Source organism: Streptomyces sp. NBC_00572, from assembly GCF_026341815.1.
In the GTDB taxonomy this organism is placed as follows: domain Bacteria; phylum Actinomycetota; class Actinomycetes; order Streptomycetales; family Streptomycetaceae; genus Streptomyces.
In genome coordinates, this window is sequence record NZ_JAPENX010000001.1 from 3,627,273 (window position 1) to 4,540,366 (window position 913,094).

Below are 913,094 nucleotides of genomic sequence, written 5' to 3' on the forward strand. Positions count from 1 at the left end.
GGCGTACCCGGTCCGAGGAGATCCTCGTCGCGACCGGCGTGAACCCGTCCACCCGTGTCCGCGACCTTGCCGAGGAAGACCTCGTCAAGATCCGCGAGTACGTGGACGCCAACCTCCAGACCGAGGGTGACCTCCGCCGCGAGATCGCCGCCGACATCCGCCGCAAGGTCGAGATCGGCTGCTACCAGGGTCTGCGCCACCGTCGTGGCCTGCCCGTCCGCGGCCAGCGCACCAGCACGAACGCTCGTACCCGCAAGGGCCCGCGTCGCGCCATCGCCGGCAAGAAGAAGCCGGGCAAGAAGTAGTCCTCAGCGGACGCTTGACCAAGCGGTCTTCGCTGTAGGACCGACCACCTCCCGTAGGAGTTATAGATGCCCCCCAAGGGTCGTCAGGGCGCTGCCAAGAAGGTGCGCCGCAAGGAAAAGAAGAACGTCGCTCACGGGCACGCTCACATCAAGAGCACGTTCAACAACACCATCGTCTCGATCACGGACCCCGCGGGCAACGTGATCTCCTGGGCCTCCGCCGGCCACGTCGGCTTCAAGGGCTCACGCAAGTCGACCCCGTTCGCCGCGCAGATGGCCGCCGAGTCGGCCGCTCGCCGCGCGCAGGAGCACGGCATGCGCAAGGTTGACGTCTTCGTCAAGGGTCCGGGCTCCGGCCGCGAGACCGCGATCCGCTCCCTCCAGGCCACGGGCCTCGAGGTCGGTTCGATCCAGGACGTCACCCCCACGCCGCACAACGGCTGCCGTCCCCCCAAGCGCCGCCGCGTCTGACGCACGGCTGCTTGACTGAGGACTTCGGGCGGTACGGCTCTTCGGACCGTGCCGCCCGTACCCTTGCAGTACGCAGTACGCAGCACTCCGTCGGGCGTCAAATAGTGGGCGTCCACGACTGAAGGATTGAACACATGCTTATCGCTCAGCGTCCGTCGCTGACCGAAGAGGTCGTCGACGAGTTCCGCTCCCGGTTCGTCATCGAGCCGCTGGAGCCGGGCTTCGGCTACACCCTCGGCAACTCGCTCCGCCGTACCCTCCTCTCCTCGATCCCGGGTGCCGCTGTCACCAGCATCCGCATCGACGGTGTCCTGCACGAGTTCACCACCGTGCCGGGCGTCAAGGAGGACGTGACCGACCTCATCCTCAACATCAAGCAGCTGGTCGTCTCCTCGGAGCACGACGAGCCGGTCGTGATGTACCTGCGCAAGCAGGGCCCGGGTCTGGTCACCGCCGCCGACATCGCGCCCCCGGCCGGTGTCGAGGTGCACAACCCCGACCTCGTCCTCGCCACGCTCAACGGCAAGGGCAAGCTGGAGATGGAGCTGACCGTCGAGCGCGGTCGCGGCTACGTCTCCGCCGTGCAGAACAAGCAGGTGGGCCAGGAGATCGGTCGCATTCCGGTCGACTCCATCTACTCCCCGGTGCTCAAGGTCACGTACAAGGTCGAGGCGACCCGTGTCGAGCAGCGCACCGACTTCGACAAGCTGATCGTCGACGTCGAGACCAAGCAGGCCATGCGCCCGCGTGACGCCATGGCGTCCGCCGGTAAGACCCTGGTCGAGCTGTTCGGTCTGGCGCGCGAGCTCAACATCGACGCCGAGGGCATCGACATGGGCCCGTCCCCCACGGACGCCGCCCTTGCCGCCGACCTGGCGCTGCCGATCGAGGAGCTCGAGCTCACCGTTCGTTCGTACAACTGCCTCAAGCGCGAGGGCATCCACTCCGTGGGTGAGCTCGTCGCCCGCTCCGAGGCGGACCTGCTCGACATCCGCAACTTCGGTGCGAAGTCGATCGACGAGGTCAAGGCGAAGCTGGCCGGTATGGGCCTCGCGCTGAAGGACTCGCCCCCCGGCTTCGACCCGACCGCCGCCGCCGACGCCTTCGGCGCCGACGACGACGCGGACGCGGGCTTCGTCGAGACCGAGCAGTACTAGTAGCTCGGGCCTGACGGTCCAGATTTTGCTGCGGGCCGGCTTCGGTCGGCCCCGCAGTTCCCCGCGCCCCTTCGGGAGCGCGGGGTCTTCGACGGGCACTCGCCCGCTCGGACACTGACATCGGTACCTCATACGGCCGGTGCAGATCACAAGGAGAAACACCATGCCGCGTCCCGCGAAGGGTGCCCGCCTCGGCGGTTCCGCCGCGCACGAGAAGCTGCTCCTCGCCAACCTGGCGAAGTCGCTCTTCGAGCACGGCCGCATCACCACCACCGAGGCCAAGGCCCGTCGCCTGCGTCCGGTCGCCGAGCGCCTGATCACCAAGGCGAAGAAGGGCGACATCCACAACCGTCGCCTGGTGCTGCAGACGATCACCGACAAGGGCATCGTCCACACCCTCTTCACCGAGATCGCCCCGCGTTACACGGAGCGCCCCGGTGGCTACACCCGCATCACCAAGATCGGCAACCGTCGTGGCGACAACGCCCCGATGGCCGTGATCGAGCTGGTCGAGGGCGAGATCGCCAAGAAGGCGACCGTCGCCGAGGCCGAGGCCGCCACCGTGCGCGCCGTCAAGGAGGCCGACGCGGCCGCCGAGGCTCCGGCCGAGGAGTCGAAGGACGCGTAAGCGTTTTTCCGACGTTTCTCGTGTGCGGGCCCGTACCCCCTTGGGGTGCGGGCCCGTTCCCGTGTGTTTGAGAGGATCTCCGCGTGAGCGATGACGTGCAGGACGGTTTCGTACGGGTTCGGCTTGACCTGTCGTACGACGGCAAGGACTTCTCCGGCTGGGCCAAGCAGTCCCAGGGGCAGCGGACGGTGCAGGGGGACATCGAGGCCGCCCTGCGGACCGTGACCCGGTCCCAGGAGACGTACGAGCTGACCGTGGCCGGCCGGACGGACTCCGGGGTGCACGCGCGCGGCCAGGTCGCCCATGTCGACCTGCCCGTCGAGCTGTGGGCCGAGCACCGCGACAAGCTGCTCAGGCGGCTCGCGGGGCGCCTCTCGCACGATGTGCGGGTCTGGTCCCTGACCGAGGCCCCGAGCGGCTTCAACGCCCGTTTCTCCGCGATCTGGCGCCGTTACGCCTACCGCGTCACCGACAACCCCGGCGGGGTCGACCCGCTGCAGCGCGGACACGTCCTGTGGCACGACTGGGCCCTCGACATGGACGCCATGAACGAGGCCGCCGCCGCGCTCGTCGGCGAGCACGACTTCGCCGCGTACTGCAAGAAGCGCGAGGGCGCCACCACCATCCGCACGCTCCAGGAACTGCGCTGGGTGCGCCGCCCCGACGGCGTGATGGAAGCCACCGTGAAGGCGGACGCCTTCTGCCACAACATGGTCCGCTCGCTGGTCGGCGCCATGCTCTTCGTCGGCGACGGGCACCGGCCGGTGGACTGGCCGGGCAAGGTCCTCGCGGCCGGTGTCCGGGACTCCGCCGTGCACGTCGTACGGCCGCACGGGCTCACGCTCGAAGAGGTCGGCTACCCGGCCGACGAGCTCCTGGCCGCCCGCAATCTGGCGGCCAGGAACAAGCGGTCACTCCCCGGGAGCGCCGGCTGCTGCTGAGGCCTGGGCGCGGCCGCGGGCGTAGATCTGGTTGAAGGCGAAGGTGCCGAGGTCGTCGCTGGCCTGGAAGATCGGCTTGTCGGCCTTGGTGACCTTCTTGCCGTTGGCGAAGCCGGCCTGGGTGAAGTAGGCGTACCGGCCGATGGAGTTCGAGCGGCGGAGGCAGACCGTGGCGTGGCAGAAGTCACGCACGCCCGCGCCGGTCAGCGGGGCGATGCCGCCGGTGGCCTGGCTCTTCGCCTTGAGGGCGGCGGCCTCCGAGGGGAAGACGGCGACGCCGACGGTGATCGCCATGCCGTCCTTCACGTAGGTGGCGCGGAGCACCTTCTGGCAGCCGTTCTTCTTCAGGACGGCGCCGAGGCCGCCCTGGGTGACGGCGGCGCAGTTGGTGGTCGCCGACGTCGCGCCCTTCTTGTACGGGCGCTTGTTCATCGTCAGCTTCTTGCCCGGGAAGAGGCCCTCCGCGGAGAGCGGGGCCTTGTCCTTCTTCGGGTCCGAGATGTAGTCCTTCGGGTTCGGCGGGGGCGGCGGCGCCACCGAGGAGAAGGTCGGCTCGGGGGTCGGCGCCGCGGTGGGGGAGACCGTGCCGGTCGGCACCCCGCCGTTCTTGGCCTCGTCGTCCTTCTTGCCGCTCGCGACCACGGCGGTGGCGACGATCGCGCCGACGACCAGGGCGGCCACGGCTCCGCCGCCGATCATCAGCCAGCGCTTGCGCCGGTTACGGGAGGCCGAGGCGTCGGCCAGGGCGCCCCAGTCGGGGGTGCCGCCGCCCTGGGCCCCCGGGAAGGGGTCCTGGGGTCCCTGCGCGCCCGGGAAGGGGCTCGGCTGCTCGCCGTAGCCCTGCTGCCCGTAGCCCTGCTGTCCGTGGCCGGGCTGCCCGCCGTATCCCTGCTGCCCCGGCTGCTGTCCGTACCCCTGCTGCCCGCCCTGCTGCGGCTCTTGCGGCCACTGCGGTCCCCCAAAGCTCATGCCGCGCATCCTAAACCGGTTGGGCCGGACGGACGCGGGCGGCGACAATGCACCTCATGGGACATGTCGAGGCCGCGCATCTTGAGTACTACCTGCCCGACGGGAGGATCCTGCTCGGGGACGCCTCCTTCCGGGTCGGTGAGGGCGCCGTCGTCGCCCTCGTCGGGGCCAACGGCGCCGGAAAGACCACACTGCTCCGGCTGATCTCCGGAGAGCTCCAGCCGCACGGCGGCTCCGTCACCGTCAGCGGCGGGCTCGGCGTGATGCCGCAGTTCGTCGGCTCCGTACGGGACGAGTCCACCGTCCGTGACCTGCTGGTCTCGGTGGCGCAGCCCCGGATCAGGGAGGCCGCGAAGGCCGTCGACGAGGCCGAGCACCTGATCATGACCGTCGACGACGAGGCCGCGCAGATGAAGTACGCGCAGGCCCTCAGCGACTGGGCCGACGTGCAGGGGTACGAGGCCGAGACCCTCTGGGACGTCTGCACGATGGCCGCGCTCGGCGTCCCGTACGAGAAGGCGCAGTTCCGGGAGGTCAGGACGCTCTCCGGCGGTGAGCAGAAGCGGCTCGTCCTGGAGTCGCTGCTGCGCGGCGCCGACGAGGTGCTGCTCCTCGACGAGCCGGACAACTATCTCGACGTCCCCGGCAAGCGGTGGCTGGAGGAACGGCTGCGGGAGACCCGTAAGACCGTGTTGTTCATCTCTCACGACCGGGAGCTGCTGTCCCGGGGCGCGCAGAAGATCGTCGCGGTCGAGCCCGGCCCGGCCGGCTCGGACGTGTGGGTGCACGGTGGCGGTTTCGACACCTTCCACGAGGCGCGTCGGGAGCGGTTCGCGCGCTTCGAGGAGCTGAAGCGGCGCTGGGAGGAGAAGCACGCCCAGCTGAAGAAGCTCGTCCTCAACCTGCGGCAGGCGGCCGCGGTCAGCCACGACATGGCCTCGCGGTACGCGGCGGCGCAGACCCGGCTGCGGAAGTTCGAGGAGGCGGGGCCGCCGCCGGAGCCGCCGCGCGAGCAGGACATCAAGATGCGGCTGCGTGGCGGCCGCACCGGTGTGCGTGCTGTGACCTGCGAGAACCTTGAGCTGACCGGGCTGATGAAGCCGTTCTCGCTGGAGATCTTCTACGGCGAGCGGGTCGGCGTCCTCGGCTCGAACGGGTCGGGCAAGTCGCACTTCCTGCGGCTGCTCGCGGGGGACCCGTCCGTCGCCCACACGGGTGCGTGGAAGCTGGGCGCCCGGGTGGTGCCGGGGCACTTCGCCCAGACCCACGCGCACCCGGAGCTGACCGGCCGGCCGCTCGTCGACATCCTGTGGACCGAGCACGCCAAGGACCGCGGCGGGGCCATGTCGATGCTGCGGCGCTACGAGCTGGAGCGGCAGGGCGACCAGCCCTTCGACAAGCTCTCGGGCGGGCAGCAGGCGCGGTTCCAGATCCTGCTCATGGAGCTGCAGGGCACGACGGCGCTGCTCCTCGACGAGCCGACGGACAACCTGGACCTGGAGTCGGCGGAGGCCCTGCAGGACGGTCTGGAGTCGTACGACGGGACGGTGCTGGCCGTGACCCACGACCGGTGGTTCGCGAAGAGCTTCGACCGCTTCCTGGTCTTCGGGTCGGACGGGGTCGTACGGGAAACCACGGAACCGGTGTGGGACGAGCGGCGGGTCGAGCGGGCGCGCTGACCTGGGGCGGTCGGCGGGTCGGCCGGGCGCGGTGACCTGGTGTCTCTCGGCGTTTTGACCCGTCGGGGGGAGCGCGGGTAGTGTTGCGGTTTGTTATGCGTATTGGCTTCGTCGTTTTCACGCGAAGGGCCTTTACGCAGGTTCCCTGGAGCAGTTACCAGTGGCTCGCATACGGGCGTCGTTCCCGGCAGTGCAGGCCCCAGCTGCATGATCGCTTCAGGTGTGTCTGGACTCCATCCACTGAAGAAGCGAAGGCTACGAAGTGCGTACGTACAGCCCCAAGCCCGGCGATGTCACTCGCCAGTGGCACATCATCGACGCGCAGGACATCGTCCTGGGCCGTCTGGCGACCACGGCTGCGAACCTCCTGCGAGGCAAGCACAAGCCGGTTTACGCGCCCCACATGGACATGGGCGACTTCGTCATCATCATCAACGCTGACAAGGTCCACCTGTCCGGCAACAAGAAGACCCAGAAGCTGGCGTACCGCCACTCCGGCTTCCCGGGTGGTCTGCGCTCGGTCCGTTACGACGAGCTGCTCTCCAAGAACCCGGAGAAGGCCGTCGAGAAGGCCATCAAGGGCATGATCCCCAAGAACACCCTGGGCCGTCAGATGATCTCGAAGCTGAAGGTCTACGCGGGCGAGAACCACCCGCACGCTGCGCAGCAGCCGGTTCCGTTCGAGATCACCCAGGTCGCGCAGTAGTTCCGGCCACACCCCCTAAGAACGAAAGAAATCTGAGGAGCATCGTGGCCGAGACCACCCCCGAGACCCCCGTCGACGAGTTCGAGGGCGTTGAGGAGTACACCACCGAGACCGAGCTCGTCGAGGGTGAGTACACCTCCGAGTCGCTCGCGTCCCGCTTCGGCGACCCGCAGCCGGCCGCCGGCCTGGGCCGTCGCAAGAACGCCATTGCCCGCGTCCGGATCGTTCCGGGCACCGGCAAGTGGAAGATCAACGGTCGCACCCTTGAGGACTACTTCCCCAACAAGGTGCACCAGCAGGAAGTCAACGAGCCCTTCAAGGTGCTCGAGCTCGACAACCGCTACGACGTCATCGCCCGCATCGCGGGTGGCGGTGTCTCCGGCCAGGCCGGCGCCCTGCGCCTCGGTGTGGCCCGTGCGCTGAACGAGGCGGACGTCGAGAACAACCGCCCGGCGCTGAAGAAGGCCGGCTTCCTCTCCCGCGACGACCGTGCGGTCGAGCGCAAGAAGGCCGGTCTCAAGAAGGCCCGTAAGGCTCCGCAGTACAGCAAGCGTTAATCGCCTGCTCGGTCTGCTTTCGTACGCCCCGGCGGCACTGCCCGTGCCGTCGGGGCGTACGTTTTTTCATAACCTCTTTCTTCTTCACCACTTTCTTCTTTCATCAGCTTGGGCACGTATTTCTCGGAGGACAGCTGTGGGACGACTCTTCGGCACGGACGGCGTACGCGGTGTGGCCAACGCGGACCTGACGGCGGAGCTCGCGCTCGGCCTGTCGGTCGCGGCGGCGCACGTGCTTGCCGAGGCGGGCACCTTCGAGGGCCATCGGCCGACCGCCGTGGTCGGGCGTGACCCCCGCGCGTCCGGAGAGTTCCTCGAAGCGGCAGTCGTGGCCGGGCTCGCCAGCGCCGGTGTCGACGTCCTGCGCGTCGGCGTGCTTCCCACCCCGGCCGTGGCCCACCTCACCGGTGTCCTCGGTGCCGACCTCGGCGTGATGCTCTCCGCCAGCCACAACGCCATGCCCGACAACGGCATCAAGTTCTTCGCGCGCGGTGGCCACAAGCTCGCCGACGACCTTGAGGACAAGATCGAGTCCGTCTACGAGGAGCACCGCACCGGCGCCCCCTGGGAGCGTCCAACCGGTTCCGGCGTCGGCCGCGTCCGTGACTACGACGAGGGCTTCGAGACCTACGTCTCCCACCTCATGGCCGTCCTCCCCAACCGTCTCGAAGGTCTGAAGGTCGTCCTCGACGAGGCCCACGGCGCCGCCGCCCGCGTCTCGCCCGAGGCCTTCACCCGGGCCGGTGCCGAGATCGTCACCATCGGCGCCGAGCCGGACGGCCTCAACATCAACGACGGCTGCGGCTCCACCCACCTCGGGCTGCTCAAGGCCGCCGTCGTCGAGCACGGCGCCGACCTGGGCATCGCCCACGACGGCGACGCCGACCGCTGCCTCGCGGTGGACGCCGAGGGCAACGAGGTCGACGGCGACCAGATCCTCGCCGTGCTCGCCCTCGCCATGCGCGAGTCCGGCGCCCTGCGCGGGGACACCGTCGTCGCGACCGTCATGTCCAACCTGGGCTTCAAGCTCGCCATGGAGCGCGAGGGCCTGAACCTCGTCCAGACGGCGGTCGGTGACCGCTACGTCCTGGAGTCCATGAAGGAGAGCGGCTTCGCGCTCGGCGGCGAGCAGTCCGGGCACGTCATCGTGCTCGACCACGCCACCACCGGCGACGGCACCCTCACCGGCCTCATGCTGGCCGCCCGGGTCGCCGCCACCGGCAAGTCGCTCGCGGACCTGGCCGGGGTGATGGAGCGGCTGCCGCAGATCCTCATCAACGTCCCCGACGTCGACAAGTCCCGGGTGAAGACCTCCGGCGACCTCGCCGCCGCGGTCACCGCCGCCGAGCAGGAGCTCGGCTCCACCGGCCGCGTCCTGCTGCGCCCCTCCGGCACCGAGCCGCTGGTCCGCGTCATGGTCGAGGCCGCCGACATCGAGCAGGCGCGCGGGGTGGCGCAGCGCCTCGCGGACGTCGTGAAGTCGGCGCTGGGCTAGTCTTTCTGAGGCACCGTCATGCTTGCGCGGGAGGCCCCGCCGTACCGGATTCCGGTGCGGCGGGGCCTCTTCCGTGTACGGGTCCCTCGTGCGTAGTGCGTCGTGCCGGGATACGAGTCCCTCGTGCGTGGTGCCGGAGTCAGCCGCGCCGCAGGCGGCGCTTCAGACGGCCGCGCTGGGTCCGCCACAGGCGCTGCTGGAGGGCCAGGGTCGCCGTGCCCGCCAGGATGATGCCCAGCAGGTTGAGCAGCAGCTGCCAGATCGACCCCCACATCTGGCCGACCTCGCCGTAGCTGAGCGCCACCGCCGCGTTCGCCGCCGCCGGGACCGTGGTCACCGAGATCGCCACCCCCACCAGGGCGCCCGACTTGGACGAGGTGAGGGAGAGGGTGCCGGCCGCGCCCGCCAGGAGCGCCACCACGAAGGAGAACAGGTCCGGCTGCCAGATGAAACTGGTCTGCGGGCGCTCCGCGTCCAGCATGTCCTTGCTGAACTGGTTCAGCCCGTCCATGACCAGGCTGAACAGCGTCGTTGCCAGGATCGCCGTCACGAAGCCGATGAGCAGCGCGGTCAGGGACCGGGCCGCCAGTCGAGGGGCCCGCTGCACGATCGCCGTGCACACGCCGGCGAGCGGGCCGAACTCCGGGCCGACCGCCATGGCGCCCACGATCAGGATCGCGTTGTCCAGGACGACACCGCAGGCCGCGATCATCGTCGCCAGGCCCATGAAGGAGAGATAGGTGAAGGAGAGCGTCGACTCCTCGTGGGTCGCCTCAGCCAGCTGCTCCCAGATCACGGCGTCCGCGCCCTCGCCCGGCGCGTCCTCCTCGGCCGCGTCCGCCCGTGTGGACATCGACAGGTCGATGGACTCCACCGCGATCGACCCGTCCTGATCGATCTTCAGGCCGCGCAGCCCGTGCAGCAGTTCGTCGGCCGACTCGCGTGCCATGTCGCACATGACCACGTCGCCGGCGGGGTCCCTGGCCACGCCGGGGAGCACCACGAGATGCGTGGTCCCGACCGTCGACTCGATCAGCTCCACCGCAGCCGTGGTGCGGTCCGACGGGACGATCATGCGCAGATGCAACATCCTCCGAGCTTACGGAGCTCAGAGCTTGCGGAGGCTCAGCCGCTGCACCTTGTGGTCCGGACCCTTGCGGACGACGAGCGTCGCCCGGCCGCGGGTCGGGGCCACGTTCTCCAGGAGATTCACCTTGTTGATGGTCCGCCACATGGTGCGGGCGTAGTCGAGGGCCTCGTCCTCGGAGACCTGGGTGTAGCGCTGGAAGTACGAGTCGGGGTTCTGGAAGGCGGTGTCGCGGAGCTTGCGGAAGCGGTTGAGGTACCAGCGCTCGATGTCCTCCGCGCGCGCGTCCACGTACACCGAGAAGTCGAAGTAGTCGGCGAGGCCGACGCGGGTGCGGCCGTCCTTGCCGGGGAGGGCCGGCTGGAGGACGTTCAGCCCCTCCACGATGAGGATGTCCGGGCGGCGGACGACGAGTCGCTCGCCGGGCACGCGGTCGTAGATGAGGTGCGAGTAGACGGGGGCCGTGACCTCCTCCTTGCCCGCCTTGATGTCCGCGACGAACCGGGTCAGGGCCCGGCGGTCGTACGACTCGGGGAAGCCCTTGCGGGACATGAGGCCGCGGGCCTTCAGCTCCTCCATCGGGTAGAGGAAGGCGTCGGTGGTGACCAGCTCCACGCGCGGGTGCTCCGGCCAGCGGGCGAGGAGGGCCTGGAGGAGGCGGGAGACCGTCGACTTGCCGACGGCGACCGAACCGGCGACCCCTATGACGAAGGGCGTGCCCCGCTGCTCCGCGCTCTCGCCGAGGAAGGTGTTGAGGGCGCCCCGCAGACCGCTGGTGGCGTTCACGTACAGGTTGAGCAGCCTGGACAGGGGGAGGTAGACGTCCCGCACCTCGTCGAGGTCGATGACGTCCCCGAGCCCGCGGAGCCGCTCGACCTCCTCGGCGGTGAGGGGCAGCGGCGTCTTGTCGCGCAGGGCGCTCCACTCGGCCCGGGTGAGGTCGACGTAGGGAGTCGCCCCGTTGGCGCTTCGTGGCGGCGAAGTGATCACCCCGCCATTGTCGGGGGTCGAAGGGGTTCGTGGGCCGTGGGGTCGGTCACGCGCCCCATGCGTTGTCGGACCGCTGCCCTAGGGTGATCCTTCTGATGCCGCGTGGGCTTCTGTCCTTCACGCGGGGGGAGCCGTCTCCGGGCGGCGCGAAGTGATCACGAAGAGAACAGAGGGCCACCACCCATGCGTACGTCCCTGAGAAGCGCCGCGGTCGCCGCCACCGCCGTCTCCTTCGCCCTGCTCGTCACCGCCTGCGGTGGCGGGGAGAAGAGCGACGACAAGGGCGGGGCCACCGGTGCGCCCAGTGCCTCCGCCACGAGCGCGCCCGCCGCCGAGACGCTGTCCGCCGCCGAGCTGGAGAAGGCGATCGTCGAGCAGGCCGATCTCAAGGGCTACCAGGTGCAGAAGGCCAAGCCCGCGGACATCCTCGCGGCCGACGCCGTCTCCACCGACGAGCCCGCCTGCAAGCCGATCGCCGACGGCATGTCGTCCATCGCCACCGGAAAGCCGGCGGCGAGCGCGCAGCGCAAGGCCATCGAGATGCCGAAGACCGAAGGGACGGCCTCGCCGGAGGAGGCCCTCGGGGCGCTGGCCGCCCCGGTGACGGGCGTGACGCTCGGCGCGTACGAGGGTCAGGGCGCCCAGGAGGCCTTCGCCTCGCTGAAGACGGCGGGCACCGACTGCGCGGGCGGCTTCACACTGATCGGCGGCGGCGAGAAGACGAAGATCGTCAAGGTCGCGCCCGAGACCGCGTCCGCCGGCGACGAGGCGCTCGCCTGGACGATCACCACCGACGTGGACGGGAAGCCGTTCCTCACCAAGCTGGTCGTCTTCCGCAAGGGCAACACCCTCGCCTCGTTCCACACCCTCAGCTTCGGCGGCGCCGTCAAGTCACTGCCGCAGGCCATCATCGACGCGCAGGCCGCCAAGCTGTCCTGACTCCGGCCCTCCGGGCACCTTCCGCCGTAGGCTGCCGCCATGTGCGGAATCGTGGGATACGTCGGCGGGCAGTCGGCGCTTGATGTGGTGGTCGCGGGCCTCAAGAGGCTCGAATACCGGGGCTACGACTCGGCCGGTGTCGCGGTGCTCTCCGACGGAGGACTGGCCGCGGCCAAGAAGGCGGGCAAGCTCGTCAACCTGGAGAAGGAGCTCGTGGACCGGCCGCTGGCCGGCGGATCCGTGGGCATCGGACACACCCGCTGGGCCACCCACGGCGGGCCGACCGACGCCAACGCGCACCCGCATCTGGACAACGCCGGGCGCGTCGCCGTCGTCCACAACGGCATCATCGAGAACTTCGCCGCCCTGCGCGAGGAGCTCGCCGAGCGCGGCCACGACCTGGTCTCCGAGACGGACACCGAGGTCGTGGCCCACCTCCTCGCCGAGGAGTTCTCCTCCGCCGGGGACCTCGCGGAGGCCATGCGGCTCGTGTGCCGGCGGCTCGACGGGGCGTTCACCCTGGTCGCCGTGCACGCCGACCAACCGGACGTGGTCGTCGGCGCCCGCCGGAACTCGCCGCTCGTCGTCGGTGTCGGCGAGGGCGAGAACTTCCTCGCCTCCGACGTGTCCGCCTTCATCGCCCACACCCGTTCGGCGATCGAACTCGGCCAGGACCAGGTCGTCGAGCTGACCAGGGACGGCGTCACCGTCACCGACTTCGACGGGGTGCCCGCCGACGTACGGGCCTTCCACGTGGACTGGGACGCCTCGGCCGCCGAGAAGGGCGGCTACGACTACTTCATGCTCAAGGAGATCGCCGAGCAGCCCAAGGCCGTCGCCGACACCCTCCTCGGCCGGATCGACGGCTCCGGCCGGCTCAGCCTCGACGAGGTGCGCATCCCCGACGCCGTGCTCCGCGAGGCCGACAAGGTCGTCATCATCGCCTGCGGCACCGCCTTCCACGCCGGGCTCATCGCCAAGTACGCCATCGAGCACTGGACCCGGATCCCCTGCGAGGTCGAGCTCGCCAGTGAGTTCCGCTACCGCGACCCGATCCTCAACCAGCGCACCCTGGTCGTCGCGATCTCCCAGTCCGGCGAGACCATGGACACCCTGATGGCACTCCGGCACGCCCGTGAGCAGGGCGCGAAGGTCCTCGCCGTCTGCAACACGAACGGGTCGACGATTCCGCGCGAGTCCGACGCGGTGCTGTACACCCACGCCGGGCCCGAGGTCGCCGTCGCCTCCACCAAGGCCTTCCTGACGCAGCTGGTGGCCTGCTACCTCCTCGCGCTGTACCTCGGGCAGGTGCGCGGCACCAAGTGGGGCGACGAGATCCACGCCGTCGTCCACGAGCTGGCCAGGATCGGCGACGAGGTCGAGCGCGTCCTGGAGACCATGGAGCCCGTCCGGGCCCTCGCCCGCTCCCTCGCCCACAAGAACACCGTCCTCTTCCTCGGCCGGCACGTCGGCTACCCGGTCGCCCTCGAAGGCGCCCTGAAGCTCAAGGAACTCGCGTACATGCACGCCGAGGGCTTCGCGGCCGGTGAGCTGAAGCACGGGCCGATCGCGCTCATCGAGGAGGACCTGCCGGTCGTCGTCGTGGTCCCCTCGCCCAAGGGCCGCTCCGTCCTCCACGACAAGATCGTCTCCAACATCCAGGAGATCCGGGCCCGCGGAGCCCGGACCATCGTGATCGCGGAGGAGGGCGACGAGGCGGTCGTCCCGTACGCCGACCACCTCGTCCGCATCCCGGCCACGCCTACGCTGCTCCAGCCGCTGGTCTCCACGGTGCCGCTCCAGGTCTTCGCCTGCGAGCTGGCCACCGCGCGGGGCAACGAGGTGGACCAGCCGCGCAACCTGGCAAAGTCCGTGACCGTGGAGTGAGTGTGTCCGTATGAGCGTGAATCGGTGAGTGTGAACAGATGATCATTGGGGTGGGGATCGACGTGGCGGAGATCGACCGGTTCGCCGCGTCGATCGAAAGGACGCCGGGGCTGCTCCAGCGCCTCTTCGTCGAACGGGAGCTGCTGCTCCCCAGCGGCGAGCGGCGCGGGCCCGCCTCCCTCGCGGTGCGGTTCGCCGCGAAGGAGGCCCTCGCCAAGGCGCTCGGTGCGCCGGGCGGGCTGCACTGGACGGACGCCGAGGTGTACGTCGAGGGGACCGGTCAGCCGCGGCTGCGGGTGAGCGGGACCGTGGCGGCACGGGCGGCGGAGCTGGGCGTGAAGCACTGGCACGTGTCGCTGAGCCATGACGCGGGGGTCGCGTCCGCGGTGGTGATCGCGGAGGCGTGAGCCGTCGCGGTCGTACGGACCATGGGCCCGGCCGTTCGGAAACGGTCGGGCCCATGGTCGTGTGCGCGCGACTGCCAGGGCCGGCGTCGGGTGTGAGTGCCGCGCGCGTCTAGGGGGTGGTGGCCGTCTCCTCCTGTGCCGCGCGGCGGCGGGTCAGGACCAGGGCCGTGCCGCCCAGGGCGGCGAGGCTCGCCGCGGTGAGGGCGATGGGGAGGGTGCGGCTGCCGGTGGCGGCGAGGGCGCCGGTGGGGCTGGTGTCGTCCGTGGCGATCGGGCCGGTGCCGGTGTCTCCTGGGCTGTCGCCGGCGCCGGTGGTGCCGCCCGAGGTGGGGGCCGGCGACGTCGAGTCCGTCGGCGTCGGGGCGGTCGTCGCCGGTGAGGCGGACGTCGAGGTGGGCGCGGGTATGGGTGTCGGTGACGTGCCCGTCGGGCTCGGAGCCGGGTCCGTCGGTTCCTGGGTCGGGGGCGCCGGCGTGGTCGTGGTCGCGGTGGGTGTCGGGTCCGTCGGTCCCGTGGTCGGGCTCGTCGGTTCCTGGGTCGGTGTCGGCTCCGGCGGCGTCGGGGTCTTCCGTAGGGTCTGGGTCACCGCGCCGCCCGCCACCGTGAAGAGTGTGTGGTCCGTCGGGTCCAGGGCCAGTGCCGCCGGGCGTTCGCCCGTCGCGACGGTCTCCGTCACCGTGCCCGATCCCGGGTCGACGACCGCTACGGACGAGGCTCCGGTCCGGGCCGCGTACAGGGTCGTGGTCCCCGGGTCGTACGCGAGGGCCTTCGGGTTGCCGTCGACGGCGAGGCTGCCGGTGACCTTCAGTTCGGCCAGGTCGACGACCGAGACCGTACCGGCGGCGAGGTTGGCCACGTATCCCGTGCGGCCGGCCGGGTCGACGGTGACGCCCATGCTGCCGAGGGCGGTCGTGCCCAGGCTGACGGTGCCGGTGAGGCGGCCGGTGGCGCCGTCGACGGCGTTGAGGATGTTCCGGTAGACGACGGAGCCGTTCTCGACGGCGCCGCCGACGTAGGTCGCGTACCCCGTGTGGCCGGTGGTGTCCACGGCGAGTCCGGCCGGGTGGAAGGGGAGGGCGACGGGCGCGCCGACGGCCGTACCGGTTCCGGTGTCGTAGACGGTGACGGATTTGGCGGCCTGGTTGCCGACGTACAGCCGTCCCTGCCCCGGGTCGGCGGCCAGGAGGCTCACGCTGCCCTCGACCGGCAGCCGGTGGTCGGCGACGGTGCGGTTCGCGGTGTCGTACACGGCGATGCGGGTGGACAGGCCGAGGTAGAGGGTGCCGGGGGCGCCGAGGGCCATCACCGTGGCCGGGGACGGGAGTTCGACCGGGTCTCCGACCGGGGCGCCGGTGACCGTGTCGTACACCGTGAGGTGGTGGGCCGTGCCGTCGCTGCTGCTGATGTACAGCCGGTCCGTGGCCGGGTCGACCTCGGCGTCCAGGGTGCTGCCGGTGGCCGGGGTGATCGTGCGCAGGTTCTCGTGGAACGGAGCGGGGGGCGGGGTGGTGGCCCGCACGGCCGCCGTGCCCGTGAGGGCGAGCACGGCGGCCGTCGTCAGAAGGGCGGTTCTCACTGGAAGGTCACCGGCACGTACACGTCGTACTTCCGGTCGGAGCTGTCGAAGTGGTCCGCGCGGGTGACGATCGCGCAGGTCACACCCGACTGGCCGCAGGTGACGGTGTCGGAGATCTTCGCCTTGACATGGATCTGGACGGAGAAGGAGCCGAGGCCGCCGGACTCCGTGAACGGGGAGGAGTTCGACGGGGACATCCAGTACCAGTCGCTGTTCACCCAGTGGGAGGCGCCGGTCGTACCGGTCTCGTCCTGGCCGCCGAGGCAGGGGGTGGGCTTGCTGTTCCAGGTGCTGGGGTCGGCGGTGCTCACCCCCGCGGGTATCGCGCAGAGGCCCACGTAGACGCCCTGGTCGGGGTTGTAGCCGGAGCCGGTCACGGTGACGTTGGTGCCGGCGGCGGAGGCGGTGTTCGGGGCGGTGAGGGAGAGGCTGTAGGTGCGGGTGCCGTCGGTGACGGTGCGGTGCGTGGTGGCGGCTGAGGCGGTGGAGGCGAGGCCGAGGGTGAGGGCGGCGGCGGAGGCGAGGGTGAGGGCGGAGCGGGCGACGGTGCGCATGGCGAGGTGGGCCTTTCCGAGGGCGGTTACTTAGGTAAGGCAAACCTAAGTTGATCGATGAAGGGGCGTCAACCCACGCCTCCGAGCGGGGGCTTGAGGACTGCGGCAGACTGCGACCATGCGTACCGCTTACCGCGTGGAGACCGTACGGGCCGCCGAGGCCGCCCTCATGGCCCGTCTGCCCGAAGGCGCACTCATGCAGCGCGCCGCCGCCGGACTCGCCACCGCCTGCTTCTCCCTCCTCGGGAAGGGACGGGTGTACGGCGCCAGGGTCGTGCTCCTCGTCGGCAGCGGCGACAACGGCGGCGACGCCCTCTACGCCGGAGCCCGGCTCGCCCGGCGCGGCGCCGGAGTCACCGCCGTCCTGCTCGGCGACCGCGCCCACGAGGGCGGGCTCGCGGCGCTGCGGGCGGCGGGAGGCCGCGTCGAGGCCGACGACCCGTTCGAACCGCTCGCCACCGCCGACCTCGTCCTCGACGGCATCACCGGCATCGGCGGGCGCGGCGGGCTCCGGCCCGCCGCCGTGCCCGTCGCGCGGGCCGCACGCGGCTCCGACGCCGTCGTCGTCGCCGTCGACCTGCCCAGCGGCGTCGACGCGGACACGGGGGAGGTGGCGGGCGAGGCGCTGCGGGCGGACGCGACGGTGACCTTCGGGACGTACAAGCCCGGACTGCTCGTCGACCCGGCCCGGTCGTACGCGGGCGCGCTGCGGCTCGTCGACATCGGGCTCGGCGACGAACTGCCCGGCGTGCCCGACCTGGAGGCGCTCCAGCACCAGGACGTGGCGCGGCTGCTGCCCGTACCGGGTGCCGAGAGCGACAAGTACCGGCGCGGGGTGCTGGGTGTGGTGGCCGGATCCGCGCGGTATCCGGGGGCGGCGGTTCTCGCCGTCGAGGGTGCGCTGCGGGGCGGGGCCGGGGCGGTGCGGTACGTCGGGCCGGCGGCCGACGCGGTGATCGCGCGGCACCCGGAGACGCTCGTCCACGCGGGGCCGCCGGACCGCGCCGGGCGGGTGCAGGCCTGGGTGGTCGGGCCCGGCCTCGGCGACGAGCCGGGCGTCGCGGAGGTCCTCGCCTCGGACGTGCCGGTGCTGGTGGACGCGGACGGGCTGCGGGGCCTCGACCCTTCGCTCGTACGGGCCCGCAGCGCGCCGACCCTGCTCACCCCGCACGCGGGGGAGGCGGCGGCGCTGCTGGGCGCCTCCCGGGAGGAAGTGGAGGCGGGACGGCTCGCCGCCGTACGGGAACTGGCGGGGCGGTTCGGGGCGACGGTGCTGCTCAAGGGCTCGACGACGCTGGTGTGCGGGGCGGGTCCGGAGGGTGGCGCGGTGCGGGTGAACCCGACGGGGACGGGGTGGCTGGCGACCGCGGGAAGCGGCGACGTCCTGTCGGGGCTCGCGGGGTCACTCCTTGCGGCAGGGCTGCGCCCGGTGGACGCGGCGTCGTGCGCGGCGTACCTGCACGGGCTGGCGGCGCGGCGGGTGTCGGAGGGGCGGGGGCCGGTTACGGCGGGGGAGGTGGCGGGGGCGTTGGGCGGTGCGTGGCGGGATGTGACGGCGGGGGTGTAGGGGGGGCCGGCACGACAGGTGGACGATGCTCCCTGAGGAACGCCGGAACCCGGCCGCTGCGGACGCGGCCATCCGGCAGGGGCGTAAGGACCTTCCCCGGCTCGGCATCCTGCCCGCGCAGGCGGCTCAGGCTGTGCCGAAGACGTACGTCCAGGCGTGGAAGAACTGCTGGGACGGCCGCGCCGAAGCCCCCGAAGAAGCGTCGACCACCCGTTCAGCCGCACGCGGCCTGAGGTGGGAATCCGCCCCGTTCGGGGGGCGGAGGATGTCACATCCGGGGAAAGCGGACCCGGCAGCTGACACCTGAGAGACTGGGCGCGATGACTGAGACACCGCCGCCCCGCAGAGCCCGCGCCGAGATCGACCTCGGTGCGCTGCGTGCGAACGTCCGCACGCTGCGCGCCCGCGTCGCCCCCCACGTCCGGATCATGGCCGTGGTCAAGGCCGACGCGTACGGACACGGCGCGGTGCGCTGTGCCCGCGCCGCGCTGGGCGCGGGCGCGGACTGGCTCGGCACGGCCACCCCGCACGAGGCGCTCGCGCTGCGGGCCGCCGGGATCACGGACGTTCCCGTCATGTGCTGGCTCTGGACTCCCGGCGACCCCTGGGACCAGGGCATCGAGGCCGGCCTCGACATGGCCGTGAGCGGGATGTGGGCCCTGGAGGAGGTCGTCGAGGCGGCCAGGAGGACCGGCGGCACCGCACGCGTACAGCTCAAGGCCGACACCGGCCTCGGGCGGAACGGCTGCCAGCCCGCCGACTGGCCGGAGCTCGTCGGGGCGGCGCTCAAGGCCGAGGCCGACGGGCTCGTCAAGGTCACCGGGCTCTGGTCGCACTTCGCGTGCGCCGACGAGCCCCACCACCCCTCCATCGCCGCCCAGCTCGACGTCTTCCGCTCGATGCTCGACCACGCCGAGAGGGCCGGCGTCCGGCCCGAGGTCCGGCACATCGCCAACTCGCCGGCCACCCTCACGCTCCCCGAGGCCCACTTCGACCTAGTCCGTCCCGGTATCGCCATGTACGGCATCTCGCCGAGCCCCGAGCTCGGCACCTCCGCCGAGCTGGGGCTCCGGCCGGTGATGTCGCTCAAGGCGAGCGTCGCCCTCGTGAAGCAGGTCCCGGCCGGGCACGGCGTCAGCTACGGCCACCACTACGTCACCGGCGCGGAGACGACCCTCGGTCTCGTCCCGCTCGGCTACGCCGACGGCGTTCCCCGGCACGCCTCGGGCCGCGGCCCCGTCCTCGTCGACGGCGCCGTCCGTACCGTCGCCGGGCGGGTCGCCATGGACCAGTTCGTCGTCGACCTGGGCGGGGACGTCCCCGCCCCGGGCACCGAGGCCGTGCTCTTCGGGCCCGGCGACCGGGGCGAACCGACCGCCGAGGACTGGGCGGTGGCCGCCGACACCATCGCGTACGAGATCGTCACCCGGATCGGCGCGCGCGTCCCGCGCGTGTACCTGGGCGAATAGAGGGGGGCCCATGGGCGAGTCCAGCAGCACCGGTACCTGGCGGCGCGCCGGATTCGCCGGAGCCGCGATAGGTGTCCTCGCGGCGGGAGCCGCCGCCGGGGTCGCCGTCGAGCGGCTCACCGTGGGCCGTTCCGTACGGCAGAAGGCGCGGCTCGCCCTCGACGCCACCGGCCCGTACGGCGGGCTGCGCGGGACCCCCGGCCGGGCCCTCGCCGACGACTCGACCGTCCTGTACTACGAGGTCGACGAGGTCGAGGACGACGCTCCGCCCGCCCGTCGGCGCCGGCTCTTCGGGCGCAAGGAACCCGCCCCCGTCACCGTCGTCTTCAGTCACGGCTACTGCCTCAACCAGGACTCCTGGCACTTCCAGCGGGCCGCGCTGCGCGGTCTCGTCCGTACGGTCCACTGGGACCAGCGCAGCCACGGCCGGTCGGGGCAGGGCGTCGCCCAGACCGGCTCCGACGGGGTGCCCGTCAGCATCGACCAGCTGGGCCGCGACCTCAAGGCCGTCCTCGACGTCGCCGCCCCCGAGGGGCCGCTCGTCCTGGTCGGGCATTCGATGGGCGGCATGACGGTCATGGCGCTCGCGGACCGGTACCCGGAGTTCGTCCGTGACCGGGTCGTCGGCGTCGCCTTCGTCGGCACCTCCGCCGGAAACCTCGCCGAGGTGTCGTACGGGCTGCCGATCGCCGGCGTCAACGCCGTCCGCCGGGTCCTGCCGGGGGTCCTCCGGGCGCTCGGCTCCCAGGCGGAGCTGGTCGAGCGCGGCCGACGGGCGACCGCGGACCTGTTCGCCGGGCTGATCAAGAAGTACTCGTTCGCGTCGAAGGACGTGGACCCGGCCGTCGCCCGCTTCGCCGAGCGGATGATCGAGTCGACCCCGATCGACGTGGTCGCCGCCTTCTACCCGGCCTTCGCCGAGCACGACATGGCCGCCGCCCTGCCCGCCTTCCGCAGCATGCCGGTGCTCGCGCTCGCCGGGGACAACGACCTGGTGACGCCCAGCTCCCACACCGAGGCCATCGCCGATCTGCTCCCGGACGCGGAGCTGGTCATCGTCCCGGACGGCGGCCATCTGGTGATGCTGGAGCACCCGGAGGCGGTCACCGACCGCCTCGCCGATCTGCTCGTACGGGCGGGGGCCGTCCCGGAGGCGGCGGCGGCGACGGTCACGGCGAAGCCGGAGACCCGCAACGGCTAAGTTGGCGGTATGGAAGCAGCGCACCCGCCCGTCTCCGGCGCGACCCTCTCCGTCGACTCCCCCCAGCAGATGCAGGAGCTCGGCCGCCGCCTCGCGAAGATCCTCCGTCCCGGCGACCTCGTCATGCTCACCGGTGAGCTCGGCGCCGGGAAGACCACCCTCACCCGGGGCCTCGGTGAGGGCCTCGGCGTGCGCGGTGCCGTCACCTCCCCGACCTTCGTCATCGCCCGCGTCCACCCGTCCCTGGTCGGCGGCCCGGCCCTGGTGCACGTCGACGCGTACCGCCTGGGCGGCGGTCTCGACGAGATGGAGGACCTCGACCTGGACGTCTCACTGCCCGAGTCGGTGGTGGTCGTCGAGTGGGGTGACGGCAAGGTCGAGGAGCTGACCGACGACCGGCTGCACCTGCTGATCCACCGGGTGACCGGCGACACGGACGACGACCGGCGCTCGGTCGTGCTGCGCGGGATCGGCTCGCGCTGGGCGGACGAGGACCTGGGCGCGCTCTGAGGCCGTGCTCCGGGCGTTCTCCGAGGGCGTGCTCCGACCGGCCGTACGCGGCGCCGCCCGGACGTACGTAGTTTCCGACAACGTGTCGGGAAGGTGTTGCGTCGTTCGTACGTGCCGTGGTGACATGGATGCACAAGCTGGTTAGGTGAACCTAACCTACGGGAGGCATGCATGGCGACGCCGAAGCGCGCGGAACCCGTCCGGGACCACGTCTCGATGAGTGAGCTGCTGGCATCCTGCGCGGCTGCCCGCGCCGTGTCGACCCCGCCGGGCGGGCGCCCCGATCGGACGGACGAGGAGCACGGGGCGAGGGCCGGGCAGGTCGAGCGGATCGTGCGGGTCGTTCGCGGCAGAGCCGCCTAGCCCGGGGGCCGGTCCGGAGAGTCCCGCCGCAGGGCAGCCCCTAGGCGACGACGACGACCTTCGCGCCGATCACCGCGAACGTCCACAGCGCGTCCCCGTCGGCCCGCTTCATGCGGATGCCGCCGGTCTTCTTCGACGGGTCCGGCTTCGGCGTCGAGCCGTCGACCGCCGCGCTGAAGCCGATCGCCACGTCCTGGGCCGTCGCGAACCGCACCACGTGCTCGATCTGCACGCCGTCCGAGCCGCGGACCGAGCCCGATCGGGACGTCACGCTGTACGCCCCCGGTGCCGGGTCCACCGTGCTCGGCATCACCGTGAACGTCCTTGTGGCCTTGCCCTTCGCGTCGACCAGCCACACCCGGCGGTCGGAGAGCCCGTACACGACCCGCTCACCGCTGCCGGAGCTCGCCGGCACGGCGAGGGGGTTCTTCGGCGGCTGCTTCGGGCCGCCGCTCGGCGAGATCGAGGGGGTGGTGGCGCCGGGCGTCCGGGGCTTCACGGAGACATCTGAGGGAGCGTTCGCCGAGGCCTGGTACGCCAGGAAGCAGACCGCGGCGACGGCCGCCGCCGTGAGCCCGGCCACGAATCCCGAGCTGCTCCGTGCCACCGTGCCCACCTCTCGTACGAACGTATCGAAGGGTGACGGTAGCAGCCGGGGGAGCGAGGGGCGGGGCACCGTGCCCGGGAGCCGTAGGCTGTTCGCGTGCTGTTGCTCGCCATGGATACCGCCACCCCCGCCGTCACCGTCGCCCTCCACGACGGCGAGGCCGTCGTCGCCTCGTCGAGCCAGGTCGACGCCCGCCGCCACGGGGAGCTGTTGCTGCCCGCCGTCGACCGGGTCCTCAAGGAAGCCGGGCTGAAGCTCGACGCGGTCACCGGGATCGTCGTCGGCGTCGGCCCCGGGCCGTACACCGGCCTCCGGGTCGGTCTCGTCACGGCCGCGGCCTTCTCCTCCGCGCTCGGCGTGCCCGTGCACGGCCTGTGCACCCTCGACGGCCTCGCGTACGCCTCCGGGATCGACGAGCCCTTCGCCGTCGCCACGGACGCGCGCCGCAAGGAGGTCTACTGGGCGCGGTACGAGGACTCCCGCACGCGCGTGACCGACGCGGCCGTCGACCGGCCCGCCGAGATCGCCGAGCGGCTCGCCGGTCTCCCCGTCGTCGGCGCGGGCGCCCGCCTCTACCCCGAGGCCTTCCCCGACGCCCGCGACCCCGAGCACCAGTCGGCGGCCGCGCTCGGCGCACTCGCGGCGGAGAAGCTCGCGGCCGGCGGGGACGGGTTCCTCGACCCGCTGCCGATGTATCTGCGCCGCCCCGACGCGCAGGTGCCGAAGAACTACAAGGTGGTCACCCCCAAGTGACCGGCGCCGTGGAACTGCGCGAGATGCGCTGGTGGGACCTCGCACCGGTGCTCGCCCTGGAGGACGAGCTGTTCCCCGAGGACGCCTGGTCGGCAGGCATGTTCTGGTCGGAGCTGGCGCACGCGCGCGGGCCCCGGGCCACCCGCCGCTACGTCGTGGCGGAGACCGGTGAGGGAAAGATCGTCGGGTACGCCGGGCTCGCCGCCGCCGGCGGACTCGGTGACGTGCAGACCATCGCCGTCGCCCGCGACCAGTGGGGCACCGGCCTCGGCGCCCGGCTCCTCACCGACCTGCTCCACCACGCCACCGCCTTCGAGTGCGAAGAGGTTCTCCTCGAAGTGCGCGTGGACAACACCCGGGCCCAGAAGCTCTACGAGCGCTTCGGCTTCGAGCCCATCGGTTTCCGGCGCGGCTACTACCAGCCCGGAAACGTGGACGCGCTCGTGATGCGACTGACCGTTCAAGGAACTGAGACTGATTCTGATGGCTGCTGACGAACCGCTCGTACTCGGCATCGAGACCTCCTGCGACGAGACCGGCGTCGGCATCGTCCACGGGACCACGCTCCTCGCGGACGCCGTCGCGTCCAGCGTCGACACCCACGCGCGCTTCGGCGGCGTCGTGCCCGAGATCGCCTCCCGCGCCCACCTGGAGGCGATGGTCCCGACGATCGAGCGCGCCCTGAAGACGGCCGGGATCTCCGCGAAGGACCTCGACGGCATCGCGGTCACCGCCGGGCCCGGCCTCGCGGGCGCGCTGCTCGTCGGCGTCTCGGCCGCCAAGGCGTACGCGTACGCCCTCGGCAAGCCGCTCTACGGCGTCAACCACCTCGCCTCGCACATCTGCGTCGACCAGCTGGAGCACGGCAAGCTGCCCGAGCCGACGATGGCCCTGCTGGTCTCCGGCGGCCACTCCTCGCTGCTGCTCTCCGCCGACATCACCTCCGACGTGCGTCCGCTGGGCGCCACCATCGACGACGCCGCCGGCGAGGCCTTCGACAAGATCGCCCGCGTCCTCGACCTCGGCTTTCCCGGCGGACCGGTCATCGACCGGCTCGCCAGGGAGGGCGACCCGGCCGCCATCGCGTTCCCGCGCGGTCTGAGCGGCTCCCGGGACCCCGCGTACGACTTCTCCTTCTCCGGCCTCAAGACCGCCGTGGCCCGCTGGATCGAGGCCAAGCGGGCGGCCGGCGAGGACGTGCCGGTACGGGACGTCGCCGCCTCCTTCCAGGAGGCGGTCGTCGACGTCCTCACCCGCAAGGCCGTCCGGGCCTGCAAGGACGAGGGCGTCGACCACCTGATGATCGGCGGCGGCGTCGCCGCCAACTCGCGGCTCCGGGCCCTCGCCGAGGAGCGCTGCGAGCGGGCCGGCATCCGGCTGCGGGTGCCCCGGCCGGGCCTGTGCACGGACAACGGCGCGATGGTCGCGGCCCTCGGCTCCGAGATGGTCGCCCGCAACCGGCCGACCTCCGACCTGGAACTGTCGGCGGACTCCTCGCTGCCGGTGACCGACCCGCACGTGCCGGGCGCGCACGCGCACGGCCACTCCCACGGCCACGATCACGTGCACGAGGTCAGCAAGGAGAACCTGTACTCATGAGGCTCACCCTCATGTGGGAGGCACGGGCCGCGCAGGGCCGGGGTGCCGAGCTCCTGGAGTGGGCCCGGTCCCAGGTCCTCGCGCACGAGCCGCTGCGGCGGGAGATCCTGCGCGCCCCGCAGGACCGGGTCCTCGTCCTCACCTGGTGGGAGGCGGAGACCTTCGACGCCGAGCTGCCCGAGCTGCCGGAACCGGACGCGGAGCTGATCACCCGTCCGGTCCACCGCTGGCGCTTCGAATCGGTCGAATAAGCACATCAGATCGAAAGTAGAGCAACCTTTCGATCGAATCGGGCATCCCACAGCGCGTGAAGAAGACGATCGCGCTGTGGGCGGCGCTGACCGCCGTTGCCCTCCTGGTGACCGGCTGCGCGGCGGAGGAGCCCGAGGCCGCTGTCGCCCCGGCGAAGACGACCGCACCCGCGGTCGAGCCGTCCGCCGGGCACAAGGCGCCCGAGGCCCCCGGAGGCGCCACTGCCGCCGCGTACCGCCGCTGGGGCCTCAAGCCCTTCGCCGCCCCGCCCGCCCCGCCGGCGACCAAGCCGGTGACCCGCGAGCCGGGCGGCCCGGTCCCCGTCATCAGCGAGATCCCCACCAGCGAGAAGATCGTCTTCATCACGATCGACGACGGGGCGGAGAAGGACCCCGAGTTCGTCGCGATGATGAAGGACCTCAAGGTCCCGGTCACGATGTTCCTCACCGACTCCGCGATCCGCGCCGACTACGGGTACTTCGCCCCGCTCGTCGCCCAGGGCCACGGCCTCGCCAACCACACCCTCACCCACCCCAACCTGCGCACCCTCCCCAAGGACGCCCAGCGCCGGGAGATATGCGGGCAGCAGACGAAGCTGGCGAAGCGGTACGGCACCGCCCCGCGCCTCTTCCGCCCGCCCTATGGCAACTGGAACGAGGCCACGCGCGCGGCGGCGGGGGAGTGCGACGTCGACGCGATCGTGCTGTGGCGCGAATCCATGCAGATCAAGAACATGCAGTACCAGCGCGGCGACAAGAAGCTGCACCCCGGCGACATCATCCTGGCCCACTTCCGCGGCCCCTCCGAGCTCAAGGGCCGCACGATGACCGAGATGACGGCGACGATGCTGCGCCGCATCCAGGAACAGGGCTTCACGGTGGCGCGCCTGGAGGACTACGTCTAGACGACCGCGTCTGGACGACCGCGTCTGGACGGCCGCCTCCGGAGACCGCGTCCGAAAAAACCTTCCGCGGGTCGTCGATGCGGGGCCCGCCCGTTCGACGTATGTGTGGAAGGCGGGGAACGGCCCCGCCACCGCACCATCGAGGAGTCGTCATGCCCCGCTTCCTGTCCCTCGTCCGCATCGAGGAGAACACCATCGACATGGAGAGCGCCGACCCCGGCTTCGAGGAGCGGATGGGCGCGCTCTTCGAGGAGATCACCAAGGCCGGTGCCATGGTCGACACCGCCGGGCTCAGGCCGACCGCCGAGGCCACCCGGATCACCTGGTCGGACGGGAAGCTGTCGTACACCGATGGACCGTTCACCGAGACCAAGGAGGTCGTCGGCGGCTACGCGATGCTCCAGTGCAAGGACATGGCCGAGGCCGTCGAGTGGGGGAAGCGGTTCCTGGCCGTCCACCCGCCGCACTGGAAGGTGGGCCTGGAGGTCCGCGAGGTCGAGGAGATGCCGGAAGGCTGACCGGTCCCCGAGCCCGTCGTGTGCTGTCATGTGAGACGTGACGGCACAGACGGTCGAGGAGACGCTGGAGACGGTCTTCAGGATGGAGTCGGCGCGGATCGTCGCCACCGCGGCGCGGATCGTCCGCGATGTCGGCATCGCCGAGGAGATCGCGCAGGACGCGCTCGTCGCCGCCCTTGAGCAGTGGCCGCGGACAGGGGTCCCGGAGCGGCCGGGAGCCTGGCTGACGGCCACCGCCAAGCACCGCGCCGTGGACCTCGTGCGGCGCCGCGAGACGTACGCCCGGAAGCTCGCCGAGGTGGGCAGGACGCTCGACGAGGAGTCGTACGACCCGGAGCCCTCGGGACCCGGGGACATCGACGACGACGTGCTGCGGCTGATCTTCACCGCCTGCCACCCGGTGCTCTCCGCCGAGGCCCGCGCGGCTCTCACGCTGCGGCTCGTCGGCGGGCTCCGGACGGACGAGATCGCCCGCGCCTTCCTCGTACCGGAGGCGACCGTCGCGGCGCGGATCACCCGCGCCAAGCGGACGCTCGCGAAGGCGGGCGTGGAGTTCGAGGTGCCGTACGGGGAGGCGCGGGCGGCCCGGCTCGGCTCCGTCCTCGAAGTGATCTACCTGATCTTCAACGAGGGGTACGCGGCGACCGCCGGCGACGACCTGCTGCGGCCGGGCCTGTGCGAGGACGCGCTGCGGCTCGCCCGGGTCCTCGCCGCGCTCGTGCCCCAGGAGGGCGAAGCACAGGGTCTGGCCGCCCTGTTGGAGCTCCAGGCCTCGCGGACGGCGGCCAGGACCGGGCCCGACGGGCGGCCGGTGCTGCTCGCCGCGCAGGACCGGCGGCGCTGGAACCGGCTCCTCATCCGGCGCGGATACGCCGCGCTCGAACGCGCCGGGGACGGGCGCTCCTACGGCCCGTACGCCCTCCAGGCCGCGATCGCCGCCCTCCACGCGCGGGCCGCCTCGTACGAGGAGACGGACTGGGCGACGATCGCGGCCCTGTACAAGAAGTTGGGCGCCCTGACCCCGTCACCGGTCGTCGAGCTGAACCGCGCGGTCGCCGTGTCGATGGCCGCGGGCCCCGCGGCGGCGCTCCCGATCGTCGACGCCCTGGCGGCCGAACCGGGCCTGGCGCGCTACCACTTGCTGCCGAGCGTGCGGGGCGACCTGCTGGCCCGGCTCGGCCGGACGGAGGAGGCGCGGGCGGAGTTCGAGGCGGCGGCGGAACTCACCCGCAACGAGAGCGAGCGGGAGCTGCTGCGGGGGAAGGCGCGGGAGTTGGAGGCTTCGTGACGCACCCGTAGGGTGCTTGGCATGTCCCCGCGCAATCCGCTGCCTCCACCGCCCCCGCCCGCCGAGCTCCAGAGCTGGCCCGACCGGGACGCACGCCTCGCCGACCGGGCGCGGGCGCTGGACGAGCTGGCCAGACGGCTGCTCGGCGGCGGGCGGCTCGCGCTGTTCCTGCTCTGGTTCCTCATGCTCCAGCTGGGCTGGTCCCTGATCGGCGTCCTGCTCACCTCGCTGGGCGGACCCATCCTCGACCCGATCACGATGATGATCGACCTCTTCGCGGCGGCCCTCGGCATCGGCGTCCTCGTCCCCGCCGTGTGGCTGACGATCCGCAGTCTGCGCCGCGACCGGATCATCCGCGAGCGCCTCGTCCAGTGGGCGGCCCTGGACCGGCACGGCCCGACGGACGCGCGGCTGCGTGCGCCCGGCCACAGCGTCAACTGGCTGCTGATGTCCTTCGCGATGTGCGGACTCGGCCTCTGGATGGGCTTCGCGGTCCCGGCCGGCGTCAGCCGAGACGACGGCTACGGCCTGGTCGCCTACGGCATGGGCGTCGCCCTGATCCTCTGGGTCACCGGCCTGACGGGCCTGGTCAAGGCCATCGGGCACTACCGCCTGGCGGTACGGCTGACGGGCCGGCGGCCGTCCGAGGCGAGCACGGCCGCCTGAGCGGCGGCGCTCACCGGCTCACCGCCCCCTTCGCCGGTTCACCGACCCCCCGCCGGCCTTCCGATCAGCATCGTCGGCGCTCCCGCCACCCGGGTGAGCAGGACCGTCGCCGAGTGCGGGCCCTTCGGTTTCACCTTGCGGCGGATCTCCTCGGGCTCGACCGCGGAGCCGCGCTTCTTCACCGTCAGGGTGCCGACCTCGCGTTCCCGCAGCAGGGCCTTCAGCTTCTTCAGGTTGAAGGGGAGCTCGTCGGTGATCTCGTACGCGGCGGCGTACGGGGTCGGGACGAGCGCGTCCGCCGTGATGTACGCGATCGTCTCGTCGATCAGGCCGCCGGCCAGGTCCTCCGCCACCTCGGCGACCAGGTGGGCGCGGATGACGGCGCCGTCCGGCTCGTAGAGGTAGCGGCCGACCGGGCGGACCGCCGGGTCGGGGAGGCCGCGGCCGGTGAGGCCCGCGCCCGAGGGCAGCAGGGTGGCCCGGCGGGCGCCCGGTTCCGTACCGAACCAGAGGACGGCCTCCTTGACGTCCCCGCCGTCCGAGATCCACTCGGCCTCGGCCTCGTCGGGAACCGCCTCGTGCGGGATGCCCGGGGCCACCTTGAGCGCCGCGTGCGGGGCCCCGCGGGCCGCCTCGACCGCCCAGGAGAGCGGCGGGGAGTACGCCTCCGGGTCGAAGATCCGGCCCCGGCCGCCGCGCCGCGCCGGGTCGACGAAGACCGCGTCGTACGGGGCGGTGTCGATGTCGGTGACGTCCGCGCAGCGCACCTCGATCAGCTCCGCGAGGCCGAGGGCCTCGGCGTTGGCGCGGGCCACCTCGGCGGTGAGCGGGTCGCGGTCGACGGCGAGCACGGAGATCCCGGCGCGGGCGAGCGCGATCGCGTCGCCGCCGATCCCGGAGCAGAGGTCCGCGACGCTCCGTACCCCGAGCGCCTTCATGCGGGCCGCCCGGTAGGTGCCGACCGAGGCACGCGTCGACTGCTCGACGCCGTTCGGGGTGAAGTACATCCGGTACGCGTCCTCCGCGCCGAACTTCGCGACCGCCCGCTGCCGCAGCCGCGCCTGCCCGATGGCCGCCGTGACCAGCTCGGCGGGGTGGTCGCGGCGCAGCCGGGAGGCGACCGCCAGCTCCTGGGCGGGGTCGTAGTCGCGCAGGGCGGTGAGGAGCGTCTGGCCCTCGGGGCCGAGCAGGGAGGCGAAGGAGGCGAGGTCGGTCACCCGTCCCATTGTGGGCCCTGTGATGCTGTGGGCCGGCCGGGGGACCGAGGGCACGTCCGGCGGTGTCGTACCCCGCGAGAGGCTCCCGCGCTGACAGGATGCGGCGCCATACGACTCGTACGACAAAAGGAATAAATGATGGCAAAAGGTGTGCACGGCTCCACTCGGGTGCTCGGGGCGGTGCTCGTCGTCGCCACCCTCGCCTCCGCGGCCACGGCCTGCTCCGACGGCGCCGAGCCGGACCGCGGCGCGCCCGCCCCCGCCGCCGGGCAGCAGGCCCCGGGGCTCGGGCAGGGCCAGAGCGCGGCCCGGGCGCTCGACGCGTACGTCGCGAGGGTCCACAAGCAGCGCACCGCCCGCGTGCTCGCCGCCAAGAAGTGGGGCCTCGCCAAGCCCCCGCTCGAAGCGCCCGCCCCGCCCGCCGCCAAGCCGAAGATCACCACCCGCAAGGGCTTCGAGACGGACGGCGAAGGACTCCCGCCCGTCTTCACCACCGTGCCGACCAAGCAGAAGGTCGTGTTCCTGACGATCGACGACGGCGCGGAGAAGGACCCGGAGCTGCTGCGGATGATGAACGAACTGCGGATCCCCTACAGCGCCTTCCTCAGCGACTACGTCGTCAAGGACGACTACGGCTACTTCGCCCGGATGCAGAAGTCGCAGGAGTCGGGGGTCTCCCTCCACAACCACACCCTCAACCACCGCTACCTGCCCGGACTCTCGTACAAGCAGCAGAAGCGCGAGATCTGCGGCATGCAGGACGTCATCGAGAAACGATTCGGCAAGCGGCCCCCGCTCTTCCGCCCGCCGTACGGCAACTACAACGAGGACACCCTGCGCGCCGCCAAGTCCTGCGGCGTCAAGGCCGTCCCGCTGTGGGCCTCCGAGGCGTTCCCCGACCACATGGAGTGGCGCGAGTGGGACCGGGACCTGCACCCCGGCGACATCGTCCTCACCCACTTCCGGGGCAAGCGGGACTGGAAGGGCTCGATGCCCGACATGATCCGCCGGGTGATGAACGTGATCACGGCCAAGGGGTACGCGGTCGCGAAGCTCGAGGACTACGTGTGAACGGACGACGGGGGACACGTGTGAACGGGCGACGGGGGTCATCCGTGACCGGGCGGCGGGTGTCGGTCCTGCTGGCCGCGGTCCTCGTGCTGGGTCTCACCGGCTGCGCCTCGACCGTGGACTCGATCGAGCGGCTCGGCCGGAAGGCGGTGGAACGCGTCGGCCCCCGCGACGCGAAGCCGGCGGCCGACCGCGCCTCGACGGAGCTGCCGCCGGTGCCGGGCGTCCGGGGCCACTGAGGCTCCTCCGCGCCGGGAGGACACCGCCACGAGTGAGGAATTGGCACTCCGCTTGACCGAGTGCTAATCGCGGTCATAGTCTCGGCTCTGGCACTCACCACTGGAGAGTGCCAACAGAGCGACGGGCAGGTCCGGCACCCGCGACGACGGATCCACCTGGTCGCCACCTCAGACAGTTAACCCCGAGATCTCCGAAGGGGGAGGTCGGATCGTGACGACCACCAGCTCCAAGGTTGCCATCAAGCCGCTCGAGGACCGCATTGTGGTCCAGCCGCTCGACGCCGAGCAGACCACCGCCTCTGGCCTGGTCATTCCGGACACCGCCAAGGAGAAGCCCCAGGAGGGCGTCGTCCTGGCCGTGGGCCCGGGCCGCTTCGAGAACGGCGAGCGTCTGCCGCTCGACGTCAAGACCGGCGACATCGTGCTGTACAGCAAGTACGGCGGCACCGAGGTGAAGTACAACGGCGAGGAGTACCTCGTCCTCTCGGCTCGCGACGTGCTCGCGATCATCGAGAAGTAATTCACCGAAGTATCGAAGTACCGAAGTACCGAGCACCAAGCAGATGCTCAGAGCTGCGCCCCGAGGCCCCTTCCAGGCGCCCCGGGGCGCGGTTCGTTCCACCCCGATTCCGAGAGGGCTGAACCGCTCCCATGGCGAAGATCCTGAAGTTCGACGAGGACGCCCGTCGCGCCCTTGAGCGCGGCGTCAACAAGCTTGCCGACACGGTGAAGGTGACGATCGGCCCCAAGGGCCGCAACGTCGTCATCGACAAGAAGTTCGGCGCCCCCACCATCACCAACGACGGTGTCACGATCGCCCGCGAGGTCGACCTCGAGGACCCGTACGAGAACCTCGGCGCCCAGCTGGTGAAGGAGGTGGCGACCAAGACCAACGACATCGCGGGTGACGGCACCACCACCGCCACCGTGCTCGCCCAGGCCCTGGTCCGCGAGGGTCTGCGCAACGTCGCCGCCGGTGCTTCCCCGGCCGCCCTGAAGAAGGGCATCGACGCCGCGGTCAAGGCCGTGTCCGAGGAGCTCCTCGCGACCGCCCGCCCGATCGAGGACAAGTCCGACATCGCCGCCGTGGCCGCGCTCTCCGCGCAGGACCAGCAGGTCGGCGAGCTCATCGCCGAGGCGATGGACAAGGTCGGCAAGGACGGTGTCATCACCGTCGAGGAGTCCAACACCTTCGGCCTGGAGCTGGAGTTCACCGAGGGCATGGCCTTCGACAAGGGCTACCTCTCGCCGTACATGGTCTCCGACCAGGAGCGTATGGAGGCCGTCCTCGACGACCCGTACATCCTGATCAACCAGGGCAAGATCTCCTCGATCCAGGACCTGCTGCCCATCCTGGAGAAGGTCATCCAGGCCGGCGCCGGCAAGTCGCTCCTGATCATCGCCGAGGACATCGAGGGCGAGGCCCTGTCGACCCTGGTCGTGAACAAGATCCGTGGCACCTTCAACGCCGTGGCCGTCAAGGCCCCCGGCTTCGGTGACCGCCGCAAGGCCATGCTCGGCGACATCGCCACCCTCACCGGTGCGACCGTCATCGCCGAGGAGGTCGGCCTCAAGCTCGACCAGGCCGGCCTGGACGTGCTCGGCACCGCCCGCCGCGTCACCATCACCAAGGACGACACCACCATCGTCGACGGTGGCGGCGACTCCTCCGAGGTGCAGGGCCGCGTCAACCAGATCAAGGCCGAGATCGAGTCCACGGACTCCGACTGGGACCGCGAGAAGCTCCAGGAGCGCCTCGCGAAGCTGGCCGGCGGCGTGTGCGTGATCAAGGTCGGCGCCGCCACCGAGGTGGAGCTGAAGGAGAAGAAGCACCGTCTGGAGGACGCCATCTCCGCGACCCGCGCCGCGGTCGAGGAGGGCATCGTCTCCGGTGGTGGCTCCGCTCTGGTCCACGCCGTCAAGGTCCTCGAGGGCAACCTCGACAAGACCGGCGACGAGGCCACGGGTGTCGCGGTCGTCCGCCGCGCCGCCGTCGAGCCGCTGCGCTGGATCGCCGAGAACGCCGGCCTCGAGGGCTACGTCATCACCTCGAAGGTGGCGGAGCTCGACAAGGGCCAGGGCTTCAACGCCGCGACCGGCGAGTACGGCGACCTGGTCAAGGCCGGCGTCATCGACCCGGTGAAGGTGACGCGCTCCGCCCTGGAGAACGCCGCCTCGATCGCCTCCCTCCTCCTCACCACCGAGACCCTCGTGGTGGAGAAGAAGGAAGAGGAGCCGGCGGACCACGGCCACGGCCACGGCCACTCGCACTGACGCGTGCCGTAACTGATCACTGAGGCGGCAGGCCGTCTCTGATCACCGAGGCCCGGTGCCCCCGTCGCGGGGGCACCGGGCCTCGGTCTCGTCTCACCCCTCGACGGCGCCGAGCTGCGCCATGAGCCCGAGCAGGTCGTACTGCCACCAGCCCTCGGCGATCTTCCCGTCGTCCCGGCAGCGGTGGATGACCGTCCCGGTCATGGTCACCTCCATGCCGGTGGGCTGGAGCCCCATGAAGTCCCCGGTGTGGCTGCCCTTCCAGGTCCAGCGGGTGCAGACCCGGTCACCCTCGGCGATCTGGTCGTCGACGGTGAAGGCGAAGTCGAAGCCGCCCCGCCACATCTCCACCTCGCGCCGGACCGCGTCCATGCCGATGACGTCCTGCTCGTTGGTCGGATCGTGGTCGTGGTACCCCTCGGCGAGCACCGTGTCGAGCAGCGCGAGCTCCTGCTCGGACGCGAACATCTCCAGGAGCCGCCGGGCGTTTCCCTTGTACAGTCCCTCGTCCCGGACCACGTCCAGGTCGGTGAAGGTCGGCATCTCGTCACAGAGAGCGACCATCTCCCGGAAGATCCGGTCCGTCTCGGGGAGCTGCGAGTTCCGCATGGCCACGTCGTACGACGGGAACTCGACGATCTCCACGAGGTGCGAGGAATCGGCCCGGTCCTTGCCGAGGATGCTGTGCGTGGCGGTCCGCTTGCCCTTGGTCTGCTCGATCCACCGGTCCATGAGACGACTCATGTCGTCGATACGGCTGGTCCTGAAGTCGATGATCTGCGTGAACGTCATGACGCCTCCCGACCCAGAGGGGATCTCTCCAGTCTAGGTTGGGCGCATGGAGCGGGCAGGGGGAGAGCGGCCGGTCACGGTCGACAACCGCGAGGGAATCGTCGTGGTCGGCGACCACAATCGGATCGCGGTCGGCACCGGGGAGGCGGTCCGCTCGGCCTACCGGGAGCAGGTCCGCCGGATCGTTCCACCCGAACTCATCGGCAGAGAGCGTGAGTTGGTCGAGCTGGCGGAGTTCTGTCGGGCCGACTCCGGGCCGGCGTACACGTATTGGCGGGCGGACGCGTGGGCCGGGAAGACGGCGCTGATGGCGTGGTTCACCCTCGCCCCGCCCCCGGGGGTACGCATCGTGCCCTTCTTCGTCACCGCCCGCCTCGGCTCGCAGAACGACCGCGTCGCGTATGTCGACGTCGTCCTGGAACAGCTTGCGGAACTCGCCGGCGAGGGTCTGCCGGCGCTGCTGACGGCCGCGACCAGGGAGGCCCATCTGCTCCGGCTGTACGCCGAGGCGGCCTCGGCCTGCGCGGCGCGCGGCGAGCGGCTCGTCCTCCTCGTCGACGGCATGGACGAGGACCGGGGCGTGACGACGGGACCGGATGCCCACTCGATCGCGGCCCTTCTCCCGTACGACCTCCGGGTGATCGTCGCCGGCCGCCTGAACCCGCCGCTCCCGGCCGACGTCCCCGAGGATCATCCGCTGCGCGACCCCGCGATCGTCCGGATCCTGGCACCGTCGCCGCGGGCCCGCGCGATCCGGACCGAGGCCGAGCGCGAGCTGAAGTACCTCCTGGCGGCCGGCGGGCTCCCGTACGACCTCCTCGCCCTCCTCACGGCGGCGGGCGGCGGCCTGACGGCCGATGACCTCGTGGAGCTGACGGGCGATGTGCCCTACCGGGTCAGGGATGTCCTCCGTACGGGGCCGGGACGGACTTTCGCGGTACGGGGCGAGGCGTACCTGCTCGCGCACGAGGAACTGGCGGCGGGAGCGCGGGAGATGCTGGGCGTTCGGGAACTCGCCCGGCGGCGGTCCGTACTGCACGGATGGGCGGAGCAATGGCGGGAGCGGGGCTGGCCGGACGGCACGCCGGACTACTTGCTGCACGGGTACGTCCCCATGCTGCGGGCGGAGGGGGACGGGAAGCGGCTGGTGGCCTGCGCGGTGGACGAACGGCGCCATCTGCGGCTGCTGGCCGTGACGGGCGGTGACGCGGCGGCGCTTGCGGAGATAGGGATGGCGGAGGACGCGCTGCTCGGGGAGGCGGAGAGCGAGGACGCGGTGGCGGCGGCGCTGCGGCTCGCGACGGCCCGGGCGACGCTGCAGCGGGGCAGCGAAGGCGTGCCCGTCGCGCTGGTTGCGGGCTGGGTGGCCGTCGGACAGCCGGACCGCGCCGTGGCGCTCGCCCGGAGCATGGAGGGGGCGCGTGTGGTCGAAGCTCTGTGCGCGGTGGCGGAGAAGCTGCTGGACGCCGGGGCGCGCGAGCGGGCGGAGGAGCTCGCCGACGAGGCGGAGCCGCTGACGGCGAGCTTTTCGGACATCGTTCCTCCCGCCGCGGGGGACGCCCTCCCCCTGTTGCTCGTCCGGCTCGGCGCTCACGAGCGGGCGGAACGGCTGGTGAGGACGGCGCACGCCCGCGTGGCCCCCCGCTCCCGCGCGGTGCTGGTGGACTTCCTGCTCGCGGCGGGGCAGTACCGACGGGCCGTCGCTCTCGTGGAGGCGGAGACCGACCCGACCGTACGGCCCGCCCTGCGGACCGCCGTCGTGGCGGCCCTGGTCCGGGACGGTGACATCGACGAGGCGGTGCGGCAGGCGCATCAGGGGGAGGAGGAACCGGGCGGGCGGGTGGTGGTGCTGCTCGGGGCCTCGGTAGCGCTGCGTGCGGCCGGTCACCGGGACGCGGCGGAGCGACTGCTGCACGGCGCGGCGGTGCACCGGGGGCGCATGGACGGCAGACAGATCGCGAGGTTCGGCGGGGCGGTGATCGACGCCCTCTTCGCTGCCGGGGAGACCGAAGCGGCGCGGGCGGCCGGTGCCGAGAGGGCGGCCTTCGGGTACGCTGCCGCGCTGGTGAAGCACGGCCGGTGGGACGAAGCCCTGGAGGTTGCCGGAACCCTCGACGCCCACGGCAGGGAGTCCATGCACGGGCGCGTCGCCCGTGAACTGGCCCGAGCCGGTGCCGTCGAGCGAGCCATGGCCCTGGCTCCGACCTCGGACCCACGCTGGTACACGGACGATCCCTGGCCCGCCCTCGCCGCGGCCCTGCTGGCACGTGGAGACCTGGACGCCGTCGCCCCGCTGTGCGGACGGCTCGTGGAGAGCCCCGGCGTGCCGTGGCGAAGTTCTGGGCGGAGCGCCGGTGGGCTCCGGGTCCTCGGAGCCTTTCTTCGCAGGCTGATCGCGGAGGGAGCGGTGGACCGGGCCCGCGTGGTGATCAGGGAGGTGAAGGAGAACACAGAAGCCCTCGCGGTGTTCGCGGAGGCGCTGTACGAGGCGGGCCACGTCGCCGAGGCCCGGGGGCTGCTTGCGGCGGAGGAGGCGAGGGCGCGCGTACCCGCGCGCGCGGCCCTGGTCGGGGACCTGATGGCGCTCGCCCGGGCCCTGGCGGAGGCCGGGCGGCGCGACGAGGCGGTGGACCTGCTTCGGTCCGTGGAGAACGAGCCGGGTCTGGTGCCGCGCGACGCCGCCCTCGCGGCGCTCGCGGCGGGGCGGCTGGAGTGGGTGGAGGCGTTCGTCCGGGCAGAGCCCTGGACCGAGCACGATCTGGGCTCCCGGCTCGTCAGGGTCTACGCGGCCGAGGGGGAGTTCGACCGCGCCCGGCGGCTGGTCGAGCATCCGGGAGTGAGGTCGAGCCTCGCCCAGGAGGCGGCCGTGGCCTTCGTGGGTGTCGGCGCCTTGGAGCAGGCGCGGGATCTGGTGCCGCGCTTGTCCGAGTCGTCCAACGCCGCGGAGGTGTACGCGCGGATGGCACTGGCCTGCGTACGGCAGGGGCGTCGCGAGGACGCCGGGAACTTCCTGGCCGCCGCCCGAGCGAAGAATCCTGACGGGCCTATGGTGCTGGACCTCCTGCGGGCCGCATGCGCCCTGGAACCGGAGAACGCGGCCGCCTTCGGCGCCGAGTACGACGTGCGAGCCCCGTGGCAGAGGGCCTCGCCCTCGCCCACCGTGCTCGCCGTCATCGGTTCCTACGACGAGGCACTCGGTCGCTTCCGGAAGCATCCGCACAGTTTTCCGGGAGGGTGGTCCGTCACCGTGGTCACCGAGCTGCTGAGGGCCGGCCGGCATGACCACGCCGCCGCCCTCCTCGACGGCATGCACCATGTGGGTCCGCCCTGCGGTGAGGCCTACGCCCTCCTGGCCCGCGCCGAGCCCGATCCCGTACGGGCCAGGCGCTGGGCCGTCCTCGCGCTGCGGCTCGGGGAGCGGGCGGCCGTGCTGCCGGACGTGCTCGCCGTCGCGCCCGAGGCGGTTCCGCTCGTCCTCGCCGAGGCCGCCCGCCTACGCCGAACGCTGGAGGTCTGACGCCCTGACCTCCTCCGCGAACGGTTCGCCCCGGACGTACCGCCCCACCTCCTCCAGCGCCTGGTCCGTCATCCGGTGGAGTTCGTTGCCCAGGGAGCCCGCCACGTGCGGGGTGAGCAGGACGTTCGGGAGGGTGAAGAGGGGAGAGTCCGGCGGTGGGAGTTCCGGGTCCGTGACGTCCAGGGTGGCGTGGAGGCGGCCTGCCAGGAGGTGGGGGAGGAGGGACTGTTCGTCGATCAGGGAGCCTCGGGAGGTGTTGATCAGGGTCGCCCCGTCCGGCATCGCCGCCAGCTGGGGCGCGCCGATCATGCGGTACGTGGACGGGAGCTGGGGGGCGTGGACCGAGACGACCGTGCTGCGGGCGCACAGGTCTTCGAGGTCCGTCACCAGTTCCACGCCGGGGGGCGGGACGTCGACGTACGGGTCGTACAGGAGGATCTCGATGTCGAAGGGGCGCAGGAGGTCGATCACCCTGCGGCCGATGCGGGACGCGCCCACGATGCCGACCGTGCGGCGGTAGTTGCCCCAGGTGGCGGACTCGGTGAGCCAGGCGTGGTCGGCGCGGAGTTCCGCGTACCGCTGGGCCGAGCCGAGGACCCGCTTCCCCGCGAAGAGGATCGCGGCGAGCGTGTACTCCGCGACCGGCAGCGCGTTGGCCGCGGCGGCGGAGGTGACGCGCAGGCCCCGGTGCCAGCAGGCCTCGGTGATGTGGTGCTTGACCGAGCCGGCCGCGTGGACGACGGCCCGCAGGCGCGGCGCGCGGTCGAGGACCTCGGCGGTGAGCGGGGTCGCTCCCCAGCCGGTGAGGAGGATCTCGGCCTCGGCGAGCGTGGTGGTGATCCGCGGGTCCCGGGACGTCAGGTCGTGGGCGACCAGGTGCGGGTCGGTGCGGGTGAGGGACGCGAGGCGGGTGCGGTGGGCGGGGGTGAAGAGGCGTTCGGCCACGCCTTCGCCCATGGCCAGGAGCAGTGCGGGGCGGTTGTCAGTGGTCGGGTGCATCGTGGTACCTGAGCTCCTCACTTGACGCTGCCGGCCGTCAGACCGGCCTTCCAGTGGCGCTGGAGGGAGACGAAGGCGACGACGAGGGGGACGACGGCGAGCAGGGATCCGGTGACGACGAGGGGGTAGAAGTCGGGTTCGGCGTGGGCGTTGCTGTTCCACGCGTACAGGCCGAGGCTCAGCGGGTAGAGCTTCTGGTCCGACAGCATCACCAGGGGGAGGAAGAAGTTGTTCCAGACGGCGGTGAACTGGAAGAGGAAGACGGTCACGAAGCCGGGCATCACCATGCGCAGACCGATGGACCAGAAGACCCGCAGTTCGCCCGCTCCGTCGATACGGGCTGCCTCCAGGGCCTCGTCGGGGATGTAGCCGCCGCAGAAGACCCGGGACAGGTAGACGCCGAAGGGGTTGACGAGCACGGGGATCAGGACGGCCCAGTAGGTGTTGACGACGCCGACCTCGCTGGCCAGGAGGTACATCGGCAGGGCGAGCGCGGTAGTGGGGACGAGCACGCCCAGGAGGACGAGGCCGAAGAGCTTCTCCTTGCCCCGGAAGTCGTAGACGTGGAAGGCGTATCCGGCGGCGACGCTGACGAACGAGCAGGCGAGGGCGCCGAGTCCGGCGTAGAGCAGGCTGTTGGCGTACCAGTGGAAGTAGATGCCGTCGTTGTACTCGGCGAGCCGGGAGAGGTTGCCGCCGAGGTCGAAGCCCTCGAAGGAGAAGGCGTTTCCGGCGAGGAGACCGCCGGCGTCCTTGGTGGCGGCGGTCAGCAGCCAGACCAGTGGGAAGAGCATGTAGACGACGGCGAGGACGAGAGCGCCGTTGACGGCCGTCTTGGAGAGCCATCGGTTGGGGGTGCGGATGCCGCTCATGCCGTGCGCTCCTTCCGCGCGGTCGCGGGCTTCCGGGCCGGCGCGGGCTTCCGGGCCGCGCCCGCCTTGCGGCGGCCCGTCACCCGGGTCACCGCGAAGGAGAGCAGCGCCGCCGTCAGGGCGAGGAGTACGGACGCCGCCGCGGCGAGCCCGTAGTCGTTGCGGTCGAAGGCCGCGGTGTAGGCGTACATGTTCGGCGTCCAGGTGGAGGTGACGGCGGATCCGGTGCCCTTGTTGAGGATCAGCGGCTCGGTGAAGAGCTGGAGGGAGCCGATGATCGTGAAGAGGCCGACCATCGCGAGTGAGGCCTTGACCAGCGGGATCTTGACGGAGAACGCGATGCGCCAGGCGCCGGCCCCGTCGACGGTGGCCGCTTCGAGGACGGAGCGGTCGATGGCCTGGAGGGCCGCGTAGAAGATGACCATGTTGTAGCCGAGCCACTCCCACAGCGCGATGTTGACGACGGAGGGCAGGGCTCCTTCGGGGGAGAAGAAGTCGAAGCCGATGCCTCCGGCCTCCATGGCCTGGACGACCGGGCTGAGCTGGGGCGTGTAGAGGTAGACCCAGATCAGCGCGGCGATGATGCCGGGGACGGCGTGCGGCAGGAAGAGCGCGAGCTGGAAGAAGCGGCGGGCGCGGGCGAGTGCCGAGTCGAGCAGGAGGGCGAGGCCGAGGGCTCCGGCGAGCAGCAGCGGGATGTAGAGCAGGCAGTATCCGAGCAGGACGCCGAAGCCCTCGCGGAAGGCCCGGTCACCCAGCGCCGCGGTGTAGTTGTCGAGGCCGGTGAAGACGGTCTCGGTGCCGCCGAAGCCCAGTCCGGACTGCTTCTCGGTGAAGAGGCTGAGCCAGACCGCGTATCCGATCGGCACCACCATCACCGCGGTGAAGAGCAGGAAGAAGGGGGTCAGCAGGATCGTGGCGGCGCGGGTGCGGGCCTTCATCCGGTCAGCCCTCGACCTTCAGGCCGCGCTTGGTGAGTTCGGCGACGGTGGCGTCGTGGCCGGCCTTGACGGCGTCGGTGATGCCGGGGCCGCCCTGGGTGATCTTGCCGAAGTGGTCCTTGATGGTGGTGTTGGTGGTGCCGGTGGTCGGGCCCCAGGCCCAGTTCGGGCTGATGGAGGCACCCGCCGTCTCGAAGAGGGCGTAGATGTCCTGGCCGCCGTAGTAGCTCGCGTCGAAGGCCTTCTTGGCGACGGGGCGCAGCGCGGTGGCGGCGGGGAACGCGGAGGAGGTGCCGGAGGCGATGCGGGCCTTCACGCCGGCCTCGGTGGTGGACATCCACTCGGCGAAGGTGACGGCGGCGGCCTGCTGCTTGCTGTCCTTGGTCACGGCGAAGGAGGTGCCGCCGAGCATGCCGCTGGCGGGCTTGCCGTCCCAGCTGGGCATCGGGGCGACGCCCCACTTGCCGTCCTGCTCGGGCAGGGTGCCCTTGAGGACGCCCGCGCCCCAGGAGGCGCCGAGGTAGCCGATGGTGGTGCCGTTCTTGAGGGAGCCGGTCCACTCGGGGCTGAAGGAGGCGTTCTTGTGGACGAGTCCGGCGTCGAGGAGGCCCTGCCAGTAGGCGGCGACCTTGGTGGTGGCCGCGTCGGTGGTGTCGATCTTCCAGGTGTCGTTCTCGGCCTTGAACCACTGGGCGCCGGCCTGCCAGGCCATCGCCTCGAAGGTGGTGGGGTCGTCGGGGAAGAAGGTGCCGATACGGGCCTTGGCGTCGGCCTTCTTGACCTGCTCGGCGGCCTTCTTGAACTCGTCCCAGGTGGTGGGGACCTGGACCTTGTACTTCGCGAAGAGGTCCTTGCGGTAGAAGAAGGCCTGCGGGGCGGCGTCGAAGGGGACGGCCCAGGTCTTGCCGCCGAGGGTGGTGAGTTCGACGGTCTGCGGGAGGAGCTTGGCTCGGTCGGCCTCGGTGAACTCGCCGCCGATGTCCTGGAGGGCGCCGGAGCTGACGAACTCGGGGAGCGAGGAGTACTCGATGGAGACGAGGTCGGGGGCGTTGCCGGCCTTCACGGCGTTGGAGATCTTGGCGTAGCCGCCGGCGGTGCCGGAGGGGATCTCCTCGAACTTCACCTGGATGTCGGTGTGGGAGGCGTTGAAGGCGTCGACGACGTCCTTGGAGCCCTTGGCCCAGCCCCAGAAGGTGATGGTCACGGGCCCGTTCGGCTTGTTCGCGGTGTCGTCACCGCTGCCGCCGCAGGCCGTGAGTACGGCGAGGGCGGTGGCGGTGCCGGCTATGACACGGGACGTTCTGCTCCAACTACGGGTCACGGCACGACTCCTGAGGGCGGCGGCGGGGAGGTTGTGGCCGTGATCCTGTGACCGTTCATGACCGAAGTCAAGAGCGAAAGATTGATTGATCGAAAAAAGATCAGAAGGTTACGAGGTGTGCGCCCCGCACGACTCCCGCACCCGCAGCCTCGGCAGTAGCCCCAGATGACGTCGTGCCGCGTCCTCGTCCGGGCCCGCGTCCCGCTCGGCGAGTCGCTCCACGAGCAGTTCGGTGGCATGCCGCCCCACCTGCCGCTTGGGCGGCGCGACCGCCGTCAGCGGGGTGTCGGCGAGCGCCGCGACCTCGTCGTCGTACGCGATCAGGGCCAGGTCCTGCGGTACCCGGACGCCCAGCTCGGCCAGGCGCTGCACGATCTCGATCGCGTCCACGTCGTTGTGCACCAGGGCAGCGCTCGCCAGGCCGGAGGCGACCGCCTCGTGCAGCGCCCGTACCGCCCGCTCGAAGCCCTCCGGATCCGCCTCCGCCGGTACGGAGTCGATGACCGGGCGCGGCTCCGCCAGGCCCAGGGTGCCCAGCGCCTCGGCGTACCCGGCGCGCACCGCGAGCGCGGTGGGCGAGTCCCGGCGCGCCACGAGCAGTGGCGTCGCATGGCCGAGGGAGAGCAGATGGCGCAGGGCGAGCAGGACGCCGTGGCCGTGGTCGGAGGCGACCCGGTCGAGGCCGTCGAGGGGGCTGCCGGGTTCGGCCCGGCGCTCCAGGAGCACCGCCGGCACGGGGAGTTCGGCCAGCCAGTCCCCGTACGCCCGCTGGTCCTCGGGCCCGCGCCAGCCGGGTGCGACGAGCACGCCCTCGGCGCCGGCCGCGAGCAGCCCCTCGGTGCGGGCCCGGTCCTCCTCCGGCCGGTAGTCCGAGACGCGCAGGACGAGTCGGGCGCCGGCGCGGGCGGCGGCCTCGTGCGCGCCCCGGATGACCTCGGCGAAGTAGTACGTGGCGGAGGGCGCGAGCAGGCCGATGACCAGGCCCTCACCGGGACGTCCGGCGCCCTGGGCGCCCTGTCGCCGAGGCCAGGACACCTGGCCGTGCACCCGGTCGAGCAGGCCCCGGCCGGCCAGGAGTTCGACGTCCCGGCGGGCGGTGACGGGGGAGACCCCGAGCCGCTCGGCCAGCTCGGCGACGCGGGCGGTGCCGCGCTCGCGCACCAGGGCCAGCAGTCGGTCGTGTCGTTCGGCAGCACTCTCGCGCACGGCGCAGTTCCCCCTCGCGGTGGTGGTGGTTCCCCGACCTTAGTTCACACACGGCCCCGAATGATCGAACGGAAGAAAATTCGATCATTCGCTCCGAATCTCTTGACGTTCGATCGGAGCCTGTCCAGGATTCCCGGCGACGCAGTCGTCACCGCAGGGAGCCCCAGGAAGCCGCAGGGAGCATCATGCCCACGCCGCCCGAGAACCGTGAGCTCAGCCCGTACACCGGCTGGACCCGTGCCCACTGGGAGGCCACGGCCGACCGACTCCTTCTGGCCGTACGCCCGTTCGCCGGCCCCTGCCACGGACTGATCCACCTGCCGGGCCCCCGCCCCAGCTGGTCCGGAGCCCGCTCCGACGGCCTGGAGGGTTGGGCCCGCACCTTCCTCCTCGCGGCACTCAGGGTCGCGGGCGGGCGGGGAGCCGACCCGCACGACCACCTCTCCCGGTACGCCGAAGGCCTCGCCGCCGGGACCGCGAAGCCGGGACGTGCGGACGCGGACTCCTGGCCCCTCACCACCGACACCCGCCAGGCGATCGTCGAAGCCGCCTCCGTCGCCCTCGGCCTCCGCCTCACCCGCCCCTGGCTCTGGGACCGGCTCGACGACCGCACCCGCGAGCAGGTCGCCGACTGGCTCCGCCCCGCCCTCGGCCCGTCCCCCGTCGACAACAACTGGTGGCTCTTCGGCCTCACCGTCGCCGGCTTCCTCCAGGACGTGGGCGCCGACACCGACCGGGCCGCCGCCACCGTCGACCGCTCACTCGCCCGGATCGAGGACTGGTACCTCGGCGACGGCTGGTACAGCGACGGCGACAACCGCGCCTTCGACCACTACAACGCCTGGGCGCTGCACTTCTACCCCGTCCTCCACGCCCACCTCGCCGGCGACCGGGAGCTCCTCGACCGGTACGGGCCCCGCCTGCGCGCCCATCTCGACGACTACGTCCACCTCTTCGACGCCAACGGCGCCCCGCTCCCGTACGGGCGCTCCCTGATCTACCGCTTCGCCGCGGCGGCCGCACCCTGGCTCGGCACCCTCACCGGGCACACCCCTCTCACTCCCGGTGGCACCCGCCGCCTCGCCTCCGGAACCCTGAGGTACTTCCTCGACCGCGGCGCCACCGACCCGAACGGCCTCCTCACCCTCGGCTGGCACGGCCCGTACGCGCCCCTGGTCCAGGAGTACTCGGGACCCGGGTCCCCCTACTGGGCGTCCAAGGGCTTCCTCGGCCTCCTCCTGCCCGCGGACCACCCCGCCTGGACCGACCCCGAGGAACCGCTGCCGGCCGAACGCGCCGACACCGTCCGCCCCTTCGCCCCGGCCGGACTCCTCGCCCAGACCACCGCCGCCGACGGACTCGTACGCCTCCACAACCACGGCAGCAACCACGTACAGAGCGCCGAGGCGGCCGAGGACGACCCCGGCTACGCCCGCCACGCCTACTCGACCCGTACGGGACCCACCACCGGTCCGGCCCCCGCCGACAACCACTTCGCCCTGCTGACGGAAGACGGGAAGACCACCACCCGGGGCCCCGCCGTCCCGGCCGGTACCGGCCCCGGCTGGGCCGCCTCCTGGCACACCCCGTACCCCGGTGTACGGATCCTCTCCGCGACCCTCGCCCACGGTCGCGCCGAGGTCCGCGCCCATCTCGTCCTCGGTGCTCCGGAAGGGACCCCCGTACGGCAGACCGGCTGGGCCACCACTCCCGAGGGGCCGCACGCACAGCTCCACCCGGTCCACGGCTATCCGACGGACCGCGGAGCCACCGCACTCCCCACCGCACTCCCCACCGGGGAAACCCTGCAGGGCACCGACAGCCGCACCCTCGCCCTGCACGGCACGACGAGCGGCCCGGCCGCCCTCTTCGTCGCCCTCGCCTCGCTCACCGCCGAGCCCGCCCCGGCCCCCGTCACCGACCTCGCGGCCGTCCGGGTCGCCGGCCACACGCTCCACGTGACCTGGCGGAACGGAACCACCGCCGAACTGGACCTCGACGCGCGGGACCGGTGACCGCGCTACTTCGGCCCGTACTTGCGGCCCGCCTTGGAGGAGACCCCGCCGAGCAGGCCGCGCGGCGCCAGCTTCACCACACCCATGAGGGCCTTGTAGCGGGGGTCGGGGATCGACAGCGTCTTCCCCCGGTCCAGGTCCGCGATCGCCGCCGTCACCAACTTGTCCGCGTCGAGCCACATCCAGCCCGGGATGTTGTCCGTCCCCATCCCGGCCCGCTCGTGGAACTCGGTCCGTACGAAGCCGGGGCAGAGCGCCATCAGCCGGACCCCGCTGCCCGCCAGGTCCCGGGCCGCGCCCTGGGTGAACTGCACGACCCAGGCCTTCGACGCCCCGTACGTGCCGCGGGGCACGAAGGCCGCCACCGACGCGACGTTCACCACGGAGCCCCGGTGGCGCTCCTTCATCGAGGCGGCGGCGGCCGAGGTCAGCCGCAGCACCGCCTCGCAGTGCACCGTGAGCATCTTCAGCTCGTCGGCCATGGACACTTCGAGGAAGCGGCCCTTGTTGCCGAAGCCGGCGTTGTTCACGAGCATGTCCACCGGCTGCTTCGGGTCCGAGAGCCGGGCCTCGACGGCGGCGATGCCCTTCTCCTCGGCGAGGTCCGCCGCGAGCACCTCGGCCTCGATGCCGTGCCGGTCGTGCAGCTCGGTCGCCTGCTCCCGAAGCCGCTTCACGTCCCGTGCCACGAGCACGACGTCGTGGCCGTCGGCCGCGAGCCTCCGTGCGAAGGCGGCCCCGATGCCCGCGGTGGCGCCCGTAATCAGTGCAGTCGTCATACGGGCACGGTAGTGCCCCGCCGCGGACGCTCTTGTCCGCGTACCGGCGACTACGCGCGCGCGTACTTCTCCGTGTACTGGCGTGCGAGCGCGAGGAGTCCGGACTCCATCCACTCGGCGGCGGCCAAGGTGCGGGGCAGCAGGGTGCGTTCGGCGGTCGCGGCGCGGTGCAGCAGCGCGACGGTGATGTCGTGCTCGGGCCGGTGGACGACGGTGATCGGGTCTCCGGCGCGGATCTCGCCCGGCTCGATCACCCGCAGCAGCGCGCCGGGTCCGGCCTCCGACTGCGTGAACCGCCGGACCCAGCCCTTCTCCTCCACGAAGCCCGCGAAGGTACGGCAGGGGATGCGGCCGCCGGTGACTTCGAGGACGACCTCCTCGCCGATCCGCCACCGCTCGCCGATCAGGGCCCCGTTCACGTCCAGGCCGAGGGTGGTGAGGTTCTCGCCGAACGAGCCGTTGGCGAGCGGGCGGCCGAGCTCCCGCTCCCACCGGTCCAGGTCCTCACGGGCGAAGGCGTACGCGGCCCGGTCGTTGCCGCCGTGGAAGCGCAGGTCGCAGACCGTGTCCCCGGCGAGCCCGCTCGTCCCGACACCGGGCGCCCCCGGCGCCTCGATCCGCACGGGCCCGTCGACGGGTCGCTTGTCGATGGCGGTGAGGCCGGAGGCGGCGTCGGTGTAGTCCACAGCCTTGGCGCGGCCCACGTTCACACTGAGCAAGGTCATGTGGGTACTTTACGGGCACCGTCTCAAAGTCGTGAGCGAATATTCAGCGCACCACCCAAGACTCGCTTATGATGGAGTCCATGATCGAGGCACGTCATCTCCGCGTCCTGCGCGCTGTCGCCGCCACCGGCTCCTTCTCGGCCGCCGCGCGCGAACTCGGCTGCACCCAGCCCGCCGTCAGCCAGCAGATGAAGGCGCTCGAAGCCTCCGCCGGCACGCCGCTGCTGATCCGTACGGCCCGCGAGATGCGCCTCACCCAGGCCGGTGAGGTCCTGGTCCGCCACGCCTCCGGCATCCTCGCCGGGCTCACCGCCGCGGAGGAGGAGGTCGCCGCGATCGCCGGGCTCCGTGCGGGCCGGGTCCGCCTGGTCTCCTTCCCCAGCGGCAGCTCCACCCTGGTCCCCACCGCGCTCGCCGCGCTGCGGGCCGCGCACCCCGGCACCCGCGTCTCGCTCGTCGAGGCCGAACCGCCGCGCTCGATCGAGATGCTCCGCGGGGGCGACTGCGACGTGGCCCTCGCCTTCCGCTACGGAGCGGGGCAGACCGGCCGACAGGCTGACGGGCAGGCCGAGTGGGACGACCTGGTCGTCCGGCCGATCCTCGCCGACCGTCTGGTGGGCCTCGTCCCCGAGGGCCACCGGCTCGCCGGGGCCGCGTCCGTCGGCATCGCCGAACTCGCCGACGAGTCCTGGATCGCGGGCTGCCCGCGCTGCCGCCGTCAGCTCGTGGACGTGTGCGAGGAGGCGGGATTCACCCCCCGCATCGACTTCGCCACCGACGACTACCCGGCCGTGGTGGGCCTGGTCGGCGCCGGTCTCGGCGTGGCCGTCCTGCCGGAGCTGGCCATCGAGTCCGTACGGCCCAAGGGTGCGCGGACCGTGGCCGTGGAGCCGGCCGTGGAGCGGGAGATCGTGGCCCTGACGCTGCCCGACCTGGCGCAGGTCCCGGCCGTCGCCGCCACGCTCGACGAACTGACCCGGGCCGCCACGCGCGCGTAGGTGTCGCGACACGCGCGTGGGCGCGGCTCCGGTCCTCCGTGCTCCTGGCCCTCCGTGTTCCTGGTCGTCCGTGCTGCTCCGTTGGGGCTGCTTAGTTGAGGAAACGTTCCTTCACATGCGCTCCACAATCGGTCGGCCGGCTGCCGACGCCGCTGTCGTCATGGATGTCACGGAAGCCGCGGACGCGACCGATGCAACCGGCGTCGCCGTCGGTGCTGCTGCGATCAGGCGATTGCGCGCGCGTCCCATGAGCTCTTCGCGTTCGTCCTCGGTGAGGCCGCCCCATACGCCGTAGGGCTCCCGCACGGCGAGTGCGTGTGCCGCGCACTCCGCGCGTACCGGGCACCGCATGCAGACCTCTTTCGCCGAGTTCTCACGCGCACTCCGTGCCGCGCCGCGCTCTCCCTCGGGGTGGAAGAACAGGGAGCTGTCGACTCCGCGGCAGGCCGCGAGCAGTTGCCAGTCCCACAGATCGGCGTTGGGTCCGGGAAGGCGGGAGAAATCTGCCATTGCGCTTGTCCCCTTGAAACCGTGTCGAACGGATAGGTGGGCGGGTGGATGGCTGATGGCCGGGGCTCCTCGGGCCCCGATGGGTCCGGGTCGTACACCTACTGTCTAAGTAGATGTAAATATGACTCATTGCGAATCTAGCCACAGACACTGCGAAAAGGGAAGAAAACCCGCTAAATGGGGCATAGCTTTCGATGATGGGCAGAAGGGCCGCGTCGCTCTCCTCCGCGTACGTCCCCTCACGTAGAGTGCCGAACGCCGCCGTCCGACCCGTAACTCTTTCGAGTGACCGTCGTTGAGAGTGCGGAGGCGGTTGAAGGAACAAGCGATCGGGCAGGTGTCCGAGAGCGTCAATCGCACAGGTGACGATTACGTACAGCCCTGGAGGCTCAAGGTGACGCGCTACAGCTGCGAGAGTCGCGGAGGTCAGGCATGACATCCGTTCTCGTCTGCGACGACTCCCCGCTTGCCCGAGAGGCGCTCCGCCGCGCGGTCGCGACCGTGCCCGGCGTCGAGCGCGTGACCACCGCGGCCAACGGCGAGGAAGTCCTCCGCCGCTGGGGCGCGGACCGCTCGGACCTGATTCTGATGGACGTACGCATGCCCGGTCTGGGCGGCGTGGAGACCGTCCGCCGGCTGCTCTCCGCGGACCCCGGCGCCCGCATCATCATGCTCACGGTCGCCGAGGACCTCGACGGCGTCGCCCTCGCGGTCGCCGCGGGTGCCCGTGGCTATCTGCACAAGGACGCCTCGCGCGCCGAACTGCGGGCCACCGTCACCCAGGCGCTGGCCGACCCGACCTGGCGGCTCGCTCCGCGTCGGCTCCGTTCGGCCGAGATGGGCGCCGCGCCCACCCTCACCGCGCGCGAGATCCAGGTCCTCGAAGGCATGAGCCACGGCCGGTCCAACGCGGAGATCGGGCGCGAGCTCTTCCTCTCCGAGGACACCGTCAAGACCCACGCCCGGCGTCTCTTCAAGAAGCTGGGCGCCTCGGACCGGGCGCATGCCGTCGCCCTCGGATTCCGCTGGGGCCTGGTCCGCTGAATCGCAGGTCACCGGCCGCATCCCCGTCCTCGCCCGCGTCCGTCGTGGGGTGGACGGGGTGGGCTTGTGTCACTTCCCCGCGGAATGCCGCATCCTTGAGGTGTGGAGTTCCTCGGGGACGAGTCGATCGAGCGGGAGGGGAGGGCGCGGGAGATGAGTACCGGCGCACCTGCTCATAACGCTTCGGTGCACAACTACGGACGCGGTGCCACGAACGCGGAAGCGTCGGGGCACCATGGAGCGATGCGCGACGACGAGACCGTGGGTTCCCCCATGCCTGCCGGGCAGGGGGAGATCGGCGCGCTCGTCCATCGTGCGGTCGACGGCGACGCCCAGGCGACGCACGACCTGCTCGCACGGGTGCACCCGCTCGCGCTGCGGTACTGCCGCACCCGCCTCAACCGGCTGCCGGGCGACGCCCGGCACTTCGTCGAGGACCTGGCCCAGGAGGTCTGTGTCGCCGTCCTGATGGCGCTGCCACGCTACAAGGACACGGGCAGGCCCTTCGAGGCCTTCGTCTTCGCCATCGCCGGGCACAAGGTCGCCGACCTCCAGCGGGCCGCCATGCGGCACCCGGGGTCGACGGCCGTTCCCTCCGACGAGATGCCCGAGCGGCCCGACGACTCCCTCGGCCCCGAGGAGCGCGCGCTCCTCAGCGACGACGCCGAGTGGGCCAAGAAGCTGCTCGCCAATCTCCCGGAGAACCAGCGTGAACTGCTCGTGCTCCGCGTGGCGGTCGGACTGACCGCCGAGGAGACCGGGCAGATGCTCGGCATGTCCCCGGGGGCCGTCCGGGTCGCGCAGCATCGCGCGCTCAGTCGGCTCAGGGCGCTCGCGGAGCAGTGATCCGAGGCGAGTCCGGCCGGGAAGTGGCCGGGCCGTAAGTGTTGCCGGGGCCTTTCGGCCCTTTCGTACACGTGCGAACGTCCAAAGCTTGCGGCTGATCTTGATCGTGGAATGAGACACCGCTTCGGCCCGTTAGCATGGACATCCGCACCGATCAAGACCATTTGGGGAAGGTGTCATGACTGCAAACGTCGACGGAGTGCCCGAGAAATTCGCGACACTCGGGCTGACCTACGACGACGTGCTGCTGCTGCCGGGCGCGTCGGACATGGCGCCCGACCAGATCGACACCGCCTCGTACATCTCGAAGAACGTGCGGGTGAACATCCCGCTGCTCTCCGCCGCGATGGACAAGGTCACCGAGTCCCGCATGGCGATCGCCATGGCGCGACAGGGTGGTGTCGGTGTCCTGCACCGCAACCTCTCGATCGCCGACCAGGCCAACCAGGTCGACCTGGTGAAGCGCTCCGAGTCCGGCATGGTCACCGACCCGATCACGGTCCACCCGGACGCGACGCTCGGCGAGGCCGACGCGATCTGCGCGAAGTTCCGCATCAGCGGCGTCCCGGTCACCGACCAGGGCGGCAAGCTCCTCGGCATCGTCACCAACCGCGACATGGCCTTCGAGTCGGACCGCAGCCGCCAGGTGCGCGAGGTCATGACCCCGATGCCGCTGGTCACCGGCAAGGTCGGCATCTCCGGTGTGGACGCGATGGAGCTGCTCCGCCGCCACAAGATCGAGAAGCTGCCGCTGGTCGACGACGCGGGCATCCTCAAGGGCCTCATCACGGTCAAGGACTTCGTCAAGGCCGAGAAGTACCCGAACGCCGCCAAGGACAAGGAAGGCCGCCTGCTCGTCGGCGCGGCCGTCGGTGTCGCCGGTGACGCGTACGAGCGTGCCCAGGCCCTGATCGAGGCGGGCGTCGACTTCATCGTCGTCGACACCGCCCACGGCCACTCCCGGCTGGTCGGCGACATGGTCGCCAAGATCAAGTCGAACTCCTCCGTCGACGTCATCGGCGGCAACATCGCCACCCGCGACGGCGCCCAGGCGCTCATCGACGCCGGTGTCGACGGCATCAAGGTCGGCGTCGGTCCCGGCTCCATCTGCACCACCCGCGTCGTCGCCGGCATCGGCGTCCCGCAGGTCACCGCGATCTACGAGGCCTCCCTCGCCGCCAAGGCGGCCGGAGTCCCGGTCATCGGCGACGGTGGCCTGCAGTACTCCGGCGACATCGCCAAGGCCCTCGTGGCCGGTGCCGACACCGTGATGCTCGGTTCGCTGCTCGCGGGCTGCGAGGAGTCCCCGGGCGAGCTGCTCTTCATCAACGGCAAGCAGTTCAAGTCGTACCGCGGCATGGGCTCGCTCGGTGCCATGCAGACCCGCGGCGATCAGCGCTCCTTCTCCAAGGACCGCTACTTCCAGGAGGGCGTGGCCTCCGACGAGAAGCTCGTGCCCGAAGGCATCGAGGGTCAGGTGCCCTACCGCGGCCCGCTCTCGGCCGTCGTCCACCAGCTGGTGGGCGGCCTGCGCCAGTCGATGTTCTACGTCGGCGGCCGCACGGTTCCGGAGCTTCAGGCACACGGCCGGTTCGTCCGGATCACCTCGGCGGGCCTCAAGGAGAGCCACCCGCACGACATCCAGATGACGGTCGAGGCGCCGAACTACAGCAGGAAGTAACACAGCGCGACGCGTGGGGGCGGTTCCGGCATGTGGCCGGAGCCGCCCCTCACGCTTGTGTCGGGGATACTGGTAGGCGCAGACGTAGAGGGAAAGGCCACACATCGTGACTGAGATCGAGATCGGGCGCGGCAAGCGCGGCCGCAGGGCGTACGCGTTCGACGACATCGCCGTCGTTCCGAGCCGGCGCACCCGGGACCCGAAGGAGGTCTCGATCGCCTGGCAGATCGACGCCTACCGGTTCGAGCTTCCGTTCCTGGCCGCCCCGATGGACTCGGTCGTCTCGCCGCAGACCGCCATCCGCATCGGCGAGCTGGGCGGCCTGGGAGTTCTGAACCTGGAGGGTCTCTGGACCCGGTACGAGGACCCGCAGCCGCTGCTCGACGAGATCGCCGAGCTGGACGAGGCGACCGCGACCCGCCGTCTGCAGGAGATCTACGCGGCCCCGATCAAGGAAGAACTGATCGGGCAGCGCATCAAGGAGGTGCGCGACTCCGGTGTCGTCACCGCCGCCGCGCTCTCCCCGCAGCGCACCGCGCAGTTCTCCAAGGCGGTCGTCGACGCCGGCGTGGACATCTTCGTCATCCGCGGTACGACGGTCTCCGCCGAGCACGTCTCGGGCGCGTCCGAGCCGCTGAACCTGAAGCAGTTCATCTACGAGCTCGACGTCCCGGTCATCGTCGGCGGCTGCGCCACGTACACCGCGGCCCTGCACCTGATGCGCACCGGCGCCGCGGGTGTCCTCGTCGGCTTCGGCGGCGGCGCGGCGCACACCACGCGCAACGTCCTCGGCATCCAGGTCCCGATGGCGACCGCGGTCGCCGACGTGGCCGCGGCCCGCCGCGACTACATGGACGAGTCCGGCGGCCGGTACGTGCACGTCATCGCCGACGGCGGTGTCGGCTGGTCCGGCGACCTGCCGAAGGCGATCGCCTGCGGCGCCGACTCGGTGATGATCGGCTCCCCCCTGGCCCGTGCCACGGACGCGCCCGGCAAGGGCCACCACTGGGGCATGGAGGCCGTCCACGAGGACGTGCCGCGCGGCAAGCTGGTCGACCTGGGCATCGTCGGCACCACCGAGGAGATCCTCGCGGGCCCGTCGCACACCCCGGACGGCTCGATGAACTTCTTCGGCGCCCTGCGCCGCGCGATGGCCACGACCGGCTACAGCGAGCTCAAGGAGTTCCAGCGCGTCGAGGTCACGGTCGCGGACTCCCAGCACAAGCGCTGACGTCCGACCGTTCCGTACGCGAAGGGGCCCCGCACCGGGTGGTGCGGGGCCCCATCGCGTACGGACGACGGTTACGCGGCCTTCTTGGCGCCGGAGAACGCGGCGAAGGCGGCGATGCCGAAGAACAGGAACGTCAGCCCGTCCTTGGTGGCGTTCCACCCCTCGGTGAGCAGGCCGAACTCCTGGAAGATGAGCTCCGTCGCGGAGACGTCCAGCTCCTTGGAGAGCAGGATCGCGATGCCCAGGAGCTGGCCGAGGTAGACCGCGCCCAGGGCGAGCACCGCGCTCGCGATCGGCAGGACGGGGTTGCGGCCGCCGACCTTGCCGGCGGCGAAACCGGTGAGGAAGCCGACGCCGACGGCGGCCCAGCCGATCTCGCGCTCGACGCCGCCGATGACGGCGCCGTACACACCGGCCGAGACCAGTGCGGCGACGAGCGCCGCGACCAGGCCGAGGGCGACGTTGTCGCGGGCGGGCGCCGGCGGCGGCGCGACCGGGTACTGCTCGGGCGCGGCGCCCCCGGCGAACGGGTTGCCGGGCGGCGGAACGGGCTGGCTCATGGTGCGGATCCCCCCAGGGACGGAAGTAGCACGCGCGTGCGTGCATACGAGAGGCCCGGAGATTAGCACCCCTCTATGACAGGGGCACAACAGTTATGCCCGGTGGCCGTGCAGGTCAAAGGCGGTGGGCCGTGCCCGTGGGGGTGGCGCCCCGGGTGTCGAGGAGGAGCTGGGCCTTGACCGCGAGGCCCTGGAGGTCGTAGGTGCGGTGGTGCTGGAGCAGGACCGTCAGGTCGGCGTGGGCGGCGGCCTCGTAGAGGGAGTCCGCGCGGGGGACGGGGAGTTCGCGGACGCGCCAGTCGGGGACGTGCGGGTCGTGGTAGCTGACGGCCGCGCCGAGGTCCATCAGACGGCATGCGATCTCGTCGGCGGGGGAGCCCTGACGGTCGGGCAGGTCGGGCTTGTACGTGATGCCCAGGAGCAGGATCCGGGCGCCGCGGGCCGACTTGCCGTGTTCGTTGAGGAGGGTGGCGGCGCGCTGGACGACGTACTGCGGCATGCGTTCGTTGACCTGGCCGGCGAGTTCGACGAGACGGAGCGGGCGGTGGGCGCCGACGGTGTCGACGGGGACGCCGTGGCCGCCGACCCCCGGTCCCGGGCGGAAGGCCTGGAAGCCGAAAGGCTTGGTCTCGGCGCAGCGGATGACGTCCCACAGGTCGACGCCGAGTTCGTGGCAGAGCACCGCCATCTCGTTGACCAGGGCGATGTTGACGTGCCGGAAGTTGGTCTCCAGGAGCTTGACCGTCTCCGCCTCGCGGGGGCCACGCGCGCGTACCACCTTGTCGGTGAGCCGGCCGTAGAAGGCGGCCGCCGCCTCGGTGCAGGCCGGGGTGAGACCGCCGATGACCTTGGGGGTGCCGGCGAAGCCGTGGGTGCGGCTGCCGGGGTCGAGGCGGCCGGGGGAGTACGCGAGGTGGAAGTCGCGTCCGGCGCGCAGGCCCGAGCCCGCTTCGAGGAGGTCGCGGAGCAGGCCCTCGGTGGTGCCCGGGGGGACCGGGGACTCCAGGAGGACGGTGGTGTGCGGGCGCAGCCGGGCGGAGAGCGCGCATGCGGCGTCGGTCACGGCGGTGAGGTCGAGGGAGCCCTCCGGACCGAGGGGGGTCGGGGCGCACAGGACGGCGGTGCGGACCCGGCCGAGCTCGGCCGGGTTGGCGGTCGGCCGGAAGCCCCCCGAGAGCATCCGGCGGATCTCCGGGACGGTGAGGGAGCCGTCGACCGGGGAGCGGCCGGCGGCGAGTTCGGCGACGGGGCGGGGGTCGGTGTCGTAGCCGATGGTGTCGATGCCTGCGGCGGTGGCGGCCTGGGCCAGGGGGAGTCCGTGGTGGCCGAGGCCGATGACGGCGAGATCAGCGGGCATGGAGGGTGGGCCGTCCTTCCCAGTAGCCGGAGGGAACGCGACGCGCAAGCCCGGTGGACAGAACGGGTCGGGCGCAATGTCAGACTAGGCGTAAATATGACCGATATGCCGCATTGTGGGGCTGCAGGTCGCCGAGTGTTATCCACAGGTCGGTGGCGAGGCGGTGGCTGAAGTCGCCGGGGAGGGCCAGAATCGAGCTGTGAGCCGGACCGCATGGCCCGGTTCGCGTGCCGGAACGACGGGGGACGACGGGAGGCACCGTGAGGACAGCGACACTGGGACCCGCCGAGCGCGCCGAAGCGCTCGCGGCCATGGCCGAGCGCGAGCTGGACGTGCTGGTGGTCGGCGCCGGAGTGGTCGGCGCCGGGACGGCACTCGACGCCGTCACGAGAGGACTCTCCACCGGCATCGTAGAGGCCCGCGACTGGGCCTCCGGCACCTCCAGCCGGTCCAGCAAGCTCATCCACGGCGGCCTGCGCTACCTGGAGATGCTGGACTTCGCCCTGGTCCGCGAAGCCCTCAAGGAGCGCGGACTGCTCCTGGAGCGGCTCGCACCCCACCTGGTGAAGCCGGTCCCCTTCCTCTACCCGCTCCAGCACAAGGGGTGGGAGCGGTTCTACGCGGGCTCCGGCGTCGCGCTCTACGACGCGATGTCCTTCTCCTCGGGCCACGGCCGGGGCCTCCCCGTCCACCGGCACCTCTCCCGGCGGGGCGCCCTGCGGGTCGCCCCCTGCCTCAGGAAGGACGCCCTCGTCGGCGCCATGCAGTACTACGACGCCCAGATGGACGACGCCCGCTTCGTCACCACCCTCGTGCGCACCGCCGCCTCCTACGGCGCCCTGGCCGCGAGCCGGGCCCGCGTCATCGGCTTCCTGCGCGAGGGCGCGCGGGTCGTCGGCGCCCGCGTCCAGGACGTCGAGGCCGGCGCGGAGTACGTGATCCGGGCCAAGCAGATCGTCAACGCCACCGGGGTGTGGACCGACGACACCCAGGCCCTCATCGGCGAGCGCGGCCAGTTCCACGTCCGCGCCTCGAAGGGCATCCACCTCGTCGTCCCCAAGGACCGCATCCACTCCTCCACCGGGCTCATCCTGCGCACCGAGAAGTCGGTGCTCTTCGTGATCCCCTGGGGCCGGCACTGGATCGTCGGCACCACCGACACCGAATGGGACCTCGACAAGGCCCATCCCGCCGCGTCCAGCGCCGACATCGACTACCTCCTCGAGCATGTGAACACCGTGCTCGCCACCCCGCTCACCCGGGACGACGTCGAGGGCGTCTACGCGGGCCTGCGCCCCCTGCTCGCCGGCGAGTCGGAAGCCACGAGCAAGCTCTCGCGCGAACACATCGTCGCTCACCCGGTCCCCGGCCTGGTCGTGGTGGCCGGCGGCAAGTACACGACGTACCGGGTCATGGCCAAGGACGCCGTCGACGAGGCCGTGCACGCCCTCGACCAGCGGGTCGCCCCCTGCGTCACCGAAGACGTCCCGCTCCTCGGCGCCGAGGGCTACCGGGCCCTGTGGAACGCGCGGGCCAGAATCGCCGCGCGTACCGGCCTCCACGTCGTCCGGGTCGAGCATCTCCTCAACCGGTACGGCTCCCTGACGGAGCAGATCCTCGACCTCATCGCCGAGGACCCCACGCTCGCCCGGCCGCTCCCGGCGGCCGACGACTACCTGCGCGCCGAAATCGTCTACGCCGCCTCGCACGAGGGCGCCCGTCACCTCGACGACGTCCTCACCCGGCGGACCAGAATCTCCATCGAGACCTTCGACCGGGGCACCCTCAGCGCCCGCGAGTGCGCGGAGCTGATGGCGCCGGTCCTCGGCTGGGACGACCTCCAGATCGAGAAGGAGATCGAGCACTACGAGAAGCGGGTCGAGGCCGAGCGTGAGTCGCAGCGGCAGCCCGACGACCTGACGGCGGACGCCGCTCGACTCGGGGCTCCGGACATCGTGCCGATCTGACAGAACGACCGGGCCGCTTGCCACGGGTGGGAACCTGGGGGGTGTATGGGGGCGTCGTCATCCCGGAGTACGGACCCGGGGGCGCCACCCGTCCCGAGGTGAGGGACAATGGCCTCTCTTCCAGGGCGGGTTACCGCATCGCGCGGGAAGCGGCAGACGCGGCGAAGATCAGGGATCGCAGAGGGGACGCATGTCGGAGGCGGAGCAGTCGCGGGACACGGCGAAGGACCCCAGGCGGGACGCCGCCGCGGGGGCCGCGACCGACGGCGACCGAGGGGCGGTCCCGGCCGCGCGTGAGCCGGAGCGGGACGCGAAGGACGCGCAGGTCAAACAGGGTGCCGAGGGTGCCGGGGAACCGGCTGCCCCCGTGGCGCCCGCGGACCCGGTGGACGCGGCGGACGCGGGCGTTCGGGACGCGGGTGCCGAGGGCTCGGGCGCTCGGGACGCGGGTGGTCGAAGCGTGAAGGACGTTCAGGACGCCGAGGGCGTTCGGGACGTGAAGGACGTTCAGGACGCGCGGGGACCCGCGGGTGCCCGAGGCTCCGCCGACGTCCAGGACGCGAAGGTCCCGGCGAGCGCGCCGGCCGACGCGGCGGGATCCGGTGCGCGCGGTGGCGAGGACGTCTCCGCCGCCGGGCGGTTGCGCGGGACCGAGCCGTCCACCGGGCGGGCCGGGTTCGGCGCGGGCGACGGCGACGGCGAGAGCGACCGCCGGCCGGCGCCGGGCTCCACGCGCGGCGACCGGGCGCGCAAGGTTCCGGCCAACGAGGGTCGGCTGCTCGCCGGCCGCTACCGGCTCGGCGCGATCCTCGGCCGCGGCGGCATGGGCACCGTGTGGCGCGCGGTCGACGAGACCCTCGGCCGAACCGTCGCCGTCAAGGAACTCCGCTTCCCCACCAGCATCGACGACGACGAGAAGCGTCGCCTCATCACCCGGACGCTGCGCGAGGCGAAGGCCATCGCCCGGATCCGCAACAACGGCGCCGTGACCGTGTACGACGTCGTCGACGAGGACGACCGTCCGTGGATCGTCATGGAGCTCATCGAGGGCAAGTCCCTCGCGGACGCCGTCCGCGAGGACGGCACGCTCACGCCCCGGCGCGCCGCCGAGGTCGGCCTCGCCATCCTCGACGTGCTGCGTTCGGCGCACCGCGAGGGCATCCTGCACCGCGACGTGAAGCCGTCCAACGTGCTGATCGCCGACGACGGCCGGGTCGTCCTCACCGACTTCGGCATCGCCCAGGTGGAGGGCGACCCCTCGATCACCTCCACCGGCATGCTCGTCGGCGCCCCCTCGTACATCTCCCCGGAGCGCGCCCGCGGTCACAAGCCCGGCCCCGCCGCCGACATGTGGTCGCTCGGCGGCCTGATCTACGCGGCGGTCGAGGGCAGCCCGCCGTACGACAAGGGCTCCGCCATCGCCACCCTCACGGCGGTGATGACCGAGCCGGTCGACCCGCCGAAGAACGCGGGACCCGAGCTGGAGAAGGTCATCTACGGCCTCCTCGCCAAGGACCCGGCCCAGCGCCTCGACGACGCCCGCGCGCGCGTCCTGCTGCGGGCCGTGCTCGACGCGCCCGAGGCCGCACCCCGGATCTCGCCCGAGGTCACCAGGGTCGTACCGCTGCCGCCGCGCCCCGAGCAGGCACCGGTGGCCCCCGTGGCCGACCGGGCCAAGGCGCCCGACGCGTCCGCCGACCGGATGCGGGGTGCCCTGAAGTCCGTGCGCAACGCGGCGGCCTCCGTGAAGGCCGAGCCGAAGGCGTCGCAGACGCCCAACGCGAAGGCGGGGGCGGGCTCCGCGGTGCCGCAGGGCGGCGGCAGACCGGCTCCGGCCCGGGCGGCGCTGACCGACGTCGTCCCGCGTCGCACGTTGGTGATCATCGCCGCGGTCGCCGTCCTCGCCCTGCTCGGGACGATCCTCGCGGTCTCCCTCAGCGGTGGCGACGAGGGCAACCAGGGCAAGGGCAGCGGGGGCACCACCGCCTCGGCCGGCGCCTCGGCGGGCGGTGACGGCTCCGGCGATTCCAGCGGCTCCGGCGGCTCCGACGGCGGCAAGGGGCAGACGCCCGGCGGCCCCGGCCAGCAGGGCGGCGCACAGCCCGGCGACACCGGCTCCGACGGGTCGACGGGGGCCGACGGCACGACGGGCTCCACGGGCGGGACCGGCGGGTCGAACGGCAACGGCGACGGCAACGGCAACGGCGTCACGCCGTCCGGCAAGCCCGGCGGCGACGCGGGCAAGCAGCTGCCCGCGGGCTACACCCTCGTCACCAACGACCGCTTCCACTTCTCCATGGCAATGCCCTCCACCTTCAAGGTCCGGTCGATACCGGGCTACAGCGGTGGCGGGATATTCAGCGAGAGCGGCGGCTTCCCGCGCATCCAGGTCGACTTCAACGCCAGCCCGAAGGACGACGCGGCGGCCGCCTGGGAGCTGGGCAAGATCGGCGTGGCCGCCACCAGCAAGGGGTACAAGCACTTCGGCATCAGGACGGTCTCGTACAAGGGCTACCCGACCGTCGCCGACTGGGAGTTCGAGCGCGTCCAGCAGGGCATGCGCGTCCATGTGCTCAACCGCGGCTTCAAGGTGGACGCCAAGCACGGCTACTCCATCATGATCAGCTGCAAGGCGGACGAGTGGAACGGCGCGGAGTGCAAGACGCTGAGGGAGACAGCGTTCGCCACGTTCAGCCCCAAGGACTGACCGACGCCACGTATCGTGAAGGTTCGACGACCGTACACAGCCGAACAGAGCCGTTAACTGCACGGTGTCGGACCGGAATTGACGGACTCGCGTGATCCCGCCCGATTTCGGGGGATCCGCGGGTCCACGGGGGACAGCGTGCGCGCGTGGGGAGGCGTCGTGGACGACTACGCGGGAAGGGTGCTCGCGGACCGGTACCGCCTGCCGCTGCCGCCGGCTGACGCCGACGCGTACGCCCTGGCCGAGACGCGCGCCTTCGACACGTACAGCGGGCAGGAGGTCCTGGTCCGCCAGGTGCCGTTGCCGGAGTTCGTCGATGCCGAGGTGCTCGACGGCGAGGGCGGTCCCGGCGGTCCCTACGGCGCCGCGGGGCGGGCGACCCGCCGCCCGGCCGAGCCCGTCGTACGCCGGGCGATCGAGGCGGCCCAGGCCGCCGCGCAGATCCCCGACCATCCCCTGCTCGACCAGGTCTTCGACGTCTTCGCGGAGGCCGGTTCGCTCTGGATAGTGAGCGAACGCATCGCGGCCAGACCGCTGGCCGCGCTCCTCGCCGAGCGGCCGCTCAACCCGTACCGGGCGGCCGAGATCGGCGCCGACGTCCTCACCGCCCTGCGCGCTCTCCACGCCCACGGCTGGGTGCACCGGAACATCACCTCCCGGACCGTGCTCGTCTGCGACGACGGCCGGGTGGTCCTCACGGGCCTCGCGGTGGGCGCTGCGGAGGAGGCCCTCTGCGGGTACGCGCCGGTACCGGAGCCGGATCCGGACGCCACCGCGTGGCCGGCGCCGGTGGAGGAGTACGGGGGCGGGGAGTACGGCTCCGACGAGTACGGCTCCGACCTGTACGAGGCGGAGGTCGCGGAGGTCTACGAGGAGGGCGACGAGCAGGCCCCCTACGCGACGGACGCGTTCGAGGAATCCGCCGAGGAATCCACCGACGGACCGGTCGACGAACTGGTCTACGAGGCCGTCGAGGAGACGGCGGAGGAGACGGCCGAGGAGACGGGGTCGGAGTACGGCTACGGCTATGGCTACGGTCACGACGACGGCCATGGCCACGACGACGACGGGTACGGCAACGGCGGCGGAGACGAGCTGTACGCCGCCGAACCCGCCCCGGACGACACTGCCTCTCCCTACGGCCCCGACCCCTACGGCCGGTCTGTGCCCGCCTTGCCCGCCGCCGGGACGCAGCCCGCGCCCGTGCCGCCCACCGCCGATGTGCGGGCCGCACGTGCCGGGGCCATCGCCGCCTACCGGGCCGGTGCGCGCGCCGCCGCCAAGCTCGGCGAGAGCGGATCCCTCCCCGTGCAGCGCCCCGCGCCGACGGACCCGCCCGAGCCGCCCCCGCCGCCGACCGCGCAGGCGGCAGGCGCGCCCGAGCCGCAGTGGTGGGCGCGGGTGGCGGACGACGATGACGACGATGACGACGGTGACGGCGACGAGCCGTACGGTGCCGGTCCGCAGGCAGGCCCGCCGCCGCGCGTGATGCTGGCGGGCAACTGGAGCGACGGCCCGCACGCCTCGCGGGACGACTCCCGGCCGATCCCGGCCGGTGGCGGCGGTGCGGGTCCCGGCCGCGGCCCCGTGCTGCCCGGTTCGGGCCGCCCGGCGTTGCCCGCCGGGTACACGGCCGCGACCCCCGACCCCGCGCGCCTCCCGGTCCCCACCGGCGTCCGGGAGGAGGCCCTGGAACCGGTCAGGATTCCCGCCCAGGCGGCGGACCGCGGCCCCACCACCAGGCTCGCCGCCGAACGGGCCCGGCAGACCCGGATCGCGGTCGTCGGCGCCGTCACCGAGCGCTGGGCACCCGAACAGGCGGGCCCCGTCCACGAGAACTGGCGCCTCGCCCCGCCGATCGGCCCCGCCACCGATCTCTGGGCGCTCGGCGCGCTCCTCTACCGGGCCGTCCAGGGCCACGCTCCCTACCCCGAGGACAGTGCCGCCGAGCTCGTTCAGCTGGTCTGCGCCGAGCCGCCCGCCTTCGCCGAGGAGTGCGGGCCCCTGCGCCCGGTCGTGGAGTCCCTGCTGCGCCAGGACCCCACCGAGCGGCCCGACTTCGAGGAGCTGCGCGGCTGGCTGCGCTCCCTCGTGCGCTCGGCTCCTGAGCCGGAGGCCGGTGTCGGAGTCGTACCGCTGCCGTCCTTCGACGAGAAGCGGCTGCCGATCGTGCGCCGGCGCGGCGAGCTGGTGCGTCGTCGGCGCGGGGGAGCGGGCGCGGGCCGGCACCGCCACAAGCGAGGCAAGGACCCGCGCCCCGCGGCCCGGCACGAGCACGAGGACGTCCACACGCGCGAGCGTGAGCCCGCCCCCGTACAGGCCGATTTCCGAGAGGACTTCCGCGAGGAGTTCCACGACGAGATCCCGCAGCGCGCGACCCGGCCTCCGCGTGGCGGGCGTTCGTCGTCCTCCCGGACCCGAGGCTCCTCCGATTCCCCGAGCGCTCTCGGCCGCACCCTCCTGGTGCTCGTCTTCCTGCTGCTCGGCGGGGCCGTCGCGTACGCCGTCCTCTTCATGCCCGGAGAGGGGGAGACGCCCACCGCGCCGACCACTCCCGGCGCCGGTCAGTCCTCGCGTACGACCGCCTCCGCGAGCCCTCCGTCCGCGACGACGGCGCCGAGCACCGCACCGACGACCGCACCGACCACCGCCCCGCCCGGTACCCCGCGCACCAGCCCGCCCGCAGTGGACCCCTCGGCTCCGGTCCTCGCCGCCGGGTACGCGCTGCGCCAGGACCCCGAGGGGTTCCGGATCGGGGTGCCGAACGGCTGGCGGCGCAGCCCGATCAACGACGCCCAACAAGTGCGCTACACGAACGGCGACTTCACGATGATCGTCGTCCCCGGCCGGGACAGCGTCCGCGACAACGGCCCCGACCCGCTGGAGTACCAGAACTCCAAGGAACGCGAACTCGATCCGTGGCGGACGTCGAGCTGGGCGGACGTGGACGAGGTGCGCCGGGTCGACATCGGTACGACGGCGACGGCCACGGGCAGTTACTGGTGGCTGGACAGCACGGGCCGCCAGGTGTTCGTCCGCAACCTTGCCCTGATCGACGGCGGGAAGTACCACATCATCCAGGTCATCGGCCCGAATCGCGAGCGCGCCAAGGTCACCGAGATCTTCGACGAGGCCACGAAGGGCTTCCGTCCGGGGCGCTGAGCGGGACGGGGTACGGAGGGGGTGTCCGGAATGCCCACCGGCCCCCGGTCACAGTGCTGTTCCTATGACGGCCCCGAGGTTCCGCAGCCCGTGCCCCCCTCCGTAACCTGGCATCAGAAGGAACGGGCGGGGGCAAGTGGAACATTCTCAGAACACAGGGGCAGGGCTGTTGCTCGCCGGTCGCTACCGGCTGGGCGAGTCCATCGGGCGCGGCGGCATGGGCAAGGTCTGGCGCGCGCACGACGAGGTGCTGCACCGTGTGGTGGCGGTGAAGGAGTTGACGGCGGGCCGGTTCGTGGCGGAGGCCGACCGGCTCGTGCTGCACGCCCGTACGCAGAAGGAGGCGCGGGCCGCCGCGCGGATCACGCACCCGGGTGTGGTGACCGTCCACGACGTCCTGGAGCACGACGACCGGCCGTGGATCGTGATGCAGTACGTCGACGGTCCCTCGCTCGCCGACGCCGCCAAGGAGAAGGGCCCGATCGACCCTCACGAAGCGGCCAGGATCGGGCTGCACGTCCTCGGCGCGCTGCGCGCCGCGCACGCGGCCGGCGTGCTGCACCGGGACGTCAAGCCGGGCAACGTCCTCCTCGCACGTGACGGGCGCGTCCTGATCACCGACTTCGGGATCGCCGCGATCGAAGGAGACGCGACGATCACCCGGACCGGTGAACTCGTCGGCTCCATCGACTATCTGGCGCCCGAGCGGGTACGGGGCGGCGACCCCGGCCCGGCTTCCGACCTCTGGTCGCTCGGCGCCACCCTGTACACGGCGGTGGAAGGCACTTCGCCGTTCCGCCGCACCTCCCCGATCAGCACCATGCAGGCCGTGGTGGCCGAGGAGCCGCCGTACCCGGAGAAGGCCGGACCGCTGGCGCCCGTCATCGTGGCCCTGCTGCGAAAGGACCCGGAGCAGCGCCCACAGGCGGACGAGGCCGGGCGGATGCTGCTCGACGCGATGGAGGGGCGTACACCGGCCGCGGCGCAGGCGTACGTACCGACCCAGCGGGTGGCGAGGGAGGATCTGGACCCGGCGGGGGACGGGTCCGGCTCCGTGCTCGACATCGTGACCCTGGGCGACGAGCCGGACGGCACGGGTCCGACGGGCACCTCGCGCGCGTCCACCCCGGCCCCCACCGCCCAGTGGCCCCACCCGCCCCGGGGGTCCGAGGCCTCTCAGACGCCCCACCTGTCCCCGTCGGCTCAGAGAGAGCTCTCCGGGAGCCAGTCCTCCCGGAGCCGGTCCCCCCTTCCGCACGGCCCCGCCCCCTCGCAGCCCACCCTGGTGCCGCCTCCCGCGGCCTCCGGTCGTGGCCGCTGGCGTACCGCCGTCCTGGCCGCCCTGCTCGCCGGACTCGTCGCGGGCGGCGCCGTCTTCGCCGCCATGAACTACGCGGGCGGCGGAAAGGGCGGACGGCCCACGGCCACCGGATCCGCGCCCTCCAAAGCCACCCAGGGCACCGGGAACGACACCCCGGACGGCTGGCACCGCGTCGTCGACCCGAAGGGCTTCAGCCTCCTCGTACCGAAGGGCTGGAAGCGGCAGACGGAGGGCGACAACATCGACTACACCCCGGACAACGGCCGCCACCGCATCCGGATCAACATCGACGCCAGCCCCGACTTCGAGAACCCGTACATGCACGCGCTCGACCTGGAGCGCATCGTCGCGAAGCGGATGGAGTACACCCGGGTCAAGCTCGGCCAGACCACCTACCGCGACCAGGTCCGCTCCTCCCTGTGGGAGTTCACCTGGACGGAGAAGCGGGACTTCCCCGGGCCGCGGCACGCGATCGACCTCATGTACTACACCGACGACGGCACGGAGTACGCGATCTACATGTCCTCGCCGGAGTCGAGCTGGGAGACCACCCGCGAGCAGTTCGACATCGTCCTCCAGCACTGGCGGGCCCCGGGCGACTGAACCCTCCGGAAAATCTCCCAGGAGGACCTCGTCGCAGCCATAAGGCCCTGATCAGGCCTTATGTGCCAGTGATCGCTGGCGCGATGTGCATACCCGGTGAAAACGCGTTACCGACGGGTACCCAAAGGGCGGAACGGCGCCTACCCTCGGGCTCATGACGGACTCGCAGGCCCCCGCCGCCCCCTCGGTTCCCGACGCCCCCGCCGCGCAGGCCGGAGCCGCCGCGCCCGCCGCGGCGACCAATCCGGTCGCGCCCGCGCCCGCCGGCGTGCGCACCGCCGCCGACGTCGTGACGCCCGAGGTGGTCGCCCGGCTCACCCGGGGCGTCGTCGGCTCCGGCCGGACCGCCAACCACACCCCCTTCACCGGGGCGAAGCTGGCGGACCTGCCCGAGTCCACCCCCGAGGACGTCGCCGAGGCCTTCACGCGCGCGCGTGCCGCCCAGGCCGCCTGGGCCGCCACCCCGGTCAAGGCCCGCGCCGCCGTCCTCCTGCGCTTCCACGACCTCGTCCTGCAGCGCCAGTCCGAGGTCCTCGACCTCATCCAGCTGGAGACGGGCAAGGCGCGCCTGCACGCCCACGAGGAGGTGCAGGCGGTGGCCGTCGCCGCCCGCCACTATGGCCGCAAGGCCGCCTCCTACCTGCGCGCCAAGCGCCACACCGGCGTCGTGCCGACCCTCACCAAGGTCACCGAGCTGCGCCAGCCCCGCGGGGTCGTCGGCCAGATCGCGCCGTGGAACTACCCGCTCGAACTCTCCGTGGGCGACGCGCTCCCCGCCTTCGTCTCGGGCAACGCCGTCGTCATGAAGCCCGACACCGAGACCGCGCTCACCGCGCTGTGGGCCCGTGACCTGCTCGTCGAGGCCGGTCTTCCCGCCGAGGTCTTCCAGGTCGTCCTCGGCGACGGCCCGGTCGTCGGCCCCGAGGTCGTCAAGCACGCCGACTACGTCTCCTTCACCGGCTCCACCCGGACCGGCCGCGAGGTCGCCCAGGGCGCCGCCGCCCGGCTCGTCGGCGTCTCCCTCGAACTCGGCGGCAAGAACGCGATGCTCGTCCTGAAGGACGCCGACATCGAGAAGGCCGCCGCCGGAGCGGTCCGCGCCTGCTTCTCCTCCGCCGGCCAGCTCTGCATCTCCATCGAGCGCCTGTACGTGCACGAGTCGATCGCCGACGCCTTCCTCGACCGCTTCGCCGCCCGCACCAAGGCCATGCGGCTCGGCAGCTCCCTCGCGTACGGGGCGGACATGGGCTCGCTCGTCGGCGAGCGCCAGCTGGAGACCGTCACGAAGCACGTCGACGAGGCCGTCGCCAAGGGCGCCACGCTGGTCGCCGGCGGCGTCGCCCGCCCCGACATCGGCCCCCTCTTCTACGAGCCGACCATCCTCGACGGCGTCGAGGCCCCGATGGCGGTCTGCGGCGAGGAGACCTTCGGCCCGGTCGTCTCGATCTACCGCTTCCGCGACGAGGACGAGGTCGTCGACCTCGCCAACGCCACCCCGTACGGCCTGAACTCCTCCGTCTGGACGAAGGACTCGCGCCGCGGCCACGCCGTCGCCGCCCGCCTGCGCACCGGCACCGTCAACATCAACGAGGGGTACGCGCCCGCCTACGGCAGCGTGCAGTCCCCGATGGGCGGCATGAAGGACTCCGGTCTCGGCCGGCGCCACGGTTCCGAGGGCATCCTCAAGTACACCGAGGCCCAGACCGTCGCCCAGCAGCGGCTGATGCCGCTCGCGCCCTCCTTCGGGATGGACGACGAGAAGTACGCCGCGTTCATGAGCGTCTCCCTGAAGGCGATGAAGGCCCTGCGCCTGCGCTGACCCCGGACCCGCCCCGCCCCCTTTAGCCCTTTTCCGTACGAGGAGAGCCATGACCGCGGTACCCCCTACCCAAAATCAGGAGCAGGCGGACGACGACGCGTACGACTACGACGTCCTCGTCGTCGGTTCCGGCTTCGGCGGTTCGGTGACCGCCCTCCGGCTCACCGAGAAGGGCTACCGGGTCGGCGTCCTGGAGGCCGGGCGCCGTTTCACCCGCGCGACCCTGCCGAAGAACTCCTGGGACGTGAAGAACTTCCTGTGGGCCCCGACCCTCGGTCTCTACGGCATCCAGCGCATCCACCTGCTGGGCAACGTCATGGTGCTGGCCGGCGCGGGCGTCGGCGGCGGCTCGCTGAACTACGCCAACACCCTCTACGAGCCGCTCGCGCCGTTCTTCGACGACCCGCAGTGGAAGGACATCACGGACTGGCGCGAGGAGCTGAGCCCCTACTACGACCAGGCCAAGCGGATGCTCGGCGTCCGGATCAACCCGACCATGACCCCGTCGGACGTCCACCTCAAGGCGACCGCACAGAGCATGGGCATCGGCGACACCTTCCACATGGCGCCCGTCGGGGTGTTCTTCGGTGACGGGCAGGACGGCGACGGGACGGCGAAGACGAAGCCGGGCGGCGAGGTGCCCGACCCGTTCTTCGGCGGGGCCGGACCCGCCCGCAAGGCCTGTACCGAGTGCGGCGAGTGCATGACCGGCTGCCGGCACGGCGCCAAGAACACCCTCAACGAGAACTACCTCTACCTCGCCGAGAAGGCCGGCGCGGTCGTCCACCCCATGACCTCGGTCGTCGCGGTCACCGAGGACTCGCGGGGCGGCTACGCCGTCAAGACCCTCCCCTCCGACAACCGGAGGAAGGGCAAGGGCCGTACCTTCACGGCCCGCAAGGTCGTCATCGCCGCCGGCACGTACGGCACCCAGACCCTGCTGCACCGGATGAAGGACACCGGCCTGCTGCCCCGGATCTCGGTCCGGCTCGGCGAGCTGACCCGTACCAACTCCGAGGGCCTCGTCGGCTCGCAGACCACCGACCGGCGCTACCGGAAGAAGCACGGCAAGGAGAAGGCCGACTTCACCCGCGGCGTCGCCATCACCTCCTCGATCCACCCCGACGAGAACACCCACATCGAGCCCGTCCGGTACGGCAAGGGCTCCAACTCGATGGGTGCGCTGACGATCCTCCAGGTGCCGTACGGCGCGCACCGCGTCCGCAGGTGGCTGCTCGAAATCGTCAAGCACCCCGCGCTCGCGGCCCGCTCGCTGTCCAACCGGCGCTGGTCGGAGCGGACCATCATCGGCCTCGTCATGCAGTCCCTGGACAACTCCCTGACGACCTACCGCAAGCCCGGCGGCGTCGGCAAGGGCCTGCTCACCGCCCGCCAGGGCCACGGGGCCCCCAATCCGACGCAGATCGAGGCGGCGACCCAGGCCGCCACCCTCCTCGCCGAGGAGATCAACGGCTTCGCGGGCTCCAACGTCGGCGAGCTGATGGGCACCCCGCTGACCGCCCACTTCCTGGGCGGCTGCCCGATCGGCGCCGACGCCGACTCCGGCGTCATCGACCCGTACCACCGGCTCTTCGGCCACCCGGGGATCTCCGTCGTGGACGGGGCCGCCGTCTCCGCGAACCTCGGCGTGAACCCGTCCCTGACGATCACCGCGCAGGCGGAGCGGGCGATGTCCTTCTGGCCGAACAAGGGCGAGGAGGACGCGCGACCGCGGCAGGGCGAGTCGTACGTACGGCTCGCGGCGGTCGAGCCGAAGTCCCCCGCGGTCCCGGCCGAGGCCTTCGGCGCGCTGCGGCTGCCGTTCCTGGGGATGCCGGCGGTCCCGCCGAAGAAGAACTGACCCGCGGAAGGGGTCGTGAACCGACACAGGTAAGGGGCGCTGCACCCCCCTCCGAGTGCAGCGCCCCCACCAGCTTTGGTGTTGCTGCATAGATGACCCGCGACCGGCGGGGATGGTTGTAGCGGTTGCACGGGATCTTCGTGTGACGCGCGTCACGTCGGAGGCTGGTGCGGGGCGAGGTGCGCACAGGCAAGGGCCCCGTGCCGCGATTCCGGTCGCGGCACGGGGCCCTTGGGGGTCGGCACCGGTGTCAGGGCAGCGGCGGTGCCGAGCGGGGCGGCGCCGGGGGGTTGCGCCGCGTGGGGAGGGAAGCAGGAGGGGACGAGACGGTTTCGGGGGTTCGCACGGTGTGGGCGGTCGCGGGGGCCGCGACCGGGAGAGCCGGTTGCGGTCGGCCCCGAGCGTCCCCGGGGCCGACCGCTCCTTCTGGGTGACCGGGCTGCTGTCCCCTGCTGTCCGGTCACAAGCGCTGGTGCGAGGTCCCACGACGTACCTGAGGTACGCCACACGCCCCAGCGAAGCCACGCGTGGTTTCTTACGGGCCCGCCCCTGGCTGGCACGGACACCCGGACCAACGAAGCCGGGCCGGAGCCGGTCACGCGCCGTACGGGTGAGAGCGAGCCCGAACTCAGATCCGGGGACGCACCCGGATACGCGAGGGCACGCACCCGGATACGCGAGCGCACCCTCAGATGCGTCCCCGGCACAGCTCCAGCATCGTCATCGCGAGCGCCGTGCCCGGCTTGCCCAGCGCGTCCCTGTAGTGACCCAGGACCTCCATCTCGCGGTTCAGGTTCACCCGGCGGCCGCCGGAGGAGATCCGCGCCTCCTGGATGACGGCCGAGACGGCCATCCGTTCCTGGATGAGACCGATGATCCGGTCGTCGAGCGCGTCGATGCGCTCACGGGCGTCACCGATCAGCGTCGCCGCCTCGTCGGTGCGGGCGCCGGTCTTCTCGGGGGTGGCGGTGTTCGTCGTCATGGTGGGGCTCCTGGGGTGTCGGATGCCCTGGGGTGAACCGGCCCGGGAACGACAGAACGCCCCGGGCTGTCAGCCCGGGGCGCCTGGGAAGTCGCTTGTCAGTTGCTCAAGCAGCACGACCATGGCAGCCGGTGGGCCGGTTGCCATAGGTAAAGAGGAAGGTCGTGAGCTTGCGCATGGCACCAGTATGGACCCCGCCGCCGAACCGGAGCCAACCCGGGTTCGGATGGTGAGACGAAAAGCGCCACCGGCGCGCCGGTAGAATCGACAAATAGCACCCCCCTTCGGGGGACCCTCCTCCTACCGCCGGAAGGCCGCCGTAGTGTCATCAGCGACCCCCGCTGCCGCGCCCGACGTCACCAACCCGGACGTAGTCCTCGTTGTCGACTTCGGCGCCCAGTACGCCCAGCTCATCGCCCGCCGCGTCCGTGAGGCCCGGGTCTACAGCGAGATCGTCCCGTCCACCATGCCGGTGGCCGAGATGCTGGCCAAGAACCCGAAGGCGATCATCCTCTCCGGCGGACCGTCCTCCGTGTACGCCGAGCACGCCCCCCGTCTCGACCGCGAGATCTTCGAGGCGGGCGTCCCCGTCTTCGGTATGTGCTACGGCTTCCAGCTGATGGCGACGACCCTCGGTGGCACCGTCGACAACACCGGCGCCCGCGAGTACGGCCGGACCCCGCTGCACGTCTCCAAGGCCGGCTCCACCCTCTTCGAGGGCACCCCGGTCGAGCAGTCCGTGTGGATGTCGCACGGCGACGCCTGCTCCGCCGCCCCCGAGGGCTTCTCCGTCACCGCGTCCACGGACGTCGTGCCGGTCGCCGCCTTCGAGAACGACGAGAAGAAGCTGTACGGCGTCCAGTACCACCCCGAGGTGCTGCACTCCACGCACGGCCAGCAGATCCTGGAGCACTTCCTCTACCGCGGCGCCGGCATCGAGCCCAGCTGGACCACGGGCAACGTGATCGAGGAGCAGGTCGCGGCCATCCGCGCCCAGGTCGGCGACAAGCGCGCCGTCTGCGGTCTCTCCGGCGGCGTCGACTCCGCCGTGGCCGCCGCGCTCGTGCAGAAGGCCATCGGCTCGCAGCTCACCTGTGTGTACGTCGACCACGGCCTCATGCGCAAGGGCGAGACCGAGCAGGTGGAGAAGGACTTCGTGGCCGCCACCGGCGCCAACCTGAAGGTCGTCGACGCCCAGGAGCGCTTCCTCACCGCCCTCGCCGGCGTCTCCGACCCGGAGACCAAGCGGAAGATCATCGGCCGCGAGTTCATCCGCGTCTTCGAGCAGGCCCAGCTGGAGATCCTCCAGGAGGACGGCCCCGAGGTCGCCTTCCTCGTCCAGGGCACGCTGTACCCGGACATCGTCGAGTCCGGCGGCGGCACCGGCACCGCCAACATCAAGTCCCACCACAACGTGGGCGGCCTCCCCGACGACATCGAGTTCGAGCTCGTCGAGCCGCTGCGCCAGCTGTTCAAGGACGAGGTCCGGATGGTCGGCCAGGAGCTCGGCCTGCCGGAGGAGATCGTCCAGCGCCAGCCGTTCCCCGGCCCCGGCCTCGGCATCCGCATCGTCGGCGAGGTCACCAAGGAGCGCCTGGACCTGCTGCGCGAGGCCGACGCCATCGCCCGCGAGGAGCTCACCGCGGCCGGCCTCGACCGCGAGATCTGGCAGTGCCCGGTCGTCCTGCTCGCCGACGTCCGCTCCGTGGGCGTCCAGGGCGACGGCCGCACCTACGGTCACCCGATCGTGCTGCGTCCCGTCTCCTCCGAGGACGCCATGACGGCCGACTGGTCGCGACTGCCGTACGACGTGCTCGCCAAGATCTCGACCCGCATCACCAACGAGGTCGAGGACGTCAACCGCGTCGTCCTCGACGTCACCAGCAAGCCGCCGGGCACCATCGAGTGGGAGTAGTCGCTCCCGCTCGCTGAGCCCACCGAAGCCGTCGCCCCCGCGTCCGTCGCGCGGGGCGGCGGCTTCGTCGTGTCCGGCCCCTCTCGAACGCCCCTCTCGAACGCCCCTCTCGAAGGCGTCTTTCCACGGCGTCTTTCCATGGCGTCCGGACTCTGGTGACTTGACCGGACGGGCGTTACCTTCCGGCGCATGAGCGTGATACCCGACCCCGTTCCCGTCGACCGGCTCCACTTCGCCATGCCGCCCGTCCACGCGACGGCCGAGGAGGAACGCACCCACCGCAAACAACGGCTCGCCGGCGCGCTCCGGGTCTTCGGGCGGTTCGGTTACGAGGAGGGCGTCTCGGGTCACATCAGCGCCCGCGACCCCGAACTCCCCGACTGCTACTGGGTGAACCCCTTCGGGGCGCCGTTCGAGGAGATCTCGGCGAGCGACCTCATCCTGGTCAACGGCGACGGGCAGGTCGTCCGGGGCGGGCAGTACGTCAACCAGGCCGCGTTCACCGTCCACGCCCAGGTCCACCGGGCCCGGCCCGACGCCGTGGCCGTCGCCCACACCCACTCCCTCCACGGCCGGGCCCTCGCCGCGCTCGGTGAACTCCTCGACCCGATCACCCAGGAGGCCTGCGCCTTCTACCAGGACCACGCCCTCTACGACGCCTACACCGGCGTCACCGTGGACGCCGAGGAGGGCCGCCGGATCGCCGTCGCCCTCGGCGCGTTCAAAGCGATCGTGCTCCGCAACCACGGCCTGCTCACCGTCGGCACCTCCGTCGACGCGGCCGCCTGGTGGTTCATCGCCCTGGAGCGCTGTGCCCAGGTGCAGCTGGCCGCGCGGGCGGCCGGCAAACCGGTCCTGATCGACCACCGCGAGGCCGTCGCCACCCGTGAACAGCTCGGCAGCGACCTCGTCGCCTGGATCAACTACCAGCCCCTCTGGCGCAGGATCAGCCGAGCGGAGCCCGAACTCCTGTCGTAACACCATCGCTTCAGCGTTCTGTACGTCAATGAGATGGCGCGGCAATCACCCTCCGGCGGGGCGCACGCGGCAGGTGCGGGAGCCGCCGGTGCGACACAATTCCGGGGAAACAGCGGCTGGTTGACCCTTCGGGAGGCACCGGTACGTGTCGTGAAGTGAGCTCTGGAAGTGAGCACCGTGGCCGTTCAAGAGGCGAGACAGTACGGCGAGCACGCGACGGCCTGTACGGGCTGCGCCCACTGCGGGCAGGCCGGTCACCGTCGCGCCGTCGCCGCCTTCCTCGCACGGCGCGACGAACTCGCCGCCGGGCACGGCGTCCCCGCCGCCGTCGCCCACTCCCCGGTCGCGGCCCGCCAGTGGGTCTCCGACGAGCTCGCCCAGTCCGCCCGCGCGGTGGCCGTGCACGGCCGGGAGGCCGGGGTGGCCTGGTTCGACCGGGTACGGCGCGGGGGTCTCGCCGCGGTCTGGGGCGCCGCCCTAGCCCTCCTCCTCGGCCAGGCCCTCACCGCCGTCCACAGCGGCTGGACCGGCGCCCGTACGGCCGGGCTCTGCACCGCCCTGGTCCTCGCCGTCCTGCTCAGCGCCGCCGCCCACGCCCACCGCTCCCGCGGTGGTCTGCTCGCCCCGCTGATCGGCGAGGACAACCGGCTCTCCACCACCCGTGCCGCCGCCGCCGGCTGGCTCCTGTTCCTCGGCTACACCCTCCTCTTCCTGGCCTTCCTCGCGCCGGGCGCCCGCGCCTTCGGTCTGGCCCGGGGTGCCGGTCTGCTGACCGTCCTCGCCCTGGTGTCGGCCGTCACCGTGACCGCCCGTCTCGTCGTCGCGGTGGGCATCGTGTCCCGCCGCCTCCAGAAGGTGCGCGCGGACCGCCCGCGCGCCGCCGATCTGCTCTGCGACGACAGCGGCCGGGCCGCCCTCGCCGACGTCCAGTACCTCCTCGTCTCCGGTTCCGTCCTGGCCCTGGCGGCCGTCGGCCTCGCCCGCGACCCCGCCAGGCTCCCCGAGGTGCCCTGGTCCCTCGTGCTGCTCGTCGGCGTCTCGGCGGCCTGGCACCTCGCCGCGAAGTGCACCGAGGGCGTCCGCCCCACGATCCACTCGGTGGTCCGGTCTCGTGAGGCCGGCGACCTCGACGCCCCGATCCGCACGGGCGACGACATCGAGATCCGCGGCTGCGGCTTCGTCCCGCCCGGCGCCGGCGCCCCCGACCCCTTGACCCGTCTGGTCGTCCGCATCGGCCCGGTCCACGCCCACGTCCCGCTGGTCCCGGTCCCGGGCGGCTTCGCCAACCCCACCGACGCGGCCCTGACCGTCCCCCTCCCGGCGGACGTGGAACCGGGCCGGGTGGAGGTCTCGGTCGTCACGGCCGCGGGCGTCGAGACCAACCGGGTCACGATCGACGTCGTGGACTGATCGTCCGGCCCCCTTCCCGTATCCCTTCAGGGACTGAGCGAGGAGAATCGTCCCGCGAACAGTCGTACGGGGCGAGGAGAGGTGGCCGACGATGACGGGACACGCGGACCGGACGGACAGGACGGCCGACGGAACCGGTGGCGAAGGCAGCGCCGGTCGCTTCGGCGGTCTCGACCGGTGGAAGGCGCTCGGCTCCCGTTACGCCCTCCTTCCGCTGCGGCTCTTCCTCGGGATCACGTTCATCTACGCCGCGTTCGACAAGCTCACCGACTCCGCCTTCTTCGCCGACACCGGCACGGGCTCCATCGGCGAGATGATGACCGGCGTCCGCGACAGCTCGGCCATCCCCGCCCTGGTCGACCTCGCCCTCAAGAACCCCGCCGGATTCGGGTACGCCATCGCCTTCGGAGAGCTCGCCGTCGGCATCGGCACCCTGGTCGGTCTCTTCGGCCGGGTGGCGGCCCTCGGTGGGGCGCTGATCTCGCTGAGCCTCTGGCTGACCGTGAGCTGGCAGGTGAACCCGTACTACCTCGGCAACGACCTCGCCTATCTCATGGCCTGGCTGCCGCTGCTGCTGGCCGGGGCGTCGGTGCTGTCGCTGGACCGGCTTCTCGCCGAGCGGCGCCGCACGCGATAGACGACCCAGGTCACGAGCCCTGCCAGTCCCAGACCGCCGCAGAGCACCGGGATCACGGCGTACCACGGGGTCGTCCAGGCCCCGGCGGCGTCGCCCGCGTAGACCGCGGCGAGCGTGAGGGCGGTGAGGCCGACGATGAGCCTGCCGGGGCGGAACTCATGAAGCAGCACGGGTGACCTCCAGCTGTCCGATGCTGACCTCCAGAGTGAGGTCCAGGGTGCCTGCAGGGGTGGTCCCGGCCGGCGGGTTCAGCGTCCGGGTCGCGTCGCGGTCCGGAGAGATGTCGATGTCGTTCGGCGGCTCGCCCGGCAGCTGCAGATCGCCGAGCCCCACCTGGGCACTGAGCTTCACCACCGCGTCCTTGGGGACGATCACCTTGAGCTGTCCGGCGGCCACCTCCGCCGATGTCGACACGGTCGTGCCCGCCGGGACGGGCAGCGCCGACAGATCGAGCGTGCCGACCCCGGTGGCCAGCTCGTAGTGCGGCTGCACGGCGGTGACCGAGGCCGGTCTCCAGGTCTCGCGGATCCACTCCGTGGTGATCTGTTGGGGCACTGCCGTGGCCAGGGCCAGCAGGCCCGCCGTGACCACGGTGTGGAAGATCGTGCCGAACCCGGTCCTGCCGAGGAAGCTGCTGACGACCAGGCCGAGGCCGAACACCGCGAGGGCCCCGACCAGACCGGTCTGCAGGCTCGTGCTCAGCGGCTGGCTCTCCCAGGTCAGAGCGGTGCCGAGGACGGCCGCGGCCATCGCGAGCAGGAAGACGAGACCGGCGATGGAGAACGGACTCCGCCGGATCGAGGGCTTCGGACGCCCGGGGGCCTGGGGGCGGGCGCTCCACTGGCTGCCCGGCTTCGGGACTTCGCCGTCCACCCGGCCGTCGCTGTCCAGGATGCCGTGCGGCCCCCACAGGTAGCCGATGGCCAGCTTGCCCGTCGAGCCGTCCTTGACGATCGGGTCCTTCCACCAGGAAGGGGACTCGACGAGCGGCGGGGCCTTCGTCTCGGGCGGAGCGACGGCGACCGCGGCGGCGCCCGTCGTGTCCTCCCGGCCCTCCATCTCCGCGGCACCTGCCTGCCGGTGCCGCGACCAGAGCGCCGCCGACGACAGCGCGAACGCCACCAGGAGCGCGGATCCCATCATCGACCCGCTGTGCAGCATCGACAGGAAGATCCCGCAGCCCACCAGGGCCGTCAATATGGCGGCCAGGGTGGAGCCGGAGACGCGGCCGGTCAGCAGCCTGCGCCCCTCGTTCTCCTCCTCGCCCACGAGCGGGATCAGCAGCCAGGCGAAGCCGTAGACGATCAGTCCGAGGCCGCCCGGCAGCGCGAGCACACCGACCACCACCCGGAAGATCACCGGGTCCAGGTCGAAGTACCGGCCGAGGCCGCCGCAGACACCGCCCACGACCTTGCTGCTGCGCGAGCGCCGCAGGGGCAGGGCGGAGACGGCCTCCGCCGGCGGCGGGGCCTCGTGCTGCGAAGGCATCGAACTCGTCATGCGTCCATGGTGACCGCCCGTGACGCCGAGCGGCACCGGGGCCGACCCTGGCCCGACCCTGATATTCGGAGCCCCGTTCTCCCCGAGGCGGTACCAGGGACGATCTCAGGGCCGACCCTGATGTCCCGGGCGGGCCGAACGTGTGACGATCGGTGCATGTCCGCAGCCGCTCGTGTCACCGACACCGACGAACCGCCCGTGCGCAAGCTCTACCGGAGCGCCGACGGGCGATGGCTCGGCGGTGTCGCACGCGGCCTCGCCGGGCACCTCGGGCTGCCGGTCGTCTGGGTCCGGGTGGCCTTCCTGGTCATGTTCTTCCTGGACGGCCTCGGACTTCTGATCTACGCGGCCTTCTGGATCGTGGTGCCGCTCGGTGTCGGCGGACGGACCGCCCCGCGCTCCGTCTTCGAGACCACCCCCGACGGGCGCCGCAGACTGCGCAAGCCCGACCGGGGACAGCTCTTCGCCTTCATCGTGCTCGGGCTCGGCGCCGCGGCCCTCGTCGTGAAGATAAGCGCCGACAACCAGTCCGGACGCTACCTCTGGCCCCTGCTCCTCGTCTCCGGCGGTGTCGCCCTGGTCTGGCGCCAGGCGGACAACGCCCGGCGGGCCAGCTGGACCGACCCCGGGCGCCACACACGCGCCTTCCATCTCGTACGCGCCCTCGTCGGCGTCGCCCTGGTCGGCACCGGCCTCGCCGTCTTCCTGGTGGTCCGCGGCTCCGTCGCCCAGCTCGGCACGGCCCTCACCGCAGCGGTCGCGGTCCTCACCGGCATAGCCCTGCTCACCGGCCCCTGGCTGGTCCGGATGTCCCAGGACCTCACGGAGGAGCGGACCATGCGCATCCGCGCCCAGGAGCGTGCCGAGGTAGCGGCCCACGTCCATGACTCGGTGCTGCACACCCTCACCCTGATCCAGCGCAACGCCGAGGACGCCGGCGAGGTCCGCCGCCTCGCCCGCGCCCAGGAGCGGGAGCTGCGGAACTGGCTCTACAAGCCGGAGGGCACCGGCAAGGACAAGGACGAGGAGCCCGAGACCCTCGCGGAGGTGGTGAAGAAGTCCGCCGCCGAGGTCGAGGACAAGCACGGGGTCCCGATCGAGGTGGTCGTCGTCGGCGACTGCCCACTCGACGAGGGACTGGTCGCACAGATGCAGGCCGCGCGCGAGGCGATGGTCAACGCCGCGAAGTACGGTGGCGAGGGTGGGGCGGTTCAGGTGTACGCGGAGGTGGAGGGCCGCACGGTCTTCGTCTCGGTCCGGGACCGGGGACCGGGCTTCGACCTGGACGCGGTCCCCGAGGACCGGATGGGCGTACGAGAATCGATCATCGGCCGGATGCAGCGCAACGGCGGTACGGCCCGGCTTCGGTCCGTGCCGGGCGGGGGCACCGAAGTGGAGCTTGAGATGGAGAGGGCGGACGGATGAGCGACGAGACCGGGGCAGCGACCGGAACCGAGGCGGGGGCGGCGGGCCCGGAGCGCCGGGTGCGAGTGGTGCTCGTCGACGACCACCGGATGTTCCGTACGGGAGTGCAGGCCGAGATCGGCCGGACCGAGGTCACCGGCGTCGAGGTGGTCGGTGAGGCCGCCGACGTCGACCAGGCGGTCACCGTCATCACGGCGACCCGCCCCGAGGTCGTCCTCCTCGACGTGCACCTTCCGGGCGGCGGCGGGGTCGAGGTACTGCGCCGCTGCGCGAGCTTGATGAGCGCGGCGGAGGACTCGGTCCGCTTCCTCGCCCTGTCCGTCTCGGACGCGGCCGAGGACGTCATCGGGGTGATCCGGGGCGGTGCCCGGGGCTATGTCACCAAGACGATCACCGGTACCGACCTGGTCGACTCGATCTTCCGGGTCCAGGAGGGCGACGCCGTCTTCTCGCCCCGGCTCGCCGGATTCGTCCTGGACGCCTTCGCGTCGACGGACGCGCCGCCGGTGGACGAGGACATGGACCGGCTGACCCAGCGGGAGCGGGAGGTGCTGCGACTGATCGCCCGGGGGTACGCGTACAAGGAGATCGCCAAGCAGCTCTACATCTCGGTGAAGACGGTCGAGTCGCACGTCTCGGCGGTGCTGCGGAAGCTCCAGCTCTCCAACCGCCACGAGCTGACCCGCTGGGCCACGGCCCGCCGCCTGGTCTGAGCGGCCTGCGAGACGGCCCCGACCAGGCGGCCCGGCGACGGGGCTGGTCCGGGGCGGGCCCCGTCATCCCACCCGGGTCGCGCCCGCGAACGGCATCTCGTCGATGGGGGCTACCCGCACCGGGGCGCCGGGGCGGGGGGCGTGGATCATCTGGCCGCCGCCGATGTAGAGCCCGACGTGGCTGATGCCGGAGTAGAAGAAGATCAGGTCGCCGGGGGCGAGCTGGGACCGGGAGACGCGCCGGCCGGCGTTGATCTGGGTGTACGTGGTGCGCGGCAGGGAGACACCGGCCGCGCGCCAGGCGGCCTGGGTCAGGCCCGAGCAGTCGTACGCGGAGGGACCCGTCGCCCCCCACACGTACGGCTTGCCGAGCTGGGCGTGGGCGAAGGAGACGGCCTGGGCGGCCCGTGCGTTCGGGGCGGTGACCGGCCCGCGGTCGCCGCCCGAGGAGCGGTCGGCCCGCGTTGTGGCGGTGGCGGCGGTGGCCGTACCGCCGGTGCCGCTGGTCCCGGCCGTGGTGCCTGAGCCGTCACGGTCCGAGCCGTCGCGGCCCGCCTCGGCCGCTTCGTACCGGGCCCGTTCCTCCGCGGTGAGCCGGGCGAGCAGGGTCCGTGCCGCCTGGAGCTTGCCCAGCACGGCCGCCTTCTGTCGCCGCAGCTCCGTCTCGTGCCCGCGCAGCGCGTCCAGGCGTCCCGTCGACTCGGCGCGCAGCTGCCGGACCGCGGCGAGCTCGCGCCGTACCGCGCTGACGGCGGCCGCCTGCCGGTCCGCGGCCTTCTCGGCGAGCGCGGCCCGCTCCAGGTACCGGTCGGGGTCCGAGGTGAGGGCGAGCTGTACGGCGGGGTCGAGTCCGCCGGAGCGGTACTGGGCGGCGGCCATGGCCCCGAGCCCGTCCCTCGCGGTGTTGAGCCGCTGGGTCCTGCGGGCGGCCTCGTCGCGCAGCCGCTCGAACGCGGCGCGGGCCTCGTCCGCCTTCTCCTTCGCCCCGTTGTACCGCTCGGTCGCGACCTCGGCCTCCTCGTAGAGCCGGTCGACCTTCTCCTTGACCTGGGCGGTGGTGGGGCGGGGTTCCGCGTGCCCGGACCCCTCGAAAAGCGTCGCGGTCGCGGCGGAGGCGAGGGCGAGGGTGGCGGCGGTGCGGCCCGCCTGACCACCGAGGGGGGACTGCTTGGGTTTTCGGTGTGCTGCCACGAGGGCGGGTCACATCCTCTGTCCGAGGGGCGGGCCCGCCGGGCCGACGACGGGCCGTCACAGGGGAGACGGCCCGTCGCCGGATTTTCTCGGCGGGGGTGACCGACAACCGCCGGATCGCCGGCGGTGGTGGGGAGCCGGTCACCTGCTCCAGGACGCTAAACCTGGGGTCACCGCCGGGCGGTGGGATGACCGCTATTGGTGACAGTTGACGGTCGCCGACCGATGTCTTTCGCCCGGAGTGACGGGCCCGGGGGCTTTCCGGTGATCGTCCGACCGAAGTGACGGAGCGGGTGGACCCGGCCGGAGGGCGGTGCTAGGGCCCCGGTTAGGCTCCGGCCCATGGACGTACTCATCAATGTCTTCGTCGCCCTGCACATCATCGGTATCGCCTCCCTGCTGGGCGGATTCCTCACCCAGATGAAGGCGATGGGGGCCGGTACGGCCCGCTTCAGTCCCGCCATGCTGCACGGCGCGCTGACCATGCTGGTCACCGGCATCGCTCTGGTCGGCCTGAACCAGGCGGACGACCAGAGCGTCAACAACCTCAAGATCGGCATCAAGCTCGGGATCCTCGTCGTGATCCTCGGCCTGGTCTACGTGAAGCGCGACGAGGAGAAGGTCGACAAGGGTCTCTTCGCCGCCGTCGGTGGTCTGACCATGGCGAACATCTTCATCGCGACCCTCTGGACGTGACCCTCTGGAGCTGACCCGCGACCCTTCCGGGAACGGGTCCGGACCCGTGGGTGTGACCGGTTCCGCAGGCCGCCGAGGAAGGCGGGTCCCGAAGGCGGGCCCGGATGTCGGTGGGGCGTCCTAGACTCGTGAGGCGATGAGCAGCCTCTTTGACGACAGCTTCCTGGCCGGCCTCCAGAACCACTCCTCGGAGGAGCCCCCGCCCCACCCCGAGGACGACGAGCACGGCTCCCCGGCCGTGGAGGACGTCCCGCACGACCTCTTCGGGGAGCACTTCGACGTGCCTCCGCCCGCCCGGGACACGCACTACCGCGACGGCGCCCCCCGCCCCGTCGTGGACACCGCCGCGCTCCTGGACGGGCTGAACGAGCAGCAGCGTGCCGCCGTCGTCCACACCGACACCCCGCTGCTCATCGTCGCCGGCGCGGGATCCGGCAAGACCCGGGTGCTCACCCACCGCATCGCCCACCTCCTGGGCTCACGGCACGTGCACCCCGGCCAGATACTGGCGATCACCTTCACCAACAAGGCCGCCGGCGAGATGAAGGAGCGCGTCGAGCAGCTCGTCGGGCCGCGCGCCAACGCGATGTGGGTGATGACCTTCCACAGCGCGTGCGTCCGCATCCTGCGCCGCGAGTCGAAGAGGCTCGGCTTCACCTCCTCCTTCTCGATCTACGACGCCGCCGACTCCAAGCGGCTGATGTCCCTGGTCTGCCGAGACCTGGACCTCGACCCGAAGAAGTTCCCGCCGAAGTCGTTCAGCGCCAAGATCTCGAACCTCAAGAACGAGCTGATCGACGAGGAGAGCTTCGCCGACCAGGCCGTCGACGGCTTCGAGAAGACGCTCGCCGAGGCGTACCGGATGTACCAGGCGCGGCTGCGCGAGGCCAACGCCCTGGACTTCGACGACATCATCATGACGACGGTCCATCTGCTGCAGGCGTTCCCCGACGTCGCCGAGCACTACCGCCGCCGCTTCCGCCACGTGCTCGTCGACGAGTACCAGGACACCAACCACGCCCAGTACACCCTCGTGCGGGAGCTCGTCGGCACCGGCTACGAGGACCTCGGCCCGGCCGAGCTGTGCGTCGTCGGTGACGCCGACCAGTCGATCTACGCCTTCCGCGGCGCGACCATCCGCAACATCCTCCAGTTCGAGGAGGACTACCCGGACGCGACGACGATCCTCCTGGAGCAGAACTACCGCTCCACGCAGACGATCCTCTCCGCGGCGAACGCCGTCATCGAGCGCAACGAGTCCCGCCGCCCCAAGAACCTCTGGACGAACGCGGGCGCCGGTTCGCAGATCACCGGCTACGTCGCCGACACCGAGCACGACGAGGCCCAGTTCGTCGCCGACGAGATCGACCGGCTCACGGACGCGGGCGAGGCCAAGGCCGGGGACGTCGCCGTCTTCTACCGGACCAACGCCCAGTCCCGTGTCTTCGAAGAGATCTTCATCCGCGTCGGACTGCCCTACAAGGTCGTCGGCGGCGTGCGCTTCTACGAGCGCAAGGAGGTCCGGGACGTCCTCGCGTACCTGCGCGTCCTCGCCAACCCCGAGGACAACGTCCCGCTGCGCCGCATCCTCAACGTCCCCAAGCGGGGCATCGGCGAGCGCGCCGAGGCGATGATCGACGCCCTCTCGCTGCGCGAGAAGATCACCTTCCCGCAGGCCCTCAAGCGGGTCGACGAGGCGTACGGCATGGCCGCGCGCTCGGCGAACGCCGTCAAGCGCTTCAACGCGCTGATGGACGAGCTGCGTACCGTCGTCGAGTCCGGCGCGGGCCCCGCCGTCGTCCTGGAGGCCGTGCTGGAGCGCACCGGCTATCTGGCCGAGCTCCAGGCCTCGACCGACCCACAGGACGAGACCCGGATCGAGAACCTCCAGGAACTCGCCGCCGTGGCCCTGGAGTTCGAGCAGGAGCGCGGAGAGGAGCCCGCGACCCTCGCCGAGTTCCTGGAGAAGGTCGCGCTCGTCGCCGACTCCGACCAGATCCCGGACGAGGCCGAGGAGGGCCGGGGCGTCATCACCCTGATGACCCTGCACACCGCCAAGGGCCTCGAATTCCCGGTCGTGTTCCTGACGGGCATGGAGGACGGCGTCTTCCCGCACATGCGCGCCCTCGGCCAGGCGAAGGAGCTGGAGGAGGAGCGGCGCCTCGCGTACGTGGGCATCACGCGCGCGCGTGAGCGGCTCTACCTCACGCGCTCGTCGATGCGCAGCGCCTGGGGCCAGCCCTCGTACAACCCGGCCTCGCGCTTCCTGGAGGAGATCCCGCCCGCGTACCTGGAGTGGAAGCGGACCGGTCCGATGGCGAAGCCCGCCGGGCCGACCTCGGGGATCACCTCCTCGCTCTCCTCGTCCCGCTCGCGCTCCGGCCCCTCGGGCTTCGCCACCCGGCGTGCCGGGGAGAAGCCGGTGATCTCCCTGCAGATCGGCGACCGGGTCACGCACGACCAGTTCGGCCTCGGCACGGTCATGACCGTGACCGGTGCGGGCGCGGACGCCCAGGCGACGATCGACTTCGGCGACGCGAAGCCGAAGCGGCTGCTGCTGCGGTACGCGCCGGTCGAGAAGCTGTAGCCGCGGAGACGGCGTACGAGAGCGGGCCCCGGCCGAAGAAGCCGGGGCCCGCTCTCGTCAGTGAGAGATGAGGGGTGAGGTCAGCTGGTCGGGTCGAGACCGTGGCTGCGCAGCCAGGCCAGCGGGTCGATCGCGTAACCGCCGCCCGGCCGGACCTCGAAGTGCAGGTGCGGGCCGGTGGAGTTGCCGGTGTCGCCGGAGTACGCGATGACGTCGCCGGCCTTCACCTGGCCGTAGCGGATCTTGGCGCTGCTGAGGTGGCAGTACCAGGTCTCGGTGCCGTCCGGGGCCGTCAGGATCACCATGTTGCCGTAGGCGCTGTTGATCTGGGTGCGGATGGTGCCGTCCGTCGCGGCCATCACGGGGGTGCCGGGCTGCACGGGGAAGTCGATGCCGGTGTGCACGGACATCCAGTTGACGCCGGACTGGCCGAAGCGCGCGCTGAGCCGGTGGAGTTCCACCGGCAGCATGAACTTGGGACGCAGCGCCTCCTTGCGGGCCGCCTCCTCCTCGCGCTTCTTCTTGTCGGCCGCCTGACGGGCCTTGAGGTCGATGCGTTCCTGGGTGCGGCTGGCGCGGTCGCCGAAGTCGCGGGCGTCGGCGCTGAGCGCGGCGAGCTGCGTGTCGAGCGCGTTGTTGGCGGCGACCTGCTTGACGGAGGACGGGTCGGCGGCGGCGAGCGCGGTCGTGTCGTCCTTCTTCCCGCTGTCCCCGCCGGGTCCGGCGAGCCCGCCGACGGAGGCGGCGGCGATGCCGGCGACTCCCATGACGCAGGCGGAGGGGACGGCGACGGTCAGCAGTGCGGACCGCTTGGCGGGGGTACGGCGACGGCCGCGGCTGCCGGCGGAGGAGCGGCGCACGGGGCGGCCGGCGACGGGGGAGTCGGTACGGACCTCGACGGCGGGCTGGTCGTCGAGGTCGTCGGCGCGGACGTCGTGACGGTCGTCGATGTCACCGTCGCGGTCGTGTTCGTCGAGGCCGGCGTCGACGTCGTGGGCGGGCTCGGTGTCGTCCGGGTCCGCGGGGGCCTCGGCGGTGGCCGCCTCGGTCTCGGGGACGTACTCGAACGCGAACTCCGCGGTGTGCTCGGGGCCCGGGGTGTACTGCTGGGGGACGACCGGCTCGGCGTCGGGGGCCGCCTGGTTCCACGCGGTCGCGTCGTAGGCGCCGGTGTCGGTCGCGAAGGCGGGGGCGGCCCACTGGCCGGTGGCGTCGTAGGCCTCGTAGCCGTACGCCCCCTGGGCGGCGTAGGCGCCGGAGTGGAGGGTCTCGTACTGGCCGGTGTGCTGGGCCTCGGTCCAGGCGGAGGCGTCCCACTGGCCGGTGGTGTCGTACGAGGGGGCGGCCTGGTACTGCGCGGCGGCGTCGTACGGGGGGGTCGTGTCGTACTGACCGGTGGTGCCGTACTGCGCGGCCGTCGTGTCGTACTGACCGGTCGTCGTCTCGTACTGACCGGCCGAGGTCGCGTACGTGCCGGTGGTGTCGTAGGCGCCGGAGGTGTTCCACTGCCCGGTGGTGTCCCACTGGCCGGTCGTGTCGTACTGACCGGTGGTGCCGTACTGCCCCGTCGCGTCGTACTGCGTGCCCGAGGTGTCGTACTGCGTGGTGTCGTACAACCCCGTCGTCGCGTACGCGCCCGTGGCGTCGTACCCGCCGAGATTCCACTGTCCGCTGTGGTCGGCCTGACCGTCGGCGTAGGCGCCGAAGAGGGGGTCGGTGGCGAAGCTGCCGGTGGAGTGGGCGCCGTCTCCGGCGTACCCGGCGTGGGGGTGCTGGTCGTTCACCAACGTCTCTCTCGCCTCGGCAGCAGGACCATTCCGGGGCGGGCCCGACGAGGGGTGTCCCGGGGGTAAGCAGTGGCGCGACTGTACCCGGCGGTATGCGCAGCCGACAATCTTCGGAGGGGTTGGAGCCCGTAGGAAACGGGCAATCGGCCGTGTTTCGCCAGCTCACGGAGGGAGCCTTGGCCTTGTGTTCGAGGAACGTTCGAAGAACGGCCTCGGAGTGTCATGCCACGGAGGTCGCGCCCGGCTCTTCCTCGTGCGCTCCCGGGGCCTCCGACCCGCCCGCGTCGAGCGCCTCCCGGACCCCGACGGCCACCGTGGGGTGCACGGGAAGCGCGAGATGACCGATTCCGCTGACCCGGACGTTGTGCACGGACAGGTCGGGGTGGTCCAGACGGGCCGTCTCCACCGGCACCATGATCTGGTCGAGATCGCTCCAGAAACTCACGAACCTGGTCCGGCAGCCGGGCGAGGGCCCGGCGAGCTCCTGCAGCACCTCCGAACCGGGCCGCATCTGCCGGACCAGCGGATGCGCGTCGGCCAGCGGGGCGATGCTCGTGCCGGAGTGCGGGGTGCCGAGCGTGACCAGGGTGCGCACCTTGGTGTCACCGCCCAGACGCTGTACGTAATAACGGGCGATGAGCCCGCCCAGGCTGTGTCCGACGATGTCGACCTCGGCGTGTCCCGTACGGGCGCGGATCTCGTCCACCCGGCGGCCGAGCAGCTCGGCGGCGGCCCGCAGGTCGCAGGTGAGCGGTGAGTAGTTGAGCGACTCCACGCAGCCACGACCGCTGCGGACGAGGGAGCGGCGCAGCAGGACGAAGACCGAGCGGTTGTCCACGAAGCCGTGCAGGAGGACGACCGGGCGCCGGCCCGGGGTGACCTCCGACGGGGGAGCGGCGGGCGCAAGGCGCTCGGCCACGATCCCCGACGGGTACAGGACGAGATGTCCGGTGAGGATCGCGAGCTCCAGGGCGGTGGCCTTCATCAGGGTGGTGACCTTGGTGAGCTCCATGGCCGGCCTCCCGAACGGTGCGCGGGGCCGGACGGTACGCCGGTACGCCGCGTCCCCGCGCCGCACGGACGGCGGCACGGGGACGCGGCGACCTCGTCGCGGCTCCCTTTGCTCCGTGCCCCGCTTGCGGCTGGTGGGCCCAGGAAGAGGGCCCGAAAGCGGGGTACGGCGCAGAGCGAACATGTCCCACGTGTGATTTCCCCCTCGCTGGCCACCGCGAAACGGGCGGGTGCGGGATGCTGGCGATAACGTTCGTTCACCTCCCCGGCAAACAGGTGCGGGGGTCGCATGTGGAGGCAGTGATGGGTGTGACCGGTCCGATCCGCGTGGTGGTAGCCAAGCCGGGTCTCGACGGCCACGATCGCGGGGCCAAGGTGATCGCGCGGGCACTCCGCGACGCCGGTATGGAGGTCATCTACACCGGACTCCACCAGACGCCCGAGCAGATCGTCGACACCGCGATCCAGGAGGACGCCGACGCGATCGGTCTCTCGATCCTCTCGGGCGCGCACAACACGCTGTTCGTGAAGGTCCTGGAGCTCCTCAAGGACCGCGACGCGGAGGACATCAAGGTCTTCGGCGGCGGCATCATCCCGGACGGGGACATCGCGCCTCTGAAGGAGAAGGGCGTGGCGGAGATCTTCACGCCGGGCGCGACGACGACGTCCATCGTCGACTGGGTGAACGCGAACGTGCGCGTGGCCGCGTAATCCGGTTCGTCCACCTCATGCCGTCAGAGCCCTCCTTTCGGGGAGGGTCCTTCGGTGTGCCGTGGGGCGGCCGGTCCACCTTGTCCACCCGGCCCGCCCGGTCCACGGTTGTCCACCCGGTCTACAGAGCCGGTTCTGTGAGTTCGGCTCTCATCGCCTCGCGGAGCCGGAGCGTGGAGACCAGGCGCTGGAACGCCTCGGACCAGTAGCCGCCCGCACCGGGCGAGACGTCCTCCGCCTCGTCCGGCCGGGCCGTCAGGGACTCCAGCTGCCGGGCCGCCTCCGGGGCGAGGCAGCGCTCCGCGAGACCCATCACCCCGCTGAAGCTCCAGGGGTAACTGCCCGCCTCCCGCGCGATGTCGAGGGCGTCGATCACCGCCCCGCCGAGCGGCTCCGCCCACGGCACCTCGCAGACGCCGAGCAGCTGGAAGGCCTCCGACATGCCGTGGGCCGCGATGAACGAGGCGACCCAGAGCGCCCGTTCCTCCTGGGGCAGCGTCGCCAGGAGCTGGGCCCGCTCGGCCAGCGACGAGGTGCCGGGGCCGGTCGCGGGCGGGGTCGCCGGGGAGCCGAGCAGCGCACGCGACCAGGCCGCGTCCCGCTGCCGTACGGCCGCCCGGCACCAGGCCGCGTGCAGTTCGCCCTGCCAGCCGTCGGCTACCGGCAGCGCCACGATCTCCTCCGGGCCGCGCCCCCGGAACCTGCGCGGCCAGCAGGACAGCGGCGCCGCCTCGACGAGCTGGCCCAGCCACCAGGACCGCTCGCCCCGGCCCGCCGGGGGCGTCGCCGCGAGGCCGTCCCGCTGCATGCCGGTGTCGCACTCGTGCGGGGCCTCCACGATGATCGTGGGCGACTCCGCCGTCCGGTCGAGGCCGACGCAGGTGACCGCCCGGCCCGCCATCCGGCCCGCCAGCGCCGAGGAAGGCAGCGCGGAGAGCAGCTCGGCCGCGGTGGCCCGGACGTTGCGGCTGCGGTCGCCGAGGGCCGCCTCCAGGAACTCCTCGTCCGCGCCGGAGAGCCCCGCCCGCAGCGAGTCCAGGAACATCAGCCGGTCCTCTGCCCGCTCGGTGGTCCAGGTGGACGCGAGGAGGGCGAGACCGGCCGCCGGATCCCGGGTCCGTACGGCGGCGAGCAGGGCGACCCGCTCGGCGAACAGACCCTCGTCCCACAGGGCACGCACAGCCTCCCGGTCCCCGGGGTCCGGGAGGGAGCCGCCCGCGCCCGCACCCCGGAGGGCGAACCTCCACTCGGGGTTGAGCCGGGCCAGCCACAGGCCGCGCGGCCCGGCCAGCTGAAGTGCCTGGGGCCGCAGATCGGTGCGGGCCCGGGCCGCGTCGAGGAGGGAGGGCAGGGTGGCCGCCGGAGCCTTGTACCCGCGCTCGTTGGCGAGCGCCAGCCACTGCGGGAGCAGTTCGGCGAGGTCCGGAGCGGCCCCGCGCCGCCCGGCGGGCGAGGGCGCGGTCCGGCCGGCGAGCAACTGGTCGAGCCGCCGCCGCGCCGCCCCGGGGAGCGGTTCACGGGGGTCCTCGGGCGCGGGCTCGGGCGGTGGCACGGCGGGCCCGGGGCGCAGCCCTGCCCTGCGTCGTACGGTGTGGAGCGCGGCGGCATCGAGCAGGGCGCCCGGCAGGTCACCGCCCGCCGCGACGGCGAGTCCGGCGGGCGCACGCCGGTCCGTACCGAGCAGCGCCGAGGTGACGAGCTCCTCCCAGAAGCCGTCCTCCGCGAGAACAGTGCCGGCCGTCGGGATCGTCGTGTCCGTCGCCGGGACCGTCGTGTCCGTCTCCATGGAGATCCTCCGGGCGGGCCGTATGTGGTCGGCGGGGGTCATATGAGAGGGACCGTCTCTCCCGGGGTCTCCGGTGACCAGGCGGCGAGTGGGGTGAATCCCCGGTGCCCGCACTCTCCGAAGACCGTGACCGGGGCGCCGCCGGACAGGGCGACCAGGCGCCAGAGTCCGGGCCGGGACTGGGCGGCGGGCGTCAGCGGCAGGGCCTCGCGCCCGTCCGCGTCGGCGAGCTGCCAGCCGTACTCCGCGCGCGCGGGGACGACCGCGCTCAGCGTCACGGGCCAGGAGTCCAGCCAGGGGTCCTCGCGCAGCGCCCGCCCGTACGCGTCGAGGGCCGCGCCGACCGGTCCGCCCGGCGGCGGGGCGGCGGGGCCCTCGACCGGGACGAACTGCTCGCCCGGCTCCGCCCGCAGCCGGCCGGAGCCCGCGTGCGGAGTCAGCTCGCCGTCGAGCACCGCGCCCACGGGGAGCGCCAGTCGAGGAGCCCTCCCCGCCGCGCCGAAGGACAACAGGAGCGCCGTACGCCCGCTCGTCGTGCCGTGCAGCCAGATGCGCCGGGTGGTCAGCCGGGCGTCGGCCGCGTCGTACTGCGCGAGCACCAGCCAGTGGTCGCGCACCGGGACGCCGTCGACCGGGGCGGTCAGGCCGACCCGGGTCCGAACGGTCGTCGCGAAGGGCGCGGGCAACCGGTCGGCGCCGAGCCAGGCCCGGTCGAGGAGATGAGTCAGCGCGCACTCCTCCAGGAGCCGAACCGGCCAGCCGGGCCCCGAGCCCGGTATCGCGCCCAACTCCCGGACCCGGCCCGCGAGTCCCGGCGCCTGGGCGTCGACCATCCGGGCCGCCGTCTCCTCCCACAGTCCGTACCCCGGCTGCTCGGCCGCCGCGAGGCCGCCCCGCAGCAGGTCGGCGAGCCGCTGCTCCAACTCCTCGGCGCCCGAGGTGATCCGGGCGGCTCTGCGCTCGGCCCGGCGGCGCGCCGCCTCGGGATCCGCCGGGCCTCCGGCGGCCCCGCCCTCGGGCTTCCGCACCGCGCTCACGGCGCGCCCGCGCCGTGTCGTGAGCCACTGCCCGGCCCAGTCGGGCGCGGTGGCCTCCTCGATCGCCGCCCCGTCCGAGGCCTGGAGGAGCAGCAGGCCGAGCGCGTGCTTGCACGGGAGCTTACGGCTGGGGCATTCGCACAGGTAGGCGGGCCCCGTGGTGTCCACGACCGTCCGGTACGGCACGCGGCCGCTGCCCTTGCACTGGCCCCAGACGGCGCCCTCGCCGCGACCCGTGCCCGACCACGGCCCGGCCGTGCCGAGCTTGCTTCCCGCTCTGCGCGAGGCGTCGTCAGGAGCCAGTGCCAGCACCTGATCAGCCGTCCAGCGCACCCCCATGGCATTCATGTCACCGACGGTAGAGGCCGCCACTGACAACGCCCCTGGCCTGGGTGTTCGCGGGACGTCCGGCGGATGCCCGGGGGCCGTTCGGGGCCTGTTCGGGCTCGCGAGGGGAAGCCGAGAGAAGATTTGACTTTACTCTCCCTTTACGATTCTCTGCGCGGGACCCACTGATCCACCACGACCGTCCAGGGGACCCGCATGAAGCGCACCGCCCGCACCGCCGTCTCGGCCCTCGCCGTCGCCGGTCTCGCTCTCGGCCTCGGCGCCTGCTCCGAGGCCGCCGAGAAGGCCGTCGACCAGGTCGACAAGTCCGTGAACGAGTCCTACGAGGTGACGTACGAAGTCACCGGCAAGGGCATCGAGTCCATCGACTACCACGCGGGTGACGGCACCGCGATGGCGCCGAAGGTCGCGTCGGAGAAGAAGCCGACCGCGCCGTGGAAGAAGACGGTGACACTGAAGGGCGTCATGCCGCCGGCCGTCATGCCGATCTCGCTCGACCCGGCCGACCTCACGTGCAAGATCATCTATCAGGGCAAGGTCATCAAGGAGGCCAAGGCCGAGCAGGCGATGGCCGGCGGCTGCGTCGCCGTCTCCCCGGTCGTGGGCTGACCGTCGCCCCGTCGCCCCGTCGCCCCGTTGCCCCGTCGCCCCGTCGTGATGGAGGGCTGACCCTGCATTACCCCTCCAACAGCCCCTGACCAGCGGTGACATCCGATTGTCAGTGGCATGGTGCACGGTGGATCCACAGCAGGTCGAACGATCTGGAGGGGGATCCATGCCCGTGCCCGAAACCATCGCGCAGCCCGGTTCCGGTGTCGAGACGGACACCGGACCGGGGCAGCCGCAGGCCGTGACCGAGGTCCTGCGACCGCACGCGGAGCACGCCTTCGCCGACGAACTCGCCGCGCTCGCCGCGGCCGACGACCGGCCCCGCCCCGCCCGCTGGCGCCTCTCGCCGTGGGCCGTCGCCACCTACCTCCTCGGCGGCACCCTCCCCGACGGGACGGTGATCACCCCCAAGTACGTGGGACCGCGCCGCATCGTGGAGGTCGCCGTCACCACGCTCGCCACCGACCGGGCGCTGCTCCTGCTCGGGGTGCCCGGCACCGCCAAGACGTGGGTCTCCGAGCACCTCGCCGCCGCCGTCAGCGGAGACTCCACCCTCCTCGTCCAGGGCACCGCGGGCACCCCTGAGGAGGCCGTCCGGTACGGCTGGAACTACGCCCGGCTCCTCGCCCACGGCCCCAGCAGGGACGCCCTCGTGCCGAGCCCCGTGATGCGGGCGATGGCGCAGGGCATGACCGCGCGCGTGGAGGAGCTCACCCGCATCCCCGCCGACGTGCAGGACACGCTCATCACGATCCTGTCCGAGAAGACCCTGCCCCTTCCCGAACTGGGGCAGGAGGTGCAGGCGGTGCCCGGCTTCAACCTGATCGCCACGGCCAACGACCGTGACCGGGGCGTCAACGAACTCTCCAGCGCACTGCGCCGCCGCTTCAACACGGTGGTCCTGCCGCTGCCCGCCACCCCCGAGGCCGAGGTCGACATCGTCGCCCGCCGCGTCGAGCAGCTCGGGCGCTCCCTCGAACTGCCGGTCCTGCCGGACGGCGTCGCCGAGATCCGCCGGGTCGTCACCGTCTTCCGCGAACTGCGGGACGGGGTCACCACCGACGGAAGGACCCGGGTCAAGTCGCCCTCGGGCACGCTCTCCACGGCCGAGGCCATCTCCGTCGTCACGGGCGGCCTCGCCCTCGCCGCCCACTTCGGTGACGGCGTCCTGCGCCCGGCCGACATCGCGGCAGGCATCCTCGGCGCGGTCGTCCGCGACCCGGCGGCCGACCGGGTGGTCTGGCAGGAGTACCTGGAGACGGTGGTCAGGGAGAGAGACGACTGGAAGGACTTCTACCGCGCCTGCCGCGAGGTGAGCGTATGACGCCCACACCCACCTCCAGGCCTACCTCCACGCCCCCACCCGAATCCTCACCCGCACCCGAATCCGCACCCGCACCCACGGCCGCGGGCCGTCTCCTCGACGGGCCGCTCGTGCTCGGGGTCCGGCACCACGGGCCCGGGTCCGCGCGCGGGGTGCGGGCCGCGCTGGAGGCGGCGAAGCCCGCCGTCGTGCTCGTCGAAGGTCCCGCCGAGGCCGACGCACTCGTGGCGCTCGCCGCGGACCCCGGCATGCGGCCGCCGGTCGCGCTGCTCGCCCACGCCGTGGACGACCCCGGGCGGGCCTCGTTCTGGCCGATGGCGGCATTCTCGCCCGAGTGGGTCGCGATCCGCTGGGCCCTCGACCGGGGTGCCGCGGTCCGCTTCATCGACCTGCCCGCCGCCCACACCCTCGCCGCCCTCGACCCCACCTGGGACGACGGGGAGGACGAGGTGTCCGGCGGCGGCCTGCGGATCGACCCGGTCGCCGAACTCGCCGGGGCCGCCGGATACGAGGACGCCGAGCGCTGGTGGGAGGACGTCGTCGAACTACGCGGTGACGACGACCCCACCGCCCCCTTCGAGGCCCTCGCCGAGGCCATGGGCGCGCTCCGCGAGGCGTACGGGCACGGCGGCCACCCCCGCGACCTCGTCCGCGAGGCCCACATGCGGCTCCAGCTCCGCGCCGCCCGCAAGGAGTTCGGCGACGCCGTCGCCGTCGTCTGCGGCGCCTGGCACGTCCCCGCCCTCACCCGGAGGACCACCGTCGCCGCCGACCGGGCCCTGCTCAAGGGCCTGCCCAAGGTGAAGGCCGAGATGACCTGGGTCCCCTGGACCCACCGCAGGCTCGCCCGCCGCTCGGGATACGGCGCCGGGATCGACTCGCCCGGCTGGTACGCGCACCTCTTCGCCGCCCCCGACCGGCCCGTCGAGCGCTGGATGACCAAGGTCGCCGGACTCCTCAGGGCCGAGGACCACCTCGTCTCCCCCGCTCATGTCATCGAGGCCGTCCGGCTCGCCGAGACTCTCGCCGCCCTGCGCGGCCGGCCGCTCCCCGGCCTCGACGAGACGACCGACGCCGTCCGCGCCGTCCTCTGCGAGGGCTCCGACGTGCCGCTCGACCTCGTCCGGGACCGCCTCGTCGTCGGCGACGTCCTCGGCGAGGTCCCGGCCGGCGCCCCCGCCGTACCCCTCCAGCGCGATCTGACCCGCCGCCAGCGCACCCTGCGCCTCAAGCCCGAGGCCGGCGAGCGCGACCTCGAACTCGACCTCCGCAAGGACATGGACGGGGAGCGGAGCCGGCTGCTGCACCGGCTGCGGCTCCTCGGCGTCGGCTGGGGCGAACCGGCCACCGGCCGCTCCGGCACCGGCACCTTCCGGGAGACCTGGCGGCTGCGCTGGGAACCCGAGCTGCACGTCCAGGTCGCCGAGGCCGGCGTCTGGGGCACCACCGTCGAGGCCGCCGCCACCGCCCGGGCCCGCTCCCGGGCCCTGGGGGCGACCGCCCTCGCCGACATCACCGCCCTCGCCGAGCAGTGCCTCCTCGCCGGGCTCACCGACGCGCTCCCCGTCGTCATGCGGGCGCTCGCCGACCGGGCCGCGCTCGACACCGACGTGGCCCACCTCGCCCAGGCGCTCCCGGCCCTCGCCCGCTCCCTGCGCTACGGCGACGTCCGGGGCACCGGGACGGCGGCCCTCGCCGAGGTCGCCGCCGGCCTCGCCGAACGGATCTGCGTCGGCCTGCCACCCGCCTGCGCCGGACTCGGCACCGACGCGGCCGCCGCCATGCGCGAGCGGATCGACGAGGTCCACCAGGCCCTCGGACTGCTCCCCGGAGCGGCCGGGCTGACCGACCGCTGGGCGGGCGTCCTGCGCCGTCTCGCCGACCGCGACCGGATCCCGGGCGTCCTCAGGGGCCGGGCCGCCCGGCTCCTCCTCGACGAGGGCCGGATCGCCGACGACGAAGCCGCCCTCCTCATGAGCCGCGCCCTCTCGCCCGGCACCCCGCCCGCCGACGCCGCCGCCTGGATAGACGGCTTCGCCGGCGGGGCCTCCGGCGGCGGACTGCTCCTGGTCCACGACGAGCGGCTCCTCGGGCTGGTCGACGACTGGCTCACGGGCGTCCGGGCCGAGGCGTTCACCGATGTGCTGCCGCTGCTCCGTCGCACCTTCTCCGGGTACGAGTCGGGCGTACGCCGCACGCTCGGCGAGCTGGTCGCCCGGGGTCCGAAGGCCGGCGGCCCCGGGCACGCCGCCCCCGGTGTCCCCGGCTTCGGAGCCACGACCGACCGGGAGCGGGCGGACGCCGTGCTGCCCCTCCTCCACCTCGTCCTCGGCACGGAGGCCCTCGTATGAGCACAGGCACGAGCAGCGGCGCGACCACCGGCACGACCACCCTTCACGCATCAGGGAGCGATGACGAGCGGCTGCGCCGGTGGCGGCTCGTCCTCGGTGGCGGGGAGGCCGACGGCACCGGCCGCGCCCTCACCGGCACCGATGCCGCCATGGACGGAGCGCTCACCGCGCTCTACGGCGGCAGGACCCCGGGCGGCGACCGGGCCGGCCGGGACCGCTCGGCCGGACTGGGCGCCTCGGCGCCCTCCGTCGCCCGCTGGCTCGGCGACATCCGTACGTACTTCCCCAGCTCCGTCGTCCAGGTCATGCAGCGCGACGCGATCGACCGCCTCGGCCTCGCCACCCTCCTCCTGGAGCCGGAGATGCTGGAGGCCGTCGAGGCGGACGTCCACCTCGTCGGCACCCTGCTCTCCCTCCACAGGGCCATGCCCGAGACGACCAGGGAGACCGCGCGGGCCGTCGTCCGCAAGGTCGTCGACGACCTGGAGAAGCGCCTCGCCACCCGCACCCGCGCGACCCTCACCGGCGCCCTCGACCGCACCGCCCGGATCAGCCGGCCCCGCCACCGGGACATCGACTGGGACCGCACGATCCGCGCCAACCTCAAGAACTACCTGCCCGAGCACCGCACCGTCGTCCCCGAGCGGCTCGTCGGCCACGGGCGCGCGTCGCGGGCGATACGGAAGGAGGTCGTGCTCTGCGTCGACCAGTCCGGCTCCATGGCCGCCTCCGTCGTCTACGCCTCCGTCTTCGGCGCCGTACTCGCCTCCATGCGGTCGATCGCCACCCGGCTCGTCGTCTTCGACACCGCCGTCGTCGACCTGACCGACCGGCTCGACGACCCCGTCGACGTCCTCTTCGGCACCCAGCTCGGCGGTGGCACCGACATCAACCGCGCCCTCGCCCACTGCCAGTCGAAGATCACCCGACCCGCCGACACCGTCGTCGTCCTCATCAGCGACCTGTACGAGGGAGGCATCCGCGACGAGATGCTGAAGCGGGTCGCGGCCATGAAGGCCTCCGGCGTCCAGTTCGTCGCGCTGCTCGCCCTCTCCGACGAGGGCGCCCCGGCGTACGACCGCGACCACGCGGCGGCGCTCGCGGCGCTCGGCGTACCGGCCTTCGCCTGCACCCCCGACCTGTTCCCGGAGATCATGGCCGCCGCCCTGGAGAAGCGCCCGCTGCCGGCACCCACGGCCTGACCCGGCATCCACCCGGCCGGGAGTCCACACGTGCGGAACCAGTCGTGCCCCGCCCACCCGACAGGTGCGGAATCCGTCGTCGCGGGACCACCCACACGGGTGTCCGGGCCCGACTGAGTCCCATATCACACAGGCTCCGGAACGCCCCTCACCTGCTCTTCCGGCGCGTCGTGAGGAGGCGGAATGTCAAGCCCCGCCTGACGTGAACGCCGCACGTCGCCACCCCGTGCCCCCTACGGACGGCCCCCCGGCCCCTACGATCTGTGACCCGTATCACCGCTCTGTTGTGATCTGCGATTTAGGGACCCACGTGCCTCGGCGATAACCTGCGAGACGGACATGCCGCGTCCACGGACACCGTGAACGCCTCCCTTGTGACAGTGCAGTCACGTTGCCCTTCGCGGCACGCCCACGCAGACAACGAACCGCGATCATCAGAAAAGGGACGGACGCGCGTGGACCTGTTCGAGTACCAGGCGAGGGACCTCTTCGCCAAGCACGGTGTACCGGTGCTGGCCGGTGAAGTCATCGACACGCCTGAGGCGGCGCGCGAGGCCACCGAGCGTCTTGGCGGCAAGTCGGTCGTCAAGGCGCAGGTGAAGGTCGGTGGCCGCGGCAAGGCCGGCGGCGTGAAGCTGGCCGCCAACGCGGACGAGGCCGTCGCCCGCGCGACGGACATCCTCGGGATGGACATCAAGGGCCACACGGTCCACAAGGTGATGATCGCCGAGCTGTCCCCGGAGATCGAGGCGGAGTACTACGTCTCGTACCTCCTCGACCGCACCAACCGCACCTTCCTGGCCATGGCCTCGGTGCAGGGCGGCATGGACATCGAGGAGGTCGCGGAGAAGACCCCCGAGGCCCTCGCGAAGGTCCCGGTCAACGCCGTCGACGGCGTGAACATCGAGAAGGCCCGCGAGATCGTGGCCCTGGCGAAGTTCCCGGCCGATGTGGCCGAGGGCGTCGCCGAGGCCATGGTGACCCTGTGGGACACCTTCGTCGCCGAGGACGCGCTCCTCGTCGAGGTCAACCCGCTGGTGAAGACCAAGGACGGCCGCATCCTGGCCCTGGACGGCAAGGTGTCTCTCGACGAGAACGCCGACTTCCGTCAGCCCGAGCACGAGGCGCTCGAGGACAAGGCCGCAGCCAACCCGCTCGAGGCTGCCGCCAAGGCCAAGAACCTCAACTACGTCAAGCTCGAGGGCGAGGTCGGCATCATCGGTAACGGTGCCGGTCTGGTCATGTCGACCCTGGACGTCGTCGCGTACGCCGGTGAGAACCACGGCGGCGTGAAGCCGGCCAACTTCCTCGACATCGGTGGCGGCGCCTCCGCCGAGGTCATGGCGAACGGCCTGGAGATCATCCTGGGCGACCCGGACGTCAAGTCCGTGTTCGTCAACGTCTTCGGTGGCATCACCGCCTGTGACGAGGTCGCCAACGGCATCGTCCAGGCCCTGGAGCTCCTCGCCTCCAAGGGCGAAGAGGTCACCAAGCCGCTGGTCGTGCGCCTCGACGGCAACAACGCGGAGCTGGGTCGCAAGATCCTGTCGGACGCGAACCACCCGCTCGTGCAGCGCGTGGACACCATGGACGGCGCGGCCGACAAGGCCGCCGAGCTCGCGGCTGCGAAGTAAGGGACGAGGTCAAGCACACCATGGCTATCTTCCTCACCAAGGACAGCAAGGTCATCGTCCAGGGCATGACCGGTGCCACGGGCATGAAGCACACCAAGCTCATGCTGGCTGACGGCACCAACATCGTCGGTGGCGTGAACCCGCGCAAGGCCGGCACGTCCGTCGACTTCGACGGCACCGAGGTCCCGGTCTTCGGCTCCGTCGCCGAGGCGATGAAGGAGACCGGCGCCAACGTCTCGGTCCTCTTCGTCCCGCCGGCCTTCGCGAAGGCCGCCGTGGTCGAGGCGATCGACGCCGAGATCCCGCTGGCCGTCGTCATCACCGAGGGCATCGCCGTCCACGACTCCGCCGCCTTCTGGGCGTACGCGCAGGCGAAGGGCAACAAGACCCGCATCATCGGCCCGAACTGCCCCGGTCTCATCACCCCGGGCCAGTCCAACGCCGGCATCATCCCGGGCGACATCACGAAGCCGGGCCGCATCGGCCTGGTCTCGAAGTCCGGCACGCTGACGTACCAGATGATGTACGAGCTCCGTGACATCGGCTTCTCGTCCGCCGTCGGCATCGGTGGCGACCCGGTCATCGGCACCACGCACATCGACGCCCTCGCGGCGTTCGAGGCGGACCCCGACACCGACCTGATCGTCATGATCGGTGAGATCGGCGGCGACGCCGAGGAGCGTGCGGCCGACTTCATCAAGGCCAACGTCACCAAGCCGGTCGTCGGCTACGTCGCGGGCTTCACCGCGCCCGAGGGCAAGACCATGGGCCACGCCGGCGCCATCGTCTCCGGCTCCTCCGGCACCGCCCAGGCGAAGAAGGAGGCCCTTGAGGCCGCGGGCGTCAAGGTCGGCAAGACGCCGACCGAGACGGCCAAGCTGGCGCGCGCGATCCTCGCCGGCTGACTTCGTCAGTAGTTGTACGAGAGGGCCCCGCCCCCGCCCGGTCACCCGGGCGAGGGCGGGGCCCTCTCGTGTACGGCGGCGTTACTCGGCGGCCGGGACCAGCCGCTCCGGGCCCGGGTTCGGCTCCGAGCGCAGTATGTCGCGGAGCTCCAGGTCCTCCGGGCGGAGCTTCTGCGGGCCGCCGCGCACGGGGACGCCGTTGACGGTCTCGCCGGGCGCGTTGACCGGGATGTAGTGCGTCGGCGCCGTCGCCGCCGCGAAGCCCGTGACGCCGATGAGGACCGCCGTCACCCCCAGCACCGCGCGCGTCCAGGTCCGGGTCCGGCGTTCGCCGCTCGTCCGGACCACGCGGGCCGCCGGGAGGGTCGCCGTCGGCGCCTCCGTGACCAGCGCGCTGAGCCGCCGGTGCAAGGCCTCCGGCTCGGCGAGCTCCGGGACCCGCTTCCCGAGGACCGTACGGGCGTGCAGCAGCCGGTTGGCGGCGGCGGGGGTGCTCGCCTCGGTCTCGGCGGCCGTCTCCGGCAGATCGAGGCCCAGCCCGTCGTAGAGCAGGACGGTACGGCGGTACGCCGGCGGCAGTTCGAGGAGCGCGGTGAGCAGCGCCCGTCGGTTCGCCTCGGTGGGTGGGGAGTCGGGGTGCTTGTGGGCACGGCGCATCCGGTGCCACGGGGAGAGCGCGTACTCGTACGCCGTCGCCCGCACCCAGCCCACCGGGTCCGCGTCGACGGCGACCTCGGGCCAGCGCTCCCAGGCGTGGTGGAAGGCGTACTCGACGGACTCGCGGGAGAGCCGCCGCCGGCCGGTCAGCAGATACGTCTGGTGGACGAGACCGGGCGCCGCGTGCGCGTACAGCGCGTCGAAGGCCTCCTCGGGGGTGAGCCCCGGTACGGCGGGCGGCCGCGCGGGCTCGGGCGGGGCCGCGTCCGCCGTCCCTGCCGGTTTCAGGCGCTCCTGCGGACTCGGGGGGCCTTTGCGGGCGGGTCCGGGGGAGATGGCCGGGGAGGGGGCGGGGGCCTTCGGCGGCTTGGGGGCCCGCTTGGCGGCGGCCCTGGGCCGCACGTCGACAGCCTGCGCCTGAGCCTGTGGCCGGCGTGGCTGGTGCTGTGGCTGCTGCGCCTGCGCCTGCGTCCGTTCGGGTGACTGCGCCTGGGTCTCCGTCTGTACGGGCGGCTGCCGGCCGGCGTCGGGCTCGTACGTGCCGAGCAGTTTCGCGTACGCCTCGCGTTTGCGGCCCCGGGGTGCCGAGCGCCCGGTCTCCCATGACTTGACCGTGGCCTTCGTGACGCCCATGGCCTCGGCGACCTGCTCCTCGCTCAGGGCGAGGGCCTCGCGCAACCTGCGCCGCTCCTTCGGGGTCGGCAGGGTGACGGAGGATGCGGAATCCGCGGTGCTCCGGCTCATCGGTGTCGACCTCCCGCAGCGCTTCTCTGGGCGGAAAAGTACATAAACGTATATTGAGCGACACAACGGAGGTTTGCCTGTTACGCGGCAAAAGCGCGTGTCGTTGGCAGCATGACCCCGTGACCCATGTGACCGAGCACCCCCTGGTCCAGGGCGGCCGTTCCGCCGCGCTCGCCACCGCCTGCGTCCGGGGCGGGGTCGCCGCCGGACTCGGACTCGGCGCCCTCGCGGTCCTGGTGGTCGCGGCCTGGATCAGCTCCCCGTACCCCGACAGCGGCCCCGGCGGCGCCCTCCACCTGGCGGCCGGACTCTGGCTGCTCGCCCACGGCGTGGACCTCGTCCGTACGGACACCTTGTCCGGCCTGCCCGCGCCCCTCGGCATCGTGCCGATGCTCCTGGTCGTCCTGCCCGTCTGGCTCGTCCACCGGGCCGCCCGCGACACCCTCGACGCGGACGGCCGCGGCGACCGGTCGCGCCCCTCCACGGGCGGTGCGGTCGCGGCCGTGGCCGGGGGATACCTCCTGGTCGGGGCCGCCGTCGTGGTCTACAGCGAGAGCGGCCCCATGCCCGCCGACCTGATCACCGCCGGGCTCTGGCTGCCCGCCGTCGTGGTCGGCGCGGCGGGGGCCGGCGCCTGGACGGCGCTCGGCCGCCCGCTCCCCGAACAGCGACAGGCCGCCGCCGCCCTGCGCGCGACGGGGCTCGGGCTCGTGACGCTGCTCGGCGGCGGCGCGGTGGCCGCGGCGGTCTCCCTCGCCTGGCACGCGGGCGAGGCCCAGGCGGCGTACGCGGGCCTCGCGGGGGAGTGGTCGGGGCGGGTGGCGGTGCTGCTCCTTGTGCTCGCGCTGCTGCCGAACATGGCCGTCTGGGGAGCCGCGTACGGGCTCGGGCCGGGCTTCACCCTCGGCACGGGCGCGCTGGCGACCCCGCTGGGCCTCGCCGGCGACCCGGCTCTGCCGCCCTTCCCGCTGCTCGCCGCGCTGCCCGACGGAGGGCGCGGCACCTGGATCCACTGGACGGCCGCGGCGGTCCCGCTGGCGGCCGCCGTGCTCCAGGGCCGCCGGGTGGGCCGCTCGGCGCGGACCTGGACGGCCCGGGACACGGCACTCACGGCGCTGGGCGCGGCCTGGGGCTGCGGGGCCGTGGTCGCCGTCCTGTCGGGCGCGGCGGGCGGCCCGCTCGGCAGCGGTCGGCTGTCCGCGTTCGGCCCCGTGTGGTGGCAGACGGGCGCGGCGACGGTTCTGTGGGGCGCCTGCGTCGGGGTGCCGGTGGCCCTGGGCGTACGGGCCTGGGGCCGGCGCGTCCCCCGGCCGAAGCCCCTGCCGGTTCCGGCAGAGGCCTCGGTGGTCGGGCCGGCGGCCGGGGCCGCGAAGTGGGCCGCCTCGGGCCTCGTACCCGTGCCCGGCCCCGTACCTCCGTCCGCCCCGGACCCGGAGACGCCGGAAGAGGCGCAGTCGGACGCGACTCCGGCGCCCCCGGCCGCTCCGGAGGCCGGTCCGGACGTCGGCCGGGCCGACGATCCGTACAGCGCTCCGTACGACGACCCGTACGACGACGCCGCCGCCTTCGAGCCCTACGACTACCTCCCGGCGGCCTGGGAACCCGCCTCGCCGCCGCCTCCGGACAGGGCCTAGGGGGTGTCTTGCCGATCAGGCCGGACACCCCCTAGCTCTCGCTACTCCCGGACCCCGAAGCCCGCGCGCAGCGGCTTCGGCAGGAGGTCGTTGCAGGCCAGCTGGCCTGCGTGGGTGAGGGCGTCGTCACGGCACTCGTAGAAGTCGCTGTAGACGAGCTGCATGGTGAAGCCCACCGCGACGATCATCAGGGCCACGCTCGCGGCGACCAGACCGCTGATCGCGGCCGTCCGCATCGAGCGGAGCGGGGCCGCGGTGGCGCCCTGGCCCGACGGCCGGGCCGGGGTCTGTCCCGAGGGCTGAGACGCCGGCGCGGCCGCCGACTGTGACGTCGGCGACAGCTCGTCCGCCGGCTTCGGCTTGGCGCGCAGCGAGCTGATCGCCCAGTAGACACCCAGGGCGCCGAGCAGCAGCGCCAGTTCCGGGATCTCGAAGATGGCGAAGAAGAAGGCCCACATGCCGGAGAGGATCGCGTACCGCGCGCGCCGCTGCGCCGGGTCCGTCGGGTCCCAGCGGAGCCCCCGCCCACCGGATCCGCCCTGGCCGGGGCCACCTTGCCCGGGGCCGCCCTCCGGGCCGCCTCCCTGGCGCTCGGGCCCACGGCCGAAGCCGTCGTTCGAGGGGCCCGGCTGGCGCGGGCTCCAGCGGCCGTCGGACGGCCCCGACGACCCGGAGTCCCCGGACGTCTCATCGTCCGAGCCCTCCGGTCGCCGCGGCTGCCACGGCTGATCCGGCCGGCCCTCGGGCGGCGGCGCGAACGGGTTGTTGTCGTCCGTGGACTGGCGTTCCGGCATCTGCTGAACGTCTTCCCTCTGTCGTCGCGACCACGGCCGCACCCGTGGTCTCCGCTGCTGTCTCGTCTGCTGCTGTCTGCTGATCGTCGGGCGTCGGACCCTGACGCTACCGCCCTGCTCCGCCCCCGTCCCGTGGGGGCCGTCCGGTGTGCCGGTATCGTTGCTGACGGTCGAGCCATTCGTAGGGTTCCCCGTATCGAGCGGCACGATTCGTTCGTACGACCGTACAAACACCACGGAAAGAGTGACCCAGTGGCTGCCGCCCGCCTCGTCGTCCTGGTCTCCGGTTCCGGTACCAATCTGCAGGCCCTCCTCGACGGCATCGCCGCGGACCCCGAGGGCTACGGCGCGGAGATCGTCGCCGTCGGCGCGGACCGCGACGGCATCGCCGGTCTGGAGCGCGCCGAGCGCGCCGGGCTGCCGACCTTCGTCTGCCGGGTCAAGGACCACGCGTCCCGCGAGGAGTGGGACCGCGCGCTGTCCGAGGCCACCGCCGCGTACGAGCCGGATCTCGTCGTCTCGGCCGGCTTCATGAAGATCGTCGGCAAGGAGTTCCTCGCCCGCTTCGGCGGGCGGGTCGTCAACACCCACCCGGCTCTGCTGCCCAGTTTTCCCGGTGCCCACGGGGTGCGTGACGCCCTCGCCTACGGCGCGAAGGTCACCGGGTGCACCGTCCACTTCGTCGACGACGGTGTCGACACCGGCCCGATCATCGCCCAGGGCGTGGTCGAGGTGCGGGACGAGGACGATGAAGCCGCTCTGCACGAGCGCATCAAGGAAGTCGAGCGCTCGCTGCTCGTCGACGTCGTGGGGCGCCTCGCCCGGCACGGCTATCGCATTGAGGGACGAAAGGTTCATGTCGGTGAACACGGACACCGTTAAGCCCATCCGCCGCGCGCTGGTCAGCGTCTACGACAAGACGGGGCTCGAAGAGCTGGCCCGCGGTCTGCACGAGGCCGGCGTCGAGCTCGTCTCCACCGGCTCCACGGCCGGGAAGATCGCCGCCGCCGGTGTGCCGGTCACCAAGGTCGAGGAGCTGACCGGCTTCCCCGAGTGCCTGGACGGCCGCGTCAAGACCCTCCACCCGCGCGTGCACGCCGGTATCCTCGCCGACCTGCGCCTGGAGTCGCACCGCGAGCAGCTCGCCGAGCTGGGCGTGGAGCCCTTCGACCTGGTCGTCGTGAACCTCTACCCGTTCAAGGAGACCGTCGCCTCCGGCGCCACTCCCGACGAGTGCGTCGAGCAGATCGACATCGGCGGCCCGTCCATGGTCCGTGCCGCGGCCAAGAACCACCCGTCCGTGGCGATCGTCACCAGCCCCGAGCGGTACGCCGACGTGCTCGCGGCCGTCCAGGCCGGCGGCTTCGACCTGACCGCCCGCAAGCGGCTCGCCGGTGAGGCTTTCCAGCACACCGCCGCGTACGACGTGGCCGTGGCCTCCTGGTTCGCCGACGACTACGCCGCCGCCGACGACTCGGGCTTCCCCGACTTCCTGGGCGCCACGTACGAGCGGAACAACGTCCTGCGGTACGGCGAGAACCCGCACCAGGGCGCCGCGCTCTACGTCGACGGCACGGGCGGCCTCGCCGAGGCCGAGCAGCTGCACGGCAAGGAGATGTCGTACAACAACTACACGGACACCGACGCCGCGCGTCGGGCCGCGTACGACCACACCGAGCCCTGCGTCGCGATCATCAAGCACGCCAACCCGTGCGGCATCGCGATCGGCGCCGACGTCGCCGAGGCCCACCGCAAGGCGCACGCGTGCGACACGGCTTCCGCGTTCGGCGGCGTCATCGCCGTCAACCGCCCGGTCTCCGTCGCGATGGCCGAGCAGGTCGCGGAGGTCTTCACCGAGGTCGTCGTCGCCCCGGGGTACGAGGACGGCGCGGTCGAGATCCTCACCAAGAAGAAGAACATCCGCCTTCTGCGCGTCGAGGGCGCCCCGAGCAACCCCGTCGAGGTCAAGCCGATCGACGGCGGCGCGCTGCTCCAGGTCACCGACCGCCTCCAGGCCGAGGGCGACGACCCGGCGAACTGGACCCTGGCGACCGGTGAGGCCCTGTCGGCCGACGAGCTCGCCGAGCTCGCCTTCGCCTGGAAGGCCTGCCGCGCGGTCAAGTCCAACGCGATCCTGCTCTCGAAGGACGGCGCCTCGGTCGGCGTCGGCATGGGCCAGGTCAACCGCGTCGACTCCGCGAAGCTCGCGGTCGAGCGGGCGGGCGAGGAGCGGGCGCGCGGCTCGTACGCCGCCTCGGACGCCTTCTTCCCCTTCCCCGACGGCCTGGAGATCCTCACCGCGGCCGGTGTGAAGGCGGTCGTGCAGCCGGGCGGCTCGATGCGGGACGAGCTGGTGATCGAGGCCGCGAAGAAGGCCGGCGTGACGATGTACCTCACGGGGACGCGCCACTTCTTCCACTGAGTCATCCGAGTCATCCCGACGACGGGGGCGGCCCCGGCACCTTCAGGTGCCGGGGCCGCCCCCGTCGTCGGCGTCAGCAGCTCCCCACCCACCTGACGGCCGTCACGGTCAGTCCACCGCCGGGCAACGCCCCTCGTGCGGCGCGCTCCAGACACGGTCCGGTGCCGTTCACCCGGACCCGGTCGTACCCGGGGTCGACCGTCCCGTTGTTGAAGTACGACTTCCGGAGACCGCAGGCGAGGGCGGTGGCGTCCCGGTCGGTCCTGCAGACGCTGCCGGTGCCGTCGGCGTTCGGGTAGAAGCACACGTACCCGGACGGGCAGTCCTGCCACGGCGCGGCCGGCGAGCAGTTGGCACTGGTGACGCTCTTCCACTCCTTGCCGACACCGGTGTAGAGCGTCCCGTCGAAGTGCACCGGCCGGCGGTGGCTCTCGTCGGTGAAGTCACCGGACGCCAGGTACCGCTGCTCGTAGTGGAGATGGGCCCAGCCGCCCGAGTTGGCGCCCGTCTTGCCGATCGACCCGATCCGGGTCGTCGCCGCGACCTCCTGTCCGACCTTCGCCGTCACCGGGCTTTCCAGGTGGTAGTAGACGGAGAACCAGCCGCCGCTGTGCTTGATCTGCACCACGTTGCCCGCGCCCGCGTCCACGTACACGGCGGTGACCGTGCCGGGAGCCGAGGCGAGTACCGGCCTGCCGTCGGATCCCGGGTTCCCCTTGGCGACGATGTCGAGCGCCGGATCGTGCCCCGAGTCGTAGCTGTTCAGCTGCCACTGCGTGCCGCACGGGAACGGCATCTGGAAGGCGGGCTTCGCGGCCGTGGCCGCCGCGTCGGCGGACGCGGTGGCCGAGGCCGCTCCCGGCCCGAGGGCGAGCAGCGCCAGGCCGAGTACGGCGAGGACCAGTCGGCGCATCACTGGAAGAACTTGCTGCAGGCGTCCTCGGCCACCCACTGGTGTGAGCTGATCTCGTTGTTGGCCGGCGTCTCGGTGGTGAACGTGTCGTTGTTGAGGTTGTCGACGTACTTCTCCCCCCAGCTGACACAGCCGTGTCCGCCCACGTATCGGGCGTCCCGGTAGAACGCGACCGCGTCACGGCCGCCCTCGGTCCCGGTGTTCACCAACGAGGTGGCCCGGTCGTTGTCGTTGCCCGTGAACTCGCCCGAGGAGTTGCTCCAGTCGGCGTCCTCGCCGGGGGTGTGACCGAGCTCGTCACCGGTGCAGTCGCTGCCGCTGAACGCCCACATGTTGCCGTCGCCCTGGTGGGCACGCCAGATGCTGTCGCATCCCGCCCCCATGGTGCCTGTCGAGCCTTCGGACGTCGCCTGGGCGGCCGTGCCGGGCAGGGTGAGGCCGAGGGCGGCGAGTCCGAGGACCGCCGTGGCCACACCGATCCTGCGCTTGATCATGGTGTTCCTCCTTGCTGCGGCCTCCGTGGCGGAGGCGTGCTCGTCCACAGCCGAGTGCTGCGGAAGTCAGGTCCGCGCGCCGGCGATGTCGCGGGCGCGGGCGAGCGCCCGGCGCTCGATGCGGTCGTGCTCGGCGAGTGCGTCGAGGTACTCGCCGTCCAGTCCGTCGCGGTACTCGGTCTCCAGGGCGCGGCCGGCCCTCCCCAGGCCGGTCTCCGCGGCGCAGGTCGCCTCGGTCACCGCCAGCTCCACCTCGATGGCGAACCTCCGTCGCTCGGCGGCGGCGTCGACGGCCGTGTCCCCGTCCTGGGCAGTGGCCTTCGCCGCGGCATCGTGGGCCGCGGGCGGGTCCGGGTACGGGTGGCCCGCGCGCCGCATGCACCGGGACCACGCGGTGACGGCACTGGTCAGCCGGGGGTCGCGCCGCAGTTCGGCGCCGTACAAGGGAGTCAGGTTCGCGGCGATCTTGCCGACCCGGAACCAGGCCGCCCGGTCCCCGTACAGCTCTTCGAGGGCCGTTCCGTGACACCCGCCCAACTGACTGGTGATCGTTCCGCCGCCGGGGACGCGCGCCGACAGGGTCGGTGTGTCCGGCCCGCCGTACAGCGCGTCGGTGTACACGACGAGCCGCTGCCCGGTGAGCTGGTCGCGGTGGACCAGATTGGGATCGGAGCGCTTGGCGGCGAGCTCCTTGTGCCGGAGCCTGCTGCCGTAGCCGTGCTCTCCGGCCCACGCCACGTCATCCAGGACGTAGCCGACACTGCGGCTCTCCTCCTCGGACAGCCGTGGGACGATCCAGTACGGAAGCCCCCGTCCGCCCATGCACCGCTTGACGAGCAGTTGCTCCGCGCGATCGAGCAGCGCCCGCTCGGACGCGTTCAACCCGGCGGGGGCCGAGCGCCTTTCCCCGGTTCGTGCAGCCGCGTGCCCGTCCGCGAGGCCGTTCGGCGGTGCGCACGAAAGAAGCAGACCGCCGACGAGAGCCGTGGCCGTTCCCAGTGCCAGTGTCGCGAGCGCGTGTCGCACGGTGTCCCCTCCGGTCGGTGGGTCGGTGGGACCAACCTTCGTGGGGGCGGGGCGCCCTGGGTACCTCGCAAGTCCGAGGGTGCGGGCCGAGGGACGGGCCGCGGATCAGCAGTCCGGCAGCCACTTCAGGGAGCGCACGGTGACGTCACCGCGCAGGTTCCGGGCCTCCTTGCTCTGCAGACAGTCCAGCGGTTCCTGGTACTCGGCGTCCCGGTAGAACCGGACGTCGTCCAGCGGATCGCCGACGTAGCCGTTGTTGACGGCGGACCGGGGAGCGGAATCGCGGCCCCAGGCGCAGACGATGATCCCGGCCTGCCAGTCCTTCTCGTCGTCGTACCAGGCGCACATCTCCCCTTGGCCGTCGCGTTCGGTGAAGAAGCAGGCATGGCCGATCGGGCAGCGGTCGTAGCCCTGCGCCGCCTCCGCCGAGGGGGCGTCCCGCAGCATGACGAGGCTGAGGGCCGCGGCCAGCACGGCCGCCCCGGTGGCCGTGGCGAGCCGCGTGGCCCCGCGGGGTCCGGACGGACGGCGCGAGCGGCGCATGCGGCGCAGCCGGGGGAACCGGGGTGTGCGGCCCGCGGCCGCGCGGGTGGCGCGGCGGAGCAGGGACGCCGCGTCGTGGGCCGAGCGTTCCTCGTGGGTGGGGCGCAGGCAGTCGCTGATGATGTCCCGCCACGCGGGCGGGAGTTCGGGGGAGAGCCGGAGTTCCTCCTCGCCCCGGGCGTAGCGGACGGCGGCGTCCCGGCGGGCGTTCGGCGTTCCGCCCGGCAGGGGGTGGGCGCCGGTGAGGACGGTGTGGGCGAGGACGCCGAAGGCCCAGACGTCCGAGGTGGGACGGATCCGTGTGCCCCGGGCGCCGACGTCGGACCAGAGCAGCTCGGGCGGGGTGTAGTCCGGGGTGGCGAAGGCGGGGGAGTAGGCGTGGGTGCCGTCGAGTTCGCTCGCGGTGCTGAAGTCGCCGAGCCGGGCGGTGCCGTCCTTCATCAGCAGGACGTTCCCGGGCTTCAGGTCGCCGTGCACCCAGCCTGCCGTGTGCAGCTGGCGCAGCCCTTCGCAGACCTGGGTCAGCAGTGCGGGGCCGGTGGCCGGCGGGGTGGGGCCGGTCAGCAGGGACTGCAGGGAGCGTTCGGCCTCTTCGAGTACGAGGACGGTGGCCCCGTCGAGGCCGGGGAGGTCCGGATCGTCGACGGTGAGGGTTTCGTGCAGGCGGATCAGATGGGGCGAGCGCAGCCGCCGTAGCAGTGCGATCTCCCGGTCGGCGAGGTCCTTCAGGTACCACAGCTGGCGGGGGGTGTGCGTGCCGGTCGGCAGGAACTTGAGGGCAGCGCGGGCCGGGAGTTCCGGCGCCGACGGGGTCTCGTCCGGGGTGGCGACGTCCGTGCGCCGGGCCGCGTACACCGTGGCGAAGGCCCCCGATCCGAGGGGGTGCTCGACGGTCCAGGCCCCGATCCGGTAGCCCGCCGGTACCGGGACGGGGAAGGGCGCGCGCGTTCCGTCGCCGGCGGCCGCGCTCATCGGGCCGCCCCGGCGGTCGAGGTCCCGGCGGCCGGGGTCCGGGTGAACGGCCCCAGGTCGTCCTCCCCTACGAGGTCGAAGCGGAGCGCCAGCGAGACCAGCGACTCCTTCTTGCCGTTGAGGCGCGGGCCCGCGTCCGCCGTGTCGGGGCCCGGCTTCAGGCGGAGTTTCACGGCCAGGTAGTCGATGTTCCACTGCACGGCGGCCCGGTTCGCGGCGGGCCAGAGCGGGCGGAGCCGGTCCACGATCGCGTCGGCGGTCGGCAGCGGTGCGTGCGGTTCGCCGCGCAGCCGGGGTTCGCAGAGGGCGGCGAGCACGAGGAAGTAGCGCTTGGAGCGGTCGAGGGGGAAGGCGAGGGCGGTCGGCTCGCCGTCCTCGGCCGTGTGCGCGCGTTCCACGTAGTCGTGGCGGGGGGCCCAGACGCAGAAGTCGACCAGGTCGCTGCCGGCGGGCAGTACGACCCGGGAGAACTCGAAGGGCACCGGTGCGTCGACCCGGCCCGGCGCGATCTTGATGTGCTCCCCGGCTCCCTCCGGGTTCTCGACGACGTACGTCGAGGCGGTGCTGAAGTTGCTGAGCGTCCAGTGGTTCCCGGCGGCTCCGATCTCTCCGGCGGTACGGGACACCCCGGGGTGCGGGACGTCCAGGTGCCGCCGACCGCCGGCCGTGCGCGGGGCGGTGCGGCCGAAGTGGAGCCGTTCGCCGGGCGCCAGTCTGACCTGGTCTCCGGAGGTCGCGGCCGGTGCGGGCACCACGATGATGCTGTACATGACGCTTCCTTTCCCCGAGGTCTGCGCCGTCAGGCTAGGAAGCGGCGATAAACGAATGCAGAACGTCACCGAGGGTGCTCGTGGCGCTACCGGAGCCCCGGCGACGACAGATCCGCCGATCGGGTGGACTCTGGTCTAATGGGTTGCTCTTTTGTCGACCACTGGTAGTGGGGGCGTGGTGTTGGACGTACAGAACAGGTCCGCCGAGGAGGCCGTCACCGGCACTCCGGGCGCAGCCGGCACCGAGTCGCCGGACGGCCTCTCTCCGGCCCCGCTCCGCCCGTACCTGATCCTCGCGGCTGTCCTCTGCGGCCTGTACTTCCTCTACTCCTGGGTGCAGTACTCGCACTTCCGCACCCCGTCCTGGGACCTCGGGATCTTCGGGCAGTCGGTCAGGGCGTACGCCGAGTTCAGGGCCCCGGTCGTCGACATCAAGGGCCCCGGCTTCCATATACTCGGCGACCACTTCAGCCCCGTCACCGCGCTGCTCGCACCGCTCTACTGGGTCTGGTCCTCACCGGCCTCCCTGCTCTTCGCCCAGGCCGCGCTGTTCGCCTCCGGCGCCGTCGTCGTCGGCCGCACCACCCAGCAGATCCTCGGCAGCCGGGCCGCCGGCATCGGCCTCGCCCTCGCGTACGGGCTCTCCTGGGGGCTGCAGGAGGCGGTCAAGTCCGACTTCCACGAGATCGCCTTCGCCGTCCCGATGCTCGCCCTGACCTGCCGGGCGCTGCTCCTCGGCCGCTGGACCGCGGCCGCGGCCTGGGCCGCGCCGCTCGTCCTCGTCAAGGAGGACATGGGTCTCACCGTCTCCATGGTCGGCGTGGTCCTCTTCCTGAAGGGGCAGAAGCGGCTCGGCGCGGCCCTGGCAGGCTTCGGCGCGGCGGCCTTCGCCCTGACGGTCCTCGTCCTGATCCCGGCGGCGAGCCGGGTCGGCGAGTACGACTACTGGTCGAAGATCGAGAAGACCGGGCAGGGCACCGAGACCTCCTTCGGGCAGGTCATCGGCGACGCCCTCGCCTCGGGCGAGCGCTGGGAGATGGTGATCTTCCTGCTCGCCATCACCGGGTTCCTCGCCCTGCGCTCCCCGCTGATCCTGCTGGTCCTGCCCACGCTCGGCTGGCGCTTCCTCTCCCAGGACCCCAACCACTGGGGCATGCACTGGCACTACAGCGCCATCCTCATGCCGGTGGTCTTCCTGGCCCTGGTGGACGGCGTCCGCTCGGTGCGCACCTCACCGCGCGCGTGGCTCGCCTCGTACGGGAAGGTCGTCGTCCCGGTCGCGACGGCGGTCGCGCTGGTCCTCGCCGCGAACCTGCCGCTGCGGGAGCTGACGAAGTCGGAGACGTACCGGACGGACACCCGGACCGAGCAGGCGCGCGCGGCGGTCGACGCGGTGCCGGAGGGTGTGAGCGTGGAGGCGGACGTCTCGCTCCTCGCGCACCTCACGGCGGACCACCGCGTCTACTGGGTGGGCACGTCGAAGGGCGCCACCCCGGACTATCTCGCCTTCGACCTGCGCGGCTGGTCGCAGCAGGTCTCGGACCCGGAGCAGCTGGCTTCGCAACTGCATCCGGAGGCGCGGTACGAGATCACCCACCGCTCGGACGGCTTCGCGGTCCTCAAGCGGGTCTGACGGCTGAGGCGTAGGGCGTCGACCGAGCCGGCGGGACGTCGCCCGGCCCGGGCGGGACGTCGCCCGGCCCCCCGTGCCACGTCCTGAGGGGCAGGCCCCGTACGACGAGGAGGGCCCCGTTCCAGGTGAATCACCTGGAACGGGGCCCTCCTCGTCGTGGGTGTGTCGTGCGCCTTGTGCTCAGTAGCGCGGGCGGTTGAACCAGGCCGACGCCTGCGAGCCGACCATCGAGGCGAGGATGACGCCGCTGATGGCGAGGCTGATGACGCCGCCGAAGACGCCGCTCGGCTCGCCCGAGGCGAAGTTGCTGAGCGAACCGACGATCATCAGCGAGGCGTAGATGATCGTGATGACGCGGATCGCGGTGCCGCCCTTGGAGAACCGGACGCCGAGGAAGATCGCCAGGCCGGCGAAGGCCAGCAGGACGGCGACGATGGCGAAGCCGAGGCCGGCGAGGCCGGTGGCCGCGTCCGAGTCGTCGACCGTGCTGGAGGCAGCGCCGATCGCGATGGCCGCGATGACGCCGACGACGATCTGCAGGCCGCCGATGATGAAGAGCAGCACGCGAGCGGCGGTCATCATTCCGGGCATCTTGGTCGGGCCCTGCGGGTAGCCACCGGGGCCGTACGGAGAGATCGGCGGAGCCGCGGGGTAGCCGTAGCCCTGCTGCGGCGGCACGCCCTGGGGGGCCTGCTGCGGGTAGCCGTAGCCGGGCTGCTGGCCCTGGCCCTGGCCCTGCGGCGGGCCGTAGGGGTTGTTCGGGTCACCGAAGCTCATCGCGGGATTCCTCCGTGAAATTTTTCTCTTTGCGGGGACGACGCGGCCCGCGCGGAGGACTCTTCACGGTTGTGAGCGGATTCCCCCCGGCACTTTCCGCGGTACTTCGCCGATCATCGTGGTCGCAACGTCGACTTTTTGTCCAGTCGATACGCATCGGAGTTGTGCAAGTGCAACCCGTCGCTCCGCTGGAGCGGCCGCCCGGTGCGAGCGAATTGGAACAAGGCGGGGGTCATCCGGGAGGATGTCACCATGAGCGCCCAGATTCTCGATGGCAAGGCCACCGCAGCCGCGATCAAGTCCGATCTGACCGTCCGTGTGGCGGCCCTCAAGGAGCAGGGCGTCACGCCCGGCCTGGGCACCGTCCTCGTCGGCGACGACCCGGCCAGCCAGAAGTACGTGGCGGGCAAGCACCGCGACTGCGCCCAGGTCGGCATCGCCTCCATCCAGCGCCACCTTCCGGCCACGGCGACGCAGGAGGAGATCGAGGCGGTCGTACGGGAGCTCAACGAGGACCCGACCTGCACCGGATACATCGTCCAGCTCCCGCTGCCGAAGGGCATCGACGAGAACCGGATCCTGGAGCTGATGGACCCGGCCAAGGACGCGGACGGCCTGCACCCGACCAACCTCGGCCGACTGGTGCTGAACGAGCCCGCCCCGCTGCCCTGCACGCCGAACGGCGTCATCACGCTGCTCCGCGCCCACGGCGTGGAGATCAACGGCGCGGAGGTCGTGGTCGTCGGCCGCGGTGTCACCATCGGCCGTCCGATGCCGCTCATCCTCACCCGCCGCTCCGAGAACGCGACCGTGACCCAGTGCCACACCGGCACCCGGGACCTCTCCGCGCACCTGCGCAACGCCGACATCATCGTGGCGGCGGCCGGTGTGCCGCACCTGATCAAGCCGGAGGACGTGAAGCCGGGCGCGGCCGTCCTCGACGTCGGCGTCTCGCGCAACGGCGAGGGCAAGATCCTCGGCGATGTGGACCCCGGCGTCGCCGAGGTGGCCGGCTGGATCTCCCCGAACCCCGGCGGTGTCGGCCCGATGACCCGCGCCCAGCTCCTCGTCAACGTCGTCGAGGCCGCCGAGCGCGCGGCCGCGGCGCTCTGACGTGACCTCCGGGACCCCGGGGACGGCCGGGAACCCGGACGGGCCGTCCGACGGCGCAGCGAAGGACGGCCGACGGGACCCGGACGCCGTGGACGGCTCCGACGCGCTGGACGGCTCCGACGCGGTGGACGCCGCTTCGGCCCCGGCCGACGCCGGCTGGAAGCGGCCGGCGCCCACTCTCACCACCGACACCGCGCGGCCCGAGGGCGGCGGCCGGGCGGCCCCCGGCGACGCGTCGGCACCCGCCCGTCAGTGGCCGCTGCTCACCGTGCTCGGTCTCGCCGGGATCGGGCTGCTCGTGGTGGGTACGGACGCCTTCACGCAGGCCTTCCGGATCGGCACGATGCTGGTCGGGGCGGCGCTCCTCGTGGGTGCCGTGATGCGCCGGGTGCTGCCCTCGGTGGGCATGCTCGCCGTCCGGTCCCGCTTCACGGACATGATCACGTACGGGGTGATGGGTGGCCTGATCGTGCTGCTCGCGCTCATGGTGCAGCCGAAGCCCTGGCTGAAGATCCCGTTCCTGGAGGACGTCCTCCATCTGACGGTCACCTGACCCGGACGTACGTGGCACGGCGCCCGCCCTCTCCCCCGTGGGAGGGCGGGCGCCGCTGCGATCAAGGGTCATGTACGTGCCAAGGCGGGTTCAAGGTCCGTCGGTGCGCTGTGGCACGGAAGTGACCATTCCGGTACCTCGGCTGCGCATCCGGGGCGCGCATCGCCCCTGGACCTGCCATCCTTCGGGGAATCACGGGAGGCACGGGAGCCACGGGACGAGGGGGGCCGCCATGGCCGGCTGGAAGGCGCTGCCGGAGGAACTCGACCCGGACGTCCGCGCGTTCACGGAACGGCTCCGTCGGCTGATCGACCGCAGTGGCCTCGGCGTCACGGCCGTCGCCGAGCGCACCGGACACGAACGGTCCGCGTGGGACGCCTATCTGAACGGCCGTCAGTCCGTGCCCCGGAGCGCCGTCGTGGCACTCGCCGAGGTGACCGGAAGCGATCCTGCGGGCCTCGCGACCGACTGGGAGCGCGCGGAGCGCGCCTGGGCCCGCTCCGCCGCCCTCGTCGAGGGCCGGGGAGGCGGGCGCGGTGAGCCCGGTCCCGGCCCCGAGCCCGATCCCGAGTCCGGTCCGGAGTTCCGTCCTGGGCCCGGTCCTGAGCCCGGTCCTGAGCCCGAGGACGGCGACGGCCGCGGTGGCGGTATCGGGGGCGGCTTCGGAGCTTCAGGTGACGTGGGTGTGGCCGGTGTCGCGGGTGACGCCGTTGACGCCCGTGGTGACCGCACCCTGCAGATCCGCCGCGTCGACCCGCCCCGCCCCACAGTGCCTTCGGCCCCTGCCGCAGCAGTGCCCCCGCCCCGTGACCCGGGTCCCGACTCGGATTCCGCCGCACCTTCCGCGCGTACCCCCGACTCCCCTCGTCGCAAGGTCCTGCTCTACGCCGCCGGCATCCTCGGCGCCCTGCTCGTCGTCACCGCCGCCCTGCTCCTCGTCGACCTCGGCGGTTCCGACGGCGGGGACGACCGGGTGGCCGCCCCGCCCACCACCACCACCGCTCCGCCCGCCACGCAGCGCCCCAGCCTCCCCCCAGGGGTGAACTGCGCGGGAGCGGACTGCACGGGCCAGGACCCGGAGGCCATGGGATGCGGCGGCGCCCTCGCCACCACCGTCGCCCTCGCCCGCGTGGGCACGGCGCAGGTCGAGGTCCGCTACAGCGAGACCTGCGGCGCCTCTTGGGCCCGGCTCACCCAGGGCTCCCCCGGGGACACCGTGACCATCCGCGTGGGGGACAACACCCGGCGCGCGACCGTCGCCCCGGGCACCGACACGGCGGCGGTGGAGACCGACGCGTACACGCCGATGGTCGCCGTCGGCTCCGGCACGGCCGCGCGGGCCTGCGGCCTGCTCGCGGACGGGAGCGAAGGCTGCACCGCGAACCCGTAGGCACGCGCGCGGACCAGCGGCCGGATCCGTGCGGGCGGGTGGCCGAGGCCCTGACCGCCCCGCGTCCGAAGCCGAGAACCGACCCGCGTCCGAAGCCGTACGGACGGGTGGTCCGAGCCGTGCGGACGGGCGGCAGTGAGCCGGACCACAAGGGGGTGGGGATTCACCGGCGCCCGGGTCGGATAGCCTGACCGCTGGATATCTCTTCATGTCGAGACACCGATCGATCAAGAGAGCTATCCCGCACCAGGGGCAGGGACCCCCACCGCCAGCTGTCTTACGGAGATCGCCATGACCCGCACTCCCGTGAATGTCACCGTCACCGGCGCGGCCGGCCAGATCGGCTACGCGCTGCTCTTCCGCATCGCCTCGGGCCACCTGCTCGGCGCGGACGTGCCGGTCAAGCTGCGCCTCCTCGAGATCCCGCAGGGCGTGAAGGCCGCCGAGGGCACCGCCATGGAGCTCGACGACTGCGCGTTCCCGCTGCTCAAGGGCATCGACATCTTCGACGACCCGAGCAAGGGCTTCGAGGGCGCCAACGTCGCGCTGCTCGTCGGCGCCCGCCCGCGCACCAAGGGCATGGAGCGCGGCGACCTGCTCGCCGCCAACGGCGGCATCTTCAAGCCGCAGGGCAAGGCCATCAACGACCACGCCGCGGACGACATCAAGGTCCTCGTCGTCGGCAACCCGGCCAACACCAACGCCCTGATCGCCCAGGCCGCCGCCCCGGACGTGCCGGCCGAGCGCTTCACCGCGATGACCCGCCTGGACCACAACCGCGCGCTCTCGCAGCTCGCCGCCAAGACCGGTGCCTCGGTCGAGGACATCAAGCGCCTCACCATCTGGGGCAACCACTCGGCGACCCAGTACCCGGACATCTTCCACGCGGAGATCGCCGGCAAGAACGCCGCCGAGGTCGTCAACGACGAGGTGTGGCTGGCCGACACCTTCATCCCGACCGTCGCCAAGCGCGGCGCCGCGATCATCGAGGCCCGTGGCGCGTCCTCCGCCGCCTCGGCCGCGAACGCCGCCATCGACCACGTCCACACGTGGGTCACCGGCACCGCCGCGGGCGACTGGACCTCCATGGGCATCCCGTCGGACGGCTCGTACGGCGTCCCGGAGGGTCTCATCTCCTCCTTCCCCGTCACCTGCGTCGACGGCAAGTACGAGATCGTCCAGGGCCTGGAGATCAACGACTTCTCCCGCAGCCGCATCGACGCCTCGGTGGCGGAGCTCGCCGAGGAGCGCGACGCGGTCCGCGAGCTCGGCCTCATCTGAGCCCAGGCTCCGCGCGCTCGGCGCCCCCGGACCGTACGACCGACCGTACGGCCCGGGGGCGCCGTTTTTCATGCCGTGACGGCGCCGCCCTGGATGCCCCGCGGCGCTGTATTTCCTGCCGACACGGAGCCCCCACCTCCCCTATGCTGGCCCACCGGTTCACGGCCAAGTGAGCTGTAATCATGGGCGGTTACACACTTTCGGGGGAGTTTTGGCAGAGTCGGTCTTACCCCAGCAGCCGGGTCGGGCACCGCACACGGCACCCTCGGCCGTCGACCCGCGCCGCCTGCCGGCCTCCAGTGAGGCGACCCGGCTGCTCTGCGCCGGCACGTACCTCGACGACGGATTCCGCGACGCGGTCATCGACCAGCTGTACGTCCACGAGGAGCGCTTCGCCGCCCCCTCCCTCGGCTACGACGCGAGCCGCGTCCTCGCCCACGCGCTCCGCGCCCGCCGCGTCGAACTCGCCTGGGCCGCCGGCGTCCTCGCGCTCTGGATCATCTCGGTCCCGCTCACCAAGGGCCTGATCGTCCTCCTGATCGTGCCCTTCCTCGTCCTGGCCGTCGCCCGCTGGGTCCGGGGCCGATCCGCCACCCCGCCCGTCTTCCGTCTCGTCCCCGCCTTCGTGTTGCGCTGGTACGGGCGCCTCATGCTGCTCCAGTCCGTCCTGCTGCTCCTCTTCCTCGCCGTCGGCGACGAGGAGTCCGGCTGGCAGTTCCTCGGTGACACCGCCGAGGTGGGCGAGTACATCGGCCTCGCGGTCGAACTCGCCGCCCAGGAGGTGTGGGGCATCGGCAGGCTGGAGGTGTGGATCACTGTCGCCGTGCCGCTCCTCGTGGCCTGGGCGGTGGCCACCCAGCGCGGCCAGTTCGCCCGCGCGCTCACCGAGGAGCTGTCCCGCGAGCGCTTCCCCGACCAGGGCTCCGACCCCGCCGAGCGGGCCGAGGGCGCCCGGTTCCGCCGGCTGCGCGACCGGATCCGTACCGAACAGCACGCACGGCTCGTGATGTACGGCGCCGACGACCCGTTCTGCGGCGCGGGCGAGCCGTACGAGCCCTGGTCGCTCTCCATCGAGCTGCGCCCCCGCAAGAACCTCGACGGCGGGGCGCCCGAACCGCTCGACAACAGCGCGATCATGCGGCACGTCGTCCCTCTCGTGGAGGCGCTCCGCGTGCCCTCCCCGCACGGCTCGCCGCGGATCCAGGCCGCCGTACGGGACCGGCTGCGCGAACTGGAGCTCGACGAGGTCGTCTTCCTGCCGGTCGACGGGCTGCCCGCCCGCGGCGCGGCCCCGTACAGCCCGGAGGGCTTCGAGGCGCACCGCTCGGGCGCCATCGAGGAGGGCGGCGAGACCCGCCGGCACTTCCTGCGCGTCCGTGTCGGCGGCTGGGGCGAGGAGATCGTCACCACCGTCTTCGTCCGCGTCCACACCCAGGGCGGCATGCTGATGCTGGAGGTCGCCCCGCACGTCCTGAGGCCGGTGAAGCCGCTCTACCGGTACGCCGACCGGATCGCCCACCGCTACCGCCACAACCACCGCTTCGGCAGGGCCGTCTGGGCCCTCGGCCGAACCCCGCGTTCCGCGGGACAGGCCCTGGCCACCCTCGGTCGCTCGATCGGCCACGCCTGGCGGCTGCTCACCGAGGGACACGCCAACGCGCTCCCCGAGGGCCCCGAGGTCTCCGTCCGCGAGCTCGGCTCCGACGACGACGCCTCGCTCTTCCAGGAGATGGACGTCAGCCGCTATCTGAAGAGCGTGCAGGACCGGGTCGCGAACGGCGTGACGGTCGCGCTCCGCGAAGCGGGGTACGAGACCGCCGAGTTCGAGCAGAAGATCGTCCATGTCGCCGAAGGCGCCACGTTCATCGAGAACACCAAGGGCAACGTCACCCTCGGCAGCCACAACACCGTCACCAGCAAGACCTTCACCAACGCGAGCACCGGAGGCAATCGTGGCTGAGACCGGGAACACCACCGCGAACGGCACCGGCGACGACCGGGCCGCCCACGGCGGCATCCACGTCACCAACACCGGGGGCAACGTCACCATCGGCGACCACAACACCGTCACCAGCACGGTGAACGGGACCCCGCCCGACCGCGACCCGCAGCAGGAGGAACTGCTCCGGGCCATCCGCCGGCTCCGCGCCGACCTCGGCGGGGTCGTCCCCACCGAGCAGACCGGCGCCCTCGACACCGAACTCTCCGACGCCGAGGACGAGATCGAGGGCACGGGCCGGGCGGACGCGGGACGGCTCACCCGGCTGCGCCGCGCCCTCACGGACGCGGGAGCGGTGACCGGGATCCTCGCGTCGGGTGTGGCCGTCGGACAGGCCGTCGGCGCGCTGCTCGGTGGGTGAGATGAGCGGCTACGGGGGTGGCGGCGGGGGCAGGGCCCGCTGGAACGACGAGACACAGAGCTGGGAGTCCGGGGGGACGGCGCCCGGTCCGGCGGGGGAAGCCGGGGGCGGCCCCGACGTACCCCCGCCGCCGCCCCGGTCCGAGCCTCCGCAGGACACCATGTCTCCTCCTCCGCCTCCGCAGGGGTACGCGCCGCCTCCCCCTCCCGCGTACGCCCCCGGGTACGCACCGGAGCACGGCCTCACCTACGTGCCGGAGACCGGCGGCTGGCAGTACCCCACCGGCACGGCCGCCCCGGCGGCCCGGCCGCGCTCGCGGGCGGCCGTCGCGGCGGGGGTCGCCGTGGCCGTCCTCGTGGCGGGCTCCGTCGGCGGCTGGCTGTTTTGGGGCAGGGACGACGGCGGGCGGTCCCCGGCGGCCGGCGGGCCCGCGGTCTCCGTCTCGGCGCCGCAGGACACGACCGGGACCAGCGACCCGACGGCCGACCCACCTTCCGGCACGCCGTCGGATGCCCCGTCGGACTCGGCGTCGCCCTCCGGCACGGCCACCCCCGCGGACGGCGCGCCCCCGGCCGGCTACCGCGTCGTGGAGGACCTCAAGGGCTTCACGATCGCGGTCCCCGACGGCTGGGACCGTACGGAGTCCGACCAGGGCGTCTTCTACAACGCGCCCGACCGCCGGAGCCTGCTCCAGGTCTTCGTCGTCACCGAGGCCGGTCCCACGCCGTACGAGGCCCTGCGCGGGACCTCCGAGGCCAACCGCAGCACCAAGACCGGCTACCGGGAGATCAGCCTCGAACGGCTCACCGGCGAACCCGGCGCCCCGGCCGACGCCGCCGAGCTGGTGTACGCGTACACGCGGGACGACGGCAGCCGCCGCAAGGTCGTCGACCGGGCGTTCACGGCCGCGGACGGCAACCGCTTCGCGATCCTGGCCGCCGGCCCGGAGGGCGATTGGCCGAAGCAGCGTGAATCCCTGCGGGTGGCAGTGGAGTTCTTCCGGCCCGGCGCGTACTGAGCGAGGCGGGTCCGATCCCGGATTCCCGATCCCGGATTCCCGATCCCCGAGGCGGGGCCTCGGGGATCGGGAATCCGGGACGCTCAGAGAGCCCCGCCGTCCCTGAGCTTCGTCGCCCGCGCCGACAGGTCGTCCCTCGCCTGCCGGAGCAGCCCGTCGGCGAAGGTGATCCGGGTCGCGCCGAGCCGTCCGAGGTCGGCGAAGGGCGGGCCGCCCGGCCTGGCCAGGGTGTTGAGCGGGAGGTCGCCCAGGGCGGCGCGGAGGACCGGAAGGTCGGCGGGCGGGGCCGCGATCGGGTAGACGCAGTCCGCGCCCGCCTCCGCGTAGCGCCGGGCGCGCTCGATCGCCGCGTGGACCGGTTCGGGCGCCCGGCGGATGTACACGTCCACGCGCGCGTTGACGAACAGTCCGGGTCCCGCCGCCGCCCGTACCTCCGCCAGCCACTCGGCGTGCGCCGCCGGGTCCTTGAGCCCGCCGTCCGGGCCGGTGTCCTCCAGGTTCACCCCGACGGCCCCCGACTCCCGTACGCGCTCCGCCAGTTCGGCGGCGGGCAGGCCGTAGCCGCCCTCCAGGTCCGCTGTGACGGGCACGGAGACGGCGCGGACGATCCGGGCCACGGCGGCGAACATCTCCGCCGTCGGCGTCGACCCGTCCTCGTAACCGAGGGCGGCGGCGATCCCGGCGCTCGGCGTCGCGAGCGCCGGGAAACCGGCCGCCTCGAAGGCGCGGGCGCTCACCGCGTCCCACGGGCCGGGCAGCACCAGCGGATCGCCGGCGGCCCGGTCCCGGTGGAGGGCGCGCAGGGCCTCGGCCGTCGCGCCCCCGGTCACTCCCGCGCCCGCACCGACGCTCACGCGCTGCGCGGGGTGTAGTGGCCGGGCGTCATCCGGGTGGTGACGGCGATCCGGTTCCAGGCGTTGATGACGACGATCGCGCTGATGACCCGGGCGAGCTCGGTCTCGTCGAAGTGCGCGGCGGCGCGGGCGTACACCTCGTCGGGGACGAAGCCGTCGGTGAGGACGGTGACGGACTCGGTCAGCGCGAGGGCGGCCAGCTCCCGCTCGGTGTAGAAGTGCCGGGACTCCTCCCAGGCGGAGAGCTGCACGATCCGCTCGACGGTCTCGCCCTCGGCCAGCGCGTCCTTGGTGTGCATGTCGATGCAGAAGGCGCAGTGGTTGACCTGCGAGGCCCGGATCTTGATCAGGTGGTACAGGGTCGGGTCGATGTCCTTCGCGGCCGCCGTCTCCAGGCGCAGCATCGCCCGGTAGAACTCGGGGACGCGCTCGGCGAGGGGGAGGCGGGGGGCGTGCTCGTGGGCGTACTCGGTCTTCGCGGCCGTAGCGGTCCCGGTGGTCTCGACGATCTCCGTGTGCGTGGTCATGCCTTCACCGTACGAGCCGGGTGGCTCAGGAGTATGGTCCATTGCCATGGCGAACGAGTGGGCCACTTTCGGGGCCGACCTCCATCTGGAACTCCGCGGTCCGCGCCTGCGGGCCGGCCTCATGGACGCCCTGCGGGAGGCGGTGCGCAGCGGGCGCCTGGAGGCGGGGACCCGGCTGCCGTCCTCCCGGTCGCTGGCCGCCGACCTCGGCATGGCCCGTAACACCGTCGCCGACGCCTACGCCGAACTCGTCGCCGAGGGCTGGCTGACGGCCCGGCAGGGCTCCGGCACCCGGGTCGCCCGGCGCGCCGAGCCGCGCCGCGACGGGCCCCGCCGCACCGACCCCCGCCGGGACGGCGCACGCCCGGCGGGGCGGCCCGCGGGCTCTCCCTCGCTTGCCCTGCCCCGGCCCTCCACGCCCGCGCACAACCTCAAGGCCGGCACCCCCGACCTGGCGTCCTTCCCGCGCACCGAGTGGCTCAAGGCGTACCGGAAGGCGCTCACCGCCGCCCCGAACGAGGCCTTCGGGTACGGCGATCCCCGCGGCCGGATCGAACTGCGCACCGTCCTCGCCGAGTACCTCGCCCGCGCGCGGGGCGTGCACGCCCGGCCGGAGCGGATCGTCGTCTGCGCGGGCTTCATGCACGGCCTGATGCTGCTGGGACAGGTGCTGCGGAGCCGGGGCGTACGGGACGTGGCGATCGAGTCGTACGGGCTCGGCCTCCACGCCGGCCTCCTCACCGGCGCCGGTCTCGGCACCCCGGTCCTGCCCTTCGACGAACGCGGCACCCGGGTCGAGGAGTTGTCGGCACCAGGGAAGTCCGGGAGGTCCGGGGAGTCCCGTGAGCCCCGTGAGTCCGGCGGTCTCGGTTCGGTCGGGGCCGTCCTCATGACGGCCGCCCACCAGTTCCCGCTCGGCGGCGCCCTGCCCCCGGACCGGCGCGCGGCGGTCGTCGACTGGGCGCGCACCTCGGGCGGTTTCGTCCTGGAGGACGACTACGACGGGGAGTTCCGGTACGACCGGCAGCCGGTGGGCGCGCTCCAGGGTCTCGATCCCGAGCGGGTCGTCTACTTCGGCACCGCGAGCAAGTCGCTCGCCCCCGGGCTCCGGCTCGCGTGGATGGTGCTGCCGGAGAGCCTGGTCGGCGAGGTGGTGGCGGCCAAGGGGGCCGTGGACTGGGTGTGCGGCGGGCCGGACCAGCTGGCCTTCGCGGAGTTCCTGGGCTCGGGGGCGTACGACCGGCACGTACGGGCTATGAGGCTGCGCTACCGGCGCCGCCGCGACCAACTGGTGGCGGCGGTGGCCGCGCACTCGCCAGACACCCGGGTCAGCGGGATCGCGGCCGGCCTCCACGCCGTCCTCGCCCTGCCGCCCGGCACCGAACAGGACGTCCTGCGGGCGGCCGCCTGGAACGGCCTCGCCGTCCAGGGCGTCAACCAGTTCCGCCGCCCGGCGGTGCCGGCGACCCTGGACGGCCTGGTCGTCGGCTACGCGACACCACCGGACAGCGCGTGGCAGGGCGCTCTCCAGGCGCTGTGCCGGGTGCTCCCTTAAGGGGCGCCCAGGAGGCGCCCAGGAGGCGTCTAAGAGGCGTCCGCGCCCGAGCCCTTCGCCGGACCCGCCCCGGTCCCCGCCCCCGCGGTCACGACGCGCCCGGTCTCGTCCACCTCCGGTGGTTCGCCGAAGCGGGCCAGGGTCAGGGAGCCCGCCACCGCGATCGCGAAGCCGGTGACCGCGAGCCAGCCGAGCCCCTCCCTCGTACGGTCACCGAGCCAGACCACCCCGATGATCGCGGGTCCGATCGTCTCGCCGAGGACCGCGCCCGCCGTCGCTGTGGTCACCGAGCCGCGCTGGAGCGCCGAGGTCAGCAGCAGGAACGCCGCCCCGCCGCCCACCAGGAGCGCGTACCAGACCGGGTCGGCGAAATCGATGCCGTCGATCAGCCGGACCGCCACCTCCACCACCCCGAAGCCGAAGCCCGCCCCGAGGCCGAGGACGAGGGCGCGGGGTCGCTGCGGCAGCCTGCCGCCCACCACGCCGAGCAGCAGCACCCCGACGGCGGCCGCGAGCAGCGCCCAGCGCAGTGCGTCCGAGCCCTCCCGGTGGCCCTCCTTCCCGGCGGCGAGGGCGAGCAGCGCGAGCCCCGCGCAGACCACGGCCACCGCCGTCCACTCGACCCGGCTCAGCCGCACCCGCAGCAAGCGGGAGGCGATGACCGCCGTGACCGCGAGACTCGCGGCGAGGGCGGCGCCCACCACGTAGATGGGCAGGGTCCGCAGGGCGACGATCTGGAGGACGAACCCGGTTCCGTCCAGACCGAGTCCGACGAGATAGCGCCACTGCCGCAGCGCCCGCCCCATCAGGGCGACGTCGACGCCACCACCGGTCCCCGGTGTCGCGGCGCGGGCGCCCATCGCCTGGAGAACCGAGGCCGCGCCGAAGCAGACGGACGAAGCGAGCGCACAAATCATCCCGAGTAGCACGAAATGACTCTAGGGGGTGCGGCTGGAAATCATCGGCCTACACTGTGCGGTCGCGACAGACGTGAACGCGACAAGCGTGAACGGCGGCCGGTGTGACCGCAGGGGTCGCGACCGTGATCGGGAGGGCGACGGACATGCGCAGGCTGAGGTCGAGCACGGTGGTGCTCGGCGGGATGGGTGTGCTCGCGGCGACGATCACCGCGTGCGGCTCCGAGCCGGACAAGCGGTGTGTGGACCCGCTGACCCGGGAGGAGCTGCCCCGCTACGAGTGCGAGAGCAGCGGCGGCGGCAGTGACGACGACAACGGCGGCACGACCCGTGGCTCGTACTACTACGGCGGTTCCATACGCGACAAGCAGGTGAGCGGCGGCAGCTTCGACAAGAAGGCCGTCGACACCGGCGGCTTCGGCTGCTCCGGTTCCGGCGGCGGCTGAGAGAGGCCCGGCACATGCGACGGCACACGATCGAGCCCCGGCCCGGCTGGCAGGAGACAGTGGAGGAGCAGGGGCTCGTCTACCCGCTGACCCGCTACCCGGACGGTTCGCTGCGCCCGTACTGGGACGAGAGCGCCTACTACTCCTTCACCCTGCCCGAGGTCGAGGCCCTGGAGGAGGTCGTCGAGGAGCTGCACGCGATGTGCCTGGCGGCGGCCGCCCACATCGTCGAGCGGGACCGGTTCGCCGAGCTCGGGTTCACGGATCCGAAGCTCGTGTCCCTGGTCGCCGAGTCCTGGCGCCGACGCGCGGAACTTCCCTCCCTCTACGGGCGGTTCGACCTGCGCTACGACGGCACCGGCCCGGCCAAGATGCTGGAGTACAACGCCGACACCCCGACCTCGCTCGTGGAGGCCGCGAGCCCGCAGTGGTTCTGGATGGAGGAGCGGTTCCCCGGCGCCGACCAGTGGAACTCCCTCCACGAACGGCTCGTCGATGCGTGGAAGAAGCAGGCCCACCTGCTGCCCCCCGGCCCGCTCCACTTCGTGCACTCCGACGGCGACGAACTCGGCGAGGACCTGATGACGGTCGCGTATCTGCGCGAGACCGCCCAGCAGGCCGGGCTCGACACCGAGGCGCTCTCCGTCGAACGGATCGGCTGGGACCGGCTCTCGCGCCGCTTCGTCGACGACCGGCTCCGGTTCATCCGCAGCTGCTTCAAGCTCTACCCGTGGGAGTGGCTGACCACCGACCGCTTCGGCCGGCACGTCCTGGACACCCTCGACAACGGCGGCGGCACCGGGACGACCTGCTGGATCGAGCCCGCCTGGAAGATGCTGCTCTCCAACAAGGCGCTCCTGGCGATCCTGTGGGAGCTGTACCCGGGGCACCCCAATCTGCTGCCCGCCTACCTCGACGGGCCGCGCGAACTCGCCACGACCAACGGGTGGGTCGCCAAACCGCTGCTCGGCCGCGAGGGCGCGGGCGTCACCCTGCACGAGGCCGGAACGGAGCCGTTCGTACGGGACGGGGAGCCCTGCTGCTACCAGGAGCTGGCCCCGCTGCCGGACTTCGACGGCAACCGGGTGGTGCTCGGCGCGTGGGTCGTCGAGGACGAGGCGGCGGGGCTCGGAATCCGGGAGTCGGCGGGCCTCGTCACCGACGAGTACGCCCGCTTCCTCCCGCACGTGATCCTTTAGGGGCCTACTCGGGGACGTACTCCCTGAGCGGTGCGGGCTTCAGACCGGCGGCCTCGGCCGCGTCGAGGGCCCGCTTCAGGTCCTGCTCCAGGGTCTCGTTGAAGTGCAGCAGGATGATGTCGCCGGCCTTGAGCGTCGGCGTCGGCGGGGTCCACTGGCCCCAGGTGGTGAGGTCGTACGTCCATGTCACCAGGGCCTTCGCCCCGCAGGCGCGGGCCGTGGTCCGGGTGTTCTCGTCGAACGCGCCGTACGGCGGGCGCAGCAGCCGCGGCCCGTCGCCGAACTGCGCGAGGTGCTGGTCGCGCGCCCCGCAGACCTCCGCCTTCCGGCCGGCGGCGTCGAGGGTGGTCAGGTCCGGATGGTTGACGGTGTGGTTCTCCACGCGGGAACGGCCCTGGTTCAGCAGGGTGTGGAAGTAGCCGGAGTCGTACGAGTAGGCGCCGGGCAGCAGGAAGAGCGAGGCGGGCACCCGGCGGTCGAGCAGCAGCTTCGCCGCGGCCGGGTCGTGGAACCAGCCGTCGTCGATGGTGATGAAGACGACCGGGTCGGTGGTCTCGACGTGCGAGACCACCGGGACGGGCTCGGGCCAGGCCGCCCCCGGGGCGGCGTGCGCGGGTCCCGTGACCGCGCCGAGGAGTGCGAAGGGGACGAGGGCGGCGAGCGCGGCACGCACGGCGTGACGCAGACGGAGTCTCGGCATGGCGGCATCATTGGCCTAGACCAACTGTCATGTCAATGGCCCGAGTTGCCCCACGACGGCCCGTGGCCGCCGCCCCCTCAAACGGACTTCGTCACTCCTCCGACAGCACGCCCCTCAGCTGCTCCAGACCCCAGTCCAGATCCTCCTTCGAGATCACGAGCGGCGGTGCGATCCGGATCGTCGAACCGTGCGTGTCCTTCACCAGGACACCCCGCTCCATCAGCTTCTCCGAGATCTCCCGGCCCGTGCCGTGCGACGGCGCGATGTCCACCCCGGCCCACAGCCCGCGCCCGCGCACCGCCTCCACCGCCCCGCCGCCCACGAGCAGCCCCAGCTCCGCGTGCAGGTGCTCGCCCAGCTCCGCCGCCCGCTCCTGGTACTCGCCCGTCCGCAGCATCGCGATCACCTCCAGGGCCACCGCGCAGGCCAGCGGGTTCCCGCCGAACGTCGACCCGTGCTCACCCGGCTTGAACACCCCGAGCACGTCCCGGTCGGCGACCACCGCCGACACCGGCACCACACCGCCGCCCAGCGCCTTCCCCAGGATGTACACGTCCGGCACCACACCCTCGTGCTCACACGCGAACGTCCGGCCCGTGCGGCCCAGACCCGACTGGATCTCGTCCGCCATGAACAGCACGTTCCGCCGACGGGTCAGCTCCCGCACCCCCGCCAGATAGCCGGCCGGCGGGACCAGGACCCCCGCCTCGCCCTGGATCGGTTCGAGCAGCACCGCCACCGTGTTCTCGGTGACCGCCGCCTCCATCGCCGTCAGGTCCCCGTACGGCACGATCTCGAACCCCGGCGTGTACGGACCGAAGTGGTCCCGTGCCTCGTGGTCCGTGGAGAAGCCGACGATCGTCGTCGTCCTGCCGTGGAAGTTGTTCGCCGCCACGACGATCTTCGCGTGCCCGTCCGGCACGCCCTTCACCTCGTACCCCCACTTCCGGGCGGTCTTCACGGCCGTCTCGACCGCCTCCGCCCCGGTGTTCATCGGCAGCACCGCCTCCTTCCCGCACAGCTCGGCGAGCCGGGTGCAGAACTCGGCGAACCGGTCGTGGTGGAAGGCGCGTGAGGTCAGCGTCACCCGCTCCAGCTGGGCCTTCGCCGCGTCGATCAGACGCCGGTTGCCGTGCCCGAAGTTGAGCGCCGAGTATCCGGCGAGCATGTCGAGATAGCGGCGCCCCTCGACATCGGTCATCCAGGCGCCGTCCGCCGAAGCGACGACGACCGGCAGGGGGTGGTAGTTGTGTGCGCTGTGCGCCTCCGCCGAAGCGATCGCGTCTTGTGTGCTCGACACGGGATCTCCGTTCGTCCTGCGGGCTCGGGGGATGACCCCGACGAGGGGGTTGTGGCCCCTGTTTCTATCGTCGCTCGGATGCCGGACCGGGAAACCTCGCGCGCGGCGCGCCCGCTACTCTGAAAACACGCACGGTGACTGGCGAACGGGGAAGCGCCCCCGGGGGAGCCGTGCGCGGCAGACCACACGCGACGCCGCCCGCCTGGGCGTCACGGGACCGAAGTCCCGCGTGGCGCCGCGCCTCTCACGCAGTGTCCCGGGACCCGCCGACGCCGGAGGACACCACCATGACCGTCCCGCAGCACCAGTACACGCACCCCGCCCTCGCCGCCGCCGACCCCGAGCTCGCCGCCCTCGTCGGCGCCGAGGAACGCCTCCAGGCCGAGACCCTGCGCCTCATCCCCAGCGAGAACTACGTCTCCGCCGCCGTCCTCGAAGCCTCCGGCACCGTCCTCCAGAACAAGTACAGCGAGGGCTACCCCGGCCGCCGCTACTACGAGGGCCAGCAGAACATCGACCAGGTCGAGACCCTCGCCGTCGAGCGCGCCAAGGCCGTTTTCGGCGTCGACCACGCCAACGTCCAGCCCTACTCCGGCTCCCCGGCCAACCTCGCCGTCTACCTCGCCTTCGCCGAGCCCGGCGACACCGTCATGGGCATGGCCCTGCCCATGGGCGGCCACCTCACCCACGGCTGGGGCGTCTCCGCCACCGGCAAGTGGTTCCGCGGCGTCCAGTACGGCGTCCGCCAGGACACCGGCCTCATCGACTTCGACGAGGTCCGCGAGCTCGCCCTCAAGGAACGCCCCAAGGTGATCTTCTGCGGCGGCACCGCGCTGCCCCGCACGATCGACTTCGCCGCCTTCGGCGAGATCGCCCGCGAGGCCGGTGCCGTGCTCGTCGCCGACGTCGCCCACATCGCCGGCCTCATCGCGGGCGGCGCCCACCCGTCCCCGGTCCCGCACGTCGACGTCATCTCCACGACCACCCACAAGACCCTGCGCGGCCCGCGCGGCGCCATGCTCATGTCCCGCGAGGAGCACGCCAAGGCCCTCGACAAGGCCGTCTTCCCCGGCCTCCAGGGCGGCCCGCACAACCAGACCACCGCCGCCATCGCCGTCGCCCTCCGCGAGGCGTCCCAGCCCTCCTTCCGCGACTACGCCCACGCCGTCGTCGCCAACGCCAAGGCCCTCGCCGAGGCACTCCTCGCCCGCGGCTTCGACCTGGTCTCCGGCGGCACCGACAACCACCTGATCCTGATGGACCTCACCCCCAAGCAGGTCCCCGGCAAGATCGCCGCGAAGGCCCTCGACCGGGCGGGCATCGTCGTCAACTACAACACCGTCCCCTACGACCCCCGGAAGCCGTTCGACCCCTCCGGCATCCGCATCGGCACCCCCTCCCTCACCTCCCGAGGCCTCACCACGGAGCACATGACCCAGGTCGCCGACTGGATCGACCGGGGCGTCGCGGCGGCCGGCACGGGCGACGAGCAGGCCCTCGCCACGATCCGCGCCGAGGTCGGCGACGTGATGGCCGCCTTCCCGGCCCCCGGCCTCCCGGTCTGACCGGGGGCGGATCCCAGGGCCTGTCCGGCGGATCATGGCCGGACGGGCCCGAGCCGTCAGCCGAGCGACTCCGCCGCCCGCCGGGCCTCCTCGCGGTCCGGTATGCCCTCCAGCCGGAAGGTGAGCGCGCCCCCGTTCCTCGTCCAGAGGAGCGTGGGGCCTGCCGTACGGACCTCATGGGTCCAGGCCGAGCCCGTCCCGTCCGTCATCGGGAACGTCAGCAGATGCGGGGCCGCGAACCAGTAGCCCTGCGCGCCGTCCGGGAGGTCGACCCACTGCGGCTGCGTCCGCACCTGCTTGGCGAAGCCGATGTCCAGTCGGGCCGGGAACTCGTCGAGCCGGACCGTCCGCTCCCCGTCGCGCCAGCACAGACTGATCACCGCCCGGCCGCGCTCGGCCGACCCCGTCACCGTCACCGCGTCGGGCGCGCCGAGCGCCCTCGGTATCAGCGGCTCGAACCCCGCGAGCCGCCCGGCCTCCGCCGGCGGCACCGCCTCCGGGCACCCCGGCACCGGGCCGCCGGCCGGGACGTGACGTCCGTCCGGGGTGTACCGCACGGTGACCCCGCCGAAGCCGAACCACTCGGCCACCGCCGCCCGCACCGGCGGGGTGAGCGTCAGCACGATCAGCACCCCGGTGAGACCCGCCACCAGCGCCCGCCGGCGCGCCCGCGCCCATCGCCGTACCGACGTCCACCACCCCCGTCGACGGGGGACCGGCGTCGGCGTCGGTACCTGCTCGGCGAGGAGCTGGGCGAGCACCCGCTCCGCCATCGACTCCCCGTCCACGTCCGGCACCCGCAGCCGCCGTCCCAGCTCCCTCAGCTCGTCCGGCAGACCCTCGTCAGCCACGCTCCTCACCTCCCTCCGATCCGTCCCTCAGGCCTTCCTCCAGCACCAGGCCCAGCTTCTTCAGCGCCCGGCTCAGCCGGGACTTCACCGTCCCCTTCGGCCACCCGAGGGCCTGGGCCGTCTCCGTCTCGTCCAGCTCCAGCAGATACCGGTGGATCACCACCTGCCGGTGGTCCTCGGTGAGCCGATCGAGCGCGTCGAGGAGCCGTCTGCTCCGCTCCCGCTCCTCGGCCGCGACCGCCGGATCCGCCGAATCCGGTATCCGCGGCTCACCCCCGAGCAGGTCCGCCTCCCGGTCGGCGACGGCCCGCTGCCGACCCGCCGACCGCACTGTGTTCCTGGTCTCATTGACGACGATCCGCAGCAGCCACGGCCGGAACGCCGAGCCCTCCCTGAAGCGCCCCAGCGAGCGGTACGCCTTGAAGAACGCCTGCTGCACCACGTCCTCGGCCTCCGCGCCCGCGCCGCACGCCACCGCCGCCCTCAGCGCGACCGCCGTGTACGCGCGGACCAGCTCCGCGTACGCCTCCGGCTCCCCGGCGCGCACCCGTGCGATCACCACGGCCTCGTCGTCGACCAGGCCCCCCTCCCGCGTCCTCACACTCTTGATACACCGGCAGTCCGGGATCGGTTCCCACACCTGAGAGAATGATGTGCATGGCCTCTGACAGTCCCCGCGTGCTCTCCGGAATCCAGCCCACCGCAGGCTCGTTCCACCTCGGCAACTACCTCGGCGCCGTCCGCCAGTGGGTCGCCCTGCAGGAGACCCACGACGCCTTCTACATGGTCGTCGACCTGCATGCGATCACGGTTCCGCAGGACCCCGCCGAGCTGCGCGCCAACACCCGGATCGCCGCCGCCCAGCTGCTCGCCGCCGGTCTCGACCCGGAGCGCTGCACCCTGTTCGTCCAGAGCCACGTCCCCGAGCACGCCCAGCTCGGCTGGGTCATGAACTGCCTCACCGGCTTCGGCGAGGCCTCCCGCATGACCCAGTTCAAGGACAAGTCCGCGAAGCAGGGCTCCGACCGCGCCACGGTCGGCCTCTTCACGTACCCGATCCTCCAGGTCGCGGACATCCTGCTCTACCAGGCCAACCAGGTCCCGGTCGGCGAGGACCAGCGCCAGCACATCGAGCTGACCCGCGACCTCGCGGAGCGCTTCAACGGCCGCTTCGGCGAGACGTTCACGATCCCGGCGCCGTACATCCTCAAGGAGACGGCGAAGATCTACGACCTCCAGGACCCGTCGATCAAGATGAGCAAGTCGGCGTCCACGCCGAAGGGTCTGATCAACCTCCTGGACGACCCGAAGGTCACCGCGAAGAAGGTCAAGAGCGCGGTCACCGACACCGAGACGGTGATCCGTTTCGACCCGGAGAACAAGGCCGGCGTCTCCAACCTCCTCAGCATCCTGTCCACCCTCACCGGGACGAGCGTCGCCGATCTGGAGACGAGCTACGAGGGCAAGATGTACGGCGCGCTGAAGACGGATCTCGCCGAGGTCATGGTGGACTTCGTCACGCCGTTCCGGACCCGCACCCAGGAATACCTGGACGACCCGGAGACGCTGGACTCCGTTCTGGCCAAGGGAGCGGAGAAGGCTCGGGCCGTCGCCGCCGAGACGCTGGCGCAGACGTACGAGCGCATGGGCTTCCTGCCCGCCAAGCACTGAGTCCAAGGACCCTGGCCCAAAGGGTGGTGCAGGCCGCACACTGGCGGCTGCACCACCCGACACAAGTCGACCGACGACGGAGGAGAACGACGTGGGGACCGTAACGCTCGGCGTTTCGATCGCGGTCCCGGAGCCCTACGGCAGCCTGCTCCAGGAGCGGCGCGCCGGCTTCGGGGATCCGGCCGCGCACGGCATCCCCACGCACGTGACGCTCGTCCCGCCGACCGAGGTCGCCGAGGAGCGGCTGCCCGAGATCGAGGCGCACCTCGCCGGTGTCGCCGCGGGCTGCCAGCCGTTCCCGGTGCGGCTGAAGGGCACCGGGACCTTCCGGCCGCTCTCTCCGGTCGTCTTCGTGAAGCTGAAGGAGGGCGTGCCCCTCTGCAACCGGCTCCAGCACCAGATCCGGGACGAGGCGGGCCCGCTCGCGCGCGAGCTGCAGTTCCCGTACCACCCGCACGTCACCGTGGCCCACGCCATCTCCGAGGAGGGGATGGACCGGGCGTACGAAGAGCTCGCCGGGTACGAGGCGGCCTGGACCTGCCGTTCCTTCGCGCTGTACGAGCAGGGCGCGGACGGCGTGTGGCGGAAGCTGTACGACTACGAGTTCGGCAGCGGACGCCCGATCTCGGCGGTCCCGGCGCAGGCCGGCAGCCCGGTCGACACCCCGACGGCCACTCCGGCCGGCTGACGGAACCCCGGTACCGGCCGGCGGATCCCCGCCCCGGTCGGCTGACGGATCCCCGGAACCCTCGCCCCGCCGGCTGCGGACTCACACCGGCAGCCGCCGGAACAGCGGCCTCGGGATGTGCCGTACCGCCGCCATCACCATCCGCAGCGCCCCCGGCACCCACACCGTCTCCGAGCGCCGCCGCAGCCCCAGCTCGATCGCGCCCGCGACCGCCTCCGGCGTGGTCGCGAGCGGTGCCTCCGCGAGCCCGGCCGTCATCTTCGAGCGCACGAACCCGGGCCGGACGACCATGACGTGCACCCCCGTGCCCTGCAGCGCGTCCCCGAGGCCCTGGGCGAAGGCGTCGAGCCCCGCCTTCGACGAGCCGTAGATGAAGTCGGCGCGGCGGGCCCGCTCGCCCGCCACCGAGGACAGCACGACCAGCGAGCCGTGCCCCTGCGCCTGGAGCGCGCCCGCGCACACCAGTCCCGCCGAGACGGCGCCCGTGTAGTTCGTCTGCGCGACGCGCACGGCCGCGACCGGGTCGGACTCGTCGCGCGCCTGGTCGCCGAGGACCCCGAAGGCGAGGAGCACCATGTCGATGTCGCCCTCGGTGAAGATCTTGCCGAGCCGCTCCTCGTGCGACTCGGGGTCGAGCGCGTCGAAGGGGACCGTGTGGACGTCCGCGCCGAGCGCCCGCAGTGAGTCGGCCGCGGCGGTGAGCGCGGGGGAGGGGCGCCCGGCCAGCCAGACGGTACGGGTCCGGCGGGCGATCAGCCGGCGGGCGGTGGCGAGCCCGATCTCGGAGGTGCCGCCGAGGACGAGCAGGGACTGCGGGGCACCGAAGGCGTCCTTCATGTGAGGCTCCTGGAGATCGGGTCGGACTGGAGGCCGAGGCGGCGGGAGAGGTCCGAGGTGAGGACGGACCGGGGGTCGAGGGCGGCGCGCAGCGCCCGGAACTCGTCGAGCCGCGGGACGGAGCCCGCGCGCCCGTGGATCCGGTTCCGGTGCGGGACGCCGTCGAGCGGGTGGAAGAAGGCGTTGAGCGACTGGAGACGGCCGGTGCCCGCGCGGGGCGCGCTGCGGTACCAGAGCTCGTTGAAGAGCCCGGCGGTGGTCCGGCCGAGCAGCCCGCCGGGGACGTACGGCGGCGGGGCGGGCAGCCGCAGCGGGCGGAACGCGAGCGGCGCCCGGCGGGCCCGGTGACGGCGGGGCAGCGCCTCGTACGGGGCGTGGTCGCCGCGCGTGAGGACGCCGCGGCCGGTGGCGGCGCCCCGGGCGAGCAGGGCGATCCTGGCGACGGAGTACCGGTACCGGTGGTCGGCGGCGGTCAGCCGCGCCATCAGGTCGTCGAGGTCACGGGCGCGCTCGGTGTCGAGCGCGGTCACGTGCCGGCCGAAGGAGCCGTCGGTGGGGTGGTTCGTGCCGTGGACGTCGGCGGCGATGGCGCCGCCGACCGTCACGTACGGGGCGATCGAACCGCGTGCCCCGGCCGTGCGGACGGCCTCGGCCGCCTCGGCGTGCGTGCGGGGCCGGTTCACGCGCGCGAGGGTCGGCGCGGTGCGCCCCCAGCCGGTGATCGTTTCGCAGTCGTCGTCCAGGACGTGGGTCTCGACAGCCATGAGGGGACCGTATAGCCGCCTCTGTCGCTTATGCCGGTATTGCATGGCGGTTCGTCGAAATGGGTGATTAAAGGAGTGTCGGGAAAGCGCCCTCGAAGGCGCGCCTCCCGGCTTCCACGGGTCCCGCGCGTGGCGGATTGCGGGTGGCGATGTACGGGATGTCGCTCGCGGGCGCGAGAGCCTCGGCGGGGGATTCTCGTATCGCGGTCGCATCAGGGGCGCACACGGATCGAGGGGTAGGCGTACGACATGGACTGGCTGACCAAGCTCCCCGTCATCGGCCCATGGGTCGCGCGGCTCATGCGGACCCATGCGTGGCGCTCGTACGAGACCCTCGACGAGGCTCACTGGACCCGGCTCGCCGCCGCGATCACCTTCGTCTCGTTCCTGGCGCTCTTCCCGCTGATCACCGTCGCCGCCGCGGTCGGGGCGGCGCTCCTCAGCAAGGAGCAGCTCGACAAGATCGAGGACAAGATCAGCGACCAGGTACCCGGGATCTCCGACCAGCTCAACATCAGCGGGCTGGTCGACAACGCCGGCACCGTCGGGCTCGTCGCGGGTGCGATCCTGCTGCTCACCGGCATCAGCTGGGTCGGCTCCATGCGGGACTGTCTGCGCGCGGTGTGGGGGCTCGACGACATCGAGGGCAACCCGGTCCTGCTCAAGGGCAAGGACGCGCTCATCCTCGTCGGCCTCGGCGGCGTCGCCCTCGCCTCGCTCGCCGCGTCGTGGCTCGGCTCCACCGCCGTCGGCTGGAGCGCCGACCGGATCGGGATCTCCAGCGAGGGAGCGGGCGGCTACTTCCTCCAGGCGGCCGCCGTCCTGGTCGCGGTCGTCGCCGACTTCCTGATCCTGCTGTACGTCCTGACGCTGTTGCCCGGCGTGCACCCGCCGCGCCGCCGGCTCGTCGTGGCGGCGCTGATGGGCGCGGTCGGCTTCGAGCTGCTCAAGCTGCTGCTCGGCGGCTACATGCGCGGTGTCGCGGCGAAGTCGATGTACGGGGCCTTCGGTGTCCCGGTCGCCCTGCTGCTCTGGATCAACTTCACCGCGAAGCTGCTGCTGTACTGCGCCGCGTGGACGGCTACGGATTCACGTCGGGATCCGTCCCGGGAGTCCGCTGCGAGCGACGGCGACGGCCCGCCGACCCAGCGAGCGGCCAGCGACGGTTGACGAGGAAGACGGCGCCGGCGAGGAGCACGAGGGCCCCGCCCGCCACGGCGAGCGCGATCCCGACGCCACCGGACTGCTCCTTCGCGGCCGCCTGGACGGTGTCCCCCGGGGCGTTCTTGCCGGGCGCCGGGGCCGATCCGTCGTCGGGGGCGGTCGTGGCCGTGCGGGCGGACCTCGGCGGCACCAGTTCGCCGACCGGGGTCACCTTCCCGTACGCGGCGAAGCCCCAGTCGAGCAGCCTGGCGCTCTCGCGGTAGACGGCGTGCTGCTCCTTCGAGGAGGGGTTCATCACGGTGACGAGCAGGACCCTGCCGTTCCGCTCGGCGACTCCCGTGAAGGTGGCACCCGCGTGCGTGGTGTTGCCGTTCTTGACGCCCGCGATGCCCTGGTACTGGGCGACGCCGAGGTCGCCCGTGAGCAGCCGGTTGGTGTTCTGGATCTCGAAGGTCTCGCGCTTCTTGCCCGGCTTCTGCTCGCCGGGGAAGGCGGCGCGGGCCGTGGCGGCGTACGCGCGGAAATCCGGCTTCTGCATGCCGCTGCGGGCGATGAGCGTCAGGTCGTACGCGGAGGAGACCTGGCCCGGGGCGTCGTAACCGTCCGGGGAGACCACGTGGGTGTCGAGCGCCTGGAGCTCGGCCGCGCGGTCGTTCATGTCCTTCACGGTCTGACGGAGACCGTTGTTCATGTTGGTCAGGACGTGCACGGCGTCGTTGCCGGAGCGGAGGAAGACCCCGAGCCACAGGTCGTGGACGGTGTAGGTCTGCTTCTCCTTGATGCCGACCAGGCTGGAGCCGGCTCCTATCCCGGCCAGGTCGGTGTTGGTGACGAGGTGCTTCTGCTTCGCGTCGGGGAACTTCGGCAGCAGGGTGTCCGCGAAGAGCATCTTGAGCGTGGAGGCCGGGGCGAGCGGCCAGTGCGCGTTGTGCGAGGCGAGGATCTTGCCGTCCTCGGCGTCCGCGACGATCCAGGAGCGGCCGGACAGCTCCTTCGGCAGCACCGGGGCGCCGGGTCCCAGCCGCACCTGCGTGCCGGGGTTGCCCAGCAGGGGGCCGCCGAGCGAGGACATCGCGTTGGGGGGCTTGGGCTGCTTGTCCTTCTCGTCCTTCGTGTCCGCGTGTGCGGAGGGCACGGCGACGACGAGCGGCAGGAACACAGCAGCAATGACCGCCCAAGCGGTCTTCTTCGAAGCAGACACGGTCGTGAACGTACAGGTACGGAAGAAGGATCCGAACTCCGGCTGGCGGTTCGCCCGGGCTCGTCCACCCGTCCGCGGGGCCAGTGGGGTGGACGGTGATACTGGGGTCATGAAGTTCAGCCGCCGCGTCTCCTGGTTCCTGCTCGCGTTCGGGGTGTGGAGCTGGTTCATCTGGATCACTTTCGTCAAGAACCTGTGGAACGACGGGAGTGGCCTCGCGTTCGACGACGCCGGCGACCCGACGGCCTACTTCTGGGTTCATCTGCTGCTTGCCGTCACGTCCTTTGTCCTGGGGACGGTGATCGGAGTGCTCGGGTTGCGTGGGGTGCGTGTCGCGCGCCGCGAAAACGGTTAGAACCGCGCGAGCGGTCTGAAGAGGGGTTCCGGGGCGTGGTCGTCTTCCTGCTGGTCCTGATCGTGGTCCTCGCGCTGCTCGGCGCGGTCCACTGGTACGTGTGGCGGCGCCTCGTGCGCGACGTCACGACGCGCGGGAGCCTGCCGCGCCGCCTCGGCACGGCAGCCGTCGTGCTGCTGCCGCTGCTCTCGTTCGCGGCCCTCGCCTCGTCCCGCGCCGGAGCCCCGTTCGTGCTCCAGCAGGTGGTCGCCTGGCCCGGCTTCCTGTGGCTCGCGCTGCTCCTGTACGTGACGCTCGCCCTGGCCGTCGGCGAGGCCGTCCGACCCCTCCTGCTCCGTTGGCCCACCCGCCGGGCGCGGACGGCGGCTCCGGCTCCCGTCACGGCACCGGCTCCCGTCGTGGCGCCGACGCCGGTCCCGGTCCCGGTTCCGGAGCACGCGCCGGCCGCTCCCGAGGAGCCGGCCGAACCGGCACCGCGGACGGACCCCGCGCCCACCCCCGCCGACGTCTCCCGCCGGCTGTTCGTCTCCCGGGTCGTCGGCGGCGCCGCGGCCGTAGCCGCCGTCGGAACCGTCGGCTACGGCACGTACGGCGTGCTGCGCGGCCCCCGGATCAAGCGGGTCACCGTCCCGCTCGCCAAGATCCCGCGCGCCGCGCACGGCTACCGGATCGCCGTCGTCTCCGACATCCACCTCGGCCCGATCCTCGGCCGCGCCCACACCCGGCGCATCGTGGACACGATCAACTCCGCCCAGCCCGATCTGATCGCGGTCGTCGGCGACCTCGTCGACGGCACCGTCGAGAACCTCGGCCCCGCCGCCGAGCCGCTCGCCGAGCTGCGCGCCCGGCACGGCTCCTTCTTCGTGACCGGCAACCACGAGTACTTCTCGGGCGCCGACGCCTGGGTCGACCACGTCCGGGAGCTCGGCCTGCGCCCGCTGCGCAACGAGCGGGTGGAGATCGCGGCCGGCTTCGACCTCGCCGGCGTCGACGACGTCGCGGGCGAGAGCGAGGGGCAGGGCCCCGACTTCGCACGGGCCCTCGGCGACCGCGACCGGGCCCGCGCCTCGGTCCTCCTCGCGCACCAGCCGATCGTCGTCCACGACGCCGTACGCCACGGCGTGGACCTCCAGCTCTCCGGTCACACCCACGGCGGCCAGCTGTGGCCCGGAAACTACCTCGCCGAACTGGCCAATCCGACCGTCGCCGGTCTCGAACGGTACGGAGACACCCAGCTGTACGTCTCGCGGGGCGCCGGCGCCTGGGGGCCTCCGGTCCGGGTCGGGGCCCCCTCGGACATCACCATCGTCGAACTCGCCTCGAAACAGGCGTAATCGGGGCGGGATCACTCGCTGCTCCGAGACCGATACGTGCTGCTCATCGACTTAAATTCGCATTTCCCGGACATATACCTGTGGTGTGAAAGTTTTCTCTTCCACTTGTGAAAACCGTGTGATGGGATGACGTCCATCGCGACGTTTCCGGGGGCCGTCGCACCTGGGGTGGACGAATAAAGGAAGCACGGCAATGCGGTCGACGGTCCGTCTGCGGATCCTCATCACTTGTGGAGTACTGGTGGCCGCCGGAGTGGGGGGCTGGCAACTCCTGCCCTCCGACGGCGGCCGGACCGATCCGATCAGTGTCGGCACAACCGACGCGATTACTTCACTGGACCCGGCCGGCGCGTACGACGCCGGTTCCTGGGCCATGTACAGCAACGTCTTCCAGTCGTTGCTGACGTTCAAGCCGGGGTTCACGACCCCCGTTCCGGACGCTGCGGAGAGCTGCAAGTTCGTGGGCATCAAGCTCACGACGTACCAGTGCACGCTCCGCGACGACCTCTCGTTCTCCAACGGGCGGAAGGTCACCGCCGAGGACGTCAAGTACTCCTTCGAGCGCATGCTGCGCATCAAGACGGACGTCGGCCCGAAGGCCCTGTTCCCGACCCTGGAGAGCGTCTCGGCCGAGGGCCGGACCGTCACCTTCCAGCTGAGCGGCCGCGACGCCACCTTCCCGCTGAAGGTGGCCACGGGCGCCGGTTCGATCGTCGACAAGGACCAGTACCCGGCCGATTCGCTGCGCGCGGGTTCCGCCGTCGACGGCTCGGGGCCGTACGTCCTCAAGGAGTACAAGGAGGGCGAGTCCGCGCTCCTGGAGCCCAACCCGAACTACCGGGGCGCCGTCACCAAGGTCGGCGGACCCGTCCTGGTGAAGTACTTCGCCCAGTCCGCGGACCTCGCCAACGCCTGGAAGGCGAAGGACGTCGAGGTGACGCACCGGCAGCTCCCGCCGGAGTTCGTCTCGAACCTGGAGACCAACGACGGGACGCGGGTCACCGAGGCGGAGAGCGCCGAGATCCGCAACCTCAACTTCAACGTCCGGCCCGGCTCGCCCATGGCCGACAAGGCCGTACGGCAGGCCGTCGCCGCGGTCCTCGACCGGCCGGCGATCACCACCGGCGCCTACAAGGGCACGGTCGAGCCGCTGTACTCCCTCATCCCGCAGGGCTTCGTCGGGCACAGCACCGCGTTCTACGACGCCGACCCCGAGCCGAACGCCAAGAAGGCGAAGAAGGTCCTGAGGGAAGCCGGCATCAAGACCCCGGTGAAGTTCACCTTCGGCTACCGCGCGGACGCCACCTACGGCGCCGAGACCGCCGAGATCAAGCGGCAGCTGGAGGAGACCGGCCTCTTCGAGGTCGAGGCCGTCGAGGTCAAGTGGACGGAGTTCCAGAAGGCGTACGCGAAGGGCACCTACGACGCGTACACCGTCGGCTGGCTCCCCGACTTCCCCGACTCCGACAGCTTCACCGCGCCGCTCGTCGGCTCCGAGAACACCCTGCACAACGGGTTCTCCAGCAAGCGGATCGACTCCCTGATCGCCTCGACGCAGCAGTTCAGCGACCGCTCCCGGGCGACCTCCGACTTCAAGGAGATCCAGAGCGAGGTCGCGCACGACGTGCCGCTCGTCCCGCTGTGGCAGAAGAAGGACTACGTCCTCGCGACGGAGGCGGTCGCCGGCTCCCAGTACCTGACGGACGGTACGGGCATCTGGCGCCTGTGGGAGCTGAGCTGGATCTAGACCTCGCCCCTACGAGGTCCCCTGCTCCCGGCTTCTAGTCCGACTCCGACTCCGGCGGCTTCGGGTTGGCCCGCTTCTTGGGCTTGCCCGAGGCCGCCATTCCCGCTGCCGTCGGCATGAAGTCGGAGAGCAGCTCGTGCGTCTCCTTGACCAGCGGGCGCAGGATCCGGAAGCGGGACAGCGAGATCGCGCGGGCCGTGACCGGCGCGAGCCGCTCCACCAGGCGGCGGCTGTTGGCCGCGCCCTCCGAGCGGTCGTACACCCAGAAGAGGACCAGGCCCATCTGCTGGAGCCACAGCAACTGCGGGAGGGCCTCGGCCAGTTCGGGGTCGACCTTCACCGAGGCGCCGGAGATGACCCGCCGGTGGACCTCGATCGCCGCCTCGCGCGGGCCCTCCGACTCGGGAGAGAAGGGGCTGAGCGGGCTGTCCGGGTCGGCGGCGTTCTTGAAGAACTGGGACGCGAACTCGTGGTACGGCCCGGCGATGTCGAGCCAGCCGAGGTAGACCCCCTTGATGCGGGCCGTGAGGTCCTTCTCGCCGCCGGTCAGGATGGGCTCGACGGCCGCCTGGTGCTCCTCGGCGATCCGGTCGTAGAAGCCCTGGACGAGGTGCTCCTTGGACGAGAAGTAGTAGTACGCGTTCCCGACGGAGACCCCGGCCTCCTGGGCGATGGCTCGCATCGTCGTCTTGTCGTAACCGCGCTCCTTGAACAGCCGGAGCGCGGTTTCGAGGATGAGCGTGCGGGTCTGCTCGCTCTTGGGGGCCTTCTTCTCGTCGGCCTTCGTCTCTTCCTTCACGTCCTTCACGGAGCCGAGCCTAACCGGGCGGACCGGGCACCTCGCAGTGCCCGTCCGCGCAGGACCCGTCCTCCTGCCCCGGTCCCTTGAGGGCCGCGCGCCACTTCGCCGCCGTGAGCACGGTCATCCGGGCGAAGGGCTGCCCGGCAGGCGTGGCCAGCCAGTGGGCCTTGGCCCGGTGGTCGGCCAGCGCCCAGAGGCAGACGATCCAGGCGGAGGTCTCCCGGTAGACCTGGCCCCGGTCCCCGACCACGGTGATCTCCCGCAGGGTCGCGGCGTGGTCGAGGGCCGGGAAGCGGCGCCTGGCCTCCTGCGACCCGGCCGGTACGAGGTCGAGCGGGACGAGCTGCCGCTGGCGCAGCAGCCAGTGCCTGAGGTGCACGCAGAGCGGGCAGTCGGCGTCGTACAGCACGGTCAGTCGTCCCACGGGGGTCGGCACGGCGGGCTCAGCCCTGGGGTGCGGGCGGGGCCCAGGGCCCGGCCTTGGGGGTGTGCGTCCAGCCCTGCGGGCCGACCGGCGGCACCTGCTCGCGCTCCATGACGCCGCGGCGCCGGATCTTGTTGAGGACGTAGACGTTGCCCAGGTGCATGACGCCGAGGACGAGCAGCACGACGCCGAGCTTCACGGAGAGCGCCTCGAAGAGTGCGCGGGCGTCGAGGACGGTGTCGTCCTGGCCCAGGTAGAGGGCGACGAAGCCGAAGTTGACGAGGTAGAAGCCGACCACCAGGAGGTGGTTGACCGCGTCGGCGAGCTTCTCGTTCCCGTGCAGGACGTCCGCGAGGAAGATCCTTCCGTTGCGGCTGAGGGTGCGCGCGACCCAGATGGTCAGGGCCACGCTGATCAGCAGATAGACGATGTACGCGACGACAGTGAGGTCCATGCCCCACCCTCCCTTGAACGCGTTCAAAAGCTGGCAGTGATGACTGTAGACCTCTCTTTGAACGTGTTCAAGTCACTTGGGGAGGTCCGACGGAAACCGGCTGGCCGCCACCCGCCCCGCCACCTAGGGTCGGGCGGATGACGCTCTCCCATGACGTGGCCGGCAACGGCCTCTCGACCGTCCTCCTGCTGCACTCCGGGGTCTGCGACCGCCGAATGTGGGACGGGCAGTTCCACGCCCTCGCCGAGGCCGGGCACCGGGTCGTCCGCTGCGACCTCCGAGGCTTCGGGGACACCCCCGTCGACGCCCCGCACACCCACGCCGACGACGTCCGCGACCTCCTCGACCACCTCGGCGTCGAGCGGGCCGCCGTCGTCGGCTCCTCCTTCGGCGGCGAGGTCGCCCTCGAAGTCGCCGTCCGCCACCCCGGTCACGTCTCCGCCCTCGCCCTGCTCGCCCCCGGGATCCCCGACTTCGAGCCCGGCGAGGAACTGCGGGCCTGGGGCGCGCGCGAGGACGACATGCTCGACGGGGGCGACCTCGACGGCGCCGTCGAACTCAACGTCGACACCTGGCTCGGCCCCGAGGCCGGACCCGAGGCCCGCGCCCTCGTCCGGGAGATGCAGCGGCGCGCCTTCGACGTCCAGCTCGCCGCCCCCGAGGAGTTCGCCCCCGTCGACGCCGGGGTCACCACGGACGACCTCGCCGGGATCGAGGTCCCGGCCCTCGTCGCCATCGGGGCCCACGACCTCCCCGACTTCCGGGCGATCGCCGACACCCTCACCCGTGTCCTGCCCGCCGCCCACCGCGTCGACCTCGACTGGGCCGGACACCTCCCGGCCCTGGAACGCCCGGAGGAGACCGCCCGCCTGCTCGTCACCTTCCTGACGGAGACGGCGAGCCGCTAGGGGGTGTCCGAGGAGTGTCGGGGGGCCGGGGCCGCGGGGATGTCCGGCCGATCAGCCAGGGGAGGCGGCGAGGCTCTCCAGGGCCTTGGCGATCTCCTTGGCCACCGGGCGGTTGCGTACCGTCCCCGACAGCCGGCCGAGCCATCGAGCGGCCTCCTCGCCCCGGTTACCCCCGCACGCGTCACCGAGGGCCGCGACGGCCGCGGTGGCCAGGGGCCTGCTGCGGCAGGCCCCTCCGGAGCCGTCCGGGCCGGTGCCCGCGTGCAGTGCGACGGCCCCCACGAGCGGGACGACCCAGTCGGCGTCGATGTCGGGCGCCGTCCGGAGCAGGCCGCGCACGAGGGACGTGTTGGTGCTCCCCGCGATGCCCCGGGTGGCCATGACCAAGGGGTCGAGGTCGCTCATACGGTGCTCGGGCTGCGCGGAGATGCCCTCAAGAAGGCGCCGCACGACCTCGTCCCCACGCGCGGCCTCCGCGAGCAGGACCGCCGCCCGCCGGCGCCACGTCCGCGTGGGACGCGTTCTGTCGAGGAGGGCGCAGTGCCCGAGGAAGGGCGGCACGCCCGCACCCGTGAGCAGCTCCGCGTGCGCGGCGCGCATCGCCGGGCCGTACGCGTCGAGCCCGTCGAGGAGATGGTGGGGGAGTCTGCCGGGCACGAACGGCGGCTCCCGCCGCAGCAGGGCGTCCATCCGGTCCCGAAGCGCCGCGCCCGCGTCACCCCGCAGGGCGGGCGACGACTCGGCCGTCCGTCGCAGCGAGCCCAGCCGGGCCCGGTCGAACTCCTCGGCCTGCTCGGCCGCCGCGAGCGCGATCGGCACCAAGGTCGGGAATGCGCCCTGGAGTTCGTGCGGTGCGACCTTCGCGTCCTTCCCCACGAGCCGTGCGAGGAGCACGTCCGATTCCTCGGTGCTCCAGTCCAACTCCTGTGCCGAGAGCTCGACGAGGGCCGCGTCCACCCCGCCCCCCGTGCCGCGGCACGCCCGCAGGTGGAGTGCGAGCGCCCGTTCCCGGCGACCCCGCGCGTCCGGGGCGCCGAGCGGCTCCATGGCCGCTCCAGGGCCTTCCGTCGTGTTCTCCGCCATGCCCACGACGGTAGAGGACCCCACCGACAGCGACGCTCACGTCTGGCGCCTGACCCCCGGCACGAGCGCCGTCGCGGCGCAGCAGCCGCCCACGAGCACGGCCGCCACGAGGAGTGGCACCTCGGGGCCCCAGGTCGAGGCCGCGAGCGGGGCCAGTGTGTAGCCCAGGGGCATGGCGGCGAGGGAGAGCAGCCAGTCGTACGAGGTGACCCGGGCCAGCGCGTGGGCGGGGACCGCTCGTTGGACGGCGGTGTCCCACACGGGGGAGAGGAAGCCGAGCCCGGCCTGTGCGAGTCCGTAGGCCGCGATCGTCAGGGGCGCGGGCGCGGCGACCGCGAGCAGGATCAGCGGCAGGGCGTACGTGGCGAGCCCGAGGTTCGCCGTGAGGACCGGGCGTCGGGGGGTGACGCGGTCGGCGAGCAGGGCCCCGAGGAGGTAGCCGACGGCGCCGACCTGGAGCAGGACGACCCAGGTGGTGCCGCCGCCGAGCCGTTGCACGGCGACGGCGGGGCCGAGGGTCATCAGGACGGCCGCGGCGCCGTTCCAGGCGCTGTGGCCGATCAGGCTGGTCCAGTACCAGTCCCGGGAGCGGACCTCCTGCCAGCCTTCGGCGAGGTCGGCGCGGAGCGAGCGGCGCGGGATCGGCACCCGCTTCACCCGTACCGCCGTCAGGATCAGCGCGCTGACGGCGAAGGTCGCCGCGTCGAGGACGAACGCCCAGCCCGGCCCCACGGTCAGGACCAGGGTGCCGGCGAGTGCGGGACCGCCGAGCCGGGTGGCGCTGCGGGCGACGCTCATCGCCGCGTTGGCCCGGTGCAGCGACTCGGCCGCCACCGTCCCCTTCACCAGGGGGGAGTCGGTCGGCATGGCGAAGGCCCCGGCGGCGCCGCCGAGCGCCTCGGCGACGGCGAGGACGGCCAGGCTCGGCGCACCGCCGAGGAGTTGGATCCCGACGAGCAGCTGGGTACCGCAGCGTACGAGATCGGTGGTGAGGGCGACCGTGCGGGCGTCGAAGCGGTCGCCGACCACGCCGCCGAGGGGCAGCAGGAGCAGCTTGGGCACCATCGCGCAGCCGAGGACCAGGGCCAGCGCCGTGGTGGAGCCGGTGGCCTCCAGGACGGCGAGGGCGAGGGCGGCGGGGATCGCCGCGTCGCCGAGGAGGGAGAGGGTGCGGCCGGTGAAGAGCAGCCGGAAGGAGCGGGTGCGCAGGGGGTGCGGGGCAGGTGGGGGCGCCGGGGCGGTGGTAGTGGTCATGACACGCAAGGTATTTCGGTACCGAATAATTCGTCAACGAAATATTCGGAAACGAAAGAACTCGGGGTGGGGGAACGGGGGCGGCGACGTACGATCACCCCATGGCGCAACCCGAGGAGCCGCGTACGCCGAGCGAGCCACGCGACTGGACCGACGACCACGTCGCCCGCTGGCAGCCCGTCCTGCCCGGCCTCGACCCCGTCGTCGAAGGCGCCGTCACCCGGATGAAGAAGCTCTCCGTCCACCTCCGCCGGGTCCGGGAGCAGTCCCTCGTCGACTTCGACCTGGAACGCCACGAGTTCGACACCCTGCACAAGATCGCCGGCCGTGGCGGCAGCGCCGCCCCCTCCGAGCTGGCCCAGGACCTCGACCTGGCCCCGGCTTCCGTCTCCGGCCGCCTGGAGGCCCTGGAGAAGCGCGGATTCGTCCGCCGCACCCAGTCCACCACCGACCGGCGCCGGGTCGTCGTCGAGCTCACCGCCGCCGGCCGCGAGACCTGGCTCGGCGCGATGGACGTCCTCGGCCACGAGGAGTACCGGCTGCTCGGCGTCCTCACCCCCGAGGAGCGCGACCTCCTCAACGACATGCTGCGCCGCGTCATGGTCGAGGCGGAGTCGGCGGAGCCGACCCGCCACTGGTAGCACCGACGCCCCCGAGGGTGCCCGGAAACGCCGAAGGGGCGCCCTCGGGCGCCCCCTCGTCGATGACGACCGCTCACATGCTCAGCGACCGCGCGTAGTTGAGCTGACCCATCACCCAGTTGAAGGTGTCCGGGCCGCGTGCCGGGATCATCGTCGAGTGGTGCCGGCCGCCGCTGGTCACCGTGACCTGGATGAAGCCGGTGGTCGTCTTCTCCTTCATGAGCAGGAACAGCAGACCCAGCAGGCAGAAGATGAAGAAGACGATCGCCAGCACGATCGCGACCGTGGGCATCTTCTCCTCGGTCCGCGACATGTCCGTCGCGTTCCACACGGCACCCTTGAGGGGCATCGCACCGGCGGGCGTGATGATCTGGTCGCCGACCACGGTGATGTCACCCAGGCTCAGCACCGGGGCGCCCCCGTGCTGCTGCGGCACGGGCGGCTGCTGCGGCGGCACCGGCACGCCGCCCGGCAGGGTCGGCTGGTACGCCGGAGTCTGCGGGTACTCCGGAGTGTGCGGGTACCCGTAGGCGGGCGTGCCCGGCTGCTGCTGCCCGGGACCCCACTCGTACTCCTCCGACCGGTAAGGGTTCGGTTCGCTCATCAGTCCCCGTCCTTCACAAAGAAAAAGCCCGCTCCTGCACGCCGCAGCGTACAGAAGCGGGCCGAAACACCGAACCAGGAACGGTCAGAAACGACGCGTGATCAGCGCGCGCTTCACTTCCTGGATCGCCTTGGTGACCTCGATGCCACGCGGGCAGGCGTCCGTGCAGTTGAACGTCGTGCGGCAACGCCACACGCCGTCCTTGTCGTTCAGGATCTCCAGGCGCTGCTCACCGGCCTCGTCACGCGAGTCGAAGATGAAGCGGTGCGCGTTGACGATCGCGGCCGGACCGAAGTACTGGCCGTCGTTCCAGAAGACCGGGCAGGACGACGTGCACGCGGCGCACAGGATGCACTTGGTGGTGTCGTCGAAGCGCTCGCGGTCCTCGGCGGTCTGCAGACGCTCGCGCGTCGGCTCGTTGCCCTTGGTGACCAGGAACGGCATGACGTCCCGGTACGCCTGGAAGAACGGCTCCATGTCGACCACGAGGTCCTTGAGGACCGTGAGGCCCTTGATGGCCTCGACCGTGATCGGCTTCTCGGGGTTGAGGTCCTTGATCAGCGTCTTGCAGGCGAGCCTGTTCTTGCCGTTGATCCGCATCGCGTCCGAGCCGCAGATGCCGTGCGCGCACGAGCGACGGAAGGTCAGCGTGCCGTCGACGTCCCACTTGATCTTGTGGAGGGCGTCGAGCACACGCTCCTTGGGGTCGATCTCGATCTGGAAGTCTTCCCAGACCGACGCGTCCGACACCTCGGGGTTGAAGCGGCGGATCCGCATCGTGACCGTGATGTACGGGGAGGCGGCGGACTCCGCCTCGACCTTGTCCAGTACGGGGGTAGCCATCAGTACTTACGCTCCATCGGCTGGTAGCGGGTCTGGACGACCGGCTTGTAGTCGAGACGGACGGTCTCGGAGCCGTCCTCGCCGACCTCGCGGTACGCCATGGTGTGGCGCATGAAGTTGACGTCGTCGCGGTTCGGGTAGTCCTCGCGGTAGTGACCGCCGCGGGACTCCTTGCGCGCCAGGGCCGAGATGGCCATGACCTCGGCCAGTTCGAGCAGGTTGCCCAGCTCGACGGCCTCCAGGAGGTCCGTGTTGAAGCGCTTGCCCTTGTCCTGGATGGACACGTTCTCGTAGCGCTCGCGCAGTTCGGCGATCTTCTCGACGGCCGTCTTGATGGTCTGCTCCGTACGGAACACCATCACGTTGGCGTCCATCGTCTCCTGGAGCTCACGACGGATGTCGGCCACCCGCTCGTTGCCCGTGGAGTTGCGCAGCTTCTCGATCTGCGAGACGACCAGCGACTCCGGGTTCTCCGGCAGCTCGACGAAGTCGTGCTTGGCGGAGTACTCGGCCGCGGCGATGCCCGAGCGCTTGCCGAAGACGTTGATGTCGAGCAGCGAGTTGGTGCCGAGGCGGTTGGCGCCGTGCACGGAGACACAGGCGACCTCGCCGGCCGCGTACAGGCCCGGGACGACGGTGGTGTTGTCCGAGAGGACCTCACCCTCGACGTTGGTCGGGATGCCGCCCATGGCGTAGTGCGCGGTGGGCTGGATCGGGATCGGGTCCGTGTACGGCTCGATGCCGAGGTACGTACGGGCGAACTCGGTGATGTCCGGGAGCTTGGCGTCGAGCTGCTCCGGCGGAAGGTGCGTCAGGTCCAGGTAGACGTGGTCGCCCTCGGGACCGCAGCCGCGGCCCTCGCGGATCTCCGTGTAGATGGAGCGGGAGACGACGTCACGGGACGCGAGGTCCTTCATGACCGGCGCGTACTTCTCCATGAAGCGCTCGCCGTCCTTGTTGCGGAGGATGCCGCCCTCACCGCGGGCGCCCTCCGTCAGCAGGATGCCCATGCGCCAGATGCCCGTCGGGTGGAACTGGAAGAACTCCATGTCCTCCAGCGGCAGACCGCGGCGGAAGCAGGCCGCCTGGCCGTCACCCGTCAGCGTGTGCGCGTTGGAGGTCACCTTGAAGAACTTGCCCGTGCCGCCGGAGGCGTAGATCACGGCCTTGGCCTGGAAGATGTGGATCTCACCGGTGGCCAGCTCGTACGCGACCACACCGGCGGACTTCTTGACGCCGTCGACCTCGACGATGAGCTGGTCCAGGACGTAGAACTCGTTGAAGAACTCCACGCCCTCCTTGACGCAGTTCTGGTACAGCGTCTGGAGGATCATGTGGCCGGTGCGGTCCGCGGCGTAGCAGGACCGGCGGACCGGGGCCTCGCCGTGGTTGCGGGAGTGACCGCCGAAGCGGCGCTGGTCGATGGTGCCGTTCGGGGTGCGGTTGAACGGCAGGCCCATCTTCTCCAGGTCGAGGACGGCGTCGATGGCCTCCTTCGCCAGGATCTCGGCGGCGTCCTGGTCGACCAGGTAGTCACCGCCCTTGACCGTGTCGAAGGTGTGCCACTCCCAGTTGTCCTCCTCCACGTTCGCCAGCGCGGCGGCCATGCCGCCCTGCGCGGCGCCCGTGTGGGACCGGGTGGGGTAGAGCTTCGTCAGCACGGCGGTGCGGCTGCGCTTCGTCGACTCGATGGCGGCGCGCATGCCGGCGCCACCGGCGCCGACGATGACGGTGTCGTACTTGTGGATCTGGATCTTCATGACGTGGATTACCTCAGCCCCGTGCCTAGCGGATGTTCGGGTCGAAGGTGAAGATCACCAGCGTGCCCAGAAGGATGGTGAACACCGTGGCGGTGTACAGCAGGCCCTTGAGCCACAGGCGCGTGTTGGCCCGCTCCGCGTAGTCGTTGATGACGGTACGGAGGCCGTTGGCGCCGTGCAGCATGGCGAGCCAGAGCATCAGCAGGTCCCAGACCTGCCAGAACGGGGACGCCCAGCGGCCGGCCACGAAGGCGAAGCCGATCTTGGAGACGCCGCCGTCGAGGAAGAGCTGGATCAGCAGGTGGCCGAGGACCAGGACGACGAGGACCACGCCCGAGAGGCGCATGAAGAGCCACGCGGCCATCTCGAAGTTGCCACGGGTCGCGCGCGGGGTCTTGCCGGTGCGCTTGCGCGGGGCCTCGATGAACGGCGCGGGGTTGTCCACGTCGTAGTGGGCGCCGCCCTCGACGGGACCGATCGCGGTGGAGGTGGTGTCAGCAGACATATCTGGCGTCAGCTCCCGAACAGTTCACGTGCGGCGTGGCCGAGGACGGGGTACAGCGAGCCCGCCATCAGCACGACCCAGATGCCCACGACGGTCCAGAGCATCTGCTTCTGGTAGCGCGGGCCCTTGGACCAGAAGTCCACGGCGATGACACGGAGACCGTTCAGCGCGTGGAAGAGGATGGCAGCGACGAGGCCGTACTCAAGGAGAGCGACGATCGGCGTCTTGTAGGTCGCGACGACCTCGTCGTACGCCTCGGGGGAGACGCGGACGAGAGCGGTGTCCAGCACGTGTACGAACAGGAAGAAGAAGATGAGGACGCCGGTGACTCGATGAGCCACCCAGCTCCACATTCCTTCCCGGCCGCGGTACAGCGTTCCAGCCGGCACGGAAAAACCCTCCGGGAGCGGGGATCAGGGTCGGCCGGCTTCTCTGTCGGTCTGACCCGGCCGGGTACGGTCCACCGGCCCCGGTCATCGTAGCGACGACTTGTCGGTTCGCTCGCGCGGGGTCCATCGGTGTGATCAAACAGGCACGGACGGGCTATCGCACAGGCCGGAATCGCCGCATTCCGGACGGAATCACGGGCCGGAGTGTCGCGGTGTGAGGCCCTCCGCGAGGCGGAACGCCAGCCGTGCGCGGGAGAGCCGCCTGAGTTCATCGGTGGCGATCACGCGTTCTTCCTCCGGTTCGTTGCCGAGACGTGACCGAATGCCTGCCAATACCTGGTCGAGACGCTCTCCGGGCCGCACTCCGTCGAGGCTGATCACGAACGCGTGTCCGAAGCTGCTCTCGTACGCGGCATGGGCGGCCCGCAGCGCGGTCCGCGCGGCAGGCGGGGCGTCGGGGTGCGGCAGGGCCGAGGACTCGGCGGCCAGGGCCTCGTCGAGGTCCGCGCGGGACAGGTCGTACCCGGCCTCCTCGGCGGCGGCGAGCAGGGCGTCCACGGTGGGGTACGGACGGTGCGCCGCCACCCGTTCGGCCCAGCGCCGGCTGTGGCAGCAGGAGAGGAGTACGGTCTCGGCCTCGGCGGGCGAGGCCGCGTTGAAGCCCGCGAGCCCATGGAGCTGGGAGCCCCTGTGCTGGGCGGGTATGGCAGACGTGTCCTTGGAGCCCGGTTTGCGGCAGGGGACATGGGTGTCGCTGGTCAGCGTGGGCTCCGGTACTCCGGGACGGGTGGGGCGATCGCGCGGGGGACGGGCGCGATGGGGTGGGTGTGACGCAACGTTACCGACGGGACGAGGGAAGTGTCCGACGGATGCGCGAATTTCACCCGGAAGGGAGAGTTTCGGAACAGGTGATGGACGAAAGGGTTCCGGTCCGCCCGCCGTGATGTCCCGCGATGTCCCCCGATTGGCCGGACCGCCCGCCGTACGGGAGGATTCCGAATGATGCGGTACTCCATACGAGGGCCCCACAAGGGCCCCGCACTTCTGGCGACCGCGGTGGCACTGGCCACCGTGGCGGCCTGCTCCAGCGGTTCACCCTCCGTCTCGGGCACGTCCGCCGCCGCCCCCGCCGACACGTCCTCCGGTACGTCCGCGAGCGCGGCGCCCACCAGCGCGCCGCCCAGCCCGACACCCACACCGACCCGGACCTACCCCCTCTCCACCGCGCCCCGCACCATCCCCGCCGTCCGCGACCACGAGGCCGCCCGCGGCCCCGGCTGGAAGCCCGCGGCCCCCGCCGGCGTCGTCATCGCCGCGAACAGCACGGGCCTCGCCGACGAGGGGAAACTGCTCGCCGGGGAACTCGGCATCCCGTACCGCGGCGCCGTCGCCGCCGGGCCCGGGGACGTCGAGCTGGCCCTCGGCGGGGCCGGCGCCCCCGAGTCGTACACCCTGACCGTCCGCGACAACCGGGTCCGGATCAGCGGCCCCGACGAGGCGGGCGTCTTCTACGGCACCCGCACCCTCAAGCAATCGGTGAAGGGCTCCGGCGCGATGCCCGAGGGCGTCGTCACCGACGCGCCCGCCAAGCCCCAGCGCGGACTGAACGTCGACATCGCCCGCAAGTACTTCACCGCCGGCTGGATCGAGGACCGGCTCCGCGAGATGGCCGACCTCAAGCTCAACCAGTTCGGCCTGCACTTCTCCGACGACCAGGGCTTCCGGATCGCCTCCGACAGCCACCCCGAGATCGTCTCCGCCCAGCACCTCAGCAAGGCCGAGGTGCGCCGGATCCTCGCCCTCGCGCAGAGCCTGCACATCACCGTCGTGCCCGAGATCGACTCGCCCGGACACCTCGGCGCCGTCCTGCGCGCCCACCCGGACCTGCAGCTGCGCAACGTCCAGGGCGTCCCGCGCCAGGGCGCCATCGACATCTCGAAGCCGGCCTCGGCGCGGATCGTCGACGATCTGCTGCGCGAGTACTCCGCGCTCTTCCCCGGCGGCTGGTTCCACGTCGGCGCCGACGAGTACCAGGCGCTGACCGTCCGCAGCCCCTCCACCTCCTACCCGCAGCTCGCCACGGCCGCCCGGCAGAAGTACGGGCCCCAGGCCGGCGTCCAGGACCTGGCGGAGGGCTGGCTGAACGACCGCGCCGCCGTGGTGCGCGCGGCCGGGAAGACGGCCAAGGCCTGGAACGACGGGTTCTTCCGCGGCGGCGTCGTCACCGCCGACCGGCGCATCGAGGTCGAGTACTGGACGGGCAAGGAGATCGGCGCCCGCCCGCCCGCCGAGTACCTGGCCGAGGGCCGCAAGGTCGTGAACCTCAACGACGAGTACCTGTACTACGTCCTTGGCGAGCCGAACCAGTTCACGTACCCCACGGGCCGCCGCATCTACGAGCAGTGGACCCCCCTGGTCCTGCGCGGAACGACATCGGTCGCCGCCCGGTACGCCCCCCAGATCCTGGGCGCCCGGCTCGCGGTCTGGTGCGACCTGTCGGCGGCCCAGACACAGACCCAGGTGGCGGCCGGCATTCGCATGCCGCTGACGGCCCTCGCCCAGAAGGTCTGGGACGCGCGGACCCCGACGCTGACCTGGGAACAGTTCAGGGCGCTGGCGACGCAGGTGCGCTGATCCTCATCGTGGACGCGATCGGTCCGGATCGCGTACGTTCCCCCGGCGGCGGCCACCAGGCCGCCGCATGTTCCTTGGGGGGAACCACATGCTCACGCTCCAAAATCCGAACGGCCTTTCGCGCGCCGTCGTGGCCCTGCTGGCGGGCAACATCGTCTTCGACGTCCTGCTCGGCCTCGCCGACGTCCGTGACCTGGCGGCCGACGAGACGGAGTACTACGACCCGGCCAGGTTCGGGGCGCTCGACCTGAACCTGGCGTACAGCATGTCGTTCACGCTGTACGTGGCGACGGGGATCGTCTTCATCATCTGGTTCTACAGACTGCGGAAGAACGCCGAAGTCTGGGCCGGTGACCTGCAGACCCGGAAGCCGGGCTATGCCATCGGCGGCTGGTTCATTCCGATCGGCAACTTCTGGATCCCGCGAGCGGTCGCCGTGGAGATCTGGCGGGCCAGCCGCTGGGAGCCGTACGCCGCCGACGGCAAGCGGGAGCTGACGCTGCTCAACGGCTGGTGGACGTGCTGGATCGTCGCCACCTTGGTGAACTGGATCTCCGGTCAGATGTACAAGACGGCGGAGACCACCGGCGACTACAACGCCGCGAGCCAGTGGTCCCTCGCGGGCTTTGTCCTCGACATCGCCGCCGCCGTCCTCGCGATCCTTTTCGTACGCCGTCTGACCTCTATGCAGCACGCCAAGGCCACTGGCATGATTCCGGCCGCACAGTGACGAAATAGCGCCCCTCGGCGCAGTAGTGGACGTACTGAGTCCGCATCGGGTGGCAAGGAGGCGTCCATGGCGTCGGCGACTGGCCGGAACCTGCTGGAACTGATCGACGGGGCCGACGAGCGAGGGCTGGCCGCGGCCGGGCTCGCCTGCCTCGACCGCTGCCTCCCGCTGCTCGCCGGCGACCGGGGCGACGCCCTGCGGCCCGCGTGGGCGGCCGTCGCACGCGGCGACGGCGACGCCTGGGGCGAGGCCGTCGCCAAGGCCCGCGTCGAGCTGGACGCCGACGGTACGGAGGACGCCCAGGACGTACGCCGGATGCTGGCGGAGGCCCCGGCCGCCTGGACGGCCGAGGCCCTGCGCGTCTGGGCCGGTGCGTGCTCCGTCACCGCCCTCGCCCTGCACGGGCGGTACGACGCGGCCGAGGCGCCCGACGGTCTCGTCGAGCGCTGCCGCGCCGGGGACGGCGACGGTGCGGGCCCGCTGCTCGCCGGAGAACTCCGCCGCCAGCAGGCCGTCCTCGAATCGGTCGCCCACGGCCCGACCGGTCTGCGCCGGGCCCGTGAACTCTCCGTCGAGGGTGGCCGGGTGCTGCGCGCGGTCGTCTCGCGCCGGGCCCGCACCGCCTGAGGTTCCTAGGAACCCTCCTCCGGGGCCACGATCGTCGCCGAGGCGATCGTCTCGGCGATCTGCTGCTCCGCCGTGACCTTGTCGAGTCCGAGGCCGGTCAGCACGCCCGTACCGTCCTCGTGCTCCAGGAGGGCGAGCAGGATGTGCTCGGTGCCGACGTAGTTGTGGCCGAGGCGCAGTGCCTCGCGGAACGTCAGCTCCAGGACCTTCTTCGCTGCCGTGTCGAACGGGACGAGCGCGGGCATCTCGGCGGCGGCCGGCGGCAGGGTCGCCGTGACGGTCTCACGGACCTGGTCGACGGTCACGCCCTGCGAGGCGATCCAGAGCGCCGCGAGCCCCTCGGGCTCGGCGAGCAGGCCGAGAGTCAGGTGGGCGGGGAGGATCTCGTCGTTCCCGGCGTTCCTGGCCTCGTTCTGGGAGGAGACGACGACGTTCCGCGCCCGGGGGGTGAAGCGGCCGAAACCCGCGCTCGCGTCCATCTTCTCCGCGTCCGGGTCCTTGGGGACGAAACGCTTCTGGGCTGCCTGGCGGGTGACTCCCATGCTGCGGCCGATGTCGGTCCAGGAGGCGCCCGAGCGCCGGGCCTGGTCCACGAAGTGGCCGATGAGGTGGTCGGCGACATCGCCGAGGTGGTCCGCCGCGATGACCGCGTCGGAGAGTTGGTCCAGGGCGTCGGGGTGGACCTTCTTGATCGCGTCGATGAGCTCGTCGAGACGGACAGGGACATTCATGCCGACTGGATTCGTCATGAGGCAACCTTAGGTTGACAGTCGTGGACTGTCAACCGTCGGTTGACACCCTGAAAACGGGGGGAAGCAGGGGAAAAAGGGAGACGGCCGGGGTCGCCACCCCCCACAGGAGAGACCCCGGCCGTCGTCCACGGAGCCGCAGCACGGCTCCGTACTCCTTTCAGCGCCAGGGGTGCGGTTTCTGTCACACCGCGCGCAGCGTGACTTTGCCGGAGGCATCGCGCACACCACCGCTCGAAGGTTGCAAGTTGTACAAAGACCCCGGACCGCGTGGACGCGGCGCCGCGACACGACGTAGCGTGCAGATGCGCGAGGCAGCGTGGCGGTGGTGACCAGCCGCGATGAAGCGACGACGCGACCGACGAACAGGGTTTGGGGAGTGCTGGGGGACGACGCGGAGCTGACGACCGCGGTGCTCGCTGCTCAGGACGGGGACGAGAACGCCTTCCGTACTGTGTATCGCGCCGTGCATCCACGGTTGCTCGGCTACATACGCACACTGGTCGGCGACACCGAGGCCGAGGACGTCGCCTCGGAGGCCTGGCTTCAGATCGCCCGCGACCTCGACCGCTTCGACGGCGACGCGGACCGCTTCCGTGGCTGGGCGGCCCGGATCGCCCGCAACCGCGCCCTCGACCACGTCAGGATGCGCGGCAGGCGCCCCGCCGTCGGCGCCGACGAGACCGAACTCACCGACAAGCCCGCCGCGTCCGACACCGCGGGCGAAGCCCTGGAGGCACTGGCCACCGGCCACACCATGCAATTGATCGCCCAGCTCCCGCAGGACCAGGCCGAGGCCGTCGTCCTGCGCGTCGTCGTCGGCCTCGACGCCAAGACCGCCGCCGACACCCTGGGGAAACGCCCCGGAGCCGTCCGCACCGCCGCCCACCGCGGCCTCAAGAAGCTCGCCGAACTCCTCGGCGTCGACGGCGAGGCGACCGGTCCCGACGGCACCGACGAGGACGTCGTCCCGCTGGACGGTGTGCCTCCGCAACGCGGGCGCGTGCCGGGGTCCGTGACCCCGGGTGGTGTGACGCAATCACGTCCGCGTACGCAGAAGGACATGTGATGGCCGACGAGCGGTACCAGTGGCTCGACCAGGAGGCCGCGGAGCGGCTGCTCCGCGGCGAGCCGGTCGATGCCGTCGACGACCACGCGCGTTCCCAGGCCGAGCGGCTCGCGGGAGCCCTCGACGCGGCTCGCACCCCGGCGGTCCTCCCGGCCGCGCACGCCGAACTTCCGGGCGAGGCCGCCGCGCTCGCCGCCTTCCGCAAGGCCGCCGCCGAGCGCGCCGCCGCCCCCGTCGCCGCGGGGCCGGCCGGCCGCACCGAGCGCGCCGAACTCGGCCGGGTGCGGCTCGCCGCCGTCCCGTCCTCCGCCCCGAGCCGCCGCTGGGGACGTTCCTTCCGGTACGGACTCGCCGCCGCGGTCGCCGCCGTCACCGTCGGAGGGGTCGCCGTCGCCGCGGGAACAGGTGTGCTGCCGATGGTGGGTCCCGCGCCCGCCAGCTCCGTCACGGCGGGGGAGACCACCGACCCGCTCGTCTCGGAGGACCCCGGCATACGCCAGGACCCCGAGACACCCCCGACGCGGCCGGGCGGCGACGACCCCACGCCCGGCGCGTCCCCCACGGCCGGCGATGCCACCGGCACCACGGCACCGCCCACCGGAGGCCCCGACGGCCACGGCACGGAGACCCGGGGACCGGGCACCCCGAAGCCGGGCACGAGCACGCCGGGTGCGAGCACCGACACGACGGGCACGGGGCCGGGCGGTACGAGCAAGGAGAGCGGCGGCACGGGCGGCGACCCGGGCGGTACGAAGTCCTGGGAGAGGGTCGCCAAGGCCTGCCGTGAGTACCGGTCCGGGAAGCTCGACGCGACCGGTCGGCAGGGGCTCATGAACACCCTGCGTGCGGGCGAAACCCTGCGCCGCTACTGCGACCGCATCCTCGGCGGCGCCACGAGCGCGCCCGAAGACGGCGGCAAAGACAGCGGCAAGGACGACTCGAAGGACTCCGACGGCGACGCCAAGGACGACGGCAAGCCCGGCGACGGGCGCGACGGCGACAGGGGCGACTCGGGCGGCGACACCGGTGGCGGCGGCACGGACCGCCGCGACACGGCACTGCCCTCGGCCCCGGATTCCGCCCGGCTCACCGCCGTACTCCCCCTCGGGATCGGCGTCACCGCACGCGTTCCGCTCCCGGTGTAACACTTCTCGGCCCGTCGGCGCAGTACAGAGTGAGCCGACTGGTCATCGGCCGCGCAGTGAGCCGGGGTTCCCCCCGTACCTACGGCTCCGCGCACTCGGCGCGGGTGGGGCACGTTCCCCCGGTCCCACCCGCGCCCTCTCTCTTCCCCTCCCGGGTCACCGGTCGAGCCCCTCCCGGATCACCAGTGGACGACGACCTTGTCGCCGACCTTCACCTGGTCGAAGAGGGCCGTGAGCTTGGCCCGGTCCCGGACGTTGACGCAGCCGTGCGAGGCCCCGTTGTAGCCGCGGGCCGCGAAGTCCGCCGAGTAGTGCACCGCCTGGCCACGGCTGAAGTACATCGAGAGCGGCATCGGCGTGTGGTAGAGCCGCGACCAGTCCTGACGGACCTTGCGCTCGACGGTGAACGTGCCCTCACGGGTCGGGGTGTTCTCCGAACCGAAGCGGACGTCCATGGCCGACACGACCTTGCCGTCGATCATCCAGGCGAGGGTCCGGCTCTCCTTGCTGATGCAGAGCACCCGGCCCGTCATGCACCGCGCGTCCGGGGTGTCCAGCTGGTTGGTGGTCGACGGCTTCAGCTCATCGGCGGTCGGCTTCCGGCTCGCGCCGAGCAGCCGCTGCCAGGTCGCCTCCTCGACCGAACCCGTCCGGGGCAGACCCTGCTTCTTCTGGAAGGCCTTGACCGAGCCGGCCGTCATCGTCCCGTAGAAACCGGTGGGCGCCCGGTCGAAGTACCCGAGCTGGCGCAGCCGCGCCTGCAGCTCGCGGACCTGCTCGTTCTCGTCCCCGTCACCCATCAGGACGTCGGGCTCGGGCGTCCCGCTGGGGGCATCGGTGGGCGTCGCCGTCGTGCCCGAGGGGGACGGGGGCTTGCCGTCCCCGGTCGGGGCATCGGTGGGTGCATCGGTCGCGGTGCCGGACGCGGCCGGTGCGGGCGCTGAGGTCGTCGGCCCCTTCGTCGGGCTCGCGGAGCCGCCTCCGGAGCCGGCCGCCTGGGCCGTACAGCCCGCCGCGAGGGCCACCGAGGCCGCTGCCAGAACCACTCTGCGTATGACGGAAGAAGACCGCTTCATCGTTGCCCCCCGGGACGAGTCGTGTGTACGTAGGGATGCTTCCCGCGCGTGTGCGGTTGCGCAGGTAGGTCACGATCCGCGCATGCTGTGAGGAAGGTCCCAGCGAGCTGCTCTCCATGGCTCGGACGCCCGCCGCTACAGTCCGCCGCGAGGGCCAGTACTGCTGAGTAACAAGCTATCGGGAGGCACTGTCAATGACGCGCGAGTCGGAGTCGGGACTGCCCATCGAGCCGGTCTACGGGCCGGGGGCTCTGGAGGGCTGGGACCCGGCGGAGAAGCTGGGTGAGCCGGGCGGGTATCCGTTCACGCGCGGTGTGTATCGGTCGATGTACACGGGCCGGCCGTGGACGATGCGGCAGTACGCGGGTTTCGGTACGGCGGTGGAGTCCAATGCCCGGTACAAGCAGCTGATCGCGAACGGCACGATGGGTCTGTCGGTGGCGTTCGACCTGCCGACGCAGATGGGCCACGACTCCGACGCGCCGATCTCCTCGGGTGAGGTCGGCAAGGTGGGGGTGGCGATCGACTCGGTCGACGACATGCGGATCCTGTTCGACGGCATTCCGCTGGACAAGGTCTCGACGTCGATGACGATCAACGCCCCCGCCGCCCTGCTCCTCCTCATGTACCAGCTGGTGGGTGAGGAACAGGGCGTCCCGGCAGGTCAGTTGACGGGCACGATCCAGAATGACGTGCTGAAGGAGTACATCGCGCGGGGCACGTACATCTTCCCGCCGAAGCCGTCGCTGAGGCTGATCGCGGACATCTTCAAGTACTGCCGGGCCGAGATCCCGAAGTGGAACACGATCTCGATCTCGGGCTATCACATGGCGGAGGCGGGGGCCTCGCCCGCGCAGGAGATCGCGTTCACCCTGGCCGACGGCATCGAGTACGTCCGCACGGCGGTCGCGGCGGGCATGGACGTGGACGACTTCGCACCCCGTCTGTCGTTCTTCTTCGTGGCGCGCACGACGATCCTGGAGGAGGTCGCGAAGTTCCGGGCGGCCCGCCGGATCTGGGCGCGGGTCATGAAGGAGGAGTTCGGCGCATCGAGCCCCAAGTCGCTGATGCTCCGTTTCCACACCCAGACCGCGGGCGTGCAGCTGACCGCGCAGCAGCCCGAGGTCAACCTCGTCCGCGTCGCCGTCCAGGGCCTGGCGGCCGTCCTCGGCGGGACGCAGTCCCTGCACACCAACTCCTTCGACGAGGCGATCGCCCTGCCGACGGACAAGTCCGCCCGCCTCGCCCTGCGCACCCAGCAGGTCCTCGCCTACGAGACGGACGTCACCGCGACCGTCGACCCGTTCGCCGGCAGTTACGTCGTCGAGAAGATGACCGACGACGTGGAGGCGGCGGCCCTGGACCTGATGGGCCGGGTCGAGGAGATGGGCGGCGCGGTCAACGCGATCGAGCACGGCTTCCAGAAGAGCGAGATCGAGCGCTCCGCCTACCGGATCGCCCAGGAGACCGACAACGGAGAGCGGGTCGTCGTCGGCGTCAACCGCTACACCATCGACGTCGAGGAACCCTACGAACCGCTGCGCGTCGACCCCGCCATCGAAGCCCAGCAGGCCGCACGCCTCGCCACGCTGCGCGCCGAACGCGACCAGGCGACGGTGGACGCGGCGCTCGCGGAACTGAGGAAGGCGGCGGAGGGCACCGACAACGTGCTCTACCCGATGAAGGACGCCCTCAAGGCCCGCGCCACCGTCGGCGAGGTCTGCAACGCACTCCGCGACGTCTGGGGCACCTACAGCCCGACCGACGCGTTCTGATCTTCCGCGATGCGAAACACACGGGCGGAGTGTCGTACTGACATGCGACACTCCGCTTCATGCTGGGTGTCACCGATCTTCCGACCTACCTCGTAGGCCTCGTCCTCATCATTCTTCTCCCGGGGCCGAACTCGCTGTACGTGCTGTCCGTCGCCGCACGCAAGGGCACCCGGACCGGGTACAAGGCCGCTGCCGGCGTCTTCACCGGCGACGCGGTCCTGATGACGCTGGCCGCGCTCGGCGCGGCCTCGCTGCTCCAGACCACGCCGCTGCTCTTCATGATCGTGAAGTACGCGGGCGCGGGCTACCTGGCCTGGATGGCGTACGGGATGCTGCGGTCGGCCTGGGCGATGTGGCGCTCGCGCGGGGAGACGCCGGCCGAGGAGCCCGAACAGGTACAGGTGGCGGGGGAGAACCCCTACCGCAGGGCGCTCATCATCAGCCTGTTCAACCCGAAGGCGATCCTCTTCCTCATCTCGTTCTTCGTGCAGTTCGTGGACCCCGCGTACGCCTACCCGGCCCTCTCCTTCCTGGTACTCGGCACCCTGCTGGAGATCGGCAGCTTCCTCTACCTCACGATGCTGATATTCGGCGGCACCCGGCTCGCCACCGCGTTCCGGCGCCGCAGGCGGCTCTCGGCGGGGGCGACCTCCGCAGCGGGCGCGCTCTTCCTCGGCTTCGCCGCGAAGCTGTCGCTCAGCAGCGCCGCTTGACTCTCACATCGTGTGAGGGCGTGTCGTAGGGGTCGTCATGTTCACCATCGGAGACTTCGCCCGGCACGGGCGGGTGTCGGTCCGGATGCTGCGTCACTACGACGCCATCGGACTGCTGCACCCGGCCCGGGTCGACCCGCACACGGGCTACCGCTTCTACACGGCGGACCAGCTCGCCCTGCTCAACCGTGTCATCGCGCTCAAGGACCTCGGCTTCACCCTCGAACAGGTGGGGGCGATCCTCGACGAGACGGTCGACGCGGACGAGCTGCGGGGCATGCTGCGTCTGCGCCAGGCCGAGCTGGAAGAGGCCCTGGCGGCGTCGCGGGCCCGGCTCGCCCAGGTCGGCGCGCGGCTCCGAGCCATCGAGAGCGAGGGACGCATGTCCACCCAGGACGTCGTCGTCAAGAAGATCCCCGCCGTCCGGATCGCCGAGCTGAGCGCGGTCGCCGCGAGCTTCGGCCCGCACGACATCAGCCCGGTCATCGGGCCCCTGTACGACGAGCTGTGCGGCCGCCTGGAGGCCGCGGGGCTCACCGGGTTCGGCCCGGGGATCGCGTACTACGAGGACGCGGGCAAGGGGGACGGCTCGATCCTCGTGCACGCCGGCATGACCGTCCCGGAGGGGACGGTCGTGGAGGGTGTCGAGGTCCACGTGCTGCCCGGCATCGAGGAGGCGGCGACCGTCGTCCACCGGGGCTCGATGGACACGATCCTGCCGACCGCGCAGACGCTGGCCCGCTGGATCGAGGCCAACGGGTACGAGACGCGGCACTACGCGCGTGAGCTGTACCTGGAGTGCCCCGAGGACCGTTCGCAGTGGGTGACGGAGATCCAGGAGGCGATCGTCCGCGCCTGACGCCGGACACGCCTCCCGTACGGCCTGCGGGCCCGGGTCCCCCGCACGGGGCCCGGGCCCGCCGCTTTCCGCCGCGGCGTCGCTACCTCTTCAGCGCCTTCCGCAGCCGCAGTGCGCGCCGCGCCAGGCGGCGGACCCTCGGGTGCCGGGGGAGCGGGATGCCGCCGGGCAGGTTCAGGACGGTGAGGCGGCGGCGGGTGAAGTGGTGCCGGGTGCGCTCGGCGAACGGGCCGGACAGGTGCCGTACCGCCGGCTCCCGCAGCTCCGGCCGGATCTTCGGCTGCATCGCGAAGCCGACCGCCGCGACCAGGTCGTTCAGCTGGGCCGTGGCGATCGCGCCCCCGACCTCCGCACTGCCCTCCGCACCGTCCTCCAGGGGCGGCACGACCGCGTCCACGACGGTGAGCGGGATGCGGTTGCTGTTCTGGAACGGGGTGAGGCGTTCCAGCAGGCCACGCGTCCCGACCCGGGCGACCGGCAGTCCGTAGAAGGTCTGCGCGGTGAGCAGCGCCGTGGAGAAGCAGCCGACGACGAGGGCGGGCCGCAGCTCGCGGTAGAGCACCTCGGCGAGCACGGGCCGGTCCTCGACGGTCAGTTCGGCGCCGAGCGCCGCCGCCTCCTGCGCCAGGGCCTTCGACCAGGTGTCGGGGGCCGTCGGGTGCGGCTTGAAGACGAGCCGGCGGTGGCCCCGGGCGACCGCGCCCCGGACCATCCGCAGGTGCAGCTCCTCCTCCTCGGCGACGGTCAGCAGATTGAGCGCCGCCAGGTACTGGCCGAGGAGCAGCGCGGGCCCGTCCCCTGAGCCGGCGGTGGCGGCGGGCCCGGCCAGCTCGTCGACGCACTTGGTGAACGCCTCCGTCGGTACGGCCTCCGGCACCGCCCCGAACTCGGCGAGCAGCAGCGGCGCGAGCCCGGGGACGAGGTCCAGGTGGAGCAGCCGGCCGACGCGCCCGCCGATCAGCGGGTCGATCTTGTTGCGGGTCGGCCCGTAGCTCATCAGACCGTCCGCGTACACGGTGATCGGCGCGTCGGGCAGCAACTGGGCGATGGCGAGCGCGGGCGTCACCTGGAGCGATTCCAAGGCGAGTTCGACGAGGTCGTCGCCGAGCTTCCAGAGCTTGCGCAGATGGCGCTGGAGGAGCGGCAGATCACTGGCCCGGGGGGTCCAGCCGGCCGGGTGGAGCGGGGAGATCGTCTCGTTCCACGACAGGACGGAGTCGAAGCGGCCGCGCAGGTGCGCGAAGCCCTCGGCCTCGTCGAGGGCCGGGGTGGTCTCCGGCACGGCCGCGTTGTTGGTGACGAGGAGGATCCTGCGGTCGGCGGGGCCGAAGCTGCCGCTGTCCATGGCGGCGGCGAGCGTCACCGCGCCGTAGAGGGTGGAGGCGCAGAAGATCTGGGTGGTGCGGCGGGTGCTCACGCGGCCACCTCCGCGGAGGCCGGGCCGGTACCGGCGCCCGGGCCCGCGCCCGGTGTCGGCGGCGGTGCCGGACGGCGTCGTCGCAGTCTGCGCAGCACCGTCGCGCGGTCCCCGCCCATGGCCGTCAGGGCCTCGTCGAGGACGTCCTGCGGCATGCGTTGCAGCGCGCCCGCGCTCATCGCCTTCAACCGGCGGGCCACATCGGGTTCGAAGCGTTCTATCGAGCCGACGTGGTGGGCAATCACCGCGCAATAGGTGCGGACGGCCTTCGGGAGAAGAAGTTCCGCGTCCGGGTCCTGCGCGGTTTCCTCGATCACCTGGTCGAAAGCGCGAATGAAATCCAATTGCCGTATGTCGCCGATCTGGGTGAGGGAGGTCGACACTCCGCGCCGGTAGAACACGCCGAGTTCACCGATCGCGGCGAACGATTCCGCCTCGCGGTGCAGTTTCCAGATCCACGGCCGGTCCTCGGCGGTCCGCAGCCCGTGCGTGAAGTGCAGCAGGCCGCGGTCCAGGAGTCGCCGGTGGTAGACCCCCGCCCAGGCGTACGGGTAGTCGACGGAGGTCGTCCGGTGGGAGGGCAGGATCGCGTCCCGCGGGTTCAGCACCTCGCCGCGCCGGGGGACCGGCGCGCGGCGGATGCCGCGGTTCCTGCCGGTGACGGAGACGTGGTCGGTGCGCAGGAAGTCGCAGCCGAGTTCCTCGGCGGCGGCGACCAGGCGGGAGTAGTAGCCGGGGGCGAGCCAGTCGTCCCCGTCGAGGAAGGTGAGGTACTCGCCGCGAGCGGCGTCGAGGCCGGTGTTCCGGGCCGTGGCGAGGCCCTCGTTGTGCGCGTGCCTGATCAGGACGGCACCCGGGATCTCGCGCGCGGCCCGTTCGAGGAGCTCGGGAGTCCCGTCGGACGAGCAGTCGTCGACAAGGAGGAACTCGAAGTCCTCTCGGGCGTTGGCCCGCAGGCTCGTGAGGGTGTCGGGGGCGTATGTCTGCACGTTGAAGAACGGCACGACGACGGAGAGCTTGACCACGCGGTTGACGCTAGGTGCCGACCCGGCATTCCCACCGACCGGTGGGCAGCCTTTCGGTGAACACCAAGCGGCGGGCCGATTAACCGCCTTTACCGGCGGAGGAAATCGGCCCCCTTACGTCCGGTTCCCGACCCACTTCAACAGGAGGAGAGGCTCTGTTCACCGTTTGTTGTGGCTCAGTTGGGCCGAAAAGCGGAATGCCCTTCTAGCGTCCTCGGCGTGCCAGCAAGTACCAGAGAAGCGGTACGGGTCGCCGTACTCGCCGACTCCGACACCCGGTGGAAATGGGGCGCCCTCACGGCGCGCCGCATCACCACGGCGACCGCCGAACCCACCGGATTCGTCCTGCGCGGACGGGCCACCCCCACCGAACGCCAGCTCGCCGAGACCGGGGTGTCCACGACGACCCCGCGCGAGGTGACGGGCGCGGAGTTCCTGCGCGCGGTACGGGACGCGGAGACGCGCGGCGAGGGTTACGACGTCGTCGTGCTCGCCCTCGTCGGCGGCGCCGTCCGGGCCGTCCTGCAGGGCCTGGCCGATCTGGGCCTGGAACGGCGCCCCGTGATCGTCACCGGCTACGTCGGTGTCGTCTACGAGAAGCTGACCGACGGTCTGCTGCTGCGCCACGGCGCCGATGTCGTCCTCGCCAACTCCCGTCACGACGCGGAGCGTTTCCGCGCCGTGTACGAAGGAGTGGGCGCCGGAGCCGACTCGGTCGTCGAGGCGGCGCTGCCCTTCCTCGGCGGCGCCCCGCACACCCCCGAGGCAGGCCGCGACACCCTGGTCTTCGCCGCCCAGCCGTCCGTGCCGGTCACCCGGACCGAACGCGCCTACGTCCTGCGGCGACTGATCGGGCACGCCCGGCTCCACCCGGACCGCGAGGTACTCCTCAAGCTCCGGTCCAAGCCGGGCGAACACACCACGCACCTGGAGGAGTTCCCGTTCCAGAAGCTGGTCCGCGAGCTCGACCCGCCGGCCAACTTCAAGCTCGTGTACGGGCACATGGGCGAGGTCCTCGACCGCACCGACCTGCTCGTCACCGTCTCCTCCACGGCCGCCCTCGAAGCCCTCCACCGGCGCATCCCCACCGCGATCCTCACCGACCTCGGGGTCCGCGAGGCGCTCGGCAACCACCACTTCGTCGGCTCCGGCCTGCTCGCCTCCTTCGACCGGCTCGACAAGGGGCTCGCACCGACGCCCGACGAGACCTGGCTCGCCCGGCAGGGCGTCGCGTCCGACGGCTCGTACGACGCGGCCTTCGACGCGGCCCGCGACCGGGTCACCGAACTCCTCGCGCTCCCCGCGCTCCCCCTGATCACCCCCTACTACACAACGGAGACGGCCCCCGGCTACCTGCCCGGGATCCTCGCCCGCCACCGCCTGGACGTCACCGCGCCGGAGCCCCGCGAGAGCGGCCTGCGCAGGGTCGTCCGGGAGGCCGCGCGGGGCGCGTACCGCCACGGCGTGCAACGCGTCGCCCCCGTCATCCGCCGCCTGGGAGAACTCTGATGTCCGCCACCGCCACGCCGGCCACGCCGCCGACCGTCCTCGCCGTGATCCCCGCGAGGGGCGGCTCGAAGGGCGTGCCCGCCAAGAACCTCGCCCCGGTGGCCGGAGTCCCCCTGGTCGCCCGTGCCGTCCGGGCCTGCCTCGGCGCCCGCCCCGTCACCCACGTCGTGGTCTCCACCGACGACGCCGGCATCGCCGCCGCCGCCCGCACCGCGGGGGCCGAGGCGGTGCAGCGCCCCGCCGAGATCGCCGGCGACACCGCCACCAGCGAGGCCGCCGTCCTGCACGCCATGGACGTCTTCGAGTCCACCCACGGCCGCCCGGCCGACGTGGTCCTCCTCGTCCAGTGCACCAGCCCCTTCCTCGGCTCCGCCGAGGTCGCCGAGACCGTCGAGCGCATCACCTCCGGCGCCGCAGACACGGCCTTCACCGCCGCGCCCTCCCACGGTTTCCTGTGGCGCGAGACGGTCGAGGGCGGCGCCACCGGCGTCAACCACGACAAGGCGCACCGCCCTCGCCGCCAGGACCGGGAGCCCGAGTACCTGGAGACCGGCGCCGTCTACGCCATGGACGCGGCCGGCTTCCGTACCCACAAGCACCGCTTCTTCGGCCGTACGGCCCTCGTCGTCACCGACCCCGCCCGGGTCCTGGAGATCGACGACCCGCACGACCTGGCCCGCGCCCGCGTCCTCGCGCCGCTCCTCGACACCCCGGCCACCCCCGGCTTCGCGGACGTCGACGCCGTCGTCCTCGACTTCGACGGCACGCAGACCGACGACCGGGTCCACCTGGACGCCGAGGGTCGCGAGTTCGTCTCCGCGCACCGCGGCGACGGCCTCGGCATCGCCGCCCTGCGCCGCGCCGGACTGCCCGTCCTCATCCTCTCCACCGAGCAGAACGCCGTCGTCGCCGCCCGCGCCCGCAAGCTCAAGATCCCCGTCCTGCACGGCATCGACCGCAAGGACCGGGCCCTCAAGGAGTGGTGCGAGGCCGAGGGCATCGACCCGCAGCGCGTGCTCTACGCCGGAAACGACGTCAACGACCTTCCGTGCTTCCACCTCGTCGGCTGGCCCGTCGCGGTGAGCAGCGCCCACGACTCCGTACGGGCCGCGGCCCGCGCGGTCACCGTCACCCCGGGCGGCTCGGGGGCGATCCGCGAGATCGCCGCCTGGCTCCTCGGACCCGAGCTCAACACCCCCAACTCCTAAGGATCAGCACCATGAACACCCGTATCCGCACCCTCGGCGACAAGACCGCAGGCCCGGGCCACTCCGTCTACATCACCGGCGAGATCGGCATCAACCACAACGGTGACCTCGACAACGCCTTCGCGCTGATCGACGTGGCCGCCGAGGCCGGCTGCGACGCCGTCAAGTTCCAGAAGCGCACCCCTGAGATCTGCACCCCGCGCGACCAGTGGGACATCGAGCGGGACACCCCCTGGGGTCGGATGACCTACATCGACTACCGTCACCGCGTCGAGTTCGACGAGACCCAGTACCGCGCCATCGACGAGCACTGCAAGAAGCGCGGCATCGACTGGTTCGCCTCCCCGTGGGACACCGAGGCCGTCGCCTTCCTGGAGAAGTTCGACGTCCCCGCCCACAAGGTCGCCTCGGCCTCCCTCACCGACGACGAGCTGCTGCGCTCGCTGCGCGGCACCGGCCGCACGGTCATCCTCTCCACCGGCATGTCGACCCCGGCGCAGATCCGCCACGCCGTCGAGGTCCTCGGCAGCGCGAACATCCTGCTCTGCCACGCCACCTCGACCTACCCGGCCAAGGCCGAGGAGCTCAACCTGCGCGTCATCCAGACCCTGCAGGAGGAGTACCCGAACGTCCCGATCGGCTACTCCGGCCACGAGACCGGCCTCCAGACCACGCTGGCCGCCGTCGCCCTCGGCGCCACGTTCGTCGAGCGCCACATCACCCTCGACCGCGCCATGTGGGGCTCCGACCAGGCCGCCTCCGTCGAGCCCCAGGGCCTGCAGCGCCTGGTCCGCGACATCCGCACCATCGAGGCCGCCCTCGGCGACGGCGTCAAGAAGGTCTACGAGTCGGAGCTCGGCCCGATGAAGAAGCTCCGCCGGGTCCAGGGGCTCGTCGCCGCATGACCGGGCAGCTGGCGTTCGTCGAGAGCCCGGTCCAGCTCCTCAACGTCCTGGAATGGGCGCACACCCAGGCACCCGCCACCGGTGCGCCCTCCGCGGCACCCGCCGGCGCGCACGGCTCGGCGGACGCCGTGCCCGCCGCCGCGGCCACCGCGGCGCCCGACTCCACGGCCGCCGACGCGTCCGTGCGGGCGCCTCACTCGACGGACGCCACCCAGGGTGCGGCACAGGCCGCACCCGCCCTGACGGTCGTCGTCCTCTCGCCGACCGACCCGATGTCGCGGGGCCAGCTGCGCCGCATGGCCCAGCTGGCCCGCGACGAGGGCCTCACCGTCCACTGGCAGGAGGCCCGCGGCGGCCGGGGCTCGCTCGTCCGCACCCTGCGGGAGCTCGCCCGGCCGCTGCGCTCGGCGGAGCGGGTGATCATCGGGGACCCGTTCTCCCGGTACGTCCAGCTCCTCCTCACCCTCTTCGCCCCCCGGCACCTGACCGTGGTCGACGACGGCACCGCCACCATGGAGTACGCCGCCCAGATCGGCCGGGGCGAACGCCTGGTGCGCTGGCACCGCAAGGGCAACGGCCTCGACCCGCGTGAGCTGGTGCTCGCCCCGGTGACCCTGCTCGCCAAGCGGCGCCTCGCCCCGACCCGGGGCCGTACGGTCGAGGTCTTCACCTCGCTGCCCGTCGAGGCTCCCGAGGGCATCACGGTCACCGAGAACTCCTACGCCTGGACCCGGACCCGCTTCGGCCCGCCGCTGCTCACCGGCGGCGCGGACCTGGTGGGCACCTCGCTGGTCGAGACGGGGGTGGTCGACGCCGACCACTACGACCGGGTGGTGGCGGAGCTCGCCCGCACCCACGGTGCCACCCGTTACTTCGCGCACCGCAGGGAGAGCGCCGAGAAACTGCACCGGATCGCGGTCGAGACGGGCCTGCAGGTGGTCCGGCCCGAGCTGCCCCTGGAGCTGATCGCACGGCGCGGCCCGATCGGCCGTACGGTCGTCAGCTTCCCGTCCACGGTCGTGCACACCCTGCCGCTGGCCCTCGCCGGGACCGGGGTGAAGGTCGCGGTCTGCGAGATCGCGCCCGAGTGGCTGCGGGAGACCGCCTCGCCGCGCGCCCAGGGTTTCCTGTCCGGAGTGGCGGGCACGGCGGCCCACGAGGTCGACCGGCTCACGTCACGGGCGGCGAGCCAGACCGATCGGCTCGAATTCGGCTGAGCGTACCCATATGGAACGGCCTTCATGCCTGGGAAACCGAGATTCTTTCCCCTAACGGGCTGAACTTTTCGTGATCAACGGGCAGTTGACCTCTCCGGAGGCCTACCCTTCAAAGGGTGAACCAGTTGAAGTCCCGTGAGCCAGGCTCCGCCACCCTGCCCGGAACGCTGTCCGAACCCCTGCGCGTCGAACTGATCGCGTTCCGCAGGGACTTGCACATGCACCCCGAGCTCGGGAACCAGGAGTTCCGTACGACCGCGGCGCTCAAGGCCCGCCTGGAGGCGGCCGGCCTCGCGCCGAAGGTCCTGCCGGGCAACACCGGACTCATCTGTGACATCGGCACCCGGGACCCAGGCCGGCCCATGCTCGCGATCCGCGCCGACCTCGACGCGCTGCCCATCCCCGACGCCAAGACCGTCGCCTACCGCTCCACCGTGGCCAACCGCGCCCACGCCTGCGGACACGACGTCCACACCACCACCGTCCTCGGCGCCGGACTCGTCCTCGCCGAGCTCGACCGGCAGGGTCTCCTCCCCGCCGCCGTACGGCTCGTCTTCCAGCCCGCCGAAGAAGTCCTCCCCGGCGGCGCCGCCGACGCCGTCGAGGCCGGCGTCCTGGACGGGGTCGGCCGGATCATCGCCGTCCACTGCGACCCCAGGGTGGACGCCGGGAAGATCGGGCTCCGCCCCGGCCCCATCACCTCCGCCTGCGACCGGCTCGAAGTCACCCTTGACGGGCCCGGCGGCCACACCGCCCGCCCGCACCTCACCACCGACCTCGTCACCGCCGCCGCCCGGGTCGCCACCGACGTCCCCGCCGTCCTGTCCCGCCGCGTCGACGCCCGCTCGGGACTCTCGGTCACCTGGGGCCGCATCGAGTCCGGCCACGCCTGCAACGTCATCCCGCAGCACGCCGAGCTCTCCGGCACCGTCCGCTGCCTCGACCTGCCCACCTGGCGGGAGGCGCCCGACCTGGTGCACGCGGCCATCGACGAGATCGCGACCCTGCACCGGGCCAAGTCGACCGTCACCTACGTCCGGGGCGTCCCCCCGGTCGTCAACGACCCGGCCGTCACCGACCTCCTCCAGGCCGCGATGACCGCCCGCCGCGGACCGTACGCGATCGAGGACACCGAGCAGAGCCTCGGCGGCGAGGACTTCTCCTGGTACCTGGAGCACGTCCCCGGCGCGATGGCCCGCCTCGGCGTCCGCACCCCCGGCGACACCCGCGTCCGCGACCTGCACGCGGGCGACTTCGACGTGGACGAACGCTGCATCGAGGCCGCGGTGGAACTCTTCACCGCCGCCGCCCTGCTCGACGCGGGCTCCGGCCGGGCCTGACGGCCCCGTACGTACGAAGGGGGGCGCCGGGTTCCGGCGCCCCCCTTCGTACGGTTCGATCCCGTTGCTCCCACGGTGGAACGGGCCCCCGAACCTTGCGGGTCACGCGGGGTTGCGACTTGTGCGCGACGCGTGGACGCGTAACGTGACTATGGTTCGCGTCGATCCGGTAACGACTCATGAACGGGTCTTTAACTGACATCTACGCGCGTTACGATCGCCCGAAACCAGCGCCGCAAGAGGCGCTTTCGGTCAGTCTTGAAGGGACCTCCTCGTGCGCCGGGTATCCAAGATCACCGCCGCGTGTGCTGTCACTGCGGCTCTCGCTCTCACTGCCACCGCCTGCGGGGAGTCCTCCACCGAGGACACGGGCTCCGACTCGGGCTCCATCAAGGTCGGTATGGCCTACGACGTCGGTGGTCGTGGCGACAACTCCTTCAACGACTCGGCCGCTCGCGGCCTCGACAAGGCCAAGGCCGACCTCGGTGTCGAGACCAAGGAGCTCACCGCCAAGACCGGTGAGACCCCGGCCGACCGCGAGCAGCGCCTCGCGTCCCTCGCCGAGGGTGGCTTCAACCCGGTCATCGGCGTCGGCTTCGCCTACAAGGACGCGATCGACAAGGTCGCCGCGAAGTTCCCGAAGACCACCTTCGGCCTGGTCGACTCGGTCTCCGAGGCGAAGAACGTCGACTCGATCGTCTTCACCGAGGAGCAGGGCTCGTACCTCGCCGGTGTCGCGGCCGCCCTCAAGTCCAAGGACGGCAAGATCGGCTTCATCGGCGGCGTCGACACCCCGCTGATCAAGAAGTTCGCCGCCGGCTTCCAGCAGGGTGTCAAGGACACCAAGCCGGACGCCTCGGTCACGGTCCAGTACCTCTCCACCGGTACGGACTTCTCCGGCTTCGGCTCCCCGGACAAGGGCAAGGCCGCCGCCAAGGGCATGCTCGACAAGGGCATCGACGTCATCTACGCCGCCGCGGGCGGCTCCGGTGCCGGTGCCATCGAGGCCGTCGCCGCCAAGCCGGGCACCTGGGCGATCGGTGTCGACTCGGACCAGGCCAAGGACCCGGCCCTGTCCAAGTACGCCGGCTCGATCATGACCTCGATGGTCAAGAACGTCGACACCGGTGTCTTCGAGCTCATCAAGTCCGTCGAGGGCGGTAAGCCGACGACCGGCACGCACGTCTACTCGCTGGCCGAGAACGGTGTCTCCCTGACCACCACCGGTGGCCACCTCACCGACATCCAGGCCAAGCTCGACGAGGCCAAGCAGAAGATCATCGACGGTCAGATCAAGGTCAACACGACCCTCTGACACACGTCGGAGGGGGCCCGGAGAGCGGCTTCGGCCGACACTCCGGGCCCCTTTCACACGTCTGCCCGCGGGCAGTTGAACGATTTTCCAAATGCTACGCGCGTAGCGTGCGCCGTACAGGGTATTTTTCGCCACCGACAGCGCCTGCGCACCGGCCTCATCCCCTCCTCACGCTCCCTGCCTAGGAGAGTGCGTCATCAAAGCCTCCAGCCCCAGCAGTCCCAACGCCGTAGAACTCCGCGGCATCACCAAGCGTTTCCCAGGAGTCGTGGCCAACCACGACATCGACATCACCGTGCGCCGCGGCACCGTGCACGCCCTCGTGGGCGAGAACGGCGCGGGCAAGTCGACCCTGATGAAGATCCTCTACGGCATGCAGAAGCCGGACGAGGGCACCATCACGGTCGACGGCGAGCTGGTGACGTTCAACAACCCCGGAGACGCCATCGCCCGCGGTGTCGGCATGGTGCACCAGCACTTCATGCTCGCGGACAACCTCACCGTCCTCGAAAACGTCGTTCTCGGCTCCGAGAAGCTGTACGGCATCGGCGACAAGGCCCGCGCCAAGATCAAGGAGATCTCCGACGCGTACGGCCTCGGCGTCCGCCCGAACGCCCTCATGGAGGACCTCGGTGTGGCCGACCGCCAGCGCGTGGAGATCCTCAAGGTCCTCTACCGCGGCGCCCGCACCCTGATCCTCGACGAGCCGACCGCCGTGCTCGTCCCGCAGGAGGTCGACGCACTCTTCGACAACCTGCGCGAGCTCAAGGCCGAGGGACTCACGGTCATCTTCATCTCGCACAAGCTGGGCGAGGTGCTGTCGGTCGCCGACGAGATCACCGTCATCCGGCGCGGCACCACGGTCGGCACCGCCGACCCGAAGCACACCACCACCAAGCAGCTCGCCGAGCTGATGGTCGGGGCCGAGCTGCCCTCCCCGGAGACCCGCGAGTCGACGGTGACGGACGTGCCGATGCTGACGGTCCAGGACCTGTCGCTGAGCGCCGTCGACCCCGACGGCGTGGTCCGCGCGGTCCTCGGCGGCATCACCTTCACCATCCACAAGGGTGAGGTGCTCGGCATCGCCGGCGTCGAGGGCAACGGCCAGTCCGAACTCGTCGACACGATCATGGGCATGCGCAACGCCGACCGCGGTGTGGTGACCCTGGACGGCGCCGACATCTCCGCCGCGCCGACGCGCAAGCGGCGCGAGGACGGCATCGGCTGCATCCCCGAGGACCGCCACCGGCACGGTCTGCTCCTGGAGGCCCCCCTCTGGGAGAACCGCATCCTCGGCCACGTCACCGAGAGGCCCAACTCCAAGGGCGCCATCCTCGACCTCAAGGCCGCACGCAAGGACACCGAGCGGATCGTCCGCGACTACGACGTCCGCACCCCCGGTATCGACGTCACCGCGGCCTCCCTCTCCGGCGGAAACCAGCAGAAGCTGATCGTCGGCCGCGAGATGAGCCACGACCCCAAGCTGCTGATCGCCGCACACCCCACCCGGGGCGTGGACGTCGGCGCGCAGGCGCAGATCTGGGACCAGATCCGCGAGGCGCGCCGTGAGGGCCTTGCGGTCCTGCTGATCTCCGCCGACCTGGACGAGCTGATCGGTCTCTCCGACACCCTGCGCGTGATGTACCGCGGGCGGCTTGTCGCGGACGCCGACCCGGCGACGGTCACCCCGGAGGAGCTTGGCTCGGCCATGACCGGCGCCGCCGCCGGTCACCTTGAGCACGATGAGAGCCCTGAGGGCACCGACGGCCCGGAGGACGAGGCCCGATGAAGAAGTTCGACAAGGAGCGGTTGCTCCTGGGCATCGCGGCGCCGGTGCTCGCGATCGTCGCCGCATTCCTGATCACCGCACTGGTGCTCGCGGTCACCGGCAAGGAGCCGTTCAGCGCCTTCGGGATCATGTTCGACTACGGCGTCAAGTCGGACAGCCAGGTCTACATCATCAACAAGGCGACGACGTACTACCTGGCGGGCATCGCGGTGGCCATCGGCTTCCGCATGAACCTGTTCAACATCGGTGTCGACGGCCAGTACCGTCTTGCCGCCTTCTTCGCCGCCGCCGTCGGTGGCGCGCTGACCCTGCCGGGCATCGTCCAGATCCCGCTGATCATCATCACCGCGATGATCGTCGGCGCCATGTGGGCGGGCATCGCGGGTCTCCTCAAGACCACCCGGGGTGTCAGCGAGGTCGTCTCCACGATCATGCTGAACTTCATCGCGACCGCGATCATCGGCTACCTGCTCCAGCCCGGCCGCCTCGGCCACCTGGACGCAGCCGGCACCAAGGTGGCGACGACCCCGCTCCCGGAGTCCTCGCACTTCTTCGAGTTCCCGACCACGCCGACCCCGATCTACGGCTTCGTCGTCGTCGCGGCCATCGCGGGCATCGGGTACTGGTTCACGCTCTCCCGCACCCGGTTCGGCTTCGACCTGCGTACCGTCGGTCAGTCCGAGACGGCCGCATCGGCCAGCGGTGTCAACGTCAAGAAGATGATCGTCACGTCCATGCTGATCTCCGGCGGCATGGCCGGTCTGATCGGTATGCCGACGCTGCTCAACGACTCGTACGAGTTCGGCGGCGACTTCCCCGTCGGCATCGGCTTCACCGGCATCGCCATCGCCCTGCTCGGCCGGAACCACCCGATCGGCATCGCGCTCTCCGCGATCCTCTGGGCGTTCCTGGAGCGCGGTGGCCAGCAGCTGGAGTTCGAGGACTACGACCGGGAGATCGTCGGCGTCATGCAGGGCGTGATCGTCCTCTGCGTCGTCATCGCCTACGAGCTCGTCCGCCGCTACGGCCTCAAGCGCCAGCAGCGACAGGTCGGCGAGAAGCTCGCGGCCCAGGCACGTTCCAACGACACGACGGAGGTGTCGGCGTGAGCGCCACGGCGACTTCCACCCCGCCGCCCGCGGCCCCCAAGACGGCCGGCGGCAAGGGCGGCCGCACCCGCCTCTCCCTCCCCTGGATCCTGTTGATCGTCGCGGGCGGGCTCCTGGCCCTGTCCGCCGTGCGGGTCATCACCGGGGCGCAGGACCTCACCTCGGCCGGCCAGGTCGGCGCCGCGCTCTCGCTCGCGGTGCCGATCGGCCTCGCCGGTCTCGGCGGTCTGTGGTCCGAGCGCGCGGGTGTGGTCAACATCGGCCTCGAAGGCATGATGATCCTCGGCACCTTCTTCGGTGCCTGGGCCGGCTGGCAGACGAGCCCCTGGATCGGCATCCTCGCCGGCATCCTGGGCGGCATGTTCGGCGGTCTGCTGCACGCGGTCGCGACCGTCACCTTCGGTGTCGACCACATCATCTCCGGCATCGCGATCAACATCCTGGCCGTCGGTGTCACGACCTACTTCGCCAAGCTGTGGTTCAACTCCGGTGAGGCGGCGGCCAAGGGCGGCAGCCCCAAGCAGTCCCCGCCGGCCGAGGAGATCACCTCGTTCTCGATTCCCGGTCTCTCCGACTGGCTGGCCGACATCGAGAAGCACGAGTGGTTCCTGGTCTCGGACATCGCCGGCATCCTCGGCGGCCTGGTCACCAACCTCTCGCTGGTCACGGTCCTCGCCGCGCTGCTGATCATCGGCACGTTCTTCGTGCTGTGGAAGACCGCGTTCGGTCTGCGCCTGCGTTCCTGCGGTGAGAACCCGATCGCGGCCGAGTCGCTCGGCGTCAACGTGTACAAGTACAAGTACATCGCAGTGATCGTCTCCGGCGGTCTCGCCGGTCTCGGCGGCGCGTACCTGTCGCTCGTCACCTCGCACATCTACAACGAGGGCCAGACCGGCGGCCGCGGTTACATCGGCCTCGCGGCGATGATCTTCGGTAACTGGCGTCCCGGCGGTCTCGCCATGGGCGCCGGCCTGTTCGGCTACGCCGACGCGCTCCAGCTGCGCAGCGGCGGCCAGTCCGTCCACGCGCTGCTCCTGCTGCTCTTCGCCATCCTCGTGGCCATCGCGGCCTGGAAGGCGTACAAGAAGCGCTGGATCACCTCCTCGATCGCCGTCGTCATCGGTGTCGGCGTCTTCATCTGGTACCTGGGCACCGACACGGTCCCGGTCGAGTTCGTCAGCGCCACCCCGTACGTGGTCACCCTGCTGGTCCTCTCGCTCTCCGCGCAGCGCCTGCGGATGCCGAAGGCCGACGGCATGCGGTACCGCAAGGGCCAGGGCAAGTGACGAGCGCCCTGACCGAGGCCGACTGGGAGGCCCTGCGGGTCACGGCCCGCGAGGCCATGTCCCACGCGTACGCCCCGTACTCGGGCTACCCGGTCGGCGCGGCGGCCCGCGTCGACGACGGGCGGACGGTCTCCGGCTGCAACGTGGAGAACGCCTCGTACGGTCTCGGCCTGTGCGCCGAGTGCGGGCTCGTCTCGGAGCTCCAGGCGACCGGAGGCGGGCGCCTCACCCACTTCGTCTGCGTGGACGGCCGGGGCGAGCCCCTGGTGCCGTGCGGCCGGTGCCGGCAGCTGCTGTTCGAGTTCGGGGGCCCCGAACTCGTACTGGAGACGCCCACCGGGTTCCTGACGCTGGCCGAGATGCTGCCGCAGGCGTTCGGCCCGGACCACCTCAGGCAGTAAACCTCGGAGCGGCCCTTCCGGCACGATGGGAAGGGCCGCTCCTCCTTTCCCCCTCTATGCGCGTAGAAAGAGGCACCACCATGGACGTCATCTCCGTCATCCGCACGAAGCGGGACAAGGGCGAGCTGAGCCCGGAGCAGATCGACTGGGTCATCGACGCCTACACCCGCGGTGCGGTCGCCGACGAGCAGATGTCCGCCCTGGCCATGGCCATCCTGCTGAACGGCATGAACCGCGCGGAGATCGCCCGCTGGACGGCGGCCATGATCGCGAGCGGCGAGCGCATGGAGTTCTCCTCCCTCTCCCGGCCGACCGCCGACAAGCACTCCACCGGCGGCGTCGGCGACAAGATCACCCTCCCGCTCGCCCCGCTCGTCGCCGCCTGCGGCGCGGCCGTCCCGCAGCTCTCCGGCCGCGGCCTCGGCCACACCGGCGGCACCCTCGACAAGCTGGAGTCCATCCCCGGCTGGCGCGCGCTGCTCTCCAACGAGGAGATGCTGCACGTCCTCGACACCACCGGCGCGGTGATCTGCGCGGCCGGCGACGGCCTGGCCCCCGCCGACAAGAAGCTGTACGCGCTCCGCGACGTCACCGGGACGGTCGAGGCCATCCCGCTCATCGCCTCCTCGATCATGTCGAAGAAGATCGCCGAGGGCACCGGCTCCCTGGTCCTCGACGTCAAGGTCGGCACCGGCGCCTTCATGAAGAACATCGAGGACGCCCGCGAGCTGGCCTCCACCATGGTCGGCCTCGGCACCGACAGCGGCGTGAAGACGGTCGCGCTGCTCACCGACATGTCCACCCCGCTCGGCCTCACCGCCGGCAACGCCCTTGAGGTCCGCGAGTCCGTCGAGGTCCTCGCCGGCGGCGGCCCGGCGGACGTCGTCGAGCTGACGATCGCGCTCGCCCGCGAGATGCTCGCCGCGGCCGGCATCAAGGACGCGGACCCGGCGAAGGCGCTGGCCGACGGCTCGGCGATGGACCACTGGCGCCGGATGATCGCGGCCCAGGGCGGCGACCCGGACGCGACCCTCCCGGTCGCCCGCGAGCAGCACGTCGTCACCGCCCCGTCCTCCGGCGTCCTGACCCGCCTCGACGCCTACGACATCGGCATCGCCGCCTGGCGCCTGGGCGCGGGCCGCGCCCGCAAGGAGGACCCGGTGCAGGCCGGCGCGGGCGTCGAACTCCACGCCAAGCCGGGCGACACGGTCACGGCGGGCCAGCCCCTGGTGACCCTCCACACGGACACCCCGGAGAAGTTCGACTACGCCCTGAAGTCCCTGACCGCGGCCTGGGACATCGCCCCCGAGGGCACGCCCTTCACCCCGAACCCGATCGTCCTGGACCGCATCGCCTAGGGCCTCGACGACCCTTGGCGTGTGCCCCTGACGTGCACGGACGAACGGGACCGGTGGACCTTCACCGGTCCCGTTCGGCGTGCGGGCACCGGTGATGGCTAGACCGCCGCTCCCAGCAGCCCCGGCAGCTCCCGCATGTCGGCGAAGACCACCGTGCGCGGGCCCGTCAGGCGGTCCGGTGCGGTCAGGCCGCCGGTGTAGCCGAAGGCGCGCATGCCTGCGGCGCGGGCGGCCTGGATGCCGTACGGGCTGTCCTCGACGACCGCGCAGCGCTCCGGCGGGACGCCCATCGTGGCGGCCGCGTGGAGGAAGAGGTCCGGGGCCGGCTTGCCGTGGGTGACGTCGCGGGCGCTGAACATGCGGCCTTCGAAGCGGTCGAGCAGTCCGGCGCGGCCGAGGTTCTTGCGGATGCTGGGGTGGCTGCCGTTGGAGGCGAGGCAGTAGGGGAGCGGCAGGGTGTCCAGGACGTCCGTGATGCCCTCCACGGCCGTCAGTTCCGCGTCCAGGGCGTCCTCGTACCGCTGCTTGAAGGGGGACTGCCAGCCGGGTTCGAGGGGGCGGCCCCTGCGCTCCTCCACGATGGAGGTGAGCATCGCGTGCGAGGAGCCGACGAAGTAGTCGATCATCTCCGCCTCGGTGAACTCCGCTCCGAGGCTCGCGAACACCTCCCGGTCCACCCTGCAGTAGATCTTCTCGCTGTCCACCAGAACGCCGTCACAGTCGAAGATCACCAGTTCGACAGGCTCGTGAGTCATGATCGGGAGCCTATGCCGCGGTCCGGCACCGATGAGTTCCGGTCCGTCCTCCGGTCACCAGGCATGTGGACACCAGCCAACCGCTTGTCGTGACCCTGACCGCCCGCCCCACCGGGGACGAGGTGGCGCGTCTCTGCGCCGAGCTCGGGGCAGCCCCGCCCGGTGAGGTGGTCTGCGAGGTCGGTGCGCTCGCGCCCGCCGACCTCGCCGCCGTCGACGCCCTCGCCCGGCTGAAGCTCGCCGCCGGGCGGAGGGGGCACCGGATCCGCTTCCACGGAGCAGGGCCCGAGCTGCGGGCCCTGCTCCTGCTCACCGGTCTCGGTGGGCCGCTAGGCCTCTAGCCGCGCCGGCAGGTCGAAGAGCGGGAACCAGCGCTCGGTGTCCAGGAAGAAGTCCATCCCGGCGACCTTGCCGTCGCGGAGCTCCAGGACGATGAGCGCCCACGGGCTGAAGCCGCCCGTCGACGGGTCCGGGTGGTACTGGGCGAAGGCGGGGGAGCCGTTCGCCACGGTCGGCACCAGCTTCGAGCCGGCGCACACCTCGCCGACGCCCAGCATCCAGCCGACGATGTCGTCGTGACCCTGCAGCCAGAGGTCGTACGGCGGCATGGACATGGTCGCGTCCTCGTGGAGGAGCGCGGTCAGCGCCTTCATGTCGTAGCCCTCGAACGCGGCGACATAGCGCTCCAGGAGCGCCTTCTGCTCCTCGTCGAGCGGGTTCGCCGTGTCGGAGGCGGCCGGCGCCTGCTCGGCCAGGGTCGCGCGGGCCCGCTGCAGGGCGCTGTTGACCGAGGCGACGGAGGTGTCGAGCAGCTCGGCGACCTCGCTCGCCTTCCAGGCGAGCACCTCGCGCAGGATCAGCACGGCCCGCTGCTTGGGCGGCAGGTGCTGGAGCGCGGCCACGAACGCGAGCCGCACGGTCTCCCGGGAGACGGCCGTCTCCGCCGGGTCGGCGACCGAGGGCAGGACCCGCCCGTCGGGAACGGGCTCCAGCCAGGTGATCTCGGGCTGCTTGACGAGCTGCGCCTGCGCGACCGGCGTGGGCGAGGTGAGGTCCATCGGCCGTGCCCTCTTGTTGCCCGCGTTCAGCGCGTCCAGGCAGACGTTGGTGGCGATTCGGTAGAGCCAGGACCGCAGTGAGGAGCGGCCCTCGAAGGAGTCGATGGCCTTCCAGGCCCGCACCATCGTGTCCTGCACCGCGTCCTCGGCCTCGAAGGAGGATCCGAGCATCCGGTAGCAGTAACCGGTCAGCTCCCGCCGGTACTTGTCGAGTTCGTCGGTCGTCGCGGTCGCGGCGTCACTCATCGGGTCCACACCCCACTCACCCCTCACCGGCACCCGTTCGGTGCCGGTGAGAGGGAAGCTACCGCAGCCGACTGACAGTCGGGGTCAGGTTCCCGGCTTGCGCCCGTAGATGAAGACGTCGTCGCCGTTCCTGAGCAGGTTCCAGTACGCCTTCGCGTCGGCGGAGCGCATGTTGACGCAGCCGCCCGAGCCCGGCGGGTTCCACATGGACTTGGTGGTCGAGTGGAAGGCCTGGCCGCCGTCGAAGAACTGCGAGTACGGCATGGAGACGTGGTACAGGGTCGACCAGTGGTTGATGTTCCGCCAGTAGATCTTCTTCGACCCGGTACGGGTCTCGGTGCCGTCCTTGCCCGTACGGACCGGCACGGGGCCGTACTTGAGGCGGGAACCGTCCTGGATCCAGGACAGCTGGCGGGTGAGGTCGACGCAGGCGATCCGGCCTCGGTTGGTCGGACACTTGCGGTCCTTGTTGGGGTTGGACCCCGCCGCCTTCTGCTGGTTCATCGTGTTCATCGTGCGCCAGGTGATCGTCCCGGCGTACCCCGCGGTCGGCGTGATGCCGTGCTTCTTCTGGAAGGCCTGGGTGGCCTTGCAGTCGGCGAGCGACTGGCGTCCGTCGACCGGGCGGCCGAGGAACTTCTCCACCTGCTTCTGGTACGGGCCCGTCGTCACGTTGCAGGACGCCGCCTGGGCCGGAGCCGCACCGAGCGCGATCGTCATCGGCAGCACCAGCGAGGTGAGGCCGGCCGCGATGCCCGCTCTTCTGCCTATTCGGCCCGTGATTCTCTTCATGATCGTCAACTCCCCCTTGAGTCCTATCTGTCAGGACGTCCGGGGGAGCGACTCAGTTGCAGCGCATTCGGCCGGAATCAGCAGGACGCGGCGAGCCGTCCCTGCCGTCCCTGCCGTGCCTCGACGCGCGCGCTGTGGCTGCCGTACAGGGTCACCGAGACGACACCGAGGACCGCGACCAGACCGATCAGGACCGTGCCGGCCCACCCGCCCGCGTGGAACGCGATCGCGCCGAGCGTGCCGCCCGCGCTGCTGCCCAGGTAGTACGCGGACTGGTAGAGCGCAGAGGCCTGCGCGCGGCCCGTCGTGGCCGTACGGCTCACCGAGGAGGAGGCGACCGCGTGGCCCGCGAAGAAGCCGGCGGTGATCAGGACGAGGCCCGCGAGGACCGCCGGCAGCGCGTCGGAGAGCGAGAGCAGCAGACCCGCGGTGGTGGTGGAGACCGCAAGGTAGAGCGCCCCGCGCCGGCCGAGCCGGCCGACGAGCCGACCCGCGGCGGCCGAGGAGACCGTGCCGACCAGGTAGATCAGGAAGATGGAGCCGATCACGCCCTGCGGCAGCGAGAACGGGGCCTCGACCAGGCGGTAGCCGATCACCGTGTACACCGCGCCGAACACCGTCATGAACAGCGCGCCGATCACGTAGAGCCGCATCAGCAGCGGGTCCGCGAGGTGCGTCCGTACGGTCCGGGCGAGCGCCTTCGGGTTGAGCGTGCCGGGCGTGAAGTGCCGTGCCTTCGGCAGCAGCGCCCGGAAGGCCAGCGCGCACAGCAGGGACGTCAGGCCGACGGCGGCCAGACCCGCCCGCCAGCCCCACATCTGGGCCACCCAGCCGGTCACCAGGCGGCCGCTCATGCCACCGATCGAGTTGCCCGCCACGAACAGGCCGATCGCGGCGATCAGGGCCTTGGGGCGGACCTCCTCGGCGAGGAAGGCCATCGCGGAGGCCGGGAGCCCGGCGAGCGCGGCGCCCTGGATCGCGCGGAGGGCGATCAGGGACTCCAGGTTCGGGGCGAGCGGCACGAGGAGGGCGATGCCGACCGCGACCGTGAGGGAGGCGATCATCATCGCGCGCCGGCCGAAGCGCTCCGAGAGGGCGCTGAGCGGGAGCACACACAGGGCGAGGGCGCCGGTCGCGGCCGAGACCGTCCAGGAGGCGGCGGAGGCGGTGGCACCGAACTCGGCCGAGATGGCCGGGAGGAGGGCCTGCGTGGAGTACAGGAGCGCGAAGGTGGCGAGGCCGGCGGCGAAGAGCGCGAGGCTCATCCGGCGGTAGCCGGGGGCGCCGGGGGCGAGGCGGGTGTCGGCAGGGGCGAGGCGGGTGTCGGCGGACGCGTGGGTGGCGGCCGCCTTGGTACTGGCGGAAGGCATGTCACGAACGTAGGACGCCCCGCTTCATGCGTCCAATGCACGGAACTGCTGTAATCGTTCCCATGGTGCATGAGTACAGGTCACAGCCTCGCCTGTCACCGAACAGTAACGAAGAAGACATGGGACTGCTGCTCGCCCCGCGGCTCGCGTACTTCGCCGCCGTCGCCCGGCACGAGCACGTGACCAGGGCCGCGGCCGAGATGGGCGTCCCGCAGTCCACCCTCTCCCGGGCGATGGTCCGGCTCGAACAGGACCTCGGCGTCACCCTCTTCGCCCGCCGCGGCCGCACGGTCTCCCTCACCCCGGCCGGGCGGCGCTTCCTCGGCGCCGCCGAGCGTGCCCTCGCCGAGGTCGAGCGGGCCGCCGACACCGTACGTGCCGACGCCGACCCCACCGCGGGCCGCGTCGCCTTCGGCTTCCTCCACACCATGGGCTCCGAGACCGTCCCCGGCCTCATCCGCGCCTTCCGCGTCGACCATCCCCGGATCCGCTTCACCCTCGTCCAGAACTACGGCGAAGCCATGATCGAACGGCTCCGGGCCGGCGACCTCGACCTCTGCCTGACCTCCCCGGTCCCCGACGCCCCCGACCTGGTCGCCCGCCGCCTCGACGAGCAGCGGCTCCGGCTCGTCGTCCCCGACGACCACCGGCTCGCGGGCCGCAAGCGCGTCCGCCTCGCCGAGGCGGCCGACGAGACCTTCGTGACCCTGGAACCGGGGTACGGGCTCCGCCGCATCACTGACGACCTGTGCACGGAGGCCGGGTTCAAGCCCCGGATCGCCTTCGAGGGCGAGGAGGCCGAGACCCTGCGCGGCCTGGTCGCCGCCGGCCTCGGCGTCGCCCTGCTGCCCCCGCCGGCCGTGCCGCGCCCCGGCGTCGTCGAACTCACCGTCACCGCCCCGCGCGCGGTCCGCGAGATCGGCGTCGCCTGGCTCGACGGCCACCCGGACACGGCCCCGGTGGCCGCCTTCAAGAAGTTCCTGCTGAGCAGACGCGGACACCTCCTCCCGAAGGAGCCGTCGGCACCGCTGCTCGCGGAGGAGCCCTCACCGCCGCAGTGAGCCCCCGAAGCCCGCCGCGAGCGGCATCCGCAGGCCGAGCGGCGGGGGAGCGGCCATCGCGTCGGTCACCGGCCGGGCGACCGGCCGGGCGAAGAGCGCACCGAGGACGAATTCGGCGGCGAGGGCCCGCACCTCGTCCGCGTACTGTCGCAGCGCGTGACCGTCCGAGTGCACCTCGAACCGGCAGGTGTCGCGGTTCGACTTCTTGGCCCGCTCGGCGAACCGGAACGACAGCTCCGGGTCCGTACGCGCGTCGTTCGTGCCGTGGACGAGCAGCACCCGACGCCCCACCAACTGCCGTACGTCCTCCGGCTCCGCCGCCATGTCGTGCTCCGGCAGCCACGGGGCGAGCGCCAGGACCGCGCCGACCGCGGCGTGCCCGGCGGCCCGCAGCGCCGCCCGGCCGCCCAGCCCGTGGCCGACGAGACAGACCGGGACGTCGCCGTAGCGCCGTACGGCCTCGGCGACCGCCCAGGAGGCGTCCTCCGCGAGGTTCGCGTCGGCCCCGTTCCAGCCGCGCCCCCGGTAGCGCACGACATGGGCGACAAGGTTGTCGGCCCGGCCCGCGCGGACCAGGGCGCGCCCGAGCGGCAGCATCGCCGCATGGGCCCGCGTGGAGGCGCGCCGCCCCGACACCGGCTCGCCGTCCGGCAGCAGCAGCACCACGCCGCCCACCGCCGCCGACGTGCGTGAACCTCCAACAGGCCGACCGAGCCGGGGTCTCCGGGCGTCGGGCGGCCCCACGAGTGCGAAGTGCGCCATGACAGAACAGTCTCAGAAGGAGAGGTGTACGCCAGTCGTACGCGCGGTCTCTGTTACGTATCGCCCGGCGTGGCGCCGTCGTTCGGCCGGAGTTCAGTACTTGACGGTGATGCGTCGGGCGGGGCCGTCGACGCGGATCGAACCACCGCAGGGGATCACCTGCTGTGGGTCGGTGTGCCCGAAGTCCACGCCGAAGACCGCCATGGTCTCGGGCGCGTACTCGCCCAACGCCCGCAGTACCGCTTCGCGTTGGGCCTTCCGGTGCGCGGCCCGGGCCGGTGCCTCCAGCGGCTGCCCGAAGCTCCAGCTCTTGGCCCGGGCCACCAGGACGGCCGGAAACTGCCGCAGCAGCCCGCGCTCTCCCATGTTCCGCAGGATCCGGTACACCTCGTCGGCGCCCGGCATCTCCTCGGAGGTCTCCAGGAAGAGCACCTGCCCGGCGTACTCCTCGACCGGCCGGATCTCCCGGTCGGCCATCAGCATCCAGGCCAGGATCTCCAGGCAGCCGCCCCAGCCGATTCCGGTGACGACCCGGTCGGCGTTGTGCCAGAACCAGCCTTCGCCCGGCTCCATCGCCGGTTCGCTCGCGAAGGTCTCCGGCGTCTCCCACGGCCCGTTGACATCACCGGCGTCCTCCGACGGCGTCAGCTCGTACGGCCCGGACCCGAGCAGAGCGGCCCGCAGCGAGTCCGCCGTCCGCGGGTGGAGTGCCCCGGGCCGGCCGAGCTCCACCATCACCGAGCCGCCGTGATAGCTCACGACGCCGAGGTTGCGCAGGAAGAGCAGGAGGTTGGTGTTGTCGCTGTACCCGAAGAACGGCTTCGGGTGGGCCCGGATCAACTCCCGGTCCAGATGCGGGAGCACGGTGATCTGGTCCTCGCCACCGATGCTCGCGATGACGGCCTTGATCTCCGGGTCGGCGAACGCGGCGTTCAGGTCGGCGGCGCGCTCCCGGGGCGTCGAGCCCCAGGTGCGGGTGGTCGGGTACTCGACCGGGATCAGACCGAACTCCTGCCGCAGCCGGTCGAGCCCCAGCTCGTAGGGCTGCGGGAAGATCCCCGGCAGGCCGCCCGAGGGGGAGACGATGGCGACCTTGTCGCCGGGCCGCGGCTTGGGCGGGTACGCAGGTGTCGACATGCGGCTACACCCGCTCGAAGCAGTGGACGGTGTCGACGATGGCGAAGCCCTTTCGTTCGTACCAGCGGTGCGGCCAGTTCGCCTTGTTCGCGCTCAGGAAGCGGAGGTCGCAGCCGGCCTCGGCCGCCAGGTGCAGTGCCGTGTCGATGACCCGTCCGGCGTGGCCCTGCCCGAGGTGCTTCTCGGCGGTGACCAGGTCCTCGATGCGGGCGATCCCGGCCGTCGGGTCGAGGTACAGGTCGGCCCAGGACGCCACCTCGCCGTCCTCGGTGTACACGGCGAGGAACCGTACGTCCTCGGCGGCCCTGAGCCGGGCGGCCCGACGTTCCACCAGGTGGTGGACCTCCTCGTCGGATATCCCCGGCACGAACCGGTGCCAGGCCTCCGAGGCCGGCGCGCGCAGCTCGTCCAGATCCACCGGCCGAGCCCCGCCGTGCGCCGGGACCGGGCCGGTGTGCCGCATGAGGTGAATGGCCGCGTGGGTGTAACCGGCCCGCTCCAGCGGACCCCGGCAGGCGGCCGCGACCTCGTCGTCGACGATGTAGACGAGCCGGTACGCGAGATGGCCGAGCAGTTCCTCGGCCCGCTCGGGCAGCGCCTCGGGGTCGGTCGATCCGTCGACCAGCAGGTGGTTGTTGCCCCGGGAATGGGTGTACCGGTCGTCGAGCGCGGCGAAGCCGCCGGGGAATTCGACGACCCGGGCGGCCTGACGACGGTGGAAGGCGGACAGGGCGGCGTGGATACGCGGCAGTTCGGGGCCGGTCGGTCGGGAAGTCATCCCGACAGCCTAGGAGTCACCCGGTCGACGCGACGGGTGATTATCGCCTGCGAGGGCAGGGGCGGACGCCGCGTCGGAGCCGCGCCGATCGGACTGTGGCCGGGTGGCCCGTGTGGCGGGGGGAACGGCCGCCACACGGGCCACCGGTCGACCTGGGCGGCGGTCGTGTGTGTCACGGGGCGCCGCTTCCGCGATCAGTTCGGCGGGGAGTCGCCGACGCGCTACCGGGTGGGCGCGGGCAGGGTGGTCTTGGCGGCGGTGGTCCCACTGGTGCCGGTGGGGCCGAGGAGACCGGCCGGGCCGAGGAGCCCCGACGGACCGAGGAGACCGGCCGGGCCGAGGAGTCCGTTCGGGCCGGTGAGCGAGAGGTCGCCCAGGATCTCCGGAGCGTAGTTCACCTCCTGGGTGCAGGAGCCGAACGTGCTGTTCTGGCAGCTGTGGTCGAGGCTCTGGTTCGACTGGTCGGTGTCGGCCTGCGAGGTGCCGATCATGCCGAGCGACAGGGCGCCCGCGGAGAGTGCGACGAGCAGGCCACGCATGTATCGCATGCCTCGTCCTTTCTGGGTCCGGCGGGTTTCGGCTCCCGCCGTGATCGCCCCACGTAACCGCGAGCCGACGGGACCCGGCGTATCCCGAGAGGTCGGTGTCGTCTCAACAGCCCAAAAAATCGTATACGCGGAGGACCGAACGCGGGTCTGAACGCGAGTCCGGACGGGGGGTCCGACCATGGGGTCCGAACACGGGCTCCTCTCCCTCGACGTGCTGGTGACGTGGCATCAGAGCGCCTGCGGGTGGGGGAACATCGGTAGCGGACACCGCGCCACGGGGCGCGCTCTACGCGCGTAGGGGCTAGCATGCGGAAATGACGAGCCAGACCCCCAGCGTCCCCACCGCGGACCAGATCCGCCGTGCCCCGAAGGTGCTGCTCCACGACCACCTCGACGGCGGACTGCGCCCCGGCACGATCATCGAACTCGCCCGGGAGCAGGGCTATCAGCAGCTCCCCGAGACGGAGCCCGACAAGCTCGGCATCTGGTTCCGCGAAGCCGCCGACTCCGGATCCCTGGAGCGGTACCTGGAGACCTTCGCGCACACCTGCGCCGTCATGCAGACCCGTGACGCCCTCTTCCGCGTCGCCGCCGAGTGCGCCGTCGACCTAGCCGAGGACGGCGTCGTGTACGCGGAGGTGCGCTACGCCCCCGAGCAGCACCTGGAGGCCGGCCTCACCCTGGAAGAGGTCGTCGAGGCCGTCAATGAGGGCTTCCGGGAGGGCGAGCGGCAGGCCAGGGCCAACGGTCACCGCATCCGGGTCGGTGCCCTGCTCACCGCCATGCGGCACGCCGCCCGCGCCCTGGAGATCGCCGAACTCGCCAACCGCTACCGGGACACCGGCGTCGTCGGCTTCGACATCGCGGGCGCCGAGGCCGGCTACCCGCCCACCCGGCACCTCGACGCCTTCGAGTACCTCAAGCGGGAGAACAACCACTTCACGATCCACGCGGGCGAGGCCTTCGGGCTGCCCTCCATCTGGCAGGCGCTCCAGTGGTGCGGGGCCGACCGGCTCGGGCACGGCGTCCGGATCATCGACGACATCGAGGTCGCCGACGACGGCTCGGTGACCCTCGGCCGGCTCGCCGCCTACGTCCGCGACAAGCGCATCCCGCTGGAGATGTGCCCCTCGTCCAACCTCCAGACCGGCGCCGCGGCCTCGTTCGCCGAGCACCCCATCGGTCTGCTCCGCAAGCTGCACTTCCGGGCCACGGTCAACACCGACAACCGGCTCATGAGCGGGACCAGCATGAGCCGGGAATTCGAGCTGCTGACCGAAGCATTCGATTACACGCTCGATGACATGCAGTGGTTCACTGTCAATGCGATGAAATCAGCGTTCATTCCTTTCGATGAACGCCTCGCCATGATCAACGAGGTCATCAAGCCCGGATATGCCGAGCTGAAGTCCGAATGGCTGTTCCAGCAGACCGCCACGACCAGCGAGTCTTCCCGTATCGCGGGCTGAACACCACCCCGTCAAGGGGAGCCGAGCGGCCGGGGAAAGCGCGACACCCGGCCGCTTTCCGGTGTTTGCGGACGGGTCGATCACTGGTTAGGTTGCAGAGCCGCTCTGCATTCCCAGGATTTCCCCGCCCGGCTTTCCCGGAAGCCCCCGGATTCCCCAAGGAAGATTTTCAGATGAAGCAGTCTGCCGCCAAGAAGCTCGGTGTCGCCGCTCTCGGTGCCGCTTTCGCCGCTGCCGCCGCCGGCACGGCCTCCGCCGCCCCGGTCGCGCCCGCCACCCCCGACGCGCTCGGCCTGGTGACCCAGACCGTGCCGCTGGGTGACGGCCTCACCGAGCTCCCCGACGGCGCCGCCGAGTCCCTCGGTGCCGGTCAGGGCGCCCTCGGCCAGGGCCTCGACCAGGGTGTGAAGACCCTCCCGGCCGCCGCCGGACAGGCCACCCAGAGCCTCCCGCTCGACGCCGCCGCCGGCGGTCTCGGCGCCACCCCGCTGGGCGGCCTGCTCGGCGGTCTGCCGCTGCAGGGCCTGCCGCTGCAGGGCCTGCCGCTCGGCTGACCCCGGCGCCGTACACGGCTCTCCGTACGCCGAAGGGGCGCGCACCCGGTTTCCCGGGCACGCGCCCCTTCGGCGTGGGTCCATCACCAGGCGGTGGTGGCCTTCCGCTCGTCCGGCATGAAGATCCACAGGGCGATGTAGATCAGGAACTGCGGGCCGGGAAGCAGGCACGAGACCAGGAAGATCAGACGCATCGTGTTCGCGGAGATGCCGAAGCGCCGGGCCAGACCCGCGCACACTCCGCCGATCACGCGTCCGTCACGGGGGCGGGTCAGTGCGGCCATGGTGGGCTCCTTCGGAGTTGTCCGGGAGCCGCTCCGTCGGGCTCCCGATGACTCCATGGTGCCTCCGGGCGGGGGGCCGGGGCGTCGGTCTACCGGGCGATCGGGACCCTGGTAATCGTCGGGGTCGCACCCTGAGACCCCTCGTTCCGCAGCAGGGGGGAACCCCGACCCGGTCCCGTACCAGGGGAGGACTCCGTCCGTCCCACGTCCGACCTGCGGCGCAGCCAGGTGCGGCCGGCCGGGACGAAGAGGAGATGGGCGAGCGCCACCCCGGCGGTGTTCAGGAGGACCGAGTCCACGTCCACGACCTGACCCGGTACCGCGGTCTGCAGGAGTTCCACGGCGAGTGACACCAGGGCCCCGGCCGCGGTCGTACGGGCCAGCGAGGCCCACCCGGAGACATGGAGCCGGCCGTCGGCCATCGGGAGCAGGATCCCGAGCGGGGCCAGGAGCAGCAGGCCCTCACCGATCAGCCGGACGGCCTCGACGGTACCGAGGGCGAGATCGGCCCGGAGGCCGTTCAGCGGGACCGTGTTCGGCGCGGTCACCCAGGCCACGTCCCGTGGGCGCAGGCTGACCCAGGCGACGAGCAGCAGATGCGCGAGGACGAGGACGAACCCCGCCACGCGGACGACCACGGCGGCACTGCCGCCCGAACCTTGACGCTGCACGCCCCCCAAGACGCCCCCAGCGGCGGAATCGGTTCCGCCGAACCGCACCAGACCCCCCCCACAACGTGGGGGGCGGGGCGTCAGCCCTGCGGCGGGGCCGTCGGCGGGGTTGATTCCGGGCGTTCGCGGAGTTCCGGTGTGCAGCGGTAGCGCTTCGGGGCGTACGCGCCCGGGCCGCCGAGCAGGACCGTCTGCTCGCCCGCGCCCGCCGAGCTCGCCGCGAACGTGCAGACCAGCTGCGACAGGGCCGTCGGCGCCAGGTCCTCCGGCTGGCGGCTCAGCCGCAGGGTGTCCGCCGGGTCGCCCCGGCGGCCGCCGGTCACCACCAGCGGGCCGCGCACCGCCGTCGTGAAACCGGCCCGCTGCTCGCTCTCCGAAGGCTCGGCGAGCAGCTGCGCGAGCAGCCCCCGCGCCGTGCGCACCGGGTCGCCGCCCGCCTTCTCCTCCGGCAGCGGCGACCGCCGGTCCACCGCCTCCAGCTGCGAGCCGCAGACCAGGAACGCCCGGACCGGCACGCCCTGCACCGCCGCCCCCGTCGTCCCCTCCTCGGTCACCCTGCACGGGACCCGGGACGGGGCCGCGCCCGCGTCCACCGGGACCGACGTGGTCCTGATCCCGCAGCCGGTGGCCAGCGCGGTGAGCGCGACGAGCCCGGCCACCACGGCCGTACGCCCCACAGTGCGGCGCTTCACTCTTCCTCCACCTCGCCCTGGCTGCTGCGGGTCTGCACCTCGCGCGTGATGCCCGACGCGTCCAGGGGCAGTCGCAGCACGAACACCGCGCCGTCCACCACCCCGTCCTCGCCGGTCGAGTTCGCGGCGGTGATCGAACCGCCGTGGATCAGCGCGTTCTCCATGGCGATCGACAGACCGAGTCCGCTGCCGTCGGACCGGGGCCGGGACGCGCTCGCCTTGTAGAAGCGGTCGAAGACGTGCGGCAGGACCTCTTCGGGGATGCCGGGTCCGTGGTCGCGCACCGCGATGACCAGCTCGTCGCCCTCCGTACGCACCGAGACCCGGACCGGCGAACCGCCGTGCTTCAGTGCGTTCCCGATCAGGTTCGCCAGGATCACGTCGAGCCGGCGCGGGTCGAGCGGCGCCACGATCCCGCGCTCGGCGTCCAGGTCGACCGCGTCGAGCCACGCGCGCGCGTCGATGCACGCGGTGATCTGGTCGGCGATGTCCACCTCGTCGAGGACGAGCCGGGCGGTGCCCGCGTCGAAGCGGGTCACCTCCATCAGGTTCTCCACCAGGTTGTTGAGGCGGTGGGTCTCGCTGACCACGAGCGCCACTGCCGGGGCGATCATCGGGTCGAGGGAGTCCTGCTCGTCCTCCAGGACCTCCGTGACGGCCGTGAGGGCGGTCAGCGGGGTCCGCAGCTCGTGCGACATGTCGGCGACGAACCGCCGGGAGGACTCCTCCCGGGCGCTCATGTCCGCGACCTTCTTCTGCAGGGACTCGGCCGCACTGTTGAACGTACGGGTGAGATCGGCCAGTTCGTCGGCGCCGGTGACCCGCAGCCGGGTGTCGAGCTTGCCCTCGCCGAGCTGCTTGGCCGCCTCGCCGAGCCGGTGCACCGGACGCAGCACGGTCGTCGCCGCGACCTGCGCGAGCAGCACGGAGCCCGCCACCGCGAGCGCGGTGGCGATGCCGAGCGACCAGGCGAGCGAGTTCAGATCGGCCTTCTCCGCGGCGAGCGACTTGAACATGTAACCGGCGGGCCCGCCGCCGTCGATCCGCGTCCCGCCGACCAGGTACGGCGTCCCGTTCCGCTCCGTACGCTGCCAGAACAGGTGGTACGGATACGGGTTGGCCTCCGTCACCGGGCGCTCGGTGTCCACCGCGACCATCAGCGAGCGCGGCACGTCGGCCAGAGTGAAGTCGTCCGGGTCCGAGGCCCCGACGATCGGCTTGCCCGCCGCCCGCTCGCCCAGCAGGAGCACCTGGTAGTTGGCGCTGCCGGTCGCCATCAGCTCGGCGGTCCGGCTCAGATCCTCCTGGGTGGGCCGCAGCGGCAGCGTCGCCGCCCGGTTCTGCATCTCCTGCCGGAAGTCGTTGAGCGCCCCGTCCTGGGTACGGGTCAGCACCGCCTCACGGTTCAGCCAGTACGCGATGCCGGACGCGGAGACTGCCGCGGTGAGCGCGACGAGGGCGAAGACGACGACAAGACGCAGTCGCAGGCTGGAGAGGCGCAGCCGCGTGACGATCCCTTTGCTCACGCAGGGACGTCCAGCCGGTACCCGACCCCGCGCACGGTACGGATGAGCGTCGGCGAGGACGGCACGTCCTCCACCTTGGCGCGCAGCCGCTGCACACAGGCGTCGACGAGCCGCGAGTCGCCCAGGTAGTCGTGCTCCCACACGAGCCGCAGCAACTGCTGCCGGGAGAGCGCCTGTCCGGGCCGGCGGCTCAGCTCCAGGAGAAGCCGCAGCTCGGTCGGGGTGAGCTGGAGGTCCTCGCCGTTCTTCGTGACCGTCATGGCGGAGCGGTCGATCACGAGCGAGCCGTAGGTCGCCGAGTCCGTCGACTCCCGCTCACCGCGCCGTAGTACGGCCCGGATCCTGGCGTCGAGGACGCGGCCCTGCACCGGCTTGACGACATAGTCGTCGGCCCCGGACTCCAGGCCCACGACCACGTCGATGTCGTCGCTGCGCGCGGTCAGCAGGATGATCGGCAACTGGTCCGTGCGGCGGATGCGCCGACAGACCTCGAAGCCGTCGATACCGGGCAGCATGACGTCGAGCACGACCAGGTCCGGCCGCTGCTCGCGCAGCAGCTGGAGGCCGTCCTCACCCGTCGCGGCGGTGGCCACCCGGTGGCCCTGCCGTGACAGGGAGAGTTCGAGGGCCGTGCGGATGGCGTCGTCGTCCTCGATCAGCAACAGAAAAGGCACAGGCCACATTCTGTCGCATTGGGCCGTCCGAGTTCGACCGCTGGGAGGCGCGCTTCTGCCCGGGGCCCTGTGACACGCCTGTGACAGTCGGCGGACAACGCCATGAAGTCCGGTGGGCAAGCTTCATTGCACACGGACCGAAACACACTCCAACCGACGGGGGGCGCCAAATGAACGCACTGCACAGCACCACCTCAAGCGCAGTAGTCACGCGTCTCCACGACGTCGTTCGGAGCACGGAGAAGTCCGGCGCGGTGAACGGGCGGGGGTGCGTTCGCAGCGTCGGGCGTCAGCGCAAGGCGCCGTACATGGTCGCCATTGCTGACGGGGGAGCGGCGTACGGGGAGGTCACGGGGGAGCGCAACTGTTCGGAAGCCGAGTTCACGGCTTACGTCCAGGAGCGTCGTGCCTCCCTGTACGCCACCGCCTACCACCTCACCGGTGACCGGTTCGAGGCCGAGGACCTGCTCCAGAGCGCGCTGTTCTCCACGTACCGCGCCTGGGAGCGGATCAGCGACAAGGCCGCGGTCGGCGGATACCTCCGCCGCACCATGACCAACCTGCACATCAGCGCCTGGCGCCGGCGCAAGCTCAACGAGTACCCGACCGAGGAGCTCCCGGAGACGGTGGGCGAGACGGACGCGATGCGCGGCACGGAGCTGCGCGCGGTGCTGTGGCAGGCCCTCGCCCGGCTGCCCGAGCTCCAGCGGACGATGCTGGTGCTGCGCTACTACGAGGGTCGGACCGATCCGGAGATCGCGGAGATCCTGGACATCAGTGTCGGCACGGTGAAGTCGAGCATCTGGCGGTCGCTGCGGCGACTGCGCGAGGACGAGGTGCTCAGCTTCGGCCGTGACGAGGAGGAGTCCTTCGGCGAGCTGGTGGCCTGAAGGCCGGGGGGATAGACCCACGGGGCCCACGGGGGAAAACGGGGCCTGCGGGGGGAGCACGGGGGAACCGTACGGGGGTACGGGAAGGCGGCGAGGGTCGTACAAGCTGGGGGGCTTGTACGACCCTCGCCGTGTTGTGCGTGCTGGGCGCCCGGGGTGAACGGCCTGCGGGGCGCGGTGGGGGCGCCTAGACCGGGGTGCGGTGGCGGCCCGCCGCCGCGGCGGCCAGGCGGCCCAGGGCTTCCGGTTTGGCGCAGGGGTGGGCGCCCAGTTCCGCCTGGCGGGCGACGATCGCCCGTTCCGCGCGCATCAGGCGCCAGCCGCGGCGGAGCAGGAACGGCACCGACTTGCGTCCCTCGCGCAGGTCACGGGCGAGCCGGCGGCGGAACGTCGTCGAGGGACGGCCGCGCAGGCAGAGCGCGTCGGCGAGGACGTCGAGCTCACGGCAGCGGGACACGATCTCGGCCGCGAAGATCCCCTCCGCGACGAACAGCGGCGTCCGCTCGATGTCGAGCCGCTCACGGTCCACCCGGGAGCTGGTGGCGAGGTCGTACACGGGGACGTCGGTCCGTCCCGTACGGCACAGCTCGACGATGGCGGAGACGGCGGCGTCCGCGTCCCAGGACAGTGGGGAGTCCCAGTCGATGTCCGTGCTGCCCTCCACGAGGGGGAGGGTCGGGTCGTCGGCCTCCTTGTAGAAGTCGTCGAGGCGCAGGACCGGGAGGCCGGTGACGGCGGCGAGGGACGACTTGCCGGAGCCGGAGGGGCCCGCGAGCAGGACGACACGGGTCGGAATCGGTAGGGAACTCACGGGACACCAGTGTGAACCATTCCCCCGTGCAGGGGACCCCCGAGGAAGCCCGTTGGTATCGAGCATCACACCTCAACTACTGTCGGTGTCCGCTTGCTCACCCCTCGGAAGGATCGCCATGGCGCGTCACGCAGAACCCCGCAACCCCCGCCGCAGCGCCCTGCTCAAGGCCGGTCTCACGGTCACGGCGGCGGGTGCGGCGATGCTCGGCGCGGGTGCCGCGGCCCAGGCCGCCGCCCCGGTGCCGCTGCCCGTCGACTCGCTGACCAGGACGGACGCCGGAGCGGCCGGCGCGGGCGCGCTGTCCGGCGTCACCCAGGGCCTGGGGCCGCTGACCCGGCTCCAGCTCGACCCGCTGGCCAACACCGGCGTCGACCCGCTCGACAACGGCCTCGGCACCCAGGTCTCCGACTTCAAGCCGGTGGGCACCGACCTGGTGACCGACCACCTCACGAAGGGTGGGGCAGTGGCCGATCTGCCGGTGGCCGGGCCGCTGACGCAGGGGCTGCTTCCGTAGCGGAGCCGGCCCGGGAGGACACGGTCTCGTCCCCGTCACCGGTTTCCCCGCCGCCCGTCTCGGCCGGTCCCGTTTCGGCGGGTCCGGTTCCGGTCCGCAGCGGGACCTCCCGTACGAGCCAGGCCACGGCGAAGGCCACGGCGGCGAGCAGCGCCGTGCCGAGCAGGACCCCGTGCACCCCGTTCGTCACCGCCGCTCCCAGACCCTCGCGGGCCGGCTCCGGCAGCCGCAGGGCCTGCGCCGGGGTCAGGCGGGTGTCCGTCCCGCCGAGGCGGGCGGTGAACACCGCGCCGAGGACGGCCACGCCGAGCGAGCCGCCGAGCGTCCGCACGAGCGTGACGGTGCCGCTCGCCGCGCCCATGTCACGCCGCTCGGCGCCGTACATGGTGACGAGCAGTGTGGCCTGCATGAGGAAGCCCATGCCCGCGCCGACGATCACGGTGAGTCCGGAGGCGACGGCGACGGGGGTGTCCACGTCGAGCAGCAGCAGGGCGAGCGCGCCCGCCGTCATCAATGCGCCGCCGAGGATCGGGTACGTCCGGTAGCGGCCGGTACGGGCGATGATCCGGCCCGAGGTCAGCTGCGCGGCGACCATGGCGAGCATCAGCGGGAGCAGCAGCAGTCCGCTCGCCGTGGAGGACTGCCCGCGGACGAACTGCAGGTACTGCGGAAGATAGTTCAGGGCGGCGATCATGCCCGCGCCGACCAGGAAGCTCAGGATCTGCGCGATCGTGAAGTTGCGGCCCCGGAACAGCCGGGGCGGGATCACGGGCTCCTCGGCCCGCCGCTCGACCCGGACGAACCAGGCGAGGGCCGCGGCCGCGATCGCGCCCAGGGCCAGGATCCGCGGTGAGGTCCAGGAGTGGGCGGTACCGGCCCAGCCGGCGAGCAGGGTGAGCGAGAGGACCCCGGTGGTGAGCAGGAGGGCTCCCGCCCAGTCGACGCGGGCTCGGACGCGTGGAGTCCGTACGCGGAGGGTGAGCGCGACGATCAGCAGGGCGGCGAGGCCGACGGGCAGGTTGACGTAGAAGGCCCAGCGCCAGTTCAGGTGGTCGGTGAGGAGGCCGCCGAGGAGCGGGCCGCCGGCGAAGGCCACCGGCAGCATGGCCCCGGTGATCCCCTGGACCCGGGCGCTGTCCTTCGGGGTCACCAGGGTGCCCATGAGCGCGAAGGCGCCGACCATCAGGCCGCCGGCGCCGATGCCCTGGAGGGCGCGGAAGGCGATGAGCTGGCCCATGGTCTGGGCGAGGCCGGAGAGTACGGAACCGGCGAGGAAGACGCCGACGGCGGAGAGGAAGCTGCCCTTGCGTCCGTACAGGTCGCCGACCTTGCCCCAGAGCGGGGTGGCGACGGCGGCGGTGAGGAGATAGGCGGTGACGACCCAGGACAGCCGGTCGAGGCCGCCGAGTTCGCCCGCGATGGTGGGCAGCGCGGTGCCGACGATCGTGCCGTCGAGCGTTGCGAGGACGATGCCGAGCATGAGGCCGGTGATTCCAAGGTAGGGAATGCGCGTCTCCTGAGGTGTCGTCATGACTCAGGCCGCATAGGGCTTGTTGGCGCGCGCGTCGCGAAGTACCTCGCCCCACCAGGTGAGTTGGTCGATCATCGCCTTGGCCGCGGTGTCTGTGGCGGGGTCGACGGCCTGGCCGTTCTCGTCGAACTGCCCCCATACGCCCTGGAGTCCGACCGTCTCGCGAATGGTGACGGCGTGCAGTTCGGCGAAGACGCCGCGCAGGTGCTCGACGGCGCGCAGGCCGGCGGAGAAGCCGCCGTAGGCGACGAAGCCGACGGGCTTGGCGTGCCATTCCCTGTTGTGCCAGTCGATCGCGTTCTTCAGGGAGGCCGGGTAGCTGTGGTTGTACTCGGGGGTCACCACGACGAACGCGTCGGCGGCGGCCAGGCGCGGTGACACGGCGGCGAGCAGGGCACGGTCCTCGGCGCGCTCGGGCGCCTGGCCGAGGTGGGGGAAGACGGTCGGCAGCGGGGTCTCGGCGAGGTCGATCAGATCGGTGGTCAGATCCGGGCGGTCGGCGGTGTGGGTGAGCAGCCAGTTCGCGACGACGGGGCCGAGGCGGCCGTCGCGGGTCGAGCCCTGGATCACGGCGACGTGGAGCGGAGCGGTCATGGGTTCCCCCTGGAACGGTGATGTGTACGTCGTATACCTTTGGGTGTACAACGTACACGTCGATGTGTACGGCGTCCACAGGGCATACGCTGTACACGAGAGAAGGAGGCCCGAGTGGCGAAGAAGGAAGAGACGGACGGCGTCTCGCTGTGGGAGCGCCTGGAGAGGCCCGCGGCGGCACCGCGGGCGTCCCTCAGTGCGGCACGGATCGCGGCCGTCGCGATCGACATCGCCGACCGGGAGGGCTTCGCCGCCGTCACCATGCGGCGCGTCGCCACCGAGCTGGGTGTGGCGCCCATGGCCGCGTACCGACACGTCAAGGGCAAGGACGAGCTCTGGGAGCTCATGGTCGACCAGGTGTCGGCCGAGCTGGAACCGGCCGGGGAGACCACCGGCTGGCGCGCGACCCTGCGGACCTACGCGGTACGGACCCGCACGATGGTGCTGCGCCACCCGTGGCTCGCCCACATGCCGACGCCGCTCTTCGCCCTCACCCCGCACCGGATGGCGGCCGCCGAACGGCAGCTGGCCTCCCTCGACGGCCTCGGGCTCGACCCGGACACGATGATGGCGGCCTTCCGCGCGGTCATGTCGTACGTCCAGGGGGCCACGCAGTCGGAGGCCGTCCTGCGCCGGCACATGGAGGAGCAGGGCTGGACCAGCGGCGACGACACCCGCCGGGCGCTCGCGCCGAAGATGTCGTACCTGCTCGGCACCGGGCGCTATCCGACGTATCGGCGGTACGCGCTCGGGGCCGCCCGCAAGGACGACGCGGAGTGGCAGTTCGAGACGGGGCTCGACTGCGTGCTCGACGGCGTGGCGGGGCTCGTGGCACGCGGGCAGGAATGACGAAAGGCCCCCGGGATCACCCGGGGGCCTTTCGTCATGGGACTAGTACGAGGAGCCGGAGGCGCCCAGGCTGCCCGTCGGGTGCCAGACCGTCTTCGTCTCCAGGAAGGCGGTCATGCGGTCCGTGCCCGGGGACTCGGCGAAGTCCTCGGTACGCGGGCGCAGGACGCGCTTCAGGTTGTCCGCCGCCGCGATCTCCAGGTCGCGGGCGAGGTCGCCCTCGGTCGCGCCCGTCAGGTCGATCGCGTTGACGTCCTGGTGGGCCGCCAGGTGCGGGCCCATCTCCGAGGCCTTGCCGGAGAGGATGTTGACGACGCCGCCGGGGAGGTCGGAGGTGGCCAGGACCTCGCCGAGGGAGAGCGCCGGGAGCGGGTACTTCTCGCTCGCGATGACGACGGCGGTGTTGCCCGTCGCGATCACCGGGGCGATCACCGAGACCAGGCCGAGGAAGGACGAGTCCTGGGGCGCGATGACGGTGACGACACCGGTCGGCTCGGGCGTGGACAGGTTGAAGTACGGTCCTGCGACCGGGTTCGCACCGCCCACGACCTGGGCGATCTTGTCCGTCCAGCCCGCGTACCAGACCCAGCGGTCGATCGCCGCGTCGACGACGACGGCCGCCTTCGACTTCGACAGGCCTTCCGCCTCGGCGACCTCGCGGACGAACTGGTCCCGGCGGCCCTCCAGTATCTCGGCGACGCGGTAGAGGATCTGGCCGCGGTTGTACGCGGTGGCGCCGGCCCAGCCGCCGAAGGCCTTGCGGGCCGCGACGACCGCGTCACGGGCGTCCTTGCGGGAGGACAGGGGGGCGTTCGCCAGCCACTTGCCCTTGGAGTCCGTCACCTCGTACACCCGGCCGCTCTCGGAGCGGGGGAACTTGCCCCCGACGTACAGCTTGTAGGTCTTGAAGACGTTCAGGCGGGTCTGATCAGACATCGAGGTAGGCCTCCAGACCGTGACGGCCGCCCTCGCGGCCGAAGCCCGACTCCTTGTATCCGCCGAACGGCGAGGTCGGGTCGAACTTGTTGAACGTGTTGGCCCAGACGACACCGGCGCGGAGCTTGCCGGCGACCGCGAGGATGCGGGAGCCCTTCTCCGACCAGATGCCGGCCGACAGGCCGTACTGGCTGTTGTTGGCCTTCGCGACGGCCTCGTCGGGCGTACGGAAGGTCAGCACCGACAGGACTGGGCCGAAGATCTCGTCGCGGGCGACCGTGTGCGCCTGCGTGACGTTCGTGAAGAGCGTCGGGGCGAACCAGTAGCCGGCCTCGGGGATGTCACAGGCGGCGGTCCAGCGCTCGGCGCCCTCCGCCTCGCCCTGCTCCACCAGCGAGGTGATCCGCGCCAGCTGCTCCGAGGAGTTGATGGCGCCGATGTCGGTGTTCTTGTCCAGCGGGTCGCCGAGACGCAGCGACGAGAGGCGGCGCTTCAGGCTGTCGAGCAGCTCGTCCTGGATCGACTCCTGGACGAGGAGGCGTGAGCCCGCGCAGCAGACCTGGCCCTGGTTGAAGAAGATGCCGTTGACGATGCCCTCGACGGCCTGGTCGATGGGGGCGTCGTCGAAGACGATGTTCGCGCCCTTGCCGCCCAGCTCCAGGGTGACCTTCTTGTCCGTACCGGCGATGGAACGCGCGATGGCCTTGCCGACGGCGGTCGAACCGGTGAAGGCGACCTTGTTCACGTCCGGGTGCGCGACGAGCGCGGCGCCCGTCTCCCCGTACCCGGGAAGGATGTTGACGACGCCCTTCGGCAGCCCGGCCTGGCGGCAGATGTCCGCGAAGAACAGGGCGGTCAGGGGGGTCGTCTCGGCCGGCTTCAGGACGACCGTGTTGCCGGTCGCGAGGGCCGGGGCGATCTTCCACGCCAGCATGAGCAGCGGGAAGTTCCACGGGATGACCTGACCGGCCACGCCCAGCGGCTTCGGGTTCGCCCCGTAGCCCGCGTGGTCGAGCTTGTCGGCCCAGCCCGCGTAGTAGAAGAAGTGCGCGGCGACCAGGGGGAGGTCCGCGTCGCGGGTCTCCTTGATCGGCTTGCCGTTGTCCAGGGTCTCCAGGACGGCCAGCTCGCGGCTGCGCTCCTGGATGATCCGGGCGATGCGGAAGAGGTACTTGGCGCGCTCGGAGCCGGGCAGCGCCGACCACTTCTCGAAGGCCTTGCGGGCCGCCTTCACCGCGCGGTCGACGTCCTCGGCGCCCGCCTGGGCGATCTCGGAGAGGACCTCCTCGGAGGACGGCGAGACGGTCTTGAAGACCTTGCCGTCGGCGGCCTCGACGAACTCGCCGTCGATGAACAGGCCGTAGTTGGGGGCGATGTCGACGACGGACCGGGACTCGGGCGCCGGTGCGTACTCGAATGCAGATGCCATGTTGATCAGTCCACCGTCACGTAATCGGGGCCGGAGTAACGGCCGGTCGCCAGCTTCTGGCGCTGCATCAGCAGGTCGTTGAGCAGGCTGGAAGCGCCGAAGCGGAACCAGTGGTTGTCCAGCCAGTCCTCGCCCACGGTCTCGTTGACGAGAACCAGGAACTTGATGGCTTCCTTGGTGTTGCGGATGCCGCCGGCCGGCTTCACACCGATCTGGACGCCGGTCTGCGCGCGGAAGTCGCGCACCGCCTCCAGCATGAGCAGGGTGTTGGCCGGGGTGGCGTTGACCGCGACCTTGCCGGTCGAGGTCTTGATGAAGTCCGCGCCGGCCATCATGCCGAGCCAGGAGGCACGGCGGATGTTGTCGTACGTGGACAGCTCGCCGGTCTCGAAGATCACCTTGAGGCGGGCGCGGTCGCCGCACTCCGCCTTGATCGCGGCGATCTGCTCGAAGACCTGCAGGTAGCGGCCGGAGAGGAAAGCGCCACGGTCGATGACCATGTCGATCTCGTCGGCGCCCGCGGCGATCGCGTCCGCCGTGTCGGCGAGCTTCACGGGGAGCGCGGCGCGGCCGGCCGGGAAGGCGGTCGCGACCGAGGCGACCTTGACGCCGGAGCCCGCGAGGGTGGCCTTGGCGGTGGCCACCATGTCGGGATAGACACAGACGGCGGCGGTCGTCGGGGTCGTACGGTCGGTCGGATCGGGACGGACGGCCTTGGCGGCGAGCGCCCGGACCTTGCCCGGGGTGTCCGCGCCTTCGAGCGTCGTCAGGTCGATCATGGAAATGGCCAGGTCGATGGCGTACGCCTTGGACGTGGTCTTGATCGAGCGGGTGCCGAGGGACGCGGCGCGCGCCTCCAGGCCGACGGCGTCGACGCCGGGCAGCCCGTGGAGGAAGCGGCGCAGCGCACCGTCGGACGCGGTCACGTCGGCGAATGCGGATGCTGCGGATGCAGTGGTGGGCATGGTCACCAGTCGAGCATATCTACGCGCGTAGCGACCTGTACAGGGGAGGCTCTTCGCAGAGCCCGAGGTCACAGGGGTCGGTCGGCGTGGTGGCCGTCGCGCGACGGGGGACGTGACCCCTGTCACACGGCCGTGACATGGAGCGGACGGGTCCCGCATACAAGATCAATAGATTTTCATCAGCAGCCAGCCAGACCTCACCGGAAACAGTCGGACCGAGAAAAAGCGGCATGCGACTCACGCCACCTACCTACCTGAATCACAGGAGTCGTTATGCGCACCGCCCTTCGCACCGCCATCGCCACCGCCGTCGTCGCGGGTGTTGCGATCACCCCGGCCCTCGCCGCCGGAGCCGCTTTCGCCGCCGACGGTCCGGCGACCGTCAAGCCGGCTGCGGCCCGGCCCGTCACGGCGACCCAGACCGGTGCCGAGGCTGCGAAGGCGGATGCCCCGACGACCAAGGCGCCGAAGACCGAGGCCCCGAAGACGGCCCCGGCGACCACGGCCCCGGCGACCGAGGCCCCGGCGACCGAGGCGCCGAAGGCGGAGGCTGCGGCGGGCGAGGGGACCGGCACCTACGTCCGGACCTTGACCCTCCCGAACGGCGTCCGGGCCAAGATCTTCAAGGTCGCCGACGGCCACCACCGCGCCGAGCTCTACCGCGAGGGACGGCGCGTCGGCACGCTCGACGCCGACCACTGGTCGGTCGCGGGCAACGACAACGGCCAGTTCTTCGTCCTCAACTCGGACGGCACCACCCTGAGCTGGGTCGGCAACTACCTCCCGGGTGCCAAGCCCGGGCGGTACCAGCTCGTCGACGGCACCATGCTGGAGCTCGCCAAGAAGGACGGCCGCTACGGCATCCAGGAGCTGCGGTGGCGCACCCAGGGCACCGGCTTCGCCTACCTGAAGGAGGACCGCCAGGTCTTCCACTTCAACGGCGCCGTCGTCGTCCTGGAGAAGGACGGCGGGTTCGCCGCCTACGTCCCGGGCTCGGCCCGGCAGGCCGCCCCGCGGCCGGTCACCCGCGACGACGACTGCACCGTCCACACCTCCGTCGGCATCGGCGCCGGCGCCGAGGCCGAGCTCACCATGAGCCCGAACGGGCCGCAGGCCGTCATCCGTGACATCGGCAGCGGCAAGCAGGCCTTCCGGGCGCTCGACCGGACGTACCCCTCGCTGCCGAAGAGCACCGGCATCGTCGCCCGTATCGACAACCCCTTCGGCGCCAAGCCGACGCTCTACACCAAGGTCGAGGGCGGCACGGTCAAGGGCGCCACGCACGCCTTCCCGGCAATGCCGAAGGGCTGCAAGCTCAACCCGGTCAAGGGCGCGGCCGGCGCGAACGGCAACACCGGCACCGGCACGAACGGCAGCACGGGCATCACGGTCGACACCGGCGGTCAGACCTCCGTCGTCCCGCGCGGCGGCGTCGCGGCCGGCGCCGAGCTCGGCACCGAGAGCCCCGCGAGCTCCACGGCCCTCTACGCGACGGGCGCCGGTGCGGCCTCCCTCGCCGCCGCGGGCCTCGGCTTCATGGTCCTGCGCCGCCGCGCCGCCGGCTCCCGCGCCTGACCCCTCGCCCCACCCGTTCCCCGCCCCTTGACCCGAGCGGGAGCACACCCCAGGCCGGTCGCCGCGTCCCGCGCGGCGGCCGGCCACACCCCCGTCCCCCGCCCGCCCGTCCGCCCGGAGCCCTGCCGTGAACCGTCGCCGCGCCCGTGTCCGTACCGCTGCCGTCCTCCTCGCCCTGGTCGCGCTCAGCGGCTGCTCCGCCGGGGCCGACCCCGCGCCCGCCGCCACCCACCCCGCCCGGGTCGCCGAAGCCACCGCCCCCGCGCCGGCCGCGAGCGCCGCCCCGGTCAGCCCGCTGGGCCGTTCCCTGCCCGTACGGGTCCAGCTGCCCTCCGCCGGGGTCGACGCCGGCCCGATCCTGAGCCTCGGGCTCCACCCGGACGGCACCGTCGAGGTGCCCTCGGTCGAGGACGCCGACCGCATCGGCTGGTACGACAAGGGCGTCACGCCCGGGCAGACCGGCCCCGCCGTCCTCATCGGGCACTTCGACACCGCCCGCGGCCCCGCCGTACTGAAGAACGTCTCCAAGGTCCGGGTCGGCGACGAGATCACCGTGACCCGGGCCGACGGCACCACCGCGGTCTTCCGGGTCAGGGAACTGGAGCAGGTCGACAAGGACACCTTCCCGACGGCCAGGGTGTACGGCGACACGCAGCGCCCCGAGCTGCGCCTCGTCACCTGCGGCGGCGAGCTGGTCGACGGCCACCGCCCCGACAACATCATTCTGTACGCGGATCTCGTGGCCACGCGGGCCGCCTGAGCCCCCACCCGCCCGGCTGAGGCAGAATCGGCCCCATGACGACCCCCGAGCCGACCCCTGAGCCCAGCCACGAGCCGAGCCGCGAGTCGACCCCCGAGCAGCCGTCCGATCAGCGGAAGCCCGCGGGGCAGCAGTCCCCCGACCGCGTCTTCCGGTCGCCGCTCGGGATCGCGAGCGGGGTGTTCCTGCTGATCCTCGCGGCCCTTTTCGCCGGTGACGTGATGTTCCGCGGCGAGGGCCGGTCGCCCTGGCTCGCGCTCGCGGGTCTCGTCCTCGCCGTGCCGCTGATCGTCGCGTTCACGATCCGGCCCGCGGTGTACGCCAACGACGACCGGCTCCGGATCCGCAACCCGTTCCGGTCGATCACGCTGCCCTGGGCGACGGTCGCCGACGTCCGCGCCGGCTACTCCAGCGAGGTCTTCACCCAGGACGGCGCCAAGTACCAGCTGTGGGCCATCCCCGTCTCGCTGCGCCAGCGCAAGAAGGCCTCCCGCAAGGCCGCCCGCGCCTCTCAGGACGACCCGCACGGCCGTACCTCGGTGAGCGCCAACGTCCGGGACAGTGCCTCCCGGACCGCGCCCGCCGACCAGACGATCGCCGACCTGCGCGAGCTGGCCGAGCGCCGCGCCGGGACCCCGGGGGCGCAGGGCGAGGCGCGGGTGCGCTGGGCGTACGAGATCGTCGGCCCCGCGGTCGCCGGGCTGCTGCTCCTGGTGATCCTGCTGGCGACGGGCTGACCCGGCACGATCAGGGGGTGTCTTGTCGATCAGGCAAGACACCCCTTCGGCGTGTCACGAGCCCTCCGCGCCGCAGGCCTGGACACGTCACAAGCCTCTTCGCGTCACGCTGGCGCGTTCCCGGCGGGTCGTCCCCGGTGCCGGTGTCCTAGGGGCAACCTCCTGGTGAAGCGTGCAACCCCGCAAATGGTTTAGCACCCAACTGTCACCCCCGTCTCAATAGATTGCGCTTGCCGAGACTGTGGGGGTGGGGGCGATGACCAAGGACACCGGTGTGTCCGGGACGCGTTGTCTGGTCGACATGGGGGCCGACGGACGCTACGGATGGCGACTCGTCGCACAGAACGGGAGGGTCGTCGCGCGGTCGGGGGGCTGCTACGACGACCACGCCGGGTGCCGGGCGGCCTTCGCGGCCCTGTGCACCGGGTACGCGGACATGGCCGGCGGGGTGCAGCACACCGCCGGGGGCAACGGCTGGGTGTGGCTCCTGCGGGACGCCGAGGGCCGTACCGCCGCGCTCTCCGGACGCTCCTACGAGCGCCATTCCACCTGCCGCACCGCCTATGCGCGGTTCCGGGCGCTGATCGCCACCGAGGGGCCCAGATGGGCCTCAACAGTCTTACGGTGAACGGAAGTTGCCCCGCGCACGCCCCTCGTTCACGTCGCGGGGCGGGCCTGGCCACCGGGCGGGACTTACGTCCTTCCCGTGACGACCGAGACCCAAGACCCGCCGCCCGGCAGACCGGCCGACCCGCCGCCCGACACGCCGCGACGGCTCCACGCCGACCCCGGCCTTCCCGACCGGGTCTTCCGCGCCGTCGCCCGCACCGGCGGCGGCATCGTCCTCGCGGTCATGCTCCTCGTCGGCGGCTTCCTGCTCCTGCGCGCCTGGCAGGCCCTCGACCGCGCCGGACTCTCCTTCCTCACCACCGAGAACTGGGAACCCGACTCCGGACGCTTCGGGATCGCGGCCGTCCTCCTCGGCACCGTCCTCATCGCCCTCGTCGCGATCGTCGTGGCCGTGCCGCTGGCCACCGGGGCCGCGCTCTACATCGCCGAGTACGCCCCGCCCCGGCTGCGCCGCACCCTCATCTCCACCGTCGACCTGATGGCCGCCGTGCCCTCCGTCGTCTACGGACTGTGGGGCGTCTTCTGGCTGGAGGAGTCGATCCTCCCGATCGCCCGCTGGATCGCCACGTACCTCGGCTGGATCCCGTTCCTGCGCGTCGACGGCGCCGACCCCGACGATCCGCTGGCCCCGCCCACCGTCTACACCTCGTCCACCTTCGTCGCCGGTCTCGTCGTCGCCATGATGGTCGCGCCGATCATCTGCTCGATCATGCGCGAGGTCTTCTCCCAGGCCCCCGCCGGCGAACGCGAGGGCGCGTACGCGCTCGGCGCCACCCGCTGGGGCGTGATCCGCAGCGTCGTCCTGCCCTTCGGCAAGGGCGGCATGATCGGCGGCACCATGCTCGGCCTCGGCCGCGCCCTCGGCGAGACCATCGCCGTCTACATGGTCATCTCGCAGGTCTTCACCATCCAGTGGCACGTCCTGCAGACCGGCACCAGCTCGGTGTCCTCCCTCATCGCCCTGCGCTACGGCGAGGCCACGCCCTTCGGCATGTCCGCCCTGATGGCGGCCGGCTTCGCCCTCTTCGTCATGACCCTGATCGTCAACTTCGCCGCCTCGTCCATCGTCGCCCGCAGCCGCTCCGGCGCCACCAGCGACGCCTAGGGCCTGTCCGCGCTCCTCAAGGGGGACCCGAACCCGATGACCATCGCCCCGGAGCGGCCGAAGCTGCGACCGCCCACCGAGAAGGCCCCGCCGGCCCCCGGACCCGAACGCCGACGCACCACCGGCAGCACGCGCGCCTCCGACGTGTACGCGCTGCTCGGCGCCGCCGCGGCCTCGCTCGCCCTCACCTGGCTCCTCTTCGCCCGCCTGCTGCCCTTCAGTGGTGCCGTCGGCTTCGTGATCGTCGCGTACGTCCTCTTCCTCGGGCTCTACGCGCTGCTCGTCTCCTTCGACGAGGACGGGCCCGCCGTACGGGACCGGATCGCCGGCGTCGTCGTCCGCAGCCTCGGGCTGCTGCTCCTCGTCGTCCTCGTCTTCGTCGTCGCCTTCACGCTCTGGGAGGGCCGCGAGGCCCTCGTCCACCTCAACTTCTTCACCGAGGACATGAGCCTGGCGGGCCCCCTCGAACCGCTCGACGTCGGCGGCATCCTGCACGCCGTCGTCGGCACCCTCGAACAGGTCGGCATCGCGCTCGCGCTCACCGTGCCCACCGGCATCGTCTGCGCCGTCTTCCTCAACGAGGTGCCCGGACCCTTCGCCCGCCTGGTCCGCACCGTCGTCGAGGCCATGACCGCGCTGCCCTCGATCGTCGCGGGACTCTTCATCTACGCGACCGTCATCCTGGCCCTGGGCACCGAACGCTCCGGGCTCGCCGCCTCGCTCGCCCTCTCCGTGATGATGCTCCCGATCATCATCCGGGCCTCCGACGTCGTCATCCGGCTCGTCCCCGGCACGCTGCGGGAGGCCTCGTACGCCATGGGGTCCTCCCGCTGGCGCACGGTCTGGCACGTCGTCCTGCCGACCGCCCGCTCGGGGCTGACCACGGCCGTGATCCTCGGCACCGCGCGCGGGGTGGGGGAGACCTCGCCCGTGCTGCTGACCGCCGGGTTCACCGCCGAGCTGAACGCCCTGCCGACCTCCGGCGCTCAGGTCTCCCTGCCGCTCGCCACCTTCGAGCTCGTCAAGTCGCCCGAACCGAACATGATCGCCCGCGGCTTCGGCACCGCCGCCGTCCTCATGCTGCTCGTCCTGCTCCTCTTCGTCCTCGCGCGGATCGCGGGCGGGCGCGGACCGGGGCAGCTGACGAAGCGCCAGGAACGGCGCCGCGCCCTCGCCTCCCGGCAGGACGCGGCCCGGTGGGTCTCCACCGCCCGGAACGCCCCCGGCTCCGGGGCCGGGAACGTCCCGTCCCTGGCCGCCGCCGGGACCGCCGCACCCACCCCCGGCCCGGCAGGGTCCACCGCGCCCGCCGACCGATCCGTACCTCCGAGGAGTACGCCGTGAGATCCGCCGCCCCGCTCGCCCGCACCGCCCTGGGGCTCGCCGCCGCCCTGTGCGCGGTGCTCGCCCTGCTCGTCCATCCGCCCGCCGCGCAGGCCGCCGGATACACCAAGATCACCGGCTCCGGATCCACCTGGAGCTCCAACGCCGTCGAGCAGTGGCGCCGCAACATCGGCGCCAACGTCGGCCTCACGGTCAACTTCAACGCCAACGGCTCCTCGCAGGGCCGCGAGCAGTTCAAGAACGGCACCGTCGATTTCGCCGTCTCCGAGATCCCGTACGGCCTCAACGACGGCGGCGCCACCGACGTACCGCCGCGCCGCGGCTACGCGTACATGCCGATCGTCGCCGGCGGCACCGCCTTCATGTACAACCTGCGGATCGGCGGCCGCCAGGTCACCAACCTGCGGCTCTCCGGCCCCGTCCTCGCGAAGATCTTCACCGGCCGGCTGACCATGTGGAACGCGCCCGAGATCAAGGCCGACAACCCCGGCCTCACCCTCCCCGCCCGCCGCATCGTCCCCGTCGTGCGCTCCGACGGCTCCGGCACGACCGCCCAGTTCACCACCTGGCTCGCCAAGGAGAACGGCTCCGTCTGGGACGACTACTGCCGGCGCGCCGGCCGCTCCACCCCGTGCGGAATGACCTCGTACTTCCCCGTCGTGCCCGGCACCACCACCGTCGCCAAGTCCGGCTCGCTCGGTGTCTCCGCGCACGTCCGCCAGCCGCAGGGCGAGGGCGCCATCACCTACGTCGAGTACTCGTACGCGATCAACGCCCACTTCCCGGTCGTCAAGGTGCTCAACTCCTCCGGCTACTACGTCGAGCCGACCGCCCAGGCCGTCGCCGTCGCCCTGCTCAAGGCCCGGATCGACTCCGACCGGAACTCGACGAACTACCTGACCCAGATCCTCGACGACGTCTACCGCTCCGGGGACCAGCGCAGCTACCCGCTCTCCAGCTACAGCTACATGGTCGTCCCCACCTCGGACACCGCCCCGCACACCACCGAGAAGGGCCGCTCGCTCGGCACCTTCGCCCGCTACTTCCTCTGCGAGGGCCAGCAGCAGGCCGAGGAACTCGGCTACTCGCCGCTCCCGAGGAACCTCGTCCAGGCCGGCTTCGACCAGGTCCGCCGGATACCCGGCGCGCCGACCGGCGCGGTCGACCTGTCCGACTGCCGCAACCCCACGTTCTCGGCCGACGGCACGAACACCCTCGCCAAGAACGCCCCGCGGCCGAAGCCCTGCGACAAGCGCGGCCCGACGCAGTGCGGTGACGGCACGGGCGGCGCCAAGGGCACGAACACGCAGGTGAACAACGGCGGTTCGACCGGCGGCGGCTCCGCCACGGGCGGCTCGACCGGCGGGAACGGAACCGGGAACGGCTCCGGCTCCTCGAACGGCGGCTCCGGCGGCTCCGGCGGCAACGGATCCAACGGCTCGGGCGGCAACGGCGGTTCGGCCAGTGGTGGCGCCGGCGGCGCCACCGGCTCAGGCGCCGACTCCAGCACCGGGGGTTCCGCGACCGGAGGTGCGAGCGGCGGCACGGGCTCCGGCGGCGGATCCGCCACCGGCGGCGCCACAGGCGGCGGAGCCATCGACCCCGACACCGGCGAGATCCTCGCCGGGGACGGCGGCGGTACGGGCGGCGGCACCGGCCAGGACTCCGGCGGCAACCAGATCGTCGGCACCCCGGTCACCCTCGCCGCCGACACGGGCGGCGGCCTGCGCGGGATCCTCATGGCCCTCTCCGCCTTGCTGCTCCTCGCCACCGTCATCGCCCCACCACTCGTCGGCCGCGCCCTCGCGGCCCGCGCCGAACGCCAGGGAGGGGGACGGTGAAGCCGACGTTCACCCGGAGGGCCGGACTTGGGGCGCTGCTCGCCGCCGTTCTGCTCGCCCTCGTTCCGCTGCCGCAGGACAGTCCGGCGATGGCGGCGACCGACCCGTCACAGAGCTCGGCGCTGACGAAGCGGGGGACCAAGGGGCCCCACGACGACTTCTCGAAACTGGAGGTGACCGTCCACCAGACGAAGAACCTCCGCGGACAGGGGGTGCGCGTCACCTGGAAGGGCGGGAAGCAGACGTACAGCAAGAAGACCGACTTCCTCCAGATCATGCAGTGCTGGGGGGAAGACCCGGCGGGACCGAAGCGGGAGCAGTGCCAGTTCGGCGCCGCGCCCGCCGCTCTCGACTTCGGGCAGTTCGTCCTGCAGCGGGTGATCGCCGTCGGCACGGACCCGCAGGAGAAGGAGTACGACGAGCCGATTCCGGCTCCGGGTCTGCCGGGACAGACGACCTCTCCGTTCGTACCCTTCACCCCGGTCTCGGGCCCGCCGACGAAGACGTCCACCGACTGGACCTACTTCAGCAACAACGACACCAACGAGGAGTCCTTCGCCGTCACCCAGCCCGACGGGACGGGCGAGGTGGGCTTCAACCTGCAGTCCACCCGAGAGGCTCCGCACCTCGGTTGCGGCGATCCGGTCGGTACGGGTGCGGACGTCCGCGGCCGAAGGTGCTGGCTCGTCGTGGTGCCCCGCGGCTCCCGTGACCCGGACGGGACCGCCAACAACGGAAGCCTGCAGTCCTCGCCGCTCTCCACCACCAACTGGAACCAGCGCATCACCTTCCCCCTCGACTTCCTGCCCGTCGGCGACCCCTGCCCCACGGACAAGGCCGAGCGCCGGATGACCGGCTCCGAGCTGGTCACGGAAGCCGTCACCTCCTGGCAGGCGGCCCTGTGCGCGGGCGGCTCCACCCGCTTCACCTTCTCCCAGCGGGGAGAGGAGCTGGCCCGGTCGAGCCTGCTCGCCCCGACCTCCACCTCGCCCGGTCTCGGCTTCACCGTCGAGCCCGTGGAAGGCGGGGAGAAGGCGGGCTTCGTCCACGCCCCCGTGGCCGTCAGCGCGCTGACCGTCGGCTTCTTCTGGGAGGCCGACGGGATCGGGCTCGTGAAGGACCTGCGGCTGAACCCACGGCTGCTGGCGAAGCTGCTCACGCTGTCCTACCCCTACGACGTCCGGGTGAACACGTGGGGCATGGAACCCCTGGCGCATCTGAAGGGCAATCCGGTCTCCATCGTCCGGGATCCGGAGTTCCTGAAACTGAATCCGCAATTCGAGGAGTTCCGGCCGGCGGAGCTGAGCTATCCCGGCGGAATTCTCCTTTCCGCAGATCGGGCCGACACCGCGAAAGTCGTCTGGGACTATCTGCGGAGCAACGCCGACGCGCGTTCCTTCCTTGACGGGAAGCCGGACCCCTGGGGAATGAGGATGAACCCCCACTACAAGAGTCTGGGAATCAGCACGTCCAGTCTCTACGAGTTCCCGAAGGCCGACCCCACGGAGACGGAACTCCTGCTGTCGGGGAAGTCCATCACGTACGGGGTGATCGACCGCTCGCCGTACGCCGGCGACTTCCACGACGCCGCCCGGTCGACACGTAGGGGTACGAACAACACCAAGTACGAGGTCGCCGAGGACAACGCCACGGGGGGACTCAAGCTCACCGGCCCCCTGGTCCTGCCGGGCAGCCGCCGCGCCTACGGCATCATCGACTCCTCCTCGGCAACCCGCTATCAGCTCCAGACGGCGGCCCTGGCGAACGCCGACGGCACCTACGTCCGGCCCACCACCCGGACCATGCTCAAGGCGGTCGAACAGTTCAAGGACTCCTCCGTCCCGGGGGTCCTCGTCCCCGACCCGGCTCGCGCCACGAAGGACGCCTACCCGTTGACGGTGGTGACCTACGCCGCCGCCTCCACCGGCCTTCCGGCGGACGCCCGCAAGGACTACGCGCGCGTGCTGCGGTACGCGGCCGGACCCGGGCAGAAGCAGGGCACCGCCCCCGGTGAGCTGCCCCTCGGCTACGCCCCGATGCCCGCGAAGCTGAAGGCCCAGGCCGCCGCGGCGGCCGACCGCCTGGAGCGCGGCACGCCGACCGGACCGGGCGCCACCACCGGCGGCACGGCCGGCGGTGACGGCGGCGCGACCGGAGTCTCGAACTCCGGCGGCGGCCAGGGAGCGAACGGCACGACGGGCTCCACGGGCTCCACAGGAACCGGCTCCGGCGGTACGGGCTCGGGCTCGGGTTCCGGCAGCGGGTCCGCGAGCGGGTCCACCGGCGGCGGTACGGACACGGGCGCGGCCGCCGGGTCGCCGTCCTCCGCCGCGCCGCCGCCGGCCTCCGGCGCGGGCGGGAACGGCTCTACGAACGGCTCCGGGAGCGCACCGGGGGAGCGGCTCGCCGACACCGGCAGCACGCCGTCCCAGGTGCTCGGCGTCATTCGCTGGGTCCTTCTCTCGGTCCTGGTCGTCGGCGGCATCGCCGGTATCGCAGGACCCGCGGTCCTGGCCGCCGCCGGCCGTCGTCGAATTCCCTCGGATTCACCTAGGACAGGAATTCGTAACCTGAAGAGCGGCTGACCGTGGTGGCCGCCCGTGCCACCGGTGAGGAATTGTTGTTCCCGGCCGGTCGACGGACCGGCCGGTTGAAGAATCCGGATTTTGCTTGTGCGTCCATTCCATGACATCCGTTTCCACGGAGGAGATCAGAAGTGAACGTCAAGTCCCGCGCTCGTATCGGTGCCGCCCTCGGTGTGGCCGCCCTCGGTCTCGGTGTCGCCCTCGCCCCCGCCGCGCAGGCCGACCCCAACCCGATCACCCAGTACCGCACCCTGGCCGGCACCGGCTCGGACACGACCCAGGACGTCATGAACGGCCTCGGCAACGTCGTCGTGAACGCCATCGGCCAGAAGATCATCGCGTCCTGGGACGCCACCGGCACGGCCACCATCAAGACCAAGTCGGCCGGCTGTGTGATCAACCGCCCGAACGGCTCCTCCGCCGGTATCGACGCGCTGCGCAACGCCGTGGACACCAACTCCGGCTGCCTCGACTTCGCCCGCTCCTCGCGCGGCCCGGCCGACACCAGCACCACGGACCTCACCTGGATCCCCTTCGCCAAGGACGCGGTGTCCTGGGTGAAGCGCTCCGACAGCACGCTGCCCTCCGACCTGACGGCGACGCAGCTCAAGGACATCTACGAGTGCAACCTCACGGCCCTCAACGGCGTGGCGCTCACCCCGATCCTGCCGCAGGCCAACTCCGGCACGCGTCAGTTCTTCCTCTCCTCCATCGGCGTCACCGCCCCGGGCTCCTGCGTCCAGCAGGGTGTCCAGGAGAACGACGGCACCGTCCTCGACACCGCCGGTGACATCGCCCCGTACTCGGTCGCCCAGTACACGGCGCAGGAGAAGGGCGTCGTCGCGAACCGCCGCGGCGCGGCCGTCCTCGGCTCCGTCGGCACCGTCGCGCCCCGCAACGCCGACAAGACCCTGAACACGGCGTTCCCCTTCCTGCGTGACGTCTACAACGTCGTCCCGACCCCGAAGCTGACCAACGCCACGATCTCCTCCACGTTCGTCGGCTCGACCTCCAAGGTCTGCGCCGCCACCACGACCATCACCAACTACGGCTTCGGCGCCCTCGGCACCGCCTGTGGTGCCACCACCGTCAAGGGCGAGCGCTGATCACCACCGCCTCCTGACCGCACACCGGCCGGGCACCTTCGGGTGCCCGGCCCCCCGGCGTACCCGTGGCGCATCCGCTCCCCGTATCGCTCCCCGCCCGACCGCCCGACCGCCCGACCGCCCGACCGCCCGCCCGACCGGCCGCCGGGCACCCCACGCCGCCCGATCCCGCAACCACCGGCCACCCGCTCCCGCATCCGACTCCTGGGGGACCCGCATGAACCGCCCCGCACCACTCAGATCACCCGTCGCCCTCCTGACGGCACTCGCCCTCCTCTGCGGCGCCCTCGCCGCCGCCCTGGCCCTGGCCGTCCCCGCCAAGGCCGCCACCGTCCACGGGAGTTTCACGCTCCAGGGCGGTTCGGGCTCCGTCACCGCCCGGCCCTTCGCCACCGGGGTCACCACCGCCGCCGCCTGCCCGGCACCGGCCGACCCCGCCAAGCCCTACCTCAAGGCCCGGCTCGGAGTGGTCGAACCCGTCCTCGGCACCTTCCACGCGATAGCCGGCACGGTCCCCGGGGACCCCCTGAGCGCGGGGCCCTTCACCCGGCCCGTCGACGTCGAGGCCACTCACACCTCGCTCCAGGAGGGCCTCCGGAACTTCATCCCCGAAGGTCCCCTGGACGGCCGCTACGAGCTTCGCCTCTACTGCCGGACCGACATCGGGGCCGAGTCGGAGGACTTCTTCTCCACGATGATCCAGGTCACCGGTGACACCTGGGCCCCGATCGCGCAGAAGGCGACCCTGCTGGAAGTCGTGTCCGACCCCGCCGTCGCCGTCGTCGGCGCGCCGGCCAAGATCATCGCGACCTTCCAGCCCAAGGAGGCCGCCGGATCGGTGAGCTTCCAGAAGTTCGTGAACGACGAATTCGTCGACATCGGCGCCGTCGACGTCGTCGGAGGCAAGGCCGAGGTCACCGTCACCGAGTCCGCAGTCAACAGCGACGGTCTGCCGGTGGTCGTCACGTTCACCCCCACCGACCCCGAGGCCTACACCCCCGCCTTCTTCGTCTACTCGCTGTACGTGGCCGAGCCCACCCCCACCCCCACCGGCACGACCCCGACCCCCACCGGCACCACCCCCACCCCGACGGGCACCGGCACCGGCACGCCGACCCCGACGGACGACCCCACCGACACGCCCACGCCGACGGACACCCCCAGCGACACGCCGAGCGACACCCCGGGCCCGACCGGCACCGACACGCCGTCGCCGACCGCGACCGGCGACTCCGGCACCTCGGGCGGCGCCTCCGGGGGCGACTCGGGCACCTCGGGCGGCTCCGGAGGCGGCTCCGGCGGCAGCGGTACGAGTGGCGGTTCCGGAGACTCGGGCGGAAGCGGCACCAGTGGCGGCTCCGGAGGCACCGGCACCGACGACGGCAACGGCAGCCTCGCCTCCACCGGTTCCACCGCCGCCTCCGCCGCGCTCGGCTCCCTCGCACTCTGCCTCCTCGGCGCGGCGGCCGTGATCCAGACCCGCCGCCGCAAGGCGGGCGCCCGCCCGTGACCACCGCACCGCCCCCCACCGCCCCCCGGGCCGGGCTCGCCCTGGCCGGGGCGGCGCTGTCCGTCCTCGCCGCGCTGCTGATCGGCTTCGCCGCCAACCTCACCGTCGTCGGACACCTCCAGCACGCCCGCGAGCAGTCCACCGCCTACGACGAGCTGCGCGAGCAACTCGCCCTCGGCACCGCCCCAGTGGGGCAGCTCACCTACGACGGCAAGCCGCTCGAACCCGGCGCCCCCGTCGCCCTGCTCCGCATCCCCGCGCTCGGACTCCGCGAGGTCGTCGCCGAAGGCACCACCTCCGAGGTCCTCATGTCCGGGCCCGGGCACCGCCGGGACACCGCCCTGCCCGGCCAGGCCGGGGCCAGCGTGATCATGGGCCGCAAATGGGGCTACGGCAGCCCCTTCAACGACGTGCACCGCCTCCCGAACGGCGCCCGCGTCGAGGTGACGACCGGTCAGGGCGAGGCCGTGTACGAGGTGACGGGCGTCCGGCACCCCGGCGACCCCAACCCCGCGGCCCTCGGCTCCGGCGAGGGACGGCTCACCCTGATGACGGCGACCGGTGGCGCGTACACCCCCGAGGACATCGTCCGCATCGACGCCAGACTCCTCGGCGCCGCCCGGCCCAGCCCGCCCCGGCCGCTGCGCCCCGGCTGGATCACGGCCGCCGAGAAGCCCCTCGCGGGCGACCCCGACGCCTGGCCCGGGATCTTCCTCGGCGCCCAGGCGCTGCTCCTGGCCGCCCTGCTCACCGTCCTCGCCCGCCGCCGCTGGGGAAACCGTCAGACCTGGGTCACCGCCGTCCCGGTCCTCCTCGCCCTCGGCGTCCTCGTCTCCGGCGAACTGACCCGGCTCCTCCCCAACCTCCTCTGACCGCTGTGGAGTCCACACCGTGACCGATCTCGCCGACACCGTCACCCTGCCGCCCGTCCCGCCGCTCGTGCCGGGCGGCGGCGCCGCGGCCCCGTCCCGCGCCGCCGCCCTCGAAGCCGAGTCCGTCTCCGCCTGGTTCGGCGACCGCAAGGTCCTCGACCGGGTCTCGCTCGCCATGCCCGCCCGTGAGGTCACCGCCCTCATCGGCCCCTCCGGCTGCGGCAAGTCGACCTTCCTGCGCATCCTCAACCGGATGCACGAACTCACCGGCACCGCCTCGCTCGCCGGCCGGGTCCTCCTCGACGGCGCCGACATCTACGACCGGGGACGCCGCATCACCCACGCCCGCCGCGAGATCGGCATGGTCTTCCAGAAGCCCAACCCGTTCCCGGCGATGTCCCTGTACGAGAACGTCCTCGCCGGCCTGAAGCTCGGCGGCATCCGGGCCGGCAAGCAGGCCAAGGACGACCTCGTCGAGGAGTGCCTGACCCGGGCCGGCCTCTGGAACGAGGTCAGGGACCGGCTGCGGCAGCCCGGCGGGGCGCTCTCCGGCGGCCAGCAGCAGCGCCTCTGCATCGCCCGCTCGCTCGCCGTCCGCCCCCGGGTCCTGCTCATGGACGAACCCTGCTCGGCGCTCGACCCGACCTCCACCCGGCGCGTGGAGGAGACCATCGCCGAGCTGAAGTCGGAGGTCAGCGTCGTCATCGTCACCCACAACATGCAGCAGGCGGCCCGCGTCTCCGACTCCTGCGCCTTCTTCCTCGCCGAACAGGGCACCCCCGGAGTGATCGTCGAGCAGGGGCCCACGGAGACGGTGTTCAACTCCCCGACCGACCCGCGCACCGCCGACTACGTCAACGGCCGCTTCGGCTGAGACCGGTTTCCGGCGTGCGCCCCCGGCGTGCGGGAGTCGAGAGACGTCATGTGCCGTGCGGGTTTCACCCGGACGGCCGAAGGGCCGGTACGGAGTCTCCGTACCGGCCCTTCGTGGCTGTGCGGGGGTCAGAGACCCGCCGCCGCCGACAGGTCCCGCTTGATCGCGACCAGCACCTCGTTGGCCGTCGCCCGTGCCGGGGCGAGGTCGACCGCCGCGGCGACCGGCACCACGACCTCCAGGTAGCACTTGAGCTTCGGCTCGGTGCCGCTCGGGCGGACGATGACCCGGGCCTTGTAGGCGCCCTCCAGGTGGTAGCGCAGCCCGTCCGTCGGGGGCAGCGACTCCGTGCCCTTAGTCAGGTCCTCCGCCGACACGACCGTCAGACCGGCGAGCGAGACGGGCGGACGCTCGCGCAGCGCCGTCATGGCGTTCGCGATGACGCTCAGGTCCTCGACCCGCACCGACAGCTGGTCCGTGGCGTGCAGCCCGTGCGCGATCGCCAGGTCGTCGAGCAGGTCGGTCAGCGTCCGGCCCTGCTCCTTGAGCACCGACGCGAGCTCGGTCACGAGCAGCGCCGCCGTGATGCCGTCCTTGTCGCGGACGCCCTCCGGGTCGACGCAGTAGCCGAGCGCCTCCTCGTAGCCGTACCGCAGGCCCTCGACGCGGGCGATCCACTTGAAGCCGGTCAGCGTCTCCTCGTAGCCGACGCCCGCGGCCTCCGCGATCCGGCCGAGCAGCGAGGACGACACGATCGACTCGGCGAACACGCCCGTCGCGCCCTTGTGCACCAGGTGCGCGGCGAGCAGTGCGCCCACCTCGTCGCCGCGGAGCATCCGCCAGCCGCCGACGACCGTCGCGTCGGGCACGGCCACGGCGCAGCGGTCGGCGTCCGGGTCGTTGGCGATGATCAGGTCGGGGTCCACGGCCCGGGCCGCCTCGAAGGCGAGGTCCATGGCACCCGGCTCCTCCGGGTTCGGGAACGCGACCGTCGGGAACGCCGGGTCCGGCTCGGCCTGCGCGGCGACGAGCGCGGGCGGCGGGAAGCCGGCGCGGGCGAAGGCCGCCGTCAGGACGTCCTTGCCGACGCCGTGCATGGCCGTGTAGACGGTCCGCGCGGTGCGGGGGGACCCAGGGGTCAGGACGGCGTCCGTACGCTCCAGATAGGCGCCCAGGACCTCGTCACCGAGGGTCTCCCAGCCGGCCTCCGGACGCGGCACGTCGTGCAGCGAGCGGATCGCGTCGATCTCGGCGGCGATCTCCGCGTCGGCGGGCGGCACGATCTGCGAGCCGTCGCCCAGGTAGACCTTGTAGCCGTTGTCGCGCGGCGGGTTGTGGCTCGCGGTCACCTCGACACCCGCGACGGCGCCCAGATGCCTTATGGCGTACGCGAGGACGGGCGTCGGCAGCGGGCGGGGGAGGAGCGCGGCGCGCAGGCCCGCGCCGGTCATCACGGCGGCGGTGTCGCGCGCGAAGTCGGCCGACTTGTAGCGGGCGTCGTAGCCGACGACGACGAGCCCGCCCTCCTGGCCCTTCGCCTTCAGGTACGCGGCGAGGCCGGCGGCGGCGCGGATGACGACCGAACGGTTCATCCGCATGGGCCCGGCGCCCAGCTCACCGCGGAGCCCGGCGGTGCCGAACTGCAGCGTGCCGGCGAAGCGGGCGGCGAGCTCGTCGCTCGCGCCGCGGTCGAGGAGCGCGGCGAGCTCCTCCCGGGTCTCACTGTCGGGGTCCTCGGCGAGCCATGCCTGGGCCCGGGCGATGAGGTCGTCCTGCGTCACGGTGTGCCTTTCGGGGTGTCGGCGGGGGTGGGTGCGGGTGGGCGGTCTGCCGCTGCGCGGAGCCTTCCCCCACCCCGCCCCTTCCCGAAACCGGGGCTCCGCCCCCCGGCCCCGCGCGCCTCGAACGCCGGCGGGCTGAATGTTCGGCCCGTCCGGCGTTCGAGGACCGGGGTCCGGGGCGGAGCCCCAGTTCGGGAAGGGGCGGGGAGGGGACGGAGCCCCGCGCAGCGGCAGGCGGCCGACGTCAGATCCGGTCGAGGACCCGGGTGAGCAGCTCACCCATCCGCGCCGCCGAGTCCCGCCCCGCCTGCAGCACCTCTTCGTGGTTCAGCGGCTCGCCCGAGAGCCCCGCCGCCAGGTTGGTGACCAGGGAGATGCCGAGGACCTCGGCACCCGCCTCGCGCGCGGCGATGGCTTCCAGGACGGTGGACATGCCGACGAGGTCGCCGCCGAGCACGCGGACCATGTTGATCTCGGCCGGGGTCTCGTAGTGCGGCCCGGGGAACTGCACGTAGACGCCCTCTTCGAGGGTCTCGTCGACCTCCTTGCACAGCGCGCGCAGCCGCGGCGAGTACAGGTCGGTGAGGTCCACGAAGTTCGCGCCCACGATCGGGGAGGCGGCCGTCAGGTTGAGGTGGTCGCTGATGAGGACCGGCTGGCCGGGGCGCATGCCCTCGCGCAGGCCGCCGCAGCCGTTGGTCAGGATGATCGTCTTGCAGCCTGCGGCGACGGCGGTGCGGACGCCGTGGGCGACGGAGGCGACACCGCGGCCCTCGTAGAAGTGGGTGCGGCCGAGGAAGACGAGGGCGCGCTTCTCACCGATCTTGTACGAGCGGATCTTGCCGCCGTGGCCCTCGACGGCGGGCGGCGGGAAGCCGGGCAGGTCGGTGACCGGGAACTCGGCCTCGGGAGCACCGAGCGCGTCGACGGCGGGCGCCCAGCCCGAGCCCATGACCAGGGCGACGTCGTGGTTCTCGACGCCGGTCAGCTCGCGAAGACGTGCGGCAGCGGCCTCGGCGGCCTCGTACGGGGTGGCAGTTGCGTTCACTGACTCTCTCGCCTCGGGGAGGGGGGTCCGAGGTTGGCCCCGGACGGATTTGATACGCGCAGAAGCGTATCCGGAGTTTGCCTACGCGCGTAGATGACGATGCCGACGGACATGCGATCGTTGTCTTGTCGTTTCCGACGAATGGAGCACGCTCACCCTCGTCGCCGCGCGTCGGCAGTTCGTACACCTTCCGGCGGACACCGGTCGGCGGGCGCTTGTTGGGCGGCACCGCCGTCGGGGCGGCTCAGCAGGGGCGCTTGCGCAACTCCATCACGTAGTCGTGCGGCGCGCCCGCGGATTCGGCCGCGTCGGCCACCTCGCCCAGGTACCGCGCGGACGGCAGCCCGCCCTCGTACGCGTTGAGGACGTACACCCAGGCCGGCTCCTCGCCGTCCAGGGTGTGCACCCGGACCCGCATCCGGCGGTAGATGTCGAGGCCGACGCCCTCCCAGCGGTCCATGGAGTCCTCGTCCATCGGCGCGATGTCGTAGAGCGCCACGAAGACCTGGGAGCGGGGGGCCTCCACGATGGTGGCCAGCGCTCCCTCCCAGCCCATCTGCTCGCCGCCGAAGGTCAGCCGCCAGCCGTTCAGCCAGCCGGTGCCGCGCAGCGGGGAGTGCGGTGCGCGGCGGCTCATCAGCCGCGCGTCGAGGTTGCCGGCGAAAGCGGCGTAGAGCGACATGGGACCGAGGGTACGGGAGGGGGCGGGGTGTCCGCCGAACTCCGAGGTGAGGGCCCCGGGGGAGCCCGGCCCGGGGGCGGCCGTCCCTTCGGAGGCCCCGGCGTGAGGCCGCGCCGGGCGTGCGGGAGAATGGGGTACGCACTTGAAGCGTGCGGGACAATGGCGTACGCACTGCATCCCAGCGGGGGGACCCCCCGGCAGAACGAGAGCGCGAGGCGTAGATCCCAGTGACCCGGATCGTGATCATCGGCGGCGGACCCGGCGGATACGAGGCGGCCCTGGTGGGCGCCCAACTCGGCGCGGAGGTGACCGTCGTCGACTGCGACGGCCTCGGCGGCGCGTCCGTCCTGACCGACTGCGTTCCCTCCAAGACCCTGATCGCCACCGCCGAGGTGATGACCACCTTCGACTCCTCGTACGAGGAGCTGGGCATCATCGTCGCGGACGACACCCCGCACGTGGAGCAGGCGGCCCGTGTGGTGGGCGTGGACCTCGGCAAGGTCAACCGACGGGTGAAGCGCCTGGCGCTCGCCCAGTCGCACGACATCACCGCCTCCGTCACCCGGGCGGGCGCCCGCGTGCTGCGCGGCCGCGGCCGGCTCTCGGGCCGGCAGGCGATGGACGGCTCGCGCCAGGTGATCGTCACGGCCGCCGACGGCACGGAGGAGACGCTGACCGCGGACGCCGTGCTCATCGCGACCGGCGGCCACCCGCGCGAGGTGCCGGACGCCAAGCCGGACGGCGAGCGCATCCTGAACTGGACGCAGGTCTACGACCTCAAGGAGCTCCCCGAGGAGCTCATCGTGGTCGGTTCCGGTGTGACGGGTGCCGAGTTCGCCGGTGCCTACCAGGCGCTCGGCTCCCGGGTCACCCTGGTCTCCTCCCGTGACCGCGTGCTGCCCGGCGAGGACCCGGACGCCGCCGCCGTCCTGGAGGACGTCTTCCGCCGCCGCGGCATGAACGTCATGGCCCGCTCCCGCGCCGAGTCCGCCAAGCGGGTCGGCGACCGGGTCGAGGTCACCCTCGCGGACGGCCGGGTCATCTCCGGCACGCACTGTCTGATGGCGGTCGGCGCGATCCCGAATTCGGCCGGAATGGGTCTGGAGGAGGCGGGGGTCAAACTGAAGGACTCCGGTCACATCTGGACCGACAAGGTCTCCCGTACGACCGCCCCCGGCGTGTACGCGGCGGGTGACGTGACCGGTGTCTTCGCACTCGCCTCGGTGGCCGCGATGCAGGGCCGCATCGCGATGTACCACTTCCTCGGCGACGCGGTGGCCCCGCTCAACCTGAAGACGGTCTCGTCGAACGTCTTCACCGACCCCGAGATCGCCACCGTCGGCTACACGCAGGCGGATGTGGACGCGGGCAAGATCGACGCCAAGGTCGTCAAGCTGCCGCTGCTGCGCAACCCGCGCGCGAAGATGCAGGGCATCCGGGACGGCTTCGTCAAGATCTTCTGCCGTCCGGGCACCGGCATCGTGGTCGGCGGCTGTGTCGTCGCGCCGAAGGCGAGCGAACTGATCCATCCGATCTCGATCGCGGTCGACAACAATCTGACGGTCGAACAGATCGCAAATGCTTTCACCGTGTACCCCTCCCTTTCGGGTTCGATCGCGGAAGTGGCACGGCAGTTGCACACCCGGAAGTCCGCGGGCGAGGCGTAACAGCCCGCCGGATCCCCCTCCGGCGAGCGGCTCCCGCCTGCGGGAACGGTTCGCCAGACTCGGACAACCCCCGGCAAGGCAGGGCATAGCCCTGGCGCATGACGAATCAACGACGGGGCCTCCCATACCACTTGGAGGCCCCGTCTGTGTGCATCTTCTGTAATTCGGCGCATAGTGCTGAAAAGTATCGGCCGGTCACGTTACTGTCAGTTTCGTGTTCGCTGCAGAACGTCGCCAGTTGATCCTCGAAATGGTGCGAGCCAATGGGGCCGTGTCGCTCCGCGAGCTCGCCCGCGTCGTCCAGACCTCTGAAGTGACCGTACGGAGAGACGTACGGGCCCTTGAGGCAGAAGGACTCCTCGACCGCCGGCACGGCGGTGCGGTGTTGCCGGGCGGATTCACGCGAGAATCCGGCTTCCCGCAGAAATCCCATCTCGCGACCGCGGAGAAGACGGCCATCGCCGACGTCGCCGCGAGCCTCGTCGAAGAAGGCGAGGCCATCGTCGTCGGCGCCGGGACGACCACGCAGGAGCTGGCCCGCCGGCTCGCCCGCGTGCCCGGTCTGACCGTGGTCACCAACTCGCTCCTGGTCGCCCAGGCCCTCGCCCACGCCAACCGGGTCGAGGTCGTCATGACCGGGGGCACCCTCCGCGGCTCCAACTACGCCCTGGTGGGCAGCGGGGCCGAGCAGTCGCTCCAGGGCCTCCGGGTGTCCCGTGCCTTCCTCTCCGGAAGCGGACTCACCGCCGAGCGCGGCCTGTCCACGTCCAACATGCTCTCCGCGAGCGTGGACCGGGCACTCGTCCAGGCGGCGGCCGAGGTCGTGGTCCTCGCCGACCACACCAAGCTCGGCTCCGACACCATGTTCCAGACGGTGCCCACGGACGTCATCACCCGCCTGGTGACCGACGAACCGCCCGCCCACGACGACCGGGCCGCCACCGAGCTCCAGGCCCTCGCCGACCAGGGCGTGCACATCGCCGTCGCCGGTACGGGCGCCGCCACCGGCCCCACCGGCGGTGACCAGGTCCCCCCGGGCGCCCGGCCCCGCCGTGACATGCCCCTCCCGGTGCAGCGCGGCCGGATGGCGGCCGGTCAGTTCCGGGGACCGGGCGGAGGGATGGCCGCCGAGACGCTGGAGCGCACGGCGCGGGTCGCCGACATGCGGCGCCGCTGAGCCCGCGGGCCCTCCCCCAGGGGTCCCGCGCTCCGCCGCCGAACCTTCCTCGCCACGGCGGCAGCCGTCACTTCACTCCTTGATGCCCCGAAGCGTCAGCTCAAGCAGACGGTCCGCCAACTCCGCGTCCTCCGGGCACTGTTCCGCCGCCAGCGCGATCGCGTTGGTCAGCTGCATCAGATCGCCGATCGACACGTCGGCGCGCACCTGGCCCGCTTCCCGGGCGCGCCCGAGCAGCCGCTCACCCGCCGCGCGCAGCGGATCGCTGCACTGCGCGAGCGCCGAACTCCGGTCGTACGAGGCGGACATCAGCGCGTGCGCGAGCCCCCGGTACTCGCCCGCGTGGGCGATCAGGGCCCGCAGCCATGCGACGAGCGCCCGGCACGGCTCCTCGGCCTCGGCCAGCTCCCCCGAGCGGTCCAGGAGCTCCGCCAGGGCCTCCTGGAAGACGGCGTTCAGCAGCTCGGCCCGGGTGGGGAAATGACGGTAGAGGGTGCCGATCCCCACGCCCGCGCGGCGCGCGATCTCCTCCAGGGGCGCGTCGGCGCCCTGTTCGGCGAAGGTGGCACGGGCTTCGGTGAGCAGCCGCTCGTGGTTGCGCCGTGCGTCGGCTCGCATGGGTGAAGGCCCTCCCCTCGACGAAGGGCCCGCAGGCGGCTGCCTGCGGGCCCTTCGTACCGTACTTGGTGCGACGGTCAGTCCTTGATGTCGCAGATCGCGGCGCCGGAGGTGACCGACGCGCCGACCTCGGCGGTCAGGCCCTTGATGGTGCCGGAGCGGTGGGCGTTCAGCGGCTGTTCCATCTTCATGGCCTCCAGGACGACGATCAGGTCGCCTTCCTTGACCTCCTGGCCCTCCTCGACCGCGATCTTCACGATCGTGCCCTGCATCGGCGAGGCGAGGGTGTCGCCGGAAGCGGCCGGGCCGGACTTCTTGGCCGCGCGGCGCTTCGGCTTCGCACCCGCCGCGAGCCCGGTCCGGGCCAGGGTCATCCCCAGCGAGGACGGCAGCGAGACCTCAAGACGCTTGCCGCCGACCTCGACGACGATCGTCTCGCGACCGGCCTCGTCCTCGTCGGCATCGGCGCCGGCGGGGGCGAAGGGCTTGATGTCGTTGACGAACTCGGTCTCGATCCACCGGGTGTGGACCCGGAAGGGGTCGGCGGTGAAGTCGGGGTCGATGACGACGGCCTGGTGGAAGGGGATGGCGGTGGCCATGCCCTCGACCTTGAACTCGCCGAGTGCGCGGGCGGCGCGCTGGAGGGCCTGCTCACGGGTGGCACCCGTGATGATCAGCTTGGCCAGGAGGGAGTCCCAGGCCGGGCCGATGACGCTGCCGGATTCGACGCCGGCGTCGAGGCGGACGCCGGGGCCGGTGGGCGGGGTGAAGAGGGTGACGGTGCCGGGGGCGGGCAGGAAGCCGCGGCCGGGGTCTTCGCCGTTGATGCGGAACTCGAAGGAGTGACCGCGGATCTCGGGGTCGCCGTAGCCGAGTTCCTCGCCGTCGGCGATGCGGAACATCTCCCGGACGAGGTCGATGCCGGTGACCTCTTCGGTGACCGGGTGTTCGACCTGGAGGCGGGTGTTGACCTCCAGGAAGGAGATCGTGCCGTCGGTGCCGACGAGGAACTCCACCGTGCCGGCGCCGACGTAGCCGGCCTCCTTCAGGATCGCCTTGGACGCCGCGTACAGCTCGGCGTTCTGCGCCTCGGAGAGGAACGGGGCGGGTGCCTCCTCCACCAGCTTCTGGTGGCGGCGCTGCAGCGAGCAGTCACGGGTGGAGACGACGACCACGTTGCCGTGGGAGTCGGCCAGGCACTGGGTCTCGACGTGGCGGGGCTTGTCGAGGTAACGCTCGACGAAGCACTCGCCCCGGCCGAACGCGGCAACGGCCTCACGCACGGCCGAGTCGTACAGCTCCGGGACCTCTTCCAGCGTCCGGGCGACCTTCAGACCACGGCCGCCGCCGCCGAAGGCGGCCTTGATCGCGATCGGCAGCCCGTGCTCGCGGGCGAACGCCACGACCTCATCCGCACCCGAGACCGGGTCGGGGGTGCCGGCGACGAGCGGGGCACCGGCACGCTGGGCGATGTGACGGGCCGCCACCTTGTCACCCAGATCACGGATCGCCTGCGGCGGCGGACCGATCCACGTCAGACCCGCGTCCAGCACGGCCTGCGCGAACTCGGCGTTCTCCGAAAGAAACCCGTAACCGGGGTGGACCGCGTCCGCACCCGAGTCCTCGGCCGCCTGCAACACCTTCGCCATGTCCAGATAACTGGTCGCCGGAGTGTCACCGCCCAGAGCGAACGCCTCATCAGCCGCCCGGACATGCAGAGCATCCCGGTCCGGCTCGGCGTACACGGCCACGCTGCCGATACCCGCATCCCGGCACGCCCGGGCCACACGGACAGCGATTTCGCCACGGTTGGCGATGAGCACCTTGCGCACGATGGCTCCCTCCTTGAAACAAGCTGAGTTTAGGGACTGCCGACACGGCCTTTCGACCCGTCCCCAGTGGTGAGCTTGCCCACACGGAGCGTGACCCCGGGCCTGCTCGGGTCGTGAATTCCCTTGTCGCACCACGGTACGCAGGGTTCCTTTACGGCACAGTAGCTCCGAGGTGTGGCGCAGGTCTCTGTTCATGCGGCCAGTCGCCATTCGGGTTTCTTTGTCGAGTCCCTACGAATGGCCCAGTGATTCTTTGCCCTGCCGTCCGCCGTCGCCGGTCGTGTGCGCACTCTTGTCCAGAGGTTTACCGGCCAGTAGCCTTCGCGCTGTCGATCGTACTGTCGGTAACAGTCGTATGCAGGGGGTGGCCGAGGTGGCCCGCAGACCGATAGCTCTCGTGACGGCGGCGGTGCTGTTCCTCGAAGCACCCGGGATCGTCGCGATCAACGCCGTGATGGCACGGTTCGTCAAGGTCCAGGCGATGTCCCTCGACGGCATGGACCCCGACGCGATGTACACCGGCACCTGGGCGCTCGGCATCGGCTCCGGCGCCGCCCTCGCCCTGTGCGGCCTCGTCGCCCTCGTCGCGGGCATCCGCGACCGCCGACCCGGGCGGTTCGGCCGGGGTCTGCTCATCGGCTGCGCGGTCGTGCACGGCCTCCTCGGCGCGGTCACCGTCGGCCTGATCGGCTGGGGCGCCTTCGCCTTCATGATGCTCGTACTCGGCCTGATCGTGCTCACCCTCGTGGCGTACGGCAAGGGTGCCGAACTCCGCGGGGAAGAGCGCCGCGAGGAACCCCGCGAGGAAGCGCCGGCGCCCGCGTAACCGCCGCCGGGTGGGACGGGGGGCACCGGCGTCGACGTTCCGCGGCCCTCAGGTCCAGAGGTCGGTGATCCGCACGCCCAGCTTCCCGAGGAGCGTGCGCAGCAGCGGCAGCGACAGGCCGATCACGTTGCCCGGGTCGCCGTCGATGCCGTCGATGAACGGCGCCGAGCGTCCGTCCAGGGTGAACGCGCCCGCCACGTGCAGCGGTTCGCCGCTCGCCACGTATGCCGCGATCTCGTCGTCCGTCGGCTCACCGAAGCGGACCACGGTGGAGGCCGTCGCCGACTCGTAGCGCTTGGCGGCCGTGTCGTACACGCAGTGGCCGGTCTGGAGGATGCCGACCCGGCCGCGCATCGCCTTCCAGCGGGCGGTGGCCTCCTCGGCGTCCGCCGGCTTGCCGAGGGCCTGCTTGTCGAGCTCCAGGACCGAGTCGCAGCCGATGACCAGGGCGCCGAACACCTCGGGCCGGGCGGCCACATGGGCGGCCTTCGCCTCCGCGAGGGCGAGCGCGAGCTCGGCCGGGGTCGGGGCGTGCAGCTTGTCCTCGTCGACCCCGCTCACGATCACCTCGGGGGCGAGCCCGGCCTGCCGGAGCAGGTTGAGGCGGGCGGGGGAGGCGGAGGCGAGCACGACACGGCGCGGATCAGCAGTCATGGGGGCAGCGTAGCCAGTCGCGGGGCCCCGTTCGCGTCGAAGGCCCGCCGAAGCCCGTCGTGGTGGGCGGGGTCTTCAGCGCGCGTTGACCACGAACATCGCCACCACCATCGCCAGGGCCAGCAGCACGCCGGCGCGACGGAGCTTCGCCTGCATGTCGCGCATGAACTTCGGCGGCTGATTCTTCGGGTCCGACCACAGCATGCCTCCGATCCTGCGGGTGCGACGGGCGGGGCGCCTGAGTACGGATACTCAGCCGCCCCGGTGCCGAAGGCCTATTCGCGGACGAACGGAAGGTCGCCTCAGGGCCGCGCCTGGATGAACACTCCGTCCCGCGCCGCCGCGAGGGCCGCCGTGACCGCCCGTTCCGCCACCTCCCCGGTGAGTTCCTCGCGGGTGACCGTGAAGCGGTAGTAGAGCGGCGCGGAGACGGCGCGGAGCAGCTCGGTCGGGTCCGTCTCCGCCGGGATCTCGCCGCGGGTGGCGCCCTTGGCGACGACGGGCGCCCATTCGCCGAGCCGGGTCCGGTAGAAGTCGGCGAGCGCGCGGGCGCACTCCTCGTCGCAGGCTGCCGCGGCGATGACCGCGCGGAAGACGGCGCCCATCCGGGGGTCGGTGAGGGTGTCGCGTACGAGTTCGGCGTTGGCCCGCAGGTCGCCCGCGAGGCTGCCGGTGTCGGATGCGGGCAGGGACTGCTCGGCCATGTCGTGCAGGAGGTCGGTGACCAGGCCGACGGGGGAGCCCCAGCGGCGGTACACGGTGGTCTTGCCGACGCCCGCGGTCGCGGCGATCCGGTCCATGTTCAGGGCGTGGAAGCCGGTGTCGGCGAGGGCGTCCTGGGTGGCGTCGAGGACGGCCCTGCGGACCTTCGCGGTGCGGCCGCCGGGGCGCAGGGTGCCGGGCGAGGCCGGCTGACTCTCGGTCAAATGGGTCTCCTGTTCCATTAACGCCATCGACTCTGCTACGGTACGGGACATCTTAACGGAACCAGTCTCCCATTAAGGGGTCGCGCTCATGGTTGCCCTGGATCTCCCCACAGCCACTCCCACCTCCACGGAACACCCGGACACCCGGATGACCGGCCGGATGCGGCTCGTCCTCGTCGTCCTCCTCGTCGCCCAGTTCATGCTGGCCGTCGACTTCTCGATCCTGAACGTCGCACTGCCCGTCATCGGGCAGGGACTCGGCTTCAGCCTCGGCGGCCTCCAGTGGATCGCCACCGCCTTCGCCCTCGCCGCCGCCGGCTTCACCCTGCTCTTCGGGCGCGTCGCCGACCTCGTCGGACGCCGCCGCCTCTTCCTCGGCGGCATGGCACTCCTCGGCGTCTCCTCCCTCGTCGGCGGCCTCGCCACCGGCCCCGAGATGCTGATGGCGGCCCGCGTCGCCCAGGGCCTCGCCACCGCCGCCGTCACCCCCGCCGGGCTCTCCCTGCTCACCGCCTCCTTCCCCGAGGGCCCGCTGCGCGCACGTGCGCTCGGTCTCAACGGAGCCCTCATGTCCGCGGGCTTCACCACCGGCGCGATCCTCGGCGGCGTCCTCACCGACCTGCTCTCCTGGCGCTGGGCGTTCCTCGTCAACGTGCCGGTGGCCCTCGCCGTCCTCCTCGTCGCCCCCGCCGTCCTCACCGAGAGCCGCCCGGCCGTCCGGCCCCGCCTCGACGTACCCGGCGCGATCACCGTCACCGGCGGACTCCTCGCCCTGGTCTACGGCCTGACGACCGAACCCGTGGCCCTCATCCTCGGCGTCGCCCTGCTCGTCGCCTTCTGGTTCATCGAGCGGCGGGCCGCCTCGCCCCTGGTGCCGGTACGGATCCTCACCCGCCGCACCGTCGTCTGGGGCAACGTCGCCGGGCTCGTCGCCTTCGTCACCGAGACCTCGCTGGTCTTCCTGATGACCCTGTACCTCCAGGACGTCCTCGGCTTCTCCCCGCTCGCCGCCGGCCTCTCCTTCGGCGTCCTCGGCGCGGGCACGGTCCTCGGCGGGGTGTTCGCCTCCCGCTTCATCGGCCGCTTCGGCGCCCGTACCGCCCTCGTCGCAGGAGGCCTCCTCCAGGCCGTCGCGACCCTCGCCCTCTACGGCCTCGGCGACGACCGCGGCAGCCTCTGGCTGCTGCTCGCCGCGACCTTCGCCGGCGGCGTCGGCAACATGCTCGCGATCGTCGGCTTCATGGTCACCGCCACCTCCGGGATCCCCGACCACGAGCAGGGCACGGCGACCGGCCTCGCGACCATGACCCAGCAGATCGGCATCACCATGGGCACCCCGATTATGAGCGCCGTCGTCGTCACCTCCCCCGTGCTCCTCGACGGCATCGGGCTCGCGGTCCTCGTCAACGCCGCCATCGTCGTGGCCGGAGCCGTCCTGGCCGGCGTCTTCCTGCGCCGCACGTGACGGGTGGCAGGGACACGAGAAGGGCCGGACCCCCCACCCCGGGGAGTCCGGCCCTTCCTGCGCGTCGACTCGCGACTACACCGGCCAGTACGACCTGGCCCACGCCCGCGGGCCCGGACGGTGGCGTACCGACCGCGCGATCCGGGACGGGTCCGACCAGCCCTCCGGGACCGCCGGGCCGCCGCTCTCGGCGGACGCCGCCGTCGCCGCGGCCCGGGCCTGAACCACCGCCAGTGCGGCGGCCAACTCCTCCGGGGTCGGGTTTCCTCGTACGACCTTGATCATGTCGACTCCTTGAAAGGTCAGGTCCGGGGAGGCCTAGAGCGGGATGTTGCCGTGCTTCTTCGGAGGCAGGGATTCCCGCTTCGTCCGCAGCTGACGCAGCCCCTTCACGATCTGCGGACGCGTGTCCGAAGGCATGATCACGCCGTCGACGTAGCCGCGCTCGGCCGCCGTGTACGGGTTGAGCAGGGTGTCCTCGTACTCCTGGATCAGCCGCGCCCGCTCCGCCTCCACGTCCTCCGCCTCGGCGATGGTCCTGCGGTGCAGGATGTTGACCGCGCCCTGCGCGCCCATCACCGCGATCTGCGCCGTCGGCCAGGCCAGGTTCAGGTCCGCGCCCAGGTGCTTGGAGCCCATGACGTCGTACGCGCCGCCGAAGGCCTTCCGCGTGATGACCGTGATCAGCGGGACCGTGGCCTCCGCGTACGCGTAGATCAGCTTCGCGCCGCGCCGGATGATGCCGGCGTACTCCTGGTCCACGCCCGGCAGGAAGCCCGGCACGTCCACGAAGGTCAGGACCGGGATGTTGAAGGCGTCGCAGGTGCGGACGAACCGCGCGGCCTTCTCCGACGCGTCGATGTCCAGGCAACCCGCGAACTGCATCGGCTGGTTCGCGACGACACCCACCGGGAAGCCCTCGACACGACCGAAACCGGTCAGGATGTTCGGCGCGAACAGTGCCTGCGTCTCCAGGAACTCACCGTCGTCGAGGACGTGCTCGATGACCTTGTGCATGTCGTACGGCTGGTTCGCCGAGTCCGGGATCAGCGTGTCCAGCTCGCGGTCCTCGTCCGTCGCCTCGGTCTCCGCGACCTCCGGGAAGGCCGGCGGCTCCGAGAGGTTGTTCGACGGAAGGTAGGACAGCAGGGACTTCACGTACTCGATGGCGTCCTTCTCGTCACCCGCCATGTGGTGCGCCACGCCCGAGGTCGAGTTGTGCGTCCGGGCGCCGCCCAGCTCCTCGAAGCCCACGTCCTCGCCGGTCACCGTCTTGATGACGTCGGGACCCGTGATGAACATGTGCGAGGTCTGGTCCACCATCACCGTGAAGTCGGTGATCGCGGGGGAGTAGACCGCGCCGCCCGCGCACGGGCCGACGATCAGCGAGATCTGCGGGATCACACCGGAGGCGTGGGTGTTGCGGCGGAAGATCTCGCCGTACATGCCGAGCGCGCTGACACCCTCCTGGATACGGGCGCCGCCGGAGTCGTTGATGCCGACGACCGGGCAACCGGTCTTCAGCGCGAAGTCCAGCACCTTGATGATCTTCTGGCCGTACGTCTCGCCCAGCGCACCGCCGAAGACCGTGAAGTCCTGCGAGAACACGGCGACCGGGCGCCCGTCGACCGTGCCGTAGCCGGTGACGACACCGTCTCCGTACGGCCGGTTCTTCTCCAGACCGAAGTTGGTCGACCGGTGCCGGGCCAGCTCGTCCAGCTCGACGAAGGAGCCCTCGTCGAGAAGCAGGGCGATCCGCTCGCGCGCGGTCAGCTTGCCCTTCGCGTGCTGCTTCTCCACCGCACGCTCCGAGCCGGCGTGGGTGGCCTCGTCGATACGGCGCTTGAGGTCCGCGATCTTGCCTGCGGTCGTGTGAATGTCAATCTCGTACTGCTCTGCCGGCTCGGACATCGGGATGCGGCTCCCTGCCTGGTCACGGGGGGTTCGTTGACTACGAATGGGCTACTGCTCAGCTACTGAGCCGTAGCGTATCGACGCGGATACGGTTCGGCACTGCGGTCTTTGCCACACCTAGTCTGGCTTGCATGACGTCCTCCCAAGGCTCCGGCGGACCCTGGTCCGACCTCGACCGGCCCCCGCTGAACGCCCCCGCACTGCGCCGCGCCCTCGTCCTTCCCGAGGGCCTGTGGACCTCGCTCGACGTGGTCACCGGCACCGGATCCACCAACAGCGACCTCACCGCCCGCGCCGACGAGCTGCCCGAGGGCGCCGTACTCGTCGCCGAGGAGCAGACCTCCGGCCGCGGCCGCCTCGACCGCAGCTGGACGGCCCCCGCCCGCTCCGGACTGTTCCTCTCCGTCCTCCTCAAGCCGGAGGTGCCGGTCCAGCGCTGGGGCTGGCTCCCGCTGCTCACCGGCGTGGCCGCGTCGACGGGCCTCGCGAAGGCCGCCGGGGTCGACATCTCCCTCAAGTGGCCCAACGACCTCCTGGTTTCCGTCGCGGGCGAGGAACGCAAGACCGGCGGCATCCTCGCGGAGCGGGCCGGAGCGGACGGCGTCGTCGTCGGCCTCGGCATCAACGTCACGCTCCGCGAGGAAGAACTCCCCGTCCCGGCAGCCGGCTCCCTCCTCCTCGCCGGCGCGGTCTCCACCGACCGCGACACCCTCCTGCGGGCCGTCCTGCGCTCCTTCGAGGAGTGGTACGGGACCTGGGTGCGGGCGGACGGCGACCCCGCCGCCTCCGGGCTCCAGGAGGCGTACACGGCCGGCTGCGCGACCCTCGGCCGCCGCGTCAGGGCCGACCTCCCCGGCGAACGCATGCTGGAAGGCGAAGCGGTCGCCCTGGACGCCGACGGCCGCCTGGTCGTCGCCACGGAGGGCGGCGGCACGGAAGCGGTGGGCGCGGGCGACATCGTCCACCTGCGATCGGCCACCGGCTGACGGCCCCCGCCGCCCAGGTGCGGGCAATCGTTCCGCAGGGCGGAACGGGTGGGCACACCCCACCAGCGCGCGGCGCCCTCCAGTCCGTCCACCCCGAGGGCCCGCGCGCCCAAGGGCCCCGCACGACAGGAGGGCCCGCACGACAGGCTCCAGAACACAGGCGGCAGCCGTTAAGGCGTGAGCCAGCCCACAGCTGTCGTATCGTGGAGCGCGATCCCAGGCGACAGATCGGCAGGGCAAGTGGGCAGGGAACGGGCAGGAGGCGGCCGGTGACCGTCGACGACGAGAACGAGGGCGGCGCGCCCGAGCCTCCCACGTACCCCACCCCCCACCACGAGGTCGACCACACGGCCGAGCCGAGCGACGACCCCCTCGCCATCCGCCTCGAACAGCTCATCCTCGGCGCGGACCGCCGCTACACCCCGTTCCAGGCCGCCCGCACCGCCGGCGTCTCCATGGAACTCGCCTCCCGCTTCTGGCGCGCCATGGGCTTCGCCGACATCGGCCAGGCCAAGGCGCTCACCGAGGCCGACGTCCTCGCCCTGCGCCGGCTCGCCGGTCTCGTCGAGGCCGGGCTGCTCAGCGAGCCGATGGCCGTCCAGGTCGCCCGCTCCACGGGGCAGACCACCGCCCGGCTCGCCGAGTGGCAGATCGACTCCTTCCTGGAGGGCCTCACCGAGCCGCCCGAGCCCGGCATGACCCGCACCGAGGTCACGTACCCGCTGGTCGAGCTGCTCCTGCCCGAGCTGGAGGAGTTCCTCATCTACGTCTGGCGGCGCCAGCTCGCCGCCGCCACCGGCCGCGTCGTGCAGGCCGCCGACGACGAGGAGATGGTCGACCGTCGGCTCGCCGTCGGCTTCGCGGACCTCGTCGGCTTCACCCGGCTCACCCGGCGCCTGGAGGAGGAGGAGCTCGGCGAGCTCGTCGAGGCCTTCGAGACCACCTGCGCCGATCTGGTCGCCGCGCACGGCGGCCGGCTCATCAAGACCCTCGGCGACGAGGTCCTGTACGCCGCCGACGACGCCGGCACGGCCGCCGAGATCGCGCTGCGGCTCATCGAGACCCTCAGCCACGACGAGACGATGCCCGCACTGCGCGTCGGCATCGCCTTCGGCACCGTGACGACCCGGATGGGCGACGTCTTCGGCACCACCGTGAACCTGGCCAGCCGCCTCACCTCGATAGCGCCGAAGGACGCCGTCCTCGTCGACGGCGCGCTCGCGGAGGAGCTGTCCAGGACCGCGTTGGCACCCGTCTCGGAGACGGAGGCGGCCGAGGAGGCCGTCCGCGCGGAGAAGGAGGGCCGCCAGGCGGCCACGTACCGCTTCGCGCTCCAGCCGATGTGGCAGCGTCCGGTCCGCGGCCTCGGCGTCGTCGAACCCTGGCTCCTGACCCGCCGTCCCACCTAGGATCTCCCGTGAACGTCTGTTAACAGCCGTTAACAGACCTTGATCGGGAGGGTGTGCGGCATGTCCGAGCAGCGTTTTGGTGAGTTCGTCATGGTCCGGCGGGACGGGCACGTCGCCGAGCTGGTCCTCGACCGGCCCAAGGCGATGAACGCCGTGTCCTCCGAGATGGCCCGCTCCCTCGGCGCCGCCTGCGACGCGCTCGCGGCCGACGCCTCCGTCCGTGTCACCGTGCTCACCTCCTCGAACGACCGGGCCTTCTGCGTCGGCGCCGACCTCAAGGAGCGCAACTCCTTCACCGACGCCGAGCTGGTCCGCCAGCGGCCGACCGCCCGCGCCGCCTACACCGGCGTCCTGGAACTGCCGATGCCGACGGTCGCCGCCGTGCACGGCTTCGCCCTCGGCGGCGGCTTCGAGCTGGCGCTCGCCTGCGACGTGATCGTGGCCGACGCGACCGCCGTGGTCGGCCTCCCCGAGGTCTCCGTGGGCGTCATCCCCGGCGGCGGCGGTACGCAGCTGCTGCCGCGCCGGGTGGGCGCGGCGCGCGCCGCCGAGCTGGTCTTCACGGCCCGCCGGGTGGAGGCGGAGGAGGCCCGCGAGCTGGGCCTCGTCGACCTTCTGGCGGAGGACGCGCGGGCGGGGGCCCTGGAGCTCGCCGGGCGGATCGCGGTCAACTCGCCGGTCGGGCTGCGCGCCGCGAAGAAGGCCATGCGCCTCGGCCAGGGCCTGGACCTGCGGGCGGGCCTGGAGGTCGAGGACGCGGCCTGGCGATCGGTGGCCTTCTCGGGGGACCGCGCGGAGGGTGTGGCGGCCTTCAACGAGAAGCGGAAGCCGAACTGGCCGGGCGAGTAACTTCTACCGTTTTGCACTAGATGTCACTTACGGTGACGTCTCGGAAGGGAAAACGGATCAAACCTCCCTAAGCTGGAGGAATGGGTGAGGACGTGCGGCTGCGGGCCGTAGTGGCGCTGGCGCAGGGGATGGCGGCGGCGCACACGCCACGCGAGTTCTGGCGGGCGGCGGCGCTCGGGGCCCGCGACGGGCTCGACGGGACCTTCGCCGCCCTGTCGGTCTGGCAGCGGGACCACGGCCGCCTCAAGGTCCTGGTGAACGCCGGGGAGCGGGCCGTCGGCGAGGAGGAGTTCCCGGACTCGGAGACGTATCCGGTCCACCAGTTCCCCGAGATCACGGAGTTCCTGCACGAGCAGTGGGCGGGCGGCGGCAAGCCGGACGCCTGGGTGGAGACCGCCGCCGACCCGGTGTCGACGGGCCGGGTGGCCGGTCTGCGTCGGCGCGGGCGCGGCTGCTGCGTGGTGGCCCCGATCGTGCTGCACGGGCGCGCGTGGGGCGAGCTGTACGTGGCCCGCCCACTGGAGGAGAAACCTTTCACCCGCGCGGACGCCGACTTCGCCACGGTCCTGGCGGCGGTCGTCGCGGCGGGCATCGCCCAGGCCGAACGCCTGGAGGAGGTCCGCAAACTCGCCTTCACCGACCCCCTGACGGGACTGGCCAACCGGCGGGCCGTCGACACCCGCCTGGACGAGGCCATCGAGCGCTACCGGGCGGACGGCTCCGTCGTCAGCCTGATGGTCTGCGACCTCAACGGCCTCAAGCGGGTCAACGACACTCACGGCCACGCCGTCGGCGACCGCCTCCTCGAACGCTTCGGCTCGGTCCTCTCCCGCTGCGGCGCCATGCTCCCCGGCGCCCTCGCGGCCCGCCTCGGCGGCGACGAGTTCTGCCTCCTGACGGTCGGCCCGACGGCCGACGAGGTGGTGGCGGTCGCCGAGGAGCTGTGCGTACGGGCGGCGGAGCTGGAACTCGGTGAGGGCGTGGCCTGCGGGGTGGCGTCCACCGGCGACCCCATCGGCCCGCTCAGGTCGGCCCGCCGCCTTTTCCGCCTCGCGGACGCCGCCCAGTACCAGGCCAAGGCGGCCCGCTCGTCGAAGCCGGTGGTGGCGGGCCGCGACGGCACGGTCATCCGCCTCGCCGACGCCCCGCCGGGAGCCCGCGACCGTCGCCGCTTCAGGGACGCACCACCGGTGGACGCCCCTCCCGTGGACGCCCCTCCCGTGGACCCGCCTCCGTTGGACCCGGTCTAGGGCCGGTTTCGCTCGTGCAGGGCTCGCAGGGCCCTGACGAACCCTTCGCGGTCGGTGGCCGGCAGTGCGTCGAGCAGACGTTCCTCGCCCTCCTGGATCGCCGCCTGCACGGTGTCGCGCAGCCTGCGGCCCTCGGCGGTGAGGGAGAGCAGCCGGGCCCGCCGGTCCGCCGGGTCGGCCTGCCGGCGCAGCAGCGCCCGCGCCTCCAGGTCGTCGAGGACGGGGATGATCCGCGTCTTGTCCGCCCCGACGGCCTCGGCCAGCGCCGCCTGGGTGCGAATGGGCTTCTCGTCGAGGTGGAGGAGGACCGTGTACGCCCACATGGTCAGACCGTGGGCGTCGAGGATCGGCTGCTCGGCGGCCATCAGAGCGCGGCCGAGCGGGACGACCATGGCGGCGAGGTCGGGCCGGGAGGGGCGGCCCGGAGTCGCGGCGGTTGCGATGGCCGTGGCCTCCGTGGCCTCCGTGGCCTCCGTGGGCTCTGTGGTCCCTGCGGTCGTCGCTGCGGTGTTCTCGGCCATGGCCACGAAAATACCCGTTGGTGAAATGTCCGTTGACAATTGATAAGCGTACATAGATCGTAAGCGCATGCCTACGAATGTGAAGAGGCGCACGAACCCTGACGACTTCGACCGATTGCGCCGCCTCCACGCGCGCGTGATCCGGGACAGCGTGACCTTGGTGCACCGGATCGACCCGGCGGATCTGACCCGGCAGACCCCGTGCGAGGGGTGGACCCTGCTCGATCTGCTTGCCCACATGACGGCCCAGCACCACGGGTTCGCGGCCGCCGCGCGCGGCGACGGAGGGGATCCGGGGCGCTGGGAGGTCCGCCCGGCGGGCAGGGACGCGCCCGAGCGGTACGGCGAGGCGGCCGAGCTGGTCGTCGCCGCCTTCGCGGCGGTCGGCAGCCCGGACAGGGCCTTCGACCTGCCCGAATTCAGCCGGCACCGGACGTTCCGCGCCGAGCGCGCCGTCGGCTTCCACCTCGTCGACTACGTCGTGCACGGCTGGGACGTCGCCCGCAGCCTCGACCTCGCCTGGGCGCCCGGGTCCGACGTCCTCGCCGTGACCCTGCCGATCGCCGAGGCCGTTCCGGGCGGCGAGGCCAGAAAGGCCCCCGGCAGCCCCTTCGGGCCGGAACTGCAGCCGGCCGCCGGGGCGGACCCGTTGGACCGGATCCTCGCCACCCTCGGCCGCCCGGCGGGCTGGCGCCCGTGCTGAGGTCGTCCTGGGTATCCGGCTCCTACGAGGTGGGACACGGCCGACCGGTCCTGGTCAGCGTCACCGACTTCCGGCTCGACCGGCTCAGGGACCTGCCGGGCGTCCACCGCGCGGCCCGCCGGCTCGCGGCGGACTGGCCGACCCTGGAAGGGGCTTACGGGATGTGGCTGTGGGCGCAGCCGTCGACGCGCCGCTGCGGCGCGGTCGCCGTCTGGCGCGACGAAGCGGCCCTCCGGGCCTTCGTCGCCTGGCCGCCGCACATCGCGATCATGCGCGCGTACCGGGGGAGGGGCGCCTTGACCTCTACGACCTGGGAGGCGCCGAGGTTCGACCCGGGGGCGACGTGGGGTCGGGCGCGGGAGGTGATCGGGGCGGGGGCTGGGGTGGTGTCTGGGGGCGGGGGCGTCTGATGGGGCTCGGGTGCGGCCGCCCTCTTTCCGAGTGTGGCGGACTCCACCACCGCGTCAAGGGCAAGTCGGCTCCGCCGATGGGCTGCGCCCACCCTTGACCCGGCGGCGGAGGCCGCCTTTTCACACTCGGAGGGCGGCCGAGGGCCGGGGCCTACGCGATCGCCTGGTGTGTTGTCGCCCGCCGTGGGCGGGCGTCGGGCTGGTGGGCGGAGTGCACGGCCGGGCATCGGTTGCGGAGGTGACGGCTGTGCCGGTGAGTGGGTGGGGGCGTGGTTCGCGGCAGGGGCCGGGGTCGCAGTTCGGTGGGTTGGGGGTGCGCGGTCGTGCGATGGGGCGGCCCGGCTCCGGCTTGGCGGGTTGCGGTCGTCGGTTGGTGGGGCTTCAGGCCCCGCTGGTCTGTGTTCGTGGGTGGCGGGAGCCGCTCGCGAGAGTTTCTTGCAGTTTCATCGCCCGAAAAGGGTGATTGATCCCCTTTGGGGCTTAATCCCGGGCCTGTTACTCGGAGAAATGCAGGGTTTCCACTCCTCCCACCCTCCGAGAGTGACCAGCGGGGCCTGAAGCCCCACCGAGGTCTGCCGTCCGTCGCTAAGCCGAGCCCGGCCGCCCCATCACACGGCAGCGCACCCCCGACCGGCGGCACTTCACCCACCCGCCCCGACCGCGAACCAAGCCCCCACCCACCAGCCGGCAGACGCACGCCGTCCCTAGCCGCTGCCCGGGGCCCGGCGGTGACCCCGCCCCCCGGACCGCCCTCCGAGAGGTCTTTCGCTCCTGGAGGTGGTGGGTCAAGGGTGGCCGAAGGCCATCGCGCAGCGACGCGACCGCAGGGAGCGCCCTTGACGCACCACCGGAAGGAGCGACTCTCGGAAAGAGGGCGGTCCCACCCGACACTCACGCACCCGGCCCACCCCTCGGACCCTGCCCAGGCCCCCGCCCCCGAGACTCACCCATAGCCGAGCTGTCGCTTCAACCAGGCATGGGTCTGCCGCGCTCTTACGACATCGGCGTCGTCCGGGCCGAGGATCCGGGCGTAGGTGTCGATGAACTCGTCGAAGAGGCGGGCGGCTCTGGCGTGGGCGCCCGTGTTGGAGACGTACCAGGCGTGGCTGTGCCGGGCTCCCAGGACGTGGACGTTCTCGGGCCCGCGGATCCGGGCGTACGTGTCGATGAACTCGTCGAAGAGGCGTACGGCCTTGGCGTGTTTGCCCGTCTCGCCGACGTGCCAGGCATGGCTGTGCCGGGTGTCCAGCGTGTCTGGGGCGTCGGGGCCGAGTACCCGGGTCCGGTCCTTGAGGAGCCCGGCCTGCATCCGCGCCGCCTTGGCGGGGTCGCCGTTCTGGCCGGTGTTCCAGGCGTGGTTGTGCCGTGCCGACAGGACCTCTGCGTCGTCCTGGCCGAGGACCTGGCCGTACACATGGATGAAATCGTCGTAGAGGCGTGCCGCTGCGCCGTGCTCGCCGGCCATTCCGGTGTTCCACGCGTGGTTGTGCCGGGTGGCCAGCGTGTCGGGATGCCGAGGCCCGAGGACGCGGGTGCGGTCCTTGATCAGTTCGGCCTGCATCCGGGCGGCCCTGGCGGGGTCGCCTGCCAGGCCGATGCTCCGGGCCAGCTGGTATCGAGCCGTCAGCACATGCGGGCTGTCGGCGCCCTGGACGCGTTCGTAGGCGTCGATGAACTCCTCGTAGAGGACGACCGCTTTGGCGTGTTTGCCCGTCTCGACGACGTTCCAGGCATGGCTGTGCCGTGCTGCCAGGACATCCGCGTCGGCCGGGCCGAGCACCCTGGCGTAGGCGTGGATGACCTCGCCGTAGAGACGGGCCGCCGTGCCGTGGTCGCCGGACCTTCCGACGTTCCAGGCCTGGTTCTGACGGCTGTGCAGAGTGTCGGGATCTTCGGCGCCGAGAACCCGGGCGAGGTCCTCGCGGAGCACGGCCTGCATCCTGGCCGCTTTGGCGTGGTCTCCGCACTGGCCGACGTTCCAGGCGTGGTCGACGTACGCCCGCAACACGTCGGGGTCTTCGGGTCCGCATACGCGCGCGTACCGGTCGACGAACTCGTCGTAGAGGCGGACGGCCTCCGCGTGGTCCCCTGCCCGGCCGATGTTCCAGGCGTGCTCGCGGTGTTGGGTGAGGGTGTCCGGGTGGTCCGGCCCGAGCGTGTGCGTGCATTCGGTGGCCAGGCCGGCGAAAAGCCGCGCGGCCTCCTGGAAGCGCTTCGCGTCGGACAGGGAATGCGCGTGCTCCGTGCGTGCGTGCAGCGAGTCCTCGACGGTCGGGGTCTGCTCGACCGGTTCCTCGACCGTCGGAGTCCGTTCGGTCGGTCCCGCCCCGCCCCTCAGGTCGCCCAGTGCGGCCCTCAGCCGGTCGCGAGCCCGGTCGGCGGTGGCGGGGCGCTGGTCGGGGTCCTTGGCGAGGAGGGCGAGCAGCAGGTCGTCCAGTGCGGTGGGGATTCCGTCCCGGTGGACGCTGGGAGGCCGGGGCGCGGTGTGCACGTGGGCGTACGCCATCGCGCCCACTTCGAGTAATCCGAACGGAGGCTGCCCCGTGACCAGTTCGTACAGCACGCATCCGAGCGAGTACAGATCCCCGCGCCCGTCGCCGACCTTGCCCTGCAGGCGTTCCGGCGGCATGTAGGCAGGTGTGCCGATGACGCGGCTTGCCGTCGTGGCCGTCGACAGGTAGCGGGCGATGCCGAAGTCGAGGATCTTCACCGCCCCGGAGGACGTCATCATCAGGTTCTCCGGCTTCAGGTCGCGGTGGACCACGCCGGCCGCGTGGGCGGCCACCAGCGCGTCGGCCGTCTGTATCGCGCATTCCAGTGCGATGTCGAGTGCCGGCGGCCCGGCGTCGTTCAGGACCGACCGCAGGTCCTTGCCCGTCACCAGCTCCATCACGAGGAACAGGGTGCCGTCCGTGTCCTGGCCCAGGTCGTACACGGTGACCACGCCCGGATGGTTCAGTCCGCCCGCGGTGCGCGCCTCGCGGAAGAACAGATCCAGCGCACCGTCCACCCGGGACATGTGCTGCTGCAGCAGTTTGACCGCGACCTGTCTGTGCAGCCGGGTGTCGCGCGCGGCCCAGACCTCCCCCATGCCGCCGCGCCCCAGCACTCGTTCCAGCTCGTAGCGTTCGGCCAGCATGCGTGCCACTCACGTGCCCCCTTGTCCCCACGCTCCCTGCCGGATCCGACTGTAGGGCGCGACAGGTGCGGAACACAGGCGATCACAGGCGATCAGAGGGAGCCTGTTCCCGTGCCCCTCTCGGGTGCCCCTCTCCGGCGCCGTTCCTCGCCCGCCGCGCCGCCGTCCTCCGCGCGGCAGACTGGGACCTCATCGGGAATGATCGATGCGGTAAGGGTCCGTCCCCCATTCGGACGGTGACGAAGTCACCTAGTGACATGTCGGTCTTCAGTCCGTAGGGTGCTGAATATGGATATGCAGACAGTCGTCCTCGGCACGTCCGGCACGACCCCGCAGGACGTCATCGACGTCGCCCGCCACGGCGCCCGCGTCGAGCTGTCGCCCGAGGCCGTGGAGGCCCTGGCCGCCGCCCGGAGCATCGTCGACGCGCTCGCCGCCAAGCCCGAGCCCGTCTACGGGGTCTCCACCGGTTTCGGTGCGCTCGCCACCCGGCACATCGGCCATGAGCTCCGTGCCCAGCTCCAGCGCAACATCGTCCGCTCGCACGCCGCCGGCATGGGCCCGCGCGTCGAGCGCGAGGTCGTCCGCGCCCTGATGTTCCTGCGGCTCAAGACCGTCGCCTCGGGCCACACCGGCGTCCGCCCCGAGGTCGCGCAGACCATGGCCGACGTCCTCAACGCCGGGATCACCCCGGTCGTGCACGAGTACGGCTCCCTCGGCTGCTCCGGCGACCTCGCTCCGCTCTCCCACTGCGCCCTCGCGCTCATGGGAGAGGGCGACGCCGAGGGCCCCGACGGTGAGCTGAAGCCCGCCGGCGAGCTGCTCGCCGCGCACGGCATCACGCCCGTCGAGCTCAAGGAGAAGGAGGGCCTGGCCCTCCTCAACGGCACCGACGGCATGCTCGGCATGCTGGTCATGGCCCTCGCCGACCTCGACACCCTCTACAAGTCGGCCGACATCACCGCCGCGCTCTCCCTCGAAGCCCTCCTCGGCACCGAGAAGGTCCTCGAACCCGAGCTGCACGCCATCCGCCCGCACCCCGGCCAGGCCGCCTCCGCCGCCAACATGCTCGCCGTGCTCAAGGGCTCCGGCCTCACCGGCCACGCCCAGGCGGGCGAGGCCCCCCGTGTCCAGGACGCCTACTCGGTGCGCTGCGCCCCGCAGGTCGCCGGCGCCGGCCGCGACACCATGGCCCACGCCCGGCTCGTCGCCGAGCGCGAGCTCGCCGCCGCCGTCGACAACCCCGTCGTCCTGCCCGACGGCCGGGTCGCCTCCAACGGCAACTTCCACGGCGCCCCCGTCGCGTACGTCCTCGACTTCCTCGCGATCGCCGCCGCCGACCTCGGCTCCATCGCCGAGCGCCGCACCGACCGGCTCCTCGACAAGAACCGCTCGCACGGCCTGCCGCCCTTCCTCGCCGACGACGCCGGCGTCGACTCGGGCCTGATGATCGCCCAGTACACGCAGGCCGCCCTGGTCAGCGAGATGAAGCGGCTCGCGGTCCCGGCCTCCGCCGACTCCATCCCGTCCTCCGCGATGCAGGAGGACCACGTCTCCATGGGCTGGTCCGCCGCCCGCAAGCTGCGCACCGCGATCGGCAACCTGAACCGGATCATCGCGGTCGAGCTGTACGCCGCCACCCGCGGCGTCGAGCTCCGCGAGGGCCTGACCCCGGCCCCCGCCTCCCAGGCCGCCATCGACGCCCTGCGCGCGGCCGGCGTCCAGGGCCCCGGCCCGGACCGGTTCCTCGCCCCCGACCTGGCGGCCGCCGACACCTTCGTGCGCGAGGGCAAGCTGCTCGCCGCGGTGGAGCCGGTCACCGGCCCGCTGGCGTAAGCGGGTACAGCCGCTGACGTGAGGGCCCGCCCCGGAAGTCCGGGGCGGGCCCTTCGCGCTCTCCACGGCCGCTGGGGCCCCTCCGGCGGCGGGGGCGTGACCGATTCCGCCGGTCAGCTCCCGGACGGTCCGGTCGCCCCTATACGGTCCGGTCGCGGCGGCGCATCGCCAGCGCCACGAAACCCGCCCCGACGCCCAGAAAACCCGTCCCGCCGATCAGATACGGCGTGGTGTCCCGGCCGCCGGTCTCCGCCAGGCGTCCGTCCGAGACGGGACCGTCCTGGGTCACCCCGATCCGTACCCCGCCCTGCTCGTCGGTGGCGTTGGCGGACGGTACGAACCACAGGGCGCACAGCAGTGTCCCCGCGACGGTCGCGGTCAGCAGTGGGCGTCGGGCGGCGGGCACGGAAATTTCGATCCCCCTTGCGGAAACCGCGAATTGGTCGGTGCGCCGATGCTAATGAACACAGCGGGTCGTGGGAAAGCCGAGGGCCCGCAGGCGCCTACGCTCCGACCCATGAGTACTTCTGAGACAGCACGCTATGTACGCCTTCGTGTCGATGTGGTTCTGGAGATCGACGGGCCGGCCGAGCTGACCGAGGCCGCCGAGGCCCGGATCGACGCCGACGAGTTCATGCCGGAGGAGGAGCGGGTGCCCGCCCGCGCCGCGGCGCGGGAGGACAGCGCCGAGGCCCTCGCGTACCTCGTCGAGCCCTTCGACCTGATCCGCGACGTCCCCGGCATCGAGATGGTCCAGGCCTCCTGGAGCAGTGAGGAGATCGACTACGACCCCGATGCGCTGGAGTGGGAAGTCGACGAGGAAGATGGGGCGGAGGAAGACGACGACGATCGGTCGTAGGACCGGTATCCGCCCTGTTCGCAGGCCCCGGGACGGCGTCCCGGGGCCTGCGGTGCGCCTGGTGACGGGACCCGCCGGAAGCCCCGGGAACCGGACGGACCGTACGTGCGTGTCGATCAGTGGTGGCCCACCCGTGGGCCAGTGGTGTTCCCCACAAACGCTCCGCTTTCGGAACCGGACGGGGTGTCATGGGCGTTCATAACAAGAAGTTGGCAGGGAATCGGCGACGATGGAGAAGCGTGTGATGACGGACGGCAAGCGCCGCCGCAGGAGCCTGGCCGCCGCGGCCGCCGTGCTCGGCGGCGTGCTGGTGCTCTCGGCGTGCAACGACGGGGACAAGGGCGCGGGCGCCTCCGGCTCCGCGACGCCGCAGTCACAGGCCCAGGTCGACGAGGCGGCCGCGCAGAAGACCTCCAAGGCGCAGATCACCATCTCGCCGAAGAACGGCGCGCAGAACGCCTCCATCAACAACGACGCCAAGGTCACCGTCACCGAGGGCAAGCTCACCGAGGTCGTCATGACCTCCGCCGAGGGCGAGGCCGTCAAGGGTGAGATAGCGGCCGACGGCCTCAGCTGGAAGCCGACCGGCCAGCTCGAGCGCGCCACGGTCTACAAGATCGCCGCCACCGCCGCGGACACGGAGGGCCTGGAGGCCCACGAGAACTCCTCGTTCACCACCGTCTCCAAGGCCAACAGCTTCATCGGCAACTTCACGCCCGAGGACGGTTCGACCGTCGGCGTCGGCATGCCGGTCTCGATCAACTTCAACAAGGCGATCACCGACAAGGCGGCCGTCCAGGGTGGCATCACGGTCACCTCCAGCACCGGCCAGGAGGTCGTCGGGCACTGGTTCGACGGCACGCGCCTCGACTTCCGTCCGGACGACTACTGGACCGAGGGCTCGACCGTGACCCTCAAGCTCGACCTCGACGGCGTCGAGGGTGCCGACGGTGTCTTCGGCGTCCAGCAGAAGACCGTCACCTTCAAGATCGGCCGCAACCAGGTCTCCACCGTCGACGTCGCCACCAAGACCATGACGGTCACCCAGGACGGCAAGACGATCAAGACCATCCCGATCTCCGCCGGCTCCCCGGACAACCCGACCTACAACGGTCAGATGGTGATCTCCGAGAAGTTCAAGGAGACCCGGATGAACGGCGCGACCGTCGGCTTCACCGACGACGACGGCAAGGGCGAGTACGACATCAAGGACGTGCCGCACGCCATGCGCCTGTCCACGTCGGGCACGTTCATCCACGGCAACTACTGGGGCCCGGACTCGATCTTCGGCTCGGCCAACACCAGCCACGGCTGCGTCGGCCTGAACGACGTCAAGGGCGCCGGCGACCCGAACCAGCAGGCCGCCTGGCTCTACGACCACTCGATCGTCGGTGACGTCGTGATCGTCAAGAACTCCAAGGACAAGACGATCGCCCCCAGCAACGGCCTCAACGGCTGGAACATGAGCTGGGCGGAGTGGAAGGCCGGCTCGGAGGCCTGACGCCCGGCACGCGCGTACGAGAACGGCGGCCCCCTCCACGACGGAGGGGGCCGCCGTTCCGCGTCACCGTACGACTTCCTCCACGCCCCACTGCGCGAGCAGCCGCAGCGCGTCCGCCGACGCCGTTCCCGGCTCCGCCTGGTACGTCACGATCACCAGATCCGGGTCCCCGCCCGCCACCTTCATGCTCTCGTACGCCAGTGTCATCTCGCCCACCAGCGGATGCCGCAGCCGCTTCGTCCCGTGCCCCTTGTCCGCGACGGTGTGCGCCGCCCACAGCGAGCGGAACTCCTCGCTCTTCACCGACAGCTCGCCGACCAGCGCCAGCAGCGCCGGATCGTCCGGGTAGCAGCCCGCGTACAGCCGCAGCACGCTCACCACCTCGGTCGCCTTGCTCTCCCAGTCCAGGTAGAGATCGCGCGCGTTCGACCCGAGGAAGACCAGCCGGGCCATGTTGCGCTCCTCCGGCTCCATCGCCGCGAAGTCGCCCATCAGGGCCCGCGCCATCCGGTTCCACGCGAGGATGTCGCCCCGACGGCCCATGAGGAAGGCCGGGACGCCGTCCATCGCGTCCAGGAGGTGCTGCAGACCGGGCCGCACCAGCTGGGGACGGGCGATCGCCGCCCGGTGCTGCCTCTTCTTCGCCGTCGGCTTGGCCAGGTGCGTCAGATGCGCCCGCTCGGTGTCGCTCAACCGCAGGGCCCGCGCGATGGAGTCGAGCACCTCCATGGACACATTGCGGCCGTTGCCCTGTTCGAGCCGGGTGTAGTACGCCACCGACACCCCGGCCAGCTGCGCCAGCTCCTCCCGGCGCAGCCCCGGTACCCGGCGATGACGCCCGAACTCCGGCAGACCCACGTCCTCCGGCTTCAACCGGGCCCGGCGCGAGCGCAGGAATTCGCTGAGTTCGGCACTGAGATCCATGCGTCCCGATTATCCCAGGCCGTACGGCCCGGCGGACGGATGTTCCTGTCCCTGCCAGTGGTAGGCACGCTGGACGTAGGCAGAACAGGTGGCTGGGTGATGTCGGCGCCGTCCCGCAGGCTGGGGCCATGACCACGAACGTGACCACCGTCCCCGCCTACGCCGCACCCGCCGCCAACGCCCCGCTGGAGCGCACCACCGTGCCGCGCCGGCCCGTCGGCGCGCACGACGTCCTCATCGAGATCAAGTACGCCGGCATCTGCCACTCCGACATCCACCAGGCGCGCGACGGCTGGGGCGAGGGCATCTTCCCCATGGTCCCGGGCCACGAGATCGCCGGAATCGTCGCGGAGGTCGGCACCGGGGTCACCAGGTTCAAGGTCGGCGACCGGGTCGGCGTCGGCTGCTTCGTCGACTCCTGCCGCGAGTGCGAGTACTGCGAGCAGGGCCTGGAGCAGTACTGCACGGGCGGCATGACCGGCACGTACAACGCCCTCGACAAGAACGGCGAGCCCACCTACGGCGGCTACTCCAGCCACATCGTCGTCGACGAGAACTACACCCTGCGCATCCCCGAGGGCATCGGCCTCGACGAGGCCGCGCCGCTGCTCTGCGCCGGCATCACCCTCTACTCGCCGCTCGCCCACTGGCAGGCAGGGCCCGGCAAGAAGGTCGCGATCGTCGGTCTCGGCGGCCTCGGCCACATGGGCGTCAAGATCGCCCACGCACTGGGTGCCGAGGTGACCGTCCTCAGCCAGTCGCTGCGCAAGCAGGAGGACGGCCTGAAGCTGGGCGCCGACCACTTCTACGCCACCGGTGACCCGAAGACCTTCACCGAGCTGGCCGGCACCTTCGACCTGGTGATCTCCACGGTCTCCGCGCCGCTGGACTTCAACGCCTACCTGGGCCTGGTCAAGACGGACGGCGCCCTGGTGAACGTCGGCGCCCCCGAGGAGCCCGTCTCCATCGGCCTGTTCTCCCTCATCGGCGGCCGCAAGACCCTCGCGGGCTCGATGATCGGCGGCATCGCGGAGACCCAGGAGATGCTGGACTTCTGCGCGGCCCACGGCCTGGGCGCGGAGATCGAGGTGATCGACGCGGACCGGATCAACGAGGCGTACGAGCGGGTGATCGCGAGCGACGTCCGCTACCGCTTCGTCGTCGACGCGTCGACGATCTGACGACGACGGCGGGTCCGGGGCGGCCGGCGCGGAACCGGCGGGCCCGGAACCGGCGGGCGCGGGCTGCCGGGGCATGACCTCCGGGGTAATCGACCCCGTACGGTCCGCCCGGGCACCCTTGCCTCATGACCGCATACGCCATCGGAAACCTGCACCCGAAGCCCGTCCTCGACGAGGAGGTCTTCACCTACATGGAGCGCGTCCAGGCCACCCTCGACCCCTTCGGGGGCCGCTTCCTCGTGCACGGCGCCCCCGAGCGCGAGGTCCGCGAGGGGACGTGGCCCGGCGCCCTCGTGATCATCGGCTTCCCGACGTACGCGGACGCCCGCGGCTGGTACGAGTCCGAGCCCTACCGGGCGCTGATCCCGCTGCGCACCCGTCACATGGCCGGCGACGTCCTCCTCATCGACGGCGTCGCCCCCGGCTACGACCCGGCGGCGACCGCCGCCTCGCGGCGGGCGTCGTCGGCCGACGACACGGCCTGAGCCGGGCTCGGGCCGTCTCGTCAGCCGTCAGCCGTCGGCCTTTGCGACGCCGATCGGGCAGGAGACGCCCGTACCGCCGATGCCGCAGTAGCCCGCCGGGTTCTTGTCCAGGTACTGCTGGTGGTAGCCCTCGGCCGGGTAGAAGGCACGGCCCTCCGCCGGGAGGATCTCCGTGCTGATCGTGCCGTAGCCGGACCCCGTCAGGACCTTCTGGTAGGACTCGCGGGAGGCGTCGGCCGTGGCCGCCTGGGCGGGTGTGTGGGTGTAGACGGCGGAGCGGTACTGGGTGCCCACGTCGTTGCCCTGGCGGAAGCCCTGCGTCGGGTCGTGGGACTCCCAGAAGAGCTTCAGGAGGGACTCGTACGAGACCTTCGCCGGGTCGAAGACGACCCGGACGGCCTCGGTGTGACCGGTCAGGCCCGAGCACACCTCCTCGTACGCGGGGTTCGGCGTGTAGCCGCCCTGATAGCCGACGAGGGTCGTCCAGACGCCGTCGGTCTGCCAGAACTTGCGCTCTGCGCCCCAGAAACAGCCGAGGGCGAAGTCGGCGACCTCCAGGCCCTCCGGGTACGGGCCGAGGAGCGGGTTGCCGAGGACGGTGTGACGCTCGGGGACGGCGAACTCCGGCTCGGGGCGGCCGCGCAGGGCCTGCTCGGGGGTGGGGAGGACGGGGGTGCGGGACAGGAACATGCTGCATCTCTCCTCGACGGTCGGCAGTGCTCACAACGCCTGCGGGCGGGGAGGGATTCCCCGAGGGGCCCTCCCCTCCCGCAGGGGAGCCGTCGGCAGGAGGAGCGGCCCGCCGGGTCCGTCAGCGCGGCAGCGTCGCCGGGTTGCCGCCGTTCGCCTCGTACCCCGCCACCGCCAGGTTCCGGAAGACCGTGAACTGCGCCGCCGGGTCCCCGCTCAGCGTCCACGGCACCGCGCCCACGTGCCCGTCGACCTTCACCAGCTGGTGCATGGCCTCCGCCCAGCGCTCGCCGCGCACCAGGAACCAGACGAGCAGATGGCGGACGTGCGCCAGCATCGGGTCGTCGGGACGGGCCGAGTTCACCGCGTACAGCGCGCCGTCCATCGCCTTGGACACCACCGCCGTACGGAAGAAGTCCTGCACCAGCACCACGTCCGGCACGTGCTCGTACACCGCGAACAGCGGCAGCGCGGCGAGCAGCGAACCCCGCGGGGCGCGCGCCGCGGCCGTCGTCGCGAAGTGGTCGGCCTCCTGGCGCGAGCCGTGCCACTTCTCGCACCAGTAGTGCAGGGCCGCCAGATGGGCCCCCATGTGCTGCGGCGCCCGGTCGATGACCCGCGCCCACACCTGGTCGAACTGCTCGTGGGAGTAGCCGAGACCGCGCGCCACGGCCAGCTGCGTGATGTACGGGACCGGGTCGCCCGGGGCGAGCAGCGCCGCCTCCTCGGTGACCTTCCGGGCCTCCTCCAGGATGATCCGGAAGTCGTCGGTCCCGGCCGCCGAGGAGCGCCAGGCCTGCTGGACCAGGAACTCGGCGTGCACGGCCGCGCCGCCCGCGTCCTTCGGGGCCTCCGCCCGCCAGGTCCGCAGCCACGCGCCGCCCACGCCCGGCCGCTCCTGGAGTTCGAGGGACGCGGCGCCCGCGAAGGCCTGGACGCGCTGCCAGCGCACCTCGCCGTCCTTGTCGGTGGTGGCGAGCAGCCGCGAAGCGGCCCGCCAGTCCTGGGTGGCCTGGACGACGTCGAGGACGTGCAGGAGCTCGTCGTCCGCGCCCGGGAGCCGTACGTCCTGGTCCTCCTGCAGGACGAATCCGTACGCCTCCGGATCGGCGGCGTCCGGTGTGCCCGGCGCGACCTGACGGATCCCGCCGCCGCGGCGGCGCAGCAGGTAGGGGCCGAGGACGCCGAACAGCAGGCCAAGGGCGATCAGGAACCAGAGAATCTCCATCTGTCCATTGTCCAGGACACCCGATGAGACGATCGCGGCGGCGGGCCCCGCTCGGGACTACGCTCCTGACCCATGAGCGACCAGCACTCTCACCAGAGCTTCGAGACCCGCGCGATCCACGCGGGCAACACCGCCGACCCGCTGACCGGCGCGGTCGTCCCGCCCATCTACCAGGTGTCCACCTACAAGCAGGACGGTGTGGGCGGGCTGCGCGGCGGTTACGAGTACAGCCGCAGCGCCAACCCCACCCGTACGGCCCTTGAGGAGAACCTGGCGGCCCTGGAGGGCGGCCGGCGCGGTCTCGCCTTCGCCTCGGGCCTGGCCGCCGAGGACTGCCTGCTGCGCACGCTACTCGCGCCCGGCGACCACGTGGTCATCCCGAACGACGCCTACGGCGGCACCTTCCGGCTCTTCGCCAAGGTCGTGCAGCGCTGGGGCGTGGACTTCTCGGTGGCGAACACCTCCGACGTCGACGAGGTGCGCGCCGCCGTCAACGACCGTACGAAGCTGATCTGGGTCGAGACCCCGTCGAACCCGCTGCTCGGCATCACCGACATCGAGGCGATCGCGGGCGTCGCCCGCCAGGCCGGCGTCAAGCTCGTCGTCGACAACACCTTCGCCTCGCCGTACCTCCAGCAGCCGCTGGCGCTCGGCGCGGACGTCGTCGTGCACTCCCTCACCAAGTACATGGGCGGCCACTCCGACGTCGTCGGCGGCGCCCTGGTGACGGCGGACGAGGCGCTCGGCGAGGAGCTCGCGTACCACCAGAACGCGATGGGAGCGGTCGCCGGTCCCTTCGACTCGTGGATCGTGCTGCGCGGCATCAAGACCCTCGCGGTCCGCATGGACCGGCACAGCGAGAACGCCGAGAAGATCGTCGAGATGCTGACCCAGCACCCGAAGGTCACCCAGGTCCTCTACCCGGGCCTCCCGGAGCACCCGGGGCACGAGATCGCGGCCAAGCAGATGCGCTCGTTCGGCGGCATGATCTCCTTCCGCGTGCAGGGCGGCGAGCAGGCGGCCGTCGAGGTCTGCAACCGTGCGCAGCTCTTCACCCTCGGTGAGTCCCTCGGCGGTGTCGAGTCCCTCATCGAGCACCCGGGCCGGATGACCCACGCGAGCGTCGCGGGCTCCGCCCTGGAGGTCCCGGCGGACCTCGTCCGTCTCTCGGTGGGCATCGAGAACGTCGAGGACCTGCTCGCGGACCTGCGTCAGGCGCTGGGCTAGAGCCCGGTCACGCGATCACCGGGGGAGCGGGCCGGACCGGTCGGCTCCCCCGGTGGCCGTGTGCCGCACCTGCCGGCGACGTTCTCAGGTTCCGGAGCCTGCCCGGGCGACGCGCGCGACGAGGGCGTCCCGCCGGCGCTCCAGGTCGCCGAGCAGCTTCGCCTTCGCGCGTACCAGCCGCTTCTGGTTCTCGACCTCTACGCTGTGCCACTTCTCGACCAGCATGACGTCGCGCTTGCACCTGATGTCGGTGGTCGCCGCGGTGATCTCCGCGGCGGTCGGAGCGGTCCCCTCGCGGCGCCAGGCGGTGTCGGCCACGGCTTCCTCGGGGGTCTTGTACGCGTATCCGGCCTTGCTCATGCAGGTGCTCCAGCGCGCGACAGCGTCGAGCACGATCCTGCTGTTCCGCGCCTGGTCCCAGGACTCGTAGCGCAGGGTGTCGAGGGCCATGGAATCCATTCCCTGCGGGGGAGCTCCCAGGGCCTTGTAGGCCCGGCCGCGGCATCCGCCCTGAGGGACCGGTAGTCCGCCGAATTGCTTCACATTCTCTCCCGTGTACACGTCGCGTGTTTTCTGGGGGAGTTTCCTTGTTCGGTCGATGTTCGCCCGGCCGACTTTCTGTGCCTCTTCATGGGTCATGCCGTCGGGGAGCGGGACACCGTATCCGAACTTTTCGGCTCGGGGCAGATCGATGACGCCGTATCGGCGGGAGTTGCCCGTTACGGGGGATTTCTGCCCGGCGACCTTGGGCCAGCTCAGGCCGTATTCCTTCATGCAGGCGCCGGAGAGTGCGTGGACGGCGTCGGTGAAATCGTCGCGCTGGGCCTCAGTGAATGCGTAGGCGTCGAGCGGGAGGACGATCTCGCGTCCTTCGTAGAAGGCCGGATCGCGAGTGATCTCGAGTTTCGCGCCGGTTTTCCGGGGAGGTTCCTCCTGGTTCGCGCATCCCGTGACCGCGAGGCCGAGGGCGGCGAGCGTGACGAGACGCCGCCGTCCTCTGCTCGCGTGGAACGTCGTCACCAGGGGCAGCTGGGGTTGCTGGCGAAGCAGTGGGAGCTCCACTTGTTGCTCCAGCCGCCTTCCCAGTTGAGCTTGTAGCCCGGCTCCTGGCCCCCGTCCGTGCCCGTGTAGTTCGGGTCGGCGAAGAACCAGACCCTGGTGTCGGGGTCGCGGTTCCAGGTCGAGGTCACGGTGTCGTCGATGGGCGTGTTGGTGCCGTAATAGGTGCCGGTGTACTGCGGCTTGCTGTAGAGCGTGTCGTACACGGCGCCGGTGTAGTTGTTGGTGTCGTAGAGACACACCTCGCCACCGTTGGAGCTTTCGCAGACACCGTTGTAGCTGCCCGCGGTGGCGCTTCCGGCGAAGCCTGTGATGGCGGTGAAAGCGATTGCGGCTATCGCGGAAATGGCGCGCATCTTCTTCATGCGTACTCCCTCTGTCGCCGTACTCGGGGTGTCCGTGGCGGACCGCCAAGGGCACCGAACGGGAGGACGCTACACCGCGCTGATCTTGGACTCAACCTTTATTTTGAGCGACACTATCCGGCCACTGGCCGAATTAATCACGGCCAAACGGAATGCTTCCTTCTTGATTTGATGGATTGTCGGATTCGTCCTGGGCGATCTTCAGGCCGGGACCTTCTCGTCCTCCAGCGAGGCGCGGACCTCGGCCCGCAGTTCCGGGGTGTCCTCGTGCCCGTGGACCGACACCGCGTGTTCGGTGGCGGCCAGTACGACCTCCTCCTCCTCACCGCTGATGGTGAGGGTGCAGTTCATGACGCTCGGCGTGTTGCGGCAGTCGGCGACTTTCCTGGTCATGGCGGCCTCAGCCTTCCCGGCACGAGGGGACGTGCCGTCCCTTCCAGGCTAGGCCGGTCCTCACCAGCCTTCGAGCGGCGGCGTCGTCTCCGCGGGCGGGACCTCCCACGGCCGGGCCACCGACGCCCACACCACGAACGCGGTGACGGCGACCAGGCCCAGGAACCACAGCGCCCGCCGCAGCCGCCGGGCGCGGTCCAGCCGCCGGGATCCGCGCTCGGCCGCCCGTCGCGCGAGGTCGCCGGGGACCGACGGGTGCGGGGTGTCGAGGAGCCGCCGGACCGCCGCCTCCTTGTCCTCGCGCCGGGTCACGCGGCCGACCCCCGACGCGCGCCGTCCCGACCCCTCAGCGTGGCCACCGCGCGGTCGCAGACGGCTCGGACCCGGGCCTCGGGCAGTCCGAGCAGTGCCGCGACCTGTTCCTCGGCGACCCCCTCGTACAGCCGGAGGACGACGACGAGCCGTTCCTGCGGGTGGAGCGGGGCGAGGACCCCGCCCTGGCCGCCGTGGTGCCGCCAGGCGGTGCGCGCGAAGCGGGCGGCGAGCTCGCGCCGGGTGAGTTCGTACGGGTCCTCGTCCCGCAGCCGGTCCCACACCGCGTACGTGTGTGCCAGGGCGGCCGTCAGCAGGGCCTGGGCGTGCGGGTTACGGGTGCGGGTCTCGGCGGTGAGCAGGGTCGCGGCGTGCAGCAGCCGGCCCGCCGCCCCGGCCACGAACGCGTCGAACTCCCGGGCGTGGTGGGCGCGTTCGACGCGGTGTCCGTTCCGCTGCTCTGCCACGTCCTCATCTGAGGACAGCGCGGGGGTGAGGTCAAGAGGTCGGCGCGGACTCGCTCAGCCCTTCGGCCGGCCCCTCGTTCGCGGACAGGCCTGCCGACAGGGCTGCCGAAGGGGTCGCCGACGAAGCCGTCGACGGGGCCGCGGACTCCGCCACCGGGCCGCCCGTGTGCGCCGACTGCCGCGCGGACAGGGCGGTGTTGAAGCGGGTGAGCAGGCTGCAGAAGGACTCCCGCTCGTCCGGCGTCCAGCCCTCCGTGACCTCCACCATCAGCTGGCGGCGTGAGGAGCGGACCTCCTCCAGGCGGGAGAGACCGCGCGGCGACAGCTGCAGCACGACCGCGCGCCCGTCCTCCGGGTGCGAAGTGCGCTTCACCAGACCGGTGTCGACGAGCGGGGCGACCTGGCGGGTGACGGTCGACGAGTCGATGCCCATGCCCGCCGCCAGCGCCTTCACGCCCATCGGACCTTCCTGGTCCAGGCGGTTGAGGAGCAGGTAGGCGGCGCGGTCCATGGAGTTGCGGAGCTGACCGGTGCCGCCGAGGCGGGTCTGCTCGGCCCGGCGGGCGAACACGGCCACCTGGTGCTGGAGGGCATCGAGGAGACCGGGGTCGAGCTCAGTCGTCATGTCCTGAGATGTGGGCATGGCTGTGGGTCTCTCTCGTGCGGGGGTGGTCGGTTGGTGGGGGACAGAGTACGCGGCCCCGGGGGGGTCCGTACCGGGGCTGCGCAAACCCGCTGAGGCACCTGTCGGCCGGGCGGCCATCAGGGCCGTGAGCTGCGAGACTTGCTGTCATGAGCTTCCGTACGCCACGCCCCTTGCACCGCCTGATGCTCGACGACGTGCGGGGGGCGCAGAAGATGCTGTCCGGGGTGGCCCGGATGACGGCGATGGAGGGCAGCCGTCATCTGTCGTCGCTGGTGGGGGCGCCGGTGCACTTCAAGTGCGAGAACCTCCAGCGGACCGGTTCCTTCAAACTGCGCGGGGCGTACGTGCGGATCGCCGGGCTGCGGCCCGAGGAGCGGGCGGCCGGTGTCGTCGCGGCCTCGGCCGGCAACCACGCGCAGGGCGTCGCGCTCGCCTCGAAACTGCTCGGCGTCCGCGCGACCGTCTTCATGCCGGTCGGGGCGCCACTGCCGAAGGTCGCGGCGACCCGGGAGTACGGCGCCGAGGTCCGGCTCCACGGCCATGTCGTGGACGAGACCCTGGCGGCGGCGGAGCAGTACGCGCGGGAGACCGGGGCCGTCTTCATCCACCCCTTCGACCACCCCGACATCATCGTCGGGCAGGGCACGGTGGGCCTGGAGATCCTGGAGCAGTGCCCGGAGGTCCGGACGATCCTCGTGGGCGTCGGCGGCGGCGGTCTCGCCGCCGGCATCGGGCTCGCGGTGAAGTCGGTGCGCCCGGACGTGAAGGTGATCGGCGTCCAGGCGGAGGGCGCGGCCGCCTACCCGCCCTCGCTGGCCGCCGGGCACCCCGTGGTGATCGAGTCACCGGTGACGATGGCGGACGGGATCAAGGTGGGACGGCCGGGCGACGTGCCGTTCGCGCTGATCCAGGAGTACGTCGACGAGGTCGTCACCGTCTCCGAGGGCGCGCTCTCCTCGGCGCTGCTGCTCTGCCTGGAGCGGGCGAAGCTGGTCGTCGAACCGGCCGGCGCCAGCCCGGTCGCCGCCCTGCTCAGCGACCCGAAGGCCTTCCGGGGGCCGGTGGTGGCGGTCCTCTCCGGCGGCAACGTCGACCCGCTGCTGCTCCAGCGCATCCTGCGGCACGGCATGGCCGCCGGGGGGCGCTACCTGAGCCTGCGGCTGCGGGTCGCGGACCGGCCGGGGGCCCTCGCGACCCTGCTCGCGGTCCTCACGGTGGCCGACGTGAACGTCCTGGACGTGAGCCATGTACGGACCGACCCGGGGCTCGGGTTGACCGAGGCGGAGGTCGAACTGCACATGGAGACGAAGGGCCCGGAGCACTGCCGCGAGGTGGAGGACGCGCTGCGGGACGCGGGGTACACGGTGCTGGGCTGAAGGGGAGCCGTAGGCGCCCCCCGGCCCCCCGGCCTCCCCGGGTATCCCCGGCCCCCCGGGCATCCCCCGTATCCGCTCCGCTCAGCCCACCAGGCGCGTCCGTGCCGCCCGGGCCAGGAGGGTCACGAGCCCGCCGGCCAGCGCACCCGCCGCGACGAGGCCGAGGGGCCGGCCGAGGTCGTGCCGGACGGGCCGGACGGACCGGTCCGGCCGGGACGCCCGGACGGCGCCGACGGGGGTACGGGGCGTGGCCGCCGTGTGCGCCGCCGTTGCCGTCCCGTGGGCGAGGGAGCGCTCCAGGCGGATCAGGAGCGGACGCGGGTCCTGCCCGGAGGCCGCCGCGAACTGTTCGACCGCGATCCTGGTCGGCAACTGCTTCTGGTTCAGGAACCGTTCCCACGAGGAGCGGCTGTAGTGGGTGCGCTGTGCGAGCTGGCCGTAGCTGAGCTCCGTGGCGCCCTTGATCCGCCGCATCTCGGCGGCCAGCTCCGCCCAGGGCGTCGCCGCGCAGCCCTCGCACCCGGCACAGTTCCCGCCCGTCCCGCCCGTCCCGCCGTTCGCATCGGCGCTGCCCGTGTCACCCGTACCGACCGCCATCTCCGGTTCCCCCGTTCCGTCGAACTCCGTGCCAGGCCCCCACCTTCCCCCGCCGAACCAACGGTCCTCCAACGGCCCGCCAACGGCGTCCCGTCTCCCCGTCCCGCGCCGTCTCTCCGCTCCGTCCCCCGCCCACGCTTCCGTCCCGGGGACGGCCGGGAGCGGCGCCGCGTCCGCCGTGCGGAGCCGGCGACCGGACCATGATCATGTGTCCCAGGTCACATATTCACTGGGCGGGGCGGGCCCGGCAAACCTAGGATCGGTAGGAAACGCCCGAATTCAACGTTCGAATCTCGCTGGGAGTACCCACATGCCAGGCGCGATCTACGCCGAGGGTCTGGTGAAGACCTTCGGCGACGTACGAGCTCTGGACGGCGTGGACCTCGACGTACCCGAGGGCACCGTCCTGGGGCTGCTCGGTCCGAACGGCGCGGGGAAGACGACCGCCGTGCGCGTGCTGACCACCCTCCTGCAGCCCGACAGCGGCCGGGCCGTCGTCGCCGGGGTCGACGTCCTCAAGCACCCCGACGAGGTGCGGCGCTCGATCGGACTCTCCGGCCAGTTCGCGGCCGTCGACGAGTACCTCACCGGCCGCGAGAACCTCCAGATGGTCGGCCAGCTCTACCAGATGAAGGCGAAGCCCGCGAAGGCTCGGGCCGACGAGCTCCTGGAGCGGTTCAACCTCGCCGATGCCGCCGACCGCACCGCCAAGACGTACTCCGGAGGCATGCGCCGCCGCCTCGACCTGGCGGCCGCGCTCGTCGTGTCTCCGCCGGTCATGTTCATGGACGAGCCGACCACCGGCCTCGACCCGCGCAACCGGCAGGGCCTGTGGGAGGTCATCAAGGAGCTCGTCGCGGGCGGTACGACCCTGCTGCTCACCACGCAGTACCTGGAGGAGGCCGACCACCTGGCCCACGACATCTGCGTCGTCGACCACGGCAAGGTCATCGCCCGAGGCACCTCCGACCAGCTCAAGGCCCAGACGGGCGGCGAGCGCGTCGAGGTCGTCGTCCATGAGAAGGGGATGATCCCCGGCGCCCGGGACGTCCTCGCCCGCTACGGCATCGCGGGCATCGGCCACGGCGAGGTGTCCGTAGAGGATCACACCCGCAAACTCACGGTCCCCGTCGCCGGCGGCGCCAAGCTGCTCGCCGAGGTGATCCGCGACCTGGACGCGGTCGGTGTCGAGATCGACGACATCGGGCTGCGCCGCCCCACCCTCGACGACGTCTTCATCTCCCTCACCGGCCACGTGGCCGAGCGGGAGGCGGAGGAGAACGGCGGGTCCGCCGGACGGGCCGATCCGGGCGGCCGCAGCGGCAAGCTCGTGAAGGAGACGGCCGAGTGAGCACCATGAACGACTCCTTGGTCATCGCGCGCAGGAACTTGATCAGGATGTCCAGAATTCCGGAGATGATCCTTTTCGGGCTCATCCAGCCGGTGATGTTCGTGATCCTCTTCACGTACGTCTTCGGCGGCTCGATGCAGATCGGCAACAGCACCGACCCGGACGTCTACAAGAACTTCCTGATGGCCGGCATCTTCGCCCAGACCGTCACCTTCGCCACGGCGGGCGCGGGCGCGGGCATCGCCGACGACATGCACAAGGGACTCATCGACCGGTTCCGCTCGCTGCCGATGGCCCGCGGCGCGGTCCTCACCGGCCGCACCCTGGCCGATCTCGTACAGACCGCGCTGACCCTCTTCGTGCTCGCGATCGTGGCGCTGATCATCGGCTGGCGTCCCGGCTACGCGGAGCCGACCAACTTCGCGAGGGTGATGGCCGGCTTCGGCCTGCTGCTCCTCCTCGGCTACGCCTTCACCTGGATCGGCGCCCTGATCGGCCTCTCGGTCCGCACCCCGGAGGCGGCCACCTCGGGCGGCCTGATCTGGCTCTTCCCGGTCACGTTCATCTCCAACGCCTTCGTGGACTCCAGCAACCTGCCGGGCTGGCTGCAGCCCGTCGCGGAGTGGAACCCGTTCAGCGCCACCGTCCAGGCCTGCCGCAAGCTCTTCGGCGACCCGGGCCTGTCCCCGTCCGACGCCTGGCCGATGCAGTACCCGGTGTGGGCGTCGCTGATCTACTCCGTCCTGATCGTGGCCATCTTCCGGACCCTGTCCGTCCGCAAGTACCGGCGGGCGAACGGCTGACGGTGCCGCCCGCCCGCGTCGGACGGGCCGGTCAGGGCAGATAACCGGAGACGACGAGGCCGTCGGGGAGGGCGAGGAAGACCGCCCCTCCGGCGGCCAGCGCGTCTCCGGTGGACTGCGGGCGGATGTCGTCCGGCATGTTGGCCTCGAAGGTCTCGTAGTCCTGGTTGTCGGCAGGACCGGCCGCGGCGACGGAGATCACCTCGTTCTTGCCCACCACGACGACCCGGTCGCCGGCGAAGTAGACCCGCTGCGGATCGCCTTCGGTGGCGATCGGCAGCAGCGACCAGCGCCGCTGCCCGCTCCGCAGGTCGTAGGCGCTCACGGTCTGCCCGTTCGTGACCGCCACCAGACCGTCCGCGTTCACGGCGGGCCCCGCCGTCACCCCCGAGCCGAGGGAGCGCTGTCGCTTCAGCGAACCGGCGTCGAGCACGGCCACCGAGCCGTCCGGGGTGCCCGAGCAGAGGACGCTGCCGCTCCGTTCGTGCACGGTGATCTTCTGGCAGCCCTCCGCCCCGCGCGCCGCCTCCTTGCCGGTCCGCGCGTCGAGCGCCACCGGCACGGTCCCGAGGGGTACGTACACCCGCCCGCCCGCCGCCACCGGCTGCTCGGGGATGCCGTCGAGCGGCACCCGCCACACCTCCCGGCCCACGTCCTTCCCGCTCCCGCCCAGCTTCACCGCCGTCGCGAGCCCGGCGCCCCGCTCGTCCGCCAGGCTCATATAGGTGACGTGGAGGACGCCGTCGGCCAGGTCGGAGCCCTTCATCGCCCACTCGGCGCCGGGCCCGGGGAGGGTGCCCTGCTTCTCGCCGTCCTGGAGGCCGTACGCGACGGTCCCCGCCGCCTCCGTGACGTACACCCGGTCGCCGATGACCGCCGGGTACTGCGGCGCGGCCCGCAGCCCGTCGGCGTTGGTGCGCGCCGGGACCGACCACAGCTCGCGGCCGTCCGCCGCGCTCAGCCCCACGAGCGCGCCGCCGGAGCCCGCGCAGACCAGCACCTTCGGGGAGAGGGAACAGGCACCGTCGGCCGCCTCGGTCCTCGCCATCCAGGGCGACCAGCCCGCCGGACGGTTGCCGCGGTCCGTCGCCGTCCTGCCGAAGTCGTTGGTACGGCCCTTCCCGCCGTACGGCAGGACGACCTGGCTCAGCGTCGCCGGGGCGGGATTCCCGGTCCCGGTCGCGCCGGGGGAGGCGCTGTTCGAGGTCGAGGGCCCTGCCGCCCCGCCGTCCTCCGTGCCGTTCCGGTTCAGCAGCACCACGCCCGCCGTCGCGAGGACGGCCACCGCCACGGCACCGGCCACGACCGGGCCCCACCTGCGACGACGCGGTTCCTCGGACGCGGCCGACGGTGACAGCGGCCGGTTCGGGACGGCGGTGGGGGAGTACGGCACCACCGGGCCGAGCGTCGGCAGGTCCGCCACGCCCGCGCCCGAGGCCGCCGCCTCACCGGCCGTCCGCGCCGCCTCCCCGTACTCGGCGAGCAGCGAGAGCACCCCGCCCGGCCAGGGGAAGACCTCGGGGGCCTCGCCGCCGCCGAGGAGCGACACCACCTCCGCCGCCGTGGGCCGCTCCGCCGGGTCGAGCCGCAGACACCGCTCCACCACCGGCCGCAGCTCCTCCGGTACGTCGGTCAGGTCGGCGTCCGCGCGGATGATCCGGTAGACCACCGCGGCCATCTCGTCGTCCTGGAACGGCCCCCGGCCGCTCGCCGCGAACGCCAGGACCGCGCCCAGACAGAACACGTCCGAAGCGGGCACCACCGCACGGCTGCCCGCCAGGTGCTCCGGCGACATGAAGCCGGGGGAGCCCACGACCAGACCGGTCGAGGTCAGCGCCGTCGCCTCGAAGGCCTGCGCGATACCGAAGTCGATGAGCTTGGGCCCGGCCTTGCCGAGCAGCACGTTCGCCGGCTTGAGGTCGCGGTGCAGCACCTTCACCCCGTGGACGGCCCCCAGGGCCGTGGCCAGGGACAGCCCCAGGGCCCGTACGGCCGCGACGGGCAGCGCCCCGGACCGTACGACGGCCTCCGCGAGCGACGGCCCCGGCACGTACTCCGTCGCCAGCCACGGCGAGGGCGCGTCGGCGTCGGCGTCCACGAGCCGCGCCACCCCCGGCCCGTCCACCGTCCGCGCCGCCGCGATCTCCCGCCGGAACCGGGTCCGGAAGTCCCCGTCGACCTCCAGATCGCTCCGTACGGTCTTCACCGCGACCATCCGGTACGGATCGGCCGTCGGCGCGTCCGCCCGGCAGGCGAGATGCACCTCGCCCATGCCGCCCGCGCCGAGCCTGGCGAGCAGCCGGTAGGGGCCGACGAGCATCGGGGGCCGACCGGAGGGCAGAGCTTCCAGCACCGAACAGGTCCTTTCAGAAGGTCACTCGGGCGCGATCACTTCGCCGCGATCACTTGGGGAGTTCGACGGAGGCGACGACGCCCTTGTCGAAGACGACGTACGCGATGCCGCCCACCGGCAGCACCTCCGGCTGCCGGATCTTCTTGAAGACGTACTCGCCGAAGTTCGGGTCGTAGTCCTCCTCCTCGGCGCGCGGACCGGGGGCGCCCGGCACCGGGGTGACCTTGAGACCACTCGGCTTTCCGTCGGCCCCGAGCCGCACGGTGTAGAGCGAGGAGTAGTCGGCGTACACGACCTGGTCTCCCGCGAGCAGCGGTGCGGACCAGCTCTGCGCCAGGCCGGACGGAGCCTGCCCGGCCGGGAACGAGGCGAGCGTTCTGCCGGTGCGCGGGTCGAGGATCCGCAGGCCCTTGTCGAAGGTGACGACGGCACGCGGACCGACAGCCGTGGGGTTCGTCCCGCCGAGTGCGCCGGGGAGCGACGCCTTCGAGGCGAGGGTGCGGGCGTCGAGCAGGTGCAGGTCGGTGTCGCTCCCGGTTTCGGCGCAGTACGCCGACGTACCGAGCACCTTGATCTCCCAGCACTCCTTGGCGTCGGGTTCCGCCTGCCCGAGCTGAGTGCCCTTCCTGCCGTCGTAGGCCACGAGCCCGCCCTGGCTGAGGGCGTAGACGATTCCCTTGGCGTAGGCCACGGGCTCGTACGGCCGGCGCTGGGCGGAGGAGATCTCACCGTTGGTGAGCTCCTCGGACCAGAGCTGCCGTCCGTCGGTCAGGGAGAACGCCGTCAGGGCGGCCCGGATCGTGCCGTTGTCCTCCGCCACCTCCGTCGCCGCGAAGACGATCTTGTCGGCGACGAGGGGGCGGGTGGTCCAGAAGCCCTGCGGCCCCGCGGCCGGCTTCTCCCAGCGCACCGTCCCCGTGCGCGCGTCGCGGACCTGGAGGGAGCCGGCGGCGACGAGGACCACGCTGCCGTCGTGGACCGTGGGACGTGTGGCCTCCCCGCCCGTGAAGGGGTATCCCGTGGCGCTGATGTAGGTCTCGCCGGGCGTGTTCTCGGCGGTCGGGACGTCCCACATCTTCTTGCCGGTCGCCGGGTCCAGCGCCTCGTACCGCCCGTCCGTCGTCCGGCAGACCAGCACCTTCTCGTTGGCCGAGCAGCCGAATGCCGAGGTGCCGAGCTTCGTCCGCCAGGGCTTCCAGCCGGCCGGGCGCTGGGCGGCGTTCTGCGGGACGACACCGGAGGCGTCGGCGAGGCCCCGGTCGTCGACCCCCGCGATCCGGGGCGCGGCGGGCGGTGCGGCCTTCGAAGGCGCCTGCGGCTTCTTCGGCCCGTCCTCCGGCCACAGCAGGTACGCGCCGACTCCACCGGCCACGACGGCCAGGGCGACGACGGCCGCGAGCAGCCGCCTCCGGCGCCCGCGCGGGGGAGCGGCGGGCGAGGCGGGCGACGACACCGGCGCCTGCGTCGGTACGGAGTGCAGCCCGGGCACCGCCGGGTTCACCACCGGCCTCCGGGGGTCGAGCGCCGGGGCGGCGACCTCCAGGAGCGGCCCGCCCGAAGCGACCAGCTGGGCCAGCTCCGTCCCGTACTCGCCGATGTGGTCCCGTATGCCCTCCGGCCATGGGAAGACCTTCGGCGTGCCGCCGCCGAGCAGCTCCGCCAGCGCTTCCGGTGTGGGCCGGTCCGCCGGGTCCAGGGCGAGACAGGCGGCGACGATCCCGTGCAGTTCCTCCGGAACCCGGCCGAGGTCGGCCTCGGCCTGGGAGACCCGGTAGAGGACGGCGGCGAGCGGCCCGTCGCCGAAGGGGTCCTCGCCGGTCGCCGCGTAACAGAGCAGCGAACCGAGGCAGAAGACGTCGGAGGCCGCGGACACCCGCCGGGCGCCGGCCACGTGCTCGGGGGACATGAAGGAGGGGGTGCCGACCATCACACCGGTGGCGGTCATGGTGGTGGCGGCGTTGCTGCGGGCGATGCCGAAGTCGATGAGGCGGGGGCCGTCGACGGAGAGCATGACGTTGCCGGGCTTCAGGTCCCGGTGCAGGACCCCAGCCCGGTGCAGATCGCCCAGGGCCCGGGCGATGACCGTGCCGAGCGCGCGGACGGTGGCGACGGGGAGGGGGCCGCCGCGCCGTACGGCCTGGGAGAGGCTGGGCCCGGGGACGTACGCGGTGGCCAGCCAGGGCACCTCGGCGTCGGCGTCGCCGCCGAGCGGGGCGGCGGCGTACGCGCTGTCGACGAGTGCGGCGACCCTGATCTCCCGGCGGAAACGGTCCCGGAAGGCGGGATCACCGGCGACGTCCCGCTTCACGGTCTTCACGGCGACGAAGGTGCCTTCCCTGGCGCCGTCCCCGGCTGCGGCGGAGGCGTCGTCCCCGTCGGCTGCGCCCCGCCCCAGGAACACCTCGCCCATCCCGCCCGCCCCTAGCCTGGCGAGCACCTCGTACGGTCCGATCCGGCGTGGTGCGCCCTCGCGCAGCGGTCCCAGCACTTCGCCATCCCCCTTGTGACGCGACGTCAGACGCATCGGTCAGGCCGCATCATTGCATGTGCATGCAGCAACGGATGCGGCACCGGGTGCAGTCCTGCACGCAGCACGAAGGGCCGGCCCCGGTGGGGCCGGCCCTTCAGGGAATCCAGGTGCCTCAGCCGGTGTACGGCTTCGCGCTGAGGATCTTCACCGTGGCCTTCTTGCCGTTCGGCAGCTCGTACTGCGCGTCGTCGCCGGCCTTCTTGCCGTTGACACCGACGCCGAGCGGCGACTGCGGCGAGTAGGTCTCGATGTCACCGCTCGCGTACTCGCGGGAGGCGAGCAGGAAGGTCGTCGTGTCGTTCTCGTCGCCGTCGAAGGCGATCGTGACGACCATGCCCGGCTCGACGATGCCGTCGTCCGCCGGGGCCTCGCCGACCTTGGCGTGCTCAAGGAGCTGGGTCAGCTGCCGGATGCGGAGCTCCTGCTTGCCCTGCTCCTCCTTGGCCGCGTGGTACCCGCCGTTCTCGCGCAGGTCGCCCTCTTCACGCGCGGCGGCGATCTTGATGGTGATCTCCGTGCGCGCGGGACCAGACAGGTACTCAAGCTCGTCCTTGAGCTTGTTGTACGCCTCCTGGGTGAGCCAGGTGACGTTGTCGCTGGTCTGGGTCACAGGTGCTCCTCGTAGGTACTGGGAATACAAAGCATCGCCCTACACGGGAAAGCTCTGCTGTCCCGGGTGGGCGAAACCACGAGCCTAACAATGAGTGGCGAAAAGCGGGAGGACATAACCATCAGGATGGCGTCACACCAGGTCACCGCGGTGACTCGCCGGGACTCGACACCCGGTCCCTACCCACCGCTACCGAGCCGTACACCCCACGAGCTCGGCACTGGTCGCGCGAGCGGTCGTACGGAGCGAGAAGACGTGGTCGACCCTGGTCGCGGGGTCGTCGATCCGCACGTCCTTGCGGGCCACCTCGGCGCCGTCCTCGGAGCGGGAGCGCAGGGTGCAGACGCCCTTGACGCCCTCGTCCTTGCGGATCTCCAGGTGGACCTGGACCTCGGTGGCGCTCACCACGTCGAACTTGATCATCTCGGCGCTGATCTTGCTGTCGACGACGTAGTACCAGCCGAACCAGCCCAGCAGGCCGAGGAAGAGGACGCCGAGCACCCCGCCGATGATCTTGAGCTTGCGGTCCGCCGCCTCGTCCGCGGAGCGTCCGTAGCGCCCCTCGGGCAGCTGCTCTCGCACCGCGCTCATGATCGATCCTCTCGAAGCCGGGGGTGGCGGAATTTTCACTCCCCCGATTCCGTCACTATAGAGACCACCCTCCGCGTCGAATCACTGAGGATCGAGTCTTGACTGAGCAGCTGCGACTGATGGCCGTTCACGCCCACCCCGACGACGAGTCGAGCAAGGGTGCGGCCACGATGGCCAAGTACGTGTCCGAGGGGGTGGACGTCATGGTGGTGACGTGCACGGGCGGCGAGCGTGGCTCGGTCCTCAACCCCCAGCTTCAGGGTGACGCCTACATCGAGGCGAACATCCACGAGGTGCGCCGCAAGGAGATGGACGAGGCCCGCGAGATCCTGGGCGTCTCCCAGGAATGGCTGGGATTCGTGGACTCCGGCCTCCCCGAGGGCGACCCGCTGCCACCGCTTCCCGAGGGCTGCTTCGCCCTCGCGGACGTCGACACCGCGGCCGGGGAGCTGGTCCGCAAGATCCGCTCCTTCCGCCCGCAGGTCGTCACGACCTACGACGAGAACGGCGGATACCCGCACCCCGACCACATCATGACCCACAAGATCACGATGGTGGCCTTCGACGGTGCGACCGACACCGAGAAGTTCCCGGAGGCCGAGTTCGGCCCGTCGTGGCAGCCCCTGAAGCTCTACTACAACCAGGGCTTCAACCGCCCCCGCACGGTCGCCCTGCACGAGGCGCTGATCGCCCGCGGGATGGAGTCCCCGTACGGCGAGTGGCTGGAGCGCTGGAAGGAGTTCCAGCGTGCCGAGCGGACGCTGACCACCTTCGTGCCCTGCGCCGAGTTCTTCGAGACCCGCGACAAGGCCCTGATCGCCCACCGCACCCAGATCGACCCCGACGGCGGCTGGTTCCGGGTCCCGATGGACATCCAGAAGGAGGTCTGGCCGACGGAGGAGTACGAGCTCAGCAAGGCGCTGGTGCCGACCTCCCTCCCCGAGGAAGATCTCTTCGCGGGCATCCGCGACAATGCCTGACATGAGCGCACACCTGGCACTGACCCAGCTTGTCCCCTTCGCCGCCGAAGAGCTGGACAAGAACAAGGTGACCCCCGGCGTCCTCGGTTTCGTCGTCTTCGCGGTCCTGGCCCTCGCGGTCTGGCAGCTGATGAAGTCGATGAACCGCCACATGGGCAAGGTCTCCTTCGAGGAGGCCCCGGACCCGGACGCCGCACCGGAGACCCCGGCCGCCAAGGCCGGCGCCGCCGGCAAGTAGCCGACCCGCCCCCGGGTCCGTACCGCACCGGTACGGACCCGGGGGCGCCGCCGTACCCCGGCGGGCTACTCCACCGGCACTCCCAGCACCTCCCGGGCGTGCCGGTTCGGCACCATGCCCAGGTCCCAGGCCTGCCAGGGCGTCGACGGGTGGACGCCCCGGTCCAGGAGCACGGCGTACGCCTCGGCGCAGTCGTCAAGCCGCGGGTCACGGGCCGGATGCCGGTCCCCGATCAGCGCGGCCAGCTCCTCGCGGGCCGTGACCGTCCGCGGCTCCGGGCTGCCCGGGACCGCGTGCGGGAGCAGGGTGCAGCGCAGGAAACGGGCCCAGTCGGCGCCCCGCAGGTCGCCGTACGTGCCGAACAGGGCACGGGCCTCGTCGCACAGCCCGAGCGCCTGCGGCACCCTGGTGTTGCCGGCGTCGATGATCGCCAGCTCCAGACAGGTCCAGGCCTCCCCGTGCGGCACACCGATCCGGTGGAAGTCCGCCCGCGCGTCCACGAGCAGCTGCCGGGCGAAGCCCGAGTTGCGCAGACCGCCGGTACGCGCCGCGAGCTGGTCGCGGGTGACCCGGCCCGAATGGTGCCGGGCGCTGGCGAGCCCGTACACGTCCCTCATCCGCGAGAACATCGTCCGGGCCCTGCCCAGCTCCCGTACCGCGTCGTCCCGGTCGCCGCGCTCCTCCAGGGCGTGCCCCAGGTGGTACAGCGTCCAGGCCTCCCCGCGTGCGTCCTCCTGCTCGCGATGCCGGGCCAGCGCGCCGCGCAGCCCCTCGACAGCCGGCTCCTCGTCCCCGGCGGCGAGCCGTGCCCGAGCGAGCTGGGTCAGCGCCCAGGCCTCGCCGCGCCCGTCGTGGATCCGCCCGTAACCGTCGAGGGCGTCCCGCAGTTCGGCCTCCGCGCCCGGCAGGTCGCCGCGCAGCAGCAGCACCTGGCCCCGCTGGAAGTGCGCCCACGCCTGTCCGTGCGGGGACTCGTGCTCCCGGTGCAGCGCGAGCGACCGGTCGAGCAGGGCAGTGGCCTCCGCCAGGTTCCCCCGGTCCCGCTCCACGGCCGCCAGCGCGTGCAGCGTCCAGCCCCGGTCGGCGGCGAGCGCCTCCGGCCCCTGCAGCGCGAGCGCCTCCCTCAGCCGGGCCGTTGCCTCCGCGAGCCGGCCCTGGTGGTGCAGGGTGATGCCGAGCGAGCAGAGCGCCAGCGCCGCCCCCGCGTCCTGGTGGGCCTCCTGGTAGAGCGAGACGACGGACGTCAGGGTCGTCCGCGCCTTGTCGAGCTCGCCGAGCTGCCGGGCCGCGATCCCGGTCCGCCACTGCACCGAACGGGACAGCTGCCCCTGACCGACGGACTCGGCCAGTACGTTGATCTCGCCGAGCCGGTACAGGTCGCCGCGCAGCAGGCAGTAGTCGCAGAGCGCGCCGAGCAGATCGAGCACGGTCTGCTGGTCGACGCCCTCGGCGTGCCGAAGGGCCGCCGTGATGAAGCTGGACTCCTCGTCGAGCCAGCTCAGGGCCGCCTCCAGGGAGCCGAAGCCATGGCCGTCGAAACGGTCGGCGCGGGTCGACATCTTGCCGTCGACCATCCGGATCACCGCGTCCGCGAGCTCCGCGTAGCTGCGGATCAGCCGCTCCTGCGCGGCGGCGATCTCCGCCGCGTCCTCCTCGTCCAGAAGCCTGGCCGCCGCGAAACCGCGCACCGCGTCGTGCAGCCGGTACCGCTCCCCACGCACATGGTCGAGCAGCCCCGCGCGGGCCAGCTCCCGCAGCAGCCGGGCCCCCTCGGCGCCGCTCCCGCCGAGCAGCGCGGCGGCGGCCGCCGCACCGAGCGAGGCCCGCCCGGCCAGCGAGAGCCGCCGGAGCAGCCGCCGGGCGTCCTCGTCGAGATCGGTGAAGTACCGCACGGACAGGGCTCGTTCGACCGGGGCGTCGCCCCGGCCCGGCCGCGCGAGCAGCTGCGCCAGGTCGTCCATGGAACGCCCGCCCAGCGACGAACCGGCCGCCCGCAGCGCCAGCGGAAGCCCGCCGCACAGCTCCCGGATCCGGTCGGAGGCCTCCGCGTCGTACGGACCGGGAGCGGGCGCCCCGGCCGCCGCCCGCAGCAGCTCCTCGGCCCCGGCCGCGTCGAGCGCCGCCACGGGGAGCACGTGTACGGGTACGTCGGCCCCGAGGTCCAGCGGCTCCCGGCAGGTCACCAGGATCAGACTGTCGGAACGCTCCGGCAGCAGGGCCCGCACCTGGTCCGCGTCCACGGCGTCGTCCAGGACCACCGTCACCGGCACCCCGGTCAGCTGCCGCCGGTACAACTCGGTGAGCCGCCGCACCTGTTGGTCCGCCGTGGCGCCTTCCCGGAACAGCAGCCGCTCGCGCGGGGCGCCGAGCCGGTTGAGGAGATGCAGCAGCGCCTCCCGGGTCGCGAGAGGGCGCTCGCCGCTCGCGTCTCCCCGCAGGTCGACCACGCACGCGCCCCGGAACTGGTCGCGCAGCGCGTGCGCCGCCCGCACCGCGAGCGCCGTCCGGCCGGAGCCGGGCTCGCCGTGCAGCATGACCACCGTCGGCCGGGTCGCCGCCGACGCCCGCCCCGTCTGCACCCAGCGCGTGATCCGCGCCAGCTCCTCCCGCCGCCCCGCGAAGTCTCCACCGGGATCCGGAAGATGACCGAAGGACCGCTCAAGCACGGCCCGCCGCCGGGCGGCCGCGCTCCGATCGGCCCCGCGCAGCCGCTCGACCCGCGGCGGGACGGCCCGCGGATCCCGCCGGATCGCCGGTCCTCCCTCCCCACCACTCGACACGCCTTCGACACTGCCGTCACCCAGCGGGCCCGCCTCGCCCGAACCACCCGCCAGAGAGCCCCGGCCGCCCCGCCGGCCCGCCGAGGAAGGTCGTTCCTCCTCGCCGTCCGGCAGCGGAACCCGCTCGCTCCCTCCGTCGGACCACTCGCCACCGCCAGCGCCAGCGCCAGCGTCCTCCTCCGGCGGCTGCCACGCGTCGAGCCCCGGGCGTACTTCCCCGATCGCCCCGGCGAGCGACACCCGTTCCCGCTCCAGAAAGGGCCGCATCCCCCGTACCTCCAGAGCCGTCAGCCACCGCTCCCGCGCCGCCTCGACGGCACCGTCCTGCCCAGCCCCAGCCCCAGCCGCAGCCGCCCCGACCGGCCCGGCAGGGCCCCGCGCGTCCGGCGCAGCCGGGGCTGCCCGTCCGGCCCGGCCGGCCCGACCCGGCCCCGCCCTCAGTACCGTCGCCGCCGCGCTCGCCACCGCCACCGCCGCACCCGCGCCGAGTGCCGTTCCCGTCGTCGTGCCGAGGGCGAGGTCCGCGCCGACGGCCGCGACGGCCGCGACGCCTGCGATGAGGGCGGGGCCGGCGAGCGCCGGACCGGCGGCACGGTTCGCCGCGGAACCGCGCCCGGCCGCCCCCGTCACCGTCCCCGCCTCCGCCCGCTCCACGGCCGACAGATACGCCGCGTACTCCTTGCCCGCGCGCGCCGCCATCGAGTCCAGTGCGGTCCGGCCCCGGGCGAGCAGGGTCTCCGCGCGCACCCGGCTCCCGGAGCTCCGCAGCTCCTCCTCCACCGCCCGTTCCCACAGCCGCTCAGCCTCGGCCCGATGGCTGTCCCGCATGTGCGTCCCCCTCCGCGCGTGCCCGACCGTCCCGGCCCTGAGGCTTTGTCATGCCCCGGACCGTGCGAGTCCAGTCTGCTGCGCGGGGCGCGTCGGCGCGAGAGAGAGCCTTTCAAGTCCTGTGTCGACCAGGGTGATTGAAGAATCACTTGCGTTTGACGTTCTTTTGAAAGTCCACTTAAGGTCGATCCGCAGTTAATTGCACATGATGTGCAGCAAGTTCACTCGGGACCGGCGACGGGGGAGACGAACGATCCGGTGAAAGGGAAGCGCGAAGTGCCCGCGATTTCGGCCGAGGGCGCCACGGTCGTCCTGGACGGGACCACGCTGCTCGCACCGACGACGTTCGCGGTGATGCCGGGCGAGTTCCGGTGTCTCACCGGAAGCAACGGCTCCGGGAAGACGACCCTCCTCCGGGCCTTCCTGGGGAGCCGGCGGCTGACCGACGGCGCCGTCCTCGTGCGGGGCGAGACCGTCGACCTGGCCAGGCCCCGCCACCGGCGGCTGGTGGCCTCGCTCGTCGAACCGGTTCCCGTGGCCCGTGACATGACGATCCGTGAGCAGGTGACCCTGGTCGCCGCCTCGTGGTACGGCAACACCACGACGACCACCGAACGCGCCGAGGAGATCATCGGGCGACTGGGTCTCACCGCGCTGGGCGCGCGATTCCCCTCCCAGCTCTCCTCCGGCCAGCTCCAGCTCTTCAACCTCGCGCTGACCCTGGTCCGCCCCGCCGACGTCATCCTGCTCGACGAACCCGAGCGGCACCTCGACACCGACCGTGTCGACCTCGTCGCCACCCTGCTCACCGAGCGCGCGGAGCAGGGGGCGTCGATCCTGGTCGCCACCCATGAGGCCGTCATGGTGGAAGCCTGCGACGGCGTCATGGAGCTGGGGTGACCACCGACACCATCACCGAGGTGGAGGCCGACCCCAGGGCCCGCGTCCACGCCGTACGCCACCGGTACGCCCACCGCGGCGACAGCACCACGGTGCAGGACCGGGCGTACACCGTCTATCTCACCGTCATCCTCGGCGCCGTCTACGTCGTGCCGGTCGTCTACCTGGTGCGCACCACTCGGGCGCTCCTCTCCCTGGAGTCCGCCGAGGCGGCGACACCCGTGGCCTGCCTGGTCGCGGCGGCGGCGGTCTGGGGTGCCCAGCTCGCCGGCCGGTTCTGGGGACCGCTGGTGCTCAAGCCGTTCCTGCTGCACGTGTTCATGTCCACCGACCTGTCCCCGACCCACTACCTCGGCACGATCGCCCGCCGCCGACTGGTGTACGCGGGACTCGGCACGCTCCTCGCGGTCTGCACGGCGACGTTCCTCGGCACCGACCTGTTCGACCACCCGGGACGCGGGCTCGCACCGCAGGGCGTGGCCGTCGCGGTCGGCATCGGCGCCGTCGCCTCCGTGACCTGGCTCTGGGGCCAGGTCCGGACGGTGCGCGAGAACGTCCTGCTCGCCTCCGCCGTGGGGGTCACGGCGGTCGTCGTGACGCTGCTCGGCCGGACCGGCCTCCTGGCCGGGGGCGGCCTCGGGCTCGTCACCGGTGTCCTGGCGGTCGCGGCGGCGGTGCTCGGCCGGTCCGCCTTCCGGTCCGTCCGTACGGTCGACCTCGCCCGGCTCGCACGCGAATCGGCGCGTGCCGCCGAGGCCCAGACCTTCGCCTGGACCGGCACGCTCCACCACGCGCTCGATCTGTACCGACCGGAGCCGAGCGGGCTCACCACCGCCCTGACGCGACCGGACGGGCGGCTGCGCGGCCACCTCGTCCAGGGAGCGGTCCGCGCGCTGCGCACGAAGGGGCGCGCGATCGCGGCCGCGGTGTTCCTGCCGGCCGGCGGCGCCCTGGTGACGCTCGGCGTCACGGAGCCTGACGCGGGGCCGGTGATGCTGTCCTGGGCGGCCGGCGCGGTCGCCGTGTACTGGGGGTCCGGGTGGGTCGGCGAGACCTGGCGCGGTCTGCGCGACGAGCTGACCCTGGCCCCGCTCTACGGCGAGTGGTGGGGCGGGATGCTCGCCCGCACCCTGGCCTGGCCGGTCGTCGCGGTGGTGGCCTCGGTAGGGCCGGCGAGCGGTGTCACAGTCCTCACCCGCCTGCCGCTCGACGACGGCGGCCCCGTACTGCTGACCACGGGGACGGTGGTGCTCGTGCTCGGCGCCAGGTTCCTGCGCGAGATGAAGACGAACCTGCCCGTCGAGCTGCTGCTGCCCATCATCACGCCGCTGGGCGACCTCTCCGCCCTCCGGGTCTTCGTGTGGCAGTTCGACGGACTCTTCGTCGTCCTGATCGGCGTCCTCGTGATGAACGGCATGCCGACCGCGCCCGGCGCCGCCCTGACCGCACTCGGCATCACCGCCTGCTGCGTCTGGGCGGGCCTGCGCCGGACGGGATGGTCCCTCCGCCCCCTCGTCACCCGCCTCGGCCGGGTCTAGGGCGTGTCTTTCGGATCATGCCGGGCGCACCAGGGGCCGACGGGGGCAGGGGTCCCGCGGGAGTCCGCGGCGGCAGGGCAGGATGGGCACCATGCCTAACCGACTGGCCCATGAGACCTCCCCGTATCTGCTTCAGCACGCCGACAACCCGGTCGACTGGTGGCCGTGGTCGGCCGAGGCCTTCGAGGAGGCCCGGCGTCGCGACGTCCCCGTGCTGCTCAGCGTCGGATACAGCTCCTGCCACTGGTGCCACGTCATGGCGCACGAGTCCTTCGAGGACGACGCCACCGCGGCCCTGGTCAACGAGCACTTCGTCGCCGTCAAGGTCGACCGTGAGGAGCGCCCCGACGTCGACGCCGTCTACATGGAGGCCGTCCAGGCCGCGACCGGCCAGGGCGGCTGGCCGATGACCGTCTTCCTCACCCCCGACGCCGCCCCCTTCTACTTCGGTACGTACTTCCCGCCCGAGCCCCGTCACGGCATGCCCTCCTTCCCGGAGGTCCTGGAGGGCGTCAAGGGCGCCTGGGCGGACCGGCGCGACGAGGTCGGCGAGGTCGCGGAGCGCATCGTCAAGGACCTCGCGGGCCGCTCCCTCGCCTACGGCGGTGACGGAGTCCCCGGCGAGGAGGAACTCGCACAGGCCCTCCTCGGCCTCACCCGCGAGTACGACGCCACCAGCGGGGGCTTCGGCGGCGCCCCCAAGTTCCCGCCGTCGATGACCCTGGAGTTCCTGCTCCGCCTCCACGCCCGTACGGGCTCCGAGGGCGCCCTCCAGATGGCCTCGGACACCTGCGAGGCGATGGCCCGCGGCGGCATCTACGACCAGCTCGGCGGCGGCTTCGCCCGCTACGCCGTCGACCGCGCCTGGGTCGTGCCCCACTTCGAGAAGATGCTGTACGACAACGCCCTGCTCTGCCGGGTGTACGCGCACCTGTGGAAGGTGACCGGCAGCGATCTGGCCCGCCGGGTCGCCCTGGAGACCGCCGACTTCCTGGTCCGTGAACTCCGCACCCCCGAGGGCGGTTTCGCCTCCGCGCTCGACGCGGACAGCGACGACGGGACCGGCAGGCACGTCGAGGGCGCCTACTACGCGTGGACCCCGGAGCAGCTCACCGAGGTCCTCGGCGCGGAGGACGCCGCCCTCGCCGCCGCCCACTACGGCGTCACCGAGGACGGCACCTTCGAGCACGGCAGCTCCGTCCTCCAGCTCCCGCAGGAGGCCGGTCCGGCCGACGCCGACAGGATCGCCTCCATCGCCGCCCGGCTCCTCGCCGCCCGCGAGGAGCGCGAGCGCCCCGGCCGCGACGACAAGGTCGTCGCCGCCTGGAACGGCCTCGCGATCGCCGCACTCGCCGAGACCGGCGCCCTCTTCGACCGCCCCGACCTCGTCGAGCGCGCGACCGAGGCCGCCGACCTGCTCGTCCGGGTCCACATGGACGAGTCCGCCCGCCTGACCCGTACGTCCAAGGACGGCCGGGCCGGTACGAACGCGGGCGTCCTGGAGGACTACGCCGATGTCGCCGAGGGATTCCTCGCCCTCGCCGCCGTCACCGGCGAAGGCGCCTGGCTGGAGTTCGCCGGCTTCCTCCTGGACCTCGTCATCGACCGCTTCACCGCCGAGGGCGGGGCCCTGTACGACACTGCCCATGACGCCGAGGCCCTGATCCGCCGCCCGCAGGACCCCACGGACAACGCCGCCCCGTCCGGCTGGACCGCCGCCGCCGGCGCGCTGCTCTCGTACGCCGCCCACACCGGCTCGGAGGCCCACCGCGCCGCCGCCGAGGGAGCCCTCGGCGTCGTCAAGGCCCTCGGCCCGCGCGCGCCCCGCTTCATCGGCTGGGGCCTGGCCGTCTCCGAGGCCCTCCTCGACGGGCCCCGGGAGATCGCCGTGGTCGGCGCCCCCGGCGACGAGGCCTTCCGGGAGCTGCGCCGTACCGCGCTCCTGGCGACCGCCCCCGGCGCGGTGCTCGCCTTCGGCGCCCCCGACAGCGAGGAGTTCCCGCTGCTGAAGGACCGTCCGCTGGTGGCCGGTGCTCCTGCCGCGTACGTGTGCCGTCACTTCACCTGTGACGCGCCGGTCACCGACCCGGCCGAGCTCCGCCGGAAGATCTGAGACTCCCGGCGGAACGGGGACGGCCCCGCGACCCCTCCGAGGAGGGGCGGCGGGGCCGCGCCTGGCCGAGCGTCGTCGCTCAGCTGTTGCCGGCGCCGTTGCCGGACAGCACCGGGATGTCGCTGAGGATGTGCGACAGCGGCTCGTCACCCTTGGCCTGGGTGGAGTTCTCGGTGCACTGCTGGTTCTGCGGGGAGGACAGGACGTTGACGTCCTGGACCGCGATCGGGACGGCCCCGCCGATCGAACCGGCGTTGAGCTTGGCCGGCAGGCCGATGCACGGCTTGTTCAGGGAGCCCTGGACGAGCGCGAACTGCGGGCTCATGTCGCCGTGGGTCGAGGAGTTGCCGAACTCCTGGTGCGCACCGTTGCCGGAGAGCGACGTGGTGCCACCGTCGTCGGCGATCGCGAGCGCCTGACCGGCACCCGCCGCCGTCGCGCCGAGGATCGACGCGGCCACAGCGGCCGTAGCCAACAGCTTCTTCATTGTTCAGGCCTTTCGGATCGTGGCTCGCTGAGTGCCGAGCCGTGCTGATCAACTGGTCAGAAGTACGGAGGTTCCGCGAAGTCCACCGGACGGCCTACGGGCAGATGAGCGAAGCCCCGGGAGCGGGCGCGTAGGCGCCCACGGGAATCTCGCTGGGCGCGACCTCGTCGGCCGCCGGCAGCGGCCGGTCCTCACGCAGCCGCCCGAAGACCTTCGCCGACCCTTCCTTGTCCCAGGCGAGCGTGGACCCGACACCCGCGATGTCCGGGTTGAAGCCGCGTACCGGCACGGTCGCGAACTCCGTACGGTCCGGGGGCAGGTCACGCAGCCGCTCGGCGAGCGTGAGCAGCTCGGCCGGTGAGATGCCCCGCTCGGTCGCGCCGGTCCCGCGCAGGGTCGCCGCGAAGTCCATCAGCCGGTCGGGATCGTTCAGGATGCCCTCGCGGAGCCGTTCGAGGGTGTTCACTACGAACTTCTGCTGTTTCTGGATGCGGCCGAAGTCCATCTGCCCGTCGGCCTTCCGCGACCGAACGTACTGGAGCGCCTCGCCGCCGCCGACGGGCTTGGTCCCGGGCGCCAGGTCGATGCCGGTGGCCGGGTCCTTGAGGGCCTTCTCCGTACAGATGGGGACCCCGCCGTCGACACGGTCGACGGTGTCCATGAAGCGCCGGAAGTCGATCTCCAGGTAGCGGTGGACGGGCAGCCCCGTCATCGACTCGACGGTCTCCACCGTGAACGAGGAACCCCCCTCGGCCCAGGCGCCGTTGATCTTCGACTGGTGGGCGGCGTGCAGTTTTCCGGTGCGACGGTCGCGGTGCTGGTCGGGGAAGGAGGTGAGCGAGTCGCGCGGCAGGCTCACGACGTCGACCCGGTCGTTCTCCGCCGAGACGTGCACGAGCATCATCACGTCCGTGCAGTCGCACTCCTGCCCGCCGAGCCGGAAACGTTCCTTCTCCTCCTCGGTGACGCCCTTGCGGCTGTCGATGCCGACCACGAGCAGGTTCAGCCCCTTCTCGGGGGCGGGGAGATCAGTGGGGGCGGCTGCGGCGAGGGCGCCGGGAGCGAGGGCGGCGAGAGCGGCGAGCGCCGTCGGGGCGAGCAGCGGACGGCGCGGCCGCCGCGGACGCGGGAATTTCATGCCCGCACGGTAATTCGAGCGCGCTCGCACACAGTTGCGCGACGCGACATGAACAGGGCGAATCACTCTCCTGCGGCGCCTGTGTAATGATGCGGGAATCGCAGCGGAAGGAGCGAAGATGGCGCCGGATCCCGGGAAATGGGAACGGATGGCCTTCATTCCGAAGAGCCGATATGTGAGCGACCCACCCCCAGCAGCCGACCGCACACCATTCCCCCTCTATTCCGCACTGGTGACCCAGTGGGTGCAGGCGGGCCGGACGGTACCGGGGATGCCCGACCGGGAGTGGGAACGCCTTATGGCGACCCCGATCTGGCCGACCTGGTAGCGCGGTGATGACGAAAGGGGCCGCCCCGGAGGGCGGCCCCTGACGTGTGAACGTCGTCGCGCGAAGGCGGAACGTCAGTTGTTGCCGACGCCGTTGCCCGACAGGACCGGGATGTCGTCCAGGATGTGCGAGAGCGCCTCGTCACCCTTGGCCTGGGTGGAGTTCTCGGTGCACTGCTGGTTCTGCGGGGACGACAGGACGTTGATGTCCTGGACCGCGATCGGGACGGCGCCGAGGACCGAACCGGCGTTGACCTTGGCCGGCAGGCCGATGCACGGCTTGTTCAGGGAGCCCTGGACGAGCGCGAACTGCGGGCTCATGCTGCCGTACGTGGTGGAGTTGCCGTACTCCTGGTGCGCGCCGTTGCCCGACAGCGAGGTGGTGCCGCCGTCGTTGGCGATGGCGAGCGCCGGGGTGGCGATGGCGGCGGAGGCGCCGACGATGGCGGCGGCTGCGGCCGCGGTGGCCATAACCTTCTTGATCACGGGAGTTCCCTTCTAGAACCGGCTCCGTGCAGGGAGCGGCCTGATCAACTGACCGTGGACGCAAGGGTTCCGCTGTGTCACCCCCTTGGCGGAGCGCACACGGCAGCGCGAAACGCGGCCCCAGTCGAACGAGTGAAGCGCCGGAACCAAAGGCATCGCTCGCAGTTGATCCCGTCGCATCAATCAGGTCGATTGGTGGGAACAGGAACGGAATCACCGTGATCAAGAAGATTATGGCGGCTGCGGCTGTTACGGCCTCTGTTGTCGGCGCTTCTGCCGCGATGGCCTCCCCGGCGCTCGCCATCGCCAACGACGGCGGTACGACCTCGCTCAGCGGCAACGGCGCGCACCAGTCGTTCGGCAACTCGAAGACCAAGGGCGACCTGAGCCCGCAGTTCTCGGCCGTCCAGGGCTCGCTGAACAAGCTCTGCCTCGGCGCTCCGGTCAAGGCCAACCTCGGTTCGATCGTCGGTGCCGTCCCGATCGCGGTCCAGGACATCAACGTCCTGTCCTCCCCGCAGAACCAGCAGTGCACCGAGAACTCCACCCAGGCCAAGGGTGACGAGCCGCTGTCGCACATCGTGGAGGACATCCCGATCCTCTCCGGGAACGGCGCCTACAACGGCTGATCCGTATCGCGCATGCCAGGGCCGGAGGGAACGAAAACGTTCCCTCCGGCCCTGTTCTGCGCGTGCAATGGAGTGAAAGAGCGAATGTTGCCGCTTTCGCGGTTTCCTTTGTGAGGCATGTTCGTTGTGTTGCGTGAAAGTGTTCCGCCACCGAAAGGATGCAGACGAAAATGAACTGTAAGAAGGCTGCTGCCGTCGTCGCCGGAATCATCATGGCCATGGGTGCGGCGACCCCCGCCTTCGCCGACGCGGAGGCCGAGGGCCTGGCGTTCGGTTCGCCGGGTGTCCTCTCCGGCAACGTCGTCCAGATCCCGATCCACGCGCCGATCAACGTCTGTGGCAACAGCGTGAACATCATCGGCGTGCTGAACCCGGCCGCGTTCAACACCTGCGTCAACGCCTGAGTCCCCAGCGCCACGCAGACACAGGGGCCGGCCCCCGGAGAGCATCCGCTCCCCGGGGGCCGGCTCTCGGTCATGCCGAGACCGGCGCCTTCGCTCCCGCACGCGGCCGGCCCACCGCCCCGCCCCGGGCGCCCGCCCGCAGCCGCTGCCGCACCCCTCGCACCAGACGCCCCGCCGTGTACTCGGCGCCGAAGACGAACCGCATCGAGGGACCGTACGAAGGGGCGGTGAGCAGCCCCGCGAGGAAGAGGCCCGGCCACGAGGACTCGAAGAGACCGCCGACCTCCGGAGCGCCGCCCGCACCGACCGTGCGCAGCGCGCCGCGCAGCGCCGGGGACAACACTCCCGCCCGGTCCAGGCTCGGGGTGAAGCCGGTGGCCGCCACGACATGGTCGGTCTCCAGGACCGTCGTCCCGTCCGGACCCGCCACGTCGAGCCGGACCCGCTCGTCCCCGGTCACGGCCGCCGCGGTGATCCGCTGCCCGAGACGTACGTCCCCGACCGCCGCGAACCGATCGCGCAGCCACCAGGCACCTGCGGGGCCGAGCGCCGAGTCGAAGATCCGCTCGCGGGTGGCGGCCGGCAGGCGCCGGAAGACCCCCGGGGTGTCGGCGTACAGCTTGTTGCGCCAGCCGCAGCCGAGCCCCGTGTGCGGGGCGCGCAGGGTGGGCCACAGGCCGCGGTCGAGGGCCGGGGGCAGGGTGTTCCAGTTCAGCCGGTCCGCGCGGGCGAGGATCCGTACGGTCGCGGCGCCCTGTTCGACGAGGAGCGCAGCCGTCTCCAAAGCGGCCTGACCGGCCCCGACGACGGTGATGTCCAGGCCGGCGAAGCGGTCGAGCCCGCCGTGGTGGCTGGAGTGGGTGACGTACCGGCGGGGCAGGCCCCGCAGCGGCCCGGGGACCTCCATGAACGGCAGGACGCCGACCGCCAGCGCCACCGTCCTGGCCCGGAGGGCCTCGCCGTCCTCGGTGAGCAGCTCGAAGCCGTCGGCGGCGGGCGCGACCGAGCCGATCAGGCGCTCGTCGAGCGCGGGCACGGCCTGCCGGGCGAACCAGTCGCCGTACGCGGCGAAGAAGTCGACCGGCAGCGGCACCCCGTGCGCGGCGCGCACGCCCCGCGTGGCGGCGTAGGCGTCGAGTCCGTACGCCCCCCGGGGGTCGGAGAGATGGGAGGCCCAGGGCTCCGACTTCAGGAACATGCCGGGGGGCATGGAATGCCAGGACGCCATCGAGCGGCCGAAGGTCCGCAGGCGCAGTCCGCGGGCGGCCGCGTGCGCGGCCACGGACAGACCGTACGGTCCGGCCCCGACGACCACCAGGTCGTACATCGACTTCGACATCGTGCCTTCCGCCTTCATCGTGGGGTGAGCTGGTTGGAGGAGCTGCGGGCCGGCGGCGGCGCCGACGGGGGAGCCGGAGTGGGGCGCGCGCGTCGGGACCGGAGCAGTTCTCGGAGCGCGGTCAGGGCCTTGCGCAGCAGGTGCCCGAGCCAGGCGCGGCCCATGGCGAACGCGGGCACCGGATCGTCGGCGGCGCACCAGGCGTACTCGGTGAGCCGAGGTGCCTCCCCGGTCGCGGTCTCGTCGGCGGACCGACGGCGCGGGGAGGTGAGGAGCGACAGCGCCGCGTAGTTCTCGACGACGAACCGGCGGCCGTACGCGGGGGAGTACGGCGGTACGGGCCGCCCGGTGAGGTCCAGATGGAGCGCCCGGACCACGTCCAGGCCGTCGGGGTCGGTGAAGAGCCGGAACTGGGCGCCGGGCCGGGGGTTGAAGTCGAGCAGGTGGTACGCGCCCGTGGACCGGTCGAGCCGGAAGTCGAGGTCGCACACGCCCCGGTAGCCGAGCGCGTCGAACAGCTCGCGGGCCGTGCGGTCCACCGCCGGGTTCGCCGTCCAGCGGCCCACGGCGGTGAGCCCGGCCCCGTCCGGCCAGGACCGCTCCTTGCGACCGGTCGCCCCCGTCGTGCAGCGGCCGTCGGTGTCCACGTACCCGTGGAAGAACCAGTCCAGGTCCCGGCCGGCCAGAAGCAGCCTCTGGAGCAGCAGCCGGCTGCCGGCCTCCGGAGTGCGGGCGTACAGCTCCCGCACCTCCGGGAGGGAGCGCACGATCGAGGTGCTGCGCAGCCCGCCGCCGGCCGGAAGCAGCCAGGGGCGGCTCCACTTGGCGACCACCGGGAGCCCGAGCGACCAGGCCATGGCGGCGGCCTCGTCGGCGTCGACGGGGAGTTCGGTACGGGGATGGGGCAGGCCCAGGTCCGCACAGGTCTCGGCGAGCGCAGCCTTGTCCGCGACCCGCAGCAACTGCTCCTCGGTCTGGTGGGGGAGCAGGAAGCGGGGGGAGAGCTCGGCGCGGCGGCGGGCCAGGGCGAGGGCGCTGACGTCGTCCAGGGGGAGGACCAGGAGAGGAGTTGACGGACCGTCGGCGGACTCGACCGCGGTCCCCGCCGTCACCTCGTCCGCGATCCCGTGGAGCAGAGTGACCAGCTCGGTGGAGGAGGTCGTCCCCGGACTCGCGCGGGCCGACCGGAGATAGCGGGAGCGGGTCACCGGGCTGGTGCTCGATTCGATGACGGCATGGACCGGAATTCCCGCCCGGCCCAGCGAGCGCACGGCCCCGAGAGTGCCGTGATGGAAGGGATTCCGGTCGAGCCGCACAAGGACGGTGGGAACGCTGGTGTCGAAACTCTGACGACGCAGCACGGCATGCCCTTCATCTCTGGTGCCCCAACTGGGCGATCAAATCCTCTAATGGACTACTGATCAGAGGGAAGCCGAGTTCACGGTCGGCTCATTAGGAATACTTTCGGAGTATCGGATTGACGGATCATCAAGGCGCGTACGACGCGAAGGAGCGGCCATGGCGGCTACATATCGGAGAACCTCCAGAGCGTGGCTGGGGGTGTTCACCGCCGGTCTCCTCGCCTCGGGCTCAGTCGTGCTGTCGTCCCCCGCCCACGCCTCCGAATCCGTAACGACGAAAGACCCCGGACCGACTCTCTCCAGCGCCATGGGAGCCTTCCTCGACTCGGGCGCGCTCGGGGTCGCCCGCATCGGGCAGCTGGAGCAGTGGCTCGGCGGACGCGAACTCCGCGTCGGCCACACCTACCTCCCCGGCGACCTCTGGAAGAACATCGAGGGCCCGCCCGGCTTCCTCGACGCCTGGGCGGACTGGCGCAACGCGAGGACCGACCGCCTGTTCGTCCTCAACGTGCCCATGCTGGAACGCAACGAGGCCGGCGTCTCCGACGCCGAGGTCCGCCGCCAGCTCCAGCTCGGCGCCGCCGGGTACTACGACCACCACTTCACGGCCCTCGCCGAGCGGCTCGTCCGGCTGCGGGCGACCGACACCGTCATCGTCCTCGGCTGGGAGATGAACGGGACCACGTACACCCACCGCTGCGCGCCCGACCCGACCGCGTGGAAGAAGTACTGGAACCGGATCGTCACCGCGATGCGTTCCGTTCCCGGCCAGAAGTTCCGCTTCGACTTCAATCCGAGCCGTGGCCGCGACGCCGTGCCGTGGACCGAGTGCTACCCGGGTGACGACGTCGTCGACATCATCGGGATGGATTCGTACGACCAGCCCCCGGGCTCGCGTTTCGACCAGCACGTCAGCGAACCGTACGGTCTGCAGAAGCAGGTCGATTTCGCGGCCGAGCACGGAAAGCTGATCTCCTATCCCGAATGGGGTCTCTTCCGGAACGGCGACAACCCCGAATACATGCGGCGCATGCTGGACTGGATGAAGCAGCACAAGCCGCTGTACCACACGATCACCGATTACTGCCCGCACGGCGTCTGGCAGTGTGACGACAATCCGCAGTCGTCGCAGATGTTCCGTCAGATGCTGTACGGCACGGAGCCGGAGCTCCCGACGTGGCCGACGGATCCCACGGACCCGACGTGGCCGACGGATCCCACGGACCCGACGTGGCCGACGGATCCCACGGACCCGACGTGGCCGACGGATCCCACGGACCCGACGTGGCCGACGGATCCCACGGACCCGACGTGGCCGACGGACCCGACCGATCCTGTGGATCCGACCGATCCGGTGGATCCGACCGATCCCACGGACCCGGTGGACCCGACGGTTCCTGTGCCGAAGCCTGTGCCGAAGCCTGAGCCGAAGCCGGAACCGAAGCCTGAGCCCAAGCCGGAACCGAAGCCCGAGCCCAAGCCGGAGCCGAAGCCCGAGCCGAAGCCCGAGCCGAAGCCTGAGCCCAAGCCGGAGCCGAAGCCCGAGCCGAAGCCTGAGCCCAAGCCGGAACCGAAGCCGGAGCCCAAGCCCGAGCCGAAGCCGGAACCCAAGCCGGAGCCCAAGCCGGAGCCCAAGCCCGAGCCGAAGCCTGAGCCCCAGCCCGAGCCCAAGCCCAACTGTTGGACCGTGAACCTCGGTTCATGGGTCGAGAGCTGGATCGGTGGACCCGTCTGTGTCCCGAAGGACTCCTGGAAGGACGAGGTCGACCTCGACTGGAAGGACACGCTGAAGGGCGTCTGGCCCTTCTGACCCCCCCCGTGACGACGGCGGTGGAGATCATCCGCCGCCGTCGTTCGGCGTGCGCCCCGTGACCCGGCCGAGGGCACGGCCCACCCAGGGGCGTTCCCGCGCCTGCCGGGCCGCCCAGCGGCGCGCGTCGGCGGCGCTCGCGCGGAGCCGGAGGAGGGGGGCCGTACCCCGACCGGACAGCATGAGCCGCTGGTTGCCGACGGTCTCCGGTCGCCAGTGGTGCTTGTACGCCTCGGTGCCGCGCAGCATGCTCAGCGTGGCGCGGCCGCCGGTGCTGGTCTCCCCGGCCCCGTGCCGGAGCAGCATCGTGGCGACGTCGACCTTGCGGGCGCGCAGGGACGGGTCGGCGCCGTACAGATAGCCGCCGGCCAGCCGCGGGGACATCAGGGTCAGGTCGGCGGCCACCACGTCCCCGGCGAGCCGGAACTCGGTGACCATCGCGTCCCCGCGCTCCACCATCGGTCGTACGGCTCGGGTGAGGTGCTGGGCGAACCGCTCGCTGGTGTGCTCGGCGGTCACGCCCCGCCCCTGCCACTGGAGCTGATGCAGCTTCAGGAGCCGGTCGAGGGCGGCCGGAACGTCGGCGCCGGGGACGACGCGCGCGTCGATGCCGAGGGCGTCCAGCTTGCGGAGCTTGGCGCGGACCCGCTGGGCCTTCCCGGAGGGGATGCGTTCGAGGAGCCCTTCCATGGGCACGGCCGGCAGTTCCAGGCAGAGCGAGTCGGGCAGCCGTCGGCGCGGGCCCGGCCAGTGGGCGAGGACCTGTTCGACGGCCGCTCCCGGCCGTACCTCCCGCAGGTCGATCACCGCGCCGCGGGCGGTCCGGGCGAGCGCCCGCGCCAGGGCGGGCGCCGCCTCGGGGCAGCCGTCGTCGAGCAGCACGTCCGTGAAGTCGGTGATCGAGCCGCCGAGCTGGGTCAGGACGGGCAGCGGCCCCCGGGCCCGCATCAGGGGCGCGGCGGCGACGAGTTCGCCGTCCGCGCGTCGTACGAGCACCACCCGCAGCGCACCGGGCCGGCCGTACGAGAGCCACCAGGAATGCAGCCAGGCGTGGGACTGGAAGGGGGTGGCGGTGGAGCAGCGCCCGTACAGCGCCGTCCACTCGGCCGCCAGCCCCCCGAAGCTTTCCTCGTCACGGCAGATCTCGGTCCGCAGGGCCGACGGAACGCCCGGCGTTCTCGGGGTCACACCGCCTCCGGCTGGTGCGCGGAGGCCGCCGGAGCGGGCACGGCGGCGGAGGCCGACGCGGGCACGGCAGCGGCCCCCGTCACGGGCGCCGCCTGCCGGGAGTGGCGGGCCTCGCCGCGGGCGGCGGCGCGCTTCGGGCGGACCAGGAGGGCGAGACCGCCGAGGAGCCCGCCCGCACAGCCGCCGACCAGCGCGGAGAGCGGCGCGGAGGGCGAGACGGGCGCGACCGGCTTGGTGGCGCGGGAGAACTGGACGACCTTCACGCCCGTGCTGCCCGCGACGTGCGTGCTGTTGAGGACGAGGGCGCGGGCCACCCCGTCGGCCATCGACACGGCCTTCGCGGGCTTCTCGGCCTTGGCGGTGATCGAGATCATCGGCGCGTCCGGGGAGGTCGCGGCCAGCACGTTCTTGCGCAGGGTGTCGGCGGTGACCCCCGCCCACACCTGGGCGTCGCCGGTCACCGCGATGTCGGTGGCGACCCGCCCGTACGCCTGGGCGAAGCCGAGCGCGGCCGCCGGGTCGGACTTCTCGCCCGGTACGACGATCACGTAGCTGGTCGCCGCGTACTGCGGGGTCTTGAGGGCTCCGTAACCGCCGCCGAGCACGGCTCCGGCGAGGACGGCGGCGGGCAGGACCGCCCAGCGGCCGGGCCTGCGCAGGCCGGCGGGGAGGAGGGCACGGCGTGGGGTGCTGTTCATGGGACGGGTCTCTCACTTCGCGGGGGAGGGGGTGCCGTGGACGGCCTGGTCGTAGAGGGACATCAACTGCCGGGCGCTGTGGGCGATGTCGTAGCGGCGGGCGGCCGCCGGCAGCGGGAGCCGGGCGAGCCGGGCGTCCTGGATGCCGCGCAGCGCGGAGATCAGTTCGGGTACGGACTCGCCGATCCGCCGGGCGCCGGGTGCCGCCTCCGGTGCCAGGTCGTCGATCGCCGGGCAGGCCACGTACAGGACGGGCAGGCCGGCGGCGAGGGCCTCGACGACGGCGAGCCCGAAGGTCTCGTCGGGGGAGGTGGACACGAAGACGTCCATGGCGGCGAGCAGTTCGGGCAGCGAGGGTCCGGGCGAGGCGGCGTTCGGCGGGTCCTCGCACGCCCCGGCGAGCAGCACCCGGTCGGCGGCCCCGCACTCGCGGGCCACCCGCAGCAGCTCCTCGCGCTGCTCGCCCTCGCCGACGAGGAGCAGTCGGGCCTGCGGGACCGAGGCGACGGCCCGGATCAGCCGGTCGAACCGCTTCCCCGGTGTCAGCCGCCCCACCCCGCCGACGACGTAGGCGTCCTCGGGCAGGGCGAGGATGCCGCGGGCGAGGCGGCGGGCACGGGCGTCGAAGGCGAAGCGGTCCGTCTCGATGCCGTTGGGGACGACCTGGATGCGGTCCGGGGGCACGCCCCACTCGGCGAGCCGGCGGGCCACGCTCGGCGAGACGGCGACCGTGGAGGTGCCGAGCCGCTCGGACGCCAGATAGAGCGCGCGCGTGCCCGCCGAGAGGGGCCTGCCCTCGATCTGGTTCTCGCCGAGGGAGTGCTCGGTGGCGATCACCCGCCGCACCCCGGCGAGCCGGGCCGCCGTCCTGCCGTACACGCACGCCCGGTAGAGGTGGGTGTGGACGAGGTCGTAGCGGCCCTGCCGGACGATCCGGGCGAGGCGCGGGAGCGCGCCGAGGTCACGGTTCCCCGCCATGCCCAGATGGGTGACGGGGGTGCCGTCGGCCTCGATGCCCGCGGCGACGGCACCGGGGTTGGTGAGCGTGACCACCCCGCTGCGCACCGGCAGATGGCGCAGCAGGAGCCGCAGCTGCTGCTCGGCGCCGCCGATGCCGAGCCCGGTGATGACGTGCAGGACCTTCATGGGGCACCGACCACGGCGGGGCCGTACCGCGCGGGGATCGGATCGGCGGGGTGGCGGCGGCGCAGCGGGTGCAGGACCCGCTTGGCGGTGAGCCGCCACGCGGTGTCGTCCTCGCCGATGTGGACGCGGGGCAGGGCGTATCTGCCGGTGTGCGGGCCCGGGTCGATCGCGCAGCCGTAGCGGTAGCCCGCCTTGCGTACGGCGCGGATCACCCGCGGGTCGACCTGCCCGTACGGGTAGCAGAAGCCCTCGACGGGAGTGCCGGTCATCTCCTCCAGGAGCTCGCGGCTCCGCCGGGTCTGGGCGGCCAGCTCGGTGTCGTCGACCTCGGTGAGCGCGACGTGCGTGAGGCCGTGCGAACCGATCTCCATGCCGGCCTCGGCGATCCGCAGGATGCCGTCCTCGTCGAGCAGCGGCTTGCGCGGGCCTTCCGCGTCCCAGCCGTTGTCGCCGCCGAGCCGCCCCGGCAGGACGTACACCGTCGCCGTGAACCCGTGCCGGCGAAGGAGTGGCAGCGCCGAGTCGAGGAAGTCCGCGTAACCGTCGTCGAAGGTCAGGCCCACGAGCCCCTTGTCGCGCCCCTCGGCGGTGGCGGCCAGCAGCTCCCGCACCGACACCCCGCGCAGTCCCCGGTCGCCCAGCCAGTGCAGCTGCCTGGCGAAGCGCACGGGGGAGACGGTCACGCGGTACGGATCGTCAGCGGTGTCCGTGATCGAGTGGTACATCGCCACCCACGGGGGCGGCTTCATCCACAGGGGCGGCTTCGGCAGCAGTCGGCGCAGCGCGGTGGCGGCGGGCATGGGGGGTCCTCCGGGAGGCGGAGCGGGGCAGGGGCGGAATCTCGGGCGCCTTGGCGGCGCAGGCGATGAAGAGCAGGAAGGTGCCGATGACGACCAGGGCCGCCACGGCGACGGCGAGGGCGGCGGGGCCGATCGCGAGCGAGCACAGCCAGGCGGCGCCGGTGGCCCACGCGCCCGCGGTGGCGAGCCGGAGCAGTCCCTCGCCGAGCCGGCCGACGTGGACCGGGACGGCCTGGCGGTGCGCGCCGCGCAGCAGCAGGACGGCGGTCAGGGTGATGCCGAGTGCGTTGGCGGCGGCGATGCCGACGGCACCCCAGTAGTGGGCGCCGGGGACACCGGCGGCGGCGGTCGTGGCGAGCCCGGCGGCCATCGCGACGGCCGGGTACCAGAGCGGGCGGGCGGCGGAGAAGTAGCAGCGGACCAGGGCGCCCACCATCGTCTGGCCGAGCAGACCGAGGGCGTACACGCGCATGACGGCGGCGGTGGCGGTGGTGTCGGCGCCGCTGAACTCGCCGCGCTCGAAGAGGAGCTCGACGATCCGGGGCGCGGCGGCGATCACGGTCGAGGCGCCGATGAGGACGACGACGGCGGCGAGCAGCAGATCCCGCTCGACCCGGCGACGGGCCGCCTCCGTCTCGCCCGCCGCGAGGGCGCGGGCGACCACCGGGAAGCTGACCGTGCACAGCATCAGGGAGAGGATCATCGGCATCTGCGCGACCTTCTGCGCGTAGTTCAGATGCGAGATGGCCCCGGCGGGCAGCGGAGAGGCGAGGAAGCGTTCGATCAGGGTCTGGGACTGGCGGGCGAGCGAGAACGCGACGACGGGCGCGATCAGACCGAGGAGCAGGATGCGCCCCTCACCCGTGGAGGCGGGCGTGAGCGCCTCGGGCTCCCGCACGGGTACGGGGCGGGCGCGCAGTTCACGGATGAGCGAGGGGGCCTGGACGAGGACCATCAGGATCCCGCCGACGGCGACCCCGGCGGCGGCCGAGCGCACCCCCCACGGTTCGCGGAGCAGCAGGATGGTGCCGATGATCCCGGCGTTGTACGCGACGTAGATCGTGGCCGGTGGCAGGAAGCATCCGTGGGCGCGGAGCGCGGCCGAGCAGTAGCCGACGAGGGCGAAGGACAGCACGCAGGTCCCGGTCAGGCGTGTGCAGTCGATCGCGAGCGTGGGGTCGGGCAGTCCGGGGGCCAGCGCCGAGACGATCAGCGGGGCGGCGGCGACGAGGAGCGCGGCGACGATGCCGACGGCGAGGGTGAGCCGGGGGAGCGTGCCGCGTACGAGGGCGCGCACCGGGTCGCCGAACAGGCTGCCGGAACGGCGCGCCAGGGCACGGGAGAAGGCGGGCACCAGGATCAGCGCCATGGCGTCCTCGATGAGCAGCGTCGAGGCGAACTCCGGCACCGTCCACGCCACCAGGAACGCGTCGGTGTCGGCGCCGGCCCCGAAGTACCCGGCCAGGATCTGGTCCCGTACGAGTCCGAGGAGCGCCCCGGCCGCGGTGAGCCCGGCGGTCACGGCGGCGGCCTTCGCGAGGAATCCGCCGCCCTCGGGCGTGCCGGTACGGGCCGCCCGGCCCCGGGCGTGGGCGCGGCGGCCGGGGGGACGGGGCGCGAGGGGACGGGTGGCGGTGGTCCGTGGTGCGGCGGGCCGGGTGGCGGCGGCGCGGGGTGCGGCGGTACGGACGGTGGGCGGACGGACGGATCCCGTCCCCGGCAGCACGACGGCCTCCGAGGGCCACGGGGTGTCCGTGGGGCCCGGAGGCGTGGTCGGCCAGGGGTCGGTCAGCGGGGTGCCGCAGGGCGGGCCGCCCGTGCGGCGCGGTTCACCGGCCCGCGGGGTGTCCGTGGGCTCCGGCTCGCCGGCCCACGGGTCACGCACGCCGGACCTCCGCGAGGGCCCACCAGGCCGCGAGGCCCAGCACGACTGACATCAGGACCGTCGAGGGGCCGCCGATGTCCGCGTAGAAGAAGTCGATGAGCTGCCAGCCGAGCAGACCGGTCGCGACGAGCGCGCAGTCCGCTCCGAGGCGGCGCCGCCGCAGCGCGCCGACGAGCAGCGCCAGCCAGCTGCCCGCCAGGGCGAGCAGTCCGAACAGGCCCTGCTCGCTGAGGACCAGGAGGTACATGTTGTGCGGGGACAGCAGCGGCTGACGCGCGAAGGCGGCGCCCGCGCCGGCCGTGTCGCTTCCGGAGGACAGGGCGAGGGAGGCGTTCGAGTCGCGGTACTGCGGGAAGCCCTTGAGGCCGACGCCGGTGACCGGCTCCGTGGCCCACATCCGTCCGGCCGCCGCCCACATCGTGTACCGGTCCGTCACCGACTGGTCCGGCGCGGCCGCCACCTGCGTGATGCTGGTGACGCGCTCCTTCACCATGTCCGAACCGATGCCGAGCCCGCCGACCAGGACCACGCCGAGCGCGCCGGCGGCGAGCGCCACGCGTGCGGCCCGCCGGGGCCCCGAGAGCAGCAGCTGGATGCCGCAGGCGAGCACGGTCGCGATCCACGCGCCCCGGCTGAACGACAGGACGAGCGGCGGGAAGAGGAGCCCGGCGCAGACGAGCGCCGCCGTCCGCGTCCGGCCGGGGCCGCTGCCGAGCGCGATCCCGGTGACGATGACGAGCCCGTACGACACGACCGTCGCCATGCCCATCACATCGGTGGCGCCGAAGGTGCCGACGGCCCGGATGTCCTCGCCCTGGTACGAGGCGCCGGTGCCGGTCAGGTACTGGGCGACGCCGACCGCGCCCTGGAGCAGCGCGAGCCCGACCAGGCCCCAGGCGACCACGGCGAAGTCCCGCCGGTCGCGGATCATGAGGAGCACGGCCGCCGGGACGAGGACGAAGATCTGCACGTAGCGGGCGACGCCCGGCAGGCTCGCCGCCGGGTCGTTCGAGGTGATCGCGGCGAGACAGATCCCGAGGACCGGCAGCCCGAGGACGACGGCCGCCGTCCGGGTCAGCGGCCGGGCGCCACCGCGCATCACCCGCACGAGACAGATCAGGACGAGGAGTCCGGAGGCCGCGTCGGCGACCGTCCCCGAACCGCCGGTGCCGCCCTGCGCCCCGCCGCCGCCCGGGACGAGCAGCAACGCGATCACGGCGAGGACCGGGGAGAGCGCCCCGGCCCTGCGCGCCCAGTCCCGTACGTCGTCCCGGGCGAGCGCCGGCACCGTCACGGCCGTGGCCATCCTCAGCTCCCTGTGGGTCGGACGAGCCCGGCCGCCGTACGCAGCAGGATGCAGACGTCCTGCCAGAGCGACCAGTGGTCGATGTAGTGGTTGTCGAAGCGGCAGCGGTCCTCGATCGAGGTGTCGCCGCGCAGCCCGTGCACCTGCGCCAGACCGGTCAGCCCCACCGGCATCCGGTGCCGGGCCGCGTAACCGGCGTGGATCTTGCTGAACTGGGCGACGAAGTACGGGCGTTCGGGCCGCGGCCCGACCAGGCTCATGTCGCCGCGCAGCACGTTCCACAGCTGCGGAAGCTCGTCGAGGGAGGACTTCCGCAGGAAGTTCCCGGCCGCGCTCATCCGCCGGTCGCCCGCCACGTTCCAGCGGGTCGCCGACTCGGTGTCGTCGGAGGGGCGGAGGGTGCGGAACTTGAGCAGCGTGAAGTGGCGCCCGTGCTGACCCACCCGCTCCTGCCGGAACAGCACCCCGGGACCGTCCGCGAGCCGTACCGCGAGTGCGCAGAGCAGCAGCACCGGCAGCGCGAGCGCCAGCGCGGGCGCGGCGAGCGCGATGTCGAGGGCACGCTTGGCGGGCAGCCCGCGGCGCTCGACCGGCGGGGCGACGCGGTGCCAGGCGTATCCCCACACGTGGTCGCCCATCGGCCCGTCCTGATGCCGTCCGCCGACCCGCCAGGTGGTGCAGCCGTAGTGCTGGAAGAGCGTGACGAGACCCGGGTCGTCGTGGAGGAACACCGCGTCGCGCACGGTGTTCTGGATGACGGCCCGGTGGATCTCCTCGGTGGTGGTGAGCACCGGAAGCCCGGACTCGCCGACCGCCCGGGGGGCGCCGCCCTGCTCGGGCACACCGACGATGCCGACCGGCCGCACCCCGTACTCGGGGTGCTGGACGGCCGCCGAGGCGAACCGGCGCGCGGCCCCCGCCCCGCCGACGACCAGCGCCGACCGGGGACGGGCGCGGGCGATCCGGCGCCGCCGGGTGAGCATCAGGGCCCGGACCAGGCACACGACGCCGACATGGGCGGCGTACGCGGTGAGGAGGCGCAGCGGCCCGATGGCCAGGACCGGGGAGTACGCGGCGACCGCCGCTGCCGCCAGACACCAGACGACGCCGGCGCGGGAGGCGAGCGCGGGCAGTTCGTCGAGGGCGCGGGTGTGCGGCGCGGGACGGTAGAGCCCCGCGTGCCCGTCGAGGACGAGGACAAGCGCCACGATCGGCAGCAGAAGCCGGGCGTCGTGGTGCGCCGTGCTCAGATGCGTGGCGGCGGAGAAGACGGCCAGGCAGTCGACCGCGACGAGCGGCAGCACACCGGACCGCGGCCGCGCGGGGCGGTACGGCAGGGCGAGCCGGTCGGTCGTGCGGCGGCGCGGCGCGAGGGAGGCGAGGCCGTAGGCCTGGCCCGCCGTGGGCCAGGGGCCCGGTGAGGGAGGGACGCTGGTGCTTTCGGTGGTCACTGCGCAATCGGCTCTCTGTGCTCGGTGCCCCGCACTCGGGCCAGGTCGCGGTAGACGTCCGCGACGGCCGCGCCGGTGCGCCGGACATCGAATCTGCTGAGTACGTGCTCGTGGGCCTCGCGGCCCAGGCGGTGCCGGAGCTCCTGCCTGCCGAGGAGGCGGCCGAGAGCGGTGGCGAGCGCGGCCGGGTCCTCGGGCGGGACCAGGCACAGGGGTTCATGGGTGGGCGGCAGGCTCTCGCGGGCCCCGTCGACATCGCTGACGACCACCGGCCGGCCGGCCGCCATGGCCTCCAGGGGCGCGAGCGCCATGCCCTCCCAGCGGGACGGCAGGACGACCACGTCGGCGGCCCGGTACCAGGGGACGGTGTCGTCGACGGCGCCGGTGAACCGCACCGAGGGACCGGCGGCGGCGCGCAGCCGGTCGCCGTCGGGGCCGTCGCCGACCAGGACGAGACGCGCCGTGGGCACCTCCGCGAGGACGGCGGGCCAGGCGGCGAGCAGTACGTCCTGCCCCTTCTGGCGGCAGAGCCGGCCCACGCAGACGACGGTGGGCGCGGGGTTGCGGGGTGGGCCCTCGCTCGCGAACCGGGCCACGTCCACCCCGTTGTGGACGACGGACCAGTCCGCCGTGACTCCGGCGGCCTCGCCGGTACGCCGCTCGGCCTCGCTGACGCAGACGATCCGGTCCGCCCAGCGGGCGCCGAACCGCTCCCAGCGCAGGGCGAGCGCGGCGGTCGTTCCCTCGACCGCCTCGAAGGACCAGGCGTGGGGCTGATACACCGTCGGAATCCGTCCCCGCAGGGCGAGTCGGGCGCAGAGCCCGGCCTTCGCGCTGTGCGCGTGGACGAGTCCCGGACGGACGGTACGGATCACCCGGGCCAGCTCCCGCGTCTCGCGGCCGAGCCCGGGCCCCGGGTTCCGGCCGGCCCGCCAGTCATGGGTGTCGGCCCCCTCGGCGCGGACGGCCGCCGAGAGGACGGTGCCCGGTGGGCAGGCGACGGCGACCCGCAGGCCGGCGGCGAGCTGGGCGCGGACGAGGTCGATGACGACACGGGCGACCCCGCCGTCACCGGGCTGGACCGCGTGCAGGACGGTGACGGACCCGGGGTCCGTGTCTCGTGAAGGCAGCACGTCAGCGCCGGACGTCCGCCTGGAGGAAGAGCGCACCGAGCCAGACGGTGTCCTTCCGGCTGCCGGACCGGACGTGGACACGGTCGGCCCCATCGCGCAGCGCCCCCCGCAGATCGAAGACGTCGGAGTCGTACCCCAGAGTGTTCGTACCATCGGGAGAGCGGACCGTACGACCGGTGCCGAATTCGGTGATGCTGGAGTTCATCACGTCGTCCGCGGAATTGGCGGAATCGGAGAGCCGGGTGCTCTTCGAACGGCGCGTTTCCACTGCCAGGTAATCACCGGAAGTACCCCGGTCACCGTCATAGGCGATCACGCCGAGACGGCCGTTCGTGGCCTTGTCGTAACGGTTTCCGTCGAGCGGTACGCGAAGCTCGCCGGAGCGTGGCCCGACCGTTTCGAATCCGTCCCAGACGGCGATCCTGCGCAGCGGTTCCGAGGCCTTCTCGTACGCGGCGACGAGCGTCCAGCCACCCCAGCCGCCGACCGCCGAACGGCCCATGGCGACGTTGACCTGAGCGACCGTCCACTGACCCGAACGGGAGGAGCGGACCAGCTCGGTGACATCGGCGGAGGCCTGGAAGGCGTCGGCGCCGTCGGTCGTGCGGTGGCCGATCAGGGTGTCCGCGAGCAACGCCTTGTACTGGCCGCCGGGCTCGGCGATCAGCACCCGGCCGTTGTCCTTGGGCGGCTTCTGCTCGCCCACCCGCAGGTTGCCGCCCCAGTAGAGACGTGCCCAGCTGACCCGGGCGCCCGCCGGCACGGCGAGCTCGGCACGGCTGGAGTTGTACGTGTTGGGGTCGCTGTCCACGTCGACGTAGGCGATCGCCGCGCCGTCGTTGACCGACTCGGTGCCCTTCGCGCCCTTCGCCGAAGAGTTGGCCGCGCGCACGACCCCGCCGTGCTGCACGGACTGGTAGCGAGCGGCGAACGGGATGCGGCTCGCCTCCCGGGGCTGTGGTGCTGAGGCGGAGGCGCCCGGCAGCGCGGCGGACAGTGCCGCACACGACAGGGCGCACAACACGCTGCGACGCACAGCAAGAACCGCTGAATTCCGCATACAGGTTCTCCGCTTTGATGAGAGAAGGAAGGGAAGACCCGTGAAGGCCGGGAGAGGGGGTGTCGTCCGCACGAAATGGGTGAACGCGCGGCGGGCCCGGAAGCAACGTTCGGGAACGTTATAACCCCGACGCGGGGCGATAGTAAGCATTAGATGCTCGGAAACGCTAACTCCCGTATCCACGGGGCAGGTTCCTCGTTGAGCGTGTTGCGCCATTCCACGCCCACTCCCTCGAATGGCCCTCCTATGGCCCAAAGATCGGTTGAACGTCACCCGTTCGGGAGAGCAACCGATGAAAGGCCGGGGCGTTGTTGAGAGAGCCGGGCCGAACAGTCCGCGCAGTCCACGTTGAATTTCGATCGAGGAGCACTTCCCCATGTCCCGTATCGCCAAGGCCGTTGTCCTGACCGTGGGTGCCGCCGCCGCGGTCGCCGGTGCCGCCGGTGCCGCCGCCGCCGACGCCGGTGCCGAGGCCGCGGCCGTGAAGTCCCCCGGCGTTCTCTCCGGCAATGTCGTCCAGGTCCCGGTCCACATCCCGGTGAACCTCTGCGGCAACACGGTCAGCGTCATCGGCGCGCTGAACCCGACCTTCGGCAACACCTGCATCAACGCCTGATCGGGCACGCCTGATCGGTCCTTCCGAAGCCGGTGCGCCCACCCCCGACGGGGTGGGCGCACCGGCTTTTCCTTGTCGTCATGGGGTCGGTACTCGTTCGGCCGCACCGTCATGCGCCGGTCGGTGCAACGGCGTACGCCCCTTCGGGGGGCATGTTCGAGGAGTGGATTCACTCGAACGGAGGCGTGGCGCTCAGTAGTTCTGCGGTTGCGGAGGGCTATACCCGCAGGCACGGTGAGAGGGAAGTTGTCCGACGCATAAGGAAAAGGAACACATATGCGTCCCCTGGCTACACGCCGCATCACCGCCCTGGCGATATCCGCCGTCATCACCCTCGGCACGGCGGGACCCGCCATCGCCGACGAACACCATCCGTCCACCGCGGCCGACCGGGCCGCCCGCGCACCCCTCCCCGAAGCCGCCGCCCTGCTGACCCAGGCCGAGGCGCTCGGTGAGCTCGGCTCGGTGACCACTCCCGTGACCGAACTCGTCACGGCCGCGCTCAAGGCCGACGCGGGCCAGCTCCCGGCGGCCGACGCCGAGGCCCTCAAGGCCAAGATCGCGGCAGCCGTCGACCAGGCCAAGGCCACCGCGCCGGCCCCGCTGCCGGACGCGCCCGTCACACCACCCTCGACGGACCTCCCGGTCACGCCCCCGTCCACGGACCTCCCGGTCACGCCGCCCTCGACGGACCTCCCGGTCACGCCCCCGGCGGCCGACCTCCCCGTCACGCCGCCGGTCGTCGAGACCCCCGTCGAGCTTCCGGCGACGCCACCCGTGGAAGCCCCGGCCCTGCCCGTGAACCCGCCCGTGACCCTGCCCGTCGCGGCCGACTCGAAGGCCGTGTGGGCCGGAAAGGCCGCCGCGCCGACGGACGTCGTGACCGACGCGCTCGCCGCGGTCGAGAAGGCGGTCGCCGCCCTGCTCGCGGCCGTCACGTCGGGCGACGCCGGCGGAGTCGTACCGCAGGTCACGGCGACCCTGACCTCACTGGTCAACCTCGCCGTCGCCACGGTCCTCGGCAGCGGGCTGCCCGCTCCGGACCTGGCCGGACTGCCGGCGCTGCCGGCGCTCCCGGCCACCGTGCCCGAGCTGCCGGTGGACCCGCCGGAGCTGCCCGTCGACCCGCCCGAGCTGCCGGTCGACCTGCCGGTCAAGCCCCCGCTGCCGGTCCGCTAGTCACCCGCAGGCCCTGTACCGGCCCGGCGTCCCGCCGGGCCGGTACAGGCGTGTGCGGCCGGTGCGCGATCGGCAAATAGCACCGGCCCGCATCGATCGGGTGCAGTGTCGAGAAATCCCTCCTTCCGGAGTTTCCGCGCCGCACGCCGTTCGTTACAGAAGCAGAACAAAGTGCGGGATTCGCTCAAGAACCCTGTGCAGTAAGTGACTTGAACGTACAGAGGAAGGATTCACTCCATGAAGCCCACCAAGGTCGCCGCGGTTGTCGCCGGTTCGCTGATGGCCCTTGGCGCTGCCGCGCCCGCCATGGCCACGGAGGCGCTGACCCCCACCAGCCTGAACGGTGGCCTCGAAGCGATCGCCGCCAATGGGCTGAAGTCGGATGTGCTGAGCAGCACCACGGACGGCTCCCCGGTCAAGACCGTCACGGACACCGCGACCAAGCTGAACGACACCACCAAGGGTGCCCCGCTGCTCGGTGGCCTGCCGGTCCCCGGTGGCCTGCCGGTGGGTGGCTGACCGCAGCCTGACCTCTCATCAGCAACACTGCCCTTCCGGGCACTTGCGGCGGGTTCCGTACCGCCGTTTCCCACGGTCGGCTGATCGAATGATTTTCTGATCAGCTGCCGTGTGGCCCCCGTTGCACGGGGTTCACCGACCCATACCCTCTGGCCAGTCCCACGCGAACGTCGGCGTGGATCAGGCCGGTCGGAGCGAGGGGGGATCCTCGCCGGTCTCTCCCTTTCTCCAGAGGAAGAGCGGTATGCGGTCCATCATCAGCAGGAAAGTACTCACCGCGGCGGCAGCGACCGGCATCCTGTCGCTGAGCGGCGGATTCGCCCTGGCCGCGGGTTCCCATGCCGGTACGGGCGACGGTCCCGGCCCCGGCTCCCCCGGTCATGTCCAGGCTCCCCTGTCGGCGGACGTCTGTGGCGAGAGCATGAATCTCGGCGGTTTCGTCGCCGAGGCCGTCGGCGACCTCTGCGCCCAGGCGGAGGGTCCCGGCGGCTACGGCGACGAGCCGGGTGAACCCACGCACCCCGGCGAGCCGACTCATCCGGGTGAACCCACGCACCCGCCCACGCATCCGCCGACCACGCCGCCGCCGACGCATCCGCCGACGCATCCGCCGACGACGCACCCGCCGACGACGCCGCCGACCACGCATCCCCCGACGCATCCGCCGACGACGCACCCGCCGACGACGCACCCGCCGACGACGCCGCCGACCACGCACCCGCCGACGCAGCCGCCGACGACGCACCCGCCGACGCATCCGCCGACGACGCATCCGCCGACGACGCACCCGACCACGCACCCGCCGACCACGCACCCGCCGACGACGCACCCGACCACGCACCCGCCGACCACGCACCCGACCACGCACCCGCCGACCACCCCGCCCGAGCTCCCCCACACGGGTAGCGAGACCGCGCTCATGGGTGCGGCCGCGATCAGCGCCGCGCTGATCATCGGCGGCACCGTCGTCTACCTCCGCGGTGGCCGGATCGCCCGCCGCCACTGACGCCGTACACCGGCGAAACGTCAACAGGGGCCCTCACCTTCACCGGTGAGGGCCCACCTGTTGCTGCACACGGGGGAGTTCCGCGACGTTCCCCCGAAGGTCTCGTTGTCAGAACATGACTCTGCGCTCTCACGCCGGCATGGGACTTCTCATGACCGCATTCGCCTCCGCCGCCCTGGCCGCCCCGGCCTCGGCCGTCGAGGCACCGGTGATCGTCCCCCTCCAGGGGCTTGAGCCGGTGCTCCCGATGGACGCCCCGGCCGTGGCCACCGGCGTACCCGTCCCGATGCCCGGTGCGCCCACCGGCTTCCAGAAGGGCCTCGGTTCGCTGCCCGACCTCGCCCTGCCCAGCGTGCCGCTCACCGGCACCCTCCCCGCGACCGTGGTGGACGCCCCGCTGCCCGAGGTCCTGAAGGGCAGCGAGCCGGGCCGCGCCCTCTTCGCCACCCCGCACTCGGAGATGGCGGCGGCCACCCCGGGAGCCGTCGTCGGCAACCCGGTGGTCGCGCCCGAGGGCAACGGGCTCGCGGGTCTGCCCGACCTTGCGAAGCCCCGGGTCGGCCTGCTCCCCCCGATGGTGAGCGGCGCGCTGGACTCCCAGCTCGGCCTGGCGCCCGAGGCGCCCGAGGCGCACTGACGTAAGGGCGGGCGAAAGGGCGTTCCCCCTTTCTCGTTCTTTTGCGCGAATGGCGACCCGGTGGGTGAAGACACGATTCTTCCCCGCCACCGGAAGGGCTGTCGTTCGTTGCAGGAGGAGGCTTGTCGCATGGCCGCGGCCCGCGGACCGAGGCCGTCCCGCCGTATCCGGCGGCGGACGGTTCCCGGCCCGCGGGTCATTTTTCGGTTTTCCTTCCTCCCTTTCGGCCCAACGGCCGTGACCCGGTCCGCCGCTCGACGTTGAACGGGGAAGACGGCCGTGATTCCTGCGGTCGCTTTCCACGTCCAAGGAGTTCTTGATGTCTCGCATCGCGAAGGCTGCCGCTGTTCTCGCCGGCACGGGTGCCGTTGCCCTCAGCGGAGCCGGCCTGGCCGTCGCCGACTCGGGCGCCGAGGCCGTCGCCGCCCACTCGCCCGGTGTCGCTTCCGGCAACGTCGTCCAGGTCCCGGTTCACGTCCCGGTCAACCTCTGCGGCAACACCGTCAGCGTCATCGGCCTGCTGAACCCGGCGTTCGGCAACACCTGCGTCAACGCCGACGGCCACGGCCACGGCCACGGCCACGACGACGGCGGCTACGGCGGCTGATCGCCCGAACAACCGTGTCCCCCCGACCCACCGGGCCCGGGGGGACACGTGTGTCCGGAGCGGGGAGCTCAGACGTACTTGTAGATCCGGCTGTGGTCGACCATCGACGCCGGGGTCACTCCCCACGGCGCCATCGGCTCGTGCCGGGCGACGACCTTGCGGTACTGCGCGTCCCCGAGCGGCGGCGGCTCGGCGGGGAGGTACGCGGCCCCCGGGTTTCGCTGCTGCCAGCGGGACCAGAGCAGGTCGACGAAGGAGTGGTGCAGCCAGAACACCGGGTCGTTCACGGAACCGCCGCCCAGCATCAGACCGCCGACCCAGCGGTGCACCCGGTTGTGGATGCGGAACCGCTCGTTGCCCCGGCCCGGCGCCCAGCCCTCCAGACGGTTCCGGAAGCCGGCGCCACTCGTCGAGTTCCAGGGCGTCACGTCGTACGCCCGCTCCCGCATCACCTCGTCGACCTGGGCCTGTGTCGGGAGGGCGATCGGGTCGCGGGGCCGGCCGAAGTCCCTGGTCAGGAAGCGTTCCTCGGTCATCGACTGGGTGATCTTCCAGCGTCCCGCGGAGTGAGCGAAGGGGCCGGTCATGACCTGGAGGTCGGCCCGGCGCCCGTTGCCGCCCAGGAAGTCCTCGCCCCAGATCGACGACGCCGGACTGTTGTCGCGGGTCCAGTCCCAGTACGGCACGGAGACTGTCGGGTCGATCCGCCGCAGCGCCGTCTCGAACTCCAGCAGGAACTTGCGGTGCCAGGGCAGGAAGCTCGGCGTCATGTGCGCGACCCGGAGCCGGCCTTCCCCGTCGGCCGTGTAGTGGTCGATGTGGGTGCGGACGAAGCGGTCGTACGCCCCCGTGCGCTTGAGCTCCAGGACGGCGGCGACGAACTTCCGGCGCTCGGCGCCGGTCAGATCGCGCTGGTTCTTACGCGTGTACACCACGCGGGCTCCCTCCCGTCGGGTCGGTGTGGACGCCATGGGCGGCGGCGAGCGGGGAGAGCCGGGCGGCGCCCAGCTCGTCCACGGCCGCGCGGACGGCCGCCAGTGGCGTCGGGCAGGACTCGTAGTGGTCGATCGGGGTGACGTAACCGCCGTCGGCGCAGCGCATCAGATGCAGCGGCCGGCCGTCGACGAGGGCCACCGGCTCGCCCTCGGGGCCCGAGAAGCCCAGGATGCGGCGGCCCCCGTACATCTCGTCGAAGGCGTGCGGGTCGCGCGCGCCTTCCGAGGGCTTTCCGGACGGCGGGCGGGTCGCGATGCGGCCGAGAGCGCCACCCGTGAACGCGGTGACGGTCAGCGCGAAGAGGGACCGTAGTGCGACGCGGCGCGGGACGATCATGATTGATCTCCTCGGGGTCGGCGTATCGGCGAATGCCCTCAGGGCACAACGATGAAAACCCGGGTTCGTTGCGCCGGAAATGCCAGCGGCGTGAATGTCGGCCGTTCGAGTGAAAACGGCGCGGGGAAAGGGTGGTTGGAGCACTAGCATCCGATTCATGACCACTTCCAACGTCGTTTCCTCGGCGCGCAGCGCCTCCCCGCTGGGAACTCTCACGGTGATTCCGTGGGCCAGCGAGCCCTCCGCCGACTCGGCCGGTACGCCATTCCTCATGGCGTACTCGCTCGGTGACGGCCGGGACGGGCCGGAGGCCGGTCAGCAGGCCATGCGGACGGCCCTGGAGACCATGGGCCTCTCCGTCGGCGACCGGCTCTTCGATCTGGACAAGGACGCCGGGATCACCGCTTCGCTGCTCGTCGAGGGCGGCTCCGCCGTCCTCAACCTGCCCTTCCTGAAGGTGCAGTGCCCGGTGCCCGACGAGTGGCAGGAGGCCGCCCGCGAGCGCGGCCAGGTCTACCTCATCTGCTCCGTGCGGCCCTGGCCCGAGGCCGTCCCCGGACAGCCCGTCGACGAGGCGAAGCTGCGCGCCTTCGTCTCCGACGAGGAGATGCTCAAGGAGAGCGCCCACGTCCTGATGCCCGTCCGGCGCCTGCAGGGCTGAGCGGGAAGGGGTCGCGTCATGGCGACGGTGAACGTACGGGGCGGGGTGCCGGAGCAGCGGCAGGAGCGGGAGGAGTCCTCCCGGGAGACCGCGGGGACGATCGGCGGCAGCAGGGCCTTCGCCTGGCTGCTGATGATCACCGGGGCGGCGGGCGTGCTGTCGGGCTGGGTGATCACGATCGACAAGTTCCTCCTTCTGGAGGACCCCGGCTTCCAGCCCGGGTGCAGCCTCAACCCGGTCGTCTCCTGCGGCAACATCATGAAGAGCGAGCAGGCGGGGGTCTTCGGCTTCCCCAACCCGATGCTCGGGCTCGTCACGTACGCCGTCGTCGTCGCCCTCGGCGCCGGGCTGCTCGCCGGGGCGCGCTACCGGGGCTGGCTCTGGCTCGGCCTCAACGCCGGGATGCTCTTCGGTGTCGGGTTCTGCACCTGGCTGATGTACCAGTCGCTGTACGAGATCAACGCGCTCTGCCTGTGGTGCTGCCTGGCCTGGGTCGCCACCATCGTCATGTTCTGGCACGTCACCGCGCACAACGTCCGCCACGGGGTGATCCCCGCCCCGGCGGGAGTGCGGACCTTCCTCGGCGAGTTCACCTTCGCCCTGCCCGTCCTGCACATCGGGATCATCGGGATGCTGATCCTGACCCGGTGGTGGGAATTCTGGACGAGCTGACGTGAACCCCCTCCTCCGATGGCCGCGAGTGGCACCGACCGTGCTGCTCGCGGCCGTTCTCGCGCTCCTGCTTTCCCACGACGGGATCGCGCCGGGTGACCGGCACACCAGGACCCGTGCCGCGCCCGAAGCGGATCCGGCGCCGCTGCCCGGGGTGCCCTCGGGCTTCTTCACCGGCTCCGACGAGGCCGGGGTGCGCAGGATCGCCCAGGCGCAGGCCTGGCTCGGCGGCGAGTCGCTGACCGTCGGGCACACCTATCTGCCGGGCGACCGCTGGTCCAACGTCGAGGGCCATCCGGCGCTCTTCGGGCCCTGGGCGCGCTGGAAGGAGGCGCGGCCGGGGCGGCTCTTCGTGCTCAACGTGCCGATGATGGACCGCAGTGAGGCCGGGCTGACGGACGCCGAGGTGCGGACGGGGCTGCGCGCCGGCGCGGCGGGCGCCTTCGACGGGCACTTCCGGGTCCTGGGGGAGCGGCTCGTCGAGCACGGCCTCGGGGACGCGGTCCTGGTCCTGGGCTGGGAGATGAACGGCACCACGTACAGCCATCGCTGCGGACCGGACCCGGAGGCATGGAAGGCGTACTGGCGCCGGGTGGTCGAGGTGCTGCGGGGGGTGGCGGGGCAGCGGTTCCGCTTCGACTTCACTCCGAGCCGGGGGCGGGACGCCGTGGAGTGGCCGCGCTGCTACCCGGGGGACGACGTGGTCGACATCATCGGGATGGACGCGTACGACCAGCCGGCGGGGCTCGCCTTCGAGGAGCAGGTGGCCGAGGAGTACGGGCTCGAACACCACGTCCGGTTCGCGGCGGCGCACGGCAAGCCGGTCTCGTACCCGGAGTGGGGGCTCTTCCGCAACGGCGACAACCCGGCGTACGTGCGGGGGATGCTCGACTGGTTCGCGACGCACCGGCCCGTCTACCAGACGGTGACCGACTACTGCCCGCACGGTGTGTGGGGGTGCGCCGACAATCCGGAGTCGGCGCGGGTGGTGCGGAAGGCGCTGGGGGCGCCGCCCGGGCCCTGAGGGACCGGCGGGCGCCCGCCACGGTCAGGCGTGCTGGTAGGCCACCAGGGAGATGCCGACGTAGTGGACGATGAAGGCGGCCAGGGTCAGCGAGTGGAAGACCTCGTGGAAGCCGAACCAGCGCGGCGAGGGGTTCGGGCGCTTGATGCCGTAGATGACCCCGCCCGCGCTGTAGAGCAGTCCGCCGACGATGACGAGGACGAGGACGGCGATGCCGCCCGCGCGCATGAAGTCGGGCAGGAAGAAGACCGCGGCCCAGCCCATCGCGATGTAGCAGGGCGTGTACAGCCAGCGCGGGGCGCCGACCCAGAAGACCCGGAAGACGATGCCGGCGGTGGCCGCCGCCCAGACCGCCCACATGAGCGGCTCGCCGGTGGAATCGGGGAGGAGCAGCAGCGTCAGCGGGGTGTAGGTGCCCGCGATGATCAGGAAGATGTTGGCGTGGTCGAGGCGCCGGAGCACGGCCTCGCCGCGCGGTCCCCAGTTGCCGCGGTGGTACAGCGCGCTGATGCCGAAGAGCAGGCAGGCGGTGAGGACGTAGACGCCGCAGGCGATGCGGGCGCGGGGCGAGTCGGAGAGGGCGACCAGGACGAGGCCGGCGACGATCACGGCCGGGAACATGCCCGCGTGCAGCCACCCTCTGAGCCGGGGCTTCACCGGGAGTGACGGGGGCTGCCCGATCGGATCCGGCTCGATCGGGGTCACTTCCGGGGTGGCTGCAGTCATGGCGGAATCGTACCGACGGCCCCGTAGGTCGGGGATATGAGTGGCGATGCTCACGTGGGCGGACCCCTGGACATATGGGCGGTTCCGTCGGATGATCAAATGAGTGCGGTCGGCACCGGATGAGCAGCTACGAAGCATCCGGGTCGCGGCCCCCACGGGGCACACACCAAAAAACCCCTCTACAAGGAGCAATCGTGGCGCGCGACAACGCGGCTCCCCAGACCCTTCCGACCCAGCACCAGGAGCTCGTCTCCTGGGTGAACGAGATTGCGGAGATCACCCAGCCGGACAACATCGTCTGGTGCGACGGCTCCGAGGCCGAGTACGAGCGCCTCTGCGAGGAGCTCGTCGCCAAGGGAACCTTCACCAAGCTCGACCCGGTGAAGCGCCCGAACTCGTACTACGCGGCCTCCGACCCGACCGACGTCGCGCGCGTCGAGGACCGGACCTTCATCTGCTCCGAGAAGGAGGAGGACGCGGGCCCGACCAACCACTGGAAGGCCCCGGCGGAGATGAAGGATCTCTTCGCCGGCGAGAAGGGCATCTTCCGCGGCTCGATGCGTGGTCGCACCATGTACGTCGTGCCCTTCTGCATGGGCCCGGTCGGCTCCCCGCTCTCCGCCATCGGCGTCGAGATCACCGACTCCGCGTACGTCGCTGTCTCCATGCGCACCATGACCCGCATGGGACAGCCCGTCCTCGACGAGCTCGGCACCGACGGCTTCTTCGTCAAGGCCGTCCACACCCTCGGCGCCCCCCTGGAGGAGGGCCAGGAGGACGTGTCGTGGCCCTGCAACTCCACCAAGTACATCTCGCACTTCCCCGAGACCCGCGAGATCTGGTCGTACGGCTCCGGCTACGGCGGCAACGCCCTGCTCGGCAAGAAGTGCTACGCGCTCCGCATCGCCTCCGTCATGGCCCGTGACGAGGGCTGGCTCGCCGAGCACATGCTGATCCTCAAGCTCACCCCGCCGCAGGGCGAGCCGAAGTACGTCGCCGCCGCCTTCCCGTCCGCCTGTGGCAAGACGAACCTGGCCATGCTGGAGCCCACGATCTCCGGCTGGACCGTCGAGACCATCGGCGACGACATCGCCTGGATGCGCTTCGGCGAGGACGGCCGTCTGTACGCGATCAACCCCGAGGCCGGCTTCTTCGGCGTCGCGCCCGGCACCGGCGAGCACACCAACGCCAACGCCATGAAGACCATGTGGGGCAACTCCGTCTTCACCAACGTCGCCCTCACGGACGACGGCGACGTCTGGTGGGAGGGGATGACCGAGACGGCCCCCGCGCACCTCACGGACTGGAAGGGCAACGACTGGACGCCCGCGTCCGAGACGCCCGCCGCCCACCCCAACGCCCGCTTCACCGTGCCGGCCGGGCAGTGCCCGATCATCGCGCCGGAGTGGGAGGACCCGAAGGGCGTGCCGATCTCGGCGATCCTCTTCGGCGGCCGCCGCGCCTCCGCCGTCCCGCTGGTCACCGAGTCCTTCGACTGGAACCACGGCGTCTTCCTCGGTGCGAACGTCGCCTCCGAGAAGACCGCCGCCGCCGAGGGCAAGGTCGGCGAGCTGCGCCGCGACCCCTTCGCCATGCTGCCGTTCTGCGGCTACAACATGGGCGACTACATGGCCCACTGGGTCAAGGTCGGTGCCACCGCGGACGCCGCGAAGCTGCCGAAGATCTACTACGTGAACTGGTTCCGCAAGAACGAGGCCGGCAAGTTCGTCTGGCCGGGCTTCGGCGAGAACAGCCGCGTCCTCAAGTGGATCGTCGAGCGCCTGGAGGGCAAGGCCGAGGGCGTCGAGACCCCGATCGGCATCCTGCCGACTCCGGAGTCCCTCGACACCGAGGGCCTGGACCTGCCGGCCGAGGACCTGGAGTTCCTCCTCAAGGTCGACCGTGACGTGTGGCGCGAAGAGGCCGCCCTCGTCCCCGACCACCTGAACACCTTCGGCGACCACACGCCGAAGGAGCTGTGGGACCAGTACAACGCGCTCGTGGAGCGCCTCGGCTAGTCCCTTCGAGACTCGTGGTGGGTTGCCCCGAGATACCGCCCTGACCAGTGGGGTCACGACGGCTCACCACGACGCAACCGGCCCCCGGCGCCCCCTCAGGCTCCGGGGGCCGGCGCATGTCCGCCGGCGTTCCGGTCAGAGGATCGGCTGACCGGCCTCCACGGTCGCGATCGCGCGACGGCACGCGTCGCGGAAGGCGAGGAACCGCGGGTTGTTCCAGGTCGCGATCCGGCCGCTCTTCCAGTCGAAGTCCGTGGCCCCGGGGCCGAAGAGGGAACGGCGCATGTCCTCGGTGATCTCCAGCTGGGCGCCCGCGCCGGTCATCGTCCGGTTGCAGATGTTCTTCGTGGCCGCACCCGCGAAGTCCGCGAGGTTCTCCTTGTTCGGGTCCGTGAGCGCGTCGACCGCGGGGAACCCGGCCGCGTTCAGCTCGTATGTGAGCGCGTCACGGAACGTCTTGTTCAGGCCGCCCACGACGACCAGCTTCGGGTCCGCCTGCGAGGGCCAGATCATGGTGTCGGGCATGCCGAGCTGGCTGTACTGGCAGCCGTGCAGGCTCAGCACGTTCAGATGGCTCGCGGCCAGCACCTTCGCGACGTGGTCGTCGCAGTTCACCGAGGTGACGTGCAGATCGCGGTTGTTCTCGGAGCGCATGCCCTCGAACATCCAGTAGTCGTGGACGGTGGGCAGCAGGGCCGTCCTGTTCGCGTCCGACGGGTCGTACCCCGCTATGGCCAGACAGAGTTCGGATGTGCCTCTCTCGATCTGGCCGCCGTGGATGGCCATGATCGCCGTCCGCTGGGTGTAGACGCCCTTCTTGGACAGATAGCCGTCGAACTGCTCGTGGCGCCGCGAGCGGCGGCCGTAGTCCTCGCCCTCGACGGTGGGCTTCGTCGTGCTCGTGTAGAGGTCCGTGTTGGAGTCGTAGACGTCGCTCTCGCCGGTGGCGAACGCCGGTGCGGCGGTGGCGAGCTGGCCCACGACCGGAGCGCCCGCCGTGGCCGCGGCGGCCAGGGCGGTCAGGACGGTACGACGGGACGCGATGCGGTCGGAGAATGTCATGGGCGGAACCTAACCGATCATCTGCCGCGATCTTCGAGATAGCGGGTGTGGATCTCCTGACGGAGCGCCTCCGCCTGCTGGAGCGCGGTGGCGATGGCGGTCATCTCCTCGCGCAGCGCGGACAGTTGCCGCTCCAGGTGGCGCTCCGGCGGCTCCGTGCCCGGGGTGACCCGGGACCACCACCGGGTCCGTACGAAGGTGTCGACGGCCTCCGGGACGTCCTGGCGGACCGCACGGGCCAGCACGTGCAGGTGCTCCGGGTCCGTCACCCAGCCCGGTTCGAGCAGGGCCTCGACCAGGGAGTCCAGCTCGGCGAGCAGGCCCTGCGCGGCGGACGGCAGCTCGACCTCCGCGAGGTACTCGCGCAGGGTCGCGAAGTCGGTGCGGACGCCGTCCAGTCGATCCCCGGAGTCGGCGAACTCCGGGGTCGCGGGCCGCTCGGGCGGGGCGATCAGCGCCCCCGCCGCGTACAGGCCGGCCACCACCAGGGGCCAGAGGGCGCCCGCGGCCCCGGTGAGGGCGATGCCGACCCCGGCGAGGCCGCAGAGGCTGCCGGTCAGGTTCTTGCGGGACTCCGCGTACCGCAGCAGCGGGTTACTGGTAGCCACGGATCTCCTCGAAGGCGCCGTCCAGCGAACCCTGGTTGGCGTCGAAGAGCTTGCCGCCGGTCAGGCTCGCGATGTGGTCGAGCTCGCCGCGGTCGGAGTCGCCGAAGAGGATCGGGAAGACCGGGGTGCGCTGCTGCGCGGCGGGCAGGGAGCGGTAGAAGGAGTCGAACGCGGTGGCCGGGTCGCCGTCGGTGTTCTCGCCGTCCGTCATGAGGACGATCGAGGTGAACGTGTCGCCGGGCGTCCTCCCCAGGAAGCGGTACGCCTCCTGGACGCTGGAGTAGATCGCCGTGCCGCCGAAGGCCGAGAGCTTCTGCGCGTCGCCCTTGATCGCGTCGAGCGCGGCCTGCGGCGAGGCCGGGTCGACCGTGTGCGTACGGACCTCGCTCTCCTTCACCGTGGAACCGAAGGGCATCAGGGTGACCTCCTCCCGGTCCCGGAAGTCACCGGTCAGCTCGGCCAGGGCCGTCTTGAGCCGTTCGAGCCGCTCGCCGCTCATCGAACCCGAGGTGTCGAGCACGTACACCGTGCGGGAGGGCCTGCGCAGGGTGTTGTCGTACGCGTCGAGGAGCCCGTCCGCCACCTTGCGGCTGCCGGGGAACGGCAGCTCGCGCCGCGGGTCCCGGGCGAGCGCCGACGCCGGACGGACCCCGGGGACCACGGGACGGCGCAGGGTCGTCTCCGTGATCTGCCGCTGGGCGTCCGGGGTCCGCAGATACGTGGTGAGCCGGCCGGCTGCGGCCTTCGCCTCGGGGCCGGCCGAGGTGAGCAGGGTGAACGGGTAGTCGGCGGTCACGACACCGTCGGACGGGCGGATCACGGTCAGCTCGCCGGGAGCGGACAGCAGCACGGACTCGTAGTTGACGAGCGCGTCGACGTCGGTGCGGCGGGCGTAGGCGGTGGCGAGCCAGCCGGAGGAGCCCGAGGTCAGCTTCTGGCCCGTGAAGAACTCCTTGAGCCGCGGGGTGGCCTTGGTGACGTCCTGCTCGGTGAGCGCCGACTGGGCGCCGGAGAGTCCGGAGGCGACCGAGACCAGCGCGGAGAAGCCGGAGTTGGAGCGCATCGGGTCGGTCATGCCGTACGTCAGCTTCCCGTCGGCGACCGCCCGGTGCAGCTGCGACCAGGTGACCTTCGCCGGGTCCCAGCCGAGCCGGGAGACGACCTCGGGCCGTACCCCCAGGGCCACGGGCGAGGCCATCACCGGCGTTTCGCCGGTGATCTTCCGGGCGGTGTCCGGGCGGAGCCGCAGATAGTCGTTGGAGGAGAGCCAGACCGCGTCGTACTCCTTCTCCGCCTGGCCGGACGCGATCCGCTCGACGGCGTCGAGGGTGCCGGCGTAGGTGGGCCGCACGGTGACGCCGGTCGCCTTGCGGGCGGCTTCGAGCACCGGGGCCATGTCGGCCAGCTCGGAGGAGGCGAGGACCCGGAGGGTGCCGGGGGCGGCCTCCTGGCCCCGCTCGTCCGGGCGGTCGCCTCCGCCGCCGTCCCCGCCCGTGCAGGCCGTGGCGAGGAGGGCGAGGGTCAGGGCGGCGAGGGTCCGGGTCAGGGAGCGCGTGCGGGTCGTCATGCGAGGCCGCCACCCTCCAGTGCGCCGGTGCGGCGACTGCGGGCCAAGTGGGCGCTCGCCTCCTGGAGTTCGGCGGTCAGCGACTCGACCGTCGCCGCCATCGACTCCGTCGCCTGCACCTTGTACGTGTCGATGGCGTCGAGGGTCCGGTAGATCTGCTGGAACGCCGTGCGGAGCGTCTCCGCGCCGACCGCCGGGTCCGCCGCGATCCGCTGGATCTCGCCGGCCTGGGTGGCGAGCATCTCGGCGTTGCCGCGGATCAGGTCCTCGGTCGTCGAGCGCAGCACGTTCACCTGCTCGGTGACCTTCCGCTGGTTCTCCAGCGCGGAGGCGAGCATCACCGCGATCCGCAGCGCCGACACGGTCGTGGTCGCAGCCCGGTCCACGCCCTTGATCAGCTCGTCGTTGTTCCGGCGGACCACGTCCATCGCCAGATATCCCTGGGCGCAGACCGCGAGTTGGGTCAGCAGGTCCTGGTGCTTCTGCCGGACCGGGAAGAGGACGTCCGCACGCAGCGCGTCCGCCTGCGCCGGGTCGTACGTGGCCGCGATGCGCTCCTCCACGGCCGCGTCGAGGGCGTCGGTGAGCACCGCGTACTCCTGGAGCTTGCCCATGGTCTCCCAGAGCCGGGCCCGCTCGGTCTGCAACGCGGCGTTGTCGCGGCGCAGTTCGTCCTGGCCGCCGCGCAGGGAACCGACGATCCGGTTCAGTGTGGCCTGCGAGGAGGCGTACTTGGCGACGTGGTCGCGCAGCTTGTTGCCGCCGGGGAGCTTCGAGAGCAGCCCCTTGATGCCCCTCCCGGGAGTCTCCCTGGGGTCCAGGTCCTCGATCGTGCGCCGGAGTTCGACGAGGGACGAGCCGACCCGGGACTGGGCGTCGCCGCCGGAGGAACCGGACCCACCGGAGCCGAGCGAGCGGATCGTACGGTCGAGCATGCGGTTGGACTGCTGGGCCGCGGAGCGCATCTCGCCCGCGCCGAGCGCCGCGATCTCGCCGATGCGGCCCGCGAAGTCGGGGGAGCGCGGGTCGAGCCCTTCGAGCGAGCCGATGTATTCGGCGGCCCGCCGTGACATCTCCGTGCGGGTCGACTCGTCCAGCGGGACCAGGCCGGAGGCCTGCTCGGCGCGGACCGCCGGCACGGGCTCGGGCGGGGTCAGGACCAGCGGGGTGTCGTGCTCGGGAGGTGTCAGGGCCATCGTCCTTCTCGGATCCTCGGGCGTGGTCATGCGGCGTCCCCCTGGTCACGGGCCCGCAGGGCCATCTCGTGCAGCACCCTGCTGGTGGGCACGGGCGCCTGGCGGACTCCGGTCAGCGTCTGGTTGAGGTAGGCGGTGTGGCTCTGGGTCGCGGTGGTGAACTCGCTTGCCGCGCCCTGCGGCCGGAAGCCGTGGCGGACCGCGAGCTTGCGCAGCTCGGGGTCGGTGGCGAGGAGTTCGCCGAGCGCCCGGCCGTTCTCGGTGAGCGGTACGAGGGTGTGGTCGCTGTTCACCGTGGTGTCCGGGTAGAGGACGACGAGGTCGCCCATCGGCCGGCCGGCCAGGAGCTGGGCGGCGACCTGGGACTCGTACACGAGGACCAGCGGGTTGCCGACGCCGCTGATGAAGTCCCGGAAGGGGGCGTCCGAGCTCGACTGCTGGGCGCCCTGCACCTGGACGAGCTTGCGCAGGATCGGGGCCGTGCGGGTGACGGCCGCCTTGTCGCCCGCGACCCGCCCGCCGTCGGCGACGTAGCTCGCGGCGGCGAGGTAGAGGGCGCCCGAGTTGGAGGCGACCGGGTCGGTGGAGGTGATGAAGAGGGTGCCGCTCAGCTCGGCGTGCCCGGCTGAGCCCTTGAGCTGCTGCCAGGTCCGGTCGGCGCGGGCCGCCGCGAGATAGGCGTCCATCCTCAGGGTGCCGCTGGTGCCGCGCGGGCCGAGGGTCGCCAGACCGTTCCCGGCGAGGACCCGGGCGGCGGCGCTGTGCGCGACGACGACGAGCGGCGAGTAGAAGGGCCGCAGCGGGGCGGTCGTAGCCTTGGCCTTCTTCGCGGCCTTCGCGCGCAGCTCGTCGGCCGGAGCCTTGGAGGACGGGAAGGCGAAGTCGTAACCGTCGAGGGGTAGTTCCTCCATGTCCCAGGACCCGGAGGTCTCGGTGCCCACGGTGAAGCCCTTCGCGGCGAGGGCCTTCACCACCTGAGGGTCGGTGAAGAACTCCGCCTTCTCCGACCCGATGACTCCTCGCACGGTCTTCGTTGCCGTGCCCGTGTCCTTGTCGCCGCCCGTCACGAGGACGGCGGCCACGCCGCCGAGGAGAAGGACGGCCAGGACGATTCCCAGGATGCGTCTCACGCGGGCAGCGTGCTCGCGGAAACCCACATTCCAGGGGGAGTTGGGTGGACGGGGGGTGAAGGAGCGATCCCGGTACCGAACCGGAGGAGGATGTACCGTGGCGGCCGTCGTGTGGGGGGTGGCGGGATGCCGCGCTGGGCGGTCGTTGTGCTGGTGGTCGTGGGTTCGCTGGTCGTGCTGGTGCCGATCGGCGGCATCGTCGCGTACATGTACGCCGTCGGGGAGAACCACAAGAACCTGCGGTTCCCGTCCCAGGACGTGACGGTGGCGCGGTGCGCCGTCGATCCGGTGTCCGGGCGGCCCGTGGCGGAGTTGTCGGTCACCAGCCGGGCGGCCCGGAAGGGCACCTACACGGTGACGGTGGAGTTCCAGGACGAACGCGAGAAGGCCGTCGAGCGGGTCACCGGGGTCGTCGAGGACCTCGCGACGGGAGCGACCGGGCGGACGGCGGTCGTGGGAGCCGAGGAGTACGGGCAGGGCGCGCCGCGGTGTGTCGTGTACGACGCCGAGTTCGAGTCGACCGAGCCGACGGCGCCCGGATCGGCGGCGACCGCCACCCCTTAGGGGCCTGGAGGCTCAGGGGAGTGGGTGGCGCCCGGTCCGCGCGGTTCGTGCCGCGCGGACCGGGGCCGTCAGGGGGTGCCGGCCGCGGCCAGGGTGGCTTCCCCGGCCAGCGCCGCGGTGTGCGCGTCCATGCGCTCGGCGGCGAGGATCGCGGCGGCCGTGTCGGCCCGGGAGGCGGCGACGAGCAGCGCGCGGCCCGCGAGGGCGTGGGCCCTGTGGTGCAGGTCCTGCGTGGACGAGCCGCGCAGGCCCGCGTGTCGCGCGGGCGGTGCGCCGCGCAGCCGCGCCACCTGCCGGGCGATCAGTTCGCCTGCCTCCGTGTTGCCGAGCTCGTCGGTGACGGCGAGCAGGGCGGAGAGGTGCCCGGCGAGCTGGATGTCCAGCTCCTCCTCGCGGGAGCGGTGCGGGTACGCGTCGTGGGCGTCGTCGGCCGTCCGGTGGACCGACTTGGTGCGGATCGGTTCGTACATGGGACGGCCTCCTGAGTGCTCTGGAGCCATCCTAGCTTAGATTCCGTCTAAAGTTGAGCGGGGTCTGGTCGCGGCTCGTCAGGGCTGGCTGTAGCCGTCCAGGAAGCGGCCGATCCGGGTCACCGCGTCCGCCAGGTCCGCCGCCGCCGGCAGCGTGACGATCCGGAAGTGATCGGGCTCGTGCCAGTTGAAGCCCGTCCCGTGCACCACCATGATCTTCTCGGCCCGCAGCAGGTCCAGGACCATCTGCCGGTCGTCCTTGATCTTGTACACGTTCGGATCGAGCCGCGGGAACAGGTACAGCGCACCCTTCGGCTTCACACACGTCACGCCCGGGATCTGCGTCAGCAGCTCGTACGCCGTGTCCCGCTGCTCCAGGAGTCGCCCGCCCGGCAGGACCAGGTCCTCGATCGACTGCCGGCCCTGGAGGGCGGCGGCCACCGCGTGCTGCGCCGGCATGTTCGCGCAGAGGCGCATGTTCGCGAGGATCGTGAGGCCCTCGATGTACGAGGACGCGTGGTGCTTCGGGCCGCAGACCGCGAGCCAGCCCGAGCGGAAACCGGCCACCCGGTAGTTCTTGCTCATCCCGTTGAAGGTGAGGACGAGGAGATCGGGCGCGATCGCGGCGGTCGGGGTGTGCGTGGTGCCGTCGTAGAGGATCTTGTCGTAGATCTCGTCCGAGCAGATGACCAGGTTGTGGCGGCGGGCGATCTCCGTGAGGGAACGGAGCATCTCGTCGTCGTAGACCGCGCCCGTCGGATTGTTCGGGTTGATGATCACGATCGCCTTGGTGCGATCGGTGATCTTCCGCTCGATGTCCGCCAGGTCCGGCATCCAGTCCGCCTGCTCGTCGCAGCGGTAGTGCACGGCCGTACCGCCCGCGAGCGACACGGAGGCCGTCCACAGCGGGTAGTCCGGGGCCGGGACCAGCACCTCGTCGCCGTCGTCGAGCAACGCCTGCATCGACATCTGGATCAGCTCCGAGACGCCGTTGCCGAGGTAGATGTCCTCGACGGAGAGAGGGATGCCCTTGGTCTCGTAGTGGCTCATCACCGCGCGGCGGGCCGAGAGCAGCCCCTTCGCGTCGCCGTAGCCGTGCGCCTCGGAGAGGTTGCGCAGCACGTCCTCAAGGATGGCGGGCGGGCACTCGAAGCCGAAGGCGGCCGGGTTTCCCGTGTTGAGCTTGAGGATGCGATGACCCGCAGCCTCAAGCCGCATCGCCTCTTCGAGCACCGGACCCCGGATTTCGTAACAGACGTTGGCGAGCTTCGTGGACTGGATCACCTGCATGACGAGAGCTTACGGCCGGGTCGGCCGGGACGCCTCGTGTTTTGGGACACGTCGGACAGGCGCGGGGGTGCGGCGGCAGGGACTTTCCCCAGGTGAGGGCGGCCGAATAGGGGTCCTCCGTTCGGCGGGATAGGTTGGCCCGTCATGTGGGTTCTCAGTGCTTCCGGATGCCGGTGGCTCGGCGCTGCCGGGTCGCTCGCCGTCGCCGTGGGCGGGTGGGCCGCCGGGACGCTGCCCGTACAGGGCGGCTGGGGACTGTGGGAGCCGCGCGGCTCCGCGCTGACCCTCGCCGGCGCGCTCCTCGCGTACCTCGGCCTGACGCTGCTCGTCGCCGCCTGGTGGCGGTACGGCGTCCTCCTCGCCCGGGGCGTACGGGACGGGGTGCTCGCCACCCTGGCCTGCTGGACCGCGCCGCTGCTCCTCGCCCCGCCGCTGTACAGCAAGGACGTCTACAGCTACATCGCGCAGGGCGCCATGGTCCTCGAAGGACACGACGTGTACGGCGGCGGGCCCTCCGTCCTCGGACCCGGCGACCTCGGGGCGGACGCGGCCGCGAGCGTCGGCGGGCACTGGACCGACACGCCCGCGCCGTACGGGCCCGTGTTCCTCGTTCTCGCCCAGCTCGTGGTGAAGGTGACCGGCGGCGAGATCGTCCCCGCCGTGCTCGGCATGCGGCTGCTCGCCCTCGGCGCGCTCGCGTTGATCGTCTGGGCCGTACGGGGGCTCGGGGGCGGTCCCGGGGGATCCGACGGGGCGCTGTGGCTGGCCGCCCTCAACCCGCTGCTGCTCATCCACGTCGTCGGCGGCATGCACAACGACGGGCTGATGATCGGGCTCATGCTGGCGGGCGTGCTGCTCGCCGTACGGGGCCGGTGGGTGCTCGGGTGCGTCCTCGTCGGTCTCGCGATGATGGTCAAGTCTCCGGCGGCGGTCGCCCTGCTCTTCATCGGGGTGATGATCGCGCGGCGCGACGGCGGCGGTGTGCGGGGCCTGGTGAAGGGGCTCGTGCTTCCGGGGCTCGTGGCCGGGGCGGTGGCCACGGGGGCGACGGTGTTGGCCGGGACCGGGTTCGGGTGGGTACGGACGCAGAGTGTCGCCGGGACGATCCACACGGCGCTGTCGGTGAGCAGCGATCTCGGTCTTGGTCTCGGGCTGCTCTTCGGGGACGACCCCGACCCGGTCAAGGCGATCGTGCAGAACCTCGGGCTGCTCGTCGCCGTGGTGCTCATCCTGGTGCTGGCCTGGCGGGCCTGGCGGGGGGTTCTCGACCCGGTGCTGGGGTTGGGGCTTTCGCTGGTCGCGCTGGTCGCGCTGTCGCCGATGGTGCAGCCCTGGTACCTGCTGTGGGGGACGGCCGTGGTGGCGGCGGTCGCCTGGCGGGGGCGCGTGGGGCAGGTGCTGGCGGTGCTTTCGGCGGCGCTCGTGTACGAGACTGCGCTGGACGGGCGGACGCCTTGGTACGGGTTCGTGGTGGCCGGGGTGGTGCTGGTGCTGGGGCTCTGGTGGGTGCGGCGGGATCCGTGGCCGGGGGTTCGGGAGCGGGCCGGCGCCTTCGAGGGCGCCGACCCTGTGGGCAGCGGGCGGTAGGGGCGGGGGCGCCGCCCCGTTCGCGCGCTAGCGCGTGCGGCGGACTGATCTGCCCGCCAGGGCCGACGTCCGTTTGCCGTCCTCCATCACGAACTCGCCGTTGATCAGGACGTGCGGGATTCCCGTCGGGAGGGTGCGGGGGGACTCGTACGTCGAGCCCGCCGCCACCGTCGCCGGGTCGAAGAGGACCAGGTCGGCCACGTTGCCCTCCCTGATCACGCCCCGGTCGGTCAGACCCAGGCGGGCTGCCGGGCGGGAGGTCAGGTGGGCCACGCAGTCCTCCAGGGTGAGGACGCCGAGGTCCCGTACGTAGCGGCCCAGGTACCGCGGAAACGTGCCGTACGCGCGCGGGTGCGGCTTCAGGCCCTGGAGGATGCCGTCCGAGCCGCCCGTGTGCACCCGGTGCCGCATGATCGTGCGGACGTTCTCCTCGTGGCCCACGTGCTGGAGGATCGTCGTCCCGAGCCGGTCCTCCAGGAGGAGTCGGCGGGCCGTCGCCCAGCCGTCCACCCGGCGGCCCACCCAGTCCGCGAGCGTCCCCTCCGACACTCCCGAGATCTCGATCGTGTCCCAGTCCATCGGCACCCCGTGGCAGCCGTCCGAGCCGAGGACCTCCACGTGGTGCCGGATCCGCTCCGCCGTCTCGTCGTCCCGCAGCCGCGCGAGGACCGCCTCGGGCCCGCCCTCGCTCGCCCAGCTCGGCAGTAGGGCGACCAGGGTCGTACAGCCGGGTGTGTACGGGTACGTGTCGAGGCTGATGTCCGCGCCCGCGTCCAGGGCCTCGTCGAGGAGGGCGAGGAGCTCCGGGGCCCTGCCCTCGTTGACGCCGAAGTTCATGGTGGCGTGGGCGAGGTGGAGGGCGCAGCCCGCCTCCCGGGTGAGCCGGACCATCTCCTCGTACGCCTCCAGGGCGCCCGCACCGTAGGAGCGGTGGTGTGGGCAGTAGTAGCCGCCGTACCCGGCGACGACCTTGCAGAGTTCGGTGAGCTCGGCGTCCTTCGCGTACATCCCCGGGGTGTAGGTCAGCCCGGAGGACATGCCGACCGCGCCCTGCTCCATGCCCTCCGCGACGAGCTGCCGCATCCGGTTCAGTTCGGATTCCGTCGCCGGGCGGTCGTCCCAGCCGACCGCGTACATCCGCACCGTGCCCTGCGGGATCAGGTACGCGGCGTTGACGGCGATGCCCCGGTCCAGGCGGTCCAGGTACTCGCCGACCGTGCGCCAGTCGAAGTCGATGTCGTCGCCGTACCCGTTCCAGCCGGTGATCGTCCTCCGTACCTCCGCGAGCGTGCGGTCGTCGACCGGGGCGTACGACAGACCGTCCTGGCCCAGGACCTCCAGCGTCACGCCCTGCGCGGCCTTCGCGCTGTGGTCGGGGTCGCGGAGCAGCGCCAGGTCGCTGTGGGCGTGCATGTCGATGAAGCCGGGGGAGAGGGCGAGGCCCTCGGCGTCCACGACGCGGCGGGCGGTGGGGCGCTGGCAGCCGGCCGCCGCGCCCTCCTTGACGATCGCGGTGATCCGGCCGCCGTCGATCGCCACGTCGGCGCGGTAGGAGGGGCCACCGGTGCCGTCGACGACCTCCGCGTCGCGGAAGACGAGGTCCATGCCGACTCCTTCTAGAAGAACGTGCGGATGTAGTCGACGACCGTGCCGTCCGCCTCCACCAGCGGGATCAGCTGCCACTTGTCGAAGATCGTGCACGGGTGGGACAGGCCCATGCCGAGCCAGTCGCCGACCTCCAGGTCGGCGCCCTCCTCCGTCCGTACCCAGGCGTGCTGGTCGGAGAGGCCGGTGACGGTCAGGCCGTCGGCGGGACGGATCTCGCCGGTGCGGGCGTCGCGGACCACCTGCGCCTCGGGGAGGTGCAGGTCGTGGGCGGCGTCGCGCTTGCCGGCGTTGGTGAAGGCCTGCTCGGGGGTGGGGCGGGAGACGACCTGCGACCAGAGGCGGAACGCGGGCTCCAGGGCGCCCTCCTCGGGGACCCGGTTGAAGGGGGTCCGCTCGCGGTACTGCCCGTCGTCGTGCGAGACGTACGCGCCGGAGCGCAGCAGCTTCAGGACGGGGAGGGAGAGTCCGGGGATCTCCGCGAAGACATCGGCGACCGCGTCGAACCACTCGCTTCCGCCCGCGCTCACCACGATCTCGCCGATGGCGGGGTCGAAGCGGCCGGCCTTGTCGAAGTCGGCCGCGAGCGCGACCAGCCGGTTCAGCCACTCCCTGACCCGGTCGCCGTCGGCCCCGGGCATCGTGCCCTCGTATCCGGCGACGCCGACGAGCCGCAGGGTCGGGGCGTCCGCGACCGCGTCGGCGACGGCCGCGCACTCCGCCTCCGTCCGTACGCCCGTACGCCCGGTCGCGCCGGCGGCCAGCTCGACGACCACGTCCACGGGGCGGGTGGCGCCCGCGGCGCGCAGGGCCCCGTCCATCAGCTCGACGCCCCGCACGGAGTCGACGTAGCAGAGGAAGCGGAAGTCCGGGTCGGCGTCCAGCTCGCCGGCGACCCAGCGGAGGGCGACCGGGTCGACGACCTCGTTCGCGAGGAAGATCCGGGCGATGCCGTGGGCCCGGTAGACGCGGGCCTGGTGGGGCACGGCGGCGGTGATGCCCCAGGCGCCGTGCTCCAGCTGCCGGTCGAAGAGCCGGGGGGCCATGGACGTCTTGCCGTGCGGGGCGAAGGCCAGGCCGTGGCGCTCGGCGTACGTCTCCAGGAGGCGCAGGTTGTGTTCGACGGACTCGGCCGAGAGGGCGAGCACGGGGGTGGTGAAGCCGCCGGTGAAGAGGTTGCGCCGCTGGGCGGCGAGCTCGCCGACGGTCAGGCCCTCGGCGTCCGGGGGCAGGGCCTTGAAGCGGTGGTCGACGCGCTCGTTCGCCAGGTCGGGCGTCCTGTTCGCCAGGTCGGGCATGGGGCCTCCTCGTCGAGGGTTATCAACACGTGTTGCATGATGTGCAACACGCATTGCGCATATTGATCATCGCTGTCTAACATCCGGGCCAAGGCCGGGTCAATGGACCCGTAGGAGTCACAGGGAGCCCGAGAGTGAGCGGACACGCGCCCGCGGACCCGGACCGGGACGCGCCGACCGCCGTGGCCCCTGATGTCGTCTGCCTCGGCGAGTCCATGGTCACCTTCCTTCCCGCCCGGCCGGGCCGCCTCGCCGACGTCCCCTCGTTCGCCCGCGCGATCGGCGGCGCCGAGTCCAACGTCGCCTGCGCCCTCGCCGCCGCGGGGCACCGGGTCCGGTGGGTCGGCCGCGTCGGCCGCGACGGCTTCGGGGACCACCTCGTCGAGACGATCGGCGGGTACGGAGTCGACGTCGGCGCCGTCCGGCGTGACCCGCACCGGCCGACGGGCGTCTACTTCCGCACCGACGAGGACCGGGCGACCGCCGCCCACGAGGTCGTCTACTACCGGGCCGGTTCGGCCGCCTCCGCGATGTCGCCGACGACCGTCCCGTACGACTCCGTCGCCGACGCCCGGATCCTCCACGTCACCGGCATCACCGCGGCGCTCTCCGCCGACTGCCTGGCCCTGATGCGGGACCTCACCGCCCCGTGCCCCGGCCGGCCGCTCGTCTCCTTCGACGTGAACCACCGACCCGGCCTGTGGCGAGACGACACCGCCCACGCCGCCGCCGTCCTGCTCGACCTGGCGCGCCGGGCCGACGTCGTCTTCGTCGGGGAGGACGAGGCGGAGCGGCTGTGGGGGGTGGGCGATCCCGCCACCCTCCGCGCGCTGCTGCCGGAGCCCGCGGTGCTGGTGGTGAAGCGGGGCGCGGAGGGGGCGGTGGCGTTCGAACGCGGCCCGGCTGGATCTTCAGCCCGTCCGGCGTGCGAGGACACGGCCGAAGGCCCTACGGGGTCCGGGTGCCTGACCCCGGACACCGCCACCCACACCCCCGCCCCCCACGTCACCGTCATCTCCCCCGTCGGCGCCGGGGACGCCTTCGCCGCCGGGTTCCTCTCCGCCACCCTGCGCGGGCTCGACGTACGGACCCGGCTCCGCCACGGACACCTCATGGCCGCCGCCGCCCTCACCGTCCCCGGCGACCTCGCCCCGCCGCCCCGCCGCGCCCACGCCGACCGGCTGGCCGCACTCGACGACACGGCCTGGGGCACACTTCACCTCGGCCCCGGCTGGACCGGGGACGACCAGGAGGTACGTACGCCATGAGCCAGACCGTCGACCGGGCGCTCAGCATCCTGCCGCTGCTCGCCCAGGGCCCCGCCGACCTCGGGCAGGTCGCCGAGCGGCTCGGCGTCCACAAGTCCACGGCCCTGCGGCTGCTGCGCACGCTGCACGAGCACGGACTCGTGCACCGGCAGCAGGACCAGCGCTACCGGCTCGGCGCCCGGCTCTTCGCGCTCGCGCAGGAGGCCGTCGAGAACCTCGACATCCGCGAGATCGCCCACCCCTACCTGGCGGCCCTCAACGAGCGGATCGGGCACACGATCCACCTCGCCGTGTACGAGGAGGGCGAGGTCGTCTACATCGACAAGGTCGAGAGCCGCTACCCGGTCCGCATGTACTCGCGCATCGGCAAGCCCGTCGCGATCACCGTCGCCGCCGTCGCCAAGCTGCTCCTCGCCGACCTGCCCGAGCCCGAGCGCCGTGCCGTCGCCGCGAAGCTCGACTACCCCCCGTACACACCCCGTTCGACCCCGAACGCCGCCGCCTTCCTCAAGGAGCTGGCGACCGTACGCGAACAGGGCTGGGCCACCGACCTCGGCGGCCACGAGGAGTCCATCAACTGCGTCGGCGCACCCATCCGCGGCGCCGACGGGCGCGTCGTCGCCGCCATGTCGGTCTCGGCGCCCAACGTGGTCGTCACGGCCGAGGAACTCCTCACCCTCCTCCCGCAGGTGCGCCGCACCGCGGACGCCATCAGCCGGGAGTACTCCGGCAACGCCCCGACCGAGTCCAAGGACAGCGAATGACCGAGAAGACCGCCCTCACGCCCGCCACCCACACCGCCCCGCCGGCGAAGTTCTCGCACGGTGTGAAGAAGGGCAACATCCTCCAGGTCGCGGGCCAGGTCGGCTTCCTGCCGGCCGTCGAGGGCCAGGCCCCGACGGTCGCCGGTCCGACCCTGCGCGAGCAGACCCTCCAGACCTTCGCCAACGTCAAGGCGATCCTGGAGGAGGGCGGCGCGAGCTGGGACGACGTGATGATGATGCGCGTCTACCTGACGGACGTGGACCACTTCGCCGAGATGAACGCCATCTACAACCAGTACTTCCAGGACGAGGGCCTCAAGGCCCCGGCCTCCGCCCGCACGACCGTCTACGTCGGCCTCCCGGCCGGCCTCCTCATCGAGATCGACGCGCTGGCCGTCCTCGGCTGAGACCGGTACGCGACAGGGCGCCCCGACCGACCCGGTCGGGGCGCCCCGTCAGTCACCGGTCGTCAGGCCGCGCAGTACTGCGCCTGCTTGCCGATCGAGCGGTACATGCAGTCCGCGTTCTCCAGGAGCTGCAGGACGGCGTCGCGGTTGCGGCTCGTCTCGCGCTCGATGACCTCGTCGGGCGGGTAGAAGCCGCCGCCGCCGGACGAGGACGGGTACATCTCGAAGGTGTACGCGAAGATCCTCTGCGCGCCCCACAGGTAGTCGTCGATCGAGCCGTCCGTGATGTAGAGGTCGCTGGACTGCTCGGGCGTGTAGCCGTTGCTGGCCGCCATCTTGCCGCCGACCGCGGCGAAGGCGTTCCGGTCGTCGAGCGTCATGCCCGGTGCGGTGTTGGCCGTGGTCCAGCCGAAGGGCCAGAGCACGAGCTCGCTGTACGTGTGGAAGTCGATGGCCGCGGTGATCTGCTGCTTGCCGCCGACCACCCGGGAGCGGACGAAGTCGGCGACGACCTTCACCTCGGGGGCGGACTCGGGGGCCGCGCCACGGTACGTCTCGGAGCTCTTGGAGCTCGAAGAGCCGCCGCAGCAGCCCCACTTGTAGTCCCAGTTCCGGTTCATGTCCGTGCCGATGTACGAGGATCCGGAGTTGGGCTGCCGGTTCTTGCGCCAGCTGCGGTAGGAGCCGCTCGCGATGTCGTACTCGCCGCCGTCCGGGTTGAGGTCCGGGACGATCCAGATCTCGCGCCCGTTGACGGCGTTGGTGACCCGGGAGTCGCTGCCGTAGCCCGCGCCGAGCTCGCGCAGGAGGTACAGCGCCATCTCGACGGTGAGGTGCTCGCGGGCGTGCTGGTGGTGGGTGAAGAGGACTTCCGGCTCGTTCTCGTCGGTGGCGACGTTGTCGCTGATCTTGATGGCGACGATGTCCCTGCCCTGGTACGTCTTCCCGATCACCTGCTTGCGCATGATCGAGGGGTACTGGGCGAGGCGCTGGTCGATCTCCGCGTTCATCTCCGCGTAGTTGTGGTACCTCGCGTCGGCGGAGGGGAAGTCGAGCGGGCCGACGGTCTGGCCGCCCTCGGCCGCGCGGTTCGGCGGGCCGGGCAGGGCGATCGGCTTGTAGCCGAGCGCCTTGAGGTTCCTGAGCTGTTCGGTGTTGGCGCTGACCACGACCGAGCGGGCGTCGACCTCGTCGATGGAGACGCCGGTGGCGGTGAGCGCGGTGCGGGCGGCCGGGGTGGAGGGCCCGGCGACCTCGTACTGCCGGATCACCTCATCGGCCCCTGCGGCGATACGGGCGGCGGTCGACGACGGGTCGGCCCCGGCGGGCGTGGTGAGGGCGGAGAGGGGCGCCGCGAGGGCGAGCGCCACGAGGGCCGCGAGGGTGGCGGACCTTCTGCCGTGGTTGGGACGTCGCATGCTGTCTCCTGGGTGGGGAGGGTGGGGGGTGCGACAAGCTCGTGCGGGTGGTTGCGCGTTCCGGCACATGGTGAAGCCATGTCATGGACGGGTCAAGATGAGGAGTTCGGCCATACTGTCCCGCGTGGGGACCCTCATCGGTAGATACGTCATCGAGCACAAACTAGGCGAAGGCGGCATGGGCACCGTCTATCTGGCCCGATCGCGCGGCGGGCGCGCCGTCGCCGTCAAGGTGGCCCGGCCGGAACTCGCCGCCGACCCCTCCTTCCGCGCGCGCTTCCGCGCCGAGGTCGCCGCCGCCCGGCAGGTCGGCGGCTTCCACACCGCGCAGGTCGTCGACGCCGACCCCGACGCCGAGGCGCCCTGGCTCGCCACCGCCTACATCCCCGGCCCCACCCTCTCGGCCCTCGTCACCGCCCAGGGCCCCATGGGCGAGGGGCGGCTGCGCGCGCTCGGGGCCGCGCTCGCCGAGGCGTTGGAGGCCATCCACGCCTGCGGGCTCGTCCACCGCGACCTCAAGCCCGGCAACATCGTCATGGCTTCCGACGGGCCCCGCGTCCTCGACTTCGGGATCGCCCGCGCGGTGGAGTCGACCCGGCTCACCGCCACCGGCTCGGCCTTCGGCACCCCCGGCTACCTCGCCCCCGAACAGGCCCTCGGCGAGGAGGTCACGGGCGCCGCCGACGTCTTCGCCCTCGGCGCCGTGCTCGTCGCCGCGGCGGGCGGCCGGCCCTTCGGGGACGGCACCCCGATGGGGCTCATGTACCGCGCGGTGCACGAGGACCCGGACCTCGCCTCCGTGCCCGAGGCCCTGCGCGGGCTCGTGGGGCGCTGCCTCGCCAAGAACCCGGCCGAACGGCCCGCGCCGGAGGAGATCCTGGACGCCCTGGGGGAGGGGGTGCGGGACGCGGCGGGGACGGTGCCGCCGCCGACGGCCGTCGACGCGCCCGCGACGCCCCAGCATCCGGCCCCGTCGGGGTTCGGGCCGCCGCATGACTCGATCCCGCCGTCGTACGGGCCGCCCCAGGGCCTGATCCCGTCGCCGCCCGTGCCGCCGCAGACCGCGGTCCCGTCGCCGTACGCGGCCCCGCATCCGCACGGCTCGGTCCCGTCGCCGTACGCGCCCCCGCCTCCCCGTGACTCGATCCCGCCGGGATTCGGGCCGCCCACGCCCACCCTCTTCGTCCCGCCGCCTCCCGTCGCGCCCCCGCAGCCCGTCCCGGAGTTCGTCGCCGCCGACAGCATCTACGGGATCGTCGTGGACGGCGCCGGAATCTGTCTGCAACTCCTCGACGACGAAGCCGAGTTCAGCTGGCCCGAGATCAGGGCCGTACGGTACGAGCGGACCCGGCGCGGCCGGTGGCTGCGCATCGCCGTCGTCCTGTACGACGGCACCGACTACACCTGCGAGATCGACGGCCGCCGGGCGGCCAGGGTCGACGAGTGGGTCCACGGCCTCGAACGGGTCCTGGCCCTGTTCCGTCCCGCCTGACGAAACGGCGCAGCGCCGCCGGGGGACCGGCGGCGCTGCGGTGTGACGTCCGTACGGCTGTGTGTCGTTACGGCAGGTTGTGGACGTGTGGGCCGACCGCGTTCGACCAGGCGTTGCCGGCCGTCGCGTCCCAGTTGGTCGACCAGGTCATCGCGCCGCGCAGCGTCGGCCAGGCCTGGGCCGGCTTGAAGGTGCCGCAGCTCGTGAGCTTGGTCAGGCAGTCGAGCGCGTTCTTCACGATCTGCGGGTCGACGTAGCCGCTGCCCGCGCCCCGCGAGGAGGCCGGGACGCCCAGACCGACCTGCGACGGGGAGAGACCGCCCTGGATCTGGATGCAGGCGAGCGCGGTGAGGAAGTCCACCGAACCCTGGCTGTAGACCTTGCCGTCGCAGCCGAGCATCGAACCGCTGTTGTAGTACTGCATGTTGACGACCGTGAGGATGTCCTTCACGGCGAGCGCCGCCTTGAAGTACTCGGTGCCCGTGCTCTGCATGTCGATGGTCTGCGGGGCCATCGTCAGGACCAGCGACGAACCGGCCTTGGCGGACAGCTGACGCAGCGCCTTGGTCAGGTAGGTCGCGTTGATGCCGTGCTCGAGGTCGATGTCGACGCCGCTGAAGCCGTACTCCTGCATCAGGGCGTACGCGCTGTCGGCGAAGGCGGTCGCGGAGGCGTCACTGTTGATCGTGACGTTCCCCTTCTCGCCGCCGACCGAGATGACGACGGACTTGCCGGCGGCCTTCTTCGCGGCGATGTCGGCCTTGAAGTCGGCGGTCGAGGCGTAGCCGACGGCCGGGTCGAGGTTGAAGACGATCTGGCCGGCCGTGGTCGTCGAGTCGGCGAAGGACACGGCGATGATGTCGTACTGCGACTGCACGTCCCGCAGCTTCTGGACCGTGGCGCCGTTGTTGAAGTTCTGCCAGTAGCCGGTCAGGGCGTGCTTGGGCACGGCCGGGCCGGGGCCCGGGTCGGTGACCTTGGCGGTCCGCGCGGAGACGGCGGTGGACTTCGCGGACTCGCCCGCGGAGTTCGTCGCGGCGACCTGGAACTGGTACGCGGTGTCGGCGGTGAGCCCCGTGACGGTGGCCGAAGTGCCGGTGACCGCCTGCGGGTTGGCACCGTCCCGGTAGACCTTGTAGCCCGTGGCGCCGGAGACCGCGCCCCAGCTCAGGGCGACGGAGGAGGAGGTGACGGTGCCCGCGGCGAGGCCGGCCGGGGTGGCCGGGACGACCGGGTCGGGGTCCTGCCCGCCGCCCCCGTCGGGTCCGAAGACGCTGACGTCGTCGACGAGGTAGGGGGACGTCCCGTACCAGCCGTGGGTGTAGATCTCGACCGAGGTGGTGCTCGCCCCGGTGGTGAAGGTGGTGGTGAGCTGCTTCCAGGCGGCGCTGTCGGGCGTCCACGTGGAGACGCTGCCGGAGCCGGTCCCGGTGTTGTTGGCGCCGAGGTAGGCGTAGCCGCCCTGGACCCAGGCGCTCAGCGTGTACGTCGAGTTGGGCTTCACGGCCACGGTCTGCACGCACTTGGCGTTGTCGAGACCGGCCGGGGTGGCGCGCAGCGCGCCGGCCCCGGTGCGGACCGGGGAGGAGACGGCGGCGCCGCTCCCCGCGGAACAGGACCAGTTGGCGAGGCCGTTCTCGAAACCGGCGTTCTTGGCGACGTTGACGTCGGCCGCCTGCGCGGTGCCGGCTCCGCCGACGAGGACGAGCCCGGAGCCGACGGCGAGCGCGAGGGCTCCGCCGAGCCAGCGGCGTCCGTGCGGGCGGGTGGTGGTGCGGTCCACGTGCATCCTCCGGAGGGGAGTTGGGGATGTGGGGGATGTGGAGGTGCCGTACGTCGTCGCACGGAGGGGCTCGTACGGGGGTACGAGGGCATGCGGAAGTACGGGGCTGTGCGGGGGGAGTACGGGGGACTACGGGGGACTACGGGGAAGTGCGGACGGTGGCCACCGTTGTCGGAACAAGTTGGTCCAGACCAATCGCATTGTCAAGACCTCTGGCAACAAGCCCTGTTCGGAGCGGGTGGGAAGGGTCGAGGGACCCGCGTCCCGGGCCCAAAGAAATGGGGGCAGCTTGGCGGATTGTGTGTTCACCACCCCGGGGTACGTGGATAAGGTGCAGAGGCGGCTGCACCCTGCGGTGACGCCGCGAACGCGGTAAGTGATCCGCGGCCCCCGGGGCACCGGAGGCCGAAGGGGACGGGGGGTCCGACGTGCCGACAGCGATCGCGGTCACCAGTGCCGACCTGGCGCTGCCGCCGACCGACCCCGGAACCCCGCACGCCACCGTCCTCCCGGCCCCCGAAACCCAGTCGCTCGACGCCTCGATCGCCGACATGCAGCAGCTCATCGCGCGATACGGGCACGTGGTCGTCGTCTGTCCCACCTCCGCCCCGCCCGCCGTCGAGCAACGGCTCCGCGCCGTCCGCGCCCTGCTCGAAAGCGACCGGATCGCCCTGGTCAGGACCGACCTGCCACCCCTCGGAGCGGCCGTACTCGTCCGCCAGCTCCGCCAGCTGGCCGCCTGCGACTTCAGCCCCGGCGTCCTCGCCTCCGCCGCCCGGCTGCTCGCCCACTACATCTACGCGGGCGCCGTCCTCGGCTCCGTCTCCCGGCTCGACCGCGTGCCCGTCAGCCTCGGATCCCACCTCAAAGGCTGGCTGCCCGGCGCCCACTTCGCCGTACTCGCCGGACCGACCGCGCAGATCGTGCGCGTCGGAAACGGCGAGGAACCCCTGCCCGGACCGGAGTTCACCACCGAACTGCTGCTCGCCCGAGGCCAGCTCCAGACCGACTGGCCCACCACCACCCTCGTACCCCGGTGGCGGATCCAGGGTCCCGTCCAGGAGACCCCCCTGCCCGAGGCCTCGCCCGGCTGGTGGGGAACGGGCAAGGTCGTCGAGTTCGCCGCGTACCTCCCCGACCTGCCCGTCCTCTACCAGCTCGTCTCCTCCGTACGCCGCGAGACCTGCCACTGGTGCGCGATGGACCTCATCGGCGACCGCTGCGGCTTCTGCGGGGCGCCGCTGCGGGTGGGGGCGGTGCCGGAGCAGGGCGGTCGCGCGCTCAGCGCCTCGGGCGGGGGGCGGCGCGACGGCGACCCCCGCGCACTCGGGGCGGGAGCGGGGGCGGGGACGGCCCGACCGGCGGGCACGTACACGGTCCAACAAGCGGGCTCGCACCCGGACCAGCAGGCGGGCTCGCACCCGGGCCGGCACCAGGCCCCGCACTCGACTTCGTACACCGAGCTGACCCCCGCGAACGTGCAGGTGAATCCCACCCGTGCGCTGCCGTGAACAGCTCCGCGCCCCCTCCCCCTTGGCCCCTCAGTGACCACTCCTCCCGCACCCGACCGCCCGCTCCCGTCCGCCCCGGACCCACGTCTCCGAACGAGGTAGTACGGCCATGAACTCCCGCCAGCGCCGCGGCGTCATCCTGCTGCTGCTGTCCGTCCTGTGCGCCCTCGGCGCCTTCGCCGGTGTGCTCGCCGTCATCAGCGACGTGAACTCCAAGGTCGGCCCGGAGACCACCGCGTACCGGATCAAGGACGACGTGGAACCGTACGCCCCCCTCAGGGCGAGCCAGTTCGAGAAGATCTCCATGCCCAAGCGGTGGCTCTCGGAGACCGCCGTCACCGACCTGCGTCAGATCGAGGGCCGGATCGCCGTCACGCAGCTCAAGGCCGGCTCCCTCCTGCAGTCCGACATGATCGTCGAGAAGCCCGAACTCCAGCCGGGCCAGCAGGAGATCGCCATCATGATCGACGCGGCCACCGGCGTCGCGGGCAAGATCACCGCCGGCGCCACCGTCAACATCTACGCCACCTTCGAGGGCGAGAAGAAGGGCGAGCCCTCCCAGTCCCGCATGATCGTCGCCAGTGCCCGCGTCCTCGACGTCGGCAAGCTCACCGCGATCCGCGACAGCTCCGACCGCACCGGGCGCACCAACGGGGCCGTGCCGATCTCCTTCGCCCTCTCCACCCTCGACGCCCAGCGCGTCGCGTACGCCGAGTCCTTCGCCGAGCACGTACGCCTCGCCCTCGTCGCCCCCACCACCGGCGGCGCCCCGTCCGACCAGCGCGACCGCACCTACACGCTCGAAAACGACAAGTGAGGCCGGTATGACCACCAGGATCCTGCCGGCCGTCGGCGACCCCGACGCGGCCCGGTCGGTCACCACCCTGATCGGCCAGCTCCCCGACGCCGAACCCGCCCCGCCGGTCACCGACTCCACCCAGCTCGTCGACACCCTCGCGCGGCTCGCCGCCGCCTCCCTCGACGAGCTTCCCGAGGTCGTCCTCGTCCACGAGCGGATCGGCCCCGTCCCCGCGCTCGAACTCGTCCGCGAGGTCGCCCTCCGCTTCCCCGCCGTCGGCGTCGTCCTCATCACCGCCGACGCGAGCCCCGTCCTCTTCTCCGCCGCCATGGACTCCGGAGCCCGAGGCCTCGTCACGCTCCCCCTCGGGTACGAGGAACTCGCCAGCCGCGTCCAGGCCGCCGCCCAGTGGTCCGTCGGCGTCCGCCGCCACCTCGGCGCGGGCGCGGAGCAGATCACCGGCCCCGGCGGCACCGTCGTCACCGTCAGCGGCGCCAAGGGCGGGGTCGGCACCACCGTCACCGCCGTCCACCTCGCCCTCGCGGCCCGCGCCTCCGGGCGGACCGTCGCCCTCGTCGACATGGACCTCCAGAGCGGCGACATCGCCTCGTACCTCGACGTCCAGTTCCGGCGCTCCGTCGCCGACCTCGCGTCCATCGCCGACATCTCGCCGCGCGTCCTCCAGGACGCGGTGTACGTCCACGAGACCGGCCTCTCCCTACTCCTCGCCCCCGCGGAGGGCGAGCGCGGCGAGGAGGTCACCGACCGCGCCGCCCGCCAGATCGTCAGCGCCCTGCGCGGCCGGCACGAGGTCGTCGTCGTCGACTGCGGCTCCCAGCTCAACAGCGCCAACGCCGCCGCCATCGAGATGGCCGACACCGCCGTCCTCGTCGCCACTCCGGACGTGGTCGCCGTCCGGGCAGCCAAGCGGACCGTACGCATGTGGGAACGGCTCCAGGTCCGCAAGGCCGAGGAGACGGTCACCCTGGTCAACCGCCACCACCGCTCCACCGAGATCCAGCCGCCCCTCGTCCAGAAGATCACCGGCACCCGGATCGCGGGCGTCGCCGTCCCCGCCCACTTCAAGGAACTCCAGGCCGTCGTCGACGCGGGCCGGCTCCACGAACTCGACGCCAAGTCGACGGTCAAGCAGGCACTGTGGGCCCTCGCGGGCGAGCTGGGCCTGGTCCAGGCCCCGGCCGCCGCGCCGACGTCCGGCCAGCCCGGCAAGCAGCTCGCGCGCGCGGGCGACCGGGGCTCGCTGGGCCTTCGACGCCGCACCGGAGGGCGCTGAACGATGACCACGATCCGGGACGACGACAGGGGGCAGGTGGCGGTCGAGTTCGTCGGCATGGTGCCCGTCATCCTGCTCACCCTCGCCCTGCTCTGGCAGGTCGTCCTGGTCGGCTACACGTACACGCTGGCGGGGAACGCGGCGGACGAGGGGGCGAGGGAGCAAGCGGTGCAGGGCGACTGCGAGGGCGCCGCCCGGCGCCATCTGGACGGAGCCTGGTCCGCGCAGGTGAACTGTTCAAGCCCGGGCGACGGCATGTCCTACGCCGTGGTCACCCTCCAGGTCCCGGTCCTGTTCCCGGGCGTGGGAGGCCTCTTCTCGGTCGAGGGCAAGGCGGGCGCCGTGGACGAGAGGGGCCTCACGCCATGAGAAGCGACCTCCGCAAGGGACGGCGCGACCGAGGCCAGGCCGCCATCGAGTACCTCGGCTTCCTGCCGATCCTGCTCCTCGTCGGACTCGCCGGGCTCCAGCTCGGGGTCGCCGCGTACGCCGCCCAGCAGGCGGGCACGGCCGCGCGCGCGGCCGCGAGGGCCGCGAGCGACGACAACGAGGCGACCAGTCCCGACGCGGCCGCCGCCGCGGCCGTCAGCGGCTGGATCGCGTCGCGCTCCACCGTCTCGCCCGGCGGCGGAGACGGGGAGGCCGTCTACACCGTCACCGTCACCATCCCCTCCGTCGTCCCCTTCTGGACCTTCGACCCCGTGACCAAGACCGCCGTCATGCCCCTGCCCGACGAGGAGGACGAGTGAGAAGGGACGACGAGTCATGAGTCTGCGAGCCCGGATCAACGCCCCCGAGGACCACGGCGGCGGCGCCGCGGCCAGGGAGGACGGCCACCTCGTGGCCGCCTTCCGGGCCAAACTCCTGGAGGAGATCGACCTCACCGAGATGTCCGCGCTGGCGGCCGCCGAGCGGCGCGCCCGCCTGGAGCGCGTCCTCGGGCACATCATCAGCCGTGAGGGGCCCGTCCTCTCCACCGCCGAGCGGGCCCAGCTGATCCGCCGGGTCGTCGACGAGGCCCTCGGTCTCGGCGTACTCGAACCGCTCCTCGAAGACGCCTCGATCACGGAGATCATGGTCAACGGCCCCGACCAGATCTTCATCGAGCGCGCGGGACGCGTCGAACTGCTCCCGCTCCGCTTCGCCTCCCACGACCAGCTGATGCAGACCATCGAGCGGATCGTGTCCACCGTCAACCGGCGCGTCGACGAGTCGAATCCGATGGTCGACGCCCGGCTGCCCTCCGGCGAGCGCGTCAACGTCATCATTCCGCCGCTCTCGCTCACCGGGGCCACCCTCACCATCCGCCGCTTCCCCCGCGCGTACACGCTGCACGAGATGATCGGCCTCGGCTCCCTCGACGAGCAGATGCTGCTCCTGCTGTCGGGACTCGTTCAGGCCAAGTTCAACCTGATCGTCTCCGGCGCCACCGGCACCGGGAAGACCACCCTCCTCAACGCCCTCTCCGGTCTCGTGCCCGACGGCGAGCGGATCATCACCATCGAGGACTCGGCCGAGCTCCAGCTCCAGCAGTCGCACGTGATCCGTCTGGAAGCCCGCCCTCCGAACATCGAGGGCCGCGGGGCCATCTCCATCCGCGACCTCGTCCGCAACTCCCTCCGCATGCGGCCCGACCGGATCATCGTCGGAGAGGTCCGGGGCGGCGAGACCCTCGACATGCTCCAGGCGATGTCCACCGGCCACGACGGTTCGCTCGCGACCGTCCACGCAAACTCGGCCGAGGACGCGCTCATGCGCCTCCAGACCCTGGCCTCGATGTCCGAGGTCAAGGTGCCGTTCGAGGCGCTCCGCGACCAGATCAACAGCGCCGTCGACGTCCTCGTCCAGCTCACCCGGCACCCCGACGGCACCCGCCGGATCACCGAGATATCCGTCCTCGCCTCCCACGGGCGCGAGCGGTTCCTCCTGGCCACGGTCTGCCGCTTCCACGCGCAGCCGGTCGCCGCCGACGGACGGGTGTACGGGCAGTTCACGTACCACCCGCTGCCGCGGCGGGTCGCCGAGCGCCTCTACCTGGCCGGACAGCCCATCCCGCAGGCCTTCGGTGTGGCCGCCACCGACGCCCACCTGGCCACCCGAGAGGCGGAATGATGACCGACCCCTTCTGGCTGACCGCGGGCGTGACCCTGCTCGCCTGCGTCCTGGGCATCACGGGCGTCCAGCTGTACGCGAGCGGGGCCCGCCGTCACGCGGAGCTCGTCGCCCGGCTGGACGAGTCGGGCCTGCCCGAGGCCGCGGGCAGGCGCAGGCGTCGCTTCCGGGGCGTCGACCGGCGCGTCCGCGGCACGGCTCTCGGCCGGAAACTGGAACTGCGGATCGCTGCCACCGGACTCGACGTCACGCCCGGCGAGTTCACCGTGGCCCTCGCGGCGACCGTGGCCGTCCTCTGGGTCGTCGGCCAGGCCGCGCTGTCCCCGTTCTTCGGCCCGATCTGCGGACTCCTCGGCATCTGGGTCGCCATGGGCTACCTCAGCTGGCAGCGCCAGAAGCGCATCGAGAAGTTCATCAACCAACTCCCCGAACTCTCCCGCATCCTGGCCAACGCCACCCAGGCCGGGCTCGCCCTCCGGATGGCCCTCAGCCTGGCCGCCGACGAGCTGGAGGCCCCGGCCGGCGACGAACTGGAGAAGGTGGCCCAGCAGCTGGCCGTGGGCACCCCGCTCGACGACGCACTGGGAGAGCTGGCCGAACGCCTCCCCTCCCGCGAACTCGTCGTCCTCGTCACCACCCTCGTCCTCGCCAACCGGGCCGGCGGCACCGTCGTCTCCTCCCTGCGCAACCTCACCGAGACCCTTGAGGAACGCAAGGAGACCCGTCGCGAGGTCCGCACCCAGCTCTCCCAGGTGAGCATGACCGCGTACTCCGTCCCCGTCATCGGCGTCGGCTCGCTCCTGCTCATCGACAACATGCAGCCCGGCGCCCTGGACCGGATGACCGGTTCGGGCGTCGGACAGTTCGCCGTCGTCGCCGCGTTCGCCCTGTACGCGGTCGGCTTCATCGCCATCCGCCGCTTCTCGAAGATCGACGTGTAGGGACGGGACTGCCACCATGGACCTCCTCCTCGCCCTCCTCGCCGGCCTCGCCGTAGCCGGGGTCGCGTACGGACTCCGCCTCTACCGCGCGGACGCCAAGCTCCCCGACGACCTCCGGCTCGCCCTTGAGGTCGGCGCCACCCGCACGGGGGCCGTCGACTCGGCCGTCGACCGCCTGGGCATGCGCTGGTCGCCGGCGGTGCTCCGCCTGATGGGCCCCAAGCGGGTCAACGCGGTCCGGCGCCGCATCGACCTCGCGGGAAACCCCGGCGGCCTCACCATCGACCGGTACGGGGCGAGGCGGGCGGTCTACGGCTTCCTCGGCCTCCTGGGCGGCCTGCTCATGCTGTCGAAGGGGTCCTTCCTCGTCGCCCTCCTCCTCTTCGCCTTCGGCGCGTTCTGGACGGAGGTCGGCATCTGGTCGGCGGTCCGCATCCGCAAGGACCAGATCGAACGCACCCTGCCGGACTTCCTGGACGTCCTGGCCGTCGTCGTCTCGGCCGGCCTCGGCTTCCGCCAGGCCCTCGAACGCGTCGCCGAGAAGTACGAGGGACCCTGGGCCGACGAACTCCGCATCACCCTCCGCCAGATGGACATGGGCGTCAGCCGCCGCCAGGCCTTCGACGAACTGCGCCGCCGCAACGACTCCGAGCAGGTCGCCCAGTTCGTCACCGCCCTCCAGCAGGGCGAGGAACTGGGCGCGCCGATCGTGGACACGCTGATACAGATCGCCAACGACATGCGGCGAACGGACGCCCAGAACGCCCGCCGCAAGGCGGCGAAGGCGGTCCCCAAGGCGACCATGGTCATCACGACCCTGATGGTCCCGGCGACGATGATCCTGCTGGGCGCGGGCCTGTTCCTGGGCACGGGCACGGACTTCGGGTCGGTGACGGGCGAGTGAGCGGCCGAGGAGGCAGCCGGCCGATGACATATTCGGGAGAAAGGCCTTCGCGCGCGCAACAGGATGTGCCACAGTGCGGACTGAGTGTGAGGGAGGGGGAGTGATGGACGCGATCGCGACGGACCTCGACAACCGTCAAACCGCCACCCCCACCTCCTGGCTGGGCACCAGGCCCACCCGATGACCAGGGCCCACACGGCCCACGGGCCCTGTCCGCCGACCCCCCCGTCGGCGAACCGTGCCCAAGCACAGGCGTCTGAACGCGGAGGGGACCACGATGAACGACGCGATGCTGAAGGCCCTGACGAAGGCCAGGCTCGAACTTGCGGCTTGGACGGCGTCCAGGGGCAGGGACCGCGGGCAGACGGCGGTGGAGTACTTGGGGATCATTGTGGTGGTGGTGGCGATTGTGGTGGCGATCACCGGCACGGATATCGGGCAGTCGATCAAGACCGCGATCAGTCAGAAGATTGCCGATCTGACTGGCGGTGGCGGCGAGTAGCTGCCGCTGTACGCGGGCGGCGTGATTCAGGGCAGGCGTTCCCGGTCTACATCGCTGCGATCGGGGGACTGCTGTTCCTGGCTTTCGCCTACTTCGCGCTGGGGCAGGCCGCATTCACGCGGAACAGCGCTCAGACCGCGGCAGATGCGGCAGCCCTGGCGGCTGCTCAGGATGCCCGAGAACAGCTCCGAGAGGGCTGGCTCGACGTGATTCTCTCCCCGGATCAGTGGGACGGATTTCTACGCGGCGTGACATACGACGGCCCGGCAGCGTGCGAGCAGGCGGAAGTATTCGCAGGGCGCAACGAGGCCAAGCTCTCTGGTCGTGGCTGTGTGCCACCTGCCTCGGTGGGTGATGGCTTCAGCGTCACGGTGGTCACGACGGGCGGGGAGTCGCGAGATGCCACCGCGTCCGCGCAGGCGGTGATCGAGCCGAAGTGTGACTTCACGCCTTCGGAAGATCCGATCCCGGAGGAAACCGAGCCGGATCCCGACCCGACGGAACCAGGTGAGGAGCCCGAGCCCGAGCCGGAACCCGAGCCGATTACTGGGCTCACCTGCGGTGAGGAGTCCTGGACGATCGATCCCGCGGACCCGACACTGCCTAGTGCCGTAGATCTCTTCACTGTCCGACTGGCCGGCAACGACGAATGAAGGAAGCGCGCTTCATGAATGTTCGGTACGCACGAAAGGGGCTGACCTCCCTCGCGATCGCGTCGGTCGCGCTCCTCGCGGTCGGCTGCGGAGCTGAGGAGAAGCCGAAGGCGGACAAGCCGGCCGCGACGACGACGGGTTCGCCTCAGAAGACCCAAGGCGGTCAGGAGCAGCCCAGCGCCGAGGAGCCTGCTGAGGAGCTGGCTGTTATCAAGGGGCAGAAGGGACTTGAGCTGGTTGTGAACTCGGTCGAACGAGACGCTGGCGGGTTCCTTACGGTCAAGGGGCGACTCCGGAACACGGCCGAGGCTGTCGTGGCCATCCCCGCCCGAACGAGTGGGGACGAGACCGAAGTGGTCAAGCACGGGACCTCACTGGGTGGTGCCACCCTTGTGGATGCTGTGGGGAAGAAGCGGTACTACGTGCTGCGGGACACGGACGGGCGGCCGCTGACAACGATCGGGCTCGACAGCCTCGGCCCCGGCAAGTCCACCGCCGTCTTCATGCAATTCCCGGCCCCACCCCCCGCCACCACCGACGTCTCCTTCCAGCTCCCCACCTTCGAACCCGCCACTCTCAAGCTCTCCTGAGGCGACGACATGACGACGACATACCGCCGCCTCGCCGCCCTTCTGGTCGCATCCGTCGCCCTGGGGCCCATCGTCGTGCCCGTCGCGTACGCCGACGATCCCCCCGGTTCCGCCGCCTCGGCGTCCCCGCCCCCGGCCATCGACCCCAACGCCCCCGGGCTGATGCTCCCCGACGGTGCCACCCTCGCGCCCGCCAAGGTTCTCGACATCAAGCAGATCGTCGAGGACGAGGGCGGTGAGCAGCGTCGGCAGGACACCAACGTGGACGTGACGTTCGCGCTGCAGGCCGAGGTCCTGTTCCCTAAGAACAGCGCCAAGCTCGGGTCCGCCGCCACCGCGCGTATCGCCGCCGTCGCCGCGGAGATCAACAAGCTGGGTTCCGGGCGCGTCCGGGTCTTCGGGTTCACCGACAACCTGGGGACGTACGAGCACGGGCTGAAGCTGTCGAAGCAGCGTGCGGTCGCCGTGCAGCAGGTGCTTGCCCGCAGTCTCGACCCGGGTACGACCTTCGACATCCGCGGTTACAGCGAGGACTACCCGATCGCCGACAACGGCACGGAGGAGGGGCGTAAGAAGAACCGGCGTGTCGAGATCTCCTTCCCCCGCACCACGCCACCCGTCACGCCCTGACTCTGAACGCCTGAGAACCTCAGCACCTGGTCCGCTCGTCGAGGTCAGGCGCGGGATCAGGTGCGCAGTTCTTCCATCCGGTCCCGGATGGCGGCGGCCCGGGCCTGGACCGCGCGTGGGGCCGGGAGGGCCGGGGCGCGGGTGAGTGTGGGGTGGTCGCCTCGGCAGGGGCCGCAGTCGCCTTTCTGGAGGGTGTCCGCGTAGCCGGGGGTGCCGCACGTGCCGCATTCGAGGATGCGGAGCGGGGCGGGGGTCCGTCGGACGGGCAGCGGCGGCAGTTTGTCGGTGAGGCGGCGGCGGACGAGGCCGGCGGGGTGGTGGACGGGCTGCGGGAGGCCGGTGGTGAGGGCGCGCAGCACGTCGTTCTCGGTGGCGTCCCGGCCGAACCACTCCTCCACGAGCGGGACGAGCGCGCGGCACTCGGCGTGGGACAGGGACAGGACGGAGTTCGTACGGCCGAGCGCGGCCAGGAGGACATAGGCCCGCGATCGCGTCGTCGTCTTCGCCTCGTGGGGGACGTCACCCTGCTGGAAGGCGGCCCACCAGGTGCTGTCGCGCGGCGTTCGGGTGAACCACGTTCGGGTGATCCACCGTCCGCCCAGGCATTCGCGGCCGCGCCGCAGGTGGCCGGACCGCTGGATGCGGTTGAGCGCGGTGCGGAGGGCGCACTGCCCGTACGGCGTCTGCTTGGCCAGCGTCTTCACCGAGATGTCGCTGCCCTCGGGCAACCGGTCGATGTACGCGGCGATGGCGGCCTCACGGGCCGGAAGGTGAGCGAAGTCCTGACGCCCACGCGCTTCCTGCTGCGGCGCGGAACGCTTTCCGTACCCCGGGCTGGCCAGGGGGTGGGCGGCATCACTAAAATCGGTGTCAGCCATGAGGATCGACTCCTTCAAGTCTTCGATCTTGATGGTGAGGCCCCCGCTAGGTGTTCTCAGCACCTTGACGGGGGCCGTCTGTTTTACAAGCTTGCCCGCACGCTAAGGGCATATGACTCTGCGTGGCAAATCGGCAACGCTGCGTCAACTCGCAGGGTGGGTGGGCGGATTCACCCGGACCCGTACCCCATTCCGTAGAACACCGCCCGAACCTCGCGGCTTAAGCTCCGGCCCCACCTGCCCCGCTACGACGGAACCAGCGACGCCACCACCGTTCCTGGCGCTCCCGCCCCATCTCAAGCAGAGTGGCCTCAAGGTTGCGCTGGGCGAGGTGTGCGCTGCGGTGGTCGTCGAACTCGTGGAAGATGGCAATGGCTTGGGTGTGGGCGTGGACGGCGTCTTCGTAGCGTCGCACTTCGTGAAGGGCGTTGCCGAGGTTGCTGAGCGACTGGCCTTCGCTGTGGCGGTCCCCGTGCTCGCGGAAGATGGCGATGGCTTGATCGTGTGCGTGGATGGCGTCCTCGTGGCGTCCTAGTTTTCGCAGGACGAGGCCGAGGTTGTTCAGTGTCTGGCCTTCGCCGTGGCGGTTGCCGAGCTCACGGCAGATGTCCAGGTCTTGGGTGTGTGCGGCGATGGCGTCGTCATAGCGGCGCAATTCTCGGAGGGCGAGGCCGAGGTTGTTGAGTGCCTGGCCTTCGCCGTGGCGGTCGCCACGCTCGCGGTGGATGGCCGCGGCCTCGGTGAGCGACTGGATCGCGTCGTCGTAACGGCGTACTTCGTGGAAGGCGAGGCCGAGGTTGTTGAGTGCCTGGCCTTCGCCGTGGCGGTCGCCGCGCTCGCGGTAGATGTCGATGGCTTGGGTGTGTGCGGCGATGGCGTCGTCGTAGCGGCGTACCTCTTGGAGGGCGAGGCCGAGTTCGATGAGTGCGCCGCCTTCGCTGGCACGGTCCCCGAGTTCGCGGGCTATGGCGAGGGCGGACTCGTTGTTGGCGAGGGCGTCATGGAAATGACGGCGTTGATGGAGATAGACGTTCAGAGTTCCGGCCAGAAACAGGACCGTCCGGGGATGGTCGGCGACGGCGTGAAGGACCATCGCGATCAGGTTGGCCCGTTCCGCGTCCAGCCAGGTCAGCGCGGCCGTCCGGTCGGTGAAGAATTCGGGTACCGGCTGGCCGGGCAGAGCGCGCAGGTGGTCGTCGGCCGCGTCACAGGTGACGGTGTAGTGCACCAGTAGCCGCTCCAGCGCCCCTTCCTCCCCTTCCTCCCCTTCCTCCCCTTCCTCCTGCGGGAGTTCGGCCGCGTACAGACGGATCAAGTCATGCGCGCGCCAGCGGCCGGAGCCGGTCGGCTGTTCGTTGATCAGGCAGGCGCGGACCAGGGCGGCCAGGCTGCCGCGGGTCTCTCGTTCCTCCCGGTCGTTCAGGGCGGTGGCGGCCTTGAGGGACACGTCGGGGCCCGGGTTGAGGGACAGCAGGCGGAAGAGGCGGGCGTCCTGTTTCCTGAGGCGTCGGTAGGAGAGGTCGAAGGCGGCCTGGACGGCCAGGGAGCGGCCGTCGCTGTCCTCGTGCTGGAGCGTCTTCAGTCGGGTGCGGGCATCCGCGAGGTCGTTCGCCAGCGTGGCGATCGGGAGGCCGGGGTCGTCGGTCAGCAGCGCGGCGGCGATCGTCAGGGCCAGGGGCAGGCGGCCGCAGTGTCCGGCCACCCGCTCCAGCGCGTGAGGTTCGTTCCCGGCGCGCCGGTCGTCCGGGCGGACCTGCGCGAGGGCCGTGGCGATCAGGGCCGTGGCCGACTCGGTGTCGAGCTCGTCCAGGGGGAGGAGGCGGGCCCGGAGGTCGGGGGCGGTCAGGGCGTCGCGGGACGTGGCGAGGAGCCGGTGGCGGGGGTGTGCCGGTACCAGGAGACGGAGCTGGGCCGGGGAGGAGGCGTCGTCGGCCACGATCAGGATCGGCCCGCGCTCCTCCGCTCGACGGGCCAGCTCCGACTGGTACAGGCCGGTCTGTTCCTCGACCGTCGGCGGCAGGTCCCCGTCTCGTACCCCGAGCGCCCGCAGCAGTGACTCCAGGGCCTGTTCGGGGCTGACCGCGCCGGCCGGGTCGTAACCGCGCAGGGGAACGAACAGCGTGCCGCCCGGGAAGCGGCCCATGTCGACGGCCCGGTGCGCTGCGTGCAGCGCGAGCGCCGTCTTGCCCACACCGGGCAGCCCGGTCACCACCGTCACGCCCGCCCCGTCGGGTGCCAACGCCGTCAGGAGCTCGTCGGTCCGCTCCTCACGTCCGGTCAGCCGCGGGGCGGGTGGCAGCGAGGCCAGCGCGCGGGGTGCGGGCCCGCTGCCCGGGCCCCAGACGTGCTGGCTCTCGACATGCGAGACGTACTGGTCCCGGCCGGCCTGGTAGCTACGGCCCTGGTCGGAGACCCGTGCCTCCTGCTGGACGACGTCGGACGGGACCTGCTCGTTCGTCGCCGCGTCGGCCTTCGCCGCGTCTGCCTTTTCGAGGTCGTACTGGTCGCTCAACGCCTCAGGGCCCCTCGACGTGCTGGTCCCCGCCGGCGATCACGATGCGCCCCTGACCGGACGCCTTCGCGCGCTGCTCGACCTCTGTGGGGATGCCGTCGGCAGGGGTGTCCGGTGTCGGGCCCAGGTGGCCGCCGACCAGGAGGACGCTGGAGTCGTCGGACGCCTCGGCGTCCTGATCGACGCGGGCCGGGGCGTCGGCGGTGGGAGTGCCGGGTGGCTGCGGACCGGTGGACGGGGCCAGGTTCCGGCTGCCGCCGACCAGGGTGACCTGGGCCTTGCCGGAAGTCGTCGCCTGCTGCTTCCTCACCCGCTGAGGTGCCGGAGCCGGAGCCGGCACCGGCTGCGGCAGTTCCCGCGACGCCCACCAGCCGCCCGCCGCCAGCACCGCCGCGGCCGTCACCGCGCCGAAGGTGAGGGCCGTGTCGAGCCGGGGGCCCTCGCCTTGGGGCAGCCACCCCCACGACACAGCCCGTACCACCCACACGCACACCCCGAACGTGGCAGCCGTCGCCAACGCGACCACCAGCCACCGCACCGCGCGAGTCATCCCGGTCCTCCTCCGCGATCCCCGGCCCGGGAAGGCCACGGGCCACTCTCATGGTGCCGAACGGAGAGTGTTCCCGTCACGCCGTACACCCGATCGCAACCGTGAAAGGGCCGTCCCAGGGTGCGTGTTGCGTGTGGGGACCCGCATCGTCAGGAGTGGGCCCGCGGGCATACTGGCGTGTCATGAGCACCGCCGGATTCACCCTCCGTCACACCGACCCCGAGGCCGCGTCCCGATGGCTCGCCCCCACGCCCTCCTGGGGCGGAACGATCCCCGGACTCGGGTCCGTGGAGCTGCGGTTCGGGAACGCCGTCGGGCGGGGCGACAGCTTTGCGCAGTTCTCGGTCGTCGGCGAGCGCGTGCCGCAGGGGGTCTTCAGCGGCATCAGGTTCGGGCGGGCGCCGCTGCCCTCGCGCGCCAGGCTCCAGGTCGGTGAGCACACCGGGACCCTGAGCCGCCGCCGCAGCGGGCTGTCCCGCGACGGGCGCGCCCTGCGCATCGGCCTCGCCGGCCGGGCGTACCGCTACCGGCGGGGCCAGGACAAGCGGGTCCACGAGTTGCTCCGGCAGGGGATCGCTGTCCGGGTCACCCGCGACGACTGGAACAGGCCGGTGACGCTGGACGTGAGGACCGAGGGCCAGGTCGACGCCGTGGACCTCTCCCTGGCCCTGCTCCTCCAAGGCGTCTACACCCGCCACCTGGCCCAGGGCGGCCGTTTGTTCTCCCTGCCGGGCCGCTTCCTGAACCGGGCGCCCGACATCTTCTGATTCCGCCGGCGGCTCAGGTGCCGGGCTTCCAGAGGGTGACCTCCAGCGTGATCTGGGTGGGCGGTGCGATCGTGGACTGGGGGTTGCCGCCGATGAATCCGGTGATCACGACGCGGGCGATGTTCCCCTTGTCGGTCAGGACGCAGAGGACCGTCTTGGCGGGGAGGTCCCACTTGGACATCTCGGCCTCGGTGAAGCCGCCGACCCGGGCCGCCCGGGCGCAGTCCTCGGCCTTCTCCGACGCGTCCGCGGGCTGGAGCTGGGCCGCGTTGCGACCATTGCGCAGGGACAGGAAGCCTTCGAGGGTGTTCTGGTAGGTCAGATCGGCCTCGACGGGGACGCCGCTCTGCTCGGCGGTCTCCTTCGCCTTGTTCCACTCGTCCTCGGTGTACCGGCGCGTGGCCGGCACGTCGAAGTCGATGGTGCCGAGGTCGGAACCGGGCGGCAGGCCGAGAGACATGGCCTGCTTGGTGTAGGAGGGCTTGTACGACGTGGTCATCGGCGCCGTGGCCGTCGGGGAGTCGCCGGGGGAGGACGGGTCGGTCTCCTGCTCCGACGGGGTCGACGGTGCCGACGGCTCGTCCGAGGGCGACTCCTCGGAGGACGCCGGAGGCGTCGTGTCCGGCTGCGTGGCCGTGACCGTGGGCGGCTGAGTCGGTGCCTTCGCGTCCGACGGGTTCTCGCCCTTGTCCGTCAGGGCGGAGGTCAGGACGGCGCCGGCCAGGGAGAAGACGCCGGCGATCACCGCACCGATGATCGTGATCCGGACGGCCTCGCTCTGCCTGCTGAACCAGCCCTGCCGTCGGGGCGGCTGCGGGGGAGGGGGCGGGAACGGCCCGCCGGGCGAACCGACGTTCTGGTGCGGGTGGTTGCTCGGAGGCATGGGGGCCGTGGACACCGAAACTCCCTGTTTCTCTCTGGTGTTGGTGGAGATCGCCTCCGTCCGTCCTCCGCCCCCTTCTTCCGACGGCGGACCGAGGGTGGCGGAGGCGTACGCGGAGGCATGCTGCGGTGGTGGTCTCGTCGCAGCCAACGGACTTTATCGTGCGCCCCGTTGATCCTCCTCGTCAGAGAGTCAGCGCCGCTCTGATCGTGGCCGTCATGCGGTCCGGGTGGCGGAAGACCTCGCCCGCCGTGAACCGCAGCACGCGGCGGACCTCCGGGCAGGACTGCAGCGCGTTGAAACGGGCCACGTCCCGTTCGTGGGCCCGGCGGGTGCCGTGGAAGGCGAAGCCCTCGACCTCCACCGCCAGGCCCTTCGCGCGGAACAGGAAGTCCGGGCGCAGGGGCGGCCCCGCCGCCGTCCGCAGCGTCGGCTGTGACTCCGGGAACAGGCCCGTGTCCCCTATCCGCAGCCTCGCCACCGTCTCCGCCGGTGAGCCCGACGCCGGCTCGGCGAGCCGCAGCCAGGACCGGGCGCGGGTCGCGCCCCGCCGGGGCGCCCTGAGTTCGGCGGCGAGTTCCTCGTACCGGACGAGTGCCTCGCGCCGCACGCCCTGGACCGCCCGCCGGGCGAGCGCCGAGTCCACCACCACCACCACCGCTTCCTCCCGGCTGCCCGCCGCCCGTATCAGGTCGCCGACCGTCCGCGCCGGGGTCGTGGTCCGCAGCCCCCGTCGCGTCGACCGGTCCCCGGCCGTCAGGAAGGCCGTGCCGTGTACGCGCATCCCGTCGTCGGCCGTCGAGCGGGTCGGGGCCGGGGCGGTGAACTCCAGGCGGTCCGTCCGCCCCGGCGCCCCCAGCCGCTCGATGCGGTGCAGCCGCGCCGCCGTCCCGTGGCTGCACACCCACTCCGGGCGCAGGAACTGGAGCGCCGTCGCCCGCACCCGCCAGTCCACCTCCTTCCCCGGGACCGCCCACGCGCCCCGGCAGATCCGCTGCCAGCCGTCCCTGCGCAGACGGCCGGCGAGGCGGCCCGGGGGCCAGCCCGCCGCGACCGCCCAGACCGTCAGGAGGACCCCGCCCCTGGCGAGGATCGCCAACTCGTACATACGCCCAACGATCCACGGAAGAGGGACACTTCGCACCCCCTGTGGAAAACCTCCCGAAAGCCGTCGTCAGGAAAGCGCAAAGGTGGGGGGACAGTTCCGCCGGGCAGGAGCATTCTGGACAGATGACGACGACGAGCGAGACGCCGGGCGGGACGCCGGGCGGGACGCCGAACGAGACGCCGAGTGTGCGGTTGGTCAGTGACCTCGTCACCCGGATCCCCGAGTTCCGGGACGTGTACGAGAACCACGTCTTCCATCAGGGCGGTGTGCAGCCGCACGTGTTCTTCTGGGACGTCGTCCAGGACACTGTGCGGTCCTTTCTCGGCGAGGCCCCGTGGGCTGCCGACTGGCGCCGCACCCTCGCCTTCCTGGAGGAGCAGAGCTGCCGTGGCGTGCTCGGCATCGACGAGGTCATCGTGACCTCCTTCCTCGGCGACCTGCCCTCCCCGCAGGAGCCCGGGCACGCCATCGTCCACCAGCTGGGTCCCGTCATGGCCGCGAGGTTCGTCCGTATAAGGTCCCTCGGCTGACCTGTGCGGCGGCGCCCGGCGGCGCGCCGGGATAATCGGGCGCATGTCCGTGCCCCGACCCAGCCTTCTCACCCGTCCCACCAGCGCCACCCATCCCACCGTCCTCGCCGTCGGCGGGTACGCCGCCGCCCGCCTCATCGGCCTCGCGGTCCTCGCGATCGCCTCCGCCGTCACCGGCGAGGACGGGCTGCACCGGCTCAAGGGCCGCTGGGACTCCGTCTGGTACGTGCGGATCGCCGAGAACGGATATGGGTACCAGGCCACCCTGCCGAACGGGGACGTTCACCCCGACCTGGCCTTCTTCCCGCTCTTCCCGGCCCTGGAGCGCGGCCTCTCCACCCTCCTCCCCCTCGACGCGGCCACCGCCGGGCTGCTCGTCTCCTGGACCGCCGGACTCGCCGCCGCCTGGGGCATCCACAAGTGCGGCGAGCACGCCTTCGGAGCGCGCGCCGGAGTGCTGCTCGCCGTTCTCTGGGGCGTGTACCCGACCGCCTTCGTCCAGTCGATGGCGTACACGGAGACCCTGTTCACCGCCCTCGCCGCCTGGTCGCTGTACGCGGTCCTGCGCGGGCGCTGGATCCTGGCCGGCGTCCTGTGCGCGGCCGCCGGGCTCACCCGGCCGACGGCCGTCGCCCTGATCGCCGCCCTCGGGATCACGGCGCTCGTCACACTCGTACGGGACAAGCGGCTGCCCCTGCGCACGGTGCTCGGGGTTCTGATCGCCCCGCTCGGCTGGCTCGCGTACATCGTGTACGTCGGTGTCCGCCAGGGCAGCGCGACCGCCTACTTCGAGGTCCAGGCCGCGTGGGGCAACTCCATCGACGGCGGCGTCGCCCTCGCCAGGTTCATCGCCGGCCTGCCGTGGCCCGCCGCCCTCGGCCTCTGCGCGGCGCTCGCGCTGCTCGGTTGGCTGGTCGTCCTCTGCGTACGGCAGCGGCAGCCGCTGCCCCTGCTCGTCTACACGATCGGCGTCGTGTTCGTCTCGCTCGTCGGCGCCGCGTACTTCGGCTCCCGGCCGCGTCTGATGATGCCGGCGTTCGGGCTGCTGCTCCCGCCCGCCGTGGCCCTCGCCCGGCTCCGTACCCGCACCGTCGTGCCGGTCCTCGCCGGACTCGCCCTCGCCTCCGCCCTGTACGGGGCCTTCACCCTGCTCGGTTCGGGCCCGCCGTGAGCCCGGAATCCGTCTCCACGCGCACGCGTACCCCCGGCCGCAGCCCCCACCCCTCCATCGCGCCCGCCTCCGCCTCCAGGACGTGCCGGCTACGTGGCCGGATCATGCCGAGGCGTCCCGGCCGCATCGTGACGACCGAGCGGACCGTGAGCGAGCCGTCCAGATAGGCCACGTCGATCGGGAACCGCATCCCGAAGGTGTGCACGCTGTTCGTCCGGACGATGAGCAACGCCCCCGCGATCCCGTCCCGCCCGAGCAGCCCCCGCCGTCGCGCCCGGTACGACGCCGCCACCTCCAGCGGCACCTCCCGGCCGGATTCCGTCGCCAGCGTCCCCGTACCGTCCGCCCATTTCCCCATGCGCCAGACCGTAGCGGCCCTCCGACCCTAGGGTCGGCTCCGTGTACGTCACCATGATCGCCCTCGCCGCCCTCTGGGGCGCCGCCGCCGGGCTGCTCGTGCCGCGTGCCGCGTACCGGCTCTCCGTGGCCCCCGAGGAGCCGTGGCGGGACCGCTGCCCCGCCGGGCACGCGCTCGCCGGGCCCGCGCGCGGGTGGCTCGGCGGCCCCGGACGGCGGGAGTGCGCGACGGCCGCGGGGCCGTTCGCCGCGCCCCTGCTCACCGCCCTCGCCTGTGCCGCGCTCGCCGCCGCCACCGGCGGGCCCCGGCCCGAGCTGGTGGTCTGGCTGGTCGGCGCGCCGTTCGCCGTTCTCCTCGCCAGTGTCGACGCGCGCGTGCACCGGCTTCCGGACGGGCTCACCCTGCCGCTCGCCGCCGCGGTGCCGCTGCTCCTCGGCGTCGCCGAGCTCCTCCCGTACGACGCGGGCTCCTGGCCGCACGCGGTGCTCGGCGCGCTCGCGCTCGGCGGCGCCTATCTGGTGCTGTTCCTGGTCAACCCGAGCGGTCTCGGCTTCGGGGACGTCAAGCTGGCGCTGCCGCTGGGCGCGGCCCTCGGGTGGTACGGCTGGGGTGTGCTCTTCGCCGGGGCGTTCGCGGGGTTCCTGCTCGGCGCGGTGTACGGCCTCGGGCTCGTCCTCCTGCGGCGGGCCGACCGCTCCTCGGCGATTCCGTTCGGCCCGTTCATGCTCGCGGGCGGGTTGGCCGGCCTGCTCCTCGGCGCGTTCACGGCCCTGCCCTGACCCTGCCCCGGCCCTGCCGGGAGGTGCTGCCCGGAGGCCCTGCCGGGAGGTGCCGGCGAGCCCCGCCCCGTCAACCGGGCCAGGCCCGGCCGGTCCCTCTTCGGAGGGACGGAACTCCGCCGCCACGCCGGGGCGCAAACCCGCCACCGGCCCCCACACCCCTTGTCCCGACCGGGATCCACCGAATTCAGCGAGGTTCGTTCGGCGAACGTGGCGCGCAAGACGACTATCGAAGGGTTATGGTGGAAACCCCCCCTCGGGCCGGTCCGTATCCCCCCCCCCACGGACCGGCCCGTTTTTTCTTGTCCGGGCTCCTCCGGGCTTCCCCGGGTCCCGTCAAAGGCTCGCCCTGGATTCCCCCCAGGCTCGCCCGTGGTCACTCCGGGAGCGTCAGCCCCGGCCGGCCCAGATGTTCGTGCCCTGGGTGTCGACGGCGAACGAGTCGATCTCCGCCAGCTCCTCCGAGGTCAGCGGCGCACCCGCCAGGGCCGCCACGTTCTCCTCCAGCTGGGCGACGCTGGACGCGCCGATCAGCGCCGAGGTCATCCGCTCGTCCCGCAGCACCCACGACAGCGCCAGCTGCGCCAGGGACTGCCCGCGCCGGCCCGCGATGTCCGCGAGGCCGTGAAGGCGCCGCATCACCTCGTCGGAGAGCAGGTTCGGGTCCAGGGACTTGCCCTGGGTGGCCCGCGAGCCCTCCGGGATGCCCTTCAGGTACTTGTTGGTGAGCAGCCCCTGTGCCAGCGGCACGAAGGAGATGCAGCCCATGCCGGCTTCCTCGAGGGTGTCGAGGAGGCCGTCGTCCTCGGTCCAGCGGTTGATCATCGAGTACGAGGGCTGGTGGATGAGGGCGGGGACGCCCATCTCCCGCAGGAGCCGCGCGGCCTCGGCGGTCTGCTCGCTGTTGTACGAGGAGACACCGACGTACAGGGCCTTGCCCTGCTGGACGGCGGAGGCCAGGGCCCCCATCGTCTCCTCCAGCGGGGTGTGCGGGTCGAAGCGGTGCGAGTAGAAGATGTCGACGTAGTCGAGGCCCATCCGGTTCAGGGAGGCGTCGAGCGAGGACAGCAGGTACTTGCGGGAGCCCCACTCGCCGTACGGGCCGGGGTGCATCTCGTAGCCGGCCTTGGTGGAGATGATCAGTTCGTCGCGGTAGGGCGCGAAGTCCTGGGCGAAGAGCTTGCCGAAGTTCAGCTCGGCGGAGCCGGGCGGCGGTCCGTAGTTGTTCGCCAGGTCGAAGTGGGTGACGCCGAGGTCGAAGGCGCGGCGCAGGATGGCGCGCTGGGTGTCCAGTGCGCGGTCGTCGCCGAAGTTGTGCCAGAGGCCGAGGGAGATCGCGGGGAGCTTGAGGCCGCTGCGGCCCGAGCGGCGGTACTCCATGGCGTCGTAGCGGTCCGCGGAGGCGCGGTACAGGGGGGAATCAGTCACGTATCTCTGCTTATCACGGACTTGTGACAGTCCCGGGCTGGGAGGCTGTCGCCCGTGCGCAGTAGTGTGGCGGCTTGCGGACCGCCGCTGCCGGGTGGACCGCCGCTGCATGGAGAGGTAAAGAACAGTGAACCTGCGCGACCTGGTGTACGGGCTCTACGCACGCCGGGTGGAAGGCCGCCTCGACCATGCCCAGGTGCCCAAGCACATCGGGGTCATCCTCGACGGGAACCGCCGCTGGGCCAAGGCCTCCGGCGGGACGCCCGAGCAGGGGCACAAGGCGGGCGCGGACAAGATCCAGGAGCTGCTCGGCTGGTGCGCCGAGACCGATGTCGAGGTCGTCACGCTCTGGATGCTCTCCACGGACAACCTGAACCGGCCCGAGGAACAGCTCGTCCCGCTGCTCGGCATCATCGAGAACGCCGTGCGGGCGCTCGCCGCCGACGGCCGCTGGCGGGTCAACCACGTCGGCACGATGGACCTGCTCCCCGCGCGCACGCAGTCGGTGCTCAAGGAGGCCGAGCAGGCCACCCACGACAACACGGGGATACTCGTGAACGTGGCCGTGGGCTACGGCGGCCGGCAGGAGATCGCGGACGCGGTCCGCTCGCTGCTCCTGGAGCACGCGGAGCGCGGGACGAGCTTCGAGGAGCTCGCCGAGATCGTCGACGTCGAGCACATCTCGGAGCACCTCTACACGCGCGGTCAGCCCGACCCGGACCTGGTGATCCGCACCAGCGGCGAGCAGCGGCTGTCCGGATTCATGCTGTGGCAGAGCGCCCATTCCGAGTACTACTTCTGTGAAGTGCACTGGCCGGCCTTCCGCAAGGTCGACTTCCTGCGGGCGCTGCGCGACTACGCCGCCCGGCACCGGCGTTACGGAACCTGAGCTCCACGGGCCCCTGAGGGGTCCGGGGACACCGATCGGAACCGATCACCTCGTGTTCATGAACACGTCGTCATATGCCATGGCATGGCAGCGCCTGATCGAGGGCATATCCCTGGTGAAGTGAGCGGCACGGAGACCGCCACCCGGGAGGCCCCTTGCACCAGGACGACCGTGCGGGACACGTACGGGAGAAGCGGAGGGCCGTGGTTCGGCCCGCGCATGGGGGCCTGAGCCCGGTCCCATTCCGCAGCGACACCGGTTCCGTCGCACCCCGACCTCACAGGGGTCTTCCGAGGGGGTCTGTCCTTCCGTGGTGACCAGCACGAAGCGCCGCCTTTCCGACCGGCGCACCTATGTTCTCGACACCAGCGTCCTGCTGGCCGACCCCAACGCCATGTCGCGCTTCGAGGAGCACGAGGTGGTGCTCCCGATCGTCGTCGTGACGGAGCTGGAGGCCAAGCGGCACCATCCCGAACTCGGGTACTTCGCCCGGCAGGCCCTGCGCCTCCTGGACGACTTCCGGGTCCGGTACGGGCGCCTGGACGCCCCGCTCCCCGTCGGGGAGCTGGGCGGCACCCTGCGTGTCGAACTCAACCATTCCGACCCCGGCGTACTGCCCGCCGGCTACAGGTTGGGGGACAACGACTCACGGATCCTCGCGGTCGCGCGGAACCTCCAGGCCGAGGGGTACGACGTCACGGTCGTCTCCAAGGACCTGCCGCTGCGCATCAAGGCCTCCTCCGTCGGACTCCTCGCCGAGGAGTACCGCGCCGAGCTCGCCATCACGGACGCCAACGGCTGGACCGGGATGTCCGAGCTCGCCCTCTCCGGCGAGCAGGTGGACCTGCTCTTCGAGCAGAACACGCTGCACGTGCCGGAGGCCGCCGAGCTTCCGGTCCACACCGGCCTGGTGCTCCAGTCCGAGCGCGGCAAGGCGCTCGGCCGGGTCACCGCCGAGGGGAACGTACGGCTGGTCAGGGGCGACCGGGAGGCGTTCGGCCTGCACGGCCGCAGCGCCGAGCAGCGGATCGCGCTCGATCTGCTCCTCGACCCGGACGTCGGCATCATCTCCATGGGCGGCCGGGCCGGCACCGGCAAGTCCGCGCTCGCGCTCTGCGCGGGCCTGGAGGCCGTCCTGGAGCGTCGTCAGCACCAGAAGGTGATGGTCTTCCGTCCGCTGTACGCGGTCGGCGGCCAGGAGCTCGGCTACCTGCCGGGCAGCGAGTCCGAGAAGATGAGCCCGTGGGCCCAGGCCGTCTTCGACACGCTGTCCTCGGTCGCGAGCCGCGAGGTGATCGAGGAGGTGCTCGGCCGCGGGATGCTGGAGGTCCTGCCGCTCACCCACATCCGGGGCCGTTCGCTCCACGACGCGTTCGTCATCGTGGACGAGGCCCAGTCCCTGGAGCGGAACGTCCTGTTGACCGTTCTGTCCCGTATCGGGGCGAATTCGCGGGTCGTTCTGACCCATGACGTCGCCCAGCGGGACAACCTCAGGGTCGGCCGGTACGACGGAGTCGTCGCCGTCGTCGAGAAACTGAAGGGGCATCCGCTCTTCGCCCACGTCACCCTCACCCGCTCCGAGCGCTCCCAGATCGCGGCGCTCGTGACGGAGATGCTGGAGGACGGTCAGATCTGACCCGTTTCGTACGCGTCCGTGCGTGTACGGAAGTTGGCGCCGCCCGGCAGAGCGCAGGAGCTTAGCCGGGCGGCGCCCCCATGTCCGCCCTATCTTCAAAAACACCTGCCCCCACCCAGGTGTGAGCTTTCACACGCAACGCAGAATTGCCTTGCGGTGTCGGCGTCCGGCAGAGTCTTGCTTCCGTCAGGCCCCGCATACGGCACCCGTGCACCTTCAGGCGCACAAGCACCACATAACTCCACAGCCGTTCGCCGTATGCCGCCCACAGCACCACGGGCCCGTGTCTTCTGTGACCGTGTACGTCGGAGACCAGCGCCAGGGGCACGATTTCGCCCGCGTGGTCACCTGTGCGGGCGTGCTGGAAGGAAACCGTGTGAGCCGGATCTCGGTCCGGGGATTCGCGGTGGCTTCGGCCACTGCGGTCACCACCGTCGGCGCCGTCATGGGCGTTGCGTCGGGTAACGCCGCTCAGTCCTCGGACGACAACTTCGAGGCCACCGCGGCCGACACGACGCTGCTCGCGGACATCCCCGTGGGCGAGCAGGCCCAGGTACAGGTCTCGTCCCTCTCGGAGCAGGCCGATGTCCAGGCCGCCGCTGCCGACTCGGTCGCGAAGAAGTCCGCGGAGGAGACGGCTCGTCTGCGTGCCGCCAAGGACGCCGAGGCCAAGAAGGAGGCCGCCGACGAGGCGGCCGCCAAGGCCGAGAAGGAGCGCAAGGAGGCGGAGGAGGAGCGCGCAAGCCGTTCCGCGATCCGCGACGCCGCGTCCTTCAGCGCGCAGAGCTCGTACTCCGTGTCCGAGGTCAAGGCGATCGCCCGCCAGATGGTCCCGGCCTCGCAGTTCCAGTGCTTCAGCAACATCGTGGACCACGAGTCCACCTGGAACTACCTGGCGGTCAACCAGGGTTCTGGCGCCTACGGTCTTGTCCAGGCCCTCCCGGGCAGCAAGATGGCCAGCGCCGGCGCCGACTGGCAGACCAACCCGGCCACCCAGATCAAGTGGGGCCTCAACTACATGAACAGCCGCTACGGCAGCCCGTGTGGCGCCTGGTCGTTCTGGCTGTCCCACCGCTGGTACTAGTACGGCGTGCTCAACCTCCGGGAGCCCCTCACCGTCCTACGGTGAGGGGCTTCTTGCGTGTAGTTTCGAAGGTCCACGGTCCCCGGGGGAACGGGGAGGGGAACGGTGGGGAAGAGCGAGCGGGGGAAAAGGAAAGCGATGTCGAGAGTGCCAGGGTGGCTGGGCCGGCTGGGCGAGAGCCTGAGCCGCATGGGTGAACGCCTCGACGAGCGCAGAGCCGAGGCGGAGCGCGAGGACCCGATCCACCCGCCGCCGTACGAGGCCCCGCCGGAGCGCCCGGTCGACGGCATCCCGGTCGACGGCACCCCGGTGGGCAAGGCCGTGCCCGCCCGCCCCGAGGTGGACCCGGACACCGCCGCACCCATCCCGGAGCAGGCCGCCGCCGCGGCCGACGAGCCGGGCCGCTCCGTCCCCGCGCCTCCCTCGTACGCACCGGCCGTCGCCGCCCGGCCCGACCCCGCCGCCGCCATCCCCTGGGGCATGCGGGTGGCCGCCGAGGCGAGTTGGCGCCTGCTCGTCTTCGCCGGCACGGTCTGGGTGCTCATGAAGGTGATCAGCTCCGTCCAGCTGGTCGTCCTCGCCTTCGTCGCCGCGCTCCTCGTCACCGCCCTGCTCCAGCCCACCGTGGCCATGCTGCGCAGGAAGGGCCTGCCGCGCGGGCTCGCCACCGCCGTCACCGCCGTCTCCGGCTTCGTCGTGATGGGCCTGGTCGGCTGGTTCGTGGTCTGGCAGGTGATGGACAACATCGACAACCTGACCGACCGCGTCAAGGACGGCATCGAGGAACTCAAGCAGGCCGCCCTCGACAGCCCGTTCCACGTGACCGAGCGCCAGATCAACGACATCGCGAAGAACCTCAGCGACACCATCGGCGCCAACGCCGAGCAGATCACCTCCGTCGGACTGCAGGGCGTCGCCGTGTTCGTCGAGGCGATGACCGGCATCCTGCTCGCCATGTTCTCGACCCTCTTCCTGCTGTACGACGGGAAGAAGGTCTGGGAGTGGACGCTCAAGCTCGTCCCCGCCCAGGCCCGGCCCGGCGTCGCCGGCGCGGGACCGCGCGCCTGGCGCACCCTCACCGCCTATGTGCGGGGCACCGTGCTCGTCGCCCTCATCGACGCGGTCTTCATCGGCCTCGGACTGTGGTTCCTCGAAGTGCCGATGGCCGTACCGCTCGCCGTCTTCATCTTCCTCTTCGCGTTCATCCCGCTGGTCGGCGCGGTCGTCTCCGGCGCCCTCGCGGTCGTCGTCGCCCTCGTCACCAACGGGCCGTTCACCGCCCTGATGGTGCTGGTCGTCGTCCTCGCCGTACAGCAGATCGAAGGCCATGTCCTGCAGCCGTTCATCCTCGGTCGCGCCGTACGGGTCCACCCGCTGGCCGTCGTCCTCGCGGTCGCGGCCGGCGGTCTGACCGCCGGCATCGGCGGCGCCGTGGTCGCGGTCCCGCTGGTCGCCGTCCTCAACACGGTCGTCGGCTACCTCCGGGCGTACAGCACGGAACAGGCGCTGCGCAGCGCGCCGGAGCCGCGCGGGGCGACCGCGTTCGAGGTGGCGCCGACCCCGGCCCCGGGCACGCTCGCGGCCAAGGGGGAGACCGAGTGATATCGGAGCCGGAGTTCGACGGGGGCACGGCCTTCGAGACCGCCGAGGTACTGACCGAGGAGCAGGCCCCGGGCCCGCGCCCGCCCCGGCCCCGCCGCCCGTGGCTCTGGGCCCTGGGCGGCGCGGTGGTGGCGTCGGCGGTGTGGGGCGGGGGGCTCTACGCGTACCAGCGGGGGGAGGAGCCGGGGCCGGACCTGCAGGGGTACCAGTCCGTGGAGGACCTCTGCCAGAGGGTCGAGCTGGGGGCGCTCACCACGATCCTGGGCAAGCGGTCCACGGACATCTCGGGTGAACGGACCGCCGATCCGGCGCTGGAGGTGCAGCACTGCCCGGTGCTCTTCGGTTCGCCAGAGTCCGGCTACAGCGGGGGCGTCGAGTACACGCGGCACCTGGTGACCGACCCGGGGCCCGAGTTCGACGCACGGGCCAAGCGGCTCGACATGAAGCCGTACGAAGGGCTGGGGGAGAAGGCCTACCTGCGGACCGACGAGGACTCCGGGGCGCAGCTCCTGGTGCTCGACGGGCAGGTGGAGATCGAGATCAACTTCAGCTCGATGTCCAGCTGGAACGAGGACACGGGCGAGGTCGTCCGGGAAACCCGACCGATCGACCTCTCAGGGATCGAGATCCCGCTCGCCCAGGACATGCTGGCCCTCATGGCCGCGCTCAAGAAGTGACCGCCCGGACATGACGGAAGGGCCCCGGGGCGTGCAGCCCCGGGGCCCTTGTCGTACGGCTCTGCCTACTCGGCGGAGGCGAGGACCGCTTCCGCGTCGAGGGTGACGCCGACCGCCTGGATCACCGCGGCGATCTTGACGGCCTCCTGGATCGTGGCGCGGTCGACACCGGCCTGGCGCAGGACCTGCTCGTGCGAGTCCAGGCACTGGCCGCAGCCGTTGATCGCGGACACCGCCAGCGACCACAGCTCGAAGTCGACCTTCTCGACGCCCGGGTTGCCGATGACGTTCATCCGCAGACCGGCGCGCATCGTCCCGTACTCGGGGTCCGACAGCAGGTGCCGGGTCCGGTAGAAGACGTTGTTCATCGCCATGATCGCGGCGGCGGACTTGGCCGCCTGGTACGCCTCGGGCTTCAGGTTGGCCTGGGCCTCGGGCTCCAGCTCCTTGAGGACCTTCGGCGAGCGCGAGGCGATCGCGCAGGCGAGGACGGTGCCCCAGAGCTGCTGCTGCGGCAGCTCGCTGTTGCCGATGACCGAACCGAGGTTCAGCTTCAGGTCCTTGGCGAAGTCCGGTATGGCGGACTTCAGTTCGTCGAGGGCCATGTCAGATCACTCGCCCGACAGGAGCGCGGCGGCGTCGAGGGTGCCCTCGCCCTTGTTCCAGTTGCACGGGCACAGCTCGTCGGTCTGCAGGGCGTCGAGCACCCGCAGGACCTCCTTGGGGTTACGGCCGACGGAGCCGGCGGTCACCATGGTGAACTGGATCTCGTTGTTCGGGTCCACGATGAAGACGGCACGCTGGGCGAAGCCGTCCTCGCCGCGCACGCCGCAGTCGCTCATGAGCTCGTGCTTGGAGTCGGCCAGCATCGGGAAGGGCAGGTCACGCAGGTCGGCGTGGTCCTTGCGCCAGGCGTGGTGCACGAACTCGGAGTCGCCGGAGACGCCGAGGATCTGGGCGTCGCGGTCCGCGAACTCGTCGTTCAGCTTGCCGAACGCGGCGATCTCGGTGGGGCAGACGAAGGTGAAGTCCTTCGGCCAGAAGAACACCACGCGCCACTTGCCCTCGTAGGCCTTGTGGTCGATCTGCTCGAACTCCTTGCCGCTCTCCAGCGACACGCAGGCGGTCAGGTCGTAGGTGGGGAACTTGTCACCGACAGTGAGCACGCGCTCTCCTTGCAAACGGGAAGGGTCCCTTTTGGGGTCTTCCGTGGGGGTTGGACGTGTTCACAGCATGGCACGGAGTGCATTGATCAGTGAAATAGCTAGAGTGGGTCGTGTTGATCGAAGGTGGTTATCAGTGGCGTCCCCGTACAGTTCCCCGCACGGCCCGAACCGAGGCAAGCAGCCGAGCCTCTCGCAGCTCAGAGCGTTCGCAGCAGTCGCCGAGCATCTGCACTTCCGCGATGCGGCGGCGGCCATCGGCATGAGCCAGCCCGCACTCTCGGGCGCGGTTTCGGCACTCGAAGAGGCACTCGGTGTCCAGCTCCTTGAGCGTACGACGAGAAAGGTGCTGCTCTCGCCCGCGGGGGAGCGGCTCGCGGTACGCGCGCGTGCCGTCCTCGACGCGGTGTCGGAGCTGATGGAGGAGGTGGAGGCGGTCCAGGCCCCGTTCACCGGGGTGCTGCGGCTCGGTGTGATCCCGACCGTCGCCCCCTACCTGCTGCCGACGGTGCTGCGCCTGGTCCACCGGCGCTACCCGGACCTCGACCTCCAGGTCCACGAGGAGCAGACCTCCTCCCTCCTGGAGGGGCTCACGGGCGGCCGGCTCGACCTGCTGCTGCTCGCCGTGCCGCTCGGTGTGCCCGGCGTCACCGAACTCCCCCTCTTCGACGAGGACTTCGTCCTGGTCACCCCCCAGGGGCATCCGCTGGCCGGCCGGGACGACATTCCGCGCGAGGCCCTCAAGGAGCTGCGGCTGCTGCTCCTCGACGAGGGCCACTGCCTGCGCGACCAAGCCCTCGACATCTGCCGGGAGGCCGGGCGCACGGACGGCGCCGAGGTCACCACCACCGCGGCGGGGCTCGCCACCCTGGTCCAGCTGGTGGCGGGCGGTCTCGGGGTGACCCTGCTGCCGCGTACGGCCGTCACGGTCGAGACCGCCCGGAACAACGCCCTGTGGACCGGGCTCTTCGTCGAGCCGGCGCCCTCCCGGCGGATCGCCCTGGCGATGCGGACGGGCGCGGCCCGGCACGCCGAGTTCCAGGAACTGGCGGAAGCGCTGCGGGACGCGATGAAGGGGCTGCCGGTACGGGTTCTGGGGGCGGGTTCCTGAAACCCCCCGGTGTCAGGAACCCACCCCCACCCGCTCGTACGTGCGCCCGGAGGGTTACTCGGTGCGCAGCCCGTCCGCCCGCATCAGCCGCCACAGCAGCGGCATGCTCAACAGCGTCACCGTCGCGATCAGCGCGAGCCCGATCCCGGTGACCGGAAGGAAGACCCACCAGTCCTGGACCTTCTGCTCGGTCATCCGCAGCAGGACCACGCCGAGGCCGAGTCCGCCCGCCACGGCCAGGCCGAGCCCGAGGAGCATCGGCACCGCCGTCTGCCACAGCACCGACCAGCTCAGGGTGGAGCGCCGGGTGCCGAAGGCGACGAGCGAGGAGAGCAGCCGCTTGCGGTCCCTGAGCTGCTCCAGGGTGGTCACCAGGAGCGAGGCCGCCACCAGCAGCATCGTCAGGGTGGAGCCGACCAGGATGCCGGTGCGGACGCTGCTGAACTGGGCGTCCCACTCGGTGTTCTCGAGCGTGCGGACCCAGGACGTCGGATCGATGTCCGCCGCCGTGTTCCGGGCGTGCTCGGGGCCGTCGGGTACGGCCGGGTCGAACCGGAGCATCGCCTCCGCCTCGGGTGTGTCGAGCCGGTCGGCATCGATCGCCCCGCGGGTGGCGAGGATCCCGTACTCGTACATGCCGGTCGGGTCCGGGCGCGAGTCCACGACCCGGGTGCCGACGGGGATGCGCCACTGGGGCCGCGGCCCCTTCTCGCGGGCCCCGGGGGCGCCTTCCAGAGGGTGCGGGTCGCGCAGGTCGACCGTCACGCCCGGCCGTGCGGTCCTGGTGACCCAGTCGTCGGGCGGTGCGCCCTGCGCGCCGTGCGCGAGGAAGATGAAGACGTCGCCGTCGCGGCAGGACGGCAGCGTGGCGAACTCGCCGAGGGAGGCGCAGTCGCCGACCCGGATCGTGGCCGTCGGCGCGAAGTCCTCGCCCTGCTTCAGGGCTCCCGGCCGCCACACCTGCGACTTGACCGAGCCGATGACATGGCTGACGCCCTCGGTGCGCTCGAAGCGGGCGATCATCGCGCGGGCCTCGTCGCCGTCCTTCGCGTTGGCGCCGACGGCGATCAGGGCGCGGGTCGTGTCCTGGCCCGTGTCCTGCATGAATTCGGTCTCCATCGCCTGGAAGAGCATCTGGAGAGCGATCGCCCCGGTCGCCGCGACCACGATGCCGCTGACCGCGCGGGCCGCCGTGCCGCTGCTCAGCTGGAGTCGGCGGACCGCGAGTTGCCAGGCCACGGGGCCGCCGCGGAGCCGCTTCACGGTGGCCTCGACGAGCCAGGGCAGCAGGGTGGTGAGGGCGATGAGGGCGAGCGCGGTGCCGCCGGCGATCTGCGGGGTGTCGATCCGGGTCTGGGTCACTTCGATCCCGCCGATCGCGGGGGCGAGCAGCGCGACCCCGGCGGCCAGGAGCAGCAGCCGCCACCACAGCCGACGGTGGCGCGGGGTGGAGGTCCTGACGACCCCGAGCGGTTCGATCGCCACCCCGCGCAGTGCGAAGAGGGTGACGACGACGGAGGCGACCGGCACCGTGACGAGGGCGACCGCGGCGAGCACGGGCATCGGTACGACGTCGGAGGGAAAGGCGTTGACGTCCCAGATGGTGAAGGACCCGGCGAGTTCGCGTACGACGGCGAAGAGTCCGAGGCCGACCACGATGCCGAGCAGCGCCCCCGCTAGGGATTCGCCGGCCGCGATCCGCCGGGTCATGGCGGTGTCGGCGCCGACGAGCCGGAGCGCGGCGAGTCGCCGGTCGCGCTGTTCGCCGCCGAAGCGGACGGCGGTCGCGATGAAGACGAGGACCGGGAGGAGCAGGACGACGCACCCGACGACGGCGAGGAAGATCAGGAACGCGTTCATCGGTTCCTCGGGCACCGACCAGCCGTAGCGCAGACCGCGCCCGTCGTAGTTGTCGGAGTCGAGGAAGTCGACGTGGGCGACGTACCGCAGCTCGGCGGGGCCGATGAGTCCGTCCGGACCGATCGTCCCGGCGACCTTGTAGGGGAGCCGCTCCTTGAGGAGGGCGCCGCCGGGGGAGTCGAGCAGTTCGCCGAGCGCGGGGGAGACCAGCATCTCGCCGTTCGCGGGGAACGCCGTCGCGCCCGGCGGGACGGTGGGCCTGTCGCCCTCCGGCTGCAGCAGGGTGCCGCTGATGACTTCGTCCCGGAAGACCGTGTTCCGTCCGAGGTGGAGGAAGGACTCGGGCCGGGGCGAGTTGATCTGCTCGCTGCTGTCGACGCTGCGGAGGGACTCCCGTACCTCCCGCTGGAAGAGCATGTTCGGCAGGGCGGCGGCGAGCAGCAGCAGGGTCACCCCGATGCCGACGCCGGTCGCGGTCAGGAGGGTGCGGAATCGGCCGGACCGGCCGCCGGTGACCGCGAACCGGGCGCCGAGCGCCAGGTCGCGGGCCCAGGTGCGGAGCGTCATGCCACCCACTCCGCGTCCCGTACGGCTCCGTCGCGCACGACGATCTCGCGGTCCGAGTAGGCGGCGACGCGGGCCTCGTGGGTGACGAGGACGACGGCGGCGCCGGTGTCCCGGGAGGCGTCGGTGAGCAGCCGCATGACCCGTTCGCCGTTGAGGGAGTCGAGTGCGCCGGTCGGTTCGTCGGCGAAGATCACCCGCGGGGCGGTGACGAGCGCGCGGGCGACGGCGACCCGCTGGCCCTGGCCGCCGGATATCTCGCCGGGGCGCTTGGCCGCGGTGTCGTCGACCTCCAGACGGGCCATCCACTCGATGGCCTTCGCCTCCGCGGCCTTCCGCTTCTCGCCGTTGAGGCGGAGCGGGAGGGCCACGTTCTCGACGCAGGTCAGCTCGGGGACGAGCTGGCCGAACTGGAAGACGAAGCCGAAGTCGGTACGGCGCAGGGCGCTGCGCGCGGTGTCGGAGAGCGCGGTGAGTTCGCGTCCGTCGTAGGTGATGGTGCCCGCGTCGGGGCGCACGATTCCGGCCAGGCAGTGCAGCAGGGTCGACTTGCCGGAGCCGGAGGGGCCCATGACGGCGACGACCTCGCCGCTCCGGAGCGAGAAGGTGGCGCCGGCGAGCGCCGGGGTCGGTCCGTAGGCCTTGTCGAGTCCGGTGGCCGTGAGGAGCGGGGTGGAGCTCATCGGCTGATCTCCTCGGCGAGTCGGTCGAGGCGGGCGGCGGTCAGTTCCAGCCAGCGCAGGTCCGCCTCCAGGTGGAAGAGGGCGTGGTCGCAGATGAGCTGGTCGGCGAGGTCGCCGTCCTTCTTGCGCCGGGTGAGTTCCCGCATGAGGCGGAGGTGCTCGGCGCGCTGGGTGTCGAGGAGCTCGGCGGCGCCGCGGCCGGTGAGCAGGGCCAGGACGACCTTGGTGTAGAGCGTGGACTGGAGGTACGGCTCCGGCTTCTCGGGCGTGGTGAGCCACTGGGCGACATCGGTGATGCCGGCCTCGGTGATGGCGTACCGCTTCCGCTCCGGGCCGCCGCCCGCCTCGATGCCGTCGACGACGACGAGGCCGTTCTTCAGGAGCCGGGACATGGTCGAGTAGACCTGGCCGTAGTGCAGAGGCCGGTCGTGGCCGAACTTCTCGTCGAAGGCGCGCTTGAGGTCGTAGCCGTGGCGCGGGCCGGACTCCAGGAGTCCCAGCAAGGTGTGACCGATGGACATACGAGCCACTGTACACGGTGTGTATACCTGCGATGTATAGCCACTTCTGTTAACCGGAAGCGTGCCCTCACGCAACCATCGGCCTCTCCCGGACGTCGGTTCCTCTGGGCATGGGTGCTGATTCTCACGTCCGGAAAAGGCGTGATCGGTTGTCCTTTGTCTGCATCGTCGGTGTTAGCTGGCTAGCTGAGCCGATCCGGCGCGGACGGGACACGGGCCGGGGCACGCCGGGACACACGACGAGCGGAGCGACAGGACACATGGGCCGACCGGACAAGAGCAAGGCGAAGAAACGCGGCCTGCGCCGCTTCTTCTCCTGGCGGAAGCTCCTGGGCACTTTCTTCGTGTGCTGCCTGCTCGCCATGGGCGCCCTGTACATCGTGTACGTCATGGTCCCGGTGCCGACGGCCAATGCCGAGGCCACCATGCAGAGCAACATCTACAAGTACTCCAACGGCAAGATCCTCGCCCGCACCGGCAAGATCAACCGCGAGATCGTCGGCCTGGAGAAGATCCCCGTGAAGGTCCAGAAGGCGTTCGTCGCCGCGGAGAACAAGACCTTCTACAAGGACAACGGCGTCGACATCAAGGGCACCACCCGCGCCGCCTGGTCCACCGTCACCGGCAAGGGCAAGCAGGGTGGCTCGACCATCACCCAGCAGTACGTCAAGAACTTCTACCTGAGCCAGGACCAGACGGCGACGCGCAAGCTCAAGGAAATGGTCATCGCCATCAAGGTCGACCAGCAGATGAGCAAGAGCGACATCCTCGCCGGCTACATGAACACCAGCTACTACGGCCGCAGCGCCTACGGCATACAGGCCGCCGCCCGCGCGTACTACGGCGTCGACGCCACCAAGCTCACCACCGCGCAGGGCGCCTACCTCGCCTCGCTGCTCCAGGCGCCCAACCAGTACGACTGGACCTCCGCGAACGCCACCGGCCGCAAGCTCGTCGAGGAGCGCTGGAACTACGTCCTCGACAACATGGTCGGCGAGGGCTGGCTCCCCGCGGACGAGCGCGCCGCCCTGAAGTTCCCCGTCCCGCAGAAGCCCAAGCCCGCCCCCGGCATGGAGGGCCAGACCGGATACATCGTCGAGGCCGCCAACCAGGAGCTGATGCGCGAAGGCGTCAGCGAGGAGGACATCAAGGCCGGCGGCTGGACGATCACCCTCAACATCGACGAGAAGCGGCAGAAGGACCTCGTCAAGGCCGTCGACCGGCAGCTGGAGGACAAGCTCGACCGCAAGGGCGACAAGAAGCAGGCCACGGTCCAGGCCGGCGCCACCTCCGTCGACCCGAAGACCGGCGCGGTCGTCGCCATGTACGGCGGCGTCGGCGCCACCGAGCACTGGATGTCCAACGCCACCCGCCGCGACTACCAGCCCGCCTCCACCTTCAAGCCGATCGTCCTCGCCTCCGCCCTGGACAACCACGCGGTCACCCAGGACGGACGGGACATCGGCCTCGGCACGATCTACGACGGCACCAGCAAGCGCGAGGTCGTCGGCAGCGACATCGAGTTCCATCCCGAGAACGAGGACGACGAAAGCTACGGCCCCGTCACCGTCCAGAAGGCCACCAACAGCTCCATCAACTCCGTCTACGCCCAGATGATCGTGGACGTCGGCACCGACAAGGCCAAGAGGACCGCCCTCGCCCTCGGCATGAAGGACGGCGCCGACTTCGGCGAGACCCCCGCCATGTCCCTCGGCACCATGGGTGCCTCCACCCTGGACATGGCCGGCGTCTACGCCACGCTCGACAACCACGGCAAGAAGGTCAACCCGACGCTCGTGAAGGGCGCCACGCACCGGGACCGTACGGTCTCCACCGCCAAGGCGAACGGCGCGCAGGTCATCAGCCGCGAGGCCGCCGACACCGTCACCCAGGCCATGACCGGCGTCGTGCAGAACGGCTCCGGCTTCCGTGCCGCCGGTGAGTACGAGGCCGCCGGCAAGACCGGCACCTCCGAGAACAACCGTTCCGCCTGGTTCGTGGGCTACACCCCCGAACTCGTCACCGCCGTCGGCCTCTTCGGCGAGGACGCCAAGGGCAACCAGGTCACCCTCACCGACACCATCAACCCGGGCCGCGCCAACGGTGGCCGTACGCCGGCCCTGATCTGGGGCGACTACACCAGCGGCGCACTCGACGGCGGCTCCGACGCCTCCTTCGACCTGGAGACCGACAGCTCGGCCACTCTCCTCCCGGACCCGACGCCCACCCGGACCACCGAGGCGCCCGAGGAACCGACCGACGAGCCGACGACCAGTTCCCCGGACCCGACGGCCCCGCCGACCACGCCGGCCACCACACCGCCGGTGACGCGCGACCCGGTCACCACGCCGCCGTCGCCCACCACCGAGCCGCCCGTGACCGACGAGCCGTCCCCGCCGCCGTCGATCGAGCCGCCGGACCCGGACAACACGGGCACCGGACCCGACCCCGACACCACCGACCGCCCACAGCGGTAGGGATACCAGAAGGGCCGGACCCCACAGGGGTCCGGCCCTTCTCGTCACCTGTGACTAGTTCGGGGTGGCCAGCTCGAACCAGACCACCTTGCCGCCCGAAAGCCGGGTCGCCCCCCACCGCCTCGCCAGCCGGTTCACCAGGAAGAGACCGCGCCCGCCCTCGTCGGTGTCGCGCGCCCGCCGCTGCCGGGGCAGCTGCGGCGAGTCGTCGCCGACCTCGCAGCGCAGCACGTCCGTCCGCAGCAACCGCAGGGTCACCGGCCGCTCCGCGTACCGCACGGCGTTCGTCACGACCTCGCTGATGAGCAGCTCGACCGAGTCCGTCAGCTCCTCCAGGTCCCAGCGGGCGAGCGCCCGCCGGGCGAGCCGCCGGGCCCGGCCCGGGGCCGCGTCCTCCGGCTCCAGGAACCAGTACGCCACGTCGCTCGGCGCGATGCCGTCGAACCGGGCCGCGAGCAGCGCGATGTCGTCGTCCCGGTCGCCGGGCCCCAGCATGTCGAGGATGTCGTCGCAGAGCGCCTCAAGGGGCGGCGGGTGGTCCGGGCCGGTCAGCTGCGCGGTCGCCGCCAGGCGCTCCCGCAGCTGCTCGATGCCGGTCCACACGTCCCGCAGCCGGGACTCGACCAGACCGTCCGTGTAGAGCAGCAGCGTGGCGCCGGCCGGGGCGTCCAGCTCGACCGCCTCGAAGTCCACACCGCCCACGCCGATCGGGGCGCCCGGCGGCACCCGCAGCACCTCGGCGCGGCCGCCCAGGTGGAGGAGTATCGGCGGCGGATGGCCGGCGTTGGCCACCGTGATCCGGTGCGAGACCGGGTCGTACACCGCGTACATGCAGGTCGCCATCCGGTTCTCGCCGAGCCGCTGTGCCTGCTCGTCGAGATGGTGCAGGACCTCCTGCGGCGGCAGGTCGAGCCCGGCCAGGGTCTGCGCGGTCGTCCGCAGCTGGCCCATGATCGCCGCCGAGGTCATCGAGTGGCCCATGACGTCGCCGACGACCAGCGCGACCCGGCTGCCGGGCAGCGGGATCGCGTCGTACCAGTCACCGCCCACCCGGGCCGTCTCGGCCGCCGGCAGATAGCGCGAGGCGAGCTTGACGCCGGTCGGCTGCGGCAGCGAGTCCGGCAGCATCGTCCGCTGCAGCTCGTCCGCGATGTACGCCTCACGGCCGTAGAGCACGGCCTTGTCGATGCCGAGCGCGGTGTGGGTGGCCAACTGCGCCGCGACGAGCAGGTCGTTCGGCTCGAAGCCCGCCCGCTCGGGGCGACGCAGGAACACGGCGGCGCCGATCACCCGGCGCCGGCCGCGCAGCGGCGCGAGGACGGCACGCAGCCCGCCGGGCAGCGGATGGTCGGGGCCGAGGAGTTCGGTCAGCGCGGTCTTGGCGGCCGCGGAGTCGCCGAAGACCGGCCGCACCCCACGCAGCACCTCGGCCAGTGCTCCACCGGACCGCACCTCGCAGAGTTCGGCCGCGGGGGTCGGATCCGGATCGGGTACGAGGACGAGCTCCTCGCCCTCCACATCGCTTAACCGGAGCCGGTCCGTACGGCGCAGCCGCAGCACGAACGGCGCCACCGGCCGCTCGTCGCCCACCGGCAGCGGGTCGCGGAGATAGACCAGGATCTCGTCGGAGAAGGTCGGCACGGTCGCCCGGCACAGACCGAGCACGATCTCGTCCAGGTCGATGCCGCGCGCGATGCGCCGGGTCGCCGCCCCGACGAACCGGAGCCGCTCGCCCTCGCGCCGCGCGGAGGTGTCCCCGCCACGCCCCCCGCCCGGGGGCTGCGCGGACACGGCGACGGCCATCGCACCGGGGCCGCCGGGGGCGGTCGTCGGTGGCGGGGGCGCGGGTGCGTCCTTCGTCGCGGGGGCCGCGGCGGCCGCCGGGCCCGCGGGTCCGCCCGGTTGGGCGGGCACGTCGGAAGGCAGGCCGGCCGCTGCCTCCTGGCGAGGGCGCGCGCGTTCCTGCGACCGGGCAGCCAGGGGCTGCCGGCCTTCGTGGGAGGTGGGATGCTCCGTCACGCGTGGGATTCCGTCCGTCCGGGCCGGTGGTGCGATGCACTCGCTCTTCTCGCCGATGCCGCGCCTTCGGCGGGGATAAACCCCTTGTGGGCGGCGGATGTGAAGGCTCCGCGGGCCGCGGCACCAGCAGGGGTGGGAACACCCGGGCAGACGTCCGGCACTGCTCTCCCCCTCGTGGATGACTTCTGGTCAGGTCCTGCGCTGCGTTCGGTCGTTGACGTGCTGCTCGGTCGGTCTGACGCGCCGTTCGGTCCGCCTCTGCCGTGCGGAGGACGATCCTACGTTTGAACCCCGGGGGCGCATCAAGGGTCTCACGGTGCCGTGTGCGCCGGAGTGCGGTCCCAGTCGGCCGGCAGCTCCGGAACCCGCCATGCCGGATCGGGCCGCCAGTTCTCCCAGCCGTCCGCGAACGGCGCCCCCCACGCCTTGATCCGGTCCACCGCCCGCCGCCCGGCCTCACGCACGCGTGCGGCCTGTTCCGGACCCATCAGACCGGACCGCTGCGCCTGCGCGAACTCGTCCTCGTCCCGCCACAGCCAGCTTTGGTCGGGGTAGACGGAGATGTCGAGGAAATGGTCCTCGGAGTCGAAGCCGCCGGACCACCGGACCCGCGGCTCCTCCAGATTCACGTACCAGCTGCGGAAACGCCAGCCGCGCTCCCAGAACAGCCACACCGACCACGGGTCGCCGGGGCGCGCCAGCTTCAGGACCCCGCTGCCGGACCACCGCGCGCGTTCCGTGGTGCGCGGGGCGGTGTAGCGGGTGGCGAGCGGTTCCTCGTGCACGGGTGTGCCGTCGGCGAGCACGGGTCGCACGCACTCCGTGCCGGGCGCCATCCAGACCGCGAGGAGATCCGGCGTGTCCTGGACGACCGTCACCGGTCGGCAGATGTGCACGTCTCCGGTGCCGTTGCCGCGGTAGCGCCAGAGGATGTGCTCCCCCGGCGCCCAATGCTGAGAGCCGCCCGATCCTGTCATGCGCAGATCTTAGGGGCGCGCTCCCACGACCGCAGCGGTACGGATCACGGATGAGTCATGCGCGGGATCACGGACGAGTCATCCGCGGGATCCCGGATCGGCGCGGCGCGGGATCCCGGACGAGTACGGCGCGGATCACGGATGCGTCATGCTCAGGACGTCCAGCGCCTCGTCCAGCTGTTCGACGGTCAGGTCGCCGCGCTCCACGTAGCCGGACTCGAGTACGACCTCGCGGATGGTCTTCCGCTCGGCCAGGGACTTCTTCGCGACCTTGGCGGCCTCCTCGTAACCGATGTACTTGTTCAGCGGGGTGACCACGGACGGCGAGGACTCGGCGTACTCGCGCGCCCGCTCGACGTTGGCCGTGATCCCGTCCACCGTGCGGTCGGCGAGCAGCCGGGAGGCGTTGGCGAGCAGCCGTACGGACTCCAGGAGGTTCTTCGCCATCACCGGAAGCATCACGTTGAGCTCGAAGTTCCCGGCCGCGCCCGCCACCGCCACCGTGGTGTCGTTTCCGGTCACCTGCGCGGCGACCATCAGGACCGCCTCGGGGATCACCGGGTTCACCTTGCCCGGCATGATCGACGAGCCGGGCTGGAGGTCGGGGAGGTTGATCTCGGCGAGGCCCGTGCGGGGTCCGCTGGCCATCCAGCGCAGATCGTTGGCGATCTTGGTGAGGGAGACCGCGATCGTACGGAGCTGGCCGGACGTCTCCACCAGGGCGTCGCGGGCGCCCTGGGCCTCGAAGTGGTCGCGGGCCTCGGTCAGCGGCAGGCCGGTCGCGCGGGCGACCTCGGCGATGACGGCGGCCGAGAAGCCGGCCGGGGTGTTGATGCCGGTGCCCACCGCCGTACCGCCGAGGGGGAGTTCGGCGAGCCGGGGGAGCGCGGACCTCAGCCGCTCGACGCCGTACCCGACCTGGGCCGCGTAGCCGCCGAACTCCTGGCCGAGGGTGACCGGGGTGGCGTCCATCAGGTGCGTACGGCCGGACTTCACCACCGTCGCGAATTCGGCCGATTTTCGCTCAAGGGAAGCGGCCAGATGGTCGAGGGCGGGGATCAGATCGCGGGTGACGGCGCCGGTGGCAGCGATGTGGATGGAGGACGGGAAGACGTCGTTGGAGGACTGCGAGGCGTTCACGTGATCGTTGGGGTGGACCTCGCGGCCTTCGGGAAGCCGCTCGGTGGCGAGGGTGGCGATCACCTCGTTGGTGTTCATGTTGGACGAGGTGCCCGAGCCGGTCTGGAAGACGTCCACCGGGAAGTGCTCGTCCCAGCGCCCCTCGGCGACCTCCGCCGCCGCCGAGGCGATGGCCTCGGCGCGGTCCCGGTCGATCACGCCGAGCTCGGCGTTCACCTGGGCGGCGGCGGCCTTGATCCGGGCGAGGGCCTCGATGTGGGCGCGCTCCAGGTGCTGCCCGGAGATGGGGAAGTTCTCCACCGCCCGCTGGGTCTGGGCGCGCCATTTGGCGTGCGCGGGGACCCGCACCTCACCCATGGAGTCGTGCTCGATCCGGTATCCGTCTGCGTCGTTCATGTGTGTCAACCTCCTAGAAAAGATGAGCACTTGTCTTGTTCGATGTATTCCCATCGGGCGTACCGGCCAGTAAAAACCGTGGGTAACCCCACTTCCAGGAGGCGCAATGACGCGCACCAGGCACAGACTCCGCTGGCCCATCGCCGCCGTCGCCGCGGCCGCCGCCGTACTCGGCACGATGTCAGCCGCCGCCCCCGCCGGCGCGGCCGACACCGGCACCACGGCGACGACCGCCACCGCGCCGCTCCCGCCCGCCCTCGAAGCGATCCGGGCCGCCGAGGCCACCAAGATCTACGGCAGTCCCGAGGAGCGCCCGCTCGCCCAGCGCAAGACCGGCCTGATCTCGCTCGGCGACAGCGAGATCTCCGGCGAGGGCGTCGGCACGTACGAGCCCCCCACCAACGGTCCCACCAACTGGTGCCACCGCTCGCCCGACGCCGCGATCCACCGCACCGGGATCCCCGCGGACCTCACCTTCAACGTGTCGTGCTCCGGCGCCTACACCGGCAACATCAAGATCGGCGGCTCCAAGCAGTACGCCGACGAGCTCGTCCAGAGCGACAACCTGGCCGTCAAGGCGCGCAACACCCGCATCAAGATGGTCCTGCTCGTCGCCGGAGCCAACGACGACCTGCAGTTCGGGCCCGTCATGACCGACTGCGTCCAGCGCTACCTGCTGCTCCAGGGCGCCTGCGAGCCCAAGTACGCCCCCGGCTGGCAGGCCCGCGTCGACGGACTCGTCCCCAAGGTCGAGCAGACCGTGCGCGACCTCAAGACCGTCATGCGCGACGCCGGTTACGCCGACGGCGACTACAAGCTCGTCGTCATGGGCTACCCCAGCCCCATCGGCCCCGACTTCCACGACAACCCGAACTTCCCCGGCAAGCTGATCTGCGGCGGACTCGGCTACGACTCCGACACCGTCTGGGGCCGCAACACCGCCGTCCCCGGCTTCGAGCGCGGGATGCGCGCGGCCGCCGCCGCCACCGGGGCCGTCTACCTCGACAACTCGCGGCTCTTCCACGGCCACGAGGTCTGCATGGAGGACCCCTGGGCCCGCGGTCTCTACATCGACCTCTCCAAGCCCGGGACCCCGGACGAGAACTCCGTACGGCAGTCCTTCCACCCCAACGCGCGCGGGCACGCCGCCTTCGCGTCCTGCCTCACCCAGATCTACAACTCGGGCACGCGTGAGGCCAGCTGCGCCGACGCGAACTCCACCGGCACGCCGACGCTCTTCCCGGTGGCGTGGGACGACGTGTACAAGCCGCTGAAGAACCAGGCGACGGGCAACTGTCTGGATGTCGACGCGGCCTCCTCGTCCAACAACACCGCCGTCCTCGGCTGGGACTGCCACGGCGGCCGCAACCAGGGCTGGTGGTACGACTCCGCTCGCGGGACCGTCCACACCCAGCTCACCCAGGACCGCTGCCTGGACGTCCCCGCGTCCGGCTACCAGGCGGGCAAGGCGCTCGTCCTCTGGAACTGCCACGGCGGCGCCAACCAGAAGTTCGTCCGCGACGGCGCCACGATCCGCCCGGCGGACGCGACGGGCCTCTGCCTCACCCAGGGCGCGGCGAAGCAGCCGATCCGTCTCCAGACCTGCGACGGCTCGGCGAACCAGAAGTTCGCGTAGCCGGAGCCCTGTTCACGAACGCCGGAGCCCCGTCCGGGAACGACGGGGCGCCCGTTCACGAACGCCGGGGCCCCGTCCGGGAACGCCGTGGCCCCCCGTTCACGAACGCCGTGGCCCCCGTCCGACGTCGGACGGGGGCCACGGCGTTCGCGAACAGGGCGGCGTCAGGGCGCCTTGAGCGTGGACTTGGCCAGCTCGTAGGCCGGGAGCATCGCCCGGTGCTCCGCGGTGTCGAGCCCGCCTAGGTGGACGATCACCGTCCCCTTCGGGGTCGCGACGGCGAAGGCGCGCTCCTCCTTCGACTCCTCCATCACCTTGTTGTAGACGGTGTACGTCACCTCGGTGACGGGCCCCGCGCCGGACCCGCTCTCCTTGTAGGTGACCTTGGAGGTGTTCTCCTCGGCCTTCACGAACCCTTCGAGTGCCGCCCTGGCCGGCCCCTTGTCGGCCGTCCACACCCGCAGATAACCGACGTGCCCGGCCGGCTTGGCGTCCACCTCGCAGCGAACGGTGGCCGGACCCTGACGGGTGAGCACCGCGAACTCCGGGTCGTCGGGGTTCTCGATCGCCTTCGGCGTCCACTTCTCCGCCGTCCCGAAGGAGACGGGCAGCGCGCAGGGCGTCCCGGGACCGCCGACGGACGCGCCGGCCTTGATCGGGGCGGCGTCGGCGTCGCCGGCATCCGCGGCGGGCGACGCGGTGGTGGGGGCCGCCGTGGGCCGTGCGCCCTGCGTGACCTCGGGAACCGGCTTGTCGTCGCCGCAGCCGGCCAGCAGCAGCCCCGCCGCCAGGGTGGCGGCGATCGGGGCCAGGGTCCGTATCGGGTGTCTCATGCGGTCAGCGTAGTAGCGGGCGGGAGGCCCGCCGGACGGGCGTATCCGGGGCTGACGTCGGACAATGTGAAGCGGGTCCGGGGGACTCCCCGTAGGAGGCTGGACATGTTCCGGAGCTTCAGGAGGATCGGCGTGCTCGGGGTCTGCGCGGTCGCGGCCGGTGCCTTCTCCGCCGTCGCCGCCGTCCCGGCCTCCGCCGCCGAGGCGTTCGAGTTCACGGTCTACGCCCAGGAGGTCCCCGGGGACCAGGGGGACGAGAGCGCGCCGCCGCCCGGACTCGGGGACTCCTTCGCCTTCGCCGACGACCTCTTCCGGTCCAAGGGCGGCGAGCAGGTCGGCCGGGACGGCGTGACCTGCACCGTCGTCCGTGTCGGCGACCCCGGCGACTTCCTCTGCGTGGGCACCTTCGTGCTGGTCGGCGAACCCGCCGGGCAGGTCACGGGGCAGGTCATGCTGACCATCGGCCCGTCCGACGAGGAGATCTCCGCCTTCGACATCGCCGTCACCGGCGGAACCGGTGACTTCGAGGGCGCGCGCGGCACCATCCGTTCGACCCAGGACGGGGACTACTCACGGATGGAGTTCCACATCACCGACTAGGCCCTGCCCGGCGGGCTGACGGGCTGACGGGCAGGCCGGCGGGCCGGGGCGTCAGGAGAGCTTGCCGCCGTAGTCGGGAAGCTTGAAGGTGCGCTCGGCGTGGCCGCCGACCAGGTCGGTGGTGTTGTTGCCGATGTTCGCGATGATCGTGTAGCCCTTGGCCTCGATCTTGGCGCGCTGCGCCGTCTTGTACGCGCCGACCTCCGCGAACAGGTCGGGCAGGGAACGCACGTACAGCCCGTCGACCGGGTAGCCGGCCTGCTTCAGGTTCCAGTCGGTGAGGGAGTAGATGATGCCCGGGCGGGCGGTGACGAAGAAGACGTCCACGCCGCGGTCGTGGGCGTTCCGGACGAGGGTGCGCACGTCCGCGATGGCCGGGGTCGGCAGCTCCCAGAAGGGGTGGAAGTCCGTCTCCAGGGAGCTGTTGTCGATGTCGAGGACGATCGCCTGCTTCTCGCGGCCGGCGTTCTCGGAACGCTCCTCGATGTACGGGCGGGCCTCGTCGACGACGGCGGCCACGTCACGGAGCCAGGTCGTGTAGTCGACGTCCTTGATCGCGGCGGTCGACGTGCTGTGGCTGTCCGGGTCGGCGGCGGACGCGGCGGGCGCGGGACCGACGACGAGGAACGCGGTGAGGGCGAGGGCGGCCGTGGTTCCGGCGGTGGCGCGCCTGCGGAGGGGGGTGGCGGGCATGGGGGCTCCCTTGGTCGACCAGCTCAGGACTTTGGCATGCTCGCGCTCAATACTGGACAGTAGGCAACGAGATGGCTACCGGTCGGTAGCGACTTTCTGAGCGGTGATCGACGACTCGGAGATCGACGAAGCCCCCCGGTCCGGGCGGACCGAGGGGCGTGCGTCGAGCGTCGGGCGATCAGCCGAGGCCGGGACCCCGCACCGGGATGTGCGTGAACGTCGGCTCCGGGGCCGGGTTCTGGAAGAAGTCGTTGCCCTTGTCGTCCACGACGATGAACGCCGGGAAGTCCTCGACCTCGATCTTCCAGACCGCCTCCATGCCGAGCTCCTCGTACTCGACGACCTCGACCTTCTTGATGCAGTCCTGCGCCAGACGGGCGGCCGGGCCGCCGATCGAACCGAGGTAGAAGCCGCCGTGGCTGCCGCAGGCGTTCGTGACCTGCTGCGAGCGGTTGCCCTTGGCCAGCATGACCTTCGAGCCGCCCGCCGCCTGGAACTGCTCGACGTACGAGTCCATGCGGCCGGCCGTGGTCGGGCCGAAGGAGCCGGAGGCGTAGCCCTCGGGGGTCTTCGCGGGGCCCGCGTAGTAGACCGGGTGGTCCTTCAGGTACTGCGGCATCTCCTCGCCCGCGTCCAGGCGCTCCTTGATCTTGGCGTGCGCGATGTCGCGCGCCACGACCAGCGGGCCGTTGAGGGAAAGCCGGGTCTTGACCGGGTACTTGGTCAGCTCGGCGAGGATGTCGTCCATCGGCTGGTTCAGGTCGATGGTGACGACGTCGCTCTCCTCGGAGAGGTGCTCGTCGGTCGTCTCCGGCAGGAAGCGCGCCGGGTCGGTCTCCAGCTGCTCCAGGAAGACGCCCTCGGCGGTGATCTTCGCGACGGCCTGGCGGTCGGCCGAGCAGGACACGGCGATCGCGACGGGCAGCGAGGCGCCGTGGCGGGGGAGTCGGACGACGCGGACGTCGTGGCAGAAGTACTTGCCGCCGAACTGCGCGCCGATGCCGATCTTCTGCGTCAGCTCGAAGACCTTCTCCTCCAGCTCCTTGTCGCGGAAGCCGTGGCCGGTCTCGGCCGAGCCCTCGGTGGGCAGCTCGTCCAGGTAGTGCGCGGAGGCGTACTTCGCGGTCTTGAGCGCGAACTCGGCGGAGGTGCCGCCGACGACGATCGCCAGGTGGTACGGCGGGCAGGCGGCCGTGCCGAGCGAGCGGATCTTCTCCTCCAGGAACTTCATCATGCTCGCCTCGTTGAGGACGGCCTTCGTCTCCTGGTAGAGGAAGGACTTGTTGGCGGAGCCGCCGCCCTTGGCCATGAAGAGGAACTTGTACGCGCCGCCGTCGGTCGCGTACAGCTCGATCTGCGCGGGCAGGTTCGAGCCGGTGTTCTTCTCCTCCCACATGGTGACCGGGGCCATCTGCGAGTACCGCAGGTTCAGCTTGGTGTACGCGTCGTAGATGCCCTTGGACAGGGCCTCCTCGTCGCGGCCCGGGGTCAGCACGTTCTGGCCGCGCTTGCCCATGACGATCGCCGTGCCCGTGTCCTGGCACATGGGCAGGACGCCGGCGGCGGCGATGTTCGCGTTCTTGAGGAGGTCGAGCGCGACGAACTTGTCGTTCGAGGAGGCCTCGGGGTCGTCGATGATCCGGCGCAGCTGGCCCAGGTGGGCCGGGCGCAGGAAGTGCTGGATGTCGTGGATCGCCTCGGCGGCCAGCGTGCGCAGCGCCTCCGGCTCGACCTTGAGGAACGTACGGCCGTCGGCCTCGAAGGTGGAGACACCTTCGGAGGTCACCAGGCGGTAGGGCGTGGTGTCCTCTCCCAGGGGGAGCAGATCGGAGTACGCAAACTCTGGCATGGGGGCCATTCCTCACTCGGCAAGACGGCGCACCGCCTCCGTTGGCAGTGCGCCCTCCAGCGTAGAACGCGGGCGCGTGCCCGGTCCTGTGAGGTAAGGCTCACTTGGAACCGGGACCGCGCCGGAGTGGCGTGTTTCCCACGGCCCCGGGCCTACGGCACCGTGGCTGTTGGGCGGTGTGGATTCGCAGGGAACGGCGAGTACGGCGGACTCGACGACCGGCTCCCGGCCCCGGCCGACGGGGCGCGCGCAGCCGGGCGGGTTCCGGAGCGGCTTCAACCCGCCATTTCCGCCCACGGGTTCGAGATGTCGTCCACAGGTCGCGGCCCCGCCCCCTGGTCGCGATCTATCGCGTTTCGCTAGGCTGGCTCCGTGGACCTCGAAAAGAAGCCCGAACCCGAAAAGCAGCCGCAGCCGCAGCGGCAGGCCGCACCCGCCGAGCCCGCCCCCGCGGAGACCGCCTTCGCCGACCCGCAGGGCTCGTTGCGAGCCTCGGACGCGGACCGGGACCGGATCGCGGACATCCTCAGGGACGCCCTGGCGGAGGGGCGGCTCGACGCCGAGGAGCACTCGGACCGGATCGACGCGGTGTACCGGGCGAAGACCGTCGGGGAGCTGGAGCCGATCGTCCGCGACCTTCCGGGCGCCCGGCCCCACCAGGAGACCGCGCCGGACTACGGGTACGGCCCGGAGGACACCGACGGCCCCGCGGACAACCTGGTCGCGATCTTCTCCAGCACCACCCGCAAGGGACGCTGGCGGGTGAGCCGCCGGACGAACGCGTTCGCGCTCTTCGGGAACATCGAGATCGACCTGACCGAGGCGATCTTTACCCAGCGCCTGACCACCATCAACGCCACGTCGATCTTCGGCAACGTGGAGGTGCGCGTCCCGGAGAACATCAGCCTGCGCGGCAGCGGCAGCGGGATCTTCGGCAACTTCGAGGTCGTGACCCTGGAGGGTGTCGACCCGCAGGCCCCGGTCGTCGTCATCAACGGCTACTCGGTCTTCGGGAACGTCGAGGCGAGGCCCAAGCGTGGCAAGTGGATCACCGATCTCCAGGACAAGCTGCGCAAGCACCTCGGCTGACGACCGGACGCCGGAGCGGCCGGTGACCGGAATTCGCCCTCGGGTATCCGCAGAGCGGAACGGCGCGGCACGCAGTGCATAGGCGCGCGCACAGCGGGTAGGGCTGGTGCATCGCCGCTCGCTCGCGAAGCCGTCGTCAGGAGTAGACCGTGCTGCAACTGCCGCATCAGCCCCTCCAGGTCGCCGCCGTGCCCCCTCAGTGCGCCCCTGCTCGGGAGGACGAGGCCGGCCCTTGGCATGCGGAGGCGGTGTGCCGCCGGGACGAAGCCGGGCTGTTCTTCGCCCCGTCCAAGGAGCCGACCGCCGCGCGGCTCGCGCGTGAGGCGGCGGCCAAGCGGGTCTGCGGGCGCTGTCCCGTGATGGTCGAGTGCCGGGAGCACGCGCTGCTCCAGCCCGAGCCGTACGGGGTGTGGGGCGGGCTCACGGCGGCGGAGCGCCGCGTGGCCCTGGCCCGGCGCCGACGGCGCGAGGTGGAGCTGAGGAAGGCTGCCGCGACCGACCGGATCGCCCAGGCGGGCTGACGGGACCGGACGGCCTCGGCGGCCTGACGGGAGCGCGGACACGTCCGTCGTCCCGTACGGGAAGGGGCGCCCCCACCGCACATGGGGGCGCCCCTCTTCGTACTGTCCCGCCGTGTGGACTCAGTTGGCGCGATCGAAGTCGATCTTGCTGTACGCGCGCAGCTTCGAGAGCCGGTGCGTGGAGTCGATCTGGCGGATCGTGCCGGACTTCGAGCGCATGACGAGCGACTGCGTGGTCGCCGTCTCGGCGCGGTAGCGCACCCCGCGCAGCAGCTCGCCGTCGGTGATGCCGGTCGCGACGAAGAAGACGTTGTCCCCGGCGACCAGGTCGTTCGTGGAGAGCACCCGGTCCAGGTCGTGGCCCGCGTCGAGGGCCTTCTGGCGCTCGGCGTCGTCCTTCGGCCACAGCTTGCCCTGGATCACGCCGCCGAGGCACTTGATGGCGCACGCGGAGATGATGCCCTCGGGGGTGCCGCCGATGCCCATGAGCATGTCGACGCCGGTGCCCTCGCGGACGGCCATGATCGAACCGGCGACGTCGCCGTCCGAGATGAACTTGATCCGGGCGCCGGTCTCGCGGATCTCCTTCACGATGCCCTCGTGACGGGGGCGGTCCAGGATGACGACCGTGATGTCCTCGGGCGAGGAGTTCTTCGCCTTGGCGACCCGGCGGATGTTGACCGAGACGGGGGCGTTGATGTCGACGAAGTCGGCGGCCTCGGGGCCGGTGACCAGCTTGTCCATGTAGAAGACCGCGGACGGGTCGAACATGGTGCCGCGGTCCGCGGCGGCCAGGACGGCGATCGCGTTGGGCATGCCCTTGGCGTTGAGCGTGGTGCCGTCGATCGGGTCGACGGCGATGTCGACCTCGGCGCCGGTGCCGTCGCCGACCCGCTCGCCGTTGAAGAGCATCGGGGCTTCGTCCTTCTCGCCCTCGCCGATGACGACCACGCCGTTCATCGAGACGGTGGAGATCAGGGTCCGCATCGCGTTGACCGCCGCGCCGTCCGCGCCGATCTTGTCGCCGCGGCCGACCCAGCGGCCGGCTGCCATGGCAGCGGCCTCGGTGACGCGGACCAGCTCAAGGGCGAGGTTGCGGTCGGGAGCCTCGGGGGAAACCACGAGCTCGGGCGGCAGATTCTGCTGCTCGGTCATCGGAACGCACCTTTCTGTACGGCGACGGCCGGATAAGGGAGGGTGATGCGACTCTATCGGTACGTCGACAAAATGAGCAGAGGGGCCCACGTATGAGCACGGACCCTTGATGCGACCATGGTGCGCGTGGCAGGTATGCGAGGCAGGCAGACGGTACGCGGGATGTTCCAGTCCCTCGGGGTGATCTTGGTCGCCGCGGGAGTGATGTATCTCTTCATCCCGCACGATGAGAGCGCCGATCCGGTCAAGGCGAAGGACTACCGGGTCGAGCTCCTGACGGCTCAGCGGGCGGCACCGTATCCGGTGCTGGCCCCCGAGGGCCTGGGCGAGGGCTGGAAGGCGACGGTCGTCTCGTACAAGCGCGAGGACTCCAACGCCTGGCGGCTCGGGTTCCTCTCGCCGGACACCCAGTACGTGGCGATCCACCAGTCGACGGCGGCGGTGGGCACCTTCGTGCCGGACGTCACCCACCGGGCGAAGAACACCGGGAAGACCGAGACGGTGGCGGGCCGGGTCTGGCAGCGCTGGGAGGGCCCGAAGTACGACGCGCTCGTCCGGACGGACGGCGGGGCGACGACGGTGGTGACCGGCACGGCCTCGTTCGAGCGGCTCGCCGAGATGGTGGGCTCGCTCCAGTCGAAGAAGGTCTGAGCCGAAGAAGGCCCGAGTCGAAGAGGGACTGAGTCGAAGAAGGCCCGAGTCGAAGAAGGTCCGGGCGCAGGCGACGGCGTACGGGAAAGGCCCCGCACTCAGGGAGTGCGGGGCCTTTCCGTGTGTCCTCTGCGGGGTCCCACTCAGACGGTGGTGACGACCTCGTCGTAGGCGAGGCGCGGGGAACGCGGGAACCAGGCGTCCTCGCCCGGCTTGCCGATGTTGATGACCATCAGCGGGGTGTGGTCGGCGTCCAGGAACTCCTTCTGGAGGCCGGCGAAGTCCAGGCCGGTCATCGGGCCCGCGGCCAGGCCGGCGGCGCGGACGCCCACGATGAAGTACGCGGCCTGGAGCGCGGCGTTCAGGACGGCGGACTGCTCGCGGACCGGGCGCTCGGCGAAGAACATGTCCTTGGCCTGCGGGAAGTGCGGAAGCAGGGCCGGGAGCTCCTCGTGGAACTCGTTGTCGGCGGAGAGGATCGCGACGAGCGGGGCAGCGGCGGTCTTGGGCTGGTTGCCCTCGGCCATGTGCTTGACCAGGCGCTCACGGGCCTCGGGGGAGCGGACCAGGGTGATGCGCAGCGGGGTCTGGTTGAAGGCGGTCGGGCCGTACTTCACCAGGTCGTAGATCGCCTGGACCTGCTCGTCGGTCACCGGCTCGTCGGTGAACGTGTTGGCGGTGCGGGCCTCACGGAAAAGGAGATCCTGAGCGGCGGCGTCAAGGGCGAGAGACATGCTGCGTACCTTCCGGACTGCAAAAGGGGGTTCGCTCGTAGGGCTTCAAGCGATGTCCTCGACAGTACGCCGATGATTGGTGAAACTTCAACTAATCCATCCGGATAGTGATCCGCTTCACTTCGAAGTCTACATGCGGGGCGCTATGCGTCCCCGCCCTCCGTCTCCGCCTCCTCGTCGGCGGCGCGCTCCGCCGCGAGCGAGGCGTCGAGCCGGGCCCGCGCGCCCTCCAGACGCCGCCGGCAGACCTTCGCCAGCTCCTCACCACGCTCCCAGAGCGCGAGGGACTCCTCCAGGGACGTCCCGCCCGCTTCGAGCCGCCGGACGACCTCGATCAGCTCGTCCCGCGCCTGCTCGTACCCGAGCGCCGCCTCGTCCGTACCCGTACTCGTTCCCGCTGCCATCTGCTGCTCCACCCTCCGTGTCCGGTTCTCTGGATCTCTCTCGACGCGCTCTGCCGGCGCCGTACTCAGGCCTGGTCCGGGTCGGCCACGCGCCGCACCGCGAACTCGCCCTCCGCGACCCGGGCCCGCAGCTCCTCGCCCTCCGCGACCTCCTCCGGGGAGCGGACCACGGTCCCGTCCGTCCGCTGGAGCACCGCGTACCCCCGCTCCATCGTCGCGGCGGGCGACAGCGCCCGGACCCGCGCCCGCGTGTGCGACAGCTCGGAGTCCGCCCGGTCCAGGAGGTGCCCGAGGACCCGCCGGCTGCGGGCCAGCAGCGCGACGAGCTCGTCCTCGCGGACCTCGACCATGCGCTGCGGATGCTCCATGACGGGCCGGGCGAGCGTGTGCGCGAGGCCGCGCTCCTCCCGGTCGAGGAGGCCCCGTACGGTCCGCAGGGCCCGGTCCCGCAGGCCGCGCACCCGGTCCAGCTCCTCGCCGACGTCCGGGACGACCTTCTTGGCCGCGTCCGTCGGCGTCGAGGCGCGCAGGTCCGCCACCAGGTCGAGCAGGGGCGAGTCCGGTTCGTGCCCGATGGCCGAGACCACCGGCGTACGGCACTCGGCGACGGCCCGGACCAGCTGCTCGTCCGAGAACGGCAGCAGGTCCTCGACGCTGCCGCCGCCCCGGGCCACGATGATCACGTCGACGTCCTCGTGGGCGTCGAGCTCCTTGACCGCCTGGACGACCTGCGGAACGGCCTTCACGCCCTGCACCGCCACGTTCCGCACCTCGAAGGCGACGGCGGGCCAGCGCCGGCGCGCGTTCTCCAGGACGTCCCGCTCCGCCGCCGACGCGCGGCCGCAGACGAGCCCGATCCGGTGCGGCAGGAACGGCAGCGGCCTCTTCCGGTCGAGCGCGAAGAGCCCTTCGGCCGCCAGGCTCCGCTTCAGCTGCTCCAGGCGGGCGAGCAGCTCGCCGATCCCGACCGGCTTGATCTCCACCGCCCGCAGCGACAGCTGCCCGCGCGGCGCGTACCACTCGGGCTTCGCCCGCACGACGACCCGGGCGCCCTCGGACACGATGTCCGCGACGGCGTCGAAGACCTGCCGGTAGCAGGTGACGCCGATGGAGATGTCGTACGAGGGATCCCGCAGCGTCAGGAAGACGACCCCGGCGCCGGGGCGCCGGGACAGCTGCGTGATCTGCCCCTCGACCCAGATCGCCCCGAGCCGGTCGATCCACCCCCCGATCAGTCGGGAGACCTCACCGACGGGAAGCGGTGCTTCGGCGGACGTAGTCAGAGCCATGGACCGAGCGTAACCGCGCGGTACGACAACGTCAGGACCGCGCCCGACGTCGGACCGGGCGCCCTGCCCGCAGCCGGACCCGGCGCGCCCGCCACGGCGACCTCAGCGCCCCGCGGGCGTCCGCGTCGTCCCCTGCACCGCCAGGACGATCAGGCCCACGCCCAGCCACACCACGCCCACCACCTGCGCCGCCACCGAGGCCTCCACGATCACCGCGATCAGGATCACGGCCCCGACCACGGGCAGCACGACATGCCTCAACCAGTGCGGCGGTCCCTCCGCCCGCTGCACCACGAACCAGCCCACCACGCTCGCGTGCAGCAGGACGAAGGCCGTCAGGGCGCCCACGTCGACCACCGACACCAGGTGGTCGAGGCCGTCGTCCCGCCGGGCCGCCCACACCGCCGCGATCATCGTCACCGTCGCCGACACCAGGAGCGCCACCCGCGGTACGCCCGAGTCCGTCCGGGCGAGCACGTGCGGCAGCCGCCGCTCGCGGCCCATCGCGAACAGCAGCCGGCTGCCGGCCGCCTGTCCCGCGAGCGCCGCGAAGGCCGCGCCGATCGCCTTCGAGACGGCCACGAGGTCGTGCAGCCAGCCGCCGACCGCGCTCTCGACGGCGTCGTAGAAGGCCGAACCCTGCTTCCCCGGGTCGGCCGCGAGCTCGGCCGAGGAGACCGGTTCGAGCAGCGAGACCAACCAGGTCTGCGCGATGAACAGGACGCCCGCGAGGGCCAGGCAGAACAGCAGCGCCCGCGCCACCTTCGCCGAACCGCCGGTGACCTCCTCCGCGAAGGAGGCGATCGCGTCGAAGCCCAGGTACGACAGGACGGCCACGGACACCGCGCCCACGACGGCGGCCAAGGAGAACGAGGCATCGCCCGTGAGCGGCGACCACCAGTCGCGCCGCGCCCCGTCCTGGACGAGCACCACGATCGCGGAGACGACGAAGACGAGCAGCACGACGATCTCCATCGCGAGCACCGCGAAGCCGACCCGGGCGGCGGCCCGTACGCCCCAGAGGTTGAGCAGGGTCGTGACGACGACGGCGATCCCGGTCCACACCCACCGGTCCACCTCCGGGACCAGCGCCTCCATCGCGATGCCGGCGAAGAGATAGGCGACGGCCGGGATCAGCAGGTAGTCGAGCATCGCCATCCAGCCGGCGATGAATCCCGGCCCTTCGCCGAGGCCCTTGCGCGCGTACGTGAAGACGGAGCCGGCCTGCGGCGCGACCCGCACCATCTGCGCGTAACTGAACGCCGTGAACGCCATGGCGACCGTGGCCACGACGTACACGAGTGCGACCGCGCCGCCGGACTTCGCGTCGAGCGTGCCGAAGACGCCGACGGGCGCCATGGGGGCGATGAAGAGCAGTCCGTAGACGACCAGGTCTCGGAACCCGAGGTTCCGTCGGAGTCCCGTGTGTTCCGCGTCGTCCCCGTGCGCCGCCACCTGCGAATCCTCGGCCATGGCCACAGTTTCGGCCACGGCACCGATCAAACCGCTCACCGACGCGGCCTTACGATGGGACGCATGACTGCAACGCCCGCGTCGACGCCCGATTCCGCCTCCGCGACGAACCGCCCGAAGCGTGTCCTGCTCGCCGCTCCCCGCGGCTACTGCGCGGGCGTGGACCGTGCCGTGATCGCGGTGGAGAAGGCCCTGGAGCAGTACGGCGCCCCGATCTACGTCCGGCACGAGATCGTCCACAACAAGTACGTCGTCCAGACCCTGGAGCGGAAGGGCGCCATCTTCGTCGACCAGGCGACCGAGGTGCCGCCGGGCAACATCGTGATGTTCTCCGCGCACGGTGTCGCCCCGACCGTCCACGAGGAGGCCCGTCAGGGCCGGCTCGCGACCATCGACGCCACCTGCCCGCTGGTCACCAAGGTCCACAAGGAAGCCGTCCGCTTCGCCAACGACGACTTCGACATCCTCCTCATCGGCCACGAGGGCCACGAGGAGGTCATCGGCACCTCCGGCGAGGCCCCCGACCACATCCAGCTGGTCGACGGTCCCGGCGACGTCGCCAAGATCGAGGTCCGCGACCCGTCCCGCGTCGTCTGGCTCTCCCAGACCACGCTCTCGGTCGACGAGACGATGGAGACGGTCGACGCGCTGAAGGAGAAGTTCCCGCAGCTGATCTCCCCGCCGTCCGACGACATCTGCTACGCCACGCAGAACCGCCAGATCGCGATCAAGGAGCTGGCCGGCCAGGCCGAGCTCGTCATCGTCGTCGGCTCGAAGAACTCCTCGAACTCGATCCGCATGGTCGAGGTCGCCAAGCAGGCCGGCGTCCCCGCCGCCTACCTGGTCGACTTCGCGAGCGAGATCGACGAGGCCTGGCTGGAGGGCGTCACCAGCGTCGGCCTCTCCTCCGGCGCCTCCGTCCCGGACATCCTGGTGCAGGAGGTCCTGGAGTGGCTCTCCGAGCGCGGTTACGCCGACGTGGAGATCGTCAAGACGGCCGACGAGTCCCTCACCTTCTCGCTGCCCAAGGAGCTCCGCAACAAGGACCTGCGGGCCGAGGCGGCGAAGCTGCTGGAGAAGGCAGCGGTCAAGGAGTAACTCCGTACGGAAGCCCTTACCGTGGGTTCCATGAACGTCTTCGGAGTGGACATCGGCGGCTCGGGCATCAAGGGCGCCCCCGTGGACCTGGAGCGCGGAGCGCTCACCGAGGAGCGCCACAAGGTACTGACCCCGCAGCCCGCCACACCCGACGGTGTGGCGGGCTGCGTCGCGGAGGTCGTGGAGCACTTCGGCTGGACCGGACCGGTGGGGGTGACCTTCCCGGGGGTGGTCACCGGCTCCACCATCCGTACGGCGGCGAACGTCGACAGATCATGGATCGGCGTGGACGCGGGCACCCTGCTGAGCGAGCGCCTGGGCGGCCTCCCGGTGACCGTCCTGAACGACGCAGACGCGGCCGGAATCGCGGAGATGACCTTCGGCGCGGGCCGCGGCCGCAAGGGCACCGTGATCCTGCTGACCCTCGGCACGGGCATCGGCTCGGCCCTCTTCGTCGACGGCCGCCTCGTCCCGAACACGGAGCTCGGCCACCTGGAGCTCAAGGGCCACGACGCCGAGACCAGGGCGTCGACGAAGGCCAAGGAGGACGAGGACCTCAGCTGGGAACACTGGGCGACGCGCCGCCTGCGGAAGTACCTCGCGCACGTGGAGATGCTGTTCTCGCCGGAGCTGTTCATCATCGGCGGCGGGGTGAGCCGGAAGGCGGACAAGTTCCTTCCGCTGATCGAGGGCATCCGCGCGGAGATCGTCCCGGCGGAACTCCAGAACAACGCGGGGATCGTGGGGGCGGGGATGGCGGCGGGGTCGGCGTAGGGGGCGGCGTACGGAGGGTACGGAGCCCCGGGGCGTACGGGTAGGGGTTACGGGAGACGGGTTACGCGACGGGGCGACGGCGGGCGGCAGCGGCCCCACCCGGCCCACCAGCCCCACCCGGCGCCTCACCGGCCACGGAGGCGGTCCCGGAGGCACCGGATCCACCGGACCGGGCGAGGTGCTGGCGCCGCCCCATCTCCCGCACCTTCCGTACGCTCGCGATGAGCCCGGCGACGAGGGTGCCGCCGTACAGCCAGCCGGCGTGCACGGCGAGGGCGGTCACGACGGCCATGGCCTGGCCGCCGAAACCGCCCGTGCCGCCCGCGATGGGGACGACGCCGACGGCGAAGGCGATGGGGACGCCGATGGGTGCGGTGACGAGGTCGGCGGTACGGACCCAGAGCGCGGTCAGGGCGCTGACGGGCAGGAACAGCAGCCCGTAGACGACGGGGGAGCCGTCGAAGAGCAGCAGGTCGAGCAGGCCGAGCACCAGCATGACCGCGGAGGCGAAGAGCCCGGCGCCCAGCCCGGTGAGGCGGGGCGAGGGAAGCCGGCGAAGGGCGAGCACGACGGGCGGCACGGGGCGGCCGCCGGGCTTTCCGACCGCGGCTCCCGGGGCTCCGGCGCGCTGGACGCGCGCGGCGCCCGGGCCCCGCCTGGTCCGGCCGGTCACGCGGTAGACGGCCGCACCCTCCACGAGCGCGGCCGGCGGCGTGACCGGCGGCGGTGCGACGGGGGTGGTGACGGGCGTCGTGACGGGGGTTTGCGGCCGTCGGCGGCCTTGCGGCTGACTTGTCCTGTGCTGCTCCACTCCACCAACGTAGGTCGGGAAGGGGCGGGAACGGGGTCCGGGACACGCCCTTTGGGTGACCTTGCCCCCGAGAACGACCGAAGGTCGGCGTCACTGGCCGGTTCGGGCCGCCCGTAAACTGGGGGATCGGCCCCCCGTCCACACCTTCAGGAAGTCGCCACCGTGTCGCTCACGATCGGAATCGTCGGTCTGCCGAATGTCGGCAAGTCGACCCTGTTCAACGCCCTGACCAAGAACGACGTGCTGGCGGCCAACTACCCGTTCGCCACGATCGAGCCCAACGTCGGAGTCGTCGGTGTCCCCGACGCCCGGCTGACGAAGCTCGCGGAGATCTTCGGATCCCAGCGCATCCTCCCGGCGACGGTCGACTTCGTCGACATCGCGGGCATCGTGCGCGGCGCGAGCGAGGGTGAGGGCCTCGGCAACAAGTTCCTGGCGAACATCCGCGAGTCGGACGCGATCTGCCAGGTCATCCGCGCCTTCAAGGACGAGAACGTCGTGCACGTCGACGGCAAGGTCTCGCCGAAGGACGACATCGAGACGATCAACACGGAGCTGATCCTCGCGGACCTCCAGACGATCGAGAAGGTCCTGCCGCGCCTCCAGAAGGAGATGCGGATCAAGAAGGACACGGCGCCGAAGGTCGCCGCGGTCGAGGCGGCCCAGGCGATCCTGGAGCGCGGCGACACCCTCTTCTCGCAGGGCATCGTGCAGGGCACGGAGAAGACCGAGCTCCTCCACGACCTGCACCTCCTCACCACCAAGCCCTTCCTCTACGTCTTCAACGTGGACGAGGACGAGCTGACGGACGACGCGTTCAAGGCGGAGCAGAGCGCCCTGGTCGCCCCGGCAGAGGCGATCTTCCTGAACGCCAAGCTGGAGCAGGACCTGGCCGAGCTGGACGAGGAGGACGCCATGGAGCTCCTCCAGTCCGTCGGCGCCGAGGAGCCGGGCCTGGCGACCCTCGCCCGCGTCGGCTTCGCGACCCTGGGCCTCCAGACCTACCTGACGGCCGGCCCCAAGGAATCCCGCGCCTGGACGATCAAGCAGGGCGCGACGGCCCCCGAGGCGGCCGGTGTCATCCACACCGACTTCCAGAAGGGCTTCATCAAGGCCGAGGTCATCTCCTTCGCCGACCTCGTGGAAACGGGCTCGGTAGCCGACGCCCGCGCGGCCGGCAAGGCCCGCATGGAGGGCAAGGAGTACGTCATGCAGGACGGCGACGTGGTGGAGTTCCGCTTCAACGTCTGAGCGGATGGATTGCGCCACGTCCTTGGCGGGGCAAATGTGCAGGTCAGAACGGGTCGGACTCGGCAGAGTCCGACCCCTTCCGCATTCCCGTGCCGACGTGGTGCCGGCTTTTCAGTTGCTCCGGGGCGGCGTGAGCTCGTCGAGGTCCAGGCTGACCTTGAAGGGCACGGGGCGCTGGAGGGTGCCTCGGAAGATACCGGCGGGAGCGTAGGCGCCGGTGGGTTCGTCGAGCTCGTAGACGTGGACGACGGGTGCCCCGTCCTCGTCCTCGATGCACCAGTAGTGCGGGATGCCGGCCTCCGCGTACTTGCGGAGCCTTACCGTGCGATCGCGATGGGCGGACTCGGGTGAGACGACCTCGACGACGAGCCGGACATCCTCCGGTGCGAACCAGGTGCGGTCACCGTCGAATTCGGCCGTCGTCACCAGCAGATCCGGTTCGGGACGGTTGCGCGGGTCGAGCTTGATGGTCATCTCGCGGACGACTCTGGTGTCGGCGGGTACCTGCTCCATGAGTGCGACCGTGAGCATGGTGACGAGGTGGCCGTGCCACCACCTCTGGGGCGACATCATGAAGACGAGGGCTCCGTCGATCAGCTCGGTGTGGCGGGGTGCCTCGGGGAGGCGGTCGAGGTCCTCCGCGAACCAGCCTTCCGCGCGCGGCGGGCGCATCCAGTCGGGCAGTGCCGTCATGGGACAACCCTAGCGATTGTGGTCGTCACGAGGGGTGGTCGTGCCGCTGATCCGCAATCGGCGCGCGGGCGTCGTCGGGATGCTCGAAGCCGCTTCCTTGCCGGTGCCCGAGGACGTCGCCACGGACCGCGACATCTCCGGGGTTCCGGGACGGAATACGCCGGTCGGCCCGTGGTTGATCAAGAGCAGGGAACCGTAGTCAGGCAGGGCCGTCGATCGAGGGGGATTCGATGTCGTACCCGGAGTATCCGGAGCAGGTGTACCACCGCGAGGAGGGAGAGGTCAGTGCGGTCTTCCGGGCCGTGGACACCCCACCCGAGTTCGGTGTCGCGGGCAAGGACGCGATTCACTATCTGGCCACCAAGGCCTCCACACAGGGCGAGTTCGGGCTCTATCGGGTGGAGATGAGTGCGAAGGCGGGCGGGCCCAGGACGCACTTCCACAAGACGATCTCGGAGTCGTTCTTCGTGCTCGACGGGACGGTCCGGCTGTTCGACGGCGAGGGCTGGGTCGACGCGCGGAAGGGCGACTTCCTGTATGTGCCGCAGGGCGGCCTGCACGCCTTCCGCAACGACTCGGACGCGCCCGCCGAGATGCTGATGATCTTCGCGCCCGGTGCTGCCCGCGAGGAGTACTTCGAGGGTCTTGCCGCCATGGCGGACGCCACCGATGAGGAGCGCGCCGAGTTCTTCGTACGGCACGACTCCTATTTCGTGGAGTAGTGGAGTAGCGGAGTAAGAGGGGTCGATCCGGGGCCCCGCCCGGATCGGCGGGCATACTTTCAGACGGAATCGTTGTGGTGGAGGTGTGGGGTTTGAAGCTTGCCGAGGCGTTGGTGTTGCGGGCGGATGCCGCTCGGCGGGTCGAGCAGTTGCGGGCTCGGGTGGTCAGCAGCGCTCGGTATCAGGAGGGGGAGGAGCCTGCCGAGGACGCGGCCGCCCTGCTGGCCGAGTCCGACGAGGTCCTGGGGGAGCTGGAGGGGTTGATCCGGCGGATCAACCGGACCAACGCCCAGGCCGTCGTCGAGGGCGGGGGCACGCTCACCGACGCGCTGGCCCGGCGCGATGTGCTGCGGCTGCGGCACTCCGTCGTCACGTCGGCCGCCGACGCCGCCGCCGGGCGGGACCAGCACGGCATGGTGCGGCAGCTGCGGTCCGAGCTGAAGATGCTGTCGGCGTTTCCCGTGGCGCCCCTGCGGGCGCAGGCCGACGTGCTGGCACGGGAGATCCGTGAGGTCGACGTGCTGATCCAGCGGTCGAACTGGGAGGTCGATCTGCTGGACTGAGCGAGTCGCTCGACGTGGAGCAGGTAGTCGTCCCGAGGGCGTGCACAAGCCGAGGACCGGCGGTCGATCCGGTCCACTGTGGTGCGTGGGGAGCAGCGCAGGGGTTCGATTCCCCTTTTACACAGCCGCTCAGCACAGCGCACAGGTAACGGTGCACAACGCACAGTTCATCACCATGTGCAGATTCGGACGACGAGGGCGGGATCGGGGATCTCCACGTCGCTTTCGACCCCTCCACCCCACGTATCCTCGACTGCTGGGGAAATGGGGGAGAAGGATCACGGAGGTGTACTGGTGGAGTTCCGGCTGCTCGGCTCCGTTGCGCTGGTGACGGAGGACGGGGACGTAGCCCTGGGGCCCGCCAAACGGTCCAGCCTTCTGGTCATGCTCCTGTTGCGGCCCAACAGCGCCGTGAACGTCAATCAGTTGATCGACGCGCTGTGGGAGGAAGAGCCGCCCACCCATGCCAAGACCGTCCTGCAGGGGCACGTCTCGCGGCTTCGGGCGCTGCTCGCCGAGCACGGGGCCGAGGCGTACGGGGTCGAGCTGGCCACCCAGGGTTCGGCGTACGTGCTCCGGATGCCGGAGTCGCTCGTGGACGCGCACCGGTTCGAGGAGCTCGTGGCGCTCGCCGGGGTGCAGCGGCGACCCGCCGACGCCGTGCGGATGCTGCGGGAGGCCCTGTCGTACTGGCAGGGGCCCGCGCTCACCGGAACCGTGCACAGCCGGCCGCTCGAAGCCGCCGCCGGGGGCCTTGAGGAGCTGCGGCTCGCCTCCGTCGAGTCGCTCGCGGAGGCGTACGGGGAGCTCGGCGAGCACGCCAGGGCCGCCGCCGTACTGCGGACCGAGGCCGTCGCACACCCCCTGCGGGAGTCCCTCGCGGCCGCGCTGATGCTGGCGCTCGGCCGCTCGGGCCGGCAGTCCGACGCGATCGACTGGTACCACCGCACCCGGCGGCTGCTCGCCGAGGAGCTGGGCGTCGACCCCGGCGAGACGCTCAGCGAGGCGTACGCGACACTGCTCCGCGCCGCCGAGCCCGTCGCCGTGGCCCGCCCGGTCGTTCCGGTCTCGGTCGCGGCGCCGGAGGGGCTGCCGCGCGCGCCACGCGGCTTCACCGGGCGCGGGGCCGAGCTGGCCGCCCTCGACCGGGCCGTACGAGGGGGCGAGGGTCCCGTCTGCCTGGTCACCGGACCCGCCGGGGTCGGCAAGACGGCCTTCGCCGTGCACTGGGCGTACGAGCGCCGCGCCGACTTCCCCGACGGACGGCTCTTCGCCGACCTGCGCGGTTTCAGCGACACCCCGGCGCCCGAGACCGCCGCCGTCCTGCGCGAGTTCCTGCTCGCGCTCGGCGTGCAGCCGCAACGGATACCCGAGGCCGTCGAGGCGCGCGGCGCCCTGTTCCGGTCCCTGACCGCCGACCGGCGGCTGCTCGTCGTCCTCGACAACGCCCGTTCCTCCGAGCAGGTCAGACCCCTGCTGCCCGGCGGCGACCACTGCACGAGCCTGGTCACCAGCCGAGACCGGCTCGGCGGCCTCATCGCCTCCGACGCGGCCCGGCCGGTGCCGCTCGGTCACCTTCCCCCGGCCGCTTCGACCGCCCTGCTCACCACCGTCCTCGGCGAGACGCGGGTCGCCGCCGAACCCGCCGCCGCCGCACGGCTCGCCGGGCTCTGCGACGGACTGCCGCTCGCGCTGCGGGTCACGGCGGCCCGGCTCGCCGAGCGCCCGCAGTGGACGCTCGACGCGATGGTCGGCGAGCTCGCCGACGAGCAGGGCCGGCTGATGCTGCTCGACGTCGAGGACCGGGGCGTCTCCGCCGCGCTGCGCCTCACCGTGCAGCAGCTGCCCGAGTCCGCGGCCCGACTGTTCCGCGCGATCGGTCTGCACACCGGCTCCGACCTGGACCGGTTCGCGGCCGGAGCGCTCGTCGGCACGTCCCCCACCCAGGCCTCCGCCGACCTGGACCGGCTCGCCGCCGCCCATCTGCTCACCGAGTCCGTCCCCGGCCGCTGGATGCCGCACGACCTGGTGCGCCTCTACGCCCGCCATATCGCCCCCGGGGCCGATCCCGAGGGCCTGCCCCGCCTCCTCGACCACTACCTCTACACGGGGCTCGCGGCCGACGCCGCCGCCGAGCCGGGCTCCCAGCCCTGCTACTCGCTGCCCGCCGACGCCCGCCGGCCCGCCGCGACCCGCGAGTTCGAGGACCGTACGGCGGCCCTCGACTGGTACGTGGCCGAACGCGCCGCCCTGGAAGGGGCGGTCGCCGCCGCGGCCGCCCTCGGCCTGCACGACCGGGCCTGGCGGCTCGCCCTGGTGCAGTGGCCGCTGATGCTCATGCGGATCGGGGACGGCTGGACGCCGCTCCTGGAGGCAGGGCTCGCCTCGGCCGAGCACATGGGCGATTTCGACGCGCAGTCGCGGACGAGGGCGCTGCTCGGCTGGATCCTGCACGAGGAGGGCCGGGACGCCGAGGCGCTCGTCCATCTGGAGAAGGCGCCCGGCCTGGCCGCCCGGGCCGGCGACACCATCAGCGAGGCGATCGCCTACGTCAACCACGCGGCCGTCCTGGACGCGACCGGGGAGCACGAGCGGGCCGGGCTGCTCATGCTCCACGCCGTCTCACTCGCCGACCGAACGGGGCATCCGTCCACCCAGGTGCTCACCCTCCATCACCTGGCGGGGCACTGCATGAAGGCGGGGGACTACCACGCGGCGCTCGCGCACACCCTTCGCGCCGGGGAACTGGTCGCACCCGACGCGGTGGTCGTCCAGGCCCAGCTGCAGATCGTCCGGGGTGAGGCGCTGGCGGGTATAGGTCGCGTCGAAGAGGCCGCTGACCAGCTGGAACGCGCGATCGTGGCGTCCGACGCGGCCGGTTTCGCCGAGGGTTCGGCGCGGGCCGCGGCGGGGCTTTCGCGCCTGTCAGCGAATCGTTAGCGGTACGCAAGCGGGACGGCAGCGCCAGGCCGGAAGCTGGATACAGCACCGACCGAACACACACGGGGGAGAACCACCATGCGTACCCACCACAAGTCCAGCGTCCTGGCCGCCGCCGCCATCGCCGCCCTCTCGCTCGGCCTGACCGCCTGCGGCGGCACGGACACCGGAGCCAAGGACGCGGGGAGCGCGAGCGCCTCCCAGCAGAGCTCCGGGAACGCCTCCGCCGGCACCACCGACAACGGAACGGCCGCCGCCGGCGAGGCCGACCAGACCGCGGCCAAGAGCGGCTCGGGCTCCACCGGCGGCTCGACGGCGACCGGCGGAACCGGCGGCACGTCCGGCGGCACCGGCACGAAGGGGTCGACGACCGGCGCCTCGACCGGCGGCAAGTCCTCCGCCAAGGCGCCCGCCTGTGCCTACGGCGACATCAAGGTCACGGCGGCCAAGGCCGACGAGGTGCCGACCGAGCACATCGTCCTCACCGCCACCAACACCTCCGGCAGTGCCTGCACCCTGCTCCAGTACCCGCTGATCGCCTTCGGCCCGATCCAGACCGCCAAGGACGTCCCGGCCGTCGCCAAGAGCAAGCCGGCCGCCCCGATCGTCGTGAAGCCGGGCGCGCCCGCGTACGCCAATGTGCGGATCGCGCTCGGCGGCGCCCACGAGGACAACAAGGTCGTGAAGACCTTCAACGTGAACCTCTTCGCCCCCGAGGGTCCGGCCGAGGGCAGCATCGTCGTCCAGGCCCCCGCGGGCGGCCTGGCCGTCGACGAGGCCGCCGCGAAGACGGGCTACTGGACGTACGAGCTCCGCAACGGTGCCGACGAGTTCTGAGCCACCGTCACACCGCCAGGCCCGTCTTCGCCCCCGCCCCGCACAGCGGCACCACCGTGAGGCCGGGGCGCGGCGGGGCCGCCTGGACCGCGGCCCAGCAGGCCACGCCGGTGGATTCGACGAAGAGGCCGCGGCGGGCGAGGTCCCGCTGGGCGGTACGGATCTGGTCCTCCGTCACCGTCAGGAACGTGCCGCCCGTCGCCCGTACCGCGCGCAGGATCTGGTGGGCGCGGGGCGGGGCCGGGATCGCGATGCCCTCGGCGAGGGTGGGCCGGACGGGGACGGCCTCGCCCAGCTCCTCCGCGCCGGCGTGGAAGGCCGCCGCCAGCGGGGAGACGGCCTCCGCCTGGACGGCGACGAGGGCGGGGCGGTTGTCCGTGAGCCCGTGGCGGTACAGCTCGTCGAGGGCGAGGGCGGCGCCGAGGAGCAGGGTGCCGTTGCCCACCGGGACGACGATCGTGTCGGGGAGGCGTCCGCCGAGCTCCTCCCACAGCTCGTAGACGTAGGTCTTGGTGCCGTGCAGGAAGTACGGGTTGTACACGTGCGAGGCGTAGAAGGTGCCGGGCTCGTCGGCGGCCGCCCGCGCGGCGCGGGCCGTGGCCTCGCGGTCGCCGGGGACCTCGACGACCCGGGCCCCGTGCGCCCGGATCTGCTCCAGCTTCTTCGGGGAGGTGCCCTCGGGCACGTACACGAGGCAGTCGAGTCCGGCCCGCGCTCCGTACGCGGCGATCGCCGTGCCCGCGTTCCCGCTGCTGTCGGCGACGACCCGGTCGAGGCCGCCGGCCCGTGCGAGACGCAGGGCGTGGGCGGCGAGCATCACCGCGCCGCGGTCCTTGAAGGACAGGGTCGGCATGAGGAAGTCGAGCTTGGCCGAAACCGACCCCGATTCCCGCTCCATGAGGGGGACCAGGGGCGTGCGGCCCTCCCCGAGCGTCACCTCCGGCGCGTACGGCATCGGCGGCAACGCCTCCTCGTAACGCCACAACGAATTTCGTCGTGACGCGAGTGACGGGAGGGAAACCGGCCCACTCGCGAACTCCAGGTCCCAGGGGCCACGGCACTTCGGACAACACCAGGTGAGGGTGTCCGTGGGCGAGTGAACCTGGCAGCGGGGGCACACGTAGGCAGTCATGAAGATCAGCATGTCATCCGTGTGGCGAGGGTGTTGCGGGCTGCCGAGAGCCCTTGTGAGATTCCTATGGATCAGTCAATCTTTCGCTCGGCAGCCGAATGCGCGAGGCGGCGTGACGTCACATCGTCTTGTCATGTCCCTGCTAATCCCCCACAGCAACGCACCACCAATGAGGAGGACCCCTCACATGTCAGTGATGCGTGAATCACGACGTCGAATCGCCACCGCCGCGGCGATAGCCGTCACCGCCCTCACCCTCGGAACCCTCTCCACCCTCCCGGCCGCCGCCTCACCGGCCGCCCCGGAGGGTGTCATCGAGAACGCGGGAGTCGAAGGCACGATCGCGGGCAGCTACATCGTCACCCTCGACGAGTCGGCGCAGGCGGAGACCGCCAAGGGCCGGGCCGTAGCGGCCAAGTTCGGCGCGAAGATCAAGCGGACGTACACCTCGGCGCTCAACGGCTACTCCGTCGAGCTCTCCGAGGCGCAGGCGAGGAAGCTCGCGGCCGACCCCGCCGTGGCCTCCGTCGTCCAGAACCGCGTCTTCCACGTCGACGGCACGCAGCCCTCCCCGCCGTCCTGGGGCCTGGACCGGATCGACCAGAAGGCCCTTCCGCTGAACCAGAGTTACACCTACCCGGACACCGCCGGCCAGGGCGTGACGGCGTACATCATCGACACCGGTGTGCGGATCTCGCACAGCGACTTCGGCGGCCGGGCCTTCAACGGCTACGACGCCATCGACAACGACAACGTCGCCCAGGACGGCCACGGCCACGGCACCCACGTCGCCGGTACGGTCGCGGGCACGTCGTACGGCGTCGCGAAGAAGGCGAAGATCGTCGGCGTCCGCGTCCTCGACAACTCCGGCTCCGGCACGACCGAGCAGGTCGTCGCGGGCATCGACTGGGTCACGCAGAACGCCGTCAAGCCGGCCGTCGCCAACATGAGCCTCGGCGGTGGCGTCGACTCCGCCCTCGACACGGCCGTGCGCAACTCGATCGCCTCCGGCGTCACCTACGGCGTCGCCGCCGGCAACGACAGCGCCAACGCCTCCAACTACTCGCCGGCGCGGGTCTCCGAGGCCATCACGGTCGGCTCCACGACCAGCACCGACGCCCGCTCCAGCTTCTCCAACTACGGCACCGTCCTGGACATCTTCGCCCCGGGCTCCTCCATCACCTCGGCGTGGAACTCCAGCGACTCCGCCACCAACACCATCTCCGGTACGTCCATGGCGACCCCGCACGTCGTGGGCGCCGCGGCCGTCTACCTCGCCGGCAACCCGACGGCGACCCCGGCGCAGGTCTCCACGGCCCTGACCACCGCCGCCACCCCGAACGTCGTCACCAACCCCGGCAGCGGCTCCCCGAACCGGCTGCTCTACGTCGGCGGCGGCACCACCACCCCGCCCACCGGCCCGAAGTTCGAGAACACCGCCGACTTCGCCATCGCCGACAACGCGACCGTCGAGTCCCCGGTCACCGTCAGCGGCGTCACGGGCAACGCCCCCGCCGCCCTCCAGGTGCCCGTGAACATCGTCCACACCTACATCGGTGACCTCCAGGTCCAGCTGATCGCCCCCGACGGTTCGGCCTACACCCTGAAGGGCTTCGGCACCGGTGGCAGCTCCGACAACATCAACACCACGTACACCGTGAACGCCTCCTCGGAGGTCGCCAACGGCACGTGGAAGCTCCGGGTCACGGACAACGCGTCCATCGACACGGGCAAGATCGACTCCTGGGCCCTGCAGTTCTGAGCCCGACGGATCGTGAGTGATGAGGGTCGGTCGCCCGCGGGCGACCGACCCTTCCGTCATACGCCACGGGTACGATGCGCGACCGATCATTTGTTCGTGCCGTTCGCCCCGGACAGGAGCACCGTACCCGTGGAGCCGACCCCGCCGACCCCGCCGCCGCCCTCCCCTCAGGGAGGCCCGCAGCAGGGCGGATGGCCCGCCCCGGGGCCGTACACCTCGCCGGGGATGCCGTACCTGACGGGCCCCAACGCCGTCCCGTACGGGCAGCCTCGGCGTACCACCAACGGGCTTGCCGTCGGCTCCCTCGTCTCCGGCATCGTCTGCTGCCTGCCGCCGCTCGGTCTGATCCTGGGCCTCGTCGCCCTTCCGCAGATCAAGAAGCGGGACCAGGCGGGCCAGGGGCTCGCGATCGCGGGCATGATCCTCTCCGCCCTCAGCTGCCTGCTGCTCGTGATCGGCCTCGCCACCGGCGGCTTCAGCTCCGCCTGGAGCGGCTTCAAGAAGGGCCTGGACGAGGCGTCCCGCTCGCAGTCGGCGTTCTCCCTGAAGACCGGTCAGTGCTTCAGCGCCGACGGCGATCTGGAGGAGTACACGACGGACGTCACGGTCGTCGACTGCGCCCGTCCCCACGAGGGCGAGGTGACCGGCGGATTCAAGGTCACCGGTTTCGCCAAGTGGCCCGGCGAGGACGCGATCGACAAGATCGCGGAGAAGCGATGCGAGGCCGTCAACGCCATGTACGCGATGGACACATGGGCCGTTCCCGGCGACGTGTGGCTGTTCTACTACCTGCCGAGCAGCCAGAGCTGGCGCGCCGGCGACCGTACGGTGACCTGCACGTTCGCCACCGAGAAGCGGTCCTTCAGCGGGTCCGTGCGCTCCGACGCGAGCACCCTGGACGCCCACCAGCAGCACTTCCTGAAGACGGTCAACCCGATCGAGACCGTCATGTACCGCGAGCCGGACGACGGCCCGGACGAGGACTTCGCCGCCAACAAGGCGTGGGCCATGGAGCTGCTCTCGACGTTCGACGCGGCCTACACGGAGCTCGGGAAGCACTCCTGGCCGGCCGGCTCCACCGCCGCCGTCACCACCCTCCGCAAGGAGCTCGGGGCGTCCTCGAAGCAGTGGCTCGAACTGGCGACGGCCGCCGACGCGGCGGCCTACTGGGAGGCCTACGACGAGGCCTGGGAATCCGTCCCCGACAGCGCGGCCGCACGGACCGCGCTCGGCCTGACCGGCACCGCGCCGGAGGGCCCGAGCACCTCGGCCTGAGACCCCGCCCGAGCGGGGGTACGAGAACGGGGCCGGGTCTCCCTCGGGAGGCCCGGCCCCGTCGTGTGCGGACCGTGCGATGGGCCGGGAAGCGGCGGCCCGTGACCGACCGCCGCTCCCGGCACGCACCGCGAGCGGCGGGGCCGGTCCGCGGTTCAGGGGCTCCGGCCGCCGAGCGGGCGGCCGGAAGCGTCTTGCGTGGGTGTCAGCGCCTGGTCAGACCCCGGTCGATGGCGGTGATCAGCTCACCGTCCGGGGTGTCCCCGTCGAGGGACCAGACCATCGCGCCGCCGAGCCGGTTCTGCCGGACGTAGGACGCCTTGGTGCGCAGCACGGTCGGGTCGTCGTACGTCCACAGCGTGGTGCCGTCGAAGAGCCAGGCGTGGCCGTTGCGGTAGCCCCGGTGCAGCTTGTACGTCCCCGAATCCGCCAGCACCTTCAGGAACTTGTAGTCCTCCGAGCCGGCCGTCCAGGTCGCCGGGGCGGGGCCGGTCGCCGGCTGCCCGAGGCCGTCGCCGCCGCCGGTGACGCCGGTCCAGCCCTGGCCGTAGAACGGCATGCCGACCACGAGCTTGTGGGCGGGGGCTCCGCGCCGCAGCCAGGCGTTGACGGTCTGGTCGACGCTGAAGTCGTTCCTGGCGAAGAGCGCGGACTGCTGGGCGGTGGTCTTCTCGCCGGAGACGTGGAAGTCGTAGCCCTGGAGGTTCACGAAATCGAAGTCCCGCATGATCTTGGAGACTTCGAAGCCCGCGTCGATCTTGGCGGGCGCGGTGGGCACGTACGCGCTGAGCTCGTAGTGCTTGCGCTTCTTCAGCGAACGCCCGTACGTGTCGAGCTGGGTGCGGAACTCCCGTACCAGCTTGGTGAAGTTGGGCTTGTCCTCGGGGCGGATCCCGTTCCCGGGGTTGCCCTCCGAGCCCGGCCACTCCCAGTCCAGGTCGACGCCGTCGAAGATCCCGGCGGCGGCTCCGGCACCGCCGCGGGCGCCGTCGACGGGCAGGTTGCCCTTGATGTACGTGTCGATGCAGGAGGCGACGAGGGTCTTGCGTCCGGCCTCGGTGCGCACCGCGTCGGAGAAGTGCGCCGAGCCGCTCCAGCCGCCCAGCGAGATCATGACCTTGAGGCCGGGGTTCTTCGCCTTCAGCTCGCGCAACTCGTTGAAGTTTCCGGCCAGCCGCTGGTCGGCGGTGTCACCGACGCCGTCCACCGAGGTGGCGGCGTCGACGGGGCGCACGTAGTCCGCCCACGGGTCGGAGCCGGGCGCGTTGCCCATGAGGCACTTGCCATCCGAACCGACCACACCGAAGGCGTAGTTGATGTGGCTGAGCTTGGCGGCGGTGCCGCTCGTCTCCAGGTCCTTGACCTGGAAGTTCCGTCCGTAGATGCCCCATTGGGTGAAGTAGCCGATGCGCTTCAGCTCGGGCTTGTGCCCGGAGGGCTGGTGCGCGTCGGCGGTGGGGGCCAGGGTGGCGAGGAGACCGAGAGTGGCCGCGGCGGCGCCGAAGGTCAGCTTGGTCATGGCTCTGGGGCGCATGGGCTCGTTCCTGTGCGAGGCGGGATGGAGCGTGCGGATGGAGCGTGCGAGGGCTGCGCGCAGAGGGAGCGCGTGGAGGAAGCACGTAGAGGGAGCGCGCGAAGGGAGGCTGCGAAGGGAGGCTGCGAAGGGGGGCTGCGGTAGGCGTGCACGCAGGAACGTATTGGTCTGTACCAATGCGGGTCAAGGGGTTCGACGTGATCTCGCCGCGGCCTACCCGGGGTGACCGTGGGTAGCAAGAGGTGTGATCTCGGCGTCATCACTTCGAGTGAAACTTTGGCCCATGCTTGCGGATCGCGACCGTCGGTTGCCAGTCTGTAGCTGTAAGTCAACCTGAGGGGAGTGTCCAGTGACGTTCGGTGAGCAGCCCGCCTATCTGCGCGTGGCGAGCGATCTGCGGGAGAAGATCGCGAACGGCTCGCTTCCGCCGCATACCCGTCTCCCCTCGCAGGCACGCATCCGCGAGGAGTACGGGGTGTCGGACACCGTCGCGCTGGAGGCCCGCAAGGTACTCATGGCCGAGGGGCTCGTGGAGGGGCGCTCGGGCTCGGGCACCTATGTGCGGGAGCGCCCGGTGCCGCGCAGGATCGCCCGCTCCGGCTACCGCCCGGCGGCCGGGGCCAGCCCCTTCCGGCAGGAGCAGGCGGCCGAAGGGGCGCGGGGCACCTGGGAGTCGGGCAGTGAGCAGGAGGCCGCGAGCGCCGAGGTGGCCGAGCGGCTCGGCATCGAGCTGGGGGAGCGCGTGATGCGCACGCGGTACGTGTACCGGGACGGGGGCGAGCCCATGATGGTCGCCACCTCCTGGGAGCCGCTCGCCGTCACCGGCCGGACCCCGGTGATGCTGCCCGAGGAGGGTCCGCTGGGCGGCTGCGGTGTCGTCGAGCGGATGGCGGCCATCGACGTGGTCGTGGACAACGTGGTGGAGGAGGTCGGCGCCCGGCCGGGCCTCGCCGAGGAACTCCTGGCGCTCGGCGGGGTGCCGGGCCATGTGGTGATGGTCGTGGAGCGCACGTACTACGCGTCGGGACGGGCCGTCGAGACGGCGGACGTCGTGGTCCCGGCCGACCGCTACCGCCTCTCGTACCACTTGCCGGTGCGGTGAGGTCTCGGCCGTGAGGCGTCGAGGGCGGGCCTTCGGAGGCGAACAGTCGACGGTGAGGGCCGACGGTGAGGGCCGACGGCGAGTGCCCGACCGTGAGAGTCGACGGTGAGGGGGCGACGGTGGGGTGGGGTGGTCGACCGTTCGACGGGCCCCGATGTCCCGGCTGCTCGACCGCGAGTTGACGGGGCGTCGACTCGCGGCATCGCCTGGCGACCGCGTGCCGCCGTCGTCCGGGTGTGACCGGCTCCTGCACCTTCCTCGTCCGTCCCCGCGCGCCGGTCGGACGACGGAAACCCTCGTGGCGAACACGGTCGGGTCGCCACCCCCACCCCGGAGCCGGGTGGGGCTCGTCTCAGGCCCTTGAGGCACCGGGGGTATCGCGCCGGCGCCCGGCGGCCCCGCCGCGGCTGCGCCGAGCCGGCCGCCGACGACAGTCGCGAGGGCTACTTGCCGAGCTACGCCCCGCACGGTCGGGCCCGTCCCTGTGCCCGTACCGACCGTTCCCGGGGTGGCCCCGGGGCGTGGCCTTCAGCCTCCCTCCGTCGGTTCCCGGCCGATCCGTATCTCTTTGTGTAATTACGTATCCGCTGTGTGAAGGTCAGGCGTAAGCTCCGGCATATGCGGATTGCGGTTTCCCGGAGATCCTTAGCGGCCCCCGGACCGGCGGAGGGAGAAGCCTGATGGCCGAGAGCGGCCCCGTCCTCACCTGGCTCGTCATTCGGCAGGACGACAACGGCAACCGCTACCGGGTGGGGCGGTATGCGACCGAGGACGAAGCACAGAAGATCGCGGACAGCCTCGACGACCGCGGCCACAAGCAGCTCTACTGGGTCGAGCGCATCGGCACCCCCGCCCTCTGAGCCCGGCGGGCGCCGAAGGTGTCGGGCTACGCTCGCGCCCATGACGGAACGCACCACCGACCCCGCCACACCCCACGAGCCCGTCGTGGTCGTCGTCGCGGGCGCCCTGTACGACCGGGGGCGGCTGCTCGCGGCCCGCCGCAGCGCCCCCGTCGAGCTCGCCGGCCGCTGGGAACTGCCCGGCGGCAAGCTCGAACCGGGGGAGAGCCCCGAAGAGGCGCTGGTCCGAGAGCTGCGCGAGGAGCTCGGCGTCGAGGTCGAGCCGGGCGAGCGCATCCCCGGCGAATGGCCGTTGAAGCCCGGATACGTCCTGCGGGTGTGGACCGCCCGACTGCTCTCGGGTGAACCGCGCCCCCTGGAGGACCATGACGCACTGCGCTGGCTCGCCCGGTCCGAGCTGGACTCGGTCGACTGGCTCGACCAGGACCGCCCCGCCGTCGCCGAGGCCGCCCGGTGGCTCCCCGCGGCGCCCGGAACCGGAGCGCGCGACTGAGTTTCTACGCCGTTCGTGCCACCGTGCGCCCGCTGCTGCGCCCAGCGCGATATCTTGCCCCAAATGTGGGGTATGCCCTGATTGTCACGTTGAAAGAGGACGTGGGCCTTCCTGCTGACGCACGGCTGGGGAAGTGATCGGGTGTGATCGACACCGACGGCGACCGCGCCGAGTGGAACTTCCCGGCGGAGGCGAACGCCGTGCGCACGGCTCGGCACGCCGTGCGCGAAACCCTGAGGGCCTGGGAACTCGACTCGGCCCTCGGTGATGTGACCGTCCTGCTGGTCAGCGAGCTGGTGACCAACTCCCTGCGGTACGCGTCCGGGCCGATCGGAGTGCGGCTCGTCCGGCCCCGGTTCGACGGCGCGGACCCCGCTCACCAGCCCGCGCTGCTCGTGGAGGTTTCGGATCCGCTTCCGGATCCGCCCACCGAGCGCGCCCCCGGACCCGAGGACGAAGGGGGCCGCGGACTCGGTCTCGTGGCCTGTTCCGCACGCCGCTGGGGCACCCGTAAGGGAAGGACAGGCAAAACCGTATGGTTCGAGCTGGCTCTCCCTGGTGAGTAAACAGGGTGGGACAACGATCACCGGTACTCGGCGCGAGGCGAACGAGACCACCCTGTGATCGTGAACGTCGTGCCGTCGGGGCCTGCCGTATTGAATACTGCGGGCATGGCCGGTCCGGTGCGGTGAGCTGGAGGGGACGGTCGCGTGAGCGAGATACCTGAGAAGGCGAGTGGCGGCGTCGTGTGGCAGAGCAGCCCGCCCGGCTCCATCTATGACTACATCCGGGTGGCCTCCTTCTCCATCGGGCCCGACGGACTCGTCGAGCAGTGGAGCCGACGCGCCGTGGACCTCTTCGGGGTCACCGCCGAGGACGCCAGGGGCAAGGACCCCGTCGAGGCCTTCATGCCCGCCGACCTGCGCGAGCGCGGTCACCGGAGGGTCAGGGAGATCCTCGACGGCAAGGAGTGGACAGGCCTCGTCCCCTTCCGGATCCCCGGTGAGGACCGGCCCCACGGCATCGCCGAGATGTACGTGATGCCGAGCGAGACCCAGGCCGGGGAACGGGCCGCGCTGTGCATCGTCGTCGACGTCCGCGCCCTGCGCCGCATCGAGACGGACCTCGCCGCCTCCCAGGCGATATTCGGCCAATCCCCCTTCGGCTTTCTCCTCTTCGGCACGGACCTCACCGTGAAGCGCGCCAACCGACGCTTCGCCACCGTCTTCGGCGGCTCCGCCGACGACCACCGCGGCCGGACCGTCCACGACTACCTCAACCGGCCCGAGGCCGACCGGATGACCGCCGCCCTCCGGAGCGTCCTGGAGACCGGGGAGTCCGTCACCGACTTCGAGATAGTCGGCGCCGCACCCGGCGCCCGGGACCGCCGCCACTGGTCCATCAACCTCTACCGCGTGCACAGCGGCTCCGGCCGTCCGATCGGCGTCGCCGGGCTCGGCATCGACGTCACCCGCCGCCACAACGCCGCGAGGGAAGCCGCCAGCGCCCGCCGCAACCTCGCCCTCCTCAACGAGGCCGGCGCCCGCATCGGCAACTCCCTCGACCTGGAGTCCACCGCCCGCGAGTTGCTCGACGTCGCCGTCCCCGGCTTCTGCGACCTCGCCTCCGTCGACCTCTACCAGGGCCTGCTCACCGGAGACGAGGCACCGCCCGGCCGGTGGGGGAGCTCCCACGACGTCGGCTACGGGGCCGGCAGCGCCGAACTCCGCAGGGTCGCCGTCGCCAGCGCCGTCTCCGACACCCCCCTCAGAACCGACCAGGGCCACCGACCGGACAGCGGCTGCTGCGGAAGCGACCCCATCGAGGTCGGCGCCGTCCACCGCTACCCCTTCAACTCGCCGTGCGCCGGGGCCCTGCGCACCGGCCGCCTCCGGACCGTGCCCGGCGCCGACGGCGACCTGGTCCAGAGCACCCTGGTCGTCCCGATGGTCGCCCACGACACCGTCGTCGGACTCGTCCAGTTCTCCCGCGCCAAGGGCAGCGAGCCCTTCGGCGAGCGCGACCGTGCCCTCGCCGTCGAACTCGCCGCCCGCGCCGCCGTCTGCATCGACAACGCGCGCCTCTACCGCCGCGAGCACGAGCGGGCCCTGATCCTCCAGCGCAGCCTGCTCCCGCCCGGCGACCCCGAGGCGGCCGGGCTCGACATCGCCTGCCGCTACCTCCCCGGCACCGCCGCCACCGAGGTCGGCGGCGACTGGTTCGACGTCATCGAACTCCCCGGCCACCGCACCGCCCTCGTCATCGGCGACGTCATGGGCCGGGGCCTGCGCGCCGCCGTCGCCATGGGCGAACTGCGCACCGCCGTCCGCACCCTCGCCCAGCTCGACCTGGAGCCCGCCGAAGTCCTCTCCCACCTCGACGAGATCGCCCGCGGCCTCGGCGCCCCCATCGGCGCCCAGCAGTCCCGCGGCCACAAGTCCCGGGGCCCCGAACTCTCCGAGGTCTACCTCGCCACCTGCGTCTACGCCGTCTACGACCCGGTCACCCGCCGCTGCACCTTCGCCAACGCCGGACACCTCCCGCCGGTGCTCGTCGAACCCGGCGAAGAGGCCCTGCTCCTCGACGTGCCCCCCGGGATGCCCCTCGGGGTCGGCGGCGAACCCTTCGAGGAGGTCGAGGTCGAACTGCCGGAAGGCTCCCTCCTCGCCCTCTACACCGACGGACTCGTCGAATCCCGCGACCATCCCCTCGACGAGGGCCTGAGCGCCTTCCGGCGCGCCCTCACCGACCCGGCCCGCCCCCTGGAGGACGTCTGCGACCGGGTCCTCAACAGCCTGGAGACCGGGCACGGCGAGGACGACATCGCCCTCCTCATGGCCAGGATCCAGGGACTGCCCGCCGAAGCGGTCGGCGACTGGCAGCTGCCCAGGGAACCCCGATCGGTCGGCCGGGCACGGGAACTCGCCCGCACCCAGCTCAAGGCCTGGGACCTCGAACCGCTCGTCGACACCGTCGAACTCCTCGTCAGCGAACTCGTCACCAACGCGCTGCGCTACGGCGAGGGGGAGATCCGGCTGCGGCTGCTCCGCGACCGCACCCTCGTCTGCGAGGTCTGGGACGCCGGCCTCGTCCAGCCGCGCCGCCGCCGCGCCAAGGACACCGACGAGGGCGGGCGCGGCCTCCAACTGGTCGGCCTGCTCAGCTCCTCCTGGGGCTCGCGCCGCACCCCGCGCGGCAAGACCGTCTGGTTCGAACTGGCCCTGCCCGACGGCGAGGGTGCGGCGGAACCCACCGTGGAACAGCTCCTCAGCATGTTCTGACGCACGCCGCGCCCACCCGACCGCACGGCGGAGCCGACTCCCGGCCCCGCGGGCGACCCCGGCCAGGCGCCGGGTCAGCCCTTGAGCGCCGCCAGCCGGGCCTCGATCTCGGCGCTGTCGCCCAGCCCGTCCAGCTGCTCGAACTGGGCGTCCAGGGAAGAGGCGGCGAGCTCCTGCTTGCCCATCGCCCGCGCCTCCTCCCGGCGCACCTTGTCCTCGAACCGGCTCAGTTCGCTGGTCGGGTCGAGCACGTCGATGTTCTTCACGGCGTCCATCATCGTGTTCTGCGCCTGGGCCGACCTGGCGCGGGCCACCAGCTCGTCGCGCTTCGCCTGGAGTTCGCCGAGCTTGCCCTTCATCTGGTCGAGGCCGGTCTTGAGCTTCGACACCACCTCGGTCTGCGCGGCGATCGTCGGCTCCGCCGTCCGCGCCTCCTTCTCCGACTGGAGCTGGCGGCCGAGCGCCACCTTCGCCAGGTTGTCGAAGCGGTCCGCCTCCGCCGTCTGCCCACCGCCACGCAGCTCGTCGCCCTTCCGGCTGGCGGCCAGCGCCTTTTCGCCCCACTCCTTCGCCGCGTCCACGTCCTCCTGGTGGTCCTGCTCCATCAACCGGAGGTTGCCGATGGTCGCTGCCACCGCCTCCTCCGCCTCCGCGATGTTGTTCGAGTAGTCGCGGATCAGCTGGTCCAGCATCTTCTGCGGATCCTCCGCCTGGTCCAGCAGTGCGTTGATGTTGGCCCTCGCCAGCTGGGTGACCCGGCCGAGGATGGTCTGCTTGCTCATGGCTCTTCTCCTTGAGAGGGACGGAAAAGGGGTGGACGCGCGGCGCGGCGTCCTCAGAAACGGCCTCCGCCGCCCAGCCGGCCGCGCGTGCCGCTGCCGCCGAAGCTGCCGGGCCCGCCGCCGAAACCTCCGCCCCCGAAACCCCCGCCCGAACCTCCACCGAACCCCCCATGTCCGCCTCCCCTTCCCCCGCCGAACAGTCCGCCGAGGATGATGCCGCCGAGCACCGCACCGCCGAGCCCGCCGCCACCGCCCCCTCCTACCCCTGATACACCGCCCATGCCGTTCGGGTTCCCATAGGTCCGGACATCCTGCTCGGCGAGATCCTGGGCGCGCCGGGCGAGGGCGTCCGCCTGCTGGGCCTCCGCGAGGGCGGCCTGAGGGTCGTCGGCCTCCCCGAGCGAACGCGCCTTCCCCCAACGGCGCTGGGCCTCCGCGAGGCGCGTACGGGCCTCGCTGCCCACCGCGCCCCGATGGGTGGTGATGTAGTCCGAGGCCGCCCCGATCGCGGAGCGGGCCGTCAGCATCGCCTGGTCGAGGAGCGCGCGGGCGCGCCGGCTGCCCGATTCGCGCTCCCGCGCGCCCTCAAGGGCCTCGTCGAGCGCCGCGTCGGCCTCCTCGACCCGCCGCAGCGTGTCGAGCGGGTCGTACCGCCCGGCGTCCATCGTCCGCCGCACCTCCGCGAGCACCGATTCGGCGCGGGCGATCCGGCCCCGGAGGTCGGCCGTCGACACCCCTTCGGCGGTCCCCTGCAGCAGGCCGCGGGCGTCCGCCAGGTCGGCGTCCGTCTCCGACAGCGCACCCGGCAGCTTCCCGACCGCCTCGGCCAGTTCCTGCCCCCGCCGGTCCACGGCCTCGACCAGCCGCGCAGCCTGGTCCACGGCGCCCTCGGCCGCCCGGATGTGGACGGCGGCGGCGCCGTTGTCGCCGGCGTCGATCTGCTGGCGGGCCTGGTTGATGTGGGTCGTCGCGAAGACGAGCCGGTCCTTGGCCTGTTCGACGTCGCCGGCGACCGGTGCGGCGGCCGTCTCGGCGTACCGCTCCCGCATCGCGGTCAGCGCGGCCTCGGCCATGCCCATCTTCCCGGTCTGCTCCCGGAACGCGGCCTCGACGGTGTCCAGCGCCTCGGGCGCGGTCCGCTCCAGGGCCCGCAGCCGGTCGAAGTCCTCGCTCTCGGCGTCGAGGCGGGCGTTCGCCTCCGCGCAGCGGCGCAGGATCTCGTCCAGCATGGTCCGCCGGGTCGAGTCGTCCTCGGGGAAGGCGTCGTCGAGTTTCTGCCGCAGCCGGAAGGAGGCCGTCAGCTGTTCCTTGGCGAAGGCGACCGCCTCGGTGAAGGGGCGTACGGCCTCGTCGCCGAACTGGGCGGACGCGAAGCCGAGTTCCTCCTGGCTGGTGCGGACGGCGTCGTCGGTGGCGACCAGGGTCTGCCGGGCCTGCCCGTCCAACTCGTCGAGGGACGGCGGCGCGGGCTCCTTCGGGGCGCCCCAGCCCTGCCCGCCCTGCGGCGTGGTGCGGGTCTCGGTCCGCCGGCGCCGTTTGGCGTACGCGTAGGCCGCCACGGCCCCGGCGCCGCCGACCAGGACCACGGGCAGGACGAGATCGGTCGCCGAGGTGCCGTCGTCGACCGCGCCGCCCGGGTCGGCGGGCCCGGGGGTGATGGCCGGGGTGGGGACGGGCCGTCCGGCGAGGACGGCGGAGTAGCCGTCGGCCGCGCCGATCGCGGCGCCCGCCCAGTCGTTCTGCCGCAGCGCCGGTTCGATCGCGGTCTGGGCGACCTCGTCGAGCTGGGCCTGGGTGAGGCGCGCGTCCGGGTCGGCGGAGTAGCCGTACTGGCGGTCATGAGTGGCGACGGCGAGCAGGACGTCGTCGAGCCCGAGGCCGTTGCGCTCGGCCGTGGCGTCGGCCCAGGCCTGCCCGGTGCGGCCGGAGAAGTCACGTACGTAGACGACGAAGAGCTGGATCCGCCGCTCGTCGTAGAGCCGGTCGAGGGCCTGGGCCACGGAGGTGCGGCGGTCGCCGAGGGCGTCCACCCGGTCGGTGATCTGCCCGTCCCGGGACAGGACGACGGGGTCGTCGGCATGGGCACCGTGAACGGCGGGCACGAGGAGCCACCACGCCGCCACCAGTACCGCGAGAAGGGCTCGGGTGGCTATTCGCGTCACAAAGGGGAGGTTATGTCCGCATATGCCGCTGCGCGACCGGACGACCCGGCTCCGCGACCGGACCCCCGGCGACCGAGCCGCCCCGATGACCCGGGCCGGGCGGAAACCATTCTCCACAGCCCTGCGTCACTGTCAGTAGCCGCCGCTACGGTGTGAAGCGGTGGGAGCAGTGACACGACGGCACGAGGGGGGCTCGGGTGAGTGGACGACTGAGGAGGATGTGGCGACGGGGGCGCTGGTTCGTGCTGGGTCTCGTCCTGGTTCTCGTGGTGCCCCCGCTGTTCGGCGCGCTCGCCCTGCGCGTCAACTACGCGGGCGACCTCAGGGGGGACGCGAAGACCCGGGACAAGGACGCCATCTGGCTCGGCCACGCATGGGTCGACGGCCGGAAGAAGGACGCCGACCTCGCCGCGTTCGCCGCGCGCATCAAGGGCACGGGCATACGCGACCTGTACGTCCACGCCGGACCTCTGGAGCACGACGGCACTCTGCCCGCCGCCAAGTACCCGCGGGCGAAGTGGTTCATCGACGCCGTGCACCGCACGATGCCCGGGATACGGGTGCAGGCGTGGCTCGGTGACGTCCTGGCCAACGACGGACCCGACGGACTGCACCTCGACAAGGCAGAGTCCCGGGCCGCCGTCGTCACCTCGGCCCGCCAGATCCTGGACGTCGGCTTCGACGGGGTCCATTTCGACCTGGAGCCGCTGCTCTCCGACGACGCCGACTACCTCTCCCTCCTCGACGACCTCGGAGAGGTCACCCGGCCGCGGAAGGCGCAGCTCTCGATCGCCGCCCACCAGATCGACCCCCTGCCCGGTCTGCACTCGGCCAACAGCCTGCTCACCGGGAAGGAGAAGTGGTGGTCGCAGGAGTTCTTCGGCCAGGTCGCCCGGCGCGTCGACCAGATCGCCGTCATGTCGTACGACACCTGGATGCCGCTGGAGAGCCTGTACGGCGGGTACGTCGCCCAGCAGACCAGCCTCGCCCTCGAAGTGACCCCCGAGTCGACCGACCTCTTGATGGGGCTCCCGTTCTTCCACGAGGACGACCTCGGCCACCACGAGAACGCGGAGACCGTCGAAGCCGCGGTCCGGGGCGTCCGACTCGGCCTCGGCCGCACCGACGCCGACCGCGCACGGTTCGGCGTCGCGCTGTACGTCGACTTCGCCGCGGAGGAGGGCGACTGGGCGGCCTACCGCGCCGGCTGGCACTGAGGCCGCGAGAACGACCCCGCGCACGGACCCCGCGGGCACGGACCCCGCGCACGGGACACCCGCGCACTGGACGACGTCATGCACGGGACCCCGCGCGCCGGGTGAGGACGGGCCGGAGGAGGATGGAGTCGTCGGCGCGTTCGCGGCGCCGCGCACTGGGGGAGTACGCCATGACAAGCCGTCTCTTGATGCCGTTCCGGACCGCCGACGTGGGCCCGGTACCCGACGCGGAGACCACCGGGTCGACCCGGCCGACGCCGATCCTGGACCTCGCGCACCCCCGGGTCGCCGCGCTCGTCACCCGGGTGCGGCGCGCGGCGGACGAGCGGGGCGCGGTGACGGACCGCGCCCGTCTCCGGACCGCCCACGGGATCATCACCGCCGCCGTACGGCCGGTGTACTCCGTCGAGGACCTGCGCCGGGTGTCGCGGACGCTGCGGCTCGGGCGCGGCTCCTGCAGTCAGCGCATGGCGGTCCTGGAGGCGGTGGCCCGGTCGCTCGACGTGCCCACGCGGGTGCGGGGACTGCTCGTCGACGGCGCCTTCTGGTACCCGCGCTTCCCGAAGCTGCGCCCGTTCGTGCCCGAGGAGGTGCTGCTCGCCTGGCCCGAGTTCCTGCTGGACGACACCTGGGTGCCGCTCGCGGAGCTCTTCGCCGGTCAGGACAGCGGCCCCGCCCCGGCGGGCGGTTTCACCAACACCGGTCCCGAGACCCTCTTCGAGGCCGTGGCCCGGACCACCGTCGACTGGGACGCCCCGGCCGCCTGCGCCGGCTCCGCCCCCTGTGACCTCTCGGCCCACCTGCGGACGGACCTGGGCCGCTTCACCTCGCGCGACGAGCTGTTCGCCCGCCACGGCCAGACCCTGTGCCTCCCCGCCCGCACCCTCGCCGAGCCGGTTCTCGGCCGCTGGAGCGCGGGCGCGGGCAGTGCGGGCGCGGACACCCCCGGTGGCGGCCGGGGCCCGGAACCCCTCAGCTCTTCCGCCGCCTGATCGTCTTCCCGAGCCACACCAGCGGGTCGTACTTCCGGTCCACGACCCGCTCCTTCAGCGGGATCAGGGCGTTGTCGGTGATGTGGATGGACTCCGGGCACACCTCCGTACAGCACTTGGTGATGTTGCAGTAGCCGAGTCCGTGCTCCTCCTGCGCCGTCCGCCGCCGGTCGAGCCCGGCCTCCTCGGCCGCGTCCAGCGGGTGCATGTCGAGCTCCGCGACCCGCATGAGGAAGCGGGGCCCGGCGAAGGCCGCCTTGTTCTCCTCGTGATCGCGCACCACATGGCAGGTGTCCTGACACAGGAAGCACTCGATGCACTTCCTGAACTCCTGCGAGCGCTCCACGTCCTCCTGCCGCATCCGGTACTGGCCGGGGGCCACCCCGGCGGGCGGTACGAAGGCAGGGATCTCCCTGGCCTTCGCGTAGTTGAAGGACACGTCCGTGACCAGGTCGCGCACGACCGGGAAGGCGCGCATCGGGGTCACGGTGACGACCTCGTCCCGGGCGAACACCGACATCCGGGTCATGCAGAGCAGCCGTGGTCTGCCGTTGATCTCGGCCGAGCACGAACCGCACTTGCCCGCTTTGCAGTTCCATCGCACCGCGAGATCGGGCGTCTGGGTGGCCTGCAGGCGGTGCACGACGTCGAGGACGACCTCTCCGTCGTGCACCTCCACGGTGTAGTCGGTCAGCTCGCCGCCGTCGGCGTCTCCCCGCCACACCCGGAACCGCGCGTCGTACGTGCTCATGCTCCGAGACCCCCTTCCAGCTCGTCCTCGGCGAGGTACTTGGCCAGCTCCTCCTGCTCGAACAGCGCGAGCAGGTCGGGCCGGATGGGCTCCGTGCGGGTCCGTTCGAGGGAGATGCCGTCGCCGTCGAGGTGGCACAGCAGGTTCACCGGTCGCCAGGCGCGGTCCATCACCGGGTGGTCCTCGCGGGTGTGCCCGCCCCGGGACTCGGTGCGTTCCAGGGCGGCGAGGGCCACGCACTCGCCGACGAGCAGCATGTTCCGCAGGTCCAGGGCCAGGTGCCAGCCGGGGTTGAACTGCCGGTGGCCCTCGACCGAGAGGTGCCGGGCCCGCTCCCGCAGGGCGGCGATCCGCTCCAGGGCCTCGGCCATCTCGCCTTCCCGCCGGATGATCCCGACGAGGTCGTTCATCGTCTGCTGGAGCTCCTGGTGCAGGGTGTACGGATTCTCCGGGGCATGCCCGTCGGGGGAGCCGAACGGGGCGAGCGCCTCCGCCGCCGCGGCCTCGACGTCCCCCGGCACGATCCCGCCGCCTACCCCCGACAGCGCGTACTGCGCCGCGTACAGACCGGCCCGCCGGCCGAAGACCAGCAGGTCGGAGAGGGAGTTCCCGCCGAGCCGGTTGGAGCCGTGCATGCCACCGGCGACCTCGCCCGCCGCGAAGAGCCCGGGCACCCCGACCGTCGCCGCCGTCTCCGAGTCGACGGCGACCCCGCCCATCACGTAGTGACAGGTCGGCCCGACCTCCATGGCCTCGGCCGTGATGTCGACGTCGGCCAGCTCCTTGAACTGGTGGTACATCGAGGGCAGCCGCCGCTTGATCGTCTCGGCCGGCATCCGGGTCGACACGTCCAGGAACACCCCGCCGTGCGGGGAGCCGCGCCCCTCCTTCACCTCGGAGTTGATGGCCCGCGCCACCTCGTCGCGCGGCAGCAGCTCGGGCGGGCGCCGGTTGTGGTCGGGGTCCTCGTACCAGCGGTCGCCCTCCTCTTCCGTCTCCGCGTACTTCTCCTTGAAGACATCCGGGACGTAGTCGAACATGAAGCGGCGGCCCTCGGAGTTCCGCAGGACCCCGCCGTCGCCGCGGACGGACTCGGTGACGAGGATGCCCTTCACCGACGGCGGCCAGACCATGCCGGTCGGATGGAACTGCACGAACTCCATGTTCACCAGGGGCGCGCCCGCGAGCAGGGCGAGTGCCTGCCCGTCGCCCGTGTACTCCCAGGAGTTCGAGGTGACCTTGAAGGACTTGCCGATGCCACCGGTCGCGAGGACGACCGCGGGTGCCTCCAGGACGAGGAAGCGGCCGCTCTCCCGCTCGTAACAGAAGACCCCGGAGACCCGCCCGTCGCCGTCCTTGAGGATCCGGGTGACGGTGAACTCCTGGAAGACCTTCAGACGTCCCTCGTGGTCGCCGGTCTCGCGGTGGTCCTCCTGCTGGAGGCCGACGGACTTCTGCTGGAGGGTGCGGAGCAGTTCGAGGCCGGTGCGGTCGCCGACGTGGGCGAGCCGCGGGTACTCGTGGCCGCCGAAGTTGCGCTGCGAGATCCGGCCGTCCGGAGTGCGGTCGAAGAGCGCGCCCCAGGTCTCCAGCTCCCAGACCCGCTCGGGGGCCTCCTGGGCGTGCAGTTCGGCCATCCGCCATTGGTTGAGGAACTTCCCGCCGCGCATGGTGTCGCGGAAGTGGGTCTTCCAGTCGTCCTGCGGGTGCACGTTGGCCATGGAGGCGGCGATGCCGCCCTCGGCCATGACGGTGTGGGCCTTGCCGAAGAGGGATTTGCAGATGACGGCCGTACGGGCGCCCGCACGGCGTGCCTCGATCGCGGCCCGCAGCCCGGCGCCGCCCGCGCCGACCACGACCACGTCCCACTGCTCTCGCTCGACGTGCGTCATCTCAGAAGAACCTCGGGTCGTCGAAGGTGCCGGTGGCGAGCAGGTACACGTACAGGTCGCAGAGGGCGACGCTGATCAGGGAGGACCAGGCGAGGAGCATGTGACGGGCGTTCAGCCGGCCCACCCAGGTCCACAGCCGGTAGCGGACGGGGTGCTTCGAGAAGTGCTTCAGCCGTCCGCCGACGATGTGCCGGCAGGAGTGGCAGGAGAGCGTGTACGCCCAGATGAGGGCGATGTTGACGAGGAAGAGGAGCGTTCCGAGCCCCGCGTGGCCCCAGTCGTAGTCGGCGTTCCGGAAGGTGAGCACGGTGTCGTACGTGAGGATTCCGGCCACCGGCAGCGCCGCGTAGAAGAAGTACCGGTGGAGGTTCTGCAGGAGCAGTGGGAAGCGGGTCTCGCCGGTGTACGTCCGGTGGGGCTCGGCGACCGCGCAGGCCGGCGGCGCCGCCCAGAACCCCCGGTAGTACGCCTTCCGGTAGTAGTAGCAGGTCAGCCGGAAGCCCAGCGGGAAGACCAGGATCAGCAGGGCGGGCGAGAGCCCCCACCAGCTGCCGAAGATCTCCCAGTTCGGCCCGCCCCTCATGGGGACGCAGTTCTCCGCCAGGCAGGGCGAGTAGAACGGCGAGACGTAGGGGGCCGCGTAGTAGTGGGCGTTGGCGAAGGCCCGCCAGGTCGAGTAGGCGACGAAGGCGAGCAGTCCGGCGGCGGTGACGGCGGGGGAGAGCCACCAGCGGTCGGTGCGCAGATGACGGGCGGCGATGTCGGCGCGCCCCGGAGAGCGCACCCCTGTCGCGGTTCCGGGCGGTTCCGTACCTGTGGCCAACAGGCCCTCCTGGGGTCGGCTCCTACGGTCGGAGGCCGCCGACGCCGGCGGCCTCCGGGCGTGTGGCGGTCACGGCGCGTGGCGGTCGCGTGCTCCCAGCCCCTCGTCGTCCGTGTCCGTCCACAGCCCGCTGTCGTACGGGGTGTCGGGGATGGTCACCAGGCTCTCGGCGCGTCCGGAGGCCGGTACGGCGGGTGCGCCCCGCTCGGCCGTGATGGAGCGCTCAAGCTGTCCGACGGTGCGGACCAGGTCTTCGAGGCAGCGCTTGACGGCCGCCAGATCGTCCTGAACGGACATGGTTGCCCTCACTTCCGCGAGCGGCTTCGGCAGGAGTGTCGCGCGTCACATTCCCGCTTGGGAAGCCATGTGCACCGGATTCCACTCGTCCGGAGCGCTCCTTCTCCGGCGGTTGGGCCGCACGAGTGGGGTTTTCCGGACGTGCCGCCGTGTTGCCGTGGCCGGATCCGCTCCGTCCTTTTCAGTGTATGAGCAATAGGTGTGATCATCTCCAAATGGAATGAATCTGGACGAAGGGGTACAAGTCATGTCCCAGATCGGCGCCCCTCGCGGGAGGACATGCTCCAGGAGCCCCCGCTCCCGCACGCTCCGCTCCGTCGCCACCCTGACCAGCGCCGTCCTCGCCGTCGCCGTCCTCGCCGGCTGCAGCTCCTCCGACGAGGCCGACGAGGCACGGGCTGCGGCCCAGGACAACGCGCCCGCCGCCCGTGACAAGGTCGCCGACGGGGGCACCCTGCGCTGGGCCGTCGACGCGCTCCCCACCACTCTCAACGCGTTCCAGGCCGACGCCGACGGCACCACCTCCCGGATCGCCGGGGCCGTGCTCCCGTCCCTCTACACGCTCGACGGCCGGGGCCGACCGCAGCGGAACGCCGACTACCTGGAGTCCGCGCAGGTCGTCGAGACGGAGCCCAAGCAGGTCGTCCTCTACAAGCTCAACCAGCAGGCGGTGTGGAGCGACGGACGCGAGATCGGGGCGCCCGACTTCGTGGCCCAGTGGCGGGCGCTGAGCGGCCGCGACACCGCGTACTGGACCGCCCACAACTCCGGCTACGAGCGGATCGAGAAGATCGAACGGGGCAAGAACGACCTGGAGGTACGGGTCACCTTCTCCAAGCCCTACGCCGACTGGCAGTCCCTCTTCACCCCGCTCTACCCCAAGCAGGTGATGGGCTCCCCGAACTCCTTCAACGACGGCGCCCGCGCCAGCCTCAAGGCCACCGCAGGACCGTTCCTGCTGAAGACGATCGACCGCAAGAACGGCGATGTCACCCTCGCCCGCAACCCCCGCTGGTGGGGACAGCCCGCCAAGCTCGACAGCGTCGTCCTCAAGGCCGTCCCCCGCGCCGACCGGGCGGACGCCCTCGCCGCCGGCACCCTCGACCTGGCCGAGATCGACCGGTCCACCGCCGAACGCATCGCCCTCGCGCTCCGGGACGCCCAAGCCGGACGCAACGGCGCCCAGGCCGCCCTCGCCCACGGCCCCGGCTCCTCGGTCACCCCCTCCAAGGCCCTGAAATCCTGGGCGCTCGCCCACGGCACCGACGACGAGAAGGCGGCGGAGGTCCAGGCCGCCCGCACGAAGAACCAGCAGGCCATCGCCGCGTACGCGAACGCCCAGGACACCCTCGCCAAGTACGTCGTCCGCAAGTCCCTGGAGCCCGCCTACACCCAGCTCTCGCTGAACGGCGAGTCCGGGCCGCTCGCCGACGAACGGGTACGGCGCGCGGTGGCCCGCGCCATCAACCGCCGGGAACTGGCCGAATCCGTACTCAAGCCGCTCGGCCTCCCGGCGGATCCTCCCGGCAGCCATCTGGCCCTCGCCGGCCAGGCCGCGTACGCGGACAGCAGCGACGCGCTCGGCAACCAGGACACCGCCGAGGCGCGGGCACTCCTCGCCGACGCCGGCTGGGTCCCGGGCGGCGCCGCCCGGAAGCCCGCGGACGCGGGAACGAAGGCAGGCAGCGAGGCCGAGAAGAAGGCCGCGGAGAAGGCCGCCGAGAAGAAGACCGGGGACAAGGCCGACGAGAAGGAAGGCGCCAAGAAGGAGGCCGCCAAGGCCGACGCCTCCACCGATGCCAAGAAGCAGGCCGCCGACACCGCCTCCGACGAGGGCCTCTACATCGTCGGCGACGACAAGCCCGGCGAGCGCCGCGCCACCCCCGCCGTCGGCGCCGACGGCCCCGAGAACGGCACCGGCATCCTCGCCCCGGCCCCCGCCGCCGCCCGCCAGAGCGCCGCGCTCCTCGCCAGGGCCGAGGCACTCGACACCGGTACGGGCTCCGGCGCCCGCGCCGCCCTGCCGGTCTCCGGGACGGACAAGGGCGTCGCAGGGGCCTACGCCCCGCGCGGCACCGCCGCCCCCGTGACCGCGCCCGAGGCCGGCAAGGGCCTCGGCAAGGACGGCAAGGCGCTCAGCCTCCGCTTCGTCCTGCCGTCCGGTCCCGGCTCCGAGGCGCTGCGGGCGGTCGGCGACCGGATCGTCCGGATGCTCGACGCGGTCGGCATCCGCACCGAGGTCACCAAGGTCTCCGACGACAGCTTCTTCAAGGACCACGTGGCCTCGGGCGACTACGACCTGGCCCTCTACTCCTGGCCCGCCTCCGCCTTCCCGGCGACCGACGCCCGGCCGATCTACGCCAAGCCCGAGCCCGCCTCGGACGGCTCACTCCTGGTCGAGCAGAACTATTCGCGGGTCGGCACCGACCGCATCGACCAGCTCTTCGACCAGGCGGCGGGGACCCTCGACGAGGAGGAGGCCCGTGAGCTGGTGCGCCAGGCCGACGCCCGGATCTGGGCCGCAGCCGGCTCCATTCCCCTCTACCAGCGCCCCCAGCTCGTCGCCGCCAAGGCCGATCTGGTGAACGCCGGAGCCTGGGGTCTCGCCGGACCGCGCTACCAGGACATCGGCTTCAAGAAGCCCGAAACCTCCAAGGGCGCCGAGCGAATCACCCCCTGAAAGCCCTGAAAGCTCCGAAACCGCAGGTCACAACCTCAGAACCAGCTCAATTTCCTTGCCCGCCGGTGATCCCGGCGGGCAGGATCGCGTCGGCCCTTTGACCCGGTCGCACGACCTCCGCACGACCTCCCCCACACCCTGTACCACTCGCAGAAGAACTTCTCGGATCTTGGCCGGGGAAGCCCCTTGCGCGGCAGCCCCGTACCATAGGACATAGCCGTGGCGCGTCCGCCCGGCGGGCGTACGAGGAACTGACGCCGCATCCCACGATCCGAGAGAAGCGCAAGCACCCATGCCCACGCGCCACGACATCCGTAACGTCGCCATCGTCGCCCACGTCGACCATGGCAAGACGACCATCGTCGACGCCATGCTCAAGCAGGCCGGTGCCTTCGCCGCCCACCAGCACCTCGACGACCGAATGATGGACTCGAACGACCTGGAGCGTGAGAAGGGCATCACGATCCTCGCCAAGAACACGGCGGTGAAGTATCACCCCAAGGACGGCGGGGCCCCGATCACGATCAACATCATCGACACCCCCGGTCACGCCGACTTCGGTGGCGAGGTCGAGCGCGGTCTGTCGATGGTGGACGCGGTCGTCCTCCTCGTGGACGCCTCCGAGGGTCCGCTCCCGCAGACCCGCTTCGTGCTGCGCAAGGCCCTCCAGCAGCGCCTGCCCGTCATCCTCTGCATCAACAAGACGGACCGCCCGGACTCCCGGATCGACGAGGTCGTCAACGAGACGTACGACCTCTTCCTCGACCTGGACGCCGACGAGGACCAGATCGAGTTCCCGATCGTCTACGCCTGCGGCCGTGACGGCGTCGCCTCGCTGACCAAGCCGGCGGACGGCACCGTCCCCGCCGACAGCGATAACCTGGAGCCGTTCTTCTCCACCATCCTGGAGCACGTCCCGGCCCCGTCGTACGACGAGGAGGCCCCGCTCCAGGCCCACGTCACCAACCTGGACGCCGACAACTTCCTCGGCCGTATCGCGCTGCTCCGCGTCGAGCAGGGCGAGCTGCGCAAGGGCCAGACGGTCGCGTGGATCAAGCGTGACGGCACGATCTCCAACGTCCGCATCACCGAGCTGATGATGACCGAGGCGCTCACCCGCAAGCCCGCCGAGGTCGCCGGCCCCGGTGACATCTGCGCCGTCGCCGGTATCCCCGACATCATGATCGGCGAGACCCTGGCCGACCCGGAGAACCCGATCGCGCTTCCGCTGATCACGGTGGACCAGCCGGCCATCTCCATGACCATCGGCACCAACACCTCGCCGCTCGTCGGCCGCGGTGGCACGGGCAAGGGCGCGGAGGCCAAGTCCGCGGTCAAGCAGCGCAAGGTCACCGCCCGCCAGGTCAAGGACCGTCTGGACCGCGAGCTGATCGGTAACGTCTCGCTCCGCGTCCTCGACACCGAGCGTCCCGACGCCTGGGAGGTCCAGGGCCGTGGTGAGCTCGCGCTCGCCATCCTGGTCGAGCAGATGCGCCGCGAGGGCTTCGAGCTCACCATCGGCAAGCCGCAGGTCGTCACCAAGGAGGTCGACGGCAAGACGCACGAGCCCGTCGAGCGCCTCACGGTCGACGTCCCCGAGGAGCACATGGGCGCGGTCACGCAGCTCATGGGTATCCGCAAGGGCCGCATGGACAACATGTCGAACCACGGCTCCGGCTGGGTCCGCATGGAGTTCGTCGTTCCGTCCCGTGGCCTCATCGGCTTCCGTACGGAGTTCCTCACCAACACCCGCGGTACGGGCATCGCCCACTCGATCCACGAGGGCCACGAGCCGTGGTTCGGCACGCTGACGACCCGTAACAACGGTTCGCTGGTCGCCGACCGCGCCGGCGCCGTCACCGCCTTCGCGATGACGAACCTCCAGGAGCGCGGTGTCCTGTTCACCGACCCCGGCACCGAGGTGTACGAGGGCATGATCGTCGGCGAGAACTCGCGCTCCGACGACATGGACGTGAACATCACCAAGGAGAAGAAGCTCACCAACATGCGCTCCGCCTCCGCCGACTCCTTCGAGGCGATCGTCCCGCCGCGCAAGCTGTCGCTGGAGCAGTCGCTGGAGTTCTGCCGCGACGACGAGTGCGTCGAGGTCACCCCGGAGGCCGTGCGTATCCGCAAGGTCATCCTGGACCAGAACGCGCGTGGCCGGGCGTCCTCCCGCGCCAAGAACGGCTGAACCGAGCCGGAACGGCGCTGAACCGAGCCGGAACGGCGCTGAACCGAGCCACACGGCGCCGCGCTGGGCCGGAGCGGCTGAGCTCGGCCGCCACGGTCGTCGCTACAGTCGCGACAGACGCGCAAGATCGGCCGATCCCGGCCGCATACCGCCGATGACAGCGGGGTAGATCACGGTTCTGTGATCTACCCCGCTCTCGGCTGACACGACGTCAGCACCGGAGCCCGGACCCCCACAGGCAGTGTGGGGGTCCGGGCTTTTCGTCAACTCCGGTCAACTCCATTTCGGAGGCTCGGTGTCCGTATATCGGCCATCGCTCTCCGGTACGTGCGTTAACGGTCCGTTTCGCGGGTGTCTGTCTGTGCTCAGTTTGTCCGGATTTCGGTATCCGGGGGCGCGGTGATGTTGTCAAAACGAGACCACTTAAGTGTGGTTTACAGCCCGGACGTACTTAATAGTTGGCTCCATTGAGCTCGGGTCAATGGGTCACGCACTGTGGGGAGTGCCGACTCACGAGCACACTCGGGGCACTTGAGTGCAAAGCCGTCAGGGGTGTCGGCGAAACTCGAAGTGCCCCTCTTGTAGTGACAAAAGTGGACTCATGAGGAGGAACCCATGCGCGGTGCCAAGAGCGCCAAGTGGGTAACGGGCGCGATCATCGTCGCCCTTGCTGCGACCGCCTGTGGCGGGGGTAAGAGCGACAGCGGCGACGCCAAGGGCGCTGTTGACCCGAACGGAATTTTCTCCATCGAGCTGGGCGAGCCTGAGAAGCCCCTGCTCACCGGTGACACGATGGAGTCCAACGGCTCCGCCGTGATGGCCGGCCTGTTCTCGACCCTGGTCGACTACAAGGCTGACGGCTCCCTGGAGATGATCAACGCCGAGTCGGTCACCACGACGGACTCGAAGACGTGGACCGTCAAGCTCAAGCCGGGCTGGACCTTCCACGACGGCACCCCGGTGACCTCGAAGTCCTACGTGGACGCGTGGAACTGGAACGCCAACGTCAAGAACGCCCAGGGTCTGTCCTCGTGGTTCGCGGACATCAAGGGCTTCGACAAGGTGCACCCCGAGGCCGAGGGCGCCAAGCCCACCTCGGACAAGCTCGACGGTCTGACGGTCGTCGACGAGACCACCTTCAAGATCGAGCTCACCAAGGCCGTTCCGTACTTCGGCCACAAGCTCGCCTACATCGTCTTCGCGCCGATGGCGGAGTCCTTCTACAAGGACCCCGAGGCCGGCGGCCAGAAGCCGGTCGGCAACGGTCCCTACAAGTTCAAGAGCTGGGACCACAAGAAGAAGATCGAGATCACTCGATACGACGCCTACAAGGGCCCGAACAAGGCGAAGAACGGCGGTGTGGTCTTCAAGAACTACACCACCCTCGAGGCCGCGTACGAGGACCTGAAGTCCGGCAACGTCGACGTCCTGCGTCAGATCGCGCCGAAGGACCTCCCGGTCTACCGCCAGGACCTCGGCGACCGCGCCGTGGACCAGCCGTACTCCGCGATCCAGACCATGGCCGTCGCCTTCTACGCCGACCAGTGGAAGAAGCCGAAGCAGATCGACCCGCGCGTCATCCAGGGTCTGTCGATGGCGATCGACCGTGCCACCATCACCAAGACGGTGCTGCAGGGTACGCGTGAGCCCGCGACCGGCTGGGTCGCCAAGGGTGTCCTGGGCTTCCAGGAGGACGGTGGCGCCGGCGTCACCAAGTTCGACCCCACCAAGGCCAAGGAGCTCATCAAGGCCGGCGGCGGCGTCCCGGGGAACAAGATCTCGATCCAGTTCAACGCCGACGGTGGCCACAAGGAGTGGGTGGACGCTGTCTGCAACTCCATCACCCAGGCCACGACCGTCCAGTGTGTCGGCGACGGCAAGCCGGACTTCCAGGCCGACCTCCAGGCCCGTAAGGGCAAGCAGGTCAAGTCGCTGTACCGCTCCGGCTGGGTGCTCGACTACCCGGTGAACGCCAACTTCATCTCGGACCTGTTCCGTACGGGTGCGGCGGGCAACCAGGGCGACTTCTCCAACAAGGCGCTGGACGCCAAGATCGCCAAGGCTGACTCCGCGGCGACGCTGGACGAGTCGGTGAAGCAGTTCCAGGCCATCGAGAAGGACCTGGTCAACTACATGCCGTCCATCCCGCTCTGGTACTACAAGGTCAACGCGGGCTACTCCGAGAAGGTTTCGGGCGTGGCTTACGGTCAGGACGGCGACCCGATCCTGACCGGCGTCGAGGTCAAGAAGTAATCACCCAAGCGTAGTCCGCCTGCCGATGCGGGGCTGACGGGATGTCAGCCCCGCGTTCGGCGCCTTACGTATGTGGCTGGGGGGCCCTTCCACGACATTCGCGTGCCCGTTTCGGGTCGCGGTTGCCGAGGGAGGGCCCGTCGGTTGCTGCTGTCATATTTCAACGGAGGCATGATGGGGCGCTATGTCGCACGACGACTGCTCCAGATGATCCCGGTTTTCCTCGGGACCACCCTGCTGATCTTCCTCATGGTCTACAGCCTGCCCGGCGACCCCGTGGCGGGTATGTTCGGGGACAAGGGCGCTGACCCCGCGACCCTCGCGAAGATCAGACACGATCTGGGACTGGATCTGCCGCTCTGGCAGCAGTACTGGAACTACATGACCGACATCATCCTGCACTTCGACTTCGGGAACCAGATCCGCAACGGTCGCCCGATCACCGAGGTCCTGGGTGAGGCGTTCCCCGTCACTCTGCAACTCGCCGCTCTGGCGTTCGCGTTCGAGCTGGTCTTCGGCATCGGCCTCGGCATCATCGCCGGCCTGAAGGCGGGCAAGCTCGCCGACAACGCGATCCTGATCTTCACGCTGCTGATCATCTCGATCCCGGTCTTCGTCCTCGGCTTCATCATCAAGATGGTGTTCGCCTTCGAACTGGGCTGGATCGAACCGAACGTCAGCAACGATCAGTTGGTGTCCGAGATGCTCGCTCCGGCCATTGTGCTCGGCGGTCTCTCTCTCGCCTATGTGGCCCGGCTCACCCGGACCTCCATGGCGGAGAACCTGCGCGCCGACTACATGCGTACGGCCGTCGCCAAGGGTCTGCCCCGCCGCCGTGTCATCGGCGTGCACCTCATGCGCAACTCGATGATCCCCGTGGTCACCTTCCTCGGCACCGACATCGGCGCCCTCATGGGCGGTGCCGTCGTCACCGAGCGCATCTTCAACATCAAGGGTGTCGGTGGCCTCATCGCCGAGTCGATCACCCGGCGTGAAGGTTCCACCCTGGTCGGCCTGGTCACCATTCTGGTGATCATCTACCTCGTCACCAGCCTGCTCATCGACCTGCTGTACGCGGTCCTGGACCCGAGGATCCGTTATGCCTGACGTGACCAAGACCGTCCCCGCCGTCGAGGACGCCGCCGCGCTCCCCGCCGACGTCGCCGCGCCGGCGAAGCAGGAGAAGGCCCGCAGCCTCTGGGGCGACGCCTGGGTCGACCTGCGCCGCAACCCGTACTTCCTCGTGGCGTCGGTGCTGATCTTCTTCCTGTTGCTGATCTCGGTCTTCCCGAGCTTCTTCACGAGCGCGTCGCCGACCAAGGGCGACCTCGTGAAGCACTTCCTCGGGAAGCCGGAGCTCGGCAGCATCGGTTCCGAGGGCTGGCTGGGCTACGACGGCCAGGGCCGCTCCGTGTACGCCCGACTGATCTACGGCACCCGTGCCTCGATCATCGTCGGCGTCGCCGTGACCGCGATCGTCACGCTCGTCGGTGGTGTGATGGGCATGCTCGCCGGTTACTTCGGTGGCTGGATCGACGCGCTGCTCTCGCGCCTGACCGACATCTTCTTCGGCATCCCGTTCCTGCTCGGCGCCATGGTCGTCCTGCAGTCCTTCGTCGAGCGCACGGTCTGGGTGGTCGTCTTCGCCCTGGCGTTCCTCGGCTGGACCCAGATGGCCCGCGTCATGCGCGGCGCCGTGATCACGGTCAAGCAGGCCGACTACGTGCACGCGGCCAAGGCGCTCGGCGCCGGCACGACCCGCATCCTGCTCCGGCACATCCTGCCGAACGCCATGGCTCCGGTGATCGTCGTCGCCACCATCGCCCTGGGCGGATACATCTCCGCCGAGGCCACCCTCTCGTACCTGGGTCTGGGCCTCGCCGCCCCGACCGTCTCGTGGGGTGTGGACATCTCCACCGGTGTCGACCAGATCCGAGTGGCGCAGCACATCCTGCTGTGGCCCTCGATCATGCTCAGCATCACCGTTCTGGCGTTCATCATGCTCGGCGAAGCCGTACGCAACGCCCTCGACCCGAAGCTGCGCTAGGAGGGCGTAAAGGTGACCATCATCGACAACACCGCGACGGTCCCGTCGCCCCGCGACGGCGGCGACCACACCGGTCCGCTGCTCGAAGTCCGCGACCTGCACGTCGAGTTCCACACCCGTGACGGTGTGGCCAAGGCGGTCAACGGCGTCAACTACTCGGTGAACGCCGGCGAGACCCTCGCCGTGCTCGGCGAGTCCGGCTCCGGCAAGTCCGTGACCGCGCAGGCCATCATGGGCATCCTCGACATGCCGCCCGGCAAGATCCCGCAGGGCGAGATCCTGTTCCGTGGCCAGGACATGCTGAAGATGTCCGAGGAGGAGCGGCGGAAGATCCGCGGCCGGAAGATCGCGATGATCTTCCAGGACGCGCTGTCCTCCCTCAACCCGGTCCTCAGCGTCGGCTACCAGCTCGGCGAGATGTTCCGGGTGCACCAGGGCCTGTCCAAGAAGGCCGCCACGGTCAAGGCCATCGAGCTGATGGACAAGGTCAAGATCCCCGCCGCCAAGGCGCGGGTCTCCGACTACCCCCACCAGTTCTCCGGCGGTATGCGCCAGCGCATCATGATCGCCATGGCGCTCGCCCTGGAGCCGGACCTGATCATCGCCGACGAGCCCACCACGGCTCTCGACGTGACCGTCCAGGCCCAGGTCATGGACCTCCTCGCGGAGCTCCAGCAGGAATACAACATGGGCCTGATCCTGATCACCCACGACCTCGGCGTCGTCGCCGACGTCGCGGACAAGATCGCCGTGATGTACGCCGGCCGGATCGTCGAGCAGGCGCCGGTGCACGAGCTGTACAAGCGCCCGGCGCACCCCTACACCAAGGGTCTGCTGGAGTCGATCCCGCGCCTGGACCAGAAGGGCCAGGAGCTCTACGCGATCAAGGGCCTGCCGCCCAACCTGCTTCGCGTGCCCACCGGCTGCGCCTTCAACCCGCGCTGCCCCAAGGCCGACGACATCTGCCGCACGGAGATCCCGGCCCTCGTGCCGGTCACCGAGCAGAACGGCGCGGATCTCCCGGGCCGTCAGAGCGCCTGCCACTTCTGGAAGGAGACGATCCATGGCTGACCTCAGCAAGAACGACGAGGCCGTGGCCGCCGTCGAGGCCCCCGTGGGCCGCGGCGAGCCGATCCTCCAGGTGCGCAACCTGAAGAAGCACTTCCCGCTGACGCAGGGCATCCTCTTCAAGAAGCAGGTCGGCGCGGTCAAGGCCGTGGACGGGGTCTCCTTCGACCTCTACCAGGGCGAGACCCTCGGCATCGTGGGCGAGTCCGGCTGTGGCAAGTCCACGGTCGCCAAGCTCCTGATGAACCTGGAGTCGGCCACCGCCGGCGAGGTCTTCTACAAGGGCCAGGACATCACCAAGCTGGGCGGTCGCGCGCTCAAGGCCGTGCGCCGCAACATCCAGATGGTGTTCCAGGACCCGTACACCTCGCTCAACCCGCGTATGACGGTCGGCGACATCATCGGCGAGCCCTTCGACATCCACCCCGAGGTGGCCCCGAAGGGTGACCGGCGCCGCAAGGTGCAGGAGCTGCTCGACGTCGTCGGTCTGAACCCGGAGTACATCAACCGGTACCCGCACCAGTTCTCCGGCGGTCAGCGCCAGCGCATCGGCATCGCCCGAGGCCTCGCGCTCAACCCGGAGATCATCATCTGCGACGAGCCGGTCTCGGCCCTGGACGTCTCCGTCCAGGCGCAGGTCATCAACCTGATGGGGAAGCTCCAGGACGAGTTCAACCTCTCCTACCTCTTCATCGCGCACGACCTGTCGATCGTCCGGCACATCTCGGACCGTGTCGGCGTCATGTACCTCGGCAAGATGGCCGAGATCGGTACGGACGAGCAGATCTACGAGCACCCGACGCACCCGTACACCCAGGCGCTGCTCTCCGCGGTGCCGGTGCCGGACCCGGAGGCCCGCGCGCACCGCGAGCGGATCATCCTGACCGGTGACGTCCCCTCGCCGGCGAACCCGCCGTCGGGCTGCAGCTTCCGCACCCGTTGCTGGAAGGCGCAGGAGAAGTGCTCGCAGGAGACGCCGCTGCTGGCGATCCCGCAGCGCTTCGACGGCCTGAACACCCCGGCCGCCCACCTCTCGGCGTGCCACTTCGCCGAGGAGAAGCAGGTCGTCCCGGTGCACTGACGCACCGAGCTCACCACGCGCGAGGGCGCCCCGGTCCACTACGGACCGGGGCGCCCTCGTCGTGCGGTGTCCGTCACCGGCTGGTCGGGACGTACGGGTAGCACTTCTGGTAGTCGAAGGTGTGCTGGCGCATGATCAGGTCACCGGTCCGGGGGCCGACGATGCCGTCCGCATCGGCGGCGCCCAGCATCCGGTACTGCACGTACCGGATGGCCTCGTCGGTCTCGGGACCGAAGGCGCTGTCGACACTGATCAGGTCGTGCTGCGTGGCGAAGTGGTCCGAGATGATGATGTTCAGGGCCTTCTGGACGCACCAGACGGCGGTCGGCTGGTTGGCCTGGCCGTAGCCGATGTATCCGGCGCCGGGCTGGGCCTGGGCGGATCCGGGCAGGGCGAGGGCGGCCAGGGTCGTCGCGGCGACGCCGACGGCGACGCGGGCGGTGAGTCTGCTGAGCATGGCGGTGGGCGCCTTTCGGGAGTGCCGGTGCGGGCCGATCGGCGTGTTCATGCTCGTCGGCGACCTGAACTCTAGGACCGGAAAAGGCCGTTGAGGCGTCCCATTCGTCCCTGGGACGTCAGGCCGTGGTGGGACATGGGTGGGTGCTCATAGCGTGCTGGCGAGGGGTGGTCCCTCAAGGAAGGGATGTCATGCGCACACCAAAGAGGGGCCGGGGCAGACGGGGCGCCCTCGCCGCCCTCGCCGCCCTGACCCTGTGCACCGGCGCGAGCGAAGGGGTGTCGGTCGCGGCGACATCCCCGCCCGCGCCCCCGAACACCCAGGCCCCGCCGACGGAACAGACCGAGCCCGGCCCCGGCCGCGACCGCTCGTACGTCCCCGGCGCGGACCGCGACCGCGTCCTCGGCGACGGATGGGAGACCTCCAAGGACCGGGCCTGGACGACCTCGGGCGACGCGGAGGGCTTCCACGTCCTGGTCGCCGACGAGGGCGCCGGCTTCGGCTGGCGCACCGCCGCGACCCTCATCGAGCCCGGCTTCGACGCGGACATGTGGATCGGCAACGCCTGCGTCACCGAGTCCGGCAAGCGGGCCGTCGTCGTCTACGCCCCGCGCACCTTCACCAACAAGGGCGAGCTGTTCGACCGGGGCGGCTTCACCGCCGTCGTCGACCTCGACACCGGAGCGGTACGCAAGCTCCCGCTCCAGACCTCCCTCGCGTACTACAACCCCGGCTGCGGCCTCGGCGAGACCGCGGCGCTGACCCAGGGCGGCTCCCAGGACAAGGGCAAGACCCGGCTCGTACGCCTGGACGCGGCCACCGGACGGCTCGGCGGACGCACCGAGGTCGCGGGCCAGCTCACCTCCGCGATCCCGATGAAGGACGGCTCCTACGCGGCCGCAGACAGCGGCCGCGTGGTCGGCATCGGCACCGACGGCAGACGGACCACCCTCGCCCGGACGGGCGGGATCCCACTGCGCCTCGCGCAGGACGCGGACGGCGGCCTCGTCTTCATGGACAAGGCCAAGGACGGCAAGGCGAAGATCTCCCGCGTCGCCCCCGGCTCGAAGAACACGCTCACCCTGGCCTCCGGCCCCTGGGGCGAGCTCGGCCTGGCCCGGGGCGCCCACGGCCGTGCCTTCATCACCGGCGAGACGACGACGGCACCCGCGAAGCTGCCCGCCGCCGTGCAGCGGCTCGCCGGGACGCCCAAGGACGCGCAGGTGTCCACCCTCGGCGGTGCCGTGGTGACCCGCTCCGCCTGGGCCGACGGCAAGGACTCCCGGGCGGCCGCGCCCGCCCCGGACGGCGGCCGTGCCGTCGCCGTCGACCTCCTCGTCCGCGAGACGGGGAAGAAGGCCTCCTTCACCGTCGAACCGGAGGCCGACCCGAGCCGGAACGGGGAGCAGGGCCGCGCCCTCTCACCCTCGCTGGGCAACGCGTCCGCCGCGCCCGCGATGTCCCGGACCTCGGCGAAGTCCGGGGCCTCCACCGTCACAGCGGCAGCAGCGGCGGAAGCGGGCGCCGGTTCCCCGAGCGCCACGGTCGAGGACGAGCGCTTCTGCTCGGTGCCCCGCAACGACCCGCGCAACCAGGCCATGCAGCCCAAGCCGCGCCAGGTGGAGTGGGCCGTGGACCACGCGGTCCTCGGCAGCCTGAACAAGTACGTCTCGCGGCCCGCGAACTGGAAGAACCAGGGGATGCCGGCGTACCAGCCGCAGTCCCTCTTCCCGCCGCTCGCCCTGGAGGGCGGCGGCCGGGTGCCGGCGCAGGTGATGCTGGGCATCACCGCCCAGGAGTCGAACATGTGGCAGGCCTCGCGCGTCGCGGTGCCCGGTGTCACCTCCAACCCGCTGATCGGGAACTACTACGGCCGTCGTCTCTACAACCGTGACGACGGCGACGACTGGGACATCCACTGGGACGAGGCGGACTGCGGCTACGGCGTCACCCAGATGACCGACGGCATGCGGCGGGCCGGACACGCCAAGCCGGGCGAGGTGCTCCTGCCGTACGACACGCAGCGGGCCGTCGCGCTCGACTACACCGCCAACATCTCCGCGGGTCTGCAGAAGCTCCAGGAGAAGTGGAACGAGACCTACCGGGCCGGCCTGAAGGTCAACAACGCCGATCCGTCGAAGCTGGAGAACTGGTACTTCGCGATCTGGAGCTACAACTCCGGCTTCTACGGGAACAAGGGCTGCTGCGAGCCCTGGGGCGTCGGCTGGAGCAACAACCCCGCCAACCCCGAATACCCCAGTGACCGCAGGCCGTTCATGCTCGACACGGCCATGGACGCCGCGCACCCGCAGGACTGGCCGTACCCCGAGAAGGTCCTCGGCTTCGCCGCCAGCCCGCCCTCCCTCCTGGAGTCCCCGGGGAAGATGGTCGCCGCGTACCGGCAGGCCTGGTGGAACACCACGGCCGCCCGCGAGTTGGCCAAGCCGCCGGTGGCCACCTTCTGCGACGAGCGGAACTGGTGCGACCCCACGAAGATTCCGCTCGACCGGGGCACGAACGACGAGTACGGGCCCTGCCGCCACCAGGACGCCAACGGCGTCTGGGACTTCAAGTGCTGGTGGAACCAGCCGGTCACCTGGAAGGAGAACTGCTCCTTCACCTGCGGCAACGAGGGGATGCGCTTCGACGGCGTCCTCGCCGAGGAGCCGGACGGCACGGCCTATCCGCCCGTCTGCACCTACGGCACGCTGCCCCCGGGCACGGTGGTCGTCGACGACGTCCAGGGCCAGCCGTCGGCACGTCCGAACTGTCCGCAACCCGCCCAAGGAGGCGCCTTCAGCCTGGAGTTCGCCCCCGACGCGAAGGGCACCTACCGCTCGAAGGTCGACTTCCACCAGATCGGCGGCGGATACGCGGGCCACTTCTGGTTCGCCCACGGCACCACGAAGGAGGACTTCCGCGTCACCGGCACCTGGAAGCCGACCAACGCGATGCACGGCTGGACCCGTATCAAGGTGCACATCCCCGACCACGGTGCCTGGAACCGCCAGGCCGACTACGTGATCGACCTCGGCAACGGCCAGACCCGGCACCGGGTCGTCAGCCAGGGCTGGAAGGCCCACACCTGGGTCGACCTCGGCGCCTTCCCGCTCGACGGCCAGGCAAGCGTCCGGCTCAGCAACGTCACCGTCGACGGCCAGGGCGAGAACGTCGCCTTCGACGCGGTCCAGTTCATCCCGACCACCAAGCCTCAGATGTCGTACGTCGCGCTCGGCGACTCGTACTCCGCCGGTGAGGGTGTCGAGGGGTACGACGGCAACAGCGACTGGAACAACAACGGAGCCAAGGACGCCTGCCACCGCTCCACGAACGGGGCCTACTCCCGGCTGATCAAGCAGCCCGGACACAGCCAGACCGTCGAGCAGGAGTCCAGGGCCGGGGCGGGAACGACGAACTTCGCGTTCATCGCCTGCTCGGGCTCCATCACCACCAGCGTCGCCAACGAGGCCATCAGCGTTCCGCCGACCGCCGCCGACCTCGCCCGGAACACCGACTGGGGCACCGCCGACCACCACTTCGGCGAGGTGCCGCAGGTCGACCAGGGCTGGATCGACCAGGACACCTCCCTGGTCACGATCAGCATCGGCGGCAACGACTCGCGGTTCACCGACGTCCTCCGCGGCTGCCTGATGACGGTGTACGACTGCGAGGGCCCCGCGTACAAGCTCACCCGCCTGAACGGCTCCGTCGACCCCGAGCCGCTCATCACCTACGAGCCCAAGGTCATCAAGGAGATGCTCCCGCCGCACCTCAAGGCCGTCTACCGGACCATCCACGCCAGGGCGCCCCAGGCCCGGATCGTCGTCATCGGCTATCCGCAGCTCTTCGACGACGAACCGGCGCTGTCGTGCGCGGGCATCGGCGTCGCCAACCAGAAGTTCATGAACCGCCTGGGCACCGACCTCACGGGCTCCATCCGCGGGGCCGTCCAGACGGTGGCGGGAGAGGGGGTCGACATCTCCTTCGTCGACCCGACCCCGGCCTGGCGGAACCACTGGGCCTGCACGACCAGCGGGACCGAATGGACCAACGCGGCCATCGCCTGGTCGCAGTCCGGCAGCTCCGGTGCCGACAAGGAGATACCGGGCGCCGGCAGCTTCCACCCCAAGGCCGCGGGCCACACCGAGTTCGCCCGGCTCATCAACGAGCGCATCGCCGGCGTCAGCTGACCCGGTACGGGGGCAGGGGCCGTCCCGTACGTCCCGTAGTACCTACGGGACGGCCCGCGACGGGACCGGTCTTGTCCACGGGCCGGGCCGGTCCCTAGCGTCGGGCCCCGTTCCGGACGCCGCACAAGGAGAGGTCATCGTGAGCATCAAGGTAAGAATCGGCATGATCGTCGGGATCATGTGCACCGCGCTGCTGTCGCTCATCGCAGCACCCGGCGCGGCCTTCGCCGCAGCCTGCTCCACATACGGCTGCGACGGCACCAACCCCGACTACATGCCCTGGAACGGCTCGGCGGTGACGCGGCTGGGTCCGATCACCAACGGCAGCGGCGTCACGGTCGCGCTGCGCTCGGGCACGGCCAACGGCGGCGTGTACGCCTGGGCCCGGATGACGTACTACTCGGGCAGCGACGCGCACCTCACCTACGTCTACATCGAGCGCTGCACCAAGGACCACATGCAGTGCACCTCCGGTCTGGGGACGAAGGCCGGCGGAACCTCGGGCTGGACCTCCCAGGTGGGGACCAACTCGTACTCCACCTGGTCGGGGGTGTACTACGACTCCGGCCTCGTGGCGCGTGCCTGCGTGTACGACTCGACCAACGGCTCCACCACCTGCACGGGCTGGTGGTAGAACGCCCGCACTGACACAGCGGCCGGCCGGGGCGGAGTACGCCACGGCCGGCCGTCGCCGTTCGCCGTCGCCGTCCCACCGATGGGCGCCGACAACATGCATGCCTTCTGATTTCGGGTCATATTGAGCTCTAAGCCACACTTAGGGACATATGGGAGGCACTCCATGCGCGGAGCCACGCACGCCAAGTGGGCCGCACTGGCCACAGCCGTCGCCCTCGCGGCGACCGCCTGTGGTGGCGGCGACGACAGCGGCGGTGGCGGAGGGGCCGACGGCATCGTGAGTTCCTCGTGGGGCGACCCGCAGAACCCGCTGGAGCCCGCCAACACCAACGAGGTCCAGGGCGGCAAGGTCCTCTCCATGATCTTCCGGGGGCTCAAGCAGTACGACCCGAAGACCGGCGAGGCGAAGGACATGCTCGCCGAGAAGATCGAGACCACCGACTCGATCAACTTCACCATCACGGTCAAGGACGGCTGGACCTTCTCCAACGGCGAGAAGGTGACCGCCAAGTCCTTCGTCGACGCGTGGAACTACGGCGCCGATCTGAAGAATAACCAGAAGAACTCCTACTTCTTCGGTCAGATCGAGGGCTACGACAAGGTCCACCCCGACAAGGGTGAGCCGTCCGCCACCTCCATGTCCGGCCTCAAGGTCACCGGCCCCCAGACCTTCACGGTCAAGCTCACCCAGAAGTTCTCCACTTGGCCCATCACCCTCGGCTACGCGGCCTTCTCGCCGCTGCCCCAGGCCTTCTTCGACGACCGCGCGGCCTGGCTGTCGAAGCCGATCGGCAACGGGCCGTACACCGTCGACTCGTACTCCAAGGGCTCCCAGATGGCCCTCAAGCGCTGGGACGGCTACCCCGGTGCCGACAAGGCCCAGAACGGCGGCATCACCCTCAAGGTCTACACCGACAACAACACCGCCTACACCGACCTGACGGCCGGGAACCTCGACCTCGTCGACGACGTCCCCGCCTCCCAGCTCAAGAACGTCCAGGCCGACCTCGGCGACCGGTACATCAACGTCCCCGCCGGCATCATCCAGACCCTGTCCTTCCCGTTCTACGACCCGGCCTGGAACAAGCCCGGACAGGAGAAGCTCCGCCAGGGCCTCTCCATGGCGATCGACCGCGACCAGATCACCGAGACGATCTTCCAGAAGACCCGTACCCCGGCCGTCGACTGGACCTCCCCGGTCCTCGGCGAGGACGGCGGCTTCAAGGACGTCTGCGGCGACTTCTGCAAGTTCGACGCGGCCGAGGCGAAGAAGCTCGTCGCCGAGGGCGGCGGCATCCCCGGCGGCACGATGACGATCTCGTACAACGCCGACACCGGCTCCCACAAGGAGTGGGTGGACGCCGTCTGCAACTCCATCAACAACGCCCTCGGCAACAACCGGGCCTGCGTCGGCAACCCGGTCGGCACCTTCGCAGACTTCCGCAGCCAGGTCAGCACGCAGAAGATGAAGGGCCCGTTCCGGGCCGGCTGGCAGATGGACTACCCGCTCATCCAGAACTTCCTGCAGCCGCTCTACTACACCAACGCCTCGTCGAACGACGGAAAGTACAGCGACCCGGAGTTCGACAAGCTCGTCAACCAGGCCAACGCCGAGTCCGACATCGCCAAGGCCGTGGGGATCTTCCAGCAGGCCGAGGGCGTCCTCCGCGACGACATGGGCGCCATCCCGCTCTGGTACCAGAACGGCAGCGCCGGCTACTCCGAGCGCGTCTCCAACGTGACCCTGAACCCCTTCAGCGTCCCCGTCTACGACCAGATCAAGGTCAACTGACGCAGCTCGTCGGCGTACGGCCCGGCCTGGCGATCACGCGCGAGCCGGGCCGTACGCCTTCCCCACACCCCCCCGGAGCCCCTCATGGGACGTTATGTGATCCGGCGTCTGTTGCAGATGATCCCGGTCTTCATCGGCGCCACCCTGCTGATCTTCCTGATGGTGAACGTGATGGGCGACCCCATCGCCGGCCTCTGCGGCGACCGGGCCTGCGACCCCGCGACCGCCGCCCAGCTGGAGAAGGAGTTCGGCCTCGACAAGCCCGTTTGGCAGCAGTACCTGATCTACATGGGCAACCTGTTCACCGGCGACTTCGGCACCGCCTTCAACGGCCAGCCGGTGACCGAGCTGATGGCGGACTCCTTCCCCGTGACCATCCGGCTCACCATCGTCGCGATCCTCTTCGAGATCGTCATCGGCATCAGCCTCGGCGTCCTCACGGGACTGAAGCGCGGGCGGCCGATCGACAGCACGGTGCTGGTGCTGACGCTGGTCGTCCTCTCCATCCCGACGTTCGTCACGGGTCTGCTGCTCCAGCTGCTGCTGGGCGTGGAGTGGGGGTGGATCAAGCCCGCCGTCTCGCCGGAGGCCCCCTTCAGCGAGCTGATCGTCCCCGGTTTCGTCCTCGCCTCGGTCTCCCTCGCGTACGTCACCCGGCTCACCCGCACCTCGATCGCGGAGAACAAGCGCGCCGACTACGTCCGTACCGCCATCGCCAAGGGACTGCCCCGCCGTCGGGTCATCATCCGCCACCTGCTGCGCAACTCGCTCATCCCGGTGGTCACCTTCATCGGCGCCGACATCGGCGCGCTGATGGGCGGCGCCATCGCCACCGAGCGGATCTTCAACATCCACGGCGTCGGCTATCAGCTGTACCAGGGCATCGTGCGCCAGAACACCCAGACCGTCGTCGGCTTCGTGACCGTCCTCGTCCTGGTGTTCCTGCTGGCCAACCTCCTCGTCGACCTCTTGTACGCCATCCTTGACCCGAGGATCCGCTATGCCTGAGCCGCTTGAGCCGTTCGACGACGGACGCGCCATCGACCACACCGGGGCGGGCGGTCCCACGGACCTCGCCATGGAAGAGGCCGAGTCGCTGGAGAAGACCCCGGGCGGACCGCTCGGCACCGGCCCCGCCGGCAAACCCCGCTCGCTGTGGTCCGACGCCTGGCACGACCTGCGGCGCAACCCCGTCTTCATCATCTCCAGCCTGATCATCCTCTTCCTGGTGATCATCGCGATCTGGCCCCAGCTGATCGCCAGTGGGGACCCGCTCCAGTGCGACCTCTCCAAGGCCCAGGAGGGATCTCAGCCGGGCCACCCGTTCGGCTTCAACGGGCAGGGCTGTGACGTCTACACGCGCACCGTGTACGGCGCCAGGGCGTCCGTCCAGGTCGGCGTGTTCGCCACCCTCGGCGTGACGATCATCGGATCCCTGTTCGGCGGCCTGGCCGGCTTCTACGGCGGCACCTGGGACGGCGTGCTCTCCCGGGTCACCGACGTCTTCTTCGCGATTCCGGTCATCCTCGGCGGTCTGGTCCTGCTCTCCGTCGTCCCCAGCACCACCGTCTGGCCCGTGATCGGCTTCATGGTGCTGCTCGGCTGGCCCCAGCTCTCCCGCATCGCCCGAGGCTCGGTCATCACCGCCAAGCAGAACGACTACGTCCAGGCGGCACGGGCGCTCGGCGCCTCCAACTCCCGGATGCTGTTCCGCCACATCACCCCGAACGCCCTGGCGCCGGTCATCGTCGTCGCGACCATCGCCCTCGGCACGTACATCTCGCTGGAGGCGACCCTGTCCTTCCTCGGGGTGGGCCTCAAGCCGCCGACCGTCTCCTGGGGCATCGACATCTCCTCGGCCTCGCAGTACATCCGCAACGCCCCGCACATGCTGCTGTGGCCGGCGGGCGCGCTCGCCATCACCGTGCTCTCGTTCATCATGCTCGGCGACGCCGTCCGCGACGCCCTCGACCCCAAGCTGAGGTAGGGACCCATGCTGCTCGAAGTGCGCGACCTGCACGTGGAGTTCCACACCCGGGACGGGGTCGCCAAGGCGGTCAACGGCGTCGACTACTCCGTCGACGCCGGAGAGACGCTGGCCGTGCTCGGCGAGTCCGGCTCCGGCAAGTCCGTGACCGCCCAGGCCGTCATGGGCATTCTCGACATCCCCCCGGGGAAGATCACCCAGGGCGAGATCCTCTTCCAGGGCCAGGACCTCCTGAAGCTCAAGGAGGAGGAACGGCGCAAGATCCGCGGCGCCAGGATGGCGATGGTCTTCCAGGACGCGCTGTCCTCCCTCAACCCCGTCGTCAGCGTCGGCGACCAGCTCGGCGAGATGTTCCAGGTCCACAAGGGCATGTCGCGGAAGGACTCCAGGGCCAAGGCCGTCGAGCTGATGGACCGGGTCCGCATCCCCGCCGCCAAGGAACGCGTCGGCCAGTACCCCCACCAGTTCTCCGGCGGCATGCGCCAGCGCATCATGATCGCGATGGCGCTCGCCCTCGAACCCGAACTGATCATCGCCGACGAGCCCACCACCGCCCTCGACGTCACCGTCCAGGCCCAGGTCATGGACCTGCTCGCCGAGCTCCAGCGCGAGCTGAACATGGGCCTCATCCTCATCACCCACGACCTCGGCGTCGTCGCCGACGTCGCCGACAAGATCGCCGTCATGTACGCCGGCCGGATCGTCGAACGCGCCCCCGTCCACGAGATCTACAAGGCTCCCGCCCACCCCTACACCAAGGGCCTCCTCGAATCGATCCCGCGCCTGGACCAGAAGGGCCAGGAGCTGTACGCGATCAAGGGTCTGCCGCCCAACCTGCTGAACATCCCGCCGGGCTGCGCCTTCAACCCGCGCTGCCCCATGGCCCAGGACGTCTGCCGGACCGACGTGCCCCCGCTGTACGACGTGACCGATTCCCCGGTGCCGCGCGCGAGCGCCTGCCACTTCTGGAAGGAGTGCCTCCATGGCTGAGGCGATTCTCGAAGTCCGGGACCTGCACAAGCACTACCCGCTCACCCGGGGCATCCTCTTCAAGAAGCAGGTCGGCGCCGTCAAGGCGGTCGACGGGGTCGACTTCGACGTCGCCGCCGGCGAGACCCTCGGCATCGTCGGCGAATCCGGCTGCGGCAAGTCGACGGTCGCGAAGATGCTGGTCAACCTGGAGCGGCCGACGTCCGGCACGATCCGCTACAAGGGCGACGACATCACCACCCTCTCGCCGAAGGCCCTGAAGGCCGTCCGCCGCAACATCCAGATGGTGTTCCAGGACCCGTACACCTCGCTCAACCCGCGCATGACCGTCGGCGACATCATCGGCGAGCCGTACGAGATCCACCCCGAGGTGGCCCCCAAGGGCGACCGGCGCCGCAAGGTCCAGGACCTCCTGGACGTCGTCGGCCTCAACCCCGAGTACATCAACCGCTACCCGCACCAGTTCTCAGGCGGCCAGCGCCAGCGCATCGGCATCGCCCGAGGCCTCGCCCTCCAGCCCGAGATCATCGTCGCCGACGAGCCGGTCTCCGCCCTCGACGTCTCCGTCCAGGCGCAGGTGGTCAACCTCCTCGCGAGCCTCCAGTCCGAGTTCTCCCTGTCGTACGTCTTCATCGCCCACGACCTGTCGATCGTCCGGCACATCTCCGACCGGGTCGGCGTCATGTACCTCGGCCGGATCGTCGAGATCGGCAGCGACGCGCAGATCTACGATCACCCGACCCACCCCTACACCCAGGCGCTCCTCTCCGCCGTCCCGGTCCCCGACCCCGAGGCCCGCGCCCACCGCGATCGCATCATCATCGCCGGCGACGTCCCCTCCCCGGCGAACGTCCCCTCCGGCTGCCGCTTCCGCACCCGCTGCTGGAAGGCCCAGGAACGCTGCACCCTGGAAGTCCCCGAACTCGCCGTCCCCGCGGTCTTCCGCCTCACGGACAGCCCGGCGAAACACGACTCGGCCTGCCACTTCGCCGAGGAGAAGCACGTCGTCCCCTCGGAGGACGACACGGACGGACCCGAAGCGCCTCCGCAGCACGGCTTCAGGAAGCCGGAATCGCCTTAACGCGCAGGCAACTTGACGGAAGCCGTTCCGATATACGGACACGCCAAGGTGAACAACGTACGGCCGTGCGGGTGCCGTGAACCGGCCGGGGCGCACCATGTCGCCCCGGCCGGTTGCACGCGCCCCACAGGTTCCGCGGAATCGCTTGTTTCGGTTGATGGCAACCGTGAGTATCGGGATCGTGACTGTGACACGACCGGCACGTCTCACGGGCGCCGCGCTCTGCGCCGCGCTCGCCCTCATCACCGCCGTGTGGATCCTCAAGGACCTCGCCGCGCTCGGCTCACCCGTCGACCTCGCCTGGTACTGGGCGGGAGACCACCACTTCCTCATCCGGGGACGGTCCTCCACCTCCCTGATCGACCCCGTGCTGCTCGTCGTCTCCGCGGCCGCCGTCGTCGCCGCCGTCCGCTCCCGGCACGCGGCCTCCGCGCTCACCGCCGTCGGCACCGTCACCCTCGCCCTGCGCCTGCCCGGCCTCTGGGTACCCGACAGCGGGGCCCTCGTCACCGCACTCCTCGAACTGGCCCTCGCCGCCGGTCTGGTCATCACCGCGGCCGTCGGCCGCCGCCCCGCCGCCGCCTCGTACGAGCCGCTCCCCACCCGCCCGCGCACCGGCCCCGCCGTCGCCGCCGGAGTCCTCCTCGCCGTCGGCGCGCTCGTCGTGACCCTGTGGGAGCTGTACTGGGCCGGCGAACTGCCCCTGGAGATCACCGTCGACCGGTTCATCGGCGGCCGGTCCGTCATCAAGGCGGTCCTCGCACCCCCGCCCGGCTGGCTGTCGCTGACCCTCGTCGCCCTGTACGGCACCGCCGCCGTCTCCGCCTTCGCGCGGGCCCGCCACAGCCGGGCCTTCGGACTGCTCGCCGGGGTGGTCATGACGATCGGCGGCCTCGCCGAGGTCGCGCGGACCACCCGGTACGAACTGGTCGGCCAGTTCCCGGACATCCCGGCCGCCGACCAGCTGGGCGTCCTCAGCGCCTTCTTCGAGGTGCTCGCGGGCATCGCGGTGCTCGTCCTCCTCGCCGGACGCGGCGTTCCCGCCGCCGCGCCCGGTCCCTACCCGCCGGCCGGGATGCTGCCCCCGGCCCCGCCCTACCCGCCGCCGCCCGGCTGGTGACTCCTCAGCCCGACGTCACTCCCAGGGACCGCTTCAGGAAGTCCACCTGGAGCAGGAGCAGGTTCTCCGCGACCTGCTCCTGCGGCGTGATGTGGGTGACCCCCGACAGCGGCAGCACCTCGTGCGGCCGGCCCGCCGCGAGGAGCGCGGAGGAGAGCCGCAGCGCGTGCGCGACCACCACGTTGTCGTCCGCGAGACCGTGGACGATCATCATCGGCCGCGCGGGCACCTCCGGCGCGGAGAGCCCGTCGTCGGTGAGCAGCGACTGCGCCGCGTACACCTCGGGATCGTCCTGCGGGGTGCCGAGGTACCGCTCCGTGTAGTGGGTGTCGTACAGCCGCCAGTCCGTCACCGGCGCCCCCACCACGGCCGCGTGGAAGACGTCCGGCCGCCGCAGCACCGCCCGCGCCGCCAGATAACCGCCGTACGACCAGCCCCGGACCGCCACCCGCTCCAGGTCCAGCGGGAAGCGCCCGGCGAGGCCCTGGAGCGCGTCCACCTGATCGTCGAGGGTCGGCCCGAAGTCCCGCGCGATCGCCTTCTCCCAGGCGGGGGAGCGGCCCGGCGTGCCCCGACCGTCCGCCACGACCACCGCGAAGCCCTGGTCGGCGAACCACTGGGAGGTGAGGTGGGCGTTGTGCGCGGCGAGCACCCGCGGCCCGTGCGGACCGCCGTACGGATCCATCAGGACCGGCAGCGGCCCGTCCCCCTCCTCGTACCCCGAGGGCAGCAGCACCGCGCACGGGATCCGCCGGACACCGGCCTCCGTGAGCCGCACCCGCGCTCCGATCACCGGCTGTTGGGCGCACGAGGCCACCACCGCGACCTGTGCGCCGTCCCGCAGCACCCGCGCCACGCTCCCCGGCGAATCCGGCCGCGCCGACACCAGGACCGTCACCGCCCCGGAGCGCACCGCGCCGTGCACACCGACACCCTCGGACAGCCGCTCCGCGCCCCGGCCCGTCACCCGGTACACATGCACCTCACCCGTCTCGGGGAGAGCCGCGTCCGCGCCCGCCGACGCCGAGACGAGCACGTCCTCGGCCCCGATGTCGAGCACCGCCCTGACGTGCAGCGCGGCATCGGTCAGCACCTGATCGCCCACCGCCAGGACCCGGGCCCCACCCTCGTCCGTGAGCCGTACGAGCCGCCCGTCCGGCGCCCACGCCGGCACCCCTGGCAGCAGCTCCAGCCACACCGGATCCCGCTCCGCCCGCACGGTCGTCGTCTCCCCGGAATCCGGGTCCACCGCCAGGAACAGCTGCTCCCGCTGGTCCCGCGCCTGGACGAGGAGGAGCGGCGCCCCGGCCCCCGACCAGTGCACGCGCGCGAGGTACGGATACCGCCCCCGGTCCCACTCCACCTCCGTGCGGGCCCCGTCGAGATCCATGACGAAGAGCCGGACGTCCGCGTTGGCCGTACCCGCCGACGGGTACGCCACCGGCTGCGGTTCCCGGTCCGGATGCGCCGGGTCCGCGATCCACCAGCGCCGTACCGCCCGGTCGTCGGCGCGGGCCACGAGCAACCGGTCCGAGGCGGGGGACCACCAGAAACCACGGTCCCGGGTCATCTCCTCCGAGGCGATGAATTCGGCCAATCCGTAGGAGACGTGCGCGTCTTCCGGAACGGCCAGCTCCCGGTCGCCCGAACCGTCCGCCCCCACCACGCGCAGCGCGCCCCCCGTCACGTACGCCACCAGGCGTCCGTCCGGCGAGGGACGGGGGTCGAGCACCGGCCCCGGCACCGGCAGCTCCCGCGCCGTCCCGGCCCGCAGCTCCGCCGTGAACAGCCGCCCCGACAGGGCGAAGGCCGCCAACTCCACCGCCCCGTCCACCGCGTACGCCACCACACCGGCCGAGCCCTCGCGGCTCCGCTCCCGGCGCGCCCGCTCCTGCGGTGACAACTCCTCCTCCGCGCCCGCGAGCAGCACCTCCGGGTCGGCCGCCACCCGCTCCACGGGCGCTCCGCCGTCGCGGGGCAGGTCGAGGACCCAGAGCCGGTGCGAACGGTCCACACCGGACGCGGCCCTGACGAACGCCACGCGCTCCCCGTCCGGGGAGACCGAGAAGGCACGCGGAACCCCCAGGCCGAACCGCTGGGTCCGGGCGTGCTGGCGGGGAAAGGAGAGCCCGGCCGAGGGTGTGGCCGGCTGCTGTCGAGACGAGGTCATGCGGCTGAAACTAGCGCTGTGCGCCCCCCTCGTGCCTCCGTCCGCCGATCGATGCGGCCGCACGGATAGTTATGATCCGTAGCGCTAGGTGGGTATGCATCCGACGGGCATGCCCTCTGGCACATGCTGATCGACCGAACCACTCGAATATCCGACCGAAGAAGTGTGGAGGTGAACCGCCGTGGCACTCTCGATCTCCGTGGTGGTGCTGCTGGCGATCGTCGTCTTCCTTCTGATCCGGAAATCCGGGTTGAAGGCTGGACATGCGGCGGTCTGCGCGCTCCTGGGCTTCTACCTGGCGAGCTCGTCCATCGCCCCGTCCATCAGCACCCTCACCACGAACGTGGCGAACATGGTCGGCGGCCTCAAGTTCTGAAGGCCGCAGCCAAGAGGCCGCGGCCCGAGAGATCGCAGCACGAGAGGTCACGGTCCGGTCGCTCCCGTGCCCCGACCTCGTAGGGTGGGGACATGTCCGATCTCCCCGCCCGCCGTCTGCTGCTCGTACACGCGCACCCGGACGACGAGTCGATCAACAACGGCGCCACCATGGCCAGGTACGCGGCCGAGGGCGCCCTCGTCACCCTGGTCACCTGCACGCTCGGCGAGGAGGGCGAGGTCATCCCGCCCGAGCTCGCCCATCTGGCCCCCGACCGGGAGGACCGGCTCGGCCCCCACCGCGTCGGCGAACTCGCCGCCGCGATGACCGAGCTGGGCGTCACCGACCACCGCTTCCTCGGTGGCCCCGGCCGCTTCCGCGACTCCGGAATGATGGGCGCCGAGCAGAACAAGCGCGACAACGCCTTCTGGAACACCGACGTCGACACCGCCGCCCCGTACCTCGTCGAGGTCATCAGGGAGACCCGCCCGCAGGTCCTCGTCACCTACGACCCCGACGGCGGCTACGGACACCCGGACCACATCCAGGCCCACCGGGTCGCCATGCGCGCCGCCGAACTGGCCGCCGACCCCGCCTACCGCCCCGATCTGGGACCGGCCCACACGATCGCGAAGATCTACTGGAACCGGGTCCCGCGCACGGTCGCCGAGGCCGGATTCGCCCGGCTGCGTGCCGAGGGCTCCGCCTTCCCGGCCGTCGCCGCGATCGACGACGTCCCCGGCGTCGTCGACGAGGACCGGATCACCGCCGAGATCGACGCGGGCCCCGAGCACACGGCCCGCAAGAGCGCGGCGATGGCCGCGCACGTCACCCAAGTCGCGGTCGACGGTCCGTTCTTCGCTCTCTCCAACGACCTGGGCCAGCCGATCTTCACCACGGAGTACTACGAGTTGGTACGGGGCGTCCCGGGCGCCCCCGCGGGCACCCGGGAGACGGACCTCTTCGCCGGGGTGACCGCATGAGCCCCAAGCCGCCCGCGAAGCCCACCGCACCGACCGCGCCCGCCGCGTCCACCGTCTCCCGTAACGCCCGAATCGCCTGGTACGCGGGCCTGGCCGTCCTCGGCGTGCTCGTCGGGACGGCCGGCGCCCTCGTCCAAGCCGCCTGGCTCCCCCTCGGCTTGATCCTCGCGCTCCTGGCGACCGCGGGCCTCTTCTACGGAGGAATGCGGGCGACCGGCACCCAGGTCGGCGTGGCCGCCGGCGGAGTCGGCTGGCTGGTCGCCGTCATCCTGCTCAGCCTCGGACGCCCCGAGGGTGACGGGGTGTTCGGCGGAGGCGTCGGCGAGCTGCTGTTCCTTTTCGGCGGAATGGCGATCGCTGTGATGTGCACCACGCTGTCCCGGCTGTCGCGACCGACCCCGTGAACAGGACGACTTGACTCCGGGGACGCCCTGACTTCGGCCGGATTGCCCGTCGTCCGTCACCCGGGGATCAGGTACGAGAGGGCGGCGGCCAGTATGGTGGTGCGCGCCGCCGAACCGCCCGGGTTACACGAGCATCAGCAAGAGCGGGCGGTGGAGCCAACCGGGAGATCCTGCTTTGAGTCGTGAAACTGGTCGAGAGACTGACAGTTCGTCCTCCGGCGCCCAGGGGCGCGGTGGAGCCGCGTACCCCTCGGGTACACCGCCGTACGGATCCCGCCAGTATCCGTCGCTCCACCCCTCGCAGGACGGGCCGGAGGAGAGTTCCGCCGCGCCCGCACTGCCGGAGGAGCCCAAGACCGAGACGACGCTGACGACCCGGATCCGGATCAACATCCCGGGTTCGCGTCCCATCCCGCCGGTCGTGGTCCGCACCACGGTCAACAACGAGACGCCCGCGCCGCCGCCGGAGCCCGCGCCGGAGCCCGCTCCCGCCGCGGAGCCGGAGCCGGTCGCGGCCCCCGAGCCGCCGCAGGCCGAGGAGACGCCGAGGGCGAAGGAGACGAGCGACTGGTTCGCGCCCCGCAAGGCGGCGCCCCAGAGCCCGGCCCCCGCGCCCGCGCTGCCCCCGGTACCCACCCCGACCCCGAAGCCCGCTCCGGCCGCCGCCGGACCGGACGACCGGGGCACGGGCTTCGCGGGCTCCGCGACGTCCGGCGTCCCGACGGTCGGCAACACCCCGTCGAGCCGCCCGGTCGCCCCGGGCAGGCCCACCGCGGGCAACCCGCTGTACGAGAGCGGCACGCCTGCGGGCGGCACGCCGATGTACCCGGGCACGCCTGCGGGTGGCACGCCGATGTACGACGGGACGCCTGCCGGCGGTTCGCCGATGTACGACGGCACTCCCGCGGCCGGAACCCCGATGTACACCGGGACGCCGGCCGGCGGTACGCCCGCGTACCGCGGCCCGGCCGCGCCGACCGGCCCCACGACGGGCCCGGTCACCGGCACGGCCTCCCTGGGCGGCCCGCGCACGGACCCGTTCCAGGGCCAGGGCGGACGAGGCGGCCAGGGCGGCCCCGGCCAGGGCGCGGGCTCCCCGTTCCCCGGCGGAGGCCCCGGCGGCGCCCCCCGCATGTCCGACGACACCGCGATCCTCACCCCGCAGCCACCCGCGCCCACCCCCGGGCGGGGCGGACCCGGCGGACAGGGCAAGCCGGCCGACGGCAGCGGCCACGTCTCCGGGGACACGCTCACCAGCGGCATCCCCGTCGTCCCGCCGAAGGCGGCCCGCCCGAACCTCACCCCGCGCATCGAGGAGCAGACGGCCCCGGCCCCCGCGCCTCGCCCCGCACCGGCTCCCAACCGCGCCGCCCCGGCGAAGAAGGGCCGCTCCAAGCTGGTCCTCCTCGCCGTCGGAGTCCTCGGCATCGCCGGCGTCGCGTACGGCGCCGGGCTGCTCCTCAACCACTCCGACGTCCCGAAGGGGACCACGGTCCTCGGCGTGGACATCGGCGGCGGTACGAAGGAGGAGGCCGTCAACAAGCTGGACGCGGCTCTCGGCAAGCGCGCCGGGACGCCGCTGCAGCTCGGCATCGGCGGCAAGAAGGTCCAGCTGGCACCGGACAAGGCGGGCCTGGCGCTCGACAGCCAGGAGACCGTCCGCGCCGCCGCCGGCAGCGACTACAACCCGGTGTCGGTCATCGGCTCCCTCTTCGGCGGCGAGCGGGTCGCCAAGCCGGTCTTCCCGGTCGACGAGGAGAAGCTCGCCGTCACCCTGACCGACCTGGCCGGCACGTCCGCGTCGGCGACCGAGGCCACGATCCTCTTCGCCCCGAACAAGGTGACGCCCGTCGAGGGCAAGCCCGGCAAGGGCCTCGACGTCCAGCGCTCGATGATCTCCGTCCGGGACGCCTTCCGCGCCCAGGTGGAGACCGGCCAGATCAAGCTGGTCGAGCTGCCGGTGACGAACCGCCAGCCGAGCGTCGGCAAGGCCGAGGTGGACCGGGCGATGAAGGAGTTCGCGACGCCCGCGATGTCCGACCGCATCACCATCAAGGCGGGCGGCAGGGAGATCCAGTTCGGCCCGGCGCGGTCGCTGCCGCAGATCCTCTCCATGAAGGCCGTCGACGGCCGCCTGGTCGAGGTCTACGACACGAAGGCGATCGAGCGGCTCCTCGACGGCGCCTTCACCGGCGTCATGATCACCGAGACCGACGGCGGCAAGCACGAGGTCTCCGCCGACGACGTGGCCTCCGTGATGCGCGAGGCGCTGCTGGGCAAGACCAAGGCCGAACGCACCAAGACGATCGACCTGAACGCCAAGGGCTGACGGCCCCGAGCGGCAACGCGATCCGAGCCCCCGCCCGACACACGTCGGCCGGGGGCTCGGCGCGTGGAACGGGCGGGTGCGGGGGCGGGGCGCTCACCACTCGCCCCCGTATCGTTTCTGCCTGGCGCGCAGCCAGGCCTGGATCTCCCTGGTCTCGGTGGGGGAGGCGGCACGGAGGTCGTCCGCGCGGATCGTCGCCACGAAGCGCGTGAACCGCACCCGTCGGTGGGCGCCGTCCACGGAGATGACCTTGCCGGGACCGTAGACATCGGTGCCCGTATGGGCGACGAAGGCGCCGGGGCCGTGAGGGGTGTGCATCGCGAGCCTTTCGCTCTGTGTGTTGTTCCGGTCACACAGGGGCGTGGCTCACGTTAGCGGTGACAGGGATGCGCGCGTGACGACGCGACCGGCGCACAGAGGACTCGGCGGTGGAACGGGGCGACCCGGCCCGGCGAGCTGTGGTCGTCGGCCGGCCGGAGCTCAGGCCCCGCCGGTCACTCCCGGTGGGCGGGGGAGGCGGACAGACGGAAGCCGCCGATCTGGTACTCCAGTCCCGCCCGGAACTCCAGGCGGGGGACGGCGGCCCGCATCGCGTCGTACCGCTCGGGCGGCACCACGTACACCGCCGTCTCGAGCAGCTCGTCGTCCCGCTCGGGGAAGAGATCCCGGACTCTCAGGATCTCGTCGTACGCGAGGCCGGTGACGTGGGGTGCGAAGTCATCGGTCTCCCAGCCGACGAGTTCCCACCCGAGACCTCCGGAAGCGTTGCCTGTCATGCTGCCCAGCCTAGGCCGAGGGCCGTTCAGTAGTGGGCGACGAGGACGGCGGAGAGTGCGAGGGCGCCGGGCAGGGCCTGGGCGAAGAGGATGCGGCGGTTGGCGGTGGCGGCGCCGTAGAGGCCGGCGATGACGACACAGGACAGGAAGAAGACCCGGACGCCGAAGGAGGTCGGTTCGTCGGCGATCAGCCCCCACACGAGCCCGGCGGCGAGAAAGCCGTTGTAGAGCCCTTGGTTGGCGGCCATGGCGGCGGTCTCGCGCGCCATCCTGGCGTCGAACCCGGAGAAGCGACGACCGGTCTCCTTCTCCCACAGGAACATCTCCATCACCAGGATGTAGGCGTGCAGCAGGGCGACGAGGGCGACGAGGATGTCTGCGGTCAGCGGCATGGCCGCATTCTGCCGCCGGGGAGCCGGGGGCCGGTGCGCGGCGCCGAAATCCCCTCGTGTCTCCGCCCCTTCGCCCTTTAAGATCACCCCAAGGGCGGGGTCGTAGCACAGAGGTAATGCGCCGCGATGACATCTCGGAGGACGCCGGTTCGAATCCGGTCGCCCCGCCCCCTACACCTCGGAGGCGGCGCCCGTGCGGGTACGGATGGCTCAGGGCGTGGCGCTGCTCTCCACCGGGCTGCTCACCGGAGCGTTCGGATACGGCGCGGCCAACCTCGTTCCGACGTTCCGTGCCGTGCCCCTCGACATGCGGCTGGACTTCCACACCCAGCTGATGACGATGAACGGCATCACCATGCAGACGGCGATGGCGCTGTCGCTCCTCAGCTCCCTGACGCTGGCCGCCCTCACCCGGGGCCGCGCGCGGCTGGTGGCCGGCGCCGCGGGGCTGCTGGCTCTGGCGTCCTTCCTGATCACCCGGTTCGGCAACGTGCCGATCAACGGCAGGATCAAGCAGTGGGCCGCCACCTCGGCCCCGGCCGACTACGCGGAGATCCTGCACCGCTGGGAGCTCTTCAACCTCGCGCGCACGTCCACGGCCCTCGTCGCCTTCGTCCTGCTGATCGCCCTCGTCGTGAACGGGCCTCGCGCGGGCGACACCGGACGTCCGTAACCGGCCCCGCCACCGCCCCTGCCCCGTAGCTCTTTCCGCCGCCTGGTCCGCGACCCGCCGCTGTACGCCCTGTCGTCACCCTCCCCCGAGAACGCCAGGGGAGTCCAAGGGCTGGACGCGGGGGGCGACTTGGGCGCCCCCGCCGCCATCGGGTCAGCCGCCGGGGCCTGTCCCGGGCCGTGTCCGGAGAGTCCCGCCCGGCCTGCGGGCAGGCGGCGCCACCCTCCGGACCCGAACTAGTTCAGCCGCGCCCGCGCCGCCTGGGCGCGGCGCCGGATCGTCGTCGCCGAGTCCGGGTCGACCGCGTCCATGATCTGCGCGTACGCCTCCATCTCCGTCGCCCCCGTCAGGAATGCCCCGCGCTGGACGAGCAGCTCGGCGCGTTCGTAGCGGAGTCTCGCCGGGTGCGAGGGGAGCAGCAGGGAGAGTTCCACCGCCCACAGGGCCACGTCGGAGCGTTCCGGGCGGGGGGCCGCCCAGGCGCGGATGTTGTTGAGGACCCGCAGCACGATCGCGCCGGGCTCGGCGGGCCGGAGCATCGAGCGGTCGAGGGCCTCGCCCGTCGCGCTCGTGACCAGGAGCTCCGCGTCGGTGCCGGTCATGGCGCGGCCGCCCGCGAAGGGGTCGGCGAGGTTGAGGTCGGCCGGGTCGCCGAAGCCGACGACGAAGTGGCCGGGCAGCCCGAGCCCGTACACGGGGGCCCCGGCCCGCCGTGCGACCTCCATCCAGACGACGGAGAGGAGGATCGGCAGGCCCCGGCGGCGCCGGAGCACCTCGTGAAGGAGCGAGGACTCCAGACGCTGGTAGTCGGCGGGCACGCCCTCGAAGCCCTGGCGGCGGCCGAGGAGCTCGGCGAGCGCGGTGGCCCAGTCGCCGGTGATCCGGGTGGCGTACGGGACGAGCCCGGCGAGGCGGTCGAGTTCGATCTCGGCCTCGTCCATGGAGTGCCGGGTGACGGTGGGGTCGGCCACCGCTCCGATCAGCAGGCAGAGCCGGGCGAGGTCGGGCCGCTCCGACCGCGCCTCCTCCGCGAACTCGCGGCGCCAGTCGGGCGGGCCGGCCGCCTCGAAGAAGCCCGCCGGCCCGACGTCCTCCGGCTCGTCGCCCTCCGCCCCGACGTCCTCAGGCCCGTCGCCTTCCGGCTCGTCCTCCCGCCGGCCGGCCGGCCGGCCCTCCGGCTCGTCCTCCGGCCAGCCCTTCGAGCCGTCTCCCGGCTCGTGTCCCGGTCCGTCTCCAGGTCCGTCTTCCGACCCGTGCCCCGGTCCGTCTCCCGGTCCGTCCGGTGGTGGTACGTCCTCCGTCACGCCTTCGTCACGCCTCCGCCCATCGGTAGTGGTGGTAGTGGTGATGCGGCGCGAAGCCCATCCCGTCGTACAGCGCCCGCGCGCCGTCGTTGTCCGCCTCCACCTGGAGCCAGGCAGCCGACGCGCCCTCGTCGAGGGCCTGCCGGGCGAGCGCGGTCATGACGGACGTCGCGAGGCCCCGGCGCCGCTGCTCCGGGTCGACCTCGACGGCCATGAAGCCGGCCCAGCGTCCGTCGACGACGCACCGCCCGATCGCCGCCGGTACCTCTCCCGTGCCCGCCACGGACGCGAACCACACACTCGGGCCGGACGTGAGCACCGACCGTACCGCCGGGCCCGGTTCGCCGAAGCGCTGGTAGCGGCGCAGCCACGTCTCGTCGACGGTGCGGGAGAGGCGTACGGCGGAGACGTCCGCGTCCAGGTCGCCGATCGGGGCGAGCGCCGCGATCCGTACTTCGGCGGAGACCTCGCGCCGCCAGCCGTGCCGGTCCAGGGCCGCGCAGAGCAGCTCCTGGGTGCCCTCGGCCCCGGTGGCGGTCTGCACGTACGCGGGGAGCTTCCTGGCCTCGTACCACGCGCGTACGTGCGTCAGCGCGTCGGCGACCGGCAGCCCCGGATCACCGAGCGGGAGCACGGAGTTGGCGCGGCGGGTGAATCCGTCGGAGGCCCGCAGGGTCCACTCGCCGAGCGTCTCGCTCTCGACCGGCTGCCACGCGCGCGCGGTGGCCCGGGCCAGCTCGGGGAAGGTGGCGGAGGGGCCGCGCCGGCGGGCCGGGGCGGGCGGGACGACCTTCCCCGCGACCAGTGTGGATTCCGCGATCCGGACGCTCTCGCCGCTCTTTCGTGTGATCAGCAGCACAGAGTTGTCCCATGATGTGAGAACTCCGACCGCGTCGGTGAACCTGCCCCCCGCTGCGGGCGACTCCGTCACGTACCGAACGGAGACACGTTTTCCCACGTCAGCGCCGGTAATTCGGACCTCAAGGCGCCCTCCGCCGGTGAATTCCACAGCTTCTCCGCCCCTCCTGTTCGGATCGCCCCCAAGAACGGAGATACTAGGTGCGGGCATCGACGACGCCGCGCTCCCGCGCAGACCAGCCCTATCGAGGAGGAACGACAGCGTGACCTACGTCATCGCGCAGCCTTGTGTCGACGTGAAGGACAAGGCGTGCATCGAGGAGTGCCCCGTCGACTGCATCTACGAGGGCAAGCGGTCCTTGTACATCCACCCGGACGAATGCGTCGACTGCGGGGCCTGTGAGCCGGTCTGCCCGGTCGAGGCGATCTTCTACGAGGACGACACCCCGGAGGAGTGGAAGGACTACTACAAGGCGAACGTCGAGTTCTTCGACGAGCTCGGTTCGCCCGGTGGTGCCTCCAAGCTCGGCGAGATCGAGCGTGACCACCCCTTCATCGCCGCCCTGCCGCCGCAGAACGGCTGATCGACCGCATTTGGTCGTATCCGGTCCCGTACGGCGTCGGCCGCCGTGCGGGACCGAGGCGTTTCCCGACGCCTCCCCCGAGTACGTACAGGAAGTGAGAGCCAACCCGTGAGCGCAGTCTCTTCGCGCCTGCCCGTCTTCCCCTGGGACAAGCTGGAGCCGTACAAGAAGACGGCCATGGCGCACCCGGACGGGATCGTGGACCTCTCGGTCGGCACGCCCGTCGACCCGGTCCCCGCGCTGATCCAGGAGGCCCTGGTCGCGGCGGCGGACTCGCCGGGCTATCCCACGGTGTGGGGCACGAAGGAGCTGCGGGACGCGCTCACCGGCTGGTGCGAGCGACGCCTGGGCGCGGTGGGCTTCGCCCACGAGAACGTGCTGCCGGTGGTGGGCTCCAAGGAGCTGGTGGCGTGGCTGCCGACGCAGCTGGGTCTCGGCGCGGGGGACAAGGTCGCGTACCCGCGGCTCGCGTACCCGACCTACGAGGTCGGCGCGCGGCTCTGCGGCGCGACGCCCGTCGTCTACGACGACCCGACGGAGCTCGACCCGGCCGGGCTCAAGCTGCTCTGGCTCAACTCCCCGTCCAACCCGACCGGCAGGGTCCTCTCCCAGGGCGAGCTGACCCGGATCGTGGCCTGGGCGCGCGAGCACGGCGTCCTCGTCTTCTCCGACGAGTGCTACCTGGAGCTGGGCTGGGAGGCCGACCCGGTCTCCGTCCTGCACCCGGACGTCTGCGGCGGTTCGTACGAGGGCATCGTCGCCGTCCACTCGCTGTCCAAGCGCTCCAACCTGGCCGGCTACCGGGCCGCGTTCATCGCGGGCGACGCGGCCGTGCTCGGTGAGCTGCTCCAGATCCGCAAGCACGGCGGCATGATGACCGCGGCACCGGTGCAGGCGGCGACGGTCGCGGCGCTCGGCGACGACGCGCACGTGGCCGAGCAGCGGGAGCGGTACGCGGCCCGCCGGGCGGCGCTGCGGGCGGCCCTGGAGGCGCACGGCTTCCGGATCGAGCACAGCGAGGCGAGCCTGTACCTGTGGGCGACCCGGGACGAGCCGTGCTGGGAGACCGTGGCGTACCTGGCGGAGAAGGGCGTCCTGGTCGCGCCGGGCGACTTCTACGGCGAGGCGGGGGAGCGGTTCGTGCGGGTCGCGTTCACGGCGACGGACGAGCGCGTCGACGCGGCGGTCAAGCGGCTCGGCTGACCGTCCACGACATGCGGAAGGGCCCGGGGAGCGGATGCTCCCCGGGCCCTTCCGCGTGAGGGTTTCCCGGTCGGGTCAGCCGCCGAGCGGCAGACCGCCGAGCGTCTGGCCGGTCGGCAGGCCGCCGAGGCCGCCGCCCAGGGCGCCGCCGGTCGGGCCCTCCGCGCTCTCCGCGGCGGCGCCGGCCGTCTTGCCGACGACCTCGCCCGCGCTGCCGGCGGTGTCACCGGCGACCTTCTGGGCGGCCGGGGTGGCGGTCCTGCCCGCCGCGCCGAGGCTCTTGCCGGCGGCGGGGACGGCCGTGCCGACGGCCTGGCTGCCGGTGGCTCCGACGACGCCGGTGGCCGTCTGCGAGGCGCTGTCGACGGCGGTGCCCGCACCGGCGGCGTCCAGGGCGGTGAGGCCGCCCAGGTTGCCGGTCGGCGCGATGCTGTGGTCCAGGGCGCTCGCGGAGCCGGCCGCACCGACCACGGGGGCTGCTCCGGCCGCGATGATGAGGGCGGCGCGGGCGATCCGACGGGTCAGGGGGAGGGTCATGGTGCTCCTTCGACGAGGTGCGAGGTGGTGTTCGGACGCAGTGACAACCGGCCCTGGGGAGGGAGAGGTTGCGGCGGTCGAAGGTAAAGAATTGGTAATGCGTCGTATTGTCGGGTGGGGAGGAAAATGGACGAACGCGTCATTGCGCGGGCATCTGCCGAACCGTCACTTCCCTTGCCCCGCAAGGGGAGTGGGTGTTCGGGGCGCACTGTGGAAAAGGCGGCGCGGAAGGGTGGCGAATTCCTTGGGGCGCGGACCGGTGCCATGCCACGGGCGAGTGAAGTGCCGTACGGGTGATCGGGCTGTGATCGACCCGTGATCGGCAGTCGACCGGCAGTCGGCCGGTAGTGGATCGGCGTCGACCGGTCCTCGACCGACTGCCGACCGGTTACTGAGCGAGTCGCATACGGACGCTTCCGCCGCCCGCGGCAGCCGCCCCCGAGACCCTCGACCAGCCACCGTCGGCCTCGCCCGCGCGCCACACCCGGTCCCCGTACGCGACCTCCGTGATGCGCAGCGTGTCCGCCCGCGCCACGGCCCACTGCGCCAGCTCCCAGCCGCGCCGCTCGGCCGCCCCTGCGCCCGTCGCCGTCCCGGACCCGCCGGTCGCCCGTACCGGCACCACGAGCACCGGCGGCTCGGCCGCCGACCGGCCCGCGCTCGGGCTGCCCGTCACCGCCGTCGGCGCCGCCTTCTCGCCGAAGACGCGTACCAGCTCCGCGCGGACCTGCTCGGGATCGCCCGGCCGGCCCTCGGCGTCGCTCGACGTACAGGAGAGGGCGGCCGGAGAGCGGCCCGTCAGGGCGGCCGAGAGAAGCGTGGCGTCCGGCTCGTGCTTCGCGTACGCCTGCGGGAAACCGCTCTTCTGCACCTTCTGCGCCGCCACGGTCAGCGGCAGCCGCGAATACCCGCGGACCTTCTCCAGACCGTCGTAGAACTTCCCCGACGAGTACACCGGGTCCATGATCTGGGCCGGCGTGCCCCAGCCCATCGAGGGCCGCTGCTGGAAGAGGCCGAGCGAGTCCCGGTCGCCGTGCTGGATGTTCCGCAGCGCCGACTCCTGGAGTGCCGTCGCGAGCGCGATGGTCACCGCCCGCTCGGGCATGCCCCGGGTCGTGCCCACGGCGGAGATCGTCGCGGCGTTCGACGCCTGCTCCGGGGTGAACTCGTACCGGTTGTCCCCGGTGCCCACAGTGCACCGGGGCGTGCCCGTACTTCCCGTCATCTGGTGGAAGGCCACGTACGAGGCGAGGCCGAGGAGCGCGGCGAAGGCGGCCGCGGAACGGGCGAGGCGGCCGCGACGGGCGGGGCGGGTGGGCTCGGACACGGGGCCCACCGTACTGGAGGCCGCGTTAGGGTCGGCACATGGCTGACATCACCCCGCTCGACACGCCCCTCGACCTGTCCCAGGACGGGGCCGCGCTCACCGCCGCCCTCGTCGACTTCCGGTCCGTCAGCGGGACCGAGAAGCCGCTCGCGGACGCCATCGAGCAGGCCCTGCGCGCCCTGCCGCACCTCACCGTCGACCGGCTCGGCAACAACGTCGTCGCCCGCACCCGGCTCGGCCGCGGCGAGCGAGTCGTCCTCGCCGGCCACATCGACACCGTGCCGATCGCCGACAACGTGCCCTCGCGGCTCGACGAGGACGGCATCCTGTGGGGCTGCGGCACCTCCGACATGAAGTCCGGGGTCGCGGTCCAGCTGCGGATCGCCGCCACCGTCCACGAGCCCAACCGCGACCTCACCTTCGTCTTCTACGACAACGAGGAGGTCGCCGCCCACCTCAACGGCCTCGGGAAGATCGCCGACGCGCACCCCGACTGGCTGGAGGGCGACTTCGCCGTCCTCCTGGAGCCCTCCGACGCCCAGGTCGAGGGCGGCTGCCAGGGCACGCTGCGCGTGATCCTGCACACCGCGGGCGAGCGGGCCCACTCCGCGCGTTCCTGGATGGGCTCCAACGCCATCCACACCGCCTCCCCGATCCTCGCCCGCCTCGCCGCGTACGAGCCGCGCAAGCCGGTCATCGACGGCCTGGAGTACCACGAGGGCCTCAACGCCGTCGCGATCCAGGGCGGCGTCGCCACCAACGTCATCCCCGACGCGTGCACGGTCACGGTCAACTACCGGTACGCCCCCGACCGCTCCCCGGCCGAGGCTTTGGCGTACGTCCGGGAGTTCTTCGCCGACTGCGACATCGCCGAGTTCGTGATCGACGACGAGAGCCCCGGCGCCCTGCCCGGCCTCTCCCACCCGGCGGCGGAGGCCTTCATGAAGGCCGTCGGCGGCAGCGCCCAGCCCAAGTTCGGCTGGACCGACGTGGCCCGCTTCAGCGCCCTCGGGGTGCCCGCGGTCAACTACGGCCCCGGCGACCCCATCTACGCGCACAAGCGGGACGAGCACGTCCCCGTCGACCGGATCCACCACTGCGAGGCCCGGCTCCGCGACTGGCTGACCGCCTGACTGCCTGACTTCCCTCGTCCCGACTCCCGTAATTTCGCATTTCGTCACCTCTGTGGTCCTACGCTGACCGGACCAGAAGATCGTTGGATCGACGGAGGGAGCAGGCCATGGGTATCCCTGAAGGGGAGACGAAGCCGGAGGAGCAGCGGCTCGGGCCGGTGCTCAGGCGCAGGGACCAGGTCCAGCCGGGCACCACGGACCAGCGGCTGCTCGACACCGAGGGCGACTCGGAATGGGTGCACACCGACCCCTGGCGGGTCATGCGCATCCAGTCCGAGTTCGTCGAGGGCTTCGGCGCCCTCGCCGAACTGCCGAGCGCGATCAGCGTCTTCGGCTCGGCCCGCACGAAGCCGGACTCGCCCGAGTACGAGGCGGGCGTACGGCTCGGCCGGGCGCTCGTCGAGGCCGGCTTCGCGGTCATGACGGGCGGCGGCCCCGGCGCCATGGAGGCGGCCAACAAGGGGGCCCGGGAGGCCAAGGGCGTCTCGGTCGGCCTCGGGATCGAGCTCCCCTTCGAGCAGGGGCTCAACCAGCACGTCGACATCGGCGTGAACTTCCGCTACTTCTTCGTCCGCAAGACGATGTTCGTGAAGTACGCGCAGGGCTTCGTCGTCCTGCCCGGCGGTCTCGGCACCCTCGACGAGCTCTTCGAGGCGCTGACCCTGGTCCAGACCCGCAAGGTCACCCGCTTCCCGATCGTCCTCTTCGGCACGGAGTACTGGAAGGGCCTCGTGGACTGGCTCCGCGACTCGGTCGTCGCCGGTGGCAAGGCCTCGGAGCGCGACCTGCTCCTCTTCCACGTCACGGACGACGTGGAGGAAGCGGTGGCACTCGTCACGAAGGAGACGGGCAAGTAGAGGCCCCACGGGGCGGGGCGGCGACGGTCTTCCGTCCCTGCCCCGCCCCTTCGCGCGCCCGCCCGGCTACGCCAGCCCGCGCCGCGCGACGGCCGGCGCCCGGTGCCCGGCGATGGACGCCACCATGTCGAGCACCTGCCGCGTCTCGGCGACCTCGTGCACCCGGTACACCTGGGCGCCCAGCCAGGCGGAGACCGCGGTGGTCGCCAAGGTCCCGAGGACCCGCTCCTTCACCGGCCGGTCCAGGGTCTCCCCGACGAAGTCCTTGTTGGAGAGGGAAACCAGCACCGGCCACCCCGTCTCCGCCATCTCGCCGAGCCGCCGCGTCGCCTCCAGACTGTGCCGGGTGTTCTTCCCGAAGTCGTGGCCCGGGTCGATCATGATCGCGTCCCGGCGCACCCCGAGCGAGGCCGCTCGCTCGGCGAGCCCCACGGTCACCCGCAGGATGTCGGCCATCACGTCCTCGTACTCGACCCGGTGCGGCCGGGTCCGCGGCTCGGCGCCACCCGCGTGCGTGCACACGAGCCCCGCGCCGTACTTCGCGGCGACCTCGGCGAGGCCGGGGTCGACCCCGCCCCACGCGTCGTTCAGGACGTCCGCACCGGCCTCGCAGACCGCCTCGCCGACATCCGCCCGCCAGGTGTCCACGCTGATGACGACATCGGGATGGCGCCTGCGGACCTCGGCGACGAAGCCGACCGTGCGCCGCGCCTCCTCCTCGGCCGTCACCTCCTCGCCGGGGCCCGCCTTCACCCCGCCGATGTCGATGATCGCCGCCCCTTCGGCCACGGCCTGCTCGACCCGGGCGAGCGCGGGCTCGTCCCTGAAGGTCGCGCCCTGGTCGTAGAAGGAGTCCGGGGTCCGGTTCACGATCGCCATGATCACCGGCTCGTGCGGCCCGAATTCACGCCGTCCCAAGCGCAGCATCCCTTTTGTCCTCCCTCGTGTCCGTTCGCCTGCGACCCTAGCTGTCGGTGGCGCATGGCACGATCGGCACGGGACGTTTTCCACTCCGGGGAGAGGCACGCAGGTGTTCTGGTTTCTGCTCATCACGATGGTCGTGGTCGTGGCCGCGGTGACCCTGGCGGTGGTCGGCGGCGGCGACAGCGAGGTGCTGCCCGACGTGGCGCCCGAGCAGCTCGTCGACCCCCTCCCGGAGGCCCGGCCGGTCGACCGCGCCGACGTCGAGGCGCTCCGGCTCCCCGTCGCGGTCCGCGGCTACCGGATGGCGGACGTGGACGACGTCCTGGTCCGCCTCGGCGCCGAACTCGCCGAGCGGGACGCGCGGATCGCCGAGCTGGAGGACGCCCTCGCGGGAGCGGCCGCCGCCGGTGACGAAGAGGACGGCCGGGCATGACGGCCGGCGGGGCGGTCCCGGGCCCGGACGGGCGGCTGCGCTGCCCCTGGGGCCTGTCGGCCGAGGACTACGTGGCGTACCACGACGAGGAGTGGGGCCGCCCGGTCCACGGCGACGACGCGCTGTTCGAGCGGCTCTGCCTGGAGGCGTTCCAGTCGGGCCTGTCGTGGATCACGATCCTGCGCCGCCGTGAGGGCTTCCGGAGCGCGTTCGACGGCTTCCGGATCGCCTCCGTGGCCGGTTTCGGCGAGGCCGACCGCGAGCGGCTCCTCGTGGACGAGGGCATCATCCGCAACCGCGCGAAGATCGACGCCACCCTCGCCAACGCGAAACTGCTCGCCGACTGGTCCCCGGGCGAACTCGACGCCCTGATCTGGTCGTACGCCCCCGATCCGGCGGGCCGCCCGGTCCCGCGTACGGTCGCGGACGTCCCGGCGGTCACGGACGAGTCCACGGCCCTCTCCAAGGCCCTCAAGAAGCGAGGCCTCCGCTTCATCGGCCCGACCACGGCCTACGCCCTGATGCAGGCGTGCGGGCTGGTCGACGACCATGTGAAGGGGTGCCTGGCCCGGGGCGGGAAGTAGCCCCCGGGCCACCGATCCGTCCGGATCAGAAGATGTGGACGGAGGGGGCGGTGGTGTCGTACCCCGTCTCGAACGCCGGGGCGACGAGACCGCCGGCGCCGTCGTTCTTGTACACGTACAGCGACGAACCCTCGATCGTCCGCATGATGTCGCCGAGGCCGTCGCCGGTCACATCGCCGGTGGCGAGGAGCGGGGTGCCCGACGGCCAGGCGTACGGCAGCCTGATGCGGGCGCCGAAGGCGCCCCGGCCGTTGCCCGGGTAGAGCCAGAGGGCGCGGGAGCCGTCGCGGGCGACCAGGTCGGACCTGCCGTCCCGGTTCATGTCGCCGGGGGCCGCGAGCGCGTTCATGACGCCCCAGCCGCCGCCGACCTTCGTACGGGCGCCGAACCAGCCGCGGCCGTTGCCGGGATAGGTCCAGAGGACACCTGCGGTGTCCCGGGCGACGAGGTCCCGGCGGTCGTCACCGGTGATGTCGCCGACCGCCTCGATCTCCTTCATGGCGTTCCAGCCGCCGCCGATGCGGAGGCGGGGCTTGAACCAGCCCTTGCCGTTGCCGGGATAGAGCCACAGCACACCCGCTCGGTCGCGGGCGTAGACGTCCTCGTTGCCGTCGCCGTCGTGGTCGCCGTGGCGGACGAGCGCGTTCATGGCGTTCCAGCCGCCGCCGACCAGGGCGCCCTTGGTCCCGCCATAGGCGTCGCGTACACCGTCGAGGAACCAGAGCCGACCGTCCGCGCCACGTTCGAGCAGGTCGGCGACGCCGTCGTTGTCGAGGTCACCGAAGCGGGACTGGGCCGGCAGGCCGTCGGGGCGCGGTGTGGTGGAGGTGTCCCAGTCGATCCACGCCTGACCGGTCTCGACCTCCCACTGGGTGCCCCCGACCCGGATCGAACTGATCGCGTTGTCGGCACCGTACGAGGAGCCCGGGCCGAGGTCGGCACCGGCGTACTGGTGGGGGCCGACGGTCAGCCGGCGCTCCCCCGAGTAGTCGGCGTCCAGGTAGACGATGGCCCACTGGTCGCTGCGGTTGAAGTAGGACGAGATCGCGTTGTTCCAGGTGCCCAGGGAGGGCTGGCTGGTCGACACGATCTTCATCTGGCCGCCGAAGCCGGGGTCCCGGAAGACGCAGAAGCTGCCTGCGGGGCAGCGGTACTCGTCTGCCGACGCGGTCGGCGCGGCGGTCAGCATCGTGGCCAGGGTGGCCGCGGTGGTCACGGCGGCGGCGAGCGCGCGCCGGATTCCGGAGGAGCGCGTCATGGCGCGTGGTCCGTTCATGAGGAGAGTCGGAGGCGGGTCAGAAGACGAAGGTGCCGGTGCGGAGCTGGCCGAAGGACAGCGGGGCGCGGAGACGCCCGTCGCCGGTGCCGGGGTAGACCAGCAGGTAGGTGTAGCCGTCCCAGCCGAAGGGGGCGCCCGAGACGTGTGCGACCAGGTCGGGCCGCCCGTCACCCGTGATGTCGCCGAGGCCCGCCAGCTCCTTGTGGGCGTTCCAGCCGCCGCTGCCGATGAGCGTGCGGGTACCGAACCAGCCGCGGCCGTTGCCCGGGTAGAGCCAGAGCTTGCCCGCCGTGTCGCGGGCGACCAGGTCGGCCTTCCTGTCGGAGTTCATGTCCCCGGCACCGACGAGCTCGTCGATCGCCTTCCAGCCGCCGCCGACCTTCCTGCGGACGTCGAACCAGCCCTTGCCGTTGCCCGGGTACGTCCAGAGGACTCCGGTGGCGTCGACGGCGAGCAGGTCGCCCTTGGCGTCGCCCGTCAGGTCGCCTGTCGCGGTCAGCTCCCGCAGGGAGTTCCAGCCGCCGCCGATGAGGCGTCGGGGCTTGAAGGCACCCTTGCCGTCGCCGGGGTAGAGCCAGAGGGAGCCGGCCCCGTCGCGGGCGTAGACGTCCTCGTCGCCGTCGCCGTCCTGGTCGCCGTGCCGGGTCAGCTTCGTCATGGCGTTCCAGCCGCCGCCCACGAGCCGGCCGGTACCGGGAGCGTACGGGGACGTGTCGTGTACGGACCACAGCTGTCCGAACGGATCGCGGCTGAGCACGTCGGCGTACCCGTCGCGGTCGATGTCGCCGAAGGCGCCCGTCGCGGGCAGCGGCGTGGGCCGGGACTCCAGGACCTCGGAGAGGGTCGGGTAGCGGCTTTCCCCGCCGCAGAAGTCGTCGGCCTCGGCGCCGATGTCGATGGAGCTCACCGTCTTGTCGAGGCCGGGGTTCTGGCTCTCGTCGAAGGAGGCCGTGTTGTAGAGCCAGACAGAGCCCTCGGGGTCGAGGCCGGGCTTCGGGTAGAAGCACACGGCGTGCGCGTCCCACTGGTTGTTGACGAAGGACCGGATGCGGTTGTCCCAGGCCCCCAGTGACACCATCGGTGCCTTGACGATGAGCATGTCGCCCTGGAACAGCGGCTGGCTGAAGACGCAGACGGAGCCCTGCGGACAGCGGTCGGCGCCGTCGGCCGCCCGCGCCGGCGAGGACAGGACGGCGGCGGACAGGCCCAGGGCCAGACCCGCCGTGAGCGCGCCGCGAAGAAGGCGCGCGGAAGGAGAAGGACGCACGGAACCCCCCAGGTATGTGCGTACGAATGGTGAGCGGATCCTATAGACGCGCCCACCACTCGTACGAAGGGGTTCCGGGGTCCGTCAGCGGCCCAGGTACGTGGGCTTCTCCTTGGCGATGAAGGCGCGGACCGCGATCGTGTGGTCCTCGGAGGAGCCCGCCAGGCTCTGGAGTTCCTCCTCCTTGTCCAGCGCCTCGGCCAGCGAGTGGTCCGCGCCGTACGCGAGGGACTCCTTCAGGGCCGCGTACGCCACCGTCGGGCCCTCCGCGAGCTTGCGGGCCACCTTCTCGGCCTCGGCCGCGAGGTCGGCGGCCGGGACCAGGCGGTTCACGATGCCCAGTTCGTACGCCTCCTGGGCGGTGATCGAGCGGGGGAAGAGCAGCAGGTCGGACGCCCGGCTCGCGCCGATCAGCCGGGGCAGCGTCCAGGACACGCCCGAGTCGGCGGTCAGCGCGACCCCCGCGAATGAGGTGTTGAACGAGGCGGTGTCCGCGACCACCCGGTAGTCCGCCGCGAGCGCGAAGCCGAAGCCGGCGCCCGCCGCGACGCCGTTCACGCCCGCCACGACGGGCTTCCGCATGCCCGCGAGCGCCTTGGTGATCGGGTTGTAGTGGTCCCGGACCGTGTTCATGGTCTCTCGGGTGCCGTTCTCGTGGTCCGCCATGAGCAGACCCACGTGTTCCTTCAGGTCCTGGCCGACGCAGAACGCCCGCTCGCCGGCCGCAGTGAGCAGCACCGCCCGTACGGCGGGGTCCGCCGCAGCGGTCTCGGCCGCGTCGCGGAGAGCGACTTTCGCCGCCACGTTCATGGCGTTCATGGCCTCGGGGCGGTTGAGCGTGATGGTGGCGAGCCCGTCGCTCACCTCGTACAGCACCGTGTCGGCCATCGGGTTCCCTTCGCGTCTTTGCGTGGTTGACCAGCACAGCATGGCGGACATCACCCGCCCCGCCCATGTGAGCTGCGTCAAAGATTTGAAGGCCTCGACCGGACGCCGAGCGGCGAAGTATCGCAGGCCGATCGCCGAAATGTGGGGTTTTGAGAGAGCGCGTTGCGCAAGCGATGCCATTCGATGTTGGTCATCGGGTCCTGCCATGCGGGATAATGACCTGGAAGCAATGTGTTCGAAGCCGGTGACGCGTGCTCCAGGTCATGGAGCTGCCCGGCCGACAAAGAGCTGGTTTCAGGAAGGGGAACAAGCATGGCGGCCATGAAGCCGCGGACGGGTGACGGCCCGCTCGAGGTGACCAAGGAGGGGCGGGGCATCGTCATGCGCGTTCCGCTCGAAGGCGGCGGTCGGCTTGTCGTCGAGCTGACCCCGGACGAGGCCGAGGCACTCGGCGACGCCCTGAAGAAGGTCGTCGGCTGACCCGACTCACCCTCGCATCCTGACCACTGCCCCGGTACGGCACGCCCGTACCGGGGCAGTGGTGTGTCCGGGGGTGGTTCTCGTCCGGGGATGTTCTCGTACGCAGGTGGCGCAGGTGGGGGCGGGCGGAGCGGCGGGTGCGTCAGCCCCGGCGGACCGCGCACAGCAGGCCGTCGCCCACCGGCAGCAGGGACGGGACGAGCTCCTGGCTCTCCCGGACCGTGCGCAGCAGTTCACGGACCCGCTGGACCTCGGCCGGCTGGGCCGCCGAGTCGACCGTACGGCCGTCCGCGAAGACGCCCTCGAAGCAGACGAGACCGCCCGGTCGCAGCAGGCGCAACGATTCAGCGAGGTAGTCCAGGTACTCAAGCCGGTCGCCGTCGCAGAACACGAGGTCGTAGCCGCCGTCCGCGAGTCGCGGCAGTACGTCCAGGGCCCGGCCGGGGATGAAACGGGCCCGGTTGCCCGCGAAGCCCGCCGCGCGGAACGCCGTCTTGGCCAACTGCTGCCGCTCCGGCTGGAGGTCCACCGTGGTCAGGACGCCGTCCGGCCGCATCCCGAGCAGCAGATAGATGCCCGACACGCCCGTGCCGGTGCCGATCTCCGCCACCGCTTTCGCGTCCGCCGTGGCCGCGAGCAGGCGCAGCGCCCCACCGGTGCCCGGCGACACCGAGGGCAGCCCTGCCTCCCGGGCCCGCTCCCGGGCCCAGCGCAGAGCTTCGTCCTCGGCGACAAAGGCGTCGGCGAACGACCAGCTCGTCTGCCGGTTGGCGGTAATGGCCCTCTCCTGTCCCCGTAGTTGACGCAACGGTGACTGTATCCGCTGTCAGCGGGAACCCGCAGATGGGACCGGGCGTTCACCAGGGGAAGGACGCGGCAGGAGGAAGCCGGGGGACCCGGTTCCAAATTCGCGTAAAGATTCTTATCCGGAGCTAACGGGCGAGGTGGCTATGGTAGGGGCTCCACTGGACACCACCAGAGCCGATAGGGGAGGTGCGGCTGCGCCTGTGGATCGGGGAGGAGTGCTTCGGCGTCTTCTCAGGTCGGCGGGTGAGCCGAAATCCGTGACCGACACCGCTGACCGAATCCGCACCACCGACGCCGCTCCCACCACCGCGACCTTCGCATCGGATGCGGAATCGCAGGCGTGGACTCCGCCCACCTGGGAGGAGATCGTCAGCACGCACAGTGGCCGGGTCTACCGTCTCGCCTACCGCCTCACGGGCAACCAGCACGACGCCGAGGACCTGACGCAAGAGGTCTTCGTCCGTGTCTTCCGCTCGCTGTCGACGTACACGCCGGGCACCTTCGAGGGCTGGCTCCACCGCATCACCACCAATCTCTTCCTCGACATGGTCCGCCGCAAGCAGCGCATCCGTTTCGACGCGCTCGCCGACGACGCCGCCGAGCGGCTGCCCAGCCGTGAGCCCTCGCCGCAGCAGGTGTTCAACGACACCCACTTCGACGCGGACGTGCAGCAGGCCCTCGACACCCTCGCGCCCGAGTTCCGCGCCGCGGTCGTCCTCTGCGACATCGAAGGACTGTCGTACGAGGAGATCGCCGCGACCCTCGGTGTGAAGCTCGGCACCGTCCGCAGCCGGATCCACCGCGGACGCTCCCACCTGCGCAAGGCCCTCAAGCACCGCTCGCCCGAGGCACGGGCGGAGCGTGCCCTGGCCTCCGTCGGATGGGAGGCAGGGACAGCGTGAGCGGCACACGTCCCTCGTCACCGACCCCCGCGGAACACCACCTCGGGGACCGGCTGGCCGCGCTCGTCGACGGCGAACTCGGCCACGACGCCCGCGAGCGGGTCCTCGCCCACCTCGCGACCTGCCCCCGCTGCAAGGCGGAGGCCGACGCACAGCGCACCCTCAAGAGCGTCTTCGCCTCGGCGGCTCCCCCGCCGCCCTCGGAAGGATTCCTCGCCCGGCTCCAGGGGCTACCGGGGGGCCCCGGTGAGCCGGGAGGCCCCGGCGGAACCCGAGGCCCCCTCGAAGAGCTCCTCGGCGCGGGCGGACTGAAGTCCGACGGCTTCGCCACGGCGGCCGTCGTCACGCCACACACCCCGCACTCCCCGCACACCGGCTTCCGTATCCACGAGGTCGGCGACCGCGCGTCCGGAACCTCCTGGCGCGGGCGGCGCTTCGCCTTCGCGGCGGCCAGCGCCGTCTCGTTCGCGGCCATCGCCCTCGGCGGCACCCTGCCGCTGGAGGCCTCGGTGAACGCGAGCGCACGCGGCGGCCAGGGCACCGGCACCGCGGTCACCCCGCTGCGCGCCACCTCCACGGGCCCCGGCGGCGGCACGGCCGTCACCCGGGGCACGCGCTCCGGCGAGCGCGGCGCCCAGTCCGTCGACGGCACGCAGGTGACCCCGGGGGCCCCGCTGTCTCCCGGAGCCCCGGCGGCGCTGCCGCACGGGCCGGTGGCCGCCGTCGGCCCGGGCACGGTTCCCGCGGGCGCCGTCCCGCCGGACGCGGTGCGCTCCGCCGCCGCTCCGCTGGTGGCGGTACGCCTCCGCGACCAGGGCACGCAGTCGTTCCTCGCCCTGTCGCCCTTCATACGGCCGACGGGTCCGGCCCTCCAACTGGCCCTCGGTCCCGGACCCAGTCCGGCCCCCAGCCCGACGACCGCACCGCTCGGCTCCCACCGCTGACCCGCGACCTGGTTGAATCCAGGGACAGGGGCGCCCGACCCAAGGGGCGCGGCACGGGTCAGCGGGTTGCGGGGAGAGCATGAACAACGGGAAGCCGAACTGGTGGAGCCGGCCTTCGACCACACCGGAGGCGGCGCGGATACCCTCGCCGCCTCCGGCCGACGACCTCACGGAGGGCGTCACCGCCGTCGGCACGGATGACGCCGACGGCGACTTTCCGCTGCCCGCGCCGCAGCCGTCGGCCGGGGGTGCGGCCGAGGCGCCGGCTGCCTCGGACGCCGCCGGCGTCGTGGCCGACGTGACGGACATGACGGATGTGGCGGACTCGCGGGACACGGCGGTGATGTCCGAGGTCGTCGTCGTCGCCGACGCGCCCGCGCCCGTGGCCGAGGCCGCTCCCGCCGTTCTGCTGACCAAGGGCGAGCCTCCGGCCCCGGCGGACGAGGCCCCGACGGCGGCCCTCCCGGTCACCGACGCTCCCGTCGCCGACGCCCCGCAGGCCCCGGCGCCCGCGCAGACCGCGCCGCAGCCCCTGCACGCCCCCGACGAGTACCGGACGCCGCCCTACGGTGAGCCCGGCCCGTGGGCGCCCGCGCCGCCCGTACAGCGCCCTCCGGCGCACGTACCGCCGCAGCAGGCCCACGTGCCCCCCGTACCGCAGCAGCCCCAGCCTCAGCCGCATCCCCACCCGCAGTCCCAGCCGCACGCGCAAGGGGGCGCCGTGCCGCCGCCGCAGGGCGGGGCGCCCTGGGTGCAGTACGACCCCTGGGGGGCCGGCGGGGTCGGATTCCACCCCGCGCCCGCGAAGAAGTCCCGCACGGGGCTCGCCGTCGTGGGCGCGCTCGTCCTCGCGCTCGTCACCGGAGTCATCGGCGGCGGCATCGGCGCGTACGTCGAGCGCAACGGCGGGATCACCACCGTCGAGCTGCCGCAGGCGGACGGCGGGGACACCGACCGTGCCCCGGACAGCGTGGCCGGGATCGCGGCCGCCGCCCTGCCCGGCGTGGTCACCCTGCACGTCAAGGGCGGCGGTTCGTCCGGCACCGGCACCGGCTTCGTGCTGGACACCAAGGGCCACATCCTCACCAACAACCACGTCGTCGACGGGGCCCGGTCCTCCGAGGACATCTCGGTGACCTTCTCCAGCGGCGAGACCGCCCGTGCCAAGGTCGTCGGCAAGGACACCGGCTACGACCTGGCCGTCGTCCAGGTCATCGGCGTCTCCGGCCTCAAGGCGCTGCCGCTCGGCAACTCCGACAACGTCCGCGTCGGCGACCCCGTCGTCGCCATCGGCGCCCCCTTCGACCTGTCCAACACGGTCACGTCCGGCATCATCAGCGCCAAGGAACGCCCGATCACCGCGGGCGGCGAGAAGGGCGACGGCAGCGACATCAGCTACGTCGACGCCCTCCAGACCGACGCCCCCATCAACCCCGGCAACTCCGGCGGCCCGCTCCTCGACTCCAAGGGCCGGGTCATCGGCATCAACAGCGCGATCCGCGCGGCCGGCGGCGGCTCCGGTGACGGAGAGGGCGGCAGTGCCTCCCAGCCCGGCTCCATCGGCCTCGGCTTCGCCATACCGATCAACCAGGGCAAGCGGGTCGCCGAGGAGCTCATCAACACCGGCAAGGCCACCCACCCGGTCATCGGTGTGAGCCTCGACATGCAGTTCAACGGCGACGGCGCCCGCGTCGGCGAGAAGGGCAAGGACGGCTCCGCGTCCGTCACGCCCGGCGGCCCGGCCGCGAAGGCGGGGCTCCGGCCCGGGGACGTCATCACCAAGGTCGACGGCCAGCGCGTGCACAACGGCGAGGAGCTGATCGTGAAGATCCGCGCCCACCGCCCCGGCGACAAGCTGGCGCTCACCCTGACCCGCAACGGCAAAGAGCTGACAAAGACGTTGACGCTGGGCTCCTCCCAGGGCACCTGAGTGCCATGTGGCGGACACCCGGAGGTACCCGTCCGACAGTTTCGGCGGGTACCGTGGACCGGGCCCTTGACCGGCATGAAGGAGCTACTAGGTGTTCAGCGACATAGGCGCACTCGAGCTGGTGACGCTCGTCGTCCTCGCCGTGCTCGTCTTCGGGCCGGACAAGCTCCCGAAGGTCATCCAGGACGTCTCGCGCTTCATCCGGAAGATCCGTGAGTTCTCGGACAGCGCGAAGGAGGACATCCGCAGCGAGCTGGGACCGGACTTCAAGGACTTCGAGTTCGAGGACCTCAACCCGAAGACGTTCCTCCGCAAGCAGATGGAGCAGAACGAGGACCTCCGGGAGCTCAAGGAGCTGCGCGGCAGCTTCGACCTCAAGAAGGAGATGAACGAGGTCGCCGACGCGGTGCACAGCCGCGAGCCGCAGACCTCGGCCGTCAACGGTTCCCCGGTCAACGGTTCCTCCGGTGCGGTCACCTCCGCCAACGGCACCCCGGACCTGCTGAAGAAGCAGGACAAGCCGGACAACGGAGAGCGTCCTCCGTACGACTCCGACGCGACCTGACGACGGGCTGTCACCGACCCGACGCGTCCTGGTGGCTATCCTCCCTCTGTTGACGCAACGAGGAGGCGGCCGAGATGGAGACCACGAGTCGGGTGGAGGGCGTACCCACGGCCCGGCGGACCGCCGAGGGCTACCTGCGCGCACCCTTCGCCTGGTACGGCCTCGACGAGGCGTTCACCGGGCCCCGCTGGCTGATGCAGGTCGGCACGGCGGCGGACGGCAGCGTGCAGCACGGGTCGACCGGGCACGGTGACACGCCGTCCATAAAGTCGGACGCGACCGGCGCGGAGAAGGAACGGTTCGCGGTGGTCGTGACGGTGGCCGCGAGCCCCGTACGGCGCACCGGAGACGGCACCGGCGTCCTCGACGCCACCACCGTCTCCTCGGCCGCCTGGCTGGCCGGCTCCGGGCTGCTCGTCCACACCTGGCCTGCCTCGCTCGACCACGCGACGCGGGACAACTGGCTGGACCAGCAGACCGAGACGGCCTTCGAGCTGGCCGACGACCTCGGCGGGACGGAGTGGTCGACGCTGTCGCTGCCGGTGGACGGGGTGCCGGTGCCGTTCCACTACCGCGAGTCGGAGTTCGGGTGGGTCCTGGCCGGGTCCGCGGCGGGGGTGCACATCGGCGCGTACGGGCGTGGGATGAGTGCGTACGGTCTGGGGTTCTCGCAGATCAAGGACCTCGACGCCTACGTGTAGGAACCAAGAGCGGGAACGGGAAAGGGCGCCCCCTCGGGGGCGCCCTTTCCCGGCACTCAGAACTTGTTGCGCGGCGTGATGCCCAGGCTCATGCCCGAGAGGCCTCGCTGGCGGCCGCCGAGCTTGCCGGCGATCGCGCGGAGGGCCGCGCCCGCCGGGGAGTCCGGGTCCGTGAGGACGACGGGCTTGCCCTCGTCGCCGCCCTCGCGGAGCCGCACGTCGATCGGGATCGAGCCGAGGACCGGGACCGTCGCACCCGTGGTCTGCGTCAGACCGTCCGCGACCCGCTGGCCGCCGCCCGTGCCGAACACGTCGACCATCTCGTCGCAGTGCGGGCACGGCAGGCCCGCCATGTTCTCGACGACACCGACGATCTTCTGGTGGGTCTGGACGGCGATGGAACCGGCCCGCTCGGCGACCTCGGCCGCCGCCTGCTGCGGGGTGGTGACGACCAGGATCTCCGCGTTCGGGACGAGCTGCGCGACCGAGATCGCGATGTCGCCGGTGCCCGGGGGCAGGTCGAGCAGGAGGACGTCCAGGTCGCCCCAGTACACGTCCGCGAGGAACTGCTGGAGCGCGCGGTGCAGCATCGGGCCGCGCCACACGACCGGCGCGTTGCCCGGGGTGAACATGCCGATGGAGATGACCTTCACACCGTTCGCCGACGGCGGCATGATCATGTTCTCGACCTGGGTCGGACGGCCGTCCGCGCCCAGCATGCGGGGCACCGAGTGACCGTAGATGTCGGCGTCGACGACGCCGACCTTCAGGCCGTCGGCGGCCATCGCCGCGGCCAGGTTCACGGTGACGGAGGACTTGCCGACGCCACCCTTGCCGGAGGCGACCGCGTACACCCTGGTCAGCGAGCCCGGCTTCGCGAACGGCACCTCGCGCTCGGCGCTCGTGCCGCGCAGCGCCGTCGCCAGCTCCTTGCGCTGCTCGTCGCTCATCACGTCCAGCGAGACGTCGACGCCGGTGACGCCCTCGACGCCGGAGACGGCATCGGTCACCCGCTGGGTGATGGTCTCGCGCATCGGGCAGCCGGAGACGGTCAGGTAGACCGTGACGGCGACCTTGCCGTCCGGTTCGATCTCCACCGACTTGACCATGCCGAGCTCAGTGATCGGTTTGTTGATCTCGGGGTCGTTCACCGTCGCCAGTGCTTCGAGCACCGCGTCTTCCATAGCCATACCGACGATGGTACGGCGCCGACCACCGGCCCATGAAAGGCCTGTCAACGGTCGGGTACGTCACTTCGGTGGGGGTCACCTGTCGGGAATAGATCCCGGCGCTCCTCCAGCTCCTTGATCAGGTCCTGGAGTTCGGAGCGGATCCAGTCGCGGGTGGCCACCTCGCCCAGGCCCATCCGGAGTGCCGCGATCTCCCGGGTGAGGTACTCGGTGTCCGCGATCGACCGCTCGTTCTGCTTCCGGTCCTGTTCGAGATTGACCCGGTCCCGGTCGTCCTGCCGGTTCTGGGCGAGCAGGATCAGCGGCGCCGCGTACGAGGCCTGCAGGGACAGTGCGAGCGTCAGGAAGATGAACGGGTACTCGTCGAACTTGAGCGAGCCCGGCGCGAAGATGTTCCACAGGACCCAGACGATGATCGTCAGGGTCATCCAGACGAGGAACCGGCCCGTGCCCAGGAAGCGGGCGATCCGCTCCGACATGCGTCCGAAGGCCTCGGGGTCGTACTCCGGGAGCAGCCTGGCCCGCCGCTCGCGCGGCAGGTCGAGCCGGATGCGGGGGCCCGGCCGGTCGCGCTCCCGCTCCCGCTCGCGGTCCTGCGTGCGCTCAGCCGCCATGCCCGGCCCCCTCCTCGTGGAACTCCGTCTCCCGCCAGTCCTCCGGCAGCAGATGGTCGAGCACGTCGTCGACGGTGACCGCGCCGAGCAGCGAACCGCTCTCGTCCACCACGGGCGCCGCGACCATGTTGTACGCGGCGAGATAGCTGGTGACGGCGGGCAGCGGGGTGTCCGGGCCGAGCGGCGGGAGATCGCTGTCCACGAGCGAGCTGACGAGGGTGAACGGCGGGTCGCGAAGGAGCCGCTGGAAGTGCACCGTGCCCAGGTACTTGCCCGTCGGCGTCTCGTCCGGCGGGCGGCACACGTACACCTGCGCCGCGAGCGCGGGCGACAGGTCCTGCTGCCGGACCCGGGCCAGCGCGTCCGCGACCGTGGCGTCCGGCCGCAGCACGATCGGCTCGGTCGTCATCAGACCGCCCGCCGTGCGCTCCTCGTACGCCAGGAGCCGGCGTACGTCGGCCGCGTCGTCCGGCTGCATCAGGGTCAGCAGCCGCTCCTTGTCCTCCTCCGGCAGCTCGGACAGCAGGTCGGCCGCGTCGTCCGGGTCCATCGCCTCCAGGACGTCGGCCGCGCGCTCCTCCTTCAGCTTCCCGAGGATCTCGATCTGGTCGTCCTCCGGCAGCTCCTCCAGGACGTCGGCGAGCCGGTCGTCGTCGAGCGCGGCCGCCACCTCGACGCGCCGCTTGGGGGAGAGGTGGTGCAGCGCGTTGGCCAGGTCGGCGGGGCGGAGCTTCTCGAAGGTGGCCAGCAGGCTCTCGGCGCCCTGCCCGTGCTCCTCCAGGGAGAAGCCGGTGACCGCCGACCATTCGACGGTCAGCGTCTCGCCCTTGCGGCTCAGCACCCCGCCCTTCCCCTTGCGGACGAAGACCTTGTCGATCTCCCAGTCGCGGCGGGCGGGCAGCTGGGTGATGGCGACGTCGAGGACGGTGACCTCCTCGCCCTCCTGCCCGCCGGGGCCGACGAGCCGGACGCGCCGGTCGAGCAGCTCGCCGAGGACGAGCCGCTCGGTGGGGCGCCGTTCGAAGCGGCGCATGTTGACGACGCCGGTGGTGATGACCTGGCCGGACTCGACGCCCGTGATGCGGGTCATCGGCACGAACACCCGGCGGCGGCTGAGGACCTCCACGACCATGCCGAGCAGCCGCGGCGGCCTGCGGCCGACCCGCAGCATGGCCACCAGGTCGCTGACCCGGCCGACCTGGTCGCCGACGGGGTCGAAGACGGGGACTCCCGCGAGGTGGGAGACGAAGATCCGGGGGGCGCCTGCCGCCATGCCACGCGCCTCCTCGGTGCCGCACGAATCGAGTCATTGCAGAGCTTTGCCGGGTTCAGGCTAGCCCGTGGCGTTCCGACCCGCCCCGGCAGCGCCTCCGTACGGCTGCCGCCGGGCGCGTCACCCGGCCCGGGTACGCTGCGGTCTGCCGTCCCCACCGGAAGGCCGGCCCCCGCCCGGCAGAACCCGCAGTACAGACGGCCGCCACCCCGGTATCCCGTACGGGGCGCGGACCGGCAGCCCCCCCCCACGAACCCGAGAGGCAGCGCAGGTGACCGTTCGCACCCCGTCATCGCGTACTCCGTCAGCAGCACGTGTCGTCCCGGTCGTGCGCCTCCGCAGAGCCGTCGCGCCGCTGGCGCTCTGCGCCGGGCTGATCGTCGGGCTCACGGCCTGCGCGGCCGACCCGGACGAGGGGACGAACGGGGTGGGCAGGCTCTCCGCGCCCGAGATCGAGGGCAAGGCCCGGTCCGCGGCGGACACGGCGAAGGCGGTACGGCTCTCCGGCACCCTGGTCAGCAAGGGTGACACCTTCAAGCTGAACATGCGCCTCAAGCAGGACGGCGCCGCCGGCTCGGTGACGACGAAGAACAGCACCTTCGAGCTGCTGCGGGTCGGCGACGCGCTCTATCTGAAGGCCGACGCGGGCTTCTGGACCCACGACTCCCAGGGCGGCGACAAGCCGACGGAGGCGGACGCAGAGGCCGCCGACAAGCTCGACGACATGTACGTGAAGGTGCCGCAGGGCGACCCGTCGTACAAGCAGCTGCGCGGCTTCACCGACATGGATCTGTTGCTCGCCGGCCTCATCGGCCTGCACGGCGAGAAGGTCAAGGGCGACCGCGACCAGATCGGCGGGGTCCGTACGGTCAAGGTCAAGGGCGGCGCGGAAGGCGAGGGCGGCACCCTCGACGTGGCCCTGGAGGGCTCCCCTTACCCGCTGCAGTTCGCGCGGGGCGGGGGAGCGGGCCTCGTGGTGCTCTCCGAGTGGAACAAGGACTTCCCGCTCACCGCCCCGTCGAAGGAGGAGACCCTCGACTACGGCAAGCAGCTGCCCCGGACGTAGCCCTGGGTCGTGCCCGGAAAGTCCCGCCTGGCCCTGCGGGCAGACGGCGCTGCTTTCCGGACACGACCTAGGAGCGCTTGCGGCGGCGCTTGAGCAGCAGCTTCGGGAGACCGGACGGCACCGGGTCCCGGGTGACGGCCGCCGAGGGCAGCGGTACGGCGGCCAGGGAGCCGTCCGGCAGCTCCGTGGTCGAGGAGCGGGGGTCGAGTCGCAGGACCCGGCACTCGCCCGCCCAGCGGCCCGTCATGGCCTCGCCGTCGGGAGCGTTGAGCCGCTTGCCCTTCAGCTCGGCGACCGCCGCGTCCCACTCCTCGGTGCCGGGGGCGAGTTCGCGTACGTCCGCGGTCCAGGCGACCAGTCGGCCGCCCTTGTCCTTGCTGCGGACCGTGACCTCGGCCGTCCCGCCGTCCGCCAGACCCGGCAGCGGCTGCTCTCCGGGGCCGTCGCCGACGACGAACGCGGCGCCGTCGAACCAGACGTGCCAGAGCGCGCGGGCCGGGCCGGTGCCGCGGACCCACACCAGGCCGGACTTCTTGGTGGCCTCCTCGACGAGGGCGGACCCGAGCAGCTCTTCTGTCATGGCCCGAAGCCTAGCCGCAGCGCCGCTACAGCCAGCCGTTGCGCTTGAGCGTGCGGTGGATGGTGAAACAGACCGCGATGATGCCGGTCAGCACCATCGGGTAGCCGTACTTCCAGTGCAGCTCGGGCATGTGGTCGAAGTTCATGCCGTACACGCCGCAGACCGCCGTGGGGACGGCGACGATCGCCGCCCACGAGGTGATCTTGCGCATGTCCTCGTTCTGCGCGACGGTCGCCTGCGCCAGGTTGGCCTGGAGGATCGAGTTGAGCAGTTCGTCGAAGCCGACGACCTGCTCCTGCACGCGTGCGAGGTGGTCGGCGACGTCCCGGAAGTACTTCTGGATGTCGGGGTCGACCAGTCGCATGGGCCGCTCGGAGAGCAGCTGCATCGGGCGGAGCAGCGGCGTGACGGCCCGCTTGAACTCCAGTACCTCGCGCTTCAGCTGATAGATCCGGCCGGTGTCCGCACCGCGCGTCGAGCCCTTCGCGGCCGGCGAGAAGACGTCGATCTCCAGCTGGTCGATGTCGAGTTCGACGGCGTCGGCGACCGCGATGTAGCCGTCGACGACATGGTCGGAGAGGGCGTGCAGCACGGCCGAGGGGCCTTTGGCGAGCAGCTCCGGCTCGCCCTGGAGGCGGTGGCGGAGGTTGCGCAGGGAGCCCTGGCCGCCGTGCCGGACGGTGATGACGAAGTCGGGGCCGGTGAAGCACATGACCTCGCCGGTCTCGACCACCTCGCTGGTCGCGGTGAGTTCGGCGTGCTCGACGTAGTGGATCGTCTTGAACACGGTGAAGAGGGTGTCGTCGTACCGCTCCAGCTTGGGCCGCTGGTGGGCGTGGACGGCGTCCTCGACGGCGAGCGGGTGCAGCCCGAACTCGGCGGCGATACCGGCGAATTCGGCCTCGGTCGGCTCGTGCAGGCCGATCCAGGCGAAGCCGCCGCTCTCCCGCACCTGGCTCATGGCGCCGCGCGGGGTGAGGCATTCGCGGTCGTCGACGCGGCGTCCGTCGCGGTAGACGGCGCAGTCGACCACGGCGCTGGAGGCCGTGTGGTCGCGGGTGGGGTCGTACGAGGTGTACGTGGTGGGGGTCTTGCGCAGGGGGTGCCGCAGGCTCGGACGGACAGCGGCGCGCAGGTCACGGATCATCGACATGGGCATGCTCCTTCACGGAGAAGCCGCCGGCGAGCGGGTGGCACAGCCCGGAATGGGGACGTGGAGCTACGTCGTCCACAAAGCGGGCGGCACCGAGAGGTCGCGGTGACGGCGTTCGCTACAGACAGGCAAAGGCGAGATGCTCTTCCGTCGTGCGAGATGCCGGGGAGGCGGGTCCGTACGGATACGGGCCGGGAATCACCGGAAGTACGTACGCACCGGGCTCGGGTGCGGGTCGGAAGAGCGGCTGGTACTGCCCGATCGACTTCGGTCCATCGCAGCCCCACCTCCTCCGGCCGGTCCCTCGTGAGGGATGACGTGTGACGAGTAGTCGGGAGTTCGGGACTCCCGACCAGCGGCCAAGACTATCAGCCGACTGAGGGTCAATCCCTTACTTTGCCCGTTCCATACGCGCTTTATGCTCACCCCATGGGAGAAGTTCTTGCTCTGGTCGAGGCCCGGCTGCGGACGGCACTCGGAGAACCGGACGCGCGCGCCGCGGTGACGTTCCTCGGCACGGACCGGATCGAGGTGCTCCGCTTCGTCGACGGCGACCTCGTGCGGTACGCGACCCTCGGCATGTCCGCGCAGCCGATGGCCGACCCGACCGCCGCGCTCGCCGATCCGGTCAAGGGTCCGCGCGCGGAGCTGGTCCTGACCGTACGGGCCGGCCTCGCTGACACCGACAAGGTGCTGCGCCCGCTCGCCGTCCTCGCCGCGACCCCGCAGGTCGAGGGCGTCATCGTGGCCGCCGGCGCCTCGCTCGACGTCGGCGACCCGCTCTGGCCGGGCGCCGCCTTCAGCTCGGTCCTGGTCGCCGGGTCCGGCGGCCTGGTCGAGGACCTGGAGCTGGACGAACCGATGGACCCGGTGCGCTTCCTGCCCCTGCTCCCGATGACCTCGAACGAGGCCGCGTGGAAGCGGGTCCACGGGGCGCAGGCCCTGGAGGAACGCTGGCTGGCGCAGGGCACGGACCTGCGCGATCCGCTGCGCAGGTCCGTGAACCTGGACTGATCCGGAGCGATCGGCGTTCCGGATGTGACCGGTGTTCCGGCCGTTCGGGAACCGAGGGTGAACGGCTCGGGCCGGACGGGTGATCGTCGGTGATCGTCCTTGACGCGGGGGCCCGGGGGTAGGACCGTTGAGCCCTATGAGGGGCGAACCCAGTTGTCCGAAGTGTGGTGGCCGGGTCAGGGCGCCCGGGCTGTTCGCCGACTCCTGGCAGTGCGACGTCCACGGCTCGGTGCACCCGCTCCAGCCCGTGATCCCGCCCAGCGTCGAGGCCCTCGGCGTCGTGGTGCACCGGTCCCACGTGCCGGTGTGGATGCCGTGGCCCCTGCCCGTCGGCTGGCTCTTCACCGGAGTCACGTACGCCGGTGACGACCGCAGCGGCGGACGCGCCACCGCCGTCGCCTGCTCGGGACCCGGACCGCTCGGCGGCATCGGCGAGCTGCTCCTGGTCGCGGAGGAGCTCGGAGTCGGCCTCGGCGCCCGGTACGCGGGCATCGACGGCCCCGACCCCGGCGCCGGCATGGCCATCGACAAACCCCCGCAGACGAAGGTCCTCGCCGCCGGACGCCCCACCCCGCTCTGGCACGTCAACGGCGCCCCGCAGGACCGCGCGGTCTTCGCGGGCGAGGCGCGCGGCCTCTGGCTGTGGGCGATCGTCTGGCCCGAGCAGTCGGGCCTCCTGATGTACGACGAGCTGGTCCTGACGGACCTGCGGGACGCGGGCGCCGAGGTCGAACTCCTGCCGTGCGGCGCGCTGACGCCGAGGCTGCTGAGCTGACGTGCACCCGGCCGGTCCGGCCGGATACTTCCGTACGGGCGTGTTCGATTCGCCCGTTATGCTGGAGCGTCCCTCGTCCGTGCCGAGTTCCTGGAGCAACGCGTCGTGCGCATCGATCTGCACACCCACTCCACGGCCTCCGACGGTACGGACTCCCCGGCCGACCTGGTGCGCAACGCGGCAGCCGCCGGACTCGACGTCGTCGCGCTGACGGACCACGACACCACCCGCGGCCACGCGGAGGCGATCGAGGCGCTGCCCGAGGGACTGACCCTCGTCACCGGCGCCGAGCTGTCCTGCCGCGTCGACGGCATCGGCCTGCACATGCTCGCCTACCTCTTCGACCCCGAGGAGCCCGCGCTCCTCGCCGAGCGCGAGCTGGTCCGGGACGACCGGGTGCCGCGCGCGCGTGCCATGGTCGGCAAGCTCCAGGAGCTCGGCGTCCCCGTCACCTGGGAGCAGGTCGCCCGGATCGCCGGTGACGGTTCCGTGGGCCGGCCGCACGTCGCCGAGGCGCTCGTCGAACTCGGTGTCGTACCGGACGTGTCGGGGGCGTTCACGCCCGAGTGGCTGGCCGACGGCGGCCGGGCGTACGTCGAGAAGCACGAGCTGGACCCGATCGACGCGATCCGCCTCGTCAAGGCGGCCGGGGGCGTCACCGTCTTCGCGCACCCGCTCGCCGTCAAGCGCGGCCAGGTGCTGCCCGAGGCCTCGATAGCCCGGCTCGCCGAGGCCGGACTCGACGGCATCGAGGTCGACCACATGGACCACGACGAGGCGACGCGCGCACGGCTGCGCGGGCTCGCGAAGGAGCTGGGTCTGCTGACCACGGGCTCCAGCGACTACCACGGCAGCCGCAAGACCTGCCGCCTCGGCGAGTACACGACCGACCCCGAGATCTACGGCGAGATCACCCGCCGTGCCGCGGGGGCCTTCCCGGTCCCCGGCGCGGGGGGACCCGCCGCCTAGGCCGCCCTGGTCCGGCCCCCGCGGGGGCCGGCCTTTCCGGGACGCGCTGCCGGCCGGTCGGCCGTTCGGTGCGCCGAGCTCCGTGACGTACGCCCCTGTGCGCCGCGCTCCGTGCCGGTTCACCGTCGTGCCGTCGGTCCGCCATGCTCCGCGCCCGGTTCGCCGGCGCGGTCGTGAGGTCTGTCCCGCGCCCGCCCGGCCCGCCCGGCGGCCCTCTTCTTCCTGGTCCGCCCCCCGACGGCTCCGTGCCGTGTGCGGGGTGGCGCTCTTCCTGCCCTGCCTCCGGAATCCCGCATTCCGACCCGCACGGGCCACACCCCACCGTTCGCATCTCCCGCAAGGCACCCCACCGTGTTCGACGTCGCCGTCTTCGGCTCGCTGTTCCTGACCCTCTTCGTGATCATGGATCCCCCCGGGATCACCCCGATCTTCCTCGCCCTCACCTCCGGCCGCCCGGCCAAGGTGCAGCGCCGGATGGCCTGGCAGGCCGTCGCCGTCGCCTTCGGCGTCATCACCGTCTTCGGCCTGCTGGGCCAGCAGATCCTCGACTACCTGCACGTCTCCGTCCCCGCGCTGATGATCGCGGGCGGTCTCCTGCTGCTGCTCATCGCGCTCGACCTGCTCACCGGCAAGACCGACGAGCCCAAGCAGACCAAGGACGTCAACGTCGCCCTCGTTCCGCTCGGCATGCCGCTGCTCGCCGGTCCCGGCGCGATCGTCTCGGTCATCCTCGCCGTCCAGAACGCCGACGGCGCGGCCGCGCAGGTCTCCGTCTGGGCCGCCATCGTCGCCATGCACGTCGTGCTCTGGCTGACCATGCGGTACTCGCTGCTGATCATCCGGGTCATCAAGGACGGCGGCGTCGTCCTGGTGACCCGGCTCGCCGGCATGATGCTCTCCGCGATCGCGGTGCAGCAGATCATCAACGGCATCACACAGGTGATCCAGAGCGCCTGACGCGCCGGGGGCGGACCCCGGACGCCACTGCGCCCCCGTACGGATTCCGCTCTTGCGAAGTCCGTGCGGGGGCGCGGTGCGTGGTGTGGACCTGACCTGTTACGAGGCCGAGGTCTCGGCGGGGCGGATCCAGATGCGCTGGCCGATCGAGGCGGCCTGCTGCACGATCCGGTTGACGGAGGCGGCGTCCACGACGGTCCGGTCGACGGGCGTGCCGTCGATGTCGTCGAGTCGCAGGATTTCGAAGCGCACAGGCTTCTCCCTTCGTCTGAGTTGATCCTCCTGGTGGAGAACTGCGTTACGTACGGGTCCAACGACATGCATCCTGCAAACATTCCTTACGCTAAGGAAAATTTTCGGATGTCTAACTACTGATGGGTAGGAGGGTGTGGCGGCCGGGCCCGGAGCGGCGGAGAATGAGCCCCGTATGAACGACGCAGACACCATTCAGGTGACCGAGACCGACGCCCGCCTGCGCGCACTCGACGCACGCATGGAGCGCACCAATGAGCTCCTCCAGCGGATGCTGGCCGAGGTCGCCAAAACGCCCTCCACCCACGCCATCTTCGTCGACGCAGGTTACGTCCATGCTGCGGCCGGGTTGCTGGTGACGGGAACCGAGGACCGGCGCTCCTTCGACCTCGACGCCGAGGGCCTCATCGAGGCCTTCATCGACAAGGCCCGCACGATCTTCGCCGACAGCAGACTGCTCCGCGTCTACTGGTACGACGGGGCCAGACGCCGCATCCACACCCCCGAGCAGCAGGCCATCGCCGAACTGCCCGACGTCAAGGTGCGCCTCGGCAACCTCAACGCCAACAACCAGCAGAAGGGCGTCGACTCCCTCATCCGCACGGACCTGGAGTCCCTCGCCCGCCACCGCGCCATCAGCGACGCCGCCCTCGTCGGCGGCGACGAGGACCTCGTCTCGGCCGTCGAGGCCGCCCAGGGCTACGGCGCCCGCGTCCACCTCTGGGGCATCGAGGCCGCCGAAGGACGCAACCAGGCCGAGGCGCTCCTCTGGGAGGTCGACAGCCAGCGCACCTTCGAGCTCGACTTCTGCCGCCCGTACGTCACCCGCCGCCCCGTCACCACCTACGAGAACGAGGGCGAGCCGCCGCCCTCCCGCGAGGAGGTGCGGTTCGTCGGCGCCCAGATCGCGGCGACCTGGCTCGGCGAGCGCGGCCGGGACCGGCTCGCCGAGCTGCTGCCGGGCGCGCCCTACCTGCCAGGGCCGGTCGACCAGGACCTGCTCGTCGAGGCGGAACGTTTGCTCAGCCGCTCCCTGCGCGGCCACGCCGCACTCCGGCGCGCCCTGAGGGACGGCTTCTGGCAGCACCTCAAGGCGCAGTTCTGACCCCGGTCAAGGCGCGTTCCCACCCGGTCAAGGCGCCGTTCCGACCTCGGCCGGGGCGGCCGTCCGTGCCCAGAAGCCGGTGAGCCGGTCCGTCAGCTCCCTCGGGTGCGACACATTGGGGGAGTGGCCGGCGCCCGCCACCACCGTGCGGTACGCGCCCGTGCGGGCGGCCGCCTCCGCGAGGGCGGTCGTGGGCCAGACCATCTCGTCCGCCCCGTACGCGATGTGCAGCGGCATCCGCAGCGCGGCCAGCTCCGCCGTACCGTCCTGACGGCTCAGCAGCAGCCGCCCCGCGCCCGCCAGTTGCGCGATCCGGGTCCGCATCCAGCGCCGTCGCAGAAAGCCCGCGAGCTCCGGTGCGTCGTCCGTGTCCGGCTCCTCGCCCCGGCTGTCCAGCCAGCACATCGCCTGCCACACCCGCTCCTTCGGCAGGAACGCGAGCGAGACGCGCAGCACGCGCACCCGGATCCGTTGCGGCCTGGCGACCCGGCCGGGGCCCGAGGAGAGCAGGGTGAGGGAACGGAACGCCGCCGGGGCGAGCGAGGCCGCCGCGCGGGCCACGAGGCCACCGAACGAGTGGCCGAGCAGATGCACGGGACCGTCCCGGAGGGCCGAGGCCTGCGCCACCGCGTCGAGCGCGAGCGCCCTGCGCCGGTAGCCGGCCCGGCCCCGGGGGCCCGGCGACTGGTACTGACCGCGTCCGTCCACCGCCACGGCCCGGTACCCGGCCTCGCTCAGCGGACCGAGCAGGGCCAGGAAGTCCTCCTTGCTGCCGGTGTACCCGGGCAGCAGCAGCACCGTCCCGCGGCGCTCGCCCCGTGGCTCCGTGTCGAGCACGGCGAAGTCGCCCCGCGCGGTCACGAGGTGGTGGGCGCGGGTGCCGGGCGGCAGGACGAGGGACCGGGGCTTGCTCATGACTGGACTGTAACCGCGTCGGCGGAGGACGGCCCGACGCCCCCGGTCGGCCCCTCCGGCCGGCGGACGACACGACCGCGGCCCGGCCCCTGGGGAGGGGCCGGGCCGCGGTCAGGAGGGTCGGGCGGGATCAGCTCTCGGGCTGAGCGGTCGCCGCCTTCTTGGTGGTGCGACGGCGCGGGGCCTTCGGGGCCTCGGCCTCAGCCTCGGCGACCGGCTCCGCGACGGCCTTCTTCGTCGTACGGCGACGGGTCGGCGTCTTCGGCTCCGAGGCGTCGGGCGCCTCGGCGGCGACGGCCTTCTTGGCCGCGCGACGACGGGGAGCCTTCGGGGCCTCCTCGGCGGCCGGAGCCTCGACGGCGGCGACGGTCTCGGCGACCGGCTCCGCGACGGCGACGGCCTTCTTGGCGGTACGGCGACGGGGAGCCTTCTTCGGCTCCTCGACCGGGGCCTCGGCGACCGGTGCCTCGACGACCGGGGCCGCCGCGACGGGCGCCTCGACGACGGGCGCCGGAGCGGCCTCGGCGACCGGGACCGCGACGATCACGGTCTCGGCCGGGGTGGAAGAGGCCGGCGAACCGGCGGCCTTCCGCACCACACGGCGACGTGCGGGCTTCTTCGGCTCCTCCTCGACGATCGGCGCGGGCGCCGGCTCGACGATCGGCTCGACGACCGGGGTGGAGGTGACCGGCGAACCGGCGGCCTTCCGCACCACACGGCGACGACGCGGCGCGGGAACCTCGGCCGTGACCGGGGCCGTGGCCTCGACGACGGGCGCGACGGTCTCGGCGACCGGCTCGGCCACCACCTGTGCGGCGACGACGGTCTCGGCGACCGGCTCCGCGACGGCCTTCTTGGCGGTACGGCGACGGGGAGCCTTCTTCGGCTCCTCGACCGGGGCCTCGGCGACCGGGGCCGGAGCGTCCTCGACGACCGGAGCGATCGGCGCGGCGCGCAGGGCGGCCGCGGCGGTCTCGACCGTCTGGAACGAGACGGTGTCCTCGACCGGGCGGACACGCGCACGGCGGCGGCGCGGGGCCGGAGCCTGCTCCTGGGCCACGGGGGCCGGGGAGACGGGCGCGGCCTTCACGGCCTCCGGACGGGCGGCGGTACGGCCACGACGACGAGGAGCCTTCGGCTCGGCCACCGGGGCCGCGGCGGCGGGCGCCTCGGCGACGGGCGCCGGAGCGTCCTCGACCACGACCGGGGCGGCCTGGGCGACCGGAGCCGTCTGGACGGCGTGGGCCATCGGCGCGGAGCCCGGGGCGCCGACGCGGGTGCGACGACGACGGCGTGGGGTGCGCGGGCCGGACTCGGCCTTCGTCTCGTCCGTCACCGGCACGGTCACCGGTCCGGTCTCGACGGCCGGGGCCGCCGACGCCGGGGCGTCGCCGAGCTCGCCACCACGGGTGCGACGGCGCTGACGCGGGGTCCGCGTCAGCTCCGGGCGCTCCTCGGTCCGCTCGACCTTGTCGGTCTTGGGGCCGCGCGCACGGCGTCCGCCGGGCTCGCCGAGGTCTTCCAGCTCCTCCGCGCCCAGACCCGCACGGGTCCGCTCGGCGCGGGGCAGGATGCCCTTGGTGCCCGCCGGGATGTCCAGCTCCTCGAAGAGGTGCGGGGACGAGGAGTACGTCTCGACCGGGTCGTGGAAGTCGAGCCCCAGCGCCTTGTTGATGAGCTGCCAGCGCGGGATGTCGTCCCAGTCGACCAGGGTGACGGCCGTGCCCTTGTTGCCCGCGCGGCCGGTGCGGCCCACGCGGTGGAGGAACGTCTTCTCGTCCTCGGGCGACTGGTAGTTGATGACGTGGGTGACGCCCTCGACGTCGATGCCGCGCGCGGCGACGTCGGTGCAGACGAGCACGTCGACCTTGCCGTTGCGGAAGGCGCGCAGCGCCTGCTCGCGGGCGCCCTGGCCGAGGTCGCCGTGGACCGCGCCGGAGGCGAAGCCGCGACGCTCCAGCTGCTCGGCGATGTCGGCCGCCGTGCGCTTGGTGCGGCAGAAGATCATCGCGAGCCCGCGGCCGTTGGCCTGCAGGATGCGGGAGACCATCTCCGGCTTGTCCATGTTGTGCGCACGGTAGACGTGCTGCTTGATGTTGGCGACGGTCACGCCCTCGCCGTCGGGCGAGGTGGCGCGGATGTGCGTCGGCTGCGACATGTAGCGGCGGGCCAGGCCGATGACCGCGCCCGGCATGGTGGCCGAGAACAGCATCGTCTGACGCTTCGCCGGAAGCATGTTCATGATCTTCTCGACGTCGGGCAGGAAGCCCAGGTCGAGCATCTCGTCGGCCTCGTCCAGGACGAGGACCTTGACGTGCGACAGGTCGAGCTTGCGCTGGCCCGCCAGGTCGAGCAGACGGCCGGGGGTGCCGACGACGACGTCGACGCCCTTCTTCAGCGCCTCGACCTGCGGCTCGTAGGCGCGGCCGCCGTAGATGGCGAGCACGCGGACGTTGCGCACCTTGCCGGCGGTCAGGAGGTCGTTGGTGACCTGCTGGCACAGCTCGCGGGTGGGGACGACGACGAGCGCCTGCGGGGCGTCGGTGAGCTGCTCGGGCTTGGCCCGGCCGACCTCGACGTCCATGGGGACGGTGACGCGCTCCAGGATCGGCAGACCGAATCCGAGGGTCTTGCCCGTGCCGGTCTTGGCCTGGCCGATGACGTCGGTGCCGGTGAGGGCGACCGGAAGGGTCATCTCCTGGATGGGGAAGGGGGTGACGATGCCGACGGCCTCAAGGGCTTCGGCCGTCTCGGGAAGGATTCCGAGGTCTCGGAAAGTCGTAGTCAGGGTGCTGCCTCTTCTGTGAGACGCGGTGCGAGGCGAACGAAGGGGGTCGTACCGTGCCGGGAACTGCCGGCGCGATCGAGAGGATCGCTGCCGGGTGGCACGGGACCACTGCCGTCGCTCGAGCGTCGTACCGCTGAGGGTGACCCTTCCGCGGGTCCGCCGGAAGGGCTGTCGGGCCGGAGCCGATCGGGCCACCGACCGGGCATCCTCATTCATGAGTCGGCCCACCGAATACGTCCGAACGTGCGAAAGCATGTCCGCATACTCAGCAGGCGCCTTATCACTGTACCCCGGAATCGCGCATGTGTGTTGGGAGAAATGGCGATGAGGGCACGGTCACACTGACTGACCAGCGCCTTCCCCGGGTGCGCGAGCGGGCTATTGTGCGCTCCATGGAGACGCCTGACAACGCCACACCCACCGGGATCGCCGCCAAGGACTGGGCGACGGCTTCCGCCGAGCCGCAGTACCGCGCCGCCGTGATCGACCTCCTCGGCGCCCTCGCCTACGGAGAGCTCGCGGCCTTCGAGCGGCTCGCCGAGGACGCCAAGCTGGCGCCGACCCTCGCGGACAAGGCGGAGCTGGCGAAGATGGCCTCGGCCGAGTTCCACCACTTCGAGCGGCTGCGCGACCGCCTCGCCGCCGTGGACGCCGAGCCGACCGCGGCCATGGAGCCCTTCGCCAAGGCGCTCGACGACTTCCACCGCCTGACCGCGCCGTCGGACTGGCTGGAGGGCCTGGTCAAGGCGTACGTCGGCGACTCGATCGCCAGTGACTTCTACCGGGAGGTCGCGGCCCGCCTCGACTCCGACACACGCGGGCTCGTCGTCTCCGTGCTCGACGACACCGGCCACGGCAACTTCGCCGTCGAGAAGGTCCGCGCCGCGATCGACGCCGACCCGCGCGTCGGCGGCCGGCTCGCCCTCTGGGCGCGCCGTCTGATGGGCGAGGCGCTCTCGCAGGCCCAGCGCGTGGTCGCCGAGCGGGACGCGCTGTCGACCATGCTGGTCGGCGGCGTCGCGGACGGTTTCGACCTCGCGGAGGTCGGCCGGATGTTCTCCCGGATCACCGAGGCCCACACCAAGCGCATGGCCGCGCTCGGTCTGGCCGCCTGAGGAATTCCCGTACGAGGAAGGGGCGAGCGGCGCTGCTCACGCCGCCGCTGATCGTCGCAGCCGTCGCCGTGAGGCCGGCCGGATCAGCAGCGAGAGCAGTACCGCCGCCACCGCCACCGCACCGACCAGGGTGGCGAGGAAGTGACCGGGGCCGAGGGCCCCGTGGGTGACGAGCGCGCCGAAGACGCCGCCCAGCGCGCCGGTGGCGAGGACGATCACCCGGACGGGGAGGCGGTCGGGGAGCCGGTGCACGGCGGCCCAGGCCAGGGCGAAGCCGAGCAGGGCGGAACCGAGGGCTTCCAGGAACACTGCGGATCACCTCGCGAGGGGTGCGGGGCGGGTGGTGCGGTCCATCCCCTCCTACCCCAGGGCTCCCGAACGCAATCCTTCCGTACGCCCTGACGTGGCCATACGGGCATACGAGAGGCCCGGCGGACGGCACCCGGTTCCGGCACGGCGAAGGGCCTGTGGGACGGCACCCGGTCCGGCACGGCGAAGGGCCCGGCGGACCATGACGGTCCACCGGGCCCTTCCCGTAGATCCTGGGCTCAGAGCGCGCCGAAACCCACGCGGCGAACGGCGGGCTCGCCGAGCTCCACGTACGCGATCTTCTCGGCCGGGATGAGGATCTTGCGGCCCTTCTCGTCCGAGAGGCTGAGCAGCTGCGCCTTGCCGGCCAGCGCGTCGGCCACAGCGCGCTCCACCTCCTCGGCGGACTGCCCGCTCTCCAGAACGATCTCCCGGGGTGCGTGCTGCACGCCGATCTTGACCTCCACGGCTATGTCCCTCCCAACGGTCAGCGTTGCGCGAATACCGCGCCGTACGCTGCACACATTAGCCGTGGGAAGGGACGTACAAGGCCCAGCTTCCGCACGCCAAGAGCGAACACGCGCGAGACCCGTGGGGCGTCCGCGGTCAGTGGCCCTCGGCGCTCAGCTGGCCCTCCACCGCGTGCAGCGGGAAGCCGGCGATGCCGCGCCAGGCCAGTGAGGTCAGGAGTCCGACCGCCTTGTCGCGCGGGATGGCGGACCCGCTTGACAGCCAGTAGCGGGCGACGACCTGCGAGACGCCGCCGAGGCCCACGGCGAGCAGCATCGACTCGTCCTTGGACAGACCGGTGTCCTCGGCGATCACATCGGAGATCGCCTCGGCGCACTGCAGGCTGACCCGGTCCACGCGCTCGCGTACCGCGGGCTCGTTCGTCAGGTCGGACTCGAAGACGAGCCGGAAGGCGCCGCCCTCGTCCTCGACGTACGCGAAGTAGGCGTCCATGGTGGCCGCGACCCGCAGCTTGTTGTCGGTGGTGGAGGCCAGGGCCGTGCGCACCGCCAGGAGGAGGGACTCGCAGTGCTGGTCGAGCAGGGCCAGGTACAGCTCCAGCTTCCCGGGGAAGTGCTGGTAGAGCACCGGCTTGCTGACACCCGCCCGCTCGGCGATGTCGTCCATCGCGGCGGAGTGGTACCCCTGGGCGACGAAGACCTCCTGGGCCGCGCCGAGGAGCTGGTTCCGTCGGGCACGTCGCGGCAGGCGCGTGCCCCGAGGGCGTGCTGCCTCTGTCTGCTCGATGGCGCTCACGCGGCCTCCCAAAAATCGATCCATGCACGCTGTCGCGCGCGCCGCCATCGTACTTTTGGGTAACCCGGCTGTGCGCGGTGCGAACGCAGAATTTCACGGACCGGACGTCCGGGTCGACAGTCGATCCAAGATTAAACCGAACAAATCAGCGGTAGTCGTCCTCGTCCTGGGTCACGACCCGTGCCTGTTCAGAGGAGTCGGCCTCGTTCGCCGAGTCGCGTTCGACATGGGTGACCGGTTCGTCTTCGCGTTGCTGCAGTTCGGTGTGCTGCTCGGCAGCGTCGGCCTCCGGAATTTCCTGGTCCAGCACGACGTCCTCTTCCTCGGCGAATGTGTCCGGATCGGTCGGATCGACAGTCATGCGGTTCCTTCCGGCACGCGGGTCGCGGTCCTCTCCGATGGCCCTCTCTTCGAGCCTAGGAGCACACGCGGCTCGCCGCATACGCACCTGTGACGGCACCCACACGCGTCGGCGCGTGATCGTCTCGTAATATTGCGCGCATGTCGTCGACCGAGCTGCCGGAAACCCGGACCGCTGCCGCGCCACCCACGTCACGCCCCGCGCGCGCCGTACGGGTCGCCGACGGCGAGGAGCTCCGCTCCGTGTCGCTGCCCGGACTCACCCTCACCGTGCGCTCGCGGCCGGGGGACGAGCCCGGTCTGCCGCCCGCGCTGTACGTCCACGGTCTCGGCGGTTCCTCGCAGAACTGGTCCGCCCTGATGCCGCTGCTCGCGGACCTCGTCGACGGCGAGGCCGTCGACCTGCCCGGCTTCGGCGACTCGCCGCCGCCCGACGACGGCAACTACTCGGTCACCGGGCACGCGCGCGCGGTCATCCGGCTCCTCGACTCCGCGGAGCGCGGGCCGGTCCACCTCTTCGGCAACTCGCTGGGCGGCGCCGTCGCCACCCGCGTCGCCGCAGCGCGCCCCGACCTGGTCCGCACGCTCACGCTCGTCTCGCCGGCCCTGCCCGAGCTGCGCGCCCAGCGCACGGCCTGGCCCACGGTGCTGCTCGCGGTGCCCGGCGTCGCCTCGGCCTTCGCCAAGCTCACCAAGGACTGGACGGCCGAACAGCGGGTCCGCGGCGTCCTCTCGCTCTGTTACGGAGACCCCCGGCGGGTCTCCGAGGAGGGGCTCCTGCACGCCGTCGAGGAAATGGAGCGGCGCCTGGAGCTTCCCTACTTCTGGGACGCCATGGCACGCTCCTCGCGCGGCATCGTCGACGCGTACACCCTCGGCGGTCAGCACGGGCTGTGGCGGCAGGCGGAACGGGTCCTCGCCCCCACGCTGCTCGTCTACGGTGGCCGCGACCAGCTCGTCTCGTACCGGATGGCCCGGAAGGCGGCTGCCGCCTTCCGCGGCTCGCGCCTGCTGACCCTTCCCGAGGCGGGGCACGTGGCGATGATGGAGTACCCCGAGACGGTCGCCCAGGCCGCCCGGGACCTGATCGCCGATCACGGCGGGAGCTGATCCGGGGCGTGGGACGACATAGTCGCAAGGGCTCCGCGCCCTCGGTGGCCGACACCGGGCAGCAGGCCGCCTCCAAACAGACGCCGGCCGCGACCGGGACGCAGGGAACGCCGGCCGGCCGCGCGCAGGGCACGGGACGCCGCCGCAGGACCGCGGGCGGCCCCGGCCAGGACACGGCGGGGACCCCGGCGCACGGCACCCCGATGTACGGGACTCCCGCACAGGCCGGCCCGGCGTACGGCCCGATGTACGGGACGCCCGCCCAGGGCACCCCGATGTACGGGACTCCGGCGCACGGCACCCCGGTCCACGGGACTCCGGCGCACGGCACTCCCTCCTATGGCGCTCCCGGGTACGGCGGCGGGGTCCACGACACCGGGGCGCACGCGGCCCTCGGGACCCCCGCGCACGGTGTCCCCGTCTACGGGAGTCCCGTAAGGGGCGGGCATCCGCAGCACGACGAGGGCTCCGCGCCCCGGTCCGAGCGGTACGGCCCCCGGCACGGGGCCCCCCGCGCCGCCGAGACCGAACAGGCCGCCCCCCAGGCGCCGTTCATCCCCGGCCCGCGTCGCGAGACCCTTCCCGAAGCCGACGAGTCTGCGGGCAGGGGCGGTCTCGGCCGCACCCTCACCGGCGTCGCGGCGGCCGCCGTCGCCACCGTGCTCGCCGTCGTCGTGACCGGACAGGTCGCCGACCGGGAGGAGTCCCCGGCCGAGACCCGCGCCGCCGAGCAGCCGGACGGGCGGGCCTCGGACGACACCTCCGCCTCCCGCTCCGACGACCGGGCCACCCCGTCGAGCCCGGCGCCGGCTGCCACCCCCCCGCCGCCGCCGACGTACGAGCAGCTGATCGCCCGCCAGTACCCGATCGACCCGAAGCTCAAGGGCTCCGGCAAGTTCAAGGCCGTGCCCGGCTTCCAGAAGGCGCCCGGCAAGGGGAATCTCGTCCGCTACCGGATCGACGTCGAGGAGGGGCTCGGTCTCGACCAGAACCTCTTCGCCACGACCGTCTTCAAGACCCTCAACGACCGCCGCAGTTGGGCCGGCAAGGGCGAGATGACCTTCGAGCGCATTTCCAGCGGAGAGCCCCAGTTCGTCATCACGCTCGCCAGTCCCGGCACCACCGGCGTCTGGTGCGAGAAGTCCGGACTCGACACCTTGGCCGAGAACGTGTCCTGCGACTCGGCCAGCACGGACCGCGTGATGATCAACGCGTTCCGCTGGGCGCAGGGGTCGGAGACCTTCGGGCCCAAGGCGATGTTCGCGTATCGCCAGATGCTCATCAATCACGAGGTCGGACACCGGCTCGGGCACGGTCATGTGATCTGCGGCACCCCCGGCGCGCTCGCCCCCGTGATGCAGCAGCAGACGAAGTCCCTGGACATCGACGGAATCAAGTGCCGCCCCAACCCCTGGGTGTACCCCAGCAGTTGACGGACGGCCCGATCGCCGGGCGACCACATCCTGAGACGTGCGTCTCGGGAATTCCCGAACCGCGTTGACATCGTTCGCGTGTTCGTCCATATTTCTCGGCATGTCGAACCGTCACGTCATCTCCGATCGCGCCGCCTTTGAGCTGGCGCTCATCGGCGTGGCCGGACATTCCGTCGCCGACATTCTCTGTAGCTGACGCCAGCCCGAGCGCCCGTCGGTACTTTCGCATTTCCCGTACTGCCGACGGCTTTCCGCGCCCGGGTGTTCGCTCCCCGCAGGCGCGGCTTTCTCTTTCTGATTCCCTGTGCTCGGCCATTCCCTTCGGATGCCGCCGCTCGCCGCTGCCTGCGTGGAATTCCCCTTCCCGTACCCGCAGTTCTCCGAGAGGTCTTCTCCGATGCGTCAATCGTCCGTCGTTTCGCGCCGCGTGGCAGCGACCGCCGTCAGTCTCGTCCTGACCCTGGGCGTCGCCGCCTGCGCGGGACCCGAGGACACCGGCGCCACAGGCGGCACCTCCGGCAAGGCCGCGGGCGCCCCGCAGCGGGGCGGCACGCTCACCGTCCTCAACGCCGAGGCCCAGACCGACTTCGACCCCGCCCGCCTCTACACCTCCGGCGGCGGCAACGTCCCCTCCCTCGTCTTCCGTACGCTCACCACCCGCAACCGCGAGGCGGGCGCCGCCGGCACCCAGGTCGTCCCCGATCTCGCCACCGACACCGGCCGCCCCAACAAGGACGCCACGGAGTGGACGTACACGCTGAAGGAGGGCCTGAAGTTCGAGGACGGCACGCCCATCACCAGCGCCGACATCAAGTACGGCATCGAGCGCTCCTTCGCCGCCGAACTCTCCGGCGGAGCCCCGTACCTGCGCGACTGGCTGATCGGCGGCGACACCTACGAGGGTCCCTACAAGGCCGCGTCCGACGGAAAGAAGGGCAAGGGTCTCGCGTCCATCGTCACTCCCGACGCCCGGACCATCGTCTTCAAGCTGAAGAAGCCCGAGGGCGAGTTCCCCTTCGTCGCCACCCAGACGCAGTTCACCCCCGTCCCCAAGGCCAAGGACACCGGCGCGAAGTACGAGGAGCACCCCGTCTCCTCCGGCCCGTACAAGGTCGTCAAGAACGAGAACGACGGCGAGCGCCTGGTCCTGGAGCGCAACGAGCACTGGGACGCCAAGACCGACGAGGAGCGCAAGGCCTACCCGGACAGGATCGACGTCAGGTCCGGGCTCGACGAGGCCGTCATCAACCAGCGCCTCGCCACGTCCACCGGCGTCGACGCCGCCGCCGTCACCACCGACACCAACCTCGGCCCGGCCGAACTCGCCCAGGTCGGCTCCGACAAGGCGCTCGCCGCCCGCGTCGGCACCGGCCACTTCGGCTACACCAACTACCTCGCCTTCAACCCCAAGGTGAAGCCCTTCGACAACCCGAAGGTGCGCCGGGCGATCTCGTACGCGATCAACCGCACCAGCATCGTCAACGCCGCCGGCGGCTCCGCGCTCGCCGAGCCCGCCACCACCTTCCTGCCCGAGCAGAAGTCCTTCGGCTTCACGGCGTACGACCACTTCCCGGCCGGGAAGACCGGCGACCCGGAGAAGGCCAGGGCGCTCCTCAAGGAGGCCGGTCACCCGAACGGGCTCACCATCACCCTGCTGCACTCCACCGCCCAGAACCGCGCCACCAGCCCCGAGATCGCCACCGCCGTCCAGGAGGCCCTCGGCAAGGCCGGCATCAAGGTCGAGCTCGACGGCCAGGAGCCCAACTCCTTCAACGAGAAGCGCTGGAGCGTCAAGGACGCGCCCGGCTTCTTCCTCTCCCGCTGGGGCGCCGACTGGCCGGCCGGCGGCCCGTTCCTCGCGCCGATCTTCGACGGACGCCAGATCGTCACGAACGGCTCCAACTACAACCACGCCCAGCTGAACGACCCGGCGGTCAACAAGGAGATCGACGAGATCAACAAGCTCACCGACCTCAAGGCCGCCGCCGCCCGCTGGGGTGCGCTCGACAAGAAGATCGGCGAGCAGGCGCTCGACGTGCCCCTTTTCCACCCCGTCTACAAGCGGCTCGTCGGCAAGAACATCAAGAACGTCGTCATCAGCGACTGGACCGGCGTCCTCGACGTCTCGCAGGTCGCGGTCAAGTGACGTCCGTGACCTCCCTGACCGACACGCCGGCGCCCGTGGCGGGCATCCCCGCCACGGGCGCCGCCCGGCAGGTGTGGCGACGGCTCCGCACCCGCCCGGCCGCCCTCGTCTCCGCCGCCGTCCTGCTCCTGCTCGTCCTCCTCGCCGTCGCCGCGCCGCTGCTCGCCGCCCTGGAGGGCCAGAACGCGAACACGTACCACGACGACCTCGTGGACTCGGCCCGCGGCGGCGTCCCGTACGGCGCCTTCGGCGGGGCGAGCGCCGACCACTGGCTCGGCGTCGAACCCGGCACCGGCCGCGACCTGTTCGTCCGGCTCCTCTACGGCGCCCGGATCTCGCTGCTCGTCGCCGTCGGCGCCACAGCCGTCCAGATCCTCATCGGCGTGCTCGTCGGACTCGCCGCCGGGCTCGGCAGCCGCTGGGTCGACGGCGTCCTCGGCCGGGTCACCGACGTCCTCGTCGCCCTCCCGATGCTGGTCCTCGCCGTCGCCCTGACCGCCGTCGTCCCGCGCGGCTTCCCCCGGCCCCTGCTGCTGATCCTCGTCATCGGCTTCCTCGGCTGGGCCGGGACCTCCCGGATCGTGCGCGCCCAGACCCTCACCCTGAAGAGCCTCGACTTCGTCGCGGCCTCCCGCCTCGCGGGCTCCGGGCCGTGGCGGACCGCCCGCCGCGAACTCCTGCCCTCCCTCGCCGCCCCCGTCATCACGTACGCGGCGATCCTCGTCCCCACCAACATCGTCGTCGAGGCGTCCCTGTCCTTCCTCGGCGTGGGCGTCACCCCGCCCACCCCGTCCTGGGGACAGATGCTGTCGACCGCGCAGACCTGGTTCCGCGCCGACCCCTCCTACGTCCTGCTGCCCGCCGGACTGCTCTTCGTCACCGTGCTCGCCTTCACCGTCCTCGGTGACGCGGTCCGCACGGCCCTCGACCCGCGCGAGGCGAGCCGGCTGCGCGTGGGCACCCGTAAGGAGTCCCGTCGGGATTCCCCTGAGGAGGCTTCCCGATGACCCGCTTCGTCCTCAAGCGGCTCGCGGGTGCCGTGCTCGTCCTCCTGGCGCTCTCGGTCCTCGTGTACGCGCTGTTCTACCTCGCGCCCGGCGACCCCGCGCGGCTCGCCTGCGGCGAGCGCTGCAACCCGCAGCAGATCGCCCAGGTCCGCGAGCAACTCGGTCTGAACGAGAGCGTGTTCGTCCAGTACCTGCATTTCCTCCAGGGCGTCTTCGCCGGCCGCGACTACTCCACCGGCACCTCCGTCGTGCACTGCGACGCCCCCTGCCTCGGCCTCTCGTACCAGAGCGACCAGCAGGTCACCCAGCTCGTCCTGGAGCGGCTCCCCGCCACCGCCTCCCTCACCCTCGGCGCCATGGTCATCTGGCTGGTGATCGGCGTCGGCACCGGACTGCTCTCCGCGCTGCGCCGCGGCGGCCCCACCGAGCGCCTCCTGACCCTGCTCACCCTCGCCGGGACCGGCACCCCCGTCTTCATCCTCGGGCTGCTGCTCCTCATGGCCGTCTGCGCCTACCTCCAGTGGCTGCCCTTCCCCAGCTACGTACCGCTCGGCGAGAACCCCGAGCAGTGGGCCTGGAACATGCTGCTGCCCTGGCTCACCCTCGGCTTCTTCGAATCCGCCAAGTACGCACGGCTGACGCGTAGTTCCACCCTGGAGACGCTCGCCGAGGACCACATCCGCACCTTCCGCGCCTACGGGGTGGGGGAGCGGTCCGTCGTCACCCGGCACGCGCTGCGCGGCGCCGTCCCGCCGGTGATCGCGGTCAGTGCGGTCGACCTCGGCTCGATGTTCGGCGGGGCCGTGCTCACCGAGTCCCTCTTCGGCATCCCCGGGCTCGGCAAGACCCTCATCGACGGGGTCCGCGCCATCGACCTGCCCGTGGTGGTGGGCGTCGTCATGGTCACGGGCACCTTCGTCGTCCTCGCCAACGTCCTCGCGGACCTGCTGTACGCCGCCGCCGACCGAAGGGTGGTCCTGACGTGACCCCGCTCGTCGAAGTACGCGACCTCACCGTCGAGTTCGCACGGTCCGGCGATCCCGTCCGGGCCGTCGACGGCCTCTCCTTCACCCTGGAAGAGGGCCGCGCCCTCGCCCTCGTCGGCGAGTCCGGCAGCGGCAAGTCCACCGTCGCCGGCGCACTCCTCGGCCTCCACCGGGGAACGGGCGCGAAGGTCGGCGGCACCGTACGCGTCGGCGGCATCGACGTCGCCGCCGCAGGCGCCGGCGAGCTGCGGCGGCTGCGCGGTGGAGTCGCCGCCATGGTCTTCCAGGACCCGCTCTCCGCCCTCGACCCCTACTACGCCGTCGGCGACCAGATCGCCGAGGTGTACCGCGTCCACGCCGGAGGCTCCCGGCGCGCCGCCCGCGCCCGCGCCGTCGAGGTCCTCGACCGGGTCGGCATCCCCGACGCGGCCCGCCGCTCCCGCTCCCGCCCGCACGAGTTCAGCGGCGGCATGCGGCAGCGCGCCCTGCTCGCGATGGCCCTTGCCTGCGAGCCCCGGCTCCTCGTCGCCGACGAGCCGACCACCGCCCTCGACGTCACCGTGCAGGCCCAGATCCTCGACCTGCTGCACGAGCTGCGGCGCGAGACGGGCACCGCGCTGCTCCTGGTCACCCATGACGTGGGCGTCGCCGCCGAGAGCGTCGACGAGGTGCTGGTGATGCGCGCCGGCCGGGAGGTCGAACGCGGGCCCGTGGACGGGGCGTTGGGCGCGCCGGCGGAGCCGTACACGCGGAGGCTGCTCGCCGCCGTGCCCCGGCTCGACGGGCCGGTGCGCGAGCCGCTGGAGAAGGGGTCGCCGCTTCTCGAAGTCAGCGACCTCCGGCGGGTGTTCGGGCGGGGACCGAAGGCGGTGACCGCGGTCGAAGGTGCCTCGCTCACCCTCCACGCGGGCGAAACCCTGGGCGTCGTCGGGGAGTCCGGCAGCGGCAAGACCACCCTCGGCCGCATGCTGGTGCGGCTCCTCGACCCGACCGGCGGCCGGCTCCGTTACGGGGGTACGGAGATCGGCGCCCTGTCGGAGCGGGAGCTGCGCCCGTACCGCCGCGAACTCCAGATGGTCTTCCAGGATCCGGTCGCCTCCCTCAACCCGCGCCGCTCCGTCGGCGAGTCGATCGCCGACCCGCTGCGCGTGGCGGGGGAGCGCGACGAGACCCGGATACGGGGCCGGGTGCGGGAGCTGCTCGACCGCGTGGGGCTCGACCCCGACCGGTACGAGGCCTATCCGCACGAGTTCAGCGGTGGGCAGCGCCAGCGCGTCGGCATCGCCCGTGCGCTCGCCGCCGAACCCCGGATGATCGTCTGCGACGAACCCGTCTCCGCGCTCGACGTCACCACCCAGGCCCAGGTGACCGCGCTGCTCGCCGAACTCCAGGCCGAGCTCGGCCTCGGGCTCGTCTTCATCGCCCACGACCTCGCCGTCGTCCGGCAGGTCAGCGACCGGGTCGCCGTCATGCGCGCGGGCCGGATCGTCGAGCAGGGCACGGTGGCCGAGGTGTACGGCGCACCCCGGGACCCGTACACCCGGCAGCTGCTCGCCGCCGTCCCCTCGCTCGACCCGGCCCGCGCGGCGGAACACCGGGAGCGGCGCCGGGAACAGCGGCAGGAGGAGCGCCAGGAACTGGCCGTCGCCTGACCCTCCGTGACCACCCTGGCGCGTAGCGCGACAGAACGCGACCGGGGTGGGAAAGTTACGTGCATTCACCCCTTCTGGTGGTGCGACGGACAACCGTCCGTCGCACCACCGGTATCTCCGCTTACGTTCTTCCCGCTGCGAGTCGCCAAACCAACGGTGGCCGTCGTCAAGGGAGATCGGGGGTGCACTCATGCGGATCGGACTGCTCACGGAGGGTGGCTACCCGTACGCCACCGGGGAGTCCGGACTCTGGTGCGAGCGGCTCGTACACGGACTCGGACAGCACCAGTTCGACCTGTACGCCCTCGGCGGATCCGGTACCCCGCGGCCCCTCCCCCCGAACGCCCGGGTCGCGCGCACCGCGGCCCCCGGGAGCCCCGACGCGGCCGCCGCCTCCAGGAACCTCCTCGAACGGACCGCCTTCGGCAACCACCGCGCCGCCCGCCGCGCCTACGGCCGACGCGAGCGCCGCCGCTTCACCGAGGCCTTCCACCAGCTGGCGGTGGGAGTGTGCGAGGAGGGCGAGACCTACGGGCAGGGCGAGACCGGCGGGCAGGGCGAGACCGACGGCTCCTTCGCCACCGGCCTCTACGCGCTCGCCGAACTCGCCCGCGAGCGAGGCGGACTACCCGGCGCACTCCGCTCCGACGACGCCGTCCGCACCCTCGAATCCGCCTGCCGCGCGCCCGGCGCACGCCGGGGCGCGTCCGCTGCCGGACTCCCCGACCACCTCGCCTTCGCCGAGCACCTGGAGCGCACCCTGCGCCCCCTCTCCCTCGACTGGTACGCAGAGGACGCGCTCGGCGCCGCCGATCTCTGCCACGCCGCAGGCGGGGGCACCACCGCCGTCCCCGGTCTGCTGGCCAAACGCTTCTTCGGAACCCCGCTGCTCGTCACCGAGTACGGCGTACAGCTCCGCTCCCACTACCTCTCGGCCACCGGCGCCGACCGCTCCGCCCCCCTGCGCACCCTGCTCGCGGCCCTCCACGGCCGGCTCGCCGCCGAGATCTACCGGCAGGCCGCGCTCCTCACCCCCGGCAACGCCCACGCCCGCCGCTGGCAGGAGAAGTGCGGCGCCGACCGGGCCCGGATCCGCACCGTCCACCCCGGCATGGCGGCCGACCGCTTCGCCGAGGTCGGCGAGGACGAGGAGAGCGGCGACCCCGCCACCCTGGTCTGGGTCGGCCGGGTCGAACCCGCCAAGGACCTCATCGCCCTGCTGCACGCCTTCGCCGAGATCCGCGCCCGGCAGCCCGACGCCCGGCTGAGGATCGTCGCCGTGCCCGTACCGGACCCGGGCGCGGGCGCGTACCTCGCCCACATCAAGGGGCTCGCCGCCCAGCTCTTCCCCGACGAGGCCGCCGGGGCGCACGCCGTCGGCGAGAACCCGGTCACCTTCGAGGAGCTCGGTGGCCCCGAGGCGCCCACCCTGGAGGACACCTACGCCTCCGGCGCGGTCGTCGTCCTGTCCAGCGTCGTCGAGGGCTTCCCCGCGAGTCTCGTCGAGGCGATGTTCTGCGCGCGGGCCACCGTCTCGACCGACGTCGGCGCGGTCGTCGAGATCATCGGCGGCACCGGCCTCGTCGTCCCCCCGCGCAACCCCCGGGCGCTCGCCGACGCCTGCCTCGCGCTGCTCCGCGACCCCGAGCGCCGCTACCGCCTGGGCGCCGCCGCCCGCGCCCGCGCGCTCGAACTCTTCACCGTCGAACAGAACCTCGCCGCATTCCGCGGTATCTACCTGGAGCTCCTCTCCCACGCGCCGGTGCGCCACCGCCCCGGGGACGGCGTGCCCTTCGCCCACCCCGCCGAGGCACACGTGCCGGGCAGCTGGGCCCCCAAGGCCGTGGCCGCCGGGACAGGAGCCCCCGATGCCTGAAGGAGACACCCCCATGCGCGGCTCCGCCGCCCCGACGAGCCCCGGAGCCTGGGACGCCCGCTCCGAGGCCCTCCTCGGCGCCCCCGCACTGACCCCCCGCACCGGCGGCGCCCTCGACCCGCGCACCCCCGAGGAGCCCGTCGACGCCCCGCCGTCCGGGATAGCCCCGGCCCCGGGGGAGGCCGCCGCGGGGCCCCAGCGGGAGGGCGACACGACGACGCCGCCGCGGCCGGACGCCGACCGTGAGCCGCCCACCGCCCCGGCGGCGGACGGCACACCGCGTACGACCACCCGGCCCGGCCCGCCGGACGCGACCGGCCCGGCGGATCCCGGCCCGACAGGTGCGTCCGCCCCCCGCCCCCGGCGCGGCACCGCCGACCCCGTCAAAGTGCTCATGCACCGGCACCGGGAGCTCTGCGCGCGCGCCGTCGACCCGCTGGAGATCGCCGCCGGGCTCGAAGCCCAGGGGTTCACCGACCGGACCGCCGCACGGTTCCGGCACCGGGACGTGTTCTCCCTGGCCGAGGAGCTGTACGCGCGCGTGCCCCGCGGCAGCGACACGGCCGCGCCCCCTCCGCCGCCGCCGCGCGACACCGACGCCTGGGCACTCGCCGTCCTCACCCCCGGCGCCGCCGCCGCGCTCACCGGCATCGGGCTCGCCGTCACCCACGGGCCCGTGCGTCTCGCCGTCGGCGCGACCGGGACCCTGCTGCTCGCCGCGGCGCTCTTCCTCGCCGTCCGGCGCGGCCCCTTCCGCGCCCCCGACGGCGGGACCGTGCCCGCCGCCCGGCTCTGGACCGCATGGCTCCTGGCGTACGCGGTCGGCGGCGACGGGCTCCTGACGCAGGTGCTCAGCGGGGGCCCCGACGGCCCCTGGGACCTGGCCCCCGGCCCGGTCCTGGGCCTCGCGCTCGCCGTCGCCCCCGCCGCCTGGTGCGCCCGCCTCTTCGCGAACCGGGCGCGCCGCCGGATCGCCGACAGCCGGGGCCTCGCCGACTTCGCCGCCGGGACCCGCCCGCTGCTCCTCGGCACCGTGACCCTTCAGCTGCTCGCCCTCACCGTCCTGCTCGGACTCACCGGGTTCAGCTCCGGGGCCCTGGCCCTCGGCGCGCTCCTGCTCTTCGCCCGGCTCCTCACCGTCCACGGCTTCCCCGAGACGGCCACGGCCGCCCTCGCCGCCGCCGGCGCCGCCGAGGCGCTCGCCCTCGCGAGCGTCCTCGCCGCCCGAGTCCCCGTCTCCGGCTTCGACGTGCTCGCCGCCCCCGTGCGGGCCGTCGTCGACGCCTGGGGTCCCGGGGCCGTACCCACCCTCGTCTGCGGCGCCGCCGCGCTCGGCCTGCTGGCCCACGCGACCACCGCCCTTGCCCGGGCCTCGGCCCATGCCACCCCGTGAGAACCCGCCACCACCCCCGTCGGAGGCCGGGCGACCACCGCACCTCCCACCCCGCCGAGCCTCCCGGCAGGAAACCTCTTCACACCCGCGGAGCCGACGCCGCGGGCGTGCCCTGTCACCTCTCTCATCACCCCGCAAGGAGACCGAAGACATGACCCCGCAACCCCAAGGAACGGCCGGTCGGCACGAAGGGGCCGCACGATGAGGGTGCTACTGCTCGGAGCCAACGGCTTCATCGGCCGTTTCGTCGCCGACCGGCTCCTCGCCGACCCGGCCGTCCACCTCACCGCGCTCGGCCGGGGCGACGACGCCGACGTGCGCTTCGACCTCGCCTCCGGCAGTCCCGGCGCGCTGACCCGCTTCCTCGACGCCGTCCACCCCGGGGTCGTCGTCAACTGCGCCGGCGCCACCCGGGGCGGCGCCCGCGACCTCACCCGGCACAACACCGTCGCCGTCGCCACCGTCTGCGAGGCCCTGCGGCGCAGCGGCTGCGGCGCCCGGCTCGTCCAGGTCGGCTGCGCCTCGGAGTACGGGCCCAGCCAGCCCGGTTCCTCCACCGCCGAGGACGCCGTGCCCCGCCCCGGCGGCCCGTACGGGGTGTCGAAGCTGGCGGCGACCGAACTCGTCCTGGGTTCTGGCCTCGACGCCGTGGTCCTCCGGGTGTTCTCGCCCGTGGGCCCCGGCACCCCCGCCGGCTCGCCGCTCGGCCGTCTCGCCGAGGCGATGCGCCGGGCCATGCAGGCCGGGGACGGCGAGCTGAAGCTCAGCGGCCTCGGCGTGCAGCGGGACTTCGTCGACGTACGGGACGTGGCGCGGGCCGTGCACGCGGCCTCGCTCTCCGCCGCCCAGGGCGTCGTCAACATCGGCACCGGCCGCGCGGTCCGGCTCCGGGACGCCGCCGCCGTCCTCGCCAGGGTCGCCGGCTACTCCGGCAACCTGCACGAGCTGGACGCCCCGCACGGCATTCCGCAGCGCCCGATGATCGGCGCCCCCCGCAGCGAGGGAACCATCGCCGACCAGCTGGCCTCCGCGCCCTACCCGTACCCCGACGGCTGCGGGCCCTGGCAGCAGGCCGACGTCCGCACCGCCCGCGACCGGCTCGGCTGGCGGCCCCGGATCAACCTGGAGGAGTCGCTCGCCGACATCTGGATGGAGGCGGCGTGTCGCATCTGACGGCGACCACGGGGGCGGTGAAGGAGGCCCTGGGGGTGGGCGTGCCCGGCTACGCCCACCCGCTGCTGGCCCCCGTCGAGTGGGGCGAGCTGACCCGCCCCGGGACCCCGCTGCACTGGGCGGTGCTCAATGTGGCGGAGGGGCCGGGCAGCCGCCCCGACCCGCACTGTCTGGAGGCGGCGGGGAGGCTCCGTAACGCCGGGGTCAGGGTCCTCGGGCACCTGGACGCGGCGTACGGCTCCCGGCCCTTCGGGGAGCTGGTCTCGGACGCCCACCGCTTCGTCGACTGGTACAAGGTCGACGGCTACTACCTGGACCGCTGCCCCTCGGACCGGACGGACCTGGCCGGGGTGCGGCGGGTCACCGCGACCCTGGAGGCGGTCCTCGGCGGCGAGGCCCATCTCGTGCTCGGCCACGGCACCCATCCCCATCCGGGATACGCCGAGACCGCCGATCAGCTGGTGACGTTCTCGGGTGGCTGGACGGACTACCGCTGGTCGCAGGTGGCCGAGTGGACGGCGGAGTACACGGAGGCGAAGTTCGTCCATCTCGTGCACGGGGTTCCGCGCACCCACCTGGACGAGGCCCTGCGGATCGCCCGCTGGCAGGGGGCCGGAACGATCTTCTTCACCGATCGTTCGGGGGCCCCGGGACAAAGTGCGCCATTCCACTCGCTGCCCGGCTACTGGGACGAAATCGTCTCGCGGATCGGACCGGGTGTCTCGGAATGAGAAGGAGCGTGGCAGTGTTACGGGGAGAACAACCGTACTGACATACCGACAACCGGAGTCCCCGTGTCGCTGCCACCCCTGGTCGAGCCGGCTGCCGAGCTCACCGTAGACGAGGTCCGCAGGTACTCCCGCCACCTGATCATCCCGGACGTCGGGATGGACGGGCAGAAGCGGCTGAAGAACGCCAAGGTGCTGTGTGTCGGTGCCGGTGGCCTCGGCTCGCCGGCGCTGATGTACCTGGCCGCCGCCGGCGTGGGCACGCTCGGCATCGTGGAGTTCGACGAGGTCGACGAGTCGAACCTCCAGCGCCAGATCATCCACAGCCAGGCCGACATCGGCCGCTCCAAGGCCGCCTCGGCGCGCGACAGCGTGCTCGGCATCAACCCGTACGTGAACGTGATCCTCCACGAAGAGCGGCTCGAAGCCGAGAACGTGATGGACATCTTCAGCCAGTACGACCTGATCGTCGACGGCACGGACAACTTCGCCACCCGTTACCTGGTGAACGACGCCTGCGTGCTGCTGAACAAGCCGTACGTCTGGGGTTCGATCTACCGCTTCGACGGCCAGGCGTCCGTGTTCTGGTCCGAGTACGGCCCCTGCTACCGCTGCCTCTACCCGGAGCCCCCGCCGCCGGGCATGGTCCCGTCCTGCGCCGAGGGCGGCGTCCTGGGCGTGCTGTGCGCGTCCATCGGCTCCATCCAGGTCACCGAGGCCATCAAGGTCCTCGCCGGCGTGGGCGACCCGCTGGTCGGCCGCCTGATGATCTACGACGCACTGGAGATGCAGTACCGCCAGGTCAAGGTCCGCAAGGACCCGAACTGCGCGGTCTGCGGCGAGAACCCGACCGTCACCGAGCTCATCGACTACGAGGCCTTCTGCGGCGTCGTGTCCGAGGAGGCCCAGGAGGCGGCGCTCGGCTCCACGATCACTCCGAAGCAGCTCAAGGAGTGGATCGACGACGGCGAGAGCATCGACATCATCGACGTCCGCGAGCCGAACGAGTACGAGATCGTCTCGATCCCGGGCGCGCGTCTGATCCCGAAGAACGAGTTCCTGATGGGCACCGCCCTCCAGGACCTCCCGCAGGACAAGCGCATCGTCCTGCACTGCAAGACGGGCGTCCGCAGTGCGGAGGTCCTCGCGGTGCTGAAGTCCGCGGGCTTCGCGGACGCCGTGCACGTCGGCGGCGGCGTGATCGGCTGGGTCCACCAGATCGAGCCCGAGAAGCCGGTCTACTAGTCGGCCGAACGGAAGGGCCCGGAACTCCCCGCGGGGAGATCCGGGCCCTTCCGCGTGTCCGTCCTCAGCAGGTCGTGCCGTACTTCGGGACCGTGCCCTTCAGGAAGTACCCGTCGACCACGTCCGTCACGCAGCGCGAGGTGCCGTAGGCGCCGTGGCCCTCGCCCTTGTTGGTGACCAGGACGCCGACCCCGTCGCCGAGTTCCCGCGCCATCTTCTCCGCGCCCTCGTACGGGGTCGCGGGGTCGCCCGTCGTGCCGACGACGAGGACCGGGGCGGCGCCCGGGGCGCTCGCCTCCGGGGTCGCCCGCTCGCCCTTCACCGGCCACCCGGCGCACCAGCCGGCCGTGTCCCAGGCGAGGAACGCGCCGAACACGGGGGAGAGACGCCGGAATTCGGGGATCAGCGCCTTCGCCTCCGCCGCGGTGGGCCGCGCGCTGGAGTCGGCGCAGGAGATCGATCGCTGGGAGTGCGACTGAGTGGCGTAATGGCCGCTCGCGTCACGGTCGTTGTAGTGGTCGGCGAGTTCGAGCAGGGCGCCGCCGCGACCGCCCTCGGCGTCCGCCAGGGCCGCCGTCAGGAGAGGCCAGTTGGACTGCCCGTACAGCGTCACCGCGATCCCGGTGAGCGCCAGGCCCTCGGTGAGCCGTCGTTCGCCGACGGTCAGCGGAGCGCGGTCGAGCTTCCGCAGCAGGCGGGAGATCCGCTCGGTCCCGGCCTTCGGGTCCTGGCCGGTGCTCTTCAGGTAGTTGTCCAGGGCCCGCTGGAAACCGATCGTCTGGTGACGGGCGTGCCCGGCGGTGTCGGCGGTCGGGTCGACGACGGCGTCGAGGACGAACCTGCCCACGTTCTTCGGGAAGAGATGGGCGTACGTGCCGCCGAGCTGCGTCCCGTACGAGATGCCGAAGTAATGGAGCTTCGCGTCCCCGAGCACCTGCCGGATCAGGTCCAGGTCGCGGGCGGTGGCGGTGGTCGTGGTGTACGGGAGGACCGTGCCCGAGCGGCGGGCGCAGCCGGCGCCGAAGGCGGCGCTGTCCTTGAGGTACGCGGCCTCCTCGGCGTCCGAGTCCGGAGTGAGGTCGATCGTGGCCTCGGCGGTGGCCTGTTCGGCGTCGGTCCGGCAGACCACCCCGGAGCTGCGGCTCACACCGCGCGGGTCGAAGCCCACCAGGTCGTAGCGCTCGCCGAGCGTCCCGTACTCCTCCGCCGCCCGGGGCAGGATGTCGACGCCGGAGGCTCCGGGGCCGCCGAAGTTGAAGAGCAGCGAGCCGATGCGCTCGCCCTCGCGGCCGGCCTCCTTGCGGATCAGCGCGATCGGGATCGTCGCGCCCTCGGGCTTCGTGTGGTCGAGCGGCACCTGGACGGTGGCGCAGCGCCACTCCGCACCGGGCCGCTGCCCGCCGCCGTCGTCGGGGGCCGCGCAGCGCTTCCAGTCGGGGCGCTGACCGGTGAGCGAGGCGGGCAGCGGGGGAACGGCGGCGGCCGAGGACCCGGTGGCGGTGGCCGAGGGCTTGGCGTCGGTGGTCGGCGGCGGGGCCGTGCCGGGGGTGGCGGCCGGCGAGCCGTCGCCCGCGCTCGTGCAGCCCGCGACCAGCAGTCCGGTGACGGCCAGGACCGCCGCCCGTATCCGTATGGACATGTGTTCCCCCCAGGAGCCCGTCAGGGCGGCCCATCCTAGGTCGTCCCTCCGGGCTACTTGCAGACGGTGCCGGAGGCCGGGACCTTTCCGTCCAGGAGGTACGCGTCGACCGCCTTCTTCACGCACGCGCTGCCGCTGTTGTAGGCGCCATGGCCCTCGCCCTCGTACGTCAGCTCCACGCCGACGCCGTCTCCGAGCGCCTTCACCATCGACCGGGCGCCCTCGTACGGCGTGGCCGGGTCGCCGGTGTTGCCGACGACCAGGATCGGCGCCGCATCGGGGGCGGAGACGTCCGGGTGCTCCCAGGTCCCGGCCACCGGCCACTGCGAGCAGCCGGCCAGCGCCCAGCCCATGAAGTCGCCGAAGACGGGGGAGGCCTCGCGGAAGGTGCCGAGCCGCTCCTTGGCCTGGCCGAGGGTGTAGCGCTCCTTGAAGTCCACGCAGTTGATGGCGGCGTTGGCCGCCTGGATGTTGCTGTAGGAACCGTTCTGGCCGCGCCCGTTCATCGAGTCCGAGAGGGTGAGGAGCAGCGCCCCGTCGCCGCCCTCGGCATCGGAGAGGCCCTGCTCCAGATAGGTCCAGTACTCCTTGGAGTAGAGGGCCTGCGCGATGCCGTTGGTGGCCTGCGTCTGGGTGAGCTTGCGTTCGCCGATGCCGGCGATCGGCTCCTCGTCGAGGGAGGCGAGGAGATCGATCACGAAGGTCTCGATCTCGGCGACGGTCGAGCCGGGCAGGGTGCACTCGTCGCCGCGGTCCACACAGTCCTGGGCGAAGTTGTCCAGGGCGAGCTGGAAGCCCTTCGCCTGGCCGAGCGCGCCTTCCTCGACGCCCGCCTCCGGGTCGACGACCGCGTCGAAGACGGCCCGGCCGACGTTCTTGGGGAACAGATGGGCGTAGACGCCGCCGAGTTCGGTGCCGTACGAGATGCCGAAGTAGTGGAGCTTGTCGTCGCCGAGGACCTGGCGCATCAGGTCCATGTCCCGGGCGGCGTTCTCGGTGCCGACGTGCGGCAGGGCCGGGCCCGCGTCCCTCTCGCAGCCGGCCGCGTACTTCTTCTGCGCCTCGGAGAGCGTCAGCTCCTCGGCCTCGTCGTCGGGCGTGAAGTCCAGGGCGTAGTAGGCGTCGAGCTCCTTGTCGGTCGCGCATTCGACCGGTTCGCTGCGGCCCACCCCGCGCGGGTCGAAGGACACCAGGTCGTAGCGGCTGCGCAGGGTCTCGTAGTCCTTCGCGAAGCTGGGCAGTCCGGTGATGCCGGAGCCGCCGGGCCCGCCGAAGTTGAAGACGAGCGAACCGATCCGCCGGTCCTTGTCGCGGGCGGGAGCCCGGATCAGCGCGAGCTCGATGGTCTCGCCCTCCGGCACCGACCAGTCGAGCGGCGTCTGGAGGAAGGAGCACTCCCAGGCGACGTTCCCGGGGAGCGGGGCGGGCGGCTCCCCGCCGCCCTCGGCGGCGGACGGCGCCGGACACGGCGCCCAGGCGAGCTTCTGGGCCGCCAGCGCCGAGACCCCGGCCGAGCCGCTCGGGTCCGCCTGGTCCGCCGCCTTGTCGCCCCCGTCCGAGCACCCGGCGGCGAGCAGCACGGTCGTGGCGGTGAGCAGAGCAGCGCGCTGGGCGGCGGAGATCGGCATACGCCCATGGTGGGCCGCCGCCTCGGCCGCCGCGCGGGACGGAGGTCCATGCGGGTGGCGCCCAGGGGGTGTCCGGCGGATCAGGACCGGGCGCCGCGGCCCCGGCCTGATCCGCCGGACAGGCCCTGAGGGACTCCGCTGCTCACAGCGCTTCGCGTTTCGTCAGCCAGTTGAAGCAGATCCAGCCCGGGAGGACCGGGATCCACAGGGTCAGCAGGCGGTAGAGCAGGACGGCCGGGGTCGCGACCTCGATGGGGAGGCCGACCGCCACCAGACCCAGGGTGAGCGCGTACTCGACCGCTCCCACGCCGCCCGGGGTCGGCGCCGCCGAGCCGAGCGCGTTGCCCGCGAGGAAGACGACGGCCACGCTCGCGTAGCTGATCGACACGTCGTTGTGGTCGAAGGCCCGGATCGAGGCGTCCAGGCAGAGCACGAAGGTGAGGGTGAGCAGCAGCATCCCGCCGATGCCGGTGACCAGCTTCATCGGCCGCTGGAGCACGTCCAGCATGCGCGGCACCACACCGGCGAAGAGCGAGCGCAGCCGCGTCGAGACGAACTTCCGCATGAACGGGATCGCCGTGACGACGAGCACGAGCACCGCGACCGTGAGGAGGCCGGCGATGACCGTCCTCGACGGGGTGAAGGACTGCGACCGCTCCGTTCCCGTCAGATAGCCGAAGGCGAACAGGAGCAGGATGTGCGCCCCGAGCCCGAAGAGCTGGGAGGCGCCGACGCTCGCCACCGCCAGTCCCGGCCGTACGCCGGAGCGCTGGAGGAAGCGGGTGTTCAGGGCGACGCCGCCGACCGCGGCCGGGGCGACGATCTTCACGAACGACCCGGCGACCTGCGCCACCACCGTCCGCCAGAACCCGACCCGCTCCGGCACGAAGCCGAGCAGGCTCATGGCCGCCGCCACATAGCTGACCGCGGAGAACAGCACCGCGGCCGCGACCCACCGCCAGTCCGCCTCGCTGATCGTCGACAGCGGCGTCTGGGAGATCTGCGACAGCAGGAAGTACGCGGCGACCGCGCCCGCGATCAGGCTGACCAGGGTCCGCGGCTTGATCCGCTCCAGGCGGACCGGCTCCGCCGGCGCCTGCGGGCGGATGAGCAGCACCTGCTGCCGGATCTGGGCCAGCAGGTCCTCCTCGCGGGCCTCGTCGAGCGCCGTGTCGAGGGCCCGCTTCTCGGCCTTCTTGTCGGCCTTCTTGTCGGCTTTCTTCTCGGCCTTCGTCTCGCCCCGTACGGAGGTCGGATCGGCGGCGGCCTCGGCCACCCGGGCCTTCGCCAGCTCCCGTTCGTGCTTGGCCGCCTCCGAGGCCGCGAGTACGGCCTCCCGCTCGCGTGCCGACCGTTCGCGGGCCAGTTTCCGGAGCGTCGCGCGCGTGGAGCGGCTCAGCGCGATCGGCTGGAGCAGGGGCAGACAGTCGGCGACGGTGTCCGGCCCGAGGACCTCGACGGCCGAGGCGACCGCCCGCTCGGCCCCGACCCGCAGACCGAGGGTGGTGAGCAGCTGGGCGATGTCCATCCGCAGGATCAGATCGCCGGCCGCGATCTCGCCGCCCCGCAGATCGGTGAGGATCACCCTGCCGGAACGATCCACCAGGATCGCGTCGCCCGTGAGCCGGCGGTGCGCGATCCGGCGCGACTGCAGCGCCCGTACCTGCCGCCAGGCGCTGCGGACCAGCTCGTCGGTGATCTCGTCGTCGTCGAGGGAGTCGAGGCTCCGGCCGCCGACGTGCTCGTAGACGAGCATCACGGCGTCCGGACCGAGCTCGGAGGTGGCGATCAGCTTCGGCGCGTTCGCCCCGGCGGCGATCGCCGCGTACGCGAGGAGCGCCTCCTGCTCCAGCGCCTGCCGCAGCGAGACGATCGACCGGCGGGTGGTGATCGTCCGCAGGGTGATCCGCCGCCAGGCGCGGTAGAAGAAGCCGTGCGCCTGCTGCTCGCGGTCGACGACGGTGACGTCGAGCGGCGGTCCGTCCTCCAGCGTCACGATGTACCGGCGGCCCCGGTCGCCGCTGTCCGAAGAGTCGGGCACGCCCTCGGCGCGCAGCGCCGTGACCGGCCGGAAGCCGACCCGGCGCAGACCGGCGAGGAGGGTCTGCCCGGTGGGCCGGACGTTGGGGGAGCCGACCGCGTACAGCGTGCCGTACGCCACCGTCCAGCCGATCAGGACGGTCAGGATGATCGAGAGCGCGGTGGTGTAGCCGGCCACCAGCATGGTGAACGCGTCGAGCAGCAGCACCGCCCAGAGCGACACCCGCCAGCGGGGTCTGCGGGCCATGCCGACGGCGGTCATGTACGCGATCACCGGGGCGAGGTAGTTGTGCACGGGGTCGGTGAGCCCGCCGCCGGACGCCGGCTGGGTCAGCGCGTCCTGGATGGTGCCGGGCGCGGCCTGGGCGACCCAGAGGTCGGTGGCGAGGGTGACGCCGTGCGCGAGGACGGCGGCGAGGACACCGTCCGCGATGCGCAGCCCGTCACGTTTGATCAGGCGTTCGATGGCGAAGGCGACGGGTACGAGCAGGACGGCGATGGAGGAGACGAGACCGGCGATCTTGACGAAGACATCGGGTGCGCCGCCGGCGCCCTTGTTGATGTCCTCCTCAAGGCCCGAGGTCGTCGCGTGGGCGAACGCGGCGACGGCGATGACGAGCCCGATGGCGAGCAGACCGGCGAGCAGCCGCATCAGGTCGGAGGGCCGGTGGACGCGGGCGGCGAGCAGCGGCTCGTCGCCGGAGACCCGTTCGGGCAGGTCGGGCCGGGCCTCCTCCGGAGGCTGAGTGTCCTGCCCCATCACCATGTCCGTCTCTGCATGTGCGTCTTGTCGTTCTCGTTCTTGCTCGCGATTTCGTTCTTGCTCTGGCTCCAGGCCTTGCTCTCGGCCGTGGTCTTGTTCGTGTATTTGTCGCTCTTGATCTCGTATCACCAGTCACCGCCCGCACGATGGTGGCACGAAGAGCCGCCGCGCGGAGGCATCAGGGCCATGTCGGTGGGGTGAGGCAGGATGGGGCGGATGAGCATGGAGGTGCCCGTGGGGGAGACCGGAGAACTGCCCGAGTACGCGGAGCGGGTGCTCGACGTCGCCGACGGAATCCCGCCCGGCCGGGTGATGACCTATGGCGACGTCGCCGAATGGCTGGGCGAGGGCGGCCCGCGTCAGGTCGGCCGGGTGATGGCCCTGTACGGCGGGACGGCCCCCTGGTGGCGGGTGGTCCGCGCGGACGGCACCCTGCTCCCCGGGCACGAGCTGAGAGCCCTCGACCACTACCGCGAGGAGGGCACCCCGCTCCGCGAGGCGGGCCGCGCGGCCGAGGGACACGCGCCGAAGATCGACATGCGGCGGGCCCGCTGGGACGGAACTCACACCTGAGGGCGTCGGCCGAGGACACACGGGCCGGTCGGGGCACGGGCGGCGGCGGGCGGGGCGCACACGGGACGGAACGGGGTACGGAGTACGGCTCGGCGACGGGCCGTTTCGCGTAACGTCGACGTTCGCGTCTCCCGAGGCGACGGCGGGCCGGAGAGCCCGCCGGCCGGCCACGGCGGACGGCCGCCTCACCCGCACCACCACTCCCACCAGGACCGGCGACCCACGTGAGTACCTCCTCGACCACCCGGCGTACGCCGCCGCACCAGGGACAGCCGTACCCGGGTTCGGGACGGCAGCGGACCCCGGGCGCGTACCGACTGGTGCGTACCACGCCGGCCCCGCTGGATCCCCCTCAGCTGGACGCAACCCAACGGGAAGTGGTTGACCACGCCGGCGGACCTCTTCTCGTCCTCGCCGGACCCGGCACCGGCAAGACGACGACCCTGGTCGAGGCCGTCGCCGCCCGGATGGAGAACGGCGCCGACCCCGAACGGCTCCTCGTCCTCACCTTCAGCCGCAAGGCCGCCGTCGAACTCCGCGACCGCATGGCCGCCCGGCTCGGCGGCCGCCGCCCGCCTCAGGCCACCACCTTCCACTCGTACTGCTACGCCCTGATCCGCGCCCACCAGGACGCCGAACTCTTCGCCGAACCGTTGCGGCTGCTCTCCGGACCCGAGCAGGACCTCGCCGTACGCGAGCTCCTCGCCGGCCACATCGACCTGGAGAAGGCCGGCCTCGGGAGCATCCGCTGGCCCGACGAACTGCGCGCCTGCCTCACCACCCGCGGCTTCGCCGACGAGGTACGGGCCGTCCTCGCGCGCTCCCGCGAACTGGGCCTCGGACCCGAAGCCCTCGCCGACTTCGCGCAGCGGGTCGGCCGGCCCGACTGGAAGGCGGCGGCCGGCTTCCTCGCCGAGTACCTCGACGTCCTCGACCTCCAGGGCGTCCTCGACTACACGGAGCTCGTCCACCGGGCCGTGCTCCTCGCCGAGGACATCAGCCTGCCCGCGTACGACGCGATCTACGTCGACGAGTACCAGGACACCGACCCGGCGCAGGTCCGGCTGCTCCACGCGCTCGCGGGCGATGCGACAGGGGCCGCCCGAAGAGCGTCCGTGAGGGGCGGTGGTCGGGCGACGGGCGGGAGCACGGTCGTCGCCTTCGGCGACCCCGACCAGTCCATCTACGCCTTCCGGGGTGCCGACGTGAACGGCATCCTCGACTTCCCCGCGACCTTCGGCGGCGCCGACGTACGCGTCCTGCGCACCGCGCGCCGCTCGGGCGCCGAACTGCTCGGCGCGACCCGAACGCTCGCCCAGCGGATGCCGATGCCCCGCCTCCCCGCCGACAAGGTCCGCGCCCACCGGGACCTCGCACCGGTGCGGGACGGGGGCCGGGCGGAGGCGTACACGTACCCCACGGCCTCCGCGGAGGCCGAGAACATCGCCGACCTGCTGCGCCGCGCCCACCTGGAGGACGGCGTCCCCTGGCAGGACATGGCCGTCCTCACCCGAGCCGCCGCCTCCCTCCCGTCCCTCCGCCGCGCCCTCACCTCCGCGGGAGTCCCGGTGGAAACGGACGCGGCGGACACCCCGCTGAGGCACGAGCCGGCGGTGGCCCCCCTGCTGCTGGCGCTGCGTGCCGTGGCCTCGGTCGTGGGCATGCGTTCCGCCGGAGCGGAAGGGGTGGTCACGACCGACGACGGCGTCGCACCCGACCCCGAGCACGTGGAGCCCGACGCCACCGCGGAATGGCTCCCCACAGAGACCGCCCTGGAGCTGCTCGCATCGCCACTCGCGGGAGTGGACCCGGCCGACCTCCGCCGGCTCGGCCGGGCACTGAGGGACGAGGAGCGCGCCGCGGGCAACAAGGTCCCGCCCCCCTCCGACGTCCTGCTCGCCCGCGCCCTCGCCCAGCCCGAGCGCCTGGTCGCGCACGATCCCGCGTACTCCCGCGGGGCCCACCGCCTGGGCGACCTCCTCCGCAAGACCCGGGTGCTCCTCGCCGACGGCGGGACCGCCGAGGAGGCCCTCTGGGTGCTCTGGAGCGGCACCCCCTGGCCGGGCCGACTGGAGCGCGCCGCTCTCCGCGGCGGGCCCGCCGGGCGCAACGCCGACCGCGACCTCGACGCCGTCTGCGCCCTCTTCGAGACCGCCGCCCGCGCCGAGGAGCGCGTCGGCGGCCGCGGCGTCCTCAACTTCCTCGAAGAGCTCGACGCCCAGGACATCGCCGCCGACACCCTCACCCGCCGCCACACCCGCCCCGACGCCGTCCGCCTCATGACCGCCCACCGTTCCAAGGGTCTGGAATGGAGCTTCGTCGTCGTCGCCGGTGTCCAGGAGGGTCTCTGGCCCGACCTGCGGCGCCGCGGCTCCCTCCTGGAGGCCGACCGCATCGGCCGTGACGGCCTCGCCGAGCCCCTCACCCCCGGCGCCCTCCTCGCCGAAGAGCGCCGGCTCTTCTACGTGGCCGCCACGCGCGCGCGTGACCGGCTCGTCGTCACCGCCGTGAAGGCCCCCGCCGAGGACGGCGACCAGCCCTCCCGTTTCCTCACCGAGCTGGGCGCCGAACCGAAGGACGTGCCCGGCCGCCCCCGCCGCCCGCTCGCCGTCTCCGCGATGGTGGCCGAGCTGCGGGCCACCACCGTCGACCCGGACGCCTCGCCCGCGCTCCGCGACGCCGCCGCCCACCGCCTGGCCGAGCTCGCCGCGCTCACCGACGAGGACGGCCAGCCGCTGGTCCCGGCGGCGCACCCGGACCGCTGGTGGGGCCTGTTCGAGCCGACCCGCGGCACGGAGCCGCTGCGCGAGCGCGACCGGCCCGTCGCCCTCTCGCCGAGCTCCCTGGAGAACCTGGTCGGCACCTGCTCCCTGCAGTGGTTCCTGGGCCGCGAGGTCAAGGCCGCGGCCCCCGCCACGGCAGCCCAGGGCTTCGGCAACGTCGTCCACGTCCTCGCCGACGAGGTCGCCTCCGGCCGTACCCCCGCCGACCTCGACGTCCTCATGGCCCGCCTCGACTCCGTCTGGGACGCCCTCGCCTTCGACGCCCCCTGGAAGTCGGCCCAGGAGAAGCAGAACGCGCGCGTGGCCCTCGAACGCTTCCTGAGCTGGCACGTCATGGACCGGGGCGGCCGCACTCCGGCCGCCTCGGAGCACGGCTTCGACGTGACCCTGGAGGCGGGCGCCTACGAGGTCCGCATCCGGGGCTCCATGGACCGCGTCGAGACCGACGAGCACGGCCGCGCGTACGTCGTCGACTTCAAGACCGGCAAGGCCGCCCCCACCCGTGACGAGGTCGCGAACCACCCGCAGCTCGCCGTCTACCAGCTCGCGGTCCGCGAGGGCGCCCTCGACGAGGTCTTCGACGGGCGGCGGCCGGAGCCGGGCGGCGCCGAACTCGTACAGCTGCGGCAGGGCGCCCCGCAGAAGGAGGGCGGCGACGCCCTCCCCAAGGTCCAGGCGCAGGAACCGCTCGCCGGGGAGTGGGTCGGCGAGCTGCTCGCCAACGCCGCGGGCCGGGTCCTCGACGAGCGCTTCACGCCCAGCACCGGCCAGCACTGCACGACCTGCTCCTTCCGCGCCTCGTGCAGCGCACAGCCGGAGGGCCGCCAGGTCGTCGACTGACGAGACGGCCCGGGGCGCGGAGTAGCGGGCACGCGTGCGCGGGGTGACCCTGGTGGACAGGGGCCGGGGAAACCGCGAGGAGGCTCGCATGGCGTCCCACCGAAAGCTCCGCGCCGCGGCCGTCGTCTGCGCCGTCGCCGTCGCCGCGGGTCCCGCGCCCGTGGCGGCCTGGGCGGCGGCGACCGGCGTCCCGGCCGCCGCCCCCTCGGTCGAGGCGCCCTCGCCGTCGCCCGATCCGTTCGCCGACCTCACCGCCGACGAGATCGGCGATCGGGCCGTCGCCGCGACGCAGTCGGCGACCTCGCTCCGGATGACCGGCCGGGTCGTCACGGAGGGACAGCCCCTCGACATCGACTTCGCGGTGAACGACCACGACGAGTGCACCGGCGTGATGAAGATCAAGGGCGGCACCGCCGAACTCCGCAAGATCGACCGGATCACGTACATGAAGGGCGACGAGGCCTTCTGGCGCGTCTCCATGGCCTCCCAGGGGATGCCCGAGGCACAGATCGACGCCACCGTCGAACTGGTCAAGGGCCGCTGGCTGAAGATCGCCCCGGGGCAGGCCGGCAGCGCCGACCTCAGCGGAGTCTGCGACCTGAAGGCGCTCCTCGCCGACCTCGACAAGGACAAGGAAGAGCGCCGTGGACTGACCCGGGGCCCCGACGCCGAGGTCGCCGGCACCCCCGTCGCGACCCTGGTGAAGAAGAAGGCCGAAGGCGAGACCACCACCGTCTCCGTCTCCCAGAAGGGCAAGCCGTACATCCTGAAGATGGTCAAGGCAGGTGGCGAGGAACCCGGCGCGATGGTCCTCTCCGACTACGACAAGCCCGTTCGCGTGGTCGTCCCGCCCGCCGACGACACGGTGGACCTGTCCAAGCTGGACGGGGGCACGCCCGCGTGACGAGGATCCCTCGCGGGATCCGGGCCGGGCCGGACCGGACTGTCGGTCGTCCGCGTTAGCCTCTTTGAGGTGACCGCACGCATCACCGACCCCGAGCAGCTCAAGGAGCTCCTCGGCATCCCGTTCACCCCGGAGCAGACGGCCTGCATCACCGCGCCGCTCGCCCCGCAGGTCGTCGTGGCCGGAGCCGGCTCCGGCAAGACCACGGTGATGGCCGCCCGGGTGGTCTGGCTGGTCGGCACGGGCCAGGTCGCCCCCGAGCAGGTCCTCGGTCTCACCTTCACCAACAAGGCCGCCGGTGAGCTCGCCGAGCGCGTCCGCACCGCCCTCGTCCGCGCCGGAGTCACCGACCCCGACGTCATCGACCCGGACGACCCGCCCGGCGAGCCCCGCATCTCCACGTACCACGCGTTCGCCGGTCAGCTCCTCACCGACCACGGCCTCCGCATCGGTCTGGAGCCCACCTCCCGGCTCCTCGCCGACGCCACCCGCTACCAGCTCGCCGCGCGCGTACTGCGCGAGGCGCCGGGCCCGTACCCCGCGCTCACCCGGTCCTTCCCGACCCTCGTCACGGATCTGCTCGCCCTCGACGCCGAGCTCGCCGAGCATCTCGTGCGACCCGAGACGCTCCACGCGTACGACTCCGAGCTGCTCACCGCCCTCGCCGAGGCCAAGCTGAGCAACGCCGAGCTGCGCAAGATCCCCGAGGCCGCCACCGCCCGCCGTGAACTGCTCGACCTCGTCGTTCGCTACCGCGCCGCCAAGCGCTCCCGCGACCTGCTCGACTTCGGCGACCAGATCGCCCGCTCCGCCGAGCTGGCGACCACCCGGCCCGAGGTCGGCGAGATCCTCCGCGAGGAGTTCCGGGTCGTCCTCCTCGACGAGTACCAGGACACGTCCGTCGCCCAGCGGCTGCTGCTCTCCGGCCTCTTCGGCCAGGGCGACGGAGGGCAGGCCACCGGGCACGCGGTGACCGCCGTCGGCGACCCCTGCCAGGCCATCTACGGCTGGCGCGGCGCCTCCGTCGCCAACCTGGACGACTTCCCCGAGCACTTCCCGCACCGCGACGGCAGCCCCGCCGACCGCTACTCCCTCTCCGAGAACCGGCGCAGCGGCGGCCGCCTCCTCGACCTCGCCAACGGACTCGCCGCCCCCCTGCGCGCCATGCACGCGGGCGTGGAGGCGCTGCGGCCCGCGCCGGGCGCCGAGCAGGACGGCAGCGTCCGCATCGCCCTCCTCCCCACCCACGCCGAGGAGATCGACTGGCTCGCCGACTCCCTCGCCCACCTCGTCCGCACCGGCCGCGAGCCCGGCGAGATCGCCGTGCTGTGCCGCACGGCCACCGACTTCCCCGCCATCCACGCGGCCCTCGTCGCCCGTGACGTGCCCGTCGAGGTCGTCGGCCTCTCCGGTCTCCTCCACCTCCCCGAGATCGCCGACCTCGTCGCCGTCTGCGAGGTCCTCCAGGACCCCGGGGCCAACGCCGCCCTGGTCCGCCTCCTCACCGGCCCCCGCTGGCGCATCGGCCCCCGCGACCTCGCCCTCCTCGGCCGCCGCGCCCGCCACCTCGTCCACCGGGGCGGCGACGAACCGGACCCCGAGCAGCGGCTCGCCGCCGCCGTCGAGGGCGTCGACCCGGCCGAGGTCGTCTCCCTCGCCGACGCGCTCGACACCTTCCTCGACTCCGGCGGCGCAGCCGACGACGGCCTCGCCTTCTCCGCCGACGCCAGGGTCCGCTTCGCGCGCCTCGCCGCCGAACTGCGCGCCCTGCGCGGCTCGCTCGCCGACCCCCTCATGGACGTCCTGCACCGCGTGCTCTCGGCGACCGGCCTCGAAGTCGAACTGTCCGCCTCACCGCACGCGCTCGCCGCCCGCCGCCGCGAGACCCTCGGCCACTTCCTCGACGTCGCCGCCGGTTTCGCCTCCCTGGACGGCGAGGCGAGCCTGCTCGCGTTCCTCGGCTTCCTGCGCACGGCCGTCCAGTTCGAGAAGGGCCTCGACAACGCCCTGCCGGGCGGCGAGAACACCGTGAAGGTCCTCACCGCCCACAAGTCCAAGGGCCTCGAATGGGATGTCGTCGCCGTCCCCGGTCTGGTCACCGGCCAGTTCCCCAGCGCGCGCGCCCGCGAGTCGTGGACCTCCCAGCCCCAGGTGCTCCCGCACGCCCTGCGCGGCGACGCGGCCACGCTGCCGGACGTCGACACCTGGAACGCCAAGGCCCTCACGGCCTTCAAGAACGAGATGCGGGACCACCAGCACACCGAGGAACTCCGCCTCGGCTACGTCACCTTCACCCGCCCCCGCTCCCTGCTGCTCGGCTCGGCCCACTGGTGGGGCCCGTCCCAGAAGAAGCCCCGCGGCCCCTCGGACTTCCTCCAGGCCCTGTACGACCACTGCGAGGCCGGCCACGGCGACATCGAGACCTGGGCGGAGGAACCGGAGAAGGACGCGAAGAACCCGACGCTGACGGAGGCGGACGGGGAGGAGGTCTGGCCGCTCCCGCTGGACGCGGAGTCGTTCAAGCGCAGGCAGGAAGCGGCGGCACTCGTCCGCACCCGGTTGTGGGCCATCGTCCCGCAGGGCGGAGGGGGCACCCCCGGACGAGGTCCGGGGGAGGGCGGGCACACCACCCACAGCGCGGCGCCCGTTCCCCGGGACCCGCACCCGGACGACCTCTGGCCGGACGAGGAAGAACCCCTCTGGGACGAGGAGGACCTCCCCGAGGACACCCACGCGGACGCGGTGCCCGCACCTCGCGTGCCCGAGAACCCGCTCACCCCCGAGGACGCGCGAGCCATCGCCTCCTGGGACCGCGACCTCACCGCCCTCACCACCGAACTCCGCCGCACCCGAGCGACCACCCGTGACGTCGTCCTCCCCGCGTACCTCTCCGCCTCCCAGGTCCTCCGCCTCGCCGCCGATCCCGACGGCTTCGCGCAGGAGCTGGCCCGGCCCATGCCGAAGGCGCCGCAGCCGGCCGCCCGCCGCGGCACCCGGTTCCACGCGTGGGTGGAGTCCCGGTTCGAGGAGCTGCCGCTGCCGTTCCTCGGCCCGGAGGAGCTGCCCGGCGGGGAGGACTTCGCGGGGGAGCCGGAGATCCTGGACGAGCGGGACCTCGACGAGCTGAAGGAGGCCTTCGCCCGTACCGAGTACGCCCACCGCACCCCGTACCGCGTCGAGGTCCCCGTGCACCTCTCCCTCGGCGGCCGGGTCGTCCGGGGCCGGATCGACGCCGTCTACCGGGACCCGGAGACCGGCGCGTACGAGATCGTCGACTGGAAGACCAGCCGGGTGCGCAGTGCCGATCCGCTCCAGCTCGCGATCTACCGGCTGGCCTGGGCCGAGCAGCACGGCCTCGCGCCGGAGGACGTGGCCGCAGCCTTCGTCTACGTGCGGACGGGCGAGGTGGCCCGGCCCGCCCGGCTGCCCGGCCGCGCCGAGCTGGAGGCCCTCCTCCTCGGGGAGCCCCGGCCGGACACCGGGGAGGCCCTCCTGCCGGACGGGGCACCCCCGGGCGCCGGATAGGCTCGGGGGCATGAGCGAGACCCCGGACAGCGCCGTCCACGCCGTACGTACGTACATCGAGCAGCACCGCGACGCCTTCCTCGGCGACCTCGCCGAGTGGCTGCGCATCCCTTCCGTGTCGGCGCAGCCGGACCGGGCCGGGGACGTACGGCGCAGTGCCGAGTGGCTCGCCGCCAAGCTCACCGGGACCGGCTTCACGACCGTCGAGGTCTGGGAGACCGACGGCGCCCCCGCCGTCTTCGCGGAGTGGCCCTCCGATGACCCGGACGCCCCGACGGTCCTCGTCTACGGCCACCACGACGTCCAGCCCGCCGCCCGCGAGGACGGTTGGCACACCGACCCCTTCGAGCCGACCGTGATCGACGGGCGGATGTACGCGCGCGGGGCGGCCGACGACAAGGGGCAGGTGTTCTTCCACACCCTCGGTGTCCGCGCGCACCTCGCCGCCACCGGCCGCACCGCGCCCGCCGTCAACCTGAAGCTGATCGTCGAGGGGGAGGAGGAGTCCGGTTCCCCGCACTTCCGCGCCCTTGTCGAGGCCCATGCCGAGCGCCTCGCCGCCGATGCCGTGATCGTCTCCGACACCGGCATGTGGTCCGAGACCACCCCCACCGTCTGCACCGGCATGCGCGGGGTCGCCGACTGCGAGATCGAGCTGTACGGCCCCGACCAGGACATCCACTCCGGTTCCTTCGGCGGCGCCGTGCCGAACCCGGCCACCGTCGCGGGCCGGATCGTCGCCGCCCTCCACGACGCCGACGAGCGCGTGGCGATCCCCGGCTTCTACGAGGGAGTGACCGAGCTCACCGACGCCGAGCGCGCCCTCGTCGCCGAGCTGCCCTTCGACGAGGCCGCCTGGCTGCGCACGGCGAAGTCGCACGGCACCCTCGGCGAGGCCGGCTTCTCCACCCTGGAGCGGGTCTGGGCCCGCCCCACCGCCGAGGTCAACGGCATCGGCGGCGGCTACCAGGGCCCCGGCGGCAAGACGATCGTCCCCGCCTCCGCCCAGCTCAAGCTGTCGTTCCGGCTGGTCGCCGGCCAGGACCCGGACAAGATCGAGCTGGCGGTACGGGACTGGCTCGCCCCTCTCGTCCCGGCCGGCATCCGGTACGAGATCGTCTTCGGCGCCCCGACCCGCCCCTGCCTCACCCCCCTCGACCACCCCGCCCTCAAGGCGGTCGCCGGGGCCATGAGCCGGGCCTTCGACGGCGCCAAGGTCCGCTACACGCGCGAGGGCGGCTCGGGACCGGCCGCCGACCTCCAGGACGTCCTGGAGGCTCCCGTCCTGTTCCTCGGCATCTCCGTCCCGTCCGACGGCTGGCACGCCCCCGACGAGAAGATCGAACTCGATCTCCTCATGAAGGGCGTAGAGACGACCGCGCACCTGTGGGGCGACCTGCCCGCCGCCCTCCACACCGCCGCGCGCTGAACCCACACACCGATCCGGGGGAGTTGGAAGCACCTGTGAGCACCTTGAAGAACGCGTCAGCGGACCGCCCGATCTCGCTCACCGCTCCGAGCGGCATCGACCGTGCCGCGCACCACCGCCTCGACGAGGCGTGGCTGGCCGCTGCCTGGAGCCACCCCACGACCCGGGTCTTCGTGGTCTCCGGGGGTCAGGTGCTGATCGACGACACGGCGGACGGCACCACCGAACTCGTCATGACCCCGGCGTTCGAGGCCCCGGTCACCGAGACCCACCGCTACTTCCTGGGCACGGACGCCGACGGGGTCTCCTACTTCGCGCTCCAGAAGGACTCCCTGCCCGGACGCATGGACCAGTCCGCCCGCCCCGCGGGGCTCCGCGAGGCCGGGCTGCTGCTGTCCGACCGGGACGCGGGCCTCATGGTGCACGCCGTGGCCCTGGAGAACTGGCAGCGCCTCCACCGCTTCTGCTCGCGCTGCGGTGAGCGCACGGTCATCGCCGCCGCCGGGCACATCCGCCGCTGCCAGGCCTGCGGCGCCGAGCACTACCCGCGCACCGACCCCGCGGTGATCATGCTGGTCACGGACGAGGAGGACCGGGCGCTGCTCGGCCGCCAGGTCCACTGGCCCGAGGGCCGCTTCTCGACCCTCGCCGGTTTCGTCGAGCCCGGCGAGTCCATCGAGCAGTCGGTGGTCCGCGAGGTCTTCGAGGAGGCCGGTGTCACGGTCGGCGAGGTCGAGTACATCGCCAGCCAGCCCTGGCCCTTCCCGTCCAGCCTGATGCTGGGCTTCTTCGCCCGCGCCACCTCCTCGGAGATCACCGTGGACGGCGAGGAGATCCACGAGGCCCGCTGGTTCTCCCGCGAGGACCTGGCCGCCGCCTTCGAGTCGGGCGAGGTGCTGCCCCCGTACGGCATCTCGATCGCCTCCCGCCTGATCGAGCGCTGGTACGGCAAGCCGCTCCCGAAGCCGGGCGACGTGATCTGAGACGTACGACACGTCCCGCACGCAGACGAAGAACCCCCGACCGGTCCGTACCGGTCGGGGGTTCTTCACATGCCGGGTGGCTCAGACGCCGAGGGCCTGCTTCACCTGGGCGAGGCTCGGGTTCGTCAGGGTCGAGCCGTTCGGGAAGAGGACGGTCGGCACGGTCTGGTTGCCGCCGTTGGCCTTCTCGACGAACGCCGCCGAATCGGGGTCCTGTTCGATGTTGATCTCGGTGTACGCGATGCCCTCGCGGTCCATCTGGCTCTTCAGCCGACGGCAGTAGCCGCACCACGTGGTGCTGTACATCGTCACAGTGCCCTGCATGGCGAGGCGCTCCTCTTCGTTCGCTGACGGGTGCCGAGAAGAAGAACGTACGCCCTGGTCCGCCCATTCCCGGAATTCGTATGACCGCGGACGCCCCCTGTGGACAAGCCTCCGCGGCAAGCTCGGCGGACCTGGCAGCATTGGGGGGTGACAGCAGCAACGCACTCCACTCTCTTCCCGCAGGTCCCGGAGACGGCCGACGCGGTGCTCGACGGGCTCGACCCCGAGCAGCGCGAGGTCGCCCTGGCCCTGACCGGCCCGGTGTGCGTGCTGGCGGGCGCCGGCACGGGCAAGACGCGGGCGATCACCCACCGCATCGCGTACGGCGTGCGGTCGGGCAGACTCCAGCCCGCCAGTGTGCTCGCCGTCACCTTCACCAACCGCGCCGCGGGCGAGATGCGCGGCCGGCTCCGGCAGCTCGGCGCGGGCGGCGTCCAGGCCCGCACGTTCCACTCCGCGGCCCTCCGCCAGCTCCAGTTCTTCTGGCCGAAAGCCGTCGGTGGCGATCTGCCCCGGCTCCTGGAGCGGAAGATCCAGCTCGTCGCCGACGCCGCGGCCCGCTGCCGGGTCCGCCTCGACCGCAACGAGCTCAGGGACGTCACCGGCGAGATCGAGTGGGCCAAGGTCACCCAGACCGTCCCCGCCGACTACCCGGCCATCGTCGCCAAGTCCCACCGGGACGCCCCCCGCGACCCGGCGGAAATCAGCCAGATCTACGCCATGTACGAGCAGCTGAAGCGCGACCGCTCGGTGATCGACTTCGAGGACGTGCTGCTGCTCACCGTCGGCATCCTCCAGGACCGCCACGACATCGCCGACCAGATCCGCAGCCAGTACCAGCACTTCGTCGTGGACGAGTACCAGGACGTCTCCCCGCTCCAGCAGCGGCTGCTCGACCTGTGGCTCGGCGACCGCGACAACCTGTGCGTGGTCGGCGACGCCAGCCAGACCATCTACTCCTTCACCGGTGCCACCCCGGACCACCTGCTGAACTTCCGCACCCGTCACCCCGCCGCCACGGTCGTCAAGCTCGTCCGCGACTACCGCTCCACCCCCCAGGTCGTCCACCTCGCCAACGGGCTGCTCAGCCAGGCCCGCGGCCGGGCCGCCGAGCACCGCCTGGAGCTGATCTCCCAGCGCGACCCCGGCCCCGATCCCGTCTACACGGAGTACGCGGACGAGCCGACCGAGGCCGAGGGCACCGCCCGCCGCATCCGGGACCTCATCGCCGCCGGCGTCCCGGCCGGCGAGATCGCCGTCCTCTACCGGATCAACGCCCAGTCCGAGGTCTACGAGCAGGCCCTCGCCGACGCCGGAGTGTCCTACCAGCTCCGCGGCGCCGAGCGCTTCTTCGAGCGCCAGGAGGTACGGGAGGCGGGCATCGCCCTGCGCGGCGCGGCCCGCGCCGGGGGCAACGACTCCCTCCTCGACGACGTGGACGACCTGCCCGCCCAGGTCAGGGCCGTCCTCTCCACCAAGGGCTGGACCTCGCAGCCGCCCTCGGGCTCGGGCGCCGTCCGCGACCGCTGGGAGTCCCTCGCCGCCCTCGTCCGGCTCGCCGAGGACTTCGCCCGCGCCAAGTCCGGAGCCACCCTCTCCGACCTGGTCGCCGAACTCGACGAGCGGGCCGCCGCCCAGCACGCGCCCACCGTGCAGGGCGTCACCCTCGCCTCGCTGCACTCGGCCAAGGGCCTCGAATGGGACGCCGTCTTCCTGGTCGGCCTCACCGAGGGCATGATGCCGATCACCTACGCCAAGACCGACGAGCAGGTCGAGGAGGAGCGGCGGCTGCTGTACGTCGGCGTCACCCGCGCCCGGCTCCACCTCGCGCTCTCCTGGGCGCTCTCCCGCTCCCCGGGCGGCCGGGCCTCCCGGCGCCCCAGCCGCTTCCTCAAGGGCCTGCGGCCCGGCTCCGGGTCCCTCGGCACCGTCGCCTCGGGCGCGTCCGGCTCCTTCGAGCGGGGAGCCGCGGCCGCTCGGCGCGGGCCGCGCGGCCCGGTTCTCTGCCGGGTCTGCGGGGCGACCCTCACCGAGGCCGGCGCCATGAAGCTCCTGCGCTGCGAGGACTGCCCGTCGGACATGGACGAGGGCCTGTACGAGCGGCTCCGCGACTGGCGCTCGGAACAGGCCAGGGAGCTCGGCCAGCCGGCGTATTGCGTGTTCACCGACAAGACGCTGATGGCCATCGCCGAGCGGGTCCCCGCCACCGGCGGGGAGCTCTCCGCGATCTCCGGCGTCGGCGCCCGCAAGCTGGTCCGCTTCGGGGACGACGTCCTGGCCATCTGCGCAGGTGGGGAGGGCGGGGCGGGAGTCGACGAGACCTGAGGAAAACTCGTGGGAAAAATAGTTTGCGCCTGCCCCGTCAGGCCCCATAGGTTCTTAACCACGGAAACAGCGGCTTCTTAGAAGCCCTGTCTCTGTGCTGTACTTGTCCAAATACATACGAGGGTCCGGCTCGCACCCGAGCCCTCCGAGACGCCGAGAGGAGGCGATTCCACGTGATCAGCAACATCATTCAGACCAGCACCGCCGGCTCCGTCAGCGCTGCCAGCTTCGTCAGCACCGTCAAAATGACCGATCGCTCCGTCGCCTCCACCTGCTCGCTCGGCTTCTCCGCCTCGGCGTTCATTGGCACCGGTCTGTCCGTCGCCGGCCTTGCCGGTCTCGGTATGCGGCCTGCCGTGGAGCTGCGCAATGAGCGACCGACCAAGGCACTGGAAGCAGGAGCAGCAGGCAAGGCCAAGGCCTATGACTTTGCGGCGACCGGTGCCGGCACCCAGCAGCAGACGACGACGCATGACCACAAGATGTGGGCCTTCCGTGGGCTCGAACCCTGGAGTGATCCAGTCTGATCCATGATCAGACCGGCGCCTTCAGGGCCGCGGAACCCCACCCGGGATCCGCGGCCCTTTTGTTTGTCTCCGAACGAGGACGACGACACGAAGGCGCCTCGGGACAGACACACCCGGTACCAGCCGAAACCCCGGTCAACAGGCCGGAACGACCAGACGAGGAAAGACCACCGTGCAACTCGAAGCGCACGCCCCGTCCGTACCGCCTTCCGAATCGATCCCCCTGCCCGGCCTCACGGAGGACCCCGCTTTGACCCCCCTCACCACGCTCACCGCGCTCGACGACGCCATCGAGAACCTGGGCGTCCCCGTCCCCTGTCGCGCCTACGACCCCGAGGTCTTCTTCGCGGAGTCCCCGGCCGACGTCGAGTACGCGAAGTCCCTCTGCCGGACCTGCCCGCTGGTGGCCGCCTGCCTGGCCGGCGCCAAGGAGCGGCGCGAGCCGTGGGGCGTCTGGGGCGGAGAGCTCTTCGTCCAGGGCGTGGTCGTTGCCCGCAAGCGGCCCCGTGGCCGTCCGCGCAAGAACCCGGTCGCGGCATGAGCGCCACCGGAACCATCGACCGCCCCCTCACGCACGATCCCCAGAAGCAGGCCCCGATGACCTCTTCCACCAGCGAGCCCGCCGGCTCCGCGACCCCAGTCTTCTTCCCCTCCGCCGCGCCCACCGCGCGTCAGAACAGGACCCGTGAAATGCAACTCGCCCCAGAAGCCCTGGCCCGTGCTCATATGCACGAGCGTCTGCGTGAGGTCGACGCGGAACGCCAGGCCGTGCGCCTGGTCGCCGCCCGACGCATGCAGCGCCGCGCCGAGCGCGTCTCGCTGCGCGCCCGCCGCGCGCTGGCCATGGCCGTCATGCACTGATCGAAACCGCGCCCCCAGGGGCGCCCCCGCGGGGGCCGGTCCGAACGGACCGGCCCCCGCGGTGCGTTGTCGGGACCCCGGCCCTTCGTCGGGTTATCGTCACAAGGGTGAACGAAGCCCGTACCCCCGAGGGGCCCCTCGTCTGCGCGCGCTGCGGCAAGACGGCCGACACCCTGCCGCTGACCTGGACCTGTTCGGTGGAGAACGGTCGGCGCACCTACTTCTGCGAGGACTGCGCCCGCGCCAACATCCGCGCGATCGAGGGCCGCCTCGACTCCTCCTGGTGGTGAGCCCGCCCTCCTAGGGGGTCTCGTCCGCCGGTTCCAGGAAGCCCGGCAGCCATTCCTCCAGCTCGGCCCGCAGGCTCACCGTCGCGTTCAGCTGGCACAGGACCCCGATCGTGCTCAGCGTCACCCGGTGTATCAGCAGGTACGCGGGCGGCAGGTTGAGCTGCTTGCCCAGCTGGTGGGCGGGGGAGCGGGGGTCGGCGATGCGGGCCGCCTGGGTACGCATCCAGCCGCGGGTGAAGAGGAAGGACTCCGCCTCCGCCGGCTCGATGATCGGCAGCAGGTACTCCAGGACCGCGTCCGGGTCGAGCGCCATGGACTCCTTGACGAAGCCGTCCGCCCGCAGCAACTCGTAGACGGTCTCGGCCTCACCGGCGAGCGTCATCCGCAGACAGGTGCCGATCGTCTCCGGCAGCCCGCCGGGCAGCCGGTCCACGGTGCCGAAGTCGAGCACCCCGAGCCGCCAGCCCTCCGGCCCCCCGTCCTCGTCGGGGCCGGGCAGCAGCCGGAAGTTCCCCGGGTGCGGATCGGCGTGCAGCAGACCCGTGCGCGCGGGGCCCGAGAAGAGGAAGCGGGCCAGAAGCTGGCCCGCCCGGTCCCGCTGCTCCTCCGTGCCGTCCGCGATCACCTCCGCGAGCGGGATGCCGTCCACCCACTCGGTCACCAGGACCTGCTCCGCGCGGTGCACCACCGCCGGGACCAGCACATCCGGGTCGTCGGCGAACTCCTCCGCGTGCTTCTGCTGGGCCGCCGCCTCCAGCGCGTAGTCCAGCTCCTCCGAGACCCGGTCCCGCATCTCGGCGATCAGCGGCTTGATGTCCATCCCCGGAATCAGCGGACCGAGCAGCCGGGCGAAGCGGCTCAGCTGTGTCAGGTCGGAGAGCAGGGCCTCCCCGGCGCCCGGGTACTGCACCTTCACCGCGACCTCGCGCCCGTCGTGCCACACGGCCCGGTGCACCTGCCCGATCGAGGCGGCCGCCGCCGGCTTGTCCTCGAACTCCAGGAACAGCTCCCGCCACTCCGCGCCCAGCCGCTCCTCCAGGACCGCGTGCACCGTCCGCGTCGGCATCGGCGGTGCGGCGTCCTGAAGCTTCGTCAGCGCCGCCCGGTAGGGCCCGGCCACCTCCTCGGGAAGGGCCGACTCGAAGACGGACATTGCCTGCCCGAACTTCATCGCCCCGCCCTTGAGCTCGCCGAGCACCTTGAACAACTGCTCGGCCGTGCGCTGCTGCAGCTCGCGGGCGACGAGTTCCGCCGATCTCCCGCCGATCCGCTTGCCGAGGCCCCAGGTGGCCCGGCCCGCGAAGCCGAGCGGCAACGCGGCCAACTTGGCGGTCCGGGTGACCGCCTTCCGGGGAAGATCAGACATACGCGCCCCTCCAAAACCCAGACTGCCGTGCCGCGCAGGGCGGTTGGCCCTGCCGTGCCGCGCAGGGCCGTTACCCCGCCATTGTGTCCTGCGCGCCTCCGGCTGCCGAGGCACACTCCCCCTCTCCGCCGCGCGCCGCCCCGCAAGGGCAGTCCGGATGCGGTCTCAGCCGCTCCGCCCGCCACTCCGACAGCGGCAGAGACGCCTCCCAGCGGGTGCCCGTGCTCGCCGGGAGATCACCGTCCAGAAAGGCCAGCGCGTGGGCTGCGGCAAGGCCCGCCACCGCCGTCGCGAGGCCCAGATCGCAAGCGGGCAGCGGGTGCGGGGCGCCGGAACGCCACTGGGCGAGCAGCCGGGGCCAGACCGGCTCCCGGTCCGTCCGCTCCTCCTGGAGACACCGCGCGCACGCCGTACCGCCCGGCAGGACGAGCGGCCCGACGATCCCCGTCGCCTCAAGGACCCCGGCGTACAGGTGAGGGGTCCCGGTGGAGACCCATCGCCGGGCCGGGAGCGGATCGGGGACGTACGCGCCGAGACCGTCCCGCGGCGTCACCACGACGAGTGACAGTCCGACACCGCCGGCGCTCTCACCCGATCCGCTCGGACCGCGTGACCTCCGCCACCGGCCGACCAGACGGCGGGCCGCCGTCGCCCGGCGCTCGCCGACGGCCTCGGCCGGCAGCCCGCCCGGGGACGTCTCCCAGGGCTCCACCCGGCCCGAGTCGACGACCTCGACCCCGCCCACCCCCGCCGCCGTGAGCAGCGCCGCCACCATCGACCCCACCCGCCCCGCGCCCCGGACCTGGACGCGCAGGGTGCGCCGGGCCGCCAGGGTCCGAACCGCCCGCTCCGGCTCGGGGTGGACGACGGAGAGGGAGGCGAGGTCGGCGCGGAGCGGATCGAGGGCCGAGTCCACGGCGCCGGCCGCCGGCCCCACCTTCCCCGGACGCCCCGTCAAGGCGTCGGCGAGCAGCCCGGCCGATCCGAGCCGCCCGAGGAGCGCGTCGAGGCGTCCGTGCGGCAGGCCCAGGTTCCTCGCCTCCGCCCGCAGCAGCTCCGTCCCGCGGGTGCCGTCGAGCAGCCCGAGCAGCGTCCCCGTCTCCTGGTCGACCGGGTCGAGCACCACCGCGTGCGCGGGAGTGACTCCGAACTGGACGCGGTGGAGACTCCGCCAGGCCCGCCGCAGCGCCGGTTTCACCATCGGATGCATTTCCCCCGCCCCCGCATTCATGATCGACAGCTTCATGATCGGCAACGGCCATTCGCCGTCCCGATCCGAGAATGCCCCGCCGCCGTGACGGTCGCCGAAAGTTGTCCACAGGCAAGGGGATTAGTCATTCAAATGGTGTGGGGTGTGAGCGGATCGTTGCCGAAACCGCCCCGGAGGCGGGACTTCCCCCGCTGACAGCGGGTAACGTCGGGGCCGTGCCCGCCGACCCACAGCGCAGCGTGACCGACAAGCCGCACCGCGGTGCGGGGACGAGTGCGGTCGAGGTCCGCAGAAGCCCACGACGGAGCAGAACCGTCTCGGCCTACCGCGAGGGCGACCGGACCGTGGTGCTCATCCCGGCCCGGATGTCCGAGGCGGAGGAGCGCCGCTGGGTCGGCGTGATGCTGGACAAGCTCGCCGCCCAGGAGAGCCGCAGCGTCCTCGGGGACCGCGAGCTGACCGAGCGGGCGCTGCGCCTGTCCGAGCAGTACTTCGACGGCCGCGCCCGCCCCAGCTCAGTGCGCTGGGTCACCAACCAGAACACCCGCTGGGGCTCCTGCACCCCCTCCGAGGGCAGCATCCGCCTCTCCCACCGGCTCCAGGGCATGCCCGAGTACGTCGTGGACTACGTCCTGCTGCACGAGCTGGCCCATCTGCTGGTCCCCGGGCACGGCCCCAGGTTCTGGCGGCTCCTGGAGGCCTACCCCCGCACCGAGCGGGCACGCGGCTATCTGGAGGGCGTGGTCGCGGCCGAGCGCCTGCCGCACCTCCCGGGCGCTCGCGAGGAATGACACCTCCCGGCCGCTCGCGAGGAGTGACACCGTCCGTACGCGGGTGAGCGGTGTTTCCCGATTCCGTACCGAAAACGACCTGCCCTGTCTCAATGTCGCACTCACCCGTTAGCCTGGCGCGAGCATTCGCCATTCGGGATGGGGGACGGTCGTTACGCATGGCCAGGGAATTCCAACGCGGCCACAAGGCCAAGATCAGTGATCTCACCGCCGGGACCGACCTGTACATCGGTGTGCAGATCGCAGCGCCCGGGCTGAGCTTCGACATCAGCTGTTTCGGACTCGACGCGGACGAGCGGCTCTCCGACGACCGCTACTTCGTCTTCTTCAACCAGCCGAAGACGCCCGAGGAGTCCGTCCAGCTGCTCGGGGCGCAGTCCGGTGACACCGAGTCCTTCCGCGTGACTCTCGACCGCATCCCCGCCAACATCCACAAGCTGTCGTTCACCGCGACGATCGACGGCGCCGGCCAGATGTCGCAGGTCGGCCCCGGTCACCTGCGGATCGTGGCGGGCGGCGAGGAGGTCGCCCGGTACGCCTTCACGGGTGCGGAGTTCACCACCGAGCGCGCGGTGATGCTCGGCGACTTCTATCTGAAGGACGTGTGGCGCTTCGCCGCCGTCGGCCAGGGCTTCGACGGCGGCCTGGACGCGCTCCTGCGGAACTTCGGCGGCGAGGTCGCCGAGGAAGAGCCCGTCGCGCCGCAGCAGCAGGGCGCGGCTCCCGGCTTCGCCCCGCCGCCGCAGGCGACGGCGCCCCCGGCCTTCGGCGCTCCGGCGGCCCCGGCCCCCGCGCCCGCCTTCGGCGCGCCCGTGGCACCCGCGCCCGCGTTCGGCGGGCCGCCGGCCCCGCCCGCCCCGGCACAGCCGGTGCACACGCAGCCGACGATGGTGGCGCCGTTGGCGCCCGCGCCGGTCCCGCCGCCCGCACCGGCCCCCGCCCCCTACGGGCAGCCGCCGCAGCAGCCCCAGTACGGGCAGGTCCCGGGACAGCCCCCGGGCCAGTACCCCGGGCAGGTGCCGCCCCAGGCACCAGGGCAGTACCCCGTTCCGGGCCAGCCTCCGTACGGGCAGGCCGCCCCCGCCCCGTACGGGCAGCAGCCGGCGTACGGTCAGCAGCCCGGCGTCCCGCAGGGTGTTCCGGCGACCGGAGCGGGGCTCGCCGCCGCGCTCGCGCCGTACAAGGAGACCCCCACCGGCGCCCGCTGGACCCCGCAGAACCAGCAGCTCATGCGGGTCGACCTGGCGATGGGCGCGACGCCCGTCCTCGCCCGGCAGGGCTCCATGGTCATGTACCAGGGCAAGGTCGACTTCTCCCACAAGGGCGCCGGCTTCACCGGCCGGATCGTCGGCAACGCCACCGGCCAGGAGATGCAGCTCATGCGCTGCACCGGCCGTGGCCAGCTCTTCCTCGCCGAGGAGGGTGCCCATCTGCACCCGATCGAGCTCCAGGGCGACGGCATCTGCGTCTCCGCGGAGAACGTCCTCGCGTTCGACGAGTCCCTGCAGTACGAGGTGCGGCGCATCGAGGGCCACGGCATCCCCGGCGGCGCCCTGTTCACCATGCAGTTCCAGGGCACCGGCACCGTCGTCGTGAAGACCCACGGCGTGCCCGTGGTGCTGCCCGTCACGCCGACGACCTTCGCCGACTGCAACGCCGTCGTCGCCTGGTCGTCCGCGTCCCAGGTCATCCTCTCCAGCCAGGTGCGGCTCCGCCGCAACGCCTACCCGGGCCACAGCGGAGAGACCGTGAACCTCCAGTTCCGGGGAGCCCCCGGCAACTTCATCGTCGTCCAGCCCTACGAGGTCTGAGGGAGCCCGAAGTCATGAACCAGCAACTCGCGGGCTACGCCCCGACCCCCGTCGCGGCCCGGATGGAGAACCACGGCCGCACCATGCTCAGGGTGGCCATGGCCTCCGGCCAGGACCTCTACGCCCGGACCGGCTCGATGGTCTCCTACGAGGGGTACATCACCTACGAGCCCAACCCGCCGGCCGCCCGTCAGGTCGCCAAGGAGTGGGCCACCGGCGAGGGCACGCCCATCATGAAGTGTTCCGGCGACGGGCTGCTCTACCTCGCCGACTACGGCGCCGACGTCGTCGTGATCAACCTCCAGAACGACTCCATCTCGGTCAACGGCACCAACCTGCTCGCCTTCGACGCGCACCTCCAGTGGGGCGTCGAGAGGGTCAAGGGACTCGCCAAGTTCGCCGGCCAGGGCCTGTTCAACGTGGAGATCGCCGGCACCGGCTGGGTCGCGCTGACCTCGCGCGGCACGCCGATCGTCGTCGACTGCGGCCGCGGCGACGACGAGACCTACGTCGACCCCGACGCGCTCGTCGCCTGGTCGCCGTCGCTCAAGGTCAAGGGCAAGCGCAGCTTCAAGGCCTCCTCCCTCATCGGGCGGGGCAGCGGCGAGGCATTCCAGATGGCCTTCTCCGGCCAGGGCATCGTCGTCGTACAGCCGAGCGAAGACAGTACCGACCGCCTGCGGGTCCGGGGCTGAGGGGAGCGAGAACACACCATGCAGAGCCCGCTTTTCAACCACGCCGAACAGCAGAGCCAGGAGCGGTACGTCATCCAGAACCCGCAGCTCCTGCGGGTCAGCCTCACCGGGCAGGACGACGTCCTCGCCCGTAAGGGCGCCATGGTCGCGTACCAGGGACTCGTCGACTTCGACGGCGAGTACAAGACCCCGAGCCAGCGGCGGGCCCAGGCCCGCACCGGCGAGGGCCTGGACCTGATGCGCTGCTCCGGCCAGGGCACGGTCTACCTCGCCAACCTCGCCCAGTACGTCCACGTCGTGGAGATCGAGCAGGAGGGCCTGACCGTCGACAGCTCCTACGTCCTGGCGCTCGACTCGACCCTCCACACCGAGGTCATCGCCGTCGACAGCCAGTACGGGGTCTCCGGCACCGGCAAGTACCAGCTCAACATCTCCGGCCGCGGCAAGGTCGCCCTGATGACCTCGGGGCAGCCGCTGATGATGCAGGTCACGCCCGACAAGTACGTGAGCGTCGACGCGGACGCGATCGTCGCCTGGTCCACCGGGCTGCGCGTCCAGATGCAGGCGCAGACGCACAACTCCAACATCCGCAGCCGCCGCGGCAACACGGGCGAGGGCTGGGAGCTCAGCTTCCTCGGCCAGGGCTTCGCGCTCGTCCAGCCCAGCGAGGTCATGCCCCCGCAGAACGCGGCCATCGGCCAGGGCATCGCCGCCCAGTTCGGCGCCGGACAGCACGGATCCCACGCCCAGAACCAGAACAACGCCTGGAACTGAGCACCGGACAGACGTGAGGGGTGGTCGGCATGCCGACCGCCCCTCACGCGCGTGCGCTACGAAAGCCGCGCCAGCGTGCTCTCCATCAGCCGCACCACCGACGTGTCCGCCACGCCCGCCACGTCCTCGTACGCGAACCAGCGCAGGTCCAGCGACTCCTCGCTGATCTGCTCCACCGCACCGGCCGGGGCCAGCGCCGCGTACTGCACGTCCAGGTGCCAGTGACAGGGTGCCGGGATCGGATGCCGGTCGAGCCGCACCGGGCCGCCGGGCAGCAGGGTCAGCCCCGTGATCCCCGACTCCTCGGTCGCCTCCCGCAGCGCGGCCGACTCCACGGTCGCGTCCCCCGGCTCGCAGTGGCCGCCCATCTGCAGCCACATGCCCAGCTTCTTGTGCAGGGTCAGCAGCACGCGCCCGCGTGCGGGGTCCACCACCAGCGCGCTGGAGGTCAGATGCCCGGCCCCGCAGGGCTTGTACATGCCGTCCGGATGCGCGTCCAGGTGATCCAGGTACAGGTCACGCAGCTCCGGCTGGTCCTCGTACTCCTTGAGCACGAGGACCGCGTCGTCGTGCAGAGTCACTCCTTGCCGTCCCCGTCCTCGGGGGCGTCGCCCTTGGCCGCCTCACCGAGCATCTTGTCGAGCTCGGAGAAGTCCAGGTGCTCGCGGTGCACGAAGCCGTCCGGGTCGTCCAGGTCGGTCGCCGTCGGCAGCATGTCCGGGTGCTCCCACAGACCGTCACGGCCGTCCACGCCGCGCGCGTCGGTCAGCGAGGCCCACAGTCGCGCCGCGTCCCGCAGCCGCCGCGGACGGAGCTCCAGACCGATCAGCGTGGCGAAGGTCTGCTCGGCGGGACCGCCCGAGGCCCGGCGCCGGCGCAGCGTCTCGCGCAGCGCGTCCGCCGAGGTCAGCCGCGACTTGGCGGCCTCGTGGACCACCGCGTCCACCCAGCCCTCGACCAGCGCGAGCGCCGTCTCCAGCCGGGCCAGGGCCGCCTTCTGCGCGGGGGTGTCCTCCGGCTGGAACATGCCCTGCTGGAGCGCCTCCTGAAGCTGCTCCGGGTGCGTCGGGTCGAGCTGGCCCACCGCCTCCTCCAGCTTCGAGGTGTCGACCTTGATCCCCCGCGCGTACCCCTCGACCGCACCGAACAGATGCGCGCGCAGCCACGGCACGTGCGCGAAGAGACGCTGGTGGGCGGCCTCGCGCAGGGCCAGGTAGAGCCGCACCTCGTCGGAGGGCACGCCCAGGTCCTTGCCGAAGGCCTCGATGTTCAGCGGCAGCAGCGCCGCCCGCCCGGCCGGGCCGAGCGGCAGACCGATGTCCGTCGAACCGACGACCTCACCGGCGAGCGCGCCCACGGCCTGCCCGATCTGCTGGCCGAACATGGCGCCGCCCATGGAGCGCATCATGCCGATCAGCGGGCCCGCCATGGCCTGCATCTCCTCCGGCAGGACATCGCCCATCGCCGCGCCGACCCGCTCGGCGACCGGGTCCACGAGCTGCTGCCACGCCGGCAGCGTCGCCTCGACCCACTCCGCGCGGCTCCAGGCCACGGCCGTGCTCGCCCCGGAGGGCAGCGAGGTCACGCCGTCCAGCCACAGATCGGCCAGGCGCACGGCCTCCTCGACCGCGGACCGCTCCGCCGGACCCACGCTGGCGTCCTTGGTGCCGTCGGCGGTGCCCTGGGCCACCACCTGGCGCGCGATCTGCTTGGCCATGTCCCAGTTCACGGGACCGCCCTCGTAGCTCAGCATCTGCCCGAGCTGCTGGAAGGCGGCACCCAGATCGTTGGGGTTCAGCGAGCCGAACATCGCCGCGAACGGATTGTCCGCTCCGCCCTGACCGCTCGGACCGCCCATGCCGGGCAGTCCGCCGAAGCCGAACGGGTTCGCCCCGAAGGGGTTGCCGCCGCCCTGGCCACCGGACCCCTGGCCACCTCCGGCGGGGTCCTTCTTCTTGCCCTCGTCGCCGTTCTCCGGCTCCTCCGGCGGAAGGCCGAATCCGAATGGGGTGTCACTCACAGGTTTCCTCGGCTCGTAGGGCCGCCGGCCTCCTGCCGACGGCGACTGCCCGACCAGGGCCTGTCCAGACAGGCCCCGCACACCACCAGCGTAGACATCCGGGCCGGAAATGGGCTCGGTGCTCCGCCGGGCCGTGCCCTGCGGCAGGATGGACGCCACCTGGTCCGTACGCGTCATCCGTGTACGTACTGAAGACAACCGCTGGAGACGCCCGGTGAGTTCCCCAGATCCACAGGTTCGCGGAGCGCGAAACCACTCAACCCGGTCCGCCGTGCGCGGCCCCGTCGTCGCGGTCACCGGCGCCGCTTCCGGCGTCGGTGACCTGCTGACCCGGCGCCTCGCCGCCTCCGAGGAGATCAAGAAGGTCGTCGCCATCGACGAGCGCCGGGGCGAGGTCGCCGAGGCGCAGTGGCACATCCTCGACGTGCGCGACCCGGCCATCGCCGAGAAGCTGCGCGGCGCGGACGTCGTCGTGCACCTGGCCGTCGACCTCGACCTGGAGACCGACCCCGCCGCCCGGACGGCCTACAACGTGCGCGGCACGCAGACCGTGCTGACCGCCGCCGCGGCGGCCGGTGTCCACCGGGTGGTGCTGTGCACCTCCGCGATGGTCTACGGCGCCCTGCCCGACAACGACATCCCGCTCTCCGAGGACGCCGAGCTCAGGGCCACGGCGGAGGCCACCGGCGTGGGCGACATGCTGGAGATCGAGCGCCTCGGCCGCCGGGCCCCGCGCGCGCATCCCGGCCTGAACGTCACCGTCGTCCGCCCGGCCGTCCTCGTCGGCGGTACGGACACGGCGCTGACCCGCTACTTCGAGTCGCCCCGGCTGCTCGTCGTCGCCGGATCCCGGCCCACCTGGCAGTTCTGCCACGTGGAGGACCTGGTCAGCGCCCTGGAGTACGCGGCTCTCGAGAAGGTCGACGGGGAGTTCGCGGTCGGCTGCGAGGGCTGGCTGGAGCAGGAGGAGGTCGAGGAGCTCTCCGGGATCCGGCGCATGGAGCTGCCCTCCGCCGTCGCCCTCGGCGCGGCGGCCCGGCTCCACCGGATCGGGCTCACCCCGTCCCCGGCGGGCGACCTGGCGTACACGATGCACCCGTGGGTGGTGAGCGTCGGTCGGCTGCACGATGCCGGCTGGCGGCCGAAGTGGACGAACGAGGAGGTCCTCGCCGCGCTCCTGGAGGAGGTCGAGGGCCGCCACACGGTCGCCGGACGCCGTCTGGGCCGCAAGGACGCCACGGCGGCGGGCGCGGCCGGTGCGACGGTGGCGCTGCTCGGTACGGCGGCGCTCGTCCGGCAGATGCGGAAGCGGCGGGGGATCTGACCGGGGAGGCGTGCGGCGGCCTGTAGGACCCTCCTACGGAGGCCGCCGACGACCGGTCGAAACCGCTATTCCGGGATCCCGCGCGCGTGCGGCACCATGGGGCCATGGCACCGACCTTTGACCACCCCGGCGAGCAGGCCGCCGACGACCCGATCAAGCTCCTCGCGATCCGGGAGACCCCGCTCTCCCTCGACGAGGTCTTCCGGGCGGTCGGGGACGACGCCTCGGGCGGCACGACGCTCTTCGTGGGCACCGTGCGCAACCACGACGGCGGCGCCGACGTCGACGGTCTGGGCTACTCCTGCCACCCCACCGCCGCGGCGGAGCTGCGCCGGGTCGCGGAGAAGGTCGTCGCGAACTACCCGGTCCGCGCGCTGGCCGCCGTGCACCGCGTGGGTGACCTGGTCGTCGGTGACATCGCGGTGATCGTGGCCGTCTCCTGCCCGCACCGCGGCGAGGCCTTCGATGCCAGCCGCAAGCTCATCGACGACCTCAAGCACGAGGTCCCCATCTGGAAGCACCAGACCTTCTCGGACGGCACCGAGGAGTGGGTCGGGGCTTGCTGAGCCCGTCACCCCCTGGTGTGGGAGTCCCCCCGGCCGGAGGCTGGGGGAGGGTCGGAGCTTGCTGAGCCCGTCACCTGTGGCTGCCGGGCCCGCAAGGCGACGCGCCGACAGGGCGTAGCCGAACGCCCGATTTGCGTAACCGGCTTCCAGGCGCCAGCGTTGACCTCACAGATGACACAGTCTGCTGATCAACTCACTGGGGATGGGAGGTCGGGATGGCAGCGCTGGCCTGGTTGCTGATTCCGCTTTTCGCAGTCGTCGGCGCGGCGATATGGGGAAGCTGGGCTTCGAGGAACAAGACCATAGGTGACGTGGCCGAACTCGCCGGCTACGCACGCTTCCGGGACGCGATGGAACGCTCCCACACCACGCCCCACGATTCCGCTCGCGTAGAGCTCGAACCGGCCACCGCCGCCGGTGGTGTCACCACCTCGCCGTCGAGCTGACGCCCGCCGCCTCGTACGGACCGCCCCAGGGGTGCACCCACAGACGAGTCCCGTACTGTCGTTCCATGCCACGCCGCACCGCGACGATGCTCGCCTCCACCCTGGTCCTGATCTGTCTGCTCATCGCGGGCGTCCTGATCCCGGTGCCGTACGCGGAGATGAGCCCGGGCCCCACGGTCAACACCCTCGGCGAGGCCCGGGGAGAGCCCGTTCTGCACATCTCGGGGCGCAAGACCTACCCGACCGACGGGCACCTCAACATGACGACGGTCCGTGTCACCAGCGCGGACTACAAGATGAACGCCGTCGAGGCCGTCTACGGCTGGCTGGCCCACGACAACGTGGTGGTCCCGCACGACACGCTCTACCCGGACGGCAAGACCGAGGAGGAGTCGAGCCAGGAGAACGCCGAGGAGTTCAGCCAGTCCCAGGAGAGCGCCAAGGTGGCCGCCCTCAAGGAGCTGAACATCCCGGTCGTCTCCCGGGTCGTCGTCGGCTCGGTGATCAAGGGCTCGCCCTCCGAGGGCAAGCTGCACGCCGGCGACGTGATCAAGGCCGTCGACGGGGTGGCGATCACCGCGCAGGCCGATGTCGCCAAGCAGGTCGTGAAGCGCAAGCCCGGCCAGGACGTCGAGTTCACGATCGTGCCCGCCAAGGAGGCGGCCGCGGCCGAGAAGGCCCGCAAGGAGCCGACCGTCACCCGGAAGGTGGTCATCACGACCACCACGTCCAAGGAGGGCGACCGGGCCGTCGTCGGCATCCAGGCCGGCACCGACCACGTCTTCCCGTTCACGATCGACATCAACCTGGCCGATGTCGGCGGCCCCAGCGCCGGGCTGATGTTCGCCCTCGGCATCGTCGACAAGCTCACCCCGGAGAGCCTCACCGGCGGCCGGTTCATCGCGGGCACCGGCACCATCGACGACGCGGGCAAGGTCGGCCCGATCGGCGGTATCGAGATGAAGCTGGTCGGCGCGCGCAACGCGGGCGCCCGGTACTTCCTCACCCCGGCCGACAACTGCGAGAACGCCGCGAGGGACACGCCGGACGGGCTGACCCTGGTCAAGGTGGACACCATCGACGACGCCACGAAGTCCCTGGAGAAGCTCCGCGCGGGCGACACGAAGTCCCTGCCGAGCTGCTCGAAGAGCTGACCACGCGCGCGTACGACGAGAGAGGGGCTCCCGGTCGCATCGACCGGGAGCCCCTTCGTCCGTGAGGGCCGGGTCTCAGGACTCGAAGGTCGCCGCCAGGGCCTCGGCGAGGCCCGGCACCAGGTCGGGGCCGGTGAGGACCTCGGTGGCCGTGTCCTTCTCGCGCAGCCGGATCGCCGCCTCGCGCGCGCCGCCGCGCAGCACCGCCACGGTCATCCGCACCTCCTGGCGGTCCGGGTGGGCGGCCACCCACTTGGCGAGCTGCTTCTCGTTGAGGCCCTGCGGGACCTGGGCCTCCGCCGACGGGGGCAGCATGAGCCGCTCCACCGTCATGGCGCAGCCGGCCACGCCCGCGGGCCAGGCGATCGTGCCGAGGAATTCGTCGAGGGGCTTCCCGCGCGGCAGCTTCTCCTGCTCGATCGGGGTGTAGGCGGTGGCATCGTCACCCAGGCCCAGCTGGGAGGCGAGCGCGGGTTCCTTGGCGCGCAGCCGTGCGGTGTCGACCAGGGCGAACAGGCGGGCCGGCTGGTCCCAGCCGAGGCCCGCCGCGTACTCGTCGATCTCGAGTACCGCGCGGGTGAGGGGGCTCGCGGCCATTGCCGGGCCGGAGGGGGAAACGTTGGACATGACCAACATCCTGCCTCCTCTTCCCCGGAACACGGGAACTAGGTAAAGCCTCAGTAAGTTGCATGAGTGGGCTCTACGATCGCGGGGCCTGCTTTCAGACGCATCAACATCGAGGGGCGCACGTTGGCTTTCCAGATGCCGGACCGCGGCGGTAGCCCGTCCGGGCCAAGGATGAGAGTCGGCCGGCCGTCCCGGCGGGCCCGAACCCTGCTCATGACACTCGGGGTACTGGCCGTGCTGGCCATGGCGTTCGTGATGTTCGCCGGGTTCTGGACGGACTGGCTCTGGTACCGCTCGGTCAATTACTCGTCCGTGTTCACCACCACGCTCTGGACCAAGATCGGCCTCTTCGCCGTCTTCGGTCTGCTGATGGGGCTCGCCGTCGGCCTGAACATCTGGCTGGCGTACCGACTGCGGCCGCCGCTCAGCGCGATGTCGCTGGAGCAGCAGAGCCTCGACCGGTACCGGATGGGCCTCGCGCCGTTCAAGAAGTGGGTGCTGCTCGCGGTCACCGCCCTGGTGGCGCTGATCGCCGGCGCCTCGGCCTCCGGGCAGTGGCGCACCTGGTTGATGTGGATCAACGGCGTGAAGTTCGGCCAGAAGGACCCGCAGTTCGGGCTCGACGTGTCGTTCTACGCCTTCGACCTGCCCTGGTACCGGTTCCTGCTCGCGTTCGGCTTCGCCGCCGCCGTCCTGTCGCTGATCGCCGCCGCGCTCACGCACTACCTGTACGGCGGGCTGCGGATCACCAGCCCGGGCGCGCGTGCCACCGCCGCGGCCACCGGCCACCTCTCGGTGCTGCTCGGCGTCTTCGTGTCGCTGAAGGCCGTGGCGTACTGGCTCGACCGGTACGGCCTGGCCGTGAAGTCCAGCGACTTCAAGGCCACCGGCAACTGGACGGGTCTGCGGTACGTCGACGCCAACGCCTACCTGCCGGCGAAGACCATCCTGTTCTGCATCGCCGCGATCTGCGCCGTGCTGTTCTTCGCCACGCTCTGGCGCCGCACCTGGCAGCTGCCGGTGATCGGCTTCGGTCTGATGGTGCTGTCCGCGATCCTGATCGGCGGCCTGTACCCGGCCATCGTGCAGAAGTTCCAGGTCCAGCCGAACGAGCAGGCCAAGGAAGCGCCGTACATCCAGAAGAACATCGACGCGACCCGCAAGGCGTACGCGATCGACGGGACGAAGCCCGAGAACTACTCGGGCAAGTCGACGGTGAAGGCCAAGGACCAGCTGCGCACGGACGCCGACTCGGCGGCCAGCTACCGCGTCCTCGACCCGAACATCGTCTCGCCGACGTTCCAGCAGCTGGAGCAGAAGCGGAAGTACTACCAGTTCCCGACGACCCTGGACGTGGACCGGTACGCGGGCAAGGACACCGTCGTCGGTCTCCGTGAGCTCAACATCAAGGGCATCCCGAAGCGGAACTGGATCAACGACCACTTCACCTACACCCACGGCTACGGCGCGATCATGGCCGCGGGCACGCAGACCGATGCCAACGGCTCCCCGGTCTTCACCGAGGCCGGACTGCCGACCACGGGCATGCTCGGCCCGTACCAGCAGAAGATCTACTACGGCGAGAAGACCGATCAGTACTCGATCGTCGGCGGTCCGCAGAAGGAGCTGGACTACGAGGAGAACGGCGAGAAGACCACCAGCTACGAGGGCAAGAGCGGGGTCAACCTCTCCAACACCTTCAACCGCGCCGCGTACGCGGTGGCCTTCAGCGAGCCGCAGATCCTCTACTCGGGGGCCATCGGCGAGGGCTCGCGGATCCTCTACAACCGCACGCCCAAGGAGCGCGTCGAGGCCGTCGCGCCGTGGCTGACCATCGACGGCGACGCCTACCCGGTGGTCGTCGACGGCCGGATCCAGTGGGTCATCGACGCCTACACGACGACCAACGGCTACCCGTACGCCTCGCGCACCACGCTCGGCGACACCACCGCCGACTCCCTGACCGTCGGCAACCAGCAGCGCGCGGTCGTCGCCCAGCAGAACCAGGTCAACTACATCCGCAACTCGGTGAAGGCCACCGTCGACGCCTACGACGGCACGGTGAACCTCTACCAGTGGGACACCCAGGACCCGGTCCTGAAGACCTGGATGAAGGCCTTCCCGGGCACGGTCAAGGGCAAGTCCGAGATCAGCGGCGACCTGATGAAGCACCTGCGGTACCCGCAGGACATGTTCAAGGTCCAGCGTGAGCTGCTGACCCGCTACCACGTCACCGACCCCGCGCAGTTCTACAGCGGCTCGGACGCCTGGCAGGTGCCGGACGACCCGACCAACAAGGACGGCAACGCGGTCCCGCCGTACTACCTGAGCATGAAGATGCCCGGGGACACGGCGCAGCGCTTCTCGCTGACGACGACGTTCACGCCGAACGGGCGGCCCAACCTGGGCGGCTTCATGGCGGTCGACGCCGATGCCACCAGCAAGGAGTACGGTCGGATGAGACTGCTGCGGGTCACCGAGGACGTGCCGGGCCCGGCGCAGGTGCAGAGCAAGCTCAACGGTCTGCCGTCCGTGGCCACCTTCGTCCGGGACATGAAGGGCGCCGACTCCGACATCCAGTACGGCAACCTGCTGACCGTCCCGCTCGACGGCGGATTCCTGTACGTGGAGCCGGTCTACGCCCAGGGACGCAACGCGCTCTACCCGCTCCTGAAGAAGGTCGCGGTGTCGTACGTGGACGCGGACCAGCCGGAAGGTGACACGACCAAGGACACCACGGTGTTCGAGGACAACCTCACCAAGGCGCTCAACGCGGTCTTCGGGGTGGAGGCGCCGACCACGCCGCCCACCACACCGACGACCCCGCCGGGCACCACGAACCCGCCGCCGGCTTCGAACGACGCCGCGCTCAAGCAGGCGATCTCCGACGCGCAGAAGGCGTACGACGCGGGCGAGGCGGCGCTGGCGAAGGGCGACTGGGCGGCGTACGGCAAGGCCCAGGAGGACCTCCAGGCGGCTCTCCAGAAGGCGGCCGAGGCCGGGGCGAAGCTCAAGCCGACGGGATCAAGCGGCTGACCTGAGGTTTTCCACCCCGCGACCGTGGTACGGTTGGTTTACCGACGCGGGGTGGAGCAGCTCGGTAGCTCGCTGGGCTCATAACCCAGAGGTCGCAGGTTCAAATCCTGTCCCCGCTACTCAGAGGACGAGGGCCCGGATCCATAAGGATCCGGGCCCTCGTCGTGTGTCGGCGTGCACGGGGGGCCCGAAGAGCGGTAGGGAAGGGGCGAGTTGGCGTGAGTCGTGTTTGACTTGTCTCTCTGTGGGCATGTCGACAAAACGCTGAGTGACCTCACTGGCTGCGGTATACCAGGTGTGCTCGGGTTGCGGGTGGTGCGACGATGGTATTTATGGGGGACAGGGCAACTCTGTTGGAGACAGGGCGGTTTGTGCAGCGGCACGCCAGAAACGCCGCGGACGAGATCATCGAGGCAGTAGGGGCCGTCGATGCGGCCGTCGACACCACCGCCGAGACCGATGCCGACACCGAGAACGAGACCGAGACCGAGGCCCGCCACCGGCGCGCCGCCGAGCGCGGCGACCTCGCCTCGATGAGCGCCCTCGGCGCGCTGCTGCTGCGCCGTGGTGACCTCGACGGCGCCGAGCCCTATCTGCGTGGCGCCACCGCCGAAGGCGACCGGGCCGCCGCGAACAACCTCGGGGTCCTGCTGCACCAGCGTGGATACGCCGAGGAGGCCGCCGGCTGGTGGCGGGTCGCCGCCGTCGCCGGTTCCGCGCCCGCCGCCCACGCCCTCGGCCGCTACCACCGCGAGCGCGGCGACGAGCCCGCCGCCGAGTACTGGCTGCGCCAGGCCGCCGAGCAGGGCCACGCCCTCGGCGCGTACGCCCTCGCCGACCTCCTGGAGCACCGCAGCGACGTCGGCGCCGAGCGCTGGCTGCGCGCCGCCGCCGAACAGGGCCACCGCGAGGCCGCGTACCGGCTCGCCCTCGCCCTGGAGCGCCGCGCCACCGAGACGACCCGCGGCCCGCACGACACCGGCACCCGGCTCAGGGTGCCCGGCACGGGCGCGATCGTGCCCACCGGCGCCCGTGCGACGGGCGCCGACACCGCCGTGCCCGGGCGTCCCGCGGGAGAGCCCGGCGGCGAGCCGACCGAGGCCGAGCAGTGGTTCCGGCAGGCCGCCGCGCGCGGCCACCGGCGGGCCGCGCTCCACCTCGGCGCGATCCTGGAGCACCGGGGCGAGCTCAAGGAGGCCGGCCGCTGGTACCTCAGCTCCGCCAAGGAGGGCGAGGCCAAGGCCGCCTGCGCGCTCGGCTTCCTGCTCCGCGACGCCGGTGACGAGGAGAGCGCAGCCGTGTGGTGGCTGCGCGCCGCCCAGGACGGCGACGGCAACGCGGCCAACGCGCTCGGCGCCCTGCACGCCGCCCGGGGCGAGCAGCAGACCGCCGAGCGCTGGTACCGGGCCGCCATGGACGCGGGCGACGTGAACGGCGCCTACAACCTCGGGCTGCTCTGCGCCGCCCAGGACCGCATCCCGCAGGCCGAGCAGTGGTACCGCCGGGCCGCCTACGCGGGCCACCGCGAGGCCGCCAACGCCCTCGCCGTACTGCTCCTGCAGGCCGGCGACGCCAACGGCGCCGAGCCCTGGTTCTCCAAGGCCGCCGAGGCCGGCAGCGTGGACGCCGCCTTCAACCTGGGCATCCTCCACGCGGGCCGTGACGAGGACCGTACGGCCCTCGTCTGGTACGAGCGGGCCGCGGCCGCCGGACACACCGAGGCGGCCCTCCAGGTCGGCATCGCCGCCCTCCGGGACGGCGACGAGCGGACCGCCGAGCGCCACCTGCGCTGCGCCGCCGGCGGCGGCAGCGCCGAGGCCGCCTTCCGGCTCGCCTCGGTGCTCGACGCGCGTCGCCCCGACCCGGGCCCCGCCGTCCTCGGCGCGCCCCGGGAGGAGAAGACCGAGTGCGAGGAGTGGTACGAGCGGGCGGCCCAGCAGGGGCACCGGCGTGCCCAGGTGCGGGTCGGCATGCTCGCCGCCGGGCGCGGCGACCTGGCCGAGGCCGACCGTTGGTACCGCGAGGCGGCGGAGGCCGGCAGCCGCAACGGCGCCTTCAACCTCGGGCTGCTCCTCGCCCGCGAGGGCAGCGAGCGCGAGGCCGCCCTGTGGTGGACCCGGGCCGCCCGGGCCGGCCACGGCCGTGCCGCGCTCCGGCTCGCGCTGCTCGCGGCACGCCGCGGGGAGCTGACCGAGGGGCGCCGCTGGTGTGCCCGCGCGGTGGAGCTGGGTCCGGCGGAGGTCGCCGAGCGGGCGGCCCGGCTGAGCGAGGCACTGCACCAGGAGCTCACCGCCTAGGGCTCCGCCCCATGGATTTGCGCTGGTCGAGGGGCGTCCCGTAGAGTCGGGTTTACCGACGCGGGGTGGAGCAGCTCGGTAGCTCGCTGGGCTCATAACCCAGAGGTCGCAGGTTCAAATCCTGTCCCCGCTACTCAGTAGCAACGAAGGCCCGGATCCAGTCACTGGATCCGGGCCTTCGTCGTGCTCGCGGCATCACGAAGAAGGCCCCCGCCTGTGGCGGGGGCCTTCTTCGATGCGTCAGGCGGTCGTCGCGCAGCTCGGGCAGATGCCCCGGTACGTGACCTCGACGTTCGAGATGGTGAAGCCGAAGCGCTCGGTGTCCGGCAGGTCCGCCAGCGGGTCGCCGCCCGGGTGGACGTCACGGATCGCACCGCAGCGGCCGCAGACCAGGTGCTGGTGCGGCCGGTGGGCGTTGGGGTCGTAGCGCTTGGCGCGCCCGTCGGTCGCGACCTCGATGACCTCGCCGAGGGTGACCATCTCGCCCAGCGTGTTGTAGACGGTCGCGCGCGAGATTTCGGGGAGTCGCGTCACGGCGCGCGCATGGACCTCGTCGGCGGTCAGGTGCACATGATCACCGTCGAGGACCTCGGCCACGACACGCCGCTGCGCGGTCATCCGCCAGCCGCGTCCGCGCAGTCGTTCCAACAGGTCACTCATGAGGGCCAGCGTAACAGTCGCACTGCCGGGTTCCCGAACAGGTGTGACTTTAGAAGTTCATTTGACTTAGACATTGTCTATTGTAGGATCGATTACGGCAGCGTAGGACAGGACGCAGGAGGCGCACGTGACGCAGGGACCGCTCACCACGGAGGCCGGCGCGCCGGTCGCCGACAACCAGAACAGCGAGACGGCGGGCGTCGGTGGTCCGGTCCTCGTCCAGGACCAGCTCCTCCTGGAGAAGCTCGCCCACTTCAACCGCGAGCGCATCCCGGAGCGCGTGGTCCACGCGCGCGGTGCCGGCGCCTACGGCACCTTCACGCTCACCCGCGACGTCTCGCGGTGGACGCGGGCCGCGTTCCTCTCCGAGGTCGGCAAGGAGACCGAGACCTTCCTGCGCTTCTCCACCGTCGCGGGCAACCTCGGCGCGGCCGACGCGGTGCGCGACCCGCGCGGCTGGGCGCTGAAGTTCTACACCGAGGAGGGCAACTACGACCTCGTCGGCAACAACACCCCGGTGTTCTTCATCAAGGACGCCATCAAGTTCCCCGACTTCATCCACACCCAGAAGCGCGACCCGTACTCGGGCTCGCAGGAGGCGGACAACGTCTGGGACTTCTGGGGCCTCTCCCCGGAGTCGACCCACCAGGTCACCTGGCTCTTCGGTGACCGCGGCATCCCCGCCTCGTACCGCCACATGAACGGCTACGGCTCGCACACGTTCCAGTGGAACAACGAGGCCGGCGAGGTCTTCTGGGTCAAGTACCACTTCAAGACCGACCAGGGCATCAAGAACCTCACCCAGGACGAGGCCAACCGCCTCGCCGGCGAGGACCCGGACTCGCACCAGCGCGATCTGCGCGAGGCCATCGAGCGCGGCGACTTCCCGACCTGGACCGTGCAGGTCCAGATCATGCCCGCGGCCGACGCGGCGGACTACCGCTTCAACCCCTTCGACCTCACCAAGGTGTGGCCGCACGAGGACTACCCGCCGATCGAGATCGGAAAGCTGGAGCTCAACCGCAACCCGGAGAACATCTTCGCCGAGGTCGAGCAGTCGATCTTCTCCCCGGCGCACTTCGTGCCCGGCATCGGCCCGTCCCCGGACAAGATGCTCCAGGGTCGCCTCTTCGCCTACGGCGACGCCCATCGCTACCGCGTCGGCATCAACGCCGACCACCTGCCGGTGAACCGCCCGCACGCCACCGAGGCGCGCACCCACTCCCGTGACGGCTTCCTCTACGACGGCCGCCACAAGGGCGCGAAGAACTACGAACCGAACTCCTTCGGCGGCCCGTTCCAGACGGACCGTCCGCTGTGGCAGTCCGCCCCGGTCACCGGGGGCACCGGTAACCACGCCGCCGCGGTCCACTCCGAGGACGACGACTTCACGCAGGCGGGCAACCTCTACCGCCTGATGTCGGACGGTGAGAAGGGCCGTCTCGTGGACAACCTGGCGGGCTTCATCGCCAAGGTGTCGCGCGAGGACATCGCCGAGCGCGCGATCGACAACTTCCGCCGGGCGGACGACGACTTCGGCAAGCGGCTGGAGGCCGCGATCCAGGCCCTGCGCGGCTGAGGGCGCTTGCCGTAGAGAGAGCGGGCCGGATTTCCGTACGGATTCCGGCCCGCTTTCGCGTCATCCCGCGACGCTGTGCAGAGGGGTCCAGCAGCGGATGATGTCGCGCACCGAGACGATGCCGACGGGACCCCGGTCGTCGAGGACGACCAGATGGCGGAAACCGCCGTGCGTCATGGCCTCGGCCGCCTCCTCCAGGGTCCAGGTGGGGGCGGCGAAGACGACGTCGTGGGTGGTGTGGGCGTCGGCAGTCTCGGCGTCGGGGTCCTGGTCGCGGGCCAGTGAGTTGAGGATGTCGCGCTCGGTGAGGATGCCGAGTCCGGCGTCCCCGTCCAGGACGACGGCCGCGCCGACGCGACGCGCCGCCATCAGCCGGGCGGCCTGTCGGAGGGTGTGGGCGGGGCCGATGGTGAGGACCACGGTGCTCATGGCGTCACGGACGAGCATGGGCGGAGCCACCTCCTTGGTGAAACGTTCCCGCCTTCAACGAGAAGCGCTTCACAAGTTCACAAGCGGGGGGACTCTCAGAGTGACACCGGGGGAGGGGGCCGACAAGGGGGCGCGCGAGGCGCTTCCGGGGAGTGCGCGTGAGCCGCGTTCATCGTTTGTCTACCGCCGCCGCCGAGGATCGGTACGCACGCCGAACCGAAGGAAGGCAACGGGGATGAAGACGATCGTGAAGAAGACGCTGCGCGGGGCCGCGGGGGCCGCGGCGGCGGGACTGCTGGCGGTGGCGGGGACGGTGGCCGGATCCGGCACGGCCCAGGCCGCCTACGACCCCGGCACCCAGACCCTGTGGGGTGACGAGCCGCTCTACCCCGGCTGGCACGTCAGCACCGGCTACGCCCGGCTCATCATGCAGACCGACGGCAATCTCGTCTTCTACCGGACGAGCACACCGGGCGACTGGTCGAACGCCACTCCCCTCTGGCACACCGACACCGTCGGCTGCGGCTACAAGGCCGTCATGCAGAGCGACGGCCGGCTCGTGGTGCGCGGCGCGGACGGCCGCGAGTGCGCCTCACGGGGCCACGACAAGGGTGGCTCCGCCTACGCCTGCCTCCAGGTCGGGGACGGCCCGGGCGGCCTCCACATCTGGTACACCAACACCCGGTGCGGCACCTTCAACGCCCTCACGGCGCGGACACTGAGCTCGACGACCGAGGACAGGATCCTCTCCGACCTGTACTGACCGGCCCTGCTCCCCATCCCCCTCCACACGTGGCCCCGGCCCGGACCCCCTTCCGGCCGGGGCCACCGCACGTCCGCGCCCGGTGGCTCAGCCCGAGAGACGACCCACCAGATCGGCCACCGACCACTGCGGCCGGGCCGCGAGCCGCGCCGCCGCCGATCGCAGCCGGGCCGGCAGCCGGCCGCACAGCTCGGCCAGTTCCCGGGCCGCGTCGGCCTCTCGACGGATCCGGTCCGGGCCCGCGATCCGGGCGAGCAGTTCGTACGCGTCGTCCGGATCGAGCGGTCCGACCGGCAGCCGTACGGCCCCTGGTCCCGCTGCCACCTCCGGCTCTGCCCCCGCTGCCGCCGCCACCCCCTCCTCCGCCTCCGCCTCCGTGAGCAGGGTGGCGCACCCCGCCCCGCCGGGCAGCAGCGGCCCCGGCTCCCGTACCCCGTCGAGCAGCACCAGGACCCGGCGGCCCGCGAGCGCCGCCCGGTATCGGGCCGCCAGCTCGCCCTCGCCCGTGCCCTCCGGAGGCCGCTCGCCCAGCGCCCGCAGGAACCCGGCCAGGACCTCCCGTACGGCTCCGGGGGCATCACCCCGCGCGTACAACTGACCGTCCGGGAACGCGTCGCGCACCCGGTGCGCCAGATGCACCGCGAGCGTCGAAGCGCCCGCCCCGTACGGCCCCGAGAGCAGGACCACCCGGCCGCCGGCCTGCCCGCCACCGGACCGCAGCAGCCCCTCCGCCTCCCGCACCTGCGCCCCGCGCCCCACCAGATCCGGGATGTCCGGCGGCAGCTGGCACGGACGCGGCACGGCGAGCCCCGGACCGTCACGCCGGATCCGCTCGAACAGGCCGGTCAGCGCCCCGCCCGGATCCAGCCCGAGCCGCCGGTCCAGCCGCTCGCGCAAGGCCTCGAACAGCGCCAGCGCCTCCGCGCGCCGGCCGCACCGGTACAGCGCGAGCAGACACAGCCGGTGCGCCTCCTCGTCCTCCGGGCGCGCCGCCGTCAGCTCGCGCAGCGCCGCGAGGACATCGGCGTGCCGGCCGAGCGACAGCTCCGCCTCGTACGACGCCATGACCGCCGCGTGACGCGAGGCCGCGAGGCGCTCCCGGGTGCGTGCCGCGAGCGGCCCGGGCACCCCGTCGAGCGCGGTCCCGGACCACCGGCCCAGGGCGCGCGCGAGGAGTTCCCGCGCCTCCTCGGGGGCGTCGCGCAACCGGGCGACGGCGCGGCCCGCCTCGTTCTCGTACCGGAAGACGTCCACCGCCTCGCGGGCGACGGCGAGCCGGTAGCCGCCCGGCCCGGCGACCAGGACGCCCGGACGGTCCAGCGCCCGCCGCAGCCGGTGGGCGTGCGTGCCGATCTGACCGACCGGGTCCTTGGGCCAGTCGTCCTCGTCCTCGCCCCACAGCGCCGTGATCAGCCGCTGCGTGGGCACCAGCTCTCCGGGCGCGAGCAGCAGGGCGCACAGCACCGCTCGCTGCTGCGGGCGGCCGAGCGCACGTTCCCGTCCGTCGAGCCATGCGCGCGGTGGGCCGAGAACGGCGAACTCGAGTCCCATGACACCCCCCCTGAGCCATGAGTACTTCGCGGTTGACGTGGCGCATCATAGGCCGCCGGGACGCGCCGCCCGGAGGGGTTGCGGACCGTCGGCGCGCCGCGCCGACCAGCGGAAACAAGAGGGAAAGACGGGGGTCACGGTGGACACGGTGGACACGGTGGGCAGGGGGGTCACGGTGGACAGGGGGGACACGGGAAAGCTGCGGTTCGCGCTGCTCGGGCCGCTGCGCGCCTGGCACGGGGACGAGGAGATCGCCCTCGGCCGCCCGCAGCAGCGGGCCCTGCTCGCGGTGCTGCTCGACGCGTCCGGGCGGACGGTCGCACACGGCGTGCTCGCGGAGGGCATCTGGGGCGAGGGCGCCGCTCCCGCCGACCCGCGCAAGGCGCTCCAGCTGCTCGTCCACCGGCTGCGGTCCGCGTTCCGGCCGCACCTGGCCGAGTCGCCGATCGTCCGGGTCGGGGACGGGTACGCCCTGCGGGCGCCGGACGCGTGGGTCGACACGGCCGAATGGCGGCGGCTGGTCGCGGAGGCGCACGCCGAACCGTCGCCGGCCGGGGTACGGGAAGTGCTGCGCGCCGCGCACCGGCTGTGGGCCGGCGAACCGCTCGCCGGCCTGCCAGGACCCCACGCGGAGGCGGTCCGCGCCCGCCTCGCCGAGGAACGGCTCAGCGCCCTGGAGCAGCGGCTCGAACTCGACGCCGAGCTCGGCGACCGCCCCGACCTCACCGCCGAGGTCGCCGCCCTCTGCCTGGAACACCCGTGCCGCCCCCGCCTCGTCGCCGTCCACATGCGCGCCCTCCACCGCGCCGGCCGCACGGCGGAAGCCCTGGCCGTCTACGAGGACGCCCGCGCGTCCATCCCGCCGGAGGCGCTGTCCGGCCCGGCCGACACGAACGTCCCGGGCAACCGCTCCGGCCCGGCCGGCCGACCCGCTCCCGGCGCCCGCTCCGGTCCGAACAGCCGTCCCGGCCCGGCCGGCCCCGTGCCCGATTCGCCCGCCGGACTTCAGCTGCGGATCCTGCGCGGCGACCCGACCCTGCTCGGCGCAGTGGCGGACGGGCCCGCGGAGGAGGACGCGCCCGTATGGCGCGCACCCGGGCAACTGCCCTCCGGACTCGCCGACTTCACCGGCCGGGGAGACGCCGTCGAGGCGCTCGCGGAGCAGCTGGGGGCGGGTGGCAGGGCCGTCGTGGTGTCCGCGCTCGACGGCATGGGCGGGGTCGGAAAGACCACGCTCGCCGTGCACGCGGCGCGGCGGGCGGCCGACCGCTTCCCCGACGGGCAGCTCTTCGCCGACCTGCGCGGCGCCGACCGCACCCCGCGTGAACCGGCCGCCGTCCTCGCCGAGTTCCTGCGCGCCCTCGGGGTGGCCGCCGAGGACGTACCGCCCGGCACGGCCGAACGCTCCGCCTGCTACCGCTCCGTGCTCACCGGCCGCCGGGTCCTCGTCGTCCTCGACAACGCCGCCGAACCCGAGCAGGTCGAGCCGCTCCTGCCCGGCTCCGCCGACTGCGCGGTCCTCGTCACCAGCCGCACCCGTCTGCCGGGCCTGGCGGGCGCCCACCACCTGCGGGTCGACCCCCTCCCGGCCGACGAGGCCGCCGAACTGTTCACCCGGATCGCGGGCCCCGACCGGGTCGCGGCCGAGCCCGGCCTCGTCGAGGAGATCGTCGCCGCCTGCGGGCGCCTGCCGCTCGCCGTACGGATCGCCGCCTCCCGCGTCGCCGCCAACCCCGGGACCGGCCTCGCCGCGCTGGCCGAGGGACTGCGGGACGAACGGCGGCTCGCCGCCCTCGACGACGGGGAGCGGGCCGTCGAGGCCACCTTCGCGCTCTCGTACCACCGCCTCACGCCGGAGGCGGCCCGCGCCTTCCGGCTCCTCTCGCTGCCCGAGGCGCCCGACGTCGCCCTGCCCTGCGCCGCAGCCCTCCTCGACCGCTCCGAGGAGGAGGTCGACGAACTCCTCGAAGGGCTCGTGGACCTCAACCTGCTGCACTCGCCGGGCTTCGGCCGGTACGGCTACCACGACCTGGTCCGCGCCTACGCGCGCGACCGGCTCGCCGAGGAGGAGAGCGGCACGGACCGGGGCGCCGCGGCCGCGCGGCTGCTCGACTTCTGTCTTGCCACCGCCCGCCACGCCGACACCGCCGCCCGATCCGTCGACCCGGTCGAACGGAGCCTGCTCGACACGCCGGTGACCCTGCCCGGCCGCCCGCTCGCCACCGGCGCCGACGCCGTCCGCTGGATGCGCGACCAGGCCCCGGTGCACGCCGCCGCCGTCGCCCTCGCCTGCGCGGACCCGGCCCTGCCCCTCGCCCAGGCCGCCGAACTCGTCGACAAGATGGGCTCGGTCCTCTTCGAACGGACCCAGACGACCGTCATCGCCGGCCTCGCCGAGCGAATCGCCGGGGCGGCCGCGACCCGCGGCGACCGCGCACCCCAGGCCCTCGCCCGCTATGTGCGCGGCACCATGCTCTGGCACGTCAACCGCTACGAGGAGTCCCGGACCGAGATCACCCGCGCGGTGGCGCTGTGCGAGGCCCTCGCTCAGGACCCGGACCCCACGGCCGGGCCGGCCGCCCGCGTCCGGGCCAAGGCGCTGCTCACGCTCGCAGGGAACGCGCGCGTGCACGGGCGGCACGCGGAGGCGGCCGGGCATGCCGGGCGGGCCGCCGAGGTGTTCCGGGGGCTCGGGGCCGAGCGGGCCGAGGGCAGCGCCCTGGGGGAGTTCGCCTTCAACGCCGCGCACACCGGGCGCCTGACCGAGGCCCGGCAGGCCGCCGAGCGCGGGGCGCGGCTGATGAGCGGGACCGGGCCGGTGTCCGCGGCCACCGGGCGCTACTACCTGGCGCGGGTGCTGCGGCTGTGCGGGGACCCGGAGGGGGCGCTCGCCCAGGCGACCGGGGCCCGGGAGGAGTTCGCCCGGCTCCAGGTCGCGGTGTTCGAGGCGGCGGCGGGCGACCTCGCCGCCCGGATCCAGGCGGAGTGCGGCCGGGCCACGCTCGCCGCGGAGGCCGCCGAGGCGGCGCTGCCGCTCGCCCGGAAGACCAGTGTGGCCCTGGAGGCGGCCCTGCTGCACACCCTCGGCTCGGCGCTCGTCTCCCTCGGCAGGCCCCGCCGGGCCCGCGCCTGCCTCCAGGACGCGGCGGAGCTGTACGCACGGCTCGGCATCGCCGACGAGGAGCAGGCCGTACGAGCGCTGCTCGACACCCTGCCCGCGCCGTGAGGTGCACGCGCCTCCTGCCTGCTCCGTGAGGTGCTCCCAGGCACCCGCCCGCGCCGGGAGGAGCCCAGGCACCCTGCCGTGCCGCTCACGGCGCACCCGGGTGAGCGCCCGCGCTACGCGCGTTGACCGGATGTCTACCGGTGTCGGTGAACGTACTCCCCGTCAGGTCACCGACACGACTGGAGAGATCACGACATGACGACGCAGCCGCAGAACGGGCAGGTGTGGACGCTCCTCGCGGGCAACGGCCTCGCCGCCGACGTCAACGCGAGCCAGACCGGCAACGGCAACCGGATCCAGGGCTGGGCGCCCAACGGCAGCGCCGCCCAGGGCTGGGTCTTCTGGGCCAAGCCGAACAACACCTTCCTCCTGGAGACCAGGCTCACCCACAACGCCCACGCCGCCGGCCAGGCGATGGTGATGGACTACGACTACTCGCACTTCACCACCCACCTGTTCCAGGAGCACGGCCAGGCCAACCAGCTCTGGCACCTGGAGGACGGGGGCGACGGGCGGGTCCTGCTGCGCAGCGCCCGCCCCGACGAGGGCCCCGCCTACCTCACCGCCGACGCGCAGGGCGCCGCGCTCGGCGTATGGCGGCGCGACCCCGCCAACCAGGGCCAGGTCTGGCGGCTCGCCCCGGCGGGCAGCACCGGCGGCGGCCAGGGCGGCGGCACCCAGCCGCAGCCCCAGCCGCAGCCCGCGCCGGCCGGTGTGCACGGCGAGATGCTGGCCATGGTCAACGAGGAGCGCCGCCGCGCCGGAGTCCCGGCCATGCGCCTCGACGACCGGCTCTCGTCCGCCGCCCAGCGCCACGCGAACGACCTGGCGTCGCACGACCTCACACAGCACAACGGCACCGACGGCTCCGACTTCAGCAGGCGCATCAGCGACGCCGGATACGCCGGCAACACCGCCCGCGCGGAGAACGTCACCCCGGCCAACAGCGTCCCCGAGGCCATGCGGATGTGGATGGACAGCCCCGGCCACCGCAGCAACATCCTCAACGGCGCCTACCGCAACCTCGGCGTCGGGTACGCGCCGAGGCAGCGCGGCAACTGGGGCCGCTTCGTTCAGACCTTCGGGAGCTGAACCCGATGGGAACGACATGGATCCCCGGCGCCGTACGCCTCGGCGACAGCGCCATCGGCGGCCCCATGGACAGCCCCGAACTGCCGCCCCGGGTCGTCTGGCACACCACGGAGAGCGGCGCGGGGAACGCGGCCTTCGACTCCGTCGGCGCGTACCTGATCCGGCAGGGCAGCGAACCCCACCTCCTGTACGACCCCACCACCGACCGGCTCGGCCAGTTCGGGCCGCTCGACCGCAGCGCCCGCGCGCTGCGCAACGACGGGGACACCCGGACCAACCGGACCGGCCGGGTCTGCGTGCAGATCGAGGTCCTGGCCCGCGCCGCGACCCCGTTCACCGGCTACTGGAAACCGGGCCCGAACTTCCGCGCGCTCATGGCGGCCGCCCGCTCCTGGGGCGTGCCCGACGTCTGGGCGGGCCGGGAGCGGTCCCGTACCGACTGGCGGGGGAAGGGCGGCCACTTCGGCCACGTCCACGTCCCCGGCAACGACCACTGGGATCCGGGGAACATCGACCCGGCCCGGCTCTTCGCCGCCGCCGGCGGGTCCACCGCACCGGCACCGGCGTCCCGGCAGCACCTGCGGTCCGTGGTCAGCCTGGCCCGGGTGCTCGCGGCGGCCCGCACCGACCCGGCGGCCGCCCAGGGCGTGGCGGCGCACCGCGCCGACGCGCTGCCCGTCGAGAAGGCGCTCGCCGCCGAGGGGCTGCTGCGCGCCGAATGGGCGGACGGCTCCTTCGGCACCAGGACCCTCACCGCGTACGCCGCCTGGCAGCGCCGCTGCGGCTACACCGGCGGCGACGCGGACGGCATGCCCGGCCGCACCACCCTGGAACGGCTCGGCAAGGCGCACGGCTTCCAGGTCACCGCATGACCCCCACCCTGCATCAAGAGAGGACGAGCATGACCACCACGAGCATGACCACCATTCGATCCTTCGTCGCCGGTCTCGGCGTCGCCGTGACCGTCGCGGGGGCGGCCCTGGCGACCGCCCCGACCGCGGGCGCCGCCACCACCGACGACTGCGGGATGTTCCCGCCGGGGCTGCACGCCACTACGGAGGTCGCCACCTACCGGGGCGGCGCCCTCGACCTGCCGTCGAACAACGAGGTCAACGGGCAGCGCGTCGGCACCTGGACGCCCAACGCCTCCGAGGCGCAGACCTGGGCGGTGTGGAGCTACTGCGACGGCACCAGTGCCATCAGCCACGGCGGCGACGGCAAGGTGCTCGACGTCGACCGTGCCACCGGCATCCCGCAGATCTGGGACACGCCCGGAGGCTGGGCGGGCCTCAACGACCCGTACGGCAGCGGGATCCCGGCCAACCAGAAGTGGCGGCTGACCGACGGCGGCAACGGCTGGCGGATGGCCAAGAACGTGGCCACCGGCCAGTGCCTGAAGTCCAACGGCGTCGGCTACCTCGACACCATGGCGTCGTGCGACCCGAACGACGCCGGCCAGTGGTGGAAGCTCGGCTGACACCCGGGCCCGGCTGACGCCCGGCCCGTGAAGGGGCCGCTCAGCCCTCCGCGTTCTCCTGGTTCAGGTAGCTGAGCAGCTCCCCGTGGAGCAGCCCGTTCGAGGCCGCCGCGTTCCCGCTGTGCGGGCCGTGGCGGCCGTCGAGCCCGGTGTACGTACCGCCCGCCTCCTGGACGACGACCGCCACCGCCGCCATGTCCCACAGCGACAGCTCCGGCTCCGCGCAGATGTCCACGGAACCCTCCGCGACCATCATGTACGGCCAGAAGTCGCCGTACGCCCGGGTCCGCCAGCACGCGCGCGTGAGGTCGAGGAAGCCGTCGAGGCGGCCCTGCTCCTCCCAGCCGCTCAGCGAGGAGTACGCGAAGGAGGCGTCCTCGAGGGAGGCGACCTTCGAGACGCCGATCCGGGTCGCCGAGGCGAGGCTGCGCCCGGTGTACGCGCCGAGGCCCTTCGCCGCCCACCAGCGCCGGCCGAGCGCCGGGGCCGACACCACGCCCACCACCGGCTGGAACCCGGTCTCCCCGGCCTCCATCAGCGAGATCAGGGTCGCCCAGACGGGAACCCCTCGCACGTAGTTCTTGGTGCCGTCGATCGGGTCGATCACCCAGCGGCGCGGGCCCGAGCCCTCCACGCCGTACTCCTCGCCGAGGATCGCGTCGCGCGGCCTGGCCCGCTTGAGCTGACCGCGGATCAGCTCTTCGGCGGCCTTGTCGGCCTCGCTCACCGGGGTCATGTCCGGCTTCGTCTCGACCTTGAGGTCGAGCGCCTGGAATCGGTCCATGGTGGCCGCGTCGGCGGCATCCGCGAGGACATGGGCGAGACGCAGATCATCGTGGTAATCGGCCATGAACGGCACTCTATCCCCGTGTGATCCCCGGACGGGGAACCGTCCACCGGGGGCCCTTGACAGTGCCTCGACGCCTGCCGACGCTGAGCACGGAAACGATTCGCTCGGTCCAGGAGGCCGCCGATGCCGACCGCCCGCGAGGCCCTGCTCGACGCCGCGCTCGCCGCGCTCGCGCACCGGCCCTGGCCCGCCGTGCGCATGGCCGACCTCGCCACGGCCGCCCGGGTCTCCCGGCAGACCCTCTACAACGAGTTCGGCAGCAAGGAGGGCCTCGCCCGCGCCCTGGCGCGCAGGGAGGCCGACACCTATCTCCAAGGGGTGCGGCGGCTGCTCGCCGCCCCGGCCCCGCCCGAACGGAACCTTGTCGTCGTCGCCGAGTGGATCGTGACCCGGGCCGCCGCCCGGCCCGTGCTGCGGGCCCTGCTCACCGGCGCCTGGGACGAGCGGCTGCCCGCGCCCCGGCCCGCCAGACCCGGCGCGCGCCCCGCGGCCGTGCCCGCCCAGCGGCGCGCCGACGAGGGTCCGCCCGCGCCGGGCGAGCTGGTGGCGGCGACCGCGGCCTGCGCGGGCGAGCGCTGGGCGGCCGGCTGTGAACTTGCCGTACGCCTCGCCCTCAGCCATGTCGTGGCGCCCGTGATTCCCTCCGCGGAGGGCCGGCGGGCGGACGGTCAGTGCGCGGAGCCGGACAGCTGGAGCCCGATCACCCCGATGATGACCAGGCTGATCGAGATGAGCTTGAGCGTGGAGACCACGTCACCGAGGAAGATCATTCCGTAGATCGCCGTCCCGGCCGCCCCGATCCCGGTCCACACCGCGTACGCGGGGCCCACGTCGAGCTTCCGCAGGGCGATCGTGAGGAGGCCGAAGCTGCCCAGGGCGAAGGCCGCGAACGCGACCGTCGGCCACAGCCGGGTGAACCCGTGCGAGAGCTTGAGGCAGACCGCGAACCCCGTCTCCAGGAAGCCCGCCACCACCACCAGCAGCCACGCCATCGTCAGTGCCTCCCACGCCGTCGGTGACTGCTTCGTCGCACTTGGTGCGATTATGCACTTACCGGTCGTGGTCGTCCCTAAACGCGGACGCGACGCGGAAGGATCAGTCGCCCTCGCGGCGCTCCCGCGTCGCCAGCAGCCGCCGCAGCGAGACCAGCCGCGCCGGATCGGCGTGCCCGTCCGCCACCCACGCGTCGAGCGCGCAGTCCGGCTCGTCGTGGCTGCACGCGCGCGGGCAGTTCTCCGTGCCCGGTACGAGATCGGGGAAGGCGAGGATCACCCGGGACGGGTCGACGTGGTGCAGACCGAAGGAGCGCACGCCCGGGGTGTCGATGACCCAGCCGCCCTCCTTGTCGTTCAGCGGCAGGGCGAGCGCGGAGGTGGTGGTGTGCCGGCCGCGGCCCGTGACCGCGTTGACGACACCCGTGGTCCGCCGTCGCTCCGGCGGGACCAGGGCGTTGACCAGCGTCGTCTTTCCGACACCGGAGTGCCCGACGAACGCGGTCGTCCGGCCCTTGAGGTGCTCGTGGACCCGCTCGGCGGCGACCCCGTCCACGAACTCGTCGCGGGTGGTCACCACGTACGGCACGCCCAGCGCGCCGTACATGTCCAGCAGGGTGTCCGGCGACGCCAGGTCCGACTTGGTGAGGACGAGCAGCGGGGTGAGGCCGCCGTCGTACGCGGCGACCAGACAGCGGTCGATCAGCCGGGGGCGCGGCTCGGGGTCGGCGAGCGCGGTGACGATCGCCAGCTGGTCGGCGTTGGCGACGACCACCCGCTCGTACGGGTCGTCGTCGTCGGCCGTGCGGCGCAGCACCGAGCTGCGCTCACTGATCCGCACGATCCGGGCGAGGGTGTCCTTCTCTCCGGACAGGTCGCCGACGAGCGAGACCCGGTCGCCGACCACGGCGGCCTTGCGGCCCAGTTCGCGCGCCTTCATCGCGGTCACCGCCCGGTCGTCGACCAGGACGGTCAGCCGCCCGCGGTCGACGGTGAGGACCATGCCCTCGACGGCGTCCTCGTGCTTGGGGCGGATGGTGGTCCGGGGACGGGTGCCCTTGCGGTTGGGCCGCTGGCGGATGTCGTCCTCGTCGGTGTGCTTGCCGTAACGCCGCATGACTCAGGCCCCGAGCATTTCGGTCCACATCCTAGGGAAGTCGGGCAAGGTCTTCGCCGTCGTGGCCACGTCCTCGATCTCCACGCCCTCGACCGCGAGGCCGATGATCGCGCCCGCCGTCGCCATGCGGTGGTCGTGGTACGTGTGGAAGACGCCGCCGTGCAGCGGGCGCGGGCGGATGTGGAGACCGTCCTCGGTCTCGGTCACGTCGCCGCCCAGCTCGTTGATCTCCTTGGTGAGCGCCGCGAGCCGGTCGGTCTCGTGGAGCCGCAGATGGGCGACCCCGCGCAGGGTGGACGGGGAGTCCGCGAGGGCCGCGACCGCCGCGATGCCGGGGGTCAGCTCGCCGACCTCGCCGAGGTCCACGTCGATGCCGTGGATCCGGCCCGTACCGGTGAAGGTCAGACCCTCCTCGGTCAGCTCGCAGGTGCCACCCATTTCGGTGAAGATCTCCCGCAGCGCGTCACCGGGCTGGGTGGTTCGCGCGGGCCAGGCCGGGACCGTCACCCGGCCGCCGGTGATCAGGGCGGCCGCCAGGAACGGCTGCGCGTTCGACAGGTCGGGCTCGACGACCAGGTCACGGCCGCGCAGCGCGGACGGGGCCACCCGCCACACGTCGGGGGCGCCGCCGTGCTCCGGCTCGTCGACCTGGGCGCCGACCGCGCGCAGCATGTCGACCGTCATCCGGATGTGCGGCAGCGACGGCAGTCGCGAGCCCACGTGCCGTACCTCCACGCCCTGGTTGAAGCGGGGCGCGGAGAGGAGCAGGGCGCTGACGAACTGGGAGGACGAGGAGGCGTCGATCTCGACCGTGCCGCCGTCCAGACCACCGGCGCCGTGCACGGTCATCGGCAGCGCGCCGCGGCTCTCGTCGTCGATGCGGGCGCCGAGGGCGCGCAGCGCGTCGATCACGCCGTGCAGCGGGCGCTCGTGGGAGCGGGGGTCGCCGTCGAAGCGCACCGGGCCGTCGGCGAGCGCCGCGACCGGGGGCAGGAAGCGCATGACCGTGCCGGCGTTGCCGACGTCGACGGTCGCGGGGCCGCGCAGCGGGGAGGGGATGATCCGCCAGGCCTCGCCGGAGCCGTCCGGGCCCACGCCCTCCTCGATCTTCACGCCGAGGGTACGGAGCGCCTCGGCCATCAGGAGGGTGTCGCGGGAGCGCAGCGGGCGGCGCAGCCAGCCCGGCTCGGACGCCAGCGCGGCGAGGACCAGGGCGCGGTTGGTGACCGACTTCGATCCGGGCACGGTGACGGTCGCGTCGACGGCGCCGCGGGCATACGGGGCGGGCCAGAGGTCGGTGGGCGGGTCGGTGTGCGCGGAGGTGGCTGCGGTCATGGACTCACTGTACGGGGGAGTCAGAATCCCAGGAGCCAGCGCCCGCCGCCGATCAGGGACGAGATCGCGACCGCGTGGAAGAAGAACAGCCACACCCCGGCGGGCACGTGGGTGAGCCGCGAGAGCTGGTCCGCGTCCGAGTCGGGGGCGCCGCCGTGACGCCGTTTCGCCTGCAGCTCGAAGGCCGGGCGGACGCCGCCGAGCAGCAGGAACCAGACCACGGCGTACGCGAAGGTCGACTGGACCTCGGGGCCGGTCAGCAAGGAGACGAGGAGGAAGGCCGCACCCGTCAGGAGGACGGTGAGGATCCCGTACGCGTTGCGGACCATCACCAGCATCGCGAGCAGCAGGGCGGTCGCGGCCCAGAGGAGCAGGGTGGTCCGGTGGGTGCCGAGCAGAGCGGCGCCGCCGAGGCCGAGCAGGGGGGCGGCGGGGTATCCGGCGGCCAGGGTGAGGACCACGCCGACGCCGGTCGGCCGGCCCCGGCTCACGGTCAGTCCGCTGGTGTCCGAGTGCAGCCGGATCGCTTCGAGGCGGCGGCCGGTGGCGAGGGCCACCAGTCCGTGGCCGCCCTCGTGGGCGATGGTGATCGCGTTGCGGGCCGGCAGCCAGAGGGTGCGGAACACGGTCAGGCTCAGGGCGCACGCGGCGGTGAGGTAGACGATCCACTCTTCCGGAGCCGGCTGGGTGCCGAGGATCTCGGTCATTTCGCGGACGGCTCCTCGGTCGTGTTCGGGATCGTGGCAGTGTGGCACGTATGTGCGGACGGTATGCAGCGAGTCGGCGGCCCGAGGACCTCGTCGGCCTTTTCGGAGTGGAGAAGTGGGAGCCGGAGGAGACTCTGGCCCCCGACTGGAACGTGGCCCCCACCAAAGAGGTCTGGGCCGTTCTGGAGCGTCCTCTGAAAGACGCGGAATCCCGGCGCCCGGTTCGTCAGCTGCGCGCACTGAAATGGGGCCTCGTGCCGTCCTGGTCGAAGACCCCGGAGGGCGCCGCGCGGATGATCAACGCGCGGGCCGAGACCCTGGACGAGAAGCCCTCCTTCAAGCGGGCGTTCTCCGCCCGCCGGTGCATCCTCCCCGCCGACGGCTACTACGAGTGGGTGACCGGGGCGGGCGAGCGGGACCTGGAGGTCGAGGGGAGGAAGAAGCGGCCCCGCAAGCAGCCGTACTTCGTGACCCCCGCGGACGGCTCCGTCTTCGCGATGGCCGGGCTCTACGAGTTCTGGCGCGACCGGACCCTGCCCGACGGCGACCCCCTGGCGTGGTGGGTGACCTGCTCGGTGATCACCACCGAGGCGGAGACCGGGCCGCTGGGCGTGGCCCCCGAGGAGGGCCCGCACTCGCTCGCCGACATCCACCCCCGGATGCCGCTGATGCTCACCGAGGACCGCTGGGACGCCTGGCTCGACCCGGCGCGCACGCACCCGGAGGAGCTGCGCGGGCTGCTCGCCGCTCCGCCGGAGGGCCTCATGCGGGCCTACCCGGTGGCGACCGCGGTCAGCAACGTCCGGAACAACGGCCCCGAACTTCTGACGGAACTGGAGGGCCCGGAGGTCGGCACGCTGTTCTGAGACCCCGTCCCGCGCGCCGCCGGGCGGCAGGATGGAGGTGTGAGCGACGTGACAGAGTACGAGACCGTTTCGACCGACGCCGGAGAGGCCCGCGTCGCCTGGCACGAGGGGCCCGCGGGGACGAAGCCGTGGGCCGTCCTCGCCCTGGGCCACGGGGCCGGGGGCGGCATCGAGGCCCGCGACCTCCGGGCCCTGGCCGGTGCGCTGCCCGCCCGGGGCGTGACCGTCGCCCTCGTCGAGCAGCCCTGGCGGGTCGCGGGCAAGAAGGTCGCACCCGCCCCGAAGACCCTGGACACCGGCTGGCGCGGCCTCTGGCCCGTCCTCGCGAAACCGGGGCTTCCGGTGATCGCGGGCGGCCGCAGCGCCGGCGCCCGGGTCGCCTGCCGCACCGGGCAGGAGCTGGGCGCCCTCGCCGTCCTCGCGCTGAGCTTCCCCCTGCACCCGCCGGGCCGGCCGGAGAAGTCCCGCGCCGACGAACTCCTCGGCGCCGGCCTGCCGACGCTCGTCGTCCAGGGCGGCAACGACCCCTTCGGCCGCCCCGGGGAGTTCCCGGAAGGCTCGTACGGACTGGTCGAGATCCCGTACGGGGACCACGGCTTCGCCCTGCCGAAGCGCGCGCCGCTCGGCCAGGAAGCGGCCATGGAGCTGCTCGTGGAGGGCGTCGCCGAGTGGATCTCCGCTCTGCGCTGACGCCCGGGAATGTTGCGCCGGGGGCCATGGTTGTTCCGTGCGTCGGTGTGAGAGCAAGGAAGAGGGAGTCCGTCGCATGGGTTCGACCATCTGCCCGGAGCGCGCGCAGGCCGCTGACCTCGACTGGACAGTGCTGCCCGCGCCCAAGGCCGCCCCTATTCGGGCGGCGGGTGGAGCGGTTCCTCGTCTATCCTCCGAAACGAGTGGGTCCGCCCTCGGGCTCGCCGCGGCGCTGGAGGAGGTGGGTCCGGTCACTGGGACCGACACAGGGACCGACGACGGCCCCGAGGAGACGACCGAGGAGCGCAACGCGCGCTTCGAGCGGGACGCACTCGGCTACCTCGACCAGATGTACTCGGCCGCGCTGCGCATGACGCGCAACCCCGCGGACGCGGAGGACCTGGTGCAGGAGACCTACGCCAAGGCGTACGGATCCTTCCACCAGTTCCGCGAGGGTACGAACCTCAAGGCGTGGCTGTACCGCATCCTCACGAACACCTTCATCAACTCGTACCGCAAGAAGCAGCGTGAGCCCCAGCGCAGCGCCGCCGAGGAGATCGAGGACTGGCAGCTCGCCCGCGCCGAGTCGCACATGTCGACCGGTCTGCGCTCCGCCGAGTCGCAGGCGCTCGACCACCTCCCGGACTCCGACGTGAAGGAAGCGCTCCAGGCGATTCCCGAGGAGTTCCGCATCGCCGTCTATCTCGCGGATGTCGAGGGCTTTGCGTACAAGGAGATCGCGGACATCATGGGGACACCCATCGGTACGGTGATGTCCCGGCTGCACCGGGGTCGCCGCCAGCTGCGCGGCATGCTCGAGGACTACGCTCGCGACCGCGGGCTGGTACCCGCGGGCGCCGGAGAGTCGTCGAACGATCTGAAAGGCTCGGGCTCATGAGCTGCGGAGAGCCGCACGAGACGGATTGCTCGGAAGTCCTGGATCATCTGTACGAGTTCCTCGACCACGAGATGCCCGACAGTGACTGCACCAAGTTCGAGGTGCACTTCGAGGAGTGCTCCCCGTGCCTGGAGAAGTACGGCCTGGAGCAGGCGGTGAAGAAGCTCGTCAAGCGCTGCTGCGGCAGTGACGACGTCCCCACCGACCTGCGGTCCAAGGTCATGGGCCGGATCGACCTGATCCGCTCCGGGCACCTGGTGCCCGACCAGGAGATCACGCCGATCGTCCCGACGACACCGGCGCCCCAGGAGTAACTCCCCCTTCCACAGAGGGAGGATGAGGCCGTCGCGGCACGAACGCGACGGCCTCTTTCGTATATCAGCTTGTATCACCCGATGGTGCTAATCGGCGCCACCCCGCCGTCCCGGGCCGCCCAACTCGCTAGCGTGACCGGCGTGATGGGCGTGAAGGTCATTCCGCGTGCGGCCCGCGTGTACATCGGCTGCGCCCTGCTCGGCGCCGGGGCGTCCGCCCTGCCCGCGCTGCGCCCCGGCGCGGCCACCCCCTGGGGCACGGTCGCGCTCCTCGCCACCCTGTACGCGCTCTGCGAGCTGCCCGCCCGCTGCCGCGTCATCGGCCGGGCGGTCGGCGGCTCCGTCCCCATGGGCACCGGCTCCTTCTTCCCCGTCCTCCTCGCCGCCGCCCTCCTCCTGCCGCCGGCCGCCGCCGCGCTCACCGCCCTGCCCGGCAGCCTCCTCGCCCGCGTGGACGAACCCCCGGCCGCCCCCCGCCGCGCCTGGCGGGCCGCCGCCACCGCCCTCGCCGTCTGGGCGGCCGCCCGGACAGCCGGGGCCCTCGGCTGCGCCGAGGCCCTCGGACACGGGCCCGAAGCCCCCGACTTCCCCTACGCGCTGCTGCCCGCGGGCGCCGCCGCGCTCACCTTCTGCCTGGTCCTGACCGCCCTCGACGGCGGCATCAGGGCGACCGCCGACGGACTGCCGCTCCGGGCCGCCTGGCGCGGGCTCCTCGGCCGGGCGCTCGCCCCGCACGCCGTGCACGGGCTCGCCGGACTGATGATGGCCGTCCTCTGGCGCAGCACGTACGGGCCGGTCTCGGCGCTCTTCGTGCTCCTCCCCATGTACATCTCCTGCTGGGTCTTCGCCCAGTACCACCGCGAGCGGGCCGCCCACCAGGCCACCATCCGCGCCCTCGTCCAGGCCGTCGACATCAAGGACCGCTACACCCGCGGCCACAGCGAGCGCGTCGGCCACGCCTCCGTCCTGATCGCCCGCGAGCTGGGCATGGCCGAGGAACGCCTCGACGTCGTACGGTTCGCCGGCATCCTGCACGACGTCGGCAAGCTGGGCGTGCCCACCCGGGTGCTCCGCAAGGACGGCCCGCTCACCCCCGAGGAGCGCCGGACCATCGAACTGCACCCGGAGTACGGACACGAGATGGTCCGGGGCATCGGCTTCCTCGGCGAGGCCCGGGCCGCGATCCTCCACCACCACGAACGGATGGACGGCAGCGGCTACCCGTACGGGCTGCACGGCGACGAGATCCCCGAGTTCGCCCGGGTGGTGGCCGTCGCCGACGCCTTCGACGCCATGACCTCCACCCGCTGCTACAGCCGCGCCCGCCCGGTGCCGACCGCCGTCGCCGAACTGGAGCGGTGCGCGGGCAGCCACTTCGACCCCCGGATGGTCGCCGCCCTCGTCCGGGCGCTGGACCGGCACGGCTGGCAGCCCGCCGTCACCGCCGACGAGACCGTGTCGGCGGGCCCGGCCGGCGGGGACGTGCCCCCGCCGCGCGAGGCCGGCGCGGCACGGCGACCGGAGGCACCCGGGACCAGGCCCAGGGAGCGCGCATGAGGCCCGGCCCGCGCATGGGGCCCGGAGCCGTCACCCTCGGCGCCGTGTACGGGGCCGCGCTGCTGCTGAGCCTCGCCGGCTTCGGCTCCACCCTCTGGTACGGCGTCGACGAACCCGGCAACGCCCTCGCCTTCGGCACCCTCGTCGTCCTCGGCGAGTTCGCCCGCTGGGGCGCCGCCCCCGGCGAGAGGGAGCCCGCGCCGCTCGCCGCCGCCGGGGCCCTCGCGTACGCCCTGCTCGGGGCGAGCGCCGGGACCGCCACCACGCACGGCGCCCTCCAGATCGTCGCCGTCGTCGTCGCGGCGGGCCTCGCCGGGATCGTCCCCCACCTCGCCCGGGGCCGGGGGCCCGGCCCCGACCATCTGGCCCGCCGCGTCCTCACCGTCGGCTTCGCCGCGCTCTGCTTCCAGCCCCTCTACAACTCCGGGGCCGTCGTCGAGCACCTCGGCCAGGGCCCCCCGTACGCCCTCTTCCTCCTGCTGCTGCTCGTCCTGACCGCCCTCTGCGACGCGGTCCTCGCCGCCCTCGTGCTCCGCGCCCGTACGGGATTCCCGTACGGCCCCCTCCTCCGCGACGAACTGCGCGCCCTCCTCGGCATCGGCTCCGCCGTCTGCGCCACCGGCACCGTCATGGCGCTCGGCGTCGCCGCCGCCGGGCTCTGGGCGCTGCCCGTGCTCGCCGTGCCGCTCCTCCTCACCCAGGTCTCCTTCCGGCGGTACGCCGCCGTGCGCACGGTCAACCGGCAGACCATCGCCTCCCTCGCCCGCGCCACCGAGATCGCCGGCTGCACCCCACCAGGGCACTCCCGCCGGGTCGCCGCCCTCAGCGCGGCCGTCGGACGGGAGCTGGGCCTCTCCGGGGCCGAGCTGGCCGTCCTGGAGCACGCGGCGCTCATGCACGACATCGGACAGCTTTCCCTCGTCGACCCCGTCGCGGGCGGCGCCACCGCCCTCCTTCCCGCAGAGGAGCAGCGCCGGATCGCCCTCCTCGGCGGCGAGGTGGTCCGCAGGACCGGTGTCCCCGAGGCCGTCGCCGTCGTCGTGGAGCGCCAGGCCGACCCGTACCGGGAGCAGCCGCCGGCCGCCCGGATCGTCCGGGTCGTGAACGCCTACGACGACCTCGCGGGCGGCGAGAGCGCGAGCGCCGCCCTCGACGCCCTGGAACGGCTCCGGCTCGGCACCGCCCGCGACTATCACCCGGATGTCGTCGAATGCCTGGCCAGGGTCCTGGCGCGGGGCGGAGCGGCTGGGGTGACCTCCGTCGTCACTGGGTAACCCATGGGTAATGAGCGCGCGTCCGACCGGGCATGGTTGGATGCGAACAAGAGGGTGAAGCGACCGGCAGGCGGGAATCGTGAAGATCTTCGGGAAGGTACGGCATCGGCCCTCCGCCTCATGGCGGCAGGCCACCGACCGCGCGTTCACGCTGATCGGCGACGGCCGGTACGAGGACGCGGGCGCGCTCCTGACGCGCGCGGCGGATCTTGAGCCATGGCTCTCGGAGTCCTGGTTCAACCTGGCGTTGCTGCACAAGTTCCGGCACGACTGGGAGCAGGCGCGGGCCGCCGGGCTCCGCGCGGTCGCGCTGCTGGACAAGGAGAGCGGCGCCCCCGACTGGTGGAACGTGGGGATCGCCGCCACCGCGCTCCAGGACTGGCCGCTGGCCCGCCGGGCCTGGCAGGCCTACGGACTGAAGGTCCCCGGCGCCGCCGCCGGCACCGGTGAGCCCGCCGGCATGGACCTGGGCAGCGCCGCCGTCCGGCTGTCGCCCGAGGGCGAGGCCGAGGTCGTGTGGGGCCGCCGGCTCGACCCCGCCCGCATCGAGGTCCTCTCCATCCCGCTGCCGTCCTCCGGACGCCGCTGGGGCGAGGTCGTCCTCCACGACGGCGTGCCGAACGGCGAGCGCACCACCACCGCCGGCCCCTCCTACCCGGTCTTCGACGAGATCGAGCTGTGGGCCCCCTCACCCGTCCCCACCTGGGTGGTCCTCCTGGAGGCGGCCACCGAGGCCGACCGGGACGCCCTGGAGCAGCTCGCCGCGGAGGCGGGTTTCGCCGCCGAGGACTGGTCGTCCTCCGTGCGGCTGCTCTGCCGTGCCTGCTCCGAGTCGACGATGCCGAGCGCCGAGGGCGAGGGCGAGCACTCCGACCCGCACGACCACAGCGAGCCGGGCCACCCCGGGCCGCTCGGGCACCGCTCGCAGGGCGAGCTGTGGGTCCCGGAGCGGGAGTGCGGCATCGCGGCCCCGGCGGGCCTGGTGCGCGGGCTCCTCGACGGCTGGGTGGCCGACAGTCCCGACAGTCGTGAGTGGCGGGATCTCGAAGAGGTCTGCTGAGCGGGGCCGACCAGATCCGGCCTTGTGCGGCCCGCTCCGGAAGCGACGCCCACGCGGGGGCCCGTAGGCTGTCCTTCGACGGAATCGGGTTTTCAGGAAGGCGCGGCCGGACATGGCGCAGCAGGAGACGGACGAGCAGACGATCAACGACGGGTTCGTCGTGGACACGGAGGACTGCGAGGAGCGCGAGCTCGCCCACCGTGAGCGCGGCACGGCCCGCCCGATCACGGTGGTCGGCAATCCGGTGCTCCACAAGGAGTGCAAGGACGTCACCGAGTTCGACGACTCGCTGGCGGCGCTCATCGACGACATGTTCGCCAGCCAGAAGGCCGCCGAGGGCGTGGGCCTGGCCGCGAACCAGATCGGTGTGGACCTCAAGGTCTTCGTCTACGACTGCCCCGACGACGAGGGTGCCCGGCACACCGGTGTCGTGATCAACCCGGTCCTCCAGGAGCTCCCGGCCGAGCTGCGCGTCCTGGACGAGTCCAACGAGGGCTGCCTGTCCGTGCCGACCGCCTACGCCGAGCTGGCCCGCCCCGACTACGCGGAGGTCCACGGCCAGGACGCCCAGGGCAACCCGATCAAGGTGCGCGGCACCGGCTACTTCGCCCGCTGCCTCCAGCACGAGACGGACCACCTGTACGGCTACCTGTACATCGACCGCCTCTCCAAGCGGGACCGCAAGGACGCCCTGCGCCAGATGGAAGAGGGCACCCCGCGCTACGAGACGGTGCCGAACGCCTGATCCCGGCAGTCGTACGAGAAGGGCCCCGCACTCACCCGAGTGCGGGGCCCTTCTCGCGTACGGACGGACTAGAAGTCCTCGTCCAGGTCCACCGAGCCCTCGACGGCCACCTGGTAGGCGGACGGGCGGCGCTCGAAGAAGTTCGTGAGCTCCTGGACGCCCTGGAGCTCCATGAACGAGAACGGGTTCTCGGAGCCGTACACCGGGGCGAAGCCGAGGCGCTGGAGGCGCTGGTCGGCGACGCACTGGAGGTACTCGCGCATCGACTCGGTGTTCATGCCCGGCAGGCCGTCGCCGCACAGGTCGCGGCCGAACTGCAGCTCCGCCTCGACGGCCTCCTTCAGCATGTCCGTGACCTGCTGCTGGAGCGCGTCGTCGAAGAGCTCCGGCTCCTCCTTGCGGACGGTGTCCACGACCTCGAAGGCGAAGTTCATGTGCATCGTCTCGTCGCGGAACACCCAGTTGGTGCCGGTCGCGAGACCGTGCAGCAGACCGCGGGACCGGAACCAGTACACGTACGCGAAGGCGCCGTAGAAGAACAGGCCCTCGATGCACGCGGCGAAGCAGATCAGGTTCAGCAGGAAGCGGCGACGGTCGGCCTGGGTCTCCAGGCGGTCGATCTTCTCCACCGAGTCCATCCAGCGGAAGCAGAACTGCGCCTTCTCGCGGATGGAGGGGATCTCCTCGACCGCGTCGAACGCGGCGGAGCGGTCGTCCGGGTCGGGCAGGTAGGTGTCGAGCAGCGTCAGATAGAACTGGACGTGCACGGCCTCCTCGAACAGCTGGCGCGACAGGTACAGCCGCGCCTCCGGGGAGTTGATGTGCTTGTAGAGCGTCAGCACCAGGTTGTTCGACACGATCGAGTCGCCGGTCGCGAAGAACGCGACGAGCCGGCCGATCATGTGCTGCTCACCGGGGGTGAGCTTGGCGAGGTCGGCGACGTCCGAGTGGAGGTCGACCTCCTCCACGGTCCAGGTGTTCTTGATCGCGTCGCGGTAGCGCTCGTAGAAGTCCGGGTAGCGCATCGGACGGAGGGTCAGCTCGAAGCCCGGGTCGAGGAGGTTCTTCTTCTCGTTGGTGCTCATTACTGGCAGGCCTCGCAGGACTCGGGGTTTTCCAGGGAGCAGGCGAGCGCGTCGGCGTCGGGGGCCGCCTGCTGGACGGGGATGGTGGCGGCGGCGGGCGCCGCGGCCTGGGCGGCGCGGGCGATCCGGGTCGCCGGACGGGAGCGCAGGTAGTACGTCGTCTTCAGGCCCTGCTTCCAGGCGTACGCGTACATCGACGACAGCTTGCCGATCGTCGGCGTCTCCAGGAACAGGTTCAGCGACTGCGACTGGTCCAGGAACGGCGTACGGGCGGCGGCCATGTCGATCAGACCGCGCTGCGGGATCTCCCACGCCGTGCGGTAGAGCTCGCGCACCTCGGCCGGGACCCAGGTGAAGCCGGCCACCGAGCCGTTGGCGTCGCGCAGCGCCTCACGGGTCTGCGCGTCCCACACGCCGAGCCTCTTCAGCTCGTCGACCAGGTACGAGTTGACCTGGAGGAACTCGCCGGACAGCGTCTCGCGCTTGAAGAGGTTCGAGACCTGCGGCTCGATGCACTCGTACACACCGGCGATCGAGGCGATCGTCGCGGTCGGCGCGATGGCGAGGAGCAGCGAGTTGCGCATGCCGACGGCGGCGATCCGCTCGCGCAGCGCGGCCCAGCGCTCCGGCCAGTTGAGCTCCACGTCGTAGTGGTCCGGGTGCAGCACACCGCGGGCCGCGCGGGTCTTGTCCCAGGCGGGGACCGGACCGCTGCGCTCGGCGAGGTCGGCGGAGGCCTCGTACGCGGCGAGCATGATGCGCTCGGCGATACGGGTGGACAGCGCGCGCGCCTCGGCGGAGTCGAACGGCATCTTCAGCTGGAAGAAGACGTCCTGGAGGCCCATCGCGCCCAGGCCGACCGGCCGCCAGCGGGCGTTGGAGCGGCCCGCCTGCTCGGTCGGGTAGAAGTTGATGTCGACGACCCGGTCGAGGAAGGTGACGGCCGTGCGGACGGTGGCGTCGAGGCGCTCCCAGTCGATGTCGCCGTCGACGACGAAGGCGCCGAGGTTGACCGAGCCCAGGTTGCAGACCGCGGTCTCGCCGTCGTCGGTGACCTCCAGGATCTCCGTGCAGAGGTTGGAGGAGTGGACGGTGTGGCCGGGCTCGGCGGTCTGGTTGGCCGTCCGGTTAGAGGCGTCCTTGAAGGTCATCCAGCCGTTGCCGGTCTGGGCCAGGGTCCGCATCATCCGGCCGTACAGGTCGCGGGCCGGCATCGTCTTGCGGGCCAGGCCCGCCGCCTCGGCCTTGTGGTAGGCGGCGTCGAACTCCTCGCCCCACAGGTCGACCAGCTCGGGCACGTCCGCCGGGGAGAACAGCGACCAGTCGGCGTCGGCGTTGACCCGGCGCATGAACTCGTCCGGGATCCAGTGCGCCAGGTTCAGGTTGTGCGTACGGCGCTGGTCCTCGCCCGTGTTGTCGCGGAGCTCCAGGAACTCCTCGATGTCCGCGTGCCAGGTCTCCAGGTAGACGGCGGCGGCACCCTTGCGGCGGCCGCCCTGGTTCACGGCGGCGACGGAGGCGTCGAGGGTCTTCAGGAACGGCACGATGCCGTTGGAGTGCCCGTTGGTGCCGCGGATCAGCGAACCGCGGGCGCGGATGCGGGAGTACGAGAGGCCGATGCCGCCGGCGTGCTTCGAGAGGCGCGCCACCTGGTGGTAGCGGTCGTAGATGGAGTCCAGCTCGTCCTGGGGGGAGTCCAGGAGGTAGCAGGAGGACATCTGCGGGTGGCGGGTGCCGGAGTTGAACAGCGTGGGGGAGGACGGCAGGTAGTCCAGCCGGCTCATCAGGCGGTAGAGCGCCGCGACCTCGTCGAGCGCGCGGACGCTGTCGTCCTCCGCGAGACCGCAGGCCACCCGGAGCATGAAGTGCTGCGGGGTCTCGATCACCTTGCGGGTGATCGGGTGGCGCAGCAGGTAGCGCGAGTAGAGGGTGCGCAGACCGAAGTAGCCGAAGCGGTCGTCCGCGGCCGCGTCGATCGTCGCGTCGAGCCGGTCCGCGTGCAGCGCGACGAACTCGGCGGTGCGGTCGGCGATCAGGCCCTCGCGGTGACCGACGGCGACGGAGGCGGAGAAGGAGAACGAGCCCTGCCCGGCCGCCTCGTCGGCGATCGTGATCGTCAGGAGCCGGGCGGCGAGCCGGGAGTACGCCGGGTCGTCGGCGATGAGACCCGCGGCCGCCTCGGTGGCCAGCTCGCGCAGCTCCGCCTCGTCCGCGACGGCGCTGCGGCCGCGGAGCGCGGCGGCGGCGACCTTGCCGGGGTCGGTGTCGGGGAGATCGGCGGTGAGGTCGGTCAGGGTCCGCAGCAGCACGGTCCCGGGGCCGTCGCTCTCGACCGCGGAAGCCTCGGCGGAAGCCGGATCGGCGGGCGCGATGGTCACGTGGGGGCTCTCCCTCGCTCGGCGCGGGGCCGCGGCGGGGGAAGGCGGGCAGACGGGCATCCGTAACGCCGGACGCGACGCTTCCACCGGCCCACTCCGCGAGGCCCGGACGTCATTGGCACCCGGAACGGACGGACCGGGCGCGCTGGCGGCAGGTCCTCGGACTCACCTCGTACGAATTCGTCGTATCCGTACGAAGCACACCGTTGCGGGACAGTTCCGGATTCGCGCCGGATTCCCCTGCGTCGACAGCGAGGATGAGCATACATGTGGGGGGCGTCGCTCGCCGAACCCCCCACATGTTGTGTCGCCCCCCGGTTCAGAACTCCAAGGCGTAGGTGCGCAGGCGGTGGTCGGGGATCGGCTCCCAGTCCCTGTCCGGGGTCCGGACGAAGCCCAGACGCTCGTAGATCCGGTGCGCGGAGACCATCGAGGCGTCCGTGGACAGCACGATGCGGCGGCACCCGGGGAGCGCCCGTGCCCGCTCGATACAGGCCCGTACGAGGGCCTCTCCGACGCCCCGGCCGCGGGCCGCCCGGGAGACCACGAGCATCCGGAACTCGGCCTCGCCCTCCACCGCGATGTCCGCCCAGGGAGTGGCGCCGGTGGCGAAGGTCACCCCGCCGAGGAGCCGCCCGTCGCCGTCCTCGGCGACGAGCACCTCGCTCTCGCGCGCCCGCCGTGCCGTGTCCCGCAGCACGTGCAGATACGAGTCCTCCGCGCCGTACTTCAGCAGTCCGTCGGTCAGAAAGGTCCCCGCGGTGAGCTCACCGAGCGCTTCGTACTCCTCGGGCCGTACCGCCCTGATCGTGAAGTCCATGGGGGAAGTGTGCCTCCGGCCGGCCACCCGCCCCTAGGGGGTGTCTTGTCGATCAGGCCGGGCCCGCGGTGTCCGGCACGCACCCAGTGCGTCTCAGCCGCCGACCCCCACCGAGTTGTCGGGGGCGCCGTCGCCGACCGGCGGCAGGTCGCCCCGCTCGACGGGCTGCCCGGTGGCGGTCTGCTGCGGCAGGACGGCGTCGAGCTCGGCCGCGTCGGCGTGGTGGGCGCGCTCGGCGGCGCCCTTGAGCGCCTTCCGGTCCATCGTGAGCGGGGCGGCCACCTCCACGCGCAGCCCGTTCTCGTTGCGCACGTACGCGTGTCGTTCGGCGGACCGCAGGTACCACCGGGCGCCGTCCCGGACACAGCTGTCCTGCTCGGCGGTGCCCGCGGCGCAGTCCTTCGCCGAGAACGGGCGACGCTCGGCGGAGACGGTGAGCCGGACGCCTTCCTTCGTCACGTACGCGACCTGGAAGCCGTCGGCGCCGACGACCCCCGCCGCCATCGGGGCGAGTTCGAAGCCCTCGGCCTCGGTGACGTACACGTGGTCGGTGTCGGTCTGCGCCCAGCGGGCGCGGGCGTCCAGCTCGGCCGGGCCGGGCGTCGGGCGTTCGCCCGCCGTCTCGGTGCCGCAGCCGGTGACGGCGAGCGCGAGGGGGAGCAGGGCGAGCAGGGTGAGGCGTGGTCCGATCCGCATGCCCCGCATCCTCGCGCAGGGACGGCGAAGGCCGCCATGCCTCCGGGGGAAGCAGGGCGGCCTTCGTCAGGTCGGGCGGTGGATCAGTGGGTCTCGGCGCCGACCTTCGGGAGCTTCGTGTCGACCCCGCGGTCGCCCGCGTCGGCCGTGTAGTCCTCCGGGGAGGTCTGGTCGACGCCCTCGGGAGCCTTGACGGCCTTGAGGACGAAGGTCAGGACGACGGTGACGACGACGTTGAGGACGAAGGCGGTGAGACCGATGTAGCCGATCTCGCCGATGCCCGGGATCTCCGCGGAGGAGCCGCCGAAGTGCTTCTGGGTCGGGCTCGCCACCCCGTAGGCGGCGACCGTGCCGTAGATCATGCCGACGGCCCAGCCGGCGAGCAGCGCCCAGCGGTGGAACCAGCGGGTGAACAGACCGCCGACGAGGGCCGGGAAGGTCTGCAGGATCCAGATGCCGCCGAGCAGCTGGAAGTTGATCGCGACCGTCTTGTCCATGGTGAGGACGAAGGCGAGCGCGCCGACCTTCACCAGGAGCGAGACCAGCTTGGAGACCTTGGTCTCCTGGGCCGGGGTGGCGTTCGGCTTGATGAAGTCCTTGTAGATGTTGCGGGTGAAGAGGTTGGCCGCGGCGATCGACATGATCGCGGCCGGGACGAGCGCGCCGATGCCGATCGCGGCGAACGCGACGCCCGCGAACCAGTCCGGGAACATCGTCTCGAAGAGCTGCGGGATGGCGAGCTGGCCGTTCTTCACCTGGATCCCGGCGGCGATCGCCATGAAGCCGAGCAGCGCGAGCAGACCCAGCATCAGCGAGTACAGCGGCAGGATCGTGGTGTTGCGGCGGATGACCTCACGGCTCCGGGACGACAGGGTCGCCGTGATGGAGTGCGGGTACATGAAGAGCGCGAGCGCCGAGCCGAGCGCGAGCGTGGCGTAGCCCCACTGGCCCATCTCGCCCGGCACCAGCGCGCCGCGCGGCTTGCCGGTCGCCGGGTTGGTCTGCGCGTACGCCTCGCCCGCCTTGGCGAAGATCTCGTCGAAGCCGCCCAGCTTGATCGGGATGTAGATGATCGCCACCGCGATGACGATGTAGATCAGGGTGTCCTTGACGAAGGCGATGAGCGCGGGGGCGCGCAGACCCGAGGAGTACGTGTACGCCGCGAGGACACCGAAGGCGATGAGCAGCGGCAGGTCCTTGATGAACCAGTGGGTGTTCTCGCCGCCGCCGACGCCCATCACGTCCAGGACGGCCTGGATGCCGACGAGCTGGAGCGCGATGTACGGCATGGTGGCGAGGATGCCGGTGACCGCCACCGCGAGGGAGAGGCCCTTGGAGTCCCAGCGGCCGCGCACGAAGTCCGAGGTGGTGACGTACCCGTGCTTGTGCGAGACCGACCAGAGGCGCGGCAGGAAGGTGAAGATCAGCGGGTAGACCAGGATCGTGTACGGGACGGCGAAGAAGCCCGCCGCGCCCGCCGCGTAGATGGCCGCCGGGACGGCGACGAAGGTGTACGCGGTGTAGAGGTCGCCGCCGAGCAGGAACCAGGTCACCCACGTGCCGAACGAGCGGCCGCCCAGGCCCCATTCGTCGAGGCTGTTCTCGTTCTCCGCCCTGCGCCAGCGCGAGGCGAGGAATCCCATGACCGTGACGGCCAGGAAGAAGAAGATGAAGACGGCGAGTGCCACGCCGTTGACGCCGTCCTTCATCGCGCGTCACCTCCCTTGCGGGCACGCTGGTCCAGCTGCCACAGCTTGTACGCGATCATGGTGAGTGCGGTGGAGATCAGCACCCAGAGCATCTGGTACCAGTAGAAGAACGGGATGCCCGCGAAGAGCGGTTCGGCCTTCGCGTACGAGCTCACCCAGAGCATCGCCACGAACGGCGCGAACAGACAGAGCGCGATCACGACCCTCAGGGGTGTGATGGTGGGTTGTTTCCCTTGTGTCGCTTCTGACATGGCGATTCCGGTCCCCTCACTGATCACCTCGGTAATGGTGGGGAAATCTAGGGGACGGTTCCGCTCCATGGAACCCCCGTCCGCATAACGGATGGGACTACGTCAGTTACCTTCGTGGGAGCGGTCCCCCGGCTCCGCCCCCGACGCGTCCCCGGCACGGACCTCAGAGCCAGCCCTCCTTGGCGGCTCGCACCCCCGCCTCGAACCGGCTGCGCGCACCCAGCCGGTTCATCAGCTCCGAGCTCATCCGGCGCACGGTCCGCAGCGAGATCCCGAGCCGACGGGCCGCGATGTCGTCCGTGCAGCCGATGCCGAGCAGCATGAGCAACTCCCGCTCCTGCGGCGACAGGTCGTGCGCGTCGCGGCGCGGGGACTCGCCGAACGGGGTGCCCGCGTCCCAGAGGCGGTCGAAGAGCACCACGAGCGCGTGCACCAGGCCGGGGCTGCGCACTTCGAGGGCGCCCGCGCGGCCGTCCTCCGGGTCGACCGGGACGAGCGCCGCCTCACGGTCGACGATCACCATGAGCATCGGCACCACGGGCACGGTCCGTGCCTCGCCGCCGAGTTCGCAGTACCAGCGCACGTACTCCACCGTCGGCGGGTCGTTGCGGAAGCTCTCCTGGTAGATCGACCGGATCCTCACCCCGCGTTCCAGGGCGACTTGGTCGAGCGGCTGGCTCGCGTCCATCGTGTCGGGGAGCTGTGCCCCGCCCGGGAGCAGCGAGAGGCACTCGGTGCGGGCGTTCGCGGCCAGGTCCTCCAGGCGCTCGCGGACGTTGTCGAGGCCGGTGATGCGGTCCACGAGGTCGTGCCGGACGCCCGGTTCGGGGTGGTCCGCGTACGAGGCGAGGATGCCCGCCACGGCCCGGCCGGCCTGCTCGACCTGGCGCTTGCGCTTGCTCAGCTCCGCCTCGGCGCGGGAGAGCAGGAAGGAGAAGCCGACGTCCGGGTTGAAGGGCTCGGCCTCGCCCGAGGAGTCGTCCATCAGGACGAGCTTGAGGTCCGCGAGACAGGCGAGCGCCTCGCGGACCTCGGCCTCGGGGCGGCCCAGGTGGGCCGCCATCTCCGTCACGTCGTACTCGGGTCGCTCCAGGAGCAAACGGTAGACGGCCTCCGTCGACTCCTTTATGCCGAGCGCCTCCAACATCCGGTATCTCCCCCTCGTCACGTTCCGTCGCGCGATCGCTCGCATTCGTGATCGCGGTCGTCGATGGTATGGGGGAGACGCCCTCTAGGTCTAGACCAATCGGGGTGAACTCCGGGGTACGGGAAGAGCGCTGAGCGCCGGTCGGGCGCGGTACCGGCCGGCCGGCGCGTCGAGGACCGCCGCCATCGCGAACCCCGAGACCAGCAGCGCCAGTTCGACCTGCGGGCCGATCCCGACCGCGAGCACCGCGAGCGCGCCGACGCGGGCCGCCACGGGTCCAGCCCCTGAGGGGCCGCCCGCCGCCGAGGCCACTGAGCGGTCGAGTGACACGCAGAAGGCGAAGGCGCACACGACGAGGGGGACCCAGCCGGTGACGGCTCCGGTGTCGGGCGGGCCCCACTGCCACAGGACGGTGAGCGCGCCCGCCGACGCGGCGGCGGCGAGAAGCGCGCCGATTACGGCACGAAAGGCGGCGCCCGCCGCGGTGAGGGCGGCGAGAACTCCGAAAGCGGCCAGGGCGGCTGCCGGGACCGCGTAGAGGAGGAGCCCGTAGACGCCTTCCACGAGGTCGCGGTCCACCACGCCGGAGCCGCCGACGAGGGTGGGGGCACGCGTACCCCCCGGGGCGTTCGCCTCTCCCGGGGCGTTGGTTTCTCCCGCCAGGGCCGACCGCAGCGCCGTCACCGTCGCCGCGCCCGCCGCCGTCATCGGTTCCTCCGCCGGTACGACCACGACCACGGCCGAACCCGCACGGCGCCAATCGGCCGCCGGCGGGGCCGCCGCGAGCAGCACCCCCGGGACCCGGGCCGCCCGCGCGGCCACCGCTTCCGCGTCCGCGCCCTCGGGGACCAGGACCTCCAGCGGGTTCAGGACCCCCGACGGCACCCCGGCAGCCGTGAGCCGGTCGAGACCGTCGCGGGCGGGGCCGCTCGACACCAGGGCGTGCGCCTCCGGATTGCCCACCCGCAGCTGCGTGGCCGCGCCGGCGAGGAGGACGAGGAGGGCCAGGCCGACCGCCGCGAAGGGCCTCCGGGCCGGTCGGGCGACGGGGGCGCGTCCGATGCGCGGCCGGGGGGCCATCGAGCGGAGCACCGGCGCCAGGGTCAGCGCCGCCGCCGTGCCCACCACCCACACCGCGAGCCCCGCGATGCCCACCGAGCGCAGGAACGCCGCCGGGAAGAACGCCAGGGCCACACAGGCCGCCGCCCCCGCCGCACCGGCCGCCACCGCCGGCCGGGCGCCGGTCTCCGGCGGCTGCGCCCAACGGTGCACCGCGAGGACGAGCGCCGTGACCGGCACCAGGTACACCACGATGAAGCTGATCTCGGTGAACCCGGCCACCGCCTCCACCAGGACCAGCGCCCCCACCGCCGTCACCCCGGCGAGCAACAGCGGCGCCAGGGCCCCGAGCGGCGAGCGGAACGCCAGGACGAGGAGCACCAGCAGCCCGATCGCGCAGGCCGCCTTCACCGCGAGGGCCACCGTGCCCGGTCCCGCCACCGCGCTGTCGTGCTGGAGCGGCAGCACGCCCGTCACCTCGACCCGGGCCTCCGGCAGCGCCGACCGGAGCCCCGTGCGCAGGGTGCCCGCCGCCTCCTCGACGGCCGTGAGCCCCGCCAGATCCGGCTCTCCGGCGCCCGGGTAGACCAGCGCGTACACGGTCCGGCCGTCCGCCCCGAGGAAGCCCTCGTCGCCCGTGCCCGTGTACGAGACCGTCCGGGCGCCCGGGCCCGCCGCCCGCTCCACGACGGACGCGAACCGCCCGGCCGTCTCCGGGGCCCGTACGTCCGTGGCCGCCGGCCAGGTCGCGACCGCGACCAGCGGGGCGACGGCCGCCCCGTTCCCGTACCGCTCCTGGATCGCCTGGTTCGCCCGGTGACCGGGCCCGCCGGACGCGGTGAACGACTGGTCGAGCCGACCGAGGCCCAGCACCGCCACCACGCCACCGAGCAGCAGCACGAGCAGCCAGGCCACCCCGACGGCCACCCGATGACGCAGCGCGAACTCCCGGCTCCGAACCGTCTGTTCAGTCGACATCGTCGAGCCGCTTCCTCAGCTCCGCGTCCAGACGCAGATCCACCGCGCCGAGCGTCTCGTCCAGCTGCTCCGGCGAACTCGCCCCGATCACCGGCAGTACGGGCAGCTCGCCGCCCAACGCCCAGGCCAGGACCACCTGGTTGGCGGTCACCCCGAGCTCGGCCGCGACCTCCGCGAGCACCTTGAGTCGTCGCTCCGAACCCTCGTGCCGGTACTGCTCCGGCACCTCCTTGCCCGGATCGGTGTACGCCCCCGTCAGCTGGGTCGTGTACGCCGTGAACGTCAGCTCCGGACGTGTCCCCAGATAGTCGAGCAACTCCTCCGAGGCATGCGGGTTCACCCCGAACTCCGCGCCGGGGCGCGGCCGCAGATAGGTGTACCGCTGCTGCACGGCCGCGTAGTCCGGCACCCCGGCGGCGACCGCCGCGCCGCGGGACTCCTCGATCCGCCAGGCCGCGAAGTTGGAGCAGCCGGCCCGGCCGATCTTCCCCGTGTCCTCCAGCTCGCCGAAGGCGCCCATGGTCTCCGCGACCGGCGTCCTCCGGTCGTCGATGTGCGCGTAGTAGAGATCGATCCGGTCCGTGCCCAGGTTCCGCAGGCTCTCCTCGACCTGGCGCCGCAGCACGGGGGCCGAGAGCCCCTCCGCGCACTCCGGCCAGGCCGAACCGGGCGGGTCCGGCAGCGCGCCGACCTTGGTGGCGAGCACCATCTCGTCCCGGACGCCCCGACTGCGCAGCCAGCGGCCGATGAGCAGCTCGCTCTCGGCGCCCGTCGCCCCCGGCTCCCAGAAGGCGTACGTGTTGGCGGTGTCGATGAAGGTGCCGCCGGCCTCGTGGAAACGGTCGAGGACGGCGAAGGCGGCGGCCTCGTCGATCCGGGTGCCGAACGGCAGGGTGCCGAGGCACAGCGTGCTCACGCGGGGGCCCTCGGGGCCGCCCAGGTTGGTGTACTCCATCGGTTCTTCCCTCTCTCTCATGGGTGGGGGGTGGTGACGGTCAGTTCCTGGACCAGGTGGTCCGAGAGTCCCTCCGCGGCGCGGAAGCGGTACGCGCCGACCCGGGCGCCGCCGCCGGTGAACGCCCAGTCGATCCGCCACAGCCGCAGCCGCGCGCGGGCGTTCCAGCTGGCCGGGAGGACCGACCGGCAGGCACCGATCGCGTCGCGCAGCGAGCGCGGCATCCGGCGGATGTCGCCGATGGCGGCACTCGTGTTGAAGTCGCCGGTCACCAGGACCGGGTGCGGATTGTCCCGCAGGTCGGCGACGAGCGCCGTGTACTCCCGGTCGCGGGCGGCGGCCCGCCGCCGCATGTCCCGCAGGAAGGCCGGGCGCAGCGGGTTCATCACGGTCAGCTGCACCGGGATGTGGACGTTGTACGTGGACAGGATCCCGTCGCCGATCCGCAGGTCCACCCGGAGCGAGCAGGAACCGACCGGCACGGGCGGGCCGGCGGGCGGAAACCGGGACAGCGTCACCGAGTTGTTGTCCACGGCCAGGTGGTGGCCGGGGAACGCGGCCCGGATCCGCTCCTCGTCGTCGATGTCCCAGACCTCGCCGCCCTCGAAGCCGTTCAGGTACTCCTGGAGGACGTAGACGTCCGCCGAGAGGGAGCGCAGAAAGGCGTAGAAGCGCTCGGGGTCGCCGCCCTGGTTCCAGTGCTGGGTGTTCCAGGAGACGAGCCGCAGCCCCTCCGTGACGTCCGAACGACGGCCCAGCGCCCGTGGGTTGATTCCGTTCTGCGTCCAGCCCGCGAGCAGACAGCCCGCGGCGAGTGCCCCCGCCACCCACCCGCCGGTCACCGCCGCGGCGGCGAGCAGGACCAGCGGGACGGCGGCGAAGACGAGCGGCGGCAGCAGGGAGACCGCGAGCCAGGGCCACCAGCGCCCGTTCAGCGCGAGGTGCAGGGCGAGGAACACCGCCCAGACCAGGGCGCAGGACAGCAGCACGTCGGTCACCCGTTCCCCGGCAGGGACACCCACAGGTCCTGCACCGCGTGGTCGGAGAGCTTCTCCGGCTCGTTGAACTCGTAGCGCTCGGCCTTCGCCCCGTTGCCCGTGAACGCCCAGTCGGTCCGCCAGAAGGGCTTCCAGCCGCCCTCCTCCCAGCTCGTGGGGTACGGGTCGGTGCTCACGTCCGCCGCGTCGTCGAGGCGCTCCCGCAGCGGGTCGAGGTCGGACATCGCGGCCGTCGCGTTGAAGTCACCGGCCACCACGACCGGGTTGCGGTTGGCCGCGAGGTCCGCCTCCAGGCCGGCGTACTGCGCCTTGCGCGGGGCGAACCGTTCCCGCATGTGACGGTAGAAGGCGGCGGAGAGCAGCCCGTCCGGCATGCTGTTCCAGACCGGCATGTGCACGTTGTAGAACGACACCGTCCTGCCCCTGACCCGCACGTCCGTCCGCAGCACCTTGTTCTCCCGGTACTCCGTCTGCCAGTCCGCGCCGGGCGGCAGGTCCCCGGCCGGGCCGACGGCGGGCTGCCGCAGGATCGGGAAGCGGGAGAGCGTCACCAGCTCGCCCCGGACCGCGACCTGATAGCCGGGGAACTCCCGGCGCAGCCGCGCCAGGTCGTCGACGGGCAGCCTGCCCTTCCGGTCGGCGGTCACGTGCTGGTACTCGTGCAGCAGATAGACGTCCGCGTCCTTCGCCTTCAGGAAGGCGTAGAAGTGGTCCTGCGTACCGAGGAGCTGGTTCCACGAGTTGGTGTTCCAGGCGAAGACCCGTACGGAGTCCGCGCCGGGCCTCGGCTCCGACCGCCACAGCGCCGCCGGGTCGAAGCCCGACTGCCCGAAGCCCACGACCAGCGCGAGTGCGGCGGCGGCGAGACTCCGCCACCGGGCGGCGCCCCGGGCGAGCGGGGCGAGGGCCGCGAGCAGCAGCGGGACCAGGGTGAAGACGGCGGGCGGGACGATGCCCACCAGATGCCCGAGCCAGATCCGGCCGTCCGCCGCCCACTCGACGAGCAGGAGCCCGAGCCAGGCGAGGGCGGTGCCGAGGACGAGCCGGTTCGGGCGCCGCCGGGCCGGGGCTTCGGGGGGCCGTACCGGAACCTCAAGGGCTGCCTCCGGCGCGAGGGTGTCAGCCACGGGAGGCACCCACGGTCACCGGTGCGGCATCGGGCCGGGGTTGCGGGTCGTACAGGTGCCGGAACCGCTTCGAGCACAGCCACTGCGTCCCCGCGACCCCGATCGCCGCGAACACCGTCAGGTTCACCAGGAAGTTGACGGCCACGAAGTACCCGAGGAACAGCCGCCCCCGGTGCCGCCGCACCTCCCGGTACATGTCCAGGTCGCCCCAGACGCCGAGGACGAACAGGGCGAGCGGGAGCAACGCCCACGCGGCCCCCCACAGCACCGGAGCGGCCAGCGCGGCGACCGTCAGGGGCGCGGCCAGGCTGGCGCCCGCGCGGGGTCCCGTGACGAATCCACCCTGGAGGTGGCGTCTGCCGAGGATGAGGGGGACGGCGAGCCGGGCACGCGCGAAGACCTTGTCCAGGACGATCCGTACGGTGTCGTCGTGGTCGTGCCGGCCGCGCACCTCCAGGGAGCTGAGCACCGTGTACCGCTCGGAGATGCGGCGCCCGTAGTCCTGGTCCTCGGTGTGCCGCAGGACCGGGTTGAACGGCCCCACCTCGTCGAAGACCCGCCGGGGGATCGCCAGGATCGCGGTGTGGACGGTATCGATGACCCCCTCGGACTTCAGCAGCAGGTAGTACTGCTGGAGGGAGCGGTACTCCTCGATGAGGCTGTCGCGGATGAGCGGCTCCGGCTCGTAGGTGCCGCAGATCGCCCCGTACCCCTGTCCGGAGTCGAGCAGTTCGACGGACTTGGCGACGGCGTCGGGGTGCATGGCGACGTCGGAGTCGAGGAAGACCAGGATCTCGCCCGAGGAGAGCTCGGCGCCGAGGTTGCGGGCGACCGCGACCCCGCTGTTGACGCCGGTGGAGACCACCCGGGCGCCGGCCGCGGCGGCGATCGCGGCGGAGTCGTCGGTGGAGCAGTCGTCGACGACGACGACCTCGATGTTCGGGTACGTCTGGGTGAGGGCGGCCTCGACGCACAGGCCGATCGAGCGGCCGTAGTTGTAGTTGGGGACGATGACGGAGACCAGCGGAACGGACATGATCGGGCTCTCCTAGAAAAGGACCTTGGCGAGGGAGAGGGCCCCCTGCCGCCACGGTTCGACACTGGTGACGCCCTCGCTCTTCTTCGCGGGACGGGAGCCGGCCGGGAGCGCGGCGGCGGTGCGCCGCTGCTCGCGCCACCAGGCGTAGGTGCGCAGGATCGCGTCCTGGTTGGAGTGCTTCGGCCGGAAGCCGAGGACGTCCCTGGCCTTGTCGGTGGAGACGAAGCTGTCGTCGAGGAGCTTGTGCAGCAGACGGCCGTAGACCGGGGAGAGCCCGGAGCGCTGGAGCAGGCTGAGCGCGGCGAGCGCCGGCTTCGCGGGCATCGACCGGACCCGCTTGCCGTGCCCGGCGGCGTCCAGGACGGCCTGGAAGTCCTCCCGGATCGTGCCGAACGAGGTGGCCCCCAGGTTGAACGTGTCGTCGGCGGTCTCGGCCGGCGCGTCCATCGCGGTGACGACCGCGTCGACGAGGTCGTCCACGTCGAACATCTGGATACGGACGTCGCCGCGGCCCAGGACCGGGAAGTTCCGGCCCTCCTCCGCCCACTCGAAGAGCATCGCGAACAGGCCCATCCGGCCCGGCCCGAGGAAGGTCTTCGGCCGCAGGATCGGGACGCACATCTCGCGGCCCCGGAAACGCTCGGCGACCTCCTCGGCCTCCGCCTTGGCGGCGCTGTACGTGTCGACGGGCTCGCGCGGATACTCCTCCGGGGTGGGCACCACCTTCGGCAGTCCGTACACGGCGGTCGAGGAGATGTGCACGACCCGGGGCACGGCGTTCGCCTCGGCGGCCGTCAGGACCGCCTCCGTACCGCCGACGATCACCGAGCGGATCATGTCGGCCGGGTAGCTGGGCAGGGCGGCGGCGCAGTGCACCACCACGTCCGCGTCCGCCGTGACCCGCTTCATCGTGACCGCGTCCCGGACGTCCGAGACGGTGTGCGTCAGGTTCTCGTGCTCCGTGCGCGGCGCCCTCAGGTCCACACAGTGCACCTGCCGGCCGTCGCCGAGCAGTCGGTCGATCAGGGTCGAACCGAGCATGCCGGCACCGCCGGTCACCACAATGCGCTCTACCACAGCGACGACACCTTCTCCTTGACGAAACGGGTGAGCAGACGGGGCAGACCCTGGGCGAGGGTCTTGTCGAGGCAGTCCAGGAAGAACTCGACCTCGTGCGGCTCGGCGACCAGCGAGGGGGCGACCATCAGCGGGTTGTCGCCGTTGAGCGTGTAGTACGTGTAGATGCCGTGGTCCCGGTACAGGGCGTTGACCACCGACGAGGTGATGAGCTTGGTGCGGAAGCGCGGGTCCTTCGTCATCGCGCCCGGCACCAGCTTCGTGACCAGCTCCAGGATCTTCGGGCCCTTGTGCAGGAAGACCCCGTGCAGCGCGCCGTGGCCGCGGACCTCGGCCACCACGTCCGGGTACTCCTTGGCGATCCGCTCCAGACCGGGGGCGAGGATCCGCTCGATGTCCCGGGCGCGGGCCGGATAGTCGTCCTCGACGGCCACGTTGACGGCCTCGATGGCGGTGACCGCCTCCTCGCCGAAGCCGTAGTAGGTGGTGGACGTCGACTGGAGCAGGGCGTCCGTGAGGTTGTCGTACGCCTTGCGGAAGACCGGCTCGCGGGCGACGAAGGCGGAGATGGAGGACTTGCCGCCGCCGAAGGACTTCGAGGTGGTGAGGATGTCGGGGACCAGACCCTCGTACCGCATGAAGTGGAAGAGGGTGCCCGTCTTGCCCCAGCCGGTGTAGATCTCGTCGAAGAGCAGCACGATGTTCTCGGCCGTGCACAACTCCCGCAGCCCGCGCAGGAACTCCTCCGAGCACTCGTTCATCGTCGACGCCGACAGCGGCTCGATGAGGATCGCGTACACGTCCGACTCGCCCTTGTCGGTACGGAGTTCGGTGACCAGCTTCCGGACCGAGTCCAGGTCCCCGTACCGGAAGATCCCCACGCCGGGGATGCCGGGGAACTGGAAACCGGACTGGTTCTGGCCGGTCAGGCTGCCCGAGCCGAGCAGCTTGCCGTGGAAGGAGATGTCGGCCCGCAGCACCCGGGAGCGCCGGCCGCCGTGGAACTTGTACGCCAGCTTGACCGCGCCCTCGACCGCCTCCGCACCGGAGTTGGGGAAGAACGACATGTTCAGGTCGCCGGGCAGCAGCTCCGCGAGGTTGTGGCCGAGGGCCGCGACGTACGGCGAGAAGTAGGTCTTGTGGACCTCCATGCTCTTCCGCTCCTGGAAGCGCTGCCGGGCGGCGAGGATCCGGGGGTGGTTGTGGCCGTGGTTGAGGACCCCGACACCACCGGTGAAGTCGAGCACGCGGCGGCCGTCGCGCTGGGTGATCCAGACGCCTTCGGCGCTCTCGACGAGCTCCTGGCCGAAGCCGAAGGAGGTCATCAGGGAGACCTGGCTCTTGTTGACGTGGTCCTTGTACAGGCCGTGGACCTGCTTCGTCGTCAGCGACTCGCAGTCGTCGACGGAGTACAGCGCGGGCATGGTCAGTCCTTCACGGGGGTCGGTCGGGTGGGGGGACCCGAACGGTGGGGGAGGGTCAGGAGGAGGGCGGCGCCTCCGACGAGGACCTCGCTGAGCGTGCAGATCACCCGGCTGGCGACGGCGACCGCGGTCGCCTCCTGCCAGGGCAGTACGGCGGTCAGCGCCAGGAGCAGCAGGGCCTCGCGGGCACCCCAGCCGTCCGGCAGCACCACCACGAGGCTGGCGGCGGCCGTGGCCAGGGCGAAGCCGCCCACGCAGACCGGCAGCGCGGTCAATGGCGGCGCGCCGAGCATCACGGCGAGCGCCCACAGGTGCAGCCCGCCGACCGCCCAGGAGGCGGTGGCCGAGGCGAGGGCCCGCCGCATGCCCCGGTCGCTCGCCCGGGTGGTGGGCGCCTGCCGCCGGGCGAGCCGGGCGGCGAACGCCGCCAGATGGTGCAGCAGTCCGGGCCGTGCGGCCCAGGCGACGGTGACCGCGCCCGGCAGGACCAGCCACCAGGCCTCGGCGCCGATCGTCCAGGGCGCGGCGATCGGGCCCACGGCGAGGCCGGTGAGGACGGCCACGATCAGATTGAGCAGGAAGACGGCGAGCACGACCGGCGCGGACACTCCCGCCGCACCGCCCATCCGCAGCTGGGCGAGGACGCCCCAGACCGCCCCCGGCACGTACTTGCCGAGGTAGGAGGTGAAGTAGATCCGGGTCGCGGTCCTGCCGGGCACGCCGGGCCCGAGGTCGGCGAGGAGGGTCCGCCAGGTGGCCATGGAGAACAGGACGGCGAGGGCGTTGGCGACCAGCGCCGCGAGGAGGTAGGGGACGGAGTCGGGCCGCAGGACGAGGGCGGCGAGCTCGCCGGCCCGGCCGTACAGGGCGTAGCCGATGCCGGTGACGACGGCGACGGGGAAGAGGACGGGGAGGGCGCGACGGAGGCGGCCGCGCGGGGCCTTGGCCGTAGGGGGCGTGAGGGGTGTGGTGGCAGGGGCGGCGGTGGTGGTCATGTCCGGCCTCAGGACCCGAGGTGGCTCAGCGGCCACGCGCCGGCCAGCAGCGCCGACCAGAGCAGGGCGTTGGAGACGGTCATCCGGTCGCTGAACAGGGCCCGCGAGGGGTTGCCGCCACCCGCGTCGACCACGAGCAGCTGCAGGTAGCGGGCGAGTCCGAAGAGGGCGAAGGGGGCGGTGAGCACCGCGACCAGCGGCCCGTGCGCGCCGAAGACCGGGCTGTCCTGCACCTGCAGGACGTAGCTGACCGCCGTGAGCACCGCGGTGAAGGCGAGCAGCTGGTCGAGGAAGCCGAGGGTGTAGCCGCGCAGCGCGGGCCGGTGCAGCACCCCGCCGACCGCCATCTCGTGGCGCCGCTTGCCCAGGATCAGCAGCAGGCACAGGGAGAAGACACAGAGGGTGAGCCAGCTCGGCACCGGGTTCCCCGAGGCCAGGCAGCCCTGGGCGAGGCGCAGGACGAAACCGAGGGCGACGATGAAGACGTCGAGCAGCGGGACGTGCTTGAGCCCCTTGCTGTACGCGGCGTTGAGCGCGATGTACGCGGCGACCGGCCACCAGTCGACGAGCGCGGCCGTTCCGGTGAGCACCGTGAGGCCGACCGTCGCCACGAGGAGGACGGCGAGGGCGGCGGCGAAGGAGACGGCGGTCGCGACGCCGATCCGTCCGGCGGCGATCGGACGGTGCCGCTTCTCCGGGTGGCGGCGGTCGCGGTCCCGGTCGCCGATGTCGTTGACCAGGTAGATCAGCGCGGAGGCGAGGGTGAAGACACCGATCGCGGCGAGGGCTCCGGCGAGCGCGGCGCCGTCGAGGTGGGGTGCGCCGAGCAGGCCGAGGGGGACGACGACCAGGTTCTTCGTCCACTGTCCCGGGCGGACGAGGGAGGTGAGATCGGCGAGGCGACTGGGAGGACGGGAGGCCGGCGGGCGGGCCGTCGGCGCCTGTCGGCCGGTGAGCGTGGGCGTGGCCATGAACGGGCTCCTGTGGGGAGGGGCGTACGGAGGTCGGCGGTGGTCATCCGGTGAGGGAGGTGGGAGAAGCGGCGGCGGACGCGGTGGCTTGTGGACGGCGGCGCACGCTGGGACCGAAGTCCGGTTCGGTGAGCCAGCGGACGGTGCCGCGCGCCGCGCCGAGCGCGATCGCCTGGTGCAGCACGAAGTGGACGGCGGTGAAGTAGAGGAGGAAGCCGGGGCCGCGGGTCCGGAGCGCGAACCGGCTCAGACCGGGATCGGCGCAGGCGAAGACCAGCGCGCACAGGGCCGGGACCAGCAGCAGCCACGGTGTGAGCAGGCCGAGGAGGAGGGTGGGGAGGGTGAGCGCGGCGGCGAGGACGCCGAGCGGCCGGTTGGCGGTGAGGCCGCCCTCCCGCAGCTGCCCGAGCGCCGCGATGAGCAGTTGCGAGCGCCGGTACTGCTCCCGGAGCATCGCCCCGAGCCGGTCGACGTCGTCGTGCCGGCCGCGGATCGCCTCGGTCATCAGGATCCGGTGGGTCCGGACGAGCCGGCCGCTGTACTCGACGTCCTCCGAGTCCCGGAGGTTCTCGTCGAAGGGGCCGGTCGCCTCGAAGACCTCCTTGCGGATCGCGCCGAGGGCGAAGAACGCGGTGCGGACCTCGCCGGCGGCGCGGCGGCGCCAGAAGTGGGCGTGCAGGGCGTGGTAGCGCTCCACGGGCCCGTCGTCGAAGAGCGGTTCGGGGTCGAGCACCCCGTGGACACAGCCGAGACCGGGGTCGTCCCGGAGCAGGTCGGCGGCGTTCGCGAGGGCCTCGGGGTGGAGGGCCGTGTCGGAGTCGAGGAAGAAGAGGATCTCGCCGCGGGCGGCGGCCGCCCCGAGGTTCCGGGCGGCGGACACTCCGCTGTTGTGGGGGTTGGCGATCAGCACGACGTCGAACTCCCGGGCGATGTCCCGGGACCTGTCGGTGCTCGCGTCGTCGACGACGATGACGTCGAGGGGGGCGTGGGTCTGGGCGAAGACCGAGGTCAGACAGGCGTGGAGGGTCTTCTCGTAGTTGTAGTTGGGGATGACGACGGACACGCTGGGACGAGCCCTGGACATGGGGGTTCCTCGGGAGGGCGTTCGGGGGACGGCGGCGTGTGGGGGCGCTTCGGAGCAGGCGCTTCAGAGCAGCCGGAAGTCCGCGATGTGGTGGCGGGAGAGCTCGGGGGAGTGGCCGAGGAGGCGCCGGCAGAGCAGCAGCGCGTGGCCGACGGCTTCGATCTCGTCGGGGCCCCGGATGTAGAGGGCCAGGCGGACCGTTCGGTCGAGAACCAGCGCCCGCGCGGACTCGAAACGGTCCTGCGGACGGGCGACGCGGTGCAGCGTCTCGACGAGGAGTGCGGCGGACGGGGCCGGTGGGGGGTCGGTGTCCGGGGCGGGGTCGTCGTCCGATGCCCTCATCGAGATGCCGACGAGGTAGATGACGATCAGCCCCAGGAGAAGCCGTCGTCGTCGGCGGTGGTCCCCGCGGCCGCGACCGTCGTTCCGCCGTCGGTGACACCCGCTCCGTCGGACGCCGGGTCCGCCGCAAGGACGAGGGTCAGCGCGGCCGCGGCGGGGACGAGCAGGGCGAGGGCGGGGCGAACCTGAATGTGGGCGAAAGCGGCGAAACGGGTGGCGCTGAGCATGGCGGAACTGCCTTCCTGGCGATACGGACGGGGCTTGCCGGGGGTGGGTCTCCCTGCGCCGCTCCCGGGCTCTTCCGGGCGGCTCCGACAGGTCCAAGACTGGCGCGCCGGGGGTGCCCCGTCACCGGAAAACGGCTGGCGCCAACCGCGTGGCCGTTAGGAGCCAGTCCGTACGCACGGCCGCCGCGCGCCGCTGATCAGGGGGTTTCCGGGAGGCGTCACGTTCCGGCCAGGCGGAAGGTGCCGGGCGGCCGTCATCTCGCCGTACGGCACCGGAGTCTCTGTACGGCCGCTGTGGTCTCCCCGTACGGCACCGGGGTCTGCGTACGACCTCCGTGGTCTCCCCTACGGCCTCCGGAAACGCCGAACGGCCGCACCCGGAGGGGTGCGGCCGTTCGGGTCCCTTGCGAAAGGCTCAGCCGTTGGGCCGCTTCAGGCGCGCCACGAACTTGTACCGGTCGCCGCGGTAGACCGACCGCACCCACTCGACCGGCTCGCCCTGGGCGTCCAGCGAGTGGCGGGAGAGCATCAGCATCGGCAGGCCCACGTCCGTGCCGAGCAGTCCGGCCTCGCGCGGGGTGGCGAGGGAGGTCTCGATGGTCTCCTCGGCCTCGGCGAGGTGCACGTCGTACACCTCGGCGAGTGCGGTGTACAACGAGGTGTACTTCACAAGCGAACGCCGCAGCGCGGGGAAGCGCTTTGCGGAGAGATGGGTGGTTTCGATCGCCATCGGCTCGCCGCTCGCGAGGCGCAGCCGCTCGATGCGGAGCACCCGTCCGCCGGCCGAGATGTCGAGCAGCCCGGCGAGCGTGTCGTCGGCGGTGACATAGCCGATGTCGAGGAGCTGCGAGGTGGGCTCCAGGCCCTGGGCGCGCATGTCCTCCGTGTAGGAGGTGAGTTGCAGGGCCTGGGAGACCTTGGGCTTGGCCACGAAGGTGCCCTTGCCCTGGATGCGCTCCAGCCGGCCCTCGACGACCAGCTCCTGGAGGGCCTGGCGCACGGTGGTGCGCGAGGTGTCGAACTCGGCGGCGAGTGTGCGCTCCGGAGGGACCGGCGTGCCGGGCGGCAGGGTCTCCGTCATGTCGAGCAAATGCCGCTTCAGTCGGTAGTACTTGGGCACGCGCGCGGTACGGGTGGGTGCCCCACCTTCCGTCTCCGTGCTGCCCGCGTCCGTGGCCATGGCCTGCCTTCCCGACTCCTGTGCTGCTGCCGTCACCGGCTCCTCCGTCTGTCGCGGCTCACATGGTGGCACGGACCGGTCACGGGTCGTCGCCCTCCCTCAGGTGTCGGTCCGATAACGGACGCGACTGCCCTTCTTATACACCCTTGACACCCCTAAAGGTCTAGGCCAAGCTCCGGGTACTGGTCTAAACCATTAAAGACCAGGTCCCAGCCCCACGAGCACTACCCGACGTATGTCTTCGCGCGGTGGGCAGGGGTTGCAGGCATCCCTGAGGAGGGTGGCGTGAAGCGCAAGCTCATCGCGGCGATCGGCGTCGCAGGCATGATGGTCTCTATCGCTGCGTGCGGTTCCGACAGTGACAAGGGTAAGGACGGCGCCAAGGCGCCGGCCGGGGGCGACAAGACTCTGACCGTCTGGGTCATGGACGGCTCCGCGCCGGATGCCTGGATGACCGAGGTGAACAAGGCCTTCGAGGCCAAGCACCCGGGCGTCAAGGTCAAGGTCGAGAAGCAGATCTGGAACGGCATCCAGGAGAAGGTCACCACCGCGCTCTCCGAGGACACCCCGCCGGACGTTCTGGAGCTCGGCAACACGCAGACCGCGGGCTACGCCGCCACGGGCGGCCTCGCCGACCTGACCGGCGACAAGGCCACGCTGGGCTACGACGCCTGGAACAAGGGCATGGTCGCCTCCAACGAGCTGGACGGCAAGCTCTACTCGGCCCCCTGGTACGCCGCCAACCGCGTCGTCGTCTACGACAAGGCCGCCTACAAGAAGGCCGGCGTCACCCCGCCCAAGACCCGCGCCGAGTGGATCGAGGGTCTGAAGAAGCTGAAGGCGTCCGACCCGAAGTCGCAGGCGATCTACCTGCCGGGTCAGTCCTGGTACGTCCTCGCCGGTCTCATCTGGGACGAGGGCAGCGACCTCGCGGTCAAGGACGGCGACAAGTGGAAGGGCAACCTGTCCTCCCCCGAGGCCGTCAACGCCATGAACTTCTACAAGGAGCTGGCGTCCTACTCCACCGCTCCGAAGGACAAGGACGAGGCGACCCCGCAGCAGTCGACCGACGTCATTCCCAAGGGCGGCGTGTCGTCCTGGATCGGTCTCGGCTGGGAGGCCGGCGGCGCGATCGACGCCATGAAGAAGGCCGGCAAGACCGCCGACTTCGGTTACTTCCCGATCCCGGGCAAGACGGCCGACAAGCCGGGCTCCGTCTTCCTCGGCGGCTCGAACCTCGCCATCGCCGAGCGCTCCCAGAACAAGGAGCTCGCGAAGGAGTGGCTGGCCCTCGCCGCCGGCAAGGAGTACATGACGAAGTACGCCACCGCCACCGCGGGCGCGCTGCTTCCCAACACCGACGCCGCGCAGTTCAAGCCGGCCGCCGGCTCCTTCGCCGAGTCCATGGCCGCGTCCTCCGCCTCCGGCAAGGTCACCCCGGTCACCCCGGGCTGGGCGAACGTCGAGACCGCCCCGAACCCGATCAAGGACTTCATGACCAAGGTCCTGAAGGGTCAGGACGCCAAGGCGGCCGGCGAGGCGGCCGACAAGGTCATCAACGAGCGCATCAACCAGCAGTAATCAGCAGCACCAGCAGTAATCCGTAGCCCGGTGGTGCGGCCGGTCACGCACCGGCCGCACCATCGGCGCTTCACGAGTGATCAGCGGCCCGCTCCCCCGGGCCGCGCCCCGGTGGGCGCGGGAGCCCCAGAACCGCGAGGAATAAGACCATGACCGTGGACTCCCAGGGGACGGCGACCGCCGATCCTCAGGACGCGCCCGGGAGGGCGGCAGGGAAGTCTCAGACTCCGCCACCCCCTTCGGGCCCGAAGGAAGTCCTTAAGCCTTCGCGCGGCAGACGTTCCCTGCCCAGCGGGTGGCTGCCGTACCTGCTCGTCGCGCCTGCCCTGCTGTCCATGGCGGTGCTGCTGCTCTACCCGCTCATCCGCAATGTGATCCTCTCCTTCCAGCAGCTCAACCGGAAAGAGTTCATCACCCGCGAGACCGTCTGGACCGGCTTCGACAACTACACCGAACTCCTGGGTGACCCGGACTTCTGGACCGTCGTCGTCCGAAGCATCGTCTTCACGGCCGTCAACGTCTTCCTCATCATGGCGATCGGCACCGGCATCGGCCTGCTGCTCAACCGCCTCGGCAAGAAGATGCGACTGGTCCTCTCGCTGGCCCTGATGTTCGCCTGGGCCATGCCGATCGTCGCCTCCGTCACGGTCTTCCGCTGGCTCTTCGACGAGCAGTTCGGCGTCGTGAACTGGCTGATGCGCACGCTGGGCTTCGACGGCTACGAGCAGCACAACTGGTTCGAGACCGGGTTCTCGACCCTCGTCATCATCATGATCCTGCTCGTCTGGGGCTCCATCCCCTTCGTCGCCCTCAACATGTACGCCGCCCTGACCACCGTCGGGTCCGAGCTGTACGAGGCCGCGAAGATGGACGGCGCCAGCGGCTGGCGCACCTTCTGGGCCGTGGTCTTCCCGAACCTGAAGTCGTTCTTCATGATCACGACGTTCCTGGAGATCATCTGGATCTTCAAGGCGTTCGCCCAGGTCTACGCCATGAACCTGGGTGGCCCCGACCGCGGCTCCGAGACGCTCCCGGTCTTCGCCTACATCGAGGGCGTCGGCCAGTTCCACTACGGTGTCGCCGCCGCCATCTCCATCCTGACGATCGTGATGCTCATCGCGGTCATGTCCTTCTACTTCCGCCTGATCCTGAAGCAGGAGGAGGAGCTGTGAGCGCCACCACCCAGACTCCGCAGAAGCTGCGCACCAGGAAGCCGCTCACGGTCGGCGTGGTCGCCAAGAACCTCACCGCCCTCGTGCTCGCGGTCGTGTTCGTCTTCCCCGTGTACTGGATGTTCTCGTCCTCGCTGAAGCCGCAGCACGAGATCATGACGAAGGACCCCGTCTTCGTCTTCACCCCGACGTTCGAGAACTACTCGACCGCCACCGGCGTCGACCTGTTCTGGACGTACGTCACCAACAGCCTCATGGTCACCATCGGTGCCGTGGTGCTCGCCCTGCTCGTCGCCCTGGCCGCGAGCTTCGCGATCGCCCGGATGAAGTTCAAGGGGCGCAAGGGCATCGTCCTCATCGTCATGATGGCGCAGATGGCCCCCTGGGAGGTCATGGTCATCGCGATGTACATGATCTCCCGTGAGAACGACATGCTGAACAGCATTCCGATGCTCACGCTCATCTACTTCGTGATGGTCCTCCCCTTCACCATCTGGACCCTGCGCGGCTTCATCGCCGCCGTCCCGGTCGAGCTGGAGGAGGCCGCGCAGATCGACGGCTGCACCCGCGGTCAGGCGTTCCGTAAGGTGATCTTCCCGCTGCTCGCCCCCGGCCTGATGTCGACCTCGCTCTTCGGCTTCATCACCGCCTGGAACGAGTTCGCCATGATCCTCATGCTGAACAAGGAGAAGGAGTCGCAGACCCTGACGCTCTGGCTGACCCAGTTCCAGACCGCGTTCGGCAGCGACTGGGGGGCCACCATGGCCGCCTCCACGCTCTTCTCGCTCCCCGTGCTCATCGTCTTCCTCTTCCTCCAGCGCAAGGCCGTCGGCGGCATGACCGCCGGCGCGGTGAAGGGATAAGGGCTCCTCATGACCACACTCGTACACGCCACGGACACCCTGACCCGTGACGCGCTCACGGTGCTCCAGCCCGGGTTCGTCGGCACCACGGCGCCCGACTGGCTGCTCCGCCGCATCGGCGAGGGCCTGTCGTCCGTCGGCCTGTTCGGCCGGAACATCGTCAGCCCCGAGCAGCTCACCGCGCTCACCGCGCAGCTCAGGGCCGAGCGGGACGACGTCCTCGTCGCCATCGACGAGGAGGGCGGGGACGTCACCCGCCTGGAGGTCAAGCAGGGCTCGTCGTTCCCCGGCAACTACGCCCTCGGCAGCGTCGACGACGTCGAGCTCACCCGGGCCGTGGCCCGTGAACTCGGCCGCCGGCTCGCGGCCTGCGGCGTCGACCTCAACTGGGCGCCCTCCGCCGACGTCAACTCCAACGCCGAGAACCCCGTCATCGGCGTCCGGTCCTTCGGGCCGGACCCGGACCTGGTCGCCCGGCACACCGTGGCGTACGTCGACGGCCTCCAGGGCGTCGGGGTCGCGGCCTGCACCAAGCACTTCCCCGGACACGGCGACACCAACGTGGACTCCCACGACGCGCTGCCCCGGATCGATGTGGACCTCGCCACACTGCACTCCCGTGAGCTGGTACCTTTCCGCGCTGCCGTCGCCGCGGGTACCAAAGCAGTCATGAGCGCGCATATTCTTCTCTCCGCGCTCGACCCCCACCGCCCGGCCACCCTGAGCCCGCAGATCCTCACCGGTCTGCTCCGCCAGGAACTGGGCTTCGAGGGGCTGATCGTCACCGACGGCATGGAGATGCAGGCCGTCGCGGCGACGTACGGCATCGAGCGCGGATCCGTCCTCGCCATCGCCGCGGGCGCCGACGCCATCTGCGTCGGCGGCGGGCTGTGCGACGAGGACACCGTGCTGCAGCTGCGCGACGCGCTCGTCAATGCGGTACGGACCGGTGAACTGCCCGAGGAGCGGCTGGCCGACGCCGCGGCGCGCGTGCGCGCCCTGGCGGCCTGGACCCAGGCGCACCGGGCCAGGGGGGCTGGATCGGTGTCGGGCGCGGCAGTGCAGGAGGGGACCGCGCCCGGCGCCGACATCGGACTCGTCGCCGCCCGCCGGGCCCTGAAGGTGACCCGGGGGGAGCGGCCGTACACCCCGATGACCAGCGCTCCCTACGTGGCCTCCTTCACCCCCGTCGCGAACTTCGCGGTCGGCGACGAGACGCCCTGGGGCATCGCCGTCGAGCTGGAGCGACTGCTGCCCGGCACGGAGACCGGCTCCTACGCCGACTCCTCGGTGGACGCCGTCCTCGCCGCCGCGGGGGAGCGGCGGATCGTGGCCGTCGTACGCGACGTCCACCGGCACACGTGGATGATCGAGGCCCTGGACGCCCTGATCGCGGCCCGCCCGGACACCGTCGTGGTCGAGATGGGCCTCAACGAGGCGGAGCCCCGCGGGGCCCTGCACATCGCCACGCACGGCGCGGCCCGGGTCTGCGGCCGCGCGGCCGCCGAGGCCGTCGTCGGAACCGGCGCCTGACCACCGCCTTCCGGCACACGTCGTACGCGAAGGGGCCCGGCACCTGAACAGGTGCCGGGCCCCTTCGTCGTACACGGGGTTCCGGGCGGTTCAGATGCCCTGCCAGGCGGGCTTGTTCGCGAAGGTGTGACGGAAGTAGTCCGCGAGCTTCAGCTTGGAGGCGGCGGCCTCGTCCACCACGACCGTGGCGTGCGGGTGCAGCTGCAGCGCGGAGGCCGGCACGAGTGCCGCCACGGGGCCCTCGACGGTCTGTGCCACCGCCTCGGCCTTGCCCTCGCCGGTGGCGAGCAGCACCAGGTGACGGGCCTCCAGGATGGTGCCGATGCCCTGAGTGATGACGTGGTGCGGCACCTGCTCGATGTCGTTGTCGAAGAAGCGGGCGTTGTCCACGCGGGTCTGCTCGGTCAGCGTCTTGATCCGGGTGCGGGAGGCGAGCGAGGAGCACGGCTCGTTGAAGCCGATGTGCCCGTCGGTGCCGATGCCGAGGATCTGCAGGTCCACGCCACCGGCCTCGGCGAGCGCCGTGTCGTACGCCTCGCAGGCCGCCAGGACGTCCGCGGCGGAGCCGTCGGGGCCCATGAAGGCCTCCTGGGAGAGCCCGAGCGGCTCGACGACCTGGCGGAGCACGGTGGAGCGGTACGACTCGGGGTGGCCCGAGGGCAGTCCGACGTACTCGTCCAGCTGGGCGATCCGGGCCCGCGAGGCGTCCACGGAGCCGGCCTTGACCTGGGCGATCAGGGCGTCGTAGATGGGCAGCGGAGTCGAGCCGGTGGCCACGCCGAGCAGCGCGTCGGGCTTGCGGCGCAGGAGGTCGGCGATGCCGTCCGCGATGAGTTCGCCGCCCGCCTTGGCGTCCTTGACGATGACAACTTCCACGCTGTGCCTGCCGATCTGGTGAGGGGCTGGTGAGGGAGCCATGTGGTATAGACCAATCAAAGCCAAATCTAGCAGAGGAGGGGCCTTCTCCTCATGCCGTTCCGCCTCCCGGACGCCCCCGCCGCCTCCATCGTCGGCCGCCCGTGTCCCCCCAGCCACTCGAACCCCTCGGACCCTCAAGGTCAGGCGATGGAGCCCCCCGTCGCGTCGATCCACTGCCCGGTCACCCAGCGCCCGTCGTGCGAGGCCAGGAAGGCCACCACGTCGGCTATGTCCTCCGGGGTGCCGACCTTGCCCAGGGCCGACATCGCCGCCGCTCCCGCCCAGGCCTCGTCGTTCCCCCGCAGCCAGCCCGCGTTGATGTCGGTGTCCACGATGCCCGGCGCCACCGCGTTGACCGTGATCCCGCGCGAGCCCAGCACCTTCGACAGATAGCGGGTGAACACGTCGAGCGCGCTCTTCGACATCGCGTACGCCATCAGCTCCGGCATCACCGCCGCGTGCGAGAGGCCCGTCGAGACGTTCACGATCCGGCCCCCGTCGCGCAGTCGCTCCGCGCCGAGTTGCGCGAGGAAGAACGGCGCCTTGGTGTTGACGGCGAAGACCCGCTCGTACTCCTCCTCGGTGATCGTCGGGAACGGCGAGGAGACCCCGATCCCCGCGTTGTTCACCAGGATGTCCAGGCCCTCGCTGTGGGCGTCGAACGCGGCCCACAGCGCCTCCGCGTCCCCCGGCACCCCGAGCTCCTGCCCGATCGCGAAGGCCTCGCCGCCGGCGGCCTCGATGGCCGCGACCGTCTCCTTCGCCGCCGCCTCGTTGCTCCCGTAGTGCACCGCGACCCGCGCCCCGTCGCGGCCGAGCCGCTCGGCGATCCCCCGTCCGATGCCCCGGCTGCCACCCGTCACCAGAGCCGTCTTTCCTTCGAGCACGCCCATGACGACGCCCCCCTCATTTCTGTAGCGGTCGTTACGAAAAGACCGTACCCCACTTCCGTAGTGCCCGCTATAGAATTCACTCCATGGTGACGACACAGCGCGGCCGCCCCCGCTCCTTCGACCGGCTCACGGCCCTGGAGAAGGCCACGATGGCCTTCTGGGAGCACGGCTACGAGACGACTTCCGTCTCCGACCTCACCCGCGCCATGGGCATCAGCGCCCCCAGCCTCTACGCCGCCTTCGGCGACAAGAAGACGCTGTTCGAGGAGGTCGTCGAGGCGTACACCACCTCGTACGGGGCGTACGGCGGCCGGGCCTTCGCGGAGGAGGCGACCGCCCGCGGCGCCATCGGGCGGGTCCTGAGCGAGGCCGCCGAGCTCTTCACCGAGCCGGGTCACCCCCGCGGCTGCCTGATGATCTCCGCCGCGACCAACTGCTCGACCCCCGAGGTCGAGGAGTCCCTGAGAGGCCACAGGAACGCCAACCTGGCGAGCTTCGAGGCCCGGATCCGCCGGGACGTCGAGTCGGGCGAGCTGCCGGCCGACACCGACCCCCGGGCCCTCGCCCGCTTCAGCGGCGCCGTCCTCCAGGGCATGTCCCAGCAGGCCCGCGACGGGGCGACGGCGGAGGATCTGGCGGCCGTGGCCGCGACGGCGATGCGGGCCTGGCCCCCGGAGTGCCCGTAGGGCCGGCCCCGGAAACACCCGCGGGCCGCGGCGCCCGGCGGGACCCTCAGCCCGCCCGGCACCGCAGCCCGGAGTTGCATCGGCCGGGGGTGTGCGGTCCCTCGGCCGTGTGGGAGGTCTCGACGCAGTCAGGGCAGAGAGCGTCGGGTACCTCGTTCCATCCTCCTGTGCGGGGAGGATGGAGGTCTATTGCATTCATTGTGGACTAGACCATTCTTGTCTGTCTATCCACAGGAACACGGTCCTTCCTGGCCCATCCTCCAGCACGGAGCCCCGGAGATCCAGGTTCACCGCCCCTTTATTCCGCGGGTACGCTCGCACCGTGCCCTCCATGAACGACCTCGTGCGCCAGCACACCGCCCTGAGCGACTCCGACCTCGAGTGGCTCCACCTGCTGGTGTCGGAGTGGCAGCTGCTCTCCGACCTCTCCTTCGCCGACCTCGTCCTCTGGGTCCCGACCCTCGACGGCACGCGGTACGTGTCCGTCGCCCAGATGCGGCCGAACACCGGCCCCACCTCCTACCAGGACGACATGATCGGCCACCTCGTGCCGCGCGGCCGCCGCCCGCTGCTCGACGCCGCGCTCGACGAGGGCAGGATCGTCCGCGAGGGCGACCCGGAGTGGCGCGAGGAGGTCCCGGTACGGGTCGAGTCCATCCCCGTGCGCCGCGAGGGCCGGGTCCTCGGCGTCATCGCCCGCAACACCAATCTGCTGACCGTCCGCACCCCCTCCCGCCTGGAGCTCACCTACCTCCAGTCGGCCTCCGACCTCGCCCAGATGATCGCGGCCGGGACCTTCCCCTTCCCCGGCGAGCAGGTCGACATGGACTCCTCGCCCCGCGCCGGCGACGGACTCGTCCGCCTGGACGCCGAGGGCATCGTCCAGTACGCCTCGCCGAACGCCCTCTCCGCGTACCACCGGCTCGGTCTCGCCGCCGACCTCGTCGGCCAGCACCTGGGCCAGATCACCGCCGAACTCGCCCCCTCGCGCGGTCCGGTGGACGAAGCCCTGGTCACCCTTGCCTCCGGCTACGCGCCCCGCGAGTTCGAGGTCGAGGGCAACGGCGGGGTGATCCAGCTCCGCGCGATCCCGCTCAAGCCCAAGGGCACCCGCATCGGTTCGCTCGTCCTGCTCCGGGACGTCACCGAACTGCGCCGCCGGGAGCGCGAGTTGATCACCAAGGACGCCACCATCCGGGAGATCCACCACCGGGTGAAGAACAACCTCCAGACGGTGGCCGCCCTGTTGCGCCTCCAGGCCCGCCGGATGGACTCCGACCAGGGCCGCGAGGCACTCAACGAGGCCGTGCGGCGCGTCGGTTCGATCGCGATCGTTCATGAGACGCTGTCCCAGAACCTGGACGAGCGCGTGGAGTTCGACGAGATCGCCGACCGCGTGATCGCGATGGTCGCCGAGATCTCCCCGGGCAGGGTGACCTGCCGGCGCAACGGCCGCTTCGGCATTCTGGACGCCGAGGTCGCGACCCCGCTCTCGATGGTCCTCACCGAGATCCTCCAGAACGCCCTGGAGCACGCGTTCACCCAGGGCGACGAGGGCACCGTCGAGGTCACCGCCGTGCGCGGCGAGCCCAGGGCCGACGCCCGGCTCCTGATCACGGTTCAGGACGACGGCCGCGGTCTGCCCGAGGGCTTCGATCCGCAGCGGGCCGGCAACCTCGGCCTCCAGATCGTACGGACCCTGGTGGAAGGGGAGTTGGGCGGATCCTTCGACATGTTGCCGGGCGCCGAGCGCGGTACGAAGGTGGTCCTCGACATTCCCGTGCATCCGCAGAAGTAGTAGTCGCACGGCAGAACGCGCACCGGAAATCGTCCGGCGCACACAGCAGCGAGCCCCGGACCGAAGGAAATCGGTCCGGGGCTCGAATGCTGTGGGTTACTGCTGCGCGCTGCGGCTCGAGGGCGGTGAGTGCATACGCGATGTATGCGCCGCTGGCCTCAGGCTGTCGGTGGGGCGTCAGGCGCTGGCGTTACGCGCCCGGTTGCGAGCGGCACGGCGCTTCATCGCGCGGCGCTCGTCCTCGCTGAGGCCACCCCAGACGCCGGAGTCCTGGCCGGACTCGAGCGCCCACTGCAGGCACTGCTCCATGACGGGGCAGCGGCGGCAGACGGCCTTGGCTTCCTCGATCTGCAGCAGCGCAGGACCGGTGTTGCCGATGGGGAAGAACAGCTCGGGGTCTTCCTCACGACAAACGGCGTTGTGACGCCAGTCCATGGCTGCTACCTCTCTAGGGTGTTACAAGCTGGTTGCTTGTGAATGTGAACGCTTTCACGAATCCCCCCGTAAGTGAAGGGCCGACTGCCAGATGAACTGGTGTGGTCCAGATACTGAGGAGGGGTTCTGGCTCTCAGTGGAGGCCGGTGTTGCGGGCCGTCCCGATCGCCAAGAAGAGACTCGCAAACCTCGACACCGGATACAACCCCTTCCGGAAAGTTTTTTTTGATTCCTCGGTGTCGACTAGGTCACAGCCGTACTTCTAAGGGGTGGATGCGCGCCTAAACGTTCGAGTGAAAGGACTTTGGGCCCTTCCACTCACACAATCACACGCAGTGCACGGCGTACGCCTGTGAACGTCACGCTCGTACGCAGTCCCAGGTGGTCGCCGTCCATCTGCAGGGGGAGTGGGACCTTCGAATGCAAGGTGAAGTCGGTCAGGTCGTGCAGGGTTACGGCGTGCTTGCCGCGCGGCCCTCGTTCCGGGGTCGAGGTGAGCAGCTGGGTGGCGTAACGAGCCACCGCCGGGGTGGAGAGTCGGCGCAGTCCGAGCACGTCCAGCGCGGTTTCGAAGGAGGCCTCCGGGGACGCGTACACCGGACGATTGCCCAGGTAGGTCCAGGGGGAGGTGTTGCAGATTATGGAGAGGACGAGGTCCTCGACCGGCTCGGCGCCGGGGCGCTCCAGGGTGATCGTGCCGTGCCGGCGGTGGGGTTCCTCAAGGAACTGGCGGAACACCTGGCGCAGATAAAGGGCGTGCGTGGATCTCTTCCCGCGCTCCCGCTGCTGTTCGACCCGGCCGATGACGCTCGCGTCGAAACCGAGCCCGGCGCAGAAGGTGAACCAGCGGGACGGGACGGACTCGTCCTCCGTGCCCGGCGTTCCCGAGGCGAGACCGAGGCTCACTGTGCGTGCCCGCCGCTCACGCAGGGCGTCGAGCAGCGCGCCGGTCGCCTCGACGGCGTCGTTCGGCAGTCCGAGGGCCCGGGCGAACACGTTCGTCGAGCCACCGGGGACGACCGCGAGGCCCGGAAGGCGGTCGGGGTCGGGCCCGTCGTGCAGCAGTCCGTTGACGACCTCGTTCACCGTGCCGTCGCCGCCGAGGGCCACGACGAGGTCGATGTTGCCGGAGTCGGCGGCCCGCCGTCCCAGGTCCCGCGCGTGCCCGCGGTACTCGGTGGTGACCGCCTCCAGCTTCATCTCGCTCGCGAGCGCGTGGATGAGCACGTCACGGGTGCGGGCACTGGTGGTGGTGGCTGCCGGGTTGACCACGAGAAGTGCGCGCATGAGCGCCAGGGTACCTACCCGGCGGTACCGGGCCCAGTCCAGCCCGATCCCTGGACAATCCGGACCGGGGCACTCCACCCGGCACGGACCACCCGATCCCGTCTGCCTCGCCCGGTCTCGGCCGCCCCGTCGGGCCCCCGCTACCCTGCCCTCTATGAGCAGTACGGAGCAGACCCCCCGTCCCGCCCGTCTGGCCGCCGCGGCGGCCGTGGCCGGTATCGAGGCCCTCGGCCTCGTCGCCGGGGGTGTCTACATGCTGGTGAACGCGCTGACCGGGACGTCCGGGGACCTCACCGGCGCCGCGACGGGCGCCGTGACGCTCGTCGCACTCGGGCTGATCCCCCTCGCCGCCGCCCGCGGCCTGTGGATGCGCCGCTCCTGGAGCCGCGGCCCGGCCGTGATCACCCAGATCCTGGCGCTGCCGGTCGCCTGGCAGATGCTTCAGGCGAACAGCGCGATGATCCCGGCGGGCGTCGTCCTCGGCGTCCTGGCGGTCACCGGGCTCGTCCTCCTGGTGAACCCGGCCACGACCGAGGCGCTCGGCATCCGGCGCCCCGGTCAGGACACGACGTAGTCCCGTTACCGGTCCTACTCCTCGACCAGGAGCTTCTCCCGCAGCTGCGCGAGGGTCCGGGCAAGCAGCCGGGAGACGTGCATCTGAGAGATGCCCACCTCCTGCGCGATCTGCGACTGGGTCATGTTCCCGAAGAAGCGCAGCAGCAGGATCCGCTTCTCCCGGGGCGGCAGGTCCTCCAGGAGCGGCTTGAGGGACTCGCGGTACTCGACCCCCTCAAGGGCCTCGTCCTCGGCGCCGAGCGTGTCCGCCACCGCCGGGGACTCGTCGTCCGTGTCGGGGACGTCCAGGGAGAGCGTCGAGTAGGCGTTCGCCGACTCCAGGCCCTCCAGGACCTCCTCCTCGGAGATCCCCAGCCGCTCGGCCAGCTCGTGCACGGTCGGCGAGCGGCCGTGCTGCTGGGAGAGCTCCGCCGTCGCCGTGGTCAGCGAGAGCCGCAGCTCCTGGAGCCGGCGCGGTACGCGGACCGCCCACCCCTTGTCACGGAAGTGGCGCTTGATCTCACCGACGACCGTGGGGGTCGCGTACGTCGAGAACTCGACGCCGCGCTCCGGGTCGAACCGGTCCACCGACTTGATCAGGCCGATGGTCGCCACCTGCGTCAGGTCGTCCAGCGGCTCGCCGCGGTTGCGGAAGCGCCGGGCCAGGTGCTCGACCAGCGGCAGGTGCATCCGCACCAGCTGGTTGCGCAGCTCGGCCTTCTCCGCGGAACCTTCGGGGAGATCACGCAGCGTGACGAAGAGCGCGCGGGCGCCGCTCCGGTCGGTGGGGCTCGGGACGACGGGGGTGTCTTCGGGCTCGTCGCCGTCCCCCGGCTTCTCCACCTCCGCCCCTGCGTCCGCTTCCGCGCCGGCCTCGGCTGCTTCCGGCTGAGGCTCTCCAGGAGTCCCGGGAGCCACGGAGGTCCCAGGGGCCTCGGGAGTCCCGTGGGCCCGGGAGGAGCCCTCCGCGCTCACAGGGCCCCGGGGGGCCTCGGAGACGCCTGGTGTCTCGGGAACCTCGTGGTGCTGCTCGTGCTCGCTCATCTGGTCCGCCTGCTCCGTAGCGACCTCATACGGCCGTGCCTGCTGCTCAGGGATGCCGGCCGTCGCGTCCCCGCGCCTCACGCCGGGCCTGGCCCCGCGCCGCGCTGTTTGTACAGGCTGATCGAGACCGTACGGTCGTCGGCCACCGACGATTCCACCTTCCCGGCCAGTGCCGACAGCACCGTCCAGGCGAAGGTGTCCCGCTCGGGCGCCCGGCCGTCGGTGGTCGGGGCGGAGACGGTCACGTCGAGGGAGTCGTCGACCAGCCGGAAGACACAGCTGAGGACGGATCCCGGCACGGCCTGCTGGAGCAGGATGGCGCAGGCCTCGTCGACCGCGATCCGCAAGTCCTCGATCTCGTCGAGGGTGAAGTCCAAGCGCGCCGCGAGGCCGGCCGTGGCCGTACGCAGCACGGACAGATAGGCACCCGCAGCGGGCAGCCGGACTTCCACGAAGTCCTGGGTCCCGGGCTCGCCTGCGATCTGGGACACCCTCACCTCCAAGGTGGCACAAGCTCATTCGGGGCTCGGGGGGAGAGGCCTCCGAGCCGGGCGGTACGCAGGGGGCTGCGCGGTCCGCCGTGACGCTATCGCGATCCGTCCCGCCGTGTCGCTGTGAGCCCCTGCCCCCACCGGCCCCCAGGTCACCGACCGTCACCCATGGTAGGCCCATGGGTGCGGACGGTGGGTAGGGGTCTGCGGGGGCCGAAAACGAGCGACCGGCGGAGGGGTGACGTACCCAACCGTGGGGCGGGCGAATCGTCGAACGGCCGAATCCCCGGACGGTCGGAAGATCCCACCGGGTCGGCGACCCGTCGTCGACTCAGACGATCGACCCGTCCACGAAGCACCAGCGCCAGGCCTCGCCCGGCTCGAACGTCCGCATCACGGGGTGGCCCGTCGTGGAGAAGTGCCCCGTCGCGTGCTGTCCCGCCGAGGAGTCGCAGCAGCCCACGTGCCCGCAGCTCAGACACATCCGCAGCTGGACCGGATGCGTACCGTCCGCCAGGCACTCGGGGCAGGTGTCGGCCAGCGGCGCCGGTTCGGGGCGCGGCATTTCGGCAACGTGCGGGCACTCGCTCATGATGGCCAGGTTACGTTGCGGCACCGGACAGGGACGGGCACACGGGCATGGACGCACTGCAGCTGGTGGCACTGGTGGCGGCGAGCGCCGCGATCGCGGGGCTCGCCCGGAGGACGCCGGTGCCCGCGCCCCTGCTGCTGGTCGCCGTCGGTCTCGTCGCCTCGTACGTCCCCGGGGTGCCGGACTACACCCTCGACCCGCACATCGTGCTGCCGCTGATCCTGCCCCCGCTCCTCTACACGGCCGCCGTCGACTCCTCGTACCTCGACCTGCGGGCCAACATCCGGCCCGTCGCGCTGCTCTCCGTCGGGTACGTCCTCTTCGCCACCGTGGCCGTGGGCTGGCTCGCGTACGTCCTCGTCCCCGATCTGCCGCTCACCGCCGCCCTCGTGCTCGGCGCGGTGATCGCCCCGCCGGACGCGGTCGCCGCCACCGCCATCGCGCGCAAGCTCGGGCTGCCGAACCGGATCACCACGATCCTCCAGGGTGAGTCCCTGGTGAACGACGCCACCGCCATCACCGCGTACAAGGTGGCCCTCGCGGCGGCCGTCGGCGAGGGGATCAGCTGGGCGGGCGGCCTGGGGGAGTTCGCGCTCGCGGCCCTCGGCGGCATCGGCGTCGGCCTGGTCCTCATGGTCCCGATCCACTGGCTGCGCCGGGGCCTCGGCGACTCGCTCCTCCAGAACACGCTCTCCCTCCTCATCCCCTTCGTCGCCTACGCGGCGGCCGAGGAGGTCGGCGCCTCCGGCGTCCTCGCCGTCGTCGTGGTCGGCCTCTTCCTGGGCCACCGCGCCTGGCAGGTCGACTTCGCGACCCGGCTCCAGGAGGAGGCCGTCTGGAAGATGGTCGCCTTCGTCCTGGAGTCCGCCGTCTTCGCCCTGATCGGCCTTCAGCTGCCGTACGTCGTCCAGGGCCTCGGGCAGTACGGCATAGGCGAGGCGATCTGGTACGCGGTCGGGGTCTTCGTCGCCGTGGTCGTGGTCCGGTTCGTCTGGGTCTATCCGGCGACCTTCCTGCCCCGGCTCTCCGCACGCGTCAGGGAACGGGAACCGGGGGTGGACTGGAAGGCGCCGCTCGTCGTCGGCTGGGCCGGAATGCGCGGGGTGGTCTCGCTCGCCATCGCCTTCTCCATCCCCGTCGTCACCGACGGTGTGGAGTTCCCGGCCCGCAACCTCGTCCTCTTCCTCACCTTCACCACCGTCATCGGCACCCTGGTGGTGCAGGGCCTCACCCTGCCGCCCCTCATCCGGTTCCTGAAGCTCCCCGGGCGCGACCGGTACGCCGAGACGCTGGCCGAGGCGCAGGCCCAGAGCGAGGCCTCGCGGGCCGCCGAGGAGCGTCTCGACGAGCTCCTCGCCGACGAGCGCAACGCCCTCCCGCAGCCCCTCGCCGACCGGCTCCGCACGGTCCTCGAACGGCGCCGCAACGCGGTCTGGGAGCGGCTCGGCGCCGTCAACGCGGTCACCGGGGAGACCGCGGACGACACCTACCGGCGCCTCTCGCGCGAGATGATCGACGCCGAGCGCGAGGTCTTCGTGCAGCTGCGCGACGCACGGCGGATCGACGACGAGATGATGCGGACCCTGCTCCGCCGGCTCGACCTGGAGGAGGCCGCCGCCTACCGCGAGGAGTCCGCCGACTGAGGGTCGTCGGGGGCGCCCGTGATCACCGCCACGAGCCGGGTACCCGCCGGGAACGCGCCCTCCTCCGCCAGGGTCGTCAGGCCGTGGAGCATTTTGGCCACATACAGCCGCTCGATGGCGAGTCCGTGCCGCGCCTCGAAGTCGCGTGCGAACGCCTCCAGAGCGGGGGACGTGCGCGCGTAGCCCCCGCAGTGGAAACGCTCGTCCAGCGTCCAGTCGCCGCGCGGCCCGCCGAACGCCGCCTCCTGGAGCGCGTGTACCTCTCCGCCCAGGAAACCGCCCTTGAGGACCGGGACGCCCAACGCCCGCTGCCCGGGGGAGAGACCGGCCGCGAGACCCGCGAGGGTGCCGCCCGTGCCGCAGGCGACGGCGACCGTGTCCGCCGCCCCGGCGAGCTCACGGCCCAGCTCCACGCACCCCTGGACGGCGAGCGCGTTGCTGCCGCCCTCCGGGACCACGTACGCGCCCGCGGGGGCCCGCTTCAGCAGCTCCGCGCGCGTGGCCGGGTCGTTCTTCGCGCGGTACGTGGACCGGTCCACGAACTCCAGACGCATCCCGTCCGCCGAGCACCGCGCGAGCGAGGGGTTGAGCGGTCGGTCGGCCAGCTCGTCGCCGCGCACGATCCCGACCGTGGGGAAGCCGAGCAGCCGGCCCGCCGCCGCCACCGCCCGCAGGTGGTTGGAGTACGCGCCGCCGAAGGTGAGCACGGGACGCCCGCCCGCCGCGCCCAGGTTGAGCGCGAGCTTGCGCCACTTGTTGCCCGGCAGGTCGGGATGGATGAGGTCCTCGCGCTTGAGGAGCAGCGTGAGCCCGCGCCGGGTGAAGCGTTCGTCCTCCACCGGCTCCAGGGGCGAGGGGAGCCGGGGCCGCAGGCGGGAGAGGTCGAACGTGTTCACCGGGCCATTGTCCGGGTGCCGGGCCGTCGCCCGCGCGTCGGCCCGTCGCCCCCGCGCGCTCCGGGGGTCGAGCGTGCTTCGGGGGCTCAGCGCAGGAGGTCGGCGATCCGCTCGCGCATCGAGGCCATCGTGAAGCCGCGCGGGTCCACCTTCCCCGGCTGCCACTCCAGGTGCCCGATGACGGAGCGGTGCGTCCAGCCGTGCACCCGGCACAGTGCGGCCGCCGCCTTCGCGATGGCCTCCAGCTGGACCTTGGGCCACGGGTCCTCGCCGTTGCCGAGGTTCTCGCACTCGAAGCCGTAGAAGTGCCGGTTGCCGTCGGTGGTGGCCTCGTCGTCGCGCGGCAGGCCGCGCTCGGCGATGACCGCCCTGAGGACCTCGTCGTCGCCGAGCCCCGCGTGGTTGGCGCGGCCGTAGCCGACCAGGTGGACCGTGCCGTCCTTGGCGATCACGCCGTGGCAGAGCGGTCCCGGCAGGCCCTCGTAGCCGTCCCGGCAGATCCGGACGGTGTTCGCGGTGCCGCGGGTCACGGTGTGGTGGATCATCACGCCGTGCACCGGGCCCCAGGGGCCCTTGTGGTTGCGGTTGTGGGTGGACCATTCGCCGACCTGGACGACCGCGAGGCCCTCGCCGCGCAGCGCGCCGAGGAACCTGCTCGCGGACATGGGGGTGGACATGACCGACTCCCTTCGAAGGGCGGGGGCCTCCGGGGTGCGGAGTGCCGAGGTTCCGGAGTACCGGATTCCGTCACTCCGCTGCCATCCGTTCGGGTCGTGTGCGAGCCGATCCGGACAGCGTCCCGTGGGGCGTGTGGGACTCCGCTGTTCGGATGGAAAAAGCGGGACATGCCCCGAAGATCGTCGAACAGTCCCACTCGAATGTGTAATGGCGCCGACACGCTCCGTGCTGAAAGGCTTCGTCTCGCAAATCAGTCATACGAGAGGGAGTTCCATGTCCGTTGGTTCGGTTGGCGACGAGGTCCGCGTCGCGGAGCAGCAGGCGCCGCAGCAGAGTCTCGGCACCGCCGCCGCGCGGAACCTCGCCACGACCACCAAGTCGGCGCCGCAGATGCAGGAGATCACCTCACGGTGGCTGCTGCGGGCGCTGCCGTGGGTCCAGGTGCAGGGCGGTACGTACCGGGTGAACCGGAGGCTCAGCTACTCCGTGGGCGACGGCCGGGTCACCTTCGTCCAGACCGGAGAGCGCGTCGCGGTCATCCCCGCCGAACTCGGCGAACTCCCCGTCCTGCGCGGCTACGAGGACGAGGAGGCCCTGACCGAGCTCGCGTCCCGCTGCCGTCAGCGGGAGTACGCCGCCGGCGAGGTCATCGCCGTCGCGGGCGAGCCGACCGACCGGGTCCACCTCCTCGCGCACGGCAGGATCGAGCAGATCGGCGAGGGGCCGTACGGCGACGAGGCCGTCCTCGGAGTCCTCGCCGACGGCGCCTACTTCGGCGACGACGCCCTCGTCGACCCGGAGGCCACCTGGGAGTGGTCCGCCCGCGCTGCCACCGCCTGTACGGTCCTGGAGCTCACCCGGGACGACGTACGGAACCTCGCGGAGCGGGCCGGCTCGCTCGCCGCCCACCTCGCGGGCGTGGCCGCCCTGCCCCACCAGCGGACCAACAAGTACGGCGAGGCCGAGATCGACCTCTCCGCGGGCCATGTCGGCGAGGCCGTCGTCCCGCACACCTACGTCGACTACGACGCCTCGCCCCGTGAGTACGAGCTGAGCGTCGCCCAGACCGTGCTGAAGGTGCACAGCCGCGTCGCCGACCTCTACAACCAGCCGATGAACCAGACCGAGCAGCAGTTGCGGCTGACGGTCGAGGCGCTCCGCGAGCGCCAGGAGTACGAGCTGGTCAACAACAAGGAGTTCGGCCTCCTCGCCAACTGCGACTACGGGCAGCGGCTCCAGCCCCACGACGGCGCCCCCAGCCCCGACGACATGGACGAGCTGCTCTCCCGCCGGCGGGGCTCCAAGCTCTTCCTCGCCCACCCGCGGGCCATCGCCGCCTTCGGCCGCGAGCTCAACAAGCGCGGTCTGGTGCCCGAGACGATCGACATCAACGGCAACCGCATCCCGACCTGGCGCGGTGTGCCGATCTACCCGTGCAACAAGATCCCGGTCTCGGACGCCCGGACCACCTCGATCATCTGCATGCGTACCGGCGAGGCCGACCAGGGCGTCATCGGTCTGCACCAGACCGGCATCCCCGACGAGATCGAGCCCAGCCTCTCCGTCCGCTTCATGGGCATCGACGAGCAGGCGATCATCTCCTACCTGGTCACGGCCTACTACTCGGCGGCGATCCTCGTCCCGGACGCCCTCGGTGTCCTGGAGAACGTCGAGGTCAGCCGCTGGCGCTGAGCCGACGACGTCCCGGGGGCGGGGACCGAACCCTCCCGCCCCCGGGTGTTCCCGGCCCGCCCGCGCCGCACCGCCACGGAGGATACGAAGGAAGTGACCGTGACCATTGCCGGCGGGGATGCCGTCACCGACGGTCAGGGGGCCGTGCGGCTCCTCGACCGGACGCGGACCGCTGTCAATCCCCAACTGCGCTCGACCGTCGAGACCCTGCCCGGTTCCATGCGGCGGGTCGCGATGTACCACTTCGGCTGGGAGCACGCCGACGGCTCCCCGGCCGAGGAGCAGCCGGGCAAGGCCATCCGGCCCGCGCTGGTCCTCGCGGCGGCGCGCGCCCTCGGCGCCCAGGAGGCGCGGGCGGTGAAGGCCGCTGCGGCGGTGGAGCTCGCGCACAACTTCACGCTGCTCCACGACGACATCGTCGACGAGGACGTGACCCGACGGCACCGGCCCACCGCCTGGACCGTCTTCGGCATCCCGGACGCGCTGATCGCCGGTGACGCGATGAGCGCGCTCGCCCTGCGGATGCTCGCCGAGGACCCGCACCCCGCCTCTGCCGCCGCCTCCGCGCGGCTGGCCGCGTGCATCATCGAGCTCTGCGCGGGGCAGCAGGCGGACTGCGCCTTCGAACGGCGCGCACCGCGTGAGGTCTCCCTCGACGAGTGCCTGGCCATGGCCACCGCCAAGACCGGCGCGCTGCTCGGCGCCTCCTGCGCCATCGGCGCGCTCTACGCGGGCGCGGGGGAGGAGGAGGTCGCGGCGATGGACGCCTTCGGCCGGGAGGCGGGTCTCGCCTTCCAGCTGATCGACGACCTCATCGGGATCTGGGGCGACCCGGACCGCACGGGGAAGCCGGCCGGGGCCGATCTGGTCGCCCACAAGAAGTCGCTTCCGGTGGTGGCGGCCCTCGCCTCGGGGACGTCGGCGGGGGACGAGCTGGCCGAGCTGTACGCCCGTCCGGTCCTCGACACGGCGGCGGTACGGGCGGCGGCGGACGCGGTCGAGCGGGCCGGCGGACGCGACTGGGCCCAGGACCAGGCCGCCGAGCGGATGGGCCGCGCCGTCGAGCATCTGGCCCAGGCGGTCCCGGACCTGGCGGCGGCGGGGGACATGCTGGCGCTCGCGGAGTTCGTCACCCGGCGCACGCGCTGACGCTGCGGGGCCGGGGCCGGGGTCGGGGCTGGGTCCGCGCGGCGCGGCGCGGGGCCGGGTCGGGAGCCGGGGCCCGCGGGCCTCAGGCCTCGGGGACGATGCGGGTGACCACGGTCTCGATCAGCTCGTCCAGGTCCCGGGCGCCGTGCAGGCCCGGGACCGTGAAGTGGTCGAACAGCAGCCCCGTGAGGGCGAAGTAGAGCAGCCGGACCGTGTCCGCGTCCCCGGGCATCGCGGCGTCGAGGTGCCCCTGGATGTTCGCGTCCAGATCGCCCCGGAGCACCTTGGTGAGCTGGGTCCGCAGCTCGGGGCGGCGCACCGCTTCGAGGCGGAGCTCGAAGAGGCCGAGGTAGCAGGTGCGCTCGGCGGCGAGCCGCTGGGCGACCTGGCGCATGAGCTCAAGGACCAGGGCGCGGCTCGGCGCCGGCAGCATGGCGGTCTCCATGACGCCGGGCTCGGGGGTCAGCCGTTCGAAGATCCGGTCGGCGACCTCGGCGAGCACCTGGTCCCGGTCGCGGAAGTAGTTCGACGAGGTGCCGGTGGGGACCCCGGCGCAGGCGTCGACCGCGCGGAAGGTCAGCCCGCGGGCACCTTCGTCCGCCAGGACCTGGATGGCGGCGTCGAGCAGTGCCGTACGTCGTTCGGGGTTTCTTGCCATGTCGTGTTCCTCCTTCATCGAAAATAGGGCTTGCGTAACCACTACAGGTGAAGCACTATAGCCGTCGTGGTTGCGATCGCAGTCACGACCCGAATGTGAAGAGGACCGGTTTGCGCAAGCTCACGTACTTCATCGCCTGCACCATCGATGGCTTCATCGGTGACCCCCAGGGCGATGCCACGTCCATGTACCAGTTCGTGGACGCTCCGTTCCTGGAGTTCCTGACCGCCGAGTACCCCGAGACCGTCTCGGCGCAAGGCCGGGAGATGCTCGGGATCGACGCGGAGAACAAGCGTTTCGACACCGTCGTCCAGGGGAGGGGCTCGTACCAGATCGCCCTCGACGTCGGCGTCACCAGCCCGTACGGCCATCTGCGGGAGATCGTCGCCACCCGCTCCCTGGCCGAGCCGCCCCACCCCGACGTGGAGCTGATCGCCGACGACCTCGTCGGCCGCATCCGCGAGCTCAAGGCCGAGGACAGTCCCCTGGGCATCTGGCTCTGCGGTGGCTCCGTCATCGCCGGTCAGCTCATCGAGGAGATCGACGAGCTGGTCATCAAGACCTATCCGCAGGTGTACGGATCCGGCATGCCGATGTTCGGCGCCGGCTTCGAGCCCCGCGACTTCGAGCTGAACGACCTGCGCGTCTTCGACAACGGCGTGTTCGTCCGCACGTACTCCAGGAAGCGGTGACGGCGGGAAGCGCTCCCGCGCGAGCCGTCCTACCCTGGACACATGGGTGACGAGGCTTCTCGCACGACGCGGGACCCCCGGTCCGAGCAAAGATGCCCGGCCTGCGGGCAGCCGCGAGCGACGGTGGCCACCCGGCACAAGGTCCTCGGGGCCTGGGTGCCGGAGTGGGAAGTGCAGCCCTGCCGCACCCCGGACTGCCCGCTCCACGAGGGCGCGGAAGCGGGTGTCGACGTGGGTGCGGAAGCGACGAGCACGCATGTGACCGGCAAGAACGACGAGATCGGGAGAAGTCCGGCCCCAGGGTGACCGGACGCGCGCCGGAGCCGGTCATACCGCTACAGTCCGGCGCATGTCATCGGAGTCGACGGAAGTCTGGACCGGCTGGTACCGGGACCGCAGCGGCGCGGAAGCGATCGTCATCACGGCCGACGGGCGGCGCGTCGCCACCCGGATCAGGGGGATCGAGTACACGGGCGAGAGCTTCGCCGCGCTCAGCGCGGCCGAGGAGGGCGGGCAGGTCCTCACCGGCTGCGTCCTGGAGTGGGACCTTCCGCTCCCCGTCGTCCTGGACGGCGCCACCCAGCAGGCCACGCTGAGCTGCCTGCTGACCCTCGGTGAGCGCGAGGACCTCAGCCTGACCCTGCACTACGGTGGCGCCGCCATCGAATCGTGCGTCGCCGGAGGTGACTTCGACGGGGCCCTGGAGCGGGTCCGGCGCCAGCTCCCGCCCGGCGCGGACTTCTCCCGCCGGCTGCTCCAGGCGGCCTGAGAGCGGCCGTACAGGAACCGAGAACGAGGACGGCGGCGCCCCGGGGAGGGGACGCCGCCGCCTTTCGGTTCCGGCCCGATCAGTTCTTGAACGCGGAGGCGAGGCCGAAGCGCCACAACTGGTCGACGCGGGAACGCTCCTGGGAGTTCGGCTGGGCGTTCTGGCAGGACGTGCCGGGGCCGCCGCCCGACATCAGCTCGCTGCACGGACCGCTGTAGTGGTCCGGCAGTCCGAGGACGTGCCCGGTCTCGTGGGCGGTCACCCGGGTGGAGTTGTACTGCTGGTTCTGCCGGTAGTCGAGGAAGATGTAGCCGCTCCCGTGGCCGTCGGTGCTCGCGTACGAGCCACGGGAGTCGTTGCCCTCGTAGTAGGCGAAGTCCGGGTTGCTGCCCTCGACGAGGCGGACGTTCACCACCGAGCTGTTCCAGATCTGCGTGGAGCGGGCTATCTGGGTGCGGAAGCTCGGCGCGTTGGATGCGCTGTAGACGACGGTGACGGCAGCGGCGCCGGGGTTGGCGGCCCGCTTCTTCGCCACGGACTTCACGACGGCGTCGAAGAACGCCTGGTTGGCCTTCGCCTCTTCGGCCGAACCGGCGTACGCGACGGCGGCGTTGCCCGCCGGGGCGGTGTTCACGGCCGCCGCCGGGGCCGTACCGAGGGAGGCGGCGAGGCCGAGGCCGAGGGCGGTGGTCAGTACAGAGGTGAGGACCTTGGGGTGACGCATGGGGGGCTCCTCCTGTAGGGGACTGGAGAGAGTCTCGGGGGAGCCGGGGCGTACGGGGATGATGTCAACCGCCGATAGCCTCACCGCATCACCATCCCGACGGCCCCCAACTACCTTGAAATCAAAGGTGATTGGAGGGTTCCGGGTATCTGGTGCGACTCAGGGCGCCGCCCTACCCTCGGGGCATGGAGCTGGAGGTGAGACACCTGCGCGCGCTCTGCGCCATCGCGGACACGGGCAGCCTGCACAAGGCGGCCCGTCAACTGGGCATGAGCCAGCCCTCGTTGACCACCCAGCTGCGCCGCATCGAGAACTCCCTGGGCGCCGAGCTCTTCTCCCGCGGCCGCACCGGCTGCCGCCCGACCCCACTCGGCCGCTCCCTGCTCAGCCGGGCCCGTCCGCTCGTCGCCGACATGGCGGCGCTCGTCAGCGAGACCCGTGCCGCGGCCGCCCGCACCGACGGACCCGGGCTGCGCGTCGGTTCCACGGCGAGCCGGGCGCTCCCGGGCTGGCTGCGCCGGCTCCGCCAGCGGCTGCCCGGCACCGACATCGCCCTCCGGATGGACGTCTCCGCCAACGCGCTGCTGCGGAGCGTCGCCACCGGACAGCTCGACGTGGCGTTCGTGCACGAGGTGGAGGGCTGCCCCTTACGGGTCCCCGAGGGCCTCGACGGGCGGGTCCTGGTCGCCCGCGAACCGCAGTTCATCTCCCTGGCCCGCGACCACCCGGCCGCCGCCCGGTCGGTCGTGGACCTCGCCGACCTGGCCGACGACCACTGGATGGTCGACCCGACCGTGGACGGCGAATGGGACGGCCTCCGCCGGGTCCTGGACGCCGCCGGCATCGACCCGCCGCTGCTGCACGGCGACTACCACACGGCCGCCTCCCTCATCGTCCTCGGCGAGGCCGTCGCCCCCTGCCAGCCGACCTCCGGCCCCCGCGAGGACATGGCGGTCCGCCCCCTGCGCGGCGACCCGCTGGCCGTCCGGCTCCTGCTGTACGCGCGCCCCGGGGCACCCCTGGACGCGCTGTACGCGGAACTCGCGGCGGCCTATCGCGAGGTGGCCCTCCGAGCGGCCCCGTACCGCGAGTGGCTCCGCCGCGAGGGGACGGCGGCGGGGCTGTCGGTGGGACCGTGCATGATGACGGCATGAGCGAACACCCGGAACGGGCAGTGGTCCGACACGCACGCCCGGAGGACCTGCCGCGGGTCGTGGAACTCGTCGCCGAGCACGCGGCGTACGAGAAGGCGGCGCCCCCGGCCCCCGGCCTGACGGACCGCCTCACCGGCCTCCTCTTCGGCCCCGAACCGCCCCGCCTCCGCTGCCTGGTCGCCACCCTCCCCGACGGCACCCTCGTGGGCTACGCGACCTGCGCACCGGAACTCTCCACCTGGGACGGTACGGAGTACCTCCACTTGGACTGCCTCTACCTCACGGAGACCTCCCGGGGCCACGGCCTGGGGCCGCTCCTGATGGCGGCGGTCCGCACGGAGGCGAGCAGCCTCGGCCTGGCGGAGATCCAGTGGCAGACCCCGGCGTGGAACGAGAACGCGATCCGCTTCTACGACCGCCTGGGCGCCACGTCGAAGGAGAAGCGCCGCTACAGCCTGCCGACGGAGGCGTAGCTCCCGGAAGACCGGGACTCCCCGGAGTCCGGAGACTTGGAGTCCCCGGAGTCCCCGGAGTCCCCGGAGACCCGGAGACCCGGGCCAGGGACCCCGGAGACCCGGGTTCAGTCGCGCGGTGGCCAGGGCCCGGCGAGCAGTCGCTCGGCCTCGGCGACGATCGCCCCCGCGAGCTGCTCGCGGGTGCCGGCCCGGAGGGCGGCCCAGCTGTTGTGGGCGTCCACCTTGTCGAACAGCGGCCTGAGCCCCGGCGGCCGGTCCAGCCTGACCCAGCCCTCGTACGTGATCAGGTCACCGCCGGCCCCGGGGGCCAGGCTCCCGTTCACGATCAGCCGGAGCCACCAGCGCACCAACTCCCAACGCGCGGCCTCCTGGGAGAGGCCGGACGCGTCCGGGGGCGGGGCGTCGGCCGGGCCGAGCTCGTCGAGCACCCGCTCGAAGAGACCGTCGGCGAGGTCGTGCTCCGAGCGCGTCAGGCCGGCGAGCAGCGGCAGGGACTCCGTCTCGACGTCGAGCACCAGCGCCGTGAGCCCCGCCTCGATCAGCTGCTCCGGAGAGGGCCGCCGCCCGATCAGGCGCTCAAGGGCCAGCATCCGGACGCACTCGACGGCCTCCCCCGCCGTGACGGCGTAGGGGGTGTACGGAGTGGGCGCGGTGACGTCGATGCCCGGGCCGCTCTCGACGAAGTACGACCAGAAATCGACGGTCGCGCGGGCGTCGAGACCGCTCGCCCAGCCGCCGAACTCGTACCGGATGTAGTCGGCGAGGTGGTTCCCGTAGAAGATGATGTCGGTCTGGTGGACGGACAGCACGGGGTGCCCCCACTCGCCCGCCGTACCCGGCAGGAAGCGGTGGCCGAAGACGGGGACGAGCTGGGGAACGTCCGCCGACTCGGCCCGCGCGACCCGCAGCGCCTCGGTCGTGCCCGAGGGCCTCGGGCTCCAGGCAGGATGCCAGAAGCCGTTGTGCTCCACGTCGAAGAGCACCCCTTCGACGGGACCGGCGAGCCATGCGGCCAGCTCCTCGGGATCGCCGTTCCGCCAGTCGGGCCAGCGCGCGCCGAGCGGGAGCCCGGCGCCGAGGAAGACCCGGTGATCGGCCGAGAACGAGAATCCGAACCGCGCCTCGACGGCGTCGAGTTCATGCTCACCGAGCCCCGGCCCGATCTCGTACGGCACCATGCCCTGGAGGGCTCGGGCGTCCGCGGGGGTCAACCGCGGCGGCGGCGGAGTGGTCATGCCTACCCCTCGGCGTCCTGCGGGTACCAGCGCAGCTCGACCGTGTTCCCGTCCGGGTCCTTGACGTAGACCGACTGGGCCGAACCACGGGCGCCCCAGCGCGGAACGGGGCCCTCAAGGACGTCGAACGCCCCGGAATCCAGGACCTCCTGCCAGTCGAGCGGGTCCACGACCAGGCATATGTGGTCGACGTTGGACTCGCCGCGCGGGCGGGAGAACAGGTCGATGACGGTGCTCTCGTCGATGCGCACGGACGGGAACGGCACCTTCCCGGCCCGCCACTCCTCGACCCGCTCGGGCGCGAGGCCCAGGGACCCGGTGTAGAACGCGAGCGCCTTGTCGACATCGGTCACGTTGAGCACCAGGTGGTCGAAAGCCTTGACGCGCATGGGCATCATCCTTCAGTCGTTATGTCTCCTGGAAACAGGCCAGTTGGTGACCTGCGGCGATGGTAGCCGTAGGTCGCTGACCGGCCCTTTGGGTTTGAACCGCCCCAGCCACTCGGACAGGTGGTCACGGTCGGCTACCCCGGCCGTTTACGCGGACGCCAACCGCGCCCCGTCCGCGATCGAGCTCAGCTCGTCGCAGGACGCCCCGTCGTACATCGCCATCCCGCTCCACCCCCTGTCGTAACACCCGCACCCCGCAAAAAAAGACCGCACCCGGTCCGCTGTGGACGCCTGGGGAGGCGGCCTGCGGGCCGGGTGCGGTCGGGGTTACGGGAAGGTCAGGCCTTCTTCGTCTCCCAGAAAATGCGGTCGATCTCGGCGATGAGCTCCAGCGCCTTCTCGCCCGTCTTCGGGTCCGTCGACGCCTTGGCGGCCGAGAGGGCCTTCAGGGTGTCGTTGACCAGCTGGTTGAGCTCGGGGTACTTCTCGAAGTGCGGGGCCTTGAAGTAGTCGCTCCAGAGCACCGAGACGTGGTGCTTGGCGAGCTCCGCGCGCTGCTCCTTGATGACCGTGGCGCGGGCGCGGAAGTGCGCGTCCTCGTTCGCCTGGTACTTCTCCTGGACAGCCTTGACCGACTCGGCCTCGATGCGGGCCTGGGCCGGGTCGTACACGCCGCACGGGAGGTCGCAGTGGGCGCTGACCTTCACCTTGGGGGCAAACAGGCGGGAGAGCATTGAGCCGTCCTTCCTCGTGATCGTCTTCTCAGGTGGGACATTACTCGGTGAGAAGGGCGTTTTCGCGGGCGCCCCCTGGGGCTTAGGTCAAAAGTCCAGGGTCACCATGGGACTCGTGTACGAGTGGACGAGTGGACGCGCGAGCCGACGCGCGGGCGGAACCGGGAGGTGCCGATGAGGGAGACGGGGCGGGAACGGGTGGCGGAGGCCGGGGCTCCGTTCGGGATCGCCGAGGTGACAGGGGTGTCCATGGTGCCCACGCTGCTGCACGGCGATCAGCTGCTCGTGCACTACGGCGGGCGCTTGCGGCCGGGGTGCGTGGCCGTGGTGCGGCATCCGCTCCAGCAGGATCTGCTCATCGTGAAGCGGCTGATCGAGCGACGTGACGGCGGCTGGTGGGTGCTGGGCGACAACCCGGACGCCGAGGGTGACAGCCGGGTCTTCGGGGCCGTACCGCCCGAGCTGGTCCTCGGGCGGGTGCGGGCGCGCTACCGGCCGCTGACGCCGGGGCGTCAGCGGTCGCTGGGAGTGACGCTCGCCTGGCTGTTCTCGGCGCTGAGGCCCGTGTCGTCCGACCGGTCGGCCTCCAGGCGCTTGCGGGCCCGGTAGGCGGCCACGTTGGCGCGGGTCGCGCAGCGGTCCGAGCAGTAGCGGCGGGAGCGGTTGGTGGACGTGTCGAGGTAGGCGTTGCGGCAGGGGGGTGCCTGGCAGAGGCCGAGGCGGTCCGCGCCGAACTCGGTGAGGTGGAAGGCGAGGCCCATCGCCGCGATCGCCGCGTATCCCGCGGTCGCGTTCGAGGGGTGGTCGGCGAGATGCATGTGCCACCGCGGCCGGCCGTCCTCGTCGAGGATGTCGTGGCCCGAGATCTGCGGGCTGACGGGGAATTCCAGCAGGAGCGAGTTCAGCAGGTCCACGGCGCCCGTGTGGTCGCCCTCGTCGGCCGCGGTGAAGACCGCCCGCAGCCGGGCACGTACCGCGCGGAACCGGGTCACGTCGGAGTCGGTGGCCCGGCGGGCCATCTGGGTGGCGGGACCGAACAGCTCGCGGATGACCTCGACGGAGGTGAGGGCGTCCTTGCTGCGGGCCGGCTCCTCGGTGTTGACCAGACGCACGGCGTAATCCGAGTAATAGGCCAGTTCCACTTGTAGTCCTTACTCCGGCGGTCTAGTGTCTCGGTCGGAAGGGGTAACGGCTGTTTCCCCTATGAGGGTATTACGAAGAGGGGGAGGAACGGCGATGACCGGAACCGACTGGGCGGCCTGGCAGCAGAGCTGGGACCGTCAGCAGGAGTGGTACATGCCGGACCGTGAGGAGCGCTTCCGGGTGATGCTCGACATGGTCGAGGCCTTGGTGGGACCGAAGCCCCGCGTCCTCGACCTCGCGTGCGGTACGGGAAGTATCACGGATCGGCTCCTCAAGAGGTTCCCGGAGGCGACCAGTACCGGTGTCGACCTCGACCCGGCCCTCCTCGCCATCGCCGAGGGGTACTTCGCCGGCGACGAGCGCGTCTCCTTCGTGACCGCCGACCTCAAGGACCCCGCGTGGGCGGCCCGGCTGCCCCACGAGTCGTACGACGCCGTCCTCACCGCCACCGCGCTCCACTGGCTCCACAGCGAGCCGCTGACGGCCCTCTACGGGCAGCTGGCCGGTCTCGTCCGCGACGACGGGGTCTTCATGAACGCCGACCACATGATCGACCGGACCACCCCCCGTATCAACGCCGCCGAGCGCGCCCAGCGCCACGCCGTGATGGACCGCGCCAAGACCGGTGGCGCCCTGGACTGGGCCGAGTGGTGGGCCGTCGCCGCCAAGGACCCCGTCCTCGCCGAGCCCACCGCCCGCCGTTTCGAGATCTACGGCGAGCACGCCGACGGCGACGCGCCCGCGCCGGGCTGGCACGCCGACTCTCTGCGCGCCGCCGGATTCGGCGAGGCCAGGGCCGTCTGGGCCTCGCCCTCCGACACACTGATCCTGGCCGTGAAGTAGCCGGTACGCGGAAAGGGGCGGTACGGGAGACCCGTACCGCCCCTTCCGTCGTCGCGAGGCCTGTTACAGCACCTTCGACAGGAACGCCTTCGTCCGGTCGTGCTGCGGGTTGCCCAGGACGTCCCGCGGGTTGCCCGACTCGACCACCACGCCGCCGTCCATGAAGACCAGCGAGTCGCCGACCTCACGGGCGAAGCCCATCTCGTGCGTGACGACGACCATTGTCATGCCCGACTCGGCGAGGTCCCGCATGACGTCGAGGACGTCACCGACCAGCTCCGGGTCGAGCGCCGAGGTCGGCTCGTCGAAGAGCATCAGCTTCGGCTCCATCGCCAGCGCGCGGGCGATGGCGACGCGCTGCTGCTGGCCGCCGGAGAGCTGCGAGGGGTAGTTCCCGGCCTTGTCGGCCAGGCCGACCCGGTCGAGCAGCCGCTCGGCACGCTCGCGTGCCACCGCCTTCGACTCGCCCTTCACCTGGATCGGCGCCTCCATGACATTGGCCAGGGCCGTCATGTGCGGGAACAGGTTGAAGCGCTGGAAGACCATGCCGATGTCGCGGCGCTGGGCGGCGACCTCGCTGTCCTTCAGCTCGTAGAGCTTGTCGCCCTTCTGGCGGTAGCCGACCAGATCGCCGTCGACGTACAGCCGGCCGGAGTTGATCTTCTCCAGGTGGTTGATGCACCGCAGGAAGGTCGACTTGCCGGAGCCGGACGGGCCGATCAGGCAGAACACCTCGCCGTTCTTCACCTCGAGGTCGATGCCCTTGAGGATGTGCGCGGGGCCGTAGGACTTGTGGACGCCCTCGGCCTTCACCATGAGGGTCATCGGGTCACCGCCTCACGGGTCGTGAACCGGGCGAGGTTCGTCTTGATCTTCTGCCAGGGCGTGGGCGGCAGGGTGCGCAGCGAACCCTTCGCGTAGTGCCGCTCCAGGTAGAACTGGCCGACGCTGAACACCGAGGTCAGGATCAGGTACCAGATCGAGGCGACGAAGAACATCTCCATGACCGCGAACGACGTCGAGGCGATGTCCTGCGCGGCGCGCAGCAGATCCGGGTACTGGACGGCCACGACGAGCGAGGACGTCTTCAGCATGTTGATGAACTCGTTGCCGGTCGGCGGGATGATCACCCGCATCGACTGCGGGAGCACCACGCGCCGCATGGTCTTCGCCTGGCTCATGCCCAGGGCGTGGGAGGCCTCGGTCTGACCCTCGTCGACCGACTGGATGCCGGCCCGGACGATCTCCGCCATGTAGGCGCCCTCGTTCAGGCCCAGACCCAGCAGGGCCGCCAGGAACGGCGTCATGACGTCGGTCATCTCGTCCTTGTAGAACCCGATGTTGAACACCGGGAAGATCAGGGCGAGGCTGAACCAGATCAGCAGCTGTACGTAGACCGGGGTGCCGCGGAAGATCCAGATGTAGAGCCAGGCGACCGCGCTGGTCACCGGGTTCTTCGACAGGCGCATCACGGCGAACAGCACACCGAGCACCAGGCCCAGGGCCATCGAGGCGACGCTGATCAGGATGGTGTGCCACAGACCGCTCAGGATCGTGGGGTCGAACAGCTTCTCCGGCACGGTGGACCAGCGGACGTCGCCCTGGGAGAAGGCGAAGCCGAGGAGGGCCAGCAGGGCGACCACGAGGACGCCGGCGACCCAGCGCCCGTAGTGGCGGACCGGAATGGCCTTGATGGCCTCCGGGGGGAGGTCCCCCGGGGCGGGTGCCGCCCCGGCGGGAACCTTGTCGATCTTGTCAGTCACAGCGACTGCCCTTCAGTGGTACGCGAGAGGTCAGGAGCCGCCGTTGATCTTGGCCGCGGGGATCGCGCCGTCGCCGGCGGCCCACTTGTCGAGCGCGGCCTTGTAGCTGCCGTCCTTGATGGCAGCGTCCAGGGCTTCCTTGATCGCGTCACGCAGCTGCGTGTTCTTCTTGTCGACCGCCATGCCGAAGAGGCCGGCGTCCGTCTTGTTGGCGATGGCCTCGAAGTCGTTGCCGCCGCCGGCGGTCTTCGCGATGTACGCGGCGACCGGCGAGTCGTTCAGGTCGGCGACGGCGCCGCCCGCCTTGACGCGGGTCTGGGCCTCGGCGTCGGTCGGGAAGGCCTCGAAGGTGAGGGCCGGCTTGCCGTCCTTCTTGCACTTCTCGGCCTGGTCCTTCGCGGCCTGCTCGTACGTCGTACCCCGCTGGACGGCGAGCTTCTTGCCGCACAGGTCGTCGAGGGACTTGATGTTCTCCGGGTTGCCCTTCTTCACCAGGATGCCGGTGGAGGCGGTGAAGTAGTCGACGAAGTCGACACCGGTGCCGACCTTCTGGCCCTTGTCGTCCAGACCCTCCTGGCGGGCCTTGGTGTCGGTCATCGAGGACATCACGACGTTCGTGCGACCGGACTGCAGCGCGGTGAGCAGCGTGTCGAACGTGCCGCTCTCGAACTGGAAATCCACGCCGAGCTGCTTGGAGAGGGCGGCGGCGATGTCGGGGTCGACACCGACGACCTTGCTGCCTTCCTTGAACTCCATCGGCGCGTACGTGGCGTCCGTGCCGACCTTGATGACACCGGCCTTCTGGATGTCGGCGGGGAGCTTCGAGAAGAGCGGGGCGCTGTTGGCCGGGGTGCCGCTCTCCTTCGTGGAACCACTGTTGGTCTGGTCGCCACAGGCGGTCAGCAGCACGGAGCCGACGACCGCGATGGCGGCGACCGCGGCAAGACGGGTGGTGCGGGTCTTGGCGGTCGTGCGGCGCGTGGAGCGTGCGGTCATGATCGGGTTCCTCCGGCGTGTGAGGGAGTTGCCAGGCGGGTCACGTACGTCTCTTCGAGTGTCGTGACCCCGTGTGATTACGGCATCTTGCCATTCGGACCGCCTCAAACCGACGGCCATGGATGTCAAAATCGGATAACGGGTGACCCCCGAATGCCAACAGGCCGGTACATCAGGGCCGGATCTTCTGCTGGATCCCTTCCACGCCACCGAAGAATTTCCTGCAGATCTCGCCATTCGGACGACACGAAGGCCGCCAATCGGGTGCTTGAAGCACCTATATGGACATGGGGTGACGTGTCGTCCTCCGTCCGTGTCCGGATGCACTCGGTATGAGTCGCATCACCGAGCGGATATGGACTCGTCTGCGGTGCCGTCCGTCCGGTAAGAAGGATCCTTACACCCCTCATCCGGGGCTCAGGGCGCGTTGTGCGGCGCGCCCGCGCGGCTACCAGACACGGCGGCCGCGGGACCCGCCCACCGCTCCACACCAGGAGCGGCCAACCCTCAAATGAAGCAGACTTAAGGGGTCAACCCAATGGCAGCGGAGATCGTCAATCCTCGCAGTGACAGTGGTACGGAAGGAGCTCCGGAGGAGCTCTTCGATCCTGTCTTCGCCCTCCACCGGGGCGGCAAGATGGCCATCCAGGCCACCGTCCCCGTCCGGAACAAGGACGACCTGTCCCTCGCGTACACGCCCGGCGTCGCCAAGGTGTGCACCGCGATCGCCGAGCAGCCCGACCTGGTCAACGACTACACCTGGAAGTCCCAGGTCGTCGCGGTCGTGACCGACGGTACGGCGGTGCTCGGCCTCGGTGACATCGGCCCGGAGGCCTCCCTCCCGGTCATGGAGGGGAAGGCCATCCTCTTCAAGCAGTTCGGCGGCGTGGACGCGGTCCCGATCGCCCTCGCCACCACTGACACCGACGAGATCGTCGAGACCGTCGTCCGGCTGGCCCCGTCCTTCGGCGGCGTCAACCTGGAGGACATCTCGGCCCCGCGGTGCTTCGAGATCGAGCGCAAGCTCCAGGAGCGCCTCGACATCCCCGTCTTCCACGACGACCAGCACGGCACCGCCATCGTCACCCTCGCCGCCCTCCGCAACGCGGCGAAGCTGACCGGCCGGACCCTCGGCGACCTGCGCGCGGTCATCTCCGGCGCCGGCGCGGCCGGGGTGGCCATCGCCAAGTTCCTCCTGGAGGCCGGCCTCGGTGACGTGGCCGTCGCCGACCGCAAGGGCATCGTCAGCCGCGACCGGGACGACCTCAACCCGGTGAAGCGCGAGATCGCCGACCTCACCAACAAGGCGGGCCTCAGCGGCTCCCTGGAGACCGCCCTCGCCGGCGCCGACGTCTTCATCGGCGTCTCCGGCGGTACGGTCCCCGAGGCGGCCGTCGCGTCCATGGCTCCGAACGCCTTCGTGTTCGCCATGGCCAACCCCAACCCCGAGGTCCACCCCGACGTCGCGCACAAGTACGCGGCCGTCGTGGCGACCGGCCGTTCGGACTACCCGAACCAGATCAACAACGTCCTCGCGTTCCCGGGCATCTTCGCCGGCGCGCTCCAGGTCCGGGCCTCCCGGATCACCGAGGGCATGAAGATCGCCGCGGCCAACGCCATCGCGGACGTCGTCGGCGACCAGCTCGCCGCCGACTGCGTGATCCCGTCGCCGTTCGACGAGCGGGTCGCCCCGGCCGTCGCGGCCGCGGTCGCCGCCGCCGCCCGCGCGGAGGGCGTCGCACGCCGCTGACGCGCATGCCCGCCGGTGCACCTGCCGACACGCGAAAGGGCCCTGTTCCGTAGCCCGGGACGGGGCCCTTTCGCGTACGGGGCGATCCGGGGGAGGGACGCGCGTCACACGGGTGCGTGGTTCCGCCCCCTACCCGCGCCCGCCTAGGGTCGGGGCCATGTTCGCTGCCTACGCTGCCCGAATCGACCGCGACCAGCCCCTGAACGGCCTCGAATTGGGTGAACGTCCCGAACCCGAGGTACGGCCGGGATGGACCACCGTCACCGTCAAGGCCGCCTCGCTCAACCACCACGACCTGTGGTCGCTGCGCGGGGTCGGGCTTCCCGAGGAGAAGCTGCCGATGATCCTCGGCTGCGACGCCGCCGGGATCGACGAGGACGGCAACGAGGTCGTCCTGCATTCCGTGATCGGCCAGACGGGCCACGGGGTCGGACCCGACGAGCCCCGGTCCATCCTCACCGAGCGCTACCAGGGCACCTTCGCCGAGCGGGTGACCGTGCCCCGCTGGAACGTGCTTCCCAAGCCGAAGGAGCTCTCCTTCGAGGAGGCCGCCTGTCTGCCCACGGCCTGGCTGACCGCGTACCGGATGCTCTTCACCAACGCCGGTGTACGGCCCGGGGACTCCGTGCTCGTGCAGGGTGCGGGCGGCGGTGTCGCCACGGCGGCGATCGCCCTCGGCAAGGCGGCCGGTCTGCGGGTCTTCGCCACCAGCCGTGACGAGGCCAAGCGCAAGCGGGCCGTGGAGCTCGGCGCCGTAGAGGCGTTCGAGCCGGGCGCACGGCTCCCGCAGCGGGTGGACGCGGTCATCGAGACCGTCGGCGCCGCCACCTGGTCCCACTCGGTCAAGTCCCTGCGGCCCGGCGGCACGCTGGTCATCTCGGGCGCCACGAGCGGCGACCGGCCGGCGCACGCGGAGCTGACCCGGATCTTCTTCCTGGAGCTGAAGGTCGTCGGCTCGACCATGGGCTCCAAGGACGAGCTGGAGGACCTGCTGTCCTTCTGCGCGGCGACGGGCGTCCGGCCGGTCGTCGACGAGGTCCTGCCGCTGGACCGGGCGCGGGAGGGCTTCGAGCGGATGGCCACCGGCGAACTCTTCGGAAAGATCGTCCTGAAGACCTCGTGACGACCTCTTGATGACTCGTCAGTAGTACTGATGGGATCTCCGGCACGCGAAACGTGAACAACGCTCACCTCGTCGTGCCGGAGGTCCATCTTGTTGCGAACCACCCATGTGTGGCGAACCACCCTGGTCGCGGGCGCCCTCGCCGCCTCGCTGCTCGCCCCCACCGCCCCGACCGCTGCCGCCGCCCGCGCGGAGACCGGCGGGGACGCGATACCCGCCCTCACCGACTCCCGGGGCCGCACCCTCACCCTGCGCGGCTGGAACGTCGGGGACAAGGCGCACAGCGGTGACGCCGCCCTCTCCGGCGTCACCGAGAAGCACTTCCGCGACATGCGGGCCAAGGGCTTCAACTTCGCCCGACTGCTGGTCTTCTGGGACGACCTGGAACCCAGCCCCGGCCGCTACAGCCAGGCGTACCTCCGGAAGATCGAACGGGTCCTGGACTGGGCCGCGCGCCACGACGTCAAGGTCGTCCTCGACGCCCACCAGGACGTCTTCGGGCCCGCGTTCGGCCACCGCGGCGTGCCCGCCTGGGCGACAAGGACCGACGGGCTGCCCTTCACACCGCACCCCGACGACTGGTTCTCCGAGTACTTCGAGCCCGCCGTGCAGCGCGCCTTCACCCACCTGTACGAGGACGAGGACCTGCGGCAGGCCCAGGCCCGCATGTGGCGGGTGCTCGCCGACCGCTTCGAGGACCACCCGGCCGTGCTCGGCTACGACCTGATCAACGAGCCGATGGGTGAGCTGCGCGAAGGGGAGGACCTGGCGACCGCCGCCCGGCGCATCGAACGGGACCAGATCACCCCGATGTACAACCGCGTCGCGGACGCGGTCCGGTCGGTCGACCGGGACTCCTGGATCTTCGTCGAGCCGACCCCGATCGTCGGCGAGGGTGTGCCCACGGGACTCGGCCGGATCGACGACCCGAAGGTCGTCTACGCCCCGCACTTCTACAACGGCGCCATGGAGGCAGGCGGGGACTACGACCCGGCGGCCCGCTGGATCGAGAACTACGAACAGGCCGTCACCCTGTACCCGAAGGAGTACAAGGTCCCCGTGGTGGTGGGCGAGTGGGGGCCGCTCAACAACTCCCAGCCGAACATGAACCGCTTCTACCGGGAGGCCATGGCCTCACTCGGCCGCTACAGCTCCGGCTGGGCCGGCTGGGAGTGGTGCTACGGGGGCGGCTACTGCGCCGTGGACGGTGCCGGAGCCTTCCGTACGAACAAGGAGCTGACCGCCGAGCCGTACGCGGAGGCGGTCGCGGGCGCGGTGCGCTCCGCGGCGTACGACCCGGGGACCGGGGTCTACCGACTCTCGTACGACTCCGCCGGGCGCCGGGGCTCCAGGGTCACCGAACTCTCCCTGCCTCCCGGCGACTGGCGGGTGACGGCCCGGGGTGGGGCGCTGGTGCTCCGCAAGGCCCAGGGGAGGGCCTGGATCCTCGCGGCCCCGGGCGCCCGGGTGACGGTGACCGTCACCCGGGGCTGAGCCCCTGCCGGGCGGCCGGGGTCACGCTCTGGGTCGTGACCTCAGCAGGCCGGTGATCCGGATCGCCGCGGCCGACAGCTGGTCGCGGGTCTCGGCCAGGTGCTCCTGGCTCACTCCGTGGTCGCGGGCGGCGTCCCGGATCTCGTCGCGGAAGCGGTCGAGGAGCCGGTCGAGGTCGCGGGCCGGGTCGCCCGAACCACCCGTGTCCCGCGCCCACTCCGGCACCTCGCCGGCCGGGGCCGCCGCGAACGGCGGCTCCTGGCCGGCCGCCTTCGGATGGGTCGTGCCCGCCACGAGGCCGCCGAGCTGGGCCGTGATGTCCGACAGCCCTTCCCAGACGCCCTTCGGCCAGTCGCCCCGCGAGAAGCGGTCCTGGACCTCCTCCTGCACCTGCTGGGCGATCCGCTGGAACTCCTTCGCCTGGTGGCGGGCGGACTTCGCCTCGGCGCGGGCCTGGCGGGCCTGCTCCTTCCACTCCTGACCGACCCGGCGCAGCTCCTCCTTGGCGTCGGCGAACGAGGAGGGCTCCGCCGTGCGGGTTTGGCCCGCCGCCGCGCGCATCTCGCTGCGCACCCGGCCCGCCGCGCCGCGCACGTCGTCGCGGATCTCCGCCGCCAGCTCCGACACCGACTCGCGGATCTCCCGCTCCAGGTCGTCCAGTTCGGTGCCGCGGCCGGCCAGCTCGGCGCGGCCGGCGTCGGTGATCGAGTACACCTTGCGACCACCCTCGCTGGCGTGGGTGACGAGGCCCTCGGCCTCCAGCTTGGCCAGGCGCGGGTAGACCGTGCCCGCCGAGGGCGCGTACAGCCCCTGGAAGCGCTCCTCCAGGAGACGGATCACCTCGTAGCCGTGGCGTGGGGCCTCGTCGAGCAGCTTGAGCAGATAGAGGCGGAGGCGGCCGTGCGCGAAGACGGGCGGCATGTCAGAGCACCTTTCCGGTCGCTGAGGGGGCGGGGGAGGGAGTGGAGTCGCCGTCCTCGTCCGGCTCGGGACGGCGGAGCAGCGCGATGGAGCCGGAGACGGTGGTGGCCTTGAGGGTGCCCCGGCCCGAACCGAGGGTGCCGGTGACGGACTTGGAGCCCCACTGCCCGTCCACCCTCAGGTCGTCGAAGGCGTTCGACAGGGAGCCGCTCGCGGTGCTCGCCTTCACTCGGGCGTCAGCCGGGTGCGGGAGCCGGATGGCGACCTCGCCGGAGAGGCTGGAGAGCCGGATGTCGGCGGGCGGCCCGTCGAGCTCCGCCGGGTCGAGGTCGATGACCATGTCGCCGCTGACCGTCTCGGCCTGCACGGAGGCGCCCGCGCCCTCGATCACGGTCACGTCCCCGGTCACGGAGTTGATTCGCAGGGCGCCGGTGACCGACTGGGCTTCCAGGTTGCCCGAGACGCTCTCGGCGCGGACCGGGCCGGAGAGCCGGAGGAGGGTGGTGTCGCCGCTGACGCCGCGGACCTCCGTCCGTCCCCTGATGCCGGTGACGACGGCCTCGGCGCCGACCACTCCCACCTCGACGTCGACGCCCGCGGGGACCGCGACGGAGACGACGGCCCGGCGCCGGTACTCCTTGCGGTCGAGCCACTTGAGGGCGCTCTTCCACTGGAGGTCCTCGTAGCTCACGGTCAGGGTGGAGCCGTCCTGGGACACGATCAGCGGCGGGCCCTCGATCTCGGCGATCTCCACACGGGCGGAACTCTCGTCCGTCCCCACCACGTTCACCGTGCCGTTGACGATGCGGACCCGCAGCCGGGTCACGGGCTCGGCCGGCGTCAGCTTCGTCGGCTCGGTGACGGACCACTCTGTCATGGTGCTGACCTCCCGTTTCGGCAACGCAACATATCGCGTTTCTCGATAGACACGATATATCGCGGAAAGGGGAAGTCAACCCTGACTCGACCCTGACAGGGTGAGGGTAATTGCCCCCAAAAGCTGACAAATTGGCCTAGCGTGGGGCCATGAACGCGACATCCGGACCGAATCCCGTCGGGGCGCTGCTCCTCTGCCGTGCCGACCCCCCGGCGGTCCGGCCGCCCGCCCAGCTGCTCCGCGAGCACCTGCTGCTCGCCCCCGCGGGTGACGACTGGAGCGTGCTCGTACCGGAGGGGAAGCCCTGGCTCCACGGCGGGGAGTCCGTCGAACAGGTCGTCACCGGCTGGGCCACCGCCCTCGCCGTCTCGGCCGCCGGGTGGCCCGTCGTCGCGCTCTGGTGGGACCGTGACCGGGCAGGGCTGACCCTCGCCGCCGGCTTCCGCCGCACGGTCGGCTACACCTGGCTCGCGGACGGCACCCCCGTCGGCGAGGACGAGGCGATGCGCACCTTCGCCGCCCGGCTCGCGCTCGACCCCGTCCTGGACGTACAGGCCCTCGAACCGCTCACCGAGCCCGATCCGGACGCCGACGCCCACAGCCGGCTCCTCGGCGTCGTCGCCGTCCTGGGCCGCGCCGGGCTCGCCCTGCCGACCGGGCTCCTCCCCGGCGAGAGCGCCGACCGGCTCCGCTCCGTTGCCCTGGCCCAGGGCGCCGAGCAGCTCGAATGGTCAGGGTGGAGGGAGGCGGTACGCGCCGAACTCGACGTCGTGGACGGCAGCCCCGTGGGCGCGTACCTGCGCGGGCCCAAGGCGCGCGTACTGGGCGGTGCGCAGGTCGCGGCGGGCGTCCCGCTGCTGCTCTGGGGCATCGGCCGGCGCAGCGGCGGCTGGGCGGCGGCCGGGGCGCTGCTCGTCGCGCACGGCGCGCTCGGCCTCGCCTACGACCGACTGCGGGAGGGGTGACCCCGCGCGCGGAGTCACCCCTCGGTACGGCTCCTGCCGCGAGCGGTCCTACTCGTCCTCGTCGTCCTCGTCGTCGAGACGGGCCAGCCAGGTCGCGAGGCGCTCGACCGGCACCTCGAAGTCGGGGTTGAGGTCGACGAACGTCCGCAGCTGCTCGGCGAGCCACTCGAAGGTGACCTCCTCCTCGCCGCGCCGCTTCTCCAGTTCCTCGATGCCACGGTCGGTGAAATACATGCGATCAGGATAGGCCGAACCCCTGACGTCCCCTGTCGCCCGTCAGTCCCACCGACTAGCCTTCCTCATCATCGTTTCGGGGAGCGGGGGCGCTGTGACTCACGGGATCGCGCGTATTCGGCTGGACGACGGCACGCCCGTATGGGCCCGGGTCAGTGACGTGCAGGAACTCGGCAGGGGCGGTGGGTTCCAGGACACCGGCGTCAAGGACCGGGTGGTCTCGATGGCCGGAGGGCTCACGGACGTGGTGCGCGGGGTGGTCGGCTCGCTGCGGGCCGGGCTCGACCCGCAGGGGCCGGTGGAGGTCGCCGTCAGCTTCGGCATCGAACTGTCGGCCCAGTCCGGAAAGGTGATCGGCGTCCTCGCGGACGGCTCGGGCAAGGCCTCCGTGAGCGTCTCCCTGACCTGGACCGAACCGGGTCGGGCCACGGATCCCGCACCCGGCTCCGCGCCCGTTCCCGCCGCCGAGCCGCCCGCACCCGACCCCTCCGCAGCGGAGCCGGCGGACCATGAGACCGCATGAGCGCCTTCGACGCTCTCGTGCGCCCCGCACTGGTACGCATCGCCGCTCCCGGCTGCGGGTATGACCCGCACGGCGACCGGTACTGGGGCACCGGCTTCTTCATCGCCCCCGGCTGGGTGCTGACCTGCGCCCATGTCGTGGCCGAGGGGGGAAGCGCGGTGTGGAGGAGCGAGCCGGCCGTCGGCATCACCTGGGAGGACGGCAAGACCACCCGGGAGACCACCGGCACCGTCGTGCTCGCGCTGCCGCGCCCCGACCGCCCCGACGACCCACCGGACCGGTGGGCCTTCCCCGACCTCGCGCTCGTCCGGGTGCCCGGCGCGCAGAAGGCTTCCTGCGTGCGCCTCAGTGAGCGCCCGCCCGTCCCGCCGACCGCCGTCGGGCTCCACGGCTGGTCCCGGGAGACCGGCGAGCTCGGCATCCGACACGTCCACGGCACCCTCATCGGCAGCGACGGCAAAGCGCTCGTCACCGACTGGGTCATGCCCGTCGAGGGCTGCTCCGGCGGCCCCGTCGTCGACCACCAGCAGGGCGCCGTCGTCGGCCTCAACAAGGGCCGCGGCCGCGACGGCGGAGCCGTCGTCCCCGTCACCGCGCTGCGCGCGCTGCACGACCTCCCCGGCGGCGAGGCGATGGGCGAGGCCATGCGCGCCCACGACCGCTACCACCTCGCCCGCTACCGCTCGCTGGACGACCGGCCCGACTGGACCCGCGCCCAGCGGCTGCTGCCCGGCGCCCCGGGCGTGAGCCCGGGGCTGCGCACCCATCTCCACGGGCACTTCGCCGAACTGCCCGCGCCCACCGCGCCCGGCGAGATCATGGACCTGATCGACCAGGTCAAGGCCTGGATCAGGGACGACGAACTACCGGACGCCCTGGAGGACGACCCGCGCACCTGGAGCGAGGGCGCCGGACTGCTGCGCGGCCTGCGGGCGCCCCGCCGGGACGGCGTCCGCGACCTCGACCTGGACGCGGTCCTGCTGTACGCGGCCCATGTCGCCCGGCACGTGCGCGGACGGTACGGCGAGCGGGCAGACACCGCCGGACTCACCCGCTGGATCGTCGACGAGTCGGGCGATGCCGACCGGCACCTCCGGCGCGAGATCGACCGGCTCGTCGGCCCCGGCCGGCCCGCGCCCCTCTCCGTCCGCGAACCCCGCGCGCGTGCCGACGTCCTCCTGGAGATCGACACCCCGCGCTGGGACCGGCGTTACCCGTGGCGGGTCAAGCTCCTCCTCGACGGGCACACCGTCAGCCCGCTCCACTTCGACGACCGGGGAGTCGAGCGGACGCGCCTCAAGGAGACCCTGCGCGAACCGCTCGCGGACGCCCTGCGGCGCGGCGACAGCGGACCGCACCTGGCCGCCGTGGAGGCGGTGCTCCCGCGCGAGCTCTTCGACGAACCCCTCGACACCTGGCGGCTCGAACCGCCCCAGGGCCCCGACGACGCCTGGGCGACCACCCTCGGCCAGCGCAGGTTCGTCGTCATCCGCGACGCCCGCCGCCACGACCGGGAGCCGGCCCCCGAGTGGCGGGAGCGCTGGGAGGCGGCGGAGCAGGGGCCGCTCCGCGTGGCCCCGCTGCGCGCCGAGGTGCCCGGCGCGGGCCCGGACGCCCACACCGCGCGCGTACGCCGGGAGACCTGGGCGGAGGCGTACGACCGGCTCCGCGAGGCCGAGGGCGGCACCGTCCCCGTCTACTGCGGCCACGTGGGCAGCGGCGACGGGCTCATGGCGATGAACGCGGCCCTGGCCGCCGGCCATCCGCTCGCCCTCTGGCGGACCGGGGCCCATGACCACACCGACTGCGCGGAGTTCCACGAGCGGGCCGACCGGCTCCTCTCCGCCGCCCTCACCGCCTGGGACGTACGCGGCCCCCTGAGGTCCCTGCGCACACGCGCGACGGACCGGGCCGCGGGCCCCGAGGCACGGGCCGCGTACGCGTGGGCCGAGAGCATCGCGGTCCTGCTGGACGCGCCCGACCGGCCACCGCACGGCGGCCGTCTGGAGGCCCCGCCCTTGATCGGGGAGGGGGAGGAGTGACCGGTGCGGCCATCGGGACGACGGCCCCGCGATCCGTCCGATCAGACCATCGGCAGGCCCCACCCCCGGGCGGTACCTTCGACGGGCCCGGCATCGACACCACAGCCAGGAGGAGTCCATCGTGAACGATTGGCGGATCTACCGTGGTGCCGGTCTTCCGCACGACGAGATACAACGACTGCCCGCGCCGCCGCCCTGGCGCGACTTCTCCACAGGCAGTGCCGACGACACCCTGGCGGGCTCCGACCGGCGGCTCGGCGTCAAGCGCAGACTCGTCCAGAACCACCACCCCCGGCCCGCCGAGACCGACGCCGTCAACGCCGCCCTGTACCTGCGGCGCCCGCTCCTCGTCACCGGCAACCCCGGCACCGGCAAGTCCACCCTCGCCCACGCCGTCGCCCACGAACTGCGCCTCGGGCGCGTGCTCCGGTGGCCGATCGTCAGCCGCACGACCCTCCAGGACGGCCTCTACCGGTACGACGCCATCGGGCGCCTCCAGGACGTCCAGCTGGAGCGCGCCCAGGCCGGTTCGCCCGGCTCCGCCGCCGCGGCCCCGGCCGGCATCGGCTCGTACATCCGGCTCGGGCCGCTCGGCACCGCGCTGCTCCCCTCCGAGCAGCCCCGGGTGCTGCTCATCGACGAGCTCGACAAGAGCGACCTCGACCTGCCCAACGACCTCCTGAACGCCCTGGAGGAGGGCGAGTTCGCCATCCCCGAGCTGGAGCGGCTCGCCGACCGGGAGCCCGTCGTCGAGGTGCTCAGCGACGACGGCCGCAAGGTGGCGGTGCTGGGCGGCCGGGTCCGCTGCACCACCTTCCCGTTCATCGTGCTCACCTCCAACGGGGAACGGGACTTCCCCGCCGCCCTGTTACGCCGCTGCATCCGCCTGGAGCTCGAAGCGCCCGGCGAGGAGCAGCTCCGCGCCATGATCGAGGCCCACCTCGGCACCGAGGCCGCGGCGGGCGACGGCGAGCAGGGCCTCGTGCAGCGGTTCCTCAATCGCGAGCCGGGCGAGGTGATCGCCACCGACCAGCTCCTCAACGCCCTCTATCTGACCCAGCACGCCTCCCGCGCCGAACGGGTCACCAGGGAACGCATCGCCGACATGCTCATGCAACCGCTCGATCAGCCGAGGTGACGGACGGATGCACCGGATGCATCTGGAGGAACTCACCCGCAGACTGCGGGCCGGTGGCCAGGACCTCACCGCCGAGGACGTAGCGGACGCCCTCTGGCTGTCCCAGTGGCTGCCCGGCCCGTCGCCGAACCAGGAGGGACCGGAGAGCCCGGAGGGGCAGGGGGCGGAGAACCCCGAGGGGCCGGAGGGCGCTCCGGAGACCCCACGGGCCGGGGACGGCTCGACCGGGCGTCCGGACCAGGCCCGCGGCGAAGGCGCTGCCGTACGCGGGGACGGGGAAGCGGCGGCCGGCCCCGGGAGCCCACGGGAGTCCGTCTCCCTCCACATGGCCACGGGCGCCACCGGAAGCCCGGGGATCCCCACATACGCAAGAGCCACGGGCGCCACCGGCGCCATCTCCCGCCCGGGGTCCACGGAGCGCGGCGCGACCCTGCCCGTCCGCGCCCCCGGCGCCAACGCCCTGCCCGGACTCCTGGGCCTCCAGAAGGCCCTCCGGCCCCTGCGCGCCTACACCCTCGCCCCCCACCGCCCCGGCGAGGGCACCCTCGACGAGGAGGCCACCGCCGAACGCAGCGCCGCCGCCGGCATCCTCACCCCCGTCATGCGCCCGGCGGCGGGCCGACGCCAGGCCATCCAGCTCCTCATGGACACCGGCCCCGCCATGGTCGTCTGGAGCCGGATGGTCGAGGAACTCCGCCAGGCCTGTCAGCAGTCCGGCGCCTTCCGCGACGTCCAGGTGCACCGCCTGTACGACACCGGCGAAGGCCCCCCGCTCGTCACCACCACCACCGGCGCCGACGGCCGCCCCCGGCTGCGCCCCGTCGACCAGCTCCACGACCCCACCGGCAACCGGCTCACCCTGGTCGTCAGCGACTGCGTCGGACCCCTCTGGCAGCGCGGCGCCGCCCAGCGCTTCCTGCGCCAGTGGCCCCGCCACTCCCCGCTCGCCCTCGTCCAGCCGCTGCCGCCACGGCTCTGGCCCCGCACCGCGCTCCCCGCCGAACCAGGCACCTTCCAGCGGTCCGCGACCCCCGGCGGCCACACCGTCTTCCGCTCCGACGACGAACCCTGGGGGCCCCTCGTCCCCGGCCGCAGGGCCGTCCCCGTGCTCACCCCGACCCCCGAGGCCTTCGCCTCCTGGACCCGGCTCCACACCGGGCAGGGCGGCAACGCCGTACGCGGCTGGGCCGCCTGGCTCGCCCCCGACGCGGTGGAACCGCGCGGGCCCCGAACCCCCCGAGCCCCGCGGAGCGACGAGGACCTCCTGCGCGCCTTCCGGGCCGGAGCCTCACCCGGCGCGCTCCGGCTCGCCGTGCACCTCGCGGCGGCCCCCCTGACGCTGCCCGTCATGCAGCTCGTGCAGCGGGCCATGCTGCCCGACACCGGCCCCATGGAACTGGCCGAAGTACTGCTCAGCGGACTCCTGCGGCGACTGCCCGGCCCCACCCCGTACCCCTGCTTCAGCTATCCGCCCGGCGTCCAGCAGCACTTCCTCGGCTCGCTCGACCCCAGCGCCGCCGCCCTCGTCCTCAAGCACTGCTCCGCGTACGTGGAGCGCAATTTCGGCCAGGGCATGCGCAACTTCCCCGCGCTCGCCGCCGCCCGCCTCGCGGGAGCCGACACCGAGGCCGAGACCGGCAGCGAAACAGGGGCCGGGACCAGGACCAGGACCGGAGAAGGCCGGGGGACGGGCCGCAACCACGGCCGGGCGGCCGACCTTCCCGAGGAGACCGAGGCGACCGACGAGCCCCTGGGACCCGACGGCGCCGAGACCGAACTCTTCGCCCGCATCCCCGCGCGCGTACTCCGCTTCTACCACCCCGACCTCGTCACCCCCGACCCGCTCACCGAAGCCCGCCGCCTCCTCGCGCAGGGCCGCGCCCAGTCCGACCCGGCCCTCCTCGCCGGTGCGCGCGAGCGCGCCGAGGCGGCACTCCCGGCCGAACCCGTCGAGGCCCGGATCGTCCTCGCCCGCGCCCTGTACGCCGAGGCCGGCACCGCCGCCGTCCGGCGCACCGGCCGCCGCCCGGACCTCCTCGGCGAGGCCGCCGACACCCTCGTACGGGCCGGGGAACTCGCCACGACCGGCGAGGAGGCATGGGCCGAGGCCCGGCTCGAACTCGCCGTCGTCCACCACGCGCTGTGGCGCGACACCGACGAGACCGGCCACCTCGACGCGGCCCTCACCGCCCTCGCCGAGGAAGCCGAGCGCTGGCCGGAAACCGCCCGCCACACCCTCCATCTGCGCCGTGGCCGACTGCTCCTCGCCCGGGGCGACGGCGAGGAGGCGGCGGACGAACTCACGGCCGCCCTCACCTTCCACGAGAGCGCCGCCGCCTTCCTCGACCTCGCCGACGCCCTGCACCTCGCCGCCGCCGACCCGGGCCGCATCGGCCGCGTGCTCGACCGCGCCGAACCCCTCCTCGGCGACGCCCGCGCCCTGCGGCTGCGCTTCACCACCGCACGTGCCCGGCTGTACGACACCGAGGGCGACGGGGCCGCCGCCGACGCGGCGTACGAGGAGGCCACCCTCCTCGCCCCCGCCGACAGCGAACAGCGCGGACCGCTCCTGCTCACCTGGGGCGGATCGCTCCTCAGGCGCGCCGCGGCGGGCACCGGCACGGCCCCCGTCGACCGCGCCGAAGGCGTCCTGCGCGAGGCCCTCACGCGGATGCCCGCCGGAGCGCCCGAGCGGGCCAGGGCGCGGACCCTGATCGGCAGCGTCCTCGCGCTCCGCTTCCACCGCGCCGGGTTTCTGCCCGACCTCTTCGAGAGCCGTCATCTGCTCGAACAGGCGCTCAGGGGCACCGACGACCCGGGCGACCGCGCCGAGATCTGGCTGCAACTGGGACGAGTGCGCCTTGAGTTGGCCGAAACCGCGCGGGACGGGGTGATCGGCGATTCTCTCACCGCGTACCGCAACGCCGCCGAGGAGTCCCGTACCGCCCACGGCGACAGCCCGGGCACGGTCACCGGCGCCCGCGCGCTGCACGCCCAGGGAGCCGTCCTGTGGCTGATGGGCCGTCCGGGCCGGGCGAGAACCGCGCTCCTCGCCGCGTCCGAGCAGTGGCGGCGGCTCACGGGGCGGCTCGTGGACGTGGACTGGACCGACGTGGAGCGGACCAGAACGCTGCTGCGGGAGGTCGAGGGCGCGACGGGAGGGGGCTACGCCAGAGCCTCCGCCGAGGAGCGGCGCGGGATCGCACCACCCTGGTGGGCCTGGAGCGGCACCACCGGGTGAGCTTCTGAAGAGCTTGTGAGGATCGGCTGGATAACGGGGGCGCACATGGGCGCAGTTGAATCGAATGGGTTTCCGGTCTCCCGGGGTCGGGAAGAACCGCTGCGCCGCTACGACCGTGGGGGACAGCGTCGGTGAGGAGGAGCCGAGAGTGTTCGAGCGTACGGAGTGGGCGACCGGTGTCGGCCGGAGTGCCGGCCGGTCCCCGCGTCTGCCCGATCTCGCGGCCGTCGATCTGCGGACCTTGCGCGTCACGGACGACGCCGTCCTCGGCGCGGCGGTCGAAAGAGTGCTGCGCCACCCCTCGGATCTGGTCGTCTCCTGGCCCGAGGACGCCTTCGTCGACTGACGCGGGAGCGGGCGGTGCCGCTCCGCGGACACCGTCCCGCACCCGGGACCACCGCTCGATTCCGGCCGTGTCCACCGGACCCACGCCCTCGGTCGGCGCCCGGAGCCGGGAGTGATCGCCGCCCCGCCGCGCCCCGCGGCCTTCGCCGCCCTGGCGGCCACCCGGCCCGCACCGGCCGGAGCGGCCTTCCTGCGGTCCGGGGTGCACGCCCGCCGGCTGCTGCTGCTCAAGGCCCTGCTCGTACGGGTGCGGCGCCATCGCGACGAGGTCGCCCCCGAAACGCGGCGCGCCTTCGAGACCGCCTGGAGCCTGCTCGAACGGACCGAGCGCGGCGCGCCCGCGGTGGTCCGCGCCGTCCTCGACTACCCGACCACCGGCGCCTGGCTCGCCGCCGCCCTCACCGAACCCGCCGGCCCCGCCCTCGACCGGCACCTGTCCCGCCTCGAACTGATCGCCGCCACCGCTGCCCTGCGGGCCGGCCGGCCGCTCGACCTCGTGGTCGGGGCTCCCGCGGGCGTGCTCTCGCTCCCCGGCGTCGGGAGCGTCCTCGTCGACCCGGGCCCCGTCCGGCTGACCTCCCGTTCCCAGGTCGTGCGGATCCACTCCGAGGGCACCCCGGGGGCCCCGGCGGCGCTCCTCCGGCTCGCCGACCCGCGTACCGGCGCCGTGACGGGCGGCGGCCCCGGCTGGTGCGGACTGCGCCGACTGTCCGGCGGAGCCGCGCGCCTGGAGGACCTGGACCCCTACCGGGTGCCGCCCGGCGGGGTCGGGACCCCGGCCCGGGTCGCGGCCGAGCGGCCCGACATCGACCATGCCGCCTGGTCCGCGCACTGGCGGGCGGCCCGGGAGCTGCTGCGGCGGACCGACCGGGAGCGGGCGGCCGAGGTCGGGCAGACGGTCGGCGCGCTCGTACCGCTGCTGCCGCAGGGGCCACGCTCCGTCGGGGCCACGCTCAGCGTCGCCCCCGGAGCCGTCCTCATGACACCGTCGGCCGGTGCCACCGACATGGCGGAGACGCTCGTCCACGAGCTGCACCACAGCAAACTCTCCACGCTCCACGAGCTCGTCCCCCTCTACCGCCCCGGCAGCACCCCCGTGCTCTACCGGGTCGGCTGGCGCACCGACGCCCGTCCGGTGGCCGGGGTCTTCCAAGGGGCTTACGCCCACCTGGCGTTGGCCGATCTGTGGCGGAAGGCGAGGGATGCCCCGGGTGCGCCGGGGGCGTGGAGCGCACGGGCCGCGCAGCAGTTCGACCATGTCCACGATCAGGTGGGTGAAGCGCTGTCGATGCTGCTTGAATCCGATGAACTGACCAATGAGGGGCGGGAGTTCGCCCGGCAAATGAGGCAGCTCCATGCGAGCCTCGGCGCGAGCCCCGGGGCCCGTGGGTAACACTGTGCCCACGGCACATGACACTGCGTTGCGCGTGAGCGGGACGGGAGACGTACAGATGGCGGAACAGCGGTCGGGCGGGGGCGCGGAGAGCCACGGGGGCAGGGCCGCCCCGGAACACGTCCTGGTGGTCTTCCCCGGGTATCACCGGCCGTGGGCGGCCTGGATCAACCAACGCCTGGAGGCACACGGCGTGCGCGCCAGCCTCCAGCGCTGGGACCCGCCCCGCGAGGTCCCCCTGGAGGACTCCCTCGGCGACCTGCTGCTCGCCCGGGGCCAGGTCCTCCTCGTCCTCAACGACTGGTTCTTCGAGCTCGGCCCCCGGCCGGCCGGCGAATGGAACGACGTCCTGCGCGGCTTCGTCGCCGCGCAGGCCGACCGCTTCGCCGCCGTCAACCTCACCAACCGCACCCTGCTCCCCTCCACCGCCGTCCTCGAACCCGTCAGCCTCTGGGGCGTCGGCGAGGAGGAGGCCGAGGCCCGGCTGCTCGCCCGGCTCGGCATCGAACCCCGCAGGTCCGCCGGCCGCCGCATCCCGGCCGCCGCCCTCGCCCGCTACCCGGACAACCCACCCGAGATCTGGGGCGACGTCCCCCGCCGCAACCCCCGCTTCACCGGCCGCGACGACCTCCTCACCGAGCTCCAGGAACGGCTCATGGACGCCGAACGGGGCAGCGCCGCCTGCACCCTCCTCGGCATGTCCGGCATCGGCAAGACCCAGATCGCCGCCGAGTACGCCCACCGCTTCAGCCCCGACTACGACGTCATCTGGTGGGTCAACTCCGACGACCGCAACGTCCAGCGCGACCGCCTCGGCGAACTCGCCGTCCGGCTCTCCCTGCCCACCGGAAGCGAACCCGGCGAACGCATCCGCGCCGTCCGCGAAGCCCTCCGCCGCGGCGACCCGCACGGCCGCTGGCTCATCGTCTTCGACGGCTGGGACGACACCGACGGCATCGACGTCATGCTGCCCCAGGGACCCGGCCACGTCCTGATCACCTCCCGCAACCGCGGCTGGCGCGAACACACCGACGTCCTGGAGATCCCCAGCTTCGACCGCTCCGAGTCCACCGGCTACCTGATGCGCCGCGCCCCGCAGATCAACGCCGCCGAGGCCGACGAGGTGGCCGCCGAGTTCGGAGACGTACCCCTGCCGCTCGTCCAGGCCGCCGCCTGGCTCGGCGAGTCCGGCATGGAGGCCCCCGAATACCTCCGCATGGTCCGCGACGGACGCCTCTCCACCGTCGACGACCCCTCGGCCGGCGACGGCATGCCCAACGCCTCCCTCACCTCCTGGTCGATACTGATCAACCGGCTCCGTCGCGCCCAGCCGCAGGCCATCGACATCCTCAGCCTGTGCGCCTCCTTCGCCCCCGGCCGCATCCCGCTCGGCATCGTCCGCGCCTACCCCCAGGCGCAACTGCCCGAGGACCTGCGCTGGATGGCCACCGACCTGCCCGCCTGGACCCGCGCGCTCGACACCCTCGTCAACTACTCGGTGCTCACCCGCGAGACCCGCGGCCCCATGACCACCGACGAGATCGGCCCCCACCAGGAGTCGATCCACATGCACCGCCTGGTGCACGACATCGTCGCCCGGCTCACCGACGGAGAGCATCGCGAGGCCCACCGCAAGGCCGTCCGCACCCTGCTCGCCGAAGCCGACCCCGGCAACCCCACGGACAGCAGGCACTGGCCCCGCTACTCCGAACTCCTGCCGCACCTGGAGCCGTCCGGAGCCCTCCGCAGCACCGACCCGCGCATCCAGGTCGCCGTCCTCAACTGCCTGCGGTTCTGCGACCGCAGCGGCGAGTACAAGGCCGGCATCCGGCTCGCCGGGCGCATCCGCGACGAGTGGACCTCCTTCATGGAGCCGCTCGCCCCGCACATGCAGGAACTCACCACCCTCGAAGGCGACATCCTCCGCCGCTACGGCCGCTTCCGCGAGGCGTACGACCTCGACCTCGCCCAGCGCGAACGGCTCGCCGCGGCCGACAGCGGCGACCAGCTCGGCGAACTCCAGACCAAGGTCTCCATCGCCCGCGACCTGCGCTTCCTCGGCCAGTACAAGGAGTCGGAGAAGCTCCAGCGGGAGGCCCTCGCCGAAGCCCGCAGCCTGCTCGGCGAGACCCAGTTCCTCACCCTCGTCGCCCGCCACAACCTCGGCGTGGTGCTGCGCATGCTGGGCCGCTACCAGGAGGCGTACGAACAGGACGCCGACACCCTCACCCGCTGCGAGGCCGTCCTGCGGCCCCACCACGCCTCCACGCTCAACTCCAACAACGCCGTCGCCCAGGACCTGCGGCTGCTCGGCCGCTACCGCGAGGCCCTCGGCCGCCAGGAGGCCAACGTCCGGCTGCACGTGAGGATCCTCGGCCCCCAGCACCTCCACACCCTGTACGCGCGCAGCCAGCTGGCGCTCTGCCGCCGCCGCGAGGGCGGCTTCCAGCAGGACATCGGCACCATGATGGCGAGCGTCCTGGAACACCTGGAGCAGGCCTACGGCCGCGACCACTACGTGACCCTGTCGGCCGTCACCAACTACGCCAACTTCCTCCGCGAGCACGGCGACCTCGACCTCGCCAGGGAACTCATCACCGAGGCCGACGCCGGCTACCGCGCCCTCCTCGGCCCCGCCCACCCCGTCTCCACCGGCGTCCTCGCCAACACCGCCCTGGTGATGCAGGCCTCCGGCGAGCGGGCCTCCGCCCTGACGATGCTGGAGTCCGCCCTCGCCGGACTCACCGCCACCCTCGGCGCCGACCACCCCTGGGTGTTCGGCTGCGCCCTCAACACCACCGCCGCCCGCAACTTCAACGGCAGGGTCGTCGAGGCCGCCGAACTCAGCCGCGACACCCTGCGCCGGGCCCGGCACGCCCTCGGCAACGAGCACCCGCTGACCCTCTCCTGCCAGGTCGCGCTCGCCACCGACCTGCGCGGTCTGCGCGAGACCGACGAGGCCGGGAAGCTGGAGGAGGACGCACTGCTCACCCTCACCAGGACCCTCGGCGCCCAGCACCCGCACACCCTCTCGGCCCGCCAGCGCAACCGCCCGTACTGGGACTTCGAGGCCAACCTCTGAGCCCTGGAGAACGCCGGAGGCCCGGCACCCCACTCGGGGTGCCGGGCCTCCGGCGTGTACGGAGCGACCGGTCAGGCGTCGAAGACCTCGTTGACCAGCTGCTGCTGCTCGGCCTGGTGGCGCTTGGCCGAGCCGACCGCCGGGGACGAGGAGTGCGGACGCGAGATCCGGCGCAGGCGCTCGCCCGCCGGGATGTCCGCGCCGACCGCCAGGTCGAGGTGGTCGATCAGGTTGAGCGCGATGAACGGCCACGCACCCTGGTTCGCCGGCTCCTCCTGCGCCCAGATGTACTTCGCCGCGTTCGGGTACTTGGCGATCTCGGCCTGGAGCTCGGCACCCGGCAGCGGGTACAGACGCTCAAGACGGATGATCGCGGTCTCCGTGTCGCCGCGCTTCTGACGCTCGGCCTCCAGGTCGTAGTAGACCTTGCCGGCGCAGAAGACGACCTTGCGGACGTCGGCCGGGTTCGCCGTCGCGTCACCGATCACCGGGCGGAAGCCGCCGGTGGTGAACTCCTCCACCGTGGACGCCGCGGCCTTCAGACGCAGCATCGACTTCGGGGTGAAGACGATGAGCGGCTTGTGGTGCGGGTTGTGGACCTGCCAGCGCAGCAGGTGGAAGTAGTTCGACGGCAGCGTCGGCATGGCGACCGTCATGTTGTCCTGGGCGCACATCTGGAGGAAGCGCTCCGGGCGGGCGGACGAGTGGTCCGGGCCCTGGCCCTCGTAGCCGTGCGGCAGGAGCAGCGTGACGCCGGAGGTCTGGCCCCACTTCTGCTCGGCCGAGGAGATGAACTCGTCGACGACGGTCTGCGCGCCGTTGACGAAGTCACCGAACTGGGCCTCCCAGACGACCAGGGCGTCCGGGCGCTCCAGCGAGTAGCCGTACTCGAAGCCCATCGCCGCGTACTCGCTGAGCAGCGAGTCGTAGACGTTGTAGTGGGCCTGCTCGTCGGTCAGGTAGAGCAGCGGGGTGTAGTCCTCGCCGGTCTCCTGGTCCACCAGGACCGCGTGGCGCTGACCGAAGGTGCCGCGGCGGGAGTCCTGGCCGGCGAGCCGGACCGGGGTGCCCTCCATCAGCAGGGAGCCGATGGCGAGGGTCTCGCCGAAGCCCCAGTCGATGGTGCCGTCGTCGATCGAGGCGGCACGGCGCTGCATCTGCGGCAGCAGACGCGGGTGGACCGTGATCCGCTCCGGGATGGTGACCTGCGACTCGGCGATCCGCTTCACGACCTCCTGGGAGACCGCGGTGGTGACGCCGACCGGGAAGGCGGCCTTGGCGTCCGGCACGGTCGCCACGGCCGGGGCGGTGGTGGCCTCGCGGACCTCCGCGAACACCTTCTCCAGCTGGCCCTGGAAGTCCTGGAGCGACTGCTCCGCCTCTTCGAGGGTGATGTCGCCGCGACCGATGAGCGACTCGGTGTACAGCTTGCGCACCGAACGCTTCTTGTCGATCAGGTTGTACATCTGCGGGTTGGTGAACGAGGGGTTGTCGCCCTCGTTGTGACCGCGGCGGCGGTAGCAGATGAGGTCGATCACGACGTCCTTGTTGAACGTCTGGCGGAACTCGAAGGCGAGCCGCGCGACGCGGACCACGGCCTCCGGGTCGTCGCCGTTCACGTGGAAGATCGGCGCCTCGATCATGCGGGCCACGTCGGTCGCGTACATCGAGGAACGCGAGGACTCCGGGGCGGCGGTGAAGCCGACCTGGTTGTTGATGACGATGTGGACCGTGCCGCCGGTGCGGTAACCGCGCAGCTGCGACATGTTCAGCGTCTCGGCGACGACACCCTGGCCGGCGAAGGCCGCGTCACCGTGCAGGGCGACGGGGAGGACGGTGAAGTCCGTGCCGCCCTTGTTGATGACGTCCTGCTTGGCGCGGACGATGCCTTCCAGGACCGGGTCGACCGCCTCCAGGTGGGAGGGGTTGGCGGCCAGGGAGACCTTGATCTCCTCGCCGTCGAGACCGACGAAGGTGCCCTCGGCGCCCAGGTGGTACTTGACGTCGCCGGAGCCGTGCATCGACTTCGGGTCGAGGTTGCCCTCGAACTCGCGGAAGATCTGCGCGTACGACTTGCCGACGATGTTCGCCAGGACGTTCAGCCGGCCGCGGTGGGCCATGCCGATGACGACCTCGTCGAGGCGCGACTCGGCGGCCGAGTCGATGACCGCGTCGAGCAGCGGGATGACGGACTCGCCGCCCTCCAGGGAGAAGCGCTTCTGGCCGACGTACTTGGTCTGCAGGAAGGTCTCGAAGGCCTCCGCCGCGTTCAGTCGGCGCAGGATCCGCAGCTGCTCCTCGCGCTCCACACGGGAGTGCGGGCGCTCGACGCGGTCCTGGATCCACTTGCGCTGCTTCGGGTCCTGGATGTGCATGAACTCGACGCCGGTGGTGCGGCAGTACGAGTCGCGCAGCACGCCGAGGATGTCGCGGAGCTTCATCATCGACTTGCCGGCGAAGCCACCGACCGCGAACTCCCGCTCCAGGTCCCACAGGGTGAGGCCGTGCTCGGTGATGTCCAGGTCGGGGTGCTTGCGCTGCTTGTACTCCAGCGGGTCGGTGTCGGCCATGACGTGGCCGCGGACCCGGTAGGAGTGGATGAGCTCGAAGACGCGCGCGGCCTTGGTGACGTCGTCGTCGTGCGAGGCGTCGATGTCCTTGAGCCAGCGGACCGGCTCGTAGGGGATGCGCAGGGCCTTGAAGATGTCGTCGTAGAAGCCCTGCTCGCCGAGGAGGAAGTTCGCGACGACGCGCAGGAACTCGCCGGAGGCGGCGCCCTGGATGACCCGGTGGTCGTACGTCGAGGTCAGGGTCATGACCTTCGAGATGCCCAGCTTGTTCAGGGTGTCCTGGGAGGTGCCCTGGAACTCGGCCGGGTAGTCCATCGAGCCGACGCCCATGATGACCGACTGTCCGGGCATCAGACGCGGCACGGAGTGGACGGTGCCGAGGCCGCCGGGGTTGGTCAGGGAGACCGTGACGCCGGTGAAGTCCTCCATCGTCAGCTTGCCCACGCGGGCGCGCTTCACGATGTCCTCGTACGCCTGCCAGAACTCGAAGAAGTTGAGCGTCTCGGCCTTCTTGATGCCCGCGACGACGAGCTGGCGGTCGCCGTTGGGCTTCACCAGGTCGATCGCGAGACCGAAGTTCACGTGCTCCGGCTTGACCAGGGTCGGCTTGCCGTCCTTCTCCGCGAAGGAGTAGTTCATCGACGGCATGGCCTTGATCGCCTGCACCATCGCGTAGCCGATGAGGTGCGTGAAGGAGATCTTCCCGCCCCGGGCGCGCTTCAGGTGGTTGTTGATCACGATCCGGTTGTCGAAGAGCAGCTTCACCGGGACGGCGCGGACGGACGTGGCCGTCGGCACCTCAAGCGAGGCGTTCATGTTCTTCGCGACCGCGGCGGCGGGACCACGCAGCGTGATCAGCTCGGGGCCGGCGGCCGACGTGGCGGCCGGAGCGGCCTTGACCGGGGCGGGCGCGGCGGCGGCCGGCTTCGCGGCGACCGGCGCGGCCGGGGCCACGGCGGGCTTCACGGGCGCCGGAGCGGCCACGGGGGCCGGAGCCGCGACCGGAGCGGCCGCGGGAGCCGGAACGGCCGCAGGAGCGGCAGGTGCGGCCTGTGCGGGGCGCGCCTGCTGCGCGGCGGGCGCGCTCTGAGTGGTGGTGGCAGCCGGGGCGGCCGGGGTGTCCGACGCTCCCGGCTTGTAGTCGGCGAAGAAGTCCCACCAGGCACGATCGACCGAATTCGGGTCCTGGAGGTACTGCTGGTAGATCTCGTCGACGAGCCACTCATTGGCACCGAAGGCGGCTGCGGGGCTCTTGCCCTGCCCGTCCTGGTCGGTCGGGGAGCTCGGGGTACTGGGGGACTGAGACGACACGGCGGCAACCGCCCTCTTCCGCTTCACAAGGTGATGGACAGCGGAAATAAAGGCTACGCCTGTCAGGCCGAGAGGTGCAGGCAGGGAGCGCCAACGTCGCGCAAGTCACACTTGACGGGGTGTTTCGGTGCCGTGAATGGCGGGAAACAAGCGGGGTTCCGCAGGTGTGAGGGTACGGAAAAGCGCGAGCACGACCTCCTTCGGCCGCACCCCTGATCACGTCCCGCTCACTTGCACGGAGGTCTCCCTCACGTACACGCAGAACGAGCTCTTCCGGTTCGAACCCTACGTCAATCTCTCGGCGGAAGGCTGCCCGGAAGAGTGACCCTGATCCGGCAGCCGCGTGATGATTCGGCCACCCCGATCCCGCCGCCGTGCAGATCCACCGCCCAGCGGGCGATCGCGAGCCCGAGGCCCGTACCGCCGTCGCTGCCCGGGCCCTGCCGAAGCGGCGCCGCGCCCCGGTTGAAGCGCTCGAAGACCTTGTGCCGCTCCGACTCCGGGATGCCGGGACCCTCGTCCTCGACCTCCAGCTCCAGGGAGTCCGGGTACGGGCCGCGCCGGGCCCTGACCGTGACGCGGCCGTGTGGCGGCGAGTGCTTCACCGCGTTGTCGATCAGGTTCGCCATCACCTGGTGCAGCCGCTCCGCGTCCGCGTGCGCCACCAGCTCGGGCGGCGACACGTCCAGGTGCAGATGGACGTCGGTGCGGTTGTGCAGGCCCGAGGTGGACGAGAGGCCGCGCTGCGAGGCGGCCAGGTTCGCTTCCCGCAGAACTCCGGACAGATACGGCCAGACCTCGAAACGGCTCGCCCGCAGCGCCACGACACCGTTGTCAAGACGTGACAGATCCAGCAGCGTCTCCACCAGCCGGCCCAGCCGCTCCGTCTGCTTCAGCGCCGACCGCATCGTCTCCGGATCCGCCTCGGACACCCCGTCCACGACGTTCTCCAGTACGGCCCTGAGCGCGGCGATCGGGGTCCGCAGCTCGTGCGACACATTGGCCACCAGCTCCTTGCGGTGCCGGTCCACCGCCTCCAGATCGTCCGCCATGCGGTTGATCGTCGAGGCCAGGTCGCCCAGCTCGTCCCGCCGGTCCGCCCCCCGCACCCGCCGGGTGAAGTCCCCGCGCGAGATCGTCCCGGCCACCGTGGTCATCTCGTCCAGCGGTGCCGTCAGGGACTGCGCCACGAACTGGGTGATCAGCAGGGTCGCGATCATCGCGAAGATCGTGATGTACCGGAACTCCGTGGACGTGCGGATGGCCACCAGGGCGAGACCGGAGGTCAGCAGGACCGCCCCGACGACCAGCGCACCCAGCTTGGTCTTGATCGAGATCACGATCCGGCGCCGCCGGTGCACCTCGCCGCCCGGCCCCCGCAGCTCCCGCGGCCCCCTGGGCCCCAGCCGGCTCACAGCGCCGGGGTCTCCAGCGCGTAACCGACGCCGTGGACCGTACGGATCCGCTCGGCCCCGATCTTCCGGCGCAGCGCCTTGATGTGACTGTCCACGGTCCGGGTGCCCGAGGCGTCCGCCCAGTCCCACACCTCGGCCAGCAGCTGCTCGCGGGAGAGCACCGCCCGGGGCGTGCTCGCCAGGCAGACCAGCAGGTCGAACTCGGTCGGGGTCAGGTGCACGTCCTCGGAGCGCACCCGGACCCGGCGCTGCGCGTGGTCGATCTCCAGCTCGCCCAGGCGCAGGATGCCGCTGCGCGGGGTGACCGCCGCCAGCGCGGCCCGCTCCACCCGGCGCAGCAGCACGTGCACCCGGGCGGCCAGCTCCCGCATCGAGAACGGCTTCGTCATGTAGTCGTCCGCGCCCACGCCGAGGCCGACCAGCATGTCGGTCTCGTCGTCGCGGGCGGTCAGCATGAGGACCGGGACGGGGCGCTGGGCCTGGACCCGGCGGCACACCTCCAGGCCGTCGAAACCGGGCAGCATCACGTCGAGGACCATCAGGTCCGGCTGCCATGCCTCGGCCGCGTCCACGGCCGCGGGGCCGTCGGTCGCGGTCTGGACGAGAAAGCCCTCGGCGCGCAGCCGCGCGGAGATCGCTTCGACGATCGTCGCGTCGTCCTCGACCACGAGCACCCGGCGCTGGGCACCCGGAGTGGCCGCCGCACCGTGGTGAGTGGTGTGTGTCTGCTCCATTGCCCCGCCTCGCGTCGCCGATGTCGGCTCAGCAGCCTAGAGGTACCGGTGGCGTCCCGGCTATCCAGGACTTATTCGGGACGGACGCCGAGGTGGACCACGTCGGGGACGCCCCGGGCAACGGGGATCTCTTCCGTCCGTACCCCGCTGAATCCGGCATTCCGCAACGACCCTTCGAAATCGGCCGAGGGCCGGGCGGACCAAACGGCGAGCACTCCGCCCGGGTTCAGCCGGGCCGCGCAGGACGCCAAACCCTCGGCCGCGTACAGGGATTCGTTGTCCTCGGTGACCGTCCAGTCGGGCCCGTTGTCGATGTCCAGGCAGAGGGCGTCATAGGTGTCGGGGGAGGTCCGGAGATACGCCACCAGGTCCGTGTGCAGGATCACTGTCCGGGAATCGGCGAGCGCGGCCCCGGAGACCGAGGCGAGCGGTCCCTGCCGGTGCCATTCGATGATCGCCTCCTCCCGCTCGACGACCGCGATCCGGCCCCAGCGGGGGTCGGCGGCGGCGTGGGCGAGGGAGAAGCCGACACCGAGTCCGCCGACGAGGACGGACGCGCCGGAGCGGGACCGCTCGGGGAGCGCGGCCTGCGCCGCGTCGATCAGGAGCCGCTCCGAGCGCCCGTCGGAGGTGTCCATCAGGAAGGTCCCGTTGGCGATGATCTCGAAGTGCTCGCCGCGGCGGCGCAGCACGACCTCTCCGTACGGTCCTTCGCGGCGGTCGAGGGTGACGGTTCCTGACATGGTCGGTCTCTCCGCTCTCGGCTCGACAGTTGGGCCCCGGCCATCCTTACCGGGCGACGGCGACGGGGGCAAACGCCTTATGGGGGAGGGGGGATGGGATCCGGACACAGCAGAAGCGATTCGGACAGGAGGGGTGACGGCGCGGGTCACGGGACCGGCACCCCCGCGGGGGTCCTCAGGACTCGCCGGACATCCGGCGCGCGCCCCGCCACGCGTACAGGCCCGTGCCCGCCACGAAGGCGCCGACCGCCATCGTCCACGCGCCGCCCTGCGGGCCCGGCTGCATCACCCAGGCCCACCACTGCGCCGCACCGCCCGGCCGGGACGGGGCCGCGAGATAGACCGTGCCCACGAAGAAGGACGGCGGCAGCCAGCTCAACCGAGCGCCGACGACAGTGACGGCGGCCGCCGTCACCCCCATGAGCCCCAGCGTGTTGCGGACGGCGGCGAGCGCGCCGAACTCGTCCGCGTGACCGGGGTACCGCCAGGGCGAACAGCACGGTGGCGAGGGCGGCCGGGACGAGCAGATGGGCGAGACGGCGGGGCCACCACGCGCGTACCGCCGTACGGTCCAGCTCGTCGCTCGGCGTGTGCAGGCTGGTGCCGACGGCGGCGGCCGCGAGGAGCGGGCCGAGGACGACCACCGGCAGTCGGGCCGTGTGGTCGAAGGTGGGCAGCGATTCCAGCCACCGGGCCGCCCAGGCGCCGGCCGCCGCCGCGGCGACGAGGGCGGCCAGCGCGCCGGGCACGGCGCGGGAGCGTAGATAGAGACTCAGGGGGGTGGGGCGACCGAGTCTCGCGGGATCGCTACGGGAGAGCCTCACGGGACCGGCACCTCGTCCGGGTGGCAGGTGTTCGCCGCCAGATAGCGGGTCAGATAGGCGCGTTGCTCCGCCGGGGACTTGGCGTCGAGCCGGTCGATGTACGGCTTCGCGGCGGTCGTGTCGGGGCCGTAGCCCTCGGGCGTCGGTGCCAGCCACTCGGAGACGGCGAGGTTGACGATGCTCGCCCGCTCCGCGTTCGGACCGGTGAGGTCACCCGGCCGGCACGTGTCCGAGAACAGCCACAATACGGCCGAGTTCAGATACAGATCGGGGTGCGGGAGCCGGCCGCGCACCGCGTCCTGCCCGAGGGAGGGCAGCGCGACGTCACCGGGGTGGGCGGGCCCGAACGGACCGCCGACCCAGCGGACCGGGGCGCCGGGCACCCCCTTGAGGCGCGCGTTCAGCGGGGCGAGCGCCGCCGACACCTCCGGCAGCAACCCCTCGTCCACGGCCGTCAGACACACCTGCGGGGTGCCGCCGTCGCAGACCTGCCGGGCCAGCGCCGGGTCGTGGCGCCACGGCCCCTGATCCTGCGGCAGGCCCAGGACCAGTCCGGCGGCGGCGACCGCGACGGCCAGCGGGACCAGGGCGAACAGCCGCAACCGGGCGGGGCGCAGCCCGTAGGCGAGGAGCGCGGTGAGCGCGAGCCCCGCCGTCCAGGCCATCGACACCGGACCGAACCACCACACCGGCCGGTCCCAGAAGAACTGGTGCTCGGCGGCGGGGCTGAGCCAGCGGACGGGGCCCTCGTCGTACGCGCCGATCCCCAGCGCCACGTACCCGACGATGCCGAGCAGCGGGGCCGTGAGCCGCCAGCGGACCGTACGCCCGACGACATGGCCCACCGCGCCGAGGGCGGCGACGGCCACCACGTCGGCGGCGACGAGTTCGAGGTGGGGGCGGCCGGCGGTGACGTACGGCCAGGTCGCGAGGAGACAGACGGCGTCGGCCAGGAGCACCCCGGCGGCGGGCCAGAGCGCGGAGGGGGCCACCGCGACGAGCAGGCGGCGCAGGGGCGGTCGGGGGACGGACTCCCAGAGGTCCGTCGTCCCGCGCCGCCGGTCCCGGCCGCCCTGCCAGCAGCCGGCCGCGAGGGCGAGCGGTCCGGCGAGCAGCCCGGCGGCCACGTGCAGCATGTTCGTGGCATCGGCCCAATGGACCTGCCAGCCGGGCGCCTTGCCGTACATCGTGACCAGGATGGTGAGGGCGACGGCGGCGCCGGTCCAGGGGCCCAGCCCGCGCCGCAGCTCGATGACGAGGGGATTCTGTGCGGGAGCGGCCCGCCCGGTACGAGGAGGGGCGAGGGTGCTGGTCACCGGAGCGCCTCCTTCGCGTCGCCCGCGGGCGCCCGGTGGGCGCGCAGGGCGGCCGTGTAGCCCCGCTCCACCGCGTGCGTGGTGGAGTCGTTCGCTTCGGTGGACTCGCCGCCGAGCGCGGTGAGCTCGGCCGTGGTGCCCTGGAAGGCGAGCCGGCCCGCCTCGATGAGGGCGACCTCGGTGCAGGCCGCGGCCACGTCCTCCACCAGGTGGGTGGAGACCACCACCGTCGCCTCCGTGCCCAACTCCCGCAGCAGCGACCGGAAGTCGACCCGCTGTTCCGGGTCGAGGCCGGCCGTCGGCTCGTCGAGCAGCAGCAACTCCGGTTCGTTCACGATGGCCTGGGCGATTCCGGCACGCCGGACCATGCCGCCCGACAGGGTCTTCATCTTCGCGTCGATCCGGTCGCCGAGCCCGACCCGCCGCACCGCGCGCTCCACCGCCGCCGGGACCCGGTCGGCCGGCACCTCCTTGAGCCAGGCGACGTACGCGACGAACTCCCGCACGGTGAAGGCCGGGTAGTAGCCGAACTCCTGCGGCAGATAGCCGAGCCGGCGCCGGATGCCGGTGCGTTCCCGGTGGCTGGTGGCGTCCCCGCCGAGCAGCTCCACCCGGCCGGAGGAGGCCGCGGCGACGGTCGCGAGGACCCGGATGAGGGAGGTCTTCCCGGCTCCGTTCGGGCCGAGCAGGCCGTGGACGCCGGGGCCGAGGGACAGATCGAGCCGGTCGAGGGCGACGGTACGGCGGTGGCGGACGGTCAGTCCGCTCACCGCGACGGCGGGGGTGGGGTTCACCGGGGCTCCAGGTGGTCGAAGGAACGGCGCCGCAGCGCGAGGAGGGCCGCGCAGGCCAGCGCGGCGGCGGCCCACCCCCCTTGTGCGGTGGGGCCGGAGAAGTACGGGGCGAGGGCAGCGGCTCCGGAAGCGGGCCCCGCGCCCGGCTGCCCGAGCAGGGGGCCGGTGACGGCGAGCAGCCACCCGCCGCCGAGCGTCGCGGCCGCCGCCCGGCAGCCGACGAACGAACCGAGCGCGAGCGTGGCCAGGGTCAGGGCCAGGCCGGGGAGCAGCCAGGCGGCGGCCCCAGGGAACCCGGCCACCGGCGGCAGCAGCGCCCCGCCCGCGGTGAGCAGCGGCACGCACACGGCGAGGACGGCTGCGGTACGGGTGAGCAGCAGCCGCAGTCCGCCGGACGGAGTGGCGGCGGTGATCTCGTACAGGGGGTCGGCGTGGCGTCCGTACGAGACGGCGACCCCGGCGAGCGGAAGGACGGGTGCCAGGGCGAGCAGCAGGCTCCGCGCCCCCTGGAATCCGCCCCCGTAGGCGAGCCCGAAGGCCCCGCCGACGACGAGGGCCACGGCCACCACCCAGGAACCGCGCAGCGCGGGCCCGACGGCCCACCAGACCCGCGCCCACCGCCCGAGGGGGCTGCCGACGGGGGAGACGGGGCCGGCGGACTCCGCGGGTGCGGGCCGGTGTCCGAGGGAGGTCAGGAGCTCGGCGCGCACGGCCGCGAGGACGGGCCCCGCCGCACCGGCCCGTACGGCCGCCGAGACGCGGCCCGCGCAGTCCGCGCAGGACTCGACGTGCTTCTCCAGCGACCAGGCGTCGGTCTCGGCGGCGGACCCTTCGGCGTACCGGAGCGCGAGGGCGTCGGAGACGTGCCAGGGGGACCCGGCGGTCCCAGGGGTCTCGGCGGCCCCGGGGGCGTCAGGGGCCCCGGGGCGTCGGGTTGCCGTCATGCGGTGCCTCCCAAGGCGTGCGGGCCCCCGGGCTGTGCCGCCCCGAGCGCGGCGCGCAGCTCGCGGCGGGCGCGCAGGGCGCGGGTCTTGACGGTGCCCTCGGGTATGCCGAGGAGCCGGGCGGTCTCACGGGTCGTCAGGCCGTCGACGACGGTCGCCCGCAGGACCTCGGCGAGTTCGGGCGAGATCCGGTCGAGGGCGGCGCCCACCTCCCCGTACTCCAGGCCGGCCAGCACCCGGTCCTCGGCGGAGGGGGCGGCGGCGGGCGGCTCCGTGGGCGCGGCGGCGCGTTCGGCCGCCCGCTCCACGACCCGTTCCGCGCGGGCCCGTGCCCGCTGGGCGTCGACCAGGCGCCGGGCGGCGATCACCCAGAGCCAGCCGCCGGCCTCGCCCCGGCCCCGGTGGCCGCCGGCCGAGCGCCAGACCGTGACGAAGGTGTCCTGGAGGACCTCCCGTACGGTCTCCTCGTCCGGGCAGCGCCGGGCGAGGCGCGCGTGCAGCCATCCGGCGTGCCGGTCGTACAGCGCGGCGAGTGCTTCGGAGTCTCCCCGGGCGACCGCGCGCAGCAGCGCCGCGTCGTCGTCCTCGTCGCCCCCGGAGGGGCCTCCCCCTGCGGGGCGCAACAGTCTCACGCCTTCTCTATCGCGCGCGTGCCCCGGTTCGGTTCTCGGTTCTCGGTTCTCGCTTCCGGCTCTCCGGTTCTCGGTTCCGGCTGCTCGGTACGTGGTTCGCGGTTCGCGGTTCGGTTCCCGCGTCGCGGCGCCCGGATCACGGGTTCGTCGGCGGGCCGCCCTCCGGGAGGGCGGCGAAGACCCGCTGGAGGGCGGGTGGGCGCTCGCCGTCGCCCGCGACGACGACGCGGCCGCGGTACGTCACCCGGTACTGGAAGCCGTCGGCGATCGGGCTGCCCGTCGGGCGCTCGGGGACCCGGGCGAACGCGGGGTCCTCCAGGGCGGCCCTGAGCTCGGCGGCCTCGGCGGGGGTCTGCCGCCCGGTGCGGGGCGGCTCGGTGCCGGAGCGGCTGGTCCAGGAGCCGTCGTAGTGGACGACGAGCTGGTTGCGCACACCGGCGAGGCCGCCGCTGACGACGACCTCGACGAGCACCTCACCCGGCCGGGGGTCGGCCGTCGGAGTGGTGCCGGGGGCGGTCGTGGTGCCGGGGCTCGTAGGGGTGCCCGGGTTCGTCGTGGTGCCCGGGGCCGTCGTGGCGCTCGGTTCCGTCGTCGTGCCGGGGGCGGTCGTGGCGCTCGGCACGGCCGGTCCGCTCACCCCCGACGGCGTCGTGCCGGGCGGGGGCGGCGCCGCCTCCCCGCACGCGCTCGCACCACCGACCAGGACCCCGGCCAGAAGCAGCGCCCCGCACCATGTTCCCCGTACGCCTCGCACCATGGACCGAGCATGCCGGGTACGGGGCGTCCCGCGCAGCCGGACGGTCAGGTTCCGGCCCGCACGATTCCGGTGAGCGGGCCCCGGTAGCGCCAGTCCAGCGAGTCGTACAGCGCGAGTCCGTCCGTGGTCGCGGCGAGCACCCCGGTCTCCGCGCCCGCCTGGGCGGCGGCCGCCTCCAGGGTGCGCATGACGTTCGCGCCGAGGCCGCGCCGCCGGTGCTCGGGGGCCGTCTCGATCTGGTCGGCGACGGCGGTGGAGCCGGTCGGGGCGATCTGGCCGCGCGCGGCGAGGGTGCCGTCGGGGGCGACGATCCGGACCCGGATGACGCCGTCCCGGACCTCGGTGGTCCGGGCGTACCCCTCCGGCGGTGCGGGCCGGGCGCCGGGGTCGAGCGGCTTGACCATCATGAAGCCCGGGTCGTCGGGGACCGTCCACCCGTCGGTGATCCACGCGCCCGCGTCCTCGGGGCCCGCCATGATCTTGAGCCAGCTGTAGGGGGCGGTGAGCCGGGCGCAGAGCGCGCGGACCGAGGCCTCGTCGGGGGCCGGCAGAACGTGCCGCACGACGTGCCGGGGCAGTCCCACGTCGATCCGATAGCCCCAGGTCTCGGTGATGGCGGCAGGGGTCCCCCGGGAGACGGTCCAGCCCGCCACCCACGCTGACGTAATGGCTGCTATATCCATGGAGGTATTACATCTGCTGGACGGGGCTTCGGGGAGAGTGATCGCTCAGAGCGAACGGACGTCCGGGAACATTCACGGGCTCACATGCATTGAGTCGGCATAGCTCAACTTGACTGCCGAAGGGGAGATCATGGCTTCTGACTCCAAGCCGTCCGTGCCGCTCACTCTGCCTGTGCTGCCGCTCGACGACGAGGTCGTGCTGCCCGGAATGGTGGTGCCGCTCGACCTGTCCGACAACGACGTACGGGCCGCCGTCGAGGCCGCCCAGGCCGCGGCGCGGCCCGGAGCGGGCAAGCCGCGGGTGCTGCTCGTGCCCCGCGTCGACGGGACCTACGCCGGGACCGGCGTCCTGGGCACCGTCGAGCAGGTCGGACGACTCTCCGACGGCGACCCCGGCGCCCTCATCCGCGGCATCGGCCGCGTGCGCATCGGTGCCGGTACGACCGGGCCCGGCGCGGCCCTGTGGGTCGAGGGCAGCACCGTCGAGGAGACCCTGCCCGACCCGCTGCCCGGCCAGGTCACCGACCTGGTCAAGGAGTACAAGGCGCTCGCCACCAGTTGGCTCAAGAAGCGCGGTGCCTGGCAGGTCGTGGACCGGGTCCAGCAGATCGACGGCGTCGGCGCCCTCGCCGACAACTCCGGATACTCGCCCTTCCTCACCGTCGAGCAGAAGGTCGCGATCCTGGAGACCGCCGACCCGGTCGCCCGCCTCAGGCTCGCCACCGCCCAGCTCCGCGACCACCTCGCCGAGCAGGACGTCGCCGAGACCATCGCCAAGGACGTCCAGGAGGGCGTCGACAAGCAGCAGCGCGAGTTCCTGCTCCGCCGCCAGCTCGAAGCCGTCCGCAAGGAGCTCCGCGACCTCAACGGCGAGTCCGCCAAGGACGCAGCCGACGAGTCCGACGACTACCGCGCCCGCGTGGAGGCCGCCGACCTGCCCGAGAAGGTCCGCGAGGCCGCCCTGAAGGAGGTCGACAAGCTGGAGCGGTCCAGTGACCAGTCCCCCGAGGGCTCCTGGATCCGCACCTGGCTGGACACCGTCCTCGAACTCCCGTGGAACGAGCGGACCGAGGACCGGTACGACATCCGCGGCGCCCGCGCCGTCCTCGACGCCGAGCACGCGGGCCTGGACGACGTGAAGGAGCGGATCACCGAATACCTGGCCGTGCGCAAGAGGCGCTCCGAGCGGGGTCTCGGCGTGGTCGGCGGCCGTCGCGGCGGAGCCGTACTCGCCCTCGTCGGCCCGCCCGGCGTCGGCAAGACCTCGCTCGGCGAGTCCGTCGCGCACGCGATGGGGCGCGAGTTCGTCCGGGTCGCCCTCGGCGGCGTACGGGACGAGGCGGAGATCCGCGGTCACCGCAGGACCTACGTCGGCGCCCTGCCCGGCCGGATCGTCCGCGCCATCAAGGAGGCCGGGTCCATGAACCCGGTGGTCCTGCTCGACGAGATCGACAAGGTCGGCTCCGACTTCCGCGGCGACCCCGCGGCGGCCCTCCTCGAAGTCCTCGACCCGGCGCAGAACCACACCTTCCGCGACCACTACCTGGAGGTCGAACTCGACCTCTCCGACGTCGTCTTCCTGGCCACCGCCAACGTCCTCGAAGCCATCCCGGAGGCCCTGCTCGACCGCATGGAGCTGGTCAGGCTCGACGGCTACACGGAGGACGAGAAGGTCGTCATCGCCCGCGACCACCTGCTGCCCCGGCAGCTGGAGCGCGCGGGCCTGGAGCCGGGCGAGGTCGTCCTGGAGGACGCGAGCCTGCGCAAGCTGGCCGGCGAGTACACCCGCGAGGCGGGCGTACGCACCCTGGAGCGGGCCGTCTCCCGGCTGCTCCGCAAGATCGCGGCCCAGCACGAACTGGGCGACCGGGAACTGCCGTTCACGGTCGGCCCCGACGACCTGCGCGAGCTCATCGGACGGCCGCACCACGTGCCCGAGTCGGCCCAGGACCCGGCGGAGCGCCGCACCGCCGTCCCCGGTGTCGCCACCGGGCTCGCCGTGACCGGCGCGGGCGGTGACGTCCTCTTCGTCGAGGCGTCCCTGGCCGACCCGGAGACCGGCGCCGCCGGACTGACCCTCACCGGCCAGCTCGGCGACGTGATGAAGGAATCGGCGCAGATCGCGCTCTCCTTCCTCCGCTCGCACGGCGCGGAACTGGAACTGCCCGTCACCGGACTCAAGGACCGGGGCGTGCACATCCACTTCCCCGCGGGCGCGGTCCCCAAGGACGGCCCGAGCGCGGGCGTCACCATGACGACCGCCCTCGCCTCCCTGCTCAGCGGGCGCCTCGTCCGCACGGACGTGGCCATGACCGGCGAGGTCTCCCTCACCGGCCGGGTCCTCCCGATCGGCGGCGTGAAGCAGAAGCTCCTCGCCGCGCACCGGGCGGGCATCACCACGGTCGTGATCCCCAAGCGGAACGAGGCCGACCTGGACGACGTCCCGGCCGAGATCCTGGAGAAGCTGGAGGTCCACCCGGTGACGGACGTCCGCCAGGTCCTGGAGATCGCCCTGGCGCCGGCGGCGGTTCCGGTGGGAGTGGCGGCGGCGTAACTCCCGTACGCATGGTGGACGGAGCGGGGTGCCCCTCGGCGGGGGCACCCCGCTCCGTCATGCCCTGGACGTGCGCATACTCGCAGGTAAATCGTCACCCGGATGTCAGCCGGGGGTGTCATGCTCGTACGCATGAACGAAGACGCCTTCTGGGCTCTCATCGACGAGTTGAGCCGCCGCACCGGGAACCTGGATGAGCGGATGGACTGGCTGCGCGCGGAACTGCTCCGGCGCCCGGCAGCCGAGAGCGTGGAGTTCCAGGTGCGCCTGGAGGACGCGTGCGACGTCGCGGGCACGCGCGCGCTGTGGCGGGCGGCGAACCGGATCGAGAGCGGAGACTGCACGGACGACGGCTTCCACGACTTCACCCTCTGGCTGGTCGGGCAGGGGCGGAAGGTGTACGAGTCGGTGGTCGCCGACCCGGACGCGCTGGCCGACGTGCCGGGGATACGGGCTCTCGTCGGCCGGCACCGGGACGAGTGGGACGACGACGAGTGGCCCGAGTGGGACGGCCTCGACTTCGTCGCCCAGGAGGCGTACGACGAGCTGACCGGCCAGGAGGACGACGAGGGCGAGGAGTTCGCGGACGCCGTCGACGACCTCGCCGAGGAGCTCGCGGACGAGCTCTCGGGGGACTTCGAGGGGGAGTGGGAAGAGGGCGACGAGCCCCGGGGGTCTCGTCCGGAGGGGGTGGCGATACCCCGGCTCACCGCCCTCTTCCCGGCTGCGACGTCCGGCTCCTAGGAGCTTCCCGGTTCCTGAGAGGTTCCGGGGAACTCCTTGAACACGACCTAGGAGGCGGACGAGTTCCGGCGGCGGCCCAGGAGCAGGCTGCCGCCCGCGAAGGCGGCGAGGGCGCCCGCGCCCGCGAGGGCCAGGGGCAGCGGCGAGGAGGGGGCCGCGGCGGTCTCGGCGGAGAGGGCCGGGGCCTGCTCGTCGCCGCCGTGTCCCGCGTGGCTGACGGTGGAGAGGTCGGCGCCCGCCGCGATCTTCGCCTCGGTCGGGGCCTGGGCCTTCACCGTGGCCGCCTGCGCGGCCGTACCGCCGAAGGTGACGTCCGAGCAGCTGTAGAAGGCCTCGGGGCTGTCGTTGCGCTGCCACACCTTGTAGACGATGTGGCGGCCGGTGCGGGCGGGGAGGTTGCCCGTGAAGTTGTAGTAGCCGTCGGTGGCCGTGCGGGTGGTGTTGTAGACGGCGACGGGGGTCGCGTCCAGGTCCGACCACTTCAGGGGCTGCGTGGGGTCGAAGCCCGGCTTGGTGATGTAGACGGTCATGGTGCCGGAGTGGGCGGCCGTCACCCGGACCTTGAAGTCGAAGTTGCCCGCGGCGACCGCCGTGGCCGGCCAGTCGGTGCGCGCCCAGTCGAGCGCCCGGTACTTCTCGCGGTTCGCCGAGCAGAGCTTGCCGTCCGGGATGAGGGCCTGGTGCTGTCCGGCGGCGTTGGCGATGTTGACCTCGTTCCAGTCGTAGAGCGGCTGGGTGCCGGAGTCGGCGACGAGGTCCTTGCACACCTGCGACTTGGGGGTCTCGGGGCCCTCCGCGTAACAGGCGGCGACGCGGCTCACGGGGTTGAAGACGGCACCGTGGGCGCTCGCGGTGGTGGGGGTGAGGCTGACGAGGGCGGCTGCGGCGGACAGGGCGGCGACGCCGGTGGCGGTACGGCGGGAGGACGGCATGCGGGGGCTCTCTCTCGTGGGGGAGGACGGAACGAGCAACGCGCGCTGAGCGCACGGAAGTTGAATCCCGGGCGATCGCCGTAGAGCTTCGCATTGGTCCATACCAATAGGCAAGGGGGGTGGGTCGGAAAAGCCGAAGCGGCCCCCGGGGTGCCGCACACCCGGGGGCCGCTCCGCACTGTCGGGGCGTCAGCCGTTCGCGAGCGCCTGCACCCGCGAGAGGTCGCCGTTGAAGTGGTTGTGGTCGCCGACCGTCGGGCCGGAGGAGGTGTACTGCCACATCGTGTAGTACTGCCAGCCGGCCGGGAGTTCGCCCACCGTCGCGGCGTATCGCGCGATCCACAGCGGGTTGGTCGTGGCGAAGGCGGAGGAGTTGCCGGTGCACTGGGTCCACCAGCTGGTCGCCGTGTAGATGACGGCGTCCCGCCCGGTCCTGACCTTGTACCGGTCCACGAAGTCGCGGATCCAGGCCACCATCCCGGCCTGGCTCTTGCCGTAGCAGGTCGCGCCGTACGGGTTCCACTCGATGTCGAGCACCCCCGGCAGGGTCCGGCCGTCCTTCGACCAGCCGCCGCCGTTGTTGACGAAGTAGTCGGCCTGGGCCGCGCCGGACGTCGTGTCCGGGGTCGCGAAGTGGTACGTGCCCCGGATCATGCCGACGTTGTACGAGCCGGTGTACTGCTGGTTGAAGTAGGTGTTCTTGTAGTAGGTGCCCTCCGTCGCCTTGACGTAGGCCCACTTGACGCCGCTGTTCCACAGCGTGGACCAGGCGACGTTGCCCTGGTGGCTGGAGACGTCCACGCCTTCGGTCTGGACGGCCTGGGTGGAGATGCCGCCCGGCGAGGAGCCCTGTCCGTCGTGGGCGAGGACGCCCATGCCCATGCTGGCGGAGCCCCGCGGGGGCACCGGTCGGGCGGCCGGGTCCTGGGTGGCGTCGGCGGACGCGGCGAGGGGGAGGAGGAGGGTCAGGGCCGCGAGCGCGGCACCGGCGAGGGTCGTTCCGGATCTGTGCACACGCATTGCGTGCCTCCGAAAGGATCGGTGGGGGGAGCGAGGTCGACGGTCCTGGCGCAGGCCGAGCTGTCCTGGCACCTGAAAGGCCTGGTGTGGACATGTCAGCAAGGCTGCTGGAGACGACGCTACGCACGTAGACCCGGCCCACGGAAGGGGGCCTGGTTACCGCCGTTGGTCTACGCCTGCGAAATACTGGAGGAGCTGCGGCGATGGCCTCGGCCGAAAGAAACTTTCAGCGACTGGAAGTGGCGCGAAAACCGTCGCCAAGTCGCCGGGGAACGCCTGAGAGGTGCTGACGTGCACACAAGCGGTACGGGAAGTGAAGGCGGGGGCGCCCAGCCCGCCGGCGCGGATCCGCACGCCCAGCCCGCCGCCGGTGCGGAGGCGCACACCCCGGCTGCCGCCGGTGCGGAGGCGCACACCCCGGCTGCCGCCGGTGCGGAACCGCACACCCTGGCCGCCGTCGGCACGGACCCGCACGCCCAGCCCGCCCCCGTCGACCGGGAGTTCCTCGCGCTCGAACGCGAACTCGCGGTCTTCCTGCGCCGCGCCCGCGCCCAGTCCGGCGAGATGGCCCGTGAGGTCCACCCCGAACTGGAGCCCGCCGCCTACGGCCTGTTCGTACGCCTCGACGACGCCGGGCCCCAGCGGGCCACCGAACTCGCCGGGTACTTCGGGGTCGGCAAGGCGACCATGAGCCGCCAGCTCCGGGCCCTCGAAGACCTCGGGCTCGTCGCCCGCGACCCCGACCCCGCCGACGGGCGAGCCTCGCTGGTCCGGCTCACCGAGGAGGGCCGCGACCGCTTCCGGCACGTGCGGGACGCCCGGCGTGAGCGGTACGTCCGCAAGCTCGCCGACTGGGACCGCGCCGAGGTCGCCGAACTGGCCCGCCTCCTGAACCACTTCAACGTCAGATCCGAGGGCTGACACCGCGGGGAGCGGGCCCCGGACCCCGAGGGCCGGCGCTCAGCGGTCCCGCAGCTCCACCAGCACCGCCGTCGCGTCGTCGTGCGGCTTCCAGCGGCGCGTCCCGCCCGCCGCCCGGTCCGCCTCCTCAAGGGCCCGCACCCGGCGGAGCAGGCCCAGCGCCCCCTCCTCGCGCAGCACGCCGAAGCAGTCCGTCCAGTCGCCCATGGCGAACAGCTCCACCCAGCGGCTCGCCCCGTCCGTGAGCGCGGCCAGGGACCGTACCTCCGCGCGCGGGCTCGTCCCGGTCACCGCCCGCTCCGCGACCGCCGGGTCGGCCGCCGCGGTGAAGAAGCCGCCCTCCTGGTTCCGCAGCCGGTCCGTCGCCGCGAGGGAGCGCAGGATCTCGTCCGGGACGTGGTCGAGCCGGTCGTCGAGCACGGCCCGTACGGCCCCGTCCGGGGACTCCAGGAGGAGTACGGAGTCGGAGAGGACGAGGTGCTCGACCGAGGTCTCGTCCCAGCGGGCGAGCACGACGGTCGCCTGAGGCGTACGTGCGTGAGAAAGGTCACAGGTGTCCCGGTGGGCGTCCGCGGTGCGCCGGATTGCCAGCGACAGGATCTCGGACAGGGTCATGTCCCGGCGGGAAACGGACAGTTCGGTCAAAGCCCCGCCGAGGCGGGCGGTGAACCACGGCACGGTGTGCACACAACCGTCATCACCGGCGGGCGGGGTGACGCCGTCGAGGAGGGCGACGGTCCCGCCGCTGCCCGAGGCGGGCAGGGCTGCGGCCACCCAGTCCTCGTTGGGGCGTTCGGGGCTGCCGGGGAGGGAGGCGACATCGCTGCGCATGACGACCAGTGTGCCCGGATCGGTGACATCTCTTCACCGGACCTGCAAATGCCCGGAAATGGCCTGTACCAACCCTGAGGGAGCGGCGCGAGAGGCGGAGCGGCCGCCTCCGGGGAGCTGCGGGCGGGCATCCTGCCAAAGCCCGCCCGGAAGATCCAACCGGGGGCCTTTCGGGGCCCGGGGACCGGCCCTGAGGAGTTGTTCGTCAACTCATGAGTGTTGTTCACTCGTTCGGGTGGCGGAGCGGCCGATGCGCGCCCCCTTCCCAGAAGCGCTGGAATGGTCGGAAGCCGTACCAGGGGTGGGGGCGCTCCATGTGACCGGCCGTCACCTCTGCTTTGTGGGCGGACGAGTCAAGAATGCGAGCACCGGTGCAGATGAAGCGGCCTCGGAGCAAGAACGGCACGCGGAGCCAGACCCCCGGTGCAGCGTCGACCCCGGACGGCGGCGCCGCCACGGCGCCCACCGGCAACGCCGCCACCGGCCACCCCGTGCAGCCCCAGGCCCCGGCACAGCCCAAGCCCCCCGCCGGCCGTCCCAAGCGGGTCCGCAACCGTCTCGTCGCCGGCGTCGCGCTCGTCGGCATCACGGTCATCGTCGCCGGATCCCCCGCGATCCTCGCCGCCTCCGCCGAGCTCAACGACTCCCAGAGCCTGGTCACCCTCGCCGAACTCGACCGGCAGGCCGTCACCCTGGCCCACTCCCTCGCCGACGAGCGCGACGAGGTCGTCGCCTACATCGCCGCCGGCCGCGACGCCCAGAGCGGCACAGCCAAGAACAAGCGCCAGATCACCAGTACCCGGTCCACCCGCGTCGACCGGCAGATAGACGAGATCCGGCCCGCCGCCTCCGCCGAGCTGCGCCGCGACCTCGCCGGCGTCCCCTCCGTCCGCCGCGCCGCCCTCACCGGCAAGGGCACGGCCCTGGAGGCCCACCGGGCGTACTCGGAGGTCATCACCAAGCTCCAGGCCCTCGCCGACGAGCTCGCCGACAAGACCCCGGCCCGTGCCTCCGACACCGCGCTCACCGAGGCCACCCGCGCCCCCGCCGCCCTCGGCCGCGCCGTCGAACAGGCCTCCGCCACCCGCGGCCTGCTCCTCGCCGCGCTCTCCGTGTCGCAGCCCGAGCCCACCGGGGACGTCCACTACGACCCCGAGACCGGCACCTACGTCCCCGACGTGCCCGAGGGCGCCGCCGAGGCCGATCGCGCCCGCGACACCCTCACCGCCGCCGCCCAGCAGGCCCGGGTCCGTGAACTCGCCGCCCTCGGCGACTTCGACCAGGCCGCCGGAGCCACCGCCCGCGACTCCCTCGCCGCCACCGTGGCCGGCCCCGACGTCAAGAGCGCCGAGCGGTCGCTCGCCACCCTCACCGACCAGCCCCGGCTGACGGACACCGAGCGCGAGACCGATCCGGCAGGCCTCGAAGCCGCCCTCTCCGCCCGTATCGAGCAGATGCGCGGTGTCGAATCCGCCCTCGCCGCCGAGCGGGTCGAACGCCTCGGCGCGCTCCGCGACGACGACGTCACCGCCCTCGAACTGCGCATCGCCTTCCTCGGCGGCTGCCTGCTCGTCGCGGTCGGCATCTCCACCTACGTCGCCCGCACCCTCACCCGGCCGCTCGCCGTCCTCCGCATCGGCGCCGCCCGGCTCGCCGCCGCCCCCGCGCCGCACACCGAGGAGCCGGTCCGCTTCACCGGCCGCAACGACGAGTTCGCGCAGGTCGTCCGCTCCCTCAACACCCTGCGCGGCAAGCTCTCCGACCTCGCCGTGCAGAACGAGCGCCTCACCGAACGCCTCACCGACGGCCAGGCCGACCTCGCCGCCGCCAAGGACGCCCTCGGCGCCGAGCTCGCCACCCAGCGGGCCGAACTCCAGGGCCAGGTCGCGCTCCTCACCGCCGACCTCGAAGGACTCCGCGGCACCGTCCACCACACCTTCGTCAACCTCTCGCTGCGTAGCCTCGGGCTCGTCGAGCGGCAGCTCGGCGTCATCGAGAAGCTGGAGGAGCGCGAGCAGGACCCGGACCGCCTCGCGACCCTCTTCAAGCTCGACCACATGGCGACCGTCATGCGCCGCCACAGCGAGAACCTCCTCGTCCTCGCGGGCCACGAGCACGTCCACGGCCACCCCGGGCCCGTCCCGCTGGTCGACGTGCTGCGCGCCGCCGTCAGCGAGATCGAGCGGTACGAGCGGGTCACCATCCAGTCCCTGCCGCCGCACGCCCAGATCGCCGGCTTCGCCGCGGACGACCTGAGCCACCTCGTCGCCGAGCTCCTGGAGAACGCCACCTCCTTCTCGCCGCCCGACGCCGAGGTCCAGCTCTCCGGCTGGCTCCTGGAGTCCGGCGAGGTGATGCTCTCCGTGCAGGACGCGGGCATCGGCATGACCGCCTCCCGGCTCGCCGAGCTCAACGCGCGCCTGGCCGAGGCCGACCCCGCCGCCTTCGAGGGCGAGGGCCTCGGCATGCGGGTCGTCGCCCTGCTCGCCGCCCGCCACGGCGTCCGCGTCGAGCTGCGCGAGCAGCAGCCGGGCGGCACGGCGGCCGTCGTGGTCCTGCCGCAGCCCCTGCTGCCCGCCGCCCTTCCCACCACCGTGACGGAGCCCGTACGGGTGGCGGGCGCGGCCCCGACGCTCCACCTGCCCGGCTCGGCCGCGGAGGCCAACTCCAACACGCTGCCGTCCCGGACCCGCGACCCGCTCGTGGAAGCGGCGGAGCGGGCGTTCATGGCGGCGGAGGTGACCGCGGCGAGGGAGCAGCAGAGCGAGCAGGAGCTTGAGCCCTCGTACGACGAGCCCGAGACCGAGCCCGCGTACGGCGAGACCGCGTACGGCGAGCCCGCGTACGGCGAGACCGAGCCGGCTCACGAAGAGAACGAAGAGACCGAGCCGGCCTACGAAGAGGCCGTGCCCGCTCCCGCCGCCCTCGGCGAGTCCGTCTCCGAGACCACGCTCCAGGTCCGGCTGCCCGACCCGCCCCCGGAGCCGGACGCCCACGAGCGCGCCACCGACCTGGCCGCCGCCGAGCTCGTCACCGACCTGGTCACCGACCCCGCGCCGTACGAGGAGCCCCCGGCTCCCGCCGCCCCCGAGCCGGTCTCCGACCAGCCGGTTCCCGGGCCGCGCGCCGCGCAGTGGGAGCGGGTCACCGACAAGGGCCTGCCCAAGCGCACCCCGCAGGTGGTCCGCCCGGCCGGCCCCGCCACCACCCCCCGCCAGGGCGGCGTGGACGCGGAGGCCCTGCGCCGCCGCCTCGGCGGCTTCCACCAGGGCGCCAAGGCCGGGCGCCGCGACGTGGAGGCGGAGATGGACACGGCACGGACGGAAGCCGTAAGGACTGCACGTACAGAGGAGATGACGGGGGACACAGTCGAGGAGGCACGCAGTTGACTGCGACGGGAACGTTCGGACTGAGCACGGAAGCCCGCAACCTGCAATGGCTGCTGGGGAATCTGGTGGAGGAGGTGCCCGGGGTCCGCTCGGTCGCCGTCGTCTCCTCCGACGGCCTGATGCTGCTCTCGTCCGACCCGGCCACCCAGCAGAGCACGACGGCCGCCGCCGAAGCCGGCCGTCCCGACGGGCCGCGCGGCTCCAGCGCCGACCTGGCCACCATCGTCTCCGGCATCGGCAGCCTGACCATCGGCGCCGCCCGGCTGATGGACGGTGGCGGGGTCAAGCAGACCATGGTGGCGATGGAGGAGGGCAGCGTCTTCGTGATGTCGATCAGCGACGGTTCGCTGCTCGGCGTGCACGCCACGCCCGACTGCGACATGAGCGTGGTGGCCTACCACATGGCGCTCTTCGTGGGCCGCGCCGGTCACGTACTCACCCCCGAAGTCCGCAGTGAGCTGCGCAAATCGATGGAGAGCACCCAGTGACGTCAGTGTTTCCGGGGTATTCGGGATTTCACGCCGACCGGCTGCCCGTGCGCGGAGACGGGCGCCGCCCCGCGCGCGTCCGCCCGTACTCGCTGACCGGCGGGCGTACCCGCTTCGGCCATGTCCTGCTCGTCGAGACCTTCGTGGCGGCGCTCGAAGCGCCCGCCGTGCGCAAGGTCCTGACGGACGGCGGGCCCGGCGCCCGCGGTCTGATGCCGGAGATGCGGGCCATCGTCGAGATCTGCCGCCGGATGCGGACGGTCGCGGAGATCTCGGCGCTTCTGAAGATGCCGTTGGGGGTCGTCCGGGTGCTGCTCAGTGACCTGGCCGACCAGGGAAAGATCCGTGTGTACGGGACCGGTCACGGCACCGGCCAGCCCGACCGCGCGCTCCTCGAAAGGGTGCTGAGTGGACTCCGTCGTCTCTGACGCCTCCGCCGTTTCCGATGCTGTCTCCGATGCGCCGCCGGTGGCGGGCATCCCCACGCAGCCCCAGGCCCCGCAGGGCGATCTGTTCCAGCGAGATACCGCCGAACCGGCCGCCGCGGCACCCGATGCCGAGGAAGGCGCGCAGGACTGGCAGCTCGACCACACCCGCGCCCCGATCGCGACGAAGATCGTCGTCGCGGGCGGGTTCGGCGTCGGCAAGACCACCTTCGTCCGCGCGGTCTCGGAGATCACCCCGCTGCAGACCGAGGCGCTGATGACCCGGGCCAGTGAGGACACCGACGACCTCACCGCCACTCCGGACAAGCTCACCACCACGGTGGCGATGGACTTCGGGCGGATCACGCTCGACAACGACCTGGTGCTGTACGTCTTCGGTACGCCGGGCCAGCAGCGCTTCTGGTTCATGTGGGACGACCTGGTGCGCGGGGCGATCGGCGCGATCGTGCTCGCCGACACCCGGCGGCTCACCGACTGCTTCCCGGCCCTCGACTACTTCGAGAGCTGCGGACTTCCGTACATCGTGGCCGTCAACCACTTCGAGGGCACGGAGCTGTTCGAGGCGGAGGACGTCAGGGAGGCGCTCACCGTGCCCCCGCACGTACCCGTGGTGATCATGGACGCGCGCAAGCGGTACAGCGTCGTCGAGAGCCTTCTCGCGATGGTCGCGCACGCGCTCGAAGCCACCCCCGAATAGATCTCCCCGTCACGCCAGGAGCACCACCCATGCGGAAGATACTCATAGTCGGCGCCGGCCAGTCCGGTCTGCAGCTCGCCCTCGGACTCCAGTCGTCGGGGTACGAGGTCACCCTCATGTCGAACCGGACGGCGGACGAGATCCGGTCCGGCCGGGTCATGTCCACCCAGTGCATGTTCGACACCGCGCTCCAGCACGAGCGGGACCTCGGCCTCAACTTCTGGGAGTCCCAGGCCCCGCGCATCGAGGGCCTCGGCGTCTCGGTCGCCGCCCCCGACGCCGGCCGTGCGATCGACTGGGTCGGCAAGCTCGACGGGTACGCCCAGTCCGTCGACCAGCGGGTGAAGATGGCCGGCTGGATGGAGACCTTCGCCCAGCGCGGCGGTCAGCTGGTGATACACGGCGCGGCCGTCGGCGATCTGGACTACTTCTCCCGCAGCTACGACCTGGTGCTCGTCGCGGCGGGCAAGGGCGAGCTGGTCTCGATGTTCGGCCGGGACGACTCTCGCTCGCCGTACGACGCGCCGCAGCGCGCGCTGGCCGTCGCGTACGTCCACGGCCTCGGCCCGCGCCCCGAGCACCCGGACTTCGACGCGGTCCGCTGCAACCTGGTGCCGGGCGTCGGCGAACTGTTTGTCATGCCGACGCTGACGACGGGCGGCCGCGCCGACATCCTCTTCTGGGAGGGCATCCCGGGCGGCCCCCTCGACGCCTTCCAGGGCATCAAGGACCCGGCGGAGCACCTGTCGCTGACGCTGGAGCTGATGGAGAAGTTCACGCCCTGGGAGTACGCGCGGGCCACCAAGGTCGAACTGACCGACGCCGGCGGCACGTTGGCCGGCCGGTACGCGCCGACGGTCCGCAACCCGATCGGCCGGCTGCCCGGCGGCGGTCTGGTCCTCGGCGTCGCGGACGTGGTCGTCGCCAACGACCCGATCACCGGCCAGGGCTCCAACTCGGCGTCGAAGTGCGCGGCCGCGTACCTCACGGCGATCGTCGAGCACGGCGACAAGCCGTTCGACGAGGAGTGGATGCAGTCCGCGTTCGACCGCTACTGGCAGACGGCCCAGCACGTCACCAAGTGGACGAACGCGATGCTGGGCGTCCCGCCGGAGCACGTCCTGAACCTCATCGGCGCGGCCGGCCAGCTGCAGCCGGTGGCCGACCGCTTCGCCAACGGCTTCAACGACCCCGCGGACTTCGAGAACTTCTTCTTCGACCCCGAGAAGACGAACGCCTACCTGGCGGAGGTCGCGGGAGCCTGACCCGCCCCCGATGGCCGGCGCCCGAAGCCCGGGCGCCGGCCATCGGCATGGACGGGGCCGTAAAACAGGTCGAGCCGCCGAGCCCCGATCCTCGATCATGTGTTCATGTCTCAGCTGAACACCCTGGCCCGTGTGGATGCCGACCTCGTCGCCGGGCGGGTCCCCCTGGCGCGGCAGCGGCTGCGTGGGCTGGTCTCGTCGTTCCCGTACGACCTGACGCTGCGGCGCCGGCTCGCCGAGGTGTACCGGCTGTACGGGGACGCGGCCGAGGCGGGGCGCTGGATGTACCTCGAAGAGGACCGGAGCGCGGACGAGACCGCTGCCTTCGAGGACCGCTACCGGACTCCCGGGCGGCGCATGAAGGCGCTGGCTTGGCGCGGGCCCGAGGCGCTGGCGGCGACCCCGGTCGCCGAGGAGCGGCTCGCGGCGGTGCGGACCGCCTGTGCCGAGCGGCTCGGACACCCCGTCGACTGGGACGACCCGACCTCCTACGCGGAGGATCCGGACGGCGAGTACGCACCGGAAGCCGAGGGGTGGACACTCGCCGGAGTGATCGTGGGCGCCGGCGTCCTGGCGGGAATCGTCATCATGGTGGGCGTCTGGGTGCTCGGGATCATCTCCCTCTTCTCGTAGCGCCCGGCGTCCTCCGCCCGGCGGACCGCCCACGGCGTCAGCAGGCCCGTCAGCGCGAAGAGGGCGCCGACGACGTACCAGCCGGGGCGGCCCCAGCTCACGCACAGGGCGATCACGAGGCCGGGGCCCACCGCCTCGGAGAGGCCCGCGCCGAGGCCGAAGACGCCCAGGTACTGGCCGGTGGCATGGGGCGGGGCGAGGGCGTACGACACCTCGAAGCCGCCCGCCGAGTGCCACAGTTCGCCGACCGTGTGGACCACGACGGCCGCCAGGAGCAGGCCGACCGCCACCGCCACGGGCATCCCCGCCGAGAGCGGGACCAACGCACAGGAGACCAGGAAGGCCGCTCCGGCGCGGCGGTAGGCGTGGCCGCCCGCGCGCGGGGAGTCGATGCCCCGGCTCGCCCGCACCTGGAGTCCCACGACGATCACCGTGTTGGCGAGCATGGTGCCCGAGACGAGCCAGTGCGGGGCGCTGGTGGACCCCACCAGCCACAGCGGGATCGCTACCGTCAGCACCTTGAACTGGATCGCCATCACCCCGTCGAGCGCGGTGAGCGCGAGATACGGGCGGTCCCGCAGCGCGATCCACCGCGGCCCCCGGGCGACGGGCGAGGGCGCCACCGGCGGCAGCAGGAAGAGCACGACGGCGGAGGCGGCGAACGCCAACGCGTTCGCGACGACCAGGAGTTGATACGCGTCGAGCGTGCCGACCTGGACCGCCCAGCCCGCGAGCAGCGCGCCGAGGGAGATGCCGACATTGGTCACGGCCCGCAGATAGGCCCGGAACTCCTGCGGCCGCTCCCCTCCGTAGTGCCGGACCAGGGGCGCACGGGCGGCAAGGCCGGCCGCCTTCGCCCCGGTCGCCGTCGAGACCGCGAGGACGAACGGCCAGAATCCGTCCGCGAACACGAAGGCCCCCGTAGCCAGGGCCTGCACCAGCAGCGTGGTGACGTACACGCCCCGGGCCCCGAGGCGGTCCGCGAGGTGGCCGACCCCGATGCCCACGGCGAGGGAGAGCATTCCGGCGATGCCGAGCCCGAGTCCCACCGTGCCGGCCGAGAGGTGCACGGCCTGGGTGAAGTACAGGACTCCGGCGGTCAGGAAGAGCCCGCTGCCGACGGTGTTCACGAAGTTCGAGGCGGCGAGCGTGCGTTGGGGGCCGGTGGCCGGCAGCAACTTGGGCATGACGAGGCTCCGCTTCCGATCCGCGACGAGCGGCAGGTAAGGACCCGTCAAGCTTGTTGCATATTACTTGCAGGAGCAAGAGGCGGGCAGGGAAAGGGACTTCATGAGCCGTCGGAGCCGTCGGGGTTGTCGTAGCCTTCGTCGCCGCCCTCCCTCGCCCCCGCCGGAAGCACCGGCGGGGTGTACGCGGCCAGGGCCTCCCCGTCCGGATCCGGGCGCACGGCCCCGAGCAGCGGGTTCGCCGCGATCGGGGAGACCTTCACCTTTCCGCCGGGCCGCGGCGCCTGCACCACCAGGCCCTCGCCGAGATAGACCGCCACATGGGTCGCGCCCGGGAAGTACACCACCAGGTCCCCGGGGCGGAGCTCGGCGAGCGGCACCCGGGGCAGCGTCGCCCACTGCTCCTGACTCGTGCGCGGCAGCTCCCGGCCCGCCGACGCCCACGCCTGCTGGGTCAGCCCCGAGCAGTCGTACGTCTCCGGGCCCTCCGCCCCCCACTCGTACGGCTTGCCGATCTGACCGACGGCGAACCGCAGCGCATCCGCGCCCGCCCCGGACGGGGTGCGCCGGCCGTCCAGGACGCCCGAGTCGAGCAGTTCGCGCTGCGCGCCCGCCGTCTGGACCCGCTCCAGCTCGGTGAGCCGGGCCAGTTGCTCGGGGGAGAGTCCGGCGAGCAGCTTCTCGACCTCGGCGAGCCGGGCCCGCACCTCGTCGCGCCGGGTGCGCTGCGCGGCGGCGAGGGTCTGCTGCCGGTCGAGCGCCTTGCGGGAGGCGCTCGCCAGCGTGCCGGCCTGCCGCTCGGCCTTCTCCAGCCTCGGCACGGCCGTGGCCCGATCGCGGGAGGCCCGCGCCATCAGATGCCCCTGATCGAGCGCCGACTGAGGGTCCGGCGAGAAGAGCAGCCGCAGATAGGAGGAGAACTCGGACCTGCCCTGGTACTGCTCCCGGGCGATCCGGCCGGCCGCGGCCCGCCCCTGGGCCAGCGCGGTGCGGGCGGCGGTGAGCCGGGCGGTGACCTTCTTGGTGTCGGCGGTCTGGAGCCTCAGCGCCTCCTCTGCGGCGTTGAACCGCTCGGTCGCCTCCTCGGTCTGCCGGTAGAGCGTCCGCATCCGGGTGAGCAGCGCGGTGACGGAGTCGCCGCCGGGGGGAGGGAGGGCGGAGGCGTCGTCGGCGGGGGAGGACTCCGAGGCTTCGGGGGGCGCGGGGGGTGCGGGAGGTGCGGGGTCGGTCGGAGCGGCCTCCGGGTCGGCCGTTCCCACGGGCTTCACGGGCTCGACAGGGTCGACAGGGTCGACCGGATCTGCCGGATCTGCCGGATCTGCCGGTTCCACGGGTTTCGCGGCCGGGTCGACCGGTTCCACAGGCTCCGCGGCCGGGTCGGCCCAGGCGATGGGCGCCTCCACGGGGGGATCGACCGGGGGCTCAGGCGCGGCGGTGGCACCCGCCGGGGCGACCCCTGTGAGCGCCGTCGCCGCGGCGAGTGCCCCCGCGCAGACCGTACGCAGCAGTCTTCGCGACACGTCACCACCTCCACGGAGATGATGACGCGCCAATTCATCCGATTACCGTACGAGAGGGGGCGCGTCCGGCGTGCTCACCCGTTCGGCTCAGAGTCCTCGGGAAGGCGCGCGGCGCCGCTCGGCTTCGACCAGGGCCACTTCAGCTCCCGCCGCTCGCGGCCCTCGGGGGCGTACTCGTAGACCCAGCCGCGCCGGATCCCCAGCCGCTTCGTGTGGCCCGCGGGCTCGCGCCGGTACGCGTGCAGGGTGGGCGGGTGCCCGTTGTGGGCCGGGACCGGGATCTCGTACCACTTCGGCGGGTGCCCGGTCGCGCCGACCAGGATCGGCAGGACCCGGCCGTCGAGGGGGCCGCCACGGAAGGGGGTGTTCTCGCTTCTCACCCCTCCAGTGTCCCCTCCGGATGCTCGTTCAGAGCAGGTGGGCCGCCTCGCCGACCACCGGGATCACCCGTCGGGCCAGCCGTGCCACCGGTCCGTCGGGCGTCTCCTGGGCGAGCAGCCGCGCGACGACCCGCGCCGTCTCCTCGTCGCTGGCCGTACTGGCCGCGAGGAGGGCGATGAGATGGTCCACGAGCCATTCCCGCAGCTCCCGGGCCGGGGGCCGCTTGTCCTCGTCGAGCCAGATGAGCGAGGCCGCCTCCACGGCTGCGATCCACGTCCTGACCAGCATGCTGAGCCGGGGTCCCGGTCGCTCCACGCCCAGGTGGACGAGGATCTGCTCGGCGGCGGCCCGCCGCACCTCGTCGACGATCGCGGTGGTCCGGGAGGTCTCGGCGACGCTGCCGCCGCGCAGCAATGCGCTGAACCCGGCGTCGTGCTCGTCGACGAAGGCCAGATAGCGGTCGAGGACCCGACCGAGCCGCTCGGTGGGCGGACCGACCGGCGGTTCGGTGAAGCAGTGGTTCAGGGCGTCGGCGGAGGAGCGGAGCGCGGCCTCGTACAGCTGCTGCTTGCCGCCGGGGAAGTAGCGGTAGACGAGGGGGCGGGAGACGCCGGCCGCCTCGGCGACGTCGTCGAGGGAGACGTCCTCGGGCGTCCGGTGGGCGAAGAGGCCCTGGGCGGCTTCGAGGAGCTGGCCGCGGCGCGCCTCGACGCTGAGCCTGCGGTACGCGGGGGTGGCGGCGCCTGTCATGCCCGCAGCGTATCCGTGCACCCCCGAACCCCCACCCGCGGCGCCCCTCGCCCGCCCGTTGCGGGCGGGCGGGTGCGGGGCGCGTCAGGCGAGTAGGCCCGAGGACTTCCACAGGCGGCGGCCCGCACCCCGCAGCACGCCGATGTCGTCGAGGAGGTCCGTCAGGCGTCGCGCGCCCGACTGCATCACCTCGCGTCGGTGCCCGCTCGCCCGCACTTGTGCGACCGCCTCCCGCCGGTCCAGGCCCACCGCCTCGTACACCTGCGGGTTGACGAAGCAGGTGGAGAAGACCCGGGCCGCCTCGCCGCAGCTCAGCCGGGTGAACTCCTGCTCCCAGCGTGGAGCGGTCACCATCTGGCGGCGCAGCTCCTCGCGGGCGTACCGCACATGGCGTGCCTCCTCGACCACATGGATGCGGGTCACCCCGCGTACGAGGGTCTGCACCCGCTCGTCGGGGAAGGTCAGCCGCTGCATCCAGTCGAGGATCTCCTCGCCGAGCAGGGTGGCGGCGAAGGAGCCGGGGGTGGTGGAGACGGTCTTCAGGAGGCGCGCGAGGTTGTGGTAGAGCCTCGGCACCGGGTACGCGGGTGTGCCGCCCTGTCGGATCAGCCGCGCGAACATCATCGAGTGCCGGCACTCGTCCGCTATCTCGGTGAGCGCATAGCGGACGTGATGACTGGTCAGCGACTTGTCGTAGATGTGCCGGACGAGCAGCTGCATCAGGATGATCTCGAACCAGATCCCGAGCGAGGCGAGCGCCGCCGCCTCGTGGCGCGAGAGCGCGATCCGCTGCTCCTCGGACATCCGGCGCCAGAGCGGGGTGTCGTAGAGGGAGACGAGCTCGGGCGGCCAGAACCACTTGCCGTCCTCGAACGGCGCGTCCCAGTCGAGCTCGCTGTCCGGATCGTAGGAGTGCTTGCGGGAGGACTCCAGGAGGCGTTCGGCGACTTGTTCACGGTCGCGCAGCGGCCCCAGGGCGTCCCGGAGAAGGCTGAAGTCGGGCTCGGTGGTGAAGGGGGTCATGGTCGCGCACCTCGCTGTGCTCGCCGTCGGGAGGTCAGGGGGACACCGCTTATCAGACTCCCCGTCAGTAAGCCCGTCAATCCCTTACGCACGGCAGCGCACGACCGTGCGCGACTTGTTGACGATCCGTCTACCACCGTGTGAGCCTGCTGGAAACGGACGGAAGGAGTCGTCAGTGTCGACGCACGACCTTTACGTGAACGCCCCCACCGGACCCGGCCGGGAGATTCCCGCCACCGGTGCCGCCCGCTTCTCCTGGGAGTACGAGGACGGCCGCGAGCGCCTCCTCGCCCTCTACCAGAAGGGCAAGGACAAGCAGTGGGACGGTGCCACCCGGATCGACTGGGACCTGGAGGTCGACCCGTACGACCCCCTCGGCACACCCGACGACGTCCTGACCCTCCACGGCACCCGCCACTGGGCCCTGATGACGGAGAAGGACAAGGGCGACCTGCGCCGGCACTACGCCTCCTGGCAGTTCAGCCAGTTCCTCCACGGCGAGCAGGGCGCCATGGTCTGCGCCGCCCGGATCGTCGAGTCGGTCCCCGACCTGGACGCCAAGTTCTACTCGGCCACCCAGACCATGGACGAGGCCCGGCACGCCGAGATCTACGGCCGCTTCCTGCACGACAAGATCGGCATGCTCTACCCGATCAACGACAACCTGCAGAGCCTGCTCGACGACACCCTGCGCGACTCCCGCTGGGACATGCCCTACCTCGGCATGCAGGTCCTCATCGAGGGCCTCGCCCTCGCCGCCTTCGGCATGATCCGCGACACCACCGACAAGCCGCTGCCCAAGCAGATCCTCGCGTACGTGATGCAGGACGAGGCGCGGCACGTGGCCTTCGGACGGATGGCCCTGCGCGACTACTACGGGCAGTTGTCGGACGCCGAACTCCGCGAGCGCGAGGAGTTCGTGATCGAGGGCTGCTATCTGATGCGCGACCGGCTGCGCGGCGTCGAGGTCCTGGAGAACTTCGGCATCCGGCGGAAGGAGGCGGAGGAGCTGAGCGAGCGCAACGAGTTCCTGCATCTCTTCCGCAAGCTGCTCTTCAGCCGCATCGTCCCCTGCGTCAAGGACATCGGACTCTGGGGCCCACGCCTCCAGAAGGCCTACCTCGACATGGGCGTCTTCGATCTCGGCGACTCCAACCTCGACCTGCTGATGACCCAGGACGAGGAGATCGCGGAGGCCCTGGACCGCGAGCGCTTCGCCAAGGAGGAGCGGGAGCGGGTGGCGGAGGTCGGCGAAGCCATCGCGGCGGGCGCGGCGGAGGAGTAGGCGGGCGAACGGAGCTCGCGACCCGGAAGAAGGGATGTCACACCGGTGACGTAGCGTGCCCGTCATGACCATGCCGCCCTCGCCGAGCCAGCCTCCCCACAACCCGTACGGCGGGCCCGTACCGCCCCCGCAGCAGCCCGGGGCGTTCGGGGCTCCGCAGGGCTTCCCCCCGCAGGGTGTTCCGCCGCACGGTGTTCCGCCTCAGTACCCGGGGCCGGGCGCCGGCGCCTGGGGGCAGCCGCCCATGGGGCCGCCGCCGAAGAAGAAGTTGTCGGCCGGGGCGATCGTCGCCATCGTCCTCGGATCCCTGGTCCTGGTCGGCGGTCTCGGTTACGGGGTGAAGGCCGGGCTCGACGGCGCCGGCGTCACCGGCCCCTTCCCGGAGGCGACGCACAAGCTCGTCGTCCCGCAGACGCTCCTCGACGGCGAGTTCACCCGGGTCGCCGACCTCTCCGAGACCCAGGGCAAGGAGATCGAGGACGCCCCCGACCTCACCGTGAAGGACGCCAAGGCGGCGGTCGGGCAGTACAGCGGCAAGGACGAGTCCGCCCTCGTCGTCTCCGGAATGTACGGACGCATCAAGAACGGCGAGGCCACCCGCGCGTCCATCCTCAGGGGCGCGGCCACGGAGAAGGACTCCACGCTCGTCGTCCGTCCCAAGGACTTCACCCCCGCCGGGTACGGCGTGACCGTCAGATGCCAGGTCACCACGTCGAAGGACACCCTCGGCACGACCACGCTCCCCATGTGCGCCTGGGGCGACGACAACACGGCGGCCGCCGTGGCCCTGGTCACCACCGAGTCGGCCACCACCGACCCGGCGGACATCGACCTGGCCGAGCTGGCCGAGACCACGGCCAAGATCCGCGCGGAGATCCGCAAGCCGATCGGCTGACCCTTCCGGGCGCGCCGGGGGCGGCACCGGAAGGCGCTACCCCCGGGCCTCCGCCTCCAGCCGCAGCGCCTCCTCCATCACCGACTTCGCGATCGGGGCCGCGCTGCCACCCCCGCTGATGTCCGTACGGGAGGCCTCCGCGTCCTCGACGACCACCGCCACCGCGACCGCCGGCTGGGCCGCGTCCTCGGCCTGGGCCCAGGCGATGAACCAGGCGTACGGGGTGCCGGTGTTACCGAATCCGTGCTGGGCCGTGCCCGTCTTGCCGCCGACCCGGGCCCCGGGGATCGCCGCGTTCGTCCCCGTACCGTCCTCGACGGCCTTCACCATCAGCCGCTGGAGCTGCATCGCCGTCGAGGGGCTCATCGCCTGCCGGTAACTGCGGCGGCCCGTACGGTCGATCGCCGTCCCGCCCGAGGTCGTCGTGCGCTCGACGAGGTACGGGTGGGCGATCTCGCCGTTGTTGGCGACCGCCGACGCCACCATCGCCATCTGGAGCGGTGTCGCCGTCGTGTCGAACTGCCCGATCGAGGAGAGCGCCAGCTGGTCCGGGCTCATCTCCCGGTCGAAGTTGGACTTCGCCACCCAGGACGGCACCCGCAGCCCCGTGTCGTTGAAGCCGAAGCTCTCCACCGTGTCGAGCATCCCGTCCAGGCCGACCTCCACCCCGAGGCCGGCCATCACGGTGTTGCACGACCACTGGATCGCGTACGCGAGGGACGCGTCGGCGCAGCCCGTCGCCTCGTTCGGCAGCACCTGGCGGGTGCCGGGCAGCATGAAGGGGTCCGGGGTGTCCGTCGGCGCGTCCACGTCCCGCACCGCCCCCGCGTCGAGCGCCGCCGCGGCCGTCACGATCTTGAACGTGGAACCCGGCGGGTACGTCTGCCGCAGCGCCCGGTTCAGCATCGGCTGGTTCGGAGAGGTGTTGAGCCGCTTCCAGGCGTCCGTGACCGACCGCCCCGTACCGGAGAGGACCCCCGGGTCGTACGAGGGCGAGCTGACCAGCGCCAGGACCCGGCCGCTGTACGGCTCGACCGCGACGACCGCGCCCCGTTTCCCGTCGAGCCCCCGGAAGGCCGCCTCCTGCATCGAGGAGCGGATCGTCGTCACGACGTCACCGCCGGGCTGCCGGCGCCGGGTGAGGTCGTTCCAGAGGGGCAGTGGCGCCAGCATCGGATCGGTGCCGGCCAGGATCGCGTCCTCGGCGTGCTCGACGAGGGTCGTGCCGTACGTCTGCGAGGAGTAGCCGGTCAGTGGCGCGTACAACGGCCCCTGGGGGTAGGTCCGTTCCCAGCGCAGCTGCTGCCCGCTGTCCCGGGAGCCCGTCACCGGCTTCCCGTCGACGACGATCTCGCCGCGCGGCTGCGCGTAGCGGCTGATCGCGATCCGCCGGTTGGCCGGGTTGTCGTCGAGCGACTCGGCCTCGAAGACCATCACGCGCGCGGAGTTGACGAGCAGCGCCACGAGGAGGACGAGACAGAGCGCGGCGGCCCGCCGGGCGTACCGGATCATCTGGTTCCCCCCGGGGCGTACAGCCGGATCACGTGGTTCCCCCCACGTCGTACGGTCGGATCACGAGGCCCCCTCCTTCACCGGCGCGAGCGTCCCCGTGTCGGCGTCGTCCGGTTGCGGTGCGCGCGCCGAGTCGCTGACGCGGATGAGGAGCGCCACGATCACCCAGTTGGTGACGACCGACGAACCTCCCTGCGCCAGGAACGGCATCGCCATGCCGGTCAGTGGGATCAGACCCATCACCCCGCCCGCGATCACGAAGACCTGGAGCGCCACGATCGAGGCGAGCCCGATCGCGAGGAGCCGCCCGAAGGGGTCCCGCAGCGACAGACCGGCGCGGTAGCCGCGGGCGACGAGGAGCGCGTACAGCAGGAAGAGCGCGGTCAGGCCGACGAGCCCCAGCTCCTCGCCGGCCGTGGCCAGGATGAAGTCGGACTTGGCGGCGAAGCCGATGAGGACGGAATGGCCGAGACCGAGCCCCGAGCCGAGCATCCCCCCGGCGGCGAAGGCGAACAGCGACTGTGCGAGCTGCCCCGGCCCGTCCCCGGCCCGGATCGAGGCGAAGGGGTCGAGCCAGTCCTGCACCCGACTGTGGACGTGCGGTTCGAGCGAGCCCACGAGGAAGGCCCCGGCGGAGGCGAGGACGAGCCCCACCGCGATCCAGCCGGTCCGGCCGGTCGCCACGTACAGCATGATCACGAAGAGGCCGAAGAAGAGCAGCGAGGTGCCCAGGTCCCGTTCGAGGACGAGCACGCCGACGCTCAGCAGCCAGATCGCCACGATCGGCCCGAGCACCCGCCCGGTCGGGAACTGGAAAATCCAGATCCGTCGGCCGGTGTACGCGAGCGCGTTGCGGTTCGCGGCGAGGTACGCGGCGAAGTAGACCGCGAGCAGGATCTTGGCGAACTCGCCCGGCTGGAAGGAGAGACCGCCGATCCGGATCCAGATCTTGGCGCCGTTCACGGCCGGGAAGAAGATCGGCAGGATCATCAGGGCGAGCGCGGCGGCCACCGACACGTACGCGTAGCCCTGGAGCGCGCGATGGTCGCGGAGCAGCAGCACGACCACGATGAACAGCGCCACCCCGAGCGTCGACCAGACCAGCTGCGTCGCCGCCGCGTGGTCGTTCGGCGTCTCCAGGTCGAGGCGGTAGATCAGCACCAGGCCGAGGCCGTTCAGCAGGACCGCGATCGGCAGCAGCAGCGGATCGGCGTACGGGGCGCGGAACCGGACCGCGAGATGGGCGACGAGCGCGAGCAGACCGAGTCCGGCCCCGTAGCGGGCGGCGTCCGGCGGTACGGCCCCGCTGCGGGCGAGGCCGACCTCGGCGTAGCCGTAGACGGAGATGAGGACGGCGCAGACCAGGAGGGAGAGTTCCACGCCGCGCCGCTTCGGCATGCGTACCCCGGGCGGGGGAGCGTCCGTGCGCGGTGCGGTCATGGCCGCAACGTAGCAAGCGGTATGCCCTATGTCCCTTTTGTGTGACGGTGTGCCGTGGCGCGCCTCAGTCCTCGGGTGCCGCGTCCGTGAAGCGCACGTACTCGGGCAGCCGCAGCCGCGCCTCGGCGCCACCCCCTTCGGCACCGGTGAAGAGCAGCTCGGCGCCGATCACCTCCGCCTGCCCCACCGCGATCGTCAGCCCCAGGCCGTGCCCCTTGCCGCCGCTCTCGGTACGGAACCGCTGCGGCCCCGACTCCAGGAGGTACGCCGGATAGCCGGGCCCGTGGTCCCGCACGGACACCACCGGCCCGTCCACCGTCAGGACCACCGGCGGGGCACCGTGCTTGTGCGCGTTCGCGATCAGATTGCCGAGCACCCGCTCCAGGCGCCGACGATCCGTCTCCACCGTCGCGTCCCGGACGACCCGCACCTCCGTCTCCGTGCCCGAGGCGCGCACCACCCGCTCGGCGAGCGGACCGAGCTCGTGCACGGCCAGGTCGACGGTCTCGTTGCGGGCGTCGAGCCGCGAGATCTCCAGGAGGTCCTCGGTGAGCCCGCGCATCGCCCGCACCCGGTCCCGTACGAGCTCCGAGGGGCGGCCCTCCGGCAGCAGCTCGGCCGCCGCCGAGAGCCCGGTGAGCGGGGTCCGCAGCTCGTGCGCCACGTCGGCGGTGAACCGCTGCTCGCTCTGCAGCTTGCTCTGCAGCGAGGACGCCATCGTGTCGAGCGCCCCGGACACCGTGGCCACCTCGTCCTGCGGGCGCGAGGGGTCCTTCGTCCGGGGGTCGTCCACACGCGCGTCGAGGTCACCGGCGCTGATCCGGCGGGCCACCTGGGCGGTGAGGTGCAGCCTCCGGGTGACCCGGGTGACGGCGAAGGCGCCGACGAGCAGGGTCGCCCCGATCGCGAGGACGGAGGAGCCGAGGATCGAGCGGTCGAGCGCGTCGATCGTCTCGGCGCTCTGCGTGTAGTCGACGCGTACGGCGAGGGCGCGGCCGTCCGCCGGGCCCGCCGCCCACATCGTCGGCCGCCCCCGGTCGTCGGCGACGACCGTGCCGCGCTCGCCCCCGACGGCGAGCGCCCGGAGGGAGTCGGGGAGCCCGGGCGGGTCGACCCCGGCGAACCGGGGGAGCGGCTCGCCGGCCTCGTAGAGCCGGGTGACGTCGGTGAGCCGCGCGAGGGCCTTCTCGCGGGAGTCGTCGACGGTCTGGCCGGTCACCGACACGTGGACGAGGATGCCGAGCAACGCGGCGAGGGCGCAGCACATCACCCCGATGAAGACCGCGGCCTTCCAGGTGAGGGTCGCGGTCCAGGCGGGCAGCCGGGGCGCCCTCACGGGCTCGGCCTGGCGGGGACGGGCAGGGGAACGGTCGCGTTCGGGGGAGTGACCCCGTCCACGGGCACGTCCGGGAGCGCGGGCGCGTCCGTGGGTGCCGGGGCCGGCGTGGGAGTGGGCGTGGGCGTCGGGCTGACCAGGCGGGGCGCGGGCGCGGTCGACGGCCCGCTGCCACCGGGCTTCACCCGGACGATCTCGTCCCGGGTGGGCAGCATGCTGTGCTGCTGCTCGTCCCAGGACCAGGCGGTGCGGTACTCGTATCCGGGGATGCCCGCCGAGCTGACCCGCATGATCAGGTCCCGGCCGGCCAGCTCCACGCTGATGACCTGGTCGACGGTGGACATGATGCGGGTGAGCCCGCCGTTCTCGGCGAGGTAGACCCGGACGCCGACCTGCTGGTCCGGCATGCGGATCCCGACGATCAGCTCGTCCCGGCCGTTGCCGGTCAGGTCGCGGTAGTACGGCCGCATGACCGGACAGGCGGCGGGCGCGGTGCCGCAGGCCCGGATGGCGCGGGCGGTCTCCTCGTAGAGCCCGTCGCCGCCGCTGTACGTGTCGGGGTGGGCGCGCACCTCGGCTTCGACGACCGCGACGGCGTCGACGGAGCGGACGTCGTTGTCGGAGACCTTGATGCCGGGGACCCGCTCGGTGTCGGACTCCCCGTAGTCGATCGGCGGATCCGTGGCGGGCGGCAGATCGGGCCAGAGCCGCACGGGGCCGACCGCGGTGGGCGCGACCCCGGCGCTCTTGAGCCCGCCCTCGCCGCCACCGCCGCAGCCGACGACGCCGCCGAGTACGAGGGCACACAGGACACCGGCGGCGAGCTGCACTCCGCGCGGTCTCACACTGCTCCTCGTTCGGGTCGGTCGGGGCCGGGCGGTCGGCGCCCGGGCGGGCCCGGTCCGGGCCCGCTCCCAGTAGACCTTATTCGGAGAGAAGTCCTTTTTGTCCACTTGGGTGGCGGGCTCTGCCCACTCCCGCGGGCGGCCGGTGCGCGAACACCCGCTGTCCCACCGTTCCGGAACCACCGGCCCCACCGGCCCCACCGGACCTACCGCCCGGAACCCGTCGGCCCACCCCTGGGGGGTGTCCGGCGCGGGGGCGGCCCGCTCCTGAGGGGGTGTCCCGGCACGCGGGTCGGCCCGCCGCCGAGGGGGTGTCCGGCGCGGGGGTCGGCGCGACCCTAGAACGCGCCCCGCTCCATCCTCGCCAGAGCCGCCCGGCACACGGTCAGCAGCTTCTCGTCGAGGTGGATGTCATGGCTGCCCGAGGCGCCCTCGCGGGCGTTGTGACGGCGCCGACGGGTCAGCTCGGTGAGGATCACCAGCTGCGCCTCCGAGGCCGCCGGGCCCATCTCCGCCAGGCACTCGGCCACGTCCACGCGCGCGTGCCGGTTCTCCTCCCAGGCCGCGAGCAGCACCGGCAGGGTCGTCGCCGTGTCCCCGGACACCCGCCACAGGGCCGCGGCGCTGCGGACCCGCACCCACAGGTCCCGGGCCCCGAGACCCGGCAAGAGGGCGGAGGCCGTCGAGGCGGCGGCCGGGCCGATCTCACCGAGGGCCTGGGCGGCGGAGCACCAGTCCGCGCCCGAGGCGCCCGGCCGCAGCCACCGCTCCAGGGCCGGCAGGATCTCCCCCAGGTCGCCCTCGGCCGCCCACAGGGCGCGCGCCGCCGCCGTGGCGACCGTGGCCGATTCGGCGGTCAGGAGTCCGCGCATGTCCGGTACGGCCTTCTGCGCCGCGGGCCCGAAGGCGGCGAGGGTCCGCAGCGCGGCCTCGCGCACCCAGTCGCGCCGGTTCGACGGCGCCCCGCGCAGCACCCGCAGGACCTCCGGCACGGCCTGGGCGCCCCGCACGGCCGCGAGGGCGTACAACAGGGGCGCCGCCCGGTCGTAGAGCCGCTCGTCGAGCTCCACCTCGGCGAGCCGGCGCCGCAGCAGCGGCGCGAGCATCGCGGCGGAGGGCCCGAGGCCGTCCATGGCGTACAGCAGCTCGCGCCGCACCTCGCGCTCCTCCAGGGCGCGGGCGAGCAGCGGGACGGCGCGGGTGTCGCCCGCGCGCGCGAGCGCGAGGAGCGCCCCGTCGCGCCCGGACCGCCCGACGAAGCCGTGCTGTGGGCCGCTGCCGCCGCAGCCGCCCTGCCCGGCCTTCCTGGACCCGGTCTGCCCTGCCTGTCCTGCCTGCTTGGCCGACCCCGACCCCGACCCCGTGCCCTGTGCGGGCCCAAGGGCCTGCCCGGGACCCACGCCCGTCGGGCCCCCGGCGAGGCGGGCGGCGAGCGCGTCGGCGGCGGGCGCGCCCAGCTCGAAGAGTCGCTCAAGGAACGAGGTCGCGGCCTCCCGGAGCCGCGGCTCCGGGTCGTGCAGCTGCGCGCCGACCAGCCGGACGACCTCCTCGTACCGTCCGCGCCAGATCCTTATCAACCCGCCACACAACCAGATCGCGTCCGAACGCTGCCCCCAGTCCGGGCTGCGCAGCTGCGCGAGGATCAGCGCGATGCGGTCGTCGACCCGGTCGTCGAGCGCCGCGTGCAGGGTCCGCAGCAGCTCCTCCGTCCAAGGAGCGGGACGCCCGGCGGCATGCTCCTCCAGGAGCTCGCGGACCTGGCCGATGAGGGTCGGGGTGGCGGCGCGCTCGGTTCCGGGAGCCACCGGCCCCTGTGCCGAGGTCCTGATCTCCTCCAGGAGTCCCGTCACCCACGGCACGATGTCGTCCGGGATGTCAGCGGGCGCGCAGCGCGCTCGCTGGGTGAGGGCCGCGAGCCGGAGCCCGGGGTCCTGGGCGGCGCGAGCGAGCCAGCCGAGCCAGTCGACGGTCTCGGCGCGCAGCGACGCGTGCCGCAGGGCGATCCGTCCGACGGCGGCGACCAGGGCGAGCCGTACCTCGGTGTCCCGCTCGACGGTGAGCCGTTCGCGCAGCAGGGTCAGCGCCCGCGCGGGCTCGGGGTGCAGCGAGGCGAGCGCGCAGGGCGCGGCGAGCCGCACCTCGGGGTCGGGGTCGGAGACGAGTCCCAGGAAGACGTCGGATCCCGCGGCGATCGCGGCGGCGGCCATCGCGTAGTTGGCGGCGGGGATGAACTCCCCGTCGTCGGGGTCGAGTTCGTCCAGTTCGTCGTCGTCGTCGAGTTCTATCCCGCCGATGCTGGTGAGCAGCTCGACGATGCAGCCCCGGTCCTGGACGGCGGGGTCGGCGACGAGTTCGAGGAGGAAGGGGATACAGGCGAGGGTGGAGTCGTAGACGTCGCCCTGATGGTGCACGGCCCCGTACATGCCGTCGAGGGCCGTCTCCCGTTCGGCGGGATCGGCGGAGGCGAGTCCGCGGAGCAGCTCCGGCACGTCGTCCGCGGGACCGTACGCGTGCCCCAACGAGGCCCAGTCGACCTCCTCGATCCCCGTCAGCATTTGCCAGGCCGCCTTCCCCGTGAGCCCTGTTGCCAGGCAGCAAGTGTGCACCACGTGACGGACAGCAAGGCCTTACCGGCAACACCCGGCGCGCGCAGACCCCGAGTTGCGGCCTCTTTGCGCCATGTACGGTGCGGAGCAGGGTAGTTGCACTCAGTGCACGACCCGGGGCGGTGCCGACGACGGCGCACCCCTCCGGCCGGACTCCCGGAGGCGGCGGCCCGGCACTCCGCCCCGACCCGCCGGGGCATCGGCTCTCCCTGCCGCCCGACCCGCCAGGGGATCGGTTCACCCCTCCGACCGGACCCGGACGAAGGTCGCGTTCTCCTGCCGCTGCCGCACCGCGAGCTGCCGCAGTTCGACGGGGAGCGGCGGGTCCACCCACCGCACCGGCCCGTGTTCGGGGTCCTGGGCGAGCGGCCCGGCGCGGTCGCCCGTCAGGGCGCCGACCTCGCGCGACTGCGCGGGGGTGAGCCGGGGCGAGGTGGTGGCCGTACGCCCGTCGGGGAGGCGTACGACCAGGGCCCGGGGCCGGTCGGGCGGGCCGATGACACCGAGCAGCACGCCGTCGCTCGTCTCCGTGTGCCGGATCTTCCGCCAGGCCCAGGTGGAGCCCGCCCGATAGGTGGAGGTCAGGGCCTTCGCGACGATCCCCTCGACCCCCGCGTCCCGCAGGTCGCGGAACCAGCAGCGCGCGATCTCCTCGTCCAGGGTGGCGAGCACCCGCTGGAGCGGCGGCTCGGCATCGAGCAGGGCCGTACCGAGCAGCTCCCACCGGTCACGGAGCGGCAGACCCCGTACGTCGCGCCCCGGGACGGCGAGCAGGTCGAAGGCGATGTACGAGACCGGAACCCCGGCGCGGGCCCGGTCGGCGGGAGAACGGAGCAGGTCGGTGAAGCTCAGCCGCCCCTCCCGGTAGGCGCACAGCTCGCCGTCGAGGACGATCCCCGGCGGCAGCTGATCGCGCAGGTGCGCGGCGATCCCGGGGAACTCGGGAGCCAGGTCGCGGCGGGACCGGGACTGGAGGACGACCTTCCCGTCGTCGAGGACGAAGGCGAGCGCCCGGAACCCGTCCAGCTTGAGCGAGTACTGCAGCTCCCGGGGCGGTTCTCCTTGTACGGGGATCTCGTCGGCGGACCGGGGCCGCATGACGTCGACGGGAGGGCGGAGCACGACGTCGCCATGCCCGCGGGAGCGGGCCTCGTCCCGCTCTCGGCCCGGAGTGCCACCGAACGCCGCCTCGCCGCCCCGGCTCGGGGATCGGCTCGGGGATCGGCTCGGGGGGCGACCCGGGGCTCGGCCGCCCCCGCCCGAGGTCCGGCCGTCTCCGCTCGGGGCTCCTCCGCCCGCGCCCAGGGCCCCGTCACCGCCGCCAGGGCCGGGCGCCGGGCCCCCGCTCATGGCACGTCCCCCGCCCGCTCGGGCGCGAAAAGTGGCGCGAGGAGGTCCCCGTACCGCTCAAGACGTGGCGCGATGTCATCCATGAGGAGGACGAGGGACTCGGAGTGCGCGGCGGCCCCGGCGCACTCCTCGACCTCCTCCCACGTGACGGGTGCGGAGACCATGGGGAGGGGCCGTGCCCGCAGGGTGTAGGGGGTGGCGGTGGTCTTGGCGGCGGCGTTCTGGCTGTGGTCGACGAAGACCTTCCCGGTCCGCAGGGCCCGGGCCATCCGGTGCACGACGAGCCGCGGCAGCGCGGCCTCCGCCTCGACGGCGAGCGTGCGCGCGTACGCCGAGACGAGCGGGGAGGGCGTGGGCACCACCGGGACGAGCAGGTGCAGCCCCTTGGAGCCGGAGGTCTTGGCGAAGGCCTCCAGCCCGTCGCCGGCGAGCCGCTCGCGCAGGTGAAGGGCGACCCGACAGCACTCGACGACCGTCGCGGGGGCCCCGGGGTCGAGGTCGAACACGAGCCGGTCGGCGACGGCGGGGGAGGAGGCCCGCCACTGGGGCGTGTGGAACTCGACGACGAGGTTCGCGGCCCACATCAGGGAGGCGAGGTCCTCGACGACCACCTGCCGGGCCCGGGGGTCCTCGGAGCGGGGTACGGGGGCGGTCCTCACCCAGGAGGGTGTGCCGGGCGGCGGATTCTTGGTGAAGAAGAGCTGCCCGTCGGGACCGTCCGGATAGCGCAGGAACGACACCGGGCGATCGCGCAGATGCGGGAGGATCGCGGCCCCGACGGTCGCGTAGTAGTGGAGCAGCTCGCCCTTGGTGGTTCCGGTGACCGGGTGGAGCACCTTGTCCAGGTTGCTGAGCGCCAGGCGCCGCCCCTCCACCTCCGTGAGAGGCGTCATACGATGAGAATCCCACGATTCGCGACAAATCGGCGATGACGAAACGTCCTGATCCGACCCGAAGGGAACACCCGTGCGATCCATCTGGAACGGCGCCATATCCTTCGGCCTGGTCAGCATCCCGATCAAGCTGGTGAACGCCACCGAGAGCCGGTCCGTCTCCTTCCGTCAGATCCACACCGAGGACGGCGGCCGGGTCCGCTACAAGAAGGTGTGCGAGCTCGACGGCGAAGAGGTCCCCCAGGCGGAGATCGGCAAGGCGTACGAGGACGCCGACGGGACCATGATCCCGATCACCGAGGAGGACCTGGCCGCACTGCCGCTCCCCACGGCGAAGACGATCGAGATCGTCGCCTTCGTGCCGGCCGGCGACATCGACCCGCTGCAGATGGACGCCGCGTACTACCTCTCGGCGAACGGCGTCCCGGCGGCCAAGCCGTACACCCTGCTCCGCGAGGCGCTGAAGCGCAGCGAGAAGGTGGCCGTGGCGAAGTACGCCCTCAGGGGGCGGGAACGCCTGGGGATGCTCCGGGTCGTGGACGACGTGATCGCCATGCACGGCCTGCTCTGGCCGGACGAGATCCGCGCGCCGGAGGGCGTGGCCCCGGAGAACCCGGTGAGCGTACGGGACGCCGAACTCGACCTGGCGGACGCCCTGATGGCCACCCTGGGCGAGGTCGACATGAGCACCCTCCACGACGACTACCGCACGGCGGTGGAGGAGATGATCGCGGCCAAGGCGGAGGGCGGCGAGGGCGTCGCGGCCCCGACGGAGGGCGAGGAGCCCGGCGGGGGCCAGGTCATCGACCTGATGGCGGCCCTGGAGAACAGCGTCAGGGCGGCGAAGGAGGCCCGGGGCGAGACGCGGGAGGTCGCGGAGGTCACCCCCCTGAAGCCGCGCGCCGGTACCCCGAAGGCGACGGACGCGAAGAAGTCGACGGCGAAGACGGCGGCGAAGAAGGCGACGGCCGCCACCCACAAGTCGACGTCGGCGAAGAAGGCGACGGCGAAGACCCCGACGAAGTCGACGGCGAAGACAACGGCGAAGTCGACGGCGAAGACGGCCAAGTCGACGACGGCCAAGAAGGCTCCCGCCAGGAAGACCCCGGCCAAGAAGGCGACTCCGCGCAAGCGCACCGCCTGAGCGGCTCACGAAGGGCCACGACACGGCCGAACTCACCGAAGCCCCCCGGAATCCGTTCCGGGGGGCTTCTCGCTGTCCGCCCCCGCCCCAGGGGATGGGGCGCCGCGCCAACTAGTCGAATAGCGGACACAGTTCACTGTCCTTCGGACAACAGATGGTCAAATTCTTGTTGCAGACCTGTCAAACGGCTCTCTTCGCTGGCACGCTCACAGCCGCACCACCCCCACCACCCCCACCACCCCCACGATCCCCAAACCCCCCACCCCCCACGCTTTTCAGCGAAGGAGCCCGCGTGACTCGCCAGCAGTCCTCGCACCGCCGTACCGCCGTCACCACCGCCCTGATCGCATCGGCCGCCATGGTCGTCGTCGGAGTCCAGACCGGATCCGCCAGCGCCGATGCCCAGCGTGAGGCCGGCGCCACGGCGCTCGTGCTCTCCGGTTCCCAGCGCGCCGCCGCCGTCCAGGAGGCCCAGGCCGGAGCCGCCGGGACGGCCAGGGCCATCGGCCTCGGCGGCCGGGAGAAGCTCGTCGTCCGGGACGTCGTCAAGGACGCCGACGGCGCTGTGCACACGCGCTACGAGCGCACCTACGAGGGCCTTCCCGTCCTCGGCGGCGACCTCGTCGTGCACCAGAAGAAGAACGGCACGCGCGCCACCACGAAGGCGACCGACGCCCGGATATCCGTGGCGAGCACGGCCGCCGCCGTCACGGCCACGACCGCGGGCAAGTCCGCCGCGGCGTCCTCCGACGCGCGGTCCGCCGCCCCCGCCTCGTCCCGCAAGGTGATCTGGGCGGCCACCGGCAAGCCGGTCCTCGCCTGGGAGACGACCGTCACGGGCGTCCAGGCCGACGGCACCCCGAGCCGGCGCCACGTCATCACCGACGCGACCTCGGGCAAGGAGCTGTACTCCTACGAGGCGATCGAGACGGGCACCGGCAACACCCAGTACAGCGGCAGCGTCACTCTCGGCACCGCCCCCTCGTTCACCCTCACGGACACCGCGCGTGGCGGCCACAAGACGTACGACCTGAACGGCGGCACCAACGGCACCGGCTCGCTGCTCACCAACAGCACCGACACCTGGGGCAACGGCCTGGCCACCAACCGGGAGACCGCCGCCGCCGACGCCCACTACGGCGCAGCCGTCACCTGGGACTTCTACAAGAACGAGCTCGGCCGCAACGGCATCCGCGGCGACGGCGTCGCCGCCTACTCCCGCGTCCACTACGGCAACGCGTACGTCAACGCCTTCTGGGACGACTCCTGCTTCTGCATGACGTACGGCGACGGCACCGGCAACCTCAAGCCGCTGACCTCCCTCGACGTCGCGGGCCACGAGATGTCCCACGGCCTGACGGCCTCCACCGCCAACCTGCGCTACAACAGTGAGTCCGGCGGCCTCAACGAGGCCACCTCCGACATCTTCGGCACCTCGGTCGAGTTCTACGCGGCCAACGCCACGGACACCGGCGACTACCTCATCGGCGAGAAGATCGACATCCGCGGCAACGGCACCCCGCTCCGCTACATGGACAAGCCGAGCCGCGACGGCAACTCCGCCGACTACTGGTCGAAGTCGGTCGGCCGTCTGGACGTCCACTACTCCTCGGGCCCGGCCAACCACTTCTTCTTCCTGCTGTCCGAGGGCAGCGGCGCCAAGACGATCAACGGCGTCTCCTACAACTCCCCGACCAGCGACGGCTCCACCCTCACGGGCATCGGCCGTGCCAAGGCCTACAAGATCTGGTACAAGGCCCTCTCCACCTACATGACCTCCTCCACCAACTACGCCGGCGCCCGCACGGCCACCCTCTCCGCGGCCACCGACCTGTACGGTGCGGGCAGCGCCGAGTACACGGCGGTCGCGAAGGCGTGGACGGCGATCAACGTCAAGTAACAACGGCGGCGATCAACGTCGAGCAACACCGGGGGCGCCCGGCGGGAATGACCCGCCGGGCGCCCACTCGGTCGCGGCGAAGGCTGCCGTCCTCGTCCGTCAGACGGTGGCCTGCTCGGGGAGGAAGGGGCTGGCCGCGCCGTGCCAGGAGACGCGCAAGGCGTCCCTCGCCCGTGTGCAGGCGACGAACAGCAGGCTCAGTTCGCCCATGAGGTCCTCCCGGTACTGCTGGGGGTCGACCGCCTCCGGTGTGAGAGCACCTTGCATCGGCACGACCGCGTCGTTCACACCGGCGACCGCCATACAGCGGAATTCGAGTCCCTTCATGCGATGCATGGTCCCGATCCGGACCCCGTCCCCCGTCGCCGATGACGACCCCAGGACGAGCGCGGGAACGCCCGCCTGGTTCAGGGCCTGGGCGATGTCCTTGCCCAACTGGACGTACCGCACGGCGACGCCGATCTCGTGCGGCGCGACCCCCGTCCCGGTCCACTCCGAGATCCGGGTGACCAGGCCCGAGATCTCCGCCGACTTGTCGGCGGCACCCCCGAGTTCCGGCACCGCGCCCCGGTACGCGGACCGGTAACCGACGAGTGAGTCCTGCCCGCCGTCCATGTCGTCCACGAGGGCGTCCGCGAGGAGGCGGGTCGACCAGGTCAGGATCTCCTTCGTCGTGCGGTAGTTGATGCGCAGCCGGGTGGACCGGCCGGCCACCGGGATGCCGAGACCGCGCAGCGACACCCGGTTGCCGTAGATCCGCTGGTGGGTGTCGCCCGCGATGAAGAGGTCGTCCGAGCCCGGGGCGACCAGAGCACGCAGCATGCTCCACTGGGCGGGGTGGAGATCCTGTGCCTCATCGACCACCACATGGCGGAACGGGCGGTCCCCGCCTCGCTCCTGGAGGATGCGCGCGGCCTCCGCGCACACCTGCAGGAACGTCCATTCGTCAGCTCGGCGCAGCTCCTGGGTGAACGCTTCGACGGCGCGCCACACCTGGGCCCGCTTGAGAGGGCCGAGCGGGGTTCCGCGGCCGGCGCGGGATGCCTTCAGGTAGGCCTCCGGCGACCGGAGGTCCTGGGCCAGGATGACGTGCCGCCACTCCTGGTCGAGGAACACATCGGTGAAATCGATCTCCACCCTTTGAGCCGCCCGGCTCCAGCGGGTGAGGATCTCCTTCTGCGCGGCCACCAGCGCCGGCGGTGCGCCGCGATCCTCCCGGACGATCTGGTTGGCCAGCGCGTCCACGTTGACGACCCGGACCTTCGCCCGAAGCGCGGGCTCGGGGATCAGGAGTTCAAGGTTGCTGAGCAGGTCGGCCGCGAGGTCGCGGGTGAAGGTGGTGAGGAGGATCGACCCGTCGGGGGCGTCCGCCGGCAACTGTCGGGCGAGGTGCAGGGCACGATGCAGCGCGACGACCGTCTTACCGGTGCCGGGACCCCCGGTGACGCGCGCCGGCCCCGTGTACGAGGAGCGGTAGGCGAGCTTGCGCTGGCTGGGGTGGAGGAAGATCCGCCAGGCGTCGAAGGGCCGGGACAGGATGTCCGTCAGCTCGTCGGGGCCGGAGACGAGCGCGATCCGCCCCTGGGACCTGGCCATGGCCGCGGAGAAGTCGTCCCGCTCGGGTCGGACCGAGGCAGTCTCGGCCCGTGGTGCCGGGGCCGCGCGCGGGGGCTCGGAGGGCTGCTCCAGCTGTACGGCGACGACCTCGCGCCACACGTCCTCCGGCTTCATTCCCGCGGCAAGCCCGGCCAGCACGTCGTACTGCTGCTCGGGCAGGACCTTGTGCAGGGCGTCGAGATGGGCCTCGGTGCCGAGGTGCCGTACCAGGGGAAGCAGATCGGGGTCGATGCCCAGCTTGATCAGGTCCTTGTCGGCGACTCCTCCGAACAGCCGCTCGGCCTCCGCGGGCGTGCCGGGCCGGTGACCGGCGAGGCCGTCGATGCCGGCGGTCGCGCGTTCGAGAGCGATGTCGTCGCGCAACTCGATGCCTTGCGTGGCCGAGTTGACGGTTGCCCGGTGCTTGACGGCCCAGGCGATGGCGTCGTCGTGAGGCATGACCTTGAGCAGGAGGAAGCTGTCGCCCACCTCCGGAGCCAGCACCACACCGCGCATGAACTGGTTGATGCGGATGGTCCGGATGCGGGAGTCGCGGGACTTCTCCAGCTTTTCCAGGTGCAGGCCCGCGTGCCGGTGTTCCCGGAACTTGTCGAAGACCTCGTGCACACGTTTCTGGACGGGCTTTTCCAACGTGGCGAACTCCAGGAGGAAGTCCTTGTGGATCCCCAGTGCCGCCATCGCGCGCCCCCGGTCATACGGTTGTCGATTCCGCTGATCACCGTACTCGGGTACGGCACAATGGCGGGCCGACGGGGCAAGAGTCGGGGAGGGGACGCGTGCACGCGCAGGAGACGACGTTCAGCAAACTGGTCCACGGTGAGACGCAGTTCCAGGTCCCGCTGTACCAACGCACCTACACCTGGCAGCGCGACGAGCTGCGGCAGTTGTGGGACGACGTGTCGGAGCTCGTCGAGGACAAGCTGGAGGGCAGGGCCCCGGCGGCTCACTTCCTCGGGTCGGTGGTGCTCGCGCCGGAGCGCGTCGCGGCGGGCGGGATGCAGCGCTGGCTCGTCGTGGACGGTCAGCAGCGGCTGACCACGCTGATGCTCGCCTTCACCGCGCTGCGGGACGTCCACCGGGCTCGGGAGCGGGACAAGAAGGCGGCCCGCATCCACGACCTCATCCTGGTCAACGGCTACCAGGACGGGAACGACCACTACCGGCTGCTGCCGACCCAGGCCGACCGCGAGGCGTTCGTCGCCTGCGTGGAATCGCTCCCCACCGCGGGCGGCCCGGGCAACATCGGCGGCGCGTACCGCTTCTTCCTCGCCGTCCTGACCGAGGGCGAGGAGAGCGCCGGCGAGGAATGGGTCGGCGCCGTGGAGTCCGTACTCAGGGACTACCTCTCCATCGTGTCGATCACCGCCGCCGAGGGCGACAACGTCTACCGGATCTTCGAGTCCATCAACAACACGGGTGTCGGCCTCAGCCAGAGCGACCTCCTGCGCAACTACCTCTTCATGTGTCTCCCCAAGCGCGGCGAAGCCGTCTACCGCAACCTATGGCTCCCGATGCAGGAGCTGCTGGGCCCCACCAGACTGGAGCTGCTGGTCTGGCTCGACCTGGTCGTCGGCGGCGACAACCGGGCCAAGCAGAGCGAGATCTACCGGGACCAGAAGAAGCGTCTCGAACCGATGAGCTCGGACGAGGACGCGCTGGAGGCGGAGGTCTCCCGACTGCATGTGCGGGCCGGCCGCCTCATGCGGATCGTCGAACCGTGGCGGGAGAGCGACCCGGGCCTGCGCGAGGTCCTGGAACGGCTCGCCCGCTGGGGCGGTCAGACCCACTACCCGCTGGCGCTGCTCCTGCTGGACCGGCTGGACGAGGGCGGCTGCGCCCCCGGTGAAGCGGCCACCGCCCTCGCGTACGCCGAGAGCTACATGGTGCGACGCCTGTTCGCGGGCAACTCCACCACCGGCAACAACCGCACCTTCATGGAACTGCCCAAGGAGGTGGAGAAGGAGGTCGAGAACGGGAGCTCGCTCGCGGACGCGGTGCGCCACGCCCTTTCCGCCAAGACGGGAACGCGTGTCTGGCCCCCCGATGCCGTGATGCGGGAGTCGATCCGCAGCCGCCCCTTCTACAAGTCGGGCCGCTCGAACCAGCGCTTCGAGATCCTGCGCCGCTTCGAGGAGAGCTACGGCGCCAGCGAGCCGGTCGACTACGCCAAGGCGAAGCTCACCGTGGAGCACGTGCTGCCGCAGCAGCCCGCCCAGCAGTGGTTCGACCTCCTCGCGGAGGAGGCCGGGGAGGGCGAGAGCCCGGAGGAGCTGCACATCCAAGTGGTGCACACGCTCGGCAACCTCACGCTCTCCGGCGACAACGCGCGCCTGTCGAACCATCCTTTCCGCCGCAAGCAGCAGATCCTGGACTCCAGCGCGCTGCGGATGAACCAGCGGATCGCGGCCCAGGACCGCTGGGGGAGGACCGAGATCCTCTCGCGCGCCGAGGAACTCACCGACCGAGCCCTGGAGTTGTGGCCGGGCCCCATCGATGGCGTGATCCACGCCGGCGCCGAATGGGCCGGCTGGGGTGAGCTGCGCCAAGCGCTGCTGAACATGCCGGCGGGCACCTGGACGACCTACGGTGACCTCGCCGCTCTCATCGGCACCCACGCCGTCGCGGTCGGCAGCCATGTGAGCACCAGGCCCGCGCTGCACGGGGCCTATCGCGTGCTGATGGCCGACGGAAAGATCTCGCCCGGCTTCCGCTGGCCGGAGGGCCGAGAGGGCACGGCCGATCCGCGGGAGGTCCTGGAGTCCGAGGGCGTGCCGTTCGACGAGTGGGGCCGCGCCCGCCGCTCGCACCGGCTGACAGCGGCGGACCTTGCGACGCTGGTGGGCAAGGACGACTTCGAGAACGAGACCCCCGCTCAGGGTCCTGAGGGCTCTGGGGGCTCTGGCGGCACCGGAGGCTCCAAGGCCGACGGGGAGACCGCGGCCGCCCGTTTCGAGACGCTGTTGCGCGACAACCAGACGCCGGACACGGTGGCGGGAGTGCTCGACTGCCTGCGGTTCTGGGAGGAACTGGGCGGCTCCCTCGACCACGGGAAGAAAAGCGAGACCAGCTGCTTCCCGATGCTGTCCTTGGGCGGCGCTCGCGCCCGTTCGCTGTGGCCCCTGGCCCTGTACCCGGTGACGGGCACCGCCGAGGTGGTCTTCCAACACCTGAAGCGCCGACCGCCCTTCGACGACGAGCTGCTGCGACGCGAGCTGATGGCGCGCCTGAACCACGTGGAGGGCATCGACCTCGCGGAGGCGAAGCTGGACCTGCGCCCCTCGTTCCCGCTGGAAGCCTTCGCCGACCACGGTGCGGAGCTCCGTGACGTCCTGGAATGGTTCGTCCACACGGTCGCGCTCGCGGAGGCCCGCCGCCCGATCGACGACGAGCCCGGGATGCCCGCGTGAACCAGGCCGTGGCCGAGACGACCTGACGCGGTCGAGTCCCCGGCCTGTTCTCCACTCAGCGGAGGATCGCTGCTCGGCCGCCTGCCGGGCAGCGATCGTCATGGCCGTGTGACGACGGCTCTACCGCGCGGCGTCTCTACCGCACGGCGGCGACAGCCAGGTCCGAGGGCAGGGCGCTGGAGTGACGTGACGGGTGTGGACACCGAGGTCGAGGTGCTGCTGACTCGGTACCCGAAGTGCCTCGACTGCCGCCAGTTCAGACGACACGCTCATCAGCCGCGGTGATACCGGTACCGACGCGGAGCGACCACACCGGCCTCCGCCGCATCGCGGCAGCAGCTGCTCCCCGCCCGCCCATTCCCGGTGGTGCGGTCGCCTCACGCTCCCGTCATCCGTGACGGGGAGGGGAGGGTACGGCGCCCGGCCCCACTCAGGCCCCGCAGTCGGCCGGCCATGCGCAAGAGGCCACCCCTCCCTCGCCGCTGGCCGTCTTTTGGCGTGCGGACGGCGGCCGGGCTGGAGCGGGGCGTAGACAGGAGTGCAGGCCTGGGCGACGGGCCGCGCGCGCCGCGCCGTGCGTGGCGGGTGCCTTGATGAGGTAGAGGAACCTGTTTCAGCTCCCCATGGCCTCGTGCTCTAGTACTCAGTGGACTCGGGCGGCCGCGGGCCGAGCCGGCGCTCCAGTTCGGCCTCGTCGTAGTCCACGGTGATGCCGAATTCCTTCATCGCATCGGTAAGCAGCGCCAACGGGATGTGGACCTCGGTGTTGCCACCCTCTTGCCATCCCACCGGCTTCCCCTCCGTGTCCGGCACCGTCAAGAAGAAGGGAACCTTGGCGTAGCCAATCTTGGAGCACATGATGGCGCTTCCGTCCGAATTCGTCCCGCACTGATAGATGAGCACCTCATCAATGAATTTCCCGGGCATTTCGCACCTCCGGCAGACGATCCCTCGGGATGAACCAACAGAGGCAGCCCCCGCCTTGGGGCAGATTCACGCGGGAGACGACCCCGGGAGCGCAGCTGTGCGCACGCTCTCTTTCAGCATCTCCCGGACCGCATCAGCACGCATCCCGCCGAGCAGCCGGGCATGATCGGCCGGACAAAGTCCTAGTGGGTGCGCCTGAGCACTTGCCCCTCAGCGTCCCGGAGCAGGCGACTCGTGAATCCGCCGGCTCTGCGTCAAGGCGACCTCGTTCCCCAGCTCGTGAGCATCTTCCGGGGGCACATCGAGACCTTCGGCACCGCGGGCGACGGGCGCCTGTTCTTCAGCGAACGGGGGAGTGGTCTCCTCCTCCACCTACTACCGGGCCTGGCAGGAAGCCCGGGCGCTCGCGCTGCCGCCGGCCGTCGTCGCCTCGCCACTTGCCCAGCGGCCGTACGACCTCCGGCACTCGGCGCTCTCCACATGGCTCAATGCGGGTGTCGACGCCATCGAGGTCGCCGAACACGCCGGCAACAGCGTGGAGGTGCTGCTGAGCCGGTACGCGAAGTGTCTCGACGGCCGTCAGGAAGTGGCGAATCGGAGGACCGAAGACCTGCTGAGGGAGTACGAGTGATCGAGCGAGGGGGAGTGTCAGTGCCAGCGCCTACGCTGCGCTTCGGCTTGGACGGTTCGAATGTGAGGGGACAGGGGTGGGTGGCAACGCTTGGACGCAGACGGGCCCGTATCAGCCTGATCTGGCGGCGGCATTCCGGCAGGCTCAGGAGCAGAATCTGGCAGAGGACGACCGCGGCTTCGAAGGGCGATCCATCCAAGAGCTGTGGCGCGATCCGGCCTGGCACGAGTACATCTTCACCGGTGGTACGTGCTCGGTGCTGGACTTCCCCCGCATGACCGATGCCACGGATCGGAGCGATGGTCCGTTCATGCGGCCGCTGACCGACAGCGAAGTGCGCGCATGGTCCCCGGGTGGCCAACCCACCTACGAGGAGTGGGACGAGGCTCTTGATACAGGGCGGTTGGAGTTCCCCGACCGAGCGCAGGGGAACTGCACGGTGCTCTATCGCGACGGTCGGCCGGACCTGATCGGCTACTGGGGAGTGACCGCCGACTAGTCGGACCGCGTCGCTGCAACGTGAGGCCCTGGGACCCGTCCCGGGGCCTTCGTCGTTTCAGGGCTCCCACCTGCGTCGATGCCTCACGGCCCAGGCCGCGCATAGGCCGCGGCCCCTGTCATACGCCCGCTCGGCGCGGCACACGCCTGCACATACAACAAGACCCCGCGTTCAGCGTTTCCGCTGATCACGGGGTCTGTGTGGCACTTCCTGCGAAGTGCCCCCGGCAGGATTCGAACCTGCGCACACGGCTCCGGAGGCCGCGTGAGTCTCATGAGTCTCCGCAGGTCACCGACCTACAAGTGGCACGACGGTCCTCGTCGGTCCACGAATAGGCCGCACGTTGCGGAAGGCGGTTGGATATCACCCAGCAGTAACGTGGGCACAGAGGCCACGCTGCCGGTACCCACCGGCTGCCTCGGCTCTCACAGCTGCCCAGAATGCCTTGGAATCGCGAAGGTGCCCGCCCAAGGTGTGCCAGGACAGGCGTGGGTGCTCGATTCGCAACGCGGCGAGGCCGGCGGAAGCCAGACCACATCGCTGATACTCCGGCAGCTTGTAGGGCTGTTCGACCCACGCGAGCTGACATCGTCGGCAGATCTGATAGTCGACGCTGAACGCGAACTCGCCGTCCAGATTGGCCGCCCGCTGACGCCAGTCACCACCCCGCTCCCCTGAGATGGTGTCCTGCCATGGCGTGCCTAGCTCTGGAACGCTCTCCCACCCACGCCGCCGCCCAAGCCGCCCGCGGCTCACCCAGTGCAACACCTTGCGCCAACGCTCCTGCCCAGACACCCGCCCTACCTCGTGAGCCTGACTGGCTAAGACGTCGTTTCACTTGGTGAGTCGTCGGTAGATGAGGGAGTGTTCCGGCTTGCGTTCGTAGCGGCAGTGGAGCTGATGGCAGCCAGCTGTGCCGTACCTCAACGGTGAACCTCGACATCTGTCATTCAGCGAAGTCGCCGCTCACACTGCCACCATCGACGAAGGCAATCCACGACCGGGGTGAAACTCCCTGGCCGCAGCCCTGCGTCGCCATTTACGCTCCGCCCATGCGCAGCGTCTACGTGTTCCCCGCTGGAGAGTCGACCGCGACAGCCGCACGGCTTGACCGGCTGATGCCCGGCAAGAACGGCTACTGGACGGACGGGAAGCTCTACATCGACCTCGAGGACGAGCAGGACGGTCACCTGTTCGCCGGCTGGGATCCCGAGGACGTACGCCTGCTGGACTCCGCGCTCGACCATCGCCCGACCTGGGACCTGTTGGTCAGCGTCTCCAGCCACATCGACGGTACTGCCGAGATCCGCAACCTCCTGTCACACATCCTCGAAGCCGGCGGCGTCGCCATCGACGACTACTCCGACCACTGCTGGACGCTCGAAGAGATCGACACCGAGTGCAAGATCGATGGTCTGGGCTTCTTCGACTTCCGCACCCACGCCGCACGGCACGGCCACCCGCCCTGGACTATCGCTCGCGCAACTTCAGGGAGGCAGGACTAGCCATGTTCGACCACGTCGTCGGGCTGCGGCCCGAGGAAGCGGCACGATGGACTGCACTCGTCGAGCAATGCCGGCCCGTCCTCGCGGGCGAAGGAATGCAAGCCAATCAGGACCTGCTGGCTGAACGCGGCATGAGCATCATCCAGTCGATCGCGATCACTCGAGCATTGCTCGGTTGGCAAGAGACGTCTCTGCGTATCGCCACCGACATCGTGACCACGAGCTCCTCTCGGACAACCGTCAGTGACGCCGACTAGAACGTCACTTGGTGAGTCGTCGGTAGTTGATGAGGCTGGTCGCGATGGCGGTGAAGGCGAGGAAGTGTTCCGGCTTGCGTTCGTAGCGGCGGTGGAGCCGGCGGCAGCCGGCGAGCCACGACATGGTCCGCTCGATGACCCATCGGTGGCGTCCGAGCCGCTGTGAGGACTCAATGCCCCGGCGGGCGATCCGTGGCGTGATGCCGCGAGAGCGGAGCCATCGCCGCAGGTGAGGGTAGTCGTAGCCCTTGTCGCCGTGGAGCTTGTCGGGCCGTCTGCGGCGGGGGCCGCGGCGGCTGCGGATCGGCGGTATCGACGCGACGAGCGGCTTCAGCGCAAGACTGTCGTGGGTGTTGGCCGCGGAGATGGCGACCGCGACCGGCAGGCCGGACCGGTCGGTGACGAGATGGATCTTCGATCCGTTCTTGCCACGATCGGTCGGATTCGGTCCGGTCAGGAGCCCCCTTTGAGGGCCCGGACACTCACCGAGTCGACGGCGAAACGCGACCAGTCCAGGTCCCCCTGGGCCCCGAGCTCATCCAGGATGACCCGGTGAAGGCGGGCCCAGACCCGCTCCTTGCTCCAGTGGGCGAAACGTCGGTAGACCGTCGGCCAGGCCGGCCCGAACAATGGCGGCACCTGCCGCCATGTGCAGCCCGACGTGGCCACGAACACAATCGCGGCCAGGCACTCACGATCCCCCGCCCGCCGACGGCCACCTCCCTGCGGCCGCACCACCACTGCCTCGGGCACCACCCTGCGGAACAACTCCCACAACTCATCCGGCACCAACCGCTCGGCAAGACTCGTCATGCCCAGCACAACGAACTGAACCGCCAAAGGAAACGACGTCTAAGCGCTTCGCTGCTTCCCTGTCGACATCACTCGTCATGGCGCTCATCGTTCCCCGATCCGGCGGATGGCGAGGGCTGTTTGCCAACGAAGACTCGGAAGCTCCCCGTGCGCGCCCAGTCTGAGGAGGACCACTGCCTTGTAAGCCTGGCGCCGATCTGCCGCTGGTCGTCGCAGGTCAGCAGGCCTACCGTGGCGCTTCCACAGCCAGCGGGCGCCTGCCTTTCACATGCCCCGACTCGCCGCGGCTGACCGCTCGTTCTGGCACGGATCTGGCACGCACGTCGTTGCCGACGGCTGCCATGAGATCAGGGGGCCAGGCAAGGTCCAGGCTCCGCGACCGTCTGATTCCGTAGCTCTAGCCGGATCCGTTAGCGACAGTCATTCCGGTCCTTTCGAGGCCCGGGAAGGATGCCAACGAACGGAGGTTCTTCCTCGGGTTGTGGTATCGAGCCGCTGTGCACCGTCAAGCTAAACCCTCACCTCGGGTGGCCCAAACCCTCTCGCCTCGCCATCTCCGCGATGTACTTGAAATGTGGATAAGGAGACCATCCCAGGGCTTCCTCTCTTGCCCTAACGAAGTGTTCACCATGCCCCTCGTACGAGAGGGTCAGGGTTTTCCCCCACTCCTCCAGTGCGAGATCTTTTTTGATATATCCATGTTTCACGTAAAGGCCCAGGAGGTCGAACATTGCGACGGCCCGCGATATGGACCAGTGCTGATTCTTGTTGAGGGCATACACGTTTTCTGCATCACTTGTCGATTCGATCGACTCGCGTAGCAGTGTTCGCCCCTCCTGGAGCTCCGGCTGCATTAGGCGCTCATTTAGCGAAAGGAATAGAATCCGCTTCTCTTGCTTTCGGCTAACAAGCAAAGCGATGATCGAAAGCGTGAATGCCGATGCAGCAGCGAGCATCGACCCAAGGGCGATCCAGTCCATGCAGTCAGTAAAGTGGAGCTGCAACATTGGCGCTTGCTCAGGCCGCCGAATGAGCACAAGCGCGAGTCCTAGCGCTGGCAGAAGAGGTCGGTGAAGTCTCAATGCTCCGGGCAACCCAACCAGCGATCTTGAAAACCGTCGTGGCGCGAGTCACCGTGGGTTCAAATCCCACACCCACCGCCAGGCGGATGGCCCCCGACCAGCCGAATGGTCGGGGGCCATTCGCATGTCCGGACAGCGTGACAGTCCGATGTTCCCCGTGACTCCCCGCTAGATCGGGCACGCGAGGGGCGCGGTGATTGTCAGGGTGGCTGCTGAGCCTCCCCACCCTGCTGCTTTGATCAGAGCATGACCCACTCTGATGATCCGGCCGACGACAGATCTGGGCGGATGAGTCGTTCCGTCGTTTTCGGTGCGGCTTCCGTTGCGTTCTGGTTCTGCTGCCCGTTCTGGATGCTCGTCTGGGCTCTGGCCCTGCCGCTCGGCCTCACGGGTCTCGTCCTGGGTGTCATCGAATACCGCGCTGCCGCAAGGCAGGGCGTCAGCCGTGCGCAGCCTCTGACCAGCCTGGCGCTCTCGTCGGTGGGTACGGCAGCGGCCGTTGCGTACATGCTCTTTGTGTTCGCACATCCGGACCTGTCAATTCAGGAGTAGGTCGACGGAGCGGCCTTGGGGTGGAGCTGCCACGGTTTGCCAACCTTCGCCGGATACTCGCCCTGACTCCCATCCCGTCTACCGTCGACCTACATACCCTGGAGCGTGCACAAGTCCGGTGTTTAGGCGACATGCTCCTAATACTCCAGCCGTAGATCGTGATCTTCATGGCTGGGCGGCTGCTTGCCGTCGGTAGTGGCAGTCGCGGGCGCGGGCCTGGTGTCGGCGTCGCCAGTGTGACCAGCGGAGTCGGTGCGCGAGGTCGCGGGCCCGGCTGGTCAGGGTGGTGAACAGGCGTTGGATATCGGTGCAGGTCGGTATGGACCGAGGCCGGCCTGTGGCGTCGGCTGCACCGGGCGGTGCTGGACGAACTCGGGAACGAACGGCTCGTTGGATCTCGAAGGATGTGAGGGCCGCCGGGAGCGGCCCGGAACTGAACTGGTGCAGCACACGTCTCCCGCACCATGATCTCAAGTGAGCGCCAAGAGCACGCGATCTCCACCAAGCTGGTCTCGCCGTCCGCAGTGAGTGCGGAACCGTCGAAGACCAACGACTACAACAGCTTCGCCGAGGCGTACGCGGCCGCAAACGAAACCAACCTGGTCAATGCCTACTACGAGCGGCCCGCGATGCTGGCCCTCGCTGGAGACGTGGCCGGCCGACGGATTCTCGACGCCGGCTGCGGCTCGGGGGCCCTGTTTGCCGCGCTGCGCGACCGTGGCGCCGTTGTGAGTGGCTTCGACACGAGTGCCGGGATGCTGGAGCTGGCTCGGCGGCGGCTCGGCGACGGTGCGGACCTGCAGGTGGCGGACCTGGGCAGCCCGCTTCCTTACGCTGATGACACATTCGACGATGTAACGGCGTCCCTGGTGCTGCACTATCTGGAGGACTGGGGGCCGGCGCTGGCCGAGCTGCGACGCGTACTCAGGCCCGGCGGTCGACTGATCGCATCTGTCGACCATCCCTTTGCCATCAACCTCATACACCGCGAGGCCGGTCGCGAGGCCGAGCACAACTACTTCGACACCACCAAATGGACCGTGGAGTGGACCATTGGCGGCCATACCGCCCTGGTGAGCAGGTGGAACAGGCCGCTGCACGCGATGATCGAGGCTTTCATCGGGGCCGGTTTCCGGATTACGGTCATCAGCGAGCCGGAGCCTGATCCCGCCGCCCGCGAGATGTTCCCCGAGGCCATCGCGGCCAAGCCGCGCTTCCTGTGCTTCCTGTTCTTCGTCCTGCAGGCCGACTAGTACTCCAGCCGTAGGTCGTGATCTTGCTGGTCGGGGCCGGTGCGGAGACGGCTGCGGCCACCGTTGATCATCGTGAGTTGTGTCGACCAACGAAGATCAGGCGGTGGCCGCAGGTCGCAGCGTAGTGCCTGCCCGGTGGCGGTCGATGTTCGACCAGCTGACGGGCCGTATCGCGGGCCGGTTCGCGAGGGTCGAACCACGCCGCCACGCAACGGCGTTGGTGCTGGGCCTGCTGGCGGACCTGCCAAGGAAGAACTGCTGGACGCTGGCCGAGCACGCGGGCGACTCCACCCCGGACGGCATGCAGCACCTGCTGCACCGCGCGAAGTGGGACGCCGACGCGGTCCGCGACGACGTACGCGCCTACGTGGTCGAGCACCTGGCCGATGACGAAGCCGTGCTGGTGGTCGACGAGACCGGCGACCTGAAGAAGGGCACCGCCACGGTCGGCGTCCAGCGCCAGTACACCGGCACGGCGGGCCGGATCGAGAACTCCCAGGTCGCCGTCTACCTCGTCTACTCCGCCGCCTGCGGGCATGCCGCGATCGACCGGGCCCTATACGTCCCGCGCTCGTGGACCGACGACCTCGACCGCTGCCGGACCGCCGGCATCCCCGAAGACCTCACCTTCACGACCAAGCCGGTACTGGCGGCTCGGATGATCACCCGGGCCCTGGATGCGGGAACGCCCGCCCGCTGGGTCGCCGGCGACGAGGTCTACGGCGACAACCCGCACCTGCGGGCCGCGCTGGAAGACCGCCGGACCGGCTACGTCCTGGCAGTCTCCAGCACCCACCAAGTCACCACGGTGGCAGGGAAGTTCCCGGCCAAGGCCATCGTGGCGAAGATCCCGAAACGGGCCTGGCAGCGGCGCTCGGCCGGAGCGGGCGCCAAGGGCGAGCGGTACTACGACTGGGCCCAGGTCGACATCCACGGCCCCGCCTACCGGCCCGGGCACTGGTGGCTGCTGGTCCGCCGCAACCGGAGAAGCGGCGAACTCGCCTTCTACCGCTGCTTCTCACCCCACTCCGTCCCGCTGTCCGACCTGGTGCGGGTGGCCGGACGGCGCTGGACGGTGGAGGAGACCTTCCAGGCCGGCAAGGGCCTGGCGGGGCTGGACGAGCACCAGGTCCGCCGCTGGACCTCCTGGCACCGCTGGGTCACCCTCGCGATGCTCGCCCACGCCTTCCTCGCCGTCACCGCAGCCGCCGAACGCCGCGACCACCCCGCCCCCGACGACCTGATCCCCTTGACCTGCAACGAGATCCAACGCCTGTTCACCACCCTGACCAGCCGGGCCCACGACCTCGCGCACCGACTCCGCTGGTCACACTGGCGACGCCGACACCAGGCCCGCGCCCGCGACTGCCACTACCGACGGCAAGCAGTCGCCCAGCCATGAAGATCACGATCTACGGCTGGAGTACTAGGAGAGGCTTTCGGGCGCGATCGCGCCTCACGCACCACTCACGCGCGACCAGTGACAGGCAACGATGAAGGGCCGGACTCAGTGAGACTGAGTCCGGCCCTTCATCTTCGGCACTTCAGCAGGTCAGCGGGTTGATCACGCTGTCCGAGCTGGAGTGCCCCCGGCAGGATTCGAACCTGCGCACACGGCTCCGGAGGCCGTTGCTCTATCCCCTGAGCTACGGGGGCGTCCGCCGCGTTCGGCGGCGACGGGTAGAACCCTACCAGCTCTGCGGGAGTGGCTGTGAACAGGTATTTCCGGGGTGTCACCAGGTGCTGGGTCCCCCGCACGGGTCAGAAGTGGGTAAAACCCGGACGCAGCCGTTAGGGGCGGCCTACTCTCGTTCGTGTGTCAGGCGTGTCCGGTCGGGTGCTCGTTGTCGACGACAACAAGGTGATCCGGCAGTTGATCAGGGTCAATCTCGAACTCGAGGGGTTCGAGGTCGTGACCGCGGCCGATGGTGCCGAGTGTCTGGATGTCGTACATCGGGTTCGTCCTGATGTCGTCACCCTGGATGTCGTCATGCCCCGCTTGGACGGGATCAAGACGGCCGAGCGGCTACGTGCCGATCCGCGGACCAGTCATCTGCCGGTCGCGATCATCAGCGCCTGCGGTGAGCACGAGGTCTCCGGTGGGGCCGCCTCCGGCGTCGACGCCTTCCTCGCGAAACCCTTCGAGCCCTCCGAGCTCGTGCGCGTCGTGCGTCAGTTGATGCACCGCGAGCGGCGCGAGCGGCCCGAGGCGGCCGGGACCGACGGGGGAGAGGAACCGGCCGCAGTCGACGGCCGGCAAGACCCCCGACGCGCCGGGAGCACCACCGGCCCGCATCACTGAGCCGGTCCGCACCACTGAGCCCGGCCCGCACCACTGAGCCCTCCCATTGCATCGATGAGCCCGGCCCGCGTCACCGAGTCGGCCCCGGGCCTCTGAGCCCGGCCCCTCCGTGCCGCCCCCTCCCCCGCACTGCCCCCACCGAGTCGAGCCTCTCCTCGCCCAGGTGCCCGCATCGCGAAACCGGTTCGCGTGAGGACCCCCCTCCTCCCCTAGGCTTGTCCCGTGACCCCCGCGGACCTCTCCCTCACCGTGCTGCACGCCGTGCGCCGTGCGGTCGACGACGGTGCGCTGCGGGTCGACGTACCCCCGACGGTCAAGGTCGAGCGTGTTCGGCCCGGTGGTGCCGGGGAGTACGCCAGCAGCATCGCGCTCTCCCTCGCCCGGTCCGCCGGGCGTCCCGCCCTCGATGTCGCCGGGATCCTGGAGGAGCGTCTCCGTGACGCTCCCGGGCTTCGCGAGGTCGTGATCACCGGGCCCGGGTTCCTGAACTTCTCCCTTCGGCGCGACGCCGACGCCGAGCTCGTACGGGCCATCCGCGAGGCAGGGGACTCGTACGGGACCAGTGATGCCCTCGCCGGGACCACCGTCCGTTTCGCCGGTCCGCCCGACCTGACAGAGTCGCGGGCCCTGCTCGTCACCGAGACCGTCGTCCGGCTCCTTCGGTCGCAAGGCGCCGACGCCGGGTTCGCCGAGCTCGCCGGGTTCGCCGGGTTCATCGGGCCGTCCGATGACGAGCGGGGCGAGAGCGGCGAGCGGATCCATGTGCGCGCCGGCGCCTACGAAGGTGACGTCCTCGGTGTCGACGCCGCTCGCTGGGCGCTGCTCCGGCCCTCGCCGCAGGACCGGCCCCTCGACGGGCCTCCCCTTCTCGTGCAGCACGAGCGCAACTCGCTCTTCCGCGTCCGGTACGCGTACTCCCGGGTGCGCAGGCTGCTCGTCAACGGGCGGCAGCTCGGTGTCGTTCCGGTGTACGAGCACGATGCGCCGCCCCTTCACGCACCCGAACTTCTCGGCGTCCTCCGCGACCACCCCGTCGTTCTACTCGCCGCCGCCCGCCACCGCGCCCCCGACCGGGTCGCCCGGCACCTGGAAGCCACCGCCGACGCGCTGCTCGCGTTCCAGCACACCGTTCTGCCGCTCGGCGACGAGAAACCCTCGGCCGCCCACCGTTCCCGGCTCGCGCTCGCCGAAGCCGCCGGGACGGTGCTCGCCGGTGGCCTCGCAGTGCTCGGCATCAGCGCACCCGAACGGATTTGAAAGAGTTCTGACATGAGTCGTTCCGCCCATCCCGCAGGCCCTCGCCACGCCGACGTCCTTCCCGAAGGCCACTACACCGCGCCCGCCGCCGACCTCAACGTCCTCGACCCCAAGGTGTGGTCCCGGACCGTCGAGCGCGACGAGCACGGGGTCGTCACCGTCGGCGGGCTGAGCGTGACCGACCTCGCCGAGGAGTTCGGGACCCCCGCCTACTTCCTGGACGAGACCGACTTCCGGGCCCGCTGCCGCGCCTGGGCCGAGGCCTTCGGCAAGGACGCCGACGTCTTCTACGCGGGGAAGGCGTTCCTCTCCCGGGCCGTCGTGCGGTGGCTCAAGGAGGAGGGGCTGAACCTCGACGTGTGCTCCGGCGGCGAGCTCACCACCGCCCTCTCCGCCGGGATGCCCGCCGAGCGCATCGCCTTCCACGGCAACAACAAGAGCGAGGACGAGATCCGTACGGCCGTCGAGGTCGGCGTCGGGCGGATCGTTCTCGACTCGTTCCAGGAGATCGTTCGCGTCGCCCACATCGCTCAGGGTCTCGGCAAGCGCCAGCGCGTGCAGATCCGGGTCACCGTCGGCGTCGAGGCCCACACGCACGAGTTCATCGCCACCGCGCACGAGGACCAGAAGTTCGGCATCGCGCTCGCCGGGGGACAGGCCGCCGAGGCCGTGCGCAGGGCGCTGAAGCTCGACGGTCTCGAGCTCATCGGTATTCATTCGCACATCGGCTCTCAGATCTTCGACATGGCCGGCTTCGAGGTCTCCGCCCGCCGTGTCGTCCAGCTGCTCGCCGAGGTCCGTGACGAGCACGGGGTCGAGCTGCCCGAGATCGACCTCGGCGGCGGTCTCGGCATCGCGTACACCTCCGAGGACGACCCGCGCGAGCCGCACGAGATCGCGAAGGCGCTGAGCGAGATCGTGACGCGGGAGTGCGAGGCCGCCGGGCTCGCCACGCCTCGTATCTCCGTCGAGCCGGGGCGCGCCATCGTCGGGCCCACCGCCTTCACGCTCTACCGGGTCGGCACCATCAAGCCGCTCGAAGGGCTGCGGACGTACGTGAGTGTCGACGGCGGTATGTCGGACAACATCCGTACCGCGCTGTACGACGCCGAGTACAGCGTCAACCTCGTCTCGCGGACCAGCGACGCCGCGCCCATGCTCTCCCGGGTCGTCGGCAAGCACTGCGAGAGCGGCGACATCGTCGTACGGGACGCCTTCCTTCCCTCGGACCTGGCGCCCGGCGACCTGATCGCCGTGCCGGCCACCGGTGCGTACTGCCGCTCCATGGCCAGCAACTACAACCACGCGCTCCGGCCGCCCGTCGTCGCCGTCCGTGACGGCGAGGCGCGGGTCATCGTGCGGCGCGAGACGGAGGAAGATCTCCTGCGTCTCGACGTCGGGTGATGAAATAGTCGGGTGATGAAATAGATGTCTCAGGATCCGGACGAGGGGCTGAAACCCCCGTCCGGTGAGTGAGACTGGTTCCACCGTTGAGAACCGCAGAGACTCGAACGTAGAGATACGAAGTAGGACGAGAAAGAGGTCGGATGATGCGTACGCGTCCGCTGAAGGTGGCGCTGCTGGGCTGTGGAGTGGTCGGCTCAGAGGTGGCGCGCATCATGACGACGCACGCCGACGACCTCGCCGCGCGCATCGGCGCCCCGGTCGAGCTCGCCGGCGTGGCGGTCCGCCGCCCGGACAAGGTCCGTGAGGGAATCGCTCCCGAGCTGATCACCACCGACGCCACCGCCCTGGTCAAACGGGGGGACATCGACGTCATCGTCGAGGTCATCGGCGGGGTCGAGCCGGCCCGCACCCTCATCACCACCGCCTTCGAGCACGGCGCCTCCGTCGTCTCGGCGAACAAGGCGCTGCTCGCCCAGGACGGCGCGAACCTCTACGCCGCCGCCCAGGAGCACGGCCAGGACCTCTACTACGAGGCCGCCGTCGCCGGCGCCATCCCGCTCATCCGCCCGCTGCGCGAGTCCCTCGCCGGCGACAAGATCAACCGCGTGATGGGCATCGTCAACGGCACGACCAACTTCATCCTCGACAAGATGGACACCTCCGGGGCCGGCTACTCCGAGGCACTCGACGAGGCCACCGCCCTCGGGTACGCCGAGGCCGACCCGACCGCCGACGTCGAGGGCTTCGACGCCGCCGCCAAGGCCGCCATCCTCGCCGGGATCGCCTTCCACACGCGCGTGCGCCTCGACGACGTCTACCGCGAGGGCATGACGGAGGTCACCGCCGCCGACTTCGCCTCGGCCAAGCAGATGGGCTGCACCATCAAGCTGCTCGCCATCTGCGAGCGCGCCGCCGACGGCGAGTCCGTCACCGCGCGCGTGCACCCGGCGATGATCCCGCTCAGCCACCCGCTGGCCTCCGTCCGCGAGGCGTACAACGCGGTCTTCGTCGAGGCCGACGCCGCCGGACAGCTCATGTTCTACGGCCCCGGCGCGGGCGGCGCTCCGACCGCCTCGGCCGTCCTCGGCGACCTCGTCGCCGTGTGCCGCAACAAGCTCAACGGGGCCAACGGCCCCGGTGAGTCCGCGTACACCCAGCTGCCCGTGAGCCCCATGGGCGACGTGGTGACGCGGTACCACATCAGCCTCGACGTGGCCGACAAGCCGGGCGTCCTCGCCCAGGTGGCGACGGTCTTCGCCGAGCACGGCGTATCTATCGATACCGTGCGCCAGCACGGTCGACAGGACGGAGACGGCGAGGCCTCCCTCGTCGTCGTCACCCACCGCGCGCCCGACGCCGCCCTTTCCGGGACCGTCGAGGCGCTGCGCAAGCTCGACACCGTGCGCGGTGTCGCCAGCATCATGCGTGTTGAAGGGGAGTAAGGACCCATGACCCACAAGGGCACCCACCAGTGGCGCGGCATCATCGAGGAGTACCGGGACCGCCTTCCGGTCACGGACACGACGCCGGTCGTCACGCTCCGTGAGGGCGGCACGCCGCTCGTACCCGCTCAGGTCCTCTCCGAGCGCACGGGCTGCGAGGTGCACCTCAAGGTCGAGGGCGCCAACCCCACCGGCTCCTTCAAGGACCGGGGCATGACCATGGCCATCTCCAAGGCCAAGGAGGAGGGGGCGCAGGCCGTCATCTGCGCCTCCACCGGCAACACCTCCGCCTCCGCCGCGGCCTACGCGGTCCGCGCCGGCATGGTCTCGGCCGTCCTCGTGCCGCAGGGCAAGATCGCGCTCGGCAAGATGGGCCAGGCCCTGGTGCACGGCGCGAAGATCCTCCAGGTCGACGGCAACTTCGACGACTGCCTGACCCTGGCCCGCAGCCTCTCCGAGAACTACCCGGTGGCGCTGGTCAATTCGGTCAACCCGGTCCGTATCGAAGGCCAGAAGACCGCCGCCTTCGAGATCGTGGACATGCTGGGCGACGCGCCCGACATCCACGTCCTGCCCGTGGGCAACGCCGGCAACATCACGGCGTACTGGAAGGGGTACCGCGAGTACGCCGCCGACGGTCTCGCGACGCACCGCCCGCGCATGTGGGGCTTCCAGGCCTCCGGTTCCGCGCCGCTCGTGCGCGGCGAGGTCGTCAAGGACCCGTCGACGATCGCCACCGCGATCCGCATCGGCAACCCGGCCTCGTGGGACTACGCCATCGCCGCGCGCGACGAGTCGGGCGGCTTCATCGACGAGGTGACGGACCGTGAGATCCTGCGCGCCTACCGCCTGTTGGCCGCGCAGGAGGGCGTCTTCGTCGAGCCCGCGTCGGCCGCTTCGGTCGCCGGTCTGCTGAAGGCCGCCGAGCAGGGCAAGGTCGACCCCGGCCAGCGGATCGTCTGCACGGTCACCGGCAACGGGCTCAAGGACCCCGACTGGGCCGTCGCCGGCGCCCCGCAGCCGGTCACCGTTCCGGTCGACGCGGCCGCCGCCGCCGAACGCCTCGGTCTGGCCTGATCACACCCCCTCCGCGCGGGGGAAAGTACTGATCGAAACCCGATCAGGAACCTACATAGGCGCACAGGTTGGCTCGCGACACGCATCGTGCGCCTCCTGTGCGCCCTATGTCGCGGCAGAACCTTCCTTCGATAGGCTGTACCGAACCCGCCCCGACGCATATGCGCGGTGTCGTTGCCGTTGTCGCCTCCGTGGCCGAAACGGCCCCCGGGTTTCCCGTACTTCGCTGGAAACAACCGCTGTTCCGCAACACCCGCAGTTCCGAACCGACTGCTGTTCGTCAACACCTGTTGATCCGCACCACCTGCTGTTCTGAAACACCGTTGTCGCAATCAAGGAGAGTCATCGAGCGATGGCCGGTCCAGCGTTCCGCGCCGCCGCCGTACGGGTGCGCGTCCCCGCCACCAGCGCCAATCTCGGTCCGGGCTTCGACGCCTTCGGCCTGTCGCTGGGCCTCTACGACGACGTCGTCGTCCGTGTCGCCGACTCCGGGCTGCACGTCGACATCGCCGGCGAGGGTGCCGAGACGCTCCCGCGCGACGAGAGCCACCTGCTCGTACGCTCCCTGCGTACCGCCTTCGACCTGCTCGGCGGGCAGCCGCGCGGCCTTGAGGTCGTCTGCGCCAACCGCATCCCGCACGGCCGCGGCCTCGGCTCCTCCTCCGCCGCCATCTGCGCCGGCATCGTCGCCGCCCGCGCCGTGACCATAGGCGGGGACGCCAAGCTCGACGAGGCCGCCCTCCTGGAGCTCGCCACCGAGATCGAGGGCCACCCCGACAACGTCGCCGCCTGTCTGCTCGGCGGATTCACGCTCGCCTGGACCGAGTCCGGTGCCGCGCGAGCCATCAGGATGGAACCCTCGGATTCCATCGTTCCGGTGGTTTTCGTCCCCGGGAAGCCCGTACTGACCGAGACCGCCCGCGGACTCCTGCCGCGCACCGTCCCGCACGTGGACGCCGCGGCCAACGCCGGGCGCGCCGCCCTCCTCGTCGAGGCCCTGACCCGCCGCCCCGAGCTGCTGCTCGCGGCCACCGAGGACCGGCTGCACCAGGAGTACCGGGCTCCCGCGATGCCCGAGAGCATCGCCCTGGTGAACCGACTGCGCGCGGACGGCGTCCCCGCGGTCATCTCCGGCGCGGGCCCCACGGTCCTCGCGCTGGCCGAACACGGGACGGCCGACAAGGTCGCCCGACTGGCGGGCGGGGGCTGGGCCGCGAACCGGCTCGACCTCGACGCCTCCGGCGCGAGCGTCCTGCCGCTGGCGCCCTAGGCGCACGGCGGCCGGACGCCGGGCAGCGTCCGGGGCAGGAGATTGCCGGTGAGGGAGAGGGGGAATGTTTGTTGGAGCCGGTAGTGTTAACCTCAAGTCAGCACCCGGCGCCTTTGTGGCGCGGTGCTGAGTGTCCCCATCAGGGACCACCGATTCTTCCGGGAGCCTCCCCAACTGCCTGAGCAGCCTGCCTGAGCAGTTTCGAGCACGCTCCGGAACCGGCACGACACCCCTCGCTCTTCTGCAGTGAGGGCCGAGCAGGGGGCGCTCGGGCCGGACCCACAGCACGTTTCTCTCCGCCGTACCCGGCGGGACCACCGCCCCGGACACGGTCCACCCAACACGGGACCGCTGCCGGACAGCACAACCGGTCGCCGAGCCAGATGGCCGACGTCCGCTCCAGGGAAGGACCCTTCGTGAGCGACACCACCGATCTGATGGGCGTGACTGCCGACAGCAGTGTCGACGCCGCCGCGCCCGCCGCAGGTGCTGCCACCGGCGGCACCGCACGGCGCCGCCGCTCCGGCACCGGCCTCGAGGGCATGGTCCTGGCCGAGCTGCAGCAGGTCGCGTCCGGCCTCGGCATCAGGGGCACCGCGCGGATGCGCAAGAGCCAGCTGATCGAGGTCATCAAGGAGGCGCAGGCCGGTGGTGGTTCCGCCGCCCCCGCCAAGGCCGCCGACGCCGCCGAGACCAAGCCGAAGCGCCGCGCCACCGCCAAGACCCGTACGGGTGAGACCGCTGCCGAGGCCGCCGAGCCCAAGGCGGAGAAGGCCGAGAAGGCCGTCGCCCAGCAGCAGATCGACATCCCGGGCCAGCCGGCCTCCGACGACCAGCCCGCGGGCGAGCGTCGTCGTCGCCGTGCCACCGCCCCCGCCGGTTCGCCGGAGGGCGAGGCCAAGGCCGAGGCCGCGCAGGTCGTCAAGACCGAGGCCCGCACCGAGGCCAAGGCCGACGCGGGCACCGACACCAAGGCCGAGGCCGCCGTCGACGGCGCCGAGGGCCGTGGCCGTCGTGACCGTGGCGAGCGCGGGGAGCGCGGCGAGCGCCGTGACCGCCGTGACCGTCAGCGCGACCGTGGCAAGGGCGACGAGCAGCAGGGCGGTGGCCAGGGCGGCCAGCGCCAGCGCCAGGGCGGCCAGGGTCAGGGTCAGGGCGGCCAGGGCCAGGGCCAGCAGGTCCAGAGCCAGGGCCAGCAGGGCGGCCAGCAGGCCGGTCCGCAGGACGACTACGACGACGAGGCCGGCGGTCGCCGTGGGCGTCGCGGCCGTTACCGCGACCGTCGTGGGCGTCGTGGCCGTGACGACTTCCAGGCCGGCGAGCCGCAGGTCGCCGACGACGACGTCCTGATCCCCGTCGCGGGCATCCTCGACATCCTCGACAACTACGCGTTCATCCGGACCTCCGGCTACCTGCCCGGTCCGAACGACGTGTACGTCTCCCTCGCCCAGGTCCGCAAGAACGGTCTGCGCAAGGGTGACCACGTCACCGGCGCCGTGCGTCAGCCGAAGGAGGGCGAGCGCCGCGAGAAGTTCAACGCGCTGGTCCGCCTGGACTCGGCGAACGGCATGGCCGCCGACTCCGGCCGCGGCCGCCCCGAGTTCAACAAGCTGACCCCGCTCTACCCGCAGGACCGGCTCCGTCTGGAGACCGACCCGGGCGTGCTGACCACGCGGATCATCGACCTCGTGTCGCCGATCGGCAAGGGCCAGCGCGGTCTGATCGTGGCCCCGCCGAAGACCGGCAAGACCATGATCATGCAGGCGATCGCCAACGCGATCACCACCAACAACCCCGAGTGCCACCTGATGGTCGTCCTGGTCGACGAGCGTCCGGAAGAGGTCACCGACATGCAGCGGTCGGTCAAGGGCGAGGTCATCTCCTCGACCTTCGACCGTCCGGCCGAGGACCACACCACCGTCGCCGAGCTGGCCATCGAGCGCGCCAAGCGTCTCGTGGAGCTGGGTCACGACGTGGTCGTCCTGCTCGACTCGATCACCCGCCTGGGCCGCGCGTACAACCTCGCGGCGCCGGCCTCCGGCCGCATCCTGTCCGGTGGTGTCGACTCGACCGCGCTCTACCCGCCGAAGCGCTTCTTCGGTGCGGCCCGGAACATCGAGGACGGCGGCTCGCTGACCATCCTCGCCACCGCCCTGGTGGACACCGGTTCGCGCATGGACGAGGTGATCTTCGAGGAGTTCAAGGGCACCGGCAACATGGAGCTCAAGCTCGACCGGAAGCTCGCCGACAAGCGCATCTTCCCGGCCGTCGACGTCGACGCCTCGGGTACGCGTAAGGAAGAGATCCTGCTCGGCGCCGACGAGCTCGCCGTGACCTGGAAGCTCCGTCGTGTGCTGCACGCGCTCGACCAGCAGCAGGCGATCGAGCTGCTGCTCGACAAGATGAAGCAGACGAAGTCGAACGGCGAGTTCCTGCTCCAGATCCAGAAGACGACGCCTGGCGGCAAGAACGACGACTGACGTGTGACCTGCGTCATGCTCCAGTCGCGCGACAAGGACGCGGCCTCGGCTTCGTAACCCTGTCGTGACCTGCGTAAACCACTGCGCCCACCGTGCCCCGCACGGTGGGCGCAGTGCTGTTCCCGCCTGAGCTCACCGAAACCTCACAGGCCCGTATGCAACCCTTTTGGGTGCTTCGCCGTCACACATGGTGAACCGAGGGCCCGAGGGAAGACGATGACCGAGCAGAGCAAGAGCAGCCGAATAGGCGGCGCGGGAAGCGGCCGCCGCCGCAAGCAGCCCGCCAAGCGCAGCCGAAAGGTGGCCGTCCTGGTCTCGGGGGCCCTCGCCGTCCTCGTCCTCGGCGGCGCCGGCCTCGGATACGTCTACTTCAAGCTCGACGGCAACCTCGAAGGCGTCGACATCAACGCCCAGCTGGGCACCGACCGCCCCGACGACGTCGACAACGGCTCCATGGACATCCTCGTCCTCGGCTCCGACTCCCGCTCCGGCGACAACGGCGCCTACGGCAAGGACGAGGGTGGCGCCCGCTCCGACACCGCGATGGTCGTCCACGTCTACGAGGGCCACAAGAAGGCCGGCGTGGTCTCCGTACCCCGCGACACCCTCGTCGACCGGCCCTCGTGCACCGACGCCCAGGGCACCGCCGTCGCGGGCGAGCGGCGGGCCATGTTCAACACCGCGTACGAGGTCGGCGGCCCCGCCTGCGCCGTCAAGACCGTCGAGGCGATGTCCGGCATCCGCATGGACCACTACATCGAGGTCGACTTCACCGGCTTCAAGAAGCTCATCGACGAACTCGGCGGGGTGGAGATCACCACCACCGCGGCCATCAAGGACAGCAAGAGCCACCTCGACCTCGAACCGGGCACCCACACCCTCGACGGCGAGCAGTCCCTCGGCCTCGTCCGCACCCGCAAGAGCGTCGGCGACGGCAGCGACCTCGGCCGCATCCAGCTCCAGCAGGCCTTCATGAAGGCCTTCATCGACCAGGTCAAGGACGTCGGCGTCTTCACCGACCCGACGAAGCTCCTCGGCCTCGCCGACGCCGCCACCAAGGCCATCACCCCCGACTCCGAACTCGACTCGGTCCAGGAGCTGATGGGCTTCGCGAAGGGCCTCTCCGGCATCGGCGCCCAGAACGTCCGCATGGTCACCATGCCCGTCGAGTACGACCCCCGGGACCCCAACCGCGTCATACCCCTGGAAGCCCAGTCCCGGCAGGTCTGGACGGCCCTGAAGAAGGACCTCCCGATCCCCGCCTCGGCGACGAAGGACGCGGCCACCGGCCAGGCCGACGGCGTCGTGAAGTAGCACCGGAACCGCCGTCCGCGGCAGCTCAGGAATAGTTCCGGCCCGACCCCGGTTTTGGGAGATACGGCCGGTCCTGGCAGACTGGTACGTCGGCCCCGGTTCACGCTTGCCGCAACCCGCGACGGCGACCCGGAGCCCTCCCGAAACTAGGAGACACCTTGAAGCGCGAGATCCACCCCCAGTACGTCGAGACCCAGGTCAGCTGCACCTGTGGCGCGTCGTTCACCACCCGGAGCACGCTGACCGAGGGCACCATCCGTGCCGAGGTCTGCTCCGAGTGCCACCCGTTCTACACGGGCAAGCAGAAGATCCTCGACACCGGCGGCCGCGTCGCCCGCTTCGAGGCCCGCTTCGGCAAGGCCGCCGGCTCCAAGTAGCGAGCCCCTGCGCCGGTCCACGGTCGCCCCGCGCGGGTGGCCGGGACCGGCGCTTTGCCGTCCCGTAGCAACTGACGAAAAAACCAGGAGCCCCCGATGTTCGAGGCGGTCGAGGAACTGGTCGGCGAACACGCCGGCCTGGAGACGAAGCTCGCGGACCCTTCGGTCCACGCCGACCAGGCGAACGCGCGCAAGCTGAACAAGCGCTACGCCGAGCTGACCCCGATCGTCGCCACCTACCGGGCCTGGAAGCAGACCGGTGACGACATCGAGACCGCCCGCGAGCTGGCGCACGACGATCCCGACTTCGCCGCCGAGGTCAAGCAGCTGGAGAAGGACCGGGAGGGGCTCACCGAGAAGCTCCGTCTGCTCCTCGTCCCGCGCGACCCGAGCGACGACAAGGACGTCATCCTGGAGATCAAGGCGGGCGCGGGCGGCGACGAGTCCGCCCTCTTCGCCGGCGACCTGCTCCGCATGTACCTCCGGTACGCCGAGCGCGTCGGCTGGAAGACCGAGATCATCGACGCCACCGAGTCCGAGCTGGGCGGCTACAAGGACGTCCAGGTCGCCGTGAAGACCAAGGGCGGCAACGGCGCCACCGAGCCCGGCCAGGGCGTCTGGGCGCGCCTCAAGTACGAGGGCGGGGTGCACCGCGTCCAGCGCGTGCCCGCGACCGAGTCCGCCGGCCGCATCCACACCTCCGCCGCCGGCGTGCTCGTCACGCCCGAGGCCGAGGAGGTCGAGGTCGAGGTCCACGCCAACGACCTGCGCATCGACGTCTACCGCTCGTCGGGCCCCGGCGGCCAGTCGGTCAACACCACCGACTCCGCCGTCCGCATCACCCACCTGCCGACCGGCATCGTCGCCTCCTGCCAGAACGAGAAGAGCCAGCTCCAGAACAAGGAGCAGGCCATGCGCATCCTGCGGTCCCGGCTGCTCGCCGCCGCGCAGGAGGAGGCCGAGTCCAAGGCCGCCGACGCCCGTCGCAGCCAGGTCCGCACCGTCGACCGGTCCGAGAAGATCCGTACGTACAACTTCCCGGAGAACCGGATCTCGGACCACCGCGTCGGCTTCAAGGCGTACAACTTGGACCAGGTACTCGACGGCGAACTGGACCCGATGATCCAGGCGTGCGTCGACGCCGACTCGGCTGCCAAGCTCGCAGCGGCGTAAGTTCCGTAAGCCCCACCCCGCACCACGGAGGACCAGCGTGAACCTGCTGCTTGCCGAGGTGGCCCAGGCCACCCAGCGGCTGGCCGACGCCGGCGTTCCCTCACCGCGTTTCGACGCGGAGGAGCTCGCCGCGTTCGTGCACGGCGTCAAGCGGGGGGAGCTGCACAACGTCAAGGACGCGGACTTCGACGCCCGCTACTGGGAGACCGTCGCCCGCCGCGAGGCCCGCGAACCGCTCCAGCACATCACCGGGCGGGCGTTCTTCCGGTACCTGGAGCTCCAGGTCGGACCCGGGGTCTTCGTGCCCCGGCCGGAGACCGAGTCGGTCGTCGGCTGGGCCATAGACGCCGTCCGCGCGATGGACGTCGTCGAACCCCTCATCGTCGACCTCTGCACCGGCTCCGGGGCCATCGCCCTCGCCATGGCCCAGGAGGTGCCGCGCTCGCGCGTGCACGCCGTCGAGCTCTCCGACGACGCCCTCGTGTGGACCCGCAAGAACGCCGAGGGCTCCCGCGTCACCGTCCACCAGGGCAACGCGCTGACCGCGCTCCCGGAGCTGGACGGCCAGGTCGACCTGGTCATCTCCAACCCGCCGTACATCCCGCTCACCGAGTGGGAGTACGTGGCACCCGAGGCCCGCGACCACGACCCGGAGATGGCCCTCTTCTCCGGCGAGGACGGCCTCGACACCATCCGCGGCATCGAGCGCACCGCCCACCGTCTGCTGCGCCCCGGCGGCCTCGTCGTCATCGAGCACGCGGACACCCAGGGCGGTCAGGTGCCGTGGATCTTCAACGAAGAGGCCGGCTGGGCCGACGCCGCCGACCACCCGGACCTGAACAACCGGCCGCGCTTCGCGACCGCCCGCAAGGCCATGCCATGACCGGCACGACTGCCATGACGAACCACGCTTACGAGGAGGCCGGGAACTGATGGCACGGCGATACGACTGCAACGAGGCGACCGACCGTGTGACGGGTCTGCGCGAGGCCGCGTCCGCCGTCCGCCGGGGCGAGCTGGTCGTGCTGCCCACCGACACCGTGTACGGGATCGGGGCGGACGCCTTCAGCAGCGAGGCCGTGGCGGACCTGCTCGCCGCCAAGGGCCGGGGCCGCAACATGCCCACGCCCGTGCTCATCGGCTCCCCGAACACCCTCCACGGCCTGGTCACGGACTTCTCCGAGCAGGCCTGGGAGCTCGTCGACGCCTTCTGGCCCGGCGCCCTCACGCTCGTCGCCAAGCACCAGCCGTCCCTCCAGTGGGACCTCGGCGACACCCGTGGCACCGTCGCCATCCGCATGCCGCTGCACCCGGTCGCGATCGAGCTCCTCACCGAGGTCGGCCCGATGGCCGTCTCCTCGGCGAACCTCACCGGCCACCCGTCGCCGGAGGACTGCGACGCGGCCCAGCAGATGCTCGGCGACGCCGTCTCCGTCTACCTGGACGGCGGACCGACCCCCGGCATCGTCCCGTCGTCCATCGTCGACGTCACGGGCAAGGTGCCGGTGCTGCTGCGCGAGGGCGCGCTCTCGCCGGAGGAGCTCCGGAAGGTCGTACCCGACCTCGAGGTGGCGAATTGACCGCCCCTGAGGGGCGTGGCATAGCGGGGTTCGACGACAGCACCACCTTCCGCATCCTCCACGTCAGCACCGGCAACGTCTGCCGCTCGCCGATCACCGAGCGGCTGACCCGCCATGCCCTGAGCGACCGCCTCGGCGACCCTCTCGGCGGCGGCCTGATCGTGGAGAGCGCGGGCACCTGGGGCCACGAGGGCGCCCCGATGGAGGCCAACGCGGAACTCGTCCTCGCCGACTTCGGCGCGGACTACAGCGGCTTCGTGGGGCGCGAGCTCCTCGACGAGCACGTCATCCGCGCGGACCTGGTCCTGACGGCGACCCGCGACCACCGCGCCCAGGTCATCTCGATGGGCCACTCGGCGGGTCTGCGCACCTTCACCCTGAAGGAGTTCACCCGCCTGGTCCGCGCGATCGACCCGGCCACGCTCCCGGACGCCCGCGACGAGGGCATGGTGGAACGCGCGCGTGCCCTGGTCCGCGCGGCAGCGGCTCTACGCGGGTGGCTCCTGGCCCCCTCGGTGGACGCGGACGAGGTCAACGACCCGTACGGCGCCCCCATCACCTTCTTCCGCTCGATCGGCGACGAGATCAACCAGGCGCTGGATCCGGTGGTGACGGCGCTGACCGGGGTACGGGCGCGCGACTGACGCCGCCGGGGCGCGCAGCCGTGGCCTCCGGGCGGCGCGACTGACGTCTGCCGGGTGTGTGCTCGGTGTGCGTTTGGATTTCGCCGGGCGCGTGGGGGAGTGCGTGCCTACATTGGTGACATGTCGGTCACCGCTCCCCCCGATGAGGCTCTCGACGTCCTGCGCCGGCAGGACCCGGAGATCGCCGACGTGCTGCTCGGCGAGGCGCGCCGGCAGGCCGACAGTCTGCAGTTGATCGCCGCCGAGAACTTCACCTCGCCCGCGGTCCTCGCCGCCCTCGGTTCCCCGCTGGCCAACAAGTACGCCGAGGGGTATCCCGGCGCACGTCACCACGGTGGCTGCGAGTACGCCGACGCCGCCGAGCGGATCGCCGTGGAGCGGGCCACCGCGCTCTTCGGGGCCGACCATGCGAACGTCCAGGCACACTCGGGCTCCTCGGCCGTCCTGGCGGCGTACGCGGCCCTTCTGAGGCCCGGTGACACGGTCCTGGCCATGGGCCTGGACCACGGTGGGCACCTCACCCACGGTTCGCCCGCCAACTTCTCCGGGCGCTGGTTCGACTTCGTGCCGTACGGCGTCGACGCCGAGACCGGGCTCGTCGACTACGAACAGGTCGCCGCGCTCGCCCGCCACCACCGCCCCAAGGCGATCGTGTGCGGCTCCATCTCGTACCCCCGGCACCTCGACTACGCGATCTTCCGCGAGATCGCCGACGAGATCGGCGCCTATCTCATCGCCGACGCCGCCCACCCCATCGGTCTGGTCGCCGGGGGAGCGGCGCCCAGCCCCGTCCCGTACGCCGACGTCGTCTGCGCGACCACCCACAAGGTGCTGCGCGGTCCGCGCGGCGGAATGGTCCTGTGCGGCTCGGACCTCGCGGGGCGGATCGACCGCGCGGTGTTCCCGTTCACCCAGGGCGGCGCCCAGATGCACACGATCGCGGCCAAGGCGGTGGCCTTCGGCGAGGCGTCCACCCCGGCGTTCACCGCGTACGCCCATCAGGTGGTCGAGAACGCCCGCGTCATGGCGGCCGCGCTCGCCGCCGAGGGCTTCGCGCTGACGACCGGCGGCACCGACACCCATCTCATCACCGCCGACCCCGCGCCCCTCGGCGTCGACGGCCGCACCGCCCGCTCCCGGCTCGCCGCCGCCGGCATGGTCCTCGACACCTGCGCCCTGCCGTACGGGGAGGGGCGCGGGATCCGGCTCGGTACGGCCGCCCTCACGACCCAGGGGATGGGCGCCCCGGAGATGGCGCGGATCGCCGCCCTGTTCACCGCCGCGCTGCGTGACGACGCCGCGGAGACGGCGAGGGTCCGGGCGGAGGTACGGGCTCTGACCGGGCGATTTCCCCCGTATGGACGCTGAGGAAAGATCGCGGAAAGTCGCTGTGCAACCGTTCGGGGGGGACAGGTGTCTCCAAGCACATGGACGGCACGGCTAGGGTGTGGGGCTGAGATGGCCAGCGATTCCTGTGGGGCAGCCCGTGCGTGATTACCTGCTGACGCTCTGTGTCACGGCCGCGGTGACCTATCTGCTCACCGGTCCGGTGCGGAAGTTCGCCATCGCGACCGGGGCGATGCCGGAGATCCGTGCGCGAGACGTACACCGAGAACCGACTCCGCGGCTCGGTGGCATCGCCATGTTCTTCGGGCTGTGCGCGGGACTGCTCGTCGCCGACCACCTGCAGAACCTGAACAGCGTCTTCGAGCTCTCCAACGAGCCGCGGGCCCTGCTCTCCGGTGCCGCCCTGATCTGGCTGATCGGCGTCCTCGACGACAAGTTCGAGCTGGACGCGCTGATCAAGCTGGGCGCGCAGATGATCTCGGCGGGCGTCATGGTCGCCCAGGGTCTGACCATCCTGTGGCTGCCGATCCCGGGTGTCGGCGTCGTCTCGCTGACCCCGTGGCAGGGCACGCTCCTGACCGTCGCCCTGGTCGTCCTCACCATCAACGCGGTCAACTTCGTCGACGGTCTCGACGGTCTCGCCGCCGGCATGGTCTGCATCGCCGCCGCCGCCTTCTTCCTGTACGCGTACCGCCTCTGGTACGGCTACACGATCGAGGCCGCCGCCCCCGCGACGCTCTTCACCGTCATCCTCATGGGCATGTGCCTGGGCTTCCTGCCGCACAACATGCACCCGGCCCGGATCTTCATGGGCGACTCCGGCTCGATGCTGATCGGTCTGATCCTGGCGGCCTCGGCCATCTCGATCACCGGCCAGGTCGACCCCGACGCGCTGAAGATCTTCGAGGGCTCGACCCGTCAGGCCACGCACGCCGCACTGCCGGTCTTCATCCCGCTGATGCTGCCGCTGTCGATCATCGCGATCCCGATGGCGGACCTGGTCCTGGCGATCGTGCGCCGCACGTGGAAGGGCCAGTCGCCGTTCGCGGCCGACCGCGGGCACCTGCACCACCGGCTCCTGGAGATCGGGCACTCGCACAGCCGCGCGGTCCTGATCATGTACTTCTGGTCGGCGCTCATCGCCTTCGGGACGCTGGCGTACTCGGTCCACTCGGCCTCGATGTGGATCGTCCTCTGCGTCGTCGCGCTCAGCGCGATCGGCCTGGTGCTGCTCCTGCTGCCGCGCTTCACGCCGCGCGCGCCCCGCTGGGCCGAGTCCGTCGTACCGCCCCGCTACCGGCGCCGCAAGCGCGCCCTCGTGGTGGAGACCGCTCCCGACCCGGTCGTGGTCGAGGAGGAGCGGATTCCGGTGCCCGCCGGGATCAACGGCGCCACCGCCATCGGCAACCGCGGGCGCTTCACCGACAGGCGGAAGGCCGGAACGCCAAGTTGACGAAAGCCGCACACGCGGCCATTAGCACACAAGGCGCCTTCTCGTCGTGCACACACGCGCGGGGTAGCTCTCAGGTGTGACAGTTGGCACACCTTATGGGTAAAGACCTATTCAAATAGTTTGTGATACCGTTCACGAGACCCGGCGACAGTGCCGAAAGACCGTAGTGCGACGGTCTGTTGGCCCCGAGACCCACCTCGGACCGGGCTTACGCTCGTCCTCGACGACACCATCGCCCCCTCCAGCAAGCGGAGACACCGCCATGCCGTCCAACGACGCACGCATCCTTCTGCACACCGCCGTACCCACCGCAGCCGTCGGCGCGATCGCCACGGTCATCAGTGGCGTGGTCGCCGGTGGCAAGGGCGCGCTCGGCGCCGTGGTCGGCACTCTGGTCGTGCTCCTCTTCATGGGGATCGGGCAACTCGTCCTGCAGCGGACGGCGAAGTCGCTCCCGCATCTGTTCCAGGCCATGGGGCTCATGCTCTACACGGCCCAGTTGCTGTTGCTCTTCATCTTCCTGGCTTTGCTCAAGAACACCACGCTGTTCGACTTCAAGGCCTTCGCTTTCACGCTGCTCGCGACGACCGTGGTGTGGGTCGCCGCACAGGCCCGCGCCTACATGAAGGCCAAGATCACGTACATCGACCCCGGAAACACGGGGTCGAAGTCGTGAAGGGTAGGGCCGGGATAAAGCCGCCTTCGGCTTCCTGCTATCGTCCGGTGCCAACTGCGGCATTGCGGGCGCGGGCATCCGAGACGCCTGTCCCAGCGCGAGGCTCGATGCCGAACCGCCGCCCCCTTATCCGTAAGACCAGTCCAGTGCCGACCCGCGGCTGCGTGCCGCGCCGACACAACGAGGTTGCCGTACCTATGCGCCACGCTGAAGGAGCCCGCGGTGAGTGCTGACCAGACGCTTGCCTTCGACCCGGATTGCCACATCTTCAGTGGATGTGGCTTCCCGGCGCCGGGCCTGCACACGTTCATGTACGAGCCCATCGCCACGGTGGCCGGCATCGAGATCACGAAGCCGATGCTGCTCGCGCTCCTCGGTTCCATCGTGGTCGTCGGGTTCTTCTGGGCCGCCTTCAACAAGCCCAAGCTGATCCCCGGCAAGATGCAGATGGTCGGCGAGGCCGGTTACGACTTCGTCCGCCGCGGCATCGTCTACGAGATCATCGGCAAGAAGGACGGCGAGAAGTACGTCCCCTTCATGGTGTCGTTGTTCTTCTTCGTCTGGATCATGAACCTCTGGTCGATCATTCCGCTCGCCCAGTTCCCGGTCACCTCGCTGATCGCCTTCCCGGCCGGTCTCGCGCTGATCGTGTATGTCATGTGGATCTCGCTCACTTTCAAGAAGCACGGCTTCGTGGGCGGCTGGAAGAACATCGTCGGCTACGACAAGTCCCTCGGTGCGATCCTCCCGATGGTCGTCGTCCTCGAGTTCTTCTCGAACCTCCTCATCCGGCCCTTCACGCACGCGGTGCGACTGTTCGCGAACATGTTCGCCGGTCACCTGCTGATCGTGATGTTCTCGCTGGCCACCTGGTACCTCATGAACGGCCTGGGCTTCGTCTACGCCGGCGCCTCGTTCGTGATGGTCCTCGTGATGACCGCCTTCGAGCTCTTCATCCAGGCCGTCCAGGCGTACGTCTTCGTGCTCCTGGCTTGCAGCTACATCCAGGGCGCCCTCTCCGAGCACCACTGAGCCGTCCCGGCCCGTAGCTCCACCCCGAAACCATCAGTCGTCCGGTGGCCAACCCCCACCGGGTCATTGAAAGAGAAGGAAGTAACGGCATGTCCGCTGCTCTCGACATGATCAACCTTGCTGCCGGCGAAGGTAGCGCCAAGACCAACGTCGTCGGCAACGTCGCCTCGATCGGTTACGGCCTCGCCGCGATCGGCCCCGGCGTCGGCGTCGGCATCATCTTCGGTAACGGTACGCAGGCTCTCGCCCGTCAGCCCGAAGCTGCCGGCCTGATCCGCACCAACCAGATCATGGGCTTCGCGTTCTGTGAGGCGCTTGCCCTCATCGGCATCGTCATGGGCTTCGTCTACCAGTAAATCGGACCGACAGCCCAAACCTTTTTACGGAAGGCACTGATGTGAACGCGCTGCTTCTTGCGCAGGCGGAGGAGCCCCAGCCTCCTCTGATCCCGCATCTCGACGAGCTCGTCATCGGCCTGATCGCCTTCGTCATCGTCTTCGGTTTCCTCGCCAAGAAGCTCCTCCCGAACATCAACAAGGTTCTGGAGCAGCGCCGCGAGGCCATCGAGGGCGGCATCGAGAAGGCCGAGTCGGCCCAGATCGAGGCTCAGAGCGTGCTGGAGCAGTACAAGGCCCAGCTCGCCGAGGCCCGCCACGAGGCCGCGCGTCTCCGCCAGGAGGCGACGGAGCAGGGCACCGCGATCATCCAGGAGATGAAGGCGGAAGGCCAGCGCCAGCGCGAGGAGATCATCGCGGCCGGCCACACGCAGATCGAGGCCGATCGCAAGGCCGCTTCCGCTTCGCTGCGTCAGGACGTGGGCAAGCTCGCCACCGACCTGGCCGGCAAGCTGGTGGGCGAGTCCCTTGAGGACACCGCCCGCCAGAGCCGGACGATCGACCGCTTCCTCGACGAGCTCGAGGAGAAGGCGGAGGCCGTCCGATGAACGGAGCGAGTCGCGAGGCACTGGCCGCCGGACGTGAGTCCCTCGACGCGCTGACCGACAACACGTCGGTCGACGCGACGAAGCTCGCGGACGAGCTGGCCGCCGTCACCACGCTGCTCGACCGCGAGGTGTCGCTGCGTCGGGTCCTGACCGACCCCGCGCAGTCGGGTGAGGCCAAGGCCGAGCTCGCGCAGCGACTCCTGGCCGGTCAGGTGGGTGGCGAAACCGTCGACCTGGTGTCCGGCATGGTGCGTTCCCGCTGGTCGCGTTCGCGTGACCTGGTCGACGCGGCCGAGGAGCTGGCGAACATCGCCGACCTCACCGCGGCGCAGAAGGCGGGCGCCCTCGACGGCGTCGAGGACGAGCTGTTCCGCTTCGGCCGGATCGTGTCCTCCAGCCCCGAGCTCCGCTCGGCGCTGACGGACAAGGCCGCCACGGCCACCGCCAAGGGCGCGCTGCTCCGCAGCCTGCTCGGCGGCAAGGCCAACGCCGCCACCGAGCGTCTGGTCGTCCGTCTGGTGACCCAGCCCCGGGGACGTAGCCTGGAAGCGGGACTCGAGTCCCTCTCCAAGCTCGCCGCGGCGCGCCGGAACCGGATGGTCGCCGTCGTCACCACGGCGGTGCCGCTGTCGGACCAGCAGAAGCAGCGCCTCGGAGCCGTACTGGCCAAGCTGTACGGCCGCGAGATGCACCTGAACCTGGACGTGGACCCCTCGGTCCTCGGCGGGATCACGGTGCAGGTCGGCGACGAGGTCATCAACGGCTCGATCGCGGAGCGTCTCGACGAGGCGACCCGCCGCCTGGCCGGCTGACGACCGTCACCAGCACAAGGCATCACAGCTACACAGCTACACCAGCGGCCCGGTTGGGCCGTGCAGAGATTGCAGAAGATTCCTGGGGGTCGGCCCCCAGACCCCTTAAGAAACTTCGGGCCCAACAAGGAGAGCAGGGAACCCAGATGGCGGAGCTCACGATCCGGCCGGAGGAGATCCGGGACGCACTGGAGAACTTTGTCCAGTCGTACCAGCCGGACGCGGCCTCGCGCGAGGAGGTCGGCACGGTCAGCCTGGCCGGTGACGGTATCGCGAAGGTCGAGGGTCTTCCCTCGGCCATGGCGAACGAGCTGCTGAAGTTCGAGGACGGGACCCTCGGTCTCGCGCTGAACCTCGAAGAGCGCGAGATCGGTGCGATCGTCCTCGGCGAGTTCAGCGGCATCGAGGAGGGTCAGTCGGTGCAGCGCACCGGCGAGGTCCTCTCCGTCGGTGTCGGTGAGGGTTACCTGGGTCGCGTCGTCGACCCGCTCGGCAACCCGATCGACGGTCTCGGCGAGATCGCGACCGAGGGCCGCCGCGCCCTCGAGCTGCAGGCCCCGGGCGTTATGGCCCGTAAGTCGGTGCACGAGCCGATGGAGACCGGCTACAAGGCCGTCGACGCCATGACGCCGGTCGGCCGTGGTCAGCGTCAGCTGATCATCGGTGACCGTCAGACCGGCAAGACCGCTCTGTGTGTCGACACGATCATCAACCAGCGCGACAACTGGCGCTCGGGCGACGTGAACAAGCAGGTCCGCTGCATCTACGTCGCCGTCGGTCAGAAGGGCTCGACCATCGCCTCCGTGCGTGGCGCCCTGGAAGAGGCCGGCGCGCTCGAGTACACGACGATCGTCGCCGCCCCGGCGTCCGACCCGGCCGGCTTCAAGTACCTGGCGCCGTACACCGGCTCCGCCATCGGTCAGCACTGGATGTACCAGGGCAAGCACGTCCTGATCGTCTTCGACGACCTGTCGAAGCAGGCCGACGCCTACCGCGCCGTGTCGCTGCTGCTGCGCCGCCCGCCGGGCCGTGAGGCCTACCCGGGTGACGTCTTCTACCTGCACTCGCGTCTGCTCGAGCGCTGCGCGAAGCTCTCGGACGAGCTGGGTGCCGGTTCGATGACCGGTCTCCCGATCGTCGAGACCAAGGCGAACGACGTGTCGGCGTTCATCCCGACCAACGTCATCTCCATCACCGACGGCCAGTGCTTCCTGGAGTCCGACCTGTTCAACGCCGGCCAGCGTCCGGCCCTGAACGTCGGTATCTCGGTCTCGCGTGTCGGTGGCTCCGCCCAGCACAAGGCGATGAAGCAGATCTCCGGTCGCCTCCGTGTGGACCTGGCCCAGTTCCGTGAGCTGGAGGCGTTCGCCGCCTTCGGTTCCGACCTGGACGCCGCCTCCAAGGCGCAGCTGGAGCGTGGACAGCGCATGGTCGAGCTGCTCAAGCAGGCTCAGTACCAGCCGATGCCCACCGAGAACCAGGTCGTCTCCGTCTGGGCCGGTACCACCGGCAAGATGGACGACGTCCCGGTCGCCGACATCCGCCGCTTCGAGGCCGAGCTCCTGGCGTACCTGCGCCAGAGCCACTCGGGCCTCATGACCTCCATCTGTGAGGGCGGCAAGATGTCCGACGACACCCTGCAGGCCGTGGGCGACGCCATCGCGGAGTTCAAGAAGCAGTTCGAGACCTCTGACGGCAAGCTGCTGGGCGAGGACGCTCCTGCCGCCGTCAACGTCTCGAAGTGACGACGGAAGGGACCTGACTCATGGGAGCGCAGCTCCGGGTCTACAAGCGTCGCATCAAATCCGTCACCGCGACGAAGAAGATCACCAAGGCGATGGAGATGATCGCCGCCTCGCGTGTCGTCAAGGCGCAGCGCAAGGTGCAGGCGTCGACTCCGTACGCGACCGAGCTGACGCGCGCGGTCACGGCGGTGGCCACGGGTGCGAACGACAAGCACCCGCTGACCACCGAGGCGGAGAACCCGATCCGTGCCGCGGTCCTGCTCCTTGCGAGCGACCGTGGTCTGGCCGGTGCCTTCAACTCCAACGCCATCAAGGCGGCGGAGAAGCTGACGGCGAAGCTGGAGGGCGAGGGTCGCGAGGTCACCATCTACGTGGTGGGCCGTCGTGGCATCGCGCACTACAACTTCCGTGAGCGGAAGCTGGCCGGCTCGTGGACCGGGTTCACGGACCAGCCTTCGTACGGCGACGCCAAGACGATCGCGGCTCCGCTGATCGAGGCGATCGAGAAGGACACGGCGGAGGGTGGTGTGGACGAGCTCCACATCGTCTACACCGAGTTCGTCTCGATGATGACGCAGACCGCGGTCGAGGCCCGGCTGCTGCCCCTCAGCCTCGACGAGGTGGCGAAGGAGGCGGGCGACTCGGACACGCTTCGTCCGCTGTACGACTTCGAGCCGTCGGCGGAGGACGTCCTCGACGCCCTGCTGCCGCGGTACGTCGAGAGCCGGATCTACAACGCGCTGCTCCAGTCGGCTGCTTCCAAGCACGCCGCCACGCGACGCGCGATGAAGTCGGCGACCGACAACGCGGGAGACTTGATCAACAACCTCTCCCGACTTGCCAACGCGGCCCGCCAGGCCGAAATCACCCAGGAAATCAGCGAGATCGTCGGTGGCACCGCAGCCCTGGCCGACGCGACCGCGGGGAGTGACAAGTAATGACGACCACTGTTGAGACGGCCGCCGCCACGGGCCGCGTCGCCCGGGTCATCGGCCCGGTCGTCGACGTGGAGTTCCCCGTCGACGCGATGCCGGCGATCTACAACGCGCTGCACGTCGAGGTCATGGACCCGACCGAGGAGGGCGCGACCAAGACGCTGACCCTCGAGGTCGCCCAGCACCTCGGGGACGGCGTCGTCCGCGCCATCTCCATGCAGCCCACCGACGGTCTGGTCCGCCAGGCCCCGGTGACCGACACGGGTACGGGCATCACCGTCCCGGTCGGCGACGTCACCAAGGGCCGTGTGTTCAACACGCTCGGTCAGGTGCTGAACGCCGACGAGTCCACCGTGGCCGACGCGCCGCGCTGGACGATCCACCGCAAGGCCCCTGACTTCGACCAGCTCGAGTCCAAGACCGAGATGTTCGAGACCGGCCTCAAGGTCGTCGACCTTCTCACCCCGTACGTCAAGGGTGGAAAGATCGGTCTGTTCGGTGGTGCCGGTGTCGGCAAGACCGTTCTGATCCAGGAAATGATCGTCCGTGTGGCCAAGCTGCACGACGGCGTGTCGGTCTTCGCGGGCGTCGGTGAGCGTACCCGTGAGGGCAACGACCTCATGGTGGAGATGGAGGAGGCCGGCGTTCTGGACAAGACCGCGCTGGTCTTCGGCCAGATGGACGAGCCCCCGGGCACCCGTCTCCGCGTGGCCCTCGCCGGTCTGACCATGGCGGAGTACTTCCGCGATGTGCAGAAGCAGGACGTGCTGTTCTTCATCGACAACATCTTCCGCTTCACCCAGGCCGGTTCCGAGGTGTCGACCCTGCTCGGCCGTATGCCCTCCGCGGTGGGTTACCAGCCGAACCTGGCCGACGAGATGGGTCTCCTCCAGGAGCGCATCACCTCGACCCGTGGTCACTCGATCACCTCGATGCAGGCGATCTACGTCCCCGCGGACGACCTGACCGACCCGGCTCCGGCCACCACCTTCGCCCACCTCGACGCGACGACGGTTCTCTCCCGTCCGATCTCCGAGAAGGGCATCTACCCGGCCGTGGACCCGCTGGACTCCACGTCCCGGATCCTGGACCCGCGCTACATCGCGCAGGACCACTACGACGCCGCCACGCGCGTCAAGGGAATCCTGCAGAAGTACAAGGACCTCCAGGACATCATCGCGATCCTCGGTATCGACGAGCTGAGCGAGGAGGACAAGCTCGTTGTCCACCGCGCCCGCCGTGTCGAGCGCTTCCTGTCCCAGAACACCCACGCGGCGAAGCAGTTCACCGGTGTGGACGGTTCGGACGTTCCGCTCGACGAGTCGATCGCCGCGTTCAACGCGATCTGCGACGGTGAGTACGACCACTTCCCCGAGCAGGCGTTCTTCATGTGCGGTGGCATTGAGGACCTCAAGGCCAACGCCAAGGAGCTCGGCGTCTCCTGAGCCCCGTGCTCTCCCGAGGGGGGCGGGATCTGGTCCCGCCCCCCTCACCACGCCCATTAGAATTGACCCCAACACCCGGCACGACCGCCGGGTGGTGACCCGAGGAGCCACCCTTGGCTGCTGAGCTGCACGTCGAGCTGGTCGCCGCGGACCGGAGTGTCTGGTCCGGCGAGGCCACCCTGGTCATCGCGCGTACCACCTCCGGCGACATCGGCGTCATGCCCGGCCACCAGCCGCTGCTCGGTGTGCTGGAGTCGGGCCCGGTGACCATCCGTACCAGTGAGGGCGCGACTGTCATCGCCGCCGTCCACGGTGGATTCATCTCGTTCGCCGACGACAAGCTGTCTCTGCTCGCGGAGATCTGCGAGCTGGCGGACGAGATCGACGCCCAGCGCGCCGAGCGCGCGCTGGAGCGTGCGAAGTCGGATTCCGACGCGGCCGCCGAGCGGCGCGCCGATGTCCGGCTGCGCGCGGTAGCGGTCCGCTGACGGTCCGCGCAGAGTAGTGCCCTCAGCCGCGGCACGGCTGGAATTTTCCAGACCGTGCCGCGGCTGAGGCGATGCAGATGCAGGTTGTATTCGGTTCTGCCGGCGGTGCCGGCTACGGGACGCAGCGAGGAGGTCGGTGAAGATGTTCCTCGCTCTGCTCGTGTGCGGCCTGGTCGTCGCACTGGTGGTGATCGGGCTCTTCGTCTTCGGCTTGCGCCGGAGGCTGATCCAGCGTGCCGGCGGCACCTTCGACTGCTCGCTGCACTGGAACGTCCCGGACGAGCCGGATCCGAGCGGCAAGGGCTGGGTGTACGGCGTCGCCCGTTACAGCGGTGACGAGATCGCCTGGTTCCGGGTCTTCTCGTACGCGCCCCGCCCGCGCCGTGTCCTGGAGCGCTCGTCCATCGTGGCCCTGGAGCGCCGGATGCCGGAGGGCGAGGAAGAGCTCGCGCTGCTCTCCGAGATGGTGATCCAGCCCTGTATGTACGAGGGCGTCCGTCTGGAGCTCGCGATGAGCGAGGACGCCCGGACGGGTTTCATGGCCTGGCTGGAGGCGGCGCCTCCCGGCCAGAGGGTCAATGTGGCCTGAGACGTCCATGTGAAGAAGCGGGGGTCGGCGTGCTGCGCCGGCCCCCGCTTCTTCATGACCCCGTGGGGGGTTAGTTCAGACCGGTGTTGATGGCGCCGACAAGCTCGCCGTTGCCGGTGTCACCGCTGAACTCCCAGAAGAACGCTCCGCCCAGGCCCTGGTTCTTCGCCCAGCTCATCTTGGACGTGACCGTGGCGGGGGTGTCGTAGCTCCACCAGTTGCTGCCGCACTTGGCGTACGCCGTGCCCGCGACGGTGCCGGTGGCCGGGCAGGAGGTCTTGAGGACCTTGTAGTCCTCGATGCCCTGCTCGTAGGTGCCCGGGGCCGGGCCGGTCGCCGTGCCGCCGGGGGCGGCCTGGGTCACGCCGGTCCAGCCGCGCCCGTAGAAGCCGATGCCGAGCAGCAGCTTGCTGGCGGGGACGCCCTTCGCCTTGAACTTGGCGATCGCCTCGGCGGAGTTGAAGCCCGCCTGCGGGATGCCGGCGTACGAGGTGAGCGGGGAGTGCGGGGCGGTGGGGCCCTGCGCCGCCCAGGCGCCGAAGAAGTCGTACGTCATGACGTTGAACCAGTTCATGTACTGCGCGGCGCCGGCGTAGTCGGCGGCGTCGATCTTGCCGCCGCTGGAGGCGTCGGCCGTGACGGCCGCGGTGACCAGGTAGTTGGCACCGAACTTGGCGCGCATGGCCTGCATCATGTTCTTGAAGGACGCGGCGCCGCTGGTGTCACAGGAGAGACCGCAGGCGTTGGGGTACTCCCAGTCCAGGTCGATGCCGTCGAAGACGTCGGCCCAGCGCGGGTCCTCGATCAGGTCGTAGCAGGACTGCGCGAAGGCCGCCGGGTTCTGCACGGCCTGGCCGAAGCCGCCGGACCAGGTCCAGCCGCCGAAGGACCACAGGATCTTGATGTTCGGGTAGGCCTTCTTCAGCTTGCGCAGCTGGTTGAAGTTGCCGCGCAGCGGCTGGTCCCAGGTGTCGGCGACGCCGTCGACGGACTGGTCGGCGGTGTAGGCCTTGTCGTAGTCGGCGTAGGCGTCACCGATGGTGCACTTGCCGCCCTGGACGTTGCCGAAGGCGTAGTTGATGTGGGTGATCTTGGACGCGGAGCCCGAGGTCACGATGTTCTTCACGTGGTAGTTGCGTCCGTAGACGCCCCAGTTGGTGAAGTAGCCCATCTTCACCGCGTTGGGGAGCGGCTGGCCGCCGCCGCCACCGGTGGTGTGGACGGGGACCGAGCCGGAGTCGGGGCCGGTCTGGTCGATGGTGTCGCGGGCGACGACCGTGTAGGTGTAGTCGGTGCCGGCGGTGAGGCCCGTGTTGGTGTAGGTGAGGCCGGTGACCGTGGCGACGGTGGCGCCGTCGCGCTTGACGTCGTAGTTCTTGATGCCCTTGTCGTCGGTGGCCGCGGTCCAGGTGAGCTTCACCGAGGTGTCGGTGATGTTGGAGGCGACGGGGGTGCCGGGGGCGGAGGGGGCGTTGTCGCCGGGCTGGCTGGTGCCGTCACAGGCAGCGCCGTTGATCTTGCAGCCGCTGGGGGCGCCGGGGCCCGCGCCGTTGTAGCCGAAGGAGACGGAGGCGCCGGGGGCGAGGGTCCCGTTCCAGCCGACGTTCTTGGCGGTCCAGTGGGTGCCGGAGCTGGTGACGGTGGCGTCCCAGGCGGAGGTCACGGAGGTGCCGGCGGGGTAGTCCCACTCGACGGTCCAGGAGTTGATGGTGGTGGTGCCGGTGTTCTTGACGGTCCAGCTGGCGCCGAATCCGGTGCCCCAGTCCTGCGTCTTGGTGTACGTGGCCGTGGCCGAGGTGGCCGCTTCGGCGGGGGTGGCGAGGCCGACCATGGCGGCGAGGGGCAGGATCAGGGCGGTGAGACCGGCGGCGGCCCGGTGTCTGAACCCTGTTCTGCGCGTCGGTGCTTGAGTGCTCAACGGTGCTCCTCAAGTTGCGGACGGACATGGGTGGGGGTGGTCCGTGAAGATGCGCGCGCCCCGCGAGCGTAGGAAGGTCTGGACCAATCGTCAAGAGGTCCAGACCAACGTCGCCGATGTCCCTCTAAACGCCCAACTCCTGTGCTAGTACGGCCGCTTGAACCCTGCTCCGCAGCGCCAGCTTCCCCAGCACCTTGCTGACGTGGGTCTTCACCGTCGCCTCCGCCATGTCCAGCCGGACCGCGATCTCCGCGTTCGACAGACCCTCGCCGAGCGTCGACAGCACCTCACGCTCTCGGGGCGTCAGCGCGTCGAGCACGGCCGGGTCCGTCCCCGCCGTCGCCCGCACCGGACGGCCCGTCGACGCGAACTCCGCGATCAGCCGCCGGGTCACCGCCGGGGCGATCAGACCCTCGCCGCGCGCCACCGTCCGTACCGCCTCGATCAGTTCCCGCGCGTCCGCGTTCTTCAGCAGGAAACCCGACGCCCCCGCCCGCAGCGCCCCGAAGACGTACGCGTCGATGTCGAAGGTCGTCAGGACCAGCACATCGGCGAGACCCTCCGACACGACGATCCCGGTCGCCGTCACCCCGTCCATCCGGGGCATCTGCACATCCATCAGGACCAGATCCGGCCGCAGTTCGCGGGCCAGCTCCACCGCCCGCTCGCCGTCCGCCGCCTCCCCGACCACTTCGATGTCCGGTGCGCTGCCCAGGATGAGGACAAGCCCCGCCCGTACCGCGGACTGGTCCTCCGCGACCACCACCCGCACTGTCATGCCCGCTCCTCGTCACTCGCGTCCATGGGCAGTTCCGCCCTGACCCGCCACCGTTTCCGGCCTTCGCGGTCCGTCGCCGGACCCGCCTCGAACTCGCCGCCGAGCAGGTCCACCCGCTCCCGCATCCCCACCAGGCCCGCCCCCGAACCGGGCGCGGTCGGCCCGGGGCGTTCCCCGGACGGACTCGTCACCTCGACCGTAAGGGCTCCGCGTTCGCGGCCGAGCACCACCCTGACCTCGCCGGGTGCCGCGTGCTTGAGCGCGTTCGTCAGGGACTCCTGGACGATCCGGTACGCGGCCAGTTCCACCGGCGCCGGAAGACCCGCCGCCGTGTCCCGGGTGTCCTCCAGGACGAGGACGAGACCGCTCGGCCGGGCGTTCGTCCGTGCCTGGTCGACCAGCGCGTCCAGGCCCGCGAGGGTGGGCGCGGCGGCCGGCTCCGCGTCCCCGCTGCTGTCCCGCAGGAGTCCGATGAGCCGTCGCATCTCCGACAGACCCGCCACGCTGTTCTCCCGGATGACGGTCAGCGCCTGACGGGTGGTGGCCGCTTCGTCGATCGAGAGCGCCGCCGTGGAGTGGATCGCGATCGCCGAGAGGTGGTTCGCGACCATGTCGTGGAGCTCGCGCGCCATCCGGGCCCGCTCGGCCACGACGGCCTGGCTGCGGTCCATCTCGGCGAGCAGCGCCGTCTGTTCGGCCCGTAGCCGGGCGGAGTCCGCGGCCTCCCGGTGGCTGCGCACGACCGCGCCGGTCATGGCGGGCATGAAGGAGATCATTCCGCTGATCACCCCGACGAGCAGGGCGGCCGCGTTCTGCCACCAGACGAGGAAGCCGACGGTCACCGCGATCGTGATCAGTCCCGTGGTGTACGGAATGCGTCGGGCGGAGGCGGGCGAGCCGTACACGACCGCGGCGTAGACCACGTCCGTGAACATCAGGACCGTCATCAGGTTCCCGTTGGTGAACTGGTCTCCGACGAGCGCGAGCGTGCCGACGGCGAGTGCCGTCCGCGGCATCGTCCGGCGCACCGCCTCCGCCGAGGCCATCGCGGCGAGCGGGATCAGCGCCGCCCACCGCTGGTCGAGGACGCGGTCGCCGGTCGTGTAGAGACCGAAGGACCACAGGAGCAGCCCGGTGGCGAACCCGGCCAGGCCGAGGAACAGATCGAAGCGGTTCGGGCGGGGGAGTGTCACGCACTCATCCAACACGCCCGCATCTGCCCTGACCTCCTCGTCCGGGCCGATCCGTCCCTCCGTCGAAGGATGTATGCGGACGTCGTCACCGGCGACGACGAATCCGGCCGGATCCCACGGGACGCTGAAGGGGAACCGAAAGGGGAACCGCTGTGATCGTCACGCTGATCGTCATCTGCGAGGTCGGCTTCTGGGTCCTGCTGGCCGCCGGTCTCGCCGCCCGCTACCTCCTGAGGATGCCCCGGACGGGTATCGCGCTGCTGCTCGCCGAGCCGCTCCTGGAGGTTCTGCTCCTCGTCGTCACCGCGATCGATCTCAAGAACGGCGCCGACCCCAGCTGGAAACACGGCCTCGCCGCCCTCTACATCGGCTACACCGTCGGCCACGGCCACCGCACCGTGAAGTGGCTCGACGGCCACGCCGCCCACCGCTTCGGCGGGGCGCCCCCGCCGCCGAAGCCGCCGAAGTACGGGATGGCCCGCGCCCGCCACGAGGGTGCGGTCTGGGTCGGCTCGGCGGTCGCCGCGGCCGTGGCCTCGGCCCTGCTGCTCCTGGCCGCCTGGTACGTCGGCGACGACGGCGACACCGACGGGCTGTACGGCTGGATCTTCGTCGCCTGGCGGGCGGCGGGCATCCACGGCCTGATCGCGCTCACCTACGCGATCTGGCCGAAGAAGGCCCCGGTGAACGAGTCAGCGGTCCCCGCCCGGGACCCAGAGCACGTCCCCGACCTCCTTGTTCGCGGTGCGCGCAAGGATGAAGAGCAGGTCTGACAGGCGGTTGAGGTACGTGGCGGTCAGGGCGTTCATCGTCTCGCCGTGCACCTCCAGGGCCGCCCAGGTGGAGCGCTCCGCCCGCCGGACCACCGTGCACGCCTGGTGCAGCAGCGCTGCCCCGGGCGTGCCGCCCGGCAGGATGAAGGAGCGCAGCTTGTCGAGCTGCTCCAGGAAGAGGTCGCAGTCGGCCTCCAGCTTGTCGACGTACGACTGCTCGACCCGCAGCGGCGGGTACTTCGGGTCCTCCACCACCGGCGTGCAGAGGTCCGCGCCCACGTCGAAGAGGTCGTTCTGGACCCGGACGAGGACCTTCACGACCTCCGCGTCGAGCTGCCCGAGGGCGATCGCCGTACCGATGGCGGCGTTGGCCTCGTTGGCGTCGGCGTAGGCCGAGATCCGCAGATCCGTCTTGGCGGTCCTGCTCATGTCGCCGAGAGCCGTGGTGCCCTGGTCGCCGGTACGGGTGTAGATGCGTGTCAGATTGACCATGGGACCAGCCTAGTTAGGCGATGGCCTTCTGGAACGTCCGTGTGCCGACCGTCACGGCGAGTGCCGCGATCCCGAGGGCGACGAGTACCCCGTACAGCAGCGTCGGTGTCGTGTAGTGGCCGATGTACGCCTCCCGGACCGCGTCCACCAGATGGCGGAACGGCATCAGGCGCGAGAGCACGTCCAGCCAGCCGGGGGCGAGGGTCATCGGCAGCATCAGGCCCGACAGCAGCATCGCCGGCATCGCGAGCGTGTTGATCGCGGGTCCGAACTCCTGCGGGGTCCGCAGCTTCAGGGCGAGGGCGTACGAGAGCGAGGCCAGCGCCACCGACAGCAGGGCGACGAAGCCGAAGCCGATCAGGATGCCGCCGAGCGGGGCCCTGAGGCCCATCGGCAGGGCGACCAGGACGAGCAGTACCGCCTGGAAGACGAAGAGCGCGGCGTCCCGCAGGACCCGGCCGAGCAGCAGGGCGAGCCGGCTCACCGGGGTGACCCGCATGCGGTCGAAGACGCCCCAGTTCTTCTCCATGATGATCGAGAAACCGGCGAACGAGGCGCCGAAGAGGCCGAGTTGGAGCAGCAGTCCGGGGACGAGGATCTGCCAGGAGTCGCCCTCGCGGCCGAGCGGGAGTCCGGTGAGCAGCGGTCCGAAGAGGAGCAGGTAGAGCAGCGGCATCAGGGCGCCGAAGAAGATCTGGAACGGGGAGCGCAGGGTCTGGCGGGCGTAGCGCCCGAAGAGGAGAGCGGTGTCGTGGAGAAGCATCGGATGTCCTAGGGGGCTGGGCGGCCAGGGGGCTCAGACCGCTACGGGGGTGGTGTCGACGGGGGCCGGGCCGCGTCCGGTGACGGCGAGGAAGGCGTCCTGGAGGGTGGCCGCGCCATGGGCGGCCTTGAGGGCGGCGGGGGTGTCATCGGCGACGACCGTGCCCTTGTCGACGACGACCAGCCGGTCGGCGAGGGTGTCGGCCTCGTCCAGGTAGTGGGTGGTGAGGACGACGGTGGTGCCGTGCTCGTCGCGCAGCCGTCGCACCAGGGCCCACAGGTCGGCGCGGCTGCCGGGGTCCAGGCCGGTCGTCGGTTCGTCGAGGAAGAGGATCTCCGGCCGGTGGGTGAGCCCCATCGCGAGGTCGAGCCGGCGGCGCTGGCCGCCGGAGAGTGCCGGGGTCCCCCGGTCGAGGAGTTCGGTGAGCCCCAGGTCGGCCGCGAGTTCCCCGGCGCGGGCCGCCGCGTCGGCCCGGTTCATGCCGTAGAGCCGGCCTTGGAGGACCAGCTCGGAGCGGACGGTCTCCTGGGGGTCGAGGCCGCCGGACTGGGCGACGTACCCGATGCGGCGGCGGACGGCGGCGGGGTCGCGTACGAGGTCGTGGCCGGCGACGGTGGCGGCGCCGCCGGTGGGCGGGAGGAGCGTGGTGAGCATCCGGAGGGTGGTGGTCTTGCCGGCCCCGTTGGGTCCGAGCAGTCCGACGATCTCGCCGGGGCGGACGGTGAGGTCGATCCCGCGGACGGCCTCCACGGGGCCGTTGCTGGTGGTGAAGGTCCGGGCGAGCCCGGCCGTACTGATGATGGGCATGGCGACTACAAAAACAGAGTCACTTAAATTTTGCAACGTCTCCAAAATTGCATGGGCATCGAAATTTCAGGGAGCCTAGGATGAGGGGCATGGCCGAGGGACTCAGGGAACGCAAGAAGCGCGAGACGAAGCAGCGGATCTCGGACATCGCGACCGGGCTCTTCCTGGAACACGGCTTCGTCCACGTCACCGTCGCGGACGTCGCCGAGGCGGCGGACGTCTCCGTCAACACCGTGTACAACTACTTCCCGGCCAAGGAGGACCTCTTCCTCGACCGGATGGACGGCGTCACCCAGCGCCTCGCCCGGATGATCCGCGGCCGCGACCGGGGAGAGTCCGCCGCGCGCGCCGTCCTGCGCGAACTCCGCCAGGACATCGGGGCGGTGTCACCCGCGTACGGGCTCATGGACGGCTTCGACGCCTTCATGAACGTCATCGAGCACGCCCCCACGCTCAAGGCCCGGCTCTTCCACGTCCAGCAGCAGGTCCACGACGCCGTCGTCGCCACCCTCCGCGAGGAGACCGGCGCGCCCGTCGAGGACCCGCTGCCGCTGCTCGTCGGCGGGCAGCTCGCCTGGATCGAGAGCACGGTCGTCGGCTACATCACCCGCGAGATGACCGACGGAGGCAAGGCGACGACCGTCTCCCGCGAGGCCCTCGTGCTCCTCGACGAGATCGAGGAGCTGCTGAGCGAGAAGGTGCTGACCTACGCGGTACGCGAGGGCTGACGGCCACCGCGACCTGCGCCGACGGTGACTCCGCGCGGCGCCGACGGTGACTCCGCGAGCCGGGGGGCGACGGCGACTCCGCGCAGCGCCGACTCCGCGGGTCGGGGGTGACGGTTACGCCGTGTGCGCCGGCCGGCGGACGGCCACCGCCGCCAGCGCGTGGGCCGCGCGGACCGCGTCCGCCTCCGTCGTGAAGCGGCCGAACGAGATCCGGACACTGCCCCGGATCCGCTCCGGCGGGAGCCCGATCGCCGTCAGGACGTGCGAGGGCTCCTGGGCCGAGCTGTTGCAGGCGGAACCCGTCGATACGGCCAGATCGGCGACCTCCAGGAGAAGCTGCTGCGCGTCCACGCCCGGGAAGGACAGATTCACGGCGTGCGGCAGGAACCCCGGCCCCGTACCGCTGTTGAGTTCGTACGGGACGAGGTCCGCGAGCTCGGACAGGAACAGCGCCCGCAGCCCCGCGAGCCGTACGGCCTCCTTCTCCCGGCCCGCCGCGAGGACGCCGACGGCCGCGCCGAGACCGATGACCGCGGCGGTGTTGAGGGTGCCCGCGCGCAGCCCCCGCTCCTGGCCGCCGCCGTGCAGCAGCGGCACCAGCGGAGCCCGGTCCGAGAGCCGGTGGGAGACGTAGAGGACGCCGACGCCCTTGGGGCCGTAGATCTTGTGCCCGGAGAAGGTCAGCAGGTCGACGCCGAGCGCCCGTACGTCCACCGGCAGCGAGCCCACCCCCTGGGTCGCGTCGCAGTGCAGCGGGACGCCCGCCGCCCGGGTCAGCGCGCCGATCTCGGCGACCGGCTGGATCGTGGAGACCTCGTTGTTGGCGAGCATCACCGAGACGAGCGCGGTGTCCGGCCGCAGCGCCGCCGCCACCTGCCCCGGGTCGACCCGGCCCGCGCCGTCGACCGGCAGCACCGTCACCTCGTGGCCCGCCTCCCGCAGCGAACGGCAGGTGTCGAGCACGGACTTGTGCTCCACCGCCGTCGTCACCACATGACGGGCCGTGCCGGGGCCGAGGGCGGGTGGGACGACCCCCTTGATCGCGAGGTTGTTGCCCTCCGTCGCCCCGGAGGTGAAGCAGATCTCGCTGCGCCCCGCCCCGATGAGCCGGGCGACCGCCCCGCGCGCCCGCTCGACCTCGCGGAAGGCGCGGATGCCGGCGGCGTGCGGGCTGGACGGGTTGGCGTAACAGTGGACGGCGGCGAACTGCATCGCCTCGACGACCGCCGGGTCCGCGGGGGTGGTCGCCTGGTGGTCGAGATAGATCGTGGACATGCCGGTTCTCTTCCTCTTCCGCTGTGACGGGTGATCAGGAGTCGGTGCTGTCAGAAGTCGTACGCCGTGTAGGTCAGGGCCAGCGGATCGGCGCAGGACGGGTCGGCGAAGACGAGCACGATCTCCTCCTCGGGCGTGCCGTGTGTCCGGAGGTAGATCTCGGCGCCCTTGGTCACCTTGTCCCGGTCGGCGAGCGAGTTGATGTCGACGACATGGCGGTGCGCGCAGTCGGGGAAGGCCCGCCGCAGCCGGGCGAAGTAGCGGGCGAAGTACTCGGCGACGATCAGCGGGCAGCGCGGTACGACGTGGTCGTCCTTGACCACTCCGGCGAGCACCTTCTCGTACTGGCGGGAACGGAAGACGATCTCGTCGCCGTCGCGGGTGAACAGCGGCTGGGCGGCGGGGTCGCGCAGCCACCGTTTCATCGACCGGGCGGCGCGATTGCGCAGGTTGCGTTCGCGGGTGACGGTGAAGGAGATCCCGGCCTCGGCGGCCGAGGCGGTGAGGGGGGAGAGGTCGGTCTCCTCGGGGCCGGCGGCCGGCAGCGTACAGACGTCGGTGGAACAGGACATGCCCAGGTCGTTGACGATGACGTCGTAGAGCACCTTGTTGCCCCGGTGCAGCCGGCGCGCGGCCGCGCCGGTCTCCTGCGCGAGGGCGAAGGAGTTGAGCGAGAAGGCGCCGATGCCGGCGGCCGTGTCGAAGTAGCCGCCCGCGACGAGGACCGCCGAGCGGGAGGTGGTGGAGACGGTCTCCAGGAGGGGCGCGACCCGGGGCGTTGGGCTCGTACGGCTCCGGGAGGTGGGCAGGGTGGTCATGAGTGCACTCCGTTCTTCCGGGACGGGGATCGATCGGACGGTGCGGTGGAGGTGTCGGGTGGTCCGGCATCGGTGGGCGTGCCCGCGGCGGCCCGGCCGGTGCCGACGGCCGCGCCCACCACGCAGAGCACGGCCGCCCACTGGAGCGACGACAGGCGTTCGCCGAGCAGGGCGAGCCCCACCAGGGCCGCGATGACCGGCTCCACCGTGGAGAGGACGGCGAAGACCCGCGGCGGCATCCGGCGCAGCGCGGCGAACTCCAGCGAGAACGGCACCACGGTCGTGAGGACCGCCACCGCGAGCGCGGCCGCGAGGACTCCCGGGTCGAGGAGGACGTCCGGGGAGGGCAGGCCGAGGACCGGGGCGGTGGGCAGGGCGAGGACGGCGGCCACCGTGAGGCCGAGGGCCAGGCCCGAGCCGCCGGGGACGGCCCTGCCGACCCGGGCCCCGAGCAGGATGTAGCCGGTGAGCGCCGCTCCGGTGAGCAGGCTCGCGGCCAGGCCGACCGGGTCGTCCATGCCCTGCGTGCCGCCGAGGACGAGCAGGCCGAGGCCGGCGAGCGCCACCCAGAGCCGGTCGAGCGCGCGCCGTGAGGTGAGGGCGGCGAGCAGCAGGGGGCCGCTGAACTCCAGCGTCACCACGACTCCGAGGGGGAGCCGCGAGGTCGCCTCGTAGAACGAGAACTGCATCACGGCGAAGACGGCTCCGTAGGGCAGCAGCAGTCGCCAGTGAGTGCGGAGCAGTCGGGGCGCGGGCCGGGAGAGCAGACAGAGCAGGGCGGCGGCGATGAGCAGCCGCAACAGGGTGGCGCCGGTCGGGCCGGTCTGTTCGAAGAGCCGTTTCGCGAAGGCGGAGCCGAACTGGAGGCTGACCATGCCGGTCAGCAGGAGCAGCGGGGCGGGGACGGTCCCCAGGGCGTACGGACGCATGACGGCAGCTCCTCCCGGGTGACGGCCGACCGGACCAGTGCGCTCGACCATATACCCCCCATGGGTATGTGGCGACCGTGGAGGTGCCCGAACGGGGCGCTGAGGGGTGCTGCGAGTGTGACGTCCGTCAAAGAGGGCGTGACGCGCATTACTTCACGGTCACATGGCGGCTCCAGACCGCTAATCTCCGCCGGAGAGTCAGAAGTGAACAGGCGTTAAGGGGTGGAACATCGTGGCCAGGAAGCTCGCCGTCATCGGGGCCGGACTCATGGGGTCCGGCATCGCGCAGGTCTCGGCACAGGCGGGCTGGGACGTCGTCCTGCGTGACGTCACCGACGCCGCCCTCACCCGCGGCACGGACGGCATCAAGGCGTCGTACGACCGGTTCGTCGCCAAGGGCAAGCTGGACGCCGCCGACGCCGAGGCCGCGCTCGGCCGGATCACCGCCACCACCGAGCTGGAGGCCGTCGCCGACGCCGACGTCGTCGTCGAGGCCGTCTTCGAGAACCTCGACGTCAAGCACGAGATCTTCCGCTCGCTCGACAAGGTCGTGAAGGACGGTGCCGTCCTCGCCTCCAACACCTCCGCGATCCCGATCACCAAGATCGCCGCGGTCACCGAGCGCCCCGAGTCCGTCGTCGGCGTCCACTTCTTCTCGCCGGTCCCGATGATGCAGCTCGTCGAGCTCGTCCGCGGCTACAAGACCAGCGACGAGACCCTCGCCGCCGCGCGGGAGTTCGCCGAGTCCGTCGGCAAGACCTGCATCGTCGTCAACCGCGACGTCGCCGGCTTCGTCACCACCCGCCTCATCTCGGCCCTCGTCGTCGAGGCCGCCAAGCTCCACGAGTCCGGCGTCGCCACCGCCGAGGACATCGACATCGCCTGCAAGCTGGGCTTCGGCCACGCCATGGGCCCGCTCGCCACCGCCGACCTCACCGGCATCGACATCCTGGTGAACGCGGCCAACAACATCTACACCGAGTCCCAGGACGAGAAGTTCGCGGTGCCCGAAGCGATGCGCCGGATGGTGGACGCGGGTGACATCGGCCGCAAGAGCGGGCAGGGCTTCTACAAGTACTGAGCCGTACCCGCCACCCCGCCTCACCCCGTGGGGTGAATTTCGGTATCGGTTCGCTGACAAGGCGCAACGTATCTGCCGGTGCGGCAGTCAGTTGTTGCGAAGACTGAGCACTCTCGGGGAGCGCATATGCACATCAGGGGCGACCATGTCGAGCTGGTCGTCGGGGGCCGCCTCGACGTCCGGAGCGCGGCGGACGCCCGTACGGTCCTGCACTCGGCCGTCGACGACGGAGTCGGCGACCTGGTGCTCGACCTGACCGGCCTCGACTCCTGGGACGCGACCGGACTCGGCGTCATCATGGGCGCCCACCGGCGCGCGGGCCGCTGCGGCCGGCGACTCGTCCTGCGCGGGGTACCGCCCCAGATGCAGCGGCTCCTCGTCGCCACCAAGCTGCACCGCATCCTCGCCATCGAGGGCGGCCTCGCCCTGGAGTCCCTGCCCCGGGTGTGACGGCCGGGGCCGCCGGGAGTGTGAAGCAGCCGTGTGAAGCAGGTGTGTGAACCAGGCGTCACGCTCAATCCTCACAAGACCGTGACGTCTTGGTCTCCTGGGCACCCCACCTGTTCCCGAGCGCCTGACCACGGTCTAGGGTTCGGTCGCCTGCACATTGACGGACCCACCCGGCGGGCACCGGACACCGCTCTTGGGGGCTTGGACCATGGACCCGATCAACCGGGGACCGGAGGAGTACGGACACGACGCCGAGGGCGACGACGTCCGCCAGGGACGCGGCACGCCCGCGCCCGCGCCCGCACCCGCGCGTGCCCGCGTCGTCCGGCTCGTCTCCGGCGACCTGCTGGTCACCGTCAACCCGGTCGACGGCAGCGAGATCGAACCCTGCCCGCCCGGACAGGAACCCGCGGCCCCCCGCCCCCTCACCGCCGAGGAGCGGGCCGAGGCCGCCCGCGCCGCCGCCCCGGCCGCCCCGCCGGGACCGGCCGCACCCGAGCTGCCCCTCCTCGAACGCCACGAGGAGCGCGAGCGCCTCGTCGCCGTCCTCGGCCGTGGCCGCTCCGCCCGCCTGACCGGCTCCGCCGGATCCGGCCGCACCGCCCTCCTCGACGCGGTCGCCGCCGACTGCGCCGGCCTCGCACCCGACGGAGTCGTCCGGCTCTCCGGCCACCACCGCACCCCCGCCGAACTCCTCCACGAGCTGTTCGCCGCCGTCCGGCACGCCCCCGACCACCGGCCCGGCCGTGCCCTCCTCCTCGACCGGCTCCGCGAGATCGGCGCCGTCGTGGTCGTCGACGACCTGGAGTTCGGCGGCGCCGCCCTCGACGAGCTCCTCGCCGCCGCCCCCGAATGCGCCTTCCTGCTCGCCGCGGGACCCGACGTCCCGGCCCCCTCGGCCGACGCCCACGTCGAGGACATCCACCTCGCGGGCCTCGGCCGCGGCGCCGCCCTCAAGCTCCTGGAGAGCGCCGTCGGCCGCACCCTCACCGACGACGAGGCCAACTGGGCCGGCGACCTGTGGTTCGAGTCCGAGGGCCTGCCGCTGCGCTTCGTCCAGGCCGGCGCCCTGCTCCGCCAGCGCGACCGGCTCCGCGTCACCCCCGCCGAGTTCGACGCCTTCGGCGCCCTCGAAGAGGCCTTCGGGCCGACCGACCCCGACGCGGCCGCGGCCGTCGCCGCGGCGGCCTTCGACGGAATCGACGACCCCGACGTCGAACTGCGCGAGATACCCCTGCCCAGCCTCGGCGAGGGCGCCGCCCCCGCCGCCCTGCTCGCCTCCCGACTCAGCCGCTCCGCCCAGACCGCCCTGCGCTTCGCCGTCGCCCTCGGCGGCGAGGTCCCGCACCAGGCCCATCTGCCGGCCCTCGTCGGCGACACCCACGCCGACGCCGCCCTCGGCGAACTCATGGCCTGCGGCCTGCTCTCCCCGGTCGGCTCCCGCTACCGGCTCGCCGCCGGGGTGCTCACCCAGCTCCTCGCCCAGGGTTACGAGACCGAGGGCGCCGACCGCGCCCACACCGCCGCCCAGCACTACGCCTGGTGGGCGGCCCACCCCTCTGTCACCCCCGAGCGGGCCGCCGCCGAGTCCGACGCCCTCCTCGCCTCCCTCACCGTCCTGGTCACCGGCACCGGAGACACCCCCGAAGCCGCCGCCGAGCACCGCGCCACCGCCGTGCTGCTCGCCCGCGCCGCCGCCCCCGCCTTCGCCGCCGGACTGCACTGGGGCGCCTGGGAGCGGGCCCTGCGCGCCGGCCAGGAGGCCGCTCGGCTCACCGGCGAGGTCGCCGAGGAGGCCTACTTCCACCACGAGCTGGGCGTCCTCGCCCTGTGCGCCGGAAACCTGGAGCGGGCCCGCGCCGAGCTGGAGGCCTCCATCGGCATGCGCGGGGTGCTCGCCGACAAGCGAGGCACCGTCGCCGGCCGGCGGGCGCTCGCCCTCGTCGCCGACCTCGCCGGGGAGCACACCGCCCCGGCCCGCGCCGAGGAGCCCGTCTCGCCGCCGCGCGGCACGCCGGCCCTGCGCGGCCCCGCCCGCAGACCGGCCCCCGAGCCCGTCACCGCGCCGCTGCCGGGCGGAGCCGCACGGCCGGCCCCGCTGACCGGCGGTCCCGGACGGGGCCCGGCGCAGGCCCCGATCCCGGCGTTCCCCGACTTCGCCGACGAGGGCCCGACCCTCATCACCCGCCCCGACACCGTCGACGGCGGGGGCCGCCCGAGCCTCAAGGGCGGCATCCTCAACGGCGCACCCCGCAACCTCGCCGCCGTCGGCGCGGGCGCGCTCCTCGTCGCCGTCCTCGGCACCGTCGTGACCCTCGGCGCCACCTCCGGCAACGGCGAGGACCCGGCCACCAACCGCGTCACCTCCGACAGCACCGCCACCGAAGGCGCCACCGACGACGGCATCGACGGCGAGGAGCAGCCGGCCGACGGCGAGGCGGGGGAGCCCGGCGAGACCGGCGAGGCCACCCGCTCCGACTCCCCGAGCTCCTCCGCCTCCGGAAGCGCCTCCGCGTCGGACCCCTCGGACCCGTCGAGCTCGGGCACCCCGGGCAGCTCCGGCACCCCGTCGACCTCGGACAGCCCGAACACGACCACACCGCCCACCACCACGACGGCCCCGCCGACGGGCCCGACGAACACGACCACCCGGCCGCCGCGGCCCACGACGACGTCCCCGAAGCCGCCGACCACCACGACGCCGCCGGTGACCCCGCCCACGACCACGCCGCCGGTGACGCCGCCGACCACCACCCCGCCGACGACTCCGCCGACCACCGCGCCGTCGACGGAGGAGAACAGCCCCAGCATCTCCGCCTCCTCGACCCTCGGCGGCTCGCCGGCCCCCGGTGACGCCACCGGCTCCGCCACGCCCGCCTGACGGACGTGACGGAGCCGGAGAGCACGAACGGAGACGGGGACGGCCCCGGGCGCGTCCACCGCACCCGGGGCCGTCCCCGTACCGCTGCCTTCGCCGCCGTCAGAACAGCCGCAGCTTGTCGTCCTCGATGCCCCGCATCGCGTTGTAGTCCAGGACCACGCAGCCGATTCCGCGGTCCGTCGCCAGGACCCGCGCCTGCGGCTTGATCTCCTGCGCCGCGAACACGCCCCGCACCGGTGCCAGGTGCGGATCGCGGTTGAGCAGCTCCAGGTAGCGGGTCAGCTGCTCGACGCCGTCGATCTCCCCGCGCCGCTTGATCTCCACTGCGACCGTCGCGCCGTCCGAGTCCCGGCACAGGATGTCCACCGGGCCGATCGCGGTCGGGTACTCGCGGCGGATCAGCGTGTAGCCCTCGCCGAGGGTCTCGATCCGGTCGGCGAGCAGCTCCTGGAGGTGTGCCTCGACGCCGTCCTTGATGAGACCCGGGTCCACACCCAGTTCGTGCGAGGAGTCGTGGAGGATCTCCTCCATCGTGATGATCAGTTTCTCGCCCGCTTTGTTGATCACGGTCCAGACGCCGGCCTCACCGTCGGCCCCCTCCTTCAGGGTGCACGGCGGGGACATCCAGTTGAGCGGTTTGTACGCCCGGTCGTCCGCGTGGATGGAGACGCTGCCGTCTGCCTTGATCAGGATCAGACGGGGGGCGGAGGGCAGGTGGGCCGTGAGCCGGCCCGCGTAGTCCACGGAGCAACGGGCAATGACGAGACGCATGGTCGACAACGCTACAAGACGGGCGCTCCTCCGCGCGATTCGGTCGTCGGCCGGACACCCCCGGGGCGTGATCCTGAGCCGAACACCCGTCGGTTATCAGCCGGTTGTGTTCCCAATCTCCTGGTGCGGTCAGGACTGCGCGCTTACCGTGGAAGCTGGAGGTCGTCGCCCGTGCACGCTGCGTGGCGGGCGGCCCGGCCTTCGTCCCTGCCCGCAAGACCCCGTCCGCGGGGTCGCGAGAGGAGAACCCATGTCGCTCGACGTCTCACCGGCACTGTTGGAACAGGCCGAGCGAGGCGAGGTCGACGAAGCCGACTTCGTCGACTGCGTCCGGACCTCCCTGCCCTACGCATGGGAGATGATCAGTTCTCTGGTGGCCCAGCTGAAGGTCGACGGCGGAGAGTTCGCCGACAACCAGACGCCGCCGCCGAATGAGCAGGCACGTGGTCAGCTGCTGCGCGCGCTCGCGAGCGACGCCATTCGTGGTGCGCTGCAGCGGCATTTCGGGGTGCGTCTCGCCTTCCAGAACTGCCACCGGGTGGCGGTCTTCCCGCTGGACCCGTCGGTGGACGACCGGCTCGCCCGCTTCACGTCCGTACGGGGGCAGCTGCTGAACCAGTCGCCGGAACTGCGCGACTGCTGAGTCATGGTGCTGCCGCTCCCCATCGCGGGAGACGCGATCGATGCGTGTCGATGCGCATCGCCGCGCGGAGATGCCGGAGCGGCAGCACAGCCCCGCCTTCGCCTGCCGCTGCCCGTACGGACAGCGGCAGCACAGCCCCGCCCCGTCCGCCCGCTGCCCGTACGGACAGCCCCACCCCCGTCCGTACGGACCGCACCCGTGTCCGTACGGTCAGACGAGCAGCGGCAGGACCTCCGTGCCCAGCCGCCGCACGTTCTCCTCGGTCGCCGCGAGGTCGCCCGTCCCCTCGGCGAGCAGCGCGAAGCGGGTGATGCCCGTGCGCTCCGCCGTCGCCGCGAGCCGGTCCGCCGCGCGCCGGGGCGTGCCCACCGGGTGCAGACCGCACAGCAGCTCCGTGTACGCCACGGGGTCCCGCATCGACCGGTGCCGGCCGTCGACCGTCACATGCGCGTCGAGGCCCTGCTTCAGCCAGCCCGGCATCGCCTTCACCAGCGCCTCCGCCGCGTCCGCCCCCCGGTCCGCGAGCTGCGCCACCCCCGCCGAGACGTGATCGGCCCCGATCCGCGCGATCTCGTCCGGGTCCCGCCCGGCCTCCCGCGCACAGCGCGCCCAGGCCGCGACCATCTCGGCCTTCTCCTCGTCGCCGCAGTGCATCCCGAGCAGCATCGGCAGTCCGCGCTCGGCGGCCAGCCGTACGCTCTTCGGCGAGGTGCAGGCCACCACGACCTCGGGGGCCGCGGCGCCGCCGATCAGCTCGTCGGGACGGGGCACCACCGGTACCTCACGGAAGGCGAATCGTTCTCCCTCGGCGCCCACGCGCGGCTCGGAGAGCCAGCGCAGCAGCAGGTCGAGCGATTCCGGGAAGCCCTTCTCGTACGCCCCGAGGCCCGCGCCGAACACCTCCAGATCCACCCACGGACCGCCCCGGCCCACCCCCAGGGTGAACCTGCCGCCCGAGGTGAGGTGCAGCAGCGCCGCCTGCTCGCCCAGGGCAACCGGGTGGACGGTCGGCAGCACGCTCACCGCCGTGCCCACCCGCAGCCGCCGCGTGCGGCCGAGCAGCAGCGCGGCCAGCGTCACGGCCGAGGGGCAGACCCCGTACGGCACGAAGTGATGCTCGGCCAGCCAGGCCGATTCGAGCCCCGCCTCCTCGGCGACCTCGGCGGTCCGCACCGCCCGGTGCAGGGCCTCACCCTGTCCCTGGCCCGGGAACTGGGCGGCCAGAACGAACGTACCCACGCGCATCGCCTTGTGCCTCCTTTGCGGCCGACGCGTAACTCCCCTCGCACTGGCAACAACGTCTGACACGTGCCAAAGGCAACGGCCGTTCGTTAAGTTCTTGCGATTTTCGGCTAAGCCGTCCCGGGCGGGGCCCGGGGCACCGAGTGGCGGCCCGTAGGCTTGACGGAACGGTCCGTGTTCCCAGACCCAGTGAGGTGTGCCCGTGTCCCCGCGCCACAACCGCTCCCGAGGCGGCGAGAAGCCCGAGCAGCAGCAGGGCGACAACGGCGACCGGTACGGCGGCGTGCAGCGCAGCGAGACCTGGCAGGGCGAGGAGTGGTACGTCCGCCTCGTCGCCGGGGCCAGCGCGCCCGGCAAGCGCTACCGCTGCCCCGGTTGCGACCAGGAGATCCCGGGCGGCGCCCCGCACGTGGTCGCCTGGCCCGAGTACGGGGGAGTGGACGACCGGCGCCACTGGCACAAGGCCTGCTGGAACGCCAAGGACCGCCGCACCAGCAGGGTGCAGCGGTCCCGTAACGCGCCGAAGTACTAGGAGTCCTCCCGACCGCTACACGTCCCGGTTGTTCAGCAGGGCGAAGGCGCCGGCGAGCGCGACCCCGGCGACCCCGCCCATGATCAGCAGCGGCTCCCAGCCCGAGGGGCCGTCGTCGCCGAACGGCGGCTGCGCCGCGTACAGCGAGATCATCTGCGAGGGGATCGCGTACGTGAAGAGCCACTCCTGCACGGGCTTCAGCGCCTCGGAGAACATGAACAGCGCCGCCACCAGCGGCAGCAGCAGCAGACCGATCATCACCGTGATCGCACCGGCCGAGTGCCGGATCAGCGTGCCGAGCGCCAACGACAGCAGCCCCAGCATGGCCAGGTAGAGACCCGCGCCCACCGTCGCCCGCAGCCACTCGGCCGTCGTCGGGGTGTCCGCCCCGTCCACGACGGCGACCTGCACGGCGCCCACGAACGCGGCGACCACGGTGGTCACCGTGAAGACGAGCAGGAAGAACACGATCGCCTTCGCCGTCAGCACCCGGGCGCGGCTCGGGCAGGCCGTCAGCGTCGTACGGATCATGCCGGTGCCGTACTCGGAGGCGATGGTCAGCACGCCGAGCGTGATCACACAGATCGAGGCCGGCAGCATCCCGAAGAAGCCGTAGCCGAGCGCCGACTCCTCGCCCATCCCCGCCTCGCCGGCGTTGGCGGCGATCGCCGCCACCCCCAGGCCGATGGTCAGCATCAGCAGGATCATGACCCCGAGCGTCCACAGCGTCGAACGCACCGAGCGGATCTTCGTCCACTCGGAGGCGAGCGCGTCACCGAGGTGCGCCCTGCGGACCGGGATGGGGGAGACGTAGGAGTGCGGCGCCGGAGCGTGGTGCGGGGCGGGGGCGGTCATCGGGCGTCCTTGGTGGTGTCGCTCGGCTGGGGGGCGGCCGGCTGGGGGGCGGCCGGCGGGGCGTACGGGCCCGGCACGGGCGGCTGGCCGGGAGCCCCGGCGTACGGGTTCTGTCCGGGCGGCGGCGGGGCGTACCAGCCCTGCTGCGGCACGTCCTGGACCACCGGCTGCGGCGGCATCCCGTGCCCCTGGTGGCCGTGCTGCTGCGGCGGCTGGAGGTGCGCGAGCCGGTCGTCCGTGGAGCGGTAGTCCACGGCGCCCTGGGTCAGCCGCATGTACGCCTCTTCGAGGGAGGCCTGGTGCGGGGACAGCTCCCAGAGCCGTACGTCCGCGTCGTGCGCCAGGTCGCTGATCCGCGGCAGCGGCAGCCCCGTCACCCGCAGCGCGCCGTCCGGCTCGGACATCACCTGGCCGCCGGCCTCCACGAGGGCCGCCGTCAGCTTCTCCCGCTGACCCGGATCGGTCTGCGGGGTCCGCACCCGGGCGAAGTCGGCCGAGTTCGCCGAGATGAAGTCCGTGACGCTCATGTCCGCGAGCAGCTGGCCGCGGCCGATCACGATCAGATGGTCGGCGGTGAGGGCCATCTCGCTCATGAGGTGGCTGGAGACGAAGACCGTCCGCCCCTCGGAGGCCAGCTTCTTCATCAGGTTGCGGACCCAGAGGATGCCCTCCGGGTCCAGGCCGTTGACCGGCTCGTCGAAGAGCAGCACCTGCGGGTCGCCGAGGAGCGCCGCCGCGATGCCGAGCCGCTGGCCCATGCCGAGCGAGAAGCCCTTGGAACGCCGCTTGGCCACGTCCTGGAGACCGACGACCCCGAGGACCTCGTCGACGCGCTGCGCCGGGATGCCGGCGAGCTGCGCGAGCGACAGCAGATGGCTGCGGGCGCTCCGCCCGCCGTGCACGGCCTTGGCGTCGAGGAGCGCGCCGACCTGCCGGGGCGCGTTCGGCAGCTGCCGGAAGGGGTGGCCGCCGATCGTCACATGGCCCGAGGTGGGCCGGTCGAGGCCCAGGATCATGCGCATCGTGGTCGACTTGCCGGACCCGTTGGGCCCCAGGAACCCGGTGACGACACCGGGCCTCACCTGGAAGGAAAGGTTGTACACGGCCGTCTTGGCGCCGTAGCGCTTCGTCAGGCCGACTGCCTCGATCATTCTTCCAGCCCCATCGACAGGTCGGTCGCACCAAGGTCGGGGCGTGACGGCCGTCGGCCGGAGCCCCCCGTATGAGCTAGGAGCTTATCCAGCCATTGACGGTTCCGGCGAAGTGGAGACGGCCTCCGGGCAGTCTCCGGGGGAACGTCGGGGCACCCCCTAGGGGACCGGAGGGGCCCAGGGGCAGCCCCGGGCCGGCCTGGGGCCGGGCGGAGGTACCGGCGGGATCAGGCGTCCCGCTTCTTCATGACCAGATACCCGCCGAGCAGCGCGGCCGCCACCCAGAGCACCATGATCCCCAGCCCGGCCCACGGGCCGTACGGAGCCTCCTCCGTGTTCAGGGCGTCCGGGACGACCTGCATGATCTTCGAGCCGGCCTGGTCGGGGAAGTAGCGGGCGACCTCCTTGGCCTTCGGCACGGCCGCCAGGATCTGCGAGACCAGGAAGAAGAACGGCATCAGGATGCCGAGCGAGAGCATCGACGAGCGCAGCATCGCCGCCACGCCCATGGAGAACAGCGCGATCAGGCCCATGTAGAGCCCGCCGCCGATCACCGCCCGCAGCACGTTGTCGTCACCGATCGAGGCCCGGTGCTCGCCGAGCAGTGCCTGCCCCAGGAAGAAGGAGAGGAAGCTCGTCGCGAGACCCACGGCGAACGCGAGCCCGCCCGCCACCGCGACCTTCGAGAAGAGGAAGGTCGCGCGCTGCGGCACGGCCGCCAGGGAGGTGCGGATCATGCCCGAGGAGTACTCGGTCCCCACCACCAGGACACCGAAGACCACCATCGCCAGCTGACCCAGGGTCATCCCGAAGAAACTGACCAGGGTCGGGTCGAAGGTGGCCCGCTCGACCTCGCTGAGGTCGTCGAAGGTGGAGTTGAACACGGCGGACAGCGCCGCACCGATCGCCACCGTGACGATCAGGGCGCTCGCCAGCGTCCAGACGGTCGACGACACCGTCCGGATCTTGGTCCACTCGGACTGCAGGACCGCGGATACCGCTGCCATGGTCAGGCTCCCTGGGAGGTCGTGCCCCACTGGGGGCCGGGCGCCGGGGCGCCACCGTGTACATCGGTGCCGTGCGCGTGGTACTCCACCGCACTTGCCGTCATCTGCATGAAGGCTTCTTCGAGCGAGGCGCGCTGGGAGCTCAGCTCGTGCAGCACGAGCCCGTTCTCGGCGGCGAGTTCACCCAGCTTCTCGGTCGTCGCACCGTCCACTTCGAGGGTGCCGTTGCCCGCCTCGACCGCGATGAACCCGTGCGCGTGCAAGAGGTCCCGGAGCCGCTCCTGCTGCGGAGAGCGCAGCCGTACATAACTGCGGGAATTCTCCTGGATGAAATCCGCCATCGACGTGTCGGCCAGCAGCTTTCCCTGTCCGATCACGATCAGATGATCGGCTGTCAGGGCCATTTCACTCATGAGATGGCTGGAAACGAAGATCGTTCTGCCCTCGGAGGCCAGCGCCTTCATCAGATTGCGGATCCAGTGAATTCCCTCGGGGTCCAGACCATTGACGGGTTCGTCGAACATCAGGATCTCGGGATCGCCGAGCAGCGCCGACGCGATGCCGAGCCGCTGCCCCATACCGAGGGAGAAACCTTTCGACTTCTTCCGCGCGACCGGCGTCAGACCGACCAGGTCCAGCACCTCGTCCACCCGGCGCTCCGGGATGCGGTTCGACTGCGCGAGACACAGCAGGTTGTTGTACGCCGAGCGGCCGCCGTGCATCGCCTTGGCGTCGAGCAGCGCCCCGATGTACTTCAGCGGCTCTTCGAGCTCCCGGTAGTGCTTCCCGTCGATCCGGACCGTCCCGCTCGTCGGGTTGTCCAGGTCCAGCATCATCCGCATCGTCGTCGACTTGCCCGCCCCGTTGGGCCCGAGGAAGCCGGTGATCACCCCGGGACGCACCTGGAAGGAGAGATGGTCGACCGCGGTCTTCGCCCCGTAGCGCTTGGTGAGGCCCTCAAGCTCGATCATGCGTCCCAACCTACGGGCGCGCAAAACCCCCCGCCACCGGAATGACAGGGGGTTCTGGGAAAAAACTACGTACTCGTCACCGGCCGTGCGCCGACAGGACGACGACGGCCGGAACGGGCGTCAGCGGGACTGCTGGGCCGGGACACCGGCCGGGCGCTCGTCGTCGATCGGCGAGCCGGCCGCCGCCACCGCGGCACCGGTCAGCGTCGCCAGCATCTCGCGGACGTTGGTCAGCTGGGCGTTGATCGAGTCCCGGCGGTTCGTCAGCGCCGCCAGCTCGCGCTCCGATTCGCTGCGGATCCGGTCGGCCTTGGCGTTCGCGTCCGCCACGATGTCCTCGGCCTGGCGCTGCGCGGTCTCCACCGTCTGACGGGCCCGGCGCTCCGCGTCCGTACGCAGCTTCTCGGCCTCCAGGCGGAGCTGCTCGGCGCGGTGCTCGATCTCCGCGAGGCGCTTCTCGGCCTTGGCCTGACGCGAGGCCAGGTCGCGCTCCGACTGCTCGCGGCGCTTGGCCAGGTTGGTCTCGAAGTCCGCGGCGGCCTGGGCGGCCTTGGCGCGGGTCTCCTCGAAGAGGGCGTCCGCCTCCTCGCGCTTCGACTGCGCGTCCTTCTGCGCCTCGCCGCGCAGCGTGTTGGCCTCGCCCTGCGCCTTCTCGACGATCCGGACGCCCTCGTCCTCGGCCTTCGACTTGCGCTCCGCCGCGAAGGACTCCGCGTCGTTGCGCACCTGCTGGGCGGCCGACTCGGCCAGCTCGCGGTGCTGCTCGGCGGCGCGACGGGCCTCCTCACGCAGGTCCTTCGCCTCCTCCTCGGCGAGCCGGAGGATCTTCTCGACCCGGGCGCCGAGCCCCGCGTACGACGGCTCGGCGTCGGTGACCTGCGCCTGGGCGTTCTGCGTCTCGAGGTGGAGCTCCTCGATGCGCTTCTCCAGAGAGGTGATGCGGGACAGTGCGCTGTCGCGGTCGGAAACGAGCTTGGTAATGCGGTCGTCCACCTGACCGCGGTCGTAACCGCGCCGCACGAGCTCGAAGCCGAAGGGGGAGGATGTGTCGCTCATGGGTTTCCTGTCGAATGAGACCGGTGAGGTGTTAGAGGGAATCCTAGGGGCCGAAGCGGCGTGTCATCGAGCGTATGCCCGTTTGATCTGGAGAATGTCCAGCCTTTTGAGTGGCTAGCCGTCCTGGGACTTGCCACTCGAACGAGTGGACCCCGCGGACGCACCCGCCTTGGCGCCCACCGCCCCGCCCGACTTCGCGCCGGCCGACGGAGTCTCGAAAGACTCCAACGCCTCCAGCACGTCCTGGACACGGGAGATCTCGGCATTGATGTCCTTGCGGCGCCGCACGAGCACTTCCAGCTCGCGCTGGCCCTCCTCGACCGTCTTCTCGGCCTCCGCCTGCGCCTCCGCCCGGGTCCGCTCCGCCTCGGCCTTGATGCCCTCGGCCTCCGCGACCAGCGAGGCCTTCTTCTGCTCGGCCTCCTTGAGGAGCGCCTCGGCCTTGCGGACCGCGGCGATACGGACCTTGCTCGCCTCCGAACTGGCCTCGGAGACCAGCTCCTTGGCCTTCTCCTCGGCCTCGGTGCGCTGTTCGGTCGCGGCCTTCACCAGGTTGTCGACCCGCTCGCCCGCCGTCTTCATCTGCTCGGCGCTCTCGCGGCGCGCCCGCTCGTGCAGCTCCTCGATCTCGCCCTCGATCCGGCCCCGCAGCTCCTCGGCCCGCTCTCTTATGGCCGTCGCGTCGCCGCGAGCCCCGACCAGGAGTTCGTCCGCGTCCGTACGGGCCTTCTCCACCAGCGAGTTGCCCTCGACGGTGGCCTCGGCGACGATCCGCTCGGCCTCCTTGCGGGCCGCGCCGACCATCGTGTCGGCCTGCGACTCGGCCTCGGTGGTGGCGCGCAGCGCCTCCTCCTGGGCCTTGCCGATGAGCTGGTCCGCCTGCTCGGCCGCGTCCGAACGCTTCCGGGCGCCGGCCTCCCGCGCCTCGTCGAGCACCCGGTCCGACTCCTCGCGGGCCTCCGAACGCATCTGCTCGGCCGCCGCCTCGGCGTCGGCCTTGAGTCGCTCCGACTCGGTACGGATCCGCTCGGCGTCCTGCTGGGCGGAGCCCACCGTCGCCTCGGCCCCGGCGTGCGCCTCCGCCGTGACGGCCTCGGCGAACTCGCCCGCCTCACGGGTGAGCCGCTCGGCCTCGGCGGTCGCCTCGCGGGTGAGCCGTTCGGCTTCCGAGGTCGCCTCCGCGAGGAGGGCGTCGGCCTGTTCGGCGGCGTCGCTGCGACGCTTGTCGGCGGCCTTGCGGGCCTCGTCCAGCACCTGCTCGCCGTCGGCCAGGGCCGCGTTCCGCAGGGCCTGCGCGTGCGCCTCACCGTCGATCTTGACCTGTTCGGCCTCGGTGCGGAGCCGTCGGGCGTCCTGCTCGGTGGTCTCCATGAGCTCGACCGCCTCGGCGGTGAGCCGCTCGGCCTCGGCGGCCGTCTCGCGGGTGAGCCGTTCGGCTTCCGAGGTCGCCTCCGCGAGGAGGGCGTCGGCCTGTTCGGCGGCGTCGCTGCGACGCTTGTCGGCGGCCTTGCGGGCCTCGTCCAGCACCTGCTCGCCGTCGGCGATCGCGGCGGCCCGCAGCGCCTCCGCATGCGCCTCACCGTCGGCCTTGACCTGTTCGGCCTCGGTGCGGAGCCGTCGGGCGTCCTGCTCGGTGGTCTCCATGAGCTCGACCGCCTCGGCGGTGAGCCGCTCGGCCTCGGCGGCCGTCTCGCGGGTGAGCCGTTCGGCTTCCGAGGTCGCCTCCGCGAGGAGGGCGTCGGCCTGTTCGGCGGCGTCGCCACGGCGCTTGTCCGCCGCCTGACGGGCCTCGTCCAGCACCTGCTCCGCCTCGGCGGCGATCCGCTCCGCCTCCGTACGGGCCTCACCGACCACCGACTCGGCGCGCTCGGCGGCCTCCGAACGGATCCGGTTCGCGTCCTCCCGGGCGTCGGCCCGAGTGCGGGACGCGTCCTGCTCGGCCGAGGCGAGTGAATCCGTCACCTCGGTCCGTACCCGCTGCGCGTACTCGGCGGTGTCCGCCCGCAGCTTCTCCGACTCGGCGATCGCGTCGGCGACCGTCCGCTCGGCCAGCGACTTCGCGGCCTCGGTCTCCTCCTGGGCACGCGCCCGCGTACGGCCCGCGTCCTCGGTCGCCCGCTCCCGCTCCTCGTACGCGTCGGCGCGGACCCGGTCCGCCTCCTCCTGCGCCTCGGTACGCGTCCGCTCGGCCGCGTGCTCGGCGGCGCTGCGCAGCCCGGAGATCTCCTCCTCGGCCTGCTCACGCAGACCCGCCACCGAGTCCCGCACCTCCTGGGCGGTCTGCTCGGCCGCGGTGACCATCTCGGTCGCCCGCGTGTCCGCCTCCTCGACCAGGCGCTGCGCCTCGGTCTGCGCGTCCTCGACCCGCTTGCGGGCGGCCGCGAGGAGCTCCTCGGACTGCTCGCGGGCGTGCTCCCGCTCCCGGCCGGCCTCGGAACGGGCCGAATCGAGGGTCTCCTCGGCCTCCCGACGACGCCGGACGGCCTCCTCCTGCGCGGCGGCCAGCGCCTCGGCGGCCTCGGCGGCGACCCGCTCCGCGGCGGCGGCGGCCTCGGCCCGCACCCGGTCGGCGTTCTCCTGGGCCTCCGACCGCAGCCGCTCGGCCTCCTCGGCCGCCTCCGTACGCAGCCGTCCCGCGGCGGTCTCCGCCTCGGTGCGGGTGGTGGACGCGTCCGACGCGGCCTCGGCGCGCAGCCGCTCGGCCTCCTGCTCGGCCTGCTCCTGGAGCGTACGGATGCGCTCGGCGGACTCGGTCCGCAGCCGCTCCGTCTCCTCGGCGGCCTCGCGCCGGATCAGCTCGCCCTCGGCACGCGCGTCGGAGAGCTCCTCCCCGGCGGCCGCGACCTTCGCCTCGGCGTCGGTGTGCAGCCGGGTCAGCTCCTCGGCGGCCTCCGCACGACGGGCCTCGGCGGCCCGCTCCGCGTCGGCGCGCAGCCCCGCGGCGGCCTCCTCGGCCGCGCCCTTCACCGACTCGGCCTGCTCCTCGGCCTCGGCGCGCAGCCGCTCGGCCTCGGCGCGGGTGCGCTCCAGGGTCTCCTCGGCCTGCGTCCGGAGCGTCTGGGCGCGCTCCATGGCCTCCGACTTGGCCCGCTCGCTCTCGGCGCCGGCCTTCGTCCGCATCTCGTCGGCGTCGGTACGGGCCTTGGTGAGGAGCTCCTCGGCGCTGCTGGCCGCCTCCTCGATCTGCTGGACGGCCTCGCGGCGGGCCTCGCCGCGGATCCGCTCGCCCTCCGCGATGGCCTCGGCGCGCAGCTGCTCGGCCTCGCCGCGCAGTCGGCGCGCCTCCTCCTGCAGCTCGACCGTCTTGGCGCGGTACTCCTTGGTGTCGTCCTTCGCCGAACCGAGCAGCTCGTCGGCCTGCTCCTCGGCCTGGGAGCGCAGCCGGTCGATCTCCGCCTCGGTCTCGCGGCGGATCCGCTCGGCCTCCTCGGAGGCCTTGCGGGTGGTCTCCCGGGCGTCGTCGGACGCCTTGGTGAGGATCTCCTCGGCGTTCCGCGCGGCCTTGGCGAGCGCGGCGGCGGAGTCCTCCGCGGCGACCGTACGGGCGTTCTCGGAGGCTTCGGAGACGAGCTTCTCCGCCTGGGCGGTCGCCTCGCGCAGCTTCTCCCCGGCCTCGGCCTTGAGCGCCTCGGCGTCCTTGGTGGCCTCGCCGACGAGCCGGGCGATCTCCGTCTTGGCGGTGCGGGTGCGCTGCTCGTTGACCGACTCGGCGTTGGCGAGCTGCTTGGCGGCGGCGTCCTTGGCCTCGGTGAGGGCCTTCTCGGCCTCGGCGCGGGCGACCCGCAGCTTCTCCTCGGCCTCCTGCATGCGCTGCTCGGCGGCGCGGGAGAGCTCGGTGGCCTGCCGGCGGGCCTGGTCGGTCTCGGCCGCGGTGGTGGAGCGGAGCTGCTCGGCGTGGCTGGTGGCCTCCTGCGCCTGGCTGGAGGCGGCGCCGATGAGCCGCTCGGCGTCCTTGCGGGCGCGCAGCAGAATCGCTTCGGCCTCGGCACGGGCGGCCTCCGCCTCGGTGCCGACGCGACGGCTGGTCTCCTCCGCGAGGCGGGTGGCCTCGGCGCGGGCGGCGGCGAGCGACTGCTCGGCCTCCGCGCGGGACTCCTCCATCAGGCGGCGGGCCTGGGACTCCGTACGGGCGCGGAGCTGCTCGGCCCACGCGACGTTCTCGTTGACGTGCGCCTCGACGGTCTGCCGGCGCTCGCTGAGCTCCTGGTCCAGCTGCTGACGGCGCTGGACCGCCTCGTTGTGCAGCTCGGCCTGGAGCCGGGACTGGTGCTCCGCGTGCTCCTGGAGGATGCGCTGCGTCTGGGCGCGGGCGTCCCGGAGCTCGCGCTCGGCGTCCTGGCGCAGCTGCTCGGCCTGCGCCTGCGCGTTCCGCAGCAGCTGCTCGGCCTGGTAGCCGATGTCCGCGCTGTCGTAGGCGGGCCGGGACGCGATGGTGCGGCGCGCCTCGTGGAGCTTGGCGCGCAACACCTCGACCTGGTATCCGAGGTCCTCGGCGTGCTGGACGGCCTTCTCGCGCTCGGTCTTCAGCCGGTCCATCTCGGCTTCGAACCTGGCGAGATGGTCGTCTTCAGCTCGGTGGCTCTCCTGGCGTTCGTAGCCCCGCACTGCGCGGTCCATCCGTCCCCTGGTCGCAACACTCCAACGAGCACCGCCCTCACGGCCGAGGACGGACCCCCGGGGAATCGTGGCAGATCGGACGACCCCGACATCCCGACTACGGTGCCGCACGGAGCGGCCCCGACCGGCCCCGGCCCGGAGTCGCCCACTCTACCGGGCCAGGAATCCGGAGGTCAGTGCTCCGCTGAGGAGTGGTCAGTGGACGGCTTGGCCGAGGTGACCAGTTCCGTGAGGACGCCGTGGGTGTCCTTGGGGTGGAGGAAGGTGATCCGGGAGCCCATGGAGCCGATCCGCGGCTGGTCGTAGAGGACCCGGATGTCCTTGGAACGGATGGCCTCGGCGTCCCCGTCGACGTCCGCCGTACCGAAGGCGATGTGGTGCACGCCCTCACCGTTCTTGGCGAGCCACTTGCCCACCGCAGAGTCCTCCCGGGTCGGCTCCAGGAGCTGGAGGTACGAGGACCCGCCGTCCGAGGTGTCGTTGATCTTGAGCATGGCCTCGCGGACGCCCTGCTCCTCGTTGACCTCGGAGTGGAAGACCTCGAAACCGTACGTCGCACGGTAGAACTCGACGGTCTTGTCCAGGTCGAAACAGGCGATCCCGATGTGGTCGATTCGCGTCAGCATGCCTCCAGTGCAGCGCCGCGCGGATGGTTACGCAACGTGCGGGCCGTCACACCGACCGGCCGGTGACCCGGCGGGCCGCCGCTCAGTACATTGGCAGTAAACCCTCGTTCACTTCTCATCCCTAGGGGCCGTGCCTCATGTCTGGAACGACCGGTACCACCTCAGTGATCGTCGCGGGCGCCCGCACGCCCATGGGTCGCCTGCTCGGCTCGCTCAAGTCCTTCTCGGGCGCCGAGCTCGGCGGCTTCGCCATCAAGGCCGCCCTCGACCGGGCCGGCATCGGCGGCGACCAGGTGCAGTACGTGATCATGGGCCAGGTGCTCCAGGCGGGCGCCGGCCAGATCCCCGCCCGCCAGGCCGCGGTCAAGGCCGGCATCCCCATGAACGTCCCCGCGCTCACCATCAACAAGGTGTGTCTCTCGGGCCTCGACGCCATCGCGCTCGCCGACCAGCTGATCCGCGCCGGCGAGTTCGACATCGTCGTCGCCGGCGGCCAGGAGTCGATGACCAACGCCCCGCACCTGCTGCCGAAGTCCCGCGAGGGCTTCAAGTACGGCGCCATCGAGATGCTCGACTCCATGGCGTACGACGGCCTCACCGACTCCTTCGAGGGCGTCGCCATGGGCGAGTCCACGGAGAAGCACAACACCCGCCTCGGCATCAAGCGCCCCGAGCAGGACGAGATCGCCGCCCTGTCGCACCAGCGCGCCGCCGCCGCCCAGAAGAACGGCATCTTCGAGGCCGAGATCACCCCGGTCGAGATCCCGCAGCGCAAGGGTGAGCCGGTCGTCTTCTCCAAGGACGAGGGCATCCGCGCGGAGACCACCGCCGAGTCCCTCGGCAAGCTCCGCCCGGCCTTCGCCAAGGACGGCACCATCACCGCCGGCACCTCCTCGCAGATCTCCGACGGCGCCGCCGCCGTCGTCGTGATGAGCAAGGCCAAGGCCGAGGAGCTGGGCCTGGAGTGGATCGCCGAGATCGGTGCCCACGGCAACGTCGCGGGCCCGGACAACTCGCTCCAGTCGCAGCCGGCCAACGCGATCCTGCACGCCCTCAAGAAGGACGGCCTGGCCGTCGAGGACCTCGACCTCATCGAGATCAACGAGGCCTTCGCCGCGGTCGCCGTCCAGTCAATGAAGGACCTCGGCGTTACCCCCGAGAAGGTGAACGTCAACGGTGGCGCCATCGCCCTCGGTCACCCGATCGGCATGTCCGGCGCCCGTGTGGTGCTCCACCTCGCCCTGGAGCTCAAGCGGCGCGGCGGCGGCATCGGCGCGGCCGCCCTCTGCGGCGGTGGCGGTCAGGGCGACGCGCTGATCGTCCGCGTCTCCGGCAAGTAAGTCACCTCCGCAAGGTCAGGCAAGGAGTTCTGCACATGGTGGACGTCCCCGCTCTGGTCACCCAGGCACGGGAGGGCAGGCCACGGGCCGTGGCCCGGCTGATCTCACTCGTGGAGGGGGCGTCCCCGCAGCTGCGGGAGGTGATGGCGACGCTCGCGCCGCTCACCGGCGGCGCGTACGTGGTGGGCCTGACCGGCTCGCCCGGTGTCGGCAAGTCCACGTCGACGTCCGCGCTGGTCTCCGCCTACCGGCGGGCCGGCAAGCGGGTCGGCGTCCTCGCCGTCGACCCGTCCTCGCCGTTCAGCGGCGGAGCGCTCCTCGGCGACCGGGTCCGGATGTCGGAGCACGCCTCCGACCCCGGCGTCTACATCCGCTCCATGGCGACCCGTGGCCACCTGGGCGGCCTCGCCTGGTCCGCCCCGCAGGCCATCCGCGTCCTGGACGCGGCCGGCTGCGAGGTGATCCTCGTCGAGACCGTCGGCGTCGGGCAGTCGGAGGTCGAGATCGCCTCCCAGGCCGACACCTCGGTCGTCCTGCTCGCGCCGGGCATGGGCGACGGGATCCAGGCCGCGAAGGCGGGCATCCTGGAGATCGGCGACGTGTACGTGGTGAACAAGGCCGACCGGGACGGCGCGGACGCCACCGCCCGCGAGCTCAACCACATGCTGAGCCTGGGCGAGGCGCGCGGTCCCGGCGCCTGGCGGCCGCCGATCGTGAAGACCGTCGCGGCGCGCGGCCAGGGCATCGACGAGGTCGTGGAGGCCCTGGAGAAGCATCGCGCCTGGATGGAGGAGCACGGGGTCCTGACGGAGCGCCGTCGCTCCCGTGCCGCGCGCGAGGTCGAGACCATCGCGGTCACGGCCCTGCGCGAGCGGATCGGCGATCTGCACGGCGACCGGCGGCTCGACGCGCTCGCGGAGCGGATCGTGGCGGGCGACCTCGACCCGTACGCGGCCTCGGACGAGCTGGTCGCGAGCATCACGGGCAACTGACGCGGTGACCGTACGCAGAAGGGCCTCCCCGGATGACCGGGGAGGCCCTTCTCCGTCAGGTACGGCCGCCGCTACGGCTTGCCGCGGCGCCCGCGCAGCTGTTCGGCGACGGGCTTGAGCGACTCGTGGAGGCCGCCGAGGGACTCCGGGCCGATCTGGTCGATGAAGTGCTTGCGCACCGACTCGACGTGGTGCGGGGCGACCTTGTGCATGGTCTCCATGCCCGCGTCGGTGAGGACGGCGTAGAGCCCGCGCCGGTCGGACTCGCAGTTCTCGCGCCGGACGAGTCCGGCGTTCTCCATGCGGGTGATCTGGTGCGAGAGCCGGCTCTTCGACTGAAGGGTGGCCGCGGCCAGGTCGCTCATGCGCAGCCGCCGCTCCGCCGACTCCGAGAGGTTCACGAGGATCTCGTAGTCGTTCATCGTCAGGCCGAAGGGCTGGAGGTCCCGCTCCAGCTGGTACGTCAGCATTCTGTTGACGTCCAGGAACGTGCGCCACGCACACTGTTCGGCGTCGGTGAGCCACGGGGTGGCGGTCTCGGTCTCCATATATGGATTCTACCTAAGAAGTTGAATACTTGACGAAGTCTGGGAGCGTGCGTTCGAGGACGTCACACTCCGCAGACTACCGCTCACAGACCGAAGCGACGCTGGAGGTCCCCGAGCTGGCCGGGAAGGCGCGGTACCGAGCCTTGCACAGCCTGGCCGGAACCGTGTGCACCGTGGCCGCCCGGTACGCCCGCCTGGGCCGGAGGGGCGCCGATCGCGCGGTCCGCCATCAGCAGTTCCGTCGACTGGAGCAGGACCGTGCCGGCGCCCACGAACTCGAACTGGTGCTCCTCGCCCGAGGTGCCGCCGATGCCCGTCAGGGCGCGGACGCCGCCCATCACGCCCGTCATGTAGCCGTGGTCGTAGTGGTGGCAGGGGGAGGGGCAGTCGGCCCAGCCGACCAGGGCCTGCGGGTCCACCCGCATCGGGGGCTCCATGAAGACCACCGGGCCGTTCGACGCCGCCACGAACTTGCCGGTGCCGATCAGCGTCACGAAGCCCGGCACGATCGACTGCTTCAGGGCGAGGGTGGGCTGGTAGGCGAGGAGGTTGCCGGAACGGATCGTCAGATTGCCCTTGTCCAGGTCGAACGAGTTCACGTCGAAGGCCCGGTCCGCGAGCAGCATCTTCCCGCTGCCCTCGGCCACCACCCAGTCGCTCGCGTGCAGCGGCGAGTGGAACGACGTCCGGACCAGCCGGTCCAGCCGCCCGTGCCCGATGCCGTTGAACTCGATCCGCCCGTAGTAGGCGATCATCTTGCCCTTCTGCAGGAACCACTGGGAGCCCTTGAGCTCCACGCAGAAGGTGTACGGGTTCACGTTGTCGTCCGACGGCAGGGTCGTCGGGTCGTGGATCACGGGACCGGTCACAGCTTTTCCTCCGAGGCCTGCACGTACACCGCACCGCTGCCGCTCAGCTCCAGCTGGAACGCCTCGCCCGAGCCGCGCCCCACCATGTCGCGCCAGCCGAGCGCGGTGGAGAGCTTGTTCCGCACGTCGCCGTGGTGGGCCACGTACGCCTGCGGGTCCACGTGGACCGGGCGGCCCGGGGTGATCGGCAGCTCGATGACCCCGCCGTGCGCCATGACCGCCACCGCGCCGTGGCCCTTCAGGGTGGTGGTGAAGAGGCCCTGGCCGGTCACCTGGCCGCGGACCATGCCCATGACCCCGCCCTGCGAGCCCATGAACATCGTGCCCTGCTCCAGGGTGCCGTCGAAGGCGAGCAGCCGGTCGGCCTCCACGTACAGGGTGTCGCCGGTCAGCCCGATCACCTGGATGTGGTGGCCGCCGTGCCCGAACATCACCGTGCCGTTGCCCTCGACGGTCATCAGCGGGGTCGCCTCGCCGGCCACCCGGCGGCCGATCATCGACATCACGCCGCCCTGACCACCCGCCATGTTCGGCGTGAAAGTGACGTCGCCGCGGTACGCGAGCATCGCGCCGCGCTGGCTGAACATCCGCTGCCCGGGGATGACGGTCGCCTCGACCATCTTCGAGTTGATCTCGCGGAACGGCATCAGACGTCGCCCCCGATCGTGTTCCGCTCGCTCGGCTGGACGTACACCAGGCCGTCTCCCTCGAAGCGGATCTGGAAGGCCTCGCCGCCGCCCTCGCCCATGAGGGTGCGGAACGTCACACCCGACTGGAAGTGCTGCTGGAGGTTGCCCTGGTGGGCGATGTACGCGCCGGGGTCCACCTGGAGCGGGTACTGCGGGGTCACCCGCAGCACCACCGCCGGGCCGTCGGACATGATCGCCGCCTGGCCGGTGCCCTCGACGGTCGTGGTGAAGAGGCCGTTGCCGGTGGCCCCGCCGCGCATGCCGGTGAAGGTGGTGCCGGTGCGCAGCCCCGCGTCGGTGCAGAGCAGATTGCTCGCCTCGACCCAGAGCTTGTCGCCGTGCAGGGAGACGAGGTTGATCTCGGAGGCCCGGTCGGCGAACCAGCAGGTGCCCTGCCCGCGTACCTCCATCATCTCCATCTGCTCACCCGTGAGCCGGCGGGTGACCATGCCCCGCAGGCCCTCACCGCCACCGCTCATCTTCTTGAACGCCATCTGGCCGTCGTAGGCGACCATCGAGCCGTTCTTCGCCTTGACGGAGTCGCCGGTCATGGAGACGGCGAGCACTTTGCTGCCTTGGAGTCGGAACGTTGCCACCTGAGGAAGGTACTGGGCCCCCGGCTAAAGAGACAGCAAAGTCGGCGTGCACAATGGACGGGCCCTTGTGCATCCGTTCACAAGATCGAACGAAGGTGACCCCCTCCGTGGACATCAAGACCGCTTCCTCCCTCCACCGGCTCCGGCTCGTCTCCGCGCCGGAGGCCGTCTCGTTCCTGCTCCTGCTGGTCTGCTCGGTGCTCAAGCGGACGACGGACTTCAACGCGGTGCCGGTCATGGGTGCGATCCACGGCGTGCTCTTCATCCTCTACGTCCTCTTCTGGCTGGACGCCTGGAACCGCACCAAGTGGAGCTTCGGGACCGCCGCCCTCTACTTCCTGCTCTCGGTGCTGCCCCTGGGCGGCTTCTACGCCGAGCGGAAGCTGAAGCGCGAGGCCGAGGAGGCCGTCGCCGCCTCCCGTGCCGCCGCTGGCGCCGCCGGGGACGCGGTGAAGGCGTGATCATCGCTTTCTCGGTCACCCCGCTGGGTGTGGGGGAAGAGGTCGGCGAGTACGTCGCCGACGCCGTCCGGGTCGTCCGTGAGTCCGGGCTCCCGAACCGCACCGACGCCATGTTCACCTCGATCGAGGGTGAGTGGGACGAGGTCATGGACGTCGTGAAGCGCGCCGTCGCCGCCGTCGAGGCGCGTGCGCCGCGCGTCTCGGTGGTCATGAAGGCCGACATCCGCCCGGGTGTCACGGACGGGCTCACCGGCAAGGTCGTCACCGTCGAGCGGTATCTGGAGGGCTGAGCCCCCCTCGCGTACGTACGCGGAGAAGGGCAGAGCCCCCTCGCGTGCGTACGTGGAGAAGCCCCTGGTCCTGATTCGGGCCGGGGGCTTCGTCGTGCCCGAAGATCCTTCTTGAGCGACTGCTCAAAATCGGCTACCTTCAGCGCGAGGCAGATTTGAGCAGTCGCTCAAAATGCCGGACGAACTGGGGGAACACCCATGGGTCTCTACATCGAGACACGGGTCCGCGCGGACCTGGAGACGCTCTGGGAGCACACGCAGGAACCCGACCGCCACCAGCGGTGGGACCTGCGGTTCACGGAGATCGCCTACCTCCCGCGCCTGGAGGGCGAACCCCAGCACTTCCGGTACGCGACCCGAGTCCTGCCCTTCCTGGTCGTCGCCGGCACCGGTGTCTCCGCGGGGGAGCGCCACCGGGCCGGCGGCGACCGGGTCTCCGCCCTCCGGTTCTCCTCGCCGCACCCCCTCTCGCTCCTCGCCGAGGGCAGCGGCTACTGGCGATACGTCCCCACCCCGGACGGCGTCCGCTTCCTCACCGGCTACGACTACCGCCCCCGCTGGGGCCGCTTCGGCCGCCTCGCCGACCGGCTCGTCTTCCGGCCCCTCATGGGGTGGGCCACAGCCTGGTCCTTCGACCGGCTGCGACTCTGGTGCGAGCGGGGCGTCGCGCCCGAGCGCGCGCTCGCCCACTGGCTCCTCGAACTCCTCGCCCGGGTCCTCCTCGTGGCCGCCCCCCTCGCGGCCACCTGGCTGCCGCTCGGGCTCGTCTCGCCGGCCGCGGTGCCGCTCACCGTCCTCGGGCTCGCCGCCGCCGTCCTCCTGCCGCCCTCGCCGCGTACCCCCGCGGCCCGGCGCTGTCTGCGCACCCCGCCCGCCCGCACCCGGGAGCCCCGGCTCCTCGCCACCCTGAAGCCCACCCTGGGGCCCACCACGAAGCGCGTCGCCATGCGCACCCCGAAGTCCGTCCCGAAGCCCGCCCTGGAGCAGTCATGACCTCGATCTTCCGTACCGCCATGGGGGACGCGGCCTTCGAGCGACTGCACCCCGAGCTCCAGCGGCGCTTCTCCGTCGGGCTCGCGAGCGGGGAGCTGTGCGTCGGGCGGGGCGTCATGGACCGGATCTGGCACGGCCGGGCCTTCGTGAAGCCCTTCCTCGCGGTCGGCGGGCTGCGGAACATCCTGCTGCCCCGCACCGGCCGGGACGTCCCCTTCACCATCGAGAACGTGCCGTACGCGGACTCGTACGGGCGCGAGACCGTCACCTTCGTCCGGACCTTCGCCCTGCCCGGCGGGCCCCGGCGCTTCGACGCCACCATGGTCCACAGTCCCGAGCGCGACTGCGTCCTCGACTACCTCGGCACCCATCAGCACCTCGCCAGCGATCTGCACATGTCCGCCGAACCGGACGGCTCGCTCCTCATCCGCTCCGGCGAACACCGCTTCCGCGAGGGTCCGCTGGACGTGCGCGTCCCGGAACTGGTCGGCGGCCGCGCCGAGGTGCGCGAGTCCTTCGACGAGCGCACCGGCCGCTTCCGCATCAAGGTGCGGGTGGTCAACCGGTGCTTCGGCCCGCTCTTCGGCTACGAGGGGTCCTTCACCGCCCGGTACGCCGACGTAGGCTCCCACGGGGTGCGCGCCGGGCTGCGCCCGGTGCGCGAGGAGGTACGGGCGTGAGCGGGACCGCGGGCGGGGGCCTGAGGAGCAGGAGGGCCGGGGACGCCAAGGGGCAGGACGCCCGCAGCCAGGAGACCCGGGAGAAGCTGCTCGAAGGCGCCCTGCGGACCCTCGTCGAGCAGGGCATCACCAAGGCCTCCGCCCGGGCCATCGCGACCACCGCCGGGGTGAACCAGGCCCTCGTCTTCTACCACTTCGGTTCCGTCGACGAGCTGCTCGCCGCGGCCTGCCGGCACGGCGCCGAGCAGCGGGTCGCCCGCCACCGCGAGCGCCTGGCCGAGGTCGGCAGTCTGACCGAGCTGCTCGCCTTCGGGCGGGAGCTGCACGAGGAGGAGCGGGCGGCCGGTCACGTCGCCTTCCTCGGGCAGCTGCTCGCGGGGGCGCAGGCGCACCCCCGGCTCGTGCCGGCCACGGTCGCCGGGCTCGACCTGTGGATCGCCGAGATCGAGCAGGTGCTCGTCCGGGTCCTCGCGGGGACCCCGATCGCCGAGTTCACCGACCCCGCCGGGCTCGCCCGCGCGGTCGGCGCCTCCTTCGTCGGGCTCGAACTGTACGAGGGCGTCGACCCGGCGGGCGCGGAGGCGGCCTTCGCGGCCCTTGAGCAGCTCGGCGCCCTGATGGCGGCCGTCGAGGAGCTGAACCCGGTCGCCCGAAAGGCCGTCACGTACACACTGCGGCGGCAGCGCGGCCGCGCGAAGTAGGGGTGCGTCAAGACCGCCCACTCGGACTACTCCAGTCGACACACCGACCGTTTGCCCCTTCTGTTGGGTTATCTACCCGTTTGGGTTACCTACCCGTTCGAGGGCAGCTGGAGGCACCGTGCGGCTGGGAGGCTACGACTACGACACCCACAGCCGACTCGCCGGTCCGCTCACGGAACCGGACCCGGTGGCCTACACGGTGCGGTACCGAAGCCTGCTCTCGAAGGAGCCGCACCGCGTACGAGCCGTTCTCCTCATGAGCCTCGCGCCGGTCCTCTCGGCGCTGCTCCTGGCCTATCTCGTCTGGCCCAGCCACTGGACCGTCCGGGAGGGCGGCGACCGCCGGCTCGTCCACCTCGACACCGTGATGCTGGTGTCGATCGGTCTCATCTGCCTCTTCATGCTGGTGAACGTCACGTCGATCGCCCACGCCACCATGGTCGCCCGCGACCCGATACCCGTGTACGCCGAGAAGGGCACCCGCGTCGCCTTCCTCACCACGTACGTCCCGGGCAAGGAGCCGCTCTCCGTGGTCCGCGGCACCCTCGAAGGCGCCGGCCGGCTGCGGCACGACGGGCCGCTCGACGTCTGGCTCCTCGACGAGGGCGACTCCACCGAGGCCAAGGCCCTCTGCGCCGAGCTGGGCGTACGCCACTTCAGCCGGGCCGGCGTCCCCGAGTGGAACCGTAGGAAGGGCGTCCACAAGGCGAGGACCAAGCACGGCAACTACAACGCCTGGCTCGCCATGCACGGCGACTCCTACGACTACTTCGCCTCCGTCGACACCGATCACGTCCCGCTCCCCGACTTCCTGGAGCGGATGCTCGGCTACTTCCGCGACCCCGACATCGCCTTCGTCGTCGGACCGCAGGTGTACGGCAACTACACCAACATCGTCACCAAGGCCGCCGAGTCCCAGCAGTTCCTCTTCCACGCCCTCATCCAGCGCGCCGGGAACCGCTACCACGCGCCCATGTTCGTCGGCACGAACAACGCCGTCCGGATCTCCGCCCTCCAGCAGATCGGCGGCCTGTACGACTCGATCACCGAGGACATGGCCACCGGCTTCGAACTGCACCGCAGGAAGAACCCGCGCACCGGCCACTACTGGCGCTCCGTCTACACACCCGACGTCCTCGCGGTGGGCGAGGGCCCGGCCTCCTGGACGGACTTCTTCTCCCAGCAGCTCCGCTGGTCCCGGGGCACGTACGAGACGATCGTCAAGCAGTACTGGAAGGCGCCCTTCCGTACTCCGCCGGGCCGCTTCCTCAACTACACCCTGATGCTCGTCTACTACCCGATGACGGCGGTCAACTGGCTCCTCGGCATCCTCAGCTGCGTCCTCTACCTCTGGTTCGGCGCCTCCGGCACCCAGGTCTCCACCTCGGTGTGGCTGATGATCTACAGCGACGCCGTCGCCCTCCAGATCGGCCTCTACCTCTGGAACCGGCGGCACAACGTCTCGCCCCACGAACCCGAGGGCTCCGGCGGCCTCGCCGGCATGGCGATGTCCGCGCTCTCCGCGCCCATCTACCTCAAGTCCCTCGGCTCGGCGGTCCTCCGCACCCGCGGCCGTTTCGTCGTCACCCCCAAGGGCGGCGGGGCGAGCCCCGACGGCATCCTGACCTTCCGCATCCACCTCTACTGGGCGGCGGTCCTCGTCGCCTCCCTCGCCGCCTCCGTCCACTTCGGGCACGGCCACGCGGCCATGCGCACCTGGGCCGTCCTCGCCCTGGTCATCGCGCTCGCCCCGATCTCCCTCTGGATCTTCACGACCCTCCGGGACCGGCGCGTGCGGCGCGTCCGCGAACACGCCCGTGCCCGCCTCCGGGCCCGCGGTCTCGCCGACGCCCGCGAAGGGGTCGAGGCCGCCCCCGGGCACCCGACCGCTCCAGTCACCCCCGCCCCCACGACGACCGGAGGGAGCTGAGCCATGGCCCACCGGCCGTCGAAGAACTTCAGGAAGACCCTGCTCGGCGGCGGAGCGGTGCTGGTCCTCGCCGCGCTCAACGCCCCCGCCGCCGTCTCCTTCGCCGAGGAGAAGTACCACGCGTACAAGATCGCCCAGCCCGGCTACCAGCGGCGCTTCGGCTCCTGGACCGAGGTCGCGGTCCCCGACCGATTCCGGATCAACGCCATCCACGCGGCCCTGCTCCACACCGGCAAGGTGCTGCTGATCGCAGGCTCCGGCAACAGCCAGAAGAACTTCGACGCCGGCACCTTCGAGACCATCCTCTGGGACCCGGTGAAGAACACCTTCAAGGAGATCCCCACCCCCGTGGACTTCTTCTGCTCCGGCCACACCCAGCTCCCCGACGGCCGGCTGCTCGTCGCCGGCGGCACCGCCCGCTACGAGATCCTCGACGGCGAGGTCAAGAGGGCCGGCGGCGGCATGCGGGTCAAGAACGAGAGCCCCGACAAGGCGGTCACCCTCAAGAAGGGCACCGTCTTCCGCTCCCCGTCCGGGGTCGAGTACGTCTCCAAGTTCGACGTCACCGTCCCCAAGGCCAAGCGCGAGTTCGAGATCTCGTACTTCGAGAGCGGACAGATGAAGCCGTGGAAGACCAAGGTCACCGCCGCCGAGGCCCGGGTCTTCGTCGAGGCCCGCGAGGAGGGCCCACAGGCCCTCACCACCGAGGCCGCGCAGTACGAGGTCGTCGGCCTCAAGGGCGACGCCGTCGACGACGTCTACGGGCTCGCGCAGAAGCTCACCACCGAGAAGCAGGACTTCCAGGGCATCAAGGGCGCCTACGAGTTCGACCCGAAGGCCGAGAGGTACATCCCGGTCGCCCCCATGAAGGACGCCCGCTGGTACCCCACCCTCGTCACCCTCGACGACGGCAAGGTCCTCGCCGTCTCCGGACTCAACGACGTCGGCGACGTCGTCCCCGGCGACAACGAGATCTACGACCCCGCGACCAAGAAGTGGTCCAAGGGCCCCTTCCGCTACTTCCCCACCTACCCCTCCCTCTTCCTCACCAAGGGCGGCAAGCTCCTCTACACCGGCTCCAACGCCGGCTACGGCCCCGCCGAGAAGGGCCGCGAACCCGGCCTCTGGGACCTGAGGAAGAACTCCTTCACCAAGCTCGGCGGGCTCACCGACCCCGACCAGCTGGAGACCTCCGCCTCCCTGCTGCTTCCGCCCGCCCAGCACCAGAAGGTCATGGTCCTCGGCGGCGGCGGGGTCGGCGAGTCGCCCAAGTCCACCGCCCGCACCTCCATCGTCGACGTGTCCGAGGACAGCCCCGTCTTCACCGACGGGCCCTCGCTCCCGCAGGGCACCCGCTACCTCAGCAGCGTCCTGCTGCCCGACGACACCGTCCTCACCACCGGTGGCTCCGAGGACTACCGGGGCCGCGGCGGCAGCGACATCCTCAAGGCGCAGTTCTACGACCCGAGGAGCAACGCCTTCACCGAGGCCGCCGAACCCACCGTCGGCCGCAACTACCACTCCGAGGCGCTGCTGCTCCCCGACGGCCGGGTCGCCACCTTCGGCTCCGACCCGCTCTTCGACGACAAGGACAACACCAAGCTCGGCACCTTCGAGCAGCGCATCGAGGTCTTCACCCCGCCCTACCTCCACCGGGCCGGCACCGACCGGCCCGCCCTGGGGGAGGGCCCGGAGGAACTCGACCAGAACGGCCGCGCCACCTTCCGCACCCAGGACGCCCGCCGGATCACCGGGGCCCGGCTCATGCGGCCCAGCGCCGTCACCCACAGCACCGACGTCGAACAGCGCTCGGTGGAGCTGGGCCTGACGAGGAGCCAGGACGGGACGACGGTCACCGTCGACGTACCGCAGGACAAGACGCTCGTCCCGCCCGGCTGGTACATGCTCTTCGTCACCGACGCGAACGGCATCCCGTCCGAGGCGAAATGGATCCAGGTGGACTGAGCCCTGAGCCCTGAGCCCCGAGCCGTCGGCGGTGGCCTAGCCCTTCGCCCTGCGCGCCAGGCCCAGGGCGTACTCCGGCCACCAGGTACCGGCGGCCGGGCCGCCCCGGCAGGTGCCGTCCGAGTCGCCGGGGCGCTTGATCCACAGATAGGCGTCGACCAGGTCGTCGCCCGTCCGGTCCGTCGGCGGTACGCCGAGGGCCCGGCCCGGCGGATTGCACCAGGCCTCCGCCCCGTCGCCGGGGAGGGGGCCGTCGCCGTTGCGGCTGGTGTCCACCGTGAAGTGGGTGCCGCCGAGCAGCCCGGAGAGCGAGGCGCCGAAGTCCCTCACCGTGTCGTTCGTCTGGAAGTTGGAGACGTTCAGCGAGAAGCCGTCCGCGTGGGCGACCCCCGCCCGGCGCAGCGGCTCCACCAGCTTCCCCGGATCGTCGATCCAGGCCGGATTGCCCGCGTCCAGATAGACCCGGGTGCGGGGCTGCCGCTTGAACCGCTCGACGGCCTCGGCGAGCAGCCGGTACCGCTCGTCGTGGTACTGGGCCGGGGTGCAGCCGTCGACGATGTGCGGCACCGCGTCCGGCTCCAGGACGACGACCGCGGAGGACTCCCCGAGCGCGGTGGCGAAGGAGTCGATCCAGTTCCGGTAGGCCTGCGCGTCGTGCGAACCGCCCGCCGAGTACATGCCGCAGTCGCGGTGCGGGATGTTGTACGCCACGAACACGGCCGTACGGTTCTCCGCCGCCGCGCCCCGGACCGCGCGGGTGATCTCCGGTACGGGATCGTCCCCGGCCGGCCAGTCCGCGACGGCCCGGTCCGCGATCCGCTTCAGGACCCGGGCGTCCTCGGTCCTGCCCTCTGCCTCGTACCGCCGGACCTGCTGGGCCGCGTCGCTCTCCGGGTCGACCCAGAACGGGGAGCCGCCGGCCGGGGCCGCGCTCTCGCCGCGCGTGGACGGCGGCCCGACGGGCCCCCCGGGGCGCTCGTCCTCGCCGCAGCCGGTCAGGAGCAGCGCGGAGACGAGGGCCAGCGCGAGGGCGGTGGCGGTGCGGCGGGACATCCGGCCCCCAGGGTCGGGTACGGCGGGCACAGCGCGTACGGGGATGAAGCGGGGCCATCCTGGCATGACGGTCAGTCGGTTCCGGGCTGCGACACCGCGATCCCCAGCGGCGTCCGCTCGTACAGCACCTGGTGGCCGTAGCGCCGGGAGGTCAGCAGCCCCGCGTCCCGCAGCACCGACAGGTGCGAGGACACGGAGGACGCGGCCAGGCCCAGCCGGTGCGCCAGCGCCGTCGTCCCGGCCGGCTCGTCCAGGGCGCACAGCACGTCCGCCCGAGCCCGGCCGAGGAGCCGGGCGAGCGCCTCCGGCGTACGGTCCCGGGGCTCGGCCCACAGCCCGCCGATCCCGCGCGCCGGATACACCACCGTCGGCTGCCACGGCGGATCGAAACCGCTCACCACGTCCGGCCAGGTGAACACCGACGGCATCAGGACCAGCCCCTGCCCGTCCAGCGGGCGATCGTGCTCGCCGTGGTAGTCCACCCTGAGCGTCGCGGTCTCCGAGGCCCAGTCGAAGGACGGGTGCAGCTCGGCGAGCAGCCGTTCGAGGCCGCCGTCCGCGAGCCGTCGCGAGTGGTACGCCACGTCCGCCTCCAGGAGCGCCCGCAGGCGCGGCCACTCGGGCGCGATCAGCGCCTCCCACGCGGCCTGGAGCAGATCGGCGAGCCGGCCCACCGCGCCCGCCGGATCGGCGAGCATCCGCCGCCCCTCCGCCGTGGCGGCAGCGCCCGGCGTATCGGCGAGCGCCCGCTCGAAGTCGACGAGGGCGAGCGCCGGACCGGTCTCCCGCACGGCCGCGATCTCCTCCTCGAACGCGGCGGCGGGCCTGATCGGCGGCGGATAGAGGAAGTCCGGGCTGTGCCCGGACTGCGGCATCAGCAGGTGCAGCGGCCCGAGGTCGAGCCCGCGCGCTGCCCCGGCGATCCGCCGCATCCAGGGCAGGTGGTAGCCCTGCTGTCGGGGCCGCGCGAGGACCCGCACGGCGGCGTGGGTCTCCCAGAGGGGTGAGATCGCGAACCGGATGCGGAGCGGATCGGCCTCCCCGAAGCGCAGGTGGTACGGCACGGTCGTCCCCGCCTCCGTCCGGAAGATTCGTCTGGATCCGAAAGTCTAGGGCCGGCCGGGGTGCCGACGGCACGCTGCGGAACATGCCGAAGCACGACCACCCCGACACCACGCTGCCCGACGCCACGCTGCCCGGAACCGCCCCCGCACCCGGAACCGACCCCGCACGTGGGTCCGTCCCCACCCCCGACCGCCCCGGTTACCGCGCCGTCTTCCGGGTGCGGGAGTTCCGGGTCGTCTTCGTGGCCCATCTGTTCTCGCTGCTCGGGGTCGTCGTCAGTGAGCTCGCGCTCACCGTGCTCGTCTACGACCTCACCCGCTCCCCGCTCCTCTCCTCCCTCACCTTCGCGCTCGGGTTCCTCCCCTATCTCGTCGGCGGCACCCTGCTGGCCGGGCTCGCCGACCGGCTCCCGCCCCGGCGGATCCTCGTCGTCTGCGACCTCTTCTGCGCCGGCTGCGTCGCCCTCATGGTCGTCCCCGCCACCCCCGTCGCCGTCCTGCTCGTACTGCGCTGTGCCATCGCCGTCGTCTCGCCCGTCTTCAACGGCACCCGGACGGCGACCCTCGCCGACATCCTCGGCGAGGGCGACCTCTTCGTCCTCGGGCGTTCCCTCCTGCGGATCGTCTCCCAGAGCGCCCTGCTCACCGGCTTCGCCGTCGGCGGGGTCCTGCTCACCGTCGTCCCGCCGCGCGGCGCCCTCGCCGTCACCGCCACCACCTTCCTCGTCTCCGCGCTGCTGCTCCGGTTCGGCACCGTCCGCCGCCCGGCCCGCGCCGCCGGGAAGGCGGCCGCGAGCGGGCTCTCCGGCACCTGGGCCGTGCTGAGGAACCGGCGGGTGCGCGCGCTGATGGTGATGTTCTGGGTGCCGCCGCTCTTCGCCGTCGTACCGGAGGCGCTCGCCGCCCCGTACGCCGACGAGATCGGCGTCTCCACCGCTGCCCTCGGTCTGCTCATGTGCGCGCTGCCCGTCGGCACCATCACGGGCGAGCTGTTCGCCGGGGCGTTCCTCAGCGCCGCGACCCGCTCCCGGATCGTGCTGCCGCTCGCGGTGACCGGCGTCCTGCCCTATCTGCTGTACGCCCCCGAGCCCGGCGTCGCCCTCGCGGCCGTCGCCCTCTTCCTGGCGGGCGCCACCGGTGCGTACACCCTGGGTCTGGACGCCTGGTTCGTCGCCGCGGTCCCGGAGGAGCAGCGGGGCAGGGCCATGACCCTGATGACGGCGGGGATGATGACCGTCCAGGGCATCGGCATGGCCGGGGCGGGGATCGCGGCCGAGTTCGCCCCCGTGCACGCGGTCGTCGCAGGCACGGGAGTCCTCGGCACGCTCTGTCTCCTCGCCGCCGCGGCCGAGCTGCGGGCGGCCGGGGCGACCGAGGAACGAGACGGGGCTGACCGTCAAGTTCCCCATGGGTAAGGTCGACGCGTGCCGAAGCCGCTCAGTCTCCCCTTCGATCCCATCGCCCGCGCCGACGAACTGTGGCAGAAGCGCTGGGGCCCGGTCCCCTCGATGGCCGCGATCACCTCGATCATGCGCGCCCACCAGATCCTCCTCGCGGAGGTCGACGCCGTGGTCAAGCCGTACGGGCTGACCTTCGCGCGGTACGAGGCCCTGGTGCTGCTCACCTTCTCGAAGGCGGGCGAGCTGCCGATGTCCAAGATCGGCGAGCGGTTGATGGTCCACCCCACGTCCGTGACGAACACGGTGGACCGGCTCGTGAAGTCCGGTCTCGTCGACAAGCGGCCCAACCCCAACGACGGCCGCGGAACCCTCGCCTCCATCACGGAGAAGGGCCGCGAGGTGGTCGAAGCGGCCACCCGCGACCTGATGGAGATGGACTTCGGTCTCGGCGCGTACGACGCGGAGGAGTGCGCGGAGATCTTCGCGATGCTGCGCCCGCTGCGGGTGAGCGCGCAGGATTTCGACGAGAGCTGACCCGCGCGAAGATCGCCCGGAACGTGCCGTTACGCTCGACGGCATGAAATCCAGCGTGCTGACCCGTTACCGCGTCATGGCGTACATCACCGCCGTCATGCTGCTTGTGCTGTGCACCTGCATGATCTTCAAGTACGGGTTCGACATGGGCGAGGACGTGACCTTCGCGGTCTCCCAGGCCCATGGTGTCCTCTACATCATCTACCTGGTCTTCGCCTTCGACCTGGGCTCCAAGGCCCGGTGGCCGTTCGGGAAGCTGCTCTGGGTCCTGATCTCCGGCACGATTCCGTTCGCCGCGTTCTTCGTCGAGCGCAAGGTCGTCGCCGAGACGCTTCCGCTGGTCAGCGGCGCGCGGCCGGAGCCGGTCAAGGCCTGACCCCCTGCCTCCGCACGTATGTGCGGAGGTTTGCCATCGACATTTACTAGGACGTCCTAGTAAATTCGAAGCATGGACGCTGACGCCATCGAGGAAGGCCGCCGTCGCTGGCAGGCCCGTTACGACAAGGCCCGCAAGCGGGACGCCGACTTCACCACGCTCTCCGGCGACGCCGTCGAGCCCGTCTACGGGCCCCGGCCCGGCGACACCTACGAGGGGTTCGAGCGCATCGGCTGGCCCGGCGAGTACCCCTACACCCGGGGACTCCACGCGACCGGCTACCGCGGCCGGACCTGGACCATCCGCCAGTTCGCCGGCTTCGGCAACGCCGAGCAGACCAACGAGCGCTACAAGATGATCCTGGCCGCCGGCGGCGGCGGCCTCTCCGTCGCCTTCGACATGCCCACCCTCATGGGCCGGGACTCCGACGACCCCCGCGCCCTCGGCGAGGTCGGCCACTGCGGTGTCGCCATCGACTCCGCCGCCGACATGGAGGTCCTCTTCAAGGACATCCCGCTCGGCGACGTCACCACCTCGATGACGATCTCCGGCCCCGCCGTACCCGTCTTCTGCATGTACCTGGTCGCCGCCGAGCGCCAGGGCGTCGACCCGGCCGTGCTCAACGGCACGCTCCAGACCGACATCTTCAAGGAGTACATCGCGCAGAAGGAGTGGCTCTTCGAGCCCGAGCCCCATCTGCGCCTCATCGGCGACCTCATGGAGCACTGCGCGCAGGGCATCCCCGCGTACAAGCCGCTCTCCGTCTCCGGCTACCACATCCGCGAGGCCGGGGCCACGGCCGCGCAGGAGCTCGCGTACACCCTCGCCGACGGCTTCGGCTACGTCGAGCTCGGCCTCAGCCGCGGCCTCGACGTGGACGTCTTCGCCCCCGGCCTGTCCTTCTTCTTCGACGCCCACCTCGACTTCTTCGAGGAGATCGCCAAGTTCCGCGCCGCCCGCCGGATCTGGGCGCGCTGGATGAAGGAGGTGTACGGCGCCCAGACCGACAAGGCCCAGTGGCTGCGCTTCCACACCCAGACCGCCGGTGTCTCCCTCACCGCCCAGCAGCCCTACAACAACGTCGTCCGCACCGCGGTCGAGGCCCTCTCCGCCGTCCTCGGCGGCACCAACTCCCTCCACACCAACGCCCTCGACGAGACCCTCGCGCTCCCCAGCGAGCAGGCCGCCGAGATCGCGCTCCGCACCCAGCAGGTGCTGATGGAGGAGACCGGCGTCGCCAACGTCGCCGACCCGCTCGGCGGCTCCTGGTACGTCGAGCAGCTCACCGACCGCATCGAGGCCGACGCCGAGAAGATCTTCGACCAGATCAAGGAGCGCGGCCGCCGCGCCCACCCGGACGGTCAGCACCCGATCGGGCCGATCACCTCCGGCATCCTGCGCGGCATCGAGGACGGCTGGTTCACCGGCGAGATCGCCGAGTCCGCCTTCCAGTACCAGCGGTCCCTGGAGAAGGGCGACAAGCGGGTCGTCGGCGTCAACGTCCACCACGGCTCCGTCACCGGCGACCTGGAGATCCTCCGGGTCAGCCACGAGGTCGAGTGGGAGCAGGTCCGGGTCCTCGGCGAGCGCAAGGAGCGCCGCGACGACGCCAAGGTCCGCGCCTCGATCGACGCCATGCTGGCCGCCGCCCGGGACGGCTCGAACATGATCGCCCCGATGCTGGAGGCCGTCCGCGCCGAGGCCACCCTCGGCGAGATCTGCAACGCGCTGCGCGACGAGTGGGGCGTCTACACGGAGCCCCCGGGCTTCTGATCCCTTGTCATGAGGGAGGGGCGGTACGGGAGTTCCCGTACCGCCCCTCCCTCATGAGGTCCTCAGCCGTGGGCGGCCGCCGCGCCCAGACCGCCCACCAGGAGCGCCGAGAGGCGCGCCACCCACGGCTCGTCGACCGGCTCCGCGCTCACCAGGGCGCGGTGCACGACGGCGCCCGCGATCACGTCGAAGATCAGGTCGTCGGTGGCGTCCACCGCGACCGGGTCCCGGTCCGCCGGGAGCTCACCGCGCCGCTGCGCCCGCATCCGGCCCTCCAGGACGAGCCGCTTCTGCCGGTCGACGATCGAGGCCCGTATGCGCTCGCGCAGGGGTTCGTCGCGGGTCGACTCGGCCACCACCGCCATCAGGGCCGTCTTGGTCTCGGGACGTTCGAGGAGGGTCGCGAACTGCAGGACCACATGCTCGATGTCGGCCTGGAGGGAACCGAGGTCGGGCAGTTCGAGTTCATCGAAGAGAACGGCCACGGCGTCCACCACGAGCTCGCTCTTGTTGGCCCAGCGGCGGTACAGGGTCGTCTTCGCCACCCCGGCCCGGCCGGCGACGTCCCCCATCGTGAGCTTGGACCAGCCCAGCTCGACCAGGGCCGCGCGGGTCGCCTCCAGGATGGCCGTGTCGGCCTCGGTGGAGCGGGGGCGCCCGGTACGGCTGCTGCGGGGGTTGGTGGTGCGGCTACACATGGACGTCGACCATACCCGCCGGTAGGTACGGCACCAGAGGGGCGGTGTGTGAGGCAGTTCACCGTACGGATCGGGCCCGCGCTCTCCCCCCGGCTCTCCCCGGAGAGTTACGCTACGACCTGTAGCGAAAGGCAATGAGCGGCCTGAGCGACAACCACGGCACCGGGTGGGGACCCGGTGCGACCACGCACCGGGTGGGGACCCGGTGCGGAACCGAAGACGAAGAGAAGAACCGTGTCGCCCCACGTCTCGCACACCGGCGGGAGACGTGCGGACGGCACGGTTCAGCCATGACTTACCGGTTACGCACGCGGAAGGGGGAGGATGTACGCATGCAGCCCCGAAACATGTCCATGAGCGGCGTCGTCGACCTCGCCGCGGTGAAGGCGGCCGGAGAGGCCAAGGCGAAGGCGGAGCAGACGCGCGCCGAAACCGCCCGGCAGGGTGGCACCGCCGCCGTGCCCCCGTCCGCCCTGGTGATCGACGTAGACGAGGCCGGCTTCGAGCGCGAGGTGCTCCAGCGCTCCGCCGAGGTCCCGGTCGTCCTCGACTTCTGGGCCGAGTGGTGCGAGCCCTGCAAGCAGCTCGGCCCCCTCCTGGAGCGGCTCGCCGTCGAGTACAACGGCCGCTTCCTGCTCGCGAAGATCGACGTCGACGCCAACCAGATGCTGATGCAGCAGTTCGGCATCCAGGGAATTCCGGCCGTTTTCGCGGTGGTCGCCGGTCAGGCGTTGCCGCTCTTCCAGGGCGCCGTGCCCGAGGCCCAGATCCGCGAGACCCTCGACCAGCTGATCCAGATCGGCGAGGAGCGCTTCGGTCTGACCGGCATCGTCGTCGACGCCGACGCCGAGGGTCCCCACGGCGGTGCGGCCGAGGCCGCGCCCCGCGTGGGCCCGTACGACGCGCTCCTCGAAGCGGCCATGTCCGCGCTCGACGCCGGTGATCTGGCCGGCGCCGTCCAGGCGTACAAGAACGTGCTCGCCGACGACCCGGCCCACCCGGAGGCCAAGCTCGGTCTGGCCCAGGCCGAACTCCTCACCCGGGTGCAGGACCTGGACCCGGCCGCCGTCCGCAAGGCCGCCGCCGACGGCCCGGCCGACGTCACCGCGCAGATCGCCGCCGCCGACCTCGATCTGGTGGGCGGTCATGTGCAGGACGCCTTCGGGCGGCTCGTCGAGACCGTGCGCCGCACGGTGGGCGAGGACCGGGACGCGGCGCGACTGCGGCTCCTGGAGCTGTTCGAGGTGATCGGCTCCGACGACCCGCGGGTGACGGCGGCCCGGCAGGCCCTGGCCCGGGTGCTGTTCTAGCCCCGCCGACAGCGCCTGATCGTTCGGCGATTTGGCAACAGAGCGACAAAACGCGGCCGCGCTTTACCAAAACTTGGTAATCGCGGCCGCTGTTACTTGCAGTAAATCGAACCTGCGATTCTGTCCGCATTCTTCCGATGATCTGCTGATATTGGACGTCACTCGACCGCACCCTGAGTGTCCGGTCGGCCCCGCCCCGCCATGACGCGGTTATCCACCCGTTACTAGCCAGTAACGAACCCCCTTGTGCGGGGGCCCGGAATGGACCAGCATCGGCGACGCTCGGTCCGAACCGCACCACCCCGGCAACCATCCGGGACGCGGGGAGGGTCCCCACCGGGCGGACCGGTGTTCCGGCACCGGTCATGGACAGGGGGGTTCCCGCTCTCATCGAACGGGGCCTGTCCAATCAGGTCGTGCGCCAATGCGCGGCCCATGGTTGTCGCTCGGGGGTGATCGCCGGTGATTCGGACGCGCAACGCGCCGCCTGATGCCTCGGCGCTCTCCTTCCCGAGGACGTAGCTCTTCTCCCATCCCAGGACGGGCCCCGCGCCCTTCCGGAGATGTACGTCCGAGAAGGAGGAATTCTCATGAAGTCCCAGGTTCGTGGCGGAACCAGATGGAAGCGGTTCGCCGTCGTCATGGTCCCGAGCGTGGCCGCGACGGCCGCGATCGGTGTCGGCCTGGCCCAGGGTGCGCTCGCCGCGTCCTTCAGCATCTCCGGCCAGGAATTCAAGGTTAAGGCGAAGAGCCTCGAGGGCTACGACTTCGTCCAGTACGGAAGCGTCGACGCCGGCAAGGACCTCGAGGGCAAGCCCTTCGCGGCCCCGGTCGCCGTCTCCGGCTTCTCCAGGGCCTACATCACCGACATGTGCCAGTCGGTCGTGACGCCGAAGGTTCCCTTCATCGGTGACGTCACCCTGCAGCTGACCGCCGGCACCGAGGGCTCCAAGGACCCGAACAAGCGTGTCTACGCCGAGGACATCTACCTCGACGTCTCCTCGCTGAAGTCGGACGCCGAGTTCAAGAAGATCGACATCGGCGTGGCCACGGGCGCGATGAACGCCGAGGACAAGAACAAGCCGGGCGTCGCGCCGGGCACGCCCTCGGACAGGGTCAACCTGAACGGCTTCGCCCAGCGCGCCCAGCAGGCGAACCTCAACAACGTCGAGCAGAAGGCCTGGGCGACCACGGCCGCGACGTTCAAGCTCCCCAACCTGAGCCTGTCCCTGCACCGGGGCACCTCGAAGGAGTGCTTCCAGGACTGACCCGGTCCTTGGGTGCGGGCCACTCCGGCGGCCCGCACCCTCTCCGGGGTTCGTCCCCACCTCTCCACCCTTTCTCAGCAACACCGCTTCCAGGGAGCTGTTTCCATGAGCGCCGAGACCCCTGCCTCCCGCGGAGTCCCCAAGAAGGAGAACCGGTTCAAGGTCTGGCGGCAGACCCGGCCCTTCTGGGCGGGACTGTTCACGATCATCGGTGGTGTGCCGATCGCCTACCTCCCGTACGGGGACATGCGGCTCGGCAACGTCACCCTCGCCATGAAGACGACCGCCGGATCCGCCGCGCTCATCATCGGAGCGCTGCTCATCACGCTCGGATTCACGATGTGGTTCCAGTCCATCGTGCGGGTCTTCGCGGGCATCGCGACCATCGTCCTCGGGCTGGTGTCCATCCCGGTGTCGAACTTCGGTGGTCTGGGCGTCGGGTTCTTGTTCGCCCTGATCGGAGGCGGCATGTCCGTCGCCTGGGCACCTGCCCCACCGGTCGAGGAGACCGCCGCGGTGGAGCACGACGGTGAGCCGGAGGCCTCGGAGGAGGCCACGTACTCGCACGAGTTCGAGACCGAGGCCCTGTACGCCGCCGGCGTCCCGGAGCAGCGCGAGGCGGAGCACCACGCCACCGAAACGACGATCGACGCCAACGGCGGGAGGAACAGTGCGGGGTGACGAGACTCAGTCGGCGCTCGCGAAGGGTGGCCCGCGGCACGCGGCCCCACGCAAGTCGCTGCTGAACAGGATCCAGGGCCCTGCGGGCAAGGCCATGGCGCTGGCCGCCATGCCGACCGCGGTGCTCGTGGGCATGGGCCTCACGCCCAAGATCGCCCTCGCCGACGACAAGGACTTCCCCTACGCGGCCGGCCCCTGTGTGACGCGCTCCGACGAGCCGACGCCGGAGGCCACGGAGACGAAGAAGCCGGCCGAGACGGCGAAGCCGACCGCCACCGCGACGCCTTCGGCGACCGCGACGGCCACGCCGTCCGCCACCGCGACCCCGTCCGCCACCGCGACCCCGACGCCGACCGCGACGGAGACCGGGCAGGCGACCACTCAGCGGACGCAGGAGCAGGCGAAGACCACCGCCGCGCCGACCGCGACGCCGACGCCGTCGGCCACACCCACGCCGACGAAGTCGAAGAACCCGCTCGACCCGCTGGGCGTGGGCGACGCGCTCAAGGACCTGTTCGACGGCCCGGACCCGGAGCCGACGGTGACGCCCACGACGGCGGCCCCGACGACCCAGGCACCCGCCCCGAGCACGTCGACGACGGCCCCCGCCGACAAGCCGGAGACCGCCGACGAGCCGGACGCGAGCACCGCGCCCAAGTCGACCACGGCACCGAAGCCGACCACCGACCCGGCCGCCGAGAAGACCAAGGCCGCGATCCGTGAGGCGGCCGAGAAGGCCGGTGTCGAGGTCAAGGAGCTGCCGGAGAGCGCCAAGGGCCTCGAAGCCAACAAGGACGAGGACATACCCGAGGGCGCCAAGCCCCACTTCCCCTGCCCCGAGCGCGACGACGCCGCGCTGGCGGCGGCCGACCTGGAGCCCGGCATCCCGCTGCTCCCGGACGAGTCGTGGCGCCTGGAGAGCTCGAAGCTCACCCTCAGCGGCCTGAAGTACCACGGCATCGTCGAGGTGAAGACCTACGGCGGCAAGATCAAGAAGGTGCTGAAGTTCACCGCGTCGTCGGTGGAGATCGACAACCTGCACCAGCTGACGGAGCACTCCGACGGGCTCACGGCCCACGTCCGCTCCAAGAAGGGCTCGACTTCGACCATCACCGACGGCACGGTGACGATGTACACGGAGGAGCTGAAGGGCAACCTCATCGGTCTCATCCCGATCACCTTCAGCGCCGAGTCCCCGCCTCCGGTCGACCTCCCGTGGGTGTTCTTCACCAACGTGAAGCTCAAGCAGGCCGGCCAGTTCGGCGGCACGCTCCGGGTCCCGGGCCTCCACAACACGATCGAGCCCAACTGACTCCCTGAACCCTGTCACGCGACGGCCTCCCCGCCCTTCCGGGCGGGGAGGCCGTCGTTCGTGTCGTACCGGTGCGTCAGCCGAGCGACTCGGTCGCCGTGCGCCTGATGCGCTTGGTGCGGCCCGACTCGGCCAGGAGTCGGAGGACCGCCCCGTCGGACACCTCGGCGGCGATCCGCAGCTGGAGCCAGTCGCTCCAGTCGGCGACCGACCCGGCGTCAGGCGCAGGGGCCGCCCCGGACCGGAGGTCCTCCAGGACGCCCAGCTCACGCGCCCGGCGCTCACTGAAGGCGCGCACCGAGGGGGAGAGGGCCTCGACCCAGACGTTCCGGTCGGCGCGGGGCACCCTTTCCAGGGCGTCGCCGACGACTCCGGACGCGAGTGCGCCGTCCGATTCGGCGACGACCGCGGCCAGCAGGCCGGGCCGTGCCGCGTCGGACGCGAGGGCGGCCCGGTACAGCTCCCAGCGGGCGTGACCGTCGGTCACGTCGGTCACTGTCGTGCCGAGCCGGTCCTCAAGACCGCGCAGCGCTTCCCGCAGTTCCGGGGAGACGTCAGCATCCGCCATTGGCCTTGAACCTTTCCATGGCTGCTCGGATGTTCTCCCTGATGGTACGGATGTTGTTGTCGATGACGGCCTGCTGGAGCCGGGTCGGCGGCTTGTCGTTGAGGATCGGCTTGCCGTTCATGCCGATCCGGACCTCCGCGCCCTTGCCCTGGACGTGGGCGTGCGCCGGGGCGTGGTCGTTGGAGTAGATCTGGATGGTGATGCCGGCCTCGTTCACGATCGTGCCGACACCCGGGTACTTCGGGCTCGTCGCGGCCACGGCGGCGTGTGCCGTACCGGCCCCCGCCGGAGCGGCGCCGAACGCGGTGCCCGCACCTGGCGCGCCGGCGAACGACGCGGAGCGCGCGGACACGGGCTTGGGCTTGACCGGACAGGCCTTGCCCTTGCCCTGCTTGGCGTCATCGATGATCTTGCGGAACTTGTCGAGCTTCCGCTTGGCGATGACGGACTTCTCCAGGAAGCCGCCGATACCGCTGGCCACCCGGACGATCGCCTTGCCCACGGAGAGGACCTTGGAGACGGGCACGAGCTTCGCCAGCGTCCACAGGCAGCTCTCGATGTCACCCTTGGTGAAGCAGCGTTCCAGGTCGCGGTAGCCGATCTCCTCCAGGAGGATCTCGCCGCCGTTCTTGACGAGCCAGTCGAGGATGCCCTGGCCGGTCAGCGCCTTCGCCGCGCGGAAGGCCTCGACGCACTCCTCGCCGCACTCGCGACGCAGCAGCTCCTCCTCGTCGACCGTGAGGTCGGCACCGGCGTCGGAACCGTCGGCCTCGACGCGCTCCTCGATCGCCCGCTGCTCCTCCTCGCGTTCGACGGCCTCCGCCCGGTCAGCGGCCTTGTCCGCCTCCGTGGCGTCCTCCACCGCACGGGTGGCGGCGCCCTCGGCGGCGGTGGCGTCCTCCTCCGCCTTGGTGGCGGTGTTACGGGCGCTGCCGGCGTCCTGCTCGGCGGCGGACGCCGAGGAACGGGCAGAGGCGGCGTCGCGCTCGGCGGCGGTCGCCTCGCTGTCGGCGGCCATGGCCTCCGACTCGGCGTCGCTCGCGGCGAACGACGCCTGCATGGCGTCGGCGCCGGCCTGCGCGTCGTACTCCTGCGCCTTGGCGTCCGCCTTCTTGGCCGCCTCCGCGGCCTTGGCGGCTTCCGCCGCCGAAGCGCGGGCCGCGGCCACGTGCTCCAGCGCCTTGGCCGCGTCGGCGGCAGCCGCTGCCGACGCCTGCGCCGCGATCTTGGCGTCACCCGCGGCCTTGTCCGCGAGCGCCTTGGCCTCGGCCGCGGCCTTCGCCGCCTCCTTCGCCTTGGCCTCCGCGGCGGCCGCCTGCTGCTCGGCGAGCGGCTTGGCGGTCTGGCCCACCAGGACCGCGAAAGCGGCCGAGATGTCCGTCTCGCGGTACGGGCTGCCCACCGCGATGGCCTCGTCGGCGGCCGTGGTCACGGCACGGGCCGCGTCACGGGCACCGGCGGCCGACTGCCCGGCCGCGAAGGCGAAACCGGCAGTCTTGGCGGCCCAGGCCGCCGTCTCGGCGGCCTCGGCCTTCGCCGCGGTCGCCTCCTGGCGGGCCTTGATGGCCGCGGCCTGGGCCTTCTTGGCCTCCGCCTCCGCCTCACGGGCGTTGGCCTTGGCGTCGGCGGCGGCGTCGATGGCCTCGGCAGCCGCCGCGTGGGCGGTGGCCGCGGCCGCGTTGGTGGTCAGGTAGGCCGACCACGCGTTGTCGGCCGCCGCGCGGGAACGCGAGGCCGCCGCTGCCGAACGGGTGGCGGCGGCACGGGCGTTGACCGCCGCGGTGGACGCCTCGTTGGCGGCGGTCCGGGCCCGGCCGGCCGCGTCCGTCGCGTCGTTGGCGGCGGCACGGGCCGCGGTCGCGGCCTGCCGCGCCTCGCCGGCGTCGGTGGTGCCCTCGGAGGCTGCGGCGGCGGCTTCGAGCGCCGCGGCCCGCGAGGCCTTCGCGTCCTTGTTCCGCTCCGCGGCTTCGGCGGTCGAGCGCGCGATGGCGGCCCGGCCCTCGGCGGCTTCGGCCGCCTCGCGCTCGGCGGCCGCGGTGGCCGCGGACCCCTCGGCGGAGGTACGAGCCCGCCCGGCGGCCTCACGTTCGGTCTGCGCACGCGTCTCGGCCGCGGCTGCCTTCTCCCGCTCGCGGGTCGCGGTGGCCCGCTCCCGGGCCGCGTTCGCCTTCTCGGCCTCCGCGATGGCGCGCTGACGCTTGGCCTCGGCCGCACCGGCCTTGGCCGTCTGCTCGGCGGCCTCCGCGGTGGCCTGTGCCTGCTTCGCCCTGGTCGCGTTGGCGGCGGCTTCCTTCGCCTGCGCCTCGGCGGCCAGCATGGCGGCCTTGGCCTGGGCGGCGGCCTCCTGGGCGGCGGCCCTGCGGAACTCGGTGGCGAGGGCGTGGGCCTGGGTCTGGCTCAGCGAGTAGAGCGCGCCGCTGTCGGCGGCGGTGGCTTTGGCCGCGTTGGACGCGGTCAGGGCGGTCTTGGCGGCGGCCTGCGTGGCGGCGTAGGAGGCCTTCGCCACCTGCACCGACTGCTGCGCGTACATCAGACCGCGGCCGCGCGGCAGCTTCGCCGCGTCGGCGATCGCCCACGCGGAGGCCTGCTGGGCGGCGGCCTTGTCCGAGGCCGTCTTGGCACGGGTCACGGCGGCGTTGGCCAGCGGAACCTGGGCGGCCGCGGCGGCGCGGGCCGTGCTCAGGTCGGCGGCCGCCTTGGTGAACTCGGCCGGCTTGGGGTAGCTGGCCCAGCTCTTCTTGTCGGACCAGTACTTCTGCCAGTAGAGGATCTGGTCGGCGTGCCAGGCCTGCCGGATCGACTCCAGCATGGCGTCGGTGGCGGTCCGCAGCTCCTTGGCGGCCGCCGCCTCGGCGGTGACGATCTCCTTGCGCTGCGCGGCCTGGGACGCGTACTCCGCCTCCCACTCCGTGTGGGCCTGGAGGACCACCAGGGACATCGCCCGGTAGTGGTCGATGGGGTTCTCGCTGTCACAGCCGGCCCAGGCCAGCTTCAGCGCCTCCACCTCGTTCCGGAACTCCGGGGAGTCCGGTACGGGCGCCGTCTTCGGGAATCCGCCGAAGCGCAGGAAGTCGGCGATGTCACGGGCCGAGCTGCTCCGGGTGGCTCCGTAGCCGACGAGCGTCTGACCCGCCACGAACTTGTACTGGGACGCCCAGAAGTCCTCGGTGGCCAGGCCGTCGAAGAGCTCCTTGGCCTTGTCGACGGCGGCCGGGCCCGGCTGGGGCGTCGGGTCGACGAAGGACTGGTGGTACAGGTTGCGCTGCGTCTCGACGGTGAAGGTGAGGATGTCCTTGCCGAAGTCCGGCATGTAGTACCCACGGCCCTGCGAGAAACTCAGGGAGGCGTAGGTCTTGTTGATCTCGTTGATCTTGTCCTGGCGCGCCCGGTAGGCCTGGGCGTAGGCCTGGCCCGCGTCGACGTCGTTCTTCTGGGCGAGGATCGACGGCTCGTAGTTCCAGTACATCGCGGCCTGGCGCAGCGTCGCGGGCGGGCCGGACAGGTCCTTGTTGGCCAGCGCCTTCAGCTCCGGGCCTCCGTAGTGGACGGCGCCGGAGACGAGGCACCGGTCCTTCCGCTCCGTCGCGCCGAGGCTGATGCGGAGGGTCCGCAGCCAGGGGTCGGTGGGGTTGTCCCCCGGTTCGTCGGCCGCCGCGGGGGCGGCGGTCACGAGGCCGCCCAGGAGGGCGGCCGCCGTCGTGAGGACGATGCCCGATGTCCATCGTCTCGCCGGTCCGGCGCGCAGGGAGCGCCGCCTGCCCGGCAGTTTCGTCTTTCGCACTTCACAGCCTGTCGTATCGACAACTCGGTCTGCCCGGGTGGAAGGAAGCACGAAGAACACCCCGTCGCGTATGCGCCGGGGTGGGTCTCGTCGGTCTGTCTGGTCCCTCGAAGGTGCCGCTGGTCAGTGCGGTTCCTTCGGATGCGCGTGGTCGCACGCGCGCGGTTCCCCCGCCTTCCCCCCGAAGGCGTAATGATCATGGCACGCCGAACGGCGTTGCGAAAGGGAGATTACTCTCGGTACGGCAACGGGCCGCACCTTCCGCGGAAGGTGCGGCCCGTTGCCGTAAATCCTTGTGTCCGGGGGGACTTAGGCCTGCTCGCCGCCACCGAGGTGGTGGACGCGGACCATGTTCGTCGTGCCGGGGACGCCGGGGGGCGAGCCGGCGGTGATGACCATGGTGTCGCCCGCGTTGTAGCGCTGGAGCTTCAGGAGCTCGGCGTCCACCAGGTCGACCATCGCGTCCGTGTTGTCCACGAACGGGACGAGGAAGGACTCGACGCCCCAGCTCAGGGTGAGCTGGTTGCGGGTGTTCGCGTCCGTCGTGAAGGCGAGGATCGGCTGCTGGACGCGGTAGCGCGAGAGGCGGCGGGCCGTGTCGCCGGACTGGGTGAAGGCGACCAGTGCCTTGCCGCCGAGGAAGTCGGCGATCTCGCAGGCCGCGCGGGCGACGGAGCCGCCCTGGGTGCGCGGCTTCTTGCCCGGGACCAGGGGCTGGAGGCCCTTGGAGAGCAGCTCCTCCTCGGCCGCCGTGACGATCTTCGACATCGTCTTCACGGTCTCGATCGGGTACGCGCCGACCGAGGACTCGGCCGACAGCATGACCGCGTCCGCACCGTCCAGGATGGCGTTGGCGACGTCGCTCGCCTCGGCGCGGGTCGGACGGGAGTTGGTGATCATCGACTCCATCATCTGGGTCGCGACGATCACCGGCTTGGCGTTGCGGCGGCACATCTCGACGAGGCGCTTCTGCACCATCGGGACCCGCTCCAGCGGGTACTCGACGGCGAGGTCGCCACGGGCCACCATGACCGCGTCGAAGGCCGCGACGACGGCCTCCATGTTCTCGACGGCCTGGGGCTTCTCCACCTTGGCGATGACGGGGACCCGGCGGCCCTCCTCGTCCATCACCTTGTGGACGTCCTTGACGTCGTCGGCGTCGCGGACGAAGGAGAGGGCGACCATGTCGCAGCCCATGCGGAGCGCGAAGCGGAGGTCGTCGACGTCCTTCTCCGACAGGGCGGGGACGTTGACCGCCGCACCGGGCAGGTTGATGCCCTTGTGGTCGGAGATGACACCGCCCTCGACGACGATCGTCTTGACCCGGGGGCCCTCGACCTCGACGACCCGCAGTTCGACGTTGCCGTCGTTGATCAGGACCTGGTCGCCCTTGGAGACATCTCCGGGCAGGCCCTTGTAGGTGGTGCCGCAGATGGACTTGTCACCGGGGACGTCGTCGGTGGTGATGGTGAACTCGTCACCGCGCACCAGCTCGACCGGGCCCTCGGCGAAGGTCTCAAGGCGGATCTTGGGGCCCTGGAGGTCGGCGAGGACTCCGACGGCGCGCCCGGTGTCGGCGGAGACCTGCCGGACGCGGTCGTACCGCTCCTGGTGCTCTGCCTGGGATCCGTGGCTGAAGTTGAATCGGGCCACGTTCATGCCGGCCTCGATGAGAGCCTTCAGCTGCTCATAGGAGTCGACGGCGGGGCCCAGCGTGCAGACGATTTTGGAACGGCGCATGAGGCGGATCCTATCGGTTTGTTTCACTGCGGAATATTCCGTCTGGTGGAAAGTACAAATGGGCGCGGGGGTGCTCAGGCGTTCACTCCTCCGAGCGCTTCCCCGCCCACCAGAGCGAAGGTCTGGCGGGCGATTTCCAGCTCCTCGTCCGTCGGCACCACGGCGACCGCCACCCGCGCGTAGTTCGGCGAGATGAGCCGCGCCTCGTCCGAACGCACCGCGTTGAGGTCCGCGTCCACCGCGAGCCCCAGCTCCTCCAGGCCCGCGATCGCAGCCTCCCGCACCGGGGCCGCGTTCTCCCCGACCCCCGCCGTGAACGCCACCGCGTCCACCCGGCCGAGCACCGCGTAATACGCGCCGATGTACTTCTTCAGACGGTGGATGTAGATGTCGAAGGCGAGCGCCGCGCGCTCGTCGCCCTCGTCGATCCGGCGGCGGATCTCCCGCATGTCGTTGTCGCCGCAGAGCCCGACCAGACCGGACTTCTTGTTCAGCAGGACGTCGATCTCGTCGGCCGACATGCCCGCCACCCGCTTCAGGTGGAAGGTGACCGCAGGATCGACGTCGCCCGAGCGGGTGCCCATGACCAGGCCCTCCAGCGGCGTCAGACCCATCGAGGTGTCCACGCACCTGCCTCCCCGCACCGCCGAGGCGGACGCGCCGTTGCCCAGGTGCAGCACGATCACGTTCACCTCCGCCGGCTCCTTGCCCAGCAGCCGCGCCGTCTCCCGTGAGACGTACGCGTGCGAGGTGCCGTGGAAGCCGTACCGCCGGATCCGGTACGCGTCGGCGGTCTCCACGTCGATCGCGTACCGCGCCGCCGACTCCGGCATCGTCGTGTGGAAGGCCGTGTCGAAGACCGCGACCTGCGGCAGGTCGGGGCGGAGCGCCGTCGCCGTACGGATCCCCGTGAGGTTCGCCGGGTTGTGCAGCGGCGCCACCGGTACGAGCCGCTCGATCTCCGCCAGCACCTCGCCGTCGATCACCGTCGGCTCGGTGAACCGCAGCCCGCCGTGCACCACCCGGTGACCGATCGCCGCCAGTTCGGGGGAGTCGAGCCCGAGCCCGTCCGCCGCCAGCTCCTCGGCGACCGCCTTCAGCGCGGCCGCGTGGTCGGCGATCGGGCCGGTCTTCTCGCGCTTCTCGCCACCACCGCCCTGCAGCGGGGTGTGCACGAGCCGCGAGGTCTCCTCGCCGATGCGCTCGACCAGGCCCTGGGCCAGCCGGCTGTCGTCACGCATGTCGAGCAGCTGGTACTTCACCGACGACGAGCCGGAGTTCAGGACCAGGACCCGGGAGGCGGCGGGAGGGGTCGGGGTGGTCATGCGGTGAGCTCCTCACCCTTGGACGGGACCTGGGACTGGATCGCCGTGATGGCGACCGTGTTGACGATGTCGCTGACGAGCGCGCCGCGCGAGAGGTCGTTCACGGGCTTGCGCAGACCCTGCAGCACCGGGCCGACGGCCACGGCGCCGGCCGAACGCTGTACGGCCTTGTAGGTGTTGTTGCCGGTGTTGAGGTCCGGGAAGATCAGCACGGTCGCCTGCCCCGCCACCTCCGAGCCCGGCAGCTTCGTCGCCGCGACCGAGGGCTCGACGGCGGCGTCGTACTGGATGGGCCCCTCGATCCGCAGCTCCGGGTGCGCCTCGCGGACCAGCTTGGTCGCCTCCCGCACCTTGTCGACATCGGCGCCCGAGCCCGAGGTGCCGGTCGAGTACGAGAGCATCGCTATCCGCGGCTCGACGCCGAAGCGGGCCGCGGTGGCCGCCGACTGGACCGCGATGTCCGCGAGCTGCTCGGCGTTCGGATCCGGGTTGACCGCGCAGTCGCCGTACACCAGGACCTTGTCGGCCAGGCACATGAAGAAGACCGAGGAGACGATCGAAGCGTCCGGCTTCGTCTTGATGATCTCGAAGGCGGGGCGAATCGTCGCGGCCGTGGAGTGCACGGAACCGGAGACCATGCCGTCGGCCAGGCCCTCCTGGACCATCAGCGTGCCGAAGTAGTTGACGTCCGAGACGACGTCGTACGCCAGCTCCACGGTGACCCCCTTGTGGGCCCGGAGCGCCGCGTACTTCTCCGCGAAGGAGTCCCGGAGCTCCGAGGTCTGCGGGTCGATCAGCTGGGTGCCGGCGAGCGTGATGCCCAGGTCGGCGGCCTTCTTGCGGATGATCTCGACGTCGCCGAGCAGCGTCAGGTCGCAGACGTCACGGCGCAGCAGCACGTCGGCGGCGCGCAGCACCCGCTCCTCGGTGCCTTCGGGGAGCACCACCCGGCGGCGGTCGGCGCGCGCCTGCTCGATGAGCTCGTGCTCGAACATCATCGGGGTGACCCGGCCGCTGCGGGCCACCGAGATCCGCTTGAGCAGGTCGGCCGTGTCCACGTGCCGCTCGAACAGGCCGAGGGCCGTCTCCGCCTTGCGCGGAGTGGCCGCGTTCAGCTTGCCCTCCAGCGCGAAGAGTTCGGTGGCGGTCGGGAAGCTGTTGCCCGGTACGGAGATGACCGCGGTGCCCGGCGCGAGGCGGGCCGCCAGGGTCAGGATCTCGTCGCTGGGCCGCTCGTTCAGGGTGAGCAGCACACCGGCGATCGGCGGGGTGCCGGCCGAGTGCGCGGCGAGCGCCCCGACGACCAGGTCGGCCCGGTCCCCGGGCGTGACGACCAGACAGCCGGGGGTCAGCGCGTTGAGGAAGTTCGGCAGCATGGCGCCGCCGAAGACGAAGTCCAGGGCGTCGCGCGCGAGGCCCGCGTCGTCGCCGAGGACCACGGAGGCGCCGAGCGCGTGCTTGATCTGGGCGACGGTGGGCGCGGCGAGCGCCGGCTCGTCCGGCAGGACGTAGCAGGGCACTGGCAGCCGGGCGGTGAGCCGCTCGGCGATGACCTCCCGGTCCTCGCCCGCCACCCGGTTGACGATCATCGCGAGCACGTCGCAGCCGAGTCCGTCGTACGCCCGGAAGGCGTTGCGCGCCTCGGACCGTACGGACTCCGCCGGCTGGCCCTTGCCGCCGACGACCGGGATGACGGAGGCGCCGAACTCGTTGGCGAGCCGGGCGTTGAGCGCCAGTTCGTCGGGGAGCTGGGTGGCGGCGAAGTCGGTACCGAGGACCAGGACGACCTCGTACTCACGGGCGACCGCGTGGAAACGGTCGACCAACTGCGAGACCAGCTCGTCGGTGCCGCGCTCGGCCTGGAGCGCGGAGGCCTCGTGGTAGTCCATGCCGTAGACCGTCGAGGCGTCCTGCGAAAGCCGGTAGCGGGTGCGCAGCAGGTCGAACAACCGGTCGGGACCGTCGTGCACCAGCGGCCGGAACACCCCCACCCGGTCCACCTGGCGGGTGAGGAGCTCCATGACTCCCAGCTCGACGACCTGGCGGCCGTCACCGCGGTCGATCCCGGTCACGTACACGCTGCGCGTCACGCCGTGGTCTCCTGTCCAGTCCTGCGGAAAACGGGACTCGCGGAGCCGGGGCGAGCGGCGCGCTCGCGGCCCGTACGCCGACCGACGCCGTCGTCCCTCGCGTCAACCGGCTGTGCTCAGAAAGCCCCGATAGGGCGGCATTACCCCCTTGACAATACCCCCGCCGATAGTTAGGTCGCCCGCCGGACGAAGGGCCCGGGAGCCCGGGACGAAAGGCCTCCGCGAGGGGCGCGGGAGGAACGCGCGGAGCGACCGCGAGCGCGCCCCCCAGGCCGGGCGTGTGAGAATCGCTGTGGCTCACAAAGGAACGCGACCGAGCAGGAGAAACAGCACGATGCGCATCGGAGTCCTCACCGCAGGCGGCGACTGCCCCGGCCTGAACGCAGTGATCCGGTCGGTCGTGCACCGGGCGCTGACCGGCCACAACGACGAAGTCATCGGCTTCGAGGACGGGTTCAAGGGCCTCCTCGACGGCCACTTCCGCCCCCTCGACCTCAACGCCGTCAGCGGCATCCTGGCCCGCGGCGGCACCATCCTCGGCTCCGCCCGACTGGAGCGGAACCGGCTGGCCGAGGCCGCCGCAACCGCCCCCGACCTGGCCCGCGAGTACGGCATCGACGTCCTCATCCCGATCGGCGGCGAAGGCACCCTGACCGCCGCCCGGATGCTCTCCGACGCCGGCATGCCCGTCGTCGGCGTCCCGAAGACGATCGACAACGACATCTCGTCCACGGACCGCACCTTCGGCTTCGACACCGCCGTCGGCGTCGCCACCGAGGCGATGGACCGCCTCAAGACCACCGCCGAGTCCCACCAGCGGGTGATGGTCGTCGAGGTGATGGGCCGCCACGCCGGCTGGATCGCCCTGGAGTCCGGCATGGCCGGCGGCGCGCACGGCATCTGCCTCCCCGAGCGACCCTTCCAGGTCGACGACCTGGTGAAGATGGTCGAGGAGCGCTTCGCCCGCGGCAAGAAGTTCGCCGTCATCTGCGTCGCCGAGGGCGCCCATCCGGCCGAGGGCTCGATGGAGTACAAGAAGGGCGAGATCGACCAGTTCGGTCACGAGCGCTTCCAGGGCATCGGCAACCAGCTCGCCGTCGAGCTGGAGCGGCGCCTCGGCAAGGAGGCCCGCCCGGTCATCCTCGGCCACGTCCAGCGCGGCGGCACGCCGACCGCGTACGACCGGGTGCTCGCGACCCGCTTCGGCTGGCACGCGGTGGAGGCCGCGCACCGAGGCGACTTCGGCCGGATGACGGCGCTGCGCGGCACGGGCGTCGAGATGGTGCCGCTCGCCGAGGCCGTGACCCGCCTCAAGACGGTCCCGGCGGACCGCATGCGCGAGGCCGAGTCGGTCTTCTGACGGACCCCTACGGGGCCGGTCTTCCGGCCCCGCCGCCGGGTCCTCTGTCCTGACCTGTCCCGGATCTTTTCCGACGCGGACACACCGAGTGGCCCCGACCGTCCCCCCGTGGACGGTCGGGGCCACTTCGCCGTGCCCGGCATCACCCCTGGAAATGCCGAGTTCCACTCTTGAGCCGGAGCGCGAGATCAACAAGGCTTGGGGCCTGTCCCGGACATGTCCCAACCCTGTCCGGCGGAAGGGAAAGAGGCGCGGATGACACCGGGGCGGCACACCCCTGACCCGCGGGGTGCACGGACCCCCGCCGAGTTCCTCGCGCGCCTCCAGGCCCTCAAGGACTGGTCGGGCCTGACCTACCGCGAGCTCTCGGCCCGCGCGGAGGCACGAGGGGACGTCCTGCCCCGCTCCACCGTGGCGAACATGCTGGCCCGCGCCACCCTGCCCCGCGAGGAACTCCTGACCGTGTTCGTCCGCGCGTGCGGGGTGGCGCCGGATGAACTGGCGCGGTGGCGGACGGTACGGAGGGAGCTGGCGGGCCGGGGGCCGGACACGGCTGCCGGGGCGGACGGTCTGGACGGCTCGGACGGCTTGGACGGCTTGGACGACGGGGACGGGGCGGGGGCGGCGGCCGATGAGGTCGAGCCCGTCGAGCCCGTCGAGCCCGTAGAGCCGGTCGAGCCGGGCACGGTGGGGTCCTCGGGGGCGGCGGCCGCGCCGGTGGAGCCGGCGGCCGAGCGGGCGGCCGAGGCGGCCGGACCGGTGGAGCCCGCGAGCGCGGCGGTGGACGGGTCGGTGGAGCCCGCGAGTGCGGTGGCCGATCGCTCGGCGATCCCCGGGCCCCCGGACGCACCCGGCACCGCCGAGAGGACCGACACCTGGCCCTCCTTGCCCGCTGCCCGGACCAGGCATCCGCTCCCGCCCCCGTCCCGGATACGGCGCGCGGTCGTCGCCACGGTCGCGGTGGCCGGGCTCGTCCTCGCCGGGGTCAGCGTCGTCGCCTTCCTCCGCGACGGCGGCACGGGTCCGGCCGGCAAGCCGGCCCGGGCGACCCCCGCCGTGACGGTCACCGCCCCCGCCGCCGGGGACGTACGCATCCGGGTCGTGGCCACGGACTTCTGCCTCGGCGAGCGGCGCGGGACCCGGACCGGACAGGTCCACCAGGTGCCGTGCGCCGAGTCGGGCTTCCCGCTCTACTCCCTCGCGGCGGTGGGCGCCGGCCGGTGGAGGATCGTTTCCGACCACCCCGACTTCGGGCCCGGCTGCTCGGGCATACCCTCCGGCGGCCGGATACCCGACTCGGCGTACGAGGACTCCGAGTGCGGGGACCCGAGCCGGGTCGAGGCCTTCGCACTGGAGCCGTACGGCCGGGGCCCGGTCCGGGGCTACCGGATCGTCCCGGTCGGCTCCGCCACCCCCGGCACATGCGTCACGGTCGTCGGTGACCGCGAGGCAGCCTGGGCGAAGCTCGCCCAGGCGCCCTGCGCGCCGGACGCGTCCGGCCAGCTCTTCTCCTTCGAACGACGCGGCTAGGACTGAGCGACGTCGGCGTCGGCGTCGTCGACATCGACCAGCCGGGCCCTGAGCGCTGTCACCACCGCCGGGTCGAGCCCGACGTGGCCGGTGACGTACGCGTCCACGGAGCCGTACCGCGCGCGCAGGTCCGCGAGGAACAGCCGGATGATGTCGGCGGGTGCCCGGCCGTAGCCCGGCCAGCGCAGCTCGCGGCCCGGGTGGGATGCCCGCCAGTCGGCGATCAGCCGTTCCGTGGCCAGCTCGGTGAGCGCGAAGTCCGCGAGGATCTCGTCGTCCGGGACGCCCAGGAGGGCGAGGACGACGGCGGCGAGCAGCCCCGTACGGTCCTTCCCGGAGGCGCAGTGGAAGACGAGGGGGCCGTCGGCGGAGGCGATGACTTCCAGGGCGGTACGGAGTTCCACCGCGCCGTCCTCCGCGACTTCGGCGAACCGGTCGGCGAGGTAGCGCCAGGGGTCGAGATCCGGGTCGATCTCCGCCTGGTCGTAGGGGCGGTGCTCGATGGAGAGGTTGTGCCAGGAGACGTCCTCGGTCTCCGGCAGGCGGCCCTTGGCGGCGATCTCCCACGGGTAGCGCAGGTCGATCACCGTGGCCACGTTCAGCGCGCGGAAGCGCTCCAGGTCGGTGGATCCGGCATCCGCGAGCTTGGCGAGGGAGTCGGAGCGGTAGAGGGTCTCCCACCGCACGGTCCCGCCGTCGGCGGTCCGATAGCCGCCCAGGTCACGGAAGTTGTGGAGTCGTTCGAAGGGTATGTGTCGTCTCACGGCGCCAATCTACGGCGCCGACTCGTGATGATCTAGGAACCGACCGCGGCCCAGAAGTGGCCGGTGATCTCGTCCAGGTACGCGCGACCCTCGTCGCCGGTCGCGGCCGAAGCGCCCCAGCTGCTGGTCGCCGCCATCCGGGAGTGGTACTCCGCGTGCAGCCGCTGCAGGGCGAACTCCAGGGTCTGCTTGGGCAGCGGCACCATCTTCACCGCCGGTTTCACGTACGCCTGCCAGCGCGTGGTGGCGGCGTCGCGCAGCAGCTCGGCGAGGCGCTCGTCGCCGCCGGTCGCGGTGATCAGGGCGCGCGGGCCGAGGCCGAGGACCTCCGCGAGGGTGGCCGTCTGGCGTTCGGTGCCGCGCCAGCGTCCCTCGTCCTCCATCCGCTGGTACGCGTGGGCCGCGACGCCGACCCGCCGGGCCAGCTCCTCGGCGGGTAGTCCGCGCGCCATCCGGTGCTCTCGGAGGGTGGAGGCGGCGGCTATCAGCTCGGCGGGGGAGCACCACAGGACGCCCGCGAGGGCGGTGAGCTCCTGTTCGTTGGGGACGGCGCGGCCGCGTTCCCACGCGACGACGGTGTCGGGGTTGACGAAGAGGCCGTACTGCGCGCGGAGGCCGTACGCGACATGGCCGGGGGCCATGCCCAGGGCCTCACGGAGGCGGCGCGCGGCCAGGGCGTTGAAAGGTGGTGAGGGTTGGTGCACCCGGTCACGGTAGGTGCGGAGGGTAACGGCTGGCTACGGTGCGTTCCCCCAAGGTGTGGAGTCGTAGGAACGTGGGAACCGATCAGTAACCGGGCGTGGTCGCCTTGGAAACGATCAGTGACCGAGCACGGTGACCTTCGGAAACGATCAGCGATCGCGGGCGAGGACGCAAGGGCCAGATCGCCGCGGAGTGATTTCCCCCGGACGCGATGCCCTTCGGCGTCGGTCGGTCAGTGACCGCGGGCCGGGCCGTCGAGCCAGCGGTACTGGAGTTCGGGGCGCCCGATCTGGCCGTACTGCGGGGCGCGCACGGCCCGCCCCCCGGTCACCAGGTGCTCCAGGTAGCGGCGCGCGGTGATCCGGGAGATCCCGACGGCCGTGCCGGCCTCGGCGGCGGTGAGCCCGGCCGGGGTGGACCGGAGGGTCCGGGTGACGGCCTCCAGGGTGGGCGCGCTCAGGCCCTTGGGGAGGGTGGCGGAGTGCGGGGCACGGAGGGTGGCGAGCGCCCGGTCCACCTCGTCCTGCCCGGAGGCCTCGCCGGCGGTCGCCCGGAACTCGGCGTACCGGGCGAGCCGGTCCCGGAGGGTCGCGAAGGCGAAGGGCTTGAGGACGTACTGGACGACGCCGAGCGAGACGCCCTCGCGGACGACGGCCAGGTCGCGGGCCGAGGTCACGGCGATGACATCGGCGGAATGCCCGGCGGCGCGCAGCGCGCGCAGCAGCTGGAGGCCGTGACCGTCGGGCAGGTAGAGGTCGAGCAGGATCAGGTCGACGGGCGTCCGCTCCAGCAGGCGCACGGCGGCGGCACGGGAGTGGGCGACCCCGACGACGGCGAAGCCCTCGACCCGCCCGGCGTAGAGGGCGTGGGCATCGGCGGCGACGGGATCGTCCTCGACGACGAGCACCCGAAGGGGCGGCGCACTCACGAGATCACCTCAGTAGGGCCGGTGCCGGTGCCGGTGCCGGTGCCGGTGTTGGGGCTTGGGCTCGGGTCGGAGCCGGGGCGGGGGGCCGGGCGTTCCGCGCGGCCCGTGCCCGGCCCGGGGGCCGAGTCTCCGGCGGGGGTCGTGCCCGGCCCGGGGGCCGGTCCGGCTCCGGCAGGCGTGTCAGGCCCCAGGGTTCCGTCCGCTGCCCGGCTTCCCGTGGTCGGCGGTGCGGGATCGGATCCCGGCCCGTGGCTCACCGGGGCCTTCGTCGCGGGCTCGGGCCGCATCCGGCCGTCCGCCACGCCCTCCCGCGCCGGCGGCACCAGTACAGGTACAGGCACATGTACCGGTAGCGGCAGTCTTACGGTGAATTCCGCGCCGCCCGCCTCCGCGTCCGTGACGTCGAGTGTGCCCGAGGCACGGGACACCGCCTGGCCGACCAGGGCCAGGCCCAGGCCCCGGCCGGGGCCCCGGGTGGTCCAGCCGCGGCCCAGGACCGCGTCCCGGTCGGCCGGGCGGACGCCGGGGCCGCTGTCGCCGACGCGGAGCAGCAGCTCGCCGTCGCCCGTGCGGGCCGCGACCGTCACCGTCACGCGGGCGTGCGGGGTGCCGCCCGCCGCCTCCACCGCGTTGTCGATGAGGTTGCCGAGGATCGTCACCAGGTCCCGGGACGGCAGGGCCGCGGGCACCAGGCCGTCGTCGATGCGGCTGTCCTCGGTCAGGACCAGCTCCACACCCCGCTCGTTCGCCTGCGCCGCCTTGCCGAGCAGCAGGGCCGCAAGGACCGGCTCCCCGACGGCGTCCACGACCCGGTCGGTGAGCGCCTGGGCCAGCTCCAGCTCCGCCGTCGCGAACTCCACCGCCTCGGCCACCCGGCCCAGTTCGATCAGCGAGACGACCGTGTGCAGCCGGTTCGCGGCCTCGTGGGCCTGCGACCTGAGCGCCTCGGTGAATCCCCGTTCCGAGTCCAACTCGCCCGACAGCGCCTGGAGTTCCGTGCGGTCTCGGAGCGTGGCGACCGTGCCGCGCCGCTCCCCGCCCACCACCGGCCGGGTGTTGACCACGAGCACCCGGTCGGCCGTCAGATGCGTCTCGTCGATCCGGGGCTCCGAGGACAGCAGCGCGCCGGTGAGCGTCGCGGGCAGCCCGAGCTCGGCCGCCGGCCGGCCGACGACCGCTTCGTCCAGGCCCAGCAGCTCCCGGGCCCCGTCGTTGATGAGCGCGATCCGCCGCCGCCCGTCGAGCATCACGAGCCCTTCGCGGACGGCGTGCAGCGCGGCCTCGTGGTAGTCGTGCATCCGGCTCAGCTCGGTCGCGTTCATGCCGTGCGTGTGGCGGCGCAGCCGCGCGTTGACCACGTACGTCCCCGCGCCGCCGAGCGCGAGCGCCACGCCCGCCATGCCGAGCAGCGCGGCGACCTGCTCCCGTACCTGCTCGCTGATCTTGTCGATCGTGATGCCCGCGCTGACCAGGGCGACGACCCGGCCGCCGTCGAAGACCGGCGCCACCGTCCGTACGGAGGGGCCGAGCACCCCCAGGTGGGTCTCGGAGTAGGTCCGGCCGGCCGCCGCCTCCTCGATGTGACCGAGGTACGTCCGGCCGATCTGCTCCGGCTCGGGATGGGTCCAGCGGGTGCCGTCCGGGGCCATGATCACCACGAAGGCCACGCCCGCGTGACGGCGCAGTGCCTCGGCGTACGGCTGGAGCACCGCCGTCGGGTCGGCGGACCGGGTCGCGGCGACCACCGACGGGGAGTCGGCGACGGCCGCGGCGGTGGCGGTGGCCTGGCGCCGCGCGGTCTCCTCGGCCTGCGTCCGGTCCGTGACGTACGCGAAGACCGCGCACCCCGCCACGACGACGGCCACGAGCACGACCTGCATCGCGAAGAGCTGGCCGGCCAGGCTGCGGGGGTGGGGGAGGGGGAAACGCATGCGGGTAAGTGTGCACGTGGGAGCGTGCGCCGACGCATTGCGTTCCCGAATCGTTCCCTCCGGGCCCCGTCGCTGCCCTGCCGCCTTGCCGCCCTGCCCCCTGCCCCCGCCGCTCTTCCACCACGCGGCCCCACAGCCCCACGGTCGTTTCGGTCGTGAACGAAACGTACGTAACCGTGACCCCGGTCACAGGCTGATGGATGCTCGCCGAGTCCACCGGGACGTGGACACCCATCAGCACGAGGAGGACCCCGTGGCCGCACGACGGGACCGTACCCATTATCTGTATCTGGCCGTCATCGGAGCCGTACTGCTCGGCATCGCGGTCGGATTCCTGGCGCCCGGCGTCGCCGTCGAGCTGAAGCCGCTGGGCACCGGCTTCGTCAATCTGATCAAGATGATGATCTCGCCGATCATCTTCTGCACGATCGTGCTCGGCGTCGGATCGGTCCGGAAGGCCGCGAAGGTCGGCGCCGTCGGCGGCCTCGCCCTCGGCTACTTCCTCCTCATGTCGACCGTCGCACTCGCGATCGGCCTCGTCGTGGGCAACCTCCTGGAGCCCGGCTCCGGGCTGCACCTCACCAAGGAGCTGGCCGAGGCCGGCGCCAAGCAGGCAGAGGGCGCGAGCGAGTCCACCCCGGACTTCCTGCTCGGGATCATCCCCAAGACCATCGTCTCCGCCTTCACCGAGGGCGAGGTCCTTCAGACCCTTCTCGTCGCGCTGCTCGCGGGCTTCGCGCTCCAGGCCATGGGCGCGGCGGGCGAACCGGTGCTGCGCGGGATCGGTCACATCCAGCGGCTCGTCTTCCGCATCCTCGGCATGATCATGTGGGCCGCTCCGGTCGGCGCCTTCGGCGCGATCGCCGCCGTCGTCGGCGCGACGGGTGTCGACGCGCTCAAGTCGCTCGCCGTCATCATGATCGGCTTCTATCTGACCTGCGCGATCTTCGTGTTCGTCGTCCTCGGGGCGCTCCTCAGGCTGGTCGCCGGGATCAACATCTGGACCCTCCTGAAGTACCTGGGCCGCGAGTTCCTGCTGATCCTCTCCACCTCCTCCTCCGAGTCCGCGCTGCCCCGCCTCATCGCGAAGATGGAGCACCTGGGCGTCAGCAAGCCGGTCGTCGGCATCACGGTGCCGACCGGCTACTCCTTCAACCTCGACGGCACCGCGATCTACCTCACGATGGCCTCGCTCTTCGTCGCCGAGGCGATGGGCGACCCGCTCTCGGTCGGTGAGCAGATCTCGCTCCTCGTCTTCATGATCATCGCCTCGAAGGGGGCGGCGGGCGTCACCGGCGCCGGTCTCGCGACCCTCGCGGGCGGTCTCCAGTCGCACCGGCCCGAGCTGGTCGACGGAGTGGGCCTGATCGTCGGCATCGACCGCTTCATGAGCGAGGCCCGCGCGCTCACCAACTTCGCGGGCAACGCGGTCGCCACCGTGCTCGTCGGCACGTGGACGAAGGAGATCGACAAGGCGCGGGTCGGCGAGGTGCTCGCCGGGCGGATTCCGTTCGACGAGAAGACGCTGGTCGACGATCACGCGCCTGCCGCGCCGGTGCCGGATCAGCGGGCCGACGAGGGCGAGGAGAAGGCGCGGGCGGGAGTCTGAGGAACGGGGTGGGGGAGAAGCCCCGCGCAGCGGTAACCTCCCCCCGTCCTCCCCGCACCCCCCACCCCCACCCAGAACCAGGTCCCGGGCCTTGAGCCGGATCCGGGCCCCGGGGGAAGGGCGTCCCCGTCCGGGGGCGCCCTTCTCGCGTTGCCCGAGGCGAGTTCTCAGTGACCGTTCAGCTCCGCCGACTCCTCCTCGGTGAGCGACAGTTCGGCCGCCGCCGCCGAGTCCCGCACCGACTCCGGCCGGCTCGCCCCCGGGATCGGCAGCACCGTCTCCGAGCGGGCGAGCAGCCATGCCAGGGCCACCCGCTGCGGGCTGATCCCCCGCGCCCGTGCCACCCGGTGGAAGGCCCCGAACCGAGGGTCCTCCTCCTGGGCGGAGGTGCCGTCCAGGGAGCTGCGTGAGATGCCGCCCAGTGGGCTCCACGGCAGGAAGGCGAGGCCCAGGTCCGCGCAGAGCCGTAGCTCCGTCTCGCTCGTGCGGACCGCCGGTGAGTAGCGGTTCTGCACGGAGACCAGCCGGTCGCCCAGGATCTCGCGGGCGAGCAGGATCTGCGCGGTGTCGACGTTCGAGATCCCGGCGAGCCTGACGGTACCGGCGTCCAGCAACTCCCGTATCGCGCCCAGGGATTCGGCGTACGGGACGGCCGGGTCCGGCTTGTGCAGCTGGTAGAGGCCGATCGGCGCGGAGCCGAGCCGTCGCGCCGAGGCCTCCGCGGCCCGCCGCAGATGGGCGGGTCGTCCGTCCACGGTCCAGCCGCCGTCCGCCGTACGGCCCCGCCCGCCCTTCGTCGCCACGAGGACGTCGTCGACGCGGCCCCCGTACGAGGCGAGCGCCCGGGCCACGAGCAGTTCGCCCTCGCCGGGCGTGCCGTCCGGCGGATGGTAGGAGTCGGCGGTGTCGAGCAGGGTCACCCCGGCGTCGAGCGCGGCGTGCACGGTGGCCACGGCTCGCGTCCCGTCCGGCCGGCCCTCGACGGAGAGCGGCATCGTGCCGAATCCGACGGCCCCGACCCGTACGTCCCCCAGCATGCGGAAGCGCGTCACTCCGTCACCTCGCCGATCGTCTCGGCCACGGCGTCCGCGAGCCAGGTGGAGGAATGCGAGAAGGAATAACCGAGGCCGACCGCGCGGGAGTTGTCCATGGCGTACGAGCGGGCGAAGGAGAACGGCGAGACCTCGCCGACCTCCACCTCCTGGAACACGGTCCGGCCGCCCACCCGCTTCTCGATCTCCGCGCAGATCTCCGTCGTGGTCAGCGGCCCGTGGGAATGGGCGTTCACCGGCCCGGTGAATTCCGCGTGGACCGCCCAGGCGAGAAACGCGGCGATCTCCTCGACGTACACATAGGTCGCCGGGCGGTTCACCGCCGGGACGGCGATCCGCTCGCCCGCCCGGACGCGCCGCGCGTAGTGGTCGAGCCGGCCGGTGAAGTCGTCGGCGCCGCCCAGTACATGGGCCACCCGCACCGACGTCCACGCGAAGGGCGGGACGGTGGCCGCGAAGACCGCCTCGGCCTGCCGCTTCCCCTCCCCGTAGTGCGCCTCGCGGAACTCCGGGTCGTCCCAGGCCGCGCCGGTGTCGACGGTGACCGTGCTCAGGTCGAGGACGTCCTCGGTGACGGGTACGGCCGAGTCCTCGTACTCGTACACCTCCACCGTCGACGTCATCACATAGCGCCGGGTGCGTGCCGCGAAGACCCGTCGGGCGATCTCCGCCTGGCGCGGGGTGTAGCAGACCTGGTCCACGACGACATCGAAGGAACGGCCCGCCAGAACCGATTCCAGGGCGGCCTCGTCGTCGCGGTCGGCGACGAGATGCTCGATTCCCTCCGGGGCGCCCGAAGAACCCCGATTGAGGATCGTGACCCGATGCCCGGATTCCCGCAGCAGGGCGATGAGCCGCTTTCCGAAATAGCGGTTCCCGCCGATGACCAGAACGTCCTTCATTTCCAACTCCCTTGTCTCACAGGACAAGTGTTACGTTGATCGTTCGCTGTCTGAAGGGGGAAACGTGGGAGTCCAGGCCGCCGTACCGAAGGAACCACGGCATTCGCGGTCAGCCGCCGACGAAACCTCGGCGACCGCTTTCGACGCCGTCGACCGGCAGATCCTGGACCTCCTCCAGAGCGACGGCCGCATCAAGCTCAGCGAGCTGGGCCGCCGCGTCCGGCTCAGTCCGGCGGCCGTCACCGAGCGGGTCCGCCGCCTGGAGGCGAGCGGCGCCGTCACCGGCTACGGCGCCCATGTCTCCCCGGCCCGCCTCGGCTACGGCATCCAGGCCTTCATCCGGGTGAACCCGCACGGCGGCTACAACCTGAAGCACCCGCGGACCCTGGAGCTGATCTCGCGCCCCGAGATCCTGGAGGTCCATCACGTGGTCGGCGAGGACTGCTGGATCCTCAAGGTCGCCGTGACCGACACCATCCACCTCGAAGACGTCCTGGAGCAGACCTCGACGCTCGGCCGGACCACGACCTCGATCGTGCTCTCCTCCCCGGTGGAGCGGAAACCGCTGCTGCCGCCCGCACGCCCCTGATCCCACGGCACCTCTCGCCTCGACGCCGGCACCTCTTGCCTTGACGTCGGCGTCAAGGCCTACGGTCGTGGACATGCGCATCGGAGAGCTGGCCGAGCGGGCCGGAACGACCACACGGACTCTGCGGTACTACGAGTCCCGTGGCCTTCTGGCCGCCCGGCGCACGGAGAACGGCTACCGCACGTACGACGAGGACGACCTGCGGCTCCTCCAGCAGATCAGGACCCTCCAGGACTTCGGGTTCGATCTGGAGGAGACCCGGCCGTTCGTCGACTGCCTGCGCGCCGGTCATCCGGCGGGCGACGCCTGTCCCGCGTCGATCGCCGTCTACCGGCGGAAGGTCGCCGAGCTGGACGGGCTGATCGAACAGCTCCAGGCGGTGCGCGCCGAGGTGGGCGCCCAGTTGCTGAGGGCCGAGGCGGAGCTGCCGCACGGCCCGGAGCCCCGGTGCGAGCTCGGTACGGAACGCGACACGGAATCAGCCGGAACGACGGAGGGGTGACGGAGATGAAGGCGTACGCGCAGGGTGTGGCCGAGGTCACGGACGAGGACTTCGGTGCGGAGGTGCTGGGCGCCGAACTGCCGGTCCTGGTGAAGTTCACCGCGGAGTGGTGCGGGCCGTGCCGGCAGCTGACCCCGGTGCTCGCGGCGATCGCCGCGGAGGAGGCGGAGCGGATCCGGATCGTCGAGATCGACGTGGACCGGAACCAGGAGACCACGGTGAGGTACGGGGTCCTGGCGACCCCGACGCTCATGGTCTTCCGTGCGGGCGAGCCCGTGAAGGCGATCGTCGGGGCTCGCCCGAAGCGCCGCCTCCTGGCGGAGCTGGAGGAGGTCCTCGCCTAGACAGGGCCCGCGGCACTTCGGCAGGGCATACAGAAATACCCCGACTACAATTGACAGTCGGGGTATTTCTTCGCGTATATTAATGGATTCTGCGCCCGGAAACACCACGGGCGCAGGGAAGTTCAATAAACGCACTGTATCGCGCCGGGAGTCGAATTGTCAACCGAGGAATTTCGGAACGAGCAGCAATTCATCACCGATCTCTACACACGACTCGACGATCTGAGGGACCAGGCCGAGGCCGCCGTCGAGCATGCCCTGCGCACCCCGGGGGTCGGCAGCAACCAGGGGCGGCTCGAACGGGACATCATGGTCGCCGAGCAGTCCGGGCTGCTCGCCGCGTTCAACGCGGGGGAGAGCGGGCTCTGTTTCGGGCGTCTGGTCTTCAAGGACGGGCGCGACCACCGCATCGGCCGGATCGGCATCCGCGAGGACGACCCGAACCGCACCCCGCTCGTCGTCGACTGGCGCGCCGAGGTCGCCCGCCCCTTCTATCTCGCCACCGGGTACGAGCCGATGGGGCTCGTCCGCCGCCGGCACATCAGCACCCTGGGCCGTACGGTCACCGCGCTCCACGACGAGGTCCTCGACCTCGCCGACGCCACCCGCACCGGGCACGAGAGCCGTGACGCCGACGAGGTGCTGCTCGCCGCGCTGGACGCCGCCCGCACCGGCCGGATGCACGACATCGTGCAGACCATCCAGGCCGAGCAGGACGCCATCATCCGTTCCCCGCACCGCGGGGTCCTCGTCGTCGAGGGCGGCCCCGGCACCGGCAAGACGGCGGTCGCGCTGCACCGGGCCGCGTACCTCCTCTACGCGCACCGCGAGCAGCTCGCCAAGCGGGCCGTCCTCATCGTCGGCCCCAACCCGGCCTTCCTCGGCTACATCGGAAACGTCCTGCCCTCCCTCGGCGAGACCGGCGTCCTCCTCGCCACCCCCGCCGAACTGTTCCCCGGTGTCCGCGCCACCGGCACCGACACCCCGCGCGCCGCCGCCGTCAAGGGCTCCGCCGCCATGGCCGCCGCCCTCGCCGCGGCCGTACGGGACCGTCAGCAGGTGCCCGAGCGCGGCGAACCGCTCGTCGTCCCGCACGAGGACGGCGACCTGGTCATCGACTGGGACATGGCCCTGGAGGCCCGCCACAAGGCCCGCGAGACGGCCCTCCCGCACAACCTGGCCCGCCCCTACTTCGTCTTCCGGATCCTCGACGCGCTCGCCGAACAGCTCGCCGACCGGATCGGCGCCGACCCCTACGGCGGCCCCAACTTCCTCGGCCCCGACGACATCGCGCTGCTCGCCAAGGGCATCGCGGGCAACCCCGAGGTGTACGCGGCGATCGACACCCTCTGGCCCGCCCTCACCCCGCAGGACTTCCTCGCCGACTACCTGGCCGAACCCACCCACCTCGCCGACGCGGACGCCGACGAGATCCGGCGCGACGGCCGTGACGGCGCCCCCTGGACCCCTGCCGACGTGCCGCTGCTCGACGAGGCCGCCGAACTCCTCGGCGAGGACGACTCGGCCGCCCGCGCCGCCGAGGAGGCCGAACGCCAGAAGCAGATCCAGTACGCGCAGGGCGTCCTCGACGTCTCCTACGCCTCGCGCACCTACGAGTTCGAGGACAAGGAGGAGCACGACAAGGACGCCTCCGAGGTCCTCTCGGCCCACGACATCATCGACGCCGAGCGCTTCGCCGAGCGCCACGAGGAGGCCGACCACCGCACGGCCGCCGAGCGGGCCGCCGCCGACCGCACCTGGGCTTTCGGACACATCATCGTCGACGAGGCCCAGGAGCTCTCCGCGATGGCCTGGCGGCTCCTCATGCGCCGCAGCCCCACCCGCTCGATGACCCTGGTCGGCGACCCCGCCCAGACCGGCGACCCGGCCGGCGTCGGTGCCTGGGAGCGGATCCTCGCCCCGTATGTGGCGGACCGCTGGGAGCTGGTGCGCCTCGGCGTCAACTACCGCACGCCCGCCGAGATCATGGCGGTCGCGGCCGAGGTGCGACGGGCCGACGACCCGGGGTTCGAGCCGCCCAGCTCGGTGCGGTCCACCGGGGTGGAGCCCTGGGACCGGACGGTTGACGACCCGGTCAAGGAGGCCGCCGACGCGGTGGCGACCGCGCTGCGCGCCGAGGGCCGGATCGCCGTGATCGCCCCGCCCGAGCTGCACGCGGGTCTGATCGCGGCCCTGCCGGAGGCCGTGTACGGTCCGGCTCCCGACCTCACCCGGCCGGTGGTGCTGCTCGACCCCCGGCAGGCGAAGGGCCTGGAGTTCGACACCGTCCTGGTCGTCGACCCGGAGGGCATCGTCGCGGGTGCCGTGCACGGCATCAACGACCTGTACGTGGCCTTGACCCGGGCGACCCAGCGGCTCGGGATCATCCGCTCCGCAGCCCGCAGGTGAAGAGCCGCGCGCCGTCCTGGTACCCGGTGACCTCGAAGGCCCCCGCCGTGCTCCCGGGCTCCGCCCGGAGCAGGCAGGGGCCGCCGTCGAACTCGGCGTAGCGGTCGAAGGCGACCCGCACGGACGCCGGCAGATAGGGGCGGGGCCAGACGGCGGCGGAGGCGGCCTGCCGGGCGGCTTCGAGGAACAGCATCCCCGGTATGTGGTCGTTGGGGCGCTGGAAGAGGGTGGGGTGGGCGGTGTCGACGACCAGTTCCCACACCCCCTCCCGTCCGCTGGGCCCCAGGAGGACGTCCTCGGGCCGGGACCGCCCCGCCAGTGGTGCCGGGGCCCGTCGGGTCCACGGTTCGGGACGTACGACCCCGGCCTCGACGTGCCCGCCGCGCAGCCGGCGATAGACGGCGGGACCGGCCAACCGCGCGTGGGCGCCGCCCGTCGCCACCACGCACGCGTCGCGCAGCACGCTCCACTCCACCCGGATCTCGGTCAACTGATCGCCGCGCGAGAGGAGTTCGGCGAACCGGATCTCGATGTCGGGCTCCTCGCCGGCGACGGTGAGGCCCGTCGGGTCGCAGCTCAGGGAGATCTCGCTCAGCAGGATGTGCCGGGTCAGCGGAAGCCCGTGAACCGCGTGCAGGAGGGCCATCGTGGCCTGCCGCAGCGTCTCGACGACCATGAGCGGGTCGTGGCACGGCTCCGAGCCCCGGCGGACGGGGGCGAAGAACGGGTGGCCGGTGGGCCAGGTGGCCCGCACCGCGAAGCGGTCCTTCCCGTCGAGCGGCCGCCACTCGACGGGAAAGGTGTCCTCGCCGCGCACCCGATGGCAGAGCCGCGGCGACAGGCGCCGCTCGACGGTGTCCCGCATCCTGTCCCCGCCCCTCTGGACCTGTCGGCCTGACCGGTGGAGCGAAGATAGCCGAACGGGGGAGCGGGATGCCCGAACGAGTGAACGATCAACTGATTGATCGTCAATTCTCGGACAGGTAGAGTCCTTTACCGCCCTCCCCGGCTCAGGCCGGCCGCAGCCAGACCGTCGCGAGCGGCGGCAGCGTCATCCGGATGCTGGCCGAACGGCCGTGGTGCGGAACCGACTCCGTCTTCACCGGATCCCGCCCCACCACGTCCCCGCCGCCGTACCGGCCGGCGTCCGTGTTCAGGACCTCCGACCAGGCGACCACCGCGTCCGGCACACCGAGCCGGTAGTCGTGCCGCACGACCGGCGAGAAGTTCGACACCGCGAGCAGCGGCGAGCCGAAGGCGTCGAAGCGCAGGAAGGCGAAGACGTTGTCCTCGCACGCGTCCCCGACCACCCACTGGAAGCCCTCCGGGACGGTGTCCCGCTCCCAGAGCGGGGGCGTCGCCTGGTACACCGTGTTCAGGTCGCGGACGAGATCCCGCACCCCCCGGTGGTCCGGCTCCGCCCCGTACGCCGGGTCGAGCAGCCACCAGTCGGGCCCGTGGTCCGCCGACCACTCCCCACCCTGCGCGAACTCCTGTCCCATGTAGAGCAGTTGCTTGCCCGGGTGGGCCCACATGAAGCCCAGATAGGCGCGGTGGTTGGCGCGCTGCTGCCACCAGTCGCCCGGCATCTTCGACACCAGGGACCGCTTGCCGTGCACCACCTCGTCGTGGGAGATCGGCAGGATGTAGTTCTCGCTGTACGCGTACACCATCGAGAAGGTCATCTCGTGGTGGTGGTACTTGCGGTGCACCGGCTCCTTCTGCACGTACTCCAGGGAGTCGTGCATCCAGCCCATGTTCCACTTCATGCCGAAGCCCAGGCCGCCGAAGCCGCCCGGCCCCACCTGGTCCGTCGCCCGCGTCACGCCGTCCCAGGCCGTCGACTCCTCCGCGAAGGTCACGATCCCCGGGCAGCGCCGGTACACCGTCGCGTTCATCTCCTGCAGGAAGGCCACCGCGTCCAGGTTCTCCCGGCCCCCGAACTCGTTCGGCAGCCACTCGCCGTGTTCCCGCGAGTAGTCCAGGTAGAGCATCGACGCCACCGCGTCCACCCGCAGACCGTCGATGTGGAACTCCTGGCACCAGTACACGGCGTTCGCCACCAGGAAGTTCCGCACCTCCTTGCGGCCGTAGTCGAACTCCAGCGTGCCCCAGTCGGGATGGTGCGAGCGGCGCGGGTCCTCGTGCTCGTACAGCGGCCGCCCGTCGAACTCCGCCAGCGCCCAGTCGTCCTTCGGGAAGTGCGCCGGAACCCAGTCCATCAGGACCCCGATCCCCGCCGCGTGCAGCGCGTCGACCAGGAACCTGAAGTCGTCCGGGGTCCCCATGCGGGCCGTCGGCGCATAGAAACCGGTGACCTGGTAGCCCCACGAGCCGCCGAAGGGATGCTCGGTGACCGGCATCAGCTCCACATGCGTGAAACCGAGATCCCGGACGTACGCGGGAAGCTGCTCGGCGAGTTCGCGATACGTCAGGCCTGGACGCCAGGACGGCAGATGGACCTCGTACACGGAGAGCGGCGCCTCGTGGTGCGGGCGCGCCCCGCGTCGCGCCATCCACTCCGCGTCGCCCCAGGTGTAGTGCGACTCGGTGACGATGGACGCGGTGTTCGGCGGGCACTCGGTACGGCGGGCCATCGGGTCCGCCCGGACGGTGTGCGTACCGTCGGGCCGCGTGATGTCGTACTTGTAGAGCGCGCCCTCGCCGATCCCCGGCACGAACAGCTCCCACACGCCCGTCGAACCCAGCGAGCGCATCGGCAGCCCCGTGCCGTCCCAGTGTGTGAAGTCACCGGTGACCCGCACGCCGCGCGCGTTCGGCGCCCAGACCGCGAAACGGGTGCCGGAGACGCCGCCGTGCGTCATGGGGTGGGAGCCGAGGGCCGTCCACAGCTCCTCGTGGCGGCCCTCGCCGATCAGATGCAGATCGAGGTCGCCGAGGGAGGGCAGGAAGCGGTACGGGTCCTGTACGGCGAGCTCGTCCGGCCCGTCGTAACGGACCCGCAGCTCGTACGCGGGCACCTTGCGGAGGAGCGGCAGCAGCCCGGAGAAGAGGCCGTCGCCGTCGTGCGCGAGCGGGACCCGCTTGCCCTTGCTGACGACCGTCACCTCGGTCGCCCACGGGCGAAGCACCCGGACCACCACACCGCCCCGCACCGGATGCGCGCCGAGCACACCGTGCGGATCGTGGTGCTCCCCGGCGAGCAGCCGGGCCCGGTCACCCGGATCGAGCGGTGGCGCCTTCCGGGGCGCGGAGGGCGCGGGGGACTTGGGGGACTTGGTGCTGCGGGCCGACTTGCCTGCGGGGCGGGCGGTCACCGGGATGCCTCCTGGGGGGTACGGGGGGTACGACTGCGCAACGGTGTTGTGAGGGGACGGGACACTCGGCCGAACGGGGGTTCCATGCGACGGGGGGCCACGCCTTTGCGGCCCACGCCTTTGCGGGCCCACGCCCGCCGCCCCTTGCCGGGCCCAGGCTTCCGCGCCTGAACCCGCACCCCGGTGCACGGCGCACTGTGGGTGCGGGTCCGGGCGCAAGGGGCGGAGGCGCCGCCAGAGCGCGCCGTCCCGTGTGCCCACCCGTCCCGCCCTGCGGGACGATTGCCCACACGGGGGTGGGCGCGGCGCCCTGCACGGGGGTGGGCGCGGTGGGTTCACGCGGGGGTGGGGGCGCGGTGGGGGCACGTGTGGTGGGTGGGGCTCGTTTCGGGGTGGCGGGGGTCATCGGGGGGCTGCGAGGCGTTCGATGGCCGACATGGGGACCGGGAGCCAGTCCGGGCGGTGGCGGGCCTCGTAGACGACCTCGTAGACCGCCTTGTCCGTCTCGTAGGCGCGGAGAAGGGCAGGGTCGGTGCGTGGATCCGCGCCCGCCGCCTCCGCGTACCCGGTGCAGTACGCCGCCCGGCACCGCGCCGCCCAGTCCGCGTTCCAGGGCCGGTGGGTGCGGGCCGCGTAGTCGAAGGAGCGGAGCATGCCGGCGACGTCGCGGACCGTGGGCTGGGGGCTGCGCCGTTCGTCCAGCGGCTTCGCCGGTTCGCCCTCGAAGTCGATGACGGCCCAGCCGCCGTCGGAGCCCCGCAGGGTCTGGCCGAGGTGCAGGTCGCCGTGGATGCGTTGGACCGCGCCACCGCCGCCCGCGCCGCTCGCCGCCGCGAAGACGGCCCGCAGGCCCGGGACGTGCGGCAGCAGCGCCGGGACCGCCTGTGCCGCCGCGTGCAGTCGGCGGTCCATCGCCGCCGCCAGTTGCTCGGTCTCGGCCCGTTGGAGCTTCCGGGTCGGCAGTGCCGCCGCCAGGGCCAGGTGGACCTCGGCCGTGGCCCGGCCGAGTGCCCGAGCCTCGGTGGTGAACTCCCGTCCGTCGGCGAGCGCGTCGAGGGCGAGCCGCCATCCGTCGCGGGAGTCGCGGAGGTAGGGCTGGAGGACGCCGAGCGTCGCGGCGCCCGACTCGAACCAGGCGACGGGCGCCGGGACCCGGGCGCAGCCGGCCCCGGCGAGGGCGAGGGGCAGCTCCAGGTCGGGGTTGGCGCCCGGGCTGACCCTCCGGAAGATCTTCAGAATGAACGAATCTCCATAGACCAGGGACGAGTTGGACTGTTCCGCGTCGAGCATGCGGGGCGCGAGCGCGGGTGGCAGCGCCGTCGTGGCGTGGAAGCGCAGGGGGCCGGTCCGGCCCGGGGCGCGCAGTCGCTCGTAGAGGAGGCCGGCGAGCCGCGGGTCGCGCAGCCCTTCGTACACGGCGCGTCCGGCGAGCGGCCCCTGCCGGATCCGTCCGATCAGGGCGGGGCCGAGGCGGGGCGGGAGCTGGGTCCGTACACCCAGGAGCAGTTGGTAGCAGTCGGCGGGTGTTCCGGCCGGGCGGCCCGGCTGTTCGACCCGTACGAGGAGATGGAGGAGACCGGGTCCCGCGCCGTCCAGGGGCAGCAGCTCGGTGGCCGCGTCCAGGGTGAATCCGGTGACCCGGCGGCCCTTGCCCGCGAACCAGCGCTGCCGTGGCAGCCATTCGTGGAGCAGGGGGGCGAGGGCCGGAAGGAGGGCGTCCGGGGCCCGGGTGGTGGATGCGGTCTCCGGCATGGCATCGCGTCCTTTCCCCGGGGCGCGCAGTTGGCTGTCGTATGCGTTCAAATGCGCAGAGTGTCCCGGATGGCGGCTGGGGCTGTCCGGATGTGCGGGACGTGTCGGAGGGGGAAGATCCGTATGGGCCCGGCAAGAAGGCCCGTATGGACCTGAATCGTGCTGCGGAACGTGTGTGGGTCACAGTGCCCAGAGTGGGACGGGAGGAAACCGTCCCACCCAGGACGAATCCGAACTGACCGGCGGTCAGCCCTTCTTGAGACGGAACCAGTAGAAGCCGTGTCCCGCAAGGGTCAGGAGGTAGGGGAGCTGGCCGATGGCCGGGAACGTCACCCCGCCGATCAGCTCCACCGGCTGGGTGCCGTCGAAGCGTCGGAGGTCGAGTTCGGTCGGCTGCGCGAACCGCGAGAAGTTGTTCACGCAGAGGACGAGATCGTCGCCGTCCTCACGAAGGAAGGCGAGCACCGCCGGGTTGGAGGCCGGGAGTTCGGTGTACGTCCCCGTGCCGAACGCCCGGTTCTGCTTACGGATCTCGATCATCCGCTTCGTCCAGTGCAGCAGCGAGGACGGTGACGCCATCCCCGCCTCGACATTGGTCACCTGGTAGCCGTGGACCGGGTCCATGATGGTCGGCAGATAGAGCCGTCCCGGGTCGCAGGAGGAGAAGCCGGCGTTCCGGTCGGGGGTCCACTGCATCGGGGTGCGGACGCCGTCCCGGTCGCCCAGCCAGATGTTGTCGCCCATGCCGATCTCGTCGCCGTAGTACAGCACCGGTGAGCCCGGCAGCGAGAAGAGCAGCGCGGTGAACAGCTCCATCTGCTTGCGGTCGTTGTCGAGGAGCGGGGCGAGACGGCGCCGGATGCCGATGTTGGCCCGCATGCGCGGGTCCTTGGCGTACTCGGCGTACATGTAGTCGCGCTCTTCGTCCGTGACCATTTCGAGGGTCAGCTCGTCGTGGTTGCGCAGGAAGATGCCCCACTGGCAGCCGGAGGGGATCTCCGGGGTCTTCGCCAGGATTTCCGAGACCGGGTAGCGCGACTCGCGCCGGACGGCCATGAAGATGCGCGGCATGACCGGGAAGTGGAACGCCATGTGGCACTCGTCGCCGCCCGAGGGGAAGTCGCCGAAGTAGTCGACGACGTCCTCCGGCCACTGGTTGGCCTCGGCGAGCAGCACCGTGTCCGGGTAGTGGTCGTCGATCTCCTTGCGGACCCGCTTGAGGAAGGCGTGGGTCGCGGGGAGGTTCTCGCAGTTGCTGCCCTCCTGCTGGTACAGGTACGGCACGGCGTCGAGCCGGAAGCCGTCGATCCCCAGGTCCAGCCAGAACTTCAGCGCGGACAGGATCTCCTCCTGCACCGCCGGGTTCTCGTAGTTGAGGTCGGGCTGGTGCGAGAAGAACCGGTGCCAGTAGTACTGCTTGCGCACCGGGTCGAAGGTCCAGTTGGAGGACTCGGTGTCGACGAAGATGATCCGGGCGTCGGCGTACTGCTTGTCGTCGTCGGCCCAGACGTAGTAGTCGCCGTACGGCCCCTCGGGGTCGCGCCGCGACTCCTGGAACCACTCGTGCTGGTCGCTCGTGTGGTTCATGACGAAGTCGATGACCACGCGCATCCCGCGCTGGTGGGCCGCGTCGACGAACTCGACGAAGTCGGCCAGGTCGCCGAACTCGGGGAGCACCGAGGTGTAGTCGGCGACGTCGTAGCCGCCGTCCCTCAGGGGGGACTTGAAGAACGGCGGCAGCCAGAGGCAGTCCACGCCCAGCCACTGGAGGTAGTCCAGCTTGGACGTGATGCCCTTCAGGTCGCCGACGCCGTCCCCGTTGCTGTCCTGGAAGGAACGGACGAGGACCTCGTAGAAGACCGCCCGCTTGAACCAGTCGGGATCGCGGTCCTTGGCGGGGGTGTCCTCGAAGGTGTCGGGGACGGGCTCGTTGACAGTCATGATGTGGGTGACCCTCCGGTCTGCGGGGACGGTCGCAGGACGAGGACGTGCGCGGGTGTGACACCCGGCTCTAGGCGCACGTAGCTGGTCCTGCCCCAGTGATAGGTCTCGCCGGTGAGCTCGTCGCGCACCGGCACGGTCTCGTGCCAGTCGAGGCCGAGTTCCGGCATGTCCAACGAGAGCGTCGCCTCCTGGGTGTGGTGCGGGTCGAGGTTGACGACCATCAGAACGGTGTTCGAACCCGAACGCTTGCTGTACGCGATCACCTGCGGGTTGTCCGTGTCGTGGAACGACAGGTTCCGCAGCCGGCGGAGCGCCGGGTGACGGCGCCGGATCCTGTTCAGGGCGGTGATCAGCGGAGTGATCGTGATCCCCTCGCGCTCCGCCGACTCCCAGTCGCGCGGACGGAGTTGGTACTTCTCCGAGTCGAGGTACTCCTCGCTGCCGTCCCGCAGCGGGGTGCCCTCGCACAGCTCGTACCCGGCGTACATGCCCCAGGAGGGCGAGAGCGTCGCCGCGAGCACCGCCCGCGCCTCGAACGCCGGCCGGCCGCCCTCCTGGAGGTAGGCGTGCAGGATGTCCGGGGTGTTCACGAAGAAGTTCGGCCGCATCTGCGCCGCCGTCTCACCGGACAGCTCCGTCAGGTACTCCGTGAGCTCCTCCTTGGTATTCCGCCAGGTGAAGTACGTGTACGACTGCTGGAAGCCGATCGCGCCGAGCGTCCGCATCATCGCCGGCCGGGTGAAGGCCTCCGCGAGGAAGATCACGTCCGGGTCGGCCCCGTTGATCTCGCCGATCACCCGCTCCCAGAACACCACCGGCTTGGTGTGCGGGTTGTCGACGCGGAAGATCCGGACCCCGTGGTCCATCCAGTGCCGCAGTACCCGCACGGTCTCCGCGACGATGCCGTCCATGTCGGCGTCGAACGCGATCGGGTAGATGTCCTGGTACTTCTTCGGCGGGTTCTCCGCGTACGCGATCGAACCGTCCGGACGGTGGTGGAACCACTCCGGGTGCTTCTCCACCCACGGATGGTCCGGGGAGCACTGGAGCGCGAAGTCCAGGGCGATCTCCAGACGCAGCTCCCGGGCCCGCGCCACGAAGGCGTCGAAGTCCTCGAAGGTGCCCAGATCCGGGTGGAGCGCGTCGTGGCCGCCCTCCGGCGAGCCGATCGCCCACGGCACGCCCACGTCGTTCGGCGACGCGGAGAGGGAGTTGTTGGGGCCCTTGCGGTGGGTCTCGCCGATCGGGTGCACCGGCGGCAGGTAGACCACGTCGAAGCCCATCGCCGCCACCGCGGGAAGCCGCTCGGCGGCGGTACGGAAGTTCCCCGGGACCGTACGGCCCTTGACCTTCCGCACGCCCTCCGAGCGCGGGAAGAACTCGTACCAGGAGCCGAAAAGGGCCCGCTCCCGCTCCACCTGGAGCGGCAACGCGGGGGAGGTGGACAGGAGTTCACGCAGCGGGTACCGGTCGAGGGATTCGACGACCCGGGGGCTGAGCGCCGCCGCGAGACGGACGGCCGCCGGTCGCGACACGTCGCGCAGCGCGTCCGCCGCGGCGAGCACGGCCTCCCGGCCGCCGCCCTTCTTCGGGACGCCCTTCGCGGCGCGCTCGTGCAGCTCGGCGCCCTCGGCGAGGACCAGTTCGGAGTCGATCCCGGCCGGGATCTTGATCCTCGCCGTGTGGCGCCAGGTGGCCACCGGGTCGCTCCATGCCTCGACGGTGTACGTCCAGGAGCCCTCGGTGTCCGGGGTGACCTCGGCACCCCACCGGTCGGTGCCCTCGGCCAGTTCGCGCATCGGGGTCCAGGGGCCGGGGCGGCCCGACGGGCCGCGCAGCACGACATTGGCGGCGACCGCGTCGTGGCCCTCGCGGAAGACGGTCGCCGTCACCTCGAAGGACTCTCCGGCCACCGCCTTCGCGGGGCGCCGGCCACAGTCGACCAGCGGGCGTACGTCCAGTACGGGAATGCGTCCCATGAGCGGATTCACAGCATCACCTGACGGTTTACGGGGGTGCGGGTGGTGGTTGTGCGCTCTTTCTAGCTCCGTCGACGGCCGGCGGGTTGCGGGCATGGCCGCTCCTGTCCGCGTTCACTCGGATGGGGGGTCCACAGGGATGAACAGGGGTCACGGGGGGAGGGGTTCGAGGGGTACCGCAGGAGCCTTCCACGGTCTTCGGGCGGGCAATCCAGGAGCTTTGTTAACTACTAGGGCGTAGCCGAACCGACAAGGACAGGACCCGGACAACAAAAACGCCCCGCCCTTGTAGGGCGGGGCCTGTTCGTCGTCCGTGCGCCGGGTCGCGCGGTCAGTGCGAAGGGGACGTGTCCGAGGACCAGACCTGCCAGGGCTGGCGGGCCACCCATTCCTCCACCGGGGGCGGTTCGAGCGCGAGGACCTCCGTCGACACCCCGTCGTCGTCCGCCATCAGGAGCGGATCGGCGCCGCTCGCCATGAAGTGGTAGATCCCGGCCACCCCCGCCGCCGTCTCCGGGCCGAGGAGCTGCGCGAGGCCGCGCTCGAAAGCGGCCGGATCCAGCTCCTCGTACCGGACCGCCCGGCCGAGCCCCCGGCCGAAGGCCGCCGCGAGCTCGCCGCCCGTGAGGGAGCGTTCGCCGCCGATGTCGAACGTCCGGCCCTCCAGGCCCTCCCGGGTCAGTGCCGCGTGCGCCGCCTCCGCCAGACCCCGGTGCGACAGCCAGGCCGTCCGCGCGGACGCCGGCAGCGGATAGGCGAGCACGCCCTCGTCGACCAGGGCCGGACCGTTCCACGGCGAGAACAGGTTGTCCAGGTACACCGGCGGCCGGATCACCACCAGCGGCACCCCGCTGTCCCGCAGCACCCGCTCCGCGAGCCGCCGCGTCTCGAAGGCGGGGACGTCCGTCGGACCCAGCGGTATCCGGGTGTTGGAGTTGAAGACCACACGTTCCGTCCCCGCCTCCAGGGCCGCCTCCGCGACGTTCCGCGCGTACGCCTCCACCCGCTCGGTCTCGTACACCAGCGGCATCGTCACGAACGCGTGCGTCGTGTCCTCGAACAGCTGCCGCACATCGGCCGGCCGCCCCAGGTCGCCGGAGAGGAAGAAGGCTCCCGGCAGCGGCGGCCGGTCGGCCGAGGGACGCCGGGTCAGGGTCCGCACCCGGTGCCGCCGCTCGGCGAGCAGCCGGGCCACCGCACCTCCCTGGAAGCCGCTCGCGCCCACCACCGCCACCCGCATCGGAATCTCACTGGACATGTGTGTCGAAGGCCCTTCGATAGACTTTTCCCGCTGTCGTGTCGGCGTCGTTACAGGCTCGCCGCGACGGCTTCGGCCGTGCAATTAACAAACCGGGGCGGAAGTTGAAGGATCGTCCATGGCAATCGTGGGAACCGACCGTCACCATCAGCGCGATCCGCGCGAGCGACCCGAACAGCACGACGAGCACGACGACCTGCTGAGCGAACTGCTCAAACCCCTCCGGCTCACCGGAGTCTTCGACAGCCGTTGGCACGTCCGGGCCCCCTGGGCCATCGAGGGCGACGCCGAAGCCAGCTGCGCCGTCCTCCACTACGTCGTCGAGGGCGACTGCTGGATCACCAGCGACGACGAACCCCCCGTCGAACTGCACGCCGGCGACCTCGTCGTCTTCCCCACCGGCACCGCGCACCAGCTCGCCGACCGGCCCGAACGCCAGGGCGTGCCGCTCAAGGCCGTCCTGCCCGAGCGGCAGCCCGGCACCTCCGGCGAGATCGTCATCGAGGGCAGCGGACCCGAGAGCCGACTGCTCTGCGCCGGGCTCCACTACGATGCCAGCGCCGCCACCGGCCTCTACACCTCGCTGCCCTGGGCGCTCGTCCTCGACGGCGCCCAGGTCGACCGCGAGCCGCTGCTCCGCGACACCCTCCGGCTGCTCGCCGCCCCCGACCGGCCCGTCGGACCCGGCGACCGGCTCATCACCCTGCGCGCCTTCGAGATGGCCCTGGTCCTGGCGCTGCGCCCGCTGCTCCGCGAACTCGCGGGCAATCCGGCCTCGCTGCCGCTGCTCAGGCACCCCGGGATCAGCCGGGCCGTCGTCATGATGGCGACCCGGTTCGCCGAACCGTGGACGATCGACTCCGTCGCCCGGGAGGTCGGCATGTCCCGCTCCGCGTTCACCGCCGCCTTCCGCGACCTGGTCGGTGAGTCACCCGCCCGGTACCTCGCCGCCCGCCGGATGCAGGAGGCGGGCCGGCTCCTCACCGAGACCTCGCTCCCGCAGTCCGCCGTGCCCGCCCGTGTCGGCTACCAGAGCGCCGTCGGCTTCCACCTCGCCTTCCGCAAATGGTTCGGGGTGACCCCGGGGGAGTACCGCGCGGGGGCCGAGCGGGCGGCCTGAAGGACGGCCGGCGGGTGGTCCGGGCGGCTTCGGGCCGGCCGACCTGACATCTTCGGGATTCCCTGGACGGTTCTTAAGGACCCCTGGACGGACGCTCATTGTCCGGACGGGTCACCCCGGACAGGCTCGGGACCGGCAGTGCCGTGACACCCGAGGAGAGGCGACATACCGGTGACGAGGTCCGGGCAGGAGTATCTGGAGGGGCTGCGCGACGGGCGCGAGATCTGGCTGGACGGGGAACGGGTCAAGGACGTCACCGCCCACCCCGCGTTCCGGTCCACCGCGGCCTCGTTCGCCGGGCTCTACGACCTCGCCGACGACCCCGTCCACCGCCCCGTCCTCGTCCAGGGCGGGGTGCGCCGCGCGTACGCCGTGCCCCGCTCGTACGAGGACCTCGTCGCCCGACGCCGGGCCTTCCGGACCACGGCCGGGGCGAGTTACGGCTTCCTCGGCCGTACCCCCGACTACATGGCCGCCGGCGCGGCCGGGTTCGCCGCCGCGCCCGCCGTGTTCACCGGAGAGACCTTCGACGGCGCCGAGCACGCCCTCGCCTTCCACCGCCGGCTCGCCGAGGGCGATCTGCACTGCGCGTTCACCCTCGGCAACCCGGCCTCCGGGCCCGGCGGGGACGACCGCACCCTGCGGGTCGTGGCGGAACGGGACGGCGGGATCGTCGTCCGCGGCGCCAAGACCGTCGGCACGGGCGCCGTCTTCGCCGACGAGATCCTCGTCGGCACCATCGAACCGCTCGCCGCCGACGACACCGAGCACGCGGTGACCTTCGCCGTACGGCCCGACGCCCCCGGCCTCAGACTGATCTCCCGCACCTCCTACGAGGAACGCTCCCGGTCCGTCTTCGACCACCCGCTCTCCTCCCGGTACGACGAGAACGACGCGATGCTGGTCTGCGAGGACGTCTTCGTGCCCTGGGAGCGGGTCCTCACCCACCGCGACCCGGCCAGCACCGGCGCCGTCTGGTGGCGGACCCCCGCCTACCTGAACTTCGTCCACCAGTCCGCGACCCGCTTCTGGACCAAGCTGGAATTCCTCACCGGACTCGCGATCCTCATCACCCGCTCCCACGGCACCGAGAAGCTCCCGGCCGTCACCCAGGCCATCGGCCGGCTCCTCGGCATGGTCGCCCAGGCCAAGGCCTTCGTGCTCGCCGCCGAAGCCTCCTACGAGGAGGTCGACGGGGGCCGCGGCGGCGTCCGCCCCGGGCAGGACATCTCCTTCGCCCAGCGGATCATGGCCGGTGAGCTCTACCCGCGGGCCGTCCAGGACATCAAGCTCCTCGCGGGCGGCGCCCTCGTCCAGCTCCCCGCGAGCGGCCGGGACCTCCTCCACCCCGAGCTGGGGCCGCTGGTCCGCCGCTACTTCGGCACCCCCGGCCACCCCGCGGAGGACCGCGTCAAACTCCTCAAACTCGCCTGGGACGCGCTCGGTTCCGAGTTCGCCGGACGCCACGAGCAGTACGAGCGCTTCTACCACGGCGCCCCGCACGTCTACCTGACCATGCAGACCTGGGCCGGCTCCGCCGACGACTGCGAGAGCCTCGCGCAGTCCTGTCTCGACGGTTACGGCCTCGGGACCACCCGGTGACGACACCACCGACACCACCGACACCACCGGCCCCACAGGCGCCAACGGCTCCACGGCGCGGGGCGCTCGCCCTGCTCGCCGCCACCCAACTGCTGCTGATCATGGACACCGCGATCGTCAACGTCGCGCTGCCGTCCGTCGGCGAAGACCTCGGCTCCGGCTCCACCGGCCTCTCCTGGGTCGCCAACGCCTACCTCATCGCCTTCGGCGGACTGCTCCTCCTCGGTGGCCGGGTCGCCGACCTCCTCGGCCACCGGCGGGTCTTCCTCGGCGGCCTCGGCCTGCTCGCCGCCGCCTCCGCCGCCGGTGGTCTCGCCCCCGGCGCCGACGCCCTCGTCGCGGCCCGCGCCGCCCAGGGCGCCGGTGCCGCGCTCGCAGCCTCCGCCGCCTTCGCCCTGCTGCTCCTGCTCCACCCCGACGGCCCCGCCCGGCACAGGGCACTCGGCGCGTTCGCCGCGATGGGCGGCCTCGGCGGGGTGCTCGGGACGGTCCTCGGCGGCGTCGTCACCGACCTGCTCGGCTGGCGCTCCACGTTCTGGCTGAACGTACTGCTCGCCGCCGCCCTCGCCGTCCTCGCCCTGCTGCTCCTCGACCACCGCACCGGCCCCGTCCGGCACGGCGGCTTCGACCTCACCGGGGCGTTCACCGCCACCGCCGGCCTCGGACTCGTCGCCTACGCGCTCGTCGGCGCCGGAGACGCCGGATGGCTGTCCGTCCGGACCCTCGGCGCCGGGGGCGCGGGCCTCGCGCTGCTGCTCGCCTTCGCCGCCGTCGAGACCCGGGCCGCCGCGCCGCTCGTCCCGCCCCCGGTACTGGCCCGCCCCGCGCTCCGGCTCGCCAACGCCCTGGCCGCGCTCGCCCAGACGACGCTCTTTCCGATGTTCTTCCTGGTCAGCCTCTACCTCCAGAACGTCCTCGGGTACGCGCCCCTCGGCGGCGGCCTCGGTCTGCTGCCGCTGTCGCTCGTCGTCGTCGCGATCGCCCCCCAGACCGGCCGGCTCATCTTCCGGATGGGCCTGCACCGGACGATGACCGTGGGATTCGTCCTGCTGTGCGCCGGGACGCTGTGGCTGGCCCTGGCGCTCACCCCCGACGGCGGCTTCGTGAGCACCGTCCTCGCCCCGAGCCTGCTCCTCGGCGCCGCCCTGCCGCTCGCCGTGGTCACCACGAACGTCGCGGCCACGGCGGAGGCCGGGACCGAGGAGACCGGACTCGCCTCCGGACTCGTCAACACCAGCCAGCAGTTCGGCTCCGTCCTCGGCCTCGCCGTCCTGGTCGCCGTCGCCACGAGCCGTACCGGGGCCGACATCGGGGCCGGCACCGGGGCGGGGGACGCGGCCCGCGCGGCCGCGGAGACCTCCGGGTACCGCGCCGCCCTGCTCACCGGCGCCGCCTTCGCCGCCGCTGCCGCCCTCCTCTCCGTCCGCCTCCACCCGCCGAGACGGGTGCCCGCCCCGGCGCCCGGGCAACAGGTCCCGGACCGCCACTGACCCGCACGAACCGGAAACGCCGCCCACCACCACCGGCGAGTGAGCCGTGCCCCCGCGGCGGACCGAGCCCCGAAAAGAGGAGCCCAGTTGTTCGGCGATCCGCGTCACCGCACCGAGGACATACGCGCCGCCGACCCGCTCGGCGCGGACGCCCTGCTCGCCGCCGTGCCCGCGATGAACGCGGACGGCGACGTGGCGGCGCTCACCGTCGCGCTGCGCACCCTGCTCCCGGACCTCGACCGGGCCGCCCAGTGGAGCGTCGGCGACGCCCTCGCCGCGATGCGGGACCTCGGCATCCTGCTGGGTTCCCTGAAACGCCACGGCGTACAGCCCCTCGCCGCCGTGCCGGAGGCGCTGCCCGTCCTCGAACTCCTGGGCCTGCGCACCGACATGGTGCCCCGGGACACCGTCCACCACTACACGACCTGGAACCCGCCTGGCCCACGCCGCCGCTCGTACACCGGCCATCCGACCGAAGCCCTCCTCCAGGAAGCGGTACGGATGGTGTTCCCGGGCCTGGTCGCCGCCCTCGACGACTGCGGCCGGGTCGCCCGCCTCGAACCGTACGACCCGGGATTCCCCGACGCCCTGGACCGGGTGGCCCGACACGTGCGGGTGATGGTCGACTCCATCGACCTCACGGTGGCCGGGGTGTCCCCGGAGTACTTCGCGCACACCCTCCGCCCGTACTTCGAGGAGGTCGAGATCGCCGGCCGGGAGTACCTCGGCCCCGCCGCCGCACAGGTGCCGCTCTGGCTGGTCGATCTGACGCTCTGGCAGTGCGACCGCTCCGACCCCGCCTACGACGCCTTCCTCGCGGAGGCGGTGCCGTACGCGCTGCCGTCCTGGCGCGCGTTCCACGCCCGGCACCGGGGCGGGGTGTCGGCGGTGAGCAAACTGTCGGCCGCCGTGAGCTGGGAGGGCGCGGACCGGCTGCCACCCTCGCTCACCGCGTCCGCGGAGGCACTCGGCCGGGTGCTGCGCCTCCTGAAGACCTTCCGCGCCCGGCACCTCGGCATCGCCCGCAAGGCGTACAGCGAAGAGGTGCGCCTGTACGAGGAGGGCAGCGGCGGAGCCCCGGTCGCGCTGCTGCGCTCCATCCTGGACCTGACCAGGGAGAACGAGACCATGGTGCGCCGCGCGACCGTGCGGCGCCGTCCCGCAGGGGCCCCCGTCGGGCCGTCGGCCGCGTAGCGGCGCCGAAGGAGCAGTCGTCATGTCCCCCTACATCCCCTCCCCGTTCCCTCCGGAATACGGACGCGGCGCCGCCCCGGACTACTACGGGCAGAGCCCGCACATCGTGATCGCCGGCGGCGGCATCGCGGGACTCACCGCCGCCCTCGCCCTGCACTCCGCCGGTTTCGAGCGGGTGACCGTCGTCGAGGCGGCGCCCGCGATCCGCCCCGTCGGCACCGGGCTCAACCTGATGCCGAACGCGGTCCGCGAACTGGACGCGCTCGGCCTGCTCGACGCCCTGGAGGCGGGCGCCGTGCGCACCCGCGAGCTGCGCTACTACCACCGCTCGGGCGGCCTGATATCCCGGGAGCCGCGCGGTCTCGGCGCGGGCTACCGCTGGCCGCAGCTGTCGGTCCACCGCGGCCACCTCCAGCAGGTCCTGGCGGGGGCGGTACGGGCCAGGCTCGGTTCCGCGGCGCTGGTCACCGGGGTGCGGGCGAGCGCCGTGGAGCTGACCCCGGACGGCCGGCCGCGGCTGCGGATCGAACACCGGGAGGGTGCCGTACGGGGCCGCGCCTCCCTCGCACCCGACCTGCTCGTCGGCGCGGACGGCATCCGCTCGACGGTACGGGCGGCCCTGCACCCGGAGGAGGGCGCGCCCCCGTGGAACGGGATGCTGGTGTGGCGGGGGGTGTCCCGGATGCCGGCGCGGGCCGTGGGCTCGTTCATGCTCATCGCGGGCGACGACCAGCAGAAGGCCGTGGTGTACCCGATGAGCCGGCCCACCGGTCCCGACCGGGAGGTGCTGGTCAACTGGGCGCTCGCCCGGCCGGCCGAGGCCACCTGCGGGGCCGGGGCCGGGCCGCTGTCCGCGGCGAGGGAGGAGCAGCTCCTCGGCGACTGGAACCGTTCCGTCCCCGTCGACAGGTTCCTCCCGTTCTACGAGGGCTGGGAGTTCGACGGCGTCAGCCTCCCCGACATCCTGCGCGCCGCCGACACCGCCTACGAGTACCCCATGGTCGACCGCGAGCCCCTGGACCGGTGGACCCACGGCCGCACCACCCTCATCGGCGACGCCGCCCACGCCATGCACCCGATCGGCTCCAACGGCGCGAGCCAGTCGATCGTCGACGCGCGCGCCCTCGCCCACGCCCTCGCCCTGCACCCCGACCCGGCGGACGGCCTCGCCGCGTACGAGCGGGACCGCCGCCCCGTCACCACCGCGCTCCAGCGGGCCAACCGGGAGCTCGGCCCCGAGGTCGTCATCAACCTCGCCCACGCGCGCGCCCCGCAGGGCTTCACCGACATCCACGACGTCATCCCCGCCGAGGAACTCGCCGCCGTCGCCCGCCGGTACGCCACCACGGGCGGCCTCGACCCGGTCACCGTGAACCAGGGCTCCCCGTACGAGGTGCCGCTCCCGGTCATCGGCTGACCCGCGCCACGCCACCCCCGGAGGGAGGCCGACACACCCCGGGCCGCCCCCCGTGCGCCGTGGCCCGGCGGGGGCGCGTGCCCTAACGTCGGAGCGGAACGACGGACGCACAGCGTGGTGCGTCCACTCCGCTCCGTACTCGCCTGCGAAGGTGGAACGCGTGAAGGCAATCCGTCGATTCACCGTGCGTCCCGTCCTCCCCGACACCCTTCGACCCCTCGCCGACCTCGCGCACAACCTGCGCTGGTCCTGGCACGAACCCACCCGCGCCCTCTTCGAGTCCCTCGAACCCGCCGGTCCGGCGGCGCCGACCGGCGGCACCGACCCCGTCCGGATCCTCGGCGCCCTCGAAGCCCCCCGGCTCGCCGCGCTCGCCGCAGACCAGGACTTCCTGGCCCGCCTGCGGGCCGCCGCCGAGGACCTCGACAGCTATCTCCACGCCCCCCGCTGGTACCAGCGGCAGCCCGGCGAGCCGCCCGCCGCCCTCGCCTACTTCTCGCCGGAGTTCGGCGTCACCGCCGCCCTGCCCCAGTACTCGGGCGGCCTCGGCATCCTCGCCGGTGACCACCTCAAGTCCGCCAGCGACCTCGGCGTCCCCCTCATCGGCGTCGGCCTGCTCTACCGGCACGGCTACTTCCGCCAGTCCCTCGGCCGCGACGGCTGGCAGCAGGAGCAGTACCCCGTCCTCGACCCCGGCGAGCTGCCGGTCACCCTGCTCCGTGAGGCCGACGGCACCCCCGCCCGGATCACCCTCGCCCTGCCCGGCGGCCGCAGCCTGCACGCCCACCTCTGGATCGCGAGGGTCGGCCGCGTCCCCCTCCTCATGCTCGACTCCGACGTCGAGGAGAACGCCCCCGGCGAACGGAGCGTCACCGACCGGCTGTACGGCGGCGGCAGCGAGCACCGGCTCCTCCAGGAGATGCTGCTCGGCATCGGCGGCGTCCGCGCCGTCCGTACGTACGCCCGGCTCACCGGCACCCCCGCCCCCGAGGTCTTCCACTCCAACGAGGGCCACGCGGGCTTCCTCGGCCTCGAACGCATCCGCGAACTCCAGGGCGAGGGACTCGACTTCGACAGCGCCCTGGAGACCGTCCGCGCCGGGACCGTCTTCACCACCCACACCCCCGTCCCGGCCGGCATCGACCGCTTCGACCGCACCCTGGTCGCCCGCCACCTGGGCGAGGACGGCGCCCTCCCCGGCGTCGACACCGGGAAGGTCCTCGCCCTCGGCGACGAGACCCCGCTGGGCGGCGAGCCCGGGGTCTTCAACATGGCCGCCATGGGCTTGCGCCTCGCCCAGCGCGCCAACGGCGTCTCCACCCTCCACGGGGCCGTCAGCCGGGCCATGTTCGCCGGACTCTGGCCGGGCTTCGACGCCGACGACGTGCCGATCACCTCGATCACCAACGGCGTCCACGCCCCCACCTGGGTCGCCCCCGAGGTCGGCCGGCTCGGCCCCGACCCCGCCGACCGCGAGCTGTGGGAACTGCGCCGCACCCTCCGCGAACGGCTCGTGACCGACGTACGGGAAAGGCTGAGGGCCTCCTGGCGGCAGCGCGGGGCCGCAGCCGCCGAACTCGGCTGGACCGACTCCGTCCTCGACCCCGACGTCCTCACCATCGGCTTCGCCCGCCGCGTCCCCTCGTACAAGCGGCTCACCCTCATGCTCCGCGACAAGGACCGGCTGCGGGCCCTGCTCCTGCACCCCGAGCGGCCGGTGCAGCTCGTCGTCGCCGGCAAGGCCCACCCCGCCGACGACGGCGGGAAGCGGCTCGTCCAGGAACTCGTCCGGTTCGCCGACGACCCTCGGGTCCGGCACCGGATCGTCTTCCTGCCCGACTACGGCATGGCGATGGCCCGCGGCCTCTACCCCGGCTGCGACGTCTGGCTCAACAACCCCCTCCGCCCCCTGGAGGCCTGCGGCACCAGCGGCATGAAGGCCGCGCTCAACGGCTGCCTCAACCTCTCCGTCCTCGACGGCTGGTGGGACGAGTGGTTCGAGCCCGACTTCGGCTGGGCCATCCCGACCGCCGACGGGGCCGCCGCCGCGGACGAGGACCGCCGCGACGACCTGGAGGCCGCCGCCCTCTACGAGCTGATCGAACGCCGGGTCGCCCCCCGCTTCTACGACCGGGGCCCCGACGGCGTCCCGGCCGGCTGGACGGCGATGGTCCGGCGCACCCTCACCGACCTCGGCCCGAAGGTGCTCGCCGACCGCATGGTCCGCGAATACGTCGAGCGGCTGTACGTCCCCGCCGCCGCCGCCCGCCGGGCCCTCACCCCGGACCGGGCGCGGGACCTCGCGGCCTGGAAGGCCCGGGTCCGGGACGCCTGGCCCAAGGTGACCGTCGACCACGTCGAGGTCGGCGACGACCTCGCGGACGACCTGGCCGACGCCGAACTCGGCGCCACCCCGGTCGTCCGGGTCAAGGTCTCCCTCGCGGGGCTGCGGACCGACGACGTCGAGGTGCAGGCCGTCACCGGCCGGGTCGACGCCGACGACACCCTCGCGGACACCCGTGCCGTCCCGTTGAAGCCGGCGGGACGCCCGGACCTGGAGGGCCGGCAGCCGTACGCCGGCACCCTGGAACTCGACCGCACCGGCTCCTTCGGCTGCACGGTCCGGGTCCGCCCCTCCCATCCGCTGCTCGCTCACCCGGCGGAACTGGGCCTGGTGGCCCTGCCGGAGGAGACGACCGGGGAGGGGGCGGGGGTGCTGCTCCGCTAGACCGGGACCGGACCGCGACCGCGGTCGCCTACGGCACCTCGGCCTTGTCGGCGAGGTGCCCGTCGACGAAGCACAGCCGGTACACCGGGATCGTGGCGAGCATCGCCGAGCGGTAGTACCGGCATTCGTCCATGCCGGGCGGCTCGGGCGGCGCGGCATGCGGTGCGCTGTCCAGGGGGTGCTCGGGCCAGTCGTCGGTGTTCTCGTCGATCTGCGCGAGCGTCTGCCCGATCCGGATCCGGGCGTAGTCGTCCGGCTCCAGGTACGACTGGGCCTGCGTCCACACGGCGACCCCGGCCATCAGCGCGCCGAGCGCGGCGAGGAGGGCGAGCGGGATCCAGATCGCCCGCGCCAGGCCCTTGCGGACCTCGCGCCGGGCGAGGTCCAGTTCCCTGGCCGACATGGGGGCCGCGGGCAGCGGCGCGGGCGCCTTGCGGGGCAGGACGGCGGTCAGGGCGAACCCGCCGTCCTCGGTGGTCCGGTGGGCGAGGGTGCCACCGGCGAGGCGGACGCGCTCGTCGAGGCCGACGAGACCGGTGCCCGTGCCCCCGGACGCCCCCGCGGGAGTGTCCGTGCCGGGGCCGCTGACCACCTCGACCCGTACGTTCCTCGCGTCCTGGGTGACGGCGACCGAGACGGCCGCGCCGGGCGCGTGCTTGGCCGCGTTGGTGAGGCCCTCCTGCACGACCCGGTGCAGGGCGAGCCCCGACATCCCCGGCAGGGTGGGCACGGGGGTCGGGGCGAGGGTGACCGCGAGCCCCGACGCCCCGGCGCGGGCCGTCAGTTCCTCGACCGTCTCACCGGGCGGGCTCGTCGGGGCCGCGTCGTCCTCCGCGCGCAGCACGCCGATGATGTCCCGCAGCCGGGCCGTCGCGTCCGCCGCCGCGCGGCGCAGCTCGCCCGCCGCCCGCTGCTGGTCGGGGCCGAGCTCGGGGGAGACCTCCAGGGCGCCCGCGCGGATCGCGATCAGGGCCAGGTCGTGGCCGAGCGAGTCGTGCATGTCGCCCGCGATCCGGGACCGTTCCCGCAGCCGCTCCCGGTCGGCGACCGCCGCCTGCTCGCGTTCCATCCGGTCCGCCAGCTGCCAGCCGCTCCGTACGAGACGGTCGTACTGGCGTACGTAACGGCCGATCAGCCAGGGCGCGACGACGGCGAGGGCGAGCGCGAGCAGCAGCGTGAACCACTGCCCGAGCGAGGTGCGGGTGATCCAGGTGAGGACCAGGCCCGTCACGGCGATCGCGCCGAACAGCCAGAGCGCCGCCCGGGTGTGCTCCTGGCGCCGTCCCGCGAGGTACCCGAAGGCGACCAGGGCCAGGCTGTACGAGGGGGTGAACAGCTCCAGGGTGGCCGGCAGGCTCGCCGCGACCGTGGCCGCGAGCGACACCAGCGGCCACCTCCGGCTGACCGCGACGCAGCCGGCGAGGACCACCACCCCGACGGCGACCTGCGTCCAGCTGCCGCCGTCGTTCGGGTCCGACCTCAGCAGGACCGGCACGCAGAGCAGCAGCCACAGGAGGAGGTCGAAGAGGCGCTCCCGGACCGGCTCTCGGCCCGCGTCAGGCATCGGGGACCAGGCCCGCCTCGTGGGCGAGGACGGCGAGCTGGACCCGGTTGCGCAGGCCCAGCCGGCCGAGGACGGCGCTCACGTGCGCCTTGACGGTGCCCTCGACGACGTACATGCGGTCGGCGATCTCCTGGTTGGAGAGCCCCGCGCCGAGGAGGGCGACGACCTCCCGCTCCCGGGCGGTGAGCGGCTCCAGGCGGGAGCGTGCCGCGGCCGCGCGGGTGAAGCGCTCGCCTCCGAGGGTGTCGATGACCCGGCGGGCGACGGTGGGGGAGAGCGCGGCGCCGCCCCCGGCCACGGCCCGGACCCCGGCGATCAGCTCGCGCGGGTCTCCGGACTTGAGGAGGAAGCCGCTGACGCCGCTGCCGAGGGCGCGGGCGATGTACGTGTCCTCGGAGAAGGTGGTGAGCATGACGACGGCCGCGTCCGGCACGGCCCGGCGCAGCTCCTCGGCCGCGCCGAGTCCGTCGAGCCGGGGCATCCGGATGTCCAGGAGGACGACGTCGGGCCGGTGCTCGCGGGCGAGTTCGACGGCCTCGTGGCCGTCGCCGGCCTCGGCGACCACCTCGATCCCGGGGTCGGTGGCGAGGATGGCCCGCACCCCGGCCCTGATCATCGTCTCGTCGTCGGCCAGCAGCACCCTGATCATGGGCTCCAGCCTACGTAGACCTCGCGGCCCCTGTACGGACGTGCGAACGCACGGACGCCCGGAGGGAAGGATCCCTCCGGGCGTCCGGCACTTGTGTTTCGGGGTTGCCTACCCGCTCACCCGGCTACGGGCTCGCGGGAAGGTCAGAAGGTCAGCTTGAAGCTGTTGATGTAGCCGGTGTCGATCGCGGCCTTGTCCTGGACGCGGAGCTTCCAGGCACCGTTGGCGACCTCGGAGGAGGCGTTCACGGTGAAGGTCTGGACGATGTTGTCGGCGCTGCCGCCGGACCGGTTCGACAGGCTGTAGACCGAACCGTCGGGGGCGACGAGGTCGACGACGAGGTCACCGCGGTAGGTGTGGACGATGTTCACGTCCACCTTGAGGGTGGCGGGCGCGTTGCCCGTGACACCCGTGACGTTGACCGTCGAGGTCACCGCGGCGCCGTTGTCCGGGATGGAGACGTCGGCGGTGTTCTCGAAGACCTTGCCGGTGGGCGGGGTGCCGCCACCGGAGCGCGGGCCCACGTTGATGGCGGCCCAGGCGTCCTCGACGGCCGCGACCTCGGGGCTGGTGGCGCCGTAGAGCGCCTTGGCGACGTCGACCGTGCCGGTACGGGCGCCGGCGTAGTCCGTCGTGGTGCCCCACTTGGTGGTGAGCGCCTTGAACCAGATCAGCTCGGCCTTGGCCCGGCCGATGCCGGTGACGGGCAGGCCGTCGGAGGTCGGCGAGTCGTAGGTGACGCCGTTGATGGTCTTGACGCCGCTGCCCTCGGAGAGCAGGTAGAAGAAGTGGTTCGCCGGGCCCGAGGAGTAGTGGACGTCGATGCCGCCGAGGCCCGAGTACCAGGCGTCCTTGGACGAGCCGTCCTTGCTCGGCTTGTCCATGTAGCGGAGCGGGGTGCCGTTGCCGCGGATGTCGATCTTCTCGCCGACGAGGTAGTCGCCCGCGTCGTTGGCGTTGTTGGCGTAGAACTCGACGGCCGCCGCGAAGATGTCCGAGGTGGCCTCGTTGAGGCCGCCGGACTCGCCGCTGTACTGCAGACCGGCGGTGTTGGAGGTGACGCCGTGCGTCATCTCGTGCGCGGCCACGTCTATGGACGTCAGCGGCTTGGTGTTGCCCGAGCCGTCGCCGTACGTCATGCAGAAGCAGCTGTCCGACCAGAACGCGTTGACGTACGCGTTGCCGTAGTGGACCCGGGAGTACGCGCCGACGCCGTCACCGCGGATACCGGTGCGGCCCTGCACGTTCTTGTAGTAGTCCCAGGTGAGCGCGGCGCCGTAGTGCGCGTCGGCGCCGGCCGTCTCCTTGTTGGACGGGCTGCCGTTGCCCCACACGTCGGTGGTGTTGCTGAACAGCGTCCCGGTGCCCGACGTACCACCGTTGAGGTTGTACGTCTTGTGGTTGCCGCGGCCGGTGTCGGTCAGCGTGTACGAGGGCGCGGTGCCGAGCGTGACCTGGCCGCTGTACATCGTGTTGCCGGTGCCGGTCTCGATGGCCTGCCACTCGTACAGCTTCTTGCCGGTCTTGGCGTCGGTGACGACGTGCAGCTCGTTCGGGGTGCCGTCGTGCTGGAGGCCGCCGACGACGGTCTCGTACGCGAGGACGGGCGCGCCCTTGGCCATCCAGACGACCTTGCGCGGGGCGCGGTTGGCCTCGGCCTTGTCGGAGCCTTCCGCCTTCGCGGCGCCGAGGGCCTGCTTCGACGCGGCGGCCGGGGTGACCGTGGCGCTCGTGTCGACGTTCTTCAGCTCCGCGCGGGAAGCCTTGGAGATGCTCCGGGTCGCGCCGGCCTTGGACTCCTCGACGACGAGGTCGCCGCCCAGGACGGGCAGTCCGGCGTAGGTGCGCTCGTAGCGCGTGTGGGTCGTGCCGTCGCGGTCCTGCACGACGTCGCGGACGACCAGCTTCTCCTGGGCGCCGAGGCCGAGTTCCTTGGCCTTGGCGGCCTTGTCGGCGTCGGCCGCCTTGATGAGCGCGGTGCGCTCGGCGGGAGTGAGGTCGGCCGGGAGCTTGCCGGGGTTCGCCGAGGTGCCCTGCTGGGCCTTCGGGGCGATGCTCCAGGGGGCGTCGGCCGCGGTGGCGGCGCCCGTCTGGACGCTCACGGTGAGCATGGCGGCGGCAGCGATCAGAGCGCCGGTCGCGGTGGCGCGACGGCTGGGCGTGGATCTCACGCAGACTCCTTCTTGCGAGGGGGGTACCGGCGGACTGGGTCGGCCCATCCGGGCGGAGCAAGCAGAGCTGTGGAGCACGTTCGGGTGAAGCGGCGAACTTTGATGCGAAGAACCGGGGAGAGAGTGACAGGAATGACGGGGACCTGTCAGGAGTGCATCGGCAAGTTGGCCGGAAATCGTCCGCTGCCCGTGAGGCCGTGTTCGTTAACCGGACGTTTCGTCGATCATGGACGCGATGCCGTCCAACGTTCGCCCGAGCCCGAATTCGAAGAGTGTCCGCAGATCGAGACCGAACCCGCCCCCGCTCGTGACCAAGGCCAACTCGGGGTACGAGCCACCCGATTGGATCGCGTCGAATCGTGGCTCGTTCTGTTCCATCCACTCGCCGTCGGAGATGCCCGAATCCTGTCGCGCCTGCTCCTCCAGATCGTCCGCCATCGACAGTCCCTGGACGTACGCGAAGATCACCAGATGGGTGTACAGCTTCTGGGTGTGACTGAGGGGCGTGCCCCTCATCGCCCGTAGCATCCACTCCGTGTACGCCATCGCGTTCGGCGTCGCGACGGGCCGCGTGTACGAGGCCATCGCGTGCGCCAGCCACGGGTGCCGGGCGTACACGTCACGCAGCCAGCGCGCGCCCTGCTCCAGCCCCGTCCGCCAGTGCGCCGGCGCCGGACCGAGCGGGACCTCGCCGCAGGCCGCGTCCGTCATCAGGCGGATCAGCTCCGGCTTGCCCGGCACATGGCGGTACAGGGTCATCGTCGAGACGCCGAGCGTCGTCGCCACCCTGCGCATCGTCAGGGTGTGCAGGCCTTCCGCGTCGGCGAGTCCGAGGGCCGCGTCGACGACTTCCCTACGGGTGAGGGGGGTCGCCGTCCGGTCCTCGGCCGGCGTACGCGTGCCCGTCGCCGACGGCGCGACCACCGTGCCCACCCCCGGTTCCGGGCGGACCAGGCCCTCCTGACGGAGGACCGCCAGCGCCTTCGTCGCCGTCGCCATGGCCACGCCCCACTCGCGGGTGATCGCCCGCGTCGACGGAACCCTGTCCCCCGGGGCCAACTCGCCGACCTGGACGCGGCGACGGAGCTCGGCGGCGATCACAAGGTAGGGCGGTGGGGTCGTCATGGCGGGAGTGTACTAGTGCACCAAGAGAGGCGTACACGTCTCTGAACTGGCACTTCATGCCGAGAATTCGAGGTGCACTAGGGCGGGAGTGGCAACGTACGCAGACCGCTGCTTCTCTCCTCCCCATGACACTCACCGCACAGTCGGAGCCCACCACCGGACCCGGTCCCGCTCCCGCCGGCCGGCGTGAATGGACCGCCCTCGGCGTCCTCATGCTGCCGCTGCTCCTCGTCTCGATGGACGTCTCCGTCCTCTACTTCGCCATCCCCTCCATCAGCGCCGACCTGCGGCCCGGAGCCACCGGACAGCTCTGGATCCTCGACATCTACGGCTTCGTCCTCGCCGGGCTGCTCGTCACCATGGGCGCGCTCGGGGACCGCGTCGGGCGCCGCAAGGTCCTCCTCGGCGGCGCGGCGCTGTTCGGCATCGCCTCCGTCGCGGCGGCCTACGCGCAGAGCCCCGGCGCCCTGATCGGCGCCCGTGCGCTGCTCGGCGTCGCCGGGGCCTGCCTCATGCCCGCCACCCTCGCCCTGATCCGGGTGCTGTTCGCCGACCCGGCGCAGCGCGCCAAGGCCGTCACCCTGTGGACCTCGGTGATGGCAAGTGGCATCGCCCTGGGGCCTGTTGTCAGCGGCGCACTCGTCGAGCACTTCTGGTGGGGATCCGTCTTCCTCCTCAACCTCCCGGCCATGGCCCTGCTGCTCGTCCTGGGACCGCTGCTCCTGCCCGAGTCCAAGGGAGCCGCGGCCACCGGACCGTTCGACGTCCTCAGCGCCGCCCTCTCGCTGGGCGCGCTGCTGCCACTCATCCACGGCATCAAGGAGCTCGCCAAAGACGGCTGGGCGCCCCTACCGGCAGGCGGCGTGGTCGTGGGGCTGCTCATCGGCCTGGTCTTCGTCCGCCGGCAGGCGCGACTCGCCCACCCCATGGTCGACCTCGCTCTCCTGCGGAACCGGGGCTACGGCGGCTCCGTCCTCGCCAACCTGCTCGCGATGGCGGCAACCGTCGGCTTCGCCGTCTTCCTCACCCAGTACCTGCAGTCCGTCCTGGGCCAGAGCCCGTTCGAGGCGGCGCTCTGGAGCCTCGTACCGACCGCGGGCGTCCTGGCCGCCGCGCCCACGGCCGCCGCACTCGCCCAGAAGGTCGACCGGGCGTACGTGATGGCCGGCGGCTTCCTCGTGGCCGCCGCCGGTTTCGCCTGGCTGGCCGGCATCGACCGTGCCACGCCCCTGTGGGTCGTCATCGTGGCCGGCGCCGTCTACGCCGGTGGGCTCGTCTCCGCGATGACCCTCGCCAACGAGCTCGCCCTCGGCGCCGCCCCGCCCGAGCGCGCCGGGTCCGCCGCCGCGGTGCTGGAGTCGGGAGCCGAGCTCGGCGGGGCGCTCGGGATGGCCGTACTCGGATCCGTGGGAACGGCGGTCTACACCGCGGCGATGCCCGCCTCCGCGCCGCACGCGGCGCGCGAGACCCTGGGCGGGGCGCTGGCCGCCGGGCCCTCGGTGCTGGACGCGGCGCGGACCGCGTTCGTCGACGCGATGGGGGCGGTCGCCGTGGGGGCGGCGGTGTTGATGGTGGGCGCGGCGGTGCTGTCGCTCGCGCTGTTGCGGCGGGCGCGGGGCTGACACCCGTGGGTGGCGCCGTGAGGGCCGTTCCGGGGGCCGCATTCGGGACTCACCGATGAACGGCGCGACGTGAGCGGTTCTTGCTGAACGCTCCGGTCGCGCCACACATCACGTTCTACGTCCCGAACACGGGCCCCCTCCAGGTCCCCCACCGCGTGAGCCGTCGACTAACCCACCAGACTCTCCCGCCAAGCCTGGTGCAGCCCCGCGTAGTGGCCCTCGCCCGTGACCAGGTCCGAGGGCGTGCCGTCCTCGATGATCCGCCCCGACTCCATCACCAGGACCCGGTCCGCGACCTCGACCGTGGACAGACGGTGGGCGATGACCACCGCCGTACGGCCCGCCAGGACCGTGTCCATCGCCCGCTGCACCGCGCGCTCGCCCGGCACGTCCAGGGAGCTGGTGGCCTCGTCGAGGATCAGGACCGCCGGGTCCGCGAGCAGCGCCCTCGCGAAGGCGACCAACTGGCGCTGGCCCGCCGAGATGCGGCCGCCCCGCTTGCGCACGTCCGTGTCGTAGCCGTCCGGGAGGCCCACGATGAACTCGTGGGCCCCGATCGCACGGGCCGCGTCCTCGATCTGCTCGCGGGTCGCGTCCGGGCGGCCGATCGCGATGTTCTCGGCGACCGTTCCCGAGAAGAGGAACGCCTCCTGGGTGACCATGACGATGCCCCGGCGGAGGTCCGGCGTGGTCAGATCGCGGAGGTCCACACCGTCCAGGCGCACCGCGCCGTCGGTGGGGTCGTAGAAGCGGGCCAGGAGTTTCGCCAGGGTCGACTTGCCCGCGCCCGTCGCCCCCACCACCGCGACCGTCTGGCCGGCGGGGATGGTCAGGTCGAAGGTGGGCAGGACCTCGCCGCCCGTGCGGTAGGCGAAGCGGACCGTGTCGAAGGTGACCTCGCGCCCCGGGGAGCCCGTGCGGGCGGGCAGGGTGACGGGGGTCGTCGTCTCCGGGACTCCGGGCTCCTGGGCGAGCAGGCCCGCGATCTTGGTGAGGGACGCGGCCGCCGACTCGTACGAGTTGAGGAACATGCCGAGCCGGTCGATCGGGTCGTACAGGCGCCGCATGTACAGGACCGCCGCCGCCAGGACGCCCAGCTCCAGGGAGCCCGAGGCCACCCGGTAGGCGCCCCACAGGCACATGCCGGCGACCGCCGTGTTCGCCACGAGCCGTGACCCGACCACGTAGCGGGCCATTTCGAGGAGCGCGTCGCCGTTGCTGCGCTCGTGCCGGTGGTTGAGCGTCGCGAACTCGGCGTCGTTGACCGCCTCCCGGCGGAACGCCCGTACCGGACGGATGCCGTTCATCGTCTCGGCGAACTTCACGATGACGCCCGCGATGGCCGTGGACCGCTCGGCGTACACCGCTCCGGCACGTCGCCGATAGACGCGCACCAGGAGGGAGAGCGGCAGGAAGGACGCCACCGCCACCGCGCCGACGCCCAGGTCGAGGTAGAGCAGGATCGCCGAGATCGAGACGAAGGAGAGGACGACGCCGATCAGTTCCTGCAGGCCCTCCGAGAGGAGCTCCCGGAGGGATTCGACGTCGGTGGTGGAGCGGGAGATGAGCCGGCCCGAGGTGTACCGCTCGTGGAAGTCGACGCTCAGGATCTGCGAGTGGCGGAAGATCCGGCCGCGCAGGTCGAGGAGGACGTCCTGGTTGACGCGGGCCGCGCCGCGGACGAAGACGTACTGGAGGAGGCCCGAGAGCGCCGCGCAGAGGAGATAGCCGAGGGCCACCGCGAGGACGGGGCCGTGGTCGCCCGCCCGGAAGGCGGGGACGCCCTCGTCGATGGCGTACGCGACGAGGAGAGGCCCCGCCTGGACCGCGGCCTCCTTGACGAGGAGCACCAGGGCGGCGACCGCGACCCGGGCGCGGTGGGTCGAGAGGAGGGAGCGGAGCAGGGCGCCCGTCGCTCCGGGGGGTGCCGGGAGGTCGTCGCGGTCGAAGGGGTCGCTGGTGCGCTGGTCCGTCATCGGTCGCCGTCCTTGCCTTCGCCGGACATCAGCCAGGCGTACTCCTCGCTGCTCCGCAGCAGTTCGTGGTGGGTGCCCACGGCCGTGATCCGGCCCTCGGACAGCAGCGCCACCCGGTCGGCCAGCATCACCGTCGAGGGGCGGTGTGCCACCACGAGGGCCGTGGTCTCCCGCAGGACCTCCCGCAGGGCGGCCTCCACACGGGCCTCCGTGTGGACGTCGAGTGCGGAGAGGGGATCGTCGAGGACGAGGAAGCGGGGCCGGCCGATGACCGCCCTCGCGAGGGCCAGGCGCTGCCGCTGACCGCCCGAGAGGCTGAGGCCCTGCTCGCCGACCTGGGTCGCGGTGCCCTCGGGCAGCCGGTCGACGAAGCCGTCGGCCTGTGCCACGTCCAGGGCGCGCCGCAGTTCGGGTTCGCCCGCCGACCCGCCGGCTCCCATCAGGACGTTCTCCCCGACGCTGGCGGAGAAGAGGGTGGGCTCCTCGAACGCCACCGAGACCAGGGCCCGCAGCCGCTCCCGTTCCATCAGGGCGATGTCCTCGCCGTCCAGGAGGATGCGGCCGCCGGTCGCCTCGTGCAGCCGCGGTACGAGGGCGGTGAGCGTGGTCTTGCCGGAGCCGGTGCCGCCGACCAGGGCCAGCGTCTCGCCGGGGCGGATGTGCAGGTCGATGCCGTCGAGGACGGGTGGGGAGCCCTCCGGGGCGTCCGGGTAGCGGAACGACACGCCCTCGAACCGGACCCCGTCGGGGTCGTCCCGAGGAGCGTGGGCCCCGGCGGCGGTGTCCGGCTCCTCGGCGGCGTCCATCACCTCGAAGTACCGTTCCGTCGCGGTCGCCGCCTCCTGGCTCATCGCGAGCAGGAAGCCGATCGACTCCACCGGCCAGCGCAGCGCCAGAGCGGTCGACAGGAACGCGACGAGCGTGCCCGCCGACAGGTCCCCGTCCGCGACCTGGATGGTGCCGAGGACGAGGGCGGCGCCGATGGCCAGTTCCGGTACGAAGGTGATGACCGCCCAGATCGTCGCGAGCAGCCGGGCCTTGAGCAGTTCCGTGCCGCGCAGGTGGCCGGAGAGCTCCCGGAAGGCCGTCGCCTGGCTGCGGTGGCGGCCGAATCCCTTGATGATCCGGATGCCGAGGACGCTCTCCTCGACGACCGTCGTCAGATCGCCCACCTGGTCCTGGGCGCGGCGCGCGACCACTCCGTACCGGCCCTCGAACATCGAGCAGACCACGACGAGCGGGATGACCGGGGTGAGGAGGACGAGCCCGAGTGACCAGTCCTGGGCGAGCAGCAGTACATAACCCGCGAGGATCGTCACGGCGTTGACCAGCAGGAACGTCAGCGGGAAGGCCAGGAACATCCGGACCAGCATGAGGTCGGTCGTCCCGCGCGAGAGCAGCTGCCCGGACGCCCACCGATCGTGGAAGGCGATGGGGAGCCGCTGGAGCCTGCCGTACAGATCGGCCCGCATCCGCGCCTCGACGCCGGACAGGGGCCGCGCCACCAGCCACCGCCGGTACCCGAAGAGCACCGCCTCGGCGATGCCGAGCAGCAGGAGGTAGAGCGCCCCCAGCCACACCCCGCCCGGGTCCCGGTCCGCGACCGGCCCGTCGACCAGCCACTTCAGTACGAGCGGGATGACGAGGGACAGACAGGAGGCGACGATCGCGACGAACGCGGCCGTGAACAACCGCCCCCGCACGGGCCGCACGTACGGCCAGAGACGGAGCAGCGTCCGGACCGCCGAGCGGCCGGCGACGTCCGGGGCGTCGGTGGGAACGGCGGCACCGGCGGCGCCGGGAGCACCGGCGGCGCCGGGAGCACCGGCCGCGTCGGGTGTGTCGGGGGCGGGGGGCTCTGAGGCGACAGGTTTCTCGGGCATCAGTTCCGACCATACGGTTCACCACTGACACGTCTCATCCGGTTTTCCGGGCGCCCTTCCCGGAAGGGCGCCCGGATTGGTCTTGACCAGGCAAACTCGCACGTCGCAGACTTGCCCGGCCCCGCACCGGGGCGTCCACAGGGGGGAACAGCCCGCACGGGGTGTCCACAGGGGGGAACCGCATGACCACGCTCGACACCTACGAGTCCCGCTGCGAGCGGCTCTTCCTCGCCGGCGGCAACGCGGCCGTACGCCGGGCCGCGCAGGAGGGCCTCGACGCGCTCGGCCCGCAGGCCGACCTCTACTGCTGGCTCGCCCTCGGCCACGCCGCCGAGGACGAGGACGACCACGACGACCTGGCCGAGGAGGCCTTCCGCGCGGGGCTGGCCCTCGACGGCGACCACCTCGGCCTGCTCGCCGGCTACGCCGAGCTCTGCCTGCGCGCCGACGGGTTCGACCACCCGGGCCGGGCCAACCGTGCAGTCGTCCTGTCCCGGCGCCTGAAGGAACTCGCCCCCGAGTCCGCCGAGGCTGACCGGCTCGCCTCCGCCGAGCGATGGGCCCGCCGCGGCTACTGGGACGACCTGCGGATGGGCGCCGTGCAGGGGAAGCTCAGGGCTCAGCAGACGCAGGAGCAGGCCCGGGCGCTCAGTGACGCCCTCGCCGAAGGCGGTGCCGACGCGGCCCGCGCCGCCGCCCGCGCCGCCGAGTCCGACGGCCCCGCCGACCGCGACACCGCCGTGCGGGCCGCCACCGTCGAGGCGCTCGCGGGCCCGTGGAACGCCCCCGTACGGTTCCTCGGGCGCTACCGCCCGGCGGCCTGGGCGGTCTCGGCCGGCCTGGCCCTTCTCACCAACCAGCTGCTCCGTCAGACCGGGGCCGTCGAGTCCTTCAGCGTCTGGGGCTACCTGTGGCTGCTGCCGGTCCTTCTCGTCGACCGCCGCTTCGCCTCCGTACGGAAGGAGGCCGAGGCTCGCCACGTGGCCCGGCTCGAAACGGAGCTCGCCGCCCGGGACTGATCGGCCGGTCCCGAGCCGGTCCCCATCTCCCCCCGGATTGTGGCACGTTGGATCGACGAGCCGACCGGGGAGGAAAGCCGTGCGCGTCCACCACATCAGCACCGAGGAGCTGCCGAAGTCGGAGCGCTTCGGGTACTGGCACGACATGACGGCCGCCGCTCTCATCCCGACCGTCATGGGCAGCGAGCACGCAGAGGACTTCCGGGCCGAGGCGCACACGGTCGACCTCGGGGCCGCGCAGGTCACCTCCCTGCGCTATCCGCCGCTCACCACCCGCCGTACGCCCCGGCTCATCCGCCGCGCCGACCCCGGCTACTACCAGCTGTCGCTCACCCTGAGCGGGGAGATGGCGATCTCCCAGGCGGGCCGGGACAACGTCTTCCGGGCCGGGGACTTCACCGTCTACGACTCCTCGCTGCCGTTCGACGGCATCACCCGTCATCCCGGCGGCCGTCTCGACCACATCGTCGCCCAGTTCCCGAAGGCCCTGCTGCCGCTGCCCGCCGGTGCGGCCGGGCGGCTCGTCGCCCTCCGGATCCCCGGGGACACCGGATTCGGCGCGCTGCTCGCCCCGTTCCTGCTCCGGCTCGCCGCCGATCCCGGGGGCTTCCGGCCCGAGGACGGGCCGCGGCTGACGACCGTCCTCCTCGACCTGCTCGCGGGCGCGGCCGCCGCGCGGCTCGACTCCGACACCGCGGCCGAGCCGGAGAGCCGCCGCCGGGCCCTCTTCCTGCGCACCCAGGACTTCGCGCGCCGCCGGCTCGCCGACCCGGACCTCACCCCGGGCACGGTCGCCGCCGCCCACCACATCTCGGTGCGCTACCTCCACCGGCTCTTCCAGGACCACGGCCTCACCGTCGCCGGCTGGATCCGCGACGAGCGGCTGGCCCGCGCGGCCCGCGACCTCGCCGACCCGGCGCAGCGCGGCACCCCCGTCCGCACCGTCGCCGCCCGCTGGGGCTTCCGCCACCACGCGGCCTTCAGCCGTGCCTTCCGTACGGCCCACGGCCACAGCCCCAGCGAGCACCGGGAGTGCGCGCAGGGTCAATGAGCCGTGCGCCGGAGGCCAACGACACGGACGTGGCCCCGACCCGACACTGTTCGAACACGCGGGCACGTCACACGGGGGATGTTCGGACGACCCGCGGCACGGGGTGCCCGTGCGGACCGCACCCCGGTCCGCCGGGGGAAAGCCCCCGCCCACCCGGCCACCGCCGTCGCGCCGCGGTGGCCGGGCCGGGGCTCACCCCCCGACCCGGAGCAGGACCATCGAGCGGGCCCCCACCGTGAGCGTTCCGCCGCCGCGGTGGAGGGTGCCCGGGGCCTGTGACTGGTCCTCCCTGCCCGTGTCGACGACCAGTTCGTAGGTCTCCGCCCACGGGGGGCCCGGGAGACGGAAGTCCAGAGGGCGGGGGCCCGCGTGGAGGACGGCGAGGAAGCTGTCGTCGGTGATCTGCTCGCCGCGCTCGTCCCGGCCCGGTATGTCGCGGCCCGACAGGTAGAGGCCGAGCGTGGCCGTGGGCGCGTACCAGTCGGGTTCCGTCATCTCGGTGCCCTCGGCGGTGAACCAGGCGAGGTCCCGCAGGCCGTCCGTGCCCTGGGGGCGACCGGAGAAGAAGGCGCGGCGGCGCAGGACCGGATGGTCGTGGCGGAGGGCGAGCAGCCGGCGGGTCAGGGCGAGGAGCTGGGCCCGGCCGGGGGCGTCCGGGAGGGTCCAGTCCAGCCAGCCGGTGGCGTTGTCCTGGCAGTAGGCGTTGTTGTTGCCGCCCTGGGTGCGGCCCATCTCGTCGCCCGCGACGAGCATCGGGACGCCGGTGGAGAGGAGGAGGGTGGTGAGGAGGTTGCGCTGCTGGCGCAGGCGGAGCGCGTTGATGTCGGGGTCGTCGGTCTCGCCCTCCGTCCCGCAGTTCCAGGAGCGGTTGTCGTGGGTGCCGTCGCGGTTGCCCTCGCCGTTGGCCTCGTTGTGCTTGCGCTCGTACGTGACGAGGTCCCGCAGGGTGAAGCCGTCGTGCGCGGTGACGAAGTTGACGGAGGCGTACGGCCGGCGGCCGCCCCAGGCGTACAGGTCGCTGGAGCCGGAGAGCCGGTAGCCGAGGTCCCGTACGTCGGGCAGGGCGCCCCGCCAGAAGTCCCGTACGGCGTCCCGGTAGCGGTCGTTCCACTCGGTCCACAGCGGCGGGAAGGCGCCGACCTGGTAGCCGCCGTTGCCCACGTCCCAGGGTTCGGCGATGAGTTTGACCCGGCGGAGCACCGGGTCCTGGGCGATCACGGCGAGGAAGGGCGAGAGCATGTCGACGTCGTGCATCGAGCGGGCCAGGGCCGCCGCCAGGTCGAAGCGGAAGCCGTCGACGCCCATCTCCGTCACCCAGTAGCGGAGGCTGTCGGTGATGAGCCGCAGCACCTGCGGCTGTACGACGTGCAGGGTGTTGCCGCAGCCCGTGTAGTCCGAGTAGCGGCGGGCGTCGGACTGGAGCCGGTAGTAGCCGCGGTTGTCGATGCCCTTCAGGGAGAGCGTGGGGCCCAGTTCGCCCGCCTCCGCCGTGTGGTTGTAGACGACGTCGAGGATGACCTCGATCCCGGCCGCGTGCAGCGCCCGCACCATCCGCTTGAACTCGCCGACCTGCTGCCCGGTCGTCCCCGAGGAGGAGTAGCCGGCGTGCGGGGCGAAGTAGCCGATCGAGTTGTAGCCCCAGTGGTTGCGCAGCCCGCGCCGGAGCAGATGGTCCTCGTGCGCGAACTGGTGCACCGGGAGCAGTTCCACCGCCGTCACCCCGAGGCGTACGAGGTGCTCGACCGCCGCCGGGTGCGCCAGACCCGCGTACGTGCCCCGCAGCTGCTCCGGGACGCCCGGGTGGAGCTTGGTGAAGCCCTTCACGTGGAGCTCGTAGATGACCGAGTCCTGCCAGGGCGTCTTGGGCCTGCGGTCGTCGGACCAGTCGTCGTCGTCCTGGACGACGACCCCCTTCGGGACGTACGGCGCCGAGTCCCGTTCGTCGCGGACGGTGTCGGCCACATGCTGCTGCGGCCAGTCCCGGACGTGCCCGTACACCTCCGGGGGAAGGGTGAAGTCGCCGTCGACGGCCCGCGCGTACGGGTCGAGGAGCAGCTTCGCCGGGTTCCAGCGGGCGCCGGTCCACGGGTCCCACCGCCCGTGCACCCGGTAGCCGTACCGCTGCCCGGCCCCGATCCCCGGCACGAACCCGTGCCAGATCTCATGGGTCAGCTCGGTCAGCGGCAGCCGCCGCTCCGTGCCGTCCGGGTCGAACAGACACAGCTCCACCGCCTCCGCGCCGCCCGCCCACAGGGCGAAGTTCGTGCCGGTGACCCCGTCGGGGCCGACCCGGCACCGGGCGCCGAGCGGCATCGGCGCGCCCGGCCACACAGGTGGTCCGGCCCGCTCCGGGGCATGCTCCGGTACCGCCTCCTGCTCGGCTGCGCTCGTCACCGTCCCGGCCTCCCGCGGCTCGTCGGCCCGCACTTCAGGGGGCGACGGCGTCCCGGCCGCCGCTCCCGCGCGTGGTTCTCCCCCTGTTCTGCCCGGACGGCCCGGGTCCCAACATGACCCGCACGCACGTTTCCCCTGGAGGGTGGCTGTCGTTGGGCCGAGCGTGACACATGTATGGAAGCGGGCGAGGTACGCCCTCGCAGTGGCGGGACTGATGGCGGGCCTCGTGGGCTGCACGGCGTCGGACGGCGGTGGCGGCGGAATCGACGTCGCCCTGCCGGGCAAGGCACGGGCCCCGGGCGATGTGATCCGGGTCAGCCCGGAGGACGGCAGCCGCGGGGTGTCGGCCGACGGCCCCGTCGAGGTGAAGGTGGACAGCGGGCGGCTCGAACGGGTGACCGTCGTCCAGGTGGAGGACGCGCAGCGGACCGAGGTCGCCGGGGAGATCTCCACCGACGGGCTGCGCTGGCGGCCCCGGCCGGAAGCCCGGCTGGCGCTGGCCGCGAAGTACAGCGTGGACGCGGTCGCGCTCGACGCGCACGGCCGCCGCTCCGCCCGGCACACCACGTTCACCACGGTGGTGCCCGAGAGCCGCTTCATCGGCTACTTCAAACCGGAGAACCGTTCCACTGTCGGCACCGGCATGATCGTTTCCTTCGGGTTCAACATGCCGATCGAGAACCGGGAGGCGGTCGAGCGGGCCATCCGGATCACCTCCGTGCCGCCGGTGGAGGTCGTCGGTCACTGGTTCGGCAAGGAGCGGCTCGACTTCCGCCCCGCCGCGTACTGGCAGCCGGGCACCGAGGTCACCGTCGAACTCGGCCTGCGGGACGTCGAGGGAGCACCCGGCGTGTACGGCATCCAGCGCAAGACGGTCGGCTTCACCGTCGGCCGCTCCCAGGTCTCCCTGGTCGACGCCGCCGCGCACACCATGGAGGTCAGGAAGGACGGCGAGGTCCTCGCCACCGTGCCGATCACCGCGGGAGCGCCGAAGACCACCACGTACAACGGGAAGATGGTCGTCACCGAGCTGTACGACGTGACCCGGATGAACGGGGCCACGGTCGGCTTCGGCGGCGAGTACGACATCAAGGACGTGCCGCACGCCATCCGTCTCACCGACTCGGGCACCTTCCTGCACGGCAACTACTGGGCCGATCCGAGCACGTTCGGCTCCGCCAACGTCAGCCACGGCTGCGTCGGACTGCGGGACGACAAGGGCGGCAGCGCCGATTCGCCGGCGGGCTGGTTCTTCGAGCGGACCCTCGTCGGCGACGTGGTGGAAGTGGTCAACTCCCATGACCGAAAGGTCGCTCCCGACAACGGCCTCGGAGGCTGGAACATGGAGTGGAACCGGTGGAAGGCCGGCTCCGCACTGCACTGAACCCGCGTCCCCCTCGTACCGCCCGGCACTTTCGCCCTCTTAGCAGGTCGATCGGGACGGAACGGTGACATTCACGAGGATCTTTCGTGTCCTGCGGTGTGATTATCTAGCGCCGTGTGCGCGAGTGAATGCGCACGGGGGTGGGGCCGGGCGGTGCCGGGCCGTGCGAGGGGAGAAGACCACAGTGAACGGGCAGCCGATATCGGGGGCATCGGTAGGGACGACGGGGCGGCGCGGCCGACGACGCGGGGGCGTCCGGCTGCAGGCCCTGGCGGCGGGAGCGCTGCTCCTGGTGCTCACCGCCTGCGGCGGCGGAGAGACGCCCGCCGGCGGTGCGGGGGGCAAGGCGCCGGCCGCCGAGGGCGGCGGCAAGCAGGAGAACGCGGCCTCCCAGGCGGTCGTGACGATCCTTCCGAAGGACGGCGCCGACTCGGTCGCCACCAGCGGGGTCCTCAAGATCACCGCGGAGCAGGGCAAGCTGACCACGGTCACGGTCGCCGACTCCAAGGGCACCGCGGTCGACGGCAAGATCGCGGCCGACGGCGCCAGCTGGTCGCCGACCGCCCACCTGGCCGCGGCGACCCAGTACAAGGTCCACGCGATCGCGAAGGACGCCGAGGGCCGCGAGTCGGCGAAGGACACCACCTTCACCACCCTCGTCCCGAAGAACACCTTCATCGGCCACTACACGCCGGAGGACGGTTCGACCGTCGGCGTCGGCATGCCGGTGTCCATCAACTTCACCCGGGGCATCACCGACCCCGAGGCCGTCGAGAAGGCCATCAAGGTGACGGCCGAGCCGGCCGTCGAGATCGAGGGCCACTGGTTCGGCAACGACCGCCTCGACTTCCGCCCGGAGAACTACTGGGCCGCCGGCACCAAGGTCACCGTGCACCTCAACCTGGACGGCGTCGAAGGCCGCCCGGGCGTCTACGGCAAGCAGAAGAAGACGGTCACCTTCACCATCGGCCGCCGTCAGGTCTCCACCGTCGACGCGAGCGCCAAGACGATGAAGATCGAGCGCGACGGGAAGATCATCAAGACGATCCCGATCACCGCGGGCGCGCCGTCCACGACCACGTACAACGGTCAGATGGTCATCAGCGAGAAGTTCAAGGTGACCCGGATGAACGGGGCCACGGTCGGCTTCGGCGGCGAGTACGACATCAAGGACGTGCCGCACGCGATGCGTCTGTCCAACTCGGGCACCTTCGTGCACGGCAACTACTGGGCCTCGGCGGGCACCTTCGGCTCCGCCAACGTCAGCCACGGCTGCGTCGGCCTCCAGGACGCGCGGGGCGCGGGCGACGGCTCGATGCCGGCGGCCTGGTTCTACGACCGTTCGATCATCGGCGACGTGGTCGTCGTGAAGAACTCGAAGGACAAGCAGATCAAGCCGGAGAACGGCCTCAACGGCTGGAACATGGACTGGTCGGAGTGGATCGCCTAGATCACCCGTGACGAGGGGCCCGGTGCTGTGAGCAACAGCACCGGGCCCCTCGCCGTTAACGGCCACTAACCTTCCTTCCATGACTGTGAACCTCGAAGTCGCCGAAGGCGTCGGCACGATCCGCCTCGACCGCCCCCCGATGAACGCCCTGGACATCGCCACCCAGGACCGGCTGCGCGAGCTGGCCCAGGAGGCGACCGACCGCGATGACGTGCGGGCCGTGATCATCTACGGCGGGGAGAAGGTGTTCGCGGCCGGCGCGGACATCAAGGAGATGCAGGCCATGGACCACGTGGCCATGGTCAAGCGGTCCCGCGCCCTCCAGGACGCCTTCACCGCCGTCGCCCGCATCCCCAAGCCGGTCGTCGCCGCCGTCACCGGCTACGCCCTCGGCGGCGGCTGCGAGCTCGCGCTCTGCGCCGACTACCGGATCGCCGCCGACAACGCGAAGCTGGGCCAGCCGGAGATCCTGCTCGGCCTGATCCCCGGTGCCGGCGGCACCCAGCGCCTGGCCCGGCTCGTCGGCCCCTCCAAGGCCAAGGACCTCATCTTCACCGGCCGGATGGTCAAGGCGGACGAGGCCCTGACGCTCGGCCTGGTCGACCGGGTCGTCCCGGCCGCCGAGGTGTACGAGCAGGCGCACGCCTGGGCGGCCAAGCTGGCCCAGGGCCCCGCGGTCGCCCTGCGGGCCGCCAAGGAGTCGATCGACCAGGGCCTGGAGGCCGACATCGACACCGGTCTCGCCATCGAGCGCAACTGGTTCGCGGGCCTGTTCGCGACCGAGGACCGTGAGCGCGGGATGCGCAGCTTCGTCGAAGAGGGCCCCGGGAAGGCGAAGTTCGCCTGAGCCACCCTCGCCGGGGGCCGATTCCGCCGGAACGGCCCCCGCGATCGTCTCCGTGCGGCCATGATGGGGGGCATGGCGGGCCTGGAGGGTAGGGAACAACCGTGGCAGCGCGCAAGCGCCGCCGCAGCGCGGCGCTCACCGGTCGCGGACGACGAACAGGCCGCCGACGCAGTGGAGTTGTACGGCAACCCGGCCGAGGAGGATGTCCGGCTGCCGTCCCGCCCCGAATCCGCGTGGGTGGCCCGCAGGCTCACCCAGCACGTCGTGCTGCGGCAGTGGGCGCTCGGCCCGCAGATCGCCGAGCACGCGGTGCTCCTCGTCTCGGAGCTCGTCGGCAACGCGGTCCGGCACACCGGCGCCCGGGTCTTCGCACTGCGGCTGCAACGGCGGCGCGGCTGGATCCGGATCGAGGTCCGCGACCCCTCGCGCGGGCTGCCGTGCCTGATGCCGGTGCACGAACTCGACACGAGCGGCCGGGGGCTCTTCCTCGTCGACAAGCTCTCGGACCGCTGGGGCGTGGACCTCGCGCCGCGCGGCAAGACGACCTGGTTCGAGATGCGGGTCGCCGACCGCCCCTGAGGGTCTCCGGCCTTCGTCGAGGGTCTCCGGCCGTCTCCCTGTCGTCGACGGCCCCCGAACGCACGGAAGCCCCCGTGCGCCGTGGTGAGGCACGTGGGGGCTGCCGTGGTGTGCGCCGTGGACGGGGGGGTGTATCCACGGCCGCTATGTCGACCTGGCCCGGGTCAATGGGGGTCGTGTCTCCGACTATGGCAGACAGGTGGCCTTGCCGCCAAAAGTCCCTACTGGTGCAATACAGGTTAAAACGGGACAGTTGCATAATGAATCGTTGGTGACGTGCAGCACCCGCCTTCTAAACAGTGAATGGCTATGCAGTTCATTGCTTGTTTCCCCGGCCCGTCCGCATGCTGGACGGCCTCCCCGTGGTCACAAACGTCCTGATTTGGCCTAATCGTAATAAACCGGGCACTGTCGCCCTTAAATGGTCGCGTGAAGCCGATCGACCGCCGCGGAGCGCTCCGGGCCGGTGCGGCCGCCGCCCTCGCGGGAGCCCCCACCACCGCCTGCGGCGCGGACCCCCGCCCCGCCGCACCCGTGCCCCGGCGCCCCGCCCCCGCGCCCGTCGCGGCCCCCGCCCCCCGGCGCCTCCCCGGGCAGCCCGCCGAGATCGCCCACGGTCCCCGCGACCGGCCCCGGGTCGCGCTCACCTTCCACGGCCAGGGCGACCCCGCCCTCGCCCGGACGCTCCTCGGCCAGGCCGAGAAGGCCGGCGCCCGCGTCACCGTCCTCGCCGTCGGCAGCTGGCTCGACCAGCACCCCGACCTCGCCCGCCGCATCCTCGACGGCGGACACGACCTCGGCAACCACACCCAGCGCCACATCGACGTCAACGCCATGACCGAGGCCGAGGCCCTCGCCGAGATCGAGGCCTGCGCCACCCGGCTGCGTCGGCTCACCGGCTCCATCGGCACCTGGTTCCGGCCCTCCCGAACCCAGCACGCCGCACCCGCCGTCCTGCGCGCCGCCGCCCGCGCCGGATACCCGCACGTCCTCTCGTACGACGTCGACTCCCTCGACCACACGTCGCCCGGCGCCCCCGTCGTCGTCCGCAACGTCACCGGATCCGTCCGCGCCGGATCCGTCGTCAGCCTGCACTTCGGCTACCCGGACACCGCCGTCGCGCTGCCCCTCCTCCTCGCCGACCTCGACCGCCGCGGACTGCGCGCGGTCACCACCACGGAGCTGCTGACCTGATGGCCCACCCCACGCAGAGACACGTCACGGCAAGGACGAGGACCCTCCTCGCCGCCACCCTCCTCGCCGCGCTCGCCGGCTGCGGCAGCGGAGACCCCGGGGACGGCGCCGCCCCCGTGAAGAAGGCCGCCGCCCCCGCCGTACCCAAGCCGGCCGCGGCCCCCGCCGGGCTCCCCGGGATGCCGCCGCTCCTCGACCCGAAGGACGTCTACGCCGCCGACCGGCCGAACCAGCTCTCCCCGGTCGTCAAGGACTTCCCCTCCCGGGTCTACGTCCCCAACACCAACTCCAACACCGTCTCCGTCATCGACCCGACCACCTACCAGGTCGTCGAGACCATCCGAGTCGGCATCCAGCCCCAGCACGTCGTGCCCTCCTGGGACATGAAGACCCTCTGGGTCAACAACAACCGCGGCCACACCCTCACCCCGATCGACCCCGCCACCGGTCGCGCGGGCAAGCCCGTCGAGGTCCACGACCCGTACAACCTCTACTTCACGCCCAACGGCAAGTACGCCATCGTGATGGCCTCGCTCGACCGCGAACTCGTCTTCCGCGACCCCCACACCATGGAACGGAGGAAGAGCGTCCCGGTCAGCTGCTACGGCGTCAACCACGCCGACTTCTCCGCCGACGGGCGCTACTTCGTCGTCTCCTGCGAGTTCTCCGGCGAGCTGCTCAAGGTCGACACCGAGCGGATGGAGGTGATCGGCCAGCAGAAACTGCCCTTCGAGGGCGCCATGCCGCAGGACGTGAAGATCTCCCCCGACGGCAAGACCTTCTACATCGCCGACATGATGGCCCACGGCATCTGGGTCCTCGACGGCGAGAAGTTCACCACCCCGACCCTGCTGCCCACCGGCAAGGGCGCCCACGGGCTCTACATCAGCCGGGACTCCCGCGAGATGTACGTCCCCAACCGCGGCGAGGGCTCGATCTCCGTCTTCGACTTCGAGCAGAACAAGCTCACGAAGAAGTGGCGGCTGCCGGACGGCGGCTCCCCGGACATGGGCGGCGTCTCCGCCGACGGCAAGGTCCTCTGGCTCTCCGGCCGCTACGACTCCGAGGTGTACGCGATCGACACCGCGAGCGGCAAGCAACTGGCCCGCATCCCGGTGGGCGGCGGCCCCCACGGGCTCGCGGTGTATCCGCAGCCCGGTCGCTACTCGCTCGGCCACACGGGGATCTTCCGGTAGGCGGCGCAGCGCACCGCCCGCGCCGTCAGCCCGCGATCAGGAGGGCCTCCGAGGCCACCGGGCGGTAGCCCGCCGCCTGGAAGGCGCGGACGCTGCGGGCGTTGCCCGGCGACTGCTGGGCCCAGACCACGGCGTCCGGCGTGAGGTGCCGGGCCGCCGTGGCCAGGGCGCGCCCCAGGCCCCGGTGGCGTACCTCCTCGTCCACCTCGACCGCCGCCTCCCAGCGGCCCGCCACACCCCGGCCCAGGATCACGAGACCGCCGTCCGCCGCCCACACCCGGACCTCGTCGCGGAACTTCAGGGCCCGCGCGACCCGGGGGTGGTCCGGGTCCACGATCTCCCGGAGCTCCAGCGGGGGAGCGCCCGGCAGGGCGTCGGCGACGGTGAGCAGGTCGACCGTGTTCATGCGCCGGCCGGTACGGGCCATCAGCGCCATCAGGAATCCCGGGTTCATGCTCGCCGCCAGCGGGTCGCTCGACGTGGCCGCCAGCTCGGCCCGTATCCACTCCGGGTCGGCGTCCGTGAAGACCACCGAATGGGCGGTGAAGGCGAGCACCCCGGCGTCCCGGGGGTTCGGCTGCGGCACCACCGTCGTCGTCCCGTCCGGGGGAGGGAACTCCCCGTGTGCCGCCGCCGCCAGGATCCGTGCCACCTCGTCGCTCATACCGCCATCATCCGGCAAGTCGGGGGCCAGCTAATCTGACCCCGTCAGTGAAGCACCAAGAAGGGGCGGAAGCAGTGGCGGACATCGACTCGGCACGCACGGCATTCAACAAGTTCGACGTGGACGGCGACGGCTTCATCACCGCCGCGGAGTACAAGAGCGTCATGGCGCAGCTGGGCGACTTCCACGTCACCGAGACGGTCGCCGAGGCCCTCATCAAGCAGCGCGACGACAACGGTGACGGCCGGCTGTCCTGGGACGAGTTCTGGTCCCACCTCAGCAAGGCCTGACCCACCCGCCCCGACGGGCGGCGCAACGCTGAGTTGCCGCCCGTCCGGGGTTCGGGCTCGGTGACGACCGTCCGGTGACGCTTCCCGGACCCTCGGCACCCCGAGCCGTCCGGGCGCTCCGCGAAGGCCGTCTCGTGCTCGCCGCGGCCGACGCCTTCGTCCTCGCGGCCCTCTGCGCCGCCTCCCGGCGCACCCCGCCCCGGCTCGCCGCCCTGCTGTTCGCAGTCGCAGTCGCAGTCGCAGTCGGGCCCGCGTGCCCACCCCGAGACGTGCCCCCTCCTGGGGACCCCCCTGTCCGTCTGTTCCGCGTTCGCCGCGTGCCGGTGGCAAGTCGCTGCATCACGTGCCCGTGGCCGGATCCCGGCCCGGTGCGGAAACGGTCCTGCGCGCGCCTCCCACCTGGCCTTTTGGCCGGAAGAAGGGGGTCCGCTCGGAGCGTGCCTCCACTTTTCCCGCAGGTCGTGAGGCAGCTCGTTGCCAGGCAGCTTCCTGGCCTGTCCGGAAGCGGACAGGTGGGGCCCGGCGGTGATTTCCTCTAGGTGTGCGGCCGGGAAGGCTGAAAAGTCACCGGCCGCCAAGGACCTCCTGAAACGCACGTACGCCGCACTCGTACCGCATCCGCATCCGGAATGGAGACCCACATGTCCTGTCGCTCCTGCCGCGCCGGAACCGTCCTCGCCACCCTCGCCGCCGCCGTCCTCGGCGGTCTCCTGATCGCCTCCCCGGCCCAGGCCGCCCCCGCCGCACCGCAGGCCGTCGCCCAGGGCGCGGACGACTTCGTCTGGCCGACGCCGCCCCACCCGCAGATGCCGGACTTCCCCTGCGTCCCCCCGCTCCCGCGCCTGCCCTGTGTCATCGAGGTCCCGGACGACTTCGTCTGGCCGATCGCCCCCAGGGACTGATCGCGATGCACGTCACGACCGCCGCCACGGCCGCCGCCCCGCTCCGGAGCCGCTCCCGGCTTCAGATCCACTCCCGGCGGGTCGCCTGCACCCCCGCCTCGAACCGGCTCGACGCCCCCAGCCGCTCCATCAGGTCGGCCACGATCCGCCGCTCCGTCCGCACCCCGATGCCCAGCGCCCGCGCCACGGCCTCGTCGGTGAGACCGCTCGCCAGAAGCTGGAGCAGCTTGCGCTCCTGCGGGGTGAGCCCGCCGGGCAGGGCGTCCCCGGGGCCGTTCAGCGGGCAGGCGTGCTCCCAGTAGGCCTCGAACAGGGCACGCATGGCCAGGACCACCGGCTGGCTGCTGAAGAGCAGCGCGGACGGCTGGGCCTGACCGGGCAGTCCGGCGACCACCGCCGCCGCCGTGTCCACGATGAGCAGCCGCATGGGAAGTGTCGGCGAGGTACGGATCTCGCTGCCGCGCTCCGCCATCCACTGGGCGTGCGCCCGGGTGACCCGGTCACCCGCGACGCTGTCGAGATAGATGGTCCGGAAGCGCACGCCCCGCGCCATCGCCCGCTCGTTCAGGGGCCGGCCGGCCTCGACGGACTCCTCGGTGAGGGCCTTGCCGGGATGGAAGGCGAGCGACTCGCCCGTACAGGACTCGGCGAGGGCTTCGAGCCGGGTGCGGATGTCGTCGACGTTGTCGAGGTGCTCCGCCCCGTCGAGACCGCCCGACCGGCCCGAGGCCGTGTACTCGGCCGCGAGGGCGGCGAGGGCGGCACGATTCTGCTCGATCCGCTGCTGCCGCGAGGCGAGTTCGCGCTCCTCGCGCTGGAGCAGCACCTTCAGACCGAGTGAGGGGTTCACCGCGCGCATCCGGCCCGGGGTGTCCCGGGACGGCGCGAGCAGTGAGAGCCTCGTCAGCAGGTCGAGGGCCTCGTCCACCTGTTCCGTCGTACAGCTCAGAAGCTTCGCGAGGCGCTCGGGATCGTGCTCCTTGTGGAACAGGATCGCGCGGTACACGCCCAGCGTGTGTTGGTCGAGCGACGAGACCTCGTCCACGGTGTCCCCCAACGGTCATACCGCCCCCGGCCGATCGGGGCGGAGGATCTGAACCGGGGCCCGTGCCCCAACGCCCGCGCTACCCGGTACACCCCATATACACGCGATCATCACGCTACCCGTTCGACGATCTCCTCGAAAGGGACGTCACGTGCTCCAGACCGGTTCCTCCCCGCCGCGACTCGACGGTCTCGTCGTGCTCGTCGTCGACGCCACCACGGGCATCGGCCGGGAGCTCGCGACGCGGTTGAGCGCCGCCGGGGCGGTCGTCGCCGTCGTCGGCGCCGGACATCCGGACCGCGACGACGACGCCGCCACCAACGCGGCCTTCCTCTGCAAGGCACTCGACGACGCCGGCCTGACGGCGCTGCCGTACCGCATCGACATCCGCGATCCGGCCGAGGCCGGCCGGCTGCCCGCACAGATCGCCGGCGACGCCGGCCCGGTGAACGCCGCGGTCGTCGTCCTGCCGCCGCCGGACACCGACGGGGAACTGTCGCACGCCTTCCGCGCGGTGTCGGCCGCCCTCGCGGCCGCGCTGCCGCCCGGCGCCCGGCACATCGAGCGCACCCCGGCCGCCGCGGCCGGACCGGACACGGCGACGGCCGAGGACCGCTCCTGGCTCCGCTCCGTCGTCGACGGCCTGGCCGCCGACGCGGCGCGGGCGACCAGTCGCTGACCGGCGGCCCGGAAGGGCCACCGCCACAGAAGTCACCACGGGGGAGACACATGTCCATTCGCGTCGTCGTGGCCGGGGACCACCAACTGGTCCTGGAGGCCTTCGCCGAGACCCTGAACGGCACCAACGGCCTGGACGTCGTGGGGCTCGCCACGACCTTCGAGGCGGTGCTGCCCGCCGTCCAACGGCACCGGCCCACCGTGCTGTTGCTCGGTGAGAGCACCATGGGAGGCAAGGCGCTGCACGCGGCGACCGAGGTCCGCTCGCACCACCCGGGCTGCGGGGTGGCGCTGATGGTCGGCTCGGCCACACCGTCCGTGGTGGACCGGGCGGTGGCCGCCGGAGCCCTCGGAGTCGTACCCAAGACGGCCCGGCTGCCGCAGCTCATCACCACCCTGGTGGGGGTCGCGGGGGGCTGCCTCACGGTCGACCCGGGGCTGCTCCGTACCCCGTCGGCGGGGGAGACGGTGCTCAGCGTCCGCGAGACGGACGTGCTGAGGCTGACCGCCGGAGGGGCGACGGTCAAGGAGATCGCGGGCGAGCTCTACCTCGCGGCGGGGACGGTACGGAACCTCACCTCGGCGGCGATCAAGAAGCTCGGCGGGCGCAACCGCTTCGACGCGGCGCGCATCGCGGCGGAATGCGGGTTGCTGTGAGGGCGGGGATGGAGCCCGGACGCGCGCCGGCCCCGGCACGAGGCGTGCCGGGGCGGGGCTTCACGACATGGTGGAGCAGGGCGCTCCGTGCACTCCTACTTCTCCAGGCAGAACTCGTTGATCGGGTAACCCACATGACGGTCGGCCGTCGGCAGGTGACCCAGGATGCGGTCGCCCGGCTTGAGTTCGGTGCTGTTGAGCACCGAGGCGCCGGGGCCGAGGACCCGCACGTGCCAGTCGTCCTGGAGGATCAGGTTGACCGTCTGGCCGCTGGGCGCGACCGCGTCGATGGAGATCAGCGGACGCGTCTCGATCTTCACCCGGCCGACGCTGACCGGCCGCGTACGGCCGTCGACGTCGACCGCCAGGACGGAACTGCCGGCGTGCAGCTCGCTCAGGTAGTGGGTGCGACCGTTCTGCCCCACGGTGTACGAGTGCAGGGCACCGGCGTTGACGCGGAACGGACGGGTCGGCATGTACGGCAGCGGGTGGGTCTCGCTGACGCACAGGACCATGCCCTTGGAGTGGGAGCCCACCAGGATGCCCTCGTCCTTGCGGAAGTGGGTCGTGGTGTCGACACAGGCACGCTCGCCCATGCCGATGTGCGTGGTCGCCGTGACCTCCAGTTCGACCAGCGAGATCTCCCCGCCGTGCGCGGTCGCCGCGGTCCGCAGGGCCGTCGCGTCACCGACCGTACGGCCCCGCATCAGGACCCCGTCCGAGCCGTGCTCCAGGACGCCGTAAAGGATCTCGGCCTCCTCGGTGTCGGCGGCCGTCGTCACGATCGAACCGGGCGCGCCCGAGGCGGCCGCGATGACGATCTCCAGCGGGATCTTCGTCGGGTCGCGGAAGTCGAGGACGCTCCACGCCTCCAGACGCGCCGCCAGGCAGGCGTCCTCCAGGGTGTCGGCGTCGACGATCTCCACGTACCGCCCGAACTGCACGTCCGGGTGGGCCGCTTGGAGCTCGGCGCGGGCGTCCCGCGGGCCGGGGACGATCACGACGTCGACCCCGTCGAGGTCGGCGGGCACGGTCGCGGCGCCGTCCTCGAAGAGCAGGACCTTGCGCACGGTGGGCGGCAGACCGGCGAAGACGGCCGGGTCGGTGGCGACGATGCCGTCGATCTTCTGGTGCACGGCCTCCTCGAGGACGGCGGCGGTCGCGGCGCCGGCCTCGCGGATGTCAAGCCAGCACAGTTTGGCGTCCGTCATGATGCGGACCTCCTGTCAGGTTGTCGAGAGACGAGTTGTCGAGCGTCGTGTCGTCGAGATGGGTGTCGTGGTGCGGGTCGTCGAGCGGTGTGCCGTCGAGGTGGTCGGGGGTGAGGCGTTCGCTGTGAAGCCGCTCCCGGCCGCTCGGCTCGCCGAACGGGACGGTGGTGAAGTGCTGTTCGGGGAAGTGGTGCACGATCCGGGCGACCTTGGCCGCCAGCGCGCGCGGGTCCTTCGCCTGGAAGATGTTGCGGCCCATGGCCACCCCGCCCGCCCCTCCGGCGATGGCGTCCCTGACGTACGCGAGGACGTCCTCCTCCTTCTCCAGGGCGGGTCCGCCGGCGACGAGCACCGGCACCGGGCAGGCCGCGGTCAGGTCGAGCATCTCCGCGGTGGATCCGAGGAAGACGGTCTTGACCAGGTCCGCGCCCAGGTCCGCGGCGATCGTCACGGCGTGCGCGACGACCGCCGGGTCCCGGGGGTCGCTGATCCGCGGCCCGCGTGGGTACACCATCGCGAGCAGCGGCAGGTTCCAGCGGTCGCAGGCGTCGGCGATCCGGCCGAGGTCGCCGATCTGCTGCCGCTCGTCGTCGGAGCCGAGGTTGACGTGGACGCTGACCGCGTCCGCGCCGAGGCGCAGGGCCTCCTCGACGCCGGCGACGACGTACTTGGCATTGGGGTCGAGCGCCTGGCTGGTGCTCGCGTTGAGGTGGATGATCAGCGACATCGCGGCGAACCGCTCCGGGCTGATGTGCCGGACGCTGCCCTTGTGCACGACGACGGCGTCGGCGCCGCCGGCCGCGATCCGGGCGGCGAGCTGGTCGAGCGTGGTGCCCTTCGGCACCACGGGACCGTCGTGGATCGAATGGTCGAGAGGGGTGATCATCAGGCCGGCCGTGCTGTGGCGGTAGAGCCGCCGTAGCCGCAGCGACCGGGCGAAGTGGCCGAAACCGGTCATGGAACGCCCTTTCTGGTTCGCGAGGAGGCGTGATCGGGCTGGTGACCCGCGCCGCTCACGCGGACGGGGTCGGCCCGCGCGGTGGCTCCGCGCGGGGAGCTGAGGGCCGGCCCGCCGATCCGCGGCCCGCCGACGCGCGGGGCACCGGTGCCGGAGAGGGCGGCGGCGACCGGGGCGGAGCCCGGGGGCGAGACCGGGGCGGCGGCGACCGGCGGCGACACCGAGGCGGTGGGGTCCGGCGGCGAGACGGAGCGCAGATAGGCGCGGTCCGGTTTGCCCGAGGGCGTGAGCGGCAGCCGCGGCCAGACCGAGACGCGTACCGGAGTGTGCTCCGGAGTCAGCGCCGCGGCCACATAGCCCCGCAGGTCGCAGGAGGTGTGCCCGGCGCCCGAGTACAGCTCCACGGCCGCGTGCACCTGCTCCACCCAGTCGCGGTCCCGCACCCCGAACACCGTGGCCTGACGCACCTGCGGATGACGCATCAGCGCCTCCTCGATGGCCGCCGGATCCAGCTTGAGCCCGCCGTGCTTGATCACGTCGCCCACCCGGCCGTCGAGCCGGAGGTAGCCGTACCGGTCCCAGTGCCCGAGGTCTCCGGTGCACAGCCAGCCGTCGCGGAAGACGGTCCCGGTGCGTTCCTCGTCGCCGAGGTAGCCGGCCGTGACCGTGGGCGAGCTGATCCAGATCTCGCCCGACACCCCCCGCTCGACCTGGGGGCCGCCGCCGGGGCCGCGGATCTCCACCCGCACCCAGGGGAACGGGCGGCCCGCCGAGCCCAGCAGCTCCGGCTCGCGGTGGTCGAGCGGGTTGAGGCTGCTGATGCCGCCCGCCTCCGTCGTCCCGTACACCTGGATGAGCACGTCGCCGAAGAGCTCGACGGCCCGTGCCACCCGCACCGGCGCCGCCGGGGTGCCGCTGTAGGTGATGCGGCGCAGCGACGACAGGTCGGTGAGCGGGGCGGCCGGGTGGTCCAGGAGCCGGTAGAGGTGCGGGACGGCGAGATAGACGTCGGTCACGCCGTGCCGCTCGAAGGCGTCCAGGACGTCGCCCGCGTCGAACTCGTCGTGCAGCACGACCCGTCCGCCGCTCGCGAGCACCGCGTCGGCCATCGGCGCGGTCGTGTGGCTGATCGGCGTGACGGACAGCAGCGTCGCGGGTCCCCGGGGATCGAGGCCATGGGCGAGACGGCTGACGAGCTCCTCACGCGTGTCGTACCGCTGGGCGACCATCTTCGGCCGTCCGGTGCTCCCGCTGGTGAACTCGACGGTCGCGAGGTCGTCCGGGCGCGACTCGGGGAGCCGGGCCGGCAGCGGTTCCCCGGCCCCGCCCGCCGCCGCCCAGGGGACGGTCAGCGCGGTCACGGACGGGACGCGGCGGGTGAGCCATTCGCCGCGCTCGGCGCTCTCGTCGTCGACGAGCAGCACCGACACCCGTAGGTCCTCCAGGAGTCGGGCCTGGGTGGCGACCGAGAAGGTCTCCGTGTCGGTACGCGGATTCATCGACCGTACGTACACGGAGGTGGCGCCCAGGAGATGGACGGCGTACCGGGCGCCGAGCATCAACGGCCGGTTGGGGCCGGTGAGTACGGCGACGGTGTCGCCGGGTCGGACGCCGCGGGAGTGCAGCAGGGCCGTGGTGGCCCGCACCGAGCCGGCGAGCCGGCCGGCGGTGACGGCCTCGTCGGCGCGGTGGATCACCACGCGCCCCGGGTCCTTTCCGAGCGCGTCGAGAATGCGGCGTACGTACATGGTTCCTCCTTTCCTGAATGAGAAGTCCAGAGCTGCGGAAGGATGCGGCGAAAATCAGGAGATGCGCATCTGCGCCATCATTCCCATGGCGCTGTGGTCGATCATGTGGCAGTGATAGGGAAAGACCCCGCGGTGGGTGTCGAAGGTCAGTTGGAGTTTCGCGGTCTGCCCCGGGAAGAGGAGGACGGTGTCCTTGAGGCCGGCCTCCGCCGGATAGACCGGCATTCCGTCCCTTTCGAGAATCCGGAACTGCACCAGGTGGGTGTGGAAGTTGTGCGGAACGGTCGTGCTGGTGTTCTTGACCGTCCACACCTCGGTGGAGCCCCACGTGATCTCCGTGTCGATCCGGTCGTGGTCGAAGGTCTTCTCGTTGATGTACGCGAGGTGGCCCGTGCCCGGCTCGTCCATCCGCAGCTCGAAGGTCCGCTCCACGGTCGGCGTGGGCAGCGGCGGCAGGGTGGTGAGGACGTCCGGCACCCGACTGGTGTCGGCCACCTTCTCCTCGACGTCGAAGCGCATGATCTGCCCGACGAGCTCGGTCGGCCCCGGGCCCAGCATGTTCGCCAGGGTGACCTGGGTGCCGGGCGCGTACCGCGAGAAGTCGATGACGAAGTCGGCGCGCTCACCGGGGGAGAGGACGACCACCGGCGAGGGCGCGGGTGCCGGGAGCAGTCCGCCGTCCGAGCCGACGTGGATGATGGGGCTCCCGTCGGAGAGCGCCATCACGAAGATCCGCAGGTTGCAGGAGTTGACCATCCGGAAGCGGTACTTGCGGGCCTTCACCTTCATGTACGGCCACGGGGCCCCGTTGACCAGGATGGTCGTCCGGTTGAGCGCGTCGTCCATCGTGTAGACCAGCTGCCCCGCCGCGTCGAAGTGCGCGTCCCGCAGGATCAGCGGCACCTCGTACGGCCCCGAGGGCAGTCCGAGCGCGTCCTCGGCCTCGTCGCCGAGGAGGTAGAGCCCGGAAAGGCCCCGGTAGACGTGCTCGGACTCCAGGTGGTGGGCGTGGTCGTGCGTCCACAGCGTGGCGCCCACCTGACGGTTGGCGTACGTGTACGTCTTCGACCTGCCCGGCTGGATCAGGTCCATCATCCCGCCGTCCTGGTCCTGCGGGTTGGCCCCGCCGTGGAGATGGACCGAGGTCGGTGCGGAGAGCGCGTTGATCTGCTTCACGACGGCGGTGCGTCCGCTGCGGGCCCGGATGGTGGGGCCGGGGAAGGTGCCGTTGTACGTGAGGACCTCGGTCCGCAGGCCGGGCAGGATCTCGACCCGCGCCCTGCGCATGGTGACCGCGTAGTAGTCGGCCGACCGGGTGCGCCGGTACGGGGCGAGCACCCGAGGCCTCGGCAGGGGCACGGTGAACGGGGTGACCGCGGGCGGGCCGGCGGGCGGCTCGGCGGCCACCGCCGGCGTACCGGAGGTGAGGCTCTGGAACACCCCGCCGGCCGCGCCGACAGCGCCGACGGCACCGGCGGTGAGTCCGAGTCGTATCGCGTTGCGGCGAGAGAACACAGCGGATTCCTAACGTGACGGTTTTCCGGGAGCGGTGGTGTCGGAACGGTGATGTCCGAACCGTGGTGTCGGAACGGTGATGTCCGAACCGTGGTGTCGGAACGGTGGTGAATTCGCTCTCCGAGCATGGGCGCGAACGGCCGTAACTCCGAGCGGGTTCGCGCCGGTTCTTGCATGTGTCACGCGATCGATGACCTCGGTCATTCCCGCGGGTGGGCCGGGAATCGGGTGCTCCGGAATGACGGGAGTCACGCATCGGCCGGGAGTTGTCACTTCTTCCGGCGGGCTCGGATCGGCGGCGCGTTCCCCGCGCGAGAGTGTTGCCCGGCGTCTGCCCTGCGTACGGCGCCTTTCCGTCCGCCGGCCCCGGGGCCCGCACGGCCCCGGCGCCGGACCGTCATCCTCGCGCCCACGGAGGCACCGTGCAGACCACCCAGGCACCATCGGACACCGGTCCGCGTCCACTCGAACCCGCCCTAGCCGTACCGGCGTTCACGGGAGGCGTGCGCGTCTGCTTCGCGCCGGACGGCGGCGACGTCGCCACTCTCGCCGGGCCCGCCACCTCCCTGGCCCTCCGCCCCGTCCGGGACGGCGTCCGGACCGCCCTTGAGCGGCTCGCCGAAGGGCCCCTGCCCGCCGAGGAGTTGTACGAGGGGCTGCGCCCCGCCGAGCGGGTCCTGTTCGACCGGGTCCTCGACCGCGCCAGGCACCTGGTGGCCCACGCCGTACTCGCCCGTGGCGGCGACGGGGAGGGCGGGAGCCGGGAGCTGCTCCGCCTGGAGCCGGTGGCCCGCGACGCCGCCCACCTGCCGGTCCTCGTCCCCGCCGACGCGACCGTCCGGCTCTCCCGCTTCGCCTTCTGCCGTACCCGCGAGGGCGCCCTGGTCCTGGAGTCGCCGCTGGTGAAGTTCCGGGCGGTGCTCACCGACCCCGCCGCCCGGACCCTGGCGGCCGCGCTCGGCGAGCCGGGCACCCCCGCCCGCCTCGGCGCGGACGCCGGTCTCGACGCGGCCGGCACCGCCGATGTCCTCGGTCATCTCGTCGGCGCCGGATTCGCCGAACTCGCCGACGCCGACGGGGTCTTCGCCTCGGACGGCGAACCCGTCCTGCGGCAGTGGGACTTCCACGACCTCCTCTTCCACTCGCGCGTCCGCTCCGGCCGGTACGACGACGTGTTCGGCGCCGTCTATCCCCACCGCGGCGCCATCGAGCCCCGGCCGGCCGTACGCCCCGTCCCCGACGGTCCCTCCGTACCCCTCCATCGGCCGACCCGGGAGGAGATCGCGGCGCACGACCCCTCCCTCACCACGGCGATCGAGACCCGGCGCTCCATCCGGGGCTACGGCGAGCAGGAGATGACCGCGCGGCAGCTCGGCGAGTTCCTCTACCGCGTGGCCCGGGTCCGCGCCCACTACGCGCCGGAGCCCGGCAGCGACCGCGACGAGGTCGTCTCGCGCCCCTACCCCAGCGGCGGCCAGGGCTACGAGCTGGAGCTGTACGTCACCGTGCGACGCTGCGAGGGCCTGACCCCCGGCATCTACTACTACGACCCCGTCGGCCACCGGCTCGTCCTGCGGAACGCGGAGGAGGCCGATCGCGAGTCCCTCTTCCACGTGGCCTCCCGGGCCACCGGCATGGAGGCGCGCCCCGACGTCCTCGTCACCGTCACGGCCCGCTTCCAGCGCATGTCGTGGAAGTACCGGGCCATCGCCTACGCGACCACGCTCCGGCACACCGGCGTGCTCTACCAGACGATGTATCTGGTCGCGACGGCCCTCGGCCTGGCCCCGTGCGCCCTGGGCAACGGCGACGCGGACATGTCCGCGCGGGTCCTGGGCCTGGACTACCTCCAGGAGTCCTCGGTGGGCGACTTCCTGCTCGGCAGCCGGCGTCCCGACGACTCCGTCGCAGGTGAACCGGGGGAGGGCTGGCGCATGCTCAACAGCCCCGAGTGGTCCCTTCCGGAGAATCCCTGAGACTTTCCGGCGTGACGTCGGTTATTCCGGGCGTGATAAACGTCAGGTGGTGTTCGGAAAGGCTGGTGCAGCAGGTGGCCGGTCAGCATTATTGGTGTTGCAGCCGAACGGTTGCCGAGAAGAATTCGGAAAGGAATTCAGAATGAGCATCGACGACATCAAGCAGGGCCAGGACGCGGACAAGGCGTTCGAGAACTTCGACGTCGACGAGCTGGAGACCCTTGAGGTCGCCCAGGGCGTGGCCCTCCCGGAGATGGGTGCCTCCAGCGGCTCGATCGGCACCTCGTCCTCCTCGTCCTCCACCTGCTCCGCCTGCTGAACATCCCCCAACCGAAACGCTGAAAGGAAACACACCATGAGCATCGACGACATCAAGAACGGCGACGACGCGGCCTTCGACAACTTCGACGTCGCGGAGCTGGAGACCCTCGAGGTCGCCCAGGGCGTGGCCCTCCCGGAGATGGGTGCCTCCAGCGGCTCGATCGGCACCTCGTCGTCGTCCTCCTCCACCTGCTCGGCCTGCTGACCGAGTAACCGAGGCTGAACGCACGACGCACGAAGGATGCGACCGCCCGGCCCAGGCCGGGTGGCGCATCCTCGCGTGCGTTACGGGTCTTTCCGGGGTCGAGGCGTCAGCCGCGCAGGGCGACGTGGAAGGACGAGGCCCAGAGCACGATCGCCGCGCCCAGGCCCACCACCGTGCGGATCGTTTCCGCAGTGGTGCCGGCCGCCAGGACGACGAGCCCCACCAGCGCGACCGCCGTCAGGAAGATCGCGGTCCACTTGTACTGCCCCTGGTCGAAGAGGCGGGCGAGCGGGAAGAAGTGCAGCCCCACGACCAGGCAGATCCCGACCGGGATGAACTCCGGGTGGCCCGAGGCGTTCGACGCGGCGATCACCGCGAAGATCGCCACCAGCTCGGCCATGTTGACCAGGCCGACCCCCCGGTTCCACTTCTCCGGCAGGCGGACGAGACGGGTCACCGGACCCGCGGTCCCCCGGAAGGCGAGCACCACCGCGCCGGCGGTCACGGCGGCCGCGACGACACCGACCGCGACGGACACCGGCACCGCCGCTATCCCCGAACCGCCGGCGAAGGCCCATACGAGGGCGAAGACGGCGAGGACGATCGCGCCGCGACGGCGCAGATTACGCGTGAGTGCCAGGCACTCGGCGTCGGTGGTTTCCGTAGTCATGGCGCGGACCCTACAACGATCAACGGCGATGATCCGACCGGGCTGCCTATTTTCAGCCAGTCCGACTTGATCGGTATCGAACGAAGCCGTGGCCCGAGCGTCACGGAAAGGGTGACAGATGTCAGCTCGGACCCCTTTCCCCTACCGCGCCACAATTCGCCGCCACATGATTGCGGCCGGAAGCACAAGAAAGCCCAGGACGTTGTTCTCGAATTCTCGGAAGGTGCGAAAGCATGGGGGTTGATGCGCTGGAGCGCACTGCCGTGAAGCCGGATTCCGACGGCCTGACGGGAGTGCGGCTGCACACACGGATGCCGGTCACACCGGCCTGGCTCGCCCGGTACGTCGTACCGGTCGCCCGCGCGCTGAACGAGGCGGGCGCTCCCGCCGTCCAGCTGCGCCGCGGATGGCTCCACGGGCCGCACGTCGACATCCTCGCCCGCGACGCCACCGGCGTCCCGGGCGGCGGCCCCGACTGGGAGGGCGTCGCGCGGGGCCTGGACGCCGGCCCGCTCGACCCGCCCCGGGCCCTCACCGAGGAGACCTACCTCGACCAGGCCCGCGAGTTCGGCCGCCTGGAGGCCGTCCAGCCGCCGTACCTGCCCCTGCGCGAGCACGGCGCCGTCGAGCGGATCGATCCCGGCGGGCGGCCCGGCGCCGCCTCCCGCGACCCGCGCCTCGACCGCTTCCGCACCGTCGTGCACGGAGCCCTGACACCCGCGCTCCTGCGGACGATCGACGACCTCGCCGGCGAGCCCGGCTCCGGCACCCTCCGGCTCGCCGAGGCCTTCGTCGCGCTCGCCGACACCCACACCCTCGGCCTCGGGTACGGGGTCTTCTCGCCCCGCTCCCACGTCGAGGCCTTCCTCGCCTGGGCCGCACCCACCAAGGACGTACGCCCCGTCTTCCGGCAGCGCCTCGCCAAGGACGCGCCCGTCCTGCGCCGGGTCGTCGAGCAGCGGCTGAGCGGCGAGGTCTCCGCGACCGCCGCCGCCTGGCGCACCGGACTCGCCTACGGCGCCGGGGCCCTGGAGAGCGCGGTCGCCGCCGGCACCCTCACGCTCGACCTCCTCGACGGCGCCACCGCCGGCCTCGACCGCTCGGAGATGGGCCCGCCCGGAGCCACCACCGTCGTCCCGCAGGGCGAGCAGCCCGACAGCGACTTCCACCGGACCGTCGGCGAGGCCGGCGTGACCTCGGCCCCGTCCCCCTGGTTCGCCTCCTTCCGCCTCCTGACGAACCTCTTCTACGAGCAGCTGCCGCTGCTCACCGTCTCCCCGATGCAGCGCTACTACACCTGCTTCGCCGTCGCAGAGACGGTCGACGAGGTCCTCGGCGTCTCCTGGCGCGAGCGCATCGCCGCCCGACTGCCGGACGCCGCCGCCGCCGGGGAGCCGGGTCCGGCCGCCGCGGGAGACGCGCGTGCCACCGCCCCCGCCCCGAGCGCCGCTCCGGGCACCGCCCCCGAGGGAGCCCTTCGATGACCGCCCCCGTGATCGGCAACCCGACGGACCTGCTCGGGGCCGCACCGCCCGAGCCGGTGACCGTACCGACGCCCGCGGGCGTACCCGCGCCCGCCCCCGAACCCCTCTGGTTCCTGCGGGTCAACCCGCTGCGCCGCGCCCGGCTCGCCGACGCCGAACTGCGCCGGCAGCTCGTCCTGGTCACCGCCGCCGAGCAGACGCTCGCCGAAGCCTCCGCCGCCGCGTCCGACGAGCTGTACGAGCGGATCGGCGCCGCGACCGACGACGCCGAACGGCGTGAACTGATCGCCCTGCGCCGCTCCGTGAACAGCGGCAAGGCCCCGAAGAAGACGCCGGAGCCCGCCACCCCCGCGATCGACGCCTGGCTCGAAGCCCGCCAGGAGCGCGAGCGGATCCGCGAGGAGCTCGTCGCCGGCTACCCCGACGCGGCCGAGCGCGAGCGCGGAGTCCTCGCCGAACTCCTCGGCGACCCCGACCTGTTGCGCTCCCTCGCCCTCGTCGCACCCGAGGTCCACCAGGAGGCCGAGCGCTACCGCGCCGCCGTCCGGGCCCCCGGCAAGGTCCCCGCCAAGTCCCGCAAGTCCGAGCGCGGACTCATCCAGTACGTCACCCGTGCCATGGTCCGTACGAGCCCCCTCGCCCGGTTCACGGCCGTCGGCATCGCCGAGCCCGACCCGTCCGCGCCCGGCCCCGACGAGGCGGGATTCGGGGGCGCGACCGCCTTCCCCGGCCTCGACCGCGTGATGCTCAACTACGTGCTCGGAGGACTGCCCGACCCCGCCGACCGGGCGATCGAGGACATGTGGATCGGCCTTCCGCCGACCTCCGCGCCCGACCCCGCCACCGGGAAGCTGTTCTTCCTGAAGCCCGCCCCCGAGGGGATGCGCCGCGCCGCCGTCTCCCTCGACGGCCCCGCCGGAGACCTCCTCGACGCGGTGGGCATGGGCCCCCGCCCCTTCCCGTCCGTCGTCGCCCATGTCGCAGAACGCTCCGGCATCGCCGCCGAGGACGCCGAGCAGAAGGTCCGCGGCGCCGTCGCCCAGGGCCTCCTCTGCACCTTCCACGAGGCCGAGGACGGATCCACCGACTACGACGTCCTGCTCACCCCGGACGACCCGCGCCCGGTGACCAAGCGGCTCACCGACCGCGTCAAGGCGGGCATGCCCGCCTTCACCGCCGCACCCGCCGCCGAACGCGGCGCCGCCCTCGCCGAGTTGCGCGGCGCCCTCGGCGAACTCAGCCACGCCGCCGGCCGCCCCGCGCACGTCACGGTCGAGGAGGACTACGTGATGCCGCCGCTCAAGGTGGCCACGGAACCCTGGAAGGAGTCCCTGAAGGACCTCGGCCCGGCCGTCGAACTCCTCACCGTCTTCGACTGGCTGCACGACGTGCGCGTCCTCATGACCGCCGCGTTCGTCGAGCGCTTCGGCCCCGGGGCGAACGTCCCCCTCGCCGCCAACGCCCCCTTCGTCGTCGGCGAGGTCTCCCGCCGCGCCGCCGCCATGGCCGCCGTGTACGGCCCCGACGGCCCCGGCGACCCGACCGCGCTCAAGGGCATCGGCCCCGCCGACGGCTCCCTGGAGCGCATCTACGAACTGCGCCGCGAGGTCACCGAGGCCCTCCACGCCCTCATCGGCCAGGCCGTCGAGCGCGGCGACGACACCCTCCGCATCAGCCCGGAACAGGTCGCCGGCCTCACCGGCGACCTGCCGGAACGCTTCCGCCGCGACCCGCTGATCTACGGCATCCTGCTCCAGCGCGGCGACGGCCACCTCGTCCTCAACGACGGCCTGCCGGGCCACGGCATGCTCTACGCCCGCTTCCTGGAGGCCGACAAGCGGCTGGGCGGCCGCGCCCTGCCCCGCCTCGCCGACCACGTACGCCGGGTGTACGGATACGACGGCGCCCGCGTCACCGAGGACCTGGGCCTGCACCGCCTCAACGTCAACGCCCACACGCCGATCCTCCCCGGCGGCCTCACCCCCGACGACTGGTTCGGACTGCGGCTCGCCCACGACCCCGAGACCGACTCCCTGCGCGTCGAGGACGCCGAAGGCGCACCCCTGCGGGTCCTGCCGCTCGGCACCGGCCACCCCGGCCTCTTCCCGCCGCCGCTCTCCGTCGCCTCCGGGCTCGCCATCAGCGGCCGCCTCTTCAACGCCCTCCCCAACAGCTGGCACGCCGCCACCCCCTGGGACCGGGCCGCCACCCGCACCGCGCCCCGGATGGCCGTCGGCGACGTCCTCATCGGCCGCCGCCGCTGGTACGGGGGAGAGGAGCTCGGTACGGCCCTGGCCGCCGGACCCGAGGAGCACGAGCGGCTCCTCGCCCTCAACGCCTGGCGCGCCAAGTACGGCGTCCCCGAGGAGGTCGTCGTCAAGACCGTCCCCGAGGACGAGGGCCCGCTCTCCGTCGGCGCCCCCGACATCCAGTCCAAGCGCCTCCAGCAGAAGCCCCAGTACGTGGACCTCGGCAGCGCGCTCGGCGCCCGCGTCCTGCCCCGGATGCTGGAGCGCCGCGGCGCCGACACCGGCGGCAGCTACCTGGAGGAGGCGCTGCCCGGCGTCGTCGACGGCACCCACGCCACCGAGTGGGTCGTCGAGGTCGGCAGGACCGCCGGCGGCCGCTTCACCTACCACCCGACGACCGAGGCAGAGGAGCGGTGACGATGGCCGCGGAAACGCTCAGGACCCGCCCCGACCTGCACTACGCGCCCGTCCCCGGCGGGGTCTACTTCAGCGGCGCCCGCGCCCGGTTCGTGCTGCGCGGCTCCGAGGTCCTGCACGCCGTCGCCCAGGGCTGCGTCCCGCTCCTGGAGGACGGCACCGACGAGGACGCGCTCGTCGCCGAGATCGGCACCGAACGCGCCCGCCCCGCCGTCCGTCTCCTCGTCGACAGGCTCCGCGAGAACGGACTGCTCCTCGACCCGGCGGCGCACACCGCGCCCGAGCCGCCCGCCGACGTACGGCAACGGCACGCCGAGTCGCTCGCCCGCCTCGAAGGCCTCCTCGACGACCCGTACGGGGCTTTCGCCCGGCTCCGCGCCGCGACCGTCCTCGTCACCGGACCGGCGACCGCGACCGGACCCGCCGTGCGGGGGCTGCGCCGGGCGGGGGTCGGCACGGTCCTCACCGACGGCGAGGACCCGACCGTCACCCCGGACGCGGTCCTCGACATCCGCGAGGACGACGGGACTCCTCCCCTCACAGCGGCCCTCGTCGTCCCCGTCCTCCTCGGCGGCACCGGCGTCACCCTCGTCGGACCCGCCCTCACCGGCCCCGGACACCCGGCCGTCCGGGCCGCGTTCCGCGACCGGGCCCGCGCCTGGGCCACCGCCGAGGCCACCGCGCCCGCGCCCCGCCCCATGGCGGACGCGCTCGCCGGCGCCCTCGGGGCCCAGCTCCTCATCGACACCCTGACCGGCACCGCGGACACGGGCGAGGCCCATGTCGTGCACGGGACGGACCTGGCCTCCGACCGGGTCACCGTCGAGGGAGCCCACCAGGCGGCCGCGACCGGCCGACCGGGCTCCCTCCCCGAGGGCCCCTTCACCCTCGCCGCCGCCCCCGCCGACCCCCGTCCCGAGCCCGACGAGGCACGCGAGACCGCGACCCTGCTCGCCGCGCGCTGGACCGGACCGCTCGCCCTCACCGAGGGCGCCGACCTGCCCCAGATGCCGCTCGCCCTGCGCGCCGCCGAGCTCCGCGCCGACGGCCGCCCCACGACCACGGTCCTCGCCTGGGCCGCCCATCAGGAGACCGCCACCGTGGCGGCCACCCTGCAGGCCCTGCGGGCCCTCATCCCCGGGGCGCCCACCCCGGCGGCCGGCCCGCACGCCCACATCCCCGGGGCTCCCACCCCGGCGGCAGGGCTCACGAGGGAACACTGGCTCCTCGACGGCGCGTTGCGCCTGCTCGCCGAGGAGTCGGCGCCCCCGCCGGCGAAGACCGACACCCCGCACGTGCCGCCCGCGGCCCTCCCGGCGGGCGCCCCCGCCGTGGCCGCGGGCGGCGGGGCGTGCGAGGACCTCGACCCGGAGGGCCTGCGGATCCTCGCCGCCCTCCGCGGTCTTCTTCCCTCCGAGCCGCACGTGCGGTTCCACCGCGTGCCCGGACTCGACTGGCGGCTCGCCGAGGTGACCGCCAGGGGCACCACCCTCGGACGCGCCTGGGGCGCCGACGCGGCGGAGGCCGCCCGCGACGCCCTGTGCACCGCGCTCGCCCACACCCAGACCACGGGCGAGCCCGGCACCGTCGACCCGCTCTCCACCGACGCACTGCTCTTCGCCGACCGCGCCGCCCTGGACGCCCTCCGCGCCCAGTTGGCCGCCCGCGCGGGCACCACGTACCGGGGCGAGGCCGTCCGCCACGACCCGGTGATCGGCGAGCTTCCCCTCTGGTACGGCCCCGTGGAGGCCCACGATGCCCACTGACACCCTCGCCCCGCCCCTCGCGCTCGGGCCCGGGCTCGACACCCACCCCGCCGACGAGGCCTGGCGCTCCGCGCTCGACGCCCTCGCGGACGTCCTCCCCGAAGGCACCGTCGCGGTCGACCGCGGCTGGCACCTCGACTGGGAGCGGGAGCGGTTCGACGAGGCCGTCGCCGCCGGCCGGGCCCACCTCTCCGTCCGCCTCCAGGGCGACGAGGTCCTCGTCGGCCCGCTCTGGCGGCCCGGCACCGACGCGGGCTGCGCCGGCTGCGCCGAGGTCCGCGACCGTACCGTCCCCGACCACCCGCTCGTCGGCGACCTCCGCTACGCGACCGCCGCCCCCGGGCCGGGCGCGCCGCTCCTCCCCGAACTGCTCCGGGCGACCCTGGAGCACCTGGTGAGGCGGCCGCTCGGGCCCGGCGAACTCTTCTCCGTCTCGCCGCGCGGCCTGCGCCGCCACCGCATCGCCCGCAGCTTCCACTGCCCGCTCTGCGGACCGGCGTACGAGCGGCTCGACGGTACGGAGACCCCGGCGCCGCTCACCCCGACCGACCGGCCCGCGTTCCCGGACGACTGCACCCGCACCGCCGCGAGCCGGCTCGTCGAGCGCGGGGTGCTCCAGGACCGGCTGGTGGACGACCGCTTCGGTCCGGTCCGCGCGCTGCTGCGCGAGTCCCGCGCCCCGTTCGCGATGAGCATGGCCGTGGTGCCGGACGCCCCGGCGATGGGCCACGGCCGAGCCCGGACCTTCGCCGAGACCGGACCCGTGGCGATCCTGGAGGCGTACGAGCGCCTCGCGGGCTTCCCGTACGACATCCCCGTCCTCACCCACCGCCCGTACGCCGAGGTCGCGGAACACGCCGTCGACCCGGCCGGTCTCGGGCGGTACACGGCCGAACAGCTCGCCCACCCGACCAGCAGGGCCACGCCGTTCGACGCGGACACCCCGATGGACTGGGTGTGGGGCCACGACCTCGACGCCGGGCGCGCACTGCTCGTCCCCGCCGACCACGCCTTCTACCAGTACGAGTACAACCACCGCCGCGACCGCAGGGCCGCCCGCGCCGCCGGGACGCCCGGCCGCAAGCACTACTTCTACGAGTCGTCCAGCGGCTGCGCCGTCGGCGCCAACCTCGAAGAGGCGGCCCTGCACTCGCTGTTCGAGCTGGCGGAGCGGGACGCCTTCCTGCTCTCCTGGCACCGGGCCGCACCCCTGCCGACGATCCCGAACTCCTCCCTCACCGACCCCACCAGCCGCGCCATGATCGAGCTGATGGAGTCGCGCGGCTTCGACGTGCACCTCCTCGTCGCCACCCAGGACATCGGCCTTCCGGTCGTCTGGGTGCTCGCGGTCAACCGGCTCAACCCCTTCCCCGCCACCTTCTCCTCGGCCGGCTCCGGCGCCGACCCCCAGTCCGCGATCCGCGGCGCCCTGCGCGAGGTCGCCCAGCTCGTCACCAACCCCGTCGACTGGACCCGCGAGGACGTCGAGCCGATGGTCGAGGACCCCTGGCTGGTCCAGGAGCTGGAGGACCACGTCCGCTTCTCCTCGCTGCCCGAGACCGCCGCCCGCGCCACCGCCGCCCTCGGCGGGCCCCGGGTCACGCTCGACGAGGCCTTCCCCGACTGGCCCGGCCGGATGGACCGCGGCTCCGGCGGAGACGTGCGCGGCGCCCTGGACTTCGTCCGCGGACTGTTCGCCGGGGCCGGGCTCGACCGGATCGTGCTCGTCGACCAGACCAGCCGCGAACACGCCGACGCCGGCATCCACGTGGCCCGCGCGGTCGTCCCCGGCATCGTCCCGATGTGCTTCGGCCACGCCCAACAGCGGCTGGCCGGCCTGCCCCGGCTCACCGCCGCCCTGCACGGCACCGGGCAGGAGCACCGGGCGATCCCCCTCGACCCCCACCCGTTCCCGTGACGGCGGCCCCGCCGACCCCGCGCGACGCCGCTACCGCGGTGTCGCCCCGGCGCGGCCCCGTCGACCTGCCGGGACCCGAGGGCGACAACAGCATCGCCCGCGAGCCCCTCTGGTACGCGTACGGCGCGGGGGACGACGCCCCGGAGGCGCCGCCGTGGACCTGGGTGCCGCAACCTCCGCCCGACACGCACGTACCGCCCCCGCCGCCGCGCGGGGGCGGCCCGCGCCGGGCCCTGCCGCTCGGCACCCACGACCGGCTCGCGGCCCTGCCGTACCCGGCGCTGCCACCGGGCGCCCGGGGTGCGGCCGAACCGGTCGAGGACCGGCTCGGCCGCGCCCTCGTCACCGCCTTCGGACCGCAGCGCCGCGAACCCGAGAACCCCTACAACGACCACCGGCCGTACGCCTCGCCGCGCTGCCTCTTCCCCGTCCACGCCTTCGTGGACGGGGGCGAGGGCATGCCGTGGCGCCTCCTGGAACCGGACCGGCACGCCCTCACCGGCACCCCGGCGGCCCCCGCCCGGAACGTCGTGCTCACCGGCCGGTACACGACCGTGCCGCCCGCCTACCAGTGGTTCCGAGGCTCACTCATAGCGATCGAACTCGGCTTCGTGTTACGGGCGTTGAGCCTCGGGCTCGAACTCTTCGACGTGCCGGCGCGGCTCCGCCTGCCGGGGCCGGACACCCACGCGCTGCTGTCCGCCCTGGGCCTCGACGACGCCTGGGCCTGGTCGCTGCCGTTCGTCGTGGAACTGGACGGGGCGCGGACGCCGGTCCCGGAAGAGGACTCCGTAACCGGGCCGCCCGCACACCTCACCCGTACCGACCCCGCCCTCGCCGAACTGATCCGCGTCAACCGGGAGCAGACGTACGGCGGCGCCCCCACCCCGCTCACCACCGCCGTCCCCGCGGGTCTCGGCTCCTCGGCGACCGTGCCGGACTGGGCCGAGCTGCTGTGGCGGCGCCACTCCGGACGCATGCCGCGCGCCCTGCACGGCATGAACGGCCGACGCCGGAACGTCCCCGCCGAGGCCCTCGAAAGCGCCGCCCGCTGGCTCTCCGTACCGCCTCCCGGACCCGAACTCGCCACCGCCTTCGCGGCGTTGAAGGTGACCGCGGTCGTCCATGGCGTCGAAGGGCGGACCGACGGCATCCACCGGCTGCGGAACGGCACCGCGCACCTCCTGCGCGCCGACGCGACCGCCCCCGAGCGCCTTGAGGAGCAGTACGGCTACGGCGTCTCGCCCGTCAACGGCTGCGGCATCCGCCACGCCCCGCTCACGGTGTTCCTGTCCGTACGGACCCGGGAGCTCTTCGAGCGCCTCGGGACCGCCGGCTGGGGCGCCGTCCAGCACGCCGCCGGCTGGGCCGCGCACGGACTCTGTCTGTCCGCCGCCGCCTCCGGCCTCTTCGCCCGCCCCGTGCGGGCCTTCAAGGAGATCCCCACCCAGCGCGTCCTCGGCCTGGACCCCGACGAGATGATCGTCCTGTCCGTGGTCGTGGGAGTACCGCAGGACACCGGCGGCGCGCTGCTCGACCTCAGACTCTGAAGGAGCGTCCCCGTGACCCCGACCCTGTCGTCACCCACTCCGCGGCGGACCGACTGGACCGCCTGGCACCTCCACCTCGGCACGACGGCCCGGTCGGCACACGACCGGGTCGTCACCGATGTCATCGGCCCCACGGTCCGCGAACTCGCCCCCGGCACCCCGTGGTTCTTCATCCGCTACTGGCAGTCCGGCCCGCACCTCCGGCTCCGCGTCGGTGACCTCGACACCGCCGCACGCGCGCGCGTGGAGGCCGCCCTCGCCGAGCGCCTGGCCGTCGCCGGCGCACCCGCCCCGGGCGAGGAGCCGCTCGACCCCGCCGCCTACCGCAGCGGGGCCGAGCGGCTCGCCGCCGCGGGCGAGACCGGCGAGAACACCTCCGTGAAGGCCCTGCTTCCCGCCGGCGTCCACCCGGCCGTCTACGAGCCGGAGTTCGACCGCTACGGCGGCGAGGCGCTGATGCCCGCCGCCGAGTCCCTCTTCACCCTGTCCAGCACCCTCGTCCTCGCCGCCCTGGCCAAGGTGAACAGCGAGCGGCAGCGGGCCATGCTCGCCCTGCGCGGCACCCTCGCGGTCGCCGCCGCCCTCGGCGACCCCGCGGAACGCGCGTACTACTACGCCCACGGCCTCGGCGCCTGGCGCGCCTGGGCCGCCGAGGCCGGCCACCCGGCCGAGCTCCTCGACACGATCACCCGGGTCGAGGGGGCGGTGACCCTCGACCCGGGCGCCCACGGCCCCTTCGCCGGCTGGCACACCCGGATCGCCGCCCACGCGGCCGAGATCCGCGAGCAGTCCCCGACCCACCCGGGCATGGTCCTCTTCTCGCACGCGCACATGCTCCACAACCGGCTCGGCCTGAGCCTCCTGGAGGAGCTGCGCACGTACGCGGTCCTGGCCCACGCCTTCCCCGTACCGGCGAACGCTCCCGTACCGCAGAACGTCTGACCCCAAGACCCCCCCCACGGGGATCACGAAAGGCCCGGCCGGTTTCCCGGTCGGGCCTTTTCGTGGTGCGCACCCGGCTGTCACTCGGGACGCGGGTCCCAGCGGAAGGAACGGACGGCGATCAGGGCGCCGATGACACCCCAGGCGGCGAGGACCGCGAGGTCCCGCCACTGGAAGCCGGCGTCCTGGGTGAAGAGCGCCAGCATCGCGTCGTTGAACGGCTTCACGGGCAGCAGGCCCGCGATGGTGTTGAGCAGCTCCGCGTGGATCGGGAAGTAGCTTCCGGAGATGAAGACCAGCGGGAACTGGATGAACTGCACGACGGCCGGGGCCGCCTCGGAGTTCTTGATCAGCGAGGCCACGCCGACGCCCAGCGCGCAGAAGCTGGCCGCGCCGAGCACCAGGGTCAGCAGCACCGCGCCCCAGTGGGTGGGCAGGTCGACGCCGTAGAGCGCGCCGATGCCGAAGACGAGGGCGACGTCCACGATGCTGACGACGACGCAGTGCACGAGCAGACCGGCGAAGTAGACCCAGGCGGGCAGCGGGGTGGCGTGCAGCCGCTTGAGGACCCCGGTCTGCCGGCGCATCGCGAGCACGATCGCCAACTGGCCGTAGCAGGCGCCGAGTACGGACACGGCGGCGATCACCGGTGTGTAGTACTGCATGCCGGTCAGGCCGAAGAAGAAGTCCTGGCCCTCGCTGCCGCTGAAGACGGCGCCGAAGATGCCGATGATGACGATCGGCAGGACGAAGGTGAAGACCATCGACTGCGGGTTGCGCCAGAACGACAGCTGTTCGTAACGGATCTGATGACCCAGCAGGGCCAGCGGATTCCGCCCGCGCGGAACGTTCGCGCCGCGCTCGGCCGAGGCCGCCGGCGCGGTTTCGGTGGTCGGGGGGATCAGGGTGGTCATGAGCGGCTCCGTCCGGGTCGGCGCCCTCGTCCAGCGGGCGCCTTGCGCTCCCGCGCGGACGACGGCGAGGAGGCTTCCTGCTGTACGTACTCGCTGGTCAGGCTCAGATAGACGTCCTCCAGCGTGGGCTGCTCGACGGTCAGCCGGTCCAGCGGCGTGCCCCGGTCGAGGGCCCAGCCGGTCAGCCGGTGCAGCGCGGCCGTCGGCTCGGTCGTCTCGGCCGTCACCAGGCCGTCCTCCACATCGCTCACCGGCAGGGGTACGTCGGCGAGCGCGGCGCCCGTCGGCAGCGCGAAGCGGATCCGGGTCTGGGCGCTGTCGCGGCCGCCCAGTGTGTCCGGGGTGCCCGAGGCGACGATCCGGCCCTCGGCGATGACCACGACCGAGTCGGCCAGGGCCTGCGCCTCGTCCATGTAGTGGGTGGTGAGGACGATGGTGGTGCCGTCGTCGCGCAGACTGCGCACCACGTCCCAGGCGCCGCGGCGGGCGTTCGGGTCGAAGCCCGTGGTCGGCTCGTCCAGGAACAGCAGCTTGGGCCGGCCGACGACGCCGAGCGCCAGGTCGAGCCGGCGCTTCTGGCCGCCGGACAGGTCCTTGACCTTGGCGCCCTTCTTCTCGTTCAGGCCGACGAGGTCGAGGAGTTCGTCGACGTTCCGCGGCTCCGGGTAGTACCCGGCGTTGCGGGCCACGGTCTCCCGCACCGAAAGATAGGGCTCCACGGCGATGTCCTGGAGGACGAGGCCGACCTGGCCGCGCAGCCAGTGGCCGTCGGCCTTGACGCCGGGGTCGCGGCCGAGGACCTCGACCCGCCCGCCGTCGCGCTCCCGGAAGCCTTCGAGGATCTCCAGGGTGGTGGTCTTGCCCGCGCCGTTCGGCCCGAGCAGGGCGAAGATCTCGCCCTCCGCGACGCTGAAGTCGACGCCGCGCACGGCCTCGTGGTCGCCGTACCGCTTCTGCAGGCCTTCCACGGCCACCGCGGCGGTCACCGCGGTCCCTCGGCTCGTGTCACTGTGTGCCTCCCGGTCTGGGGTGTCGTGGGGTCGTCGCCCGCGGTCGGACTCCCGGGCGCCGCCTCGACGTTAGGTGCGGGGGACCGGCCCGGAGCGGGCGCGCGGGGGTGGCGGTGACGGACGTCATGGAAGCCGCGACAGTTGTCAGCGCGGGGCGTGACCCGCGTTGCCCGGGGCCGGTGGGCCGCCCATGCTCGGGGTGCGGCGGACGGCCGGGCTGCGGGAGACCGCGGCCGGCGACGCCGACGGTGCCGACACAGCAGCGACGCGGAAGGCGGTCTCAAAGGTGCGGTTCGGGGATCTGGACGAGTGGGGAGCGGAGGAGCGGCCGCACGTCTCGGTGGTCGGCGCCGGCATCGGCGGCCTGACGCTGGCCGGTGCGCTCTCCTCCATGGGCATTCCGTACACGGTGTACGAACAGACGCGGCGGCTCGCGGAGGTGGGGGCGGGGGTCCAGCTCTCGCCCAACGCGGTCAGGCCGCTGCTACGGCTCGGCCTCGGCCCGGCCCTGCGCGAGCGGGCGGTGGCGATCGAGGCCATGGAGGTACGGGGCTGGAGCGGGCGGCCGATCGCCCGGACGCCGCTGGGCGCGGAGTGCGAGCGGATGTTCGGGGCCCCGTACTACGCGGTGCACCGGGCGCATCTCCACGACGCGCTCCTCACCCTCGTCGACGACGGCAGCCTCAAGCTGGGCGAGCGCCTCGGCGAGGCCCGGGAGACGGAGCCGGCGGAGTCGGGTGACGGCGTACGGCTGACCTTCGAGGACGGAACCGTCCGCGGGGCGGAGCTGGTGGTGGGCGCCGACGGCATCCACTCCACGGTCCGCGAGGCCTTCCGGCGCGACGAGCCCGAGTTCTCGGGGCTCGGCATCTACCGGGGCCTGGTGCCGGTGGACCGGCTCCCGGACGCGGCCCGCGCGCCTCTGGTGCGCCTCTGGCTCGGCCCGGGCGGGCACTTCGTGTGCTACCCGGTCGCGGCGGGGGAGTACCTGAGCTTCGCGGCGACGGTGCCGATGGCGCAGTCCCCGGGCGAGTCCTGGTCGACGCCGGGCGACCCGGAGGCGCTGCGGCGGGTCTTCGGCGGCTGGACCGGTCTGGTCGCGGACGTCGTGGGCGCGGTGGAGACGACCCTCCAGTGGGCGCTGCACGACCGCCCGCCGCTGGACGTGTGGTCCTCGCGCCGGCTGACCCTGCTCGGCGACGCGGCGCACCCGATGCTGCCGTTCATGGCGCAGGGCGCGAACCAGGCGGTGGAGGACGCGATGGACCTCGCGGCCTGCCTGGCCGACCCGGCGCCGTCGACGACCGCGGCCCGGCTCGACCGCTACCAGGCGCTGCGGATCCCCCGCACGGCCGAGATCCAGCGCGGCTCCCGGGGCAACGCGGGCATCCTCCACCTCCCCGACGGCCCGGCCCAGCGCCGCCGCGACGCCCGCATGGCGGTCCACGCGTCCCTCCGTGACCGGGCGATGCTGTACGCCCACGAAACGGGCCGGAGCGTGGTGCCGGCACCGGCGTGACGGGCACACCGACGAGACCTGACGCATTGGCCTAGACCTATTGTGCGGCCCTGTCCGCGACGGTACGTTCGTCCCCGGCTGCGCAGCCTGCACGTACCGCACCACATCGCATCGTCACGCACTCCGCCGGGCATCCCCGGCGTTTCGGGAGGACATGCCATGTACCGCCGCACAGCAGCCGCACTCGCCACCGCCGCCACCGCCGGCGCGCTCGCGCTCGGCACCGCAGGCGCCGCCGAGGCCGCTCCCGGCCCCGGCTTCTACGCCCGCAGCCACCACGCCTCGTACGCCGAATGCCAGGCCGCCGGTCAGGCCGGCTATCAGATCTGGGGCCCGATCTTCTTCTGCGAGCCCTTCACCTCCACCCGCCCGGACGTGATCGTCCTCTGGGTGCGCTACTGACCGAAAGGGCCCGTACCGGGCGGCGACCGCCGCCCGGTACGGGCCCTTCACGTGAACAATCGATTCAGCACTCGATGATGTTCACCGCGAGACCGCCGCGGGCGGTCTCCTTGTACTTCACGCTCATGTCCGCGCCCGTCTCCTTCATGGTCTTGATGACCTTGTCGAGGGAGACCAGGTGGCTGCCGTCGCCGCGCATCGACATCTTCGCCGCAGTGACGGCCTTGACCGCCGCCATGCCGTTGCGCTCGATGCACGGGATCTGGACCAGGCCGCCGACCGGGTCGCAGGTCAGGCCCAGGTTGTGCTCCATGCCGATCTCGGCCGCGTTCTCGACCTGCTCCGGGGTGCCGCCGAGGACCTCGGCGAGCGCGCCCGCCGCCATCGAGCAGGCCGAGCCGACCTCGCCCTGGCAGCCGACCTCGGCGCCGGAGATGGAGGCGTTCTCCTTGAACAGCATGCCGACCGCGCCCGCCGCCAGCATGAAGCGGACGATGCCCTCGTCGTCGGCACCGGGCACGAAGTTCATGTAGTAGTGCAGGACGGCGGGGATGATGCCGGCCGCGCCGTTCGTCGGGGCGGTGACCACCCGGCCGCCCGCCGCGTTCTCCTCGTTCACGGCCATCGCGTAGAGGGTGATCCACTCCATGGCGTGCATCTTCGGGTCGCCCTCGGAGCGCAGCTTGCGGGCCAGGTTCGCGGCGCGCCGGCGGACCTTCAGGCCGCCGGGCAGGATGCCCTCGCGTGCCATGCCGCGCGAGACGCAGGACTGCATGACCCGCCAGATCTCCAGGAGGCCCTCGCGGATCTCGTCCTCGGTCCGCCAGGCCTTCTCGTTCTCCAGCATCAGCGCGGAGATCGACAGGCCGGTCTCCTTCGCCAGGCGCAGCAGCTCGTCGCCCGTGCGGAAGGGGTACTTCAGGACGGTGTCGTCCGGGACGATCGGGTTCTCGCCCTGGACGGCGTCCTCGTCGACGACGAAGCCGCCGCCGACCGAGTAGTACGTCTTCTCCAGGACCAGGGCGCCCTCCGCGTCGTACGCGAAGATCGTCATTCCGTTGGCGTGGTACGGCAGCGCCTTGCGCCGGTGCAGGATCAGGTCGGCGTCGAAGTCGAAGGGGATCTCGTGCGCGCCGAGGAGGTTGATCCGGCCGCTCGACTTGATCCGCTCGACCTCGTCGTCGGCCGTCTCGACGTTCACCGTGCGCGGCGAGCTGCCCTCCAGACCGAGGAGGACCGCCTTCGGGGTGCCGTGGCCGTGGCCGGTCGCGCCGAGGGAGCCGTACAGCTCCGCCCGTACCTTCGCGGTGTGGGCGAGCAGGCCCTCGTTCTTCAGGCGGCGGGCGAACATCCGGGCCGCGCGCATCGGCCCCACCGTGTGGGAGCTCGACGGGCCGATGCCGATCGAGAACAGGTCGAAGACCGAGATGGCCACGGGAGGACTCCTTGTGGGGGCTAGACGCCGTTGTCTGCCGGGGTGGAGCAGAAAAGCGCGGAGAAGAAGGGCGTGCGGTACGGCGCGGGGACATGGGGTGGGGCACCGCGCTCACTGTCCAGTGTGCGCGGTGCCCCGAAGGTCCGTACGAACGAAAGGGTACGAAATTACTACAGGCCGGGGTACAGCGGGTGCTTGTCGGCGAGCGCCGTCACCCGGGCCTTCAGCGATTCGGCCTTCTCGGCGTCGAAGCCGGGCTTCAGGGTCTCCGCGATGATGTCGGCGACCTCGGTGAAGTCCTCGGCCTGGAAACCGCGGGTGGCGAGCGCCGGGGTACCGATGCGCAGACCCGAGGTGACCATCGGCGGGCGCGGGTCGTTCGGAACGGCGTTCCGGTTGACCGTGATGCCGACCTCGTGGAGACGGTCCTCGGCCTGCTGGCCGTCCAGCTCGCTGTCGCGCAGGTCGACGAGGAGCAGGTGCACGTCCGTACCGCCGGACAGGACGGAGACACCGTGGGCGGTGACGTCGTCCTGGACCAGGCGCTCGGCGATGATGCGGGCACCGTCCAGGGTGCGCTGCTGGCGCTCCTTGAACTCCTCCGAGGCCGCGACCTTGAAGGAGACGGCCTTGGCCGCGATCACGTGCTCCAGCGGGCCGCCCTGGAAGCCGGGGAAGACCGAGGAGTTCAGCTTCTTCGCGAACTCCTTCTTCGCCAGGATGATGCCGCCGCGGGGGCCGCCGAGCGTCTTGTGCGTGGTGGAGGTCACCACGTCCGCGTACTCGACCGGGTTCGGGTGCAGACCGGCCGCGACCAGACCCGCGAAGTGGGCCATGTCGACCCACAGGAACGCCTCGACCTCGTCGGCGATCCGGCGGAACTCGGCGAAGTCCAGCTGACGCGGGTAGGCGGACCAGCCCGCGATGATCACCTTCGGGCGGTGCTCCTTGGCGAGGCGCTCGACCTCGGCCATGTCGACCAGTCCGGCCTCGTCCACGTGGTACGCGACCACGTTGAACTGCTTGCCCGAGAAGTTCAGGCGCATGCCGTGGGTCAGGTGACCGCCGTGTGCCAGGTCCAGGCCCAGGATCGTGTCGCCGGGCTGGGCGATCGCGAAGAGGGCGGCCTGGTTCGCGGAGGCGCCGGAGTGCGGCTGGACGTTGGCGTACTCGGCGCCGAACAGGTCCTTGATCCGGTCGATCGCGATCTGCTCGGCGACGTCGACGTGCTCGCAGCCACCGTAGTAGCGGCGGCCCGGGTAGCCCTCGGCGTACTTGTTGGTGAGGACGGAGCCCTGCGCCTCCATGACGGCGACCGGAGCGAAGTTCTCCGAGGCGATCATTTCGAGGGTGGACTGCTGGCGGCGGAGCTCGGCGTCGACGGCGGCGGCGACGTCGGGGTCCAGCTCGTGGAGGGGAGTGTTCAGAAGCGACATGAATCGATCCCTAAGGGGTCTCGGGCCCGGTCTCAGTTCCCGGAGAACGCGGTGTACTCGTCGGCGGAGAGCAGCTCGTCCGGCTCACCCGTGACGCGCACCTTGAACAGCCAGCCACCCTCGAACGGAGCCGTGTTCACCAGCGACGGGTCGTCCACCACGTCCTGGTTGGCGGCGACGACCTCGCCCGTCACGGGGGAGTACAGGTCGCTCACGGACTTCGTCGACTCCAGCTCGCCACAGGTCTCGCCCGCGGTGACCGTGGAGCCGACCTCGGGGAGCTGGGCGTAGACGACGTCACCGAGCGCGTTGGCGGCGAACTCCGTGATGCCGACGGTCGAGACGCCTTCCTCGGCGTCCGACAGCCACTCGTGCTCCTTGGTGTAGCGCAGCTGCTGGGGGTTGCTCATGGCCTGATTCTCCAGGATTGGGTGAGTGCTGATGAACGTGGGTCTTGCGGGGTGAGACGCGAAGTGAGACGGATACGTCACTTCTGGCGCTTGTAGAACGGCAGCGCCACGACCTCGTACGCCTCGTGGGTGCCACGGATGTCCACACCTACACCCTGGGTGCCGGGCGCGGCGTGCGCCGCGTCCACGTACGCGATGGCGATCGGCTTTCCGAGGGTCGGCGACGGGGCGCCGGAGGTGACCTCGCCGATCACCACGCCGTCCTTGACGACGGAGAAGCCGGCGCGCGGGACCCGGCGGCCCTCGGCGATCAGGCCGACGAGCTTGCGCGGCGGGGCGGTCTCGGCGCGCTCGGCGGCCTTCTCCAGCGCCTCGCGGCCGACGAAGCGGCCCTCGTTGGTCGTCTTCTCGAACTTCACGACCCGGCCGAGACCGGCGTCGAAGGGGGTGAGCGCGGTGGTCAGCTCGTGGCCGTAGAGCGGCATGCCCGCCTCCAGGCGGAGCGTGTCACGGCAGGACAGACCACAGGGGATCAGACCGACCGGGGCGCCCGCCTCGGTCAGCGCCTTCCAGACGCCCTCGGCGTGCTCGGGCTTCAGGAACAGCTCGAAGCCGTCCTCGCCGGTGTAGCCGGTACGGGCGATCAGCGCGGGCACGCCCGCGACCGTGCCGGGCAGGCCGGCGTAGTACTTCAGACCGTCCAGGTCGGCGTCGGTGAGCGACTTCAGGATGCCGGGGGACTCCGGGCCCTGGACGGCGATCAGCGCGTACGCGTCACGGTCGTCGCGCACCTCGGCGTCGAAGCCGGCCGCGCGCTCGGTCAGCGCGTCCAGGACGATCTGAGCGTTGGAGGCGTTGGCGACGACCATGTACTCCGTCTCGCCGAGGCGGTAGACGATCAGGTCGTCGAGGATGCCGCCGTCCTCCTGGCAGATCATCGTGTAGCGGGCCCGGCCGACGCCCACCGTGGAGATGTTGCCGACCAGGGCGTGGTCGAGGAGTTCGACGGCCTGCGGGCCGGTGACGGTGATCTCACCCATGTGGGAGAGGTCGAAGAGACCCGCCTTGGTGCGGACGGCGATGTGCTCGTCCCGCTCGCTGCCGTACCGGAGCGGCATGTCCCAGCCGGCGAAGTCGGTCATGGTCGCGCCCAGCGAACGGTGAGTCGCGTCGAGGGCGGTCAGACGGGGGGCAGTGCTCATGGGGTGGCTCCCGGGTCCCAAGGGCGTGATCGGTGACGAAACACATGACGGGCGAGGACGTCCTCCCCATCTGTCATGGAACCTGAGAGGTTCACCGAGAGCATCTCGTGACCGAGAGATCGGCTTGCACCTTGGGTGGGGACACGGCAGGGTGTCCCGCTTTTCAGATCTGCCTCATCCGCGCGGTACGGGGCCTGAGAGATTCAAGGGAGGGTCTTGCTCCTTCGGCGTCCGGACACGACGTGCGGTCCGGAACTCTCCCGCGCGGATTCGAGCGGCCGGTATGCGATTGTGTGGCGACTGTGCGCGCCTGGCGCGCACATCATTGCACGCGAGCTCGACGGGGCACATCGCTTGTGTCCCATTACCGTTTCTTTACACTTTGTGGGCAAGGGTCTTCCCAGGCCCGGCAGGGGGAGAAGCGATGAGGATCCAGCACACCGGCGCATACGCGTCGAGTACCGGCATACCGTCCCAGCGAGCCCGCGCCCGCACGCGTGGCCGCGGGCGGCTCCTGCGCGACCTGCGCGAGCGCGGCGGCCGCGGCCCCCGCGCCCTCACCTTCGCCGCCGGCGACCTGGTGGTCGTCTCCGGGCTGCCCGGCAGCGGCAAGTCCACCCTCATGAAGCGCGCCGCCGAGGGCGGCGGCATCGACTCCCAGGACACCCGCGAGCACTGGGAGGCCCGCATGCCCCGCCTCCTGCCGTACGCCCTCTACCGGCCGCTGGTCCGGCTCGCCCACTACGCCGGTCTCTGCCGCGCCCTGCGCTCCGGCGCCGGGGTGATCGTGCACGACTGCGGCACCCAGTCCTGGGTGCGCGGCTGGCTCGCCCGGGAGGCCCGCCGACGCGGCCGGGCCCTGCACCTGATCCTCCTCGACGTCACCCCCCGGACCGCCCGCCAGGGCCAGCGCACCCGCGGCCGGGGCGTCTCCTCCTACGCCTTCGCCCGGCACCGGCGGGCCGTCGGCCGGCTCGTCCGGGCCGCCGAGTCCGGCCGCCTGCCGCACGGCTGCGCCTCCGTGACCCTGCTCGACCGGGACGCGGCGGACCTCCTGCGGAAGATCGGCTTCCGCGAGGCCGCCTGACGGGACCGTCGGAGGAGAGCACCTCCCCGGCGGTGCTCCGGCGTGCGCTCGTACCCTTGCCTTTTGGCCACGGCGGTGCCGGGGCGGCGTTAGGGTGCTGCCGGGGCGGCCGGTGCGGCAGGCCGTGCGAGAAGGGGAAACGGGACCGTGGACGTGACGTGGCCGGGCAATGAGCTCGAAGAGGTCCTTGCCGCCTCCCTCGGCAACCCCTCGGCGGGCGCCCGCCTGGTCGAGGTGCTCGGCCGCAGCCCGGTCTGGGTGCCGCTGCCCAACGGCGGCGGACCCGACAGCACCGACCTCGACCTCGCCACGATGGAGATCGACGGCGCGGCGTACGTCCCCGTCTTCAGCTCCGAGGCGCAGTTCCTCGCCTGTGTCGGCGACCACATGTCGTTCACCGTCGCCCCGGCCCGCGACTTCGCCCGCGGCCTGCCCCCGCAGCTCGGCATCGCCGTCAACCCCGGCGGCATCGTCGGCGTCCCGCTGCCCCCGCCGGCCGTCGCCGAGCTGTGCCGCGTCGGCCGCACCCCGCTCGACGGCCCCGCCAGCGGCGGCCGCGTCCGCCTCTTCGAGCCCGACTGGCAGGACGACCCCGTCGACTTCCTCGCCGCCGCCTCCGCCGAGTTCGAGGCCACCGGCGTCGTCACCACCGCCCGCCGCGCCCTCGCCAGCATCGAGGGCACCGAACCCGCCCTCTTCGTCGGCGTCCAGCTCGCCGGCTGGGACGGAGTCGACCGCAACGCGCCCCTGGACGCCCTCGGCCGCGCCCTCGGCCGCGTCGAGTGCGCCTGGCCGGTCAACCTCATCCTGCTCGACATGGCACAGGACCCGGTCGGCGACTGGATGCTGGAGCGGGTGCGCCCCTTCTACCAGCGCGCCGCCGTGTGACCGGTGGCCTGTTTAAGCTGAACTTCTCGACAGCAGGACAGACGTCGGCAGGACGGGCGTCGACAGGACGGACGTCGGCCAGGACGGACGTCGGAACAGACGTGGTGACGGAAGAGGGGCGGGACACAGGGTGAGCGCGTCAGGCACCGCTGCGACCGGACAGGTCGAGCACATGCTGCGCCAGGTGGCACCCGGACGCTACGACGCGTACGAGCAGCTGCTGCACGCCCTCGCCGACGGCGAGCTCTGGATGCTGCTCTGGCACGGCTCAGCCGGCTCGTCCGACGCCCAGTACGGGAACATGGAGGTCGACGGCTTCGGCTACGCGCCCTGCGTCACCTCCGCTCAGGAACTCGCCGCCTCCGGCTGGCACCGCGCGCACGAGCTCGTCACCGGCCGGGAGATCGCCCGCGCCCTCTACCCCGACCGCTGGGGCATCTGGCTCAATCCGCACGCCCCCGGCGGTGGCCTCGGCATCCCCTGGGCCGACCTGCGCCGGATCGCCACCGGCCTCGACCGGATGCCGGCGGGACCGCTGCGGGTCACCGAGCCCAGCCTGGAGATCCCGCAGTTCTACGCCCTGCTCACGCAGAACGCGCACCGCACCCCGGCCGTCCGGGCGCTGCGCCGCGGCTGGGTGCAGCCCGCGCTCGGCTCCCCGTACCTCGTCATCGGTCTCGATCTGTACGACACCTCGCCCGCGGCCGTCGACACGGTCCGGGCGATGATGCGCCAGTCCATCGGAGCCGTACCCGAGGGACTGCCCGTCTCGACGGTCGCCCTCTCCGACGCGTACGACCCGGTGGCCCTCTGGCTGCGGGCGAACGGGCGCCCGTTCTACGACCGCGAGGCACACGCCGGACGCGGAGCGGCGGCCGTTCCCGGGTACGGATACCCGCCGCCGGCGCCGTCCGGATACTGAGACGCGCCCTTCTCGCATACCGCCCCACCAGCCTCCGGAGTTCGCTCCGGAGGCTTTCGTTCGCCCCAATTCAGCACCCGGAACGCCCGGTTGAGGGACATGTCCGAAAAGGGGGAAGAGGCCCCGAGATGGTCCGCTCACGTGATCACGACGTCCGGATAACGGAAGTCGCAGCACCGCATCACGTTTGAGCAAACATTCCTCGTCAGGGCTGGCGGGTGATCACAAGCGCATTGAAGACTCCCCGGAACACCGGGTGTTCGGCTCCTTTCGAGCAGGTGCCCAGCAGTTGTTCCACCGAGCCGCTACCCGCGGCGGGCAAGGGCCGGCTACCGGCGGCCGAGAGGGGTCCTCACCACGATGACGGCACCACTGCACGAGAAGAGTGCGGGCGAGTCGACCGACACCGTCGATGGCGCGCCCGACGCACCCGGCACCCCGGACACCACCGGCACCGTCGGCAAGGCGATCGAGGGCCGCTCGCCCTGGCAGATCGCCTGGACCCGCCTCAAGCGCGACAAACTGGCCCTCGCGGGCGCCTTCATCGTCGTCTTCCTCGTCCTCGTCGCGCTCTTCGCGCCGGTCATCGTGGGCCTCCTGGGCCACCCGCCGGACGAGTTCCACGAGGACCAGATCGACCCGCTCTTCGGTACCCCGATCGGCTCCTGGGGCGGCGTGAGCTCGGACTTCCTCTTCGGAGTCGAGCCCGTCAACGGCCGCGACGTCTTCAGCCGCATCGTCTACGGCGCCCGGATCTCGCTGCTCGTCGCCTTCCTCGCGGCGGTCTTCGCCGTCGTCCTCGGCACGATCCTCGGCATCATCGCCGGCTACTTCGGCGGCTGGATCGACGCGGCCCTCAGCCGGGTCATGGACGTGATGCTCGCGTTCCCGCAGCTGCTCTTCACGATCGCCCTGGTCTCCGTCCTGCCGAACGAACTCCTCGGCCTCGACGGCTCGGGCGTCCGCATCGCCGCCCTGGTGCTCGTCATCGGCTTCTTCGGCTGGCCGTACGTGGGCCGCATCGTCCGCGGCCAGACCCTCTCGCTGCGCAACCGCGAGTACGTCGAGGCCGCCCAGAGCCTCGGCGCCGGCCGCCTCTACATCCTGCGCCGGGAGCTGCTGCCCAACCTGATCGCCCCGATCACGGTCTACGCGACCCTCATGATCCCCACCAACATCCTCACCGAAGCGGCGCTCAGCTTCCTCGGCGCGGGTGTGAAGCCGCCCACCGCTTCCTGGGGACAGATGCTGTCGACGGCCATCACCACCTACGAGTCGGACCCGCTGTTCATGGTGATCCCCGGCTTCGCGATCTTCATCACCGTTCTGGCGTTCAACCTCTTCGGCGACGGCGTGCGTGACGCGCTCGACCCGAAGGGCTCCCGCTGACCGTTCGCCGACGATCCGCAAGACCCGCCCCTGCCGCTGTCGACAGGAGGCTCATCCCCAATCGGCGGACCGCCGTTACGGCCGCCACTATCCGGAGGTTGCGAGACCCATGACTCTGATGAGCTCTCAGAGGCGCAGAATCGCCGCGGGCGCGCTGCTCGCGGCGGCCACGATGGTCGTCACCACCGCCTGCGGCGGCGACACCGGCGGCAGCGGCGACAAGGGCAAGGGCGGTGCGCCCGGCTTCAACGCCGGCGTGAACAAGGTCGCCAACGCCTCCACCAAGAAGGGCGGCGAGCTGAAGTTCATCGGCTCGCAGGAGGCCGACTCGTGGGACCCGCAGCGCGGCTACTACGGCTTCGTCTGGGACTTCCAGCGCTACTACACGCGCCAGCTGGTCACCTTCAAGAGCGAGCCGGGCGCGGCCTCCACCGAGCTGGTCCCGGACCTCGCGACCGACGCCGGCAAGGTCTCCGCCGACGGCCTGACCTACACCTTCACGCTGAAGGACGGGGTGACCTGGCAGGACGGCAAGCCGATCACCTCGAAGGACATCAAGTACGGCATCGAGCGCATCTGGGCCCAGGACGTCATCTCCGGCGGCCCGATCTACCTCCAGCAGGTCCTCGACCCCAAGGGCGAGTACAAGGGCCCGTACAAGGACACCTCCGCGGACAAGCTCGGCCTGAAGGCGATCGAGACCCCGGACGACAAGACCATCATCTTCAAGCTGCCGGTCGCCAACGGTGACTTCCTGCAGATGCTGGCCATGCCCGCCGCCTCCCCGGTCCGCCAGGACAAGGACACCAAGGCCAAGTACGGCCTGGACGTGTTCTCCTCCGGCCCGTACAAGTGGGAGTCGTACACGCCGAACAAGTCCATGAAGCTTGTCCGCAACGACAAGTGGGACGCCAAGACGGACACCGTCCGCAAGGCGCTCCCGGACAAGATCAGCGTCACGTTCACCACGAACGCCGACGACATGGACAACCGTCTGGTCGAGGGCGAGTACGACCTCGACATCAACGCGACGGGCGTCGGCGCCTCCGCCCGCCAGAAGGTGCTCCAGCAGCACAAGGGCAACGTCGACAACCCGCAGACGGGCTTCATCCGCTACGCGGTCTTCCCGCAGACGGTCATCCCCAACATCGAGTGCCGCAAGGCCATCATCTACGCGGCCGACTCCAAGTCGCTGCAGACCGCCCGTGGTGGCCCGCAGGCCGGTGGCGACATCGCCTCCAACATGCTGCCGCCGGCGATCAAGGGTGCCGACCCGAAGGCCGACCCGTACGGCAAGCTCGGCGGCGCGCCGGACCTCGCCAAGGCCAAGGAAGCGCTGAAGAACTGCGGTAAGCCGAACGGCTTCAAGACCACGATCGCGGTCCGCAACAACAAGAAGATCGAGATCGCGACCGCCGAGTCCCTCCAGCAGTCGCTGAAGGCCGTCGGCATCGACGCCCAGATCGACCAGTTCGACGGCGCCCAGACGTCCGGCATCATCGGTTCGCCGAAGGTCGTCAAGGAGAAGGGCTACGGCATCATCATCATGGGCTGGGGCGCCGACTTCCCGACCGGTCAGGGCTTCCTGCAGCCGCTGGTCGACGGCCGCTTCATCCTCCAGAGCGGTAACAACAACTTCTCGGAGCTGAACGACAAGGCCGTCAACGGCCTGTTCGACCAGGCGCTGAAGGAGACCGACCCGGCGAAGGCCGGCGAGCTCTACAAGCAGATCAACACGAAGGTGTCGGAGGCCGCGGTCTACCTGCCCTTCACCCACGAGAAGAACATCATCTGGCGCAGCTCCCGGCTGACCAACGTCTACACGGCGGACGCCTACAACGGCCGCTACGACTACGCGTCGCTCGGCGTCGTCAAGTAATCCGACCCGCTTCACCGGCGCAACACCCGCCGCCAGGTCCGAAGGGCAGGTGATGGCCGAGGGCGGCGGCCGGGGAACCCGATCGGGATCCCCGGCCGCCGACCGGCCGACCGCATGCTTGCATACATAGTCCGGCGACTCTTCGCAGTCGTCGTGATGCTGCTCGTCGTCACTCTGGTGACGCTCAGCATCTTCTTCCTCATCCCCAAGATGACCGGCAGCGACCCTGCCGCGATGTTCGTCGGCAAGCAGGCGGATCCGGCTTCCATCGAGGCCATCCGGCAGAAGCTCGGCCTGGACGAGCCGATCCTGGTGCAGTTCTGGCACTTCGTCTCCGGCATCTTCGTCGGCCGTGACTACACCGGTGGTGGCGACACCATCCACTGTGCGATGCCCTGCTTCGGCTACTCGTTCCGCACCGAGCAGGACGTCTGGTCGATGCTGGTCGACGCCTTCCCCGTCACCCTCTCCATGGTCATCGGCGCCGCTGTGCTCTGGCTGATCCTGGGTGTCTCCACGGGAGTCGTCTCCGCGCTCAAGCGGGGCACGATCATCGACCGCGCGGCCATGATCACCGCGCTCGCCGGTGTCTCGCTGCCCATCTTCTTCACCGCCATGCTGGCGATGCTGGTCTTCCGCACCCAACTGGGCTGGCTCAACGCCTCGTACGTGCCGATCACCGAGTCCTTCGGTGGCTGGTTCGGCGGTCTGCTGTTGCCCTGGGTGACCCTCGCCTTCCTGTACGCGGCGATGTACGCGCGGCTCACCCGCGCCACCATGCTGGAGGTCCTCGGCGAGGACTACATCCGTACCGCACGGGCCAAGGGCCTCCCGGAGTCGGTCGTGCTCGGCAAGCACGCCATGCGCTCCACCATGACCCCCATCCTGACCATCTTCGGCATGGACCTCGGCGCCCTCGTCGGCGGCGCGATCCTGACCGAGACCGCGTTCAGCCTCCACGGCCTCGGCGGCCTCGCCATCAAGGGCGTGAGCGAGCGTGACCTGCCGCTGATCCTGGCCGTCACGCTCATCACCGCAGCCTGCGTCGTCATCGCCAACCTCGTCGTGGACCTGCTGTACGCCGTGATCGACCCCCGAGTGAGGCTCGCATGACGGACAAGCTGACGAAGACCGGCGCGGCGGTGGGAGAACCCGTCGCCACCGGGTCCGCCCCCTCCGACGCCTTCCTCGACGTGCGCGACCTGAAGATCCACTTCCCGACCGACGACGGTCTGGTCAAGTCGGTCGACGGTCTCAGCTTCCAGCTGGAGAAGGGCAAGACCCTCGGCATCGTGGGCGAGTCCGGCTCCGGCAAGTCGGTCACCTCGCTCGGCATCATGGGCCTCCACACCGTCGGCCAGTACGGCCGGCAGAAGGCCCGCATCTCCGGCGAGATCTGGCTCGACGGGCGCGAGCTGCTCTCGGCCGACCCGGACGAGGTCCGCAAGATGCGCGGCCGCGACATGGCGATGATCTTCCAGGACCCGCTGTCCGCGATGCACCCGTACTACTCGGTCGGCAACCAGATCGTGGAGGCGTACCGCGTCCACAACAACGTCGACAAGAAGACGGCGCGCAAGCGGGCCGTCGAACTCCTCGACCGGGTCGGCATCCCCGAGCCCGCCAAGCGGTTCGACAACTACCCGCACGAGTTCTCCGGCGGCATGCGCCAGCGCGCGATGATCGCCATGGCGCTCGTCAACAACCCCGCGCTGCTCATCGCCGACGAGCCGACCACCGCGCTCGACGTGACCGTGCAGGCGCAGATCCTCGACCTGATGCGGGACCTCCAGAAGGAGTTCGGCTCCGCGGTCGTCATCATCACCCACGACCTCGGCGTCGTCGCCGAGCTCGCCGACGACATCCTCGTCATGTACGGCGGGCGCTGCGTCGAGCGTGGACCGGCCGAGTCCGTCTTCTACGAGCCGCAGCACCCCTACACCTGGGGCCTGCTCGGCTCGATGCCGAGGATCGACCGCGACCAGACCGAGCGGCTCATCCCGGTCAAGGGCAACCCGCCCAGCCTCATCAACATCCCGAGCGGCTGCGCCTTCAACCCGCGCTGCCCGTACGCGGACGTCCCCAAGGGCGGCATCACGCGCACCCAGCGGCCGGAGCTGGCCCTGGCCGGGGACCGCCACTTCTCGGCCTGCCACATGCCGCAGGAGGAGCGGACCCGCATCTGGACCGAAGAGATTGCGCCGAAACTGTGAGCGACAACATGGAACCTCTGCTCAAGGTCACCGGCCTGAAGAAGCACTTCCCCATCAGGAAGGGCCTTCTCCAGCGCCAGACCGGCGCGGTCAAGGCGGTCGACGGGATCGACTTCGAGGTCCTGCCCGGTGAGACCCTCGGCGTCGTCGGCGAGTCCGGCTGCGGCAAGTCCACGATGGGCCGCCTGATCACCCGACTCCTCGAACCGACCGACGGCACGGTCGAGTTCCAGGGCAAGGACATCTCGCACCTCGGCGTCTCGGGCATGCGCCCGTTCCGCCGGGACATCCAGATGATCTTCCAGGACCCGTACGGCTCGCTGAACCCGCGCCACACGGTCGGCACGATCGTCTCGGCCCCCTTCAAGCTCCAGGGTGTGGAGCCCGAAGGCGGCGTGAGGAAGGAGGTCCAGCGCCTGCTGGGTCTGGTCGGCCTGAACCCGGAGCACTACAACCGCTACCCGCACGAGTTCTCCGGCGGCCAGCGCCAGCGCATCGGCATCGCCCGCGCGCTCGCCCTCAAGCCGAAGCTGGTGGTGGCGGACGAGCCGGTCTCGGCCCTGGACGTCTCCATCCAGGCCCAGGTGGTCAACCTCCTGGACGACCTCCAGCAGGAGCTCGGCCTCACGTACGTGATCATCGCGCACGACCTGTCGGTCATCCGGCACGTGTCGGACCGCATCGCGGTGATGTACCTCGGCAAGATCGTGGAACTCGCGGACCGCAAGTCCCTCTACGAGAACCCGATGCACCCGTACACCCGCGCCCTGATGTCGGCGGTCCCGATTCCGGACCCCCGCCGCCGAGGCGCGAAGAGCGACCGCATCCTCCTCACCGGCGACGTCCCGTCCCCGATCGCCCCGCCCCCCGGCTGCCGCTTCCACACCCGCTGCTGGAAGGCCACGGACCTCTGCAAGAGGCAGGAGCCCCCGCTCGTGGAGCTCCGTCCGGGCCAGCGGGTGGCCTGCCACCACCCGGAGAACGCGGAGTCCCTGACGATCCCGGGCGCGAGGGAGTCGGTGGAGATCACGAAGGCCCCGGAGCCGGCGACGGAAGCGCCTGCCAAGACGTCCGAGCCCGTGGCAGAGGACGACGCACCGAAGGCGTGACACAGGAAGGCCCCTGGTGCCCTACGGCACCAGGGGCCTCCGTGCGTGCGGGGGTTCGGGGGCGAAGTCCCCGAACCGGGGAGCCCCCGCAGCCCCCACGGGAACAACCGGCACAATTGGTCGGTGCTCCACGACCTGTTCACCCCCTCCGTCCAACACGCCCTCGATCTCGTCGGCATCTTCGTCTTCGCCATCTCCGGCGCCCTCCTCGCCGTCCGCAAGAACTTCGACGTCTTCGGCATCGCCGTCCTCGCCGAGGTCACCGCCCTCGGAGGCGGTCTCATCCGAGACCTGATCATCGGCGCCGTACCGCCCGCCGCCTTCACCGATCTCGGCTACTTCCTCATGCCCCTGATCGCCGCGGTTCTCGTCTTCTTCCTCCACCCGGAGGTCGAGCGCACCCAGAACGCCGTGAACGTCTTCGACGCCGCCGGCCTGGGCCTCTTCTGTGTGACCGGTACGACGAAGGCGTACGACTACGGCCTCGGGCTGACCTCCTCCGCCGCGCTGGGTCTCGCGACGGCCGTCGGCGGCGGTGTCCTGCGGGACGTGCTCGCCAACGAGGTCCCTTCGCTGCTGCGCTGGGACCGGGACCTGTACGCCGTCCCCGCGATCGTCGGCTCCGCGATGGTCGTCCTCTGCATCCGCTTCGACATGCTCAACGCGTGGACCAGCGGCGCCGCCGTCCTCACCGCCTTCGTCCTCCGCCTGCTGGCGATGCGCTATCACTGGCGCGCGCCCCGCGCCTGGAACCGGCGGTCCTCCGCACGCGAGGAACCGCAAAAAGCTACCGCTCAGTAGCTACCCTGGGGTACCGTCGAAACCATGAGCACGAGTACCGAGATCCCCGTCGCGACGACCCGCGAGAGCGAGTTCGACCGCGACACCGCCGTCGTCCTCCGCGAGCCCGGTGTCTACGACGCCGACCTCTCCGCCGGCTGGACGATCATCCACGCGGTCAACGGCGGCTACCTCCTCGCTCTGCTCGGCCGCGCCCTCGGCGAGCACCTCCCGCACTCCGACCCGTTCACGATCTCGGCGCACTACCTCACGCCGTCCGTGCCGGGCCCCGCGGTGATCAGGACCGAGACCGTACGCACCGGCCGGACGCTCTCCACCGGCCAGGCGTCCCTCTTCCAGTACGCGGAGGACGGCACCGAGGTCGAGCGGATCCGGGTCCTCGCCTCGTACGGCAGCCTCGACGCGCTCCCCGACGACGTCCGCACCACCGCGACGCCCCCGGCGATGGCCGCCATCGAGAACTGCTTCTCCGCCTCGGACGGCCCGACGCCGCAGATCCCCGGCTCCTCGGCGATCGCGGACCGGCTCGACCTCCGGCTCGACCCGGCCTGTGTCGGCTGGGCGATCGGCGCGCCGTCGGGGAAGGGCGAGATGCGGGCGTGGTTCGGCCTCGCGGACGGCCGTGAGCCCGACGCGCTGTCGCTGCTCCTGACGGTCGACGCGCTGCCGCCGACCTCCTTCGAGCTGGGCCTCAAGGGCTGGACCCCGACCGTCGAGCTCACCACCCACATCCGCTGCCGCCCGGCCCCCGGCCCGCTGCGGGTCTCCATCACCACCCGCAACCTCGCCGGCGGCTTCCTGGAGGAGGACGCGGAGGTCTGGGACAGCGCCGACCGCCTGGTGGCCCAGTCCCGCCAGCTGGCCCGCGCACCGCGCGGCTGAAGAAGGACCGGGTCGCGTAGGGCCCCGGTCCGGGCCCGGTGCGCCGGGTCTCGTGGGGCCCCGGTCCGGGCCCGGTACGCGGGTCCCGCGCCGGGTAGGACCACGCCCGGCCCACGGCGCGGCCGACCGGAGACGGGCTCCCCGAAGTCCTCTGGGGCCGGTGCCGCCGCGCCCGGCCCCCGGCGTGGCCGGCGGCGTAAACCGGCCACCCGCCGGGACCGCCGCCGTGGGCTCGTAGAATCGACCCACCATGGCTTACCTCGACCACGCCGCGACCACGCCCATGCTGCCCGAGGCGATCGAGGCGATGACCGCCCACCTCGCCGTCACGGGCAACGCCTCCTCCCTGCACGCCGCCGGACGGCGGGCCCGGCGGACCGTCGAGGAGGGGCGCGAGACGCTCGCCGCCGCCCTCGGCGCCCGGCCGAGCGAGGTCGTCTTCACCTCCGGCGGCACCGAGGCCGACAACCTCGCCGTGAAGGGCCTCTACTGGGCCCGCCGCGACGCCGACCCCCGCCGCACCCGCGTCCTGTCCAGCCCGGTGGAGCACCACGCCGTGCTCGACGCCGTCGACTGGCTCGCGACCCACGAGGGCGCGGACGTCGAGTACCTGCCGGTGGACCGGTACGGCAGGGTGCACCCCGAGGCCCTGCGCGAGGCGATCGCCCGCGACCCCGACTCCGTCGCCCTCGCCACCGTCATGTGGGCCAACAACGAGATCGGCACCGTCATGCCGGTCCGTGAACTCGCGGACGTGGCCGCGGAGTTCGGCGTGCCGCTGCACGCCGACGCCGTCCAGGCCGTCGGCCAGGTCGAGGTCGACTTCGCCGCGTCCGGGCTCGCCGCGATGACCGTCTCCGGCCACAAGATCGGCGGCCCCTACGGCATCGGCGCACTCCTCCTGGGCCGCGAGCACACCCCTGTACCCGTGCTGCACGGCGGCGGCCAGGAGCGGCACGTCCGCTCCGGCACCCTGGACGTGCCGGCCGTCGCCGCCTTCGCGGTCGCCGCCCGGCTCGCCACCGAACGCCGCGAGGAGTTCGCCCGCGAGATCGGCGCGCTGCGCGACGAGCTCGTGACCGCCGTCCGGGCCCTCGTCCCCGACGTCATCCTCGGCGGCGACCCCGTCGAGCGGCTCCCCGCCAACGCCCACTTCACCTTCCCCGGCTGCGAGGGCGACTCCCTGCTCCTGCTCCTGGACGCGGCCGGGATCGCCTGCTCCACCGGTTCCGCCTGCACCGCCGGCATCGCCCAGCCGAGCCACGTCCTGCTCGCCACCGGTACCGATCCGGACCTGGCCCGGGGCACCCTGCGCTTCTCGCTCGGCCACACCTCCACCGAGGAGGACATCGCGGCGGTCACGGACGCGATCGGCCCGGCCGTGGAACGGGCGAGGACCGCCGGCCTCAGCTGACGTCCGGACGCCTCGGCCGACGTCCGGGCGGAAGGCACTCACGCGAGTGCCTTCGGCGCCTCCCGCACCAGCTTCAGATAGCGGTCCCAGTCCCAGTGCGGACCGGGGTCGGTGTGATCGGTGCCCTCGACCTCCACGTGCCCGATGATGTGCTCCCGGTCCACGGGTATCCCGTACCGGGCGCATATGTCGGCCGTCAGCCGCGCCGACCCCGCGTACATCGCCGCCGTGAAGTCCTGCGGCCGGTCGACGAAGCCCTCGTGCTCGATGCCGATGCTCCGCTCGTTCATGTCACGGCTCCCGGCGTGGAAGGCGACGTCGAGCTCCCGGATCATCTGCGCCACATGCCCGTCCTTGCGGACCACGTAGTGCGCGGCGGCCCCGTGCCCCGGGTCCTTGAAGACCTTCAGCGCGGTCGCGTAGCTGCCCTGCACGACATGGATCACGACCCGGTCGATCCGGTAGTCGTCCGGCCGGTCGGCCCGCCGCCAGTTCGCCCGCGACGCCGAGGTCCACTCGGCGGCCCGGTGGTCGAGCTCGCCCTCGACCCGCTTCTTCTCCATCCCCGGCAGCCGCCACCAGGCGCGCGCCAGCTCGTCCCTGGCCAGCGCGGCCGTGCCCAGCACGGCGACCCCGCCGCCGAGCAGCACCGCGCGCCGCCCCACCCGCCTGTCCGAACCCTTCGCCCTGCTCCCCATGCCACCGAGAACGCTTACTACCGCGACTCTGGTTCCCGGCGCCCCGTACCCTGGTAGGGCTATGACTCAGACTCCGCCCCCGCGCCCCCTCCGCGTCCTCGCCGCCATGTCGGGCGGAGTGGACTCCGCCGTCGCCGCCGCCCGTGCCGCCGAAGCCGGTCACGACGTCACCGGCGTGCACCTCGCCCTCTCCGCGAACCCGCAGTCCTTCCGTACGGGAGCGCGCGGCTGCTGCACGATCGAGGACTCCCGTGACGCGCGCCGGGCGGCCGACGTCATCGGCATCCCGTTCTACGTGTGGGACCTCGCCGAGCGCTTCCGCGAGGACGTCGTGGACGACTTCGTCGCCGAGTACGAGGCCGGCCGCACCCCCAACCCGTGCCTGCGCTGCAACGAGAAGATCAAGTTCGCCGCGCTGCTCGACAAGGCGCTGGCCCTGGGCTTCGACGCGGTCTGCACCGGCCACTACGCGACGGTCGTCCTGAACGAGGACGGCACCCGTGAACTGCACCGGGCCTCCGACATGGCGAAGGACCAGTCGTACGTCCTCGGCGTGCTCGACGAGAAGCAGCTGGCGCACGCGATGTTCCCGCTGGGCGACACCCTCACCACCAAGGACGAGATCCGGGCGGAGGCCGAGCGGCGCGGGCTCGCGGTCGCGAAGAAGCCCGACAGCCACGACATCTGCTTCATCGCCGACGGCGACACCCAGGGCTTCCTCGCCTCCCGCCTGGGCAAGGCGGAGGGTGACATCGTCGACGAGGCGGGCGCGAAGGTCGGCACCCACGAGGGCGCCTACGGCTTCACCATCGGCCAGCGCAAGGGCCTGCGGATCGGCCACCCGGCCGCGGACGGCAAGCCCCGCTACGTCCTCGACATCTCGCCGGTGAACAACACGGTCACGGTGGGCCCCGTCGAGGCCCTGGACGTCACGGGCCTGACCGCGATCAAGCCCCGCTGGTGCGGCACCGCGCCGGAGGGCGAGGGCCGCTACACCGCCCAGCTCCGTGCCCACGGCGGCGAGACCGAGGTGACGGCGTCCCTGACGGACGGCGAGCTCACGGTCGCCTTCGACGAGCCGGTCCGCGGCGTCGCCCCGGGCCAGGCGATCGTGCTGTACGACGGCACGCGCGTGGTCGGCTCCGCCACCATCGCCACGACGACCCGCCGCACGGCGACGGCGGCGGCGACAGCGACGGCGTAGTCCTCCCGGGCCTCCCGGCCCCTCCCGGCAGGTCCCAAGGCCCCACCGCGGAGGCCGCTCAGGCCGCCTCCACGGTCTCCCGGTCCTCCGTGAGGAACTCCTCCAGGACCGGGGCCAGGACGTGCGGGCCCACCTCGTGCGTCTGGCCGGTCAGGGTCCGGTGCCGGGCCCGGGGGAGCGCGCCCGTCACGGCACGGGCCGCGTGCCGGGTCCCCGCCGGGCTCGCGCCCCCGTCGACCACCAGAACGCGCGCGTGGACCCCGGCGAGGAGCCGCTCCGGCACCGCCCCGTCTCCCAGGACGGCGACGTCGTACGCGAGGGTGTGCACCAGGTCCGCGACCCCGAACCGCAGCTCCTCGGGCACGGCCGAGTCCGCCAGGAACAGGTCGAGCGCCGCGGCCCGCCGACCCTGGCCGAGCAGCGCGGCGACCTGCCGCCACCGCTCGGCGGCCTCCGCCGAGTACGGCGGCTCGTACACCGACACCGCTCCCGCCGGCAGCCCCGCGGCCACCGCGGCGAGGGCGAGCACGCCCCCCGTACCCACCCCGTGCAGCGCGGCCCCCGCCCCGGCCTCGCCGACCACCGCGGCCAGGTCCTCGAACTCCCGCTCCACCGCGTACGGCCCCGTGTCGCCGCTTCCGCCGCGCCCCCTCCGGTCGTACGCCACGACCGAGAAGCGCCGGGCGAGGAGCCCGCCCAGCGAACGCTCGCCCTCGGCCGTCCCCAGGGCGCCGCTCACCAGGACGAGCGGCGGCCCGTCCCCGTACCGCTCGTAGGCGATCGGCGTCCCGTCCCGTGACGTGACCCGTCCCCGAACCCCGCTCAGCGTGGTGCTCACCTCGTCCATGGCAGGTGAGACCGGACCCGTCACCGGAACTCATCGGCGCCCGGCGGGATTTCCCGAAAAACTTCAGGCGGCGCCGAAGCCGCTGGTCACGGCCTACGGTGGGGCCATGAACATCTGTGTCTTCCTCTCCGCGGCCGACCTCGACGAGCGCTACACGACCCCCGCCCGCGACTTCGCGCGGCTCCTCGGCAAGGCCGGCCACACCCTGGTCTGGGGCGGCTCCGACACCGGTCTGATGAAGGTCGTCGCCGACGGCGTCGAGGAGGCGGGCGGCCGGCTCGTGGGCGTCTCCGTCGACTTCCTCGCCCACAAGGCCCGTCCGAACGCGGACGAGATGGTCGTCGCCGGGGACCTGGCCGAGCGCAAGGCGCTCCTCCTCGCCAAGTCCGACGCGATCGTGGTCATGGTCGGCGGCACCGGCACCCTCGACGAGGCCACCGAGATCCTGGAGCTGAAGAAGCACGGCAAGCACACCAAGCCGGTGGTCCTGCTCAACACGGCCGGCTTCTACGACGGTCTGAAGGCCCAGTTCCGCCGGATGGACGAGGAGGGCTTCCTCCCGATCCCCCTCACCGAGCTCGTCTTCTTCGCCGAGGACGCTCCCACGGCCCTCGCCCACCTGGAGGCGAACATCGCCGCCCGCTGATGCGAGCATGGTGACCATGGCTACACATGTGATCACCGGAGCCGGTTCCGGCATCGGCGCGGCCGTCGCGCGCCGCCTCCACGCGCGCGGGGACGAACTCGTGCTCCACGCGCGCGACGCGGGGCGGGCCAAGGAGCTCGCCGCGCAGTTCCCGGGCGCCCGCACGCTCGTCGGGGACCTCGCCGACCCGGACCGGCTCTCCTGGGCGTTCTCGCACCAGACCATGCCGGAGCGGGTGGACAGCCTGCTGCACATCGCGGGCGTCGTCGACCTCGGGCCGATCGGGGACCTCACTCCCAAGACCTGGCACCACCAGCTCAACGTCAACCTGATCGCCCCCGCCGAACTGACCCGGCACCTGCTGCCCCAGCTGCGGGTCTCCCAGGGCCACGTCGTCTTCGTCAACTCGGGCGCCGGGCTCGCCGCGCACGCCGAATGGGGCGCGTACGCCGCCTCCAAGCACGGCCTCAAGGCCCTCGCCGACTCCCTGCGCCACGAGGAGCACGGCAACGGCGTGCGGGTCACCTCGGTCTACCCGGGCCGTACCGCGAGCCCCATGCAGGCCAAGGTCCACTCCCAGGAGGGCAAGGAGTACGACCCGTCGAGGTGGATCGACCCCGAGTCGGTCGCGACGGCGATCCTCACCGCCATCGACCTGCCGCGCGACGCGGAGATCAACGACCTCACCGTTCGCCCGGGACGCTAGACATGAGCGAGACGAAGGCTGAAGACGACCGCGTGCTCTTCGGGCCCGCCACCGGCGTCGGGTCCATGCCCGGCGGCGACGCCCGCGAGACCGCGAAGACCGTCACCGGGTCCTTCGAGGACTTCCCGTTCCTGGCCGAGCTGCCCGCCCGGGGCCCCGGCGCCGACATGATCGGCCGGACCATCGGGATGCTCGTCGACTTCTACGCGCACGTGGAGCCGAGCGGCTGGCGGATCAGCGACCGCCCCGGCCGCGACACCAGGCGGGCCAGGTCCTGGATGGGCGAGGACCTGGACGCCCTGGAGGAGTTCACCCAGGGGTACGAGGGTCCGCTCAAGGTGCAGGCCGTAGGCCCCTGGACGCTCGCCGCGGCCCTGGAGCTCCACGGCGGCGAGGCGGCCCTCGGCGACGCCGGCGCCTGCCGCGACCTCGCCGGCTCGCTCGCCGAGGGACTCCACGAGCACCTCGCGGACCTGCGCAAGCGGATCCCGGGCGCCCGGCTCGTCCTCCAGCTCGACGAGCCCTCGCTCACCGCCGTCCTGCGCGGTCACGTCCGTACCGCAAGCGGCTACCGCACCTACCGGGCCGTCGACCGGCAGGTCGTGGAGAGCGCGCTGCGCGAGGTGATCGCGGTCCACGACGGGCCGGTGGTCGTCCACTCCTGCGCCCCCGACGTCCCGTTCGCACTCCTCCGGCGGGCCGGCGTCTCCGGCGTCTCGTTCGACTTCTCGCTGCTCACCGAGCGTGACGAGGACACCATCGGCGAGGCCGTGGAGGGCGGTACGAAGCTCTTCGCCGGTGTGGTGGCGTCCGCCGACGGCCCATTGTCCGACCCGGGCGGTAGCGTCATGGGTGTCAGGACGCTGTGGCGCAGGCTGGGGCTGAACCCGGGGACTCTCGCGGAGTCCGTGGTGGTCACTCCCACGTGCGGGCTCGCAGGCGCTTCGCCCGCCTACGCCCGCGCGGCGCTCGCCCACTGCGCCCGGGCGGCGAGATCGCTCGCGGACAACCCAGAGTGACCGGGTTTCGAGGCACGGGAGGACGGACGAAGGTGGCAGTCGAACAGGGGGCCCTGCCCGCCGAGGCACGGGAGAAGCACGCCGAACTGGCCGAGCAGGTCGAGGAGCACCGCTTCCGGTACTACGTGAAGGACCGGCCGGTCATCAGCGACGGCGACTTCGACAAGCTCCTGCGCGCCCTGGAGGCGCTGGAGGAGGAGTACCCGGAGCTGCGCACGCCGGACTCCCCGACGCAGAAGGTCGCGGGGCAGTACGAGACCGAGTTCACCTCGGTGGAGCACCGCGAGCGGATGCTCTCCCTCGACAACGCCTTCGACGACGAGGAGCTGGCCACCTGGGCCGAGCGGGTCGCACGGGACGTCGGCACCCCCGACTTCCACTACCTGTGCGAGCTCAAGGTCGACGGTCTCGCGGTCAACCTCACCTACGAGCACGGTCGGCTGACCCGGGCCGCCACCCGCGGCGACGGCCGCACCGGCGAGGACATCACGCCCAACGTCCGGACGATCGCCGACATCCCGGACCGGCTGCACGGGGACCGCGTCCCGGACCTCGTGGAGATCCGCGGTGAGGTCTACTTCCCGATGGAGGCCTTCGAGGGGCTCAACGCCCGCCTGGTGGAGGCCGGCGACAAGCCCTTCGCCAACCCGAGGAACGCGGCGGCGGGTTCGCTCCGCCAGAAGGACCCCAAGGTCACCGCCTCCCGCCCGCTCCACATGGTCGTCCACGGCATCGGCGCCCGCGAGGGCTTCGCCATCGACTGCCTCTCCCACGCCTACGAGCTGCTGCGCGAGTGGGGCCTGCCCACCGCCCGGCACAACAGGGTGGTCGGCTCGCTCGACGAGGTGCGGGAGTTCATCGCGTACTTCGGCGACAACCGTCACTCCGTGGAGCACGAGATCGACGGGGTCGTCGTCAAGCTCGACGAGATCCCGCTCCAGGGCCGGCTCGGCTCCACCGCGCGCGCCCCGCGCTGGGCGATCGCCTGGAAGTACGCGCCGGAGGAGGTCAACACCAAGCTGATCGACATCAAGGTCGGCGTCGGCAGGACCGGCCGGGTCACCCCGTACGCGCAGGTGGAGCCGGTGACCGTGGCCGGTTCCGAGGTCGAGTTCGCCACCCTCCACAACCAGGAGGTGGTGAAGGCCAAGGGCGTCCTCATCGGCGACACCGTCGTGCTGCGCAAGGCCGGCGACGTCATCCCGGAGATCCTCGGGCCCGTCGCGGACCTGCGGGACGGCAGCGAGCGGGAGTTCGTGATGCCCGTCGAGTGCCCGGAGTGCGGGACGCCGCTGAAGCCGATGAAGGAGGGCGACATCGACCTCCGCTGTCCGAACGCCCGGACCTGCCCGGCCCAGCTGCGCGAGCGGCTCTTCTTCCTCGCCGGGCGCCAGTGCCTGGACATCGAGAACTTCGGTGCGGTGGCCGCGGCGGCGCTCACCCGCCCCCTGGAGCCGGCCGAGCCGCCGCTGCTCGACGAGGGCGACCTCTTCGACCTCACCATCGAGCAGCTGCTGCCGATCAAGGCGTACGTCCTCGACCCGGACAGCGGACTGCCCCGGCGGGACCCGAAGACCGGCGAGGAGAAGATCGTCACGGTCTTCGCCAACCAGAAGGGCGAGCCGAAGAAGAACGCCCTGTCGATGCTGGAGAACATCGCGGCCGCGAAGACGCGCCCGCTGGCCCGCTTCATCAACGGTCTCTCCATCAGGCACGTGGGGCCGGTCGCGGCCGAGGCGCTGGCCCGTGAGTTCCGCTCCCTCGACCGGATCGAGCAGGCGACCGAGGAGGAACTGGCCGCCGTCGACGGGGTCGGCGGGATCATCGCGACCGCGGTGAAGCAGTGGTTCGCCGAGGAATGGCACCGCGAGATCGTGCGCAAGTGGCGCGCGGCCGGGGTCGCTCTGGAGGACGAGGGCGCCGGGGAGGACGTGGGCCCGCGTCCGCTGGAAGGCCTCACGGTCGTGGTGACCGGCACCCTGGAGAAGTTCACCAGGGATGGCGCAAAAGAGTCCCTCCAGAGCCTCGGAGCGAAGGTGACCGGTTCCGTTTCGAAGAAGACCGCCTTCGTCGTCGTCGGTGAAAACCCTGGTTCGAAGTACGACAAGGCGATGCAGCTGAAAGTTCCGGTTCTGGACGAGGACGGCTTCGCGATCCTGCTCGAACAGGGGCCCGAGGCCGCCAGGGAGGCCGCTGTACCCGTCGCCGAGTAACATCCCGACCCTCTCGCGAGGGCCCCGCCGAGCCCTCGCGACGGCCCCGCCAGGCCCTCGCGACAGCCCCGCGCAGCTCACCCGTTCGGCGCATACCAGATCGTTACGGGTGGCCAGGTCGCATTCGGGCAAGAGAGGGAGAGCGCTGCCCGTCGGAGCCCTCGGCGGCCTACTGTGGTGACAGTGCGTCTTGTCCTGCACGGCCGCGCGAGGGCTCTGCCCGTCGTGGCGTCAGGACATCGGCCCCCGTGGCACGTGTAACGGCCGCCCGACGGAAGCCGCATGACGGACGGCCGCGGGCACGCGGCCCATGGCACACCGACGGCACCGCCGCCTGTGAGAGGGACGGGAATGGAACCGACCGAGAGCGCCGCCCCGGTCCCACGGCCGCACGGCCGTGCGGGATCCCCGGGCTTCACCTCCCGGCTGCCCGCAGCCGTGGTGGGCACCGCCGCCGTCGTACTCGTCGTAGGGCTCCAGCAAGCCCTGAGCGCCGGCACCGGACTCTTCCCCGGCGGGGTCACCGGCTGGTCCCTCGCCGTCCTCACCGGCCTCATCGTCGGCCACCTGGTCGCCCTCGGCCGCGACCGCTGGTGGGGAGGCACCGGTTCGGGCGCCGCCCTCACCCTCGCCGTCCTCCTGCTCTACGGCTGGGTGCCCGCCGGACTCGTCTCGCTGACGGTCGTCACCCTGGTCGGCGCCGCCCGCCGGCACCGCTGGCGCCAGGGCCTGCTGCACGGCGCCGCCGACATCCTCGGCGTCGGCGCCGCCGCCCTCGTCCTCGCCCTCTTCGACGACGTCCCCACGGTCGAACAGCCCTGGCAGCCCCTCGACTGGACGATCGGGGACCTCCCGGAAGTCGTGCTCGCCGCCACCACCTACCTCGTGGTGACCCGGCTCCTCCTGTGGTACACGCTCGCCCCCCAGGGCCGCGGACTGCCCACCGTCGCCCGCACCGCCCTCCTGCGGCAGGGCCTCGTGGCCGTCGCGCTGCTCGGCATCGCCCCGCTGATCTGCGTCGTCGCCGCCACCCGACCCGTCCTGCTGCCGCTCTTCGCCGTCCCCCTCATCGCCCTCGACTCCACCCTGTGGATCGCCCGCGCCCGCGCCGAGGAGCAGCTGCGCGACCCGCTGACCGGACTCCCCAACCGCCAGTGGCTCCTGGAGCGGGCCTGGACCGCTCTGGAGGAGGCCGAAGGCGAAGGGGCCCGCGCCGCCCTCGTCCTGATCGACCTCGACCGTTTCCGATCGGTCAACGACACCCTCGGACACCTCGCGGGCGACCGGCTGCTCCTCCAGATCGCCGAGCGGCTCCGTCTCGCCCTGCCCCGAGGCGCCGAGGCCGCCCGCCTCGGCGGCGACGAGTTCGCCGTCCTGCTGCCCACCGCCGACTCCACCACCAGCGCCCAGCGGGTCGCCCGTCACCTCGTCGCCGAACTCTCCTCCCCGCTCGACCTCGACGGACTCACCCTCGTCCTGGAGGCCAGCGCCGGCGTCGCCGTCTTCCCCGACCACGCCCTCGACGCCGAGGGCCTGCTGCGCCGCGCCGACGTCGCCATGTACCAGGCCAAGCGCGACCGCACCGGCGTCGAGGTCTACGAGTCCAAGCGCGACTCCAACACCCCCGACCGGCTCGGCCTCCTCGGCGACCTGCGCCGCGCCCTCGACGCCGGCGAGGTCGAACTCCACTACCAGCCCAAGGTCCGCTTCGACGGCCAGGTCGCCGGACTCGAAGCGCTCGTCCGCTGGGTCCACCCCGAGCGCGGCAAGGTCCCGCCGGACGAGTTCATCGCCATCGCCGAGTCCTCCGGCCTGATGCCCCACCTCACCGAATACGTCCTGGAGACCGCCCTCGCCCAGGTCGCGCGCTGGCGCGCCCAGGGCCTCAACGTGCCGGTCGCCGTCAACGTCTCCCCGCGCGACGTGCACACCCCCGGCTTCGCGGGCGCCGTCGCCGCCCGGCTCGCCCGCCACGGCGTCCCGGCCGGAGCGCTCCAGCTGGAGATAACGGAGCACGTCCTCCTGGAGGACCCCCAGCGCGCCGCCGACACGCTCAACGGCCTCACCGGCCACGGCGTCAAGATGTCCCTCGACGACTTCGGCACCGGCTACTCCTCGCTCGTCCATCTGCGCCGGCTCCCCGTCAGCGAACTGAAGATCGACCGCTCCTTCGTGGCCCGGCTCGCCGTCGACACCGAGGACGCCGAGATCGTCCGCTGCACCGTCGACCTCGCCCACTCCCTCGGCCTCCTCGTCGTCGCCGAGGGCGTCGAGGACGACGAGACCTGGGAGCGCCTGCGCGACCTGGGCTGCGACGCCGTCCAGGGCTGGCTGGTCGCCGCCGCGATGCCGCCCGGCGAGGCCACCGCCTGGCTGCTGGCCCGCGGCGAGCACGGCTGGCGCCGACCCGCCGACATCGCCGCCGAGATCGCCGTGGACCAGCCCTCCGGCCACGTCGTCCAGTAGGCCGTGTCACCCCGGCGCGACGACCCCGGGCAAACCGTTTCACGGGCAGCGGCACCGGCCCCATAGGATGGGCCCACACCATTAAGCTCACCCCGTGAGGATCCGCATGCCTGGCATCACGCGCGAGGAGGTCGCCCACCTCGCACGGCTGGCGCGTCTGGAGCTGAAGGGCGAAGAACTCGATCACTTCGCCGGCCAGCTCGACGACATCATCGGCGCGGTCGCCCGCGTCTCCGAGGTCGCCGACCAAGACGTACCGCCGACCTCCCACCCGCTGCCGCTGACCAATGTCATGCGCGCGGACGAGGTCCGTCCGTCGCTCACCCCCGAGCAGGCGCTCTCCGGCGCCCCGGCCCAGGAGCAGCAGCGTTTCAAGGTGCCGCAGATCCTGGGGGAGGACTAACAGTCATGACGGACAACATCATCAAGCTCACCGCGGCCGAGATCGCCGGGAAGATCGCCTCGGGCGAACTGACCGCCGTCGAGGTCACCGAGGCGCACCTCGCCCGCATCGAGGCCGTCGACGAGAAGGTCCACGCCTTCCTGCACGTCGACCGTGAGGGCGCGCTCGCCCAGGCGCGTGCCGTCGACGAGAAGCGCGCCCGCGGCGAGAAGCTCGGCCCGCTCGCCGGTGTGCCGCTCGCGCTCAAGGACATCTTCACCACCGTCGGCATGCCGACCACCGTGGGCTCGAAGATCCTTGAGGGCTGGATCCCGCCGTACGACGCGACCCTGGTCAAGAACCTGAAGGCCGCCGACGTCGTCATCCTCGGCAAGACCAACATGGACGAGTTCGCCATGGGGTCCTCCACCGAGAACAGCGCGTACGGTCCGACCGGCAACCCCTGGGACCTGACCCGGATCCCCGGCGGCTCCGGCGGTGGCTCGTCCGCCGCTCTCGCCGCGTACGAGGCGCCCCTCGCCATCGGCACGGACACCGGCGGCTCCATCCGCCAGCCCGCCGCCGTCACCGGCACCGTCGGCGTCAAGCCGACCTACGGCGGTGTCTCCCGCTTCGGCATGGTGGCCTTCTCGTCCTCGCTCGACCAGGGCGGCCCCTGTGCCCGTACGGTCCTGGACGCGGCCCTCCTGCACGAGGCGATCGCCGGGCACGACCCGCTCGACTCGACCTCCATCGACGCCCCGGTCCCGCCGGTCGTCGAGGCCGCGCGCAACGGCTCGGTCGCCGGCATGCGCGTCGGCGTCGTCAAGCAGTTCCGCGGCGAGGGCTACCAGGCCGGTGTCGTGCAGCGCTTCGACGAGTCCGTCGAACTGCTCAAGTCGCTGGGCGCCGAGATCGTCGAGCTGGACTGCCCGACCTTCGACCTCGCCCTCTCGGCGTACTACCTGATCGCGCCGTCCGAGTGCTCCTCGAACCTGGCCCGCTTCGACGCCATGCGTTACGGCCTCCGGGTCGGCGACGACGGCACGCGGTCCGCCGAGGACGTCACCGCCCTCACCCGTGAGGCCGGCTTCGGCGACGAGGTCAAGCGCCGCATCATCCTCGGAACGTACGCGCTCAGCTCCGGCTACTACGACGCGTACTACGGCTCGGCCCAGAAGGTCCGGACCCTGATCACCCGCGAGTTCGAGAAGGCCTTCGAGGAGGTGGACGTGATCGTCTCCCCGACGACCCCCACCACCGCCTTCCCGATCGGCGAGCGCGCCGACGACCCGATGGCGATGTACCTCGCGGACCTGTGCACCATCCCGACCAACCTGGCCGGCAACGCCGCCATGTCGCTGCCCTGCGGCCTGGCGCCCGAGGACGGTCTGCCGGTCGGCCTGCAGATCATCGCTCCCGCCATGAAGGACGACCGGCTGTACAAGGTCGGCGCCGCCGTCGAGGCCGCCTTCGTGGAAAAGTGGGGGCACCCGCTGCTCGAGGAGGCTCCGTCGCTGTGAGTACCAGTGCACTGCAGAAGGCCAAGGGCTTCAAGAAGTCCAAGACCGGCACGTACCTGTCCATCGGCACCACCGCGTTCGGCCTGATGGGCGTCGTCAAGCGCGCCCGTTCGGCCCGCAGCGAGCACGACACGCTCAAGCTGATCGACGCCGTCGTCTCCGCCGCCGCCATCGCCACCGGTGTCGCTCTCCTCGTTCGCGAGCTGAAGCGCATCGGTGACGACGACGTCCTGTTCGGCTGAGGCCGAAGGCATCAGAGGGAATTCTCGTGACTGTCACTGAACTGCTGTCGTACGAAGCGGCGCTCGCCGAGTACGACCCCGTCATGGGCCTGGAGGTCCATGTCGAGCTCGGCACCAAGACGAAGATGTTCTGCGGCTGCTCGACCGAGCTGGGCGCCGAGCCGAACTCGCAGACCTGCCCGACCTGCCTCGGTCTGCCCGGCTCCCTGCCCGTCGTCAACGCGATCGGCGTCGAGTCCGCCATCAAGATCGGCCTCGCGCTGCACTGCGAGATCGCCGAGTGGTGTCGCTTCGCCCGGAAGAACTACTTCTATCCGGACATGCCGAAGAACTTCCAGACCTCCCAGTACGACGAGCCGATTGCCTTCAACGGCTACCTGGACGTCCAGCTGGAGGACGGCGAGGTCTTCCGCGTGGAGATCGAGCGCGCCCACATGGAGGAGGACACCGGCAAGTCGCTGCACGTCGGCGGCGCCACCGGCCGTATCCACGGCGCGTCCCACTCCCTGCTCGACTACAACCGGGCCGGCATCCCGCTCATCGAGATCGTCACCAAGCCGATCGAGGGCGCGGGCGAGCGGGCCCCCGAGGTCGCCAAGGCGTACGTCGCCGAGCTGCGCGAGCTGATCCGCGCGCTCGACGTCTCCGAGGCGCGCATGGACAAGGGCCAGATGCGCTGCGACGTGAACCTGTCGCTGCGCCCGCACGGCCGGGAGGCCTTCGGCACCCGCTCGGAGACGAAGAACGTCAACTCGCTCCGTTCGGTGGAGCGCGCTGCCCGCTTCGAGATCCAGCGCCACGCCGCGGTGCTGTCCTCCGGCGGCACGATCGTGCAGGAGACCCGTCACTTCCACGAGGAGGACGGCTCCACCACCTCGGGCCGCATCAAGGACAACGCCGAGGACTACCGGTACTTCCCGGAGCCCGACCTCGTCCCCGTCGCCCCGGCCCGTGCCTGGGTGGAGGAGCTGCGGGGCACGCTGCCCGAACTGCCGCGGGTGCGCCGCAACCGGCTGCGCGAGGAGTGGGGCGTGTCCGAGCTGGACATGCAGTCCATCCTCAACGCCGGCGCGGTCGACGCGATCGTCGCCACGATCGGCGCGGGCGCGGACGCGGCCTCGGCCCGCAAGTGGTGGATGGGCGAGCTCGCCCGTAACGCCAACGAGCAGGGCGTCTCGCTCGAAGAGCTGGCGATCACCCCGTCGGACGTGGCCCGGGTCTCCGCCCTGGTCGCCGCCGGCGACCTGAACGACAAGCTGGCCCGTCAGGTCATCGAGGGCGTTCTCGCCGGCGAGGGCACCCCGGACGAGGTCGTCGAGAAGCGCGGTCTGAAGGTCGTCTCCGACGAGGGCGCGCTCGGCACGGCGGTCGAGGAGGCCATCGCGGCCAACGCGGCCATCGCCGACAAGATCCGCGGCGGCAAGGTCGCCGCGGTCGGCGCCCTGGTCGGCGCGGTCATGAAGGCCACCCGCGGCCAGGCGGACGCGGCCCGCGTGAAGGACCTGATCCTGGAGAAGCTGGGCGTCAGCGAAGGCTGAGCGTCTTCTGCTCGTACGGACATGTGAGCGGCCCCGCACCGGAGTTCCGGTGCGGGGCCGTTCCGTGTGCGCGCCGGGTCAGCGGCGCAGGATCGGGGCGGCGATGACTCCGCTGCCCGAGTCGGTGCAGGTCTCCTCGACCTTGAGGCGCAGGCGCAGCGCCCCTTCGATCTTCAGGGACTTGGTGATCGGCTTGCCCAGGTCGACGGTCTCGTTGAAGAGGGCCGGCTGGTCGTCCACGGAGACGATGATCCGCGCGGTCTCGATGTTCGACCCGTCGTCGATCCCGGCGGTGAAGTCGAACCAGGACCATTCGCGGTTGAGGTCGTACTCGACATACGCGCCGTTGTAGCAGTCGCCGATGAGGGCGGCTCCGTACTCCTTGGTGTCGATCTTCGCGGTGCCGACGGAGAACCTGTCGGGGTCGCTGACGGAGGCGAGCGTGGTCAGATCGGCGGTGGGCGCGTCGGGCACGGTCCCGGGGTCGTCGGTCGGACTCGCCGACTCCGCCGGGTCCGTGGTCGGTGGGTCGGTCGGCTCCTCGGCGGTCGGCTCGTCCGTGGGCTCCTCGGTCGGCGCCTCGGTGGTGGGGTCGGGCGTGGAGGAGGCGGTGGTCGCGGACGGCGTACCGCCCTTGCCCTCGGTGCCCTTGTCCTCCTTGTCGCCGAGCAGCCGGATCCCGATCACCGCGAGCACGGCGACGAGGAGGACCCCGGCCACGGCGCCGATGAGCGGGCCCTTGCGGCGGCGGCGAGGTTCGAGCGCCGGGGGAGGGGAGGTCGCCGCCACGGGGGACGGGGGAGGAGTCGGTGGTCCGAAGCCGGGGGCGCCGAAGCCGGGCGTGGCGACGGTGGGCGGCTCGGCGGACGGCGGGGCCACGGACCCGGGACTCACGGACTGCGGAGCCACCGGCTGCGGGGTCACGGGCGGCTGGGCCGCCGGAGGTGTGGCCTCCGGCGGAGCCACCACGGGCGCGGCCGGCACCGGCGTCTGTGGCGGCGTGGCGGGCTGCGGCGGCAGCGAGGGGCGTGCGGGCGGTGTCGAGGGGGCGGCCGGGACCGCGTCCTCGACCGTCGCCGGGCGGGAGGTCGTCGTGGACACCACCCCGTGCCGTACGTCCTTCACCCAGGCAGACAGGGACAGCGGCCGCCGCCCCGCGTCGGCCGCGGCGATGCTCAGCACCCGGTCCCGCTGCTCCGTCGGCAGCCCCGCGATCTGCGGCAGCTCACCGAGCGCGGACACCAGCTGTTCGGGGGCGGTCGGCGGGGACTGGCCGCTGAGCAGGAAGTACGCGATGGCTCCGAAGGCGTAGCGGTCCGTGCCCGGGGTCCGCTTGCCCTCGAAGATCTCCGGGGCGGCGTAGCCGGGGGTGAACCACACCTCGGCGGTCTGGTGGTCGGCGGTCAGCTTGCTCAGTCCGAAGTCGACAAGGGTCGCCTGCCCGTGCTCGTCGACCATGACGTTGCCCGGGGACAGGTCGCCGTGCACGACCGTGCGTCCGGACGGGGTGGCCTTGCCGGAGTGCAGCCAGTCGAGGACGTCGGCGAGTTGCTCCAGGGTCCGCATCACCTCGCGCCGCTCGCCGGGTGTGGCGAGGGTGCGTTCGGCCCGCCAGTCGCGCAGGTCGAGGCCGTCGACATGGTTCATGACGAGTACCAGGGCCCGGCCGGTGATCGTCCCGGACTCGCCGGGCCGGTGGATCGGCGGCCCCTGGAAGTGCTCCCGTACCCCGACGACACCGGGCCGGTGGACGAAACGCAGCAGCTCGGCCTGCTCGTTCCACTTCTGGCTGATCCGCTCGAAGACCTCGGGCGTGATCGTGGTCTTCGAGTCGAGAACCTTGACGACGACGGGCTCGGCCCCACCGGCCAGTTCGATCTCCGCAAGATAGAGCACGGCCTCACCGCCCCGCCCGATGGACCGCAGCAGCCGATACCGGTCAGGTGTGGAGTCGGGCCCGATGTGGTGTGCCGTGTTGCTCAAGTTTCCCCCCAAGGAACCGGAGTTGACAGGCGGTCAGCTTGCCGCTTGTGAAGAGGCGGGGTCAACTGAGCTGATTGCCCGTCACCGTTCGGGCCGGTCCTCAGGCCGTCGCGCCGACGGAGGCGTCCCGGGCGAGCTCGCCACCGACGCCCTCCGCCGCGGGTCCCGCCGGGCGCCGACCGCTGCGGCGCGGGTGCGAAGGCGCCGGGCGGCGCCTCGTCGCCCTGCCGGATGGTGTCCAGGGACGTGTCGAGGACCGCGCGGTCCTCGACGGACACCTGGCTCCGGAGGGTCTCGATCGCGCGGATCACCGCCTCGTAGACGGCTTGCGGGTCCTGCGCGCTCTGCTGGTTGTTCTCGACGCGGCCGACGGCCCCGTCCCCGGAGGCGTTGTAGAAGCCCCGCATGCTGCCGATGTTGTAGGTGACCATCTGCTTGGTGAAGCCGGTGAAGCCGGGGTCCTCGACGGCCCGCATGATGTCGCGCACGAGCTGGTGCACCTCGGCGCGGTCCACGCTGGTCAGGAGGGTGAGCGGGTTTCCGGAGGTCTCGATGACCAGCGCGTAGTACGTCCGCGTGAGCAGGGCGACGATCAGATGGAGGAAGAAGGCCGCCACGAGTACGGCGGCGGTGACCTCCACTCCCCGCGTGATCAGTTCCCGGTCGCTGCCGGACGCCTCGTCGGACTGGGCGGCGGCGAGCGCGGCGACCGCCAGCAGACCCGTGATCAGCAGAGACTTCACGAAGCGTCCCACGGCGCGCGCCCGCGGGGGCTTGATCTTGATGGTCGTCGCCCGGGCGATGTTCTGGAGGGGGTACGCCTCGGCCCCGATCCAGAGCACTCGCTTGCTGACCTCGACCGTGATGACCTTGCGTCTGGCCATACGACTTCTCTTATGCCCCGCCGTGGCCGTGCGTCGCGATCAGGATGCTCGCGAACCACACCGGTCAGCAAGGGGAATCCGCGATGACGGTCGGCGCCGCCCGGTGAGAGTCTCCGCTCCGTCGGCCCCGGCGGAGCGGGGTCACGTCGAGGGGCGGGAAGCTCGTCCCGGGCGCCTGCGCGAGCGGGGTGGGCCGCCCCGACCGCTCGGTGCCGGGGGCGGATTCCCGCTCAGGGGTGCGGTGGCGGGCCGGTGTTCGTGGCCGGAAATCGCTTGGATTCCCGTCACGTTCTCTTGGACGTTCACCACCGCGCCCCCGTCGGGTCTTCTCCGTGTCATCCCGTCTCACTACCGTCCCCGGCGTACCACCCAATGGCTCGAAGGCGAACCATTGGCCGTCGACTGGAGGTCGGTCTTGTCATCCGAGATGTCCCGCAGAAGGCTCCTCGCGCTGGGCGGAGGCGCCCTCGGTGTCGCCGCCGCCGGCTCCTTGCTGCCGCCGTCGTTGCAGGCCGCGATGGCCGCGGAGCCCCCGGCCGGGGGGATGTCGGCGGTCCGGCACGTGGTGATCCTGATGCAGGAGAACCGATCCTTCGACCACTACTTCGGCACCCTCCGCGGCGTCCGCGGATTCGGCGACCGCAATGCCATTGAACTGCCCTCCGGCAAGCCGGTGTTCGAGCAGCCCGCCGCGCTCGGCCGGACCGTGCTGCCCTTCCCGATCCGCGGCGCGGCCGAGACGCAGCAGAAGGACCTCCAGTACATCGGGGACCTCGACCACTCCTGGGGCGGCGGCGGCAAGGCCTGGCACGGTGGCTGGATGGACGGATGGGTCTCGGCCAAGACCGCCGCGACCATGGCGTACTACGACCGGCAGGACATCCCCCTGCACTACGAGCTCGCCGACACGTTCACCATCTGCGACGCCTACCACTCGTCCATCCACACCTCGACGAGCCCCAACCGCAACCACCTCTGGTCCGGCTGGACCGGCTTCGAGGCCGACGGCAGCCGGGCGGTCACCAACGCCGCGTACGCCGAGGACACCCACCCCGGCTACGGCTGGTCCACCTACGCGGAGCGGCTCGAAGCCGCCGGGCGCAGCTGGAAGACGTACACCGAGTGGGAGAACTTCACCGACAACAACATCGAGTTCTTCGCCACCTTCAAGAAGATCGCCCGCAAGGCGCTCGCCGGGACCGGCGGGCACACCTTCATGGAGTCCTTCTACGCCGCCGTCCGCGACACCGACGACGCCACCGAGCGCGCCCGTCTGCTCGGGCTCCTGGAGGAGGGCGTGGCGACCCTCACCGACGCCGAGCGCTCCCTCTTCGAGCGCGGACTGCGCCGCGTCGAGAGCGGCACCCTCGCCGACGCCTTCCGTGCCGACGTCGCCGCCGGCACCCTCCCCGAGGTCTCCTACCTCGTGCCGTCCGCGATCGACTCGGAGCACCCCGGCTCCTCCTCGCCGATCGCCTCCGCGACCCTCGTCTACAAGGTGCTCGACGCCCTCGGCGCGCACCCGGACGTCTGGCGCCACACCGTCGTCCTGATCAACTACGACGAGAACGACGGCTTCTTCGACCACGTGCCGCCGCCGGTCCCGCCCGCGGAGAACACGGACGAGCGCTGGAAGGGCCAGCCCACCGGCCTGGGCGTCCGGGTCCCGCTGCTCGTCGTCTCGCCCTGGTCGGTCGGCGGCTACGTCTGCTCCGAGACCTTCGACCACACCTCGGTGATCCGGTTCCTGGAGCAGCTCACGGGGATCCGCGAGCCCAACATCACCCCCTGGCGCCGGGCCGTCACCGGTGACCTCACCTCCGCCTTCGACTTCAAGCGGGGCCGGCGGCAGCCCGAGGTCGAGCAGCCGGGCCCGATCCCGCCCTTCACCGGCCGCTGGCGCCCGCAGCCCCCGGCCGTGCAGCAGATGCCGGTCCAGGAGCCCGGCGCCCGCCGCGCCCGCCCGCTGCCGTACCAGCCGGACGCCTCCGTGACCTCCGTGACCTCGGCGGCCGCGGCCGGTTCCGTCCGCGTGGCGCTCGACAACAAGGGGAAGGCGAGCGCGCACTTCGCTCTCTACCCCTACGCGGGTGAGTTCGCCGTCCCGCAGCACCAGGACGTCAGGGGGGCGGGGGAGTGGACCGTCCCCGTTCCGGGTGATCATTACCGCTTCACGATCACCGGCCCCAACGGCTTCCGCCGCGAGTTCGAGGGCCCCGCCGCCGGCGGCGCCGAGCTCACCTCCCGGATCGATCATCATGACCGTGACCTGCATCTCACCGTACGGAACACGGGCTCGGCCCCCGTCTCCTTCACGGTGAGGCCGCTCGGGTACGTGGACGAGGACGACCTCGCCGACTGGACCCGCACCGTCACCGTGAAGCCCGGGAAGACCCGTACCGTCGTCCACTCGGCCGCCGACGCGCACGGCTGGTACGACGTCGAGGTGACCGCACCCGGTGGATTCCGCCGCCGGCTCATGGGTCACATCGAGAACGGCCGTGCCAGCGTCTCCGGCTGAGCACCCACGGTGAGCCGTTGTGCCCGGAGGGTCGGGGCCGAGGTCCGGGACCTCCGCCCCGACCTTCCGGGCACTCCTGTGAGCATCGACACGAAACGGGCAAACGATCACGTTTGACTGCCACAGTGGGCCCACGTAGCTCATGCGTTCTTTTCGGGCCGTTCTCCCGCGAAAGATCCACGAACCACCCAGGGAGCACGTCCTTTGGCAGCCATCGCACGGTGGTGCATCAAGCACCGCCTCGTCGCCGTTCTGCTGTGGCTCGTCGCTCTCGGCGGGGTCGGTACCGCGGCGGTCGTCGCGGGCAGCGCTTACTCCAACGACTACGAGGTCCCCGGGACCGAGTCCGGCCGTGCCACCGCGCTCCTGGAGCGCGGCTTCCACGGCCTCGGCGGTGACAGCGACACCATCGTCTGGCACACCGACAAGGGCAGCGTCCGCGCCGACGCCGTCGAACGGCGCACGACCGCGATGCTCGACAAGGTCGCCGAACTGCCCGGCATCGCCTCCGTCACCTCGCCGTACGGCGACACCCAGGGCCAGGTCAGCGAGGACGGGCACACCGCCTACGCCACCGTCACCTTCCGCGAGCAGGCCGACGACATCCCCGAGGCGCAGGCCCTGGCCCTCGTCGACACGGCCAAGGCCGCGGCGAACGACAGTCTCTCCGTCGAGCTCGGCGGCAGCGCCGTCGCCCTCACCGAGGCCCCCGGCGGACACATCGCCGAGGTCGTCGGCGTCGCCGTCGCGGCCGTAGTCCTCTTCCTCGCCTTCGGCTCCCTCGCCGCTTCCGCGCTCCCCATCGCGACCGCGCTCGTCAGCGTCGGCATCGCGTACTCCGGGATCGTGCTCCTCGGTCATCTGATGACCGTGGCCGACTTCGCGCCGATGCTGGGCATGCTCGTCGGCCTCGGCGTCGGCATCGACTACGCCCTCTTCATCGTCACCCGGCACCGCAGAGGCCTGAAACGCGGGCTCTCCGTCGCCGAGGCCGCCGAGACCGCCGTCGCCACCACCGGCCGCGCCGTCGTCTTCGCCGGGGCCACCGTCTGCATCGCCCTGCTCGGCATGCTGATCCTGCGGCTCAGCTTCCTCAACGGCGTCGCCATCGCCGCCTCCCTCACCGTCGTCCTCACGGTCGCCGCCTCCGTCACCCTGCTGCCGGCCCTGCTCTCGCTCATCGGCATGCGGGCACTGTCCCGGCGCGAGCGCCGGGCGCTCGCCGAGCACGGGCCGCAGCCCGAGCTGCCCACCGGCTTCGCCGCGCGCTGGTCCGCCTTCGTCGAGCGGCACCCCAAGCTCCTCGGACTGGTCGCCGCCGTCGTCATGGGCGTCCTCGCGCTGCCCACCCTCTCGCTCCACCTCGGCACCTCCGACCAGGGCAACGGCCCGGCCACCGCGACCACGCGGCAGGCCTACGACCTGATCGCCGAAGGCTTCGGCCCCGGTACGAACGGCCCCCTCACCCTGGTCGCCGGGCTCGACGGCGCCGACGACCGGGTCGCTCTCGACCAGCTGCCGGCCGCGCTCTCCGCGACCCGGGGCGTCGCCTCCGTCTCCCCGGTCACCTACAACAGCTCCGGCGACACCGCGGTCCTCACCGTCGTCCCCGAGTCCTCGCCCCAGTCCAAGGCCACCAGCGAGCTCGTCGACCGGCTCCGTACGGACGTCATCCCGGAGGCCGAGGCCGGCAGCTCCCTGCAGGTGCACGTGGGCGGTGTCACCGCCTCGTACGACGACTTCGCCGAGATCATCATCGGCAAGCTGCCGCTCTTCGTCGGTGTCGTCATCGCCCTCGGCTGCCTGCTGCTCCTGCTCGCGTTCCGGTCGATCGGCATCCCGCTCAAGGCCGCCGCCATGAACGTCGCGGCCGTCGCCGGTGCCTTCGGTGTCGTCGTGGCGATCTTCCAGTGGGGCTGGGGGAGCGAACTCCTCGGTCTCGGCAGCTCCGGGCCGATCGAACCCTTCCTCCCCGTGATCATGGTCTCCGTCCTCTTCGGGCTCTCCATGGACTACCAGGTCTTCCTGGTCAGCCGGATGTACGAGGAGTGGCTGGAGACCGGTGACAACCGGCGGGCGGTCCGGGTCGGCCTGGCCGAGACCAGCCGGGTCATCAACTCCGCCGCCGTGATCATGATCGCGGTCTTCCTCGCCTTCGTCCTCTCCGGCGACCGGGTCATCGCGATGTTCGGCATCGCGCTCGCCGCGGCCGTCGCCCTCGACGCCTTCGTCCTGCGGACGCTCCTCGTCCCCGCCCTCATGCACATGCTCGGCGGGGCGAACTGGTGGCTGCCGAAGTGGCTCGACCGGCTGCTTCCCCGGATCAGCATCGAAACGCCCGAGTGCCGCGAGGCCGCCGACGCGCGTGGGAAAATACCCGCTCAGCGTGTGACGGCCGTGACGGCGACCGCGGCCCCGGCCGCGGAGGAGAGGAACGACGATGTTCGCGATATCGCTGGGTGACGACGGTGCCGAGCTGAGGCCCCTGGAGCCCTCGAAGGCCGAGGAGTTCCTCGCCCACATGGACCGCGGACGCGCGTTCATCGGCGAGCACATCGCCCTCCCCGACTTCGTGGCGGACATCGACTCCGCCCGCTCCTTCCTCGGCTCGTACGCCGAGAAGGCCGCGAACGACACCGGACGCATCTACGGCATCTGGACCGACGGCACGCTCGTCGGCGGCGTCCTCTTCCGGACCTTCGACGCCACGTACTGCACCGCCGAGGCGGGCTGCTGGCTGGAACCCTCCGCCGCCGGGAAGGGCCTGATCACCCGCGCCTGCCGGGTCATCATCGACTGGGCGATCGAGGAGCGCGGCATCCACCGCGTCGAGTGGCACGCCTCCGCGAAGAACGGGCCGAGCATCGCCGTCGCCCGCCGCCTGGGCATGACCCGCGAGGGCGTGCTGCGGGAGAACTACCCGCACCGCGGCGTCCGCGCCGACACCGAGGTCTGGGCCGTCCTCGCCCCGGAGTGGCGCGCGGCGAAGACCTCGTCACCCTCGTAACCCGCTTTCCTCATACGGTTCTCATACGAGGCGCCTAGCGTGCGGCGCATGGACACCAAGACGACGACCGAGAAGACCGGCGAGACCGGCGAGACCGGCGAGAGCGCCGAGACCGCCGAAACCGTGGAGACCGCGGAGAACGCGGCGAGCGTGAAGACCGCCGAGGCTGCCGCGCCCGCCGAGGACACGGCCGTCGTCCTGCTCGACAAGCAGGACGACGAGTCGGCCGACGAGGCCGAGGACGAGGACGAGGACGACGAGCTGTTCGCGGAGGCGGCGCCCGCTCCCGCCGCCGCCGGCATCGGCGGCGCCGCCGCGGCCGTCGTCTCCGCCGCTCTCGGGGTCGTCGCCCTCACCGGCACCTGGACCGGCAAGGTCGTCTCCGAGCGCGAGACCCTCGTCGGGCAGATCAAGACCTCCGGGGCCGGCACCCCCGCCCAGCAGATCTCCGAGATCTACGGCGACGCCTGGCACAGCACCGCCCTGGTGAACGGCGTGTTCTCGCTCGTCGCCCTCTTCGTCGCCGTGCTCGTGCTCATCCTGCCCGGGCGCCCCACCTGGGTCCGCGCGGTCGCCGTCGCCGGTGCCGTCCTCGGCGGCCTGGGGCTGCTCCTGTCGGCCGGTACTTACTTCGACCTGTTCCTGAGCCTGCCGAGCGCCGGATCCTGAGCCCGTCTAAGGCATCCCTAGGACCCGCCTAAGGACCCCCGTACTCCGAACATGCGGCACTCGCCCGATGTGGCCGCACCCCCTGGGAAACGAAAGTAGAGGCATCGCAAGGAGCGATACCGAAACCGAGGAAACCAGGGAGCATCCGATGTTCGAGTACGAACTCCACCGCATGAACCACGCCCAGCTCGTCCGTGAGGCCGCCGCCCAGCGTCTGTCCCACGAGGCCGCCGAGACGGTCGGCTCCGCCCGGGGCCTGCGCCGCCTCGGCCGCCGGAGCGGCAGCCAGGACGCGGAGGGGCGGGTGAGTGACGGCGGACGTGGCCGCTTCGTCCGGGCCGCGTGACCCCCGTATGAGCGACGCCGCGGATGCCTGTGCGATGCTCGGCGCCGTGGAGACCAGGTCAGTCAGTCCCGTCTTCGTCGGCCGCGCCGGCGAACTCACCGCCCTCACCGAGGCGCTCTCCCGCGCGACCGCGGGAGAGCCCCAGGCCCTGCTCATCGGCGGCGAGGCGGGAGTCGGCAAGACCCGGCTCATCGAGGAGTTCCTCGACACGGCCTGCGGACAGGGCGCCGTCGTCGCGCTCGGCGGCTGCGTCGAACTCGGCGCCGACGGCCTGCCCTTCGCCCCCTTCGCCACCGCACTGCGCTCGCTCCGCCGCCGGCTCCCCGACGAACTCACCACCGCCGCCGACGGCCAGGAGGCGGAACTCGCCCGGCTGCTTCCCGAACTGGGCGACCCCGGCAGCCACGACTCCTCCGACGAGGACTCCACCGCCCGTCTGTTCGAACTGACCGTACGGCTCCTGGAACGGCTCGCCGCCGACCGTACGATCGTGCTCGTCCTGGAAGACCTGCACTGGGCCGACGCCTCCACCCGGCACCTCCTCACCTATCTCCTCCGCACCCTGCGCCGCGGCCGGATCGTGGTCGTCGCCAGCTACCGCGCCGACGACATCCACCGCCGCCACCCGCTGCGCCCCCTCCTCGCCGAACTCGACCGGCTCCGCACCATCCGCCGCATCGAACTCGCCCGCTTCACCCGCACCGAGGTACACCGCCAGCTCACCGGCATCCTCGCCGCCGAACCCGACCCCGGCCTCGTCGAGGAAGTCTTCGAACGCTCCGACGGCAACGCCTTCTTCGTCGAGGAACTCGTCGTCTCCCACGAGGCCGGCTGCGCCCCGGGCCAGCTCAGCGACTCCCTGCGCGACCTGCTGTTGGTCCGGGTCGAGACGCTCTCCGAGGACGCCCAGCGGGTCGCCAGGATCGTCGCCGAGGGCGGTTCCACCGTCGAGTACGGACTGCTCGCCGCCGTCGCCCGGCTCGGCGAGGACGAACTCATCGAGGCCCTGCGGGCCGCCGTCGGCGCCAACCTCCTGCTCGCCGTCCCCGACGGCGACGGCTACCGCTTCCGCCACTCCCTGGTCCGCGAGGCCGTCAGCGACGACCTGCTCCCCGGCGAACGCTCCCGCCTCAACCGGCGCTACGCCCAAGCCCTGGAGTCCGACCCCACACTCGTCCGGGCCGACGAACGCGCCAACCGGCTCGCCACCTACTGGTACCACGCGCACGACCCGGCCAAGGCCCTGCCCGCCGTCCTCCGCGCCTCCGTCGCCACCCGCAAGCGCCACGCCTACGCCGAGCAACTCCGGCTCCTCGAACGCGCCATGGAACTCTGGGACGAGGCCCCCGACGAGACCCGCGGCTCGCTCCGGCCCATGGACTACGCCGAGGCCTACCCGGCCTGCGGCTGCGACCCCGAGACCGCCGCGCTCAGCTACCTCGACCTGCTCGCCGAGGCCGCCGTCGCCGCCCGGCTCAGCGGCGACCGCGAACGCGCCCTGAAGATCTGCAAGACGGCACTGCGCCTCCTCGACAGCGCGGAGTCCGACGACCCCCTGCGTGCCGCCTGGTTCTGGACCGAGCGGGCCCGCCTCCAGTCCAACCTCGGCCGGGGCGACGGCTGGGAGGAGATCGCCCGCGCCCAGGAACTCGTCAAGGGCCTTCCCCCGTCCGCCGTCCACGCCGTGGTCCTCGTCGGCGCCGCCGGCTGGGGCATGCTCCGCAACCCCGGCCCCGACGCCCTCACCGCCGCCGAACGCGCCGTCGAGTACGCCCGGCTCGTCAAGGCCGAGTCGATCGAACTCAACGCCCGGCTCACCCTCGGCACCCTCATGACCGCGGCCGGCGACGTCGAGGCCGGTCTCGCCGAGATGCACGCGGTACGGGAACGGACCACGGCCCTCGGCCAGTTCACCGAGACCGCCCGCGCCCACATCAACATCTCCTCCGCCCTGGAATCCCTCGGCCGCTCCCGCGAGGCCGTCGAACTCGCCGACGACGGCATCCGCGTCGCCCGCTCCTACGGACTCGTCGACAGCATCGGCTGGGTCGAGGCCAACCGGGCCGAGTCCCTCTTCTCCCTCGGCAGCTGGGACGAGATCGGGGAGATCGCCACACGGTTGCTCCGCTCGGCCACCAGCAGCAAGCCCCGCGGCTCGGCCTCCCTCCGCCTCGCCCAGCTCGCGGTCGCCCGCGGCGAACTCGACGCGGCGCGCGGCCACCTCGCCGAAGCCCGCACCGCCTACGGCAGCCGCGACACGATCCCCCAGTACGTCCTGCCCATGGCACAGGTCGAGATCGCCGTGGCCGCCGCCGAGGGACGCGTCGAGGACGTCCGGACCCAGCTGGCCGCCGCCGAAGAGGCGGGCTTCCCGCCCGGCACCCACCGCTACGGCTGGCCCCTCGTCCTCACCGCCGTCACCGCCGAGGCCGACAGCCGGGGACTGCCCGCCGCCGACGAGGGCCGCGCCGAGGCGCTCGCCGTCGTCCGCCGCAGCGTCCGCCGCCTCGCCACCCCGGCCCCGGTCTGGGAGGCCCACTCCCGGCAGGTCTCCGAGGAGATCGCCCGCGCCGAGGGCCGCGAGACCGCCGCCCGCTGGGCCGAGATCGTCGCCGCCTACGAACCGCTCGAACGCCCGCACCAGCTGGCCCGCGCCCGCCATCGCCTCGCCGACGCCCTGCTCGTCGAGGGCGGCCGCCGCGAGGAGGCCACGGCCCTGCTCCGGCAGGCCCACGCCACCGCGGTCGGCCTCGGTGCCCGTCCGCTCCGCGAGGACGTGGAGCTGCTCGCCGCCCGCGCCCGCCTCTCCCTGACCCCGGAGAAGCAGGCCCCGGCACCGGCGGAGCCCGGGGACGACACCTTCGGCCTGACCCCCCGCGAGCAGGACGTCCTGGGCCTGGTCGCGGCCGGCCGCACCAACCGTCAGATCGCCGAGGAACTCTTCATCTCACCCAAGACGGCCAGCGTCCACGTCTCCAACATCCTCGCCAAGCTCGGCGTCGCCGGCCGGGGCGAGGCCGCCGCCCTGGCCCACCGCCTGCACCTCCTCGACACGCCCCTCTGACCCACCGGGCCCGCCGTCGGCCGCCGCGTCCCCCGCCGCCGGGCGGGGGGCCCGTATCGTCACGCGGCCCGAGGTGAGGTCTATCGGCCCGCGCGACGGGTCGGCATCGCCCGGGTCCTCCCTGGTCAGGGCCTGCCTGCGCAGCTCCTCCTCGGTGTGCCTGCGGCCGGGAGCGAAAAGCTCCGCCAACGGGTCGAACACGGTCACCAGCTCCTTCAGCTCACCTCCAGCCGGAGGATCCTGTCGTCCCCTGGCCCGGGCGTGCCCCGGGTGTCGGTTTCGCTGGTCACCAGCCAGAGCCGCCCGCCGCCCCCTGCGAGGACCGTGCGCAGGCGTCCGTACTCCTCTGTCAGGAACGCCTCGGGGTCCCCTGAGCGTTCCGCGCCGGAGAGCGGAACCCGCCACAACCGCTCGCCTCTGAGCCCTGCCATCCAGATCGCGCCCCGCGCGAACGCGATCCCACTGGGGGAGGCCTCCGAGGTCGGCCACTGGGCCACCGGGTCCACGAACCCGGCCTTTCCTGCCTGCCCCTCGGCCTCCGGCCAGCCGTAGTTCTTGCCGGGCTCGACCAGATTCAGCTCGTCCCAGGTGTTCTGCCCGAACTCGGCCGCCCACAGTCGACCCGCCGCGTCCCAGGCGATCCCCTGCACATTGCGGTGCCCGTACGAATAGACCACCGACCCGGGGAAGGGGTTGCCCGGCGCCGGCTTGCCCTCCGGCGTCATCCGGAGGATCTTCCCGCCCAGCGACCTCCGGTCCTGGGCCAGACCGGTCCGGCCCGTCTCGCCCGTCCCCGCGTACAGCATCCCGTCCGGTCCGAACGCGATCCGTCCGCCGTTGTGCACGATCCCCTTGGGGATGCCCGTCAGCACCGGCTGAGGCGCGCCGAGCCGGTCGCCTTCCGCGCCCCCGTACCGCATGCGCACGACGCGGTTGTCCGACTCGGCGGTCAGATACGCGTACACCCAGCCGTCGTGCACGGCGAGGCCCATCAGCCCGCCCTCACCACCGGGCACCACCCCCGGCACCTCGCCGAGCGAGGTCTTCGCTCCGGTCCGTCCGTCGACCTTGGTGATCGTCCGCTCGTCCCGCGAGGAGACGAGCAGATCCCCGCCGGGCAGTTCGGCGAGCCCCCAGGGCGACTTCAACCCCTCGGTGAGCGTGCCCGACACCGTCACCCGCCCACCCGCGGAGGCGGTGGCGGACCCGGACGGGCCGGCCGAGACGGTGGTCGGCGCGGACGCCGGCGCCGACGTCGGCGGGGACGCACCCGGCCGATCCTCCGCACCCCCCGAGGAGCAGCCCGCCACCAGGACCAGCACGGCGGCGCCCCACAGGGCCTTCACAACTGCAGGACGGCTCATGGCACGGTCCCCTTCGACGAGTCGAGCGGCATCCCTTCATCCTTGATACACCGCCCGACGCGATCAGGTTCCCGACCGCCGCGACAACCCTCTCCCGAGACCCGTGAGGTCCTCAGTCCCAGGACCCCCGGGGCGCCGGCAGCGCCGCGATCTCCGCCAGGTCCGCCGCCGTCAGCCGCAGCCCGGCCGCCCCGGCGTTCTCCACGGCCCAGCGCTCCCGCTTCGCCCCCGGCACCGGCACGACGTGCCGCCCCCGGCCGAGCACCCAGGCGAGGGCCACCTGGGCCGGGGTGACCTCCGCCCCGTGCCGCGCGGCCACCCGCCGCAGACCCGCCACGAGCGGCTGGTTCGCCGCCATCATCTCCGCGGTGAACCGGGGATGCCGGGCCCGTGGGTCGTCCGGTTCGAAGCCGCCGCCCGGGGTCAGCGTCCCGGTCAGGAAGCCGTTCCCCAGCGGCATCGCCGCCAGGAAGCCGACGCCCCGCGCCGCGCACCACGGCAACAGCCGCACCAGCGCCTCCTGGGACCACACCGACAGTTCGGCCTCCACCGCCGCCACCGGGAACACCTGCTGGATCCGCTCCAGTTGGCGGATCGTTCCCTCGTATCCGTCACGGCTGACACCGGTCGCGCCCCGGCGGGCCGACCGGCTGCCGACGGCGCACAGCCCGAGCGCCCGCACCTTGCCCGCCGAGACCAGCTCGGCCATCGCGCCCCAGGTCTCCTCGACCGGCACCTCGGGGTCCGCCCGGTGCAGCTGGTACAGGTCGATCACATCGGTCTGGAGCCGCCGCAGCGAGGCGTCGCAGGCCCGACGCACGTACCCCGGCCTGCCGTTGGCGACCACGTGCCGACGTCCGCCGCCGTCACCGACGAGCAGTCCGCCCTTCGTCGAGACGAAGACCTCCGCCCGTCTCTCCTTCAACACCCGCCCCAACAGAAGCTCGTTGGTGAACGGTCCGTACATGTCGGCGGTGTCGAGCAGGCTCACCCCGGCGTCCAGCGCCGCGTGCACGGTCCGCAGCGAGCGGTCACCCCGCTGTTCCGAACGGCTGTACGCCCAGTTCATCGGCATGCACCCCAGGCCGATCGCACCCACGTCGAGCGCCGTCGCCCCGATAGTCCTGCGCTCCACCTGCCGGTACCCCTCCCTGTGCCGTCCCCCAAAGTAACCAATGGCGCACGGGATTCTTCGCATAGCCTCCCGCTCATGAGATTCCAGGACACGACCGCTGACGTGTGGCTTCCGATTCCCGCGGACGAGATCGACGATCTCCCCGAACCGGGCGCGTCGGGCCTGAACTACCGCTTCTGGGACGGCGGACCGGAGTTCCCGGCCGACCCGGCGCGCTGCTCCTTCTACGTCGTCCCGTACATGAAGGGCTCCGAGATCGCCGTCCGGCCGCTGGCCGCGATGACCTCGATCCGGGCCGTGCAGACCCTGTCCGCCGGCATCGACCACGTCACCCCCGGCATCGACTCGCTGCCCTCCGGCGTCGCAATCTGCAACGCGAAGGGCGTCCACGAGGCCAGCACCGCCGAACTCACCCTGGCGCTGATCCTGGCCTCGCTGCGCGGTATCCCCGGCTTCGTGCGCGGCCAGGACGCCGAGGAGTGGCGGGCCGGCTTCTACCCGGCCCTCGCCGACAAGTCCGTCCTGATCGTCGGGTACGGATCGATCGGCGCCGCCATCGAGGACCGGCTCGCGCCCTTCGAGTGCGCGCGGGTCATGCGCGTCGCGCGCTCCGCGCGCACCACAGCGCGCGGCGAGGTCCACCCGCTTGCCGAGCTGCCCGCGCTGCTTCCGGATGCGGACGTCGTCGTGCTCTCCACGCCGCTCACTCCCGCGACCAGGCATCTCGCCGACGCGGGGTTCCTGGGCCGCATGAAGGACGGGGCCCTCCTCGTGAACGTCGCCCGGGGGCCCGTCGTCGACACGGCCGCGCTGCTCAAGGAGGTCGAGAGCGGCAGGATCACGGCCGCGCTCGACGTCACCGACCCGGAACCGCTGCCGGCCGGGCACCCGTTGTGGCACGCTCCCGGTGTCCTGATCAGTCCCCATGTGGGAGGTTCCACTTCTGCCTTCATGCCGCGGGCGAAGCGGCTGATCGCGGGACAACTACGGCGGTTCGCGGCGGGCGAGGAGCTGGCCAACGTGCTGCTCACCACCGGCTGAGCCGCGCCCGGGCCGCCACGGGGGCCGCGACGAGGCCGCGACCGGCGATGGGCCGTCCGGACGGCTGTGATGGGCCGGTCGGGTGGTACGCGCCCCCGACACGCGCCGCCTGCAAGCCCCTTGGCCGTCACGCAGAGTACTGCGACCCTGTCCCTGAGTGACCGTCCTGGTGTATCGTCCCGGAGCGGGGGGACTGCGTCGAGTACGGGCTGACGCTGGGGAGCGACGTGACGGGTCATCAGATTCCGAGGGGGGCGACGGGTGAAGCACGGCCGAAGGACCGACGATCCGACGCGGCGACGCCGCCGCCGGCAAGCCTTCCGCGCCTCACCACCGGCCTCGCGCATTCCGTGCCGGACCAGGCCGCGCCACACCGCGCGCCCCGCGCCACCGAGCCGCCGGGCGCCGGACCGGAGGGCGGGACGGACGCCGGTGCGCAGGCCGGGCAGGGCGCCGGACCGTGCACCGGACCGGACTCCCGAGCCGAAGGCCACGGTGCCGAACCACCGGGCCCCGGCGATCCTCAGGGGAGCCCCGCGCCCCATGGCGCCCACGCGCCGAACCACGCCTGCGCGGCCTCCGGCGCCGCCGTCCCGGAACCGCTCGCCCCTGGCGTTCGGAAGCCGGAGCCGGGCGTCGTGCCGGAACCGCTCGCCCCTGGCGTACGGAAGCCGGAGCCGGGCGCCGTACCGGGGCCGACCGCCCCGGTCGGGCGGAAGGCCGGTGCCGTACGGGACCCGGCAGGCCCCCACGACTGCGACGGGCACGCACCCGGGCGCGCCGACGAGCCGCGGGCGCGCCCGCACGAGGTGGCAGGGTGCGGTGGCCCGGCGCCGGAGGGGCCGGTGAGCGCGCCCGGGGCGGTCCTCACGCGCCGCCCCGTCAGCGGCGGCGGCGACTCCGGCCATCGGGACGCCGGGCGCCCCGGCGCCGGCGGCGTCCTCGCCCAGATCGCCCTGGGGCTGATCTGCGCGGGCTACACGACCGGCGCCTCGCTCGGCTGGGGCTCACCGGGACTCGCGCTCTTCATGGGTGACTTCGGACTCAGCGCCGCCGCCCTCGCCGCCGCGGTCTCCTGCTTCCTCTACGGCCGCGCGCACCGCGGCAGCGCCCGCCCCGCCTGGCTGCTCTTCGCCTTCTCCTCGTTCATGGCCTCCGCGGGCAACGCCGTGTGGGGGTGGTACGAGGTCGTGCTCCGCACGGAGGTGCCCGACTCCTCCGTCGCCGACCTCTTCTTCTTACTCTTCGCGCCGCCGGCCATCGTCGGCCTCCTCGTCCTGGCCAAGAAGCCCGTCACCCGGGCCGGCTGGGTCTGCCTCGGACTGGACGCCTGGCTCATCGGCGGCTCGCTGCTGACGCTCTCCTGGAGCCTCGCCCTCGCCCGTACCGCCCACTTCCAGGAAGAGTCCGTCTCCCAGGCCGCGCTGTCGCTCGCGTACCCGCTGCTCGACATCGTGCTGGTGAGCATGGTCCTGGTCCTGCACTTCCGGCGCTCGCAGGCGAACCGCTCGGCGACCAACACCGCGATCGCCGCCCTCGCCCTGACCGTCCTGTGCGACGCCCTGTTCACCTCGCCGCTGCTGCGCGAGAACTACGCCTCGGGACAACTGCTCGACGCGGGCTGGTTCGCCGGCTCCCTCCTGCTCGCCTACGCGCCCTGGGGGGTGCGCCGTCTCCCGGACAGCGCCGCCCCCGCGCGCGGACCGTGGCTGCACAGCAGGCCGGTCGCCGGCTCGCTCGCCGCCCTCACTCCGTACCTCGCCGCGGCGGTCTGCACCCTCGGCATCCTCTACAACGTCGTGGAGGGGCGCAGGGTCGACCGTGTCGTCGTCCTCGCCGGCTGCACGGTGGTCCTCGCCCTGGTCGTACGGCAGGGCATCATGCTCCTCGACAACATCGCCCTGACCCATGAACTGGCCCAGAAGGAGAACCACTTCAGGTCACTCGTGCAGGGCTCCAGCGACGTCATCATGATCGCCGCGCCGAACGGGATACTCCGTTACGTCAGCCCGGCCGCCTCCGGGGTGTACGGACGGGACGCGGAGGAGCTGATCGGCTCCGAGCTGGCCTCGCTCATCCACCCCGAGGACCTCGGCGCCGTCGTCCACGAGGTACGGCGCTTCCTGGCCGTCTCGCCCGCAGAGGAGCCCACCACCCGGATCGAGTGCCGTTTCCGCTCGGGCCATGGGGGCACCTCCCGCTCGGGCGAAGCCGAGAGTGGGGGAGACTGGCTCAACGTCGAATCGACGGTCAACCGTCACCAGGGCGGCCTGATCTTCAACAGCCGTGACGTCACCGAACGGGTGCGACTCCAGGCCCAGTTGCAGCACAACGCCGAGCACGACCCGCTCACCGACCTGCCCAACCGGGCGCTCTTCACCCGGCGGGTCCGGCAGGCCCTCGGTGGCCGCCGCGCCTCCGACCCGGGCACGGCCGTGCTCTTCATCGACCTCGACGGCTTCAAGGGCGTCAACGACCGCCTCGGCCACCAGGCGGGGGACGACCTCCTCGTCCAGGCCGCCCGCCGCCTCCACGACTCCGTGCGCGCCGGGGACACCGCCGCCCGGCTCGGCGGCGACGAGTTCGCCGCCCTCATCCTCGGCGACGGCGGCCGCGACCAGGCGGCCCGCCGGAACCAGGTCCAGGAGATCGCCGACCGTCTCCGGCTCACGCTCTCCAGGCCGTACCGCGTCGACGGGGGCAGGAACGAGGTGCGGGTCGCCGCCTCCATCGGCGTCGCCTTCGCCGAGCCCGGCATGGAGGCCGGCGACCTCCTGCGCAACGCCGACCTGGCCATGTACCGGGCCAAGGCGGCCGGCAAGGACCGCGTCGAGCTCTACGCGCCCCAGATGCAGGCCGACGTGGTACGCCGGACGGAACTGGCCGCCCGCCTGCGCACCGCGCTCCACGACGGCGAGTTCGCCCTGCTCCACCAGCCGGTCGTCGACCTCGCCACCGGCCGGATCTCCGCCGTCAGCGCCCAGGCGCGCTGGCGCTCGACCCAGGGCATTCTCTTCACCCCCGCCGAGTACCTCCGGGTCACCGACGACAGCGAGCGCACCGCGGAGCTCGGTCGGTGGCTTCTGGAGGAGGCCGTCGAGCAGGCTGCCGAGCGGGCGGGAATCGGCCATCGCACGCCGGTGTCCATCCGGCTCTCCGCCCGCCGGCTCCTGGACCGCTCGCTGCCGCTCGGCTCGATCGAGTCGCTGCTCACCCGGCACGGCCTGCCGTCGGGCTCGCTGATCGTCGAGCTCGCCGACAGCGACCCCCGCATCCCGCTCGACGAGCTGGAACAGCGGCTGGTCGCCCTGCGCCGTCTCGGGGTGCGGATCGCGCTCGACGGATTCGGCAGCGGACATGTGGCGATCAACGCCCTCCGGAGGCTTCCCGTCGACATACTGAAGCTGGACCGCGGGCTCGTCGAGGGCGTGGTCGAGTCGGCCCGGCTCCGCAAGATCACCCGCGGGGTGCTCCGCATCGCGGGCGAGCTCGGGATGCAGACCGTCGCCGAGGGCGTCGACGTACCGGAGCAGGTCGTCGCGCTGCGGGCCATGGGCTGCAGCCACGCCCAGGGCATGGCCTTCTCGGGCCCGCTCGACGAGTACCGGCTGCGCAGGGCGCTCGTACGGGACGAGTACCCGCTGCCCGGAGCGGTCCCCGTCCGTGTCGGAAACCATCCCCCGTTCCGCTCAAATACTGAGACGCCCGTCCCACCCACTTGACAGTGGTGAGGGCTGAGAGGGAGGGTCAGTGCCATGCGCACCCGAATTCTCGTACTTGGAAAGCGCGTCGGCTGAAGCAGGGCCACCGTAGGCCCCGCTTGAAACGCACCCGACGCGCTCCCCTCGCTTGCCTCACGGCACGAGGGGTTTTTTGTTGCACTGGCTCACCCGAAAATCGTCCCAAACCCTCGTAAAACCCTCTGCTTCGAGAAGAGATGCTGATGACCGACCAGGCCACCGGGCACCATCCGCAGCCGCGGCCCCGTAGCGGCGCTCAGGCCGCCACCGCCGTCGAGCACGTCACGGGCGCGCAGTCCCTCATCCGTTCTCTCGAAGAGGTGGGCGCGGACACCATCTTCGGTCTCCCCGGTGGCTGCATCCTCCCGGCCTACGACCCGCTGATGGACTCGAAGAAGGTGCGCCACATCCTGGTCCGCCACGAGCAGGGCGCGGGCCACGCGGCCACCGGCTACGCCCAGGCGACCGGCAAGGTCGGCGTCTGCATGGTGACCTCGGGACCCGGTGCGACCAACCTCGTCACCCCGATCGCCGACGCGCACATGGACTCGGTCCCGCTCGTCGCGATCACCGGCCAGGTCGCCTCGAAGGCGATCGGCACGGACGCCTTCCAGGAGGCGGACATCTGCGGCATCACGATGCCGATCACCAAGCACAACTTCCTGGTCACCAAGGCCGAGGACATCCCGCGGACGATCGCCGAGGCCTTCCACATCGCCTCCACCGGCCGCCCCGGCCCGGTCCTGGTCGACATCTCCAAGGACGCCCTGCAGGCGAAGACCACCTTCAGCTGGCCGCCGCAGACCGACCTGCCCGGCTACCGCCCGGTGACCAAGCCGCACGCCAAGCAGATCCGCGAGGCCGCCAAGCTGATCAGCGCGGCCAAGCGCCCCGTCCTGTACGTCGGCGGCGGCGTCCTCAAGGCCGGCGCCACCGCCGAGCTGAAGATCCTCGCCGAGCTCACCGGCGCCCCGGTCACCACGACCCTGATGGCGCTCGGCGCGTTCCCGGACAGCCACCCGCTGCACGTGGGCATGCCCGGCATGCACGGCGCGGTCACCGCCGTCACCGCCCTGCAGAAGTCCGACCTGATCGTCGCCCTCGGCGCCCGCTTCGACGACCGCGTCACCGGCAAGCTCGACAGCTTCGCCCCGTACGCCAAGATCGTCCACGCGGACATCGACCCGGCCGAGATCGGCAAGAACCGCACCGCCGACGTCCCGATCGTCGGTGACGCCCGCGAGGTCATCGCCGACCTGGTGCAGGCCGTCCAGGCCGAGCACAGCGAGGGCAACAAGGGCGACTACGCCGCCTGGTGGAGCGACCTGAACCGCTGGCGCGAGACCTACCCGCTCGGCTACGACCTGCCGGAGGACGGCAGCCTCTCGCCGCAGCAGGTCATCCAGCGCATCGGCCAGCTCGTCCCCGACGACACGATCTTCGCCGCGGGCGTCGGCCAGCACCAGATGTGGGCCGCCCACTTCATCGACTACGAGCGCCCGGCCACCTGGCTGAACTCCGGCGGCCTCGGCACGATGGGGTACGCGGTCCCCGCCGCGATGGGCGCCAAGGCCGGCATGCCCGACCGCCCGGTCTGGGCGATCGACGGCGACGGCTGCTTCCAGATGACCAATCAGGAGCTCACCACCTGCGCCCTGAACAACATCCCGATCAAGGTCGCCATCATCAACAACGGCGCTCTCGGGATGGTCCGCCAGTGGCAGACCCTCTTCTACAACCAGCGTTACTCGAACACCGTCCTGCACTCCGGCCCGGACGACATCCAGGCGAACAAGGGCACTCGCGTCCCCGACTTCGTCAAGCTGTCCGAGGCCATGGGCTGTGTCGCCCTGCGCTGCGAGGACCCGGCCGACCTGGACAAGGTCATCGCCGAGGCCAACGCCATCAACGACCGTCCGGTCGTCATCGACTTCATCGTCCACGAGGACGCCCAGGTCTGGCCGATGGTCGCCGCCGGCACCTCGAACGACGAGGTCATGGCCGCCCGGGGCGTCCGCCCCGACTTCGGCGACGGCGAAGACGACTGAAGCGCGGAACGAAGCAGAGCGAAAAGGAAGAGACCCAGACCATGTCCACCAAGCACACGCTCTCCGTTCTCGTCGAGAACACGCCCGGCATCCTCGCCCGGATCGCCGCCCTGTTCTCGCGCCGCGGCTTCAACATCGACTCCCTCGCCGTCGGCATCACCGAGCACCCCGACATCTCCCGGATCACTATCGTGGTCAGTGTCGAGGACCTGCCCCTGGAGCAGGTGACCAAGCAGCTCAACAAGCTGGTCAACGTCCTGAAGATCGTCGAACTCGAGCCCAGCGCTGCGATCCAGCGCGAGCTCGTCCTGGTGAAGGTCCGCGCCGACAACGAGACCCGCTCCCAGATCGTCGAGATCGTCCAGCTGTTCCGCGCCAAGACCGTGGACGTCTCGCCCGAGGCGGTCACCATCGAGGCCACCGGTTCGAGTGACAAGCTCGACGCGATGCTCAAGATGCTGGAGCAGTTCGGCATCAAGGAGCTCGTGCAGTCCGGCACGATCGCCATAGGGCGTGGTTCCCGGTCCATCACGGACCGGTCCCTCCGGGCCCTCGACCGCAGCGCCTGAGAGTCATCGCCTCAGAGTCATCGAAGGTCAACCGGCGGTCCATCCGCCGGTCCGACTGACGAGACCCGAAAACTTTCCTCCCGCTCCCCGCCGTACGGTGGGACGCAACACCAGCACCTCAAGGAGATACCCAGTGGCCGAGCTGTTCTACGACGACGACGCCGACCTGTCCATCATCCAGGGCCGCAAGGTCGCGGTGATCGGATACGGCAGCCAGGGCCACGCCCACGCGCTGTCGCTCCGTGACTCCGGTGTCGACGTCCGCGTCGGTCTGCAGGAGGGCTCGAAGTCCAAGGCCAAGGCCGAGGAGCAGGGCCTGCGCGTGGTCTCCGTCGCCGAGGCCGCCGCCGAGGCCGACCTCATCATGATCCTGACCCCGGACCCGATCCAGGCCCAGGTCTACGAGGAGTCCATCAAGGACAACCTGAAGGAGGGCGACGCGCTCTTCTTCGGCCACGGTCTGAACGTCCGTTACGGCTTCATCAAGGTGCCCGAGGGCATCGACGTCGCCCTGGTCGCCCCGAAGGGCCCGGGCCACCTGGTCCGTCGTCAGTATGAGGAGGGCCGCGGCGTTCCGTGCATCGCGGCCGTCGAGCAGGACGCGACCGGCAGCGCCTTCGCGCTGGCGCTCTCGTACGCCAAGGGCATTGGCGGCACCCGCGCCGGCGTCATCAAGACGACCTTCACCGAGGAGACCGAGACCGACCTCTTCGGCGAGCAGGCCGTTCTCTGCGGTGGCACCGCGGCCCTGGTCAAGGCGGGCTTCGAGACCCTGACCGAGGCCGGCTACCAGCCGGAGATCGCGTACTTCGAGTGCCTCCACGAGCTGAAGCTCATCGTCGACCTCATGTACGAGGGTGGCCTGGAGAAGATGCGCTGGTCGGTCTCCGAGACGGCCGAGTGGGGCGACTACGTCACCGGCCCGCGGATCATCACGGACGCCACCAAGGCCGAGATGAAGAAGGTCCTCGCGGAGATCCAGGACGGCACCTTCGCCAAGGAGTGGATGGCCGAGTACCACGGCGGTCTGAAGAAGTACAACGAGTACAAGACCCAGGACGAGAACCACCTCCTAGAGACCACCGGCAAGGAGCTGCGCAAGCTCATGAGCTGGGTGAACGACGAGGAGGCGTAAGCCTTCCCGGGCTGGGGGTCCCCCCACGCCCCCTGGGGCGTGGGGGAGGGCCGGACGGTGCGTCCGGCCCCTGTCCACATCGTTGGACAGCCCGTCCAACCACGGACGGGTGATCCTTCCAACGAGGCGCATGAACTGCGTCGACGCACCACTACACTGCTCAACAACATTCGCGTTCAGGCCCACAGCGTCGTGCGCTTTCACGCGGCAAGCCCCCTCCACCGCCTGCGGCCGTCGGGACGGCCGTCCGCACTGGATCTGTGAGGACTCACGTGAGCTCGAAACCCGTCGTACTCATCGCTGAAGAGCTGTCGCCCGCCACCGTCGACGCCCTGGGCCCGGACTTCGAGATCCGGCACTGCAACGGCGCGGACCGCGCCGAACTGCTGCCCGCCATCGCCGACGTGGACGCGATCCTGGTCCGTTCCGCGACCAAGGTCGACGCCGAGGCCATCGCCGCCGCCGGCAAGCTGCGGGTCGTCGCCCGCGCCGGTGTCGGTCTGGACAACGTCGACGTCTCCGCCGCCACCAAGGCCGGCGTGATGGTCGTCAACGCGCCGACGTCCAACATCGTCACCGCGGCCGAGCTCGCGTGCGGTCTGCTCGTCGCCACCGCGCGCAACATCCCGCAGGCCAACACCGCGCTGAAGAACGGCGAGTGGAAGCGCTCCAAGTACACGGGCGTCGAGCTGAGCGAGAAGACCCTCGGCGTCGTCGGCCTCGGCCGCATCGGCGTCCTGGTCGCCCAGCGCATGTCGGCCTTCGGCATGAAGATCGTCGCGTACGACCCCTACGTGCAGCCGGCCCGCGCCGCCCAGATGGGGGTGAAGCTGCTGGCCCTGGACGAGCTCCTGGAGGTCGCCGACTTCATCACCGTCCACCTGCCGAAGACCCCCGAGACCCTGGGTCTCATCGGTGACGAGGCGCTGCACAAGGTCAAGCCGTCGGTCCGCATCGTCAACGCCGCGCGCGGCGGGATCGTCGACGAGGCCGCGCTGTTCTCCGCCCTCAAGGAGGGCCGGGTCGCCGGCGCCGGTCTCGACGTGTACGCGAAGGAGCCCTGCACGGACTCCCCGCTCTTCGAGCTCGACCAGGTCGTCTGCACCCCGCACCTCGGGGCGTCCACGGACGAGGCCCAGGAGAAGGCCGGTATCGCCGTCGCCCGCTCGGTGCGCCTGGCGCTCGCCGGTGAGCTCGTCCCGGACGCGGTCAACGTCCAGGGCGGTGTCATCGCGGAGGACGTGAAGCCGGGTCTGCCGCTCGCCGAGAAGCTCGGCCGGATCTTCACCGCCCTCGCGGGCGAGGTCGCGGCCCGTCTCGACGTCGAGGTGTACGGCGAGATCACCCAGCACGATGTGAAGGTGCTCGAACTCTCCGCGCTCAAGGGCGTGTTCGAGGACGTCGTCGACGAGACGGTGTCGTACGTCAACGCCCCGCTGTTCGCGCAGGAGCGCGGTGTCGAGGTGCGTCTGACCACCTCCAGCGAGTCCCCCGACCACCGCAACGTGGTCACCGTGCGCGGCACCCTGTCGAACGGCGAGGAGGTCTCGGTCTCCGGGACGCTCGCCGGCCCCAAGCACCTTCAGAAGATCGTCGCGGTCGGCGACTACGACGTGGACGTGGCGCTCGCCGACCACATGGTGGTGCTGCGCTACGAGGACCGCCCGGGTGTCGTCGGCACGGTCGGCCGGATCCTCGGCGAGGCCGGTCTGAACATCGCGGGCATGCAGGTGGCGCGCGCGGAGGAGGGCGGCGAGGCGCTCGTCGTCCTCACCGTGGACGACACCGTCCCGGCGGCGGTGCTCACGGAGATCTCGGCCGAGATCGGCGCGGCCTCGGCCCGCTCGGTCAACCTGATCTGACGCACCCCCGAAGTTCCGTACCCGGTCGATAGACGCTCGTCTTACACAAGCGTCTATCGGCCGGGTACAGTGCTGTCATGGGACACAAGGAAGACCTGCTCGAAGGCGCCAAGCGCTGCCTCCTGGAGAAGGGGTACGGGCGGACCACGGCCCGCGACATCGTCGCCGCCTCCGGCACCAACCTCGCCTCCATCGGCTACCACTACGGCTCCAAGGACGCCCTGCTCCAGCAGGCGTTCCTGGCGCTCACCGAGGAGTGGGGGGAGCGGGTCGGCCCCGCTGGTGAGGGTGAGGAGAAGCGGGAGCTGCCGGCCGACCCGTACCAGCGCTTCCACGACGTCTGGGAGCAGGTCATCGCCGCCGCCGAGGCGAGCCGGCCCGTCTGGAAGCTCCAGACCGAGGTCGTGACCCGGCTCGACGACGACGAGAAGCTGCGCGACGCCATCAAGGAGCCGCAGCGGGAGGGCCGGCTCGGGATGGCCGAGGGCATGCTCGGCATCGACCCGGCGGTCGACCCGGAGAAGGCCCGGGTCGCGGGGCTGCTCTGTCAGGCCCTGGCGGCCGGCGTCATGATCCAGTGGATGGTGGACCCCGACACGGCGCCGAGCGCCGACGACCTCACGGAGGGGCTCAAGGTCCTGATGGGGGAGCGATAGGGCCGGACACGGCAGGAGTCGTCGCGTCCGGTGCGCCCGGGCCGCCGAGATGCCGGCGGCCGGAGTCTCAGCGCCAGGGGAGGTTCCTCCAGGGGCTGCCCTCGTGTTCCGTCAGGACACGGTGGGCGGCCACGTTCTGCTCGTGGAACGGGCCGTACTCCTCCCCGTCGAAACGCAGCACCCGCCCCAGCGCGTACCCCGCCGAGTACTCCTGCCACGACCCGTAGGCCGACCGGGCCAGCGCCCCCGCGTGGACGATCGCCTGCTCGGCCTCCGGGGGCGCGCAGAAGCGGGCCGACAGACCCCAGCGGGCCAGGTTCACCGCCCTGCCGTAGTCGTACCCGACCGTCTTCCGCACCCGCCCGTCCGGCGGCAGCAGTCCGTCGGCCCGGAACCGGGCCTCGTAGCGCACGATGCGGCGCACCAGCTCCTCCACGTGCAGCACCGAAGCCGGGCCCGCGCCCAGGTCCTGGGCGTGCCCGGCCGCCGTCTCGCGCCACTCGTCGGGCGACGGGAGTGCGCCGCGCGCGCTCCGCAGCTCCGCGCGGACCCGCAGGGCGAAGTCGGGCTCCGGCGGGCTGTTGCGCCCGTCGAGGAGCGCGTCCAGCTGCTTGCGCCACCCCGCCCGGTCGGTGATGCCCCACATGTCGCGGAGGGTCTCCAGCTCGTCGGTGTATCCCACATAGGCCGAGCCGACGTCGTTCCACGGAACCCCGTTGTGGAACGCCAGATGGGCGCCGCAGGCGAGTCCGGAGGCGAGCGGGCCGTGCAGGGGCCCGTGGCGGAGGGCGACGAAGCGGTCGTCCGTACCCCGCTCGTTCTCGGTGTACGCCCGCAGCCACCAGGCGCGGTGCTCGGGCGTGGTGGGCAGCAGCACCTGCCCGGGGGTGCCGGCGTTGACCGCGAGGAGGAGCCGGGCGTCGTTCCAGTGGAACTCGGCGGCCCATCTGAGGGTGATCCGGTGGAACACCCAGTCCGGGTGCCAGGGCGGCAGCATCCCCCGGGTGAGGATCGGGCGGGCGACGAGCCCCTTCGCCAGCTGCCGGGGGCGCCAGAAGACCGTGTCCGGCTGGGCGTCCACCTCGGCCTTGGGGGCGCCGATGAAGAGCTCGGCCCCGGCGAGGGCGCGGAGCTGCCCCGTGTAGTCGCCGCGCAGGGTCGCCTCGTGCAGCAGCTGCTCCGTCTCGGACGGCGGGATCCACGGGGCGGGCCGGGCGTCGGGGTGGTTGCGGGGGCTCATGACCACGGGATGTTCCGGTAGGGGCTCGCAGGGTCCTGGGCGAGGGTGCGGTGGATGGCCACGGACTCCTGGTACATCGGCTCGGGGGCGCCCTCGTCGAAGTGGATCAGGCGGGCGAGCAGATAGCCCAGCGAGAACGCCTCCCAGGAGCCGTACGCCTGCCGGGCGGGTTCGAGGACCCTCAGCAGGGACTCCTCCGCCTCCTGCGGATCGCAGTACCGTGCGCCGAGCGCGAGCCGTACGACGTTCACGGCGCGGCCGTGGTCGAAGGCGGCGAGGGTGTCGACCCGGCCGTTCGGCGGGAGGAGGCCGTCGGCGCGGAACCGTCCCTCGTAGTGCGTGATCCGGCGCAGGAACTCGGCGGCCTCGGCCGGGTCCTCGCCGTAGCGGTCGTCCCGTTCGAACACGGCGTCGACCTCCGTCGCCCACTGCTCGGCGGTGGGAGGTGAGCCGAGGCGCGCGGTGAGCCGGCGCCGTATCCCGAGAACGGACTCGGGGGCTCGGCCGACGAGCCGGGTGGCGATCAGGATCCGCAGTTTCTCCCGGAAGTCGGCCCGGTGGTGGACGGCCCAGGGTCGGTGCAGCCGGGCGACGTCGGTGGGGTAGTCCTCGTACTGGGCGCCGAGCCCGTTCCACACCAGGCCGTTGAGCACGGCGAGGTGCGCGCCGAGCGCGAGGGCGTGCGCGACCGGCCCGTGCAGGTGCCCGCCGGTATGGGTGAGCAGCCGGAGCCGGGCCGGTCCGCCGCCCCGGGTGCCCGCCTCCTGCCAGGCGCGCCGGTCGGCGGTTCGGGCGGGGAGCGCGGCCTCGAACGGGGTGTCCGGGTTGACTGCCAGCCACCACCGGTCGTTCGGCCAGGCCGCGGCGAGTTTGACGAGGGTGGTCTGCTTGAACACCCAGTCCGGGTGCCATGCCGGCAGCATGCCCTCGGTCAGCACCGGTACGACGGTGCGCCGGGCGGCCTTGTCACGCCGGGAGGGGAGGGGTGGCGTGTAGCCGGGCGCGTCCGCGTGCACCCGTGCCTGCAGCACGTAGAGGCGGGTCCTCCCGAGGACGTCCAGGACGGCCGCCCGGTCACCGCCTGCCCCTGCCTCGTACAGCAGCCGTTCGGTGTGCGTCGGTGGTGCCCAGGTCCCCGTGGTCATGGCGAGATCCTACAAACCGGCCCGGAGGGGCGGTCGTTCAGTGCGGGCGGGTGCTCAGAGCCGGGCCGACTTCAGGGACATGTGGAGCAGCAGGCGGTCCTCGCCGTCGTCCAGGTCCAGGCCGGTGAGCTGCTCGACCCGGGACAGCCGGTAGTAGAGGGTCTGGCGGTGGATGCCCAGGGCCGCCGCCGTGCGGCCCGCCTGGCCCGCGTTGTCGAGGAACACCTCGGCGGTGCGGGCCAGTTCGGCGTGGGCGGGGGCGATGAGCGGTGCGACGGCGGGGTCGATCTCGGGGTGGTAGAGCGCCGCGAGCAGGCGGTACGGGCCGATCCCGGCCCACTCCGCGACCGGGCCGAGCGTCGGCTGGGCCGTGGCGGCGCGGGCCGCCGTGTTGGCCTCGCGCCAGGCCGCCGGGAGCTCGGCGAGGCCCCGGCGGGGGTTCGCGATGCCGGCCGGGGCGGCGGCGCGCAGCCGGTCGGCGGCCGTGTGGGCGGGGGCGAGGTCCTCGGCCGTCCGCAGCCGTACGAGGACGGCGAGGGACTCGCCCTCGGGGAGCGTGGTGACCGCCGCCGCGCCGGGGACCGACCGGATCGAAGGTGCCTCGCCCTGCCAGGGGGTCACGCAGACGACGGTGTGCAGGCCGTCCGCGCTGGGGCCCAGGGCCACCCGGAGCGCGGCGACGGCCATGTCGCTCTGCCAGCCGCGCCCGGCGGTCAGGACCGCGGCGAACTCGCGCGAGAGGTCGGCGTCCGCGCGCTCCTCGTCGGCGAGGAGGTCGCCGATCCGGGTGGCGACCTCCATCGCGGCCGTGAGCTGGTCGGGCGTGGGGCCGGGCTCGGCGTCGAGCAGCCAGACGTACCCGAGGACGACGCCCCGATGGCGTACGGGCAGGCAGAGGCGGTCCCGGTACACGCCGGCGTCCGGGGCGGCCGGGATGCGGACCGGGCCCGTCGCCCGGGTGATGCCGAAGCCCTCGAACCAGGTGCGGACCGCCGGGGTCGACTTCCGGGTCAGGATCGACCGCGTCCGGACGGGGTCCATCGCGGTGTCGTCGTCGCTGTCGTGGGCGCCGAAGGCGATCAGACCGAAATCGCGGTTCTCCAGCGTCGCCGGCGCACCGAGGAGCGCGGAGATCTCGTCCACCAGTTCTTGGTAATCGCCCTTCACAGCGCCATTCTCGCACCCTCTCAGACATATGTATGAGATGCCGCCCACGGATGCGTGACAGCTGTAGATGGCGGACGATCGGAGCGATCCATAGGTTTCACGGTGGTTCTTCGTGCTGTTCCCGTTTTCTTCCGAAAGATCGGGTACGGCACCCTTCGTCACCTGTCCTTCTGGAGGTCCCCGTGCTGGGTCCCGTGATCCTCGCCGCGTCGCGCAGCGACAAGATGCGCCGTTTCGTGTCGGCCGCCCCCGGGACCAAGCAGGTCGTCGCCCGCTTCATCGCCGGTGAGTCGGTCGACGACGTCGTCCCGATCGTCCAGGAGCTGAGCGACCGCGGCCTGGAGGTCACCCTCGACGTCGTCGGTGAGGACATCACCACCGTCGAGCAGTCGTACGCCGCCCGGGACGCCTACCTGGAGCTCATCGGCCGCCTCAAGGAGCTGGGCCTCGGCGAGCGCGCCGAGATGTCCGTGAAGCTCTCGATGTTCGGCCAGTCGCTGGAGAACGGCCACGAGCTGGCCCTCGCGAACGTCCGTCCGGTCGTCGCGGCCGCCGCCGAGATCGGCACCACGGTCACCCTGGACGCCGAGGACCACACCACCCTCGACTCGATGTTCGCCATCCACGAGGAGCTGCGGAAGACCCACCCGCAGACCGGCTGTGTCATCCAGGCCTACCTCTTCCGCACCGAGGACGACGCCCGTCGCCTCGCCGCGAACGGCTCCCGCGTCCGGATCGTGAAGGGCGCCTACAAGGAGCCCGCCTCCGTCGCCATCCAGGACAAGCCCGAGATCGACAAGGCGTACGTCCGGATCATGAGGATCCTGATGGACGGCGAGGGCTACCCGATGATCGGCTCCCACGACCCGCGGCTCATCGCCGTCGGCCAGGAGCTCGCCCGCCGTGCGGGGCGCAAGCTGGACGAGTACGAGTTCCAGATGCTGTACGGCATCCGGAGCGAGGAGCAGCACCGGCTCGCCGCGGAGGGACACCGCATGCGCGTGTACACCGCCTACGGCACCGACTGGTACGGCTACTTCATGCGCCGCCTGGCGGAGAAGCCGGCCAACCTCCTCTTCTTCGTCCGATCCATCCTCACCAAGGGCTGAGCCCACACCCCTCAGAAGGAGTCACGCGACCCATGGACGCTGTCACCCAGGTCCCCGCTCCGGTCAACGAGCCGGTGCACAGCTACGCCCCCGGATCCCCCGAGCGCGCCCGCCTCGAGACCAAGCTCAAGGAGCTGTCCGAGAACCCCCGCGAGCTGCCGATGACCATCGGTGGCGTGAAGCGCCTCGGCGGCGGCGAGGAGTTCAAGGTCGTCCAGCCGCACAACCACAAGGCCGTCATCGGTACCTTCCGCGGCGCCACCACGCAGGACGCCCAGGACGCCGTCGACGCGGCCCTGGCCGCGGCCCCGGCCTGGCGCGCGATGGCCTTCGACGACCGTGCCGCGATCATCCTGCGCGCCGCCGAGCTGCTCGCCGGCCCGTGGCGCGAGACGCTGGCCGCGTCCACGATGCTCGGCCAGTCGAAGACCGCCCAGCAGGCCGAGATCGACACCCCGTGCGAGCTCGTCGACTTCTGGCGCTTCAACGTGGCGTACGCCCGCCAGATCCTGGCCGAGCAGCCGCCGGCGAACTCCCCGGGTGTGTGGAACCGTCTGGACCACCGCCCGCTGGAGGGCTTCGTCTACGCGATCACGCCGTTCAACTTCACGGCCATCGCGGGCAACCTGCCCACCGCCCCCGCCCTGATGGGCAACGTGGTGGTCTGGAAGCCGTCCCCGACGCAGACCCACTCCGCCGTGCTCCTCATGGAGCTCCTGGAGGAGGCCGGCCTGCCGAAGGGTGTCATCAACCTGGTGACCGGCGACGGCATCGCCGTCTCCGAGGTGGCCCTGAACCACCCCGACCTGGCGGGTATCCACTTCACCGGTTCGACCAAGACCTTCCAGCACCTGTGGAAGACGGTCGGCACCAACATCGAGAAGTACCGCTCGTACCCGCGGATCGTCGGCGAGACCGGCGGCAAGGACTTCGTCGTCGCGCACCCCAGCGCCGACCGCGCCATCCTGAAGACCGCGCTGACCCGTGGCTCCTTCGAGTTCCAGGGCCAGAAGTGCTCCGCG

Annotated in this window: 813 protein-coding genes, 5 tRNA genes, 6 pseudogenes and 3 riboswitches (2 of these 827 cut by a window edge); of the genes and pseudogenes, 469 read left to right on the top strand and 355 right to left on the bottom strand. The window is 71.9% G+C overall.

The window, feature by feature from the left end; translation table 11 throughout:
* The 5 genes from rpsM to truA form a co-directional block, all read left to right on the top strand.
* Positions 1 to 305 carry the 3' portion of a 30S ribosomal protein S13 gene (rpsM, locus tag OG514_RS16970; protein WP_266895455.1) on the top strand. The gene continues 76 nt to the left of window position 1, outside the view, so 305 of the gene's 381 nt are visible here — the last part of the coding sequence; its start codon lies beyond the left edge, outside the window; its stop codon occupies positions 303 to 305.
* 66 nt (positions 306 to 371) lie between these two features.
* On the top strand, positions 372 to 776 hold the full coding sequence (gene rpsK, locus OG514_RS16975) for a 30S ribosomal protein S11 (protein ID WP_006376016.1): 405 nt from the start codon (positions 372 to 374) through the stop codon (positions 774 to 776).
* A 134-nt stretch (positions 777 to 910) separates the two neighbouring features.
* The gene (locus OG514_RS16980) at positions 911 to 1,933 is read left to right on the top strand and encodes a DNA-directed RNA polymerase subunit alpha (RefSeq protein WP_003966937.1); all 1,023 of its coding nucleotides are present in this window, start codon (positions 911 to 913) and stop codon (positions 1,931 to 1,933) included.
* Positions 1,934 to 2,096: 163 nt separating this feature from the next.
* Positions 2,097 to 2,561, top strand: coding sequence for a 50S ribosomal protein L17 (gene rplQ, locus OG514_RS16985; RefSeq protein ID WP_266895457.1), 465 nt, complete (start codon positions 2,097 to 2,099; stop codon positions 2,559 to 2,561).
* An 83-nt stretch (positions 2,562 to 2,644) separates the two neighbouring features.
* The gene (gene truA / locus OG514_RS16990; RefSeq protein ID WP_266895459.1) at positions 2,645 to 3,502 is read left to right on the top strand and encodes a tRNA pseudouridine(38-40) synthase TruA; all 858 of its coding nucleotides are present in this window, start codon (positions 2,645 to 2,647) and stop codon (positions 3,500 to 3,502) included.
* Here truA and OG514_RS16995 read toward each other — a convergent pair.
* The gene (locus tag OG514_RS16995; protein WP_266895461.1) at positions 3,473 to 4,471 is read right to left on the bottom strand and encodes a hypothetical protein; all 999 of its coding nucleotides are present in this window, start codon (positions 4,469 to 4,471) and stop codon (positions 3,473 to 3,475) included. The genes truA and OG514_RS16995 overlap by 30 nt on opposite strands.
* A gap of 56 nt (positions 4,472 to 4,527) precedes the next feature.
* Between OG514_RS16995 and OG514_RS17000 the strand changes: the two genes are divergently transcribed.
* From OG514_RS17000 to glmM, 4 genes are all read left to right on the top strand, one after another.
* On the top strand, positions 4,528 to 6,150 hold the full coding sequence (locus OG514_RS17000) for an ABC-F family ATP-binding cassette domain-containing protein (protein ID WP_266895463.1): 1,623 nt from the start codon (positions 4,528 to 4,530) through the stop codon (positions 6,148 to 6,150).
* A 262-nt stretch (positions 6,151 to 6,412) separates the two neighbouring features.
* A complete protein-coding gene (gene rplM, locus OG514_RS17005) occupies positions 6,413 to 6,856 on the top strand; it encodes a 50S ribosomal protein L13 (protein ID WP_030318630.1) in 444 nt (147 codons plus the stop codon).
* A 44-nt stretch (positions 6,857 to 6,900) separates the two neighbouring features.
* A complete protein-coding gene (rpsI, locus tag OG514_RS17010; RefSeq protein WP_015035601.1) occupies positions 6,901 to 7,413 on the top strand; it encodes a 30S ribosomal protein S9 in 513 nt (170 codons plus the stop codon).
* Between the two features lie 136 nt (positions 7,414 to 7,549).
* Entirely contained in the window at positions 7,550 to 8,908 is a 1,359-nt protein-coding gene (gene glmM / locus OG514_RS17015; RefSeq protein WP_266895466.1) for a phosphoglucosamine mutase, read from the top strand.
* A 139-nt stretch (positions 8,909 to 9,047) separates the two neighbouring features.
* Here glmM and OG514_RS17020 read toward each other — a convergent pair whose 3' ends face one another.
* A complete protein-coding gene (locus tag OG514_RS17020; RefSeq protein ID WP_266895468.1) occupies positions 9,048 to 9,998 on the bottom strand; it encodes a DUF389 domain-containing protein in 951 nt (316 codons plus the stop codon).
* Between the two features lie 18 nt (positions 9,999 to 10,016).
* Entirely contained in the window at positions 10,017 to 10,985 is a 969-nt protein-coding gene (gene coaA / locus OG514_RS17025) for a type I pantothenate kinase (RefSeq protein WP_266895470.1), read from the bottom strand.
* 183 nt (positions 10,986 to 11,168) lie between these two features.
* On the opposite strand from coaA, the gene OG514_RS17030 reads away from it, so the two are divergent.
* The 3 genes from OG514_RS17030 to OG514_RS17040 are packed head-to-tail and all read left to right on the top strand — an operon-like array spanning position 11,169 to position 14,218.
* A complete protein-coding gene (locus OG514_RS17030) occupies positions 11,169 to 11,924 on the top strand; it encodes a hypothetical protein (RefSeq protein ID WP_266895473.1) in 756 nt (251 codons plus the stop codon).
* Between the two features lie 39 nt (positions 11,925 to 11,963).
* Positions 11,964 to 13,811: a glutamine--fructose-6-phosphate transaminase (isomerizing) gene (gene glmS, locus OG514_RS17035; RefSeq protein ID WP_266895476.1), complete on the top strand. Its 1,848-nt coding sequence runs from the start codon at positions 11,964 to 11,966 to the stop codon at positions 13,809 to 13,811.
* 38 nt (positions 13,812 to 13,849) lie between these two features.
* Positions 13,850 to 14,218, top strand: coding sequence for a holo-ACP synthase (locus OG514_RS17040; protein ID WP_266895479.1), 369 nt, complete (start codon positions 13,850 to 13,852; stop codon positions 14,216 to 14,218).
* 109 nt (positions 14,219 to 14,327) lie between these two features.
* Here the strand turns inward: OG514_RS17040 and OG514_RS17045 are convergent, their stop codons facing one another.
* Together OG514_RS17045 and OG514_RS17050 are read right to left on the bottom strand one after the other, a co-directional pair.
* Positions 14,328 to 15,794, bottom strand: coding sequence for a hypothetical protein (locus OG514_RS17045; RefSeq protein ID WP_266895480.1), 1,467 nt, complete (start codon positions 15,792 to 15,794; stop codon positions 14,328 to 14,330).
* Complete coding sequence (locus OG514_RS17050) at positions 15,791 to 16,348, bottom strand: hypothetical protein (RefSeq protein WP_266895482.1); 558 nt, start codon at positions 16,346 to 16,348, stop codon at positions 15,791 to 15,793. Before OG514_RS17050 ends, OG514_RS17045 begins: the two co-directional genes overlap by 4 nt.
* Positions 16,349 to 16,466: 118 nt before the next feature.
* Between OG514_RS17050 and OG514_RS17055 the strand changes: the two genes are divergently transcribed.
* The 6 genes and pseudogenes from OG514_RS17055 to OG514_RS17080 all read left to right on the top strand — a co-directional run bounded on the left by OG514_RS17055 (position 16,467) and on the right by OG514_RS17080 (position 21,458).
* The gene (locus OG514_RS17055) at positions 16,467 to 17,915 is read left to right on the top strand and encodes an NAD(P)H-hydrate dehydratase (RefSeq protein ID WP_266895484.1); all 1,449 of its coding nucleotides are present in this window, start codon (positions 16,467 to 16,469) and stop codon (positions 17,913 to 17,915) included.
* A 25-nt stretch (positions 17,916 to 17,940) separates the two neighbouring features.
* Positions 17,941 to 18,108, top strand: a pseudogene (locus tag OG514_RS17060) (RNA-guided endonuclease TnpB family protein); the annotation flags it as partial.
* A 127-nt stretch (positions 18,109 to 18,235) separates the two neighbouring features.
* Positions 18,236 to 19,384, top strand: a complete 1,149-nt coding sequence (alr, locus tag OG514_RS17065; protein ID WP_266895486.1) for an alanine racemase — start codon at positions 18,236 to 18,238, stop codon at positions 19,382 to 19,384.
* 10 nt (positions 19,385 to 19,394) lie between these two features.
* On the top strand, positions 19,395 to 20,585 hold the full coding sequence (locus OG514_RS17070; protein ID WP_266895488.1) for an alpha/beta fold hydrolase: 1,191 nt from the start codon (positions 19,395 to 19,397) through the stop codon (positions 20,583 to 20,585).
* A gap of 9 nt (positions 20,586 to 20,594) precedes the next feature.
* Positions 20,595 to 21,095 carry a tRNA (adenosine(37)-N6)-threonylcarbamoyltransferase complex ATPase subunit type 1 TsaE gene (tsaE, locus tag OG514_RS17075; RefSeq protein WP_266895490.1) on the top strand — a complete coding sequence of 167 codons (501 nt, stop codon included), beginning with the start codon at positions 20,595 to 20,597 and terminating at the stop codon, positions 21,093 to 21,095.
* A gap of 171 nt (positions 21,096 to 21,266) precedes the next feature.
* Positions 21,267 to 21,458, top strand: coding sequence for a hypothetical protein (locus OG514_RS17080; RefSeq protein ID WP_266895492.1), 192 nt, complete (start codon positions 21,267 to 21,269; stop codon positions 21,456 to 21,458).
* Between the two features lie 40 nt (positions 21,459 to 21,498).
* Here the strand turns inward: OG514_RS17080 and OG514_RS17085 are convergent, their stop codons facing one another.
* The gene (locus OG514_RS17085; protein WP_266900874.1) at positions 21,499 to 22,041 is read right to left on the bottom strand and encodes a hypothetical protein; all 543 of its coding nucleotides are present in this window, start codon (positions 22,039 to 22,041) and stop codon (positions 21,499 to 21,501) included.
* A gap of 120 nt (positions 22,042 to 22,161) precedes the next feature.
* Between OG514_RS17085 and tsaB the strand changes: the two genes are divergently transcribed.
* From tsaB to OG514_RS17125, 8 genes are all read left to right on the top strand, one after another.
* A complete protein-coding gene (tsaB, locus tag OG514_RS17090) occupies positions 22,162 to 22,818 on the top strand; it encodes a tRNA (adenosine(37)-N6)-threonylcarbamoyltransferase complex dimerization subunit type 1 TsaB (protein WP_266895494.1) in 657 nt (218 codons plus the stop codon).
* A 23-nt stretch (positions 22,819 to 22,841) separates the two neighbouring features.
* Positions 22,842 to 23,312, top strand: a complete 471-nt coding sequence (rimI, locus tag OG514_RS17095; RefSeq protein ID WP_266900875.1) for a ribosomal protein S18-alanine N-acetyltransferase — start codon at positions 22,842 to 22,844, stop codon at positions 23,310 to 23,312.
* On the top strand, positions 23,302 to 24,417 hold the full coding sequence (gene tsaD / locus OG514_RS17100; RefSeq protein WP_266895496.1) for a tRNA (adenosine(37)-N6)-threonylcarbamoyltransferase complex transferase subunit TsaD: 1,116 nt from the start codon (positions 23,302 to 23,304) through the stop codon (positions 24,415 to 24,417). The genes rimI and tsaD overlap by 11 nt, the downstream gene beginning before the upstream one ends.
* Entirely contained in the window at positions 24,414 to 24,668 is a 255-nt protein-coding gene (locus OG514_RS17105; protein WP_266895498.1) for a hypothetical protein, read from the top strand. Before tsaD ends, OG514_RS17105 begins: the two co-directional genes overlap by 4 nt.
* A 56-nt stretch (positions 24,669 to 24,724) precedes the next feature.
* Positions 24,725 to 25,573 (top strand): polysaccharide deacetylase family protein, encoded by an 849-nt coding sequence (locus tag OG514_RS17110; protein ID WP_266895500.1) that lies wholly within the window; start codon positions 24,725 to 24,727, stop codon positions 25,571 to 25,573.
* 152 nt (positions 25,574 to 25,725) lie between these two features.
* Complete coding sequence (locus OG514_RS17115) at positions 25,726 to 26,091, top strand: YciI family protein (protein ID WP_266895502.1); 366 nt, start codon at positions 25,726 to 25,728, stop codon at positions 26,089 to 26,091.
* 82 nt (positions 26,092 to 26,173) lie between these two features.
* On the top strand, positions 26,174 to 27,379 hold the full coding sequence (locus OG514_RS17120; RefSeq protein WP_266900876.1) for an RNA polymerase sigma factor: 1,206 nt from the start codon (positions 26,174 to 26,176) through the stop codon (positions 27,377 to 27,379).
* Positions 27,380 to 27,400: 21 nt separating this feature from the next.
* Positions 27,401 to 28,045: a hypothetical protein gene (locus OG514_RS17125; RefSeq protein WP_266895504.1), complete on the top strand. Its 645-nt coding sequence runs from the start codon at positions 27,401 to 27,403 to the stop codon at positions 28,043 to 28,045.
* Positions 28,046 to 28,083: 38 nt separating this feature from the next.
* Here OG514_RS17125 and OG514_RS17130 read toward each other — a convergent pair whose 3' ends face one another.
* On the bottom strand, positions 28,084 to 29,271 hold the full coding sequence (locus OG514_RS17130) for a methyltransferase domain-containing protein (protein ID WP_266895505.1): 1,188 nt from the start codon (positions 29,269 to 29,271) through the stop codon (positions 28,084 to 28,086).
* 129 nt (positions 29,272 to 29,400) lie between these two features.
* Between OG514_RS17130 and OG514_RS17135 the strand changes: the two genes are divergently transcribed.
* The 4 genes from OG514_RS17135 to groL all read left to right on the top strand — a co-directional run bounded on the left by OG514_RS17135 (position 29,401) and on the right by groL (position 32,846).
* A complete protein-coding gene (locus OG514_RS17135; RefSeq protein ID WP_266895506.1) occupies positions 29,401 to 30,333 on the top strand; it encodes a polysaccharide deacetylase family protein in 933 nt (310 codons plus the stop codon).
* A gap of 44 nt (positions 30,334 to 30,377) precedes the next feature.
* On the top strand, positions 30,378 to 30,572 hold the full coding sequence (locus tag OG514_RS17140; protein WP_266895507.1) for a hypothetical protein: 195 nt from the start codon (positions 30,378 to 30,380) through the stop codon (positions 30,570 to 30,572).
* A gap of 211 nt (positions 30,573 to 30,783) precedes the next feature.
* The gene (groES, locus tag OG514_RS17145) at positions 30,784 to 31,092 is read left to right on the top strand and encodes a co-chaperone GroES (RefSeq protein WP_003998759.1); all 309 of its coding nucleotides are present in this window, start codon (positions 30,784 to 30,786) and stop codon (positions 31,090 to 31,092) included.
* A 131-nt stretch (positions 31,093 to 31,223) separates the two neighbouring features.
* Positions 31,224 to 32,846: a chaperonin GroEL gene (gene groL / locus OG514_RS17150; protein WP_266895508.1), complete on the top strand. Its 1,623-nt coding sequence runs from the start codon at positions 31,224 to 31,226 to the stop codon at positions 32,844 to 32,846.
* Positions 32,847 to 32,939: 93 nt separating this feature from the next.
* Here groL and OG514_RS17155 read toward each other — a convergent pair whose 3' ends face one another.
* Positions 32,940 to 33,638 carry an ester cyclase gene (locus OG514_RS17155; protein WP_266895509.1) on the bottom strand — a complete coding sequence of 233 codons (699 nt, stop codon included), beginning with the start codon at positions 33,636 to 33,638 and terminating at the stop codon, positions 32,940 to 32,942.
* A 46-nt stretch (positions 33,639 to 33,684) separates the two neighbouring features.
* Between OG514_RS17155 and OG514_RS17160 the strand changes: the two genes are divergently transcribed.
* Positions 33,685 to 37,155, top strand: a complete 3,471-nt coding sequence (locus OG514_RS17160) for a hypothetical protein (RefSeq protein WP_266895511.1) — start codon at positions 33,685 to 33,687, stop codon at positions 37,153 to 37,155.
* Here OG514_RS17160 and OG514_RS17165 read toward each other — a convergent pair.
* The 5 genes from OG514_RS17165 to OG514_RS17185 form a co-directional block, all read right to left on the bottom strand.
* Positions 37,132 to 38,154: a hydroxyacid dehydrogenase gene (locus OG514_RS17165; RefSeq protein WP_266895513.1), complete on the bottom strand. Its 1,023-nt coding sequence runs from the start codon at positions 38,152 to 38,154 to the stop codon at positions 37,132 to 37,134. The genes OG514_RS17160 and OG514_RS17165 overlap by 24 nt on opposite strands.
* Before the next feature lie 17 nt (positions 38,155 to 38,171).
* Positions 38,172 to 39,026, bottom strand: a complete 855-nt coding sequence (locus OG514_RS17170; RefSeq protein ID WP_266895515.1) for a carbohydrate ABC transporter permease — start codon at positions 39,024 to 39,026, stop codon at positions 38,172 to 38,174.
* Positions 39,023 to 39,967 (bottom strand): carbohydrate ABC transporter permease, encoded by a 945-nt coding sequence (locus tag OG514_RS17175; RefSeq protein ID WP_266895539.1) that lies wholly within the window; start codon positions 39,965 to 39,967, stop codon positions 39,023 to 39,025. Before OG514_RS17175 ends, OG514_RS17170 begins: the two co-directional genes overlap by 4 nt.
* 4 nt (positions 39,968 to 39,971) lie before the next feature.
* Positions 39,972 to 41,288, bottom strand: coding sequence for an ABC transporter substrate-binding protein (locus OG514_RS17180; RefSeq protein ID WP_266895541.1), 1,317 nt, complete (start codon positions 41,286 to 41,288; stop codon positions 39,972 to 39,974).
* Positions 41,289 to 41,396: 108 nt separating this feature from the next.
* Positions 41,397 to 42,494, bottom strand: a complete 1,098-nt coding sequence (locus OG514_RS17185) for a substrate-binding domain-containing protein (protein WP_266895543.1) — start codon at positions 42,492 to 42,494, stop codon at positions 41,397 to 41,399.
* Between the two features lie 185 nt (positions 42,495 to 42,679).
* On the opposite strand from OG514_RS17185, the gene OG514_RS17190 reads away from it, so the two are divergent.
* Positions 42,680 to 44,509 carry a DUF2264 domain-containing protein gene (locus OG514_RS17190; RefSeq protein WP_266895545.1) on the top strand — a complete coding sequence of 610 codons (1,830 nt, stop codon included), beginning with the start codon at positions 42,680 to 42,682 and terminating at the stop codon, positions 44,507 to 44,509.
* A 5-nt stretch (positions 44,510 to 44,514) separates the two neighbouring features.
* Here the strand turns inward: OG514_RS17190 and OG514_RS17195 are convergent, their stop codons facing one another.
* Together OG514_RS17195 and OG514_RS17200 are read right to left on the bottom strand one after the other, a co-directional pair.
* Entirely contained in the window at positions 44,515 to 45,288 is a 774-nt protein-coding gene (locus tag OG514_RS17195; protein WP_266895547.1) for an SDR family oxidoreductase, read from the bottom strand.
* Positions 45,289 to 45,338: 50 nt separating this feature from the next.
* On the bottom strand, positions 45,339 to 46,013 hold the full coding sequence (locus OG514_RS17200; protein ID WP_266895549.1) for an MOSC domain-containing protein: 675 nt from the start codon (positions 46,011 to 46,013) through the stop codon (positions 45,339 to 45,341).
* Positions 46,014 to 46,093: 80 nt separating this feature from the next.
* Here OG514_RS17200 and OG514_RS17205 point away from each other — a divergent pair, with 80 nt between their 5' ends.
* On the top strand, positions 46,094 to 47,011 hold the full coding sequence (locus OG514_RS17205) for a LysR family transcriptional regulator (protein ID WP_266895551.1): 918 nt from the start codon (positions 46,094 to 46,096) through the stop codon (positions 47,009 to 47,011).
* A gap of 111 nt (positions 47,012 to 47,122) precedes the next feature.
* Here the strand turns inward: OG514_RS17205 and OG514_RS39370 are convergent, their stop codons facing one another.
* Positions 47,123 to 47,521, bottom strand: a complete 399-nt coding sequence (locus OG514_RS39370) for a WhiB family transcriptional regulator (RefSeq protein WP_323181556.1) — start codon at positions 47,519 to 47,521, stop codon at positions 47,123 to 47,125.
* 432 nt (positions 47,522 to 47,953) lie between these two features.
* Between OG514_RS39370 and OG514_RS17215 the strand changes: the two genes are divergently transcribed.
* The 4 genes from OG514_RS17215 (at position 47,954) to OG514_RS17230 (ending at position 52,323) form a co-directional block, all read left to right on the top strand.
* A complete protein-coding gene (locus OG514_RS17215; protein ID WP_003948568.1) occupies positions 47,954 to 48,565 on the top strand; it encodes a response regulator transcription factor in 612 nt (203 codons plus the stop codon).
* A 243-nt stretch (positions 48,566 to 48,808) separates the two neighbouring features.
* Positions 48,809 to 49,411: a sigma-70 family RNA polymerase sigma factor gene (locus OG514_RS17220; protein WP_030211429.1), complete on the top strand. Its 603-nt coding sequence runs from the start codon at positions 48,809 to 48,811 to the stop codon at positions 49,409 to 49,411.
* A gap of 178 nt (positions 49,412 to 49,589) precedes the next feature.
* Complete coding sequence (gene guaB, locus OG514_RS17225; protein WP_266895553.1) at positions 49,590 to 51,092, top strand: IMP dehydrogenase; 1,503 nt, start codon at positions 49,590 to 49,592, stop codon at positions 51,090 to 51,092.
* A 106-nt stretch (positions 51,093 to 51,198) separates the two neighbouring features.
* Positions 51,199 to 52,323, top strand: coding sequence for a GuaB3 family IMP dehydrogenase-related protein (locus OG514_RS17230; RefSeq protein WP_266895555.1), 1,125 nt, complete (start codon positions 51,199 to 51,201; stop codon positions 52,321 to 52,323).
* Positions 52,324 to 52,394: 71 nt separating this feature from the next.
* Here the strand turns inward: OG514_RS17230 and OG514_RS17235 are convergent, their stop codons facing one another.
* Positions 52,395 to 52,883 (bottom strand): hypothetical protein, encoded by a 489-nt coding sequence (locus OG514_RS17235; RefSeq protein ID WP_266895557.1) that lies wholly within the window; start codon positions 52,881 to 52,883, stop codon positions 52,395 to 52,397.
* A gap of 115 nt (positions 52,884 to 52,998) precedes the next feature.
* Complete coding sequence (locus OG514_RS17240; protein WP_266895559.1) at positions 52,999 to 54,240, bottom strand: nucleotide sugar dehydrogenase; 1,242 nt, start codon at positions 54,238 to 54,240, stop codon at positions 52,999 to 53,001.
* 260 nt (positions 54,241 to 54,500) lie between these two features.
* Here OG514_RS17240 and OG514_RS17245 point away from each other — a divergent pair, with 260 nt between their 5' ends.
* From OG514_RS17245 to OG514_RS17270, 6 genes are all read left to right on the top strand, one after another.
* On the top strand, positions 54,501 to 56,207 hold the full coding sequence (locus OG514_RS17245) for a glycerol-3-phosphate dehydrogenase/oxidase (RefSeq protein WP_266895561.1): 1,707 nt from the start codon (positions 54,501 to 54,503) through the stop codon (positions 56,205 to 56,207).
* A 190-nt stretch (positions 56,208 to 56,397) separates the two neighbouring features.
* Positions 56,398 to 58,914 (top strand): serine/threonine-protein kinase, encoded by a 2,517-nt coding sequence (locus tag OG514_RS17250; protein WP_266895563.1) that lies wholly within the window; start codon positions 56,398 to 56,400, stop codon positions 58,912 to 58,914.
* Between the two features lie 159 nt (positions 58,915 to 59,073).
* Complete coding sequence (locus OG514_RS17255; RefSeq protein WP_266895565.1) at positions 59,074 to 62,076, top strand: protein kinase; 3,003 nt, start codon at positions 59,074 to 59,076, stop codon at positions 62,074 to 62,076.
* Positions 62,077 to 62,212: 136 nt separating this feature from the next.
* Entirely contained in the window at positions 62,213 to 64,000 is a 1,788-nt protein-coding gene (locus tag OG514_RS17260; protein WP_266895567.1) for a serine/threonine-protein kinase, read from the top strand.
* Positions 64,001 to 64,154: 154 nt separating this feature from the next.
* Positions 64,155 to 65,819 carry a succinic semialdehyde dehydrogenase gene (locus OG514_RS17265; RefSeq protein ID WP_266895569.1) on the top strand — a complete coding sequence of 555 codons (1,665 nt, stop codon included), beginning with the start codon at positions 64,155 to 64,157 and terminating at the stop codon, positions 65,817 to 65,819.
* Positions 65,820 to 65,868: 49 nt separating this feature from the next.
* A complete protein-coding gene (locus tag OG514_RS17270; protein ID WP_266895571.1) occupies positions 65,869 to 67,680 on the top strand; it encodes a GMC family oxidoreductase in 1,812 nt (603 codons plus the stop codon).
* 688 nt (positions 67,681 to 68,368) lie between these two features.
* Here the strand turns inward: OG514_RS17270 and OG514_RS17275 are convergent.
* The gene (locus OG514_RS17275; RefSeq protein ID WP_266895573.1) at positions 68,369 to 68,662 is read right to left on the bottom strand and encodes a chorismate mutase; all 294 of its coding nucleotides are present in this window, start codon (positions 68,660 to 68,662) and stop codon (positions 68,369 to 68,371) included.
* Between the two features lie 322 nt (positions 68,663 to 68,984).
* Between OG514_RS17275 and guaA the strand changes: the two genes are divergently transcribed.
* From guaA to OG514_RS17295, 4 genes are all read left to right on the top strand, one after another.
* Entirely contained in the window at positions 68,985 to 70,577 is a 1,593-nt protein-coding gene (gene guaA, locus OG514_RS17280) for a glutamine-hydrolyzing GMP synthase (RefSeq protein ID WP_266895575.1), read from the top strand.
* Positions 70,578 to 70,766: 189 nt separating this feature from the next.
* Positions 70,767 to 71,555: a class II aldolase/adducin family protein gene (locus OG514_RS17285; RefSeq protein ID WP_266895577.1), complete on the top strand. Its 789-nt coding sequence runs from the start codon at positions 70,767 to 70,769 to the stop codon at positions 71,553 to 71,555.
* A gap of 177 nt (positions 71,556 to 71,732) precedes the next feature.
* Complete coding sequence (locus OG514_RS17290; RefSeq protein WP_266895579.1) at positions 71,733 to 72,965, top strand: hypothetical protein; 1,233 nt, start codon at positions 71,733 to 71,735, stop codon at positions 72,963 to 72,965.
* A gap of 91 nt (positions 72,966 to 73,056) precedes the next feature.
* Positions 73,057 to 73,602, top strand: coding sequence for a DoxX family protein (locus OG514_RS17295; RefSeq protein ID WP_266895581.1), 546 nt, complete (start codon positions 73,057 to 73,059; stop codon positions 73,600 to 73,602).
* 156 nt (positions 73,603 to 73,758) lie between these two features.
* Here the strand turns inward: OG514_RS17295 and OG514_RS17305 are convergent, their stop codons facing one another.
* Complete coding sequence (locus OG514_RS17305) at positions 73,759 to 75,102, bottom strand: PspC domain-containing protein (protein WP_266895585.1); 1,344 nt, start codon at positions 75,100 to 75,102, stop codon at positions 73,759 to 73,761.
* 156 nt (positions 75,103 to 75,258) lie between these two features.
* On the opposite strand from OG514_RS17305, the gene OG514_RS17310 reads away from it, so the two are divergent.
* Positions 75,259 to 76,527, top strand: coding sequence for an ATP-binding protein (locus OG514_RS17310; RefSeq protein ID WP_266895587.1), 1,269 nt, complete (start codon positions 75,259 to 75,261; stop codon positions 76,525 to 76,527).
* The gene (locus OG514_RS17315) at positions 76,524 to 77,240 is read left to right on the top strand and encodes a response regulator transcription factor (protein ID WP_266895589.1); all 717 of its coding nucleotides are present in this window, start codon (positions 76,524 to 76,526) and stop codon (positions 77,238 to 77,240) included. The genes OG514_RS17310 and OG514_RS17315 overlap by 4 nt, the downstream gene beginning before the upstream one ends.
* 63 nt (positions 77,241 to 77,303) lie before the next feature.
* Here OG514_RS17315 and OG514_RS17320 read toward each other — a convergent pair whose 3' ends face one another.
* The gene (locus tag OG514_RS17320) at positions 77,304 to 78,431 is read right to left on the bottom strand and encodes a C40 family peptidase (RefSeq protein ID WP_266895591.1); all 1,128 of its coding nucleotides are present in this window, start codon (positions 78,429 to 78,431) and stop codon (positions 77,304 to 77,306) included.
* 342 nt (positions 78,432 to 78,773) lie between these two features.
* On the opposite strand from OG514_RS17320, the gene OG514_RS17325 reads away from it, so the two are divergent.
* Together OG514_RS17325 and pcrA are read left to right on the top strand one after the other, a co-directional pair.
* Complete coding sequence (locus OG514_RS17325) at positions 78,774 to 79,127, top strand: hypothetical protein (protein ID WP_266895593.1); 354 nt, start codon at positions 78,774 to 78,776, stop codon at positions 79,125 to 79,127.
* A 136-nt stretch (positions 79,128 to 79,263) separates the two neighbouring features.
* Entirely contained in the window at positions 79,264 to 81,714 is a 2,451-nt protein-coding gene (gene pcrA / locus OG514_RS17330; protein ID WP_266895595.1) for a DNA helicase PcrA, read from the top strand.
* Between the two features lie 80 nt (positions 81,715 to 81,794).
* Here the strand turns inward: pcrA and OG514_RS17335 are convergent, their stop codons facing one another.
* Complete coding sequence (locus OG514_RS17335) at positions 81,795 to 83,498, bottom strand: M23 family metallopeptidase (protein WP_266895597.1); 1,704 nt, start codon at positions 83,496 to 83,498, stop codon at positions 81,795 to 81,797.
* Positions 83,499 to 83,721: 223 nt separating this feature from the next.
* A complete protein-coding gene (locus tag OG514_RS17340) occupies positions 83,722 to 84,513 on the bottom strand; it encodes a triacylglycerol lipase (RefSeq protein ID WP_266895599.1) in 792 nt (263 codons plus the stop codon).
* A gap of 302 nt (positions 84,514 to 84,815) precedes the next feature.
* On the opposite strand from OG514_RS17340, the gene OG514_RS17345 reads away from it, so the two are divergent.
* A complete protein-coding gene (locus tag OG514_RS17345; protein WP_187623423.1) occupies positions 84,816 to 85,223 on the top strand; it encodes a cobalamin B12-binding domain-containing protein in 408 nt (135 codons plus the stop codon).
* A gap of 121 nt (positions 85,224 to 85,344) precedes the next feature.
* Here OG514_RS17345 and OG514_RS17350 read toward each other — a convergent pair whose 3' ends face one another.
* Positions 85,345 to 87,009: a DUF5691 domain-containing protein gene (locus tag OG514_RS17350; protein ID WP_266895603.1), complete on the bottom strand. Its 1,665-nt coding sequence runs from the start codon at positions 87,007 to 87,009 to the stop codon at positions 85,345 to 85,347.
* A 38-nt stretch (positions 87,010 to 87,047) separates the two neighbouring features.
* Positions 87,048 to 88,394 carry an SWIM zinc finger family protein gene (locus tag OG514_RS17355; protein WP_266895605.1) on the bottom strand — a complete coding sequence of 449 codons (1,347 nt, stop codon included), beginning with the start codon at positions 88,392 to 88,394 and terminating at the stop codon, positions 87,048 to 87,050.
* A gap of 195 nt (positions 88,395 to 88,589) precedes the next feature.
* On the opposite strand from OG514_RS17355, the gene OG514_RS17360 reads away from it, so the two are divergent.
* The 6 genes from OG514_RS17360 (at position 88,590) to sucD (ending at position 96,419) form a co-directional block, all read left to right on the top strand.
* On the top strand, positions 88,590 to 89,003 hold the full coding sequence (locus OG514_RS17360; RefSeq protein ID WP_266895607.1) for a hypothetical protein: 414 nt from the start codon (positions 88,590 to 88,592) through the stop codon (positions 89,001 to 89,003).
* Positions 89,004 to 89,169: 166 nt separating this feature from the next.
* The gene (locus OG514_RS17365; RefSeq protein WP_266895609.1) at positions 89,170 to 90,327 is read left to right on the top strand and encodes an AAA family ATPase; all 1,158 of its coding nucleotides are present in this window, start codon (positions 89,170 to 89,172) and stop codon (positions 90,325 to 90,327) included.
* Positions 90,324 to 92,678, top strand: a complete 2,355-nt coding sequence (locus OG514_RS17370) for a DUF5682 family protein (protein WP_266895611.1) — start codon at positions 90,324 to 90,326, stop codon at positions 92,676 to 92,678. The genes OG514_RS17365 and OG514_RS17370 overlap by 4 nt, the downstream gene beginning before the upstream one ends.
* Entirely contained in the window at positions 92,675 to 93,880 is a 1,206-nt protein-coding gene (locus OG514_RS17375; protein ID WP_266895613.1) for a VWA domain-containing protein, read from the top strand. Before OG514_RS17370 ends, OG514_RS17375 begins: the two co-directional genes overlap by 4 nt.
* Before the next feature lie 455 nt (positions 93,881 to 94,335).
* Positions 94,336 to 95,514, top strand: coding sequence for an ADP-forming succinate--CoA ligase subunit beta (gene sucC, locus OG514_RS17380; protein ID WP_266895615.1), 1,179 nt, complete (start codon positions 94,336 to 94,338; stop codon positions 95,512 to 95,514).
* Positions 95,515 to 95,534: 20 nt separating this feature from the next.
* Positions 95,535 to 96,419 carry a succinate--CoA ligase subunit alpha gene (gene sucD, locus OG514_RS17385; protein WP_266895617.1) on the top strand — a complete coding sequence of 295 codons (885 nt, stop codon included), beginning with the start codon at positions 95,535 to 95,537 and terminating at the stop codon, positions 96,417 to 96,419.
* Positions 96,420 to 96,500: 81 nt separating this feature from the next.
* Here sucD and OG514_RS17390 read toward each other — a convergent pair whose 3' ends face one another.
* Entirely contained in the window at positions 96,501 to 97,820 is a 1,320-nt protein-coding gene (locus tag OG514_RS17390) for a helix-turn-helix domain-containing protein (protein WP_266895619.1), read from the bottom strand.
* A 119-nt stretch (positions 97,821 to 97,939) separates the two neighbouring features.
* Here OG514_RS17390 and OG514_RS17395 point away from each other — a divergent pair, with 119 nt between their 5' ends.
* Positions 97,940 to 99,454: a DUF6350 family protein gene (locus OG514_RS17395; RefSeq protein ID WP_266895621.1), complete on the top strand. Its 1,515-nt coding sequence runs from the start codon at positions 97,940 to 97,942 to the stop codon at positions 99,452 to 99,454.
* Positions 99,455 to 99,495: 41 nt separating this feature from the next.
* Here the strand turns inward: OG514_RS17395 and OG514_RS17400 are convergent, their stop codons facing one another.
* A complete protein-coding gene (locus tag OG514_RS17400; protein WP_266895623.1) occupies positions 99,496 to 100,248 on the bottom strand; it encodes a hypothetical protein in 753 nt (250 codons plus the stop codon).
* Between the two features lie 252 nt (positions 100,249 to 100,500).
* On the opposite strand from OG514_RS17400, the gene purN reads away from it, so the two are divergent.
* Together purN and purH are read left to right on the top strand one after the other, a co-directional pair.
* Positions 100,501 to 101,130, top strand: a complete 630-nt coding sequence (gene purN / locus OG514_RS17405; RefSeq protein WP_266895625.1) for a phosphoribosylglycinamide formyltransferase — start codon at positions 100,501 to 100,503, stop codon at positions 101,128 to 101,130.
* The gene (gene purH, locus OG514_RS17410) at positions 101,105 to 102,670 is read left to right on the top strand and encodes a bifunctional phosphoribosylaminoimidazolecarboxamide formyltransferase/IMP cyclohydrolase (RefSeq protein WP_266895627.1); all 1,566 of its coding nucleotides are present in this window, start codon (positions 101,105 to 101,107) and stop codon (positions 102,668 to 102,670) included. The genes purN and purH overlap by 26 nt, the downstream gene beginning before the upstream one ends.
* Before the next feature lie 73 nt (positions 102,671 to 102,743).
* Here purH and OG514_RS17415 read toward each other — a convergent pair whose 3' ends face one another.
* The 5 genes from OG514_RS17415 to OG514_RS17435 form a co-directional block, all read right to left on the bottom strand.
* Entirely contained in the window at positions 102,744 to 103,583 is an 840-nt protein-coding gene (locus OG514_RS17415; protein WP_266900877.1) for a peptidoglycan DD-metalloendopeptidase family protein, read from the bottom strand.
* Positions 103,583 to 104,077: a peptidase inhibitor family I36 protein gene (locus tag OG514_RS17420; RefSeq protein ID WP_266895629.1), complete on the bottom strand. Its 495-nt coding sequence runs from the start codon at positions 104,075 to 104,077 to the stop codon at positions 103,583 to 103,585. Before OG514_RS17420 ends, OG514_RS17415 begins: the two co-directional genes overlap by 1 nt.
* Positions 104,078 to 104,143: 66 nt before the next feature.
* Positions 104,144 to 105,103, bottom strand: coding sequence for a hypothetical protein (locus tag OG514_RS17425; RefSeq protein ID WP_266895631.1), 960 nt, complete (start codon positions 105,101 to 105,103; stop codon positions 104,144 to 104,146).
* A gap of 105 nt (positions 105,104 to 105,208) precedes the next feature.
* Positions 105,209 to 106,618, bottom strand: a complete 1,410-nt coding sequence (locus OG514_RS17430; protein WP_266895633.1) for a serine/threonine-protein kinase — start codon at positions 106,616 to 106,618, stop codon at positions 105,209 to 105,211.
* Positions 106,615 to 107,388, bottom strand: coding sequence for an FHA domain-containing protein (locus OG514_RS17435; protein ID WP_266895635.1), 774 nt, complete (start codon positions 107,386 to 107,388; stop codon positions 106,615 to 106,617). Before OG514_RS17435 ends, OG514_RS17430 begins: the two co-directional genes overlap by 4 nt.
* Before the next feature lie 178 nt (positions 107,389 to 107,566).
* Between OG514_RS17435 and OG514_RS17440 the strand changes: the two genes are divergently transcribed.
* A complete protein-coding gene (locus OG514_RS17440) occupies positions 107,567 to 109,021 on the top strand; it encodes a DUF2079 domain-containing protein (protein WP_266900878.1) in 1,455 nt (484 codons plus the stop codon).
* Positions 109,022 to 109,201: 180 nt separating this feature from the next.
* Here the strand turns inward: OG514_RS17440 and OG514_RS17445 are convergent, their stop codons facing one another.
* On the bottom strand, positions 109,202 to 109,798 hold the full coding sequence (locus OG514_RS17445; RefSeq protein ID WP_266895637.1) for a hypothetical protein: 597 nt from the start codon (positions 109,796 to 109,798) through the stop codon (positions 109,202 to 109,204).
* Positions 109,799 to 110,050: 252 nt separating this feature from the next.
* Between OG514_RS17445 and OG514_RS17450 the strand changes: the two genes are divergently transcribed.
* From OG514_RS17450 to OG514_RS17480, 7 genes are all read left to right on the top strand, one after another.
* Positions 110,051 to 110,911, top strand: coding sequence for a bifunctional methylenetetrahydrofolate dehydrogenase/methenyltetrahydrofolate cyclohydrolase (locus OG514_RS17450; protein WP_266895639.1), 861 nt, complete (start codon positions 110,051 to 110,053; stop codon positions 110,909 to 110,911).
* 1 nt (position 110,912) lies between these two features.
* The gene (locus OG514_RS17455) at positions 110,913 to 111,464 is read left to right on the top strand and encodes a DUF3017 domain-containing protein (protein WP_266895641.1); all 552 of its coding nucleotides are present in this window, start codon (positions 110,913 to 110,915) and stop codon (positions 111,462 to 111,464) included.
* Between the two features lie 232 nt (positions 111,465 to 111,696).
* Positions 111,697 to 112,854: an XRE family transcriptional regulator gene (locus OG514_RS17460; protein ID WP_266895643.1), complete on the top strand. Its 1,158-nt coding sequence runs from the start codon at positions 111,697 to 111,699 to the stop codon at positions 112,852 to 112,854.
* Positions 112,855 to 113,145: 291 nt separating this feature from the next.
* Positions 113,146 to 114,135, top strand: coding sequence for a malate dehydrogenase (locus tag OG514_RS17465; protein ID WP_266895645.1), 990 nt, complete (start codon positions 113,146 to 113,148; stop codon positions 114,133 to 114,135).
* Positions 114,136 to 114,346: 211 nt separating this feature from the next.
* On the top strand, positions 114,347 to 116,095 hold the full coding sequence (locus OG514_RS17470) for a hypothetical protein (protein ID WP_266895647.1): 1,749 nt from the start codon (positions 114,347 to 114,349) through the stop codon (positions 116,093 to 116,095).
* On the top strand, positions 116,088 to 116,495 hold the full coding sequence (locus tag OG514_RS17475; protein WP_266895649.1) for a hypothetical protein: 408 nt from the start codon (positions 116,088 to 116,090) through the stop codon (positions 116,493 to 116,495). Before OG514_RS17470 ends, OG514_RS17475 begins: the two co-directional genes overlap by 8 nt.
* 1 nt (position 116,496) lies before the next feature.
* Complete coding sequence (locus OG514_RS17480; protein ID WP_266895651.1) at positions 116,497 to 117,513, top strand: hypothetical protein; 1,017 nt, start codon at positions 116,497 to 116,499, stop codon at positions 117,511 to 117,513.
* A gap of 83 nt (positions 117,514 to 117,596) precedes the next feature.
* On the opposite strand, the gene OG514_RS17485 is transcribed toward OG514_RS17480, so the two are convergent.
* Positions 117,597 to 118,367, bottom strand: a complete 771-nt coding sequence (locus OG514_RS17485) for an isocitrate lyase/phosphoenolpyruvate mutase family protein (RefSeq protein ID WP_266895653.1) — start codon at positions 118,365 to 118,367, stop codon at positions 117,597 to 117,599.
* Positions 118,364 to 118,894 carry a carboxymuconolactone decarboxylase family protein gene (locus OG514_RS17490; RefSeq protein ID WP_266895655.1) on the bottom strand — a complete coding sequence of 177 codons (531 nt, stop codon included), beginning with the start codon at positions 118,892 to 118,894 and terminating at the stop codon, positions 118,364 to 118,366. The genes OG514_RS17485 and OG514_RS17490 overlap by 4 nt, the downstream gene beginning before the upstream one ends.
* A 46-nt stretch (positions 118,895 to 118,940) precedes the next feature.
* Here OG514_RS17490 and OG514_RS17495 point away from each other — a divergent pair, with 46 nt between their 5' ends.
* Complete coding sequence (locus OG514_RS17495; RefSeq protein WP_266895657.1) at positions 118,941 to 120,449, top strand: PLP-dependent aminotransferase family protein; 1,509 nt, start codon at positions 118,941 to 118,943, stop codon at positions 120,447 to 120,449.
* Positions 120,450 to 120,478: 29 nt separating this feature from the next.
* Here OG514_RS17495 and OG514_RS17500 read toward each other — a convergent pair whose 3' ends face one another.
* On the bottom strand, positions 120,479 to 121,366 hold the full coding sequence (locus OG514_RS17500) for a hypothetical protein (RefSeq protein WP_266895659.1): 888 nt from the start codon (positions 121,364 to 121,366) through the stop codon (positions 120,479 to 120,481).
* 146 nt (positions 121,367 to 121,512) lie between these two features.
* Here OG514_RS17500 and OG514_RS17505 point away from each other — a divergent pair, with 146 nt between their 5' ends.
* On the top strand, positions 121,513 to 121,812 hold the full coding sequence (locus OG514_RS17505) for a hypothetical protein (protein ID WP_266895661.1): 300 nt from the start codon (positions 121,513 to 121,515) through the stop codon (positions 121,810 to 121,812).
* 14 nt (positions 121,813 to 121,826) lie between these two features.
* On the top strand, positions 121,827 to 123,011 hold the full coding sequence (locus OG514_RS17510; protein ID WP_266895663.1) for a glutathionylspermidine synthase family protein: 1,185 nt from the start codon (positions 121,827 to 121,829) through the stop codon (positions 123,009 to 123,011).
* A gap of 4 nt (positions 123,012 to 123,015) precedes the next feature.
* On the opposite strand, the gene OG514_RS17515 is transcribed toward OG514_RS17510, so the two are convergent.
* Both OG514_RS17515 and rocD read right to left on the bottom strand, forming a co-directional pair.
* The gene (locus OG514_RS17515) at positions 123,016 to 123,711 is read right to left on the bottom strand and encodes a polysaccharide deacetylase family protein (RefSeq protein ID WP_266895665.1); all 696 of its coding nucleotides are present in this window, start codon (positions 123,709 to 123,711) and stop codon (positions 123,016 to 123,018) included.
* Between the two features lie 91 nt (positions 123,712 to 123,802).
* Complete coding sequence (gene rocD, locus OG514_RS17520) at positions 123,803 to 125,011, bottom strand: ornithine--oxo-acid transaminase (RefSeq protein ID WP_266895667.1); 1,209 nt, start codon at positions 125,009 to 125,011, stop codon at positions 123,803 to 123,805.
* Positions 125,012 to 125,135: 124 nt separating this feature from the next.
* Positions 125,136 to 125,226: riboswitch (ZMP/ZTP riboswitch) on the top strand.
* 72 nt (positions 125,227 to 125,298) lie between these two features.
* Between rocD and glyA (OG514_RS17525) the strand changes: the two genes are divergently transcribed.
* On the top strand, positions 125,299 to 126,576 hold the full coding sequence (glyA, locus tag OG514_RS17525) for a serine hydroxymethyltransferase (protein ID WP_266895669.1): 1,278 nt from the start codon (positions 125,299 to 125,301) through the stop codon (positions 126,574 to 126,576).
* 56 nt (positions 126,577 to 126,632) lie between these two features.
* Here the strand turns inward: glyA (OG514_RS17525) and OG514_RS17530 are convergent, their stop codons facing one another.
* Positions 126,633 to 127,427, bottom strand: a complete 795-nt coding sequence (locus tag OG514_RS17530; protein ID WP_266895671.1) for a hypothetical protein — start codon at positions 127,425 to 127,427, stop codon at positions 126,633 to 126,635.
* Positions 127,420 to 128,028 carry an RNA polymerase sigma factor gene (locus tag OG514_RS17535; RefSeq protein ID WP_266895673.1) on the bottom strand — a complete coding sequence of 203 codons (609 nt, stop codon included), beginning with the start codon at positions 128,026 to 128,028 and terminating at the stop codon, positions 127,420 to 127,422. Before OG514_RS17535 ends, OG514_RS17530 begins: the two co-directional genes overlap by 8 nt.
* A 56-nt stretch (positions 128,029 to 128,084) precedes the next feature.
* On the opposite strand from OG514_RS17535, the gene trpS reads away from it, so the two are divergent.
* Both trpS and OG514_RS17545 read left to right on the top strand, forming a co-directional pair.
* The gene (gene trpS, locus OG514_RS17540; protein ID WP_266895675.1) at positions 128,085 to 129,098 is read left to right on the top strand and encodes a tryptophan--tRNA ligase; all 1,014 of its coding nucleotides are present in this window, start codon (positions 128,085 to 128,087) and stop codon (positions 129,096 to 129,098) included.
* A gap of 91 nt (positions 129,099 to 129,189) precedes the next feature.
* Positions 129,190 to 129,786: a 2'-5' RNA ligase family protein gene (locus tag OG514_RS17545; protein ID WP_266895677.1), complete on the top strand. Its 597-nt coding sequence runs from the start codon at positions 129,190 to 129,192 to the stop codon at positions 129,784 to 129,786.
* Between the two features lie 81 nt (positions 129,787 to 129,867).
* On the opposite strand, the gene OG514_RS17550 is transcribed toward OG514_RS17545, so the two are convergent.
* Together OG514_RS17550 and OG514_RS17555 are read right to left on the bottom strand one after the other, a co-directional pair.
* A complete protein-coding gene (locus OG514_RS17550; protein WP_266895679.1) occupies positions 129,868 to 130,623 on the bottom strand; it encodes a decaprenylphospho-beta-D-erythro-pentofuranosid-2-ulose 2-reductase in 756 nt (251 codons plus the stop codon).
* Positions 130,620 to 131,387, bottom strand: coding sequence for a hypothetical protein (locus OG514_RS17555; RefSeq protein ID WP_266895681.1), 768 nt, complete (start codon positions 131,385 to 131,387; stop codon positions 130,620 to 130,622). Before OG514_RS17555 ends, OG514_RS17550 begins: the two co-directional genes overlap by 4 nt.
* 249 nt (positions 131,388 to 131,636) lie before the next feature.
* Between OG514_RS17555 and OG514_RS17560 the strand changes: the two genes are divergently transcribed.
* The gene (locus tag OG514_RS17560) at positions 131,637 to 132,557 is read left to right on the top strand and encodes a YihY/virulence factor BrkB family protein (protein ID WP_266895683.1); all 921 of its coding nucleotides are present in this window, start codon (positions 131,637 to 131,639) and stop codon (positions 132,555 to 132,557) included.
* Here OG514_RS17560 and OG514_RS17565 read toward each other — a convergent pair.
* Positions 132,469 to 133,752: a D-alanyl-D-alanine carboxypeptidase family protein gene (locus OG514_RS17565; RefSeq protein ID WP_266895685.1), complete on the bottom strand. Its 1,284-nt coding sequence runs from the start codon at positions 133,750 to 133,752 to the stop codon at positions 132,469 to 132,471. The two genes, OG514_RS17560 and OG514_RS17565, sit on opposite strands and share 89 nt — an antisense overlap.
* Positions 133,753 to 133,861: 109 nt before the next feature.
* Between OG514_RS17565 and OG514_RS17570 the strand changes: the two genes are divergently transcribed.
* From OG514_RS17570 to OG514_RS17580, 3 genes are all read left to right on the top strand, one after another.
* Positions 133,862 to 134,107, top strand: a complete 246-nt coding sequence (locus OG514_RS17570) for an SCO4848 family membrane protein (RefSeq protein WP_266895687.1) — start codon at positions 133,862 to 133,864, stop codon at positions 134,105 to 134,107.
* Positions 134,108 to 134,142: 35 nt separating this feature from the next.
* Positions 134,143 to 135,441, top strand: coding sequence for a metallophosphoesterase (locus OG514_RS17575; RefSeq protein ID WP_266895689.1), 1,299 nt, complete (start codon positions 134,143 to 134,145; stop codon positions 135,439 to 135,441).
* Positions 135,442 to 135,634: 193 nt separating this feature from the next.
* Positions 135,635 to 137,188 carry an ABC transporter substrate-binding protein gene (locus tag OG514_RS17580; RefSeq protein ID WP_266895691.1) on the top strand — a complete coding sequence of 518 codons (1,554 nt, stop codon included), beginning with the start codon at positions 135,635 to 135,637 and terminating at the stop codon, positions 137,186 to 137,188.
* Between the two features lie 34 nt (positions 137,189 to 137,222).
* Here the strand turns inward: OG514_RS17580 and OG514_RS17585 are convergent, their stop codons facing one another.
* The 3 genes from OG514_RS17585 to OG514_RS17595 are packed head-to-tail and all read right to left on the bottom strand — an operon-like array spanning position 137,223 to position 138,868.
* On the bottom strand, positions 137,223 to 137,996 hold the full coding sequence (locus OG514_RS17585) for a TetR/AcrR family transcriptional regulator (RefSeq protein ID WP_266895693.1): 774 nt from the start codon (positions 137,994 to 137,996) through the stop codon (positions 137,223 to 137,225).
* 10 nt (positions 137,997 to 138,006) lie between these two features.
* Entirely contained in the window at positions 138,007 to 138,426 is a 420-nt protein-coding gene (locus OG514_RS17590) for a thiol-disulfide oxidoreductase DCC family protein (protein ID WP_266895695.1), read from the bottom strand.
* 7 nt (positions 138,427 to 138,433) lie between these two features.
* Complete coding sequence (locus tag OG514_RS17595) at positions 138,434 to 138,868, bottom strand: hypothetical protein (protein ID WP_266895697.1); 435 nt, start codon at positions 138,866 to 138,868, stop codon at positions 138,434 to 138,436.
* 137 nt (positions 138,869 to 139,005) lie between these two features.
* Between OG514_RS17595 and OG514_RS17600 the strand changes: the two genes are divergently transcribed.
* Positions 139,006 to 139,776 (top strand): alpha/beta fold hydrolase, encoded by a 771-nt coding sequence (locus tag OG514_RS17600; RefSeq protein ID WP_266895699.1) that lies wholly within the window; start codon positions 139,006 to 139,008, stop codon positions 139,774 to 139,776.
* A 51-nt stretch (positions 139,777 to 139,827) separates the two neighbouring features.
* Here the strand turns inward: OG514_RS17600 and OG514_RS17605 are convergent, their stop codons facing one another.
* On the bottom strand, positions 139,828 to 140,859 hold the full coding sequence (locus OG514_RS17605) for a hypothetical protein (RefSeq protein WP_266895701.1): 1,032 nt from the start codon (positions 140,857 to 140,859) through the stop codon (positions 139,828 to 139,830).
* A 36-nt stretch (positions 140,860 to 140,895) separates the two neighbouring features.
* Entirely contained in the window at positions 140,896 to 142,113 is a 1,218-nt protein-coding gene (locus OG514_RS17610) for an MFS transporter (RefSeq protein WP_266895703.1), read from the bottom strand.
* Positions 142,114 to 142,214: 101 nt separating this feature from the next.
* On the opposite strand from OG514_RS17610, the gene OG514_RS17615 reads away from it, so the two are divergent.
* Positions 142,215 to 142,754, top strand: coding sequence for a MarR family winged helix-turn-helix transcriptional regulator (locus OG514_RS17615; protein ID WP_266895705.1), 540 nt, complete (start codon positions 142,215 to 142,217; stop codon positions 142,752 to 142,754).
* A 73-nt stretch (positions 142,755 to 142,827) separates the two neighbouring features.
* Here the strand turns inward: OG514_RS17615 and OG514_RS17620 are convergent, their stop codons facing one another.
* The 6 genes from OG514_RS17620 to OG514_RS17645 form a co-directional block, all read right to left on the bottom strand.
* On the bottom strand, positions 142,828 to 143,358 hold the full coding sequence (locus OG514_RS17620) for a hypothetical protein (protein ID WP_266895707.1): 531 nt from the start codon (positions 143,356 to 143,358) through the stop codon (positions 142,828 to 142,830).
* A gap of 84 nt (positions 143,359 to 143,442) precedes the next feature.
* A complete protein-coding gene (locus OG514_RS17625; protein WP_266895709.1) occupies positions 143,443 to 144,201 on the bottom strand; it encodes a succinate dehydrogenase iron-sulfur subunit in 759 nt (252 codons plus the stop codon).
* Entirely contained in the window at positions 144,201 to 145,955 is a 1,755-nt protein-coding gene (sdhA, locus tag OG514_RS17630) for a succinate dehydrogenase flavoprotein subunit (protein WP_266900879.1), read from the bottom strand. The genes OG514_RS17625 and sdhA overlap by 1 nt, the downstream gene beginning before the upstream one ends.
* A gap of 31 nt (positions 145,956 to 145,986) precedes the next feature.
* Positions 145,987 to 146,466, bottom strand: coding sequence for a succinate dehydrogenase hydrophobic membrane anchor subunit (locus OG514_RS17635; RefSeq protein WP_266895711.1), 480 nt, complete (start codon positions 146,464 to 146,466; stop codon positions 145,987 to 145,989).
* A gap of 8 nt (positions 146,467 to 146,474) precedes the next feature.
* On the bottom strand, positions 146,475 to 146,855 hold the full coding sequence (sdhC, locus tag OG514_RS17640; RefSeq protein WP_015035721.1) for a succinate dehydrogenase, cytochrome b556 subunit: 381 nt from the start codon (positions 146,853 to 146,855) through the stop codon (positions 146,475 to 146,477).
* A gap of 192 nt (positions 146,856 to 147,047) precedes the next feature.
* The gene (locus OG514_RS17645; protein WP_266900880.1) at positions 147,048 to 147,560 is read right to left on the bottom strand and encodes a 2-oxo-4-hydroxy-4-carboxy-5-ureidoimidazoline decarboxylase; all 513 of its coding nucleotides are present in this window, start codon (positions 147,558 to 147,560) and stop codon (positions 147,048 to 147,050) included.
* A gap of 294 nt (positions 147,561 to 147,854) precedes the next feature.
* On the opposite strand from OG514_RS17645, the gene OG514_RS17650 reads away from it, so the two are divergent.
* From OG514_RS17650 to OG514_RS17660, 3 genes are all read left to right on the top strand, one after another.
* On the top strand, positions 147,855 to 149,489 hold the full coding sequence (locus tag OG514_RS17650) for a glycoside hydrolase family 20 protein (RefSeq protein WP_266895718.1): 1,635 nt from the start codon (positions 147,855 to 147,857) through the stop codon (positions 149,487 to 149,489).
* An 88-nt stretch (positions 149,490 to 149,577) separates the two neighbouring features.
* The gene (locus OG514_RS17655; protein WP_266895720.1) at positions 149,578 to 150,219 is read left to right on the top strand and encodes a DUF4328 domain-containing protein; all 642 of its coding nucleotides are present in this window, start codon (positions 149,578 to 149,580) and stop codon (positions 150,217 to 150,219) included.
* Positions 150,220 to 150,285: 66 nt separating this feature from the next.
* A complete protein-coding gene (locus OG514_RS17660; RefSeq protein WP_266895722.1) occupies positions 150,286 to 150,846 on the top strand; it encodes a hypothetical protein in 561 nt (186 codons plus the stop codon).
* 5 nt (positions 150,847 to 150,851) lie between these two features.
* Here the strand turns inward: OG514_RS17660 and OG514_RS17665 are convergent, their stop codons facing one another.
* The gene (locus OG514_RS17665) at positions 150,852 to 151,595 is read right to left on the bottom strand and encodes a Clp protease N-terminal domain-containing protein (RefSeq protein ID WP_266895724.1); all 744 of its coding nucleotides are present in this window, start codon (positions 151,593 to 151,595) and stop codon (positions 150,852 to 150,854) included.
* Between the two features lie 379 nt (positions 151,596 to 151,974).
* Between OG514_RS17665 and OG514_RS17670 the strand changes: the two genes are divergently transcribed.
* Together OG514_RS17670 and OG514_RS17675 are read left to right on the top strand one after the other, a co-directional pair.
* Entirely contained in the window at positions 151,975 to 152,664 is a 690-nt protein-coding gene (locus OG514_RS17670) for an RNA polymerase sigma factor (RefSeq protein ID WP_266895726.1), read from the top strand.
* On the top strand, positions 152,664 to 153,809 hold the full coding sequence (locus OG514_RS17675) for a hypothetical protein (protein ID WP_266895728.1): 1,146 nt from the start codon (positions 152,664 to 152,666) through the stop codon (positions 153,807 to 153,809). Before OG514_RS17670 ends, OG514_RS17675 begins: the two co-directional genes overlap by 1 nt.
* Before the next feature lie 179 nt (positions 153,810 to 153,988).
* Here the strand turns inward: OG514_RS17675 and OG514_RS17680 are convergent, their stop codons facing one another.
* Positions 153,989 to 154,885, bottom strand: a complete 897-nt coding sequence (locus OG514_RS17680; RefSeq protein ID WP_266895730.1) for a L,D-transpeptidase family protein — start codon at positions 154,883 to 154,885, stop codon at positions 153,989 to 153,991.
* A 194-nt stretch (positions 154,886 to 155,079) separates the two neighbouring features.
* On the opposite strand from OG514_RS17680, the gene OG514_RS17685 reads away from it, so the two are divergent.
* Genes OG514_RS17685 through OG514_RS17695 form a run of 3 tightly spaced genes read left to right on the top strand, consistent with a single transcriptional unit; the run spans position 155,080 to position 158,232 of the window.
* Positions 155,080 to 156,660 carry a methylmalonyl-CoA mutase gene (locus tag OG514_RS17685; protein WP_266895732.1) on the top strand — a complete coding sequence of 527 codons (1,581 nt, stop codon included), beginning with the start codon at positions 155,080 to 155,082 and terminating at the stop codon, positions 156,658 to 156,660.
* A gap of 59 nt (positions 156,661 to 156,719) precedes the next feature.
* Positions 156,720 to 157,373: a leucine efflux protein LeuE gene (gene leuE / locus OG514_RS17690; protein ID WP_266895734.1), complete on the top strand. Its 654-nt coding sequence runs from the start codon at positions 156,720 to 156,722 to the stop codon at positions 157,371 to 157,373.
* A gap of 37 nt (positions 157,374 to 157,410) precedes the next feature.
* On the top strand, positions 157,411 to 158,232 hold the full coding sequence (locus OG514_RS17695) for a MerR family transcriptional regulator (protein ID WP_266895736.1): 822 nt from the start codon (positions 157,411 to 157,413) through the stop codon (positions 158,230 to 158,232).
* Between the two features lie 82 nt (positions 158,233 to 158,314).
* Here OG514_RS17695 and OG514_RS17700 read toward each other — a convergent pair whose 3' ends face one another.
* Positions 158,315 to 159,649 carry an alpha-2,8-polysialyltransferase family protein gene (locus tag OG514_RS17700; RefSeq protein WP_266895738.1) on the bottom strand — a complete coding sequence of 445 codons (1,335 nt, stop codon included), beginning with the start codon at positions 159,647 to 159,649 and terminating at the stop codon, positions 158,315 to 158,317.
* Positions 159,646 to 160,674, bottom strand: a complete 1,029-nt coding sequence (locus tag OG514_RS17705; RefSeq protein ID WP_266895740.1) for a glycosyltransferase family 2 protein — start codon at positions 160,672 to 160,674, stop codon at positions 159,646 to 159,648. The genes OG514_RS17700 and OG514_RS17705 overlap by 4 nt, the downstream gene beginning before the upstream one ends.
* A 219-nt stretch (positions 160,675 to 160,893) precedes the next feature.
* On the opposite strand from OG514_RS17705, the gene OG514_RS17710 reads away from it, so the two are divergent.
* From OG514_RS17710 to OG514_RS17760, 11 genes are all read left to right on the top strand, one after another.
* Positions 160,894 to 162,183, top strand: a complete 1,290-nt coding sequence (locus tag OG514_RS17710) for a DUF6716 putative glycosyltransferase (protein WP_266895742.1) — start codon at positions 160,894 to 160,896, stop codon at positions 162,181 to 162,183.
* Positions 162,183 to 163,391 carry an acylneuraminate cytidylyltransferase gene (locus tag OG514_RS17715; protein WP_266895744.1) on the top strand — a complete coding sequence of 403 codons (1,209 nt, stop codon included), beginning with the start codon at positions 162,183 to 162,185 and terminating at the stop codon, positions 163,389 to 163,391. The genes OG514_RS17710 and OG514_RS17715 overlap by 1 nt, the downstream gene beginning before the upstream one ends.
* A gap of 11 nt (positions 163,392 to 163,402) precedes the next feature.
* Complete coding sequence (locus OG514_RS17720) at positions 163,403 to 164,296, top strand: N-acetylneuraminate synthase family protein (protein ID WP_266895746.1); 894 nt, start codon at positions 163,403 to 163,405, stop codon at positions 164,294 to 164,296.
* Positions 164,293 to 165,513 carry a hypothetical protein gene (locus tag OG514_RS17725; RefSeq protein WP_266895748.1) on the top strand — a complete coding sequence of 407 codons (1,221 nt, stop codon included), beginning with the start codon at positions 164,293 to 164,295 and terminating at the stop codon, positions 165,511 to 165,513. The genes OG514_RS17720 and OG514_RS17725 overlap by 4 nt, the downstream gene beginning before the upstream one ends.
* 116 nt (positions 165,514 to 165,629) lie before the next feature.
* A complete protein-coding gene (locus tag OG514_RS17730) occupies positions 165,630 to 166,853 on the top strand; it encodes an amidohydrolase (RefSeq protein WP_266895750.1) in 1,224 nt (407 codons plus the stop codon).
* A 274-nt stretch (positions 166,854 to 167,127) separates the two neighbouring features.
* Positions 167,128 to 168,168 carry a BMP family protein gene (locus tag OG514_RS17735; RefSeq protein ID WP_266895752.1) on the top strand — a complete coding sequence of 347 codons (1,041 nt, stop codon included), beginning with the start codon at positions 167,128 to 167,130 and terminating at the stop codon, positions 168,166 to 168,168.
* 196 nt (positions 168,169 to 168,364) lie between these two features.
* On the top strand, positions 168,365 to 169,957 hold the full coding sequence (locus tag OG514_RS17740; RefSeq protein ID WP_266900881.1) for an ABC transporter ATP-binding protein: 1,593 nt from the start codon (positions 168,365 to 168,367) through the stop codon (positions 169,955 to 169,957).
* Positions 169,954 to 171,066 (top strand): ABC transporter permease, encoded by a 1,113-nt coding sequence (locus tag OG514_RS17745; RefSeq protein ID WP_266895754.1) that lies wholly within the window; start codon positions 169,954 to 169,956, stop codon positions 171,064 to 171,066. Before OG514_RS17740 ends, OG514_RS17745 begins: the two co-directional genes overlap by 4 nt.
* Positions 171,063 to 172,352, top strand: coding sequence for an ABC transporter permease (locus OG514_RS17750; protein WP_266895756.1), 1,290 nt, complete (start codon positions 171,063 to 171,065; stop codon positions 172,350 to 172,352). Before OG514_RS17745 ends, OG514_RS17750 begins: the two co-directional genes overlap by 4 nt.
* The gene (locus tag OG514_RS17755; RefSeq protein ID WP_266895758.1) at positions 172,349 to 172,753 is read left to right on the top strand and encodes a cytidine deaminase; all 405 of its coding nucleotides are present in this window, start codon (positions 172,349 to 172,351) and stop codon (positions 172,751 to 172,753) included. The genes OG514_RS17750 and OG514_RS17755 overlap by 4 nt, the downstream gene beginning before the upstream one ends.
* An 80-nt stretch (positions 172,754 to 172,833) precedes the next feature.
* Positions 172,834 to 174,111: a thymidine phosphorylase gene (locus tag OG514_RS17760; protein ID WP_266895760.1), complete on the top strand. Its 1,278-nt coding sequence runs from the start codon at positions 172,834 to 172,836 to the stop codon at positions 174,109 to 174,111.
* 98 nt (positions 174,112 to 174,209) lie between these two features.
* Here the strand turns inward: OG514_RS17760 and OG514_RS17765 are convergent, their stop codons facing one another.
* Positions 174,210 to 174,866, bottom strand: coding sequence for an HAD family phosphatase (locus OG514_RS17765; protein WP_266895762.1), 657 nt, complete (start codon positions 174,864 to 174,866; stop codon positions 174,210 to 174,212).
* An 89-nt stretch (positions 174,867 to 174,955) separates the two neighbouring features.
* Here OG514_RS17765 and OG514_RS17770 point away from each other — a divergent pair, with 89 nt between their 5' ends.
* Entirely contained in the window at positions 174,956 to 175,207 is a 252-nt protein-coding gene (locus OG514_RS17770) for an STAS domain-containing protein (protein ID WP_266895764.1), read from the top strand.
* Here OG514_RS17770 and OG514_RS17775 read toward each other — a convergent pair.
* The 3 genes from OG514_RS17775 to OG514_RS17785 form a co-directional block, all read right to left on the bottom strand.
* Positions 175,196 to 176,170 (bottom strand): sigma-70 family RNA polymerase sigma factor, encoded by a 975-nt coding sequence (locus OG514_RS17775; RefSeq protein ID WP_266895766.1) that lies wholly within the window; start codon positions 176,168 to 176,170, stop codon positions 175,196 to 175,198. The two genes, OG514_RS17770 and OG514_RS17775, sit on opposite strands and share 12 nt — an antisense overlap.
* An 84-nt stretch (positions 176,171 to 176,254) precedes the next feature.
* Positions 176,255 to 176,962 carry a L,D-transpeptidase gene (locus tag OG514_RS17780; RefSeq protein ID WP_266895768.1) on the bottom strand — a complete coding sequence of 236 codons (708 nt, stop codon included), beginning with the start codon at positions 176,960 to 176,962 and terminating at the stop codon, positions 176,255 to 176,257.
* A gap of 77 nt (positions 176,963 to 177,039) precedes the next feature.
* Complete coding sequence (locus OG514_RS17785) at positions 177,040 to 178,332, bottom strand: MFS transporter (protein ID WP_266895770.1); 1,293 nt, start codon at positions 178,330 to 178,332, stop codon at positions 177,040 to 177,042.
* A gap of 62 nt (positions 178,333 to 178,394) precedes the next feature.
* Here OG514_RS17785 and OG514_RS17790 point away from each other — a divergent pair, with 62 nt between their 5' ends.
* The gene (locus OG514_RS17790) at positions 178,395 to 179,393 is read left to right on the top strand and encodes a LysR family transcriptional regulator (protein WP_266895772.1); all 999 of its coding nucleotides are present in this window, start codon (positions 178,395 to 178,397) and stop codon (positions 179,391 to 179,393) included.
* On the opposite strand, the gene OG514_RS17795 is transcribed toward OG514_RS17790, so the two are convergent.
* The 4 genes from OG514_RS17795 to OG514_RS17810 form a co-directional block, all read right to left on the bottom strand.
* Complete coding sequence (locus OG514_RS17795) at positions 179,379 to 180,155, bottom strand: alpha/beta hydrolase (protein ID WP_266895774.1); 777 nt, start codon at positions 180,153 to 180,155, stop codon at positions 179,379 to 179,381. The two genes, OG514_RS17790 and OG514_RS17795, sit on opposite strands and share 15 nt — an antisense overlap.
* Before the next feature lie 93 nt (positions 180,156 to 180,248).
* Positions 180,249 to 181,292, bottom strand: a complete 1,044-nt coding sequence (locus tag OG514_RS17800; protein ID WP_266895776.1) for a S66 peptidase family protein — start codon at positions 181,290 to 181,292, stop codon at positions 180,249 to 180,251.
* 4 nt (positions 181,293 to 181,296) lie between these two features.
* Entirely contained in the window at positions 181,297 to 182,070 is a 774-nt protein-coding gene (locus OG514_RS17805) for a GNAT family N-acetyltransferase (RefSeq protein WP_266895778.1), read from the bottom strand.
* Positions 182,071 to 182,291: 221 nt separating this feature from the next.
* The gene (locus OG514_RS17810; RefSeq protein ID WP_266895780.1) at positions 182,292 to 182,618 is read right to left on the bottom strand and encodes a hypothetical protein; all 327 of its coding nucleotides are present in this window, start codon (positions 182,616 to 182,618) and stop codon (positions 182,292 to 182,294) included.
* Positions 182,619 to 182,932: 314 nt separating this feature from the next.
* Here OG514_RS17810 and OG514_RS17815 point away from each other — a divergent pair, with 314 nt between their 5' ends.
* A complete protein-coding gene (locus OG514_RS17815; protein WP_266895782.1) occupies positions 182,933 to 184,087 on the top strand; it encodes an adenosine deaminase in 1,155 nt (384 codons plus the stop codon).
* Between the two features lie 173 nt (positions 184,088 to 184,260).
* Positions 184,261 to 184,641 (top strand): hypothetical protein, encoded by a 381-nt coding sequence (locus tag OG514_RS17820; RefSeq protein ID WP_266895784.1) that lies wholly within the window; start codon positions 184,261 to 184,263, stop codon positions 184,639 to 184,641.
* Between the two features lie 83 nt (positions 184,642 to 184,724).
* On the opposite strand, the gene OG514_RS17825 is transcribed toward OG514_RS17820, so the two are convergent.
* From OG514_RS17825 to afsQ1, 5 genes are all read right to left on the bottom strand, one after another.
* Positions 184,725 to 184,925 carry a PspC domain-containing protein gene (locus tag OG514_RS17825; protein WP_055600943.1) on the bottom strand — a complete coding sequence of 67 codons (201 nt, stop codon included), beginning with the start codon at positions 184,923 to 184,925 and terminating at the stop codon, positions 184,725 to 184,727.
* Between the two features lie 89 nt (positions 184,926 to 185,014).
* Positions 185,015 to 185,596, bottom strand: a complete 582-nt coding sequence (locus OG514_RS17830; RefSeq protein WP_266895789.1) for a VanZ family protein — start codon at positions 185,594 to 185,596, stop codon at positions 185,015 to 185,017.
* Positions 185,597 to 185,676: 80 nt separating this feature from the next.
* Positions 185,677 to 186,288 (bottom strand): hypothetical protein, encoded by a 612-nt coding sequence (locus OG514_RS17835; protein WP_266895791.1) that lies wholly within the window; start codon positions 186,286 to 186,288, stop codon positions 185,677 to 185,679.
* Positions 186,285 to 187,814: a HAMP domain-containing sensor histidine kinase gene (locus OG514_RS17840; RefSeq protein ID WP_266895820.1), complete on the bottom strand. Its 1,530-nt coding sequence runs from the start codon at positions 187,812 to 187,814 to the stop codon at positions 186,285 to 186,287. The genes OG514_RS17835 and OG514_RS17840 overlap by 4 nt, the downstream gene beginning before the upstream one ends.
* Positions 187,811 to 188,488 carry a two-component system response regulator AfsQ1 gene (gene afsQ1, locus OG514_RS17845; protein WP_017239746.1) on the bottom strand — a complete coding sequence of 226 codons (678 nt, stop codon included), beginning with the start codon at positions 188,486 to 188,488 and terminating at the stop codon, positions 187,811 to 187,813. Before afsQ1 ends, OG514_RS17840 begins: the two co-directional genes overlap by 4 nt.
* Before the next feature lie 170 nt (positions 188,489 to 188,658).
* Here afsQ1 and OG514_RS17850 point away from each other — a divergent pair, with 170 nt between their 5' ends.
* Entirely contained in the window at positions 188,659 to 189,378 is a 720-nt protein-coding gene (locus tag OG514_RS17850; protein WP_030318346.1) for a SigE family RNA polymerase sigma factor, read from the top strand.
* Between the two features lie 187 nt (positions 189,379 to 189,565).
* Here the strand turns inward: OG514_RS17850 and OG514_RS17855 are convergent, their stop codons facing one another.
* Positions 189,566 to 190,255 (bottom strand): uridine kinase, encoded by a 690-nt coding sequence (locus tag OG514_RS17855; protein ID WP_266895828.1) that lies wholly within the window; start codon positions 190,253 to 190,255, stop codon positions 189,566 to 189,568.
* Positions 190,256 to 190,307: 52 nt separating this feature from the next.
* On the opposite strand from OG514_RS17855, the gene OG514_RS17860 reads away from it, so the two are divergent.
* The gene (locus OG514_RS17860) at positions 190,308 to 190,706 is read left to right on the top strand and encodes a hypothetical protein (RefSeq protein ID WP_266895830.1); all 399 of its coding nucleotides are present in this window, start codon (positions 190,308 to 190,310) and stop codon (positions 190,704 to 190,706) included.
* On the opposite strand, the gene OG514_RS17865 is transcribed toward OG514_RS17860, so the two are convergent.
* Both OG514_RS17865 and OG514_RS17870 read right to left on the bottom strand, forming a co-directional pair.
* A complete protein-coding gene (locus OG514_RS17865) occupies positions 190,639 to 192,237 on the bottom strand; it encodes an MDR family MFS transporter (RefSeq protein WP_266895832.1) in 1,599 nt (532 codons plus the stop codon). The genes OG514_RS17860 and OG514_RS17865 overlap by 68 nt on opposite strands.
* A 3-nt stretch (positions 192,238 to 192,240) precedes the next feature.
* A complete protein-coding gene (locus OG514_RS17870) occupies positions 192,241 to 192,831 on the bottom strand; it encodes an NADPH-dependent FMN reductase (protein ID WP_266895834.1) in 591 nt (196 codons plus the stop codon).
* Between the two features lie 114 nt (positions 192,832 to 192,945).
* Between OG514_RS17870 and OG514_RS17875 the strand changes: the two genes are divergently transcribed.
* On the top strand, positions 192,946 to 193,680 hold the full coding sequence (locus tag OG514_RS17875) for a TetR/AcrR family transcriptional regulator (protein ID WP_266895835.1): 735 nt from the start codon (positions 192,946 to 192,948) through the stop codon (positions 193,678 to 193,680).
* 42 nt (positions 193,681 to 193,722) lie between these two features.
* Here OG514_RS17875 and OG514_RS17880 read toward each other — a convergent pair whose 3' ends face one another.
* From OG514_RS17880 to deoC, 3 genes are read right to left on the bottom strand one after another with little or no spacing between them, the layout of a single operon-like run.
* On the bottom strand, positions 193,723 to 194,616 hold the full coding sequence (locus OG514_RS17880) for an aldehyde dehydrogenase (RefSeq protein WP_266895837.1): 894 nt from the start codon (positions 194,614 to 194,616) through the stop codon (positions 193,723 to 193,725).
* Positions 194,609 to 196,045, bottom strand: a complete 1,437-nt coding sequence (locus OG514_RS17885; RefSeq protein WP_266895839.1) for an aldehyde dehydrogenase family protein — start codon at positions 196,043 to 196,045, stop codon at positions 194,609 to 194,611. Before OG514_RS17885 ends, OG514_RS17880 begins: the two co-directional genes overlap by 8 nt.
* A 5-nt stretch (positions 196,046 to 196,050) precedes the next feature.
* Positions 196,051 to 197,010: a deoxyribose-phosphate aldolase gene (gene deoC, locus OG514_RS17890; protein WP_266895841.1), complete on the bottom strand. Its 960-nt coding sequence runs from the start codon at positions 197,008 to 197,010 to the stop codon at positions 196,051 to 196,053.
* A gap of 273 nt (positions 197,011 to 197,283) precedes the next feature.
* Here deoC and OG514_RS17895 point away from each other — a divergent pair, with 273 nt between their 5' ends.
* The 12 genes from OG514_RS17895 (at position 197,284) to OG514_RS17950 (ending at position 211,949) form a co-directional block, all read left to right on the top strand.
* Complete coding sequence (locus OG514_RS17895; RefSeq protein ID WP_266895843.1) at positions 197,284 to 198,585, top strand: hypothetical protein; 1,302 nt, start codon at positions 197,284 to 197,286, stop codon at positions 198,583 to 198,585.
* Between the two features lie 127 nt (positions 198,586 to 198,712).
* A complete protein-coding gene (locus tag OG514_RS17900) occupies positions 198,713 to 199,345 on the top strand; it encodes a class F sortase (RefSeq protein WP_266895845.1) in 633 nt (210 codons plus the stop codon).
* Positions 199,346 to 199,380: 35 nt separating this feature from the next.
* Positions 199,381 to 200,082 (top strand): PH domain-containing protein, encoded by a 702-nt coding sequence (locus OG514_RS17905; RefSeq protein WP_266895847.1) that lies wholly within the window; start codon positions 199,381 to 199,383, stop codon positions 200,080 to 200,082.
* 256 nt (positions 200,083 to 200,338) lie between these two features.
* On the top strand, positions 200,339 to 200,710 hold the full coding sequence (locus OG514_RS17910; RefSeq protein WP_266895849.1) for a DUF1508 domain-containing protein: 372 nt from the start codon (positions 200,339 to 200,341) through the stop codon (positions 200,708 to 200,710).
* A 78-nt stretch (positions 200,711 to 200,788) separates the two neighbouring features.
* Positions 200,789 to 201,817 carry a phosphate ABC transporter permease subunit PstC gene (gene pstC / locus OG514_RS17915; protein WP_266895851.1) on the top strand — a complete coding sequence of 343 codons (1,029 nt, stop codon included), beginning with the start codon at positions 200,789 to 200,791 and terminating at the stop codon, positions 201,815 to 201,817.
* A 36-nt stretch (positions 201,818 to 201,853) separates the two neighbouring features.
* The gene (gene pstA, locus OG514_RS17920; RefSeq protein ID WP_266895853.1) at positions 201,854 to 203,161 is read left to right on the top strand and encodes a phosphate ABC transporter permease PstA; all 1,308 of its coding nucleotides are present in this window, start codon (positions 201,854 to 201,856) and stop codon (positions 203,159 to 203,161) included.
* Positions 203,158 to 205,002, top strand: a complete 1,845-nt coding sequence (pstS, locus tag OG514_RS17925) for a phosphate ABC transporter substrate-binding protein PstS (RefSeq protein WP_266895855.1) — start codon at positions 203,158 to 203,160, stop codon at positions 205,000 to 205,002. The genes pstA and pstS overlap by 4 nt, the downstream gene beginning before the upstream one ends.
* Positions 204,999 to 207,587 carry a hypothetical protein gene (locus OG514_RS17930; RefSeq protein WP_266895857.1) on the top strand — a complete coding sequence of 863 codons (2,589 nt, stop codon included), beginning with the start codon at positions 204,999 to 205,001 and terminating at the stop codon, positions 207,585 to 207,587. Before pstS ends, OG514_RS17930 begins: the two co-directional genes overlap by 4 nt.
* A gap of 131 nt (positions 207,588 to 207,718) precedes the next feature.
* The gene (locus OG514_RS17935; protein ID WP_266895859.1) at positions 207,719 to 208,693 is read left to right on the top strand and encodes a substrate-binding domain-containing protein; all 975 of its coding nucleotides are present in this window, start codon (positions 207,719 to 207,721) and stop codon (positions 208,691 to 208,693) included.
* A gap of 217 nt (positions 208,694 to 208,910) precedes the next feature.
* Positions 208,911 to 210,203: a hypothetical protein gene (locus OG514_RS17940; protein ID WP_266895861.1), complete on the top strand. Its 1,293-nt coding sequence runs from the start codon at positions 208,911 to 208,913 to the stop codon at positions 210,201 to 210,203.
* The gene (locus OG514_RS17945) at positions 210,200 to 211,075 is read left to right on the top strand and encodes a sortase (protein ID WP_266895863.1); all 876 of its coding nucleotides are present in this window, start codon (positions 210,200 to 210,202) and stop codon (positions 211,073 to 211,075) included. The genes OG514_RS17940 and OG514_RS17945 overlap by 4 nt, the downstream gene beginning before the upstream one ends.
* A gap of 67 nt (positions 211,076 to 211,142) precedes the next feature.
* Complete coding sequence (locus tag OG514_RS17950) at positions 211,143 to 211,949, top strand: phosphate ABC transporter ATP-binding protein (protein WP_266900882.1); 807 nt, start codon at positions 211,143 to 211,145, stop codon at positions 211,947 to 211,949.
* A gap of 128 nt (positions 211,950 to 212,077) precedes the next feature.
* Here OG514_RS17950 and OG514_RS17955 read toward each other — a convergent pair whose 3' ends face one another.
* The 3 genes from OG514_RS17955 to OG514_RS17965 form a co-directional block, all read right to left on the bottom strand.
* A complete protein-coding gene (locus OG514_RS17955; protein WP_266895864.1) occupies positions 212,078 to 213,730 on the bottom strand; it encodes a phospho-sugar mutase in 1,653 nt (550 codons plus the stop codon).
* A 244-nt stretch (positions 213,731 to 213,974) separates the two neighbouring features.
* On the bottom strand, positions 213,975 to 214,778 hold the full coding sequence (locus OG514_RS17960) for a purine-nucleoside phosphorylase (RefSeq protein WP_266895866.1): 804 nt from the start codon (positions 214,776 to 214,778) through the stop codon (positions 213,975 to 213,977).
* A 244-nt stretch (positions 214,779 to 215,022) separates the two neighbouring features.
* A complete protein-coding gene (locus OG514_RS17965) occupies positions 215,023 to 215,460 on the bottom strand; it encodes a gamma-glutamylcyclotransferase (protein ID WP_017239758.1) in 438 nt (145 codons plus the stop codon).
* 227 nt (positions 215,461 to 215,687) lie between these two features.
* On the opposite strand from OG514_RS17965, the gene OG514_RS17970 reads away from it, so the two are divergent.
* Both OG514_RS17970 and OG514_RS17975 read left to right on the top strand, forming a co-directional pair.
* Entirely contained in the window at positions 215,688 to 217,127 is a 1,440-nt protein-coding gene (locus OG514_RS17970; RefSeq protein WP_266895874.1) for an NAD(P)H-quinone dehydrogenase, read from the top strand.
* Positions 217,128 to 217,341: 214 nt separating this feature from the next.
* Positions 217,342 to 218,304: a DeoR/GlpR family DNA-binding transcription regulator gene (locus OG514_RS17975; protein WP_266895876.1), complete on the top strand. Its 963-nt coding sequence runs from the start codon at positions 217,342 to 217,344 to the stop codon at positions 218,302 to 218,304.
* A gap of 72 nt (positions 218,305 to 218,376) precedes the next feature.
* Here OG514_RS17975 and OG514_RS17980 read toward each other — a convergent pair whose 3' ends face one another.
* Positions 218,377 to 218,922, bottom strand: coding sequence for a TetR/AcrR family transcriptional regulator (locus OG514_RS17980; protein ID WP_266895878.1), 546 nt, complete (start codon positions 218,920 to 218,922; stop codon positions 218,377 to 218,379).
* Between the two features lie 77 nt (positions 218,923 to 218,999).
* The gene (locus OG514_RS17985) at positions 219,000 to 220,754 is read right to left on the bottom strand and encodes a biotin carboxylase N-terminal domain-containing protein (protein ID WP_266895880.1); all 1,755 of its coding nucleotides are present in this window, start codon (positions 220,752 to 220,754) and stop codon (positions 219,000 to 219,002) included.
* Positions 220,755 to 221,109: 355 nt separating this feature from the next.
* Here OG514_RS17985 and OG514_RS17990 point away from each other — a divergent pair, with 355 nt between their 5' ends.
* The gene (locus OG514_RS17990) at positions 221,110 to 221,580 is read left to right on the top strand and encodes a hypothetical protein (RefSeq protein ID WP_266895882.1); all 471 of its coding nucleotides are present in this window, start codon (positions 221,110 to 221,112) and stop codon (positions 221,578 to 221,580) included.
* Between the two features lie 48 nt (positions 221,581 to 221,628).
* Here the strand turns inward: OG514_RS17990 and OG514_RS17995 are convergent, their stop codons facing one another.
* The 3 genes from OG514_RS17995 to OG514_RS18005 all read right to left on the bottom strand — a co-directional run bounded on the left by OG514_RS17995 (position 221,629) and on the right by OG514_RS18005 (position 223,178).
* The gene (locus OG514_RS17995) at positions 221,629 to 222,234 is read right to left on the bottom strand and encodes a nucleoside triphosphate pyrophosphatase (protein ID WP_266895884.1); all 606 of its coding nucleotides are present in this window, start codon (positions 222,232 to 222,234) and stop codon (positions 221,629 to 221,631) included.
* Between the two features lie 75 nt (positions 222,235 to 222,309).
* Positions 222,310 to 222,438: a morphogenic membrane protein MmpB gene (mmpB, locus tag OG514_RS18000; protein ID WP_266895886.1), complete on the bottom strand. Its 129-nt coding sequence runs from the start codon at positions 222,436 to 222,438 to the stop codon at positions 222,310 to 222,312.
* A gap of 98 nt (positions 222,439 to 222,536) precedes the next feature.
* Entirely contained in the window at positions 222,537 to 223,178 is a 642-nt protein-coding gene (locus OG514_RS18005) for a TetR/AcrR family transcriptional regulator (RefSeq protein WP_266895888.1), read from the bottom strand.
* Between the two features lie 70 nt (positions 223,179 to 223,248).
* On the opposite strand from OG514_RS18005, the gene OG514_RS18010 reads away from it, so the two are divergent.
* The gene (locus OG514_RS18010; protein WP_266895890.1) at positions 223,249 to 224,625 is read left to right on the top strand and encodes an MFS transporter; all 1,377 of its coding nucleotides are present in this window, start codon (positions 223,249 to 223,251) and stop codon (positions 224,623 to 224,625) included.
* A gap of 75 nt (positions 224,626 to 224,700) precedes the next feature.
* Here the strand turns inward: OG514_RS18010 and OG514_RS18015 are convergent, their stop codons facing one another.
* Entirely contained in the window at positions 224,701 to 224,910 is a 210-nt protein-coding gene (locus OG514_RS18015; protein WP_266895892.1) for an acyl-CoA carboxylase subunit epsilon, read from the bottom strand.
* A gap of 33 nt (positions 224,911 to 224,943) precedes the next feature.
* Positions 224,944 to 226,536: an acyl-CoA carboxylase subunit beta gene (locus OG514_RS18020; RefSeq protein WP_266895894.1), complete on the bottom strand. Its 1,593-nt coding sequence runs from the start codon at positions 226,534 to 226,536 to the stop codon at positions 224,944 to 224,946.
* 134 nt (positions 226,537 to 226,670) lie between these two features.
* On the opposite strand from OG514_RS18020, the gene OG514_RS18025 reads away from it, so the two are divergent.
* The 4 genes from OG514_RS18025 to OG514_RS18040 all read left to right on the top strand — a co-directional run bounded on the left by OG514_RS18025 (position 226,671) and on the right by OG514_RS18040 (position 231,033).
* A complete protein-coding gene (locus OG514_RS18025; protein WP_266895896.1) occupies positions 226,671 to 227,525 on the top strand; it encodes a biotin--[acetyl-CoA-carboxylase] ligase in 855 nt (284 codons plus the stop codon).
* A gap of 269 nt (positions 227,526 to 227,794) precedes the next feature.
* Positions 227,795 to 228,934 carry an adenylate/guanylate cyclase domain-containing protein gene (locus OG514_RS18030; protein ID WP_266895898.1) on the top strand — a complete coding sequence of 380 codons (1,140 nt, stop codon included), beginning with the start codon at positions 227,795 to 227,797 and terminating at the stop codon, positions 228,932 to 228,934.
* A 60-nt stretch (positions 228,935 to 228,994) separates the two neighbouring features.
* A complete protein-coding gene (locus OG514_RS18035; protein ID WP_266895900.1) occupies positions 228,995 to 229,783 on the top strand; it encodes an enoyl-CoA hydratase/isomerase family protein in 789 nt (262 codons plus the stop codon).
* 80 nt (positions 229,784 to 229,863) lie between these two features.
* Positions 229,864 to 231,033: a sensor domain-containing diguanylate cyclase gene (locus OG514_RS18040; protein ID WP_266895902.1), complete on the top strand. Its 1,170-nt coding sequence runs from the start codon at positions 229,864 to 229,866 to the stop codon at positions 231,031 to 231,033.
* Here the strand turns inward: OG514_RS18040 and OG514_RS18045 are convergent.
* Positions 231,030 to 231,554 carry a MarR family winged helix-turn-helix transcriptional regulator gene (locus OG514_RS18045; RefSeq protein WP_266895904.1) on the bottom strand — a complete coding sequence of 175 codons (525 nt, stop codon included), beginning with the start codon at positions 231,552 to 231,554 and terminating at the stop codon, positions 231,030 to 231,032. The two genes, OG514_RS18040 and OG514_RS18045, sit on opposite strands and share 4 nt — an antisense overlap.
* Before the next feature lie 67 nt (positions 231,555 to 231,621).
* Between OG514_RS18045 and OG514_RS18050 the strand changes: the two genes are divergently transcribed.
* Both OG514_RS18050 and OG514_RS18055 read left to right on the top strand, forming a co-directional pair.
* Positions 231,622 to 232,257, top strand: a complete 636-nt coding sequence (locus tag OG514_RS18050; protein ID WP_266895906.1) for a TIGR03086 family metal-binding protein — start codon at positions 231,622 to 231,624, stop codon at positions 232,255 to 232,257.
* A complete protein-coding gene (locus tag OG514_RS18055; RefSeq protein ID WP_266895908.1) occupies positions 232,251 to 232,667 on the top strand; it encodes a hypothetical protein in 417 nt (138 codons plus the stop codon). Before OG514_RS18050 ends, OG514_RS18055 begins: the two co-directional genes overlap by 7 nt.
* 943 nt (positions 232,668 to 233,610) lie before the next feature.
* On the opposite strand, the gene OG514_RS18060 is transcribed toward OG514_RS18055, so the two are convergent.
* A complete protein-coding gene (locus OG514_RS18060) occupies positions 233,611 to 235,806 on the bottom strand; it encodes a serine/threonine-protein kinase (protein ID WP_266900883.1) in 2,196 nt (731 codons plus the stop codon).
* Positions 235,807 to 236,100: 294 nt separating this feature from the next.
* Between OG514_RS18060 and hutH the strand changes: the two genes are divergently transcribed.
* The gene (gene hutH, locus OG514_RS18065) at positions 236,101 to 237,642 is read left to right on the top strand and encodes a histidine ammonia-lyase (RefSeq protein ID WP_266900884.1); all 1,542 of its coding nucleotides are present in this window, start codon (positions 236,101 to 236,103) and stop codon (positions 237,640 to 237,642) included.
* 139 nt (positions 237,643 to 237,781) lie between these two features.
* Here the strand turns inward: hutH and OG514_RS18070 are convergent, their stop codons facing one another.
* Entirely contained in the window at positions 237,782 to 238,048 is a 267-nt protein-coding gene (locus OG514_RS18070; protein WP_266895910.1) for a hypothetical protein, read from the bottom strand.
* A gap of 111 nt (positions 238,049 to 238,159) precedes the next feature.
* On the opposite strand from OG514_RS18070, the gene OG514_RS18075 reads away from it, so the two are divergent.
* Positions 238,160 to 238,501, top strand: coding sequence for a hypothetical protein (locus tag OG514_RS18075; protein ID WP_266895912.1), 342 nt, complete (start codon positions 238,160 to 238,162; stop codon positions 238,499 to 238,501).
* A gap of 229 nt (positions 238,502 to 238,730) precedes the next feature.
* Positions 238,731 to 240,002 carry an Ig-like domain-containing protein gene (locus tag OG514_RS18080; protein WP_266895914.1) on the top strand — a complete coding sequence of 424 codons (1,272 nt, stop codon included), beginning with the start codon at positions 238,731 to 238,733 and terminating at the stop codon, positions 240,000 to 240,002.
* 63 nt (positions 240,003 to 240,065) lie between these two features.
* On the opposite strand, the gene OG514_RS18085 is transcribed toward OG514_RS18080, so the two are convergent.
* Entirely contained in the window at positions 240,066 to 240,926 is an 861-nt protein-coding gene (locus OG514_RS18085) for a helix-turn-helix domain-containing protein (protein ID WP_266895916.1), read from the bottom strand.
* Between the two features lie 128 nt (positions 240,927 to 241,054).
* Between OG514_RS18085 and OG514_RS18090 the strand changes: the two genes are divergently transcribed.
* Both OG514_RS18090 and OG514_RS18095 read left to right on the top strand, forming a co-directional pair.
* Entirely contained in the window at positions 241,055 to 242,107 is a 1,053-nt protein-coding gene (locus OG514_RS18090; protein ID WP_266895918.1) for an NAD(P)-dependent alcohol dehydrogenase, read from the top strand.
* A 125-nt stretch (positions 242,108 to 242,232) separates the two neighbouring features.
* Complete coding sequence (locus OG514_RS18095; RefSeq protein ID WP_266895920.1) at positions 242,233 to 242,592, top strand: DUF1330 domain-containing protein; 360 nt, start codon at positions 242,233 to 242,235, stop codon at positions 242,590 to 242,592.
* 27 nt (positions 242,593 to 242,619) lie between these two features.
* On the opposite strand, the gene msrA is transcribed toward OG514_RS18095, so the two are convergent.
* Both msrA and OG514_RS18105 read right to left on the bottom strand, forming a co-directional pair.
* Positions 242,620 to 243,282, bottom strand: coding sequence for a peptide-methionine (S)-S-oxide reductase MsrA (msrA, locus tag OG514_RS18100; RefSeq protein ID WP_266895922.1), 663 nt, complete (start codon positions 243,280 to 243,282; stop codon positions 242,620 to 242,622).
* 121 nt (positions 243,283 to 243,403) lie between these two features.
* Positions 243,404 to 244,510 carry a hypothetical protein gene (locus tag OG514_RS18105; protein ID WP_266895924.1) on the bottom strand — a complete coding sequence of 369 codons (1,107 nt, stop codon included), beginning with the start codon at positions 244,508 to 244,510 and terminating at the stop codon, positions 243,404 to 243,406.
* Positions 244,511 to 244,582: 72 nt separating this feature from the next.
* Here OG514_RS18105 and OG514_RS18110 point away from each other — a divergent pair, with 72 nt between their 5' ends.
* Positions 244,583 to 245,737 (top strand): cystathionine gamma-synthase, encoded by a 1,155-nt coding sequence (locus tag OG514_RS18110; RefSeq protein WP_266895926.1) that lies wholly within the window; start codon positions 244,583 to 244,585, stop codon positions 245,735 to 245,737.
* An 84-nt stretch (positions 245,738 to 245,821) separates the two neighbouring features.
* Here the strand turns inward: OG514_RS18110 and OG514_RS18115 are convergent, their stop codons facing one another.
* From OG514_RS18115 to OG514_RS18140, 6 genes are all read right to left on the bottom strand, one after another.
* Entirely contained in the window at positions 245,822 to 246,757 is a 936-nt protein-coding gene (locus OG514_RS18115) for a hypothetical protein (protein ID WP_266895928.1), read from the bottom strand.
* Entirely contained in the window at positions 246,754 to 247,161 is a 408-nt protein-coding gene (locus tag OG514_RS18120; protein ID WP_266895930.1) for a peptidase inhibitor family I36 protein, read from the bottom strand. Before OG514_RS18120 ends, OG514_RS18115 begins: the two co-directional genes overlap by 4 nt.
* A 201-nt stretch (positions 247,162 to 247,362) precedes the next feature.
* Entirely contained in the window at positions 247,363 to 247,554 is a 192-nt protein-coding gene (locus OG514_RS18125) for a DUF1059 domain-containing protein (protein ID WP_189832789.1), read from the bottom strand.
* A 60-nt stretch (positions 247,555 to 247,614) separates the two neighbouring features.
* The gene (locus tag OG514_RS18130; protein WP_266895934.1) at positions 247,615 to 247,866 is read right to left on the bottom strand and encodes a hypothetical protein; all 252 of its coding nucleotides are present in this window, start codon (positions 247,864 to 247,866) and stop codon (positions 247,615 to 247,617) included.
* Entirely contained in the window at positions 247,863 to 248,333 is a 471-nt protein-coding gene (locus tag OG514_RS18135; protein WP_266895936.1) for a sigma factor-like helix-turn-helix DNA-binding protein, read from the bottom strand. The genes OG514_RS18130 and OG514_RS18135 overlap by 4 nt, the downstream gene beginning before the upstream one ends.
* A gap of 31 nt (positions 248,334 to 248,364) precedes the next feature.
* Positions 248,365 to 248,976 carry a MarR family winged helix-turn-helix transcriptional regulator gene (locus OG514_RS18140; protein ID WP_266895938.1) on the bottom strand — a complete coding sequence of 204 codons (612 nt, stop codon included), beginning with the start codon at positions 248,974 to 248,976 and terminating at the stop codon, positions 248,365 to 248,367.
* Positions 248,977 to 249,125: 149 nt separating this feature from the next.
* On the opposite strand from OG514_RS18140, the gene ilvA reads away from it, so the two are divergent.
* Positions 249,126 to 250,355 (top strand): threonine ammonia-lyase, encoded by a 1,230-nt coding sequence (gene ilvA, locus OG514_RS18145; protein ID WP_266895940.1) that lies wholly within the window; start codon positions 249,126 to 249,128, stop codon positions 250,353 to 250,355.
* An 81-nt stretch (positions 250,356 to 250,436) separates the two neighbouring features.
* On the opposite strand, the gene OG514_RS18150 is transcribed toward ilvA, so the two are convergent.
* The gene (locus OG514_RS18150; protein ID WP_266895942.1) at positions 250,437 to 250,952 is read right to left on the bottom strand and encodes a helix-turn-helix transcriptional regulator; all 516 of its coding nucleotides are present in this window, start codon (positions 250,950 to 250,952) and stop codon (positions 250,437 to 250,439) included.
* A gap of 310 nt (positions 250,953 to 251,262) precedes the next feature.
* Here OG514_RS18150 and OG514_RS18155 point away from each other — a divergent pair, with 310 nt between their 5' ends.
* Positions 251,263 to 252,303: an ATP-binding cassette domain-containing protein gene (locus OG514_RS18155; protein ID WP_266895944.1), complete on the top strand. Its 1,041-nt coding sequence runs from the start codon at positions 251,263 to 251,265 to the stop codon at positions 252,301 to 252,303.
* A 5-nt stretch (positions 252,304 to 252,308) separates the two neighbouring features.
* Positions 252,309 to 253,106: an ABC transporter permease gene (locus OG514_RS18160; RefSeq protein ID WP_266900885.1), complete on the top strand. Its 798-nt coding sequence runs from the start codon at positions 252,309 to 252,311 to the stop codon at positions 253,104 to 253,106.
* 31 nt (positions 253,107 to 253,137) lie between these two features.
* Here OG514_RS18160 and OG514_RS18165 read toward each other — a convergent pair whose 3' ends face one another.
* From OG514_RS18165 to OG514_RS18180, 4 genes are all read right to left on the bottom strand, one after another.
* Positions 253,138 to 255,459 (bottom strand): protein kinase, encoded by a 2,322-nt coding sequence (locus OG514_RS18165; RefSeq protein WP_266895946.1) that lies wholly within the window; start codon positions 255,457 to 255,459, stop codon positions 253,138 to 253,140.
* 49 nt (positions 255,460 to 255,508) lie between these two features.
* Complete coding sequence (locus tag OG514_RS18170; RefSeq protein ID WP_266895948.1) at positions 255,509 to 257,947, bottom strand: protein kinase; 2,439 nt, start codon at positions 257,945 to 257,947, stop codon at positions 255,509 to 255,511.
* Positions 257,948 to 258,101: 154 nt separating this feature from the next.
* Positions 258,102 to 258,599 (bottom strand): transcription elongation factor GreA, encoded by a 498-nt coding sequence (greA, locus tag OG514_RS18175; RefSeq protein WP_266895950.1) that lies wholly within the window; start codon positions 258,597 to 258,599, stop codon positions 258,102 to 258,104.
* 189 nt (positions 258,600 to 258,788) lie between these two features.
* The gene (locus tag OG514_RS18180) at positions 258,789 to 259,190 is read right to left on the bottom strand and encodes a DUF4307 domain-containing protein (RefSeq protein WP_266895952.1); all 402 of its coding nucleotides are present in this window, start codon (positions 259,188 to 259,190) and stop codon (positions 258,789 to 258,791) included.
* Between the two features lie 98 nt (positions 259,191 to 259,288).
* On the opposite strand from OG514_RS18180, the gene mca reads away from it, so the two are divergent.
* Entirely contained in the window at positions 259,289 to 260,170 is an 882-nt protein-coding gene (mca, locus tag OG514_RS18185; RefSeq protein ID WP_266895954.1) for a mycothiol conjugate amidase Mca, read from the top strand.
* Positions 260,163 to 260,408, top strand: coding sequence for a hypothetical protein (locus OG514_RS18190; RefSeq protein ID WP_266895956.1), 246 nt, complete (start codon positions 260,163 to 260,165; stop codon positions 260,406 to 260,408). Before mca ends, OG514_RS18190 begins: the two co-directional genes overlap by 8 nt.
* Positions 260,409 to 260,473: 65 nt before the next feature.
* Here OG514_RS18190 and OG514_RS18195 read toward each other — a convergent pair whose 3' ends face one another.
* Entirely contained in the window at positions 260,474 to 264,016 is a 3,543-nt protein-coding gene (locus OG514_RS18195; protein WP_266895958.1) for a tetratricopeptide repeat protein, read from the bottom strand.
* Between the two features lie 276 nt (positions 264,017 to 264,292).
* Between OG514_RS18195 and OG514_RS18200 the strand changes: the two genes are divergently transcribed.
* From OG514_RS18200 to OG514_RS18210, 3 genes are all read left to right on the top strand, one after another.
* Positions 264,293 to 264,916 (top strand): ATP-binding cassette domain-containing protein, encoded by a 624-nt coding sequence (locus OG514_RS18200; protein ID WP_266895960.1) that lies wholly within the window; start codon positions 264,293 to 264,295, stop codon positions 264,914 to 264,916.
* Positions 264,913 to 266,454, top strand: coding sequence for a hypothetical protein (locus tag OG514_RS18205; RefSeq protein WP_266895962.1), 1,542 nt, complete (start codon positions 264,913 to 264,915; stop codon positions 266,452 to 266,454). Before OG514_RS18200 ends, OG514_RS18205 begins: the two co-directional genes overlap by 4 nt.
* Positions 266,455 to 266,545: 91 nt before the next feature.
* On the top strand, positions 266,546 to 268,567 hold the full coding sequence (locus OG514_RS18210) for a thioredoxin domain-containing protein (RefSeq protein WP_266895964.1): 2,022 nt from the start codon (positions 266,546 to 266,548) through the stop codon (positions 268,565 to 268,567).
* A 79-nt stretch (positions 268,568 to 268,646) separates the two neighbouring features.
* Here the strand turns inward: OG514_RS18210 and OG514_RS18215 are convergent, their stop codons facing one another.
* The 3 genes from OG514_RS18215 to OG514_RS18225 all read right to left on the bottom strand — a co-directional run bounded on the left by OG514_RS18215 (position 268,647) and on the right by OG514_RS18225 (position 271,005).
* Positions 268,647 to 269,054, bottom strand: a complete 408-nt coding sequence (locus OG514_RS18215) for a rodlin (protein ID WP_266895966.1) — start codon at positions 269,052 to 269,054, stop codon at positions 268,647 to 268,649.
* A gap of 94 nt (positions 269,055 to 269,148) precedes the next feature.
* Positions 269,149 to 270,192: an LCP family protein gene (locus OG514_RS18220; protein WP_266895968.1), complete on the bottom strand. Its 1,044-nt coding sequence runs from the start codon at positions 270,190 to 270,192 to the stop codon at positions 269,149 to 269,151.
* A gap of 402 nt (positions 270,193 to 270,594) precedes the next feature.
* On the bottom strand, positions 270,595 to 271,005 hold the full coding sequence (locus tag OG514_RS18225; protein ID WP_266895970.1) for a rodlin: 411 nt from the start codon (positions 271,003 to 271,005) through the stop codon (positions 270,595 to 270,597).
* A gap of 218 nt (positions 271,006 to 271,223) precedes the next feature.
* On the opposite strand from OG514_RS18225, the gene OG514_RS18230 reads away from it, so the two are divergent.
* Entirely contained in the window at positions 271,224 to 271,634 is a 411-nt protein-coding gene (locus OG514_RS18230) for a rodlin (RefSeq protein ID WP_266895972.1), read from the top strand.
* 170 nt (positions 271,635 to 271,804) lie between these two features.
* Entirely contained in the window at positions 271,805 to 272,038 is a 234-nt protein-coding gene (locus OG514_RS18235; RefSeq protein WP_323181559.1) for a chaplin, read from the top strand.
* Between the two features lie 70 nt (positions 272,039 to 272,108).
* Here OG514_RS18235 and OG514_RS18240 read toward each other — a convergent pair whose 3' ends face one another.
* Both OG514_RS18240 and OG514_RS18245 read right to left on the bottom strand, forming a co-directional pair.
* Positions 272,109 to 273,365, bottom strand: a complete 1,257-nt coding sequence (locus OG514_RS18240; RefSeq protein WP_266900887.1) for an FAD-dependent oxidoreductase — start codon at positions 273,363 to 273,365, stop codon at positions 272,109 to 272,111.
* Positions 273,366 to 273,391: 26 nt separating this feature from the next.
* Positions 273,392 to 274,738 (bottom strand): ATP-grasp domain-containing protein, encoded by a 1,347-nt coding sequence (locus OG514_RS18245; protein ID WP_266895974.1) that lies wholly within the window; start codon positions 274,736 to 274,738, stop codon positions 273,392 to 273,394.
* Positions 274,739 to 274,895: 157 nt separating this feature from the next.
* On the opposite strand from OG514_RS18245, the gene OG514_RS18250 reads away from it, so the two are divergent.
* Positions 274,896 to 276,548: a glycoside hydrolase family 26 protein gene (locus OG514_RS18250; RefSeq protein ID WP_266895976.1), complete on the top strand. Its 1,653-nt coding sequence runs from the start codon at positions 274,896 to 274,898 to the stop codon at positions 276,546 to 276,548.
* A 27-nt stretch (positions 276,549 to 276,575) separates the two neighbouring features.
* Here the strand turns inward: OG514_RS18250 and OG514_RS18255 are convergent, their stop codons facing one another.
* The 9 genes from OG514_RS18255 to OG514_RS18295 are packed head-to-tail and all read right to left on the bottom strand — an operon-like array spanning position 276,576 to position 287,215.
* Positions 276,576 to 277,736: a GNAT family N-acetyltransferase gene (locus tag OG514_RS18255; RefSeq protein WP_266895978.1), complete on the bottom strand. Its 1,161-nt coding sequence runs from the start codon at positions 277,734 to 277,736 to the stop codon at positions 276,576 to 276,578.
* Complete coding sequence (locus OG514_RS18260; protein ID WP_266895980.1) at positions 277,733 to 278,434, bottom strand: lipopolysaccharide biosynthesis protein; 702 nt, start codon at positions 278,432 to 278,434, stop codon at positions 277,733 to 277,735. Before OG514_RS18260 ends, OG514_RS18255 begins: the two co-directional genes overlap by 4 nt.
* 12 nt (positions 278,435 to 278,446) lie before the next feature.
* Positions 278,447 to 279,580, bottom strand: a complete 1,134-nt coding sequence (locus OG514_RS18265) for a glycosyltransferase (RefSeq protein ID WP_266895982.1) — start codon at positions 279,578 to 279,580, stop codon at positions 278,447 to 278,449.
* Complete coding sequence (locus tag OG514_RS18270; protein WP_266895984.1) at positions 279,577 to 280,380, bottom strand: polysaccharide deacetylase family protein; 804 nt, start codon at positions 280,378 to 280,380, stop codon at positions 279,577 to 279,579. Before OG514_RS18270 ends, OG514_RS18265 begins: the two co-directional genes overlap by 4 nt.
* Complete coding sequence (locus OG514_RS18275; protein WP_266895986.1) at positions 280,277 to 282,265, bottom strand: lipid II flippase MurJ; 1,989 nt, start codon at positions 282,263 to 282,265, stop codon at positions 280,277 to 280,279. Before OG514_RS18275 ends, OG514_RS18270 begins: the two co-directional genes overlap by 104 nt.
* Entirely contained in the window at positions 282,258 to 283,571 is a 1,314-nt protein-coding gene (locus OG514_RS18280; protein ID WP_266895988.1) for an O-antigen ligase, read from the bottom strand. The genes OG514_RS18275 and OG514_RS18280 overlap by 8 nt, the downstream gene beginning before the upstream one ends.
* Before the next feature lie 2 nt (positions 283,572 to 283,573).
* A complete protein-coding gene (locus tag OG514_RS18285; RefSeq protein ID WP_266895990.1) occupies positions 283,574 to 285,022 on the bottom strand; it encodes an exopolysaccharide biosynthesis polyprenyl glycosylphosphotransferase in 1,449 nt (482 codons plus the stop codon).
* Positions 285,019 to 286,155: a glycosyltransferase gene (locus tag OG514_RS18290; RefSeq protein WP_266895992.1), complete on the bottom strand. Its 1,137-nt coding sequence runs from the start codon at positions 286,153 to 286,155 to the stop codon at positions 285,019 to 285,021. The genes OG514_RS18285 and OG514_RS18290 overlap by 4 nt, the downstream gene beginning before the upstream one ends.
* 1 nt (position 286,156) lies before the next feature.
* On the bottom strand, positions 286,157 to 287,215 hold the full coding sequence (locus OG514_RS18295; protein WP_266895994.1) for a DUF3344 domain-containing protein: 1,059 nt from the start codon (positions 287,213 to 287,215) through the stop codon (positions 286,157 to 286,159).
* Between the two features lie 376 nt (positions 287,216 to 287,591).
* On the opposite strand from OG514_RS18295, the gene OG514_RS18300 reads away from it, so the two are divergent.
* From OG514_RS18300 to OG514_RS18325, 6 genes are all read left to right on the top strand, one after another.
* Positions 287,592 to 287,831 (top strand): chaplin, encoded by a 240-nt coding sequence (locus OG514_RS18300; protein WP_266895996.1) that lies wholly within the window; start codon positions 287,592 to 287,594, stop codon positions 287,829 to 287,831.
* A 276-nt stretch (positions 287,832 to 288,107) separates the two neighbouring features.
* Positions 288,108 to 289,010, top strand: a complete 903-nt coding sequence (locus tag OG514_RS18305) for a hypothetical protein (protein WP_266895998.1) — start codon at positions 288,108 to 288,110, stop codon at positions 289,008 to 289,010.
* Between the two features lie 237 nt (positions 289,011 to 289,247).
* Complete coding sequence (locus OG514_RS18310) at positions 289,248 to 289,529, top strand: hypothetical protein (protein WP_266896000.1); 282 nt, start codon at positions 289,248 to 289,250, stop codon at positions 289,527 to 289,529.
* A gap of 244 nt (positions 289,530 to 289,773) precedes the next feature.
* Complete coding sequence (locus OG514_RS18315; protein ID WP_266896002.1) at positions 289,774 to 290,535, top strand: peptidase; 762 nt, start codon at positions 289,774 to 289,776, stop codon at positions 290,533 to 290,535.
* Positions 290,536 to 290,686: 151 nt separating this feature from the next.
* Positions 290,687 to 291,172 (top strand): hypothetical protein, encoded by a 486-nt coding sequence (locus tag OG514_RS18320; protein WP_266896004.1) that lies wholly within the window; start codon positions 290,687 to 290,689, stop codon positions 291,170 to 291,172.
* A 319-nt stretch (positions 291,173 to 291,491) separates the two neighbouring features.
* Positions 291,492 to 291,779 (top strand): chaplin, encoded by a 288-nt coding sequence (locus OG514_RS18325; protein ID WP_266896006.1) that lies wholly within the window; start codon positions 291,492 to 291,494, stop codon positions 291,777 to 291,779.
* A 68-nt stretch (positions 291,780 to 291,847) separates the two neighbouring features.
* Here the strand turns inward: OG514_RS18325 and OG514_RS18330 are convergent, their stop codons facing one another.
* Entirely contained in the window at positions 291,848 to 292,714 is an 867-nt protein-coding gene (locus OG514_RS18330; RefSeq protein ID WP_266896008.1) for a tyrosinase family protein, read from the bottom strand.
* Entirely contained in the window at positions 292,698 to 293,111 is a 414-nt protein-coding gene (locus OG514_RS18335) for a tyrosinase family oxidase copper chaperone (RefSeq protein WP_266896010.1), read from the bottom strand. The genes OG514_RS18330 and OG514_RS18335 overlap by 17 nt, the downstream gene beginning before the upstream one ends.
* Positions 293,112 to 293,268: 157 nt before the next feature.
* Here OG514_RS18335 and OG514_RS18340 point away from each other — a divergent pair, with 157 nt between their 5' ends.
* The 3 genes from OG514_RS18340 to OG514_RS18350 are packed head-to-tail and all read left to right on the top strand — an operon-like array spanning position 293,269 to position 295,468.
* Positions 293,269 to 293,772 (top strand): DUF5949 family protein, encoded by a 504-nt coding sequence (locus OG514_RS18340; RefSeq protein ID WP_266896012.1) that lies wholly within the window; start codon positions 293,269 to 293,271, stop codon positions 293,770 to 293,772.
* Positions 293,773 to 293,790: 18 nt separating this feature from the next.
* A complete protein-coding gene (locus OG514_RS18345) occupies positions 293,791 to 294,444 on the top strand; it encodes a vitamin K epoxide reductase family protein (protein WP_266896014.1) in 654 nt (217 codons plus the stop codon).
* A 1-nt stretch (position 294,445) separates the two neighbouring features.
* Positions 294,446 to 295,468, top strand: coding sequence for a glycoside hydrolase family 26 protein (locus OG514_RS18350; protein ID WP_266896016.1), 1,023 nt, complete (start codon positions 294,446 to 294,448; stop codon positions 295,466 to 295,468).
* A gap of 24 nt (positions 295,469 to 295,492) precedes the next feature.
* On the opposite strand, the gene OG514_RS18355 is transcribed toward OG514_RS18350, so the two are convergent.
* Positions 295,493 to 296,194 (bottom strand): hemolysin III family protein, encoded by a 702-nt coding sequence (locus OG514_RS18355; protein WP_266896018.1) that lies wholly within the window; start codon positions 296,192 to 296,194, stop codon positions 295,493 to 295,495.
* A 194-nt stretch (positions 296,195 to 296,388) separates the two neighbouring features.
* Between OG514_RS18355 and OG514_RS18360 the strand changes: the two genes are divergently transcribed.
* Entirely contained in the window at positions 296,389 to 298,212 is a 1,824-nt protein-coding gene (locus tag OG514_RS18360) for a phosphoenolpyruvate carboxykinase (GTP) (RefSeq protein ID WP_266896020.1), read from the top strand.
* 135 nt (positions 298,213 to 298,347) lie between these two features.
* Here the strand turns inward: OG514_RS18360 and OG514_RS18365 are convergent, their stop codons facing one another.
* Genes OG514_RS18365 through OG514_RS18385 form a run of 5 tightly spaced genes read right to left on the bottom strand, consistent with a single transcriptional unit; the run spans position 298,348 to position 303,802 of the window.
* Positions 298,348 to 299,274, bottom strand: coding sequence for a poly-gamma-glutamate hydrolase family protein (locus OG514_RS18365; protein WP_266896022.1), 927 nt, complete (start codon positions 299,272 to 299,274; stop codon positions 298,348 to 298,350).
* 17 nt (positions 299,275 to 299,291) lie between these two features.
* A complete protein-coding gene (locus OG514_RS18370) occupies positions 299,292 to 299,882 on the bottom strand; it encodes a hypothetical protein (protein ID WP_266896024.1) in 591 nt (196 codons plus the stop codon).
* A complete protein-coding gene (locus tag OG514_RS18375; RefSeq protein ID WP_266896026.1) occupies positions 299,869 to 301,449 on the bottom strand; it encodes a substrate-binding and VWA domain-containing protein in 1,581 nt (526 codons plus the stop codon). The genes OG514_RS18370 and OG514_RS18375 overlap by 14 nt, the downstream gene beginning before the upstream one ends.
* Positions 301,446 to 302,675 (bottom strand): toxic anion resistance protein, encoded by a 1,230-nt coding sequence (locus OG514_RS18380; protein WP_266896028.1) that lies wholly within the window; start codon positions 302,673 to 302,675, stop codon positions 301,446 to 301,448. The genes OG514_RS18375 and OG514_RS18380 overlap by 4 nt, the downstream gene beginning before the upstream one ends.
* The gene (locus tag OG514_RS18385) at positions 302,672 to 303,802 is read right to left on the bottom strand and encodes a hypothetical protein (RefSeq protein WP_266896030.1); all 1,131 of its coding nucleotides are present in this window, start codon (positions 303,800 to 303,802) and stop codon (positions 302,672 to 302,674) included. The genes OG514_RS18380 and OG514_RS18385 overlap by 4 nt, the downstream gene beginning before the upstream one ends.
* 99 nt (positions 303,803 to 303,901) lie before the next feature.
* Here OG514_RS18385 and OG514_RS18390 point away from each other — a divergent pair, with 99 nt between their 5' ends.
* On the top strand, positions 303,902 to 304,339 hold the full coding sequence (locus OG514_RS18390; protein ID WP_266896032.1) for a hypothetical protein: 438 nt from the start codon (positions 303,902 to 303,904) through the stop codon (positions 304,337 to 304,339).
* Between the two features lie 68 nt (positions 304,340 to 304,407).
* Here OG514_RS18390 and OG514_RS18395 read toward each other — a convergent pair whose 3' ends face one another.
* Together OG514_RS18395 and OG514_RS18400 are read right to left on the bottom strand one after the other, a co-directional pair.
* Positions 304,408 to 304,809 (bottom strand): hypothetical protein, encoded by a 402-nt coding sequence (locus OG514_RS18395; RefSeq protein ID WP_266896034.1) that lies wholly within the window; start codon positions 304,807 to 304,809, stop codon positions 304,408 to 304,410.
* 78 nt (positions 304,810 to 304,887) lie between these two features.
* A complete protein-coding gene (locus tag OG514_RS18400; protein ID WP_266896036.1) occupies positions 304,888 to 306,099 on the bottom strand; it encodes a pyridoxal phosphate-dependent aminotransferase in 1,212 nt (403 codons plus the stop codon).
* Between the two features lie 144 nt (positions 306,100 to 306,243).
* On the opposite strand from OG514_RS18400, the gene mptB reads away from it, so the two are divergent.
* Positions 306,244 to 307,686, top strand: a complete 1,443-nt coding sequence (gene mptB, locus OG514_RS18405) for a polyprenol phosphomannose-dependent alpha 1,6 mannosyltransferase MptB (RefSeq protein WP_266896038.1) — start codon at positions 306,244 to 306,246, stop codon at positions 307,684 to 307,686.
* Positions 307,687 to 307,713: 27 nt separating this feature from the next.
* Here mptB and OG514_RS18410 read toward each other — a convergent pair whose 3' ends face one another.
* On the bottom strand, positions 307,714 to 309,291 hold the full coding sequence (locus OG514_RS18410; RefSeq protein ID WP_266896040.1) for an amidohydrolase family protein: 1,578 nt from the start codon (positions 309,289 to 309,291) through the stop codon (positions 307,714 to 307,716).
* Positions 309,292 to 309,302: 11 nt separating this feature from the next.
* Positions 309,303 to 310,589 (bottom strand): alanine racemase, encoded by a 1,287-nt coding sequence (locus OG514_RS18415; RefSeq protein WP_266896042.1) that lies wholly within the window; start codon positions 310,587 to 310,589, stop codon positions 309,303 to 309,305.
* Positions 310,590 to 310,723: 134 nt separating this feature from the next.
* Here OG514_RS18415 and OG514_RS18420 point away from each other — a divergent pair, with 134 nt between their 5' ends.
* From OG514_RS18420 to OG514_RS18430, 3 genes are read left to right on the top strand one after another with little or no spacing between them, the layout of a single operon-like run.
* The gene (locus OG514_RS18420; RefSeq protein WP_266896044.1) at positions 310,724 to 311,857 is read left to right on the top strand and encodes a sugar kinase; all 1,134 of its coding nucleotides are present in this window, start codon (positions 310,724 to 310,726) and stop codon (positions 311,855 to 311,857) included.
* Entirely contained in the window at positions 311,854 to 312,621 is a 768-nt protein-coding gene (locus OG514_RS18425; protein WP_266896046.1) for an IclR family transcriptional regulator, read from the top strand. Before OG514_RS18420 ends, OG514_RS18425 begins: the two co-directional genes overlap by 4 nt.
* Positions 312,618 to 313,028: a RidA family protein gene (locus OG514_RS18430; RefSeq protein ID WP_266896048.1), complete on the top strand. Its 411-nt coding sequence runs from the start codon at positions 312,618 to 312,620 to the stop codon at positions 313,026 to 313,028. Before OG514_RS18425 ends, OG514_RS18430 begins: the two co-directional genes overlap by 4 nt.
* A gap of 62 nt (positions 313,029 to 313,090) precedes the next feature.
* Here the strand turns inward: OG514_RS18430 and OG514_RS18435 are convergent, their stop codons facing one another.
* Positions 313,091 to 314,446 carry a M14 family metallopeptidase gene (locus tag OG514_RS18435; protein ID WP_266896050.1) on the bottom strand — a complete coding sequence of 452 codons (1,356 nt, stop codon included), beginning with the start codon at positions 314,444 to 314,446 and terminating at the stop codon, positions 313,091 to 313,093.
* Positions 314,447 to 314,543: 97 nt separating this feature from the next.
* Here OG514_RS18435 and OG514_RS18440 point away from each other — a divergent pair, with 97 nt between their 5' ends.
* Positions 314,544 to 315,938 carry a serine/threonine-protein kinase gene (locus OG514_RS18440; RefSeq protein ID WP_266896052.1) on the top strand — a complete coding sequence of 465 codons (1,395 nt, stop codon included), beginning with the start codon at positions 314,544 to 314,546 and terminating at the stop codon, positions 315,936 to 315,938.
* Between the two features lie 67 nt (positions 315,939 to 316,005).
* Here OG514_RS18440 and OG514_RS18445 read toward each other — a convergent pair whose 3' ends face one another.
* Positions 316,006 to 317,727, bottom strand: coding sequence for a glycoside hydrolase family 18 protein (locus OG514_RS18445; protein WP_323181560.1), 1,722 nt, complete (start codon positions 317,725 to 317,727; stop codon positions 316,006 to 316,008).
* Positions 317,728 to 318,149: 422 nt separating this feature from the next.
* On the opposite strand from OG514_RS18445, the pseudogene OG514_RS18450 reads away from it, so the two are divergent.
* The 13 genes and pseudogenes from OG514_RS18450 to OG514_RS18510 form a co-directional block, all read left to right on the top strand.
* Positions 318,150 to 318,965 (top strand): annotated as a pseudogene (locus OG514_RS18450) (hypothetical protein); the annotation flags it as partial.
* Positions 318,966 to 319,341: 376 nt separating this feature from the next.
* Complete coding sequence (gene cpaB, locus OG514_RS18455; RefSeq protein ID WP_266896056.1) at positions 319,342 to 320,049, top strand: Flp pilus assembly protein CpaB; 708 nt, start codon at positions 319,342 to 319,344, stop codon at positions 320,047 to 320,049.
* 7 nt (positions 320,050 to 320,056) lie between these two features.
* Positions 320,057 to 321,325, top strand: coding sequence for a P-loop NTPase (locus OG514_RS18460; RefSeq protein WP_266896058.1), 1,269 nt, complete (start codon positions 320,057 to 320,059; stop codon positions 321,323 to 321,325).
* Positions 321,326 to 321,328: 3 nt separating this feature from the next.
* Entirely contained in the window at positions 321,329 to 321,694 is a 366-nt protein-coding gene (locus OG514_RS18465; RefSeq protein WP_266896060.1) for a TadE family protein, read from the top strand.
* Positions 321,691 to 322,074, top strand: coding sequence for a TadE/TadG family type IV pilus assembly protein (locus OG514_RS18470; protein ID WP_266896062.1), 384 nt, complete (start codon positions 321,691 to 321,693; stop codon positions 322,072 to 322,074). The genes OG514_RS18465 and OG514_RS18470 overlap by 4 nt, the downstream gene beginning before the upstream one ends.
* 16 nt (positions 322,075 to 322,090) lie before the next feature.
* A complete protein-coding gene (locus OG514_RS18475) occupies positions 322,091 to 323,437 on the top strand; it encodes a CpaF family protein (RefSeq protein ID WP_266896064.1) in 1,347 nt (448 codons plus the stop codon).
* Positions 323,437 to 324,378 carry a type II secretion system F family protein gene (locus tag OG514_RS18480; RefSeq protein ID WP_266896066.1) on the top strand — a complete coding sequence of 314 codons (942 nt, stop codon included), beginning with the start codon at positions 323,437 to 323,439 and terminating at the stop codon, positions 324,376 to 324,378. The genes OG514_RS18475 and OG514_RS18480 overlap by 1 nt, the downstream gene beginning before the upstream one ends.
* 16 nt (positions 324,379 to 324,394) lie before the next feature.
* The gene (locus tag OG514_RS18485) at positions 324,395 to 325,282 is read left to right on the top strand and encodes a DUF5936 domain-containing protein (RefSeq protein ID WP_266896068.1); all 888 of its coding nucleotides are present in this window, start codon (positions 324,395 to 324,397) and stop codon (positions 325,280 to 325,282) included.
* 277 nt (positions 325,283 to 325,559) lie between these two features.
* Positions 325,560 to 325,784: a Flp family type IVb pilin gene (locus OG514_RS18490; RefSeq protein WP_266896070.1), complete on the top strand. Its 225-nt coding sequence runs from the start codon at positions 325,560 to 325,562 to the stop codon at positions 325,782 to 325,784.
* Between the two features lie 41 nt (positions 325,785 to 325,825).
* Positions 325,826 to 325,945: pseudogene (locus OG514_RS18495) on the top strand (pilus assembly protein TadG-related protein); the annotation flags it as partial.
* 45 nt (positions 325,946 to 325,990) lie between these two features.
* Positions 325,991 to 326,437: a hypothetical protein gene (locus OG514_RS18500; RefSeq protein WP_266901034.1), complete on the top strand. Its 447-nt coding sequence runs from the start codon at positions 325,991 to 325,993 to the stop codon at positions 326,435 to 326,437.
* Complete coding sequence (locus OG514_RS18505) at positions 326,434 to 327,027, top strand: hypothetical protein (protein WP_323181561.1); 594 nt, start codon at positions 326,434 to 326,436, stop codon at positions 327,025 to 327,027. Before OG514_RS18500 ends, OG514_RS18505 begins: the two co-directional genes overlap by 4 nt.
* A 9-nt stretch (positions 327,028 to 327,036) precedes the next feature.
* Entirely contained in the window at positions 327,037 to 327,657 is a 621-nt protein-coding gene (locus tag OG514_RS18510; RefSeq protein ID WP_266896072.1) for an OmpA family protein, read from the top strand.
* Between the two features lie 56 nt (positions 327,658 to 327,713).
* Here the strand turns inward: OG514_RS18510 and OG514_RS18515 are convergent, their stop codons facing one another.
* From OG514_RS18515 to OG514_RS18525, 3 genes are all read right to left on the bottom strand, one after another.
* Positions 327,714 to 328,535: a hypothetical protein gene (locus OG514_RS18515; protein WP_266896074.1), complete on the bottom strand. Its 822-nt coding sequence runs from the start codon at positions 328,533 to 328,535 to the stop codon at positions 327,714 to 327,716.
* A gap of 220 nt (positions 328,536 to 328,755) precedes the next feature.
* On the bottom strand, positions 328,756 to 331,047 hold the full coding sequence (locus OG514_RS18520) for a tetratricopeptide repeat protein (RefSeq protein ID WP_266896076.1): 2,292 nt from the start codon (positions 331,045 to 331,047) through the stop codon (positions 328,756 to 328,758).
* A gap of 4 nt (positions 331,048 to 331,051) precedes the next feature.
* On the bottom strand, positions 331,052 to 331,597 hold the full coding sequence (locus OG514_RS18525) for a hypothetical protein (protein ID WP_266896078.1): 546 nt from the start codon (positions 331,595 to 331,597) through the stop codon (positions 331,052 to 331,054).
* Positions 331,598 to 331,779: 182 nt separating this feature from the next.
* Here OG514_RS18525 and OG514_RS18530 point away from each other — a divergent pair, with 182 nt between their 5' ends.
* Positions 331,780 to 332,364, top strand: a complete 585-nt coding sequence (locus OG514_RS18530; protein ID WP_266896080.1) for a hypothetical protein — start codon at positions 331,780 to 331,782, stop codon at positions 332,362 to 332,364.
* A gap of 13 nt (positions 332,365 to 332,377) precedes the next feature.
* On the opposite strand, the gene OG514_RS18535 is transcribed toward OG514_RS18530, so the two are convergent.
* The gene (locus OG514_RS18535) at positions 332,378 to 333,262 is read right to left on the bottom strand and encodes a hypothetical protein (RefSeq protein ID WP_266896082.1); all 885 of its coding nucleotides are present in this window, start codon (positions 333,260 to 333,262) and stop codon (positions 332,378 to 332,380) included.
* A gap of 169 nt (positions 333,263 to 333,431) precedes the next feature.
* The gene (locus tag OG514_RS18540; RefSeq protein WP_266896084.1) at positions 333,432 to 334,355 is read right to left on the bottom strand and encodes a hypothetical protein; all 924 of its coding nucleotides are present in this window, start codon (positions 334,353 to 334,355) and stop codon (positions 333,432 to 333,434) included.
* A 122-nt stretch (positions 334,356 to 334,477) separates the two neighbouring features.
* Here OG514_RS18540 and OG514_RS18545 point away from each other — a divergent pair, with 122 nt between their 5' ends.
* Both OG514_RS18545 and OG514_RS18550 read left to right on the top strand, forming a co-directional pair.
* Positions 334,478 to 334,885, top strand: coding sequence for a hypothetical protein (locus OG514_RS18545; protein ID WP_266896086.1), 408 nt, complete (start codon positions 334,478 to 334,480; stop codon positions 334,883 to 334,885).
* A 43-nt stretch (positions 334,886 to 334,928) separates the two neighbouring features.
* On the top strand, positions 334,929 to 336,056 hold the full coding sequence (locus tag OG514_RS18550) for a glycosyltransferase family 39 protein (protein ID WP_266896088.1): 1,128 nt from the start codon (positions 334,929 to 334,931) through the stop codon (positions 336,054 to 336,056).
* Here OG514_RS18550 and OG514_RS18555 read toward each other — a convergent pair.
* Positions 336,028 to 336,414, bottom strand: coding sequence for a DUF192 domain-containing protein (locus tag OG514_RS18555; protein ID WP_266896090.1), 387 nt, complete (start codon positions 336,412 to 336,414; stop codon positions 336,028 to 336,030). The two genes, OG514_RS18550 and OG514_RS18555, sit on opposite strands and share 29 nt — an antisense overlap.
* Positions 336,415 to 336,455: 41 nt before the next feature.
* Between OG514_RS18555 and OG514_RS18560 the strand changes: the two genes are divergently transcribed.
* On the top strand, positions 336,456 to 337,193 hold the full coding sequence (locus OG514_RS18560) for an A24 family peptidase (RefSeq protein WP_266896092.1): 738 nt from the start codon (positions 336,456 to 336,458) through the stop codon (positions 337,191 to 337,193).
* A gap of 390 nt (positions 337,194 to 337,583) precedes the next feature.
* Here the strand turns inward: OG514_RS18560 and mgrA are convergent, their stop codons facing one another.
* A complete protein-coding gene (gene mgrA / locus OG514_RS18565) occupies positions 337,584 to 338,621 on the bottom strand; it encodes an L-glyceraldehyde 3-phosphate reductase (protein WP_266896094.1) in 1,038 nt (345 codons plus the stop codon).
* Positions 338,622 to 338,748: 127 nt separating this feature from the next.
* Between mgrA and OG514_RS18570 the strand changes: the two genes are divergently transcribed.
* The 5 genes from OG514_RS18570 to OG514_RS18590 all read left to right on the top strand — a co-directional run bounded on the left by OG514_RS18570 (position 338,749) and on the right by OG514_RS18590 (position 344,509).
* Positions 338,749 to 339,510, top strand: coding sequence for an isoprenyl transferase (locus OG514_RS18570; RefSeq protein ID WP_030320536.1), 762 nt, complete (start codon positions 338,749 to 338,751; stop codon positions 339,508 to 339,510).
* Positions 339,511 to 339,820: 310 nt separating this feature from the next.
* Complete coding sequence (locus OG514_RS18575; RefSeq protein WP_266896098.1) at positions 339,821 to 341,146, top strand: PhoH family protein; 1,326 nt, start codon at positions 339,821 to 339,823, stop codon at positions 341,144 to 341,146.
* A 376-nt stretch (positions 341,147 to 341,522) separates the two neighbouring features.
* Entirely contained in the window at positions 341,523 to 342,230 is a 708-nt protein-coding gene (locus OG514_RS18580) for a transglycosylase SLT domain-containing protein (protein WP_266896100.1), read from the top strand.
* Between the two features lie 138 nt (positions 342,231 to 342,368).
* Positions 342,369 to 343,832 (top strand): AI-2E family transporter, encoded by a 1,464-nt coding sequence (locus tag OG514_RS18585; protein WP_266896102.1) that lies wholly within the window; start codon positions 342,369 to 342,371, stop codon positions 343,830 to 343,832.
* A complete protein-coding gene (locus OG514_RS18590; protein ID WP_266896104.1) occupies positions 343,829 to 344,509 on the top strand; it encodes a hypothetical protein in 681 nt (226 codons plus the stop codon). The genes OG514_RS18585 and OG514_RS18590 overlap by 4 nt, the downstream gene beginning before the upstream one ends.
* 65 nt (positions 344,510 to 344,574) lie before the next feature.
* Here the strand turns inward: OG514_RS18590 and OG514_RS18595 are convergent, their stop codons facing one another.
* Together OG514_RS18595 and OG514_RS18600 are read right to left on the bottom strand one after the other, a co-directional pair.
* Positions 344,575 to 345,114 carry an alkyl hydroperoxide reductase gene (locus OG514_RS18595; RefSeq protein ID WP_015035886.1) on the bottom strand — a complete coding sequence of 180 codons (540 nt, stop codon included), beginning with the start codon at positions 345,112 to 345,114 and terminating at the stop codon, positions 344,575 to 344,577.
* Between the two features lie 6 nt (positions 345,115 to 345,120).
* Positions 345,121 to 345,675, bottom strand: coding sequence for a peroxiredoxin (locus OG514_RS18600; RefSeq protein ID WP_024758658.1), 555 nt, complete (start codon positions 345,673 to 345,675; stop codon positions 345,121 to 345,123).
* Positions 345,676 to 345,808: 133 nt separating this feature from the next.
* On the opposite strand from OG514_RS18600, the gene OG514_RS18605 reads away from it, so the two are divergent.
* The gene (locus tag OG514_RS18605; protein WP_266896109.1) at positions 345,809 to 346,783 is read left to right on the top strand and encodes a LysR substrate-binding domain-containing protein; all 975 of its coding nucleotides are present in this window, start codon (positions 345,809 to 345,811) and stop codon (positions 346,781 to 346,783) included.
* 54 nt (positions 346,784 to 346,837) lie between these two features.
* Here OG514_RS18605 and OG514_RS18610 read toward each other — a convergent pair whose 3' ends face one another.
* Genes OG514_RS18610 through OG514_RS18620 form a run of 3 tightly spaced genes read right to left on the bottom strand, consistent with a single transcriptional unit; the run spans position 346,838 to position 350,411 of the window.
* Complete coding sequence (locus tag OG514_RS18610; RefSeq protein ID WP_266896111.1) at positions 346,838 to 349,210, bottom strand: FtsX-like permease family protein; 2,373 nt, start codon at positions 349,208 to 349,210, stop codon at positions 346,838 to 346,840.
* Positions 349,207 to 349,890 carry an ABC transporter ATP-binding protein gene (locus OG514_RS18615; RefSeq protein WP_266896113.1) on the bottom strand — a complete coding sequence of 228 codons (684 nt, stop codon included), beginning with the start codon at positions 349,888 to 349,890 and terminating at the stop codon, positions 349,207 to 349,209. Before OG514_RS18615 ends, OG514_RS18610 begins: the two co-directional genes overlap by 4 nt.
* A complete protein-coding gene (locus OG514_RS18620; RefSeq protein ID WP_266896115.1) occupies positions 349,887 to 350,411 on the bottom strand; it encodes a PadR family transcriptional regulator in 525 nt (174 codons plus the stop codon). Before OG514_RS18620 ends, OG514_RS18615 begins: the two co-directional genes overlap by 4 nt.
* 260 nt (positions 350,412 to 350,671) lie before the next feature.
* Here OG514_RS18620 and OG514_RS18625 point away from each other — a divergent pair, with 260 nt between their 5' ends.
* Entirely contained in the window at positions 350,672 to 352,888 is a 2,217-nt protein-coding gene (locus tag OG514_RS18625; protein WP_266896117.1) for a transglycosylase domain-containing protein, read from the top strand.
* A 54-nt stretch (positions 352,889 to 352,942) separates the two neighbouring features.
* Here OG514_RS18625 and OG514_RS18630 read toward each other — a convergent pair whose 3' ends face one another.
* From OG514_RS18630 to OG514_RS18640, 3 genes are all read right to left on the bottom strand, one after another.
* Positions 352,943 to 354,907 carry an ATP-binding SpoIIE family protein phosphatase gene (locus OG514_RS18630; RefSeq protein WP_266896119.1) on the bottom strand — a complete coding sequence of 655 codons (1,965 nt, stop codon included), beginning with the start codon at positions 354,905 to 354,907 and terminating at the stop codon, positions 352,943 to 352,945.
* 311 nt (positions 354,908 to 355,218) lie between these two features.
* The gene (locus tag OG514_RS18635) at positions 355,219 to 355,884 is read right to left on the bottom strand and encodes a DUF402 domain-containing protein (protein ID WP_266896121.1); all 666 of its coding nucleotides are present in this window, start codon (positions 355,882 to 355,884) and stop codon (positions 355,219 to 355,221) included.
* Positions 355,885 to 356,019: 135 nt separating this feature from the next.
* Positions 356,020 to 357,420, bottom strand: a complete 1,401-nt coding sequence (locus tag OG514_RS18640; RefSeq protein WP_266896123.1) for an aspartate ammonia-lyase — start codon at positions 357,418 to 357,420, stop codon at positions 356,020 to 356,022.
* A 106-nt stretch (positions 357,421 to 357,526) separates the two neighbouring features.
* Between OG514_RS18640 and OG514_RS18645 the strand changes: the two genes are divergently transcribed.
* Complete coding sequence (locus OG514_RS18645) at positions 357,527 to 359,056, top strand: ricin-type beta-trefoil lectin domain protein (protein WP_266896125.1); 1,530 nt, start codon at positions 357,527 to 357,529, stop codon at positions 359,054 to 359,056.
* Positions 359,057 to 359,220: 164 nt separating this feature from the next.
* On the opposite strand, the gene OG514_RS18650 is transcribed toward OG514_RS18645, so the two are convergent.
* Complete coding sequence (locus OG514_RS18650) at positions 359,221 to 359,889, bottom strand: lipoprotein (protein WP_266896127.1); 669 nt, start codon at positions 359,887 to 359,889, stop codon at positions 359,221 to 359,223.
* Between the two features lie 105 nt (positions 359,890 to 359,994).
* Here OG514_RS18650 and OG514_RS18655 point away from each other — a divergent pair, with 105 nt between their 5' ends.
* Positions 359,995 to 360,489 carry a hypothetical protein gene (locus tag OG514_RS18655; protein ID WP_266896129.1) on the top strand — a complete coding sequence of 165 codons (495 nt, stop codon included), beginning with the start codon at positions 359,995 to 359,997 and terminating at the stop codon, positions 360,487 to 360,489.
* 51 nt (positions 360,490 to 360,540) lie between these two features.
* Here OG514_RS18655 and OG514_RS18660 read toward each other — a convergent pair whose 3' ends face one another.
* Positions 360,541 to 361,182, bottom strand: a complete 642-nt coding sequence (locus OG514_RS18660) for an HAD family acid phosphatase (RefSeq protein ID WP_266896131.1) — start codon at positions 361,180 to 361,182, stop codon at positions 360,541 to 360,543.
* Between the two features lie 178 nt (positions 361,183 to 361,360).
* Positions 361,361 to 363,031, bottom strand: a complete 1,671-nt coding sequence (locus OG514_RS18665; protein WP_266896133.1) for a fumarate hydratase — start codon at positions 363,029 to 363,031, stop codon at positions 361,361 to 361,363.
* A 372-nt stretch (positions 363,032 to 363,403) separates the two neighbouring features.
* Between OG514_RS18665 and OG514_RS18670 the strand changes: the two genes are divergently transcribed.
* Together OG514_RS18670 and OG514_RS18675 are read left to right on the top strand one after the other, a co-directional pair.
* The gene (locus tag OG514_RS18670; RefSeq protein WP_266896135.1) at positions 363,404 to 364,120 is read left to right on the top strand and encodes a DUF1707 domain-containing protein; all 717 of its coding nucleotides are present in this window, start codon (positions 363,404 to 363,406) and stop codon (positions 364,118 to 364,120) included.
* A gap of 149 nt (positions 364,121 to 364,269) precedes the next feature.
* Positions 364,270 to 364,641, top strand: a complete 372-nt coding sequence (locus OG514_RS18675) for a WhiB family transcriptional regulator (protein ID WP_266896137.1) — start codon at positions 364,270 to 364,272, stop codon at positions 364,639 to 364,641.
* Between the two features lie 120 nt (positions 364,642 to 364,761).
* Here OG514_RS18675 and glpX read toward each other — a convergent pair whose 3' ends face one another.
* Positions 364,762 to 365,796, bottom strand: coding sequence for a class II fructose-bisphosphatase (gene glpX, locus OG514_RS18680; RefSeq protein ID WP_266896139.1), 1,035 nt, complete (start codon positions 365,794 to 365,796; stop codon positions 364,762 to 364,764).
* A 117-nt stretch (positions 365,797 to 365,913) separates the two neighbouring features.
* Between glpX and OG514_RS18685 the strand changes: the two genes are divergently transcribed.
* Positions 365,914 to 366,447, top strand: coding sequence for a DUF4245 domain-containing protein (locus OG514_RS18685; protein ID WP_266896141.1), 534 nt, complete (start codon positions 365,914 to 365,916; stop codon positions 366,445 to 366,447).
* A 143-nt stretch (positions 366,448 to 366,590) separates the two neighbouring features.
* Here the strand turns inward: OG514_RS18685 and OG514_RS18690 are convergent, their stop codons facing one another.
* The 4 genes from OG514_RS18690 to OG514_RS18705 all read right to left on the bottom strand — a co-directional run bounded on the left by OG514_RS18690 (position 366,591) and on the right by OG514_RS18705 (position 370,347).
* Positions 366,591 to 367,181 carry a malonic semialdehyde reductase gene (locus OG514_RS18690; RefSeq protein WP_266896143.1) on the bottom strand — a complete coding sequence of 197 codons (591 nt, stop codon included), beginning with the start codon at positions 367,179 to 367,181 and terminating at the stop codon, positions 366,591 to 366,593.
* Positions 367,182 to 367,324: 143 nt separating this feature from the next.
* On the bottom strand, positions 367,325 to 367,585 hold the full coding sequence (locus OG514_RS18695) for an exodeoxyribonuclease VII small subunit (protein ID WP_266896145.1): 261 nt from the start codon (positions 367,583 to 367,585) through the stop codon (positions 367,325 to 367,327).
* 65 nt (positions 367,586 to 367,650) lie between these two features.
* Entirely contained in the window at positions 367,651 to 368,874 is a 1,224-nt protein-coding gene (gene xseA / locus OG514_RS18700; protein WP_266896146.1) for an exodeoxyribonuclease VII large subunit, read from the bottom strand.
* Between the two features lie 102 nt (positions 368,875 to 368,976).
* Positions 368,977 to 370,347, bottom strand: coding sequence for an APC family permease (locus OG514_RS18705; protein ID WP_266896147.1), 1,371 nt, complete (start codon positions 370,345 to 370,347; stop codon positions 368,977 to 368,979).
* Between the two features lie 63 nt (positions 370,348 to 370,410).
* Between OG514_RS18705 and OG514_RS18710 the strand changes: the two genes are divergently transcribed.
* Positions 370,411 to 371,445: a 4-hydroxy-3-methylbut-2-enyl diphosphate reductase gene (locus OG514_RS18710; protein WP_266896149.1), complete on the top strand. Its 1,035-nt coding sequence runs from the start codon at positions 370,411 to 370,413 to the stop codon at positions 371,443 to 371,445.
* A 30-nt stretch (positions 371,446 to 371,475) separates the two neighbouring features.
* Positions 371,476 to 372,219, top strand: a complete 744-nt coding sequence (gene ppgK, locus OG514_RS18715; RefSeq protein ID WP_266896151.1) for a polyphosphate--glucose phosphotransferase — start codon at positions 371,476 to 371,478, stop codon at positions 372,217 to 372,219.
* A gap of 61 nt (positions 372,220 to 372,280) precedes the next feature.
* On the opposite strand, the gene OG514_RS18720 is transcribed toward ppgK, so the two are convergent.
* Entirely contained in the window at positions 372,281 to 372,799 is a 519-nt protein-coding gene (locus OG514_RS18720; protein WP_266900889.1) for a DUF6542 domain-containing protein, read from the bottom strand.
* Positions 372,800 to 373,192: 393 nt separating this feature from the next.
* Here OG514_RS18720 and ychF point away from each other — a divergent pair, with 393 nt between their 5' ends.
* The gene (gene ychF / locus OG514_RS18725; protein ID WP_266896153.1) at positions 373,193 to 374,281 is read left to right on the top strand and encodes a redox-regulated ATPase YchF; all 1,089 of its coding nucleotides are present in this window, start codon (positions 373,193 to 373,195) and stop codon (positions 374,279 to 374,281) included.
* Positions 374,282 to 374,392: 111 nt separating this feature from the next.
* Here the strand turns inward: ychF and OG514_RS18730 are convergent, their stop codons facing one another.
* Positions 374,393 to 374,974 (bottom strand): Uma2 family endonuclease, encoded by a 582-nt coding sequence (locus OG514_RS18730; protein WP_266896155.1) that lies wholly within the window; start codon positions 374,972 to 374,974, stop codon positions 374,393 to 374,395.
* A 40-nt stretch (positions 374,975 to 375,014) separates the two neighbouring features.
* Between OG514_RS18730 and OG514_RS18735 the strand changes: the two genes are divergently transcribed.
* The 5 genes from OG514_RS18735 (at position 375,015) to OG514_RS18755 (ending at position 380,036) form a co-directional block, all read left to right on the top strand.
* Positions 375,015 to 375,173 (top strand): hypothetical protein, encoded by a 159-nt coding sequence (locus OG514_RS18735; RefSeq protein ID WP_266896157.1) that lies wholly within the window; start codon positions 375,015 to 375,017, stop codon positions 375,171 to 375,173.
* Positions 375,174 to 375,204: 31 nt separating this feature from the next.
* Positions 375,205 to 375,696, top strand: a complete 492-nt coding sequence (locus OG514_RS18740) for a cupin domain-containing protein (RefSeq protein WP_266896159.1) — start codon at positions 375,205 to 375,207, stop codon at positions 375,694 to 375,696.
* Between the two features lie 92 nt (positions 375,697 to 375,788).
* A complete protein-coding gene (locus OG514_RS18745) occupies positions 375,789 to 376,259 on the top strand; it encodes a DIP1984 family protein (protein ID WP_266896161.1) in 471 nt (156 codons plus the stop codon).
* 264 nt (positions 376,260 to 376,523) lie between these two features.
* Positions 376,524 to 379,199, top strand: a complete 2,676-nt coding sequence (locus OG514_RS18750) for a BTAD domain-containing putative transcriptional regulator (RefSeq protein ID WP_266896162.1) — start codon at positions 376,524 to 376,526, stop codon at positions 379,197 to 379,199.
* Positions 379,200 to 379,277: 78 nt separating this feature from the next.
* Positions 379,278 to 380,036 carry a DUF4232 domain-containing protein gene (locus OG514_RS18755; protein ID WP_266896163.1) on the top strand — a complete coding sequence of 253 codons (759 nt, stop codon included), beginning with the start codon at positions 379,278 to 379,280 and terminating at the stop codon, positions 380,034 to 380,036.
* Between the two features lie 7 nt (positions 380,037 to 380,043).
* On the opposite strand, the gene OG514_RS18760 is transcribed toward OG514_RS18755, so the two are convergent.
* The gene (locus tag OG514_RS18760; RefSeq protein ID WP_266896165.1) at positions 380,044 to 381,180 is read right to left on the bottom strand and encodes a threonine synthase; all 1,137 of its coding nucleotides are present in this window, start codon (positions 381,178 to 381,180) and stop codon (positions 380,044 to 380,046) included.
* Positions 381,181 to 381,355: 175 nt separating this feature from the next.
* On the opposite strand from OG514_RS18760, the gene OG514_RS18765 reads away from it, so the two are divergent.
* The gene (locus OG514_RS18765) at positions 381,356 to 382,930 is read left to right on the top strand and encodes a S8 family peptidase (protein ID WP_266896167.1); all 1,575 of its coding nucleotides are present in this window, start codon (positions 381,356 to 381,358) and stop codon (positions 382,928 to 382,930) included.
* Positions 382,931 to 383,026: 96 nt separating this feature from the next.
* Positions 383,027 to 384,205, top strand: coding sequence for a DUF4190 domain-containing protein (locus OG514_RS18770; RefSeq protein ID WP_266896169.1), 1,179 nt, complete (start codon positions 383,027 to 383,029; stop codon positions 384,203 to 384,205).
* 205 nt (positions 384,206 to 384,410) lie between these two features.
* Here the strand turns inward: OG514_RS18770 and OG514_RS18775 are convergent, their stop codons facing one another.
* Positions 384,411 to 385,739 carry a glycoside hydrolase family 18 protein gene (locus tag OG514_RS18775; protein WP_266896171.1) on the bottom strand — a complete coding sequence of 443 codons (1,329 nt, stop codon included), beginning with the start codon at positions 385,737 to 385,739 and terminating at the stop codon, positions 384,411 to 384,413.
* 349 nt (positions 385,740 to 386,088) lie between these two features.
* On the opposite strand from OG514_RS18775, the gene OG514_RS18780 reads away from it, so the two are divergent.
* The 5 genes from OG514_RS18780 (at position 386,089) to OG514_RS18800 (ending at position 391,475) form a co-directional block, all read left to right on the top strand.
* Complete coding sequence (locus OG514_RS18780) at positions 386,089 to 386,841, top strand: GntR family transcriptional regulator (RefSeq protein ID WP_266896173.1); 753 nt, start codon at positions 386,089 to 386,091, stop codon at positions 386,839 to 386,841.
* 680 nt (positions 386,842 to 387,521) lie between these two features.
* Positions 387,522 to 387,701: an SPOR domain-containing protein gene (locus tag OG514_RS18785; protein ID WP_266896175.1), complete on the top strand. Its 180-nt coding sequence runs from the start codon at positions 387,522 to 387,524 to the stop codon at positions 387,699 to 387,701.
* A gap of 40 nt (positions 387,702 to 387,741) precedes the next feature.
* A complete protein-coding gene (locus OG514_RS18790; RefSeq protein WP_266896177.1) occupies positions 387,742 to 388,194 on the top strand; it encodes a (deoxy)nucleoside triphosphate pyrophosphohydrolase in 453 nt (150 codons plus the stop codon).
* A 143-nt stretch (positions 388,195 to 388,337) separates the two neighbouring features.
* A complete protein-coding gene (locus OG514_RS18795; protein ID WP_266896179.1) occupies positions 388,338 to 388,760 on the top strand; it encodes an ATP-binding protein in 423 nt (140 codons plus the stop codon).
* A gap of 144 nt (positions 388,761 to 388,904) precedes the next feature.
* Positions 388,905 to 391,475 carry a SpoIIE family protein phosphatase gene (locus tag OG514_RS18800; RefSeq protein WP_266896181.1) on the top strand — a complete coding sequence of 857 codons (2,571 nt, stop codon included), beginning with the start codon at positions 388,905 to 388,907 and terminating at the stop codon, positions 391,473 to 391,475.
* 74 nt (positions 391,476 to 391,549) lie between these two features.
* Here the strand turns inward: OG514_RS18800 and OG514_RS18805 are convergent, their stop codons facing one another.
* Together OG514_RS18805 and OG514_RS18810 are read right to left on the bottom strand one after the other, a co-directional pair.
* The gene (locus OG514_RS18805) at positions 391,550 to 392,257 is read right to left on the bottom strand and encodes a PspA/IM30 family protein (RefSeq protein WP_266896183.1); all 708 of its coding nucleotides are present in this window, start codon (positions 392,255 to 392,257) and stop codon (positions 391,550 to 391,552) included.
* Between the two features lie 53 nt (positions 392,258 to 392,310).
* Entirely contained in the window at positions 392,311 to 394,419 is a 2,109-nt protein-coding gene (locus OG514_RS18810; protein WP_266896185.1) for a TPM domain-containing protein, read from the bottom strand.
* 218 nt (positions 394,420 to 394,637) lie between these two features.
* On the opposite strand from OG514_RS18810, the gene OG514_RS18815 reads away from it, so the two are divergent.
* Positions 394,638 to 395,636 (top strand): hypothetical protein, encoded by a 999-nt coding sequence (locus tag OG514_RS18815; RefSeq protein ID WP_266900890.1) that lies wholly within the window; start codon positions 394,638 to 394,640, stop codon positions 395,634 to 395,636.
* Positions 395,637 to 395,806: 170 nt separating this feature from the next.
* Entirely contained in the window at positions 395,807 to 396,628 is an 822-nt protein-coding gene (locus OG514_RS18820; RefSeq protein WP_266896187.1) for a transglutaminase domain-containing protein, read from the top strand.
* Here the strand turns inward: OG514_RS18820 and OG514_RS18825 are convergent.
* The 4 genes from OG514_RS18825 to OG514_RS18840 all read right to left on the bottom strand — a co-directional run bounded on the left by OG514_RS18825 (position 396,609) and on the right by OG514_RS18840 (position 400,391).
* Positions 396,609 to 397,379: a succinate dehydrogenase/fumarate reductase iron-sulfur subunit gene (locus OG514_RS18825; RefSeq protein ID WP_266896189.1), complete on the bottom strand. Its 771-nt coding sequence runs from the start codon at positions 397,377 to 397,379 to the stop codon at positions 396,609 to 396,611. The genes OG514_RS18820 and OG514_RS18825 overlap by 20 nt on opposite strands.
* Positions 397,376 to 399,271, bottom strand: coding sequence for a fumarate reductase/succinate dehydrogenase flavoprotein subunit (locus OG514_RS18830; protein WP_266896191.1), 1,896 nt, complete (start codon positions 399,269 to 399,271; stop codon positions 397,376 to 397,378). The genes OG514_RS18825 and OG514_RS18830 overlap by 4 nt, the downstream gene beginning before the upstream one ends.
* Before the next feature lies 1 nt (position 399,272).
* Positions 399,273 to 400,094 (bottom strand): hypothetical protein, encoded by an 822-nt coding sequence (locus OG514_RS18835; RefSeq protein ID WP_266896193.1) that lies wholly within the window; start codon positions 400,092 to 400,094, stop codon positions 399,273 to 399,275.
* A 69-nt stretch (positions 400,095 to 400,163) separates the two neighbouring features.
* The gene (locus OG514_RS18840) at positions 400,164 to 400,391 is read right to left on the bottom strand and encodes a hypothetical protein (protein WP_266896195.1); all 228 of its coding nucleotides are present in this window, start codon (positions 400,389 to 400,391) and stop codon (positions 400,164 to 400,166) included.
* Positions 400,392 to 400,638: 247 nt separating this feature from the next.
* On the opposite strand from OG514_RS18840, the gene OG514_RS18845 reads away from it, so the two are divergent.
* From OG514_RS18845 to OG514_RS18875, 7 genes are all read left to right on the top strand, one after another.
* Positions 400,639 to 403,071: an ABC transporter family substrate-binding protein gene (locus OG514_RS18845; RefSeq protein WP_266896197.1), complete on the top strand. Its 2,433-nt coding sequence runs from the start codon at positions 400,639 to 400,641 to the stop codon at positions 403,069 to 403,071.
* 292 nt (positions 403,072 to 403,363) lie between these two features.
* Positions 403,364 to 405,265: a translational GTPase TypA gene (gene typA, locus OG514_RS18850; RefSeq protein ID WP_266896199.1), complete on the top strand. Its 1,902-nt coding sequence runs from the start codon at positions 403,364 to 403,366 to the stop codon at positions 405,263 to 405,265.
* Between the two features lie 615 nt (positions 405,266 to 405,880).
* The gene (locus OG514_RS18855) at positions 405,881 to 407,518 is read left to right on the top strand and encodes an ABC transporter substrate-binding protein (RefSeq protein ID WP_266896201.1); all 1,638 of its coding nucleotides are present in this window, start codon (positions 405,881 to 405,883) and stop codon (positions 407,516 to 407,518) included.
* Positions 407,519 to 407,692: 174 nt separating this feature from the next.
* Complete coding sequence (locus tag OG514_RS18860) at positions 407,693 to 408,625, top strand: ABC transporter permease (RefSeq protein WP_266900891.1); 933 nt, start codon at positions 407,693 to 407,695, stop codon at positions 408,623 to 408,625.
* Positions 408,618 to 409,565 (top strand): ABC transporter permease, encoded by a 948-nt coding sequence (locus OG514_RS18865; RefSeq protein WP_266896203.1) that lies wholly within the window; start codon positions 408,618 to 408,620, stop codon positions 409,563 to 409,565. The genes OG514_RS18860 and OG514_RS18865 overlap by 8 nt, the downstream gene beginning before the upstream one ends.
* Before the next feature lie 12 nt (positions 409,566 to 409,577).
* Positions 409,578 to 410,636 (top strand): ABC transporter ATP-binding protein, encoded by a 1,059-nt coding sequence (locus OG514_RS18870; RefSeq protein WP_266896205.1) that lies wholly within the window; start codon positions 409,578 to 409,580, stop codon positions 410,634 to 410,636.
* Complete coding sequence (locus tag OG514_RS18875) at positions 410,629 to 411,714, top strand: ABC transporter ATP-binding protein (protein ID WP_266896207.1); 1,086 nt, start codon at positions 410,629 to 410,631, stop codon at positions 411,712 to 411,714. Before OG514_RS18870 ends, OG514_RS18875 begins: the two co-directional genes overlap by 8 nt.
* A gap of 73 nt (positions 411,715 to 411,787) precedes the next feature.
* On the opposite strand, the gene OG514_RS18880 is transcribed toward OG514_RS18875, so the two are convergent.
* Positions 411,788 to 412,222, bottom strand: coding sequence for a peptidoglycan-binding protein (locus OG514_RS18880; protein WP_266896209.1), 435 nt, complete (start codon positions 412,220 to 412,222; stop codon positions 411,788 to 411,790).
* A 140-nt stretch (positions 412,223 to 412,362) separates the two neighbouring features.
* Between OG514_RS18880 and OG514_RS18885 the strand changes: the two genes are divergently transcribed.
* The 8 genes from OG514_RS18885 to OG514_RS18920 all read left to right on the top strand — a co-directional run bounded on the left by OG514_RS18885 (position 412,363) and on the right by OG514_RS18920 (position 423,967).
* Positions 412,363 to 416,361, top strand: a complete 3,999-nt coding sequence (locus OG514_RS18885) for a GDSL-type esterase/lipase family protein (protein WP_266896211.1) — start codon at positions 412,363 to 412,365, stop codon at positions 416,359 to 416,361.
* Between the two features lie 139 nt (positions 416,362 to 416,500).
* The gene (locus tag OG514_RS18890) at positions 416,501 to 416,995 is read left to right on the top strand and encodes a hypothetical protein (RefSeq protein WP_266896213.1); all 495 of its coding nucleotides are present in this window, start codon (positions 416,501 to 416,503) and stop codon (positions 416,993 to 416,995) included.
* A gap of 165 nt (positions 416,996 to 417,160) precedes the next feature.
* Complete coding sequence (locus OG514_RS18895; protein WP_266896215.1) at positions 417,161 to 418,789, top strand: ABC transporter substrate-binding protein; 1,629 nt, start codon at positions 417,161 to 417,163, stop codon at positions 418,787 to 418,789.
* 84 nt (positions 418,790 to 418,873) lie between these two features.
* Positions 418,874 to 419,797, top strand: coding sequence for an ABC transporter permease (locus OG514_RS18900; protein WP_266896217.1), 924 nt, complete (start codon positions 418,874 to 418,876; stop codon positions 419,795 to 419,797).
* Entirely contained in the window at positions 419,790 to 420,776 is a 987-nt protein-coding gene (locus OG514_RS18905) for an ABC transporter permease (protein ID WP_266896219.1), read from the top strand. The genes OG514_RS18900 and OG514_RS18905 overlap by 8 nt, the downstream gene beginning before the upstream one ends.
* 6 nt (positions 420,777 to 420,782) lie before the next feature.
* Entirely contained in the window at positions 420,783 to 421,766 is a 984-nt protein-coding gene (locus OG514_RS18910; RefSeq protein ID WP_266896221.1) for an ABC transporter ATP-binding protein, read from the top strand.
* Positions 421,759 to 422,847, top strand: coding sequence for an ABC transporter ATP-binding protein (locus OG514_RS18915; RefSeq protein ID WP_266896223.1), 1,089 nt, complete (start codon positions 421,759 to 421,761; stop codon positions 422,845 to 422,847). The genes OG514_RS18910 and OG514_RS18915 overlap by 8 nt, the downstream gene beginning before the upstream one ends.
* A gap of 181 nt (positions 422,848 to 423,028) precedes the next feature.
* A complete protein-coding gene (locus tag OG514_RS18920; protein ID WP_266896225.1) occupies positions 423,029 to 423,967 on the top strand; it encodes a hypothetical protein in 939 nt (312 codons plus the stop codon).
* A 4-nt stretch (positions 423,968 to 423,971) separates the two neighbouring features.
* On the opposite strand, the gene OG514_RS18925 is transcribed toward OG514_RS18920, so the two are convergent.
* Positions 423,972 to 426,137 (bottom strand): prolyl oligopeptidase family serine peptidase, encoded by a 2,166-nt coding sequence (locus tag OG514_RS18925; RefSeq protein ID WP_266896227.1) that lies wholly within the window; start codon positions 426,135 to 426,137, stop codon positions 423,972 to 423,974.
* 181 nt (positions 426,138 to 426,318) lie between these two features.
* Between OG514_RS18925 and OG514_RS18930 the strand changes: the two genes are divergently transcribed.
* The 4 genes from OG514_RS18930 to OG514_RS18945 all read left to right on the top strand — a co-directional run bounded on the left by OG514_RS18930 (position 426,319) and on the right by OG514_RS18945 (position 430,229).
* Positions 426,319 to 426,513 carry a hypothetical protein gene (locus tag OG514_RS18930; protein ID WP_030207665.1) on the top strand — a complete coding sequence of 65 codons (195 nt, stop codon included), beginning with the start codon at positions 426,319 to 426,321 and terminating at the stop codon, positions 426,511 to 426,513.
* A 92-nt stretch (positions 426,514 to 426,605) separates the two neighbouring features.
* Complete coding sequence (mshB, locus tag OG514_RS18935; RefSeq protein WP_266896233.1) at positions 426,606 to 427,496, top strand: N-acetyl-1-D-myo-inositol-2-amino-2-deoxy-alpha-D-glucopyranoside deacetylase; 891 nt, start codon at positions 426,606 to 426,608, stop codon at positions 427,494 to 427,496.
* A complete protein-coding gene (locus OG514_RS18940; protein ID WP_266896235.1) occupies positions 427,493 to 427,900 on the top strand; it encodes a DUF6113 family protein in 408 nt (135 codons plus the stop codon). Before mshB ends, OG514_RS18940 begins: the two co-directional genes overlap by 4 nt.
* A 175-nt stretch (positions 427,901 to 428,075) precedes the next feature.
* Positions 428,076 to 430,229 (top strand): hypothetical protein, encoded by a 2,154-nt coding sequence (locus OG514_RS18945; RefSeq protein WP_266896237.1) that lies wholly within the window; start codon positions 428,076 to 428,078, stop codon positions 430,227 to 430,229.
* 93 nt (positions 430,230 to 430,322) lie between these two features.
* Here the strand turns inward: OG514_RS18945 and OG514_RS18950 are convergent, their stop codons facing one another.
* The 3 genes from OG514_RS18950 to OG514_RS18960 form a co-directional block, all read right to left on the bottom strand.
* Positions 430,323 to 430,547, bottom strand: a complete 225-nt coding sequence (locus tag OG514_RS18950; RefSeq protein ID WP_266896239.1) for a hypothetical protein — start codon at positions 430,545 to 430,547, stop codon at positions 430,323 to 430,325.
* A gap of 176 nt (positions 430,548 to 430,723) precedes the next feature.
* A complete protein-coding gene (locus tag OG514_RS18955) occupies positions 430,724 to 431,005 on the bottom strand; it encodes a hypothetical protein (protein WP_266896241.1) in 282 nt (93 codons plus the stop codon).
* A gap of 26 nt (positions 431,006 to 431,031) precedes the next feature.
* Positions 431,032 to 431,397 (bottom strand): DUF1304 domain-containing protein, encoded by a 366-nt coding sequence (locus OG514_RS18960; RefSeq protein ID WP_266896243.1) that lies wholly within the window; start codon positions 431,395 to 431,397, stop codon positions 431,032 to 431,034.
* A 94-nt stretch (positions 431,398 to 431,491) separates the two neighbouring features.
* Between OG514_RS18960 and OG514_RS18965 the strand changes: the two genes are divergently transcribed.
* Together OG514_RS18965 and OG514_RS18970 are read left to right on the top strand one after the other, a co-directional pair.
* Positions 431,492 to 431,566, top strand: a tRNA-Val gene (locus tag OG514_RS18965).
* A gap of 24 nt (positions 431,567 to 431,590) precedes the next feature.
* Positions 431,591 to 432,070 (top strand): DUF1772 domain-containing protein, encoded by a 480-nt coding sequence (locus tag OG514_RS18970; RefSeq protein ID WP_266896245.1) that lies wholly within the window; start codon positions 431,591 to 431,593, stop codon positions 432,068 to 432,070.
* A 236-nt stretch (positions 432,071 to 432,306) separates the two neighbouring features.
* On the opposite strand, the gene OG514_RS18975 is transcribed toward OG514_RS18970, so the two are convergent.
* Positions 432,307 to 433,374 (bottom strand): tetratricopeptide repeat protein, encoded by a 1,068-nt coding sequence (locus OG514_RS18975; RefSeq protein WP_266896247.1) that lies wholly within the window; start codon positions 433,372 to 433,374, stop codon positions 432,307 to 432,309.
* Positions 433,375 to 433,381: 7 nt separating this feature from the next.
* Entirely contained in the window at positions 433,382 to 434,383 is a 1,002-nt protein-coding gene (locus OG514_RS18980; RefSeq protein ID WP_266896249.1) for a GNAT family N-acetyltransferase, read from the bottom strand.
* Between the two features lie 112 nt (positions 434,384 to 434,495).
* Between OG514_RS18980 and fdxA the strand changes: the two genes are divergently transcribed.
* The gene (gene fdxA, locus OG514_RS18985; protein WP_015035968.1) at positions 434,496 to 434,816 is read left to right on the top strand and encodes a ferredoxin; all 321 of its coding nucleotides are present in this window, start codon (positions 434,496 to 434,498) and stop codon (positions 434,814 to 434,816) included.
* Positions 434,817 to 434,924: 108 nt separating this feature from the next.
* Entirely contained in the window at positions 434,925 to 436,019 is a 1,095-nt protein-coding gene (locus OG514_RS18990) for a bifunctional succinyldiaminopimelate transaminase/glutamate-prephenate aminotransferase (RefSeq protein ID WP_266896255.1), read from the top strand.
* 75 nt (positions 436,020 to 436,094) lie between these two features.
* Here OG514_RS18990 and OG514_RS18995 read toward each other — a convergent pair whose 3' ends face one another.
* A complete protein-coding gene (locus OG514_RS18995) occupies positions 436,095 to 436,556 on the bottom strand; it encodes an ATP-binding protein (protein ID WP_266896257.1) in 462 nt (153 codons plus the stop codon).
* 388 nt (positions 436,557 to 436,944) lie between these two features.
* Positions 436,945 to 437,892, bottom strand: a complete 948-nt coding sequence (locus tag OG514_RS19000; protein ID WP_266896259.1) for a hypothetical protein — start codon at positions 437,890 to 437,892, stop codon at positions 436,945 to 436,947.
* 29 nt (positions 437,893 to 437,921) lie between these two features.
* On the opposite strand from OG514_RS19000, the gene dapE reads away from it, so the two are divergent.
* Positions 437,922 to 439,016: a succinyl-diaminopimelate desuccinylase gene (gene dapE / locus OG514_RS19005; protein WP_266896261.1), complete on the top strand. Its 1,095-nt coding sequence runs from the start codon at positions 437,922 to 437,924 to the stop codon at positions 439,014 to 439,016.
* A gap of 107 nt (positions 439,017 to 439,123) precedes the next feature.
* Positions 439,124 to 439,873 carry a TIGR00730 family Rossman fold protein gene (locus OG514_RS19010; RefSeq protein WP_266896263.1) on the top strand — a complete coding sequence of 250 codons (750 nt, stop codon included), beginning with the start codon at positions 439,124 to 439,126 and terminating at the stop codon, positions 439,871 to 439,873.
* Positions 439,874 to 439,939: 66 nt separating this feature from the next.
* Here OG514_RS19010 and folP read toward each other — a convergent pair whose 3' ends face one another.
* A complete protein-coding gene (gene folP / locus OG514_RS19015; protein ID WP_266896265.1) occupies positions 439,940 to 440,800 on the bottom strand; it encodes a dihydropteroate synthase in 861 nt (286 codons plus the stop codon).
* A 127-nt stretch (positions 440,801 to 440,927) separates the two neighbouring features.
* On the opposite strand from folP, the gene OG514_RS19020 reads away from it, so the two are divergent.
* Both OG514_RS19020 and OG514_RS19025 read left to right on the top strand, forming a co-directional pair.
* The gene (locus tag OG514_RS19020; protein ID WP_323181659.1) at positions 440,928 to 441,230 is read left to right on the top strand and encodes a hypothetical protein; all 303 of its coding nucleotides are present in this window, start codon (positions 440,928 to 440,930) and stop codon (positions 441,228 to 441,230) included.
* Entirely contained in the window at positions 441,227 to 441,814 is a 588-nt protein-coding gene (locus OG514_RS19025) for a DNA-3-methyladenine glycosylase I (RefSeq protein WP_266896268.1), read from the top strand. Before OG514_RS19020 ends, OG514_RS19025 begins: the two co-directional genes overlap by 4 nt.
* A gap of 25 nt (positions 441,815 to 441,839) precedes the next feature.
* Here OG514_RS19025 and OG514_RS19030 read toward each other — a convergent pair whose 3' ends face one another.
* From OG514_RS19030 to OG514_RS19040, 3 genes are all read right to left on the bottom strand, one after another.
* Positions 441,840 to 443,090, bottom strand: coding sequence for an FG-GAP-like repeat-containing protein (locus OG514_RS19030; protein ID WP_266896269.1), 1,251 nt, complete (start codon positions 443,088 to 443,090; stop codon positions 441,840 to 441,842).
* Between the two features lie 19 nt (positions 443,091 to 443,109).
* A complete protein-coding gene (locus OG514_RS19035) occupies positions 443,110 to 444,360 on the bottom strand; it encodes an FG-GAP-like repeat-containing protein (RefSeq protein ID WP_266896270.1) in 1,251 nt (416 codons plus the stop codon).
* A gap of 84 nt (positions 444,361 to 444,444) precedes the next feature.
* Positions 444,445 to 445,248, bottom strand: a complete 804-nt coding sequence (locus tag OG514_RS19040; protein ID WP_266896271.1) for an enoyl-CoA hydratase/isomerase family protein — start codon at positions 445,246 to 445,248, stop codon at positions 444,445 to 444,447.
* 312 nt (positions 445,249 to 445,560) lie between these two features.
* Between OG514_RS19040 and OG514_RS19045 the strand changes: the two genes are divergently transcribed.
* A complete protein-coding gene (locus OG514_RS19045; RefSeq protein WP_009997451.1) occupies positions 445,561 to 445,728 on the top strand; it encodes a DUF3117 domain-containing protein in 168 nt (55 codons plus the stop codon).
* Positions 445,729 to 445,870: 142 nt separating this feature from the next.
* Here OG514_RS19045 and OG514_RS19050 read toward each other — a convergent pair whose 3' ends face one another.
* Positions 445,871 to 446,536: an O-methyltransferase gene (locus tag OG514_RS19050; protein ID WP_266896279.1), complete on the bottom strand. Its 666-nt coding sequence runs from the start codon at positions 446,534 to 446,536 to the stop codon at positions 445,871 to 445,873.
* A 142-nt stretch (positions 446,537 to 446,678) separates the two neighbouring features.
* Here OG514_RS19050 and sigE point away from each other — a divergent pair, with 142 nt between their 5' ends.
* The 5 genes from sigE (at position 446,679) to OG514_RS19075 (ending at position 451,577) form a co-directional block, all read left to right on the top strand.
* The gene (gene sigE, locus OG514_RS19055) at positions 446,679 to 447,437 is read left to right on the top strand and encodes an RNA polymerase sigma factor SigE (protein WP_266896281.1); all 759 of its coding nucleotides are present in this window, start codon (positions 446,679 to 446,681) and stop codon (positions 447,435 to 447,437) included.
* A complete protein-coding gene (locus OG514_RS19060) occupies positions 447,434 to 448,381 on the top strand; it encodes an anti-sigma factor (RefSeq protein WP_266896283.1) in 948 nt (315 codons plus the stop codon). Before sigE ends, OG514_RS19060 begins: the two co-directional genes overlap by 4 nt.
* Positions 448,382 to 448,460: 79 nt before the next feature.
* Entirely contained in the window at positions 448,461 to 450,311 is a 1,851-nt protein-coding gene (locus OG514_RS19065) for a S1C family serine protease (protein WP_266896285.1), read from the top strand.
* Between the two features lie 91 nt (positions 450,312 to 450,402).
* Positions 450,403 to 450,876: a sec-independent translocase gene (locus tag OG514_RS19070; RefSeq protein WP_266896287.1), complete on the top strand. Its 474-nt coding sequence runs from the start codon at positions 450,403 to 450,405 to the stop codon at positions 450,874 to 450,876.
* A 74-nt stretch (positions 450,877 to 450,950) separates the two neighbouring features.
* Positions 450,951 to 451,577 carry a hypothetical protein gene (locus OG514_RS19075; RefSeq protein ID WP_266896289.1) on the top strand — a complete coding sequence of 209 codons (627 nt, stop codon included), beginning with the start codon at positions 450,951 to 450,953 and terminating at the stop codon, positions 451,575 to 451,577.
* A 56-nt stretch (positions 451,578 to 451,633) separates the two neighbouring features.
* Here the strand turns inward: OG514_RS19075 and OG514_RS19080 are convergent, their stop codons facing one another.
* Genes OG514_RS19080 through OG514_RS19090 form a run of 3 tightly spaced genes read right to left on the bottom strand, consistent with a single transcriptional unit; the run spans position 451,634 to position 454,654 of the window.
* Positions 451,634 to 452,767, bottom strand: coding sequence for an Mrp/NBP35 family ATP-binding protein (locus tag OG514_RS19080; protein ID WP_266896291.1), 1,134 nt, complete (start codon positions 452,765 to 452,767; stop codon positions 451,634 to 451,636).
* 44 nt (positions 452,768 to 452,811) lie between these two features.
* Positions 452,812 to 453,381: a DUF1003 domain-containing protein gene (locus tag OG514_RS19085; RefSeq protein WP_266896293.1), complete on the bottom strand. Its 570-nt coding sequence runs from the start codon at positions 453,379 to 453,381 to the stop codon at positions 452,812 to 452,814.
* A complete protein-coding gene (locus OG514_RS19090) occupies positions 453,371 to 454,654 on the bottom strand; it encodes a CBS domain-containing protein (protein ID WP_266896295.1) in 1,284 nt (427 codons plus the stop codon). The genes OG514_RS19085 and OG514_RS19090 overlap by 11 nt, the downstream gene beginning before the upstream one ends.
* Positions 454,655 to 454,982: 328 nt before the next feature.
* Between OG514_RS19090 and OG514_RS19095 the strand changes: the two genes are divergently transcribed.
* Positions 454,983 to 455,720, top strand: coding sequence for a hypothetical protein (locus OG514_RS19095; RefSeq protein ID WP_266896297.1), 738 nt, complete (start codon positions 454,983 to 454,985; stop codon positions 455,718 to 455,720).
* 67 nt (positions 455,721 to 455,787) lie between these two features.
* On the opposite strand, the gene OG514_RS19100 is transcribed toward OG514_RS19095, so the two are convergent.
* Positions 455,788 to 456,300 (bottom strand): hypothetical protein, encoded by a 513-nt coding sequence (locus tag OG514_RS19100; RefSeq protein ID WP_266896299.1) that lies wholly within the window; start codon positions 456,298 to 456,300, stop codon positions 455,788 to 455,790.
* A gap of 25 nt (positions 456,301 to 456,325) precedes the next feature.
* Entirely contained in the window at positions 456,326 to 457,453 is a 1,128-nt protein-coding gene (locus OG514_RS19105; protein WP_266896301.1) for a magnesium and cobalt transport protein CorA, read from the bottom strand.
* Between the two features lie 429 nt (positions 457,454 to 457,882).
* Here OG514_RS19105 and OG514_RS19110 point away from each other — a divergent pair, with 429 nt between their 5' ends.
* The 4 genes from OG514_RS19110 (at position 457,883) to OG514_RS19125 (ending at position 461,168) form a co-directional block, all read left to right on the top strand.
* Positions 457,883 to 458,467, top strand: a complete 585-nt coding sequence (locus OG514_RS19110; protein ID WP_266896303.1) for a suppressor of fused domain protein — start codon at positions 457,883 to 457,885, stop codon at positions 458,465 to 458,467.
* Between the two features lie 136 nt (positions 458,468 to 458,603).
* Positions 458,604 to 459,242 (top strand): DUF6758 family protein, encoded by a 639-nt coding sequence (locus OG514_RS19115; RefSeq protein WP_266896305.1) that lies wholly within the window; start codon positions 458,604 to 458,606, stop codon positions 459,240 to 459,242.
* 105 nt (positions 459,243 to 459,347) lie between these two features.
* Entirely contained in the window at positions 459,348 to 460,211 is an 864-nt protein-coding gene (locus OG514_RS19120) for a PHP domain-containing protein (RefSeq protein ID WP_266896307.1), read from the top strand.
* A gap of 351 nt (positions 460,212 to 460,562) precedes the next feature.
* Entirely contained in the window at positions 460,563 to 461,168 is a 606-nt protein-coding gene (locus OG514_RS19125) for a MarC family protein (RefSeq protein WP_266896309.1), read from the top strand.
* A 99-nt stretch (positions 461,169 to 461,267) separates the two neighbouring features.
* On the opposite strand, the gene OG514_RS19130 is transcribed toward OG514_RS19125, so the two are convergent.
* Complete coding sequence (locus OG514_RS19130) at positions 461,268 to 461,420, bottom strand: hypothetical protein (RefSeq protein WP_086024648.1); 153 nt, start codon at positions 461,418 to 461,420, stop codon at positions 461,268 to 461,270.
* A 175-nt stretch (positions 461,421 to 461,595) separates the two neighbouring features.
* Between OG514_RS19130 and OG514_RS19135 the strand changes: the two genes are divergently transcribed.
* Positions 461,596 to 462,525: an NYN domain-containing protein gene (locus tag OG514_RS19135; protein WP_266896316.1), complete on the top strand. Its 930-nt coding sequence runs from the start codon at positions 461,596 to 461,598 to the stop codon at positions 462,523 to 462,525.
* Between the two features lie 27 nt (positions 462,526 to 462,552).
* Here OG514_RS19135 and OG514_RS19140 read toward each other — a convergent pair whose 3' ends face one another.
* On the bottom strand, positions 462,553 to 463,440 hold the full coding sequence (locus tag OG514_RS19140; RefSeq protein WP_266896318.1) for an alpha/beta fold hydrolase: 888 nt from the start codon (positions 463,438 to 463,440) through the stop codon (positions 462,553 to 462,555).
* A 130-nt stretch (positions 463,441 to 463,570) separates the two neighbouring features.
* Entirely contained in the window at positions 463,571 to 466,135 is a 2,565-nt protein-coding gene (locus OG514_RS19145) for a DEAD/DEAH box helicase (protein WP_323181568.1), read from the bottom strand.
* A gap of 485 nt (positions 466,136 to 466,620) precedes the next feature.
* Here OG514_RS19145 and OG514_RS19150 point away from each other — a divergent pair, with 485 nt between their 5' ends.
* Positions 466,621 to 467,343: a ferritin-like fold-containing protein gene (locus OG514_RS19150; RefSeq protein ID WP_030320727.1), complete on the top strand. Its 723-nt coding sequence runs from the start codon at positions 466,621 to 466,623 to the stop codon at positions 467,341 to 467,343.
* A 36-nt stretch (positions 467,344 to 467,379) separates the two neighbouring features.
* Here OG514_RS19150 and OG514_RS19155 read toward each other — a convergent pair whose 3' ends face one another.
* The 4 genes from OG514_RS19155 to OG514_RS19170 form a co-directional block, all read right to left on the bottom strand.
* The gene (locus tag OG514_RS19155) at positions 467,380 to 467,652 is read right to left on the bottom strand and encodes a hypothetical protein (protein WP_266896322.1); all 273 of its coding nucleotides are present in this window, start codon (positions 467,650 to 467,652) and stop codon (positions 467,380 to 467,382) included.
* 239 nt (positions 467,653 to 467,891) lie between these two features.
* On the bottom strand, positions 467,892 to 468,119 hold the full coding sequence (locus OG514_RS19160) for a DUF3107 domain-containing protein (RefSeq protein ID WP_030207540.1): 228 nt from the start codon (positions 468,117 to 468,119) through the stop codon (positions 467,892 to 467,894).
* A gap of 139 nt (positions 468,120 to 468,258) precedes the next feature.
* Positions 468,259 to 468,918 (bottom strand): TetR/AcrR family transcriptional regulator, encoded by a 660-nt coding sequence (locus OG514_RS19165; RefSeq protein ID WP_189835731.1) that lies wholly within the window; start codon positions 468,916 to 468,918, stop codon positions 468,259 to 468,261.
* Between the two features lie 145 nt (positions 468,919 to 469,063).
* Positions 469,064 to 469,279, bottom strand: a complete 216-nt coding sequence (locus OG514_RS19170; protein WP_266896330.1) for a hypothetical protein — start codon at positions 469,277 to 469,279, stop codon at positions 469,064 to 469,066.
* A 140-nt stretch (positions 469,280 to 469,419) separates the two neighbouring features.
* Between OG514_RS19170 and OG514_RS19175 the strand changes: the two genes are divergently transcribed.
* The 12 genes from OG514_RS19175 to moeZ all read left to right on the top strand — a co-directional run bounded on the left by OG514_RS19175 (position 469,420) and on the right by moeZ (position 484,027).
* Positions 469,420 to 470,388: an alpha/beta fold hydrolase gene (locus OG514_RS19175; protein WP_266896332.1), complete on the top strand. Its 969-nt coding sequence runs from the start codon at positions 469,420 to 469,422 to the stop codon at positions 470,386 to 470,388.
* Positions 470,389 to 470,396: 8 nt separating this feature from the next.
* Positions 470,397 to 471,821 carry a DUF3152 domain-containing protein gene (locus OG514_RS19180; protein WP_266896334.1) on the top strand — a complete coding sequence of 475 codons (1,425 nt, stop codon included), beginning with the start codon at positions 470,397 to 470,399 and terminating at the stop codon, positions 471,819 to 471,821.
* A 100-nt stretch (positions 471,822 to 471,921) separates the two neighbouring features.
* On the top strand, positions 471,922 to 472,017 hold the full coding sequence (locus OG514_RS39375) for an Ms4533A family Cys-rich leader peptide (RefSeq protein ID WP_323181570.1): 96 nt from the start codon (positions 471,922 to 471,924) through the stop codon (positions 472,015 to 472,017).
* A gap of 201 nt (positions 472,018 to 472,218) precedes the next feature.
* A complete protein-coding gene (locus tag OG514_RS19185; protein ID WP_266896336.1) occupies positions 472,219 to 473,967 on the top strand; it encodes an ABC transporter substrate-binding protein in 1,749 nt (582 codons plus the stop codon).
* A gap of 5 nt (positions 473,968 to 473,972) precedes the next feature.
* Entirely contained in the window at positions 473,973 to 474,974 is a 1,002-nt protein-coding gene (locus tag OG514_RS19190; protein WP_266896338.1) for an ABC transporter permease, read from the top strand.
* On the top strand, positions 474,971 to 475,960 hold the full coding sequence (locus OG514_RS19195; RefSeq protein WP_266896340.1) for an ABC transporter permease: 990 nt from the start codon (positions 474,971 to 474,973) through the stop codon (positions 475,958 to 475,960). Before OG514_RS19190 ends, OG514_RS19195 begins: the two co-directional genes overlap by 4 nt.
* Complete coding sequence (locus OG514_RS19200) at positions 475,957 to 477,612, top strand: ABC transporter ATP-binding protein (RefSeq protein ID WP_266896342.1); 1,656 nt, start codon at positions 475,957 to 475,959, stop codon at positions 477,610 to 477,612. The genes OG514_RS19195 and OG514_RS19200 overlap by 4 nt, the downstream gene beginning before the upstream one ends.
* A 190-nt stretch (positions 477,613 to 477,802) precedes the next feature.
* A complete protein-coding gene (locus OG514_RS19205) occupies positions 477,803 to 479,488 on the top strand; it encodes a glycosyltransferase (protein WP_266896344.1) in 1,686 nt (561 codons plus the stop codon).
* Positions 479,481 to 480,881: a hypothetical protein gene (locus tag OG514_RS19210; protein ID WP_266896346.1), complete on the top strand. Its 1,401-nt coding sequence runs from the start codon at positions 479,481 to 479,483 to the stop codon at positions 480,879 to 480,881. Before OG514_RS19205 ends, OG514_RS19210 begins: the two co-directional genes overlap by 8 nt.
* A 201-nt stretch (positions 480,882 to 481,082) precedes the next feature.
* Positions 481,083 to 482,054 carry an NAD(P)-dependent oxidoreductase gene (locus tag OG514_RS19215; RefSeq protein ID WP_266896348.1) on the top strand — a complete coding sequence of 324 codons (972 nt, stop codon included), beginning with the start codon at positions 481,083 to 481,085 and terminating at the stop codon, positions 482,052 to 482,054.
* Positions 482,042 to 482,785 carry a spherulation-specific family 4 protein gene (locus tag OG514_RS19220; protein ID WP_266896350.1) on the top strand — a complete coding sequence of 248 codons (744 nt, stop codon included), beginning with the start codon at positions 482,042 to 482,044 and terminating at the stop codon, positions 482,783 to 482,785. Before OG514_RS19215 ends, OG514_RS19220 begins: the two co-directional genes overlap by 13 nt.
* Before the next feature lie 63 nt (positions 482,786 to 482,848).
* Positions 482,849 to 484,027: an adenylyltransferase/sulfurtransferase MoeZ gene (gene moeZ, locus OG514_RS19225; RefSeq protein WP_266896352.1), complete on the top strand. Its 1,179-nt coding sequence runs from the start codon at positions 482,849 to 482,851 to the stop codon at positions 484,025 to 484,027.
* A gap of 64 nt (positions 484,028 to 484,091) precedes the next feature.
* Here the strand turns inward: moeZ and OG514_RS19230 are convergent, their stop codons facing one another.
* From OG514_RS19230 to OG514_RS19240, 3 genes are all read right to left on the bottom strand, one after another.
* Positions 484,092 to 485,666, bottom strand: coding sequence for an alpha/beta hydrolase (locus tag OG514_RS19230; RefSeq protein WP_266896354.1), 1,575 nt, complete (start codon positions 485,664 to 485,666; stop codon positions 484,092 to 484,094).
* Positions 485,667 to 485,719: 53 nt separating this feature from the next.
* On the bottom strand, positions 485,720 to 487,294 hold the full coding sequence (locus tag OG514_RS19235) for an alpha/beta hydrolase (RefSeq protein ID WP_266896356.1): 1,575 nt from the start codon (positions 487,292 to 487,294) through the stop codon (positions 485,720 to 485,722).
* Between the two features lie 142 nt (positions 487,295 to 487,436).
* On the bottom strand, positions 487,437 to 490,094 hold the full coding sequence (locus OG514_RS19240; RefSeq protein ID WP_266896358.1) for a lysylphosphatidylglycerol synthase transmembrane domain-containing protein: 2,658 nt from the start codon (positions 490,092 to 490,094) through the stop codon (positions 487,437 to 487,439).
* Positions 490,095 to 490,304: 210 nt separating this feature from the next.
* Between OG514_RS19240 and OG514_RS19245 the strand changes: the two genes are divergently transcribed.
* The 6 genes from OG514_RS19245 to nudC all read left to right on the top strand — a co-directional run bounded on the left by OG514_RS19245 (position 490,305) and on the right by nudC (position 501,134).
* A complete protein-coding gene (locus tag OG514_RS19245) occupies positions 490,305 to 490,670 on the top strand; it encodes an MGMT family protein (protein ID WP_266896360.1) in 366 nt (121 codons plus the stop codon).
* A gap of 224 nt (positions 490,671 to 490,894) precedes the next feature.
* Complete coding sequence (locus OG514_RS19250; RefSeq protein WP_266896362.1) at positions 490,895 to 494,293, top strand: ATP-dependent DNA helicase; 3,399 nt, start codon at positions 490,895 to 490,897, stop codon at positions 494,291 to 494,293.
* An 88-nt stretch (positions 494,294 to 494,381) separates the two neighbouring features.
* Complete coding sequence (locus OG514_RS19255) at positions 494,382 to 495,197, top strand: hypothetical protein (RefSeq protein WP_266896364.1); 816 nt, start codon at positions 494,382 to 494,384, stop codon at positions 495,195 to 495,197.
* A 69-nt stretch (positions 495,198 to 495,266) separates the two neighbouring features.
* A complete protein-coding gene (locus OG514_RS19260; protein WP_266896366.1) occupies positions 495,267 to 498,722 on the top strand; it encodes an ATP-dependent DNA helicase in 3,456 nt (1,151 codons plus the stop codon).
* A gap of 10 nt (positions 498,723 to 498,732) precedes the next feature.
* A complete protein-coding gene (locus OG514_RS19265; RefSeq protein ID WP_266896368.1) occupies positions 498,733 to 500,151 on the top strand; it encodes a dipeptidase in 1,419 nt (472 codons plus the stop codon).
* 35 nt (positions 500,152 to 500,186) lie between these two features.
* Positions 500,187 to 501,134, top strand: a complete 948-nt coding sequence (nudC, locus tag OG514_RS19270; protein ID WP_266896370.1) for an NAD(+) diphosphatase — start codon at positions 500,187 to 500,189, stop codon at positions 501,132 to 501,134.
* Between the two features lie 81 nt (positions 501,135 to 501,215).
* Here the strand turns inward: nudC and OG514_RS19275 are convergent, their stop codons facing one another.
* On the bottom strand, positions 501,216 to 501,458 hold the full coding sequence (locus tag OG514_RS19275; RefSeq protein ID WP_189835709.1) for a mycoredoxin: 243 nt from the start codon (positions 501,456 to 501,458) through the stop codon (positions 501,216 to 501,218).
* Between the two features lie 147 nt (positions 501,459 to 501,605).
* Between OG514_RS19275 and OG514_RS19280 the strand changes: the two genes are divergently transcribed.
* The 5 genes from OG514_RS19280 (at position 501,606) to OG514_RS19300 (ending at position 505,461) form a co-directional block, all read left to right on the top strand.
* The gene (locus tag OG514_RS19280) at positions 501,606 to 503,783 is read left to right on the top strand and encodes an ATP-dependent DNA helicase UvrD2 (protein ID WP_266896373.1); all 2,178 of its coding nucleotides are present in this window, start codon (positions 501,606 to 501,608) and stop codon (positions 503,781 to 503,783) included.
* 173 nt (positions 503,784 to 503,956) lie between these two features.
* Positions 503,957 to 504,310 carry a hypothetical protein gene (locus tag OG514_RS19285; protein WP_266896375.1) on the top strand — a complete coding sequence of 118 codons (354 nt, stop codon included), beginning with the start codon at positions 503,957 to 503,959 and terminating at the stop codon, positions 504,308 to 504,310.
* A 172-nt stretch (positions 504,311 to 504,482) separates the two neighbouring features.
* The gene (locus OG514_RS19290) at positions 504,483 to 504,851 is read left to right on the top strand and encodes a WhiB family transcriptional regulator (protein WP_266896377.1); all 369 of its coding nucleotides are present in this window, start codon (positions 504,483 to 504,485) and stop codon (positions 504,849 to 504,851) included.
* Entirely contained in the window at positions 504,848 to 505,171 is a 324-nt protein-coding gene (locus tag OG514_RS19295; protein WP_266896379.1) for a hypothetical protein, read from the top strand. Before OG514_RS19290 ends, OG514_RS19295 begins: the two co-directional genes overlap by 4 nt.
* Before the next feature lie 107 nt (positions 505,172 to 505,278).
* Entirely contained in the window at positions 505,279 to 505,461 is a 183-nt protein-coding gene (locus OG514_RS19300; protein WP_266896381.1) for a hypothetical protein, read from the top strand.
* A 10-nt stretch (positions 505,462 to 505,471) separates the two neighbouring features.
* Here OG514_RS19300 and OG514_RS19305 read toward each other — a convergent pair whose 3' ends face one another.
* The gene (locus OG514_RS19305; RefSeq protein ID WP_266896383.1) at positions 505,472 to 506,827 is read right to left on the bottom strand and encodes an AarF/ABC1/UbiB kinase family protein; all 1,356 of its coding nucleotides are present in this window, start codon (positions 506,825 to 506,827) and stop codon (positions 505,472 to 505,474) included.
* Positions 506,828 to 506,897: 70 nt separating this feature from the next.
* The gene (locus OG514_RS19310; protein ID WP_266896385.1) at positions 506,898 to 508,037 is read right to left on the bottom strand and encodes a ThiF family adenylyltransferase; all 1,140 of its coding nucleotides are present in this window, start codon (positions 508,035 to 508,037) and stop codon (positions 506,898 to 506,900) included.
* 215 nt (positions 508,038 to 508,252) lie between these two features.
* On the opposite strand from OG514_RS19310, the gene OG514_RS19315 reads away from it, so the two are divergent.
* The 4 genes from OG514_RS19315 to OG514_RS19330 all read left to right on the top strand — a co-directional run bounded on the left by OG514_RS19315 (position 508,253) and on the right by OG514_RS19330 (position 512,108).
* Positions 508,253 to 508,828, top strand: a complete 576-nt coding sequence (locus OG514_RS19315) for a M48 family metallopeptidase (RefSeq protein WP_266896387.1) — start codon at positions 508,253 to 508,255, stop codon at positions 508,826 to 508,828.
* A gap of 158 nt (positions 508,829 to 508,986) precedes the next feature.
* A complete protein-coding gene (locus tag OG514_RS19320; RefSeq protein WP_266896389.1) occupies positions 508,987 to 510,639 on the top strand; it encodes a TerD family protein in 1,653 nt (550 codons plus the stop codon).
* A gap of 14 nt (positions 510,640 to 510,653) precedes the next feature.
* On the top strand, positions 510,654 to 511,334 hold the full coding sequence (locus OG514_RS19325; RefSeq protein WP_266896391.1) for an AIM24 family protein: 681 nt from the start codon (positions 510,654 to 510,656) through the stop codon (positions 511,332 to 511,334).
* A gap of 18 nt (positions 511,335 to 511,352) precedes the next feature.
* Positions 511,353 to 512,108 carry an AIM24 family protein gene (locus tag OG514_RS19330; protein ID WP_266896393.1) on the top strand — a complete coding sequence of 252 codons (756 nt, stop codon included), beginning with the start codon at positions 511,353 to 511,355 and terminating at the stop codon, positions 512,106 to 512,108.
* A gap of 56 nt (positions 512,109 to 512,164) precedes the next feature.
* On the opposite strand, the gene OG514_RS19335 is transcribed toward OG514_RS19330, so the two are convergent.
* Complete coding sequence (locus OG514_RS19335) at positions 512,165 to 512,689, bottom strand: NUDIX hydrolase (protein ID WP_266896395.1); 525 nt, start codon at positions 512,687 to 512,689, stop codon at positions 512,165 to 512,167.
* A complete protein-coding gene (locus OG514_RS19340; RefSeq protein WP_266896397.1) occupies positions 512,686 to 514,128 on the bottom strand; it encodes a zinc-dependent metalloprotease in 1,443 nt (480 codons plus the stop codon). The genes OG514_RS19335 and OG514_RS19340 overlap by 4 nt, the downstream gene beginning before the upstream one ends.
* A 214-nt stretch (positions 514,129 to 514,342) precedes the next feature.
* On the opposite strand from OG514_RS19340, the gene OG514_RS19345 reads away from it, so the two are divergent.
* The 4 genes from OG514_RS19345 to OG514_RS19360 all read left to right on the top strand — a co-directional run bounded on the left by OG514_RS19345 (position 514,343) and on the right by OG514_RS19360 (position 517,618).
* Positions 514,343 to 515,452 (top strand): SDR family oxidoreductase, encoded by a 1,110-nt coding sequence (locus tag OG514_RS19345; protein WP_266896399.1) that lies wholly within the window; start codon positions 514,343 to 514,345, stop codon positions 515,450 to 515,452.
* A 104-nt stretch (positions 515,453 to 515,556) separates the two neighbouring features.
* Positions 515,557 to 516,018 carry a molybdenum cofactor biosynthesis protein MoaE gene (locus OG514_RS19350; protein ID WP_266896401.1) on the top strand — a complete coding sequence of 154 codons (462 nt, stop codon included), beginning with the start codon at positions 515,557 to 515,559 and terminating at the stop codon, positions 516,016 to 516,018.
* Between the two features lie 311 nt (positions 516,019 to 516,329).
* Complete coding sequence (locus OG514_RS19355; protein WP_266896403.1) at positions 516,330 to 516,464, top strand: hypothetical protein; 135 nt, start codon at positions 516,330 to 516,332, stop codon at positions 516,462 to 516,464.
* Between the two features lie 65 nt (positions 516,465 to 516,529).
* The gene (locus OG514_RS19360; protein WP_266896405.1) at positions 516,530 to 517,618 is read left to right on the top strand and encodes a PDZ domain-containing protein; all 1,089 of its coding nucleotides are present in this window, start codon (positions 516,530 to 516,532) and stop codon (positions 517,616 to 517,618) included.
* A gap of 75 nt (positions 517,619 to 517,693) precedes the next feature.
* Here the strand turns inward: OG514_RS19360 and OG514_RS19365 are convergent, their stop codons facing one another.
* The gene (locus OG514_RS19365) at positions 517,694 to 518,245 is read right to left on the bottom strand and encodes a PPA1309 family protein (RefSeq protein ID WP_266896407.1); all 552 of its coding nucleotides are present in this window, start codon (positions 518,243 to 518,245) and stop codon (positions 517,694 to 517,696) included.
* A gap of 135 nt (positions 518,246 to 518,380) precedes the next feature.
* Here OG514_RS19365 and OG514_RS19370 point away from each other — a divergent pair, with 135 nt between their 5' ends.
* From OG514_RS19370 to OG514_RS19385, 4 genes are all read left to right on the top strand, one after another.
* The gene (locus OG514_RS19370; protein ID WP_266900893.1) at positions 518,381 to 521,281 is read left to right on the top strand and encodes a UPF0182 family protein; all 2,901 of its coding nucleotides are present in this window, start codon (positions 518,381 to 518,383) and stop codon (positions 521,279 to 521,281) included.
* Positions 521,282 to 521,326: 45 nt separating this feature from the next.
* Positions 521,327 to 521,400 (top strand) — tRNA-Met (locus OG514_RS19375).
* A 204-nt stretch (positions 521,401 to 521,604) separates the two neighbouring features.
* Positions 521,605 to 523,578, top strand: a complete 1,974-nt coding sequence (locus OG514_RS19380) for a tetratricopeptide repeat protein (protein WP_266896409.1) — start codon at positions 521,605 to 521,607, stop codon at positions 523,576 to 523,578.
* 59 nt (positions 523,579 to 523,637) lie between these two features.
* Positions 523,638 to 523,711 (top strand) — tRNA-Met (locus tag OG514_RS19385).
* Between the two features lie 107 nt (positions 523,712 to 523,818).
* Here the strand turns inward: OG514_RS19385 and OG514_RS19390 are convergent.
* On the bottom strand, positions 523,819 to 524,238 hold the full coding sequence (locus tag OG514_RS19390; protein WP_073808920.1) for a Fur family transcriptional regulator: 420 nt from the start codon (positions 524,236 to 524,238) through the stop codon (positions 523,819 to 523,821).
* Positions 524,239 to 524,365: 127 nt separating this feature from the next.
* Here OG514_RS19390 and OG514_RS19395 point away from each other — a divergent pair, with 127 nt between their 5' ends.
* Positions 524,366 to 525,817, top strand: a complete 1,452-nt coding sequence (locus OG514_RS19395; protein ID WP_266896414.1) for a catalase — start codon at positions 524,366 to 524,368, stop codon at positions 525,815 to 525,817.
* Positions 525,818 to 525,877: 60 nt separating this feature from the next.
* Here the strand turns inward: OG514_RS19395 and OG514_RS19400 are convergent, their stop codons facing one another.
* Positions 525,878 to 526,264, bottom strand: a complete 387-nt coding sequence (locus OG514_RS19400; protein ID WP_266896416.1) for a cyclic nucleotide-binding/CBS domain-containing protein — start codon at positions 526,262 to 526,264, stop codon at positions 525,878 to 525,880.
* A 217-nt stretch (positions 526,265 to 526,481) separates the two neighbouring features.
* Between OG514_RS19400 and OG514_RS19405 the strand changes: the two genes are divergently transcribed.
* On the top strand, positions 526,482 to 527,009 hold the full coding sequence (locus tag OG514_RS19405; protein WP_266896418.1) for a hypothetical protein: 528 nt from the start codon (positions 526,482 to 526,484) through the stop codon (positions 527,007 to 527,009).
* A gap of 87 nt (positions 527,010 to 527,096) precedes the next feature.
* On the opposite strand, the gene OG514_RS19410 is transcribed toward OG514_RS19405, so the two are convergent.
* On the bottom strand, positions 527,097 to 528,560 hold the full coding sequence (locus OG514_RS19410) for a BTAD domain-containing putative transcriptional regulator (protein WP_266896420.1): 1,464 nt from the start codon (positions 528,558 to 528,560) through the stop codon (positions 527,097 to 527,099).
* 175 nt (positions 528,561 to 528,735) lie between these two features.
* On the opposite strand from OG514_RS19410, the gene OG514_RS19415 reads away from it, so the two are divergent.
* From OG514_RS19415 to OG514_RS19430, 4 genes are all read left to right on the top strand, one after another.
* A complete protein-coding gene (locus tag OG514_RS19415) occupies positions 528,736 to 531,786 on the top strand; it encodes an AfsR/SARP family transcriptional regulator (protein WP_266896422.1) in 3,051 nt (1,016 codons plus the stop codon).
* A 195-nt stretch (positions 531,787 to 531,981) separates the two neighbouring features.
* Complete coding sequence (locus OG514_RS19420; RefSeq protein ID WP_266896424.1) at positions 531,982 to 532,878, top strand: CAP domain-containing protein; 897 nt, start codon at positions 531,982 to 531,984, stop codon at positions 532,876 to 532,878.
* 5 nt (positions 532,879 to 532,883) lie between these two features.
* Positions 532,884 to 533,750 carry a peptidoglycan-binding protein LysM gene (locus OG514_RS19425; RefSeq protein WP_266896426.1) on the top strand — a complete coding sequence of 289 codons (867 nt, stop codon included), beginning with the start codon at positions 532,884 to 532,886 and terminating at the stop codon, positions 533,748 to 533,750.
* 44 nt (positions 533,751 to 533,794) lie between these two features.
* Complete coding sequence (locus tag OG514_RS19430; protein WP_266896428.1) at positions 533,795 to 534,355, top strand: RICIN domain-containing protein; 561 nt, start codon at positions 533,795 to 533,797, stop codon at positions 534,353 to 534,355.
* 40 nt (positions 534,356 to 534,395) lie between these two features.
* Here OG514_RS19430 and hisN read toward each other — a convergent pair whose 3' ends face one another.
* Entirely contained in the window at positions 534,396 to 535,205 is an 810-nt protein-coding gene (hisN, locus tag OG514_RS19435; RefSeq protein ID WP_266896430.1) for a histidinol-phosphatase, read from the bottom strand.
* A gap of 123 nt (positions 535,206 to 535,328) precedes the next feature.
* Between hisN and OG514_RS19440 the strand changes: the two genes are divergently transcribed.
* Positions 535,329 to 535,982: a TetR/AcrR family transcriptional regulator gene (locus OG514_RS19440; RefSeq protein WP_266896432.1), complete on the top strand. Its 654-nt coding sequence runs from the start codon at positions 535,329 to 535,331 to the stop codon at positions 535,980 to 535,982.
* On the opposite strand, the gene OG514_RS19445 is transcribed toward OG514_RS19440, so the two are convergent.
* The 4 genes from OG514_RS19445 to OG514_RS19460 form a co-directional block, all read right to left on the bottom strand.
* Positions 535,874 to 536,197, bottom strand: coding sequence for a multidrug efflux SMR transporter (locus tag OG514_RS19445; protein WP_266896434.1), 324 nt, complete (start codon positions 536,195 to 536,197; stop codon positions 535,874 to 535,876). The two genes, OG514_RS19440 and OG514_RS19445, sit on opposite strands and share 109 nt — an antisense overlap.
* A 103-nt stretch (positions 536,198 to 536,300) precedes the next feature.
* Positions 536,301 to 537,314 (bottom strand): ribosome small subunit-dependent GTPase A, encoded by a 1,014-nt coding sequence (gene rsgA / locus OG514_RS19450; RefSeq protein WP_266896436.1) that lies wholly within the window; start codon positions 537,312 to 537,314, stop codon positions 536,301 to 536,303.
* 3 nt (positions 537,315 to 537,317) lie between these two features.
* Positions 537,318 to 538,649, bottom strand: a complete 1,332-nt coding sequence (gene aroA, locus OG514_RS19455; RefSeq protein ID WP_266896438.1) for a 3-phosphoshikimate 1-carboxyvinyltransferase — start codon at positions 538,647 to 538,649, stop codon at positions 537,318 to 537,320.
* A gap of 20 nt (positions 538,650 to 538,669) precedes the next feature.
* Positions 538,670 to 539,356, bottom strand: a complete 687-nt coding sequence (locus OG514_RS19460) for a M50 family metallopeptidase (protein ID WP_266896440.1) — start codon at positions 539,354 to 539,356, stop codon at positions 538,670 to 538,672.
* A gap of 50 nt (positions 539,357 to 539,406) precedes the next feature.
* Here OG514_RS19460 and OG514_RS19465 point away from each other — a divergent pair, with 50 nt between their 5' ends.
* The 8 genes from OG514_RS19465 (at position 539,407) to def (ending at position 546,760) form a co-directional block, all read left to right on the top strand.
* Positions 539,407 to 540,222 carry an SOS response-associated peptidase gene (locus OG514_RS19465; RefSeq protein WP_266896442.1) on the top strand — a complete coding sequence of 272 codons (816 nt, stop codon included), beginning with the start codon at positions 539,407 to 539,409 and terminating at the stop codon, positions 540,220 to 540,222.
* A 39-nt stretch (positions 540,223 to 540,261) separates the two neighbouring features.
* Positions 540,262 to 540,912 carry an alpha/beta family hydrolase gene (locus tag OG514_RS19470; protein WP_266896444.1) on the top strand — a complete coding sequence of 217 codons (651 nt, stop codon included), beginning with the start codon at positions 540,262 to 540,264 and terminating at the stop codon, positions 540,910 to 540,912.
* A 241-nt stretch (positions 540,913 to 541,153) separates the two neighbouring features.
* Positions 541,154 to 541,810, top strand: coding sequence for a sigma-70 family RNA polymerase sigma factor (locus OG514_RS19475; RefSeq protein ID WP_030207302.1), 657 nt, complete (start codon positions 541,154 to 541,156; stop codon positions 541,808 to 541,810).
* Entirely contained in the window at positions 541,807 to 542,124 is a 318-nt protein-coding gene (gene rsrA / locus OG514_RS19480) for a mycothiol system anti-sigma-R factor (protein WP_266896446.1), read from the top strand. Before OG514_RS19475 ends, rsrA begins: the two co-directional genes overlap by 4 nt.
* 150 nt (positions 542,125 to 542,274) lie before the next feature.
* The gene (locus tag OG514_RS19485) at positions 542,275 to 543,681 is read left to right on the top strand and encodes an HD-GYP domain-containing protein (protein WP_266900894.1); all 1,407 of its coding nucleotides are present in this window, start codon (positions 542,275 to 542,277) and stop codon (positions 543,679 to 543,681) included.
* Positions 543,678 to 544,955: an HD-GYP domain-containing protein gene (locus tag OG514_RS19490; protein ID WP_266896448.1), complete on the top strand. Its 1,278-nt coding sequence runs from the start codon at positions 543,678 to 543,680 to the stop codon at positions 544,953 to 544,955. Before OG514_RS19485 ends, OG514_RS19490 begins: the two co-directional genes overlap by 4 nt.
* Before the next feature lie 79 nt (positions 544,956 to 545,034).
* On the top strand, positions 545,035 to 546,015 hold the full coding sequence (locus OG514_RS19495) for a hypothetical protein (RefSeq protein ID WP_266896450.1): 981 nt from the start codon (positions 545,035 to 545,037) through the stop codon (positions 546,013 to 546,015).
* A gap of 112 nt (positions 546,016 to 546,127) precedes the next feature.
* Positions 546,128 to 546,760: a peptide deformylase gene (def, locus tag OG514_RS19500; RefSeq protein WP_266896452.1), complete on the top strand. Its 633-nt coding sequence runs from the start codon at positions 546,128 to 546,130 to the stop codon at positions 546,758 to 546,760.
* Positions 546,761 to 546,828: 68 nt separating this feature from the next.
* Here def and OG514_RS19505 read toward each other — a convergent pair whose 3' ends face one another.
* The 20 genes from OG514_RS19505 to OG514_RS19600 all read right to left on the bottom strand — a co-directional run bounded on the left by OG514_RS19505 (position 546,829) and on the right by OG514_RS19600 (position 568,302).
* Positions 546,829 to 547,845, bottom strand: coding sequence for a ribonucleotide-diphosphate reductase subunit beta (locus tag OG514_RS19505; protein WP_266896454.1), 1,017 nt, complete (start codon positions 547,843 to 547,845; stop codon positions 546,829 to 546,831).
* Positions 547,845 to 550,223, bottom strand: a complete 2,379-nt coding sequence (locus OG514_RS19510) for a ribonucleoside-diphosphate reductase subunit alpha (RefSeq protein WP_266896456.1) — start codon at positions 550,221 to 550,223, stop codon at positions 547,845 to 547,847. The genes OG514_RS19505 and OG514_RS19510 overlap by 1 nt, the downstream gene beginning before the upstream one ends.
* 154 nt (positions 550,224 to 550,377) lie before the next feature.
* A riboswitch (cobalamin riboswitch) is annotated at positions 550,378 to 550,463 on the bottom strand.
* Between the two features lie 79 nt (positions 550,464 to 550,542).
* Positions 550,543 to 551,043 (bottom strand): GNAT family N-acetyltransferase, encoded by a 501-nt coding sequence (locus OG514_RS19515; RefSeq protein WP_266896458.1) that lies wholly within the window; start codon positions 551,041 to 551,043, stop codon positions 550,543 to 550,545.
* 93 nt (positions 551,044 to 551,136) lie between these two features.
* Positions 551,137 to 551,739: a hypothetical protein gene (locus OG514_RS19520; protein WP_266896460.1), complete on the bottom strand. Its 603-nt coding sequence runs from the start codon at positions 551,737 to 551,739 to the stop codon at positions 551,137 to 551,139.
* Positions 551,740 to 551,822: 83 nt separating this feature from the next.
* Positions 551,823 to 553,448, bottom strand: a complete 1,626-nt coding sequence (gene mctP, locus OG514_RS19525) for a monocarboxylate uptake permease MctP (RefSeq protein ID WP_266896462.1) — start codon at positions 553,446 to 553,448, stop codon at positions 551,823 to 551,825.
* The gene (locus tag OG514_RS19530) at positions 553,445 to 553,699 is read right to left on the bottom strand and encodes a DUF3311 domain-containing protein (protein WP_056643933.1); all 255 of its coding nucleotides are present in this window, start codon (positions 553,697 to 553,699) and stop codon (positions 553,445 to 553,447) included. The genes mctP and OG514_RS19530 overlap by 4 nt, the downstream gene beginning before the upstream one ends.
* A 163-nt stretch (positions 553,700 to 553,862) precedes the next feature.
* Positions 553,863 to 554,846, bottom strand: coding sequence for a LuxR C-terminal-related transcriptional regulator (locus OG514_RS19535; RefSeq protein ID WP_266896470.1), 984 nt, complete (start codon positions 554,844 to 554,846; stop codon positions 553,863 to 553,865).
* Positions 554,847 to 554,936: 90 nt separating this feature from the next.
* Positions 554,937 to 556,883 carry an MMPL family transporter gene (locus tag OG514_RS19540; RefSeq protein ID WP_266896472.1) on the bottom strand — a complete coding sequence of 649 codons (1,947 nt, stop codon included), beginning with the start codon at positions 556,881 to 556,883 and terminating at the stop codon, positions 554,937 to 554,939.
* Positions 556,873 to 557,838: an aldo/keto reductase gene (locus OG514_RS19545; protein WP_266896474.1), complete on the bottom strand. Its 966-nt coding sequence runs from the start codon at positions 557,836 to 557,838 to the stop codon at positions 556,873 to 556,875. Before OG514_RS19545 ends, OG514_RS19540 begins: the two co-directional genes overlap by 11 nt.
* 17 nt (positions 557,839 to 557,855) lie before the next feature.
* Positions 557,856 to 558,836: an endonuclease/exonuclease/phosphatase family protein gene (locus tag OG514_RS19550; protein ID WP_266896476.1), complete on the bottom strand. Its 981-nt coding sequence runs from the start codon at positions 558,834 to 558,836 to the stop codon at positions 557,856 to 557,858.
* Positions 558,833 to 559,963, bottom strand: a complete 1,131-nt coding sequence (locus tag OG514_RS19555) for an endonuclease/exonuclease/phosphatase family protein (RefSeq protein ID WP_266896478.1) — start codon at positions 559,961 to 559,963, stop codon at positions 558,833 to 558,835. Before OG514_RS19555 ends, OG514_RS19550 begins: the two co-directional genes overlap by 4 nt.
* Positions 559,956 to 560,999 (bottom strand): glycosyltransferase family A protein, encoded by a 1,044-nt coding sequence (locus OG514_RS19560; RefSeq protein ID WP_266896480.1) that lies wholly within the window; start codon positions 560,997 to 560,999, stop codon positions 559,956 to 559,958. The genes OG514_RS19555 and OG514_RS19560 overlap by 8 nt, the downstream gene beginning before the upstream one ends.
* 12 nt (positions 561,000 to 561,011) lie before the next feature.
* Positions 561,012 to 562,079 carry an NAD(P)-dependent oxidoreductase gene (locus OG514_RS19565; RefSeq protein WP_266896482.1) on the bottom strand — a complete coding sequence of 356 codons (1,068 nt, stop codon included), beginning with the start codon at positions 562,077 to 562,079 and terminating at the stop codon, positions 561,012 to 561,014.
* Positions 562,073 to 563,503, bottom strand: coding sequence for an aspartate aminotransferase family protein (locus OG514_RS19570; RefSeq protein ID WP_266896484.1), 1,431 nt, complete (start codon positions 563,501 to 563,503; stop codon positions 562,073 to 562,075). The genes OG514_RS19565 and OG514_RS19570 overlap by 7 nt, the downstream gene beginning before the upstream one ends.
* A gap of 2 nt (positions 563,504 to 563,505) precedes the next feature.
* On the bottom strand, positions 563,506 to 564,498 hold the full coding sequence (locus OG514_RS19575; RefSeq protein ID WP_266896486.1) for a lysylphosphatidylglycerol synthase domain-containing protein: 993 nt from the start codon (positions 564,496 to 564,498) through the stop codon (positions 563,506 to 563,508).
* Positions 564,499 to 564,506: 8 nt separating this feature from the next.
* Entirely contained in the window at positions 564,507 to 565,469 is a 963-nt protein-coding gene (locus OG514_RS19580) for a UbiA prenyltransferase family protein (protein ID WP_266896488.1), read from the bottom strand.
* A 43-nt stretch (positions 565,470 to 565,512) separates the two neighbouring features.
* Positions 565,513 to 566,553, bottom strand: coding sequence for a glycosyltransferase family A protein (locus OG514_RS19585; protein WP_266896490.1), 1,041 nt, complete (start codon positions 566,551 to 566,553; stop codon positions 565,513 to 565,515).
* 63 nt (positions 566,554 to 566,616) lie between these two features.
* Positions 566,617 to 566,895 (bottom strand): hypothetical protein, encoded by a 279-nt coding sequence (locus OG514_RS19590; protein WP_266896492.1) that lies wholly within the window; start codon positions 566,893 to 566,895, stop codon positions 566,617 to 566,619.
* A gap of 26 nt (positions 566,896 to 566,921) precedes the next feature.
* Positions 566,922 to 567,122 (bottom strand): hypothetical protein, encoded by a 201-nt coding sequence (locus OG514_RS19595; RefSeq protein ID WP_266896494.1) that lies wholly within the window; start codon positions 567,120 to 567,122, stop codon positions 566,922 to 566,924.
* Positions 567,123 to 567,537: 415 nt separating this feature from the next.
* Positions 567,538 to 568,302: a GntR family transcriptional regulator gene (locus OG514_RS19600; RefSeq protein ID WP_266900895.1), complete on the bottom strand. Its 765-nt coding sequence runs from the start codon at positions 568,300 to 568,302 to the stop codon at positions 567,538 to 567,540.
* Positions 568,303 to 568,587: 285 nt separating this feature from the next.
* Between OG514_RS19600 and OG514_RS19605 the strand changes: the two genes are divergently transcribed.
* From OG514_RS19605 to OG514_RS19620, 4 genes are all read left to right on the top strand, one after another.
* Positions 568,588 to 569,883, top strand: coding sequence for an extracellular solute-binding protein (locus OG514_RS19605; RefSeq protein ID WP_266896496.1), 1,296 nt, complete (start codon positions 568,588 to 568,590; stop codon positions 569,881 to 569,883).
* Positions 569,884 to 570,032: 149 nt separating this feature from the next.
* Positions 570,033 to 571,055: a carbohydrate ABC transporter permease gene (locus tag OG514_RS19610; protein ID WP_266896498.1), complete on the top strand. Its 1,023-nt coding sequence runs from the start codon at positions 570,033 to 570,035 to the stop codon at positions 571,053 to 571,055.
* Positions 571,056 to 571,081: 26 nt separating this feature from the next.
* Positions 571,082 to 571,918 (top strand): carbohydrate ABC transporter permease, encoded by an 837-nt coding sequence (locus OG514_RS19615; protein ID WP_266900896.1) that lies wholly within the window; start codon positions 571,082 to 571,084, stop codon positions 571,916 to 571,918.
* A 9-nt stretch (positions 571,919 to 571,927) separates the two neighbouring features.
* Positions 571,928 to 573,451, top strand: coding sequence for a glycoside hydrolase family 3 protein (locus OG514_RS19620; RefSeq protein WP_266896500.1), 1,524 nt, complete (start codon positions 571,928 to 571,930; stop codon positions 573,449 to 573,451).
* Positions 573,452 to 573,541: 90 nt separating this feature from the next.
* Here OG514_RS19620 and nagB read toward each other — a convergent pair whose 3' ends face one another.
* Together nagB and OG514_RS19630 are read right to left on the bottom strand one after the other, a co-directional pair.
* A complete protein-coding gene (gene nagB / locus OG514_RS19625) occupies positions 573,542 to 574,327 on the bottom strand; it encodes a glucosamine-6-phosphate deaminase (protein ID WP_266896502.1) in 786 nt (261 codons plus the stop codon).
* Positions 574,328 to 574,509: 182 nt separating this feature from the next.
* Entirely contained in the window at positions 574,510 to 575,262 is a 753-nt protein-coding gene (locus tag OG514_RS19630; RefSeq protein WP_266896504.1) for an SDR family oxidoreductase, read from the bottom strand.
* Positions 575,263 to 575,345: 83 nt separating this feature from the next.
* Here OG514_RS19630 and OG514_RS19635 point away from each other — a divergent pair, with 83 nt between their 5' ends.
* The gene (locus OG514_RS19635) at positions 575,346 to 575,948 is read left to right on the top strand and encodes a TetR/AcrR family transcriptional regulator (RefSeq protein ID WP_266896506.1); all 603 of its coding nucleotides are present in this window, start codon (positions 575,346 to 575,348) and stop codon (positions 575,946 to 575,948) included.
* Positions 575,949 to 576,279: 331 nt separating this feature from the next.
* The gene (locus tag OG514_RS19640) at positions 576,280 to 577,746 is read left to right on the top strand and encodes a sensor histidine kinase (RefSeq protein ID WP_266896508.1); all 1,467 of its coding nucleotides are present in this window, start codon (positions 576,280 to 576,282) and stop codon (positions 577,744 to 577,746) included.
* Positions 577,747 to 577,923: 177 nt separating this feature from the next.
* Here the strand turns inward: OG514_RS19640 and OG514_RS19645 are convergent, their stop codons facing one another.
* Together OG514_RS19645 and OG514_RS19650 are read right to left on the bottom strand one after the other, a co-directional pair.
* Positions 577,924 to 578,181, bottom strand: coding sequence for a WhiB family transcriptional regulator (locus tag OG514_RS19645; protein WP_003953983.1), 258 nt, complete (start codon positions 578,179 to 578,181; stop codon positions 577,924 to 577,926).
* Positions 578,182 to 578,499: 318 nt separating this feature from the next.
* Positions 578,500 to 579,468: a diacylglycerol kinase family protein gene (locus tag OG514_RS19650; RefSeq protein WP_266896511.1), complete on the bottom strand. Its 969-nt coding sequence runs from the start codon at positions 579,466 to 579,468 to the stop codon at positions 578,500 to 578,502.
* A gap of 154 nt (positions 579,469 to 579,622) precedes the next feature.
* On the opposite strand from OG514_RS19650, the gene OG514_RS19655 reads away from it, so the two are divergent.
* A complete protein-coding gene (locus tag OG514_RS19655; protein ID WP_266896513.1) occupies positions 579,623 to 580,042 on the top strand; it encodes a hypothetical protein in 420 nt (139 codons plus the stop codon).
* A 14-nt stretch (positions 580,043 to 580,056) separates the two neighbouring features.
* Here the strand turns inward: OG514_RS19655 and OG514_RS19660 are convergent, their stop codons facing one another.
* The 3 genes from OG514_RS19660 to OG514_RS19670 form a co-directional block, all read right to left on the bottom strand.
* A complete protein-coding gene (locus OG514_RS19660) occupies positions 580,057 to 581,148 on the bottom strand; it encodes an RNA polymerase sigma factor SigF (RefSeq protein ID WP_266896515.1) in 1,092 nt (363 codons plus the stop codon).
* Positions 581,145 to 581,558 (bottom strand): anti-sigma regulatory factor, encoded by a 414-nt coding sequence (locus OG514_RS19665; protein WP_019889334.1) that lies wholly within the window; start codon positions 581,556 to 581,558, stop codon positions 581,145 to 581,147. Before OG514_RS19665 ends, OG514_RS19660 begins: the two co-directional genes overlap by 4 nt.
* Positions 581,559 to 581,889: 331 nt before the next feature.
* A complete protein-coding gene (locus OG514_RS19670) occupies positions 581,890 to 582,150 on the bottom strand; it encodes a UBP-type zinc finger domain-containing protein (RefSeq protein WP_266896524.1) in 261 nt (86 codons plus the stop codon).
* Positions 582,151 to 582,197: 47 nt separating this feature from the next.
* Here OG514_RS19670 and OG514_RS19675 point away from each other — a divergent pair, with 47 nt between their 5' ends.
* Positions 582,198 to 583,793, top strand: coding sequence for a Na+/H+ antiporter (locus OG514_RS19675; RefSeq protein WP_266896526.1), 1,596 nt, complete (start codon positions 582,198 to 582,200; stop codon positions 583,791 to 583,793).
* Here the strand turns inward: OG514_RS19675 and OG514_RS19680 are convergent.
* Both OG514_RS19680 and OG514_RS19685 read right to left on the bottom strand, forming a co-directional pair.
* Positions 583,769 to 584,689 carry a 1-aminocyclopropane-1-carboxylate deaminase/D-cysteine desulfhydrase gene (locus tag OG514_RS19680; protein ID WP_266896528.1) on the bottom strand — a complete coding sequence of 307 codons (921 nt, stop codon included), beginning with the start codon at positions 584,687 to 584,689 and terminating at the stop codon, positions 583,769 to 583,771. The two genes, OG514_RS19675 and OG514_RS19680, sit on opposite strands and share 25 nt — an antisense overlap.
* 86 nt (positions 584,690 to 584,775) lie before the next feature.
* Positions 584,776 to 585,366, bottom strand: a complete 591-nt coding sequence (locus OG514_RS19685; RefSeq protein ID WP_266896530.1) for an N-acetylmuramoyl-L-alanine amidase — start codon at positions 585,364 to 585,366, stop codon at positions 584,776 to 584,778.
* 274 nt (positions 585,367 to 585,640) lie between these two features.
* On the opposite strand from OG514_RS19685, the gene OG514_RS19690 reads away from it, so the two are divergent.
* Together OG514_RS19690 and OG514_RS19695 are read left to right on the top strand one after the other, a co-directional pair.
* Positions 585,641 to 587,059 carry a family 2B encapsulin nanocompartment shell protein gene (locus OG514_RS19690; protein ID WP_266896532.1) on the top strand — a complete coding sequence of 473 codons (1,419 nt, stop codon included), beginning with the start codon at positions 585,641 to 585,643 and terminating at the stop codon, positions 587,057 to 587,059.
* Between the two features lie 99 nt (positions 587,060 to 587,158).
* Positions 587,159 to 588,208: a family 2 encapsulin nanocompartment cargo protein polyprenyl transferase gene (locus OG514_RS19695; protein WP_266896534.1), complete on the top strand. Its 1,050-nt coding sequence runs from the start codon at positions 587,159 to 587,161 to the stop codon at positions 588,206 to 588,208.
* A gap of 82 nt (positions 588,209 to 588,290) precedes the next feature.
* Here OG514_RS19695 and OG514_RS19700 read toward each other — a convergent pair whose 3' ends face one another.
* Positions 588,291 to 588,866, bottom strand: a complete 576-nt coding sequence (locus OG514_RS19700; protein WP_266896536.1) for a TetR/AcrR family transcriptional regulator — start codon at positions 588,864 to 588,866, stop codon at positions 588,291 to 588,293.
* A gap of 110 nt (positions 588,867 to 588,976) precedes the next feature.
* On the opposite strand from OG514_RS19700, the gene OG514_RS19705 reads away from it, so the two are divergent.
* Positions 588,977 to 589,558, top strand: coding sequence for a dihydrofolate reductase family protein (locus tag OG514_RS19705; RefSeq protein ID WP_266896538.1), 582 nt, complete (start codon positions 588,977 to 588,979; stop codon positions 589,556 to 589,558).
* A gap of 349 nt (positions 589,559 to 589,907) precedes the next feature.
* Positions 589,908 to 590,327: a DUF6304 family protein gene (locus tag OG514_RS19715; protein ID WP_266896542.1), complete on the top strand. Its 420-nt coding sequence runs from the start codon at positions 589,908 to 589,910 to the stop codon at positions 590,325 to 590,327.
* A gap of 79 nt (positions 590,328 to 590,406) precedes the next feature.
* Here OG514_RS19715 and snpA read toward each other — a convergent pair whose 3' ends face one another.
* The gene (gene snpA / locus OG514_RS19720) at positions 590,407 to 591,051 is read right to left on the bottom strand and encodes a snapalysin (RefSeq protein WP_266896544.1); all 645 of its coding nucleotides are present in this window, start codon (positions 591,049 to 591,051) and stop codon (positions 590,407 to 590,409) included.
* A 185-nt stretch (positions 591,052 to 591,236) separates the two neighbouring features.
* Between snpA and OG514_RS19725 the strand changes: the two genes are divergently transcribed.
* Both OG514_RS19725 and OG514_RS19730 read left to right on the top strand, forming a co-directional pair.
* Positions 591,237 to 592,205, top strand: coding sequence for a LysR family transcriptional regulator (locus tag OG514_RS19725; RefSeq protein ID WP_266896546.1), 969 nt, complete (start codon positions 591,237 to 591,239; stop codon positions 592,203 to 592,205).
* Entirely contained in the window at positions 592,202 to 592,678 is a 477-nt protein-coding gene (locus OG514_RS19730) for a GNAT family N-acetyltransferase (protein ID WP_266896548.1), read from the top strand. The genes OG514_RS19725 and OG514_RS19730 overlap by 4 nt, the downstream gene beginning before the upstream one ends.
* 107 nt (positions 592,679 to 592,785) lie before the next feature.
* On the opposite strand, the gene OG514_RS19735 is transcribed toward OG514_RS19730, so the two are convergent.
* The 3 genes from OG514_RS19735 to sodN form a co-directional block, all read right to left on the bottom strand.
* Positions 592,786 to 593,916 (bottom strand): hypothetical protein, encoded by a 1,131-nt coding sequence (locus OG514_RS19735; RefSeq protein ID WP_266896550.1) that lies wholly within the window; start codon positions 593,914 to 593,916, stop codon positions 592,786 to 592,788.
* A gap of 2 nt (positions 593,917 to 593,918) precedes the next feature.
* Entirely contained in the window at positions 593,919 to 594,305 is a 387-nt protein-coding gene (locus OG514_RS19740) for a VOC family protein (RefSeq protein WP_266896552.1), read from the bottom strand.
* Positions 594,306 to 594,643: 338 nt separating this feature from the next.
* Positions 594,644 to 595,039, bottom strand: a complete 396-nt coding sequence (gene sodN, locus OG514_RS19745) for a superoxide dismutase, Ni (RefSeq protein WP_030320908.1) — start codon at positions 595,037 to 595,039, stop codon at positions 594,644 to 594,646.
* 174 nt (positions 595,040 to 595,213) lie between these two features.
* Here sodN and sodX point away from each other — a divergent pair, with 174 nt between their 5' ends.
* On the top strand, positions 595,214 to 595,648 hold the full coding sequence (sodX, locus tag OG514_RS19750; protein ID WP_266896557.1) for a nickel-type superoxide dismutase maturation protease: 435 nt from the start codon (positions 595,214 to 595,216) through the stop codon (positions 595,646 to 595,648).
* Here sodX and OG514_RS19755 read toward each other — a convergent pair.
* On the bottom strand, positions 595,552 to 596,181 hold the full coding sequence (locus OG514_RS19755) for a CGNR zinc finger domain-containing protein (protein ID WP_266896559.1): 630 nt from the start codon (positions 596,179 to 596,181) through the stop codon (positions 595,552 to 595,554). The genes sodX and OG514_RS19755 overlap by 97 nt on opposite strands.
* Before the next feature lie 94 nt (positions 596,182 to 596,275).
* On the opposite strand from OG514_RS19755, the gene OG514_RS19760 reads away from it, so the two are divergent.
* Positions 596,276 to 597,025 carry a trans-aconitate 2-methyltransferase gene (locus OG514_RS19760; RefSeq protein WP_266896561.1) on the top strand — a complete coding sequence of 250 codons (750 nt, stop codon included), beginning with the start codon at positions 596,276 to 596,278 and terminating at the stop codon, positions 597,023 to 597,025.
* A 63-nt stretch (positions 597,026 to 597,088) separates the two neighbouring features.
* Here the strand turns inward: OG514_RS19760 and OG514_RS19765 are convergent, their stop codons facing one another.
* From OG514_RS19765 to OG514_RS19775, 3 genes are read right to left on the bottom strand one after another with little or no spacing between them, the layout of a single operon-like run.
* Positions 597,089 to 597,850: an amino acid ABC transporter ATP-binding protein gene (locus tag OG514_RS19765; protein ID WP_323181572.1), complete on the bottom strand. Its 762-nt coding sequence runs from the start codon at positions 597,848 to 597,850 to the stop codon at positions 597,089 to 597,091.
* On the bottom strand, positions 597,847 to 598,788 hold the full coding sequence (locus OG514_RS19770; RefSeq protein WP_266896563.1) for an amino acid ABC transporter permease: 942 nt from the start codon (positions 598,786 to 598,788) through the stop codon (positions 597,847 to 597,849). Before OG514_RS19770 ends, OG514_RS19765 begins: the two co-directional genes overlap by 4 nt.
* A 30-nt stretch (positions 598,789 to 598,818) precedes the next feature.
* Positions 598,819 to 599,784: an ABC transporter substrate-binding protein gene (locus tag OG514_RS19775; protein ID WP_266896565.1), complete on the bottom strand. Its 966-nt coding sequence runs from the start codon at positions 599,782 to 599,784 to the stop codon at positions 598,819 to 598,821.
* Between the two features lie 538 nt (positions 599,785 to 600,322).
* Here OG514_RS19775 and OG514_RS19780 point away from each other — a divergent pair.
* The 3 genes from OG514_RS19780 (at position 600,323) to OG514_RS19790 (ending at position 604,151) form a co-directional block, all read left to right on the top strand.
* Positions 600,323 to 601,534, top strand: a complete 1,212-nt coding sequence (locus tag OG514_RS19780; protein WP_266896567.1) for an NADP-dependent malic enzyme — start codon at positions 600,323 to 600,325, stop codon at positions 601,532 to 601,534.
* Positions 601,535 to 601,691: 157 nt separating this feature from the next.
* Positions 601,692 to 602,657 (top strand): zinc-binding dehydrogenase, encoded by a 966-nt coding sequence (locus tag OG514_RS19785; RefSeq protein WP_266896569.1) that lies wholly within the window; start codon positions 601,692 to 601,694, stop codon positions 602,655 to 602,657.
* Positions 602,658 to 602,747: 90 nt separating this feature from the next.
* Positions 602,748 to 604,151, top strand: coding sequence for a cellulase family glycosylhydrolase (locus OG514_RS19790; protein ID WP_266896571.1), 1,404 nt, complete (start codon positions 602,748 to 602,750; stop codon positions 604,149 to 604,151).
* A 21-nt stretch (positions 604,152 to 604,172) separates the two neighbouring features.
* Here the strand turns inward: OG514_RS19790 and OG514_RS19795 are convergent, their stop codons facing one another.
* Together OG514_RS19795 and OG514_RS19800 are read right to left on the bottom strand one after the other, a co-directional pair.
* A complete protein-coding gene (locus tag OG514_RS19795) occupies positions 604,173 to 605,072 on the bottom strand; it encodes a PadR family transcriptional regulator (RefSeq protein ID WP_266896573.1) in 900 nt (299 codons plus the stop codon).
* 1 nt (position 605,073) lies between these two features.
* On the bottom strand, positions 605,074 to 605,949 hold the full coding sequence (locus tag OG514_RS19800; RefSeq protein ID WP_266896575.1) for a DUF4097 family beta strand repeat-containing protein: 876 nt from the start codon (positions 605,947 to 605,949) through the stop codon (positions 605,074 to 605,076).
* 149 nt (positions 605,950 to 606,098) lie between these two features.
* Here OG514_RS19800 and OG514_RS19805 point away from each other — a divergent pair, with 149 nt between their 5' ends.
* Positions 606,099 to 606,914 (top strand): hypothetical protein, encoded by an 816-nt coding sequence (locus tag OG514_RS19805; RefSeq protein ID WP_266896577.1) that lies wholly within the window; start codon positions 606,099 to 606,101, stop codon positions 606,912 to 606,914.
* A gap of 48 nt (positions 606,915 to 606,962) precedes the next feature.
* Here OG514_RS19805 and OG514_RS19810 read toward each other — a convergent pair whose 3' ends face one another.
* Positions 606,963 to 607,148 (bottom strand): DUF6104 family protein, encoded by a 186-nt coding sequence (locus OG514_RS19810; RefSeq protein ID WP_010061466.1) that lies wholly within the window; start codon positions 607,146 to 607,148, stop codon positions 606,963 to 606,965.
* Between the two features lie 94 nt (positions 607,149 to 607,242).
* Here OG514_RS19810 and OG514_RS19815 point away from each other — a divergent pair, with 94 nt between their 5' ends.
* The 7 genes from OG514_RS19815 to fxsT all read left to right on the top strand — a co-directional run bounded on the left by OG514_RS19815 (position 607,243) and on the right by fxsT (position 618,912).
* Positions 607,243 to 607,671 carry a CU044_2847 family protein gene (locus OG514_RS19815; protein ID WP_266896579.1) on the top strand — a complete coding sequence of 143 codons (429 nt, stop codon included), beginning with the start codon at positions 607,243 to 607,245 and terminating at the stop codon, positions 607,669 to 607,671.
* On the top strand, positions 607,668 to 609,713 hold the full coding sequence (locus tag OG514_RS19820; RefSeq protein ID WP_266896581.1) for a trypsin-like peptidase domain-containing protein: 2,046 nt from the start codon (positions 607,668 to 607,670) through the stop codon (positions 609,711 to 609,713). Before OG514_RS19815 ends, OG514_RS19820 begins: the two co-directional genes overlap by 4 nt.
* A gap of 121 nt (positions 609,714 to 609,834) precedes the next feature.
* Positions 609,835 to 610,851 carry a MoxR family ATPase gene (locus OG514_RS19825; RefSeq protein ID WP_266896583.1) on the top strand — a complete coding sequence of 339 codons (1,017 nt, stop codon included), beginning with the start codon at positions 609,835 to 609,837 and terminating at the stop codon, positions 610,849 to 610,851.
* Positions 610,852 to 610,858: 7 nt separating this feature from the next.
* Positions 610,859 to 614,092 carry an SAV_2336 N-terminal domain-related protein gene (locus tag OG514_RS19830; RefSeq protein ID WP_266896585.1) on the top strand — a complete coding sequence of 1,078 codons (3,234 nt, stop codon included), beginning with the start codon at positions 610,859 to 610,861 and terminating at the stop codon, positions 614,090 to 614,092.
* A 148-nt stretch (positions 614,093 to 614,240) separates the two neighbouring features.
* Positions 614,241 to 614,438 (top strand): hypothetical protein, encoded by a 198-nt coding sequence (locus tag OG514_RS19835; protein WP_266896587.1) that lies wholly within the window; start codon positions 614,241 to 614,243, stop codon positions 614,436 to 614,438.
* Between the two features lie 111 nt (positions 614,439 to 614,549).
* Positions 614,550 to 615,830: an HEXXH motif domain-containing protein gene (locus OG514_RS19840; protein ID WP_266896589.1), complete on the top strand. Its 1,281-nt coding sequence runs from the start codon at positions 614,550 to 614,552 to the stop codon at positions 615,828 to 615,830.
* A 58-nt stretch (positions 615,831 to 615,888) separates the two neighbouring features.
* Positions 615,889 to 618,912 carry an FxSxx-COOH system tetratricopeptide repeat protein gene (gene fxsT, locus OG514_RS19845; protein ID WP_266896591.1) on the top strand — a complete coding sequence of 1,008 codons (3,024 nt, stop codon included), beginning with the start codon at positions 615,889 to 615,891 and terminating at the stop codon, positions 618,910 to 618,912.
* Between the two features lie 71 nt (positions 618,913 to 618,983).
* Here fxsT and OG514_RS19850 read toward each other — a convergent pair whose 3' ends face one another.
* The 5 genes from OG514_RS19850 to OG514_RS39380 all read right to left on the bottom strand — a co-directional run bounded on the left by OG514_RS19850 (position 618,984) and on the right by OG514_RS39380 (position 626,106).
* Positions 618,984 to 622,793 (bottom strand): multifunctional oxoglutarate decarboxylase/oxoglutarate dehydrogenase thiamine pyrophosphate-binding subunit/dihydrolipoyllysine-residue succinyltransferase subunit, encoded by a 3,810-nt coding sequence (locus OG514_RS19850; protein WP_266896593.1) that lies wholly within the window; start codon positions 622,791 to 622,793, stop codon positions 618,984 to 618,986.
* 290 nt (positions 622,794 to 623,083) lie between these two features.
* Positions 623,084 to 624,154, bottom strand: coding sequence for a HAMP domain-containing sensor histidine kinase (locus OG514_RS19855; protein WP_266900898.1), 1,071 nt, complete (start codon positions 624,152 to 624,154; stop codon positions 623,084 to 623,086).
* Positions 624,155 to 624,204: 50 nt separating this feature from the next.
* The gene (locus OG514_RS19860; RefSeq protein ID WP_030207163.1) at positions 624,205 to 624,942 is read right to left on the bottom strand and encodes a response regulator transcription factor; all 738 of its coding nucleotides are present in this window, start codon (positions 624,940 to 624,942) and stop codon (positions 624,205 to 624,207) included.
* 71 nt (positions 624,943 to 625,013) lie between these two features.
* Positions 625,014 to 625,685 carry a spermidine synthase gene (locus OG514_RS19865; RefSeq protein WP_266896599.1) on the bottom strand — a complete coding sequence of 224 codons (672 nt, stop codon included), beginning with the start codon at positions 625,683 to 625,685 and terminating at the stop codon, positions 625,014 to 625,016.
* A 175-nt stretch (positions 625,686 to 625,860) separates the two neighbouring features.
* On the bottom strand, positions 625,861 to 626,106 hold the full coding sequence (locus OG514_RS39380; protein WP_323181573.1) for a hypothetical protein: 246 nt from the start codon (positions 626,104 to 626,106) through the stop codon (positions 625,861 to 625,863).
* 106 nt (positions 626,107 to 626,212) lie between these two features.
* On the opposite strand from OG514_RS39380, the gene OG514_RS39385 reads away from it, so the two are divergent.
* Positions 626,213 to 626,449 carry a hypothetical protein gene (locus OG514_RS39385; RefSeq protein WP_323181574.1) on the top strand — a complete coding sequence of 79 codons (237 nt, stop codon included), beginning with the start codon at positions 626,213 to 626,215 and terminating at the stop codon, positions 626,447 to 626,449.
* A gap of 56 nt (positions 626,450 to 626,505) precedes the next feature.
* Here OG514_RS39385 and OG514_RS19875 read toward each other — a convergent pair whose 3' ends face one another.
* The 6 genes from OG514_RS19875 to OG514_RS19900 form a co-directional block, all read right to left on the bottom strand.
* Positions 626,506 to 627,825, bottom strand: a complete 1,320-nt coding sequence (locus OG514_RS19875) for a hypothetical protein (protein WP_266896601.1) — start codon at positions 627,823 to 627,825, stop codon at positions 626,506 to 626,508.
* Positions 627,822 to 628,619, bottom strand: a complete 798-nt coding sequence (locus OG514_RS19880) for an ABC transporter ATP-binding protein (RefSeq protein ID WP_266896603.1) — start codon at positions 628,617 to 628,619, stop codon at positions 627,822 to 627,824. Before OG514_RS19880 ends, OG514_RS19875 begins: the two co-directional genes overlap by 4 nt.
* Positions 628,616 to 629,563, bottom strand: a complete 948-nt coding sequence (locus OG514_RS19885; protein ID WP_266896605.1) for a zf-HC2 domain-containing protein — start codon at positions 629,561 to 629,563, stop codon at positions 628,616 to 628,618. The genes OG514_RS19880 and OG514_RS19885 overlap by 4 nt, the downstream gene beginning before the upstream one ends.
* Positions 629,560 to 630,195: an RNA polymerase sigma factor gene (locus OG514_RS19890; RefSeq protein WP_266896607.1), complete on the bottom strand. Its 636-nt coding sequence runs from the start codon at positions 630,193 to 630,195 to the stop codon at positions 629,560 to 629,562. Before OG514_RS19890 ends, OG514_RS19885 begins: the two co-directional genes overlap by 4 nt.
* Positions 630,196 to 630,331: 136 nt before the next feature.
* Positions 630,332 to 630,952, bottom strand: coding sequence for a hypothetical protein (locus OG514_RS19895; protein ID WP_266896609.1), 621 nt, complete (start codon positions 630,950 to 630,952; stop codon positions 630,332 to 630,334).
* Between the two features lie 44 nt (positions 630,953 to 630,996).
* Complete coding sequence (locus OG514_RS19900) at positions 630,997 to 631,635, bottom strand: GNAT family N-acetyltransferase (RefSeq protein WP_266896611.1); 639 nt, start codon at positions 631,633 to 631,635, stop codon at positions 630,997 to 630,999.
* A 130-nt stretch (positions 631,636 to 631,765) separates the two neighbouring features.
* Here OG514_RS19900 and lon point away from each other — a divergent pair, with 130 nt between their 5' ends.
* Positions 631,766 to 634,189 (top strand): endopeptidase La, encoded by a 2,424-nt coding sequence (gene lon / locus OG514_RS19905; protein WP_266896613.1) that lies wholly within the window; start codon positions 631,766 to 631,768, stop codon positions 634,187 to 634,189.
* 132 nt (positions 634,190 to 634,321) lie between these two features.
* Positions 634,322 to 634,933 carry a DUF4240 domain-containing protein gene (locus OG514_RS19910; RefSeq protein ID WP_266896615.1) on the top strand — a complete coding sequence of 204 codons (612 nt, stop codon included), beginning with the start codon at positions 634,322 to 634,324 and terminating at the stop codon, positions 634,931 to 634,933.
* Between the two features lie 47 nt (positions 634,934 to 634,980).
* On the opposite strand, the gene OG514_RS19915 is transcribed toward OG514_RS19910, so the two are convergent.
* Both OG514_RS19915 and OG514_RS19920 read right to left on the bottom strand, forming a co-directional pair.
* Entirely contained in the window at positions 634,981 to 635,865 is an 885-nt protein-coding gene (locus OG514_RS19915; RefSeq protein ID WP_266896617.1) for a lytic polysaccharide monooxygenase, read from the bottom strand.
* A gap of 189 nt (positions 635,866 to 636,054) precedes the next feature.
* Positions 636,055 to 636,885 (bottom strand): lysozyme, encoded by an 831-nt coding sequence (locus tag OG514_RS19920; protein ID WP_266896619.1) that lies wholly within the window; start codon positions 636,883 to 636,885, stop codon positions 636,055 to 636,057.
* A 447-nt stretch (positions 636,886 to 637,332) separates the two neighbouring features.
* Here OG514_RS19920 and OG514_RS19925 point away from each other — a divergent pair, with 447 nt between their 5' ends.
* Positions 637,333 to 637,806 (top strand): MarR family winged helix-turn-helix transcriptional regulator, encoded by a 474-nt coding sequence (locus OG514_RS19925; RefSeq protein WP_266900899.1) that lies wholly within the window; start codon positions 637,333 to 637,335, stop codon positions 637,804 to 637,806.
* A gap of 39 nt (positions 637,807 to 637,845) precedes the next feature.
* Here OG514_RS19925 and OG514_RS19930 read toward each other — a convergent pair whose 3' ends face one another.
* On the bottom strand, positions 637,846 to 638,637 hold the full coding sequence (locus OG514_RS19930; protein ID WP_266896621.1) for a protein phosphatase 2C domain-containing protein: 792 nt from the start codon (positions 638,635 to 638,637) through the stop codon (positions 637,846 to 637,848).
* A gap of 359 nt (positions 638,638 to 638,996) precedes the next feature.
* On the opposite strand from OG514_RS19930, the gene OG514_RS19935 reads away from it, so the two are divergent.
* The 6 genes from OG514_RS19935 to OG514_RS19960 all read left to right on the top strand — a co-directional run bounded on the left by OG514_RS19935 (position 638,997) and on the right by OG514_RS19960 (position 645,555).
* The gene (locus OG514_RS19935) at positions 638,997 to 642,026 is read left to right on the top strand and encodes a nitrate- and nitrite sensing domain-containing protein (RefSeq protein ID WP_266896623.1); all 3,030 of its coding nucleotides are present in this window, start codon (positions 638,997 to 638,999) and stop codon (positions 642,024 to 642,026) included.
* Positions 642,023 to 642,514, top strand: a complete 492-nt coding sequence (locus OG514_RS19940) for a roadblock/LC7 domain-containing protein (protein ID WP_266896625.1) — start codon at positions 642,023 to 642,025, stop codon at positions 642,512 to 642,514. The genes OG514_RS19935 and OG514_RS19940 overlap by 4 nt, the downstream gene beginning before the upstream one ends.
* Before the next feature lie 5 nt (positions 642,515 to 642,519).
* Positions 642,520 to 642,942, top strand: a complete 423-nt coding sequence (locus tag OG514_RS19945; RefSeq protein WP_266900900.1) for a DUF742 domain-containing protein — start codon at positions 642,520 to 642,522, stop codon at positions 642,940 to 642,942.
* A complete protein-coding gene (locus OG514_RS19950) occupies positions 642,923 to 643,657 on the top strand; it encodes an ATP/GTP-binding protein (RefSeq protein ID WP_266896627.1) in 735 nt (244 codons plus the stop codon). The genes OG514_RS19945 and OG514_RS19950 overlap by 20 nt, the downstream gene beginning before the upstream one ends.
* 29 nt (positions 643,658 to 643,686) lie before the next feature.
* Positions 643,687 to 644,922 carry a styrene monooxygenase/indole monooxygenase family protein gene (locus OG514_RS19955; RefSeq protein ID WP_266896629.1) on the top strand — a complete coding sequence of 412 codons (1,236 nt, stop codon included), beginning with the start codon at positions 643,687 to 643,689 and terminating at the stop codon, positions 644,920 to 644,922.
* Between the two features lie 105 nt (positions 644,923 to 645,027).
* Positions 645,028 to 645,555 carry a DUF6584 family protein gene (locus OG514_RS19960; RefSeq protein WP_266896631.1) on the top strand — a complete coding sequence of 176 codons (528 nt, stop codon included), beginning with the start codon at positions 645,028 to 645,030 and terminating at the stop codon, positions 645,553 to 645,555.
* 275 nt (positions 645,556 to 645,830) lie between these two features.
* Here the strand turns inward: OG514_RS19960 and OG514_RS19965 are convergent.
* From OG514_RS19965 to OG514_RS19985, 5 genes and pseudogenes are all read right to left on the bottom strand, one after another.
* A pseudogene (locus OG514_RS19965) lies at positions 645,831 to 646,742 on the bottom strand (MFS transporter); the annotation flags it as partial.
* 101 nt (positions 646,743 to 646,843) lie between these two features.
* A complete protein-coding gene (locus OG514_RS19970) occupies positions 646,844 to 648,262 on the bottom strand; it encodes a C40 family peptidase (protein ID WP_266896633.1) in 1,419 nt (472 codons plus the stop codon).
* A gap of 74 nt (positions 648,263 to 648,336) precedes the next feature.
* Positions 648,337 to 648,642, bottom strand: coding sequence for a hypothetical protein (locus OG514_RS19975; protein ID WP_266896635.1), 306 nt, complete (start codon positions 648,640 to 648,642; stop codon positions 648,337 to 648,339).
* A gap of 28 nt (positions 648,643 to 648,670) precedes the next feature.
* Positions 648,671 to 649,393 (bottom strand): TetR/AcrR family transcriptional regulator, encoded by a 723-nt coding sequence (locus OG514_RS19980; protein ID WP_266896637.1) that lies wholly within the window; start codon positions 649,391 to 649,393, stop codon positions 648,671 to 648,673.
* Positions 649,394 to 649,477: 84 nt separating this feature from the next.
* A complete protein-coding gene (locus OG514_RS19985) occupies positions 649,478 to 650,416 on the bottom strand; it encodes a diiron oxygenase (protein ID WP_266896639.1) in 939 nt (312 codons plus the stop codon).
* Positions 650,417 to 650,591: 175 nt separating this feature from the next.
* Here OG514_RS19985 and OG514_RS19990 point away from each other — a divergent pair, with 175 nt between their 5' ends.
* Entirely contained in the window at positions 650,592 to 651,701 is a 1,110-nt protein-coding gene (locus OG514_RS19990; RefSeq protein ID WP_266896641.1) for a ferritin-like domain-containing protein, read from the top strand.
* 64 nt (positions 651,702 to 651,765) lie between these two features.
* Positions 651,766 to 652,596, top strand: a complete 831-nt coding sequence (locus tag OG514_RS19995; protein ID WP_266896643.1) for a hypothetical protein — start codon at positions 651,766 to 651,768, stop codon at positions 652,594 to 652,596.
* A 36-nt stretch (positions 652,597 to 652,632) separates the two neighbouring features.
* Here the strand turns inward: OG514_RS19995 and OG514_RS20000 are convergent, their stop codons facing one another.
* The 7 genes from OG514_RS20000 to ligD all read right to left on the bottom strand — a co-directional run bounded on the left by OG514_RS20000 (position 652,633) and on the right by ligD (position 662,578).
* Entirely contained in the window at positions 652,633 to 654,108 is a 1,476-nt protein-coding gene (locus OG514_RS20000; protein ID WP_266896645.1) for a penicillin-binding transpeptidase domain-containing protein, read from the bottom strand.
* Between the two features lie 60 nt (positions 654,109 to 654,168).
* Positions 654,169 to 655,548 carry an FtsW/RodA/SpoVE family cell cycle protein gene (locus OG514_RS20005; RefSeq protein ID WP_266896647.1) on the bottom strand — a complete coding sequence of 460 codons (1,380 nt, stop codon included), beginning with the start codon at positions 655,546 to 655,548 and terminating at the stop codon, positions 654,169 to 654,171.
* Between the two features lie 64 nt (positions 655,549 to 655,612).
* The gene (locus OG514_RS20010; RefSeq protein WP_266896649.1) at positions 655,613 to 656,884 is read right to left on the bottom strand and encodes a HAMP domain-containing sensor histidine kinase; all 1,272 of its coding nucleotides are present in this window, start codon (positions 656,882 to 656,884) and stop codon (positions 655,613 to 655,615) included.
* Complete coding sequence (locus tag OG514_RS20015; protein ID WP_266896651.1) at positions 656,881 to 657,729, bottom strand: hypothetical protein; 849 nt, start codon at positions 657,727 to 657,729, stop codon at positions 656,881 to 656,883. The genes OG514_RS20010 and OG514_RS20015 overlap by 4 nt, the downstream gene beginning before the upstream one ends.
* 338 nt (positions 657,730 to 658,067) lie before the next feature.
* Entirely contained in the window at positions 658,068 to 660,284 is a 2,217-nt protein-coding gene (locus OG514_RS20020) for a PBS lyase (RefSeq protein ID WP_266896652.1), read from the bottom strand.
* A 288-nt stretch (positions 660,285 to 660,572) separates the two neighbouring features.
* On the bottom strand, positions 660,573 to 661,457 hold the full coding sequence (locus OG514_RS20025) for a DNA ligase (protein ID WP_266896653.1): 885 nt from the start codon (positions 661,455 to 661,457) through the stop codon (positions 660,573 to 660,575).
* A 224-nt stretch (positions 661,458 to 661,681) separates the two neighbouring features.
* Complete coding sequence (ligD, locus tag OG514_RS20030) at positions 661,682 to 662,578, bottom strand: non-homologous end-joining DNA ligase (protein ID WP_266896654.1); 897 nt, start codon at positions 662,576 to 662,578, stop codon at positions 661,682 to 661,684.
* A gap of 73 nt (positions 662,579 to 662,651) precedes the next feature.
* Here ligD and OG514_RS20035 point away from each other — a divergent pair, with 73 nt between their 5' ends.
* Together OG514_RS20035 and OG514_RS20040 are read left to right on the top strand one after the other, a co-directional pair.
* Complete coding sequence (locus OG514_RS20035; RefSeq protein ID WP_266896655.1) at positions 662,652 to 663,722, top strand: Ku protein; 1,071 nt, start codon at positions 662,652 to 662,654, stop codon at positions 663,720 to 663,722.
* 358 nt (positions 663,723 to 664,080) lie between these two features.
* Positions 664,081 to 665,622 (top strand): M4 family metallopeptidase, encoded by a 1,542-nt coding sequence (locus OG514_RS20040; protein ID WP_266900901.1) that lies wholly within the window; start codon positions 664,081 to 664,083, stop codon positions 665,620 to 665,622.
* A gap of 99 nt (positions 665,623 to 665,721) precedes the next feature.
* On the opposite strand, the gene OG514_RS20045 is transcribed toward OG514_RS20040, so the two are convergent.
* Positions 665,722 to 667,917 (bottom strand): UvrD-helicase domain-containing protein, encoded by a 2,196-nt coding sequence (locus OG514_RS20045; RefSeq protein ID WP_266896656.1) that lies wholly within the window; start codon positions 667,915 to 667,917, stop codon positions 665,722 to 665,724.
* Between the two features lie 98 nt (positions 667,918 to 668,015).
* Between OG514_RS20045 and OG514_RS20050 the strand changes: the two genes are divergently transcribed.
* Positions 668,016 to 670,646, top strand: a complete 2,631-nt coding sequence (locus OG514_RS20050; protein WP_266896657.1) for a DUF262 domain-containing protein — start codon at positions 668,016 to 668,018, stop codon at positions 670,644 to 670,646.
* Between the two features lie 636 nt (positions 670,647 to 671,282).
* Here the strand turns inward: OG514_RS20050 and OG514_RS20055 are convergent.
* A complete protein-coding gene (locus tag OG514_RS20055) occupies positions 671,283 to 671,573 on the bottom strand; it encodes a hypothetical protein (RefSeq protein WP_266896658.1) in 291 nt (96 codons plus the stop codon).
* A 264-nt stretch (positions 671,574 to 671,837) separates the two neighbouring features.
* On the opposite strand from OG514_RS20055, the pseudogene OG514_RS20060 reads away from it, so the two are divergent.
* Positions 671,838 to 672,204: pseudogene (locus OG514_RS20060) on the top strand (site-specific integrase); the annotation flags it as partial.
* Positions 672,205 to 672,280: 76 nt separating this feature from the next.
* Entirely contained in the window at positions 672,281 to 672,703 is a 423-nt protein-coding gene (locus OG514_RS20065) for a hypothetical protein (protein ID WP_266896659.1), read from the top strand.
* Between the two features lie 218 nt (positions 672,704 to 672,921).
* Here OG514_RS20065 and OG514_RS20070 read toward each other — a convergent pair.
* A tRNA-Arg gene (locus OG514_RS20070) sits at positions 672,922 to 673,010 on the bottom strand.
* A gap of 745 nt (positions 673,011 to 673,755) precedes the next feature.
* Between OG514_RS20070 and OG514_RS20075 the strand changes: the two genes are divergently transcribed.
* Together OG514_RS20075 and OG514_RS20080 are read left to right on the top strand one after the other, a co-directional pair.
* The gene (locus OG514_RS20075) at positions 673,756 to 674,208 is read left to right on the top strand and encodes a hypothetical protein (RefSeq protein ID WP_266896660.1); all 453 of its coding nucleotides are present in this window, start codon (positions 673,756 to 673,758) and stop codon (positions 674,206 to 674,208) included.
* Positions 674,209 to 674,210: 2 nt separating this feature from the next.
* The gene (locus OG514_RS20080; RefSeq protein ID WP_266896661.1) at positions 674,211 to 674,465 is read left to right on the top strand and encodes a hypothetical protein; all 255 of its coding nucleotides are present in this window, start codon (positions 674,211 to 674,213) and stop codon (positions 674,463 to 674,465) included.
* A gap of 4 nt (positions 674,466 to 674,469) precedes the next feature.
* Here the strand turns inward: OG514_RS20080 and OG514_RS20085 are convergent.
* Together OG514_RS20085 and OG514_RS20090 are read right to left on the bottom strand one after the other, a co-directional pair.
* Positions 674,470 to 675,278, bottom strand: a protein-coding gene (locus OG514_RS20085) for an IS5 family transposase (protein ID WP_266896662.1) whose coding sequence is annotated in 2 segments (ribosomal slippage) — positions 674,470 to 674,928 and positions 674,931 to 675,278 — 807 coding nt in all. Because the reading frame shifts where the segments join, the coding sequence is not laid out codon by codon here.
* A gap of 518 nt (positions 675,279 to 675,796) precedes the next feature.
* On the bottom strand, positions 675,797 to 676,258 hold the full coding sequence (locus OG514_RS20090; RefSeq protein WP_266896663.1) for a hypothetical protein: 462 nt from the start codon (positions 676,256 to 676,258) through the stop codon (positions 675,797 to 675,799).
* A 348-nt stretch (positions 676,259 to 676,606) separates the two neighbouring features.
* Here OG514_RS20090 and OG514_RS20095 point away from each other — a divergent pair, with 348 nt between their 5' ends.
* Positions 676,607 to 676,912: a hypothetical protein gene (locus OG514_RS20095; protein ID WP_266896664.1), complete on the top strand. Its 306-nt coding sequence runs from the start codon at positions 676,607 to 676,609 to the stop codon at positions 676,910 to 676,912.
* Between the two features lie 165 nt (positions 676,913 to 677,077).
* Here the strand turns inward: OG514_RS20095 and OG514_RS20100 are convergent.
* Positions 677,078 to 677,227, bottom strand: a pseudogene (locus OG514_RS20100) (IS701 family transposase); the annotation flags it as partial.
* Positions 677,228 to 677,376: 149 nt separating this feature from the next.
* On the opposite strand from OG514_RS20100, the gene OG514_RS20105 reads away from it, so the two are divergent.
* Both OG514_RS20105 and OG514_RS20110 read left to right on the top strand, forming a co-directional pair.
* Positions 677,377 to 678,165 carry a class I SAM-dependent methyltransferase gene (locus OG514_RS20105; RefSeq protein ID WP_024756398.1) on the top strand — a complete coding sequence of 263 codons (789 nt, stop codon included), beginning with the start codon at positions 677,377 to 677,379 and terminating at the stop codon, positions 678,163 to 678,165.
* A 145-nt stretch (positions 678,166 to 678,310) separates the two neighbouring features.
* A complete protein-coding gene (locus OG514_RS20110) occupies positions 678,311 to 679,567 on the top strand; it encodes an IS701 family transposase (RefSeq protein WP_266896665.1) in 1,257 nt (418 codons plus the stop codon).
* A gap of 182 nt (positions 679,568 to 679,749) precedes the next feature.
* Here the strand turns inward: OG514_RS20110 and OG514_RS20115 are convergent.
* A tRNA-Arg gene (locus tag OG514_RS20115) sits at positions 679,750 to 679,821 on the bottom strand.
* A 160-nt stretch (positions 679,822 to 679,981) separates the two neighbouring features.
* Between OG514_RS20115 and OG514_RS20120 the strand changes: the two genes are divergently transcribed.
* From OG514_RS20120 to OG514_RS20240, 25 genes are all read left to right on the top strand, one after another.
* Entirely contained in the window at positions 679,982 to 680,467 is a 486-nt protein-coding gene (locus tag OG514_RS20120; protein ID WP_266896666.1) for a response regulator, read from the top strand.
* Between the two features lie 222 nt (positions 680,468 to 680,689).
* Positions 680,690 to 681,724, top strand: coding sequence for an ArgS-related anticodon-binding protein NrtL (gene nrtL / locus OG514_RS20125; RefSeq protein WP_266896667.1), 1,035 nt, complete (start codon positions 680,690 to 680,692; stop codon positions 681,722 to 681,724).
* Positions 681,725 to 681,736: 12 nt separating this feature from the next.
* The gene (lysA, locus tag OG514_RS20130; RefSeq protein WP_266896668.1) at positions 681,737 to 683,128 is read left to right on the top strand and encodes a diaminopimelate decarboxylase; all 1,392 of its coding nucleotides are present in this window, start codon (positions 681,737 to 681,739) and stop codon (positions 683,126 to 683,128) included.
* Between the two features lie 146 nt (positions 683,129 to 683,274).
* A complete protein-coding gene (locus tag OG514_RS20135) occupies positions 683,275 to 684,573 on the top strand; it encodes a homoserine dehydrogenase (RefSeq protein WP_266900902.1) in 1,299 nt (432 codons plus the stop codon).
* A 6-nt stretch (positions 684,574 to 684,579) separates the two neighbouring features.
* Entirely contained in the window at positions 684,580 to 685,650 is a 1,071-nt protein-coding gene (thrC, locus tag OG514_RS20140; protein WP_266896669.1) for a threonine synthase, read from the top strand.
* 352 nt (positions 685,651 to 686,002) lie between these two features.
* The gene (thrB, locus tag OG514_RS20145) at positions 686,003 to 686,920 is read left to right on the top strand and encodes a homoserine kinase (protein ID WP_266896670.1); all 918 of its coding nucleotides are present in this window, start codon (positions 686,003 to 686,005) and stop codon (positions 686,918 to 686,920) included.
* 416 nt (positions 686,921 to 687,336) lie between these two features.
* A complete protein-coding gene (gene rho, locus OG514_RS20150; protein WP_266896671.1) occupies positions 687,337 to 689,400 on the top strand; it encodes a transcription termination factor Rho in 2,064 nt (687 codons plus the stop codon).
* 216 nt (positions 689,401 to 689,616) lie between these two features.
* Positions 689,617 to 690,714: an LCP family protein gene (locus OG514_RS20155; protein WP_266896672.1), complete on the top strand. Its 1,098-nt coding sequence runs from the start codon at positions 689,617 to 689,619 to the stop codon at positions 690,712 to 690,714.
* A 158-nt stretch (positions 690,715 to 690,872) separates the two neighbouring features.
* A complete protein-coding gene (rpmE, locus tag OG514_RS20160; protein WP_266896673.1) occupies positions 690,873 to 691,091 on the top strand; it encodes a 50S ribosomal protein L31 in 219 nt (72 codons plus the stop codon).
* Positions 691,092 to 691,187: 96 nt separating this feature from the next.
* Positions 691,188 to 692,264 (top strand): peptide chain release factor 1, encoded by a 1,077-nt coding sequence (gene prfA / locus OG514_RS20165; protein ID WP_266896674.1) that lies wholly within the window; start codon positions 691,188 to 691,190, stop codon positions 692,262 to 692,264.
* Between the two features lie 37 nt (positions 692,265 to 692,301).
* Entirely contained in the window at positions 692,302 to 693,147 is an 846-nt protein-coding gene (prmC, locus tag OG514_RS20170) for a peptide chain release factor N(5)-glutamine methyltransferase (protein WP_266896675.1), read from the top strand.
* Between the two features lie 49 nt (positions 693,148 to 693,196).
* The gene (locus tag OG514_RS20175; protein ID WP_266896677.1) at positions 693,197 to 693,844 is read left to right on the top strand and encodes an L-threonylcarbamoyladenylate synthase; all 648 of its coding nucleotides are present in this window, start codon (positions 693,197 to 693,199) and stop codon (positions 693,842 to 693,844) included.
* Positions 693,841 to 694,488 (top strand): protein-tyrosine-phosphatase, encoded by a 648-nt coding sequence (locus OG514_RS20180; RefSeq protein ID WP_073912426.1) that lies wholly within the window; start codon positions 693,841 to 693,843, stop codon positions 694,486 to 694,488. The genes OG514_RS20175 and OG514_RS20180 overlap by 4 nt, the downstream gene beginning before the upstream one ends.
* 120 nt (positions 694,489 to 694,608) lie before the next feature.
* Positions 694,609 to 695,856: a serine hydroxymethyltransferase gene (gene glyA, locus OG514_RS20185; RefSeq protein WP_266896680.1), complete on the top strand. Its 1,248-nt coding sequence runs from the start codon at positions 694,609 to 694,611 to the stop codon at positions 695,854 to 695,856.
* Positions 695,857 to 695,974: 118 nt separating this feature from the next.
* The gene (locus tag OG514_RS20190) at positions 695,975 to 697,288 is read left to right on the top strand and encodes an MraY family glycosyltransferase (RefSeq protein ID WP_266896682.1); all 1,314 of its coding nucleotides are present in this window, start codon (positions 695,975 to 695,977) and stop codon (positions 697,286 to 697,288) included.
* A 262-nt stretch (positions 697,289 to 697,550) separates the two neighbouring features.
* Entirely contained in the window at positions 697,551 to 697,964 is a 414-nt protein-coding gene (locus OG514_RS20195; protein ID WP_266896684.1) for a hypothetical protein, read from the top strand.
* A gap of 222 nt (positions 697,965 to 698,186) precedes the next feature.
* Positions 698,187 to 698,996, top strand: coding sequence for a F0F1 ATP synthase subunit A (gene atpB / locus OG514_RS20200; protein WP_266896686.1), 810 nt, complete (start codon positions 698,187 to 698,189; stop codon positions 698,994 to 698,996).
* Positions 698,997 to 699,085: 89 nt separating this feature from the next.
* Positions 699,086 to 699,352 carry an ATP synthase F0 subunit C gene (atpE, locus tag OG514_RS20205; protein WP_266896688.1) on the top strand — a complete coding sequence of 89 codons (267 nt, stop codon included), beginning with the start codon at positions 699,086 to 699,088 and terminating at the stop codon, positions 699,350 to 699,352.
* Positions 699,353 to 699,393: 41 nt separating this feature from the next.
* Positions 699,394 to 699,939, top strand: coding sequence for a F0F1 ATP synthase subunit B (locus tag OG514_RS20210; RefSeq protein ID WP_266896691.1), 546 nt, complete (start codon positions 699,394 to 699,396; stop codon positions 699,937 to 699,939).
* Positions 699,936 to 700,751: a F0F1 ATP synthase subunit delta gene (locus OG514_RS20215; protein WP_266896693.1), complete on the top strand. Its 816-nt coding sequence runs from the start codon at positions 699,936 to 699,938 to the stop codon at positions 700,749 to 700,751. The genes OG514_RS20210 and OG514_RS20215 overlap by 4 nt, the downstream gene beginning before the upstream one ends.
* Before the next feature lie 146 nt (positions 700,752 to 700,897).
* The gene (atpA, locus tag OG514_RS20220; protein WP_266896695.1) at positions 700,898 to 702,496 is read left to right on the top strand and encodes a F0F1 ATP synthase subunit alpha; all 1,599 of its coding nucleotides are present in this window, start codon (positions 700,898 to 700,900) and stop codon (positions 702,494 to 702,496) included.
* 20 nt (positions 702,497 to 702,516) lie between these two features.
* On the top strand, positions 702,517 to 703,434 hold the full coding sequence (locus OG514_RS20225) for a F0F1 ATP synthase subunit gamma (protein WP_266896697.1): 918 nt from the start codon (positions 702,517 to 702,519) through the stop codon (positions 703,432 to 703,434).
* On the top strand, positions 703,434 to 704,876 hold the full coding sequence (gene atpD / locus OG514_RS20230) for a F0F1 ATP synthase subunit beta (protein ID WP_266896699.1): 1,443 nt from the start codon (positions 703,434 to 703,436) through the stop codon (positions 704,874 to 704,876). The genes OG514_RS20225 and atpD overlap by 1 nt, the downstream gene beginning before the upstream one ends.
* 113 nt (positions 704,877 to 704,989) lie before the next feature.
* On the top strand, positions 704,990 to 705,364 hold the full coding sequence (locus OG514_RS20235) for a F0F1 ATP synthase subunit epsilon (protein WP_266896701.1): 375 nt from the start codon (positions 704,990 to 704,992) through the stop codon (positions 705,362 to 705,364).
* 142 nt (positions 705,365 to 705,506) lie between these two features.
* Positions 705,507 to 705,953 carry a DUF2550 domain-containing protein gene (locus tag OG514_RS20240; RefSeq protein WP_266896703.1) on the top strand — a complete coding sequence of 149 codons (447 nt, stop codon included), beginning with the start codon at positions 705,507 to 705,509 and terminating at the stop codon, positions 705,951 to 705,953.
* 70 nt (positions 705,954 to 706,023) lie between these two features.
* Here the strand turns inward: OG514_RS20240 and OG514_RS20245 are convergent, their stop codons facing one another.
* The 3 genes from OG514_RS20245 to OG514_RS20255 all read right to left on the bottom strand — a co-directional run bounded on the left by OG514_RS20245 (position 706,024) and on the right by OG514_RS20255 (position 709,842).
* A complete protein-coding gene (locus OG514_RS20245) occupies positions 706,024 to 707,784 on the bottom strand; it encodes a glycoside hydrolase family 18 chitinase (RefSeq protein WP_266900903.1) in 1,761 nt (586 codons plus the stop codon).
* 211 nt (positions 707,785 to 707,995) lie between these two features.
* A complete protein-coding gene (locus OG514_RS20250) occupies positions 707,996 to 708,649 on the bottom strand; it encodes a response regulator transcription factor (RefSeq protein ID WP_266896705.1) in 654 nt (217 codons plus the stop codon).
* The gene (locus OG514_RS20255) at positions 708,646 to 709,842 is read right to left on the bottom strand and encodes a sensor histidine kinase (protein ID WP_266896707.1); all 1,197 of its coding nucleotides are present in this window, start codon (positions 709,840 to 709,842) and stop codon (positions 708,646 to 708,648) included. Before OG514_RS20255 ends, OG514_RS20250 begins: the two co-directional genes overlap by 4 nt.
* A 152-nt stretch (positions 709,843 to 709,994) precedes the next feature.
* Between OG514_RS20255 and OG514_RS20260 the strand changes: the two genes are divergently transcribed.
* A complete protein-coding gene (locus tag OG514_RS20260) occupies positions 709,995 to 710,615 on the top strand; it encodes a hypothetical protein (protein ID WP_266896709.1) in 621 nt (206 codons plus the stop codon).
* Here the strand turns inward: OG514_RS20260 and OG514_RS20265 are convergent.
* The 3 genes from OG514_RS20265 to OG514_RS20275 are packed head-to-tail and all read right to left on the bottom strand — an operon-like array spanning position 710,535 to position 712,677.
* A complete protein-coding gene (locus tag OG514_RS20265) occupies positions 710,535 to 711,107 on the bottom strand; it encodes a cob(I)yrinic acid a,c-diamide adenosyltransferase (RefSeq protein ID WP_187622544.1) in 573 nt (190 codons plus the stop codon). The two genes, OG514_RS20260 and OG514_RS20265, sit on opposite strands and share 81 nt — an antisense overlap.
* Positions 711,108 to 711,120: 13 nt before the next feature.
* The gene (locus OG514_RS20270) at positions 711,121 to 711,870 is read right to left on the bottom strand and encodes an ABC transporter permease (RefSeq protein ID WP_266896712.1); all 750 of its coding nucleotides are present in this window, start codon (positions 711,868 to 711,870) and stop codon (positions 711,121 to 711,123) included.
* A 33-nt stretch (positions 711,871 to 711,903) separates the two neighbouring features.
* Positions 711,904 to 712,677, bottom strand: a complete 774-nt coding sequence (locus OG514_RS20275; protein WP_266896714.1) for an ABC transporter ATP-binding protein — start codon at positions 712,675 to 712,677, stop codon at positions 711,904 to 711,906.
* Between the two features lie 89 nt (positions 712,678 to 712,766).
* On the opposite strand from OG514_RS20275, the gene OG514_RS20280 reads away from it, so the two are divergent.
* The gene (locus OG514_RS20280) at positions 712,767 to 713,405 is read left to right on the top strand and encodes a TetR/AcrR family transcriptional regulator (protein WP_266896716.1); all 639 of its coding nucleotides are present in this window, start codon (positions 712,767 to 712,769) and stop codon (positions 713,403 to 713,405) included.
* A gap of 114 nt (positions 713,406 to 713,519) precedes the next feature.
* Here OG514_RS20280 and OG514_RS20285 read toward each other — a convergent pair whose 3' ends face one another.
* From OG514_RS20285 to OG514_RS20295, 3 genes are read right to left on the bottom strand one after another with little or no spacing between them, the layout of a single operon-like run.
* Entirely contained in the window at positions 713,520 to 714,680 is a 1,161-nt protein-coding gene (locus OG514_RS20285) for a cysteine desulfurase family protein (protein WP_266896718.1), read from the bottom strand.
* Positions 714,681 to 714,730: 50 nt separating this feature from the next.
* Positions 714,731 to 715,498 (bottom strand): hypothetical protein, encoded by a 768-nt coding sequence (locus OG514_RS20290; protein WP_266896720.1) that lies wholly within the window; start codon positions 715,496 to 715,498, stop codon positions 714,731 to 714,733.
* On the bottom strand, positions 715,495 to 716,427 hold the full coding sequence (locus OG514_RS20295) for a DMT family transporter (protein ID WP_266896722.1): 933 nt from the start codon (positions 716,425 to 716,427) through the stop codon (positions 715,495 to 715,497). Before OG514_RS20295 ends, OG514_RS20290 begins: the two co-directional genes overlap by 4 nt.
* Before the next feature lie 232 nt (positions 716,428 to 716,659).
* On the opposite strand from OG514_RS20295, the gene OG514_RS20300 reads away from it, so the two are divergent.
* From OG514_RS20300 to OG514_RS20310, 3 genes are all read left to right on the top strand, one after another.
* Complete coding sequence (locus OG514_RS20300; protein WP_266896724.1) at positions 716,660 to 717,508, top strand: 3-hydroxyacyl-CoA dehydrogenase family protein; 849 nt, start codon at positions 716,660 to 716,662, stop codon at positions 717,506 to 717,508.
* Between the two features lie 126 nt (positions 717,509 to 717,634).
* Complete coding sequence (locus OG514_RS20305; RefSeq protein ID WP_015036221.1) at positions 717,635 to 717,958, top strand: STAS domain-containing protein; 324 nt, start codon at positions 717,635 to 717,637, stop codon at positions 717,956 to 717,958.
* A 208-nt stretch (positions 717,959 to 718,166) separates the two neighbouring features.
* Entirely contained in the window at positions 718,167 to 720,839 is a 2,673-nt protein-coding gene (locus OG514_RS20310) for an ATP-binding protein (RefSeq protein WP_266896728.1), read from the top strand.
* A 99-nt stretch (positions 720,840 to 720,938) separates the two neighbouring features.
* Here OG514_RS20310 and nucS read toward each other — a convergent pair whose 3' ends face one another.
* On the bottom strand, positions 720,939 to 721,610 hold the full coding sequence (gene nucS, locus OG514_RS20315; RefSeq protein ID WP_187622550.1) for an endonuclease NucS: 672 nt from the start codon (positions 721,608 to 721,610) through the stop codon (positions 720,939 to 720,941).
* Between the two features lie 250 nt (positions 721,611 to 721,860).
* On the opposite strand from nucS, the gene OG514_RS20320 reads away from it, so the two are divergent.
* The gene (locus tag OG514_RS20320) at positions 721,861 to 722,253 is read left to right on the top strand and encodes an SCO5389 family protein (RefSeq protein ID WP_266896733.1); all 393 of its coding nucleotides are present in this window, start codon (positions 721,861 to 721,863) and stop codon (positions 722,251 to 722,253) included.
* Positions 722,254 to 722,463: 210 nt separating this feature from the next.
* On the opposite strand, the gene OG514_RS20325 is transcribed toward OG514_RS20320, so the two are convergent.
* The gene (locus tag OG514_RS20325; RefSeq protein ID WP_266896735.1) at positions 722,464 to 723,498 is read right to left on the bottom strand and encodes an LLM class flavin-dependent oxidoreductase; all 1,035 of its coding nucleotides are present in this window, start codon (positions 723,496 to 723,498) and stop codon (positions 722,464 to 722,466) included.
* A gap of 199 nt (positions 723,499 to 723,697) precedes the next feature.
* Here OG514_RS20325 and OG514_RS20330 point away from each other — a divergent pair, with 199 nt between their 5' ends.
* Positions 723,698 to 724,027, top strand: coding sequence for an ATP/GTP-binding protein (locus OG514_RS20330; protein WP_266896737.1), 330 nt, complete (start codon positions 723,698 to 723,700; stop codon positions 724,025 to 724,027).
* 15 nt (positions 724,028 to 724,042) lie between these two features.
* On the opposite strand, the gene OG514_RS20335 is transcribed toward OG514_RS20330, so the two are convergent.
* The 7 genes from OG514_RS20335 to mce form a co-directional block, all read right to left on the bottom strand.
* Positions 724,043 to 724,882: an ABC transporter permease gene (locus OG514_RS20335; RefSeq protein ID WP_266896739.1), complete on the bottom strand. Its 840-nt coding sequence runs from the start codon at positions 724,880 to 724,882 to the stop codon at positions 724,043 to 724,045.
* Complete coding sequence (locus tag OG514_RS20340) at positions 724,879 to 726,033, bottom strand: ABC transporter ATP-binding protein (RefSeq protein ID WP_266896741.1); 1,155 nt, start codon at positions 726,031 to 726,033, stop codon at positions 724,879 to 724,881. Before OG514_RS20340 ends, OG514_RS20335 begins: the two co-directional genes overlap by 4 nt.
* A 227-nt stretch (positions 726,034 to 726,260) precedes the next feature.
* Positions 726,261 to 727,040: an ABC transporter permease gene (locus OG514_RS20345; protein ID WP_266896742.1), complete on the bottom strand. Its 780-nt coding sequence runs from the start codon at positions 727,038 to 727,040 to the stop codon at positions 726,261 to 726,263.
* 2 nt (positions 727,041 to 727,042) lie between these two features.
* Complete coding sequence (locus tag OG514_RS20350; RefSeq protein ID WP_266896743.1) at positions 727,043 to 728,011, bottom strand: ABC transporter ATP-binding protein; 969 nt, start codon at positions 728,009 to 728,011, stop codon at positions 727,043 to 727,045.
* A gap of 120 nt (positions 728,012 to 728,131) precedes the next feature.
* Positions 728,132 to 729,067 (bottom strand): cellulose-binding protein, encoded by a 936-nt coding sequence (locus OG514_RS20355; RefSeq protein WP_266896744.1) that lies wholly within the window; start codon positions 729,065 to 729,067, stop codon positions 728,132 to 728,134.
* Positions 729,068 to 729,181: 114 nt separating this feature from the next.
* The gene (scy, locus tag OG514_RS20360; protein WP_266896746.1) at positions 729,182 to 733,684 is read right to left on the bottom strand and encodes a polarized growth protein Scy; all 4,503 of its coding nucleotides are present in this window, start codon (positions 733,682 to 733,684) and stop codon (positions 729,182 to 729,184) included.
* 173 nt (positions 733,685 to 733,857) lie between these two features.
* Entirely contained in the window at positions 733,858 to 734,310 is a 453-nt protein-coding gene (gene mce, locus OG514_RS20365; protein WP_266896748.1) for a methylmalonyl-CoA epimerase, read from the bottom strand.
* Positions 734,311 to 734,447: 137 nt separating this feature from the next.
* Between mce and OG514_RS20370 the strand changes: the two genes are divergently transcribed.
* Positions 734,448 to 735,650 (top strand): acetyl-CoA C-acetyltransferase, encoded by a 1,203-nt coding sequence (locus tag OG514_RS20370; RefSeq protein ID WP_266896750.1) that lies wholly within the window; start codon positions 734,448 to 734,450, stop codon positions 735,648 to 735,650.
* A 35-nt stretch (positions 735,651 to 735,685) separates the two neighbouring features.
* Entirely contained in the window at positions 735,686 to 736,642 is a 957-nt protein-coding gene (meaB, locus tag OG514_RS20375) for a methylmalonyl Co-A mutase-associated GTPase MeaB (RefSeq protein ID WP_266896752.1), read from the top strand.
* Positions 736,643 to 736,713: 71 nt separating this feature from the next.
* Here the strand turns inward: meaB and OG514_RS20380 are convergent, their stop codons facing one another.
* The 4 genes from OG514_RS20380 to OG514_RS20395 all read right to left on the bottom strand — a co-directional run bounded on the left by OG514_RS20380 (position 736,714) and on the right by OG514_RS20395 (position 739,344).
* Positions 736,714 to 737,190 carry a MarR family winged helix-turn-helix transcriptional regulator gene (locus tag OG514_RS20380; RefSeq protein WP_266896754.1) on the bottom strand — a complete coding sequence of 159 codons (477 nt, stop codon included), beginning with the start codon at positions 737,188 to 737,190 and terminating at the stop codon, positions 736,714 to 736,716.
* An 83-nt stretch (positions 737,191 to 737,273) separates the two neighbouring features.
* Positions 737,274 to 738,059: an AIM24 family protein gene (locus tag OG514_RS20385; RefSeq protein ID WP_266896756.1), complete on the bottom strand. Its 786-nt coding sequence runs from the start codon at positions 738,057 to 738,059 to the stop codon at positions 737,274 to 737,276.
* A complete protein-coding gene (locus tag OG514_RS20390; protein WP_024755272.1) occupies positions 738,056 to 738,706 on the bottom strand; it encodes an AIM24 family protein in 651 nt (216 codons plus the stop codon). The genes OG514_RS20385 and OG514_RS20390 overlap by 4 nt, the downstream gene beginning before the upstream one ends.
* Positions 738,706 to 739,344 (bottom strand): AIM24 family protein, encoded by a 639-nt coding sequence (locus OG514_RS20395; protein ID WP_266896760.1) that lies wholly within the window; start codon positions 739,342 to 739,344, stop codon positions 738,706 to 738,708. Before OG514_RS20395 ends, OG514_RS20390 begins: the two co-directional genes overlap by 1 nt.
* A gap of 107 nt (positions 739,345 to 739,451) precedes the next feature.
* Between OG514_RS20395 and OG514_RS20400 the strand changes: the two genes are divergently transcribed.
* From OG514_RS20400 to OG514_RS20430, 7 genes are all read left to right on the top strand, one after another.
* Positions 739,452 to 739,805, top strand: coding sequence for a DUF3817 domain-containing protein (locus tag OG514_RS20400; protein WP_266896762.1), 354 nt, complete (start codon positions 739,452 to 739,454; stop codon positions 739,803 to 739,805).
* Entirely contained in the window at positions 739,802 to 740,095 is a 294-nt protein-coding gene (locus tag OG514_RS20405) for an MTH1187 family thiamine-binding protein (RefSeq protein WP_266896764.1), read from the top strand. Before OG514_RS20400 ends, OG514_RS20405 begins: the two co-directional genes overlap by 4 nt.
* A gap of 198 nt (positions 740,096 to 740,293) precedes the next feature.
* Positions 740,294 to 741,088 carry a hypothetical protein gene (locus OG514_RS20410; RefSeq protein WP_266896766.1) on the top strand — a complete coding sequence of 265 codons (795 nt, stop codon included), beginning with the start codon at positions 740,294 to 740,296 and terminating at the stop codon, positions 741,086 to 741,088.
* The gene (locus OG514_RS20415; protein ID WP_266896768.1) at positions 741,085 to 741,768 is read left to right on the top strand and encodes a DUF4166 domain-containing protein; all 684 of its coding nucleotides are present in this window, start codon (positions 741,085 to 741,087) and stop codon (positions 741,766 to 741,768) included. Before OG514_RS20410 ends, OG514_RS20415 begins: the two co-directional genes overlap by 4 nt.
* A 20-nt stretch (positions 741,769 to 741,788) precedes the next feature.
* Complete coding sequence (locus OG514_RS20420) at positions 741,789 to 742,469, top strand: TetR/AcrR family transcriptional regulator (RefSeq protein ID WP_266900904.1); 681 nt, start codon at positions 741,789 to 741,791, stop codon at positions 742,467 to 742,469.
* Positions 742,470 to 742,587: 118 nt separating this feature from the next.
* Positions 742,588 to 744,399, top strand: coding sequence for a cellulose synthase catalytic subunit (locus tag OG514_RS20425; protein WP_266896770.1), 1,812 nt, complete (start codon positions 742,588 to 742,590; stop codon positions 744,397 to 744,399).
* 3 nt (positions 744,400 to 744,402) lie between these two features.
* Positions 744,403 to 746,364, top strand: a complete 1,962-nt coding sequence (locus OG514_RS20430; protein ID WP_266896772.1) for a kelch motif-containing protein — start codon at positions 744,403 to 744,405, stop codon at positions 746,362 to 746,364.
* Between the two features lie 36 nt (positions 746,365 to 746,400).
* On the opposite strand, the gene OG514_RS20435 is transcribed toward OG514_RS20430, so the two are convergent.
* On the bottom strand, positions 746,401 to 747,417 hold the full coding sequence (locus tag OG514_RS20435) for a glycoside hydrolase family 6 protein (RefSeq protein WP_266896774.1): 1,017 nt from the start codon (positions 747,415 to 747,417) through the stop codon (positions 746,401 to 746,403).
* 71 nt (positions 747,418 to 747,488) lie between these two features.
* The gene (locus OG514_RS20440; protein ID WP_266896776.1) at positions 747,489 to 748,481 is read right to left on the bottom strand and encodes a DUF5937 family protein; all 993 of its coding nucleotides are present in this window, start codon (positions 748,479 to 748,481) and stop codon (positions 747,489 to 747,491) included.
* Positions 748,482 to 748,564: 83 nt separating this feature from the next.
* On the opposite strand from OG514_RS20440, the gene OG514_RS20445 reads away from it, so the two are divergent.
* From OG514_RS20445 to OG514_RS20460, 4 genes are all read left to right on the top strand, one after another.
* Positions 748,565 to 749,896, top strand: a complete 1,332-nt coding sequence (locus OG514_RS20445; protein ID WP_266896778.1) for an MFS transporter — start codon at positions 748,565 to 748,567, stop codon at positions 749,894 to 749,896.
* Positions 749,897 to 749,905: 9 nt separating this feature from the next.
* Positions 749,906 to 750,415 (top strand): MarR family winged helix-turn-helix transcriptional regulator, encoded by a 510-nt coding sequence (locus tag OG514_RS20450; protein WP_266896780.1) that lies wholly within the window; start codon positions 749,906 to 749,908, stop codon positions 750,413 to 750,415.
* A gap of 43 nt (positions 750,416 to 750,458) precedes the next feature.
* The gene (locus tag OG514_RS20455; RefSeq protein WP_266896782.1) at positions 750,459 to 750,791 is read left to right on the top strand and encodes a DUF3817 domain-containing protein; all 333 of its coding nucleotides are present in this window, start codon (positions 750,459 to 750,461) and stop codon (positions 750,789 to 750,791) included.
* 72 nt (positions 750,792 to 750,863) lie between these two features.
* Complete coding sequence (locus tag OG514_RS20460; RefSeq protein ID WP_266896784.1) at positions 750,864 to 752,564, top strand: methylmalonyl-CoA mutase; 1,701 nt, start codon at positions 750,864 to 750,866, stop codon at positions 752,562 to 752,564.
* A gap of 62 nt (positions 752,565 to 752,626) precedes the next feature.
* Here OG514_RS20460 and OG514_RS20465 read toward each other — a convergent pair whose 3' ends face one another.
* On the bottom strand, positions 752,627 to 753,262 hold the full coding sequence (locus OG514_RS20465) for a TetR/AcrR family transcriptional regulator (protein WP_266896786.1): 636 nt from the start codon (positions 753,260 to 753,262) through the stop codon (positions 752,627 to 752,629).
* A gap of 332 nt (positions 753,263 to 753,594) precedes the next feature.
* On the opposite strand from OG514_RS20465, the gene OG514_RS20470 reads away from it, so the two are divergent.
* The 4 genes from OG514_RS20470 to OG514_RS20485 all read left to right on the top strand — a co-directional run bounded on the left by OG514_RS20470 (position 753,595) and on the right by OG514_RS20485 (position 757,833).
* Entirely contained in the window at positions 753,595 to 754,572 is a 978-nt protein-coding gene (locus OG514_RS20470) for a tetratricopeptide repeat protein (RefSeq protein ID WP_266896788.1), read from the top strand.
* A 590-nt stretch (positions 754,573 to 755,162) separates the two neighbouring features.
* Positions 755,163 to 755,840, top strand: a complete 678-nt coding sequence (locus OG514_RS20475; RefSeq protein WP_266896790.1) for a DUF6230 family protein — start codon at positions 755,163 to 755,165, stop codon at positions 755,838 to 755,840.
* 105 nt (positions 755,841 to 755,945) lie between these two features.
* Complete coding sequence (locus OG514_RS20480) at positions 755,946 to 756,521, top strand: DUF6114 domain-containing protein (RefSeq protein WP_266896792.1); 576 nt, start codon at positions 755,946 to 755,948, stop codon at positions 756,519 to 756,521.
* Positions 756,511 to 757,833 carry a hypothetical protein gene (locus tag OG514_RS20485; protein ID WP_266896794.1) on the top strand — a complete coding sequence of 441 codons (1,323 nt, stop codon included), beginning with the start codon at positions 756,511 to 756,513 and terminating at the stop codon, positions 757,831 to 757,833. Before OG514_RS20480 ends, OG514_RS20485 begins: the two co-directional genes overlap by 11 nt.
* A 76-nt stretch (positions 757,834 to 757,909) precedes the next feature.
* Here OG514_RS20485 and OG514_RS20490 read toward each other — a convergent pair whose 3' ends face one another.
* From OG514_RS20490 to pta, 5 genes are all read right to left on the bottom strand, one after another.
* The gene (locus OG514_RS20490) at positions 757,910 to 758,401 is read right to left on the bottom strand and encodes a hypothetical protein (protein WP_266896796.1); all 492 of its coding nucleotides are present in this window, start codon (positions 758,399 to 758,401) and stop codon (positions 757,910 to 757,912) included.
* Positions 758,388 to 762,182 carry a hypothetical protein gene (locus OG514_RS20495; RefSeq protein WP_266896799.1) on the bottom strand — a complete coding sequence of 1,265 codons (3,795 nt, stop codon included), beginning with the start codon at positions 762,180 to 762,182 and terminating at the stop codon, positions 758,388 to 758,390. The genes OG514_RS20490 and OG514_RS20495 overlap by 14 nt, the downstream gene beginning before the upstream one ends.
* A 309-nt stretch (positions 762,183 to 762,491) precedes the next feature.
* Positions 762,492 to 763,922 carry a pyruvate kinase gene (pyk, locus tag OG514_RS20500; protein WP_266896801.1) on the bottom strand — a complete coding sequence of 477 codons (1,431 nt, stop codon included), beginning with the start codon at positions 763,920 to 763,922 and terminating at the stop codon, positions 762,492 to 762,494.
* A gap of 74 nt (positions 763,923 to 763,996) precedes the next feature.
* On the bottom strand, positions 763,997 to 765,247 hold the full coding sequence (locus tag OG514_RS20505; protein WP_266896803.1) for an acetate kinase: 1,251 nt from the start codon (positions 765,245 to 765,247) through the stop codon (positions 763,997 to 763,999).
* A complete protein-coding gene (gene pta, locus OG514_RS20510; protein ID WP_266896805.1) occupies positions 765,244 to 767,337 on the bottom strand; it encodes a phosphate acetyltransferase in 2,094 nt (697 codons plus the stop codon). Before pta ends, OG514_RS20505 begins: the two co-directional genes overlap by 4 nt.
* A gap of 334 nt (positions 767,338 to 767,671) precedes the next feature.
* Between pta and OG514_RS20515 the strand changes: the two genes are divergently transcribed.
* Both OG514_RS20515 and OG514_RS20520 read left to right on the top strand, forming a co-directional pair.
* Positions 767,672 to 768,697, top strand: coding sequence for an ATP-dependent 6-phosphofructokinase (locus OG514_RS20515; RefSeq protein ID WP_266896807.1), 1,026 nt, complete (start codon positions 767,672 to 767,674; stop codon positions 768,695 to 768,697).
* A 255-nt stretch (positions 768,698 to 768,952) separates the two neighbouring features.
* Positions 768,953 to 770,227 (top strand): helix-turn-helix transcriptional regulator, encoded by a 1,275-nt coding sequence (locus OG514_RS20520; RefSeq protein WP_266896809.1) that lies wholly within the window; start codon positions 768,953 to 768,955, stop codon positions 770,225 to 770,227.
* Here the strand turns inward: OG514_RS20520 and OG514_RS20525 are convergent.
* The 4 genes from OG514_RS20525 to OG514_RS20540 form a co-directional block, all read right to left on the bottom strand.
* On the bottom strand, positions 770,224 to 770,991 hold the full coding sequence (locus tag OG514_RS20525; protein WP_266896811.1) for a tyrosine-protein phosphatase: 768 nt from the start codon (positions 770,989 to 770,991) through the stop codon (positions 770,224 to 770,226). The two genes, OG514_RS20520 and OG514_RS20525, sit on opposite strands and share 4 nt — an antisense overlap.
* A gap of 32 nt (positions 770,992 to 771,023) precedes the next feature.
* Positions 771,024 to 771,632, bottom strand: a complete 609-nt coding sequence (locus OG514_RS20530; RefSeq protein ID WP_266900905.1) for a helix-turn-helix transcriptional regulator — start codon at positions 771,630 to 771,632, stop codon at positions 771,024 to 771,026.
* A gap of 293 nt (positions 771,633 to 771,925) precedes the next feature.
* Positions 771,926 to 772,621 carry a response regulator gene (locus OG514_RS20535; RefSeq protein ID WP_266896813.1) on the bottom strand — a complete coding sequence of 232 codons (696 nt, stop codon included), beginning with the start codon at positions 772,619 to 772,621 and terminating at the stop codon, positions 771,926 to 771,928.
* Positions 772,618 to 774,552, bottom strand: coding sequence for a sensor histidine kinase (locus OG514_RS20540; RefSeq protein ID WP_266896815.1), 1,935 nt, complete (start codon positions 774,550 to 774,552; stop codon positions 772,618 to 772,620). Before OG514_RS20540 ends, OG514_RS20535 begins: the two co-directional genes overlap by 4 nt.
* Positions 774,553 to 774,805: 253 nt before the next feature.
* On the opposite strand from OG514_RS20540, the gene OG514_RS20545 reads away from it, so the two are divergent.
* Positions 774,806 to 776,161, top strand: coding sequence for a cation:dicarboxylase symporter family transporter (locus OG514_RS20545; protein WP_266896817.1), 1,356 nt, complete (start codon positions 774,806 to 774,808; stop codon positions 776,159 to 776,161).
* Positions 776,162 to 776,328: 167 nt separating this feature from the next.
* On the opposite strand, the gene OG514_RS20550 is transcribed toward OG514_RS20545, so the two are convergent.
* Positions 776,329 to 777,198 carry an aldo/keto reductase gene (locus tag OG514_RS20550; protein WP_266900906.1) on the bottom strand — a complete coding sequence of 290 codons (870 nt, stop codon included), beginning with the start codon at positions 777,196 to 777,198 and terminating at the stop codon, positions 776,329 to 776,331.
* Between the two features lie 11 nt (positions 777,199 to 777,209).
* The gene (locus tag OG514_RS20555) at positions 777,210 to 778,115 is read right to left on the bottom strand and encodes an NAD-dependent epimerase/dehydratase family protein (RefSeq protein ID WP_266896819.1); all 906 of its coding nucleotides are present in this window, start codon (positions 778,113 to 778,115) and stop codon (positions 777,210 to 777,212) included.
* Between the two features lie 64 nt (positions 778,116 to 778,179).
* Between OG514_RS20555 and OG514_RS20560 the strand changes: the two genes are divergently transcribed.
* From OG514_RS20560 to OG514_RS20575, 4 genes are all read left to right on the top strand, one after another.
* Complete coding sequence (locus OG514_RS20560) at positions 778,180 to 778,704, top strand: Lrp/AsnC family transcriptional regulator (RefSeq protein ID WP_266896822.1); 525 nt, start codon at positions 778,180 to 778,182, stop codon at positions 778,702 to 778,704.
* A gap of 73 nt (positions 778,705 to 778,777) precedes the next feature.
* Positions 778,778 to 779,206 carry a MerR family transcriptional regulator gene (locus OG514_RS20565; protein ID WP_266896824.1) on the top strand — a complete coding sequence of 143 codons (429 nt, stop codon included), beginning with the start codon at positions 778,778 to 778,780 and terminating at the stop codon, positions 779,204 to 779,206.
* A gap of 5 nt (positions 779,207 to 779,211) precedes the next feature.
* Entirely contained in the window at positions 779,212 to 779,550 is a 339-nt protein-coding gene (locus tag OG514_RS20570) for a thioredoxin domain-containing protein (protein ID WP_323181661.1), read from the top strand.
* Between the two features lie 156 nt (positions 779,551 to 779,706).
* Entirely contained in the window at positions 779,707 to 781,959 is a 2,253-nt protein-coding gene (locus OG514_RS20575; RefSeq protein WP_266896826.1) for a UvrD-helicase domain-containing protein, read from the top strand.
* On the opposite strand, the gene OG514_RS20580 is transcribed toward OG514_RS20575, so the two are convergent.
* The 6 genes from OG514_RS20580 to OG514_RS20605 form a co-directional block, all read right to left on the bottom strand.
* Entirely contained in the window at positions 781,934 to 782,824 is an 891-nt protein-coding gene (locus OG514_RS20580; RefSeq protein WP_266896828.1) for a ScbA/BarX family gamma-butyrolactone biosynthesis protein, read from the bottom strand. The two genes, OG514_RS20575 and OG514_RS20580, sit on opposite strands and share 26 nt — an antisense overlap.
* A gap of 145 nt (positions 782,825 to 782,969) precedes the next feature.
* Positions 782,970 to 785,237: a 1,4-alpha-glucan branching enzyme gene (gene glgB, locus OG514_RS20585; RefSeq protein WP_266896830.1), complete on the bottom strand. Its 2,268-nt coding sequence runs from the start codon at positions 785,235 to 785,237 to the stop codon at positions 782,970 to 782,972.
* A 402-nt stretch (positions 785,238 to 785,639) separates the two neighbouring features.
* Positions 785,640 to 786,989 carry a maltokinase gene (locus OG514_RS20590; protein WP_266896832.1) on the bottom strand — a complete coding sequence of 450 codons (1,350 nt, stop codon included), beginning with the start codon at positions 786,987 to 786,989 and terminating at the stop codon, positions 785,640 to 785,642.
* A gap of 246 nt (positions 786,990 to 787,235) precedes the next feature.
* Positions 787,236 to 788,930 (bottom strand): maltose alpha-D-glucosyltransferase, encoded by a 1,695-nt coding sequence (gene treS, locus OG514_RS20595; protein WP_266896834.1) that lies wholly within the window; start codon positions 788,928 to 788,930, stop codon positions 787,236 to 787,238.
* Positions 788,927 to 790,912 (bottom strand): alpha-1,4-glucan--maltose-1-phosphate maltosyltransferase, encoded by a 1,986-nt coding sequence (locus OG514_RS20600; RefSeq protein WP_266896836.1) that lies wholly within the window; start codon positions 790,910 to 790,912, stop codon positions 788,927 to 788,929. The genes treS and OG514_RS20600 overlap by 4 nt, the downstream gene beginning before the upstream one ends.
* A 331-nt stretch (positions 790,913 to 791,243) precedes the next feature.
* Positions 791,244 to 792,170 carry an SDR family oxidoreductase gene (locus OG514_RS20605; protein WP_266896838.1) on the bottom strand — a complete coding sequence of 309 codons (927 nt, stop codon included), beginning with the start codon at positions 792,168 to 792,170 and terminating at the stop codon, positions 791,244 to 791,246.
* Positions 792,171 to 792,288: 118 nt separating this feature from the next.
* Between OG514_RS20605 and OG514_RS20610 the strand changes: the two genes are divergently transcribed.
* From OG514_RS20610 to glgP, 6 genes are all read left to right on the top strand, one after another.
* Positions 792,289 to 793,290 carry an AraC family transcriptional regulator gene (locus OG514_RS20610; protein WP_266896840.1) on the top strand — a complete coding sequence of 334 codons (1,002 nt, stop codon included), beginning with the start codon at positions 792,289 to 792,291 and terminating at the stop codon, positions 793,288 to 793,290.
* Between the two features lie 171 nt (positions 793,291 to 793,461).
* Positions 793,462 to 794,892: a 4-hydroxyphenylacetate 3-hydroxylase family protein gene (locus OG514_RS20615; protein WP_266896842.1), complete on the top strand. Its 1,431-nt coding sequence runs from the start codon at positions 793,462 to 793,464 to the stop codon at positions 794,890 to 794,892.
* Positions 794,889 to 796,382 carry an MFS transporter gene (locus tag OG514_RS20620; protein ID WP_266896844.1) on the top strand — a complete coding sequence of 498 codons (1,494 nt, stop codon included), beginning with the start codon at positions 794,889 to 794,891 and terminating at the stop codon, positions 796,380 to 796,382. Before OG514_RS20615 ends, OG514_RS20620 begins: the two co-directional genes overlap by 4 nt.
* An 87-nt stretch (positions 796,383 to 796,469) precedes the next feature.
* Complete coding sequence (locus tag OG514_RS20625) at positions 796,470 to 797,576, top strand: monodechloroaminopyrrolnitrin synthase PrnB family protein (RefSeq protein ID WP_266896846.1); 1,107 nt, start codon at positions 796,470 to 796,472, stop codon at positions 797,574 to 797,576.
* Between the two features lie 22 nt (positions 797,577 to 797,598).
* Entirely contained in the window at positions 797,599 to 798,993 is a 1,395-nt protein-coding gene (locus OG514_RS20630; protein WP_266896848.1) for an FAD-dependent monooxygenase, read from the top strand.
* Between the two features lie 160 nt (positions 798,994 to 799,153).
* Entirely contained in the window at positions 799,154 to 801,721 is a 2,568-nt protein-coding gene (gene glgP, locus OG514_RS20635; protein WP_266896850.1) for an alpha-glucan family phosphorylase, read from the top strand.
* Positions 801,722 to 801,749: 28 nt separating this feature from the next.
* Here glgP and OG514_RS20640 read toward each other — a convergent pair whose 3' ends face one another.
* The 4 genes from OG514_RS20640 to OG514_RS20655 form a co-directional block, all read right to left on the bottom strand.
* Positions 801,750 to 803,285 (bottom strand): sensor histidine kinase, encoded by a 1,536-nt coding sequence (locus tag OG514_RS20640; protein ID WP_266896852.1) that lies wholly within the window; start codon positions 803,283 to 803,285, stop codon positions 801,750 to 801,752.
* Positions 803,278 to 803,934, bottom strand: coding sequence for a response regulator transcription factor (locus OG514_RS20645; RefSeq protein ID WP_266896854.1), 657 nt, complete (start codon positions 803,932 to 803,934; stop codon positions 803,278 to 803,280). Before OG514_RS20645 ends, OG514_RS20640 begins: the two co-directional genes overlap by 8 nt.
* A 143-nt stretch (positions 803,935 to 804,077) precedes the next feature.
* Positions 804,078 to 806,105, bottom strand: coding sequence for a M4 family metallopeptidase (locus OG514_RS20650; RefSeq protein ID WP_266896856.1), 2,028 nt, complete (start codon positions 806,103 to 806,105; stop codon positions 804,078 to 804,080).
* 204 nt (positions 806,106 to 806,309) lie between these two features.
* Positions 806,310 to 807,230 (bottom strand): TetR/AcrR family transcriptional regulator C-terminal domain-containing protein, encoded by a 921-nt coding sequence (locus tag OG514_RS20655; RefSeq protein WP_266896858.1) that lies wholly within the window; start codon positions 807,228 to 807,230, stop codon positions 806,310 to 806,312.
* A gap of 125 nt (positions 807,231 to 807,355) precedes the next feature.
* Between OG514_RS20655 and OG514_RS20660 the strand changes: the two genes are divergently transcribed.
* Positions 807,356 to 808,852: an MFS transporter gene (locus OG514_RS20660; protein WP_266896860.1), complete on the top strand. Its 1,497-nt coding sequence runs from the start codon at positions 807,356 to 807,358 to the stop codon at positions 808,850 to 808,852.
* Between the two features lie 167 nt (positions 808,853 to 809,019).
* Here OG514_RS20660 and OG514_RS20665 read toward each other — a convergent pair whose 3' ends face one another.
* Both OG514_RS20665 and OG514_RS20670 read right to left on the bottom strand, forming a co-directional pair.
* Entirely contained in the window at positions 809,020 to 810,828 is a 1,809-nt protein-coding gene (locus tag OG514_RS20665) for an ABC transporter ATP-binding protein (protein WP_266896862.1), read from the bottom strand.
* Complete coding sequence (locus OG514_RS20670; RefSeq protein ID WP_266896864.1) at positions 810,825 to 812,711, bottom strand: ABC transporter ATP-binding protein; 1,887 nt, start codon at positions 812,709 to 812,711, stop codon at positions 810,825 to 810,827. The genes OG514_RS20665 and OG514_RS20670 overlap by 4 nt, the downstream gene beginning before the upstream one ends.
* A gap of 182 nt (positions 812,712 to 812,893) precedes the next feature.
* On the opposite strand from OG514_RS20670, the gene OG514_RS20675 reads away from it, so the two are divergent.
* Together OG514_RS20675 and OG514_RS20680 are read left to right on the top strand one after the other, a co-directional pair.
* Positions 812,894 to 813,730 carry a hypothetical protein gene (locus OG514_RS20675; protein ID WP_266896866.1) on the top strand — a complete coding sequence of 279 codons (837 nt, stop codon included), beginning with the start codon at positions 812,894 to 812,896 and terminating at the stop codon, positions 813,728 to 813,730.
* Between the two features lie 79 nt (positions 813,731 to 813,809).
* The gene (locus OG514_RS20680) at positions 813,810 to 814,781 is read left to right on the top strand and encodes a helix-turn-helix domain-containing protein (protein WP_266896868.1); all 972 of its coding nucleotides are present in this window, start codon (positions 813,810 to 813,812) and stop codon (positions 814,779 to 814,781) included.
* Between the two features lie 192 nt (positions 814,782 to 814,973).
* Here OG514_RS20680 and glgX read toward each other — a convergent pair whose 3' ends face one another.
* On the bottom strand, positions 814,974 to 817,094 hold the full coding sequence (gene glgX / locus OG514_RS20685; RefSeq protein WP_266900908.1) for a glycogen debranching protein GlgX: 2,121 nt from the start codon (positions 817,092 to 817,094) through the stop codon (positions 814,974 to 814,976).
* A 244-nt stretch (positions 817,095 to 817,338) separates the two neighbouring features.
* Here glgX and OG514_RS20690 point away from each other — a divergent pair, with 244 nt between their 5' ends.
* The 6 genes from OG514_RS20690 (at position 817,339) to OG514_RS20715 (ending at position 823,825) form a co-directional block, all read left to right on the top strand.
* Complete coding sequence (locus tag OG514_RS20690; RefSeq protein ID WP_266896870.1) at positions 817,339 to 818,559, top strand: Ig-like domain-containing protein; 1,221 nt, start codon at positions 817,339 to 817,341, stop codon at positions 818,557 to 818,559.
* Between the two features lie 184 nt (positions 818,560 to 818,743).
* Entirely contained in the window at positions 818,744 to 820,009 is a 1,266-nt protein-coding gene (locus OG514_RS20695) for an Ig-like domain-containing protein (protein ID WP_266896872.1), read from the top strand.
* A gap of 79 nt (positions 820,010 to 820,088) precedes the next feature.
* Positions 820,089 to 820,856 carry an enoyl-CoA hydratase/isomerase family protein gene (locus tag OG514_RS20700; protein WP_266896874.1) on the top strand — a complete coding sequence of 256 codons (768 nt, stop codon included), beginning with the start codon at positions 820,089 to 820,091 and terminating at the stop codon, positions 820,854 to 820,856.
* A 60-nt stretch (positions 820,857 to 820,916) separates the two neighbouring features.
* On the top strand, positions 820,917 to 821,435 hold the full coding sequence (locus tag OG514_RS20705; protein WP_266896876.1) for an ATP-binding protein: 519 nt from the start codon (positions 820,917 to 820,919) through the stop codon (positions 821,433 to 821,435).
* 429 nt (positions 821,436 to 821,864) lie between these two features.
* Positions 821,865 to 822,629, top strand: a complete 765-nt coding sequence (locus tag OG514_RS20710; RefSeq protein WP_266896878.1) for a polysaccharide deacetylase family protein — start codon at positions 821,865 to 821,867, stop codon at positions 822,627 to 822,629.
* The gene (locus tag OG514_RS20715; protein ID WP_266896880.1) at positions 822,629 to 823,825 is read left to right on the top strand and encodes a YncE family protein; all 1,197 of its coding nucleotides are present in this window, start codon (positions 822,629 to 822,631) and stop codon (positions 823,823 to 823,825) included. The genes OG514_RS20710 and OG514_RS20715 overlap by 1 nt, the downstream gene beginning before the upstream one ends.
* Before the next feature lie 25 nt (positions 823,826 to 823,850).
* On the opposite strand, the gene OG514_RS20720 is transcribed toward OG514_RS20715, so the two are convergent.
* Complete coding sequence (locus tag OG514_RS20720) at positions 823,851 to 824,489, bottom strand: GNAT family N-acetyltransferase (RefSeq protein WP_266896882.1); 639 nt, start codon at positions 824,487 to 824,489, stop codon at positions 823,851 to 823,853.
* 74 nt (positions 824,490 to 824,563) lie between these two features.
* On the opposite strand from OG514_RS20720, the gene OG514_RS20725 reads away from it, so the two are divergent.
* Together OG514_RS20725 and OG514_RS20730 are read left to right on the top strand one after the other, a co-directional pair.
* Positions 824,564 to 824,779 (top strand): EF-hand domain-containing protein, encoded by a 216-nt coding sequence (locus OG514_RS20725; protein ID WP_266896884.1) that lies wholly within the window; start codon positions 824,564 to 824,566, stop codon positions 824,777 to 824,779.
* 641 nt (positions 824,780 to 825,420) lie between these two features.
* A complete protein-coding gene (locus OG514_RS20730; protein WP_266896886.1) occupies positions 825,421 to 825,681 on the top strand; it encodes a hypothetical protein in 261 nt (86 codons plus the stop codon).
* Positions 825,682 to 825,742: 61 nt separating this feature from the next.
* Here OG514_RS20730 and OG514_RS20735 read toward each other — a convergent pair whose 3' ends face one another.
* Positions 825,743 to 826,726: a helix-turn-helix transcriptional regulator gene (locus OG514_RS20735; protein ID WP_266896888.1), complete on the bottom strand. Its 984-nt coding sequence runs from the start codon at positions 826,724 to 826,726 to the stop codon at positions 825,743 to 825,745.
* Positions 826,727 to 826,877: 151 nt separating this feature from the next.
* Between OG514_RS20735 and OG514_RS20740 the strand changes: the two genes are divergently transcribed.
* Positions 826,878 to 827,405, top strand: a complete 528-nt coding sequence (locus OG514_RS20740) for an SDR family NAD(P)-dependent oxidoreductase (protein ID WP_266896890.1) — start codon at positions 826,878 to 826,880, stop codon at positions 827,403 to 827,405.
* 50 nt (positions 827,406 to 827,455) lie between these two features.
* The gene (locus OG514_RS20745) at positions 827,456 to 828,061 is read left to right on the top strand and encodes a response regulator transcription factor (RefSeq protein WP_266896892.1); all 606 of its coding nucleotides are present in this window, start codon (positions 827,456 to 827,458) and stop codon (positions 828,059 to 828,061) included.
* Between the two features lie 95 nt (positions 828,062 to 828,156).
* On the opposite strand, the gene OG514_RS20750 is transcribed toward OG514_RS20745, so the two are convergent.
* From OG514_RS20750 to OG514_RS20765, 4 genes are read right to left on the bottom strand one after another with little or no spacing between them, the layout of a single operon-like run.
* Positions 828,157 to 829,272 (bottom strand): 3-dehydroquinate synthase II family protein, encoded by a 1,116-nt coding sequence (locus tag OG514_RS20750; protein ID WP_266896894.1) that lies wholly within the window; start codon positions 829,270 to 829,272, stop codon positions 828,157 to 828,159.
* Complete coding sequence (locus OG514_RS20755; protein ID WP_323181575.1) at positions 829,244 to 830,230, bottom strand: 2-amino-3,7-dideoxy-D-threo-hept-6-ulosonate synthase; 987 nt, start codon at positions 830,228 to 830,230, stop codon at positions 829,244 to 829,246. Before OG514_RS20755 ends, OG514_RS20750 begins: the two co-directional genes overlap by 29 nt.
* Entirely contained in the window at positions 830,227 to 831,978 is a 1,752-nt protein-coding gene (locus OG514_RS20760; RefSeq protein WP_266896896.1) for a class I adenylate-forming enzyme family protein, read from the bottom strand. The genes OG514_RS20755 and OG514_RS20760 overlap by 4 nt, the downstream gene beginning before the upstream one ends.
* Before the next feature lie 54 nt (positions 831,979 to 832,032).
* Positions 832,033 to 833,493 (bottom strand): multicopper oxidase family protein, encoded by a 1,461-nt coding sequence (locus OG514_RS20765; protein WP_266896898.1) that lies wholly within the window; start codon positions 833,491 to 833,493, stop codon positions 832,033 to 832,035.
* Between the two features lie 422 nt (positions 833,494 to 833,915).
* On the opposite strand from OG514_RS20765, the gene OG514_RS20770 reads away from it, so the two are divergent.
* From OG514_RS20770 to OG514_RS20780, 3 genes are all read left to right on the top strand, one after another.
* On the top strand, positions 833,916 to 835,469 hold the full coding sequence (locus OG514_RS20770) for a SagB family peptide dehydrogenase (protein WP_266896900.1): 1,554 nt from the start codon (positions 833,916 to 833,918) through the stop codon (positions 835,467 to 835,469).
* Positions 835,470 to 835,611: 142 nt separating this feature from the next.
* Positions 835,612 to 835,788, top strand: coding sequence for a thiazolylpeptide-type bacteriocin (locus OG514_RS20775; protein WP_073912617.1), 177 nt, complete (start codon positions 835,612 to 835,614; stop codon positions 835,786 to 835,788).
* A gap of 36 nt (positions 835,789 to 835,824) precedes the next feature.
* Entirely contained in the window at positions 835,825 to 835,995 is a 171-nt protein-coding gene (locus tag OG514_RS20780) for a thiazolylpeptide-type bacteriocin (protein WP_015036315.1), read from the top strand.
* Between the two features lie 106 nt (positions 835,996 to 836,101).
* Here OG514_RS20780 and OG514_RS20785 read toward each other — a convergent pair whose 3' ends face one another.
* Complete coding sequence (locus OG514_RS20785; protein WP_266896905.1) at positions 836,102 to 836,665, bottom strand: hypothetical protein; 564 nt, start codon at positions 836,663 to 836,665, stop codon at positions 836,102 to 836,104.
* Positions 836,666 to 836,898: 233 nt separating this feature from the next.
* Here OG514_RS20785 and OG514_RS20790 point away from each other — a divergent pair, with 233 nt between their 5' ends.
* From OG514_RS20790 to OG514_RS20815, 6 genes are read left to right on the top strand one after another with little or no spacing between them, the layout of a single operon-like run.
* Positions 836,899 to 838,149 (top strand): hypothetical protein, encoded by a 1,251-nt coding sequence (locus OG514_RS20790; protein WP_266896907.1) that lies wholly within the window; start codon positions 836,899 to 836,901, stop codon positions 838,147 to 838,149.
* Positions 838,146 to 840,815 (top strand): hypothetical protein, encoded by a 2,670-nt coding sequence (locus OG514_RS20795; protein WP_266896909.1) that lies wholly within the window; start codon positions 838,146 to 838,148, stop codon positions 840,813 to 840,815. The genes OG514_RS20790 and OG514_RS20795 overlap by 4 nt, the downstream gene beginning before the upstream one ends.
* 2 nt (positions 840,816 to 840,817) lie before the next feature.
* Positions 840,818 to 842,581, top strand: a complete 1,764-nt coding sequence (locus OG514_RS20800; RefSeq protein WP_266896911.1) for a hypothetical protein — start codon at positions 840,818 to 840,820, stop codon at positions 842,579 to 842,581.
* Positions 842,571 to 844,499: a TOMM precursor leader peptide-binding protein gene (locus OG514_RS20805; RefSeq protein ID WP_266896913.1), complete on the top strand. Its 1,929-nt coding sequence runs from the start codon at positions 842,571 to 842,573 to the stop codon at positions 844,497 to 844,499. The genes OG514_RS20800 and OG514_RS20805 overlap by 11 nt, the downstream gene beginning before the upstream one ends.
* The gene (locus OG514_RS20810) at positions 844,496 to 846,049 is read left to right on the top strand and encodes a nitroreductase family protein (RefSeq protein ID WP_266896915.1); all 1,554 of its coding nucleotides are present in this window, start codon (positions 844,496 to 844,498) and stop codon (positions 846,047 to 846,049) included. Before OG514_RS20805 ends, OG514_RS20810 begins: the two co-directional genes overlap by 4 nt.
* A 12-nt stretch (positions 846,050 to 846,061) precedes the next feature.
* Positions 846,062 to 846,991: a thiopeptide-type bacteriocin biosynthesis protein gene (locus tag OG514_RS20815; protein ID WP_266896917.1), complete on the top strand. Its 930-nt coding sequence runs from the start codon at positions 846,062 to 846,064 to the stop codon at positions 846,989 to 846,991.
* Positions 846,992 to 847,071: 80 nt separating this feature from the next.
* Here the strand turns inward: OG514_RS20815 and OG514_RS20820 are convergent, their stop codons facing one another.
* Positions 847,072 to 847,905 carry an ABC transporter permease gene (locus OG514_RS20820; protein ID WP_266896919.1) on the bottom strand — a complete coding sequence of 278 codons (834 nt, stop codon included), beginning with the start codon at positions 847,903 to 847,905 and terminating at the stop codon, positions 847,072 to 847,074.
* Entirely contained in the window at positions 847,902 to 848,891 is a 990-nt protein-coding gene (locus OG514_RS20825; protein ID WP_266896921.1) for an ABC transporter ATP-binding protein, read from the bottom strand. The genes OG514_RS20820 and OG514_RS20825 overlap by 4 nt, the downstream gene beginning before the upstream one ends.
* A 214-nt stretch (positions 848,892 to 849,105) precedes the next feature.
* Here OG514_RS20825 and OG514_RS20830 point away from each other — a divergent pair, with 214 nt between their 5' ends.
* Positions 849,106 to 850,434, top strand: a complete 1,329-nt coding sequence (locus OG514_RS20830) for an FAD-dependent monooxygenase (protein WP_266896923.1) — start codon at positions 849,106 to 849,108, stop codon at positions 850,432 to 850,434.
* A 159-nt stretch (positions 850,435 to 850,593) separates the two neighbouring features.
* Positions 850,594 to 850,836, top strand: a complete 243-nt coding sequence (locus OG514_RS20835; protein ID WP_266896925.1) for a hypothetical protein — start codon at positions 850,594 to 850,596, stop codon at positions 850,834 to 850,836.
* 64 nt (positions 850,837 to 850,900) lie between these two features.
* Here OG514_RS20835 and OG514_RS20840 read toward each other — a convergent pair whose 3' ends face one another.
* From OG514_RS20840 to gcvT, 4 genes are all read right to left on the bottom strand, one after another.
* Entirely contained in the window at positions 850,901 to 852,271 is a 1,371-nt protein-coding gene (locus OG514_RS20840; RefSeq protein WP_266896927.1) for an L-serine ammonia-lyase, read from the bottom strand.
* A 170-nt stretch (positions 852,272 to 852,441) separates the two neighbouring features.
* Complete coding sequence (glyA, locus tag OG514_RS20845) at positions 852,442 to 853,707, bottom strand: serine hydroxymethyltransferase (RefSeq protein ID WP_266896929.1); 1,266 nt, start codon at positions 853,705 to 853,707, stop codon at positions 852,442 to 852,444.
* A 32-nt stretch (positions 853,708 to 853,739) separates the two neighbouring features.
* Positions 853,740 to 854,117 carry a glycine cleavage system protein GcvH gene (gene gcvH, locus OG514_RS20850; protein ID WP_266896931.1) on the bottom strand — a complete coding sequence of 126 codons (378 nt, stop codon included), beginning with the start codon at positions 854,115 to 854,117 and terminating at the stop codon, positions 853,740 to 853,742.
* Positions 854,118 to 854,194: 77 nt separating this feature from the next.
* Positions 854,195 to 855,319 (bottom strand): glycine cleavage system aminomethyltransferase GcvT, encoded by a 1,125-nt coding sequence (gene gcvT, locus OG514_RS20855; RefSeq protein WP_266896933.1) that lies wholly within the window; start codon positions 855,317 to 855,319, stop codon positions 854,195 to 854,197.
* A 173-nt stretch (positions 855,320 to 855,492) separates the two neighbouring features.
* Positions 855,493 to 855,592, bottom strand: a riboswitch (glycine riboswitch).
* A gap of 151 nt (positions 855,593 to 855,743) precedes the next feature.
* Between gcvT and OG514_RS20860 the strand changes: the two genes are divergently transcribed.
* The 11 genes from OG514_RS20860 (at position 855,744) to OG514_RS20910 (ending at position 867,903) form a co-directional block, all read left to right on the top strand.
* Complete coding sequence (locus OG514_RS20860; protein ID WP_266896935.1) at positions 855,744 to 856,406, top strand: AAA family ATPase; 663 nt, start codon at positions 855,744 to 855,746, stop codon at positions 856,404 to 856,406.
* A 147-nt stretch (positions 856,407 to 856,553) separates the two neighbouring features.
* Complete coding sequence (locus tag OG514_RS20865; protein WP_266896937.1) at positions 856,554 to 857,294, top strand: enhanced serine sensitivity protein SseB; 741 nt, start codon at positions 856,554 to 856,556, stop codon at positions 857,292 to 857,294.
* Positions 857,295 to 857,424: 130 nt separating this feature from the next.
* Positions 857,425 to 858,216: an enhanced serine sensitivity protein SseB C-terminal domain-containing protein gene (locus tag OG514_RS20870; RefSeq protein ID WP_266896939.1), complete on the top strand. Its 792-nt coding sequence runs from the start codon at positions 857,425 to 857,427 to the stop codon at positions 858,214 to 858,216.
* 360 nt (positions 858,217 to 858,576) lie between these two features.
* Positions 858,577 to 859,605, top strand: a complete 1,029-nt coding sequence (locus tag OG514_RS20875; protein WP_266896941.1) for an ABC transporter permease — start codon at positions 858,577 to 858,579, stop codon at positions 859,603 to 859,605.
* 109 nt (positions 859,606 to 859,714) lie between these two features.
* Positions 859,715 to 861,484, top strand: coding sequence for an ABC transporter substrate-binding protein (locus OG514_RS20880; RefSeq protein ID WP_266896943.1), 1,770 nt, complete (start codon positions 859,715 to 859,717; stop codon positions 861,482 to 861,484).
* Positions 861,485 to 861,598: 114 nt separating this feature from the next.
* A complete protein-coding gene (locus OG514_RS20885; RefSeq protein ID WP_266896945.1) occupies positions 861,599 to 862,597 on the top strand; it encodes an ABC transporter permease in 999 nt (332 codons plus the stop codon).
* The gene (locus OG514_RS20890; RefSeq protein ID WP_266896947.1) at positions 862,594 to 863,697 is read left to right on the top strand and encodes an ABC transporter ATP-binding protein; all 1,104 of its coding nucleotides are present in this window, start codon (positions 862,594 to 862,596) and stop codon (positions 863,695 to 863,697) included. Before OG514_RS20885 ends, OG514_RS20890 begins: the two co-directional genes overlap by 4 nt.
* Before the next feature lie 8 nt (positions 863,698 to 863,705).
* Positions 863,706 to 864,806: an ABC transporter ATP-binding protein gene (locus OG514_RS20895; RefSeq protein ID WP_266896949.1), complete on the top strand. Its 1,101-nt coding sequence runs from the start codon at positions 863,706 to 863,708 to the stop codon at positions 864,804 to 864,806.
* A 123-nt stretch (positions 864,807 to 864,929) separates the two neighbouring features.
* Positions 864,930 to 865,607 (top strand): trimeric intracellular cation channel family protein, encoded by a 678-nt coding sequence (locus tag OG514_RS20900; RefSeq protein ID WP_266896951.1) that lies wholly within the window; start codon positions 864,930 to 864,932, stop codon positions 865,605 to 865,607.
* 24 nt (positions 865,608 to 865,631) lie between these two features.
* The gene (locus OG514_RS20905) at positions 865,632 to 866,489 is read left to right on the top strand and encodes a thioesterase family protein (protein ID WP_266896953.1); all 858 of its coding nucleotides are present in this window, start codon (positions 865,632 to 865,634) and stop codon (positions 866,487 to 866,489) included.
* Positions 866,490 to 866,739: 250 nt separating this feature from the next.
* Complete coding sequence (locus OG514_RS20910) at positions 866,740 to 867,903, top strand: cysteine desulfurase family protein (RefSeq protein ID WP_266896955.1); 1,164 nt, start codon at positions 866,740 to 866,742, stop codon at positions 867,901 to 867,903.
* A 38-nt stretch (positions 867,904 to 867,941) separates the two neighbouring features.
* Here OG514_RS20910 and OG514_RS20915 read toward each other — a convergent pair whose 3' ends face one another.
* Entirely contained in the window at positions 867,942 to 868,601 is a 660-nt protein-coding gene (locus OG514_RS20915; RefSeq protein ID WP_266896957.1) for an N-acetylmuramoyl-L-alanine amidase, read from the bottom strand.
* Positions 868,602 to 868,662: 61 nt separating this feature from the next.
* On the opposite strand from OG514_RS20915, the gene mnmA reads away from it, so the two are divergent.
* Positions 868,663 to 869,805: a tRNA 2-thiouridine(34) synthase MnmA gene (mnmA, locus tag OG514_RS20920; RefSeq protein ID WP_266896959.1), complete on the top strand. Its 1,143-nt coding sequence runs from the start codon at positions 868,663 to 868,665 to the stop codon at positions 869,803 to 869,805.
* A gap of 58 nt (positions 869,806 to 869,863) precedes the next feature.
* Here mnmA and OG514_RS20925 read toward each other — a convergent pair whose 3' ends face one another.
* Positions 869,864 to 870,652: an alpha/beta fold hydrolase gene (locus OG514_RS20925; RefSeq protein ID WP_266896961.1), complete on the bottom strand. Its 789-nt coding sequence runs from the start codon at positions 870,650 to 870,652 to the stop codon at positions 869,864 to 869,866.
* A 106-nt stretch (positions 870,653 to 870,758) separates the two neighbouring features.
* Here OG514_RS20925 and OG514_RS20930 point away from each other — a divergent pair, with 106 nt between their 5' ends.
* The 9 genes from OG514_RS20930 (at position 870,759) to gatB (ending at position 881,387) form a co-directional block, all read left to right on the top strand.
* Entirely contained in the window at positions 870,759 to 871,298 is a 540-nt protein-coding gene (locus OG514_RS20930) for a TIGR00730 family Rossman fold protein (RefSeq protein ID WP_266896963.1), read from the top strand.
* 7 nt (positions 871,299 to 871,305) lie between these two features.
* Entirely contained in the window at positions 871,306 to 872,004 is a 699-nt protein-coding gene (locus OG514_RS20935; RefSeq protein WP_266896965.1) for an SDR family oxidoreductase, read from the top strand.
* 2 nt (positions 872,005 to 872,006) lie between these two features.
* Positions 872,007 to 873,023 carry a methionine synthase gene (locus tag OG514_RS20940; RefSeq protein WP_266896967.1) on the top strand — a complete coding sequence of 339 codons (1,017 nt, stop codon included), beginning with the start codon at positions 872,007 to 872,009 and terminating at the stop codon, positions 873,021 to 873,023.
* 32 nt (positions 873,024 to 873,055) lie between these two features.
* Complete coding sequence (gene ligA / locus OG514_RS20945; RefSeq protein WP_266896969.1) at positions 873,056 to 875,236, top strand: NAD-dependent DNA ligase LigA; 2,181 nt, start codon at positions 873,056 to 873,058, stop codon at positions 875,234 to 875,236.
* 351 nt (positions 875,237 to 875,587) lie between these two features.
* Entirely contained in the window at positions 875,588 to 877,702 is a 2,115-nt protein-coding gene (locus OG514_RS20950) for a bifunctional diguanylate cyclase/phosphodiesterase (protein WP_266896971.1), read from the top strand.
* A gap of 106 nt (positions 877,703 to 877,808) precedes the next feature.
* Positions 877,809 to 878,105: an Asp-tRNA(Asn)/Glu-tRNA(Gln) amidotransferase subunit GatC gene (gatC, locus tag OG514_RS20955; protein WP_015036350.1), complete on the top strand. Its 297-nt coding sequence runs from the start codon at positions 877,809 to 877,811 to the stop codon at positions 878,103 to 878,105.
* 5 nt (positions 878,106 to 878,110) lie between these two features.
* Complete coding sequence (gene gatA, locus OG514_RS20960; protein WP_266896973.1) at positions 878,111 to 879,607, top strand: Asp-tRNA(Asn)/Glu-tRNA(Gln) amidotransferase subunit GatA; 1,497 nt, start codon at positions 878,111 to 878,113, stop codon at positions 879,605 to 879,607.
* Positions 879,604 to 879,849 (top strand): hypothetical protein, encoded by a 246-nt coding sequence (locus OG514_RS20965; RefSeq protein WP_266896975.1) that lies wholly within the window; start codon positions 879,604 to 879,606, stop codon positions 879,847 to 879,849. Before gatA ends, OG514_RS20965 begins: the two co-directional genes overlap by 4 nt.
* A gap of 26 nt (positions 879,850 to 879,875) precedes the next feature.
* Complete coding sequence (gatB, locus tag OG514_RS20970) at positions 879,876 to 881,387, top strand: Asp-tRNA(Asn)/Glu-tRNA(Gln) amidotransferase subunit GatB (protein WP_266896977.1); 1,512 nt, start codon at positions 879,876 to 879,878, stop codon at positions 881,385 to 881,387.
* Between the two features lie 78 nt (positions 881,388 to 881,465).
* On the opposite strand, the gene OG514_RS20975 is transcribed toward gatB, so the two are convergent.
* Positions 881,466 to 883,370: a protein kinase gene (locus OG514_RS20975; RefSeq protein ID WP_266896979.1), complete on the bottom strand. Its 1,905-nt coding sequence runs from the start codon at positions 883,368 to 883,370 to the stop codon at positions 881,466 to 881,468.
* Positions 883,367 to 884,254, bottom strand: a complete 888-nt coding sequence (locus OG514_RS20980) for a DUF6232 family protein (protein ID WP_266896981.1) — start codon at positions 884,252 to 884,254, stop codon at positions 883,367 to 883,369. The genes OG514_RS20975 and OG514_RS20980 overlap by 4 nt, the downstream gene beginning before the upstream one ends.
* 415 nt (positions 884,255 to 884,669) lie before the next feature.
* Here OG514_RS20980 and OG514_RS20985 point away from each other — a divergent pair, with 415 nt between their 5' ends.
* The 6 genes from OG514_RS20985 to OG514_RS21010 all read left to right on the top strand — a co-directional run bounded on the left by OG514_RS20985 (position 884,670) and on the right by OG514_RS21010 (position 893,861).
* The gene (locus OG514_RS20985) at positions 884,670 to 886,775 is read left to right on the top strand and encodes a phosphocholine-specific phospholipase C (protein ID WP_266896983.1); all 2,106 of its coding nucleotides are present in this window, start codon (positions 884,670 to 884,672) and stop codon (positions 886,773 to 886,775) included.
* 204 nt (positions 886,776 to 886,979) lie between these two features.
* Positions 886,980 to 889,238 (top strand): MMPL family transporter, encoded by a 2,259-nt coding sequence (locus OG514_RS20990; RefSeq protein WP_266896985.1) that lies wholly within the window; start codon positions 886,980 to 886,982, stop codon positions 889,236 to 889,238.
* Positions 889,216 to 889,782 carry a GNAT family N-acetyltransferase gene (locus OG514_RS20995; protein ID WP_266896987.1) on the top strand — a complete coding sequence of 189 codons (567 nt, stop codon included), beginning with the start codon at positions 889,216 to 889,218 and terminating at the stop codon, positions 889,780 to 889,782. The genes OG514_RS20990 and OG514_RS20995 overlap by 23 nt, the downstream gene beginning before the upstream one ends.
* 39 nt (positions 889,783 to 889,821) lie before the next feature.
* Positions 889,822 to 890,451, top strand: coding sequence for a hypothetical protein (locus OG514_RS21000; RefSeq protein ID WP_266896989.1), 630 nt, complete (start codon positions 889,822 to 889,824; stop codon positions 890,449 to 890,451).
* A 148-nt stretch (positions 890,452 to 890,599) separates the two neighbouring features.
* Entirely contained in the window at positions 890,600 to 890,797 is a 198-nt protein-coding gene (locus OG514_RS21005) for a hypothetical protein (RefSeq protein ID WP_266896991.1), read from the top strand.
* Positions 890,798 to 890,804: 7 nt separating this feature from the next.
* The gene (locus OG514_RS21010) at positions 890,805 to 893,861 is read left to right on the top strand and encodes a helix-turn-helix transcriptional regulator (protein WP_266896993.1); all 3,057 of its coding nucleotides are present in this window, start codon (positions 890,805 to 890,807) and stop codon (positions 893,859 to 893,861) included.
* On the opposite strand, the gene OG514_RS21015 is transcribed toward OG514_RS21010, so the two are convergent.
* The 3 genes from OG514_RS21015 to OG514_RS21025 all read right to left on the bottom strand — a co-directional run bounded on the left by OG514_RS21015 (position 893,745) and on the right by OG514_RS21025 (position 896,360).
* Positions 893,745 to 894,068, bottom strand: a complete 324-nt coding sequence (locus tag OG514_RS21015; protein WP_323181576.1) for a DUF6191 domain-containing protein — start codon at positions 894,066 to 894,068, stop codon at positions 893,745 to 893,747. The two genes, OG514_RS21010 and OG514_RS21015, sit on opposite strands and share 117 nt — an antisense overlap.
* A gap of 8 nt (positions 894,069 to 894,076) precedes the next feature.
* Positions 894,077 to 895,225 carry a sorbosone dehydrogenase family protein gene (locus OG514_RS21020; RefSeq protein WP_266896995.1) on the bottom strand — a complete coding sequence of 383 codons (1,149 nt, stop codon included), beginning with the start codon at positions 895,223 to 895,225 and terminating at the stop codon, positions 894,077 to 894,079.
* A gap of 112 nt (positions 895,226 to 895,337) precedes the next feature.
* Positions 895,338 to 896,360, bottom strand: a complete 1,023-nt coding sequence (locus tag OG514_RS21025; protein WP_266896997.1) for an aldo/keto reductase — start codon at positions 896,358 to 896,360, stop codon at positions 895,338 to 895,340.
* 75 nt (positions 896,361 to 896,435) lie between these two features.
* On the opposite strand from OG514_RS21025, the gene OG514_RS21030 reads away from it, so the two are divergent.
* The 7 genes from OG514_RS21030 to OG514_RS21060 all read left to right on the top strand — a co-directional run bounded on the left by OG514_RS21030 (position 896,436) and on the right by OG514_RS21060 (position 907,411).
* Positions 896,436 to 897,401, top strand: a complete 966-nt coding sequence (locus tag OG514_RS21030; protein ID WP_266896999.1) for a 2-hydroxyacid dehydrogenase — start codon at positions 896,436 to 896,438, stop codon at positions 897,399 to 897,401.
* Between the two features lie 950 nt (positions 897,402 to 898,351).
* A complete protein-coding gene (locus OG514_RS21035; protein ID WP_266900910.1) occupies positions 898,352 to 901,123 on the top strand; it encodes a bifunctional diguanylate cyclase/phosphodiesterase in 2,772 nt (923 codons plus the stop codon).
* Between the two features lie 215 nt (positions 901,124 to 901,338).
* Entirely contained in the window at positions 901,339 to 903,189 is a 1,851-nt protein-coding gene (locus OG514_RS21040; protein ID WP_266897001.1) for an acetolactate synthase large subunit, read from the top strand.
* A gap of 41 nt (positions 903,190 to 903,230) precedes the next feature.
* Positions 903,231 to 903,758 carry an acetolactate synthase small subunit gene (ilvN, locus tag OG514_RS21045; protein ID WP_266897003.1) on the top strand — a complete coding sequence of 176 codons (528 nt, stop codon included), beginning with the start codon at positions 903,231 to 903,233 and terminating at the stop codon, positions 903,756 to 903,758.
* Between the two features lie 133 nt (positions 903,759 to 903,891).
* On the top strand, positions 903,892 to 904,893 hold the full coding sequence (gene ilvC / locus OG514_RS21050; protein WP_266897005.1) for a ketol-acid reductoisomerase: 1,002 nt from the start codon (positions 903,892 to 903,894) through the stop codon (positions 904,891 to 904,893).
* Positions 904,894 to 905,165: 272 nt separating this feature from the next.
* The gene (gene serA / locus OG514_RS21055; RefSeq protein ID WP_266897007.1) at positions 905,166 to 906,755 is read left to right on the top strand and encodes a phosphoglycerate dehydrogenase; all 1,590 of its coding nucleotides are present in this window, start codon (positions 905,166 to 905,168) and stop codon (positions 906,753 to 906,755) included.
* A 77-nt stretch (positions 906,756 to 906,832) separates the two neighbouring features.
* On the top strand, positions 906,833 to 907,411 hold the full coding sequence (locus OG514_RS21060) for a TetR/AcrR family transcriptional regulator (RefSeq protein WP_266897009.1): 579 nt from the start codon (positions 906,833 to 906,835) through the stop codon (positions 907,409 to 907,411).
* A gap of 67 nt (positions 907,412 to 907,478) precedes the next feature.
* On the opposite strand, the gene OG514_RS21065 is transcribed toward OG514_RS21060, so the two are convergent.
* The 3 genes from OG514_RS21065 to OG514_RS21075 are packed head-to-tail and all read right to left on the bottom strand — an operon-like array spanning position 907,479 to position 910,963.
* Positions 907,479 to 908,651: a DUF1266 domain-containing protein gene (locus tag OG514_RS21065; RefSeq protein ID WP_266897011.1), complete on the bottom strand. Its 1,173-nt coding sequence runs from the start codon at positions 908,649 to 908,651 to the stop codon at positions 907,479 to 907,481.
* Positions 908,648 to 909,796 carry a DUF1266 domain-containing protein gene (locus OG514_RS21070; protein ID WP_266897013.1) on the bottom strand — a complete coding sequence of 383 codons (1,149 nt, stop codon included), beginning with the start codon at positions 909,794 to 909,796 and terminating at the stop codon, positions 908,648 to 908,650. Before OG514_RS21070 ends, OG514_RS21065 begins: the two co-directional genes overlap by 4 nt.
* A gap of 54 nt (positions 909,797 to 909,850) precedes the next feature.
* Positions 909,851 to 910,963 (bottom strand): CdaR family transcriptional regulator, encoded by a 1,113-nt coding sequence (locus tag OG514_RS21075; RefSeq protein WP_266897015.1) that lies wholly within the window; start codon positions 910,961 to 910,963, stop codon positions 909,851 to 909,853.
* Positions 910,964 to 911,145: 182 nt separating this feature from the next.
* Here OG514_RS21075 and OG514_RS21080 point away from each other — a divergent pair, with 182 nt between their 5' ends.
* Positions 911,146 to 912,072: a proline dehydrogenase family protein gene (locus OG514_RS21080; RefSeq protein ID WP_266897017.1), complete on the top strand. Its 927-nt coding sequence runs from the start codon at positions 911,146 to 911,148 to the stop codon at positions 912,070 to 912,072.
* A gap of 32 nt (positions 912,073 to 912,104) precedes the next feature.
* A protein-coding gene (gene pruA, locus OG514_RS21085; protein ID WP_266897019.1) for an L-glutamate gamma-semialdehyde dehydrogenase crosses the window boundary here: on the top strand, positions 912,105 to 913,094 show its 5' portion. 651 nt of this gene lie beyond the right edge of the window; only the first 990 of its 1,641 coding nucleotides appear in the window; the start codon lies at positions 912,105 to 912,107; its stop codon lies beyond the right edge, outside the window.

Excerpts from the sequence above, each read along its gene's own strand:
- rpsK (WP_006376016.1), top strand. The coding sequence starts at position 372 with ATGCCCCCCAAGGGTCGTCAGGGCGCTGCCAAGAAGGTGCGCCGCAAG.
- OG514_RS16980 (WP_003966937.1), top strand. The coding sequence starts at position 911 with ATGCTTATCGCTCAGCGTCCGTCGCTGACCGAAGAGGTCGTCGACGAG.
- rplQ (WP_266895457.1), top strand. The coding sequence starts at position 2,097 with ATGCCGCGTCCCGCGAAGGGTGCCCGCCTCGGCGGTTCCGCCGCGCAC.
- OG514_RS16995 (WP_266895461.1), bottom strand. The coding sequence starts at position 4,471 with ATGAGCTTTGGGGGACCGCAGTGGCCGCAAGAGCCGCAGCAGGGCGGG.
- OG514_RS17000 (WP_266895463.1), top strand. The coding sequence starts at position 4,528 with ATGGGACATGTCGAGGCCGCGCATCTTGAGTACTACCTGCCCGACGGG.
- OG514_RS17020 (WP_266895468.1), bottom strand. The coding sequence starts at position 9,998 with ATGTTGCATCTGCGCATGATCGTCCCGTCGGACCGCACCACGGCTGCG.
- OG514_RS17030 (WP_266895473.1), top strand. The coding sequence starts at position 11,169 with ATGCGTACGTCCCTGAGAAGCGCCGCGGTCGCCGCCACCGCCGTCTCC.
- glmS (WP_266895476.1), top strand. The coding sequence starts at position 11,964 with ATGTGCGGAATCGTGGGATACGTCGGCGGGCAGTCGGCGCTTGATGTG.
- OG514_RS17040 (WP_266895479.1), top strand. The coding sequence starts at position 13,850 with ATGATCATTGGGGTGGGGATCGACGTGGCGGAGATCGACCGGTTCGCC.
- OG514_RS17050 (WP_266895482.1), bottom strand. The coding sequence starts at position 16,348 with ATGCGCACCGTCGCCCGCTCCGCCCTCACCCTCGCCTCCGCCGCCGCC.
- OG514_RS17055 (WP_266895484.1), top strand. The coding sequence starts at position 16,467 with ATGCGTACCGCTTACCGCGTGGAGACCGTACGGGCCGCCGAGGCCGCC.
- alr (WP_266895486.1), top strand. The coding sequence starts at position 18,236 with ATGACTGAGACACCGCCGCCCCGCAGAGCCCGCGCCGAGATCGACCTC.
- OG514_RS17070 (WP_266895488.1), top strand. The coding sequence starts at position 19,395 with ATGGGCGAGTCCAGCAGCACCGGTACCTGGCGGCGCGCCGGATTCGCC.
- tsaE (WP_266895490.1), top strand. The coding sequence starts at position 20,595 with ATGGAAGCAGCGCACCCGCCCGTCTCCGGCGCGACCCTCTCCGTCGAC.
- OG514_RS17080 (WP_266895492.1), top strand. The coding sequence starts at position 21,267 with ATGGCGACGCCGAAGCGCGCGGAACCCGTCCGGGACCACGTCTCGATG.
- rimI (WP_266900875.1), top strand. The coding sequence starts at position 22,842 with ATGCGCTGGTGGGACCTCGCACCGGTGCTCGCCCTGGAGGACGAGCTG.
- tsaD (WP_266895496.1), top strand. The coding sequence starts at position 23,302 with ATGGCTGCTGACGAACCGCTCGTACTCGGCATCGAGACCTCCTGCGAC.
- OG514_RS17105 (WP_266895498.1), top strand. The coding sequence starts at position 24,414 with ATGAGGCTCACCCTCATGTGGGAGGCACGGGCCGCGCAGGGCCGGGGT.
- OG514_RS17115 (WP_266895502.1), top strand. The coding sequence starts at position 25,726 with ATGCCCCGCTTCCTGTCCCTCGTCCGCATCGAGGAGAACACCATCGAC.
- OG514_RS17120 (WP_266900876.1), top strand. The coding sequence starts at position 26,174 with ATGGAGTCGGCGCGGATCGTCGCCACCGCGGCGCGGATCGTCCGCGAT.
- OG514_RS17125 (WP_266895504.1), top strand. The coding sequence starts at position 27,401 with ATGTCCCCGCGCAATCCGCTGCCTCCACCGCCCCCGCCCGCCGAGCTC.
- OG514_RS17130 (WP_266895505.1), bottom strand. The coding sequence starts at position 29,271 with ATGGGACGGGTGACCGACCTCGCCTCCTTCGCCTCCCTGCTCGGCCCC.
- OG514_RS17135 (WP_266895506.1), top strand. The coding sequence starts at position 29,401 with ATGGCAAAAGGTGTGCACGGCTCCACTCGGGTGCTCGGGGCGGTGCTC.
- groL (WP_266895508.1), top strand. The coding sequence starts at position 31,224 with ATGGCGAAGATCCTGAAGTTCGACGAGGACGCCCGTCGCGCCCTTGAG.
- OG514_RS17155 (WP_266895509.1), bottom strand. The coding sequence starts at position 33,638 with ATGACGTTCACGCAGATCATCGACTTCAGGACCAGCCGTATCGACGAC.
- OG514_RS17160 (WP_266895511.1), top strand. The coding sequence starts at position 33,685 with ATGGAGCGGGCAGGGGGAGAGCGGCCGGTCACGGTCGACAACCGCGAG.
- OG514_RS17165 (WP_266895513.1), bottom strand. The coding sequence starts at position 38,154 with ATGCACCCGACCACTGACAACCGCCCCGCACTGCTCCTGGCCATGGGC.
- OG514_RS17170 (WP_266895515.1), bottom strand. The coding sequence starts at position 39,026 with ATGAGCGGCATCCGCACCCCCAACCGATGGCTCTCCAAGACGGCCGTC.
- OG514_RS17175 (WP_266895539.1), bottom strand. The coding sequence starts at position 39,967 with ATGAAGGCCCGCACCCGCGCCGCCACGATCCTGCTGACCCCCTTCTTC.
- OG514_RS17190 (WP_266895545.1), top strand. The coding sequence starts at position 42,680 with ATGCCCACGCCGCCCGAGAACCGTGAGCTCAGCCCGTACACCGGCTGG.
- OG514_RS17195 (WP_266895547.1), bottom strand. The coding sequence starts at position 45,288 with ATGACGACTGCACTGATTACGGGCGCCACCGCGGGCATCGGGGCCGCC.
- OG514_RS17200 (WP_266895549.1), bottom strand. The coding sequence starts at position 46,013 with ATGACCTTGCTCAGTGTGAACGTGGGCCGCGCCAAGGCTGTGGACTAC.
- OG514_RS17205 (WP_266895551.1), top strand. The coding sequence starts at position 46,094 with ATGATCGAGGCACGTCATCTCCGCGTCCTGCGCGCTGTCGCCGCCACC.
- OG514_RS39370 (WP_323181556.1), bottom strand. The coding sequence starts at position 47,521 with ATGGCAGATTTCTCCCGCCTTCCCGGACCCAACGCCGATCTGTGGGAC.
- OG514_RS17215 (WP_003948568.1), top strand. The coding sequence starts at position 47,954 with ATGACATCCGTTCTCGTCTGCGACGACTCCCCGCTTGCCCGAGAGGCG.
- OG514_RS17220 (WP_030211429.1), top strand. The coding sequence starts at position 48,809 with ATGCGCGACGACGAGACCGTGGGTTCCCCCATGCCTGCCGGGCAGGGG.
- guaB (WP_266895553.1), top strand. The coding sequence starts at position 49,590 with ATGACTGCAAACGTCGACGGAGTGCCCGAGAAATTCGCGACACTCGGG.
- OG514_RS17235 (WP_266895557.1), bottom strand. The coding sequence starts at position 52,883 with ATGAGCCAGCCCGTTCCGCCGCCCGGCAACCCGTTCGCCGGGGGCGCC.
- OG514_RS17240 (WP_266895559.1), bottom strand. The coding sequence starts at position 54,240 with ATGCCCGCTGATCTCGCCGTCATCGGCCTCGGCCACCACGGACTCCCC.
- OG514_RS17250 (WP_266895563.1), top strand. The coding sequence starts at position 56,398 with ATGTCGGAGGCGGAGCAGTCGCGGGACACGGCGAAGGACCCCAGGCGG.
- OG514_RS17265 (WP_266895569.1), top strand. The coding sequence starts at position 64,155 with ATGACGGACTCGCAGGCCCCCGCCGCCCCCTCGGTTCCCGACGCCCCC.
- OG514_RS17270 (WP_266895571.1), top strand. The coding sequence starts at position 65,869 with ATGACCGCGGTACCCCCTACCCAAAATCAGGAGCAGGCGGACGACGAC.
- OG514_RS17275 (WP_266895573.1), bottom strand. The coding sequence starts at position 68,662 with ATGACGACGAACACCGCCACCCCCGAGAAGACCGGCGCCCGCACCGAC.
- OG514_RS17285 (WP_266895577.1), top strand. The coding sequence starts at position 70,767 with ATGAGCGTGATACCCGACCCCGTTCCCGTCGACCGGCTCCACTTCGCC.
- OG514_RS17295 (WP_266895581.1), top strand. The coding sequence starts at position 73,057 with ATGACGGGACACGCGGACCGGACGGACAGGACGGCCGACGGAACCGGT.
- OG514_RS17305 (WP_266895585.1), bottom strand. The coding sequence starts at position 75,102 with ATGACGAGTTCGATGCCTTCGCAGCACGAGGCCCCGCCGCCGGCGGAG.
- OG514_RS17310 (WP_266895587.1), top strand. The coding sequence starts at position 75,259 with ATGTCCGCAGCCGCTCGTGTCACCGACACCGACGAACCGCCCGTGCGC.
- OG514_RS17315 (WP_266895589.1), top strand. The coding sequence starts at position 76,524 with ATGAGCGACGAGACCGGGGCAGCGACCGGAACCGAGGCGGGGGCGGCG.
- OG514_RS17325 (WP_266895593.1), top strand. The coding sequence starts at position 78,774 with ATGGACGTACTCATCAATGTCTTCGTCGCCCTGCACATCATCGGTATC.
- pcrA (WP_266895595.1), top strand. The coding sequence starts at position 79,264 with ATGAGCAGCCTCTTTGACGACAGCTTCCTGGCCGGCCTCCAGAACCAC.
- OG514_RS17340 (WP_266895599.1), bottom strand. The coding sequence starts at position 84,513 with ATGGAGCTCACCAAGGTCACCACCCTGATGAAGGCCACCGCCCTGGAG.
- OG514_RS17345 (WP_187623423.1), top strand. The coding sequence starts at position 84,816 with ATGGGTGTGACCGGTCCGATCCGCGTGGTGGTAGCCAAGCCGGGTCTC.
- OG514_RS17350 (WP_266895603.1), bottom strand. The coding sequence starts at position 87,009 with ATGGAGACGGACACGACGGTCCCGGCGACGGACACGACGATCCCGACG.
- OG514_RS17355 (WP_266895605.1), bottom strand. The coding sequence starts at position 88,394 with ATGAATGCCATGGGGGTGCGCTGGACGGCTGATCAGGTGCTGGCACTG.
- OG514_RS17360 (WP_266895607.1), top strand. The coding sequence starts at position 88,590 with ATGAAGCGCACCGCCCGCACCGCCGTCTCGGCCCTCGCCGTCGCCGGT.
- OG514_RS17365 (WP_266895609.1), top strand. The coding sequence starts at position 89,170 with ATGCCCGTGCCCGAAACCATCGCGCAGCCCGGTTCCGGTGTCGAGACG.
- OG514_RS17370 (WP_266895611.1), top strand. The coding sequence starts at position 90,324 with ATGACGCCCACACCCACCTCCAGGCCTACCTCCACGCCCCCACCCGAA.
- OG514_RS17375 (WP_266895613.1), top strand. The coding sequence starts at position 92,675 with ATGAGCACAGGCACGAGCAGCGGCGCGACCACCGGCACGACCACCCTT.
- sucD (WP_266895617.1), top strand. The coding sequence starts at position 95,535 with ATGGCTATCTTCCTCACCAAGGACAGCAAGGTCATCGTCCAGGGCATG.
- OG514_RS17390 (WP_266895619.1), bottom strand. The coding sequence starts at position 97,820 with ATGAGCCGGAGCACCGCGGATTCCGCATCCTCCGTCACCCTGCCGACC.
- OG514_RS17400 (WP_266895623.1), bottom strand. The coding sequence starts at position 100,248 with ATGCCGGAACGCCAGTCCACGGACGACAACAACCCGTTCGCGCCGCCG.
- purH (WP_266895627.1), top strand. The coding sequence starts at position 101,105 with ATGTCGGTGAACACGGACACCGTTAAGCCCATCCGCCGCGCGCTGGTC.
- OG514_RS17415 (WP_266900877.1), bottom strand. The coding sequence starts at position 103,583 with ATGCGCCGACTGGTCCTCGCCGTACTCGGCCTGGCGCTGCTCGCCCTC.
- OG514_RS17420 (WP_266895629.1), bottom strand. The coding sequence starts at position 104,077 with ATGATCAAGCGCAGGATCGGTGTGGCCACGGCGGTCCTCGGACTCGCC.
- OG514_RS17430 (WP_266895633.1), bottom strand. The coding sequence starts at position 106,618 with ATGAGCGCGGCCGCCGGCGACGGAACGCGCGCGCCCTTCCCCGTCCCG.
- OG514_RS17435 (WP_266895635.1), bottom strand. The coding sequence starts at position 107,388 with ATGTACAGCATCATCGTGGTGCCCGCACCGGCCGCGACCTCCGGAGAC.
- OG514_RS17445 (WP_266895637.1), bottom strand. The coding sequence starts at position 109,798 with ATGAGCTTCGGTGACCCGAACAACCCCTACGGCCCGCCGCAGGGCCAG.
- OG514_RS17450 (WP_266895639.1), top strand. The coding sequence starts at position 110,051 with ATGAGCGCCCAGATTCTCGATGGCAAGGCCACCGCAGCCGCGATCAAG.
- OG514_RS17460 (WP_266895643.1), top strand. The coding sequence starts at position 111,697 with ATGGCCGGCTGGAAGGCGCTGCCGGAGGAACTCGACCCGGACGTCCGC.
- OG514_RS17465 (WP_266895645.1), top strand. The coding sequence starts at position 113,146 with ATGACCCGCACTCCCGTGAATGTCACCGTCACCGGCGCGGCCGGCCAG.
- OG514_RS17480 (WP_266895651.1), top strand. The coding sequence starts at position 116,497 with ATGAGCGGCTACGGGGGTGGCGGCGGGGGCAGGGCCCGCTGGAACGAC.
- OG514_RS17490 (WP_266895655.1), bottom strand. The coding sequence starts at position 118,894 with ATGACCACGCACACGGAGATCGTCGAGACCACCGGGACCGCTACGGCC.
- OG514_RS17495 (WP_266895657.1), top strand. The coding sequence starts at position 118,941 with ATGGCGAACGAGTGGGCCACTTTCGGGGCCGACCTCCATCTGGAACTC.
- OG514_RS17500 (WP_266895659.1), bottom strand. The coding sequence starts at position 121,366 with ATGATTTGTGCGCTCGCTTCGTCCGTCTGCTTCGGCGCGGCCTCGGTT.
- OG514_RS17505 (WP_266895661.1), top strand. The coding sequence starts at position 121,513 with ATGCGCAGGCTGAGGTCGAGCACGGTGGTGCTCGGCGGGATGGGTGTG.
- OG514_RS17510 (WP_266895663.1), top strand. The coding sequence starts at position 121,827 with ATGCGACGGCACACGATCGAGCCCCGGCCCGGCTGGCAGGAGACAGTG.
- OG514_RS17515 (WP_266895665.1), bottom strand. The coding sequence starts at position 123,711 with ATGCCGAGACTCCGTCTGCGTCACGCCGTGCGTGCCGCGCTCGCCGCC.
- glyA (WP_266895669.1), top strand. The coding sequence starts at position 125,299 with ATGACCGTCCCGCAGCACCAGTACACGCACCCCGCCCTCGCCGCCGCC.
- trpS (WP_266895675.1), top strand. The coding sequence starts at position 128,085 with ATGGCCTCTGACAGTCCCCGCGTGCTCTCCGGAATCCAGCCCACCGCA.
- OG514_RS17550 (WP_266895679.1), bottom strand. The coding sequence starts at position 130,623 with ATGAAGGACGCCTTCGGTGCCCCGCAGTCCCTGCTCGTCCTCGGCGGC.
- OG514_RS17555 (WP_266895681.1), bottom strand. The coding sequence starts at position 131,387 with ATGGCTGTCGAGACCCACGTCCTGGACGACGACTGCGAAACGATCACC.
- OG514_RS17560 (WP_266895683.1), top strand. The coding sequence starts at position 131,637 with ATGGACTGGCTGACCAAGCTCCCCGTCATCGGCCCATGGGTCGCGCGG.
- OG514_RS17570 (WP_266895687.1), top strand. The coding sequence starts at position 133,862 with ATGAAGTTCAGCCGCCGCGTCTCCTGGTTCCTGCTCGCGTTCGGGGTG.
- OG514_RS17580 (WP_266895691.1), top strand. The coding sequence starts at position 135,635 with ATGCGGTCGACGGTCCGTCTGCGGATCCTCATCACTTGTGGAGTACTG.
- OG514_RS17595 (WP_266895697.1), bottom strand. The coding sequence starts at position 138,868 with ATGGACCTCACTGTCGTCGCGTACATCGTCTATCTGCTGATCAGCGTG.
- OG514_RS17600 (WP_266895699.1), top strand. The coding sequence starts at position 139,006 with ATGACGCTCTCCCATGACGTGGCCGGCAACGGCCTCTCGACCGTCCTC.
- OG514_RS17605 (WP_266895701.1), bottom strand. The coding sequence starts at position 140,859 with ATGGCGGAGAACACGACGGAAGGCCCTGGAGCGGCCATGGAGCCGCTC.
- OG514_RS17610 (WP_266895703.1), bottom strand. The coding sequence starts at position 142,113 with ATGACCACTACCACCGCCCCGGCGCCCCCACCTGCCCCGCACCCCCTG.
- OG514_RS17615 (WP_266895705.1), top strand. The coding sequence starts at position 142,215 with ATGGCGCAACCCGAGGAGCCGCGTACGCCGAGCGAGCCACGCGACTGG.
- OG514_RS17620 (WP_266895707.1), bottom strand. The coding sequence starts at position 143,358 with ATGAGCGAACCGAACCCTTACCGGTCGGAGGAGTACGAGTGGGGTCCC.
- OG514_RS17625 (WP_266895709.1), bottom strand. The coding sequence starts at position 144,201 with ATGGCTACCCCCGTACTGGACAAGGTCGAGGCGGAGTCCGCCGCCTCC.
- OG514_RS17635 (WP_266895711.1), bottom strand. The coding sequence starts at position 146,466 with ATGTCTGCTGACACCACCTCCACCGCGATCGGTCCCGTCGAGGGCGGC.
- OG514_RS17650 (WP_266895718.1), top strand. The coding sequence starts at position 147,855 with ATGATGCGGTACTCCATACGAGGGCCCCACAAGGGCCCCGCACTTCTG.
- OG514_RS17655 (WP_266895720.1), top strand. The coding sequence starts at position 149,578 with ATGCTCACGCTCCAAAATCCGAACGGCCTTTCGCGCGCCGTCGTGGCC.
- OG514_RS17660 (WP_266895722.1), top strand. The coding sequence starts at position 150,286 with ATGGCGTCGGCGACTGGCCGGAACCTGCTGGAACTGATCGACGGGGCC.
- OG514_RS17665 (WP_266895724.1), bottom strand. The coding sequence starts at position 151,595 with ATGACGAATCCAGTCGGCATGAATGTCCCTGTCCGTCTCGACGAGCTC.
- OG514_RS17675 (WP_266895728.1), top strand. The coding sequence starts at position 152,664 with ATGGCCGACGAGCGGTACCAGTGGCTCGACCAGGAGGCCGCGGAGCGG.
- OG514_RS17680 (WP_266895730.1), bottom strand. The coding sequence starts at position 154,885 with ATGAAGCGGTCTTCTTCCGTCATACGCAGAGTGGTTCTGGCAGCGGCC.
- OG514_RS17685 (WP_266895732.1), top strand. The coding sequence starts at position 155,080 with ATGACGCGCGAGTCGGAGTCGGGACTGCCCATCGAGCCGGTCTACGGG.
- leuE (WP_266895734.1), top strand. The coding sequence starts at position 156,720 with ATGCTGGGTGTCACCGATCTTCCGACCTACCTCGTAGGCCTCGTCCTC.
- OG514_RS17695 (WP_266895736.1), top strand. The coding sequence starts at position 157,411 with ATGTTCACCATCGGAGACTTCGCCCGGCACGGGCGGGTGTCGGTCCGG.
- OG514_RS17715 (WP_266895744.1), top strand. The coding sequence starts at position 162,183 with ATGTCCGCCACCGCCACGCCGGCCACGCCGCCGACCGTCCTCGCCGTG.
- OG514_RS17720 (WP_266895746.1), top strand. The coding sequence starts at position 163,403 with ATGAACACCCGTATCCGCACCCTCGGCGACAAGACCGCAGGCCCGGGC.
- OG514_RS17725 (WP_266895748.1), top strand. The coding sequence starts at position 164,293 with ATGACCGGGCAGCTGGCGTTCGTCGAGAGCCCGGTCCAGCTCCTCAAC.
- OG514_RS17745 (WP_266895754.1), top strand. The coding sequence starts at position 169,954 with ATGAAGAAGTTCGACAAGGAGCGGTTGCTCCTGGGCATCGCGGCGCCG.
- OG514_RS17760 (WP_266895760.1), top strand. The coding sequence starts at position 172,834 with ATGGACGTCATCTCCGTCATCCGCACGAAGCGGGACAAGGGCGAGCTG.
- OG514_RS17765 (WP_266895762.1), bottom strand. The coding sequence starts at position 174,866 with ATGACTCACGAGCCTGTCGAACTGGTGATCTTCGACTGTGACGGCGTT.
- OG514_RS17775 (WP_266895766.1), bottom strand. The coding sequence starts at position 176,170 with ATGAGTGACGCCGCGACCGCGACGACCGACGAACTCGACAAGTACCGG.
- OG514_RS17780 (WP_266895768.1), bottom strand. The coding sequence starts at position 176,962 with ATGAAGAGAATCACGGGCCGAATAGGCAGAAGAGCGGGCATCGCGGCC.
- OG514_RS17785 (WP_266895770.1), bottom strand. The coding sequence starts at position 178,332 with ATGCCTTCCGCCAGTACCAAGGCGGCCGCCACCCACGCGTCCGCCGAC.
- OG514_RS17790 (WP_266895772.1), top strand. The coding sequence starts at position 178,395 with ATGGTGCATGAGTACAGGTCACAGCCTCGCCTGTCACCGAACAGTAAC.
- OG514_RS17795 (WP_266895774.1), bottom strand. The coding sequence starts at position 180,155 with ATGGCGCACTTCGCACTCGTGGGGCCGCCCGACGCCCGGAGACCCCGG.
- OG514_RS17800 (WP_266895776.1), bottom strand. The coding sequence starts at position 181,292 with ATGTCGACACCTGCGTACCCGCCCAAGCCGCGGCCCGGCGACAAGGTC.
- OG514_RS17805 (WP_266895778.1), bottom strand. The coding sequence starts at position 182,070 with ATGACTTCCCGACCGACCGGCCCCGAACTGCCGCGTATCCACGCCGCC.
- OG514_RS17810 (WP_266895780.1), bottom strand. The coding sequence starts at position 182,618 with ATGCGATACATGCGTGGCCTGCTCGTCGCACTCTCCGCGGGCGCCCTG.
- OG514_RS17815 (WP_266895782.1), top strand. The coding sequence starts at position 182,933 with ATGACGAGCCAGACCCCCAGCGTCCCCACCGCGGACCAGATCCGCCGT.
- OG514_RS17820 (WP_266895784.1), top strand. The coding sequence starts at position 184,261 with ATGAAGCAGTCTGCCGCCAAGAAGCTCGGTGTCGCCGCTCTCGGTGCC.
- OG514_RS17825 (WP_055600943.1), bottom strand. The coding sequence starts at position 184,925 with ATGGCCGCACTGACCCGCCCCCGTGACGGACGCGTGATCGGCGGAGTG.
- OG514_RS17850 (WP_030318346.1), top strand. The coding sequence starts at position 188,659 with ATGAACGCACTGCACAGCACCACCTCAAGCGCAGTAGTCACGCGTCTC.
- OG514_RS17855 (WP_266895828.1), bottom strand. The coding sequence starts at position 190,255 with ATGCTCGATACCAACGGGCTTCCTCGGGGGTCCCCTGCACGGGGGAAT.
- OG514_RS17860 (WP_266895830.1), top strand. The coding sequence starts at position 190,308 with ATGGCGCGTCACGCAGAACCCCGCAACCCCCGCCGCAGCGCCCTGCTC.
- OG514_RS17865 (WP_266895832.1), bottom strand. The coding sequence starts at position 192,237 with ATGACGACACCTCAGGAGACGCGCATTCCCTACCTTGGAATCACCGGC.
- OG514_RS17870 (WP_266895834.1), bottom strand. The coding sequence starts at position 192,831 with ATGACCGCTCCGCTCCACGTCGCCGTGATCCAGGGCTCGACCCGCGAC.
- OG514_RS17880 (WP_266895837.1), bottom strand. The coding sequence starts at position 194,616 with ATGTCTGATCAGACCCGCCTGAACGTCTTCAAGACCTACAAGCTGTAC.
- OG514_RS17885 (WP_266895839.1), bottom strand. The coding sequence starts at position 196,045 with ATGGCATCTGCATTCGAGTACGCACCGGCGCCCGAGTCCCGGTCCGTC.
- deoC (WP_266895841.1), bottom strand. The coding sequence starts at position 197,010 with ATGCCCACCACTGCATCCGCAGCATCCGCATTCGCCGACGTGACCGCG.
- OG514_RS17895 (WP_266895843.1), top strand. The coding sequence starts at position 197,284 with ATGCGCACCGCCCTTCGCACCGCCATCGCCACCGCCGTCGTCGCGGGT.
- OG514_RS17905 (WP_266895847.1), top strand. The coding sequence starts at position 199,381 with ATGACGACCCCCGAGCCGACCCCTGAGCCCAGCCACGAGCCGAGCCGC.
- OG514_RS17910 (WP_266895849.1), top strand. The coding sequence starts at position 200,339 with ATGACCAAGGACACCGGTGTGTCCGGGACGCGTTGTCTGGTCGACATG.
- pstA (WP_266895853.1), top strand. The coding sequence starts at position 201,854 with ATGACCATCGCCCCGGAGCGGCCGAAGCTGCGACCGCCCACCGAGAAG.
- OG514_RS17940 (WP_266895861.1), top strand. The coding sequence starts at position 208,911 with ATGAACCGCCCCGCACCACTCAGATCACCCGTCGCCCTCCTGACGGCA.
- OG514_RS17965 (WP_017239758.1), bottom strand. The coding sequence starts at position 215,460 with ATGTCGCTCTACGCCGCTTTCGCCGGCAACCTCGACGCGCGGCTGATG.
- OG514_RS17980 (WP_266895878.1), bottom strand. The coding sequence starts at position 218,922 with ATGCGAGCCGACGCACGGCGCAACCACGAGCGGCTGCTCACCGAAGCC.
- OG514_RS17990 (WP_266895882.1), top strand. The coding sequence starts at position 221,110 with ATGCAGGGGGTGGCCGAGGTGGCCCGCAGACCGATAGCTCTCGTGACG.
- OG514_RS17995 (WP_266895884.1), bottom strand. The coding sequence starts at position 222,234 with ATGACTGCTGATCCGCGCCGTGTCGTGCTCGCCTCCGCCTCCCCCGCC.
- mmpB (WP_266895886.1), bottom strand. The coding sequence starts at position 222,438 with ATGCTGTGGTCGGACCCGAAGAATCAGCCGCCGAAGTTCATGCGCGAC.
- OG514_RS18005 (WP_266895888.1), bottom strand. The coding sequence starts at position 223,178 with ATGGAACAGGAGACCCATTTGACCGAGAGTCAGCCGGCCTCGCCCGGC.
- OG514_RS18010 (WP_266895890.1), top strand. The coding sequence starts at position 223,249 with ATGGTTGCCCTGGATCTCCCCACAGCCACTCCCACCTCCACGGAACAC.
- OG514_RS18015 (WP_266895892.1), bottom strand. The coding sequence starts at position 224,910 with ATGATCAAGGTCGTACGAGGAAACCCGACCCCGGAGGAGTTGGCCGCC.
- OG514_RS18020 (WP_266895894.1), bottom strand. The coding sequence starts at position 226,536 with ATGTCCGAGCCGGCAGAGCAGTACGAGATTGACATTCACACGACCGCA.
- OG514_RS18025 (WP_266895896.1), top strand. The coding sequence starts at position 226,671 with ATGACGTCCTCCCAAGGCTCCGGCGGACCCTGGTCCGACCTCGACCGG.
- OG514_RS18035 (WP_266895900.1), top strand. The coding sequence starts at position 228,995 with ATGTCCGAGCAGCGTTTTGGTGAGTTCGTCATGGTCCGGCGGGACGGG.
- OG514_RS18040 (WP_266895902.1), top strand. The coding sequence starts at position 229,864 with ATGGGTGAGGACGTGCGGCTGCGGGCCGTAGTGGCGCTGGCGCAGGGG.
- OG514_RS18045 (WP_266895904.1), bottom strand. The coding sequence starts at position 231,554 with ATGGCCGAGAACACCGCAGCGACGACCGCAGGGACCACAGAGCCCACG.
- OG514_RS18050 (WP_266895906.1), top strand. The coding sequence starts at position 231,622 with ATGCCTACGAATGTGAAGAGGCGCACGAACCCTGACGACTTCGACCGA.
- OG514_RS18060 (WP_266900883.1), bottom strand. The coding sequence starts at position 235,806 with ATGCTGGCCGAACGCTACGAGCTGGAACGAGTGCTGGGGCGCGGCGGC.
- hutH (WP_266900884.1), top strand. The coding sequence starts at position 236,101 with ATGCAGACAGTCGTCCTCGGCACGTCCGGCACGACCCCGCAGGACGTC.
- OG514_RS18075 (WP_266895912.1), top strand. The coding sequence starts at position 238,160 with ATGAGTACTTCTGAGACAGCACGCTATGTACGCCTTCGTGTCGATGTG.
- OG514_RS18080 (WP_266895914.1), top strand. The coding sequence starts at position 238,731 with ATGGAGAAGCGTGTGATGACGGACGGCAAGCGCCGCCGCAGGAGCCTG.
- OG514_RS18085 (WP_266895916.1), bottom strand. The coding sequence starts at position 240,926 with ATGGATCTCAGTGCCGAACTCAGCGAATTCCTGCGCTCGCGCCGGGCC.
- OG514_RS18090 (WP_266895918.1), top strand. The coding sequence starts at position 241,055 with ATGACCACGAACGTGACCACCGTCCCCGCCTACGCCGCACCCGCCGCC.
- OG514_RS18095 (WP_266895920.1), top strand. The coding sequence starts at position 242,233 with ATGACCGCATACGCCATCGGAAACCTGCACCCGAAGCCCGTCCTCGAC.
- msrA (WP_266895922.1), bottom strand. The coding sequence starts at position 243,282 with ATGTTCCTGTCCCGCACCCCCGTCCTCCCCACCCCCGAGCAGGCCCTG.
- OG514_RS18105 (WP_266895924.1), bottom strand. The coding sequence starts at position 244,510 with ATGGAGATTCTCTGGTTCCTGATCGCCCTTGGCCTGCTGTTCGGCGTC.
- OG514_RS18110 (WP_266895926.1), top strand. The coding sequence starts at position 244,583 with ATGAGCGACCAGCACTCTCACCAGAGCTTCGAGACCCGCGCGATCCAC.
- OG514_RS18120 (WP_266895930.1), bottom strand. The coding sequence starts at position 247,161 with ATGAAGAAGATGCGCGCCATTTCCGCGATAGCCGCAATCGCTTTCACC.
- OG514_RS18125 (WP_189832789.1), bottom strand. The coding sequence starts at position 247,554 with ATGACCAGGAAAGTCGCCGACTGCCGCAACACGCCGAGCGTCATGAAC.
- OG514_RS18140 (WP_266895938.1), bottom strand. The coding sequence starts at position 248,976 with ATGCCCACATCTCAGGACATGACGACTGAGCTCGACCCCGGTCTCCTC.
- ilvA (WP_266895940.1), top strand. The coding sequence starts at position 249,126 with ATGAGCTTCCGTACGCCACGCCCCTTGCACCGCCTGATGCTCGACGAC.
- OG514_RS18150 (WP_266895942.1), bottom strand. The coding sequence starts at position 250,952 with ATGGCGGTCGGTACGGGTGACACGGGCAGCGCCGATGCGAACGGCGGG.
- OG514_RS18155 (WP_266895944.1), top strand. The coding sequence starts at position 251,263 with ATGCCAGGCGCGATCTACGCCGAGGGTCTGGTGAAGACCTTCGGCGAC.
- OG514_RS18160 (WP_266900885.1), top strand. The coding sequence starts at position 252,309 with ATGAACGACTCCTTGGTCATCGCGCGCAGGAACTTGATCAGGATGTCC.
- OG514_RS18180 (WP_266895952.1), bottom strand. The coding sequence starts at position 259,190 with ATGAGCGCGGTGCGAGAGCAGCTGCCCGAGGGGCGCTACGGACGCTCC.
- OG514_RS18190 (WP_266895956.1), top strand. The coding sequence starts at position 260,163 with ATGCCTGACATGAGCGCACACCTGGCACTGACCCAGCTTGTCCCCTTC.
- OG514_RS18195 (WP_266895958.1), bottom strand. The coding sequence starts at position 264,016 with ATGCGGGACAGCCATCGGGCCGAGGCTGAGCGGCTGTGGGAACGGGCG.
- OG514_RS18210 (WP_266895964.1), top strand. The coding sequence starts at position 266,546 with ATGCCTAACCGACTGGCCCATGAGACCTCCCCGTATCTGCTTCAGCAC.
- OG514_RS18215 (WP_266895966.1), bottom strand. The coding sequence starts at position 269,054 with ATGAAGAAGCTGTTGGCTACGGCCGCTGTGGCCGCGTCGATCCTCGGC.
- OG514_RS18220 (WP_266895968.1), bottom strand. The coding sequence starts at position 270,192 with ATGAAATTCCCGCGTCCGCGGCGGCCGCGCCGTCCGCTGCTCGCCCCG.
- OG514_RS18235 (WP_323181559.1), top strand. The coding sequence starts at position 271,805 with ATGAACTGTAAGAAGGCTGCTGCCGTCGTCGCCGGAATCATCATGGCC.
- OG514_RS18240 (WP_266900887.1), bottom strand. The coding sequence starts at position 273,365 with ATGTACGACCTGGTGGTCGTCGGGGCCGGACCGTACGGTCTGTCCGTG.
- OG514_RS18250 (WP_266895976.1), top strand. The coding sequence starts at position 274,896 with ATGGCGGCTACATATCGGAGAACCTCCAGAGCGTGGCTGGGGGTGTTC.
- OG514_RS18260 (WP_266895980.1), bottom strand. The coding sequence starts at position 278,434 with ATGAACAGCACCCCACGCCGTGCCCTCCTCCCCGCCGGCCTGCGCAGG.
- OG514_RS18265 (WP_266895982.1), bottom strand. The coding sequence starts at position 279,580 with ATGAAGGTCCTGCACGTCATCACCGGGCTCGGCATCGGCGGCGCCGAG.
- OG514_RS18270 (WP_266895984.1), bottom strand. The coding sequence starts at position 280,380 with ATGCCCGCCGCCACCGCGCTGCGCCGACTGCTGCCGAAGCCGCCCCTG.
- OG514_RS18280 (WP_266895988.1), bottom strand. The coding sequence starts at position 283,571 with ATGGCCACGGCCGTGACGGTGCCGGCGCTCGCCCGGGACGACGTACGG.
- OG514_RS18295 (WP_266895994.1), bottom strand. The coding sequence starts at position 287,215 with ATGCGGAATTCAGCGGTTCTTGCTGTGCGTCGCAGCGTGTTGTGCGCC.
- OG514_RS18300 (WP_266895996.1), top strand. The coding sequence starts at position 287,592 with ATGTCCCGTATCGCCAAGGCCGTTGTCCTGACCGTGGGTGCCGCCGCC.
- OG514_RS18305 (WP_266895998.1), top strand. The coding sequence starts at position 288,108 with ATGCGTCCCCTGGCTACACGCCGCATCACCGCCCTGGCGATATCCGCC.
- OG514_RS18310 (WP_266896000.1), top strand. The coding sequence starts at position 289,248 with ATGAAGCCCACCAAGGTCGCCGCGGTTGTCGCCGGTTCGCTGATGGCC.
- OG514_RS18315 (WP_266896002.1), top strand. The coding sequence starts at position 289,774 with ATGCGGTCCATCATCAGCAGGAAAGTACTCACCGCGGCGGCAGCGACC.
- OG514_RS18320 (WP_266896004.1), top strand. The coding sequence starts at position 290,687 with ATGACCGCATTCGCCTCCGCCGCCCTGGCCGCCCCGGCCTCGGCCGTC.
- OG514_RS18325 (WP_266896006.1), top strand. The coding sequence starts at position 291,492 with ATGTCTCGCATCGCGAAGGCTGCCGCTGTTCTCGCCGGCACGGGTGCC.
- OG514_RS18335 (WP_266896010.1), bottom strand. The coding sequence starts at position 293,111 with ATGATCGTCCCGCGCCGCGTCGCACTACGGTCCCTCTTCGCGCTGACC.
- OG514_RS18340 (WP_266896012.1), top strand. The coding sequence starts at position 293,269 with ATGACCACTTCCAACGTCGTTTCCTCGGCGCGCAGCGCCTCCCCGCTG.
- OG514_RS18345 (WP_266896014.1), top strand. The coding sequence starts at position 293,791 with ATGGCGACGGTGAACGTACGGGGCGGGGTGCCGGAGCAGCGGCAGGAG.
- OG514_RS18355 (WP_266896018.1), bottom strand. The coding sequence starts at position 296,194 with ATGACTGCAGCCACCCCGGAAGTGACCCCGATCGAGCCGGATCCGATC.
- OG514_RS18365 (WP_266896022.1), bottom strand. The coding sequence starts at position 299,274 with ATGACATTCTCCGACCGCATCGCGTCCCGTCGTACCGTCCTGACCGCC.
- OG514_RS18375 (WP_266896026.1), bottom strand. The coding sequence starts at position 301,449 with ATGACGACCCGCACGCGCTCCCTGACCCGGACCCTCGCCGCCCTGACC.
- OG514_RS18380 (WP_266896028.1), bottom strand. The coding sequence starts at position 302,675 with ATGACCACGCCCGAGGATCCGAGAAGGACGATGGCCCTGACACCTCCC.
- OG514_RS18390 (WP_266896032.1), top strand. The coding sequence starts at position 303,902 with ATGCCGCGCTGGGCGGTCGTTGTGCTGGTGGTCGTGGGTTCGCTGGTC.
- OG514_RS18395 (WP_266896034.1), bottom strand. The coding sequence starts at position 304,809 with ATGTACGAACCGATCCGCACCAAGTCGGTCCACCGGACGGCCGACGAC.
- OG514_RS18400 (WP_266896036.1), bottom strand. The coding sequence starts at position 306,099 with ATGCAGGTGATCCAGTCCACGAAGCTCGCCAACGTCTGTTACGAAATC.
- mptB (WP_266896038.1), top strand. The coding sequence starts at position 306,244 with ATGTGGGTTCTCAGTGCTTCCGGATGCCGGTGGCTCGGCGCTGCCGGG.
- OG514_RS18410 (WP_266896040.1), bottom strand. The coding sequence starts at position 309,291 with ATGGACCTCGTCTTCCGCGACGCGGAGGTCGTCGACGGCACCGGTGGC.
- OG514_RS18415 (WP_266896042.1), bottom strand. The coding sequence starts at position 310,589 with ATGCCCGACCTGGCGAACAGGACGCCCGACCTGGCGAACGAGCGCGTC.
- OG514_RS18425 (WP_266896046.1), top strand. The coding sequence starts at position 311,854 with ATGAGCCAGACCGTCGACCGGGCGCTCAGCATCCTGCCGCTGCTCGCC.
- OG514_RS18430 (WP_266896048.1), top strand. The coding sequence starts at position 312,618 with ATGACCGAGAAGACCGCCCTCACGCCCGCCACCCACACCGCCCCGCCG.
- OG514_RS18435 (WP_266896050.1), bottom strand. The coding sequence starts at position 314,446 with ATGCGACGTCCCAACCACGGCAGAAGGTCCGCCACCCTCGCGGCCCTC.
- OG514_RS18440 (WP_266896052.1), top strand. The coding sequence starts at position 314,544 with ATGAGGAGTTCGGCCATACTGTCCCGCGTGGGGACCCTCATCGGTAGA.
- OG514_RS18445 (WP_323181560.1), bottom strand. The coding sequence starts at position 317,727 with ATGCACGTGGACCGCACCACCACCCGCCCGCACGGACGCCGCTGGCTC.
- cpaB (WP_266896056.1), top strand. The coding sequence starts at position 319,342 with ATGAACTCCCGCCAGCGCCGCGGCGTCATCCTGCTGCTGCTGTCCGTC.
- OG514_RS18460 (WP_266896058.1), top strand. The coding sequence starts at position 320,057 with ATGACCACCAGGATCCTGCCGGCCGTCGGCGACCCCGACGCGGCCCGG.
- OG514_RS18465 (WP_266896060.1), top strand. The coding sequence starts at position 321,329 with ATGACCACGATCCGGGACGACGACAGGGGGCAGGTGGCGGTCGAGTTC.
- OG514_RS18470 (WP_266896062.1), top strand. The coding sequence starts at position 321,691 with ATGAGAAGCGACCTCCGCAAGGGACGGCGCGACCGAGGCCAGGCCGCC.
- OG514_RS18475 (WP_266896064.1), top strand. The coding sequence starts at position 322,091 with ATGAGTCTGCGAGCCCGGATCAACGCCCCCGAGGACCACGGCGGCGGC.
- OG514_RS18480 (WP_266896066.1), top strand. The coding sequence starts at position 323,437 with ATGACCGACCCCTTCTGGCTGACCGCGGGCGTGACCCTGCTCGCCTGC.
- OG514_RS18485 (WP_266896068.1), top strand. The coding sequence starts at position 324,395 with ATGGACCTCCTCCTCGCCCTCCTCGCCGGCCTCGCCGTAGCCGGGGTC.
- OG514_RS18490 (WP_266896070.1), top strand. The coding sequence starts at position 325,560 with ATGAACGACGCGATGCTGAAGGCCCTGACGAAGGCCAGGCTCGAACTT.
- OG514_RS18505 (WP_323181561.1), top strand. The coding sequence starts at position 326,434 with ATGAAGGAAGCGCGCTTCATGAATGTTCGGTACGCACGAAAGGGGCTG.
- OG514_RS18510 (WP_266896072.1), top strand. The coding sequence starts at position 327,037 with ATGACGACGACATACCGCCGCCTCGCCGCCCTTCTGGTCGCATCCGTC.
- OG514_RS18515 (WP_266896074.1), bottom strand. The coding sequence starts at position 328,535 with ATGGCTGACACCGATTTTAGTGATGCCGCCCACCCCCTGGCCAGCCCG.
- OG514_RS18525 (WP_266896078.1), bottom strand. The coding sequence starts at position 331,597 with ATGACTCGCGCGGTGCGGTGGCTGGTGGTCGCGTTGGCGACGGCTGCC.
- OG514_RS18530 (WP_266896080.1), top strand. The coding sequence starts at position 331,780 with ATGAGCACCGCCGGATTCACCCTCCGTCACACCGACCCCGAGGCCGCG.
- OG514_RS18540 (WP_266896084.1), bottom strand. The coding sequence starts at position 334,355 with ATGTACGAGTTGGCGATCCTCGCCAGGGGCGGGGTCCTCCTGACGGTC.
- OG514_RS18545 (WP_266896086.1), top strand. The coding sequence starts at position 334,478 with ATGACGACGACGAGCGAGACGCCGGGCGGGACGCCGGGCGGGACGCCG.
- OG514_RS18550 (WP_266896088.1), top strand. The coding sequence starts at position 334,929 with ATGTCCGTGCCCCGACCCAGCCTTCTCACCCGTCCCACCAGCGCCACC.
- OG514_RS18555 (WP_266896090.1), bottom strand. The coding sequence starts at position 336,414 with ATGGGGAAATGGGCGGACGGTACGGGGACGCTGGCGACGGAATCCGGC.
- OG514_RS18585 (WP_266896102.1), top strand. The coding sequence starts at position 342,369 with ATGTCGAGAGTGCCAGGGTGGCTGGGCCGGCTGGGCGAGAGCCTGAGC.
- OG514_RS18595 (WP_015035886.1), bottom strand. The coding sequence starts at position 345,114 with ATGGCCCTCGACGAACTGAAGTCCGCCATACCGGACTTCGCCAAGGAC.
- OG514_RS18610 (WP_266896111.1), bottom strand. The coding sequence starts at position 349,210 with ATGACGCTCCGCACCTGGGCCCGCGACCTGGCGCTCGGCGCCCGGTTC.
- OG514_RS18615 (WP_266896113.1), bottom strand. The coding sequence starts at position 349,890 with ATGAGCTCCACCCCGCTCCTCACGGCCACCGGACTCGACAAGGCCTAC.
- OG514_RS18620 (WP_266896115.1), bottom strand. The coding sequence starts at position 350,411 with ATGTCCATCGGTCACACCTTGCTGGGACTCCTGGAGTCCGGCCCGCGC.
- OG514_RS18625 (WP_266896117.1), top strand. The coding sequence starts at position 350,672 with ATGGGCCGACCGGACAAGAGCAAGGCGAAGAAACGCGGCCTGCGCCGC.
- OG514_RS18635 (WP_266896121.1), bottom strand. The coding sequence starts at position 355,884 with ATGACAGGATCGGGCGGCTCTCAGCATTGGGCGCCGGGGGAGCACATC.
- OG514_RS18640 (WP_266896123.1), bottom strand. The coding sequence starts at position 357,420 with ATGAACGACGCAGACGGATACCGGATCGAGCACGACTCCATGGGTGAG.
- OG514_RS18645 (WP_266896125.1), top strand. The coding sequence starts at position 357,527 with ATGACGCGCACCAGGCACAGACTCCGCTGGCCCATCGCCGCCGTCGCC.
- OG514_RS18650 (WP_266896127.1), bottom strand. The coding sequence starts at position 359,889 with ATGAGACACCCGATACGGACCCTGGCCCCGATCGCCGCCACCCTGGCG.
- OG514_RS18655 (WP_266896129.1), top strand. The coding sequence starts at position 359,995 with ATGTTCCGGAGCTTCAGGAGGATCGGCGTGCTCGGGGTCTGCGCGGTC.
- OG514_RS18660 (WP_266896131.1), bottom strand. The coding sequence starts at position 361,182 with ATGCCCGCCACCCCCCTCCGCAGGCGCGCCACCGCCGGAACCACGGCC.
- OG514_RS18665 (WP_266896133.1), bottom strand. The coding sequence starts at position 363,031 with ATGCCAGAGTTTGCGTACTCCGATCTGCTCCCCCTGGGAGAGGACACC.
- glpX (WP_266896139.1), bottom strand. The coding sequence starts at position 365,796 with ATGACCGAGCAGCAGAATCTGCCGCCCGAGCTCGTGGTTTCCCCCGAG.
- OG514_RS18685 (WP_266896141.1), top strand. The coding sequence starts at position 365,914 with ATGGTGCGCGTGGCAGGTATGCGAGGCAGGCAGACGGTACGCGGGATG.
- OG514_RS18690 (WP_266896143.1), bottom strand. The coding sequence starts at position 367,181 with ATGTCTCTCGCCCTTGACGCCGCCGCTCAGGATCTCCTTTTCCGTGAG.
- OG514_RS18695 (WP_266896145.1), bottom strand. The coding sequence starts at position 367,585 with ATGGCAGCGGGAACGAGTACGGGTACGGACGAGGCGGCGCTCGGGTAC.
- xseA (WP_266896146.1), bottom strand. The coding sequence starts at position 368,874 with ATGGCTCTGACTACGTCCGCCGAAGCACCGCTTCCCGTCGGTGAGGTC.
- OG514_RS18705 (WP_266896147.1), bottom strand. The coding sequence starts at position 370,347 with ATGGCCGAGGATTCGCAGGTGGCGGCGCACGGGGACGACGCGGAACAC.
- OG514_RS18710 (WP_266896149.1), top strand. The coding sequence starts at position 370,411 with ATGACTGCAACGCCCGCGTCGACGCCCGATTCCGCCTCCGCGACGAAC.
- ppgK (WP_266896151.1), top strand. The coding sequence starts at position 371,476 with ATGAACGTCTTCGGAGTGGACATCGGCGGCTCGGGCATCAAGGGCGCC.
- OG514_RS18730 (WP_266896155.1), bottom strand. The coding sequence starts at position 374,974 with ATGACGGCACTGCCCGACTGGATGCGCCCGCCGCGCGCGGAAGGCTGG.
- OG514_RS18740 (WP_266896159.1), top strand. The coding sequence starts at position 375,205 with ATGTCGTACCCGGAGTATCCGGAGCAGGTGTACCACCGCGAGGAGGGA.
- OG514_RS18750 (WP_266896162.1), top strand. The coding sequence starts at position 376,524 with ATGGGGGAGAAGGATCACGGAGGTGTACTGGTGGAGTTCCGGCTGCTC.
- OG514_RS18755 (WP_266896163.1), top strand. The coding sequence starts at position 379,278 with ATGCGTACCCACCACAAGTCCAGCGTCCTGGCCGCCGCCGCCATCGCC.
- OG514_RS18760 (WP_266896165.1), bottom strand. The coding sequence starts at position 381,180 with ATGCTGATCTTCATGACTGCCTACGTGTGCCCCCGCTGCCAGGTTCAC.
- OG514_RS18765 (WP_266896167.1), top strand. The coding sequence starts at position 381,356 with ATGTCAGTGATGCGTGAATCACGACGTCGAATCGCCACCGCCGCGGCG.
- OG514_RS18775 (WP_266896171.1), bottom strand. The coding sequence starts at position 385,739 with ATGCGCCCCAGAGCCATGACCAAGCTGACCTTCGGCGCCGCCGCGGCC.
- OG514_RS18785 (WP_266896175.1), top strand. The coding sequence starts at position 387,522 with ATGGCCGAGAGCGGCCCCGTCCTCACCTGGCTCGTCATTCGGCAGGAC.
- OG514_RS18790 (WP_266896177.1), top strand. The coding sequence starts at position 387,742 with ATGACGGAACGCACCACCGACCCCGCCACACCCCACGAGCCCGTCGTG.
- OG514_RS18805 (WP_266896183.1), bottom strand. The coding sequence starts at position 392,257 with ATGAGCAAGCAGACCATCCTCGGCCGGGTCACCCAGCTGGCGAGGGCC.
- OG514_RS18815 (WP_266900890.1), top strand. The coding sequence starts at position 394,638 with ATGTGGCGACGGGGGCGCTGGTTCGTGCTGGGTCTCGTCCTGGTTCTC.
- OG514_RS18820 (WP_266896187.1), top strand. The coding sequence starts at position 395,807 with ATGACAAGCCGTCTCTTGATGCCGTTCCGGACCGCCGACGTGGGCCCG.
- OG514_RS18825 (WP_266896189.1), bottom strand. The coding sequence starts at position 397,379 with ATGAGCACGTACGACGCGCGGTTCCGGGTGTGGCGGGGAGACGCCGAC.
- OG514_RS18830 (WP_266896191.1), bottom strand. The coding sequence starts at position 399,271 with ATGACGCACGTCGAGCGAGAGCAGTGGGACGTGGTCGTGGTCGGCGCG.
- OG514_RS18840 (WP_266896195.1), bottom strand. The coding sequence starts at position 400,391 with ATGTCCGTTCAGGACGATCTGGCGGCCGTCAAGCGCTGCCTCGAAGAC.
- OG514_RS18845 (WP_266896197.1), top strand. The coding sequence starts at position 400,639 with ATGTCCCAGATCGGCGCCCCTCGCGGGAGGACATGCTCCAGGAGCCCC.
- typA (WP_266896199.1), top strand. The coding sequence starts at position 403,364 with ATGCCCACGCGCCACGACATCCGTAACGTCGCCATCGTCGCCCACGTC.
- OG514_RS18855 (WP_266896201.1), top strand. The coding sequence starts at position 405,881 with ATGCGCGGTGCCAAGAGCGCCAAGTGGGTAACGGGCGCGATCATCGTC.
- OG514_RS18860 (WP_266900891.1), top strand. The coding sequence starts at position 407,693 with ATGGGGCGCTATGTCGCACGACGACTGCTCCAGATGATCCCGGTTTTC.
- OG514_RS18865 (WP_266896203.1), top strand. The coding sequence starts at position 408,618 with ATGCCTGACGTGACCAAGACCGTCCCCGCCGTCGAGGACGCCGCCGCG.
- OG514_RS18875 (WP_266896207.1), top strand. The coding sequence starts at position 410,629 with ATGGCTGACCTCAGCAAGAACGACGAGGCCGTGGCCGCCGTCGAGGCC.
- OG514_RS18880 (WP_266896209.1), bottom strand. The coding sequence starts at position 412,222 with ATGAACACGCCGATCGGCCCGCACCGGCACTCCCGAAAGGCGCCCACC.
- OG514_RS18885 (WP_266896211.1), top strand. The coding sequence starts at position 412,363 with ATGCGCACACCAAAGAGGGGCCGGGGCAGACGGGGCGCCCTCGCCGCC.
- OG514_RS18895 (WP_266896215.1), top strand. The coding sequence starts at position 417,161 with ATGCGCGGAGCCACGCACGCCAAGTGGGCCGCACTGGCCACAGCCGTC.
- OG514_RS18900 (WP_266896217.1), top strand. The coding sequence starts at position 418,874 with ATGGGACGTTATGTGATCCGGCGTCTGTTGCAGATGATCCCGGTCTTC.
- OG514_RS18905 (WP_266896219.1), top strand. The coding sequence starts at position 419,790 with ATGCCTGAGCCGCTTGAGCCGTTCGACGACGGACGCGCCATCGACCAC.
- OG514_RS18910 (WP_266896221.1), top strand. The coding sequence starts at position 420,783 with ATGCTGCTCGAAGTGCGCGACCTGCACGTGGAGTTCCACACCCGGGAC.
- OG514_RS18915 (WP_266896223.1), top strand. The coding sequence starts at position 421,759 with ATGGCTGAGGCGATTCTCGAAGTCCGGGACCTGCACAAGCACTACCCG.
- OG514_RS18925 (WP_266896227.1), bottom strand. The coding sequence starts at position 426,137 with ATGACCTCGTCTCGACAGCAGCCGGCCACACCCTCGGCCGGGCTCTCC.
- mshB (WP_266896233.1), top strand. The coding sequence starts at position 426,606 with ATGTCCGATCTCCCCGCCCGCCGTCTGCTGCTCGTACACGCGCACCCG.
- OG514_RS18940 (WP_266896235.1), top strand. The coding sequence starts at position 427,493 with ATGAGCCCCAAGCCGCCCGCGAAGCCCACCGCACCGACCGCGCCCGCC.
- OG514_RS18950 (WP_266896239.1), bottom strand. The coding sequence starts at position 430,547 with ATGCACACCCCTCACGGCCCCGGCGCCTTCGTCGCCCATACGGGCACC.
- OG514_RS18955 (WP_266896241.1), bottom strand. The coding sequence starts at position 431,005 with ATGACAGGCAACGCTTCCGGAGGTCTCGGGTGGGAACTCGTCGGCTGG.
- OG514_RS18960 (WP_266896243.1), bottom strand. The coding sequence starts at position 431,397 with ATGCCGCTGACCGCAGACATCCTCGTCGCCCTCGTCGCCCTGCTGCAC.
- OG514_RS18995 (WP_266896257.1), bottom strand. The coding sequence starts at position 436,556 with ATGACCCTCCCCCTGACCCGTCGGATCGCCCGCGCCGCCCTCATCATC.
- dapE (WP_266896261.1), top strand. The coding sequence starts at position 437,922 with ATGGCTGACATCACCCCGCTCGACACGCCCCTCGACCTGTCCCAGGAC.
- OG514_RS19010 (WP_266896263.1), top strand. The coding sequence starts at position 439,124 with ATGGGTATCCCTGAAGGGGAGACGAAGCCGGAGGAGCAGCGGCTCGGG.
- folP (WP_266896265.1), bottom strand. The coding sequence starts at position 440,800 with ATGCTGCGCTTGGGACGGCGTGAATTCGGGCCGCACGAGCCGGTGATC.
- OG514_RS19020 (WP_323181659.1), top strand. The coding sequence starts at position 440,928 with ATGGTCGTGGTCGTGGCCGCGGTGACCCTGGCGGTGGTCGGCGGCGGC.
- OG514_RS19025 (WP_266896268.1), top strand. The coding sequence starts at position 441,227 with ATGACGGCCGGCGGGGCGGTCCCGGGCCCGGACGGGCGGCTGCGCTGC.
- OG514_RS19030 (WP_266896269.1), bottom strand. The coding sequence starts at position 443,090 with ATGAACGGACCACGCGCCATGACGCGCTCCTCCGGAATCCGGCGCGCG.
- OG514_RS19040 (WP_266896271.1), bottom strand. The coding sequence starts at position 445,248 with ATGGCCGACACGGTGCTGTACGAGGTGAGCGACGGGCTCGCCACCATC.
- OG514_RS19045 (WP_009997451.1), top strand. The coding sequence starts at position 445,561 with ATGGCGGCCATGAAGCCGCGGACGGGTGACGGCCCGCTCGAGGTGACC.
- sigE (WP_266896281.1), top strand. The coding sequence starts at position 446,679 with ATGGTAGGGGCTCCACTGGACACCACCAGAGCCGATAGGGGAGGTGCG.
- OG514_RS19065 (WP_266896285.1), top strand. The coding sequence starts at position 448,461 with ATGAACAACGGGAAGCCGAACTGGTGGAGCCGGCCTTCGACCACACCG.
- OG514_RS19075 (WP_266896289.1), top strand. The coding sequence starts at position 450,951 with ATGGAGACCACGAGTCGGGTGGAGGGCGTACCCACGGCCCGGCGGACC.
- OG514_RS19080 (WP_266896291.1), bottom strand. The coding sequence starts at position 452,767 with ATGGCTATGGAAGACGCGGTGCTCGAAGCACTGGCGACGGTGAACGAC.
- OG514_RS19085 (WP_266896293.1), bottom strand. The coding sequence starts at position 453,381 with ATGGCGGCTGAGCGCACGCAGGACCGCGAGCGGGAGCGGGAGCGCGAC.
- OG514_RS19090 (WP_266896295.1), bottom strand. The coding sequence starts at position 454,654 with ATGGCGGCAGGCGCCCCCCGGATCTTCGTCTCCCACCTCGCGGGAGTC.
- OG514_RS19100 (WP_266896299.1), bottom strand. The coding sequence starts at position 456,300 with ATGACAGAAGAGCTGCTCGGGTCCGCCCTCGTCGAGGAGGCCACCAAG.
- OG514_RS19105 (WP_266896301.1), bottom strand. The coding sequence starts at position 457,453 with ATGTCGATGATCCGTGACCTGCGCGCCGCTGTCCGTCCGAGCCTGCGG.
- OG514_RS19110 (WP_266896303.1), top strand. The coding sequence starts at position 457,883 with ATGGGAGAAGTTCTTGCTCTGGTCGAGGCCCGGCTGCGGACGGCACTC.
- OG514_RS19115 (WP_266896305.1), top strand. The coding sequence starts at position 458,604 with ATGAGGGGCGAACCCAGTTGTCCGAAGTGTGGTGGCCGGGTCAGGGCG.
- OG514_RS19135 (WP_266896316.1), top strand. The coding sequence starts at position 461,596 with ATGAACGACGCAGACACCATTCAGGTGACCGAGACCGACGCCCGCCTG.
- OG514_RS19140 (WP_266896318.1), bottom strand. The coding sequence starts at position 463,440 with ATGAGCAAGCCCCGGTCCCTCGTCCTGCCGCCCGGCACCCGCGCCCAC.
- OG514_RS19145 (WP_323181568.1), bottom strand. The coding sequence starts at position 466,135 with ATGACCCTTCCGGTCGCCCTCACCGGCACCGACGTCATCGGCCAGGCC.
- OG514_RS19150 (WP_030320727.1), top strand. The coding sequence starts at position 466,621 with ATGGAGACGCCTGACAACGCCACACCCACCGGGATCGCCGCCAAGGAC.
- OG514_RS19170 (WP_266896330.1), bottom strand. The coding sequence starts at position 469,279 with ATGACTGTCGATCCGACCGATCCGGACACATTCGCCGAGGAAGAGGAC.
- OG514_RS19175 (WP_266896332.1), top strand. The coding sequence starts at position 469,420 with ATGTCGTCGACCGAGCTGCCGGAAACCCGGACCGCTGCCGCGCCACCC.
- OG514_RS39375 (WP_323181570.1), top strand. The coding sequence starts at position 471,922 with ATGTCGAACCGTCACGTCATCTCCGATCGCGCCGCCTTTGAGCTGGCG.
- OG514_RS19185 (WP_266896336.1), top strand. The coding sequence starts at position 472,219 with ATGCGTCAATCGTCCGTCGTTTCGCGCCGCGTGGCAGCGACCGCCGTC.
- OG514_RS19195 (WP_266896340.1), top strand. The coding sequence starts at position 474,971 with ATGACCCGCTTCGTCCTCAAGCGGCTCGCGGGTGCCGTGCTCGTCCTC.
- OG514_RS19205 (WP_266896344.1), top strand. The coding sequence starts at position 477,803 with ATGCGGATCGGACTGCTCACGGAGGGTGGCTACCCGTACGCCACCGGG.
- OG514_RS19210 (WP_266896346.1), top strand. The coding sequence starts at position 479,481 with ATGCCTGAAGGAGACACCCCCATGCGCGGCTCCGCCGCCCCGACGAGC.
- OG514_RS19215 (WP_266896348.1), top strand. The coding sequence starts at position 481,083 with ATGAGGGTGCTACTGCTCGGAGCCAACGGCTTCATCGGCCGTTTCGTC.
- OG514_RS19230 (WP_266896354.1), bottom strand. The coding sequence starts at position 485,666 with ATGTCCATACGGATACGGGCGGCGGTCCTGGCCGTCACCGGACTGCTG.
- OG514_RS19235 (WP_266896356.1), bottom strand. The coding sequence starts at position 487,294 with ATGCCGATCTCCGCCGCCCAGCGCGCTGCTCTGCTCACCGCCACGACC.
- OG514_RS19240 (WP_266896358.1), bottom strand. The coding sequence starts at position 490,094 with ATGGGGCAGGACACTCAGCCTCCGGAGGAGGCCCGGCCCGACCTGCCC.
- OG514_RS19245 (WP_266896360.1), top strand. The coding sequence starts at position 490,305 with ATGGGGCGGATGAGCATGGAGGTGCCCGTGGGGGAGACCGGAGAACTG.
- OG514_RS19255 (WP_266896364.1), top strand. The coding sequence starts at position 494,382 with ATGGCGTCCCACCGAAAGCTCCGCGCCGCGGCCGTCGTCTGCGCCGTC.
- OG514_RS19265 (WP_266896368.1), top strand. The coding sequence starts at position 498,733 with ATGAGCGAGACCCCGGACAGCGCCGTCCACGCCGTACGTACGTACATC.
- OG514_RS19275 (WP_189835709.1), bottom strand. The coding sequence starts at position 501,458 with ATGCAGGGCACTGTGACGATGTACAGCACCACGTGGTGCGGCTACTGC.
- OG514_RS19295 (WP_266896379.1), top strand. The coding sequence starts at position 504,848 with ATGAGCGCCACCGGAACCATCGACCGCCCCCTCACGCACGATCCCCAG.
- OG514_RS19305 (WP_266896383.1), bottom strand. The coding sequence starts at position 506,827 with ATGTCTGATCTTCCCCGGAAGGCGGTCACCCGGACCGCCAAGTTGGCC.
- OG514_RS19310 (WP_266896385.1), bottom strand. The coding sequence starts at position 508,037 with ATGCATCCGATGGTGAAACCGGCGCTGCGGCGGGCCTGGCGGAGTCTC.
- OG514_RS19320 (WP_266896389.1), top strand. The coding sequence starts at position 508,987 with ATGGCCAGGGAATTCCAACGCGGCCACAAGGCCAAGATCAGTGATCTC.
- OG514_RS19325 (WP_266896391.1), top strand. The coding sequence starts at position 510,654 with ATGAACCAGCAACTCGCGGGCTACGCCCCGACCCCCGTCGCGGCCCGG.
- OG514_RS19330 (WP_266896393.1), top strand. The coding sequence starts at position 511,353 with ATGCAGAGCCCGCTTTTCAACCACGCCGAACAGCAGAGCCAGGAGCGG.
- OG514_RS19350 (WP_266896401.1), top strand. The coding sequence starts at position 515,557 with ATGGCACCGACCTTTGACCACCCCGGCGAGCAGGCCGCCGACGACCCG.
- OG514_RS19360 (WP_266896405.1), top strand. The coding sequence starts at position 516,530 with ATGCCACGCCGCACCGCGACGATGCTCGCCTCCACCCTGGTCCTGATC.
- OG514_RS19365 (WP_266896407.1), bottom strand. The coding sequence starts at position 518,245 with ATGTCCAACGTTTCCCCCTCCGGCCCGGCAATGGCCGCGAGCCCCCTC.
- OG514_RS19370 (WP_266900893.1), top strand. The coding sequence starts at position 518,381 with ATGCCGGACCGCGGCGGTAGCCCGTCCGGGCCAAGGATGAGAGTCGGC.
- OG514_RS19380 (WP_266896409.1), top strand. The coding sequence starts at position 521,605 with ATGGTATTTATGGGGGACAGGGCAACTCTGTTGGAGACAGGGCGGTTT.
- OG514_RS19390 (WP_073808920.1), bottom strand. The coding sequence starts at position 524,238 with ATGAGTGACCTGTTGGAACGACTGCGCGGACGCGGCTGGCGGATGACC.
- OG514_RS19400 (WP_266896416.1), bottom strand. The coding sequence starts at position 526,264 with ATGCTCGTCCGTGACGCCATGAGCACCGTGGTCCTCACCATCGGCCCC.
- OG514_RS19405 (WP_266896418.1), top strand. The coding sequence starts at position 526,482 with ATGAAGACGATCGTGAAGAAGACGCTGCGCGGGGCCGCGGGGGCCGCG.
- OG514_RS19410 (WP_266896420.1), bottom strand. The coding sequence starts at position 528,560 with ATGGGACTCGAGTTCGCCGTTCTCGGCCCACCGCGCGCATGGCTCGAC.
- OG514_RS19420 (WP_266896424.1), top strand. The coding sequence starts at position 531,982 with ATGACGACGCAGCCGCAGAACGGGCAGGTGTGGACGCTCCTCGCGGGC.
- OG514_RS19425 (WP_266896426.1), top strand. The coding sequence starts at position 532,884 with ATGGGAACGACATGGATCCCCGGCGCCGTACGCCTCGGCGACAGCGCC.
- OG514_RS19430 (WP_266896428.1), top strand. The coding sequence starts at position 533,795 with ATGACCACCATTCGATCCTTCGTCGCCGGTCTCGGCGTCGCCGTGACC.
- hisN (WP_266896430.1), bottom strand. The coding sequence starts at position 535,205 with ATGGCCGATTACCACGATGATCTGCGTCTCGCCCATGTCCTCGCGGAT.
- OG514_RS19440 (WP_266896432.1), top strand. The coding sequence starts at position 535,329 with ATGCCGACCGCCCGCGAGGCCCTGCTCGACGCCGCGCTCGCCGCGCTC.
- OG514_RS19445 (WP_266896434.1), bottom strand. The coding sequence starts at position 536,197 with ATGGCGTGGCTGCTGGTGGTGGTGGCGGGCTTCCTGGAGACGGGGTTC.
- rsgA (WP_266896436.1), bottom strand. The coding sequence starts at position 537,314 with ATGCGGCGTTACGGCAAGCACACCGACGAGGACGACATCCGCCAGCGG.
- aroA (WP_266896438.1), bottom strand. The coding sequence starts at position 538,649 with ATGACCGCAGCCACCTCCGCGCACACCGACCCGCCCACCGACCTCTGG.
- OG514_RS19460 (WP_266896440.1), bottom strand. The coding sequence starts at position 539,356 with ATGACCGAGATCCTCGGCACCCAGCCGGCTCCGGAAGAGTGGATCGTC.
- OG514_RS19465 (WP_266896442.1), top strand. The coding sequence starts at position 539,407 with ATGTGCGGACGGTATGCAGCGAGTCGGCGGCCCGAGGACCTCGTCGGC.
- rsrA (WP_266896446.1), top strand. The coding sequence starts at position 541,807 with ATGAGCTGCGGAGAGCCGCACGAGACGGATTGCTCGGAAGTCCTGGAT.
- OG514_RS19490 (WP_266896448.1), top strand. The coding sequence starts at position 543,678 with ATGAGGCCCGGCCCGCGCATGGGGCCCGGAGCCGTCACCCTCGGCGCC.
- def (WP_266896452.1), top strand. The coding sequence starts at position 546,128 with ATGGCGCAGCAGGAGACGGACGAGCAGACGATCAACGACGGGTTCGTC.
- OG514_RS19505 (WP_266896454.1), bottom strand. The coding sequence starts at position 547,845 with ATGAGCACCAACGAGAAGAAGAACCTCCTCGACCCGGGCTTCGAGCTG.
- OG514_RS19515 (WP_266896458.1), bottom strand. The coding sequence starts at position 551,043 with ATGGACTTCACGATCAGGGCGGTACGGCCCGAGGAGTACGAAGCGCTC.
- OG514_RS19520 (WP_266896460.1), bottom strand. The coding sequence starts at position 551,739 with ATGCGGATCGGACCACGCCTCACCCTGCTCGCCCTGCTCCCCCTCGCG.
- mctP (WP_266896462.1), bottom strand. The coding sequence starts at position 553,448 with ATGAAGGACGGCGTCAACGGCGTGGCACTCGCCGTCTTCATCTTCTTC.
- OG514_RS19530 (WP_056643933.1), bottom strand. The coding sequence starts at position 553,699 with ATGTCAGAAGCGACACAAGGGAAACAACCCACCATCACACCCCTGAGG.
- OG514_RS19535 (WP_266896470.1), bottom strand. The coding sequence starts at position 554,846 with ATGTTGGAGGCGCTCGGCATAAAGGAGTCGACGGAGGCCGTCTACCGT.
- OG514_RS19540 (WP_266896472.1), bottom strand. The coding sequence starts at position 556,883 with ATGTCGACTGAACAGACGGTTCGGAGCCGGGAGTTCGCGCTGCGTCAT.
- OG514_RS19545 (WP_266896474.1), bottom strand. The coding sequence starts at position 557,838 with ATGGAGTACACCAACCTGGGCGGCCCCGAGGGCCCCCGCGTGAGCACG.
- OG514_RS19560 (WP_266896480.1), bottom strand. The coding sequence starts at position 560,999 with ATGTCCGTTCCGCTGGTCTCCGTCATCGTCCCCAACTACAACTACGGC.
- OG514_RS19570 (WP_266896484.1), bottom strand. The coding sequence starts at position 563,503 with ATGCCCGCGCTGTACTCCGTCGACGACTGCGAGTCGCTGACGACGAAG.
- OG514_RS19575 (WP_266896486.1), bottom strand. The coding sequence starts at position 564,498 with ATGACCACCACCGCCGCCCCTGCCACCACACCCCTCACGCCCCCTACG.
- OG514_RS19580 (WP_266896488.1), bottom strand. The coding sequence starts at position 565,469 with ATGGCCACGCCCACGCTCACCGGCCGACAGGCGCCGACGGCCCGCCCG.
- OG514_RS19585 (WP_266896490.1), bottom strand. The coding sequence starts at position 566,553 with ATGTCCAGGGCTCGTCCCAGCGTGTCCGTCGTCATCCCCAACTACAAC.
- OG514_RS19590 (WP_266896492.1), bottom strand. The coding sequence starts at position 566,895 with ATGAGGGCATCGGACGACGACCCCGCCCCGGACACCGACCCCCCACCG.
- OG514_RS19595 (WP_266896494.1), bottom strand. The coding sequence starts at position 567,122 with ATGCTCAGCGCCACCCGTTTCGCCGCTTTCGCCCACATTCAGGTTCGC.
- OG514_RS19600 (WP_266900895.1), bottom strand. The coding sequence starts at position 568,302 with ATGGCCACGGACGCGGGCAGCACGGAGACGGAAGGTGGGGCACCCACC.
- OG514_RS19610 (WP_266896498.1), top strand. The coding sequence starts at position 570,033 with ATGACCGTGGACTCCCAGGGGACGGCGACCGCCGATCCTCAGGACGCG.
- OG514_RS19620 (WP_266896500.1), top strand. The coding sequence starts at position 571,928 with ATGACCACACTCGTACACGCCACGGACACCCTGACCCGTGACGCGCTC.
- OG514_RS19630 (WP_266896504.1), bottom strand. The coding sequence starts at position 575,262 with ATGGGCGTGCTCGAAGGAAAGACGGCTCTGGTGACGGGTGGCAGCCGG.
- OG514_RS19635 (WP_266896506.1), top strand. The coding sequence starts at position 575,346 with ATGGTGACGACACAGCGCGGCCGCCCCCGCTCCTTCGACCGGCTCACG.
- OG514_RS19640 (WP_266896508.1), top strand. The coding sequence starts at position 576,280 with ATGAACGACCTCGTGCGCCAGCACACCGCCCTGAGCGACTCCGACCTC.
- OG514_RS19645 (WP_003953983.1), bottom strand. The coding sequence starts at position 578,181 with ATGGACTGGCGTCACAACGCCGTTTGTCGTGAGGAAGACCCCGAGCTG.
- OG514_RS19650 (WP_266896511.1), bottom strand. The coding sequence starts at position 579,468 with ATGCGCGCACTTCTCGTGGTCAACCCGGCAGCCACCACCACCAGTGCC.
- OG514_RS19655 (WP_266896513.1), top strand. The coding sequence starts at position 579,623 with ATGAGCAGTACGGAGCAGACCCCCCGTCCCGCCCGTCTGGCCGCCGCG.
- OG514_RS19670 (WP_266896524.1), bottom strand. The coding sequence starts at position 582,150 with ATGAGCGAGTGCCCGCACGTTGCCGAAATGCCGCGCCCCGAACCGGCG.
- OG514_RS19675 (WP_266896526.1), top strand. The coding sequence starts at position 582,198 with ATGGACGCACTGCAGCTGGTGGCACTGGTGGCGGCGAGCGCCGCGATC.
- OG514_RS19685 (WP_266896530.1), bottom strand. The coding sequence starts at position 585,366 with ATGTCCACCCCCATGTCCGCGAGCAGGTTCCTCGGCGCGCTGCGCGGC.
- OG514_RS19690 (WP_266896532.1), top strand. The coding sequence starts at position 585,641 with ATGTCCGTTGGTTCGGTTGGCGACGAGGTCCGCGTCGCGGAGCAGCAG.
- OG514_RS19700 (WP_266896536.1), bottom strand. The coding sequence starts at position 588,866 with ATGGCAAGAAACCCCGAACGACGTACGGCACTGCTCGACGCCGCCATC.
- OG514_RS19715 (WP_266896542.1), top strand. The coding sequence starts at position 589,908 with ATGTCATCGGAGTCGACGGAAGTCTGGACCGGCTGGTACCGGGACCGC.
- snpA (WP_266896544.1), bottom strand. The coding sequence starts at position 591,051 with ATGCGTCACCCCAAGGTCCTCACCTCTGTACTGACCACCGCCCTCGGC.
- OG514_RS19725 (WP_266896546.1), top strand. The coding sequence starts at position 591,237 with ATGGAGCTGGAGGTGAGACACCTGCGCGCGCTCTGCGCCATCGCGGAC.
- OG514_RS19730 (WP_266896548.1), top strand. The coding sequence starts at position 592,202 with ATGAGCGAACACCCGGAACGGGCAGTGGTCCGACACGCACGCCCGGAG.
- OG514_RS19735 (WP_266896550.1), bottom strand. The coding sequence starts at position 593,916 with ATGACCACTCCGCCGCCGCCGCGGTTGACCCCCGCGGACGCCCGAGCC.
- OG514_RS19740 (WP_266896552.1), bottom strand. The coding sequence starts at position 594,305 with ATGCGCGTCAAGGCTTTCGACCACCTGGTGCTCAACGTGACCGATGTC.
- sodN (WP_030320908.1), bottom strand. The coding sequence starts at position 595,039 with ATGCTCTCCCGCCTGTTTGCCCCCAAGGTGAAGGTCAGCGCCCACTGC.
- sodX (WP_266896557.1), top strand. The coding sequence starts at position 595,214 with ATGAGGGAGACGGGGCGGGAACGGGTGGCGGAGGCCGGGGCTCCGTTC.
- OG514_RS19760 (WP_266896561.1), top strand. The coding sequence starts at position 596,276 with ATGACCGGAACCGACTGGGCGGCCTGGCAGCAGAGCTGGGACCGTCAG.
- OG514_RS19765 (WP_323181572.1), bottom strand. The coding sequence starts at position 597,850 with ATGACCCTCATGGTGAAGGCCGAGGGCGTCCACAAGTCCTACGGCCCC.
- OG514_RS19775 (WP_266896565.1), bottom strand. The coding sequence starts at position 599,784 with ATGACCGCACGCTCCACGCGCCGCACGACCGCCAAGACCCGCACCACC.
- OG514_RS19780 (WP_266896567.1), top strand. The coding sequence starts at position 600,323 with ATGGCAGCGGAGATCGTCAATCCTCGCAGTGACAGTGGTACGGAAGGA.
- OG514_RS19785 (WP_266896569.1), top strand. The coding sequence starts at position 601,692 with ATGTTCGCTGCCTACGCTGCCCGAATCGACCGCGACCAGCCCCTGAAC.
- OG514_RS19795 (WP_266896573.1), bottom strand. The coding sequence starts at position 605,072 with ATGCCGCCCGTCTTCGCGCACGGCCGCCTCCGCCTCTATCTGCTCAAG.
- OG514_RS19800 (WP_266896575.1), bottom strand. The coding sequence starts at position 605,949 with ATGACAGAGTGGTCCGTCACCGAGCCGACGAAGCTGACGCCGGCCGAG.
- OG514_RS19805 (WP_266896577.1), top strand. The coding sequence starts at position 606,099 with ATGAACGCGACATCCGGACCGAATCCCGTCGGGGCGCTGCTCCTCTGC.
- OG514_RS19810 (WP_010061466.1), bottom strand. The coding sequence starts at position 607,148 with ATGTATTTCACCGACCGTGGCATCGAGGAACTGGAGAAGCGGCGCGGC.
- OG514_RS19820 (WP_266896581.1), top strand. The coding sequence starts at position 607,668 with ATGAGCGCCTTCGACGCTCTCGTGCGCCCCGCACTGGTACGCATCGCC.
- OG514_RS19830 (WP_266896585.1), top strand. The coding sequence starts at position 610,859 with ATGCACCGGATGCATCTGGAGGAACTCACCCGCAGACTGCGGGCCGGT.
- fxsT (WP_266896591.1), top strand. The coding sequence starts at position 615,889 with ATGGCGGAACAGCGGTCGGGCGGGGGCGCGGAGAGCCACGGGGGCAGG.
- OG514_RS19860 (WP_030207163.1), bottom strand. The coding sequence starts at position 624,942 with ATGGAGCAGACACACACCACTCACCACGGTGCGGCGGCCACTCCGGGT.
- OG514_RS19865 (WP_266896599.1), bottom strand. The coding sequence starts at position 625,685 with ATGTCAGGAACCGTCACCCTCGACCGCCGCGAAGGACCGTACGGAGAG.
- OG514_RS39380 (WP_323181573.1), bottom strand. The coding sequence starts at position 626,106 with ATGGGGGTGACGGCGGCCGCCGTCACTGTCGTCGGCGCTCGGTTGAGC.
- OG514_RS39385 (WP_323181574.1), top strand. The coding sequence starts at position 626,213 with ATGGGCGAGACGGCGGGGCCACCACGCGCGTACCGCCGTACGGTCCAG.
- OG514_RS19885 (WP_266896605.1), bottom strand. The coding sequence starts at position 629,563 with ATGACGGCAACCCGACGCCCCGGGGCCCCTGACGCCCCCGGGGCCGCC.
- OG514_RS19895 (WP_266896609.1), bottom strand. The coding sequence starts at position 630,952 with ATGGTGCGAGGCGTACGGGGAACATGGTGCGGGGCGCTGCTTCTGGCC.
- OG514_RS19900 (WP_266896611.1), bottom strand. The coding sequence starts at position 631,635 with ATGGATATAGCAGCCATTACGTCAGCGTGGGTGGCGGGCTGGACCGTC.
- lon (WP_266896613.1), top strand. The coding sequence starts at position 631,766 with ATGGCTTCTGACTCCAAGCCGTCCGTGCCGCTCACTCTGCCTGTGCTG.
- OG514_RS19910 (WP_266896615.1), top strand. The coding sequence starts at position 634,322 with ATGAACGAAGACGCCTTCTGGGCTCTCATCGACGAGTTGAGCCGCCGC.
- OG514_RS19915 (WP_266896617.1), bottom strand. The coding sequence starts at position 635,865 with ATGCCGTCCTCCCGCCGTACCGCCACCGGCGTCGCCGCCCTGTCCGCC.
- OG514_RS19920 (WP_266896619.1), bottom strand. The coding sequence starts at position 636,885 with ATGCGTGTGCACAGATCCGGAACGACCCTCGCCGGTGCCGCGCTCGCG.
- OG514_RS19930 (WP_266896621.1), bottom strand. The coding sequence starts at position 638,637 with ATGCGCAGCGATGTCGCCTCCCTCCCCGGCAGCCCCGAACGCCCCAAC.
- OG514_RS19935 (WP_266896623.1), top strand. The coding sequence starts at position 638,997 with ATGCGAGCACCGGTGCAGATGAAGCGGCCTCGGAGCAAGAACGGCACG.
- OG514_RS19955 (WP_266896629.1), top strand. The coding sequence starts at position 643,687 with ATGCGGAAGATACTCATAGTCGGCGCCGGCCAGTCCGGTCTGCAGCTC.
- OG514_RS19960 (WP_266896631.1), top strand. The coding sequence starts at position 645,028 with ATGTCTCAGCTGAACACCCTGGCCCGTGTGGATGCCGACCTCGTCGCC.
- OG514_RS19980 (WP_266896637.1), bottom strand. The coding sequence starts at position 649,393 with ATGACAGGCGCCGCCACCCCCGCGTACCGCAGGCTCAGCGTCGAGGCG.
- OG514_RS19985 (WP_266896639.1), bottom strand. The coding sequence starts at position 650,416 with ATGACCCCCTTCACCACCGAGCCCGACTTCAGCCTTCTCCGGGACGCC.
- OG514_RS19995 (WP_266896643.1), top strand. The coding sequence starts at position 651,766 with ATGACCATGCCGCCCTCGCCGAGCCAGCCTCCCCACAACCCGTACGGC.
- OG514_RS20000 (WP_266896645.1), bottom strand. The coding sequence starts at position 654,108 with ATGATCCGGTACGCCCGGCGGGCCGCCGCGCTCTGTCTCGTCCTCCTC.
- OG514_RS20005 (WP_266896647.1), bottom strand. The coding sequence starts at position 655,548 with ATGACCGCACCGCGCACGGACGCTCCCCCGCCCGGGGTACGCATGCCG.
- OG514_RS20020 (WP_266896652.1), bottom strand. The coding sequence starts at position 660,284 with ATGCTGACGGGGATCGAGGAGGTCGACTGGGCCTCGTTGGGGCACGCG.
- ligD (WP_266896654.1), bottom strand. The coding sequence starts at position 662,578 with ATGACGCCTCTCACGGAGGTGGAGGGGCGGCGCCTGGCGCTCAGCAAC.
- OG514_RS20040 (WP_266900901.1), top strand. The coding sequence starts at position 664,081 with ATGGTCGTCGTCGGAGTCCAGACCGGATCCGCCAGCGCCGATGCCCAG.
- OG514_RS20045 (WP_266896656.1), bottom strand. The coding sequence starts at position 667,917 with ATGGCGGCACTGGGGATCCACAAGGACTTCCTCCTGGAGTTCGCCACG.
- OG514_RS20055 (WP_266896658.1), bottom strand. The coding sequence starts at position 671,573 with ATGCCCGGGAAATTCATTGATGAGGTGCTCATCTATCAGTGCGGGACG.
- OG514_RS20075 (WP_266896660.1), top strand. The coding sequence starts at position 673,756 with ATGCGCAGCGTCTACGTGTTCCCCGCTGGAGAGTCGACCGCGACAGCC.
- OG514_RS20080 (WP_266896661.1), top strand. The coding sequence starts at position 674,211 with ATGTTCGACCACGTCGTCGGGCTGCGGCCCGAGGAAGCGGCACGATGG.
- OG514_RS20090 (WP_266896663.1), bottom strand. The coding sequence starts at position 676,258 with ATGGACTGGATCGCCCTTGGGTCGATGCTCGCTGCTGCATCGGCATTC.
- OG514_RS20095 (WP_266896664.1), top strand. The coding sequence starts at position 676,607 with ATGACCCACTCTGATGATCCGGCCGACGACAGATCTGGGCGGATGAGT.
- OG514_RS20105 (WP_024756398.1), top strand. The coding sequence starts at position 677,377 with ATGATCTCAAGTGAGCGCCAAGAGCACGCGATCTCCACCAAGCTGGTC.
- OG514_RS20110 (WP_266896665.1), top strand. The coding sequence starts at position 678,311 with ATGTTCGACCAGCTGACGGGCCGTATCGCGGGCCGGTTCGCGAGGGTC.
- lysA (WP_266896668.1), top strand. The coding sequence starts at position 681,737 with ATGAGTCGTTCCGCCCATCCCGCAGGCCCTCGCCACGCCGACGTCCTT.
- OG514_RS20135 (WP_266900902.1), top strand. The coding sequence starts at position 683,275 with ATGCGTACGCGTCCGCTGAAGGTGGCGCTGCTGGGCTGTGGAGTGGTC.
- thrC (WP_266896669.1), top strand. The coding sequence starts at position 684,580 with ATGACCCACAAGGGCACCCACCAGTGGCGCGGCATCATCGAGGAGTAC.
- thrB (WP_266896670.1), top strand. The coding sequence starts at position 686,003 with ATGGCCGGTCCAGCGTTCCGCGCCGCCGCCGTACGGGTGCGCGTCCCC.
- OG514_RS20155 (WP_266896672.1), top strand. The coding sequence starts at position 689,617 with ATGACCGAGCAGAGCAAGAGCAGCCGAATAGGCGGCGCGGGAAGCGGC.
- prfA (WP_266896674.1), top strand. The coding sequence starts at position 691,188 with ATGTTCGAGGCGGTCGAGGAACTGGTCGGCGAACACGCCGGCCTGGAG.
- OG514_RS20175 (WP_266896677.1), top strand. The coding sequence starts at position 693,197 with ATGGCACGGCGATACGACTGCAACGAGGCGACCGACCGTGTGACGGGT.
- glyA (WP_266896680.1), top strand. The coding sequence starts at position 694,609 with ATGTCGGTCACCGCTCCCCCCGATGAGGCTCTCGACGTCCTGCGCCGG.
- OG514_RS20195 (WP_266896684.1), top strand. The coding sequence starts at position 697,551 with ATGCCGTCCAACGACGCACGCATCCTTCTGCACACCGCCGTACCCACC.
- atpE (WP_266896688.1), top strand. The coding sequence starts at position 699,086 with ATGTCCGCTGCTCTCGACATGATCAACCTTGCTGCCGGCGAAGGTAGC.
- OG514_RS20215 (WP_266896693.1), top strand. The coding sequence starts at position 699,936 with ATGAACGGAGCGAGTCGCGAGGCACTGGCCGCCGGACGTGAGTCCCTC.
- atpA (WP_266896695.1), top strand. The coding sequence starts at position 700,898 with ATGGCGGAGCTCACGATCCGGCCGGAGGAGATCCGGGACGCACTGGAG.
- OG514_RS20225 (WP_266896697.1), top strand. The coding sequence starts at position 702,517 with ATGGGAGCGCAGCTCCGGGTCTACAAGCGTCGCATCAAATCCGTCACC.
- atpD (WP_266896699.1), top strand. The coding sequence starts at position 703,434 with ATGACGACCACTGTTGAGACGGCCGCCGCCACGGGCCGCGTCGCCCGG.
- OG514_RS20240 (WP_266896703.1), top strand. The coding sequence starts at position 705,507 with ATGTTCCTCGCTCTGCTCGTGTGCGGCCTGGTCGTCGCACTGGTGGTG.
- OG514_RS20245 (WP_266900903.1), bottom strand. The coding sequence starts at position 707,784 with ATGGTCGGCCTCGCCACCCCCGCCGAAGCGGCCACCTCGGCCACGGCC.
- OG514_RS20250 (WP_266896705.1), bottom strand. The coding sequence starts at position 708,649 with ATGACAGTGCGGGTGGTGGTCGCGGAGGACCAGTCCGCGGTACGGGCG.
- OG514_RS20265 (WP_187622544.1), bottom strand. The coding sequence starts at position 711,107 with ATGGTCAATCTGACACGCATCTACACCCGTACCGGCGACCAGGGCACC.
- OG514_RS20270 (WP_266896712.1), bottom strand. The coding sequence starts at position 711,870 with ATGCTTCTCCACGACACCGCTCTCCTCTTCGGGCGCTACGCCCGCCAG.
- OG514_RS20275 (WP_266896714.1), bottom strand. The coding sequence starts at position 712,677 with ATGCCCATCATCAGTACGGCCGGGCTCGCCCGGACCTTCACCACCAGC.
- OG514_RS20280 (WP_266896716.1), top strand. The coding sequence starts at position 712,767 with ATGGCCGAGGGACTCAGGGAACGCAAGAAGCGCGAGACGAAGCAGCGG.
- OG514_RS20285 (WP_266896718.1), bottom strand. The coding sequence starts at position 714,680 with ATGTCCACGATCTATCTCGACCACCAGGCGACCACCCCCGCGGACCCG.
- OG514_RS20290 (WP_266896720.1), bottom strand. The coding sequence starts at position 715,498 with ATGACCACCCTGCCCACCTCCCGGAGCCGTACGAGCCCAACGCCCCGG.
- OG514_RS20295 (WP_266896722.1), bottom strand. The coding sequence starts at position 716,427 with ATGCGTCCGTACGCCCTGGGGACCGTCCCCGCCCCGCTGCTCCTGCTG.
- OG514_RS20305 (WP_015036221.1), top strand. The coding sequence starts at position 717,635 with ATGCACATCAGGGGCGACCATGTCGAGCTGGTCGTCGGGGGCCGCCTC.
- OG514_RS20310 (WP_266896728.1), top strand. The coding sequence starts at position 718,167 with ATGGACCCGATCAACCGGGGACCGGAGGAGTACGGACACGACGCCGAG.
- nucS (WP_187622550.1), bottom strand. The coding sequence starts at position 721,610 with ATGCGTCTCGTCATTGCCCGTTGCTCCGTGGACTACGCGGGCCGGCTC.
- OG514_RS20320 (WP_266896733.1), top strand. The coding sequence starts at position 721,861 with ATGTCGCTCGACGTCTCACCGGCACTGTTGGAACAGGCCGAGCGAGGC.
- OG514_RS20325 (WP_266896735.1), bottom strand. The coding sequence starts at position 723,498 with ATGCGCGTGGGTACGTTCGTTCTGGCCGCCCAGTTCCCGGGCCAGGGA.
- OG514_RS20335 (WP_266896739.1), bottom strand. The coding sequence starts at position 724,882 with ATGACCGCCCCCGCCCCGCACCACGCTCCGGCGCCGCACTCCTACGTC.
- OG514_RS20340 (WP_266896741.1), bottom strand. The coding sequence starts at position 726,033 with ATGATCGAGGCAGTCGGCCTGACGAAGCGCTACGGCGCCAAGACGGCC.
- OG514_RS20345 (WP_266896742.1), bottom strand. The coding sequence starts at position 727,040 with ATGGCAGCGGTATCCGCGGTCCTGCAGTCCGAGTGGACCAAGATCCGG.
- OG514_RS20350 (WP_266896743.1), bottom strand. The coding sequence starts at position 728,011 with ATGATCGAGCTTGAGGGCCTCACCAAGCGCTACGGGGCGAAGACCGCG.
- OG514_RS20355 (WP_266896744.1), bottom strand. The coding sequence starts at position 729,067 with ATGAGCGACACATCCTCCCCCTTCGGCTTCGAGCTCGTGCGGCGCGGT.
- scy (WP_266896746.1), bottom strand. The coding sequence starts at position 733,684 with ATGGACCGCGCAGTGCGGGGCTACGAACGCCAGGAGAGCCACCGAGCT.
- mce (WP_266896748.1), bottom strand. The coding sequence starts at position 734,310 with ATGCTGACGCGAATCGACCACATCGGGATCGCCTGTTTCGACCTGGAC.
- OG514_RS20370 (WP_266896750.1), top strand. The coding sequence starts at position 734,448 with ATGTCTGGAACGACCGGTACCACCTCAGTGATCGTCGCGGGCGCCCGC.
- meaB (WP_266896752.1), top strand. The coding sequence starts at position 735,686 with ATGGTGGACGTCCCCGCTCTGGTCACCCAGGCACGGGAGGGCAGGCCA.
- OG514_RS20380 (WP_266896754.1), bottom strand. The coding sequence starts at position 737,190 with ATGGAGACCGAGACCGCCACCCCGTGGCTCACCGACGCCGAACAGTGT.
- OG514_RS20390 (WP_024755272.1), bottom strand. The coding sequence starts at position 738,706 with ATGCCGTTCCGCGAGATCAACTCGAAGATGGTCGAGGCGACCGTCATC.
- OG514_RS20410 (WP_266896766.1), top strand. The coding sequence starts at position 740,294 with ATGGGTCTCTACATCGAGACACGGGTCCGCGCGGACCTGGAGACGCTC.
- OG514_RS20415 (WP_266896768.1), top strand. The coding sequence starts at position 741,085 with ATGACCTCGATCTTCCGTACCGCCATGGGGGACGCGGCCTTCGAGCGA.
- OG514_RS20430 (WP_266896772.1), top strand. The coding sequence starts at position 744,403 with ATGGCCCACCGGCCGTCGAAGAACTTCAGGAAGACCCTGCTCGGCGGC.
- OG514_RS20435 (WP_266896774.1), bottom strand. The coding sequence starts at position 747,417 with ATGTCCCGCCGCACCGCCACCGCCCTCGCGCTGGCCCTCGTCTCCGCG.
- OG514_RS20445 (WP_266896778.1), top strand. The coding sequence starts at position 748,565 with ATGCCGAAGCACGACCACCCCGACACCACGCTGCCCGACGCCACGCTG.
- OG514_RS20455 (WP_266896782.1), top strand. The coding sequence starts at position 750,459 with ATGAAATCCAGCGTGCTGACCCGTTACCGCGTCATGGCGTACATCACC.
- OG514_RS20460 (WP_266896784.1), top strand. The coding sequence starts at position 750,864 with ATGGACGCTGACGCCATCGAGGAAGGCCGCCGTCGCTGGCAGGCCCGT.
- OG514_RS20465 (WP_266896786.1), bottom strand. The coding sequence starts at position 753,262 with ATGTGTAGCCGCACCACCAACCCCCGCAGCAGCCGTACCGGGCGCCCC.
- OG514_RS20470 (WP_266896788.1), top strand. The coding sequence starts at position 753,595 with ATGCAGCCCCGAAACATGTCCATGAGCGGCGTCGTCGACCTCGCCGCG.
- OG514_RS20475 (WP_266896790.1), top strand. The coding sequence starts at position 755,163 with ATGAAGTCCCAGGTTCGTGGCGGAACCAGATGGAAGCGGTTCGCCGTC.
- OG514_RS20480 (WP_266896792.1), top strand. The coding sequence starts at position 755,946 with ATGAGCGCCGAGACCCCTGCCTCCCGCGGAGTCCCCAAGAAGGAGAAC.
- OG514_RS20490 (WP_266896796.1), bottom strand. The coding sequence starts at position 758,401 with ATGGCGGATGCTGACGTCTCCCCGGAACTGCGGGAAGCGCTGCGCGGT.
- pyk (WP_266896801.1), bottom strand. The coding sequence starts at position 763,922 with ATGCGCCGTTCCAAAATCGTCTGCACGCTGGGCCCCGCCGTCGACTCC.
- OG514_RS20505 (WP_266896803.1), bottom strand. The coding sequence starts at position 765,247 with ATGACCACCCCGACCCCTCCCGCCGCCTCCCGGGTCCTGGTCCTGAAC.
- OG514_RS20515 (WP_266896807.1), top strand. The coding sequence starts at position 767,672 with ATGCGCATCGGAGTCCTCACCGCAGGCGGCGACTGCCCCGGCCTGAAC.
- OG514_RS20520 (WP_266896809.1), top strand. The coding sequence starts at position 768,953 with ATGACACCGGGGCGGCACACCCCTGACCCGCGGGGTGCACGGACCCCC.
- OG514_RS20530 (WP_266900905.1), bottom strand. The coding sequence starts at position 771,632 with ATGGCCCCCGGCCATGTCGCGTACGGCCTCCGCGCGCAGTACGGCCTC.
- OG514_RS20540 (WP_266896815.1), bottom strand. The coding sequence starts at position 774,552 with ATGCGTTTCCCCCTCCCCCACCCCCGCAGCCTGGCCGGCCAGCTCTTC.
- OG514_RS20550 (WP_266900906.1), bottom strand. The coding sequence starts at position 777,198 with ATGCTGGGGGACGTACGGGTCGGGGCCGTCGGATTCGGCACGATGCCG.
- OG514_RS20555 (WP_266896819.1), bottom strand. The coding sequence starts at position 778,115 with ATGAAGGACGTTCTGGTCATCGGCGGGAACCGCTATTTCGGAAAGCGG.
- OG514_RS20565 (WP_266896824.1), top strand. The coding sequence starts at position 778,778 with ATGCGCATCGGAGAGCTGGCCGAGCGGGCCGGAACGACCACACGGACT.
- OG514_RS20570 (WP_323181661.1), top strand. The coding sequence starts at position 779,212 with ATGAAGGCGTACGCGCAGGGTGTGGCCGAGGTCACGGACGAGGACTTC.
- OG514_RS20580 (WP_266896828.1), bottom strand. The coding sequence starts at position 782,824 with ATGCGGGACACCGTCGAGCGGCGCCTGTCGCCGCGGCTCTGCCATCGG.
- OG514_RS20590 (WP_266896832.1), bottom strand. The coding sequence starts at position 786,989 with ATGCCGGAGACCGCATCCACCACCCGGGCCCCGGACGCCCTCCTTCCG.
- treS (WP_266896834.1), bottom strand. The coding sequence starts at position 788,930 with ATGACTGTCAACGAGCCCGTCCCCGACACCTTCGAGGACACCCCCGCC.
- OG514_RS20600 (WP_266896836.1), bottom strand. The coding sequence starts at position 790,912 with ATGGGACGCATTCCCGTACTGGACGTACGCCCGCTGGTCGACTGTGGC.
- OG514_RS20605 (WP_266896838.1), bottom strand. The coding sequence starts at position 792,170 with ATGTCCAGTGAGATTCCGATGCGGGTGGCGGTGGTGGGCGCGAGCGGC.
- OG514_RS20610 (WP_266896840.1), top strand. The coding sequence starts at position 792,289 with ATGGCAATCGTGGGAACCGACCGTCACCATCAGCGCGATCCGCGCGAG.
- OG514_RS20630 (WP_266896848.1), top strand. The coding sequence starts at position 797,599 with ATGTCCCCCTACATCCCCTCCCCGTTCCCTCCGGAATACGGACGCGGC.
- OG514_RS20640 (WP_266896852.1), bottom strand. The coding sequence starts at position 803,285 with ATGCCTGACGCGGGCCGAGAGCCGGTCCGGGAGCGCCTCTTCGACCTC.
- OG514_RS20645 (WP_266896854.1), bottom strand. The coding sequence starts at position 803,934 with ATGATCAGGGTGCTGCTGGCCGACGACGAGACGATGATCAGGGCCGGG.
- OG514_RS20655 (WP_266896858.1), bottom strand. The coding sequence starts at position 807,230 with ATGACGACCCCACCGCCCTACCTTGTGATCGCCGCCGAGCTCCGTCGC.
- OG514_RS20660 (WP_266896860.1), top strand. The coding sequence starts at position 807,356 with ATGACACTCACCGCACAGTCGGAGCCCACCACCGGACCCGGTCCCGCT.
- OG514_RS20665 (WP_266896862.1), bottom strand. The coding sequence starts at position 810,828 with ATGACGGACCAGCGCACCAGCGACCCCTTCGACCGCGACGACCTCCCG.
- OG514_RS20670 (WP_266896864.1), bottom strand. The coding sequence starts at position 812,711 with ATGCCCGAGAAACCTGTCGCCTCAGAGCCCCCCGCCCCCGACACACCC.
- OG514_RS20675 (WP_266896866.1), top strand. The coding sequence starts at position 812,894 with ATGACCACGCTCGACACCTACGAGTCCCGCTGCGAGCGGCTCTTCCTC.
- glgX (WP_266900908.1), bottom strand. The coding sequence starts at position 817,094 with ATGCCGCTCGGCGCCCGGTGCCGGGTCGGCCCCGACGGGGTCACCGGC.
- OG514_RS20700 (WP_266896874.1), top strand. The coding sequence starts at position 820,089 with ATGACTGTGAACCTCGAAGTCGCCGAAGGCGTCGGCACGATCCGCCTC.
- OG514_RS20705 (WP_266896876.1), top strand. The coding sequence starts at position 820,917 with ATGATGGGGGGCATGGCGGGCCTGGAGGGTAGGGAACAACCGTGGCAG.
- OG514_RS20715 (WP_266896880.1), top strand. The coding sequence starts at position 822,629 with ATGGCCCACCCCACGCAGAGACACGTCACGGCAAGGACGAGGACCCTC.
- OG514_RS20720 (WP_266896882.1), bottom strand. The coding sequence starts at position 824,489 with ATGAGCGACGAGGTGGCACGGATCCTGGCGGCGGCGGCACACGGGGAG.
- OG514_RS20730 (WP_266896886.1), top strand. The coding sequence starts at position 825,421 with ATGTCCTGTCGCTCCTGCCGCGCCGGAACCGTCCTCGCCACCCTCGCC.
- OG514_RS20745 (WP_266896892.1), top strand. The coding sequence starts at position 827,456 with ATGTCCATTCGCGTCGTCGTGGCCGGGGACCACCAACTGGTCCTGGAG.
- OG514_RS20750 (WP_266896894.1), bottom strand. The coding sequence starts at position 829,272 with ATGACGGACGCCAAACTGTGCTGGCTTGACATCCGCGAGGCCGGCGCC.
- OG514_RS20755 (WP_323181575.1), bottom strand. The coding sequence starts at position 830,230 with ATGACCGGTTTCGGCCACTTCGCCCGGTCGCTGCGGCTACGGCGGCTC.
- OG514_RS20760 (WP_266896896.1), bottom strand. The coding sequence starts at position 831,978 with ATGTACGTACGCCGCATTCTCGACGCGCTCGGAAAGGACCCGGGGCGC.
- OG514_RS20775 (WP_073912617.1), top strand. The coding sequence starts at position 835,612 with ATGAGCATCGACGACATCAAGCAGGGCCAGGACGCGGACAAGGCGTTC.
- OG514_RS20780 (WP_015036315.1), top strand. The coding sequence starts at position 835,825 with ATGAGCATCGACGACATCAAGAACGGCGACGACGCGGCCTTCGACAAC.
- OG514_RS20785 (WP_266896905.1), bottom strand. The coding sequence starts at position 836,665 with ATGACTACGGAAACCACCGACGCCGAGTGCCTGGCACTCACGCGTAAT.
- OG514_RS20790 (WP_266896907.1), top strand. The coding sequence starts at position 836,899 with ATGGGGGTTGATGCGCTGGAGCGCACTGCCGTGAAGCCGGATTCCGAC.
- OG514_RS20795 (WP_266896909.1), top strand. The coding sequence starts at position 838,146 with ATGACCGCCCCCGTGATCGGCAACCCGACGGACCTGCTCGGGGCCGCA.
- OG514_RS20800 (WP_266896911.1), top strand. The coding sequence starts at position 840,818 with ATGGCCGCGGAAACGCTCAGGACCCGCCCCGACCTGCACTACGCGCCC.
- OG514_RS20805 (WP_266896913.1), top strand. The coding sequence starts at position 842,571 with ATGCCCACTGACACCCTCGCCCCGCCCCTCGCGCTCGGGCCCGGGCTC.
- OG514_RS20820 (WP_266896919.1), bottom strand. The coding sequence starts at position 847,905 with ATGACCACCCTGATCCCCCCGACCACCGAAACCGCGCCGGCGGCCTCG.
- OG514_RS20830 (WP_266896923.1), top strand. The coding sequence starts at position 849,106 with ATGCTCGGGGTGCGGCGGACGGCCGGGCTGCGGGAGACCGCGGCCGGC.
- OG514_RS20835 (WP_266896925.1), top strand. The coding sequence starts at position 850,594 with ATGTACCGCCGCACAGCAGCCGCACTCGCCACCGCCGCCACCGCCGGC.
- glyA (WP_266896929.1), bottom strand. The coding sequence starts at position 853,707 with ATGTCGCTTCTGAACACTCCCCTCCACGAGCTGGACCCCGACGTCGCC.
- gcvH (WP_266896931.1), bottom strand. The coding sequence starts at position 854,117 with ATGAGCAACCCCCAGCAGCTGCGCTACACCAAGGAGCACGAGTGGCTG.
- gcvT (WP_266896933.1), bottom strand. The coding sequence starts at position 855,319 with ATGAGCACTGCCCCCCGTCTGACCGCCCTCGACGCGACTCACCGTTCG.
- OG514_RS20860 (WP_266896935.1), top strand. The coding sequence starts at position 855,744 with ATGAGGATCCAGCACACCGGCGCATACGCGTCGAGTACCGGCATACCG.
- OG514_RS20875 (WP_266896941.1), top strand. The coding sequence starts at position 858,577 with ATGACGGCACCACTGCACGAGAAGAGTGCGGGCGAGTCGACCGACACC.
- OG514_RS20880 (WP_266896943.1), top strand. The coding sequence starts at position 859,715 with ATGACTCTGATGAGCTCTCAGAGGCGCAGAATCGCCGCGGGCGCGCTG.
- OG514_RS20885 (WP_266896945.1), top strand. The coding sequence starts at position 861,599 with ATGCTTGCATACATAGTCCGGCGACTCTTCGCAGTCGTCGTGATGCTG.
- OG514_RS20890 (WP_266896947.1), top strand. The coding sequence starts at position 862,594 with ATGACGGACAAGCTGACGAAGACCGGCGCGGCGGTGGGAGAACCCGTC.
- OG514_RS20895 (WP_266896949.1), top strand. The coding sequence starts at position 863,706 with ATGGAACCTCTGCTCAAGGTCACCGGCCTGAAGAAGCACTTCCCCATC.
- OG514_RS20905 (WP_266896953.1), top strand. The coding sequence starts at position 865,632 with ATGAGCACGAGTACCGAGATCCCCGTCGCGACGACCCGCGAGAGCGAG.
- OG514_RS20910 (WP_266896955.1), top strand. The coding sequence starts at position 866,740 with ATGGCTTACCTCGACCACGCCGCGACCACGCCCATGCTGCCCGAGGCG.
- OG514_RS20915 (WP_266896957.1), bottom strand. The coding sequence starts at position 868,601 with ATGGGGAGCAGGGCGAAGGGTTCGGACAGGCGGGTGGGGCGGCGCGCG.
- mnmA (WP_266896959.1), top strand. The coding sequence starts at position 868,663 with ATGACTCAGACTCCGCCCCCGCGCCCCCTCCGCGTCCTCGCCGCCATG.
- OG514_RS20925 (WP_266896961.1), bottom strand. The coding sequence starts at position 870,652 with ATGGACGAGGTGAGCACCACGCTGAGCGGGGTTCGGGGACGGGTCACG.
- OG514_RS20930 (WP_266896963.1), top strand. The coding sequence starts at position 870,759 with ATGAACATCTGTGTCTTCCTCTCCGCGGCCGACCTCGACGAGCGCTAC.
- OG514_RS20935 (WP_266896965.1), top strand. The coding sequence starts at position 871,306 with ATGGTGACCATGGCTACACATGTGATCACCGGAGCCGGTTCCGGCATC.
- OG514_RS20940 (WP_266896967.1), top strand. The coding sequence starts at position 872,007 with ATGAGCGAGACGAAGGCTGAAGACGACCGCGTGCTCTTCGGGCCCGCC.
- OG514_RS20950 (WP_266896971.1), top strand. The coding sequence starts at position 875,588 with ATGGAACCGACCGAGAGCGCCGCCCCGGTCCCACGGCCGCACGGCCGT.
- gatC (WP_015036350.1), top strand. The coding sequence starts at position 877,809 with ATGCCTGGCATCACGCGCGAGGAGGTCGCCCACCTCGCACGGCTGGCG.
- gatA (WP_266896973.1), top strand. The coding sequence starts at position 878,111 with ATGACGGACAACATCATCAAGCTCACCGCGGCCGAGATCGCCGGGAAG.
- OG514_RS20980 (WP_266896981.1), bottom strand. The coding sequence starts at position 884,254 with ATGGCCAGACGCAAGGTCATCACGGTCGAGGTCAGCAAGCGAGTGCTC.
- OG514_RS20995 (WP_266896987.1), top strand. The coding sequence starts at position 889,216 with ATGTTCGCGATATCGCTGGGTGACGACGGTGCCGAGCTGAGGCCCCTG.
- OG514_RS21005 (WP_266896991.1), top strand. The coding sequence starts at position 890,600 with ATGTTCGAGTACGAACTCCACCGCATGAACCACGCCCAGCTCGTCCGT.
- OG514_RS21010 (WP_266896993.1), top strand. The coding sequence starts at position 890,805 with ATGAGCGACGCCGCGGATGCCTGTGCGATGCTCGGCGCCGTGGAGACC.
- OG514_RS21020 (WP_266896995.1), bottom strand. The coding sequence starts at position 895,225 with ATGAGCCGTCCTGCAGTTGTGAAGGCCCTGTGGGGCGCCGCCGTGCTG.
- OG514_RS21030 (WP_266896999.1), top strand. The coding sequence starts at position 896,436 with ATGAGATTCCAGGACACGACCGCTGACGTGTGGCTTCCGATTCCCGCG.
- OG514_RS21040 (WP_266897001.1), top strand. The coding sequence starts at position 901,339 with ATGCTGATGACCGACCAGGCCACCGGGCACCATCCGCAGCCGCGGCCC.
- ilvN (WP_266897003.1), top strand. The coding sequence starts at position 903,231 with ATGTCCACCAAGCACACGCTCTCCGTTCTCGTCGAGAACACGCCCGGC.
- OG514_RS21060 (WP_266897009.1), top strand. The coding sequence starts at position 906,833 with ATGGGACACAAGGAAGACCTGCTCGAAGGCGCCAAGCGCTGCCTCCTG.
- OG514_RS21065 (WP_266897011.1), bottom strand. The coding sequence starts at position 908,651 with ATGAGCCCCCGCAACCACCCCGACGCCCGGCCCGCCCCGTGGATCCCG.
- OG514_RS21070 (WP_266897013.1), bottom strand. The coding sequence starts at position 909,796 with ATGACCACGGGGACCTGGGCACCACCGACGCACACCGAACGGCTGCTG.